At 62.3% G+C, this 905,268-nt stretch carries 873 protein-coding genes, 12 tRNA genes, 2 other RNA genes, 8 pseudogenes, 4 riboswitches and 1 other annotated feature (2 of these 900 cut by a window edge); of the genes and pseudogenes, 533 read left to right on the top strand and 362 right to left on the bottom strand.

Annotation, left to right across the window (positions count from 1 at the left end; translation table 11 throughout):
• On the bottom strand, positions 1-366 hold the beginning of the coding sequence (dapA, locus tag F8A10_RS09330; RefSeq protein ID WP_010393747.1) for a 4-hydroxy-tetrahydrodipicolinate synthase. Its footprint begins 510 nt before the window's first position; the window shows 366 of its 876 coding nt (coding positions 1-366); its start codon is at positions 364-366; its stop codon lies beyond the left edge, outside the window.
• Positions 367-469: 103 nt separating this feature from the next.
• Here dapA and F8A10_RS09325 point away from each other — a divergent pair, with 103 nt between their 5' ends.
• Positions 470-2,629 (top strand): lytic transglycosylase domain-containing protein, encoded by a 2,160-nt coding sequence (locus F8A10_RS09325; RefSeq protein WP_029371537.1) that lies wholly within the window; start codon positions 470-472, stop codon positions 2,627-2,629.
• Here the strand turns inward: F8A10_RS09325 and F8A10_RS09320 are convergent.
• The 4 genes from F8A10_RS09320 to F8A10_RS09305 all read right to left on the bottom strand — a co-directional run bounded on the left by F8A10_RS09320 (position 2,583) and on the right by F8A10_RS09305 (position 6,522).
• A complete protein-coding gene (locus F8A10_RS09320) occupies positions 2,583-3,542 on the bottom strand; it encodes a DMT family transporter (RefSeq protein WP_010393751.1) in 960 nt (319 codons plus the stop codon). The two genes, F8A10_RS09325 and F8A10_RS09320, sit on opposite strands and share 47 nt — an antisense overlap.
• Positions 3,543-3,604: 62 nt before the next feature.
• Entirely contained in the window at positions 3,605-4,393 is a 789-nt protein-coding gene (locus tag F8A10_RS09315) for an inositol monophosphatase family protein (RefSeq protein ID WP_152367179.1), read from the bottom strand.
• Positions 4,394-4,462: 69 nt separating this feature from the next.
• Complete coding sequence (locus F8A10_RS09310; RefSeq protein ID WP_152367178.1) at positions 4,463-5,164, bottom strand: GntR family transcriptional regulator; 702 nt, start codon at positions 5,162-5,164, stop codon at positions 4,463-4,465.
• On the bottom strand, positions 5,161-6,522 hold the full coding sequence (locus F8A10_RS09305; RefSeq protein ID WP_085501750.1) for a formimidoylglutamate deiminase: 1,362 nt from the start codon (positions 6,520-6,522) through the stop codon (positions 5,161-5,163). Before F8A10_RS09305 ends, F8A10_RS09310 begins: the two co-directional genes overlap by 4 nt.
• Before the next feature lie 96 nt (positions 6,523-6,618).
• Between F8A10_RS09305 and hutI the strand changes: the two genes are divergently transcribed.
• From hutI to F8A10_RS09250, 11 genes are all read left to right on the top strand, one after another.
• Positions 6,619-7,821: an imidazolonepropionase gene (gene hutI / locus F8A10_RS09300; protein ID WP_152367177.1), complete on the top strand. Its 1,203-nt coding sequence runs from the start codon at positions 6,619-6,621 to the stop codon at positions 7,819-7,821.
• On the top strand, positions 7,814-9,355 hold the full coding sequence (gene hutH / locus F8A10_RS09295) for a histidine ammonia-lyase (RefSeq protein ID WP_152367176.1): 1,542 nt from the start codon (positions 7,814-7,816) through the stop codon (positions 9,353-9,355). Before hutI ends, hutH begins: the two co-directional genes overlap by 8 nt.
• A complete protein-coding gene (gene hutG / locus F8A10_RS09290; protein ID WP_152367175.1) occupies positions 9,352-10,143 on the top strand; it encodes an N-formylglutamate deformylase in 792 nt (263 codons plus the stop codon). Before hutH ends, hutG begins: the two co-directional genes overlap by 4 nt.
• Positions 10,140-11,288 carry a CaiB/BaiF CoA transferase family protein gene (locus tag F8A10_RS09285; RefSeq protein ID WP_085501747.1) on the top strand — a complete coding sequence of 383 codons (1,149 nt, stop codon included), beginning with the start codon at positions 10,140-10,142 and terminating at the stop codon, positions 11,286-11,288. The genes hutG and F8A10_RS09285 overlap by 4 nt, the downstream gene beginning before the upstream one ends.
• Positions 11,285-12,439: an acyl-CoA dehydrogenase family protein gene (locus F8A10_RS09280; RefSeq protein WP_152367174.1), complete on the top strand. Its 1,155-nt coding sequence runs from the start codon at positions 11,285-11,287 to the stop codon at positions 12,437-12,439. Before F8A10_RS09285 ends, F8A10_RS09280 begins: the two co-directional genes overlap by 4 nt.
• A 12-nt stretch (positions 12,440-12,451) precedes the next feature.
• Positions 12,452-14,116 (top strand): urocanate hydratase, encoded by a 1,665-nt coding sequence (gene hutU / locus F8A10_RS09275; RefSeq protein ID WP_152367173.1) that lies wholly within the window; start codon positions 12,452-12,454, stop codon positions 14,114-14,116.
• A 67-nt stretch (positions 14,117-14,183) separates the two neighbouring features.
• Positions 14,184-15,002, top strand: a complete 819-nt coding sequence (locus tag F8A10_RS09270; RefSeq protein WP_010393773.1) for a transporter substrate-binding domain-containing protein — start codon at positions 14,184-14,186, stop codon at positions 15,000-15,002.
• A 55-nt stretch (positions 15,003-15,057) separates the two neighbouring features.
• Positions 15,058-15,705 carry an amino acid ABC transporter permease gene (locus F8A10_RS09265; RefSeq protein ID WP_010393775.1) on the top strand — a complete coding sequence of 216 codons (648 nt, stop codon included), beginning with the start codon at positions 15,058-15,060 and terminating at the stop codon, positions 15,703-15,705.
• The gene (locus tag F8A10_RS09260; RefSeq protein WP_010393777.1) at positions 15,705-16,367 is read left to right on the top strand and encodes an amino acid ABC transporter permease; all 663 of its coding nucleotides are present in this window, start codon (positions 15,705-15,707) and stop codon (positions 16,365-16,367) included. The genes F8A10_RS09265 and F8A10_RS09260 overlap by 1 nt, the downstream gene beginning before the upstream one ends.
• A gap of 4 nt (positions 16,368-16,371) precedes the next feature.
• The gene (locus tag F8A10_RS09255) at positions 16,372-17,142 is read left to right on the top strand and encodes an amino acid ABC transporter ATP-binding protein (RefSeq protein WP_152367172.1); all 771 of its coding nucleotides are present in this window, start codon (positions 16,372-16,374) and stop codon (positions 17,140-17,142) included.
• Positions 17,143-17,259: 117 nt separating this feature from the next.
• Positions 17,260-18,366 (top strand): NADH:flavin oxidoreductase/NADH oxidase, encoded by a 1,107-nt coding sequence (locus F8A10_RS09250; protein WP_029371541.1) that lies wholly within the window; start codon positions 17,260-17,262, stop codon positions 18,364-18,366.
• 77 nt (positions 18,367-18,443) lie between these two features.
• Here F8A10_RS09250 and F8A10_RS09245 read toward each other — a convergent pair whose 3' ends face one another.
• Positions 18,444-19,598 carry a patatin-like phospholipase family protein gene (locus tag F8A10_RS09245; RefSeq protein ID WP_010393785.1) on the bottom strand — a complete coding sequence of 385 codons (1,155 nt, stop codon included), beginning with the start codon at positions 19,596-19,598 and terminating at the stop codon, positions 18,444-18,446.
• A gap of 303 nt (positions 19,599-19,901) precedes the next feature.
• On the opposite strand from F8A10_RS09245, the gene F8A10_RS09240 reads away from it, so the two are divergent.
• Together F8A10_RS09240 and F8A10_RS09235 are read left to right on the top strand one after the other, a co-directional pair.
• The gene (locus F8A10_RS09240) at positions 19,902-21,179 is read left to right on the top strand and encodes a hemolysin family protein (RefSeq protein ID WP_152367171.1); all 1,278 of its coding nucleotides are present in this window, start codon (positions 19,902-19,904) and stop codon (positions 21,177-21,179) included.
• A gap of 55 nt (positions 21,180-21,234) precedes the next feature.
• Positions 21,235-22,203 carry a hydrogen peroxide-inducible genes activator gene (locus F8A10_RS09235; RefSeq protein WP_152367170.1) on the top strand — a complete coding sequence of 323 codons (969 nt, stop codon included), beginning with the start codon at positions 21,235-21,237 and terminating at the stop codon, positions 22,201-22,203.
• Here the strand turns inward: F8A10_RS09235 and F8A10_RS09230 are convergent.
• The 8 genes from F8A10_RS09230 to F8A10_RS09195 all read right to left on the bottom strand — a co-directional run bounded on the left by F8A10_RS09230 (position 22,187) and on the right by F8A10_RS09195 (position 29,239).
• Complete coding sequence (locus F8A10_RS09230; protein WP_152367169.1) at positions 22,187-23,041, bottom strand: energy transducer TonB family protein; 855 nt, start codon at positions 23,039-23,041, stop codon at positions 22,187-22,189. The two genes, F8A10_RS09235 and F8A10_RS09230, sit on opposite strands and share 17 nt — an antisense overlap.
• A complete protein-coding gene (gene exbD, locus F8A10_RS09225) occupies positions 23,038-23,550 on the bottom strand; it encodes a TonB system transport protein ExbD (RefSeq protein ID WP_152367168.1) in 513 nt (170 codons plus the stop codon). The genes F8A10_RS09230 and exbD overlap by 4 nt, the downstream gene beginning before the upstream one ends.
• Positions 23,551-23,553: 3 nt before the next feature.
• Positions 23,554-24,741, bottom strand: coding sequence for a tonB-system energizer ExbB (gene exbB, locus F8A10_RS09220; protein ID WP_152367167.1), 1,188 nt, complete (start codon positions 24,739-24,741; stop codon positions 23,554-23,556).
• Positions 24,742-24,897: 156 nt separating this feature from the next.
• Positions 24,898-25,929 carry a siderophore-interacting protein gene (locus F8A10_RS09215; protein ID WP_152367166.1) on the bottom strand — a complete coding sequence of 344 codons (1,032 nt, stop codon included), beginning with the start codon at positions 25,927-25,929 and terminating at the stop codon, positions 24,898-24,900.
• 90 nt (positions 25,930-26,019) lie between these two features.
• A complete protein-coding gene (locus tag F8A10_RS09210) occupies positions 26,020-26,832 on the bottom strand; it encodes an aminoglycoside phosphotransferase family protein (protein WP_010393801.1) in 813 nt (270 codons plus the stop codon).
• 88 nt (positions 26,833-26,920) lie between these two features.
• Positions 26,921-27,289 (bottom strand): NIPSNAP family protein, encoded by a 369-nt coding sequence (locus tag F8A10_RS09205; RefSeq protein WP_085501739.1) that lies wholly within the window; start codon positions 27,287-27,289, stop codon positions 26,921-26,923.
• 123 nt (positions 27,290-27,412) lie between these two features.
• Positions 27,413-27,925 (bottom strand): GNAT family N-acetyltransferase, encoded by a 513-nt coding sequence (locus tag F8A10_RS09200; protein ID WP_010393806.1) that lies wholly within the window; start codon positions 27,923-27,925, stop codon positions 27,413-27,415.
• 141 nt (positions 27,926-28,066) lie between these two features.
• Entirely contained in the window at positions 28,067-29,239 is a 1,173-nt protein-coding gene (locus F8A10_RS09195; protein WP_152367165.1) for a pyridoxal-phosphate-dependent aminotransferase family protein, read from the bottom strand.
• Positions 29,240-29,376: 137 nt separating this feature from the next.
• Here F8A10_RS09195 and F8A10_RS09190 point away from each other — a divergent pair, with 137 nt between their 5' ends.
• From F8A10_RS09190 to dinB, 3 genes are read left to right on the top strand one after another with little or no spacing between them, the layout of a single operon-like run.
• The gene (locus F8A10_RS09190) at positions 29,377-31,116 is read left to right on the top strand and encodes an ABC transporter ATP-binding protein (RefSeq protein ID WP_152367164.1); all 1,740 of its coding nucleotides are present in this window, start codon (positions 29,377-29,379) and stop codon (positions 31,114-31,116) included.
• Positions 31,116-31,847, top strand: coding sequence for a CAF17-like 4Fe-4S cluster assembly/insertion protein YgfZ (ygfZ, locus tag F8A10_RS09185; RefSeq protein WP_010393812.1), 732 nt, complete (start codon positions 31,116-31,118; stop codon positions 31,845-31,847). Before F8A10_RS09190 ends, ygfZ begins: the two co-directional genes overlap by 1 nt.
• Positions 31,844-32,935, top strand: coding sequence for a DNA polymerase IV (gene dinB, locus F8A10_RS09180; protein ID WP_152367163.1), 1,092 nt, complete (start codon positions 31,844-31,846; stop codon positions 32,933-32,935). The genes ygfZ and dinB overlap by 4 nt, the downstream gene beginning before the upstream one ends.
• Here the strand turns inward: dinB and F8A10_RS09175 are convergent.
• Positions 32,926-33,849, bottom strand: coding sequence for a DUF533 domain-containing protein (locus F8A10_RS09175; protein ID WP_152367162.1), 924 nt, complete (start codon positions 33,847-33,849; stop codon positions 32,926-32,928). The genes dinB and F8A10_RS09175 overlap by 10 nt on opposite strands.
• A 209-nt stretch (positions 33,850-34,058) precedes the next feature.
• On the opposite strand from F8A10_RS09175, the gene tuf (F8A10_RS09170) reads away from it, so the two are divergent.
• The 62 genes from tuf (F8A10_RS09170) to F8A10_RS08865 all read left to right on the top strand — a co-directional run bounded on the left by tuf (F8A10_RS09170) (position 34,059) and on the right by F8A10_RS08865 (position 86,990).
• A complete protein-coding gene (gene tuf / locus F8A10_RS09170; protein ID WP_010401000.1) occupies positions 34,059-35,234 on the top strand; it encodes an elongation factor Tu in 1,176 nt (391 codons plus the stop codon).
• A gap of 196 nt (positions 35,235-35,430) precedes the next feature.
• Positions 35,431-36,321, top strand: a complete 891-nt coding sequence (yghX, locus tag F8A10_RS09165) for a YghX family hydrolase (RefSeq protein WP_152367161.1) — start codon at positions 35,431-35,433, stop codon at positions 36,319-36,321.
• A 51-nt stretch (positions 36,322-36,372) separates the two neighbouring features.
• Positions 36,373-36,765: a VOC family protein gene (locus F8A10_RS09160; RefSeq protein ID WP_152367160.1), complete on the top strand. Its 393-nt coding sequence runs from the start codon at positions 36,373-36,375 to the stop codon at positions 36,763-36,765.
• The gene (locus F8A10_RS09155; protein ID WP_010398982.1) at positions 36,762-37,175 is read left to right on the top strand and encodes a GFA family protein; all 414 of its coding nucleotides are present in this window, start codon (positions 36,762-36,764) and stop codon (positions 37,173-37,175) included. Before F8A10_RS09160 ends, F8A10_RS09155 begins: the two co-directional genes overlap by 4 nt.
• A 169-nt stretch (positions 37,176-37,344) precedes the next feature.
• Positions 37,345-37,845 (top strand): LbetaH domain-containing protein, encoded by a 501-nt coding sequence (locus tag F8A10_RS09150; RefSeq protein ID WP_193668117.1) that lies wholly within the window; start codon positions 37,345-37,347, stop codon positions 37,843-37,845.
• A gap of 73 nt (positions 37,846-37,918) precedes the next feature.
• Positions 37,919-39,760, top strand: a complete 1,842-nt coding sequence (locus F8A10_RS09145; RefSeq protein WP_152367366.1) for an ABC transporter ATP-binding protein — start codon at positions 37,919-37,921, stop codon at positions 39,758-39,760.
• 50 nt (positions 39,761-39,810) lie between these two features.
• Positions 39,811-39,886: transfer RNA gene (locus F8A10_RS09140), tRNA-Trp, on the top strand.
• Between the two features lie 143 nt (positions 39,887-40,029).
• Entirely contained in the window at positions 40,030-40,293 is a 264-nt protein-coding gene (gene secE, locus F8A10_RS09135) for a preprotein translocase subunit SecE (RefSeq protein WP_010398988.1), read from the top strand.
• Positions 40,294-40,488: 195 nt separating this feature from the next.
• The gene (gene nusG / locus F8A10_RS09130; protein WP_010398990.1) at positions 40,489-41,028 is read left to right on the top strand and encodes a transcription termination/antitermination protein NusG; all 540 of its coding nucleotides are present in this window, start codon (positions 40,489-40,491) and stop codon (positions 41,026-41,028) included.
• 84 nt (positions 41,029-41,112) lie between these two features.
• Positions 41,113-41,565, top strand: coding sequence for a 50S ribosomal protein L11 (gene rplK / locus F8A10_RS09125; protein WP_010398993.1), 453 nt, complete (start codon positions 41,113-41,115; stop codon positions 41,563-41,565).
• Positions 41,566-41,568: 3 nt separating this feature from the next.
• Positions 41,569-42,267: a 50S ribosomal protein L1 gene (gene rplA / locus F8A10_RS09120; RefSeq protein ID WP_010398994.1), complete on the top strand. Its 699-nt coding sequence runs from the start codon at positions 41,569-41,571 to the stop codon at positions 42,265-42,267.
• Positions 42,268-42,510: 243 nt separating this feature from the next.
• Positions 42,511-43,026, top strand: a complete 516-nt coding sequence (rplJ, locus tag F8A10_RS09115; RefSeq protein ID WP_010398998.1) for a 50S ribosomal protein L10 — start codon at positions 42,511-42,513, stop codon at positions 43,024-43,026.
• 66 nt (positions 43,027-43,092) lie between these two features.
• Positions 43,093-43,473, top strand: coding sequence for a 50S ribosomal protein L7/L12 (gene rplL / locus F8A10_RS09110; protein WP_010399001.1), 381 nt, complete (start codon positions 43,093-43,095; stop codon positions 43,471-43,473).
• Between the two features lie 237 nt (positions 43,474-43,710).
• Positions 43,711-47,859, top strand: coding sequence for a DNA-directed RNA polymerase subunit beta (rpoB, locus tag F8A10_RS09105; protein ID WP_010399004.1), 4,149 nt, complete (start codon positions 43,711-43,713; stop codon positions 47,857-47,859).
• Positions 47,860-47,940: 81 nt separating this feature from the next.
• Positions 47,941-52,152 carry a DNA-directed RNA polymerase subunit beta' gene (gene rpoC / locus F8A10_RS09100; protein ID WP_010399006.1) on the top strand — a complete coding sequence of 1,404 codons (4,212 nt, stop codon included), beginning with the start codon at positions 47,941-47,943 and terminating at the stop codon, positions 52,150-52,152.
• 158 nt (positions 52,153-52,310) lie between these two features.
• A complete protein-coding gene (locus tag F8A10_RS09095) occupies positions 52,311-52,916 on the top strand; it encodes a methyltransferase family protein (protein ID WP_010399008.1) in 606 nt (201 codons plus the stop codon).
• Positions 52,917-53,054: 138 nt separating this feature from the next.
• Positions 53,055-53,894 (top strand): DMT family transporter, encoded by an 840-nt coding sequence (locus F8A10_RS09090; protein WP_152367159.1) that lies wholly within the window; start codon positions 53,055-53,057, stop codon positions 53,892-53,894.
• Positions 53,894-54,715: a putative rhamnosyl transferase gene (locus F8A10_RS09085; protein ID WP_050804212.1), complete on the top strand. Its 822-nt coding sequence runs from the start codon at positions 53,894-53,896 to the stop codon at positions 54,713-54,715. Before F8A10_RS09090 ends, F8A10_RS09085 begins: the two co-directional genes overlap by 1 nt.
• Before the next feature lie 253 nt (positions 54,716-54,968).
• Positions 54,969-55,340: a 30S ribosomal protein S12 gene (rpsL, locus tag F8A10_RS09080; protein ID WP_010399029.1), complete on the top strand. Its 372-nt coding sequence runs from the start codon at positions 54,969-54,971 to the stop codon at positions 55,338-55,340.
• Positions 55,341-55,352: 12 nt separating this feature from the next.
• Positions 55,353-55,823 carry a 30S ribosomal protein S7 gene (gene rpsG, locus F8A10_RS09075; RefSeq protein WP_010399032.1) on the top strand — a complete coding sequence of 157 codons (471 nt, stop codon included), beginning with the start codon at positions 55,353-55,355 and terminating at the stop codon, positions 55,821-55,823.
• Between the two features lie 18 nt (positions 55,824-55,841).
• The gene (gene fusA / locus F8A10_RS09070) at positions 55,842-57,965 is read left to right on the top strand and encodes an elongation factor G (RefSeq protein WP_010399035.1); all 2,124 of its coding nucleotides are present in this window, start codon (positions 55,842-55,844) and stop codon (positions 57,963-57,965) included.
• Between the two features lie 86 nt (positions 57,966-58,051).
• Positions 58,052-59,227: an elongation factor Tu gene (gene tuf / locus F8A10_RS09065; protein WP_010401000.1), complete on the top strand. Its 1,176-nt coding sequence runs from the start codon at positions 58,052-58,054 to the stop codon at positions 59,225-59,227.
• Positions 59,228-59,424: 197 nt separating this feature from the next.
• The gene (rpsJ, locus tag F8A10_RS09060) at positions 59,425-59,733 is read left to right on the top strand and encodes a 30S ribosomal protein S10 (protein WP_010400227.1); all 309 of its coding nucleotides are present in this window, start codon (positions 59,425-59,427) and stop codon (positions 59,731-59,733) included.
• A gap of 10 nt (positions 59,734-59,743) precedes the next feature.
• Positions 59,744-60,484, top strand: coding sequence for a 50S ribosomal protein L3 (gene rplC / locus F8A10_RS09055; RefSeq protein ID WP_152367158.1), 741 nt, complete (start codon positions 59,744-59,746; stop codon positions 60,482-60,484).
• Complete coding sequence (rplD, locus tag F8A10_RS09050) at positions 60,484-61,104, top strand: 50S ribosomal protein L4 (RefSeq protein WP_010400231.1); 621 nt, start codon at positions 60,484-60,486, stop codon at positions 61,102-61,104. The genes rplC and rplD overlap by 1 nt, the downstream gene beginning before the upstream one ends.
• Positions 61,101-61,397, top strand: a complete 297-nt coding sequence (locus F8A10_RS09045; RefSeq protein ID WP_010400233.1) for a 50S ribosomal protein L23 — start codon at positions 61,101-61,103, stop codon at positions 61,395-61,397. The genes rplD and F8A10_RS09045 overlap by 4 nt, the downstream gene beginning before the upstream one ends.
• Before the next feature lie 95 nt (positions 61,398-61,492).
• Complete coding sequence (gene rplB, locus F8A10_RS09040) at positions 61,493-62,329, top strand: 50S ribosomal protein L2 (protein ID WP_010400235.1); 837 nt, start codon at positions 61,493-61,495, stop codon at positions 62,327-62,329.
• A gap of 3 nt (positions 62,330-62,332) precedes the next feature.
• Positions 62,333-62,611 (top strand): 30S ribosomal protein S19, encoded by a 279-nt coding sequence (gene rpsS, locus F8A10_RS09035; protein ID WP_010400236.1) that lies wholly within the window; start codon positions 62,333-62,335, stop codon positions 62,609-62,611.
• Positions 62,612-62,616: 5 nt separating this feature from the next.
• A complete protein-coding gene (rplV, locus tag F8A10_RS09030) occupies positions 62,617-62,997 on the top strand; it encodes a 50S ribosomal protein L22 (protein ID WP_010400237.1) in 381 nt (126 codons plus the stop codon).
• The gene (gene rpsC / locus F8A10_RS09025) at positions 62,997-63,713 is read left to right on the top strand and encodes a 30S ribosomal protein S3 (protein ID WP_010400238.1); all 717 of its coding nucleotides are present in this window, start codon (positions 62,997-62,999) and stop codon (positions 63,711-63,713) included. Before rplV ends, rpsC begins: the two co-directional genes overlap by 1 nt.
• 12 nt (positions 63,714-63,725) lie before the next feature.
• On the top strand, positions 63,726-64,139 hold the full coding sequence (gene rplP / locus F8A10_RS09020) for a 50S ribosomal protein L16 (RefSeq protein WP_010400239.1): 414 nt from the start codon (positions 63,726-63,728) through the stop codon (positions 64,137-64,139).
• A gap of 635 nt (positions 64,140-64,774) precedes the next feature.
• Complete coding sequence (gene rpmC / locus F8A10_RS09015; protein WP_010400240.1) at positions 64,775-64,981, top strand: 50S ribosomal protein L29; 207 nt, start codon at positions 64,775-64,777, stop codon at positions 64,979-64,981.
• Positions 64,982-64,992: 11 nt separating this feature from the next.
• Positions 64,993-65,241 carry a 30S ribosomal protein S17 gene (rpsQ, locus tag F8A10_RS09010; RefSeq protein ID WP_010400242.1) on the top strand — a complete coding sequence of 83 codons (249 nt, stop codon included), beginning with the start codon at positions 64,993-64,995 and terminating at the stop codon, positions 65,239-65,241.
• A gap of 76 nt (positions 65,242-65,317) precedes the next feature.
• Positions 65,318-65,686 (top strand): 50S ribosomal protein L14, encoded by a 369-nt coding sequence (gene rplN / locus F8A10_RS09005; protein WP_010400243.1) that lies wholly within the window; start codon positions 65,318-65,320, stop codon positions 65,684-65,686.
• Positions 65,686-65,991, top strand: a complete 306-nt coding sequence (rplX, locus tag F8A10_RS09000) for a 50S ribosomal protein L24 (RefSeq protein ID WP_010400244.1) — start codon at positions 65,686-65,688, stop codon at positions 65,989-65,991. Before rplN ends, rplX begins: the two co-directional genes overlap by 1 nt.
• Positions 65,991-66,551 (top strand): 50S ribosomal protein L5, encoded by a 561-nt coding sequence (gene rplE / locus F8A10_RS08995; protein WP_010400245.1) that lies wholly within the window; start codon positions 65,991-65,993, stop codon positions 66,549-66,551. The genes rplX and rplE overlap by 1 nt, the downstream gene beginning before the upstream one ends.
• A gap of 18 nt (positions 66,552-66,569) precedes the next feature.
• Positions 66,570-66,875, top strand: a complete 306-nt coding sequence (rpsN, locus tag F8A10_RS08990; protein WP_010400246.1) for a 30S ribosomal protein S14 — start codon at positions 66,570-66,572, stop codon at positions 66,873-66,875.
• Between the two features lie 9 nt (positions 66,876-66,884).
• Complete coding sequence (rpsH, locus tag F8A10_RS08985) at positions 66,885-67,283, top strand: 30S ribosomal protein S8 (protein ID WP_010400249.1); 399 nt, start codon at positions 66,885-66,887, stop codon at positions 67,281-67,283.
• A gap of 10 nt (positions 67,284-67,293) precedes the next feature.
• Positions 67,294-67,827 carry a 50S ribosomal protein L6 gene (rplF, locus tag F8A10_RS08980; RefSeq protein ID WP_085502300.1) on the top strand — a complete coding sequence of 178 codons (534 nt, stop codon included), beginning with the start codon at positions 67,294-67,296 and terminating at the stop codon, positions 67,825-67,827.
• Positions 67,828-67,838: 11 nt separating this feature from the next.
• Positions 67,839-68,198: a 50S ribosomal protein L18 gene (rplR, locus tag F8A10_RS08975; protein WP_010400252.1), complete on the top strand. Its 360-nt coding sequence runs from the start codon at positions 67,839-67,841 to the stop codon at positions 68,196-68,198.
• 113 nt (positions 68,199-68,311) lie between these two features.
• Positions 68,312-68,878 carry a 30S ribosomal protein S5 gene (gene rpsE, locus F8A10_RS08970; protein WP_010400253.1) on the top strand — a complete coding sequence of 189 codons (567 nt, stop codon included), beginning with the start codon at positions 68,312-68,314 and terminating at the stop codon, positions 68,876-68,878.
• A 12-nt stretch (positions 68,879-68,890) separates the two neighbouring features.
• Positions 68,891-69,079: a 50S ribosomal protein L30 gene (rpmD, locus tag F8A10_RS08965; RefSeq protein WP_010400254.1), complete on the top strand. Its 189-nt coding sequence runs from the start codon at positions 68,891-68,893 to the stop codon at positions 69,077-69,079.
• A gap of 154 nt (positions 69,080-69,233) precedes the next feature.
• Positions 69,234-69,974: a hypothetical protein gene (locus tag F8A10_RS08960; protein ID WP_227493374.1), complete on the top strand. Its 741-nt coding sequence runs from the start codon at positions 69,234-69,236 to the stop codon at positions 69,972-69,974.
• A gap of 168 nt (positions 69,975-70,142) precedes the next feature.
• Positions 70,143-70,637 carry a 50S ribosomal protein L15 gene (gene rplO / locus F8A10_RS08955; protein WP_010395696.1) on the top strand — a complete coding sequence of 165 codons (495 nt, stop codon included), beginning with the start codon at positions 70,143-70,145 and terminating at the stop codon, positions 70,635-70,637.
• A gap of 103 nt (positions 70,638-70,740) precedes the next feature.
• On the top strand, positions 70,741-72,105 hold the full coding sequence (secY, locus tag F8A10_RS08950; protein ID WP_010395694.1) for a preprotein translocase subunit SecY: 1,365 nt from the start codon (positions 70,741-70,743) through the stop codon (positions 72,103-72,105).
• A gap of 36 nt (positions 72,106-72,141) precedes the next feature.
• Positions 72,142-72,804: an adenylate kinase gene (locus F8A10_RS08945; RefSeq protein ID WP_152367157.1), complete on the top strand. Its 663-nt coding sequence runs from the start codon at positions 72,142-72,144 to the stop codon at positions 72,802-72,804.
• A 154-nt stretch (positions 72,805-72,958) separates the two neighbouring features.
• A complete protein-coding gene (gene rpsM / locus F8A10_RS08940) occupies positions 72,959-73,327 on the top strand; it encodes a 30S ribosomal protein S13 (RefSeq protein ID WP_029371934.1) in 369 nt (122 codons plus the stop codon).
• A gap of 12 nt (positions 73,328-73,339) precedes the next feature.
• A complete protein-coding gene (gene rpsK, locus F8A10_RS08935; RefSeq protein ID WP_010395688.1) occupies positions 73,340-73,729 on the top strand; it encodes a 30S ribosomal protein S11 in 390 nt (129 codons plus the stop codon).
• Positions 73,730-73,847: 118 nt separating this feature from the next.
• Positions 73,848-74,864, top strand: a complete 1,017-nt coding sequence (locus tag F8A10_RS08930) for a DNA-directed RNA polymerase subunit alpha (protein WP_010395684.1) — start codon at positions 73,848-73,850, stop codon at positions 74,862-74,864.
• Between the two features lie 115 nt (positions 74,865-74,979).
• Positions 74,980-75,402 (top strand): 50S ribosomal protein L17, encoded by a 423-nt coding sequence (gene rplQ / locus F8A10_RS08925; protein ID WP_010395682.1) that lies wholly within the window; start codon positions 74,980-74,982, stop codon positions 75,400-75,402.
• Positions 75,403-75,749: 347 nt separating this feature from the next.
• Complete coding sequence (locus F8A10_RS08920; RefSeq protein WP_010395680.1) at positions 75,750-76,361, top strand: helix-turn-helix transcriptional regulator; 612 nt, start codon at positions 75,750-75,752, stop codon at positions 76,359-76,361.
• A gap of 66 nt (positions 76,362-76,427) precedes the next feature.
• Positions 76,428-77,018 (top strand): acyl-homoserine-lactone synthase, encoded by a 591-nt coding sequence (locus F8A10_RS08915; protein WP_010395678.1) that lies wholly within the window; start codon positions 76,428-76,430, stop codon positions 77,016-77,018.
• A 61-nt stretch (positions 77,019-77,079) separates the two neighbouring features.
• Positions 77,080-78,408 carry a replication-associated recombination protein A gene (locus F8A10_RS08910; protein ID WP_010395676.1) on the top strand — a complete coding sequence of 443 codons (1,329 nt, stop codon included), beginning with the start codon at positions 77,080-77,082 and terminating at the stop codon, positions 78,406-78,408.
• Positions 78,405-78,779: a fluoride efflux transporter CrcB gene (gene crcB / locus F8A10_RS08905; RefSeq protein ID WP_010395674.1), complete on the top strand. Its 375-nt coding sequence runs from the start codon at positions 78,405-78,407 to the stop codon at positions 78,777-78,779. Before F8A10_RS08910 ends, crcB begins: the two co-directional genes overlap by 4 nt.
• On the top strand, positions 78,776-79,828 hold the full coding sequence (locus tag F8A10_RS08900) for an RluA family pseudouridine synthase (protein WP_010395671.1): 1,053 nt from the start codon (positions 78,776-78,778) through the stop codon (positions 79,826-79,828). The genes crcB and F8A10_RS08900 overlap by 4 nt, the downstream gene beginning before the upstream one ends.
• Entirely contained in the window at positions 79,825-80,487 is a 663-nt protein-coding gene (locus F8A10_RS08895; RefSeq protein ID WP_152367156.1) for an HAD-IA family hydrolase, read from the top strand. Before F8A10_RS08900 ends, F8A10_RS08895 begins: the two co-directional genes overlap by 4 nt.
• Entirely contained in the window at positions 80,480-81,190 is a 711-nt protein-coding gene (locus F8A10_RS08890; protein ID WP_152367155.1) for an ATP12 family chaperone protein, read from the top strand. The genes F8A10_RS08895 and F8A10_RS08890 overlap by 8 nt, the downstream gene beginning before the upstream one ends.
• Before the next feature lie 153 nt (positions 81,191-81,343).
• Positions 81,344-82,369 (top strand): amino acid ABC transporter substrate-binding protein, encoded by a 1,026-nt coding sequence (locus F8A10_RS08885; RefSeq protein ID WP_010395665.1) that lies wholly within the window; start codon positions 81,344-81,346, stop codon positions 82,367-82,369.
• 114 nt (positions 82,370-82,483) lie between these two features.
• A complete protein-coding gene (locus tag F8A10_RS08880) occupies positions 82,484-83,737 on the top strand; it encodes an amino acid ABC transporter permease (protein ID WP_010395663.1) in 1,254 nt (417 codons plus the stop codon).
• Between the two features lies 1 nt (position 83,738).
• Complete coding sequence (locus F8A10_RS08875; RefSeq protein WP_152367154.1) at positions 83,739-85,193, top strand: amino acid ABC transporter permease; 1,455 nt, start codon at positions 83,739-83,741, stop codon at positions 85,191-85,193.
• A 12-nt stretch (positions 85,194-85,205) separates the two neighbouring features.
• Entirely contained in the window at positions 85,206-85,979 is a 774-nt protein-coding gene (locus F8A10_RS08870; RefSeq protein ID WP_029371931.1) for an amino acid ABC transporter ATP-binding protein, read from the top strand.
• A 162-nt stretch (positions 85,980-86,141) separates the two neighbouring features.
• A complete protein-coding gene (locus tag F8A10_RS08865) occupies positions 86,142-86,990 on the top strand; it encodes a calcium-binding protein (protein ID WP_050804180.1) in 849 nt (282 codons plus the stop codon).
• An 82-nt stretch (positions 86,991-87,072) separates the two neighbouring features.
• On the opposite strand, the gene F8A10_RS08860 is transcribed toward F8A10_RS08865, so the two are convergent.
• Positions 87,073-87,933: a D-amino-acid transaminase gene (locus F8A10_RS08860; protein WP_152367153.1), complete on the bottom strand. Its 861-nt coding sequence runs from the start codon at positions 87,931-87,933 to the stop codon at positions 87,073-87,075.
• Positions 87,934-88,099: 166 nt separating this feature from the next.
• Between F8A10_RS08860 and F8A10_RS08855 the strand changes: the two genes are divergently transcribed.
• The gene (locus tag F8A10_RS08855) at positions 88,100-89,056 is read left to right on the top strand and encodes an L-malyl-CoA/beta-methylmalyl-CoA lyase (RefSeq protein WP_010395653.1); all 957 of its coding nucleotides are present in this window, start codon (positions 88,100-88,102) and stop codon (positions 89,054-89,056) included.
• A 138-nt stretch (positions 89,057-89,194) separates the two neighbouring features.
• Here the strand turns inward: F8A10_RS08855 and F8A10_RS08850 are convergent, their stop codons facing one another.
• Genes F8A10_RS08850 through F8A10_RS08830 form a run of 5 tightly spaced genes read right to left on the bottom strand, consistent with a single transcriptional unit; the run spans position 89,195 to position 94,569 of the window.
• Entirely contained in the window at positions 89,195-89,467 is a 273-nt protein-coding gene (locus F8A10_RS08850; protein WP_085502293.1) for a hypothetical protein, read from the bottom strand.
• Positions 89,468-89,510: 43 nt separating this feature from the next.
• Entirely contained in the window at positions 89,511-91,133 is a 1,623-nt protein-coding gene (locus tag F8A10_RS08845; RefSeq protein WP_152367152.1) for an ABC transporter ATP-binding protein, read from the bottom strand.
• Positions 91,130-91,942, bottom strand: coding sequence for an ABC transporter permease (locus F8A10_RS08840; RefSeq protein WP_010395647.1), 813 nt, complete (start codon positions 91,940-91,942; stop codon positions 91,130-91,132). Before F8A10_RS08840 ends, F8A10_RS08845 begins: the two co-directional genes overlap by 4 nt.
• On the bottom strand, positions 91,939-92,877 hold the full coding sequence (locus F8A10_RS08835; protein WP_010395644.1) for an ABC transporter permease: 939 nt from the start codon (positions 92,875-92,877) through the stop codon (positions 91,939-91,941). The genes F8A10_RS08840 and F8A10_RS08835 overlap by 4 nt, the downstream gene beginning before the upstream one ends.
• 57 nt (positions 92,878-92,934) lie before the next feature.
• A complete protein-coding gene (locus F8A10_RS08830) occupies positions 92,935-94,569 on the bottom strand; it encodes an MFS transporter (protein ID WP_152367151.1) in 1,635 nt (544 codons plus the stop codon).
• Between the two features lie 251 nt (positions 94,570-94,820).
• On the opposite strand from F8A10_RS08830, the gene F8A10_RS08825 reads away from it, so the two are divergent.
• Positions 94,821-96,122 carry a D-amino acid dehydrogenase gene (locus F8A10_RS08825; RefSeq protein ID WP_010395639.1) on the top strand — a complete coding sequence of 434 codons (1,302 nt, stop codon included), beginning with the start codon at positions 94,821-94,823 and terminating at the stop codon, positions 96,120-96,122.
• 82 nt (positions 96,123-96,204) lie between these two features.
• On the opposite strand, the gene F8A10_RS08820 is transcribed toward F8A10_RS08825, so the two are convergent.
• A complete protein-coding gene (locus F8A10_RS08820; RefSeq protein ID WP_010395637.1) occupies positions 96,205-96,459 on the bottom strand; it encodes a GlsB/YeaQ/YmgE family stress response membrane protein in 255 nt (84 codons plus the stop codon).
• Positions 96,460-96,773: 314 nt separating this feature from the next.
• Here F8A10_RS08820 and F8A10_RS08815 point away from each other — a divergent pair, with 314 nt between their 5' ends.
• The 3 genes from F8A10_RS08815 (at position 96,774) to F8A10_RS08805 (ending at position 99,050) form a co-directional block, all read left to right on the top strand.
• Positions 96,774-97,520 (top strand): L,D-transpeptidase, encoded by a 747-nt coding sequence (locus F8A10_RS08815; RefSeq protein WP_010395634.1) that lies wholly within the window; start codon positions 96,774-96,776, stop codon positions 97,518-97,520.
• A gap of 123 nt (positions 97,521-97,643) precedes the next feature.
• The gene (locus F8A10_RS08810; RefSeq protein ID WP_010395632.1) at positions 97,644-98,069 is read left to right on the top strand and encodes a hypothetical protein; all 426 of its coding nucleotides are present in this window, start codon (positions 97,644-97,646) and stop codon (positions 98,067-98,069) included.
• A gap of 69 nt (positions 98,070-98,138) precedes the next feature.
• Positions 98,139-99,050 (top strand): lytic transglycosylase domain-containing protein, encoded by a 912-nt coding sequence (locus F8A10_RS08805; protein WP_010395628.1) that lies wholly within the window; start codon positions 98,139-98,141, stop codon positions 99,048-99,050.
• Positions 99,051-99,103: 53 nt separating this feature from the next.
• On the opposite strand, the gene F8A10_RS08800 is transcribed toward F8A10_RS08805, so the two are convergent.
• The 3 genes from F8A10_RS08800 to serB all read right to left on the bottom strand — a co-directional run bounded on the left by F8A10_RS08800 (position 99,104) and on the right by serB (position 102,292).
• Positions 99,104-100,573 carry an ABC transporter substrate-binding protein gene (locus tag F8A10_RS08800; RefSeq protein WP_152367150.1) on the bottom strand — a complete coding sequence of 490 codons (1,470 nt, stop codon included), beginning with the start codon at positions 100,571-100,573 and terminating at the stop codon, positions 99,104-99,106.
• A gap of 56 nt (positions 100,574-100,629) precedes the next feature.
• On the bottom strand, positions 100,630-101,322 hold the full coding sequence (locus F8A10_RS08795; RefSeq protein ID WP_085502288.1) for a CDP-alcohol phosphatidyltransferase family protein: 693 nt from the start codon (positions 101,320-101,322) through the stop codon (positions 100,630-100,632).
• Positions 101,323-101,416: 94 nt separating this feature from the next.
• Entirely contained in the window at positions 101,417-102,292 is an 876-nt protein-coding gene (gene serB / locus F8A10_RS08790; protein WP_010395620.1) for a phosphoserine phosphatase SerB, read from the bottom strand.
• 192 nt (positions 102,293-102,484) lie between these two features.
• Between serB and F8A10_RS08785 the strand changes: the two genes are divergently transcribed.
• From F8A10_RS08785 to hspQ, 6 genes are all read left to right on the top strand, one after another.
• Positions 102,485-103,639 (top strand): phosphoserine transaminase, encoded by a 1,155-nt coding sequence (locus F8A10_RS08785; RefSeq protein ID WP_010395618.1) that lies wholly within the window; start codon positions 102,485-102,487, stop codon positions 103,637-103,639.
• Between the two features lie 114 nt (positions 103,640-103,753).
• A complete protein-coding gene (gene serA / locus F8A10_RS08780; RefSeq protein ID WP_010395617.1) occupies positions 103,754-105,343 on the top strand; it encodes a phosphoglycerate dehydrogenase in 1,590 nt (529 codons plus the stop codon).
• A gap of 52 nt (positions 105,344-105,395) precedes the next feature.
• Complete coding sequence (locus F8A10_RS08775; RefSeq protein ID WP_085502286.1) at positions 105,396-106,142, top strand: metallophosphoesterase; 747 nt, start codon at positions 105,396-105,398, stop codon at positions 106,140-106,142.
• 125 nt (positions 106,143-106,267) lie between these two features.
• A complete protein-coding gene (locus F8A10_RS08770) occupies positions 106,268-107,896 on the top strand; it encodes a Na/Pi cotransporter family protein (RefSeq protein ID WP_085502285.1) in 1,629 nt (542 codons plus the stop codon).
• A gap of 113 nt (positions 107,897-108,009) precedes the next feature.
• Positions 108,010-108,471 (top strand): CreA family protein, encoded by a 462-nt coding sequence (locus F8A10_RS08765; protein ID WP_010395610.1) that lies wholly within the window; start codon positions 108,010-108,012, stop codon positions 108,469-108,471.
• A gap of 145 nt (positions 108,472-108,616) precedes the next feature.
• The gene (gene hspQ / locus F8A10_RS08760) at positions 108,617-108,949 is read left to right on the top strand and encodes a heat shock protein HspQ (RefSeq protein WP_010395606.1); all 333 of its coding nucleotides are present in this window, start codon (positions 108,617-108,619) and stop codon (positions 108,947-108,949) included.
• Between the two features lie 6 nt (positions 108,950-108,955).
• On the opposite strand, the gene F8A10_RS08755 is transcribed toward hspQ, so the two are convergent.
• Both F8A10_RS08755 and F8A10_RS08750 read right to left on the bottom strand, forming a co-directional pair.
• Positions 108,956-109,447, bottom strand: coding sequence for an ATP-binding protein (locus F8A10_RS08755; protein WP_227493373.1), 492 nt, complete (start codon positions 109,445-109,447; stop codon positions 108,956-108,958).
• Positions 109,448-109,506: 59 nt separating this feature from the next.
• Positions 109,507-109,860, bottom strand: coding sequence for an STAS domain-containing protein (locus F8A10_RS08750; protein ID WP_010395602.1), 354 nt, complete (start codon positions 109,858-109,860; stop codon positions 109,507-109,509).
• Between the two features lie 915 nt (positions 109,861-110,775).
• Here F8A10_RS08750 and F8A10_RS21090 point away from each other — a divergent pair.
• From F8A10_RS21090 to F8A10_RS08725, 6 genes are all read left to right on the top strand, one after another.
• Entirely contained in the window at positions 110,776-110,949 is a 174-nt protein-coding gene (locus F8A10_RS21090; protein WP_193668113.1) for a zinc metalloprotease, read from the top strand.
• Positions 110,950-111,242: 293 nt separating this feature from the next.
• Positions 111,243-111,821 (top strand): hypothetical protein, encoded by a 579-nt coding sequence (locus F8A10_RS08745; RefSeq protein ID WP_152367149.1) that lies wholly within the window; start codon positions 111,243-111,245, stop codon positions 111,819-111,821.
• 200 nt (positions 111,822-112,021) lie between these two features.
• Positions 112,022-113,434 (top strand): circularly permuted type 2 ATP-grasp protein, encoded by a 1,413-nt coding sequence (locus tag F8A10_RS08740; RefSeq protein ID WP_029371918.1) that lies wholly within the window; start codon positions 112,022-112,024, stop codon positions 113,432-113,434.
• A 14-nt stretch (positions 113,435-113,448) separates the two neighbouring features.
• Complete coding sequence (locus F8A10_RS08735; RefSeq protein ID WP_085502283.1) at positions 113,449-114,408, top strand: alpha-E domain-containing protein; 960 nt, start codon at positions 113,449-113,451, stop codon at positions 114,406-114,408.
• Between the two features lie 15 nt (positions 114,409-114,423).
• Complete coding sequence (locus F8A10_RS08730; RefSeq protein WP_152367148.1) at positions 114,424-115,230, top strand: transglutaminase family protein; 807 nt, start codon at positions 114,424-114,426, stop codon at positions 115,228-115,230.
• A 66-nt stretch (positions 115,231-115,296) separates the two neighbouring features.
• The gene (locus F8A10_RS08725) at positions 115,297-116,019 is read left to right on the top strand and encodes an Ntn hydrolase family protein (protein WP_010395591.1); all 723 of its coding nucleotides are present in this window, start codon (positions 115,297-115,299) and stop codon (positions 116,017-116,019) included.
• 9 nt (positions 116,020-116,028) lie between these two features.
• Here the strand turns inward: F8A10_RS08725 and mutS are convergent, their stop codons facing one another.
• Positions 116,029-118,677, bottom strand: a complete 2,649-nt coding sequence (gene mutS / locus F8A10_RS08720; protein ID WP_152367147.1) for a DNA mismatch repair protein MutS — start codon at positions 118,675-118,677, stop codon at positions 116,029-116,031.
• Positions 118,678-118,972: 295 nt separating this feature from the next.
• Here mutS and F8A10_RS08715 point away from each other — a divergent pair, with 295 nt between their 5' ends.
• The 7 genes from F8A10_RS08715 to F8A10_RS08685 all read left to right on the top strand — a co-directional run bounded on the left by F8A10_RS08715 (position 118,973) and on the right by F8A10_RS08685 (position 127,702).
• Entirely contained in the window at positions 118,973-119,812 is an 840-nt protein-coding gene (locus tag F8A10_RS08715; protein ID WP_029371916.1) for a 2-keto-4-pentenoate hydratase, read from the top strand.
• A 123-nt stretch (positions 119,813-119,935) separates the two neighbouring features.
• Positions 119,936-121,042: an ABC transporter substrate-binding protein gene (locus tag F8A10_RS08710; protein WP_152367146.1), complete on the top strand. Its 1,107-nt coding sequence runs from the start codon at positions 119,936-119,938 to the stop codon at positions 121,040-121,042.
• 52 nt (positions 121,043-121,094) lie between these two features.
• Positions 121,095-121,943 carry an ABC transporter permease gene (locus tag F8A10_RS08705; protein WP_010395582.1) on the top strand — a complete coding sequence of 283 codons (849 nt, stop codon included), beginning with the start codon at positions 121,095-121,097 and terminating at the stop codon, positions 121,941-121,943.
• On the top strand, positions 121,940-122,722 hold the full coding sequence (locus F8A10_RS08700; protein WP_010395581.1) for an ABC transporter permease: 783 nt from the start codon (positions 121,940-121,942) through the stop codon (positions 122,720-122,722). Before F8A10_RS08705 ends, F8A10_RS08700 begins: the two co-directional genes overlap by 4 nt.
• Complete coding sequence (locus tag F8A10_RS08695; RefSeq protein WP_010395580.1) at positions 122,719-123,753, top strand: ABC transporter ATP-binding protein; 1,035 nt, start codon at positions 122,719-122,721, stop codon at positions 123,751-123,753. Before F8A10_RS08700 ends, F8A10_RS08695 begins: the two co-directional genes overlap by 4 nt.
• A gap of 152 nt (positions 123,754-123,905) precedes the next feature.
• Entirely contained in the window at positions 123,906-125,819 is a 1,914-nt protein-coding gene (locus F8A10_RS08690; RefSeq protein WP_152367145.1) for a Hint domain-containing protein, read from the top strand.
• 173 nt (positions 125,820-125,992) lie between these two features.
• Positions 125,993-127,702 carry a calcium-binding protein gene (locus tag F8A10_RS08685; protein WP_152367144.1) on the top strand — a complete coding sequence of 570 codons (1,710 nt, stop codon included), beginning with the start codon at positions 125,993-125,995 and terminating at the stop codon, positions 127,700-127,702.
• Between the two features lie 34 nt (positions 127,703-127,736).
• Here the strand turns inward: F8A10_RS08685 and F8A10_RS08680 are convergent, their stop codons facing one another.
• Entirely contained in the window at positions 127,737-128,492 is a 756-nt protein-coding gene (locus tag F8A10_RS08680) for a WecB/TagA/CpsF family glycosyltransferase (protein WP_152367143.1), read from the bottom strand.
• Positions 128,493-128,611: 119 nt separating this feature from the next.
• Between F8A10_RS08680 and F8A10_RS08675 the strand changes: the two genes are divergently transcribed.
• The 5 genes from F8A10_RS08675 to F8A10_RS08655 all read left to right on the top strand — a co-directional run bounded on the left by F8A10_RS08675 (position 128,612) and on the right by F8A10_RS08655 (position 142,729).
• The gene (locus F8A10_RS08675) at positions 128,612-130,036 is read left to right on the top strand and encodes a hypothetical protein (RefSeq protein ID WP_010395574.1); all 1,425 of its coding nucleotides are present in this window, start codon (positions 128,612-128,614) and stop codon (positions 130,034-130,036) included.
• Positions 130,037-130,136: 100 nt separating this feature from the next.
• Positions 130,137-136,436 carry a type I polyketide synthase gene (locus tag F8A10_RS08670; RefSeq protein ID WP_152367142.1) on the top strand — a complete coding sequence of 2,100 codons (6,300 nt, stop codon included), beginning with the start codon at positions 130,137-130,139 and terminating at the stop codon, positions 136,434-136,436.
• Between the two features lie 4 nt (positions 136,437-136,440).
• Entirely contained in the window at positions 136,441-137,433 is a 993-nt protein-coding gene (locus F8A10_RS08665; RefSeq protein ID WP_152367141.1) for a glycosyltransferase family 2 protein, read from the top strand.
• On the top strand, positions 137,430-142,109 hold the full coding sequence (locus F8A10_RS08660) for a MupA/Atu3671 family FMN-dependent luciferase-like monooxygenase (RefSeq protein WP_152367140.1): 4,680 nt from the start codon (positions 137,430-137,432) through the stop codon (positions 142,107-142,109). The genes F8A10_RS08665 and F8A10_RS08660 overlap by 4 nt, the downstream gene beginning before the upstream one ends.
• Complete coding sequence (locus F8A10_RS08655) at positions 142,106-142,729, top strand: 4'-phosphopantetheinyl transferase family protein (RefSeq protein ID WP_152367139.1); 624 nt, start codon at positions 142,106-142,108, stop codon at positions 142,727-142,729. Before F8A10_RS08660 ends, F8A10_RS08655 begins: the two co-directional genes overlap by 4 nt.
• Here the strand turns inward: F8A10_RS08655 and F8A10_RS08650 are convergent.
• Together F8A10_RS08650 and F8A10_RS08640 are read right to left on the bottom strand one after the other, a co-directional pair.
• Positions 142,710-143,915 (bottom strand): glycosyltransferase, encoded by a 1,206-nt coding sequence (locus tag F8A10_RS08650; RefSeq protein WP_193668203.1) that lies wholly within the window; start codon positions 143,913-143,915, stop codon positions 142,710-142,712. The genes F8A10_RS08655 and F8A10_RS08650 overlap by 20 nt on opposite strands.
• A gap of 392 nt (positions 143,916-144,307) precedes the next feature.
• Positions 144,308-145,006, bottom strand: coding sequence for a sugar transferase (locus F8A10_RS08640; RefSeq protein WP_152367137.1), 699 nt, complete (start codon positions 145,004-145,006; stop codon positions 144,308-144,310).
• Between the two features lie 377 nt (positions 145,007-145,383).
• Here F8A10_RS08640 and F8A10_RS08635 point away from each other — a divergent pair, with 377 nt between their 5' ends.
• On the top strand, positions 145,384-146,070 hold the full coding sequence (locus tag F8A10_RS08635) for a hypothetical protein (RefSeq protein WP_227493372.1): 687 nt from the start codon (positions 145,384-145,386) through the stop codon (positions 146,068-146,070).
• On the opposite strand, the gene F8A10_RS08630 is transcribed toward F8A10_RS08635, so the two are convergent.
• Positions 146,067-146,894 (bottom strand): glycosyltransferase, encoded by an 828-nt coding sequence (locus tag F8A10_RS08630; RefSeq protein WP_152367136.1) that lies wholly within the window; start codon positions 146,892-146,894, stop codon positions 146,067-146,069. The two genes, F8A10_RS08635 and F8A10_RS08630, sit on opposite strands and share 4 nt — an antisense overlap.
• Positions 146,895-147,191: 297 nt before the next feature.
• On the opposite strand from F8A10_RS08630, the gene F8A10_RS08625 reads away from it, so the two are divergent.
• From F8A10_RS08625 to F8A10_RS08610, 4 genes are all read left to right on the top strand, one after another.
• A complete protein-coding gene (locus tag F8A10_RS08625; protein ID WP_010395555.1) occupies positions 147,192-147,896 on the top strand; it encodes a CpsD/CapB family tyrosine-protein kinase in 705 nt (234 codons plus the stop codon).
• A 69-nt stretch (positions 147,897-147,965) separates the two neighbouring features.
• Positions 147,966-149,432, top strand: coding sequence for a GumC family protein (locus F8A10_RS08620; RefSeq protein ID WP_237701504.1), 1,467 nt, complete (start codon positions 147,966-147,968; stop codon positions 149,430-149,432).
• Positions 149,432-150,814 (top strand): oligosaccharide flippase family protein, encoded by a 1,383-nt coding sequence (locus F8A10_RS08615; RefSeq protein WP_152367135.1) that lies wholly within the window; start codon positions 149,432-149,434, stop codon positions 150,812-150,814. The genes F8A10_RS08620 and F8A10_RS08615 overlap by 1 nt, the downstream gene beginning before the upstream one ends.
• Before the next feature lie 82 nt (positions 150,815-150,896).
• Entirely contained in the window at positions 150,897-153,179 is a 2,283-nt protein-coding gene (locus F8A10_RS08610; protein WP_010395549.1) for an NADP-dependent malic enzyme, read from the top strand.
• A gap of 72 nt (positions 153,180-153,251) precedes the next feature.
• On the opposite strand, the gene trhO is transcribed toward F8A10_RS08610, so the two are convergent.
• Positions 153,252-154,148, bottom strand: coding sequence for an oxygen-dependent tRNA uridine(34) hydroxylase TrhO (gene trhO / locus F8A10_RS08605; RefSeq protein WP_085502269.1), 897 nt, complete (start codon positions 154,146-154,148; stop codon positions 153,252-153,254).
• Positions 154,149-154,247: 99 nt separating this feature from the next.
• Between trhO and pncA the strand changes: the two genes are divergently transcribed.
• Positions 154,248-154,844, top strand: a complete 597-nt coding sequence (gene pncA / locus F8A10_RS08600) for a bifunctional nicotinamidase/pyrazinamidase (RefSeq protein WP_010395545.1) — start codon at positions 154,248-154,250, stop codon at positions 154,842-154,844.
• Positions 154,841-156,151: a nicotinate phosphoribosyltransferase gene (pncB, locus tag F8A10_RS08595; protein WP_193668109.1), complete on the top strand. Its 1,311-nt coding sequence runs from the start codon at positions 154,841-154,843 to the stop codon at positions 156,149-156,151. Before pncA ends, pncB begins: the two co-directional genes overlap by 4 nt.
• A gap of 52 nt (positions 156,152-156,203) precedes the next feature.
• Here the strand turns inward: pncB and F8A10_RS08590 are convergent, their stop codons facing one another.
• A complete protein-coding gene (locus F8A10_RS08590) occupies positions 156,204-157,874 on the bottom strand; it encodes an NAD+ synthase (RefSeq protein WP_010395541.1) in 1,671 nt (556 codons plus the stop codon).
• Positions 157,875-158,005: 131 nt separating this feature from the next.
• Between F8A10_RS08590 and F8A10_RS08585 the strand changes: the two genes are divergently transcribed.
• On the top strand, positions 158,006-159,460 hold the full coding sequence (locus F8A10_RS08585) for an MORN repeat-containing protein (protein WP_152367134.1): 1,455 nt from the start codon (positions 158,006-158,008) through the stop codon (positions 159,458-159,460).
• A 9-nt stretch (positions 159,461-159,469) separates the two neighbouring features.
• On the opposite strand, the gene F8A10_RS08580 is transcribed toward F8A10_RS08585, so the two are convergent.
• The 5 genes from F8A10_RS08580 to F8A10_RS21825 form a co-directional block, all read right to left on the bottom strand.
• Positions 159,470-160,327 (bottom strand): carbon-nitrogen hydrolase family protein, encoded by an 858-nt coding sequence (locus tag F8A10_RS08580; protein WP_193668201.1) that lies wholly within the window; start codon positions 160,325-160,327, stop codon positions 159,470-159,472.
• A gap of 8 nt (positions 160,328-160,335) precedes the next feature.
• Positions 160,336-160,917 carry a GNAT family N-acetyltransferase gene (locus tag F8A10_RS08575; RefSeq protein ID WP_152367132.1) on the bottom strand — a complete coding sequence of 194 codons (582 nt, stop codon included), beginning with the start codon at positions 160,915-160,917 and terminating at the stop codon, positions 160,336-160,338.
• Entirely contained in the window at positions 160,914-161,315 is a 402-nt protein-coding gene (locus tag F8A10_RS08570; protein ID WP_010395534.1) for a ketosteroid isomerase-related protein, read from the bottom strand. Before F8A10_RS08570 ends, F8A10_RS08575 begins: the two co-directional genes overlap by 4 nt.
• 114 nt (positions 161,316-161,429) lie before the next feature.
• Positions 161,430-162,098 carry an ABC transporter ATP-binding protein gene (locus F8A10_RS08565; protein ID WP_010400754.1) on the bottom strand — a complete coding sequence of 223 codons (669 nt, stop codon included), beginning with the start codon at positions 162,096-162,098 and terminating at the stop codon, positions 161,430-161,432.
• 3 nt (positions 162,099-162,101) lie between these two features.
• On the bottom strand, positions 162,102-163,814 hold the full coding sequence (locus tag F8A10_RS21825; RefSeq protein WP_152366934.1) for a capsule biosynthesis protein: 1,713 nt from the start codon (positions 163,812-163,814) through the stop codon (positions 162,102-162,104).
• Positions 163,815-163,987: 173 nt separating this feature from the next.
• Between F8A10_RS21825 and F8A10_RS08555 the strand changes: the two genes are divergently transcribed.
• Positions 163,988-164,740, top strand: coding sequence for an ABC transporter permease (locus F8A10_RS08555; RefSeq protein WP_010400760.1), 753 nt, complete (start codon positions 163,988-163,990; stop codon positions 164,738-164,740).
• Here F8A10_RS08555 and F8A10_RS08550 read toward each other — a convergent pair.
• On the bottom strand, positions 164,737-167,931 hold the full coding sequence (locus F8A10_RS08550) for a calcium-binding protein (RefSeq protein ID WP_152367131.1): 3,195 nt from the start codon (positions 167,929-167,931) through the stop codon (positions 164,737-164,739). The genes F8A10_RS08555 and F8A10_RS08550 overlap by 4 nt on opposite strands.
• 198 nt (positions 167,932-168,129) lie before the next feature.
• On the opposite strand from F8A10_RS08550, the gene rfbC reads away from it, so the two are divergent.
• The 4 genes from rfbC to rfbA are packed head-to-tail and all read left to right on the top strand — an operon-like array spanning position 168,130 to position 171,483.
• Positions 168,130-168,711 (top strand): dTDP-4-dehydrorhamnose 3,5-epimerase, encoded by a 582-nt coding sequence (rfbC, locus tag F8A10_RS08545; RefSeq protein WP_010400422.1) that lies wholly within the window; start codon positions 168,130-168,132, stop codon positions 168,709-168,711.
• Complete coding sequence (rfbB, locus tag F8A10_RS08540; RefSeq protein WP_010400421.1) at positions 168,708-169,745, top strand: dTDP-glucose 4,6-dehydratase; 1,038 nt, start codon at positions 168,708-168,710, stop codon at positions 169,743-169,745. Before rfbC ends, rfbB begins: the two co-directional genes overlap by 4 nt.
• Positions 169,742-170,593 carry a dTDP-4-dehydrorhamnose reductase gene (rfbD, locus tag F8A10_RS08535; protein WP_152367130.1) on the top strand — a complete coding sequence of 284 codons (852 nt, stop codon included), beginning with the start codon at positions 169,742-169,744 and terminating at the stop codon, positions 170,591-170,593. The genes rfbB and rfbD overlap by 4 nt, the downstream gene beginning before the upstream one ends.
• The gene (gene rfbA / locus F8A10_RS08530; RefSeq protein ID WP_152367129.1) at positions 170,590-171,483 is read left to right on the top strand and encodes a glucose-1-phosphate thymidylyltransferase RfbA; all 894 of its coding nucleotides are present in this window, start codon (positions 170,590-170,592) and stop codon (positions 171,481-171,483) included. Before rfbD ends, rfbA begins: the two co-directional genes overlap by 4 nt.
• Before the next feature lie 1,164 nt (positions 171,484-172,647).
• Here the strand turns inward: rfbA and F8A10_RS08525 are convergent.
• From F8A10_RS08525 to F8A10_RS08480, 10 genes are read right to left on the bottom strand one after another with little or no spacing between them, the layout of a single operon-like run.
• Positions 172,648-173,679 (bottom strand): glycosyltransferase, encoded by a 1,032-nt coding sequence (locus F8A10_RS08525; RefSeq protein WP_152367128.1) that lies wholly within the window; start codon positions 173,677-173,679, stop codon positions 172,648-172,650.
• Entirely contained in the window at positions 173,660-174,166 is a 507-nt protein-coding gene (locus F8A10_RS08520) for a hypothetical protein (protein WP_152367127.1), read from the bottom strand. Before F8A10_RS08520 ends, F8A10_RS08525 begins: the two co-directional genes overlap by 20 nt.
• Positions 174,167-174,181: 15 nt before the next feature.
• Positions 174,182-174,934 (bottom strand): flagellar basal body L-ring protein FlgH, encoded by a 753-nt coding sequence (gene flgH, locus F8A10_RS08515; protein ID WP_152367126.1) that lies wholly within the window; start codon positions 174,932-174,934, stop codon positions 174,182-174,184.
• 11 nt (positions 174,935-174,945) lie between these two features.
• Positions 174,946-175,362, bottom strand: coding sequence for a flagellar basal body P-ring formation chaperone FlgA (gene flgA / locus F8A10_RS08510; protein WP_152367125.1), 417 nt, complete (start codon positions 175,360-175,362; stop codon positions 174,946-174,948).
• Complete coding sequence (flgG, locus tag F8A10_RS08505; RefSeq protein ID WP_152367124.1) at positions 175,362-176,147, bottom strand: flagellar basal-body rod protein FlgG; 786 nt, start codon at positions 176,145-176,147, stop codon at positions 175,362-175,364. Before flgG ends, flgA begins: the two co-directional genes overlap by 1 nt.
• A 13-nt stretch (positions 176,148-176,160) precedes the next feature.
• Positions 176,161-176,877 carry a flagellar hook-basal body complex protein gene (locus tag F8A10_RS08500; RefSeq protein ID WP_085502804.1) on the bottom strand — a complete coding sequence of 239 codons (717 nt, stop codon included), beginning with the start codon at positions 176,875-176,877 and terminating at the stop codon, positions 176,161-176,163.
• Between the two features lie 3 nt (positions 176,878-176,880).
• Entirely contained in the window at positions 176,881-177,147 is a 267-nt protein-coding gene (locus F8A10_RS08495; RefSeq protein ID WP_010399363.1) for a flagellar biosynthetic protein FliQ, read from the bottom strand.
• A 10-nt stretch (positions 177,148-177,157) separates the two neighbouring features.
• Complete coding sequence (locus F8A10_RS08490; protein ID WP_085502802.1) at positions 177,158-177,427, bottom strand: flagellar hook-basal body complex protein FliE; 270 nt, start codon at positions 177,425-177,427, stop codon at positions 177,158-177,160.
• A gap of 13 nt (positions 177,428-177,440) precedes the next feature.
• Positions 177,441-177,833: a flagellar basal body rod protein FlgC gene (flgC, locus tag F8A10_RS08485; RefSeq protein WP_010399360.1), complete on the bottom strand. Its 393-nt coding sequence runs from the start codon at positions 177,831-177,833 to the stop codon at positions 177,441-177,443.
• An 11-nt stretch (positions 177,834-177,844) separates the two neighbouring features.
• Positions 177,845-178,231, bottom strand: coding sequence for a FlgB family protein (locus tag F8A10_RS08480; RefSeq protein WP_010399356.1), 387 nt, complete (start codon positions 178,229-178,231; stop codon positions 177,845-177,847).
• A gap of 109 nt (positions 178,232-178,340) precedes the next feature.
• On the opposite strand from F8A10_RS08480, the gene F8A10_RS08475 reads away from it, so the two are divergent.
• A complete protein-coding gene (locus F8A10_RS08475) occupies positions 178,341-179,657 on the top strand; it encodes a FliI/YscN family ATPase (protein ID WP_152367123.1) in 1,317 nt (438 codons plus the stop codon).
• 24 nt (positions 179,658-179,681) lie between these two features.
• Here F8A10_RS08475 and F8A10_RS08470 read toward each other — a convergent pair whose 3' ends face one another.
• The 3 genes from F8A10_RS08470 to F8A10_RS08460 all read right to left on the bottom strand — a co-directional run bounded on the left by F8A10_RS08470 (position 179,682) and on the right by F8A10_RS08460 (position 182,801).
• The gene (locus F8A10_RS08470) at positions 179,682-180,542 is read right to left on the bottom strand and encodes an extensin-like domain-containing protein (protein ID WP_152367122.1); all 861 of its coding nucleotides are present in this window, start codon (positions 180,540-180,542) and stop codon (positions 179,682-179,684) included.
• Positions 180,543-182,009 carry a L,D-transpeptidase family protein gene (locus tag F8A10_RS08465; protein ID WP_152367121.1) on the bottom strand — a complete coding sequence of 489 codons (1,467 nt, stop codon included), beginning with the start codon at positions 182,007-182,009 and terminating at the stop codon, positions 180,543-180,545. It lies immediately after the preceding gene.
• Positions 182,010-182,120: 111 nt separating this feature from the next.
• The gene (locus F8A10_RS08460) at positions 182,121-182,801 is read right to left on the bottom strand and encodes a GntR family transcriptional regulator (protein WP_227493369.1); all 681 of its coding nucleotides are present in this window, start codon (positions 182,799-182,801) and stop codon (positions 182,121-182,123) included.
• Positions 182,802-183,147: 346 nt separating this feature from the next.
• Here F8A10_RS08460 and F8A10_RS08455 point away from each other — a divergent pair, with 346 nt between their 5' ends.
• The 4 genes from F8A10_RS08455 (at position 183,148) to F8A10_RS08440 (ending at position 186,720) form a co-directional block, all read left to right on the top strand.
• Positions 183,148-184,335, top strand: coding sequence for an MFS transporter (locus F8A10_RS08455; RefSeq protein WP_152367120.1), 1,188 nt, complete (start codon positions 183,148-183,150; stop codon positions 184,333-184,335).
• A gap of 60 nt (positions 184,336-184,395) precedes the next feature.
• Positions 184,396-184,875 (top strand): ureidoglycolate lyase, encoded by a 480-nt coding sequence (locus tag F8A10_RS08450; protein ID WP_010399343.1) that lies wholly within the window; start codon positions 184,396-184,398, stop codon positions 184,873-184,875.
• Positions 184,872-185,504: a ribonuclease HII gene (locus tag F8A10_RS08445; protein WP_010399341.1), complete on the top strand. Its 633-nt coding sequence runs from the start codon at positions 184,872-184,874 to the stop codon at positions 185,502-185,504. The genes F8A10_RS08450 and F8A10_RS08445 overlap by 4 nt, the downstream gene beginning before the upstream one ends.
• An 85-nt stretch (positions 185,505-185,589) precedes the next feature.
• Entirely contained in the window at positions 185,590-186,720 is a 1,131-nt protein-coding gene (locus tag F8A10_RS08440) for a site-specific DNA-methyltransferase (RefSeq protein ID WP_029372580.1), read from the top strand.
• A gap of 108 nt (positions 186,721-186,828) precedes the next feature.
• Here the strand turns inward: F8A10_RS08440 and F8A10_RS08435 are convergent, their stop codons facing one another.
• Both F8A10_RS08435 and F8A10_RS08430 read right to left on the bottom strand, forming a co-directional pair.
• On the bottom strand, positions 186,829-187,965 hold the full coding sequence (locus tag F8A10_RS08435) for an alkane 1-monooxygenase (RefSeq protein ID WP_085502791.1): 1,137 nt from the start codon (positions 187,963-187,965) through the stop codon (positions 186,829-186,831).
• Positions 187,966-188,049: 84 nt separating this feature from the next.
• Complete coding sequence (locus F8A10_RS08430; protein WP_152367119.1) at positions 188,050-189,105, bottom strand: A/G-specific adenine glycosylase; 1,056 nt, start codon at positions 189,103-189,105, stop codon at positions 188,050-188,052.
• A gap of 76 nt (positions 189,106-189,181) precedes the next feature.
• Here F8A10_RS08430 and F8A10_RS08425 point away from each other — a divergent pair, with 76 nt between their 5' ends.
• Both F8A10_RS08425 and F8A10_RS08420 read left to right on the top strand, forming a co-directional pair.
• Positions 189,182-189,724, top strand: coding sequence for a DUF721 domain-containing protein (locus F8A10_RS08425; RefSeq protein ID WP_227493368.1), 543 nt, complete (start codon positions 189,182-189,184; stop codon positions 189,722-189,724).
• Complete coding sequence (locus tag F8A10_RS08420) at positions 189,721-190,392, top strand: DsbA family protein (protein ID WP_152367118.1); 672 nt, start codon at positions 189,721-189,723, stop codon at positions 190,390-190,392. Before F8A10_RS08425 ends, F8A10_RS08420 begins: the two co-directional genes overlap by 4 nt.
• A 38-nt stretch (positions 190,393-190,430) precedes the next feature.
• Here the strand turns inward: F8A10_RS08420 and lpxK are convergent, their stop codons facing one another.
• The 7 genes from lpxK to F8A10_RS08380 all read right to left on the bottom strand — a co-directional run bounded on the left by lpxK (position 190,431) and on the right by F8A10_RS08380 (position 197,579).
• Complete coding sequence (gene lpxK / locus F8A10_RS08415; protein WP_152367117.1) at positions 190,431-191,420, bottom strand: tetraacyldisaccharide 4'-kinase; 990 nt, start codon at positions 191,418-191,420, stop codon at positions 190,431-190,433.
• Positions 191,417-192,610, bottom strand: coding sequence for a 3-deoxy-D-manno-octulosonic acid transferase (locus F8A10_RS08410; RefSeq protein WP_227493367.1), 1,194 nt, complete (start codon positions 192,608-192,610; stop codon positions 191,417-191,419). The genes lpxK and F8A10_RS08410 overlap by 4 nt, the downstream gene beginning before the upstream one ends.
• 56 nt (positions 192,611-192,666) lie before the next feature.
• Positions 192,667-192,912, bottom strand: coding sequence for a DUF4170 domain-containing protein (locus tag F8A10_RS08405; protein WP_010399322.1), 246 nt, complete (start codon positions 192,910-192,912; stop codon positions 192,667-192,669).
• Between the two features lie 329 nt (positions 192,913-193,241).
• Positions 193,242-193,676 carry an H-type lectin domain-containing protein gene (locus F8A10_RS08395; protein WP_227493366.1) on the bottom strand — a complete coding sequence of 145 codons (435 nt, stop codon included), beginning with the start codon at positions 193,674-193,676 and terminating at the stop codon, positions 193,242-193,244.
• A 14-nt stretch (positions 193,677-193,690) separates the two neighbouring features.
• The gene (locus F8A10_RS08390) at positions 193,691-193,969 is read right to left on the bottom strand and encodes a hypothetical protein (protein ID WP_083825856.1); all 279 of its coding nucleotides are present in this window, start codon (positions 193,967-193,969) and stop codon (positions 193,691-193,693) included.
• Positions 193,970-194,790: 821 nt separating this feature from the next.
• Positions 194,791-196,854 carry a Hint domain-containing protein gene (locus tag F8A10_RS08385; protein ID WP_152367115.1) on the bottom strand — a complete coding sequence of 688 codons (2,064 nt, stop codon included), beginning with the start codon at positions 196,852-196,854 and terminating at the stop codon, positions 194,791-194,793.
• A gap of 104 nt (positions 196,855-196,958) precedes the next feature.
• A complete protein-coding gene (locus tag F8A10_RS08380; protein ID WP_152367114.1) occupies positions 196,959-197,579 on the bottom strand; it encodes a hypothetical protein in 621 nt (206 codons plus the stop codon).
• 349 nt (positions 197,580-197,928) lie between these two features.
• Between F8A10_RS08380 and F8A10_RS21895 the strand changes: the two genes are divergently transcribed.
• A complete protein-coding gene (locus F8A10_RS21895; RefSeq protein ID WP_406611519.1) occupies positions 197,929-198,096 on the top strand; it encodes a helix-turn-helix domain-containing protein in 168 nt (55 codons plus the stop codon).
• Here F8A10_RS21895 and F8A10_RS08375 read toward each other — a convergent pair.
• A protein-coding gene (locus F8A10_RS08375; RefSeq protein WP_152367113.1) for an IS5-like element ISPko5 family transposase occupies positions 198,088-198,869 on the bottom strand; the annotation gives its coding sequence in 2 pieces (ribosomal slippage) (positions 198,088-198,539 and positions 198,539-198,869; 783 coding nt in all). The genes F8A10_RS21895 and F8A10_RS08375 overlap by 9 nt on opposite strands.
• Between F8A10_RS08375 and F8A10_RS08370 the strand changes: the two genes are divergently transcribed.
• The 3 genes from F8A10_RS08370 to F8A10_RS08360 are packed head-to-tail and all read left to right on the top strand — an operon-like array spanning position 198,853 to position 201,691.
• Positions 198,853-199,962 (top strand): HsdM family class I SAM-dependent methyltransferase, encoded by a 1,110-nt coding sequence (locus tag F8A10_RS08370; protein WP_227493365.1) that lies wholly within the window; start codon positions 198,853-198,855, stop codon positions 199,960-199,962. The genes F8A10_RS08375 and F8A10_RS08370 overlap by 17 nt on opposite strands.
• The gene (locus F8A10_RS08365; protein WP_152367111.1) at positions 199,962-201,113 is read left to right on the top strand and encodes a restriction endonuclease subunit S domain-containing protein; all 1,152 of its coding nucleotides are present in this window, start codon (positions 199,962-199,964) and stop codon (positions 201,111-201,113) included. Before F8A10_RS08370 ends, F8A10_RS08365 begins: the two co-directional genes overlap by 1 nt.
• A gap of 2 nt (positions 201,114-201,115) precedes the next feature.
• Positions 201,116-201,691 carry a hypothetical protein gene (locus tag F8A10_RS08360; protein ID WP_152367110.1) on the top strand — a complete coding sequence of 192 codons (576 nt, stop codon included), beginning with the start codon at positions 201,116-201,118 and terminating at the stop codon, positions 201,689-201,691.
• A gap of 23 nt (positions 201,692-201,714) precedes the next feature.
• Here F8A10_RS08360 and F8A10_RS08355 read toward each other — a convergent pair whose 3' ends face one another.
• Both F8A10_RS08355 and F8A10_RS08350 read right to left on the bottom strand, forming a co-directional pair.
• Positions 201,715-202,623, bottom strand: coding sequence for a three-Cys-motif partner protein TcmP (locus F8A10_RS08355; protein ID WP_152367109.1), 909 nt, complete (start codon positions 202,621-202,623; stop codon positions 201,715-201,717).
• Positions 202,624-202,650: 27 nt separating this feature from the next.
• Positions 202,651-203,409 (bottom strand): DUF5131 family protein, encoded by a 759-nt coding sequence (locus F8A10_RS08350; protein ID WP_152367108.1) that lies wholly within the window; start codon positions 203,407-203,409, stop codon positions 202,651-202,653.
• Positions 203,410-203,960: 551 nt separating this feature from the next.
• Between F8A10_RS08350 and F8A10_RS08345 the strand changes: the two genes are divergently transcribed.
• From F8A10_RS08345 to arsH, 4 genes are read left to right on the top strand one after another with little or no spacing between them, the layout of a single operon-like run.
• Positions 203,961-204,284 carry an ArsR/SmtB family transcription factor gene (locus tag F8A10_RS08345; RefSeq protein WP_010399388.1) on the top strand — a complete coding sequence of 108 codons (324 nt, stop codon included), beginning with the start codon at positions 203,961-203,963 and terminating at the stop codon, positions 204,282-204,284.
• The gene (gene arsB / locus F8A10_RS08340) at positions 204,281-205,300 is read left to right on the top strand and encodes an ACR3 family arsenite efflux transporter (protein WP_010399389.1); all 1,020 of its coding nucleotides are present in this window, start codon (positions 204,281-204,283) and stop codon (positions 205,298-205,300) included. The genes F8A10_RS08345 and arsB overlap by 4 nt, the downstream gene beginning before the upstream one ends.
• Positions 205,297-205,728 carry an arsenate reductase (glutaredoxin) gene (gene arsC, locus F8A10_RS08335; protein ID WP_010399390.1) on the top strand — a complete coding sequence of 144 codons (432 nt, stop codon included), beginning with the start codon at positions 205,297-205,299 and terminating at the stop codon, positions 205,726-205,728. The genes arsB and arsC overlap by 4 nt, the downstream gene beginning before the upstream one ends.
• Positions 205,729-205,741: 13 nt before the next feature.
• Positions 205,742-206,455: an arsenical resistance protein ArsH gene (gene arsH, locus F8A10_RS08330; RefSeq protein WP_454557385.1), complete on the top strand. Its 714-nt coding sequence runs from the start codon at positions 205,742-205,744 to the stop codon at positions 206,453-206,455.
• 36 nt (positions 206,456-206,491) lie between these two features.
• On the opposite strand, the gene F8A10_RS08325 is transcribed toward arsH, so the two are convergent.
• The 4 genes from F8A10_RS08325 to F8A10_RS21085 all read right to left on the bottom strand — a co-directional run bounded on the left by F8A10_RS08325 (position 206,492) and on the right by F8A10_RS21085 (position 209,363).
• A complete protein-coding gene (locus F8A10_RS08325; RefSeq protein ID WP_152367107.1) occupies positions 206,492-207,652 on the bottom strand; it encodes an MFS transporter in 1,161 nt (386 codons plus the stop codon).
• A gap of 55 nt (positions 207,653-207,707) precedes the next feature.
• Positions 207,708-208,760: a permease gene (locus F8A10_RS08320; RefSeq protein WP_010399393.1), complete on the bottom strand. Its 1,053-nt coding sequence runs from the start codon at positions 208,758-208,760 to the stop codon at positions 207,708-207,710.
• Between the two features lie 55 nt (positions 208,761-208,815).
• Positions 208,816-209,133, bottom strand: coding sequence for an ArsR/SmtB family transcription factor (locus F8A10_RS08315; RefSeq protein ID WP_010399394.1), 318 nt, complete (start codon positions 209,131-209,133; stop codon positions 208,816-208,818).
• Between the two features lie 83 nt (positions 209,134-209,216).
• Positions 209,217-209,363, bottom strand: coding sequence for a hypothetical protein (locus F8A10_RS21085; protein ID WP_158004479.1), 147 nt, complete (start codon positions 209,361-209,363; stop codon positions 209,217-209,219).
• Between the two features lie 189 nt (positions 209,364-209,552).
• Positions 209,553-209,609: a sequence feature (sul1 is cis-regulatory element that is thought to sense ions involved in sulfur or methionine metabolism; They are found in Alphaproteobacteria), on the top strand.
• 68 nt (positions 209,610-209,677) lie between these two features.
• Here F8A10_RS21085 and F8A10_RS08310 point away from each other — a divergent pair.
• Genes F8A10_RS08310 through F8A10_RS08300 form a run of 3 tightly spaced genes read left to right on the top strand, consistent with a single transcriptional unit; the run spans position 209,678 to position 212,390 of the window.
• Positions 209,678-211,168 (top strand): SulP family inorganic anion transporter, encoded by a 1,491-nt coding sequence (locus tag F8A10_RS08310; protein WP_010399398.1) that lies wholly within the window; start codon positions 209,678-209,680, stop codon positions 211,166-211,168.
• Positions 211,169-211,182: 14 nt separating this feature from the next.
• Positions 211,183-212,037 (top strand): universal stress protein, encoded by an 855-nt coding sequence (locus tag F8A10_RS08305; RefSeq protein ID WP_152367106.1) that lies wholly within the window; start codon positions 211,183-211,185, stop codon positions 212,035-212,037.
• A 5-nt stretch (positions 212,038-212,042) separates the two neighbouring features.
• Positions 212,043-212,390, top strand: a complete 348-nt coding sequence (locus tag F8A10_RS08300; protein WP_010399400.1) for a TraR/DksA family transcriptional regulator — start codon at positions 212,043-212,045, stop codon at positions 212,388-212,390.
• A gap of 261 nt (positions 212,391-212,651) precedes the next feature.
• Here F8A10_RS08300 and F8A10_RS08290 read toward each other — a convergent pair whose 3' ends face one another.
• The 11 genes from F8A10_RS08290 to F8A10_RS08240 all read right to left on the bottom strand — a co-directional run bounded on the left by F8A10_RS08290 (position 212,652) and on the right by F8A10_RS08240 (position 221,111).
• Entirely contained in the window at positions 212,652-212,909 is a 258-nt protein-coding gene (locus F8A10_RS08290; RefSeq protein ID WP_010399402.1) for a hypothetical protein, read from the bottom strand.
• Positions 212,906-213,580 carry a YcbK family protein gene (locus F8A10_RS08285; protein ID WP_010399403.1) on the bottom strand — a complete coding sequence of 225 codons (675 nt, stop codon included), beginning with the start codon at positions 213,578-213,580 and terminating at the stop codon, positions 212,906-212,908. Before F8A10_RS08285 ends, F8A10_RS08290 begins: the two co-directional genes overlap by 4 nt.
• A gap of 73 nt (positions 213,581-213,653) precedes the next feature.
• Positions 213,654-213,929, bottom strand: a complete 276-nt coding sequence (locus F8A10_RS08280; protein WP_029372593.1) for a DUF6127 family protein — start codon at positions 213,927-213,929, stop codon at positions 213,654-213,656.
• Between the two features lie 25 nt (positions 213,930-213,954).
• Positions 213,955-214,275 carry a phage head closure protein gene (locus F8A10_RS08275; protein ID WP_152367104.1) on the bottom strand — a complete coding sequence of 107 codons (321 nt, stop codon included), beginning with the start codon at positions 214,273-214,275 and terminating at the stop codon, positions 213,955-213,957.
• Between the two features lie 2 nt (positions 214,276-214,277).
• The gene (locus F8A10_RS08270; protein ID WP_227493364.1) at positions 214,278-214,856 is read right to left on the bottom strand and encodes a head-tail connector protein; all 579 of its coding nucleotides are present in this window, start codon (positions 214,854-214,856) and stop codon (positions 214,278-214,280) included.
• A 28-nt stretch (positions 214,857-214,884) separates the two neighbouring features.
• Entirely contained in the window at positions 214,885-215,325 is a 441-nt protein-coding gene (locus tag F8A10_RS08265) for a hypothetical protein (RefSeq protein WP_152367102.1), read from the bottom strand.
• Between the two features lie 80 nt (positions 215,326-215,405).
• Positions 215,406-216,689 (bottom strand): phage major capsid protein, encoded by a 1,284-nt coding sequence (locus F8A10_RS08260; RefSeq protein WP_152367101.1) that lies wholly within the window; start codon positions 216,687-216,689, stop codon positions 215,406-215,408.
• Positions 216,690-216,699: 10 nt separating this feature from the next.
• The gene (locus F8A10_RS08255; protein ID WP_152367100.1) at positions 216,700-217,563 is read right to left on the bottom strand and encodes a head maturation protease, ClpP-related; all 864 of its coding nucleotides are present in this window, start codon (positions 217,561-217,563) and stop codon (positions 216,700-216,702) included.
• A complete protein-coding gene (locus tag F8A10_RS08250; protein WP_227493363.1) occupies positions 217,550-218,857 on the bottom strand; it encodes a phage portal protein in 1,308 nt (435 codons plus the stop codon). The genes F8A10_RS08255 and F8A10_RS08250 overlap by 14 nt, the downstream gene beginning before the upstream one ends.
• Positions 218,858-218,884: 27 nt before the next feature.
• Complete coding sequence (locus F8A10_RS08245; protein WP_193668107.1) at positions 218,885-220,606, bottom strand: terminase large subunit; 1,722 nt, start codon at positions 220,604-220,606, stop codon at positions 218,885-218,887.
• 34 nt (positions 220,607-220,640) lie between these two features.
• Positions 220,641-221,111: a phage terminase small subunit P27 family gene (locus tag F8A10_RS08240; RefSeq protein ID WP_152367098.1), complete on the bottom strand. Its 471-nt coding sequence runs from the start codon at positions 221,109-221,111 to the stop codon at positions 220,641-220,643.
• 129 nt (positions 221,112-221,240) lie between these two features.
• Here F8A10_RS08240 and F8A10_RS08235 point away from each other — a divergent pair, with 129 nt between their 5' ends.
• Both F8A10_RS08235 and F8A10_RS08230 read left to right on the top strand, forming a co-directional pair.
• On the top strand, positions 221,241-221,465 hold the full coding sequence (locus F8A10_RS08235; protein ID WP_152367097.1) for a hypothetical protein: 225 nt from the start codon (positions 221,241-221,243) through the stop codon (positions 221,463-221,465).
• A gap of 96 nt (positions 221,466-221,561) precedes the next feature.
• Entirely contained in the window at positions 221,562-222,080 is a 519-nt protein-coding gene (locus F8A10_RS08230) for a DUF3489 domain-containing protein (protein WP_152367096.1), read from the top strand.
• 11 nt (positions 222,081-222,091) lie between these two features.
• On the opposite strand, the gene F8A10_RS08225 is transcribed toward F8A10_RS08230, so the two are convergent.
• From F8A10_RS08225 to F8A10_RS08195, 7 genes are all read right to left on the bottom strand, one after another.
• Entirely contained in the window at positions 222,092-222,349 is a 258-nt protein-coding gene (locus F8A10_RS08225; RefSeq protein ID WP_152367095.1) for a DUF7220 family protein, read from the bottom strand.
• Positions 222,346-223,650, bottom strand: a complete 1,305-nt coding sequence (locus tag F8A10_RS08220) for a site-specific DNA-methyltransferase (protein WP_152367094.1) — start codon at positions 223,648-223,650, stop codon at positions 222,346-222,348. Before F8A10_RS08220 ends, F8A10_RS08225 begins: the two co-directional genes overlap by 4 nt.
• A 132-nt stretch (positions 223,651-223,782) precedes the next feature.
• On the bottom strand, positions 223,783-224,127 hold the full coding sequence (locus F8A10_RS08215) for an HNH endonuclease signature motif containing protein (protein WP_152367093.1): 345 nt from the start codon (positions 224,125-224,127) through the stop codon (positions 223,783-223,785).
• A 142-nt stretch (positions 224,128-224,269) separates the two neighbouring features.
• Entirely contained in the window at positions 224,270-224,647 is a 378-nt protein-coding gene (locus tag F8A10_RS08210) for a DUF6362 family protein (protein ID WP_152367092.1), read from the bottom strand.
• The gene (locus tag F8A10_RS08205; RefSeq protein WP_319805331.1) at positions 224,640-224,864 is read right to left on the bottom strand and encodes a hypothetical protein; all 225 of its coding nucleotides are present in this window, start codon (positions 224,862-224,864) and stop codon (positions 224,640-224,642) included. Before F8A10_RS08205 ends, F8A10_RS08210 begins: the two co-directional genes overlap by 8 nt.
• Before the next feature lie 351 nt (positions 224,865-225,215).
• A complete protein-coding gene (locus tag F8A10_RS08200) occupies positions 225,216-227,441 on the bottom strand; it encodes an AAA family ATPase (RefSeq protein ID WP_152367091.1) in 2,226 nt (741 codons plus the stop codon).
• On the bottom strand, positions 227,438-227,638 hold the full coding sequence (locus tag F8A10_RS08195) for a hypothetical protein (RefSeq protein ID WP_152367090.1): 201 nt from the start codon (positions 227,636-227,638) through the stop codon (positions 227,438-227,440). Before F8A10_RS08195 ends, F8A10_RS08200 begins: the two co-directional genes overlap by 4 nt.
• Before the next feature lie 123 nt (positions 227,639-227,761).
• Between F8A10_RS08195 and F8A10_RS08190 the strand changes: the two genes are divergently transcribed.
• Positions 227,762-228,001 carry a FitA-like ribbon-helix-helix domain-containing protein gene (locus tag F8A10_RS08190; protein WP_018000085.1) on the top strand — a complete coding sequence of 80 codons (240 nt, stop codon included), beginning with the start codon at positions 227,762-227,764 and terminating at the stop codon, positions 227,999-228,001.
• Positions 227,998-228,432 (top strand): type II toxin-antitoxin system VapC family toxin, encoded by a 435-nt coding sequence (locus tag F8A10_RS08185; RefSeq protein ID WP_011748362.1) that lies wholly within the window; start codon positions 227,998-228,000, stop codon positions 228,430-228,432. Before F8A10_RS08190 ends, F8A10_RS08185 begins: the two co-directional genes overlap by 4 nt.
• Here F8A10_RS08185 and F8A10_RS08180 read toward each other — a convergent pair.
• From F8A10_RS08180 to F8A10_RS08170, 3 genes are all read right to left on the bottom strand, one after another.
• On the bottom strand, positions 228,420-229,136 hold the full coding sequence (locus tag F8A10_RS08180) for an RNA polymerase sigma factor (RefSeq protein WP_062563252.1): 717 nt from the start codon (positions 229,134-229,136) through the stop codon (positions 228,420-228,422). The two genes, F8A10_RS08185 and F8A10_RS08180, sit on opposite strands and share 13 nt — an antisense overlap.
• Before the next feature lie 97 nt (positions 229,137-229,233).
• Positions 229,234-229,464, bottom strand: coding sequence for a hypothetical protein (locus tag F8A10_RS08175; protein WP_018000087.1), 231 nt, complete (start codon positions 229,462-229,464; stop codon positions 229,234-229,236).
• 93 nt (positions 229,465-229,557) lie between these two features.
• Positions 229,558-231,720, bottom strand: a complete 2,163-nt coding sequence (locus F8A10_RS08170; protein WP_152367089.1) for a hypothetical protein — start codon at positions 231,718-231,720, stop codon at positions 229,558-229,560.
• 333 nt (positions 231,721-232,053) lie between these two features.
• Here F8A10_RS08170 and F8A10_RS08160 point away from each other — a divergent pair, with 333 nt between their 5' ends.
• From F8A10_RS08160 to F8A10_RS08130, 7 genes are all read left to right on the top strand, one after another.
• Positions 232,054-232,509 (top strand): DUF2924 domain-containing protein, encoded by a 456-nt coding sequence (locus tag F8A10_RS08160; RefSeq protein WP_152367088.1) that lies wholly within the window; start codon positions 232,054-232,056, stop codon positions 232,507-232,509.
• Positions 232,506-233,831: a recombinase family protein gene (locus F8A10_RS08155; protein ID WP_152367087.1), complete on the top strand. Its 1,326-nt coding sequence runs from the start codon at positions 232,506-232,508 to the stop codon at positions 233,829-233,831. Before F8A10_RS08160 ends, F8A10_RS08155 begins: the two co-directional genes overlap by 4 nt.
• A complete protein-coding gene (locus F8A10_RS08150) occupies positions 233,828-234,208 on the top strand; it encodes a hypothetical protein (protein ID WP_152367086.1) in 381 nt (126 codons plus the stop codon). The genes F8A10_RS08155 and F8A10_RS08150 overlap by 4 nt, the downstream gene beginning before the upstream one ends.
• 136 nt (positions 234,209-234,344) lie before the next feature.
• The gene (locus F8A10_RS08145; protein ID WP_227493361.1) at positions 234,345-236,954 is read left to right on the top strand and encodes a Z1 domain-containing protein; all 2,610 of its coding nucleotides are present in this window, start codon (positions 234,345-234,347) and stop codon (positions 236,952-236,954) included.
• The gene (locus F8A10_RS08140; RefSeq protein ID WP_152367084.1) at positions 236,947-237,960 is read left to right on the top strand and encodes a PD-(D/E)XK motif protein; all 1,014 of its coding nucleotides are present in this window, start codon (positions 236,947-236,949) and stop codon (positions 237,958-237,960) included. Before F8A10_RS08145 ends, F8A10_RS08140 begins: the two co-directional genes overlap by 8 nt.
• Complete coding sequence (locus F8A10_RS08135; protein WP_152367083.1) at positions 237,957-239,810, top strand: hypothetical protein; 1,854 nt, start codon at positions 237,957-237,959, stop codon at positions 239,808-239,810. Before F8A10_RS08140 ends, F8A10_RS08135 begins: the two co-directional genes overlap by 4 nt.
• Entirely contained in the window at positions 239,807-240,715 is a 909-nt protein-coding gene (locus F8A10_RS08130; protein WP_152367082.1) for a hypothetical protein, read from the top strand. The genes F8A10_RS08135 and F8A10_RS08130 overlap by 4 nt, the downstream gene beginning before the upstream one ends.
• A gap of 994 nt (positions 240,716-241,709) precedes the next feature.
• On the opposite strand, the gene F8A10_RS08120 is transcribed toward F8A10_RS08130, so the two are convergent.
• Positions 241,710-243,350 (bottom strand): DNA cytosine methyltransferase, encoded by a 1,641-nt coding sequence (locus F8A10_RS08120; protein ID WP_152367081.1) that lies wholly within the window; start codon positions 243,348-243,350, stop codon positions 241,710-241,712.
• A gap of 67 nt (positions 243,351-243,417) precedes the next feature.
• Between F8A10_RS08120 and F8A10_RS08115 the strand changes: the two genes are divergently transcribed.
• Together F8A10_RS08115 and F8A10_RS08110 are read left to right on the top strand one after the other, a co-directional pair.
• Positions 243,418-243,891: a very short patch repair endonuclease gene (locus tag F8A10_RS08115; RefSeq protein WP_152367080.1), complete on the top strand. Its 474-nt coding sequence runs from the start codon at positions 243,418-243,420 to the stop codon at positions 243,889-243,891.
• A 66-nt stretch (positions 243,892-243,957) separates the two neighbouring features.
• Positions 243,958-244,236, top strand: coding sequence for a hypothetical protein (locus tag F8A10_RS08110; RefSeq protein ID WP_152367079.1), 279 nt, complete (start codon positions 243,958-243,960; stop codon positions 244,234-244,236).
• Between the two features lie 314 nt (positions 244,237-244,550).
• On the opposite strand, the gene F8A10_RS08105 is transcribed toward F8A10_RS08110, so the two are convergent.
• A tRNA-Ser gene (locus F8A10_RS08105) sits at positions 244,551-244,640 on the bottom strand.
• Positions 244,641-244,790: 150 nt separating this feature from the next.
• Between F8A10_RS08105 and F8A10_RS08100 the strand changes: the two genes are divergently transcribed.
• From F8A10_RS08100 to F8A10_RS08090, 3 genes are read left to right on the top strand one after another with little or no spacing between them, the layout of a single operon-like run.
• Positions 244,791-245,900: an NUDIX domain-containing protein gene (locus tag F8A10_RS08100; protein WP_152367078.1), complete on the top strand. Its 1,110-nt coding sequence runs from the start codon at positions 244,791-244,793 to the stop codon at positions 245,898-245,900.
• A 33-nt stretch (positions 245,901-245,933) separates the two neighbouring features.
• Positions 245,934-246,965, top strand: a complete 1,032-nt coding sequence (locus tag F8A10_RS08095; RefSeq protein WP_085501161.1) for a cysteine synthase A — start codon at positions 245,934-245,936, stop codon at positions 246,963-246,965.
• Between the two features lie 8 nt (positions 246,966-246,973).
• A complete protein-coding gene (locus F8A10_RS08090) occupies positions 246,974-249,331 on the top strand; it encodes a DUF3772 domain-containing protein (RefSeq protein ID WP_152367077.1) in 2,358 nt (785 codons plus the stop codon).
• A gap of 16 nt (positions 249,332-249,347) precedes the next feature.
• Here the strand turns inward: F8A10_RS08090 and F8A10_RS08085 are convergent, their stop codons facing one another.
• From F8A10_RS08085 to F8A10_RS08070, 4 genes are all read right to left on the bottom strand, one after another.
• Complete coding sequence (locus F8A10_RS08085; protein WP_010395895.1) at positions 249,348-250,418, bottom strand: AI-2E family transporter; 1,071 nt, start codon at positions 250,416-250,418, stop codon at positions 249,348-249,350.
• A gap of 69 nt (positions 250,419-250,487) precedes the next feature.
• Positions 250,488-253,229: a DNA gyrase subunit A gene (gene gyrA, locus F8A10_RS08080; RefSeq protein WP_010395892.1), complete on the bottom strand. Its 2,742-nt coding sequence runs from the start codon at positions 253,227-253,229 to the stop codon at positions 250,488-250,490.
• A 92-nt stretch (positions 253,230-253,321) separates the two neighbouring features.
• Entirely contained in the window at positions 253,322-253,816 is a 495-nt protein-coding gene (locus F8A10_RS08075; RefSeq protein ID WP_010395888.1) for a disulfide bond formation protein B, read from the bottom strand.
• 52 nt (positions 253,817-253,868) lie between these two features.
• Positions 253,869-254,465 carry a DedA family protein gene (locus F8A10_RS08070; protein WP_085501158.1) on the bottom strand — a complete coding sequence of 199 codons (597 nt, stop codon included), beginning with the start codon at positions 254,463-254,465 and terminating at the stop codon, positions 253,869-253,871.
• 134 nt (positions 254,466-254,599) lie between these two features.
• On the opposite strand from F8A10_RS08070, the gene ypfJ reads away from it, so the two are divergent.
• The gene (gene ypfJ, locus F8A10_RS08065; RefSeq protein ID WP_152367076.1) at positions 254,600-255,451 is read left to right on the top strand and encodes a KPN_02809 family neutral zinc metallopeptidase; all 852 of its coding nucleotides are present in this window, start codon (positions 254,600-254,602) and stop codon (positions 255,449-255,451) included.
• A 45-nt stretch (positions 255,452-255,496) separates the two neighbouring features.
• On the opposite strand, the gene F8A10_RS08060 is transcribed toward ypfJ, so the two are convergent.
• Positions 255,497-255,685 carry a hypothetical protein gene (locus tag F8A10_RS08060; protein ID WP_010395880.1) on the bottom strand — a complete coding sequence of 63 codons (189 nt, stop codon included), beginning with the start codon at positions 255,683-255,685 and terminating at the stop codon, positions 255,497-255,499.
• Between the two features lie 56 nt (positions 255,686-255,741).
• Between F8A10_RS08060 and F8A10_RS08055 the strand changes: the two genes are divergently transcribed.
• Positions 255,742-256,194: a type II toxin-antitoxin system RatA family toxin gene (locus tag F8A10_RS08055; protein WP_029371965.1), complete on the top strand. Its 453-nt coding sequence runs from the start codon at positions 255,742-255,744 to the stop codon at positions 256,192-256,194.
• On the opposite strand, the gene F8A10_RS08050 is transcribed toward F8A10_RS08055, so the two are convergent.
• From F8A10_RS08050 to ccrA, 3 genes are all read right to left on the bottom strand, one after another.
• A complete protein-coding gene (locus F8A10_RS08050) occupies positions 256,182-256,790 on the bottom strand; it encodes a hypothetical protein (RefSeq protein ID WP_010395876.1) in 609 nt (202 codons plus the stop codon). The two genes, F8A10_RS08055 and F8A10_RS08050, sit on opposite strands and share 13 nt — an antisense overlap.
• Positions 256,791-256,892: 102 nt before the next feature.
• On the bottom strand, positions 256,893-258,254 hold the full coding sequence (gene gdhA, locus F8A10_RS08045) for an NADP-specific glutamate dehydrogenase (RefSeq protein ID WP_010395873.1): 1,362 nt from the start codon (positions 258,252-258,254) through the stop codon (positions 256,893-256,895).
• A gap of 276 nt (positions 258,255-258,530) precedes the next feature.
• Positions 258,531-259,820 (bottom strand): crotonyl-CoA carboxylase/reductase, encoded by a 1,290-nt coding sequence (gene ccrA, locus F8A10_RS08040; protein WP_010395870.1) that lies wholly within the window; start codon positions 259,818-259,820, stop codon positions 258,531-258,533.
• Between the two features lie 437 nt (positions 259,821-260,257).
• Between ccrA and F8A10_RS08035 the strand changes: the two genes are divergently transcribed.
• The gene (locus F8A10_RS08035) at positions 260,258-262,216 is read left to right on the top strand and encodes a protein meaA (protein ID WP_152367075.1); all 1,959 of its coding nucleotides are present in this window, start codon (positions 260,258-260,260) and stop codon (positions 262,214-262,216) included.
• 24 nt (positions 262,217-262,240) lie between these two features.
• Here the strand turns inward: F8A10_RS08035 and F8A10_RS08030 are convergent, their stop codons facing one another.
• Together F8A10_RS08030 and F8A10_RS08025 are read right to left on the bottom strand one after the other, a co-directional pair.
• Entirely contained in the window at positions 262,241-263,146 is a 906-nt protein-coding gene (locus F8A10_RS08030; RefSeq protein ID WP_152367074.1) for a DMT family transporter, read from the bottom strand.
• Positions 263,146-263,715 carry a peroxidase-related enzyme gene (locus tag F8A10_RS08025; protein WP_010395864.1) on the bottom strand — a complete coding sequence of 190 codons (570 nt, stop codon included), beginning with the start codon at positions 263,713-263,715 and terminating at the stop codon, positions 263,146-263,148. The genes F8A10_RS08030 and F8A10_RS08025 overlap by 1 nt, the downstream gene beginning before the upstream one ends.
• Before the next feature lie 254 nt (positions 263,716-263,969).
• Here F8A10_RS08025 and ffh point away from each other — a divergent pair, with 254 nt between their 5' ends.
• The 8 genes from ffh to rpmE are packed head-to-tail and all read left to right on the top strand — an operon-like array spanning position 263,970 to position 268,779.
• A complete protein-coding gene (gene ffh / locus F8A10_RS08020; protein WP_085501156.1) occupies positions 263,970-265,466 on the top strand; it encodes a signal recognition particle protein in 1,497 nt (498 codons plus the stop codon).
• A 4-nt stretch (positions 265,467-265,470) separates the two neighbouring features.
• Positions 265,471-265,998, top strand: a complete 528-nt coding sequence (locus tag F8A10_RS08015; RefSeq protein ID WP_152367073.1) for a GNAT family N-acetyltransferase — start codon at positions 265,471-265,473, stop codon at positions 265,996-265,998.
• Positions 265,999-266,057: 59 nt separating this feature from the next.
• Entirely contained in the window at positions 266,058-266,354 is a 297-nt protein-coding gene (locus F8A10_RS08010) for a chorismate mutase (RefSeq protein ID WP_029371962.1), read from the top strand.
• Between the two features lie 47 nt (positions 266,355-266,401).
• Positions 266,402-266,776: a 30S ribosomal protein S16 gene (gene rpsP, locus F8A10_RS08005; RefSeq protein WP_010395856.1), complete on the top strand. Its 375-nt coding sequence runs from the start codon at positions 266,402-266,404 to the stop codon at positions 266,774-266,776.
• A complete protein-coding gene (rimM, locus tag F8A10_RS08000) occupies positions 266,773-267,282 on the top strand; it encodes a ribosome maturation factor RimM (protein WP_193668199.1) in 510 nt (169 codons plus the stop codon). Before rpsP ends, rimM begins: the two co-directional genes overlap by 4 nt.
• Complete coding sequence (gene trmD, locus F8A10_RS07995; protein ID WP_152367071.1) at positions 267,279-268,160, top strand: tRNA (guanosine(37)-N1)-methyltransferase TrmD; 882 nt, start codon at positions 267,279-267,281, stop codon at positions 268,158-268,160. Before rimM ends, trmD begins: the two co-directional genes overlap by 4 nt.
• Before the next feature lie 2 nt (positions 268,161-268,162).
• Entirely contained in the window at positions 268,163-268,546 is a 384-nt protein-coding gene (gene rplS / locus F8A10_RS07990; RefSeq protein WP_010395848.1) for a 50S ribosomal protein L19, read from the top strand.
• A gap of 11 nt (positions 268,547-268,557) precedes the next feature.
• Complete coding sequence (rpmE, locus tag F8A10_RS07985; RefSeq protein WP_010395846.1) at positions 268,558-268,779, top strand: 50S ribosomal protein L31; 222 nt, start codon at positions 268,558-268,560, stop codon at positions 268,777-268,779.
• 92 nt (positions 268,780-268,871) lie between these two features.
• Here the strand turns inward: rpmE and F8A10_RS07980 are convergent, their stop codons facing one another.
• A complete protein-coding gene (locus F8A10_RS07980) occupies positions 268,872-269,078 on the bottom strand; it encodes a hypothetical protein (protein WP_010395844.1) in 207 nt (68 codons plus the stop codon).
• A gap of 416 nt (positions 269,079-269,494) precedes the next feature.
• Here F8A10_RS07980 and F8A10_RS07975 point away from each other — a divergent pair, with 416 nt between their 5' ends.
• The 3 genes from F8A10_RS07975 to F8A10_RS07965 all read left to right on the top strand — a co-directional run bounded on the left by F8A10_RS07975 (position 269,495) and on the right by F8A10_RS07965 (position 274,564).
• Positions 269,495-270,277, top strand: coding sequence for a division plane positioning ATPase MipZ (locus tag F8A10_RS07975; RefSeq protein WP_010395842.1), 783 nt, complete (start codon positions 269,495-269,497; stop codon positions 270,275-270,277).
• A gap of 67 nt (positions 270,278-270,344) precedes the next feature.
• Complete coding sequence (locus F8A10_RS07970) at positions 270,345-271,511, top strand: efflux RND transporter periplasmic adaptor subunit (RefSeq protein WP_010395839.1); 1,167 nt, start codon at positions 270,345-270,347, stop codon at positions 271,509-271,511.
• Complete coding sequence (locus tag F8A10_RS07965) at positions 271,508-274,564, top strand: efflux RND transporter permease subunit (RefSeq protein ID WP_152367070.1); 3,057 nt, start codon at positions 271,508-271,510, stop codon at positions 274,562-274,564. The genes F8A10_RS07970 and F8A10_RS07965 overlap by 4 nt, the downstream gene beginning before the upstream one ends.
• A gap of 69 nt (positions 274,565-274,633) precedes the next feature.
• On the opposite strand, the gene F8A10_RS07960 is transcribed toward F8A10_RS07965, so the two are convergent.
• The 5 genes from F8A10_RS07960 to F8A10_RS07940 form a co-directional block, all read right to left on the bottom strand.
• The gene (locus F8A10_RS07960) at positions 274,634-275,923 is read right to left on the bottom strand and encodes a pyruvate dehydrogenase complex dihydrolipoamide acetyltransferase (RefSeq protein ID WP_152367069.1); all 1,290 of its coding nucleotides are present in this window, start codon (positions 275,921-275,923) and stop codon (positions 274,634-274,636) included.
• Positions 275,924-275,937: 14 nt separating this feature from the next.
• Positions 275,938-277,305: a pyruvate dehydrogenase complex E1 component subunit beta gene (locus tag F8A10_RS07955; protein ID WP_152367068.1), complete on the bottom strand. Its 1,368-nt coding sequence runs from the start codon at positions 277,303-277,305 to the stop codon at positions 275,938-275,940.
• Between the two features lie 13 nt (positions 277,306-277,318).
• A complete protein-coding gene (gene pdhA / locus F8A10_RS07950) occupies positions 277,319-278,329 on the bottom strand; it encodes a pyruvate dehydrogenase (acetyl-transferring) E1 component subunit alpha (RefSeq protein ID WP_010395829.1) in 1,011 nt (336 codons plus the stop codon).
• A gap of 212 nt (positions 278,330-278,541) precedes the next feature.
• A complete protein-coding gene (locus F8A10_RS07945; protein ID WP_029371956.1) occupies positions 278,542-278,835 on the bottom strand; it encodes an FtsB family cell division protein in 294 nt (97 codons plus the stop codon).
• Positions 278,836-278,870: 35 nt separating this feature from the next.
• A complete protein-coding gene (locus tag F8A10_RS07940; RefSeq protein ID WP_010395826.1) occupies positions 278,871-280,172 on the bottom strand; it encodes an acetylornithine deacetylase/succinyl-diaminopimelate desuccinylase family protein in 1,302 nt (433 codons plus the stop codon).
• A 104-nt stretch (positions 280,173-280,276) separates the two neighbouring features.
• Here F8A10_RS07940 and F8A10_RS07935 point away from each other — a divergent pair, with 104 nt between their 5' ends.
• Genes F8A10_RS07935 through F8A10_RS07915 form a run of 5 tightly spaced genes read left to right on the top strand, consistent with a single transcriptional unit; the run spans position 280,277 to position 285,138 of the window.
• A complete protein-coding gene (locus F8A10_RS07935) occupies positions 280,277-280,558 on the top strand; it encodes a hypothetical protein (protein WP_010395824.1) in 282 nt (93 codons plus the stop codon).
• Positions 280,559-280,569: 11 nt separating this feature from the next.
• Entirely contained in the window at positions 280,570-281,229 is a 660-nt protein-coding gene (locus F8A10_RS07930) for a DUF1523 family protein (protein ID WP_010395822.1), read from the top strand.
• Between the two features lie 3 nt (positions 281,230-281,232).
• Complete coding sequence (deoC, locus tag F8A10_RS07925) at positions 281,233-282,177, top strand: deoxyribose-phosphate aldolase (protein WP_152367067.1); 945 nt, start codon at positions 281,233-281,235, stop codon at positions 282,175-282,177.
• 2 nt (positions 282,178-282,179) lie between these two features.
• Entirely contained in the window at positions 282,180-284,498 is a 2,319-nt protein-coding gene (locus F8A10_RS07920) for an aldehyde dehydrogenase family protein (RefSeq protein ID WP_152367066.1), read from the top strand.
• A 10-nt stretch (positions 284,499-284,508) separates the two neighbouring features.
• Positions 284,509-285,138 carry an FMN-binding negative transcriptional regulator gene (locus F8A10_RS07915; RefSeq protein WP_152367065.1) on the top strand — a complete coding sequence of 210 codons (630 nt, stop codon included), beginning with the start codon at positions 284,509-284,511 and terminating at the stop codon, positions 285,136-285,138.
• Between the two features lie 19 nt (positions 285,139-285,157).
• Here F8A10_RS07915 and F8A10_RS07910 read toward each other — a convergent pair whose 3' ends face one another.
• Together F8A10_RS07910 and F8A10_RS07905 are read right to left on the bottom strand one after the other, a co-directional pair.
• Entirely contained in the window at positions 285,158-285,913 is a 756-nt protein-coding gene (locus F8A10_RS07910; protein ID WP_010395809.1) for a hydroxypyruvate isomerase family protein, read from the bottom strand.
• Between the two features lie 2 nt (positions 285,914-285,915).
• Positions 285,916-286,461: a DUF1285 domain-containing protein gene (locus F8A10_RS07905; RefSeq protein ID WP_010395807.1), complete on the bottom strand. Its 546-nt coding sequence runs from the start codon at positions 286,459-286,461 to the stop codon at positions 285,916-285,918.
• Positions 286,462-286,522: 61 nt separating this feature from the next.
• Here F8A10_RS07905 and F8A10_RS07900 point away from each other — a divergent pair, with 61 nt between their 5' ends.
• From F8A10_RS07900 to lpxB, 8 genes and pseudogenes are all read left to right on the top strand, one after another.
• Positions 286,523-287,524, top strand: a complete 1,002-nt coding sequence (locus F8A10_RS07900) for an AAA family ATPase (protein WP_010395805.1) — start codon at positions 286,523-286,525, stop codon at positions 287,522-287,524.
• On the top strand, positions 287,521-288,390 hold the full coding sequence (locus F8A10_RS07895) for a DUF58 domain-containing protein (protein ID WP_152367064.1): 870 nt from the start codon (positions 287,521-287,523) through the stop codon (positions 288,388-288,390). Before F8A10_RS07900 ends, F8A10_RS07895 begins: the two co-directional genes overlap by 4 nt.
• Positions 288,390-291,154 (top strand): annotated as a pseudogene (locus F8A10_RS07890) (DUF4159 domain-containing protein). The gene F8A10_RS07895 and the pseudogene F8A10_RS07890 overlap by 1 nt, the downstream one beginning before the upstream one ends.
• Entirely contained in the window at positions 291,151-293,256 is a 2,106-nt protein-coding gene (locus F8A10_RS07885; RefSeq protein WP_152367063.1) for a hypothetical protein, read from the top strand. Before F8A10_RS07890 ends, F8A10_RS07885 begins: the two are co-directional and overlap by 4 nt.
• 78 nt (positions 293,257-293,334) lie before the next feature.
• Positions 293,335-293,814: a 3-hydroxyacyl-ACP dehydratase FabZ gene (gene fabZ / locus F8A10_RS07880; protein WP_050804181.1), complete on the top strand. Its 480-nt coding sequence runs from the start codon at positions 293,335-293,337 to the stop codon at positions 293,812-293,814.
• A complete protein-coding gene (gene lpxA, locus F8A10_RS07875) occupies positions 293,807-294,592 on the top strand; it encodes an acyl-ACP--UDP-N-acetylglucosamine O-acyltransferase (protein ID WP_010395798.1) in 786 nt (261 codons plus the stop codon). Before fabZ ends, lpxA begins: the two co-directional genes overlap by 8 nt.
• 10 nt (positions 294,593-294,602) lie before the next feature.
• Positions 294,603-295,409, top strand: coding sequence for an LpxI family protein (locus tag F8A10_RS07870; protein WP_010395795.1), 807 nt, complete (start codon positions 294,603-294,605; stop codon positions 295,407-295,409).
• Positions 295,410-295,544: 135 nt separating this feature from the next.
• The gene (lpxB, locus tag F8A10_RS07865) at positions 295,545-296,711 is read left to right on the top strand and encodes a lipid-A-disaccharide synthase (protein WP_152367062.1); all 1,167 of its coding nucleotides are present in this window, start codon (positions 295,545-295,547) and stop codon (positions 296,709-296,711) included.
• Here lpxB and F8A10_RS07860 read toward each other — a convergent pair.
• The 14 genes from F8A10_RS07860 to F8A10_RS07795 form a co-directional block, all read right to left on the bottom strand.
• The gene (locus F8A10_RS07860) at positions 296,686-297,036 is read right to left on the bottom strand and encodes a RidA family protein (RefSeq protein ID WP_010395792.1); all 351 of its coding nucleotides are present in this window, start codon (positions 297,034-297,036) and stop codon (positions 296,686-296,688) included. The two genes, lpxB and F8A10_RS07860, sit on opposite strands and share 26 nt — an antisense overlap.
• Positions 297,037-297,063: 27 nt before the next feature.
• Positions 297,064-297,810 carry a sulfite exporter TauE/SafE family protein gene (locus F8A10_RS07855; RefSeq protein WP_152367061.1) on the bottom strand — a complete coding sequence of 249 codons (747 nt, stop codon included), beginning with the start codon at positions 297,808-297,810 and terminating at the stop codon, positions 297,064-297,066.
• Positions 297,811-298,001: 191 nt separating this feature from the next.
• Positions 298,002-299,096, bottom strand: coding sequence for a tyrosine-type recombinase/integrase (locus F8A10_RS07850; protein ID WP_152367060.1), 1,095 nt, complete (start codon positions 299,094-299,096; stop codon positions 298,002-298,004).
• A 181-nt stretch (positions 299,097-299,277) separates the two neighbouring features.
• Positions 299,278-300,000, bottom strand: a complete 723-nt coding sequence (locus tag F8A10_RS07845; RefSeq protein ID WP_152367059.1) for a hypothetical protein — start codon at positions 299,998-300,000, stop codon at positions 299,278-299,280.
• The gene (locus F8A10_RS07840; protein WP_152367058.1) at positions 299,993-300,172 is read right to left on the bottom strand and encodes a hypothetical protein; all 180 of its coding nucleotides are present in this window, start codon (positions 300,170-300,172) and stop codon (positions 299,993-299,995) included. Before F8A10_RS07840 ends, F8A10_RS07845 begins: the two co-directional genes overlap by 8 nt.
• A complete protein-coding gene (locus tag F8A10_RS07835) occupies positions 300,169-300,447 on the bottom strand; it encodes an LIM domain-containing protein (RefSeq protein ID WP_152367057.1) in 279 nt (92 codons plus the stop codon). Before F8A10_RS07835 ends, F8A10_RS07840 begins: the two co-directional genes overlap by 4 nt.
• Positions 300,440-301,312 (bottom strand): hypothetical protein, encoded by an 873-nt coding sequence (locus F8A10_RS07830; RefSeq protein ID WP_152367056.1) that lies wholly within the window; start codon positions 301,310-301,312, stop codon positions 300,440-300,442. Before F8A10_RS07830 ends, F8A10_RS07835 begins: the two co-directional genes overlap by 8 nt.
• Positions 301,309-301,593 (bottom strand): hypothetical protein, encoded by a 285-nt coding sequence (locus F8A10_RS07825; protein ID WP_152367055.1) that lies wholly within the window; start codon positions 301,591-301,593, stop codon positions 301,309-301,311. Before F8A10_RS07825 ends, F8A10_RS07830 begins: the two co-directional genes overlap by 4 nt.
• Positions 301,590-301,805, bottom strand: coding sequence for a hypothetical protein (locus F8A10_RS07820; RefSeq protein WP_227493360.1), 216 nt, complete (start codon positions 301,803-301,805; stop codon positions 301,590-301,592). Before F8A10_RS07820 ends, F8A10_RS07825 begins: the two co-directional genes overlap by 4 nt.
• Positions 301,806-301,864: 59 nt before the next feature.
• The gene (locus tag F8A10_RS07815) at positions 301,865-302,698 is read right to left on the bottom strand and encodes a DUF2303 family protein (RefSeq protein WP_152367054.1); all 834 of its coding nucleotides are present in this window, start codon (positions 302,696-302,698) and stop codon (positions 301,865-301,867) included.
• Between the two features lie 27 nt (positions 302,699-302,725).
• Positions 302,726-303,052: a hypothetical protein gene (locus F8A10_RS07810; RefSeq protein WP_152367053.1), complete on the bottom strand. Its 327-nt coding sequence runs from the start codon at positions 303,050-303,052 to the stop codon at positions 302,726-302,728.
• Positions 303,053-303,203: 151 nt separating this feature from the next.
• Positions 303,204-303,518 (bottom strand): hypothetical protein, encoded by a 315-nt coding sequence (locus F8A10_RS07805; protein ID WP_152367052.1) that lies wholly within the window; start codon positions 303,516-303,518, stop codon positions 303,204-303,206.
• On the bottom strand, positions 303,515-303,877 hold the full coding sequence (locus F8A10_RS07800) for a hypothetical protein (RefSeq protein WP_152367051.1): 363 nt from the start codon (positions 303,875-303,877) through the stop codon (positions 303,515-303,517). The genes F8A10_RS07805 and F8A10_RS07800 overlap by 4 nt, the downstream gene beginning before the upstream one ends.
• 247 nt (positions 303,878-304,124) lie before the next feature.
• Positions 304,125-304,457 (bottom strand): helix-turn-helix domain-containing protein, encoded by a 333-nt coding sequence (locus F8A10_RS07795; protein ID WP_152367050.1) that lies wholly within the window; start codon positions 304,455-304,457, stop codon positions 304,125-304,127.
• A gap of 385 nt (positions 304,458-304,842) precedes the next feature.
• Here F8A10_RS07795 and F8A10_RS07790 point away from each other — a divergent pair, with 385 nt between their 5' ends.
• The 18 genes from F8A10_RS07790 (at position 304,843) to F8A10_RS07705 (ending at position 317,285) form a co-directional block, all read left to right on the top strand.
• Complete coding sequence (locus F8A10_RS07790) at positions 304,843-305,112, top strand: hypothetical protein (RefSeq protein WP_152367049.1); 270 nt, start codon at positions 304,843-304,845, stop codon at positions 305,110-305,112.
• A gap of 148 nt (positions 305,113-305,260) precedes the next feature.
• Positions 305,261-305,764: a hypothetical protein gene (locus F8A10_RS07785; RefSeq protein WP_152367048.1), complete on the top strand. Its 504-nt coding sequence runs from the start codon at positions 305,261-305,263 to the stop codon at positions 305,762-305,764.
• Positions 305,761-306,414, top strand: a complete 654-nt coding sequence (locus tag F8A10_RS07780) for a methyltransferase (RefSeq protein ID WP_152367047.1) — start codon at positions 305,761-305,763, stop codon at positions 306,412-306,414. The genes F8A10_RS07785 and F8A10_RS07780 overlap by 4 nt, the downstream gene beginning before the upstream one ends.
• Positions 306,415-306,616: 202 nt before the next feature.
• The gene (locus F8A10_RS07775) at positions 306,617-307,240 is read left to right on the top strand and encodes a hypothetical protein (protein WP_152367046.1); all 624 of its coding nucleotides are present in this window, start codon (positions 306,617-306,619) and stop codon (positions 307,238-307,240) included.
• A gap of 183 nt (positions 307,241-307,423) precedes the next feature.
• Positions 307,424-307,996, top strand: a complete 573-nt coding sequence (locus tag F8A10_RS07770; RefSeq protein WP_152367045.1) for a hypothetical protein — start codon at positions 307,424-307,426, stop codon at positions 307,994-307,996.
• Positions 307,993-308,736 (top strand): hypothetical protein, encoded by a 744-nt coding sequence (locus F8A10_RS07765; RefSeq protein WP_152367044.1) that lies wholly within the window; start codon positions 307,993-307,995, stop codon positions 308,734-308,736. Before F8A10_RS07770 ends, F8A10_RS07765 begins: the two co-directional genes overlap by 4 nt.
• A 343-nt stretch (positions 308,737-309,079) precedes the next feature.
• Entirely contained in the window at positions 309,080-309,208 is a 129-nt protein-coding gene (locus F8A10_RS21675; protein ID WP_264675545.1) for an HNH endonuclease, read from the top strand.
• The gene (locus tag F8A10_RS07755) at positions 309,201-309,545 is read left to right on the top strand and encodes a hypothetical protein (protein WP_227493359.1); all 345 of its coding nucleotides are present in this window, start codon (positions 309,201-309,203) and stop codon (positions 309,543-309,545) included. The genes F8A10_RS21675 and F8A10_RS07755 overlap by 8 nt, the downstream gene beginning before the upstream one ends.
• 146 nt (positions 309,546-309,691) lie before the next feature.
• Entirely contained in the window at positions 309,692-310,174 is a 483-nt protein-coding gene (locus tag F8A10_RS07750) for a hypothetical protein (protein ID WP_152367042.1), read from the top strand.
• A complete protein-coding gene (locus F8A10_RS07745) occupies positions 310,161-311,864 on the top strand; it encodes a terminase large subunit domain-containing protein (RefSeq protein WP_152367041.1) in 1,704 nt (567 codons plus the stop codon). The genes F8A10_RS07750 and F8A10_RS07745 overlap by 14 nt, the downstream gene beginning before the upstream one ends.
• Before the next feature lies 1 nt (position 311,865).
• The gene (locus tag F8A10_RS07740; RefSeq protein WP_152367040.1) at positions 311,866-313,107 is read left to right on the top strand and encodes a phage portal protein; all 1,242 of its coding nucleotides are present in this window, start codon (positions 311,866-311,868) and stop codon (positions 313,105-313,107) included.
• Entirely contained in the window at positions 313,056-313,979 is a 924-nt protein-coding gene (locus F8A10_RS07735) for a head maturation protease, ClpP-related (protein WP_227493358.1), read from the top strand. Before F8A10_RS07740 ends, F8A10_RS07735 begins: the two co-directional genes overlap by 52 nt.
• A gap of 1 nt (position 313,980) precedes the next feature.
• Positions 313,981-315,198 carry a phage major capsid protein gene (locus F8A10_RS07730; RefSeq protein ID WP_193668105.1) on the top strand — a complete coding sequence of 406 codons (1,218 nt, stop codon included), beginning with the start codon at positions 313,981-313,983 and terminating at the stop codon, positions 315,196-315,198.
• A 60-nt stretch (positions 315,199-315,258) separates the two neighbouring features.
• The gene (locus F8A10_RS07725; protein WP_152367038.1) at positions 315,259-315,753 is read left to right on the top strand and encodes a hypothetical protein; all 495 of its coding nucleotides are present in this window, start codon (positions 315,259-315,261) and stop codon (positions 315,751-315,753) included.
• Positions 315,750-316,118 carry a head-tail connector protein gene (locus tag F8A10_RS07720; RefSeq protein WP_152367037.1) on the top strand — a complete coding sequence of 123 codons (369 nt, stop codon included), beginning with the start codon at positions 315,750-315,752 and terminating at the stop codon, positions 316,116-316,118. The genes F8A10_RS07725 and F8A10_RS07720 overlap by 4 nt, the downstream gene beginning before the upstream one ends.
• Complete coding sequence (locus F8A10_RS07715) at positions 316,115-316,441, top strand: head-tail adaptor protein (RefSeq protein ID WP_152367036.1); 327 nt, start codon at positions 316,115-316,117, stop codon at positions 316,439-316,441. Before F8A10_RS07720 ends, F8A10_RS07715 begins: the two co-directional genes overlap by 4 nt.
• Positions 316,441-316,830 carry a DUF3168 domain-containing protein gene (locus tag F8A10_RS07710; RefSeq protein ID WP_152367035.1) on the top strand — a complete coding sequence of 130 codons (390 nt, stop codon included), beginning with the start codon at positions 316,441-316,443 and terminating at the stop codon, positions 316,828-316,830. The genes F8A10_RS07715 and F8A10_RS07710 overlap by 1 nt, the downstream gene beginning before the upstream one ends.
• A 41-nt stretch (positions 316,831-316,871) precedes the next feature.
• On the top strand, positions 316,872-317,285 hold the full coding sequence (locus F8A10_RS07705; protein ID WP_152367034.1) for an HK97-gp10 family putative phage morphogenesis protein: 414 nt from the start codon (positions 316,872-316,874) through the stop codon (positions 317,283-317,285).
• On the opposite strand, the gene F8A10_RS07700 is transcribed toward F8A10_RS07705, so the two are convergent.
• The gene (locus F8A10_RS07700; protein WP_193668103.1) at positions 317,275-317,568 is read right to left on the bottom strand and encodes a hypothetical protein; all 294 of its coding nucleotides are present in this window, start codon (positions 317,566-317,568) and stop codon (positions 317,275-317,277) included. The genes F8A10_RS07705 and F8A10_RS07700 overlap by 11 nt on opposite strands.
• Positions 317,569-317,582: 14 nt before the next feature.
• Here F8A10_RS07700 and F8A10_RS21080 point away from each other — a divergent pair, with 14 nt between their 5' ends.
• From F8A10_RS21080 to F8A10_RS07625, 16 genes are all read left to right on the top strand, one after another.
• Positions 317,583-317,756, top strand: a complete 174-nt coding sequence (locus tag F8A10_RS21080) for a hypothetical protein (RefSeq protein ID WP_193668101.1) — start codon at positions 317,583-317,585, stop codon at positions 317,754-317,756.
• 58 nt (positions 317,757-317,814) lie between these two features.
• Positions 317,815-318,270 (top strand): phage tail tube protein, encoded by a 456-nt coding sequence (locus tag F8A10_RS07695; protein ID WP_152367032.1) that lies wholly within the window; start codon positions 317,815-317,817, stop codon positions 318,268-318,270.
• Positions 318,270-318,710, top strand: a complete 441-nt coding sequence (locus F8A10_RS07690; RefSeq protein WP_152367031.1) for a GTA-gp10 family protein — start codon at positions 318,270-318,272, stop codon at positions 318,708-318,710. The genes F8A10_RS07695 and F8A10_RS07690 overlap by 1 nt, the downstream gene beginning before the upstream one ends.
• Before the next feature lie 129 nt (positions 318,711-318,839).
• Complete coding sequence (locus F8A10_RS07685; protein ID WP_152367030.1) at positions 318,840-321,269, top strand: tape measure protein; 2,430 nt, start codon at positions 318,840-318,842, stop codon at positions 321,267-321,269.
• Between the two features lies 1 nt (position 321,270).
• Positions 321,271-321,942 carry a hypothetical protein gene (locus F8A10_RS07680; protein WP_152367029.1) on the top strand — a complete coding sequence of 224 codons (672 nt, stop codon included), beginning with the start codon at positions 321,271-321,273 and terminating at the stop codon, positions 321,940-321,942.
• Positions 321,942-322,517, top strand: coding sequence for a hypothetical protein (locus F8A10_RS07675; protein WP_152367028.1), 576 nt, complete (start codon positions 321,942-321,944; stop codon positions 322,515-322,517). Before F8A10_RS07680 ends, F8A10_RS07675 begins: the two co-directional genes overlap by 1 nt.
• A gap of 41 nt (positions 322,518-322,558) precedes the next feature.
• Positions 322,559-322,903, top strand: coding sequence for a hypothetical protein (locus F8A10_RS07670; protein WP_152367027.1), 345 nt, complete (start codon positions 322,559-322,561; stop codon positions 322,901-322,903).
• Positions 322,904-325,012 carry a phage tail protein gene (locus F8A10_RS07665; protein WP_152367026.1) on the top strand — a complete coding sequence of 703 codons (2,109 nt, stop codon included), beginning with the start codon at positions 322,904-322,906 and terminating at the stop codon, positions 325,010-325,012.
• A gap of 63 nt (positions 325,013-325,075) precedes the next feature.
• The gene (locus tag F8A10_RS07660) at positions 325,076-327,556 is read left to right on the top strand and encodes an SGNH/GDSL hydrolase family protein (RefSeq protein WP_152367025.1); all 2,481 of its coding nucleotides are present in this window, start codon (positions 325,076-325,078) and stop codon (positions 327,554-327,556) included.
• A gap of 70 nt (positions 327,557-327,626) precedes the next feature.
• Positions 327,627-327,914: a hypothetical protein gene (locus F8A10_RS07655; protein WP_152367024.1), complete on the top strand. Its 288-nt coding sequence runs from the start codon at positions 327,627-327,629 to the stop codon at positions 327,912-327,914.
• On the top strand, positions 327,914-328,252 hold the full coding sequence (locus tag F8A10_RS07650) for a collagen-like protein (protein WP_152367023.1): 339 nt from the start codon (positions 327,914-327,916) through the stop codon (positions 328,250-328,252). Before F8A10_RS07655 ends, F8A10_RS07650 begins: the two co-directional genes overlap by 1 nt.
• Positions 328,245-329,120 carry a glycine-rich domain-containing protein gene (locus F8A10_RS07645; protein WP_152367022.1) on the top strand — a complete coding sequence of 292 codons (876 nt, stop codon included), beginning with the start codon at positions 328,245-328,247 and terminating at the stop codon, positions 329,118-329,120. The genes F8A10_RS07650 and F8A10_RS07645 overlap by 8 nt, the downstream gene beginning before the upstream one ends.
• Positions 329,117-329,305: a hypothetical protein gene (locus F8A10_RS07640; RefSeq protein WP_152367021.1), complete on the top strand. Its 189-nt coding sequence runs from the start codon at positions 329,117-329,119 to the stop codon at positions 329,303-329,305. Before F8A10_RS07645 ends, F8A10_RS07640 begins: the two co-directional genes overlap by 4 nt.
• Positions 329,302-329,490 carry a hypothetical protein gene (locus F8A10_RS07635; RefSeq protein WP_152367020.1) on the top strand — a complete coding sequence of 63 codons (189 nt, stop codon included), beginning with the start codon at positions 329,302-329,304 and terminating at the stop codon, positions 329,488-329,490. Before F8A10_RS07640 ends, F8A10_RS07635 begins: the two co-directional genes overlap by 4 nt.
• 122 nt (positions 329,491-329,612) lie before the next feature.
• On the top strand, positions 329,613-330,248 hold the full coding sequence (locus F8A10_RS07630) for a hypothetical protein (protein ID WP_152367019.1): 636 nt from the start codon (positions 329,613-329,615) through the stop codon (positions 330,246-330,248).
• Between the two features lie 231 nt (positions 330,249-330,479).
• The gene (locus F8A10_RS07625) at positions 330,480-330,800 is read left to right on the top strand and encodes a phage holin family protein (RefSeq protein ID WP_152367018.1); all 321 of its coding nucleotides are present in this window, start codon (positions 330,480-330,482) and stop codon (positions 330,798-330,800) included.
• Positions 330,801-331,054: 254 nt separating this feature from the next.
• On the opposite strand, the gene F8A10_RS07620 is transcribed toward F8A10_RS07625, so the two are convergent.
• Positions 331,055-331,942 carry a DUF3800 domain-containing protein gene (locus F8A10_RS07620; protein ID WP_193668099.1) on the bottom strand — a complete coding sequence of 296 codons (888 nt, stop codon included), beginning with the start codon at positions 331,940-331,942 and terminating at the stop codon, positions 331,055-331,057.
• Between the two features lie 45 nt (positions 331,943-331,987).
• On the opposite strand from F8A10_RS07620, the gene F8A10_RS07615 reads away from it, so the two are divergent.
• From F8A10_RS07615 to F8A10_RS07605, 3 genes are all read left to right on the top strand, one after another.
• Positions 331,988-332,812, top strand: coding sequence for an N-acetylmuramidase domain-containing protein (locus F8A10_RS07615; protein ID WP_152367016.1), 825 nt, complete (start codon positions 331,988-331,990; stop codon positions 332,810-332,812).
• Between the two features lie 2 nt (positions 332,813-332,814).
• Positions 332,815-333,210, top strand: coding sequence for a hypothetical protein (locus tag F8A10_RS07610; protein WP_193668097.1), 396 nt, complete (start codon positions 332,815-332,817; stop codon positions 333,208-333,210).
• A 197-nt stretch (positions 333,211-333,407) separates the two neighbouring features.
• The gene (locus tag F8A10_RS07605; RefSeq protein WP_152367015.1) at positions 333,408-333,755 is read left to right on the top strand and encodes a hypothetical protein; all 348 of its coding nucleotides are present in this window, start codon (positions 333,408-333,410) and stop codon (positions 333,753-333,755) included.
• Positions 333,756-333,968: 213 nt separating this feature from the next.
• Here F8A10_RS07605 and F8A10_RS07600 read toward each other — a convergent pair whose 3' ends face one another.
• The gene (locus tag F8A10_RS07600; RefSeq protein WP_152367014.1) at positions 333,969-335,603 is read right to left on the bottom strand and encodes a hypothetical protein; all 1,635 of its coding nucleotides are present in this window, start codon (positions 335,601-335,603) and stop codon (positions 333,969-333,971) included.
• Between the two features lie 393 nt (positions 335,604-335,996).
• Here F8A10_RS07600 and F8A10_RS07595 point away from each other — a divergent pair, with 393 nt between their 5' ends.
• On the top strand, positions 335,997-336,632 hold the full coding sequence (locus F8A10_RS07595; RefSeq protein ID WP_227493357.1) for an SOS response-associated peptidase: 636 nt from the start codon (positions 335,997-335,999) through the stop codon (positions 336,630-336,632).
• 399 nt (positions 336,633-337,031) lie between these two features.
• Here the strand turns inward: F8A10_RS07595 and F8A10_RS21890 are convergent, their stop codons facing one another.
• From F8A10_RS21890 to F8A10_RS07575, 4 genes are all read right to left on the bottom strand, one after another.
• A complete protein-coding gene (locus F8A10_RS21890; protein ID WP_193668095.1) occupies positions 337,032-337,532 on the bottom strand; it encodes a MucR family transcriptional regulator in 501 nt (166 codons plus the stop codon).
• On the bottom strand, positions 337,507-337,941 hold the full coding sequence (locus F8A10_RS07585) for a hypothetical protein (protein ID WP_152367012.1): 435 nt from the start codon (positions 337,939-337,941) through the stop codon (positions 337,507-337,509). The genes F8A10_RS21890 and F8A10_RS07585 overlap by 26 nt, the downstream gene beginning before the upstream one ends.
• A gap of 11 nt (positions 337,942-337,952) precedes the next feature.
• Complete coding sequence (locus F8A10_RS07580; protein WP_152367011.1) at positions 337,953-338,138, bottom strand: hypothetical protein; 186 nt, start codon at positions 338,136-338,138, stop codon at positions 337,953-337,955.
• A 304-nt stretch (positions 338,139-338,442) separates the two neighbouring features.
• Positions 338,443-338,517 (bottom strand) — tRNA-Thr (locus F8A10_RS07575).
• A gap of 146 nt (positions 338,518-338,663) precedes the next feature.
• Here F8A10_RS07575 and F8A10_RS07570 point away from each other — a divergent pair.
• The 7 genes from F8A10_RS07570 to F8A10_RS07540 all read left to right on the top strand — a co-directional run bounded on the left by F8A10_RS07570 (position 338,664) and on the right by F8A10_RS07540 (position 343,456).
• On the top strand, positions 338,664-338,852 hold the full coding sequence (locus F8A10_RS07570; protein WP_010395788.1) for a hypothetical protein: 189 nt from the start codon (positions 338,664-338,666) through the stop codon (positions 338,850-338,852).
• Positions 338,853-340,136: a UDP-N-acetylglucosamine 1-carboxyvinyltransferase gene (gene murA, locus F8A10_RS07565; RefSeq protein ID WP_010395786.1), complete on the top strand. Its 1,284-nt coding sequence runs from the start codon at positions 338,853-338,855 to the stop codon at positions 340,134-340,136. It abuts the gene before it with no gap.
• Positions 340,129-340,608, top strand: coding sequence for a DUF2948 family protein (locus F8A10_RS07560; RefSeq protein WP_152367010.1), 480 nt, complete (start codon positions 340,129-340,131; stop codon positions 340,606-340,608). Before murA ends, F8A10_RS07560 begins: the two co-directional genes overlap by 8 nt.
• Before the next feature lie 83 nt (positions 340,609-340,691).
• Positions 340,692-341,999, top strand: a complete 1,308-nt coding sequence (hisD, locus tag F8A10_RS07555) for a histidinol dehydrogenase (RefSeq protein ID WP_152367009.1) — start codon at positions 340,692-340,694, stop codon at positions 341,997-341,999.
• Positions 341,999-342,487 (top strand): UPF0262 family protein, encoded by a 489-nt coding sequence (locus F8A10_RS07550; protein WP_085501143.1) that lies wholly within the window; start codon positions 341,999-342,001, stop codon positions 342,485-342,487. The genes hisD and F8A10_RS07550 overlap by 1 nt, the downstream gene beginning before the upstream one ends.
• Positions 342,488-342,553: 66 nt before the next feature.
• A complete protein-coding gene (locus F8A10_RS07545; protein ID WP_010395777.1) occupies positions 342,554-342,949 on the top strand; it encodes an arsenate-mycothiol transferase ArsC in 396 nt (131 codons plus the stop codon).
• A gap of 78 nt (positions 342,950-343,027) precedes the next feature.
• Positions 343,028-343,456 carry a PAS domain-containing protein gene (locus tag F8A10_RS07540; RefSeq protein WP_152367008.1) on the top strand — a complete coding sequence of 143 codons (429 nt, stop codon included), beginning with the start codon at positions 343,028-343,030 and terminating at the stop codon, positions 343,454-343,456.
• A 110-nt stretch (positions 343,457-343,566) separates the two neighbouring features.
• Here the strand turns inward: F8A10_RS07540 and edd are convergent, their stop codons facing one another.
• Positions 343,567-345,369 (bottom strand): phosphogluconate dehydratase, encoded by a 1,803-nt coding sequence (gene edd, locus F8A10_RS07535; RefSeq protein ID WP_152367007.1) that lies wholly within the window; start codon positions 345,367-345,369, stop codon positions 343,567-343,569.
• A 115-nt stretch (positions 345,370-345,484) separates the two neighbouring features.
• Between edd and F8A10_RS07530 the strand changes: the two genes are divergently transcribed.
• Positions 345,485-346,681, top strand: coding sequence for an RSP_2647 family RNA methyltransferase (locus tag F8A10_RS07530; RefSeq protein WP_152367006.1), 1,197 nt, complete (start codon positions 345,485-345,487; stop codon positions 346,679-346,681).
• On the opposite strand, the gene F8A10_RS21885 is transcribed toward F8A10_RS07530, so the two are convergent.
• The gene (locus F8A10_RS21885; RefSeq protein WP_406611511.1) at positions 346,650-346,784 is read right to left on the bottom strand and encodes a helix-turn-helix domain-containing protein; all 135 of its coding nucleotides are present in this window, start codon (positions 346,782-346,784) and stop codon (positions 346,650-346,652) included. The two genes, F8A10_RS07530 and F8A10_RS21885, sit on opposite strands and share 32 nt — an antisense overlap.
• Between F8A10_RS21885 and F8A10_RS07525 the strand changes: the two genes are divergently transcribed.
• The 5 genes from F8A10_RS07525 to F8A10_RS07505 all read left to right on the top strand — a co-directional run bounded on the left by F8A10_RS07525 (position 346,720) and on the right by F8A10_RS07505 (position 352,534).
• Positions 346,720-347,271, top strand: coding sequence for an RSP_2648 family PIN domain-containing protein (locus tag F8A10_RS07525; protein ID WP_406611659.1), 552 nt, complete (start codon positions 346,720-346,722; stop codon positions 347,269-347,271). The genes F8A10_RS21885 and F8A10_RS07525 overlap by 65 nt on opposite strands.
• Positions 347,272-347,360: 89 nt before the next feature.
• Positions 347,361-348,812, top strand: a complete 1,452-nt coding sequence (gene zwf, locus F8A10_RS07520; RefSeq protein ID WP_010395766.1) for a glucose-6-phosphate dehydrogenase — start codon at positions 347,361-347,363, stop codon at positions 348,810-348,812.
• Positions 348,809-349,483 (top strand): 6-phosphogluconolactonase, encoded by a 675-nt coding sequence (gene pgl / locus F8A10_RS07515; protein WP_010395763.1) that lies wholly within the window; start codon positions 348,809-348,811, stop codon positions 349,481-349,483. Before zwf ends, pgl begins: the two co-directional genes overlap by 4 nt.
• A 1-nt stretch (position 349,484) precedes the next feature.
• The gene (gene pgi / locus F8A10_RS07510; RefSeq protein WP_085501136.1) at positions 349,485-351,089 is read left to right on the top strand and encodes a glucose-6-phosphate isomerase; all 1,605 of its coding nucleotides are present in this window, start codon (positions 349,485-349,487) and stop codon (positions 351,087-351,089) included.
• A 155-nt stretch (positions 351,090-351,244) separates the two neighbouring features.
• Positions 351,245-352,534: a PQQ-dependent sugar dehydrogenase gene (locus F8A10_RS07505; RefSeq protein ID WP_152367005.1), complete on the top strand. Its 1,290-nt coding sequence runs from the start codon at positions 351,245-351,247 to the stop codon at positions 352,532-352,534.
• 9 nt (positions 352,535-352,543) lie between these two features.
• Here F8A10_RS07505 and F8A10_RS07500 read toward each other — a convergent pair whose 3' ends face one another.
• Together F8A10_RS07500 and F8A10_RS07495 are read right to left on the bottom strand one after the other, a co-directional pair.
• Positions 352,544-353,419: a glycosyltransferase family 2 protein gene (locus F8A10_RS07500; RefSeq protein WP_010395755.1), complete on the bottom strand. Its 876-nt coding sequence runs from the start codon at positions 353,417-353,419 to the stop codon at positions 352,544-352,546.
• Positions 353,416-354,045, bottom strand: a complete 630-nt coding sequence (locus F8A10_RS07495) for a hypothetical protein (RefSeq protein WP_227493355.1) — start codon at positions 354,043-354,045, stop codon at positions 353,416-353,418. The genes F8A10_RS07500 and F8A10_RS07495 overlap by 4 nt, the downstream gene beginning before the upstream one ends.
• A gap of 224 nt (positions 354,046-354,269) precedes the next feature.
• On the opposite strand from F8A10_RS07495, the gene infC reads away from it, so the two are divergent.
• The 6 genes from infC (at position 354,270) to F8A10_RS07465 (ending at position 359,869) form a co-directional block, all read left to right on the top strand.
• On the top strand, positions 354,270-354,809 hold the full coding sequence (gene infC / locus F8A10_RS07490) for a translation initiation factor IF-3 (RefSeq protein ID WP_083825829.1): 540 nt from the start codon (positions 354,270-354,272) through the stop codon (positions 354,807-354,809).
• 11 nt (positions 354,810-354,820) lie between these two features.
• Positions 354,821-355,282: a dUTP diphosphatase gene (gene dut, locus F8A10_RS07485; RefSeq protein WP_010395749.1), complete on the top strand. Its 462-nt coding sequence runs from the start codon at positions 354,821-354,823 to the stop codon at positions 355,280-355,282.
• A gap of 23 nt (positions 355,283-355,305) precedes the next feature.
• Positions 355,306-356,346, top strand: coding sequence for a HesA/MoeB/ThiF family protein (locus tag F8A10_RS07480; protein WP_152367355.1), 1,041 nt, complete (start codon positions 355,306-355,308; stop codon positions 356,344-356,346).
• 33 nt (positions 356,347-356,379) lie between these two features.
• On the top strand, positions 356,380-358,416 hold the full coding sequence (locus F8A10_RS07475) for a M3 family metallopeptidase (RefSeq protein WP_152367004.1): 2,037 nt from the start codon (positions 356,380-356,382) through the stop codon (positions 358,414-358,416).
• Positions 358,417-358,433: 17 nt separating this feature from the next.
• Positions 358,434-358,865 carry a hypothetical protein gene (locus tag F8A10_RS07470; protein ID WP_010395743.1) on the top strand — a complete coding sequence of 144 codons (432 nt, stop codon included), beginning with the start codon at positions 358,434-358,436 and terminating at the stop codon, positions 358,863-358,865.
• A 215-nt stretch (positions 358,866-359,080) separates the two neighbouring features.
• On the top strand, positions 359,081-359,869 hold the full coding sequence (locus tag F8A10_RS07465) for a class I SAM-dependent methyltransferase (RefSeq protein WP_152367003.1): 789 nt from the start codon (positions 359,081-359,083) through the stop codon (positions 359,867-359,869).
• Here F8A10_RS07465 and F8A10_RS07460 read toward each other — a convergent pair.
• Positions 359,866-360,561, bottom strand: a complete 696-nt coding sequence (locus tag F8A10_RS07460) for an SH3 domain-containing protein (protein ID WP_319805318.1) — start codon at positions 360,559-360,561, stop codon at positions 359,866-359,868. The genes F8A10_RS07465 and F8A10_RS07460 overlap by 4 nt on opposite strands.
• Here F8A10_RS07460 and F8A10_RS07455 point away from each other — a divergent pair.
• A complete protein-coding gene (locus F8A10_RS07455) occupies positions 360,560-361,570 on the top strand; it encodes a 2-hydroxyacid dehydrogenase (RefSeq protein ID WP_010395736.1) in 1,011 nt (336 codons plus the stop codon). The two genes, F8A10_RS07460 and F8A10_RS07455, sit on opposite strands and share 2 nt — an antisense overlap.
• A gap of 163 nt (positions 361,571-361,733) precedes the next feature.
• On the top strand, positions 361,734-364,226 hold the full coding sequence (locus F8A10_RS07450; protein ID WP_010395734.1) for a GcvT family protein: 2,493 nt from the start codon (positions 361,734-361,736) through the stop codon (positions 364,224-364,226).
• A gap of 63 nt (positions 364,227-364,289) precedes the next feature.
• Here F8A10_RS07450 and F8A10_RS07445 read toward each other — a convergent pair whose 3' ends face one another.
• From F8A10_RS07445 to lipB, 4 genes are all read right to left on the bottom strand, one after another.
• Positions 364,290-364,781 carry a DUF2244 domain-containing protein gene (locus F8A10_RS07445; RefSeq protein ID WP_010395731.1) on the bottom strand — a complete coding sequence of 164 codons (492 nt, stop codon included), beginning with the start codon at positions 364,779-364,781 and terminating at the stop codon, positions 364,290-364,292.
• A gap of 17 nt (positions 364,782-364,798) precedes the next feature.
• Positions 364,799-366,475 carry a cytochrome c oxidase subunit I gene (gene ctaD / locus F8A10_RS07440; protein ID WP_010395729.1) on the bottom strand — a complete coding sequence of 559 codons (1,677 nt, stop codon included), beginning with the start codon at positions 366,473-366,475 and terminating at the stop codon, positions 364,799-364,801.
• A gap of 154 nt (positions 366,476-366,629) precedes the next feature.
• Positions 366,630-367,100 carry a c-type cytochrome gene (locus F8A10_RS07435; RefSeq protein ID WP_010395727.1) on the bottom strand — a complete coding sequence of 157 codons (471 nt, stop codon included), beginning with the start codon at positions 367,098-367,100 and terminating at the stop codon, positions 366,630-366,632.
• Positions 367,101-367,241: 141 nt separating this feature from the next.
• Positions 367,242-367,898: a lipoyl(octanoyl) transferase LipB gene (gene lipB, locus F8A10_RS07430; RefSeq protein ID WP_010395726.1), complete on the bottom strand. Its 657-nt coding sequence runs from the start codon at positions 367,896-367,898 to the stop codon at positions 367,242-367,244.
• 168 nt (positions 367,899-368,066) lie between these two features.
• Here lipB and metH point away from each other — a divergent pair, with 168 nt between their 5' ends.
• The 6 genes from metH to F8A10_RS07400 all read left to right on the top strand — a co-directional run bounded on the left by metH (position 368,067) and on the right by F8A10_RS07400 (position 376,914).
• Complete coding sequence (gene metH, locus F8A10_RS07425; RefSeq protein ID WP_152367002.1) at positions 368,067-371,819, top strand: methionine synthase; 3,753 nt, start codon at positions 368,067-368,069, stop codon at positions 371,817-371,819.
• A gap of 75 nt (positions 371,820-371,894) precedes the next feature.
• Positions 371,895-371,981 (top strand) — tRNA-Leu (locus F8A10_RS07420).
• Between the two features lie 400 nt (positions 371,982-372,381).
• Positions 372,382-372,873 carry a YciE/YciF ferroxidase family protein gene (locus F8A10_RS07415; protein WP_010392623.1) on the top strand — a complete coding sequence of 164 codons (492 nt, stop codon included), beginning with the start codon at positions 372,382-372,384 and terminating at the stop codon, positions 372,871-372,873.
• A gap of 896 nt (positions 372,874-373,769) precedes the next feature.
• A complete protein-coding gene (locus F8A10_RS07410; protein WP_138918263.1) occupies positions 373,770-374,174 on the top strand; it encodes a hypothetical protein in 405 nt (134 codons plus the stop codon).
• A 34-nt stretch (positions 374,175-374,208) separates the two neighbouring features.
• Positions 374,209-375,336: a Hint domain-containing protein gene (locus F8A10_RS07405; RefSeq protein ID WP_227493353.1), complete on the top strand. Its 1,128-nt coding sequence runs from the start codon at positions 374,209-374,211 to the stop codon at positions 375,334-375,336.
• Positions 375,337-375,627: 291 nt separating this feature from the next.
• A complete protein-coding gene (locus F8A10_RS07400) occupies positions 375,628-376,914 on the top strand; it encodes an O-acetylhomoserine aminocarboxypropyltransferase/cysteine synthase family protein (RefSeq protein WP_010392616.1) in 1,287 nt (428 codons plus the stop codon).
• Between the two features lie 48 nt (positions 376,915-376,962).
• On the opposite strand, the gene F8A10_RS07395 is transcribed toward F8A10_RS07400, so the two are convergent.
• Entirely contained in the window at positions 376,963-377,811 is an 849-nt protein-coding gene (locus F8A10_RS07395; RefSeq protein ID WP_040601652.1) for an SIMPL domain-containing protein, read from the bottom strand.
• Positions 377,812-378,009: 198 nt separating this feature from the next.
• Here F8A10_RS07395 and F8A10_RS07390 point away from each other — a divergent pair, with 198 nt between their 5' ends.
• The 4 genes from F8A10_RS07390 (at position 378,010) to F8A10_RS07375 (ending at position 385,336) form a co-directional block, all read left to right on the top strand.
• Positions 378,010-381,132 carry a hypothetical protein gene (locus tag F8A10_RS07390; RefSeq protein WP_152367000.1) on the top strand — a complete coding sequence of 1,041 codons (3,123 nt, stop codon included), beginning with the start codon at positions 378,010-378,012 and terminating at the stop codon, positions 381,130-381,132.
• Positions 381,132-383,042 (top strand): monovalent cation:proton antiporter-2 (CPA2) family protein, encoded by a 1,911-nt coding sequence (locus F8A10_RS07385; RefSeq protein ID WP_010392611.1) that lies wholly within the window; start codon positions 381,132-381,134, stop codon positions 383,040-383,042. Before F8A10_RS07390 ends, F8A10_RS07385 begins: the two co-directional genes overlap by 1 nt.
• A gap of 81 nt (positions 383,043-383,123) precedes the next feature.
• Positions 383,124-384,635 (top strand): Asp-tRNA(Asn)/Glu-tRNA(Gln) amidotransferase subunit GatB, encoded by a 1,512-nt coding sequence (gatB, locus tag F8A10_RS07380; protein ID WP_085501127.1) that lies wholly within the window; start codon positions 383,124-383,126, stop codon positions 384,633-384,635.
• A 176-nt stretch (positions 384,636-384,811) separates the two neighbouring features.
• Positions 384,812-385,336 (top strand): DUF4177 domain-containing protein, encoded by a 525-nt coding sequence (locus F8A10_RS07375; protein WP_010392608.1) that lies wholly within the window; start codon positions 384,812-384,814, stop codon positions 385,334-385,336.
• Between the two features lie 28 nt (positions 385,337-385,364).
• Here the strand turns inward: F8A10_RS07375 and F8A10_RS07370 are convergent, their stop codons facing one another.
• Positions 385,365-385,580 (bottom strand): SlyX family protein, encoded by a 216-nt coding sequence (locus F8A10_RS07370; protein ID WP_010392606.1) that lies wholly within the window; start codon positions 385,578-385,580, stop codon positions 385,365-385,367.
• Positions 385,581-385,628: 48 nt separating this feature from the next.
• Here F8A10_RS07370 and hisS point away from each other — a divergent pair, with 48 nt between their 5' ends.
• Genes hisS through F8A10_RS07350 form a run of 4 tightly spaced genes read left to right on the top strand, consistent with a single transcriptional unit; the run spans position 385,629 to position 389,271 of the window.
• Positions 385,629-387,113 carry a histidine--tRNA ligase gene (gene hisS / locus F8A10_RS07365; RefSeq protein WP_152366999.1) on the top strand — a complete coding sequence of 495 codons (1,485 nt, stop codon included), beginning with the start codon at positions 385,629-385,631 and terminating at the stop codon, positions 387,111-387,113.
• Positions 387,110-388,177 carry an ATP phosphoribosyltransferase regulatory subunit gene (locus F8A10_RS07360; RefSeq protein ID WP_152366998.1) on the top strand — a complete coding sequence of 356 codons (1,068 nt, stop codon included), beginning with the start codon at positions 387,110-387,112 and terminating at the stop codon, positions 388,175-388,177. Before hisS ends, F8A10_RS07360 begins: the two co-directional genes overlap by 4 nt.
• Positions 388,174-388,848: an ATP phosphoribosyltransferase gene (hisG, locus tag F8A10_RS07355; protein ID WP_152366997.1), complete on the top strand. Its 675-nt coding sequence runs from the start codon at positions 388,174-388,176 to the stop codon at positions 388,846-388,848. Before F8A10_RS07360 ends, hisG begins: the two co-directional genes overlap by 4 nt.
• A 54-nt stretch (positions 388,849-388,902) precedes the next feature.
• Entirely contained in the window at positions 388,903-389,271 is a 369-nt protein-coding gene (locus F8A10_RS07350) for a hypothetical protein (protein WP_010392597.1), read from the top strand.
• Between the two features lie 3 nt (positions 389,272-389,274).
• On the opposite strand, the gene ftsY is transcribed toward F8A10_RS07350, so the two are convergent.
• The 3 genes from ftsY to F8A10_RS07335 form a co-directional block, all read right to left on the bottom strand.
• Positions 389,275-390,357, bottom strand: coding sequence for a signal recognition particle-docking protein FtsY (gene ftsY / locus F8A10_RS07345; RefSeq protein WP_152366996.1), 1,083 nt, complete (start codon positions 390,355-390,357; stop codon positions 389,275-389,277).
• Between the two features lie 132 nt (positions 390,358-390,489).
• Positions 390,490-391,419 carry a class I fructose-bisphosphate aldolase gene (locus F8A10_RS07340; RefSeq protein WP_085501122.1) on the bottom strand — a complete coding sequence of 310 codons (930 nt, stop codon included), beginning with the start codon at positions 391,417-391,419 and terminating at the stop codon, positions 390,490-390,492.
• A gap of 283 nt (positions 391,420-391,702) precedes the next feature.
• A complete protein-coding gene (locus F8A10_RS07335; RefSeq protein ID WP_010392592.1) occupies positions 391,703-392,899 on the bottom strand; it encodes a phosphoglycerate kinase in 1,197 nt (398 codons plus the stop codon).
• 166 nt (positions 392,900-393,065) lie between these two features.
• Between F8A10_RS07335 and F8A10_RS07330 the strand changes: the two genes are divergently transcribed.
• The 5 genes from F8A10_RS07330 to F8A10_RS07310 all read left to right on the top strand — a co-directional run bounded on the left by F8A10_RS07330 (position 393,066) and on the right by F8A10_RS07310 (position 396,292).
• Positions 393,066-393,575 (top strand): peptidylprolyl isomerase, encoded by a 510-nt coding sequence (locus F8A10_RS07330; protein ID WP_010392591.1) that lies wholly within the window; start codon positions 393,066-393,068, stop codon positions 393,573-393,575.
• Between the two features lie 22 nt (positions 393,576-393,597).
• A complete protein-coding gene (locus tag F8A10_RS07325) occupies positions 393,598-394,167 on the top strand; it encodes a peptidylprolyl isomerase (RefSeq protein ID WP_369750402.1) in 570 nt (189 codons plus the stop codon).
• Positions 394,168-394,822: 655 nt separating this feature from the next.
• Complete coding sequence (locus F8A10_RS21385) at positions 394,823-395,023, top strand: hypothetical protein (RefSeq protein ID WP_227493352.1); 201 nt, start codon at positions 394,823-394,825, stop codon at positions 395,021-395,023.
• A 196-nt stretch (positions 395,024-395,219) separates the two neighbouring features.
• Positions 395,220-395,675, top strand: coding sequence for a YaiI/YqxD family protein (locus F8A10_RS07315; protein ID WP_152366995.1), 456 nt, complete (start codon positions 395,220-395,222; stop codon positions 395,673-395,675).
• Positions 395,676-395,731: 56 nt separating this feature from the next.
• A complete protein-coding gene (locus F8A10_RS07310) occupies positions 395,732-396,292 on the top strand; it encodes a DUF2585 domain-containing protein (RefSeq protein WP_010392585.1) in 561 nt (186 codons plus the stop codon).
• A gap of 45 nt (positions 396,293-396,337) precedes the next feature.
• Here F8A10_RS07310 and tyrS read toward each other — a convergent pair whose 3' ends face one another.
• Entirely contained in the window at positions 396,338-397,582 is a 1,245-nt protein-coding gene (gene tyrS, locus F8A10_RS07305; protein WP_010392584.1) for a tyrosine--tRNA ligase, read from the bottom strand.
• A gap of 58 nt (positions 397,583-397,640) precedes the next feature.
• Here tyrS and F8A10_RS07300 point away from each other — a divergent pair, with 58 nt between their 5' ends.
• The 10 genes from F8A10_RS07300 to F8A10_RS07255 all read left to right on the top strand — a co-directional run bounded on the left by F8A10_RS07300 (position 397,641) and on the right by F8A10_RS07255 (position 404,090).
• Positions 397,641-398,741: an anhydro-N-acetylmuramic acid kinase gene (locus F8A10_RS07300; protein ID WP_152366994.1), complete on the top strand. Its 1,101-nt coding sequence runs from the start codon at positions 397,641-397,643 to the stop codon at positions 398,739-398,741.
• Between the two features lie 160 nt (positions 398,742-398,901).
• The gene (locus F8A10_RS07295; RefSeq protein ID WP_152366993.1) at positions 398,902-399,753 is read left to right on the top strand and encodes a PRC-barrel domain-containing protein; all 852 of its coding nucleotides are present in this window, start codon (positions 398,902-398,904) and stop codon (positions 399,751-399,753) included.
• Positions 399,754-399,895: 142 nt separating this feature from the next.
• Positions 399,896-399,972: transfer RNA gene (locus F8A10_RS07290), tRNA-Asp, on the top strand.
• 27 nt (positions 399,973-399,999) lie between these two features.
• A tRNA-Asp gene (locus F8A10_RS07285) sits at positions 400,000-400,076 on the top strand.
• 176 nt (positions 400,077-400,252) lie between these two features.
• Positions 400,253-400,717 (top strand): SspB family protein, encoded by a 465-nt coding sequence (locus F8A10_RS07280; protein WP_029371339.1) that lies wholly within the window; start codon positions 400,253-400,255, stop codon positions 400,715-400,717.
• Between the two features lie 82 nt (positions 400,718-400,799).
• Positions 400,800-401,354, top strand: a complete 555-nt coding sequence (locus tag F8A10_RS07275; protein ID WP_010392575.1) for a class I SAM-dependent methyltransferase — start codon at positions 400,800-400,802, stop codon at positions 401,352-401,354.
• 85 nt (positions 401,355-401,439) lie between these two features.
• Positions 401,440-402,834 (top strand): class II fumarate hydratase, encoded by a 1,395-nt coding sequence (gene fumC / locus F8A10_RS07270; RefSeq protein WP_010392574.1) that lies wholly within the window; start codon positions 401,440-401,442, stop codon positions 402,832-402,834.
• 2 nt (positions 402,835-402,836) lie between these two features.
• Positions 402,837-403,046 carry a DUF4169 family protein gene (locus F8A10_RS07265; RefSeq protein WP_010392572.1) on the top strand — a complete coding sequence of 70 codons (210 nt, stop codon included), beginning with the start codon at positions 402,837-402,839 and terminating at the stop codon, positions 403,044-403,046.
• Entirely contained in the window at positions 403,039-403,311 is a 273-nt protein-coding gene (locus F8A10_RS07260; RefSeq protein WP_010392570.1) for a ribbon-helix-helix domain-containing protein, read from the top strand. The genes F8A10_RS07265 and F8A10_RS07260 overlap by 8 nt, the downstream gene beginning before the upstream one ends.
• 38 nt (positions 403,312-403,349) lie before the next feature.
• Entirely contained in the window at positions 403,350-404,090 is a 741-nt protein-coding gene (locus F8A10_RS07255) for a YebC/PmpR family DNA-binding transcriptional regulator (RefSeq protein ID WP_010392569.1), read from the top strand.
• Between the two features lie 31 nt (positions 404,091-404,121).
• Here the strand turns inward: F8A10_RS07255 and F8A10_RS07250 are convergent, their stop codons facing one another.
• A complete protein-coding gene (locus F8A10_RS07250) occupies positions 404,122-404,991 on the bottom strand; it encodes a LysR family transcriptional regulator ArgP (protein WP_152366992.1) in 870 nt (289 codons plus the stop codon).
• A gap of 84 nt (positions 404,992-405,075) precedes the next feature.
• Here F8A10_RS07250 and F8A10_RS07245 point away from each other — a divergent pair, with 84 nt between their 5' ends.
• Together F8A10_RS07245 and F8A10_RS07240 are read left to right on the top strand one after the other, a co-directional pair.
• Positions 405,076-405,675, top strand: coding sequence for a LysE/ArgO family amino acid transporter (locus F8A10_RS07245; RefSeq protein WP_152366991.1), 600 nt, complete (start codon positions 405,076-405,078; stop codon positions 405,673-405,675).
• 39 nt (positions 405,676-405,714) lie between these two features.
• Complete coding sequence (locus tag F8A10_RS07240; protein WP_227493351.1) at positions 405,715-406,629, top strand: DMT family transporter; 915 nt, start codon at positions 405,715-405,717, stop codon at positions 406,627-406,629.
• Positions 406,630-406,663: 34 nt separating this feature from the next.
• On the opposite strand, the gene choV is transcribed toward F8A10_RS07240, so the two are convergent.
• The 3 genes from choV to F8A10_RS07225 all read right to left on the bottom strand — a co-directional run bounded on the left by choV (position 406,664) and on the right by F8A10_RS07225 (position 409,700).
• Complete coding sequence (gene choV, locus F8A10_RS07235) at positions 406,664-407,734, bottom strand: choline ABC transporter ATP-binding protein (protein WP_227493350.1); 1,071 nt, start codon at positions 407,732-407,734, stop codon at positions 406,664-406,666.
• Positions 407,727-408,578, bottom strand: coding sequence for a choline ABC transporter permease subunit (gene choW / locus F8A10_RS07230; RefSeq protein WP_010392559.1), 852 nt, complete (start codon positions 408,576-408,578; stop codon positions 407,727-407,729). The genes choV and choW overlap by 8 nt, the downstream gene beginning before the upstream one ends.
• A gap of 168 nt (positions 408,579-408,746) precedes the next feature.
• Positions 408,747-409,700, bottom strand: coding sequence for a choline ABC transporter substrate-binding protein (locus tag F8A10_RS07225; protein ID WP_010392557.1), 954 nt, complete (start codon positions 409,698-409,700; stop codon positions 408,747-408,749).
• A gap of 131 nt (positions 409,701-409,831) precedes the next feature.
• Between F8A10_RS07225 and betI the strand changes: the two genes are divergently transcribed.
• The 3 genes from betI to betA all read left to right on the top strand — a co-directional run bounded on the left by betI (position 409,832) and on the right by betA (position 413,604).
• Positions 409,832-410,401, top strand: a complete 570-nt coding sequence (gene betI / locus F8A10_RS07220) for a transcriptional regulator BetI (RefSeq protein WP_029371329.1) — start codon at positions 409,832-409,834, stop codon at positions 410,399-410,401.
• Positions 410,398-411,843 carry a betaine-aldehyde dehydrogenase gene (betB, locus tag F8A10_RS07215; protein WP_010392553.1) on the top strand — a complete coding sequence of 482 codons (1,446 nt, stop codon included), beginning with the start codon at positions 410,398-410,400 and terminating at the stop codon, positions 411,841-411,843. Before betI ends, betB begins: the two co-directional genes overlap by 4 nt.
• 81 nt (positions 411,844-411,924) lie before the next feature.
• Positions 411,925-413,604, top strand: a complete 1,680-nt coding sequence (gene betA / locus F8A10_RS07210) for a choline dehydrogenase (protein ID WP_152366990.1) — start codon at positions 411,925-411,927, stop codon at positions 413,602-413,604.
• On the opposite strand, the gene F8A10_RS07205 is transcribed toward betA, so the two are convergent.
• Entirely contained in the window at positions 413,579-414,109 is a 531-nt protein-coding gene (locus F8A10_RS07205) for a YceD family protein (RefSeq protein ID WP_152366989.1), read from the bottom strand. The two genes, betA and F8A10_RS07205, sit on opposite strands and share 26 nt — an antisense overlap.
• Before the next feature lie 138 nt (positions 414,110-414,247).
• On the opposite strand from F8A10_RS07205, the gene F8A10_RS07200 reads away from it, so the two are divergent.
• Positions 414,248-414,679 carry an outer membrane protein assembly factor BamE gene (locus F8A10_RS07200; RefSeq protein WP_010392547.1) on the top strand — a complete coding sequence of 144 codons (432 nt, stop codon included), beginning with the start codon at positions 414,248-414,250 and terminating at the stop codon, positions 414,677-414,679.
• Positions 414,680-414,717: 38 nt separating this feature from the next.
• On the opposite strand, the gene msrB is transcribed toward F8A10_RS07200, so the two are convergent.
• Positions 414,718-415,128, bottom strand: a complete 411-nt coding sequence (gene msrB / locus F8A10_RS07195; RefSeq protein WP_010392546.1) for a peptide-methionine (R)-S-oxide reductase MsrB — start codon at positions 415,126-415,128, stop codon at positions 414,718-414,720.
• Between the two features lie 103 nt (positions 415,129-415,231).
• Between msrB and F8A10_RS07190 the strand changes: the two genes are divergently transcribed.
• The 3 genes from F8A10_RS07190 (at position 415,232) to rnd (ending at position 418,461) form a co-directional block, all read left to right on the top strand.
• Positions 415,232-415,987: a GNAT family N-acetyltransferase gene (locus F8A10_RS07190; RefSeq protein WP_227493349.1), complete on the top strand. Its 756-nt coding sequence runs from the start codon at positions 415,232-415,234 to the stop codon at positions 415,985-415,987.
• Positions 415,988-416,030: 43 nt separating this feature from the next.
• Positions 416,031-417,161: a tRNA guanosine(34) transglycosylase Tgt gene (tgt, locus tag F8A10_RS07185; RefSeq protein WP_152366987.1), complete on the top strand. Its 1,131-nt coding sequence runs from the start codon at positions 416,031-416,033 to the stop codon at positions 417,159-417,161.
• Between the two features lie 121 nt (positions 417,162-417,282).
• Positions 417,283-418,461, top strand: a complete 1,179-nt coding sequence (rnd, locus tag F8A10_RS07180; RefSeq protein WP_029371322.1) for a ribonuclease D — start codon at positions 417,283-417,285, stop codon at positions 418,459-418,461.
• A 54-nt stretch (positions 418,462-418,515) separates the two neighbouring features.
• Here the strand turns inward: rnd and F8A10_RS07175 are convergent, their stop codons facing one another.
• From F8A10_RS07175 to hisA, 3 genes are read right to left on the bottom strand one after another with little or no spacing between them, the layout of a single operon-like run.
• The gene (locus F8A10_RS07175) at positions 418,516-418,842 is read right to left on the bottom strand and encodes a phosphoribosyl-ATP diphosphatase (RefSeq protein WP_010392536.1); all 327 of its coding nucleotides are present in this window, start codon (positions 418,840-418,842) and stop codon (positions 418,516-418,518) included.
• On the bottom strand, positions 418,839-419,600 hold the full coding sequence (gene hisF, locus F8A10_RS07170; RefSeq protein WP_085501113.1) for an imidazole glycerol phosphate synthase subunit HisF: 762 nt from the start codon (positions 419,598-419,600) through the stop codon (positions 418,839-418,841). Before hisF ends, F8A10_RS07175 begins: the two co-directional genes overlap by 4 nt.
• A 27-nt stretch (positions 419,601-419,627) precedes the next feature.
• Positions 419,628-420,344: a 1-(5-phosphoribosyl)-5-[(5-phosphoribosylamino)methylideneamino]imidazole-4-carboxamide isomerase gene (gene hisA / locus F8A10_RS07165; protein ID WP_152366986.1), complete on the bottom strand. Its 717-nt coding sequence runs from the start codon at positions 420,342-420,344 to the stop codon at positions 419,628-419,630.
• A 168-nt stretch (positions 420,345-420,512) separates the two neighbouring features.
• On the opposite strand from hisA, the gene F8A10_RS07160 reads away from it, so the two are divergent.
• The gene (locus F8A10_RS07160) at positions 420,513-420,899 is read left to right on the top strand and encodes a DUF2147 domain-containing protein (protein ID WP_010392531.1); all 387 of its coding nucleotides are present in this window, start codon (positions 420,513-420,515) and stop codon (positions 420,897-420,899) included.
• 97 nt (positions 420,900-420,996) lie between these two features.
• Here the strand turns inward: F8A10_RS07160 and hisH are convergent, their stop codons facing one another.
• Together hisH and hisB are read right to left on the bottom strand one after the other, a co-directional pair.
• Complete coding sequence (gene hisH / locus F8A10_RS07155; RefSeq protein WP_010392529.1) at positions 420,997-421,626, bottom strand: imidazole glycerol phosphate synthase subunit HisH; 630 nt, start codon at positions 421,624-421,626, stop codon at positions 420,997-420,999.
• A complete protein-coding gene (hisB, locus tag F8A10_RS07150; RefSeq protein ID WP_152366985.1) occupies positions 421,626-422,213 on the bottom strand; it encodes an imidazoleglycerol-phosphate dehydratase HisB in 588 nt (195 codons plus the stop codon). Before hisB ends, hisH begins: the two co-directional genes overlap by 1 nt.
• A 179-nt stretch (positions 422,214-422,392) precedes the next feature.
• Here hisB and F8A10_RS07145 point away from each other — a divergent pair, with 179 nt between their 5' ends.
• From F8A10_RS07145 to phoB, 15 genes are all read left to right on the top strand, one after another.
• On the top strand, positions 422,393-422,947 hold the full coding sequence (locus F8A10_RS07145; protein WP_010392527.1) for a DNA repair protein RecN: 555 nt from the start codon (positions 422,393-422,395) through the stop codon (positions 422,945-422,947).
• A 3-nt stretch (positions 422,948-422,950) separates the two neighbouring features.
• Positions 422,951-423,313 (top strand): cell division protein ZapA, encoded by a 363-nt coding sequence (locus tag F8A10_RS07140; RefSeq protein ID WP_010392526.1) that lies wholly within the window; start codon positions 422,951-422,953, stop codon positions 423,311-423,313.
• A 459-nt stretch (positions 423,314-423,772) separates the two neighbouring features.
• On the top strand, positions 423,773-424,759 hold the full coding sequence (locus tag F8A10_RS07135; RefSeq protein ID WP_029371318.1) for a sulfate ABC transporter substrate-binding protein: 987 nt from the start codon (positions 423,773-423,775) through the stop codon (positions 424,757-424,759).
• A 3-nt stretch (positions 424,760-424,762) separates the two neighbouring features.
• Positions 424,763-425,602, top strand: coding sequence for a sulfate ABC transporter permease subunit CysT (cysT, locus tag F8A10_RS07130; protein ID WP_085501109.1), 840 nt, complete (start codon positions 424,763-424,765; stop codon positions 425,600-425,602).
• The gene (cysW, locus tag F8A10_RS07125) at positions 425,595-426,491 is read left to right on the top strand and encodes a sulfate ABC transporter permease subunit CysW (protein WP_010392523.1); all 897 of its coding nucleotides are present in this window, start codon (positions 425,595-425,597) and stop codon (positions 426,489-426,491) included. Before cysT (F8A10_RS07130) ends, cysW (F8A10_RS07125) begins: the two co-directional genes overlap by 8 nt.
• An 8-nt stretch (positions 426,492-426,499) precedes the next feature.
• Entirely contained in the window at positions 426,500-427,219 is a 720-nt protein-coding gene (locus tag F8A10_RS07120) for a sulfate/molybdate ABC transporter ATP-binding protein (protein ID WP_010392522.1), read from the top strand.
• 60 nt (positions 427,220-427,279) lie between these two features.
• Positions 427,280-427,849, top strand: coding sequence for a hypothetical protein (locus tag F8A10_RS07115; protein ID WP_010392521.1), 570 nt, complete (start codon positions 427,280-427,282; stop codon positions 427,847-427,849).
• Positions 427,850-428,003: 154 nt separating this feature from the next.
• Positions 428,004-431,336, top strand: a complete 3,333-nt coding sequence (carB, locus tag F8A10_RS07110; RefSeq protein ID WP_010392520.1) for a carbamoyl-phosphate synthase large subunit — start codon at positions 428,004-428,006, stop codon at positions 431,334-431,336.
• Positions 431,337-431,387: 51 nt separating this feature from the next.
• Positions 431,388-432,488 carry a chorismate synthase gene (aroC, locus tag F8A10_RS07105; RefSeq protein WP_152366984.1) on the top strand — a complete coding sequence of 367 codons (1,101 nt, stop codon included), beginning with the start codon at positions 431,388-431,390 and terminating at the stop codon, positions 432,486-432,488.
• Positions 432,489-432,627: 139 nt separating this feature from the next.
• Positions 432,628-433,656, top strand: coding sequence for a substrate-binding domain-containing protein (locus F8A10_RS07100; RefSeq protein ID WP_010392518.1), 1,029 nt, complete (start codon positions 432,628-432,630; stop codon positions 433,654-433,656).
• A gap of 63 nt (positions 433,657-433,719) precedes the next feature.
• Positions 433,720-434,910: a phosphate ABC transporter permease subunit PstC gene (gene pstC / locus F8A10_RS07095; protein WP_152366983.1), complete on the top strand. Its 1,191-nt coding sequence runs from the start codon at positions 433,720-433,722 to the stop codon at positions 434,908-434,910.
• Complete coding sequence (gene pstA / locus F8A10_RS07090) at positions 434,907-436,262, top strand: phosphate ABC transporter permease PstA (protein WP_152366982.1); 1,356 nt, start codon at positions 434,907-434,909, stop codon at positions 436,260-436,262. Before pstC ends, pstA begins: the two co-directional genes overlap by 4 nt.
• Positions 436,263-436,282: 20 nt before the next feature.
• Positions 436,283-437,080, top strand: coding sequence for a phosphate ABC transporter ATP-binding protein PstB (gene pstB, locus F8A10_RS07085; protein WP_010392514.1), 798 nt, complete (start codon positions 436,283-436,285; stop codon positions 437,078-437,080).
• Positions 437,081-437,097: 17 nt separating this feature from the next.
• Positions 437,098-437,808: a phosphate signaling complex protein PhoU gene (phoU, locus tag F8A10_RS07080; RefSeq protein ID WP_010392513.1), complete on the top strand. Its 711-nt coding sequence runs from the start codon at positions 437,098-437,100 to the stop codon at positions 437,806-437,808.
• Positions 437,809-437,811: 3 nt separating this feature from the next.
• The gene (gene phoB, locus F8A10_RS07075) at positions 437,812-438,501 is read left to right on the top strand and encodes a phosphate regulon transcriptional regulator PhoB (protein ID WP_010392512.1); all 690 of its coding nucleotides are present in this window, start codon (positions 437,812-437,814) and stop codon (positions 438,499-438,501) included.
• Positions 438,502-438,609: 108 nt separating this feature from the next.
• On the opposite strand, the gene F8A10_RS21815 is transcribed toward phoB, so the two are convergent.
• From F8A10_RS21815 to tldD, 3 genes are all read right to left on the bottom strand, one after another.
• A complete protein-coding gene (locus F8A10_RS21815; protein WP_152366981.1) occupies positions 438,610-440,712 on the bottom strand; it encodes an OmpA family protein in 2,103 nt (700 codons plus the stop codon).
• 115 nt (positions 440,713-440,827) lie between these two features.
• The gene (gene dprA, locus F8A10_RS07065; RefSeq protein ID WP_406611506.1) at positions 440,828-442,093 is read right to left on the bottom strand and encodes a DNA-processing protein DprA; all 1,266 of its coding nucleotides are present in this window, start codon (positions 442,091-442,093) and stop codon (positions 440,828-440,830) included.
• Positions 442,094-442,192: 99 nt separating this feature from the next.
• Positions 442,193-443,614 (bottom strand): metalloprotease TldD, encoded by a 1,422-nt coding sequence (gene tldD / locus F8A10_RS07060; RefSeq protein WP_010392509.1) that lies wholly within the window; start codon positions 443,612-443,614, stop codon positions 442,193-442,195.
• Between the two features lie 162 nt (positions 443,615-443,776).
• Here tldD and coxB point away from each other — a divergent pair, with 162 nt between their 5' ends.
• From coxB to F8A10_RS07010, 10 genes are all read left to right on the top strand, one after another.
• The gene (gene coxB / locus F8A10_RS07055; RefSeq protein ID WP_010392508.1) at positions 443,777-444,673 is read left to right on the top strand and encodes a cytochrome c oxidase subunit II; all 897 of its coding nucleotides are present in this window, start codon (positions 443,777-443,779) and stop codon (positions 444,671-444,673) included.
• Between the two features lie 9 nt (positions 444,674-444,682).
• On the top strand, positions 444,683-445,600 hold the full coding sequence (gene cyoE, locus F8A10_RS07050; protein ID WP_152366980.1) for a heme o synthase: 918 nt from the start codon (positions 444,683-444,685) through the stop codon (positions 445,598-445,600).
• Complete coding sequence (locus F8A10_RS07045) at positions 445,600-445,875, top strand: hypothetical protein (RefSeq protein ID WP_010392506.1); 276 nt, start codon at positions 445,600-445,602, stop codon at positions 445,873-445,875. Before cyoE ends, F8A10_RS07045 begins: the two co-directional genes overlap by 1 nt.
• Complete coding sequence (locus F8A10_RS07040) at positions 445,872-446,459, top strand: cytochrome c oxidase assembly protein (RefSeq protein WP_085501104.1); 588 nt, start codon at positions 445,872-445,874, stop codon at positions 446,457-446,459. The genes F8A10_RS07045 and F8A10_RS07040 overlap by 4 nt, the downstream gene beginning before the upstream one ends.
• A 34-nt stretch (positions 446,460-446,493) precedes the next feature.
• On the top strand, positions 446,494-447,294 hold the full coding sequence (locus F8A10_RS07035; RefSeq protein ID WP_010392504.1) for a cytochrome c oxidase subunit 3: 801 nt from the start codon (positions 446,494-446,496) through the stop codon (positions 447,292-447,294).
• Between the two features lie 64 nt (positions 447,295-447,358).
• The gene (locus tag F8A10_RS07030; RefSeq protein ID WP_010392503.1) at positions 447,359-448,030 is read left to right on the top strand and encodes an SURF1 family protein; all 672 of its coding nucleotides are present in this window, start codon (positions 447,359-447,361) and stop codon (positions 448,028-448,030) included.
• A 9-nt stretch (positions 448,031-448,039) separates the two neighbouring features.
• Complete coding sequence (gene thrC, locus F8A10_RS07025) at positions 448,040-449,428, top strand: threonine synthase (RefSeq protein ID WP_152366979.1); 1,389 nt, start codon at positions 448,040-448,042, stop codon at positions 449,426-449,428.
• Positions 449,429-449,481: 53 nt separating this feature from the next.
• Positions 449,482-450,690 (top strand): M16 family metallopeptidase, encoded by a 1,209-nt coding sequence (locus F8A10_RS07020; RefSeq protein WP_264675554.1) that lies wholly within the window; start codon positions 449,482-449,484, stop codon positions 450,688-450,690.
• Positions 450,690-451,271 (top strand): GNAT family N-acetyltransferase, encoded by a 582-nt coding sequence (locus tag F8A10_RS07015; protein WP_010392499.1) that lies wholly within the window; start codon positions 450,690-450,692, stop codon positions 451,269-451,271. The genes F8A10_RS07020 and F8A10_RS07015 overlap by 1 nt, the downstream gene beginning before the upstream one ends.
• A complete protein-coding gene (locus F8A10_RS07010) occupies positions 451,271-452,671 on the top strand; it encodes an FAD-binding oxidoreductase (RefSeq protein WP_085501101.1) in 1,401 nt (466 codons plus the stop codon). Before F8A10_RS07015 ends, F8A10_RS07010 begins: the two co-directional genes overlap by 1 nt.
• Here the strand turns inward: F8A10_RS07010 and F8A10_RS07005 are convergent.
• Entirely contained in the window at positions 452,634-453,545 is a 912-nt protein-coding gene (locus F8A10_RS07005; protein ID WP_085501100.1) for a LysR family transcriptional regulator, read from the bottom strand. The two genes, F8A10_RS07010 and F8A10_RS07005, sit on opposite strands and share 38 nt — an antisense overlap.
• A gap of 105 nt (positions 453,546-453,650) precedes the next feature.
• Here F8A10_RS07005 and F8A10_RS07000 point away from each other — a divergent pair, with 105 nt between their 5' ends.
• Together F8A10_RS07000 and F8A10_RS06995 are read left to right on the top strand one after the other, a co-directional pair.
• Positions 453,651-454,076 (top strand): DoxX family protein, encoded by a 426-nt coding sequence (locus F8A10_RS07000; RefSeq protein WP_152366977.1) that lies wholly within the window; start codon positions 453,651-453,653, stop codon positions 454,074-454,076.
• A 126-nt stretch (positions 454,077-454,202) separates the two neighbouring features.
• Positions 454,203-455,705, top strand: a complete 1,503-nt coding sequence (locus tag F8A10_RS06995; protein ID WP_010392494.1) for an acetyl-CoA hydrolase/transferase family protein — start codon at positions 454,203-454,205, stop codon at positions 455,703-455,705.
• Between the two features lie 75 nt (positions 455,706-455,780).
• On the opposite strand, the gene F8A10_RS06990 is transcribed toward F8A10_RS06995, so the two are convergent.
• From F8A10_RS06990 to F8A10_RS06970, 5 genes are all read right to left on the bottom strand, one after another.
• Positions 455,781-456,563, bottom strand: coding sequence for a MetQ/NlpA family ABC transporter substrate-binding protein (locus tag F8A10_RS06990; protein WP_193668093.1), 783 nt, complete (start codon positions 456,561-456,563; stop codon positions 455,781-455,783).
• A 16-nt stretch (positions 456,564-456,579) separates the two neighbouring features.
• Positions 456,580-457,254 (bottom strand): methionine ABC transporter permease, encoded by a 675-nt coding sequence (locus F8A10_RS06985; RefSeq protein WP_010392490.1) that lies wholly within the window; start codon positions 457,252-457,254, stop codon positions 456,580-456,582.
• On the bottom strand, positions 457,244-458,290 hold the full coding sequence (locus F8A10_RS06980) for a methionine ABC transporter ATP-binding protein (RefSeq protein WP_010392488.1): 1,047 nt from the start codon (positions 458,288-458,290) through the stop codon (positions 457,244-457,246). Before F8A10_RS06980 ends, F8A10_RS06985 begins: the two co-directional genes overlap by 11 nt.
• Positions 458,291-458,422: 132 nt before the next feature.
• Positions 458,423-459,166, bottom strand: coding sequence for a triose-phosphate isomerase (tpiA, locus tag F8A10_RS06975; protein WP_152366976.1), 744 nt, complete (start codon positions 459,164-459,166; stop codon positions 458,423-458,425).
• Between the two features lie 101 nt (positions 459,167-459,267).
• Entirely contained in the window at positions 459,268-459,639 is a 372-nt protein-coding gene (locus F8A10_RS06970; protein ID WP_010392483.1) for a HesB/IscA family protein, read from the bottom strand.
• Between the two features lie 212 nt (positions 459,640-459,851).
• Between F8A10_RS06970 and rpsD the strand changes: the two genes are divergently transcribed.
• Entirely contained in the window at positions 459,852-460,472 is a 621-nt protein-coding gene (rpsD, locus tag F8A10_RS06965) for a 30S ribosomal protein S4 (RefSeq protein ID WP_010392481.1), read from the top strand.
• A 180-nt stretch (positions 460,473-460,652) separates the two neighbouring features.
• Positions 460,653-461,267: a hypothetical protein gene (locus F8A10_RS06960; protein ID WP_010392479.1), complete on the top strand. Its 615-nt coding sequence runs from the start codon at positions 460,653-460,655 to the stop codon at positions 461,265-461,267.
• A 76-nt stretch (positions 461,268-461,343) separates the two neighbouring features.
• Here the strand turns inward: F8A10_RS06960 and acnA are convergent, their stop codons facing one another.
• Positions 461,344-464,100, bottom strand: coding sequence for an aconitate hydratase AcnA (acnA, locus tag F8A10_RS06955; protein ID WP_010392477.1), 2,757 nt, complete (start codon positions 464,098-464,100; stop codon positions 461,344-461,346).
• A 258-nt stretch (positions 464,101-464,358) separates the two neighbouring features.
• On the opposite strand from acnA, the gene F8A10_RS06950 reads away from it, so the two are divergent.
• From F8A10_RS06950 to F8A10_RS06925, 6 genes are all read left to right on the top strand, one after another.
• On the top strand, positions 464,359-465,474 hold the full coding sequence (locus F8A10_RS06950) for a DUF1223 domain-containing protein (protein ID WP_152366975.1): 1,116 nt from the start codon (positions 464,359-464,361) through the stop codon (positions 465,472-465,474).
• 67 nt (positions 465,475-465,541) lie between these two features.
• Positions 465,542-466,147 (top strand): inner membrane-spanning protein YciB, encoded by a 606-nt coding sequence (locus tag F8A10_RS06945; protein WP_085501094.1) that lies wholly within the window; start codon positions 465,542-465,544, stop codon positions 466,145-466,147.
• Between the two features lie 69 nt (positions 466,148-466,216).
• Positions 466,217-467,398, top strand: a complete 1,182-nt coding sequence (gene metZ, locus F8A10_RS06940) for an O-succinylhomoserine sulfhydrylase (RefSeq protein ID WP_010392472.1) — start codon at positions 466,217-466,219, stop codon at positions 467,396-467,398.
• A 92-nt stretch (positions 467,399-467,490) separates the two neighbouring features.
• Positions 467,491-468,456 (top strand): GTP cyclohydrolase FolE2, encoded by a 966-nt coding sequence (folE2, locus tag F8A10_RS06935; RefSeq protein WP_152366974.1) that lies wholly within the window; start codon positions 467,491-467,493, stop codon positions 468,454-468,456.
• Between the two features lie 20 nt (positions 468,457-468,476).
• On the top strand, positions 468,477-468,758 hold the full coding sequence (locus F8A10_RS06930) for a hypothetical protein (RefSeq protein ID WP_010392468.1): 282 nt from the start codon (positions 468,477-468,479) through the stop codon (positions 468,756-468,758).
• A 55-nt stretch (positions 468,759-468,813) separates the two neighbouring features.
• Positions 468,814-471,213 (top strand): ATP-dependent helicase, encoded by a 2,400-nt coding sequence (locus tag F8A10_RS06925; RefSeq protein ID WP_152366973.1) that lies wholly within the window; start codon positions 468,814-468,816, stop codon positions 471,211-471,213.
• On the opposite strand, the gene F8A10_RS06920 is transcribed toward F8A10_RS06925, so the two are convergent.
• Entirely contained in the window at positions 471,210-472,052 is an 843-nt protein-coding gene (locus F8A10_RS06920; RefSeq protein ID WP_085501091.1) for an SDR family oxidoreductase, read from the bottom strand. The two genes, F8A10_RS06925 and F8A10_RS06920, sit on opposite strands and share 4 nt — an antisense overlap.
• Before the next feature lie 117 nt (positions 472,053-472,169).
• Between F8A10_RS06920 and F8A10_RS06915 the strand changes: the two genes are divergently transcribed.
• From F8A10_RS06915 to rpmG, 3 genes are all read left to right on the top strand, one after another.
• Entirely contained in the window at positions 472,170-472,499 is a 330-nt protein-coding gene (locus tag F8A10_RS06915; protein ID WP_083825807.1) for a winged helix-turn-helix transcriptional regulator, read from the top strand.
• Positions 472,500-472,532: 33 nt separating this feature from the next.
• An RNA gene (gene rnpB, locus F8A10_RS06910) (RNase P RNA component class A) lies at positions 472,533-472,900 on the top strand.
• A 143-nt stretch (positions 472,901-473,043) separates the two neighbouring features.
• The gene (gene rpmG / locus F8A10_RS06905) at positions 473,044-473,211 is read left to right on the top strand and encodes a 50S ribosomal protein L33 (protein WP_010392460.1); all 168 of its coding nucleotides are present in this window, start codon (positions 473,044-473,046) and stop codon (positions 473,209-473,211) included.
• Positions 473,212-473,301: 90 nt separating this feature from the next.
• Here rpmG and F8A10_RS06900 read toward each other — a convergent pair whose 3' ends face one another.
• Genes F8A10_RS06900 through F8A10_RS06890 form a run of 3 tightly spaced genes read right to left on the bottom strand, consistent with a single transcriptional unit; the run spans position 473,302 to position 478,641 of the window.
• Entirely contained in the window at positions 473,302-476,538 is a 3,237-nt protein-coding gene (locus F8A10_RS06900) for an error-prone DNA polymerase (protein ID WP_152366972.1), read from the bottom strand.
• Positions 476,538-478,058, bottom strand: coding sequence for a Y-family DNA polymerase (locus tag F8A10_RS06895; protein ID WP_152366971.1), 1,521 nt, complete (start codon positions 478,056-478,058; stop codon positions 476,538-476,540). Before F8A10_RS06895 ends, F8A10_RS06900 begins: the two co-directional genes overlap by 1 nt.
• Positions 477,976-478,641, bottom strand: a complete 666-nt coding sequence (locus F8A10_RS06890; RefSeq protein WP_152366970.1) for an ImuA family protein — start codon at positions 478,639-478,641, stop codon at positions 477,976-477,978. Before F8A10_RS06890 ends, F8A10_RS06895 begins: the two co-directional genes overlap by 83 nt.
• Positions 478,642-479,157: 516 nt before the next feature.
• On the opposite strand from F8A10_RS06890, the gene F8A10_RS06885 reads away from it, so the two are divergent.
• Positions 479,158-479,343 (top strand): hypothetical protein, encoded by a 186-nt coding sequence (locus tag F8A10_RS06885; RefSeq protein ID WP_152366969.1) that lies wholly within the window; start codon positions 479,158-479,160, stop codon positions 479,341-479,343.
• 79 nt (positions 479,344-479,422) lie between these two features.
• Here the strand turns inward: F8A10_RS06885 and F8A10_RS06880 are convergent.
• The 4 genes from F8A10_RS06880 to F8A10_RS06865 form a co-directional block, all read right to left on the bottom strand.
• A tRNA-Glu gene (locus tag F8A10_RS06880) sits at positions 479,423-479,497 on the bottom strand.
• A gap of 121 nt (positions 479,498-479,618) precedes the next feature.
• Positions 479,619-481,373 (bottom strand): single-stranded-DNA-specific exonuclease RecJ, encoded by a 1,755-nt coding sequence (gene recJ, locus F8A10_RS06875; protein ID WP_010392449.1) that lies wholly within the window; start codon positions 481,371-481,373, stop codon positions 479,619-479,621.
• A 48-nt stretch (positions 481,374-481,421) separates the two neighbouring features.
• Positions 481,422-482,387 carry a class II fructose-bisphosphatase gene (gene glpX / locus F8A10_RS06870; protein ID WP_010392447.1) on the bottom strand — a complete coding sequence of 322 codons (966 nt, stop codon included), beginning with the start codon at positions 482,385-482,387 and terminating at the stop codon, positions 481,422-481,424.
• 81 nt (positions 482,388-482,468) lie between these two features.
• Positions 482,469-482,720 carry a BolA family protein gene (locus F8A10_RS06865; RefSeq protein ID WP_010392445.1) on the bottom strand — a complete coding sequence of 84 codons (252 nt, stop codon included), beginning with the start codon at positions 482,718-482,720 and terminating at the stop codon, positions 482,469-482,471.
• A gap of 70 nt (positions 482,721-482,790) precedes the next feature.
• Between F8A10_RS06865 and F8A10_RS06860 the strand changes: the two genes are divergently transcribed.
• The gene (locus F8A10_RS06860; RefSeq protein ID WP_010392443.1) at positions 482,791-483,417 is read left to right on the top strand and encodes a J domain-containing protein; all 627 of its coding nucleotides are present in this window, start codon (positions 482,791-482,793) and stop codon (positions 483,415-483,417) included.
• A gap of 95 nt (positions 483,418-483,512) precedes the next feature.
• Here the strand turns inward: F8A10_RS06860 and metK are convergent, their stop codons facing one another.
• The 3 genes from metK to F8A10_RS06845 form a co-directional block, all read right to left on the bottom strand.
• Positions 483,513-484,679, bottom strand: coding sequence for a methionine adenosyltransferase (gene metK / locus F8A10_RS06855; protein WP_010392441.1), 1,167 nt, complete (start codon positions 484,677-484,679; stop codon positions 483,513-483,515).
• A 5-nt stretch (positions 484,680-484,684) separates the two neighbouring features.
• Positions 484,685-484,733: riboswitch (SAM-SAH riboswitch) on the bottom strand.
• Positions 484,734-484,765: 32 nt separating this feature from the next.
• Entirely contained in the window at positions 484,766-486,298 is a 1,533-nt protein-coding gene (lnt, locus tag F8A10_RS06850; RefSeq protein WP_010392439.1) for an apolipoprotein N-acyltransferase, read from the bottom strand.
• An 8-nt stretch (positions 486,299-486,306) separates the two neighbouring features.
• Positions 486,307-488,364, bottom strand: coding sequence for a DEAD/DEAH box helicase (locus F8A10_RS06845; RefSeq protein WP_152366968.1), 2,058 nt, complete (start codon positions 488,362-488,364; stop codon positions 486,307-486,309).
• Positions 488,365-488,644: 280 nt separating this feature from the next.
• Between F8A10_RS06845 and argS the strand changes: the two genes are divergently transcribed.
• From argS to scpB, 5 genes are all read left to right on the top strand, one after another.
• Positions 488,645-490,390, top strand: a complete 1,746-nt coding sequence (gene argS, locus F8A10_RS06840; protein ID WP_010392435.1) for an arginine--tRNA ligase — start codon at positions 488,645-488,647, stop codon at positions 490,388-490,390.
• Positions 490,391-490,457: 67 nt separating this feature from the next.
• On the top strand, positions 490,458-491,603 hold the full coding sequence (locus tag F8A10_RS06835) for an SPOR domain-containing protein (RefSeq protein WP_085501084.1): 1,146 nt from the start codon (positions 490,458-490,460) through the stop codon (positions 491,601-491,603).
• Between the two features lie 4 nt (positions 491,604-491,607).
• Positions 491,608-492,594: a beta-N-acetylhexosaminidase gene (nagZ, locus tag F8A10_RS06830; protein WP_152366967.1), complete on the top strand. Its 987-nt coding sequence runs from the start codon at positions 491,608-491,610 to the stop codon at positions 492,592-492,594.
• Between the two features lie 59 nt (positions 492,595-492,653).
• Positions 492,654-493,487 carry a segregation and condensation protein A gene (locus tag F8A10_RS06825; protein WP_152366966.1) on the top strand — a complete coding sequence of 278 codons (834 nt, stop codon included), beginning with the start codon at positions 492,654-492,656 and terminating at the stop codon, positions 493,485-493,487.
• Complete coding sequence (scpB, locus tag F8A10_RS06820) at positions 493,484-494,146, top strand: SMC-Scp complex subunit ScpB (RefSeq protein ID WP_152366965.1); 663 nt, start codon at positions 493,484-493,486, stop codon at positions 494,144-494,146. Before F8A10_RS06825 ends, scpB begins: the two co-directional genes overlap by 4 nt.
• Before the next feature lie 276 nt (positions 494,147-494,422).
• Here the strand turns inward: scpB and F8A10_RS06810 are convergent, their stop codons facing one another.
• From F8A10_RS06810 to F8A10_RS21665, 3 genes are all read right to left on the bottom strand, one after another.
• Positions 494,423-494,938 (bottom strand): hypothetical protein, encoded by a 516-nt coding sequence (locus tag F8A10_RS06810; RefSeq protein ID WP_152366964.1) that lies wholly within the window; start codon positions 494,936-494,938, stop codon positions 494,423-494,425.
• A 70-nt stretch (positions 494,939-495,008) separates the two neighbouring features.
• Positions 495,009-495,440 carry a phage protease gene (locus F8A10_RS21670; protein ID WP_193668091.1) on the bottom strand — a complete coding sequence of 144 codons (432 nt, stop codon included), beginning with the start codon at positions 495,438-495,440 and terminating at the stop codon, positions 495,009-495,011.
• Entirely contained in the window at positions 495,437-495,802 is a 366-nt protein-coding gene (locus F8A10_RS21665; RefSeq protein ID WP_152367349.1) for a phage protease, read from the bottom strand. Before F8A10_RS21665 ends, F8A10_RS21670 begins: the two co-directional genes overlap by 4 nt.
• Positions 495,803-495,977: 175 nt before the next feature.
• Between F8A10_RS21665 and F8A10_RS06795 the strand changes: the two genes are divergently transcribed.
• Entirely contained in the window at positions 495,978-496,196 is a 219-nt protein-coding gene (locus F8A10_RS06795) for a hypothetical protein (RefSeq protein WP_152366962.1), read from the top strand.
• A 278-nt stretch (positions 496,197-496,474) separates the two neighbouring features.
• Here F8A10_RS06795 and F8A10_RS06790 read toward each other — a convergent pair whose 3' ends face one another.
• The 4 genes from F8A10_RS06790 to ihfA all read right to left on the bottom strand — a co-directional run bounded on the left by F8A10_RS06790 (position 496,475) and on the right by ihfA (position 498,733).
• Entirely contained in the window at positions 496,475-497,542 is a 1,068-nt protein-coding gene (locus F8A10_RS06790) for a 2'-deoxycytidine 5'-triphosphate deaminase (protein WP_010392417.1), read from the bottom strand.
• Positions 497,543-497,602: 60 nt separating this feature from the next.
• Positions 497,603-497,680 (bottom strand) — tRNA-Pro (locus tag F8A10_RS06785).
• 115 nt (positions 497,681-497,795) lie between these two features.
• Complete coding sequence (locus tag F8A10_RS06780; RefSeq protein ID WP_152366961.1) at positions 497,796-498,425, bottom strand: MerR family transcriptional regulator; 630 nt, start codon at positions 498,423-498,425, stop codon at positions 497,796-497,798.
• Positions 498,425-498,733: an integration host factor subunit alpha gene (gene ihfA / locus F8A10_RS06775; protein ID WP_010392413.1), complete on the bottom strand. Its 309-nt coding sequence runs from the start codon at positions 498,731-498,733 to the stop codon at positions 498,425-498,427. Before ihfA ends, F8A10_RS06780 begins: the two co-directional genes overlap by 1 nt.
• A 212-nt stretch (positions 498,734-498,945) precedes the next feature.
• Between ihfA and F8A10_RS06770 the strand changes: the two genes are divergently transcribed.
• Complete coding sequence (locus F8A10_RS06770; protein WP_010392412.1) at positions 498,946-499,221, top strand: DksA/TraR family C4-type zinc finger protein; 276 nt, start codon at positions 498,946-498,948, stop codon at positions 499,219-499,221.
• A 3-nt stretch (positions 499,222-499,224) separates the two neighbouring features.
• Here F8A10_RS06770 and F8A10_RS06765 read toward each other — a convergent pair whose 3' ends face one another.
• The 4 genes from F8A10_RS06765 to F8A10_RS06750 all read right to left on the bottom strand — a co-directional run bounded on the left by F8A10_RS06765 (position 499,225) and on the right by F8A10_RS06750 (position 502,655).
• Positions 499,225-500,196: a beta-ketoacyl-ACP synthase III gene (locus F8A10_RS06765; RefSeq protein WP_152366960.1), complete on the bottom strand. Its 972-nt coding sequence runs from the start codon at positions 500,194-500,196 to the stop codon at positions 499,225-499,227.
• Positions 500,196-501,308, bottom strand: a complete 1,113-nt coding sequence (gene plsX / locus F8A10_RS06760; protein ID WP_152366959.1) for a phosphate acyltransferase PlsX — start codon at positions 501,306-501,308, stop codon at positions 500,196-500,198. The genes F8A10_RS06765 and plsX overlap by 1 nt, the downstream gene beginning before the upstream one ends.
• Before the next feature lie 17 nt (positions 501,309-501,325).
• Complete coding sequence (rpmF, locus tag F8A10_RS06755) at positions 501,326-501,532, bottom strand: 50S ribosomal protein L32 (RefSeq protein ID WP_010392407.1); 207 nt, start codon at positions 501,530-501,532, stop codon at positions 501,326-501,328.
• A 304-nt stretch (positions 501,533-501,836) separates the two neighbouring features.
• The gene (locus tag F8A10_RS06750; protein WP_010392405.1) at positions 501,837-502,655 is read right to left on the bottom strand and encodes a sulfotransferase family protein; all 819 of its coding nucleotides are present in this window, start codon (positions 502,653-502,655) and stop codon (positions 501,837-501,839) included.
• 161 nt (positions 502,656-502,816) lie between these two features.
• Here F8A10_RS06750 and F8A10_RS06745 point away from each other — a divergent pair, with 161 nt between their 5' ends.
• Both F8A10_RS06745 and F8A10_RS06740 read left to right on the top strand, forming a co-directional pair.
• Positions 502,817-504,394, top strand: coding sequence for a DUF5928 domain-containing protein (locus F8A10_RS06745; RefSeq protein WP_085501079.1), 1,578 nt, complete (start codon positions 502,817-502,819; stop codon positions 504,392-504,394).
• 11 nt (positions 504,395-504,405) lie between these two features.
• Positions 504,406-504,780 (top strand): histidine triad nucleotide-binding protein, encoded by a 375-nt coding sequence (locus tag F8A10_RS06740; RefSeq protein WP_010392402.1) that lies wholly within the window; start codon positions 504,406-504,408, stop codon positions 504,778-504,780.
• On the opposite strand, the gene F8A10_RS06735 is transcribed toward F8A10_RS06740, so the two are convergent.
• A complete protein-coding gene (locus tag F8A10_RS06735) occupies positions 504,777-505,727 on the bottom strand; it encodes an ABC transporter ATP-binding protein (protein WP_152366958.1) in 951 nt (316 codons plus the stop codon). The genes F8A10_RS06740 and F8A10_RS06735 overlap by 4 nt on opposite strands.
• Positions 505,728-505,796: 69 nt before the next feature.
• Here F8A10_RS06735 and F8A10_RS06730 point away from each other — a divergent pair, with 69 nt between their 5' ends.
• The 3 genes from F8A10_RS06730 (at position 505,797) to F8A10_RS06720 (ending at position 509,984) form a co-directional block, all read left to right on the top strand.
• Complete coding sequence (locus tag F8A10_RS06730) at positions 505,797-505,985, top strand: zinc-finger domain-containing protein (protein WP_010392399.1); 189 nt, start codon at positions 505,797-505,799, stop codon at positions 505,983-505,985.
• A 165-nt stretch (positions 505,986-506,150) separates the two neighbouring features.
• Entirely contained in the window at positions 506,151-508,985 is a 2,835-nt protein-coding gene (gene polA, locus F8A10_RS06725; RefSeq protein ID WP_152366957.1) for a DNA polymerase I, read from the top strand.
• Positions 508,986-509,030: 45 nt separating this feature from the next.
• Complete coding sequence (locus tag F8A10_RS06720) at positions 509,031-509,984, top strand: cation diffusion facilitator family transporter (protein ID WP_010392394.1); 954 nt, start codon at positions 509,031-509,033, stop codon at positions 509,982-509,984.
• Here the strand turns inward: F8A10_RS06720 and hemN are convergent.
• A complete protein-coding gene (hemN, locus tag F8A10_RS06715) occupies positions 509,981-511,336 on the bottom strand; it encodes an oxygen-independent coproporphyrinogen III oxidase (protein WP_085501077.1) in 1,356 nt (451 codons plus the stop codon). The two genes, F8A10_RS06720 and hemN, sit on opposite strands and share 4 nt — an antisense overlap.
• Before the next feature lie 47 nt (positions 511,337-511,383).
• Between hemN and fnrL the strand changes: the two genes are divergently transcribed.
• Positions 511,384-512,133, top strand: a complete 750-nt coding sequence (gene fnrL / locus F8A10_RS06710; protein ID WP_010392388.1) for a transcriptional regulator FnrL — start codon at positions 511,384-511,386, stop codon at positions 512,131-512,133.
• Between the two features lie 84 nt (positions 512,134-512,217).
• Here the strand turns inward: fnrL and F8A10_RS06705 are convergent, their stop codons facing one another.
• Positions 512,218-513,051 carry a universal stress protein gene (locus F8A10_RS06705; RefSeq protein ID WP_010392386.1) on the bottom strand — a complete coding sequence of 278 codons (834 nt, stop codon included), beginning with the start codon at positions 513,049-513,051 and terminating at the stop codon, positions 512,218-512,220.
• Positions 513,052-513,298: 247 nt separating this feature from the next.
• Between F8A10_RS06705 and ccoN the strand changes: the two genes are divergently transcribed.
• The 12 genes from ccoN (at position 513,299) to F8A10_RS06645 (ending at position 524,586) form a co-directional block, all read left to right on the top strand.
• A complete protein-coding gene (gene ccoN / locus F8A10_RS06700) occupies positions 513,299-514,918 on the top strand; it encodes a cytochrome-c oxidase, cbb3-type subunit I (protein ID WP_029371287.1) in 1,620 nt (539 codons plus the stop codon).
• Positions 514,919-514,927: 9 nt separating this feature from the next.
• Positions 514,928-515,653: a cytochrome-c oxidase, cbb3-type subunit II gene (gene ccoO / locus F8A10_RS06695; RefSeq protein ID WP_010392383.1), complete on the top strand. Its 726-nt coding sequence runs from the start codon at positions 514,928-514,930 to the stop codon at positions 515,651-515,653.
• 8 nt (positions 515,654-515,661) lie between these two features.
• Positions 515,662-515,850, top strand: a complete 189-nt coding sequence (locus F8A10_RS06690; RefSeq protein WP_010392381.1) for a CcoQ/FixQ family Cbb3-type cytochrome c oxidase assembly chaperone — start codon at positions 515,662-515,664, stop codon at positions 515,848-515,850.
• The gene (ccoP, locus tag F8A10_RS06685; protein WP_010392378.1) at positions 515,850-516,878 is read left to right on the top strand and encodes a cytochrome-c oxidase, cbb3-type subunit III; all 1,029 of its coding nucleotides are present in this window, start codon (positions 515,850-515,852) and stop codon (positions 516,876-516,878) included. The genes F8A10_RS06690 and ccoP overlap by 1 nt, the downstream gene beginning before the upstream one ends.
• Before the next feature lie 291 nt (positions 516,879-517,169).
• On the top strand, positions 517,170-518,627 hold the full coding sequence (ccoG, locus tag F8A10_RS06680; protein WP_085501076.1) for a cytochrome c oxidase accessory protein CcoG: 1,458 nt from the start codon (positions 517,170-517,172) through the stop codon (positions 518,625-518,627).
• Positions 518,627-519,091 (top strand): FixH family protein, encoded by a 465-nt coding sequence (locus F8A10_RS06675; RefSeq protein ID WP_010392375.1) that lies wholly within the window; start codon positions 518,627-518,629, stop codon positions 519,089-519,091. The genes ccoG and F8A10_RS06675 overlap by 1 nt, the downstream gene beginning before the upstream one ends.
• Before the next feature lies 1 nt (position 519,092).
• Positions 519,093-521,294 carry a heavy metal translocating P-type ATPase gene (locus F8A10_RS06670; RefSeq protein WP_010392373.1) on the top strand — a complete coding sequence of 734 codons (2,202 nt, stop codon included), beginning with the start codon at positions 519,093-519,095 and terminating at the stop codon, positions 521,292-521,294.
• Positions 521,295-521,309: 15 nt separating this feature from the next.
• Positions 521,310-521,468, top strand: a complete 159-nt coding sequence (ccoS, locus tag F8A10_RS06665; protein WP_010392371.1) for a cbb3-type cytochrome oxidase assembly protein CcoS — start codon at positions 521,310-521,312, stop codon at positions 521,466-521,468.
• 87 nt (positions 521,469-521,555) lie between these two features.
• Positions 521,556-522,857 (top strand): lipoprotein-releasing ABC transporter permease subunit, encoded by a 1,302-nt coding sequence (locus F8A10_RS06660; RefSeq protein WP_152366956.1) that lies wholly within the window; start codon positions 521,556-521,558, stop codon positions 522,855-522,857.
• On the top strand, positions 522,850-523,512 hold the full coding sequence (locus F8A10_RS06655; RefSeq protein WP_010392365.1) for an ABC transporter ATP-binding protein: 663 nt from the start codon (positions 522,850-522,852) through the stop codon (positions 523,510-523,512). Before F8A10_RS06660 ends, F8A10_RS06655 begins: the two co-directional genes overlap by 8 nt.
• Positions 523,513-523,528: 16 nt before the next feature.
• Positions 523,529-524,032, top strand: coding sequence for a phosphatase PAP2 family protein (locus tag F8A10_RS06650; RefSeq protein WP_010392363.1), 504 nt, complete (start codon positions 523,529-523,531; stop codon positions 524,030-524,032).
• 113 nt (positions 524,033-524,145) lie between these two features.
• Positions 524,146-524,586, top strand: a complete 441-nt coding sequence (locus F8A10_RS06645; protein ID WP_193668089.1) for a hypothetical protein — start codon at positions 524,146-524,148, stop codon at positions 524,584-524,586.
• Here F8A10_RS06645 and F8A10_RS06640 read toward each other — a convergent pair.
• The 7 genes from F8A10_RS06640 to F8A10_RS06610 all read right to left on the bottom strand — a co-directional run bounded on the left by F8A10_RS06640 (position 524,555) and on the right by F8A10_RS06610 (position 532,203).
• A complete protein-coding gene (locus F8A10_RS06640) occupies positions 524,555-524,890 on the bottom strand; it encodes a YnfA family protein (protein ID WP_010392358.1) in 336 nt (111 codons plus the stop codon). The genes F8A10_RS06645 and F8A10_RS06640 overlap by 32 nt on opposite strands.
• Entirely contained in the window at positions 524,887-526,857 is a 1,971-nt protein-coding gene (parE, locus tag F8A10_RS06635) for a DNA topoisomerase IV subunit B (protein WP_010392356.1), read from the bottom strand. Before parE ends, F8A10_RS06640 begins: the two co-directional genes overlap by 4 nt.
• 130 nt (positions 526,858-526,987) lie before the next feature.
• Positions 526,988-527,647 carry a glutathione S-transferase family protein gene (locus tag F8A10_RS06630; protein WP_152366955.1) on the bottom strand — a complete coding sequence of 220 codons (660 nt, stop codon included), beginning with the start codon at positions 527,645-527,647 and terminating at the stop codon, positions 526,988-526,990.
• Positions 527,648-527,682: 35 nt separating this feature from the next.
• Positions 527,683-528,864, bottom strand: coding sequence for a dipeptidase (locus F8A10_RS06625; protein WP_152366954.1), 1,182 nt, complete (start codon positions 528,862-528,864; stop codon positions 527,683-527,685).
• 177 nt (positions 528,865-529,041) lie between these two features.
• Complete coding sequence (locus F8A10_RS06620; protein ID WP_010392350.1) at positions 529,042-530,892, bottom strand: M3 family oligoendopeptidase; 1,851 nt, start codon at positions 530,890-530,892, stop codon at positions 529,042-529,044.
• A 78-nt stretch (positions 530,893-530,970) separates the two neighbouring features.
• On the bottom strand, positions 530,971-531,915 hold the full coding sequence (locus tag F8A10_RS06615; protein WP_010392349.1) for an alpha/beta fold hydrolase: 945 nt from the start codon (positions 531,913-531,915) through the stop codon (positions 530,971-530,973).
• 3 nt (positions 531,916-531,918) lie between these two features.
• The gene (locus F8A10_RS06610; RefSeq protein WP_010392346.1) at positions 531,919-532,203 is read right to left on the bottom strand and encodes an SCP2 sterol-binding domain-containing protein; all 285 of its coding nucleotides are present in this window, start codon (positions 532,201-532,203) and stop codon (positions 531,919-531,921) included.
• A 49-nt stretch (positions 532,204-532,252) separates the two neighbouring features.
• Here F8A10_RS06610 and F8A10_RS06605 point away from each other — a divergent pair, with 49 nt between their 5' ends.
• The 5 genes from F8A10_RS06605 to F8A10_RS06585 all read left to right on the top strand — a co-directional run bounded on the left by F8A10_RS06605 (position 532,253) and on the right by F8A10_RS06585 (position 537,629).
• Entirely contained in the window at positions 532,253-532,972 is a 720-nt protein-coding gene (locus tag F8A10_RS06605) for a tetratricopeptide repeat protein (protein ID WP_029371275.1), read from the top strand.
• Positions 532,972-535,881 carry a helicase-related protein gene (locus F8A10_RS06600; protein ID WP_010392342.1) on the top strand — a complete coding sequence of 970 codons (2,910 nt, stop codon included), beginning with the start codon at positions 532,972-532,974 and terminating at the stop codon, positions 535,879-535,881. Before F8A10_RS06605 ends, F8A10_RS06600 begins: the two co-directional genes overlap by 1 nt.
• The gene (locus F8A10_RS06595) at positions 535,878-536,153 is read left to right on the top strand and encodes an RNA-binding S4 domain-containing protein (protein ID WP_010392340.1); all 276 of its coding nucleotides are present in this window, start codon (positions 535,878-535,880) and stop codon (positions 536,151-536,153) included. The genes F8A10_RS06600 and F8A10_RS06595 overlap by 4 nt, the downstream gene beginning before the upstream one ends.
• Positions 536,154-536,329: 176 nt before the next feature.
• A complete protein-coding gene (gene fdxA, locus F8A10_RS06590; protein WP_010392338.1) occupies positions 536,330-536,668 on the top strand; it encodes a ferredoxin FdxA in 339 nt (112 codons plus the stop codon).
• Positions 536,669-537,119: 451 nt separating this feature from the next.
• Positions 537,120-537,629 (top strand): CarD family transcriptional regulator, encoded by a 510-nt coding sequence (locus tag F8A10_RS06585; RefSeq protein WP_010392337.1) that lies wholly within the window; start codon positions 537,120-537,122, stop codon positions 537,627-537,629.
• Positions 537,630-537,724: 95 nt separating this feature from the next.
• On the opposite strand, the gene F8A10_RS06580 is transcribed toward F8A10_RS06585, so the two are convergent.
• The gene (locus F8A10_RS06580; RefSeq protein ID WP_152366953.1) at positions 537,725-539,110 is read right to left on the bottom strand and encodes a M20/M25/M40 family metallo-hydrolase; all 1,386 of its coding nucleotides are present in this window, start codon (positions 539,108-539,110) and stop codon (positions 537,725-537,727) included.
• Between the two features lie 169 nt (positions 539,111-539,279).
• Between F8A10_RS06580 and hemA the strand changes: the two genes are divergently transcribed.
• From hemA to ispG, 3 genes are all read left to right on the top strand, one after another.
• Positions 539,280-540,509 carry a 5-aminolevulinate synthase gene (hemA, locus tag F8A10_RS06575; RefSeq protein ID WP_010392335.1) on the top strand — a complete coding sequence of 410 codons (1,230 nt, stop codon included), beginning with the start codon at positions 539,280-539,282 and terminating at the stop codon, positions 540,507-540,509.
• A gap of 105 nt (positions 540,510-540,614) precedes the next feature.
• Positions 540,615-541,832, top strand: a complete 1,218-nt coding sequence (locus tag F8A10_RS06570; protein ID WP_152366952.1) for a helix-turn-helix domain-containing protein — start codon at positions 540,615-540,617, stop codon at positions 541,830-541,832.
• 131 nt (positions 541,833-541,963) lie between these two features.
• Positions 541,964-543,085, top strand: coding sequence for a flavodoxin-dependent (E)-4-hydroxy-3-methylbut-2-enyl-diphosphate synthase (gene ispG / locus F8A10_RS06565; protein ID WP_010392330.1), 1,122 nt, complete (start codon positions 541,964-541,966; stop codon positions 543,083-543,085).
• A gap of 40 nt (positions 543,086-543,125) precedes the next feature.
• Here ispG and F8A10_RS06560 read toward each other — a convergent pair whose 3' ends face one another.
• Positions 543,126-543,881 carry a DsbA family protein gene (locus F8A10_RS06560; RefSeq protein WP_152366951.1) on the bottom strand — a complete coding sequence of 252 codons (756 nt, stop codon included), beginning with the start codon at positions 543,879-543,881 and terminating at the stop codon, positions 543,126-543,128.
• A gap of 136 nt (positions 543,882-544,017) precedes the next feature.
• Between F8A10_RS06560 and F8A10_RS06555 the strand changes: the two genes are divergently transcribed.
• The 5 genes from F8A10_RS06555 to F8A10_RS06535 all read left to right on the top strand — a co-directional run bounded on the left by F8A10_RS06555 (position 544,018) and on the right by F8A10_RS06535 (position 551,396).
• Positions 544,018-545,154, top strand: coding sequence for a pyridoxal phosphate-dependent aminotransferase (locus F8A10_RS06555; protein ID WP_152366950.1), 1,137 nt, complete (start codon positions 544,018-544,020; stop codon positions 545,152-545,154).
• Positions 545,151-546,386: an N-acetylmuramoyl-L-alanine amidase gene (locus tag F8A10_RS06550; RefSeq protein ID WP_029371272.1), complete on the top strand. Its 1,236-nt coding sequence runs from the start codon at positions 545,151-545,153 to the stop codon at positions 546,384-546,386. The genes F8A10_RS06555 and F8A10_RS06550 overlap by 4 nt, the downstream gene beginning before the upstream one ends.
• 70 nt (positions 546,387-546,456) lie before the next feature.
• The gene (locus F8A10_RS06545) at positions 546,457-548,994 is read left to right on the top strand and encodes a penicillin-binding protein 1A (RefSeq protein ID WP_010392325.1); all 2,538 of its coding nucleotides are present in this window, start codon (positions 546,457-546,459) and stop codon (positions 548,992-548,994) included.
• 76 nt (positions 548,995-549,070) lie between these two features.
• Positions 549,071-550,198, top strand: coding sequence for a peptide chain release factor 2 (gene prfB / locus F8A10_RS06540; RefSeq protein WP_010392323.1), 1,128 nt, complete (start codon positions 549,071-549,073; stop codon positions 550,196-550,198).
• A 142-nt stretch (positions 550,199-550,340) separates the two neighbouring features.
• A complete protein-coding gene (locus F8A10_RS06535) occupies positions 550,341-551,396 on the top strand; it encodes a patatin-like phospholipase family protein (protein ID WP_010392321.1) in 1,056 nt (351 codons plus the stop codon).
• Here F8A10_RS06535 and F8A10_RS06530 read toward each other — a convergent pair.
• The 4 genes from F8A10_RS06530 to F8A10_RS06515 all read right to left on the bottom strand — a co-directional run bounded on the left by F8A10_RS06530 (position 551,393) and on the right by F8A10_RS06515 (position 555,181).
• On the bottom strand, positions 551,393-552,307 hold the full coding sequence (locus F8A10_RS06530) for a pseudouridine-5'-phosphate glycosidase (protein ID WP_152366949.1): 915 nt from the start codon (positions 552,305-552,307) through the stop codon (positions 551,393-551,395). The genes F8A10_RS06535 and F8A10_RS06530 overlap by 4 nt on opposite strands.
• Entirely contained in the window at positions 552,304-553,200 is an 897-nt protein-coding gene (locus F8A10_RS06525) for a PfkB family carbohydrate kinase (RefSeq protein WP_010392317.1), read from the bottom strand. Before F8A10_RS06525 ends, F8A10_RS06530 begins: the two co-directional genes overlap by 4 nt.
• 61 nt (positions 553,201-553,261) lie before the next feature.
• An RNA gene (gene ffs / locus F8A10_RS06520) (signal recognition particle sRNA small type) lies at positions 553,262-553,358 on the bottom strand.
• A 47-nt stretch (positions 553,359-553,405) separates the two neighbouring features.
• Complete coding sequence (locus tag F8A10_RS06515; protein ID WP_264675544.1) at positions 553,406-555,181, bottom strand: bifunctional 2',3'-cyclic-nucleotide 2'-phosphodiesterase/3'-nucleotidase; 1,776 nt, start codon at positions 555,179-555,181, stop codon at positions 553,406-553,408.
• Between the two features lie 230 nt (positions 555,182-555,411).
• Between F8A10_RS06515 and F8A10_RS06510 the strand changes: the two genes are divergently transcribed.
• Positions 555,412-555,867: a hypothetical protein gene (locus tag F8A10_RS06510; RefSeq protein WP_040601626.1), complete on the top strand. Its 456-nt coding sequence runs from the start codon at positions 555,412-555,414 to the stop codon at positions 555,865-555,867.
• A 46-nt stretch (positions 555,868-555,913) separates the two neighbouring features.
• Here the strand turns inward: F8A10_RS06510 and F8A10_RS06505 are convergent, their stop codons facing one another.
• Positions 555,914-556,795, bottom strand: a complete 882-nt coding sequence (locus F8A10_RS06505) for a prephenate dehydratase (protein WP_010392311.1) — start codon at positions 556,793-556,795, stop codon at positions 555,914-555,916.
• A gap of 160 nt (positions 556,796-556,955) precedes the next feature.
• On the opposite strand from F8A10_RS06505, the gene F8A10_RS06500 reads away from it, so the two are divergent.
• From F8A10_RS06500 to F8A10_RS06475, 6 genes are all read left to right on the top strand, one after another.
• Complete coding sequence (locus tag F8A10_RS06500; RefSeq protein ID WP_010392310.1) at positions 556,956-557,483, top strand: c-type cytochrome; 528 nt, start codon at positions 556,956-556,958, stop codon at positions 557,481-557,483.
• Between the two features lie 181 nt (positions 557,484-557,664).
• Positions 557,665-559,536, top strand: coding sequence for an extracellular solute-binding protein (locus F8A10_RS06495; protein WP_152366947.1), 1,872 nt, complete (start codon positions 557,665-557,667; stop codon positions 559,534-559,536).
• Positions 559,537-559,579: 43 nt separating this feature from the next.
• Positions 559,580-560,719 (top strand): microcin C ABC transporter permease YejB, encoded by a 1,140-nt coding sequence (locus F8A10_RS06490; RefSeq protein ID WP_010392308.1) that lies wholly within the window; start codon positions 559,580-559,582, stop codon positions 560,717-560,719.
• Positions 560,719-561,825 carry an ABC transporter permease gene (locus F8A10_RS06485; protein ID WP_085501063.1) on the top strand — a complete coding sequence of 369 codons (1,107 nt, stop codon included), beginning with the start codon at positions 560,719-560,721 and terminating at the stop codon, positions 561,823-561,825. The genes F8A10_RS06490 and F8A10_RS06485 overlap by 1 nt, the downstream gene beginning before the upstream one ends.
• Positions 561,822-563,417 (top strand): ABC transporter ATP-binding protein, encoded by a 1,596-nt coding sequence (locus F8A10_RS06480; RefSeq protein WP_152366946.1) that lies wholly within the window; start codon positions 561,822-561,824, stop codon positions 563,415-563,417. Before F8A10_RS06485 ends, F8A10_RS06480 begins: the two co-directional genes overlap by 4 nt.
• Positions 563,414-564,631: a glycosyltransferase family 4 protein gene (locus tag F8A10_RS06475; protein ID WP_152366945.1), complete on the top strand. Its 1,218-nt coding sequence runs from the start codon at positions 563,414-563,416 to the stop codon at positions 564,629-564,631. The genes F8A10_RS06480 and F8A10_RS06475 overlap by 4 nt, the downstream gene beginning before the upstream one ends.
• On the opposite strand, the gene F8A10_RS06470 is transcribed toward F8A10_RS06475, so the two are convergent.
• The 6 genes from F8A10_RS06470 to F8A10_RS06445 form a co-directional block, all read right to left on the bottom strand.
• Positions 564,628-565,122 (bottom strand): hypothetical protein, encoded by a 495-nt coding sequence (locus F8A10_RS06470; RefSeq protein WP_227493347.1) that lies wholly within the window; start codon positions 565,120-565,122, stop codon positions 564,628-564,630. The two genes, F8A10_RS06475 and F8A10_RS06470, sit on opposite strands and share 4 nt — an antisense overlap.
• Positions 565,123-565,178: 56 nt before the next feature.
• Positions 565,179-565,904, bottom strand: a complete 726-nt coding sequence (locus F8A10_RS06465; protein ID WP_010392303.1) for a molecular chaperone DjiA — start codon at positions 565,902-565,904, stop codon at positions 565,179-565,181.
• 62 nt (positions 565,905-565,966) lie between these two features.
• Complete coding sequence (cysW, locus tag F8A10_RS06460) at positions 565,967-566,791, bottom strand: sulfate ABC transporter permease subunit CysW (RefSeq protein WP_010392302.1); 825 nt, start codon at positions 566,789-566,791, stop codon at positions 565,967-565,969.
• Entirely contained in the window at positions 566,791-567,633 is an 843-nt protein-coding gene (gene cysT / locus F8A10_RS06455) for a sulfate ABC transporter permease subunit CysT (RefSeq protein WP_152366943.1), read from the bottom strand. The genes cysW (F8A10_RS06460) and cysT (F8A10_RS06455) overlap by 1 nt, the downstream gene beginning before the upstream one ends.
• Positions 567,630-568,628, bottom strand: coding sequence for a sulfate ABC transporter substrate-binding protein (locus tag F8A10_RS06450; protein ID WP_010392300.1), 999 nt, complete (start codon positions 568,626-568,628; stop codon positions 567,630-567,632). Before F8A10_RS06450 ends, cysT (F8A10_RS06455) begins: the two co-directional genes overlap by 4 nt.
• A complete protein-coding gene (locus tag F8A10_RS06445) occupies positions 568,625-569,725 on the bottom strand; it encodes a sulfate/molybdate ABC transporter ATP-binding protein (protein ID WP_152366942.1) in 1,101 nt (366 codons plus the stop codon). The genes F8A10_RS06450 and F8A10_RS06445 overlap by 4 nt, the downstream gene beginning before the upstream one ends.
• Positions 569,726-570,004: 279 nt before the next feature.
• Here F8A10_RS06445 and F8A10_RS06440 point away from each other — a divergent pair, with 279 nt between their 5' ends.
• Both F8A10_RS06440 and F8A10_RS06435 read left to right on the top strand, forming a co-directional pair.
• Positions 570,005-570,487, top strand: coding sequence for a GNAT family N-acetyltransferase (locus F8A10_RS06440; protein ID WP_010392295.1), 483 nt, complete (start codon positions 570,005-570,007; stop codon positions 570,485-570,487).
• 44 nt (positions 570,488-570,531) lie between these two features.
• Positions 570,532-570,608: transfer RNA gene (locus F8A10_RS06435), tRNA-Arg, on the top strand.
• 412 nt (positions 570,609-571,020) lie between these two features.
• Here F8A10_RS06435 and F8A10_RS06430 read toward each other — a convergent pair.
• Positions 571,021-571,791, bottom strand: coding sequence for a Bax inhibitor-1/YccA family protein (locus tag F8A10_RS06430; RefSeq protein ID WP_010392294.1), 771 nt, complete (start codon positions 571,789-571,791; stop codon positions 571,021-571,023).
• Positions 571,792-571,913: 122 nt separating this feature from the next.
• Positions 571,914-572,861, bottom strand: a complete 948-nt coding sequence (locus tag F8A10_RS06425; protein WP_227493346.1) for an NADPH:quinone oxidoreductase family protein — start codon at positions 572,859-572,861, stop codon at positions 571,914-571,916.
• A gap of 199 nt (positions 572,862-573,060) precedes the next feature.
• Here F8A10_RS06425 and F8A10_RS06420 point away from each other — a divergent pair, with 199 nt between their 5' ends.
• From F8A10_RS06420 to F8A10_RS06390, 7 genes are all read left to right on the top strand, one after another.
• Positions 573,061-573,420: a helix-turn-helix domain-containing protein gene (locus tag F8A10_RS06420; RefSeq protein WP_010392290.1), complete on the top strand. Its 360-nt coding sequence runs from the start codon at positions 573,061-573,063 to the stop codon at positions 573,418-573,420.
• 85 nt (positions 573,421-573,505) lie between these two features.
• Positions 573,506-574,318, top strand: coding sequence for an inositol monophosphatase family protein (locus F8A10_RS06415; protein ID WP_152366941.1), 813 nt, complete (start codon positions 573,506-573,508; stop codon positions 574,316-574,318).
• 109 nt (positions 574,319-574,427) lie between these two features.
• Positions 574,428-575,813, top strand: a complete 1,386-nt coding sequence (mgtE, locus tag F8A10_RS06410) for a magnesium transporter (protein WP_152366940.1) — start codon at positions 574,428-574,430, stop codon at positions 575,811-575,813.
• Positions 575,798-576,382 carry a 5-formyltetrahydrofolate cyclo-ligase gene (locus tag F8A10_RS06405; RefSeq protein WP_152366939.1) on the top strand — a complete coding sequence of 195 codons (585 nt, stop codon included), beginning with the start codon at positions 575,798-575,800 and terminating at the stop codon, positions 576,380-576,382. Before mgtE ends, F8A10_RS06405 begins: the two co-directional genes overlap by 16 nt.
• 403 nt (positions 576,383-576,785) lie before the next feature.
• The gene (locus F8A10_RS06400) at positions 576,786-580,409 is read left to right on the top strand and encodes a vitamin B12-dependent ribonucleotide reductase (protein WP_152366938.1); all 3,624 of its coding nucleotides are present in this window, start codon (positions 576,786-576,788) and stop codon (positions 580,407-580,409) included.
• The gene (locus F8A10_RS06395) at positions 580,409-580,738 is read left to right on the top strand and encodes a hypothetical protein (protein ID WP_010392282.1); all 330 of its coding nucleotides are present in this window, start codon (positions 580,409-580,411) and stop codon (positions 580,736-580,738) included. The genes F8A10_RS06400 and F8A10_RS06395 overlap by 1 nt, the downstream gene beginning before the upstream one ends.
• A gap of 211 nt (positions 580,739-580,949) precedes the next feature.
• Positions 580,950-582,491, top strand: coding sequence for a DegQ family serine endoprotease (locus F8A10_RS06390; protein WP_040601632.1), 1,542 nt, complete (start codon positions 580,950-580,952; stop codon positions 582,489-582,491).
• 78 nt (positions 582,492-582,569) lie between these two features.
• On the opposite strand, the gene F8A10_RS06385 is transcribed toward F8A10_RS06390, so the two are convergent.
• Complete coding sequence (locus F8A10_RS06385) at positions 582,570-583,328, bottom strand: invasion associated locus B family protein (protein ID WP_227493345.1); 759 nt, start codon at positions 583,326-583,328, stop codon at positions 582,570-582,572.
• A 499-nt stretch (positions 583,329-583,827) separates the two neighbouring features.
• Here F8A10_RS06385 and F8A10_RS06380 point away from each other — a divergent pair, with 499 nt between their 5' ends.
• A complete protein-coding gene (locus F8A10_RS06380) occupies positions 583,828-585,426 on the top strand; it encodes a helicase HerA-like domain-containing protein (protein ID WP_152366936.1) in 1,599 nt (532 codons plus the stop codon).
• On the opposite strand, the gene F8A10_RS06375 is transcribed toward F8A10_RS06380, so the two are convergent.
• Complete coding sequence (locus F8A10_RS06375) at positions 585,413-585,745, bottom strand: DUF6477 family protein (protein ID WP_227493344.1); 333 nt, start codon at positions 585,743-585,745, stop codon at positions 585,413-585,415. The two genes, F8A10_RS06380 and F8A10_RS06375, sit on opposite strands and share 14 nt — an antisense overlap.
• Positions 585,746-585,958: 213 nt before the next feature.
• Between F8A10_RS06375 and F8A10_RS06370 the strand changes: the two genes are divergently transcribed.
• Positions 585,959-587,122, top strand: a complete 1,164-nt coding sequence (locus tag F8A10_RS06370) for a DUF6456 domain-containing protein (protein WP_152366935.1) — start codon at positions 585,959-585,961, stop codon at positions 587,120-587,122.
• Between the two features lie 91 nt (positions 587,123-587,213).
• On the opposite strand, the gene F8A10_RS06365 is transcribed toward F8A10_RS06370, so the two are convergent.
• A complete protein-coding gene (locus tag F8A10_RS06365) occupies positions 587,214-587,762 on the bottom strand; it encodes a peroxiredoxin (protein ID WP_010392270.1) in 549 nt (182 codons plus the stop codon).
• Between the two features lie 153 nt (positions 587,763-587,915).
• Between F8A10_RS06365 and lipA the strand changes: the two genes are divergently transcribed.
• Together lipA and F8A10_RS06355 are read left to right on the top strand one after the other, a co-directional pair.
• On the top strand, positions 587,916-588,863 hold the full coding sequence (lipA, locus tag F8A10_RS06360) for a lipoyl synthase (protein WP_010392269.1): 948 nt from the start codon (positions 587,916-587,918) through the stop codon (positions 588,861-588,863).
• A gap of 404 nt (positions 588,864-589,267) precedes the next feature.
• Positions 589,268-589,351: transfer RNA gene (locus F8A10_RS06355), tRNA-Leu, on the top strand.
• A 416-nt stretch (positions 589,352-589,767) separates the two neighbouring features.
• Here F8A10_RS06355 and glf read toward each other — a convergent pair.
• Both glf and F8A10_RS06345 read right to left on the bottom strand, forming a co-directional pair.
• Positions 589,768-590,913 (bottom strand): UDP-galactopyranose mutase, encoded by a 1,146-nt coding sequence (gene glf, locus F8A10_RS06350; RefSeq protein ID WP_085501054.1) that lies wholly within the window; start codon positions 590,911-590,913, stop codon positions 589,768-589,770.
• A 122-nt stretch (positions 590,914-591,035) separates the two neighbouring features.
• Positions 591,036-591,788 carry an ABC transporter permease gene (locus F8A10_RS06345; RefSeq protein ID WP_010400760.1) on the bottom strand — a complete coding sequence of 251 codons (753 nt, stop codon included), beginning with the start codon at positions 591,786-591,788 and terminating at the stop codon, positions 591,036-591,038.
• Between the two features lie 173 nt (positions 591,789-591,961).
• On the opposite strand from F8A10_RS06345, the gene F8A10_RS21810 reads away from it, so the two are divergent.
• The gene (locus tag F8A10_RS21810; protein ID WP_152366934.1) at positions 591,962-593,674 is read left to right on the top strand and encodes a capsule biosynthesis protein; all 1,713 of its coding nucleotides are present in this window, start codon (positions 591,962-591,964) and stop codon (positions 593,672-593,674) included.
• Positions 593,675-593,677: 3 nt separating this feature from the next.
• Positions 593,678-594,346, top strand: coding sequence for an ABC transporter ATP-binding protein (locus tag F8A10_RS06335; RefSeq protein WP_010400754.1), 669 nt, complete (start codon positions 593,678-593,680; stop codon positions 594,344-594,346).
• Positions 594,347-594,357: 11 nt separating this feature from the next.
• Here the strand turns inward: F8A10_RS06335 and F8A10_RS06330 are convergent, their stop codons facing one another.
• The 8 genes from F8A10_RS06330 to fliK form a co-directional block, all read right to left on the bottom strand.
• Positions 594,358-595,221, bottom strand: a complete 864-nt coding sequence (locus F8A10_RS06330; protein WP_085503138.1) for a sugar phosphate isomerase/epimerase family protein — start codon at positions 595,219-595,221, stop codon at positions 594,358-594,360.
• A complete protein-coding gene (locus tag F8A10_RS06325; RefSeq protein WP_152366933.1) occupies positions 595,221-596,426 on the bottom strand; it encodes an NAD(P)/FAD-dependent oxidoreductase in 1,206 nt (401 codons plus the stop codon). The genes F8A10_RS06330 and F8A10_RS06325 overlap by 1 nt, the downstream gene beginning before the upstream one ends.
• A gap of 52 nt (positions 596,427-596,478) precedes the next feature.
• Positions 596,479-597,423: a substrate-binding domain-containing protein gene (locus F8A10_RS06320; protein ID WP_152366932.1), complete on the bottom strand. Its 945-nt coding sequence runs from the start codon at positions 597,421-597,423 to the stop codon at positions 596,479-596,481.
• A 75-nt stretch (positions 597,424-597,498) separates the two neighbouring features.
• Positions 597,499-597,813 (bottom strand): MocE family 2Fe-2S type ferredoxin, encoded by a 315-nt coding sequence (locus F8A10_RS06315; RefSeq protein WP_010400267.1) that lies wholly within the window; start codon positions 597,811-597,813, stop codon positions 597,499-597,501.
• Entirely contained in the window at positions 597,810-598,892 is a 1,083-nt protein-coding gene (locus F8A10_RS06310) for a sterol desaturase family protein (protein ID WP_010400266.1), read from the bottom strand. Before F8A10_RS06310 ends, F8A10_RS06315 begins: the two co-directional genes overlap by 4 nt.
• Positions 598,893-598,970: 78 nt before the next feature.
• Positions 598,971-599,984 carry a LacI family DNA-binding transcriptional regulator gene (locus F8A10_RS06305; RefSeq protein ID WP_152366931.1) on the bottom strand — a complete coding sequence of 338 codons (1,014 nt, stop codon included), beginning with the start codon at positions 599,982-599,984 and terminating at the stop codon, positions 598,971-598,973.
• Positions 599,985-600,266: 282 nt separating this feature from the next.
• Entirely contained in the window at positions 600,267-600,923 is a 657-nt protein-coding gene (locus tag F8A10_RS06300) for a flagellar hook capping FlgD N-terminal domain-containing protein (protein WP_152367348.1), read from the bottom strand.
• 42 nt (positions 600,924-600,965) lie between these two features.
• A complete protein-coding gene (fliK, locus tag F8A10_RS06295) occupies positions 600,966-602,138 on the bottom strand; it encodes a flagellar hook-length control protein FliK (RefSeq protein ID WP_193668087.1) in 1,173 nt (390 codons plus the stop codon).
• A 357-nt stretch (positions 602,139-602,495) separates the two neighbouring features.
• Between fliK and F8A10_RS06285 the strand changes: the two genes are divergently transcribed.
• The 11 genes and pseudogenes from F8A10_RS06285 to F8A10_RS06235 all read left to right on the top strand — a co-directional run bounded on the left by F8A10_RS06285 (position 602,496) and on the right by F8A10_RS06235 (position 611,388).
• The gene (locus F8A10_RS06285) at positions 602,496-602,807 is read left to right on the top strand and encodes a hypothetical protein (protein ID WP_010400260.1); all 312 of its coding nucleotides are present in this window, start codon (positions 602,496-602,498) and stop codon (positions 602,805-602,807) included.
• 159 nt (positions 602,808-602,966) lie between these two features.
• Positions 602,967-603,809 (top strand): flagellin N-terminal helical domain-containing protein, encoded by an 843-nt coding sequence (locus tag F8A10_RS06280; protein ID WP_085503153.1) that lies wholly within the window; start codon positions 602,967-602,969, stop codon positions 603,807-603,809.
• Between the two features lie 59 nt (positions 603,810-603,868).
• Positions 603,869-604,222, top strand: a complete 354-nt coding sequence (locus F8A10_RS06275) for a flagellar biosynthesis regulator FlaF (RefSeq protein WP_085503155.1) — start codon at positions 603,869-603,871, stop codon at positions 604,220-604,222.
• Positions 604,223-604,406: 184 nt separating this feature from the next.
• Positions 604,407-605,129 (top strand): DUF1217 domain-containing protein, encoded by a 723-nt coding sequence (locus F8A10_RS06270; RefSeq protein ID WP_152366928.1) that lies wholly within the window; start codon positions 604,407-604,409, stop codon positions 605,127-605,129.
• Between the two features lie 152 nt (positions 605,130-605,281).
• Positions 605,282-606,071, top strand: a pseudogene (locus tag F8A10_RS06265) (IS5 family transposase).
• Between the two features lie 43 nt (positions 606,072-606,114).
• Positions 606,115-606,911: pseudogene (locus F8A10_RS06260) on the top strand (IS5 family transposase).
• Positions 606,912-607,186: 275 nt separating this feature from the next.
• On the top strand, positions 607,187-607,936 hold the full coding sequence (locus F8A10_RS06255; RefSeq protein ID WP_152366927.1) for an energy-coupling factor ABC transporter ATP-binding protein: 750 nt from the start codon (positions 607,187-607,189) through the stop codon (positions 607,934-607,936).
• Positions 607,911-608,531: an energy-coupling factor transporter transmembrane component T family protein gene (locus F8A10_RS06250; protein ID WP_152366926.1), complete on the top strand. Its 621-nt coding sequence runs from the start codon at positions 607,911-607,913 to the stop codon at positions 608,529-608,531. Before F8A10_RS06255 ends, F8A10_RS06250 begins: the two co-directional genes overlap by 26 nt.
• Positions 608,532-608,546: 15 nt before the next feature.
• Complete coding sequence (locus F8A10_RS06245) at positions 608,547-609,122, top strand: biotin transporter BioY (RefSeq protein ID WP_010396512.1); 576 nt, start codon at positions 608,547-608,549, stop codon at positions 609,120-609,122.
• A complete protein-coding gene (locus F8A10_RS06240; protein WP_152366925.1) occupies positions 609,119-610,276 on the top strand; it encodes an AMP-binding protein in 1,158 nt (385 codons plus the stop codon). Before F8A10_RS06245 ends, F8A10_RS06240 begins: the two co-directional genes overlap by 4 nt.
• Positions 610,273-611,388, top strand: coding sequence for a thiolase family protein (locus tag F8A10_RS06235; protein WP_085502495.1), 1,116 nt, complete (start codon positions 610,273-610,275; stop codon positions 611,386-611,388). Before F8A10_RS06240 ends, F8A10_RS06235 begins: the two co-directional genes overlap by 4 nt.
• A gap of 44 nt (positions 611,389-611,432) precedes the next feature.
• Here the strand turns inward: F8A10_RS06235 and ilvD are convergent, their stop codons facing one another.
• From ilvD to F8A10_RS21075, 5 genes are all read right to left on the bottom strand, one after another.
• Positions 611,433-613,271: a dihydroxy-acid dehydratase gene (gene ilvD / locus F8A10_RS06230; protein ID WP_152366924.1), complete on the bottom strand. Its 1,839-nt coding sequence runs from the start codon at positions 613,269-613,271 to the stop codon at positions 611,433-611,435.
• A gap of 106 nt (positions 613,272-613,377) precedes the next feature.
• Positions 613,378-614,025 (bottom strand): CDP-alcohol phosphatidyltransferase family protein, encoded by a 648-nt coding sequence (locus F8A10_RS06225; RefSeq protein WP_010396503.1) that lies wholly within the window; start codon positions 614,023-614,025, stop codon positions 613,378-613,380.
• Positions 614,022-614,960 carry a phosphatidate cytidylyltransferase gene (locus F8A10_RS06220; protein WP_152366923.1) on the bottom strand — a complete coding sequence of 313 codons (939 nt, stop codon included), beginning with the start codon at positions 614,958-614,960 and terminating at the stop codon, positions 614,022-614,024. The genes F8A10_RS06225 and F8A10_RS06220 overlap by 4 nt, the downstream gene beginning before the upstream one ends.
• 3 nt (positions 614,961-614,963) lie before the next feature.
• The gene (locus F8A10_RS06215; RefSeq protein ID WP_029372091.1) at positions 614,964-615,596 is read right to left on the bottom strand and encodes a lysophospholipid acyltransferase family protein; all 633 of its coding nucleotides are present in this window, start codon (positions 615,594-615,596) and stop codon (positions 614,964-614,966) included.
• A 92-nt stretch (positions 615,597-615,688) separates the two neighbouring features.
• Positions 615,689-615,865, bottom strand: a complete 177-nt coding sequence (locus tag F8A10_RS21075) for a hypothetical protein (RefSeq protein ID WP_010396497.1) — start codon at positions 615,863-615,865, stop codon at positions 615,689-615,691.
• A gap of 243 nt (positions 615,866-616,108) precedes the next feature.
• On the opposite strand from F8A10_RS21075, the gene F8A10_RS06210 reads away from it, so the two are divergent.
• From F8A10_RS06210 to F8A10_RS06180, 7 genes are all read left to right on the top strand, one after another.
• Entirely contained in the window at positions 616,109-616,639 is a 531-nt protein-coding gene (locus F8A10_RS06210; RefSeq protein ID WP_227493342.1) for a TetR/AcrR family transcriptional regulator, read from the top strand.
• A 32-nt stretch (positions 616,640-616,671) separates the two neighbouring features.
• Positions 616,672-617,853: an efflux RND transporter periplasmic adaptor subunit gene (locus tag F8A10_RS06205; protein ID WP_010396493.1), complete on the top strand. Its 1,182-nt coding sequence runs from the start codon at positions 616,672-616,674 to the stop codon at positions 617,851-617,853.
• A 4-nt stretch (positions 617,854-617,857) separates the two neighbouring features.
• Positions 617,858-620,983: an efflux RND transporter permease subunit gene (locus F8A10_RS06200; protein ID WP_085502499.1), complete on the top strand. Its 3,126-nt coding sequence runs from the start codon at positions 617,858-617,860 to the stop codon at positions 620,981-620,983.
• Positions 620,984-621,086: 103 nt separating this feature from the next.
• Positions 621,087-622,466 (top strand): efflux transporter outer membrane subunit, encoded by a 1,380-nt coding sequence (locus tag F8A10_RS06195; RefSeq protein WP_010396487.1) that lies wholly within the window; start codon positions 621,087-621,089, stop codon positions 622,464-622,466.
• Positions 622,467-622,501: 35 nt separating this feature from the next.
• A riboswitch (TPP riboswitch) is annotated at positions 622,502-622,632 on the top strand.
• Positions 622,633-622,749: 117 nt separating this feature from the next.
• Entirely contained in the window at positions 622,750-624,549 is a 1,800-nt protein-coding gene (gene thiC, locus F8A10_RS06190) for a phosphomethylpyrimidine synthase ThiC (protein ID WP_152366922.1), read from the top strand.
• Between the two features lie 175 nt (positions 624,550-624,724).
• Complete coding sequence (locus tag F8A10_RS06185; RefSeq protein ID WP_152366921.1) at positions 624,725-625,603, top strand: MBL fold metallo-hydrolase; 879 nt, start codon at positions 624,725-624,727, stop codon at positions 625,601-625,603.
• Positions 625,604-625,686: 83 nt separating this feature from the next.
• Positions 625,687-627,420: a SulP family inorganic anion transporter gene (locus F8A10_RS06180; protein ID WP_193668085.1), complete on the top strand. Its 1,734-nt coding sequence runs from the start codon at positions 625,687-625,689 to the stop codon at positions 627,418-627,420.
• Here F8A10_RS06180 and F8A10_RS06175 read toward each other — a convergent pair.
• A complete protein-coding gene (locus F8A10_RS06175; RefSeq protein ID WP_010396479.1) occupies positions 627,417-628,070 on the bottom strand; it encodes a GntR family transcriptional regulator in 654 nt (217 codons plus the stop codon). The genes F8A10_RS06180 and F8A10_RS06175 overlap by 4 nt on opposite strands.
• 341 nt (positions 628,071-628,411) lie before the next feature.
• Between F8A10_RS06175 and F8A10_RS06170 the strand changes: the two genes are divergently transcribed.
• Positions 628,412-629,929, top strand: a complete 1,518-nt coding sequence (locus tag F8A10_RS06170) for an NCS1 family nucleobase:cation symporter-1 (protein WP_202796780.1) — start codon at positions 628,412-628,414, stop codon at positions 629,927-629,929.
• Between the two features lie 17 nt (positions 629,930-629,946).
• Positions 629,947-630,672: an aspartate/glutamate racemase family protein gene (locus F8A10_RS06165; protein WP_010396475.1), complete on the top strand. Its 726-nt coding sequence runs from the start codon at positions 629,947-629,949 to the stop codon at positions 630,670-630,672.
• A 151-nt stretch (positions 630,673-630,823) separates the two neighbouring features.
• On the opposite strand, the gene cysN is transcribed toward F8A10_RS06165, so the two are convergent.
• Positions 630,824-632,746, bottom strand: coding sequence for a sulfate adenylyltransferase subunit CysN (gene cysN / locus F8A10_RS06160; protein WP_010396473.1), 1,923 nt, complete (start codon positions 632,744-632,746; stop codon positions 630,824-630,826).
• Between the two features lies 1 nt (position 632,747).
• Positions 632,748-633,683: a sulfate adenylyltransferase subunit CysD gene (gene cysD, locus F8A10_RS06155; RefSeq protein WP_217809612.1), complete on the bottom strand. Its 936-nt coding sequence runs from the start codon at positions 633,681-633,683 to the stop codon at positions 632,748-632,750.
• Positions 633,684-634,135: 452 nt separating this feature from the next.
• On the opposite strand from cysD, the gene glpD reads away from it, so the two are divergent.
• The 8 genes from glpD (at position 634,136) to glpK (ending at position 643,414) form a co-directional block, all read left to right on the top strand.
• Positions 634,136-635,704: a glycerol-3-phosphate dehydrogenase gene (glpD, locus tag F8A10_RS06150; RefSeq protein WP_085502502.1), complete on the top strand. Its 1,569-nt coding sequence runs from the start codon at positions 634,136-634,138 to the stop codon at positions 635,702-635,704.
• A gap of 32 nt (positions 635,705-635,736) precedes the next feature.
• Positions 635,737-636,816 (top strand): ABC transporter ATP-binding protein, encoded by a 1,080-nt coding sequence (locus tag F8A10_RS06145; RefSeq protein ID WP_010396466.1) that lies wholly within the window; start codon positions 635,737-635,739, stop codon positions 636,814-636,816.
• Between the two features lie 7 nt (positions 636,817-636,823).
• Positions 636,824-637,909 (top strand): ABC transporter ATP-binding protein, encoded by a 1,086-nt coding sequence (locus tag F8A10_RS06140; protein WP_152366920.1) that lies wholly within the window; start codon positions 636,824-636,826, stop codon positions 637,907-637,909.
• The gene (locus tag F8A10_RS06135; protein ID WP_010396463.1) at positions 637,909-638,796 is read left to right on the top strand and encodes a carbohydrate ABC transporter permease; all 888 of its coding nucleotides are present in this window, start codon (positions 637,909-637,911) and stop codon (positions 638,794-638,796) included. Before F8A10_RS06140 ends, F8A10_RS06135 begins: the two co-directional genes overlap by 1 nt.
• A complete protein-coding gene (locus F8A10_RS06130; RefSeq protein ID WP_010396460.1) occupies positions 638,796-639,599 on the top strand; it encodes a carbohydrate ABC transporter permease in 804 nt (267 codons plus the stop codon). Before F8A10_RS06135 ends, F8A10_RS06130 begins: the two co-directional genes overlap by 1 nt.
• The gene (locus tag F8A10_RS06125; protein ID WP_085502519.1) at positions 639,599-640,024 is read left to right on the top strand and encodes a DUF2160 domain-containing protein; all 426 of its coding nucleotides are present in this window, start codon (positions 639,599-639,601) and stop codon (positions 640,022-640,024) included. The genes F8A10_RS06130 and F8A10_RS06125 overlap by 1 nt, the downstream gene beginning before the upstream one ends.
• Positions 640,025-640,116: 92 nt before the next feature.
• Positions 640,117-641,829, top strand: a complete 1,713-nt coding sequence (locus tag F8A10_RS06120) for an ABC transporter substrate-binding protein (RefSeq protein WP_010396455.1) — start codon at positions 640,117-640,119, stop codon at positions 641,827-641,829.
• 94 nt (positions 641,830-641,923) lie between these two features.
• Entirely contained in the window at positions 641,924-643,414 is a 1,491-nt protein-coding gene (glpK, locus tag F8A10_RS06115; protein WP_152366919.1) for a glycerol kinase GlpK, read from the top strand.
• 7 nt (positions 643,415-643,421) lie between these two features.
• On the opposite strand, the gene F8A10_RS06110 is transcribed toward glpK, so the two are convergent.
• From F8A10_RS06110 to F8A10_RS06095, 4 genes are read right to left on the bottom strand one after another with little or no spacing between them, the layout of a single operon-like run.
• A complete protein-coding gene (locus tag F8A10_RS06110) occupies positions 643,422-644,171 on the bottom strand; it encodes an ABC transporter ATP-binding protein (RefSeq protein WP_152366918.1) in 750 nt (249 codons plus the stop codon).
• Position 644,172: 1 nt separating this feature from the next.
• Entirely contained in the window at positions 644,173-645,171 is a 999-nt protein-coding gene (locus F8A10_RS06105; protein WP_010396448.1) for a FecCD family ABC transporter permease, read from the bottom strand.
• On the bottom strand, positions 645,168-646,004 hold the full coding sequence (locus F8A10_RS06100; protein ID WP_152366917.1) for an ABC transporter substrate-binding protein: 837 nt from the start codon (positions 646,002-646,004) through the stop codon (positions 645,168-645,170). Before F8A10_RS06100 ends, F8A10_RS06105 begins: the two co-directional genes overlap by 4 nt.
• Positions 645,998-647,917 (bottom strand): TonB-dependent receptor plug domain-containing protein, encoded by a 1,920-nt coding sequence (locus tag F8A10_RS06095; RefSeq protein WP_152366916.1) that lies wholly within the window; start codon positions 647,915-647,917, stop codon positions 645,998-646,000. The genes F8A10_RS06100 and F8A10_RS06095 overlap by 7 nt, the downstream gene beginning before the upstream one ends.
• A 135-nt stretch (positions 647,918-648,052) precedes the next feature.
• Positions 648,053-648,268: riboswitch (cobalamin riboswitch) on the bottom strand.
• A 157-nt stretch (positions 648,269-648,425) separates the two neighbouring features.
• On the opposite strand from F8A10_RS06095, the gene F8A10_RS06090 reads away from it, so the two are divergent.
• On the top strand, positions 648,426-649,385 hold the full coding sequence (locus F8A10_RS06090) for a bile acid:sodium symporter family protein (RefSeq protein WP_152366915.1): 960 nt from the start codon (positions 648,426-648,428) through the stop codon (positions 649,383-649,385).
• Positions 649,386-649,393: 8 nt separating this feature from the next.
• Here F8A10_RS06090 and nrdF read toward each other — a convergent pair whose 3' ends face one another.
• The 4 genes from nrdF to nrdH form a co-directional block, all read right to left on the bottom strand.
• Positions 649,394-650,365 carry a class 1b ribonucleoside-diphosphate reductase subunit beta gene (nrdF, locus tag F8A10_RS06085; RefSeq protein ID WP_152366914.1) on the bottom strand — a complete coding sequence of 324 codons (972 nt, stop codon included), beginning with the start codon at positions 650,363-650,365 and terminating at the stop codon, positions 649,394-649,396.
• 61 nt (positions 650,366-650,426) lie between these two features.
• Complete coding sequence (gene nrdE / locus F8A10_RS06080; protein WP_029372073.1) at positions 650,427-652,553, bottom strand: class 1b ribonucleoside-diphosphate reductase subunit alpha; 2,127 nt, start codon at positions 652,551-652,553, stop codon at positions 650,427-650,429.
• On the bottom strand, positions 652,535-652,951 hold the full coding sequence (gene nrdI, locus F8A10_RS06075; RefSeq protein ID WP_152366913.1) for a class Ib ribonucleoside-diphosphate reductase assembly flavoprotein NrdI: 417 nt from the start codon (positions 652,949-652,951) through the stop codon (positions 652,535-652,537). Before nrdI ends, nrdE begins: the two co-directional genes overlap by 19 nt.
• Before the next feature lie 8 nt (positions 652,952-652,959).
• A complete protein-coding gene (gene nrdH / locus F8A10_RS06070) occupies positions 652,960-653,181 on the bottom strand; it encodes a glutaredoxin-like protein NrdH (RefSeq protein WP_010396433.1) in 222 nt (73 codons plus the stop codon).
• A 92-nt stretch (positions 653,182-653,273) separates the two neighbouring features.
• Positions 653,274-653,464, bottom strand: a riboswitch (cobalamin riboswitch).
• Positions 653,465-653,655: 191 nt separating this feature from the next.
• On the opposite strand from nrdH, the gene F8A10_RS06065 reads away from it, so the two are divergent.
• Complete coding sequence (locus F8A10_RS06065; RefSeq protein WP_010396431.1) at positions 653,656-654,417, top strand: SDR family oxidoreductase; 762 nt, start codon at positions 653,656-653,658, stop codon at positions 654,415-654,417.
• Here F8A10_RS06065 and F8A10_RS06060 read toward each other — a convergent pair.
• Positions 654,414-655,241 (bottom strand): DUF6635 family protein, encoded by an 828-nt coding sequence (locus F8A10_RS06060; protein ID WP_152366912.1) that lies wholly within the window; start codon positions 655,239-655,241, stop codon positions 654,414-654,416. The genes F8A10_RS06065 and F8A10_RS06060 overlap by 4 nt on opposite strands.
• Positions 655,242-655,279: 38 nt before the next feature.
• The gene (locus F8A10_RS06055; RefSeq protein WP_152366911.1) at positions 655,280-656,299 is read right to left on the bottom strand and encodes a YeiH family protein; all 1,020 of its coding nucleotides are present in this window, start codon (positions 656,297-656,299) and stop codon (positions 655,280-655,282) included.
• A 102-nt stretch (positions 656,300-656,401) separates the two neighbouring features.
• On the opposite strand from F8A10_RS06055, the gene F8A10_RS06050 reads away from it, so the two are divergent.
• A complete protein-coding gene (locus tag F8A10_RS06050) occupies positions 656,402-657,304 on the top strand; it encodes a LysR family transcriptional regulator (protein ID WP_152366910.1) in 903 nt (300 codons plus the stop codon).
• 123 nt (positions 657,305-657,427) lie between these two features.
• On the opposite strand, the gene F8A10_RS06045 is transcribed toward F8A10_RS06050, so the two are convergent.
• The gene (locus tag F8A10_RS06045; RefSeq protein ID WP_237701511.1) at positions 657,428-658,726 is read right to left on the bottom strand and encodes a C4-dicarboxylate transporter DctA; all 1,299 of its coding nucleotides are present in this window, start codon (positions 658,724-658,726) and stop codon (positions 657,428-657,430) included.
• A gap of 203 nt (positions 658,727-658,929) precedes the next feature.
• Here F8A10_RS06045 and F8A10_RS06040 point away from each other — a divergent pair, with 203 nt between their 5' ends.
• Together F8A10_RS06040 and F8A10_RS06035 are read left to right on the top strand one after the other, a co-directional pair.
• Positions 658,930-659,844 carry a LysR substrate-binding domain-containing protein gene (locus F8A10_RS06040; protein WP_085502512.1) on the top strand — a complete coding sequence of 305 codons (915 nt, stop codon included), beginning with the start codon at positions 658,930-658,932 and terminating at the stop codon, positions 659,842-659,844.
• A gap of 165 nt (positions 659,845-660,009) precedes the next feature.
• Positions 660,010-662,082, top strand: coding sequence for a DEAD/DEAH box helicase (locus F8A10_RS06035; RefSeq protein ID WP_227493431.1), 2,073 nt, complete (start codon positions 660,010-660,012; stop codon positions 662,080-662,082).
• Positions 662,083-662,140: 58 nt separating this feature from the next.
• Here F8A10_RS06035 and F8A10_RS06030 read toward each other — a convergent pair whose 3' ends face one another.
• Together F8A10_RS06030 and F8A10_RS06025 are read right to left on the bottom strand one after the other, a co-directional pair.
• Positions 662,141-662,566: a GlcG/HbpS family heme-binding protein gene (locus F8A10_RS06030; protein ID WP_010396416.1), complete on the bottom strand. Its 426-nt coding sequence runs from the start codon at positions 662,564-662,566 to the stop codon at positions 662,141-662,143.
• Between the two features lie 24 nt (positions 662,567-662,590).
• The gene (locus tag F8A10_RS06025; RefSeq protein WP_010396414.1) at positions 662,591-663,817 is read right to left on the bottom strand and encodes a cyanate transporter; all 1,227 of its coding nucleotides are present in this window, start codon (positions 663,815-663,817) and stop codon (positions 662,591-662,593) included.
• Between the two features lie 382 nt (positions 663,818-664,199).
• Between F8A10_RS06025 and F8A10_RS06020 the strand changes: the two genes are divergently transcribed.
• Together F8A10_RS06020 and F8A10_RS06015 are read left to right on the top strand one after the other, a co-directional pair.
• Complete coding sequence (locus tag F8A10_RS06020) at positions 664,200-665,588, top strand: L-cystine transporter (RefSeq protein ID WP_152366909.1); 1,389 nt, start codon at positions 664,200-664,202, stop codon at positions 665,586-665,588.
• Between the two features lie 123 nt (positions 665,589-665,711).
• Positions 665,712-666,314, top strand: a complete 603-nt coding sequence (locus tag F8A10_RS06015; RefSeq protein WP_152366908.1) for a LysE family translocator — start codon at positions 665,712-665,714, stop codon at positions 666,312-666,314.
• A gap of 4 nt (positions 666,315-666,318) precedes the next feature.
• Here the strand turns inward: F8A10_RS06015 and F8A10_RS06010 are convergent, their stop codons facing one another.
• A complete protein-coding gene (locus tag F8A10_RS06010) occupies positions 666,319-667,257 on the bottom strand; it encodes a LysR family transcriptional regulator (RefSeq protein ID WP_227493341.1) in 939 nt (312 codons plus the stop codon).
• Positions 667,258-667,447: 190 nt separating this feature from the next.
• Between F8A10_RS06010 and araD1 the strand changes: the two genes are divergently transcribed.
• From araD1 to F8A10_RS05990, 4 genes and pseudogenes are all read left to right on the top strand, one after another.
• The gene (araD1, locus tag F8A10_RS06005; protein WP_152366907.1) at positions 667,448-668,440 is read left to right on the top strand and encodes an AraD1 family protein; all 993 of its coding nucleotides are present in this window, start codon (positions 667,448-667,450) and stop codon (positions 668,438-668,440) included.
• Positions 668,440-670,188, top strand: a complete 1,749-nt coding sequence (gene araD, locus F8A10_RS06000) for an L-arabinonate dehydratase (RefSeq protein ID WP_152366906.1) — start codon at positions 668,440-668,442, stop codon at positions 670,186-670,188. The genes araD1 and araD overlap by 1 nt, the downstream gene beginning before the upstream one ends.
• Complete coding sequence (locus F8A10_RS05995; protein WP_152366905.1) at positions 670,188-671,102, top strand: Gfo/Idh/MocA family protein; 915 nt, start codon at positions 670,188-670,190, stop codon at positions 671,100-671,102. Before araD ends, F8A10_RS05995 begins: the two co-directional genes overlap by 1 nt.
• Positions 671,103-671,112: 10 nt before the next feature.
• A pseudogene (locus F8A10_RS05990) lies at positions 671,113-672,635 on the top strand (aldehyde dehydrogenase (NADP(+))).
• Between the two features lie 222 nt (positions 672,636-672,857).
• Here the strand turns inward: F8A10_RS05990 and F8A10_RS05985 are convergent.
• From F8A10_RS05985 to F8A10_RS05945, 9 genes are all read right to left on the bottom strand, one after another.
• The gene (locus F8A10_RS05985) at positions 672,858-673,769 is read right to left on the bottom strand and encodes a sugar kinase (protein ID WP_152366904.1); all 912 of its coding nucleotides are present in this window, start codon (positions 673,767-673,769) and stop codon (positions 672,858-672,860) included.
• Positions 673,766-675,214: a mannitol dehydrogenase family protein gene (locus tag F8A10_RS05980; RefSeq protein WP_152366903.1), complete on the bottom strand. Its 1,449-nt coding sequence runs from the start codon at positions 675,212-675,214 to the stop codon at positions 673,766-673,768. Before F8A10_RS05980 ends, F8A10_RS05985 begins: the two co-directional genes overlap by 4 nt.
• The gene (uxuA, locus tag F8A10_RS05975; protein WP_010396394.1) at positions 675,211-676,419 is read right to left on the bottom strand and encodes a mannonate dehydratase; all 1,209 of its coding nucleotides are present in this window, start codon (positions 676,417-676,419) and stop codon (positions 675,211-675,213) included. Before uxuA ends, F8A10_RS05980 begins: the two co-directional genes overlap by 4 nt.
• Positions 676,420-676,437: 18 nt before the next feature.
• A complete protein-coding gene (locus tag F8A10_RS05970; RefSeq protein ID WP_152366902.1) occupies positions 676,438-677,595 on the bottom strand; it encodes an alpha-hydroxy acid oxidase in 1,158 nt (385 codons plus the stop codon).
• Positions 677,596-677,598: 3 nt separating this feature from the next.
• On the bottom strand, positions 677,599-678,642 hold the full coding sequence (locus tag F8A10_RS05965; RefSeq protein ID WP_152366901.1) for an L-idonate 5-dehydrogenase: 1,044 nt from the start codon (positions 678,640-678,642) through the stop codon (positions 677,599-677,601).
• A gap of 1 nt (position 678,643) precedes the next feature.
• Positions 678,644-679,924, bottom strand: coding sequence for a TRAP transporter large permease (locus tag F8A10_RS05960; protein ID WP_010396385.1), 1,281 nt, complete (start codon positions 679,922-679,924; stop codon positions 678,644-678,646).
• A 4-nt stretch (positions 679,925-679,928) separates the two neighbouring features.
• Complete coding sequence (locus F8A10_RS05955) at positions 679,929-680,435, bottom strand: TRAP transporter small permease (protein WP_010396383.1); 507 nt, start codon at positions 680,433-680,435, stop codon at positions 679,929-679,931.
• Positions 680,436-680,502: 67 nt separating this feature from the next.
• Complete coding sequence (locus F8A10_RS05950) at positions 680,503-681,483, bottom strand: TRAP transporter substrate-binding protein (RefSeq protein WP_085502956.1); 981 nt, start codon at positions 681,481-681,483, stop codon at positions 680,503-680,505.
• 22 nt (positions 681,484-681,505) lie between these two features.
• The gene (locus F8A10_RS05945; RefSeq protein WP_010396379.1) at positions 681,506-682,180 is read right to left on the bottom strand and encodes a GntR family transcriptional regulator; all 675 of its coding nucleotides are present in this window, start codon (positions 682,178-682,180) and stop codon (positions 681,506-681,508) included.
• A 206-nt stretch (positions 682,181-682,386) separates the two neighbouring features.
• Between F8A10_RS05945 and F8A10_RS05940 the strand changes: the two genes are divergently transcribed.
• Positions 682,387-683,337, top strand: a complete 951-nt coding sequence (locus tag F8A10_RS05940) for an ornithine cyclodeaminase family protein (protein ID WP_010396377.1) — start codon at positions 682,387-682,389, stop codon at positions 683,335-683,337.
• Between the two features lie 712 nt (positions 683,338-684,049).
• On the opposite strand, the gene F8A10_RS05930 is transcribed toward F8A10_RS05940, so the two are convergent.
• Positions 684,050-685,288 (bottom strand): aromatic ring-hydroxylating oxygenase subunit alpha, encoded by a 1,239-nt coding sequence (locus tag F8A10_RS05930; protein WP_152366900.1) that lies wholly within the window; start codon positions 685,286-685,288, stop codon positions 684,050-684,052.
• 112 nt (positions 685,289-685,400) lie between these two features.
• On the opposite strand from F8A10_RS05930, the gene F8A10_RS05925 reads away from it, so the two are divergent.
• The gene (locus tag F8A10_RS05925; protein ID WP_193668083.1) at positions 685,401-686,276 is read left to right on the top strand and encodes a LysR family transcriptional regulator; all 876 of its coding nucleotides are present in this window, start codon (positions 685,401-685,403) and stop codon (positions 686,274-686,276) included.
• Positions 686,277-686,289: 13 nt separating this feature from the next.
• Here F8A10_RS05925 and F8A10_RS05920 read toward each other — a convergent pair whose 3' ends face one another.
• The 5 genes from F8A10_RS05920 to F8A10_RS05900 all read right to left on the bottom strand — a co-directional run bounded on the left by F8A10_RS05920 (position 686,290) and on the right by F8A10_RS05900 (position 691,108).
• Positions 686,290-687,087 (bottom strand): pyrroline-5-carboxylate reductase family protein, encoded by a 798-nt coding sequence (locus F8A10_RS05920; RefSeq protein ID WP_152366899.1) that lies wholly within the window; start codon positions 687,085-687,087, stop codon positions 686,290-686,292.
• On the bottom strand, positions 687,084-688,124 hold the full coding sequence (locus tag F8A10_RS05915) for a quaternary amine ABC transporter ATP-binding protein (protein WP_085502967.1): 1,041 nt from the start codon (positions 688,122-688,124) through the stop codon (positions 687,084-687,086). The genes F8A10_RS05920 and F8A10_RS05915 overlap by 4 nt, the downstream gene beginning before the upstream one ends.
• Complete coding sequence (locus F8A10_RS05910; protein ID WP_010396360.1) at positions 688,117-689,004, bottom strand: ABC transporter permease; 888 nt, start codon at positions 689,002-689,004, stop codon at positions 688,117-688,119. Before F8A10_RS05910 ends, F8A10_RS05915 begins: the two co-directional genes overlap by 8 nt.
• Before the next feature lie 74 nt (positions 689,005-689,078).
• Entirely contained in the window at positions 689,079-690,080 is a 1,002-nt protein-coding gene (locus tag F8A10_RS05905) for an ABC transporter substrate-binding protein (protein ID WP_085502970.1), read from the bottom strand.
• Positions 690,081-690,469: 389 nt separating this feature from the next.
• A complete protein-coding gene (locus F8A10_RS05900; protein WP_029372056.1) occupies positions 690,470-691,108 on the bottom strand; it encodes a TetR/AcrR family transcriptional regulator in 639 nt (212 codons plus the stop codon).
• A gap of 147 nt (positions 691,109-691,255) precedes the next feature.
• Here F8A10_RS05900 and hpbA point away from each other — a divergent pair, with 147 nt between their 5' ends.
• The 3 genes and pseudogenes from hpbA (at position 691,256) to F8A10_RS05885 (ending at position 695,220) form a co-directional block, all read left to right on the top strand.
• Positions 691,256-693,292, top strand: a complete 2,037-nt coding sequence (gene hpbA / locus F8A10_RS05895) for an N-methyl-L-proline N-demethylase HpbA (protein WP_152366898.1) — start codon at positions 691,256-691,258, stop codon at positions 693,290-693,292.
• 36 nt (positions 693,293-693,328) lie between these two features.
• The gene (locus tag F8A10_RS05890; RefSeq protein ID WP_152366897.1) at positions 693,329-693,922 is read left to right on the top strand and encodes a dimethylsulfonioproprionate lyase family protein; all 594 of its coding nucleotides are present in this window, start codon (positions 693,329-693,331) and stop codon (positions 693,920-693,922) included.
• Between the two features lie 839 nt (positions 693,923-694,761).
• Positions 694,762-695,220 (top strand): annotated as a pseudogene (locus tag F8A10_RS05885) (transposase).
• 47 nt (positions 695,221-695,267) lie between these two features.
• On the opposite strand, the gene F8A10_RS05880 reads toward F8A10_RS05885, so the two are convergent.
• The 3 genes from F8A10_RS05880 to F8A10_RS05870 are packed head-to-tail and all read right to left on the bottom strand — an operon-like array spanning position 695,268 to position 699,032.
• Positions 695,268-696,248 carry a GGDEF domain-containing protein gene (locus tag F8A10_RS05880; protein ID WP_152366896.1) on the bottom strand — a complete coding sequence of 327 codons (981 nt, stop codon included), beginning with the start codon at positions 696,246-696,248 and terminating at the stop codon, positions 695,268-695,270.
• Positions 696,248-696,817 (bottom strand): heme NO-binding domain-containing protein, encoded by a 570-nt coding sequence (locus F8A10_RS05875; protein WP_152366895.1) that lies wholly within the window; start codon positions 696,815-696,817, stop codon positions 696,248-696,250. The genes F8A10_RS05880 and F8A10_RS05875 overlap by 1 nt, the downstream gene beginning before the upstream one ends.
• A gap of 25 nt (positions 696,818-696,842) precedes the next feature.
• The gene (locus F8A10_RS05870) at positions 696,843-699,032 is read right to left on the bottom strand and encodes a ComEC/Rec2 family competence protein (protein ID WP_227493340.1); all 2,190 of its coding nucleotides are present in this window, start codon (positions 699,030-699,032) and stop codon (positions 696,843-696,845) included.
• Positions 699,033-699,153: 121 nt separating this feature from the next.
• Here F8A10_RS05870 and gltX (F8A10_RS05865) point away from each other — a divergent pair, with 121 nt between their 5' ends.
• The 4 genes from gltX (F8A10_RS05865) (at position 699,154) to F8A10_RS05850 (ending at position 703,078) form a co-directional block, all read left to right on the top strand.
• Positions 699,154-700,560 carry a glutamate--tRNA ligase gene (gene gltX, locus F8A10_RS05865; RefSeq protein ID WP_085502548.1) on the top strand — a complete coding sequence of 469 codons (1,407 nt, stop codon included), beginning with the start codon at positions 699,154-699,156 and terminating at the stop codon, positions 700,558-700,560.
• A gap of 54 nt (positions 700,561-700,614) precedes the next feature.
• On the top strand, positions 700,615-701,907 hold the full coding sequence (gene gltA, locus F8A10_RS05860; RefSeq protein ID WP_010395045.1) for a citrate synthase: 1,293 nt from the start codon (positions 700,615-700,617) through the stop codon (positions 701,905-701,907).
• Positions 701,908-702,035: 128 nt separating this feature from the next.
• A complete protein-coding gene (locus tag F8A10_RS21660) occupies positions 702,036-702,368 on the top strand; it encodes a DUF1284 domain-containing protein (protein ID WP_010395044.1) in 333 nt (110 codons plus the stop codon).
• Between the two features lie 56 nt (positions 702,369-702,424).
• Positions 702,425-703,078: an SDR family NAD(P)-dependent oxidoreductase gene (locus F8A10_RS05850; protein ID WP_152366893.1), complete on the top strand. Its 654-nt coding sequence runs from the start codon at positions 702,425-702,427 to the stop codon at positions 703,076-703,078.
• Here F8A10_RS05850 and F8A10_RS05845 read toward each other — a convergent pair.
• Positions 703,075-704,508: a cobyric acid synthase gene (locus F8A10_RS05845; RefSeq protein WP_152366892.1), complete on the bottom strand. Its 1,434-nt coding sequence runs from the start codon at positions 704,506-704,508 to the stop codon at positions 703,075-703,077. The genes F8A10_RS05850 and F8A10_RS05845 overlap by 4 nt on opposite strands.
• 69 nt (positions 704,509-704,577) lie before the next feature.
• Here F8A10_RS05845 and secG point away from each other — a divergent pair, with 69 nt between their 5' ends.
• The 10 genes from secG to F8A10_RS05795 all read left to right on the top strand — a co-directional run bounded on the left by secG (position 704,578) and on the right by F8A10_RS05795 (position 713,698).
• A complete protein-coding gene (gene secG / locus F8A10_RS05840) occupies positions 704,578-705,051 on the top strand; it encodes a preprotein translocase subunit SecG (RefSeq protein WP_176224558.1) in 474 nt (157 codons plus the stop codon).
• A 145-nt stretch (positions 705,052-705,196) separates the two neighbouring features.
• The gene (locus F8A10_RS05835; protein WP_010395039.1) at positions 705,197-706,840 is read left to right on the top strand and encodes a CTP synthase; all 1,644 of its coding nucleotides are present in this window, start codon (positions 705,197-705,199) and stop codon (positions 706,838-706,840) included.
• A 47-nt stretch (positions 706,841-706,887) separates the two neighbouring features.
• Positions 706,888-707,340, top strand: coding sequence for a hypothetical protein (locus tag F8A10_RS05830; protein WP_152366891.1), 453 nt, complete (start codon positions 706,888-706,890; stop codon positions 707,338-707,340).
• A 62-nt stretch (positions 707,341-707,402) separates the two neighbouring features.
• Positions 707,403-708,311, top strand: coding sequence for a polyphosphate kinase 2 (gene ppk2, locus F8A10_RS05825; protein ID WP_152366890.1), 909 nt, complete (start codon positions 707,403-707,405; stop codon positions 708,309-708,311).
• A gap of 143 nt (positions 708,312-708,454) precedes the next feature.
• A complete protein-coding gene (locus F8A10_RS05820) occupies positions 708,455-708,916 on the top strand; it encodes a tellurite resistance TerB family protein (protein WP_010395035.1) in 462 nt (153 codons plus the stop codon).
• Positions 708,917-709,040: 124 nt separating this feature from the next.
• The gene (locus tag F8A10_RS05815) at positions 709,041-709,853 is read left to right on the top strand and encodes an ABC transporter ATP-binding protein (RefSeq protein ID WP_010395033.1); all 813 of its coding nucleotides are present in this window, start codon (positions 709,041-709,043) and stop codon (positions 709,851-709,853) included.
• Between the two features lie 23 nt (positions 709,854-709,876).
• Positions 709,877-710,605: a transporter substrate-binding domain-containing protein gene (locus F8A10_RS05810; protein WP_010395031.1), complete on the top strand. Its 729-nt coding sequence runs from the start codon at positions 709,877-709,879 to the stop codon at positions 710,603-710,605.
• A gap of 55 nt (positions 710,606-710,660) precedes the next feature.
• Positions 710,661-711,539, top strand: coding sequence for an ABC transporter permease (locus F8A10_RS05805; protein WP_010395029.1), 879 nt, complete (start codon positions 710,661-710,663; stop codon positions 711,537-711,539).
• A complete protein-coding gene (locus F8A10_RS05800; RefSeq protein WP_010395027.1) occupies positions 711,536-712,363 on the top strand; it encodes an ABC transporter permease in 828 nt (275 codons plus the stop codon). Before F8A10_RS05805 ends, F8A10_RS05800 begins: the two co-directional genes overlap by 4 nt.
• Positions 712,364-713,698, top strand: a complete 1,335-nt coding sequence (locus F8A10_RS05795) for a glutamine synthetase family protein (RefSeq protein WP_029371792.1) — start codon at positions 712,364-712,366, stop codon at positions 713,696-713,698.
• Between the two features lie 73 nt (positions 713,699-713,771).
• On the opposite strand, the gene F8A10_RS05790 is transcribed toward F8A10_RS05795, so the two are convergent.
• Positions 713,772-714,083: an ETC complex I subunit gene (locus F8A10_RS05790; RefSeq protein WP_152366889.1), complete on the bottom strand. Its 312-nt coding sequence runs from the start codon at positions 714,081-714,083 to the stop codon at positions 713,772-713,774.
• Positions 714,084-714,261: 178 nt separating this feature from the next.
• Here F8A10_RS05790 and uvrB point away from each other — a divergent pair, with 178 nt between their 5' ends.
• A complete protein-coding gene (gene uvrB / locus F8A10_RS05785) occupies positions 714,262-716,448 on the top strand; it encodes an excinuclease ABC subunit UvrB (protein ID WP_152366888.1) in 2,187 nt (728 codons plus the stop codon).
• 16 nt (positions 716,449-716,464) lie between these two features.
• On the opposite strand, the gene F8A10_RS05780 is transcribed toward uvrB, so the two are convergent.
• The 3 genes from F8A10_RS05780 to F8A10_RS05770 form a co-directional block, all read right to left on the bottom strand.
• Positions 716,465-716,758, bottom strand: a complete 294-nt coding sequence (locus F8A10_RS05780; protein WP_010395017.1) for an I78 family peptidase inhibitor — start codon at positions 716,756-716,758, stop codon at positions 716,465-716,467.
• A gap of 86 nt (positions 716,759-716,844) precedes the next feature.
• Entirely contained in the window at positions 716,845-717,480 is a 636-nt protein-coding gene (parA, locus tag F8A10_RS05775; protein WP_152366887.1) for a ParA family partition ATPase, read from the bottom strand.
• 100 nt (positions 717,481-717,580) lie between these two features.
• Positions 717,581-717,904: an antibiotic biosynthesis monooxygenase family protein gene (locus tag F8A10_RS05770; protein WP_010395012.1), complete on the bottom strand. Its 324-nt coding sequence runs from the start codon at positions 717,902-717,904 to the stop codon at positions 717,581-717,583.
• 113 nt (positions 717,905-718,017) lie between these two features.
• Between F8A10_RS05770 and F8A10_RS05765 the strand changes: the two genes are divergently transcribed.
• A complete protein-coding gene (locus F8A10_RS05765) occupies positions 718,018-719,067 on the top strand; it encodes a dipeptidase (RefSeq protein ID WP_010395010.1) in 1,050 nt (349 codons plus the stop codon).
• A 52-nt stretch (positions 719,068-719,119) separates the two neighbouring features.
• Here the strand turns inward: F8A10_RS05765 and F8A10_RS05760 are convergent, their stop codons facing one another.
• From F8A10_RS05760 to F8A10_RS05745, 4 genes are all read right to left on the bottom strand, one after another.
• Positions 719,120-720,661 (bottom strand): Ppx/GppA family phosphatase, encoded by a 1,542-nt coding sequence (locus F8A10_RS05760; protein WP_010395008.1) that lies wholly within the window; start codon positions 720,659-720,661, stop codon positions 719,120-719,122.
• A 65-nt stretch (positions 720,662-720,726) separates the two neighbouring features.
• Complete coding sequence (locus tag F8A10_RS05755) at positions 720,727-722,892, bottom strand: RNA degradosome polyphosphate kinase (protein ID WP_029371790.1); 2,166 nt, start codon at positions 722,890-722,892, stop codon at positions 720,727-720,729.
• A 29-nt stretch (positions 722,893-722,921) separates the two neighbouring features.
• Positions 722,922-723,611 (bottom strand): P-loop NTPase family protein, encoded by a 690-nt coding sequence (locus F8A10_RS05750; protein ID WP_010395002.1) that lies wholly within the window; start codon positions 723,609-723,611, stop codon positions 722,922-722,924.
• Positions 723,612-723,614: 3 nt separating this feature from the next.
• Positions 723,615-724,919, bottom strand: a complete 1,305-nt coding sequence (locus tag F8A10_RS05745; protein ID WP_085502541.1) for an AI-2E family transporter — start codon at positions 724,917-724,919, stop codon at positions 723,615-723,617.
• A 130-nt stretch (positions 724,920-725,049) separates the two neighbouring features.
• Here F8A10_RS05745 and proS point away from each other — a divergent pair, with 130 nt between their 5' ends.
• The 13 genes from proS to mnhG all read left to right on the top strand — a co-directional run bounded on the left by proS (position 725,050) and on the right by mnhG (position 738,797).
• Entirely contained in the window at positions 725,050-726,402 is a 1,353-nt protein-coding gene (gene proS / locus F8A10_RS05740) for a proline--tRNA ligase (RefSeq protein WP_010394998.1), read from the top strand.
• A gap of 104 nt (positions 726,403-726,506) precedes the next feature.
• Positions 726,507-727,673: an SGNH/GDSL hydrolase family protein gene (locus F8A10_RS05735; protein WP_085502540.1), complete on the top strand. Its 1,167-nt coding sequence runs from the start codon at positions 726,507-726,509 to the stop codon at positions 727,671-727,673.
• 64 nt (positions 727,674-727,737) lie between these two features.
• Positions 727,738-728,802 carry a glycosyltransferase family 61 protein gene (locus tag F8A10_RS05730; protein WP_152366886.1) on the top strand — a complete coding sequence of 355 codons (1,065 nt, stop codon included), beginning with the start codon at positions 727,738-727,740 and terminating at the stop codon, positions 728,800-728,802.
• Positions 728,803-728,886: 84 nt separating this feature from the next.
• Entirely contained in the window at positions 728,887-729,423 is a 537-nt protein-coding gene (locus F8A10_RS05725; protein WP_227493338.1) for a serine O-acetyltransferase, read from the top strand.
• Positions 729,416-730,987, top strand: a complete 1,572-nt coding sequence (locus F8A10_RS05720) for an AMP-binding protein (protein ID WP_152366884.1) — start codon at positions 729,416-729,418, stop codon at positions 730,985-730,987. The genes F8A10_RS05725 and F8A10_RS05720 overlap by 8 nt, the downstream gene beginning before the upstream one ends.
• 19 nt (positions 730,988-731,006) lie before the next feature.
• Positions 731,007-731,243, top strand: coding sequence for an acyl carrier protein (locus F8A10_RS05715; RefSeq protein ID WP_010394986.1), 237 nt, complete (start codon positions 731,007-731,009; stop codon positions 731,241-731,243).
• Entirely contained in the window at positions 731,236-732,483 is a 1,248-nt protein-coding gene (locus F8A10_RS05710) for a type III PLP-dependent enzyme (RefSeq protein ID WP_227493337.1), read from the top strand. Before F8A10_RS05715 ends, F8A10_RS05710 begins: the two co-directional genes overlap by 8 nt.
• Positions 732,484-732,628: 145 nt before the next feature.
• A complete protein-coding gene (locus F8A10_RS05705) occupies positions 732,629-735,499 on the top strand; it encodes a monovalent cation/H+ antiporter subunit A (protein WP_152366882.1) in 2,871 nt (956 codons plus the stop codon).
• Positions 735,499-735,843: a Na+/H+ antiporter subunit C gene (locus tag F8A10_RS05700; protein ID WP_010394980.1), complete on the top strand. Its 345-nt coding sequence runs from the start codon at positions 735,499-735,501 to the stop codon at positions 735,841-735,843. The genes F8A10_RS05705 and F8A10_RS05700 overlap by 1 nt, the downstream gene beginning before the upstream one ends.
• Complete coding sequence (locus tag F8A10_RS05695) at positions 735,840-737,645, top strand: monovalent cation/H+ antiporter subunit D (RefSeq protein WP_085502534.1); 1,806 nt, start codon at positions 735,840-735,842, stop codon at positions 737,643-737,645. The genes F8A10_RS05700 and F8A10_RS05695 overlap by 4 nt, the downstream gene beginning before the upstream one ends.
• A complete protein-coding gene (locus F8A10_RS05690; RefSeq protein WP_010394975.1) occupies positions 737,642-738,130 on the top strand; it encodes a Na+/H+ antiporter subunit E in 489 nt (162 codons plus the stop codon). Before F8A10_RS05695 ends, F8A10_RS05690 begins: the two co-directional genes overlap by 4 nt.
• Entirely contained in the window at positions 738,127-738,408 is a 282-nt protein-coding gene (locus F8A10_RS05685) for a K+/H+ antiporter subunit F (protein WP_010394973.1), read from the top strand. Before F8A10_RS05690 ends, F8A10_RS05685 begins: the two co-directional genes overlap by 4 nt.
• Positions 738,405-738,797 carry a monovalent cation/H(+) antiporter subunit G gene (gene mnhG / locus F8A10_RS05680; RefSeq protein WP_040601861.1) on the top strand — a complete coding sequence of 131 codons (393 nt, stop codon included), beginning with the start codon at positions 738,405-738,407 and terminating at the stop codon, positions 738,795-738,797. Before F8A10_RS05685 ends, mnhG begins: the two co-directional genes overlap by 4 nt.
• Here the strand turns inward: mnhG and aroB are convergent.
• Together aroB and F8A10_RS05670 are read right to left on the bottom strand one after the other, a co-directional pair.
• On the bottom strand, positions 738,794-739,897 hold the full coding sequence (gene aroB, locus F8A10_RS05675) for a 3-dehydroquinate synthase (RefSeq protein WP_152366881.1): 1,104 nt from the start codon (positions 739,895-739,897) through the stop codon (positions 738,794-738,796). The two genes, mnhG and aroB, sit on opposite strands and share 4 nt — an antisense overlap.
• Positions 739,894-740,430: a shikimate kinase gene (locus tag F8A10_RS05670; protein ID WP_010394967.1), complete on the bottom strand. Its 537-nt coding sequence runs from the start codon at positions 740,428-740,430 to the stop codon at positions 739,894-739,896. The genes aroB and F8A10_RS05670 overlap by 4 nt, the downstream gene beginning before the upstream one ends.
• 129 nt (positions 740,431-740,559) lie before the next feature.
• On the opposite strand from F8A10_RS05670, the gene F8A10_RS05665 reads away from it, so the two are divergent.
• The 4 genes from F8A10_RS05665 to F8A10_RS05650 are packed head-to-tail and all read left to right on the top strand — an operon-like array spanning position 740,560 to position 744,743.
• Positions 740,560-740,817, top strand: a complete 258-nt coding sequence (locus F8A10_RS05665; protein WP_010394964.1) for a hypothetical protein — start codon at positions 740,560-740,562, stop codon at positions 740,815-740,817.
• Entirely contained in the window at positions 740,804-742,426 is a 1,623-nt protein-coding gene (locus F8A10_RS05660) for a hypothetical protein (RefSeq protein ID WP_010394961.1), read from the top strand. Before F8A10_RS05665 ends, F8A10_RS05660 begins: the two co-directional genes overlap by 14 nt.
• Positions 742,423-743,400 carry a tyrosine recombinase gene (locus F8A10_RS05655; RefSeq protein WP_010394959.1) on the top strand — a complete coding sequence of 326 codons (978 nt, stop codon included), beginning with the start codon at positions 742,423-742,425 and terminating at the stop codon, positions 743,398-743,400. Before F8A10_RS05660 ends, F8A10_RS05655 begins: the two co-directional genes overlap by 4 nt.
• Positions 743,400-744,743, top strand: coding sequence for an HlyC/CorC family transporter (locus F8A10_RS05650; protein ID WP_010394958.1), 1,344 nt, complete (start codon positions 743,400-743,402; stop codon positions 744,741-744,743). The genes F8A10_RS05655 and F8A10_RS05650 overlap by 1 nt, the downstream gene beginning before the upstream one ends.
• Positions 744,744-744,745: 2 nt before the next feature.
• Here the strand turns inward: F8A10_RS05650 and F8A10_RS05645 are convergent, their stop codons facing one another.
• Complete coding sequence (locus F8A10_RS05645; RefSeq protein ID WP_193668171.1) at positions 744,746-746,236, bottom strand: nucleobase:cation symporter-2 family protein; 1,491 nt, start codon at positions 746,234-746,236, stop codon at positions 744,746-744,748.
• Between the two features lie 246 nt (positions 746,237-746,482).
• Between F8A10_RS05645 and tkt the strand changes: the two genes are divergently transcribed.
• The 6 genes from tkt (at position 746,483) to aat (ending at position 753,157) form a co-directional block, all read left to right on the top strand.
• The gene (gene tkt, locus F8A10_RS05640; protein ID WP_152366880.1) at positions 746,483-748,504 is read left to right on the top strand and encodes a transketolase; all 2,022 of its coding nucleotides are present in this window, start codon (positions 746,483-746,485) and stop codon (positions 748,502-748,504) included.
• Between the two features lie 168 nt (positions 748,505-748,672).
• Positions 748,673-749,611: a DMT family transporter gene (locus tag F8A10_RS05635; RefSeq protein ID WP_085502527.1), complete on the top strand. Its 939-nt coding sequence runs from the start codon at positions 748,673-748,675 to the stop codon at positions 749,609-749,611.
• Positions 749,608-750,498 (top strand): lysophospholipid acyltransferase family protein, encoded by an 891-nt coding sequence (locus F8A10_RS05630; protein WP_152366879.1) that lies wholly within the window; start codon positions 749,608-749,610, stop codon positions 750,496-750,498. Before F8A10_RS05635 ends, F8A10_RS05630 begins: the two co-directional genes overlap by 4 nt.
• Positions 750,499-750,601: 103 nt before the next feature.
• Positions 750,602-751,117 (top strand): acetyl-CoA carboxylase biotin carboxyl carrier protein, encoded by a 516-nt coding sequence (accB, locus tag F8A10_RS05625; RefSeq protein ID WP_010394945.1) that lies wholly within the window; start codon positions 750,602-750,604, stop codon positions 751,115-751,117.
• An 8-nt stretch (positions 751,118-751,125) separates the two neighbouring features.
• Positions 751,126-752,475, top strand: a complete 1,350-nt coding sequence (gene accC / locus F8A10_RS05620; protein ID WP_152366878.1) for an acetyl-CoA carboxylase biotin carboxylase subunit — start codon at positions 751,126-751,128, stop codon at positions 752,473-752,475.
• A 43-nt stretch (positions 752,476-752,518) separates the two neighbouring features.
• On the top strand, positions 752,519-753,157 hold the full coding sequence (gene aat, locus F8A10_RS05615; protein ID WP_029371772.1) for a leucyl/phenylalanyl-tRNA--protein transferase: 639 nt from the start codon (positions 752,519-752,521) through the stop codon (positions 753,155-753,157).
• On the opposite strand, the gene F8A10_RS05610 is transcribed toward aat, so the two are convergent.
• Genes F8A10_RS05610 through F8A10_RS05600 form a run of 3 tightly spaced genes read right to left on the bottom strand, consistent with a single transcriptional unit; the run spans position 753,121 to position 754,458 of the window.
• Positions 753,121-753,618: a DUF2155 domain-containing protein gene (locus F8A10_RS05610; RefSeq protein ID WP_152366877.1), complete on the bottom strand. Its 498-nt coding sequence runs from the start codon at positions 753,616-753,618 to the stop codon at positions 753,121-753,123. The genes aat and F8A10_RS05610 overlap by 37 nt on opposite strands.
• Complete coding sequence (gene mlaD / locus F8A10_RS05605) at positions 753,615-754,079, bottom strand: outer membrane lipid asymmetry maintenance protein MlaD (protein ID WP_010394937.1); 465 nt, start codon at positions 754,077-754,079, stop codon at positions 753,615-753,617. Before mlaD ends, F8A10_RS05610 begins: the two co-directional genes overlap by 4 nt.
• A 4-nt stretch (positions 754,080-754,083) precedes the next feature.
• A complete protein-coding gene (locus F8A10_RS05600; protein WP_085502522.1) occupies positions 754,084-754,458 on the bottom strand; it encodes an NADH:ubiquinone oxidoreductase subunit NDUFA12 in 375 nt (124 codons plus the stop codon).
• 339 nt (positions 754,459-754,797) lie between these two features.
• Here F8A10_RS05600 and F8A10_RS05595 point away from each other — a divergent pair.
• Positions 754,798-755,569, top strand: a pseudogene (locus tag F8A10_RS05595) (IS5 family transposase).
• Between the two features lie 10 nt (positions 755,570-755,579).
• Here F8A10_RS05595 and F8A10_RS05590 read toward each other — a convergent pair.
• The 3 genes and pseudogenes from F8A10_RS05590 to F8A10_RS05580 form a co-directional block, all read right to left on the bottom strand.
• Positions 755,580-756,678: pseudogene (locus tag F8A10_RS05590) on the bottom strand (IS630 family transposase).
• A 225-nt stretch (positions 756,679-756,903) separates the two neighbouring features.
• A complete protein-coding gene (gene clpX / locus F8A10_RS05585; RefSeq protein ID WP_152366876.1) occupies positions 756,904-758,169 on the bottom strand; it encodes an ATP-dependent Clp protease ATP-binding subunit ClpX in 1,266 nt (421 codons plus the stop codon).
• Between the two features lie 161 nt (positions 758,170-758,330).
• The gene (locus F8A10_RS05580; protein ID WP_085501905.1) at positions 758,331-758,960 is read right to left on the bottom strand and encodes an ATP-dependent Clp protease proteolytic subunit; all 630 of its coding nucleotides are present in this window, start codon (positions 758,958-758,960) and stop codon (positions 758,331-758,333) included.
• Between the two features lie 197 nt (positions 758,961-759,157).
• Here F8A10_RS05580 and pth point away from each other — a divergent pair, with 197 nt between their 5' ends.
• Genes pth through F8A10_RS05565 form a run of 3 tightly spaced genes read left to right on the top strand, consistent with a single transcriptional unit; the run spans position 759,158 to position 761,292 of the window.
• Positions 759,158-759,862, top strand: a complete 705-nt coding sequence (gene pth, locus F8A10_RS05575; RefSeq protein ID WP_152366875.1) for an aminoacyl-tRNA hydrolase — start codon at positions 759,158-759,160, stop codon at positions 759,860-759,862.
• Entirely contained in the window at positions 759,863-760,903 is a 1,041-nt protein-coding gene (locus tag F8A10_RS05570) for a DUF2332 domain-containing protein (RefSeq protein WP_152366874.1), read from the top strand.
• A gap of 2 nt (positions 760,904-760,905) precedes the next feature.
• Positions 760,906-761,292, top strand: a complete 387-nt coding sequence (locus F8A10_RS05565; protein ID WP_152366873.1) for a DUF2237 family protein — start codon at positions 760,906-760,908, stop codon at positions 761,290-761,292.
• On the opposite strand, the gene F8A10_RS05560 is transcribed toward F8A10_RS05565, so the two are convergent.
• Positions 761,289-761,648: a YigZ family protein gene (locus tag F8A10_RS05560; RefSeq protein ID WP_010394913.1), complete on the bottom strand. Its 360-nt coding sequence runs from the start codon at positions 761,646-761,648 to the stop codon at positions 761,289-761,291. The two genes, F8A10_RS05565 and F8A10_RS05560, sit on opposite strands and share 4 nt — an antisense overlap.
• Positions 761,645-762,067: a Fur family transcriptional regulator gene (locus F8A10_RS05555; protein WP_010394910.1), complete on the bottom strand. Its 423-nt coding sequence runs from the start codon at positions 762,065-762,067 to the stop codon at positions 761,645-761,647. Before F8A10_RS05555 ends, F8A10_RS05560 begins: the two co-directional genes overlap by 4 nt.
• 94 nt (positions 762,068-762,161) lie before the next feature.
• Here F8A10_RS05555 and F8A10_RS05550 point away from each other — a divergent pair, with 94 nt between their 5' ends.
• Genes F8A10_RS05550 through F8A10_RS05535 form a run of 4 tightly spaced genes read left to right on the top strand, consistent with a single transcriptional unit; the run spans position 762,162 to position 765,622 of the window.
• Positions 762,162-763,067, top strand: a complete 906-nt coding sequence (locus F8A10_RS05550; protein ID WP_010394907.1) for a metal ABC transporter substrate-binding protein — start codon at positions 762,162-762,164, stop codon at positions 763,065-763,067.
• Entirely contained in the window at positions 763,060-763,926 is an 867-nt protein-coding gene (locus F8A10_RS05545) for a manganese/iron ABC transporter ATP-binding protein (protein ID WP_010394905.1), read from the top strand. The genes F8A10_RS05550 and F8A10_RS05545 overlap by 8 nt, the downstream gene beginning before the upstream one ends.
• Complete coding sequence (locus F8A10_RS05540; RefSeq protein WP_085501909.1) at positions 763,923-764,792, top strand: metal ABC transporter permease; 870 nt, start codon at positions 763,923-763,925, stop codon at positions 764,790-764,792. The genes F8A10_RS05545 and F8A10_RS05540 overlap by 4 nt, the downstream gene beginning before the upstream one ends.
• A complete protein-coding gene (locus F8A10_RS05535) occupies positions 764,789-765,622 on the top strand; it encodes a metal ABC transporter permease (protein WP_193668169.1) in 834 nt (277 codons plus the stop codon). The genes F8A10_RS05540 and F8A10_RS05535 overlap by 4 nt, the downstream gene beginning before the upstream one ends.
• Here the strand turns inward: F8A10_RS05535 and F8A10_RS05530 are convergent.
• On the bottom strand, positions 765,619-766,362 hold the full coding sequence (locus F8A10_RS05530; protein ID WP_152366872.1) for an SDR family oxidoreductase: 744 nt from the start codon (positions 766,360-766,362) through the stop codon (positions 765,619-765,621). The two genes, F8A10_RS05535 and F8A10_RS05530, sit on opposite strands and share 4 nt — an antisense overlap.
• A gap of 16 nt (positions 766,363-766,378) precedes the next feature.
• A complete protein-coding gene (locus F8A10_RS05525) occupies positions 766,379-767,824 on the bottom strand; it encodes an aldehyde dehydrogenase family protein (protein WP_152366871.1) in 1,446 nt (481 codons plus the stop codon).
• Positions 767,825-767,948: 124 nt separating this feature from the next.
• Here F8A10_RS05525 and F8A10_RS05520 point away from each other — a divergent pair, with 124 nt between their 5' ends.
• Positions 767,949-768,656 (top strand): VIT1/CCC1 transporter family protein, encoded by a 708-nt coding sequence (locus tag F8A10_RS05520; RefSeq protein ID WP_152366870.1) that lies wholly within the window; start codon positions 767,949-767,951, stop codon positions 768,654-768,656.
• Here the strand turns inward: F8A10_RS05520 and F8A10_RS21070 are convergent.
• A complete protein-coding gene (locus tag F8A10_RS21070; protein ID WP_193668167.1) occupies positions 768,653-768,799 on the bottom strand; it encodes a hypothetical protein in 147 nt (48 codons plus the stop codon). The two genes, F8A10_RS05520 and F8A10_RS21070, sit on opposite strands and share 4 nt — an antisense overlap.
• 188 nt (positions 768,800-768,987) lie before the next feature.
• Here F8A10_RS21070 and F8A10_RS05515 point away from each other — a divergent pair, with 188 nt between their 5' ends.
• From F8A10_RS05515 to F8A10_RS05500, 4 genes are all read left to right on the top strand, one after another.
• Positions 768,988-770,211 (top strand): glutathionylspermidine synthase family protein, encoded by a 1,224-nt coding sequence (locus tag F8A10_RS05515; RefSeq protein WP_010394889.1) that lies wholly within the window; start codon positions 768,988-768,990, stop codon positions 770,209-770,211.
• 3 nt (positions 770,212-770,214) lie between these two features.
• Positions 770,215-770,823, top strand: a complete 609-nt coding sequence (locus F8A10_RS05510) for a DUF1190 domain-containing protein (protein ID WP_010394887.1) — start codon at positions 770,215-770,217, stop codon at positions 770,821-770,823.
• A 94-nt stretch (positions 770,824-770,917) separates the two neighbouring features.
• A complete protein-coding gene (gene eda / locus F8A10_RS05505) occupies positions 770,918-771,556 on the top strand; it encodes a bifunctional 4-hydroxy-2-oxoglutarate aldolase/2-dehydro-3-deoxy-phosphogluconate aldolase (RefSeq protein WP_152366869.1) in 639 nt (212 codons plus the stop codon).
• Positions 771,553-772,785 (top strand): MFS transporter, encoded by a 1,233-nt coding sequence (locus F8A10_RS05500; RefSeq protein WP_152366868.1) that lies wholly within the window; start codon positions 771,553-771,555, stop codon positions 772,783-772,785. Before eda ends, F8A10_RS05500 begins: the two co-directional genes overlap by 4 nt.
• Before the next feature lie 71 nt (positions 772,786-772,856).
• Here the strand turns inward: F8A10_RS05500 and xseA are convergent, their stop codons facing one another.
• Positions 772,857-774,416, bottom strand: a complete 1,560-nt coding sequence (gene xseA, locus F8A10_RS05495; protein WP_152367342.1) for an exodeoxyribonuclease VII large subunit — start codon at positions 774,414-774,416, stop codon at positions 772,857-772,859.
• 102 nt (positions 774,417-774,518) lie between these two features.
• Here xseA and purD point away from each other — a divergent pair, with 102 nt between their 5' ends.
• Positions 774,519-775,781, top strand: coding sequence for a phosphoribosylamine--glycine ligase (gene purD / locus F8A10_RS05490; RefSeq protein WP_152366867.1), 1,263 nt, complete (start codon positions 774,519-774,521; stop codon positions 775,779-775,781).
• Positions 775,782-776,103: 322 nt separating this feature from the next.
• On the top strand, positions 776,104-777,666 hold the full coding sequence (locus F8A10_RS05485) for a 2-isopropylmalate synthase (RefSeq protein WP_010394876.1): 1,563 nt from the start codon (positions 776,104-776,106) through the stop codon (positions 777,664-777,666).
• 34 nt (positions 777,667-777,700) lie between these two features.
• Here the strand turns inward: F8A10_RS05485 and F8A10_RS05480 are convergent, their stop codons facing one another.
• Positions 777,701-778,540 carry a glycosyltransferase gene (locus F8A10_RS05480; RefSeq protein WP_085501917.1) on the bottom strand — a complete coding sequence of 280 codons (840 nt, stop codon included), beginning with the start codon at positions 778,538-778,540 and terminating at the stop codon, positions 777,701-777,703.
• Between the two features lie 261 nt (positions 778,541-778,801).
• On the opposite strand from F8A10_RS05480, the gene F8A10_RS05475 reads away from it, so the two are divergent.
• From F8A10_RS05475 to F8A10_RS05440, 8 genes are all read left to right on the top strand, one after another.
• Positions 778,802-779,836 carry a rod shape-determining protein gene (locus F8A10_RS05475; RefSeq protein WP_010394872.1) on the top strand — a complete coding sequence of 345 codons (1,035 nt, stop codon included), beginning with the start codon at positions 778,802-778,804 and terminating at the stop codon, positions 779,834-779,836.
• Positions 779,837-779,850: 14 nt separating this feature from the next.
• Positions 779,851-780,798, top strand: a complete 948-nt coding sequence (mreC, locus tag F8A10_RS05470; protein WP_010394870.1) for a rod shape-determining protein MreC — start codon at positions 779,851-779,853, stop codon at positions 780,796-780,798.
• Complete coding sequence (locus tag F8A10_RS05465; RefSeq protein ID WP_010394868.1) at positions 780,791-781,321, top strand: rod shape-determining protein MreD; 531 nt, start codon at positions 780,791-780,793, stop codon at positions 781,319-781,321. Before mreC ends, F8A10_RS05465 begins: the two co-directional genes overlap by 8 nt.
• Positions 781,322-781,324: 3 nt before the next feature.
• The gene (gene mrdA, locus F8A10_RS05460) at positions 781,325-783,268 is read left to right on the top strand and encodes a penicillin-binding protein 2 (protein WP_085501919.1); all 1,944 of its coding nucleotides are present in this window, start codon (positions 781,325-781,327) and stop codon (positions 783,266-783,268) included.
• Between the two features lie 3 nt (positions 783,269-783,271).
• Positions 783,272-784,414, top strand: a complete 1,143-nt coding sequence (gene rodA, locus F8A10_RS05455) for a rod shape-determining protein RodA (protein WP_010394864.1) — start codon at positions 783,272-783,274, stop codon at positions 784,412-784,414.
• A 4-nt stretch (positions 784,415-784,418) separates the two neighbouring features.
• Positions 784,419-785,339, top strand: coding sequence for a 2-hydroxyacid dehydrogenase (locus F8A10_RS05450; protein WP_152366866.1), 921 nt, complete (start codon positions 784,419-784,421; stop codon positions 785,337-785,339).
• Positions 785,340-785,493: 154 nt separating this feature from the next.
• Positions 785,494-786,915: a mannose-1-phosphate guanylyltransferase/mannose-6-phosphate isomerase gene (locus F8A10_RS05445; RefSeq protein WP_152366865.1), complete on the top strand. Its 1,422-nt coding sequence runs from the start codon at positions 785,494-785,496 to the stop codon at positions 786,913-786,915.
• An 81-nt stretch (positions 786,916-786,996) separates the two neighbouring features.
• Positions 786,997-788,016 (top strand): ABC transporter substrate-binding protein, encoded by a 1,020-nt coding sequence (locus F8A10_RS05440; RefSeq protein WP_227493424.1) that lies wholly within the window; start codon positions 786,997-786,999, stop codon positions 788,014-788,016.
• Between the two features lie 18 nt (positions 788,017-788,034).
• Here the strand turns inward: F8A10_RS05440 and F8A10_RS05435 are convergent, their stop codons facing one another.
• Both F8A10_RS05435 and F8A10_RS05430 read right to left on the bottom strand, forming a co-directional pair.
• Complete coding sequence (locus F8A10_RS05435; protein WP_227493423.1) at positions 788,035-788,379, bottom strand: arsenate reductase family protein; 345 nt, start codon at positions 788,377-788,379, stop codon at positions 788,035-788,037.
• A 90-nt stretch (positions 788,380-788,469) separates the two neighbouring features.
• Complete coding sequence (locus F8A10_RS05430) at positions 788,470-789,765, bottom strand: DUF3422 family protein (RefSeq protein ID WP_029371764.1); 1,296 nt, start codon at positions 789,763-789,765, stop codon at positions 788,470-788,472.
• A 179-nt stretch (positions 789,766-789,944) separates the two neighbouring features.
• Here F8A10_RS05430 and F8A10_RS05425 point away from each other — a divergent pair, with 179 nt between their 5' ends.
• Positions 789,945-790,454 (top strand): L,D-transpeptidase family protein, encoded by a 510-nt coding sequence (locus tag F8A10_RS05425; RefSeq protein ID WP_010394850.1) that lies wholly within the window; start codon positions 789,945-789,947, stop codon positions 790,452-790,454.
• Positions 790,455-790,602: 148 nt separating this feature from the next.
• Complete coding sequence (locus tag F8A10_RS05420; RefSeq protein ID WP_085501924.1) at positions 790,603-790,872, top strand: hypothetical protein; 270 nt, start codon at positions 790,603-790,605, stop codon at positions 790,870-790,872.
• A 79-nt stretch (positions 790,873-790,951) separates the two neighbouring features.
• Here the strand turns inward: F8A10_RS05420 and F8A10_RS05415 are convergent, their stop codons facing one another.
• The 4 genes from F8A10_RS05415 to F8A10_RS05400 form a co-directional block, all read right to left on the bottom strand.
• Positions 790,952-792,391 (bottom strand): NAD(P)(+) transhydrogenase (Re/Si-specific) subunit beta, encoded by a 1,440-nt coding sequence (locus F8A10_RS05415; RefSeq protein WP_085501925.1) that lies wholly within the window; start codon positions 792,389-792,391, stop codon positions 790,952-790,954.
• A 13-nt stretch (positions 792,392-792,404) separates the two neighbouring features.
• The gene (locus F8A10_RS05410; RefSeq protein ID WP_152366863.1) at positions 792,405-793,979 is read right to left on the bottom strand and encodes a Re/Si-specific NAD(P)(+) transhydrogenase subunit alpha; all 1,575 of its coding nucleotides are present in this window, start codon (positions 793,977-793,979) and stop codon (positions 792,405-792,407) included.
• A 281-nt stretch (positions 793,980-794,260) separates the two neighbouring features.
• Complete coding sequence (locus F8A10_RS05405; protein ID WP_152366862.1) at positions 794,261-796,411, bottom strand: malate synthase G; 2,151 nt, start codon at positions 796,409-796,411, stop codon at positions 794,261-794,263.
• A 174-nt stretch (positions 796,412-796,585) separates the two neighbouring features.
• Positions 796,586-797,260 carry a hypothetical protein gene (locus F8A10_RS05400; protein WP_152366861.1) on the bottom strand — a complete coding sequence of 225 codons (675 nt, stop codon included), beginning with the start codon at positions 797,258-797,260 and terminating at the stop codon, positions 796,586-796,588.
• A gap of 152 nt (positions 797,261-797,412) precedes the next feature.
• Here F8A10_RS05400 and pepN point away from each other — a divergent pair, with 152 nt between their 5' ends.
• Positions 797,413-799,962, top strand: coding sequence for an aminopeptidase N (pepN, locus tag F8A10_RS05395; RefSeq protein ID WP_152366860.1), 2,550 nt, complete (start codon positions 797,413-797,415; stop codon positions 799,960-799,962).
• Between the two features lie 53 nt (positions 799,963-800,015).
• On the top strand, positions 800,016-800,921 hold the full coding sequence (locus tag F8A10_RS05390; RefSeq protein WP_152367340.1) for a 1-acyl-sn-glycerol-3-phosphate acyltransferase: 906 nt from the start codon (positions 800,016-800,018) through the stop codon (positions 800,919-800,921).
• A 56-nt stretch (positions 800,922-800,977) separates the two neighbouring features.
• Here the strand turns inward: F8A10_RS05390 and proB are convergent, their stop codons facing one another.
• On the bottom strand, positions 800,978-802,081 hold the full coding sequence (gene proB, locus F8A10_RS05385; RefSeq protein WP_193668191.1) for a glutamate 5-kinase: 1,104 nt from the start codon (positions 802,079-802,081) through the stop codon (positions 800,978-800,980).
• A complete protein-coding gene (gene obgE, locus F8A10_RS05380) occupies positions 802,078-803,109 on the bottom strand; it encodes a GTPase ObgE (protein WP_152366858.1) in 1,032 nt (343 codons plus the stop codon). Before obgE ends, proB begins: the two co-directional genes overlap by 4 nt.
• 127 nt (positions 803,110-803,236) lie before the next feature.
• Here obgE and F8A10_RS05375 point away from each other — a divergent pair, with 127 nt between their 5' ends.
• The 4 genes from F8A10_RS05375 to eno all read left to right on the top strand — a co-directional run bounded on the left by F8A10_RS05375 (position 803,237) and on the right by eno (position 807,197).
• Positions 803,237-803,575: a DMT family transporter gene (locus F8A10_RS05375; RefSeq protein WP_010394827.1), complete on the top strand. Its 339-nt coding sequence runs from the start codon at positions 803,237-803,239 to the stop codon at positions 803,573-803,575.
• A 63-nt stretch (positions 803,576-803,638) separates the two neighbouring features.
• Positions 803,639-805,054: a protein adenylyltransferase SelO gene (locus F8A10_RS05370; RefSeq protein WP_152366857.1), complete on the top strand. Its 1,416-nt coding sequence runs from the start codon at positions 803,639-803,641 to the stop codon at positions 805,052-805,054.
• Positions 805,055-805,071: 17 nt separating this feature from the next.
• Positions 805,072-805,854, top strand: coding sequence for an endonuclease/exonuclease/phosphatase family protein (locus F8A10_RS05365; RefSeq protein WP_029371755.1), 783 nt, complete (start codon positions 805,072-805,074; stop codon positions 805,852-805,854).
• 65 nt (positions 805,855-805,919) lie between these two features.
• Positions 805,920-807,197, top strand: a complete 1,278-nt coding sequence (gene eno, locus F8A10_RS05360) for a phosphopyruvate hydratase (RefSeq protein ID WP_010394821.1) — start codon at positions 805,920-805,922, stop codon at positions 807,195-807,197.
• 51 nt (positions 807,198-807,248) lie between these two features.
• On the opposite strand, the gene F8A10_RS05355 is transcribed toward eno, so the two are convergent.
• Genes F8A10_RS05355 through cysS form a run of 3 tightly spaced genes read right to left on the bottom strand, consistent with a single transcriptional unit; the run spans position 807,249 to position 811,065 of the window.
• Positions 807,249-808,028, bottom strand: coding sequence for a squalene/phytoene synthase family protein (locus tag F8A10_RS05355; RefSeq protein ID WP_152366856.1), 780 nt, complete (start codon positions 808,026-808,028; stop codon positions 807,249-807,251).
• Positions 808,025-809,647: a citramalate synthase gene (gene cimA, locus F8A10_RS05350; protein WP_152366855.1), complete on the bottom strand. Its 1,623-nt coding sequence runs from the start codon at positions 809,645-809,647 to the stop codon at positions 808,025-808,027. The genes F8A10_RS05355 and cimA overlap by 4 nt, the downstream gene beginning before the upstream one ends.
• 29 nt (positions 809,648-809,676) lie before the next feature.
• Complete coding sequence (gene cysS / locus F8A10_RS05345; RefSeq protein ID WP_152366854.1) at positions 809,677-811,065, bottom strand: cysteine--tRNA ligase; 1,389 nt, start codon at positions 811,063-811,065, stop codon at positions 809,677-809,679.
• Positions 811,066-811,220: 155 nt separating this feature from the next.
• Between cysS and F8A10_RS05340 the strand changes: the two genes are divergently transcribed.
• Positions 811,221-811,562 carry an MmcQ/YjbR family DNA-binding protein gene (locus F8A10_RS05340; RefSeq protein ID WP_010394813.1) on the top strand — a complete coding sequence of 114 codons (342 nt, stop codon included), beginning with the start codon at positions 811,221-811,223 and terminating at the stop codon, positions 811,560-811,562.
• 88 nt (positions 811,563-811,650) lie between these two features.
• Here F8A10_RS05340 and F8A10_RS05335 read toward each other — a convergent pair whose 3' ends face one another.
• The 6 genes from F8A10_RS05335 to rmuC form a co-directional block, all read right to left on the bottom strand.
• Positions 811,651-812,070, bottom strand: a complete 420-nt coding sequence (locus F8A10_RS05335) for a pore-forming ESAT-6 family protein (RefSeq protein WP_010394812.1) — start codon at positions 812,068-812,070, stop codon at positions 811,651-811,653.
• A 96-nt stretch (positions 812,071-812,166) separates the two neighbouring features.
• Positions 812,167-813,264: an ABC transporter ATP-binding protein gene (locus F8A10_RS05330; RefSeq protein WP_029371751.1), complete on the bottom strand. Its 1,098-nt coding sequence runs from the start codon at positions 813,262-813,264 to the stop codon at positions 812,167-812,169.
• Between the two features lie 53 nt (positions 813,265-813,317).
• Positions 813,318-814,124, bottom strand: coding sequence for an ABC transporter permease (locus tag F8A10_RS05325; RefSeq protein WP_010394807.1), 807 nt, complete (start codon positions 814,122-814,124; stop codon positions 813,318-813,320).
• Complete coding sequence (locus F8A10_RS05320; protein WP_010394805.1) at positions 814,121-814,990, bottom strand: ABC transporter permease; 870 nt, start codon at positions 814,988-814,990, stop codon at positions 814,121-814,123. The genes F8A10_RS05325 and F8A10_RS05320 overlap by 4 nt, the downstream gene beginning before the upstream one ends.
• 114 nt (positions 814,991-815,104) lie before the next feature.
• A complete protein-coding gene (locus F8A10_RS05315; protein ID WP_085501933.1) occupies positions 815,105-815,530 on the bottom strand; it encodes a secondary thiamine-phosphate synthase enzyme YjbQ in 426 nt (141 codons plus the stop codon).
• Positions 815,527-816,987 (bottom strand): DNA recombination protein RmuC, encoded by a 1,461-nt coding sequence (rmuC, locus tag F8A10_RS05310; RefSeq protein ID WP_010394801.1) that lies wholly within the window; start codon positions 816,985-816,987, stop codon positions 815,527-815,529. Before rmuC ends, F8A10_RS05315 begins: the two co-directional genes overlap by 4 nt.
• A gap of 148 nt (positions 816,988-817,135) precedes the next feature.
• On the opposite strand from rmuC, the gene F8A10_RS05305 reads away from it, so the two are divergent.
• On the top strand, positions 817,136-817,684 hold the full coding sequence (locus F8A10_RS05305) for an NADPH-dependent FMN reductase (protein ID WP_085501934.1): 549 nt from the start codon (positions 817,136-817,138) through the stop codon (positions 817,682-817,684).
• Between the two features lie 66 nt (positions 817,685-817,750).
• Here the strand turns inward: F8A10_RS05305 and rpoD are convergent, their stop codons facing one another.
• The 3 genes from rpoD to F8A10_RS05290 form a co-directional block, all read right to left on the bottom strand.
• Positions 817,751-819,733, bottom strand: coding sequence for an RNA polymerase sigma factor RpoD (gene rpoD, locus F8A10_RS05300; protein WP_152366853.1), 1,983 nt, complete (start codon positions 819,731-819,733; stop codon positions 817,751-817,753).
• A 139-nt stretch (positions 819,734-819,872) separates the two neighbouring features.
• Entirely contained in the window at positions 819,873-821,798 is a 1,926-nt protein-coding gene (dnaG, locus tag F8A10_RS05295) for a DNA primase (RefSeq protein WP_152366852.1), read from the bottom strand.
• A gap of 16 nt (positions 821,799-821,814) precedes the next feature.
• Positions 821,815-822,423: a TetR/AcrR family transcriptional regulator gene (locus tag F8A10_RS05290; RefSeq protein WP_010394793.1), complete on the bottom strand. Its 609-nt coding sequence runs from the start codon at positions 822,421-822,423 to the stop codon at positions 821,815-821,817.
• Between the two features lie 101 nt (positions 822,424-822,524).
• On the opposite strand from F8A10_RS05290, the gene F8A10_RS05285 reads away from it, so the two are divergent.
• Both F8A10_RS05285 and F8A10_RS05280 read left to right on the top strand, forming a co-directional pair.
• A complete protein-coding gene (locus F8A10_RS05285; protein WP_010394790.1) occupies positions 822,525-822,860 on the top strand; it encodes a hypothetical protein in 336 nt (111 codons plus the stop codon).
• Between the two features lie 10 nt (positions 822,861-822,870).
• Positions 822,871-824,034 carry an alpha-hydroxy acid oxidase gene (locus F8A10_RS05280; protein WP_152366851.1) on the top strand — a complete coding sequence of 388 codons (1,164 nt, stop codon included), beginning with the start codon at positions 822,871-822,873 and terminating at the stop codon, positions 824,032-824,034.
• Between the two features lie 9 nt (positions 824,035-824,043).
• Here F8A10_RS05280 and F8A10_RS05275 read toward each other — a convergent pair whose 3' ends face one another.
• Complete coding sequence (locus F8A10_RS05275) at positions 824,044-825,045, bottom strand: acyltransferase family protein (RefSeq protein ID WP_085501936.1); 1,002 nt, start codon at positions 825,043-825,045, stop codon at positions 824,044-824,046.
• Positions 825,046-825,229: 184 nt separating this feature from the next.
• On the opposite strand from F8A10_RS05275, the gene F8A10_RS05270 reads away from it, so the two are divergent.
• The 3 genes from F8A10_RS05270 (at position 825,230) to gluQRS (ending at position 828,169) form a co-directional block, all read left to right on the top strand.
• Positions 825,230-825,853 carry a 50S ribosomal protein L25/general stress protein Ctc gene (locus F8A10_RS05270; protein WP_010394783.1) on the top strand — a complete coding sequence of 208 codons (624 nt, stop codon included), beginning with the start codon at positions 825,230-825,232 and terminating at the stop codon, positions 825,851-825,853.
• Between the two features lie 115 nt (positions 825,854-825,968).
• Positions 825,969-827,327 carry a methylenetetrahydrofolate--tRNA-(uracil(54)-C(5))-methyltransferase (FADH(2)-oxidizing) TrmFO gene (trmFO, locus tag F8A10_RS05265; protein ID WP_152366850.1) on the top strand — a complete coding sequence of 453 codons (1,359 nt, stop codon included), beginning with the start codon at positions 825,969-825,971 and terminating at the stop codon, positions 827,325-827,327.
• Positions 827,324-828,169: a tRNA glutamyl-Q(34) synthetase GluQRS gene (gene gluQRS / locus F8A10_RS05260; protein ID WP_152366849.1), complete on the top strand. Its 846-nt coding sequence runs from the start codon at positions 827,324-827,326 to the stop codon at positions 828,167-828,169. Before trmFO ends, gluQRS begins: the two co-directional genes overlap by 4 nt.
• Here the strand turns inward: gluQRS and hisI are convergent.
• Positions 828,151-828,519 carry a phosphoribosyl-AMP cyclohydrolase gene (gene hisI, locus F8A10_RS05255; RefSeq protein WP_152367339.1) on the bottom strand — a complete coding sequence of 123 codons (369 nt, stop codon included), beginning with the start codon at positions 828,517-828,519 and terminating at the stop codon, positions 828,151-828,153. The genes gluQRS and hisI overlap by 19 nt on opposite strands.
• A 57-nt stretch (positions 828,520-828,576) precedes the next feature.
• On the opposite strand from hisI, the gene F8A10_RS05250 reads away from it, so the two are divergent.
• Entirely contained in the window at positions 828,577-829,014 is a 438-nt protein-coding gene (locus F8A10_RS05250) for an iron-sulfur cluster assembly scaffold protein (RefSeq protein ID WP_085501939.1), read from the top strand.
• A gap of 305 nt (positions 829,015-829,319) precedes the next feature.
• Here F8A10_RS05250 and recG read toward each other — a convergent pair whose 3' ends face one another.
• From recG to sciP, 4 genes are all read right to left on the bottom strand, one after another.
• Positions 829,320-831,434 carry an ATP-dependent DNA helicase RecG gene (recG, locus tag F8A10_RS05245; RefSeq protein ID WP_152366848.1) on the bottom strand — a complete coding sequence of 705 codons (2,115 nt, stop codon included), beginning with the start codon at positions 831,432-831,434 and terminating at the stop codon, positions 829,320-829,322.
• Positions 831,410-833,863, bottom strand: a complete 2,454-nt coding sequence (gene ligA, locus F8A10_RS05240; protein WP_152366847.1) for an NAD-dependent DNA ligase LigA — start codon at positions 833,861-833,863, stop codon at positions 831,410-831,412. Before ligA ends, recG begins: the two co-directional genes overlap by 25 nt.
• Before the next feature lie 160 nt (positions 833,864-834,023).
• Positions 834,024-834,740, bottom strand: a complete 717-nt coding sequence (gene ctrA / locus F8A10_RS05235) for a response regulator transcription factor CtrA (protein WP_085501942.1) — start codon at positions 834,738-834,740, stop codon at positions 834,024-834,026.
• Positions 834,741-834,827: 87 nt separating this feature from the next.
• Entirely contained in the window at positions 834,828-835,142 is a 315-nt protein-coding gene (gene sciP, locus F8A10_RS05230) for a CtrA inhibitor SciP (protein ID WP_010396701.1), read from the bottom strand.
• A gap of 128 nt (positions 835,143-835,270) precedes the next feature.
• On the opposite strand from sciP, the gene mnmA reads away from it, so the two are divergent.
• Entirely contained in the window at positions 835,271-836,440 is a 1,170-nt protein-coding gene (gene mnmA, locus F8A10_RS05225; protein ID WP_085501944.1) for a tRNA 2-thiouridine(34) synthase MnmA, read from the top strand.
• 3 nt (positions 836,441-836,443) lie between these two features.
• Here mnmA and F8A10_RS05220 read toward each other — a convergent pair whose 3' ends face one another.
• A complete protein-coding gene (locus F8A10_RS05220) occupies positions 836,444-836,851 on the bottom strand; it encodes a SufE family protein (RefSeq protein WP_152366846.1) in 408 nt (135 codons plus the stop codon).
• Positions 836,852-836,977: 126 nt separating this feature from the next.
• On the opposite strand from F8A10_RS05220, the gene F8A10_RS05215 reads away from it, so the two are divergent.
• Positions 836,978-837,484 carry a hypothetical protein gene (locus F8A10_RS05215; RefSeq protein WP_227493421.1) on the top strand — a complete coding sequence of 169 codons (507 nt, stop codon included), beginning with the start codon at positions 836,978-836,980 and terminating at the stop codon, positions 837,482-837,484.
• Between the two features lie 160 nt (positions 837,485-837,644).
• Here the strand turns inward: F8A10_RS05215 and F8A10_RS05210 are convergent, their stop codons facing one another.
• From F8A10_RS05210 to F8A10_RS05185, 6 genes and pseudogenes are all read right to left on the bottom strand, one after another.
• The gene (locus tag F8A10_RS05210; protein WP_010396709.1) at positions 837,645-838,190 is read right to left on the bottom strand and encodes a GNAT family N-acetyltransferase; all 546 of its coding nucleotides are present in this window, start codon (positions 838,188-838,190) and stop codon (positions 837,645-837,647) included.
• Positions 838,191-838,300: 110 nt separating this feature from the next.
• The gene (rpmA, locus tag F8A10_RS05205) at positions 838,301-838,573 is read right to left on the bottom strand and encodes a 50S ribosomal protein L27 (RefSeq protein WP_152366845.1); all 273 of its coding nucleotides are present in this window, start codon (positions 838,571-838,573) and stop codon (positions 838,301-838,303) included.
• Positions 838,574-838,601: 28 nt separating this feature from the next.
• A pseudogene (gene rplU, locus F8A10_RS05200) lies at positions 838,602-839,015 on the bottom strand (50S ribosomal protein L21); the annotation flags it as partial.
• A gap of 191 nt (positions 839,016-839,206) precedes the next feature.
• Entirely contained in the window at positions 839,207-840,268 is a 1,062-nt protein-coding gene (locus F8A10_RS05195; RefSeq protein WP_152366844.1) for a CaiB/BaiF CoA transferase family protein, read from the bottom strand.
• 45 nt (positions 840,269-840,313) lie between these two features.
• Positions 840,314-840,389 (bottom strand) — tRNA-Val (locus tag F8A10_RS05190).
• A gap of 45 nt (positions 840,390-840,434) precedes the next feature.
• The gene (locus tag F8A10_RS05185; RefSeq protein WP_010396718.1) at positions 840,435-841,301 is read right to left on the bottom strand and encodes an NAD(P)-dependent oxidoreductase; all 867 of its coding nucleotides are present in this window, start codon (positions 841,299-841,301) and stop codon (positions 840,435-840,437) included.
• A gap of 126 nt (positions 841,302-841,427) precedes the next feature.
• Here F8A10_RS05185 and F8A10_RS05180 point away from each other — a divergent pair, with 126 nt between their 5' ends.
• Entirely contained in the window at positions 841,428-843,884 is a 2,457-nt protein-coding gene (locus tag F8A10_RS05180; protein ID WP_152366843.1) for a penicillin acylase family protein, read from the top strand.
• A gap of 61 nt (positions 843,885-843,945) precedes the next feature.
• Positions 843,946-844,908 (top strand): nucleoside hydrolase, encoded by a 963-nt coding sequence (locus F8A10_RS05175; protein ID WP_085501945.1) that lies wholly within the window; start codon positions 843,946-843,948, stop codon positions 844,906-844,908.
• Between the two features lie 25 nt (positions 844,909-844,933).
• Here the strand turns inward: F8A10_RS05175 and F8A10_RS05170 are convergent, their stop codons facing one another.
• From F8A10_RS05170 to pyrH, 8 genes are all read right to left on the bottom strand, one after another.
• Complete coding sequence (locus tag F8A10_RS05170) at positions 844,934-845,647, bottom strand: OmpH family outer membrane protein (RefSeq protein ID WP_010396728.1); 714 nt, start codon at positions 845,645-845,647, stop codon at positions 844,934-844,936.
• The gene (bamA, locus tag F8A10_RS05165; RefSeq protein WP_010396730.1) at positions 845,647-847,983 is read right to left on the bottom strand and encodes an outer membrane protein assembly factor BamA; all 2,337 of its coding nucleotides are present in this window, start codon (positions 847,981-847,983) and stop codon (positions 845,647-845,649) included. Before bamA ends, F8A10_RS05170 begins: the two co-directional genes overlap by 1 nt.
• Before the next feature lie 103 nt (positions 847,984-848,086).
• Positions 848,087-849,412 carry an RIP metalloprotease RseP gene (gene rseP / locus F8A10_RS05160; protein ID WP_152366842.1) on the bottom strand — a complete coding sequence of 442 codons (1,326 nt, stop codon included), beginning with the start codon at positions 849,410-849,412 and terminating at the stop codon, positions 848,087-848,089.
• A complete protein-coding gene (gene dxr, locus F8A10_RS05155; RefSeq protein ID WP_152366841.1) occupies positions 849,409-850,581 on the bottom strand; it encodes a 1-deoxy-D-xylulose-5-phosphate reductoisomerase in 1,173 nt (390 codons plus the stop codon). Before dxr ends, rseP begins: the two co-directional genes overlap by 4 nt.
• Positions 850,582-850,584: 3 nt before the next feature.
• Positions 850,585-851,439 carry a phosphatidate cytidylyltransferase gene (locus F8A10_RS05150; protein WP_152366840.1) on the bottom strand — a complete coding sequence of 285 codons (855 nt, stop codon included), beginning with the start codon at positions 851,437-851,439 and terminating at the stop codon, positions 850,585-850,587.
• Positions 851,436-852,170: a polyprenyl diphosphate synthase gene (gene uppS, locus F8A10_RS05145; RefSeq protein WP_010396744.1), complete on the bottom strand. Its 735-nt coding sequence runs from the start codon at positions 852,168-852,170 to the stop codon at positions 851,436-851,438. Before uppS ends, F8A10_RS05150 begins: the two co-directional genes overlap by 4 nt.
• 5 nt (positions 852,171-852,175) lie before the next feature.
• Complete coding sequence (frr, locus tag F8A10_RS05140; RefSeq protein WP_152366839.1) at positions 852,176-852,739, bottom strand: ribosome recycling factor; 564 nt, start codon at positions 852,737-852,739, stop codon at positions 852,176-852,178.
• Positions 852,740-852,819: 80 nt separating this feature from the next.
• Complete coding sequence (gene pyrH / locus F8A10_RS05135; RefSeq protein WP_010396746.1) at positions 852,820-853,554, bottom strand: UMP kinase; 735 nt, start codon at positions 853,552-853,554, stop codon at positions 852,820-852,822.
• Between the two features lie 85 nt (positions 853,555-853,639).
• On the opposite strand from pyrH, the gene miaA reads away from it, so the two are divergent.
• Positions 853,640-854,536 (top strand): tRNA (adenosine(37)-N6)-dimethylallyltransferase MiaA, encoded by an 897-nt coding sequence (gene miaA, locus F8A10_RS05130; protein WP_152366838.1) that lies wholly within the window; start codon positions 853,640-853,642, stop codon positions 854,534-854,536.
• 549 nt (positions 854,537-855,085) lie between these two features.
• Here the strand turns inward: miaA and F8A10_RS21880 are convergent.
• From F8A10_RS21880 to F8A10_RS05120, 3 genes are all read right to left on the bottom strand, one after another.
• Positions 855,086-855,184 carry a lipoprotein gene (locus F8A10_RS21880; protein WP_158004474.1) on the bottom strand — a complete coding sequence of 33 codons (99 nt, stop codon included), beginning with the start codon at positions 855,182-855,184 and terminating at the stop codon, positions 855,086-855,088.
• Positions 855,185-855,998: 814 nt separating this feature from the next.
• Positions 855,999-856,784 carry an RlmE family RNA methyltransferase gene (locus F8A10_RS05125; RefSeq protein WP_010396751.1) on the bottom strand — a complete coding sequence of 262 codons (786 nt, stop codon included), beginning with the start codon at positions 856,782-856,784 and terminating at the stop codon, positions 855,999-856,001.
• 1 nt (position 856,785) lies between these two features.
• A complete protein-coding gene (locus F8A10_RS05120) occupies positions 856,786-857,910 on the bottom strand; it encodes a Ppx/GppA phosphatase family protein (RefSeq protein ID WP_010396753.1) in 1,125 nt (374 codons plus the stop codon).
• 108 nt (positions 857,911-858,018) lie between these two features.
• Here F8A10_RS05120 and F8A10_RS21060 point away from each other — a divergent pair, with 108 nt between their 5' ends.
• From F8A10_RS21060 to F8A10_RS05100, 5 genes are read left to right on the top strand one after another with little or no spacing between them, the layout of a single operon-like run.
• Entirely contained in the window at positions 858,019-858,183 is a 165-nt protein-coding gene (locus tag F8A10_RS21060; protein WP_010396755.1) for a hypothetical protein, read from the top strand.
• Complete coding sequence (locus tag F8A10_RS05115) at positions 858,183-859,364, top strand: vWA domain-containing protein (protein WP_085501950.1); 1,182 nt, start codon at positions 858,183-858,185, stop codon at positions 859,362-859,364. Before F8A10_RS21060 ends, F8A10_RS05115 begins: the two co-directional genes overlap by 1 nt.
• A 27-nt stretch (positions 859,365-859,391) precedes the next feature.
• Positions 859,392-860,078 carry a M48 family metallopeptidase gene (locus F8A10_RS05110; RefSeq protein ID WP_010396760.1) on the top strand — a complete coding sequence of 229 codons (687 nt, stop codon included), beginning with the start codon at positions 859,392-859,394 and terminating at the stop codon, positions 860,076-860,078.
• Positions 860,079-860,132: 54 nt separating this feature from the next.
• The gene (locus F8A10_RS05105) at positions 860,133-861,332 is read left to right on the top strand and encodes a hypothetical protein (protein ID WP_085501951.1); all 1,200 of its coding nucleotides are present in this window, start codon (positions 860,133-860,135) and stop codon (positions 861,330-861,332) included.
• Positions 861,329-862,705 (top strand): cytochrome P450, encoded by a 1,377-nt coding sequence (locus F8A10_RS05100; RefSeq protein WP_152366837.1) that lies wholly within the window; start codon positions 861,329-861,331, stop codon positions 862,703-862,705. Before F8A10_RS05105 ends, F8A10_RS05100 begins: the two co-directional genes overlap by 4 nt.
• A gap of 25 nt (positions 862,706-862,730) precedes the next feature.
• Here F8A10_RS05100 and F8A10_RS05095 read toward each other — a convergent pair whose 3' ends face one another.
• The 3 genes from F8A10_RS05095 to F8A10_RS05085 are packed head-to-tail and all read right to left on the bottom strand — an operon-like array spanning position 862,731 to position 866,141.
• A complete protein-coding gene (locus F8A10_RS05095) occupies positions 862,731-864,203 on the bottom strand; it encodes a carboxypeptidase M32 (RefSeq protein ID WP_152366836.1) in 1,473 nt (490 codons plus the stop codon).
• Positions 864,200-865,345 (bottom strand): heme A synthase, encoded by a 1,146-nt coding sequence (gene ctaA / locus F8A10_RS05090; protein WP_010396773.1) that lies wholly within the window; start codon positions 865,343-865,345, stop codon positions 864,200-864,202. The genes F8A10_RS05095 and ctaA overlap by 4 nt, the downstream gene beginning before the upstream one ends.
• Positions 865,346-865,400: 55 nt before the next feature.
• Positions 865,401-866,141, bottom strand: coding sequence for an RNA methyltransferase (locus F8A10_RS05085; RefSeq protein WP_152366835.1), 741 nt, complete (start codon positions 866,139-866,141; stop codon positions 865,401-865,403).
• Positions 866,142-866,215: 74 nt separating this feature from the next.
• Here F8A10_RS05085 and F8A10_RS05080 point away from each other — a divergent pair, with 74 nt between their 5' ends.
• From F8A10_RS05080 to F8A10_RS21055, 5 genes are all read left to right on the top strand, one after another.
• Positions 866,216-866,827: a thiamine phosphate synthase gene (locus F8A10_RS05080; protein ID WP_010396778.1), complete on the top strand. Its 612-nt coding sequence runs from the start codon at positions 866,216-866,218 to the stop codon at positions 866,825-866,827.
• A gap of 79 nt (positions 866,828-866,906) precedes the next feature.
• The gene (gene guaA / locus F8A10_RS05075; RefSeq protein ID WP_085501956.1) at positions 866,907-868,466 is read left to right on the top strand and encodes a glutamine-hydrolyzing GMP synthase; all 1,560 of its coding nucleotides are present in this window, start codon (positions 866,907-866,909) and stop codon (positions 868,464-868,466) included.
• Positions 868,467-868,719: 253 nt separating this feature from the next.
• Entirely contained in the window at positions 868,720-869,058 is a 339-nt protein-coding gene (locus tag F8A10_RS22035) for an Arm DNA-binding domain-containing protein (RefSeq protein WP_454557383.1), read from the top strand.
• A gap of 52 nt (positions 869,059-869,110) precedes the next feature.
• A complete protein-coding gene (locus F8A10_RS22030) occupies positions 869,111-869,566 on the top strand; it encodes a tyrosine-type recombinase/integrase (protein WP_454557382.1) in 456 nt (151 codons plus the stop codon).
• A 115-nt stretch (positions 869,567-869,681) separates the two neighbouring features.
• The gene (locus tag F8A10_RS21055) at positions 869,682-869,858 is read left to right on the top strand and encodes a hypothetical protein (protein ID WP_193668163.1); all 177 of its coding nucleotides are present in this window, start codon (positions 869,682-869,684) and stop codon (positions 869,856-869,858) included.
• A 53-nt stretch (positions 869,859-869,911) separates the two neighbouring features.
• On the opposite strand, the gene F8A10_RS05065 is transcribed toward F8A10_RS21055, so the two are convergent.
• The 6 genes from F8A10_RS05065 to F8A10_RS05040 all read right to left on the bottom strand — a co-directional run bounded on the left by F8A10_RS05065 (position 869,912) and on the right by F8A10_RS05040 (position 873,263).
• A complete protein-coding gene (locus F8A10_RS05065) occupies positions 869,912-870,205 on the bottom strand; it encodes an FtsB family cell division protein (protein ID WP_010396789.1) in 294 nt (97 codons plus the stop codon).
• Positions 870,206-870,410: 205 nt separating this feature from the next.
• A tRNA-Met gene (locus F8A10_RS05060) sits at positions 870,411-870,487 on the bottom strand.
• 210 nt (positions 870,488-870,697) lie between these two features.
• Entirely contained in the window at positions 870,698-871,540 is an 843-nt protein-coding gene (locus F8A10_RS05055) for an ATP-binding protein (RefSeq protein WP_152366834.1), read from the bottom strand.
• 7 nt (positions 871,541-871,547) lie between these two features.
• Positions 871,548-872,393, bottom strand: a complete 846-nt coding sequence (gene tatC, locus F8A10_RS05050; protein ID WP_152367337.1) for a twin-arginine translocase subunit TatC — start codon at positions 872,391-872,393, stop codon at positions 871,548-871,550.
• A 33-nt stretch (positions 872,394-872,426) separates the two neighbouring features.
• Positions 872,427-872,918, bottom strand: a complete 492-nt coding sequence (gene tatB, locus F8A10_RS05045) for a Sec-independent protein translocase protein TatB (protein WP_010396795.1) — start codon at positions 872,916-872,918, stop codon at positions 872,427-872,429.
• A gap of 18 nt (positions 872,919-872,936) precedes the next feature.
• Positions 872,937-873,263: a twin-arginine translocase TatA/TatE family subunit gene (locus F8A10_RS05040; RefSeq protein WP_010396798.1), complete on the bottom strand. Its 327-nt coding sequence runs from the start codon at positions 873,261-873,263 to the stop codon at positions 872,937-872,939.
• Positions 873,264-873,434: 171 nt separating this feature from the next.
• Between F8A10_RS05040 and F8A10_RS05035 the strand changes: the two genes are divergently transcribed.
• The gene (locus F8A10_RS05035) at positions 873,435-874,046 is read left to right on the top strand and encodes a MarC family protein (RefSeq protein ID WP_010396801.1); all 612 of its coding nucleotides are present in this window, start codon (positions 873,435-873,437) and stop codon (positions 874,044-874,046) included.
• The gene (locus F8A10_RS05030; protein ID WP_010396803.1) at positions 874,046-874,621 is read left to right on the top strand and encodes a retropepsin-like aspartic protease family protein; all 576 of its coding nucleotides are present in this window, start codon (positions 874,046-874,048) and stop codon (positions 874,619-874,621) included. Before F8A10_RS05035 ends, F8A10_RS05030 begins: the two co-directional genes overlap by 1 nt.
• Positions 874,622-874,630: 9 nt before the next feature.
• Here the strand turns inward: F8A10_RS05030 and F8A10_RS05025 are convergent, their stop codons facing one another.
• The gene (locus F8A10_RS05025) at positions 874,631-875,080 is read right to left on the bottom strand and encodes a DNA polymerase III subunit chi (protein WP_152366833.1); all 450 of its coding nucleotides are present in this window, start codon (positions 875,078-875,080) and stop codon (positions 874,631-874,633) included.
• The gene (locus tag F8A10_RS05020) at positions 875,080-876,579 is read right to left on the bottom strand and encodes a leucyl aminopeptidase (RefSeq protein ID WP_152366832.1); all 1,500 of its coding nucleotides are present in this window, start codon (positions 876,577-876,579) and stop codon (positions 875,080-875,082) included. The genes F8A10_RS05025 and F8A10_RS05020 overlap by 1 nt, the downstream gene beginning before the upstream one ends.
• 129 nt (positions 876,580-876,708) lie before the next feature.
• On the opposite strand from F8A10_RS05020, the gene lptF reads away from it, so the two are divergent.
• The 6 genes from lptF (at position 876,709) to rsmA (ending at position 884,549) form a co-directional block, all read left to right on the top strand.
• The gene (gene lptF / locus F8A10_RS05015; protein WP_010396818.1) at positions 876,709-877,857 is read left to right on the top strand and encodes an LPS export ABC transporter permease LptF; all 1,149 of its coding nucleotides are present in this window, start codon (positions 876,709-876,711) and stop codon (positions 877,855-877,857) included.
• Positions 877,854-878,978, top strand: a complete 1,125-nt coding sequence (gene lptG / locus F8A10_RS05010) for an LPS export ABC transporter permease LptG (protein WP_085501960.1) — start codon at positions 877,854-877,856, stop codon at positions 878,976-878,978. The genes lptF and lptG overlap by 4 nt, the downstream gene beginning before the upstream one ends.
• Positions 878,978-881,359, top strand: a complete 2,382-nt coding sequence (locus F8A10_RS05005) for an LPS-assembly protein LptD (RefSeq protein WP_010396822.1) — start codon at positions 878,978-878,980, stop codon at positions 881,357-881,359. Before lptG ends, F8A10_RS05005 begins: the two co-directional genes overlap by 1 nt.
• 31 nt (positions 881,360-881,390) lie before the next feature.
• Positions 881,391-882,665: a peptidylprolyl isomerase gene (locus tag F8A10_RS05000; RefSeq protein ID WP_029372146.1), complete on the top strand. Its 1,275-nt coding sequence runs from the start codon at positions 881,391-881,393 to the stop codon at positions 882,663-882,665.
• Between the two features lie 64 nt (positions 882,666-882,729).
• Entirely contained in the window at positions 882,730-883,704 is a 975-nt protein-coding gene (gene pdxA, locus F8A10_RS04995; RefSeq protein ID WP_010396827.1) for a 4-hydroxythreonine-4-phosphate dehydrogenase PdxA, read from the top strand.
• Positions 883,701-884,549, top strand: a complete 849-nt coding sequence (rsmA, locus tag F8A10_RS04990; RefSeq protein ID WP_152366831.1) for a 16S rRNA (adenine(1518)-N(6)/adenine(1519)-N(6))-dimethyltransferase RsmA — start codon at positions 883,701-883,703, stop codon at positions 884,547-884,549. Before pdxA ends, rsmA begins: the two co-directional genes overlap by 4 nt.
• A 5-nt stretch (positions 884,550-884,554) precedes the next feature.
• Here rsmA and F8A10_RS04985 read toward each other — a convergent pair whose 3' ends face one another.
• The 3 genes from F8A10_RS04985 to prfA all read right to left on the bottom strand — a co-directional run bounded on the left by F8A10_RS04985 (position 884,555) and on the right by prfA (position 887,570).
• The gene (locus F8A10_RS04985; protein ID WP_152366830.1) at positions 884,555-885,433 is read right to left on the bottom strand and encodes a DUF4167 domain-containing protein; all 879 of its coding nucleotides are present in this window, start codon (positions 885,431-885,433) and stop codon (positions 884,555-884,557) included.
• A gap of 246 nt (positions 885,434-885,679) precedes the next feature.
• Positions 885,680-886,507 carry a peptide chain release factor N(5)-glutamine methyltransferase gene (gene prmC, locus F8A10_RS04980; protein WP_152366829.1) on the bottom strand — a complete coding sequence of 276 codons (828 nt, stop codon included), beginning with the start codon at positions 886,505-886,507 and terminating at the stop codon, positions 885,680-885,682.
• Positions 886,508-886,511: 4 nt separating this feature from the next.
• Complete coding sequence (prfA, locus tag F8A10_RS04975; protein WP_152366828.1) at positions 886,512-887,570, bottom strand: peptide chain release factor 1; 1,059 nt, start codon at positions 887,568-887,570, stop codon at positions 886,512-886,514.
• A 139-nt stretch (positions 887,571-887,709) separates the two neighbouring features.
• Between prfA and F8A10_RS04970 the strand changes: the two genes are divergently transcribed.
• The gene (locus F8A10_RS04970; RefSeq protein ID WP_152366827.1) at positions 887,710-888,789 is read left to right on the top strand and encodes a cytochrome-c peroxidase; all 1,080 of its coding nucleotides are present in this window, start codon (positions 887,710-887,712) and stop codon (positions 888,787-888,789) included.
• A gap of 60 nt (positions 888,790-888,849) precedes the next feature.
• Here F8A10_RS04970 and F8A10_RS04965 read toward each other — a convergent pair whose 3' ends face one another.
• Entirely contained in the window at positions 888,850-889,431 is a 582-nt protein-coding gene (locus F8A10_RS04965) for a YceI family protein (RefSeq protein ID WP_085501966.1), read from the bottom strand.
• A 288-nt stretch (positions 889,432-889,719) separates the two neighbouring features.
• Here F8A10_RS04965 and rpsF point away from each other — a divergent pair, with 288 nt between their 5' ends.
• From rpsF to F8A10_RS04945, 4 genes are all read left to right on the top strand, one after another.
• Positions 889,720-890,100, top strand: a complete 381-nt coding sequence (rpsF, locus tag F8A10_RS04960; RefSeq protein WP_010396838.1) for a 30S ribosomal protein S6 — start codon at positions 889,720-889,722, stop codon at positions 890,098-890,100.
• Between the two features lie 17 nt (positions 890,101-890,117).
• Positions 890,118-890,345 (top strand): 30S ribosomal protein S18, encoded by a 228-nt coding sequence (gene rpsR, locus F8A10_RS04955; protein ID WP_010396850.1) that lies wholly within the window; start codon positions 890,118-890,120, stop codon positions 890,343-890,345.
• A gap of 12 nt (positions 890,346-890,357) precedes the next feature.
• Complete coding sequence (gene rplI / locus F8A10_RS04950) at positions 890,358-890,942, top strand: 50S ribosomal protein L9 (protein WP_010396852.1); 585 nt, start codon at positions 890,358-890,360, stop codon at positions 890,940-890,942.
• A gap of 147 nt (positions 890,943-891,089) precedes the next feature.
• The gene (locus F8A10_RS04945) at positions 891,090-891,830 is read left to right on the top strand and encodes a hypothetical protein (protein WP_152366826.1); all 741 of its coding nucleotides are present in this window, start codon (positions 891,090-891,092) and stop codon (positions 891,828-891,830) included.
• A 60-nt stretch (positions 891,831-891,890) separates the two neighbouring features.
• On the opposite strand, the gene tig is transcribed toward F8A10_RS04945, so the two are convergent.
• Positions 891,891-893,225 carry a trigger factor gene (gene tig, locus F8A10_RS04940; protein WP_152366825.1) on the bottom strand — a complete coding sequence of 445 codons (1,335 nt, stop codon included), beginning with the start codon at positions 893,223-893,225 and terminating at the stop codon, positions 891,891-891,893.
• Positions 893,226-893,866: 641 nt separating this feature from the next.
• Here tig and F8A10_RS04935 point away from each other — a divergent pair.
• Positions 893,867-894,624, top strand: a protein-coding gene (locus tag F8A10_RS04935; protein ID WP_152366692.1) for an IS5 family transposase whose coding sequence is annotated in 2 segments (ribosomal slippage) — positions 893,867-894,203 and positions 894,203-894,624 — 759 coding nt in all. Because the reading frame shifts where the segments join, the coding sequence is not laid out codon by codon here.
• A gap of 169 nt (positions 894,625-894,793) precedes the next feature.
• Here F8A10_RS04935 and gltX (F8A10_RS04930) read toward each other — a convergent pair.
• Positions 894,794-896,119 carry a glutamate--tRNA ligase gene (gene gltX / locus F8A10_RS04930; RefSeq protein WP_085501970.1) on the bottom strand — a complete coding sequence of 442 codons (1,326 nt, stop codon included), beginning with the start codon at positions 896,117-896,119 and terminating at the stop codon, positions 894,794-894,796.
• Positions 896,120-896,196: 77 nt separating this feature from the next.
• Between gltX (F8A10_RS04930) and F8A10_RS04925 the strand changes: the two genes are divergently transcribed.
• The gene (locus F8A10_RS04925; protein ID WP_010396858.1) at positions 896,197-896,604 is read left to right on the top strand and encodes a metallopeptidase family protein; all 408 of its coding nucleotides are present in this window, start codon (positions 896,197-896,199) and stop codon (positions 896,602-896,604) included.
• Complete coding sequence (locus tag F8A10_RS04920) at positions 896,604-897,563, top strand: 1-phosphofructokinase family hexose kinase (RefSeq protein WP_152367336.1); 960 nt, start codon at positions 896,604-896,606, stop codon at positions 897,561-897,563. The genes F8A10_RS04925 and F8A10_RS04920 overlap by 1 nt, the downstream gene beginning before the upstream one ends.
• A gap of 11 nt (positions 897,564-897,574) precedes the next feature.
• On the opposite strand, the gene F8A10_RS04915 is transcribed toward F8A10_RS04920, so the two are convergent.
• From F8A10_RS04915 to rnpA, 9 genes are all read right to left on the bottom strand, one after another.
• On the bottom strand, positions 897,575-898,093 hold the full coding sequence (locus F8A10_RS04915; protein ID WP_152366824.1) for a SixA phosphatase family protein: 519 nt from the start codon (positions 898,091-898,093) through the stop codon (positions 897,575-897,577).
• Between the two features lie 123 nt (positions 898,094-898,216).
• On the bottom strand, positions 898,217-899,116 hold the full coding sequence (argB, locus tag F8A10_RS04910) for an acetylglutamate kinase (RefSeq protein WP_010396861.1): 900 nt from the start codon (positions 899,114-899,116) through the stop codon (positions 898,217-898,219).
• A 75-nt stretch (positions 899,117-899,191) separates the two neighbouring features.
• Entirely contained in the window at positions 899,192-899,842 is a 651-nt protein-coding gene (gene yihA / locus F8A10_RS04905; protein ID WP_010396864.1) for a ribosome biogenesis GTP-binding protein YihA/YsxC, read from the bottom strand.
• A complete protein-coding gene (locus F8A10_RS04900; RefSeq protein WP_152366823.1) occupies positions 899,839-900,597 on the bottom strand; it encodes an MOSC domain-containing protein in 759 nt (252 codons plus the stop codon). The genes yihA and F8A10_RS04900 overlap by 4 nt, the downstream gene beginning before the upstream one ends.
• On the bottom strand, positions 900,594-902,513 hold the full coding sequence (yidC, locus tag F8A10_RS04895) for a membrane protein insertase YidC (RefSeq protein WP_085501973.1): 1,920 nt from the start codon (positions 902,511-902,513) through the stop codon (positions 900,594-900,596). The genes F8A10_RS04900 and yidC overlap by 4 nt, the downstream gene beginning before the upstream one ends.
• Before the next feature lie 184 nt (positions 902,514-902,697).
• A complete protein-coding gene (locus tag F8A10_RS04890; RefSeq protein WP_152366822.1) occupies positions 902,698-903,984 on the bottom strand; it encodes an EAL domain-containing protein in 1,287 nt (428 codons plus the stop codon).
• A gap of 58 nt (positions 903,985-904,042) precedes the next feature.
• Positions 904,043-904,939 carry a tRNA 2-thiocytidine(32) synthetase TtcA gene (ttcA, locus tag F8A10_RS04885; protein WP_010396873.1) on the bottom strand — a complete coding sequence of 299 codons (897 nt, stop codon included), beginning with the start codon at positions 904,937-904,939 and terminating at the stop codon, positions 904,043-904,045.
• A gap of 54 nt (positions 904,940-904,993) precedes the next feature.
• A complete protein-coding gene (gene yidD, locus F8A10_RS04880; RefSeq protein ID WP_010396875.1) occupies positions 904,994-905,239 on the bottom strand; it encodes a membrane protein insertion efficiency factor YidD in 246 nt (81 codons plus the stop codon).
• Positions 905,236-905,268: the end of a ribonuclease P protein component gene (gene rnpA / locus F8A10_RS04875; protein ID WP_010396877.1), read on the bottom strand. Its footprint extends 405 nt past the window's final position; the window shows 33 of its 438 coding nt (coding positions 406-438); the start codon falls outside the window, past its right edge; the stop codon is at positions 905,236-905,238. Before rnpA ends, yidD begins: the two co-directional genes overlap by 4 nt.

The raw sequence follows: 905,268 nt of genomic DNA, 5'->3' as shown, positions 1-905,268 counted from the left end.
CAACGCGGTATAATGCGCAATCAGCCCGTCCTGCGTCGGTTTGTTGTAATAGGGCGTCACCACCAGTGCCGCATTGGCCCCTGCGGCCTGAGCGTGCTGGACCAGCCCGATTCCCTCGCGCGTCGAGTTTGAGCCAGCCCCGGCGATAACCGGGATGCGGCCGGCGGACATGCGCACGACCTCTTCGATGACCAGACGGTGCTCCTCGTGGCTCAGGGTCGGGCTTTCGCCGGTGGTGCCGACGGGCACCAGACCATGGCTGCCCTGCTCGACATGCCACTCGACGAGCTTCTCCAGCGCTGGGAGATCCAGCTCCCCATCGGGGGTGAATGGCGTGACCAGCGCGGGCAGCGAGCCTCTGAACATGTGGGTATCCTGAATTTGCTTCTGTTGCGGGCTTACATCCGGGCGCGCGAATTGCCAAGGATTTGAGTTGCGCCCCCTGCAGGAAGCCCGCAGAAATGAAGCCATGATGTATCCTTTCCGTGACAGGCTTGTCGGGTTTGCTCTGGCCTTTGCCCTTAGTCTGGCCTTGCCGGCCCGGGCCGAGGATGCCCAGCGTTTGTCCCGGGCGTTGGGCGCTGCTGCGATGCGTGACTGGTCCGCTGCCACGGCCGAGGCCGAGGCCTCGGGTCCTGTCGCCCGCGACCTGATCCTGTGGCAGCGGCTGCGGGCAGGGCAGGGGACTTGGGCGGAATACCGCGACTTTGCTGCCCGTAATCGCGACTGGCCCGGCATGGCGCTGTTCTGGAAGCGCGGGGATGCACTGTTGCGGGCCGACCTGCCGCCGGATGAGGTGATCGGCTGGTTCGGCACGCGCCACCCCGACACGCTGAACGGTGCGATGGCGCTGATCGCGGCGCTAAAGAAAACCGATCCGCAGGCCGCCCGCGACGAGATTGCCCGTTTCTGGTCCGAACAGGCGCTAAGCAAGGCCGAGGCCGATGTTTTCCTGGCTGCCCATGGCGAAACGGTCGCGGGTCTGCACGATACGCGGCTGATGCGGCTTTTGGATCAGGGCGAATGGCAGGCCGCGCAGGTTGCCTTGCCGCTTGCCTCGGCTCCGGCGCAGGCCTTGGGCCGGGCGCGGCTGGCGCTGCAAGCTGGACAGACCGGCGTGGATGCGCTGATCCTTGCGCTGCCCGCCGGACAAAGAGATGACGCCGGGCTTGCGCTTGACCGCTTTCGCTGGCGGGTATGGGCCAAGATGCCGGATCTGGCACGCGATCTGATGCTGGAGCGTTCGACCAGTGCCGAGGCCTTGCGCGACCCTGCCGCCTGGGCTGGCAAGCGGGCCGATTACGCCAGGCTCGCGCTGCGGCAGGGCAACTGGGCGCTGGCTGAAAAGCTGGCCGCCGGGCATTTCCTGTCTGCGGGCGGCGATGATTATTCCGATCTGGAATGGCTTGCCGGTTATGCGGCCTTGCGAGGTGGCGCGCCGGACCGGGCGTTGGCGCATTTCCAGACGCTGGAAAAGGCGGTGGCAAGCCCGATCTCGCTATCGCGCGCCCATTACTGGCAGGGCCGGGCATACGAGGCCGCAGGGAAAACCGCCGACGCCAGTGCCGCCTATACCCGCGCCGCTGGCTACCAATCGGCATGGTATGGCCAGCTTGCCGCTGAAAAGCTGGGCCTGCCCATGCAGCCGGAGCTGGCGATTGCCGGGCGCAGCACCGAGACCTTGCCCGACTGGCGCGGCAGTGATTTGCGCGAAAACCGGATCTGGCAGGCGGGCGTCTGGCTGATCGCGGCAGGTGAGCCTGATCAGGCGGCCCGCTTTTTTCTGCATCTGGCCGAGACAGCCGCGCCCGAAGATATCGGTCGCATGGCCCGGCTGATGATGGAAATGCGCCTGCCTTGGCACGCGCTGCGCTTGGCCAAGGCAGCGGCGGCCAAGGGCGTCGTCTATCCTGCGGCCTATTACCCTCTGACCGGGCTTGAGACCCGTCCGCTGGGCCTGCCGCCCGAACTGGTCATGGCGATTGCGCGGCGGGAAAGCGAGTTCAACCATACCGTTTCATCGCATGCCGGGGCGCTGGGGCTGATGCAGGTGATGCCCGACACCGCGCGTTCGATGGCGCGGCGGCTGGGTGAGCCCTTTGATCAGGCGAGGCTGACCCGTGACGCCGCTTATAATGCCCGGCTGGGCGCAGCCTATCTGGCCGGGCTGCGCGACCGCTTCGGCCCCTCGATCGCGCTGGTCGCGTCGGGGTACAACGCCGGTCCGGGTCGTTCGGCCCGCTGGCTGGGCGAATTCGGAGACCTGCGCGGCGGGGTCGATCCGGTCGATTGGGTCGAGATGATCCCCTTTGACGAGACGCGCAACTACGTCATGCGCGTGGCCGAGGCGCTGCCAATCTATCGCGCCCGCATCAAAGGCACGCCGGTGCCTCTGGTCCCGACATGGGATCTGACCGGGGGCGGGATGAAACCTGCGCCCGCGCCTCCGCCGATCCGGCTGGTGCGTTCTGCCCGGCCCCTGATGACCACGCGGTCGCTGACCGGCTATGCGGCGGGTGGCGCGCTGGCCGAGGTATTGGGGCAGGCGGCGTTCTCGGTCGAAGAGGCGAATGCCGCCCCGCTCAGTTCAGTCCGGCCCGCTCGCGCTGGCGTGCGCGCCACCAGGTAAACAGGCCCGCGCCGACGACGATCAGCCCGCCGATGGCGACATTCGGTGCCAGCGTTTCACCAAAGATCGTCACGCCAAAGATGCTGACCCAGACAAGCTGGGTGTATGAAAAGGGCTGCAAGGTCGAAGCTTCGGCCAGTTCATAGGCCTTGATCAGCATGTAATGCGCGACCACCGCCGTCAGGCACAGCAGCAAAAGCCAGGGAATGTCGCGTCCTGCGATCGGTTCCCAATGCCAGACGCCGACAAGGGTGATGGCGATGGCTCCGACGATGCCGGTCCAGAAAAAGCTGACCATGGCCGGATCGTCGCGCCCGACCAGCCGGGTCAGCAGGCCATAAACCGCAAACATCGCCGCGCCGGCAAAAGGCAGGATCGCGTCAGAGCTGAAGACCCCGCTGCCCGGTTTCAGCACGATCAGGATGCCGACGAAACCAACCGCGACGGCTGCCCAGCGTCTCCAGCCGACCTTTTCGCCCAGGAACGGTCCCGACAGCGCCGATATCAGCAGCGGATAGCAGGAAAAGATCGCATGGGTGTTGATCAGGCCCAGACGCACAAATGCCTCGACCGTGACCACCACTTCGGCCACCAGAAGGACGCCGCGAAAGGCTTGTGTCCATGGCCGTTTTGACCGCGCTGCCCGCGCCAGCCCGCCCGACGAGCGGGCGCAGAGCAGGATGACGAATGCCGCGAAGAACCAGAACCGCAGCATGATGACAAAGATCGGGGAATAGGTGGCGCCCAGATAGCGCGAGATACCGTCCTGGGCTGCAAAGATCAGCGCCGATCCACAGATCAACAGGATGGCCGTGCCCTGACGCTCTGTCCGTGGGGCGGCAAGCGGTGGTGGAACGGCAGGCGGGCGGGCTGCCGGGGCCATCAGCGGCCCCGTCTGGCTGTCATTTGGCATCGGCGCATTTCCAGACTTGAAATCCGCCCATGCCTTTCCCGGCAGGAAAGGTCAAGCCGGGCTCAGTCGCGCTGACGCACTATTCCTGCCAATTCGTCGAAAAGCTGGGGGTTGGCGGCGACGATCGAGCCTGATTCCACCGGGCTTTGGCCGGGATGGATCGAATCGACCCGACCGCCAGCCTCTTTCACCAGCAGAACGCCAGCGGCCACGTCCCAGGATTTGATCCCGCGTTCCCAGTACCCTTCGTAGCGGCCCGCGGCGACATAGGCGAGATCCAGCGAGGCCGCGCCCCAGCGGCGCACGCCTGCGGTCAGCGGCATCAGCCGGCCAAGATCACGCAGCGTTGCAGGCAGGGGACCGCGCCCCGCGAAGGGAACGCCGGTGGCAAAGATCGACTCGATCATCTGCCGACGGCCCGAAACGCGGATACGGCGGTCGTTGAGAAATGCGCCGTCGCCCTTTTCAGCGGTAAACAACTCGTCCTTGGCGGCGTCAAAGACCACCGATGCGACAATCTCGCCCTTGTGCTCAAGGGCGATGCTGACCGCCCAATGGGGCAGGCCGTGCAGAAAGTTGGTGGTGCCGTCCAGAGGATCGACAATCCAGCGCCGGGTCGGGTCCTCGCCGTCCTCTTCGCCGGTTTCCTCGCCGATCCAGCCATAGTTCGGCCGCGCGTTGCGCAGCTCTTCCTTGATGATGCGCTCGGCCTCGCGGTCGGCGCGGCTGACGAAATCGCCCGCGCCCTTGACCGAGACCTGAAGGTTTTCGACCTCGCGGAAGTCTTTGACGAGGCTGCGGCCCGCCTTGCGCGCGGCCCTGATCATGATGTTGAGATTGGCGCTGGCCATGGCTTTTCCTTTTTGGGATTGGCCGATGTCTTAGGCGAAGGCCGTGGCAAAGTGAAGCGGGCGCGCCCCTCAGTGCGTTGCAATCATGGTGTGGCCCGGATGAAAGGCCACACGGACGGTGGTGATCGCGCCCAGATCGTTGAAGGTCGTGCGCTGCAGGATCAATAGCGCACTGCCTTGCCGCGTCTCTAGCAGGCGGGCATCGCGGGCATTGGCGTTCTCGGCTGAAAAGGCGATCTCGGCGCGCAGCCATGGCGCGTTGCGCACCAGCCATTCATTGGCGTTGACACGGTGAAAGTCGATCCCATCAACGCCCGGGGCAGCAGCCGGGTTGATCCAGCGATCCTCGGCCTGAAACGGCTTGCCGTCGCCGTAATGGACCGTGCGCAGATGGATCAGCATCTGACCCTCTGGCAGTTCCATCCGTTCGGCAATGGCGGCGGGGATCGGGCTTTTCTTTTGTGCAACGACGCGGTGGCTGTATTCCATTCCCGCCTGCTCGATCTGTTCGCGCACGATGGGAATGGTCAGTGTCGCCTTGCGCGTCGGGTTCACCGTCACATGTGTTCCGGCGCGGCGTTTGCGGTCCAGAAGCCCCTCTTTGGCCAGCAGTTGCAGGGCCTTGTTCACAGTGGCCCTGGCAGCGCCGAATTCGACGGCCAGCTCTGCTTCGTCCGGGATGCGGTCGCCCTGCCGCCATTCGCGGTCAGCGATACGGCGACGCACCTCGGTAACGATGGCCTGTGCCTTGGATGAGCTTTTTTCGGTCACATGTGGTCCTGAAGCCGTGAGATAGTCGTCAGATAATCCGCGATAATGCGATCGCGTTCCATATGCCGACCTTCGCTGACGACATGGCGGCCCGCCGACCAGACGTCCCGTACCAGCCCGTCGTGCCCGGCAAAGATCAGACTGTCGAGCATCTGATCGCCCTTGCGTCCCGCCATTACCGGATTTTCAAGGTCTACCGCGACCAGATCAGCCCACAGACCCTTGCGGATCGCCCCGGTCTCGCGCCCTGCGGCGGTCGCACCACCGTCAAGCCCGGCTTCATAAAGCACCCGTCCGGTCGAGCGTTCCTGCTCGGCCAGGATCGCCCGGCCCCGATCACGCAGGCGCTGGCTGTATTCCAGTGTGCGCAATTCTTCGACCAGCGAGATGCGGATGTTGCTGTCCGAGCCAAAGCCGACCCGGCCCTTTGCCGCTGCCCAGATCGTGCCGTTGAAGATGCCGTCGCCAAGGGATGATTCGGTGATCGGGCACAGCCCGGCGACTGCGCCGGTGGCGGCAAGGCGGCGGGTCTCATCCTTGGTCATGTGGGTCAGGTGGATCAGCGTCCAGCGCCGGTCGGGCTGGTGGTTGTCGAGCAGCCATTCGACCGGGCGGCGGCCATAGGCGGTGCTGATTTCCTCGATCTCGGGGACCTGCTCGGCCAGATGCATGTGCAACGGCCGGCCGGGCCGCAGATCGACGCAGGCCGCCAACCCCTCGGGCGAGACGGCGCGCAGCGAATGGGGCGCAACGCCGATACCGGCATCGGCGGGCAGGCCGCCAAGCGCCGCCTCCGAGGCGTCAAGCAGGCGCTGAAACTCTTCGGGCGTCGTGCCAAAGCGGTTCTGGCCGGGGGCAAGCGCGCGCTGGTCTACGCCGCCAAACTGGTAATGCACCGGCAAAAGCGTCAGGCCGATGCCCGTCCGGCTGGCCGCTGCTGCGATGCGCTCGGCCATCTCGGCGATATTGTCATAGGGCGCGCCGCCGGGGCCGTGGTGCAGATAATGGAACTCGACATTGGTGGCGTAACCGGCCTCCAGCATCTCCATCTGCACAAGGGCGGCGATGGCCTCGACATCATCTGGGCCAAGGTGGTCAAGAAAGCGGTACATGATTTGCCGCCAGGTCCAGAAGGTATCGCGTGGCTCGGGGCCCTTTGCCTCGGACAAGCCGGCCATGGCGCGCTGAAAGGCATGGCTGTGCAGGTTTGCCATTGCCGGCAGCAACAGTCCCGCCTGATGGCCGCGCCGCGCCGCGCCCTTTTCGACCTTGGCGATTCGGCCCTGATTGATCGTCACCCGGACATTTTCTGCCCATCCTTCGGGCAACAAGGCCCGTTTCGCCCAGATAACCGTCATCTCGTCACTCTTCCTTGCGTCAAAATAAGTTTAGACATAGAGGTTAATTAAGTTTAGACATAGAACAACCTGGAAATCAATCGGGGATGCGAGCCGATGAAGCTTCTTCACCACGCACATCTTGTAACAATGGACGAAAAGTCAGGCGGTTATGGCCTGATTGAGCAAGGCGCGGCGGTGATCGGAGACGACCGAATCATCTGGGTTGGGGCTGAAGCGGATCTGCCTGCCGAATATACCGGTGCGACGCGCGAGGATCTGGGCGGGCGGCTGGTGACCCCCGGGCTGATCGACTGTCACACCCATATCGTCTTTGGCGGCGACCGCGCGCGCGAGTTCGAGATGCGGCTGGAAGGCGCCTCTTACGAAGAGATCGCCCGCGCCGGCGGCGGCATCCTGTCCAGCGTTCGCGCCACGCGTGAAGCGGACGAAGAGGCGTTGCTGGCCTCGGCCCTGCCGCGTGTCGATACTTTGCTGGCCGAAGGGGTCACGACGCTTGAGATCAAGTCGGGCTATGGGCTCGATGTTGATGGCGAGCTCAAGATGCTGCGCGTTGCCCGTCGTATCGGCCAGATGCGCAAGGTAACGGTGCGCACCACCTGGCTTGCCGCCCATGCCCTGCCGCCGGAATACAAGGATGACCGTCAGGGTTATATCCGCGATGTCGTCATTGCCGGGATGGAGCGCGGCCATGCCGAAGGGCTGATCGACGCCGTTGACGGATTCTGCGAAGGCATCGCGTTTTCGCGCGAGGAAATGGCGGGGATCTTTGATCACGCCGTCCGGCTTGGCCTGCCGGTCAAGCTGCATGCCGAGCAGCTGTCCGATCTGGGCGGTGCGGCTATGGCTGCGCAGCATGGCGCGCTGTCGGCCGATCACCTTGAATATCTGGGCCAGGACGGGATCAAGGCGATGGCGGCCTCGGGCACCGTCGCGGTACTGCTGCCCGGTGCATTCTATACGCTGCGCGAGACGCAATATCCGCCGATGCAGGGGCTGCGTGATGCTGGCGTGCCGATTGCGCTGGCGACGGATTGCAACCCCGGCACCTCGCTGCTGACCTCTCTGCTTTTGACCATGAACATGGGCGCCACACTGTTTCGCATGACCCCGGCCGAATGTCTGGCGGGCGTTACGCGCCATGCTGCGCAGGCGCTGGGCCTTGAGGATCGCGGCCGGCTTGCTGCCGGGATGCGCGCCGATCTGGCCGTCTGGGACATCCGGCATCCGGCCGAGCTGACCTATCGCATCGGTTTTAATCCCCTTCATGCCCGCATCGTCGGAGGCGAACTTGTCTGAACTGATCCTTATTCCCGGTGAAACGACACTCGCGCAGCTGGAGCGTATCTGGCGCGAGGGGCTGGCCGCGCGGCTGGACGACTCGGCCCGTGCGGGCATCGCCGAATCTGCCGCCCGGATCAATGCCGCCGCCAATGGCGAGGTTCCGGTCTATGGCGTGAACACCGGCTTTGGCAAACTGGCCTCGATCAAGATCGCGGCGCAGGACACCGCGACGTTGCAGCGCAACCTGATCCTGTCGCATTGCTGCGGCGTGGGCGAACCGGTCGAGCCCGAGACCGTGCGCCTGATCATGGTGCTGAAACTTTTGTCGCTGGGCCGTGGCGCTTCGGGTGTGCGTCCCGAGGTAATCCGGCTGATCGAGGACATGCTTGCCCGTGGCGTGCTGCCGGTGATCCCGTCGCAAGGTTCAGTCGGCGCTTCGGGCGATCTGGCGCCGCTGGCCCATATGGCTGCTGCCATGCTGGGCGAAGGCCGCGCAATGTTCGAAGGCCGCGAAATGCCCTCGGCCGAGGCGCTGGCGGCCGCGGGTCTCAAGCCCGTGGTGCTTGCTGCCAAAGAGGGGCTGGCGCTTATCAACGGCACGCAGGTTTCGACCGCATTCGCGCTTGCCGGGCTGTTTGACGCCTTTGCCGCCGCACGGGCTGCGCTGGTCACCTCGTCGCTGTCGACCGATGCGATCATGGGATCGACCGCGCCTTTCCTTGACGAAATCCACACTTTGCGCGGTCATCGCGGCCAGATCGTCGCGGCGCGCACCATCCGCGCGCTGATGGACGGGTCAGAGATCCGCGAAAGCCACCGCGAAGGCGACAGCCGCGTGCAGGATCCTTATTGCATCCGCTGTCAGCCTCAGGTCACCGGCGCCTGTATTGATCTGCTGTGGCAGGCTGCCCGCACCCTTGAGATCGAGGCGAATGCCGCAACCGACAACCCGCTGGTGCTGGTCGGCGCTGACCTTATCGTCTCGGGCGGGAACTTCCATGCCGAGCCGGTGGCCTTTGCCGCTGACCAGATTGCGCTGGCAATTGCCGAGATAGGGGCCATTTCACAGCGCCGCATTGCGCTGATGGTCGATCCGGCGCTGAGCCATGATCTGCCGCCCTTCCTGACCCCCGATCCGGGTCTGAACTCTGGCCTGATGATCGCCGAGGTGACCTCGGCCGCGCTGATGAGCGAGAACAAGCATCTGGCCACGCCATGCAGCACCGATTCCACGCCCACCTCGGCCAACCAGGAAGACCACGTGTCGATGGCGGCCCATGGTGCGCGGCGGCTTAAGCGGATGAATGCGAACCTCGCGCAGATCCTTGGTATCGAGGCGCTTTGCGCCAGCGCCGGGGTCGAGTTCCGCGCCCCGCTGCGGACCTCGGGCCCGCTGCAGGCGGTGCTGACGGCGCTGCGCCAGACGGTGCCCGTGCTGGAACAGGACCGTTATCTGGCCCCCGACCTGGCCGAATCCGCCCGGCTGGTGCGCGAAGGCGTGTTGGCTGGTGCCGTTCCCGGCCACCTGCTGGATGAGGTGCGGCCGTGAATCCCGTCGAGGTCATCCAAGGCGACAGCCCGGTCATTCTGGGCCTGCCCCATACCGGGACCTGGCTGCCGGACGACATTCGTGCCCGGCTGAACCCGCGCGGACAGGTGCTGGCCGATACCGACTGGCATATCGAGCGGCTTTATGACCGGCTGCTGCCCGGCGCGACAACGGTGCGCGCGACCTTTCATCGCTATGTCATCGACGCCAATCGCGGGCCGGATGATGCAAGCCTTTATCCCGGCCAGAACACCACCGGCCTTGTGCCGCTGACCGATTTCGACGGCGAAGCGATCTGGCTGACCGAACCGGGTGCCGAGGAAATCGCCGACCGCAAAGCCCGCTTTCACACCCCCTATCATCAGGCGCTTACCGCCGAGATCGAGCGGGTGCGGGCGCGCCATGGCGTGGCAATTCTTTACGACTGCCACTCGATCCGCTCGGTGATCCCCTTTCTGTTCGAAGGCGTACTGCCGGATTTCAATATCGGCACCAACAGCGGCGCGTCCTGCGACAAGCGTATCGAAGCAGCCACGGCCGAGCTTTGCGCCGCCACTGGTCGCAGCAATGTGGTGAACGGCCGCTTTAAGGGCGGCTGGACAACCCGGCACTATGGCCAGCCGCAGCAGGGCGTTCACGCCATCCAGATGGAGCTGGCGCAATCGACACATCTGGCGACCGAGACCCCGCCCTTTGCCTATGACGAGTCCAAGGCCGAAACATTGCGGGTAACGCTGCGGGCGATCCTTGAACGTCTTGCGGCACTGGCACCGGAGCTGCGCGCATGAAGCCGTTGCAGGGCATCAGGGTACTTGATCTGTCCCGCGTGCTGGCGGGGCCATATTGCACCGCGCTTCTGGCCGATCTGGGGGCCGAGGTCATCAAGCTGGAGCCTCCGGCCGGTGACGATTACCGCCATATCGGCCCGTTCAAGGACGGAGAAAGCGCGCTTTTCACGTTGAACAACCGGGGCAAGCAAAGCCTTGTCCTGGACCTCAAGGCGCCCGAAGATCTGGCGCTGGCCCGCGACATTGCCGCCCGCGTCGATGTGGTGGTCGAGAATTTCCGTCCGGGCGTCGCTGCGCGGCTGGGCCTTGGGCCCGAGGCGCTGCGCGAGGCAAATCCGCGGCTGGTCTATTGCTCGATCTCGGGTTTTGGCCAGAATGGGCCGTTCCGTGACTTGCCGGCCTATGATCTGGTCGTGCAGGCCATGTCGGGCCTGATGGCCGGCACAGGCGAAGAGGGCGGTGCGCCGCTAAAGACCGGCGAAAGCATGGCCGACCTGATCGCGGGGCTGTTTGCAAGCTGGGCGATCATGGCCGCGCTTGTGAACCGCAACACCACGGGGCAGGGCGCGACGCTGGACGTTGCCATGTATGACGCGCTGTTCTCGATGCTGACGACCAGCCATGCGCTGCATTTCTATGCCGGGCAGGTGCCGCAGCGGGTGGGCAACCGTCACCCCCTTTCCACCCCGTTTGGCTGCTTTGCGACCCGCGACGGGCAGGTGGTGATTGCGGTTCTGAACGGTAAGCAGTTCACCACGCTTGCAACGCTGATCGGTGCGCCCGAGGCCGCGCAGGATCCGCGCTTTGCCAGCGACGAAAGCCGCACCGCGCATGAGCCCGAGGTAAAGCGCCTGATCGAAAACTGGTCGCGCGAGCTGACGACAGAGGAGGCTGTCGCAGCCCTTGCCGGGGTGGGCCTGCCCGCTGCGCCGATCTGGGACATTGCCCAGGCGGCGGACAACGAACATGCCCGGACCCGCGAACTGGTCAGCCAGTTGCCGCATCCGGTGCTGGGACTTGCCCCGACCATTGGCCAGCCGGTGCGCTTTGACGCAGCAAAGCCTGTGGCCACGACATCGGCCCCGCGCCTTGGCGGAGATCGCGCCGCCATCCTGCGCGAATTCGGATTGGAGGAGACCGCATGAGCGATGACTGGCACATGCTGAACGAGGAAGAGCGGCTGTTCTGCGACGTGCTGGAACGCATCTGCGCCGAGCAGATCGCGCCGAAGGCTGCCGGGACTGATGAAACTTCGGCTTTTGTCCACGACCAGCTTGCCGTTCTGGGCGAGGTCGGGATGATGGGCGCCAACCTGCCCGAGGAATATGGCGGCAGCGGTATTTCCGCCCCGGCGCTGTTGCGTGCGGTGGCGATCGTTGCAGGGGCCTGTGGCTCGACCGCTTCGGCGCTGACAGCGCATTACCTTGCGACCGATTCTATCCTGCTGGGCGGGACCGAGGCGCAGAAACAGCAGTGGCTGCCGAAAGCCGCATCGGGCGAAGTTCTGGGCGCTTTTGCCCTGACCGAGCCGACCGCCGGGTCCGACCCCGCCGATATGAAGACCCGCGCCCGCCGGACCGAGAATGGCTGGCATCTGAAGGGCACGAAATGTTTTATTTCGAACGGCGGCGTTGCGGATTTCCTCGTCGTCTATGCGGTGACCGACGCTGAAAAGGCGCATCGCGGCATCTCGGCCTTTATCCTGCCCAAGGGCACGCCGGGGCTTGAGCCGGGTGCCCCTGAAAAGACCATGGGGCTGAAGGGCGGGCATGTGTTCACCCTGAGCCTTGATTGCCATCTGCCCCATGACGCCCTGCTGGGCGAAGAGGGCCGGGGTTTCCGCACCGCGATGCAGGTGCTGGACAACGGCCGCATCGAGGTCGCCGCGCAATGCCTGGGTCTGGCCGAGGCGGCGATGAAGGCCTCGATTGCCTATGCCAAGGATCGTGTGATCGGTGGCCAGCCGCTCAGCGAACGGCAGGGCATCCGCTGGATGATCGCCGATATGGGCGTCGCCTATCGGCAGGCGCTTTTGCTGTCGCAGGATGCGGCACGGCAGCGGCAGGCGGCGCATCATGGCGGTGGGCGCTTTTCGCTTGCCTCCAGCATGGCCAAGCTTGCGGCCAGTGAGGCGGCTGGCCGCATCGCTGACACCGCGCTGCAACTGCACGGCGGCTATGGCTACACCCGCGACTTCCCCATCGAGAGGATCGCCCGCGATCTGCGCATCATGCGGATCTACGAGGGCTCCTCGGAAATCCAACGCATCATCATTTCCGGCCATCTGCTGGCTTGAACGGAGAGAGACATGGACAACCCCCGTCAAAACACCCGCGACATCTTCCCGCCCACCGGCACCGAGATCACCGCGAAAAGCTGGCTGACCGAGGCGCCGATGCGGATGCTGATGAACAACCTGCACCCCGATGTGGCCGAGAATCCGCATGAGCTGGTCGTCTATGGCGGCATCGGCCGCGCCGCCCGCACCTGGCAGGACTTCGACCTGATCGTCGACAGTCTGCAAAAGCTTGAGACCGACGAAACCCTGCTGGTGCAGTCGGGCAAGCCCGTGGGTGTCTTCAAGACCCACAAGGACGCCCCGCGCGTGCTGATCGCCAACTCGAACCTTGTTCCCCATTGGGCGAATTGGGATCATTTCAATGAACTCGACCGCAAGGGGCTGGCCATGTACGGTCAGATGACCGCCGGGTCGTGGATCTATATCGGCTCGCAGGGGATCGTTCAGGGCACCTATGAAACCTTCGTCGAGGCGGGCCGTCAGCATTATGACGGCAATCTTAAAGGTAAATGGATCCTGACCGGCGGCCTTGGCGGCATGGGCGGTGCCCAGCCTCTGGCGGCTGTCATGGCTGGTGCCTGCTGCCTTGCGGTCGAATGCGACGAGACCCGCGCCGATTTCCGTCTGCGCACCCGCTATGTCGACGAAAAGACCCATTCGCTGGACGAAGCACTTGAGATGATCGACCGCTGGACCAAGGCGGCCGAGGCGAAGTCGGTGGCGCTGATCGGTAACGCTGCCGAAGTTTTCCCCGAGCTTGTCCGTCGCGGCGTGCGCCCCGATATCGTGACTGACCAGACCTCGGCCCATGACCCGGTCCATGGCTACCTGCCGGAAGGCTGGACCGTCGCGGAATGGCGCTCGCGTCAGGAGACCGACCCCAAGGCGGTCGAGCGTGCGGCCCGCATCAGCATGCGCAAACAGGTCGAGGCGATGGTCGCATTCGCCGATATGGGGATTCCGACCGTCGATTACGGCAACAACATCCGTCAGATGGCGCTGGAAGAGGGCTTTGAGCGCGCCTTTGCCTTCCCCGGCTTTGTGCCTGCCTATATCCGGCCGCTGTTCTGCCGGGGCATCGGGCCGTTCCGCTGGGCGGCGCTTTCGGGCGACCCCGAGGACATCTACAGGACCGACCAGAAGGTCAAGGAACTGGTCGACGACCCCCATCTGCACAACTGGCTGGACATGGCGCGTGAGCGGATCAGTTTCCAGGGTCTGCCGGCGCGTATCTGCTGGGTCGGCCTTGGCCTGCGTCACAAGCTGGGCCTTGCCTTCAACGAGATGGTGCGCAACGGCGAGCTGAAGGCCCCGATCGTGATCGGCCGCGACCATCTCGACTCGGGCTCGGTCGCCAGCCCCAACCGCGAGACCGAGGCGATGCAGGACGGTTCGGACGCCGTGTCCGACTGGCCGCTGCTGAACGCGCTGCTGAACACCGCTTCGGGCGCGACCTGGGTGTCCCTGCATCATGGTGGCGGGGTCGGCATGGGCTTTTCGCAGCACTCGGGCATGGTCATCTGCTGCGACGGGACCGAGGACGCCGATGCGCGTCTGGCCCGGGTGCTGTGGAACGATCCGGCAACCGGCGTGATGCGTCACGCGGACGCGGGATACAAGATCGCGCTGGACTGTGCGCGGGAGCACGGCTTGAATCTTCCTGCCATTCTCTGATCCATAGGCGCGGCGTCGCAACGCACCGGTGCCGCGCCTCATTTCCGTCCAACCAGGAGAGACTGACATGACCTTCCACACCAGCATCAAGGCTGCCCTGTTCGGCCTGACCGCGCTTGCGCTCGGCACTGCCGCGCAAGCCGACCAGCTTGCCGACATCAAGGCAGCCGGCAAGATCGTCACTGCGACCGACATGCACTACGCCCCCTTCGACATGCTGAACAACGGCAAGTATGAGGGCCTGACCAAGGATCTGTTTGACGAAGTCGCCAAAGAGCTGGGCGTCGAGCCGGTCTATCAGGACATCCCCTGGACCGCCGAGCTGCCGGGGCTTGAGGTCGGCAAGTTCGATATCATTATCGCCCCTGTGACCATCACGCCCGACCGGGTCGAGCGTTATACCTTTACCCTGCCGATCGCGGATGCCAGCGTCGCGCTGATCAAGGCAGCCGGCAACACCGAGCTGACCAAGCCCGAGGACATCAAGGGCAAGACCGTCGGTGTCCAGCAGGGTACCGCTCAGGCCCGCATCCTGCAGACCTTTGGTGAAAGCCTTGGCGGCGTGAACGTTAAGGAATACGGCACCACGGACGAGGCCTATGCCGACCTTGCCGCCGGTCGCCTGGACGCGGTGACAGGTTCGCTGCCGAACCTGACCTATCTGGTCAGCAACCGCCCCGAGACCTTTGCCCTGTTCGATCCGCCCCAGTATGGTGAGCCGAGCTATTTCGCCTGGGTGCTGCGCAAGGGCGATGACAGCGCAAGCTTTGCCAAGGCTATCAACGACGCGCTGCTGAAAATGACGGACGACGGTCGCGTCAAGGCGATCCAGGAAAAATGGCTGGGCAGCTATACCGAACTGCCCCGCGAAGTCCCGACCAACTGATCGCTGACGGGCGGGGCTGGCCCCGCCCGTTCCCAAGGGCCAAGGCGAGGCGCGCATGTTCTCCATTCCGGTCTTTCTTGATAGTTTCGAACCACTGATCTGGGCGGCGCGGTACACGCTGTTGATTTCGGTCCTTGGCATCGTGCTGGGGCTGGTGATCGGCACGCTGATCTGCGCGGCGCGGCTTTCATCCAACATGGTCTTGCGCAAACTTGCGGCGCTCTGGGTCAGCTTTTTCCGTGGAGTGCCGCTGCTGGTGCAGCTGCTGGTGTTCTACTATTCGCTTGCGGTGATCGGCATCGACGTGCCCGCCACTTTTGCGGCGGTCTTTACCGTCGGGATATGCGCCAGCGCCTATATCTCGGAAATCTGGCGGGGCGCCATCGCAGCTTTGCCCAAAGGGCAGGCCGAGGCCGCCGTTGCCATTGGCATGAAGCCGAGCGATGTCTGGACCCGGATCATCCTGCCTCAGGCCGTGACCATCTCGCTGCCGGCGCTGATCAATGAACTGATCCTGCTGGTCAAGGCCAGCTCGCTGGTCTCGGTTGTCGGCATCATGGAAATCACCCGCGCCAGTCAGGCGCAGGCCGCCACCACCTTTCGCCCGCTTGAGGTCTATATCGCGGCCGCCTGCATCTATCTGATCATCAACCTGTGCCTTTCGGCGCTGGGACGCTATCTCGAACACAGGACGGCCATCTGATGGAATGGAGCATCCTTGAACAATACGGCCCGTCCCTGCTCAGGGGCTTTGGCGTCACCGTGCTGTGCTGGATTCTGGGCACCATCTTTGGCATGGCGCTGGGGCTCGTCATCGCGCTGGTCCAGCGTTACGCACCGCGCTTTGTCGGCTGGATCGTCCAGGCCTATATCGAGGTCATTCGCGGCACGCCCTTTCTTGTCCAGCTGTTCGTGCTTTACTATGGCGGACCGCTGATCGGACTGCGGCTGGACGCGATCCCGGCGGGCCTTCTGGGCCTTACGCTCTATGGCAGCCCTTATTTCGCAGAGATCTTCCGCGCAGGCTTCCGGGCGGTGCCGCATGGCCAGATCGAGGCTGCGCGCGCCATTGGCATGGCCGAGCCGACCATCGTGCGCCGCATCCTCCTGCCTTTGGGGCTGGTGTCGTCGCTGCCGGCGCTGGTCAATTTCTCGATCATCCTGACCAAGGAGACGGTGATCCTGTCGATCATCACCGTGCCCGAACTGATGTATCAGGTCGGCCGCATGTCCGCCGAGACCTACCGTTACCTCGAGGCGAATCTGGTGCTGGCACTGTTCTTCTGGGTGCTGGTCGAAGCTATCTCGCGCGTTGGCCGCAGGGTTGAGACGCGTATCACCAAACATCTGATCGAAAGGACCTGAGCCGATGCAGGCATCCGCCGTCGAGATCCGCAAGGTCAACAAATATTACGGGCCGTTCCACGCGCTGAAGGACGTTGATCTGTCCATCCCGCCGGGCAAAGTGACTTGCCTGATCGGGCCCTCGGGTTCGGGCAAGTCCACGCTTTTGCGCTGCATCAACTTTCTCGAGGAATACGACTCGGGCGAGATCCGCATAGACGGCCAGCTGATCGGCTATGAAACCCCGGGCCGCAAGATGTCGGGACGCAAGCTGCGCGAGATGCGCCGTTCGATCGGTATGGTGTTCCAGCAGTTCAACCTTTGGCCACATATGACCGCGAAAGAGAACGTGGCCGAGGGGCTGATCCGCGTGCGCGGCCTTTCAAAGGCCGAGGCCGAGACCCGCGCGGCCGAGGCGCTGACCAAGGTGGGTCTTGCCGACAAGATGGAAAACCACCCCTCGCGCATGTCCGGGGGTCAGCAGCAACGCGTCGCCATCGCCCGCGCCATCGCTATGGAGCCGCGGCTGATGCTTTTTGACGAGCCGACTTCGGCGCTGGACCCCGAACTGGTGGGCGAGGTGCTGAACGTCATGAAGACGCTGGCGTCCGAGGGCATGACCATGGTGGTCGTCACCCATGAGATGGGTTTTGCCGCCCATGTCGCCGATCAGGTCGCGTTCATGGAAAAAGGCGAACTGGTCGCCGTGGACAGCCCTCAGGGCATCTTCCACGCGCCGAAGGACCAGCGCATCCAGAACTTCCTGCGCACCTACCACGAGCGCAACAGCTTCTGAACGAACAAGGGGGCGTTTTGCCCCCCGAAACGCCCTTGCCGGCAGGAACCGCGCGGGCAGGGCTTGTGGCAAGGGATCGGCGGCCTATGTGAAAGGGACAACCGTAAGGACCTTTTCATGCCCAGATCCCAGCTATTTCAGCCGATTGCCATTGGCGGCAAGACCCTTTCCAACAGGATCGTCATTGCTCCGATGTGCACCTATTCCGCCGAGAATGGGCGGATGACCGACTGGCACCTGATCCATCTTGGCGCCCTGTCGCATTCCGGCGCTGCCATTCTGACCATCGAAGCCACCGCCGTCCTGCCCGAGGGCCGCATCTCTTATGGTGATGTCGGGCTGTGGGATGATGAAACCGAAGCGGCGATGGATCGCGTTCTGAAAGGTGTCCGGGCCTGGTCCGACATGCCCATCGCGATCCAGCTTGCCCATGCCGGGCGTAAGGCCTCGACCGCGAAGCCATGGGAAGGCGGGGCCCAGATCGCGCCTGATGCCGCGAATGGCTGGCAGACGGTATCAGCCTCGGATCTGCCCTTTGCGGAAAGTGACCATCCTCCGGTGACGCTGGACCGGGCAGGGCTTACACGTGTACGTGACGCCTTTGCCGCAGCGGCGCGTCGGGCGGTGCGGCTGGGGATCGACGCGATCCAGATCCACGCCGCGCATGGTTATCTGTTGCATCAGTTCCTGTCGCCACTGTCGAACCGGCGCGAAGATGAATATGGTGGCAGCCTTGAAAACCGCATGCGTTTCCCGCTGGAGGTTTTTGAGGCGGTGCGAGACGCCGTGCCAGAGGGCTATCCGGTGACGGCCCGCATTTCGGGCACTGATTGGGTCGAAAACGGTTGGGACATCGAAGGCAGCATCGCCCTTTCGCAGGCGCTGGAGGCGCGGGGATGTGCCGCCATTCATATCAGCAGCGCCGGGCTGGACCCGCGTCAAAAGATCCCGGTCGGGCCGAATTATCAGGTGCCGCTGGCGCGCGCCGTCAGGCAGGCGGTAGGTATCCCGGTCATTGCCGTTGGTCTGATTACCGAGCCTGAGCAGGCCGAGGCTATCGTCGCCACGGGTGACGCAGACATGATCGCACTGGCTAGAACCGTGCTTTACGATCCCCGCTGGCCCTGGCACGCGGCGGCCAAACTTGGTGCCAGCGTCAAAGCCCCACCGCAATTCTGGCGCAGTCAGCCTTCGACACTAAAGAGCCTGTTCCAGACTGACTGATCCCCCAACGCTGATATTGCCCCTGCTGTCATGTCACACCGCCCGCAACCAGCCGGGCGGTGTGTCCATGTGATGGTTCAGCTGGCGGCCGCCTCTTGGTGATGCGGGTCGCTGATGTCAAAAATCATCAGCCCATCCTGCGGTACCTGCCGGTTGATCCAGCGCGGATCGCGCAACGAGCGTTCTGCGTCCCGCCGCCCGTCGTGCCAGTGATCCAGCATCGAAAGGCGCGAGAATTCGTAATCCTTGGATGCGCCTTCATAGCTTGCATGGCGATAGATCAAATGCATCAGGCTGACCGGATGGGCAGGGCCTGCCTCGATCAGCCGGGTCAGATCCGGGTCGTCACGGAATTCGCGGGGCAGGCGGGCGCGCAATCGGCGCGCTGCGCTGGCCAGCGCATGACGGTTGCGGAATTCATCGGTGTTCAGCCGTGTACGGCTGGAAAAGCGGATCTCGCGTTCGCGTTGTTCAACCTCGGCCATGGAGCGGGGCAGGCTGTCCCGCGACGGGTAAAGGTCCACCTGATAGATGGACAGTGGCCGGGTGCTGGGTGTTTCCAAGACGAATTGCAGTGGTGAGTTCGACACCAGCCCGCCGTCCCAATAGTGTCGCCCCTCGATCTCGACCGCAGGAAAACCCGGCGGCAGCGCACCCGAGGCCATGATATGATCAACGGTGATCGTGGTCTCGCGGCTGTCGAAACAGGTGAAATTGCCCGTCTCGACATCCACGGCGCCGATAGACAGCCGGGGTCCGTAGCGGTTCAGGTGGTCAAAGTCGATCAGCTCTAGCAGCGTATCGCGCAGGGGCCCGGTGTCATACCAGCTGGTCTGGCGCATCAGGCCGGGCAGAAACGAAAAGAGGTCCGGCAGACGCGGGCGGAAAAAGCCTGGCGCACCCAGCAGCGCAGTCATGGCGGCGCTGCCTTCGTTGCAGGCAGCACGCATCTGTTCATGCAGCGGCCCCTTGCCAAGGCAGGGGGCCATGAGCCAGGGTGCCCCCGTCACCCGATCCCAGAACTGACGCAGCGCTGGCAAGCGTTCACCCGGAGGGTTTCCCGCAATAAGCGCCGCATTGATCGAGCCGATCGAGATTCCGGCCAGCCATTCTGGTTCCTGCCCTGCGTCGCATAGTGCCTCGTAAGCGCCGGCCTGAAACGCCCCCAGCGCGCCGCCCCCTTGCAGAACCAGCACAATTTTTTCGGGGGTTTCCCGATTTTTGTCCCTCATTCCGGCTCCAGATCTTCTGGTGTGATTCCCTGCACGCTATGTCTCAGGAATGAAGAATTCCATAACGCGGAAAACCGCGGATGAAAAATTGTTAAAAATCAAATTTATAACTGACATATGTCACAGTGACGGCAAGGAAATCGGTCGGAACGATTGCCACGGCGCTGTCAACGGATATATTGAAGGGCGACACAGCCGGAGCCAACCGCCGACAAGCGCATGATCGACGACCCTTCCGACAGGTGCAGCATGCTGCATCCGACCAGCCTTCCGGCTTTGCCCCTCCCCCAGCGAGCTCCCTAGATGTGGATCGAAATCCTAGTCGTTCTTGTCCTGACCCTGCTTAACGGGTTGCTGGCCATGTCCGAGCTGGCGATTGTCTCTGCCCGCCCTGCGCGGCTGAAGGTCTTGGCCGAGCGTGGCGACCGGGGGGCGGGCACCGCGCTTGCACTGGCCGAGGACCCGGGTCGTTTTCTGTCCTCGGTCCAGATCGGCATCACGCTGGTTGGTGTGTTGTCGGGGGCCTTTTCCGGCGCGACCCTGGGTGCGCGGCTTGCCGCGGCGCTGCCGGGTCTGGGGGTGCCTCCTTCGCTGGCACAGCCTTTGGGCATGGGCGGTGTGGTCGTGGCGATCACCTATCTGTCGCTGATTGTCGGCGAGCTGGTGCCAAAACAATTGGCGCTGAAATCGCCCGAACGGGTCGCGGCGCGGGTGGCTCCGTTGATGCAGGCGATCTCACGCGGGGCGGCGCCGCTTGTCTGGCTGCTTGATCGTTCGGGCAAGCTGCTGCTTGCGGCACTGGGGCAGTCGAGTGAGGACCGCCAGACCATCAGCGACGAAGAGATCAAGCTGGTCATCTCGGAGGCCGAGACGGCGGGCGTCATCCACCGGGCCGAAACCGAGATGATTGCAGGCGTCATGCGTATTGCCGACCGCAGCGCGCGCGGGCTGATGACCCCCCGGCGCGAGATCGAGGCGATCGACCTTTCAGACAGCTGGGAAGAAATGGCGCGCAAGTTCCGCGACAGCCGCCGTACCCGTCTGCCGGTCAGCGACGGCGACCCGAACAACCTGATCGGTGTCATCGCCAGCGTCGACCTGATGTCGCAGAGCCGGGCCGAGGCGGTTGATCTGCGCGAGGTGATGCAGCCTGCTCCGATTATCCCGGAAACGATGGATGCCCCCGAGGTTATCGCCCGGCTGCGCGCCGCACCGGGTCAGATGCTGCTGGTCTATGATGAATACGGCCATTTCGAAGGCGTCGTCGCGCCGATGGACGTGCTTGAGGCGATTACCGGTGAGTTCGCGGGCTTTTCGGATGATGAGCCAAAACTGGTCGAGCGGGATGACGGTAGTTTGCTGGTCGCGGGCTGGATGCCGGTCGATGAATTTGCGGATCGTCTGTCGGTGCCTCTGGATGAGGATCACGATTATTCGACCGTGGCTGGTCTGGTTCTGGATCTGGCGGGCCGCCTGCCGCAAGCCGGGGACCGCGTGATCTGGCAGGGTTGGCAGATCGAGGTCGTCGATATGGACGGCCGGCGCATCGACAAGCTGCTGGTTCACCGGCTGCCTGCCTGAGCGGACCAGCTGCACGGCGCCTTGTGACTTTCGCTGGGGCGGGTAACCTTGGGCCATGAATTTTACCCTGCGCCAGATCACCTATTTCCTCGCGGTTGCCCGGCTGGGCAATTTCGGTCGCGCCGCCGAAACCGTCCATGTTTCGCAGCCGGGCCTGTCAAGCCAGATCGCCCAGCTTGAATCGCGTCTGGGCGGTACGCTGTTTGAGCGTGGGGCAGGGGCGGGGCCCGTTCGGCTGACGGCCTTGGGTGAGCGGCTTTTGCCCGTGGCCGAAGAGTTGATCGACACTGCCAGGCGGCTGGATGCGCTGGCGCGAACCGGGCCTTCGCCCCTGTCTGGCCGGCTGCGGCTCGCGATCATTCCGACGGTTGCGCCCTATCTGATCCCGCATCTGATTCCGGCCTTGCGGATCAGTCACCCCGGTCTGGATCTGGAGCTGCATGAGGTTGTGACCGACGATCTGATCTCGGGCGTGCAGAGGCGGCGCTTTGATGCGGGGATCATGGCCCTGCCGGTCAGTGAGGCGGGGATCGAGGCCGAGGCGGTCTTGCGCGACGCCTTTCTGATTGCGCTGTCGGGCAATGATACCACCATCCTGTCGGGTCCGGCCCGTCCTGACAATATCGAGGCCGAGCGGCTGCTATTGCTGGCCGATGGCCATTGCCTGCGCGATCAGGCGCTGGAGGTTTGCGGGTTGCGCAGTCCGCGCCGCAAGCTGAATCTTGAGGCGGCCTCGATGGCGACGCTGATGCGGATGGTGGCAAGCGGCATGGGTATGACGCTGATCCCGCGTCTGGCGCTTAAGGATGAGAACCGCGATGGCGGGCTGCGCATCGTGCCTTTTGCCGAGCCTGCCCCCTCACGTGATCTGGCTGTGGTCTGGCGGCATAACGCCGAGACAGAAACCGATGCCCGCGCCCTTGCCGCAGCAGTGCGCGGCATTGCGCCGGTGCTGGGGGTCGAGCCCATCGGGCCGCCCGGAGCGGCTGCCGGTGATCAGATCAGGATCAGTGCACGATCTTGACCGGCAGCACCAGCGAGGTGGTCTTGCCCGAAGGCGGCGCGGGCAGGCGCGGCATACGTGAAGCCTGACGGTTCAGCACCGAATCGATTCCCGCATCTCCGGTCGAGCTTGCCAGTGCCGCCCCCGCCACCCGACCGCTGGGGTCGACGGTAAAGCGAACGGTGATGGTGATGCTGCCCCGGCCGCGGCTGGAAAAGCTGGCACGCTGCATGTGACGGGCGACGGCGGTCTGAACCTTGGACTGCCAGCTTGCGACCTGCTTTGCGCTGGGGGCGCTTGCCCCGGCTTGCGGGGCGGCGGTGCGCTGGCCCTGCGGTGCCCGCACCTGTGTCGCAGCCGTGCGGGCCTGTTGCGGCTCGGGGGCTTTTTCCTTGGGTTCGCGCTTTCTTTGCTCGGGTTCGCGCTTGACGACCTTGGGCTCGGGTTCGGGCTCCGGCTTTTCACGCTCGGGCCGTTCGGGCGGACGGGGGGATTTCTGCAGCACGACCGCATCCGGCGGCGGCGGAAACAGCGAGTTCATGTCTGCCATCGGCTCAAGCTGCTGCATGGGCAGCATGGGCATTTCCGGTTCCGGTTCCGGTTCTGGCTCGGGTTCCGGCTCGGGTTCCGGTTCTGCTTCGGCGGTTTCGGTTATCTCGGCTTCGTCCGGGGGGGCGGCCGCTTCGGGCATCGGGGCCAGGTCGACAAACACCGGTTCGGGCAGGCCGGGTGGGGTGGCCGCCTCGGCGCGGTGCAGGATCCATAGCGCGCCGCCCAGATGGGCAGCCAGCACCATCACCGCGGCGCTGCCCCAAAGCACGCCTTCGCGCATCATCAGGGATGAGGGTTTCAGGCTCATGGCTGGCTCGTTCCACTGGCCGCGGTTGCTGGGGCAGGGGCAGCCGCTGGCGCGCCCGCTGGGGCATCGGCAGCGGCCTCAACGGCAATTGGTGCCGCCTCAAGCCCGACCAATGCGATTTTCAGATAGCCCGTCTCGCGCAGGGTATTCATCACCCCCATCAGGTCCCCGTAAGAGACGTCCCTGTCCGCGCGCAGAAAGATGCGTTCTTCCCGGTTGTTCTTGGTCGCCTCGGCCAGCGCGGCGGCCAGTCCTCCGGCCGGGACATCATCGTTGCCGATCGACAGCGTCAGGTCGGGTTTGACGGTGACATAGACCGGCAGGTCCGGGCGCTGCGCCGGGGTCGCGTTCGAAACCGGCAGATCCACGTTCACATCAACCGTGGCCAAGGGGGCTGCCACCATGAAGATGATCAGCAGCACCAGCATCACGTCGATGAAGGGCGTAACGTTGATCTCGTGATTTTCGACCAGGTCGTCGCCTTGAGATTCGCGGATGCCGCCGGCCATGGCTCAGACCTCCGTGCGTGAGGTGGTGCCGCGAAAATCAAGATCGCGGCTGAGAAGGCGCCGGACACCAGCGCCGGCATTGCCAAGCCGCAGGCGATAACCGGTGATGGCGCGGGCAAAGACGTTATAGATCACCACTGCCGGAATTGCCGCGACAAGGCCGATGGCTGTTGCCAGCAGCGCCTCGGCGATACCGGGGGCGACGACGGCGAGGTTGGTGGTCTGTGCCCTCGAAATGCCGATAAAGCTGTTCATGATGCCCCAGACGGTCCCGAACAGCCCGACGAAGGGCGCAGTCGAGCCAATGGTCGCCAAAACACCAGTGCCCCGGCTCATGCGACGGCTGGCGATGGCCTCGATCCGTTCAAGGTAGGAATCGACGCGTTCTTTCAGGCCGGTGTCGCCCGCCTGATCCAGTGCAGCGGCAGAGCGGTCGTATTCCACCGCAGCCGCGCGGATCATCTGCGACACCGGATCGCGGCGGTTACCAACGGCGGATTGTGCCGCCGTAAGGCTGGCCGCACCCTCGATGCGGCGGATGCCGGATTGGGCCCGGCGCATTGCGCCCAAAAGCTCCAGCATCTTGGCGACCAGCACGGTCCAGGTCACGATCGAGGCGAAAGCCAGACCGATCATCACGCCCTTCACCACCCAATCGGCGGCAAGGAACATGCCCATGGGCGAAAGGTCGTGGGGCAGGTTCGGGTCGCGGGCGGGCGGGTTCAGGACCGGAGCCAGCGCGTCCTGAACCGATTGCGGCAGGATGCCGGAACCTGCGGGCGCAGCCGTTTCGGGTGCGGTGGCGGATTCGGCCACCGGAGTCACCGCAGTTGCGGCTGGTTCGGTGGGCTGTGTTTCAGCCGGGACAGTGGCCGCCGGCGCGTTTTCGGCCGGGGCCGGGGCAATGGCTGCCGGTGCGGTCTGTTGTGGCGCAGCGGCGGGTGCCTCGGTGGTTGTCGCAGCGGTGGCGGGCTGTGACGCGCTGTCCTGTTGCGCGGTTGTCTGCGCCGGAGCGGTTTCCGATGCGGCATTCTGCGGCGCAGGTGCTGCCGTTTCCGGCTGGGCGGCGGGTTCAGGTGCAGGTTGGGCGCCGGAGGGGCTTTCCTGTGCCGAAAGGGGGGCAGCCATCAACAGGCAGGTCAGCGCGAGGGCGGTCCCCGCTCGGAGGCGCGGCAGCGGAAGATGAGTCATGGCGATCCTTAGTCGTTCCGGCATTTGATCCGTCCGCATCTGGCTGGGGCGAGGCAGGCACCAAGAGCTGTGCCATCAGGCCCATTGGCCGCGGTCCGGGGACCGTATCAATCACCAAGGTAAAATTGTCAACTATTCCGGGCGACCTGTCACCGGTCAGGCGGACCAATAGGCGGCAAGGCGGGTAAGGCCCTTGTCATGGCCCAATTCTTCATGCAGCAGGGTGCGGATGGCGGTGACGCCCGATTTCTCGGCGGCCATCCACGCATAGCTGTCAGGCGCGGGCGGGCTCTTTCTTAGCTGTGCGCAAAGCGCCGCAGCACCTTCCGGCAGATGGATGAGGTCAAAGCCCCGGGGTCTGGGCAGGGGATAATCGGCGCATTTCCCAAGCAGCCAGACCTGCCCCTTTGCATGGTCCGCCTGCGATTCAAGGATGCGGGCAAGGGCGGGATAGGCGGTTTCATCCCCGGCAAGAAGCAGGTGCCGCTGCTTGGGGATACCGCCGCCGCTTGGGCCAAGCAGGCCGATGTGCTGACCGGGCAGGGCGTGGCGCGCCCATTCGGCCGTGCGTCCGCCAGTGTGGTCAAAGATATCGAGGTCGAGCCAGCCAGCATCGGGGTCGATATGGCGCACTGTATAAACCGGACGGTGCAGCGCCTTGCTGCCCTTGGGCCAGATAATCTGACCGTTCGCGCCGATTCGGGGCCATTCCGGGGACAGGTCCCCGGCCGGGGGCAGTACCAGCCGGAAATGGATCGAATCGGTTCCGGCGAGGCGATGCAGATCCGGGGCCGTCAGCCGCACACGCAGGAAATCGGGGCATAGAGGCGTAATTGCGCTGACCTCGGTAAGGCTGAAGTTGCCCGGAAATGTGCCAATATCCTTGTCCGAGGGCCAGCGCAGGGCCGCCCTGGGCAGGTGACTGGCAAGATACTCTGAGATTTCTCGCTGCATCGCGCCCAGCCACTCGGCCCGATGGGCGCGGGCAAAGACCAGAACGCCGTCGCCGCGCTTTTTTGCGCCGAACTCTCCCTCATCGACCTGGCACCAGATCGAGCGGCCATGCCCGATGTGCAGATCCAGCCCCTGCGCCCGCGCCTTGTCGCGGATCAGTTGCTCAACCGGCGCGAAGGCCTGACCGGGCAGCAGCGCTTCGGACTGGAATTCGGGCAGAGGAGTAATGCGCATGTCTCGTCGTCGCCTGTCACGGATTTCCGACCCAAACGGCCTTTAGATTATCGGCGCTGCGGGTTCACAACAGCCATTCCTCGTCCAGGCTTACCGGGCAAGTTCGGATGCTGCCATCGCCGCAATCGTCAGATCCACCTTTGCCAGCGGATCTTTATCTTGCAGGAACCAGGCCGCCGACAGCCCCGTCCATGCGAGAATCCATTGCAACAAGCGGCGGCGTTCCAGGCCCGATGCCTCGACCACCACGCTAAGCCTTTGCTGAAAGCGCCCCGGCTGGGTCGCAACCGGGTGCGTTGGGTCGCTTAGATCGGGATTGGTGAAAATATTGGCATAGTCAAAGCCACGCTCACCGATAAGCCCATGCGGATCTGTCGCGCGCCAGCCGCGTTCACCGAAGTCCAGGACGTTATCGTGGTGAAGATCACCGTGCAGGACGGTCTGCTCTCTTTGGTCGGCAAGCAGGTCCCGCGCTGTCTGCAGGCTTTGGACCAGAATGCCCCCATGGTTTACAGCACCTGCTTCAAGGTCATGGAACCAGCGGTCCAGAGGGACCAGATCGGGTAACTTGCCGGAACGCTGACGATGCAGCCGCTTAGCCGTCGCACAAAGAATGCGGCAGGCGCTATCGTCCCCGCCCGTGCGCGCCATATCGGCCAATGACCGCGTGCCGGTCGCCCGCTCCATCAGTATGGCGTGATCATCCCGGGCCAGGACCTTGGCCGCGCCGTCGCCTGCCCACCAATCCATCAGGGCCGCTCCGCGCTGCTGATCCGGCTGCGAAGAGAGTTTCAGCATCGCAGGCATTTCCTGCCGCAAAACCGGAAGCAGACGGGCGGTCGCCGTGATGACCGGCTCACCATCGGCTAGCAGACCCCAGCGATGTAAGTAAGGCCTGAACATGGCGTTCTTTATAAGCCGATGTGGGGGCGGAGGCTATGTGAACAACGGCAGAGGGGTGAGCTGTAACGCAATAGTTCTTTCCTGACGTTCAGAACCCATGGCGGGCGGCTGTGACGGCGTGGTATCCTTGTTCACGCAGTCCCCTCACAGCATCGGCATTCATCGGAATAATGATCTTTGTCGCTGTTTCGATGCGAGAGATGATCGCCTCGCGCGGACCTGTTTTCCACGCGTCACCGGCATAAAATGCCGACTGCGCCTCATCCAGTTCCGCCATATCTGCAAAGCCCCGGATCAATCCATATCCGTCGGGATCATGCATGGATTGCCCGTGCCAGATCACATCAATCCCATTCTGCCGGTGAAGCGGGACACTGATGTTATGCATGATATCAAAGAATTCACCCCCTGTGCCGGGCTTAAGCTTGTAAAGCAATATTTCGATAAGGCGGGGCATGGCGTTCTCCTTTTGTCCCGGCAGTTATCCGAAAACGCACCATCTGCGCAATGACTGCCTTCTTTCACCCAGCAGAGACCTGCCATCGCTGATGCAAGGCGCTCATTGCGGGTGGTCGTGCATCTATGCAGAGACCATGCGTGTGAATACATCGTTCAGATATGCTTGCTCTCGGATGCGGAAATGCGTGGTGCCGATTTTTTCAAAGCCGTGCTTCAAATAAAAAGCTATCGCCGGGGCGTTTTCGGAATTAGCGGTCAGCCACACTGACGGGCTGCCTAGACTGCCCGCGCAGATCAGCCCTTGTTCAAGCAGAGCGTTCCCGATGCCTCTGCCATGGTGGCGCGGCTGCACGTAGAGGGTCGATATCTCTGTGTTTGAACAGGCTGAAAAAGGCACGTTCTCACGTTGAGTGAGGCGGATGAAGCCATCAATGCCGTCTTCATTTTCCGAAACGATCACATGCTCGCCGGAGTTGCCGAGCAAGGCTGCAAACTTGGCTGTTGTGAACTCGTTCAGCGCATATTCAGCAAAGAATGCGCTTACACCTTTCCGGAGATAGGTCCCCACCCAAACCTCGATAGAAATGGCGGCAAGGGCCGGCGCGTCAGTTGGTTGCGCTGTGCGGAGCTTCATTTGTCAATTTCCAACGTTGTGTGACGCGGGGCGTGATTGCGAACAAACGGTAACTGGGGCTGCGCCCCTTGCCAGATGACCGCCGTCTGCCATGCGCCACTGAGGCGATAAGGTGTCGGCCGCCGTCGGGCCCCCAAACATTCATGCGAGGCGGGCGACCTCGGCTGTGGCGGCGTCAAGCGCGCCAGACCCATGAGGGATGTTCAGCGCGGTCATTCCGGCCTCGATTACTGCCAGAACGCCCAGAAGCTGATGGGCATTGGCGTGACCCATATGGGCGATGCGCAGCGCGTGACCGGGGTCGGGCGCACCAAGGCCGACACCCAGCGTCACCCCTGCCTTGCCAGCCGTCCAGTCGCGCAGGGCGCTGGCCTGTGTCACCCGCGCGGCAGTGACCGAGCGGGCGCGGCCGGCTGGATCAGAGATCATTGCCCCGATCCCCGGATTGTCCGCGCCCCAGCGGTCCAGTGCCGCCCAGCAGGCCCGGGCCAACCCTTCATGCCGGGCCCATGCGGCGGGCAGGGTTTCTTCGTCAAGCAGGATGCGCAGCGCCTCGTTCAGACCAAAGACCAGCTGTACGGGCGGGGTGCCACCCCAGAATTGCCACAGTTCTTCTGCCTCGGCGCGGGGGGTCCAGTTCCAATAGGGGGTGGCAAGGCTGCTGGGTTTGCGCGCCTTGAGCCGTTCCGAGAACCAAACGAAGGTCAGGCCCGGCGGCACCATCAGCCCTTTTTGGCTGGCCGATACCAGCAAATCCACGCCCCATTCGTCCATCAGCATCGGCTCGCAGCCGAGTGAGGCGATGGCGTCGACAGCCAGAAAGGCAGGGTGGTCGCCCATTGCGGCGCGCAGGGCAGGGATATCGGCGCGGGCCGAGCTGGCGGTATCGACCTGACAGACCAGAACCGCACGGATCTGCCCCTCACGGTCCTGCGCCAGCCGCTCGGCCAGCCGCTGGGGATCGGGGGGCGCAAGGTCGAAATCAAGCTCTTCGACCTCGATCCCCATTGCGCGGGCCGAGGCTGCCCAGCTGCGTCCGAAATGGCCCGAGATCAGTGCCAGCGCCCGCTCGCCCCGGTCGAGCATGTTGACATTCGCGGCCTCCCACCCGGCATGGCCGTTGCCGATATAGGGCGCGACATGGGCCGAGGTCCCGGCCAGCCGTTTCAGCCCCGCGATCAGGGTGCGGTTCTCGGCCGCGAGGTCCGGGCCATAGATATCGGGCGAGGGGCGGTGCATGGCCCGCAGCACGCGATCCGGGACAGGAGAGGGGCCGGGAATAGCAAGGACGGCGCGGCCCTGGGCAAAGCTCATGGGAATGCCTTTCGTATGACATGCAATCGGTAGGCCGGCCCCTGCGCAAGGTCAACGGGGCGCGTCTGACCCGAGCGCCTTGCCCCCGGACGTCTTGCGGCTTATCCCTTGGGGTCGAACCGAATTCCGGGGATGCGATGGCGGACAGACTTAACAGAACGGCCAATCTGTTCGCCCGTATGTGGCGCGACTATCTGCACCCCTATTGGGCGCGCATCCTGCTGGCGCTGGTTTTTCTGATTGTCGAGGGCTCGACGCTGGGCCTGCTTAGCTGGATGCTGAAGCCGCTGTTCGACCGGGTTTTTGTCGGTGGCGACACCGATGCGATCTGGTGGGTCGGTGGCGTGATCTTTTCGCTGTTCCTGATCCGCGCCTCGACCTTTGTCATCAACCGTAGCCTGATGACATCGGTCTCGCTGGCGGTTTCGACCAGTATGCAGACGGATTTGCTGCGCCATATCATGACGTTGGACAGCAGCTTTTTCCAGGAGAACCCGCCCGGCGCGCTGATCGAGCGGGTGCAGGGCGATTCCATCGCCGTGCAGGGTGTGTGGTCCACATTCATCTCGGGCGCGGGGAGGGACATGGTCTCGCTGTTGTCGCTGTTCGGGGTTGCGGTGGCGGTCGATCCCTGGTGGACCATGGCGGCGCTGGTCGGTGCGCCGCTGCTGATCCTGCCCACCGTGCTGGTCCAGCGATATATCCGCCGCAAGATGCGGCAAAACCGCGTTAATGCCAGCCAGCGCGCCACCCGGCTTGATGAGGTCTTGCACGGTATCAACGCCGTCAAACTGAACCGGATGGAGGATTATCAGGCCGACCGATTCAGCCAGATCGTCAGCCGCATCCGCAAGGCCGAGATCAAGATGTCAGGTATCGGCGCCACTGTGCCGGCGCTGGTCGATGTCGTCACCGGGCTGGGCTTTATCGGCGTCCTTGCCCTGGGCGGGGCCGAGGTGACGCGGGGCGAACGCACGGTCGGGGACTTCATGTCCTTTTTCACCGCCATGGCGCTGGCCTTTCAGCCTCTGCGGCGTCTGGGCAACCTGACCGGCACATGGCAGATCGCAGCCGCAAGTCTTGAGCGCATCTATTCCGTGCTTGATATGCAGCCCGGGATTGCATGCGGACCGCGCCGCGAGCCGCCACCCGACACCACCATCCGCTTTCATGATGTGCGGCTGGCTTATTCCGGCCATCCGGTCCTGAACGGGCTGAGTTTTACCGCCGAGTCTGGTCAGACGACGGCGCTGGTGGGGCCTTCGGGCGCTGGAAAATCCACGGTCTTCAACCTGCTGACCCGGTTGATTGATCCCGAAGCGGGCGAGATCACCCTGGGTGGGGTGCCTTTGCGCGAATTCGATCTGGGCGTGCTGCGCGATCAGTTCTCGACCGTCAGCCAAGAGGCCGCGCTGTTTGACGAGACGCTGCGCGAAAACATCCTGCTTGGCCATCCGCAGGATGACAAGGCGCTGCGCCGGGCGACTGTCGCTGCCCATGTTGCGGATTTCACCGATAACCTGCCCCTTGGGCTCGACACGCCGGCGGGGCCGCGTGGCTCGGCCCTGTCGGGGGGGCAGCGCCAGCGCGTGGCGATTGCGCGTGCCGTTCTGCGCGATGCGCCGATCCTGCTGCTTGACGAGGCGACCTCGGCGCTTGATGCGCAAAGCGAGCGGCTGGTCCAGCAGGCGCTGGACGAGCTTTCGGCCGGGCGCACCACCTTGGTCATCGCGCACAGGCTTTCGACCGTGCGCCAGGCCGACAAGATCGTGGTGATCGAGGCAGGCCGGGTTGTCGAAGAGGGCAACCATGACCAGCTAATGGCAAAGGGCGGTGCCTATGCTGCCCTGGTCAGGTTGCAATTCGGAGATCAATGATGCGGCGCATTCTGGCGGTTTCGGGCGAGGATCGGGTCGAGTTCCTGCAAGGCCTTGTGACCAACAAGGTCGGGGACGTGCCTTGCTGGGCGGCGCTGCTGACGCCGCAGGGCAAGTATCTGGCCGATTTTCTGATCGTCCCGGATGGCGCGCGGCTGCTGATTGATGTCGACGCGCGGCTGGCTGATGATCTGATCCGGCGGCTGTCGCTGTACAAGCTGCGTTCACGTGTCACGGTTGAGCCGACCGAACTGACCGTCACGCGCGGTATCGGCGATATGCCTGACGCTGCCATAGCCGATCCGCGGCATGAGGCGCTGGGCTGGCGTCTTTACGGCGGCTCGGGCGGTGAGCGGGCGGCTGACGACGGGATTGATTGGGATGCGATCCGGGTCGGACATTGCATCCCCGAAAGCCTGATCGAGCTGATCCCGAACGAGACCTTTATCCTTGAAGCCGGGTTCGAGCGCCTGCATGGCGTCGATTTCCGCAAAGGCTGCTATGTCGGGCAAGAGGTCACGGCGCGGATGAAGCACAAGACCGAGCTGCGCAAGGGGCTTGTCACCGTCGGCATCGAGGGCGCGGCCCCTGTCGGGACGCCCATCCTGATGGCGGACGGGCGCGAGGCGGGCACGCTTTACACCCAATCCGGCAACCGGGCTATCGCCTATATGCGCTTTGACCGCATGGGCGAGGGGTTGACGGCGGGGGCCGCCCGCATTCTGCCATGACCGCCCCGACCGAGGAGCGTGTGCGCCGCATCGTCCATGTGGATATGGATGCGTTTTACGCCTCGGTCGAACAGCGCGACAATTCCGAGCTGCGCGGGCGCCCGGTCGCCGTTGGCGGCATCCGCCGTGGCGTGGTGGCGGCGGCGAGCTATGAAGCGCGCCGCTTTGGCGTGCGCTCGGCCATGCCCTCGATGCGGGCGATGCGGCTGTGTCCCGACCTGGTCTTTGTAAAGCCGCGCTTTGACGTCTATCGCGCGGTCAGCCAGCAGGTGCGCGACATCTTTTTCGAATACACCCCGCTTGTCGAACCCTTGTCGCTGGATGAGGCTTATCTGGATCTCACCGATTATCTGCACGGCCGCACCGCGACGCGCATCGCGCAAGAGATCCGCGCACGTATCCGCGAGGCGACAGGGCTGACCGCCTCGGCCGGGGTCAGCTATAACAAGTTTCTCGCCAAGCTGGCCTCGGACCAGCGCAAACCGGACGGGCTGTTCGTAATCCCGCCTGAGGCTGGACCCGAGTTTGTCCATGGCCTGCCCATCGGTCGCTTTCACGGCATCGGTCCGGCGACAGCGGCGCGGATGGAGTCGCATGGTATTCTGACCGGCGCCGATCTGGCACGGCAGACCCTTGAGTTCCTGACGGCGCGTTTTGGCAAATCGGGCACCTATTACTGGAATATTGCCCGTGGCATAGACACGCGCGAGGTCAAGCCGAACCGTATCCGCAAAAGCATCGGGGCCGAGAACACCTATTTCGAAGATCTGCGCAACCTTCCGGCAGCCCATGAGGCGCTGGAGGTGCTGGCCGACAAGGTCTGGAGGCATGCCACGAATGCCGGGCGCGTGGGGCGGACGGTGACGCTGAAGGTGAAATACGGCGATTTCCGCCAGATCACCCGTGCGCGTTCGCTGCCGCGTCCGGTAGAAAGCCGGGATGAGATGCTGGGCATGGCCCGCGACCTGCTGGGGCCGGTTTTTGCCGACCCGCACGGGGTCAGGCTGTTGGGGATCACCCTGTCCGGACTCGATGAGGCGCGGCAGGATGAGCCGCCGCGCCAGCTTGGTCTTTTTGATCAGGCGTAAAGACTGGTCACGCCGACCTTTTGATGGATGTCGTTCACCGTTTCCTTGTCTAGCCCAAGGTTCTGGGCAAGCTCGTGCAGGTATTCGGCCTCTTTCCGATTGTCGAATTCGATCGCCATCAGTGACATCAGATAGATTTGGGGGCCAAAGTCCTCGGGCACTTCGCGGGCCAGCGCCGCCGCATTGACGGGGGCTGCCATCTGTTCGCGGATAAAGGCGCGTTCTTCGTCGTCCAGCTCGCCGAATTCCGACATCAGCTTGGCTTTTTCCTGCTCGTCGATCTCTCCGTCCGATTTTGCCGCCTGGATCATCGCCCTGAGCATCAGGCCGGCCAAAGCGTTCTGTTCGGGCGTGGGCGCGGTCGAGGGCTCATCACCGGTCGCAAGCGCCTCGTTGAAGAGCTCGCCAAAGCTGGCATCGTTCTGGGGTTGTGCACCCTTTTGCGCCAGCCCGCCGGTGCTGCCCTGCGGGGCCTGAGCCTGCGCGCCGCCGCGACCGCCCAGAAGATCACCCAGAATACCGCCAAGGCCGCCAGCCGCCGCGCCGCCAAGGACGCCGCCCAGGCCGCCAGAGCCGCCCGAACGGCCACGCGGCCCGGCCAGCTGGTCAAGCAGGCCACCCAGCCCGCCCTGTGCTGTCCCGGCCGAGCGGGGGGAATTCGGGCCACCATAGGCCGAGCCGCTGCCTGTACGACCGCCCAGCACCTGACCCAGCATATCGCCAAGCCCGCCCGAGCCGGTGCTGCGGCTGCCCGCCCCACCGGTGTTGTTGCCAAAAAGCTCGTCCAGCAGGCCGCCCGAGCTACGCCCGCCGCCGCTTTGAGGCCGGTTCTGGGCGTTCTTCATCATGGTTCCGATCCCTTTGGCCAGCATGACGCCAGCCGCGACGCGGGCGAGGGATTTCATCAGGCTCATAGCATTCCTCCGAAAGCGTTGCGCGGCCGCCGGGCCGGGCAGCCTTGTCTGCCGGATTCCAACGTCTTTGCCGGGCAGAGGTTCCCGCGTTTCATGCTTATGTCGCCGGGTCGGGCGCCCTTGATTTTTCCCCGGCCGGATTATAAGTCGCGGCGGATGTTTCACGACGGGGGCTGTCGCGCGGGTGGCCCCCCCGATAGGAGGCCAGGATGGCAAAGGCAAAGTTTGAACGTACGAAACCGCACGTCAACATTGGTACGATTGGTCACGTTGACCACGGCAAGACGACTCTGACGGCAGCGATCACCAAGTACTACGGTGAATTCAAGGCCTACGATCAGATTGACGGGGCCCCTGAAGAGCGTGCTCGGGGTATCACGATCTCGACGGCGCACGTTGAGTACGAGTCCGATACGCGCCACTATGCGCACGTCGACTGCCCCGGCCACGCTGACTATGTCAAGAACATGATCACGGGCGCTGCGCAGATGGACGGCGCGATCCTGGTTGTGAACGCTGCTGACGGCCCGATGCCTCAGACACGTGAACACATCCTGCTGGGCCGTCAGGTTGGCATCCCCTACATGGTCGTTTACCTGAACAAGGTTGACCAGGTTGACGATCCCGAGCTGCTGGAACTGGTCGAGATGGAGGTTCGTGAGCTTCTGTCGTCCTACGACTACCCCGGCGACGACATTCCGATCATCAAGGGCTCGGCTCTGGCTGCTCTGGAAGGCCGCGACGCCGAGATCGGCGAGAACTCGATCCGGGAACTGATCAAGGCCGTTGACGAGTACATCCCGACGCCCGAGCGTGCGGTTGACCTGCCGTTCCTGATGCCGATCGAAGACGTGTTCTCGATCTCGGGCCGTGGTACGGTTGTGACCGGCCGTGTTGAGCGTGGCGCGGTGAACGTCGGCGACGAGCTTGAGATCATCGGGATCCGTCCGACCAAGAAGACGACCTGCACCGGCGTCGAGATGTTCCGCAAGCTTCTGGATCGCGGTGAGGCTGGCGACAACATCGGCGCTCTGCTGCGCGGTGTTGAGCGTGACGGCGTTGAGCGTGGTCAGGTTCTGGCGAAACCGGGTTCGGTTACCCCGCACACCGAGTTTGAAGCCGAGGCCTACATCCTGACCAAGGAAGAGGGCGGTCGTCACACTCCGTTCTTTGCGAACTACCGTCCGCAGTTCTACTTCCGGACCACTGACGTGACCGGTACGGTGAAGCTGCCGGAAGGCACCGAGATGGTTATGCCTGGCGACAACCTGAAGTTCACGGTTGAGCTGATCGCTCCGATCGCGATGGAAGAGAAGCTGCGCTTCGCCATCCGTGAAGGCGGCCGCACCGTCGGCGCAGGCGTCGTCTCCAAAATCATTAAATAAGCGTCGTGGGGGCGTAATGCCCCCGCGCGCCACAGGCGTCGGCTGATCTTTCAACGGATATCGCGACAGGAAGGCCGCTCCGAAAGGGGTGGCCTTTTTTCTTTTGGACGCCCCGGGCTTTACCGGCTCACGCGAGTTTTTCGCGTCAGTAAGGCTGTGTCATGTTAGCCTTTCCCCCTCAGAGGAGGGTACGATCATGACCGAACGCAGGAAGGCTGCGGATTTTCACCCCCGCATTCTTGAGATTTTTGACGGCTACGTGCACGGCCGAATCACCAAGCGCGATTTCATGGTACAGGCAGCGCAATTCGCCACCGCCGGGATGAGCGCTGCCGCGATCTTTGAGGCGCTGCGCCCAAACTATGCGCTGGCCCAGCAGGTTCCGCCCGACGACCCCGCCATCCGGACCGAGACTGTGAGTTACGACAGCCCGCAGGGTCATGGGCGCATCAGCGGGCTGATGGCCCGCCCTGCCGAGGCGCAGGGCAGCCTGTCCGCCGTGCTGGTGGTACATGAGAACCGTGGCCTGAATCCCTATATCGCGGATGTGGTGCGCCGTCTGGGCAAGGCGGGCTATCTGGCCTTTGGTCCTGACGGGCTCAGCTCTCGGGGCGGGTATCCCGGGAATGATGATCAGGGCCGCGAGATGCAGACCAGCATGGATCCGGCCAGGCTGATGGAGGATTTCTTTGCCGCCTATGAATTCCTGCGCGACCACGCCGACTCGACCGGCAAGGTGGGCGCGGTGGGCTTTTGCTATGGTGGCGGGGTCTGCAATGCGCTGGCGGTAGCTTACGCCGATCTTGCCGCCTCGGTCCCCTTCTATGGCCGCCAGCCCCGGCCCGAAGAGGTGCCGCAGATCCGCGCCCCGCTGCTGCTGCATTACGCCGAGAATGATGAGCGGGTGAACGCCGGCTGGCCCGATTATGAGGCCGCGCTGAAAAAGCATGGCAAGGAATATCAGGCCCATTTCTATCCCGGTACCCAGCACGGTTTTCATAACGACACCACGCCGCGCTATGACAAACAGGCGGCCGAGCTTGCCTGGCAGCGGACACTGGAGTTTTTCGGCGAAAAGCTCTCCTGACACGGTCTGTCAGCAGTCCGGGTCCATTCTGGCCGGGAAAGGAGATTTCGCATGATTGATCATATTGGATTTCCCGTCTCGGATCTGGCCCGCCCGCGCGCCTTTTACGACCGGGCGCTGGCACCTTTGGGCATTAAGCTGATGATGGAGGTGACCGAGGAAATGACCGGCGGTCATGGTGCCCATCTGGGCTATGGCCGCGATGGTAACCCCTTTTTCCGGATCGGCACCGGCCGGTCGGTGCCGACGGGGGTGCATATCGCCTTTGCCGCCTCTGACCGCGCGATGGTGGACGCATTTCACGCGGCCGCGCTGGCCGCAGGTGGACGCGATAATGGCGCGCCGGGGCTACGGCCGGAATATCACGCCAGCTATTGCGGAGCCTTTATTCTTGACCCCGACGGAAACAATATCGAGGCCGTCCATCACGGAGCGCCCGCATGACCCTGTATCATGGCTCTTGTTTCTGCGGCGCGGTCCGGTTTGAGGCCGAGGGAGATCTGTCCCAGGGCACCATGCGCTGCAATTGCAGCTTTTGCCGCAAGATGCGCTACTGGGAGATGCGTCTGCCCGATCCCGAACGGTTCCGTGTCTTGCAAGGCGCTGATGCCCTGGCCGAGACCCCGCGCCGTCAGCAGGATGGGGCGGATATGCACCACCTATTTTGCTCGCGCTGCGGCACTCGGCTATGGACCGAGGGTAACATTGCCGAGATTGGCGGGCAGTTCCGCATGGTGTGCATCAACGCCCTTGACGATCTGTCCGAGGCTGAGCTGATCGCGGCGCCGGTCTTTTATGCCGACGGTGCGCATGATGCGTGGTGGGACCCCGCGCCGGAAACGCGGCATCTTTGACTTTCGTCCCTCCCTGGCAGGGCGGGGAATTCGGTTGCCGGAAAGGGCGCTGTCAATCACGTTGCCTCACCCGGAAAATCCGTCTAAAGTAGCAGCCGCAACAGAGGAGAACGGTGTCATGGACAGCTCGCACATCTGACCTTTCACGGACGGATTGACGAGGATTCCCATGACTGCTGACTTCCTTGAGGCGGCTTTGCCCCACCCTATGCGCTTTCCAGACGGTTCTGTGAGCCGGGGTCTGGTGTATCTGAACCAGGTGATCGACCATCCGAATATCGAGATCGGCGATTTCACCTATGCCAGCAGCTTTGAGCCGCCAGATGACTGGGCGGTGCGGTTGGCACCTTATACCTGTGCGGGCGCGCCCGAGCGGCTGGTCATCGGGCGGTTTTGCCAGATTGCCGACCGGGTGCGGATCATCACCGCCCCGGCCAACCATCCGATGGCCGGCGTATCGACCTATCCCTTTGCGATCTTTGATCACGCACGGGTGGGCGATTACATCGACCAGATCAGCGGCCTGCCTGATACGGTGATCGGCCATGATGTCTGGATCGGCGACGGTGCTACCATTCTGCCCGGTGCCCGGATCGGTAGCGGTGTCATCATTGGCGCGGATTGCGCGTGCCACCGCCGCATTGGCGCGCGCCGATGTCGCGGCGCTTGAAAGACTGGCCGCCTGAGGCGGTTTGACGGAACGAACCGGGCCGCGGCCCGGACCAATGAGAATGAGGTTCAAGATGTTTGGCTGGTTCGAGCGCCGGCTTGATCCCTATCCGGCTGATCCGCCGCAGATGCCGCCGCAGGGTTTGTGGCGGTTCATCCTGCATTTTTCGCGCGGTGCCAAAGGCTTCATGCTGGCCATGGCGGCCTGTTCGGCACTGATCGCGATCGCCGAGGTGATCCTTTTTGGCTATATGGGCGAACTGGTGAACCTGCTGGCCGAGGCAGACCGCCAGAACTTTTGGTCGACCGAGGGCAGTCGCCTGATCCTGATGGGCGTGCTGCTGGTGATCGGTCTGCCGGTGCTGCAGGTGCTGTTTTCGCTGTTGATGCACCAGACGCTGATGGGCAACTTTCCCCAGCGCATCCGCTGGCAGGCGCATCGCTATCTGCTGCGCCAGTCGATGAGCTATTTTCAGGATGAGTTTGCCGGCCGCATTGCCACCAAGCTGATGCAGACCGCGCTGGCTGTGCGCGAAGTGGCGATGAAGTTCATGGACGTGCTGACCTATGTCTGCGTCTATTTCATCGGTGCGCTGGTGCTGGCGGCATCGACCGACGGCTGGCTGGCGCTGCCCTTTGTCGCCTGGGCCGTACTTTACGGTCTGCTGCTGTGGTGGCTGATTCCGCGCATCGGCCGGATCAGCGAGGCGCAGGCCGATGCCCGCGCGGTGATGACCGGCCGGGTGGTGGACAGCTACACCAACATCTCGACCGTCAAGCTGTTCTCGCATTCATCGCGGGAAGAGGCTTACGTTCGCGAAAGCATGGACGGCTTTCTCGGCACGGTTCATGTGCAGATGCGGCTGGCCTCGATCCAGAACATCCTGATCTCGACCCTGAACTCTCTGCTGACCTTTGCGGTCACGGCGCTGGGGCTGTGGCTGTGGACGCATGGCAAGATCGACGTCGGCGCGGTGGCGGTTGCTATCCCGCTGGCGCTGCGGCTTGGCAATATGTCGCACTGGATCATGTGGGAGTTCGCGATGCTGTTCGAAAACATCGGTACGGTTCGCGACGGGATCGGCTCTTTGTCGCTGCCACGCATGGTGACGGACGCCAGGGGCGCCCGGCCGCTTTCTGTGCCCGAAGGACAGGTCGAATTCAGCAAGGTCACCTTCCGCTATGGCGAACAGGCCAGCCAGGGTCGCGGCGCGGTGCTTGATGATCTTAGCCTGACCATCGCGCCGGGTGAGCGTATTGGCCTGGTCGGTCGCTCGGGGGCGGGGAAATCGACGCTGGTGAACCTGCTGCTGCGTTTCCACGATCTTGAGACGGGGCGTATCCTGATCGATGGTCAGGACGTCTCGCAGGTGACGCAGGAATCACTGCGCGCCGCCATCGGGGTGGTCACGCAGGACACCTCGCTTTTGCACCGGTCGATCCGTGACAACATCTCGTATGGTCGCCCCGATGCTTCTGAGGCCGAGATCCGGCGTGCTATCGAACTCGCCGAGGCGGACTTTATCTTCAGCCTGACCGATTCGCAGGGCAGGCGGGGGCTGGAGGCGCATGTGGGTGAACGCGGGGTCAAACTGTCCGGCGGTCAGCGCCAGCGGGTCGCTATCGCGCGGGTGCTTTTGAAGGATGCGCCGATTCTGGTTCTGGACGAGGCGACTTCGGCGCTGGACAGCGAGGTAGAGGCGGCGATTCAGTCGCAGCTCGACATGCTGATGCAGGGCAAGACCGTGATCGCGATTGCGCACCGGCTTTCCACCATTGCCCGTATGGACCGGCTGGTGGTGATGGAGCGGGGCCGCATCGTCGAGCAGGGCACTCATGAGGAGCTGCTGGCACATGGCGGCATCTATGCGGGGCTTTGGGCGCGGCAATCGGGCGGGTTTCTTGAGGCAGAGTGATCTTACCTCTTGAACCGGCCTTGCAGCTGCCGTAATCAGCAGCGCGGCCTAGGGGTATAGCTCAGTTGGTAGAGCATCGGTCTCCAAAACCGAGGGTCGGGGGTTCGAGTCCCTCTGCCCCTGCCAGTCACCTTGACTGGACAGGCACCGCAGCAATCAAAGACAGTGCCGGATAGTGGGCAAGGCTATGCCTTGTGCTGATTCGTACCCGTCAGCCTGCGCGGCTGGCCAAGCTGTCAGGGACATCCGGTCGCAGCCGGAGATGGGGTATGAAACCGGCGCTTGAAAAGCGGCTCGGCACAGGCTATCTGACCCGCTGCAAGACCGAAGGGAAATCCATGGCCAACCCCGTCCAGTTCATCAGCCAGGTCCGCAGCGAGCTTGGCAAGATCGCCTGGCCCACCCGCCGCGAGGTGGTGACGACCACGATCATGGTTTTCATCATGGCGACGTTGGCGTCGGTGTTTTTCTTCCTCGTGGATCTGTTGATCAAGACTGGTCTGTCGAGCGTCATCAACCTGATCGGTAGCTGAGGGCTTGCATTGAGCGGCAGGGGGCGGTATGTCCGCCCGACCTGCCCTTAACGCGGCGTGCATCGATTCGGTCGTGCGCGCCGATTTCGATTTGGCCGGCGCTAGCATGATTTGCGCCCAGTCCGGCCGGGGCGGTAAAGGAATTCAATGGGTTGGCCTTGGTCCGCCCGGAAGGAAACAGGGGTCGATCGAGACATGGCAAAGCGTTGGTATTCGGTCAGCGTCCTGTCAAACTTTGAAAAGAAGGTCGCCGAGGCGATTCGTCAGGCGGTGACTGAAAAGGGTTTGCAGGACCAGATCGAAGAAGTGCTGGTCCCGACCGAGGAAGTGATCGAGATTCGCCGGGGCAAGAAAGTCACCTCCGAGCGCCGTTTCATGCCCGGCTATGTTCTGGTGCGGATGGAGCTGACGGATCAGACCTATCATCTGGTCAACTCGATCAACCGCGTCACCGGTTTCCTTGGCGCGCACGGCAAGCCGATGCCCATGCGCGACGACGAGGTGAATGCGATCTTGAATCGCACGGGCGAGGGCGGAGCCGAAGTCGCGCCGCGTAACCTGATCCGCTTTGACGTGGGTGAAAAAGTGAATGTGACCGACGGGCCGTTCGAAGGCTTCTCGGGCATGGTCGAGGAAGTGGACGAGGTCGCGAATCGTGTCAAAGTGACCGTTTCGATCTTTGGCCGTCCCACCCCGGTCGAACTGGAATTCACGCAGGTCGCCAAAACCGCGTGATCATCTGCGGGAGGCGTGAGCCGCACCGCTAAGTCGGCCCCAAAGCTCATACCGGGCGGGGCGTGATGATAAGGAGAGGGCCAGATGGCCAAGAAAGTTGTCGGCAGCCTAAAGCTGCAAATCAAGGCGGGTCAGGCGAACCCGTCCCCGCCCGTCGGCCCGGCTCTGGGTCAGCGCGGCATCAACATCATGGAATTCTGCAAGGCGTTCAACGCCCGCACGCAGGAGATGGAGCAGGGCATCCCTGTTCCGGTCGTGATCACCTACTACGCCGATAAATCCTTTACCTTCGAGACCAAGACGCCGCCTGCGTCGTTCCTGCTCAAGAAGGCTGCCGGTCTTAAGCCGCAGGGCAAGCGCAACCGCGCCAAGGGCTCGGAAAAGCCCGGTCGTCAGGTCGCTGGCACCGTGACTGTCAAGCAGATCCGCGAGATCGCCGAAGCGAAGATGAAGGACCTGTCCGCCAACGACGTCGAGGCCGCGATGCAAATCATCCTGGGCTCGGCGCGTTCGATCGGCATCGAGGTGAAAGGCTGAGCCATGGCTAAACTTTCGAAAAAGCAAGCCGCTGCCCGCGCCGCCTTTGATGGCAAATCGAACCTTTCGGTCGAGGAAGCTGTCAAGCTGGTCAAGGACAACGCCACCGCGAAATTTGACGAAACCGTCGAGATCGCGATGAATCTGGGCGTTGACCCGCGCCACGCCGACCAGATGGTTCGTGGTGTCGTCACCCTGCCGAACGGCACCGGCAAGGACGTGCGCGTTGCCGTCTTTGCTCGTGGCCCCAAGGCTGACGAAGCCCGCGCCGCTGGTGCCGATATCGTTGGCGCTGAGGACCTGATGGAAACCATCCAGTCGGGCAAGATCGAGTTCGACCGCTGCATCGCCACTCCGGACATGATGCCGCTGGTTGGCCGTCTTGGCAAAATCCTTGGCCCGCGCAACCTGATGCCGAACCCCAAAGTCGGCACGGTGACGATGGACGTGAAAGCTGCTGTCGACGCTGCCAAAGGTGGTGAGGTTCAATTCAAGGCCGAGAAAGCGGGCGTTGTCCACGCTGGCGTCGGCAAAGCCTCGTTCGAAGTCGAGAAGCTGGCCCAGAACATCCGCGCCTTTGTGGATGCGGTGAACAAGGCCAAGCCCTCGGGCGCGAAAGGCACCTATGTGAAGAAGGTCTCGATCAGCTCGACCATGGGTCCGGGCGTGTCGCTGGACCTGACTTCGACCGCCGCCGAATAAGCGGCAAGAATTTCGCCGGCGTCCTTTACGGGGGCCGGCGGATGGCGAGGCAGCGATGCCTCGTCCTGTCCGAGACGGAGGGTGCCGGGAAACCGGCTTAATCGTCCTTCCTGAGATGGGATCAAGACCATTTTCCGGGCCCCGCCCCGGGTGATCTTGGGACCGTCACGGACCCGCCCCGGTGCCGCTTGCGGCGCTGGGAAAATGAGAGCCGGGGGGAAACCCCCAACTTGGAGTGAAACCGTGGATAGAGCGCAAAAAGAACAGGTGGTCGAGGAACTCGGCCAGATCTTTGAAGCCTCTGGCGTCGTGGTGGTTGCCCGCTACGAGGGAATGACGGTTGCCGAAATGCAGGACCTGCGCGCGCAAATGCGCGAAGCTGGCGGGTCCGTCCGCGTTGCCAAGAACAGGCTCGCCAAGATCGCCCTGGATGGAAAGCCTTGCGCAAGCATCGCCGACTATCTGACGGGTATGACCGTGCTCGCCTTTTCCGAGGACCCGGTGGCTGCTGCCAAGGTCGCGGACAAATTCGCCAAGGGTAACGACAAGTTCGTGATTCTTGGCGGCGCCATGGGTGACACGGCGCTTGACCCGGCCGGTGTGAAGGCTGTGGCCCAGATGCCGTCGCGCGAGGAGCTTATCGCTTCGATCGTGGCTTGCATCGGTGCCCCGGCATCCAACATCGCGGGCGCGATTGGCGCACCTGCCAGCAACATCGCGGGCATCCTCAAGACTCTGGAAGAGCGCGAGGCCGCCTGAGGCAATCCCAATTCCGTCGTGGGGTTGAAACCCCGACGTTGGAACACTTAATGAAAGAACGGAAAAATGGCTGACCTGAAAAAACTCGCCGAAGAAATCGTGGGCCTGACCCTGCTGGAAGCCCAGGAACTGAAAAACATCCTGAAAGAAGAATACGGCATTGAGCCGGCTGCTGGCGGCGCTGTCATGGTTGCCGGCCCGGCTGCTGGTGGTGACGCCGGCGGCGCTGCCGAAGAGAAAACCGAATTCGACGTCGTCCTGGTCGACGCCGGCGCCAACAAGATCAACGTGATCAAAGAAGTGCGCGGCATCACCGGTCTGGGCCTGAAAGAAGCCAAGGACCTGGTCGAAGCTGGTGGCAAGGTGAAAGAGGGTGCCTCGAAAGCCGACGCCGAAGAAATGAAGAAGAAGCTCGAAGCGGCTGGTGCCAAGGTCGAGCTGAAGTAATTGGCCCTTGCGGCCAGTTGACTGCAAGAAAACGGGCAGGGTCCGGGGTTTTCCGGTCCCTGCCGAACCTGTCTTGAAGGGCGGTTTCGCAACAGACCTTCCCTCAGGGCATGTTCGGGGTTCGGGAGTCGTGCGGTGGGACGCACGGCACGAATTGAACCCCGCCCTCATTCGCCGCCTTGTGCAGTCCGGGCCCCGACGGCCTGCGCAAGCGAAAGACGAAAGGTTAGACCCTCTATGGCGCAAGCTTATGTCGGCCAGAAACGCATCCGGCGTTACTATGGCAATATCCGCGAAGTTCTGGAGATGCCGAACCTCATTGAGGTTCAGAAATCTTCTTATGACCTGTTCCTGAATTCCGGCGAGAGCGACAGCCACCGGGATGGCGAAGGGCTGCAGGGTGTTTTCCAGTCGGTGTTCCCGATCCGGGACTTTAATGAGACCGCGACGCTCGAATTCGTGAAATACGAGCTGGAAAAGCCCAAATACGACGTGGATGAGTGCCAAAGCCGCGACATGACCTATGCCGCGCCGCTAAAGGTGACGCTGCGTCTGATCGTATTTGATGTCGACGAGGCCACCGGTGCCAAATCGGTCAAGGACATCAAAGAGCAGGACGTCTATATGGGCGATATGCCGCTCATGACTCAGAACGGTACGTTCATCGTGAACGGGACCGAACGGGTCGTGGTGTCGCAGATGCATCGCTCGCCGGGCGTGTTCTTTGACCATGACCGTGGCAAGACCCATTCCTCGGGCAAACTGCTGTTCGCCTGCCGCATCATTCCCTATCGCGGTTCGTGGCTGGACTTTGAGTTTGACGCCAAGGACCTGGTCTTTGCGCGTATCGACCGCCGCCGGAAACTGCCGGTGACGACGCTGCTCTATGCGCTCGGCATGGATCAGGAAGGCATCATGGACGCGTTCTACAACACCGTCCATTATCGACTGCAGCGCGCCGGCAAGGGGCAGGATGCTGGCTGGGTCACGAGGTTCTTCCCCGAGCGTGTGCGCGGCACCCGGCCGAGCTTTGATCTTGTGAATGCCGAGTCGGGCGAGGTCATCACCAAGGCCGGCGACAAGGTGACGCCGCGCCTGGTCAAGCAGTTGGTCGAGCAGGGCGATATCAACCTGCTGCTGCCGTTCGATAAAATCATTGGCCGCTTTGTTGCCAAGGACATCATCAACGAGCAGACCGGTCTGATCTACGCCGAAGCCGGGGACGAGATCACCGTCGAGTATGATCGCGACGGCGAGATTTCGGGCGGCCTGCTGAAAGTGCTGCTGGACAATGGCATCGAGGATATCCCGGTCCTCGACATCGACCATGTCAACGTTGGTCCTTACATCCGCAACACCATGGCTGCGGACAAGAACATGAACCGCGAGCAGGCGCTGATGGATATCTATCGCGTCATGCGTCCGGGTGAGCCGCCGACCGTCGAGGCCGCCTCGACGCTGTTCGGCAGCCTGTTCTTTGATGGCGAGCGTTATGACCTCTCGGCCGTTGGCCGGGTCAAGATGAACATGCGCCTTGATCTTGATGCGCCGGACACTCAGCGCACCCTGCGCAAGGAAGACATCATCGCCTGTATCCGCGGCCTTGTCGAACTGCGTGATGGCAAGGGCGAGATCGACGATATCGACCACCTCGGCAACCGCCGGGTGCGCTCGGTCGGCGAGCTGATGGAAAACCAATATCGCATCGGTCTGCTGCGCATGGAGCGTGCAATCCGTGAGCGTATGTCGGGCGTCGAGATCGACACCGTCATGCCGCAGGACCTGATCAACGCCAAACCTGCTGCTGCTGCAGTGCGCGAGTTCTTTGGCTCGTCGCAGCTGTCGCAGTTCATGGACCAGACCAACCCGCTGTCAGAAGTGACGCACAAACGCCGTCTTTCGGCGCTTGGCCCGGGCGGTCTGACCCGTGAGCGTGCGGGCTTTGAGGTGCGCGACGTTCACCCGACCCATTACGGCCGGATGTGCCCGATCGAGACGCCGGAAGGTCAGAACATCGGTCTGATCAACAGCCTCGCGACCTTTGCCCGTGTGAACAAATACGGCTTCATCGAAACCCCCTATCGTCGGGTGGTCGATGGCACGGTCACTGATGACGTGGTCTATATGTCGGCCACCGAAGAGATGCGTCATACCATCGCCCAGGCCAATGCCGAACTGGATGAGAACGGGCGCTTCGTGCAAGAGCTGGTCTCGACCCGTCAGGGCGGCGACTTCATGCTGAACCCCGTCGATGCGGTCGATCTGATCGACGTTTCGCCCAAGCAGCTGGTTTCGGTCGCTGCCGCGCTGATCCCGTTCCTGGAAAACGACGACGCCAACCGCGCGCTGATGGGGTCGAACATGCAGCGTCAGGCTGTGCCGTTGCTGCGGGCAGAAGCGCCCTTTGTCGGCACCGGCATGGAGGCGACGGTTGCCCGCGATTCGGGTGCGGCGATCATGGCGCGTCGCGGCGGGATCATCGACCAGGTCGATGCCCAGCGTATCGTTATCCGTGCGACCGAAGATCTGGGTGCCGGTGACGCTGGCGTGGACATCTATCGTCTGCGCAAGTTCAAACGTTCGAACCAGTCCTCGACCATCAACCAGCGCCCGCTGGTCAAGGTGGGAGAAAAGGTCGTCAAGGGTCAGGTCATCGCTGACGGTCCCTCGACCGATCAGGGGGAACTGGCGATCGGCCGGAACGTGGTCGTGGCCTTCATGCCCTGGAACGGCTACAACTACGAGGACTCGATCCTGATCTCTGAGCGGATCCACCGCGACGACGTGTTCACCTCGATCCATATCGATGAATACGAGGTTGCGGCCCGCGATACCAAGCTGGGCCCGGAAGAGATCACCCGCGACATCCCGAACGTCGGTGAAGAGGCGCTGCGCAACCTTGATGAGGCTGGCATCGTCTATATCGGCGCCGAGGTCGGCCCGGGCGATATTCTGGTTGGCAAGATCACGCCCAAGGGCGAAAGCCCGATGACGCCGGAAGAAAAGCTTCTGCGCGCTATCTTTGGTGAAAAGGCGTCCGACGTGCGCGACACGTCGCTGCGTCTGCCGCCGGGCGCCTATGGCACCGTGGTCGAGGTCCGGGTCTTTAACCGTCACGGCGTCGACAAGGACGAGCGTGCGTTGCAGATCGAGCGTGAAGAGGTCGAGCGTCTGGCCCGTGACCGGGACGACGAGCTTGCGATCCTTGAACGCAACATCTACGCGCGTCTCAAGACGCTCATCATGGGCAAGGAAGTCGTCAAGGGGCCGAAAGGCATCCGCGCCGGGGCTGTCGTGGACGAGGATCTGCTGGGTCAGCTGAGCCGCGGCCAGTGGTGGCAGCTTGCTGTCGCCGACGAAAGCACCGCCAAGGAAGTCGAGGCGCTGAACCAGCAATTCGACGCGCAGAAACGCGCGCTTGACAACCGTTTCGACGACAAGGTCGAAAAGGTCCGTCAGGGCGACGATCTGCCTCCGGGCGTGATGAAGATGGTCAAGGTCTTTGTCGCTGTGAAGCGCAAGCTGCAGGCGGGCGACAAGATGGCCGGTCGTCACGGCAACAAGGGTGTCGTTTCGAAGGTCGTTCCGATCGAGGACATGCCCTTCCTTGCTGACGGTACCCCGGTTGACCTGGTGCTGAACCCGCTGGGCGTGCCTTCGCGGATGAACGTCGGGCAGATCCTTGAAACCCACATGGGCTGGGCTTCGCGCGGTCTGGGCATCAAGATCGACGAGGCGCTGCAGGACTATCGCCGCAATGGCGACATGACCCCGGTGCGCGATGCGATGCGCAATGGCTATGGCGACGACTTCTATGCCGAGACCTTCGAAGGCATGGATGACGCGACCCTGCTTGAGCATGCCGACGCGGTGCGCGGCGGCGTTCCCATCGCGACGCCCGTCTTCGACGGCGCGAAAGAGGCCGATGTGAATGACGCTCTGCGTCGCGCTGGTTTCGACACCTCGGGTCAGTCCATCGTCTTTGACGGCCGCACCGGCGAGCAGTTCGCGCGTCCGGTCACCGTGGGGATGAAATACGTCCTGAAGCTGCACCACCTTGTCGATGACAAGATGCACGCACGTTCGACCGGGCCGTACAGCCTCGTCACCCAGCAGCCGCTGGGCGGCAAGGCCCAGTTCGGTGGCCAGCGTCTGGGTGAGATGGAGGTCTGGGCTCTGGAAGCCTACGGTGCCGCCTATACCCTGCAAGAGATGCTGACCGTCAAGTCGGACGACGTGGCGGGCCGGACCAAGGTCTATGAGAGCATCGTCAAGGGCGAGGACAATTTCGAGGCCGGCGTGCCGGAGTCGTTCAACGTTCTGGTCAAGGAGGTCCGGGGTCTGGGCCTCAACATGGAACTCCTGGATGCGGAGGACGAGGAGTAACGGATCACCGCGCGGGGTGCGCCATAGTGCGCGCCCCGCAGGTCCCCTCCCGCAGTCCGCGCCCCTGAATAGGATTTGGAAATGAACCAGGAACTTGCCACCAATCCGCTGAACCCGCTGGCCTCGCCGCGGCAGTTCGATGAAATTCGCATCTCGCTGGCCTCGCCCGAGGAAATCCTCGCCTGGTCCTATGGTGAGGTGAAAAAGCCCGAAACCATCAACTACCGTACGTTCAAACCCGAACGTGACGGCCTGTTCTGCGCCCGTATTTTCGGTCCGATCAAAGACTACGAATGCCTTTGCGGCAAATACAAGCGCATGAAATATCGCGGCCTCGTCTGCGAGAAATGCGGCGTCGAGGTCACGCTGCAAAAGGTCCGGCGCGAGCGTATGGGCCATATCGAGCTGGCCGCGCCGGTCGCCCATATCTGGTTCCTCAAGTCGCTGCCTTCGCGCATCGGCCTGATGCTGGACATGACGCTGCGCGATCTTGAGCGTATCCTCTATTTCGAAAACTACGTCGTGATCGAACCCGGTCTGACCGAGCTGAGCTATGCCCAGCTGCTGACCGAAGAGGAATATCTGGACGCGCAGGACCAATATGGCGCCGACGCCTTTACCGCCGATATCGGCGCCGAGGCGATCCGCACCATGCTGGCCAATATCGACCTTGCCGCGACCGCCGAACAGCTGCGCGAAGAGCTGAAAGAGGCCACCGGTGAACTGAAGCCGAAAAAGATCATCAAACGGCTGAAGATCGTCGAGTCCTTCCTGGAATCGGGCAACCGTCCGGAATGGATGGTCATGACCGTGATCCCGGTCATCCCGCCGGAACTGCGCCCGCTGGTGCCGCTGGATGGCGGCCGCTTTGCGACCTCGGACCTGAACGACCTTTATCGTCGGGTTATCAACCGTAACAACCGTCTGAAGCGGCTGATCGAGCTGCGCGCGCCCGACATCATCGTGCGTAACGAAAAGCGGATGTTGCAGGAATCGGTCGACGCACTGTTTGACAACGGCCGCCGTGGCCGTGTCATCACCGGCAACAACAAGCGTCCGCTGAAGTCGCTGTCCGATATGCTCAAGGGTAAGCAGGGCCGGTTCCGTCAGAACCTGCTCGGCAAGCGCGTGGACTTTTCGGGCCGTTCGGTCATCGTGACCGGTCCCGAGCTCAAGCTGCATCAATGCGGCCTGCCCAAGAAGATGGCGCTTGAGCTGTTCAAGCCCTTCATCTACTCGCGCCTTGAAGCCAAAGGTCTGTCGAGCACCGTCAAGCAGGCCAAGAAACTGGTCGAGAAAGAACGTCCCGAGGTCTGGGATATCCTTGACGAGGTGATCCGCGAACACCCGGTCCTGCTGAACCGGGCGCCGACGCTGCACCGTCTGGGCATCCAGGCATTCGAACCGATCCTGATCGAAGGCAAGGCGATCCAGCTGCACCCGCTGGTCTGCTCGGCCTTCAACGCCGACTTCGACGGCGACCAGATGGCCGTGCACGTGCCGCTGTCGCTTGAGGCGCAGCTTGAAGCCCGCGTCCTGATGATGTCCACGAACAACGTGCTGTCGCCTGCGAACGGCGCGCCGATCATCGTGCCGTCGCAGGACATGGTTCTGGGTCTTTACTACACGACCATGGAGCGCGAGGGCATGAAGGGCGAGGGCATGGCCTTTGCCAGCCTCGAAGAGGTCGAACACGCGCTGGCCGCCGGCGTGGTGCATTTGCATTCCCGCATCACCGCCCGCCTGCCGCAGATCGACGAGAACGGCAACGAGGTCATCAGGCGCTTTGAGACCACGCCGGGCCGCGTCCGTCTGGGTGCCTTGCTGCCGCGCAACGCCAAGGCTCCGTTCGAGCTGGTGAACCGTCTGCTGCGCAAGAAGGACATCCAGAACGTCATCGACACCGTCTATCGCTACTGCGGTCAGAAGGAATCGGTGATCTTCTGTGACCAGATCATGGCGCTTGGCTTCCGCGAGGCGTTCCGCGCCGGTATCTCGTTTGGCAAGGACGACATGGTCATCCCGCCGAACAAGTGGGAACTGGTCGAAGAGACGCAGGACCAGGTCAAGCAGTTCGAACAGCAGTATCTGGACGGCCTCATCACCCAGGGTGAGAAATACAACAAGGTCGTCGATGCCTGGTCGAAGTGTAACGACCGCGTCACCGATGCGATGATGAAGACCATCTCGGCTGTCAAGAAGGACGAGAAAGGCGCTGAACAAGAGCCGAACTCGGTCTACATGATGGCGCATTCGGGCGCCCGGGGTTCGGTCAGCCAGATGAAACAGCTGGGCGGCATGCGCGGCCTGATGGCCAAGCCGAACGGCGAGATCATCGAGACGCCGATCATTTCGAACTTTAAGGAAGGTCTGACCGTTCTTGAGTACTTCAACTCTACCCACGGTGCGCGGAAGGGTCTGTCTGACACGGCGCTCAAGACGGCGAACTCGGGTTACCTGACCCGCCGTCTGGTCGACGTGGCGCAGGACTGCATCATCCGCGAACATGACTGCGGCACAGAGCGTTCGATCACCGCTTCGGCTGCGGTCAATGACGGTGAGGTTGTCAGCCCGCTGTCCGAGCGCGTTCTGGGCCGTGTCGCGGCTGAGGACGTTCTGGTCCCGGGCGAAGACGTGGTCATCGTTCGCAAGAACGAGCTGATCGATGAGCGCAAGGCCGATGAGATCGAAACGGCGGGCGTCCAGTCCGTCCGCATCCGCTCGGCCCTGACCTGCGAGTCGGACGACGGCGTTTGCGCGCTCTGCTATGGCCGCGACCTCGCGCGCGGTACGCTTGTCAACATCGGCGAGGCGGTGGGTATTATCGCCGCCCAGTCGATCGGCGAGCCGGGCACGCAGCTGACCATGCGGACCTTCCACATCGGCGGTATCGCTCAGGGTGGCCAGCAGTCCTTTATCGCTGCGGCGCAAGAGGGCACGGTTGCTTTCGAAAACGAAAGCACGCTGGAAAACGCCAATGGCGAGCTGATCGTGATGAGCCGCAACATGCAGCTGCACATCCGCAGCGCCCAGGGCGACACGCTGACCAGCCACAAGCTGTTCTACGGCTCGAAGCTGTTCGTGCGTGAAGGCGAGCCGGTGACCCGCGGTCAGAAGATGTTCGAATGGGACCCCTATACCCTGCCGATCATCGCCGAGAAGGCGGGTGTGGCGAAATATGTCGATCTGGTCAGCGGCCTTTCGGTGCGCGACGAGACCGACGATGCCACCGGCATGACCCAGAAGATCGTAACCGACTGGCGCTCGGCCCCGCGTGGCAACGAGCTGAAGCCCGAGATCATCATTGTCGACCAGAACGGCGAACCGGTTCGTAACGAACAGGGTAACCCGGTCACCTATCCGATGTCGGTCGACGCCATCCTCTCGGTCGAGGACGGGCAGGAGATCCGGGCCGGTGACGTGGTGGCGCGTATCCCGCGCGAGGGTGCCAAGACCAAGGACATCACCGGGGGTCTGCCCCGCGTGGCGGAATTGTTCGAGGCCCGTCGTCCCAAGGATCACGCGATCATTGCCGAAATCGACGGCTATGTGCGCTTTGGCAAGGACTACAAGAACAAGCGCCGCATCGCTATCGAGCCCGCCCAGGAAGGTCTGGAGCCGGTCGAGTACATGGTGCCGAAAGGCAAGCACATCCCGGTGCAGGAAGGCGACTTCGTGCAGAAGGGTGACTATATCATGGACGGCAACCCGGCGCCGCATGACATCCTGCGCATCCTCGGTATCGAGGCCCTTGCCGATTACCTGATCGACGAGGTGCAGGACGTCTATCGACTGCAGGGCGTGAAGATCAACGACAAGCACATCGAAGTGATTGTTCGCCAGATGCTGCAGAAGATCGAGATCATCGACAGTGGCGATACCACGCTGCTGAAGGGCGAGCATGTCGACCGCGACGAGTTCGAGGAAGAGAACGCCAAGATCGAAGCCAAGGGTGGCCGTCCGGCCACGGGCGAGCCGGTGCTGCTGGGCATCACCAAGGCCAGCCTGCAGACCCGCAGCTTTATCTCGGCCGCCTCGTTTCAGGAAACGACGCGCGTGCTGACCGAGGCTGCCGTTCAGGGCAAGCGCGACAAGCTGGTTGGCCTGAAAGAGAACGTGATCGTGGGCCGGCTGATCCCGGCCGGTACCGGTGGGGCGACGGCCCGCGTGCGCCGGATCGCCTCGGATCGCGACCATGAGGTGATCGAGACGCGCCGCGCCGAGGCCGAAGCTGCCGCTGCGCTGATCGCGCCGGAAGAAAGCGCCCCGGTCGAGGCGGGCGGCGAAGAGTGATCCAGATCATGATCTGAAGGAAAGGCCCGGCAGAAATGCCGGGCCTTTTCGTTTCTCTGTCCCGGTCGCACACTTGCAGGTCTCGATTGCGTGAATTGCGGGCGGCGGATAACGATATTAGGGGCGAGCCACCATCTGATCAGTTCGCAGGAGAGGTCATGCGCGCAGCGGTCAATCAGAAGATCCGTATCAACATCCTCCGCCTGTCGGCGCTGGCTCTGATACCAGCCGTTTTTGTCATCAACCCGGCCCTGAAATTGCAGGGCTTTGGGCATGAGACTATCGAAGCCTTTGGCATCCTGCTTTTGCTGGCGGGGGTGCTGGGGCGGTTCTGGTCAATCCTCTATGTCGGCGGGGCCAAGAACCGGGTCGTCATGCAGGATGGACCCTATTCGATGACCCGAAATCCGCTTTACTTCTTTTCGACCGTGGCGGCGACGGGGATCGGACTGATGTTTGGCGCAATCAGCCTGGCGCTGCTGATCGGGGGCACAGTGGGCGCGATCCTGTGGGTCACCGCCCGGCGCGAGGCGGATTTTCTGTCCGAAAGCTTTGGTCCCGAATATGACGCCTATGCGGCGCGCACGCCCTTTTTCCTGCCCGATCCGACCCTGTTCCGGACCGGTCCCACAGCGCAGTTCGATACGGCGACGCTGCGGCGCAACCTGTTTGACGCATTCGTCTTTCTTTCCTTCATCCCGATTGTCGAGCTGGTGGATGAGGTAAAGCTGAGCCTTGGCTGGTCACTGATCACTCTCTGGTAGATGATCGGGGGCAGCCATCTTGTGTATCGGACCGCTATGCTAAGGCCTGATCTGCCCCCCGCTGCAACGCCGCCGGTTCTGCCGCCCTCGTCCGTTTTGCCGGGCGGAGGGGCGGATAATCTGCGCGGCTCATTGCTGATGATGCTCAGCACTGCTGCTTTCATCTGTAACGACACGGTGATGAAGGCCGTCACCCAAAGCCTGCCGCTTTATCAGGCGATCGCCCTTCGCGGAGGGGTTGTGCTGCTGCTGCTGGTGTTTCTGGCGCGGGCACAAGGCGGGGTGCGCCTGCGGGTGCCCCGCGGCGATATGGCACCGCTGATCCTGCGCACAGCGGCGGATGTTGCCTCGACGGTGCTTTATCTGCTGGCGCTGCGGCAGATGGCGCTGGCCGATATCTCGGCCATCATGCAGGCGCTGCCTTTGGCGATCACTCTGGCGGCTGCATTGTTTTTCCGCGAAAGGCTGGGGTGGAGGCGGATGCTTGCCATCACCATCGGTTTTTGCGGAGTGCTGCTGATCCTGCGCCCGGGGACGGGGGCCTTTGACCTTTGGTCGGGTGTGGCATTGGTGGCGATGCTGCTGATCGTATTGCGGGACATGACGACGCGGCTGTTCTCGGTGGGGGTGGGCTCATCGACAGTTGCGTTTCACGCCGCTCTTGCGGTGGCGCTGTCCGGTCTGTTGCTTAGCGCCGGGGAAAGCTGGCGGTTTCCGACGACGGGTGAACTTGCGCTTTTGGTGCTAGCTGCGGTGTTTCTAAGCGTCGGCTATATCACAGCTGTCGCGACCATGCGGGTAGGAGAGATTTCCTTCGTCGCGCCGTTCCGTTACAGTTCGCTGGTCTGGGCCGTGCTGCTGGGGCTGACAGTCTTTGGCGAATGGCCCGATATCTGGACCTGGGCAGGCTCAGCTCTGGTCGTGGGCGCGGGGATCTACACCATCCTGCGCGAGGGAAAACTGCAAGGCAGGGATTGATGCGAATACAGATGCTGGGCCTGTGCCGCTTTTCCTATCTGGGCGGCCGCGGTTTCCAGACCGCTCCTGACAGCTTGGAAGAACGACGGGCCTATCTTTACGATCCCCAACGGCTGGCACGCCGCTGGTTCTGGTTTGAACATGTCACTCTGCCCAGTCTGCTCGTGCAAACGGATCCGGATTTTACCCTTGTGCTGATGACCGGGCCGGACCTGCCCGACCCGTGGCTGTCCAATCTGCGCGAACTGGCTGGGACTGTGCCGCAGTTCAGGTTGGCCCTGATCCCGCCGATGGAGTCGCATCTGGATGCCTGCATGGCGGCTGTCGCACCCCATATCGAACCGGGTGCCGATGTCGTTGGCCACTTCCGTCAAGACGACGATGATGCGGTGGCCGTCGACTATATCCGTCATGCGCGGCGTGACTTTGCTGATATGCGGCAGCTGTGGGAACGCAAGCGCAGGCTGTTTTGCGATTATACGCGCGGCGTGGTGCTGCGGGTAAAGCCCAAGGGCATTACGACCGAACTGCGCATCACCCACCACGCCAGTGCGGCATTGACCGTCTATCTGCCACCGGATGCCGAACGCTGCGTTGTTCATTATCCGCATTGGCAGGTGGGCGCGTTGATGCCTGGCGTGGCGCTGGCGAGCCGACCGATGTATGTGCGGCTTTTGCATCACGACAATGACTCGGGCGCTGTCGGGCCGGGCTACAGGACCCCTGTGCAACCCGAGAGTTTTGAACCGGTTCTGGCAGAGCGGTTCCGCATCGACCTTGCGGCCCTGCGGGATGGTACGGAGCGGCTCTTGGCGGGGTGAAGAGTGGGGCAGGGTTGTTGACTCGTCCCCGGTTTGCCCATATACGCCGCTCACCCGTCAGGAATCTGATCGGGGCCCAGAACCTCTGTGGTCATGATCCGGGCCAAAACGCCCCGATCCTCTGGTAATCAACCCGTCCTGCCTCACTAGGGGATAGGATGGGCTGTGGCGTTTCACGATGGGCGTGATTCGCCGTCGAGAAGTGGCGCAGCCGGTGGCTGCGAGTATTGACGAAAGCAAGACGGGGAACCGAATGCCGACGATCCAACAGCTGATCCGCAAACCGCGGCAGCCCAAAGTGCAGCGATCCAAATCGCAGCACCTCCAATCCTGCCCGCAAAAGCGTGGCGTGTGCACGCGCGTCTATACCACGACGCCGAAAAAGCCGAACTCGGCCATGCGGAAAGTCGCCAAAGTGCGTCTGACCAATGGTTTCGAGGTTATCTCCTACATCCCGGGTGAAAAGCACAACCTGCAAGAGCACAGCGTCGTGCTGATCCGCGGCGGCCGGGTAAAAGACCTTCCGGGTGTGCGTTACCACATCCTGCGCGGCGTACTGGATACCCAGGGCGTCAAGGACCGTCGCCAGCGTCGTTCGAAATACGGCGCCAAGCGTCCGAAGTAAGGAGATCCGCACATGTCTCGTCGTCATGCCGCTGAAAAGCGCGAAGTGTTGCCCGACGCCAAATACGGTGATCGCGTTCTCACGAAATTCATGAACAACCTGATGGTGGACGGCAAGAAATCGGTTGCCGAACGCATCGTTTACAATGCTCTGGACCGTGTTCAGGCCAAACTGAAGCGCGAGCCGGTGGAAGTCTTCCACGAGGCGCTGGACAACGTGAAGCCTTCGGTCGAAGTGCGTTCGCGCCGCGTCGGTGGTGCGACCTACCAGGTTCCGGTCGAGGTGCGCCCGACCCGTCGTGAAGCTCTCGCCATCCGCTGGCTGATCGCTGCGGCCAAGAACCGCAACGAACACACCATGGAAGAGCGCCTTGCCGGTGAGCTTGCCGATGCCGTCAACGGCCGCGGTACCGCCGTCAAGAAGCGTGAAGACACGCACAAGATGGCCGACGCCAACAAGGCGTTCAGCCATTACCGCTGGTAACCGGAAGGAAGGCCCTTAATGGCACGCGAATATCCGCTGGAGCGCTACCGGAACTTCGGGATCATGGCCCACATTGATGCGGGCAAGACCACGACGACCGAGCGCATCCTGTTCTACACCGGCAAAAACCACAAAATGGGTGAGACGCACGAAGGTGCGTCCACCATGGACTGGATGGAGCAGGAGGCCGAGCGCGGCATCACCATCACCTCGGCCGCGACCACGACTTTCTGGCAGCGTCACGAGGATCCGGACTACAATATCGATGAGAAAGAGCGTTGCCGCTTTAACATCATCGACACCCCCGGCCACGTTGACTTTACCATCGAGGTCGAGCGTTCGCTGGCGGTTCTGGACGGCGCGATCTGTCTTCTGGACGGTAACGCCGGCGTTGAGCCGCAGACCGAAACGGTGTGGCGTCAGGCCGACCGGTACAAGGTTCCGCGGATCGTTTTCGTCAACAAGATGGACAAGATCGGCGCCGATTTCTTCAAGTGCGTCGCCATGATCAAGGACCGCACCGGTGGCACCCCGTGCCCGATCGCCCTGCCGATCGGCGCCGAGGACAAGCTGGAAGGCATCGTCGATCTGATCAAGATGGAAGAATGGGTGTGGAAAGGCGAGGACCTTGGTGCCTCGTGGATCCGTCAGCCCATCCGTGAAGAGCTTCAGGACGTCGCCGAAGAATGGCGCGGCAAGATGATCGAACTCGCCGTCGAACAGGACGACGAGGCGATGGAAGCCTATCTCGAAGGCAATGAGCCTGACGAGGAAACGCTGCGCAAGCTGATCCGTAAGGGCACGCTGTCGCTGTCGTTCTTCCCGGTCATGGCTGGCTCGGCCTTCAAGAACAAAGGTGTTCAGCCGCTGCTGAACGCGGTTGTGGACTTCCTGCCCGCACCGACCGACGTTCCGGCCTATGTCGGCTTCGCCCCGGGCGACGAGACCGAGACCCGCAATATTGAGCGTCACGCTGCTGACAGCGAGCCCTTCTCGGCTCTGGCGTTCAAGATCATGAACGACCCCTTCGTTGGTTCGCTCACCTTTACCCGCATCTACTCTGGCCAGCTCAAGAAGGGCGACCAGATGCTGAACTCGACCAAAGGTAAGCGCGAGCGCGTCGGCCGTATGATGCTGATGCATTCGATCAACCGCGAAGAGATCGAAGAAGCCTATGCCGGTGACATCATCGCTCTGGCAGGTCTGAAAGAAACCACCACGGGTGACACGCTGTGCGATCCGAACAAACCGGTGGTTCTGGAAACCATGACCTTCCCCGAGCCGGTGATCGAAATTGCCGTCGAGCCGAAGTCCAAAGCCGACCAGGAAAAGATGGGCCTTGCCCTTCAGCGCCTGGCTGCCGAGGACCCGTCCTTCCGCGTTGAAACCGATCTGGAATCGGGACAGACCATCATGAAGGGCATGGGCGAACTTCACCTCGACATCCTGGTCGACCGCATGAAGCGCGAGTTCAAGGTCGAGGCGAACATCGGTGCTCCGCAGGTGGCCTATCGCGAGACCATCTCGCAGGCGGCCGAGATCGACTACACGCACAAGAAACAGACCGGTGGTACCGGCCAGTTCGCGCGCGTGAAGCTGGTGATCGAACCGACCGAGCCGGGCGAGGGCTATTCGTTCGAATCCCGCATCGTTGGTGGTGCGGTTCCGAAGGAATACATCCCCGGTGTCGAGAAAGGCATCAAATCGGTGATGGATTCGGGTCCGCTGGCCGGCTTCCCGGTGATCGACTTCAAGGTTGCGCTGATTGATGGTGCCTTCCACGACGTCGACTCGTCGGTTCTGGCCTTTGAAATCGCTGCCCGTGCTGCGATGCGCGACGGTCTGAAGAAGGCGGGTGCTAAGCTGCTCGAGCCGATCATGCGCGTAGAGGTCGTCACGCCGGAAGAATACACCGGTTCGATCATCGGCGACCTGACCAGCCGTCGGGGCATGGTGCGTGGCCAGGACAGCCGCGGCAACGCGAACGTCATCGACGCTTTCGTGCCGCTCGCCAATATGTTCGGCTACATCAACAACCTGCGTTCGATGTCCTCGGGCCGTGCGGTGTTTACGATGCAGTTCGACCATTACGAGGCCGTGCCGCAGAACATCTCGGACGAGATCCAAAAGAAATACGCGTAATCCCGGCGGTGCGTGGGCGACCACGCACCCTACCAACCCCGTAGGGTGCGTGCTTGCACGCACCGTCAACACAAGGAGCCATTCTCATGGCAAAGGCAAAGTTTGAACGTACGAAACCGCACGTCAACATTGGTACGATTGGTCACGTTGACCACGGCAAGACGACTCTGACGGCAGCGATCACCAAGTACTACGGTGAATTCAAGGCCTACGATCAGATTGACGGGGCCCCTGAAGAGCGTGCTCGGGGTATCACGATCTCGACGGCGCACGTTGAGTACGAGTCCGATACGCGCCACTATGCGCACGTCGACTGCCCCGGCCACGCTGACTATGTCAAGAACATGATCACGGGCGCTGCGCAGATGGACGGCGCGATCCTGGTTGTGAACGCTGCTGACGGCCCGATGCCTCAGACACGTGAACACATCCTGCTGGGCCGTCAGGTTGGCATCCCCTACATGGTCGTTTACCTGAACAAGGTTGACCAGGTTGACGATCCCGAGCTGCTGGAACTGGTCGAGATGGAGGTTCGTGAGCTTCTGTCGTCCTACGACTACCCCGGCGACGACATTCCGATCATCAAGGGCTCGGCTCTGGCTGCTCTGGAAGGCCGCGACGCCGAGATCGGCGAGAACTCGATCCGGGAACTGATCAAGGCCGTTGACGAGTACATCCCGACGCCCGAGCGTGCGGTTGACCTGCCGTTCCTGATGCCGATCGAAGACGTGTTCTCGATCTCGGGCCGTGGTACGGTTGTGACCGGCCGTGTTGAGCGTGGCGCGGTGAATGTCGGCGACGAGCTTGAGATCATCGGGATCCGTCCGACCAAGAAGACGACCTGCACCGGCGTCGAGATGTTCCGCAAGCTTCTGGATCGCGGTGAGGCTGGCGACAACATCGGCGCTCTGCTGCGCGGTGTTGAGCGTGACGGCGTTGAGCGTGGTCAGGTTCTGGCGAAACCGGGTTCGGTTACCCCGCACACCGAGTTTGAAGCCGAGGCCTACATCCTGACCAAGGAAGAGGGCGGTCGTCACACTCCGTTCTTTGCGAACTACCGTCCGCAGTTCTACTTCCGGACCACTGACGTGACCGGTACGGTGAAGCTGCCGGAAGGCACCGAGATGGTTATGCCTGGCGACAACCTGAAGTTCACGGTTGAGCTGATCGCTCCGATCGCGATGGAAGAGAAGCTGCGCTTCGCCATCCGTGAAGGCGGCCGCACCGTCGGCGCAGGCGTCGTCTCCAAAATCATTAAATAAGCAAGCCTTGTGCTTGTTGCGGGCTGCGTCTCTGGCGCAGCCCGTAAAGAAAATATGGCAATCGCCCGATTCGGGGTTGCCAAGAGGCGGACCGGCGGCTATGTCGCCGGCCTGCCAATTTGAAGACGGTTCGACGCAGGCGCCGCATGGTGTGGGGTCTGCCTCTCAACTGAACACGCCCCGCAAGAGGGATGATGATGCAAAGCCAGAATATCCGCATCCGGCTGAAGGCGTTCGATTACCGCGTTCTGGATGCCAGCACGCAGGAAATCGTGAACACCGCCAAGCGCACCGGCGCCCAGGTCCGCGGTCCGATTCCGCTGCCCAACAAGATCGAAAAATTCACCGTGCTGCGCGGTCCGCATATCGACAAGAAATCCCGCGACCAGTGGGAAATCCGCACGCATAAGCGGCTGCTGGACATCGTCGATCCGACCCCGCAGACCGTGGACGCCCTGATGAAGCTCGACCTCGCCGCTGGCGTGGACGTCGAGATCAAGGTGTAAGGAGGCTATCATGCTGCGGACTGGTGTTATCGCCAAGAAGCTGGGCATGACCCGGCTGTTCCTGGAAGACGGGCGTCAGGTGCCCGTCACCGTCCTGCATGTGGACAACGTGCAGGTTATCGCTCAGCGTACCGTGGAAAAAGACGGCTATGTCGCGCTGCAGCTTGGCGCTGGCGAAGCCAAGGCCAAGCGCACGACCGCTGCGCTGCGCGGTCATTTCGCCAAGGCCAATGTCGCGCCCAAGCGCAAGATCGCGGAATTCCGCGTCTCGCCCGAGAACCTGGTTGAAGTGGGTGAAGAGATCGTTGCCGATCACTACTCCCCCGGCCAGTATGTCGACATCGCCGGCACCTCGATCGGTAAAGGTTTTGCCGGTGCGATGAAGCGGCACAACTTTGGCGGTCTGCGCGCCTCGCACGGTGTGTCGATCAGTCACCGCTCGCACGGTTCGACCGGCCAGTGCCAGGACCCCGGCAAGGTGTTCAAGGGCAAGAAGATGGCCGGCCATCTGGGTGCGGTCCGTGTCACCACCCAGAACCTGCAGGTCGTCAAGACTGATTCCGAACGTGGCCTGATCATGGTCAAAGGCTCGGTTCCGGGTTCGAAAGGTGGCTGGGTCACCATCAAGGATGCCGTGAAGAAGCCGCTGGCCGAAAACACCGTTTTCCCGGCCGCGACCCGTTCCAAGGTCCAGGCTCAGGCCGAGGCTGCGGTCCCGGCTGAAGCTGCCGCGCCCGAAGGAGACAACTGATGAAACTCGACGTTATCACGCTCGATGCCGGCAAAGCCGGGAACATCGAACTGAGCGATGACATCTTCGGGCTCGAGCCGCGTGCGGATATCCTGCATCGCGTCGTGCGCTGGCAGCGTGCGAAGGCTCAGGCGGGCACCCATTCGGTGCTGGGCAAATCGGATGTCAGCTACTCGACCAAGAAGATCTACCGCCAGAAGGGCACCGGTGGCGCCCGTCACGGCAGCCGCAAGGCCCCGATCTTCCGTCACGGTGGTGTCTACAAAGGTCCGACCCCGCGGTCGCACGCCTTTGATCTGCCCAAGAAGGTCCGCGCTCTGGGTCTGAAGCATGCGCTGTCGGCCAAAGCTGCTGCCGGTGAGCTGGTGATCGTAGAGAACCTGAACATCGCGGAAGCCAAAACCGGAGCCGTCGCCAAGGCAGTCAAGGAAAACGGCTGGAAGCGCGTTCTGGTCATCGACGGTGCCGAGGTGAACGAAACCTTTGCCCGCGCTGCCCGCAACCTGGAAGGCGTTGATGTGCTGCCCTCGATCGGCGCCAACGTCTATGACATCCTGCGTCGGGATACGCTTGTGCTGACCCGCGCCGGTGTCGAAGCTCTGGAGGCTCGCCTGAAATGAGCGTCAAACCCGAACATTACGACGTGATCGTCAAGCCGGTCATTACCGAAAAGGCCACCCTGGTGGGCGATGCCAACGCCTATGTCTTCCAGGTGGCCAAGGACTCGACCAAACCGGCGATCAAAGAAGCCGTCGAGGCTCTGTTCAATGTCAAGGTGAAGGCCGTGAACACGACCATTACCAAAGGCAAAACCAAGCGTTTCCGCGGCCGCCCCGGTGTCCGTTCGGACGTGAAAAAGGCCTATGTCACGCTGGAAGCTGGCAACAGCATCGACGTGTCGACTGGTCTCTGATATAGAGCCTGCGAATCGACGGCCCCGGCAGCGGGGCCGTCGCCTTTTGACTGAAACGGACCACCTGAGGTCCAAAGCAACGGAAGACAGAAAGCATGGCACTCAAGTCGTATAAACCGACGACGCCTGGCCAGCGTGGGCTGGTTCTGATCGACCGTTCGGAGCTTTGGAAAGGGCGCCCGGTCAAATCCCTCACTGAGGGTCTGACCAAGAACGGCGGCCGGAACAACACCGGACGGATCACGATGCGCCGCAAGGGCGGCGGGGCGAAGCGTCTCTATCGCATCGTCGATTTCAGGCGCACTAAATTTGATGTTCCGGCGACCGTCGAGCGGATCGAATACGACCCCAACCGTACCGCCTTCATCGCGCTGATCAAATATGAAGACGGTGAGCAGGCCTACATCATCGCTCCGCAGCGTCTGGCTGTGGGCGACAAGGTCATCGCCGGCAATAAAGTGGACGTCAAGCCCGGCAACGCCATGCCTTTCAGCGGTATGCCGATCGGTACCATCGTTCACAACGTCGAGCTGAAGCCCGGCAAGGGCGGCCAGCTGGCCCGTTCGGCCGGCACCTACGCCCAGTTCGTCGGCCGCGACGGTGGCTATGCCCAGATCCGCCTGTCCTCGGGCGAACTGCGCATGGTGCGTCAGGAATGCATGGCGACCATCGGCGCCGTGTCGAACTCTGACCACTCGAACCAGAACTTTGGTAAAGCTGGCCGCAACCGTCACAAGGGCATCCGTCCGAGTGTGCGCGGTGTCGCCATGAACCCGATCGACCACCCGCATGGTGGTGGTGAGGGCCGGACCTCGGGTGGTCGTCACCCGGTTACCCCCTGGGGCAAGGGCACCAAGGGGACCAGGACCCGCTCGAACAAATCGACCGACAAGTACATTCTGCGGTCGCGTCACGCGAAGAAGGGGCGTTAATCCATGGCACGTTCTGTTTGGAAGGGCCCCTTTGTCGATGCCTATGTGCTTCGCAAGGCCGAGAAAGCCCGCGAATCCGGCAAGTCGGATGTCATCAAAATCTGGTCGCGTCGTTCCACCATCCTGCCGCAGTTTGTCGGCCTGACCTTTGGTGTGTACAACGGCCAGAAGCACATCCCGGTCTCGGTGACCGAAGAGATGATCGGCCAGAAGTTCGGTGAGTACTCGCCGACCCGGACCTACTACGGTCACGCCGCCGACAAGAAAGCGAAAAGGAAGTAATCGTCATGGGTAAGGAAAAGAATCCGCGCCGCGTGGCGGAGAACGAGGCGATGGCGAAGACCCGCATGCTTCGCACCTCGCCGCAGAAGCTGAACCTGGTGGCGGCGATGATCCGCGGCAAGAAGGTCGACAAGGCTCTGGCCGATCTGACCTTTTCGTCCAAGCGCATCGCGGGCGATGTGAAGAAATGCCTGCAATCGGCTATCGCCAATGCCGAAAACAACCATAACCTCGACGTTGACAATCTGATCGTCGCCGAGGCCTGGGTTGGCAAGAACCTGGTGATGAAGCGCGGCCGTCCGCGGGCGCGGGGCCGTTATGGCCGCATCATGAAGCCGTTTTCGGAAATCACCATCAAGGTGCGTCAGGTCGAGGAGCACGCGTAATGGGTCAGAAGGTAAACCCCATCGGGATGCGTCTCCAGGTCAACCGCACCTGGGACAGCCGCTGGTATGCGGATGACAAGGACTACGGCAATCTGTTGCTGGAAGACCTGAAAATCCGTAGCTTCATCAAAAAAGAAGCCAAGCAGGCCGGCGTCAGCCGCGTCGTGATCGAACGTCCGCACAAGAAATGCCGGGTGACGATCTATGCTGCGCGTCCGGGCGTGATCATCGGCAAAAAAGGCGCCGATATCGAAACCCTGCGTAAAAAGCTGGCGAACTTCACCGCCTCGGAACTGCATCTCAACATTGTTGAGGTTCGCAAGCCCGAGTTGGATGCCCAGCTGGTGGCAGAGTCGATCGCTCAGCAGCTTGAGCGTCGGGTGTCCTTCCGCCGCGCCATGAAACGTGCGGTGCAAAACGCCATGCGCATGGGCGGCCTGGGGATCCGGGTGAACGTTTCGGGCCGTCTTGGCGGTGCTGAAATCGCCCGTACCGAATGGTACCGTGAAGGCCGGGTTCCGCTGCACACGCTGCGTGCCGACATCGACTATGCGCTGTCGGAAGCATCGACCCCTTACGGGATCATCGGTGTGAAGGTCTGGATCTTCAAGGGTGAGATCATGGAGCATGATCCGCAGGCCCACGACCGCCGCGCGACCGAAGCGCAGGACGGGCCGTCGCCCCGCGGCCCGCGCCGTGACCGCGACGCGCGCTAAGGAGAAGAAGCAATGCTGCAACCGAAACGGACTAAGTTCCGCAAACAGCACAAGGGCCGCATCCACGGCGAGGCCAAGGGCGGGTTCAACCTGAACTTCGGCTCCTATGCGCTGAAAGCCATCGAGCCCGAGCGTGTCACCGCCCGTCAGATCGAAGCGGCTCGCCGCGCGATCACTCGTCACATGAAACGTCAGGGCCGGGTCTGGATCCGGATTTTCCCGGACGTGCCGGTTTCGTCGAAACCGACCGAAGTGCGGATGGGTAAAGGTAAAGGCTCGGTGGATTACTGGGCCGCTCGCGTCCACCCCGGCCGGATCATGTTTGAGATCGACGGTGTGAACGACACTATCGCGCGCGAAGCTTTGCGTCTTGGTGCTCAGAAGCTGCCGGTTCTGACCCGCATTGTGGTTCGCGAAGACTGGTAAGAAGGAGGCGCTATCGCGCCTTCGACTTCGGTTTGAAATAGAAAAGCTCCGGAGAGATCCGGGGCTTTTTCATATGTAGTCTCTAACCAGCTTTCCGACTGACTGATTGGCTGGCTTGGATTGTGTCTGTTTTACGCCAGGGGCATTCCACGTTTGATAGCTGAGCAAGCCCCGATCGCCTGAACACTACCGTCCTCCCCACTATAGGGGTCGGCAGTATATGAACTAATTGCATCGGCCCTGCTCTCGCCATGGATTGCTGCGAGTTCACTGGATCAGCCGGGATAATAGCTGATCCCGTCATCTCCATCGTTCCGGCCATCCGGCCCCGTTCGTCAATCGCGGGTTCAGGTCCTTAATCCGGCATCGGAAAGCCCTCGGGGCCGGGCTCATCCGGCTATGTCATTGCCATCCGGGTTAACGACAGCAGAATTATCGCTCACTTGCGAGCAATTATAGGTTGGATGATGCAGGGGTAGGTGAGCACACCTGTCCGGCTGGTACGGCTGGTTCAATAAAGCCCTTGTGTTTGCTGGGGGTCCAGCGTATAGGCACGGCTTCATCATGGACTCCACCGGGAATCAGGGTGGCCCTGCGTGCAGGGGCTCTCCGGTGATGTTGAAAGGAAGAGGCGCATGAAAGCGCAGGAACTAAAAGACAAAACGCCGGATCAGCTGAAAGAACAGCTGCTCTCGCTGAAAAAGGAAGCGTTTAACCTGCGCTTCCAGCAGGCCACCGGCCAGCTCGAATCGACCGCCCGTATCCGTGCCGTCCGTCGTGACGTTGCACGCGTCAAAACCGTTTTGAACCAGAAAGCGGCCGAAGCCGCGGCGTCGAATTAAGGAGCCGGTCCATGCCCAAACGCATCCTGCAAGGCAAGGTCGTCAGCGATAAGAACGAACAGACCGTCACCGTTCTGGTGGAGCGGCGCTTCAAGCATCCGCTGCTGCACAAAACCGTGCGTTCGTCGAAGAAATATCGCGCCCATGACGCGAAAAACGAGTTCAAGGTCGGGGATATCGTTCGCATCGCCGAATGTGCGCCGATTTCGAAAACCAAACGCTGGACTGTTTTGTCTGACGCTTCTGAAGCCCAGGCCTGACACCAGAATTTAACGAAACCCTGGGGCCGGAGCATGAAGCAATTCGGGCCGGTCCCCAAAGGTCGGGAGTAACCAAATGATCCAGATGCAGACCAATCTGGATGTTGCTGATAACTCCGGCGCACGCCGGGTTCAGTGCATCAAGGTCCTGGGTGGTTCGCACCGTCGCTATGCGTCGGTGGGCGACATTATTGTCGTCTCCGTCAAGGAGGCCATCCCGCGCGGCCGCGTCAAGAAAGGCGACGTCCGCAAGGCCGTTGTCGTGCGCACCGCCAAAGAGGTGAAACGCGAAGACGGCACCTCGATCCGCTTTGACCGTAACGCTGCCGTCATCCTGAACAACCAGGGTGAACCGGTCGGTACCCGTATCTTCGGGCCGGTCGTGCGCGAGCTGCGGGCCAAGAACTTCATGAAGATCATCTCGCTTGCGCCGGAGGTGCTGTGATGGCTGCGAAGCTCAAAAAGGGCGACAAGGTCGTCGTGCTGACGGGCAAGGACAAAGGCAAGCAGGGTGAAATCACTGCTGTGTTCCCGAAAGAGAACAAGGCCGTGGTTGATGGCGTCAACATCGCTATCCGTCACCAGCGTCAGACCCAGAACAGCCAGGGCGGCCGCGTGGCGAAAGCCATGCCGATCGACCTGTCGAACCTTGCGCTGATGGACAAGAACGGCAAGGCCACCCGCGTCGGCTTCCGCGTCGAAGACGGCAAGAAGGTCCGCTATGCCAAGACCACCGGGGAGGCGATCTGATGCTGGATCAAGCCAATTACACTCCGCGCCTCAAGTCGCTCTACAAGGACAATATCCGCGCCATGCTCAAAGAAGAGTTTGGCTATAAGAACGACATGCAGATCCCGAAACTGGACAAGATCGTCCTGAACATGGGTATCGGCGAGGCCGTCAAGGACACCAAGAAGGTCAAACAGGGCGCTGAAGAGCTTTCGTTGATCGCTGGTCAGAAAGCCGTCATCACCAAGGCGAAGAAGTCGATCGCAGGCTTCCGCGTCCGTGAAGAGATGCCGCTGGGCGCCAAGGTGACCCTGCGTGGCGACCGGATGTATGAATTCCTGGACCGTCTGATCAACATCGCGCTGCCCCGCGTCCGCGACTTCCGCGGCGTCAAAGGCACGGCTTTCGATGGCCGCGGCAACTACGCCATGGGCCTGAAAGAGCACATCGTGTTCCCGGAAATCAACTTCGACAAGGTCGACGAAGTTCTGGGGATGGACATCATCATCTGCACCACCGCGCGGACCGACGCGGAAGCGAAGTCGCTGCTTCGGCATTTCAACATGCCGTTCAACAGCTGATCGCGGAGGGAAGAAGATATGGCAAAAAAATCCATGGTCGAGCGCGAGAAAAAGCGCCAGCATCTGGTTGAGAAATACGCCGCCAAGCGTGCTGCTCTTAACGAGATCATTCACGATCAATCCCGCCCGATGGAAGAGCGCTTCAAAGCCAGCCTGAAACTGGCTGAACTGCCGCGCAACTCTTCGGTCACGCGTCTGCACAACCGGTGCCAGCTCACCGGCCGTCCGCACGCGTATTACCGCAAACTGAAACTGTCGCGGATCATGCTGCGCGAGCTCGGCTCGTTCGGCCAGATCCCTGGCATGGTCAAATCGAGCTGGTAAGGGGGCACGATGTCGATGAACGATCCTCTCGGCGATATGCTGACCCGCATCCGCAACGCACAGATGCGCGGCAAATCGACCGTCCGCACGCCCGCCTCCAAGCTGCGCGCCTGGGTGCTGGACGTGCTTAAAGCAGAAGGCTACATCCGCGGTTATGAGCAGATTCAGACTGAATCCGGCCATACCGAGCTGGAAATCAGCCTGAAATACTTTGACGGCACCCCGGTGATCCGCGAGCTTGCTCGCGTGTCGAAACCCGGCCGTCGTGTCTATGCTTCGGTCAAGGACATCCCGCTGGTCCGCAACGGCCTTGGCGTGTCCATCGTCTCGACGCCGAAAGGCGTGATGTCGGATGCGGCGGCTCGCAGTGCCAATGTCGGCGGCGAAGTCCTCTGCACCGTGTTCTAAGGAGGGCAGGATGTCTCGGATTGGTAAAAAGCCGGTCGAACTGCCCCAGGGCGTGACCGCCGAAGTGAAAGGCCAGACCATCGAGGTGAAGGGTCCGAAAGGGACCCGTTCCTTCACCGCGACGGATGACGTGACCCTTGCGATCGATAACGGTGCTGTCACCGTTACGCCGCGCGGTCTGTCCAAGCGCGCGCGCCAGCAATGGGGCATGTCGCGTTCGATGGTGGCGAACCTTGTAACTGGCGTCAGCCAGGGCTTCAAAAGAGAGCTGGAAATCCAGGGTGTGGGTTACCGCGCGCAGATGCAGGGCAAGGTCCTGAAACTGGCGCTTGGTTATTCGCATGACGTGGATTTCGTGACGCCCGATGGCGTGACCATCACGGCGCCGAAGCAGACCGAGATCGTGGTCGAAGGCATCGACGAGCAACTCGTCGGCCAGGTCGCCGCGAACATTCGCGAGTGGCGCCGTCCCGAGCCCTATAAGGGCAAGGGGATCCGCTACAAGGGCGAGGTCGTCTTCCGCAAGGAAGGCAAGAAGAAGTAAGGGGCGCATAAATGGCACTGACCAAAAAAGAGCTGTTCCAGAAGCGCCGCCTGCGCGTGCGGAACAAGTTGCGGAAGATTGCGAACGGTCGTCCGCGTCTCTCCGTCCACCGTTCGTCCAAGAACATCAGCGTTCAGGTGATCGACGATGTGAAAGGGGTCACGCTGGCCTCTGCCTCGTCGCTCGAAAAGGACCTGGGTGTTATTGGCAAGAACAACGTCGAAGCCGCGGCCAAGATTGGCGCCGCGATTGCCGAGCGGGCCAGGAAAGCCGGTGTCGAAGAGGTTATCTTCGACCGTGGTGGTTTCCTGTTCCACGGCAAGATCAAGGCTCTGGCGGATGCAGCCCGCGAAGGCGGTCTGAAATTCTGATGGTGCGGGTGGCGTTCGCGCCACCCCGATGATCCGGGGACTGCTCTTTCTTTTGCGGCCCACTTGGATTGGCTAACACGGCGCGCGACGCGCCAGCTTATGAGGAATGCCAGATGGCAGAACGTGAAAACCGTCGGAGTCGGCGCGAAGAGCGCGAAGAGACTCCGGAATTCGCCGACCGGCTGGTCGCGATCAACCGCGTGTCGAAAACCGTTAAGGGTGGTAAGCGTTTTGGCTTTGCTGCTCTTGTGGTGGTTGGGGATCAGCGCGGCCGCGTCGGCTTTGGTAAAGGCAAGGCCAAAGAGGTGCCCGAGGCGATCCGTAAGGCTACTGAACAGGCCAAGCGCAGCCTGGTCCGCGTGCCGCTGCGTGACGGTCGCACCCTGCATCACGATGTCGAAGGCCGTCACGGCGCTGGCAAAGTGGTGATGCGGACCGCCGTTCCGGGTACCGGTATCATCGCCGGTGGTCCGATGCGCGCTGTGTTTGAGATGCTGGGCGTTCAGGACGTTGTGGCCAAGTCGCTGGGTTCGCAAAACCCCTACAACATGATCCGGGCCATGATCGACGGGCTGAAAAAAGAAGCCTCGCCCCGCAGCGTTGCACAGCGCCGCGGCAAGAAAGTGGCCGAGATCCTGCCGTCCAACGACAAGCCGGCAGAAGCCGCTGTCGAAGCGTAAGGAGACAGGCTTATGGCTAAAACCATCGTTGTGAAGCAGATCGGTTCGCCGATCCGCCGTCCGGCCATCCAGCGTGAAACGCTGAAAGGTCTTGGTCTGAACAAGATGAACCGTACCCGCGAGCTTGAGGATACCCCGGCGATTCGCGGTATGGTTGCCAAGATCCCGCATCTGGTGACCATCATCGAAGAGCGCGGCTGATCTCGGTCCCGCGCGACGGAAAGTCAGAAACGCCCCGGAGATATCCGGGGCGTTTTTCATTCGCGCAGGGCACGAAAGCAGGACCTGTTAACCTTGTGGTAAGGGGTTCTGTCTATGCTGTGGGGGTGATTTGGGCTCCTGCAAGGGACATGCTGTGCTGTGCCGGATATTTGGTCTGATCCTATGCCTGTTGTTTTCGGCTGGGTTCGCTGATGCCAGTCCGTGGGCGCGTGGGAAGCGGGGTGTTTTTCTTTCCCTGTCCGGGGAGCGGGATCATGAGGGCAACGGCTATCTTGGCCTTTATGGCGAATATGGGCTGAGCCCGCGAGACACGCTGGGCTTTGAACTGGGGCGCGCCAGCGGCGGCGAAAGCAGCGCAATGATCTGGTGGCAGCGGTCTCTCGATCAAGGGGCGGGGCCGGATCGCTGGGTGGTTTCTGCTGGTGGTGGAGTGCTGAAACGTGGCGGAGATTATTTGCCGTTAGCTCAGGTTGGTGTGGGCTGGGGCAGGGGTTGGGATGCACTTCCGCTGTTGCGCGCCCTGCATGGTGGCGGCTGGCTTTCGGTCGAGGCCCGTTACCGGGTCGCACTACGCTGGAAGGATGGGGAGGCTTGGTCCGAACTCGCCTCGCATGGGGCGGGGCTGTTTAGTTATCTGACGCCAGAGGCGACCGCCAAGGCTGAGCTGACATTCGGCTGGCATACGACCGACACAATGATGCTGATCAACCAGTTGCGATTTGAGGATCGCACGGATACCGGCTTTTCAGCGAGTCTCGCAACCACAGTGGTGCGGGATCTGGCTGGCCCCGTAAGACTGGAAGTCGGCGCGGTTCTGCCTCTGAGCGGAGCGGGGGAGACGGCGGTAAGGATCGGAACATGGGTCGAGTTTTGAGTCAGGCCGAAGGGTTGTGCGACCAAACCCCACAGGGTAACGGCAGCTTGTTGACCGCGGCGCCTGCACTGTATAAAGACCCCCGGTGCCCATCGGCACCGACTCAATCAAGAATGCCGTGTTCGCCCTTTTCGCTTCATGGGGCGCTTCCGGCCAAGGAGAAGCGATATGAAACTGCATGAACTGCACGACAATCCCGGCGCCTCGCGCAAGAAAAAGCGCGTTGCCCGTGGTCCCGGCTCGGGCAAGGGTAAAACCGCCGGCCGTGGTATCAAAGGTCAGACCTCGCGTTCGGGCGTCGCGCTGAATGGCTATGAAGGCGGCCAGATGCCGCTTTACCGCCGCCTGCCCAAGCGTGGCTTTAGCAAACCGAATCGTCTTGAATTCGCGGTGGTCAATCTTGGCCAGCTGCAAACGTTCATTGACGCCGGCAAGCTGGACGTAAAAGCCGAACTGAACGAGGATGCGCTGGTTGCTGCCGGTGTCATTCGCCGCAAGCGCGATGGCGTGCGTCTGCTGGCCAAGGGTGAGCTGAAGGCTGCCGTGAACCTGACCGTGACCGGCGCGTCGAAATCGGCGGTCGAAGCTGTCGAGAAAGCTGGTGGCAAGGTCACCGTCACCCGTCCGGCAAAAGAAGCCGCTGACGCTTCCGCGGCCGAATAAGCTGTTGAAGGGCGCGCCCGCGCCCCATAGATAGCTATCGAGTTTTCCAGGCGCCGCGGGATCGGGAAACGATCCGGCGGCGCTGCCACGAAGGGGCTTAAGCATGGCGTCAGCCGCAGAACAGATGGCCGCGAACCTTTCCTGGGGCGCGCTCGGCAAGGCGACCGAGCTGCGTCAGAGAATCTGGTTCACCCTCGGACTTCTCATTATCTACCGCCTTGGCACCTATATCCCGGTGCCCGGCATTGATGGCGCCGCATTGCGCAATTTCATGGATCAGGCGCAGGCTGGTCTGGGCGGAATCCTGTCCATGTTCACCGGCGGTGCGCTGGGACGCATGGGCATCTTTGCGCTTGGCATCATGCCCTATATCTCGGCCTCGATCATTGTGCAGCTGCTGGCTTCCATGGTGCCGGCTCTTGAGCAGCTCAAGAAAGAGGGCGAACAGGGCCGCAAGAAGATCAACCAATACACCCGTTATGGTACGGTCGCGCTGGCGCTGTTCCAGGCCTGGGGTCTGGCGGTCAGTCTTGAGCACGGCAACCTTGCCCATGAACCGGGGATGTTCTTCCGCGCCTCGGTCGTGATCACGCTGGTCGGCGGCACCATGTTCCTGATGTGGCTGGGTGAGCAGATTACCGCTCGCGGCATCGGCAACGGTATTTCGCTGATCATCTTTGTCGGCATCGTTGCTGAAATTCCGGCCCATCTGGCACAGTTTCTGGCGCAAGGCCGTTCGGGTGCAATCTCGACTCCGGTGATTCTGGGCGTGATCGTCATGGTCGCCGCAGTGATTGCCTTTGTGGTCTTCATGGAGCGGGCGCTTCGCAAGATCCACATCCAGTACCCGCGGCGGCAGGTCGGGATGAAGATCTATGACGGCCAGTCCTCGCACCTGCCGATCAAGGTGAACCCGGCGGGCGTGATCCCGGCGATTTTTGCCAGCTCGCTGCTGCTGTTGCCGGTGACGATCTCGACTTTCTCGGGCAATCAGACGGGCCCGATCATGTCGACGATCCTTGCCTATTTTGGCCCCGGCCAGCCGCTTTACCTACTGTTCTTTGCGGCGCTGATCGTGTTCTTTACCTACTTTTACACGTTCAACGTCAGCTTCAAGACCGAGGATGTGGCCGAGAACCTGAAGAATCAGGGCGGGTTCATTCCGGGCATTCGTCCCGGCAAACGGACCGAGGATTATCTGACCTATGTAGTGACCCGGGTGCTGGTCATTGGTTCGGCCTACCTGACCTTTGTCTGCCTTTTGCCTGAGGTCATCCGTAACCAGCTGGCGATCCCCTTTTATTTTGGCGGAACGTCGGTGCTGATCGTTGTCAGCGTGGTCATGGATACGATCAACCAGGTGCAGAGCCACCTGCTGGCGCATCAGTACGAAGGTCTGATTGAGAAATCGCAGCTGCGCGGCAAGCGTGGCAAGGCGAAGACGCGCAAGGCCCCCGCGCGTCGCTGAGGCAAGCCCACCATAAGGGTAGGAGAGGGACGAGACATGGCGATCAACATCATTCTGCTGGGCCCGCCCGGCGCAGGCAAAGGCACCCAGGCGCGGCGTCTGATCGACGAGCGCGGTCTCGTCCAGCTCTCGACCGGCGATATGCTGCGCGAAGCGCGCAACTCGGGCACCGAGATGGGCAAGCGCGTGGCTGAGGTCATGGACCGGGGCGAGCTGGTGACGGATGAGATTGTCATTGGTCTGATCCGGGAAAAACTGGCGCAGCGCAGTAAGGGCTTCATCTTTGACGGCTTCCCGCGCACTCTGGCACAGGCCGACGCGCTGCAATCGCTGATGGCGGAAATGGATCAGCGCGTTGATGCCGTGATCGAGATGCGGGTCGATGACGCGGCGCTGGTTTCGCGCATCACCGGCCGTTTTACCTGCGGCAATTGCGGTGAGGTCTATCACGATGTGACCAAGCCGACGAAAGAGCCGGGGGTCTGCGATGTCTGTGGCTCGACCGACCTGCGTCGTCGCGCCGATGACAATGAGGAAAGCCTCAAGACGCGGTTGATGGAGTATTACAAAAAGACTTCGCCGCTGATCGGTTACTTCTACGTCAAGGGGAACCTGCATACGGTCGATGGCCTTGCCGAGATTGATGAGGTTGCCGGCCAGATCTCGCGGATTATGGACAGGTTTCCGGGTCAGGGTTGACCTCGACCTGCAAATCCCTTAATTCGCAGCATCTCGGAAGAGAATCACCTGAGTCTCAGGTGTAGCTTTAGGCCCGAAGGCACGGCTTTCGGGTCTTTGGTTGTGAAAAAAGGTTCCGGTATTACGGAACCGCAACATGGAAAAGGAAACACGCGTGGCTCGTATTGCTGGCGTCAACATTCCGACGGGGAAACGCGTCCCCATCGCTCTGACCTATATCCACGGGATCGGCCCGAAATTCGCCGAACAGATCATTCAGGCTGTCGGTATCGATCCGGCGCGCCGCGTGAATGACCTGTCGGACGCTGAAGTTCTGCAGATCCGCGAATACATCGACGCCAACCTGACCGTCGAAGGCGACCTGCGCCGTGAGACGCAGATGAACATCAAGCGTCTGATGGACCTCGGCTCGTATCGCGGCCTGCGTCATCGTCGCGGCCTGCCGGTGCGCGGTCAGCGCACCCACACCAATGCCCGCACCCGCAAGGGCCCGGCGAAACCCATCGCCGGCAAGAAGAAGTAAGGGGGAACGGACATGGCACGCGATAAGACTCGCATCAAGCGCAAGGAACGCAAAAACATCGCCGCTGGCGTGGCGCATGTGAATTCGTCCTTCAACAACACCAAGATCCTGATCTCGGACGTGCAGGGCAACGCTATTGCCTGGTCGTCGGCCGGCACCATGGGCTTCAAGGGTTCGCGTAAATCGACCCCCTATGCCGCCCAGATGGCCGCTGAGGACGCTGGCCGTAAGGCGCAGGAACATGGCGTTCGCACGCTGGAAGTTGAAGTTCAGGGCCCCGGCTCGGGCCGCGAATCGGCGCTGCGTGCGCTGGCTGCGGTTGGCTTCAACATCACTGCGATCCGCGATGTTACCCCGATCGCGCACAACGGCTGCCGCCCGCCGAAGCGCCGCCGGGTCTGATCGGTCAAGACTTTGACGCGCTTCGCGCCGTTTTTCGGCGCGGGCGCGCTTTTCGCTTATCACCTCGGGCGTTTCCGACTGTCGGTCATGGGTCGGAAACTGGTATGGAGGCAATCGCATGATCCACAAGAATTGGGCTGAACTGATCAAGCCGACCCAGCTTGAAATCAAGCCGGGTGCCGATCCGTCCCGCGTGGCCACCGTCGTGGCGGAACCGCTTGAGCGCGGCTTTGGCCTGACGCTGGGCAACGCGCTGCGCCGTGTGCTGCTGTCCTCGTTGCAGGGCGCGGCCATCACCTCGGTGCAGATCGACAACGTGCTGCACGAGTTCTCCTCTGTCCCGGGGGTGCGCGAGGACGTCACCGACATCGTCCTGAACCTCAAGGGCGTGACGCTGAAGATGGAAGTCGATGCGCCCAAACGGCTGACGCTGTCGGCCAAGGGTCCGGGCGAGGTCAAGGCTGGTGATATCCAGGAAACCGCTGGCATCACCATCCTGAACCGCGACCACATCATCTGCCATCTTGATGACGGCGCCGAGCTGCACATGGAACTGACCGTTGCCAACGGCAAGGGCTATGTCGCCGCCGACAAGAACCGTCCCGAGGATGCGCCCATCGGCCTGATTCCGATCGACGCGATCTTTTCGCCGGTCAAGCGTGTCAGCTACGAAGTCACGCCGACCCGCGAAGGCCAGGTGCTGGACTATGACAAGCTGACCATGAAGGTTGAAACCGACGGTTCGCTGACCCCGGAAGATGCCGTGGCCTATGCTGCGCGTATCATTCAGGACCAGCTGTCGGTCTTCGTCAACTTCGAAGAGCCCGAGACGGCCACCCGCTCGGATGCCGAGGATGGGCTGGAATTCGACCCGCGCCTGCTCAAGAAAGTGGACGAACTGGAGCTGTCGGTGCGTTCGGCGAACTGCCTCAAGAACGACAATATCGTCTATATCGGCGACCTCATCCAGAAGACCGAAGCCGAGATGCTGCGCACTCCGAACTTCGGCCGCAAATCGCTTAACGAGATCAAGGAAGTGCTCTCGGGCATGGGCCTGCATCTCGGTATGGATGTTGTGGACTGGCCGCCGGAAAACATCGAAGATCTGGCCAAGCGTTTCGACGACCAGTTCTGATCACGAATACCGGGGGCGCATGTCGCCCCCGGAGTACCGGGCATTCCGCCCCAAGGAGAGCGGCCCGCACGCATGGGCTGCCGGACAAAGCAAAAAGACGTAAAGGAGACATATCATGCGTCACGCCCGCGGTTATCGCCGTCTGAACCGTACCCACGAACACCGCAAGGCGCTGTTCGCCAACATGGCTGGCTCGCTGATCGAGCATGAGCAGATCAAGACCACTCTGCCCAAGGCCAAGGAACTGCGCCCCGTCATCGAGAAGCTGATCACGCTGGCCAAGCGCGGCGACCTGCACGCCCGCCGTCAGGCGGCTGCCCAGCTGAAACAGGACAGCCACGTTGCCAAACTGTTCGAGATTCTCGGCCCGCGCTACAAAGACCGTCAGGGCGGCTATGTCCGTGTTCTGAAAGCCGGTTTCCGCTATGGCGACATGGCACCCATGGCGATCATCGAGTTCGTCGAGCGCGACACCAGCGCCAAGGGTGCGGCTGACCGTGCCCGTCTGGAAGCCGAATCGGCCACCGACGAATCGTGAGAAGTCTAACCGTTTCTTGCGGTTAAGCGAATCTTGGGCCCGCAGCCACGCCAGATGGCTGCGGGCCTTTTTGCAACAGTTGCCACAACAAGCTCTGCAAGCAACGGTAGATAGAATTTCTACAGTTCTTCAAATAGTTGTGGCGGCTTATGGAAAAGGTATGGAAAACAGGGGTGCGCCGGGCCGTCATTGGTGTCTGCGAAGATGACAACAACCCCCGGCGCCGACGAGGAGAGACGACGGCGGCAGAAAAAACGTTGCTTCTTAATACAGTATTGCTTGAATACCCTGTAATACATGCCAATTTTCTTGATGACCTGAGGTAAAAGCAATCTGTACAAATAGTCATGTCGTCTCGCGCGGAAATCAACGCAGCACTCGCCAAACTGAAAAAGCTGGCCCCCGCGGGCTACTTTATCGGTTTGCACATCCGCTTTGCTGCGCCCCTGATGCAGTTCCAGACCTATAACAAGGAGTGGACGCAGCGTTATTCCGAGCGCGCCTATGCCTTGCGCGACCCGACGATTGCCTGGGGATTCTCGACAACAGGCGTATGCCGCTGGAGCGTGCTGCCGATTCCCGACCCCTTTTCGATCCTTCAGGACGCAGCAGATCACGGCCTGCCTTATGGTGTGGTGGTGGCTCATGGGCCGATCAAGTCGCGTACCATCGCTGCCTTTGCTCATGACAGGCGGGAGTTCACGGATGATGAGATTGATGTGATCTCGGCGACGATACGTCGGCTTCACGAAATTACGGAGCCGCCGGAGAGCCTGACGAAGGCTCAGCAAGAGGCCCTTCGGTGTATCGCAGAGGGCGATCGTCATGCAGCGGCGGCTGCAAAGCTTGGTATTACGGAAAGCGCATTCAAAGCTCGTCTGATCTCGGCGCGCGAAAGGCTGATGGCAAGAACGACTGCCGAAGCGCTGCAACGGGCCAAGGACTACCGCCTGCTGTAGGACGTTGCGTTAACCATTGCGGTTTACACCTGGGGGCCAGTACCACCGCAACCCCAGGAGAAGAGCATGCAGACCACCACCCTTTCCTTTGCTAACCTGCACATCCATGGCGAGCTGTTCGCGAACATCTTTCGTGCACGCAAGCAAAGCTTCATCGTCCAGAAGTGCTGGGATCTGCCCCAGACGGACGATATGGAGTTCGATCAATACGACACCCCGATGAGCCGTTGGGTGGCGATCCATCAGAATGGGCAGGTACTGGCTGGAGTTCGGCTGACGCCCACCACGGCGCACTGCGGCATGTACTCTTACATGATTCGCGATGCCCAGCTTGATCTTCTGGGCGGTTCGATCCCTCAGAACCTGCTTGATGAGCCGGCCCCGGTCGATCCCGGGACGTGGGAGGCAAGCAGGCTGTTCGTCAATCACGACGTCCCCCAGCGTGAACGTCGCCGCGTTCACCTGAACCTGGTGCAAGAGATGACGAACTCGGCGCGTAATCTGGGTGCCACGCGTCTGGTGTGCCTTGTCGCCTCGAACTGGCCGCGTTGGCTGGTACCCTGCGGGCTTGATGCGCAGGCCATGGGGCCGGTGGTCTGGATTGATGACGGTTACTTCCAGTGTGTCTCGATCAACCTTGCGGCAAAGATGCACTGATGCGCGGCATCGGGTGCAGGGCCTTTCGCCGATGATGCGGGCGGCGTAACATACCGTCCGCATGGCTGATCTGTTTGATACCGCGCCCGCCTCGGGCGAACCTGCGCGCGCTGTGGCGCGTCCTCTGGCCGACCGGATTCGGCCGGCACGGCTGGCTGATGTCGTTGGTCAGGACAAGGTGCTGGGCCCGGACGGGCCACTTGGCGCCATGCTGCATGCCGGCAGCCTGTCGTCGCTGATTCTCTGGGGGCCGCCGGGGGTTGGGAAAACCACCATCGCGCGTCTGCTCGCACAGGAAACCGACCTGGCTTTCGTGCAGATCTCGGCGATTTTTTCGGGTGTGCCCGAACTGCGCAAGGTTTTTGACGCAGCCCGTCTGCGTCACCAGCAAGGCAGGGGCACGCTTTTGTTCGTGGACGAGATCCATCGTTTCAACAAGGCGCAGCAGGACAGTTTCCTGCCGCATATGGAGGATGGCACCATCACGCTGGTCGGTGCCACTACCGAAAACCCTAGTTTTGAGCTGAACGCCGCGCTGTTGTCCCGCGCTCAGGTCATCGTGCTGGAGCGGCTGAGCCTTGCCGATATGGAACGTCTGGCGCAGCGGGCCGAGAAAGAGCTTGATCGCCCGCTGCCCCTGACCGCCGAGGCGCGCGACCGGCTGCTGGAGATGGCAGATGGCGATGGCCGCGCCGCGCTGAACCTGATCGAGCAGGTGATGGCCTGGCGGGTCCCGGGCAAGCTCGACACCGACCAACTGGCGCAACGTTTGATGAGGCGCGCGGCGAAATACGACAAGTCGGGTGATGAGCATTACAACCTGATCTCGGCCCTGCACAAATCGGTGCGTGGAAGTGATCCCGATGCGGCGCTGTACTGGTTGTCGCGTATGCTCGAAGGCGGAGAGGACCCGCGCTATCTCGCCCGCCGCCTGACCCGTATGGCGGTCGAGGATATCGGCCTGGCCGATCCTGCCGCGCAACGCCATTGCCTTGACGCCTGGGCACTTTACGAACGGCTGGGCAGCCCCGAGGGAGAGCTGGCGCTGGCGCAGGCCACGATCTATCTGGCGCTGGCGCCCAAATCGAATGCCGGCTATGTCGCCTATAAAGCGGCGCGAGATCTGGCGCGACGCTCGGGCAGCCAGATGCCGCCCAAGCATATTCTGAACGCACCGACCGGATTGATGGCCGATCAGGGCTATGGTGCGGGCTATCGCTATGACCACGACGCCGAGGACGGATTCTCGGGTCAGAATTATTTCCCCGACGACATGAAGCGGCCGGTTTTCTATCTGCCTGTCGAACGCGGTTTCGAGCGTGAGTTGAAAAAGCGCGTTGAATGGTTCGCCGGGCTGCGCCAGAAGCGGCGGACAGAGGACAAGGCATGACACATACATTTCTTCAGGTCGGGCTGGGCGGGGCCTTGGGGTCCGCTGCGCGCTATGGCGTCAATATTCTGGCCGGGCGGATGACACAGGGTTTTCCTCTGGGCACGTTGATCGTGAACATCGTCGGCTGCCTGGCGATGGGGCTGCTTGCGGCCTTGCTCGCGCATCGCGGCGGGCAGCATCTCGCGCCCTTTCTGCTGACCGGGGTGCTGGGCGGCTTTACGACCTTTTCCGCGTTTGCACTGGATACGGCAACGCTGTGGGAGCGTGGCGCGGGCGCGGTTGCGCTGGGTTATGTGCTGTGCTCGGTGATCCTGTCGCTTGCGGCGGTGGTCATGGGGCTGGTCATTGGTCGGGGGCTGTTCTCGTGAGCGGCGTGCAAACCATCCGCGTCAGCGCGGACGAAGGCGATCAGCGTATCGACCGCTGGCTGAAAAAGCGTTTTCCCCAGCTGACCCAGGGCGCGGTCGAGAAATGGTGCCGCACCGGTCAGTTGCGCGTCGATGGTGGACGGGTCAAGGCCAATACCCGCATTGAGGCGGGCCAGGAGGTACGTGTGCCGCCGTTGCCTGTGGCGGCCTCGGGACCTGTGCCCGCCCGTCCCAGGGCGGCGGTGAAACAGTCCGATGCCGAGATGATCCAGTCCTGCGTCTTGTGGCGCGACGAACATATCATTGCGCTGAACAAGCCTCCGGGCCTGCCTTCTCAGGGTGGTTCGGGGCAGGGGGACCGGCACGTGGACGGGCTGACCGCGGCGCTGATGTTTGGCTACAAGGACCGGCCCAAGCTGGTGCACCGTCTGGATAAGGACACCTCGGGTGTTTTGCTGCTGGCGCGCACCGACCGGATCGCACGCTCTTTGTCCGAAGCGTTTCGTCATCGCCTGACCCGCAAGATCTACTGGGCGGCGGTGGCCGGCGTGCCCAGCCCGCGCATGGGGTCGATCAAATACGGGCTGGTCAAGGCACCGGGACGTGGGCGCGGCGGCGAAGGCGAAAAGATGATGACCGTGCATCCTTCTGCCGTCGCCTCGACCGAAGGGGCCAAGCGCGCCCATACCGATTTTGCGGTGCTGGACGCTTTGGGCAGCCGCACGGCATGGGTTGCCATGGTCCCGGTGACGGGCCGCACCCATCAGCTGCGCGCCCATATGGCCGGGATCGGCCATCCCATTGTGGGCGACGGCAAATATGGCGGTTCGGGTCAGGAAAACCCCGGTGACGGATGGGGCGCCCAGCTTGGCGGTGAGATCAGCCGCAAACTGCATCTGCACGCTCGGATGATCCGTTTCGAGCATCCGATCACCAAAAAGCTGATCACTGTGACCGCGCCCTTGCCCGACCACATGGTCCGGACGTGGAAAACACTGGGCTGGTCGGAAAACGATGTGCCCGAGGACCCATTTGCCGAGGCAACATGAAACTGGTCATCTTTGACATCGACGGCACGCTGGTTGACAGCCAGCATGAGATTACCCATGCGATGAACAGCGCCATGGCAGGCGCAGGCCTGCCCGAGATGGAGCCGGCGCGCATCCTGTCCATCGTCGGTCTGTCACTGCCGGTGGCGGTGGCGCGGCTGTTGCCGGAGGCCGGGCCAGACCTGCACGAGCGCGTCGTCGCTGGCTACCGCGAAGCATTCATCGCGGAACGGCTGGCAGGGGCACGGCCGCCGCTGTATCCCGGCGCGCTGGACTGTCTGGATGCGCTGGCGGCGATGGACGAGGTGCTTTTGGGTATTGCCACCGGCAAGCCAGCGCGGGGGCTGGCGGCGACCCTTGATGCGCATGGGCTGACGCGACGTTTTATCACCCGGCAATCGGCGGACGGGCATCCTTCGAAACCACATCCGGCGATGCTGGAAAGCGCGCTTTCCGAAACCGGGGTCAAGGCCGGGCGGGCGGTGATGATCGGCGATACTGTTTTCGATATGGAAATGGCGCGGGCGGCGGGTGTTGCCGGGTTCGGCGTCCAGTGGGGCTTTCACCCGGCCGAGGATCTGCACGCGGCCGGTGCGCGGCTGGTCGCCCCGGACTATCCCGCCCTGACCCGCGCCCTGTTGGAGTGGGCGAATGAGTGAATGGAAGGCGCGCCGGTTCTGGAAATCCGTGAACCTGCGCAAGGAAGCCGGGGGCTGGACGGTTCTTTTGGACGAGCGGCCCTTGCGCACGCCGGGCAAGCAACCGCTGATCCTGCCGGCTGGGGCTTTGGCCGAAGCCATTGCCGAAGAATGGCAGACGGTCGAGGATGTGATCAATCCTCAGGACATGCCGCTGACCCGTGCCGCGAACTCGGCCATTGAAAAGGTGATCCCGCAATTTGCCCAGGTCGCGGCAATGCTTGCTGAATATGGCGGAACCGACCTTTTATCCTATCGTGCCGACGCGCCCGAAACACTTGTCCGCGCCCAGGCCGAGGGCTGGGACCCGCTGATCGACTGGGCCGCGACCGAACTGAAGGCGCCCCTGCGCATCACCCATGGCGTGATTCCCGTGCCACAGGAACCAGCGGTGCTGGGAAAACTGCATGCCGAGGTGGCAGAGCTTGATCCATTCGGCCTGACGGCGTTGCACGATCTTGTGACGCTGCCTGGTTCGCTGGTCCTTGGACTGGCGGTAATCCGGGGCCGGATCGACGCTGATACGGCCCATGCGCTGTCACGAATTGATGAAGAATTTCAGGCACAACGATGGGGTCGGGATACCGAGGCCGATGAGGCGGCCCAGAACCGTCTGGTCGCCCTGCGCAGTTCCGAACGGTTCTGGCAGCTTAGTCGCAGCTGAACCGTCTGGTTTGGGTTCTTTCTTGACGCATGGCCCCCTATCGGCACAATGCCGCTTATGGGGGTATAAAGCCTCCTTGCATAAACCGGGCCCGCCAATGGCCCAGTTACGGCTCATTCCTCGGCGGGACCGGGAACAACAGTGGGGAAATCTATGAAGAAATCCGTATTCTTCGGCTCTGTGACAGCGGTCGCCCTGGCGGCCTCGGGCGCGCTGGCCGCAGAGGGAGACACGCTGAAAGAGGTCAAGGCCCGCGGCGTGCTGAATTGCGGCGTGAACACCGGCCTGATCGGTTTTGCCGCCCCCGATGCGAACGGGAACTGGTCGGGCTTTGACGTTTCGTTCTGCAAGGCGCTGGCTGCGGCCGTTCTTGGCGATGCCACCAAGATCAAATATGTGCCGACCACCGGCCAGACCCGGTTCACCGCCCTTTCCTCGGGCGAGGTGGACATTCTGGCCCGCAACTCGACCTGGACCTTCCAGCGCGATACCGACCTCAAGCTCGATTTCATCGGCGTGAACTATTACGATGGTCAGGGCTTCATGGTGCGTAAAGATCTGGGCGTGTCCTCGGCCAAAGAGCTGAACGGCGCGACGATCTGCATCCAGACCGGCACCACGACCGAGCTGAACCTGGCAGATTACTTCAAAGCCAACAACATGGAGTATCAGCCGGTCAACATCGACAGCAATGCCGAGGGCGAGCAGCAGTATCTGGCCGGCGCCTGCGATGCCTATACGACCGATGCATCAGGTCTTGCCGCGACGCGCGCAAGCTTTGCCGACCCGGAAAACCACATCATCCTGCCCGAGATCATCTCGAAAGAGCCTCTCGGCCCGGCGGTCCGCCATGGCGACAGCAACTGGGCTGATATCGCGCGCTGGACCCTTTACGCGCTGATCGCGGCCGAGGAATACGGCGTCACCTCGGCCAATATCGACGAGCTGGCAAAAAGCTCGAACAACCCCGAGGTTCAGCGTCTGCTGGGCACGACCGATGAGCTGGGCAAGATGATCGGCCTAGATGCCGAATGGGCCAAGCGGGCGATCAAGGCCGGCGGAAACTATGGCGAAATCTTTGCTGCCACCATTGGCGAGCAGACCCCCATTGGCCTTGCGCGCGGCCTGAACGCTCAATGGACCCAGGGAGGCCTGATGTATGCGATGCCCTTCCGGTAATCGCATCTGAAAAAGGGCGCGCGGGGGCCCCTATGCCCCCGGGCGCCCCCAGGCTTGACCGGCAGTACAGAGGCCAAAGGCCCGACATCCAAGCCGGAAACAGGGGGTTAAAATATGGTGACTTACACGGGGGCGGACCATCCGCCGTTCCGGTTGTCGATGCTGATCTATGATCGGCGCTACCGCTCGCTGACCTTGCAGGCGATTGTCTTCATCCTTGTCATGGTGATGGCGAGCTGGCTGATCGACAACACGCTGCGCAACCTGTCCGCGATGGGCAAAACGCTCAGCTTTGACTTTCTATTCCGCCGTGCGGGATATGACATTCCGCAACAGCTCATTCCCTACAACTCAGACGACACCCATCTGCGCGCCACCATCGTGGGGCTGCTGAACACGCTGCTGGTTTCCCTGTTGGGCTGCATTGCGGCCACTGTGCTGGGCGTGGTCGTCGGTGTGTTAAGACTATCCTCGAACTGGCTGATCGCGCGGCTGATGACGATCTATGTCGAGGTGTTTCGCAATATCCCGGTGCTTTTGTGGATTCTCGTCTGCCTTGCGATCTTTACCGAGGTCATGCCCGCACCGAACGCCTATCGCGGCGAAAATCCTGCGGCGCAGATGATCCTGTTTGACCTGATCGCGCCGACGAACCGCTATACCGCCATCCCCTCACTGGGCATGACCAACCCGCCGGGCACCATCGCCCTGGGGCGCGAAGCGATCAGCTGGGCGCTGATCGCCTATGTCGTGGTCATCGTTGTCGCATGGATCGCCTGGCGGCGGTTGCGGGTCTGGGCGCAGGCGGTGCAGGACCGGACCGGGACCCGCCCGACGACCTGGTGGATCAGCCTTGCGATCTTTGCCGTGCCGCTGCTGCTGTTGACCTGGTATTTCGGCCTGCATCTGGTGCCGCCGGTGCTGCGCGGCTTCAACTTTGCCGATGGCATAAATCTTGATAACGCGCTGGTGGTTCTGTGGCTGGCGCTGACCCTTTATACCGGCGCTTTTATCGCCGAGATCGTGCGCGGCGGCATTCTGGCTGTCAGCCGTGGTCAGACCGAGGCGGCATTCGCGCTGGGGCTGAGGCCACGCCGGACCATGTCGCTGGTGGTGCTGCCCCAGGCGCTGCGGGTGATCGTGCCGCCGCTGATTTCGCAGTATCTGAACCTGACCAAGAACAGTTCTCTGGCCATCGCGGTCGGCTATATGGATCTGCGCGGCACGCTGGGCGGTACCACGCTGAACCAGACCGGACGCGAGATGGAATGCATGGTGCTGATGATGGGCATCTATCTGGCACTAAGCCTGATCATTTCGGGCGGGATGAACATCTTCAACAGCCGCGTCAAGCTGAAGGAGCGGTGAGATGAGCGACACTCATGCAGAAACCGTTGCCTATGTACGCGAAACCATGCTGCCGCCCGAACCTCCGCCTCTGGCCGAGACCGGGGCGATCAAATGGCTGCGCGAGAACCTGTTTTCGGGGCCGCTGAACATCGTCCTGACCCTGATCGGTCTTGGCATTGTCTGGCTGGTGGCCAGCATTGTCGGGCCATGGCTTGTTCACGGGGTCTGGAACGCAAACAGCATGGCAGAATGCCGCCAGATCATTGCCGAGACCTGGGGGCAGGGGACGGATGGCGCCTGCTTTGCCATCATCAAACATCGCTGGAATCAGTTCCTGTTCGGCTTTTATCCGCAGACGCTTTACTGGCGGCCGGTGCTGGCCTTTGGCCTGTTGTTCCTTGCGCTTGCTCCGGTGCTGTTTGCGGACAGCGAGCGGGCGCGACGCATCGTGCTAGGCCTGGCGGTGGTGCTGACGCTGCTGGTTGCCAGCCTGCTTGGCGCGGGCGGCGCGGTGCTGCTGGCTGCCGCGCTGGTCATGCTGGGCTGGAGCGCGCTGATCGAGACCCGCCCCGGCTGGTCGCTGCTGGCGACCCTGGTTTATCCGTTCATCGCAGTCTGGCTGCTTTGGGGCGGTTCGCTGTGGGGTGAGATTGCGGCACTGGCCGGTTTCGTGATCGGCTTTATCGTCTGGCGCCTGCTGGTGGTGCGGTTCGGCCTTTTGGCCTTTGCGCTGGGTGTTGTCGCGGCCGTGGCCTGGTGGCTGGTCGCTGCCGGACCCCTGACCTCGTCCCTGGCCGGTGTGCTGCCCTTGCGATTGCAGCCGGTGTCGTCGGACCAGTTCGGCGGTTTCGTACTGTCGATCACCATTGGTGTTGCGGGTATCGCGCTGTCCCTGCCGGCAGGGATCATCCTTGCGCTGGCCCGGCGTTCGGACCTGCCGGTAATCAAGATGCTGGCGGTGATGTTCATCGAGTTCATCCGCGGTGTGCCCTTGATCACGTTGCTGTTCGTGGCGTCGCTGCTGCTGAACTATTTCCTGCCGCCGGGGACGAATTTCGACATCATCCTGCGGGTCATCATCATGGTGACGCTGTTCGCATCGGCCTATATGGCCGAGGTGATCCGTGGCGGGCTTGCAGCCCTGCCCAAGGGGCAGTACGAGGCAGCCGATGCGCTGGGGCTGGACTATTGGAAAGCACAGCGGCTGATCATCCTGCCGCAGGCACTCAAGATCTCGATCCCTGGCATCGTCTCGACCTTCATCGGCATGTTCAAGGACACGACGCTGGTCGTGTTCGTCGGGTTGTTCGATCCGTTAAAGGCGATGGCCGACACCATCCGCGCAAGCTTTGAATGGAAAGGCGCCTATTGGGAGCCTTACATCTTTGTCGGCGCGATCTTTTTCATCCTCTGCTTCGGCATGTCGCGCTATTCCATGTATCTGGAACGCCGGCTGAAGCGCGACCACCGCTGAAGGAGGCCAACCATGACTGCACAAACCAACGCAGCCCCCGCGATGACCGGCGAAACCGCCATCGAAATCGCCAAGCTCAACAAGTGGTACGGCACTTTTCACGTCCTGCGCGACATCGATCTGGTCGTCAGCCGGGGTGAGCGTATCGTCATTGCCGGCCCCTCGGGGTCCGGCAAGTCGACGCTGATCCGCTGTATCAACCGTCTGGAAGAGCATCAGGCCGGCAAGATCATCGTCGATGGGACCGAGCTGACACATGACCTCAAGAACATCGACAAGGTGCGTTCGGAAGTCGGAATGGTGTTTCAGCACTTCAATCTCTTTCCGCATCTGACCATTCTTGAGAACTGCACGCTTGCCCCGATCTGGGTGCGTAAGATTCCCAAGCGCGAGGCCGAAGAGATCGCCATGCATTTCCTGACCAAGGTCAGGATCCCCGATCAGGCCCACAAATACCCCGGTCAGCTTTCCGGCGGGCAGCAACAGCGGGTAGCGATCGCGCGTGCGCTATGCATGCGGCCCAAGATCATGCTTTTTGACGAGCCGACCTCGGCCCTGGATCCCGAGATGATCAAGGAGGTGCTCGATACCATGATCGAGCTTGCCGAAGAGGGCATGACCATGCTGTGCGTTACCCATGAAATGGGCTTTGCGCAGGCAGTGGCGCATCGGGTGATCTTTATGGATCAGGGGCAGATCGTCGAGCAGAACACTCCCAAGGAGTTCTTCAATAACCCCCGCTCTGAGCGGACCAAACTGTTCCTTTCCCAGATTCTGGGGCATTGAGCTGCGCGGTCGCAGGGGAACTTCGCGTTCCCCGTCCGCCGCCGGTGCGGCGGCCTCCCCTTGCGGGATATTTGCCCACGGAAGACATCGCAGGAATGCGGGCAGTTGCGGGGCAGGGCGGGGCCGGTTTATCTTGCCGCCGACCGCTTCGGAGATTTCGCGATGAATGAGACCATTTTTCTGGTGCTCGGCCTTCTTGGCCTTGCCGGCATCGGCTCGCTGGTGTCGAGCAATGACGACGACCATCCGCCGGAGGGTCCCTCGGATGATCCCCGGCTGTATCCCGACAAGCTGATCGAGGGTGATGGTGAGGATAATGAGATGACCGGCACCGACGGCGATGACGGCATCCTGAGCTATGACGGCGATGACAGGGTCAATGGCGGTGCGGGTAATGATCTGATCGGCACCGGCGCAGGCAATGACACCGTGATTGCCGATGCGGGCGATGACGAAATATACTTGGGCAAAGACGATGATCTTTACGGTGCCTACAACCCCGGCGTGGATGAAGGGAACGACACCATCGACGGCGCCTCGGGCAACGACACCATCATCACCAACCTCGGCAATCATTCGATCACCGGCGGCGATGGTGATGATCGTATCGAGGATCATGGTGGTTCGGTCTTTATCGACGGCGAGGATGGCGATGACCTGATTCTGTCGCCCGATGCATCGGACCCCGAGCGGCCGGATACGTTGCTGGGTGGGGATGGCAATGACACCATTCATGCAGGCGCCGGCGATATCGTCGATGGTGGTAGCGGCGCGGATGAGCTGGTGCTGCGCAGCGATATCGGTGGCGAGGCGGATATCCGTTATGGCAGCGCCGATACCATCACTGTCACGCTGGCAGAGGATTACGAAGGCGAAGGTCGCTATGAGCTGGTTCAGGATGGCTCGGACGTTCGCCTGCTGCTTGATGGCGAACCGATCGCCGTGCTGCGCGATACGGAAGTGCGCGACGTAAGGGACATCAGCGTGGTCCGGGAGACCTCTTCGCGCTAATGCAGCGGTTCAGGTTCTGGCAAGCAAGAGGCGCGGGGTTGGTGCCCGCGCCTTGTTCGTTCAGGTGGTTCTGATCCGGGCTTCAGACTGCGGATTTGCGCGATTCTTCCAGATAGAGTTCGCGCAGGCGGGTCGCCACCGGGCCGGGCTTGCCCGCGCCGAGTTTGACGCCATCGACCTCTACCACCGGCATCACGAAAGCCGATGCCGAGGTGAAGAAAGCCTCATCGGCTGCCTGTGCCTCTGCGATGGTGAAGGGGCGTTCCTCGATCTGCATCTGCGCTTCGGCTGCGTAGCGCAGCAGCGAACTGCGGGTGATGCCGTGCAGGATGTCGGTCGAAAGCTGGCGGGTGATGATCTTGCCGTCCTTGACGATATAGGTGTTGTTTGAGGTGCCCTCGGTCACGAAGCCATCCTCGACCAGCCAGGCGTCATCGACGCCCTTGGCCTTGGCCTCCATCTTGGCCATCGAGGGGTAAAGCAGCTGCACCGTCTTGATGTCGCGGCGGCTCCAGCGCAGGTCGGGCAGCGAGATCACCCGCACACCGGTTTTCGCCTGCGGATTGTCCGCAAGGCCGGGTTTGGACTGGGTGAACATGACGACGGTTTGCGGCGTCTCCTCGGGCGGATAGGCAAAATCGCGGTCACCGGGGTTGCCACGGGTCACTTGCAGATAGACCATGCCCTCGGTCACCTCATTGCGGGCGACGAGCTGGCGATGCGCCTCAAGCCATTCCTCTTCGCTAAGGGGGTTACCCATCCCAAGCTCGGCCAGTGATCGGGTCAGCCGCGCCATGTGACCGGCAAACTCTAAAATCTTGCCGTCCAGCACACTCGTCACTTCATAGACGCCGTCACCCATCAGGAAACCCCGGTCGAAGATCGAGACCTTGGCTTCGGTTTCCGGCAGATAGTCGCCATTCAGATAGACGGTGCGGGTCATGTCGTTTCTCCTGTCCCAGAGGCTTGCAGCGCGGTCCTGCGCCTAAAGCGGCGAGGCGTCAAGACGCTGGGTTTTTCGCAGATGCAGAATCAGCTTGATGCTGGCGCAGCAATTATCTATCACATCGGTGGCGCTGATTGAAACATCCTTACCCGAAAGGCAAGATATGTCCTTCCGCACGCAACCCGCTCCGCCCGCACGTCTGAACCGCTGCCAGCTTTTCGGTCCCGGCTCACGCGAGGCGCTGTTTGAAAAGATGGCGGGATCGGCCGCCGATGTCATCAACCTTGACCTTGAGGATTCGGTTGCGCCCGACGACAAAGAGCAGGCGCGCAAAAATGTGATTGCGGCGATTGGCGATATCAATTGGGGCAACAAGACTCTGTCGGTTCGCATTAACGGTCTGGATACACCCTGGTGGTATCGTGACGTGGTCGATTTGCTTGAGCAGGCCGGAGAGCGGCTGGACCAGATCATGATCCCCAAGGTCGGCAATGCCGCCGATATCTATGCCGTCGATGCCTTGGTCACCGCTGTCGAGGCGGCCAAGGGCCGCTCAAGGCGCATTGCGCTGGAAGTGATCATCGAATCTGCTGCCGGCATCGCCCATGTCGAAGAGATCGCCGCCTCAAGCCCCCGGCTGCAGGCGATGAGCCTTGGCGCGGCAGATTTTGCCGCCAGCATGGGCATGGCCACGACCGGGATCGGCGGCACGCAGGAAAACTATTACATGCTGCATGAGGGCGCCAAATACTGGGCCGATCCGTGGCATTGGGCGCAGACCGCGATTGTCGCCGCCTGCCGCACCCATGGCGTGCTGCCGGTCGATGGACCGTTTGGCGATTTCAGCGATGATGAGGGCTTTCGCGCTCAGGCCCGGCGTTCAGCCACTTTGGGCATGGTCGGAAAATGGGCGATCCATCCCAAGCAGGTGGCGCTGGCGAATGAGATCTTTTCGCCTGGCGAAAAGGCCGTGACTGAGGCGCGCGAGATCCTTGCCGCGATGGAAGAGGCCAAGCGTAGCGGGGCCGGCGCGACGGTATACAAAGGTCGACTGGTTGACATCGCGTCCATCCGTCAGGCACAAGTGATTGTGCGTCAGGCAGAGTTGATCAGCGCCTGAGCAGATCAGTTACCTGAGGCGGCTACGCGGGGAGGCTGGCCGCCACAACAGGGGAGGAGCAACAGGCCCTGCCAGCGCGGGGCCTGTTGTTTTTGGAAAACCGCGGGCCGTTCCGGTCGTAATGAATTTTCTGTGATTTCAGATGGTTGCAAATTCGGTAACGGCCGGGGCACTGCCACTGGCGCGATCCTGACCCTTTTGCGCATCATTCACCGCAGGCCGGGACTGCACGGCCGTGGCGTCAGAGCTGTGCTGCGTCAGCGGATCAGGGGTGCGGTTGCGGGCCGACCAATCGGGAATAGGTGATTCGGGCATGGCGGGGAGCAAAGCGCCGGTGCCGCCCTGCAGGGCCGTGGGCCCGTCAGCCTTGCTGCCGCTGGCCGGGACGGTTGTGCCGTGATCTTCGCGCATGGGTTGTGGTCTTTGGTTGCGTTCAGCTTTGGGAGTGCCGCAGCTAAGGTTCCGGAAAAGAAAGTGCAACCCCGTTGACCTGTTCGTGAACGCTCCACCCGTCGGGGATCTGCGGCGTCGCGGCAAGCAGACTGGCGGTATAGGGATGTTCGGGCGTTTCCAGCACCGCATGGGTGGGGCCGGATTCGACGATGCGGCCCTTTTCCATGATCATCACCCGGTCGGTGATCCGGCGCACGACCGAAAGGTCATGGCTGATAAACAGGTAGGACAGGCCATGGCTGACCCGCAGCTGGGCCAGAAGGTCCAAAACCTGCGCGCGCACCCGGACATCAAGCGCGCTGACCGCCTCGTCCAGAACGATCAGCCTGGGCTTGATGATCAGGGCCCGGGCGATGGCGATACGCTGGCGCTGGCCGCCGGAAAATTCGTGGATATGGCGGCGCATGGCATCCCCAGCGATGCCGACCTCGAACAGCGCCTCGGCCACCTGTTCGCGCCAGTCGCGGGGGCGGCCGGTCAGGTGAAACGGTTCGGCCACAAGCTGTTCGACTGTCCAGCGCGGATCGAAACTGCCGAATGGGTCCTGAAAGACAACCTGCATCCTGGCGCGCAGATTGGGCGGCATGGCGTGACCGGCGCGGATCTCTTGTCCTTCAAGCAGGATGCGACCGCCCTGCAGCCGGTCGAGGCCTAGGATCGCCCGCGTCAGCGTTGATTTCCCGCAGCCTGACTCGCCGACCAGTCCAACCGACTCTCCGGCGTCGATGTGAAAGCTGACGCCGTCCACCGCCCGCAGGCTGTCGCGCCTGCCGGTCAGGCCGCGACGGGGCAGGGGGTACTCGCGCACCGCGCCCTCGACCTGCAACAGCGGGCGGGGCTGGTCCGATGGCAGCACCAGCCGCGGCTGATGGGTCGAGGCGGCAAACAGCGCGCGGGTATAGGGATGGAGCTGCTGGCGAAAGACTTGCTCGGTCGGCCCCTCTTCGACGATGACGCCGTGCTGCATCACCGCAACGCGATCCGCGACCCCTGCAACCACGGCCAGGTCATGGGTAATGAGCAAAAGCGCCATCCCCTCGTCGCGCACCAGCTCTTTCAGCAGGTCAAGGATCTTGGCTTGTGTGGTCACGTCCAGCGCGGTCGTCGGCTCATCCGCGATCAGCAGTTCCGGGCGCAGGGCGATGGCAAGGGCGATGGCGACGCGCTGGCGCTGACCGCCCGATAGTTCATGCGGGTAAAGCGTCAGCGGAAAGCGCGGGGCGGTCAGACCGACGCGATCCAGCCGGTCGCGGGCACGCAGCAGCGCCGTTTTGCGGTCCAGACCCTCATGGATGCGCAGCACCTCGGCCACCTGATCGCCGATGGTCATCAGCGGGTTCAGCGCCGTCATCGGCTCTTGAAAGATCATGCCGATGCGCTTGCCCCGGATGCGGCACAGCTCGCGTTCGGGCAGGTCAAGCAGGTTCAGCCCGTCAAGCCCGATCCGGCCCTCGGCGCGCATCCCCTCGGGCAACAGGCCCATGATCGCCAGCGCCGCCATGGATTTGCCCGAGCCGCTTTCGCCGACCAGCCCGGTGATCTCGCCCGGCGGCAGGCGCAGGCTGATCCCGTGCAGGATGTCATGAGTGCCGATGCTGATGGCAAGCTTGCTGGTCTCGATCATGGCGACCTGCGCAATCTGGGATCCAGAGCGTCCCGTAACCCGTCCCCAAGCAGGTTCAGCCCCAGTACGGTCACCACGATGGCAAGGCCGGGGATCACGGCGACATGCGGGGCCAGCGCGACCATGGTCTGGGCCTCGGCCAGCATCCGGCCCCAGCTTGGCGTCGGAGGCTGCGCGCCAAGGCCGACATAGGACAGGCCTGCCTCGGCCAGGATGCCCAGGCTGAACTGGATGGTGCCCTGCACGATCAGCAGGCTGGCGACATTCGGCAGGATATGTTGCAGGCTGATCCGCGTGCGGCCCTTGCCCGCGACCTGCGCTGCCCGGACATAGTCCAGCGTCCACAGCGGCAGGGCGGCCCCGCGCGTGACCCGGGCAAAGACCGGGATGTTGAATATCCCGATGGCGATGATCGCATTCGTCGCCGACGGCCCCAGCGCCGCGGTGATAAGGATGGCGATGACGAGGCTTGGAAAGGCAAAGACAAGGTCATTGCCGCGCATGATCGTTTCGTCCAGCCAACTGCCGCTGCGGGCGGCGGCGACAAGGCCCAAAGGCACGCCAAAGCCCATACCGATCCCCACCGCCACCAGCGCGACAGCAATCGAGGTGCGCGCACCGACCATGATCATCGACAGCATGTCGCGGCCAAAGTGGTCGGTGCCAAACCAGTGTTCGGCCGAGGGTGGCAGCAGCTTTTGCGCAATTGCCAGCTGGGTCACATCCGCGGGCGTCCAAAAGAATGAGACCGCCGCCGCGACCAGCGCCAGCCCCGAAAGCAGCGCCCCAAGGATCAGCGATACCCTCATCTGCGCAGCCTCGGATCGACGGCCGCGTAGGACAGATCGACCAGAAAATTGACAAGGATGACAGCTGCGACCAGCACCAGCACCGCGCCCTGCACGACGATCAGATCGCGCTGGGTGATGGCCTGAAAGATCAGGCGGCCAAGCCCCGGCAGGTAAAAGACGTTTTCGATGATGATCGCTCCGGCCAGCAGGAACGAAAACTGCATGCCAAGGATGGTCAGTACCGGAATCAGCGCATTGCGCAGCGCGTGGCGGCGCAGGGCCCGACCCGCGCTCAGCCCCTTGGCGCGTGCAGTGCGGATATAGTCCTGTCCCAGCGTCTCGATCAGGGCCGAGCGCAGCACCCGCGCAAGGATCGCGGCCTGCGGCAGGGCCAGCGCCACAGCGGGCAGGATCAGCGATTTCAGCGCCGCACCGGGATGATCCCAGCCCGGGAAACCGCCAGCCGGCAAAAGGCGCAGGTTCACCGCAAAAACCAGCACCAACAGCATGGCGAACCAGAAATTGGGCAGTGCGATCCCGACCTGTGTCGCGCCCATCACCACCGTATCGCCCACCCGCCCGCGGCGTCCGGCAGCGAACATGCCGATGGGCAGGGCAATCAGCGTCGATAGCGCCAGCGCCATCAGCGCCAGCGGCAGCGAGACCTGCATCCGGTCAAGGATCATCCCTGCGACCGGGGTCTTGTAAGTGAAGCTATGGCCCAGATCACCGCCCAGAATACCGCCGAGCCAGTGCAGGTAGCGCAGGGGCAGCGGCAGATCCAGGCCCATCTGCTGGCGCAGCGTGGCCACCGTTTCGGGCTGGGCGCCCGTGCCCAGCATAAAGCTGGCGGGGTCCCCGGGCACCAAAGCGACCACCGAAAAAATCAGCGCCGAGGCCACGAGCAGGCTCAGGCCAAGCGATATCAGGCGGCGGATCAGATAGCGCAGCATGTGAAAACGCTAGTGCGGCGCGCGGCTTGGGTAAAGCCGGTAAACTCACCTATACGCTCAGGGTACCTCGATCTTGCCGATCAGCGGCATATCGTCGTCCAGACTGACGGTGTGACGCTCGATCATGCGGTGGACAAGCGGAGGCTCGCTGCCGCGGTGCAGTTTGTGCAGGTCCTGATAGGTCTCGAAATCCGCTTTGGTGCGGCGCAGGTTGTGGCGGATATATTCATCCCAGGTGGCGATGTGATAGCTTTCGGTCCAGCGCTCGGGGTGTTCAAGATCGCGCAGCAGTGCCCAGTTCCGCGCCCCGTCGCGGCGACGGATATTGCGGCGCAGCGCCATCAGGCGCAGGAATTCGGGCACGTCTTTCTGGTCAATCTCGTAATCCACCATGACCATGATCGGGCCCGAACGGCTGCGTAGATCCACGGCCAGTTCAGGTTCGCGAAAGCGGTTTACCGGGTCCAGATCCAGCGTGCCGAATTCAGGGATGCGCAGCCAATGCCCCAGAATTGCGCCCAGAAACAGCGGGACCGAGGCCGCAATCAGTGCCGTGTTCACGTCATAGCTGTTGGCGACCGCGCCCCAGATCCAGCTGCCCGCTGCCATGCCGCCAAAGACCGCCGTCTGGTACAGCGCCAGTGCCCGTGCCACCACCCAGCGCGGCGTCGACAGCTGGACCGTCACATTAAAAAGCGACAGCGCCAGCACCCAGCTTGCCCCCGCGGGCAGCATCGCCAGCACATGCAGCCATGTGCTTTCCGTCAGCGCCAGCAGCAGGGCTGAGCCGCCAAAGGCGGCAAAGGCCAGCCGGATGACATTTTCATTGTCCAGCCGTTCGCGCACACGCGGGTTGATCAGCGCCCCGCAGATCGCGCCCAGTCCGAAACAGCCAAGCAGCAGGCCAAAAAGCAGCGAACCTCCGGCCGGGTTCTGTTTGGCGACCACCGGCAATAGCGCCATGATCACGATGGCCGAAAAACCGAACAGTGCCCCACGCGACAGCACGCGCACCAGATTGGGCGACAGCGCCACATAGCGCAGCCCCGCGCCCACCGCCGCGACAAAGGGCTCGGGCGTTGTGGTACGGGGTGGGGTGACCGGATGCCAGCGCAAAAGCGTGCCAAGCAAAGGCATATAGCTGATCGCGTTCACCGCGAAGGTAACCGCCGCGCCAAAGGCGGCGGTGATGATCCCGCCCACTGCCGGGCCGACGCTGCGCATCAGGTTAAAGCCGACCGAGTTCAGCGACACCGCCGCCGGCAGGTCTTCGCGCGGGACCAGATCCTGCATGCTTGCCTGCCACGGCGGGTTATAGATCGCCTGTCCGACCCCGATCAGAAAGGTCAGGGACAAAAGGATCAGCGGCGTCATCCAACCCTGCCATGTCAGCACCGCGAGCATGACCGAGACCAGCGCCATGAACGTCTGCGCCCCCAAAAGCAGAGTGCGGCGGTCAAAAATATCGGCAAGCGCCCCCGAAAGCAGCGCAAACAGCATGATCGGCAGGGTGTTTGACGCCTGCACCAGTGCGATCAGCGTTGCCGAATCGGTTAGCTGGGTCATCATCCAGGCGGCACCAACCGCCTGAACCAGCCCTCCAAAGTTGGAAATCAGCGTGGCCGACCAGAGCAGCCGGAAATCGCGGTGACGGAACGGGGCAAAGGGGCTCTTGCGGGCAGGGGCTGGCATGATCCTGAAAACCTGGGACGGCGTCTCCAACCTTAGGCAGAGGTCGTGCCAGTCGCAATCCGCCCCGGGCGATTCTTGCCGTCCTGGCGCGATTGTCCGGCGATTCCGGAAAATCATCGAATAATCTTCGATTGAAATCGCATATTACGCATTAGTATTGTCGTTTATCCGTAATTTTGTGATGGAATCGGGATTTCATTTCCATCCGCTTGGATATCCTTGGCCCAACTCGGATTTGGGGGTGCGCGAAGATGAAGGTCATCGTTCTTGGGGCGGGCGTGCTGGGGGTCACTTCGGCATGGTATCTGGCCAAGGCAGGTCATGAGGTCACCGTGATCGACCGGCAGCCGGGACCGGCGCTGGAAACCAGCTTTGCCAATGCGGGAGAGATTTCGCCGGGCTATTCCTCGCCCTGGGCCGCGCCGGGCATCCCGCTGAAGGCGCTGAAATGGATGTTCCAGCGCCATGCGCCCCTGGTTATTCAGCCCCGGCTGGACTGGCAGCGCCTGTCGTGGATGGCGCGGATGCTGGCGAATTGCACCTCTTCGGCCTATGCCATCAACAAAAGTCGTATGGTCCGGCTGGCCGAATATAGCCGCGACTGCCTGGTTGAGCTGCGGGCCGAGACGGGCATCCGTTATGATGAGCGTACTCAGGGTACGTTGCAGGTCTTTCGCAAACAGCAGCAGCTGGATGCGGCGGGCAAGGATATCGAGGTGCTCAAGGCCGACGGGGTTCCCTTTGAGCTTTTGGACCGCGCAGGCTGCGTTGCTGCCGAGCCGGGGCTGGCCAAGGCCGCTGATGAGATCGTCGGCGGGCTGCGCCTGCCGGGGGATGAGACGGGGGATTGCTTCCTGTTCACCAACCGGCTGGCCGAGATGGCGGCCGAGGCGGGCGTCAAGTTCATGTGGGGCGTCAATATCGAGTCGCTCGAAGCCGGGGTTGGCCGCATCAGCGCCGTGCGCACCGATAAAGGCCGCCTGACCGCAGATCGCTATGTGCTAGCCATGGGTCCCCATTCGCCGCAGATGGTGCGGCATCTGGGCCTGCGCCTGCCGATCTATCCGCTGAAGGGTTATTCGCTGACCATTGATATCAGCGATGAAAGCCGGGCTCCGGTTTCGACCGTGATGGACGAGACTTACAAGGTTGCGATCACCCGGCTTGGCGACCGCATCCGCGTTGGTGGCCTGGCCGAGATCGCAGGTTATGACCTTAGCCTGAACCCGCGCCGCAAAGAGACGCTGGCGAAATCGGTGAATGAGCTGTTCGGTGGGGCGGGTGATACCGATAAGGCGCTGTTCTGGACCGGGCTGCGACCGATGACGCCAGATGGGACGCCGATTGTCGGTGCGACCCCGATCCCGAACCTATACCTCAACACCGGGCATGGCACGCTGGGCTGGACCATGTCGGCGGGGTCGGGGCGGCTGATTGCCGACCTGATCTCGGGGCGCAAACCGGACATCGCGGCCGAGGATCTGGGCTATGCGCGCTATCTGCGCGGCGGTCGTGCGGCGGGCCAACCCACGCTGCAGCCTGCCGAAGCCTGATCCGTCAGCAATTTCCAGAATGGAAACGAAAGGGATCGTATACGATCCCTTTCGTCGTTCTGAGGCCGGGTTGATTCTGAGGTCAGGCCCTTTTGATCAGCCGCAGCACCACCAGCAGGATGACTGCGCCGATTGTGGCCGAGACAATTGTGCCAAGGGTTGAGCCCGAAGTGCCAAGGCCGATGGTCGGAAACAGCCAGCCGGCGATTACGGCGCCAAGGATACCAACAACAATATTCATCAGCAGGCCCTGCCCATGGCCTTTGACGATCAGACCGGCAAGCCAGCCGGCAATCGCGCCGATGATCAGGGTGATAAGCAGTGCGGACAGGGTCATGTGAATGCGCCTCCTTCGCGATTTGCGGCTCTTGGCCGATGTGGCGGGAAACGTTTCCCCGCGGCTGCGGGTTCCCTTGCAGCGTGAATTGCTACGATCAGGTGATGAGAATCGCGCGATTTGGCAACAGTTCGGTAACGACTGCGGTGGTTCGGGCCTGCCGAGGCTTGACGCGGCAAAGCGGTCAGTCTGATACGGTGGGTAGAAATACCCCGTGTCCGCCCTCTGCTCGGGTAGGGCGCGCGGCCCGACGCAATGTCACAGCTGCCACGACCGCGCTGGATTGGCGCGGCGCGTTACGAAGGGAAACATTGATGCGCTTTGCACCGCTCATTCTGGCGATGGGTCTTGGCCTTGCCGCCTGTGCGCCTACCCCCCAGACTCCGGCCCAGCCGCCCACCGCTGATCAGGGCGTTTATGGTGCGCGGGTCGATACGGGCCCGAATGGCCAGCCGATCGAGATTCACGCCGTCCGCCCCGCCTACCTGACCGAGCGGAACCGGCGCCAGCGCGTTCCCTATAACGGCCCCGATGCGCCCGGGACGATCGTTGTCGATCCCTATGCGCGGTTCCTTTACTACGTGCTCGATAACGGCGAGGCGATGCGTTACGGCGTGGCCGTCGGTCAGGCCGGTAAGAACTTTCAGGGTTCGGCCACCATCGGGCGCAAGCACGCCTGGCCCAGCTGGACGCCCACCGCGAACATGGTCCGCACCCAGCCCGAGCTTTACGGCCCGCTGAAGGGTGGCCTGCCGGGCGGCGTCGACAACCCGCTGGGGTCGCGCGCGCTGTATCTGTATCAGGGCGGGCGTGACACCATGTACCGTATCCACGGCACGATGGACCCGTCCTCGATCGGCAAGGCGACTTCGGCAGGCTGCATCCGCCTGTTCAACCAGGACATCATGGACCTGTTTGAAAACGTGCCGAACGGGACCCGCGTCAAGGTCCGCACCCGCGCTGAAAGCCTTGCGCTGGAAGGCCCGCTGGTCGAGTTGCCGAACGGTTATCTTGCCCCGGCGGGCGAGGTCCAGACCGCGGCGGCCCAGCCTGCGCAATAATCGTCCGATCCTTTCGGACTGATCCTGCCCCGGCCCGTCGTGGCCGGGGCATTCTTTTTCTGGTCTCTGCCGACGAGGCGTGGCAGGTTCTGGCCATCAATTGCCTGAAACGGAGCGATTTTCATGGTTACCCCCGCCGAACCGACCTTGGCAGATGTCCTGAGTGATCTGGATGGGCTTGTTGCCCGGACCGAACCAGCGGCCCTGCGCCAGTTGGACAAGGCTGCGCTGAACAGGCTGCACCGCGACCTGCGCCGGATGCGCGATGAAAGCGAGGCGCTGCGCAAGGCTTTGCTGCTGGCGACCTCCAATGCCTCGACCGAAAAGCGTCGCCGCAAGGCCGAGCAGGGTGATGAGGCTGGGCAGGGGACCGATAAGGCCGAACGCCGGCTCATCAAGCAAGCCGAAAAGAAAACCGCCAAAGAGTCTGACAAGGCTGCGCGCAAGTCGGCGAAATCCGCCGCATCTGCCGCTGATACTTCAGCCAAGGAAAAGGCCCCCGCGAAAGCCGCAGACAAGCCAAAGGCCGACAAGAAGGTTGACGGATGAGCGCAGGCACGGTTTTCAACCCGTGCCCGGATTGCTATCTGGGCCAAGCCTGATCTGTCCGAGACCCCTATGCGCCGCCTGATCCTGGCCCTTGCCACTGTTCTGACCGCGACCGCCGCCCCAGCTTATGAGGCGGTGGATGCGATTCTGGGTCTGCCTGCGCCGCGCCTGTCTGAAAAGCTGCGCTGCACCAATGACGGGAAGTCCTGCATTTCGCTGGCAAGCTATGTCCCTGATGTTTGCGCCGCTATCGAGCGTGAGGCGGGCAAGAACGGGCTGGATCCGCATTTCTTTGCGCGCCTGCTGTGGAAGGAAAGCCTGTTCGAGCATGGCGCGATCAGCCCGGTCGGCGCCATGGGAATTGCGCAGTTCATGCCTGGCACGGCCGATATGGTTGGGCTTGACGATCCCTTTAACCCGGCCAAGGCTATCGAGGCCTCAGCCCGTTATCTGGCCAGCTTGACCACCAGTTTCGGCAATGTCGGTCTGGCCGCTGTTGCCTATAACGGCGGCGAGAACCGGGCGGCGCGTTTCGTTGCCCAAGGCGGTAACCTGCCGTGGGAGACGCAGGATTACGTTCAGGCGATCACCGGCCAGACGGCCACGGCCTGGCGCGAGAACCCACCTGAAAAGCTGGACGTGCGGCTGGATAAAGAGCGGCCCTTTCGTCAGGCCTGCATAGATCTGGCCGGCAAGCGCAAGCTACGCGAGTTCCAGACCCCCGATCATCCCTGGCCGTGGGGTGTGATCGTTGCCACCCACCCAAGCCGCGCGGGGGTCAGCAATCAGGTTGCGCGTCTGAACCGGCAACTGCGCCCGATTCTTGGCGGCAAGCGGGTCAGCTATGTGCTGCGCCGCATTTCGGGTGGGCCGCGCAAGGTGTACACGGCGCAGATCGGCTATTCCTCCAAATCCGAGGCCTATGCTTTTTGCACCCGCCTGCGCGGCCTTGGTGGGCGCTGTCTGGTGCTGAAGAACTGAAAAACGCCGCTTTGAACGGCGTTTTCCAGGGCTTGCCAGCTGGAGCCGGGGGGTTATTCCTTCCACCGCACCTGGGTCAGGTCATTTGCCGGCATAGGAGAGTTGTCCCACAGCCCTTCGATTTCGGCCTTGGCGACGCCGGTCTTGGCAAGCTGGAACAGGAAGGCGTTGGCATAATCCCCCGCCAAAATCTCTTGCGCCTGTTTCAGCAGTGCCGAACGCTCTGCCGGGTCGGTGGTGGCGTCAAGACGAGCCATCACCTCATCAAAGCCTGCGTTGGTGTAGTTGAAATAATAGTCCTTGCGGCCATAGATGCCGATATCCATCGGCTCGACATGGCTGATGATGGTCAGATCGTAATCGGCATTCTTGAAAACCTGCTCAAGCCACTGCGCCCATTCCATATTGGTGATCTGGGTCTGAATACCGACGGCGCGCAGCTCTGCCGCGACGATCTCGCCGCCCCGGCGGGCATAGGGGGTTGGGGGCAGGGCAAGGCGCAGGGTCAGATCCCCGGTGCCAGCCTCGGCCAGCAGCTTTTTCGACTGTTCGGGATCGTATTGCGATTTCGCTGTCAGATCGACGTAATCGGGGTGATGCGGCGCGAAATGGGTGCCGATGGGGGTGCCATAGCCGAACATCGCACCGTCGATGATCTCCTGGCGGTTGATCGCATGGGCGATGGCCTGACGCACCCGGATATCGGCCAGGGCGGGGTTTTTGTGGTTCATGGCCAGAATGGTTTCGCCCTCGGTCGTGCCTGTGAGGATGCGAAAGCGCGGGTCCGCCTCAAGCTGAGACAGTGTCTCGGGCGCAGGATAGATCGGAAAGGAGTCGATATCCCCGGCCATCAGCGCGGCAAAGGCGGCGGTCGGATCGCCGATAAAGCGGAAGGTGGCGGATTTAAGCGCCGGTTTTTGCCCCCAATAGCCGTCAAAGGCGTCCAGTCGCACATGATCGCCCTGTTTCCATTCGCCAAAGCGAAAGGGGCCGGTGCCGACCGGTTGGGTGGCGATGTCCTTGATGCTGGCCTCATCCACCATCACCGCATCGCCCCAGGCCATCTTGAAAGGAAAGCCGCCATCGGGGGATTTCAGCGTGACGCGGACGGTGAGAGGGTCAACGGCCTCAACCGTCTCGATCCCCTCGAACAGGACCTTCTGGGCGTTGGTGCTGTCGTCAGCCCGGGCGCGGTCCAGCGAAAAGATCACGTCCTGCGCGTCAAAGGCGCTGCCGTCGTGAAAGGTCACACCCGGGCGCAGGTGAAAGGTGTAGGTCTTGCCGTCAGAGCTGTCCCAGCTTTCGGCAAGGCCGGGCTGGACGCTGCCGTCCGGGGCGATGCGGGTCAGCCCCTCGAAGACATTGGCATAGACAACTTCGTCGATCGCGGCCGCTGCACCCCCGGTGGGGTCAAGATTCGGCGGCTCCAGCACCATGCCCAATGTGATCGAATCGGGTGCTGCCAGTGCTGGCGTGCACAGCATTGCCGCCGCTGCTGCGGCCAGCTTGAATCTTGCGAACATCCTGCTCCCCTTCGGCTATCCTTAGCCTGGCACCTTCCGGGGAAAATGGTCTTTGATCAAGTCCGCCGCTCAGTCAGTTGCTGGGCCAGACCGGCAAACATCAGCCACAGCGAACTAAGCAGCAGGCCCCAGCGGGCAAAACTGTCGGGGTGAAAATCGACCAGAACCGCCCAGACTGCAAAGACGACCCAGGCAACGGTGACGGGCAGAGATACCAGCCGCCAGCGTTTGGTTCGTACCGGGTGGATGAATTTTACGTTGGTGAACATGGTCACGGTCAGCGCCACCACGATGGCCAGGATGACCCAGAAATTCGGCTTGAGCGCGAAAAGCACCAGCACGACCATGTTCCAGCAGGCGGGAAAGCCGGCAAAGGAATTGTCCCGGGTTTTCATCCGCGTGTCAGCGAAATAAATCACACTGCCATAGGTGATCGCGATGATGGCAATCCAGCCGGTCCAGCCGGGCAAAAGCCCCGACATGAACAGCGCATAGGCCGGGATGAACACATAGGTCAGGTAGTCGATGATCAGGTCCATCAACACGCCGTCATAGGTCGGCCAGTTGATTTTGACGTGATAACGCCGCGCCAGGGGGCCGTCGACGCCATCGACGATCAGCGCGATGACCAGCCAGAAGAACATCTGCGACCAGTCGCCACGAACGGCGGCCAGCAGCGCAAGCATCGACAGAACCGCTCCAGTAGCGGTCAGAAGATGCACGGTCAAAGCTTTAAGGCGCGGAGTCATTTTCTGCTTCTGTCACCGAACGGTCATGGCCGCAAGTTCGCTTGAGGCCGGAATTTGCTCTTTGGAGCAAGAAGATGCGACAAATTTGACATTTCTAGCCGACAAATTCTTCGGCCGCGTAGCCTTGCAGATATAAAAGCGCGGTCAGATCGCCGTGGTTGATTCGCAAGCCGACCTGCGCTGCGACCGCCGGTTTGGCATGCAGCGCGACCCCCATGCCAGCCAGTTCCAGCATGCCGAGGTCGTTCGCGCCGTCGCCGACCGCCAGCACATCGGCGGCCGAAAGGCCGCGGGCGGCGGTGATATCGTTCAGCGCCTCGACCTTGGCTTCTCGTCCAAGGATCGGCAGGGTGACTTGTCCGGTCAGGACACCGCCTTCGGCCAAAAGGGTGTTGGCGCGATGCTCGTCAAAGCCAAGTGTGCGTGCAATCGGGCCAGTGAAATCGGTGAACCCGCCCGAGACGAGCGCGGTATAGGCGCCCTGCGCGCGCATGGTTGCAACCAGTTCGCGTCCCCCCGGAGCAAGGGTGATGCGCGTGTCGAGCACCTCGCGGATCGCGGTTTCGGGCAGGCCGGCCAGCAGACCGACCCGGGCCAGCAGTGCCTCGTGAAAGTTCAGCTCGCCGTTCATGGCGCGGGCGGTGATGGCTGCGACACGTTCGCCTGCTCCGGCGACCGCGGCGAGTTCGTCGATGCATTCCTGCTGGATCATCGTCGAATCCATATCGGCCAGCAGCACCGCCTTGCGCCGGCCCTGGGTCGGCTGGATCGCGATATCAAAGCCCCGGGCCTGAAGCTGTTCCCACACCTGCCAGAAATCTACGGGCTCGGCAGGCAGCGGGAATTCGGCGGCGATGCCGGCAGCCAGCCAGATCACATGGCCGCCGTTCCAGGCGCTGCACAGCTCATCGACCAGCGAGGGGGAGAGGTCCGCCCGGCTGGGCGCGGCAAGAAGGGTGACGGTGAACATAAGGGCCCCCGGGGCGGTTGTTTGCGGCAGCACTAGCCAATGCGCTGCGGGGGATCAATCGTCGGAATCGTGCCGCCAAACTGTCGCAAACATTGCTTGCAAATTTTCCTTGCGAGAATCCCGGCCGGGTAGTAGAGCCGTTCGCGGGACACGCCGCCCCAACGCGGCGCTTATAGCTGGAAGGCTAACATCATGAGCAAGACTGCTCCGGCCGCGCGGCCGGCCAATCCGCGCTTTTCTTCGGGCCCCTGCGCCAAGATCCCCCATTATTCGCTGGACATGCTTGCCGACGCCCCCTTGGGCCGGTCGCATCGCGCAGCTATCGGTAAGGCCAAGCTGGCCGAGGCCATCGACCTGACCCGCGAGATTCTGGGCGTGCCGGCCGATTACCGTATCGGCATCGTGCCTGCCTCGGACACCGGCGCGGTCGAGATGGCGCTGTGGTCGCTTCTGGGCGCACGCAAGGTCGAGATGCTGGCCTGGGAAAGCTTTGGCGAAGGCTGGGTGACCGACGTGGTCAAGCAGCTGAAGCTGGATGCAGTGGTGCGCAAGGCTGATTACGGCAAGATCGTCGATTTCGCCGAAGTCGACTTCAACAATGATGTTGTCTTTACCTGGAACGGCACGACCTCGGGCGTGCGGGTGCCGAATGGCGATGCGATTCCGGCAAACCGCGACGGGCTGACCATCTGTGACGCGACCTCGGCTGCATTCGCGATGGATCTGCCCTTTGACAAGCTGGATGTGGTGACCTTTAGCTGGCAGAAAGTTCTGGGCGGCGAGGGTGCGCATGGTGTGCTGATCCTGAGCCCGCGCGCTGTCGAGCGGCTGGAAAGCTATACCCCCGCCTGGCCGCTGCCCAAGATTTTCCGCATGACCAAGGGCGGAAAGCTGATCGAGGGCATCTTTAAGGGCGAGACCATCAACACGCCGTCGATGCTGTGCGTCGAGGATTATCTGGTGGCGCTGAAATGGGCCAAGTCGCTTGGCGGCCGCAAGGCGCTGATCGCCCGGGCCGAGGCCAATGCACAGGCCGTGCGCGATTTCATCGCCGATAAGGATTGGATCGCTGATCTGGCCGAGGACCCGGCGACGGCCTCGACCACTTCGGTCTGCCTGAAATTTACCGATCCGCGCATCAGGGATGGCGCAGCTTTTGCCAAGGCCGTTGCCAAGCGATTGGAGAAAGAGGGCGTGGCGCTGGACGCCGGCGCCTATCGCGATGCACCTCCCGGTTTGCGGATCTGGTGCGGCTCGACCGTTGAGACCTCGGATGTCGCGGCGCTGATGCCTTGGATCGAATATGCCTTTGAGGCCGAGATCGAGGCGCAGGCCGAGGCTGCCTGAGCGATCTGCCGGACCGGGGCGCTGCCCCGGACCCCGGGATATTTATTCACGAAAGAAACACTCGCGCGGGGGGCGTTTTCCCGCGCCGGCCCTGTATATCCAGAGGATAGAGAAATGCCCAAGGTTCTTGTTTCGGACAAGCTTTCGGAAACCGCCGTGCAGATTTTCCGTGATCGCGGCGTTGAAGTCGATTATCTGCCCGACGTCGGCAAGGATAAAGACAAGCTGGCTGAGATCATCGGTGAATATGACGGTCTGGCCATTCGCTCGGCCACGAAGGTGACGGCGAAGCTGCTGGAAAATGCCACTCGTCTGAAGGTGATCGGCCGTGCCGGTATCGGGGTGGACAATGTCGATATTCCGGCTGCCTCGAAAAAAGGTGTGATCGTGATGAACACGCCTTTTGGCAACTCGGTCACCACCGCCGAACATGCCATTGCGCTGATGTTCGCCGTTGCCCGTCAATTGCCCGAGGCCAGCGTTTCGACCCATGAGGGCAAGTGGGAGAAAAACCGCTTTATGGGTGTCGAGGTCTTTAACAAGACGCTGGGCGTCATCGGGGCGGGAAACATCGGCTCGATCGTCATTGACCGCGCGTTGGGGCTGAAGATGAAGGTCCTGGCCTATGACCCCTTCCTGTCGGAAGATCGCGCCAAGGAGCTGGGCGTCAAGAAGGTCGAGCTGGACGAGCTGCTGGCCAAGGCTGATTTTATTACGCTGCATGTGCCCCTGACCGACAAGACCCGCAACATTCTGTCGCGCGAGAATCTGGAGAAGACCAGGAAGGGGGTGCGCATCGTCAACGCTGCCCGTGGTGGGCTGATTGATGAGAGGGCGCTGGCTGATCTGCTGAAATCGGGCCATGTGGCCGGGGCTGCGCTTGATGTATTTGCGACCGAGCCTGCGACCGAAAGCCCGCTGTTCGGGTTGCCGAACGTCGTGGTGACGCCGCATCTGGGCGCTTCGACCACCGAGGCGCAAGAGAATGTCGCCCTGCAAGTCGCTGAGCAGATGTCGGATTATCTGCTGACCGGCGCGGTGCAGAATGCGCTGAACATGCCCTCGGTCACTGCCGAAGAGGCGGCGGTGATGGGGCCGTGGCTGAAGCTTGCAGGCCATCTGGGAGCTTTTATCGGCCAGATGACCGACGAGCCGATCAAGGCGATCAATGTGCTTTATGACGGCGTGACCTCGGAGATGAACCTTAAGGCGCTGAACGCTTCGGTGATTGCCGGGGTGATGAAGGCGACCAACCCGGATGTGAACATGGTCTCGGCCCCGGTCATGGCGGCTGAGCGCGGGGTGCAGGTGGCGACCACCACCCAGGCCAAGTCGGGTGTCTTTGACGGTTACATCAAGGCAACCGTGGTTACCGACACGCGTGAACGCTCGATCGCGGGCACGGTGTTCAGCGACGGCAAACCGCGCTTTATCCAGATCCGTGGCATCAATGTCGACGCAGAAATCGGGCAATACATGCTTTACACCCGCAACAAGGACGTCCCGGGTGTGATCGGGGCGCTGGGGGCGACGCTGGGTGATCTGGGCGTCAACATCGCCAACTTTACCCTTGGTCGTACCAAGGCTGGCGATGATGCAATCGCGATCCTTTACCTTGACGAAGCTCTGAAGCCTGAAGCGTTGGAGGCCTTGCGCGCCACCGGAAAGTTCCTGCAGGTCCGGCCAATGTATTTCGAGGTTTGAACCTTTCCAGCCCCCGGACTAGGTTCCGGGGGTTTTCATTTGTGAGGGCGGCATGCGGACCTATGCCATTGGAGACATCCACGGCCATATCGAACTGTTGCGCGCGGCGCATGAGCTGATCGCGCGGGATGATGCCGCGCATGGCGGCGGCGGGACCGTGGTGCATGTCGGCGATCTGCTGGACCGGGGGCCGGATTCGCGGGCGGTGGTCGAACATCTGATGCGGGGGCAGGCCGAGGGGCGGCCATGGATCGTCTTGCGCGGCAATCACGACCGTTTCCTGCCGCGTTTTGCCGTCGAGCCTGGCTGGATTGATCCCGGCCTGAGCTCGGGGCGGCATTGGCTGGACCATGAATCGCTGGGTGCGGCCGAGACGCTGGCCGCCTATGGGGTCGAGATCCGCGATCATGTCCGTACCCACGCAGATGTGCTGCGCGCGGTGCCCGAGGTGCATCTGCGCTGGCTCTCTGCCCTGCCGCTGTGGCACCTGATACCGCAGGCGCTGTTTGTCCATGCCGGCATTCGTCCCGGTGTGGATCTGTCGCAGCAGACCGAGCATGATCTTGTCTGGATCCGCAAAGGCTTTCTGGATGACGCCAGTGACCATGGGGTGCTGGTCGTGCATGGTCACACTCCGGTCGGCAAAGTGACACATTTTGGCAACAGGCTGGCCATTGACACCGGGGCGGCCTATGGTGGCCCGCTCAGTGCCGTCGTTTTTGACGACACGGGCCTGCATCTTCTGACCGAAGGCGGGCGCGAGCCGATCCCGGTGCCTGCAAATGCGGCAGTAATGTGACAACGCTGCGACTGTAGTGTCGGGAAACATTTAACATTCTTGGTATCCGTTGACGCGTCGCCGCAACGGGCCAGATATTTGTAAAAAAGCACGCATCATAATGGTGCGGCAGGAGGTTATCAGTCGTGCAGTCCTTGTCCGTCATGTTTCAGCTGGCCGGTGCGGTGGCGCTGCTGCTCTTTGGGCTGGGGCTGGTGCGCGACGGGATGGTTCGTGCCTTTGGCGTCAAGCTGAAGATGGTGCTGGGCCGGGGCACAAAGAACGGGCCGCGCGCGTTTATTTCGGGTCTGGTTGCGACGCTGGGGCTGCAAAGCTCGACCGCGACGGCTTTGATGACGGCCTCTTTCGCGGATCGCGGCATGATCCAGCCCCGAATGGGCCAGATCGTGCTGCTTGGGGCGAATCTGGGTACGGCGCTGACCGCCTGGATCGTCGCCTCGGGGATTGAGGCGCTGGTGCCGGTGATGCTGCTTGTGGGTTATATCCTGCGCCGGCAGGATCGTCGCTCGCTCTCAGGGGCGGGGTTGGCGCTGATCGGCATTGCGCTGATGCTGCTGTCTCTCGCGCTGCTTAGCCAGGCGACCGAACCCTTGCGTGAATCGGTAGCAATGGCGGCTTTTCTGGCCATGCTGAGCAATGCGTGGCCGGTGGCCCTGGCCATGGCGGCTGGGCTTGCGGTGATCTGCTCATCCTCGCTGGCGGTGGTGATGCTGGTGCTGTCGCTGGGCATGGACCCGGCGCTGACGGTGGTTCTGGTGCTGGGCGCAAACCTTGGCGGTGCGATTCCGCCGGTGCTTGCGACCGTGGGACAGGGGATTGCAGCACGGCGCGTGGCGCTGGGCAACCTGATCGTGCGTGGGGTTGGCTGCATGGTCGCGCTACCTTTGGCTGGGCAGGCGGCGCTGGCGCTGACCGCTATGCCGCTGCCTGAAACCGGGCTGGCGGTTGAGGCGCATCTGGCCTTTAACCTCGTGCTGGCGGCGGTGATCTGGCCCTTTGCCGGGCTGGTGTCGCGCCTGACTGCCAAGCTGGTGCGCGAAGACGAACAGACACCGCCAATCGAAGTTCAGCTGCTGGACGGCAGCGCGCTTGACACACCTGCTGTGGCGCTGGGCCGGGCAAGCCGCGCGGCGCTGGCGATCGGCGATGTGGTCGAGCGGATGTTGCAGCAAGCCCATACCGCGTTTGAGCGCAGCGATGATGCTCCGCTGGCCGAGGTCGCTGTGCTGGAAGAGCGTGTCGACCGCATGCAGCAAGAGATCAAAAGCTTTCTGTCCCGCCTTGGCCGCGATGCTGGTGAGGATGAGCGGCGGCAGGCTATCACCATCCTCGACTATGTCATCAACCTTGAACATGTCGGCGACATTATCGACAAGGGACTGGGTCCCGAGTTGCGCAAGAAAGCGGTGCTGTCTCTGCGTTTTTCGGAGGAGGGCTTCCGCGAGCTCGATGTGCTGTTCCTGATGACCATCGAGAATCTGCGTCTGGCTCAGACCATCTTTATGACCCGTGACCGTGATCTGGCCCGTCAGTTGATGGAAGAAAAGGTCGAGATTCGGCGGCTTGAGCGCATGTCGGCGCAGCGCCATCTGATGCGCTTGCGTGAGGGGCGGGCTGACAGCCAGCAGACCTCTTCGCTGCATCTGGACATTCTGCGCGACCTCAAGCGGGTGAATGCGCATATCGCCTCGGTCGCCCATCCGATTCTGGACGAGGCTGATTTGCTGATCGAAAGCCGGCTGAAGAAGGGCTGACGGGCAGGGGTGCGTTGCCTGCGTGCCCGCTGTCAGGGCTGGTTCATAGCCATCTTGCGACAGCCCTTCGGGACCACCATCTTGCATGGCGCGATATTGTTCTGGAGGGTTCGATGAAAACTGGGTTGGCCGCGCTGATGCTCATGGCCGTGCCCGCCTCGGCCGAAGTCGTGGGCGAGGTCGGGGTGGACTGGGTTGGAAACGATATCATTGTCGAAGCCATCGCTGATCCCAAGGTTCAAGGCGTGACCTGCCATCTGGCTTACTTTGAGCGTTCGGTGCTTGACAGGCTAAGCCAGGGAAACTGGTTCGAGGATCCCTCGAACTCGGCCATCGAATGCACGCGCACCGGCCCGGTCCGCATCGGGGACATTCGTCGCGGTCCTGAGGGTGAGGATGTGTTCAGCGCCTCACGTTCGCTGATCTTCAAGGCGCTGCGTGTCAAGCGCATCTATGATGAAGACAATCAGGTGCTGATCTATCTGGCCCATACCGATCAGGTGAAAGAGGGGTCGGCCAAGATGTCGATCTCGACCGTGGCGCTGGAGCCGGGCGAGGCGTTGCCTGCAAAGTAAGTCCAGCCTCTGGCCAAGCCGCGCGGATTTCGGATGAAAGCAGCAAAAATCCGTGTCAAAATTGACCGATACGGATTGTTCATGTCCGACAGGTGGACTCCGGCGCCCCAGGGCTGTATGAGCCGCGCGAAACAGGAATGGTAAGATGCGGATTCCGTCCAAGACCGCGAAATATAATCTGGGCCAGGTGGTTCGCCATCGTGAACATCCCTTCCGCGGGGTGGTCTTTGACGTGGACCCCGAATTCTCAAATACTGAGGAGTGGTATGAGTCCATTCCCGAGGATTCACGTCCGGCCCGCAACCAGCCCTTCTACCATCTTTATGCCGAGACCGAGGCGACCTATTACGTGGCCTATGTCTCAGAGCAGAATCTGGTTCCGGACAATTCCGGGGAGCCACTGGAACATCCTGAAGTGATGGAGATGTTCGGTGAATTTCAGGACGGCCGTTATCCCTTGCAATTCGGGCTGAACTGAAGGGCTTTAGCCCTCATTCGACGCGACTGGCTGCCGGGGCGGTTCGGCTACAGGTACGATAAAGCCTAGGAAATTTCGCCTGCCTTCACGGAAATAGCTCAACGAAGCCGTCAGTTCCTGAATCAAGAACCAGCCAAAACCGCCTTCGGGCAATAAAAGGATTGCATCCAAAGCATCTGCCGGCGCTGAAATCGTGGGCAGGCCGTGAGCCTCCAGACAAGAGGGGGGCAGCGGCCGACCATCATCTGTTACCGCACAGGCTATGCCGCCCACATGTCGAGCGACGCATAGGTGGATCAGCGGTATATGAGGCTGGCCCTGTAACCGCTCAGCTTCGTGTCTGATGCCGTGTTCGCAGATATTGTTCAGCACTTCGGCCAGCGCCAGCTCGACTTTCGAGATGACCTCACTTTCAGCGCAGCCGTCGAACCGCTCACGCAGGAAATGCAGGACCGCGCGCACCGTTGCGGGGTTGGCGCGGAAAATCCGGTGAAACATGGGCTGCCGTCCCGGCGGGGGGCATCGCAGCCGTGTTTCAGCCTGCTTGAATGCCGCATTCATTCCGCGGCTCTTTTATTGCTGCTGGCAGGGGTCTCAGCCCATTCTTGAATGGGAAGAACTTTATCCATTCTGGTCAGACGGAATACCCGTTCGACATTCGGAGTCATGCCCGTCAGCGTTAATTTTTTTCCTGATGGCATCGCCTTGTAAATGGCAATAATCGCCCCAAGGCCCGAGCTGTCCATAAAATCAACCCCGCCCAAGTCCAGAATTATCTGGATTCCTCCGGTGGCGATCATCCCGCGTATGCGATCCTTGAACGCTGTGGCGATAGCTGCATCAAGGCGGCGTTCATCGACACGGATGATCAGCCCGTCTGGATGAGGCAGCGATTTAAGTTGCATCGTCATATCCCGGTTTCCTGTAATTCTGCCTATCTCTAATGTCCTAATCCTTACCGCTTGGTAAGCGCTCTCAGGATTTGCGCCGCAAACAGTGAAAAAGGAATGAAATTATTCCCGGCATTTTAGTTGCCGGTTGATTGCCGGTGAATGGAACCGTTGAACCGCAAAACCATGCGTGCCAGAGTTCCGGGACATTCTGCCCATGGATGGAAGAGGAAAACATACGCCTTGCCCATTCCGCGATTTTGCTTGCAGTCGTGTGCCATAAGCGGCGCTTATGGCGGCGCGACCCCGTGGCGCTGATCTGCCGGCCCGGGTAAAGTGCCCCGGTGGTCCGCATTTGCACGGCTTCGGGCGGGGCTCTGCGAGGGGGCGGGCGGGTTATCAGCTTGTTGCCGGCAAGAACGCTCTGCTGCACCTTACGTTGAAGGCTGAGAGTCCGAATCCCGTAATCTTGCGGGTACGTCTGGTGGCCGAAGATGGCGCGGATCGGCGCGCGGGAGATGAGCCTGAACTGTCGGTTATGGACCGGACGTCGTGCCCGGGGAATTAACTGCGTGCTTTTGCCGAGCTTCTGATCGAAAATGCGTTGCCACGGACAGAACGGGACTGATTGTCGCTGCAAGAACTCTCAGAGTACCCCGGGCGGTGCAAAATGCTCCTGCAGGCTCAGCGCATAGGCTTCAACCATCCAAGGGCATTCTGAACCTCTGCCAGATAAGCAGGGGATCTGAAGATCGGGACTGGTTGAATAGAAGGTATCGGCGGGCTGGCATCCTGCGGCCGTTATTCAACACCCGGCAGCAGGAAGGTGTACGAGATGGGCAGGTTTTCAAAGGCTGAGATCACCCGTCGGCTGACCGATGGCTATTGGAAAGCCAGGGCTGCGGCCGCCGTTCGTTCGATGTCAGGCCGCGTGGAGTGCTGAACGTGGACCTCCCCGGGCCGTCGGCAGAGGGCCGGCAGTTTGCCAGAAAGACTCTGCCCGCCTGGGAGGCGGTTGCCGGTATTACCTTCAGCCGCGATCCCGGTCTCTGCGCCACCATCCATATCACCTTTGGTGACTATGGTCAGGACGCTGTCCTTCATCAATGATGACCGGCGAAAGGATCGCGAGCTGTCATGTGAATGTGGGGTCGCTGTGGCAATGGGTGTATGACGAGAAAACCGATAGCCGGGTCAGCCTGTTCCGTCGTAGCGCGCCTGCTGCGTAATACGGATAGCCCTGAGCCGATCATATTCACCATCTGTGATCGCGACTGTGTGGATACGCTGTATCTTGCCTCGGACAATCATGATCGGCGGATCTCGCCGACGCCTGGAACCGTATCCGGGGCCCATGGCTTGTCGGCAATATTTCGATCACCTCCGATACGCTGATCGGGAACATGCAGGCCGGTCGCGGCAACGATCTGGTGATCGGAAACAGCGCCGACAACGATGTCTATGTCCCCGACGTCAAAGACAAGATCGTTGAGACAAGAGACAGCGGTATCAATCCGGTTCGGTCCTATGCCTGCATGAGGCTGGGCTGGTGGCTTGAGAACCTGGTTCTGGGATCGGACAAGGCGCAGAACGGTTCCGGCAATTCACTGGCGAACCGGATCACCGGAATGCTCGCACCAATCGTCTCAGCAGTCGTGGAGGTAATGACGCGCCTGTCGGCGTGGCCGGAAACGACACTTTTATCGGTGGTGCAGACAGTGGCTCTCTGCTGGGCGGTGGCGGGGCCGACTGCTTTTGCCGGTGGTCGGGATAAGGCACGGGGTTTTCATAACAATATCGACGGGCAGCAAATCGGCGGCACGCTGTGGGGCGGAGCCGAAATGAGCGCGGCCGCGGCACTGCAGGAGGTCGGCCGGGTCGTCGACGGCAATACCGTTCAGGATTTTGGCAAAGGCGATACCATCATGCTGAACGGAGTCGGCGATCTTGGCGCGCTCGAAGATGATCCGATCATTTTCTGACGATCTGTCTGCGCATCTTTTCCCGGCTTTGCTGCGTTAAACTGCTGTGGACAGGGCCGCTGCTGCTGAACTGCCTTATATTTGGGCGGAGTGAGGCTCTGCTCTGACAAAAACGGATTTCCCGACCATTCGCGGGGGACGCGCTGTGGACAGTGCCACTGCGGATGCGAAGATCGGGGACAAAGCAGGGGGTGGTGAAGATGATGAACTGTTACAACGAGATGCTCGAAGGCGATCGGGTGCGTGAACCCTATGCCATGCTGTCTGAATGGATCGAGACCATGCCGGTCGAGATCCGCCAGATGAAGCAGGCCGAGGCCGAGGCGCTGTTTCGTCGCATCGGTATCACCTTTGCCGTCTATGGCGAGGGGGGCGATCCGGACCGGCTGATCCCCTTTGACATGATGCCGCGGGTGTTCCTGCAGGCCGAATGGCGCCGGCTTGAAAGGGGGATCAAGCAGCGCGCCCGGGCGCTGAACGCTTTTCTGCGCGATGTTTACGGGCGGGCCGAGATCGTGCGCGCGGGCCGTATCCCGGCGCGGCTTGTTTATCAGAACGACGCTTATGAAAAAGCGATGGCAAACTTTACCCCGCCACGCGGTGTCTATTCCCATATCGTCGGTATCGACATCGTTCGCACTGGACGGGATGAGTTTTATGTGCTTGAGGACAATTGCCGCACCCCCTCGGGCGTCAGCTATATGCTGGAAAACCGCGAGATCATGATGCGCATGTTCCCGGCGCTGTTCCGCAACAACCGGATCGAGCCGGTGGATCAGTATCCTGAACTGCTGCGCCGCACGCTTGTTTCTGTCGCGCCGCGGAAATGCGAGGGGCCGCCGACCATCGTCATCCTGACCCCCGGCCATTACAACAGCGCCTATTATGAGCACAGCTTTCTGGCCAACCTGATGGGCGTCGAACTGGTCGAGGGCAGCGACCTATTTGTCGACGGCGGCTTTGTTTATATGCGCACCACGCAGGGGCCAAAGCGCGTCGATGTCATCTATCGCCGCATTGATGACCAGTTCCTTGATCCTTTGTGTTTTCGCCGCGATTCCATGCTGGGCGTGCCGGGACTGATGGATGTCTATCGTTCGGGCGGAGTGTCGATCACCTCGGCGCCGGGGGCGGGCGTCGCAGATGACAAGGCGGTCTATACCTTCGTCCCCGAAATGATCCGCTTTTACCTCGGCGAAGAGCCGATCCTGCGCAACGTTCAGACCTGGACGCTGTGGAAAGACGAGGATTATCGCTATGTCATGGCCAACCTCAAGGATCTGGTGGTCAAAGAGGTCCACGGTTCGGGCGGCTATGGCATGTTGATCGGCCCCCGCGCCAGCAAGGCCGAGATCGAGTCGTTTGCCGAGCGGATCAAGGCCAGCCCCGGCAATTACATCGCCCAGCCGACGCTGGCACTGTCCACAAGCCCGACTTTCGTCAATGAGGGGGTGGCGCCGCGACATGTCGACCTGCGGCCCTTCTGCCTGTGCGGAGACCGGATCGAACTGGTGCCGGGCGGGCTGACGCGGGTCGCGCTGCGCGAGGGCTCGCTGGTCGTGAACTCGTCTCAGGGCGGGGGCGTCAAGGACACCTGGGTCCTGACGGAATAGGAAAGGGGTCAGCCATGCTCAGCCGCACCGCCGCCAACCTGTTCTGGATGGGTCGTCATCTGGAACGTGCCGAAACCGCCGCCCGTCTTTTGGACGTGGGTGCGCGTATCACGCTGTTGCCAAACACCGAAGAGGGGTATCGCAACGAATGGGACTCGCTTTTGCGTGCCTCGGGCGCCAGCACTGCATTCGCCGAACATTACGGCGATGAAATCACGCAGGAAAATATCGAAAGCTGGCTTTTCTTTGACCATGCCAACCCGTCCTCGGTCGCCTCATGTATCGAGCGCGCGCGTGAGGGCGGGCGGATCGTGCGCACGGCGCTGACCAGTCAGGTCTGGGATGCGCTCAACACCGCCTATCAAGAACTGCGGTCGCTGGAGCGGCGGCCGCGCAGCCAGCTTGATACCGCGATGCTGACCGACTTTACCACGCGCCATGGCTCGACCGTGCGCGGGGCGATCAACGCAACCCAGTTGCGCAACGACGGCTGGCATTTTCTGAACCTTGGCTATTCGCTTGAACGGGCAGATGCCACCGCGCGGCTGCTGGACGTGAAATATTATGTGCTGCTGCCGCAGGTCGAGTTCGTCGGATCCGGGCTCGACAATTATCAATGGCAGGTGATCCTGCGCGCGCTTTCGGCGCATCGTGCCTTTCACTGGGCCTATGGCGGCGATGTAACGGCGATGAAGGTCGCCGATTTTCTGATCCTGAACGGGGAAAGCCCGCGTTCGCTTCTGACCTCGCTCTACGAGGCGGTCTGGCATCTGGACGGGCTGGTGCGCCGCTATGGCGAGGGCGTGCCCGCCACCGCCTCGGTCCGGGCGCATGAGACGATGAAACGCCTGCTTGCCCGCAATATCGACGAGATCTTTGACGAGGGGCTGCACGAGTTCCTCACCTGGTTCATCAGCGAGGTGGCCAGCATCTCGACCGCCGTGCATGATGATTACCTAAGCGGCCGGATGTAAAAAGGGGGGCGCATCATGCGGCTGAAAATTACCCATGAAACCAGCTATTTCTATGACCCACCGGCGCAGGGGCTGGTGCAGAGCCTGCGGCTGACGCCCTCGGTCTATGAGGGACAGAGGGTTGCGGACTGGACCATCTCGGTCTCGGGCGGGCAACGCGGTGCGGCTTTTCGCGACGGGGCGGGCGACTGGATCGAGGGCTGGACCGTGCGCGGCCCGGTGCAAGAGGTCGTCGTCTCGATCTCGGGTCAGGTCGAGACGCGCGATACCGCCGGTGTTTTGCGCGGCCATCGTGAAAGCGTTCATCCGCTGGTCTACCTGCGCCCGACGCCCGCGACCGGTCTGGATACGGCGTTGCGCGATCTGGCCCATTCGGCCCAGGGTGAGGACGGGTTGGACCTGGCCCATCGGCTGGCTGCCGCCGTGACACAGGCGGTTGCCTATAGCCCGGGCGTGACCGATGCGCGGACCACCGCGGCCGAGGCGCTGGCGCTGGGGCAGGGGGTCTGTCAGGACCATGCCCATGTGCTGATTGCCTGCGCCCGCGAACGGGGTCTGCCGGCGCGCTATGTCTCGGGCTATCTGCATTCCAGCCGGGATGGTCAACCCCATGACGCAGCCCATGCCTGGGCCGAGATTCATGTCGGCCCCCTTGGATGGGTCGGCTTTGACGCGGCCAATGCCTGCTGCCCCGATGACCGCTATGTGCGGCTTGGCTCGGGTCTGGATGCGGATGACGCGGCCCCGGTGCGCGGCACCACCTTTGGCACGGGCGACGAAAGCCTTGATGTGCGCGTACAGGTCGAGGAAATGGAGCAATAGCCTTGCTGTTGCGCCTCGCCCCCGGCGGGCGTATCCGTCAGGGAGTTTTTGTGCCATGGGACGGTCATGACCTATTGCGTCGGTCTTAAGCTCAACGAAGGGTTGGTCCTTTTGTCGGACACCCGCACCAATGCCGGGCTGGACAACATCTCGACCTATCGCAAGATGTTCTTCTTTGAGAAACCGGGCGAGCGGATCATCACCATCATGACCGCCGGCAGCCTGTCGGTCACCCAGACCACCATCGCCCGGCTGCAAGAGGCGATCGACCTGCCCGAAGCGGATGAGACCACCTCGATCATGCGCGCCCAGACCATGCTGCAGGTGGCGACGATCATCGGCAATACGCTGAACCGCACCCGGCGAGAGATTGTCGAGCAATGCCGCGAACTGAACCAGCAGGCCAGCGCCAGCATGATCGTCGGCGGTCAGCGTGCCGGGGGCGAGATGCGGCTGTTCCTGATCTATCCCGAGGGCAATTTCATCGAGGCGACCGAGGACACACCCTTTCTGCAGATCGGCGAACATAAATACGGCAAGCCGATCCTTGACCGGGTGGTGCGGCCCGACACCTCTCTGGACGACGCACAAAAGGCGGCGCTGCTGTCGATGGATTCGACCCTGCGTTCAAACCTGTCGGTGGGGATGCCGCTGGATCTGGCGGTGATCCGCAAGGACGATTGCCGCGTCAGCCATCGTCGCATCGCCGAGGGCGACCCGGCATTCATGGCCATGTCCGCTGCGTGGTCGGCCGCCCTGCGCGACAGTTTCGTCAAGGTGACGATATAGGCCGCCCGGTCAGGCGGCTCCGTCCTCGTCAAGCATCGCCCGCAGCTCATAGACCAGATCCAGCGCCTCACGTGCGCTGATCGTATCGGGGTTCAGCTTGCGCAGGCGTTCCTCGACCACCGAAGGCTGGGGTTGCGACATCGCGCCAGGCGCCGGTGCGGGCGTGGCGCGGAACAGCGGCAGATCGTCAAGCAGCGCGGCCGGTTTTCCGGTGCCCTGCCGCTCTCCGTTTTCTAGCTGGTGCAGGATGTCCCGGGCGCGCTCGACAACGGATGGGGGCAGCCCCGCCAGCCGCGCCACCTGCACGCCATAGGACCTGTCGGCGGCGCCCTTTCTGACCTCGTGCAGAAAGATCACCTCGCCCTCCCATTCGCGCACGGCGACGGTGGCATTCTCGACCCCCGGCAGGCGCGCGGAAAGCGAGGTCATCTCATGATAATGCGTGGCAAAAAGCGCCCGGCAGCGGTTTCTGGCATGCAGATGCTCCAGCACTGCCCAGGCGATGCTAAGCCCGTCCCAGGTCGCCGTACCGCGTCCGATCTCGTCAAGGATGACCAGCGCATGATCGTCGGCCTGATTAAGAATTGCCGCCGTCTCGACCATCTCGACCATGAAGGTCGAGCGACCGCGCGCCAGATCATCCGCCGCACCGACGCGGCTGAACAGCTGACTGACAAGGCCGATATGGGCGCGGCGTGCAGGGACGAACGCCCCAGCCTGCGCCAGAATGGCAATCAGCGCGTTCTGGCGCAGAAAGGTCGATTTACCCGCCATATTCGGACCGGTCAGCAACCAGATCGCCGGAGTGCCGCCTTCGGTCAAAGCGCAGTCATTGGCGACGAAAGCCTCGCCCTTGCGCTTTAGCGCGCGCTCGACGACCGGGTGGCGGCCGCCTTCGATCATAAAGGCGCGGCTGCTGTCCACTTCGGGGCGCACCCACCCCTCGGCCGAGGCAAGATCGGCAAAGGCAGCGGTCAGGTCGATTTCTGCCAGTGCCCGCGCCGCCTGCCCGATCGGGCCCGCCTGTTCAAGAACGGCACCGGTCAGGCGGGCAAATATCTGACGCTCGATCTCCAGCGCGCGGTCGCGGGCGTTGAGGATGCGCGTTTCAAGCTCGGACAGCTCGACCGTGGTAAAGCGGATCTGGTTCGCCGTGGTCTGGCGGTGGATGAACCGTTCGTTCAGCGGCGGAGCCAGCATCTTTTCCGCATGGGTCGAAGTCGTCTCGATAAAGTAACCCAGCACGTTGTTATGCTTGATCTTAAGGCTTTGGACACCGCTTTCGGCAATATAATCAGCCTGCATACTGGCGATGACGCCACGGCCCTCGTCACGCAGGCGGCGGGTTTCGTCCAGATCCTCGTCATAGCCTGCCGCGACAAAGCCCCCGTCGCGGGCAAGCAGCGGCGGTTCGGCGACCAGCGCCTCGTCCAGCAGGTCGATCAGCGCGTCATGGCCCGTCAGGTCGCGGGCGGCCTCGGCCAGAACCTGAATCTGGTCGTCGCCCAGCATGGCGGCGATACGGGCGGCCTGGGTCAGCCCGGCGCGGATCGCGGCCAGATCGCGCGGCCCGCCGCGTTCCAGTGCCAGCCGCGACAGTGCCCGGTCCATATCGGGGACATGGGACAACGCAGAGCGCAGATCGGCACCAAGGCGCGGGTCGTCCACCAGATGGGCGACAGCCGACTGCCGGGCGTGAATTTCGTCCAGATTGCGCGAGGGCGCGCTGATCCGGCGCTCAAGCAGCCGTGCGCCGCCTGCCGTTACGGTGCGGTCAATGGCGGCAAGCAGGCTGCCTTCGCGCCCGCCAGACAAGGCCTGCGTCAGTTCCAGGTTGCGGCGGGTGGCGGCGTCGATCTGCATCGCGCCCCCCAAAGCCTCGCGCACCGGCGGGCGCAAAAGCGGCATCCGGCCCTTTTGCGTCAGCTCCAGATAATCGGCGATCGCGCCCATGGCGGCCAGTTCAGCGCGTGAAAAGTTGCCAAAGCCGTCAAGCGTCTCGACCGAAAACAGTGCGCACAGACGACGCTGGGCGGCGCTGCTGTCAAAGCTGCCGGCGGGCAGTTCGGTCAGTGCGGCGCCCGCCTCGGCCGCGATCTCGGCCAGATCCGAACCTTCGAGGACCAGAAGCTCTCGCGGGGCATTGCGCGCAAGTTCCGGTCCCAGCCGAGCGGGCGGGCAGGTCATGACCCGAAAGGCGCCGGTCGAGATGTCGACCCATGCCAGCGCCGAATCCTCGCGTACGCTGGCAAAGCTGGCGAGGAAATTGTGCCGCCGCGCCTCAAGAAGCGATTCCTCGGTCAGCGTACCGGGGGTGACCAGACGCACCACTTCGCGTGCGACCACGGCTTTTGAGCCGCGCTTGCGGGCTTCGGCCGGGTCCTCCATCTGCTCGGCGATGGCGACGCGAAACCCCTTGCGGATCAGCGTCAGCAGATAGCTTTCCGCGGCATGGACCGGGACGCCGCACATGGGGATCGGCTCACCCATATGGGTGCCGCGCTTGGTCAGGGCGATGTCCAGCGCGGCTGCGGCGGCAACCGCATCGTCAAAGAACATCTCGTAGAAATCCCCCATGCGATAGAACAGCAGCGCGCCGGGATTGGCCTCGCGGATTGCAAGATACTGCACCATCATCGGGGTGGGTTGATCGCTCATGTCCAGCCTTGTCGCCTGCGGTCCCTGTTTGGGGACGCCTGTTCCAAGAGACGCTTCTAAGGGACGCGTCGGCTGATGCAAACAGCATGGCTGCAAATCGCGTAGATCAAGGTGAAAACGGGCGCGGGCCACACGCGGCAACTGTCCGGCACCGTTCGCGGTATTTGTCGCGGGAGCCGGGCCTGAATTGTTGTGTCTCCGGTGCCATAAATGCCCGCCCTGTGCGCAAAAATCACGGTGACAGTTGCCGCGCATTGCGGCATCGTCTGCCAAAACCTGTTCGTGAGGCCGGACGATGAGATCGTTGATTCTGGGTGCTATCATGTTGTCATTGGCGGGCGCGGCCAATGCGGCCTGCCCGGATGTCTCGCTGATGCAGAACGCCGCGCGCGGCTGGATCGCAGGTCAGCGCCTGCCCGATCCGCTTGTCCGCACGGCGCAGGATGCAAGCTGTGCCTATGCCTCGTTCCGCAGCGTGCTTGAGACCGAGCTGGGCGCGCCCGTGGGCGTCAAGGTCGGCTTTACCTCACGCCCGGTGCAAGAGCGGTTCGGCGTGACCCAGCCCGTCTCGGGGGCGCTTTTCGCGCCGATGCTGGTGCCCGATGGCTCGCGCCTTAGCCTCAAGGGCAGCCGCTCGCCGTTTTTTGAGGCCGATCTGGTCGTGACCGTCGGCAGCTCTGCCATCATGCAGGCGCGCACCCGCGAAGAGGTGGCGGCGGCGCTGAAAGATGTGCGGCCGTTCATCGAACTGCCCGATCTGGCGCTGCAAAAGGGGGTGACGCCCACCGGTCCCCTGATGGCGGCCTATGGCGTGACGCCCTGGCGCGGCGTGCTGGGACGCGGCATTCCGATTTCGGACCTGCGTGACCCGGTCGCCGATCTGGCGGGGCTGACGGTGAACCTCAAGCTTGACGGAAACAGCATCGACGCGGGCACAGGGCAAATGCTGCTGGGCCATCCTCTGGATGTGGTGCTGTGGCTGATCGAGCAGGGCGGCTATGAGCTAAAGCCCGGATCGGTGATTTCGCTGGGCTCGCTGGGCGGTTTGCATCCGGCACTGCCCGGTCACCGGATCGAGGCCGACTATCGGATCGGCGGCAAGACCATGAAGGTCGGTGCCGTGCTTGTCCCCTGATCTTGCGTCTGCGGTGAAAAAAACCTTTGCCAGCAAGGGCGTCGTGTCGCAAGACTGTCACCGGGGGCCGCTAGGTGGCATCCAGCCGCCAACTGGGGGCGTGTTCTGGAACGGAGTTGACCAATGACGATTCAACCGACTGTGGCAGGTCTTGCCGCTTTGATCGCGCTTGGGGCCTCGGGGGCTGCCTCGGCGCAGGATCTTGCGGCGCTGGAGGAGGCCGCCAAGGCCGAAGGTATGCTGACCACCATCGCGCTGCCGCATGACTGGTGCGGCTATGGCGAGGTGATCGCCGGCTTCAAGGCGAAATACCCCGAAATCAAGGTCAACGAGCTTAACCCCGATGCGGGCTCGGCAGATGAGCTTGAGGCGATCCGTGCCAACAAGGACAACAAGGGTCCGCAGGCGCCGGACGTGATCGACGTCGGCCTGTCCTTTGGCCCGCAGGCGCAGGCCGAGGGGCTGATCCAGCCCTATAAGGTTTCGACCTGGGATACGATTCCCGATGATGCCAAGGACCCCGATGGTCACTGGTACGGCGATTACTACGGCGTGATGGCTTTTGGCGTGAACACCGACCTGATCGACGAGGCGCCGAAAACCTGGAAGGACCTGACCAAGCCCGAATATGCGAACGCCTTTGCGCTGGCAGGCGATCCGCGCGCCTCGGCGCAGGCGATCATTTCGGTCATGGCGGCCGGCATCGCCAATGGCGGAGAGCCGGGCGAGGCTTCGGGTCAGAAGGGCATGGAACTGATGGCCGAGGTTCACAAGGCCGGCAATTTCGTGCCCGTCATCGGCAAATCGGCGACCATCGCGCAGGGCGCGACGCCGATCGTCACCGCATGGGACTATAACCTGCTGTCCTGGCGCGACAGTCTGAATGGCAACCCGCCGGTCGAGGTGCTGATCCCCGAGGACGGCGTGGTTGCGGGCGTCTATGTGCAGGCGATCTCGGCCTATGCGCCGCATCCGAACGCAGCCAAGCTGTGGATGGAGTACCTGTATTCGGACGAAGGTCAGCTTGGCTGGCTCAAGGGCTATTGCCACCCGATCCGCTTCAACGATCTGGTCAAGAACGGTAAAGTCCCGCAAGAGCTGCTGGACGCGCTGCCCGAGGCCTCGGCCTATGAAAAGGCGATCTTCCCGACCCTTGAGCAGCAGGAAGCCAACAAGAAGGCTGTGACCGAAGGCTGGGACAAGGTCGTCGGCGCAGCGGTTCAGGAATAAGAGAAAGGGACCCCGTCCACGCGGCGGGGCCACCCCCAACGGGCGAGGCGGAATGAGACAGATCGGCTGGAACTGGCTGGGCATCCTGCCCTTTTTCGCCTTTGCCCTGCTGTTTCTGGTGCTGCCGACGATGAATATCGTCATCGGCGCATTTCAGAACCCGCAAGGTCAGTTTACGTTCGACAATCTTGCGGGGCTGACCTCGCCGCGGATCGTGTCCAGCTTTGCTATTTCGATCAAGGTGTCGCTGGCCTCGGCGCTGCTTGGCTGCCTGATCGGCTTTGCCATGGCGGCAGCGGTGGTGATGGGCGGCGTGCCGGGCTGGATCAAGGCGCCTTTGATGACCTTTTCGGGGGTCGCCTCGAACTTTGCCGGGGTGCCGCTGGCCTTTGCCTTTATCGCCACCCTGGGCCGGGTCGGTCTGGTCACCATGCTGCTGCGGCAGTGGTTTGGCATCAATATCTATGCGCTGGGTTTCAACCTGCTGTCCTTTTGGGGCCTGACGCTGACCTATCTGTTCTTTCAGATCCCGCTGATGATCCTGATCATCACCCCAGCTCTGGAGGGGCTCAAGCGTGAATGGCGCGAGGCGGCCGAGGTGCTTGGTGCCTCGACCGGGCAATATTGGCGGATGGTGGCGCTGCCGATTCTGTTCCCGTCGCTGCTGGGCACTTTCGCGCTGCTGTTTGCCAACAGCTTTGGTGCGGTGGCGACGGCCTATGCGCTGACCGGCTCGTCGCTGTCGATCGTGCCGATCATGCTGTTTGCGCAGATCAGGGGCGATGTGCTGCAAGACCCGCACCTGGGCTATGCCATGGCTTTCGGCATGATCGTCGTGACCGGGCTTGCGAACCTTGCCTATGTCATCATGCGCACCCGGGCCGAGAGGTGGATGCGATGAAACGGGTCTGGTCCTGGGCCGCGCTGATCCTTGGCGGCCTTTATTTTCTCTTGCCGCTTATCGGTACGATCGAGTTTTCGCTACGAATGCGGCGCGGGGAATATTCGCTGGATGCCTATCGCTCGGTGCTGTCGGACGCGAATTTCCGTGCCACTTTCAGCTATTCGGTGGTGATGGCGCTGCTGACCATCGTGCTGGGGGTGCTGATCGTCGTGCCGACCGCCTATTGGGTGCGGCTGCGTCTGCCCCGCCTGCGGCCGGTGATCGAGTTCATCACCCTGCTGCCTCTGGTCATTCCGGCCATCGTCGTCGTCTTTGGCTATATCCGGCTTTACAACACCTCGTCGGTGCTGCCGCTGACCGGGACGGCATCGGGCACCAATCTTTTGCTTTTGTGCGGTTATGCCACGCTGGCGCTGCCCTATATGTATCGCGCCGTCGATACCGGGCTTTCGACGCTTGACGTGCGCAGCCTGACGGAGGCCGCGCAATCCCTCGGCGCTGGCTGGACGCGGATCATCGGCCGGCTGATCCTGCCCAATGTGCTGGGGGCGGTGATGTCCGGGGCATTTCTGTCCTTTGCCATCGTCATTGGCGAATTCACCATGGCGGCGTTGCTGAACCGGCCGGCGTTCGGACCCTACATGCAATTGCTTGGCGCGAACCGCGCTTATGAACCGGCGGCGCTGGCAGTGATCGCCTTTGCCGTCACCTGGGGTTGCATGGGGGTGATGCAACTGATCTCTCGCCTGTTTGGCACACGGATACCCGCGAAATGAGCTTTCTGACCCTAGACCATCTGCAAAAATCCTTTGGTACGACCCGGGTCGTGCACGGCTTTGACCTGAGCGTGGAAAAGGGCGAGTTTGTGTCCTTTCTTGGCCCCTCGGGTTGCGGCAAGACCACGGTGCTGCGCATGGTCGCCGGGTTTGAAACGCCAAGTGCGGGCCGCGTGGTGATCGACGGGCAGGATGTGACCCGCGCCCGGCCGAACCAGCGTCGGATCGGCATGGTGTTTCAGTCCTATGCGCTGTTTCCGAACCTTACGGTGGCGGAAAACGTGGGCTTTGGCCTTAAGGTCGGCGGTGTTCCCCGGGCCGAGCGGGCCGGTCGCGTGACCGAAATGCTTGAGTTGATCGGCCTGCCAGATCTGGGCGGGCGCTATCCCTGGCAGCTGTCGGGCGGTCAGCAACAGCGAGTGGCGCTGGCCCGCGCCCTTGCGCCGCGTCCGCGTGTTCTGCTGCTCGATGAGCCGCTGTCGGCGCTGGATGCCAAGATCCGCGTCAGCCTGCGCAACCAGATCCGAGAGATCCAGCAGCAGCTGGGCATCACCACCATCTTTGTCACCCACGATCAGGAAGAGGCGCTGTCGATCTCGGACCGTATCGTGGTCATGCATAAGGGGGTCGCGGATCAGATCGGCACTCCGGCGCAGATCTATAATCAGCCTGCGACCGATTTCGTCGCCGGCTTTGTCGGCACGCTGAACCGTTTCGCAGCCGAGGTACTGGACCCTGCACGTGGCATCGTCCGCGTCGAGGGGGCAGAGATCGCCCTTGACCGCCCCTTGTCCCTGGGCGGTGTCACCCTTGCCGCGCGGCCCGAAAGCCTGCGCATCGCCGAGCATGGCATCCCGGCCGAGATTACCGGCGTTGAATTCCTTGGTTCGGTTCAGCGTCTGCGGGCGCGGGTGGGCGGGCAGGAAGTGGTGCTTGACCGCTTTAACGAACCGGGGGCTGCCCTGCCTCAGCCGGGCGTTCGGGTGCATCTGACCGCGCCGCCATCGGGCTGGCTGGTGCTGGGTGAATAGTCCACCCGCCAGGGTTGATCGGCAAAAACTTGCCTAAAAGAACATCTGACCTTTGACTGTGCCTTTGTTTTTAATCGGTGCTGTTCCGCCAGTTATTTGCGGCGGCGTTTTTGCGGCTTTTCCGCAAGGTTTTTGTTCTTTGAAGGTGTTTCATGGCGACGATTCCTGGAACGGGCGGCAATGACAGCCTGTCTGGTGGGGACGAACCCGATCTCATCGACGCTGATGCCGGCAACGATACTATAGATGGCGGCGCGGGTAGCGATACGGTCAGTGGTGGCGACGGTGCTGATTTCCTGATCTGGGCGGCCAATCCTGACGCGACTGGCGATCACGACATCTATCACGGTGGTTCGGGCGGCGAGGAGTATGAGCCCGACGTCTACTCCCATAATGGCGGCGATACGCTTAGCCTGGTGTCCGCAGGGGCCGAAGGGTTCGATGTGTATTTCACCAGCGGCAGCTCGGGCGAGGTCGAGGATGCCTATGGCAACACGCTGAGCTTTGACGGTATCGAGCGTGTGGCCACTGGCGACGGCGCCGATCACATCAATGCGTCTGGCAGCGCTGAAGGCATCCGGATTTATGCGGGTGCTGGCAATGATTACATCATTGGCAGCGACGCCACGGATTATATTCAGGGCGGCGACGGCAATGACGAAATCTTTGGCGGCGGCGGCAATGACGTCATCGAGGATGGCCGCGGCGACGACACCATCCATGGCGAGGACGGCGACGACGGTATCCGCTGGGGTAACGGTGGTATCGACGGTTCGGTCGGCAATGACCTGTACTATGGCGGGTCGGGCTATAACACGCTGAACGCCTGGCAGCACGACGCCACCGGCAACGGTGTGCACATGGTGCTTACCACCTCTGACAGCGGTACGGTGGACGCCACCGGTGCGGCGACGGGGCATCTGGAGTTCTACGAGTTCCGGAACCTGCTGACCGGGAACGGCAATGACACGATAGATGGCTCGGCTGCCGGGGTGGACGGGTTCCGCGCCTATGCCGCATGGGGTGACGATTCGATCATCGGCAGCGACGGCGATGACTCGATCGAAGGCGGCTTTGGCACGGATACCATCGACGCGGGTGCGGGCGATGACATGATCTCGATGGCCGGAGACCTGTTTTCCACCAGCCACGCGTGGGAGGATGACGGCTCGGATCTGCTGGTCCTGCGCGACGGCTTTGGCAATGACACCGTGCGCGCCTTTGCCATCGAAACCACGCAGGATGAATGGGGCACCGTGCTGCCTGCTGATCGGCTGGATGTCAGCGATCTGCATGATGCCAACGGTAATCCCATTGATCTGGATGACGTGACCGTCGAGCCCCTTACCGACGCACGCGGCACCCATGCGCGGCTGGTTTTCCCCAATGGCGAGACGCTGCTGCTTTATGAGATCGACCCCGCCGCGCTGACCCGTCAGAAGCTGCATCAGCTTGGTATTCCCTGCTTTTGCCGCGGCACGATGATTCGTACAGACCGGGGCGAAATCGCGGTTGAACAACTGTCGGTGGGCGATCTGGTTCTGACCTGCGACCATGGGTTGCAGCCTATCCGCTGGATCGGCAGCCGGGCGCTGGACGCAATCGATCTGGCCGCTGCGCCAAGGCTACGGCCTGTCTGCATCCGCCGTGGTGCGCTTGGCGAAGGACGGCCTTGCGCCGATCTAATGGTCTCGCCTCAGCATCGCATACTCGTGCGGTCGGCGATTGCGCAGCGCATGTTCGGTTGCCCCGAGGTGCTGGTTGCGGCCAAGCAGCTGTTGGCAATTGAAGGGATCGAAGAGGCCGACGCCGAGACGGTCGAGTATTTCCACATCCTCTTTGACCGGCATGAGATCGTGCTGGCGAACGGGGCCGAGGCCGAGTCGCTATACACCGGTCCGATGGCGTTGAAATCCGTCGGCCGGGCCGCGCGGGAAGAGATATTTACCCTGTTCCCCGAGCTTCGCGAAACGCCGGCCAAGGCGGCAAGGCCGCTGATCCCGGGTGCCAAGGCGCGTCAGCTTGCACATCGCCATGTGCGGAACCGAAAGGCCCTTAATGGTTAAATTCGCAACCAAAGGGTGAAAATCACTGACAAATGCGGCGCTGATCTGTCCCAAAGGACAGGTCCCGCCCTTGGCGTCAGTCTAATCTAATCCGGCCCGGATAGACGTTCGGGGTCGGGTGTTTCTGGACGCTCGTGGCGTCTATCCCCAGTCATTGCAGGATGGGGGCAGATATGGCCGTGATTACTGGAGGGGTGGGCAACGACAGCCTGCTGGGCACCGCAGGTCGTGATACGATCAACGGCAATGGCGGACGCGACACGATCAATGGCGGGCGGGGCAGCGACTCGATAAATGGCGGTGCCGGGCCGGACGTCCTGATCTGGAGCCAGGACCCCAGATCCAGGGGCAATGTTGACGCTTATTATGGTGGCAACACTTTGGAACGCTATGATCCGAACCCGTATGGCAGCCTGTCGGGCGGGGACCGGCTGCATCTGAATGGGACAAAAAATTTCCGCGTTGCTTTCAGTACAACTGAGAATGGCTCAGCCGTCGATGCCTATGGCAACCGGGTGAACTTTCGCGGGATCGAGCGGTTGCAGACCGGCTCGGGCAATGACCTCATCGACGCGCGGTCTGCCAAGCTGAATTCGCCGCATGGTTCGGGTTCGGATTACACCCCCACGCATGGGCTGACGGTCAACAGCGGTGCCGGCAACGATACCATCTATGGCAGCATCGGCGATGATGTGCTTGACGGCGGGAATGGCAATGACCGCATCTATGGCGGTGCGGGCAATGATCTGTTGATGCCGTCGCAGGGCAATGATTACGGTCATGCCGGGGCAGGGGATGACAATGTCCGCTGGGGCAACAACGGTGGCATGGGGGCGATCCATGACATCGGACGTGATACACTGGTTGGCGGAGCTGGCCATGACCTGCTGAACCTCTGGGCCAAAGGGAATGGCGAGAATAGCGTAGGCACTTCGGTTGTCTTTACCAGCAACAGCGCCGGACGGGCCAGCTATCCGCAGGCCAATGGTTCATTGGTGTTCAGCGAGTTCGAGCAGTTCTGGACCCATGAAGGCCGCGATACGGTTTCGGCAGCAACCGCCAATATCCCCCTGAATGGCAAGGGTATTCAGATCAACACCCGTTGGGGCGACGATCGTATCACCGGCAGCGCCGGTAAGGATACGATCGAGGGCGGACCGGGCGCGGATACCATTAACGGCAGTCGCGGCAACGATCTTATCTCGATGACCGACGATATTTCTGCCTCTGATGGAGGTGCTGTGCCGCGCGATGCAGAGCGGGATGTTCTGGTGCTGCAGGACGGTTTTGGCGTCGACACAATACGTGCGTTTCAGGTCGGCGATGTACGCGATTCCGGCGGCGGTATCCTGCGTCAGGGTGACCGGCTGCATGTGACCGGGCTGCACGACCGTCAGGGTAACAGGGTTGATGTGGATGATGTGCGGGTGTCCTCGCATAACGGGCACGCGATGCTGACATTCCCGAATGGCGAGAAGCTGATCCTTGAGGGCGTCAGCCCGTCATCTCTGACCCGCTCGGTCCTGAACAAGATGGGTATGCCTCTGCCTTCGGCGCAGACCAGTCAGGCCTCGGCGCAGATGAGTCAGGAAAGCCGCATTGCCGCCGAGGAGCCCGTTGCCGCGGGAACCGAGGCCGCTCCACAAGAGAGCAAGCTGTTCGGCCTGCTTAGCCGCGACATCTTCATTCTGTGGGGGCGGGCAGAGCTGCCCGATAGCCGCGCAGACAGCGCAGCAGATGTTGAATCCCCGGGCTGGAGCACGTCGCAGCGGCTTTGGGGTCCCCGTGCTCTGCCTGTGCTGCATGAGCAGCAAGAGGTTGCGGATCACGACCCGGCGCCGGGCCTGCTTAAGATCGACAGTTTTGATTTCGACTGGGGCTAACCCGTCCCTGCAGGGGTGTCGCTTGTCGGCGTCCCTATTCCCTGCGCATTGCCAGCGCCCGGCGCAGATGACCGGGCAGGATGGTAAAGCCCTTGGCATAGCGCAGAAACAGCCGACGCGGATTTGACAGCATCCGCCACAGCCATTCCATCTTTACCTGACGCACCAGCTTTGGCGCGCGCCGTTGATACCCCGACAGAAAGTCGAGTCCTGCCCCGATCGAGGCAAACCCGACATTGCCCAGCGCATCGCGGGCGCGGATGGCGAAAAGCTCTTGCCGCGGCGCGCCAAGGGCCAGAAAGCACAGTCGCGCGCCAGTTTCGCGGATGCGGGCGATAATTTCGGTCGCTTCATCGCCCATCGGGTCAAAGGGAAAGCCCGGCGCATGGGTCAGCGCGACCCTCAGGCCGGGTACGGCGGATTGCATGGTCTCGACGGCGCGGGCGAGTGATTCGATGCTGCTGCCGATCAGCGCCACCGGTTCCCCGGCCGCTGCGGCCTCGCGTGCCAGCGGCAGCACCAGATCCGAGCCGGGGGCAAGATCGACCGGCCGGCCCGCGATCCGGGACAGCCAGACGATCGGATTGCCATCGGCGCAGATCAGGTCATGGGCAGCGTAAGCGGTGCGAAAACGGCTATCTTCACCCAGTCTTTGCAGGTGATCGACATTAATCGTGGCGATGGCAAAACCCTGCCCGTCGCGCAGCCGCTGTCGCACGGCAGACAGCAGCGCCGAAGAATCCCGACAGTTGATGTGGACGGCATTGCCGTCGGGAAAGGTGAAATGCATGATAAGCCTCGGGTCCGGCCGGAGTTTCTGGCAGGATGAATTCGCGACGGTGGGATTACAACGTCCTCGCGTGTCGCAGGTCAAGCAGGCGGCCCTGCCGCAAGACTGGAGTCAGGGCCATGCCCTTGTTGGCCTTATTCGCATTGCTGTCCTGGCCGCTGGTGGTGGCAGTGCTGTTTCAGCGCATGGAGCGGCCGCGCGCCCTGATCTGGTCAATCTTTGCAGGCTACCTGCTGTTGCCCCAGCTGGTCGAAATCGACCTGCCAGCTTTTCCGGGGTTGAACAAGCACATGATTCCGGCGCTGGCGGCTGCGGTCATGGTCTGGTTTGTGACCAGGGACCGCGCCCGGGATGAACCCGTCCCGCCGCCGATGGGACCATGGGTGGGGCTGCTTCTGGCGATGAACTTTGTTTCACCCATCATGACTGCGCTGACCAATCCCGATCCGCTGATCGACGGGATCAACTATCGCCCTGCCATGTCGATCAGCCAGGGCATCGCCGACCTGATTTTGCAGTTCATCCAGCTTTTGCCGTTCATGATGGGCTACAAGCTGTTGTGGGATGCCCGGGGGGCTGAACTGTGGCTGCGCTGCCTGGTGCTGGGGGTGCTGTGCTATACGCTGCCGATGCTGATCGAGTTGCGGCTGAGTCCCCAGATCAACGTCTGGGTCTACGGCTATTTCCAGCACGATTTCATCCAGACCATCCGCTATGGCGGCTATCGGCCGATTGTGTTTCTTGAACATCCCCTGTGGGTTGCGCTGATGACCATGACCGCGTTTTTGTCGGCCATTGCCATAGCGCGGAACAATCGGACGGCGCGCAATCTGCTGATCGCGGTCTATCTGGGCTGCGTTCTTGTGCTGTGTAAATCGGCTGGGGCGCTGATGCAGGCGCTGATGGCCGCGCCTCTGGTCGCGTTTGCCCGGCCGCGCATGATGGTGCTGGCCGCCGCCATGGTCGCCACCGTCGCCGTTTCCTATCCGACGTTGCGCACGACCTCATGGATGCCGCTGCAAGGCATCGTGAACCTTGCCATGTCGATATCGCCCGAGCGGGGGCGGTCGCTTGAATTCCGCCTGATGAACGAAGAGGCCCTGCTGGAACGCGCGATGGAGCGTCCGGTCTTTGGCTGGGGCGGTTGGGGGCGGCCGCTGTTCTATGACCCTTATAGCGGCAGGCTGTCCTCGATCCCGGACGGGCAATGGGTGATCTGGGTGGGTGCACGCGGGGTCTTTGGCTATCTGGCGCAGTTCCTGCTGCTGCTGACGCCGATCTTTGCCTTGCTCAGGGCTATGCCACGCGGGCGCTCGGCCCCGAAGCGCAGAGAGCTTGTGGTGCTGGGCACGCTTGCCCTCATGCTGGCGATGAACCTTCTGGACCTGATCCCGAACGCAACGCTGACGCCTTTGACATGGCTGACGGCGGGGGCGCTGCTTGGCAATGCCCGCAGGCTGAGGCAGGGGGTGCAGGGCCAGGACGAAACCATGGCCGAGACGCAAATTCTGCCTAAAAAGGCAGGCCTGCCCACGGTTTTATAGGTTGGTCGAAAGCGCCGGATTCGCTATCCCGGACAGGCGCGCCAACCGTTAATCCGGTTCTGCCCCACGGGGCATTCCACGAGTTCAAGAGGCACTGTACATGGCCTTTGACAAGATCGGCGTTGAGGATTCCGATGTTGCGGTCATCGGCATGGCCGCGCAATTGCCCGGTTCCAAGGGCGTAGCGGAATATTGGGACAACCTGTGCCGCGGGGTTGAGGCGATCCGTCGGCTGACCGAGGCCGAGCTTTTGGCGCGGGGTGAAACCCGCGTGCGGATGTCTGACCCGAACTACGTCCCCTCGGCCGCGATTCTTGAGCAGTTCGATGAATTCGACGCCGAGTTCTTTGGGTTGTCGCCCAAAGAGGCGGCGATCATGGATCCTCAGCACCGCAAGTTTCTGGAAACCTGCTGGCACGCGCTGGAAGACGCCGCCCATGTGCCCGAGCGTTTCGGCGGCAATATCGGCGTCTGGGCTGGCTGCGGACAGGGCAGTTATTATTTCTGGAACGTCTGTTCGAACCGCGATCTGGTTGATGGCGTCGGGCATTTCCTGTTGCGCCATACCGGGAACGACAAGGATTTTCTGTCCACCCGCGTCAGCCATGTCTTTGACCTCAGGGGGCCGTCAGTCAACGTTCAGACCGCCTGCTCGACCTCTCTGGTCGCGATCCACATGGCCTGCCAGTCGCTTTTGTCGGGTGAATCCGACATGGCGCTGGCCGGAGGTGTGACGATCGAGCTGCCCCATGGCCTGGGCTATCTTTACAAGGAAAACGAGATCCTGTCGCCCGACGGCCATTGCCATGCCTTTGACCATCGGGCGCAAGGCACGGTTTTCGGCAGCGGTGCGGCGGTGGTTGTGCTGCGCCGGCTTAAGGACGCGCTGGCCGATGGCGATCATATCTGGGCGGTCATCAAGGGCTCGGCCATCAACAACGATGGTGCGGCCAAGGCTGGCTATCTTGCCCCCGGCGTCGAGGGGCAGGCGCTGGCAGTGGCCGAGGCGCTGGTTATGTCCGGGCTGTCCTCGGACAGTATCGGCTATGTCGAATGCCATGGGACCGGCACGGCGCTGGGTGACCCGATCGAGGTTGCGGCGCTGAATCAGGCCTATGCGCGGGTTTCGGACGGAACGCGGCAGGGGCCATGCCGCATCGGCTCGGTCAAGACGAATATCGGGCATCTGGATACTGCGGCTGGCAGCGCCGGGCTGATCAAATCGGCACTGGCGGTACACCACGGCAAGATTCCACCCAGCCTTGGCTATGAGGCCCCGAACCCTGCTGTCGACTTTGCCGGCGGCCCGTTTGAGGTTAACGGCCGGCTCAGCGACTGGCCGGTGCCGGGTCCGCGCCGGGCGGGGGTGAACTCGCTGGGTGTCGGCGGCACAAACGCCCACGTCATCTTGCAAGAGCCGCCTCAGGCCGCGCCAGCCGGGGAATCCGACTGGCCGTTCCATGTCATCGCCGTGTCGGGGCGCAGCAAGGCCGCACTTGATGCCAACTCCGCTGCGCTGGCGGGTTGGCTGGGGACCAACCCCGGCGTGAACATGGCCGATCTGTCCTTTACCCTGACACAGGGGCGGCGTCAGTTCGAACGGCGCCGCGTGCTTGTTGCCGAAAACGCGGCTGATGCGGCGCGGCTGCTGACCGAGCCTGATCCGCTTTTGGTCTTTGATCACCAGCCGGTCAGCGACACGGCCGGGGCGGTGTTCATGCTGCCTGGCGGCGGTGCGCAATATGCGGGCATGGCGCGCGGGCTTTATGAGACAGAGCCCGTTTTCCGGGAATGGATGGATCGCGGCCTTGACCATATGGCGCAGGCGCATGGTGCTGATCTGCGTGCGCTGTGGCTGCCCGAGCCGGGACAAGAGGCCGGGGCAGACCGGCGTCTGCTGCAACCCTCGCTGCAATTGCCGCTGCTGATGATCTGCGAATATGCGCTGGCGCAATTGTGGATCAGCTGGGGGGTGCGCCCCACCGCCCTGATCGGGCATTCCATGGGCGAGAATACCGCCGCCTGTATCGCGGGGGTGATGAGCTTTGAGGACTGCATCGGCCTTGTGCGTCTGCGCGGGCTGCTGATGGATCGGGTTCCGGCTGGCGGTATGCTGTCGGTGCCACTGCCCCCCGAAGAGTTCGCGGCTGAACTTGCCGAGCTGGAGCTTGACCTTGCGGCGGTGAACGGGCCGGGGCTGTCGGTCGTTTCGGGGCCGGATGCCGCGCTGGACCGCTTTGCCGGGCGTATGGCGACGCGCGAGGTGGAATGCCAGCGCATTGCCATCTCGATCGCCGCGCATTCGCGCCTGCTTGAGCCGGTGCTGGAGGAGTTCCGCGCCTATCTCGCCGCGATCACGCTGAACCCGCCGCAGATCCCGGTGATCTCGAACCGTTCGGGGCAGCCCCTGACCACGGATGAGGCGACCAGCCCCGATTACTGGGTTGCGCATTTGCGCGGCACGGTACGCTTTGCTGACGGGGTTTCCCATCTTGCGCAGATGCCAGGGCGGGTATTTATCGAGGTCGGGCCGGGCCGGGCGATGCAGGCCATGGCTAAGGCCCATCCGGCGGTTACTGCCAATCAGGTCATTTCGACCCTGCGTCACCGCGACCACGACACTGGCGATGACAGCTATTTCATGGGCGCGCTGGCGCGGTTCTGGGCCTGTGGCGGACAGATCGACTGGGATCAGATCTGGGGTGGGCTGCGCCGTCAGCGCCTGTCGCTGCCCGGTTATGCGTTTCAGCGCAAACGTTATTTTATCGAACCCGCCACCCATGTGGCGACCGGTGCCGCAGAGGAACTGGCCCGCATTGACGAGCCCGCCGACTGGGGCTGGCGTCCGGCGTGGAAACTTGCTGCGCCCGCAATCGAGATCGGGTCACAAGGGCCGGTCGCGCAGGGCGGGCTAAGCTGGCTTATCTTTGCTGATGAGCTTGGCCTTGCCAGCCGGGTGATCGAGGGGCTGCGGGCGCGCGGCCAACGTGTCGCCGTGGTCGAGATCGGGGATACTTTCGCCGACAAGGGCGAGGGGCGCTTTACCCTGCCGGTCGAATCCGACCGGGAAGGGTATGAGATGCTGCTGGCCGCGCTTGTCGCGCAGGGTATGGCTCCGGATCGTATCCTGCATCTGTGGTCGGTGACGCAGGGGGCACGGTTTCGTCCCGGTTCCAGCCTGCTTAACAGTCAGCTTGAGCGTGGTTTCTTTGGCCTGCTGCATCTGGCGCAGGCGATTGGGGCCGAACTGCCCGAGGCGCGGCTGGATCTGATCGCGGTCTGCAACGATGCGCTGCGCGTGGCTGATGAACCCGCGTCGGTGCCTGAAAAGGCGACGGCTGCGGGCCCGATCCGGGTTCTGCCGCATGAGATGCCGAATGTCTCGGCCCGGCTTGTGGATATCCGACTGCCTGCAAAAGGCGGGATCGAGGCCTTGGCCGACAATCTGTTGGAAGAGGCGCTGGCCCCCTCGGGTGCTGCGGTCGCCGCATGGCGTGACGGGCGCCGGTTTGAACAGAGCCTTGAGAAGGTGGCGCTTGGTGATGACGGCATGGCCGCCATACCGCAGGGTGCGACCTGCCTGATCACTGGTGGCTTTGGCGGTATCGGGCAGGCCATTGCGCGCGAACTTGCCGGGCGCGGTGGGGCGAAACTGGCGCTGATCACGCGCGGGCTGGTGGATTCGCCCGCCGTCATGGCCTCGCTGCGTCAGCTTGAGGCGATGGGGGCCAAGGTTCTGGCCATCCGTGCTGATGTGACCAGCCCTGAGGATATGGCCCGCGCTGTGGCAGAAACCCGGGCGCGCTTTGGCGGCCTTGATGTTGTCCTGCACGCGGCGGGGGTGATCCGGGACAGCCTGATCGCCGCCAAGACCGATGATGAGGCATGGGACGTTCTTGCACCCAAGCTGCTTGGCACCTGCGCGCTGATCGAGGCGCTGTCCGGGAACCCGGCGGGGCTGACGGTGCTGTTCTCGTCGACCTCATCGGTGATCGCGCCGGCGGGACAGGCGGATTACGTCGCCGCCAACGAATATCTGAACGCAGTGGCGCGCAGTGCTCCGGCGGCGCTGGGACGCGTGGTTGCAGTCAACTGGGGCGTCTGGGCTGATGCCGGCATGGCGGCGCGGGCAATGGGGCTGGACACTGCGTCTGCGGTGGTGGTGCCGCAGGATCGGCCGCTGCTTGATGAAAGCCTGCCCATGCCCGGCGGGCGAGAGTTCCGCACCGCCCTAAAGATGCAGGATTGGATTATCGGCGGGCACAAGACGGCCTCGGGTCAGGCGCTGATGCCCGGGACCGGCTGGATTGAGCTGGTGACCGAGGCGGCGCTGGAATGCGGTCTTGGTCTGCCTCTGGTCATCCGCGACCTGGAATTCCGCCGTCCTGTGCTGGTCGGCGATACCGCGCTTGTCAGCACCCGCGTCCTGCCCGAAGGCGATGCCATGCGCATCGAAATCCTCGAAGATCCGCAGGGAGAGCCGAACGTTTCTGCCCTTGTCTCTGGTCTGCATGAGGCTGCACCCGACGCGCTGACGATCTTGGGGCCGTGGGATCAGGACGGGCAGGGCGCTGCACTGCGCTCGGCTCAGGAAGGGCAGATGGATTTTGGGCCGCGCTGGAAGGTGCTGCGCCGTTTCCGCATCGACAGTGACGAAGGCGTGGCCGAACTGGCGCTTGCGCCCGAGTTCGAGGCGGATCTGGCGCAGGGCTGGCTGGTTCACCCGGCGTTGCTGGATATTGCGACCGGCTGGGCGATGGGGCTGATCCGGGACTGGACACCAGAACATTTGTGGGTGCCGATGGGCTATCGCTCGATCCGGCTTTATGCGCCTCTGCCTGCGCAGGTGGTCAGCCGCATCCGCAATGCGGGCGAGAACACCGATGCACAGGGCATGGCGCAGTTTGACATTACGCTGGCCGCGCCGGACGGTACCGTCTGCGCCGAGATCCGGGGCTTTGCCCTGCGCAGGCTGGCGGCGGCGATTTCTGCCGCGCCACAGACCCGGGTGCAGCCCACGCGCAGCCTGTCCCCGGCCGAGCGTCGCCTGCAGCACAATATCAGTCAGGGCATTCCTGCCGCGATCGGGCCTGCCATGCTTGGCCGCGCCATCTCGACCGGGTTGGCGCAGGTCTATGTCTCATCTCTGGATCTGCCGGCGCTGATCGCCGAGGCTGGCAAGGTCGAGAAACCCGCCCCCGCCGAAGGAGGGTTCGAGCGCCCCGACCTCGACAGTGATTTTGTCGAGCCCGCCCCCGGCATTCAGGCCGAGCTTGCGGTGATCTGGTCCGAACTTTTGGGCATTGCCCGCATCGGTGCTGCCGACAGCTTTTTTGATCTGGGCGGTCACTCGCTGATTGCGGTGCGGATGTTTGGTCAGCTGCGCAAGAAATTTGGCGTGGACCTGCCGATCTCGACCCTGTTCGAGGCCCCGACGATCACCGATCTTGCTGCGCTTGTCGAAAAGCAGACCGGCCCGCGCGAGCTGGTCCCGCCCGACAATGTGCATGAGCTGCCGGTTGCGGCGCGGCCCCGGTTCCGTTTCCTCGTCGATATGGGCGGGCGGGGGCAGGGAACGCCCTTCTTCATGGTGGCCGGTATGTTCGGCAATATCATGAACCTGCGCCAGCTTGCCCAGCGTCTGGGGCCGGATCGCCGCTTTTACGGCATTCAGGCGCGTGGCCTGCTGGGCGATGACAAGCCGCATGAGGATTTCACCGAAGCGGCCCGCGACTATATCGAAGAGCTGCGTCAGGTGCAGCCCGGGGGGCCCTATTTGCTGGGCGGCTTTTCGGGCGGCGGGCTGATCGCCTATGAGATGGCGCGGCAGCTGCACGCGGCGGGCGAAGAGGTGGCGATGCTTGTCATGCTGGATACGCCCCTGCCGCTGCGCGAGCCGGTCAGCCGCAAGGATCGCCTGATGATCCGTCTGGGTGAGCTGCGCGAAGGCGGGCCGGGCTTTGTCTGGAAATGGCTGCGGGACCGCGTCGCCTATGAATTCCGCCGCCACAGCAAGGCCAAGGCCGCGCAGGCCGAAATCTCGGGCGAGGTTGCAACCGGCGTGTTCCACGATCTGGCGATCGAAGCGGCCTTCCTTGCCGCGCTGCCCAAGCTGCAACTGTCGGTCTGGGACGGGCCGGTGACGCTGTTCCGCCCGCCGCCGGACCAGCGGTGGAAGGTGACGGGCGGGCGCTGGGTCAACTCGGGCCGTGACTATGTCATTGCTGACAACGGCTGGACGCCGTGGATGTCAGAACTGCAGGTGATCGAAGTGCCGGGCGACCACGACTCGATGGTGCTTGAGCCGAACGTGCGTCGCCTTGCCTCGGTTCTGCGCGATATCCTGCGCGGGGCGGAAAGCCGCGCCGGGGCTTTGGCCGGGGTCAGGGCGGCAGAGTGATCCCATGACCCGGCCTGCACATATGCCCAGCGTTCATGTCATCGTGCTGAACTGGCGCACGCCAGAGATGTCTTTGCAGGCCGCCGAGGCCGCATTGCGCGAAATGCAGGGCATCGACGGCGGGCTGACCATCGTGGACAACGACTCGGGCGATGGCAGTTATGAGGCGATACAGACCGGGGTGCTTGTCCGTGGCTGGTCCCCAGACCGGGTTGAGGTGGTGCAGTCGGGCTGGAATGGCGGATTTGGCGCGGGGAACAATTACGGCATCCGTCAGGGGCTGCCGGATGGCCGACGCGCTGACCTGATCTATCTGCTGAACTCGGACGCGATCCCGCAGCCGGGGTCTATCCGGGCGCTGGTCGATTATCTGGGCACCCATCCCCGGGCCGGGATTGCCTGTTCGCGCCTGCGCGGCGTTGATGACGTGCCCCATAGTACTGCCTTTCGCTTTCCCAGCGCGGCAAGCGAATTTGAAGCGATGAGCCGGACCGGGCCGATCACCCGGCTTTTCAGGCGCAAGGTGGTGTCTTTGCCGCAGCCTGAACGCTCTTGCCCCGTGGATTGGTCGGCAGGCGCTTCGATGATGATCCGCATGGACGTGCTGGATCAGATCGGCCTCTTTGATGAAGGATTTTTTCTTTATTACGAGGAAACTGACCTCTGCCACCGTGCCGCCCTTGCCGGCTGGCAGACCCATTATGTGGTCGAAAGTCTGGTGCTGCACATCGGTTCGGTAAGCACCGGCATGAAGCAATGGAGGCGTGCGCCGGATTACTGGTACGATTCACGGCGGCGCTATTTTGAAAAACATCATGGGCGGCTGGGCGCGCTTTGGGCCACGGTCGCGCATCTGGGCGGCGCGGGAATATTTCGCCTGCGCTGTCTTTTGTCGGGGCGCAGGGCGGATATGCCGCCGGGCCATCTGGCCTGTCTGACGCGCCACGCGCTTCGTTTTCAGCCAAAGCCCGTTCATGTTGAAAAGGGTAAGCCATGACGCAATTTTCCGCGATTCTGGTGGGTAATGAATCCCTGTTGCGCCACGCGGCCGAGATGCTGCTGGCGCGCGGGCATCGCATCAATGCGGTGGTGACGCGCAACCCCGGCCTGCGCGACTGGGCGCAGGGTGCGGGGCTGGCGGTTGAGGATCAGGATGCGCCGATGCCGGCTGACGCACCCCAGGCCGACTGGTTGTTCAGTGTGGCCAACCTTTCGATCCTGCGGCCCGGGATGCTGGCGCGCGGTCGCCAAGGTGCGATCAACTTTCACGATGGGCCGCTGCCCAAACTCGCGGGGCTGAATGCTCCGGTCTGGGCGATCATCGGTGGCGAGGCGCAGCATGGCGTCACCTGGCACATGATCGAAGGCGGCGTGGATGAGGGTGACATCCTGACCCAGCGCCTGTTCGGGATCCGTCCCGACGATACGGCCCTGACCCTGAACGCGCGCTGCTTTGCCCGTGGGGCCGAAAGCTTTGCCGAAGTGGTCGACCAGCTGGAGACGGGCACCATTCAGCGCATCCGGCAGGACCTGTCGCTGCGCAGCTATGTCGGCCGCGACAAGCGTCCTGAGGCGGCCGCGGTTCTGGATTTCTCGCAACCGACGGCGCAGATCGGGGCGCTGGTGCGCGGTCTGGATCACGGCGGTTACTGGAACCCGCTGGTCATGCCCAAGATCGTGCTTGGCGATCAGGTGCTGCTGGTCACGGGATCAGAAGGGGTCGAGCCCACCCGTGCCGCGCCGGGGACAGTGCTGGCGGCGGATGGGGATCTGGCGCTGATTGCGGCGGTGGATGGGGCGGTGCGGCTGCGCCTTGCCTCTGACGCGCCTGCGGTGGGTACGGTGATCGCGCCGATAGCTGAAGATGAGCGTGCGCGCCTGACCGACCTGGCTGCGCAGGCTGCGAAACATGACGGATACTGGCGGGCGCGGCTTGCGCGGATGAACCCGGGGGTGCTGGCCGGCGAAGCCTCGGGCAAGAGCCGGCGGCTTGCCCTGATGCCTGGTGCTGCGCCTGAACGTATCGCTTTGGCCGCGGCGCTGTTGGCGCGGCTGGCCGGGCAGGCCGAGCTTGACCTTGCGCTGCGCCCCTCGGGCCAGCCCGAGGCAGCAGGGATCGTTGCTGATTGGCAGCCCCTTTTGGTCAATGCCTCGGGGGGGCAGACGCTTGCCGAACTGGGGCAGGCGCTGGCCGATGAGATCACCTTGCAGGCCAAGCGCGGCTTCTTCATGGCCGATCTTTTGTACCGCGCGCCTGAACTGCGCGGCATGGCGGTGCCGGATCTGGCAATCAGCCTTGATATGCAGGGGCCGGTCCGGGGCGCGGCGCTGACCGTGACCCTGACCGAAAGCGGCGCCTGGCTGGATCACGACCCCGGTCGGGTCACCCCCGCGCAGGCGCAACGGCTGGCGCGCGCGCTTGATGCGGGGCTGGCCTTGCCCGCTGCGACGCTGCTGCGCGATATTCCCCTGATGGACGACGCCGAGCGCCAAGAGCTTTTGGTTGCGCGCAATGCCACTCGGGTCGATGTGCCGCTGGTCTGCATTCACGAAATGATCTCGGCAATGGCGGCCAGCGACCCGGATGCTGTCGCGCTGGCGTTTGAGGATCGCACGTTGACGCGCGGCCAGCTTGACCGTGCTGCCAATGCGCTGGCGGCAAGGCTGGTCCAGATGGGCGTCGGGGCAGATCAGCCGGTGGGGCTGTTTGCCCGCCGCTCGCCCGAGCTGGTGATCGGTGCGCTGGCGATCTGGAAGGCGGGCGGGGCCTATGTGCCGCTGGACCCCGATTATCCTGCCGACCGGATCGAACTTTACATCGAGGATTCGGGCGCGGCTGTCGTGCTGGTTCAGGACGGTCTTGCCGACCGGCTGCCCAGGCACAGCGCGCAGGTGGTGACTATTCCGACCGGTCTGCCCCATGGGCTGGTCGCGCCGCCCGCCAGCGCCGTCGGCCCTGAAAATCTGGCCTATCTGATCTATACCTCGGGTTCGACCGGTCGGCCCAAGGGCGTGATGGTTGAACATCGCAATGTCGCGAACTTCTTTGCCGGGATGGATGAGGTCATTCCCCATCAGCCAGGCGACGCATGGCTGGCGGTGACCAGCCTGTCCTTTGACATCTCGGTGCTTGAGGTTTTCTGGTCGCTGGCGCGTGGTCTCAGACTGGTTATCGCCAGCGAGGAATCGCGGCTGGCAGTCTCTGCGACCCCGGCAAAGCCGCGCCACGAGGTTCAGGGTGGCATGCAGTTCAGCCTGTTCTACTGGGGCAATGACGACGGGCCGGGGCCAAGGAAATACCAGTTGTTGCTGGAGGGCGCACGCTTTGCCGATCAGAACGGCTTTGTCGCTTTGTGGACGCCCGAGCGTCATTTCCATGCCTTTGGCGGGCCATATCCGAACCCGTCGGTTTCTGGTGCGGCGGTCGCTGCGGTGACCAGGAATATCTCGGTCCGCGCCGGTAGCTGCGTTCTGCCCCTGCATCACCCCGCCCGGGTGGCCGAGGAATGGGCGGTAATCGACAACCTGACCTCGGGTCGGGCGGGTCTTGCCATCGCCTCGGGCTGGCAGCCGGACGATTTTGTCCTGCGCCCCGAAAACGCGCCGCCAAACAACAAGGCCGCGCTTGCGCAGGGCGTGGATCAGTTGCGCCGCCTGTGGCGCGGCGAGGCGGTCGAGTTCCCGCGCAAGGACGGCAGCATGTTCGGTGTCGTGACCCAGCCCCGTCCGGTGCAAAAGGAACTGCCGTTGTGGATGACGGTGGCCGGAAACCCCGATACCTGGGTCGAGGCCGGGCGTCTGGGCATGAATGTCCTGACCCATCTGCTGGGCCAAGGCATTGATACCGTGGCAAGCCGCATCAAGGATTATCACGCCGCGCTGCGGTCTGTGGGGCATGACCCGGCGAATTTCACCGTCACGCTGATGCTGCACACCTGTCTGGCCGAGGACCGCGAGACGGCGCGCGAAATTGCCCGCGAGCCGATGAAGAGCTACCTGCGCAGTGCCGCGGCTCTTGTCAAACAATACGCCTGGGACTTCCCGGCCTTCCGCCGTCCGGCGGGCATGACGAACCCGATGGCGATCGACCTTGGTTCGCTGTCCGAAGAGGAACTGGACGGCATCCTGGAATTCGCGTTTCTGCGCTATTTCGAGGATTCCGGGCTGTTCGGTTCGATCAAGGACGGGGTTGCGCGGGTCGAGCAGCTTAAATCCATCGGCGTGGGTGAGATCGCCTGCCTGATCGACTATGGCATTGCGCCCGAACAGGTGGTGGCGGGCTTTCCGCTGCTGGCCCGGCTGCGGGCCGAGGTGAACCCACATGGCGACCAGCCCGAGGATGGTGATTTCTCGATTGCCGCTCAGATCCGGCGCTGGAAGGTCACCCATCTGCAATGCACGCCCAGCATGGCGCGCATCCTCGTTTCGGACCCTCAGGTCGCGGCAGCCATGTCGGGACTGAAATGCGTGATGGTCGGGGGCGAGGCGTTGCCGCCCTCGCTGCTTGCTGAGATCAAGGCGGCGACACGGGCGCGGGTCCTGAACATGTATGGCCCGACCGAGACGACGATCTGGTCAACCGTCGCCGATCTGACCGACACGGCCGAGGTGACACTGGGCCGGCCTATCGCGAATACCCGGCTTTATGTGCTGGATGGCGATGGTACGCCCGTGCCCCCCGGTGCGCAGGGCGAGCTGTGGATTGGGGGTCATGGCGTCGCGCGCGGCTATTGGCAGCGTGAGGATCTGACCACGGCGGCCTTCCGTCCCGATCCTTTCGTCCCGGCGGATGGTGCCCCGCCTTGGGGTGTGCGCATGTATCGCACGGGGGATCTGGTGCGCTGGGGCGAGGATGGTGGCCTTGATTACATCGGCCGGGCCGATCATCAGGTCAAGCTGCGCGGTTTCCGCATCGAACTGGGCGAGATTGAGGCCCAGCTTGCCGCCCAGCCCGGTGTGTGCGAGGCGGTGGCGCTGGTGCGTGAGGATGTGCCCGGCGACAAGCGGCTGGTGGCCTATGTCACCGGCGCCGCCAATCTGTGCGAAAAGCGGCTGCGCGAAGCTCTGCAGGCGCATTTGCCCGTCCATATGGTGCCTGGTCGGATTGTGCGGCTTGAAAAGATGCCGTTGACCCCGAATCGCAAGATTGACCGGAAGCACCTGCCGGTCCCGGGGGCCGTGACTTCTGCCCCGATCGGGACTGCTGCCGGGGTCGCGACGCAGACGGCCATCGAGGCCGTCCCCGCCGCCGCGGCTATGGCCGCGAACACCGCCCCGACCGAGGATCTGTCGAAGGAGGTGCAGGCGATCTGGTGCGAGGTGCTGGGGGTCGAACAGGTTGGCCCGCGCGACAGTTTCTTTGCGCTTGGCGGCCATTCGTTGCTGGCGATCCAGCTGCACCGGACCTTGCGTGACCGGCTGGCGCTGCCGCGGCTGGGGGTGACGGATATCTTCCGTTTCCCGGTCATGGGGGATTTCCTGCGCCATGTCGCAAATTTGGTCCCGGCCAATGACGCAGCCCCCGTGGCGGCTGCCGCGCCGTCGGTTGTCACCGCCCAGACGCCGGCACCGGCTGCGCCCGTGGCGGCGCCTGCCGCTACGCCATCCGTCGCGGGGGATGACATCATGGCCCGGCGGCGGGCCTTGCGGGCACAATTGCGCGGCGCGCGGTGAGCGCTGCCGCTGCCCTTGAGGCGCTGGCGCGCCGCTTGCTGCCCGTCGGTTATGGCTGCGCAGTGCTGCCCCTTAGTGCGCAGCCCGCGCCGCTGTTGCCCGAGGAGAGGGTGGCCATCGTCCGGGCCGTTCCCAAGCGGCAGCGCGAATTCGCCTTAGGTCGCACCGTCCTGCGCATGGCGATTGGTGAGGCTGGGCATGATTTGCCGCCAACGCGCCCCATTGCAATGCGGCCCGACCGCCAGCCCGACCTGCCCGGAGGCATTCACGCCAGCCTGTCGCATGGCGGCGATTACTGCATAGCCATTGCCGCGCCCCCCGGAGGGGTAAGCGTCGGGATCGATATCGAGCCCTGCGACCGTGACCAGCCTGCCGGGCTGACCGAGGCGATCATGCCGTTTCGCCTGCACACTTCTGCGGCGCCTCTTTTGGCCTTTTGTGCCAAAGAGGCGATGTTCAAGGCGCAGTATCCGCTGACCCGCCGTATGCTGGATTTCCGCGAGGTACCGGCTGTGATCGGCCCTGCGCGCTTTCGCGCCTGCATGGGGGATCGGCTGATCGGCGGGCGCTGGGGGCGGGTCGAGGGATACTGGCTGGCCGTCAGTCTGTGGCGCGGCTGATAAGCTCTGCCAGCCTTTGTGCAGATTCCTGGATGTCGTGACGCCTGATGACGCGGGCGCGGGCGGCCATGCCCATGCTGTGAAGTGTCCGGGGATCGGCTTCGGCCGCGTCCAGCATGACGCGGGCAAGGGCCTCGGGGTCTCCGGCGGGGACGAGCCAGCCTTCATGTCCGGGGCGCACCAGTTCGGGGATGCCGGCGATATAGGTGGCGATGATCGGCCGGGCGCAGGCCATCGCCTCCATGATGACGACCGGCAAACCTTCGGCAAAGCTGGGGGTGACAAGCACATGGGCGGCGTCAAGTGCAGCGCGTACGCCCGCCTCGTCCTGCCAGCCTAGCAGCCGGACGGCAGCGCCCATGCCTTCGGCGGCGATCAGCGCCTCGATCTGGGGGCGCAGTTCTCCGTCCCCGACCAGTGACAGGCGCAGCGCGGGGTTTTGACGCCACGCCGAGGCAAAGGCGCGGATCAGCAGGCCAAAGCCCTTTTGCTCGGCAAAGCGGCCGATGGCGACCATGTGAAACGGGCCTTGCGGCAAGGGCGCGGGGTCAGCCCAACGGGTAAGGTCAAGGCCGCAATGTACCACATGGACCTTGTCCCAGTCCCCGGGCGCTGCCCAGCGGCAAAGCTGTGAGCGGCCATAGCTGCTGACGGCGACACAGAACTCGGCAAGCGCAAGCTTGCCGCCCAGATCAAGCGCCTGGACATTGTCGAACTCTTCCGGCCCGTGGACCGTGAAGCTAAAGCGCGGTCCGCCAAGCAGCCGCGCGTAGGCTGCGACCCGGGCCGGGTTGGTCCCGAAATGCGCATGGATATGGGTCAACCCCAGCGCGCGGGCGCGGGCGGCAATACGGGCGCCTTCGGCCAGATAGACGATTTGTCGCGCCAGGCTGGATTCCCCGGCCCGCGCCCGCCGCCATGCCAGCCGCAAAGCCGAGGCAAGCTGGCGCGGCTGAGCGCGGCCTTGCCGGAACAGATCGCCAAGAAGCTGGCGGCCCCCGGCCTCAAGTACGCGTTCGGTCCGGGCATATTCGGCCAGATCGGCGGGATCGGTCAGCGCACCCTTATCCCCGCGCATGGCAAAGCGGTGGATGTGAAAACCCAAAGCCCCGAGCGCGGCGATTTCGCGTCGGATGAAGCTGTGCGAAGGGCGGGGATAGGTGTTCACCAGATAGCCGATTCGCAAGGCGGCGGCTCCCTCTCGGAAATGTGTGGGCTCAGCCAGCGGCATTTTGACAACACCTTGAGCGAGTCCGTGGCTGGTTTGGTTTAACGACGCGGGGTAATATCCTAAGGGCAACCGGCTCTCAAAACTTTGTCTGGCGCTTTGCCGTTTCTTTGGCACTATGGATGTCAGAGATCCTGGTGTTGAAGGAGAACGACCCTGACTGGCATTCTGACCATTAGTATCGCCGTGGCGCTGGTAGGCGCGGTGATCGGGTTCGTAGCCTTTGATCTGCCAGTCTGGGCGGCGCTACTTGTTTATGTGGTCAGCGGAACGGCTGCGATGCTGTTCATTGCCTGGCGGCGCTTTAGATGCGCCGAGCGCCACGAAGTGGTCGAGCGCAGCACAACGGCTCAGTAGCCGGTACAGCGCAGGACCACCCCAACCGTCCGGGCGATGATCGAAATATCGCCCTTAAGGCTTAGTTCAGCGGCATAACGCGCATCGAACGTGGCCCGGGCCGCGAAGGTGCTGTTGTTACGATCCGAGATCTGCCACAGCCCGGTGACGCCCGGCCGCAGATGGTAATAATCCGCTCCGGGATAAAGCTGTGCCTGCTCCGGCATCATCGGCCGGGGGCCCACGATGCTCATGTCGCCGCGCAGCACATTCCACAGCTGCGGCAGCTCATCAAGCGAGGTCTTGCGCAGGAAATGCCCAAAACGGGTGATGCGCGGATCGTTCTTCAGCTTTTGCGTCAGTTCCCATTCGGCCTTGGCCTCGGGATTGGTTGCCAGATGCTCGGCCAGCCGTGCCTCGGCGTTCTCGACCATGGTGCGCAGCTTCCACAAACGAAAGCTGCGGCCTGACCGTCCGACACGCGGCTGCGTATAGAACGGCTTTTCCCCCTGCCACAGGATAATCGTGGCAAGGATAATCACCACCGGCAGAACAATCGGTGCCGCCATCAGGACGGCGATAATATCCAGCGGACGCTTAAGGAAACGGGTGTAAAAGGATCGAACGCCGATGGGTTCACTGGAGACCCCGTCAGAGGGTGGTTGCAGCACCGATCCTATAGCTTCGATATCGAAATCAGTGGTGTGCCGCATTTGGAAACTACCTCAATCAGTACCGGCGCAGTATAGCCCGGATGTGTAATAAAACTAGAATGAATTGGCGTACTGACTAAAAGTATAGGTTTGTTTAAAATCAATAAGTTATATAGCAAATACAGGGTCTTTATATGCCTGTCTGATGGTCGGAATCAAGGATGGTTATGCCCGGCCGTCAGCGTTCTGGTTGATTTTCGGATAATGCGGCAACTGTCGGTTGAGCGGCATGGATTATGTAACTCGGTGATGCCATGATAGGGAATTAATAATCACAATCGATAGTTGTTAATATGTCTGGGATTATGCAATTTTTAATTGAAAGCGTCACTGCTGTCTATATTGGGCATAGCCTTGTCAGCCCTACAGTTCCCGGCATGATGCAGAGTTTGCTGCAAGAGCCGGTCGAAATGCAGATCATCAACGGCGCCCCACTAGAGGTGCAGTGGAATGATGCGCATCATGCCCAAGGGGTGAACGGGCGTGAGTGGCTACCGGAACATCCCGTCGATGCGCTGGTCCTGACCGAGCGTGTGCCTTTGGATCCGGCGATGGAATATCATGACACGCTGGGCTATGCGGCGCGTTGGGTTGCTTTGGCCCGTCAGTCGAACCCGGCGGTGCGACCCTATCTTTACCAGACCTGGGACTATATCGAGGCGGGGCCGACCGGACCCTGGCGCGATCGTATCCTTGCGGATCTGCCCAAGTGGCTGGCTATTGTTGATCACGTGAACATGGACCTGCCACAAGGGGCTGAACCGATGCGCCTGATCCCGGTTGGTCTGGGCATGGTGCGTCTGCATGACGCGGCCAGTGCGGGCGAGGTCCCGGGCGCGACTTCGATCCGCGACTTTTTCCGCGACGACATCCACCCGACCGAGGCGGGGGGCTTTTACTATATCGCGATGATACATTACGCGGCCCTGACCGGCAAAAGCCCGGTTGGCCTTACGAACCAGATCCCCGGGGGCGGGGGTCCCTATCCCCGTGTTCCCAAAGAACAGGCCGAGGTTCTGCAACAGCTGGCATGGCAGACGGTACAGGAATTCGCGGGGCACTAACGTCCCCGCGCCCATTCCTGGCTGTTGCGGCCCAGCCGGACGGCCAGGGCCACCGTGGAATAGGCAGCAAAGCCCAGCGGATCGCGGGACGCAAGACCGACCAGCTGGGCCTTGCTGGGGCGAACATGGCCCTGCCGGGGCGGCAGTTCGGGGAACAGGCGCGCGATCTCGGCCACGCCCTGATCCTGCCGGCGGCGTACGCGTACCAGCCGCGAAAACCCCTCGACCAGCGGCCATTCATAGGGCTCATCGACAAGAAACCGCTCGGTTTCTTCGAATTGCAGCCGCGCGAACGTGTCGTCCGAGATGATGCGCGGAAACGCACCCCAGCGCGCGCGCCCCGCCTGATTGACCGCAAACAGCCCTGCTCCGGTAACGCCCTGCGCGACAAAGGGCAGCTTTTGCCAGAACCGCGCATAGGCACGAGAGACCCAGCTATGCGCCGGTGCGACGACCAGCCGCCCGCCCGCATAGCGCGGCTCTGCCACGTCCAGAATGCGGACAATACCCGAAAGCAGCCTTGGCCCCATGCGGATATCGGCGTCCAGATACAGCCGGATCCCCGGCCCGGCGCAGGCGTCGCCATGATTCAGGGCACCGATCTTGCCGCCCTCGGCCAGTTCCTCGACACGCAGCCGCCAGCCGCGCTCTGCAAAGACGGGGGCGCAGGCGCGTGCGCGGCCGGCAGTATCGTCATGGCAGCCGTTAGCGATCACGATCAGCTCGACCGGCCCCTGATGGTCCTGAGCCAGCACATGGCCGAGGCAGGCGCCTATGTAATCCGCCTCGTCATGGGCGGGCAGGATGATGGTGCAGGGCGTCATTCAGGGGCTGCCAGGTTCTGGGCCGAATCGCCTGGGGTGCAGGGGGTGGGCCGAACGGGCGCACCATTCTGCCTGGGGTGGCGTTGCGCAACGGGGCAGTGCACCAGAAAGGGGCGGGAAATACCGCGTATCATCGTGCTCCGGCATGTTTTCAGTTGTCGCGTTAATGACCTGGACGTTACCATGCCGGTGCCGGACGAGTCATCGGCAGGCCGCCGTCGCCCAGGACGGCACTGTTTCATCAGAGGCAAAGGGGCCACAGGTTTGACGCCTGCGACAGGGAATCAACCGGACAAGATGCCGGCTGGACAAACTGCACCCAATGCGGCGTGGGGTCAGGTCTCCAGCAAGTTCATCCGCCGTGAGGCGGCGCTGGCCGCATCGGATGCGAAACACGCCAGGATCATTGCGCAACGGTTTGCGCTGTTGCGCACCCGCATCCTGCGCGAGATGCGCAGCCGCGGCTGGCGCAAGCTGGCGGTGGTGCCGGTGACGCCGGGGGCGGGCGGTACCTTCGTCGCGGTCAATCTGGCACTGGCTCTGGCGCGTCAGCCCCATACGCGGGTCGCGCTGATCGACTTTGACCTTGGCCGGCCCGGCGTTGCGGGCCAGTTGGGCATTCCTGGCTGTACCGCCGTTTCTGCCGCGCTGCGTGAGGGGGGCGATCTGGGCGGGTTGGTTTCGCGTGTAAACGAGGCGCCGAACCTTTCGGTGCTGGCCCCCGAAAGGGCTGAGCCGAACGCGGCCGAGCTTTTGCAGGACGAGGCGCTGGCACAGGCCATGACCCGCCTGCACGACAATCGCCCGGTCGAAATTTCGATCATCGACACGGCGGCGCTTTTGGATCAAGACGCGGCGCTTGCTGCCCTGCCTTTGACCGATGCGCTGCTGCTTGTCGCGGACGGGCGGCGCGGCACCGCCGCCGACATGGAGGAATGCGAGCGGCTGCTAGCAGGCATGCCGCCTGTTATGGGCGTGGTCCTGAATAAATCGGAAGATTAATGTTCATTATTTGATCAAGACAGGGCTCAGGATTTGGGACCGATTCAATCCTTGCAGGATCTGATTTCGATGGTCTGGCGGCGCTTGCCGCTGGTCCTGACGATCGTGGTTCTGGGCGTACTGGTTTCTTTCTATCTTATCGTTTCTTCGCCGCGCATTTATCAGGCCTCGGCGGTGATCCAGATCGACATGCCTGCCGCCATCGAGCAGGGCAGTGACAGCTCGCTTCCGGCCTCGCGCCGGGTGCAGCTGATCGAACAGCGTCTGATGGCGCGTGCCAACCTGCGCGACGTGACCGAGCGGCTGGGTCTTTTCGCTGACTCCCCCCTGAGCGAAAGCGAAAAGCTGGGGGCGTTGCGCAACTCGACCAAGATCGAAAGCATCACCGCACCTGGCGTTTCGGTCGATTCGCGGATGTCTCTGGCCGCTATCGTCATCACTGCGCAGGCCGAAACCCCGGTGACGGCGGCGGCGATTGCCAACGACTTTGCCGACAGCGTCGTCAACCGCGACCGCGAGAACCGCAATGCCCGCATCCTTGAATCGCAGGAATATCTGCGCTCGGAAGAGCGCCGCCTGAACGAGGCCCTTTCGGTTCAGGAACGCAAGGTGATCGAATTCAGCAGCCGTAATGAGGATTCGCTGCCTTCATCCCAGGAATTTTTGCAGACCGAGCTGGCCCAGCTGACCGAGATGGAAACGGCGCTGGACCGTGACATCATGACCCTGCAGCGCGAGCGGCTGTCGCTTGAGGCGGGCGGTACGGCGGCGGATGCCCGCCCCTCGGCCTCGCTGGTTCAGCAGATCCGCGCGGCAGAAATCGAACTGGCGCAAGCCCGCCGCACCCTTTCGCCCGAGCACCCCGAGATCAAGCGCCTTGAGGAAAACCTTGAGCGGCTGAACAGCGGGGGCGGCAGCGGCGGCTCGGATGTGGTGCGCCGTCAGGCCGAACTGATCGACGCCCAGTTGGCCCAGCTGAACGAGCAAAAGGCCGGCATCGCCCTGCGCCGGGCCGAAATTGATCAGGCGCGCGCCCGTTCGGCCCAGGTCACGCGTGAGCTTGAGGCGATGAACCGCGAACAGCGCCGCCTGCAGGATCGCTATAATGAGATCTCGCGCCAGCTGGCTCAGGTCGAGACGCAGCAGATGCTGATGGAAAACGACCAGACCGAGCGGTTTGTCCTGTTGGAACGCGCCCTGCCGCCAGAATATCCCGCCCTGTCGAACCGCAAGAAAAGCGCGGTGATGGGGGTGGGGGGCAGCATCGCGCTGGCGCTTGCCGTGGCCTTTGTGCTTGAGTTGCTGAATCCGGTCCTGCGCCGCGGCGACCAGTTTGCACGCGTGACCGGCACCCGCCCGGTCATCTCATTGCCTTATCGCCTGTCCAGGGCTGACCTGCGCGCGCGCCGTCTGCGCAATATCTATATGATCGTGCTGCTGGTGGTGGGCGTCTTTGTCGCCCTGTGGCTGATCGGCAAGGTCCCCGGCCTGCCGTCCCCCGGCGTCGTCAGCATGCCGACCGACGGAATGGGCTGATGACTCAGCAGGAGGTAACCTCTGACGCGCATGTCTCCGAGGCACCGCGCAGAAAGGGCCTCGCTTCGCGCGCGCTGGGCAGCGGCATGTGGTCGATGGCGAATTTCGGCCTGGGCCAGATCATGCGGCTGGGGTCGAACCTGATCCTGACCCGCATTCTTAGCCCGGATGATTTCGGCCTGATGGCGCTGGTGACCAGTTTCCTGATCGGGCTCAGCATGTTCAGCGACATGGGCTTTGGCCCCTCGATCATGCAGAGCAAACGCGGGGATGAGCCGGATTTTCTTGATACGATCTGGACGCTCAAGATCATCCGCGGTTTTCTGATCTGTCTTGCCGCGATGGTGATGGCATGGCCACTGGCGGTATTTTATGACGCGCCGCTGTTTGGCTGGGTGTTCCCGGTGGCGGCGACCTCGATGATTGTCGGGGGCTTTCTGCCCACCCGTATCGACACCGCCGCGCGGCATCTGCAAATCGGGCGGCTGACGGTGATCGAGCTGGCCAACCAGCTGATCGGCATCCTGATCACCATTGCCGCCGCGCTGATCCTGAAATCGGTCTGGGCGCTGGTCTGGGGCAATGTCCTTGGGGCCTTTGCCCAACTGTTGATGTTCCGGCTGTTTCTGCCCGGCCACCGCAACCGCTTTCGGATGGAGCCCGAGGCCCGCGCCGAAGTGATGAAATTCGGCAAATGGATCTTTTTCAGTACCATCTGCGGATTTTTGCTGTTTCAGGGCGACCGCATCATTCTTGGCCGGGTTCTGACCCTGCATCAGCTGGGGATCTATAACATCGGGCTGTTTCTGGCGACGGTGCCGGCGATGCTGGGCTCATCCATTGGCGGGCGGCTGTTCATCCCCATGTATCGCGAGCATCCGCCGACGGCGGGCGAGGATCATCGCCGAGCGCTTGCGCGTACCCGCGCAGGGCTGACAGCACTGTTGCTTTCTGTCGCCGTCGTGCTGGCCTGGGTAGGGCCGCCGCTTGTCGATCTGCTTTATGACGCGCGCTATGTCTCTGCCGGGGGTGTGCTGGTCGCCATCGTCTGTATTCAGATGCTGCAGGTCATCCCGATCAGCTATGAATACTCAGCGCTGGCGGCAGGGGATTCGCGTGGCTTTTTCATCATGCAATCGTCGCGCGCGGTGATCTATTTCACGCTGGTCGCGGCGGGGGCGTTCCTTTATGGCCTGCCGGGGCTTTTGATCGGGCAGGCGCTGTCGCAGGTCTTTTGCTATCCGGTGACGGTGTGGCTGGCGCGGCGGCACGGTTGCTGGGACCCGCGCCATGACCTGATTGCCACGCTGGTGGCGCTGGCGGCCGCGGTTACGGCTCTGGCCGGACACCGGGAGGCAATCGTCGGGGCGCTGTTTTCCTAAGATCAGTTTCAAGCATTTTACCCCTTCCGGTTCCTCGGGCCCCGGGTCTATTGCATAAGGCCACGTCATGAGGAGGACCCGGATGAGCGACGACAACACCCCGCGCAAATCCCGCATCACGCGGGAAGAGGCTCTGGCCTATCACCTGGAGCCCCGTCCGGGCAAATTCGACATCGTCGCCTCGACCCCCATGGCGACCCAGCGCGATCTGTCGCTGGCCTATTCCCCCGGCGTTGCCGTCCCGGTCGAGGCGATCGCCGAGCGGCCTGAGACCGCCTATGACTATACCGTCAAGGGCAATATGGTTGCTGTTATTTCAAACGGCACGGCGATCCTTGGGCTGGGCAACCTTGGGGCGCTGGCCTCGAAGCCGGTGATGGAGGGTAAGGCGGTACTGTTCAAGCGCTTTGCCGATGTGAACGCCATCGACATCGAACTGGATACCGAGGACCCTGACGAAATCATCAACGCCGTGCGCCTGATGGGGCCGACCTTTGGCGGTATCAACCTTGAGGATATCAAGGCTCCGGAATGTTTCATCATTGAGCAGCGCCTCAAAGAACTGATGGATATCCCGGTCTTTCATGACGACCAGCACGGCACGGCGGTGATCTGCGCGGCGGGGCTTATCAACGCGCTTGAGCTGTCGGGTAAAAAGATCGAGGACGTGAGGATTGTCCTGAACGGCGCGGGCGCGGCGGGAATCGCCTGTCTGGAACTGTTGAAATCCATGGGCGCGCGGCATGAAAACTGCATCATGTGCGACACCAAGGGCGTGATCTATCAGGGCCGCACCGAGGGCATGAACCAGTGGAAATCGGCCCATGCCGTGGTGACCGAGGCCCGCACGCTGGAAGATGCGCTCAAGGGTGCGGATGTTTTCCTGGGCGTTTCGGCCAAGGGGGCGGTGACGCAGGATATGGTCGCCTCGATGGCCGACAATCCGGTCATCTTTGCCATGGCGAACCCCGATCCGGAAATCACCCCGGAAGAGGCTCATGCGGTTCGTCCCGACGCCATCGTCGCGACCGGCCGCTCGGACTATCCCAACCAGGTGAACAACGTTCTGGGCTTTCCCTATCTGTTCCGCGGCGCGCTTGATATCCACGCCCGCGCCATCAATGACGAGATGAAGATCGCCTGCGCCCGCGCGCTTGCCGAGCTTGCGCGCGAGGATGTGCCGGATGAGGTTGCGGTTGCCTATGGGCGCAAACTGCAATTCGGCCGCGATTATATCATCCCGACCCCTTTTGATCCGCGACTGATCCATGTCGTGCCGCCAGCTGTGGCGCAGGCGGGTATGGATACCGGCGTCGCCCGCCGCCCGATCATCGACATGGACGGCTATGTCCAGTCGCTGAAAGCCCGCATGGACCCGACAGCGGCCATTCTGCAGGGCATCCATGCCCGGGCGCGTCAGGCCCAGGCCCGGATGATCTTTGCCGAAGGCGATGATCTGCGGGTGCTGCGGGCTGCCGTGGCGTGGCAGCGCGGCGGCATGGGGCAGGCGCTGGTCGTTGGCCGCGAAAGCGACGTCAGGGAAAAGCTCGAGGCCGTGGGCATGGGCGATGCTGCCCGTGAACTGACCGTGGTGAACGCGGGCAATTCGCGCCATCTCGATCAATATCACGAGACGCTTTACACCCGCTTGCAGCGCAAGGGTTTTGACCGCGAGGACACCAACAAGCTTGCCAACCGCGACCGTCATGTCTTTGCCGCGCTGATGCTGGCGCATGGCCATGGCGACGGGCTGGTGACCGGGGCCACGCGCAAGAACGCCCATGTTCTGGCTCAGATCGGCAAGGTTTTCGACGTCACGCCCGCTGATGGCGCGGTTGGCATCACCGCCGTTCTGCACAATGGCCGTGTCATCCTGATGGGTGATACGCTGGTTCACGAATGGCCCGAGGCCGAGGATCTGGCCGATATCGCCATTCGCGGCGCACAAGTGGCGCGCGACCTTGGGATTGAGCCCAGGGTGGCCTTTCTGTCCTTTTCGAACTTTGGCTATCCGATCAGCGAGCGCGCGGTAAAGATGGCCCATGCGACCGAGGTGCTGGACGCCCGGCGCGTTGATTTCGAATATGAGGGCGAGATGACCGTTGATGTGGCGCTGAATCCGACGCAGGCGGCGAAATACCCGTTCTCGCGGCTCAAGGGGCCTGCGAACGTGCTGGTGGTGCCGGCGCGGCATTCAGCCTCGATCTCGGTCAAGCTGCTGCAAGAGATGGCGGGGGCGACGGTGATCGGCCCGATCCTGACCGGGGTGCCGCACCCGATCCAGATCTGCTCGACCGGTTCGACAGTGAACGACATCCTGAACATGGCCGCCATCGCGGCAGGCCGGCTGGGTCAGGTCCGGTAAAATGATAAGGCGCCCCGGCACAGGGGCGCCTGTTCAGTCGGGCAGGGCGGTTGTCCGGGTGGTCCCGGGCTGTCAGCCCCCGGCCGCGCCAAAACATTCGCCGCGTTCGACCTGACGCTGTCTTTCGCGGAAACGGGCGCGGTCAGCCTCGGTATATTCGTCCACGCAGCGGTGGCAGCAAACGCCCAGCTCATACTCCGGGCGGTTGCGGTCCTCGGGCGCAAGGGGGCGGCGACAGGCGTGGCACAGCTCATGCTGGCCCTGACGCAGCCCGTGGCCAAGGCTGACACGCTTGTCAAAGACAAAGCACTCACCGCGCCACAGGCTGTCTTGTTCGGGCACTTCCTCAAGATACTTCAGGATGCCGCCTTTGAGGTGAAAGACCTCGGGCAGCCCTTCGCCCAGCAGGAAATTGGTGGATTTCTCGCAGCGGATGCCGCCGGTGCAGAACATGGCGATGCGCTTGCCGGCAAAGCGGTGAGCATTCTCGCGCCACCAGTCCGGGAATTCGCGAAAGCTTTTGGTGCCGGGGTTGATCGCGCCCGCGAAAGTGCCGATTTCGACCTCGTAATCGTTACGGGTGTCGATCACTGCCACATCGGGCGCAGCGATCAGGGCGTTCCAGTCCTGTGGATTGACATAGTTGCCGACCGCGGCAGAGGGATCCACGTCGGGCTGGCCCATGGTGACGATTTCGCGCTTGATGCGCACTTTCATGCGGCCAAAGGGCATGGTCCCGGCCGAGCTTTCCTTCCACTCAAGCGTCTCGCAGCCGGGCAGGGCGCGGATATGGGCAAGGACCGCGTCGATCCCTTCGCGCGTGCCGGCAATAGTGCCATTGATCCCCTCGCGCGCCAGCAGCAGCGTGCCTTTGACGCCGTTGGTGCAGGCGCATCTGGCCAAGGGCGCCCTTAGCGCCTCGGGGTCGGGAAAGCGGGTGAAATGGTAAAGCGCAGCGACTGTCAGCATGGCATCGGCTTAGCGTCCCGCCCGCAGGCATTCAAGTTGCCGCATTGACGCCCCTGCCGCCGGAGCCTACCAATTTTCGGAACAAACCAGAGAGGCACCATGGCAAAGGCCCTGATTGTCATCGACATGCAACTGGACTTCTGTCCGGGCGGGCGGCTTGCCGTCGCCGGCGGGGATGAGATCGTGCCGGCGATCAATGCGCTGATGGCGGGGTTTGACGCCGTGGTGCTGACGCAGGACTGGCATCCCCGTGATCACGCAAGCTTTGCCGACAACCATCCCGGAGCCGCCCCTTTTTCTCAGATCGAGATGCCCTACGGCCCGCAGGTGCTGTGGCCGGCGCATTGCGTGATCGGCAGCGAGGGGGCGGGTTTTCATCCGGGCCTTGACGCGACGCACGCTGATCTGGTGATCCGCAAAGGGTTCCGGGCGCAGATCGACAGCTATTCGGCATTTTACGAAAATGACCACCAGACTGCGACCGGGCTGGCGGGTTATCTGCGGGACCGGTCGATCGGGGATCTGACCTTTGTCGGGCTGGCGCATGATTTTTGTGTCGCCTGGTCGGCCATTGATGCGGTCAGACTGGGTTTCCGCGCTACGGTGGTCGAGGACGCAACCCGCGCCATCGACCTGAACGGTTCGCGCGAGGCCGCGCGTGAGGACATGCACAAAGCGGGGGTGACGCTGGCATGATGACCCCGACTGTCGATATTGCTACCCGGGTCTATAACCATAAATGGAAGATCGACCCGATCGTCCGTTCACTGATTGACGATGATTTCTACAAGCTCTTGATGTGCCAGTCGGTTTTTCGCAACCGGCCGAATACGCATGTCACCTTTAGCCTGATCAACCGCACCAGCTCGATCCGTCTGGCCGAGCTGATCGACGAAGGCGAACTGCGCGAGCAGCTGGACCATGTGCGCGGTCTGTCGCTGACGCGTGGCGAAAGCACCTGGCTGCGGGGCAATACCTTCTATGGCAAGCGCCAGATGTTCCGGCCGGACTTTATGGAGTTCCTCGAAAACCTGCGCTTGCCCGCCTATCATCTGGAAAAGCGCGACGGTCAGTACGAGCTGATCTTTGAGGGCAGCTGGCCCGAGGTCATGCTGTGGGAAATCCCCGCGCTTGCCATCATCATGGAACTGCGCTCGCGCGCGGTGCTAAGGGATATGGGCCGGTTCGAATTGCAGGTGCTTTATGCCCGTGCGATGACCCGGCTGTGGGAAAAGATCGAAGAGTTGCGCAAGCTGGGTCCCGATCTGCGCATCGCCGATTTCGGCACCCGGCGGCGGCACAGCTTTCTTTGGCAGGACTGGTGCGTGCAGGCCATGGTCGAGGGGCTGGGGGATGAGCGTTTCATCGGCACCTCGAACTGTCTGATTGCCATGCGCCGCGACATCGAGGCCATCGGCACCAACGCCCATGAACTGCCTATGGTCTATGCTGCGCTTGCCGAAACGGATGATCAGCTGCGTCAGGCGCCCTATCGTGTCCTTGCCGACTGGCACGAAGAGCATGACGGCATGTTGCGCATCATCCTGCCCGACACCTATGGTACCAAGGGTTTCCTTGAACATGCGCCGGATTGGCTGGCGGGCTGGACCGGCATCCGTGTCGATAGCGGCGACCCCGCTGAGGGGGCTGAGACCGCGATCCGGTGGTGGCAAAGCCGCGGCGAGGACCCGCGCGAAAAGCTGATCATTTTTTCGGACGGGCTGGACGTGGACAAGATCAGGGACCTGTTCCACCAGTTCCACGGTCGCGCCAAGATCAGCTTTGGTTGGGGCACGCTGCTGACCAACGACTTTCGCGGGCTGGTGCCGGGGGATGGGCTCGCGCCCTTCTCTCTGGTCTGCAAGGCTGTGGCAGCCGAGGGCAGGCCGACTGTCAAACTGTCGGACAATCCCGGAAAGGCCACCGGTCCCGAGAATGAGATCGAGCGTTACAAGCGCATCTTTGACGTCGGCCAGCAAAAGGCGATGCAGGTCATCGTCTGAACCGAACCCGCCGCGCCAGAAGGCTTTCCGGCACGGCGGGCTGTTTCTATGCTCAAAGGCTGTCGCGCCAGCGGTTGACCAGCGGATAGCGCCGGTCAAGCCAGAATGCCTTGGTCGAGATACGCGGCCCGGGCGCGGCCTGATAGCGTTTCCATTCGCTGCCATAAAGCAGCGCCTCGACCTTTCTGACCGTATCGGGGTCAAAGCCCTGCGCGACCAGATCGCTTAGCGCCAGATCTTTTTCGACCAGCCCTTCAAGGATTGCATCCAGCACCTCATAAGGGGGCAGGCTGTCCTGATCCTTTTGGTTCGGGCGCAACTCGGCCGAGGGGGGCTTGGTGATGATCTGGGGCGGGACGACCTCGCCCGTGCGCCCCAGCATCCAGTCACGGTGGTTGCGGTTGCGCCAGCGGCAGGTTTCGAACACCCGGGTCTTGTACAGGTCCTTGATCGGGTTATAGCCGCCCGCCATGTCGCCATAGATCGTCGCATAGCCGACCGCGACCTCGGATTTGTTGCCGGTGGTCAAAAGCAACTCGCCGAACTTGTTCGACAGCGCCATCAGCATGACGCCGCGCAGGCGGGACTGGATGTTTTCCTCGGTCGTGTCGGGCCTGGTCCCCTCCATCAGATGGGCCAGCGCATCCGAGACAGCGTCGCGTGCGCCCTCGATATGGACAGTGTCGAGACGCACCCCCAGCCGGTCCGCGCAATCTTTGGCATCATCCAGGCTGGCCTGCGAGGTGTATTCGCTGGGCAGCATGACACAGCGGACATTCTCGGGGCCGATGGCATCGCAGGCGATGGTGGCAACCAGCGCCGAGTCGATACCGCCTGACAAGCCCAGAACCACCTTGCGAAAGCCCGATTTGCGCATGTAATCGCGCAGGCCCAGCATCATGGCGTGATAGTCCTGTTCCCATTCGTCGGGCTGGGGGTCCATCTGGCCCGACACCGCGCGCCAGCCCTGGGGCGTGCGCTCAAGATCGACATGGGTCAGGATTTCGTCAAAGGGGGCAAGCTGCATGACCTTGACGACGCCGCCGTTCTCGCCGGGGTTCAGGACAAAGCTGGCACCGTCATAGATCTGATCGTCCTGTCCACCGACCGAGTTCAGATAGATCAGCGGCAGGCCGGTTTCGACGACACGGGCGACCATGTGGCCCATGCGCAGGTCCAGTTTGTTGCGGTGATAGGGGCTGCCATTCGGGACCAGAAGCAGCTCGGCCCCGGTCTCGGCCAGCGTCTCACTGACCGCAGGCCACCAGGCGTCTTCGCAGATCGGGCTGCCGATGCGCAGACCATCAAGGCTGTAGGGTCCCGAGATCGGCCCGACATCGAAAAGCCGCATCTCGTCGAAAAGCTGTTTGTGGGGCAGCTCGTGCTTAAGCACCCGCGCAGCCACCTTACCACCTTTAAGGATCCAGTAGGCGTTATAAAGCCGGTCCCCCTCGGCATAGGGGCCGCCGATGCCGATGGCGGGGCCTTCGGCGCAGTCCTGCGCAAGGGTTTCGATCCGCGACATCGCTTCGCGGGTGAAGCCCGGTTTCAGCACCAGGTCCTGGGTCTGGTAGCCGGTGACGAACATTTCGGGCAGGGCAAGCAGGTTCGCGCCAGCCGCGCGCGCCTGTTCCCATGCCTGGCGGGCCTTTTCGGCATTGCCGGGCAAATCGCCCACGGTGGGGTTAAGCTGCCCAAGGGTGATACGGAACCTGTCGGTCATGGCACTTCCTTAACGGATTTCGCTATCTGTGATAGGCGAGGGAGCGGCAAAGGAAAAGTCGGGCTTTGCGCCTGTGCGCACCTTGCGATAAACCGATGGCAAAAGCAGCAACGAGGCGGAGTGCAGGATCCATGAAGGCAGCCCTTGTCGCCTGCGCGATGATTCTGGCTGGCGCAGGTATGGCCGGCGCGCAGTCGGTCATCACCAAACAATATGATGACGGCGGCGTCTATGAGGGCACCTTCCGCAATGGCAAGCAGCATGGGCGGGGGACCTACAGGCTGCCCTCGGGCTATGAATATACCGGCGACTGGGTTGAGGGTGAGATTCTGGGGCAGGGTATCGCCAAGTTCCCCAATGGCTCGGTCTACGAGGGCACCTTTGCCAAGGGCAAGCCGAACGGCAAGGGCAAGATCACCTACGCCGATGGCGGCAGCTACGAAGGCGACTGGCAGGACGGCCAGATCACCGGGCGGGGGATCGCGCGCTATGCCAATGGCTCGGTCTATGAGGGCGCGTTTCAGAACGCCCTGCACCACGGCAAGGGCGTCCTGACCCAGCCGAACGGCTATCGCTATGAAGGTGACTGGAAACAGGGCATCAAGGACGGTCTGGGCAAGATCACCTACCCTGACGGTGCCACCTATGAAGGCGAGATGAAGGCCAATCAGCGCTCGGGTCAGGGTAAGCTGACGATGCCCGACGGCTTGACATATGACGGCGGCTGGCTGGCCGGTCAGATGTCAGGTCAGGGCAAACTGACCCAGCCGTCTGGCGACAGCTACGAGGGCCGCTTTGCCAACGGCAAACGTGAGGGTAAGGGCGTTGCGCTATATGCCAACGGCGATCGTTACGAAGGCGATTTCCGCGCAGACAAGCGCTGGGGCGTCGGCACGTTCACCGGCACCGACGGTTATGTCTATACCGGGGATTGGGTCGAAGGCCGTATGGAGGGTCTTGGCCGCATCACCTATCCCGATGGCTCGGTCTATGAAGGTGCGTTAAAGAACGATCTGCCGGACGGGCGCGGCCTTATCACCTATCCCGATGGTGCAAGCTATGACGGTGATTGGGTCGCAGGCATGATCGAGGGGCAGGGCGTGGCCAAATACGCCAACGGTCTGATCTATGAGGGCGGTTTCAAACGCGGCCGCAACGAGGGGCAGGGCCGCATGACCTATCCTGACGGCTATGTCTATAACGGCGCGTGGCGCGATGGGCAGCGCCACGGGCAGGGGCAGGCAACCTATGCCGACGGCACGACCTATGACGGATCTTTCGTCAACGGTTTGCGCCATGGCAAAGGGCGGCTGATCGCTCCGGACGGTTTCCGCTATGAAGGCAGCTGGAAAGAGGGTGAGATCGACGGCGAAGGCGTCGCCACCTATGCCAATGGTGACATCTACACCGGCCATTTCGTGATGGGCAAACGGCAGGGCGCGGGTGTGATGCGCTATGCGACCGGAGAGGTCGCCGCAGGGGAATGGGACGACAACCGTCTGGCCGTGCCGACCGAGGGCGCAGAGCCCGAAGGGGCGGGCACCCCTGAAGGCGTAGTGCCCGCCGAGCCTGCGGTCGGCGAATAAAGGACGGGCTTAATCTATCAGCCGTGCCTGAGCGCTTTCGGGCCAATGCGCAAAGGGCAGCACGCGCCCGTTGCGGCGGCTTTCAGCCACGCGGTCCAGATCAACCTCGGCCTTGACCCAGCCGGGCTGATCCAGCGGCCCCTCGGCCAGAATGCCGTTTTCCGGCCAAAGCCCGTCGGGGGGTGCATAGATCGCCGCCGCACCACGGTTTTCGTCAATGGCCGGATTCCAGTCCACCTCTCCGACTGTCGGGGCATGTACCACGATGCATTGGTTTTCCAGCGCCCGGGCCATCGCGCCGATGCGGACCCGGTTGAACCCGGCAATCGTATCAGTGCAAGAGGGGGTCAGGATGATCTCGACCCCCGCCTCGGCCAGCACGCGGCCCAGCAGGGGGAATTCGCTATCATAACAGATCAGCACACCCAGCCGCCCGACCGGGGTGTCAAAGACGCGCAGCCCTGGCGCGCCGACAACATCCCAATCCTCGCGTTCGAACCGGGTCATGACCTGTTTGTCCTGATGGCCGATCCGTCCTTGGGGGCCGAACAGCACCGCGCGGTTGACCGGGCGCGGCCCCTCGAAACAGGGACCCGAAGCGGCAAGGATATGCACCCCGTGCTGTGCCGCCAGCTCGGTATGCAGCGCATCGCGCGCTGTCTCATGGCGGGCCACCTCGTGCAGCGAAGCCTCAAGATCGCACGCGACTTCGCGTCCTCCCAGCGAGGCGAGTTCCATCGCGCTATATTCGGGAAACACCAGCAGATCGCAGTCAGCCGCATCCTTGACCCAGGCCGAGATCTTGGCGCGATAGGCGTTGAAATCCCCAAGCCAGTCAAAGGGATAGGCGGCGGCGGCGATCTTGATGATGCGGGTCACAGCTCTTTCATCCAGAATTGCAGGGGTTTGCGGCTTTGGGTGGACTCGCCGATATCGCGCCATTCGAATTCGGCTACGACCCCGGGCAGGGGGGCATAGCCGCGCTTGCGCCAGAACCCGTCGAGGGGCAGGTAATCCGCAGGCCGTGCCGGATGGTCTGCGGGGCGGATCACGCTGCAAAATGCGCTGAAGCGGCGGCCAAGTGCCCGGCCCTGCGCCTCGCGCCCGTCAAAGAAGACATGGCCCAGCCCGCGGCCGCGGTATTCGGGCAGCAGGACCGACTCGGCGCAGTAAAAGATCTGGTCCAAAGGTTCGGGTCGCCCTGCAAAGGCGGCTGCGAAGTCATCGGCGTGATCCTCCATCGGCGCACCGGTGGCGGCACCGATCATACGCCCGCCGTCCCAGGCGGCGACGACGACCGCGCCGGGCGATTCATAGGCGCGCAGGTAATTGCGCTCATATTCCAGATCGCCGTCATAGAGATAGGGCCAGTCGCGAAACACCGAGATGCGCAGCCGTGCCAGATCATCCAGCACGGCGGTCACGGCTGCTCCGGTCAGGGTTTCGGTGCGGATCACGCCGAGACCTGTCGCGTCCAGTCGGTCAGGTTGTAATAGGTCGTCACCCGGGCGATCTTGCCGTTACGGATGGTGAAAAAAGTTCCGGCGGGCAGAACATATTTCTGGCCCCTGGCCTCCGGCAGGCCCTCATCGGTGGCCAGATAGGTGCCGTTGACGACGAATTCGGCCGCGGCACGATCCCCGGCCTCATTGGCAAAGATGACGATATCCGTCAGCACTTCCCTGTAGCAACGGGTCATATGGGCGTTGAATTCCGCGAATTTTTCTTTGCCGCGCCGGATGCCGCCTTCATTGACGTGATGTTCGACATCGTCATGCAGATAGCTCAGCATCTCGTCGGTGCGACCGGCGTTGAATGCGGCGTAATAGGCGGTGATCAGGGCCTTGCTGTCCATCGGAACCTCCTTGTTTCGATCCCTCTAGCGCGAGGCGGGGGCTGCGTCACCTCCACCCTTAGGCGGAGGCGCGATAATGCACCGGTTCTGACGTATTCCTGCCGTTTTTTATTTTCATTTTTTTGGAGGTATTTTCATGATTTCTTCGTGTTTTGCGATTGCCTTTTCGAGGTCGTCAAAGACGGTGAGTTTTCCCCGGTCGAGTACGGCGCCCATGTTGCACATCTTGCGGATCATCGGCATCGAATGGCTGACCACGATCGCCGAAGAACTCGCCATACGGTCGGCAAAGACGCGCTGCGACTTGGCGCGGAAATTGGCGTCGCCCACGCTGGTCACCTCATCGACCAGATAGGTGTCAAAATGGATCCCCATCGAGGTCCCCATCGCCAGACGCGACCGCATCCCCGAGGAGTAACTTGCGAATGGCTGGTGGTAATGGGCGCCAAGCTCGGCAAAATCCTCGACGTAATCGACCAGCTCATCGGTATCGACGCCGTAAATCCGCGCCACAAAGCGCACGTTCTGCGCCCCGGTCAGCTCGCCATGGAAACTGCCGGCAAAACCCACCGGCCATGAGATGGTGCCATCCGACAGCACCCGCCCCGAGGTCGGCGCCACCGTCCCGGCAATCATCCGCAAAAGCGTCGATTTGCCCGCCCCGTTGCGCCCAAGAAGCGCAACCGAAGCACCGGTCGGAAACACCGCGTTGATATTGTCCGCAACCTGCGTCTCGCGCCCCTTGAGACGATAGATCTTGGTCAGGTTCTCCAGCCAGATCATCGCTTAGCGGCGGTCCCGGACACTGTAATAGATCAGCACAAGGATCGACCAGCCGGCCAGCAGCAGCCCCGCCACCATGGCCAGCAGCCAGGGACGGTTCGGCTCGGTCGCGCTCTGCGCCACCTTGGGCTCGATATGGGCGGCAAGATAGCGTGCCTGGCGCTGCGTCTCGGCCAGGGCCGTCTCATAGGCGATCCGCGCCGAACGATAGGCACCCTCGGCAAATTCACGGTCCACGGCCAGCTTTTCATATTCCGCCATCAGCTGGGCATAGCTCTCGCCCGCAGGGCCCTGGCCCTCGGCGCCGAACTTGCTGCGCTCGGCCTCGATCAGCCGGCGCAGGGCCTCGATCTTTTGCTGGGCCTGAACCACCCGGTGATCGGTCGGCTGGGCATTGTCCAGCAGCAGGTCATGGGCAACCAGCGCCTCGGCCAGCTGCGCCTGCAACCCGCTCAGCACCCCCATCTGGCCGGCCAGATCGGCCTCGGGGTCGACGATCTGCGAGCGCATGCGAAAGGCGGTCATCGCCTGGCGCGTCTCGGTCAGCTCGGCGCGGGCCTTGTCAAGCTCGGCCCGGGCAAGGCGCGTCGCGTCGTTGCGGGCGACGGTCGAGATCTCGTTGATCTTGTCCGAACTGGCCTGGAACACCGCCGCCGCGATCGCCTGCGCATCCTCGGGGGTAAAGGCGCTGACCTTCAGCGTGATAAGCTGGGTGCTGCTGTCGTAAAGCACCTTGACCTGGCGCTGCCAGTAATCGGTCAGATCCTCAATGTGGTTTTCGGGATTGAAGGCAAAGACAAAATCATGCGGCCAGGCGCGCGAGAAACGGGCGTGCAGGTCAAGCTCGGCGTCGATCCGCTCGACCATGTCCTGGCTGCGGATATATTCGTAAAGCACATCGGTATCGGCCGCCCCGCCGCCACCGGCCAGTGGCGACAGCCCGCCCAAAAGCTCGATCGAGGGGGCGGCCTGTTCGTTGCGCACCGTAAAGCCGACGGTCGAGACATATTGATCGCTGGCCCGCAGCCACAGATAGGCAGCCCAGATCAGCGTCGGCAGCACCACCAGCGCAAGGAATGAGCCAAGCATCAGCCAATGCCGCCGCCGCGGCTGGGCGATGCCGACCGGCGGCCGCACCGGCTGGGCGGGCACCGCCCTGGCCGGGGTCGTGGCCACAGCCCGGGCCGGGGTCGGCGCCACCGGTTTGGCAACCGGCTTTGCTGCAGGCTTGGCGACGGGCCTGGCCACCGCCTTGGCCGGAGGCTGTGCCGCGGGTTTGGCCGCGGCAGCCGCAGGTTTGGCCGCGGCAGCGGGTGCAGGCTCCTGCATGGGACGGACCGGAATCGGCCTGGCCTCCTGCTCCTGCGGGCGCAGCGCCGGAGGATTGGTCTTGCCCGCCGCAGGCTGCGGCCCGGTCACCTGCGGTCCGGTCACCTGCGGCCCGGCCACCTGCGGCTGGGCCACCTGCGGCTGGGCCACCTGCGGCTGGGCGCGTGACGCATCCGCCTGACCCGCATCCGCAGGCCCGGCGGGCTGGGCCGGCTGAGCCTTGGCCCCCAGGCCCTGCTGCTGCTGAAAGGGACGTTGCGCGACGGCCGGCGCGGCCGTTTGCGGCGCAGCGGGCGCAGCCGCCTCGGGGGCGGGGCTTGCGCTGGCTTGCTGCCGGGCGGCCGGCTGGCCGGTCTTGTCACCGGCCGGAGGAGAAGAGGTGGTCACGGGCGGGGGCCTTCGCTGGTTTACCTTTCGACTGCAGTTGTTACATATTGCCGCCCGTACAGACCAGCGTTTGCGTTCACATGTCCGATATCGCCCCCGTTCCGGCACGCCCCGTTCCAGCATCCCCGGACCGCCGTCCCCAGCGGCCCGGCCGGCATGGGCCGCGTTTCCGCATGGTCCGCACCGTGACCGCCCTGATGCTGCGAGAAATCGCCACAACCTATGGCCGCTCGGTCGGCGGCTATATCTGGGCGATTCTCGAACCGGTCCTGGGGGTGGCGCTGCTTAGCGTGCTCTTCAGCCTTGCGCTGCGCAGCCCGGGGCTCGGGTCGAACTTTCCGCTGTTTTACGCCACGGGCTTCCTGCCCTTTGCGATGTTTCACGACCTGTCCAGTAAAACCGCGGCGGCAATCCGCTTTTCCAGGCCGTTTCTTGCCTATCCCAGCGTGACCTTCATCGATGCGCTGATCGCACGGGTGGTGCTGAACGTGCTGACCCATGCCACGGTCATCGCCATCGTCATCTCCGGCATCTATGTCGCCTTTCAGCTGCCCGGTCCGGTGGACCTTGCCCCCGTGCTCGAGGCACTGCTGCTGCTTGCCCTGCTGGGCATGGGCGTCGGCACGCTGAACTGTTTTCTGATCACCAGCTTTCCGATCTGGGAGCGGATCTGGAGCATCATCACACGCCCCCTCTTTCTCGTCTCGGGCATCTTCTTTCTCTACGACCTCATGCCCGCAAAGGCCCAGGCGCTCTTGTGGTACAACCCCCTTATCCATTGCATCGGACTGATGAGACGAGGCTTCTACCCCACATATGAGGCCGCATATGTCAGCAGAACATATGTCCTGACCGTCGCTATAACACTCATCGTCGCAGGGCTCGCACTGCTCGAAAAAAAACACAAAAAATTACTCGAACGCTAAAGAAGGAAAGACGATTCGGTCAGGGTTACCGGCCCTGCTACCTCGATCGTCAGATCGGCGCGACCGTCCCCGTCCATGTCGATCAGCAGGCGCTGCAGTTCGGGGGATAGCTGTTCCAGACGAATCTGGCCTGCGCCCGAGAACTCCTGGCAGCCGATAAAGGTCAGGTTGAGACCCGAAAGGTCGATCCTGTCGAGGTCCGGCTGGAAATCCAGGATGGTATCGGTACTGCCGTCCAGGTCCTCTGGTGAGTTGAAGACAAAAATGTCAGCTCCGGCTCCGCCGATCAGCGTATCATGACCCCGGCCACCCTGTAGTCGGTCATTTCCGTCATTGCCTTTGAGCAGGTCATGACCGTCGCCGCCAAACAGCACATCATCGCCAGTACCGCCGTCCAGATCGTCATGACCGGTACCACCATCCAGCCGGTCAGCGCCATCACCACCGCGAAGCACATCGTTTCCAGTGCCGCCGTATAGCGCGTCGTTGCCAGCGCCTCCGATCAGCGTGTCGTTACCGCTGTCGCCAGAAAGCGTGTCATTTCCGGCATCGCCTTGCAGCCAGTCGTTGCCCGTGCCGCCAGATAACGAGTCCCGGCCATCCCCGCCACGCAGGGTGTCGTTCCCGCTGTCGCCGTAAAGGACATCATCGCCTATACTGCCATCGACCAGATCATGCCCTTCACCACCATAGATGGTGTCGTTTCCGGCCCCGCCATATAGACGATCGTGGTCCTGCTGGCCCTTGATGAGGTCATCGCCGTCATCGCCGTAAATCGTGTCATGGCCTGCCCCTCCCTCCAAGGTGTCATTTCCGGTGCCGCCGCGCAGAACGTCCAGTCCCGCCCCACCAAGGAGTTTGTCGTTGCCTGCCCCTCCGTCAAGCAGGTCGTCCCCGGCATCGCCCATCAGTACATCGTTGCCGCTACCCCCCAGCAGCGTGTCATTGCCGGTTCCACCGGCCATCCGGTCGTTTCCAGTACCGCCGTAGAGCCGGTCGTTTCCCGCACCGCCGATCAGGCTGTCGTTGCCAGCCCCGCCGTCAAGGACATCGTCGCCTGCGTCTCCTTGCAGGAAGTCATTGCCGTTGCCGCCGGAAAGCGAATCGTTTCCGGTCCCACCGACCATCCGGTCGTCGCCGTTTCCGCCGATCATCCGGTCGTTTCCAGCGCCACCGACCATCCGATCGTTTCCATCGCCGCCGATCATCCGGTCGTTTCCTGCACCGCCGATCATCCGGTCGTTCCCGGGCCCGCCGTCCAGCAGATCATTGCCTGCGCCTGCGATCAGCACGTCATTCCCTTCGCCGCCCACCAGAGTGTTGTGGCCGTGTGTGTCGTGGAGGGTGTCGTTCCCGTCGTCTCCGCGCAGAATGTCATTGCCGCTTTCGCCATACAGGCTGTCATTTCCCGCCCCGCCATAGAGCGTGTCATTTCCCGGCCCGCCGTATAGCCTGTCGTTTCCTGCGCCGCCGTAAAGCCTGTCATTCCCCGCGCGGCCATAAAGCCGGTCGTGGCCGCCGCCGCCCAACAGCGAGTCATTGCCGGTCCCCCCGTCGAGAGTATCGTTTCCGTCCCTGCCTATCAGCCTGTCGTTGCCAGCAAGGCCATAGACTTTCGAGCCGTAGCGGCTGGCGACCAGCTTGTCGTTGCGCGCCGTGCCGACCACTTTGGTGGTCATGTCCGGTGGCGCGTAATGCCCGATCGGGAAAAGGGATTCGTCAAAGGAGTTCGCCTGCAGCGTCGTCTTGTCGCGTGTCATGATTACAAGAACCGTTTTTCCATAAAAGATTTTTATTCCATAGGCTTGCGGCCGGAACACCAGCTGTCCCGTGCTGCGGATCATGTCCAGGAAGGATAGGTCCAGCTTGTCGACGCCAAGCTCGAAATCGGTGATGGTGATCGTGCCGTTGACCTCCATCGGGACGAATGTGTCCGCTCCTTTACCACCGGTCATCCTCACCGGGCTGCTACCGGCGATCAGGATGTCGTCGCCCGCCCCGCCGTCCATATGCGTGGTTTTGGCGCTGGCCTGCATCATGTCGCTGCCAGCGGTGCCGATCTGCTTGCCGGCGCCGACCACCTTCGTCAGGCCGATGCCTCCCGGGTCAAAGGCGAATTGCGTGATGCCTTTTTCGGTGCGGGATGAGACAAAGAGCGCGATCTTGCCGTCGATCACCATGGCCGACAGGGCTGAGACATCGGCGAGGGTCAGTTTGTCTGTGTCGACCAGTGTTTCCAGATGCATCAGCCGTCCATCGGGCAACATGGTAAAGACGCTGAGCCCGTCATCGCCGCCGCCGACAAAGATGAAGGCGCGGCCGTCCATCATCACGGTTTCCAGTGCGGTGGCCCCGGCAAATCGGGTCGTGCGCTCGTCAATGATGTGATCCACCGGCTCAAGCGCGCCGTCATAGGTCAGCCGCATCGTGGTCAGCGACGAGCTTTGCGCCGAGGCGACCACCAGATAGGTTACGGCTCCAACCGTCACCGTGCCCAGATGTGTCGGCTGGTTCATGCCGAGGCCGCGGTCCGCCCATAGCATCTGCGCAGTCCCTACCGAGCCGTCGGCATGGATCATCTGCACCGCGACATAGTTGCCCATGGCCGAGGCCGAGATGATGAAGCTGCGATCCCCCAGCTGCGTCACCAGCATGTCGTTTATTTCGGCCCCCTGAACGCCCGGGCCGGTCGGCAGCGCGACATCGGTGAGGTGGCTGATCTTGCCCTTGTCGCCGAACTTCCAGATCTCGAACCCGGTCTGCCCGTCGCGCGCGAAATAGAAAAACCGGCCCTCGGTCGTCTCGAACTCGCCCAGCTGGACGATATCGCCGGATTGTTTGCCCTTCAGCAGCCGGATGCTCTCTGCAAAGCTGCCGTCATCATCCAGCAGGAACCCCGAGCCGAGCGTTTCGCGCATGCCGGTGCCAAACAGAACCGGTCCGCTGTTGAGGGTGATGATGCTGGCCCCCGGCGTGCCGGCATATTGGAACGATTGCGGATAGGCATGGCGGTCGATCATCTCGATCGGCTGGTCGGCCGAGGTGATGCGATAGGCGGCCATGCCTCCACCGACATGGGTAACGCTGTAAAGCGTGTATCCATCGGTTCCGGCATGGGTTTGCAGGTCCGTGATATTGGTCACGAAACTTGTCGCTGGGCCGGTATAGGTGGCAACGTGACGGTAACGCATGGCAGGATCGCTTGTGGTAGTTCATCGCGGGGTCATCCCGCCGCCCTAACAAAGTGCTAACCCCGCCGGATAAGTCACCCATTATTCCCCGTGCATTTTAATGGTCTCACGCTTAGTCTGCGCGTTACATGCATGGCTTGTGCGTGGTTCCGAGTTCCTCCATACCGCTGATGCGACAAGTAGACTGGTTAAAGACCGATGCAGATTCAAAAGACCTCGTTGCCGGGCGTGCTGATCATTGTTCCGTCCCGTTTCGGTGACGAACGCGGGTTTTTCAGCGAAAGCTGGAGCCGCAGGACATTGCACGAGGCGGGGCTCGACCTGCCAGAGTTCGTTCAGGACAATCACTCTCTTTCCTCCGCTGTCGGAACGCTGCGTGGATTGCATTTCCAGTCGCCGCCGCATGCGCAAGGCAAGCTGGTGCGCTGTGGGCGCGGGCGGCTTTTCGACGTCGCGGTCGATATCCGTAAAGGCAGTCCGACTTATGGAAAATGGACTGGCTGTGAGCTGTCTTTTGAGAATGGATGCCAGCTGTGGGTACCGGCGGGCTTTCTGCACGGCTTTGTGACGCGCGAGCCGGACACGGAAATCCTCTACAAATGTACAGACCATTACGCGCCCGATTGCGACGGGGCGGTAGCCTGGGACAGTATCGGCATCGACTGGGGCCTGACAGATCCACCGATTCTGTCGGCCAAGGACGCCAGGGCCCCGGCATTGAACGAGTTCGACAGCCCTTTCACCTATCAAGGGCCCTTTGATTACGAGGCGAGGCTATGAAGATTCTGGTGACCGGTGGCGCGGGGTTCATCGGTTCGGCAGTGGTGCGGCTGGCGGTGGCGCGCGGGCATGAGGTAGTGAACCTAGATGCGCTGACCTATGCGGCTAATCTGGCGAATGTGGCCTCGGTCGCGGACAGCCCGCTTTATCGTTTCGAACAGGCCGATATTCGCGACCGGGCGGCGCTTGATCGCATCCTCTCGACCCATAAGCCCGATGCGATCATGCACCTGGCTGCTGAAAGCCATGTGGATCGCTCGATCGACGGGCCGGGCGCATTCATCGAAACGAACGTGACCGGAACCTATAACCTGCTTGAGGCGGCGCGTGCCTACTGGACCACGCAGGGCCGGCCCGAGGGGTTCCGTTTCCACCATATCTCGACCGATGAGGTCTTTGGCTCTTTGGGCGAGACTGGCCAGTTCACCGAGACTACGCCCTATGACCCGCGCAGCCCCTATTCGGCCTCGAAAGCCGCATCCGATCATCTGGTCCGCGCCTGGCACGAGACCTATGGCCTGCCGGTGGTGCTGACCAATTGTTCAAACAATTACGGGCCTTTCCATTTTCCGGAAAAGCTGGTGCCAGTGGTGATCCTGAACGCTCTGCATGGCCGACCGATCCCAGTCTATGGTGATGGAGGCAACGTGCGCGACTGGCTTTATGTCGAGGATCACGCCGACGCGTTGCTGCTTGCCTTGGAAAAGGGCAGCCTGGGCCGCAGCTATAACATCGGTGGCGAGAATGAGGCGCGTAATATAGATCTGGTGCGGACCATTTGCGCCCATATGGACCATCTGCGCCCAGAATCCGCGCCGCATGACCGGCTGATCACCTTTGTTGCCGACCGGCCAGGTCACGACCGCCGCTATGCGATCGACCCGACCCGCATCCGTACCGAACTGGGTTGGCGCCCCTCGGTCACGGTCGAAGAGGGGCTCAGGCGTACTGTCGAATGGTACCTGAACAACGAAGACTGGTGGCGCCCGTTGCTGAGCCGTCAGGGCGTTGGCGAAAGGCTTGGCAAGGCATGAAGGGCCTTTTGGTCTTTGGCCGCACCGGACAGGTTGCAACCGAATTGGCCCGTCTGGTCCCCGAGGCGCGTTTTCTGGGACGCGATCAGGCTGATCTGACTGATCCGCAGGCTTGTGCTGCGGCAATTCGTACCTCGGGCTGTGCAGCGGTGCTGAACGCTGCTGCCTATACCGCCGTGGATCGCGCCGAATCCGAGCCAGATCTGGCGCGCGCCATCAATGCCGAGGCTCCGGTCGCAATGGCCCGGGCCGCCGCCGAACTGGGTGTGCCGTTCCTGCATATCTCGACCGATTACGTTTTTGACGGTTCGGGTGAACGGTCTTGGGACGAGACTGACCCGACTGGCCCGCTAGGCGTCTATGGCGCGACCAAGCTTGCGGGTGAGGTGGGCGTTGCCGGTGCGGGCGCGCAATGGGCGGTTATGCGAACCTCTTGGGTGTTTTCGGCCCATGGCGCCAATTTCGTCAAAACCATGCTGCGGCTGGGTGCCGAGCGTGAGGAGTTGCGCGTGGTTGCCGATCAGCACGGCGGCCCGACCCCTGCGGGTGATATTGCTGCCGCCTGTCTTGCCATGCTTGATACCATGCGCGCCGATCCTGCTCGGGGTGGCATTTATCATTTCGCGGGCGCGCCCGATGCCTCTTGGGCCGGTTTTGCGCGCGAGATCATGACGCAGGCGGGGCTGTCTTGCCGCGTGACCGAAATTGCCACCTCGGATTATCCCACACCTGCGCGGCGCCCGGCGAACTCACGCCTGAACTGTGCCGCCATTTCACGAGACTTCGGCATCAACCGCCCCGATTGGCGTGCCGGTCTCGCCAAGGTATTACAGGAGCTGAAACCATGACCCAATCCGGCACTCCAACCAGCCGACGCAAGGGCATTATTCTGGCCGGCGGTTCGGGCACGCGACTGTATCCGATCACCATGGGCGTGTCGAAACAGCTGTTGCCGATCTATGACAAGCCGATGATCTATTATCCGATTTCGGTGCTGATGCTTACGGGCATTCGTGAGATCGCGATCATCACCACGCCCGAGGATCAGGCACAATTTCAGCGTCTGCTGGGTGATGGCAGCCAATGGGGGCTAAGCTTCGAATACCTGGTGCAGCCCTCGCCCGACGGGTTGGCACAGGCCTATATCCTTGCCGAAGACTTCCTCTCCGGTGCGCCCTCGGCCATGGTGCTGGGCGACAATATTTTCTTTGGCCACGGCTTGCCAAATTTGTTGGCCTCGGCGGATCAGCGGACCGAAGGTGGTACGGTTTTTGGCTATCGCGTCGCCGATCCCGAGCGTTATGGCGTGGTCGATTTTGACCAGGACGGCCGTGCCCGCGCGATTATTGAAAAACCGCCTGTCCCGCCTTCGGATTATGCGGTGACGGGGCTTTATTTCCTTGACGGTACAGCGCCTGCGCGCGCGCGCGAAGTAAAGCCATCGGCTCGTGGTGAGCTTGAAATCACTACGCTGCTCGAGACTTATTTGCATGAGGGTCAGCTGACGGTCGAGAAGATGGGCCGGGGTTTCGCCTGGCTCGACACCGGCACTCACGCCAGCCTGCTCGATGCCGGCAACTTTGTGCGCACATTGGAACAGCGTCAAAGCTTGCAGACTGGCTGCCCGGAAGAGATTGCCTATGGCCAGGGCTGGATTGGCGCTGACCAACTGCGCGAGCAGGCACGCAAATTCGCCAAGAACGATTACGGCAACTACCTGGCGCGCCTGCTGAAGTAAGGTGGTCGTTGCTCACCCGGCATCTGGTGGATCGGGTTCAGGTGAAGAGTCCTGGCTCTGAGGTTCAGACTGACCCGCTCCCCGGATTGTCCGTGTTCAGACCAAGCCCATTTCGGGCTTGGTCCTTCTCTGACCGGTTGAGGTATCCCTGTGACGTTGAATGCAGCGGTGCAGGACCGGAGCGTGTCAAATGCAGAAGAGATCGACTGCAGGACATAAAGACAGTCGTCCTGTGACACCGGGACCTCTGCCTCCTCCTCGCTCGGAGTCGTCGAACAAGGTTTTTCGGCCCAGTCTTCATGTTCTCGACCGTGTGAGATTTCCGCCATTTCCCCACGACCTTTGGATTAATACTGCGGTTCATCGCGGTGGTCGAAGCTTCTGATCGCTGTATTGCTGCTCAGATGGTGCGCGCAGTCGTGGCGCCTTCGTGACGAACTCGTCCCATAAGGCATTCTTACATCCCAAAGAATGGATCGCCCATCAAACTGTGGGAACGAACGGTTAGGCTTTACAATAGCGCGGCCAAATCATTGGCCCTGCTGCTGCCGGAGCCCTTTCCGTACAACCGTTTTCTTACTGCGTCACAAACGGCTGCGCGGATCTCGGTTGAGTTGTGCGCAGCCAGGATATCAGAGCAAGCTGCGGGCGAGCGCTGCGGCAGGGAGTCGGCGGATGATGGTGATCGAGTTCTGGATGTGGCCGTCCGGATCTGATCGGCGGCGGCGCGGTGTCGAGAACTACAGGGAATGGGGGCCTTGCCACTTTGGGTAAAGATCGCCGGATGGTCACCGCACCTCAGCTTATTGCTCAGTGTGGAATGAACAGAGGTTTGCGGCGTTCATGTGGCACCGGAGTCTGCTGCTCATGATTCACGATGGCGCGTGGTGCATGACACTCAAGCCAAATCTTATGATGACTTGGTGCTCTGTCCCGGAACGGACAAGAATATTCGCGGCTATGATGACAGCGGTTTGCTCAAGGCGAGGTGGGGGCAGGCCGCGACGCGGTTGTCGGTACAGGCCACTAATGGATAAGATAGCGCCGCGCCGTTTTATCCGCCAAGGCAGCGCGGCGAATTTCAGATATCCACGCGTTGGTGGGTTGGGAAAGCAGGTCATGCCCTTTTCCTTCTCCCTCTCCCTCTCCGCATCGCCGATTGTTTTAGCTTGTATTTTTGGGGTCCGGAATGCGTAAGCGTCCGGTAAGAGCTGCTGCCAGAACTGCCAAGGTGCCCGTTCGGGTCTGCCGATAAAGCCGCAGCCGCAGCATTCCGTGAAAGGCATTTGGACCGCTGGCTTTCAAGATCTCTCCGAAACGCTCTAATAAGCGCTGGTTCTCGGGGAGTAGTCGGGAGGTGACAGGTTCCAGCGCCTTTTGGTTCCGTGCCAGCCAGTCCGCAAACTTTCCGTTTATCAGCATTGAGGCCCGTGCAGCCTTCGCTCGTGCCGTATCGTTCCGCCCCATCAGATTTTTCCGATGCTGGCGATAAAGCAGCACTTGCGCCCGGTCGCGCATGATACTCGCGCCCGCACCCGACAGGATTTGATAGGCCCACCAGTCATGCGAGATGATGCCTGCTGCTTCGGCTGCCGGGGCTGTCGCCTGCAACAGCCGAATCGCCTGCGAGTTGGCAAGGATCGTATTGCCCGGCAAACAGGCTTGGATCAGTGCGTTGCGAAACGTAAACGGTCCGGGGAAATGCGGTGCCGCGGCAAGCGGGTTCAGCGCCTCGTCGCAGATTGTTGTTCGCGCGGCATAAATCGCTGCATCTATGCGTCCGTGCAGGAAGGCCACGCCGCGCTCCAGCCGGTCCGGCAGCCAGACATCATCCTGATCGGCATAAGCCAGCCACCCACCGGCATCGACCCGTTGGGTCAGGTGCAGGAAGTTCCGGGTCGATCCTTGTCGGGGACCGTCTATCAGCTCTACTTGTCCCGAGGGGCGAGTGCGGGCAAACTCCGCAACAATCTGCCGCGTTCCATCCGTCGAGCCGTCGTCGGAAACAATCAGCTTCCAGTCTGAGATGCTTTGCGCAGCCAGACTGTCTAGCTGGGCGCGAATGAACCGCGCCCCGTTATAACTGGCCATGGCAATAGTGATCGGCGGATGCAACTGGGTCTCCGATAATATCGCCTCTTTCCTATAAGGATCCTGCGGATCGGGCCAGAGGGCGTTATTGCTCTTGTCGGCCAATATCCTCGATCAGAATGCGTCTGACATTCGGTCCCGCAGTCTTTTGCGCCGCTGCAAGCAGGGATGTTCGCAACTTTTGAAGCGTGACCTCAGAGGTGAAATTGCCATCAAAAGCGCCTGTATTTGCCTCGATCATTAGCGCATTGAGCAGGCTGTCCCGCAGGCGCAATTCTTGCGCTTCAATCTCGGCCTGGGCAGAGGCGGGGGTTTCGATGCCGAGTGACAGGATCATCACAGCTGTTGGTGAACCATTGCGCAGGACAGGCACAAAAAACTGGGTTGGAAAACGGAACCACCCAAGGGTGTCGTCCTTTGTTGTGGACGAGCTTTCGCCTTTGCCTGTTTGGGATGTGGCGTCAGCCTGTTCAGTAGCTATGCCTTGGATTCTGGTTTCATCTGCAGGCTTGGGCTCACCAAAAATATCGCCACTGATCGCCCCCCCCACGAAGGCCAGTACGGGCAGCAAGATTAGCAATAGTTTTTTCACGACCGCTCCGCCTGCTTAATAGGGCAGAAGGATATCGGCGACCTGCTGACCGTAGCGCGGCTGCTGTACATCGCTGATCTGGCCGCGCCCGCCGTAAGAGATACGGGCACCGGCGATACGGTCATAGGCAATCTCGTTGCGGCGCCTGATATCTGATGGGCGCACAAAACCGCTAACGGTCAGTTCACGCACCTCGTTGTTCACACGTACCTCTTGCGTGCCCTGGATACGCAGAACGCCGTTGGGCAGGCGATCGACAACGGTAGCTGCCACCCGCAGAGTCAGTTTGTCACGTCGGGAAATATTCCCGCTGCCTTTGAAGCTGGAGGCAGCCTTGGCATCGGCCAGTTCTTTCATACTGGCACCCTCAGGCAGGGCCTCGTCGATACGTTGCGGCAGCCCGATCATTGAGGGAATACTGACCTTGTCTGACGAACTGCGACTGCGGCCCGAGCTGTTCTGGATCTCGGCCCGGTCGTCGATTTCGATCACCACGGTCAGGATATCGCCGCGCTGCGAAGCTCGGCGGTCCGCGACCAGAGAGTTTTGTGCGCTGCTCCACAGCGAGGCCGTGCTTTGCGGCCTGTCGGGCAGCTCATTGACACCATAGCCTGACGAGGTCATGGCCTGAAATTCGACGCTGCTTTCGGGTTCGGTCATAGATGGGGGGCGGCCAAGGTGAGACACCCGTGCGCAGGCCGAAAGCGACATGGCAAGTGTCAGTGCACCAACTAGCGTGACAGAATGGGACGGCGTATATCGGGACATGAGATTCACTTTCAGTTATTCTGGACGATGACCGAACCGTCAGGCGCGACACGGCCGGAAACAGTCACGCGTGAGCTGCTGTTCAGTACCCGGATGATCTGACCGACTTTCCCGGCAGATAGCGCGCGCCCCTCGGTCTCGATTCGCAGAGCGGCTTTTTCATAGGTCAGCGTGACAAGCTGGTTGCGACCAATCAGGGTAGGTTCGGTCAGGGCAGATGGGTCGATCCTTCGCCCCTCATAGACCATGACACGCAGCTGCTGGCCGACGATCTGGGTGATATCTTCGATACCTCCCGCCTGATCCGGGGCGAGGGTGACATCCTCGGCTGAGATAACCGTGCCGGCGGGTAGTGTACGGCTGGCGACTGCCGCACCGGCTGTGGCCCACTGCGGCAGTAGCATAAACATCAGGGCAATGGCGCGCATCAGCGGACCTGCACCGTTGTACCAAGCATCTGGTCTGCGGCAGAGATGACCTTGGAATTCAGTTCATAACCGCGCTGGGCCTTGATCAATTCGGCGATCTCGCGCACCGGATCGACCGCGCTTTCCTCAAGCCAGCCGGCGCGGATCGTGCCCAGCCCCTCTTGTCCCGGCGAGGCGACCCGGGGTGCGCCCGATGCCGTGCTTTCCAGAAACATGTTCGAGCCGATGGCCTCGAGGCCCTTTTCGTTGATAAAACTTGCCAGGGTGATCTGGCCAAGGTTTTCGGGTTCGACCCGGTCGCTGAAATAGGCAAAGACTTCGCCATTGGCGTTGATCGAGATGCTTCGGGCATCCTCGGGGATGGTAATGTCAGGTACCAGCGGATAGCCTTCCGAGGTGACGATCTGACCTTCCGGCGAACGTTTCAGACTGCCGTCTCGGGTATAAGCCGAAATGCCTGAGGGCAGGGTGATCTCAAGATAGCCGCCGCCATCGATGGCGATATCCAGATCCCCATTGGTCTGGGTCAGCGACCCTTGGGCCAGCATGACGGATACGCTGGCCGGGCGCACCCCCATACCAAGCTGGATCCCTGCCGGAACCATTGTGCCGCTGGTTGAGGTCAGCGTACCCGGGCGAGTGACCTGCTCATATTGCAGGTCGGCAAATTCGGCGCGCCGGGCGTTATAACCAGTCGTGGACATGTTGGCGAGGTTGTTAGAGATGACCTCGACGCGCATCTGCTGTGCGCTCATCCCGGCGGCTGCTATCTGAAGTGCTTTCATGGTTTTAGTCCTTTTACCGGGTCAGAATTGTGATGGCCTGACGGATGCGCTGGTCCTCTTGATCAAGGAAGCTTTGGCCCAGTTGATAAGCGCGCTGAACCTCGATCATGCGCGCGATTTCAAGCACCGGGTCGACATTGGAGCCCTCAAGAAAACCCTGACGCAGTACTGCGTCATCCAGTGGTTCGGCTGCATCGCCGGGATCGAAAAGCGTACCCGCCACATGCTGCAGGCGGGACTGGTCCGTAACTGCAAAGATGCCCACCCGCCCAACGGGCGTGCCGTCGGCGGAAATTGTACCATCCATGCCGATACCGATGTCGCGCACGCCCGCAGGGATGACGACGGGTGCCTGTCCATCGTCGAGCAACTGATAACCGTCGGGGTTAACAAGTTCGCCCTCAGCATTGGTCATGAAGGCACCGGCCCGGGTCAGGCGGTTGCCTTGCGGTGTCTGGACCATGAAGAAACCCTTGCCATCAATCGCCAGATCAAAGCGGCCGTTCGTCAACGTCATGTCGCCAGGGCGCTGGTCGATCATGCGCCCATGGGCATTGGCCATTGCCAAGGTCTCGCCACGCCGATCAAGCGACACCATATATTCCGAAAATACGACACCTTCGCGCCGAAAGCCGGTGGTGTTGGCATTGGCAATATTGTTGGCAACAGAGCGCATTTCGCGCATCAACCCGGATTGCCTGGTCAGGGCGGCATAGATCGCGTTATCCATAACCTAGGACCCCGCAATCCCTGGCAGGACCTGATCGGTAAAGAACCCGGTCAGCATGGCGGTCATAAAGCTCATGCTGACCCAGAATACCGCCAGCATAAGGCCCACCTTGGGAACAAAGGTCAGCGTCATTTCCTGCACCGAGGTCAGGGCCTGCAAAAGACCGATGATCACACCCACCACCAGCGCCACCCCCAGCAGCGGTGCGGCCATGCGCAGCGCGATCCACAGCGCTTGCCGGGTGAGGTCGAAGATCAGGTTCTCATCCATGGCCAGATCCTCAGACCGGCATCCGCAGGATTTCCTGATAGGCCTCGACTACCTTGTCGCGCATGGCGACCACGGTCTCGAGCGCGATTTCGGCCTGGGCGATACTTTGCACCAGATCATGCGTCTCGGCCTTGCCGGTCATGGCGCCGGTGGCGGCGGCATCAACCTGATCCATCATCCGGGAAAACACTGAGGCCGCGCCTTGCGGATCGTGATTGCCTGGCGCGACGACGTTGCGCACGCGGTCATAAGAAGTAGCGGCGAGGGTCGGGGTAATCATGGCAGTTCCTTTCTTATCGGCGGATCAGGTCCAGCAATGCGCCGCCCATCTGGCGCGATTGCTCAAAGACGCGCAGGTTCGCCTCATAGCTGCGGCCCGCCTCCTTGGAGTCGGCGATCTCGATGATCAGATCGACGTTCGATCCTGCGTAATAGCCGTTCTCATCAGCCATCGGATGGGCGGGATCATAGATCTGAGGTAGTTCGCGCCGATCAAACCGGGTCGGCCCGGCGGTGACGGCACCGGTTCGGCGGCCAAAGTCGACCTGCTCTTCAAAGGCTACCACCTTGCGGCGATAGCCGGGCGTGTCGGCATTGGCGATGTTTTCGGAAATATGTCGCAGCCGCACGGCCTGCGCGCGCATACCCGAAGCGGCCAGTTCAATGGCGGAAAGCGTTTCTGACATCCTTATACCCCCTAGCCACGACGTCCGAGGCTGGTACGGATCAGATTGAGCGAGGATTTTGTCACCGCCAGCGCCAGATCGAATTCACGCCTGGCCTCGGCGCTGCGGATCATTTCATCCTCAAGCGAGACAGAGTTGCCGTTCGGCGCGGGCTCACCCTTGTCGTCGATCACGCGCGGGCTGCCGCCCCAACTGGCGCCGGTCAGATGGCGAGGACGTGAGGCGCGCATCTCTACCGCGCCTTGCGTGTGATAGGTTTTGGTAAAGCTGGCCAGATCGCGGGCACGAAAGCCCGGGGTATCGGCATTGGCCACGTTGCGGGCAATCAGCTTTTGCCGTTCGGCAGCATGGGCCGTCAGCGAATTGGCCATCCGCAAAGTCTCGATCCGGTCAAACATCGCGGCATCTCCTCAGGTTCCGATAAACCCGGTCTTAACCCCAACAGGTTTAGAAACCCTTTCCAGGACCGGACGGACCGGCAGCAGGGAGAAGCAGAAATTGGATAAAATGCTGTCTATTGCGGCGCGGATGGGACGAGTCCGCATGATCCGGCACTTTGGTCAGGTCAGCGCCATTCAGGCGGGCCTGATCCTTGCAGGCGGGCTGTCAAGCCATGCTTCCTTAGGAGATCGTGTCGTCTTTTCAAAGGGTTCTGGTGCATCTTTGGGCGGAGAGATCATCGCGCTGCACGACCATCAGGTGGCAATTCTGCCCGAAGGTCCGATGGAGGGGCTGTCGATCGGCACGCCCGTTGAGCTGGTCTTTGCACCCTCTCTTGCACCCGCCGATAGCTGGATCGGGCGAATCATCGATCCCTTTGGCAGGCCGCTGGATGGTCGTCCCCTTGCCGCCGGGAGGGAGGAACGGGGTTTCCGCACGCCTCCGCCGCCCGCTGCGCTGCGTAACCGGCTGGGCGCGCGGCTGGATACGGGGCTTGCCGTCTTTGACACCATCCTGCCCCTGGTGCGGGGGCAGCGAATGGGGCTGTTTGCCGGCTCGGGCGTGGGCAAATCCACGCTGCTTTCGTCCCTGGCCAAGGGCGTCTCGGCTGATGTGGTGGTGATTGCGCTGGTGGGGGAGCGTGGCCGAGAGCTGCGCGAGTTTGTCGAGGAAACGCTGGGCGAAGAGGGGATGGCACGTTCGGTCGTGGTGGCGGCTACCTCGGATCAGTCGCCGTTGATGCGCAGGCGCTGTGCCTGGGCTGCGATGACGGTGGCCGAGCATTTCCGCGACCGCGGACAGCATGTGCTGTTTCTGGCCGATTCGATCACCCGTTTTGCCGAGGCGCATCGTGAGATCGCGCTCGCCGCTGGTGAAAGCCCCAGCTATCGCGGTTTCCCCCCCTCGACCTCGCATCTGATCATGTCGCTGGCCGAGCGTTCGGGGCCAGGGCCAATCGGCTCGGGCGATATTACTGCAATTTTCAGCGTGCTGGTCGCGGGTTCGGATATGGAGGAGCCGGTAGCCGATATCCTGCGCGGCGTTCTTGATGGCCATGTGGTTCTGGATCGCGCCATCGCCGAACGGGGCCGTTTCCCGGCAGTGGATGTGCTGCGTTCGGTCTCACGCTCCTTGCCTCAGGCGGCGAGCACGGCCGAGAATGCGCTGATCGCGCGTGCGCGCGCGACGCTGGGAACCTATGCAGAATCCGAACTGATGATCCGTGCTGGCCTTTATTCACAAGGCTCTGATCCGCGGGTGGATGAGGCGGTGCGGTTATATCCGGCGCTGGATCAGTTCTTTACCCACAAAAGCCCTGATGCGCGACAAAGCTTTGCGTTACTGGCCGACGCTTTGGGTATGCCCCCGCCACGTCCCGAATGAAGGCATGGCATGGAAACAAATCCCTTACTGGCACAGCCGATAGCCACCCCGCCGCGCCTTGATGTCGACATGCAGATGATCGTCATGGGCGGCATTGCTGCCCGGCCCCAGGACTGTGGTGAAATGCAGGCAGGCGGCCCCGCGGATCGCGCGCTGAAAGGCCTCTTGCAGGTCGCCGCTGTCCTGCCGCGGCTTGATCTCGATCCGCGAGCCGTCCTCAAAACGGAAGGCGGCAATGTCGAAAGCATTGCCAAAAGCGTGCTCCGAAAGGTTTTCGCCTGTGGTCCCGACTGTCGCACGGCATTGATAGGTCGAACCGGGCTCCAGCGCCGCAAGCCGGGGCCGATCAGGCAACAGGGCAGCGGCGGGCAGGACAAAATCACGCAGCCAATGGGCAAGGTCGCGGGCCAGATCACAGCGCATCAGGGCACCGCCCGGTATCTCGATCCCCGGCAAGGGCCGGCGCAAAAGCACGGGCCGGTCAATCCCGCAATCACGTTGGTCGGGATCGAGGACGGGTGCTTCCTCACTGTAATCGGCGCCAAGCAACGTCAATTGCAGCAGGCAGGCAGAATAATCGAAATCGCTTTCCCGCAACTGGCTGTGAATGGGCGGGCCGACCGGGGTGGCCGGGGTTTCTGGCTTGGCGGTGGGGGCGGCTGGTGCGCTTGTACTATCGGTGGTGTCGTCAGGGGCGGGCTGAGGCTGCTCGGGGTTGGCCTCGGCTGCCTCTGGTCGCGGCGCAGGGCGAATGTCCCCCGGGCTTTCCTCGGGTTTGGGAGGCGGGGCGATATCATCCAACGGCGTCTCGTCCAAAGCCAGCGAGGGCAGGCCAGGCAGTGCCGAGATCAGGATTGCCGAAAGATATCGCCCCGGCCTGCGCATTCAGGGCTGCCCGGCCTGCGGATAAAGCGTGACACTGCCCGGGGCTTCGCCTGGCAGGCTGCTTGGCAGGGTGACGTCCGAAGGATACTCGGGCTCCTCGGTCGCCGGGGCGGCAGGCGGGACCTCGGGCACCAGAGGCTCACTCGTGGCAGGGGTCGCGGGGGTGACGACCAGAGGCTCAGAGCCTGCCGCGGTTGCAGCGGCAGTTGGTGCGCCAAGGGCGGCGGCGGCGGATGTGGCAGCAGCAACGGCGGCCGGAGCGGCTTCGCCTGCGAAGGCCGCAGGGGGCAGGCGGTTGCCGCGGGCTGGTGGCCGGGTCGAGGCGATTGCCGTGGTCGCCGCGGTCTGTGTCGCCGCAGCCACCGGCGACACGCCGGTCACGTCAGAGATTCTGACCCCGGGGGGCAGGAACTCGACCGTTGTAACCTTGGCCTTGACCATATGCGCCAGCTCCCATGCGTCCCAGTTCGTCAGCCGCACGCAGCCATGCGACTGGCTCAGGAACAATTGCGAGGGCGTGGCGGTTCCGTGGATGCCGTAGGTCGGCTCGGAAAGGTCGATCCAGACATTGCCCACAGGCCCGTTGGGTCCGGGCGGGATGATCAGTACCCGATCATTCTGTCCCTGCCTGAAATTGCGATGCGGGTTATAGGTATAGGTCGGGTTCAACGCCACGGCATCGACGACGTGATTGCCATGTGGCGATGGCGTATCAGAAGAGCCGACCGTTGCCGGATAATCCGCGACCATATTGCCCCGCGCGTCATAAGCGGCGACACGGCGGGTTTCCTTATCCACGATGATCCGGGTGACGGTGGCGCGGATCGGCTTTGCCGGGACGGTGACATGGATGGTTTCGCCGGGCTGGAAACTTGCGCCGGGGTTCAGCTTGGCCAGAAACTTTTCATCCATGTGAAAGCGTTCGGCCAGTCTTTCCAGCACGCTCGTATAACCCTGCGAGGTCATCGCCGCCTTTTCGGCATAATCCGGGGGAATGCGATCGACGAGGCCAGTCGCGTCCTTTTCGACGATGGTATATTCCATGGTCAGCGGCGGGCCAGCATAGCCCTGCAGCAGTTCCCAAACCGCGTGATCCATGCGACCGGTCATCGGCAGACCGGCCCGCCTCTGAAAGGCCTTGATGGCGCTTTCACTCATCCCTCCGCGCCAGCCGTCCACGACCCCCGGCGAGATGCCCGAGCGGTCCAGCAGGATCTGCACCTTGGCCGTCAGTGCCGACTGACCGGGGGGCAGGCCGGTGCCGTCATAGGTGGCCTGCTCGATTTCGGCGGGGGTGATCGACACCAGCGCCTTTGGCCGAGGCGGTGCGGTCGGAGCTATCGTGGTCGCGGCGGACGTGCCTGAAGGGGCCGCCTGTGCCCATCCGGGCGAAAGCGGAATGGCCAGGGTTGTCGCCATCAGGGCGAAGCGCAAAAACGCGCCCCTGCGAAATCGGGTCGGGAACATGCTCGGCTCCGGTCTGCTTGCCTGTATTGTTCTGGTTGTGTCCAGCACATTTGGCCAAATGCGCAGGACAAGGCAAGCAAATGCCGGTCAACTCGGGTTGATCGCGACCTTTCAGATCGTCGCGGCAAAGCGGTGATGCTGCGGGAAATAACGCCGGGTAAGCGATATAGGCATGTTGTTCAGCCAGTCCAGCCGCTCGACCAGCAACACGGGGTCCCCGGGCTGCAGTTGCAGCGCGTCGGTTACGAAACGCTCATTTGCAAGGGCGGCGCCGATTGCCATGCTTCCGCGGTTGATCGGCACATGGCCAAGCAGCCATTCGCAAGGGCTGATCCGGCTAAGCGCCTCACGCGTCAGGCCGGGGGTGGCAAAGTGGTTGATCCAGCGTTCTTCGCAGCAATAGGGCGCGCCATCGGCGGTAAAGCTGGCGCGGACGCGCAGCAGCCGGTCATCGGTGCGCAATAGCATCGCCTGGGCAGTATCGGGCGGCGGAGGACATTCTTCGTAAAGCAGCAGCGAATAGCCGTAGGCCTTGCCTGTCGCCTCGATCTCGCGCCGCAAAAGAAAGCGGACCATCTGGACGCGGGGGTGCTGTGCGACGCGGGTGCCGACCTTGCGGCGGCGCTCAAGAACGCCGCTTTGCGCAAGTGCCTGCAGGGCGCGGTTGACGGTGGCGCGCGCACAGCCGAACTCGGATGCCAGCTCGGCTTCGGTCGGGATCAGCTGCCCTTCAGCCCATTCTCCGTTGTGGATGCGGCTCAGGACTTCTTCCTGGACGGTTTGCCAGGTCATGTTTCGTCGCTTGCGTTCCTGCAGCTCTGCCGAAAGTGCCTGTGCCATGTGGCTGGGTAGCTCGATCATTGTTTCAGAATACGTCTTTGTTCATTGAGGTTGCGGCAGAACTCAATACGCAGGCACTTGAACGAAAGCACTGCCCGAAGGGGGTGAGCACCGGATTCCAGAGCGGCCAAGCCAGCCCGACCGGGGGCCTGAAACTGGACCCATTCGTTCAGTTTTGAGTGCAAATTCCTGCAGGGGTCAAGGATATTTCCGAACGCCGGCCAGGATCCGCCTGTCACGGTTGACAATCCTCCGGCCCAGCACGACAAATCGGGCGATTTTCAAGAGGTGAGATTCTGTGTCGGACGTTTCGACATTCCGCGGCCAGGGTGTCTCTGCCACGGCCTGGACGGTGCTGGTCGCGATCAGCCTGTGCCATATGATCAACGACATTATGCAGTCCATGCTGGCTGCGATTTATCCGCTGCTGCGCGAAGAGTTCTCGCTGACTTATTGGCAGATCGGGATGATGACCTTTGCCTTTCAGGTCACGGCCTCGCTGTTGCAGCCGGCGGTCGGTATGGTGACGGATCGTAACCCGATGCCGCGCTCGCTTGCCTATGGTATGGGGGCCACCGTGGTCGGGGTGCTGCTGCTGGCGTTGGCGCATGAATATTGGGTGCTGTTGTCGGGGGCGATGCTGATCGGTGTCGGCTCGGCGGTGTTCCATCCGGAAAGCTCACGCGTGGCGCGCATTGCTTCGGGCGGGCGCTATGGCACTGCCCAATCACTGTTTCAGCTTGGCGGGAACTTTGGTCAGGCGTTGGGACCGCTGCTTGCGGCCTTTATCGTCGTGCCGCTGGGCCGGCCTTCGGTCGCCGTGTTTTCCATAGCAGCAATGATGGGCGCGGCGATGTTGTGGCGGATCGGCGACTGGGCCGAGGGGCGGCGCAAGGCCACGGTCGCCCGGACGCCGGGTAGCATACCGCTGTCGCGGCAGAGGGTGGCTTGGGCCATCGTGGTACTGGCGCTGCTGACCTTTACCAAAAACATCTATATGGCCAGTCTTTCGAGCTATTATACCTTCTTTCTGATCGAAAAGTTCGGGGTTTCCACCCAGCAGGCGCAGGTGATGCTGTTTCTGTTCCTTGCCGGAACGGCGGCGGGTGTGATCCTGGGCGGGCTGATCGGCGACCGGGTGGGGCCGCTGAGGGTGATCTGGTTCTCAATCCTGGGGATTTTGCCCTTTACGCTGTTGCTGCCTTATGTCGGGCTGGCGGCAACCGGGGTGCTGACGGTGCTGATCGGGCTGATCCTTGCATCGGCCTTTCCCGCCATCGTGGTCTTTGCACAGGAACTGGTGCCGGGCCGGACAGGGATGGTCGCGGGCATATTTTTCGGCTTTGCCTTTGGCATGGGCGGGATTGCGGCCGCCGTGCTTGGCCTTGTTGCCGACGCAAAGGGGATCGAATTCGTTTACCAGATCTGTTCTTATCTGCCGCTGATGGGACTGTTGACCATCTTACTACCGCGGATGGAGCGGTAATTGCTGCCGGCCCGGGGGCTCTGCCCCCGGACCCCCGGGATATTTTGACACGGAAGAGACATGACGACGATCAAGGCAAGGCCGATTACAGCCGAGGAATTTGCCCCTTTTGGTGAGCTGCTGATTCCGCGCGAGGCGCCCAGCAAAATGATCAACGCCGGCCGTTGTGAGCGGCATCATGCGCTGGCCATGGTGGAGCGTGGCGGTGGTGAGGCGATCATCTCGATCTTTCGTTCGGAGCCGGTGAGCCTGCCTTACGACTGTGCGTTGCTGGAGCGGCATCCGCTGGGGTCACAGGCCTTTATGCCGCTGGGGCCTGATCCGTGGCTGTCGATCGTGGCGCCGGATGAAGGAGGGAAGCCGGGGGCTCCGATCGCGTTTCTGGTGCCCTCGGGCATAGGGGTGAACCTGCGTGCAGGGGTCTGGCATGGTGTCCTGACGCCTTTGGATCGTACAGCCGATTTTCTGGTCGTGGACCGCGAAGGTGAGGGCGTCAATCTGGAAGAGGTTGAGATCGCCCCGGTGACCGTCGAGGCATGAGCCTGCCCGATTATTCGATGGAGGAGGCCGCGCTGCGTGATGGCGCGCGCCTTGTTGCAGGCGTTGATGAGGTTGGACGCGGACCTTTGGCCGGGCCGGTGACGGCGGCTGCGGTGATCCTGGATCCCACCTGCATTCCCGAAGGGCTGAATGACTCAAAGAAGCTGACGGCCAAGAGGCGCGAGGTGCTGGCCGAACAGATCATGGCGTGTAGCGACTGGGCCGTCGGGCACGCCAGTGTCGAGGAAATTGATCAGCTGAATATCTTGCGCGCCTCGCATCTGGCGATGTGCCGCGCGATTGAAGGCCTGCGGCAGCGACCCTGTCTGGTGCTGATCGATGGCAACATGCTGCCCCGCGATCTGCCAGTTCCGGGGCTGGCTGTGATCAAGGGCGACGGGCGCTGCCTGTCCATTTCCGCAGCCTCGATCGTGGCCAAACTGTTGCGTGATCGCATCATGGTGGATTTGGCGCAACAGCATCCCGGATATGGTTGGGAGGTTAACGCCGGTTACGGCACACCTGCGCATCGCAAGGCGCTGCTGGATCTGGGCGTGACCCCATATCATAGGCGCAGCTTTGCACCCGTCCACAACATCTTGTGTAAAGAAGAAACCTCAAACCGTTGATTCAAAAAAGAATTTGACGGCGAATCGGTGCTGACTCATTATCGGCTCATAAATCGGCACCTAATAGCCGAAACCCGAGGCAGTGATGACTAAGCACGATACAAAATCCCGCGCCGCGGCGCGAACGCTTCCGCTTAACCAGATTTTGGCCGGAGATTGCATTGAGATCATGAACGGGCTGCCCGAGAGCAGTGTTGATCTGATCTTTGCCGATCCTCCGTATAACCTGCAGTTGCGGGGCGATCTGCACCGGCCCGACAACTCAAAGGTCGATGCGGTCGATGACCATTGGGACCAGTTCTCGGGCTTTGCCGCCTATGACCGTTTTACCCGCGACTGGCTGGCCGCCGCGCGCCGGGTGCTAAAGCCCGATGGGGCAATCTGGGTCATCGGCTCTTATCACAATATTTTCCGCGTCGGGGCCGAGCTTCAGAACCAGGGGTTCTGGATCCTGAACGATGTGGTCTGGCGCAAGGCCAACCCGATGCCGAACTTTCGCGGCAAGCGCCTGACCAACGCCCATGAGACGATGATCTGGGCAAGCAAGACCGAGGGTGCGAAATACACCTTTAACTATGAGGCGCTGAAATCGCTGAACGAAGGTGTGCAGATGCGTTCGGACTGGGTGCTGCCGATCTGTACCGGGGGTGAGCGGCTGAAGGATGCCGATGGTGCCAAGGCCCATCCGACCCAAAAGCCCGAGGCATTGTTGCATCGCATTCTGGTCGGTTCGACCAATCCCGGCGATGTGGTGCTGGACCCGTTCTTTGGCACAGGCACCACTGGTGCCGTGGCCAAGATGCTGGGCCGCGACTTTATCGGGATCGAGCGCGAGGAGGCTTATCGCGAAGTTGCCGAGAAGCGTATCTCGCGCGTACGCCGCTTTGACAGTGAGGCGCTTGCCACCATCCGCGCCAAACGTGCCGAGCCGCGCGTGCCCTTTGGCCAGGTGGTCGAACGCGGCATGTTGCGTCCGGGCGAAGAGCTGTATTCGCTGAACAACCGCCATAAGGCCAAGGTGCGCGCCGATGGCAGCCTGATCGGCAATGACGTCAAGGGCTCGATCCATCAGGTCGGCGCTGCGCTTGAGGGCGCGCCAAGCTGCAATGGCTGGACCTACTGGCACTTCCGGCGCGAGGGGCGGATGGTTCCGATCGACATTCTGCGCCAGCAGATCCGCGCCGAGATGGAGGCCGAAGAAGGCCGCGCCCACTGATTTTCCCGGTTCGCCAAGTCCCGAAGCTCCGCGAGCTCTGGCGCGGCCGGGACCGCCTTGCCCCGTTCGGCTAAAGGCCGGGCGGGGCCTTTTGGGTTGGGCAGCGCCCTATAGTGCGCCGCGCGGCATGGGCAGATCGCCGCGGTTATAAGGCTGCCAGTCAGTGATCTCGGGATAGAACTGCCGCCGCCATGCCCTGACGCGCGGGTTCATCCGCCGCCGCCACAGGGGTGGGACCATGGCAAGGAATGTCATGGCGGGATAGCCCATCGGCAGCTGTGGTGCCTCTTCGGCGCTATAGGTCTGTAACAGCGGAAACCGCCGGTCGGGCTTGTAATGGTGGTCCGAATGGCGCTGAAGGTTGATCAGCAGCCAGTTCGTCGCCTTATGAGCGCTGTTCCAGCTGTGACGGGGCAGGACATGTTCATAGCGTCCTTCGCCCAGATATTTGCGGGTCAGGCCGTAGTGCTCGACGTAATTGGTCAGTTCAAGCTGCCAGACCGCGATGAAGGCTTGCCAGATGAACAGCAACAACCCCTGCCAGCCGCCAAGGATCAGCGCCAGCGCAAGCATTGCCAGTTGCAGCGCGCCGTAACGCCAGAACGGGTTGCGACCGTCGAATTTTGAGCGGCCGGTACGTTCCAGCCGCCGCGCCTCGGCCTGCCAGGCGCTTTTGGGGCAATCGATCAGCACGCGTAGGAAAAAGCGAAAGAAACCCTCATTGTAGCGGGCCGAGACTGCATCGCGCGGCGTTGCCACCCATGAATGGTGGACAAGCAGATGTTCGGTGCGAAAGTGCGAGTAGAGGGTCGAGGCCAGCAGCAGATCGCCAAGCCAGCGTTCAAGGCGGTTGCGCTGATGCAGCAGCTCGTGGGCATAGACTATGCCGATGGTGCCCGAGCCGATGCCGATACCAAAGAAAAGGCCAAGCTTTTCCCATCCCGACAGGTCACTGCGGGTCGCATACCAGATCGCGCCAAAGATCATCACCGCCTGTAGCGGAAACCAGATGATGGTGATGGCGCGATACCAGAACAGCTGCGTTTCCGGCGTCTCGGTTTCGGGGTTTTCTTCGTTCAGGCCCAGAACCGAGTCCAGAACGGTGGTCAGATACCAGGCGTAAACGGGCATCAGCAGGAACCACCAGCCGCCACGCCAGGCGGCAAGGGCGGCAAGAGGTACAAGCCCTAGCGAAAGCCAAAAGGGCAGGGCGTCTATCAGGCGGGAACGGAATGGCGTTTGCATGGGCGGTACAATGAAACCGTGATGGGGCAACGGGCTAAAACGACAAAACAGACGGACTTGAACAGCCAGACATCGCAGATGCGATTATGGCGTGTCCGGGCTGGGCTTGCCATGGCGGCGCGATGTCGCGGGTCTGGCCAGCGCCCATGCCTTGCGCATCAAACCGGGCAAAGCATCAGGACTGAAAGTGCCGAGCGGTGTCAGACTGCCTCTTTCCGGCGCGGCGGTCAATTCCGCTGTCATTACGGTCAGATCCAGAGAGAAGTGGGTAAAGACATGGCGGACGATGCCGATTTCCCGCCAGTCCGCTGAGGCGGGTGGTGGCACGTCCGAGCCGTCCCAGCCTGTCGAGGGAAAGGCCAATGTGCCGCCGAGCAAGCCCTTATCGGGCCGGGTTTCGACCAGTACGGCACCTTTGTCAAAACCGATCCAGACCATGCCCTGGCGCAGGGGCCTGGCCTTTTTGGGCATCTTGCGCGGCAATTCGGCGGCAATGCCTTTGGCCCGGGCAGAGCAATGGCTGATAACCGGGCAGATGCCGCAGACCGGGCTGCGTGGCGTGCAGATGGTCGCGCCCAGATCCATCATCGCCTGGGCAAAATCGCCCGGACGCCCGGCCGGGGTCAGGCCGGTGACCAGCGCGACAAGCTCGGGCTTGGCGGCGGGCAGGGGCGTTTCGACCGCAAATAGCCGGGCGGTCACACGCTCGACATTGCCGTCCACCACGGTTTCGGGCTGGTCGAAGGCGATGGCGGCAATGGCAGCCGAGGTATAGGGGCCGATGCCGGGCAGGGCGGCAAGGCCTTCGCGCGTGTCCGGAAACGCGCCCAGTTCCGAAACCTTGCGTGCGCAGGCGATCAGGTTGCGGGCGCGTGCGTAATAGCCAAGCCCCGCCCATTCAGCCATCACCTGCGCGTCCTCGGCGGCGGCAAGGTCGTGAACGGTGGGCCAAAGGCTGGTAAAGCGTTCGAAATAGGATTTGACCGCTGCGACGGTGGTTTGTTGCAGCATCACCTCGGACAGCCAGACGCGATAGGGATCGGCGCGGCCCTGTCCGGGGGGGACCCGCCAGGGCAGGATGCGGGCATGGCGGTCATACCAGGCCAGCAGCTCGGTCGGGATCACTGCCAGGTCACGCAATTTTCAGCCTCGTTTCTCTGGTATCCGGACGCGCCACAGTTCAGACTGCGATGCAGATAAACCATATGGTCGCCCGATGGCACAGAAGAAAGCAGAGCTACCGCCCCGCCGCCGTATGCGTGGCTTCGAGGCCGCCGCCCAGCTGGTCGCGTCGCGGGTAAAGGCTGCGGGTGAAACCCGGGGCTTTGCCGTCGCACGACTGTTGACCCATTGGACCGAAGTGGTCGGCCCAGGGATTGCCGCCCATACCCGCCCGGTCAAGATCAGCCATGGCAAGGGTATTGGCGCGACGCTGACGCTTTTGGTGCCGGGCGCTCAGGCGCCGCTGATCAACATGCAGCTTGGCCAGATCCGCGAGCGTGTGAATGCCTGCTATGGGTTCAACGCCGTCTCGCGCATCGTGCTGACCCAAACGGCGCCGCTAGGCTTTGCCGAGGGGCAGGCGCAGTTTACCCCCGCTCCTCGCCACGCTCCGGCCCCGCCGGACCCGGCCCAACTTGCCCAGGCCGAGGAGATCGCCGCGGGCTTTGACAACCCCGCGCTGTCCGCCGCTGTCAGGCGCATGGCGCTGAACATCCTGTCCCGCTGGGACTCCAACGACCGAAAGGCCACTCCATGATGCTGCACCGCCGCTCTCTGATTGCCGCCGCCACGGCCGCGCTGACCCTTTCCGCGCTGCCTGCTTTGGCGCAAGAGGCGCAACCTGCTGAAAACGCTCAGGCCGCCGAACAGATGCCTGAAGGCAAGGTCCTGCCCGATATCGTCCTGGGTCAGGAGGATGCCCCGGTCACGATCATCGAATATGCCAGCTTTACCTGCAGCCATTGCGCGGCCTTTCACGAAGGTAACTGGCCCAGGCTGAAGGCCGAATATGTCGATACCGGCAAGGTTCGCTTTATCCAGCGCGATGTTTATTTCGATGCGGTCGGGCTGTGGGCGGGGATCCTTGCCCGCTGTGGCGGAGACGACAAATATTATGCCGTCTCGGACCTGATCTTTGACGATCAGAAAAACTGGCTGAATGCCAAGTCGGGCGACGAGATTGCCGCCAACCTGCGCAAGATCGGTGCCAAGGCCGGCATGACCGATGAGCAGATGGATACCTGCTGGAACGACAAGCAAAAGGTGGCCGATCTGGTCACGACCTTCCAGACCAACGCCACCGCCGACAAGGTCGAAGGCACGCCGACCTTCATCATTGCCGGTGAAAAGGTTCAAAACCAGCCTTGGGACGATCTGAAAAAGATCATCGACGCCAAGCTGGCCGAGGCTGAAAACAAGGGCTGAGCCAGCCCAGGGCGGCCCCGGCTGCGGTCGGGGCTGCCCTACAGGCCAAGCGCCTGCAGCCGCTGGGTCAGGGGCGAACTATCGGTCAGTTGCAGCCGCACCGGCAGGGCCAGCACCTTGTGGCGGAACCTGCGTGGCAGTCGCACAGCGTCCTTTTCCGTTGTCACCATCTGCGTCCCCGTCAGCCGGGCCTCGGTTTCGAGCCGGGTCAGAAGCTGGGGGGTAAAGGGCTGGTGATCTTCAAGCGCCTCGGCACGAACCACATCGGCGCCAAGGCTGCGCAGGGTGGCAAAGAATTTTTCGGGGTGGCCGATACCGGCAAAGGCCAGCACCCGCAAATCCTGCCAGTCCATTCCCGTCTGCAAAGGTGCGAGCCATCCGCTGAGGTGCGGCAGGGGCAGCCGCGGTCCCCAGGTTTCGGTAAAGCGGGCCTGTGCGTCGGGATCTCCGATCGACAGCAGCATATCCGCGCGCGCGAGGCCGCGATCGACCGGTTCACGCAAGGGACCGGCAGGCAGGCAAAGCCCGTTGCCAAAGCCCTTGGCCGCGTCGACGACCACTATCGCCAGATCATGGGCAAGAGCCGGGTCCTGAAACCCGTCGTCAAGCAGGATCGCCTGAGCGCCCGCCGCGACCGCCTCCTGCGCTCCGGCCAGCCGGGCATTGGCCACCCAGACCGGCGCGAAGGCTGCCATCAACAGCGGTTCATCCCCGACCTGATCTGCCCTGTGGCGGGCTTCTTCGACGCGCAGCGGCCCTTTTTCGCGACCGCCATACCCGCGCGAAACGATATGCACGGCAACGCCCCGCTCTTGCAAAAGCTGGGCCAGCATGATGGCGGTCGGCGTCTTGCCGGTTCCGCCCGCGTTCAGATTGCCGACGCAGATCACCGGAACGCCGACCTTTGCCCTTGTGCCGCGCGACAGACGGCGTGCGGTGGCGGCGGCATAAAGCGCGCCCAGCGGCGACAGCAGCCGCGCGCCCAGACCGGGGCGGCGGAACCAGAAATCGGGCGCGCGGCGGCTCATTTTGTGGGCTCCATGGCGGTCAGGACGGTCTCGGCGATGCGGTGCAGGGCAGCCGCCCCGCCGGTGCTGACCGACCATGCATTGCCGGCCAGAACCGCCGCCTGATCGGGGGCGGACAGATCTGCAACGGCCCGGGTCAGTCCGGCCGTGTCAGTAACAAGCCGCGCGGCCGATGCCCCGTCCAGCTGGACCCATTCCGGGGCGTGCGCCCCGGTGATCGGGCCATGGATAATGGCCGAGCCAAGTGCAGCAGGCTCGAACGGGTGACGTGGCGAAAGGCCCGGACCGGGCAGCAGCGTTCCCCCCAGAAACGACACCGGCGCAAGCCGATACCACAGCCCCATTTCATAAGGATCGTCCGCGATCAGCACATGATCATCGGGCGAGGGGTCATCGTCATCCGTGCGCAGCACGGCGGCAAGGCCAAGTGCCCCGGCCGCGACATGGATCTCGGGGACGAGCTCTGGCGGCAGGCCGGCGATGATCAGAAGGGCGCGGTGGTTGTGATGCAGCGCAGCCTGATGGGCGGCGAGTGCGGCCGTGGCCTCGGGCAGGGTCGGGCAGGCAGCCAGCCAGACATGGCGGCCGGCAAGGATCTGAGCCAGCGCGCGTCGCTCGGCCTCATTTGCTGAAAGCGGGGGCCGGGTCTCGGTGATCGGACCGGTCAGCTCGATCCGCTCGGGCGCTGCGCCAAGCTGGCGCGCGGCGGCGGCGGCGGTCGGATCGGGGGCGAGGATGTGGCTGATCCGGCCGATCAACCCGCGAATGACCGCCCCACGCCATGAGTGGCGGCGGTTATAGGTGACCAGTCGCGCCTCGCACAGGATCGCAGGCAGGTGCTGTTCAGCCATGGCGGTGATCAGCGCGGCGGGCAGATCGTCGCCAAGAATCAGCAGTGCGCGCGGCTGTAATGTCCGGACCACCTCGCGCGCGGCTGACGGGTCTTGTGGCAGCGGCAGCGTGGCGGTGGCAATCCCACCCGGCAGCGCGTCAAGGGGTAGGCGCGCGCCAGTCAGTACCACCCGCAGTTCCGGCCGGCGCGACTGCAATGCCTCGATCAGGGCAGTAAGGCGGGATGCCTCATCCCCTTGGGCCGAAAGATACACGATCAGCAGCGGCCCGGTCCCGGCAGGGATCGCGACGGGCGCGCCCGGCCCGCCGGAAAGCACGGCGCGCCGGCGCAGGTGCAACCAGAGAGCCAGAGATGCGGGCGCGTCCGAAGGGGGCATCGTGACAGAAAGCGGGCTTAGCTGCCCAGTTCCTCGGTCGGGCTGACCTCGCGTTCCTCATCACGCAGACGATGAAGATGGGCGATGAAATAACGCGTATGGGCGCTGTCCACCGTGCGCTGTGCCTCGGCCTTCCATGCGGCATGAGCTTCGGCATAGTTCGGGAAAATACCGACGATATGAATGTCTTTGGTGTTGCGAAACTCGGTGCGGGTGGGATCGACAAGTTCGCCACCGAATACAAGGTGAAGGCGCTGTGCCATCATATGCTCCTGGGTTCGGATTCCGGCGCGACCCTATCCGAGCCGCCGGGCGGGGCCAAGAAGATTTGCTTAAAATCAGCGATGCTTGGGATTTGCCGAGAATCAAGCCTGAGGCTAGTTCATGTTGCCAACTGGCGGATCCATAGCCTGATGGATGCTATGCCGACGCCGCCGGGGAATCTGGCTGCGGTTTTGTCATAGCGGGTTGCCAGCCGAGGGCTGTTCTTGAGATCAGGAAAATTTGGCCGGCAGTTGTTCAGTTTCATCGAGAGCAAGGGGGCATCAGGTCAAGGGTAATAAGCCCGCAGCATGGGAAACAAGACGCAAAGTCAGTCCTGTTTCCGCCGGGTCTTCTGCCTTCCTGCTGACGAACCGATGGCTTGCCAGCTTACGCAAGCCCTGGCGATATGCGTATCCCCCCATGTCACAAACTCGATGACAAAGCCGAAGGGCGTCACATCAACCGTATCCAATCGGAATCGCAGGTTCTGATCATGTGCGGCATCAAGGCCATTTAACCCTACGTTGACGCAGGGTGTGTCCGAAAATGGCACTGTAAAGGTTGCTCTGACCCGCACGATGCGGTCGCCGCTGCCTGCCCACATGGGCAGGCTGGCGTCCACATGATTAAACAGCTCGCCCGAGGCGGTGATTAACTGCAGGCTGTCGATCCAGACCAGGTTTTGGGAAAAAGAAACAGAGGATTCGTCTGACATTTGATTGGAAACAGAAACTACTGAGCCAGATTGCCCAAAACCTGACATCTCGACATCCTTACTCAAAGGGCTGCGGCTTGCTCTGAAGCAGCTGCGGGTTTTTCTGATCCATCCCTTTGACGCAGACCTTCATTAACGCAGATCTGATCTGCAGTCTCGACACTCATATTGTCCGGGCGTGTGATGGCGCGATCCCAGCGAACAATGTTTTTGGTGTAAAGCTGACAGACTACCGGGCCAGCAGCAGTCTGTACTGTCACCGGTTGGCTTTCATAATCTTTAGGGTCGATAGAGCAGGCGGTGAGCAACAGAAGTGCCGAGATGGGAAGAAGAATTTTCATGTTTGATTTCCTTTCCTTGCTTATTTCAACGAGGTGAAGAGGGTTGTCGTGATTTTTTGGGTATTTCCGTCCTGAATGGCAGCAGATTTATCAAGAGATATCAAAGTATTATGCTGCGGATATTCTGAACGAACTTAATGATGGAATCAGAGGTATTCAAAGGTTAATGATCTGACGTCATGTAGCTCTTGATGAGGTTTCCGCAGCCAGAAGCACTGAAATGCCAGAAGAAACTTTCCAAAATCATAAATGGCAGAAGTTATTCGTATGAGCGAGATCAGAGCTTAATTTCGCTCACAGGATTAGCTGAGAATGTTAAGGTCAGATTTTGCGTCAAGCGCCAATAGGGTGATAATTGATGCAAGGCTTTTAAGAATGTTTCGGGCTTCTCCTTCAGAAACCATTTCTGAGGTTGCAGAGATGATCTGAGAAACGTCCTTTAGGGCCTCTTGCCGGCCGTCTGCATGCCCTGAATCATACCAGAGGCGGTGACGGTCGGAGTGCATATAAATGGCGACAAGTTCACTCCATTCTGAATTCGATACCAGAGTGTGACTCCATTTATCCATTGGCTGTCTCCAAAGTATGGGAACCAAGTTACTCGTTAACCCACAAGCTTAGGGTGAACTATTCAGGCTTATGAATGATTGCTCACCGATTTTGTGGTCTTGGTTCTAAATGGCGGAAAATTTTTTTGAACCTCCTGCCGGGATGCCATCAATGCTGGGGTGGCGGCCCGTATGCTGCAAAGGGGGTGGCATGATCTTCAACAGGATCAATGATGCTTTTAGCCCTTTGCTGATTTACGGGCCTGCCTCTTTTCACCGGACGAGCGGACGCCGGTTTTGCAAATGGCGGACGGCGAGTTTACGCGCTCTGCGACCCGAGGGCAGGGGACGCGCGGGTTCGGGTTCGAACCCTTCCTCGAGCAGCTGGGGGAACAGGGTAAAGATTTCTTCCCGTGCCGCCTCGCCGACCGAAAGAAGTGCTTGCGGGCCGGTGTAAAGCGACTCTGTCAGAGCGCCGTTCGAGTTCACGACCTCATGCCGGTCAAAGAGCATGTGGAAGTATTCGACCTCTTCCAGATCGGTGGCGATATCGATGCCGTCAAGCTGCAACAGCTGCTTGGCGGCGACGAGAACCTCAAGCGCACCGAACATGCTTAATGCGATACGCGAGCGCACGAGTATGCGGTGCTGAGGCGATACCAGCAGATCCGAAGACGGTGTTCCCTGACCCAGCGCCCCGGCCCGGATGCGGATCGGGCGCAGCTTCGGATTACTTTCAAGCGCCAGGGCATCAAGCCTGACCGACCCAATCCAGCGGATCGGCTGCAAGCCATTGTCGGCGGTCTTGATCAGATCATCTGCCTGTAAGTCCTCAATGGGCCGGTTGCCTCGATCAGTTGAGATCAGCGTGCCACGGCTAAAGCAGACGACATTGGTATTGTCGAATGTCAGGTCCTCGGCCGCAACGGGGCTGCCTCCGTTTTCCAGCGTCAGGTTGAGGTTGGGCAGGCCATTCTGGCCGTCCAGCATATTAAGCACGCCATCATCGGCCTGATCCGCCCGCATCCATTGCAGCGGGTTCTTATAGTCGGTACCGTGCGCGGTGTTATAGGCGTCAAGGTTTTCCTGATTGTAATAGGCGCTCAGATCGACAAGGTCGTTGTTGGTCTGATCGCCGTCGTTGATATTCTGACCTGTGCCCGTATTGAAATCTGTGATCAATACGGATTCATGGGCCACATCAACGACATGGAAGGTGTCGAAACCCTCGCCACCGGTCAGCGTATCATTCCCGGAATGCGAGATAAGGGTATCATTCCCTTCTCCGCCATCCAGAAAGTCGTTGCCGCCTTCGCCAGAAAGTACATCGTTCCCTGCTTCCCCGTAAAGGGTGTCGTTGCCGTTATCGGCTCCTCCGAGCAGGGCATCGTCGCCATCCCCGCCATGAACCAGGTCGTTTCCGTCTCCGCCAGAGAGGGTGTCGGCCCCGCCGCCGCCATAAATGGTATCGTTGCCCGCGCCGCCATCAATATGGTCAGCAGCGCCGTCATCGCTTCCGTTGATCGTATCGCCATAGGCATAGATCAGATCGTCGCCATCCCCGCCATTGACACTATCCGCGCCATCACCGGCATAAACAGTGTCATTGCCGGCACCGGCGAGAATCGAGTCATTGCCTCCGAAACCCTGAATGACATCGTCATTGGAGCCGGGCACGCCGCCTGCCTCACCGGTGTTGTCATTGGCGTCGACCATGTCTCCTTCGGGGTCGCCGGTATAGGCCGTATCGATAAGATCATTGCCCGCGGTGCCTTCGACGATACCGTCCGGGCCTTGTTCGAAGGTGTCGGCGGTGATGCCGTCATCGGCGTCCGGCGAGCCAGTGCCGTCAGCGCCTGGTGCGATCCGGGTCGCTTCCTCGATCGACAGTCCAGTCGAGGTGTAGCCGATGATCTGCCAGCCTTGGGGAGCGGGGAGCTCGGCCCAGATCGCGTACATCTTGAAATCTGCCGCGTTCAGTGCCGAATGGTTTGCGTTGGACGCCGTGCCCCAGTTTTCCTCGGCCTTGTAGCCGATCAGGATCTTGACATCGTTATAAGTAGTACCGCCATAGACCACATCGGCGGTTTGTACCTGATCGAGGCTGATCTGTTGCCCCGAAGAGTTCTCGTACCTCTGCAGCCCGTTGGAGCCTGGCCGGTAATTACCCCCGGTCGCCATGTCGTCCAATGTCTGGGTCGGGGAATCGAAGATGATCTTTGTGGTATCGAGGGCTGAGTTATAGCTTTCAGCCAGGCTGAAATTGCTGTCTGGCTGAGCCGTCGTTGGCCCTACCGCAATGTTTTGTGCAGACGTCAACGTAAGGGTATACGGCATCGAGGGTAAATCCTCCCCAATAAAATCTCGCTGCGGAGCAACTGTCTACAAGGCCCGGTCGCAGAACGACCGGGCAAGTTACTTAAATCAATATTTTCTGTATTTTATGCGGTGATCAGGTCGTCGACCCAGTCGTTGATCGTATCGAACAGCGTATCACCGATGAAGGTTTCCAGATCTGCGGCGACATCGTATGCCGCGATGTCCACCGTATTGGTGGTGTTGATGATCAGATCAGCCAGTTCTGCAATGAAGCCTTCACCGTTATTCGAGGCGATCTCGGAGTTGGTCGTAACCACATCTGCAACGAATTCGAAAAAGTCGTTGTTGATCAGGTTGTCGGCCAGCACTTCGGCCTGCCCCAGGAATTCCGAGACCTCGTCGGCAATAGCCCGGACATCCAGAGAAACGATGGCCTCAATGCCACCTTGCGACCAGGTGATGGCATCTTTGGCGCCATCGACGGTGGTCTGGGCCACATCCGTGACGAAATCAACGCCTTCGTCAACATAGGTGGCTGCGGCGTCCACGACGCTCGAAACGCCTTGAAGGCCCAGCGGATCAAGCACGGCATGCGTGACGTCGGACACGACGTCGGTCGCGGCATCAACAGTGGTGTCGATTACGGCTTCAGCGACATCGACGATAGGCTTGGTAACATTTTCAACCACAGAGATAATCGGCGTGGTCACAGTATTCCAAAGGTTTCCGAAAAGTTTGAACATTTATACGCCCTATATATACGCGCGGCTAGTAACAGGCAAGCCGGATAATTTATTCGGCATGCTAATGTCAAGCTTGATCAACTGGTCAGAAAGTATGTTTTCACGAGGCTATTGTTCCCGTATGGAAAAGTCGGGATTGAAGAAGGCGGAATGTCGTGGGGCATCATACCGCATTAATGGAGTAAACGCATATTTACTCAACGATAGATTGAATTAACTACATGAGATGAAGATTTGGCTGGAATTCGCTGTGATATGCTTGATATGATTAAATAATCGTCCTTAGAATGCTGTGTTGCGCAACGCAAAAGAAGTTGCGCAACATTAATAAAGGAACAAGCGCAACAGCATGAAGTACTCATTGTCAGAAGCTGCCAGAGCGACAGGAAAGAACAAGACAACAATTCAAAGAGCAATAAAAAGCGGCAAGATTTCTGCGCAAAAGCGGGGTGATGGTTCCTATGAGATTGACCCTGCTGATTTGCACGCTGTGTTCCTTCCCATTAGGTCATGTTGACAAATGGCGAAGCCAGAGCCTGATGCAGGCGATGTCGATGAAGCCGAGGAAACTGTCTGCGGTTTTGTCGTAGCGTGTTGCCAGGCGGCGACTGTTCTTGAGCTTGTTGAAACAACGCTCGACCATGTTGCGCAAGGTGTAGATGGTCATGTCGACGACCTTGCGCACCTTGCGGTTCTTTCGCATGGGGATCATGGGCAGCGCGTTACGGCTCTCGATGTCTTCTCTAATTTTATCAGAGTCATAGCCCCTGTCGGCGACCAACACGGCGGGCTGCGGAAGGTTGTCGGCCATCACCAGATCATAGCCCGTGTAGTCTGAATCCTGCCCGGGCGTGATCTCGGTCCTTATCGGGAGGCCAGCGCCGTTGACGCGGAGATGGATCTTGGTCGAGAACCCACCTCTTGAACGGCCAAGAGCCTCTTTCGGAGTCCCCCTTTTGCGCCGGCCGCATGGTGGTGGGCCCTGATCACAGTGCTGTCGATCATCTGGAGCTTGTCGGGCGCGAGCTTCGCGTGGTTCAAGGCATCCAGGATGTCCTCCCACAGCCCGGCGAGCGTCCAGCGCCGGAACTGCCGGTAGACAGATGACCACTTGCCAAACTCCTCTGGCAGGTCCCGCCAGGGCGCACCGGTCCGCGCGACCCAGAAAATGCCATCCAGAACAAGTCGATGGTCCGCAGGCTTGCGCCCGTTCGGATGCCGGACGGCTCGGATGAAGCCCTCAAAGAATGCCCATTCGTCGTCGGACATCAGATTGCGTGCCAAGGTCACCTCCCACGTAGAGATGATCTTGAATCACAGCCAGACGCGCAGGGGAATCCTTTTTGTCAACACAACCTACGAGACGCTGCTGCGCGAGATGCGTGACGCGGCGGGGGACTCAGGCGAGTTCTACACGCCCCGGCCGGTCGTGCGGTTCATGGTCGAGGTGACCGATCCAAAACTGGGCGAGACCATCCTCGATCCGGCATGCGGCACCGGCGGATTTCTGACAGAGGCCTTTCAGCATCTCGAGCGCCAGGCAGACACGGTCGAGAAGCGGCGCGTCCTGCAGGAAGACAGCTTCTTCGGTGGCGAGGCCAAGTCGCTGCCGTTCCTGCTGTCCCAGCTCAACCTCCTGCTGCACGGCTTGCACGCCCCGCGCATCGACCCCGGCAACGCCCTTCGCTTCCGCCTGGCCGAAATCGGCGAGGATCAGCGGGTCAATGTCATCCTGACCAATCCGCCATTCGGCGGCGAGGAGGAGGCAGGCATCCTCAACAACTTCCCCGAGGACAGGCGCACGGCCGAGACGGCACTGCTGTTCCTGCAACTGATCATGCGGCGGTTGAAGCGCGCCGGACGCGGGCGGGCCGCGGTTGTCGTTCCGCACGGCACGCTGTTCGGCGATGGCATTTCGGCGCGGATCAAGGTGGACCTGCTCGAGAAGTTCAATCTGCACACGGTGGTCCGGCTGCGTGAAGGGGTGTTCGCACCCTATACGGACATCCCGGCGAACCTGATCTTCTTCGACACGACCGGACCGACGAAGGACATCTGGTACTACGAGATGCCGCTGCCTGAGGGCCGCAAGAAGTACTCGAAAACTGCGCCCATGGCCTATGAGGAGTTTGCGGACTGCCTCGCCTGGTGGAAGAAGCGTGAGCCGAACGAGCGCGCCTGGAAGGTCTCTGCCGGTGACCTGATCCAGCGCGACGATCAGGATCGTGTTGTCGCCTGCAACCTGGACATCAAGAACCCCCATTCCGGCGAGGTCGTCGATCACCGTGCGCCGGCCGAGATCGTGGACGCGATCATCGCACAGGAACAGCGGATCATCGGCATAATGGACGAGATCAAGGCCGTGCTGGCGGAGCGCGTGTGATGTGGGGATCGATTGCCATCTCCGACTTCCTCACCAAGTCCGAAAGCTGGGTAACTGTCGAACCTGACGGTCAGTACAAGCAGATCACGGCGCGACTCTGGGGAAAGGGCCTGACGCTTCGCGGTGAAGTTCCGGGCAGCGCAATAGCCGCTGCGCGACAGTACTGTGCCAAGGCCGGCCAATTTCTGCTCTCGCGGATCGATGCTCGCCACGGCGCCTACGGGATCGTTCCCGAGGAATTGGACGGCGCCTTGGTCAGCAACGATTTCCCTTGCTTCGACATCGACGCCTCAAAAGTACTGCCGCACTACTTCGAGTGGTACTCACGCACTCCCGAGTTCATCGACCTGTGCCGTCGGGCAAGCGAAGGATCAACGAACCGGGTGCGCATGAAGGAAGACAAGTTCCTGAGAATGATGGTCCCACTTCCGTCCCTCGACGAACAGCGTCGCATCGTCGAAAAGCTCGACCGGGTCGCGGCGCTGGTGGACGCACGCCGCAATGCCATCGAGGCGGCCGGGCGGGAAACGCAGGCACTGCTGCTGAAAGCCTTCCAGCGCGCGATCGACGGCGCCCCCCTGCGCCCCATGGCCGAGGTCGCGCCGCTGGTGCGCCGAGAGGTCGAGATCGAAGCCACCCGGGAATACACGGAGATAGGCGTCCGCAGTTTCTACAACGGAATATTCCACCGCCGGACGATGCCTGGTTCTGAGTTCAGCTGGCAGAGCCTGTTCTGGGTGAAAGAGGGCGATCTGGTATTCAGCAACCTCATGGCTTGGGAAAAAGCTATCGCCGTTGCGGAAGCGCATGACGAGGGCACAGTCGGAAACCACCGCATGTTGACTTGCGAGGTCAATCCGAAGTTGGCGACGCCGGGCTTCCTGATGGCCTATTTCAGAACGTACGAGGGCTTCTCGAGCATCGTTGGGCACTCGCCCGGCACGATTGCCCGCAACAAGACGCTGTCATCCAAAAAGCTTCCGACGATCCTCGTGCCGACGCCGCCGGTGGAGACCCAGAAGTGGTTCGACCGCCTGCGGGCAAAAACGCAGGAAGCCCACGCCATCCGCGCCAACACCGCGCAGGATGTGGAGTCCCTGATTCCGGCCATGCTGCACGAGATCTTCAACGGTGGGGCGAAGGCCGCGTGACTGTGAGCCGGGACGGTCAGCCCGATCTGCTATCGGACCTTTCGGATCTGGACTTCGTCCGTCATCTGCTGGGCGACCTTCATGACGACCTGCCAGGGAAGGTCGGCCGTTTCCGGATGCTGACCGATCTGGGCGGCCAGATGGGGCGATCCGGGACGATGATTTTCGGTGGCCATGCTGCCTATCACGCTTGGCTCGAAGCGCGCTCGTCGTTCGTGCACGGCAATTATGTGGCGACGATCCTGCTGTGTCAGGGACTCGTGGAGCATCTGCTGGCGGCTTATCTTCACGCCGGGCTTCTGGTCGATGACATTCCGGATCGTATCCAGTTCGCCGACACCCTCCGCCGCTGCCGAGAGCGCGAGGTAATCTCTGATGAAGACGTCACAGACCTCCGCCGCATGATGGCGCTGCGAAATCCGCTGTCGCATTTCCGGCATGTCGATGACGGCAGCAATCTTGATCGTCGCTGCATCGATGAGAGCAAATCGGCGGACGACCTGCTGCGCCACGACGCGATCTTTTCGATCGGTCTCGCCGTTCGGATGCTCTCAAGGCCTGCCTTCCGGCTGGGATAGAGGCCGCCGGTGACGAAACGCTATCATCGAGCCGACCGCTTCTTGGGTGGGGTGATCTTGTCACCCTTTGCAAGGATGTAGTCAGCGATCTTATGGCCGAGAGGATGCGGCCCCGCCCAAAGCATGTAATAGATCGGCACACCTCGCGTATTCCTAACGACACTCGGTGTGGCGGCGTGACCGAACAAGGTTTTCAAGCGGCTAACGTAATGTTCGAGAAGCCGCTTGGCGGCATCGTCAACCTTGTGGCGGGTCGTGTCTCCGAACAGGTCGGTCCGCTCAGCATAGACAAGGGTTTCCCAATCTGTACCGCCAAAGCAGCCGTTCAGCCCGGCGCGCCAGGTATCCGGGATGTCACCCGAACGGGTGATCAACCGGTTGATCGCCATTCCCAGCGGGAAGTTGATGATCACCTCAAACTTCTTTGTCGCGCCAAGGGCCGCAACTGTTCGCCAGTCAAGGTGAGGGCCGTATGGATCAAGGAAGGCGACGCCCTTTGTATTCCGCCCCGAGATCCGCGGAACCAGCTCCTGGATCAATTCGTTTGCGTCCCCGACTTGGACGTTGATCTTCCGATCCGGATATTCGGCCCTAAGGCCTTCCAGTAGGGCAGCGCGTCCGGCGTCCGCGTCAAAGAAATGGTACTGGGTAAAGGGATGCTCAAGCGCCAGGGCTCTGTGAGGGGAGCCTTCGATGAACTGCGCTTCCGACCGAACGAAGTCTTCGTCGAGAAGCTGGAGATCTTCGTCATCAGCGCCATCCCAAGCGTCGCGAATCCTTGATCGCCCCGCGCCAGCAAATGCGTCGATGTACACAAGTTCGAAGGGCTGCTTCTTGAGGGCGATGGTATAGGCGTGGAGATATGCTTCGAGACCGTCAAGCTTTTGCCTAGCCCAAGGCCCTACCGTGTTTTCAATGTGCGATTTCTTCAATGATTGTGGTGCTCCGTGCTAAAACGTTCATGCGGAAATCTGATCGAGAATGGGCTTCGGCACGATTTGCCAGGGAAAGCCATTCCACTCTTCGCCGTCGAGCAGGCGGCCACCGGATTTCGGTCTTGCGCCACCCCATTGCTTGAAAAAGAACGCTACGCCGTCACGGTCGCAAATGTCCCGGAGTTGACGAGCCCAGCCTTCCTCCATCGGTCGAGCGCGAGGCCCGCTCTCTCCTCCGACGATAGCCCATGCGACACCTTGAAGGTCCACGTCCCCGATTGGGCCGAGAAGCGGTTCGAACGAAATGAAGCGTGCGTCGGAATTGATCTGCTTCAAGTGTACGATCCTGCTGGTATGCGCGGCATCCTCAACCGAGACACCGAGCCAGATGTGGCGGGGAACCGGCCCGCCCTGATAGCGATTGCGGACATAGTTGCGCATGAGGGAGCTGCGCTTGGTCAGGACTTGGTAGACATGCCAGTCAGCCTGCTCCATGGCATCGAACACCTTGTCGACGAAGGACCGATCGATGTCCTTGTGGAACAGGTCGCTCATTGAGTTCACGAAGATCATCCGCGGCTTCTTCCAGAGCGCGGGCTGTTTCAGCCTCGTCGGCCAGAGTGTCAGGTCAAATCCTTGCTCATAAGGGTGGCTCGGAATACCCCGCCAGCGCTCTGCAAAGCGCTCGGCATAGCAGTTGTCACATCCCGGGCCGACCTTGGTGCAGCCGGTCACTGGGTTCCATGTCGCGTCCGTCCATTCGATCTCTGATTTCTGGGCCAACTGCTCGCCTCGCTTTTTGCTGATGGTAGCACGCACTTGACTCGGCACAAAGCAGGAACGCGCGCTTGGCTTCGATCGCTAGTGGGATGCGGCGCGCTTGCGCCGCCGACTAATCCGTTCGATCTCCGTTCCTTCCGCCAGTCGGATGGACTTTCCAGAATGAACGCTTTCCTAGATGCAAAAACCCACATGAAAGCAGAGACTTGAGGCTATTTACCGGATCGGGCGCGGTTAACAGGTCCGGAGAATATCGGCCCGGAGAGAACGCTTTCGTCCCTCCTGGCACCGGGGCCGGTTAACAGCCCCTCCCACATAACCCTCGAAAACAACGGAAAAATCCGGCCGCAGCCGGATCGGGAGAACGCTTTCGCGAGGGCAAGTGGCGGAGGGGATGGGCCTGACGTCCAACCTTCTCCACCTTAACTGATTGATTTAAAACGATCACGAGAGTTCGCTTCGCCCGTTTGGGCACGATGGTTGCTCTGCAGCGAACACCATTGTGTGCACCACATTTATCGTCTATCGACGATTGGCGACCATGGGGATTGCTCATGCAGGATTCTGACACCGAGATCGCTGACCGGGCCAAGGCGCTTGCGCATCCGGCACGGCTGCGCATCCTCCGGCTGCTGCTGGCCACGCCCGGCTGCATCGGCGGCGACATCGTGGAGGCTGTCGGCCTCGCACAATCCACGGTGTCCGAGCATCTGCGCATCCTGAAGGCCGCCGGGGTCATCACCGGCGAGATATCTGGCCCGCGTACTTGCTACGCGTTGAACCCCGCCGCGCTCGAGCCGCTGGCAGAATTCATCGGCACGCTGACCGCGCCGTCCGCCGCGGTCTGCTGCATGCCCGACGAGAAGGAACTTTCATGAGCCTGTTTGAACGCTGGCTGACCCTCTGGGTCACCCTCTGCATCCTGGCCGGGCTCGTCCTCGGCAGCCTCGTGCCGGGTCTCTTCGGCGCGCTGGCCGCGCTGGAGGTCGCCTCGGTCAACCTCGTCGTCGCCGTCCTGATCTGGGCGATGGTCTATCCGATGATGATCGCGGTGGATCTCGGATCGCTCAAGGCGGTGGGGCAACGCCCGAAGGGTCTCGTCATCACGCTGGCGATCAACTGGTTGATCAAGCCCTTCACGATGGCGGCGCTTGCGGTCCTGTTCTTCAACCATGTCTTTGCCGGGCTGATCGATCCTGAGCGCGCACCGGAATACATCGCGGGCCTGATCCTGCTCGGCGCCGCGCCCTGCACCGCGATGGTTTTCGTCTGGTCGCAGCTGACGAAGGGCGATCCCAACTACACGCTGGTCCAGGTCTCCGTGAACGACCTGATCATGGTGGTCGCCTTCGCCCCCATCGTGGCCTTCCTTCTGGGCGTGACCGACATCAGCGTCCCGTGGGAGACGCTGATCCTGTCGGTCGTACTCTACATCGTCATTCCCCTGATTGCGGGTCTCCTGACGCGCCGGGCGCTGATCGCGAAAGGCGGCGAGGCCGCGGTGACGGCGTTCACGGCACGGATCAAACCGGCCTCGGTCGTGGGTCTCCTGATCACCGTCGTGCTGCTTTTCGGGTTTCAGGGGCCGGTGATCCTCGCGCAACCGCTGCTGATCGCGCTGATCGCGGTCCCGATCACCATCCAGTCCTACGGCATCTTCGCGCTCGGGTATGGATGGGCATATCTTTGGGCCGTGCCACACCGGGTCGCCGCGCCCTGCGCGCTGATCGGCACGTCGAACTTCTTCGAACTCGCGGTCGCCGTGGCGATCGGGCTGTTCGGGCTGAACTCCGGGGCGGCTCTGGCCACAGTGGTGGGCGTGCTGGTCGAGGTGCCGGTTATGCTCAGCCTCGTCGCCTTCGCCAACCGGACACGCGAGAGGTTCCCCGCGTGAGCACATTCCCGGTCGTCATCCACCACAATCCCGACTGCGGCACCTCCCGCAACGTGCTCGGGTTCATCCAGGCGGCCGGGTACGAGCCGACCGTCATCGAGTACCTGAAGGAGGGCTGGACGCGCCCGCAGCTTCTGGCGCTGTTCGCAGCCGCCGGGATCACCGCGCGCGAGGCGCTGCGCATTGCCCGCTCACCTGCCGAGGAGATGGGGCTCACCGCGCCGGACGTCTCGGACGAGGCATTGCTGGACGCCATGACGCGCCACCCGATCCTCGTGAACCGCCCGATCGTCTGCACGCCGAAGGGCGTCAGGCTTTGCCGCCCGTCCGAGACTGTCTTCGACCTGCTCGACAAGCTCCCTCCGGGTCCTTTCGCCAAGGAGGACGGCCAATTGATCATAGACGCCGAGGGAAACCGGATTGTCTGACACCCTGACCGATCTGACCACACCACAGCTCGACGAGACGAATTTCGCCGCAATCGACCACGACCGGCTGCTGTCCCCTGCCATCAGCACGCATCCGCCCCGCATCCTGATCCTCTACGGCTCGCTCCGGGCGCGCTCGTTCAGCCGACTGTCGGCCGAGGAGGCCGGGCGCATTCTCACTGCATTCGGGGCGGAGGTCCGGTTCTTCAACCCCTCAGGCCTGCCGCTGGTCGATGACGGCGTGGATGCCAGCCACCCGAAGGTGCGCGAGCTGCGCGATCTGGTAGCCTGGTGCGAAGGCATGGTCTGGTCCTCGCCGGAGCGGCACGGCGCCATGACCGGCCTGATGAAGACGCAGATCGACTGGATTCCCCTGTCCGAGGGCGCCGTGCGACCGACGCAGGGCAAGACGCTGGCGGTGATGCAGGTGTCGGGCGGCTCGCAGAGCTTCAACGCGGTCAACCAGATGCGGGTTCTCGGGCGCTGGATGCGGATGCTGACCATCCCCAACCAGTCCTCCATCCCCAAGGCGTTCCAGGAGTTCGACGAGACGGGACGGATGCGCCCGTCGCCGCTCTACGACCGGATCGTGGATGTTATGGAGGAACTGGTGAAGTTCACGCTGCTCACGCGCGAACGGAAGGCGTATCTCGTGGACCGCTACTCGGAGCGCAAGGAAACAGCGGCCGCGCTCATAAAGCGGGTGAACCTCTCCGCCGCAACCTGAGCGCGCGGCGGGTTCGCGAGGCCCGTCCGCGCCGCCTCATGTCCGCCTGAGTGCTAGCAGAGCGATGAACGAGGCGATGCCGATCGCTGCTGTCAGCCAGATCGCCGAGAGGCCCCAAGCCGTCAGCGCGGCGCCGAAGATGAGGGGCGCCGCAGCCTGAAGGATTCGGGCAGGAGCATTGAGCCAGCCGATCCGCCGCCCGTATCCCGCCGGTCCGAAGAGCGCGAGGGGCAGTGTGCCCTTCGCGATTGTCAGGATGCCGTTCCCCGCCCCGTGCAGAAGGGCGAAGGCATAGGCGGCGGGCCCCCCGAAACTCACCAACGCCACGGCGGCCACGGGATGCGCCGCAGCAGCAAAGCGTGTCGAGACAAGCGGATGGAACCGGCGCAGCAGGCCGAACTCCAGCACCCGTGCCGCGACCTGCGCCGGGCCGATGAGCGCGCCCGCCGCGATGGCAACCGCAGTGCTTGCCCCGGCGGCTTGCAAAAGGCCGGGCAGGTGCGCGGCCATGGCGGTCGAGTTGAACCAGGTCGCGGCGAAGACGAAGGCTAGCAGCCAGAGCGCAAGGCGGGACGGCGGCGGCCCCTCTTCGATCGGCGTCGCCTCTGCGGCTACCGTCCTGGTTCCCTTCGGCAGCCACGCGTTCAGCGGCAATGCCACGACCAGGTGGATCAGTGCCCATCCAAGGCAGGCTTCCCGCCAGCCCCACGTCGCGAGCATCACCCCAGAAAGTGGCCAGCCGACGGTGCTCGCAAACCCGGCGATGAGGGTGATCCCGGTGATCGGCCCGCGCGCGTCCTTGCCGTAGATCCCTGCCAGCGTCGCGAACCCCGCCTCGTAAAGCCCGATCCCCATACCGAGCCCGATGACAGCCCAGCCCGCGAAGAGGACGAGGAGCGAGGGAGCCACGGCGAGCAGCCCGAGGCCCGCCGCGAAGACCAGGTTCGACAGCATCAGGACGCCGCGCCCGCCAAAGCCGTCGATCCGCGCCCCGGCCCAGGGTCCGACCATGGCCGAAACCACCATGGCCATGGAGAACGCGCCGAACACCCAGACCGGCGAAAGGCCGAGGTCTTCGGCCATGGGTACGGCCAGAACGGCCGGGATGTAGTAGCTGGAGGCCCAGCTGACGGTGAGGGAAGAGCCGAGCGCGGCGACGACAGGTGCGCGCCGCGCCGGTGACAGTCTTGGGATCATGATGGGGCTTCGATCAGGAAGGGAGCGGCGAGGCAATGCGCCCCGCCGCTGGCGTTCATGCCACCTGCGTCCAGAGCTGGAACAGCAGCCCCGATGCGAAGGCGCCAATCAGGGACAGGCCGATATACACCGCAAAGACCTGTGGCCGCGCCAGCGCCCAGACCGCCATGGCCGCCGGGATCGAGGTGACGCCACCCGCGACGAGAAAGGCCATTCCCGCCCCCGGCGCCATGCCCTGCTCGATCAGCCCGCTGACGAGCGGCAGTGCAGCGTATCCGTTCAGATAGGCCGGCACGCCCACCAGCGTCGCGGTCACGATCGGCAACAACCCCTCGCCTCCGAGCGCGGCGGTGACGGTTTCCGCCGGGATCCACGCAAGCATCAGGCTCTCGAGGATGAATGCCAGCGTCAGCCACTTGGCGAGGAACAGCGTCGTGGTCAGCGCCGTCTTGCCGAACTTCGCCCGGCGGTCCGCATCGGTCCAGAACTGCCAGACCACGGGCTTGGGCGCGCGGATCTTCGCGCCGCCGCAGCCGCCGTTCCCGATCCCGTCGCGCAGCGGGTCGGCGAAGGCGCCGCCCTTCATCATCAGGTGTACCACCGTCCCGCCGAACACGCCCAGCCCGATGGCGGCGAGCGTCTTGGCCACCGCGAACTCGAGGTCGAGCACGCCCGCCGTCAACGCGAACATCGACGGGTCCATGATCGGCGAGGCCAGCCAGAAGGCCATCACCGCCGAGAGCGGCACGCCCATCGCCAGCAGCGCCGCGATCAGCGGGATCACCCCACAGGAGCAGAAGGGCGAGACGCCCCCCGCCAGCGCGCCCAGCCCGATCATCAGGATCGGCGCGCCGGTGAAGGCCTTGGCGATCAGGTTGTCGGCCCCCGTCGCATTGGCCCACGCGGCGATGGCGATCGATAGGATCAGGAACGGCGCCGTGTTCAAGAGCGCGGTGCCCGCGAAGAGCGCAGAATCGGCGGCCTGGGGCGTGTCGAACACCGCCAGCGCGCCAAGGATCAGCGCCGAGGCGAGCCAGACCCGCTGGTCCTGCCACAGGTGGCGCAGAGCGGACCGGAGGCCGGGTGTCGGGAGGGTCGTGTCAGTCATCACCAAATCTCCGGAATTGCAGTTGTTTCAGGGCAAGAAAAAGAGCACGCGCATCTCACGCCGCATCCTCTGAAGAGCGGACCGCAACACCGGCGCAGCATTCGGAGGTCAGGAATCCGACAACACGGTGCATCGCGGGAAAATCGACCCGGTTGAACACCTCGCGGCCCTGCTTGTCCTGCAGCACCAGCCCCGCATCGACCAGCGTCGAGAGGTGATGCGCCAAGGTCGACGGGGCGAGTCCGAGGTGCTCGCCGATATCGCTGACCCGCAGCCCGTCGTCCCCGGCCTTCACCAGCAAGCGAAAGATCGAAAGGCGGGCATCATGCCCAAGGGCGGCAAGGGCGCGGGCGTTCGGACTGGTCGTGGTCATGACGTAAAAATAACTACAATCCTAGTTTTGTAAATGATTCTTCTGGACGATCCAGGAGCCGCGCCCGGAATGGATGCCCTGCGTTACGCGTGGCCCCGAAGGCAGCTTGCGCCGCAGGGCTCGCGCTCGACCTGAATCGTGCTGTGCGCGATCCCGAACCCGTGCTCCAACCCCTCGGCAAGTTCGTGCAGCACCGCATCGGTGTCCTGCGCCTCCGTGACCACATGCACCGCGAGCGCCGTGCGGGTGGTCGATAGCGGCCAGATAATGCGCCTTGATCCATATCAACCTCCGTCACCCCCCACGCGCGCATGAGCAGTAAACACTGCTGGCCATCGCCAGGGCGTTGGCTGCGGCCTGTCAAACAGCCTTGCTTATTGCCATTTTCCGCTGCAACCCTTATGCGGCAGTGTAGCGAACCTGGACCTGGAAGCGATTCCGGGTGGCTCTTCCGGCCGCCGATCCGCCGGACAACCACAAGAAAACGGTGCACTTGCACGCCGATCTCGCGCAAGCCGCAGGACCGGTATCGGACAACATTTACATGATCTCACTCGACGTCTACCGCGCCCAGTGGCTGGGCAACATACGCGGCGACCTGCTCGCCGGGCTCGTCGTGGCACTGGCCCTCATTCCCGAGGCAATCGCCTTTTCCATCATCGCGGGGGTCGATCCCAAGGTCGGGCTCTACGCCTCCTTCTCGATCGCTGTCATCACCGCGATCACCGGCGGGCGGCCCGGCATGATTTCCGCTGCGACCGCCGCCACGGCGGTCCTGATGGTCACGCTGGTGCGCGACCACGGACTGCAATACCTGCTGGCCGCGACGGTGCTGGCCGGACTGATCCAGATCGGCGCCGGCGTCCTGAAACTCGGCTTCGTCATGCGCTGGGTGTCGAAATCGGTGATGACCGGCTTCGTCAACGCGCTCGCGATCCTGATCTTCATGGCCCAGCTGCCGGAACTCGACCCGCGGGACGTGACGTGGATCACCTACGCGCTCGTGGCCGCGGGGCTCGCCATCATCTACCTCTTTCCGCTTCTGACCACGGCCATTCCCTCGCCGCTCGTGACCATCGTCGTGCTCACGGGGCTGTCCGTCGCGCTCGGGCTCGACGTGCGGACGGTGGGCGACATGGGCGCGCTGCCCGACACGCTGCCGGTCTTCCTGATCCCGCAGATCCCGCTCAACCTCGAGACGCTGACGATCATTCTGCCCTATTCGGTGGCAGTGGCCGTCGTGGGCCTGCTCGAAAGCCTGATGACACAGAACATCGTCGATGACCTGACCGACACGAAGTCAAACCGGAACCAGGAATGCATCGGTCAGGGGCTGGCGAACACCGCCACCGGCTTCATAGGCGGGATGGCGGGCTGCGCGATGATCGGGCAGTCTATCATCAACGTGAAATCAGGCGGGCGCGGGCGCCTGTCTGCCGCCGCTGCCGGCGTCTTCCTGCTGATCATGGTCGTCGGGCTCGGCGACCTGGTCAGCATCATCCCGATGCCCGCGCTGGTCGCGATCATGATCATGGTGTCGATCGGGACATTCTCCTGGTCGTCGATCAAGGCGCTTCGGGTGCATCCGAAATCGTCGTCCATCGTCATGATCGCGACCGTTGTCACCGTGGTCTACACCCACAACCTCGCCATCGGGGTGCTGGTGGGCGTACTGCTGTCGGGCGTCTTCTTCGCCGGAAAGATCGCGCAGCTGTTCCGCGTGACCTCGGACATAAGCGCGGATGGGCGCGTGCGAACCTACCGCGTCGAGGGCCAGCTGTTCTACGGCTCCGTCGAGGATTTCATGGATGCCTTCGACTTCAAGGAGGCCCCCGAACGCGTGGTGATCGACGTGAGCCGTGCGCATATCTGGGATATCTCCTCGGTTCAGGCGCTCGACATGGCGATCCTGAAATTCCGTCGCGACGGCGCCGAGGTCGAGGTCGTGGGCATGAACGCGGCGACCGAGACCCTGGTCGACCGGCTTGCCATCCATGACAAGCCCGGCGCCATGGACAAGCTGATGAACCATTGAGGGAGGAAAGACCCATGACAGACAAGATCATCGCCCTCGTGGACGGCTCCATCTATTCCGAGAGCGTCTGCCACCACGTCGCCTGGATTGCGCAGCGGACGGCCGCACCGGTCGAGCTGATCCATGTGCTGGGGCGACGCGAGGCCCCGGAAAAGTCGGACCTGTCCGGTGCGATCCGGCTGGGCGCGCGGACGAAGCTGATGGAGGAACTGGCCGAGATCGACGCGCAACGCGCAAAGCTCGTCGGCCATCGGGGTCGCGCGATCCTCGAGGATGCTCGCGCCATCGTGGACCGGGATGGCGTGACCGAGATCACCACCCGACTGCGCCACGGTGACATCGTCGAAGCCATCGGCGAGATCGAGGGCGAAGCGCGAGTAATCGTCATCGGCAAGCGCGGCGAGGCGGCGGATTTCGCGAAGGGACACCTTGGCTCGAACCTGGAACGCATCGTGCGCGCGGCGCATCGACCCGTCTTCGTCGCCGCGCGTGCCTTCAAGCCGATCGAGTCCGTGCTCGTCGCCTATGACGGAGGGCGCTCGGCGATGAAGGCGGTCGATCACATCTCGCGCAGTTCCTTCTTCGCGGACCTGCCTGTCACCGTCGTGACCGTCGGAAACGAGACGCCGGAGGTCACAAAGGGCCTTGCAGACGCCAAGGCCTTGCTTGCCGCTGCCGGGATCGAGGCGCAGACGCGCATCGTGGCCGGGCAACCGGACGAGGAACTGGGCAAGATGGTCGAGAAGGATGGTTTCGGCATGCTTGTGATGGGTGCCTACGGCCACAGCCGCATCCGAAGCCTCGTGATCGGCTCCACCACGACCGAGATGATGCGGTCCTGCAAGGTTCCTGTCCTGCTCTTGCGGTGAGCGCAATGACGGACCCCACTCCGGAGGAGCTGAAGACAGCGTTTCTGCCGCGGCTCCGCGACGAACTGGATGCCTTGCGGTCCGCGTCCGCTCAGACGGCGGCGGACCGCAGACCTGTCGAGCTGGATCAGCAAAGCGTTGGTCGGCTCAGCCGCATGGACGCGATGCAGCAACAGGCCATGGCGGCAGCTCAGGAAACACGGCGACTTGGACGCGTCTGGGCTCTCGAGGCAGCCATCCGTCGAATTGATGCGGGGGAGTTCGGTTGGTGCCACGACTGCGGCGAGTTTATCGGCATGCGTCGGCTCGAACTTGAGCCTACCGTGATGCGGTGTCGAGACTGCGCAGGCTGACGAGGTAAGCGACGCGGCTGCCGCGAATGCACGCCGTGCTCTGTCGAGAGCCAGACAGACCTGGCTTCGGCTGTTCCGACCGGTCGCGCCAGGCCTTACGGCAGGTCACACGCCCGCACCTGGTCGCGCAGTACGACATAGTCGCTCATCATCTCCGCCAGCACCGAGCGTTCAGGCAGCAGCAAGAGCTCGTCGGCCGCACGCGCCTGGAGACCGCGACTGTACTCCACGGCCGGCGGACATGCAGACAAGCCGCCAGGTTCAGAACCGACCGTCGCGCAGCCGCTCAGCAAGCTCGTCGCGGTCGCGAGGGCGGCGGGCTGCCGCTTCCAGCATCTGGCGTTGGACATCATTGGCCTTCTCCGTGGTCTTAAGGCGTTCGGCGAGGCGTCCCGCTCGCTCTCCGGAGCGGCGCAGCGCCAACAGGAACAGGAGCACGGCGAGCGCGATGGCGCCGTAGTGCAGCGCCGCCCGCGTCCACGGGCTAGCGGCTAACCCGGTCAGAAGCGCGGCGATCACCGCCGCCCCCGGCGCCAGTCGTCGAGGCGGGCATAGATCGTGACCGCGTTGCCACCGAGTGCCACCGCGATGAACACCCAGCGGAGCGTATCGAGATACGGGACCAGCGGCAGGATCGCGGTCTGGGTCTCGGCCAGAACGCTCTGCGCAACCTCCACCCCGGCAGCGCCCAGCGTGGCTACGCCTGCCGCGCCACCACCCTTCATCGTGCGGCTGTCGGCCAGCACTTCGCGCGCGGGCGGCGTTTCGGCTGCAAATGCCGTCGCCCGCACCGGGAACCGCTCGCCCCACTGGCGCACGGGGCCGAGGTCGACGTGCATGAAGCCCGAGCGCGGATAGAAACCGAAGCCGAGGAACCCAACCTCGCGGGCTGCCGCCTCGAAGGCCACCGGGTCGTGGTTCGCCATGGCGATGTCGAAGGCGGCGCCATCGAGATGCTTCGACCGGGTGGCGCCGCCGACAGCGCGATTGTGCTCGGGGCTGCGATAGGCGGAGCGGACGATCAGCGGCTTGCCCAGCCGGTCGCGCAGCGCCTGCAGCCTGTCGAGCGCCATTTCGTTGATCAGCAGTTTGCCAGTACCCCGGCAGGCGATCTCGGCCGGGCTGAAATTCGGCCAACGCCAGCCGCTCTCCGGCACGTCGCGCCAATGGCGGTGGAATGTCGTGGTCATGGTGTCCTCCCAGAACAAAAAACCCGCCTCGACGGCGGGTCATTGCGGGCTGATGAATGGTGATGGGGCGCGGCTACGGGCTGCCGCCGAAGATCTTCAGCTTGATGGCGATGCCCGCGAGCAGCGCCAGCATGACGCCGGTGGTGATCATGCGGACGGCGGTCTGCATGGCGGTGCGGCGCACCAGCCGGATGCAGTCCACGAGGGAGCGCAGATCGCGGATGTCGAGGGCTGCCTCGTCGCCGTCGAGGCCGACATCGGCGAGCGCGCGTTTCGCCCCCTGCTCGGCGGCACGGGTCAGCATCGCCTTGAGTTCGGCGTTCGACCGGTCAGAACTGTGCGGTGTCATCGGCGCCTCCCGCATCCTACGCCTCTCACGCCTCGGCCAGCATCTCGAGATAGGCGCCGCCCTCACTGGGCCGAGGGTCTTCCTTCAGGTCGAAGATCACCGCATCGATGACGGCGCGCCATTCGGAGGTGATGGCGCGGGTCTCGGCGCTGGCACGGACCGTCAGGATGGCCGGCGACTTCGAGACCAGCCGTGCCTGCATGACGGCCTCGGAGCCGCGCAGGTAATGGACATGGCACCAGAGGGTGAAGCGATCCTCCCACCCTTGGATCAGCATCCCGTCCGGATCGCGGATGATCACAGCCTGCTGGAAGGTGACCCGGCGCCGCAGGCGTCCGGCAACCATTCTCACAGCCGGATCCTGCGATAGGGGGCGAGCAGCGCATCGACCGCCATGGGCAGCGCCGATGGACTTGCCCCGAGGCTGACCGCCTCGCGATGCTCATACCAATGCGCGATCAGCAGCAGCATGGCCTGACGGATTGCCGCAGGCACATCGGCGGGGGCGCCATAGCCGGCGGTGAAGGTGATGGCCGCGGGGCGGCCGAAGCCGGCCAAGGGTCGCAGCAACAGCCGCTGGTCCTGCAGCGCGATATGATAGTCGAGATCAACGCCCGCGGCATCGGTGAACACCGCGCTGTCGATCTCGCTGTCCGGAAACGGCAGCAGGATCGGGCCGGTGAGGGCATCGAGGTCCATCTGCCAGGATTGCGTGACTAGGCAACGACCGAGAATGCCGGCAGGCCCGTCGAGCCAGGCGGTGGCCGCATCGATATAATGCTGGATCAGCAGGTCCTCGTCCTCGTGATCGACCCGAAGCTGCGCCTTGGCCTCTTCCAGCGTGATCGGCGTGGTCGCGGGCGCGGTGATGCGGGTCAGCGTGAACATGGGCAAAACCCCCTGAGGCAGGGCACGGGCGGTCTTCATCGCCCGCGCAGTTATTGCAGCATCGGTCTCAGGCCTGATCGGCCTGCGGGTTGATCCGGCCGTGACCCTTGATCACCAGGCCGGCAATCGGCGTGCCGGTGGCATGGGTGCCTTCAAGCGCCGCCAGCAGCTTCAGGTAGCGTTTGGTTCCGACATAGCCGAAGCGGTAAACGGCGGCGGTGGCGTGGGCCTCGACCAGCGCCTTGACGATGCCGCCTTCGCCCACGGTCGGGACGCCCAGCAGGTCGGCTGCGGTCACCGCCTCATAGCTGCTGTCGTCATCGGAATGGGTCAGGATGAACTCGATCCTGTTGGTCGAGGTGAAGGTGATGCCGCCCACGCCAATGGCGAGAATGATCTCGGCACCGTCATGACCGCGCAGATCAATGGCCACGGGGGTGCTGTCGTCGGTGAGGGTGGCAGCATTGATGGCCGCGGCCACCGAGAGACTGGAATGCAGATCCTTCATCGGATCCTCCTGTGCAGGAATGTGGGTGGGAAGACGCGGGCTGAACCCTGCCGCGCGCGCGCCTTGGTTCAGCCGGGCGATCAGCTGGCCGCGATCTTCAGCAGCTTGATGGCATCAAAATTCTGCACCCCGCCACCGACGCGCTTGGTGGTATAGAAATGCACATAGGGCTTGTTGGTGAAGGGATCGCGCAGCACCCGGATGCCGAAGCGGTCGACGATCAGATAGCCGCGCCGGAAATCCCCGAAGGCGATCGGGAAAGCTCCGGCGGCGATATCGGGCATGTTGTCGTCATCGCTGATCGGATAGCCGAGCAGCGTTGCCGGCTGGCCAGCCTGGACCGGGGGTTGCCAGAGATAGAGCTCCTCGGTCTTCGACTTCAGCTTGCGGATCGCAGCCTGCAGCGAGCGGTTCATCAGGAAGCGGGCATTCTGCCGGTAGCCCTGCTTCAGCCCGTAGACGAGGTCGATCAGCGCATCGACGCCGTTGTGGCTGGCATCGGTCAATGCGGCCGCGACGCCCGAGGCGGTGTAGCCGATCTTGCCCCAGGCGTAAGAGGCATTGGCGACCGTGTCATAGGCCAGGATGCCGCGGGGCCTGTTCACCCCGTCGCCGGTGATGAAGGCGGCAGCCTCGGCCTCGGCGAAGGCGGTCGAGACCTCTTCGGCCAACCAGGCAGCGATATCGACCCTTGCATCGTCGAGCAGCGTCTGGGTCGCAGCCGGGTTGGCGTAGATCTCCATCGCCGGGAAAGCCAGTTCAGCGAGCCTCGGGGTGGCGGTCTCGGGGCGGGCCTGACGCTCGCCGACCCAGCCGGCCGCAGCGCCCCCCTGATTGACCAGCTTCTTGTAGCTGCCGGCCGAGATCGAGATGACACTGGCGATCGACCGCATGGCCGAGACCGAGCCCAGCACCCGGTCGATGGTCTGTTCCATCTGATCAGGCACGACATAGCCGCCATCGGGATCGCTGTCGGTGCGAAGCGCGGCCTTCACCTCCAGTTCCCGAAGCCCGGCCTCGACGCCGCGGCGGAAGAACTGGTTGAAGGCGCGGGCGTGCTCGCGGGTCTCGGGGCTGTCCGCCCGATCCGCGCTGCTTGCGCCGCCCAGCTTGGCTGCGGCTAGCATGGTGTTGGTCTCATCCAGCGCAGACTGCAGCTTGGTGATCTCGGTATTGATGCGCTCGAGTTTCTCGGCCTGCACGACATCGGCGAACTTCGCGTTGATGCCGTTGATCTCGGCTTGATGCTCGTCCTTGAAGGCGGCAAAGGCGCGGTTCAGATCGGCGAGGATGGCGTTGGCGTCGCCGGCCTCGGCGCGCACGCGAACGGCCCCGCGAATGCGGGGGGATTTCTGGATGCCCATGATGGTTTCCTTATGAGCGGATGGTGTCGATGAGCTGCCGGATGGCGCTCACGGGGATGCCAGCGTTCTGCGTGGCGGGTTCGGCAGCGTTGCGCGTGCCGGTAATCTGTTTCAGCATCGCGCGCCGCTCGCTGCGGGGGATGCCTTGCTGCGCCAGAGCCGCGTCGATGCGGCGCCGCGCCTGAATGTCGGGGCGGGCCTGCGCCATGGTGGGCGGCTCAGCTTCCACGCGTGGTCGGTTGCCTGTATCGGGCGCAATTCCGTCCGCCATCCCGGCGGCAATCGCCTCCTCGGTGCCCAGAAAGGTCTCGGCATCGAGCAGCGCGGCAATTTCCTCGCTGCTCCTGCCGCTGCGCGCGGCATAAATCTCGGTCAGGGCGGCGTCGAAGGTCTCAAAAAGCGTGGCGGCTTCGGCCATGTCGTGGCGATTGCCGATCACCACGCCCCAGGCATTGTGCAACATCAGGAAGCTGCCGGGTCTCATGTGGATCTCGTCCCCGGCCATGGCGATGATCGAGGCGGCGGATGCCGCAAGACCCAGCACCTCGACGGTAACCGCGGCCGGATGGGCGCGCAGCAGGTTGTAGATGGCAATGCCCTCGAACATGTCACCGCCGGGCGAGTTGATCTGCACGGTGACCGCATTCGGACCGATCCTGCTCAGCGCCGCCGCGATCCGGCGCAGGGTAACTCCGCCGCCAACGCCATCCTCGCCGATCACGTCGGAGATGGTGATGGTGCTGTCGCCCTTTGTCGGGGCTGCTGCCGCAGCCGGCATGGCAGCCCATCGGGCCAGCGCGTCCCACGGCGCATCGGCCTGGAACGCCGCCGGACGCGGAAAGACCGGCCCGGCCGGAAGATCACGCAGGCTCATCAGAAGCTCCTTCAGTCGCAGGAATGGCAGATACGTTATCCGCGTCGCCGACCGCTGCCGTCATGTTGGGCGGCGGATAATAGACATCGCCGCCATCGCGCGGGTTCTGATCTTCCAGCGCTCGGATCTCGTTGGGGCTCCACACCCCCCATTGCAGACCCTTCACATAGGCCTCCCAGCGGGCCCGGATGTCGCCCTTGACCAGGGCTGCGCGGTTGAACCGGGCATAGAGCAGATCATCCGCGCCGATCAGGTCGCGGTCGAGCGCTTCCTCCCACATGGTCAGGTGATCCTCGAGCGTATAGGCCACAAAGCCGATCGACTGCTGCTCGATGCCGGTGCCCCAGCTGGTGGACTTCTCGGTATCGCCGATCATATGCGGCGGCACCCCGAAGAACATGGCGATGTCGCTGCGGCTGAACTTGCGGCTCTCGATCCATTGCGCATCCTCGGCGGTCATCGCGATACGGGCGTAATCCATACCTTCCTCGAGAATGAGGTGCTTGCCTTCCTGGTCACCGCCGGCGCGGAACGCCTCGAGCCCGGCCTTGAGATTGGCCACCGCCTCGGGTCCGAGCTTCTGCGGGTGCCTGAGCACGCCCGAGACCCGGGCGCCATTGCGGAAGGTAGTGGCGCCGTGATCCTCCATCGCCAGCGCCAGTCCGATGGTCTCGCGGGCATAGGCGATTGGTGAGACACCTCGCACCCCGTCCAGCGTCAGCCCGACCAGATGCAGCACCTCGTCCTGCGCCAGCCGCAGACGCCTTCCATCGGGGCGGGTATAGAGAAAGCTCAGCGCCAGGTCCTCGCCCTGCACCACCTCGACCCGATCCGGATGCAGCGGGATCAGCGCCTGCACGGTGCCGCGCGAGCGCACGATCATGGCATAGGCATTGCCGCGCAAGAGCAGATGCGCCTGCAGCATCCGGCGGAACTGCGATGGCGTCTGCCAGCGATTGGGCCTTCGCCGCAGCAGCTGCCAGATCGGGGCATCCGAGGCATCCTCGCGGGTCCGGGCATCGATCCGGCGCTTGATATGCAAGGGCAGCGTTGCCACCGCGCCGGAAATGATGCGCACGCAGGCATAGACTGCCGCCACCCGCATGGCGCTGTCCGGCGTCACCGCCATGCCGGAGCCGCTGGCTGCGCCGGCCCGGAGCGCCGCATCCAGTTCGGCGGCAGAGGTGATGACCAGCCCGCCGCCGGCTTCATGGATGGCAGCGCGTGGCGACGGGGCGTGCGGAGGTGAGGCCGCAGGCGGGGCGCCTGCAAACCAGCGGGACCAGAAGGACATGGGCATTCTTTCCGTAAGACGGGTAGCCTACAGCACCAGGATGCTGCGGCTGTCATAGACCGAGCGGCCGGCATTGACGTCGCGCAGGAGCGCCCGGCCGAGGGCGTTGCAGATCGCGACAATGCCGTCGATGCGCTCCGAGGAGCGTTCCTTGTCCGGCTTGATATTGCCGGCCGGATCATGGCGCACGGCGACATTCGAGGCATTCCAGTGCAGCACCGGATGGCCGCCATGCCACAAGAGCCGCGACACCGAGAGGCGCTCCAGTTCCGCGGTCGGTGCCGCCATGCTCAAAAAGCCCTGCCCAAATTGCACGAGGTTCAGCCCCTCATCCTGCAGATGCTGGACGATCTCTCCGGCGAAGGTGCGGTCGTAAGAGAGCTCGCGCAGATCGTAGCGCCCCGCGAGTGCGATGATCTCCGCCTCGATGAAGGCGAAGTCGGTGGCATTGCCGGGCGTGGCAGTCAAAAACCCCTGGTCGCGCCATGTGGCATAGGGCACCCGGTCGCGCCGGGCGCGGCGCAGGATGTCCTCCTCAGGCACCCAGAAGCGGGGCAGCACGATCCATTTGTCTGCGAGGTCGCCGAGCGCGGGGTCCCCCGTCGGTGGGAACAGCAGCATGAAGGCCGAGAGGTCGTTGACCCGGGCGAGATCGAGCCCTCCATAGCATTCGCGGCCCAGCAGCTTCTGCTCCAGATCATCCAGCCCGGCGCGGATGTCTCGCCAATCAGCCCCGTCACCCGGCCCGCCCTCGGCCCAGACGCCCATGTCGAGCCAGCGGGTGACCTGTTCGGTCCATTCATTCAGCCGCAGCCGCCGGATGGCGTTCTGCTGCGCCGGCATCTCGCGGGCCTCGTCGATCTGGCGCTTCAGATCATCGCGCTTCACCGTCACGCCAAGACTCGGATTGGCCTTCACCCAGACCGCAGGATCAGTCCAGTCATCGCCCGCGTCGATGGTGGCGATATAGGCAAACCAGCTATCGGCCGTCTCATGCGGCACAGACCCTTCCAGCGCCTTGACCGAGAACTCGTGATGCTGGCGACAGACCGAATGGCGGTCATGGCCGGCGGTGGTGATCTCGACGATCAGCGGCTGGCGCCGGGCACCGGTGGCGGTGTTGAGCTTCTGGATGATCTCCGGCCCCGGATGTTCATGCACCTCGTCCACGGCGGCCAGATGCACGTTGAGCCCGTCCATCTTGCTGGCATCCGCCGAGAGCGGCCGGAACCACGACGCGGTGGGCAGCACCGCGAGGTTGTTCACGGTGCGCGTCACCCGCGCTGACAATGCAGGACTCGCCGCCACCATACGCTCGGCCTCGCCGAACACGATGCGCGCCTGATCGCGGGTGGTCGCCGCGGCATAGACATGCGCGCCGGCCTCACCATCGGCGATCAGCGCGTAGAGCGCGATGCCTGCGAGCAGCGCGGATTTGCCATTCTTGCGCGCCACCTCGACATAGGCAGTGCGGAACCTCCTGAGCCCATCAGCGCGTTTCCAGCCAAAGACGGATCCGACCACGAATTGCTGCCATGGCTGCAGCACAAAGGGCTGGCCGGCCCATTCCCCGGTCGAGTGCCGCAGATGGCTGAAAAACTCGATCGCGTGCAGCGCGGCGGCGCGGTCCCAGGAGAGACTGCGGGTCTTGCCGGCCTTCAGATCGCCCAGGTGGCGCTGGCAGGCCAGCCGGGTGAGATGTCCGGCGACAATCCTGCCATCAACCACCTTGCGAGCCCAGGCGGTCACCGGACAGCTCGGTGTCTTCCGCCCGGGGCCGGATTTACGCTGTGCTGCCACGGTTCAGAAAATCCTCGAACGGATCGCGGGTCTCGGCAGGCGCCGCCATGCGGATGCGGGTCCGGCTCGAGGGCGTCAGCCCGAACTCGCTCTCGATCTGGCCCAACTGCGCCAGGCATTTGTTTGCCACCGACAGAAACGGGTTCTGGATGATGTTGCCGCCCACCGTCTTGACCACCGGGCCGCGGCGCTTGACCTCCGCTTCAGCTTCGAGCCAGCGGCGCCAGATCACCACGTAGCGGGCGAGCGCCCCGGCATCGAGTTCGGTCATCACCCCGTGCCGGGCCAGCAGCTCGGCCAGTTCGGTGAACTTTGCGGCGGCCGCATCGTCGAGGTGATCGGGAGCCGGCGGCACCGCCACGACCGGCCGCGGCTCGGCGGGGTTCATCCGGTGCGGCCGCGCCGTGCCTTTCACCAGCTTCAGCTGCGTCGGGAGCGGTTTGCGGCCAGCCATGATTGACGTCCTTCCTGATGTGCCCTCCCCACAAAGCAATGATCTTGCGGCGATTTGCCTACACTTCGCAGCGCCGCGGAGCGATTCTGATGTCACAAGGACGATGCATCAGAGCCAGGGAGCCCCGAGATGACCCGCCGCACCACCGACAATTCCGAGGCCCTGAGCGCCTTCATCGGCAAGAAAGCCGAGATCGACGCGATGCTGGTCCGGCTCACCGCCCTCAGCGACGAGCACTTCAACGCCCACCCCGACGAGGTGACCTGGGGCCACGTCGGCACGCTCGAGCACTACGCCAGCCTCCTGGAGCGGATTACCGACAGCGCCTTCGGCGAGGGCGAACACGCAAACTAGCGTCGTCGGCACCACCCGAACTCCTGCCGCGCAGACGCGCGGCTCGGGGTCGTAGGAGGGTCGTGACGGTCGCGGCCCCGAACACGGAGACGACCCATGGCACAGATCCAGCTGTCCGACGCCCAAGCCTTCATCCTGTCCACAGCCTGCGCACGCGAGGACGGAGCCATCTTCCCCGTCACCGCAAGCCTCAAGGGCGGCGCCGTCGGCAACGTCTGCAAGAGCCTCCTGAAGCGGGGCCTGATCGAGGAAATCGCAGCCACCGATCTCAACACTGTCTGGCGACACGACGAGGAACGTGGCCCGATCACGCTGCGCGCCACGCCGTTGGCCTATAGCACCCTCGGCATCACGGATGAACAGAGTGGCACGCCGCCGGCCGAAACGCCGACCTCCGCGGTCCAGCGCCGGAAGGGCACCAAGCAGGAGACCGTGATCGAGATGCTCCGCGCCGAGGGCGGCGCGACCATCGACGAGATCGTCGCCGCCACGGGATGGCAGCCACACACGGTGCGTGGCGCCATGTCCGGGGCGCTGAAGAAGAAACTCGGGCTCCACGTCACTTCGGAGAAGGTAGAGAACCGAGGGCGCGTGTACAGCCTCAGCGAGGCTTGACCCGCCGACCCTCATGATCGCCGTTCCTGCGGAGCGGCGGTCGCTCCTGTGGCACTCAGCATCCTGATCCCCTCGAAAGCCCGCCGCAGGGCGAAGGATCGTGCGATGCTCACCACGGTGAAGATAGCGCCCATCTTCAGGTTCTGCGCGAGCGTCGTGTGCAACCCGAAGATGGGGAAGATGAGGATCTGGGTCACTACCGCGACCCCGTAGCCGACGACCACGTTGGCGATCGCCTCAACCAGCGACATGGCTCGGGTCTGCTTCATGCCGCGTCCTCCTGGCTCTCGTCGACGCCGCCCAGCCGCTCGACCCTCACCTCGGCGAAGGTCCGGCCATCGCCGTCGAGGATCGCATCCTTGCCGGTCTCGGCCTGCCAGCGCTCCAAGGCGACATCGACATAGGCTGCGCTGATCTCCATCGCGAAGACGCGGCGGCCGTTGGCCTCGCCCGCCATGATCTGCGAACCGGAGCCCGAGAACGGCTCGTAGCAGAGCCCGCCGCGGGCGACATGCTGGCGCATCGGGATCCCGAAGGCGTCGAGTGGTTTCGGCGTCGGGTGATCGGGCCGGTCGTCCCTGGCGAAGCTCGGCATCTCCCAGGTCGAGGGCAGCGTCTGATCTGCGACCTTCGGCGGGCGGTTCGGGCGGCGCCAGCCCATGAGGCAGGGCTCGTGCTTCCACAGGTAATGCGACCGGGTGAGAACACCGCGGTCCTTCACCCAGATGATCTGCTGGTGGACGAAGGCGCCGGCCTTCTCCCAGCAGGCCTCGAGCATCGCCTGCCTGCGCGAGGCGTGCCAGCAGTACCAGGCGGCATCCTCGGTGATGGCCTCGGCCACGGCGGCCCCGATGAAGCCATCGTAGAGCTCCGCGCCCTGAGAACTGTCGTCCCAGGTCGTGCCGTAAGAGGCGGACCAGTCCTTGTTGCGGGTCGGGTGGTTCGAACCGTCGTAGTCCACGAGGTATGGCGGGTCGGTCGCGAACAGGATCGCCCGCTCGCCGTTCATCAGGCGGCGGACATCGTCGTGGCTCGTGCTGTCACCGCAGAGCAGCCGATGGTCGCCGAGGATCCACAGATCGCCGGTGCGCGAGGCCGGGTTGCGCGGCGGCTCGGGGATAACGACAGGCAGGGTCGAGCCTTCCTCTTCCCCCTCGGTCCCGGCCAGCAATCGGTCCAGCTCACCATCCTCAAAGCCCAGGATACCGAGATCGACACCCGCGTCCTTCAGATCGCTCAGTTCCAGCGCCAGTAGGCTTTCGTCCCAACCGGCGTTGAGCGCGATGCGGTTGTCCGCCAGCACCAGCGCCCGCCGCTGGCTGTCACTGAGCCCGGTCAGGGTGATCGTCGGCACGGTATCCATGCCGAGCAGTCGCGCCGCCAGCACCCGCCCATGACCGGCGATCAGCGTGCCGTCCTCGGCGATCAGCACCGGGTTGGTGAAGCCGAACTCGCGGATCGAGCCCGCGATCTCGGCCACCTGCGCCTCGGAGTGAGTACGGGCATTCCGCGCGTAGGGCACCAGGCTGTCGAGCGGGCGGTATTCAACGGCAAGCTGACGATCGGACACGGACGATTTCCTTCAGGATATGGGCTGCACCCCCCCCCTCGCCATTTTGGCCATGGATGCAGAAAGCTTGGCGCGCGGTCCTGACGTCGAACCGCCCGGAGATTTGACCTCCCCCCGGGGTCAGGGGCGGGATCAGGGTTCCCGCCGACGATTGCCGAAGCCGCCATCCTCGGCGGCGGTCTTGCGACTGTGACAGCTGGCACAGAGCGCCTGCCAACCGTCCGGGTCCCAGAACCGCTCTGTGTCGCCGCAATGCGGAGTAATGTGATCGACGGTGTTGGCGGCGCTCACGCGACCCTGCCGCTGGCATTCCGCACAAAGCGGGTGGCAGGCGAGGAACATGCGCCGGGCACGCTGCCACCGAGCGGATTTGTAGAGCGCCCGGATGGCGGGGTCGCGTTGGCGATCAGTGTCGCGGTCACGCTCCGGCTTGTCGCGTCGTCCAGCCGGGCGATGGATGGGCGGGCGCACAGGCATGGGATGCCCTCGCAAGTCTGATGAAACGGAATGGAGATGATCGGTGGCGCTCATGGGCGCTCTTCTCCCGATCATGCCCTGCTTTTAGCATGGAGCTGTTGCAGGTGTCGAACACAAAAGTGTTGCAACACTTTGGACTCTTTCACGCATTCAGCCGCGACGCGATCTTGGTCAGCGCCAGCTGCCAGCGCCGCCACGCCGTGGTCCGGTCGCAGCCCATCTCCCCGGAGATGACCTTCCATGGCACCCGCGCCGCCCGCGACCAGATCAGCTTGCGTTCGGCCTCGTTGATCCACAGCGCCCAGTCGAAGGTCCGTTCCAGCGCCGAGATCGCCTGCGCCGAGGGCACCACCCGCATCGGCTCCGGCTCCATCGCCGCGATCTCGCGGGCGCTGCGCAGGATCTGCGGCCAGTGGCTGCCGTGACCGCGCGGGGCAGCGGAGGGGAGCCTGCGCAGGGTCCGGAACGCCTCCTCGAAGTGATCGGCAACATCGTCGGCTGTCCAGTTGCGCTCAACCATCGCCGTGCCCTCCCTCACTAGCGCAGGGGCCGTAGAGCTTGCGTCCCAGTTGCGCGATCATCTCGCGCTCCGGCCAGGTCAGCCGCGGGTCGTCCACGCTGACCGCCAGCAGACCCATCTCCTGCCAGCCATCACGCTTGACCTCATCGGGGCTGCGCCGCGTGCCGCCGTAGCCGGGGGGCGTGTAACGCATCGTCGTCAGTTTCATTCGGGCCATCGTCATCTCCTGTCGTTCTGGCCGCAGTGGTCGGGTGAGGCAGAGACGAAAGAGAACGGCGGACCGCGGGCACGGACGTCACGGATGGGGGGCTCGGCCCCGAGGCCGGCCCTCCCATACGTAGTATGGGGGGTCCCGTTGTTCGTCCTCAAAAGCAAGTAAGTCTCTGTAGTAAAACGGGAAAAGAGGACGAACAGAGGTCGAACAAGAGGACGAACATGTTCGTCCTCGTCCTGTAGTAAGTCATTGATTTTGTTTGATTGAGGACGAACAATGGAGGAGGACGAACATGTTTGTCCTGAGGTCGAACAAGAAATCCGGCAGGACGAACAAACGTGTTGGAGGACGATTTCACGCATGATCGTCCTCCGGATCGGGCCAGTTGCAGGGGTCATCCAGCTCCATGCAGAGGCCGTTGGCGGGCGACTTGTAGTGGCTGGGAACGACCGGTTTGCCGGTCGACAGCATCTCGCCGGACTCCGGATCGACCTGCGCCTCGCTGCCGAACACCATGCCGTGGACGCAGAGATATCCGAACCTCGAGCGAACGACCTCGTGGCCGAATTCGGTGCCATCGCGCAGGAAGCGGATATAGCCCTTGGTGCTCAGCACATTGATCCGGTCACGAATCGTCGACTGGCTGCCAAGGCCGAACTGGTTCTCGAATGCCTCGCGGAACTGCGTCGAGGTATAGAGCCGCCCCTCGGCGGCCTCGGCGAGCAGGATCGAGAGGATGACGTCGCGCTTGCGATCGCGCTCGGCGTCGTGCTTTGCGCCGATTTCCTGGCCGACGACGCGTTCGAAGAGCCGGCTGACCTCAACCCATGTGCCCCCGATCTTGTCGACCAGCTTCGGCTCGAGCGCCGGTCCGTTGCGCAGTTCGATCTCGAGGCGACGGGCGGTGCTGTCCTCGCCCGGGCGGTGCAGGATCAGGCCCGTGGTGTAGTAACCCCGGAGCGCGCTGGCGCCGGAGAGGGCCAGGAAGGGATCGTCCTTCACCTGCTGCTTGGACAGCTTCTTCGTGTGGTGGACGAGGATGACGCCGGCATCGGGATTGACCGCCGCCTGCAGCGCTTCGACGCGTTCCTTGAGGAAGAACATCATCGCGCTGTTGTCGTTCTCGCCGCCGCTGTCGGGACCGCCGTCGAAGACATTGCGGATCGGGTCGATGCACAGGACGTCGGGCGGGCTGTCGCGGAAGGCGGAGCGGACCGCCTCAGCCACACGGGCCACGCCACCCCCATCGAGCAGCAGCTTCAGCCGCGGCGTTGCGACGAAGCCTTCGCGGGCGGAGTCGAGCACCTCGGGCGGCAAACCGATCTGGTGAAGGCGCTCCCGCAGGTAGTGATACTGAAGTTCCGCCTGCAGGTAGAATACCCGCAGCGGCCGCGGCGGCGTGAAGCCGAGGAACGGCACGCCTGCCGCCATGTGCACGAGCCAGGAGATCAGGAAGTCGCTCTTGCCGACCTTGGGCGCGCCGCCAAGGACCAGCAGGCCGCCCGGTGTGAGCACGCGCGGCGCGATGATGTCGTCGGGCAGCGCGCTGCGGTCATCGAGCAGCTGGCCGAGGCTGAAGCAGTCCAGCGGGCCTGTCGGCGCCACCTGCCGCGGCGGCTGCGCAGGTCCGTTGCGTTCGAGATGTCGCTGCCACAGGCGACGTGTCTCGGCCTTGAGCCGATCCTCGGGCCATGGCGGGCGCAGCATCGCGGCGTTATAGCTGCAGATCGCCTCCCAGGCCTCATCGAGCGTCATGCGCCCCTCATGGGCCTGGCGCAGGTAATGGCCGATCGCGGCACTGGCGCCCTGGAACCGTGTCCAGTCATCCGCCGCGCCTTCCCGCACCGGCGTGGTGAGCACGGCATCGACGGAGGGTTTTGCATCAGAATTGAAGTCGAGGGGCTTGCCCGATGACGACGGCTCTGCCAAGGCCGGCATGGCGATCGCCCGAGTCTCGAACTCGGCCAGATCGACCTCGATCGCCTGATGATCGATGATCCTGACCTGCGATCTCAGGCCGTGCTTGCCATGGATGGTGCCCGGAACCCGCACCGGCTGGTGCGCCGAACCGAAGCTGCCGTCACCACCGACCTTGCGGGCGATCTCGGCGCGCAGGCGGCAAAGACGGGCGATATCCGCACCATGCGCGGGCTCGCTCAGCTTCCACCACAGATGCAGCTTCTTCTGACCGCCCTCGGTGATGCCACCGCTTTCCACCGTGAGCGTGGCGGGACCGAGATGGCGGATGAGGTGATCGCGCTTGGCGACAATATCGCCCTGATCAAGATCGACCACGAGGGCCTGCATCTGCAGCACATGCCCGGCGCGGGCTTCGCCACGCTGCGCCACGGTGCCGGGGATGACATAGATGGCGCGGCTGATCTGGGCGGCAGCTTCGGCGCAGGCGGCAACGGTCGCGGGCGCACCCGCATCGGCAGGCAACCAGCGCAGATCACTCGGCGGGGGCGGCGTCACGCCCTTCTCGGGCAGGCCGCGCAAGGGGATCAGCCCGTCGCACCAGGAGAAGACGACATCGAGAAAGAGCGCGATCTGCGCCGGATCGACCGCCGGCACGCTCATTGTAGCCGCCCGTCGCCGGGCTCCAGATCGGCGGGCTGGATATAGACCGCGAAGAGGTCCTCGCCATCCTCATGCTGGCCGGCTGCTTCGAAGAAGTAATACCGGTCTGGCATCACCAGCTCGGTCAGCTCCCAGCGGCGATAATAGCCGGGAAGGCGCTTCAGGAGATCAGGCGGCGGAATGGGCGGCAGGGTCATCGATCGGGCTCGTGAACAGGGGCTTCACCTGTTCAAAAGCCACCCCCGCACGCCGATCGGGACATTGAAGCCGCGATTAAATGTGATATCTATAATTAAAATTGATATCGAGCGAGCTTCATCATGGCCCAGATCGTCGTGCGTCAGATCCCGGAAGAGGTGCATCGCGCGCTGAAGGCGCAGGCCGCCGCGCATGGTCGCAGCGCCGAGGCTGAGTTGCGCGAGATCATTGCCCGCGCGGTGCTGCCGCAGTCGCGCCCGCGCGCGGGTGATCTGATGCGCAGTATCTGGTCCGGCGCCGAGACGGACGACCTTTCGGTCGAACGCGACCGGACGCCCGCGGAGCCGGCCGGTTTCGAATGATCATCCTCGACACCAATGTCGTCTCGGAGACGATGAAGCCGGCGCCAGAGCCGCGGGTGATCGACTGGCTCAACCGGCAAGAGTTGACCACCCTGCACCTGACCACCATCAGCCTGGCCGAGTTGCGGTTCGGCATTGCATGCCTGGACGCTGGGCGGCGTCGGGACGATCTTGACGCGCGGCTCGAGCAGATGCTGGCCGAGGTATTTCCGGCACGTATCCTGTCGTTCGACGAGGCCGCTGCCAGTGCCTTCGGAGTATTGATGGCAACGGCGCGCCGGCAGGGACAGGCCGTGAGTTTTGCCGATGGCGCGATTGCTGCCATTGCCGCGGCACAGGGCTATCCCGTCGCTAGCCGCGACACCGCGCCCTTCGCCGCCATGGGCGTGGAGGTGGTGGATCCGTGGCACGAGGCGGCTCAAGGCCGGTAATGGCCTCGCAGGCGCGCAGCGGCGCGTTGATAACGTTTCCGCGCCGCCCCATCGGACAGGCGGAGCGCGCTTGCCATCTCGATCTGATTCAAGCCGTCCACCGCGACGCCAAGGACCAGATCGGCATCTGACCCGATTACCGCCGACAGATCAGCCCGCAATTCCGCCCGCATCCGGGCCCGTTCCGCCCATGACGGCGGCGCGGCAATCCAGTCGGGTTCTACCTCCGCGCAAGATTGCTGACGGTCGATCTCGCGTCGATGGGCGCGCAACAGATCGCGTTCGGTGTTCATCAGCACGGTGGCGGCGATATTGGTGACGCGACCGAGATCAAGGGTCCGGATGATTTCCGTGCTGCGGGCCAGGAGGTCGGAGCTGATCTCGTCAGCAGTGCCGACACGACGACGCAGGCAGCGGTTGCGGATCGCATCGAGCCCCGGCCACAGGGAAAGCAGCATGACGTGCAGGGCCAATCCCGCGGGACGATCGCGGCCTTGTGACCTGCGCACGAGGGCGGCGAGAATGGCGTTTCGCCCATCGAAATCGAGATGCCCATGATGCAGGGCGCCGAGCAGCCCGACGATATCGGCGTAAGGCCGAAGCGACGGTTCGGCCGACCGGACGGCACGATAATCGCGTTGAGATTGCAGGGTCGACGACGAACGGGCGAGATCCTCGCGGATCGCGAACCAGGAGAAAGACACGGGACGCCAGCCTTCCGGCCGGGCGTCCAGCGCCTCTCTCGGGCCTCAGGGCGTCGTGCGCCTCTGATGATCGGGAAATTCAGGGGAACGGCGCGGCTTAACGCGCCGGTCCCTTCGTCTGGCTCATGGTCCCGCAGCGCCGGCAGGTCGCCGTGGCGGGATAGCTGAACAGATATTCGTGACCGCGCGCGAAGCTCACATGCATCAGGCCGTCGCGGTGGATGCCAAGCAGTGCGCCGCAGCAGCAACGCCAGTCGTTAGATGAGATGCGGGGCGTGCGGTCCTGCGCGCAGCGCACCGCCGCGAGATGAGAGTTGTGGGTCGGCATTTGAAATGCTCCGTCGTTGAAGGAGCAACTCAAATGAAACAGCGAATCGCAGTTAGTCAGAGCCCCTGAACGCAGTTGGAGCGCAGTTGGCGGTCAGACCGCGATCTCCCATTGTCCGCGCTTCGGAGAGCGCATGAAGCCAGCCTTCAGCTTGTCCCACAATGGCTGGCCAAAAATGCTGCTGAGGGATTGCCCCCCGAACCCTGCGATCATGTCCTCGGTCTTCATGGGCGTCGGATATGCCTGTACCAGTCGATCGATGACCGTGACGCGATTTTCCCCCACAATGTCGATCGTGCCTCGGCCTGGTACGCTCAGCACCCCGGCGCCGGTGCCCGACTTGTGGAACTCGACAGCCGCCCCACCTTGGGCCAACGACCGGTTCCGACGAAATGCTGCCGTCAGGCTTGTCAGATCGACAGCAAATTCGGCTCCCTCCGGCAGGATATGGTCGGCGAGTCTGGCGAGCACATTTGCCGCCAGGCAGACGCCGGCCACGTCGCCCGCCTGCAGGACGAGCCCGATCCCCTGTTTGTCACGCGCGCGAAGCTCGGTGTCGATGGCGGCGCGGACCCGTTCGTCCTCGAGTCGGCGCGCGAGATAGAGCGGCACATCACGCCCGTCGATTTCGAATGCGCCGAGCGCGATGAGGTCGGGCCGGATGTTCTCCATCGCTGTGATGTCCAGCGCCTTGCCAAGCTGCTCGCGCAGGTGGCTGGCGACCCATCCGTCTCGAATCCGATAGACACGGTAACGCTCAGGCAGCGCGGCCGACGATGACTGGCCGTCGCTCGAGTATAGCTCGAGTCCCTCAGGACGCTCCACGACCTTTGCCACATGTTCCGCAAAATCGTCTTCATCGTCGATCAGGTCGTCACCCTCCCAACCTGAGGGGACCAGGAACCCGAGATCGAGCAGGGTTTTGACGTCTACCCCCCGCTCGTGAAGCCAGGCACCGTTTATCCGGTCAGATGCCAGGTTCCACAAAGCCAGCAATGCAGGCAGCACCGCCGTGCTCTCTCTGGGCGTCGGTGCGCGACCATCACGCAATATGCCCCAATGGCGGAGCAAGCGGTGACCGAGGACGCGCTCGAACGGATCATCCAGGCTCAGCAGGCTCGTGGTGTTTCGATCCGTCAGGGTAAAGTCCAGCGTGCGCTCGCCGTCCACGCCCGCCCGCCGGTATTGAACAGCAATTTCCACGAACCGCATCGCGAGAGCATTGCGAAATATCCTCTCGAGTCCCGGCTGATCGCTGATCAGCTGGCCGATGTCCTCATCCAGGGACGTCGAGACCGACAGCCTGTTGGCGAGATTTCCGATACTGATGTCCACGCGGATCACGCGAGCTCGCAGGATGCTTGCATCGTCGAACTCGGGGAGTTCCAGATCGAACCCGTTAAAGAACCGCGCGATGTCGTAGGCCTGAAAATCGACAGGTTGTTGCGAGGGCTCCTGTTCGAGGACCGTCCTGATGAAGCTCTCGGCCGCATCGTGGCGAAGCTTTCGGGTCCCAGCACGGACATGCACGCGCCCGGTACTCGGGGTGTGCACGATCATGATTTCCCCTGGTGGGCGGAAATACATTGTCGTGCGCTGCCCGTCGTCGTGAAGTTCCCGCACACTGGTAGGAGCTTCCGGGTGAACCACAAGGTACATGACCTCGGCGGGCTCATCGCCGTCCTGGGGAATGGCGAACCGGTCTACTTCATATCCGTCGCCCCGATCGAGTCTATCCCGCAGATCGTCCAGCAGGGTGTCCAGCGCCGATGAGGCGACATCAGCCACGCCGTCTTGCACAGGCGCGACCATGAACGTCTGGTAGTGGCGGTCATAGCGGCGGTAGAGCCGCAAATGCAGGGTGTTCTCTGCAGCCTCGAACAGCATCGGCTCGTTGAGATAGGTCCAAAAGCTGCGTGCCAGCGAGTCGCGCTGCCCATCGAATTGCCGTTTCCGGTCGGGCGGCATTTTGGTGCGGACAAGTCCGTCCAGCGCGAACTGGCCGCGATCTGACGACATGTTGACGATACGAGCTGCCTCGGTTTCGAGGGGTGACAGCTTCTCCTTCCGCTGTTCGCGCAACATGGCTGCCGCAGGCACATCTCCATCGGCGCCATCGGGTTCGAAATGGTAATCTGCCAACCATGTCAGCTTGTCGAAGACACGCATTCGCAGGAATGCGGCAATCATCGAGGGCTCGGCATCGTCGAACAGCCGCGACAGGTTGGGACAGGATTTGGCCGGCGCACGAACCACGTGTACCTCCGTGATCAAGGTTTCGTGAAGGCTAACCTCACATGGCCCCCCGACGCAAAGAATCTTCGATCGCTGTCCCGATTTGCTTCCTGAACCGGCTTTTCATCGTCGAGAACCCTGCGAGTTACCGATGATGAAACGTCCCAACCCTCTGTCACCCTTCCTGATGACTGCCGCCGAGCGCCGCGCCGAACTGTGCGGCCTGCTGGCGCTCGGGCTGGGTCGGCTGCGCACGCGGGAGACAGTAGAAGAATCTGACGACACTGGAGAAAGTTGCCTACACTATCCGTCCGACCAATGCCGTCATGCAACTCCAACGCAACGGAGACCCGCATGACGACCCACGATCCCATCCCCGCGCGCTTGGCCGCGCTCAAGACCACACCGACGCCCGACTTGAAGCAACAGTGGCGCGACCTGTTCGACAGCGAGCCGCCGCCGTTCAACCGCCGCTACCTTGAATCCCGCCTGGCCTACCGCATTCAGGAACTCGCCTATGGCGGGCTGAAGCCCGAGACGATCCGGCGGCTGGAACGGCTCGGCGAGGAACTGGACGGCGGCGACAAGAAGAAGCGCGGCATCCGCGCCGATCGCGGCCGCCCGATCACCGGCACGCGGCTGCTGCGCGAGTGGCAGGGCGTCGAGCAGGTCGTCACCGTCACCTCCGAAGGCTTCGAATGGCAGGGGCGGCCCTACAAGTCGTTGTCCGCCATCGCGCGTACGATCACCGGCACGCGCTGGAACGGCTGGGTGTTCTTCGGCCTCAAGAACCACAGGGGGCGGAGATGACCAAGCCGCCCGAAAAAACGAAGGTCGTCCGCAAGCTGCGGTGCGCGGTCTACACCCGGAAATCCTCAGAGGAAGGGCTGGAGCAGGAGTTCAACTCGCTCCACGCCCAGCGCGAGGCCTGCGAGGCGTACATCGCCAGCCAGCGGTCCGAGGGCTGGGTGCTGGTCCGCGATCACTATGACGATGGCGGCATCTCGGGCGGCACGCTTGAACGGCCCGGCCTGAAGCGGCTGCTGGCGGACATCGAGGACGGGCTGGTCGACGTGGTGGTGGTCTACAAGATCGACCGCCTCAGCCGCTCGCTCGCCGACTTCGCCAAGCTGGTCGAGGTGTTCGACCGCAACGGCGTGACCTTCGTCTCGGTCACACAGTCGTTCAACACCACCACCTCAATGGGGCGGCTGACGCTGAACATTCTGCTGTCGTTCGCCCAGTTCGAGCGCGAGGTGACCGCGGAACGCATCCGCGACAAGGTCGCAGCGAGCCGGAAGAAAGGCATGTGGATGGGCGGCGTCCCGCCATATGGCTACCGGGTCGAGAGCCGGAAACTGGTCATCGACGACGAGCATGCCGAGCAAGTTCGCTGGATCTTCGCCCGCTTCCTCGAGATCGGCTCGGGGACCGAACTCGCGCGGGAGGTCGCGAAACGCGGCATCCGCACGTCGCGCGGCAACCGGCTCGACAAGAAATACATTTACCGGATGCTCAGCAACCGCGCCTACATCGGCGAAGCGGTACATAAAGGCGAGAGCTATCCGGGCGAGCACGAAGCGATCATCGACCGCGAGAACTGGGACCGCGTTCACGCCATCCTGCAGGAAAGCCCCCGCAAGCGCGCCGCGCGCACCCGCGCCCAGACGCCGGCGCTGCTGAAGGGGCTGCTGTTCGGGCCCGATGGCGCCGCGTTCTCGCCGACGCATACCCGCAAGGGCGACAGGCTATACCGCTACTATGTCAGCCAGACGGTGCTGAAGCACGGCGCGGGATCGTGCCCGGTTGGCCGGGTGCCAGCAGGCGAGATCGAAGCGGCCGTCATAGACCAGCTCCGCGCCGTGTTCCGCCAGCCAGAGATCGTTGCGGGGACATGGAAGGCGGCGCGTGCCCACGACGGCGACATCACCGAGGCTGACGCCCTCGTGGCCCTGCAGCAGCTCGACCCGCTGTGGGACGAACTGTTCCCCGCCGAGCAGTCGCGCGTCGTGGCGCTGCTGGTTGAACGGGTCGACATCAGTACGGGCAGCCTGAACGTTCGGCTACGTGTTGACGGCCTTAGCGGCCTCGCCCGCGAGATGCTGGCTGGCGGCATCGAGGCGGCCGCATGACCAGCAGGACGCAGATCCCGGACACCGTGACGCTCTACGTGCCGTTCCGGGTCGTGAAGCGTGGCGGGAAGAAGGAGATGCAGTTGCCCGAGGGCGCCACGCAATCGCAGCGGACTGACAGCACCCTCGTCAAGGCGCTGGCCCGCGCGTTCCGCTGGAAGCGGATGCTCGAGTCGGGCGAGTTCGTCACCATCGCCGAACTTGCCGAGCGAGAGGGCATCGCGCCCTCCTACATGACCCGCGTCCTGCGGCTCACGCTGCTCGCGCCCGACATCGTGGATACAATTCTGGAAGGGCGGCAAGGGCCGGACGTGATCTTGGCCCGGCTGATGGACGGGTTCCCGGAGGAGTGGGAGCGGCAGAAGAAGTCTTTCTGACATTCTCGACACTTCCCGTCCAATCCTCGTCTTGATCCTGAAATCATCGCGTGATTACTTGGGCTTGATCCAGTTCTCTGGAGATTGCTCGCGTTTCAGTCGGGAGGGCGTTGTGCCGGGACCTCAAGTTGATGGATTGGTTGAACGTATCCGCCAAGCGCTGCCACGGCATGGCAATCTCGAAAGCGCGGTTGCTGCCGTTCGCGCCGAACTCGACCTCCTCTCCCCCGGGCTTGCAGCTAATCTGTCCGGCGAGATCGACGAAGCCGCCGCCATAGTTGCCCGCGAGTTCGAACAGATCGAGATACTCCACAGCCACTCGGTGATCAGAAAACGGCCGGAATGGTACTTCGGCCCGAGACCGTCGGACCTGCACTGGCCTGCTGTGAAGTCCTTCCTTCTTAACGAGAAGAAGTGGCACGAGGACGACGTGCGCGGCATCGATGACGCATCGAACGAGGTGGTCTCACTTCTTGAGAACCCGCGGGATCCGGCGAGGAGCCAGTTCTCCTGTCGCGGACTGGTCGTCGGCCACGTCCAGTCGGGCAAGACGGCCAACATGACGGCCGTCATCGCCAAGGCACTCGATGCAGGTTACGACACAGTGATCGTCCTCGCCGGTCTGACGAACAAGCTGCGCCATCAGACCCAGCTCAGATTGTATTCCGACCTCGTGCGGCGCAATCCCCTGAACTGGCAGGTGCTCACGTCGAACGAGGTGGACAGGGATTTCCGGGCTCCGCCTCAGGGCGGTTTCCTCTCCCATTCCGACAAGGCGCAGCTGGCCGTCATCAAGAAGAACGTCTCGCCCCTTGGAGAACTGCGCAAGGCCATCAGGGAGACATTGCCGGCTGTGTTGCAGCAGCTCCGGGTCCTGGTCATCGACGACGAATGCGACCAGGCAAGCGTGAACTCGGCGCGGGGCGAGCTCGACATGACGGCCATCAACCAGCGCATCCGCGAAGTTCTCGGACTTCTCCCGGCTGTTACCTATGTCGGCTACACTGCCACTCCCTTCGCGAATGTGCTGATCAACCCCTACCGTGTCGACGGCCAGGAGCTCGACGATCTCTATCCACGGGACTTCATCACGGCTCTGCCGAAACCGGATCGGTACTTCGGCACCGAGCGTCTGTTCGGGAAGACGCCGGTCGACCCGGAGGACGTGCGGCCCGACGAGGAAGGGCTCGACATGATCCGCGACGTGCCGGATGAGGACGAGGCGGGGCTGCAGCCGCGCAGCAGGAAGGAGCGTGACGCCTTCCAGCCTGCCATGACGCCGAGTCTCGAGGCCGCCATCCTCTACTTCCTCGCATGCTGCGCCGCGCGGCGCGCCCGTGGACATGGGGACCAGCACATGACGATGCTGGTGCACACATCGGCCTACGTTCGTGCGCACGAGGTGGTTGCGGCGCTGATCGAGGGCTGGGTCGACGTGCACCGCAAGGATCTTGTCGATCCGGCATCCGACCTCGGATCCCGGCTCGGTCGGGTCTGGGACGAGGAGCAGGGACGACTGCCGGACGACCTGACTGATGCGAAGCCGGTCACACTGGAAGATGTCTTCCGGTATCTGCCGGAAGTGCTCCAAAGCATCGAGTTCCCGGTCGAGAACGGCGCAAGCGACGACAGGATCGATTATTCCGGCGGGCCAAAGACCTACATCGTGGTCGGCGGCTCCATCCTCGCTCGGGGCCTGACCCTCGAAGGCCTGATGGTCAGTTATTTCCTGCGAACGGCAAACCAGTACGACACGCTACTCCAGATGGGACGCTGGTTCGGCTACCGGCCCGGCTACGAGGATCTTCCGCGGATCTGGATGCCGAGCGATCTCAAGCTGCGATTCAGGGCGCTTGCCTCCGTCGAACAGGAAATCAGGGAGGACATCGAGCAGTATCGGCTCCGCGACCTCGCGCCGATGGACCTGGCGGTCCGGATCAGGGCAATTCCCGGCATGGCGATTACTGCGGCAAACAAGATGCGCGCCGCGAGGCGCTGTGCTGTCAGCTACTGGGGAACCCATCGCCAGACGTTCCGTTTCGCTCACACTGACGCTGGACTGCTCGAAAGGAACTGGGCAGCAGGCAGCGAACTTGTCAGCCGTATCGAGGCGCTTGGCCGGCGCGATCGGGACGCAGGGGAGCGCAAGCTCTGGCGCAACGTGCCGAGGTCGTCGGTCCGCAGATTCCTCGAGGCCTATTCCGTCGAGTCCTCCCAGGCGGACCTGCTGCCGGCCATGCTGGTCCCGTTCATCGACGGGCCGGATCCGCGCCTTTCATCATGGAACATCGGTATCGTCGAGTCCGGCCGCGGTCGCCATTCCGATGCTCCTCTCGGCACGATCGGTTCCGTCAGGACGGTCAACCGCGCAAGGTTGAAGGACACGAGCGGGATCGCGGACATCAAGGCGCTCATGTCGAGACGCGATGTGGTTTTCGACTGTGCCGGCGATGTCGGAGGCAACGGAAGCTGGGAGGAACTCAAGGCGGCGAGGTTGGACGCGGTGGGACAGGTTCCGCTTCTCCTGCTCTATCCCATCGCGCGGGACTCGCGCCCCGAGCGCGAGAGCAAGGCGAGAGTGCCGCTCGATGCCGTGCATGACGTGCTCGGCATCGGGATCGTCTTCCCCGGATCGGTCACGGAGGGCGGGAACTTCGTCTCGGTGGAGCTGCAGCCGCTGTCGGCCGAGGAAGTCGCTGCGATCGAGGAGGAGGAGGCCGCGCAGACGGAGGCAGCAGGTGTCTAGACCCAAGCAGGAGAGCCCGGCGCAGGGACGCTGGAATGTCCTTCGGGCAGGGCACATCGACGGAGAAGGTCTCGGCATCCCCTCGTTGCCTCTTCGCGCAACGACGAAGGCGGGGCCTGTCCGGCTGGCCGTCGGTTCCGGCGGGGAGGCGCGGCTGCTGGTGCCGCTTGCGGCGGGCGAGACGATCAGTGCTCTCGAGACGGGCAGTGCCTTGAAGATCGGCTTAACGACTCTCACGAATGGGCAACGCGCGATCCGGTTTCTCGATGTCATCTGCACGTCGCCGGATCTCGAAGCCGTGTTCGGCGAGGTCGTGGATGACATCGTCCGCCGTCTAGCCGACCGGAAGGACGGGGTCGCGGCTGTGGCTGGTGCGCTCGATGACTTCCGCGAACTTCTCGTCCCGCCAGCAGGGAGAGAGATCGACAGACCGCGGGTTGTCGGCCTCGTGGCCGAGCTGGTCGTGTTGAACCGGCTCCTCGACATTTCGCCTTCGGCCTGGCGCTGCTGGCGCGGACCGGCGGGAGACCGGCACGACTTCCGGGCCAGAGACGTCTCGCTGGAGGTCAAGGCATCGCTCGGCGCTGGGGCCAACGAAGTCACCATCAACGGCATCGATCAGCTGGAACCGCCTGCGGGCGGATCTCTGCACCTTGCGCATCTGGTCCTCGAGGCGGTCGAGGGCGGCCTTCTCACCGTGGCTTCTCTCGGAGACAGGGCCTTGCTGCGCGCCGACGACCCTGCGGGACTGCGGGCGCTGCTCGCGGCCGTCGGCTGCACGGATGTGCATGACGCCGCATGGAACCGTTTCGCATTCAGGGCGGAGGCAGAACGCCTCTATCGTGTCGGCCCAGGTCTTCCCCGGATCGTGCCTTCGAGCTTTGTCGGCGGAAGGATCCCTGCAGGTATTGTTGATGCGACCTACATGATCGATCTCGGGCATGCTACCGACGCAGAATGCCCGCCGGCGGAATTCGCCTCACTCCTTCAGGAATTGTCCGGATGACCTTGAGCCCGCTCGAGCTCCATTCCGAGCCTTACGGTTCGACCGGAAACATCGGCGAGAACTTCCGCCGTCTGCTCGGTGCACCAACGCTCGATCCGTTGCAGACGGTCATCCGGGAATCTGTCCAGAACATTGCCGACGCCGCGCGACCGGGCGTCGGGCCCGAGATCCTGATCAGGCTGCGGACTCTCTCGGACACCCAGCGCGACATCCTTCGGAGCATCGTCCTTGCCGAGATTCCGGAGGAACCGCGTTCGTCCGCCACGATCTCAGGCCTCCTCGAGGCCGAAAGTGCGGTCGTACTCGAGATCTGCGACTTCGGCACCGTGGGGCTTGGCGGCCCAACGCGGTCGGACCGGATCCCGGTAGGAACCGAACAGACCAACTTCATCGACTTCCTTCGCAACATCGGCACAGCTCGGGACACCGAGCAGGGGGGCGGCACCTACGGCTTCGGCAAGGTCGCCCTGTATCGTGCCAGCGCGTGCAGCACGATCATCGTCGACACGCTGCCCGACGGAGCCGGTCCGGAGGGGCGGCGCCTGATGGCATGCCATGTCGGCCGCTCCTTCGAAAAGCCGGAGAACGGGATGAGGAGGCGCTTCACAGGCCGTCACTGGTGGGGCGTCAGGGATCCGGCGGACGGGATCGCCGATCCGGCAACGGGTGATACCGCCTCGGCGCTGGCCGGTCAACTCGGTCTGCCGGAACGCGGCCCGGGCAGATCGGGGACCACGATCATGATCCTCGGCTTCCAGACCGACGAGGACGATCTGACGGCAACCGGAAACCGGATCGTCGAGACGCTGCTCTGGAATTTCTGGCCGCGGATGATGCGCGACGCCCCGGCGAAGCACCGCTTTGCCTGCAGTGTGATGGTCGAGGATCGGGAACTGCTCGTTCCGGCGCCAGAGGAATTCGCCCCATTCGATCTGTTGTGCAAGGCAATGACCGCGGCGCGGGCCCGCACGGGAAACAATGTTCGGCGGATCGAGTCCCAGAGGCCACAGAAGATCCTCGGCACGCTCGCCATCGAGAAGGGCCTGCGGTCGCCGAGACGCTACCTGACTGCGGACGAGGACGTCCGGCTTGTCCCCGAGCAGATGCACCACATTGCGCTGATGCGGCCCGTTGAGCTCGTCGTGAAGTATCTCGAGGGCAATCCGCTCCCCGACGCGCGGCTGGAATGGGCAGGCGTGTTCATCGCCAGCGACGAGGATGAGGTAGAGCAGGCCTTTGCGGATTCCGAACCGCCTGCCCATGATGACTGGGTTCCCGACAACCTGCCGAAAGGCAACGAAAAGCGCTACGTCAACATAGCGCTGAAGCGCCTGAAGGAAATCGCCTCCGAGATGGGCATGGAGCCGATCTCACGAAGGCCGGGGGACGGATCCGGTCCACCGCTTGCGCGCCTTGCCGGGCGCCTTGGGGCTGTGCTCGAAAACGTCGGGGGCGACGGCGCAGGGCGGCGTCGCAGTTCGGGTGGTTCAGGAGGCGGGCGACCCTCGAGGGCGCGGGCAAGTCGTCCCGTGTTCGAGCGCCTCGAGGCTGGCGATGCCGTGCGTATTGCCGTCTTCCTCACGGAGGTGACGCAGGACGCGCGGCGAAGTGGCGCGAAGCTGATTGCTTCAGCCTCCGTGGCAGTGGAAGGCGCGACGCTTGGACCAGTCGACGACACCGTCGGCAGGCCTGAAGTTCTTTCCGTCAGGTGGCTGGACGGAAAGGCAGAAACCGCTGGCGACACCATTGACCTTGGCGGCCGGGAAGGACGGTTCGAGATCCGTGTCCGTGTGCCGGATGATTGCGCGGTGACGGCCGATGCGGATGTCATTCCGGAGGTCGGAACATGAATCGTCGGGTTGCATTCCCGTTCCTCACGCTGACCGAGGCGGCCGTGGAAGCCTCGGCGTGGGAGATTTCCCTTGACGGCGTCGAATGGTCCGCCGCGGGCGAGTTCCTTCCCCACTGGGACAGCGCGAGCGACATCCGAATTCGAAGGACGTTGCACCTGGATCCCGAACGTGCAGCGTCCGATCTCGGGATCCCGGTCCATCAGCTCGTTGTGGCGGCCTCGGTGAGGATAGGGACGGGTCAGGGCAGGCTACCCCGCCAGGTCCTTTCCCGCACGCGTCGGGAGCTTCGTTCGGGAGAGACCTCATGGGAGTTCGAGCAGACCATCGAGGGCCGCCGGCTTTCGATGATCCTCGACCTGCAGACGGAATTCCATTTGGCGAATGCCCCCGCAGAGACCTCGGCGCTGTCACCCGTCCATCCCGGTGACCGGCTCTGGTCGGAGACTATTCGGGTCAGGCTCGAGGGTGAGGAGCCCCGCTTCCCCATCGAGACGGTAGACCTCGCGCAGATGCTCGGTGGTGGAATTGCGGGTGCTGCGCCGTGGCACCTGCACTGGTCGCCGGGGGACTGGACGCGCGATTTCCACGGAGCGGTACGTCTTTACCTCAATGCGAAGTCCGGCGAGACCCTTCAGCGGATCGAGGACGAGGACCCGGTCACGATCCAGTTCCTGCTTGGCGATGTCATGAGTCAGATCTGCGAGCGGTTTCTTGCCGACCCCGAAGCCGAGACGAAGATGGATGCGTCGGAGCCGAGGTCGCTCGGCGCCCAAGCCGCAACGTGGCTACGCAAGGCGTGGCCTGGCAAGGACGCTTCCTTCATCCGCTCTGTCCTCGAAAGCCGTCCCGGCGTCTTCCGCTCAACCATGCTTGCGCTCGCGGAGCCGGGAGTTCCGGAATGACGTTTCTGCTTCCAAGACTGCCCGGTCCGGCCTGCGACGTCATCGTTCGCAGGTTTCTCGAGCATGGCCCGTCCGCTTGGGCGGGCTTTCGCCCCGATGATCTTCCTGATCAGGTACGCTTTGCCGCAACCGGCGGCGCACCCGTCCCTGCGGCGTACCTTGCATCCGTGCGGCAGGACCTCGTCGCAATTGCCCGGAAACATGGGTTTGGACAGCAAGACGCCCGGCAGTCCCATGCCGGCTTCGATGCCGATGCCGCCGCCTGGCTTGCTCGATCCGACCTCTTCACTACCGGCGAGGCCCTCCGGGATGATGTCTGGGCGTTCGTTGCCGCTGTCATGGCCCCGGACATCACCTACTGGCGCTTCGGCAGCTCGACAGAGCGCTACGCCGGGGGTGTGCGCAATACCTTCCAGAGGCTCTGGATGCGTGGTCGTGCACTCGACCGGGGGCCGGGGCATCCCGAGCGCTGGGGATTGCTGGAGGCGCTGACCGAGGATGCCCTCGTGCAGATTACCGAGCGACCGAGCATCGGGGGCGATCACGTTCTTGCCCTTGCCGTAGCAGAGGCATGGCTCCGCGCTGCGCGCCATCATGGCAAGGGGGCCATGGAGGACATCATGCGTCGCGCGATCCTCCGCATCCGGGTCCGCAACGAGATCAGGTCCCTTGCGGACCTGCCGCGGGGCGATCTCGCCAGTTTCCTCGACGGGGTTTTCGGCGTGCCCGATCAGTCCGCCCCCACTCGAGGCGGAACGTCGGGGATCCTGGACAGCCCCGACGCCGCACCTGGCAGGCGATCGGAAGACGGCAAACAGGTTGAGGTACTTGAGGCCGAGCTCTCGATGTCGGGGTCGAGCATGGCGGATGCTGCCCGGAAAGTGAGGCAGGAATCCGGGAAGCGCGGTTGGCTTTCACCGAAGTCGCAATCCGCGCTCGAAACCCTTCAGGAAGGCCACGCTACTCTTGACCGGGGAGAACGTAACGCTCTCGACTATCTCCTCGGCAAGCTCTCGGACGCGGGCGTCCTGGCCGAAGAAATCTCGCGGCTGCGAGCAGCCATTTCGGAGGCTTCGGTCCCTGGCGGTTCGCAAGACGGCGGTCCGGAAAGGCCGCGCAAGAGAAGCTGGGCGATCTGGCGGGCGAGGTAGGGCGGCACTGCATTGCCAACCTGCACGTACTGCTGCGTCCGGTTCCCGAGGAACAGGTAGTCGTCCGGGAAGGTCTGCAGGCGCGCCGCCTCGCGCACGGTCAGGCTGCGGCACTGCATGGGATCGGGGTGGATGAAGTAGTGGCCGTCCTTCGATATGTGGCTCGTGACCGTGGTCGATGGCTCGCCGGCGAGCTGGACCCGGAAGCGGTCGTTGAAGACGCCGCTGTGCCAGTTGCGGTGGTCGGGGCTGAGCGACAGCGGGAAATCGGCGGCCTTGGGGCTGTAACCGCGTACCGCGCCGAAGACGGCTGCGAACAGATAGCGCCCGAGGTCCGAGGGCATGTGCCCGCGTGTCTCGTGCTGGGCGAAACCGCGCAACGCAGGGCGCTCCAGCCAGGCGAGGAGTTCGTCGTTCGACGTGCCGTAGCCCTCGGGGCGCCATGCCGATAGACGGGGTGCCAGCTGTCCATCCTTCAGGCCCGTCGCAACGGCGAAAAAGGCGTCGCGCAGCGGCCCGTCTTCCTTGCCCCGGTGGATGCCTGCCAGCAACCGGGCGGCCTCGACGACCTCTCGCCGCCAGCTCGCCGGGTCATCGCGACCTCGGCTCAGGCCGCTGCGCAGGTCCGGCATCATGCCGATGGCGTCATCGACAGTCCGTGTCACCCCGGAAACCGGTACACTCGTCCCGGTGGCCCTGTCCGCCAGATCTGAGCGGATGCCGACGATGATCACCCGGTGACGCCGCTGCGGCACCCCCCATTCCTCGGCGCGGACAATGAAATCCGAAGACTGTGTGGCCTCCTGCAGACTGGCCCTGCCGTCCGCCACCCGGATCGCCCGCATCTCGTAGTGATGCCCCCGCCCGGTGCCGAGCGAGGCGAGGTCTTCCATCAGCATCTCGAAGACGAGGCGGCTTTCGACCGTCGAGGACAGCATGCCCTTGACGTTTTCCATGACGAAGGCGACGGGGCGCAGGCGGTCGAGCACGCGGATGTACTCGCGGAAGAGATAGTGCCTCTCGTCCTCCTCGGGGACGTATCCGACCTTCCCCTTCGCCCGAGCGCGCCCGACAAGCGAATAGGCCTGGCAGGGCGGGCCGCCGATCAGGATGGTGTCGTCGAAATCCCGGCGCAGCGCACCGATGGCATGATCGATGGCGGCGGCAGCCGGCTCCGTCCCGAGTTCGAGGCATTGCGCCTCCGCCGTCGCATGCTGCCACGCCGCCGCATCCACCTCGCTCCAGTCGGGCTCCGGGATCAGTCCGGCGTGGAAGTCGATGAAGGCCTTCGGCAACGCCCCGAGACGCGCCTGATACGCCCGCAGAAAGGCGCGCAACGTCAGCGTACGATGCGCCGAGGCCTCCTTCTCGACCGAGATGCCGATCCGGAACGGCGCGTGGCCGCCGACATCGAGGGACGCAAATCCCTCGCCCAGCCCGCCCGGGCCGGCAAACAGATCGACGATGCCGAAAGTGGCTGGCAAATCAGGGGCCTCTCGAATTCGGGTTTCAGGCTGTATACCAGGTCCGGACGCAAAGGCCAGGAGGCAAATGGCAGATATCGTCGACAGGCAGACCCGCTCGCGGATGATGTCCGGGATACGGGGCAAGGACACGAAGCCGGAAATGGTGCTGAGGCGCGCCTTGCACGCGCGCGGCTTCCGGTATCGGCTGCATGGAAAGGGTGTCCCTGGTCGGCCGGACCTGGTCCTCGCGAAGCACCGGGCCGTCATCTTCGTGCATGGCTGCTTCTGGCACCGTCACGAGGGCTGCCGCTACAGCACCACCCCGTCGACGCGCCCGGAGTTCTGGCAGGCGAAGTTCGACGCGAATGTGGCACGGGACAGCTCCGTTCGGACCACACTTCTAGACGACGGATGGCGCGTGGGGACAGTCTGGGCATGCGCGCTGAGAAAACCTGAGCAGGTCGAAAAGGCGGCCGACCTCTTGGCTGGATGGCTCCGCAGTGCTGCGGCGCATGCTGAAATCGGTGAAGCAGAGGTGATCGCCGACGAGCACGCGTGATGGGTTGTACTGTGGCAAGTGGAACTGGGGAATCCGCGAGGTGATCCCTACAAGGAAGGAGTCAAAATGGTCGATGGACCTGAACTGGAAGACGGTAAGTACCCATTCATCGCGGAGCGGCTACCGCTGTCCGATCTCGCATGGATCGAGGTCCCTGCCACCCTTGAAGCCTTGCTGCGCGATCAGGCTCACGCTAACGGCATTCGACTGATCAGGGGGCAAGCCGTCGAATTGCGGTGCGTGACCCCGCAATACGGTGACGCCATTTTCATGATCTACCGGCCCCACGACGTGGATCGCTTGCACATGCTCGCGCTGAAGGTGTTCCAGAAGGGCAGAGCCTGAGAGCCAGTGTAGCTGCGGTCGCGAAGCGCTCATCTTCAACAGGAACTGTCTTTGGATCCCGGTCCCGACCGCCCGAACGCGACCCGCCTCGAAGGCAACAGCCCAGCGCAGCGCAGAAATCTTTCATTTCAAGGGCTTGGCCGGCTATTCACCAAATCGGCGCAGTCATCAGGTCCGGAGAATGTTGGCCCTGAGAGACCACTTCCAAGCCACCTGGCGCCATGGCCAGTGCTCAGCCCCTCCCGCATAACCCTCGAATACAACGAGAAAATCCGGCCGCGGCCGGATCGGGAGAACGCTTTCGCGGGGGCAAGTGGCGGAGAGGGTGGGATTCGAACCCACGGAACCCGTGAAGGCTCAACGGTTTTCGAGACCGCCCCGTTCGACCACTCCGGCACCTCTCCGCGCTTTCGGGTGGTGGCGGCGATTTAGACGGGCAGGGGTTGAAGCGCAAGGGGCTTCGCGCCAAAACCGTGAAAAATTTCTCGGCCCGGAGAAACGATGACAGTCATGCTCTGGTCCGCAGGTGTTTACAAGCGCAAGGAGCAACCGCCATGCCATTGTTGATCGGGCCGCTTGCCCATCCGCTGATGCACGCTCGTCTTGCTCCGGATGCGGTTGAGGCCCAGCCCTTGCAAGGGACGCTGAGGGGCGGCGGATTTGCGGGGATTACGCTAAACGGCTGGCCCCGGCTTGAGGTTGGCAAGGATAGCTTGCCGCTTTGGAAAAGCCCGTGGACGCCAGAACTGCGCCGCTATGCTCAGATCTTTGGACTTGTGCCCCAGTTTCATCACGGGCTGGAGCTGTTTGGCCTCGGTGATGCCGCTGATGATGGGCCAGAATGGCAGCCCAGGCTTGCCGCCGCCATGGCTGACTGGCTGCTTGCTTTGCCGCCAGAACGCCCGGCCGAGGCGATACGCAAGCGTCTGCCGATGATCGCCGCATGGGTTGCCTCGCGTCTGCGCGCGGCGGATGAGACGCCGCCGCTGCCCCATGTCGGTCCCGTTGCCGCTGACCGGGTGCGAATTGATTCGGTCGACGAACCCTATGCTGAGTATTTCTCGATCGAAGCGATCCGTCTGCGCCAGCATCGCAACGATGGCGACTGGACGCCACCGCTGCTGCGGGCGGTCTTTGTTTCCGGCGATGCGACCGTGGTCCTGCCCTGGGACCCGGTGCGCGATCGGGTCATGCTGATCGACCAGCTGCGGGCCGGGCCGGTCGCGCGTGGCGATGCTCAGCCTTGGCTCTATGAGACCGTGGCGGGCCGCGTCGATGCCGCAGAGACGCCCGAACAGGCCGCCCGCCGCGAAGCGGTCGAGGAAACCGGTATTCAGATGTCCCGCCTTATCCCCGCACCACATAATTATCCCAGCCCCGGCGCGATGGCCGAGTATCTGTACCTCTATGTCGGCATTGCTGATCTGCCCGATGACATCGCCGGTCTTGGCGGGCTTGCGAGCGAGGATGAGGATATCCGCTCGCATCTGATCCCCCGGGCGGAACTGACGCGCATGGCATTGGCGGGCGAGATCCGTAACGGGCCCTTGCTGAATCTTGCGCTGTGGCTTGAGCTGCGCCATGACGAGATCCGCCGCGAACTGGGGCTTGACGAGCCCGCAAAGGCCCAGCCGGGGTTGCCGCCGTCGAGGGGCAGCGTATAACCGGGCGGGAACATCCTGCGAAAGGCCAAGCCCATGCGCATCTGCCCTGACCTCGCCTCTGCCATCGGCAACACTCCCCTGATCCGGCTACGCCGCGCCTCGGAAGAGACCGGCTGCGAGATTCTGGGCAAGGCCGAGTTCATGAACCCGGGCCAGTCGGTCAAGGATCGCGCCGCGCTTTACATCATCAAGGACGCGGTCGCCCGGGGTGAGCTGAAACCCGGCGGCACAATTGTCGAAGGTACGGCCGGCAACACCGGTATCGGCCTGGCCCTGGTCGGAGCCTCGATGGGCTTCCGCTCGGTCATCGTCATCCCCGAGACGCAGAGCCAGGAGAAAAAGGACATGCTGCGTCTTGCAGGTGCCGAACTGGTCGAGGTGCCGGCGCAGCCCTACAAGAACCCTAATAACTATGTGCGCTACTCTGGCCGTTTGGCCGAAGAGCTGGCGCGGACCGAACCGAACGGCGCGATCTGGGCCAATCAGTTTGACAATACCGCCAACCGGCAGGCGCATCTGGAAACCACCGGGCCCGAGATTTGGGAGCAGACCGGCGGGCGCGTGGACGGGTTCATCTGTGCGGTCGGCTCGGGTGGGACGCTGGCGGGTGTGGCCATGGCGCTGCAACCCAAAGGGGTCAAGATCGGCCTGGCCGATCCCGAAGGCGCAGCACTTCACAGTTTTTACACCGAAGGCAAGTTCGAATCCCCCGGCTCTTCTATTACCGAGGGGATCGGTCAGGGCCGCATTACCGCGAACCTCGAAGGTTTCACCCCCGATTTTTCGTATCGCATCCCCGATTCCGAGGCTCTGCCGGTGATCTTTGATCTGCTGGAGCATGAGGGGCTGTGCCTTGGCGGCTCGTCCGGCGTGAACGTCGCCGGGGCAATCCGCATGGCCCGCGAAATGGGGCCGGGGCACACGATCGTCACCGTGCTTTGCGACTATGGCACGCGTTACCAGACCAAGCTGTTCAACCCGGACTTCTTGCGCGCCAAGGCGCTGCCGGTGCCAGAGTGGATGGTCCGCAAGCCCGCCAACCTGCCCGAGGTCTATCAGGATTGACCTGCGCAATGTCCCGCCTGACGTCCTTTATTGTCGCGCTGTTTCTGATCCTGTGTTCCCCTGCCTTTGCCCAGCAAGAGCAGGAGGCACCGGATCTTGTTGCCTGGAACAAGCTTGCCGAACAGGCCGAGCAGATCCTTGAATCCGGCTCGGCCAATGATGCGAGGTTGCAGACCATCCGCGACGAGGTGGTCAAGTGGCGGGAAAAGCTCAAGGCGGGGCAGGGTGTTAACGCCACCCGCATCGCCACGCTTAAGGATCAGATCGCAGCCCTGGGCCCAGCCCCGGCCGAGGGTGAGACGGAATCCGAGGAAATCGCCGCTCGCCGCAAGGAACTGAACGAACAGCTTGCGGCGTTGCAGGCGCCGGGCTTGCAAGCGGTCGAGGCCTATGGTCGCGCTGATGGCATCGTCGCGCAGATCGACCAGACATTGCGCGCTCGCCAGAATTTCGCCCTGATCCGCAAGACACCGGCGCCGATCAACCCGGCGAACTGGACCCCTGCGGTTGCCGAAGCTGCCCATGTCGCGACCCAGATCTATGACGAGGCGCATAGCCGTTGGGACAGTACAGGGGGCATGTCGGGCTTTACCCAACGACTGCCGCTGATCGGTGGACTGCTGCTGGTTGCGCTGCTGCTTTTGTCGCAGGGACGGCGCTGGGTCGATTCATTGCCTTCGCGACTGTCGGCGCGGGCGAGCGAGCGGTCTCGCGCGGCGCTGATCTTTGGCGTCTCGCTGGGACAGATCGCCATTCCGCTGATCGGGGTGATTTTGGTGGCCGCCGCGGTGGCCTCAACCGATCTGGTCGATGACTGGGGGATGCCGCTTCTGCGCTCGATCCCGGCGGCGGGGCTGTCGTTCTTTGGTGGCGTCTGGCTGGCGCGGCGGCTGTTCCCAACCGCCGACACCGCTGGTCAGCCCCCCCTGCCAATGAGCGAAGAGCGTCGCGCCAAGGCCCGTGCCCGCGCCACGCTTCTGTCGGCCGCACTTGCGCTGCACCAGCTATTCTCGCGGACGATCCTGCCTCTGTCGGGCTTTAACAGCCAGAATGACACCAACACCGTGCCCCAACGTATCAGCGAGGCTTCGGCCGGGGTCTGGCATTTCCTGCTGGTGCTGTTCGGGGCGTTCTGTCTTTTCCGCCTATGCACCGTGCTGCGTGGCCTGCGGATGACTGAAGCCTCTGCCGCCCCGGATTATCGCATTCGGGTGGTGAACTTCCTGACCATGGTTGGCCGGGTGATCGCGCTGGCAACGCCGGTTCTGGTGGCTCTGGGCTATGTCACTGCCGGGAACGCCATGCTTTGGGCGCTGGTGCGGACGCTGGCGCTGGTCGGGCTGCTGATCATCCTGCAGGACTTCATTGCCGACTTTTACGCCATGGCCAAGGGCGGCGACCAGTCGGCGCGCGATGCGCTGATGCCGGTGCTGTTCGGCTTTGCGCTGATCTTGCTGTCCTTGCCGTTGTTCGCGCTGATCTGGGGCGCGCGCCCAAGCGATCTGGTCGAGGCATGGACCAAGGCCCAGCAGGGCTTTTCCTTTGGTGGCGTGCGCCTGTCGCCAATGGCGATTCTGACATTCCTGATTGTCTTTGCGGTCGGCTATTCGCTGACCGGCTTTGTGCAGGGCGCGTTCCGCAGCTCGATCCTGCCCAAGACGCGGCTGGATGCCGGGGGGCAGAACGCCGTCACCTCAATCATTGGCTATGTCGGGGTGGCGCTGGCGGCGGTTTTTGCTGTCACTTCGGCGGGGATCGACCTGACCTCGCTGGCCTTTGTCGCCGGTGCCCTGTCCGTCGGTATCGGTTTCGGTATGCAGCAGGTGGTGTCAAACTTCGTCTCGGGCATCATCCTGCTGGTCGAGCGCCCGATCGCGGTCGGAGACTGGATCGAAGTTGGCGGCCAGCAGGGTATCGTTCGCCGCATGGCGGTGCGCGCGACGCAGATCGAGACCTTTGACCGCACGCAGGTTATCGTGCCGAACTCGAACCTGATCACCCAGCCGGTGACGAACTGGACGCGTGGCAGCCTGGCCGGACGGATTGTGGTTCCGGTGACGGTCGCCCATGGCTCTGACAGTCGTCAGGTCGCCGAAATTCTGCGCGAAATTGCCGAGGATCAACCGACCGTGCTGGTCAATCCGGCCCCCGCCGTGATGCTGCGTGGTATCACCGCCGACGGCCTGAATTTTGAGCTGCGCGCCATTCTGGCCGATATCAACGGCGGCACAGGCGTCGTGTCGGAAATCAACCATCAGATCCTGCAACGCTTTGCCGAAAACGGCATCGTTCTGCCGGGCAGCACCCGGCCTGCGCGGGACATCTTTGTTCATGAACAGCATGAAGAAGGGGCCGAGCTGTCATAACTCCGCGTGAGGGGGGTTAGCGGCGCAGGCGGGTTGTCGGCTCTTGCTCGGGCAGGCCCTCTTGCGACAGCATGATCGCTACAGGGCGCAACCATGGGATCTGGGCGCAGACGATCATGATCGCGACCATGATCGGCACGGCAAGGAAGGTACCGGCGATTCCCCAGATCACCCCCCAGAAGGCCAGAGACAGCACGATCCCGAATGACGAAAGCCGCAGCGTCTGTCCCAACAGCATGGGGTCGAAGACATTGCCGATGATGAACTGAACCGCAACCGTCAGGCCGCCGACGGTCAGGGTGGTTGCAGGGTCCCCGGTCTGCGCCAGCACCATGGCAAAGGTGATCACCGTGGCGATAATCGAACCCAGCGTCGGGATGAAGTTCAGGATGAAAGTCAGCATGGCGACCGCGCCGGCGAGTTCGAGCCCTTCGATGCGAAAGATCGCCCAGATCAGCATCGCAGTGACCGCGCTGATTGCCGCCTTGACGACCAGATAGCGGTTCACGCGCCGCATGATCTTGTGAACGGTCTCGAGCACCTGCTGGGCGCGGGTCGGATCTCCGGTCAGGCGCTCGATCTTGATGGGAAACCAGATCCGTTCACTGAACATGAAGCCGACAAAGGTCAGGATCAGGACCGAGCCCGAAATCAGGTTTGATGCCTGCGCCGCAGCTGACCGCAACCAGCCCGCAAAGTCGATATTGCCCATGAAGGTGCCGATCGCCTCTTGCACATTCGGGCCCCATTCCTGGCTTAGCCGTGCCAGCGCAACCTGTGCCCGGTCGGCGTAGGTAATTGAGATCGAGACGACTTCGTTCACCTGCGCCACCACTGCGGTCGCGGCCCAAAGCAGGCCGATGGCAATGGCAATCAGCGCCAGCGTGGTTGCCAGCCAGTTGGGCACCTTCAGCCGGGCAAAGGCAGAGATCGCATCGCTCGTCAGCGAAAAAATGATAATCGCAAGGACAAGGCAGATCAGGATAAAGCGCGCCTGTACCAGCAAAAACAGGATCAGGCCAAAGGCGATCACGCCCAGAAAACCGGTCTGCAGCCGCACGGCCAGATTCGAATCCCGCCTGTTCAATCCGCTGTCCTCACATTGCCGGCGATGGTCCGCGCGGATGCGCGCCGGTCACGGCCCGGGGCTGTCGCCTCAGGCCTCGGCATCATCCTCGCCATTCTCGGCGATACGGGCAACAGAAACCACTTCTTCATCCGAAGCGGTGTTAAACACGCGTACGCCGCCGGCAGAACGTGAACGGAAGCTGATTTGATCGACAGGCACACGGATCGACTGACCGGTCGAGGTTGCCAGCATGATCTGATCGTCCCGTTCGACCGGGAAGCTTGCGACCAGAGGCCCGCCGCGCATCGCTTTGTCCATCGCCATGACGCCCTGACCGCCACGTCCGCGCACAGGATAGTCGTGGGACGAGCTGATCTTGCCCGATCCACGCGAAGTGATGGTCAGGATCAGATCTTCGGCCGCAGACATTTCGGCATAGCGTTCCTGGCTGATCGCGGTTTCGGCGACGTGATCTTCGTCCTCATCTGCCTCGGCTCCATCGTCCAGTGCGCCTTCGACAGCGCGGCGCATCTTCAGATAGGCGGCACGTTCGGCAGGATCGGCCTCGAAATGGCGGATGACCGACATGCTGACCACACGGTCGCCTTCGGCCAGCCGGATGCCGCGGACACCCGTGGAATCGCGGCCTTTGAACACCCGGACATCAGTGGTCGGGAAGCGGATCGCCCGGCCGGCGGCGGTCACCAGCATGACATCGTCATTCTCGGTCGCCATGCGTGCACCGATCAACTCGACCCCCTCGGGCAGGCGCATGGCGATCTTGCCGTTGCGCATGACATTGGCAAAATCGGACAGGGCGTTGCGGCGCACATCACCTTCGGATGTGGCAAAGACCACCTGATAATCTTCCCAATCCTTTTCAGGCGCATCGACCGGCATCAGTGCCGCGATTGATACCCCGGGCTGGATCGGCAGGATGTTGACGATCGCCTTGCCCTTCGAGGTCCGTCCGCCCAGGGGCAGGCGCCAGCACTTCATCCGATAGACCATGCCATCGGTGGTAAAGAACAACAGCTCGGTGTGGGTATTGGCGACAAAGAGCGTGGTAACAACGTCATCTTCTTTTGTGGCCATGCCCGACAGGCCCTTGCCGCCGCGCCGTTGAGCACGGAATTCGGCCAGAGCAGTACGTTTGATATAGCCGCCCGAGGTGATGGTGACGACCATATCCTCGCGCTCGATCAGGTCCTCGTCGTCCAGATCGCCAGCCCAGTCGGTGATCTCGGTCCGGCGCGGTACGGCGAAAAGCTCTCTTACCTCGCGCAGTTCGTCCGAGATGATATCCATGATCCTTTCGCGCGAGGCGAGGATGGCGAGGAAATCCCGGATTGATTCGGCCAGCGATTTCAGCTCATCCGTAACCTCTTGCACGCCAAGCTGGGTCAGGCGCTGCAGGCGCAGTTCCAGAATGGCGCGGGCCTGGGCTTCGGACAGGTTGTAGGTCCCGTCTTCGTTCACCGGATGCAGCGGGTCGTCGATCAGCTTCAGATATTCGACGATTTCCCGGGCGGGCCAGCGGCGGGTCATCAGCCGTTCGCGCGCCTCGGCCGCATCGGCCGAACTGCGGATCGTCGCAACCACCTCATCGACATTCGACACAGCCACGGCAAGTCCGCACAGCACATGGGCGCGTTCGCGCGCCTTGCGCAGCTCATAGGCGGTGCGGCGGGCGACGACCTCTTCGCGGAATGCAATGAAGTGGGTCAGGAAATCGCGCAGTGTCAGCTGTTCAGGCCGGCCGCCGTTCAGCGCCAGCATGTTGGCGCCAAAGCTTGTCTGCATCGGGGTAAAACGGAACAGCTGGTTCAGCACGACCTCGGCCGTGGCATCGCGCTTTAGCTCAATCACCACGCGGACGCCGACGCGGTCGGATTCGTCCTGCACATGAGCGATGCCCTCGATGCGTTTTTCCTTGGCAAGCTCGGCGATCTTTTCGATCAGCCCCGCCTTGTTCACCTGATAGGGGATCTCATCAAGGATGATCGCCTGACGACCGGCGCGGGTTTCCTCGATCCGGGTCTTGGCGCGCACGATGATGCTGCCGCGGCCTTCAAGATAGGCCTTGCGTGCGCCCGCGCGGCCAAGGATCAGGCCGCCGGTCGGGAAGTCCGGGCCGGGGACGATTTCCAGCAGACGCTCGGTCGGCAGGTCGGGGTTCTCGATCAGCGCCAGCGTTGCATCGACCACTTCGCCCAGGTTGTGGGGCGGGATGTTGGTCGCCATGCCAACGGCGATGCCGCCCGCGCCATTGACCAGCATGTTCGGAAAGCGCGCCGGCAGGACGGTCGGCTCACGGTCCTTGCCGTCATAGTTGTCCTGAAAATCGACTGTATCCTTGTCGATATCCATCAGCAGATAGGCCGAAGGCTTGGCCATCCGCACTTCGGTATAGCGCATGGCTGCCGGGCTGTCGCCGTCCATGCTGCCAAAGTTGCCCTGACCGTCCAGCAGCGGCAGCGACATTGAAAACGGCTGAGCCATCCGCACCAAGGCGTCATAGATCGAGGCGTCGCCATGCGGGTGATATTTACCCATCGTATCGCCAACCGGGCGGGCCGATTTGCGATAGGGTTTGTCATGGGTGTTGCCGGTTTCGTGCATCGCAAACAGCACGCGGCGGTGCACGGGCTTGAGCCCGTCGCGCAGATCGGGAATCGCCCGGCTGACGATAACCGACATGGCATAGTCCAGATAGGACGAGCGCATTTCATGCGCGATGTCGATCACCGGACCGTCATGGGCCATCACCGCACGCTCGGGCGAGCCGGCTTCGGGGGTGTCGTCGTCGTTTTCAGGGGTGTCGGCCACGGGAAAACCTCAAGATCTTGTTGGTAACGGGTCTATCCCATACCTGCCTTGGGTGCAATCTTGACGCGGCCTTTACTGGGCGATTCCCTGCCTTAAGCGATGCCTTTCACCCGGCTGCGACCCCGGACCGACACCAGCCACAGTGCCGAAAGCAGCGCCGAGCAGATCGCGTTCCAGCCCGCCATCGAGATGCCGAACAAGCTCCAGCTTACTTCGTCGCAGCGCACGACCGGCGCCGCCTCCAGCGCGGTCAGCAGGTCCTGAGTCGAGAGCGTCGCCAGCCCCGCCACGCCGCCCGAGCAATGCTGCGGTCCCAGCCACAGCTTCAGCTCGACCCCGGCGTGATAAATCGCAAAGCCGGTGGCGCAAAGCGCAGCGATCAGCCCCAGCGCGGCCAGCCAGCGTTTCCAGCCCAGCCACCAGATCAGCACGCCGACGATTGCAGCCACAAGATGCGGCCAGCGTTGCAGGATGCAAAGCTCGCAAGGCGCATAGCCGAGCATCTGAAAGGTCAGCGCGGCGGCCAGCAGCGCGGCAGAACCTGCGGCGGCGGTCACGGCGATCTGTTTGCTTGATACTTCGCTCATGCGCTTGGGTTAGGGCCGCCACGCTTGCCCGGCAAGTGCCAATTGCGTGATCTCAATGCGGTTTCCAGGTGATCACGCGATAGAGATAGACCACCACCACGGCGATCACGACCAGTTTGGACAGCGGGTCGATGTAATCGCCGACGAGCACATAGTTTTCATGCAGCATCAGCCCGGCAAAGGTCAGCACTCCGGTCCACAACGCGCTGCCGATCACCGTATAGATCAGGAATTTCCACATCGGCATCCGGGCAAGCCCGGCCGGAACTGAAATAAGTGTGCGGATTGCCGGGATCATGCGGCCGAAAAATACCGCCATCGCGCCGTGACGCTGGAACCAGTCATGCGCCGCATCAATGTCCGAAGGTGACAGCGTCAGCAGCCGCCCATGGCGCGCGGCAAAACGCTTGAGCCGCTCTTCTCCGAACCACAGGCCGATCCAATACCAGATCATGGTACCCAGAACCGAACCAAGCGTGCCGGTCACGATGGTCAGGGTCAGCGACATACGTCCGCTTGCGGCCAGGAAACCGGCCAGCGGCATGATTACCTCGGACGGGATGGGGGGAAAGATATGCTCGGCCACCATCAGCACGAACACGCCAAGATAGCCCCAGCTTTCGATCGTCGAAACCACCCAGTCGAACATGTCCCGCCCCTTGCCGCTGCGGTCCCTGTGCTGCGGGGGCAGGCCGGAACTGTCAACCCCACGTCGGTGTTGTGCATGGCCGGGGTTGCAGTAACCTTGGCGTGAGCAGCGCATCGCGATGGGAGGAATGCTCGATGGAATGGCGGGGCAGACGCGGCAGCAGGAATGTCGAGGACCGGCGCAGCATGGGCCGGGCCGGTACTGCCGGCGGCATGGGTGTGGTCGGCGTGCTGGTGGTGCTTGCCGTGGGCTACTTCTTTGGCGTCGACATCTCACCCATCGTCGGAGCGATTGATCAGGGCGGCCAGTCAACCGAGCCGCGTGAACTGACCCAGGAAGAGCAGGAGATCGGCCAGTTCGTTTCGGTCGTGCTTGCCGATACCGAAGAGGTCTGGGCCTCGGTCCTGCCCCGGCAGGCGGGGACTGACTACGTTCAGCCATCGCTTGTGATGTTCTCGGGCGCGGTGCAATCGGCTTGCGGTGGTGCTTCGGCGGCGATGGGACCGTTCTATTGCCCGAACGACCGCAAGGTGTATCTGGACACCGACTTTTTCCGCGTCATGAGCCAGCGCATGCAGGCGGGTGGAGATTTCGCCTATGCCTATGTCATCGCTCATGAGATCGGCCACCATGTCCAGAACCAGCTGGGGATCCTTAGCCAGACCATGCAGGCGCGTCAGCAAAGCGGGCAGGCCCAGGCAAACCGCATTTCGGTGCTGACCGAGCTGCAGGCCGACTGTTTCGCCGGTGTCTGGGCCCATCACGCCAGCCAGCAATTCAACAGCATTGATGACGGCGATATTGCCGAGGCGATCAACGCTGCCGCTGCGGTGGGCGATGATACGCTGATGGAAAAGGCCGGACGCGCGCCGGTGCCGGACGCCTTTACCCATGGTTCGGCCGAACAGCGCCAGACCTGGTTCAAGCGCGGCTTTGCCTCGGGGCAGATGGCGCAATGCGACACCTTTGCTGCGGCAGGGCTGTAAGCTGGCGGCGCGCGCCGGGATCAAAGGGCGCGGCAGTGCCGCGCCTTACGGGCGCTGCAAATGGATGCCGCGCGGCCGTTCGGTCGTTGCCCAGTCGGGCCAAAGGCCGAAATATTCCAGCCCCGCGATCACCAGACCAAGGGCGATGACGGCGAACACCAGCTTGACCATGCGGGCACTGGGCGGATTACGCGCCCAACGTGACGCCCGGATCAGCCAGATGAGGTTGTTCATGTGTCCCTTTCCCTGCTAGTGCTGCGCCGAAATTCGAATACGTCCCGGGACGAGCCTTGCCTCAGCACAGCGACAGCCGAAATCTACCTTATACCGCCGACCAGATGTATGCACTGGTGGCCGATATCGAAAGGTACCCGCAGTTCCTGCCATGGAATACCGCCGCCCGTATCCGCTCACGCAGGCCGGGGGCGCCGGGCAGCGAGGTGGTCGAGGCCGATCTGGTCATCAGCTTCAAGGTCTTTCGCGAGCGATTCGGTTCTCGCGTCACGCTGTGGCCGCAGGATAAGCGCATCGACACCGAATATCTGGACGGGCCGTTCAAATATCTGCGCAGCGGCTGGGCCTTTGCCGACCTGCCCGAAGGCGGCTGCCGTGTCGATTTCTTTGTCGATTTCGAGTTCCGCAACGCCGTGCTGGGCAAAGTGATCGGCGTCGTCTTTGGCGAGGCGATGTCTCGCATCGTCCGTGCCTTTGAAGATCGGGCAAAGGCGCTTTACGGCGTCTGACGCGCGGCCTGCCAGATCTGATAGTCGCGCGACAGGGTTTCGCGCAGCCTGACCTCGGTTTCGGGCTCAAGCTCGGTCACGGCTGTGGGCGAGACATTGCGGCGTGGCAGCCGGATTGGCGTCTCCAGCCGCCGTGACAGGAATTCCGTCAGTGCGGGCATGGCCTCATAACGGAAGATGTAATCGACAGCGATATTGCCCTGTTGGTCGGTCAGCAGGTCGGATTGCCGACCGAGCCGGGCATAGGCGGGGCGGTTGTCCATTTCCAGCAGGTAATCGGCGGCGAAACGTTCAAAGCTGATATGGGCGGTACTGTTGGGATGACCGATCAGCGTGTCGCGGGCCCGAAAGCGATACCAGCTGCGCAGCCATTCCAGCGGTTCGCGGATCACAGCGACGGTCTGGAACTCGGGATTGCCCAGAGGGGCGAGCAGGGGGCGGATGCGTGCGCGATACTGTTTCAGGTTCAGATGCTTGATCTCGGGCCGGGTACGCAGGACGATCTCGGCCTTGGGGGCGAGCGCCTCTTCCAGGGCCGTGGTGCCGGTCTTTGGGACCGACAGTAGCACGATGCGAGGCTTGATGAAGATCAGCATAACTGGTGGCAACCCGTAGAAAATAACATTCCCGCCGATTAGCGGTCGCGTACCGGGCTGGCAAGCAGGCGGGCCGGAAGGATCCCGGCCCGCACCGCAGGATCAGATTACGCCAAAAGCGCGCATTGGCTCGGCCACGCGGATAAAGCCCGCGATATTCGCGCCGATGACATAGTCGCCGGGCGCGCCGAATTCCTCGGCGGTGGTGTAGCAGCTGTCATGAATGTCGCGCATGATCGTGGCCAGACGCGATTCGGTCTGCTCGAAGGTCCAGCGATCACGCGATGCATTTTGCTGCATCTCCAGCGCCGAAGTCGCGACGCCGCCGGCATTTGCGGCCTTGCCGGGGCCGAACTTGACGCCGGCCTGCTGGAAGGTGCGGATTGCCTCGGGCGTGCAGGGCATGTTCGCGCCTTCGCCGACAGCGATAACGCCGTTGCGGATCAGCCTGGTTGCGTCCTTGCCGGTCAGCTCGTTCTGGGTGGCCGAGGGCATGGCGACGTCGCAAGCCACGTCCCAGATCGAGCCTTCGCCGGATTTCACGAAATAGGCACCGTTGCCCTCGCCCTTCACGCGGATGTATTGCGAGATACGAGCGCGGCGCACCTCTTTGATTTCCTTGAGAAGTTCAAGGTCGATCCCGGCTTCGTCCACGATATAGCCCGAGCTGTCCGAGCAGGCGATGACCTTGCCGCCGAATTCCTGCACCTTTTCGATGGTGTAGATCGCGACATTGCCCGAGCCCGAGACGACGACGCGCTTGCCGTCGAAATCGGTGCCGCCGGTGCGCAGCATGGCCTGCGTGAAATAGGTATTGCCGTAGCCGGTCGCCTCTTTGCGGGCCAGAGAGCCGCCATAGAACAGGCCCTTGCCGGTCAACACGCCGGCCTCATAGCGGTTCGTCAGCCGCTTGTACTGGCCGAACATATAGCCGATCTCGCGCGCCCCAACGCCGATATCGCCTGCAGGCACGTCAGTATATTCGCCAAGGTGGCGGTAAAGCTCGGTCATGAAGCTTTGGCAAAAGCGCATGACTTCGCCATCCGAGCGGCCTTTTGGATCAAAGTCCGAGCCGCCTTTTCCGCCACCGATGGGCAGGCCGGTCAGCGCATTCTTGAAGATCTGCTCAAAGCCCAGGAACTTGATGATGCCGACGTTCACCGAAGGGTGGAAGCGCAGGCCACCCTTGTAGGGACCCATAGCCGAGCTGAACTGGACGCGAAAGCCGCGGTTGATCTGAACCCGGCCCTTGTCGTCGGTCCACGGCACGCGAAAGATGATCTGACGCTCGGGCTCGCAGATGCGTTCGATCAGCGCGTCCTCAAGGTAATCGGGACGCTTGGCGACAACACGGCCAAGGCTTTCCAGAACCTCGCGCACAGCTTGATGGAATTCAGGCTCGCCCGCGTTGCGGCGGACCACTTCTTCATAGATTGGAGCAAGCTTGTCGTCGATTTGCGGCATGTCGCGGAATCCTTCCCTTGGGGTCGGACGGCTCCTTAGCGCAAGCTTCAGGCAGTTTGAATGGGGGAAGGGTAAAAGTTAGGCAAAATGCCGAAATTTTCGGCGAAGTGATCGATCTATGCGACAGGAAATTCAAAAATATCAGGATTTAAGACGAATCGCATCTGCCTGCTGACAGGGCAGAGACAGCCTGCGCAGATAAATGGCGCCCGCAAAACAGAAAGGACCGCCCGGCGCCTCCACTCGCCGGACGGTCCGAATGCGCAAGGGTCGGGGTCAGCGGCGCCCCGCCTCAAGCGCGTCCTCAAAGGTGCGCAGGCCGGTCACCGGGGCCTGGACCAGTACCGCCATATTGCCGGGCTTGTGTTCATTGCGCAGCATTTTCACATGCGCCTGCGGAATCTCGGCCCAGGGAAAGACCTCGGACATACAGGGATCGAGCCGGCGTTCCAGCATCAGGCGGTTGGCCTCGGATGCTTGTTTCAGATGGGCGAAATGGCTGCCCTGCAGGCGCTTTTGGTGCATCCAGAGGTAGCGGACGTCAAAAGTGCAGTTAAAGCCCGAGGTCCCGGCACAGATCACGACCATGCCGCCCTTTTTGCAGACGAAGGTCGAGACCGGGAAAGTCGCCTCCCCTGGGTGTTCAAAAACGATGTCGACGTTGTTGCCCTTGCCGGTAAAGTCCCAGATCGCCTTGCCAAAGCGGCGGGCCTCGTTGAACCATTCCTTATATTCAGGGGTGTTCACCTTTGGCAGCTGACCCCAGCACTTGAACTCTTTGCGGTTGATGACGCCCTTGGCCCCCAGGCTCATGACGAAATCGCGCTTGTCCTCATCCGAGATCACGCCGATGGCATTGGCGCCAGCGGTGTTGATCAGCTGAATGGCAAAGCTGCCGAGCCCGCCCGAGGCGCCCCAGACCAGCACGTTCATGCCCGGTTTCAGCTCATGTGGTTCATGCCCAAAGAGCATGCGGTAGGCGGTGGCAAGGGTCAGCGTGTAGCAGGCCGATTCCTCCCAGGTCAGATGGCGCGGGCGGGGCATCAGCTGCTGGGCCTGAACGCGGGTGAACTGAGCAAAGCTGCCGTCCGGGGTTTCATAGCCCCAGATGCGCTGGCTGGGCGAAAACATCGGATCGCCGCCGTTGCAATGCTCGTCATCGCCGTCGTCCTGGTTGCAGTGGATGACGACCTCATCCCCGACTTTCCAGCGTTTGACCTTGTCGCCAACCTTCCAGACGATCCCCGCAGCGTCCGAGCCAGCGATGTGATAGGGCGCGCCATGGCCGTCAAAGGGGCTGATCGGCACGCCGAGGCAGGCCCAGATGCCGTTGTAGTTGACGCCTGCCGCCATCACGAGGACCAGCACCTCGTTGCTGTCGATGCTGGGGGTGTCGACGACTTCGATCTGCATGGCTTTGTCGGGTTCGCCATGGCGTTCACGGCGGATGGCCCAGGAATACATCTGCTTGGGCACATAACCCAGAGGCGGCATTTCGCCGATCTCGTAAAGGTCCTTTTCCGGCGCGTCATAGGGCGCGATGGGGGTCGGTTGGTCCAGGGCCATGTCACATTCCTCTCTTGCCGCTTCCTTGCGCCAGCCTTTCCGCCGCGGCGCAGAATCAGCGCGGGTTGTGAGGCTGGTTGTAAGGACGGTTGCGCAATATTGCAATATTCCTGATGAAGAATTTGTAATAATCTGTCGTAACGGATTTCGTCTGCTGCGACGCGGCGGACGCTGATCCGACGATTGCTCCTGCGATCACCCTCAGCCGTATAGAACCGCCGAAAGATCAGCTTTCAGCAGAGCATGCCGGGCTGGTTCTGCATCTGCATTGTACGGGTGACGGTACGATTGCGCGGCCGTATGCAGCGGTTTGCGGCAATTTCAGGCGGAATGCCTCGTCATGTGCCATCTTTCGATCTCTGCGATGCGGCGAATTGACCGGGCACGATTGTTACGCTATCCATCCGTCAGTCGTAATATTGTTTCGGGGGCAGATCGTGGCCGAGAAAGACAAACCCTGGCTTTTCCGCACCTATGCGGGCCATTCGACCGCCGAGAAATCCAATGCACTGTATCGTACCAATCTGGCCAAGGGGCAGACTGGTCTGTCGGTGGCTTTCGACCTGCCGACCCAGACCGGCTATGACAGTGACCACGTTCTGGCGCGGGGCGAGGTCGGCAAGGTCGGTGTTCCGATCTGTCATCTGGGCGATATGCGGATGCTTTTCGACCAGATCCCGCTGGAGCAGATGAATACTTCGATGACCATCAATGCGACCGCGCCCTGGCTGCTGTCGCTTTACATCGCGGTGGCCGAAGAGCAGGGGGCCGATATCTCGCGTCTGCAAGGCACGGTGCAGAACGACATCATCAAAGAGTACCTGTCGCGCGGGACCTATATCTGCCCGCCGAAACCCTCGCTTCGGATGATTACGGATGTGGCGGCCTATACGGCGAAACATCTGCCCAAATGGAACCCGATGAACGTCTGCTCTTACCACCTGCAAGAGGCTGGGGCGACGCCTGAACAAGAACTGGCCTATGCGCTGGCCACCGGTATCGCGGTGCTGGACGATCTGAAAACCAAGGTCGCGCCGCAGGACTTTCCGGCGATGGTCGGGCGCATCAGCTTTTTCGTCAACGCGGGCATCCGTTTCGTGACCGAAATGTGCAAGATGCGCGCCTTTACCGAGCTGTGGGATGAGATCTGCCGCGAGCGTTACGGCATCGAGGACGAGAAATACCGCCGCTTTCGCTATGGTGTGCAGGTAAACTCGCTGGGGCTGACCGAGCAGCAGCCGGAAAACAACGTCTATCGCATCCTGCTTGAGATGCTGGCGGTGGTGCTGTCCAGAAACGCCCGCGCCCGTGCCGTGCAGTTGCCCGCATGGAACGAGGCGCTGGGTCTGCCGCGGCCGTGGGATCAGCAATGGTCGCTGCGGATGCAGCAGATCGTTGCCTATGAGACAGACCTGCTGGAATATGGCGATCTATTCGACGGCAACCCCGTGATCGCTGCCAAGGTCGACGAACTGAAGGCGGGCGCCCGGGCAGAGCTTGCGACGCTGGATGAGATGGGCGGTGCGATCGCCGCGATCGAATATATGAAATCGCGGCTGGTTGAAGCGAATGCCGAACGGCTGAACCGGATCGAGGCGAATGAGACGGTGGTCGTGGGCGTCAACCGTTGGCAACAGGGTGAGCCTTCGCCGCTGACGGCCGGGGATGGCGGGATCATGATCGTCGATCCGGCGGTCGAACAGGAACAGATAGCCCGGCTGAAAGCATGGCGCGAGGCCCGCGACGAGGGGGCCGTCGAGGCCGCCCTCGCCGCGCTGCGCGATGCCGCGCAGAGGGGCCAGAATGTGATGCCGCCCTCGATTGCCGCTGCCAAGGCAGGGGCGACTACCGGCGAATGGGCGGCGGTGATGCGTCAGGTTCACGGCGAATACCGTGCCCCGACCGGCGTATCGGCAAGCCCCTCGAACCGGACCGAGGGGCTGGAGCCGATCCGCGAGGCGGTTGATGCTGTCAGCCGCCGCCTTGGCCGCAGGCTGAAGTTCGTGGTCGGCAAGCCCGGTCTTGACGGTCATTCGAACGGTGCCGAGCAGATTGCCTTCCGCGCCCGTGACTGCGGCATGGACATCACCTATGAGGGTATCCGCCTGACCCCCGAACAGATCGTGACCCGCGCTGCGCAGGATCAGGCCCATGTCGTCGGCCTGTCGATCCTTTCGGGCAGTCACCTGCCGTTGATCGAAGAGCTGATGGAGCGGATGCGCGCGGCTGGCCTTGCCCATGTTCCGGTGGTGGTCGGCGGCATTATCCCCGAGGATGACGCGGCAAAGCTTTTGGAGATGGGCGTCGCGCGCGTCTATACGCCCAAGGATTTTGAGCTGAACCGGATCATGATGGATATCGTCGCCCTGGTCGAACCCGCAGAGGCGGCCGCCTGAAAGGGCGGCCTTGCGGGGCTGTTGTCAGTCCTTGAGCAGCAGCAAAAGGGCGGCGACGGTTGCCAGCACTCCGGGCAGGACGGCGGGCGGCGGCATCTGATGGGTCAGGACCGCCTCGACCCCGATGACCCAGATCGGGGTCAGATAGGTATAGGCAAGCACCTTGGATGAGGGCAGGCGCATGGCGGCGAACTGGACCAGCACCGTCGTAAGGGCGCTGGCAAAGATCGCCACATAGAACAGCGTCACCCAGACGATCAGCGGCAGATGCGCCCAGTCAGTATGCAAGATTGCAGGCGCCCCCCAGATAAGCAGCAAGATCCCCCCTGCAAACAGCGTGGCAAAGGTCGAGACGAGCGCGCTTTCCCCCCGGTTCAGCCGCCGCACCATCGGCGTGTATAGCGCGTGGGCTGCGCAGCCGATCAGATAGATCGCCTCGCCCCGGCCGAGTTCAAGCCGCATCAGCGCCTGAAGATCGCCGCGAAAAATCACCCAAAGCGACCCAGCCGCCCCCAACGCCAGCGCTGTCGCAATGCGTCCCGTCAGGCGTTGGCGCGCCAATAGCCAGCCAAAACCCGCAGCCATCAGCGGCGTCAGCGTAAAGACCACGGCGGCCGAGATGGGGGGCGCGGTCTTGAGCCCCTCGAACATCAGGACGAAATAGGCCGCAAACAATCCACCAAGCACCAGATAGCGCCATGGTGCGTGAAAGGCGGCGCGCTGAATGCCGGGGCCGGCCATGACGATGCCGCCGATCACCCCGGCGGCAATGGCAAAGCGGGCGGCCGAGATTGCCGCCGGGTCGATCAGATTCGCCGCCCGCGCCCCAAGCGAGAAAGAGCCCGCGATGGCGGCCGAAAACAGCAACATCGCGGCATGACCCTGTAACGCCTCGCGGCGGGTGTCGGGTACGGCGGAAAGTTCGGCCATCAGTTGCGGCCCAGCATGTAGAATTCGTCGTTTGGCCGGATGTCGCCCGCGTTCACCAGCCGGTTCGACATGCCGAAAAAGGCCGCGATGGCGCCGATGTCCCAGATTTCATCGCCGGTGAAACCGGCGTCGCGCAATGCCTGATGGTCCTCTTGGCCGATCTGCTGGGCATTCAGCGCCACTTTCTCGGCATAGGTGAGCATTGCGCGTTCACGTGGCGAAATATCGGCCTTGCGCCAGTTCACGGCCACCTGATCGGCGATAAAGGCGTTCTTGGCGCGGATGCGCAGGATCGCGCCATGGGCGACAACGCAATACTGGCATTGGTTCAGGCCCGAGGTGGCGACCACGATCAGTTCACGCTCGGCTTTGGTCAGTCCCCCCTCGCGCTCCATCAGCGCGTCGTGATAGGCAAAGAAGGCACGGAATTCGTCGGGCCGATGCGCCAGCGCTAAAAAGACATTGGGGATAAAGCCCGATTTCTCGGCCACTTTGCGGATGCGTTGCGCGATATCCTCGGGCATCTCATCAAGTGTGGGAACCGGAAAGCGGCTGATGGCATGGGTCATGGCTTTCTCCTTTCCGGCGAGGTTTTCATCAAAGCCGGGGCGGGGTCAATCGCCCGGCGCGGCTTCTCTGCCTTGACTCCTTGCGCCAACGGGCCTATCCATCCCCGGATTCCCGGAAGGTCTGCCCTTCCGGTCCCCGTCCTTTGCGGGGATCGCCCCCCGTCAGCGCGTTGCGCCCACGGGGGCGTTACTGCTTATCGCGTCTCGTTCGCGGGGCGCGCCTGGATTACGGCAACGACCTATGGAGGGCGCCGATGTTTGAAAACCTGTCCGATCGCCTTGGCGGCGTCTTCGACCGGCTGACCAAGCAGGGCGCGCTGTCCGAAGAGGATGTCGCCGCCGCCATGCGCGAAGTGCGCGTCGCACTGCTTGAGGCCGACGTTTCGCTGCCTGTCGCACGCAGTTTTGTGAAATCGGTGACGCAAAAGGCCACTGGCGCCGCCGTCACCAAGTCGATCACCCCCGGTCAGCAGGTGGTTAAGATCGTCCATGACGAACTGATCAAGGTCCTGCAGGGCGAGGGCGAACCCGATCAGCTGCGCATCGACAACCCTCCGGCGCCGATCCTGATGGTTGGTCTGCAGGGCTCGGGCAAGACGACCACGACCGCGAAACTGGCCAAACGCCTCAAGGACCGCGAGAAAAAGCGGGTGCTGCTGGCCTCGCTGGACACCAACCGCCCGGCCGCGATGGAGCAGCTGGCGATCCTTGGTCAGCAGATCGGCGTCGATACCCTGCCGATCATCCCGGGCGAGAATGCGGTCCAGATCGCCAAACGCGCCCGGCAGCAGGCCACGCTGGGCGGCTATGACGTCTATATGCTGGACACTGCCGGCCGTCTGCACATCGACGAAGTGCTGATGGATGAGGTGCAGGCCGTCCGTGACGTCGCCAACCCGCGCGAAACGCTGCTGGTCGTCGATGGTCTGACCGGTCAGGACGCGGTGAACGTCGCGAGCGAATTTGACGGCAAGGTCGGCATCACCGGCGTTGTGCTGACCCGGATGGACGGTGACGGCCGTGGCGGTGCGGCGCTGTCGATGCGTGCCGTGACGGGCAAGCCGATCCGCTTTGTCGGTCTGGGCGAAAAGATGGACGCGCTTGAGGTCTTTGACGCTCAGCGGGTTGCTGGCCGCATCCTCGGCATGGGCGATATCGTTGCGCTGGTCGAGAAGGCCCAGGAGGTTCTGGAGGTCGAACAGGCCGAGCGCATGATGAAGCGCTTCCAGAAGGGCATGTTCAACATGAACGATCTGCGTTCGCAGCTTGAGCAGATGCTAAAGATGGGCGGTATGCAGTCGATCATGGGCATGATGCCCGGCATGGGCAAGATGGCCAAACAGGCCGAGGCCGCCGGTTTCGACGACCGGGCGATCAAGCGCCAGATCGCGCTGATCAACTCGATGACCAGGAAAGAACGCGCCAATCCCGATCTGCTGCAGGCAAGCCGTAAAAAGCGCATTGCCGCTGGTGCCGGGATGGAAGTGTCCGAGCTGAACAAGCTGCTGAAAATGCAAAAGCAGATGGCCGACACGATGAAAAAGCTGGGCAAGATGGGCAAGGGCGGGCTGCTTAAGCAAGCCATGCGCGCCATGACCGGCAGGGGCGGTGGGCTGCCCGATATGGCTGACGTCGATCCCGAAAAAATGGCCGAAGCCACCCGTATGCTGCAGGACCCCAAGGGGCTTGGCGGTCAACTGGGGGGCATGAACCTGCCCGGTGGTCTTTCGGGCCTGTTCAAGAAGAAATAGGCGCATGATCTGTCTGTCCGACACGCCTGTACTGACGACCGAGCGTCTGATCCTGCGCGCCCCGCAAGGCGGCGACTGGCCGGCGTGGCGCGATTTCGCGGTCTCGGAACGGGCGCGCTGGATCGGCGGGCCGATGGTCGAGCCGGGGCAAGCCTGGCGCGCCTTTGGTCATATCGTCGGCCATTGGGTGCTGCGCGGATTCGGCTCTTTCGTGGTGACTGATCGCGACAGCGGCGCGCCTTTGGGCTCGGTCGGGCCGTGGTTCCCGGATGGCTGGCCCGAGCATGAGCTTGGCTGGACCCTGTGGACGCCCGAGGCCGAAGGTCGTGGCATCGCGCATGAGGCGGCGTTGGTGGCCCGCGACTTTGCCGCCCGTAAGCTCGGCTGGACGACGGCGGTCAGCTATATCCTGCCCGAGAACGCGCGCTCGGCCGCACTGGCCGAACGGTTGGGCGCGGTGCGCGATCCCGGTGCCGCCCATCCGGGCAAGGATCCTTGCCTTGTTTATCGCCATCCGATGGAGACCGTCTGATGAGCGAGCTGCCCCAGCCGAACCCCGCAGAGCCAGAATCCCAGCCAGCAGAGAACAGCATGTCAGACCCGATCGCCCGCGCCGCGGCCTTGCTTAAGGAACATCGCGCCAGCATCGACAGGCTTGACGCGATCCTTGTCTATACGCTGGCCGAACGGTTCAAGCACACCCAATCCGTCGGTCGTCTTAAGGCCGAACATGATCTTCCTCCGTCCGATCCCACGCGCGAAGCGCAGCAGATCGAGCGGCTGGAACGCCTTGCGCGCGAGGCCGACCTGGACCCGGAATTTGCGCGCAAGTTCCTGAATTTCGTGATCGCCGAAGTGATCCGACATCACGAGACATTCCTCCCCTGATGCGGGGTTTTCCCCGCAACCCCGCCATTTCCAAAGGAGAACTTACAATGGCAATGAAAATCCGCCTGGCCCGTGGTGGCTCGAAGAAGCGCCCCCATTATGCCATCGTCGCCTCTGACTCGCGTATGCCGCGCGATGGCCGCTTTATCGAAAAGCTGGGCACCTATAACCCGCTGCTGCCGAAAGATTCGGAAGATCGCGTCAAGATGAATGCTGAGCGCGTTCAGTACTGGCTGGCTCAGGGTGCTCAGGCTACCGACCGCGTTGCCCGCTTTCTCGAAGCGGCTGGTCTGAAAGAAAAGACCGAGCGCAAGAACCTCAAGAAAGGCGAGCCGGGCAAGGCTGCCAAGGAACGTGCTGAAAAGCGCGCCGCCCGTGAAGCCGCGGCTAACGCTCCGGCCGAAGAAGCCGCTTCGGAATAAGAATGACCGAGCGGGTCTGTGTGGGTGCGATCGCGGGCGCCTTTGGCGTCCGGGGCGAGGTGAGGCTCAAGAGCTTTACCTCGCAACCAGATGACATCGCTGCATATTCTCCGCTTTATACCGAAGATGGCAGCCGCTCGTTCACCGTCCGCCTGACCCGGCCGGTGACGGGCGGACTTGGCGCCCGGCTGTCGGGCGTTGAAACGCGCGAAGAGGCCGAGGCGCTTAAGGGCGTGACGCTTTGGGCTGATCGCGACAAGCTTCCGGTGCTGCCGGATGACGAATTCTACCATGCCGATCTGATTGGTCTGCCGGTCTATGACACCGGGGGGCAGCTGCTTGGCAAGGTGCGCGCGATCTATGATCACGGCGCAGGCGATATACTTGAGGTCTTTGGACCCGGTCGCCGTCAGACCCTGCTTTTGCCCTTTACCCGCGCCTTTGTGCCCACGGTCGATCTGACCGCAGGCCGCATCATTGCCGATCCGCCCGAGGATGAGGAATGAGCGGTGAGGGCGACAGCTCAGGGATGAAATCCCATGGCCGGCTGTCGATCCGGGCCAGCGGGCAGCCACGCGACCTGTTGGCCGAGCCGCAGGTCAGGGGGGCATGGACCGCGCAGGTCATCACCCTGTTTCCCGAGGCATTTCCGGGGGTTCTGGGACTATCTTTGACCGGGCGGGCGCTGTCTCAGGGGCTATGGAATCTGCGCAGCATTGACCTGCGCCCCTTTGGTGCCGGGCGGCACCGCAATGTGGACGACACCCCCGCGGGCGGCGGTGCCGGCATGGTGATCCGTCCCGATGTGATGGACGCGGCCCTGCGCGAGGCGGGGGCGGGGACCAGGAATGCGCTGCCGGTGATTTATCTTTCGCCACGCGGCCGACCATTTACCCAGGCCCGCGCCAAGGAACTGGCCCAAGGGCCTGGCATGACGCTGATCTGTGGCCGGTTTGAGGGTGTGGATCAGCGCGTGCTGGACGCCCATGACGTCGAAGAGATCAGTATCGGGGACTATGTCCTGACCGGCGGAGAGCTTGCCGCTCAGGTCTTGATCGACGCGACTGTTCGGCTTATACCGCGCGTGCTGGGGAATCAGGAGTCTCTGGCCGAGGAGTCCTTTTCCGACGGCCTGCTTGAGCACCCTCAGTACACGAAGCCCGCCCTTTGGGAAGGCCGCGCGATACCGGACGTTCTGCTGTCCGGAAATCACGCGGCCGTTGCTGATTGGCGGCGCGACATGGCCGAAAGGCTGACAAAGGAACGCCGCCCCGACCTGTGGCGGGCATATGAGCAGGCTCATATGGACCCGGCAAAGGACCGACAGCTCTCGGGCGCATCAGACCAATCGCGGGGCTACCGCGAGCATCAAGAGGACTCATAGCGATGAACCTGATCGCCCAACTGGAAGCCGAGCAGATCGCTGCGCTCGGCAAGAACATCCCGGATTTCAAGGCCGGCGACACCGTGCGCGTCGGCTACAAGGTGACCGAAGGCAGCCGCACCCGCGTGCAGAACTACGAAGGCGTGGTCATCTCGCGCAAGGGCGGTGACGGCATCGGCGCCTCGTTCACCGTGCGCAAGATCTCGTTCGGCGAAGGCGTCGAGCGTGTCTTCCCGCTTTATTCGACCAACATCGATTCGATCACCGTGGTGCGCCGTGGCCGCGTCCGCCGCGCCAAGCTGTACTACCTGCGCGATCGTCGCGGTAAATCGGCCCGTATCGCCGAGGTCACCAACTACAAGCCCAAAGCCGAAGCCGAGGCCTGAGGAGACGCGACATGAAAGCAGATATCCATCCCGATTATCACCTGATCGAAGTCAAAATGACCGACGGCACCACCTATCAGGTGCGTTCGACCTGGGGCAAAGAAGGCGACACCATGTCGCTCGACATCGATCCGACCTCGCACCCCGCCTGGACCGGTGGCTCGGCCAAGCTGATGGACACCGGGGGCCGCGTGTCGAAGTTCAAGAACAAATACGCCGGTCTCGGCTTCTGATCCCAGAGCCAGCCAGATACACGAACGCCGCCCCAAAAAGGGCGGCGTTTTACTTTTGCACGATCCGCGTTGGTGACCCTCCGGTCGGTTGATCAGAAGGCAAGGCCCAGGATCGGCATCCAGACCGGCGAACGCGGCGGACGGTTCAGCGGCAGGCCGGTCATATGGCCATTGCCGGTGTCGATGACCACGCGCCCGTCATGATATTCCCGCAGGACCGGTCCCTGCACGCTTTGATGGTCCGAAAGGGCGATGGTCGCATAGCCTTGGTCTGGCTTGGAAAATACGGCGTGTATCATTGGATCGCTCCTTTCCTGGCAAGGCTGTGGGTGGTGACCCGGCGCATCGCGGCCCGGGCTGGCGCTAATAGGGCAGGGGTGCTTGGCCGCGGCATCGCCGTGCCGCCAAAGACCGGGGGATGACTCGTTGTGATCATCTCTGGTTCCTCCTCCTCACCGATCCTTGCGGTCTCGGCATGAATATATAACGACATAGCAGATCGTCTTTTTCAAGAATAAAAAGCGACTCACCTGGTCGTGATGAAAGAATGAAGCTGGAACAAAAGGTTGCAGTGCGGCCACGGCTGGAACTGACGTGACATTTCACGCCCGGAAAAGGCTTGTTTTACAGCGATTCGCGCGGTGTCGGCGCTTTTCATCGCTGCGGCTGCGGCCTATGTTTCGGCGCGACGCGGCCGGGCATGGCAGGGGGATTCGTGGCGCATATCATCGTTGTCGGCAATGAGAAGGGCGGTTCGGGTAAGTCCACGACCTCAATGCATGTGGCGACAGCGCTGGCGCGCATGGGCCATCGTGTCGGCGCGCTGGATCTGGACGTGCGTCAGCGCAGTTTTGGCCGTTATCTGGAAAATCGTGCTGCCTTTTCACAGCGCGAGGGGCTGGACCTGCCCATGCCGCTATTGGCCCATCTTGAGGCTGATGCGCCTGAGGGTTCGGATCCGCTGTCTCAGGCCGTTTCCGCGCTGGAGGCAGAATGCGATTTTATCCTGATCGACTGTCCCGGCTCGCATACCCGGCTTAGTCAGATGGCGCATACGCTGGCCGATACGCTGATCACCCCGATGAACGACAGTTTTGTCGATTTCGACCTTTTGGCGCGGCTGTCCCCCGAAGGCAAGATCCTTGGCCCCTCGATTTATGCCGAGATGGTCTGGTCTGCCCGCCAGCTGCGTGGTCAGGCGGGTGCGGGGCCGATCGACTGGCTGGTGCTGCGCAACCGGCTGGGAACGCAGGCCATGCACAACAAGCGCAAGGTCGGCAGCGCCCTGACCAACCTGTCGCGCCGCATCGGTTTCCGTGTCGCCCCCGGTTTTTCTGAACGGGTGATCTTTCGTGAACTTTTTCCGCGCGGTCTGACGCTGCTTGATCTCAGGGACATCGGCACAGAACAGCTCAGCATGTCAAATATTGCAGCGCGTCAGGAACTCAGGGACCTGATGACTGCGTTAAACTTGCCTGGCGTCAGCGTTTCCTTTTGAACCGCCCGCCATTGTTGCCGGGTCTGCGCGCCACTATGTTGCGCCGCAGATTGGTTAGGAGAGGACGATGACGGCAGCCAGCCGATTCATCCGTATTGTGGTGCTCGCCCTTGCTTTGCCGATGGGGCCTGCTGGCACGGCCACAGCTCAGGCGGCGGATGCCGCAGAACAATCTGAATTACCTGTAGTCACGCTGGCGACCGCCAGGCAGGACTGGATCGAGGCCCGCGTGCCGGTCTCGGGTTCTTTGGTGGCGCGGCAAGAGGTGCAGATCCACGCCCTCGTCTCGGGGCATGAAATCACCAGTATTGATGCCGAGGTCGGCGACCGGGTCGAAGAGGGGCAGGTTCTGGCCCGTTTGTCCGAGGATGTGCTGGCCGCACAACTGGCGCAGGCCGAGGCCGAATATCAGCGCGCGCTGGCCGGCGTCAGCCAGGCCGAAAGCCAGATCGCCAGCGCCGAGGCGACCCTGACGCAAGCCGTCGCGGCGCTGGAGCGGACACGCAGCCTGCGTAAAAGCGGCAATGCCAGTCAGGCGGTCCTGGATCAGGCCATAGCGACCGAGGCCTCGGCCCGGGCGGCCTCGGCTTCGGCCTCGGACGGGCTGGGGGTTGCGCGCGCGGCGCTGGCGCTTGCTGAGGCGGCGCGTAGCATCGCGCAGCTGAATCTCGATCATGCGCGCATCACTGCGCCGGTCGACGGCGTGGTGGTGGCGCGGACAGCACGCCTTGGCGCGATACCGGGCGGTGGTGGTGATCCCCTGTTTACCCTGATAGCCGGTGGCGAGGTTGAGCTGGAGGCCGATGTGATCGAGACCGCGCTGACCCAGCTTAAACCCGGTGATCCGGCCGAGATTGAGGTTGCTGGCCTTGGCAAGGTCGCGGGCAAGATGCGGCTGGTTCCGGCTGCTGTCGATCCGGTGACGCGGCTTGGTCAGGCGCGGATCGCGCTTGACCCCGACCCACGGCTGCGGCCGGGGCTTTTTGCCAGCGGCTGGATCATCACCGAGCGCCGTCAGGCCCTGACTTTGCCCAGCTCTGCCATTCTTGCCGATGCCTCGGGTGAGCGGGTCCAGGTGGTCAAGGACGGGCGGATCGAGTCCCGCCCGGTTCGCGCCGGACTATTGTCGCAGGGCCGGCGAGAAATCCTTGAAGGGGTCGCGCCGGGTGAACAGGTGGTGGCCAGGGCTGCGGCCTTTTTCCGCAGTGGCGATCAGGTGCGGGCGGCCCAATGAACTTTTCGGCATGGTCTATCCGCCACCCTGTGCCGCCAATTGCGATCTTTCTCGTGCTGGTGCTGGTGGGGCTTTACAGCTTCAGCCGGCTGGCGGTCACGGCTATGCCGAACATCGACCTGCCCTTGGTCAGCGTTGTGGTCAGCCAGCCCGGCGCCGCACCGTCAGAGCTGACGCGGCAGGTGGTTCAACCGATCGAGGACTCGATTGCCTCGATCACCGGCGTGCGGCACATCACCTCATCTGCGACCGACAGTTCGGCACGGATCTATGTCGAATTCGAGCTTGAGACCGACACCGACCGCGCAGTCAACGACGTCAAGGATGCCGTCGCCAAAGTCCGGGCAGACTTGCCCGAGTCGATTGTCGAACCGCTGATTCATCGCATCGACGTCAGCGGCATGGCGATCCTGACCTATGCCATCAGCAACCCCGGCATGAATATCGAAGAGCTGTCGGATTTCGTTGATGATGTGGTGTCGCGCGATCTTTCGACCGTGCCCGGCGTGGCCAGCATTACCCGGATCGGTGGCGCGGATCGCCAGATCAATGTCGAGCTGGACCCCGCCCGGATCATGGCCTTTGGGCTGACCGCGGCCGAGATATCGGAACAGCTGCGGGCCAAGAATATCGACATGGGCGGTGGACGTGGCGATCTGGCCGGGACCGAATACACCATCCGCGCGCTGGGATCGGCCGATGATGTCTCACTTCTGGCCGCGACGCCCATTCTGGTCGGCGGTGGCCGGACAGTGCGGCTGGACCAGCTTGGCACTGTCACGGACGGGGCCAGCGAAGAGCGCAAGTTTGCGTTGCTTGACGGTCAGCCGGTCGTCGCCTTTGGCGTCTTTCGCGCCAGCGGCCAGTCCGATCTGGTCGCAGGTGACGGGACCAAGGCCCGTATCGCCGAGATCGAAAAGCGACATCCGGGCACCAGGATCACGCTGATCGACGATGCGACGACCTATACCTCGGGCAGCTATCATTCGACCATGGACACGCTTTACGAGGGCGCGTTCCTGGCGGTGGTGGTGGTGTTTTTGTTCCTGCGCAACTGGCGCGCGATGCTGATCGCGGCGACTGCGCTGCCCCTGTCGATCATCCCGACCTTCTTTGTCATGCACTGGCTGGGCTTTACGCTGAACGGCATCAGCCTGCTTGCGATCACGCTGGTCACCGGCATCCTTGTCGATGACGCCATCGTCGAGATCGAAAACATCGTCCGCCATATCAACATGGGCGTGCCCGCCTATGACGCGAGTATGGAGGCCGCGAATGAGATCGGCCTGACCGTCATCGCGATCAGCTTTTCAATCGTCGCGGTCTTTGCTCCGGTCAGTTTCATGGGGGGGATTCCCGGGCAGTACTTCAAGCAATTCGGCCTGACCGTCGCGGTCTCGGTGCTGTTTTCGCTGCTGGTTGCGCGACTGATCACGCCGATGCTCGCCGCATATTTCCTGCGCGACAACACCCGTCTGGCCGAGGAACGCGATGGCCCGCTGTTGCGCGGTCTGATGGGCGTGCTGGGCTGGACTCTGCGCCATCGCGGGCTGTCGCTGCTGATGGGGCTTGGTGTTTTTGCGATCTCGATCTTTTCGGCAACGCTTTTGCCGACAGAATTCATCCCCGCCTCGGATGTCGGGCGTAGCCAGGTCACCGTCGAACTGCCCCCCGGCTCGACCGTGGCCGAGACCGAGGCGATGGCGCGCGAGATTTCGCACCGTATCAAGACCGCGCCCGAGGTGCGCTCGGTCTTTGTCAATGGCGGTGATGAGGACGTGACCAAAGCCACGCTGATGGTCAATTACGGCCCCAAGGAAGAGCGTGGGCGTTCAAGCTTTCAGATCGAGGATGAGCTTAAGCGCGAGCTGTCGACGATCCCCGATGTGCGCATCAACTTCCAGAACGAAGAGGGGAACGCCGATCTTTCCGTCTCGGTCCTTGGCGATAGCGAAGAGGGCGCGGCCGAGGCGGCCGAGCGGCTGGTCGCGGCGATGAAGACCCTGCCCACGCTTGAAGGGATCACCTCTTCGGCCAGTCTTCAGCGGCCAGAGATTCAGGTCCATCCGCGCCCCGAAGTTGCCGCGCAACTGGGTGTGACCGCCAGCGCATTGGCCACCACCCTTCGCGTTGCGACGCTGGGCGATACCGAATCGAACCTTGCCAAGTTCAATACGGGCGACAAGCAGATCCCGATCATGGTGCGGCTGAACGAATCCGCGCGGCGCGATCTGATGACAGTGCGCAACCTGAGGGTGCCAAGTTCAGCCGGGCAGGTGCCGCTTGAGGCCGTGGCGGATGTCACCCTCTCTGCCGGGGCGACTGAAATCGGGCGCTATGACCGGCGTTATCGGACCACGGTTTCGGCAAACCTTGCCCGTGGCGCACTGCTTGGTCCGGTCAGTGCAGAGGTTGCCGCCCTGCAAGGCGAGGTCGAGCTGCCACCGGGAACCGAGATCCAGCCCTCGGGCGATGCCGAGATTATGGGTGAGGTGTTCCAGGCCTTCTCGGTCGCGATGATCTCGGGCGTGATGCTGACCTATGTCGTGCTGGTGCTGCTGTTCCACAATTTCGTCACCCCGATTTCCATCCTGATGTCGCTGCCGCTGGCGATCGGTGGGGCGATCCTTGCGCTGTTCCTGACCGGGAACTCGATCAGCATGGCGGTGGTCATCGGCTTTCTGATGCTGATGGGGATCGTGACCAAAAACGCGATCATGCTGGTGGAATTCGCGGTCAGCTCAATGGATCAGGGCATTGATAAGCGTACCGCCATTCTAGATGCGGTTCATAAGCGCGCGCGCCCTATCGTGATGACCACCATTGCCATGACTGCGGGCATGGTACCTTCGGCCATCGGCACGGGAGAGGGGGCCGAGTTCAGCTCTCCGATGGCGATTGCGGTGATCGGGGGGCTGCTGCTTTCGACGTTGCTGTCGCTGTTGTTCGTACCGTCGCTGTTCTCGGTCGTTCATGGCGGACAGGTCAGGATCGCGCGTTTGTTGCGGCGCTGGATCGGGCTGAACGTCGCTTCGAAACCCGCGGGCGAATAAGAGAGCTGCATCTGAATATGAAAAAGGGGGCCCGGGAGCCCCCCCTTTTTATTGCTGTGGCTGATCGGATCAGGCCAGCATACCCATCGGGTTTTCCAGATGTTTGACGATGGCTTCCAGCAGCTGGGCGCCAAGCGCACCGTCGATCACCCGGTGATCGACCGACAGCGTCATCGACATGACATTGCGGATCACCACTTCGCCATTCTCGACCACAGGGGTTTGAATGCCGGCACCGACCGCCAGGATCGCGCCGTGCGGCGGGTTGATCACTGCATCAAAGTTCTCGATCCCGAACATGCCGAGGTTCGAGATCGCAAAGCTGCCGCCCTGATATTCGTGGGGTGCAAGCTTTCTGGTCTTGGCGCGGTTGGCCAGATCCTTCATCTCGGCCGAAAGGGCGGACAGCGTCTTTTGCTGCGCGTCCTTAAGAACGGGGGTAAAGAGCCCGCCCTCGACTGCGACGGCGACCGCGACATCCGACGGTTTCAGCTTAAGGATACGGTCGCCTGCCCAGACGGCATTGGCATCCGGCACCTCTTGCAGCGCCAACGCGCAGGCCTTGATGATGAAGTCGTTGACCGACAGTTTCACGCCCCGCGATTCAAGCTGCTTGTTCAGCATGGCGCGGAACTTCATCAGTTCGTCCAGCTTGGCCGAGCGGCGCAGATAGAAATGCGGGATGGTCTGTTTGGCCTCGGACAGCCGCGCGGCGATGGTGCGGCGCATGCCGTCCAGCGCCACCTCTTCGGTTTCGCGGTCGGCATACATCTTGAGGATGGTCTCTGCCGAAGGACCTGCCGGTGCGGCAGCAGCCGGGGCGGGGGTCGCCGCTTTCGGGGCTTCGGCGGTGGCAGGCTTGGCCGCGCCGGGCTTTGCACCCTCGACATCCGCCTTGACGATACGACCACGCGGACCAGAGCCCTGAACCGTGGCAAGGTCGATGCCCTTTTCCGCCGCGATGCGCCGGGCCAGAGGCGAGGCAAAGATACGCCCGCCCTCAGCCGATTTTGGCGCAGCCGGGGCTGCCGCCGCCGGAGCGGCCTCTGCTTTCGCGGCCTCGGGCTTGGCCTCTGCCTTGGGTGCGGGGGCCGAACCGATGTCATCGGCGCTTTCGCCATCCTCAAGCAGGACAGCGATGGGGGTATTGACCTTTACCCCCTGGGTGCCCTCGGCAATCAGGATCTTGCCCAGGACGCCCTCATCAACGGCCTCGAATTCCATCGTGGCCTTGTCAGTCTCGATCTCGGCGATGATGTCGCCGGATTTGACCTCGTCGCCCTCTTTCACCAGCCATTTGGCCAGCGTGCCTTCCTCCATGGTCGGAGACAGGGCGGGCATCAGGATTTCAGTCGGCATCTTCTGCCCTCCCCTTAACGGTAGGTGACTTTCTTCACGGCTTCGACGACTTCGGCGGCAGTGATCAGCGCGTGCTTTTCAAGGTTGGCCGCATAAGGCATGGGCACATCCTTACCGGTGCAGTTGATGACCGGAGCGTCGAGCCAGTCGAAGGCGTTCTCCATCAGATGGGCCGAGATGTGGTTGCCGATCGAGCAGACCGGGAAACCTTCTTCCACCGTCACGCAGCGGTTTGTGCGTTTCACCGATTCGATGACGGTCGCATAGTCGATCGGGCGCAGGGTGCGCAGATCGATGACCTCGGCTTCGATCCCTTCGCCAGCCAGCGTCTCGGCTGCTTCCAGCGCGTGGGTCATGCCGATGCCAAAGCTGACGATGGTCACGTCGCGGCCGGGGCGTGCGATGCGCGCCTTGCCAAACGGGATGGTAAAGTCCGGCAGATCCGGTACTTCGAAGCTGCGGCCGTAAAGGATCTCGTTCTCAAGGAACACGACGGGGTTACCATCGCGGATCGCGGTCTTGAGCAGGCCTTTTGCGTCAGCTGCGGTATAGGGCATCACCACCTTCAGACCGGGGATCTGCGCATACCAGGCTGCGTAATCCTGGCTGTGCTGGGCGGCCACGCGGGCGGCGGCGCCGTTCGGTCCGCGAAAGACGATGGGGCAACCCATCTGCCCGCCCGACATGTAAAGCGTCTTGGCGGCCGAGTTGATGATATGGTCAATCGCCTGCATGGCGAAGTTGAAGGTCATGAACTCGACGATCGGACGCAGACCCGCCATAGCGGCCCCGGTGCCGATACCGGCAAAGCCGATTTCCGAGATCGGCGTATCGACCACGCGGCGCGCGCCGAACTTGTCCAGCAGCCCCTGGCTGATCTTGTAGGCGCCCTGATATTCGCCGACCTCTTCGCCCATCAGGAAGACGGTCTCGTCACGCTCCATCTCTTCGGCCATGGCTTCGCGCAGCGCTTCGCGCACGGTCATGGTCTTCATCGGCGTGCCTTCCGGCCAGTCGGGCGACAGGTCCGCTACCGGTGCGGGGGCAGGTGCGGCGGCCTGGGCCGGAGCTGCCGGAGCCTCAGCCTTTGTCTCGGCAGGTGCTTCGGCTTTCGGTGCCGGGGCGGAATCGACGGATTCGCCTTCCTCGACCAGAATGGCGATCGGGGTGTTCACCTTGACCGCTTGCGTACCCTCGGGGATCAGGATCTTGCCAAGGATGCCTTCATCAACGGCCTCGAATTCCATCGTGGCCTTGTCGGTTTCGATCTCGGCGATGATGTCGCCGGATTTCACGCTATCGCCTTCCTTGACCAGCCACTTGGCCAGCGTGCCTTCCTCCATGGTCGGCGACAGGGCGGGCATCAGGATTTCGGTTGCCATGGTTCCCTCTCCCTCAGGCGCTCTTTTCTTCGGCGTAGATATCGGTCCACAGCTCTTCGAGCGGCGGCTCCGGGCTTTCCTTGGCGAACTCGGCAGAGTCGTTCACGATTTCCTTGATCTCCTTGTCGATGGCCTTGAGGTCGTCTTCGGAGGCATGTTTGCCCTGCAGCAGCAGCTCGCGTACGTGTTCGATGGCGTCGCGTTCGTCGCGCATCTTCTGCACTTCTTCGCGGGTGCGGTATTTCGCCGGGTCGGACATCGAGTGGCCGCGATAGCGGTAGGTCATGACTTCAAGGATGTAGGGACCCTTGCCGGCGCGGCAATGCGCCACCGCTTTTTCGCCCGCTGCCTTGACGGCCAGCACATCCATGCCGTCCACCTGTTCGCCGGGGATGCCGAAAGCCTCGCCACGGCCGTAAAGCGTGGTCGAACGGGTCGAGCGTTTGAGCGAGGTGCCCATCGCATACTGGTTGTTCTCGATCACGAAAACCACCGGCAGTTCCCAGATCGTGGCCATGTTATAGGTCTCATAGACCTGACCCTGGTTGGCGGCACCATCACCGAAATAGACGAAGGTGACGTTGTCATTGCCCCGGTATTTGTCGGAAAAGGCAAGACCGGCCCCCAGGGGCACCTGCGCGGCGACGATGCCATGGCCGCCGTAGAAGTGTTTTTCGCGGCTGAACATGTGCATCGAGCCGCCCTTGCCTTTGGAATAGCCGCCGATGCGGCCGGTCAGCTCGGCCATCACCCCGCGTGCGTCCATGCCGCAGGCCAGCATATGGCCGTGGTCACGGTAGCTGGTGATGCGCTTGTCGCCTTCCTTGGCGACGGATTCCAGACCGACGACGACGGCCTCTTGCCCGATGTAGAGGTGGCAGAAACCACCGATCAGGCCCATGCCGTAAAGCTGACCGGCCTTTTCTTCGAATCGGCGGATCAACAGCATGTCGCGATAGTATTGAAGCAGCTCATCTTTGGACACGTTCGGCGTGCTCTGCCTGGCTGCGGGCTTTCTGACCATGGGCCTCCTCCTCGGGGCGGGGAATAGTTCAGCGTTAAACTAATTCTAGGCGAAGCTGTCGGGGGAAGTAAACCGGACTCGTGCATAGGTCCAGACACCAGATGCAGAAAGCCGCCCGAAAGGCGGCTTGAGGAAGTGTGGCGATGCAGGAAAAGGCAGTTCGCAGACCGGATAATCCGGGCAGGCCGGGATCGTGCGCTTTACCTGAGAGCCTAGCGGATGATGATTTCGTCAGCGCGCACCAGGCCCAGAACGTCGCGGGCACGTTCGTCCAGCAGGTCCACGTCCAGAAACTCATCCGACAGCCGGCGGGTCAGATTGCGCATCCGGTCCACCTCGGCCTGCAGCTTGTTGCGCTGCTGGACCAGCTCTTGCGTTTCGGCTTGCAACTGCACGCGCCGCAGGATGCCAGAGGGACCCTGAACCGCCGCATAGGCAAAATAGACGCCCAAAAGGATCATCACGACGAAAAAGATCAGGGCGCTGATCGACAGGCGTTGGTTCATATGGGGCTCGGCGGCTGCTCGGCTGTTTTGCGCGATCATGCCACAGGTGGGCCTTGTGGGGAATCCCCCGCGGGGCCACGCAGGATGTCATCAAGCACCAGCGCCATAACACAGGCGGAATCCTGCATATCCTGCACGCCTACCCATTCATCGGGCTGATGGGCCAGATCCAGAACACCCGGCCCATAGGCGATGCAGTTCTTGAGCTTGCCGATGCGGTCGATGTGTTTTTGATCATAGGTGCCGGGGCTGACGACATATCCGGCAGTCCGGCCCAGTACCCTCTCAATTGCGGCGGCGGTCGAACGCACGACCGGTGCTTCGCGGTCGGTCATGCTGGGGATGACCTCGAACAAATCCCGGATTTCGTAAACAAATCCAGGACGTTGCACCTTGATTTTTTCAAGGAGCGCCGTGACCTCACGCTTGACCTCGGCGAGATCCTCTTCGATCAGAAAGCGGCGGTCGATGACGATGCGGCAGCGGTCGGCGACGCAGGGCGCAGGCAGGCCGGTAAAATCGGGACCCAGATCCGGCTCTCCGCCATGGATCGAATTGATGTTCAGGGTCGAGTTCCGCGCACCCTCGGGGATCACAGGCATCTCGGTGTGCTTGCTCAGCAGCAACGGGAACAGGGTGCGTTCCATTTCCTCAAGCACTGCGCCCATGTGGCGGATGGCGCTGTCGCCAAGGAAGGGCATCGAGCCGTGGGCGATGCGGCCGTGGGTCTCGATCTCGGCCCACCAGACGCCACGATGGCCAAGGCAGATGCGGTCCTTGTGCAGAGGCTCAGGGATGATGACGTGATCGACATGGGCAAAGGCGCCTTGCTGGGCCAGATAAGCCACGCCGCCAAAGCCGCCCGATTCCTCGTCAGCCGTGGCGCTGATCTCGATCTGGCCGGGATGGTCGGGATACAGGGCAACAAATGCCTCGGCCGCGATGATACTGGCGGCCAGCCCGCCTTTCATGTCGCAAGCGCCGCGGCCATAGATGCGCCCCTCATCCAGCTCTGCGCCAAAGGGGTCGCGGCTCCAGCCATGGCCGACCTCGACCACGTCATGATGGCTGTTGAAATGCACGCATTCCCCGGGCGGGCCACCGCGATGGCGGGCGACAAGGTTCCAGCGCGGAAACTCTTTGCTGTCGCCGGGGGCACCATGGGCGCGGATCAGTTCGCACTCCCACCCCTGCGGGGCCAGCCGCGCCTGCAGATATTCGCAGATCTCGCGGTAATGTCGTCCCGGCGGGTTCAGGGTCGGAATGCGGATCAGGTCCTGTGTCAGGCGGACCAGGTCTTCGCGGCGGTTCTTGATCTCTTGGGCAAGCGCGTCCATGACCCAAGGCTAGGCCGGGTTCGGCGGTACGGCAATGGGGTCATTGACAGTTGCCGCGCGCGGGCCTTCCATGGGGCAGGCTTCTTGCAAACTGGGTCGGCCCGATGATTGCCTTTCTGCGCCTGATCGGCATGGTCCTGATCGTTGAGCTGATCTTTTACCTGCTGATCGGCATCTATATCCGCAGCCTGCGCCGGGAAGAGCTTGAAGAAGAGTGGGATCGCCGTCATCCCGAACGTGCGGGACCTTCACCGGAACGAGCCGAGTTCGTGCGGCGTTCGATGGTGGGTTTCAGCAAGACCCTGCAAGCGCGGCTTGTCGGGTTGGTGCTGGTTCTGCCGGTGGTCGCGATCATCGTGATCATCGTGATCGTGAATTACAATTAAGGGGGGCGCCGATGCGCTGGTTCCTGACCGTCCTTGGGGTGATCTTCGGGATCGTGGTCTTTTTGTTTCTGGACTACACGCTGCCCGCAAAGCAGACGGTTCGCATCACCAACACCTATAACCGGCTGACCGATATCGGTGCGAATGCGATCTTTTATGCCTCTCCCGATACCGGGACGGTGCAAAACGCCCAAGGCCAGCGCGACGTGCGGTTCATCGACACGGTGCGTCCCAACGGTAAACCCTATGTCTATCGCAATGAAGACACCGGCTGGATCTGGCCGCCCTATTTCAAATACGACAGTTCGAACCTGCATGCGCAGGCGACCGACCTGCGCTCGACCTCGGCCAATCCGGAATGGGTCAGCGTGACCTCTTATGGTTGGCGGATTGCGTGGCTGTCGATCTATCCCAACGCCATTGCGATCAAGCCGGTGGCGGGACCCGAGGTCAAACCCTTTAACTGGGCGGCGCAGATCATCCTGCTGATCCTTGGCGCGCTGCTGTTCCTGATCTGGCGCATGTGGAACCAGTTTCGCGAGCGTACGATTGACCCGGCCGTCCGCTCGGCTGACGAGGCATGGGACCGTATTGACGCTCGTGCTGATGCGGCACGTGCCAGCGCCCGTGGGCGTCTGCGGCGCGGCTGGGATTGGCTGCGGGGGCGCTGAGTGATGGAGCGTAAGAACCCTGGCACGGATTTCCGCCTCGACTGGTTTGAGAATATCGCCATCAACACCCCTGCGGCTGAGCGCCGCGCGGCAAGCCTGAGCGCCCGCCGCAGCCTGAAAAAGGAATGGCAGGCGGCGTGGCTTTTGAACGCGGTGCGCTGCATCGACCTGACTACGCTTTCGGGGGATGACACAGCGGATCGCGTTGCCCGGCTATGCGCCAAGGCGCGCCAGCCGGTGGACGCAGGCCAGCTTGCTGCGCTGGGGGGTGAGGGTCTGACCACCGGGGCGGTCTGCGTCTATCCGACCATGGTGGCGGCGGCAAAACGGGCGCTGCAGGGCACTGCGATTCCCGTTGCCTCGGTGGCGACGGGCTTTCCGGCCGGGCTGATGCCGCTTGACCTGCGGCTGGCCGAGATCCGCTATGCGCTGGATCAGGGCGCGGATGAAATCGACATCGTCATTTCTCGCGCGCTGGTTCTGCGCGCCGGATGGGCGGCGCTTTACGATGAGATATGCGAGATGCGCGAAGCCTGTGGCGCGGCCCGGATGAAGGCCATCCTGGCGACGGGTGAGCTTAAGACCCTGACGAATGTCGCCAAGGCCAGCCATGTCGCCATGCAGGCCGGGGCTGATTTCATCAAGACCTCGACCGGGAAAGAGCCGGTGAACGCGACGTTGCCCGTCTCGCTCGTCATGTTGCGGGCGATCCGTGATTATCGGGACCGCACCGGTTTTGCCGTCGGATTTAAACCGGCCGGAGGGCTGCGTACCGCCAAGGACGCGCTGAACTGGCAGGTGCTGATGGCCGAAGAGCTTGGCCGTGACTGGCTGCGGCCCGATCTGTTCCGCATCGGCGCAAGCTCGCTGCTGGCTGATATCGAGCGGCAGCTTTCCCATCACGTGACTGGCCGTTATGCGGCGGTCCATCGACTGGCGGCGGGGTAAAGATGTCGAAGGTAAGCGAGATCATGGAAAGCATGGAATACGGCCCCGCGCCCGAGGATGCATCCGCCGTCCGCGACTGGCTGCGCGAGCGTGGAAGTTTTGGTCATTTCATCGCCGGACGCTTCACCCGCCCGGGTGAGACCTTTGCAACCCGCGACCCCTCGACCGGAGAGGAACTGGCGCAGGTCACGCAGGGCACTGCCCGCGATATCGCCAAGGCGGTTCGCGCCGCGCGCCGGGCACAGCGGGGCTGGGCGGCGATGCCGGGGCATGACAGGGCGCGTTTTCTTTATGCCATCGCCCGCACCATCCAAAAGCGTGAGCGTTTCCTGTCGGTGCTGGAGACGCTGGATAACGGTAAGCCGATCCGCGAAAGCCGCGATATCGACGTGCCGCTGGTCGTGCGGCATTTCTATCATCACGCAGGGTGGGCCGAACTTCTTGAAAGTGAGTTTCCCGGCCATCTTGCCCTTGGTGTCTGCGGCCAGATCATCCCGTGGAACTTTCCACTGCTGATGCTGGCCTGGAAAGTCGCGCCCGCGCTTGCTGCTGGCAACACTGTGGTGCTGAAACCTGCTGAATATACACCGCTGACTGCGCTGGCCTTTGCTGAAATCTGCGCCCATGTCGGCCTGCCCGCAGGGGTCGTGAATATCGTGACCGGTGATGGAGAGACCGGTAACGCGCTGGTTCAGGCCCCGGTCGACAAGATTGCCTTTACCGGCTCGACCGAAGTGGGGCGGGGGATCGCCCGCGCCCTTGCCGGATCGGGAAAACGGCTGACGCTGGAACTGGGCGGCAAATCGCCCTTTGTCGTGATGGAGGACGCCGATCTTGATGCCGCTGTCGAGGGCGTCGTTGATTCCATCTGGTTCAATCAGGGGCAGGTCTGCTGTGCAGGTTCGCGCATTCTGGTCGCCGAATCCGTTGCCGGCCGGTTCGAAACGCTGCTCAGGGCGCGGATGGAAAAGCTGCGACTTGGTGCCCCGCTTGATAAGTCTACGGATGTCGGCGCGATCGTCGATCCGGTGCAAAAGGCCCGCATCCTGAGCATCCTTGATCGTGCGACTGCTGCCGGGGCTGAACTTGTCGGGGGGGATGCTGCGCCCGGCTGCTTTATAGCGCCAGGCTATCTGCGCAACATTGCCCCCGCCAACCCCGGCATGATCGAAGAGATATTCGGGCCTATCGCGACGCTTTCGACATTTCGTACCCCCGATGAGGCGGTAGAGCTGGCGAATAACACCCGCTATGGGCTTGCCGCATCGGTCTGGTCGGAAAGCGCGACAGTGGCCACCGATCTGGCGGCGCGGATCAAGGCAGGTGTGGTCTGGGTTAATTGCGCCAACACCTTTGACGCTGCCGCGCCTTTTGGCGGGGTGCGCGATTCAGGCTATGGCCGCGAGGGCGGGCGCGAAGGGATGCTCGATTATCTTTCTGTCCCGGTCTCTGCGCCGCGCGAGACGGCACCGGCCGGAATCATCCCGGCCGAGGGGCAAGCCATCGACCGTACAGTCAAGCTTTACATCGGCGGCGCGCAAAAACGCCCCGACGGCGGTACGAGCTATGCCGCACAGGACGAGCTGATCCCGCTTGGTAACCGCAAGGACATCCGCAACGCGGTCGAGGCGGCGCAATCGGCGCTGGCGAAATGGCAGGGCCTTGGAGGTCATGGCCGGGCGCAGGTGCTGTATTTCCTGGCCGAGAATCTTGCTCAGGCGCGAGCCGAGTTCGCGGGCTACGCCAGTGTGGATGAGGTTGATGCCGTCATCCGCCGCTGTTTCTTCTATGCGGGCTTTGCCGACAAATATGACGGCGCTACGGTCTCGGCACGACCCGGGCATCTGTGCCATGTCCAGCCAGAACCGCATGGGGTCATGGGTCTGATTGCGCCAAATGCCGCGCCTTTGGCCGGGTTCATGTCACTGGTGCTGCCGGCCATCGCCATGGGCAATGCGGTGGTTGCCATCCCAGCGCAGGACAGGCCGATGGCGGCACTGACGCTGGCCAAGGTTCTGGCCTGTTCGGATGTACCGGGCGGGGTGGTCAACATCGTTACCGGTCCGCGTGATGCGCTGGCGACGGCGCTTGCCGCGCATGACGGCGTTTCGGCGATCTGGCACGCGGGGCAGGGCGAGGGGGTTGCCGAGGTGCAGCGCACCGCAGCCGACACCCTGATTCCGGTCTGGACCCCCGGTCCCCGCGACTGGGGCGATCTGCACGCGCAGGGCCGGGAGTTTCTGCGCGCAGCCAGCCGCACCAAGACGATCTGGCTGCCCTATGGCGCGTTGCCAGCGGGCACCGGCAGTGCGGCCTATTAAGGAAAAACGCATGTATATCCCGTCGCATTTTCAGGAAGTCGACCCCGCAGAGATCGCCGCGCTGATTGAGGCGGCGCCCCTGGCCTGTATCATCGCCGAGACCTCTGAGGGGTTGATTGCCAATCACATCCCGCTGCTTGCCGGGTCCAAGGGTGTGCTGATCGGTCATGTCGCGCTGGCCAATGACATGCATCGGCTGATCACCGAAGGGCAGGAGGTGCTGGCGATCTTTCGTGGCGAGGACGCCTATATCTCGCCGAACTTCTACCCTTCGAAGCCCGAGCATCATCGGCATGTCCCGACCTGGAACTATCGCGTGGCGCATGTCTATGGCCGCGTCAGTTTTCAGCATGATGAGCGGGCCAGGCGTGCGGCAGTCGGTCTGCTGACCCGCTATCATGAAAGGCGGCTGAACGGGGAGAATGCCTGGCGCATGGCCGATGCGCCTGCCGATTACATGCAGCAGATGCTTGGCGGTATTGTTGCACTGCGCATCTCGGTCACCCGGACGCTGGCAAAATCCAAACTGAGCCAGAACCGCGAGGCCCGGGACTATCTGGGCGCGGTTGCCGGGCTGCGCGACAGCGGCCATGACGCGCTGGCCGATCAGATGGTCAGACGCCTGCCCGGCGAAAGCTAAGGGGCAGGCGCCCGTCTTTTCAGGCCGAGCGCAGCCAGTTCAGCCCCGCCTCGGTCGAGGTGCGGGGCGTGTATTCCGCGCCGATCCAGCCGCGATAGCCCGAGGACCTGATGGTGTGCAGAAGCTCGGGAAAGTCGATGTCGCCCCGGCTTGGCTCGTGTCGGCTGGGCCAGTCTGCGATCTGGACATGACGCACATGGTCGGCCATGCGCTGCCAGATGGCAAAAGCGTCACCATGGATCATCTGGGCCTGATACACGTCGAACTGCAGTCCCAGATTGGGCGCAGAGACCTCTTCGAGGATCTCGGCGGCCAGATCGAAACTGTCCAGGAAATATCCCGGCATGTCTGTGCTGTTCATCGGCTCGATGGTCAGGCTGATGCGTGGGTCGTGCGCCGAGGCCCATTTGAGGTTCTGCACAAAGGTGCGGCGCGCCTCTTCTCCGCTGGCTTTGCCGCACATGACATGCAGATGGTGTACGCCCAGGACACGGGCAAAGCGCAGCGCGCGGTCGAAATCGCTGCGAAAACGCGCCATGTTGCCCGGCTCTGCTGCAAAGCCGCGCGGTCCCCCGGCCCAGTTGGGCGGCGGGGAGTTCATCAGGACGAACTCCACCCCTGCGGCCCGTGCGGCCTGCGTCAGGGAATTCGCGGCGATGTCATAGGGATACAGGATCTCGACCCCGCTGAACCCAGCCTGCTTTGCAGCAGTAAAGCGTTGCAGCATGGGCAGTTCAGTAAACAGATATGTCAGGTTGGCGGCGAATCGCGCCATGGTCAGGGCTCCAGAGGAAAAGCCGTCCCTCCCGAGTGCACTTCCATACGCCCGTTTTCTCCGGGCATAGCCGCATCGGCTAGTCGGTAGAATGTCTTGCGGTCGATCAGTGCCCAAAGACCGCGGCGAATGTGAACGTAGGGCCGGGGCTCATCTGGCGTCCCGCGCATCTCGATCGCATGCTCGGGGCCAGCGACCACCCGGTCGCCAACGTTCGTGGTAAAGGTAATCTCCTGGTCGATTTCGGCATCAACGGCGATGAAGGGCGCGTCGGCCACGCGGATGCCGACCTTTTCGACCGGAGTTACCAGAAAGTAATCGTCACCCTCACGCTTGAGGATCGAAGCGAACAACCGGACCATCTCGGGTCGCCCGATGGGCGTTCCGTTATAGAACCAGCTGCCGTCAGCCCGGATCTCCATATCAAGGTTGCCACAGAATGGCGGATTCCACAAATGCACAGGAGGCGGACCCTTTTTCGCGGCGCGGCTGGCTGCCGCGGCGATTCCGGCCGCATCGCTCACAGTATTGTCAGTCTTTTCCTCCATTCCCTGTGGACCCTGTCACACCTGCCTTTATGTTGTCCTAGAACAGAAACGAGGCGTTGTCATGGCCGAGAATGAGAAACTGGTTTCAGAAGTCCAGATGCTGACCAATCGGCTGTCCGAGGCGCGCGCCAGTGTCGAGCGCCGTTTTGTCGGTCAGCACGCGGTTGTCGAGCAGGTGCTGGCGGCGATCCTGTCGGGGGGTCATGCGCTGCTGGTCGGGCAGCCGGGGCTGGGCAAGACCATGCTGGTCGATACGCTTGCCACCGTCCTTGGGCTGGGCAACGCGCGGATCCAGTTCACCCCCGATCTGATGCCGGCCGATATCCTTGGCTCTGAAGTGCTGGACATCCGGCCCGACGGCTCTCGCGCCTTTCGCTTTATCGAGGGGCCGGTCTTTACCCAGCTTCTGATGGCGGACGAGATCAACCGCGCAAGCCCACGGACCCAATCTGCGCTGCTGCAGGCGATGCAGGAAAGCGAGGTCACGATCGGGGGCGAACATCGCCCGCTGGGCCGGCCCTTTCACGTGCTGGCGACCCAGAACCCCATCGAGCAAGAGGGGACCTATCCGCTGCCCGAGGCGCAGCTTGACCGTTTCCTGTTGCAGATCGACGTGGATTACCCCGACCGCGACACCGAACGCGCGATCCTGCTGGCCACGACCGGGGTTGATCAGGGGCAGGCGCATGCGGTCTTTGATCCAGCCGGGCTTGTCGCGGCGCAGGGGCTGATCCGGCGTATGCCGGTGGGCGAGACGGTGCTGAACGCGATCCTCGATCTGGTGCGCGCGGCCCGTCCCGGCGCACCCGAGGCGCCGGGCTGGATTGCCGATACGCTGGTCTGGGGGCCGGGGCCGCGCGCCGCGCAGGCCCTGACGCTGGTGACACGGGCGCGGGCGGCGCTGAACGGTCGCTTTGCCCCGACGCTTGATGATGTCGCTGCCATGGCTGCCCCGGTGCTGCGTCACCGTATGGCGCTTAGCTTTGCGGCCCGCGCGCGGGGCGAGACGGTCGAGGGCGTTATCACGCGACTTCTCGACGACCGGATGCGGGCGGCAGCGTGAGCCGGTCCGCCGGACAGCTTCGCGCACGGGCTGAGGCAGCCACTGCAGCCCTGCCGGCACTGATGCTGTCGGCCGAGAGATTGGCGGCTGCGCTGGTGCCCGGCGCACATGGCCAGCGCCGCGCCGGCACGGGCGAGGACTTCTGGCAATACCGCCCCGCCACCACCGGGGACACAGCGCGCAGCATCGACTGGCGGCGCTCGGCCCGGTCGGATGCGCAATTCGTCCGTGACCGCGAAGCGCAGGTTGCCCAATCGGCTGCGATCTGGATCTCGGCGGCGGCAGGGATGGATTATGCCGGTAGTGCCGAGCGTCAGACCAAACGCGACCGTGCCGAACTGCTGGCGCTGTCGCTGACCATGGCGCTGCTTTCCGGAGGAGAGCGGGTGGCGCTGGCCGGTCAGCCGCCACGTCCCGGACGTCTGCAGGCCGACCGCATCGCCGAGACACTGGTCACGCGTCCCACACTTGATCGCGACGATGACGCCCCGCCTGTCGAGGCGCTGCGCCCGGGCCAGCGGGTGATCCTGTTTGACGATTTCCTTGGCGATCCACAGCCGGTGCTGGACTATCTGGCCCGCGCCTCGGGGCTGGGGGTGCAGGGTGTCCTGATGCAGGTGCTTGACCCGAACGAAGAGGCGTTTCCGTGGCGTGGCGCGGTGTTGTTCCGCTCGGCCTCGGGGGCGATCGGGCATGATACCCGCGACGCGGCAGGACTGCGCTCTGCCTATCTGGCGCGGCTTGCCGAACGGCGCGAGACCTTGTCGCAGGCCGCGCGCACGGCGGGCTGGCATTTCGGCACACATGATACCGGGGCTGCGCCCGCGCAGGCGCTGCTCTGGCTCTGGTCTGTCCTGGAGGGCTGATGCTGCTTCTTGGTCCTCTCGGCTTTCTGACGCCCTGGATCCTGATCGGGCTTGCGGCGCTGCCGGTGCTGTGGCTGATCCTGCGTGCCATGCCGCCCACGCCGAAACTGGTGCGGTTTCCCGGCACACGGCTGCTCTTGGGTCTCAGGGATCCGCATCCTGTGGCGCGGCATACGCCGTGGTGGCTGTTGTTGTTGCGGGTGCTTGCGATTGGGGCGCTGATCCTTGGGGCAGCCGGGCCGGTCTGGAAGCCGTCGCCCGAAGGCGCGGGGCAGGGGCCGTTGCTGATCGTCATGGATGCCGGCTGGGCCGCCGCGCCCGACTGGCCGCAGCGTCAGGCCCGTGTCCTGCGCGCGCTGAGCCGCGCCGAGGCCGAAGGCCAGCCCGCGGCAATGCTGATCGCAGATGGCCGGGCCGAAGGTGCGCTACCTTTTCAACCCGCTGGTGAGCTTGCGGGACCGCTGCGCGCCCTGCGTCCCGCCGCGTGGGAGACGCGCTATCCCCCGGACCCCGAGGCGGCACTGGCGGCGGCGCCTTCGGGCCTGTCGGTTCTGTGGCTTAGCGATGGTCTTGACCATCCCGATCAGGCCAAATGGCTGGCGGCCCTTACTGCGCGGGGCAATGTCACCGTGGTTCCGCCCGAGGGTCCGCGCCGCGCGCTTGAACTGGTGCCGGGCGATCAGCCTGCCCTGCGGCTGCGTACTACCGCAAGCGGGGCGGATGCGCCGGACGTGTTGGCGATCGGCGTTGATCCCCAGGGCACGCCGCGTGAACTGGCCCGCTTGAGCCCAGCTGACCCTGTTGCTGAGGATGGCGTGACCACGCGGCTGGTGCCGATCACGCTGCCTTCCGAGTTGCGCAACCGCATCACCCGGTTTGAGGTCGAGGGGAACGCCTCGGCCGGGGCGGTGGTGCTTGCTGACGATTCGCTGCGCCGACGCAAGGTGGCGCTGATCGGCGATGACCGGGCAAGCGAGGGTCAGCGCCTGCTGTCGCCGCTGCATTACCTGCGCCGCGCGCTGGCCCCGACCACCGATCTTATCGAGGGCGGCCTGGGTGACGTCTTGCTGGCCACGCCTGATGTGATCGTGCTTGCCGACCAGCCTGGCCTTGGCGAAGCACCCGCGTTGCGCGACTGGGTCGAACAGGGCGGGCTGCTGATCCGCTTTGTCGGGCCGCGCATGGCCGCGTCGGAACGGTTAAGTGATGAGCCGCTTTTGCCCGTGCGCCTGCGGGCCGGGGGGCGGGATGTCGGCGGCGCGCTGGCCTGGGGCGAGCCGCGCGGGATCGAGCCATTCGCCCCGGACGGACCATTTGCCGGGCTGGAGGTTCCGGGCGACGCGACGGTGCGCGCCCAGTTGCTGGCCGAGCCTGCCCCCGATCTGGCAAGCCGTACCATTGCCCGGCTGACGGATGGAACGCCCTTGGTCACTCGTGCGTCTTTGGGTCAGGGACAGCTTGTGCTGTTTCACACCACCGCAAACGCGGAATGGTCGAATCTGGCGATTTCGGGGCTGTTCGTCGAGATGCTGGACCGGCTGGTGCGTAGCGCCCGCGTCAACCGCCCTGCAGCGCCCGAAACCGATCAGGCCGAGCAGCCCTTCTGGACGCCTGAACTGGTGCTGGACGGTTTTGGCCGTGTGACCGAGGCCGAGGCATCCGCTCCGGTCGCGGCCGCTGATTTTGCGCGGGGTCCCGCGCCGGGTGCGCCAGCCGGGCTTTATCGCGGCGGCGAACGGCTGAAGGCGTTGAATGCCGGCGGACCGATCCGCCCGGCGAACTGGCACGGCGCACGGATCGAGCGTGGCACCGAGACACCGGGCCTTGCCCTGCGTGGCTGGCTCATCGCGCTGGCGGCGGCGCTTTTCGCGCTGGATGCGCTGGGCAGCGCCTGGCTGGCGCGCGGCAGGCAAAGGGCACTGGCATGAGACCGCGGCTGCTTTTTTCGCTGCTGATCCTATGGGTGACTGCGGTTTCCGCGCAGGAAGAGCCCGATCCAAGGCTGGTCCGAGCCGCCGACGAGGTTGCGCTGGCCTATGTCATCACCGGAGATGCCGAAGTTGATGCCGCCTCTGAGGCCGGATTGCGCGGGCTGTCGCAGGTCCTGACCGCCCGCACGACTGTTGAGCCGGGTGAGCCGATCGGCATTGATCCCGACCGGGATGACCTGTCGCTGCTGACCTTTTTGTACTGGCCGGTGACGGGCACGCAGGCGCCGCCTTCGCCGCAAGCCTATGTGCGGCTGAACCATTTCCTGCGCTCGGGTGGGATGATCCTGTTTGATACCCGCGACGGCGATATTGCGGGGTTGGGCGGGCCAGACGGTACGGCGGCATTGCAGGCATTGGCCGCGCCGCTCGATATTCCGCCGCTGGCCCCTGTCCCGCAGGATCACGTCCTGACCCGCAGCTTTTACCTGCTGCGGAATTTTCCCGGCCGCTACCTTGACAGCGATGTCTGGGCAGAGGCCCCGCCCGCGGGTGCCGAGGCTGCCGAGGGTGCCCCTTTCCGCAATCTTAACGATGGCGTTTCTCCGGTCCTGATCGGCGGAAATGCCTGGGCCGAGGCCTGGGCTGTGGACGACAACGGCCTGCCCATGTTCAGCGTCGGGGCTGGTTTCGAGGGCGAACGCCAGCGCGAGATGGCCTATCGTTTCGGGGTCAACCTGATCATGTATGTGCTGACCGGGAACTATAAATCCGACCAGGTCCATGTGCCTGCACTGCTTGACCGGCTGCGCGAGGAAGAGGAGGTCGTGCAATGAACGGCCTTGCATTTGATCCTCTGCTGCCATGGCCGGTGATCGGCGCTCTGGCCGTGCTTGCGCTGTTGGTGGCGCTGTGGTCGGTGTGGCAGGGTTTACGTGGCTGGCTGTGGCGCGGGGCAGCGGGGTTGGCTGTGGCTGCTGCCCTGGCCGGGCCGGCACTGGAATCGGGTATTCGCAATAAGCTTTCCGATATCGTCATCCTGCTGGACGACCGCAGCGCCAGCCAGTCCTTGCCCGGACGGGCGGCACAGACAGACGCAGCGGTGGATGAGCTGACGCGCCAGCTTACGGCACTGCCTGATACCGAGATCCGCCGCATCACCGTTGCAGATGATCCCGACGGGACGCTGACTGGCGCGGCGCTGACCCGCGCTTTGGCTGCTGAGCCGCAAGGCAGGGTTGCGGGGGTCATTGCCGTGACCGACGGGCTTGCGCATGACGCGTCGATGGTGCCTGCTACCGCTCCGGCCCCGGTTCATGTGCTGCTGACCGGGCAAGAGACCGACTGGGATCGCCGTCTGGTGATCGAAGAGGCCCCCGCCTATGGGCTGATCGGCCAACCCGTCACCATTCGCCTGCGCATCGAGGATCAGGGTGCCGTGCCGGACAGCGTTGCCCAGACCCCCGCGCGGCTGCGCATCATGCTGGACGGCGAGGAAACGCGCAGTCTCGATTTGCCACCCGGCGTGACGCTGGATCTGCCGGTTGTGCCGAAACATGCCGGGCAGAACGTGGTCTCGATCTCGTTCCAGGCACCACAGGCGGATGTGCCAGAGCTGACCGACCGCAACAATGCCGCAGCGGTGCAGATTCAGGGCGTGCGGGACCGGCTGCGCGTGCTTTTGGTGTCAGGTGCGCCGCATCCCGGTGAAAGAACATGGCGCAACCTTTTGAAATCAGATGCGAATGTGGATCTGATCCATTTTACTATCCTGCGGCCACCGGACAAGATGGACGCCATCCCGGTCGAGGAGCTGTCGCTGATCGCCTTTCCGACGCAGGAACTTTTCATGCAGCGGATCAGGGATTTCGACCTGATCATCTTTGACCGCTACCGGGTACGGGGCATCCTGCTGCCCCAATATTACGACAATATCCGCCGTTATGTCGAAGAGGGCGGGGCGATTCTGGTCTCGGCCGGGCCCGAGATGTCCTCGGTCGAAAGCCTGAACCTTTCGCCTCTGGGGGCGATCCTGCCCGCGCGTCCGACGGGGCGGATTTATGACCAGCCCTTTCTGCCGCGCCTGACCGAAGAGGGCTCGCGCCACCCCGTCACCTCGGATCTGCCCGGCGCTCCGGTCGAAGGGGCCGAGCGGAGCTGGGGGCGATGGCTGCGCATGTCCGAAGTTATTCCCGGCCCGCGCGCGCAAGTGGTGCTGAGCGGGGCCGATGATGCGCCGCTGTTGCTGCTTGGCCGCGTCGGCAAGGGGCGGGTAGCGATGCTGACTTCGGATCAGGTCTGGCTGTGGGGCCGGGGGTTCGAGGGGGGCGGGCCGCAGCTTGAACTGCTGCGCCGTATCGCCCATTGGTCGATGAAAGAGCCCGATCTTGAGGAAGAGGCGCTGCTTGCCGATGTCGGTCCCGGCCTTGCGGTCACGATCACCCGCCGGACGATGGATGTCTCGGCCGGTCCGGTCCGCATTACCCATCCCGATGGCAAGAGCGAAGAGATTCCCCTGACCGAGGCAGGACCGGGCCGTTTCACCGCGCATTGGACTGCGCCGGGTCCGGGCCTTTACCGGTTGGCCGAGGGCGAGATCGAGCGGGTGCTGGCCCTTGGTCCCGCCGCACCTTTGGAATTTGAGGAAACGGTGGCTTCGGGCGCGGCTCTTGGTCCCTTGGCCGAGGCGACGCGGGGCGGGGTGCTTCGGCTTTCAGAGGGTGTGCCCGCGCTGCGTACCGTGCGCGAGGGGCGGCCTGCCCATGGTCAGGGCATCGACCGGCCATGGATCGCGATCACCCCGCGCGAGGCGGCATCGGTCAGCGGCATGACCCACCGTCCGCTATTGCCGGGCTGGGCATGGCTGGTGCTGATCGCGGGGCTTGCGATTTCCGGCTGGCTGGCCGAAGGACGCGGGCGGTTGCGCGGCTCGGCCTGAGGCCGCGCATCGCTGCCGCGAAACTTGCCAAGAACGCGCCCCGTTGCTAGGCAAATGGAAACATTTCAAGAGGACCGCATGGCTGCCGACGAGACTGCCTATATCCCTCCGACCGAAGTCGATCTTGCCATGATCAAGCGGATCCTGCCGCATCGTTACCCCTTCCTGCTGGTGGATCGGGTGCGCGATATCGTGCCGGGCGAAAGCTGTGTCGGCGTCAAGAATGTGACATCGAACGAGCCGCATTTCGAAGGGCATTTCCCGCAGGAACCCGTCATGCCTGGCGTCTTGATCATCGAGGCCATGGCGCAATCGGCGGCGGTTCTGGTCGGCACGACGCTGAACCTCGCCGACAAGGGCATGGGTACTTATTTCATGTCGATCGACAAATGCCGCTTTCGCCGCAAGGTGGTGCCGGGCGACGTGCTTGAGCTGCACATGAAGACCCTGCGCGGCGGTGGCAAGATCTGGAAATTCGAAGGCCGGGCTATGGTCGGAGGCGAGCTTGCCGCCGAGGCCGAGGTCATGGCCATGCTGAACCGTGGCGAGAATGGCTGAGACATTGATCCATCCCTCGGCTGTCGTCGATCCCGCCGCGCGGATCGGCGAGGGTTGCGAGATCGGCCCGTTCTGCGTGATCGGGCCAGAGGTCACGCTGGGGCCGCGCGTGGTCCTGAAATCGCATGTGGTCATCGCCGGCGAGACCGCGATTGGCGAGGAAACCACGGTTTTCCCCTTTGCCTCGCTGGGCGAGGTGCCGCAGGACCTCAAATTCCGGGGTGAGCGTACCCGGCTTGAGATCGGCGCCCGAAATCGTATCCGCGAATATGTGACCATGAACCCCGGCACCGAGGGTGGCGGCGGCGTTACCCGCATCGGCGATGACGGGCTGTTCATGGCGGGCAGTCATGTCGCCCATGATTGCCACATCGGCAACCGGGTAATTCTGGTCAACAACGCCTCGGTCGCCGGCCATTGCGTGCTTGAGGATGACGTCATCGTCGGGGGACTGTCCGGCGTTCACCAATGGGTGCGTATCGGGCGCGGTGCCATGATCGGTGCGGTGACCATGGTGACGGCGGATGTGATCCCCTTTGGCCTTGTACAGGGCCCCCGCGGGCATCTGGACGGGCTGAACCTCGTCGGGCTCAGGCGTCGCGGCGCGTCGCGCGACGAAATCCATGCGCTGCGCGAGATGTTGGGGCAATTGGGGCAGGGCAGTTTCCGCGACACCGCCCGCCATCTGGCCGAGGGCGAGACCACGCCCATGGTGCGCGAGGTGCTGGATTTCATCCTTGGCCCCTCGGACCGCAGTTTTCTGGCGCCGCATCCGTGAGACCTGATCCATGAGCCGCATCGCCCTGATTGCCGGCGAGGGCCGGCTTGCCCCCGCCATCGCCGCCGCGCTGGACCAGCCCTTGGTCTATGCGCTGGACAATCTGAAACCCGAGGTCGAGGCCAAGCCCTTTCGCCTTGAACGTCTGGTGCCCTTTCTGGACGAACTGACCGATCAGGGCGTGACGCAGGCGGTCTTTGCCGGTGCGATCCGCCGCCCCAGGATCGAGCCCGAGCTTTTTGACCCGCGCACGCTTTCGATCGTGCCGCGCATCCTGATGGGGATGCAATCGGGCGACGATGCTGCATTACGCGCTGTGCTTGACGTGTTCGAAGAGGCGGGCATCGCCATCCGCTCGGTCGATCAGATCCTGCCCGAACTGGTACCGGGGGAAGGGGTGCTGGCCGGTGAGCCCAGCCCCCGTGATCAAAAGGACGCTGCACGCGCGGCCGCAATCGTCCGGGGTCTTGGCTCGCTTGATATCGGGCAGGGTGCGGTGGTTGCTCAGGGGCTGTGCCTTGCTGTCGAATCGCTGCCAGGCACACAGGCAATGCTGGAGTTTGCGCGTCTGCATGCCGGGCTGAAACCCGATCCGAACGGGCCGGGTGGCGTTCTTTACAAGGCGCCCAAGCCCGGACAGGACCGTCGTATCGACCTGCCGACCGTCGGCCCCGACACCGTCAATCAGGCTGCCGAGGCCGGTCTTGCCGGCATCGTGTGGGAGGCGGGCAGCGTCATCCTGCTGGAACGGGATGAGACTGTGCGCCGGGCCGAGGCTGCGGGTCTGTTTCTGTGGGCGCGCGGCGCTGACGGGTAGCGGGGACAGGAACCTGATGCCTGCCTTTGCGTTGCCCCAGAACCCAAAAGATCGCGCCGCAAAGACAAGGGCGGGGAATGCAGGCGGTGCCCTGTGTCCTCGATTCCATGGCCTTGCAGCGCGCGGAGCGAAGCGATGAAGTTCTTCATGATCGCGGGCGAGCCGTCCGGTGACAATTTGGGCGGGGCGCTGATGGCCGGGCTGAAAGAGCTGGCGGCCCCCGGGGTCGAATTCATGGGCGTTGGCGGGCCTGCCATGGCTGCCCAAGGGCTTGTGAGCCGCTTTCCGATGGAAGAGCTTAGCCTTATGGGCCTGTGGGAGGTGCTGCCGAAATATCGCGCCCTGAAAGAGCGGATTGCCCAGACGGCCCGAGCCGTGGCTGAGGCACAGCCTGATGCGCTGATTACCATCGACAGCCCGGATTTCTGCCTGCGTGTGGCGCGTCAGGCGCGCGCGCTGAACCCCTCATTACGCACCATCCATTATGTCGCCCCCTCGGTCTGGGCCTGGCGTTCGGGTCGGGCCCGCAAGATGGCGCAGGTGATTGATCATGTGCTGGCGATCCTGCCCTTTGAGCCGCCGCTGATGCAGGCCGCAGGGATGAGCTGTGATTTTGTCGGCCATCCGATCGTTGCCGATCCCGTCGCGGGTAAGGCCGAGGCGGCGGCATTCCGTGCTGCGAATGGCATTGCGCCTGATGCGCCGCTGGTCCTGTGCCTGCCCGGATCACGCCAAACCGAGGTCAGCCGTCTTGGTCCGCGCTTTGACGAGGCGCTGATGCGGTTGCGCGACCGGGTGCCCGAAATCCGGGTGGTGATCCCGACCGTGCACGGGGTTTCGGCGCTGGTACATGATATGGCGCGGCGCTGGCCCACCGCGCCGGTCGTGGTCGAAGGGGCCGGGGAAAAGCGCGCGGCCTTTGCTGCAGCCGATCTGGCGTTGGCGGCCTCGGGCACGGTCAGTCTGGATCTGGCGGCGAATAACGTGCCGATGGTGATCGGCTATGATGTTGCGCCGCTTAGCCGCTTCATCATCGGGCTGATGCTCAGGACGGATACGGTGACGCTGGTCAATCTGGTCAGCGAAACCCGCGCAGTGCCGGAATACCTGGGCCGCAACTGCCAGCCGGGGCCGATGTCGCGGGCGCTTTACCGGCTGATCGAAGACCCCGAGGCGCGGGCCGAGCAGTTTGCCGCCATGGGCAAGACCATGGAGCGGCTGGGGCGCGGCGGCGAGGCCCCGGGCCTGCGCGCCGCGCGTTCGGTTCTGGCCGCGATCAGTTCTGGGCCGCGACCACGATGATCTCGACCTTGTAATCGGGCGTCGCCAGCGCCGATTCGCCCGTGGCACGGGCCGGGGCATGGCCGGGGGCAACCCAAGCGTCCCAGACGGCGTTCATTTCAGCGAAATCGGCCATATCGGCCAGCCAGACCTGCGCCGACAGGATGCGGGTCTTGTCCGAGCCGCATTCGGCCAGCAGCCGGTCGACCTGGGCCAGCACCTCGCGGGTTTGCTCGGTCACCGATTCGCCGGGTTTGCCGACCTGACCGGCCAGATAGATGGTGCCGTTGTGGATGACGGCCTGGCTCATACGGGGGCCGGTCTCGATGCGCTTGATCTCGGACATGAAGGATCCTTTCGGGTTGGGCTGGCGTCAGAAGAGCCGCCAGAAGAACACTGCCGTCATGCCAAAGCCGATGGCCGCAATCAATGCTCGCAAGGCAGGGATCGGGATGCGCCGCGCCACCGGCGCACCCAGATAGCCGCCCAGAATCGTGCCGACACTCATCACCGCCGCTGGTTTCCAGGCGACCTGACCGCCAGCGGCAAAGATAGCAAACGAAATTACCGACAATGCGAATGACAGCCAGTTCTTAAGCCCGTTCATCTGGTTCAGCTCGGTCATGCCCCAAAGTGCGAACAACGCCAGCAGCACGATGCCAAGCCCGCCGTTGAAATAACCGCCATAGATCGCCACGGGCACCATGGTTCCGGCGCCAAAGGGGGCCACGGCGTTGCGGCGCCGTCCCGCCCATTCCCGCACTTGCGCGCCCCAGATAAAGACCGAGGTTGCTGCCAGCAGCAGGAACGGCACCAGCACCGCGAAAGCCTCGTTTGAGGAAACAAGTAGCAGGCAAGAACCGGCGATGCCTCCGATCACCGTCCAGAAGGTCAGCCGCAGCACCAAGGAGCGGTCGATCTGGGCGATTTCGCGTCGGAACCCCAATGCGGCCGAAAGATAGCCGGGCAGCGCCGCGACCGTGCTGGTTGCATTGGCCGAAACGACGGGTACTCCGCTGGCGACCAGCGCCGGAAAGGTGATGAAGGTACCGCCCCCCGCAACAGCGTTCAGCATTCCGCCAAGAAAGCCGGCGGCAAGCATCAGCAGGATATCGGTCATGGGCAGGGCTCCGGACAATGGGGGGCATCCCTGCCTAGCTGCCCGGCCGCAGATGGTCCAGCACCCCCGGCAACATGCACGCGCATTCCGGGTGCGGCTACATCAGGCGGGTCATTTTGCAGGGAATGACTGGTGCTGCAGGAGAGGATTGAACTCTCGACCTCACCCTTACCAAGGGAAGTCGCAAGTTGCTATTTCCGCCCGCCATTCATTGACTTAAGGGGTTTCCGGCCAGGGCGGTGTACGCGAGATGTACGGATCAGAGCTCGTACTTCGCTGTCCGGTGTCTCGTTGTGAGCGTAGATTCGATCTGGCAGAGCGGGGTTCGCCCAGCGTCCAGCTTTGGCTGCTGTGATCGGGTCCAGCCCCTGCCTGACGCGCAGTTCGGTGTAGAACCCATGACGGCCGGCGCTATGGGGTGGAAGATAATCAATGCCGGCGTTGGTGCAGGCCGTGCGCCACGCCTTAAGAGGCCCGTTGTGCCCGGCATAACCAAACACACGCGGGTCCATAATCGTTCCGCGCCGTCGATCTTTCGGCCTCTTCGGTGGCAGGTTGGCCAACTTTATCGCCATCTCAGGGCTGATCGACACCCATTGCGCAGGGTGACCCTTGCTGGCGGGCAGCATCACGCGCAGTTGCTTCAGGTCAATATCATGCGGTCTTAGTGCGACCGCCTGGCCGATCCGCGCGCCGGTTTCAAACATAAATTCCGCCAAGGCAGCGAGATACGGGCTAGCGTGTGCGCTGAACTGGTCAATCCACTCCCAGCTGCCCGGTCGCCGCTCCGGTCGGCTCAACTTGTTCCGCGCTTTGTCTTGTGCGACGCGCTCCGCGGTCGAAAATCCCTTGATCCTGATCGGTGGGCACTTCCCTTCGTCATGGGCATTATTGATCACCGCCTTGATCGGAGTGATCACCTGACGCACCCATGTGTCTGTACTGGCTGCTGGGTACAGCTTTTGCGCCAGCGCGCGGACCTGACGTGGCGTGATCTGAGCGCACGGGGTTTCGCCAATCTCGGGCACAATTTTCAGCAGATAACCAGCTTCCTTAGGTTTTGCGGGATAAAGCAGGACAGCCTCGGCGAAGGTGATAGGGCTGTCCTCGCCCAGCAGGTGTCGCCTTACCTGTCGCTCTTCTTCTTCCCGGCACCATTGCCATGCGCCAGCTTCTGAAGATGCGCCAGTGCTCCGGCGGTAGTAGCCGGTGATGGGAATGCCGCTATATTCGACCCTGCCGCGCGCCCACCACGATGTGCCACGCTGGTACGGTTCGAGCGGCATTCAGCTTTCCTTTCCGACAGAATCTGGTCTAGTTGCTCAGGTGTGATGATCATCGCGCGGCCCAGCTTATGGCAAGCCCCCAGCGCGTTGGCTCGCTGGCGCAACGTTCTGGCGCTGATGGGAAGTCCTCGGGCCGCCATGATCTCGACCCATTCTTCAGGTGTTTTCCCTGTGTCGAGTATCACGCCGTCCTCCTGATCTGGTCGATGGCATAGCCGCCCCATTGCTCAGCCATGGCGCGGGCGAGGCCGGGGAAAAACCGGGACCGCAGCCGCTTTCTGTCCGGGCCGGGGGTGGCATGGTGGACCTCTGGCCGTGCTGTGGTGCCGTCCAGCGTGCCGGTCGGTGTCAGTGCTGGCAGGCCGCGCAGCCAGAGGCAGGTGCGTTTTTTCACGTTGTCAGGGCCGTTCTCGTCGGTCCCGAACTGCCACGGCTGAATGCTCTGCGCGAAGGGCTGATAGCCCCGGATGCGGGCCTTGGCGTGCTTGTGCATGACCGGGTTTTCGATAGCCACGCGCGGGATCGGCGCGTTCCAGCAGTCCGAAAACAGGTCCGCGCCTTCGTCCAGCAACCGCCACATGATGCGGAGCCGGGTATCGCGATCAAGTCGGTGCCATGCTGCCCGCTCTTCGGCCGTCGCCTCGTCAGGTGCGTTGGTCGGTGGCTCGGTCAGCCAGCGCACGCCACTGTTTGTCAGGCGAGTGCAGGGCGGGTGCATGACGGCGAGCAGATCCCATCCGTCATGTAGCAGGCCGCGAACGTCACCGATGATGTGGCGATTGCTGCCATCCTCGGCATGTTCCAGGTCACAAGACCATACATCATGGCCGAGTGCTGCAAATGCTCGCCGGACGATGCCGCTGCGCTCACAGCCGATCAGCACGCGTAGGGGGCGATCACGCATCGACGGCCTCCCCCAGATAGCAGTCGATCTGGCGCTTGGCGGTATCGAGGTCCGGGGCCATGCCGTGCGCATCGGTCTCCTCGTGCGTCCACTCATAGGGTGCGCCGGGCACCTCTGCGCGGCGGATCGTGATGCCGCGATAGGTCAGCGGCAGGATGATGCGATCAGTCATGCGATCCTCAGCGGCTTGTGGTCTGGTCCGTGCTGGGCGATCTGCTCGCGCAGGTCGTCGATATGCGCCTGCGCGTCCTCGATATCGTCGAACTCATAGGGCCAGCAGGGGCTATCCTGATCTGCGATATCGTCCGTCCAGAAATCGAGGATGTCCGCCAGTGTGGCGGCGTGTTCGGGGCAAAAATTGCAGTCGTCGGCGGGTTGAAATTGATCCCCGGCGCGGATGGGTTTTCCGCAATCTTCGCAGGTGTATAGGTGTTCGCGCTCAGTCACGGCTGGCCTCCCCGCTGGACAGGGCGCGCAGGGCGATCAGCCCAAATGTCACGGTCTGGTCGATCAGGTCTGAGTTAGCCCAGCGGTTCCCGTTCTCATCGCGGCCTGACATATTCAGGTCGCGGATTTCGTTAAGGGCGCAGACTGCTGCCGCGACCGTCTCGCTGATTTGGGGCGGGTGGTTGGTCAACTTTGCCTCGCCGAACCCGGCGTTGAAGCCATCTTTCCACGCCTCGTCCAATTCATCCTCGGTCGGCTCCGCCTCTTGCGCGGTGACGGGCGCGTCCGCCTCCCGCCGCCCGATCAGTTCGCGCTTACCAGCAGAGTTGGGGCGGCTGATTATGCCGTCAGCTTCGATCCTCTCAACTATGCGCGCGGCGGCATTCGATTGATGCTGCGACCGCAGTCCTGATGCGTCGGCGTCATAGATGCGCGTCATCCCGCACTTTGTCAGCAGGCGTTTGCCGTTGTGCTCCACCTCTGCTAGTGGCGCCTTGGGGTCAAAGCCATCTGCCCGCATAGCATAATGGATCTGACACCCCGCCACGATCATGTCGCCGATGGAAACGTACCAGTTGGTGCTGTTGCGGTTGGTCTTGATGCCGAGCGCCGTCTCTGCATCAACAACGGCGTTCACCGTTCCCCACACGGCCCGATAATTCTCACCATCGGGTGCGAAGAACCAGTTGTCCGTGGTGATGAGGTACTTCTGACCCGGCATAATCATGGAGCCACCTCGCCCTCGGGGGCGGCGGGAAGCGGTGACGGGCGCATGCCGCTCGACATACTCGGCCTCTCCCTGCACCGCGTGGTGGTCGCTCAGGTGGCGGGTGAGGCGAGGGGTGGTGTCGTTGAGGATGCTCATGCGTCCCTCCATGAGATTTCGAGCCAGACGTCCACAAACTGGCGCTCCTCGCTGCGGGAGGTGACTGCATAGCCCGCTTCCTTCAACGCTTCGCTGACGCCCGGTGTCCGGAACTGGATGCTGTAACCGCTTGAAATCGTCAGATCATGCGGGACGCGAAGTTCCTTTGCTCCTTTGAAAGCCGCTTCTCGGATCATCTTGTCCAGCCGATCCAGCACGGCAGGGGCTTGCAGAGCCGGATCAAGCGAGCGGGCCTCTGCGGCGGTGATGATGCTGGTCATCCGGCATAATCCCAGCAGTCAATGTCGCCCTCGGCGCAGGATTCCGGGCCGTCCTTGCGCTGATCGGGATCCGCCCAATAGGTCGGTGCGACCTCCCGGGCATATTCCTCGATCGATGATCCGTCAGCAAATTCAGGACCGGCGATCAGAACCATATGGTTCACGAACCGCTCTATGAACGCCTCCCGGGTGAGTTCCATTTCGTCCGGCATGTTGATATCTCCCGTGACCATTCGGGATGGCCGCCCTGCAGGGCGGCGCACCGGAAGGGTCAGGAGAAGCGCCCCATGTACACCGGCAGGCCGGTTTCCTCGCTGGCCGTGGTGGCAATCTGCGTGAAATGGGCGCGGCGCTGATATTCAACGCGATGCCATTGGAACCCTAGGCCGACAGCGCCCCCGCCCATTGCGCGCCATCTGAACAGGCATGTCAGGGCCTCTGGTTCCTCGCCGTTGTAAATCGGGATCAGGAGAGTGAACTTCTCGGGGATGATTACCCCTTCCTGAACCTTGCTTTCGTTCTCGAACAAAAGCTTGCGGTCGCCATTGTCCAGGCGCACCGACGACTTGTAGGTTTGGTTGACCGTCGCTTCAAAGTCGCGACTGATCTCGATCATGGTCGCGGCCTCGGGCGTTTCCACATCAACGCTGTTTTCTTCGAGAAAGCGCGCGAATTCGGCCTGCGGATGAATCTTGCCCTCCATCTCATCCCAGCGGGAAAACTCCTCAGACGGGCGCAGTGCGAGCGTCACAGCATGCGCGTTGTGGCCGGGTGACGGGAATTGTTCGCCCTGATTGTGCTCGTGCCAATCGAGGCGGGCCGAGATGGTCAGAGCGTCGAAATCCGCGATGATGATTGAGCGATCGGACTTGTAGCGGTTGGCATAGGCCGACAGCGATACGCGATCATCAACCGTGACATTCTGGCGGACCCGGGACGGCAGGCGGTAAGGATCGGTGATGTCGTGAAGTTTAATGCGTTCGGGCAGTGCGACATGCGTGCGCCCATCCGGTCCGCTGATCACCGGTGAGGCGATCCGGGCAGCTTCGATTGCGGCGTCAAGGGCACCGCTCGGGTTGGTGCCTTCGATCGTTGTCTGTGTCATGGTGGCTCCTTTGCCGGTTGGGGGTGATCAGGCTTCGCCAGAGCGTCGGCGCTCCAGTTCGTCCTCGAAATCCATCTGATTGGGGTCGCGCCGGGTCAGCCGACCATCATCGGTGGCGAAGTAGATGCCGGTGCCCATGCTGCGCGTGGGCTTCTTGATCGTGATATCCGGCACCACTTCAAGCTGGCCGGCCTTGTTGACCTTAATGCTGACCTTCATCGACAGGCTGCCGCCGTTTCCGGTCTCGCGGATCGCCTCGACCAGCTCGGTCAGCTTCTGGTCGCCGGTTTCCAGCAGTTCGCCCCGGCGGAAGCTCTGGATGAATTCGAGGAAGTTGAGTTCGTGTCGGGCCATGGCTTCTCCTTTAAGTGCCCGGAACCGCCGGGCGCGGTGTTGGGGGAAAGGTGCTGGCCGCTCCGGGCATGTAAGGGAGGAACTCGAACCAGAGCGGCCAGCCAGTTTGGGTGCGACAAGCGATCAACGGCACCCATCTCGTGCAGAGGCGTTACAACGCCTCCGAAATCGTGACCCATCCCGCATCACGCGCCTGCGCGGCAGTGGGCGCGAGGAAGTCAATGGCGGCGCGCTGGTCGATATGGCCGATCAGCAGTCCGGCGACGAATCCGGCCAGCGCCAGAAATGCGATCCAGAAAGGGGCTTTCGCCCACAGCCGCGGCTCAGCAATCTCGGCGTCAGCGCTGTCGAAAAACTCATTGTCCGGTAAGGGCCTGCGCCGGTGCGCATCGCGATACGCGATCTCATGCGCCTCGGCGAAGGCGCGGCGCAACCGGGCCGGGTGAATGGTGCGGGAGGGGATCATACTGATTCGCCCCCTTCAATTTCAGCCATAGCTGAGCGGATTGCTTCGGTGTCAAAGCGAACGCGCGTGGTGATATCGGTTGCCAAACCGACAAAGTTTGCCGGGTCAGGCGTCCCCCCATCAATGATGCGCGTCACGGCAGCCAGTCTCCACGCAGCGCCGACCAGCAAATTGGCTACGAGAGAGGCGCCAACCATCGGGTCGGACCCCGCATCTTCGAACCGCATGGCCAGCGTCGTCGCAAAAGCATCGACCCCCGCCACCATGCCATTGAAAAGCGCCGCCTCTTCAGCACTGGGGACGAAGCCGGGATAGTCCGGCGGTGTGTCATTAAGTTTGTCTTGGGTTGCTGTTGTCACCAGAGGTCTCCCATTCGGCGGGGTGCCGATGGGATTATGAATAGGTGTGAATTATCACACGGTCAAGAAAAAAGATGTGAAATATCACACCTCACATTTGGGCGCTTGATTCGCGCCATCCATCTTCTGGGTTGATGGATAGGCGGATACTTGCCTAGCTTTCGCCATATGTTCCTGCGAGTCGGAGGGGTGATGGGGACCTTAGCAAAGCTGGGTGGCGCGACTGAGTATCAACTGCTATTGGCACTCATTGCTCTGACCCCGGAGACCGAGGAAGGCGCAAAATTGCCTCTGCAAGTTGCTCTTGCTCGGCTTGATCGTATTGCGACAGGATCTCTAAAAGTTTCGGGGCAATAGCTTTTTGAGGCGCGTCACCTGTTAACATATCCAGCGTTACGGAAAGCGCTTTCGCTAGATTGTACGCTGTGGATAGTTTTGGGCTTTGCGCGCGTCCTTCCAACAAGTCCTGCACCGCGCGGCGATTCATTTGGGCGCGCTTTGACAGGCTGGCGGGATTGAGCCCTTGAGCCTTCATCTCGGCTTCTAGCCGAAGTCGGAAGATTTGGTTCACGTCAGCCATCAGCCTTGGATAGCCGTGTGAGGCATCACATGCGAATGTGAAGTTTCATCTTGCGCGGTGTGACAGATCACACTATCCATTTGGGTATGAGTGACGCACATTCTCTTCTTTCCGAGATGGAGGCTGCCGCTGCAGACCTCGGCATTTCCGTCAGTACGCTTGGGCGGCTTTCCGGTCAGGGCGGGCGCTTTCACGAGAGATTGCGCTCTGGCAGTCGCGTTTGGCCCGAAACGGTCGAGAAAGTTCGCGCTGCGATTGCTCGGGAGCGGTCCCGGCGCAACGATGCTCCCGAGGGCGCGGCATGACTGTGCATCATCCCGCGCCCTCTTTCCGTACTGGTGATCGTCCGTCTGCACGCGGACACAACAGCACAGGATCATCTGAAATGTCTTTCCGAAAGTGCGGGGGCGAGGAAGCCGAACGCGCATGGTTTGCCGGTCTGCTTTGGCGGGCTTTCCCAGAGGCGAGGTCGGAGAACGATCTGGCCGAGCTTGCCGCAGATGTTCTGACCTCGGACAGCAGGCCGGTGACGCCCAGAACGGTGCGAAACTGGCTGCGCAGGGAGAACGCGCCGCACTTTCGTTATGTGCTCAAGGTGATCGCGCTGGTTGGCGCTGAGGCCGTTTTTCAGGTCATCGACCCGGAGGTGCAGTAATGCGGCTCTGGTGGCGTATCGCTCAGCGTTATTACGAGGCCCGCTGCCGGCGGGCCTTGCGGCTGGCCGGGGTATCTTCCGCATCTGCCGCTCATTTCAAATCGCAGTCGGAAAAGTTTTTCCGCAAGATCAAGGGGGCGCGAAAGCAATGACGCAGCCGCGCAAGTTTGATGTGCCGGGATATGACAGCGCCCGCCACGCCGCTGAGGTTCTGGGTGTGGCGATCCAGACCATCCATCGGCACGTACGCGATTACGGTGATCTGTCGCGTCTGGAAAAGCAGCCGGTCACGCTGATCCCGATGCCGGATGGCAGCACCGTCGCGAGCTATACCGACGCCGCTGTCCGGCTGGGTGTGAGTGAGGGCTGTATCCGGCACCACATGCATCGCCATGGGCACCTGCGCCTCGTCGGCAGTGACCGCCGGGTGAGGTCGATGGAAGGCGAGCGGGGGAGGCGCAGCATTGCGCTGCCTGAACTGCCCGGTCTGGAAATCAATCTCTCTGATCCGCGCCCCGAGACGGCGCCGCGCGCAGGGCTGATTTCTGTCCGGCCTCGCGCCGCGGCGCGCCGTGTCGATGTTGATGCGGTGATCGAGACCATCCGCCAGTGCCGGGATGAGGTTCTGGCCGAACGTGAGGTGGCGGGATGAACCAGAACCGCAGCGCCGCTGTCATGCAGCAGCGTGTCGAGCCCCATCACAGCCTAGATGATTTCCCGACCCCGCCTTGGGCAACGCGGGCGCTGTGTCAGTGGCTTGGTGGCGTCGAAGCTCTGAGCCATCTGCTCTGCCGCGAACCCGCAGCGAATCGGGGCTATATGGTCGCGCCGTTGCGAGAGTACTTTGCCGATGTCGATGCGTCTGACGTGCATGACTACGGGGTCGGTTTTCCTGTCCGCGATTTCATCGGCATGGAAATTCCGGGCCGGGTGGACTGGACTATCACCAATCCGCCATTCAGGCTGGCCGAGCAATTCATCGCCCGCGCGCTGGATACCAGCGAAAAGGGGGTGGGAGTGATCGTCCGAAGCGCCTTCACCGAGGGCGTCGGACGGTATCAGCGGCTTTTCAGCCTCTGCCCTCCAACCGATATCCTGCAATTCACCGAGCGCGTGGTGATGCACAAGGGGCGGCTGTCACCTACGGGCAGCACGGCCACGGCCTATTCCTGGCTGGTCTGGGACAAGAGTGCCGCGCACACCTGCCGGTTCGGCTGGATCGCGCCGTGCCGCAAGGAACTTGAGCGCGACTCCGATTATCCAAACGAGCCCGCCGGGATGATCGAGCGGGTGCTTTCATGAGAACGCATCGGGACCGGCACGGAAACGCGTACCGCAAGGGCGGTCGTGATGGGGTTCGCGATGTTCGTGATGAACTTCTGGCGCTGCCAGAGCCGATCACTCATGCCGATGTGGTGCGCGTGGCGGCGCGAATCCTCTCGGGACCGAAATTTCAACGCATCGACCGTCGCACCAGAGGCGACGTTACCGGGAGGGCTGAGCAGTGAACGCCTTTCATGTGGTGCCGACCAACGAACTAGAGGACTATCCTCTCACCGTCGAGGATCGACTCGATAGCCACTATTTCATGGCTTGGGAGCGTCGCCGGTGGCTCAACAGTGACATGCGGTTAAGGGGCACGGCTGAGTGTCGGGCGCTGTTTTTTGATCTGATCAATATCTCATATGATCAAGCGCCGGTCGGAACATTGCCGAACGACTGCGATCTGCTTGCCAAGATGTTGTTCGTAGATCCGGCTCATTTCCGCCAGCTCTGCCGGCTTGAGTTTGGGCCGTTGCATAAGTGGGTGCCGGTTCGGTGCGGCGACGAAATCCGCCTGTCTCATCCGATGGTTCTGCGGTCGCTGAAGGAAGCGATCGCGCGGCGGGAGGATCACCGGGCGCGAAGCGAGGCGGCCAGCACGAAAAAACGGCTCCAGCGGCTGCGGTCCTGCATGGCCGGGATTAACGCCGATCTTGCCACGAAAGACGGGGCGGTCCTTTGGATTGACGGCTGGCTGCAGTCGCAGGGGTGTGAGTACCGCTCTGCTGAATGGATCGAACGCGGCATCGGGGCGTGGATGAACCATTCTCTGCAGCTGAACCTGCGCAAGCGGCAGAGCGGCTGAGAGCTTCCGAACTGTCCTGACACTGTCCCCGGGGACACTTCAAGACAGTCTGGGGACACTCTGAGACTGTCCCCGACGATAAGGACAGAGACAGAGACAAAGAAAAAGACAGAGGCCCGACGCGGAAGATGCACCGGCCGGACCTGTGGATAAGTCGCAATTGCTGGGGAAAAGGGTGACGGAATGAACAGCGAGGAACAGGCCCAAGGCGAAAAGCGGGTGATGCGGTTGCTGGTCGAGCCGCTGAAGAAAAGAGGGCTGGCGAAGCCGACGACGCTGACCGTCGCCGGGTTTGAAGAGATGATCAGGGATATGTGCGCCCGGCTGGCCTATATGTCGGAGGCCAGTCTGATGGCGCTGGAAGAGCAGGTCGCCGCCAATCCGGGCGGGAAGGACCGTGATCGGTTCCCGATCGCTAACCTGATCCTGTCATGGGCGGCGGATATCCAGCCTCCGGGTGACGGTGCCTCGCCGTTGATCAGGGCGGTTTTTGCACATGAGTGCGGGAAAACTGCGCTGGCCGAGGGTTGGGCCCCTGAACTTCTGGCCGAGTTGCGAAAGACCCGGCGATGGCCGGGCACATGGGCGCTCAACGCTGTCCGGGACGCTGCTGCCAGTGCGGTGCGGCGCATGCGAAACCTCGATGCAGATCTTGCGCGCGGCGAAGAGCTTGGTCCGGTTGACCGGGAATGGCGGGACCGCCGGATAGCCTTGATCCAACGCTGTCGCGAAATTGCGGAAGGGCAGGCACAATGACGGTATTCGATAGCGAGGCGGGCGCGGCGCGGCGTCTCGCCGAGCAAGAGCGGATTGCGCGGATCATTGAAATGGCGACCCCGGTCGAGGGATGCGGGCCAAGCATCCCGGTCGCCCCGGCTCGCGGGCCGCAGGTGGCCTTTGTCCCGCATGTGATCATGCCGGATGAGAAATCGGCGGATGGTTACAAGATCGAGTTGACAGGATGGCGCGGTTTCAATGCAGCGAAATCGGCCGACATATTTGACGTGCTGGACCGCAAGGCTGCCAGACGGAAGGACAAGGATGGCCAGCCTTGCCAGCCGCCGTTCACCAAGGGGCAGGTCAATGTCGCCCGGCTCTATCGCGATCTGGTCGAGCGGCACGATGCGGGCGGTATGCGCTGCGCCAGCCTTGAGGCGCGCCGAGCTTCTGGCCCGTCAGGTGGTGGCGAGTTCATCGACGCATTCATTGCCGAGGGACAGCGGATCGAGTGGCTGCGGCAACGGATCGGTAACGGTGTTGCTTTGGCGGTGCGGCGGGTGCGGCCATCCCAGCGAGGCGGGGCTGAGGCGCGCCCGATCCCGGATCGCGCGCTGGTGGATGACATCTGCCTGCATGGCTATTCGTTCAGGGCTGTCCTGAAGCGCCATGGATGGGCGGCTGATGGGAAGAATGTCAAGAAGCTGATTGCGGCGTTAGGTGCCGCTCTGGACCGGATGCAAGGCTATGGTGGTGTGCCGAGCGATAAACCCACTTGACCCGCTATCCCTCACGGACCTATCAATATTGCCATCATCCAGAATTGCGCCCGCTGGGATCATCCCTTGCGGGCGCTTCTCGTTTCGGCACATCTCAAACAGCGACTGCGAGGTAACGATGGGCAGGCTTCAGGCTGCGCCAGCCCGGTTTGCCAAGGCCGCGCCGCGCATAGCGACTGCGGGCGAGGGTCCTGATCGGCTGCGGCGGCGTGACCAGACGGTGCATTGGCGTCGGTGGTATAAGACTGCCGAGTGGCAGCGGCTGCGCTGGTCATGCCTTGAGGCAGCGCGCTTCACCTGTGTCCGTTGCGGGTTTGTATCGCGCAGCCCCCGGGCGTCCGACATGGTCGCCGACCACAAGCTGCCGCATCGTGGCGATCGCGGCCTGTTCTTCGACCCCCTCAATCTGCAATGCCTGTGCTCAACGTGTCACAACCGGGACAAGCAGCGCGAGGAGCGCCGTCATGTATGATGGTCTTTATGGCCCTTGGTATCCGGCCAGTGTTCGCTATGCGCGTGAGGTGGATGCCTTGCCGGATAGCGGTAGCGTCGTGGTGGTGATGACATGGGAGTTGGCTCGTTTCTATCGAGATGGGATCATAATCCACAGGGGGCGTGAGGTTGCGGATCGGACGGTTCTGGTCTCGATGGGCGCGCGAGATGTCATTCATCGCCTGACGGGCGCCAGCCTGCCGATCATCATCACCGCAGATGTGCGGAAATACTGCCCCCGCCAGCTTCTATCTCGCATCGAGCTGATGGCGGCAAGCATCGAGCTGGTGGCGGCAAACCGCGCTTCCCGGATCTGACCTCGAAATCGGGCCGATCCGGACCGAGATGCCCGAAAACCGGGCGGATCGACCCCTCGGACCCTGAAAAGGGGGGGGGTGGGTCAAAAGTCAGCGGGGTGGTTGGCCCAGGACCCGCGTCCCCCTCACTTGGAGATTTTTTTCTGATGGAAGAGGTTTTCGACCTGTTCGGGAACCCCGTTGATCCGGGGACCGGTAAGCCCGGCCGTCCGCGCCGGGTCGCGACATTGGAAGAACGCAATAAAGTCAAGGCTTTGTTGGCGGTCGGCTGGTCCAATGAGCGGATCGCTTCTGTTCTGCAGATGTCGCTGCCGACATTTCGGCGTAATTTTTTTCATGAGCTGAAGCTGCGGTCGGTGGCGCGCGACATGCTCGATGCGCGCCGCCTTGAGCTGGCAATCACCGCCGCGCAATGCGGCAATGTCGGTGCCATGCGTCAGGTCGACCGGTTGCTGGATCGTTTCGACCAGATGGAGGCAGAGCGGGCATATGCCTCAAAGCCCAAGGAACAGCCAGAGCCGAAAGCGAAGCTGGGCAAGAAGGTTCTTGATGAGGTTCTGGCGCTTGATGCCGATGCCGAGCTGATGAAGGAGCTCGACCTGGAGACCAGGGGCGATGTCCGTCACTGATCTGCCCCGCTTTGCCTGCCCGGATTGGTGGGAAAAGCTTCAGGCGGGCGAGGTGCCGATCGCAGATGTCCCTGTCAATGAGGCAAAGGCTGCGCGGGTGCTGGCGTTTTTCAACCGGCTCCGGCTGCCGGATGTTCCGGGCAATCCGCCGATGGCCGAAGCGTGCGGGGACTGGTTCAAGACCATCCTGGTGGTGTTTTTCGCGAGTGAGGATCCCGACACGCATCGCGAGCTGGTCTGGGAACTGCTCTGCATGGTCCCGAAGAAGAATTCCAAGTCCACATATGTGGCGGCACTCGGTTTGACAGCGCTCTACATGGAGGAAGCGCCGAACCGGCAGATGCTGTTGGTGGGGCCAAGCCAGAATATCTCCGAGAGATGCTTTGAGCAGGCGCAGGGGATGATCTCCCTTGATGATAAGCTGAAGCTGATCTTCAGGGTGCAGGATCACCTCAAGACCGTGACGCGCCGCAAGACCGGGTCGAAGCTGGAGGTCAAGACCTTCGACACCACGATTGTCACCGGGGAAATCCCGGTGCTGACCATCATCGATGAGCTGCACGAGCTGGGCAAAAAGGCCAAGGCCGCAAAGGTCATGCAGCAGATCCGCGGCGGCGGTATCACCAAGGTCCGGGGCAAGGTGCTGATGATCACCACCCAGTCCGATGAGATGCCGACCGGGATCTGGAAGTCCGAGCTGAAGAAGGCGCGGGCCATTCGCGACGGCAAGGGCGGCAAAAGCCCGATCATGCTGCCGGTGCTCTACGAGTTTCCGGAGAGCCTGCAGCGTGATGAAAAATTCTGGCGCGATCGGGACAACTGGCATCTGGTCCTGCCGAACCTCGGCCTGTCGATCGACGAACAGGCGCTTGAGGATGACTATGAGAACAACGGGCGGGTCTCGAAAGAGGCGGAGCAGATCTGGGCCAGTCAGCACCTCAACATCGAGATCGGTGTCGGTCTCGGCGGTGACGCATGGTCCGGGGCGGTGCATTGGGAATCGGCGGCGGTCAGCGGGCTGACGCTCGAGCGGCTGCTTGATGAGAGCGAAGTTTGCACGATCGGCGTGGACTGGGGCGGCGCGGATGACCTTGCTGCGCTCGCGGTTATCGGGCGTCGCGCGCGCGACAAGGCATGGCTGCTGTGGGTGCGGGCCTGGGCGCGGGAGACTGTGTTCAAGGCCCGCCCCCAGATCGCCGATGCGTTGCGGGGATTTGAGCTGGACGGCGATCTGCGGGTTGCAGCTACACCCGAGCAACAGGCGGCCGAGGCGGCGGAAATCTGTGACCGGGTGCGGCAGGCCGGGCTTTTGCCAGAGGCGGGCGGTATCGGCCTCGATGCTGCCGGTATCGCGCTGCTCTTTGATGCGCTTGAGGCGATGGGTATGACCTCGCCGCTTGTTCAGGCGGTCCAGCAGGGGTGGAAGCTGCAGACGGCGATTTCGACCATGCCGCTGAAGCTTGAGTCGCGTCGGCTGCTGCACGCCGATCAGCCAATCATGAACTGGGCGGTTGGCAACGCAAAACAGGAACTCAAGGGGAGCAACTACATGGTGACCAAGCAAGCCTCCGGCGCCGCGAAAATCGATCCCCTGATGGCGGCGTTCGATGCGGCAATGCTGATGTTCAATAACCCGCAGGCCCCCGCATCGCTCGGGGGCTTTCTGTCCGATCCGATCATGGTGATCTGACATGGACCGCCCGCATGGCATTGTTGATCGCTATGGTCGCCCCATGGCGGCGCTGTCTGGTCTGACCAAGGATCAGCGCCTGACCCTGCAAGGCGGCGACCTCGGCTATTATGTGGCCGCCAACGCCTCGGGTAAAACCGTCACCCTGTCAGCGGCGCTGACAATCTCGGCTGTCTGGGCCTGCATCGTGCGCAGTGCGCAGGCCATGGCTTCTCTGCCGCTCGATGTCTATCGCAAGACGGCCAGGGGCAGGGAGCGTCAGGGCGGGTCGCTGTCCGACCTGCTGACCTTGTCTCCGAACGAGGATCAGACCCCGGTCGAGTTTTGGGAGGGCATGTTCTCGTGGATGCTCACCACCGGCAATGCCTATGCCGAGATTGACTGGCTGAACGGCCGACCAATTGCGTTGCTGCCGATCCCGTCGACGCAGGTCAGCCCGTTTCGCAACAAGGTCACCAACGAACTGGCCTATGAGGTGCGCGACCGTGGCACGTCCAAAGCGCGCATTGTCAGGCGCAGCGACATGTTCCATCTGCGCGGCTGGGGATTCGGTGGTGATGAGGGCATGTCCCCCATCCGCTGGGGAACGCAATCACTCGGAGCTGCGATGGCTGCCGATGAGGCGTCGGCGCGGATGTTCGGGGCGGGCATGCAGGCGTCAGGTGTGCTCAAGGCAAATCAACGCATTCAGGATGATCAGCGGGCGCAATTGCAGGCGCTGATGGAGAATTATGTCGGTTCCAGCCGGGCCGGGAAACTTCTTATCCTTGAAGCTGGGATGGATTTTCAGCAGCTGATGCTGAACCCAGACGATGCCCAGATGCTGGAAACCCGGCGCTTCTCGATCGAGGAAGTCTGCCGCTGGTTCGGGGTGCCGCCAATCGTCATCGGCCATGCCGCCGAGGGGCAGACCATGTGGGGCACCGGGGTCGAGCAGATATTCATCTCGTGGATGCAGCTCGGCATCAACCCGGTCCTGAAGAAAGTGGAACAGCGTATCCGCAAGCAGCTGATCCCGCTGCGAGATCAGCGCGAGATCTATGCCGAGTTCAACCGCGAGGCGATGCTGCAGATGGACAGCAAGGCGAAAGCCGAGTTCATCCGCGCCATGGTCTCGACCGGGGTGATGAAGCCCGATGAGGCGCGTGACAAGCTGAACATCGAGCGTGAGGGCGGTGCGGCGGACCTGCTGTGGATGCAGGGCGCGATGAAGCCCATGGACCAGATTCTCAAGGGGAAATAACGATGGCCAAGAACCATATGCCGGCCGTGCATTTCGGTGTGCGGCCTGATGACGTACGCGCTGAGTGCGCTCCGACCCCTAACGCCATCGATCGGTGGCGGCCCGAGTTGCGTGCTCGTGCCGACGCGGTCGGCGCTACAGATCCCTTCGTGATCAATGTTCTCGATGTGATTGGCGAGACATGGGACGGTGGCGTCACCTCCAGGCAGATCGGCGCATTGCTGCGGTCGGCCGGCGATCGCGAGGTGATCGTCAATATCAACAGCCCCGGCGGCGATATGTTCGAGGGTCTGGCGATCTATAACATGCTGCGCGGGCATAGCAGCGCCGTGACCGTGCGTGTCGTTGGTCTCGCTGCCTCCGCGGCCTCGATCATCGCCATGGCAGGGGATCGGGTCGAGATGGCTCGCGCCGGGTTCCTGATGATCCATAACGCCTGGGTATTCGCGATTGGCGACCGGCATGAGCTGGGCACGGTTGCTGCCCAGCTGGGCGCATTTGATGAGACCATGGCCGACCTCTATGCGACCAGAACTGGCCTCGATGCCGGCGAGATCGGCAAGATGATGGATCGTGAGACCTGGATTTCGGGCCGAACGGCGGTCGAGCAGCGCTTTGCTGATGGTTTGCTGGCGTCCGATGCCGTTGAGGCATCGCATGATGCCAAGGCACAGGCATCTCAGACCAAGACCTTCGCGAAAATCGAGGCAGCGCTGATGCGCGGCGGGATGACCCGCTCGGAGCGCCGCGCCGCGATCAAGGCTTTAACCGCCAGGCCGAGCGCTGGCGATGACGGCATGCCGGGCGCTGCCGAACAGCTGCTTGCCCTTTCCGGGTGGGCAAAATCCAAACTCGTCACAATGGAGAAGTGACATGTCGTTTGACCTCCCCTCGGCCTTTGCCGAGTTCAAGAACGATTTTGAGCAGATCACTGCTCAGATCAGCGCAAAGGCTCAATCGGCCATTGATGAGGCCAACCGCCTTGGCGGCCTGACGGCTGAAACCAAGACCGAAGTTGATAAGGCTCTGGCGAAGCAGGGCGAGTTGATGGGACGGCTTGATGAGATCGAGGCCTCGTCCCGGGAACTGGCGCAGCGCGTTGCCAATGGGCACCGTGGCGGCCTTGGTGGCGTCCAGACGCTCGGCCAGCTGGTCATGGCCTCGGCTGAGGAAAAAATCCGTGCTCTGGCAAAGAGCGGCGTTCACGGTGATGCGTCTCTTGGCGTATTCAACGCCATCACATCGGCGCCTGCCTCGGGCGGTGCCCTTTTGCCCGAGCGTCGGGAATCGGAGATCATTTCCGAGCCCCAGAAAAAGCTGGTGGTGAAGGACCTGATCACGGTTGGTGAAACGGACCAGCCGCTGATCAAGTATTTCCGCGAGGTTTCGCGCACCGGCGCAGCGGGTATCGTGCCTGATGACGGCGTGACCGTGAAGCCCCTGATCGACAAGACCTGGGACTCGGCCTCGGCGGAGGTCAAGACCATCGCTGGCCGGATGGAAATCCACAAGCACATGCTGGATGATATCCCGGCCCTGCGCAGCGATATCGACACCACGCTGACCTATGAGGTCAACAAGGTCGAGAATGCGCAGATCCTCGCCGGGGACGGTGTCGGTGAAAACATGTCCGGCCTGATCGCTAATGCCACCGCCTATGCGCAGACGGGTCGTGAGCCGACCGGCGCCACGATGCTGGATCGCCTGCGCCTTGGCATCCTGCAGGTGGCCGCAGCGGGCTATGTGGTTGATGCTCAGGTCCTGAATATCTGGGACTGGGCGGCTGCCGAGATGCTGAAGGACAGCACCGGCCGCTACATTTTCGGCAACCCGTTCGACGGATCGGCAACGCCCCGGCTCTGGGGCCGTCGCGTGGTCGATACCGAGGATATGCCCGAGGGCGATTTCATGACCGGCGCGTTCAAGGTCGCTGCGACCTATTACGAGCGTCAGGGGATCGAAATCCTGCTCAGCTCGGAAAACCGTGACAACTTCGACAAGAACATGCTGACCGTTCGCGGCGAAAAGCGCGGCGTCGTGGTCGTCAAGCGCCCGCTGGCGCTCTGCTACTACACCGCTCCGACCCCGTGAGCGATGCCCGGGCGCGCCGCTGGTGCGCCCGGCAACACCTTCCAGATAAGGAGATTTCTCATGATTAAGCTGAAGGCGCTTCGCGGGGCGGTCGGTGTTTATGGCCGCGTGCGGGCTGGCGGTATTGTCGAGGTCGAGCAAAAAGACGTCGACAAGATGCTCAAGACCGGGCGCTTCGTCCGTGCGACCGATGCTGACCTTGAGTCCGCGATGGCGGCGCAGGAACAGTATCTTGCAGTAGCAAACGTTGGGGCTGCGGCAGGCTTTGCACCGATCGCTACCAAACCGGATCCGGCTGAGGGTCAGGCTACCGGCATGGAGTTCGATGCGCGCGAAAAGCTCCTGCGGGAACGCGAGGCCGCAGTTGCTGCCGAGGAAAAGCGGCTGGATGACCTCCGGGCCCAGATTACCGAGGAAGCCGCGCGTCTCGCTATCCAGAATGATCGGGAGAACAGTGATGATCAGCCTGATGCGGCGGCTTCGGCTGCCGATGATGCTGACGCGGATGCGCCGGCCGAGGCCGGGCAAGCCAAGAAAGCCAAGGCCACGAAATGATCGTCTCGCTGGCCGATCTTAAAGCGCATCTCCGGGTCGATCCGTCCAACACCGAAGAAGATGCGGTCATTGCCGCCATCGGGCGCGCGGCGGAATTGCAGGTGCAGGCTTGGATCGGCCGGCCCATTTATGCGTCTGCTGGCTATCTGCCCGCCATGGGGGCTGCCGGATATAACCCCGACCAGATCGTTGCTGATGAGGCAATCCGGGTGGCGATCAAGATGCTGGCCGAGCGGATGTATCAGGTGCGCGGCGGCGAGGATGGCACTGCCGAGGATGCGGTCCCGCCCCTGACCGTTCGGGCGCTGCTGTCCAGCTATCGGTTGTTCCACCCCACCCCCGCACCTGGAGAATCTGCGCCATGAGGGCAGGCGATCTGACCAAACGCGCCACGTTGCTTGAGCCGGTCGAGGCGCTGGACGCTGATGCCAAGGTGGTGCAATCGCACCAGATCCGGGGCACGGTCTGGTGCCATGTCCGCTGGCTGCGGGGCGGTGAGACGGTGATGCAGGCGCGTCTGACAGCAAAATCGCCTGCCATTGTCACAGTGCGCGCCTTTGACCTGACGCGGCAGATCGACAGTGACTGGCAGCTGCGTATTGACGGGCGGGATTACGAACTGCGTGAGGATCCACGTGAGAGCGAAGACAGGGCCTTTCTTGAAATGTTGATCGGGAGGGTCGGGTGATGCGTGCAGGCAGAGACCTTCGCCAGATCATCATCGCCCGCCTGCAAGATCAGATCCCGGGCGTGCCGGTTGTGGATCGGCCGACCAAAAAAACCCCCATGCCCTATATCACCATGGGGCCGAGTTATTGGAATGATGCCTCGGTCGAATGCATCGAGGCGCGAGAGGTGACAGTGCAGATCGACGTGTTCGATCGGGCCGAAAGCAAGGGGCTGCTTGAGGACCTGACCGATGATGTCGCAGCGGCGCTGAACGGCTGGGCAGACACCGACGCGCTGACCATGCATCCCATCCGGGTTTCAATGGTGCGGGTCATGGATGATCCGGATGGGGTGTCTGTGCACGGCGTGGTGCAGTTCGAGGCGATGGTGGAGGCCGATTCGGCGTGATGTCTCCCCCCGACAAGGGTAACTGATTCTGGGAGTCAAAAATGGTGAACGGCATTCCCGAGGTCCAAGCCATGTTTCGCCGCAAGGCTGCGAAGGTGGCCGCGGCGGCCAAGGCCCAAGCTCGCGTGGGCGGTGAACAGGTGGCCTCTGCCATGCGCTACCTAGCGCCCCGTGAGCAGGGCGAACTGATCCGGTCAATCAGGGTCGAAGACGCCGCGTCCGTCTCCACCAGCAAGGGTGAGCGCGGATTTATCGGCGTGGTGGTGAAGGCTGGGGACGAAACGACCATCGTCACGAATGAAAGCGGCGGCCGGTTTCAGAATGCGAAATTGCAGGAACATGGCACCAAGAACATGCCCGCCAGCCCGTATTTCAATCCGGCTTGGCGAGCGAACCGGACCCGTGTCCGTTCGGCAATCACCCGGGCCGTTCGCAAAGCATGGGTCAGCGACTAACCAGATCCCGGCATTTCTTCACTTCGGCGAGCATGTCGCCGCCTTTGGCACGTTGGACAAAGGCCATGATGCTGCCGTTGTCATAGGCTTCCAGATCGGCTCGGCATGCGTCAGCCTCGGCTTTGCGCCGGGCCTCATTTTTTCGCTCAAGGGCAGAGAACATCGCGTCGACTTTAGCCGCCTCGGCATCGGCCTGCTGCTTTCGGTCCATTAGCCAGACAGATCCGGCTGAAATGACGACGACACAGGCAGCGGCAATCAGAATTTGAACGGACTTATGCAAGGCATCCTCCATAGGTGCCGCAGGATACCGCGATGCCAAAACAAAGAAAATGGCGCGTCCTTCGGGACTTCGAGTGGATGCCAAGATCCAACGTCATCATGATTTTTCGGGCAGGCGAGGTTCATGCCGGCCTGACGCAAGCCTGCCGGGATAAGGCGGGCGACAGCATCGAAGAAATCCGGGGCTGATCCCGGCTGCCCGGCAAGCGCCCTTGGGCAAGGCATCACCAATAGATGGAGCAATACCATGGCAAAGCCGACCACTTATGTGGGCAGCTCGGTGGCGATTTTCCTTGAAAGCACCACTACGCCCGGCACTTACCTGCGGCCCTGCGGGCTGACCAACCATACGATCTCGTTCTCGAAAAATGCGACCGAGGTGAACGTCCCGGATTGTGATGATCCCGAACTGCCCTCGTGGATTGAGCGGGGCGTTGAGAGCCTCGATTTCAGCGGCAGCGGCTCGGGCGTGCTGGCAGCCGAAGCGGTCGACAACTGGTGGAACGCTTTTAACACGACCGAGAGCATCAATGCCCGTATCTACATCGGGAAGCCCGACGATGCTGCTAATGGCCGCTATTGGCAGGGCAAGATCCATGTGACCGGATTTGAGGTGACCGGGGAGCGTGGCGGCAAGGCACAGGTCAGCATTTCTGTGGTCTCGGATGGCGAGTTGACCTTTCATAATGTGACGGCGCCGTAATGGAGGCTGAGCGCATTCTATGGGCGAGCGGAGAGGATGATTTTCTTCTCCGCATCGGTGAACTTGAGGCTCTGGACGATCTGACAGAGTCAGGGGTGCTCGACCTGCGTTGGCGCTTGTCGCAGGGCGTGCAGCGCGGCAGTCTCGCTTACTCTCCCGTGAAAGTTCGAGAGGTGCTGGCGTGTATTCGGTTGGGGCTGCAAGGCGCGGGGATGGATCGCTCTACCGCTGATCGGAAGGTCAGGCAGGCATTTGATGACGCCGACATTTCGGAACTGAATTTGCTGGCGTTTACGATCCTGACCAAAGCGTTTTCCGGTAAGGGACATGACGCGGTGGGGGAGACGGAGGCGGGGGAAGCCAAGGCCGCATCCGCTTCTCCCGCCTCTACGGCGACGGGGCAGCCATCGGCTTCTCGCCGGCGCAAGTCAAGGAAATGACGATGTGGGAGTTCACGGCCTGTGTGGACGGCTGGAACCGGGCGCAGGGTAGTGGGCACGCTCACAGTGGTGAGCCGATGAGTGACGAAGAATATGACGCGCTTTGCGCTTTAGCTGACAGGTGGAACGATGGCGGAAGCTGATGCAGGTCTGGAACTGCCAATTGGCCTGACTGAACAAAAGTTCATGCAGCAGCTTGCGCGGATTGAGGCTAGGGCAATCAGGACTGCCCAAAAGATGGAGCGAGATTTTGCGCGGTCAAATGCTGGAATAGCGAGAGCTAGCGGTGAAGTTGGGCGCCAGCTGGATAGTGTTTTCACCAGACTGTCCCGTGGGGCATCCACAAGCTTTGCGGGTATGCGGTCAGGCGCGCTTGGCGCCGTCGCCGGTGTGACCGCTCTGTTGGCCTCGATGGCGAAGTTGGGGAAATACGCCCAGGATTACCGGCAAGTTGAAAATCGGCTCCGCTCGTTGGGAGAATATTCCGACGATGCTGCGGAGAGATTGACTGAGGCCGCCATCCGGTCTCGCACCGGGCTGAGGGACATGGCTGACGGCGTGGCGCGCATCCAGAAGGCCACCGGAGCTGGGTTTGACGAGACCATCCGCCGCGTTGAAACGCTGAACAAATTGCTCACCATGGGTGGGGCCAGTGGCGCTGAAGTCGGCTCTGTCATGCTGCAGCTCAGTCAGGCATTGTCATCTGGGGTACTGCAAGGCGATGAGCTTCGCTCGTTGAGGGAAGCCGCCCCAGTTGAACTGCTGGACGCGATTGCGAAAGCGGCGGGCGGTACCCGCGATCAGCTGAAGCAGATGGGTGAGGAGGGCCGCCTTACGTCTGCCGTGATTACACAGGCGTTGGACGATATGGCCGCAAAAGCGGATGCGGGATTTGCCCGTATGGCTCCGACGATGGCGGATGGTTGGACCAATATCAACTCTGCTCTGACCACGTTTATTGGCCGAGCGGATGAGGGGCTTGGGGCCACGGCTGCGCTGGCCCAGGGCATGATGGACCTGAGCACTTGGCTCAGCTCCAATGCCGATCTGGCAGAGGAAATCGGCATTTCTGTTCAAGCGGCACTTGGCACGTTCAGCGAGTATGCCCAGAAAGCCATTGAAGCCCTCGGTCAGCTGTCGGATTTCCTGAACACGACGGTTCGCGAGGCGATCTATGGTCCTGGAGACGCTTTTGCGGCCGCCGGGATCACGGCTGGGGAGGCCATCGGCGCGATTATCGACGCGCTTGCCGTGATGAACGGCGCGCTTGAAGGGGCAGCCGACGCTGTCACGGAGGCGTTTCTTAAGATACCTGACGCCATTACCGGCGCTTTGCAGTCTGCGATCAATGCAGTGATCAGCGCAGTCGAAACCATGGTCAACACTGTGTTGAGTGGGGTTCGTGGAGTGGCAGCACAGGTTGACGCCCTAACCGGAGCGGTAGCGAGCTTAACTGGTGGGTCCGGAACCAATCTGGCGGGCGGTATTGGCACGGTTTCATTACCCAGGGCTACTGACCTTGCCACCAGCTATTCGTCGCGCAGCGTTTCGGATGCCTATAACTCAGGGTATGATCGCGGATCCGGCACCGTTTATGCCGCCGCCGATGCTGTTGAGGGGTTCTTTGATGGCATTACAGAAAACTATGAGCGCAGAAAGAGTGATCTGAAGGCTGCGGCTGAGGAGGCTGATAAAACCCCAGACGGGGTTACGCGCCCTCAGCCTCCTGCGCAATCGGAGAATGGATCGGGCGGGCCTAGCAAGAAGACTGGCCGCGGTCGCAAGCGCGGCGCGGGCCGTGGTAAGGGGGAACCCACGTTTTCCGATATCATTGAAGACGCCAGCCGCGACATCACTAACCTCGAACGCCAGATCCAGCTGGTCGGCAAATCGGCAGAGGAAACCGCCCGGCTCCGTGCGCAATGGGAGATGCTCGACGCAGCGAAGAAAGCGGGCATCCCGGTCAATGCTGAGGTGAACGCGCGGATCGAGGCGCAGGCGGCGCAGGTCGGGCAACTGACGGCAGAGCTGGAACGCGCCGAGCTTGCGCAGGAACAGTTCGATCAGGCCATCGACGGCATTGCCGATGCGTTCGCGGGGGCGCTTGTTGCGGGCGAGAGCCTGCGCGATGGGCTGGCGCAGGTACTCAAGCAGATCGCGGCGGATATCATCAACAGCGGCATCAGGAACGCCCTGATGGGTCAGTTTGGAAGCGCTGGTGGTGGCGGTGGCGGTTTTTTCTCGTCTCTGTTCGGCGGGCTTTTCGGTGGTTTCCGCGCTGCGGGCGGCCCGGTCGATCCCGGGCGCGCCTATGTGGTGGGGGAGAAGGGCCCTGAGCTCATCGTCCCGAAATCGGCCGGAATGGTGATCCCGAACCACAAATTGCGTGGCGGCGGGGGTGGATCATCGTCTGTTTCGCTGACGGTCGATCTGCGTGGCACCACTGGTGACCGTGAGCTGGATGCAAAAATCGCCAGCGCCGGTCGCGCGATCCTTGCCCAAGTGCCGCAAGCGATGTCCGAGGCGCAAAAGCGCCGACCGGGTCCGTGGGGTGCCTGACATGCAGGCCACATTTCCACATCGCCTGCTGCGGCAGGAAACCCGGTTCTGGCTCGAAGGCATGTCGCTTGAGCCACGGGAAAGCGTCAGCGGCACGGAGACTATCGTGCCGACGATGCGCGCGCGCTGGATGGCGTCATGCTCGTTCGTCCTGCGTGGCGAGGCGTCCCGGCTCGGCTGGGAGGCATTCCTGGCACAGATGGAGGGGCGGGTAGGGACGACGCTTGTCCCCGCTCATTACCGCTGGCGACCCCGTGACAGAGATGGGCACCCCACCGCGTTTTGCGACATTGCCAATCTGGCCGATGCGCAGACCTGGGAGCATTTTGGCTTCGAAAACACCGACCTTACCCGCATCACCGTTGCAGCTGATGCGTCTTTGCGCGCCACCCAGATTGATGTGACGCTGCATAACTCGACCGGCCTTCGTCCGGGCCAGAAATTCAGCATCGGGGATCGCCTGTATCGCGTTCAGGCGCATTGGCAGCCAAGCCCGACCGTCCATCGTCTGATGTTCCAGCCCCCGCTCCGGCAGGCGGTGACAGCTGGCGCTGCTGTCGAGGTGGATCGGCCCGTCTGCAAAATGCGGATGGTAACGGAGACTGAGGGGCTGTTTGACCAGTCCCTCTCCGTCCTTCCGAGCGTAACGGTCAATTTTCAGGAGGCGATCTGATGGGTGCCCGCGAGGACCTGCTTGCCATTCCTGACGAGCTGCTCCGCACCGGCCAGATCGGACAGGCCGTACTGGTGCATATGGATTTCCGCGATGCCCCCAAACGCTGGTGGACCGGCTTTGGCGACCTGCATGTCGGGGGCCACACATGGGAAGGGCTTGGGGATCTGATCAGCATCAGCCCGATCAGCAGCAGCTATCAGGTCTCGGCCGAACAGGTGACATTCGAGGTCGCAGCGACCCAGCAGATGCTGGAACTGGCGCTTGCAGCAAAGGAGCGCGTGCGGGATCGGGCTGTGACGGTCTATCTGCAGCTGTTTGATCTGACGAATGGCGAGACCCCAATCGGCTCACCCATGGCGCTGTACACCGGCACGATGCAGCGCATGCCGTGGGCGGCCAGCGGTGCCCGTCAGAGATCAATCCGGGTGGAGTGCGAAGGGCTGTTTTTCCGCCGCAATGCTGCGCCCCGTGGCCGGTGGACCGATGCTGACCAGAAGTCGCGCTATCCGGGCGATAAGGGTTTTGAGCGCCTGCCGCTGTATTCGAATGGGTATGAGACGCGATGGCGCTAGTGCGTGAAGCGCAGGCATGTGACGTCCTGCGGATCGTGGATATGGTCGAGGACCTGCGAACTGCGGTTGCTGGCCCCATCCCGGTTGACCGTCCGTGGACTGCCCGCACCGTCGCCGGCCTGATCGCCAGTCCTGACGGCATCGTGCTGGTGAGTGATGGCGGATTTATCGCGGGATCGCTGCAGCCGACGATTATCAATCCACGGCCGATAGCCATGGAGCATGGCTGGTTTGCCCGCGACCGTTCCGGTCTCGCGCTGCTGCGGCAATTCGAGGGATGGGCGCGCCATCACGGCGCGGCTCTGATCCAGCTGTCCACCGGCCCCGATGGGCTGGACCTGTCGCGGCTCGGCTATCGCATCGCGGAAAAAGCCTGGGTGAAGTGAATGGCAATCTTTTCAGCTATCATCGCTATGTTGCCCGCCGGGGCAGCATGGGGACCTGTCACCATTGCCGGATTGTCCCCCGCTATCTCGGCGGCAGTCATCGCCGTCGGTCGCGGGGCACTATGGGCTCTGGCAGGGTCTGCGCTCAGTAAGCCCAAAATCCCGCGCCAGCAGGTGCAGGCCACGTTGAGCCAGACTGACGCGCCGCGCATTCGGGCCTACGGGCGCAATCTCCTTGGCGGTCAGCGTGCGTTCTTTGAGGCAAAGGGCGGGCGTCTCCATCAGATGGTTGCGGCGCACCATGGCCGGGTGAACGGCTTGGTGCGCTTCTGGATGGACGGGGAGCCGGTCGAGACTGGTGATCACGGCCCACAGGTTGACGGCGGCGGTCGGGTTAACCGCTACCTGACCCTGATGTTCAAGGATGGTTCCCGCCCCGGGGGCGACTACGCAGGCTGTTTCGACCCCTCCGTCTCAGGTCTGGCTCTGGACTGGAAGGATCTGCATGAGGAGTTTCCGACGCTTTGGACCTCGGCCCATCGTCTCGATGAGCAGGCCACATTCTACGCCGTGTTCGGTGACCCGGCGGACGAGGATTTCACGAAGTTTTTCCCGAAAGGCGCTTACACGCAGATTCAGGCCGAGATCGAAGGCGCGCTGGTCCGCAATCTATCCGGGACGCTGGTATATTCAGAAAATGCGGGCCTGTGCATTCGTGATCTGATGACGCATAGCGACGGCTGGAACATTGATTCCGCACGGCTCGATACGGCGAGCTGGTCCAGTTTCGTCGCGTTGTGCAATCAGCCGGTTTCTCTGGCGGCGGGCGGCACCGAGCCGCGGTACCGGCTCTGCGGGTTTTACACGCTTGACGACCCGCTCAAGGACGTGACCGCCCGGATGCTCGCCACCTGCGACGGTCAGATTTATGAGACGCCGGAAGGCACGGTCGGCATCCTCGGCGGTGCGTGGTCTGAGCCTGATGTGACGATCACCGCTGACGATATTCTTTCGATTGAGATGCAGGACGGGTTCGACCCGTTCACCGATTACAACGTTCTCAAGGGCTCATTTATTAGCCCCGACCACGCCTATCAGCCGACCGAGGTAGCCGAGCTTCGCGACGAGGCCGCGCTGGCGACGCAGGAAGAGCGGGTCGAGCAATTCGACAATGAGATGGTCCCGAGCCACTCGCAGTTGCAGCGCCTGATGAAGATCCGTTTCGCCAAGGACAGGCGCGCTTTGCAAGGAGTAATCCGCACCAACCTTGTTGGTTTGAAAGCGCGCTTTCCGAAGGGCGACGGCATCCACACCATCCGCATCGTGGCCGAGGAATTTGGCCTCGACGGCGTGTTTGAGGTGACAAGCCACATGTTCAGCGTCCCGGACGGCTATTGCGAGATCGGCGTTGCCAGCATTGTTAACCCTTATGGCTGGAACGCTGCGACCGAGGAAAAGCCGCTGCCGCCCGGCATCGAGGATCTGGAAATCCCCGACCGCTCTTTGCCGGATTTTCAGGACGTCACCCTGGTGCAGGAGGTCGTGCAGGTCACTGGCGGCGTGCAGGGAGTCCGTGTCGCTGTGACTGTCAAGGATCCGGGCCGTGGCGATCTGGATCTGCGCGCACAGATTGCCAAGGGGACCTACAGCGCGGAGGGACCTTGGCCGGACCCACAGCCCAGCTGGGTCGAGATGGCGGCTGATCGTTACCGGGCTGAGAGCGGTATCCTCGATGACGGCGAGACCTATACCGTCCGCATCCGCTGGAAGCGGGGCGGGACGTGGGTGCTGGCCGGGACGGTTACGGCAAATGCCAATCCTGCGCGGCCGGAAGCACCGACGGCATTTTCCGGGACCCCGACATCCTTTACGGTGCAGCTCAGCTGGGTCAATGCCGCCAGCAATTTCCATCGCACGCAGATCCGGTGGAATACGACCAATGACTTTGCCTCGGCGACTGCGATTGCAACGCTGGCCGGGAGCGCGGGCAATCCGGGGGCTTACACCCACGAAAGCCCCGCCCTTGGCGTCAATGTCTACTGGGCCGTGACCATCAGCCCGTCCAACGTGGCATCCCAGCCAGCCGGACCTCTGACGATTTCGGTCTGATCCACCCGACAATTCATTCTGCCCAGCCCGCCGATTGGCGGGCTTTACTATTTCGGAGGCCACATGGCGGTAACGGACGATATCAACATCGCGCTGAGGGATTTCGAGCGCTACACGGGGGACGGCCTGCCGAATGCGCCGGTTGGCCATCCTCTGCCCGTTGGCGATCCCCGGTCCGGCGTGCATCACCCCAACAAGGCAGAGCTGCGCAATCTGCTGATCACTATCGCCCAGACCATGGGGGATCCCGATGCTCTGGACGAAATTGTCGCAGCGACCGGAGCGCCGCTTGCCTCTTTTCGCCTGCCGCTGATCCATGACCCTTGGGGCGTGAAGTCGGGTGGTGTGCACACCATCTACGTGCCCCGCCATGGCTATGTCAGGCGCGGTGATCAGGTGCTGAACGGGATCTACGGCACCCCGTCCACGCCATTCCCGGATCACGTGGCGCTTCCGGTGACCAGCGACGGGGCAGCGACGGTCTATATCGACCTGCTCGACACCACCAACCCCTATAAGATCACCAACTGGCCGGAGACGCCCCCCACTGATCGCCCCTCGTCCATCGTGGTGGTGGCAGAGATCTATCGCCAGCGGATCAAGACCGAGTTTGCGATGGTCAAGCTGGAAGACCCGGATCAGGAGCTGATCAGCTTTCGCTGGCCCATCGTGGTTGACGGCGGCAAGGTGAGGTTCGGTGGGTTTTACCATTACAGCTCGGCCACCGGGTGGACATTCTACCAGCCCCCCGCGCCCGAGGCCTATTGGGAGCTTGACCTCAACACGCTCAACAACAGCCACTGGCGCTACTATGTCGACAGGGTTGCGGCTGCTGCGGGTGAGGTCCCGATCAAGGTCGCCAATGGTGGCTCAACCCGGCCGCTGGTCCTTGGCAATCAGGCCGCGCTGATCGAGATCGGCACCTCGATCAACAGCATGTTTCAGACCGTGCACCCGGTGATCGGCGGCCAGTTCGGTGCCCCGAATATGATGCCGCTCGGCAATGATCCCGACCGCGCCCCGCGCTACCATGCCCTCACCACTGCGGTTGACCTGACCGACCCTGCGCTGCTGGCTCGTGGCCTGACGCGTGGTTTTGGCGGCATGCGTCCGATGCCGCGATTGCGCCTGCCCCCAGACACGCCTCGGCAGGGCTGGATATTCGTCCGGGTATGCGTGCAGGTAGCCGCTGACGATGATTTTGCCAGCCCCACGATCTATCTGCAGTCGGGCGACAGCCGCAATCTGGCCCAGTTCTCGATGCTCATGGAGCGGCGGCTGTCGGCGCGCGCGGCGGTCTATACCCGGATCGTGCCCTATAATGTCGCCGAGACGCCCGAAATGCTGACGGTTGGCTATACCACTGAGGGCCGGATCACAGCGGGTCATCAGTATTATATCGGCCCGCTGATGGGGGCGATCCAGAGCGGCGATTTTGCCAGCGCGGGCACCGAGGATATTCTGTTGCCCCCGGAGCTGTTCGTGGTCGAGGGCCGTGACCTGCCGATCTGGCGTGACGGTATTGTACCGGATCGCGAAGGGCCGGGCCGCGTCAATCTCAGGCAGCAGTCAGCTCCGGTCGGGGTCGTCCCATGGTCGCAGCCGATCATCGGTCATGCCGTCCCGGACTATGCCGCCGCGCCGTCGACCATCGGGATCAGTGTCTCTGGATCCCGCTACAGCCAGTCATTCAGGGCCGAGCGAACCGTATCGGTCAACCGCATCTCCGGGCCGGTCAGCGGTGCGGTAAAGGTCCTGTGCATGGGCGACAGCATCACCAACCGGGAGTTGCCGTCGCGTGTGTCCGCTGCGCTCGCGGATATCGGCATGACGCCTGAGATGATCGGCACGATGGCCAACGATGGCGGGGCGTGGGGTGAGGGGCGCGGTGCATGGGAGTACGGCGATTTTATCGGCATCGACACCCAGTTTCCGGCTGTCCCTGTTGGCGATGAGGCCGATTATCTCGCGATGGACGCGACCAATGCCAATGCGGATGGGCGCTGGGGCCGTAACCCGTTCCTTCGTCCCGCCACGGGCGGCGACAACCCTGCGCATGTTTTCAACGGGCTGATTTTCGATTTTCCGGCCTATCTGAGTCGCTTTGGCGTGGATGTGCCGGACTATGTGACGCTGCAGCTGGGCACCAACGATATCAATCAGCGCGCCCCCGCAGTGTCGCTTGACCAGATCACCAGGGGGCTGGCGGTGATGGTGCCGTCCATCCTTGCGGCCAGCCCGACGATCCGGGTCGGCGTCAGCATCCCGCCGCTGCCGCGATCCCCGCATGGCGATGGGAAATGGACCGGCCATATGGTTGCTGCCATCCGCGCGATCATGGCGGAGTGCGCAAAGCACGCTCGGGCGGATTGTGTGCCGGTCTGGGCGCATATGTCGCCAGATTTTGGCTGGGTCGTGTCAGCGCGCCAGACCCGTGACGGCCGCGTCGTCGGCGATATCGGGGACGAGCTGCATCCCATCGATGCCAACCTGGGCTACATGGCGGATGCATGGGCGCAGTGGATCGCGTGCCGGGCGATCTGAGCCGGCAGTCAGCCCAAATCGCAACCTGCGCCCGCCCGATGGCGGGCTTTTTCATGACGTGGAGAAATGCATGTCTACAATCACTTATCGCCTCGGGTCATCCGACCATCTTGGGGTCCGGCCCTTACAGCCTGACGGGACCGTGCCGGATCTGACAGGCGCTTCGATCCAGTTGAGGATCGACAATGGCGGTATCTGCGTCCCGCTGGATGGCACGGCGGATGGTGATGCGTTCTTCATTGACCTGTCGGGGCTGGATATGCCCCCGCGTGTTTACCGTGCGGCAATCTGGTTCGACTGGGGCGATGGGTGGAACCACGGGGGCGACCTGCTGCTGAATATTGAGGGGGGCTGCTGATGGTTGATATTGTTGTAATCGAGGTGGGCTTTCGGGGTCCATCCGGGGCGCTGGACTTGTCACAGGTCACCCTTTCGACCGGAGAGCCGGGGACCGAGGTCAGCTATGATGACGGGGTCCTGTCAATCCCACGCGGCAATACCGGCGAGCAAGGCCCTACAGGTCCAGTGGGACCGACCGGACCTGTGGGACCGATTGGTCCAGTGGGAGAGCGCGGCCCTGCCGGCGATGACGGCGCGGACGGTCAGAGCGCCACGATCACGGTATTCACGGATGGGTCGGCGTTTGACGCTTACACGCCCGGCCCGCTGGAGCTCGCGGTGCTGACCAATGCCTAAGCTCGACCTGACACGGGCGCGACGGATCAAAACGGCGACGGGTAAAGTGTCGGCTCTGAAAGGCGCCGGATTTGTGTGGCGTCTGCCCACGCTCACCGTAACCGACGCACAGATCACCCCATTCGCGCGGGGTGGCGTCGATTATGTTGAAATTATGTTCCGGCAGTCGGGCAGTTTCACCCTCTCCGAGGCGGCCCCTGTCCGCTACAGCCTGTGGTCCGGTGCCGCGTCGGGCGGGTCGCGGTCCAGCGGCGGCAACGGGTCCGGTGGTGGCGGCGCGGGTTGGTTTGCCGAAGGTGCGGATCTGCCTGCGGGCAGCTATGATGTGACCATTGGTGCAGGCGGTGTTGGGTCTGCGGGTCTGGGCAATGACGGCTCGCCGTCGTCTCTGGCTGGCCCGCTGTCGATCACGGTCCCCGGTGGCGGTGGCGGCGGCTCTGCGTCCAGCGTCGGGAATGCACCAGGTCGTCCGGGCGGTAACGGGGGCGGAGGATCAGGCGATGCCGGGACCAATTGGCCTGGCGGGGATGGCGACCCCGGCAATGACGGCGGACGTGGCTATAGCTCGTCAACGATTTCGGGACGTGCTGGAGGTGGCGGTGGTGGCGCTGGCGGACCCGGACAGGATGCCGCTCTGGGTGCGCCGGGGGCAGGTGGCCCCGGTATCCTGCTGGACTGGATCGCAATACCGATCACAGCCGGGATCGGCGGGAACGGCTCGCTGGGGACGGCGGGTGGCACGTCGCCAAACATGTCAAATGCCTGCGGGTCGAACGGCATCTATGGCGCGTCGTCAGGCGCTGGCGGCGATGGGTTCATGGTGCTGGTCGTCCGTGCGGATGAGGTGATCGTGGAGGTTGCGGCATGATCTATGTTGCGCAGATCAGCGACGGCATTGTCACCGTCGTTACCGTGCAGCCTGCGGATTACGAGCCTGAGCAAGGGCAGGTGGTAGTTGGCCACGATAATTTGGTCGGCATCGGGTGGTCATATCTGGACGGCCAGTTTGTCGCGCCTGTGACCGGGGATGGAGACCCAGAAGATGATGGTTGAGATGGTCGGTCCGTCTGGCCGCGCTTAAGGCCGTTTTTCTCGGCAACGGAAACCGGCTCAGCGCCGGAAACATCCTCGTCGTCGGCATGGTTATCGGCTCACCGCGCCAACAGATCTATATCTTGGCTAATACGGTTTCCGCCCGCCACCCCGGCGGGCTTTTCCATACGAAGGAGGCGGGATGACGAATGGTAGTTCTGTGAACCAGCGGCGCGTTGGAGGATTGGGAACTTCTGGCTGGAATATCCTCTATTTTTAATGTTCAATCCGCTTAACTGATGCGCCCTGTACTGCGCTGGGGAGTTATATGACATACGGTCTTAAAGAGTTTTCGGAACTACATAAGCTATTGAAAGAAAAGTTAACGGATGAGCGTGGGGACCCGCTATCCTGCCGCTTGTACGAGTGTGCTGGCGCGAGGGGAAGCATTGACTTGGTCGACGAGAATGGTTGCAAAATCGACCATCACATAGCCGAAGCCTGCAATATTGCCGGCCAAATAAAGTCACTACGTCGCCTCTTGTCTCTGCCAAGATCGCATGTCGCTTGCGCTGATCTGTCAGAGGTGTTTCTCATTAATCTTGATGTTTTGCGCACGCACATTCGCGCCGCTTCAGCCTCAGACCGCTACCAGGAGTCTGAGGCTGATGCTGTTATAAGGCGATGGGCAGGCTTTCTGAAACACCCATGCGATTACGTGTTCGCGCACAAATGCCTGTTTAGAGATTACCCAGATACCGATCCGCCAACGATTACAATCACCAGCAGCTTTCTGAAGGAGTGGGATGGCCTCAACGGCACCCAAAAAGATAGGAAAAAGGCTGAACTTGCCAATCGCATTGTTGCAGTGCAACTGCCAACTATTGATGAACTGTCCTCCTTCTTCGATGCTTGCGCATCGCATTTAACCGCCTTGGTGGACGCAGCCAGGCGTGCAACCTGAAATTTTGAGTGCGCCATCACACCAGCCTCTGTGCCGCCAAGGCGATACAGAGGCAGTGCAGCAGGGCAAGCGAGAGGCCCAGAAGTACAAAACAGAGCGGCAGGCGATTATCCGTGCACGGAAGCTTGCCGTACGGGTGAACACGCCAAGGTGAGCGCGTGTTAACTCCACATCAGCCAATCATCTAATCAGCCCGCCACTCGGCGGGCTTTTCTATGCAAAGGAGGCGGCATGTCCGATCCCGATCCCGGTCTGATCGAGGCCATGAACAAATTTTTCGGAGGCGCGGCGACGACGCTGATCGCCGCTCTTGCCGGGCGGCTGATGTATCACGCAGGGGAGGTGCGCGCGAAGCGACGGCCGATCTGGTCGCGTGATTTGATCTGGGAGCTGCCAATTGCTGTCGGCATGGCTCTCATCGGTGACGGTGTGGGCGAGTATCTGGATGTGAGCAATACCCAGCAGGTCGCAATCGTTGCCGTGCTGTCCTATCTCGGCCCGCGTGGTGCCGGGGCCTTGCTTGAGAAATGGGTGGATCGGCGGAACGGCTGATCGCGGTCAATGACCCGAAGCAGGCTATCGACATGTGGCGATACTGGAGGCGGTGATGGGCTACGTTTGGGTTGATGCATCTACCCGATCCTCGTGCAGACAAGACTTGACGTGGACTCCTTCGTCTGATTCACTACATATGCGGGGGCGCCGGGGCCTTGGTGCGATATGCGGTAGTCATGTCGCGGGTGGAGGGACGGTTGAACAGAGGATTTCAGCCTAACGCTCTCCATCAACACAAGCCGGGACCCGCACTAACCACCGTGGAACGTATAGCCAAAGTGGCGAAAGATCAGCTTCTGTTCGCTGGTCAAGTCCGCGTCTATTTCTGCGGGCAGTAGGACAATTCCAGTATCCGCAAATGCGCCGTTTGATTTTGCTACTATAGGGGTTAGCGCCTTGGCGTTATCTATGGTCCATCTGGTCGAGCTCGTATCGACCGCTTGGTAGAAGGCGCTTGCGCATATATCGGCGAGCTGTAGGCCAGCATGGTAGTAGTGCGGCACATAATCTACGAGCTGATAGCTCAAGACTTCGAAGCGGATCTGACGCTTGTCTAGCTTTGGTCGACCGCCTATGCGCAACTTCTCCCAGTATGCCTTAGTTTGGCCGTAGGAATGCCCTCCTCGGGAGCTGAAAAGGACCTTCATTTTGCTTGGTCGTCCGAATTTTCTCATTGAGTTTTCAAGACAAAAACTCGTCGCCCGCTCCATTAGGACGCGCAATATCCAGTTGTAGAACCATTGTCGGCTGCCGGCCTTAGCTGCCCGGGGGTTGTTGTATCCGCGCATGTTCTTCTTGTTTGAACATACAGAGAAGCACCGCACGGGCAGTTCCGATAGCATTACAGCGGCCCTTCGCCTCTTTGATGGGCTCAGTTTACTGAAGTGTAGCACACTGGACTGCAGAGCATCGATGTCTGTGCGGATATTATCGAGCCATTGACGGCACCGCCCTTCATCCTCTGCGCGCACCAAAAGGCCGGAAAGAACTAGCCACTCGGATGAACCATCCTTGTCGATGGGCTTGACTCGTTTCAAGCCGTCATCACCAGCCTCATCAATAAACAGAACATAATCGTATTCAATTGAGCTCATTAGGTAATCAGTGCCTGCCCATTGAGATTCGTCAAGATCACTCAAACCGCCCCGCCTCGCGCGGGGCTTTTTCATATCATGGAGACACGCATGTACCCAGCCGGGTTCAAGGGCCGCGCGCAGCGGCTCACCGATATCGACGTGGCCCGCGTCGGGCGCCTGATCGGCGTCGGAGAGGATGAAATCCGCGCCGTCATCGAGGTCGAGACCTCGGGCGGCGGTTTCGACAGTCAGGGTCGGCCCAAGATGCTGTTTGAACCGCATGTGTTCTGGCGCGAGCTGGGGCCGGGGCAGAAGCGCACCGCAGCCGAGGCGTCCGGGCTGGCCTATCAGCGTTGGGGCACAAAGCCCTATCCCAAGGACAGCTACCCGCGTCTGTCGCTGGCGATGAAGATCGACGTCAGCGCCGCTCTGCGCTCGGCCAGCTGGGGGCTGGGGCAGATCCTCGGCGACAACCATCGGGCAGCGGGTTATCCGACGCCGGGCGATATGGTCGCGGCGTTCTGCGACAGCGAGACCGCACACCTGGAGGCGATGGTGAACTTCATCATCTCCGAGGGGCTGGACGATGATCTGCGCCGCCACGACTGGTCCGGGTTCGCCAGAGGTTACAACGGCGCGGGCTATGCCACCCATGGCTATCACACCCGCCTCGCAGCCGCGTTCGCGCGCTGGCAGGCCATCCCTGACGTGTTCGCACCTGCCTGCCCGAAAATCGGCCTTGGCTCCCGCGGTGAGGCTGTGCGGGCGGCGCAGCAGCGGCTGGCCGACCTTGGCCACGATCCCGGCCCCATAGACGGGATTTTCGGGCGCGGCACTCAGGCCGCCGCCATCGCCTTCCAGAAATCCGCCGGCCTCGCGCCGGACGGCATTATCGGCCCCAAGACATGGGCCGCGCTTACCAAGGAGAATTGACCATGCAACAGATCATCGCATCAGCGGCACCGCACCTGCTTGAGCTGGTGAGCCTCGCCATCACCGCAATCATCGGCTGGGCCGCAGCCGCCGTGCGTCGGAAATGGGGCGTCGAGATCGAGGCCCGGCACCGGGAGGCGCTGCACTGGGCGCTGACCACCGCTGCGCAGCTCGCGGTCAAAAATCAGCTCACCGGCAAGTCCGCCGTCGACCTGATGCTGGAATACGTCCGCCGCAGCGTGCCTGACGCCATCGGCAGTCTGCGCCCCTCGGCCGAGGTGCTGACCGATCTGGCGCAGGCGAAGCTGGAGCAAGTGGTGGTCGAGCGGTCGGGGCTGTCCCCCACAGTGGTTGTGAACAACATGCGCGACGAAATCGTAGCAAGACGACGCTCGTGATGGGCCGATATCGCGATTCCGATATCGCGCCGATAACCCGCCCCGGTTCGACCAGGGCGGGTCTTTTGCGTTTCAGACGGCGGGGTGTGGAGTGGTATCGAAAGAACTTGTGGGTAAGGCTCGAGAATGACAACTTTAGCACCAGACAGCCACAAAGTGCCTGAAACTTAGGGATATCATTGAGGAGGTGGGAAGTGATGCGCTTCTTGTTCGCGCTTATTTCAGTGACAGCCATTGGATGTCTTGTTGGTTGCGATGAAGTTGAGGAGAAGATGCTGCAACCTGCACAAGCGCAGCAGCTTCATTTTGCGAAGGTGCGCACAGCAATGCTTGACGACCCGAACGTAAGACAGGTTGTCCGGTCACAATGTATGGCAGATGCTGCGCGGCAAGGTGTGGCCAAGGGAAGCCGAAATGCTAAAGGTCGTTATTGCGACGGTGTGATTAGGGGAATTATGAGCGGCAAACTTTCCTATCGTAATCAGGCTGCTGCATCCGCTACACGAGTGACGCCAAGCCTGAGAAACGTACTACCCGGAGTATAAGCTCAGTAGCACGCGCGCGCCGGGCTGCTGTTGCAGGATCAGGTGGCGGCTGGAGCATCACCTATGACGCCGCCACGCATCTGCTGTCGATCAATGCTGAGGCGGTGATCGCCGCTGCTGTTGCGGCTGTCGGGCGCGGTCTTCGCTAAATTGGGGCGAGGGAGCGCGCTCTCCTAAGAGCCGCGCTGGCCGAGGTGGTAACGCTATGACGCATTAGTTGGTGTATGCCGGTGAGTCAGCTAGAGTTCCCGAATTCACGTCTGTTCGGTATTTGCAAACAACGTCGGCCAGCAGGATGTAATGTATTAGGTGGCCATTTTGGTGCAGGTTGGTTGTTGGCGTTAGCTTCTCCAACTGCTGCTGCAGTTTCTGCAGGATGGCCTCCCCGGCAAGCTCCCTTACCTCGGGACATCTCAAAGCCTCCTCTACCGCCTTGCGGAGGGGAATGTTGCGCCCTTGAGTTTTGACTGGCGTCGAGGGAGCTAGCGGGCCTCTCCAAATGCTGCCAGTTTGTGCGGGTTTGATCTTTTTTAGCCTCGTCAGCCGGTCAAAATTAATCTGCTGTGGCGCTTTCTCCGGTTGGTCGTACGGCAGTTTCGCCAGATCCTCACTGCAGTTTATCATAATGTCGAACAGCAACTGGTTGGTATGGAGTGCGTCCCTGTCCAGAAAGCGTGCACATTCGTATGCTGCACGGCTCCCGAGGATAACCCCCATCAATTCGCTGGATGGCTGCTTGGCAGTGTGATGGCGGCTGCGGTGTCGCCTATAATGGCGCACGGCCGCCGGCATGGTGCTGTCGTAGGATGTTACGGGCAAATCAATATCAGCGTGCAAGTCGCCCATCCACGCGCCGAAATCTTTTGGGTTAGCGAAAAGAGGCTGAAAATTTGCGATATATTCGCCGAGCGGACCTCGCCCAAAGCTCTCATAAAAATCTCGATGATCTTCTCCGCCGACGCCGTTAAAAGTGATAATGGTGCTATCTTGGGACGCCACGGGCAAAATGTGTGGAGAGTATCGGGCTAGGTTGTAGCGCCTCCACGTTATGTATGATGACTCGTCTTCAAGTAGAGTATATTGACGACGGTTTGGGTTGTTAATCGGGAACCCAAAGAAGTTTGAAATTTGACAGGCAACGGCAAAATCCTTCTGCTGGCGTCGATCAGAGTTGAACAAAATTGCCTCTGACGCCAGAAAATCGCATCTGCCTGTCATTTGCAGTGTGTGAAGAATGACAGAAAAAACTGTCCGGGAATCAACGCCTCCCGTCAAATCAGCGCGGATAGCCATGCCGCCGTCGAGGATGGTCATTATCCGGCCTCCCCATATGGCGAGCAAATCCGCCAAAGCGGTCTCGTAAGAATGGTGGGCTGGTTGCCGTTTGCGATGACTTACTATCAGTTTGTCACCAGCGATGATTTTTTTATCATAGGATAGCAAGCGAATTTCTGCGAACGGCGTACGCTCAGATGTGGGGGCTTGTAGCAAAGCGGAGTTAGATTTCCAAGCGTCGAGCTGCTCTTTGCATAGCGTGAGAGGCATGTTTCTGTGCCTTGCTGCCCGCGCGACAAGTTCAAATGATGGGGAGATAATCCAACTTGAACCGCTGCTGTAATAAAACAGCGGGAAATATCCGTGAAAATCGGTAGAAAAAATTGCATTTCCAGCCCCATCAGCCTGAACGTGTAAATAACAGCCATCGCTGTCACTCTGGAAGCGTCGACCGGATTCCGTGAACGCGAGAAATCCTTCATGTCCGATCACTAGGTCCGTGCCCTGGAATGCGTAACCAAAGAAAGCCGGGTCAATTTGGTTACCGTCGGAAGTGAAAATAATATCAAGCAAGGCAATAACACATGTTTTGGTGGGCTGTACGCGTGGCTGGTACGTGCCATGCCGAACCAAGTGGGTCAAGAGATGCTGGGCTGCTGAAATCTCCGGTGACCTACCTTTGGGCGCGTGAACACATCACACTCCGGACTGCGGCCAGTGCCGGAGCGCCGATAACCCGCCCCGGTTCGGCCGGGACGGGTTTTTTGCTTTTCGGATCAGCGTCGTCGGACCAGCAGGCCGATGGCCACGATCCATGCGACCAGCGTGGCGGTCAGCATCCGCTGGACCAGATGGCGGCTGGGTATGGATGATAAAAGAGCCGGACCCGAAGGCCCGACTATGTAAGCAAAGCGGTTTGAAACAAAAGCCCGCTGCGGATCGTTATACTCCCTACATACGGATAATGTGGGGCGGCTGATGTGCGGACGTTTCGTTGACCCGAACCTGCGCGGAACCGATTTCGAGATTTCGCAGACCCGGCTGCACCCGTTTCCGCGGCGCTATAATATAAAGCCGACGCAGGACGTGCTGGTGATCACGGCCGAGGCGCCGGAGGGTGAGATGGCGCGCTGGTGGCTGGTTCCGGCCTGGCACAAGGGCGACCTGAAGGATTGGAAGGCCACCACTTTCAACGCGCGGATCGAAGATGCGGCGCGCAAGCCGACGTTTCGCGGCCCTTGGCGCTATGGCCGCTGCCTGATCCCTGCTGGTGGCTATTACGAGTGGACCGGCGAGAAGGGCAGCAAGCAGCCACATTTTATTACCGGCGCTGGCAACGAGGAGACGCTCTGGTTTGCCGGTCTCGTCTCGCGCTGGAACGGCATGCTGACCTGCACCATCGTCACCCGCCCAGCGAATGCCACGGTGGCCGACATCCACAGCCGCATGCCGGTGATCCTCAATGCAAATGAGCGAGACGCGTGGATGGCCGGCAGCGATGATCCCGATATCGGGGCAGGCGTCCAGTTGCGACACCATCCTGTGGCGCGCTTTGGGATTGCGAGCGACGGCCCCGAATTGATCGAGCCAGATGTTGCGTAGCGTCGATGTGATGCTGCCCCCTAGACTCAACCGTTCTTGTTGTGTTCTTTTCGGGGAATGCCAGAATCGCCTGCCCGCTATATAGTCCATATCTGGTGCCATTGTGGCCACGAAGGCCCGGCAGGGCTGGATCATTGGGTGCATCGTGACGAGGTGCTGCGTCGGGCGCGATGCACGGTGTGCGGTCGTCGGGGCGCTCATAGCATGATCGTCCCGACAGATTTCCCCAAAATGGGCTGCGACCCCGCCGCCGATTTGGAGGCGCTCCGACGGGAAAGAGGATGGTGACTACGTCGCTGATTGTCGATCCTGACGCCGGGCGCGGTGGGCGGAAACGGCGGCAAGGACGGCTGATCTCTCAAGCCAGTCTCCATCCGGTTCGACCCTTATCCACCAGCGTCATAAGGTCTTTGTGCGACCTCGCCTCACCGGAAGGGCTTTATATCGCGCATGAAGATCCGGATGCCTCTTGAGGGCGCCATGCAGACCGGACCAGGATATCCCCATTTCGCGGGCTACCTGATATGGTCGCTCGCCAGATTCAGCGCGCCTCAACAGGGTGATCAGCTTTTCGCGAGAGAGGGCGTTTTCCCCGCCCCACACGCGGCCCGATGCCACAAGATCCGATATGACCTTTGACGACTTGATATTCGCGGCTTTCGCCATTGATCGCAGGGAGGCATGATCTGTGCCGAGTCCGCGAGATGCGGCTTGCATGGCAAACACGATCCTCGTGTCTTCTGATGTGAGCTTGCGCGATCTGGGTATGCCGTGCATGTCGCGATATTCTTCGGCGGATATACCGTGAGCGGCCCAGACGTGATGCCCCACCGATCTGCACGGCTTGCCGCAGATCAGGCAGCGCGGGAGCTTCTCATCGGGTCTTACTTGTGGCGCCATGCAAAATCTCGGCAATCGCTTCATCACCGGCATTCTCGCGTATCTCGCTCAAGGTCAGCGACAGGACTGCCGCTGCGACCTCGGCCGGGTGCCACCCCACGCTGACCGCTAGGTCGCGCAGACGGGTAAGCTCTGGCTCAAGGGCCTCAATGCAGGCGGCGTCCCGATTCTCGTCGCTGGACGACCCCGGCGGCGGGGCGATGGAGGCCATCGCGCGGATCATGTCGGCGGCCCAAACTGGAACCGTATCGTTACGCATCCAGAGCCGAATCGTCTCGCGACTGATGCTTCCGCCGGACTTCCCTGGCAGTTTGGAAGCGAGCCATGCTTGCCAGCCATGCTTCGGCTTTCCGTGATCGTCACGGCCGAAAAGGAGCGCCGCGTGGCGCTCCAATTCGGCTCTTTTCATCGGGGGCTGCATTACACCTCCATTTCGCTGGGGTCGCACTCGGACGCAGGCTTGGCGATCAGGCCGTCGGTGTTACCTTCGGTGCCGACGTCATCCGCTGCCCTCTGGATAGCGGCTTCCTTGGTTTCGGCCGCCCAGATGCCCCAGAAGGTGCCATTGGCGAAAACGGCGAATTCGGTGCTGTGGGTGCTGGTCATCTTGGTGTCTCCTTGGACCTTGGGGCCGGACTATTCCGCGTCCCCGTGAGATGAATATGCCAAATCATTTGGCGTTATGCAAGTAGAAAAATCGCCCTGTCCGTAAAAATCTCTACCGGCTGTCACCCCTGACGCCGGGCGGGGTGGGCGTAGGGGTGATTCGTTGAGAACGATCCATGAAAACGTGTACGGGATTTGTACGGCCGATCCGTGAATCTGGCATATCTGTTCGCGCAAAATTCTGCATCAGGCCTGATGCGATCGTTTCCGCGAAGCGCCAACCCGTTGAAATGAAAATGATAACTGGTGCTGCAGGAGAGGATTGAACTCTCGACCTCACCCTTACCAAGGGTGTGCTCTACCACTGAGCTACTGCAGCGCCGTGGGCGGGGCTTTAGACCGACTGTGCGGAGGGTGCAAGAGGGATCGGCGCAAAAAATTTCGATATGCCGAACATCGCCGACCGCGCGTCAGCCCCCCGCGCGCCCGCTGGACGCAACAAGGCAAGGGCGCTAACAGAAGAGCATGACGAAAATACCCCGCGATCCCAAGGGCGACACACGTGAAGCGCGGCTCAAGGCGGCGCTGCGGGCCAATCTTGCGCGGCGCAAGGCGCAAGGGCGCGCACGGGCAAGCGCAGAGAACGATACGAGCCAGAACGAGCAGCACGGGCCAGAGAAGCCAAACCAAGGCACGCCCGGAAATGAGGATTAGATGGACCAGATCATTGTAAGGGGGAACGGGCCGCTTCATGGCGAGATCCCGATCGCCGGTGCCAAGAATGCCTGCCTGACGCTGATGCCGGCGACCCTGCTGACCGATCAGCCGCTGACGCTGACCAATGCGCCGCGCCTGTCGGATATCCGCACTATGACCGCGCTTTTGCAGTCGCTTGGGGCCGAGGTCGCCAGCCTGCAGGACGGCCAGGTGCTGGCTCTGTCGAGCCACGCCCTGACCAGCCACCGCGCCGATTATGACATCGTGCGCAAGATGCGCGCCTCGATTCTGGTGCTGGGGCCGATGCTGGCGCGGGATGGTCATGCGGTTGTTTCGTTGCCCGGGGGCTGTGCCATCGGTGCGCGTCCGGTGGACCTGCATCTGCGCGCGTTCGAAGCGATGGGGGCCGAACTGGACCTGCGCGATGGCTATGTCCATGCCAAGGCTCCGGCGGGCGGGCTCAAGGGTGCGGTGATCGATTTTCCTATAGTCTCGGTCGGTGCGACTGAAAACGCGCTGATGGCAGCGACGCTGGCGCGTGGGACCACGGTCCTGAACAATGCTGCCCGCGAGCCCGAGATCGTCGATCTGGCAGAATGTCTGCGCCGCATGGGCGCGCAGATCGAGGGCGAGGGGACCTCGACCATCACTATCGAGGGTGTGCAGGCTCTTGGCGGTGCCACTCATCCGGTGGTGACCGACCGGATCGAGCTTGGCACCTATATGCTGGCCCCGGCGATCTGCGGGGGTGAGGTCGAATGCCTTGGCGGCCGCATTGATCTGGTCGCGGCTTTCTGCGAAAAGCTGGACGAAGCGGGCGTCAACGTGGTCGAGACCGAGCGCGGGCTGAAAGTCTCGTGCAAGAATGGCCGGGTCCGGGCGGTTGATGTGGTGACCGAGCCCTTCCCGGGTTTTCCGACCGATCTGCAGGCGCAGATGATGGCGCTGCTTTGCACGGCCGAGGGTACTTCGGTCCTTGAAGAAAAGATTTTCGAGAATCGCTTCATGCACGCGCCGGAACTGGTGCGCATGGGCGCGCATATCGAGGTGCAGGGCGGCCATGCCACCGTTCATGGCGTGGATAAGTTGCGCGGCGCTCCGGTCATGGCAACTGATTTGCGTGCCTCGGTCAGCCTGATTCTTGCCGGGCTTGCTGCCGAGGGCGAAACCATTGTCAGCCGCGTCTATCATCTTGATCGCGGCTATGAAAAAGTCGTGCGTAAGCTGCGCGGGGTTGGCGCAGATATCGAACGTATCAAGGAGGCAACCGCCGATGGCTGACGCCCGTTTCACCGATGCCGACCCGGCACCGCTGGCGCTTTTGGCCAGCGATGTCGAGGATCTGACCGTAATCTCGGCCCTTGCTCAGGACGCTGTCCTGCCGGTGACCGAGATCGCATTTGATGGTCGCCACCGGCAGCTTGCGTTGTTGCTGAACCGTTTTCGCTGGGAGGATGCCGAGCAGGCCCGCCGCGAGGGCCGCCCCTATGAGCGCGTGCGCGCGGTCCTGCTGATCTCGGATGTGCTGAAGGTGCAAAGCGACGGTATCGACCGCAAGGACAAGGACCTGATCCTTGAGCTTTTGACGATGAGCTGGCAGGCGGGCGAGGATGGTGCGGGCCGTCTTTTGCTGGAATTTGCTGGTGACGGCACGCTGGCGGTCGAGGCAGAGTGCCTCAATGTCGAGCTGCGCGACGTGACCCAGCCCTATGTCGCGCCCTCGCGCCGTGCGCCACAGCACCCCGAGGATTGAACAGGCCGTTCGGGCGTGCCTTAGCCGCTTGAGCCGCGTGGCTGCAGCCGCTAACAAGGTCGGGTCATTGAAGGCCTCGATCCATGCCCATTCATCTTTCGACTGCCCAGCCCGATTTTTCTGACCGCTTTGCCGATCTGCTTTCGATGAAGCGTGAGGATGCGGCAGATGTGAATGATGCGGTTGCCGCGATCATTGCTGATGTGCGCAGCCGGGGCGATGCGGCGCTGGTCGAACTGACCGCGCGCTTCGACCGTCTGTCGCTGACCCCGCAGTCTCTGGCCTTTTCAAAGGACGAGATTGCCGCCGAAACGGCCAAGGTTTCGGCCGCGGATCGCGCGGCGCTGGTCATGGCGGCAAACCGGATCCGGGCTTATCACGCCCGGCAGATGCCCGACGATATGAGCTGGACCGACCCCGAAGGCGCGACGCTGGGCTGGCGCTGGTCCCCTGTCGCGGCGGCAGGGCTTTACGTGCCGGGCGGTCAGGCAAGTTATCCGTCATCGGTGCTGATGAACGCGATTCCGGCCCGGGTGGCCGGGGTCGAACGGCTGGTGATTTGCGTGCCGACGCCCGACGGGGTGGTGAACCCGCTGGTCCTGCTGGCGGCCGAGCTTTCCGGGGTCGATGAAATCTATCGCATCGGCGGCGCGCAGGCGATTGCAGCCATGGCCTACGGTACCGATACCATCCGCCCTGTGGACAAGATTACGGGACCGGGCAACGCCTATGTCGCGGCGGCAAAGCGTCAGGTCTTTGGCCGCGTCGGTATCGACATGATCGCCGGTCCGTCCGAGGTGCTGATTATCGCTGAGGGCGAACAGAACCCCGAATGGCTGGCGCTGGATCTGCTGGCACAGGCCGAACATGATGCCGATGCGCAGGCGATTCTGGTTACCCCTGACGAAGCCCTTGCCCGCGCCGTGGTGGCCGAGGTCGAGCGTATTCTGCCCACGCTTCCGCGCGCCGAGGTGGCCGGGGCTAGCTGGCGTGACTATGGCACGGTGATCGTGACCCGCGATCTGGACGAGGCGGCAGCGCTTTCCGACCGGCTTGCCCCCGAGCATCTTGAGCTTTGCGTGAACGACCCCGAGGCGTTGGCGAAACAGACCCGTCACGCCGGGGCGATATTCCTCGGTGGCTGGACGCCCGAGGCCGTGGGCGATTACGTCAGCGGTCCGAACCACGTTCTGCCGACGGCCCGTTCGGCGCGTTTCTCTTCGGGACTGTCAGTGATGGATTTCCTGAAACGCAGCACTATCGCGCGGCTTACGCCCGAGGCGTTGGTGACCATTGGTCCGGCAGCGGTGCGTCTGGCCGAATCCGAAGGGTTGTCCGCACATGGCCGCTCGGTCTCGGCGCGGTTGTCGGCTTTGAACAGGGGGAAGTAATGGGGCAGTCAACCAACCGGCTGTGCCGGATCGACATTGACGACAGCGCCCTGCCGCCTCCCACCCCCGAGATGGAGCAGGACCGCCGCGTCGCGGTCTTTGATCTGCTGGAGGATAACAGCTTCAGCCTGCCCGGTCGGGACGGGCAGGATGTGCCACCCGGCCCCTATGCGCTGGCGCTGGCGGTGCGCGAGCGGCGGCTGGTCTTTGACATCGCGACCGAAAGCGGCAGCAAGGTGGTTGAGTTTCACCTGTCGCTTGGCCCTTTTCGTCAGACGGTTAAGGATTACTTCCAGATCTGCGCCAGCTATTTCGATGCGGTAAAGCGTCTGCCTCCGACGCAGATCGAGGCGATCGACATGGCGCGTCGCGGCATCCACAACGAGGGCGCCCGCACCCTGCAAGAACGGTTGGAGGGTAAGGCCGTCATTGACATCGACACAGCGCGCCGCCTGTTCACCCTGATTTGCGCGCTTGTGCCGGGGTGATTCGTGGCTGGACCGATCCCACATTCGGTACTTTTCTGCTGCGATCATAACGCCATCCGTTCCCCGATGGCTGAGGGGATGATGAAAAAGTTCTACGGCCGCGCTGCCTATGTGCAATCGGCGGGGGTCAGGAACGATATGGAGATTGACGGTTTTGCCATCGCCGTCTGCAAAGAGATCGGGGTTGAACTTTCCACCCATCGTTCGCGCTCGTTCGAGGAAATGCAGGCCTGGGGCGATGATCTTAGCAGTTTCGACCTTGTGGTCGCGCTGTCTCCGGCAAGTCAGAGACAGGCGCTTGAGCTGACGCGTGTGGCCCATCTTGAGGTTGAATACTGGCCGATCATGGACCCAAGCGGTCTGGCCGAGGGGCGCGAGGAAAAGCTGGCACTTTATCGCACCGTGCGGGATCAGATCAGCAAGCGGATGATCGAACGTTTCGGACCGCCGACTGAGGACTAAAGAAATCTTATCGGTGCTAACGAATTGTTAGCCTATTGGCCCGATGCTGGCGGGACAATCTGTGCAGGGGCTTCCCGAATGTCCGAAATCCAGCGGTTCCACCACAATCCGGGCTGGGCGATACAGGCGATCCAGACCAGCCGCGCCGTGCTTATCCTTGACCGGTATGGGCGAATCATCGCTGTGAATCAGGGCTGTTTGCGCCTGTGTGGCTATCAGCGCGATGAGCTGATCGGCCGCCCGGCGTCGGTCCTGCTTGAACCATCCGGTCCCGGTCCTGCATGGTTGTGGCGGATGATCGAGGCCCCGGACGAAGCCGAGGCCTGGCTGAACGGCCTGGTGCAGATTGCCAGATCGGGGCGACGCATTCGCACCGATGCCCGCCTGTGCCCGATTCGTGACGAGCAGGGGCAGGTCTGCCTCAATGTCCTGTTCCTGCGCGAACCCGCAGAGGAGGAGGGGCCGTTGCAGCCCGATCCTGCCCTTGGGCAGGGCAGGGGCAGGTGATCCGGCTAAGCGACTGGGTGCAGGCTTCTGGTACGGAAACCCGGGCGGTGGGTCGGGCCTGACCGATGCAGATGCGTGGCAGGCTCCGGTCCTGTCCTCAGACCACGATGTCAGACGACAACCGCCGCCCCTTCGGTGGCTGGGCCAACATTGGCGCGGAATGCGGCGAAAAGCTCGCGTCCCAACCCTTCGGCCGAGGGTGCAGGATCGTGTTTCGCGGGTTCTCTGCTGTCAAAGTCCGCGGCAAGACAGGACAGGGAGCCATTGGCGGCATCCAGGCGAATGATATCACCGTCGCGGACACGGGCCAGTGGTCCTTCATCCGCCGCCTCGGGCGAGATGTGGATCGCGGCGGGGACCTTGCCCGATGCGCCGGACATGCGCCCGTCAGTCACCAGCGCCACACGCAGCCCGCGATCCTGCAGCACCGCCAGCGTTGGGGTCAGTGAATGCAGCTCGGGCATGCCGTTGGCACGCGGCCCCTGGAAGCGGACGACGACGACGACATCCTCGGTGAACTCGCCGCGTTTGAACGCAGCCTTGACCTCTTCCTGATCGGCAAAGACGCGGGCGGGGGCCTCGATCACATGTCGTTCGGGCGCAACGGCCGAGATCTTGATGACGCCGCGACCCAGATTGCCCGACAGCTGCTTCAGCCCTCCGCTGGGCGCAAAGGGGGCGGTCGCCGGGCGCAGGATTTTGTCATTCAGCGACTCGCGGGCGCCATCGACCCAGGTGATCTGGCTGTCCTTGAGCCGGGGTTCTTTCACATATTGCTCAAGCCCGCCGCCGGTGATGGTACGGACGTCCTGATGCAGCAGCCCAGCGTCAAGCAGTTGGCCAATCATGAACCCAAGCCCCCCTGCGGCGTGGAAGTGGTTCACGTCGGCAAGGCCGTTGGGATAGACCCGCGCCATCAATGGGACGATTTCGGACAGGTCGTGGAAATCCTCAAGATCCAGAATCACCCCGGCCGCGCGCGCCATGGCGGGCAGATGCAGCACCAGATTGGTCGAGCCTCCGGTGGCCATCAGCCCGACGATGCCGTTAACAAAGGCGCGCTCGTCCAGAATTTCTCCTGCTGGCAGATAATCATTGCCAAGCCGGGTGATGGCGGCGGCGCGTTGAACGGCGGCGACGGTCAGCGCATCGCGCAGCGGCGTATTCGGGTTAACAAAGCTCGAGCCCGGCAGGTGCAGGCCCATGAACTCCATCAGCATCTGGTTGGTGTTCGCGGTGCCGTAAAAGGTGCAGGTGCCCGGGGCGTGATAGCTGGCCATCTCGGCTGCCATCAGTGCTTCGCGACCAACTTCTCCGGTAGCAAACTGCTGGCGGACCTTGGATTTTTCGTCATTGGGCAAGCCCGAGGGCATGGGGCCAGCCGGAACGAATACTGCGGGGATATGGCCAAAGGTCGCGGCGGCGATGATCAGACCGGGCACGATCTTGTCACAGACCCCCAGATACAGCGCCGCATCAAACGTGTCATGCGTCAGTGCCACACCCGAGGCGAGCGCGATGACATCGCGCGAAAAAAGCGACAGCTCCATCCCTGGTCGGCCCTGGGTGACCCCGTCGCACATTGCCGGGACGCCACCTGCAACCTGTGCGGTCGCGCCCGCGACATGGGCTGCCTGCCGGATCAGGTCGGGATAACGCTCATAGGGCTGATGGGCCGAAAGCATGTCGTTATAGGCAGTGACGATGCCGATATTCGGTTTGCGCGTCGTGGCAAGGTCCTGCTTGTCGGGCATGGCGGCATAAGCATGGGCCTGGTTTCCGCAGGACAGATGGGCGCGACGCGGACCTTCTTCGGCTGCGCGGGCAATCTTGGCCAGATAGGCGCCGCGGCTTTTTGCGGAACGTTCGCGGATGCGGTCGGTTACCCGGGCGATGGTGGCGTGCAGGGTCATGGCTGGCATCTCCTTTGGTTGCTATGTATCATGTTAGCGGTAACAATGCAACCAGCCCGCTCTTGCCCATGGCGGCTTGCCGTGGCAATCCTGCGCCGTTTTGCATGAGGCCGCCATGACCGCCGATCTGCCCACCATTCGATTGCGTCCGAAGTCAAAGCCGCAGGCTATCCGCCACGGCTTTCCCTGGGTCTTTGCCGATGAGCTGGTGACCGACCGGCGCACACGGGCCATCCCTGCTGGTAGTTTCGCCGTGCTCGAGGATGCCGACCGGCGCCCTTTGGGGTTGGTTACCGTTAATCCCGATTCGCGTATCATCGCACGGGTCATGGACCCCGATCCTCAGGCCCAGATCACCCGCGACTGGATTGCGGTACGGCTGCGGCGGGCGCTCTCCATGCGTGAGCGGCTGTTTGATGCGCCCTTTTATCGCCTGATTCATGCCGAGGCGGACGGCCTGCCGGGCACCATTGTTGATCGCTTTGGTGATGCAGCGGTGATTCAGCCCAATGCCGCCTGGGCCGAGCGTATGGTCGGAGATATCGCTGCCGCGCTGCGTGAGGTCACAGGTGTTTCAACAGTGATCCTGAACGGGCAAGGCCGCGCCCGGACGCAAGAGGGGCTGAACGAGCGGACCGAAGTCCTGTCGGGCGCGGTCAGCGGGCCGGTCGAGGTGCCGATGAATGGCGCGATCTATCTGGCCGATCTGATGCAGGGTCAAAAGACCGGGCTGTTCTATGATCAGCGCCCGAACCATGCCTTTGCGCAAAGGCTGGCGCGCGGTCAGCGCGTGCTCGATGTGTTTTCGCATGTCGGCGGCTTTGGCCTTGCCGCGCTGGCGGCCGGGGCGACGCATGCCACCTGTGTCGACGGCTCGGCCGCGGCCCTGGAGCTGGCGCAGGGTGGTGCGCGTGCCATGGGTGCCGAGGCGCGGCTGACGATTCGCAAAGGGGATGCGTTCGAAGAGATGGAGGCGCTTGCCGCCGAGGGTGCGCAATTCGACGTGGTGATCTGTGATCCACCGGCCTTTGCCCCCTCAAAACAGGCGCTTGAGGCGGGTTTGCGCGCCTATGAGCGGGTGGCAAAACTGGCCGCGCCTTTGGTCGCGCCGGGTGGCTATCTGGGCTTGTGTTCGTGCAGCCATGCCGCCGATTTGACCGCTTTCCGCAATGCCAGCGCGCGCGGTATTGGCCGGGGTGGGCGGCGGATGCAGCTGCTGCATACCGGGCAGGCCGGACCGGATCACCCGACGTTGCCGCAATTGGCCGAGACTGGTTATCTTAAGGCGCTGTTCTTTCGGTTGGACGGATGAAGGCGGTTCTGGACGCCTGTGTCCTTTTTCCGACCGTGCTGCGGGAAATCCTGATCGACACGGCGGCAGCGGACCTGTTCCAGCCTGTCTGGTCCAGTCGCATTCTGGACGAATGGCGCCGTGCCGCAATCCGTCAGGGGCTTGAGGCAGGTGCAGAGATCGCGCTTTTGCAGTCGCGTTTCCCGCAGGCACTGGCCGAGCCGGGGGGCAGGATGTTCGGGCTGGATCTGCCTGATCCTGCGGATCTGCATGTGGTCGAGACCGCGCTGGCGGCAGGGGCCAAGGTGATTGTCACCGCGAATCTGCGCGACTTTCCGCGTGGCACGCTGGGCGCTGTCGGCCTGCGCGCCATTCATCCCGATGAATATTTGCGCGATCTTTATCTGCGTGCGCCTGAGCCGGTGTCGGCCGCTGTCGAAGCGACCGAGGTCCGCGCCCGCGCAGCCGGCGGACAGATGGGCCGCAAGGAACTGATGCGCCGCGCCCGCCTGCCAAGACTAGCCAAGGCGATGGCCCGGCTGGATGGGGCCGGCGATGCCGCGCCATTGTCGCAAGACAGCCCTATTGTTCCCCCACGGGGGCAGAACTGAAAGGGGCTGGAATTGAGGGACTTGATTTGGGGGACTTGATGTTAACGCTAACATCGGCTAGTCGGCAGATCACCGACGAGGAGGCAGCAATGGTATCACGCATCATTCCGGTAGATGATTTCGACCTGGTGATCTTTGGTGCGACCGGAGACCTCGCACGGCGTAAGATCGTTCCCGGCCTGTATCGCCGCTTTGTCGCCGGGCAAGTCCCGGTGAGTGCCCGCATCATCGGTGCGGCCCGCACCCGGCAAGACGACGACGCTTTCCGGGCCGAGATGCGCGCCGCGATCGAGGAATTCGCCGGCCCGGGTCAGGACACCGCACAGATCGCGGCCTTTCTGGACATGCTGGGCTATGTCGCTATCGATGCGCGCGGGACGGATGGCTGGGCCGAGCTTAAGGCGCGGATGCGGCCGGGGGTGGTCCATGCGTTTTACTTTTCGGTCGCGCCAGGGCTGTTTGGCGATATCGCTGAGCGGCTGGCCGGGAATGGCATCGCTGATGCCGACAGCCGTATCGTGGTTGAAAAGCCGTTTGGTCGCGACCTTGAAACTGCCCGGCAGCTGAACGCGACGCTGGCTCGGCATTTCAGTGAAAATCAGATCTATCGCATCGACCATTATCTGGGCAAGGAAACCGTCCAGAACCTGATGGCCGTGCGTTTCGCCAATATCCTGTTCGAGCCGCTGTGGAACGCGCAATACGTGGATCACGTCCAGATCACCGTGGCCGAGACGGTGGGCGTCGGCGGGCGCGGTGAGTATTACGACCACTCGGGCGCAATACGGGACATGGTGCAGAACCACCTGATGCAGCTTTTGTGCCTGATCGCCATGGAGCCGCCCTATCATTTTGATCCCGACGCGGTACGGGATGAAAAGCTGAAGGTGATCCGCGCACTGGAACCCGTGCTGCCCGAAGATATCGTGCGCGGTCAGTATGTCGCTGGTCCCGACGGGCCCGGATATCTCGAAGATGCCGAGAACCCGCAGTCGCGCACGGAAAGCTTTGTCGCGCTAAAGGTCAGCATCGCCAACTGGCGCTGGACCGGGACGCCGTTTTATCTGCGCACCGGCAAGCGGCTGCGTGCCCGCACCAGTGAGATTGTCGTTACCTTCAAAGAGCCGCCGCATTCTATCTTTGACGATGGCGGCATCCATCGCGCCAACCAGCTGGTCATCAAGCTGCAGCCCAATGAGGGCATGCACCTGACCGTGATGATCAAAGAGCCGGGACCGGGCGGTATGCGTCTGGTGCAGGTGCCTTTGGACATGAGCTTTGCCGATGCGCTGGGGGCTGAGGGTGCGGACATGCCCGACGCTTATGAGCGGCTGATCATGGATGTGATCCGCGGCAACCAGACGCTGTTCATGCGCGGTGACGAGGTCGAGGCCGCCTGGGCCTGGACCGACCCGATCATTGCGGCATGGGAGGCTGGCTCCAAACGGCCCGAGCCCTATGATCCGGGTTCTAGTGGCCCCGAAGAGGCGCTGCGCCTGCTGCATCGTGACAACCGTCGTTGGAGGGAGATCCGACCATGACGCTTGAGTTTATCGAATACCCCGACCGCGAGATGCTGTTTCTGTCGCTGGCCGACCGTGTTGCCGGTCAGCTGTCGCAGCATCTGCGCGTGAATGACAGGGCAAGCCTGTGCGTGCCGGGCGGGACCACGCCCGCGCCGCTTTACGATTATCTGTCTGGGGCCGAGATCGACTGGCCGCGTATCACCGTCCTGTTGAACGACGAACGTTGGGTGGATGGTGAGCATATGCGCTCGAACGGCCGTTTGCTGCGCCGTCACCTTTTGCATGACAAGGCCGAGGCTGCGCAGTACCTCGACCTTTATACCGGCGATGCCAGCCCCGAGGACGCCGCCCCGGCGCTAAGCGAGGCGGTTGCAGCGCATCTGCCGCTGACCGTGCTGCTGTTGGGCATGGGCACCGACATGCATACGGCGAGCCTTTTCCCTGACGCCTCAGAAACGGTGCTGGCGCTGGCCCCTGATGCGCCTGCCGTGATGGCGGTGACAAGCAACCGGGATGAGCCGCGGATCACGCTGACCGCCTCGGCGCTGAAAGGTGCGATCAACACCCATCTGCTGATCACCGGTGCCGACAAGCGCGAGGCTTTCGAGCGCGCGCAGAGCCTTGACCCGACCGAAGCGCCGATCCGCGCCTTTCTTGGCGATATTACCGTGCATTGGGCAGAGTAAGATGAGTGATATCTGGAACCGACTGAAGGATCACCGCAAATCTCAGGGTGCGCAGCGCATTGAGGCGCTGTTTGAGGCCGATCCCTCGCGTGCCTCCACTTTTTCGACCAGCGCCGAGGGGCTGGTTTTCGATTGGTCCAAGACCCTGATTGACGCGCGCGCGCGCGACCTGTTGCTGGAACTGGCGACCCCGGTACCTGCCCGCCGCGAGGCGATGTTTAGCGGCGAGCGCATCAATGAGACCGAAGATCGCGCCGTTCTGCACACAGCTTTGCGCAATCTTGGCGGCAGCGTCATGGTGGACGGTCAGGATGTGATGCCCGAGGTGCGCCGCACGCATGAGCGGATGCGCGGTTTTGCCAATGCCGTGCGTGATGGCAGCTTTGCGGGGCAGGGCGGACGTATTACCGATGTCATCAATATCGGTATCGGCGGTTCGGACCTGGGTCCGGCGATGGCGGTGCGGGCGCTTGCCCCCTGGCATGACGGACCGCGCGTGCATTTCGTCTCGAATGTGGACGGGGCGGATATCGCCGATACGCTCAAGGGCCTTGATCCGGCGACGACGCTGGTGATTGTTGCCTCTAAAACCTTCACCACCATCGAAACCATGACCAACGCCCGCACGGCGCTGGACTGGATGAGCAAAAGCGTGGCGCAACCGGCTGCCCAATTCGCGGCGCTTTCTTCGGCTGTGGCACGTACCGCCGAATGGGGCATCGACGAATCGCGCGTCTTTGGGTTCGAAGATTGGGTCGGTGGCCGCTATTCGGTGTGGGGCCCGATCGGGCTGTCGCTGATGATCGCCATCGGTCCCAAGCAGTTCGACCGTTTCCTTGCTGGTGGCGCGGAGATGGATCAGCATTTCCGCCAGGCTCCGCTGGCTGAAAACCTGCCGGTGCTTCTGGCGCTGGTTGGCATTTGGCATCATCAGATCTGTGGCTACGGCACGCGTGCCGTGCTGCCCTATGACAACCGTCTGGCGCGGCTGCCCGCCTATCTGCAGCAGCTTGAGATGGAATCGAACGGCAAGCGCGTCTCGATGGACGGCAGCGACCTGACCCTGCCCTCGGGTCCGGTGGTCTGGGGTGAGCCGGGCACCAACGGCCAGCACGCGTTCTACCAGCTTATCCATCAGGGCACGGCGGTCGTGCCTTGCGAATTCATCATCGCCGCGCAGGGGCATGAACCCGAGCTGGCCCATCATCACCTGTTGCTGATTGCCAATTGCCTTGCGCAGTCCGAGGCGCTGATGCGCGGTCGTTCGCTGGACGAGGCGCTTGAGATCATGCGCGCCAAGGGTCTGACCGGGGCCGAGCTTGAGCGTCAGGCACGCCACCGGGTTTTCCCGGGGAACCGCCCCTCGACCACGCTGCTGATCCCCGAACTCTCGCCCTATACGCTGGGCCAGATCGTCGCGCTGTACGAACATCGCGTGTTTGTCGAGGGCGTGATTCTGGGCATCAACAGCTTTGACCAATGGGGGGTCGAACTGGGTAAGGAACTGGCGCTTAAGGTCGCCCCGCTGCTTGAGGGTAAGCCATCTCCGGGTCATGATCCTTCGACCGAACATCTCGCGGCGCTGATCCGCGCGGCGCGGGGCTGAGACCTTTGTTTAGAGCTTTCATGTTCAAGGGGCGGTGCGTCAGGCGCCGCCCCGGTCGTTTCGGGGTTCGCCGGTTTCCGCATTGATGGCCGCTGCGGGATTGACCCGGGCGATACTGGAATTAGCCTTGCTGGCGCAACAGGGAAGGGTAAGCCATGGATCTGATGGCGAAAGTGACGGAACTGGTGGGTGGCGCGATGGTCAGGATGCGGCGTCGTGGCGCGCCGCGCACAGCGGCGCTTGGCCCAGCCCCTGCTATCCCCGAGGCGAAAAAACAAGGCATCATGACCCTGAAGATGCCGACCGCGCGCGGCTGGGCACCGGGCCAATTGCCCAAGGCTGCCCCGGGCCTGCGCGTCAACGCATTTGCCCGCGACCTGCAGCATCCACGCTGGATCGAGGTTTTGCCGAACGGCGATGTGCTGGTAGCAGAGGCGCTGCAAGAGGCTTCTGCCCCGAAAACGCTGCTTGACCGGGCGACGCAGGCGACCATGCGTCGCGCCCGGGCCTTGGGGAAAAGCGCCAACCGCATCACGCTGCTGCGCGACAATGAGGGCAGTGGCGTGGCCGGGACGCGCGAGATCTTTCTGGAAGGTCAGCGTCAGCCGTTCGGCATGGCTCTGGTGGGCGAGACTTTCTATGTCGGTAATACCGACGGGATTGTTGCGTTTGACTATCAGCCCGGCGCGACCCGGCTGAATGGCCCGGGCAGGCGGCTGGTCGAGTTCCAGCCGGGCGGGCACTGGACGCGGAGCCTGATCGTCTCGCCCGACCACAGACGGCTATATTGCGGCGTCGGCTCGCTGACCAATATTGCTGACGAAGGCATGGAGGCAGAGGAAGGCCGCGCCGCGATTTGGGAGCTTGATCTGGAATCCGGCCATGCCCGTATATTCGCCTCGGGCCTGCGCAACCCCGTTGGTCTGGCGTGGGAGCCGGTGACGGGCGCGTTGTGGACCGTGGTAAACGAACGCGACGGGCTGGGCGATGAGACCCCGCCCGATTATCTGACCTCGGTGCGGGATGGGGCCTTTTACGGCTGGCCGTGGTGCTACTGGGGTCAGACCGTCGATGACCGGGTGCCGCAGAACCCCGCGGCTGTCGCCCGCGCGATTACCCCGGATTATGCACTTGGCGGGCATACCGCCTCGCTTGGTCTGTGCTGGATGCCCGAGGGCACGTTGCCCGGTTTCCCGGACGGGATGGTGATCGGACAGCACGGCTCGTGGAACCGCTCGACCCTGTCGGGCTACAAGCTGATCTTTGTGCCTTTCCAGAACGGGCGTCCCTCGGGGCCGCCTCGGGACATCCTGTGGGGTTTTCTGTCCGAGGACGAGAAATATTCCTATGGTCGCCCGGTCGGTGTCACCATCGGCCCTGACGGCCGTTCGCTGCTGATGGCGGATGATGTGGGTGATGTGATCTGGCGGGTCAGCGCGGCCTGACCCGCCGGATCAGAACCATTGTCCGGGCTCCATCAACCCGAAATCCATCAACTGCTGTGAATTCCAGCGGAAGGGGTATGAGTTTCGCCAGCGAAAGGAACGGATATGCTCGCGTGAGCCGGGGTTCCTGACCAGCGCCTTGGCCACCCGGAACGAGGCGACGGCAGCGGTCAGATTGTTGTGCCATGGGCAGGAATAGGTGTTGTATTCCTCGTCATTAAAGCGGTGGTCGAGCAACAGCCGCAGCTTGGGCTGGCTGCGAAACAGTGCGATCCTGTCGATGCGACGGCGGTCAGGAGGCACATGCTCTTCGAACCGCCAGCGTAGCCCGCCATGAAAATCCAGCTGCCGCTCTTTTTGGTGACCATTCCGGTCCTGACGGCCAAGCGCGTAATAGCCGGTCCGGTCGAACATTGCCTCATCAATGCTGACGGCATTGGGGAAGCGCTCCAGATCCGGGGCATAGAGGTCGATGACATAGGTCAGCATCGCGCGCCGGCGTTCCTCGGCGTGAAAGGCCAGCATCTCGCCTACGGTGCGGCTTTCCGAAAAGGGATAGAACAGGAATTCTGCGTTGTAGCCGTAGTAAAGCCAGGTGTCATCCGGCACGGCTTCAAGCACCCGGTTAACAGCCGTGACATGGGCGTCGTTGCGGCGGGAATCGTGGCGCAGGTTGACGATGCGTGCCGCCGCCTCTTCGGGGATAAGCTTCTGAGGCAGGGGTTCGGGCGAAAGCGCAAGGATCAGCCTGAAACCTGCCTTGAAGTGATGGGCAAGGGTCTCTGTGACGGCCGCGTCATCCTCGATCAGCAGGATCGCGATCGGGCCCTTGATCAGCCGGTCGCGGTTATGGGTCAGGAACTCGACTAGGCTGGGAAAGCTCATGGCAGAGCAGCCTTTATCTGTTCAAGCACCTCGGCGGCGGCCTGGGGGTTTTCGGCCACGCGGTCGATCAGCGCGGTCAGTTCGGCCTTGCGCTCGGCCGAAAGGGTCGAGGCATCAACGATGGCACGCACCTTGGCGGCGTCGAACCCTTCCGGGGTCAGGGCGGCGTCGATTTCGACCACGGTGCTTGCGGCTTCGCCGGCTGCACGGGTGGCACTTGCGGCCTCGCGCGCGGCGGTGCCTGCCGCCACGGCGGCTTCGCCCGCCTGTTCGGGAGCAGCATTGGCGTCGGCTGCTGCATCTGCGGCGCGATCAGCGGCGGCAATGGCGGCCTCTGCCGCGGCCTGGGCCTGATCGGCGGCAGAGCTGGCCGGGGCGATGGCGGCATTCTGGGCCGAGGCGGCGGCCTCGGCGGCTGTGTCGGCCGCAATCGCTGCGGCGTCAGCTGCGGCATCGGCGGCGGCATTGGCGCTTTCCTGTGCCGGCGTGATGGCCTCGGGCACCGCCGGTGCCGGCTCAGTCGCGGCGGGCGGGGTGGCCTCGCTGGCGGTTTTCCTTAGCTGCCAATACCATACGCCTCCAGAAGCTGCGGCTAGAACGACGATTAGAACAAGGAACTTTTTCATGCAGGACTCCGTCAGGACTGCGGCAGATCAGCTTTCTATGCCATGTCGCAGCAGGGGAGAAAAGCATTCGGACGAGGCTGGCGGTCAACTGTAGCCATCCCGCCCGTCAACCCCCGCAAGAGAGAGGCGCAAACCTTGCCCTGCCTATCGAATCCAGTTGAAAATCCGGGTGCGGATGGCTATCTAACCGACCGGAACCCCCCGGCAATAAAAGGAAGACAGCCATAGCCCGCAGACCGCATAACGCTCCGCCCACCCGTGATACTGGTCCCCGCGTTAACGAGCGCATCCGAGTCGCTGAAATCCGCCTGATCGGCGCCGACGGCGAGAATGTCGGGATCGTGCCACCCGCCCGCGGACTGGAGCTTGCACAGGAAGCCGGGCTGGATCTTGTCGAGATTTCCCCGAACGCTACGCCCCCGGTCTGCAAGATCATGGACCTGGGTAAGTTCAAATACGAACAGCAAAAGCGTGAGGCCGAGGCCCGCAAGAAGCAAAAGACAATAGATATCAAGGAGATCAAGTTCCGCCCCGGGACTGATACCCATGATTACGACGTCAAGATGCGCTCGGTCATGAAGTTTCTGGCCGAAGGCGACAAGGTCAAGATCACGCTGCGTTTCCGTGGCCGCGAAATGGCTCACCAGCAGATCGGGCTTGAGCTTCTGAACCGGATCGCCGCCCATGTCGGCGAGGCAGGCAAGGTCGAATCGATGCCCAAGCTGGAAGGGCGTCAGATGGTCATGATGATCTCGCCGAAATAAGGGGCTTTGTGATGGCAGCCGAGGTGACGATTCTGGTTCTGCGTGAACCGGGTGCCGATCCGGCGCTGCCATTGCCCGAATACCAGACCAGCGGCTCTGCGGGTGCTGACCTGCGGGCCGATCTGGGCGGGGCCGAGCTGGTGCTTGAACCCGGCCAGATCAAGCTTGTGCCCACGGGGCTGCGTGTGCAGATCCCCGAGGGGTACGAGATGCAGATCCGACCCCGTTCAAGCCTTGCACTTAAGCATGGTGTGACCCTGCCGAACACCCCCGGTACAATCGACAGCGACTATCGCGGCCCGCTGGGGGTCATCATGATCAATCTTGGCGCGCAGCCCTATGCCATCCAGCATGGCGAGCGGATTGCTCAGGCCGTGGTCGCTCCGGTGACACGTGCCAGTTATGTCCTGACCGGGTCTTTGACCGAGACGGCGCGCGGCGCGGGCGGTTTCGGTTCGACCGGGCGGGCCTGAGGCCCGTGCTGATCCTCATTCTCATGGCGGCTCTGCTGGTGGCGGGGCGTCTGTTGGGCTGGCCTGCCCGGCGCGGCTGGGCAGCGGTCGCGGCCCTATGGCTGGCTGCCATCGCTGTTCTGGCGCTGATGCCTCAAAGCGCACTTGCCCGACTGATCGGCGGCGACATTCGTATTTGGGTGCTGGGCGGTGTGGTTGTGGCGCTGGTGCTTGGCTATCGGTTGGTGCTGCGCCATTTGCATCGTCGCGCCATCCCCCTGCCTGAAAAGCCTGCGGCTGTGGAAAGCATCTCCAGCGGCCCGCTTTCTGGCCCCGAGCTGGACCGTTATGCCCGCCATATTGTCTTGCGCGAACTTGGTGGACCGGGGCAAGCGGCGCTAAAGCGCGCGCGGGTGCTGGTCGTCGGTGCGGGCGGCCTGGGTGCGCCGGCCTGTCTGTATCTTGCTGCAGCCGGGGTAGGCCGGATCACCCTTGCTGATGACGACCGCGTCAGCCTGTCGAACCTGCAACGGCAAGTGATCTTTCGCAGCGCCGATGATGGCCGCTTCAAGGCCGAGGCAGCCCGCGATGCCATGCTGGCCCTGAACCCGCATATCGAGGTGACCGCCCTGACCCGCCGCGTGACCGAGTCTGATGCGGAGCTGATCGCCGGACATGATCTGGTGCTGGATGGCACTGACAGTTTTTCCGCGCGTCTTGCGGTGAACGCTGCATGTGTCGCGGCGGGCGTGCCGCTGATCGCAGGCGCCATCGCGCAATGGGAGGGGCAGGTCACGTTGTGGGATCCGCGCCGCGGTGCACCTTGCATGGCCTGCATCTTTCCTCAGGCTCCGGCCTCCGGCCTTGCTCCGGCCTGTGCCGAGGCGGGCGTTGCTGGCCCTTTGCCCGGCATCATCGGCAGCATGATGGCGCTGGAGGCGGTCAAGCTGATCGCGGGGGCGGGTGAGCCACCGCGTGGGCGGATGCTGATCTTTGACGGGCTTTACGGCGAAAACCGGGTGATCAAACTTTCGCGCCGTGATGATTGTGCGGTCTGCGGCTCTGGACATTTCCGCGCGGGCTGAAACACTCGCGGCCAACCGGAACAGGAGGCTCGCATGAACCCCGAACTGACCCATTGGACCGGCCCGCTGGGCCTGCCGCGTTTTGATCTGATCCGCGACGAGGATTTTGCCCCCGCCTTTGACGCCTGCCTGACCGAAGCCGAAGCGGCGGTCGAGGCTATCGCCGCGAACCCCGCTCCGCCAAGCTTTGCCAATATCGTCGCGGCGCTCGAGACGGCAGAAGAGCCGCTGAACAGGCTCTGCGCGATCTTTTTCACGCTGGTTGGTACCGACTCCAACCCTGCGCGCGAAGATTTGCAGCGCCGCATCGCCCCGCGTCTGGCCGCGCATGGCAGCAAGGTCAGCATGGATCCGCGTCTTTTCGACCGGGTCGAGGCGGTGATGCAGGACGCGGATGCTCTTGCCCCCGAGGATCGGCGTCTGACGGAACTGACCTTGCGCGGGTTGCGTCGGGCCGGAGCGGGGCTGACTGGCGAGGCGCGCAAGCGCATGGCCGCCATCCGCGAACGGCTGGCCGTGCTCTCGACCGAGTTTTCACAAAATGTGCTGGTTGATGAGCGTGAGTTTGTGCTGGAGGTCGCAGATGACCATCTGGCTGGCCTGCCTGATTGGCTGATCCGTGCCATGCGGGCTGCGGCACGCGAACGGGGGCGGCAGGGGCAGGTGGTGACGCTTAACCGGTCCCTGATCGTACCCTTTCTGGAATATGCGGAAGATCGCGCCTTGCGCGAGGTTGCGTGGAGGGCCTGGACTGCGCGCGGCTCGGGGCAGGGGGCGGGCGGGGCTGCGACCGACAACCGCCCCATCGCTGCCGAGATCTTGCAACTGCGGCACGAACGGGCGCAGTTGCTCGGCTATGAGGATTTCGCCAGCTACAAGCTTGAGCCCGAAATGGCCCGAAGCGCCGAAAACGTCGAGGCGCTGCTGACCGAGGTCTGGACCGCCGCCCGAACCCGGGCCGAGGCTGATGCGGCCCGCCTGACCGAGATGCTGCGTGAGGATGGCGTCAACGGTGCGCTGGAACCCTGGGACTGGCGCTTTTATGCGGGACGTCGGCGGCGGGCCGAGCATGATCTTGATGAAGCTGAGGTTAAGCCCTACCTGACGCTGTCTGCCATGCTGGACGCGGTTTTCGACACTGCGCGTCGGCTTTTCGACATCGAGCTGCATGAGATCAGTGCGCCTCTTTGGTCACCCGATGTGCGGGCGTGGGAAGTGGTGCGTGACGGCCGGCACATGGCGGTCTTTGTCGGTGATTACCACGCGCGGCCCGGCAAACGCTCGGGGGCTTGGTGCTCGGCCCTGCAACAGCAACACAAGATCGGACAGGGGCAAAGGCCGATCGTCGTCAATGTCTGCAACTTTACCCCGCCCGAGGCCGAGGGTGAGCCCGCGTATCTGTCCTGGGACGATGCGCATACGCTTTTCCACGAATTCGGCCATGCGCTGCATCATATCCTGTCGGATGTGACCTGGCCTTCGATGTCGGGGACGTCGGTCGCGCGCGATTTCGTCGAACTGCCAAGCCAGCTGTTTGAACATTGGCTGGAGCAGCCCGAGGTTCTGGATCGTCATGCGCGCCATGCCCAGACCGGCGCGCCACTGCCGGCAGATCTGCGTGACCGTCTGCTGGCGGCGGGGAATGCCGAACAGGGCTTTGCGACGGTTGAGTATCTGGAAAGCGCGCTTGTCGATCTGGCCTTTCATCGGGGCGCCCCGCCTGCCGACCCGATGGCACGTCAGGCCGAGGTTCTGGCGGAACTGGGTGCACCCACAGCCATTCCGATGCGCCATGCCACGCCCCATTTCGCGCATGTCTTTTCCGGTGATGGCTATTCGTCGGGCTATTACAGCTACATGTGGTCCGAGGTGATGGACGCCGACGCATTCGAGGCCTTCCTTGAAAAAGGCGATGCCTTTGATCCCGAGATTGCCGCGCGGCTTGAGGAATGGATCCTCTCGAAAGGCGATTCTTTGCCTGCTGATGAACTTTGGTTGAAATTCAGGGAACGAAAACCGGGGGTTCACGCTTTGTTGAAAGGACGCGGCCTTCTGGCCAAGACCAGCTGACAACAAGGGAGACCACCATGACTTTTCGCAAACCGCTTTTTGTCCTTGCCGCCATGGCCGGCCTGGGCCTTGTCGCCGCCTGCGACCAGACCTCTCCGGCTAACCCCGAGCCAACCCCGGGTCCGATTGCCCAGGATAATGCGCTGAACGGGACGTATAACCTGCTTGAATCGAATTGCGGGGATGCTGCCAGCGACAAGAGCCTGGTGATTGATGGCAACAAATTCATTTTCCCCGGTGCTTCCTGCACTGTGGCGAATTCGGAACAGCAGGTGAACCGTACGCGTGTAACCCTGTCCTGTGATGGCACGCCGGGCGGTAACCGGGTGGTCGATCTGCAACTTCGGCCCGGGGTGCTGCGCCTGACCGAAAATTCGCTGACCCTGACCTATCATCAGTGCAGCAAGGCAGCGGCCAGCAGTGATGCGCTGGTCGGGCAGACGCTGTAAAACTGCGATTCCCTCTCTCTCGGCTGGCCGCCCCTATACGGGGCGGCTTTTCAATTGCTACGAGTAATTGCGCGCCCGCACTCCCCCATAAAGATTTACCGGCAGTATATTTGGTCAGGGCAGGTGCAAACCTGTTGCCCGGAAAAACTGGCACGCCTTATCATTTCCGGGTCCCGAGCAGGGAAACTGGTCACCCCTCGGGCAGGAGGTTATTCATGTCGTTGCCTGGTACCGCCCGCATGAAAAGCGTTGATGAGATCCCGATAGATAAGCTGGGATTGCTGCATTACCTTTCGAATTACGAAAAATATATCGGTCCCATCCGGACGCAGCCGTTAAAATTTCTGGAACTGGGTGTCGCGCGCGGGGATTCGCTGAAATATTGGGAATCCTGGTTGCCGAATGCCGAAATCACCGGACTCGACATCACCCAATGCCCGGCGCATTTTGAAAGCGGTCGGGTGCGCTGCTATGTCGGAGAGCAGCAGGATAAGGCACTGCTGGACCGGGTCGCGGCCGAACGTGCACCCAAGGGGTTCGACGTCATTATTGATGATGCCGCCCATGTCGGGCAATTGGCCCTGATATGTTTCTGGCACCTGTTTGAAAATCATCTGAAACCGGGTGGATTTTACTTTATTGAGGATTGGGGTACCGGATATTGGCCGCAATATCCCGACGGGAAACATTATAGCCCCAAGCCTGTGGCCCTTTCACCTCATGAAAGGCTGCTTGACCGATTGCATAAATCACGCGCAGTGCAGACAATATATCCGCTGCGCAAGCTGACGGGCTGGATACGCTGGAATCTGGTGCGGCGGCGTTTTGGCGGCCACGACCGTGGCATGGTCGGTTTCGTCAAAGAACTGATCGACGAATGCGGTGCCGAGGACATGACCCATCCCGATTTTGGCACCGGTACGCCCCGCCGTTCGCGGTTTGACTGGATGCGTATCTCACTGGGTCACGTCGTGATTCGCAAAGCTGACGATGGGGCTGCCTAGTCGCGGATTTCGTCAGCATCGACGCCCCAGATTGCGGTTTTGGGCACCCAGCCTTTTTCTCCGCCGCCAGAGACCCGGCACCAGTCGATATTGCATTCATGCAGCCGGACGATAGCCCCGGCCTCGGCCCGTGCGATGACGTTGGCACGCGGCTCGGGGCGGGACAGCAAATCCAGCATATCCCTGGTCACAATGGCGGTGCGCACCCCCGACAGCAGCGAATAATGCACCCAACCGCCGGCACCGTCCTGATCCTCTACCCGGCGCCACTGGCCGAATTCGGCCACCACGCGCAGGGGCATCCCGGCATGCCGAAACACCCAGTCGATGCGATGGGACAGGCTGGGACCGCGCCGGGCGTTGCCTTCGTCCCCTTTCAGGCTGACATAGCGCGGCAACGGCAGGTTGGTGACCGGTCCGCGGTTCGGATCGCGCTCTCTGTCCTGATTACGGCTAATTGTCGCATCAGCCGACAGCCCCCCGATCTCTTTGGAGTCGAGTTTTTCGCCGGGGTTGGTCGTTTGCCCCAGCGCGGCCGTTCCAAAAATCGCTCCGGCAGCCAATATCGCGGTGCCCAGCCAAGCCTGTCCTTGCTTCATCTGCCCGTCCTGCTTGTTCGGGGTCTTGTGCCTGCCCCGCATCGCGGGCACTTTGCCAAAAGCCGCCCGGCTTTGGAAGAGAGGAGCGACCATGCCAGCCGTTCATGCGACCGATCCGACCCGCTCGCGCCTTAAAGTTACCGTGACCCGTCGCCTGCCAGAGGCGGTCGAGACCCGGATGTCCGAGCTTTTCGACGTGTCCCTGAACGCCGATGACCACAAGATGGACCGCGACGAACTGGTCGCGGCGATGCGGGTCTCGGACGTGCTGGTGCCGACGATCACCGACCATGTCGATGCCGCGATGCTGGCGCAGGCCGGGGACCGGCTGAAACTGATCGCCAACTTTGGCGCAGGCGTGGATCATATCGACGTCCACTCTGCCCGTCAGCGTGGCATCCTTGTCAGCAATACCCCCGGCGTTGTGACCGAGGATACCGCTGATATGGCCATGGCGCTGATCCTTGCGGTGACCCGCCGTATTCCCGAGGGGCTGGCTGAGATGCAGGCCGGGCGCTGGCAGGGCTGGTCCCCGACCGCGCATCTGGGCGGGCGACTGGGCGGACGCCGGCTTGGTATCCTGGGTATGGGACGTATCGGTCAGGCCGTAGCGCGGCGGGCCAATGTCTTTGGCATGCAGGTTCATTACCACAACCGCCGCCGCCTGCGTCCCGAGGTCGAGGCAGAGCTGCAGGCGACCTGGTGGGAAAGCCTGGACCAGATGCTGGCGCGTATGGACATCGTCAGCGTGAACGCACCGCATACGCCTTCGACCTTCCACCTGCTGAATGCGCGGCGATTGAAGCTGCTTAAGCCGACGGCGGTGGTCATCAACACTTCGCGCGGTGAGGTGATCGACGAGAACGCTTTGACACGCATGCTGCGCGCGGGTGAGATCTCTGGTGCGGGTCTCGACGTTTTCGAACATGGGCATGAGATCAACCCGAGGCTGCGCGAGCTGCCGAATGTCGTTCTTTTGCCGCATATGGGCTCGGCCACGGTCGAAGGGCGGGTCGAAATGGGTGAGAAAGTCCTGATCAATATCAAGACATTCGCTGACGGGCACCGCCCGCCGGACCTTGTGGTGCCTTCGATGCTGTGACCAGAGCGCCCCGGTTAGCCGGGGCGTCTGCGTCTGGCGGGGTGCTGTTTCGTCATGTCGCTTTTGCGCAAGAACATGTCGCGCAGAAGATCGGCTTGCCGCGCGGTTCCGGCTCTAATCATCTTCAGAGAATATCATGCGCGAAACTGAGGAGTCGCTTGCCATGAAAACCCATGTGAAGGCCCTGGTGGTCGGAGGCGGCGCCGTTGGCTGCGGCATCGCGCTGCATCTTGCCCGTGCGGGGTGGGAGACGATGCTTGTCGAGCGTGATGAGCTGACCGCCGGTTCGACCTGGCATGCTGCGGGGCTTTTGCCGCTGTTCAACATGGGTTACGCGACAACCCATATCCACGACTATTCGGTCAAGCTTTATGCCGGGCTTGAGGCCGAGACGGGGCTGAACGCCGGCTTTACCCGCTGCGGCAACCTGCGCATGGCGCAGACGCAAGAGCGGATGGATGAGTATATGCTCTATTCCGCCACTGCCGAGACGGTGGGGATCGAGCATGAGTTCCTGACGCCCCAGCAGATCAAGGAACGCTGGCCGCTGGTTCGGACCGATGACCTCAAAGGCGCGCTGTTCCATCCGACCGATGGCTATATCAACCCCGCTGACGTGACCCAGGCGATGGCGCGCGCAGCCCGCATGGCCGGCGCCACCATCGAACGCAAGATCCAGGTGAATGCCTATCGCTGGACCGGCGATGAATGGATCGTGACCTGCGAAAAGATGATCGAAAAGGGCGGCAACCTTGTCCCCTCGGGTGAGCAGTTTGAGATCCGCGCCGAGCATGTCGTGACTGCGACGGGCAACCACGCGCAGCGCACCGCCCGCCTGCTTGGGATCAAGATCCCCGCCATCCCGGTCGAGCACCAGTATATCGTCACCGAGCCGGACCCGGCGCTGGTGAAATGGCGTGCCGAGGGCAACCCCGAACATCCGGTTCTGCGCGATGCCGATGCCAAATGGTACGTGCGCGAGGAACGCGGCGGCTGGATCCTTGGCCCCTATGAGCGTAATGCCCCTGCGCGTTTCCTTTACGACGTGCCGGAAAGCTTCCGCGCCGACCTTTTCCCGCTGGATCTTGAGCGGATCGAGGAAGAGTACATGTCGATGATCCACCGGCTTCCGACCTCGGAAACCGTGGGTCTCAAGGACGATTTCAACGGCCCGATCTGCTATACGCCCGACGGCAACCCGCTGGTCGGTCCGGCGCCGGGTCTGCGCAACATGTGGCTGGCCGAAGGTTTCAGCTTTGGCATCACCGCTGCGGGTGGCACCGGCCATTATCTGGCGCAGATGATGACCGAGGGCGAGGCCGAGATCGACATGGCTAGCCTTGATCCCCGCCGCTTTGGCCAGTGGATGACCACCGAATATGCGGCGCGCAAGAACGAAGAGGCTTACGAGCACGTCTTTATCCTGCACCACCCGGACGAAGAGCGCGATGCCTGCCGCCCGCTGCGCACCGCCCCGGCCTATGACCGGCAGAAAGAGGCGGGGGCGCAATTCGGTCAGGTCAATGGCTGGGAGCGCCCGAACTATTACGCTCCGGCCGGTTTCGATGACCATGCTGCGCGCAGCTTCCGTCGTGGCGGCTGGTGGCAATATGCCAAGGAAGAGGCCGAGGCGATCCGCAACACTGCCGGTCTGATCGACGCATCTGCCTTTGCCAAGCACCGGGTTTACGGCAAGGGGGCGACGGCGTTCCTTGACTGGTTCACGACCAACAAACTGCCCAAGGTCGGTCGCATCAACCTGACCTATGCGTTGACTGAAACCGGGACTACCCGCACCGAATATACCATCGTGCGGCTGGCCGAAGATGACTACTACCTGATTTCGGCCGGGGCCTGGGCAGATTACGACGGCGACAACCTGCGCAAGCTGGCCGAGGATATGGAAGGTCAGTTTGGTCCGGTGATCGTGCAGGATATCACCACGCAATGGGGTGTCTTTGCCCTTGCCGGCCCGAACAGCCGCGCCATTCTCAAGGAACTGGTGCGCGATGCTGACCCCGAAACGGTCCTGGGCAACAAGCGGTTCCCCTGGCTGTCGATGCGCAATATCGAGCTGGGCATGTGCCCGGTGCGTGCCATCCGCGTCGCCTATACCGGCGAACTGGGATGGGAGCTGCATCACCCGGTCGAATTTGGCCGCTATCTCTGGGATCAGCTGGTCGCAGCGGGCGAAAAGCACGGGCTGAAACTGGTCGGTGCCCGCGCCCAGAACTGGCTGCGTCAGGAGAAATCCTACCGCGCCTTCGGTACCGAACTGGGCCGCGATGCGACCCCGCTTGAGGCTGGTCTGGATCGCTTTGTCGATCTGGAGAAAGACTTCAACGGCAAACAGGCGATGCTGGACAAAGGTATCCGCGCGAAATGCGTCACCCTGCTGATTGATGGACCTGCCGATGCTGATCCTTGGGGCCGCGAGGCGCTTTATGCGCAGGACGGCACGCGGATTGGACGCCTGACTTCGGGTGGCTGGTCGGCCGCTTTCGGCAAGTCAATCGGCATGGGCTATGTCCGTCCCGATCTGGCCGAGCCGGGCACCAAGCTTAAGGTTCGCATGCAGCGCGAACTGTGGGATGCCGAGGTCACGGTGGACAGCCCCTATGACCCCGAGAACGCCCGTATCCGTGTCGACGGCTGATTTCTCCTCCCGCAGCCAGGACACTGGGAAGGCCCGGACCATCAGGTCCGGGCCTTTCCCGTTTCAGCGCAGCTTGGCAAGGTGACGGTCCAGATCGTCCCGCAGTGCCACCCGTTCTTCGGGGGACAGGAACGCGCCCAGCTCGACCTCGCGCCGGCCATCGGTCAGGACCAGATAATCATCGACCGGGCCGTTATGGCGCAGCGAGGTGCGCACCCAATAGGGGTTGGTGCGCCAGACCCGCTCTTTGCGGCCCGGATCTCTGCGGGTCAGGATCAGGCGGTCGCGGTCCAGAATCATCCGCTCATGCGCGGCGCTGTAGCTGCGGGTGATTGCATGCCACAGCGCCCAAAGCGCCAGCACCGCAAAGGGCAAAAGCCCCCACAGCACCGCCGAGCCGACAGTTGCAAGCAGGGGAAAGGCCAGACCGGCTGCGGTCACCCCGATCACCCAGACAAAGCCCCGACGCGGCAGCGAGCGATGCGGCCAGATATCAAGCTGAAAGCAGACGGCCCCGGATTTCTCCGGGGCCGTTTCATGCCATGAATAGGGCATAGCTTTGGCTTGCGCGATTAATGCGCGTGGGAGTGGTCCCAATCCTCGCGCTTGGGCAGCGTCTCGAAGGTGTGCTCCGGAGGCGGCGAGGGCAGGGTCCATTCCAGCGTATCGGCATACTCGTTCCAGTAGTTCGGCACGTTCACGCGCTTGCCGGCGAAGAGGGTGTAGAACACCACGCCGATGAAGAACAGGAACGAGGCGAAGGCGATATAGGCGCCGATCGACGAGATGTTGTTCCAGTAGGCGAACTCGACCGGATAGTCGATGTAGCGCCGCGGCATACCCTGACGGCCCAGAAAGTGCTGCGGGAAGAAGATCAGGTTCGAACCGATGAACATCGTCCAGAAGTGCAGCTTGCCCGCCCATTCAGGGTACTGACGGCCCGACATCTTGCCGATCCAGTAATAGATGCCGGCAAAGATTGCGTAAACCGCGCCCAGCGACATCACGTAGTGGAAGTGGGCAACGACATAGTAGGTGTCGTGATAGACCCGGTCCAGAGGAGCCTGGCTCAGTACCACGCCGGTCACGCCGCCGACGGTGAACAGGAACAGGAAGCCAAAGGCCCAGAGCATCGGCGTTTTGAACTCGATCGAGCCGCCCCACATCGTGGCGATCCACGAAAAGACCTTGATGCCGGTCGGCACGGCGATCGTCATGGTCGCCAGCATGAAGTAGGCCTGCTGGGTCAGCGACATACCAGCCGTGTACATGTGGTGCGCCCAGACGACGAAGCCCAGAATACCAATCGCGGCCATGGCCAGCACCATCGGCAGGTAGCCAAAGATCGGCTTGCGCGCGAAGGTCGAGATAACGTGGCTGATGATGCCAAAGCCCGGCAGGATGATGATATAGACCTCGGGGTGGCCAAAGAACCACAGGATGTGCTGATACAGCACCGGGTCGCCGCCACCGGCCGGATCAAAGAAATGCGTGCCAAAGTTGCGATCCATCAGCAGCATGGTGATCGCGCCCGCCAGAACCGGCAGCGACAGCAGGATCAGCCAGGCAGTGATAAAGACCGACCAGGCAAACAGCGGCACCTTGAACAGCGTCATGCCGGGCGCGCGCATGTTCAGGAAGGTGGTGATGATGTTGATCGCGCCAAGGATCGACGAGGCACCCGAGACGTGGACGGCAAAGATTGCCAGATCCATCGAATAGCCGGCCTCGGTGGTCGACAGCGGTGGGTAAAGCACCCAGCCCACACCCGAACCCAGCTGGTCCGAACCGCCTGGCGCCAGCAGCGAGGCAATGCCAAGCGCCACACCGCAGACATACATCCAGTAGGACAGGTTGTTCAGCCGCGGGAAGGCCATGTCCGGGGCGCCGATATGCAGCGGCATGAAATAGTTGCCAAAGCCGCCAAACAGTGCCGGGATGACCACGAAGAACATCATGAGCACACCGTGATAGGTGATCATGACGTTCCACAGATGCCCGTTAGGCGTGCATTCGGCCGAGGCGTCGGCAATGAAGCGCGCGCCCTCAAGGCACATGTACTGGACGCCGGGGTGCTGCAGCTCCATCCGCATGTAGACGGTGAAGCAGACCGAGATCAGGCCGACGATGCCGGCCGTGAACAGGTACAGGATCCCGATATCCTTGTGGTTTGTTGACATGAACCAGCGGGTGAAAAACCCGCGGGTGTCATGATGGTCACCGTGGCCGTGAACGGCTGCGTCTGCCATGCGTAGACTCCCTAGACATGCGGCTGGCCGGCCCAAGGGCCAGCGGACTCGGCTGTTTCTTAGACCACAATCCCACCCCTCGCAATGCGGAGAAAGGACTAAAAGTCGCACCCCTGCGCGGTTTTGTCGCAAACAGGGGCGCGGTGTGATCTGCTTACTGCGCCTCGGCCGGAGCAGCGGCCCCGGCTTCGCCCTCTGCTCCCGCCTCGGGCGAGTTCTCGGCAAGGAAGGCTATCACATCGGCCTGATTCTTGGCCAACTTGAAAGTCATCTTGGTCTTGAGCGCAGCATCGCCGACTTTTTCCGCAACATATTTGTTGGGGTCGGTGATATAGGCGGCCAGATCCTCGGTGGTCCAGACCTCTCCGGCCTCGCCAAGCTTGATCAGCGCGTCCGAGTATTTGAACCCTTCTTCGGTGCCAGCTTTGCGCCCGACCACGCCATAAAGGTTCGGCCCCGTTTTGCCGCCTTTGACGATATTGGTGCCATCAGGTGCCTGAACCATGTGGCAGGCCTTGCACTTGTTGAATTCCTTCTGGCCTTTGACGGGATCACCCGCGTCTTGTGCCATGGCGGGCAGGGCAAGGGTCATGGCGGCAAGAGTGGCACAGATGCTGATCTTCATCGGTCAATCCTCTTGGGTATCATTATTATCGGGGAACGGACCTCTCCGCCTCCCGATGACAGGGCTACCATGCGTCACGGCGAGCGAATACAGGAAAAAGGTCGCAGTTCCGGCAAGGGTGAATTTGCCGCAGAGCGAAAATCAGCCTTCGAACGGCGGAAAATGGCGCGTGAAGGTTGCGCGCAGGGCGAGGTCCAGGTCCTCCATCCCCACCGGCAGGCCCATGTCCACCAGACTGGTCACGCCATGACCCGAGATGCCGCAGGGCACGATGCCGGAATAATGGTCAAGATCCGGTTCGACATTGATCGAGATGCCGTGAAAGCTGACCCATTTGCGCAGTTTGACACCGATGGCGGCGATCTTGTCCTCGCGCATTGAACCGTCGGGCAGGGGTGTCTTGTCAGGCCTGGCGATCCAGACGCCGACGCGTCCGTCGCGGATCTCGCCCCTGAGGTTGAACTCGGCCAGCGCATCTATGACCCATGATTCCAGCGCCTTGACAAAGGCGCGCACGTCGCGGCCCCGTCGGTTGAGATCCAGCATCACATACACGACGCGCTGTCCCGGGCCATGATAAGTATATTGTCCGCCACGTCCGGTTTCATGGACGGGAAAGCGCGCGTTCAGCAGATCGGCCGCCCGAGCCGATGTCCCGGCAGTGTAAAGGGGCGGATGCTCGACCAGCCAGACAAGTTCCCCCGCCGTGCCAGCCGCAATGGCGGCGGCGCGCGCCTCCATGAAGGCCACGGCTTCAAGATAATCGGTCAGGCCGGGGGCGGTCATCCATTCGGTCATGCGGGGCGAGATAATCCCCGCCGCTCTTTGCCGCAAGAGGGCAGTCGCGCCGGTAGTTTCCCCGGCGGGTCATGAATTCCATGCAAGATCATTGTGCGGATGTTGAATTTCACTATCTCTTCATCAACGGCTATACAGCCATTTCCATGAAACGCGCGGACCTGGACCATGACCTTGCCCCTTTCTCCGGTTTTTGAGGAACTGCGCGCTGCGGCGCGCCAACGCATCCTGATCCTCGACGGTGCGATGGGGACGCAGATTCAGCAGCTTGGCCTTAGCGAGGATGACTTTGCCGGCCATGGCGCGGGCTGCGGCTGTGGCTGCCATCCCCCCGCACCGGGGGATCACCCGCAAAAAGGCAATAACGACCTTCTGAACCTGACCCAGCCCAAGGCGATCGAAGATATCCATTATCGCTATGCCAAGGCAGGCGCGGATATTGTCGAGACCAATACCTTTTCCTCGACTACCATCGCCCAGGCCGACTATGGGATGGAGGCCGCAGTCTATGATCTGAACCTCCACGGTGCCCGCCTTGTCCGGCAGGCGCTGGATCGCGCCACGGCCGAGGATGGCCGCAGGCGTTGGGTCGCCGGGGCATTGGGGCCGACCAACCGCACCGCTTCGATCAGCCCGGACGTGAACAACCCCGGCTATCGCGCTGTGACCTTTGATGATTTGCGCGTCGCTTATGCGCAGCAGGTCCGGGGCCTGATCGAGGGAGGCGCCGATCTTTTGCTGATCGAGACCATTTTTGACACGCTGAACGCCAAGGCCGCAATCTTTGCCTGCGAAGAGGTGTTTGTCGAAAAGGGCCTGCGCCTGCCCGTAATGATCTCTGGTACGATCACCGACCTTTCCGGTCGTACGCTGTCGGGTCAGACGCCGACTGCTTTCTGGTATTCGACCCGCCACGCCACGCCGATCACCATCGGGCTGAACTGCGCACTTGGCGCCGCCGCCATGCGTCCGCATCTGGCCGAGCTTTCCGCTGTCGCCGATACGCTGATCTGTGCCTATCCCAATGCCGGTCTGCCGAATGAGATGGGGCAGTACGACGAATCGCCTGAGGATATGGCGGCGCAAGTGGCGGAATTTGCGCGCGAGGGGCTGATCAACGTGGTTGGCGGCTGCTGCGGCTCGACCCCCGATCATATCTCGGCCATCGCCCGCGCCGTTGAAAACCTGCCGCCCCGCGCGATCCCCGAGATTGAACCGCGCCTGCGCCTGTCGGGGCTGGAGCCTTTCGTCAAGACGGACGATATCCCCTTCGTCAACGTGGGCGAACGTACGAACGTCACCGGCTCGGCACGTTTCCGCAAGCTGATCACCAATGGCGATTACGCGGCAGCGCTGGACGTGGCCCGCGATCAGGTCGAGAACGGTGCCCAGATCATCGACGTCAACATGGACGAGGGCCTGATCGATTCGAAACAGGCGATGATCGACTACCTGAACCTGATCGCGGCCGAACCCGATATCGCCCGCGTGCCGGTGATGATCGACAGCTCGAAATGGGAGGTGATCGAGGCCGGGCTGAAATGCGTTCAGGGTAAGGCAATCGTCAACTCGATCAGCCTCAAGGAAGGCGAAGAGAGCTTCCTTGAGCATGCCCGGCTATGCCGTCGCTATGGTGCGGCGGTGGTGGTCATGGCCTTTGACGAGACCGGACAGGCCGATACCGAGAATCGCAAGGTCGAGATCTGTTCCCGCGCCTATGACCTGCTGGTCAACAAGATCGGCTTCCCGCCCGAAGACATTATTTTTGACCCCAACGTCTTTGCTGTCGCCACCGGCATCGAAGAGCATGACAACTATGGCCTGGATTTTATCGGGGCCGCACGGCGCATTACCCAGCAGTTGCCGCATGTTCACGTGTCAGGCGGGGTCTCAAACCTGTCGTTCAGCTTTCGCGGAAATGAACCCGTGCGCGAGGCGATGCACGCTGTCTTCCTATATCACGCCATTCAGGCGGGGATGGATATGGGCATCGTCAACGCCGGTCAGCTTGCGGTCTATGATCAGATCGACGCCGAACTGCGCGAGGCCTGCGAAGATGTGGTGCTGAACCGCAAGCCTGCCAGGGGCGGGACGGCGACCGAAAACATGCTTGAGATCGCCGGACGCTTCCGCGGTGAAGGCGGGGCCAGGGCGCGTGAAAAGGACCTCACCTGGCGCAGCTGGCCGGTCGAAAAGCGCCTTGAACATGCTCTGGTCAACGGCATCACCGAATATATCGACGAGGATACCGAGGAAGCGCGCCAGAAGGCCGAGCGTCCCCTGCATGTCATCGAAGGTCCGCTGATGGCCGGGATGAACGTGGTCGGCGATCTTTTCGGTTCGGGCAAGATGTTCCTGCCGCAGGTGGTGAAATCGGCGCGGGTGATGAAACAGGCCGTGGCGCATCTTCTGCCTTATATGGAGGCCGAAAAGGCCGGCAATGGTGGGGCAGGCAGCGCCGGCAAGGTGCTGATGGCGACAGTCAAGGGTGACGTCCACGACATCGGCAAGAACATTGTCGGTGTCGTCCTTGCCTGCAACAACTATGAGATCATCGACCTTGGCGTGATGGTCCCGGCGACCAAGATCCTTGAGATCGCCAAGGCTGAAAAGGTCGATATCATCGGCCTGTCGGGTCTGATCACCCCGTCCTTGGACGAGATGGTCCATGTCGCCTCTGAAATGGAGCGTGAGGGCTTTGACATTCCGCTGCTGATTGGCGGGGCGACGACCAGCCGCGTGCATACGGCGGTCAAGATCCATCCGAAATACGCGCGCGGGCAGGCGGTCTATGTCACTGACGCAAGCCGGGCAGTGGGCGTCGTGGGCAATCTGCTTTCGGGTCAGAAGAATGCCTATGTCGAAACCATTCGCGCCGAATATGTCGAGGTTGCAAACAAGCACGCCCGGGCCGAGGCTGACAAGAAACGTCTGCCGCTGGCGACCGCGCGCGATAATGCGTTGCAGATCGACTGGACGGGCTATGAGGCCAGGGCCCCTGAATTCCTGGGCGCCCGGGTGATCGACGATTTCGATCTGGCCGAAATCGCGCGCTATATCGACTGGACTCCGTTCTTCCAGACCTGGGAGCTGAAGGGCGTCTACCCGCGCATCCTTGAGGATGAAAAGCAGGGTGAGGTCGCGCGGCAGCTGTTCAGCGATGCTCAGGCGATGCTTAAGCGGATCATCGACGAGAAATGGTTCCACCCGCGCGCGGTCATCGGCTTCTGGCCGGCGAACCGGGTCGGAGATGATATCCGGCTTTATACGGGCGAGGATCGTGGTGAGGCTTTGGCGACGCTGCACACGCTGCGTCAGCAGGTCACCAAGCGTGACGGCCGCCCGAATGTCGCGCTGGCCGATTTCGTCGCCCCCGAGGGCCACCGGGATTATGTCGGTGGTTTCGTGGTGACCGCCGGGGGCGAAGAGCAGGTGATCGCCGACCGCTTCAAAGCCGAGCATGACGATTTCTCGGCGATTATCGTGCAGGCCCTGGCCGACCGCTTTGCCGAGGCTCTGGCCGAGATGATGCATGAACGGGTGCGCCGTCAGTACTGGGGCTATGCCGACGAGAATTTTACCCCCGAAGAGCTGATTGCCGAACCGTACAAGGGCATCCGCCCCGCGCCCGGCTATCCGGCCCAGCCCGATCACACCGAAAAGGTAACGCTGTTCAATCTGTTGGATGCGACGACTGCAACGGGGGTCGAACTGACCGAATCAATGGCGATGTGGCCCGGCGCGTCGGTCTCGGGTCTTTATATCGGCCATCCCGAGGCCTATTATTTTGGTGTTGCCAAGGTCGAGCACGATCAGGTTCTGGACTATGCAGCACGCAAGGGCATGTCGGTTTCCGAGGCCGAGCGTTGGTTGGCGCCGATCCTGAACTATGTCCCGCAGGCGGCAGTGGCCGCAGAATGAAATAAAGCTGCGGCGGGTGAAAAATGCCTCTTTTCATCCGCCGCGCAAGCGTCTAGAAGCCGCCTTGCTACGGATGCGGTCGTGGCGGAATTGGTAGACGCGCAGCGTTGAGGTCGCTGTTCCTTAACCGGAGTGGAAGTTCGAGTCTTCTCGACCGCACCATCACTTTTCAGAGATATTCTGAGAATCGCTGGCCTTGGGATCACTAGGGTCTATAGGGTCATGGTCTAGCGCCCTCACATCTTTCCGCCATGTTACTTTCATGCCTGCCTATTAATGGCTTGTGGTTACGAATAGCCCGCTGGAAATGGGCATCCAAGCTCTTGCGATTGGACATGTAACCGGGCAGGCGATGGTTTGAGGTCCTGAACTGCCTTAAAGATCGCCTCATGGCATGGCATGGCATGGCATGGCATGGCATGGCATGGCATGGCATGGCCTGCACTGCTCTTCTTGTGGACAAGCTGCGAATCCCACACTGATGTCCCCGGAACCCCGCCAGCCCCTGCGCGTTGCTCCTGAATGCCGCGCCAGGCGGCGATGTCAGTGGAGGAGTTGTCTTATGAAAACGCTGCAGGACGCTTTCGAACACACGTTGCAAGATATCTATTGGGCCGAGAACGCCTTGTCGAAAGCTCTGCCCAAGGTAGCAAAATCGGCCAACAATGCGGAACTGAAGGTCGCCATCGAGGACCATCTGACGGAGACCAAAGGCCATATCAAGACCCTTGAGGCGGTGTTCAAGTCTATCGGAAAAAAGGCCGAGGGCGAGAAATGCGATGCCATGGACGGTCTTCTGAAAGAGGCGGACGGGCTGATCGAAGAGGCCTCGGGTCATGCGCTGGACGTGGCGCTGATCGGTGCCGCGCAGGCGGTCGAGCATTATGAGATCGCCCGCTATGGCACCCTGCGCGAATGGGCCAAGGTGCTGGGTCATGAAGAGGCGCATACGTTGCTGACCTCGATTCTTGACGAAGAGAAGGCTGCGAACTCCAAGCTTACCGCATTGGCCGTGATGGCGGTGAATGAGGGCGGGAAAGCGTCGAAAAAATAGCGCAGCTCATAAAATTTGCCGCGCGATTGACTGTCTTGAACACATCTGATTGCTAGCCCGCCCTGCGTTTTTCCGGGCGGGTTTTGCATCGGGACGACGTCTGTGAAGGCTGCATCATCGATGTATGGTGCGGTTGAAGCGTCCTGCATGTCAGAGCGAATGGCGTGGTAAGATGTCGAATGTTTATGTCTAAATCAATCTCTTTGACTATAAGGCCAATCCCTCTGGCTGGATGCTTCGATTTCTGCAAACTCATTTCCAATACATGCTGATCATGTCAGCCATGGGGCGTTGCTACCTGTGCTTTTCTTGGCCGAGGGAAAGGTCGGTCGATTGATCGTCGTCTTTGTGTTCAGAAAGAATAATGCAACCAAAAGTTGCTAATACATGATCGGCAAAACCGAAAGGTGCAGAATCAAAACCGGCTAATTGGATACTTTCTGCCCTGCAATTCAATCATTGCGTGTTTTTATGGGGGTCGCGCGCAGTTTCCCAGGAATTACGCGGCGTCACTTTCGGGCTGAAGGTGGTATCATAATACTGAGAAGGGCAGGGGATCTTGTTGGTGCTGCATCTTTTTTTGTGATCCACAGGCAGATATCATGGTTATGTTCCGGGCCTTCTGATGGCCGGTCATGGTGCCGATTCATATGATAATTAATTGATATTACTTCATAATAATACATGACTTTGCGCGGCGAGGTCGATGTTGGCGCTGACTGATGCATATGGGTAACTGTCTAAAAAGACACTGGCGCTTATTGAAAAGATGGTGTGATGGTTAATGTAATCGGTGTCCAAATCGGCTGCCGAGGTGACAATTACTCAGTTCGTTCGAGGCCCATATGAAACCGACGGATATTTTGGCGTTTGCGTTCAATGACAGCGCTTGGGACATGGTCCCCATAGGGCTGTTCAAGGCTGTCGCGGCGAAATGTCACGATCTTCATCAGGTTGAGCTGTTGCGATTGGGCGAAAGTCAGGGACCCGCAGACGTACTTCTGATGTGGTCCTGGCTGACTCAGGATGCTGAAAAGCGTTATGCCGCCATGGGTATTTCCGGTCTCAGGCCCTCGGATATCGGGACTGAAGGGAATCTTTGGCTGATCGCCCTGTCAGCACCTGGCGGAGCCGAACATCTGGTTGCGGCCCTTGGTTGGGCCGCAAAGAACCTGCCTGTCGAAGAGGGTAAGGAAAGGTTTCGCTGCCTCGCCCCGATCGAACCGAATGGAAGACCTCAGCCTGTTGTCTTTGCCCATGACGGCAAGGGCGGCGGATCTATCAAACCCATTCATGTCTGAGGGGCATGAATAGTTTTAGGTATGGAGAAAACTAATGGCACAGATCGCCTATGGCGGCATCGCCGGCTTTCTTGGCGGCACCTCGTTCACTGACAGCTACTATCTTACCCCCGAAGGGTATCTTGCGACGGCGGATGGTACGGTAGTCAGTTCCTCTGTATTTTCTCAGGATATTGTGCAGCTTCATCGTACCGCTGACCTGCCCATCATCCCTGATGACTGGACCTCTTGGGCGCCAAATCCCCTGAACAATGAATGGGACGAATACACAATAGGGACTGCACCTTCCGTGGGCTCTGCGTCCATGGTAGACGGGGACGGTATCGATCTTCCCAGCATCAATCCGATCGAACTCGTCCAAGACGACTACGATCATGATACGGTTCATTACGCCTTCGATCCGACGGCGGCGGCATGGCAGGATCTGGCTTATGGCGAGACTCTGACGGTCACCTTTGTCGTCAGCGCACGTGAACGTAACGCATTCGGCACCTTCAACGAATCGGACACCTTCACCGTCACGCTGAACTTTACCAAGGTCTGTTTCGTGCGTGGCACGATGATCGAAACCATCGACGGACCGGTCGCCATTGAGGACATCCGGCCCGGGACGCTGGTCCGGACGATGGACAGCGGTTTCCGCCCGGTAAAATGGATCGGCAGCGCAGTTGTCGGAGGTCATGACAAGCCCATCCCGGCCAATCTGCGGCCTATCCGCATCAGGGCCGGGGCGCTTGGCGCGAATACGCCCGAGACGGATCTTCTTGTCTCGCCGCAGCACCGCATCCTGGTACGCTCGCGTATTGCTCAGCGGATGTTCAGCACCACCGAGGTTCTGGTGGCGGCCAAGCAGCTGTTGCAGGTCGAGGGGATCGACATCGAGACCGGGACAGAGCGGGTCGAATATTTTCACATGATGTTTGACCAGCATGAGATCGTTTTCTCGAACGGCGCACCGACCGAGTCGCTTTATCTGGGCGCGGAGGCTCTTAAAGGGCTGGGCGCTGCGGCGGTGGATGAGATCCTGCAAATCCTGCCCCAACTGCGTGGGGTGCTGGAGGGGCAGGACGCGGTTCAGCCCGTGCGCCTGATGCCTTCGGGCCGCGCGGGGCGCAAGCTGGCGGTGCGTCATATCAGCAACGGCAAGGCCCTGGTCAACTAAGGCTGCGCATCAGATCTGCCAAAGCGGCGGGGCCTTGCCCTGCCGCTTTTTCGTCTGTGTCACCGGCTCTGACCCGGGACGAGGCGGACGTTGCGCCGAAATGCAGGATCTGCGTTCCAGCCCCTTCGAAAGCACGATTTTTCCTTTCTCCGCAGCATCCGGCAGATAACCTGTTTTACCCCTTTGGGCTGAACAGAAACGCCGTTCTTTCCTGTGTCCTGCGACAGGTTTTTTATGGCGAAACCCTGGTCCTGACCCTAGTCTTTTCCCGCGAAGAAGGGGAGAGAATTCATGTCCGACAACTGGGGCTTCGACACGGCCGCTATTCATGCGGGTACTGCGCCTGATCCCGCAACGGGCGCGCGGCAGGTGCCGATTTATCAGACCACGGCCTATGTCTTTAAGGATGCGGCCCATGCCGCGCGGCTTTTTGGTCTGCAAGAGGTTGGCTACATCTATTCCCGCCTGACCAATCCGACGGTCGCCGCGCTGCAGGCCCGCGTGGCCGAGCTTGAAGGCGGCGCGGGCGCCGTCTGCTGTTCGTCAGGCCATGCGGCCCAGATCATGGCGCTGTTTCCGCTGATGGGGCCGGGTCGCAATATCGTTGCTTCGACCCGGCTTTACGGTGGGACGATCACTCAGTTCAGCCAGACCATCAAACGCTTTGGCTGGGGGGTAAAGTTTGTCGATCTGGACGATCCCCAGGCGGTGCGGGCGGCGGTCGATGACGATACGCGCGCGATCTTTTGTGAATCGATCAGCAACCCGGGCGGTTATGTCACTGATATTCCTGCTGTGGCGCGGATCGCGGATGAGGTCGGCCTGCCGCTGATCGTGGACAACACGCTGGCGACGCCATGGCTGTGCAAGCCTATCGAACTGGGCGCGACTTTGGTCGTTCACAGCCTGACCAAATATATCACCGGCAATGGTACGGTAACCGGCGGCGTGATCGTTGATTCCGGCAGGTTCGACTGGTCCGCCTCGGGTAAATTCCCAAGCCTGTCCGAACCCGAGCCTGCCTATCACGGGCTGAAATTCCACGAAACCTTTGGTGCCCTTGCCTACACATTCCACGGAATCGCCATCGGGCTGCGCGATCTGGGCATGACCATGAACCCGCAGGCCGCCCATTACACGCTGATGGGGATCGAGACCCTTGGCCTGCGCATGGCCCGCCATGTCGAGAACGCCCAGAAAGTCGCGGAGTGGCTTGAAAACGACCCGCGCGTGACCTCGGTCACCTATGCGGGCCTTGCCTCATCGCCGTGGAACGAGACGGCGCGGCGCGTCTATCCCAAAGGGGCAGGGGCGCTTTTTACCTTCTCGATCAAGGGCGGCTATGACGCGGCGGTGAAACTGGTCGATAACCTCAAGCTGTTCAGCCATGTGGCGAACCTTGGGGATTCGCGTTCGCTGGTCATCCATTCAGCATCGACCACGCATAGCCAACTGACGGATGAGCAAAAGATCGCGGCGGGCGCGGGCCCCGATGTGGTGCGGCTTTCGATCGGGATCGAGGACGCGGCGGATATTATCGCCGATCTGGATCAGGCGCTGGCGGCAGCCACGGCCTGAGACAAGGAAAAAGGGCGGTGCCTTGCCGCGCCGCCCTTATGATTGTGATCAGTTCGCCGGGGCGTCTTCGGTCCCCGCCTCGGTTGCGGGGGCGTCGCCCGGCTCGTCGACTTCCGGCGCATCAGCCGGCAGCATGGCAAAGACTGCGGTGACATTCGTGCTGATCCCCAGCTCTCCGGCCTCGATCGGGGTGTCGGCCGCGGCGCTTTCCTGGACACGCATCGCCATCATCGGGCGCGGCCCGCTGCTGACTGCGGCATCCGAAAGCGACAGCAGGCCGCCCAGCCGCATGCCTGCCGCTTCGGCCATCACTTCGGCACGACGGCGTGCATCGGCGACGGCCTCGGTGCGGGCCTTGTCCTCGGCCTCGGTCATGTCCTCACGCGAAAAGACGATACCGCCGATCTCATTTGCGCCCGAGGTGACCAGCTTGTCGAGCACCGGTCCCAGACCCGCCACGTCGCGCACCCGCACCGAAACGGTGTTTTGCGCGGTATAGCCGGTCAGCTTCGGCGGTTTGCCCTGATCGGAATAATCCATGGTCGGCGACAGGTTCAGACCAGCGGTCTGGATATCGCGCGCCTCGATCCCCTCGGCCTTCAGCGTCTCGATCACTTTTTTCTGCTGTTCGGCATTTTGTGACATGGCTTCGGCGGCGGTGGCGGCGCGGGTGCTGACCCCGACCGAGACCGTGGCCATATCAGGCTGGGCGGTGGCATGACCGGTGCCGGTCACGGTCAGCTTGGCAAAAGGGGCGTGTTTCATGGCTTTCATGCTGTGATGTCCCATGGGCGCAGGGGGCGCAGGCACGTCGGGTTGCGCGGTTTGCGCAGCCAGCGGGCCTGCGGCCAGAACCATCAGCGCAGTTGCAGCGATGAGGGGGCGGAATTGGGACATGGTCATCTCTCCTTGACGCGGGCTGGGCGGACCCTTCCACGCGATTGCTGTCATGAGCCGCTATAACACCGGAAACACGCCGATGGATGCCTCACAATCAGGTGTTTGGCTTTTCACGGGTGGCGTTCTGCGTTAGTCCGGAACTATCAATCATGAATACGCGCCCCGGCGCCCGGAACCGCAAGGCAAAGCCTATAGATGTCGCTTGATTCCGCTCCTGAATACGCCCTCTCTTTCAGCGAGGACGCCGTGCATCTGCAACGGCGCGACCGGGTTTTGGAACATGGGGATGGCGCGGCGCCTGCGGGCTGGCGGCATCTTGGCTCGGTCGATTTCTCGGCACCTGACTTTCGCGATGATTTCGTGCGCCTGCGCAACATGGCGACCGGTTCGGACGAGGTACTGCCGGTTACCCTGATCATTCCCGACGACCAGATCCTTTATACCACCCTGACTGTCGCGCCCGGCGCAGATCGTGAACTGGCGGTGGGTCGGGCGCTGGACGGGCTGACCCCGTATAAGATCCAGGATCTGGCCTTTGACTGGGAAGGTGACGGCGACAGCGTGCGCGTGGCCGCCGTGGCTCGCCAGACCTTGCGTGAAGCCCGCGAATTCGCCGAGCAATACGGGTTTGAGGGGCAGGGGTTTTGCGCCACCCCTCCTGCCGATCTTTACCCCGGAGAGCCGGTCTTTGTGCTGGACCCCGTGCGGCGCCCCCGCCCCAGGATCGGCCTGACGCAAGCAGGCGTGACAGCAGGCGCGCTGCTTATCGACGATGAGGCGCAGAAGGAAACCACAGCGCAGGCAGCTCTGGACCTGCAAGACAGCCCGGATGAGCCGGCTGTGGAAAGCGGCCCTGACGAGGTTCCGGCTGCTGCTGATGAACAGGCCAAGATCTCCGGGGCAAGCCCCAAAGATGAGCCCGCGAGCGAGGCTGCGACAGAGGGTGAGGCTGCGACCTCAGTCGATGATGGCGCGGTAGAAGATCCTGCGTCCGCTGAGGCTGTGGAGGACAAAGAGGAACCCGCCGAGGAGGCCGATCCGGTTGCTGCTGAGGCACCCGTTGAGCCGCAGGCGGACGATGCTGCCGCTGAGGCTGAAGAGACCGTCTCTGCAGCAGACGCGAAACCTGCTTCTGATGCTGCCGAAGCACAAGGCGATGCAGCGTCCGAGGCCGCACCTGTTGAGACCGCTGCCGAAGTTCCCGCCACTGAAGCGGATGATGCCCCCGTTGCGTCCGATGAACCTGCGACGCCGCATGTCGCAGCAGAGGACCACCCTGCCGCGCCTGCGAATGCCGGGCTGAATCCGCGTGCCCGCGCGGTGCATGAGCGTGCTGCCGGTGCCCGTCAGGCGCGGAGCCTGGGCGGCGCGCCTGCTCAGCCGCGCCGCCCGGGTGAGCGTGGCGGCCTTGTCAGCCTGCTTGGTATGCTAGGGGCGCTGGTGGTCGGTCTGATCCTGATCTGGGCCTTCCTCGTGCCCGAAAAGGATGCGCCGCAGATCGCTGGGACCGTTCCGGAGCAGCAAACCGCGCCGCAAACCCCCGCCGAACCGGGAATCGCCCCGACCGGAGAGCAGCCTGCCGCGGTCCAGCCTGAGACCTCGGCCGGGCAAGTGGCAGTCAGTGAGTCTGCCGCGCCCCCGGTTTCGGCGCTGACCGAAGAGGAAAAGCGTCGTGTCATCGTCGCTGCCGCGGCGGTTGCCGCTGCGGTGGTGCCGCCTTCGGTCACGCCTGCCACCCCGTCCGCGCCGGTCGAAGAGCCGGTTACTGCCGAGCCTGCGCTGACCGCCACGGCTGATCCGCAGCCTGCCGAGCCTCAACCTGCCGAGACCCGACCCGCTGAAAACCGCGCTGCCGAGGCTCCGGCACCGACGCAGCCTCGGGCGCAAGCCCCGGCTCAGACCACTGCTCGGGCACCTGCTCCGGCGCAGCGGCCTTCCCGTGCCGTGGTGACGCAGCAAAAGCCCGCCCCGGCGGTAACGCAGCTGACCAGTTCGGCCCGTCCGCAGCTTGCCCCGCGCCGCGCCGCGCCGCAGACCACCACGCCGCGCGCCGATTCTGCTCCTCGTGTGCCTTCTGATCCGCTGCCTTATGAGGCGAGCCAGCGTAAGACTCAGCCGATCTCGGGTGCCCGTCCGCCTGAACGTGCGCGCCGCGCTGCGCCTGCGGCCTCGGGTGCGGCGGTCCAGCCGCCACCGGCGGCCACTGACAATAGCCGGGCGGCGACGCTGCGCGGTTCGGCCCGCCCGCCCTCGCGCCCCGAAGGCTCGACGTCCGAGGTTCTGGGTGCCGTCCAGGCCAATGATGAGCTGACCCCGGCTGAGCAACTGCATCTGCGCCTGCTGATTCAGGATCTGGGCCGCAGTGCGCTGGTCACGGGTCTGCCCGATCCGTCACCTGATGCGCGGCTGGCGCAGGTCCGCCCGCCGCATAAGCCGGGTGGGGCGTCTCCGGCCACAGCCAGCGATGCGGTCAGCCCTTCAGCCATTGATGCTGCAATCAGATCGGCGACCACGCCGCCACCGGACCGGCCCGAACGCGTCACGGCTGCCGCGCCCGCCCGGGATTCGGGCGGGCTTTTGCGTGGCTCACCGCGTCCGCCCGCACGTTCCGGTCGAGCTGCCATTCCCAGTCAGGCGGTTGAAGAGGCGATCTCGGCTGCGGTCGCCGCGTCCCCCGCAACTCCGGGTGGGGTGCAGCTTTCGGCGCTGGCGTCATCGCCGCTGCCGCCCCGGCGCGGAGATGCTCCTGTCGCCGCCGCAGCAGCAGCGGCGCCAGATGCCCCGGCTGCCGCGCCTGAGCCGCCCGCCGCTGCCGGACCCAGCGAGGCAGAGCTTGCCGCGCGCCGCAAGCTTGACGAGCAGCTTCAGGCGCAGGCCGAGGCGCGCATTCGTGCCCGTGCCGCCGCTGACGCCAAGGCCGAGGCCGAGGCCCGCGCCCAGGCCGAAGCCCGCGCCCGTGCGCAGGCCGAGGCCGAAGAACGCGCAGCCCGCGCCCGCCGTCAGGAATACAAGCCACCCGAGGTCGATAACGAGCCCGAGATTGCCGCCGCCGCCCTGTCCAAAAGCCCGACCTCGGCCAGTGTGGCCAAGGCTGCGACGCAACCGCGCGGCCTTAATGTAGGCCGGACGACGATCATTGGCATCATTGGCGCGGGCAAGGCCAGCCGCGCGCTGATCCGGCTGCGCAACGGCAAGGTGGTGACGGTCCGTATCGGCGACCGCATTGACGGCGGCACGATCAACTCGATCGGCGACGGCAGGCTGACCTATGTCAAGGCGGGCCGGGTTCACGAATTGCGCATGCTGGACGGGCGCTGATGGAGACATTCCTGCTGATCGCCACTGTCTATCTGATGACAATGGTGATCGCTGTGCCGCTGTCTGCGCGACTGGGGCTGGGCTCGGTTCTGGGCTATCTGATTGCGGGGATCGTCATCGGTCCGGTGCTCGGGCTTGCCGGGACGCCGGGCGAGATGGCCGATTTGCAGCATTTCGCCGAATTTGGCGTGGTAATGATGCTGTTCCTGATCGGGCTGGAGCTTGAGCCGCAGGCGCTGTGGCAGATGCGCAAGCGCCTGCTGGGCCTTGCCAGCATGCAGATCGTCGGCACCGTGGTGCTATTGGCGCTGGTTGGCATGGCGCTGGGGCAGGACTGGCATGTTTCGGTCACGCTGGGGATGATCCTGGCGCTAAGCTCGACCGCCATCGTCCTGCAGACGCTGTCGGAAAAATCGCTGATGCATACACCGGGCGGGCGCGGGGCCTTTGCGGTGCTGCTGACCCAGGACATTGCCGTCATTCCGATGCTGGCGCTGATGCCGCTGCTGGCGACCCGTGCCCCCCTGCCGCAGGCCGAAGAGCATATTGGTGAGGCTTTCATGCATGCGCTGCCCGGCTGGGCGGCCGCCTTGGTCACGCTTGGCGCGGTAGGGGCGGTGGTGCTGATCGGCCAGTATCTGATCCGGCCCCTGTTTCGCTGGGTTTATACCGCACGCCTGAATGAGCTCGACACTGCGATGGCGCTGCTGATCGTTGTCGGCATCGCCTCGTTGATGGAGTTCGTCGGCCTTTCGCCCGCGCTTGGCACCTTTCTGGCCGGGGTGATGCTGGCAGGCTCTGAGTTCCGCCATGAGCTTGAGGGCCAGATCGCGCCCTTCAAGGGCCTGCTGCTTGGGCTGTTCTTTATTACCGTCGGGGCAGGGATGAATTTTCGCCTGCTGTCCGAATATCCGGTGACAGTGATCGGGATCACGGTGACGGTCATCGCCATCAAGGCGCTGATCCTGCATCTGATCGCGCGGCTGACAGGTATTCGCGGGCGTGACCGGATGCTGTTTACCCTGTCGCTTGCGCAGGCGGGCGAGTTCGGCTTTGTGCTGATTTCCTATGCCGTGTCGCTGGCCATTCTGCCCCGGCTGGTGGCGCAGGGGTTTCTGCTTGTCATTGCGTTGTCGATGCTGGCGACGCCGCTGCTGTTCATCCTGTCGGATTTCATCTCGCGCCGTATCGCCGAGGAAAGGGCCAGCGATATCGCGGATGAGATTTCAGAGCAGCAGCCGATCATCATTGCCGGGGTGGGGCGCTTTGGTCAGGTGCTGAACCGCTTGGTGACGATGTCGGGGTACAAGACGACCGTGCTTGATCACGATCTTGAGGTGATCCAGCTTATGCGGCGTTTCGGTTTCAAAGGCTATTTCGGCGATCCGACCCGGCCCGAGATTCTGATGGCTGCCGGTCTTGACAAGGCGCGGGTGCTGGTCGCGGCGCTGGACGACCCCGAGGCGAACCTGCGTCTGATCCGCTATGCCCGTGAAAAGCGCCCCGATATCGTCATCATCGCCCGGGCGCGGGACCGGATCGACGTTTTTCGTCTCTATGCTGCCAGGGCCGATCATATCGTGCGGGAAACCTTTGACAGCTCGCTGCGCGCGGGACGCTATGTGCTCGAAAATATGGGGCTGTCCCCCTATGAGGCGTCCGAGCTTGAGCGCATCTTTTATCGCATGGACCGTGCGCATCTGCGTGAACTGGCCGAGGTGTGGAAGCCCGGCGTTCCGGTGGATGAGAACCCGGAATATATAGCGCTGAGCCGCGACCTGAACCGCCACCTTGAAAACGCTCTGATGGAGCGGTTTGCCCATGGTCCCAGCGCGGCCCCCATCGTTGCCGATCAGGATGAGGCGCCCGAACATGGCCTGACCCGTCCGGGCCGCCCCGGTGGGCGCTAGGCAGCTGCGATCCGCGCGCAACTCTTGCGAGCCGCGCGCCAAGCGCCTAGAAGGCAGGGCAACCTTGCCAAGGGAAATGCCATGCTTGACCATCTGACCTATACCGCCCCGGAACCCAAAGTCATTCAGGGGGCGAAACAGGACTGGGAACTGGTCATCGGGCTTGAGGTTCACGCTCAGGTCGCGTCGAATGCCAAGCTGTTCTCGGGTGCCTCGACCGGTTTTGGGGCCGAACCGAACAGCCATGTCGCATTCGTCGATGCCGCCATGCCGGGCATGCTGCCGGTGATCAACGAATTCTGCGTTGCGCAAGCGGTCAAGACCGGGCTGGGGCTCAGGGCCCGGATCAATCTGGTCTCGGCCTTTGACCGCAAGAACTATTTCTATCCTGACCTGCCACAGGGCTATCAGATCAGCCAGCTTTATCACCCCATTGTGGGCGAAGGCGAAGTGATCGTGGACATGGCCCCGGGCGTCGCCCGCCGTGTCCGGATCGAGCGGATCCACCTTGAACAGGATGCCGGCAAGTCGATCCACGACATGGATCCCAACATGTCCTTCGTGGATCTGAACCGCACCGGCGTGGCGCTGATGGAGATCGTCAGCCGCCCCGATATCCGCGGCCCTGAAGAAGCTGCCGCCTATGTCGCCAAGCTGCGCCAGATCATGCGCTATCTTGGCACCTGTGACGGCAACATGCAGAACGGTAACCTGCGTGCCGACGTGAACGTCTCGGTCTGCCAGCCCGGTGCCTATGAGCGCTATCAGGAAACGGGCGATCACAGCCATCTTGGCACCCGCTGCGAGATCAAGAACATGAACTCGCTGCGCTTTATCCAGCAGGCCATCGAATATGAGGCCCGCCGGCAGATCGCCATTCTCGAAGATGGTGGCAAGATCGAGCAAGAGACCCGGCTTTATGACCCTGACCGGGGCGAGACCCGTTCGATGCGCTCGAAAGAAGAGGCGCATGACTACCGCTATTTCCCCGATCCCGACCTGCTGCCGCTTGAGATCGAGCAGGAGTGGGTGGATGGCATTGCGGCCTCGATGCCTGAACTGCCGGATGAGAAAAAGGTGCGTTTCGTCACTGAACTCGGCCTGTCGGAATATGACGCCGGCGTGCTGACTGCCGAGGTCGAGAACGCCAATTTCTTTGAGCAGGTCGCTGCTGGCCGCGATGGCAAACAGGCGGCAAACTGGGTCATCAACGAGCTGTTCGGCCGCCTGAACAAAGAGGGGCTGACGGTCGAGAATTCTCCGGTTTCGGCAGCGCAGCTCGGCGGGGTGATCGACCTGATCGCCAAGGGCGACATCTCGGGCAAGATCGCCAAGGACCTGTTTGAGATACTGTGGACCGAAGGAGGCGACCCCGCCGCAATCGTGGAAGAGCGCGGCATGAAGCAGGTTACCGATCTGGGCGCGATCGAAAAGGCGGTTGATGAGATCATCGCCGCAAACCCGGCGCAGGTGGAAAAGGCCAAGGCCAACCCCAAACTGGCTGGCTGGTTCGTTGGTCAGGTGCTGAAAGCGACCGGCGGCAAGGCCAACCCGGCTGCTGTGAACGAACTGGTCGCCAGGAAGCTGAGCTGAAGCCCGGCTTTCCCCTGATCAGTCAGCCGCCCTCGTGCCGGGGGCGGTTTTTTTCATGCGGGGCCTTTGATCGGCCTCACGCGCTCGTGCAGGGCGGGCTAGGGGTGCTGCTGCGCGAGGTGCTTCCCTTGACGTTTCATCTCGCCTAACCTGCGCGACAAAGGAAAGGCAGACGCATGACCAGCTATGAATACACCGTCATCCCTGCACCCGCGCGCGGCGAAAAGGCCAGGGGTGCCCGCAGTGGGATCGAACGCTTTGCCGCCACGCTCAGCGATGTGCTGAACGAGATGGGCCGTGATGGCTGGGAATATGTCCGCGCCGAGACCTTGCCGGCAGAAGAGCGTTCGGGTCTGACAAGCCGGACCACCGTCTATCACAACCTGCTGGTTTTTCGTAGAGCGCTGGCCGTTTCGACCCGACAAGAGGTGCCGCTGGCCGAGCCTGTCGCGCCGCCGGTTGCCGCACCGGTCGCGGAACCTGCCGAAGCACAGCCGCAAACCCAGGCTCAGCCCGAGGATGAGGCTGCGGCCCAGCCGCGTGGGCCGTTCAGCCAACCGATGCGCGCTGCGCCGAAACCCGCCGCGCCTCTGACCGCACCGGTTGCGCCGAACGCCCGGAGCCGGGTGTCCGAACCGCCGCTGACCGCACCCCAGGCGCCCGCCCCGACCGGGCCGCGTCTTGGCCCGGCCAGCCGTTAATCGTCACATATCGTGCGAGGCGGGGCGCCTACCAATGCGGTGGGCGCTGATCTGCCAGCGGAACGGTGCCCGCCTCGGCCTCTCGTTCGGCCTCTCGCTCCATCAACATGCCGACATGGCGCCCAAGGCGGGTGATCTCACCCTCTTGCCGGGCGACAATGGCCGACAGATCTTCGACGGTACGCGTCAGATAGGCCACGGCCTCTTCCAGCCGTTCAATCCGGTCCTGCGTCTGCTTGTCCATCCATCCTCCATCCGTTAGACCCGCCCATGGAAAAGCCCGAGGCAAACCATGGCGAAAGATCTGAAGAAACAGCCCCGCCCCAAGGCCGAGACGCCCAAGGGGTTCCGTGACTATTTCGGTGCGGATGTGACCGAGCGCAAGCAGATGCTCGACCGCATCGCCGAGATCTATCATCGCCACGGCTTTGAGCCGCTTGAAACCAGTGCGGTGGAAACCGTCGAGGCGCTGGGAAAGTTCCTTCCCGACGTGGACCGCCCCAATGCCGGCGTCTTTGCCTGGCAAGAAGCCGAGGTGCCAGGCGGTGGTCCGGGCGATTGGCTGGCGCTGCGCTATGACCTGACCGCGCCTTTGGCACGGGTCGCGGCACAGTTCCGTAACGATCTGCCTTCGCCTTATCGCCGTTATGCGATGGGGCCGGTCTGGCGCAACGAAAAGCCCGGTCCAGGCCGCTTTCGCCAGTTCTATCAATGCGACGCTGATACGGTCGGTTCGGCCTCGGTCGCGGCGGATGCCGAGATCTGCGCCATGCTGGCTGCGGCACTGGAGCATGCCGGGATCCGGCGCGGCGACTACCTGATCCGCATCAACAACCGCAAGGTGCTGAACGGCATTCTTGAGGCTATGGGCGTGACCGAGGGACAGGCTGCCGATGCTGTCCTGCGTACCATCGACAAGTTCGACAAGATTGGAGAAGAGGGCGTCCGCCAGCTTTTGACGACGGGGCGCAAGGATGACAGCGGTGCGTTTATCGAGGGTGTGGGGCTGACAGCCGAACAGGCTGCGCCGGTACTGGCCTTCCTGACCTCGAAGGGCGCGGACAATACCCAGACACTGGCCAATCTGCGCGCCGCTGTCGGCACCTCTGCCATTGGGGCCGAGGGCGTTGATGAGCTGGAACAGATCGCTGCGATGCTGGCCGCCATGGGGGTTGGTGAGGATTGTGCCGTCATCGACCCTTCGATCGTGCGCGGGCTTGGCTATTACACCGGCCCGGTATTCGAGGCCGAGCTGACCTTTGAGATCCTTGATGAAAAGGGTCGCAAGCGTCAATTCGGCTCGGTCGCGGGCGGCGGGCGCTATGATGGGCTGGTCGAGCGTTTTACCGGGCAGAAGGTCCCGGCGACTGGCGTGTCGATCGGTGTGGATCGGCTGCTTGCTGCGTTGCGCGCCAAGGGGCTGATGGGCGGCTCCGATCAGGGCCCGGTAGTCGTTACCGTCATGGACCGCGACCGTATGGCGGAATATCAGGCCATGGCCGCTGAATTGCGCGCCGCCGGCATCCGGGCCGAGGTCTATCTTGGCAATCCCAAGAACTTTGGCAACCAGTTGAAATATGCTGACAAGCGCAACGCGCCCGTCGCCATCATCCAGGGTACGGACGAGGCCCAGCGGGGCGTCGTGCTGGTCAAGGACCTGATCCTTGGGGCCAGGATCGCAGCCGAGGCCAGCCATGAGGAATGGAAGGCCCAGCCGGCCCAGACCGAGGTGCCCCGCGACCAGCTTGTCGCGGAAGTGCGGCGTATCCTCGGATGAGCAAGCGCGAGAAACAGGCCATCGGCCAGCAGATCCTTGCCGCCTTTCGCGCTGCGGGGGCGCAGGAGGTCGCGCCCGACATCCTGCTTGAGGCCGAGACGCTTCTTGACCTTTATGGCGAGGACATTCGCGCCCGCGCCTATGTCACCCAGGACCCGATCCGGGGTGAGATGATGTTGCGCCCCGATTTCACCGTGCCGGTGGTGCAGATGCATATGGCAAACGGTGCCGAGCCGGCCCGCTATTGCTATCTGGGCGAGGTTTTCCGCAAACAGGACCACGGCGAAACCCGGCCCGAACATCCGCGCGACAATGAATATCTGCAGGCGGGGTTTGAGCTTTTCGCACGCGACCCGGATGCTGATGCCGAGGTCTTTGCGCTTTTTCACGACATCCTTGCGCCACTGCGTTTGCAGGCGACCATGGGCGATATGGACCTGCTGATGGATGCGGTGCGCGCCCTGCCGCTGTCGGGCGCGCGGCGCGCGGCGCTGCTGCATCATATCTGGCGGCCACGGCGTTTTGCCCGGCTGCTTGCGCGTTTTGCCGCGCCGGCCGAATCGCGCGAGTTTCCCGACAACCCCGCGCCCTGGACGGGCTTGCGTTCGGCCGATGAGATGCAGGCCCGCATTGACCGGTTGCGCAGCGATGTTGCCGAGGCGCCTTTGTCCGCGCAATGGGTTACGCGGCTTGAACGGCTTTTCGCTATCTCTGCACCTGCGCCCGAGGCGCTGCGCCAACTGCGCATCCTCAGTGCCGAAATCCCCGATATCGCCGAGGCCGTGGACCGGCTTGAGCGTAACCTGACTGCGCTGTCGGCCCGAGGCATCGACGTTGGCGCGATCCGGTTCGATGCAAGCCATGGTCGGCATACGATGGAATATTACGACGGCATGACCTTCAGCTTTGCCGCTTTGGGACGCGAGGACTGGCCTCCGGTCGCCTCGGGCGGGCGTTATGACGCGCTGGCGGCGGTGCTGGGGCAGGCGCGGGGTCGCTCGATTCCTGCTGTCGGGGGCATCATCCGCCCGGGCCTTGTCCATGAACTGGGAGGCTTGTCATGATCCGGCTGGGCGTGCCGTCCAAGGGGCGGCTGATGGAGCAGACCTTTGACTGGTTCGCCGCCCGTGGCGTGCGCCTGTCGCGCGCGGGCTCGGAGCGTGAATATGCGGGCCGGGTTGAGGGCGCTGCGAATGTGGCGCTGGTGTTGCTGTCGGCGGGTGAGATCCCGCGTGAATTGCAGGCGGGCCGCATCCATCTGGGTGTGACCGGCATTGATCTGATTCGGGAAAAGCTGGCCGGTTGGCGCAGCCATGTCGAAGAACTGGCCCCGATGGGCTTTGGCCATGCCGACCTGATCCTTGCCGTTCCCGCCTGCTGGAGCGATTGCGAAACGTTGGACGATTTCGCTGCCATTGCCCGCGATTTCCGGGCGGAACACGGCTTTCGCCTGCGTATCGCCACCAAATATCACAGGCTGGTGCGTGCCTGGTTGTCAGCCGAAGAAGTCGCAGATTATCAGCTGGTTGACAGTCAGGGCGCGACTGAAGGGACGGTTGCGAACCTGACGGCCGAGGCGATTGCCGATATCACATCCTCGGGCGAGACGCTGCGTGCCAACCACCTCAAGGTCATTGGCGAACCTGTCTTGCAGTCGCAGGCGACGCTGCTGCGTTCCGTTGCTGCCGGGGATGAGGGTGAGGTAAGGGATTTCGCGGCCCTGCTGGGGATTTAGAAACCCAAGGCGTTCTGGCGCGTTAGGTTTGTCGCACGAAAAGGGAGAAAGCCGATGCGCCACGCCATCCTGATGCTGCTCTTGTCCGTCGGCCCCGCGCTTGCCTCTTCCGAGGCCGAGTGGGAACAGTTCCGCAAGGATGTCGAGACCGCCTGTTCGGCGCTTGCCCCCCAAGAGGGCGAGACCATGATTGAGGTCAACCCCTTTGGCTCGGAAAGCTATGGCGCGGCTTTGCTGATTACCGCCTTTGAGGATGGGGCGGCTGACCGCTATGTCTGCATCTATGATAAACAGGAAAAGACCGCCGAGCTGACCGCGGCCTTTACCCCGCCGCAAGAGGTGACGATGCCCGAGGCTGATCCGGTCGGCAATGTCGCCCCGGCCGAGGATACCCGGACCGACGCGCATCTGGTCAAGCCGTAAGCTTTAGCTGTCCAGTCCGACCAGGGCGCGGGCAAAATCGCTGGCGTCAAAGGCGTCCAGATCGTCGATCTGTTCGCCGACGCCGATGGCATGGATCGGCAGGCCAAAGCGGTCGGCCAGCGCCACCAGCACGCCGCCGCGCGCCGTGCCGTCCAGCTTGGTCATCACCAGACCCGACACATCGGCCAGCTTTTGAAAGATCTCGACCTGGCTCAGCGCGTTCTGGCCCGTGGTCGCGTCCAACACCAGCAGGGTGTTATGCGGGGCTGACGGGTCCTTTTTGCGGATGACGCGGACGATCTTTGCCAGCTCTTCCATCAGGTCCTGACGGTTTTGCAGCCGTCCGGCCGTGTCGATCATCAACAGATCCGCGCCCTCGGCCTCGGCCTTGGTCATGGCGTCAAAGGCAAGGCTTGCAGGGTCGGACCCTTCGGGCGCGGTCAGCACCGGCACGCCGGCGCGCTGGCCCCAGACCTGTAATTGCTCGACGGCAGCGGCGCGGAATGTATCGCCTGCGGCGATCACGACATTCTTGCCCGCCGCTTTGAACTGGCTGGCAAGCTTGCCGATCGTCGTCGTCTTGCCCGAGCCGTTAACGCCCACCACCAGAACCACCTGCGGCCGTTTGGGATAGACGGGCAGGGGCTTGGCCACCGGCGTCATGATGCGGGTGATCTCATTGGCCAGCAGCTCTTTCAGCTCGGTCGCCGAGACGCGACGGCCCATGCGGCCTTCAGCGATATTGGCGGTGACGCGCAGCGCGGTCTCGACGCCCATATCGGCCTGGATCAACATCTCTTCCAGCTCTTCCAGCATCGCATCGTCAAGCTCGCGCCGGGGTTCGGCGGGGGCTGTGGTGCGGCCAAACAGACGACCCAGAACGCCGGGCCGGATCTCGGCTTCAGCCGCCGGGGCGGTGTCCGGTGCCGGGGCAGGGGGCGCGGCTGGGGTTGCCGGGGCGGGGGCCGGTTCGGAAGCCGGTGGCTGGGTCTGTGCAGCTCCGTCCGAGACGATATCCTCCAGCCCCGCGCCGATCTTCGACGAGGATCGCGTCAACCGGTCGCGCAGCTTTGAGAAAAACGACATGCACCCATCCTTCTGTCTGTCGGGCCAGAGACTAGGCAATCTTGGCCCAAAGGAAAAGGGCGCCCCGCAAGGGACGCCGCTTGTTTCGACCAGATATTCCGCGGGGATATCTTCCTCGCCGGGGGCCTGAGATCAGGCTTTGCCCAGATAGATATCGACCAGCTTTTGCAGCATTTGCAGCGCATCTTCGCGCGAACGCTGGAAGCTGTTGCGGCCGATGATCGAGCCGTTGCCGCCGCCGTCACGGATGGCGCGAGCGTCGTCGTAAACCGCATCCGCGCCCTTGGCAGCACCGCCCGAGAACACCACCAGACGGCGGCCGTTAAAGGCGGCCTGCATGCAGTGTTCGACCCGTTTGGCCTGGGTCGAAATGTCGATACCCTTGGATTCATAGACTTTTTTGGCCTCGGGCAGCTCAAGGTGATCGGTCGAGAGTTTGATCTTGATGATATGCGCACCGATCAGGGCCGCGATCTGGGCTGCATAGGCCGCGATGTCGATCGCAGTTTCGCCGTCTTTCGAGATCGCTTCGCCGCGCGGATAGGACCAGATCACGGTCGCAACACCCTTGGCGGCGGCTTCGCGGCGCATCTCGACGATCTCTTCGATCATGTCCAGCGCCATGTCGCTGCCCGGGTAGATGGTAAAGCCGATGGCCGCGCAGCCCAGCCGCAGCGCATCATCGACCGAAGCGGTGATCGCCTGGTTCTTGCCGGCGGTGTCCGACATCAGCGAGTTGGCCGAGTTCACCTTGAGGATGGTCGGGATCTGGCCGGCAAAGGTGTCGGCACCTGCCTCGATCATGCCCAGCGGCGCGGCATAGGCGTTCAGCCCGGCGTCGATGGCGAGCTGATAGTGATAATGGGGGTCGTAGCCGGCAGGGTTCGGGGCAAAGCTGCGCGCCGGCCCATGTTCGAACCCCTGGTCCACGGGCAGGATGATCATCTTGCCGGTGCCGGCCAGTTTGCCGGTCATCAGCATGCGGGCCAGTTGGGCCTTCACGCCCGGTGCTTCGCCTTCATAATTGGCGAGGATCTTGCGGACGGTATCGGTCATCTGCATCGGGAACTCCATTTCTGACTTGAGGCGGTGATTAGCAGACCGGTTGGCAAGGGCAATTCAGATTGCGCTAACGGCGCATCTGTCAGGCCGGACCCCGCCTGCCTGTCGGGAAAGAAGGCACAGTGCGTGCCATTTTTGTCGGGGTTTGGCCACGATTTCTGCCGCGCCGGGTTTTCCCCTGCCTGTGACCATCCAGGAGATTCGCAAGGGGGCGTGCCGGGATGCGGGGCTGACAGATAGGAAAAAAGGGGCCATTGCGGCCCCTGATCCCATCCTTGCGGTTTCAGCGCTTCTGCAAGGCAGCGACGCCGGGCAGTTCCTTGCCCTCCATCCACTCAAGGAACGCGCCCCCGGCGGTCGAGATAAAGGTAAAGCTGCTTGCCACGCCTGCCTTGTTCAGGGCTGCCACCGTATCGCCGCCACCGGCGACCGAGATCAGCTTGCCTTCCTGCGTCAGGCGGGCGGCCTCTTGCGCAGCGGCATTGGTCGCTGCGTCAAAGGGCTGAATCTCAAAGGCGCCAAGCGGGCCGTTCCAGATCAGCGTGCGGCTGGTGTCAAAGACTTCGGTGATCCTGGCCACCGTTGCCGGACCAGCGTCCAGGATCATGGCATCGGCCGGGCAGGCATCCGCCGCCACAGTCTCATTCTCGGCACCTGCCTTGAACTCGCGCGCGACAACCACGTCCACCGGCAGGTGAATTGTGCATCCGGCTTGTTCCGCCTTGCCCAGAATCTCACGCGCTGTATCGGCCATGTCGCGTTCGGCCAGAGATTTGCCGACCTCGATCCCCTGAGCGACGAGGAAGGTGTTTGCCATACCGCCGCCGATGACGAGGTGATCGACCTTTTCGATGAGGTTGCCGAGCAGGTCGAGCTTGGTCGAGACCTTGGCGCCCCCGACCACCGCGACGACCGGGCGCTGCGGATTGCCAAGCGCGGCGTCCAGCGCCTTCAGCTCGGCCTCCATCAGCCTGCCGGCGGCGGCGGGCAGCAGCCGCGCGATCCCTTCGGTCGAGGCATGGGCGCGATGCGCGGCCGAGAAGGCGTCGTTAACATAGGCCTGCCCCAGCGCGGCCAGAGAGGCGGCAAAGGTCGGGTCGTTGCTTTCCTCGCCCGGATAGAAGCGGGTGTTTTCCAGCAGCAGCACATCGCCCCTGGCCAGATCGGCGACGGCACGTTTCGCCGGGCCGCCGATTGCCTCTTCCGAGAATTTCACCGGCTGGCCAAGCGCCTTTTCCAGCGTCGGAACGACGACTTTCAGGCTCATGCTGTCGACGCGTTTGCCTTTGGGGCGGTCGAAATGGGCCAGCAGCACCGGGATACCGCCCCTGGCCTGAATATCCTTGACGGTCGGCACGATCTTTTCGATCCGGGTAGCGTCGGTGACCTGACCATTTTCGACCGGGACGTTCACGTCCACGCGGACAAGCACCACCTTGCCGTCAAGATCCAGGTCGTCGATCGTGTTGAAATCCGCCATGCTCTCGTCCCTTTCATGCTGGGCTCCGCCGCCCCGGCGCTGTTTTCCTGCATCATGACATTTTCGTCAACCAGCGCCGGCGGGGGATCGCCTCGGCAAATGGTGGCGTTGTCTGGGCGGGGCGAAACGCTTATGCCTTTGCCCAAGCCATCAGAAGGAGACCCCCATGGCCGAGATCAAGGATCCCGAGAACACGGTCATCATCGAGCTGAAGGACGGCCCGGTGGTGATCGAGCTGCTGCCCGATGTTGCGCCGAAACATGTCGATCGCATGAAAGAGCTGGCCCGCGCCGGGAAATATGACAACGTGGCCTTTCACCGCGTGATCGAGGGCTTCATGGCCCAGACCGGTGATGTCGAACATGCCAATATGGAAAACGGCTGGAACCCCTCGCGCGCGGGGACCGGCGGTTCGGACTTGCCGGACCTGCCGGCCGAGTTCTCGCGCCTGCCGCATGACCGTGGCACGCTGGGCGCGGCGCGGTCGATGAACCCGAACTCGGCCAACAGCCAGTTCTTCATCAACTTCAAGGACAACCACTTTCTGAACGGCCAATACACCGTTTACGGCCGCGTCATCGAGGGGATGGAGCACGTGGACCGCATCGCTCGCGGCGAGCCGCCGGCGAACCCCGACCGGATGATCTCGGTAAAGGTGGCGGCCGATGTTGCGTAAGGTTCTGCTTTCCGCATCGCTGATGGCTGGCATGGCCGCCCATACCGCCATGGCCGAGGGGCTGCCGGGGGTGACCGACGGTCCGGGGCCGAACCTTGTGATCGAGGTTGCCGATTCCAAGGGTAATCCCAAGGGCCGCATCGTGCTGGACCTTTATAACGACAAGGCCCCGAAACATGTCGAGCGTCTGGTGACGCTGGCGAAATCGGGTGCCTATGACGGGGTGGTCTTTCACCGCGTGATCGACGGCTTTATGGCCCAGACCGGCGATGTCGAGTTCGGCAAGCACGGCGGCGACACCGCCCGCGCCGGCATGGGCGGTTCGGACCTGCCTGACCTGAAAGCCGAGTTCAACGATGTCAGCTTTCAGGCTGGCACCGTGGGCATGGCCCGTTCGCAGGACCCGGACAGCGCCAACAGCCAGTTCTTTATCGACCTGGCCCCGGCGACCTTCCTTGACGGGCAATATACTGTGGTTGGTCAGCTGATCGACGGCTGGGATGTGCTTAACGCGGTCAAAAAGGGCGATCCGGCCGCCAATGGCGCGGTGGTCGATCCTGATTACATGGTCAAGGTGACGGTCGCGGAATAAAACCGCCAACAGACCCGAAAGCCCCGCCTGTGCGGGGCTTTTTTGTCGGGAGATATCTGCCCGGACAGCCTGAGGCGTTTCAGCCGCTGCTCTGCGCCCATATTCCGTTAACCCTCGGGCGGGTTCGTAACGCTGTCATTGCCGAGAAGCATTCGTCATGACGGACCCGATCACATCATTCACAGCCGCAAACAAGGTTGCATGGGATGCGTCCGCCTCGTTGCACGGGCAGGGAGAGGGATGGAAGCGACTTTTAGAGCAAGCCGCCCAGCCAGGATTTTCCGTGTTGGATCAGGTGCTGACAGGGACAATCCAGACCCTTGGCCTTGATGGAAACCGGCGGTTCAGGCGGGACGCAATAGTGCCCGTGAACTGCTATCGCTGGTGTCACCAGGCATTCAGCCGTCGGCAGGTATAGATCAGTCAGGCGCTTTTCTTGGGCAGGCGAGGCTTCTTGCAGCGGAGGCTGGCCTGAAACCTCGCCTGATCAAGGCTGATATATATATGGTCTGCCAAAGGACATCGGCACCTTTGATCTGGTTCTGATCGCAATTGGCGTGCTGAACTGGATGTCCGACCTTCATAGGTTTTTCAGATCGTCGCCAAGCTTCTTTCTCCGGGTGGCCATCTGGTAATTTATGAAACCCGCCCTGCCATGCAAATGTTCGACCCAGACAGCGCCACGCCGCATGAGCCTGCTATCTGCTATTCCCATAAAGACCCGATCAAAGAGGACGGCCTGATCTCATATGACGGCATAGATTATGGCGCTGGTGCCACTGGTTACTGGTTTTTACATACGCTTGGCGAAATCGTGACGCCTGTGCCGTGGCCGGACTGGCTATTACGTCACTAAAGGAATTCGGACACTCGATACGGGAACCCGGATATGACATTTATGAGGGGTGAGAGGCGCCGATCCCCATGACCTATCTTTTGCAGGCAAAGAAGGCGTGAGAAACCTCGGCTGCATCACGGCAATCGCCCGAAACCGCCATCGCGCCGCCTGAGGCGCAGGGCAGAGACCTCATTTCCTCTGAACGGAGAGCCCGTTGACGACGCTTTACATTGATGCCGACGCTTGCCCGGTCAAGGCCGAGGCCGAACGGGTCGCAACCCGGCTGCGCGTGCCAATGGTGCTGGTCTGCAATGGCGGATTGCGGCCTCCGGCCAATCCGCTCGTCTCGCTTGTGATCGTGTCAGAAGGGCTGGACGCAGCGGACCGGTGGATCGCCTCGCATTGTGGGCGGGGCGATGTGGTGGTGACCTCTGACCTGCCTTTGGCGGATCGCTGCATTAAGGCCGGGGCGCAGGTGGTGCAGCACGACGGCGAGGTGCTGACCGCGACGAATATCGGTCCCAGGCTGGCGACGCGCGATCTGATGCAGGATATCCGCGCCGCCGATCCCTTTCATCAGGGTCGGGGCGGAGGTTTTGGCAAGCCCGAGCGGGCGCGCTTTTTGCAGGCGCTGGACAGGGTGATGGCGGCGGCGCTGCGCGCAGGCTGAGGCGTCGCGATTCACCCCATGGACAGCGGGCCGCGAGAATGATTTGAGTTTCCTTTATGTTTACACGCCGCCTTGCCCCTTACTGGGCCACCTTTTTCATCATCCTTCTGGCTGCGGCCTGGTTACTGTGGATCGGACGCGAGCCGATCTGCAAATGTGGCCATATCAAGCTGTGGTATGGCCAGACCATGACCTCTGAAAATTCGCAGCATATCGCGGATTGGTACACGCCCTCTCATATCATCCACGGCATCCTGTTCTATGCGGGACTATGGCTGGTTGCGCGCCGGATCAGCTTTGGCTGGAGACTGGCCATCGCCACGCTGGTCGAAGCGGCATGGGAGCTGGTCGAGAACTCGGATGCGATCATCGAACGCTATCGCTCGGTGACCATCTCGCTCGATTATTATGGCGACAGCGTGCTGAACTCGGTCGCGGATATTCTGGCGATGGTGCTGGGCTTTATGCTGGCCTCGCGCTTGCCGGTCTGGGCCTCGGTCCTGCTGGTTCTGGGGTTCGAGGCGCTGACTACCTGGCTGATCCGCGACGGGCTGATCCTGAATGTACTGATGCTGGTCTGGCCGCTTGAGGCGGTGCGGGTCTGGCAGGCGGGCTAAGGGCGGGGTGATGAAAAAGGCCGGCGTTTCTGCCGGCCTTTTGGGTTATCCCATTTGCACCATACGGTGCTTTTTCTTGCCGACCGAGACCTTGAGCCCATCCCCGATCAGCGCCGCGTCAACCGCAAGCAAGGGGTCCGAGACAGCCTCGTTGTTCAGCCGCAGCCCGCCTTCGGCGATCAGGCGCTTGGCCTCTTTGCCCGAGGTGGTGATGCCGGTCTGGGTCAGCAGCTGCACCACCGTCAGCCCGGCCGCCAGAGCGTCGGGGCTGACCGTCACCACCTCAAGATCGCCGCCGGCGCCACCCTGTTCAAAGACCTGACGTGCGGTGGCTTCGGCGCTGGCGGCGGCCTCGGCCCCGTGCAGCAGCGTCGTCACCTCATTGGCAAGGATGATCTTGGCGGCGTTGATTTCCGACCCGGACAGCGCGCCCAGACGGTTGCACTCATCCACCGGCAGCTCGGTATAAAGCTTAAGGAAGCGGCCGACATCGGCATCGGTGGTGTTGCGCCAGAACTGCCAGAACTCATAGGGCGACAGCATCGCGCCATTCAGCCAGACAGCCCCGCCCGCCGACTTGCCCATCTTGCGCCCGTCCGAGGTGGTCAGCAGCGGCGAGGTCAGGCCCCAGATCTCGGCGTCGAGCACCCTGCGGGTCAGGTCGATCCCGTTGACGATATTGCCCCACTGATCCGAGCCGCCCATCTGCAGCCGGCAGCCATAGCGGCGGTGCAGTTCAAGAAAGTCATAGGCCTGCAGGATCATGTAGTTGAATTCGAGGAAGCTTAGCGACTGTTCGCGGTCAAGCCGGGACTTGACCGATTCGAACGACAGCATCCGGTTCACGCTGAAATGCCGGCCGATGTCGCGCAGGAAATCGAGGTAGTTCAGACTATCCAGCCACTCGGCGTTGTTGAGCATCATCGCGCGCCCCTCGCCATAATCGAGGTAGCGGGCAAAGACCTGCTTCATACCGGCGATGTTCTCATCAATCTGAGTGGGCGTCAGCAAAGGACGCTCTTCCGAGCGAAAGCTCGGATCGCCGATCTTGGTGGTGCCGCCGCCCATCAGGGTGATCGGACGGTTGCCGGTTTTCTGGAACCAGCGCAGCATCATGATGTTCAGCAGGTGCCCGACATGCAGGCTGGCCGCGGTCGCGTCATAGCCGATATATGCCGTCACCGCTCCGTTGATCAGGGCCTCATCCAGCGCCTGCAGGTCGGTGCAGTCTGCCAGATAGCCACGCTCGATCATCACGTTAAGAAAATCGGATTTGGCACGATATGTCATGGGCTGTTCCTTTCCACTGGCGCGGATATACCGGGGGAAACAGCGAAGGGAAAGCGCGATGATCCGGGCGCTGGGGATGATGTCGGGAACCTCGCTTGACGGGGTGGATGCGGCGGTGATCGAAACGGACGGTCAGCGTATCGCTGGTTTTGGTCGCAGCACGTGGCGCGGTTATTCGGATAATGAGGCGGGGTTGCTTCACGCCGCGCTTGGGCAATGGCCGGGCGGGCCTGATGTGGCCGAGGCCGCTGCGCTGTCCGTTGCGGCCCATGCGGCCTTGGCCGAAACCTTTCCCGAGGCCGAGCTGGTCGGCTATCACGGCCAGACGCTTGCCCATGATCCGGGCGGTCGTGGCACACATCAGGCCGGAGACGGCGCGGCACTCGCGCAACTGCTTGACCGGCCCGTGGTGTGGGATTTCCGTTCCGAGGACGTGCGACAGGGCGGCGAAGGCGCGCCCCTTGCCCCCTTTTTCCACTGGGCCTGCGCGGAATGGGCAATGGGGCAGGGGCTTTTGCCGCGCGCGCCGGTTGCGTTTCTGAACCTTGGCGGCGTAGGCAACCTGACACTGGTTGATCCAGCCGCTGCATCGCCCGAGGCACCTGGGGCCTGTATTGCCTTTGATACCGGCCCCGCCAATGCGCCGATAAATGACCTGATGCGCGCCCGTCACGGGCTGGCAAGGGATGAGGGCGGTCAGCTTGCGTTGCAAGGCACGCCCGACGAAGAGGTTATCGCCCGTTTCCTGTGCGATCCCTATTTTGCCCGACCGGTGCCCAAATCGCTTGATCGCGACGCCTTTCCCGCTCTGGTGGCCGAGGTCGCCGGGCTTTCGGATGCCGATGCGGCGGCGACCCTGACCCATGCGGCGGCGGCGGCGGTGGCGGCGGGGCTGGCGGCGCTGACCCCGGTGGAACGGGTGCTTGTCTGCGGTGGCGGGCGTCACAATGCGGCGATGATGGCGGCGCTATCTGCAAGGCTGCCTGCCCATGTCGCGCCGGTCGAGGACGCGGGGCTCGACGGGGACATGCTTGAGGCGCAGGCCTTTGGCTGGCTCGCAGTGCGGGTGTTGCGGGGGCTGCCGACCTCGGGTCCTGGCACCACGGGTGCACCCGGGCCGGTTTGCGGTGGTCGCATCAGCCATCCGCGCCGTCGCTAAAACGGGACCGGGTGACGCCACCGCTCACGGGCGGATTTCCGCCTTGTGATCATTCCAGCACCACTCTGGGGGGAACGATGCCTCTGACAGGGGCGTTGGACGAACGTAATGACGGCGCGTGCGCCGTTCGAGACAACGACAACCGGAAAGGACAACGTCCATGAAACCTCTTGTCATTGCTGCCACCACGCTGGCCCTTGCCGGTCCTGCCTTTGCGCAAACCGAACCGGCGACGCCGCCCGTGACCCCGGCCGAGCAGGCTCAGGACGCCGCTACCGCAGCCGAGAATGCTGCTGATCAGGCCATGCAGGCCGCCGAAGACGCTGGCGCTGCCGCAGCCGATGCGGCAGACGATGCTGCCGGGGCTGCTGCTGAAGCGGCGGCCGAGGCAGGCGATGCCGCGGGTCAGGCCGCGGATGCCGCCGCCGACGCTGCGGCCGAGGCGGGTGACGCGGCCGCCGATGCTGCGAATGACGCTGCGGATGCCGCGACCGGGATGGGCGATGCGGCTGCGGATGTCGCCACTGATGCGGCCGAGGATGCTGCCGCGGCGGCTGATAGCGCCGCTGACGCCGCCGCCACTGCTGCGGACGACGCTGCTGCCGCGGGAGAAGCGGCTGCCGAGGCTGTGGTCGCTCCGCCCGACGTCAATCCGCCCGCGATTTCCGAGGCTGATCCCGGCGTGTTGTCGAGCTGGCTGACCAGCCGTCGCATCTGGACCACCAACCAGCCCTCGACCACCGAATGGGTTGATCCTGCGGTCGAAGAGCGTCCGGCCGAATGGCAGGACATCGCCAAGGTGAACGATATCGTGCTGGATGATTCGGGTCAGGTCGTCGGCTATATCGCCGATATCGGGGGCTTTTTGGGAATCGGTGCCAAGAAAGTGCTGCTTGGCAAGGATGCGATCCATCTGGTGACCATCGGCAATGACACTTTCTTTGCCACCAATTACACCAAAGCCGAGCTCGAGGCGCTGCCCGATTTCGACGTAAAGACCGTGCGAAAGTAAGGCCGCACACCTTTTCTGACACAAAGCGGGGCGCCTTTCGGGGCGCCCATTTGTTTTTTGCACAAGATCGGCCTTGACGCCACGCGCCCCCATGCGTAAACCCCCTCGCACCCCGGACGGCGATCCGGGGAAAGTGGTCTGCGCGGTTGTAGCTCAGTTGGTTAGAGTACCGGCCTGTCACGCCGGGGGTCGCGGGTTCGAGCCCCGTCAACCGCGCCACCACCACATATATCGCCGAAACGATGCGCGGTTGTAGCTCAGTTGGTTAGAGTACCGGCCTGTCACGCCGGGGGTCGCGGGTTCGAGCCCCGTCAACCGCGCCATCTTCTCTCTGATATCCCAGAATTTTTTCGATCCGCGCAAGTACTGCCTTGCTACAGGTTTTCCGCCGCCTGCAGGCGTGAACGGCGACAGCGTTTGCCACGCTGAGGTTGTCGCTAGGGGCTTTTCAAGCCGTCCCAATTCCCTATGCTGGCCCCCAAGCACGACGGAGGACGCCATGGCACGCGGAATAGATTACGGCGGAATGATGCATCGGGCCATGCAGCGGCTGATTGCGGATGTGCTGGACTCGGTGGCGCGTGAGGGGCTGCCCGGTGAGCATCATTTCTTTATCACTTTCGACACCCGCGATTCGGACGTGCAGATGGCTGACTGGCTGCGCGAGCGTTACCCCGAGGAAATGACCATTGTGTTGCAGCACTGGTTTGACAACCTCTCGGTAACGCCGGATGGGTTCAGCGTCACGCTGAACTTTGGCAACTCGCCCGAGCCGCTTTACATCCCCTTTGACGCCCTGCGGACCTTTGTGGACCCCTCGGTCGAATTCGGCCTGCGGTTTGAAAACCACGAAGAAGACGAGGATGAAGAGGAAGAGGCCGAAGAGGCCACCCCCGAAAAGCCCGATGACGATACTCCAAAGGGCGGTGCCGAGGTGGTCAGCCTCGACAAATGGCGCAAATGATTCCGCACCAGCCTGAACGTCACATCACTGTAACGGCCAGGTAATAAAGGCGGAGACCGGCTTGCTAGCAGGAGGTTTCCGCTTGTCCGATCTGTCGCTGTTTCTTGGCCAATTCCTTCGCCGTCCCTCTGAAATCCGTGCCATCGTTCCAACCGGGCGCGCAGCCGCGAATGAGATGGCGCGGCCCGTCACCCGGCAGATGGAGGCCGTGGCCGAAATCGGCGCGGGCACCGGCACAATCACCCGCGCCATTCTTGCATCGGGCCTGTCCCCTGAACGGCTGGAGCTTTATGAGCTGAACGCCGCGTTCTGCGACCGGCTGCGCCAACGCTTTCCCCGTACCGTTGTCCACAACCTGCCTGCGCAAGAGATGGTCAACGTCGGGTACCGGGAACTGGATGCAGTGATCTCGGGCGTGCCGACGTTGCTGATGCCTGATGCATTGCAAGCGGCAATCGTAGGTGCGGCATTGTCGAGGATGAAACGGGGCGCGCCTTTCGTGCAGATCACCTATGGTCCGCGGCCCCCGCTGTCCGAGGTGGTGCGGGCGCGCTTTAACCTGACCCATGTGAAAAGCCCTAGAATCTGGGCGAATTTGCCCCCAGCCCGCGTCTATGTCTTTCGTCAGGGAGCGTGAGCGCTAACTGCATACTTTCGCATACTATTTGCGAATCTGGCGCTTCGGGGCTACAAGGCCGGCAAAATCGCAAGGGGTATCCGACATGACCAAGACCCGCACCGAAACCGACAGCTTCGGCCCGCTGGAGGTTCCTGCCGACAAGTACTGGGGGGCGCAGACGCAGCGTTCGATCCTGAACTTTCCGATCGGCTGGGAAAAACAGCCTGTGCCGATCATCCGGGCGCTGGGCATCATCAAACAGGCCGCGGCCGAGGTGAACATGGCCATGGGCAAGCTGGACCCGGCGATCGGCAAGGCCATGGTGCAAGCTGCCTCGGAAGTGGTTGCAGGCAAGTTTGACGACAACTTCCCGCTGGTCGTCTGGCAGACCGGTTCGGGCACCCAGTCGAACATGAACGCCAACGAGGTCATCAGCAACCGCGCCATCGAAATCCTTGGCGGCGAGATGGGCTCGAAAAAGCCTGTTCACCCGAATGATCATGTGAACATGGGGCAGTCGTCGAACGACACCTTCCCGACGGCCATGCATGTGGCCATCGCCCTTCAGGCACGTGACGTGCTGCTGCCCGGTCTGGAAAAGCTGCACAAGGCGCTGGTCGCCAAGGCCGAGGAGTTCAAGGACATCATCAAGATCGGACGCACCCACACCCAGGATGCGACGCCGCTGACGCTGGGTCAGGAATTCGGCGGCTACGCCCACCAGGTCGCCAAAGGGATCGAGCGTGTGAAAGCCGCGCTTGGCGATATCTATGAACTGGCGCAGGGCGGTACGGCGGTCGGCACCGGGCTGAACACGAAAAAGGGCTGGGACACGTCCATCGCGGCCAAGATCGCCGAGATCTCGGGCCTGCCCTTTGTCACCGCCCCGAACAAGTTCGAGGCTTTGGCGGCCCATGACGCGATGGTCATGTTCTCGGGCGCGCTCAAGACGGTGGCGGCATCACTGTTCAAGATCGCCAACGACATGCGCCTGCTGGGTTCGGGGCCGCGCTCGGGTCTGGGCGAACTGATCCTGCCCGAGAACGAGCCCGGCTCGTCGATCATGCCGGGCAAGGTGAACCCCACCCAGGCCGAGGCCCTGACCATGGTCTGCGCCCATGTGATGGGCAATGATGCTGCCGTCGGTTTTGCCGGCAGCCAGGGCCATTTCGAACTGAACGTCTATAACCCGATGATGAGCTACAACGTCCTGCAAAGCATGCAGCTGCTGGGCGATGCAGCCTCGTCCTTTACCGATAATATGGTCGTCGGCACGCAGGCGAATATCGCCCGCATCGACAAGCTGATGAAGGAATCGCTGATGCTGGTGACGGCGCTGGCTCCGACCATCGGCTATGACAATGCGACCAAGGTGGCCAAGACCGCGCATAAGAACGGCACCACTCTGCGCGAAGAGGCGATCAACCTGGGCTTTGTCGATGGCGAAACCTTTGACCGGATTGTCCGCCCCGAGCAGATGATCGGTCCGGAAGACTGAAATTGACCAGCCCGGATTCCGGCAAGGTCATCAACCTGCGGGCGGCGCGTAAAACCGCCGCCCGTGCGGCTGCGCGTCGCCAGGGTGAAGAGAACGCAGCGAAATTCGGCCGCAGCAAGGCGGCCCGGCTGGCCGAAGAACAGGCGGCCGAACGTATGGCCCGTCATCTTGACCAGCATCGCCGCGACCGGCCAGAGGACGCCAATGACTGATCGGCCGCCGCTGTTGCTGCCGGTCCTGACGGCCCCGGTCAAACGCTCGGTCACCATTGGCGGGCATCGCACCTCGGTCAGTCTGGAAGAGGGGTTCTGGCGCGAGCTGCGCGATCTGGCCCGTGAGAGCCAGCGCACTACCGCCATGCTGATTGCTGAAATCGACGCTGCGCGCCCGCCCGAAGTGGGGCTTGCCACCGCGCTGCGGTTATATGTGCTGGCCGCGCTAAGGCAAAAGCTTGCAGGACTGGGGAGTGCTGACTAAAAGCGCCTGCAATACATCCACAGGATTTGGACAGAACCATGGCAGGCCATTCCAAATGGGCGAACATCCAGCACCGCAAGGGGCGGCAGGATGCGATCCGCTCGAAGCTGTTCTCAAAGCTGGCCAAAGAGATCACCGTCGCCGCTAAGATGGGCGATCCCGACCCGGAAAAGAACCCGCGTCTGCGGCTAGCGGTCAAAGAGGCCAAGACGAACTCGGTCCCCAAGGACGTGATCGAGCGCGCGATCAAGAAATCGCAAGGCGGCGACGCCGAGAACTATGACGAAATCCGTTACGAAGGTTACGGCCCGAACGGCATCGCCATCATCGTCGAGGCGATGACGGACAACCGCAACCGCACCGCATCGAATGTGCGCAGCTATTTCACCAAACATGGCGGCGATCTGGGTCAGACCGGCTCGGTCAGCTTCATGTTCGACCGCAAGGGCGAGATCTTTTACAAGCCCGAAGCAGGGGACGCCGATACGGTGATGATGGCCGCGATCGAGGCCGGGGCCGAGGACGTCGAAAGCGATGAAGATGGCCACTGGATCTACACCTCGGATACCGATCTGGCCGAAGTCTCGCAGGCGCTTGAGGCCAGTCTTGGCGAATCTGAACACTCCAAGCTGATCTGGAAACCGCAGGCCCCGACCGAGGTCGATCTGGAAACCGCCCAGAAACTGATGAAGCTGATCGAGGCGCTGGAGGACGACGACGACGTCCAGAACGTCACCGGGAATTTTGACATTCCCGAGGATGTCGCCGCCCAGCTTTGATCCTTTCCCTGCGTCGGAAAGTCAAAACGGATCAGGGTCGCAGGTCTGCTGCGGCCCTTTTTCTTATCTCGGCGGTCAGAGGGACGAGTGCCGGGGCCATGGCGCGCTGCACATGCCAGTACAGCGGCACGTCCAGCGGCAGATCAGGGCGCAAAGGCTGCATGCGGCCTGCACGTAGCGCCAACTCAGCCATGGTTTCGGGAATCATGCCCCAGCCAAGGCCAAGCTCGACCGCGCGGGCAAAGGGCTCGGATGCCGGGATCAGGTGGCCCGGGACATGCAGCCTGCGGCCGGTGGCAAGCTGTACCCAGCGCGATTGCAGCGCATCCTTGGCATTAAAGATGATGGCCGGGGCGGTGCGCAGGCTGGCCTCGGTCACGCCGTCGGGGAAATAACGGGCGATGAAATCGGGTGTCGCCAATGCGAGATAGCGCATATTTCCCAAGGCGATTGCGTCACAACCCGGTACCGGTACCGGCTCGGATGCAATCGCGCCCGAGACCTGGCCCTGCCGCAGCCAGTCGCGGGCATGGTCCTGATCATCGACCACCAGATCGTAAAGCAAGGGCAGCGCCGTCAGCACGGGCAGAAACCAGGTCGCAAGACTGTCGGCGTTCACCGCAAGCCGCAGCACCGCCGGCCCGCCAGCCGGGCGCAGACTGGCCGCGAGTGTGCTTTCCAACAGTCGCACCTGATCCAGATGCTGCATCAGTCGCAAACCTGTTTCGGTCCCTGTCGCGGGTGGTCCGCGATGGATGAGCACCTGTCCCAGCCGCTCTTCCAGCCCTTTGATGCGCTGCGACACGGCTGAGGGCGTTACGCCCAGTGCCGTTGCCGCCGCTTCGAAACTGCCGCGGCGGATGATTTCGGCAAGGGCGGACAGGGCCGCGTAGTCCATCATTAGAATACCTGAATCTACATAAGGATTTTGAGTTTGCCTGAACGACAGCCTTGGAGCAAGACAACGGGCACAAAGGAGAAAACCATGAGTGCCTATCTTGCCGGTCTGGGAACCGGGCTGTCGCTGATTGTTGCCATCGGGGCGCAGAATGCCTTTGTGCTGAAACAGGGGCTGATGCGCCGGCATGTGCTGGCGACCTGCGCATTCTGCGCGCTTTCGGACGCCATCCTGATCGTTGCAGGGGTGATGGGGGCAGGGGCGCTTGCTGCCCGGGCGCCGTGGTTTTTGCAGGCCATGCGCTGGGGAGGGGCGGCTTTTCTGATCATCTATGGCGCGCGTGCCTTTCGTGCCGCATGGCGGGGTGGCGAGGCCTTGCAAGCCGGGTCGGGAAGGACGGCCGGGCTGGGGGCCACGCTGCTGGTGCTGGCAGGGCTGACCTGGCTGAATCCTCATGTCTGGCTGGACACTGTGGTGCTGCTGGGCTCGGTCTCGGCTTCATGGGATAGCAAGGCGGGCTTTGCGTTCGGGGCTGCCTCGGGCTCGGTGCTGTTCTTTTTCGCGCTCGGCTATGGCGCGCGTTGGCTGTCCCCGCTGTTTGCGCGCCCGGTCGCGTGGAGGGTGCTTGACGCGCTGGTGGGGGTCATCATGTGGTCAATTGCGCTGGGGCTGATCCTTAAAGGCTGAGCCTTGCGCTGCCCCGTCTTAGAGGGCAAGGCTGGCCGGATGATCAGGCTTTCTCAAGTCACTCGCAGCGAGTTGTCGGGTATCCTGTGGATGCTGACAGCTGGCCTGTGCTTTGTCGGTGTCAATGGCGCGGTGCGTTGGCTGGGGCAGGACCTGCCCGCTGCTGAAAACGCCTTTATCCGCTTTGCCTTTGGCCTGTTGTTCCTGATCCCGGTACTGTGGCCGGCGCTGCGACAGGGTTTTGCGCCGCGTGTCTGGGCGCTGTTCACCCTGCGCGGGGCGCTGCATGTTGTGGCGGTGATCCTGTGGTTCTATGCCATGGCTCGTATCCCGGTGGCCGAGGTCACCGCCATTGGTTTCTTAAACCCGATCATGGTGACGCTGGGCGCGGCCCTGCTGATGGGAGAGCGGATTTCCTGGCGGCGGGGGCTGGCCATCGGTGTGGCGCTGGCGGGGGCGATGATTGTGCTGCGCCCCGGCTTTCGCGCGCTTGAATCGGGGCATTTCGCCCAGCTTGGTGCGGCGCTGACCTTTGGTTCTTCTTATCTGGTGGCGAAGCGGTTGTCAGAGCTGGTGCCGGCAACCGTAGTCGTAGCGATGATGTCGCTGACAGTCTGCGTCGGTCTTGCACCGATTGCGGCCCTGGTCTGGATACAGCCGACGCTGGTGCAATATGCCGTGCTGGCCTGCACGGCGGTCTTTGCGACGGCCGGGCATTATGCGATGACCCGCGCCTTTGTCGCTGCGCCGCTGACAGTCACCCAGCCGATAACCTTTTTGCAGCTGATCTGGGCCAGCCTGCTTGGGGCGCTGGCCTTCGGCGAGCCGGTCGAGATCTGGGTGCTGCTCGGTGGCGCGATCATGATCGGTGCGATCAGCTATATCACCTGGCGCGAGGCGCGGTTGCGTCAGCGCGCGATCACACCTTTGGCGGGCGCGACGCGGGAAAGCTGAACATGCCCCCACAATCGCGCCGCCAAGGGCGGTCTTAATGCTCGACAGCCCCGCCGCCTTTGCCGGGCTGGGCGACCAGCCGCGACATGATCCCTTGCCGCGTCACCCGCCCGCCGCCCTGCAGGGGCAGGGCATCTGCCTCGGTCTCGGTCATGTGCTGGATGATTTCGCGCACCGGGGTTTCGCGGTCGAGGGGCTCACCCGGGGCATCGCCGCCTTCGGCCACGTCCTCGGCTGTCAGCACTGCCAGAGGGTTCATATGGGCTACGAAGTCCTCGACATAGGCGTCGACCGGATTGGCGATGATTTCGCGCGCGGTGCCGACCTGAACGATGCGGCCGCCCTCCATCAGCGCAATGCGGTTGCCGATACGGAACGCTTCATCAAGGTCATGGCTGACAAAGATGATAGTGCGGCGGAAACGTTCCTGCAGTTCCAGCAGCTCATCTTGCAGCCGGTTGCGGATCAGCGGATCAAGCGCCGAAAAAGGCTCGTCCATCAGCAGGATCGGCGCTTCGGTTGCAAAGGCGCGGGCAAGGCCGACGCGCTGTTGCATCCCACCCGACAGATCACCGACCTTGCGTTCGGCCCATTCAGTAAGGCCGACGGTCGCAAGCTGCGCATCGACGCGCTTGCGGCGTTCGGAGACCGGGATGCCCGCCAGTTCCAGCCCCAGCCCGACATTTTCGCGCACCGTGCGCCAGGGCAACAGGCCGAACTGTTGAAACACCATGGCGATACGTTCGCGCCGCAGTCGCCGCAGTTCGGCCCCCGAGGCTTTCGTGACCGAGGCCATGCGGTCCCCGTCCCAGATCCGCACCTCGCCGCGGCAAACCGCGTTAAGCCCGTTCACTGCCCGCAAAAGCGTGGATTTGCCCGAGCCGGACAGGCCCATGAGCACAAGGATTTCGCCCTCGCGCACGGTAAGCGAGCAGTTGTGCACGCCAAGCACCTGACCGGTTGCGGTTTTGATCGGGCCGCGATCAAGCCCCTGATCCATCAGCGGCAGAGCAGCCTGGGGCGAGTCCCCAAAGACGATATTTACATTGTCGAATTCGACGGCATTGCGGGCGGCTTGCATGTCTTTCGTCGTCCCCTCAGTCATCGCGTTCCCTTACCCGCAACATGCGGTCCAGCATGATGGCGACCACCACGATGATGGAGCCGCTTTCAAAACCCAGCGCGGTGTTCACGCTGTTAAGCGCCCGTACCACCGGCACGCCCAGACCCGAGGCGCCGACAAGCGCCGCGATGACGACCATGGAAAGCGACAGCATGATGGTCTGGTTCAGGCCGGCCATGATCTGGGGCAGGGCCGAGGGCAGTTCGACTTTCCACAAAAGCTGGCGGGGGGTTGCGCCAAAGGCGGTGCCTGCCTCGACAAGTGATTGTGGTGTCGAGCTGATGCCCAGATGGGTCAGCCGGATCGGCGCAGGCAGTACAAAGATCACCGTGGCGATCAGGCCGGGCACCATGCCGATGCCGAAAAAGACGATGGCGGGGATCAGATAGACAAAGGTCGGCAGCGTCTGCATCAGGTCCAGAACCGGGCGCATCCATGCGTAAAGCCGGGGCCGATGTGCGGCAGCGATACCCATGGGTACGCCGATTGCCATGCAAACCACGCAGGCCGACAGCACCAGCGTCAGCGATTGCATCGTCGGATCCCAATACCCTTGGTTCAGGATAAAGAGAAAGCCCAGAGCGACCAGCAGGCAGGTCTTCCAGCTGCGTTGCAGGACCCAGGTCAGGGCTACAGCCAGCAGCGTAAAGATCAGCGGATGGGGGAATTCAAGCGCATGCAGAATGCCGTTGATCAGCCCGTCAAGCACTCGTGAGATGAAGTTGAAGACCACCGCGGCATGGGCGTTCAGCCAGTCAAAGATCGCCTTGGCGGTCTTGCCCACCGGGATCTTTGTGTCGGTCAGATATGCGGTCAGTTGGTCCATGCGTCCCTTTCTTTCTGCCAACGGGGATGATCAGACGCCCGGACGCCGCCCTGAAAAATCAGGCTGCGACAGTGTGGCTCGGGCGGGAACTCCCGGCAAGGGTGGATGAAGAATAGTAGTAAAGGCGGGGCAGGGCGGCCAGGGAGACGGGGCCCGCCCTGCCGTCCCTTACTTGGACAGGGCCGCTTCCAGCGCCGCAATGGCATCGCCGCCATCAACGGTGGTCACACCCTCAAGCCAGGGTTTGGCTGCATCGGGGTTCGCCTTCAGCCATGTGCTGGCCGCTTTCATGGGATCGGAACCGTCGTTCAGGATCAGGCCCATGACCTCGCTTTCCATCGGCAGGGTGAATTCGAGGTTTTGCAGGAATTTGCCCACATTGGGACATTTCTCGACATAGCCGGCGCGGATATTGGTATCGACACGGGCACCGCCGAAATCAGGGCCAAAGACATCATCTCCGCCGCCCAGATAGGTCATCTGGAACTGCGTGTTCATCGGATGCGGTTCCCAGCCCAGAAAGACCACCGGTTTGCCCGAACTGTCGGCGCGGGCGACCTGGGCCAGCATCCCTTGTTCGCTGCTTTCGACCACTTCGAATGTGCCAAGGTCAAATTTGTTTTCGGCCACCATTTCCAGCAGCAGGCGGTTGCCGTCATTGCCGGGCTCGATCCCATAGATTTTGCCGTCCAGCGCGTCCTTATGAGCGGCGATCTTGCTGAAATCGTCGATGCCGAGTTCGGCGCCGGCCTTGTTGGTCGCCAGCGTATATTTCGCCCCGGTCAGGTTTGAGCGCAGCACCTCGACCGTGCCGGCGTCGCGATAAGGTTTGATATCGTTTTCCTGACTGGGCATCCAGTTGCCCAGAAAGACGTCCACGTCATCCTTGGCCATGGCCGTATAGGTGACGGGCAGGGACAGGATCTTGGTCTCGGTCTCATATCCCAGTGCTTGCAGGACGTTTGACGCCAGCGCCGTGGTGGCGCTGATATCGGTCCAGCCGACATCCGAAAAGACGATCTTGCGGCACTCGGCGGGTTCTTCTGCCGCTGCCGTTCCTGCCGTGGCGAGCGAAGCTACGAGCCCGGCAGCAAGGGCGGCGGTGGTGCGGCGAAATGTCATCTTGTTCTCCCTGGTTTGTTGACTGGTGCGTCAATTAAGGCTTTTATTGATTGACGAGTCAATCAAAGATCTGCCAGATGCGGGTCTTCCACGCGAATTTTGAAGCCGAACGGCGAAATGGTATCCTGAGCATGCCCAAAGTTGGTGCAGAACCTATCCGAAAGGCCGCATTAATCAACGCCGCTATCGTCACAGTGGGGCGAGCGGGCTCGCTTGATGTGACCGTGGCGCAGATTGCGCGCGAGGCTGGGATGTCCTCGGCGCTGGCCCATCACTATTTCGGTTCGAAAGAGCGGATCTTTCTCGCCGCAATGCGACATATCCTGACGCAATATGGCCTTGCGACCCGCGCGGCGCTGCGTGGGGCGACAGTCCCGCGTGAGCGTCTGAACGCCATCGTGGCGGCCAGTTTCGACAGTGTGAACTTTGAACGCGACACCATTGCCGCCTGGCTGAATTTTTACGCGCTGGCGCTGGTCGAACCCGAAGCGGCGCGCCTTTTGCGCGTCTATCACCGGCGGCTCAACTCGAACCTGATGGTGGCGCTGCGGCCTCTGGCGGGCGAGGGGGCCAGGCGCATTACCCGTACTCTTGGGGCGCTGATCGACGGGCTTTATCTGCGCGCGGCGCTTTCGAATGACGCGAATGCCGCCGTCGCTGAACGTATGACATTGGACTATCTGGAAAAGGTGCTGCCATGAGCCATGACGCGCAACCGCAGGCGAGCCTCTATATCGACGGCGCCTATGTCGAGGGTGAGGGCGAGGCGCTGCCCGTTCACTATCCCTATACCGGCGAGACGATTGCCACCCTGCGCGAGGCGAGCCGCGATCAGGTTGCCCGCGCCACCGCCGCCGCAGCAGCAGCCCAGCCGGCATGGGCAGCCCTGCGCCCGGTTGAGCGTGGCCGGGTGCTGATTCGCGCTGCTGCGATCATTCGTGAGCGTGCCGAAGAACTGGCCCGGCTGGAGACGCTGGATACCGGCAAACCCATTCAGGAAACCCGTGTCGCTGACTGGCCTTCGGGGGCGGATGCGCTGGAATATTTCGGCGGGCTTGCTCCCACTGTCACCGGGCAGATGATCCCGCTTGGCGGTGATTTCGTTTATACAATCCGCGAGGCCTTGGGGGTCTGCGCCGGGATTGGTGCGTGGAATTATCCCAGCCAGATCGCCTGTTGGAAAGCCGCGCCGGCGCTGGCGATGGGCAATGCGATGGTGTTCAAACCCAGCGAGGAAACGCCGCTTGGCGCGTTGAAACTGGCCGAGATCTTGACCGAGGCGGGCTTGCCCCCTGGCATTTTCAATGTGGTGCAAGGGCGCGGCGCTGTGGGTGCAGCACTGGTGACGGACCCGCGTGTGGCCAAGGTTTCGCTGACCGGATCGGTCGCAACGGGCCAAAAGGTCTATGCCGCCGCAGCCGAGGGCATGCGCCATGTCACCATGGAGCTTGGCGGCAAGTCGCCGCTGATCGTTTTTGACGACGCCTCTCTTGATGATGCGGTGGGTGCGGCGATGCTGGCGAACTTCTACTCTTCGGGGCAGATCTGTTCGAACGGGACGCGTGTCTTTGTTCAGCGCGGTATTCTGCCGGCATTCCTTGATCGGCTGGCCGAGCGTGCGGGCAAGATCAGGATCGGCGATCCTTTGGATGAAGAAACCCAGCACGGTCCTATCGTCAGCCCGGCACAGGCCGCCAAGATTCGCGCGGCAATCGAGCGCGGCCGTGAGGAAGGCGCCCGGCTGGTCTGCGGCGGCGCGGGCGAGGGGGCATTCATCCCGCCGACAGTCTTTGCCGATGCCAGTGACGAGATGTGGATCGTGCGCGAGGAAATCTTTGGGCCGGTCATGTCGGTTCTGTCTTTTGAGACCGAGGAAGAGGCGGTTGCGCGCGCCAATGCCTCACCCTACGGGTTGGCAGCGGGGGTCTTTACCCGCGATCTGGCGCGCGGACATCGGGTTGCGGCGGCGCTTGAGGCAGGGACGACCTGGATCAACGCCTATAACCTGACCCCGGTAGAGGCGCCCTTTGGCGGGGTCAAGCTGTCCGGGATCGGGCGCGAGAACTCGGCGGCGGCCATCGAGCATTATTCGCAACTGAAGTCCGTCTATGTCGGCACGGGAGGGGTTGATGCGCCTTACTGACCGGCGTCGCGCCTGTGCTCGCGCAGGCATGGATATTTTTACACGGAAGAAATCAGCAGGTTTGGCCAAGGAGGGACAGGCATGATCCCGGATTATGTGATCGTCGGTGCAGGTTCTGCCGGCTGCGCGCTGGCCTATCGCCTGGTGATGGCGGGCAAGCGCGTTGATATCATTGAATATGGCGGCAGTGACATCGGCCCCTTTATCCAGATGCCTGCGGCGCTGTCCTATCCTATGAACATGCGCCGCTATGACTGGGGCTTTTCGACCGAGCCTGAGCCGCATCTGGGCGGGCGGCGGCTGGTGACCCCGCGCGGCAAGGTGATCGGGGGGTCCTCTTCTATCAACGGCATGGTTTTTGTGCGTGGCCATGCCAAGGATTATGATTTCTGGGCTGAAAGCGGTGCGAACGGTTGGGCCTATGCCGACGTGCTGCCCTATTTCAAACGGATGGAAACCTCGCACGGGGCGGTCAGCGATTATCGCGGCACCGAGGGGCCGCTGCATGTAACGCGTGGTTCACGCAAGAACCCGCTGTTTAACGCATTCATCCGTGCCGGACGCGAAGCCGGCTATCCGATGACCGAAGATTACAACGGCGCCCGTCAGGAAGGCTTTGGCGCCATGGAGGCGACGATCTGGGAGGGCCGGCGCTGGTCGGCGGCCAATGCCTATCTGCGCCCGGCGCAGGAAACCGGCCTTTTGCGCCTGCGGCGCGGCCTTGCTCAGCGGATTATTATCGAGGACGGCCGGGCGGTTGGTGTTGAGGTTAAAAATACGCGTGGTATCAATGTATTCCGCGCAAAACATGAAGTGATACTTTCAGCAAGCTCGATCAATACGCCCAAGTTGCTGATGCTGTCGGGTATCGGCCCGGCCGAGCATTTGCGCGAGCATGGAATTGAGGTTCTTGCGGATCGCCCAGGCGTTGGTGCGAACTTGCAGGATCACCTTGAGATCTACATGCAATATACTGCGACCAAGCCGGTCACGCTTTACAAGCACTGGAACCTTTGGGGGAAGGGCTCGATCGGGGCGCAATGGCTGGCGACCGGGACCGGGCTTGGCGCCTCGAACCAGTTTGAAAGCTGCGGTTTTATCCGTTCGCGCGCCGGGGTCGAATATCCCGATATTCAGTATCATTTCCTGCCGCTTGCCGTGCGTTATGACGGGAAAGCAGCGGCCGAGGGGCATGGTTTCCAGGTCCATGTCGGGCCGATGCGTTCAAAATCGCGCGGCACGATCCGGCTGAAATCGGCCGATCCCAAGGAGGCGCCCGAGATCCGCTTTAACTACATGTCGCACCCGGACGACTGGGCTGAATTCCGTGCCTGCGTTCGGCTGACGCGCGAGATTTTCACCCAGCCTGCCTTTGCCGAATACAAGGGCTATGAGATCCAGCCCGGCGAGGCAGTGGTGTCGGACGAACAGATCGATGCATTCATTCGCGACCATGCAGAGTCGGCTTTTCATCCTTGCGGTACGGCACGGATGGGGCGGGCGGATGACCCGATGGCGGTCGTTGATCCTGAATTGCGGGTGATTGGCGTCGAGGGGCTGCGGGTTGCCGACAGCTCGATTTTCCCGCGCATCACCAACGGCAACCTCAACGCCCCTTCGATCATGACCGGCGAAAAGGCTGCCGATCATATCCTAGGGCAGGGAATGTTGCCGCGGCTGAATCTTGGGCCGGAAATCCCGGCGGATTGGCAGGAAAAGCAACGTACCGAATGGGTTACGGGCGCTTCTTCGAGTCTTTAATCAAATCGGCAAGCCCGGCAAAGGGCTTGCGCGGCTCTTCTTTTTCTTCTTTGGGTTCAGGGGCGTCGAGAGCGGCCCCCCGGGCGCGGGGATAAAGAGGCAGAGCCAGTGTCAGCGCCTCGACCATGATTGCCTCGACGTCGATGAACTGGCCAAGGGGTTCGACATCCTCGTCCGGCATCTCGACCTCTTCGCCTTCGGGCGAATCGACATGGGGCGAGAACAGGCGGTGGACCTCTTCCTGCAGATTCGTCGCCACCGGAGCGAGTGTGACCACACAGGGTTGTACGACGCGCGCCGAAAGCGTCCCGGTCACCTCCCAACTGTCATTCGCGATGGCGCGAATGCTGCCGGAAAAGCGCAGCCGGGGCAGGGCATTGATTCCCAACTCATCCGCCAGCGCATCGCGGGTGGTGCTATCTGGGGCCAACGCGAACTCGGTCGGCTGCCGGGGGTTCAGATGCGCCACGCGGAAGCGGCTCTGCGGGGCTGGGGAAGTGGTCATCGGTGGCCTTTCGCGGGCAAATCTGCCCTTGGTCTGGATATTCTTGAGCGTGAGGCACGAGTTTGCTAAGCCGGTCGAGCGGCGTCAACAGGCGCGTAAGGGGACAGAGAGAAGATGAAGATTTCCAGGCGGCAACTCATGGGTTTTGCGTTGGCCGCACCTCTTGGCCTTTCCGCCTGTCAGGCCACTTATCGCAACCATGGTTATGTTCCCCCCGAGGAGCAGCTGGCCCAGGTCGTTGTTGGCCAGACCACGCAAGCCGATATCGAGGGGCTGCTGGGCCGGCCCTCGGCGCAGGGGCTGTTGACCGGCTCGGCCTGGTATTACGTCGGCTCGCGCTGGCAGTTCTACGGTCCGCGTGAACCGCGCGAGATTGACCGTCAGGTCGTGGCCGTCAGCTTTGCCGAGAATGGCGTTGTCAGCAACGTCGAGCGGTTTGGGCTTGAGCGCGGGCAGGTCGTGGTGCTGTCGCGTCGCGTCACCGATGCGGGTGTGAGCAGCCTTGGCCTGATCCGTCAGCTGCTGGGCAACGTTGGTCGCGTGCAGGCCAGCGACTTCCTGCGCGACTAGACCCAAGGCAAGGTCCGATGTGCGAGGGGGTGGCGCCGTCAGGGCGCCCCTTCGCCGGTCTCGCCTTCGGGCACAAAGCGCAGCGCAACGCCGTTGATGCAATAGCGCAGCCCGGTGGGCGGAGGCCCGTCGGGAAAGACATGGCCCAGATGTGCGTCGCAGCGATGGCAGCGTACCTCGGTGCGGATCATGTCGTGGCTAAGGTCCAGATGTTCGTCGATATTGCCGCCGGGTCGTGAAAAACTGGGCCAGCCGCAATGGCTTTCGAACTTGGCATCCCCCTCAAAAAGCCGCGCCCCGCAGCATACGCATGCGTAATGTCCAGGGCCGTTGGGAAAGCCCGGATGGGAAAAGGGCCGCTCGGTCCCGGCCTGCCGGGTGACGCGATAGGTCTCGGCGTCCAGCTCGGCCCGCCACTCGGCGTCAGTCTTAAAAATCCGGTCTGCCATCTTCCTGTTCAATCCTGCTTTGCTGTTGTTACAAGATAGGTGCAGGATGGGCGGTAGAAAAGCCGGATCGGGGCCGGTCCATGGATCGGACAAAGATGTGAACATGGCATTGCGCAAAGGTCGTTTCGAGGTCGTATTCGCCGAAAGCGCCGAGGATATCCGCGCAGCACAGCGTCTGCGTTGGCTGTGTTTCCTGCGCCGCGGGCATGATGGCCCCACGACCGAGGGCGCGCTGGACGCCGATGATTACGACGAAGGCTGCGATCATGTACTGATTCGCGAACGTGCCAGCGGCTCTATGGTTGGCTGTTTTCGGATGCTGACCCTTGCGGGAGGGGCCGAGATCGGGCGCAGCTATTCGGCCCGGCATTACAATCTGTCGCGGCTTAGCGGCTTTCAGGGCCGGATGGTCGAGATCGGCCGTTTTTGCATCCATCCTGAATGGCACGATCCTGATATCCTGCGGCTGGCCTGGGGTGCACTTGCCCGGCATGTCGATGAGCAGAAAATCGAGATGCTGTTTGGCTGCTCCAGCTTTGTCGGCACTGATGTTCATGGCTATGAGGATGCCTTTGCCATGCTGCGTGAGCGGCATCTGGCCCCGAAACGCTGGCTGCCGCGCGTCAAAGCGCCGCAGGTATTCCGTTTCGCCCGCGCGCTGAGGCTGCGCAAACCCGATCCCCGGCGGGCGATGGAGGCGATGCCGCCGCTCTTGCGCTCATATCTTGCGATGGGGGGCTGGGTCAGCGATCACGCGGTGGTGGATCGCCAGCTGGACACCTTGCATGTGTTCACCGGGCTTGAAATCCGGGCCATTCCTCCCGCACGGGCGAAACTCTTACGCGCGGCCGGGGCATAGGGCACCTTTGCATCTGGCGGGAAAACCTCCTATCTGCGCGGGCATGAGCGACAGATTCCAGTTTTCCGTGCTGGCCACTGATGGCCGTGCCCGTACCGGTGTGATCAACACGCCGCGCGGCGATATCCGCACGCCTGCCTTTATGCCGGTGGGCACTGCTGCCACGGTCAAGGCCATGATGCCCGAATCGGTGCGCGCCACCGGCGCGGACATTCTTCTGGGCAATACCTACCACCTGATGCTGCGTCCCGGCGCCGGGCGTATTGCCCGGCTGGGCGGGTTGCATCGCTTTATGAACTGGCCTCGTCCGATCCTGACCGATTCGGGGGGCTTTCAGGTCATGTCGCTGTCGAGCCTGCGCAAGCTGACCGAAGAGGGGGTGACCTTTTCAAGCCATGTCGATGGCTCGAAGCATTTTCTGTCGCCTGAAACGAGCATGGAGATCCAGCGCCAGCTTGGCTCGGATATCGTCATGGCCTTTGACGAATGCCCGGCCCTGCCTGCTTCCGAGGAAGAGGTCGCGAAATCCATGCGCATGTCGATGCGTTGGGCGCAGCGCTCGCGCGACGCTTTCGGCGATCGGCCGGGCCATGCGCTGTTCGGGATCATGCAGGGCGGCGTGACCCGTGAATTGCGCGAGGAAAGCGCCGAGGCGCTGAAATCCATCGGCTTTGACGGCTATGCCATCGGCGGTCTTGCCGTAGGCGAAGGGCAGGAGGCGATGTTCGGCGTGCTCGACTATGCCCCCGGCTGCCTGCCCGACGACAAACCCCGCTATCTGATGGGCGTGGGCAAGCCTGACGATATCGTCGGCGCTGTCGTGCGCGGCGTCGATATGATGGACTGCGTTCTGCCCTCGCGCTCGGGGCGGACGGGGCAGGCATGGACCCGCCGTGGTCAGGTCAATATCAAGAACGCGCGCCATGCCGACGACCCCCGGCCGCTGGACGAAGCCTGTACCTGCCCGGCCTGCACCGGATATTCGCGCGCCTATCTGCACCATGTCTTCCGCGCCGGAGAGATGATCTCGGGCATGTTGCTGACCTGGCATAACCTGCATTACTTCCAGGAGTTGATGGAGGGGCTGCGTCAGGCCATTGCTGCGGGAACATTGGCCGAGTTCGTGACCGAATTCGAGGCAATGCGGGCACAGGGCGATATCGAACCGTTATAATATGTCGGGTAGAGCCTTGAAATCTTGTGATGCTGCGATATCCCGAAAGAATCGCAGGCGGCACCCCGCCACTTGAAAGAACCCGATGCCCGCAAACGTCAAGAACGATCAGAAACACAATATCCGTACCATCACCACGACTGCCGAGCTGGCCGAGTTCTGCAAACTTGCCAAAGCCCAGCCCTACGTGACGCTTGACACCGAGTTCCTGCGCGAGCGGACTTATTATTCCAAACTGTGTCTGATTCAGGCTGCGCTGCCTCCGGCTTCGGTCACCAGGACGCCGGGTGGCGTGGCAGTGCTGATTGATCCGCTGGCCGAGGGGCTGTCGCTTGAGCCGCTTTACGACCTGTTCCGCCACAAGCCGACGGTAAAGGTCTTTCACGCGGCGCGGCAGGATCTGGAGATCTTTTTCCACGATGCGGGTGTCATGCCCGATCCGTTGTTTGACACCCAGATCGCTGCCATGGTGTGCGGCTTTGGCGAACAGGTCGGATATGAAACGCTGGTGCGTAAGATTGCCCGCCAGCCGCTGGACAAATCTTCGCGCTTTACCGACTGGTCGCACCGCCCTTTGTCCGATGCGCAGGCATCCTACGCGCTGGCTGATGTGACACATCTGCGCGCGATCTATGAATTCCTCTCGGCGCAGCTAGAAAAGACCGGCCGCGCGCCGTGGTTGGCCGAGGAAGTGGCGGTTCTGCTTAACCCCGAGACCTATATTACCCGCCCCGAGGACGCGTGGGAGCGGGTGCGCACTCGCTCGGGCTCACCCCGTTTCCTTGCGGTGGTGCGCGAACTGGCACGTTTCCGCGAGACCTATGCGCAAGAGCGCGACATCCCGCGCGCCCGCGTGTTCAAAGATGACGCGCTGATCGAGCTGGCCTCGACCCGCCCGCTGACCGAAGGCGATCTTGCCAAGTCGCGGCTGCTTTTGCGCGATGCGCGCCGGGGCGAGATCGCGAATGGCATCCTCGCCGCCGTCAAGGTGGGGGTCGAGACGCAGGATCTTCCCAAACCCGCACCAGAAGAGCCGGGCCGCCCCGGTAACGCTGCGCTGGCCGAGCTTTTGCGCGTGCTGCTAAAGGCCAAAGCTGATGCCGCAGGGGTCGCGCCTCGTCTGATCGCTTCGGCGTCGGATCTGGATGCCATCGCGTCGGGCGCACGCGATCTGCCCGCGCTGGCTGGTTGGCGGGCCGAGGTCTTTGGCAATGATGCGCTACGGCTGGCGGCTGGCGAAATTGCGCTTTCGGCCCAGAATGGTTCGGTCCGCGTCGTGCCGGTGCCGATCGCATCCTGATCGGATACGGGCCGGTCCGCCCAGATCCAGCGGGCGGATCGGGCAGGTCATGCGTTACTTGCGCGCGGCCTTCTCTTCGATGCCCGAACGGCCCTCGCGACGGTCAAGCTCATGCTCGACCTCGATCAGCGTCACATCGCGCGCGGCCAGCATGACAAGCAGGTGATATAGCGTATCCGCCGCCTCGCTGATCAGCCGCTCGCGGTCGCCTTTAACCGCCTCGATGATTGCCTCGATTGCTTCTTCACCGAACTTCTCGGCGCATTTTTCGGGTCCCCGCGACAGCAGCCGGGCGGTCCAGCTGGTTTCGGGATCGGCGCCACGGCGCGCTGCGATGGTTTCGGCCAGGCGGTAAAGGCCGGTCTGGGGCAGGTCACTCATGTCAGTCGTACCGGGATGCCCGCGGCGGCCAGATGCTCCTTGGCCTCGCGGATGGTGAAAGTGCCAAAGTGAAAGATCGAGGCTGCGAGCACGGCCGAAGCATGGCCTTCCAGCACGCCCTCGGCCAGATGTTCCAGCGCGCCGACCCCGCCCGAGGCGATGACCGGGATCGAGACGGCATCGGCGACGGCCCGGGTCAGCGGGATGTTAAAGCCGGATTTGGTGCCGTCGCGATCCATGCTGGTCAGCAGGATCTCGCCCGCGCCCTTGGCGGTGACGGTGCGGGCAAATTCAACCGCATCAATGCCGGTCGGTCGGCGCCCGCCATGGGTAAATATCTCCCATTTCCCCGGGGCCACGGTCTTGGCGTCAATGGCGCAGACGATGCATTGGCTGCCAAAACGGTCGGCCGCCTCGGCGATGACGTCGGGGTTTGCGACGGCAGCCGAGTTAAAGCTGACCTTGTCTGCGCCCGCCAGCAGCAGATCCCGCACGTCCTTATGGCTGCGCACACCACCTCCAACCGTCAGCGGCACAAAACAGGCCTCGGCGGTACGTGTCACCAGATCGAACATGGTGCCACGGTTTTCATGGGTGGCATGGATGTCGAGAAAGCAGATCTCATCCGCGCCAGCCGCGTCATAGGCGCGCGCTGCCTCGACCGGATCGCCCGCATCGACGAGATCGACGAAATTCACGCCCTTGACCACTCGGCCATCGGCAACGTCCAGACAGGGGATCACACGGGTTTTCAGCATGACGCCTTGCTACCTTGTCCTGCGCGTTCAGGCCAGCGCCTTCAGCGCGGCGCGCAGGTCGATCGCGCCGTCATAGAGCGCCCGCCCTGAGATTGCCCCGGCGATGACGCCTGTGTCGCGCAGTGCCAGCAGATCCTGCATCGAGCTGACGCCGCCCGAAGCAATAACCGGTATATTCACTGCCCGCGCCAGCGCTTCGGTTGCCGCAATGTTCGGACCACCCATGGCCCCGTCGCGGTCGATGTCGGTATAGATGATCGCGGCGACCCCTGCGTCCTCAAAACGGCGGGCGAGGTCTGCGGCCATCACATCGGTTTCCTCGGCCCAGCCGCGCGTTGCAACCCGGCCGCCGCGTGCGTCGATACCAACTGCGATCTTGCCCGGGAAAGCCATTGATGCTTCATGGACCAGCGCCGGGTTCTCCACTGCGACTGTGCCCAGAATGACCCGCGCCAACCCGCGTTCAAGCCAGCTCTCGATGGTCGCCATGTCGCGGATACCGCCACCCAGTTGGGCCGGTACATCGACGGCGGCAAGGATCGCTTCGACAGCGGCCGCGTTGACCGGCTTGCCAGCAAAGGCGCCATTCAGATCGACCAGATGCAACCATTCCGCCCCGGCGTCCTGAAAGGCGCGCGCCTGCGCGGCCGGGTCTGTACCAAAGACGGTCGCCGCCTCCATATCACCACGCAACAGGCGCACGCAGTTGCCGTCCTTGAGGTCGATCGCGGGATAAAGGATCATCGCATCTCTCCTGATAGCGTGGCGCACCTTTGCCACAGCCAGAGCCGATCCGAAAGACCCGTGGCCCTGCAACACGCGCCGCTAAAGCGACCCCACGTCAGGCTTGATCGGCGATATCCCGCACCCTCATCCTGCCGACATAACCACATCCCAGGGAGGGGAATCAGAATGAAGATACCGGCTTTCGCAGCCATGCTTTGCCTTGTCGGCACCATTGCCCAGGCCGACGGCATCAGCGGCATCTTTCAGACCCAGGCGAATGACGACGGCAATGTCGGCATGGTCGAGTTCTATGACTGCGGCGGCAAATATTGCGGCCGTCTGATCAAAAGCTTTGACAAGGCGGGTAAGGAAATCTCTTCGCCTCATACCGGCAAGAACATCGTCGCCGGGATGAACGATGACGGAGGCGGCAAATTCTCGGGTGGTACGATCTGGGATCCGGGCGCGGACAAAACCTACAAGTCCAAGATGCAGTTCGACGGCAAAACGCTGAACGTCTCGGGCTGTGTAGCGGTCTTTTGCAAGACACAGCGCTGGGTACGGGTCAAATAGCCCCGGCTTCTTTCGCGCCCAAATATCCCGGGGGAACGCCCCTGAGGCCCCGTTGAGGGGCCTCAGGGGCGTGGGGGCAGAGCCCCCTCACCCTCGCTCACGGGTTCCAGCGCAGAAAGTTGCCAATGATACGCAAACCCACGGCCTGAGATTTCTCGGGGTGGAACTGGGTGCCGGCGATATTGTCGCGCCCGACCACAGCCGTTACCGGCCCGCCGTAATCGGCGGTCGCCAAAAGATGCGCGGGATCGTTCACGCGAAACTGCCAGCTATGGACGAAATAGGCATGGTCCCCGGTCGAGATGCCATCAAGCAGCGGGTGCGCCTGCAGCACGGTCAGATCATTCCAGCCCATATGCGGGACCTTTAGCCCCGGCGCGCGGATGGGGTCGATTTCTCCCCCGATCCAGCCAAGGCCCGCGGTATCACGGTATTCATGCCCGATCTCGGCAAGCATCTGCATGCCGACGCAAATACCCATGAAGGGAACGGCGCGGGCAAGTACTGCCTCGCGCAATGCTTCGACCATGCCGGGCACGGCCTCCAGCGCCGCACGGCAGGCCGGAAAGGCGCCGTCGCCGGGCAACACCAGCCGGTCCGCGCGGGCAACCACCTCAGGGTCCGATGTCACGACCACCTCAGCACCTGTCTCGCGTCCCATGAGCGCGAAAGCCTTTTCGGCCGAGTGCAGGTTGCCGCTGTCGTAATCGACCAGCGCGACCCGCATCAGAGAGCGCCCTTGGTCGAAGGCAGCACACCTGCCATGCGCGGGTCGGGCTCGACCGCTTCGCGCAGCGCCCGTGCTATCGCTTTGAAGGTCGCCTCGGCAATGTGGTGGGCGTTGACGCCATGCAGGCGATCGACATGCAGCGTGATGCCGCCATGGGTCGAAAGCGCCTGAAAGAATTCGCGCACCAGCTCGGTGTCGAAACTGCCGATTTTTTGCGCCGGAAAGTCGACGTTCCAGCCCAGCCACGGCCGCGCTGACAGATCCAGCGCCGCCCGCACCAGCGCGTCGTCCATCGCCAGATGGAACGAGCCATAGCGCCGGATACCAGCCTTGTCGCCCAGGGCTTTGGTCAGCGCCTGACCAAGGGCGATGCCGGTATCCTCGACGGTGTGGTGATCGTCGATGTGCAGATCGCCCTTGGCCCGCACCCTGATGTCGATGAGAGAGTGCCGGGCCAGCTGGTCCAGCATATGGTCAAAAAAGCCAACGCCGGTCTGGTTGTCATAGCGACCGCTGCCGTCAAGATTGATCTCGACCTCGATTTCGGTCTCTGCCGTCTTGCGGGTGATCTTTGCGCGGCGCATCTGGCGTCTCTCCTCATGCAGGCTTGCTGTCTTATAGGGCCGCAGCCGCCGCCTGAAAAGCCGATGCGCAAGCAAGGATCCGACGGCAATTTCCGCCTGTTCTTGTCATATGGCCGACGCAATGCGAAAAGTGACGGGCGACCCGCAAAGGACGAGCGACCCGAAAAGGATCCTGGCCGATGAGAGATGACCTGAACGGCAGCGAACGGCGGTTGATCGCGGCCTTGGACCGCATTGACCAATTTATCGACCGTGTGGCGCAAACCGGCGCCACTTCCTCGGATGCACCCTACGCCGCGCCAGAGGGCGAGGCCGAGGCGCGGCTGCAGGAAATCAGCGCCGAAAATCAGCGTCTTTCACAGGAACTTGCGGTCCAGCACGAACGTCAGGCCGAAACCCTGGCGACCTGCGAGGCACGACTGGCCGAAGCGCACCAGCGCCTTGTTCATGCCGGGCAAGAGATCGCGCGGCTTGCCCGTGCAAATGAGGTGCTGGCGACTGCCAACCGCGCCCTGATCGAGGACCGCTCCTCTGACGAGTCGCAGGATGATATCCGTTGCGCGCTTGAGGCCGAAATCGAATCGCTTCGCGCCGCGCGTGATGCCGAACGCGCGCAGATGGACGATATCATCGGGACGCTTGATCGCATGATCGGCACCGCGCCGCTGCCTGCTGCGTCCAAGGGGCAGGATGGCCCGCAGGAAGGTTCCAATCTGGACGAGGAAAGGGGCTGAGCCATGGCCGAAGTCGATTTCTCGATCGGACACAAATCCTACACTCTGGCCTGTCAGGAGGGGGAGGAGCGGCTGCTGAAACGCGCTGCCTCACTGCTGGATAACGAGGCGCAGGCGATTCTGGCGCAGGCAGGCCGCATGCCCGAGCCGCGGCTGCTTTTGCTTGCCGGGCTGATGCTCGCAGACCGGACCTCGGCGCTTGAGGATCGTGTCGCCTCGCTGGAGCGTGAGCTGGCGCGGCACAAGACCAATCCGCAGCGGGTCGAAGTGCCGGTGGTGCCCGAATCGCTTGTCGAAGCGATGGCCGAACTGGCCGCGCGCGCCGAGGCACTGGCCCAAAAGGCCGAGGATCAACTGGCGGATTGACCTTTCCGCCCCGCAAGGAATGCAAGGCCGCTCCCACCGGGGCGGCCTTCCCATTTGGGCGATTCTACCCCGTCGCACGGCGCCTGTCTGATACGTAAACCCTGATGAGAGCTGCTCAGATTCGGTGGGCGATGCAGCGGGATATGTCTGAGCATTTTCCGAAAACTCAAATTAACATACTGAAAATATTAAATAATAAAAACGACAAGAGGGAACGTCTTTTCTGTTGAAATAAACGATAAAGTCTGTCGTAATTAAGGTCATGAGGAGAGCCTCATAGGCAGATTAAGAGGACAAGGCATCATGATCCGCAGCATTCGCGTGACCGACAGCCAACTGGCCCATGGCCGTGTGATCCGGCGCCATCTCGACGGCCGCCTGACGGTCGAGGATGGCACCAAGCGCATGACCGGCTACCCGCTGAACCCCGGTCTCCTGGATCGTTGCCTGGGCTTTTCGATGCGGCGTGTCGTGGCGATCGCGGCGACCATCGTGGGTATCGGTCTGGCCGGTCAGGCCTCTGCCGATAACTCGTTGCTGAACGTCAGCTATGACCCGACGCGTGAACTTTACCGCGCAGTAAATGCCGCCTTTGCCGCGAAATGGGAGGCCGATGGCCACCCGGCCCCCAGCATCGAGACATCACACGGCGGTTCGGGTGCACAGGCACGTTCGGTGATCGACGGGCTCAAGGCGCAGGTCGTGACGCTGGCGCTGGCCTCGGACATCGACCAGATCGCGGCCAAGGGCCTTTTGCCCGAGGACTGGCAGTCGCGCCTGCCGCACAACAGCTCGCCCTATACCTCGACCATCGTTTTCCTTGTCCGTGAGGGGAACCCCAAGGGGATCCAGGACTGGGGTGATCTGGTCAAGGAAGGGGTCGAGGTCATCACGCCGAACCCCAAGACTTCGGGTGGTGCGCGCTGGAACTACCTTGCCGCTTGGGCCTGGGCGCAAAAGAACGGTCAGGACCCCAAGGAATTCGTGACCGAGCTGTTCAAGCACGTTCCGGTTCTGGACAGTGGCGCGCGTGGTTCGACCACGACCTTTACCCAGCGCGAGATTGGCGACGTGCTGCTTGCCTGGGAAAACGAGGCTTATCTGGCGCTGAACGAACTGGGTGAAGACCGTTTCGACATCGTCGTGCCCTCGGTCTCGATCCTGGCCGAACCGCCGGTCGCGATCGTGGACAAGAACATCGTCGACGACGAGCAAAAGCAGCTGGCGGACGCCTATCTGAACTTCCTCTACTCGCCCGAGGGGCAGGCGCTGGCCTTCAAGCACTACTACCGTGCCTGGGATGAGAGCGCAGCGGATCCGGCGGACGTGGCCCGTTTCCCCAAGCTCGACCTTGTGACCATCGCCGACTTCGGCGGCTGGAAACAGGCCCAGCCCGAGCACTTTGGCGACGGCGGCACCTTCGACCAGATCTATTCGGGGAAGTAACCCATGGCGCTTGCGCTACGTTTGCAGAAATCTCCCATGCCGGGCTTCGGGCTCGGCATGGGTATTACGCTGGCGATGTTGTCGCTGGTCGTTATCCTGCCGGTCGTCGCGCTGCTGGCGCGTGGTGTCAGCTACGGCCCCGAGGCCGTCTGGGCGACGATCAATACGCCACGGGTCTGGGCGGCGCTTTATCTGTCGTTCCGGCTGGCGTTTCTGGCGGCGCTGTTCAACCTCGTCTTTGGCTCTCTGCTGGCATGGGTGCTTGCACGCTATGACTTTCCCGGCCGCAGGCTGATCGACGCGTTCGTGGATCTGCCCTTTGCCCTGCCGACAGCGGTGGCGGGCATCGCGCTGACTGCGCTGTACGCGCCGAACGGCACTTTTGGCAGCATTGCCAAAAGCCTTGATGGCAAGATCGCCTATACGCAGTGGGGCATCCTGATCGCGTTGATCTTTGTCGGCCTGCCCTTTGTCACCCGCACGGTTCAGCCGGTGATCGCCGAGATCGAGCAAGAGGTCGAAGAGGCCTCGGCCACGCTTGGGGCAGGGCGCTTTTACACGATGCGCCGGGTGATCCTGCCAATGCTGTTGCCCGCGGCGCTGACCGGTTTTGCGCTGTCGCTTGCGCGTGCGGTCGGCGAATACGGCTCGGTCATCTTCATTGCCGGCAACCTGCCGATGAAGACCGAAATTGCACCCCTGCTGATCGTCATCAAGCTGGAAGAGTTCGATTATGGCGGTGCCGCCGCCATCGGTATCGCCATGCTTGTCATCTCATTCTCGATGCTCCTGGTGATCAACCTCATCCAGATCTGGAGCCGACGGAGGATCGGTCATGTTTGACGGCTCGCCCGAGGATCATATCCCCGTTCCCGCTGCCCGGACCTCGGCCTGGCGTCCGGTGACGCAGGAAAGCCCGCTGGTGCGCGCGGTGCTGATCGCCGTGGCACTGGGCGGGTTGGCCATTCTGGTAGTCGCCCCGCTGATCGTGGTCTTTGCCGAGGCATTGGCCAAGGGTGCGGGCGAGGCCCTGCGATCGCTGGCTAAGCCCGAGGCGCTGTCGGCGATCCGCCTGACCCTGATCGTCGCGGCGATTACCGTGCCGCTGAACGCGATCTTTGGCATTGCCGCAGCATGGACGATCACCAAGTTCGATTTTCGCGGCAAAGCCTTTCTGATCACGCTGATCGACTTGCCGTTTTCGATCTCGCCGGTGGTGGCTGGCCTGGCGCTGGTGCTGCTCTTTGGCACCAACAGCCTGATTGGCGGCTGGTTGGTCGCACAGAACTTTCCGATCATCTTTGCCCTGCCGGGGATCGTGCTCGCCTCGATCTTCGTCACTTTTCCCTTTGTCGCGCGCGAGCTGATCCCGGTGATGATCGAACAGGGCCGCGCTGAGGAAGAGGCGGCGCTGACGCTCGGTGCTTCGGGCTGGCGGGTGTTTCTGACCGTGACCCTGCCGAATATCAAATGGGCGCTGCTATACGGCGTGCTTTTGTGTAACGCCCGCGCCATGGGCGAATTTGGTGCTGTCGCCGTGGTCTCGGGCAAGATCCGCGGCCAGACCGCCACCATGCCGATCACCATCGAGATGATGTATAACGAGTATTTCTCGGTGGCGGCCTTCAGCCTGGCGACGGTCCTGGCTCTGCTTGGCCTGCTGACCCTTGCGCTTAAGACCTTGCTGGAATGGCGCCATGCCGATCAGCTTGCCGCAACCCGCCGCCATTGAGGTGACCCATGCATATCGAGATTGACGAGATCGCCAAGACCTTCGGCTCTACGACCGCACTGCAGCCGGTCAGCCTCGCCATTCCTTCTGGGGCGCTGGTGGCGCTTCTGGGCCCTTCGGGGTCGGGCAAGACCACGCTTTTGCGCATTCTCGGCGGGCTTGAATTCCCGACCTCGGGCCGGGTGCTGTTTGACGGACAGGACGCAACCGGCCTGACCGTGCAAGAGCGTCGTGCCGGCTTTGTGTTCCAAAGCTATGCGCTGTTCCGCCATATGACGGTATTTGAAAATATCGCCTATGGTCTGCGTGCACGTCCGCGCCGTTCACGCCCGCCGCATGCTGAAATTGAGCGGCGGGTCACCAAACTGCTTGAACTGATCCAGCTGCCCCAGATCGCTGATCGCTACCCAAGTCAGCTTTCGGGTGGCCAGCGCCAGCGGGTCGCGCTGGCCCGGGCGCTTGCGATCGAGCCGCGGATGCTGCTGCTTGATGAGCCGTTTGGCGCGCTGGACGCCCGCGTCCGCAAGGAACTGCGTCAGGGCCTGCGCGAAATCCATGACACGACCGGCCTGACCACGGTCTTTGTCACCCATGACCAGGATGAGGCGATGGAGCTGGCCGATCTGGTGGTGGTGATGTCCATGGGCCGGATCGAGCAGGTCGGCCGTCCGCAAGACATCCGTGCCCGGCCCGCGACGCCTTTCGTGCGCGAATTCATCGAGGCCTGATCCCGCTTTCCCCTTGCCCGCATGGCGCGCTAGCCTTGCGGGCAAAATAAGGGGGGAGCCATGGATGCCTATGCCCATCTCAAGGTACTGGTCAGCCTGATCCTGGGCCTTGCCATTACCCGTGTTCTGTCGGGTCTGTCGCGCCGGTTGCAGTTTCCTGCCCGGACCGAGGGGATGTTCGTCCATATTGTCTGGTCAATGGTGCTGCTGCTGTCGGCGGTGCATTTCTGGTGGTGGGAATTCGCATTGCGCGACATCGCCACCTGGCACTTTGGCATCTATGTCTTTGTGCTGGCCTATGCCTCGCTGCATTTCCTGATGGCGACGTTGCTGTATCCCGACGCCCATTCCGAACATGCGGAAAGCGAGCGCTTCTTTATCACCCGGCGGCACTGGTTCTTTGGGATCTTCGCGGTCTCGTTCCTATTTGATCTGATTGATACGGCGATGAAGGGGCGGGCGCATTGGCAGGCTCTGGGTTCGGAATATCCGTTGCGCCTGCTGATCGGGGTCTCGATTGCCCTTTTGGCGATGCGGACCGGACGTCCCCGCAGCCTGCTGATTCTGGGTATCGTCTGGCTTGTTTATGATCTGTCATGGATCATTCGCCGCTATGATAGCCTGAACTAAGCGGGGTGGCGGTTCAGCCGCCAGCCAGTTGCCTGGCAAAAGCGAAAGGGCGGGGCGCGGTTTTTTGGCTCTGGCACGGCGCGGACCCTTGCGACTTTGACGGCCTTGGCTATAACCCCGGACGATTTATCAGCCGCCAGCCCGAGGGACCGCCATGCCGAAAAGAACCGATATCAAATCCATCCTGATCATCGGTGCCGGTCCCATCGTCATCGGTCAGGCATGCGAGTTCGACTATTCCGGCGCTCAGGCCTGCAAGGCGCTGCGCGAAGAGGGTTACCGGGTCATCCTGGTGAACTCGAACCCCGCCACGATCATGACCGATCCAGAAATGGCGGATGCAACCTATATCGAGCCGATCACCCCCGAGGTGGTTGAAAAGATCATCGCCAAGGAACGGCCGGACGCGCTTTTGCCGACCATGGGCGGGCAGACCGGGCTGAACACCGCACTGGCGCTGGCCGATGCTGGGGTGCTGAACCGTTACGGCGTCGAGCTGATCGGGGCGCAGCGTGCCGCCATCGAAATGGCCGAAGACCGCAAGCTGTTCCGCGAAGCGATGGAGCGGATCGGGCTGGAAAACCCCCGCGCCACCATCGTTTCGGCGCCCAAACACCCCAATGGCACCTATGATATCGCCGCCGGCATCGCCATTGCGATGGAGGCGCTTGAGGATATCGGCCTGCCCGCGATCATCCGTCCCGCCTTTACCCTTGGTGGTACCGGGGGCGGCGTCGCCTATAACCGTGACGATTACGAACGTATCGTCCGCTCAGGCCTTGAGGCATCCCCGGTTGCGCAGGTGCTGGTCGACGAAAGCCTGCTTGGCTGGAAGGAATACGAGATGGAGGTGGTGCGTGACCGCGCCGACAACGCCATCATCGTCTGCTCGATCGAGAACGTCGACCCGATGGGCGTTCATACTGGCGATTCGATCACCGTCGCACCTGCGCTGACCCTGACCGACCGCGAATATCAGCGTATGCGCAACGGCTCGATCGCCGTGTTGCGCGAAATCGGGGTCGAAACCGGCGGTTCCAACGTCCAATGGGCGATCAACCCCAAGGATGGCCGTATGGTGGTGATCGAGATGAACCCGCGGGTGTCGCGGTCCTCGGCGCTGGCCTCGAAAGCGACGGGCTTTCCCATCGCCAAGATCGCGGCCAAGCTGGCGGTCGGCTATACGCTGGACGAACTGGACAACGACATCACCAAGGTCACCCCGGCCAGCTTTGAGCCCTCGATCGACTATGTCGTGACCAAGATCCCGCGCTTTGCCTTCGAGAAATTCCCCGGCTCAAAGCCCGAGCTGACCACTGCGATGAAGTCGGTGGGCGAGGTCATGGCCATCGGCCGCAGCTTCCATGAATCGCTGCAAAAGGCGCTGGCCTCGATGGAAAACGGGCTGACCGGCCTTGACGATATCGAAATCCCCGGCGCGCCCGACAAGGCGGCGATCATCAAGGCGATCAGCCAGCAGACCCCCGACCGTCTGCGCCTGATTGCTCAGGCCATGCGCCACGGGCTCGGCGACGACGAGATCCAGCACGCTACCGCCTTTGATCCCTGGTTCCTGGCCCGCATCCGCGAGATCGTCGAGGCCGAGGCCGGAGTTCGCGCCTCGGGTCTGCCTGCGGATGCCGAGGGGCTGCGCAAGCTCAAGATGATGGGCTTTACCGACGCGCGCCTGGCCAGGCTTACCAGTAAGTCCGAGGCCGAGATCCGTCAGGCCCGCCGCACCCATGACCTGCACCCGGTCTTTAAGCGCATCGACACCTGCGCGGCCGAGTTTGAGGCCCAGACCCCCTATATGTATTCGACCTATGAGGCCCCGGCGATGGGCGAGGTCGAAAACGAAGCCCGTCCCTCGGACCGCAGGAAGGTGGTGATCCTTGGGGGCGGTCCGAACCGGATCGGTCAGGGGATCGAGTTCGATTACTGCTGCTGCCATGCCTGTTTCGCGCTGACCAAGGCCGGTTACGAAACGATCATGATCAACTGCAACCCCGAGACCGTCTCGACCGACTACGACACCTCGGACCGGCTGTATTTTGAACCGCTGACGATGGAACATGTGCTTGAGATCCTGCGGGTTGAGCAGGAAAACGGCACTTTGCACGGCGTGATCGTCCAGTTCGGTGGCCAGACCCCGCTGAAACTTGCCAATGCGCTTGAGGCAGAGGGGATTCCGATCCTTGGCACCTCGCCCGATGCCATCGACCTTGCCGAGGACCGCGAGCGGTTCCAGAGGCTGCTGAACGATCTGGACCTGAAACAGCCGGTGAACGGCATCGCCCATTCGGACGCCGAGGCCATCGAGATCGCGCAGCGCATCGGTTTCCCGCTGGTCATCCGTCCCTCTTACGTGCTGGGCGGCCGGGCGATGGAAATCGTGCGCGACATGGATCAGCTCAACCGCTACATCCGTGAGGCGGTGCAGGTTTCGGGCGACAGCCCCGTGCTGCTTGACAGCTATCTTTCCGGTGCAATCGAGGTTGACGTTGACGCGCTGTCGGACGGGAAAACCGTCCATGTCGCCGGTATCATGGAGCATATCGAAGAGGCGGGCGTTCACTCGGGCGACTCGGCCTGTTCGCTGCCTCCCCATACGCTGGATAGCGAGACGATCGCCAGGCTGAAGGTCCAGACCGAGGCGATGGCCAGGGCGCTGAACGTCGTCGGCCTGATGAATGTGCAATTCGCGCTGAAGGACGGCGAGATCTATGTGCTGGAGGTCAACCCGCGCGCCTCGCGTACCGTGCCCTTTGTCGCCAAGGCGACCGACAGTGCCATTGCCTCGATCGCTGCGCGGCTGATGGCGGGTGAGCCTATGTCGAACTTCCCCGTCCGCGCGCCCTATCCCGAAGGGGTCGGCCCCGAAGATGATCTGCCCTTTGCCGATCCGCTGACGCTTGCCGATCCGAACACCCCCTGGTTCTCGGTCAAAGAGGCGGTGCTGCCCTTTGCCCGTTTCCCCGGGGTCGATACCTTGCTTGGCCCCGAGATGCGTTCGACCGGCGAAGTGATGGGGTGGGATCGCAGCTTCCCCCGCGCCTTCCTTAAGGCGCAGATGGGGGCAGGGACGCATCTGCCGAACGGCGGGCTGGTCTTTATTTCGGTCCGTGACGCCGACAAGACGGCTGAGCTGGCCCGCGCGGCGGGCGAGTTGACTGCCATGGGCTTCAAGCTGGTCGCGACCCGCGGCACGGCTGAATTCCTGCGCGGTTCGGGTGTTGAGACCGAACTGGTGAACAAGGTCTATGAGGGCCGTCCGAACATCGTTGACCGGCTGAAAAACGGTGAAATCGCGATGGTTCTGAACACGACCGAGGGCGCGCAGGCCATCGCCGATTCGCGCGAAATCCGGGCCGTGGCGCTGAACGACCGGATTCCCTATTTCACCACAGCGGCGGGCAGCATTGCCGCGGTCGCCGCGATCAAGTCGCGCGGCGAGGGAGAGGTCGGGGTCAGAAGCCTTCAGGCCTAGGCTATTGCCGCCGGGGGCGGTCAACGCTGGTAGAATGGGGATACGGGAACCATGAGCTTTAACACCTTCGGCCGCGTGTTCACCTTTACCACCTGGGGCGAAAGCCACGGTCCCGCGCTTGGCGCGACCGTGGACGGCTGCCCCCCTGGCGTGGCTCTGGACGAAGGCTGGATTCAGCAGTTCCTTGACCGCCGCCGGCCCGGCAGCTCGAAGTTCACTACCCAGCGGCAAGAGCCGGATCAGGTGCGCATCCTGTCGGGCGTGTTCGAGGGTAAGACCACCGGCACGCCGATCCAGCTGATGATCGAGAATACCGATCAGCGCAGCAAGGATTACGGTGACATCGCCCAGGCCTTCCGTCCCGGCCATGCTGATATTGCTTATCACCTGAAATACGGCATCCGTGATTATCGTGGTGGCGGGCGCTCTAGCGCGCGAGAGACCGCGGCGCGGGTCGCGGCGGGGGGCGTGGCACAGGCGGTATTGCGCGATCTGGTCCCGGACCTGCGCATCATCGGCTATATGGTGCAGATGGGTGATCTGCACCTTGACCGGTCACAGTTCGACGCGGATGAGATCGGCCGGAACCCGTTCTTTTTGCCCGATGCCAGCGCCGTTCCGGCGTGGGAGGATTATCTGAACGCGATTCGCAAGGCGCAGAACAGCGTGGGCGCGGCGGTCGAGGTGCTGATTCAGGGCTGTCCGCCCGGTCTTGGCGCCCCCGTCTATGCCAAGCTGGACACTGACCTTGCCGCTGCGATGATGTCGATCAACGCGGTCAAAGGGGTCGAGATCGGCGAGGGCATGGCGGCCGCCGCGCTGACCGGCACTGCTAATGCCGATGAAATCCGTATGGGTAACGATGGTCTGCGCTTTTTGTCGAATCATGCCGGGGGGATTCTGGGCGGAATCTCGACCGGGCAGGACATTGTCGTGCGATTCGCGGTCAAACCGACCAGTTCGATCCTGACCCCGCGTCGCACCATCAATCAGCGCGGCGAAGAAATCGAGCTGATTACCAAAGGCCGTCATGATCCCTGCGTCGGCATCCGTGCTGTGCCGATTGCAGAAGCTATGGCTGCCTGCGTGATTCTGGATCACCTGCTGCTCGACCGGGCACAGACGGGGGGACAGCGCGGCCGTATTGGCTAAGCGGATCTGCCCGGGTGCGAAAATCATCTTCGCCGCGATTGTCGCTGAACTGTTACATTTCTTTCGCATAACCGTCGCACCGCCGTTCTAGAGAACGCGCAGGCCGAATCCGGCCAGATGAAATGTCAGGAGTGATCCGATGAAATCCGCGAAACTCACTGTGTCGGCGCTGGCCGTGATCGCCGCCTCGGCCACGGCTGCGGCCGCCCGCGACCAGATCCAGATCTCGGGCTCGTCCACGGTGCTGCCCTATGCGACCATCGTTGCCGAAGCCTTTGGCGAGAACACCGACTTTCCGACCCCGGTGGTCGAATCGGGTGGTTCTTCGGCGGGGCTCAAGAAATTCTGCGAGGGCGTGGGCGAGAACACGATCGACATCGCCAATGCATCGCGTCCGATCAAGGACAGCGAAAAAGAGGCCTGCAAGGCCGCCGGCGTGACCGAGATCATGGAAGTGCGCATCGGTTACGACGGGATCGTCTTTGCCAGCGACATCTCGGGTAACGACTTCGCCTTTACCTCTGCGGATTGGTTCAACGCGCTGTCGGCTCAGGTGGTCAAGGACGGCAAGGTCGTCGCCAACCCCTACACCAAATGGAGCGAGATCCGCGCCGATCTGCCCGATCAGGAAATCCTTGCCTTTATCCCGGGCACCAAGCACGGCACCCGCGAAGTGTTCGAGGAAAAGGTCATCGCCGCGGGCTGCAAGGAATCGGGTGCGGCCGAGGTCTTTAACACCGAGCTTGGCGAAGAGGCCGGCGAACAAGCCTGTCTGAGCCTGCGCACCGATGGCAAATCGGTCGATATCGACGGCGACTATACCGAGACGCTGGCCCGTATCCAGTCGGCCAAGAATGGCATCGGCGTCTTTGGCCTGTCGTTTTATGAAAACAACACCGACAAGCTGAAAGTCGCGACCATCGGCGGCATCCAGCCCTCGACCGAAAGCATCGCCTCGGGTGAATATCCGGTGTCGCGTCCGCTGTATTTCTATCTCAAGAAACAGCACATCGGCACGGTCCCGGGGCTGAAGGAGTTCGCGGAATTCTTCGTCTCGGACGATCTCGCCGGTGCCGGGGGGCCGCTTGCCAGCTATGGGCTGGTCGCTGATCCCGAACTTGCCGCCACCCAAAAGGCGGTGGCTGATGAAGTGACCATCGCGCAGTAACGCGACCTCCGGGCGCGGGCAGACGGCCCGCGCCTTTCCGCTTTCCTGTCTTGAGGGCTATAGATGCCTGTCTCATGGACTTTGCTGATTGTCCTTGCCCTGGCGGCCGTTGGCTATGTCGTTACCCGTGCCCGTGCCATCGCGCAGGCTGGTGGCGATGTGCGGCGCCTTCATTCCCGACCCAGTTATCACGGCTGGCATGCGGCGCTGTTGACGGCGCTGCCGGCGCTGTTTCTGATCGCCATCTGGCGGTTTGTGCAGCCCTCGGCAGAGGTGACGCCACTGACACCGCTGGCGCTGCTGCTTGCGGCCGCCGGGCTGGCCTTTGCGCTTATCCGTACCGCACCCGGTTTTCGCGCCCGTAACGCAGTCGAAAACATGGTCAAAGGGCTGCTGATCCTGTGCTCGATCATTGCCATTCTGACCACCGCAGGCATCGTATTTTCGATGCTGTTCGAGACAGGGCATTTCTTCCAGAAATATTCCTGGCAGGACTTTTTCTTTGGCACCACCTGGTCGCCCAAATTCGGCGGAGGCTCACAGCTGGGCATCCTGCCGCTGTTGTGGGGGACGATCTACATTTCGCTGATCGCACTGGCCGTCTCGGTCCCGATTGGGCTTTTTGCGGCGATCTATATGTCGGAATACGCCTCTGTACGGCTGCGCAGCGTCGCCAAGCCGGCAATCGAGGTGCTCGCCGGTATTCCGACCATTGTTTACGGTCTCTTTGCCCTGATCACGGTTGGCCCGGCGCTGCGTGACTGGTTCGCCCAGCCGATGGGGTTGGGCAGTTCCGCCTCATCGGTGATGACGGCGGGCCTTGTCATGGGGATCATGCTGATCCCCTTTGTCAGCTCGCTTTCCGATGACATCATCAATGCCGTACCGCAAAGCCTGCGTGACGGCGCGCTTGGTCTGGGCTCGACCCAGTCCGAAACGGTGCGCAAGGTGGTTCTGCCCGCTGCGCTGCCCGGTATCGTGGGCGCGGTCCTGCTGGCCGCCTCGCGCGCTATTGGCGAGACGATGATCGTCGTTCTTGGGGCAGGGGCTGCGGCGCGCATGGACCTGAACCCGTTCGAGGCCATGACCACCATCACGGTCAAGATTGTCAGCCAGCTGACCGGCGACAACGACTTTGCTGCGCCCGAAACGCTTGTCGCCTTTGCACTGGGTCTAACGCTGTTTGTCACCACGCTGGTTCTGAACATTGTCGCCCTTTACGTCGTGCGCAAATACCGGGAGCAATACGAATGAGCGACGCTACCATTGAAGGGGCGCCCCGCGCGACCCAGCCCAAGTCCTCGCTTTTGGTTGCTGATCCGCACACGCGCCGGCGCCACGCAGCCGAGGCCCGCTTCCGCGCCTATGGTCTGGGCGCCATTGTGATCTCGATGGTCATGCTGGTGGTGCTGCTGTTCACCATCCTGACCGGCGGTATCGGGGCATTTCGCCAGACCTATCTGGAGATCCCGGTCACGCTGGAGGACGCCCAGCTTGACAAGAACGGCAACCGTGACCCTGCGGATCTGGGCAAGGTCCTGACCCTGACCTATGGCAAGCTTTTGCAGCAATCGCTGGAAAAGGTGGTTGCCGATAAGGGCATCGCAATTGCCGATCTGTCGGCCAAGGATCTGTCGGGCCTGATCTCGAAAGAGGCCCCGGCGCGGCTGCGCGATCAGGTGCTGGCGAACCCCGATCTGATCGGCCAGACCATCACTGCCCGCGTGCTGGTGAACGGGCGGATCGACGGCTATTACAAGGGCCGTGTCACGATGGACAGCGCGCTGCGCGACGCCAATACCTCGCCCGCGCAGCTGCAACTTGCCGATGCGCTGAAGGCACAGGGGATGCTGGCGACCAAATGGAACTGGTCGTTCCTGACCAGCCCGGACGCCTCGGACCAACGGCCCGAGGCTGCGGGTGTCGGTATCGCCATTCTCGGGTCGCTTTACATGATGCTGGTGGTGCTGGTGCTTGCGGTGCCGATTGGCGTCGCTGCCTCGATCTATCTTGAGGAATTCGCGCCCAAGAACCGCTGGACCGACATTATCGAGGTGAATATCTCGAACCTTGCAGCGGTGCCGTCGATCGTCTTTGGTATCCTTGGCCTTGCCGCCTTCATCAATTTTGGGGGCCTGCCGCAATCGGCACCCATCGTCGGCGGCCTGGTGCTGACTCTGATGACCTTGCCGACCATAATCATCGCTACCCGCGCCGCCCTTAAGGCAGTGCCGCCTTCGATCCGCGATGCGGCGCTGGGGGTCGGGGCTTCGCGGATGCAGTCCGTTTTTCACCATGTCCTGCCGCTTGCCATGCCGGGTATCCTGACCGGCACCATCATCGGCATGGCGCAGGCTTTGGGCGAGACCGCGCCGCTGTTGCTGATTGGCATGGTGGCTTTCGTCAAGAACTTCCCCTCGGCCCCGCCCGAAGGGCTGTTCGAACCCGCCTCGGCCCTGCCGGTGCAGGTCTATAACTGGACCCAGCGCGCCGACCCCGCCTTTATCGAGCGGGCCTCGGGGGCAATCATCGTGCTGCTGGTGTTCCTGCTTTGCATGAACGTGCTGGCCATTCTCCTGCGCCGCAGATTCGAGCGCCGGTGGTAAACTCGGGAAGGAGCCCCGATATGAACGACATGACACTTCTGGAGCGCAGCGTGGAGCAGACAGAAATCAAGATTTCGGCGCAGGACGTGCAGGTCTGGTACGGCGAAAAGCATGCGATCAAGGATGTTAACGTCGACCTGCTGGATAAGACCGTGACCGCCTTTATCGGTCCTTCGGGTTGCGGAAAATCAACCTTCCTGCGCTGTCTGAATCGTATGAACGACACGATCGAAAGCTGTCGTGTCGGCGGACGGATTGCGCTTGATGGCGAGGATATCTACGACCGCCGCGTCGATCCGGTGCAGTTGCGCGCACGCGTCGGAATGGTGTTTCAAAAACCGAACCCCTTTCCGAAATCTATCTATGACAATGTCGCTTATGGACCGCGTATCCACGGGCTTGCCCGCAACCGCGCCGAACTGGACGAAATTGTCGAAAAATCGCTGCGCGGCGCGGCGCTGTGGAATGAGGTCAAGGACCGTCTGGGCGAACCGGGCACCGGTCTGTCGGGTGGCCAGCAACAGCGGCTTTGCATTGCGCGGGCTGTTGCGACCCAGCCAGAGGTCCTGCTGATGGATGAGCCCTGTTCGGCACTGGACCCCATCGCCACCAGCCAGGTCGAGGAGCTGATCGACCAGCTGCGGGCCGAATTTTCGGTGGTGATCGTCACCCATTCGATGCAGCAGGCCGCGCGCGTCAGTCAAAAGACGGCCTTCTTCCATCTCGGAAATCTGGTGGAATACGGCAACACCGACGACATTTTTACCAATCCCCGCGACCCGCGGACGGAAAGCTACATTTCAGGCCGCATCGGCTGAGCCGGAAGGGAACTGACATGAATAACGAACGCCATATCCTGTCCGCCTTTGACCGCGATCTGGAAACCGTCCAGGCTTTGGTGGTCAAGATGGGCGGCATGGTCGAAAGCGCCATCCATGATTCGGCCATCGCGCTGGAGGCCCGTGACGGCGAACTAGCCGACGACATCCGCCGCCGCGACAAGGCCATCGATGAGCTTGAGTTGCAGATCAACGAAGAGGCGGCTCGTCTGATCGCGCTGCGCGCGCCGCGGGCTACTGATCTGCGCACGGTGCTGTCGGTGATCAAGATCTCGGCCATTCTTGAACGCGTTGGCGATTACGCCAAAAACATCGCAAAACGCAGCGATGTTCTGGCCGAGATGCCGGAGATCGAGGGGGCCGGCATGGCGCTGCGTCGCATGTCCGCCACGGTCGAGGCGATGATGAAGGACGCTCTGGACAGCTATATCCAGCGCGACGTTGCGCTGGCCGCCGACGTGCGCAAGCGCGATCTGGAGGTGGATCAGATGTATAACGCGCTGTTTCGCGAGTTCCTGACCCATATGATGGAGGATCCGCGTAACATCACCGCCTGCATGCATCTGCATTTCATCGCCAAGAACATCGAACGCATGGGCGACCACGCCACCGGCATTGCCGAGCAGGTGATCTATCTTGCCACTGGTGAGCTGCCCGATGATCCGCGCCCCAAGGGCGAAAGCGTTCCGCGAATTGGGGGGGCTTGATACATGGCACAGACGCAACCCTGTGTCCTGGTTGTTGAGGACGAAGGCGCGCAGCGCGAAGTGCTGAAATACAACCTTGAAGCCGAAGGTTTCGGCGTCGTGCTGGCCGAAAACGGGGATGAGGCGATGCTGCTTATCGCCGAGGAACAGCCCGACCTGATCGTTCTGGACTGGATGTTGCCCAATGTCAGCGGCATCGAGGTTTGCCGCCGGGTCAAGGCCGACCCCGTGACGCGTCAGATCCCGATCATCATGCTGTCCGCCCGTTCCGAAGAGGTGGATCGTGTGCGCGGGCTTGAGACCGGCGCCGACGACTATGTGGTCAAGCCATATTCGGTGGTCGAACTTATGGCGCGGCTGCGCACCCAGCTGCGTCGCACCCGCCCGGCCTCGATGGGCGAAAGGCTGACTTTTGGCGACATCATCCTTGATGCGGGGGAACATCGCGTGTTCCGCGCCGGCCAGCCCCTGCATCTGGGACCGACCGAATTCCGCCTGTTGTCCACGCTGATGGAAAAGCCGGGTCGGGTCTGGTCGCGAGAACAGCTTCTTGACCGGGTTTGGGGGCGCGATATCTATGTCGACACCCGCACCATTGATGTCCATGTTGGCCGCCTGCGCAAGGCGCTGATGGCCAACGGCGGCGACAATCCCGTACGCACGGTGCGCGGCACCGGCTATTCGCTGGGCTGATCTGTCAGTCCGGGCTTGCCAGCGGGGCAGGCCGCGGCGTTTCACCGCGGCCTTTTTTATGCTTCCACCCGCTTCGGGTCGATGCAGGTGGGGGGCTCCAGCCTTGCGTTAACGTTGTGCAAGCAGGTCGGTGATCCGTCGTACGGCGACGCGGCGGTTCTGACGCTCAGCCTCGGTGGTCGGGATCAACAGGAACTGTTCACCATAGCCCTGCACGACCATGTTTTCAGGCGGGACTTCAAAATATTCAGTCAGCGCCAGCGCCACTGATTCTGCCCGCCGGTCCGACAACGCAAGGTTAGCCGCATCCGAACCGATTGCGTCGGTATAGCCCTCGATCAGATAAATCTCGCGCGGGTTCTGACCGATACTGTCACGAATCACCTTGCCCAAGGCTGCCAGCTCTTGTGCCTGATCGGGCGTGATCGCCGCCGACCCGGTGTCAAAGGTGATCTGGGGCAGGTTCACCGGTGCGACCAGGGCCCGGACCTCGGGGATGTCGCGGACCTGGCTAAGGCTGAACCGGCGATCCACTGATGCCTCGCGATATAGCGCCTCGCGCAAGGCTGCCTCATCCAGACGGTCATGGTTGATGCGCACTGGTGGCGGGGCAGGCAGGGTCGAGATCTGAACCGGTTGTGCCTCGGTATCGTCGATCAGCCGGGTCTCTGTCCCGTCGGTGGCCAACAGCGTGCGGCGCAGGATATTCATATCCGCGTCCCGAATGGTGACGACACGGCTGCCATCGGCGCGCAGGACCGTGGTCCGGGTAGACCCGTCATCGAAAGTCTCGGTGCGCACGTTCGAACCGGGCTGATAGAGCAGGGCGTTGTCATCCTTGATCACCTGCTGGCTGCCATCAGGTAGTGTGACCACCACCCGGTCCCCGGTGTTCAGGGCCACCTGCCGGTCGTTCGACAGCATCTTGCCGACAGCAAAACCGGCCGCACCCGCCAGCAACAGTTTGGCGATGTCATTGTCGTTATCATCGTCACGGGCTTCCTTGGGCTGTGGATCAGCTGGTTGAGCCTGCAGACCTTCGGCGACCGAGGTGGCAAAATCTTCGGCCGAGCTGCGCGCGTTATCCTTGGTGATCTGTACTTCCTGCGCCTCACCTTTGCCCGCCTCTTCCTCATCTCCGGCAGAGAGCGCGGTAGCCGTGGGCGGGGTGATTTTTTCGGCCGCACGCTGTGCCAGCGCATTCGGCTCGACCCTTGCTTCGGGTGCTTCGACCTCGGTTGTCAGCTCCGATGCCGGCTGATCTTTGCTGGCCTGGCTGGAGGGCTCTGCCTCTTTGGTGGTTTGGGCCTGTTCTTTCAGACGCTCCTCGAGCTCTTTTGCATTTGGCTGTTCTTCATCCTCAGCCGCTGCTTCTTTGGGACCGGTGCTGCTGCTATTCGTATCGGGCACCTGCTGTTGCAGGTGGTGCTCAAGCTCTGGTGCGTCCGGGGTGTCAGGGGAGGGGCTGTCGGCGGTCCGTTTAGGGGTCGGCCGTGGCTCTGCGGATTGATTTGGGTCAGGCGCTGACTGGCCGGCAGCCTCCGCGTTACTCTCGTTCGACGAAGAACCAGCGGGCGCGGTCTGTTGCACCGGCGCAGGTTCCAGTTGCGGTTCATCGCCTTGTTCAGACTGCTCTGCGGAGGTCTTGCTGGCGCTGTCGCCTTCAGTGGTTTCGGCGCTTGTTTCCTGCATCGCCCGTTCAGCCTTTATGGACGGCTTTGCATTCGGGGCGGGGTCAGCAGCAGTAACCGCTTCAGAATTATCCGGCTTTGGTTCGGGTTGAGCGCCCGTAATACCCTCTGCTGTCGCGGGAGCAGTCTCAGGCCGGGTGACGGGCTCTTGCGCCTGTACCACAGGCGGCTTGGGGGCGGGTTCTTTGGCCTGCGTCACCTCGGGCTTTGCCGGCGGTGCCACTGGTGCTGCTTGTTCCGGCGAGGCATGCGCATCCTCGGGCTGGTCCGCAGCAACAGTCTCGCCCTGGGGCTGTTCGCTGGCTGCTTTGGTCGTATCCTCTGGCACGGCTGTGCTCTCTGTCGGGGTGGCCTCCTGGACTTCCTCCGCAGCCTCTTGCGGCTCCGCGGGCTGGTCGTTGGAAAGGACGGCTTGCTCATCGGCCGTCGTATCCTGATCGTCCTGCGCTACCGCCAACTGCGGGGCGATCAGGGACAGGCAGGTCGCAAGGGCGGTTGTCGTTTTGTAAATGCGGCGCATGTCGGTCCTCTTCCGATGGTCGCGTGATCACCAGTCAACCACCGCTTGCTAAGCGGGGTTCCTGAACAAGCCCGTGACCGCCTTGTGATCGGAACAAGTCCGCCGGTCGTGCACGTCAGGCGTCACATCGGGCTAGCCTGCCGCCAGGCATGCGCTGGACGCGGCCAGAAAGCTCTAGCGCGAGAATCGCGGGGGCCAGGGCTGCGGCTGGCATGCCGAGATCGCGGATAAGCATATTTTCCTCGGTCGGGCTGGGTCCAAGGCGGGCGAGAATGCGGGCCTCCAGATCCACCGGGCCACCTGCGTCGCGCAGACGGTATGGCGCTGGCTTGTTGTGGGGCCGATGTCCGAGGCTGGCAAGGCGTTCTGCGACTGCGGCAGGTTGCAGGGCGCGTGCGCGTGTCATGACCGGGGCGGGTGCCGGCGTAGCTGGGGTGAAGCTGTGCTCGGCAGGTTCTGCCGGATTTTGCGCCGGGGCACGGCGGTCATTGGTCTGCAAACCGGCCAGCACATCGGCCGAATTACGCACCAGCAGGGCGCCATCACGGATCAGGTTGTTACAGCCTGCGGCGCGCGCATCCATCGGATGGCCCGGCACTGCCATAACCTCGCGCCCCTGATCCAGCGCGCAGCGTGCTGTAATCAGGCTGCCCGAACGATGCGCAGCCTCGATCACCACCACGGCGCGCGCGAGGCCCGAGATGATGCGGTTACGAGCCGGGAAGTGCCGCGCGACCGGCTCTATCCCCGGTGGCTGTTCGGTGATCAGCAACCCGGTTTCGCAGATTGCCTCGGCCAGGGCGGTGTTTTCGCCAGGATAGATCTTGTCGATTCCCCCCGCCATGACCGCGATGGTGCCGCGATGCAAAGCTGCCTCATGCGCGATGGTATCGATTCCGCGAGCGAGCCCCGCAATGACCGCCGCCCCAGCCTGAGACAGCCCTGACGCGAGGCCGCGCGCCATGCGCAGCCCAAGCGATGAGGCGTTGCGGGCCCCGATCACTGCTACGGGCAGTCGATCCAGCACGGACATATCGCCGCGTAACCACAGTACAGGCGGTGCCTCGGCGATCTCGCGCAGCAGCGCGGGATATTCCGGGTCATCCCAGGTCAGCAATCGGGCGCCAAGTCGCTGGCCTGCCGCAATCTCGGCCTCAGCGACCGAGGCGGGGCAGGGGGTATAGTCCTGCATTCCTGCCGCGCGGGCGATGCCCGGCAGAGCGGCAAGCGCTGCCTCGGCACTACCATGTTCGGCAAGCAATCGGTGAAAGGTAGCAGGCCCGACCCTGCGCGAACGGATCAGGCGCAGCGCTGCAAGTGCTCCCCCCCGCTGTATCAACGGGGTTCGGTGGTGGTCGAAAGAATGCGATCTTGCCAACATGTCCCATGCCTCTGCCTAATCCGCAGGACAGGTCATGGCATGGCAATCGTTAAGAATGCGTTAGCCGGCAAAAAGTTTTTCACGGCCTGTGAAAATGGCTCAGGCTGCCGAACCGCCGATGGTCAGCCCGCCGAGGCGCAGCGTGGGCAGGCCGACACCGACCGGAACCCATTGCCCCTGCTTGCCGCAGTTGCCGATTCCGGGGTCCAGCGACAGGTCGTTTCCGATTGCGCGGATCTGCTGCAGCGCGGTTGCGCCGTCCCCGATCAGGGTGGCCCCACGGATCGGATCCCCGACCTGACCATTCTTTACCCGATAGGCCTCGGTACAGGAAAAGACGAACTTTCCGTTGGTGATGTCAACCTGACCGCCACCGAAGCCGACAGCGTAGATCCCGTCCTCAAGCCCCGCAAGAATCGAGGCCGGATCCTCGCTTCCTGCCAGCATGAAAGTATTGGTCATGCGCGGCATCGGCGCATGGGCATAGCTCTGGCGGCGGCCGTTGCCGGTCGGCGAGACGCCCATCAGACGGGCGTTCTGGCGGTCCTGCATATAGCCGACCAGAATCCCGTCCTCGATCAGAACGTTGCGGCCGGGGGGCGTGCCCTCGTCATCGACAGAGATCGAGCCGCGGCGGTCAGGAATAGTGCCGTCATCAACAACCGTAACCCCTGGCGCAGCGATGCGCTGACCCATCAGCCCTGCAAAGGCCGAATGCCCCTTGCGGTTGAAATCACCTTCAAGCCCGTGCCCTACGGCCTCGTGCAGCAGGATGCCCGGCCAGCCGGGGCCAAGCACCACATCCATTACGCCCGCGGGCGCGGGGATCGAACGTAGATTGACCAGTGCGATCCGCAGCGCCTCGCGCACCAGCCCCTGCCAGTGTTCGGGCGCGACAAGGCCGGCAAGTCCGATACGCCCCCCGCCCCCCGCCGTTCCCGACTCGCGCCGCGCGTTCGATTCGACGATGACCGAGACATTCAGCCGAGCCATCGGTCGGGTATCGGTGGCAAGCCCACCTTCGGGGCGCAGGATGGCCACCTCTTGCACCGAGGTCGCAATGCTGGCCGAAACCTGCACCACACGCGGGTCCAGCCCACGTGCAAAGGCATCAATTTCGCGCAAAAGGGCGACGCGGGAAGCAAAGGGCACGTCCTCGGCCGGGTCGATGGCAGCATAAAGCGGCCGGATCTCACCCCCGGGCGGCAGGGCAAGAGAGCCCCCGCCAGAGCCGACCGCCAGGCGCACCGTCTCGGCCGCTTTTTTCAGTGCGATTTCATTGATTTCCGTCGAATGGGCATAACCGGTTACATCACCGCGCACGGCGCGCAGGCCAAAGCCCTGTTCGGCGTCATAGCTTGCGGTGCGCAGCCGGCCATCATCATAGACCAGTGCCTCGGAACGTGACCGCTCAAGGAAAAGCTCGCCATCATCGGCACCGGCCAAGGCATCGCGCAGTACACGCAGGGCGCGATCCTGATCCAGATGCGTCTGAAAGGGGGAAAACGAAGCGTCTGCCATGAAACCTGTCCTTGCCTGGAAGCCCGGCCTAGGGGTTTTTTGGTCGGAAGTCGATAGGTATGGCTTGCCCGCCGAGGGAAGATATGGTTGTGGTGCAGCACCGATATGTCGGCGGCTATGAGACCCATGGCCTGCCGGCGGCATGATAGGCAACGGGATGGGATGATGGCAATTGCGACGATGTGCCGCGCGCGGGCGGCGGTGACGGGCCTTGGAGTTGCGACGATGACGGCCGTTCCGGCCATGGCGCAAGAAGTGCTGGGCGAACTGCCCGTAATCGGCAAGCCGGTGAACGGCGCGATGGGCTTCCAGCCGGCTTCGAGCCCGCTGGCGCATGACCAGCAGTGGCTGGATCATTTTGTGCTTTACATCATCGCGGCCGTGACGGTGTTTGTCTGCCTTTTGCTGCTGTACTGCATCGTTCGCTTCAACCGTCGGATGAATCCGGTACCTGCGCGCTTTACGCATAACACTCCGGTCGAGGTGATCTGGACGCTGGTTCCGGTGCTGATCCTGGTTGCGATTGGCGCTTATTCGCTGCCGATCCTGTTCCGCAGCCAAGAGATGCCGAATGACCCCGATCTGGTGATCAAGGCGATCGGGCACCAGTGGTACTGGTCTTATGAATATCCGAATGACGGCGTAGCTTTTGATGCGCTGCTGCTGGAAAAAGACGCGCTGGCCGACGCTGGCTACTCTGAAGACGAATATCTTCTGGCTACCGACAACCCGGTGGTTGTGCCGGTCGGCAAGAAGGTTCTGGTGCAGGTCACCGCAACCGACGTGATTCACAGCTGGACCATTCCGGCCTTTGCCGTAAAGCAGGACGCCGTTCCGGGCCGTATCGCGCAGCTGTGGTTCGAAGTCGACAAAGAAGGCGTCTATTTCGGTCAGTGCTCAGAACTTTGCGGCATCAACCATGCCTATATGCCCATCGTCGTGAAGGCAGTCAGCCAGGAGAAATACGACGCCTGGCTTGCTGGCGCGAAAGAAGAATTCGCCGCCGACGCTTCGGATTACCTGCCGGCCAGCCCGATTCAGCTGGCTTCGGCCGAATAAGGTCGGGCCGTGGCCAATATCAACGCATATGAGGGGCCGGCCGACGCGGGCTTTGGCGATTATGTTGCGCTGCTGAAGCCGCGTGTCATGTCGCTGGTGGTGTTCACGGCCTTTGTCGGGCTGTGGATCGCACCGCAGCCGGTCAACCCGTTCGTCGCTTTCTGCGCGGTGCTGTTCATCGCGCTGGGGGGCGGGGCCTCGGGCGCCCTCAATATGTGGTATGACGCCGATATCGACGCCGTGATGCGCCGGACTGCGGGCCGTCCTGTGCCCGCAGGCCGGGTCACCCCGCAAGAGGCGCTGGGTCTTGGCATCGCGCTGTCGGGCCTTTCGGTGATGATGCTGGGTCTGGCCGCAAACTGGTTTGCAGCGGGCTTTCTGGCCTTCACCATCTTTTTCTATGCGGTGATCTATACGATCTGGCTGAAACGCTCGACCCCGCAGAACATCGTCATTGGTGGCGCAGCGGGGGCTTTCCCTCCGATGATCGGCTGGGCCTGCGCAACCGGGGGCGTCAGCATCGAATCGCTGCTGATGTTTGCACTGATCTTCTTTTGGACGCCGCCGCATTTCTGGGCGCTGGCGCTCTTTATGAACGACGACTATTCCAAGGCCGGCGTGCCGATGCTGACGGTGACCCATGGCCGCAAGGTCACGCGCCGCCACATCTTTGCCTATACGCTGGTGCTGGCGCCGTTCGCGATCTGGCTGGGGTTCACCTCGGTCGGCGGGCCGCTTTATCTGGCGGTGTCGGTGGTGCTGAACGCGCTCTTTATCCTTGGTGGATGGCGTATCCTGTGCCGTGACGAAGAGCAGGCGCAGGCCGACGGCTATCGTGTCGAAAAGCGCTATTTCCGGCTTTCACTCTATTACACTTTCCTGCATTTCCTCGCGCTTCTTTTGCAACATTGGGTCGGGGGATGGTGATGCTGCAGCGGGTTGAACACGAATTGCACAGGCGCCGTCGCAGCCGCAACATCGGTCTGCTGGTGGTGCTTCTGGCCTTTGTCGTACTGGTTTTTGGCCTGTCGGTGGTCAAAATTACCCAGGGCGATATGATGCAAGGCTACGATCACCGTCCGCGCGCTTCGATGCTGCCCCGGGACCCGAACCCGCCAGCGCCGAACGCAGGCCCGGTGGCCGCGCCCGGAACTCCGGCCGCAGCCGGCGGGCCGGACGCAGCCGCAGGAGGTCAGCCATGAGCGGGCAGGAAAAACGGTCAAACGGGCGCACGGTCGCGATCCTTTTGGGGGTTGCGGTGCTGATGGGCGCGCTGTCCTGGGCGGCGGTGCCGTTTTATTCCTGGTTCTGCCGGGTAACAGGCTTTGCCGGCACGACCAACGTTGCCGAGGCCGCTTCGGATACTGTGCTTGAGGAAAAGATCCGCGTTCGCTTTGATGCCAACGTGGACCCGAACCTTGGCTGGACGTTCCGCCCGATGCAGCGCGAAATGGAGCTGCGCATAGGCGAGAATGCTCTGGCCTTCTACGAGGCGGTCAACAACACCGACGAGCCCATTACCGGGACGGCGAGCTATAACGTTGCGCCGGATGCCGCGGGCTATTTCTTTAACAAGATTGACTGCTTCTGCTTTACCGAGCAGACCTTGCAGCCGGGTGAGCGGGTCGAGATGCCGGTCAGCTTCTTTGTTGACGCTGATCTGGTCAATGACCGCGATGCGGGACGCATCCGCGACATCACCCTGTCCTACACCTTCCACCGGACCGATCCTCCGGCACCGCAGCAAGCGGCGCTGGACCACGAGACGGAACCGACCGTAAACTGAGCAACACGAACCAGCAACAGCCGGGAACGCAGCCATGGCCCATGTAAAGAACCACGATTATCAGATCCTGCCGCCATCCATCTGGCCCCTCCTTGGTGCTGTCGGCGCCTTCGTGATGCTGAGCGGCGCCGTGATGTGGATGAAAAGCGGGGGGCCGTGGCTCTTCCTGATCGGTCTGGCGGCCGTGCTTTACGTCATGTTCGGCTGGTGGTCTGACGTCGTGCGCGAGGGCGAGTCGGGCGAACATACCCCGGTCGTGCGCATCGGCCTGCAATACGGCTTTATCCTTTTCATCATGTCCGAGGTGATGTTCTTCGTCGCCTGGTTCTGGGCCTTTATCAAAAATGCCCTGTATCCGATGGGACCGGACAGCCCGCTGAAGGATGGCGTCTGGCCACCGGAAGGTATCACCACCTTTGATCCCTGGCACCTGCCGCTGATCAACACGCTGATCCTGCTGCTGTCAGGTGTTGCAGTGACCTGGGCCCACCATGCCTTTGTCCATGACGGCGACCGCAAGACCACGATCAACGGTCTGATCGTCGCGGTGATCCTTGGCGTCTGCTTTACCGGCCTGCAGGCTTATGAATACAGCCACGCTGCCTTTGGTATGGCCGACACCGTGTATGCTGGTGCCTTTTTCATGGCGACCGGCTTTCACGGTGCTCACGTCATCATCGGCACGATCTTCCTGTTTGTCTGCCTGATCCGGCTGCTGCGCGGCCAGATGACCCAGCAGCAGCACGTCGGGTTCGAGGCCGCTGCCTGGTACTGGCACTTTGTCGACGTGGTCTGGCTGTTCCTCTTTGTCGTGATCTACATCTGGGGCCGCTGATACCCTGAGACATCTTCACGGCGCGGGGCAAAAGTTCCCGCGCCGTTTGCATTGGAGGCCCGCCATGCGCCGCTATCTGTTCCCGCTGATCATCGGCGTGATCGGCTGTGCCATCCTGATCTCGCTGGGTGTTTGGCAACTGCATCGCCTTGAGTGGAAACAGGGATTGCTGAGCGAAATCGAGGCCCGCATCGGGGGTGCGCCTGTGCCGTTGCCGGAGGCGATTGATCCCTCGATGAAATACCTGCCTGTGCTGGTTTCGGGCGAAACGACTGGCGAAGAGATTGACGTTCTGTCCGGTACCCGCGAGCTGGGCGGCGGCTATCAGGTTATTTCGGGCTTTGTCACCGATGATGGCCGGCGGATCCTGCTGGATCGCGGCTTTGTTGATCAGGACCATCGCCGCGATCCGCGCCCGCCCGTGCGGCTGGAGGTGGCAGGCAATCTGCACTGGCCCGAGGAAAAAGGCAGTGCCACGCCCGAACCAAACCTTGACGAAAATATCTGGTTTGCCCGCGATGTCCCCGCCATGGCTGCCAAGCTTGGGACCGAACCGGTCCTTGTCGTGGCGTCCGAGACGCGGGGGGACGATCAGGGCGTTCAGCCGATTCCGGTCGCGGTCGCGGGCATTCCGAACAATCACCTGAGCTATGCGATGCAATGGTTCATGATTGCCGCGGTCTGGGCAGGGATGACAGTGGCGCTGATCTGGCGTATCAGGCAGCGGAAATTCTAGGGGGACGCGATGCGTTACGTTTCGACCCGGGGGCGGGCTCCGGTCTTGGACTTCGAGCAGGCGATGATGACCGGTCTGGCCCGGGACGGAGGGTTGTATCTGCCCGAGACCATCCCGACCTTCTCGGCAGAAGAGATCGCCAGCCTCGAAGGCCTGCCCTATGAAGAGGTTGCCCGGCGCGTCATCACCCCCTTTGTCGGTGACAGTTTCAGCGACGCCGACCTGCGCGATGCCATCGCCCGCGCCTATCAGGGGTTTGACCATATCGCCCGCGCCCCGCTGGTTCAGCTTGCGCCCGGCCATCACCTGCTGGAGCTGTTCCACGGTCCGACCCTGGCCTTCAAGGACTTTGCGATGCAGCTGATCGGCCAGCTTTTCCAGCTGGCACTGGCGCGTTCCGGGCAAAGGATCACCATTCTTGGTGCGACTTCGGGCGATACCGGCTCGGCCGCGATCGAGGCGTTCCGGGGGCTTTCGAATGTCGATGTGTTCATCATGTACCCGCATGGCCGGGTCAGCGAGGTGCAGCGCCGTCAGATGTCGACCCCTGCGGATGCCAATGTCCATGCACTGGCGGTAGAGGGCACGTTTGACGACTGTCAGGCGCGGCTGAAGGATCTGTTCAATGACCACGAGTTCCGCGACACGGTGGGCCTTGCGGGTGTGAACTCGATCAACTGGGCGCGGGTGCTGGCGCAGATCGTCTATTACTTCGCTGCCGCTGTCAGCCTTGGCGCACCGGCACGGGCGGTGGATTTCACCGTACCGACCGGGAATTTCGGCGACATTTTCGCGGGCTCTATCGCCCGGGCTATGGGGCTGCCGATTGGCAAGCTGGTGATCGCCACCAATCAGAACGACATTCTGCATCGTGCGCTGACCAGTGGGGAATATCGTGTCGGCACCGTCGAGCCTTCGATCAGTCCGTCGATGGATATTCAGGTCAGTTCGAACTTTGAACGTGCGCTGTGGCTGGCCTATGGCCGCGACGGCAATGCCGTTTCGGCCCTGATGGAAGAGCTGAAATCCGGCGGTTTCACCATCAGCCAAGGTGCGCTTGAGGCGCTGCGTGAAACCTATATCTCGGGCCGCGTTTCCGAGGCCGAGACGACGGCGATGATAGCCACCATCCGCGAGGAAACCGGCGAGGTGATCTGCCCCCATACTGCGGTTGCGGTGAAGGTGGCGCGTGCACATCTGCGCGCGGGTGTGCCGATGGTCAGTCTTTCGACCGCGCATCCGGCGAAATTCCCCGATGCGGTTGAGGCCGCGACCGGCATCCGGCCGCCCCTGCCGTCGCGTATGGCCGACCTCTTTAAACGCGACGAACGCATCACGCGTATTGCAAACGACGCCGAGGCGATTAAATCGCTGATTCTTGAACGGAGAACAGCGTGAATCAAATCCGCATCAGCACTCTGCCGAACGGTCTGCGTGTCGTAAGCCGCAATATGCCGGGGCTGCACTCTGCCGCCATCGGTATCTGGGTCAACGCAGGCTGCCGGGATGAGCGGGCCGAACAGAACGGCATTGCCCATTTCCTTGAACATATGGCGTTCAAGGGCACGGCCCGCCGCAGCGCCTTGGAGATCGTCGAGTCGATCGAAAACGTGGGCGGGTATATCAACGCCTATACCTCGCGCGACGTTACCTCTTATTACGCGCGCGTATTGGCAGGGGATGTCGACCTGGCGCTGGATGTCATCTCGGACATCGTGCTGAACCCGGTCTTTGACCAGCGCGAGATCGAGGTTGAGCGGGGCGTGATCCTGCAAGAGATCGGCCAGTCGCTCGACACGCCCGATGATGTGATCTTTGACTGGCTGCAAGAGGCGGCCTATCCAGACCAGCCCATGGGGCGCACCATCCTTGGTCCGGCCGAACGCGTCAGCCATTTTGGCCGTGAGGATCTGTCGGGCTTTATTGGCGAACATTACGGGCCTGAACGGATGATCGTCGCCGCTGCAGGTGCGGTGGAACATGACCGTATCTTACGTCAGGTCGAGGCGATTTTTGGCCATCTGCCGAGCCGCGCCCTGACCCAGCGCGAACCCGCCCGCTGGCAAGGTGCCGAGGCGCGGCGTGTGCGTGACCTGGAGCAGGCCCATTTCGCGCTGGCCTTTGAGGGACCGGGCTATCAGGCGGCCGATTTCTATGCTGCGCAAATCTGGACTTCGGTGCTTGGGGGCGGAATGTCCTCGCGCCTGTTCCAGAAACTGCGCGAAGAGCGTGGGCTTTGCTATTCGATCTTTGCCCAGTCCGGTTTCCATGACGACACCGGCATGGTCACGATCTATGCCGGCACCTCGGGCGAGCAGATAGCCGATCTGGCAGAACTGACCGTCGATGAGTTAAAGCGTTCGGCCGAGGATATGACCGCCGCCGAGGTTGCGCGGGCGCGCGCCCAGCTGAAAGCCGGGTTGCTGATGGGGCTTGAAAGCCCGACCGGTCAGGCCGAGCGGATGGCGCGTTCCCTGGCGATCTGGGGCAGGGTGCCCGATCCGGCCGAGGTGGCCGAGCGGATTGATGCCGTGACGGTGGGCGATATCCGCGCCCATGCCGAGCGGCTGATCACCCATGCACGCCCGGCGCTTGCGCTTTACGGCCCCGTCTCGGCTGCGCCGTCGCGCGAGGTGCTGGCAGAAAGGCTCGCCGCCTGATGTTCTCGCGCCGCCGTCCGCCGCGTCTGGAAACCGAGCGGATGGTGCTGCGCCTGCCGGCGCATGCCGATTTCGGACCTTGGGTGGCGCTGCGCGTCGAAAGCCGTGCCTTTCTCACCCCGTGGGAGCCGGTCTGGGCGCCTGATCATCTTAGCAAGCGCAGCTTTACCAATCGCGTCTATTGGGCGCAGCGGGCCAGCCGCAACGGCTCGGCGCTGCCACTCTTCCTGATCCGCAGGGACGGGACGCTTTTGGGTGCGATCACGCTGGACAATATCCGTCGTGGACCGGCGCAATCAGCGGCCATCGGCTATTGGATCGGCCAGCCCTTTGCCCGGCAGGGCTATATGCTTGAGGCGATTGGCGCGGTCGTGCGCTACGCCTTTGGCGAGATGGATCTTAGCCGTATCGAGGCCGCTTGCCTGCCCGAGAACTCGCCCTCTCGCGGGGTGCTGGAGCGTTCGGGCTTTAAGTATGAGGGCGTTGCGCAAAGCTATCTGCAGATCAACGGGCGTTGGCGCAATCACGTGCTTTACGCCAACCTGCGCCACGACCGGCGCGGCAAGACCGAGGTGCGCTGATGCTGAACCCCGCTGATGAAGCTTTGGCCGCCTGCCTGCCCGAAGGCGTCCTGCGCGAGGTGACACCTGCCTATCTGGAAGAGCCGCGCGGCCGCTGGCAAGGCCAGGCCGGGCTGGTTGCCGCGCCCCGCAACACCGCTGAGGTTGCTGCTATTGTTCGCGCCTGTGCCGAGGCCCGCGTTGCCATTGTCCCGCGCGGTGGCGGCACCGGCCTTGTCGGGGGACAGGTCATGCCCGATGCACCGCCACCGCTGATCCTGTCGCTTGAGCGGATGACTGCGCTGCGGGCGGTGTTTCCCGAAGAAAATGTGCTGGTGGCCGAAGCAGGCATGACCCTGCAAGCCGTGCGCGACGCGGCTGAGGCAGCAGGACGGCTTTTCCCGCTATCGCTTGCCAGTCAGGGTACGGCGGCGATTGGCGGCTGCCTTGCGACCAATGCGGGGGGCGTTACTGCGCTGCGCTACGGCACGGCGCGCGCGCTGTGCCTGGGGATCGAGGCGGTGCTGCCCGATGGCTCGATCGTCCATGATCTGAAGCGGCTGCGCAAGGATAACACCGGTTACGATATCCGCGACCTTCTGATCGGGGCCGAGGGGACGCTGGGCATCATTACCGCAGCCAGTCTGAGGCTGGTGGTGCCGCCGCCGGGGATCGGCACGGCGATGCTGCAGGTCCCGTCACCCGAGGCGGCGCTGACGCTTTTGTCGCTGGCCGAGGGGCGCATGGCCGGGGGTGTGACCGCCTTTGAACTGATCGGCGGGCAGGGGCTGGCCTTTCTGGCCGAGGTTCTGCCAGAGATCCGCCAGCCCCTGCCGGGCGCAGAATGGTCAGTGCTGATCGAGGTTGGCCTGCCCGAAGGCCTTGCCCCTGAAGCGGCGCTTGAGGCTTTGCTGGTCGACGCGATGGAGCGCGGTTTGGTCACCGATGGGGTGATTGCGCAGTCTGGCGCTCAGGCGGCGGGCTTTTGGCATCTGCGCGAACATATCCCCGAGGCGAACCGCCGTATCGGCGCGGTCGCCAGCCACGACATCAGCCTGCCCCTGTCCGAAGTCGCCGGCTTCATTCGCAATGCTGGCGAGGCCCTTGCGGATGAGGGGCTGCGGATCAACTGTTTTGGCCATCTCGGTGACGGCAACCTGCATTATAATCTTTTCCCCGCGCCGGGCCGCAGCCGCGCCGATTACGACGACCGGCGCAAGGCCCTGTCGCAGCGCGTTCATCAGATGGTGGTGGATCGGGGGGGCTCATTCTCGGCCGAACATGGCGTCGGGCGGCTCAAGGTCAGCGATCTGGAACGTTGGGGCGATCCGGTGCGGCTTGCCGCGATGCGGGCGATCAAGGCGACGCTAGACCCCTTGGGGATCATGAATCCGGGGGCGGTGCTTTCAGCAGGGGCGTAAGTTTTGCCCGCAGATGCTCCAGATAGGCTGACAGCCGTGGTGGCATGAAAGGCTGTGGCAGGTAAAGCGCCTGAATATCCAGCCGGGGGCGCTGATAATCGGCCATCAGCCGTTCAAGCCGCCCTTCGGCCACGTCATGCGCCACGACAAAGCTGGGGATCAGCGCGATCCCCTCACCTGTCAACACCAGTTCGCGCACTGCCTGCGCGCTGTTTACAGTGATCTGACCGGGCAGGGGGACACTGATCACCTTGCCTTCGACCAGAAAGGCGGCACGCCCGGGGTTCTGGGCATTGCTGTCCCGGATACAGACATGATCGCGCAGCGCCTCGGGGTGGGTTGGGCGCGGGCGGCTGGCCAGATAGGCGGGACTGGCGACCACCCATGCCTCGGCCTGACCGACGCGGCGCGAGATCAGGCTGGAGTCAGGCAATTGCCCGATACGCAGCGCCAGATCAAACCCTTCGGCTGCCAGATCGACGTAACGATCACTTAGATGCAGGTCGATATTCAATGCCGGATGGGCGTGGGTGAAATCGCGGGTCAGCACGGTCACGAACATCTCGCCAAAGGTGACCGGAGCGGTCACGCGCAGCCGGCCGGTCAGCGCCCCTTCCTCGGCGCTGGCCTGTCCGTCCAGCTCCTCGACGGCGGCAAGCACGCGGCGGGCTGCGGCCAGATAGCGCTCTCCGGCCGGGGTCAGCGACAGTGATCGCGTGGTGCGGTTAAGCAGCGTCACCCCCTGCTGCCCCTCCAGCGCGGCGACATATTTGCTGACCAGCTTGTTCGAAATCCCCAGCCGCGTCCCCGCCCGGGTAAATGAACCGGCATCGACCACCGCGACAAAGGCACGGATGCCGTCGATCTTGTCCATATGTGTCCCCGCTGTGGCGATAATGTTTCCATAAATATGGCCGTTTTTGCGACAATTTCCAGATGCTATCTGGGCAGCAAGGAACGTATCCAAGGAAACGCAAAAATGACCGACTTTATCCACGGCGGCGCGGCCACGGCCGAGCGCAACGCCGACATTGCCGCTTTCATCCTGCGGGTCTCGACCGGGGCCTGGTTTCTGGTTCACGGGTTGACCAAGCTGTTCGTTTTCACCCCCGCGGGCACCGCCGGCTACTTTGAATCGATCGGCCTGCCGGGCCTGCTTGGCTATCTGACCATGCTGGCCGAGATTCTGGGTGGTCTGGCGCTGATCGGCGGTATCTTCACCCGCATCATCGCGCTGGTGATGGCTGCCCTGCTGCTTGGCGCGGCGTGGTTCGGTCATGGCTCGGCCGGTTTCTCGTTCAGCAACCCGGGTGGTGGCTGGGAATATCCGGTGCTTTGGGCCATCACCATGGTCGCGCTGTCGCTGCTGGGTGATGGGGCGTGGTCGCTGGGCCGTCGCCGCTGATCTACAGGCGAAACGATCTTGCACAGGCCGGCCCTTGGGCCGGCCTTTCCTTGCATGCATGGCTGGATTGATTTGTCACTGTCGCGCTTTGTCCCTAATCATCCCGTCACGATCAGGGAGGCTGTCATGACCCAGGACTATCTTGGCCGCATTCGTCACAAGGGGCTGCTGGACCGCGTGGTCAGTGCCGAACAGGCGGCAAGCCTGATCCGTGACGGAATGGTGCTGGGCATGTCGGGCTTTACCCGCGCGGGCGAGGCTAAGGCTGTGCCCATGGCGCTGGCCGAACGCGCCAAGGCCGAGCCGCTGAAAGTGACGCTGATGACCGGTGCGTCGCTTGGCAATGACCTGGACAAGACGCTGGCCGAGGCAAAAGTCCTGTCCCGCCGCATTCCCTTTATGTCCGACCCGGGTCTGCGCCGCGCGATCAATACCGGTGAGGTCATGTATGTTGATCAGCACCTCTCGGAAACGGTCGAGCAGCTGCGTACCTGTCAGTTGCCCCCGGTCGATATCGCCATTGTCGAGGCCGTCGCGATTACCGAAAGCGGTGGCATCGTGCCCACCACTTCGGTCGGGAACTCGGCCAGTTTCGCCTTGCTTGCTGAAAAGGTGATCGTCGAGATCAACCTTAGCCAGTCCGAGGCGCTGGAGGGGCTGCATGACATCTATATCCCGACCTACCGGCCCAGCCGCACCCCGATTCCGGTCGTGACGCCCGAAAGCCGTGTCGGATTTCCCTTCATCCCGGTGCCGTCCGACCGTATCGCGGCCATCGTGATTTCGACCAAGCTTGACTCCTCTTCGACCATCCATGACCCGGATGACGAGACGCGCGCCATCGCCGGTCACCTGACCGAATTTCTGAAAAACGAGGTCGCGCAATCCCGGCTGCCTGGCCACCTGCATCCGTTGCAGGCTGGTATTGGGACAATCGCGAATGCGGTCCTGCATGGGTTCATCGACAGCCCGTTCCATGATCTGACGATGTATAGCGAGGTCTTGCAGGACTCGACCTTTGACCTGATGGATGCGGGCAAGATGGTTTTTGCCTCGGGATCGTCGATCACATTGTCTGCGCCGAAATACCGTGACGTGATGGGGCGCTTCCATGAATTCAAACCCCGGCTGGTGTTGCGCCCGCAAGAGATTTCGAACCACCCCGAGGTCGTCCGCCGCCTTGGCCTGATTTGCATCAATACCGCACTTGAGTTCGACATTTATGGCAACGTGAACTCGACCCATGTAATGGGGACGCAAATGATGAATGGCATCGGTGGCTCGGGCGATTTCGCGCGCAACGCTTTCCTGTCGGTCTTTGTCACCAAATCGACGGCCAGGGGCGGGAATGTCTCATCTGTGGTGCCCATGGTCTCGCATGTCGATCATAGCGAACATGATGTGGATATTCTGGTGACCGAGCAGGGGCTTGCGGATCTGCGCGGCCTTGCACCGCGTGAACGGGCGCGGGTGATCCTGCAAAACTGCGTGGCCCCCGAATGGCGCGACGGGCTTGAGGATTATTACGCCCGGGCGCTGGCGCGCGGTGGTCATACCCCCCATGTGATCGAAGAGGCACTCAGCTGGCACGACCGCTTGCGCCGTACTGGCAGCATGAAGCCCGAATGAAAAATGCCCCGCCAGAACGGCGGGGCATTTTCTGATCGGGGCCCTGTCCCTGCTGGTTTGCAGAGGGCGACTACCTTACCAGGCCGGGATCACCGCGCCCTGATATCTCTCTTCGATGAATTTCTTCACCGCCGGGTCGTGATAGGCTTCGACCAGTTGCTTGGCCCAGGGCGCTTCTTCATCGCCTTTGCGGACCACGATGATGTTGGCATAGGGGCTGTCTGCCTTTTCCATGGCGATGGCGTCCTCATTGGGGTTCAGCCCGGCGTCCAGCGCATAGTTGGTGTTGATGATGGCGATATCGACATCGGCCAGCGCGCGGGGTAGTTGGGCGGCGTCAAGCTCCATGAACTTCAGGTTCTTGGGGTTCTCGGTCACGTCCAGAGGCGAGGGGGTCAGGCCAGTACCGTCGGCCAGTTTGATCACGCCCTTGTCCTGCAAAAGCAGCAATGCGCGGCCGCCGTTGGTCGGGTCGTTCGGGATCGCGACCTGCGCGCCTTCGGCCAGCTCGTCCAGCGACTTCAGCTTTTCGGAATAGGCGCCCATCGGGGTGGTGATGGTTTTGCCGATCGCGACCAGATCAAAGCCGCGGTCCTTGATCTGGTTGTCCAGATAGGGCTGGTGCTGGAAGCTGTTGGCCTGCAGATCGCCATCGGCCAGCGCCTGGTTTGGCACGACGTAATCGGTGAATTCGATGATGTCGATGGTCAGGCCCTTGGCCTCGGCGATCTTGGCGACCTCTTCCATGATCTCGCCATGTTCGCCGGGGGAAACGCCGACCTTGATTTCTTCGGCCACGGCCATGGCGGCCGAAAGGGCCAGCGCCGAAGTCAGGGCGGCAAGGCGGAAAATGCGCATTGGATGTCCTTTCAGGTTATCGGCCCCGGTTGCGGGGGGCACGTTTGTCGAAACGGGAGGCGATCCATTCGCCGACGGATTGCACCAGTTGCACCAGCACGATCAGGATGATCACGACGGTCAGCATCACCTCGGGCATGAAACGCTGATAGCCGTAGCGGATGCCCAGATCGCCCAGACCTTTGCCGCCGACCGCGCCGACCATGGCCGAATAGCCAATCAGGCTGACCACGGCGAGGGTAAGCCCCAGGATGATGCCGGGCAGTGCCTCGGGGATCAGGACCTTGCGAATGATCTGGACCGGGGTTGCGCCCATGGCGCGCGCGGCCTCGATCAGGCCGGCATCGATTTCGCGGATGGCGGTCTCGATCAGGCGGGCGATAAAAGGCGCGGCGGCAATGGTCAGCGGCACGATGGAGGCAGTGGTGCCGATCGAAGTGCCGGCGATCAATTGCGTCAGCGGAGTGATCGCCACCACCAGGATGATAAAGGGGGTTGAGCGTGCGGCGTTGACGATCAGCCCCAGCAGAGAGTTCAGCCATGGCGCAGACAGCAACTCGCCCCGGCGCGAGGTGGCCAGAAACACCCCCAGCGGCAGGCCGATCAGCGTGCCGATCAGCGTGGACGTGGTCACCATGTAAAGCGTCTGCAGCGTTGCCTGCCACAGAATGGGGATCAGGTTAGCCGACATAGCCAAGCACCTCGGTCAGCAGGCCGTGTTCTTCCAGAAAGCGGCGCGATTCCTCCAGCCGCGGGGCAGGCAGGGCAACGATCAGGCTGCCAAAGGGTTTGGTCCCGATCTCTTCGATGGCTCCGGCAAGGATGTTGACGCTGACGCCCCGCTCTGAGGTCAGCCGCGCCAGCATCGGGTCAGTGGCATGGTTGCCGATAAAGGTGATCTGGACCACCGCCTCGGCTGTCGGAGAGGGCGGGGTCTCTTGCATGCGATGGGCGACAAACTGCGGTACCGCTACGCCCGTTACACCGGTCAGAAACGAACGCGTGGTCGGATGGGCAGGTTTCGAAAAGACCTCATAGGTATCTCCGGCCTCGACGATGCGACCGGCCTCGATCACCGCGACCTGAGTGCAGATATCGCGCACCACCGCCATTTCATGGGTGATAAGCAGGATGGTCAGACCCAGTTCACGGTTGATGCTGTGCAGCAGCTCAAGCACCTGCCGCGTCGTGTCAGGGTCCAGCGCCGAGGTCGCCTCGTCCGACAACAGGACGCGCGGCCCGGTCGCAAGCGCCCGGGCGATCCCGACCCGCTGTTTCTGCCCGCCCGAAAGTTCGGCCGGATAACGGTCGGCCTGCTCGGTCAGGCCGACGCGCTCGATCAGCTCGGTGACGCGGGGGGCGATCTTACCGCTGTCCTCGCCCGCGATCTCCAGCGGCAGGGCGATGTTCTCGGCCACAGTACGGCTGGCGAGCAGGTTGAAGTGCTGAAAGATCATGCCAACCTCGCGCCGGATGCGGCGCAGGCTGGCGGTCGAGGCCGCGCCTACATCGTGGTCGTTCACGATCACCTTGCCGGTGCTGGGGCGCTCAAGCCCATTCACCATGCGCAACAGCGTCGATTTCCCGGCCCCGGAACGGCCGATGATGCCGGTGATTGCGCCTTTCGGTACGTCCAGCCAGATGTCGTGCAGGGCCACCACTTCGCTATCGCCCTTTTGCGGATAGCGGCGCGTCACGCCCTGAAAGGAAATTGCCGGCTCTGTCATTGCCCCTGCCTTGAATGTCAGGCGAGACCTATGCCCGACACGGCCGGGTTGGCAAGGGGCAGGGACCCCCGAAAAGGGTAACGCCATTCCAAACCGGGGCTGCCGGATGGAATGGCGTTCCTGTCTGGCGAATTACGCTGCGGAAAGTGCCGAGATGATCGGGCCGAAATCGGCCGCCCTGAGGCTGGCGCCGCCGACCAGAGCACCGTTCACATGGGGAATGGCAAAGATCTCGGCCGCGTTTCCGGGTTTGACCGAGCCGCCATAGAGCAGCGCAAAATCGGCCCCGTCGGCAAAGCGGGCGGCAAGGCGGTCGCGTATCAGGGCGTGGACCTCGGCGATCTGCTCGCTGGTCGGGGTGCGGCCGGTGCCGATGGCCCAGACCGGTTCATAAGCGATAACAGTATTGGCGGCCGTCGCACTCTCGGGGATCGAGCCTGCAAGCTGGGTCGAGATTACATCCAGCGTCTCGCCCGCGTCACGCTGTGCCTCGGTCTCACCGACGCAGATCACCGCGACAAGCCCGGCCTCATAGGCTGCGACGGATTTCGCCGCGACATCAGCGTCGGTTTCGCCATGATCGGTGCGCCGCTCGGAATGGCCAAGAATGACATGGCTTGCGCCTGCGTCCCTCAGCTGGGCTGCGGCGATGTCGCCGGTATGGGCGCCCGAGGTCTTGGCGTGGCAGTCCTGACCGCCGACCGCGATCTTGCCCTCAACGCGACCTGCCAGCGCATGGACCAGTGTCGCGGGCGGGCAGATCAGCACATCGCAGCCCGGCCGGGGGTGATCGGCCAGCAGCTGGTCGATCTCGGCCAGCGAGGCCAGGGTTCCGTTCATTTTCCAGTTTCCGGCGGCAAGTTTGCGCGGGGCCATCAGCCTCTCTCCCTTATCAGCTTCCGACAGGGGATTAGGCCGCGCGCGTCGCGCGATCAAGACGGCAGGAGGGTACGGAACACGAACCTGCGGCGAAAGGTCTAGGCTTTCGCCCGCGAACCTTCGAGCGGGGCGAAGCTTACCGATTCGCCACAGCCGCAACTGTCGGTGACATTCGGGTTACGAAACTTGAAGCCGGATTCGAGCAGGCTGGTTTCATAGTCGATCTCGGTTCCGAACAGAAACATCTGTGCGGTGGGCGCGATCATGACCCGCGCTTCGCCCTGTTCAACAACCTCATCGCCGGGCGAAGCGTTCTCGGCCAGTTCCATGGTGTATTCCATGCCTGCGCAGCCACCCTTTTTCAGCCCGATCCTCAGGCCGCGGGCCGATTTCTGGGCCATAAGCCGGGCAATCTGGCGTTCAGCCGCCGGGGTGATGGTCACGGGGGATTTGCCGGGGATCGAGAACATCGCACATTCCTTGTTCGCTGCCATTCATTTAAGTACAAGCTTGCCGCCACTCAAGGGGCCCGGGCGCTTGACACCGGCAACAGTGCGGCTATAAGCGCCGCTTCATTGGTGTTGGTGGACCCCGCAAGGGGAACCCTGTCGGGCCCTGGATCGCAAGATGCTTGGCCAAAGGACAACGCCCTTCGAAACTGATAACACGAAGGAGATCAGCGATGACCAAACGCACCGCTGCCAAGTACAAGATCGACCGCCGCATGGGCGAAAACATCTGGGGCCGCGCCAAGTCGCCGCTTAACAAGCGCGAATACGGCCCGGGCCAGCACGGCCAGCGCCGCAAGGGCAAACTGTCGGATTTCGGCACCCAGCTGCGCGCCAAGCAGAAGCTCAAAGGCTATTACGGCGACCTGACCGAAAAGCAGTTCCGCCGCATCTATTCCGAAGCCGAGCGTGTGCGCGGCGACACCGGTGAAAACCTGATCGGCCTGCTGGAGCGCCGTCTGGACGCCGTCGTTTATCGCGCCAAATTCGTGCCGACCGTCTTTGCTGCCCGTCAGTTCGTGAACCACGGCCATGTCGAGGTGAACGGCCGCCGCGTGAACATCCCGTCGTATCGCGTCAAGGAAGGCGACGTGATCTCGGTTCGCGAGCGTTCGCGTCAGCTGACCATCGTGCTGGAGGCCGTTGGCCTGACCGAGCGTGATGTTCCGGACTATCTGGAAGTGGACCACAACAAGATGACCGCGACCTTCGTTCGCACTCCGGCTCTGGGCGACGTGCCCTATCCGGTGCAGATGGAACCGAATCTGGTCGTCGAATTCTACGCGAAAAACTGATCCTTTCCGGATCGCAGTTTTACGGGGGCCGCTCCTTTTGGGGCGGCCTTTTGCTTTTGGGCTGCTGCAATAACAAAATGAACGCAGCCGTTCACATTCCGGCCTGTGTCTGAGCAAGTGGCTTGCAGTGCGGCGGTGCTTTCGGGAAAAGCGGCGCGCAGAAAGGACATGAGGCAAGGGATGCGTTCTTTTATTCTGGCTATGGTCGGGGTGATGGGAGTGACGACGGCGGGCGCGGCGCAAGAGCGACCGGGCAAGGAAGAGCGGCTGTGGACCTGCGACACGTCGATCGCGGGCGAAAAAACCGAGATCAATTATGTCCGCGATGCCGAGTTTCATGAAAATGTCGGCCGGCTGGAAAAGAACTTTTCTGGCTGGGGGCGGATCACCTGTCCGGGCTATGTCACGCTGCGCGAGATCCTGCGGCGCAATGAGATGGGTGATGACGGCAGCTATTGTCTGCTGTGGGACAAGGAAAATGACACCTACATCGGCGCGCAAAAGGGGCCGCGCAAAGGTAACGCCTTATGCCGCAAGACCCTGTGCGAGCGGGTAAACTCGGCCCGTCAGGCCACTTTCCGTAATGCCAATGCGCTGGCCGTGGCCGGTTATGATGCGGTGACGCAGCGACCGGGCGCGACGATTCTTGCCGCGACCTCGGGGCAGATGGTCGGCACGCTTGAGGCGGCGGGCGCGGCGGCCGCGGGGCTTGCCACATCCCCGGTTGCGGTCGGCTCGCTTGTCATCGGAACGGCCGCCGCCGGTGGGGCCATGTGGTATTGTGCCGAGGAATAGGGGGCACGCAACCCGGGCCGGACAAAGGAAAAGGCCGCCCGGGGGCGGCCTTTCGTTATCTGTCCGGGTCCAGATCTCAGGACTTGGCGAGGTTGCGCAGCACATAGTGCAGCACACCGCCGTTTTCGAGGTATTCGATCTCGACCTCGGTATCGACGCGGGCCTTCAGCTGGATGGTCTTTTCGCTGCCATCGGCATAGCGGATGGTGCAGGGAACCAGCGACAGCGGTTTGAAGTCGCCTTCCAGGCCGCCGATGGTGATGACCTCGTCGCCCTTAAGGTTCAGGGTCTTGCGGTTCTCACCTTCGGTGAACTCCAGCGGGATGACGCCCATGCCGACGAGGTTCGAGCGGTGGATGCGCTCAAAGCTTTCAGCGATGACCGCTTTGATGCCCAGCAGGTTGGTGCCTTTCGCCGCCCAGTCGCGCGACGACCCGGCGCCGTATTCCACGCCACCAAAGACGACCAGCGGCGTACCCTCGGCCTGATAGGCCATGGCGGCGTCAAAGATCGAGGTCTGCTGACCATCAGGGCCTTTGGTGTAGCCGCCTTCGACACCCTCCAGCATCTCGTTGCGGATGCGGATGTTGGCAAAGGTACCGCGCATCATGACTTCGTGGTTGCCGCGGCGCGAACCGTAGCTGTTGAAATCCTTGGGCTGGACCTGACGCTCAAGCAGGTATTCCCCGGCCGGGGTGGTGGGCTTGAACGAACCTGCGGGCGAGATGTGGTCGGTCGTGATCATATCGCCCAGGATCGCGAGGACGCGCGCGCCCTCGATATTGGTGATCTGGCCCGGCTCTTTCGACATGCCGCGGAAATAGGGCGGGTTCTGGATATAGGTCGAGGTCGGCGGCCAGTCATAGGTCTCGCTGTCGGTGACCTCGACGCCCTGCCAGCGCTCGTCGCCCTTGAACACATCGGCATATTTCTTTTGGAAGGCCTCGCGGGTCACAGTCGCCTCGACCAGTTCGGCAACCTCCTGCGTGGTCGGCCAGATGTCTTTCAGATAGACATCCTTGCCCTCGGGGGTCTGGCCGATCGGGTCCTTGGTCAGGTTGATGTTGACATCACCCGCGATGGCATAGGCGACGACCAGCGGCGGCGAAGCCAGATAGTTGGCGCGCACATCGGGCGAAATCCGGCCCTCAAAGTTGCGGTTGCCCGACAGGACGGCGGTGGCGACCAGATCGTTGTCGTTGATCGCTTTCGAGATCGCCGGATCGCCCAGCGGCCCCGAGTTGCCGATACAGGTGGTGCAGCCAAAGCCCACGAGGTTGAAGCCGATGGCGTCCAGATCCTCTTGCAGGCCGGCGGCTTCAAGATATTCGGCCACAACCTGCGACCCCGGTGCGAGCGAGGTCTTAACCCAGGGCTTGCGGGTCAGGCCAAGCGCACGCGCCTTGCGGGCGACCAGACCGGCACCGATCATCACATAGGGGTTCGAGGTGTTGGTGCAGGAGGTGATGGCGGCGATTACAACCGAACCGTCGCGGATGGTGTAATCCTGACCCTCGACGGCCACGGTTTTGCGCACATCCGTGCCGTTGGTGATGACCCCGCCGCCCTCTTCGACCATCTCTTGGGCGGCGGCGGACATGTCCACACCGCGATATTCCGCAACCGTCTTGTAGAAAGCGCGTGCGGCAAGGTTCAGCGGCGTGTAGTCCTGCGGCCGTTTCGGGCCCGAGATCGCCGGAACGATGTCGGCCATGTCGAGATGCAGGGTGTCGGTATAGATGGGCTCGTAATCGGCACCGCGCCAGAAACCGTTCTGTTTGGCATAGGCCTCGACCAGCGCGATACGATCTTCGTCACGGCCCGTATTGCGCAGGTAGCGCAGCGTTTCGTTGTCGATCGGGAAGAAACCGCAGGTCGCGCCATATTCGGGCGCCATGTTGGCGATGGTGGCACGGTCGGCCAGCGGCAGGTGGTCAAGGCCGTCGCCGTAGAATTCGACGAATTTGCCGACGACGCCTTTCTTGCGCAGCATGGCCACGACTTTCAGCACCAGGTCGGTGGCGGTGGTGCCTTCCATCATCCTGCCGGTCAGCTTGAAGCCGACGACTTCGGGGATCAGCATCGAGATGGGCTGGCCCAGCATCGCGGCCTCGGCCTCGATCCCGCCGACGCCCCAGCCCAGAACGGCAAGGCCGTTGACCATGGTCGTGTGGCTGTCCGTGCCGACCAGAGTATCGGGATAGGCGACGTTCGCGCCCTGCTGGTCGGTGTCGGTCCAGACGGTCTGGGCCAGATATTCCAGGTTCACCTGGTGGCAGATACCGGTGCCGGGCGGCACAACGCGGAAGTTGTTGAACGCCTTTTGCCCCCATTTCAGGAAGGTATAGCGCTCAAGGTTGCGTTCATATTCCAGGTCAACGTTGCGCTGGAAGGCGCGGGGGTTGCCGAACTCGTCGATCATCACCGAGTGGTCGATGACCAGATCGACCGGGTTCAGCGGGTTGATCTTTTGCGCATCACCGCCCAGAGCCTTGATGCCATCGCGCATCGCGGCAAGGTCCACCACGGCCGGAACGCCGGTAAAGTCCTGCATCAGGACGCGTGCCGGACGATAGGCGATCTCACGCGGGTTCCTGCCGCCTTTTTGCGCCCATTCGGCAAAGGCTTTGATGTCCTCGACGCTGACCGTGCGGCCGCCGTCCTCAAAACGCAGCAGGTTTTCCAGCACCACCTTGAGCGAGGCGGGCAGCCTGGAAAAATCGCCAAGCCCGGCCTGTGTCGCGGCTTCGATCGAGTAATAGGCGTAGCTGTGAGAGCCCACCTGAAGCTGGCGGCGCGTCTTTGCGGTGTCTGTTCCTGTAACGATGGGCATGACTCGGCTCCCTATCCTTGCAAAAAGGTGGCTGAATGGCGGTGCTGCCTGCCATTTGCCCCTTTTCCACATGGGGATCAAGGGGGGTGCGGCAGATTTGTATGCAATTGTATGCCAATTTCTGCGCCCCGGGCGGGATGTGGGTTTTGCATCACGGTCGCGGGGTGAACACGCTGCACTAACAAAGCATTGATTTGTCGTTCCCCCATCACCCGGATTACCTGATGCGGATCGGAAGGGCCGGGAATACGGAAGAATATGGCGGCAAGGCGCATCAAGATATCAGCCCGTGGGCAGGCGTGCAGGGCAGGGGTCCTGCCGGTTCTGGCCTGCGCTGCCGTGGTTGCGCTGACCGGGCTGGGTGTCCCGGCATTCGCGCATGAGATGGGCGAAGGCCCGGCAGAAGGCGCGACTCCGGTCTGCATATTCGATACCGGCGCTGCCGATGTCGCGGCCACCCTGTCGGGTCCGGCTGCGGAACTGCCCTCCTCGGGCGAGGGGGCTGCCCCGGCAAGCACCTTTGTCGAGATCGTCGATGAGGATGGCGTTATCGGTCTGATCGAGGCCCCGAAGGGTGAGCCCGGGGTGCCGGCCGACCAGTCGTCGCCGGTGATGCCTTCGGACCCCTTTGCCGCGCCCGGCGTTTCGACCTTTGCCGAGGTGCAGCCGCGTGCGCGCATGATCGGTCCGGTCGGTCAGCCCCCGGTGGTGGTCGAGCTTTTCACCTCGCAGGGCTGTTCATCCTGTCCGCCCGCTGATGAGCTGCTGGCCGATCTGGCCGAGCGCGAGGATGTGCTGACGCTGTCTTGGCATGTCGATTACTGGGATTACCTTGGCTGGGCCGACGAGTTTGCGCGGCCTGAATTCACCCTGCGCCAGCAGGCCTATGCCCATCAGTCCGGCGAGCGTGCGATCTATACGCCCCAGATCGTCGTTGGCGGGACAGATACGCTGATCGCATTGCGCCCGGCAGAACTGGTGGGGCTTGTCCAGACCCAGATGGCATGGCCGACTCCGGTGATGGTTTCTTCAAGCCAGGGCAAAGAGGGTTACCGGATCGAGCTGACACCGCGCAGCGCGATCAAGGATCGGGTGGCGATCATTCTGGTGCGTTATGCTCCACAGCGCAGGGTGGCCATCAGGGCTGGTGAAAATCGTGGCAAGGTCGTCAACTATCGCAACGTCGTGCTGGCGGCCGAGCGGATTGCCGAGTGGGACGGCCGGGCCCCGCTGCGCCTGACCGTGCGGCAGGACGGTCAGAACAGCACCGACTTTCCCGACGACACCCGCCATGCCATTCTGGCGCAAGAGCTGGGTCGCGGCGACGCTCGTATGGCCAGCGGCCCCATTCTGGCAGCCATCCGTCTGGACTAGGCGCCGCTTGCGCCGGGACCGCTTCCGGCGCAATATCGCGCCCCCAAAGCTGAGCAGGAGCCTCGCCTTGACCGAACCGCGCAAGATCAATCCCTGGCTCAAGGCCGCACTGGACCTTGGCCCGCTGGTCCTGTTCTTTGTCGTCTTCATGCGGTTTCGGGATCAGACCGTGACCTTGGCTGGGCGTGAATATTCCGGATTCATCTTTGCCACGCTGGTCTTTGTGCCGGTCCTTGTCATTTGCACGCTGGCGCTATGGCGCCTGACGGGGCGGCTGTCGCCCATGCAGATCGCCACGCTGGTTCTGGTCGTCGTCTTTGGCGGGCTGTCGATCTGGCTGAATGATCCCAGGTTCTTCAAGATGAAGCCGACGATCATCTACCTGATCTTTGCCGCGCTGCTTGGCGCAAGCCTGATCCTGCGCCGCAACTGGCTTGAGCTGGTCATGTCCGAGGCCCTGCCGATGCGTGCCGAGGGCTGGCGAATCCTGACCCTGCGTATGACGCTGTTGTTTCTGGGGCTTGCCATCGCCAATGAGGCGGTCTGGCGGCTGATGTCCGAAACGGCCTGGGTGAATTTCAAGACCTTTGGCCTGCCGGCGATCATGGTGGTGTTTTTTGTGGCCAATTCGCGGCTGTTTGAACGCCATGCCTTGCCTCGCGACAGCGAATAGCCGGCCCCGGGGCCTTGCACGGCTGGCCGGGCAGGAGTAACCCGGCATCCTGACCATCAGGAGCCAGCCATGTCCCAGGAGTCGAACAAGCCTCTGCATCCGCGCACGCGCGCTGTCCATCACGGCATTCGCCGCAGCCAGTACGGCGAGATGGCCGAGGCCCTGTTCATGACCCAGGGCTTTTCCTACGACAGCGCCGAACAGGCCGAGGCCCGTTTCATCAAGACCGGGCCGGATGAATTCATCTATGCCCGCTATGGTAACCCGACCTCGCGCATGTTCGAGGATCGGATCGCCAACCTTGAAGGTACCGAGGACGCTTTTGCCACTGCCAGCGGCATGGCGGCGGTGAACGGGGCGCTGATGTGTTTTGCCAAGCCCGGCGATCATATCGTTTCGTCGCGGGCGCTTTTCGGTTCATGCCTTTATGTGCTTGATGTGCTGGTGCGTTTCGGGGTCGAGGTGACCTATGTCGATGGCACCGATCTGGAACAGTGGCGCGCGGCGATCCGGCCGACGACGCGGGCGGTGTTCTTTGAATCGGTCTCGAATCCGACGCTGGAGGTGGTGGATATTGCCGGCGTGGCCGGGCTTGCCCATGCGGTCGGCGCGCTGGTCGTGGTCGATAACGTCTTTGCCACCCCGGTTTATTCGCGTGCCGTGCAGAACGGTGCCGATGTCGTGGTCTATTCGGCGACCAAACATATCGACGGCTCGGGTCGCTGTCTGGGTGGCGTGATCTGTGGAACCCGCGAGTTCGTGCGCGACGTGGCCGAACCCTATCTTAAACATACCGGCGGCGCGATCAGCCCCTTTAACGCATGGATGATGCTGAACGGGCTGACGACGATGGACCTGCGTGTTCGTGCCCAGACCGACAGCGCCTTGCGCCTTGCCTCTGCGCTTAAGGATGATGGCCGTCTGTCGCGTGTGATCTATCCCGGCCTTGCCGACCATCCGCAATATGATCTGGTCATGCGCCAGATGGGGGCGGGCGGCACCATGGTGGCCATCGACCTGGGCAGCAAAGAAGCTGCCTTTGCGGCGATGAACCGGATGCAGGTTTTCCAGATTTCGAACAACCTTGGCGATGCCAAGTCGATCGTCACCCATCCCTCGACGACGACGCATCAACGCCTGTCCGAAGAGATGCGGGCCGAGCTGGGCATCACCCCCGGCCTTTTGCGCCTGTCGATCGGGCTTGAGGACGCGGATGATCTGATCGCGGACATCCGCCAATCCCTGGCCTGAGGGCGCTCTGGCGTCCGGAACTTGCCGGGCGCCCCCTTTCCTTTCGGGTCGCGAGCCCCCAGATTATTGCCGACCTTTAAGCGAGGACGACCATGACCGAGGCCCGCCCAATCGCCACCGAACGCGCCTATCCTGCGCTTAAGCGCGAATACCCGGCCGATTTCCGGGTCGATGACGCCTATAAGGCCAGCCTGCCGGACCTGCAGAACGGACCGGCCAGCCTGATCGTCGGGGCGCGCGCGCCGATCCAGCACGTCGGCATCTCTAACTTCCGTCTGCCGATCCGCTATATGACCCGCGAGGGCGGCGAGATCACGCTTGAAACCAGCGTTACCGGCACCGTCAGCCTTGAGGCTGATCGCAAGGGCATCAACATGAGCCGCATCATGCGCTCGTTCTATGCCCATGCTGACAAGCAGTTCTCAATGGGGGTGCTTGAGGCGGCGCTGGACGATTACAAATCCGACCTCGACAGTCTGGACGCGCGTATCATGATGCGGCTCAGCTATCCGATGCGGGTCGAGTCGCTGCGCTCGGGCCTGTCGGGCTGGCAGTATTACGACATTGCGCTGGAACTGGTCGAAAAGGCTGGCCAGCGGCTGCGGATCATGCATTTCGACTATGTCTATTCCTCGACCTGCCCCTGTTCGCTTGAGCTCAGCGAACATGCCCGGCGTATGCGCGGCCAGCTTGCGACGCCGCATTCGCAGCGTTCGGTGGCCCGGGTCTCGGTCGTCATGCAGGGCGATACCCTGTGGTTCGAAGATATGGTGACCCTGTGCCGTCGTGCCGTCGCGACCGAGACCCAGGTCATGGTCAAGCGCGAGGACGAACAGGCCTTTGCCGAGCTGAACGCCGCCAACCCGATCTTTGTCGAGGATGCGGTGCGCGCCTTTGCCGCCGAGCTGATGGCCGAGCCGCGTATCGGCGATTTCCGCGTCGTGGCGAGCCATCAGGAATCGCTGCATTCGCATGATGCGGTTTCGGTGCTGACCGAAGGGGCGACTTTTGCCCATGCCAGCCTTGATCCTGCGATCTTTGCCGGCCTCAGGGCGTAATGCTGTGGTTGTCCAGCGGAATGGCCTGTCTCCTGGCGGCCCGGCTGGCGGCAATCTGGCTTTGCCTGAGCCATCGCTATCCTGAATGGCGCCTGCGGCGGCTGGCCGAGGGGCGGTCGTCCGGTCCCCTCGCGTTCGGGATGCTGCACGCCAATCCGCTGTTCGACGGCCAGGGGTTTCTGGATTGGCACCACCCGCGCAACCGCCGCGAACGCATCCGGCTTTACGCGGTGGGTGCGGTTTTTCTCGCTCTGGCTCTTCTGGTTTTCTGGGGACTTGCCGCCGCGGTAGGCGGCATGTGAACGAAATGGGAACGACAGGCTTTCCCGAGCGCGGATGCGGGGCTATGGTGCGGGCATGAGCAATTTCGACGACTCGGACGCTTTCGAGGCCGCAGCCGCGCCGGTGCCGCTGTCCCAGCGGGCAATCGGTGCGCGGCCTGTGCCCTATCTTGACGGGCTTAACCCCGCGCAACGTGCAGCGGTCGAGGCGCTGGATGGTCCGGTCCTGCTGCTTGCCGGTGCGGGCACCGGCAAGACCCGGGCGCTGACCACGCGTATCGCGCATCTGCTGAACCTTGGCCGGGCCCGGCCGGGGCAGATCCTTGCCGTGACCTTTACCAACAAGGCCGCGCGCGAGATGAAAGAGCGCGTCGCCCGCCTTTTGGGCGAGGCGGTCGAGGGCATGCCGTGGCTTGGCACCTTTCACTCGATCAGCGTCAAGATCCTGCGCCGTCATGCCGAGCTGATCGGCGATGGTGAGCTGCACCTGAAGCCCAGCTTTACCATCCTTGATACCGACGATCAGATACGACTGCTCAGGCAGCTTATTCTGGCCGGGAATATTGATGAAAAACGCTGGCCAGCGCGTCAGCTTGCCCATTTGATCGACAGCTGGAAAAACCGCTGCCTGTCCCCGTCGCAACTGCCAAGGGGTGAGGAGCGTGCCTTTGACGGCTGGGGTGGCCGGCTTTACGCGGCCTATCAGCGCCGTTTGCTGGAGTTGAACGCCACCGATTTCGGCGACCTGCTGATGCATTGCGTACATCTGTTCCAGGCCCATCCTGATGTGCTGAGATCCTGGCAGGATCGGTTCCGTTATATCCTCGTTGACGAATATCAGGATACCAACGTCGCCCAGTATATGTGGCTGCGGCTTTTGGCGTCTGCTCATCGCAATATCTGCTGCGTTGGCGATGATGACCAGTCGATCTATGGCTGGCGCGGGGCCGAGGTTGGTAACATTCTGCGCTTTGAGAGTGATTTTCCCGGTGCGCAGGTGATCCGGCTTGAGCAGAACTATCGCTCGACCCCGCATATTCTTGCCGCGGCTTCGGGGCTGATTGCGGCGAACCGTGGCCGGCTTGGCAAGACGCTGTGGACCGAGGTCGAGGGGGGCGAAAAGGTCCGCCTGATCGGTCATTGGGACAGCGAGGCCGAGGCACGCTGGATCGGGGAAGAGATTGAGGCTTTCCACGGCGGGCATCGTGCGGCACTCGGTCGGCGCAATCTGAACGACATTGCCATCCTCGTACGGGCCAGCCATCAGATGCGGGCGTTCGAGGACCGATTCATGACCATCGGTTTGCCCTATCGGGTGATCGGTGGTCCGCGCTTTTATGAGCGGGCCGAGATTCGCGATGCCATGGCCTACTTCCGGCTCGCGGTCAGCCCTGCCGATGATTTGGCGTTTGAGCGGATCGTGAACGTTCCCAAACGTGGTCTGGGCGAGAAAGCCGTTCAGACCATTCAGCGCGAGGCGCGCGAGCGGAATTTGTCGCTGCTGGAGGGTGCGGTTTCGACGGTTGCGACCGGCGCTCTTGGCGGCAAGGGTGCGGCGGCGTTGCGTCAGTTCACCGAGGCGATGGGCCGCTGGCATGCCGATGCGCTGGACAGTCGCGTCAGTCATGTCGAACTGGCCGAGCGGATTCTGGACGAATCCGGCTATACCGCCATGTGGCAGAACGACAAGTCGCCCGATGCTCCGGGTCGTCTCGAAAACCTCAAGGAGCTGATCAAGGCTCTGGAAGAGTTTGAAAATCTTCAGGGTTTCCTTGAGCATGTCGCGCTGGTCATGGACAACGACTCTGGCGAGCAGACCGATGAGGTCAGTATCATGACCCTGCATGCGGCCAAGGGTCTGGAATATCCCATCGTCTTTTTGCCGGGGTGGGAGGACGGCCTGTTTCCCAGTCAGCGCAGCATGGATGAAAGCGGGCTGAAGGGGCTCGAGGAAGAGCGGCGGCTTGCCTATGTCGGGATCACTCGCGGGCGTGAGCTGGTGACGATCAGCTTTGCCGGCAACCGTCGCATGTATGGGCAATGGCAATCCAGCCTGCCGTCGCGCTTTATCGACGAACTGCCCGAGGATCACGTTGAGGTGCTGACGCCGCCCGGCCTTTACGGTGGTGGTTATGGTGCGGCGGCGCAGCCCTTTGCGCCCTCGGCTATCCATGAGCGTGCGGCGCAGAGCGATGTCTACAACTCTCCGGGCTGGAAGCGCATGCAGCAGCGCAGCGCCGAACGCGCGCAGCCTGTTCATCGCACCCCGGTCGTGATTGATGCCGAACCTGCGGCGCGGTTTTCGGTCGGGGATCGGGTGTTCCATCAGAAGTTCGGCAATGGCACGATCATGGGCATTGCCGAGGATACGCTGACCGTCGAATTCGCCACCGGTTTCAAGACGATCAAGGCGGGCTATGTGCAGCCCGCCTCGCAGGCCGGTTCGGGTGGTGCGATGGACGACGTGCCGTTTTAAAGCGCGGCGCGCACCACCTCGGCCAGTGTCGCGGTCGGTCGGCCTATCAGGCCGGTCAGGGTGCGGCTGTCGTCAAAAAGCGCACCCTCCGCAGCTTTGGCGTCCCAGTCGGCGATGGCGGCGGCCAGCCCTTCCGGCAGGCCGGCACCCGTTAGCGCGGCGGCATAATCGTTCTGCGACAGGTTTTTATAGGGAATGGTCCGACCGGTTTGGGCAGAAAGCTCGGCTGCGAGTTCCGCCAGCGTCCAGCCATTGTCACCGGCAAGTTCATAGACCTTACCAAGATGGCCTTCACCCGTGACCACTTTGGCGGCGGCCTCGGCATAATCTGCGCGCGCGGCGGCCGAGATCCGGCCCTCGCCGGCAGCACCGATCAGCGCGCCATGTTCCAGCGCAGCCGGGAATGCGCCGGTGTAGTTCTCGGCATACCAGCCATTGCGCAGGATCGTATGGGGAAGGCCCGATTCGGAGAGCAGCTTTTCAGTCACGACATGTTCATCGGCAAGGGACAGGGGCGTACGGTCGGCGTGCAGCAGGCTGGTATAGACGATCTGGCTGATGCCGGCGGCCTGGGCAGCCTCGATCACGGCGCGGTGCTGGACAGCGCGTTTGCCGACCTCGCTTGCCGAGATAAACACCAGTCGATCCACGCCAGCCAGCGCGGTGGTCAGCGTCTCGGGGCGGTCATAATCAAAGGCGCGGGTCTCGACGCCCAGATCGACGGCCTTTCCGGGGTTGCGGGCCAGCGCGACGACTTCATTTGCGGGCAGCAGTTCTTTCAGGCGGGCGGTGATCAGGCGGCCAAGCTGGCCGGTGGCTCCGGTAACGGCGATGGTCATGTCATTTCCTTTCGCAAATGCTTGTGCAGCGAGAGGTAAAAGCATTACTATTAAAAAGTAAGTACTGACGGAGGTGTTAGTGTGAAAAATTCTGAAACCGGTTGCCGGGGGAATCTGATGGCCGCGGAATGCCCGTCGCGCGATGTCTTGCGGCGGCTGACCGGGCGCTGGGGGATGCTGGTCCTGCGCGTGCTCTCTGACGGGCCGCAGCGGTTTTCCGGCCTGCGGCGGCAGATTGGCGGTATCAGCGAACGGATGTTGGCCCAGACTTTGCAGGGGCTGGAGGCCGACGGCATGGTGCTGCGCCGCGATTTCCAGACTGTTCCGCCACATGTGGAATATGCGCTGACGCCTTTGGGGCATGAGGCAGCGACGCGCGTCGATACGCTGCTTGGCTGGATCGAGGACACATTGCCCCAGATTGCGCAGGGTTGGGCACAGGCTTGACCCGGCCTTTGTGCGGGCCTATCTGGACCTTGCGCGGATGGCCGGATGACCGCGGCGGCAACGTCGAGGAAAGTCCGGACTCCATGAAGGTGCGGTGCCGGGTAACGCCCGGCGGGGGCAACCCCAGGGAAAGCGCCACAGAGAAGAGACCGCCCATGCACGCATGGGTAAGGGTGAAACGGTGGGGTAAGAGCCCACCGCGGGGCTGGCAACAGTCCTGGCATGGCAAGCCCCACCGGGAGCAATGCCGAATAGGGACCGCGCGTCGCAAGACAGGGCTGCCTTCGCCCCAGCAGGTCCGGGTTGGCAGCTAGATCCCGTCAGTAATGGCGGGACCAGATGAATGGTCATCAAAGGGGGTAACCCCGGAACAAAATCCGGCTTACAGGCCATCCGCGCATATCTGACCCTTTTGCCTTGCAGATCGGCCTGAAATCAGGTGATTCCCGGTTGACTTCGCCTGCTGTGCCGCTAAAAGGCGGGCTCCAAGAGAATTCCACGGGGTTCGCGCCATGCGTCTTGCCCCGCAGCAGGAGCGAAACAGATGGCGAAGCCGACGACGATCAAGATCCGTCTGAACTCGACGGCCGGGACCGGGCATTTCTATGTCACCAAGAAAAACGCCCGCACGATGACCGAAAAGATGTCGGTCACCAAATACGACCCGGTCGTGCGCAAGCATGTCGAGTACAAAGAAGGCAAGATCAAGTAAGATCTTCCTTTACGGAACTTTTCTGAAACCGCGTCCCTTCGGGGGCGCGGTTTCCTTTTATGGCCGTGATTTCCCGCCCATGGGCGCGGCTTAATGAAAGTCGCGCGATTTCGGCAGGATGCGCACCTTGCGCGGATGGCTGGGCCGGGGCTGGGGCAGCGTGGCGGGGGCCTCTCCGGCCAGGCGCAACAGCGCGTCCGAACGGTCCCCCAGCCAATGGGCGATGACATGGGTCACGCCATCGGCGCGCTGAAGCTGGCCGCGGATTTCCAATAGGCGGGCGCTCATCGCTACTTTGCGGAACTGGCCAAAGGTCTTTGCCCAGATCACCAGATTGGCGACGCCGGTTTCATCTTCCAGCGTGATGAAACAGGTGCCATTGGCGCTGCCCGGGCGCTGGCGGACCAGCACGATTCCGGCCATGCGCAGCCATGCCCGGTTCGGCAGCCGTGCCAGAGCGGCGGCGGGCGTATAACCCTGATCGGTCAGGCTGCGGCGCAGAAAGGCCATGGGATGGGCTTTCAACGACAGGCGCAGCGTCTGGTAATCGGCGGTGACCTGCTCACACAGCGGCATGGCAGGCAGAGAGATTGCAGGTTCGGCCCCTTCGTCCCGGCGGCCAAAAAGCGGCAGCTCTGGCGCATCGCGCAACGCCCGCGCCTGCCACAGCCCCGCCCTGCGGTCGAGGTTCAAAGAGCGTAGCGCATCGGCGGTCGCGACCTGACGGATAGTCCGGGTATCAAGGTCGGCGCGGCGTTTCAGATCGGCCAGATCAGTATAGGGGCCGCCGCGGCGCGCCTGCACGATACGCTCGGCCGGGGCTCTGGCCAGTCCGTCGATCTGGCGCAGGCCAAGGCGCAGGGCAAAGGCACTATCGCAGGGCTCCAGCGTATTGTCCCATTCACTGATATTCACATCGACCGGCAGCACCGTCACACCATGTTCGCGTGCGTCGCGCACAATCTGCGCCGGGCCATAAAACCCCATGGGCTGGCTGTTGAGCAGTGCGGCAGCAAAGGCGTCCGGGTGATGGCATTTCAGCCAGGCCGAGACATAGGCCAGATGGGCAAAGGCCGCCGCATGGCTTTCCGGAAAGCCGTAATCGCCGAATCCCTTGATCTGGTTAAAGCACCGTTCGGCGAATTCGCGGTCATAGCCGCGCGCGACCATCTTTTCGACCATGCGGTCCTGTAGCTGCCCGATCGTCCCGCGCGAACGGAATGTCGCCATGGCCTTGCGCAGCTTATCAACCTCGGCGGGGGAGAACTGCGCTGCGACCATGGCAATCTTCATCGCCTGTTCCTGAAAGATCGGCACGCCCTTGGTGCGTGACAGGATGTTTTTCAGCTCATCGGGATCGCCGTCGCGGGGGCCGGGATATTCGACATCCTCCTGCCCGCTGCGACGCCGCAGATAGGGATGGACCATATTGCCCTGAATCGGGCCTGGCCGGACGATGGCGACCTGAATGACCAGATCATAAAACGTCCTGGGCTTCAGTCGCGGCAGCATTGCCATCTGTGCGCGGCTTTCGACCTGAAAGGTGCCAATGCTGTCACCTCTTTGCAGCATCTCATAGGTAGGTTGATCGTCATGGTCGAAATCCGAAAGCGTCAGGGTCTTGCCATGATGCGCCCTGATCAGGGCAAAGCATTTGCGGATGCAGGTCAGCATCCCCAGCGCCAGCACATCGACCTTAAGGATGCCAAGCTCATCAATGTCGTCCTTGTCCCATTCGATAAAGCTGCGATCCGGCATGGCGGCATTGCCGATGGGCACGGTTTCGGACAGGGGCCCCTCGGTCAGCACAAAGCCCCCGACATGCTGGGACAGGTGGCGAGGCATACCGATCATTTCATCTGCCAGCCGGACCGTCCGGCGCAGGACAGGGTCGTGCAGATCAAGCCCCGCCTGATCGGTCGAGGCTGCGCTCATATCCTTGCCCCAGCTGCCCCAGACGGTATTGGCCAGTGCCGAGGTCACATCCTCGGACAGGCCCATGACCCTGCCAACCTCGCGTATGGCGCTGCGGGGGCGGTAATGGATCACCGTGGCGCATAGCCCGGCACGGTCGCGGCCATGGCGCTGATAGATGTGCTGGATGATCTCTTCGCGCCGCTCATGCTCGAAATCGACGTCGATATCGGGCGGCTCGGTACGGGTCTCGCTGATGAAACGCTCAAACAACAGCTCATGCCGGGCCGGATCGACCGGAGTGATGCCAAGCACGAAACAAACCGCTGAATTCGCTGCCGATCCGCGCCCCTGATACAGAATACCCTGCGCCTTGGCGTAGCGGATGATGTCGTGAATGGTCAGGAAATATTGCGCGATGTTTTTCTTGCCGATCACGGCCAGTTCCTTGACCAGAGTCGCGCGAACCTTTTCGGGCACACCTTCGGGATAGCGCCAGGCCGCGCCTTGCCAGGTCAGGTTTTCAAGATGCTCTTGCGGGGTAAGACCGGGAGGCACGCTTTCGCGCGGGTATTCATATTGCAGTTCGTCCAGCGAAAAGGTGCAGCTTTCGGCGATCTCGCGCGTCGCGCGGATGGCGTGCGGCCAGTCCGAGAACAGCCGCACCATTGCGGCCGGGCTCTTCAGGTGCCGCTCGGCGTTTTGGGCAAGCAGCAGGCCCGCGCGGTCGATGGTGGTGCCCTCGCGGATGCAGGTCATGACATCCTGCAGCGGACGCCGCTCGGGCGCGTGGTAATGGACATCGTTCACCGCGACGATTGACAGGCCAGCTGCCTGCGCTGCCCGGTCAAGGCGGTTGATACGGGACCGGTCGTCGCCGCGATACAGCCAGCTTGCCGCGACATGGGACAGCTGCGGCAGGCGTTCGGCAAGCCGGGGCAGGGACGTCAGGTCATTGCCCGGCAGCCAGATCAGGCGCATGCCTTGGGCGTGGCTGGCAAGATCGTCAAGGTTCAGATCACAGCGGCCCTTTCCTTGCCAGTGCCCGTCAAGATCATGCCGTCGTCCCTTGGTGATCAGTGACGCAAGGCGGCCGTAAGCTGCGCGGTCGGTCGGATAGGCCAGAAAGGCGCTGCCATCGGCCAATACGATCCGCGCCCCGATTACCGGACGCAGGTGCAATTGTTTTGCCGCCGCATGCAGGCGTACCACTCCGGCAAGGCTGTTCAGATCGGCTATCCCCAGCGCGTCATAGCCCAGATGACAGGCCGTCAGCGCCAGCTCATGGGGATGCGAGGCACCATGCAGAAAGCTAAAGGCACTGGTCACCGCCAGTTCGATGTAATCAGAGGGCGGGTTCGGGCGCTTGACCTGGGGCAGCGGGATCTGGGGACGGGCGTGATGTTCGGGCATCAGGCAAAAATCCCGTGCAGGAACCATCGCGGAGCGCCGCCACGGCCGTCATGGATGAGCCCCTCGCGATAGATCCACAGGCGCAGGCCAGTGTCATCCTCGATGCGGAAATAGTCGCGCAGCCGGGTGCCGGGACGGTCGCGCCACCATTCCGGCGCGATCCTTTCGGGTCCGGCATGGCGGGCGACGCGCAGGGTCTGGCGGCGCCAGATGAATTGCGCGGGCGGCCCCTCGGGAATGACGTAGAGGACGCGGATTTCCTCGGCTGGAGACAAGAGCCGGATCGGCCGGTCCGCGCGTGCAGGCGGGGCGGGAATGGCTGCAAGCGGCGGGCCGGGGATTTCGGCCCGTTCGGGGATGTGGCTTTCGTGTGGCAAGGGGCGGCTGATTGCGGTTGGGCCAAAGCGAGCCGCCAGCCTGTCCACCAGCCGCGCGAGTGCAAGGCCCGAAGGCGCGGCACCATCAAGGCCGGGCTGGGCGGTGGTCAGCGGCTCGACCGCCTCGGCGGCAAGGCGGATCAGGTCGAAACCATAGCCGGGGTCCAGCCGCTCTGACCGGCCGTCAAAAAGGCGCAGCAGATGCGCGGCTTCGCGCGTGGGGGCGGCCATCGAGACACGGATATCGCGCCGTTCACCATCAATGCGAAATACTGAAAGGCACAGCCGCCGACAGCCGCGATCCGCCGCCGCAAGCTGCGCACAAAGCCGTTCAAGCAGTTCCGGCAACCAGTCCGAAGGGTCGACGACCGGTTCGGCCAGCCGCGCCTCGGCGGCGAACTCTGGCGCGGGTTCGGGCGCATCCAGCGGCTCGGCCGCGCGTCCCAGCGCCTGATCCAGCCGGATCAGCGGGTTGTCCTGCGCGCCTGCGCGGGCAAAGCGGCGCATCAGCGACAGGCGCGGGATAGCCGCCAGATCACCGATGGTCTTTAGCCCAAGCCGCCGTAACAACAGCTGCGTTTCATCCGACAGTCGCAGCCCGGCGACCGGCAGGGGTGCCAGCGCCGGCAGAGGGTCAGTGCAAATCGCACGTTCTGGACCAAAGCGAGCCAGCGCCCATGCCGTGCCGCGCGTGGGTGCCAGCGCCAGTTTTGCTGTCAGCCCTGCGCGGGCAAAATGCGCCTGTATCCGGGCCAGCATTGCGGCCTCGCCCCCGAACAGATGGGCGGTGCCTGTGGTGTCGATAAGGATGCCGTCATCACCGTCCGGCGTGCTCCACGGTCCCCAGCGCCTCGCCCAAAAGGCAAGCCGTGCCAGCCTTGCTGCATCCTGTTCAGGTTCGGCCTGCTCAATGCGCAGCGCGGGGCAGATGGCGCGGCTGTCCACAGCGCGGGCCCCGATGCGAGCTCCGGCCTCTTCGGCGGCGCGGTTCACTGCATGAATGACAGGGCCATGCGTGCCGGGAACCGAAAGCGCCAGCGGGACTGTCTCGGGCCAGTCGTCACCCCGCTTTGCGGCGCGGCTCAGCCAGCTTTCGATCGCCAGCCGGGGCAGAGAAATCGAGACGATCCGCCGCCCGGTCATGGCGCACCAGCCAGGTCGAGGGGGGCTGACCACGCGCCCGGAACAGCTCGGCCAGCCACAGCGGATCGCCGGGCGCATACGGGTCGTCGGGATCGGAGGCCGAGGGCAGGGGTGCCAGCCGCCAGCGCATCCGCGCTGCGCTGGCCTCGGGGCGCGCGGCATGACGGATCAGCCAGCAGGGCAGTCCCGCCGCCTCGGCCCGCAGCGCCAGCCGTCGGCTGGCGGTAAAGCTTAGCGCCGGGGCATGGCCATGAATCTCGCCCACCACGGCCGCAAGCGCCCGGCTTTGCAGCCCGTCTTCCAGCGCAGCCAGCACATCGGCAGGGCGCGTCAGGTCCAGCCTTAACAAGTCGCGGCCCATACCGGGCAGGAAGGGTGCGCCGAATTCGGTCCGGCTCAGCCGGTCTTGCACCCAAAGCACCCGCCCTGGCGGCAGTGTGGCCAGCACGAATCCCGGTGCAGCCCCGGTCAGGGGGCGGGTGCCAAAGGCTTCGGACAGGATTGGTGCGGTCAGAGAGGGCACCACGGGGACTGGCGCCCGTCCGAAAGGCGCCACCCCGATAGGGAAAGGGCGTGCGGACATGGTTTAGCCATATGTTTCCGTTTTGTTCTTAGCGCGCGCCCCGCAGATTCGTCAATCGCGAGAAAACAGGATCGCCCCCTTGTGAAAGCGGCCTGTCGTTGGCTGACGTGACCGGCACTGATCTTCTGGACCAGCGCACGATGGCGCTGGCTGCCCTGCGCCAACTTCGCCATACGTTGCTGCCACCAGCCTACGGCTTCCGCACGCGTAACGTCTGCTTAGCCTTGTCGGGCAGCGTATCTTTGCTGTCGACGACAAAAGCGCGGCGGAAACGTTCAGGGCGACGACCCAAACAAGAGGTCATGCAAATGTCACGCAGTTGCGTAACCTGGCCCGTATCGCCGGATGTGCTTCATACTGGCGGACGGATATACGGTGAACGGTCTATGAAGCTCTACCTGAGCAGCCACGTCACCCCCACGGGGGCCATCAAGACCACAGCCACCCCAGCATACTATGGGCGGGACGATGACACCAAGGGCTGCGGCGTCAGCAACCAGCGCAACAACGAACTGAGTGATCGCCAAGAAGATTCTAGAGGCAGTGGACCGGCTTGAGCACCAGCGCGGGGTGGACATGATCGGCCTGGAACTGAAGATGCTGCCCCGCAAGATGGAAAATTACAACAAGGCGCAGTGCGACCGGATCAAGGTTCAGGCCGCCCTCGCAGGCGCAAAACTGAAAGGCAGACCAACGGCCTAAGCGCATGACAGCTAGTGGGGTAATTATGACCCGGACTTGCGCAAATTACGCTACAATTTCAATATAATACATGGGAAAATGGCAGCCCGTAGGGGAGTCGAACCCCTCTTTTCAGGTTGAAAACCTGACGTCCTAACCGATAGACGAACGGGCCACTTTCTTGTTCCACCGGGCGCTGCCCTGCGGTGTGGGGCGGTATTTAGGTCCTCTGTCCCAAGGCTGCAAGCGGAAAAATCGTCTGGCTGCAAAGTTTTTCTGCCAGACACTTGCCGGGCTCACTCGACCGGTGCAGCATCATCAAGGCGCAGCCGCACGCGTTCACGCCCGCCCCATTGCGACAGCTCAAGCTTGCCCGCCAGATGAAAGCGTCGCCCCTTGGCACCCAAAAGCGCGGGACCCAGAGGGCCGCTCATCGCCCCCCAACCGACGGCTTCCAGAACCGGACTGCCGGGGCTGCGGAAACGCAGGCGTAAATGGCTGTCGCCCATGGTTGCGGCGCTGTCGATCAGCTGCGCGGCAAAGGCAAAGCGTGGCGCTGGTGCCGCCTGACCAAAGGGGCCGGCCCGTTCCAGCATCTGCATCAGCTCGATGGTCGCGCCGGCAGGGTCCAAAAGGCCCGAGATGCGCAGTTCACCCGCGCCGGGGCGGTCAGACATCTCTCGTGCCAAAAGCTGCGAAAGCCGCTCCATCGCGGCGGGGATCTTTGCCTCTTCGACCGTCAGGCCCGCCGCCATCGCATGACCACCACCTTTAAGCAGCAGCCCCTCGGCCGTAAGGCGCTGAATGGCGCGGCCCAGATCTACGCCGGGCACGGATCGTGCCGAGCCTTTGCCGATGCCATTTTCAATCCCGACCACCACCGAGGGCAGGCCGGTCGCCTCTTTCACCCGCGCGGCGACAATGCCGACAACGCCGGGATGCCAGCCTTCGCCTGCCGCCCAGGCGACACAGCCCGTATCGCCAGTAGCCTGAACACGCGCCTCGACCTGGGCCAATGCTTCGTCACGTACCGCGGATTCGATGGCGCGGCGGTCGCGGTTCAGCGCGTCCAGCTCGGCCGCCAGCCGTTCGGCCTGTCGGCTATCGGTGCAGGATAGGCAGAGCGCGCCCAGATCGGCCTTGCCGACCCGGCCACCGGCATTGATGCGCGGTCCCAGCAGAAAGCCGAGGTGAAAGGCATTCGGTGCCGAATCAAGCCGCGCTGCATCAGACAGCGCCACAAGGCCCGGTCGTTCGCGCCGCGCCATGATCAGCAGCCCCTGTCGGACAAAGGCACGGTTCACCCCAATCAAGGGCGCCACATCCGCGACCGTCGCCAGCGCCACCAGATCCAGCATGGGAATCAGGTCGGGCTGGGGATGACCACCCTGACGCAGCAGGCTATTGCAGCGCACCAGCGCCAGAAACACCACACCTGCGGCGCAAAGATGGCCAAGGCTGCCGTCCTCATCGGCGCGATTGGGGTTCACCACAGCCAGAACGGGGGGCAGGGTCTCCCCTCCCTGGTGGTGGTCCAGCACGATGACATCGCAGCTGGCTGCTGCCAGAGCCTCATGACTAAGCGTGCCGCAATCGACGCAGATAATCAGGTCGTGATCGCGCGACAGCGCCGCGATGGCGGGGGCGTTTGGTCCATAGCCTTCGTCGATACGGTCCGGGATATATAGGCTTGCATCGCGTCCCTGCCGACGTAGCCAGTCAAGAAGCAGTGCTGCTGAGGCGCCCCCGTCCACGTCGTAATCGGCAAATATAGCAATGCGCTGCTTACTCAGAACCGCCGCCACCAACCGGTCGGCTGCCTTGTCCATGTCGCGCAGTTGCGAGGGGTCGGGCAGCAGATCACGCAGCTTGGGATCAAGATAAAGCGGCGCTTCATTTGCGGGCACACCGCGAGCAGCCAGGATCCGGCAGACGGGCAGGGGCAGGCGGCTGTCCTGCGCCAGTGCTTCGGCAGTGCGCTCCAGCGCAGCCTCGGGGCCACGCCACAGCCGGCCGGTCAAAGAAGAGGTGACGGAAAGAAAGGCGGTCATGTGGGCTTCATCCCCCATGACCGCCTGCTGTTCAACCCTGTCCCGTGCTTAGCGGATCGGATTGCGATAGATCATGCGCCGCACCGAGCCGGTTTTTGAACGCATGAGAATGGTTTCGGTCTGCAGATAATGCGGCTCACGCTTCACGCCGGCCACGATCGAGCCGTTGGTGACGCCGGTCGCGGCAAAGATCACATCGGCGGTCACCATCTCATCGCGCGAATAAATACGGTCAAGATCGGTGATGCCGGCCTTGGCGGCGCGGGCCTTTTCATCCTCGTTGCGGAACAACAGCTTGCCCCACATCTGCCCGCCCATGCATTTCAGCGCCGAGGCAGCCAGAACTCCTTCGGGCGCGCCGCCCGAACCCATATACATGTCGATGCCGGTCAGTTCGGCCTCGGCGCAATGGATCACACCGGCAACATCGCCATCGGTGATCAGGCGGATGGCCGCCCCGGTCGAGCGGACTTCGGCGATCAGATTCTCATGGCGCGGACGCTCAAGGATGCAGACGGTGATATCGCCGTCCTTGACGCCGCGGGACTTGGCCAGCGCGCGCACTCGCTCGGCCGGGGACATGTCTAGGCTGACGATATCCTTGGGATAACCCGGCCCGATGGCCAGCTTTTCCATGTAAACGTCGGGCGCATGCAACAGGGTGCCGCGCGGCGCCATGGCGATCACGGTCAGGGCGTTCGGCATGTCCTTGGCGGTCAGGGTGGTGCCCTCCAGCGGGTCCAGCGCGATATCCACTTCGGGCCCCTGACCCGAGCCGACCTCTTCGCCGATAAACAGCATCGGGGCCTCGTCCCGCTCGCCTTCGCCGATAACGACGACGCCCTTGATGTCCAGCATGTTCAGCTGTTCGCGCATCGCATTCACGGCGGCCTGGTCGGCTGCCTTCTCGTCACCGCGGCCGATCAGCCGCGCCGAGGCATGGGCGGCCGCCTCGCTGACGCGGGCAAGGCCAAGCGACAGCATGCGATCGTTGAAATCCTTGGGCGAGCTCATCCGAAAATTCCTTGTGATTTCTGCTTTTCGGGGCTTCTACGCCCCGGCTCCGGAACGGGCAAGCCTGCGTGCGCTAACGGGTCAGTTTTCCGCCAGTTCCAGCGCCAAAGCGTGAATGCGCGGCACAATATCGCCCAGGGTGCGATGCACCAGCCGGTGACGTGCGACATGGTTCAGCCCGGCGAATTGCGGGCTTGCCATGCGGATGCGGAAATGGGTCTCTCCGCCCTCGCGCCAGCCGCCATGGCCGCGATGGCTTTCGCTTTCGTCAATGATTTCCAGACGCGAGGGCTCCAGCGCGGCCAGTCTTTTGTGCATTTCTTTGGCGATCATTCGCTTGCCCCCCTTTCATGTCCTGCGAAATAGCCTAAACTGCCTGTCCCGTTCAGGACAAGGCAGGCAAATGAGCAACAGCGACCCGTTCGGATTCGATATTTCCGCAGCTGCGGACAAAAAGCGCCGGGCAAAGGGCCGGCGTGGCATGTCGGGTGCGTTCGAGACCTCGACCCGGCGGTGCGACAAGGCCGGCTGCACCGAGCCGGGCCAGTATCGTGCACCCAAATCGCCGCGTGCACTTGATGATTACTACTGGTTCTGCAAGGAACACGTCCGCGAATACAACCTGAACTGGAATTATTTCCAAGGTCAGTCCGAGGCCGAATTCCAGGAGTTTCTGGACAATGCCACGGTGTGGGAGCGTCCGACCAAACCCTTTGGCCGCGCCACGCAAGAACGTAAATGGGCGCGTCACGGCATCGACGACCCGCTCGAGATTCTGGGCGCGAACGGCACCAATCCCGAAGTCCGCACCCAGACGGCCCGTAAACTGCCGCCGACAGAACGCCGCGCCCTTGAAATCCTTGAGGCCAAGGAAACCTGGACCCGCGGAGAAATCCGCAAGCAATACAAATCCCTGGTCAAGGATCTTCATCCTGATATGAACGGTGGTGACCGCTCAGACGAAGAACGCTTGCAAGAGGTGGTCTGGGCCTGGGACCAGATCAAGGACAGCCGCAGCTTCAAGGACTGACCGAAAAAAGCCAAGGGCAACCCACCCTTGGCTTCTTTCGTGTCCAAATATCCTGGGGGAGCGCGGAACGCGCGGGGGCAAAGCCCCCCATTGCCTTACAATTCCCGCCTGATGGCCTCAGCCAGATCCGTCCGCTCCCACGAGAATCCACCATCAGCTTCCGGCGCCCGGCCAAAGTGGCCATAGGCAGCGGTGCGGCGATAGATCGGGCGGCACAGATCCAGATGCTCGCGGATCCCGCGCGGTGTCAGATCCATGGCGCGTGAGATGGCGCGTTCGATCTCGGCCTCGGGGATTTCGCTGGTCCCGAAAGTATCGGCATAGATCGACAGCGGCTTTGCCACGCCGATGGCATAGGACAGCTGGATGGTGCAGCGCTTTGCCAGCCCCGCGGCGACCACGTTCTTGGCCAGATAGCGTGCGGCATAGGCGGCCGAGCGGTCGACCTTGGTCGGGTCCTTGCCCGAGAAAGCACCGCCACCATGCGGGGCGGCGCCGCCATAGGTGTCGACGATAATCTTGCGCCCGGTCAGACCTGCGTCGCCGTCCGGCCCGCCGATGACGAAAGTCCCGGTCGGGTTCACCCACCATTCTGTCCGCTCAGTCAGCCATTCCGAGGGCAATACCTCGCGGATATAGGGTTCAACGATGGCACGGATATCATCCGAGGTCTGGGCCTCATCCTTGTGCTGATGCGACAGCACAAGGCTGGTGATCTCGACCGGTTTGCCGTTTTCGTAACGCAGGCTCAGCTGGGACTTCGCGTCTGGCCCCAGCATCGGCTCGGCGCCCGATTTGCGGGCCTCGGCCAGACGACGCAGGATCGCATGCGCATATTGAATCGGCGCGGGCATCAACTCGGGGGTTTCATCGACGGCATAGCCGAACATGATACCCTGATCGCCGGCACCGTCGCGGTCCACGCCCTGACTGATATGGGCCGACTGTTCGTGCAGGTAATTGTGCACATGGCAGGTGTTCCAATGGAACTTTTCCTGTTCATAGCCAATATCGCGGATCGTATCACGGGCGATCTGACTGATGTGCCCCATGTATTCGCCAAGCTTCTTTTTATCGCTCAGCCCGATCTCTCCGCCGATGACCACGGTTCCGGTGGTGGCAAAAGCCTCACATGCGACGCGCGCAGCCGGATCCTCGGCCAGCAGCGCGTCAAGCACCGCATCCGAGATCTGATCGCATAACTTGTCGGGATGGCCCTCGGACACCGATTCCGAGGTGAACACATAGTTCTGTCTGGCCATGAAATTGCTCCGTTAAAATGACGCCGTCACGCCAGGAAGCCGTTGTGACGGTCAAGACGAAGCGTTAGAGGACGGACCCCTTGCCGTCAACAGCGCAGCGAGGCCCGCCCACGTCGCAGGCAAAACAAAAGCACTGCCAGCGTCACTGCCACCGCCGGCCAGTCACCCCAGCGTGACCAAGGGGTCGGGGGCAGCGCGCCGGGCAGGGGTGCGTCAATCCGCCCGGTAAGGTTCAGTCCCAGACTGGCCCGGATCCCGCCGCGTGCATCAATCACTGCCGAGACGCCGGTATTTGCCGCCCGCATAAGTGGCAGGCCTGACTCGATAGTGCGCAGCCGCGCCTGCGCCAGATGTTGCCACGGTCCCGATATCTGTCCGAACCACCCGTCATTCGTGACCTGTAACAGCCAGTCAGGCCGATCCTCGCCCGAAATCAGATGCCGCGAAAAGACGGCCTCATAGCAGATCAGCGGCTGCATCGCAGGCAGGCCGGGCAGGCGCATGACCTGTGGGCCGGGACCCGCAGAATAGCCAAAGCCATGCTGCGCGGCAAAGGCGCGGATGCCGAAACGGGCCATCACATCGCCCCATGGCGTATATTCGCCAAAGGGGACGAGGTGAAACTTGTCATAGACCGGACCGATACCGGCGTCTGAAAACTGGGTCAGGCTGTTGAAATAGCGGCTGCCTTCGCTGCGCTGGATGCCCAGAATGACCGGCGCGCCAACATAGGCCGAGATGTCCTGCGCCGCAGTTCCCGATTGGTTCAGCAGGAAGTTCACCGCCGTTTCCGGCCAGATCATCACATCGGGTGCGGGCTTGCCGGGGTCGCGGGCCGCCGAAAGCTCAAGCAGGCGGCCGAAAAAGACCTCGGACCACACGGGATCCCATTTCAGTGCCTGCGTGGCATTAGGTTGGACCAGCCGCAGGTGCAGCCCGGTATCAGGTGGCAGTGGCTGGGCAAGGCGGGCGAGACCCGCGCTCCATGCCGTGGCGATGACGAGGATCGACAGGACCCAGCCCGGCAGAGCTGCAAACCGGCCCGGGCGATGAAAGATCAGCGGCAGGGCGGCGGCAAGCATGGTCAGGGCCGACAGGCCGATTGAGCCAAATGTGGCTGCGATCTGCGCAGCCGGAGTATTGATCCAGATATGGCCGGTCAGCGCCCAGGGCAGACCGGTGAATATCCAGCCCCGCAGCCAGTCCGACAGGACCATCAGCGCGGCAAAGGCCACCCCCTGACGGGGAAAGCCGGGGGCAATCCGCACTGCAAGCCATGCAGGAATGGTCCAGAAAAGTGCTGCGCCTGCCGCCATGAACAGCAAGGCAAAGGGGGCCATCCAGCCATAGACCTCGGGTTCAACGAGAAAGGGTTCGATGATCCAGAACATGGCAAGGGCAAAGTGCCCAAGCCCGGCTGCAAAGACCTGCAAGGCGGCCCATCGCGCGGTGTCTGCCGTTGCGACCTGCCGGCAGACAAGGGCCAATGCGATGACCGTCAGCGGCCACAATTCCCACGGCGCCTGACCCAGTGCCGCAAGCGCGCCAAGGCCTGCGTTGGCGGCAAGAGCGGCCCAGAACGCGCGTCGTGGCGAGGACATGAGGGCCGGACGGGCCATGATTTGGATCAGGTCGTGGTTGCCGTATCGTCCGGGTTCGGCGCGGTGGCTTCGGCAGGTTCCGCCTTGGCCCCAGCGTCAGTCCCGGTCTCGGGGGCGCTTGCCGGCTTGGTGCGGGGCTTGCGCGGCGCGCGCGGTTTGGCGGGTGCTTTGGCCGCAGGTTTCGCCCCGGTTTGTTCCTCAGCCTTGTCAGCTGCCTTGGGCGCCGTCTTGCGCTTGCGCTTGGGCGCTGCCGCCGGTGCCGTCTCGGGGACGGTCTCGGCAGCTACATCGGTCGCCGGTTTGGGCGAAACTGTTTCGGCCCCCTGCACTTCGGCGGCTGCTTCGGGCGCAGGCTCTGCCTTGGCCTCGGCCTTGGGCGCGCGCGGTTTGCGCTTGCGGGCCGGTTTGGCAGGGGCAGGGACCTTGGCCTCAGGGGGGGTGGCTTCGGCGGTGGTAGCAGCTTCCTCTGCCGAAAGCGGCGTCGGGGCTGGGGCCGTAGCCTCGGGGGCAGGTGTCTCAGCCATCGGAGCGGTTTCGACCTTGCCATGGCTCACCGGTGCGACGGTTTCGGCCGGGGTGGCCTCGACCTGCTCGACCTGCGCGTCGATCGGGTCGCGGAAGGCAGGGCGGAAAATACGGGTCAGGAAGTCCGGGATATGATCCCCCATCCCGACTACCGGATGACGGTCCGTGCGCCGGTCGTGACGGTCATGGCGGTCGTGACGTTCTCCATGACGTTCACGCCGGTCATGGCGACGCTCGACGGGTTCGACGGGATGGGCCACAACCTGCACCTCTTCGACCGGGGCGGGGGGACGCTGTTCGCTGTCGTCACGACGGCCGCGGCGGTCGCGATCACGGTCGCGGCCACGATCCTTGCGACCATTTTCACGCGCCGGACGTGCCGGAGCCTGTGCGGCTGCGGAAAGCGTAAAGCCTTCGGGCAGGGACGCGCGCGGCAGGGCCTGTTTGACAAGCGCCTCAATCGCACCAAGCAGCTTTTCATCCGCAGGCGTCGAAATCGAGATCGCGGTGCCCTGACGGCCGGCCCGGCCAGTTCGGCCGATGCGGTGGACGTAGTCCTCGGCATGGCTCGGCAGGTCAAAGTTAAAGACGTGGCTGACCGCCGGAATATCAAGCCCGCGCGCCGCCACATCCGAGGCGACGAGGAAACGCAAAGTGCCGTCGCGGAAGCCATCGAGTGTCGCCATGCGGTGACGCTGGTCCAGATCGCCATGGATAGGCGCAGCGTCAAAGCCGTGCACCTTGAGCGATTTGGCGACAATATCCACGTCAGTCTTGCGGTTGCAGAAGATGATCGCGTTCTTGAGCCCCTCGCCTTCGGCGTGGATCAGGGCGCGCAGCAACTCGCGCTTTTGCTTGGCGGTCTGATCGCGGCGGGTGGGCGTCAGTTCGACGAGCTTTTGGGTGATCGTCTCGCTGGTGGTTGCCTGGCGCGCAACCTCGATCCGCTCGGGCAAATGCAGGAAGGTGTCGGTGATACGCTCGATCTCGGGCGCCATGGTGGCGCTGAAAAACAGCGTCTGCCGGGTAAAGGGCGTCAGCTGGAAGATACGCTCGATATCGGGGATGAAGCCCATGTCGAGCATCCGGTCGGCCTCATCGACGACCATGATCTCGACGCCCGTAAGCAACAGCTTGCCACGCTCAAAATGATCAAGCAGGCGGCCAGGGGTGGCGATCAGCACGTCCACGCCGCGGTCGATCAGCCGGTCCTGTTCCGCAAACGAAACACCGCCGATCAGCAGGGCCTTGGTCAGCCGGGTGTATTTGGCATAGATGTCAAAGTTCTCGGCCACCTGCGCGGCCAGTTCGCGCGTCGGGCACAGAACCAGACTGCGCGGCATACGCGCCCGCGCCCGGCCACGGCCAAGGCGGGTGATCGTCGGCAAAGTGAAGCTTGCGGTCTTGCCGGTGCCGGTCTGAGCAATGCCCAGCACGTCCCGCCCTTCGAGCGCAGGGGGAATCGCCCCGGCCTGAATCGGCGTCGGGGCCTCATAGCCTGCCTCGGCAATGGCTTTCAGAACCTTGGGGTCAAGCTTCAGATCAGAAAATTTGGTCATTCAGGGCTTTCGTATCAATGCGCGGACCATGCCGCGCCGTCCTTTGCGTCCATTGCCGCCCACCCGGTCACCGGGATGATCAGCCGTTCGGGACGCAATTTCCGCACGCCCCTCGCCTTGCCTGCCGGATGCAGACAGCGCGGGCCTAGCTGAAAACCTGCCCTTCGTCAATCTGATGCCGGTTTTTCGGTCATGCGTAGCTGCCTTGTCCCGGGCTCTGGCCCGGTTGACGGCCCCCATAACCAAGCGTTATCCCGGCCCGGACTTATGGATGGAAGCCATGAACCTATTCTCGGATATCCGTGCGCTGGTCCTTGATGCGCTGGCACAGATGGAACAGGCGGGCGAGCTGCCTTCGGGCCTCGACACCGCGAACGTGACGGTCGAGCCGCCTCGGGACCCGGCCCATGGCGATATGGCCACGAACGCTGCCATGGTGCTGGCCAAGCCCGCCGGAAAGAAGCCGCGCGAGATCGCCGAAACGCTGGCCGCGCGTCTGGGTGCCGATCCGCGCATTACCTCGGCCGAGGTGGCTGGGCCGGGATTTTTGAACCTGCGCCTTGCGCCCTCTGAATGGCAGGGTGTGATCCGCGCCGCGCTGAAGGTCGGGGCGGATTACGGCCGCTCGGACATGGGTAAGGGCAAACGGATCAACGTCGAATTCGTCAGCGCCAACCCGACCGGGCCGATGCACGTCGGTCATACCCGTGGCGCGGTCTTTGGTGATGCGCTGGCGGCGCTGCTCGATTTCTCGGGACATGATGTCACGCGCGAATACTATATCAATGATGGCGGGGCACAGGTCGATGTGCTGGCGCGTTCGGCCTATGAGCGTTACCGCGAGGCGAACGGCCTTGAGCCCGAGATCCGCGACGGACTTTACCCCGGCGACTATCTGATCGCGGTCGGCGAGGCGCTGAAAGAGAAATACGGCACAAGCCTGCTCGACAAGCCGGAATCCGAATGGCTGGCCGAGGTGCGTGAATTCGCCACCGACGCGATGATGCAGATGATCCGCGAGGATCTGGCGCTGCTCAATGTCCATATGGATGTGTTCTCAAGCGAAAAGGCGCTTTACGGCACTGGCCGGATCGAGGCTGCAATCGCGCGGCTGCGCGAAGCCGGCCTGATCTATGAGGGCGTGCTTGAGCCGCCAAAGGGCAAGACCCCCGAGGATTGGGAGCCGCGCGAACAAACTCTGTTCCGCTCGACCGCGCATGGTGACGATGTGGATCGCCCGGTCAAGAAATCGGACGGCAGCTGGACCTATTTCGCCCCGGACATTGCCTATCACTGGGACAAGATCGACCGCGGGTTTGACGCGCTGATCGACGTGTTCGGCGCCGACCATGGCGGTTATGTCAAGCGTATGACCGCTGCCGTCAAGGCGCTGTCGAATGGCCGGGTGCCGCTGGATGTCAAGCTGATCCAGCTTGTGCGGCTGTTCAAGAACGGCGAGCCCTTCAAGATGTCCAAGCGCGCCGGGACCTTTGTCACCCTGCGCGATGTGGTCGAGCAGGCCGGCTCGGATGTCACCCGTTTCCACATGCTGACGCGCAAGAACGATGCGGCGCTGGATTTCGACTTTGACAAGGTGCTTGAGCAGTCCAAGGACAACCCGGTCTGGTACGTTCAATATGCCAGCGCCCGGGTGAACTCGGTCCTGAACAAGGCGGGCGAAATGGGCGTCGATACCTCGGACGCGGCGCTTTCGAAGGCGGATCTGGCGCAAATTTCGCATCCGGCCGAGCTGGATCTGGCCCGGAAAGTTGCAGAATGGCCACGCACGGTCGAAATCGCCGCCCGGGCGCATGAGCCGCATCGGGTCGCTTTCTTCCTCTACGATATCGCCTCTGCGCTGCATTCGCTGTGGAACCGCGGCAATGACGAACCGGCCCTGCGCTTTCTGCAGGACGGGGATTCGCAGGCGACCGCCGCGAAAATTGCCCTTGTACGGTCTGTCGGCGTTGTCATTTCGGCCGGCCTTGGTATCTTGGGAGTGACTCCGGCCAAGGAAATGCGCTGACACAGGCGCCCGGCCGGGGACGTAAAGATAAACGAGCAGCGTCGGAAAAACCGGCAGGCAGGCAGGAATGACGGTGGTAGATTTCCGCTCCTCGGGCGGGTTTGAAGGGGCGCAGCCTCGCGGGCTGTCGCATGACCATACCTATGCCGACGGGCATCAGGGTTATCAGGACGACTGGCAGGATGAGGGCTGGGATGATCATCGTTACCAGACCGAGGCCGATTCGCTGGTCGAAGCTCCGACACTTGTTGGACGCATTTCACGGCTGACCCATTATCTGGGCGCCCTCGTCTCGGTCGGGCTGATCGTGATGCTGGTGGTCTGGGGTTATAAGCTGGTGGTGCGCGATGTGTCCGGCGTGCCGGTGATCCGCGCCATCGAAGGCGAGGCCCGCACCGCGCCCGATAATCCGGGTGGTGAACTGACCGACCGCATCGGGCTGGCCGTCAACACGGTTGCAGCCGGGACCGAGCCGGGGCAGGTGGACCAGGTGGCGATCGCGCCGTCCTCGACCCCGCTTGGCGGTCAGGACGTGCCGATGGGCGAACTGGGCGCGACCGCGCAAGAGCCCTCGCATCCTCTTGATTTGCCGCTTGTTGATGAGCCGAGCCGCGTTATTGCGCGTCCCGACGGCGAAGTTGCCGAAGAGGCCGCGGCCAACGCTGTCGCCAATGCGGTTATCTCGGACGCTCCGGCTGCCGACGCGCCGGTGAATGAGGCTGTGACCGATCTGGCCGGGAATGAACCGCGCGATATCGCCATTACTACTGCATTGGCCGAAGCCTCTGCTGCGCCGTCCGCCGGTGCCATCGCGCAATCTGCCCGGCCTGCGCCGCGTCCGCGCCGCGTGGCTGCGGCGGCCCCGGTTGTCGCCAGCGACGCCGCCCCGGCTGCCGCTGCTGTGGAAAGCCGTCCGGCCGAGCAGCCGCAGACCCCTGCTGCAGCCCCGGTCAAGGTTGCCTCGGGTGCGCCGCTTGTTCAGATCGGCGCCTTTGACAGTGATGCGCTGGCGCGTGGCGAATGGAACCGCGTCTCGGGCAAGCTCTCGGCACTCTTTGCCGGCAAGGGCATGGTCGTGCAGGAGCATAAGGCCAATGGCCGCACCTTCTGGCGCCTGCGCGCCGCGGGCTTTGCCTCGCGAGACGAGGCACGGCGTTTCTGCGCCGCTCTGATTGCCGAGGGCGTGGACTGTATCCCTGCCTCGGCGAAGTAAGCCGATGCCGGGAGCCACCATCCTTGGCGGTATCGCCGGCCCGGACCTGAGCCGGGCCGAGCGCGATTTTTTCCGCGCAGCGAACCCTTGGGGCTTTATCCTGTTTGCGCGCAATGTCGATACGCCGGACCGCTTGCGCCGGCTGACGGCAGATCTGCGCGAGGCCGTGGGGCGTGATGCCCCGGTCCTGATTGATCAAGAGGGCGGGCGCGTCCAGCGTCTGCGGGCCCCGCACTGGACCGAATGGCCCGCGCCCCTGGATCAGGCAGGTCGGGGAGAACGCGCGATCTGGCTGCATCATTATCTGCTGGCACAGGAGCTGCGTGCCGTCGGTATTGATGCCGATTGCGCCCCGGTCCTGGACATTGCGCGCGAGGATACGCATCCTTTCCTTAAAAACCGCTGTCTTGGTACGGATGCCGATACGGTGATCCGGCTGGGCCGGACGGCTGCCTCGGCCATGCTGGCCGCCGGGGTGTTGCCGGTCGTCAAACATATGCCGGGTCACGGTCGGGCTCGGGTCGATAGCCACAAGGACCTGCCGGTGGTCGAGGCGCCTCTGGACGAGCTGCGCCAGACTGATTTTGCGCCCTTCCGCGCCCTTGCCGACCTGCCGATGGCAATGACCGCGCATATCCGGTTTACAGCCATCGACGATGCGCCCGCCACTGCCTCTGCGCCGGTGATCGAGGTGATCCGGCGCGAGATCGGCTTTGCCGGTCTGCTCATGTCCGATGATATCGGGATGCAGGCGCTGTCGGGCACGCTGGCCGGGCGTGCCGCTGCGGCTATGGCCGCCGGTTGCGATCTGGTCCTGTCCTGCAACGAGACGCTTGAGCAGATGGAGCAGGTCGTCGCGGCTGCCGGGGCGATGTCCCATCGTGCCATTGAACGCGGCGAGGTGGCGCTGGCCTTGCGGCACGCACCTGCCGATCAGGATATCGCTGCGCTTCGCGCGGAACTGACCGCGCTTGGCGGGCTTGCGGCCTGATTGGTTGACTAAGGCGGGCCCATGACGGATTCTGCACGGGTTCCTTACCCGGAAGCGTCATGACCAAGGTGCCCTATCTGACCCCTGTGCCCGACCCTGATCCCGGGCCGGCACCACATCTGCCGGGGCTTGAGCCGCAGGCCGTGGCCGAGCGCCGTGCCGAAGAGGTGCTGGTCGTTGATGTCTCGGGCTTTGAAGGGCCGCTTGATCTTTTGCTGACCCTGTCACGGACGCAAAAGGTCGATCTGATGCAGATCTCGGTTCTGGAGCTGGCCAACCAATATCTGTCCTTTGTCGATCAGGCCCGGGCGCTGCGTATAGAACTGGCGGCTGATTATCTGGTCATGGCCGCATGGCTTGCCTATCTGAAATCTCGCCTTCTGCTACCCCCTGATCCCGAGGCCGAGGGTCCGAGCGCCGAGGAAATGGCCGCACATCTGGCCTTTCAGCTTGAGCGGCTGAATGCGATGCGCGAGGCAGCGGCGCGGCTGATGACCCGCGATCGGCTGGGTCAGGACCGTTTCCCGCGCGGAGCCCCCGAGACCGTGGTGCAAAAGCGACGGGTCACCTGGCAGGCCGGGCTGATTGACCTGATGCGCGCCTATGCACGGCTGCGCACCCGTGACGAGTTCCGCCCCTATGCGTTTGACCGCCGCGATGTTCTGACGATGGAACAGGCTCTTGACCGTGTGCGTGGGCTGATTGGCTTTGCCGGTGACTGGACAGAGCTTGCTGCCTTTTTGCCAGCAGGGTGGGACGCCGATCCACAGCGCCGCCGCTCGGCCACCGCCGCAACATTTGCCGCGACGCTGGAGCTTGCCCGCCAGGGCGCGCTGGAGATCAGCCAGTCCGACACTTTTGCCCCAATCACTATCCGCAGGCGTCCCCAATGAGTCAGGACGATCAAGACCCAGATCAGAAGCGTTTTCCGCCACCTCCACTTGCCGAGCAGGAGCGTATGGTCGAAGCGATCCTTTTTGCCTCGGCCGAGCCGATGAGCCAGCGCGAGATTTCGGCGCGCCTGCCCGCGGGCTGTGACGCAGGCGAGGCCCTGCAGGCACTTCGAACGCGCTATGAAGGGCGGGGGGTGCAGTTGGCGCGCGTCGGCGATTCCTGGGCGTTTCGCACCGCCGCCGATCTGGGCTTTCTGATGCAGGACAATGTGGTTGAAAGTCGTCGTCTGTCCCGTGCTGCGACCGAAACCCTTGCCATCATCGCCTATCACCAGCCCGTCACCCGGGCCGAGATCGAAGAGATTCGCGGCGTCGCAGTCAGTCGGGGCACTCTGGACCAGTTGATTGAACTTGGCTGGGTTCGCATCGGCCGCCGTCGTCAGACTCCGGGCAGGCCGGTGACTTTTGTTGTGACCGAAAGCTTTCTGGACCATTTCGGATTGGAAAGCGCCCGTGACCTGCCGGGGCTGGCTGAGCTGCGCGCCGCAGGTTTGCTGGATTCGCGCCCGCCCGGCGAGGCCGGGGCGCCGGGACTTTTCGACACCGAGCCTGAGGATGATGCCGAGGTTCTGGCCGAAGATTTATTCGAGGATGAGTGAGATGTTTAGGGTAACTTTATGAATTGGAACCAACTTATCAATATGCTGACGCGCATGTTTGGCAATCGTTTACTGAACTGGGGCGTCCGGCGGATGAATGCGCCGAAACCAGGTGAAAAGCGTACCGCTGAGCAGCGTCGCCGTGACAAGGCTGCGCGTGAGACAACGAAGCGCTTTCAACAGGTAACGCGGATCCTGCGGCGGATGCGGTAGCTGGGCCGCCGCGGTCATGTGTCAAAACCGGTGTCAAAAGATCTGAGCCTGTTTTTCGTGGCATCAGCTGGGAATAACCGATTGCAGAGGATTGCGGGCAGGGAGGCGTGATCTTCGGCGTTCGGCGTCGGCGCGCAGTCGTTCGCGGTTCTCGGCCTCGCGGCGCAGATAGGTGCGCCGAGATATCGGAGATGCGCAGCTTGTGGGCGATCCGGGCAATGGACAGACCCTGCGCATAGGAATGGGCAGCAAGCCATGGCTTCGCGGGGGGATGCGGCGGGACAGCGTGGCGAGGGTCGCGAACGCCTCGGCAGACTTGCGCCCGAACATCTGCACCAGCTCGTTGGTGTCGCGAGGGTTCTTGCCGATGTAAAGCTCGGCATCACCGAAGGCGAGAATGAAGCGAATCGCGCCCTCAAGCCCGGGGACCTGGACGAAAGGCGCGACCTGCGCCGTCACCGCAGCCTCGATCTCGGCAAAGGTCATGTGCGAAAGCCGCGCTTCGACAAAGGCGCGCAATTCGGAGTCCGAAGCGATCTTGCCCGGTCGGCCCGGACGATGCGCAGCCACATGCTGCAACAGGGCTTCATCAGGCGTTGAACTGGCGTTTTGTGTTTCTTTCGCGGTGGATCTGCGCTCCGGCCGCCCGTCACGGCCCGATCCGGTCAATCAGAAGCGATTCGGGCTTGAGGCCGAGTTGCTCGCAGATCGCGATTTCCTCAGCCGAACGGATCGCCGCGCCGCCGTTTTGCGCAAATCCGGGCGGCATGGTCGATGTGGCCGCGGGCTGGAACAGATGCGCGGACAGCGGGATCGACTTCTTGATGAACAGATCTAAGCTCGGTTGGTCCGACATGCAGGGGGCCATCGCCCAGTTGCGCATAGCAGGCGAGAGATAGCCCCGAGCGAAAGCGTCATCGACCCGCGCTTTGGCGTTCTGTTCGCATAGCACGGCCTGTGCCTCATTGCGCTCGGTCAGGACCGCTTGCAGCATCTCCGCCAGCACGAAGCGGGCCGGATCCGGTTCACCCTGCGCATAGCGCGGTATCCGGTTTTCTTGCCCGAGGTCGCGCGCGATCACGTCCAGCTCGGCCAGCTGCGCGACGGCGCCTTTGGCCCCGTCGCCCGGCCCAGCATGTCGCGCAAGCGTTGCAGCAGGTCCAGAATGTCGGCTTTGCTGGCATCGGGTGCAAGCCCCAACGCCTCGGCCACGACCTGGGCGGCGATGCTGGGGATGTCACCGTCCTGACCCTCTTCGGCAAGCGCAGTCAGGCGCAGCGCGGGCGAATGCACCAGACCTGCGCCCTTGATCATCGTAACCTTCCCGCCGGACTTGAGGTATTTGATCGCCGGGCTGAGATAGCGATATTCGCGGTTGGCGATCATCTCGCGGGCGCGCGCGGTCCATTCGATGCGGCCCCAGATACCATCCGCCCGGCGCATCAGTTCCTTCACCCAACCAGCCGCCGGAACCGGACCATTCAGGCGGGCCTCGGGTCGGTCGTTCTTCGATCGGCAGATCGACCGCCCGCGCGCGGAAGGTGGCGATCAGCGCAGCGGGGTCCGAGTTGTCGAACACCCGCCCGTCGCGTGCGGCGAAGTGGCCAAGCGGCAAGAGATGAACCCATTCCGGGGCCTGGCCTTCGGCGGTCAGCGTCAGGTCAACGGCGAATTCGATAGGACGGCTCATGCCAGCGCCCGCGTCAAGGCTTCGTCCAGGCGAACCCATACACCCGAGGAATCCACGTCCTCGACCACCCCGGCGGGCGAGCGGGTGGTGCTGCCATCGGTCTTTGCCACCGTGCGATCATCCACGATAAAGCAGATCTATCGTTAACCGTTGAGTGTCCGCTTAACGATAGATCTGCGTAAAACCGTGCGCACCTTTTCAGCTAACCTATTGATTTTTCGACGCCAGAATATACACGATTCCACGAAAAAGGCGACTTGCGTGCCGAAAGGCTCAAACTTTTTGACACTCACCCTTGCAACCCATTGATTTTACACGCTCGGTAAATCGCAGAGTCTCAAACCTCTTGTCACCTGTCAGCCGCGCGACTCCACCGGGATATTGGGGCACGAAAGAAGCAGAGGCGCATTCGGGCGTCGGGGAAGTCAAGCGAACTGCTTGGCCAGCTTAAGGCCCTGGCCTTGGTAGTTCGATGCGATTCCGGTGCCGTAAAGGCGTTCGGGGCGCGCTGCCATGCGTTCATAGACCAGGCGGCCGACGACCTGACCGTGCTCGAGCGCAAAGGGTGCTTCGTGGCAGCGTACCTCGAGCACGCCGCGCGCGCCTTTGCCAGCAGCGCCGTGGCCGAAGCCGGGGTCGAAGAACCCTGCATAATGAACCCGGAATTCACCCACCATGGCCAGATAAGGGGCCATTTCGGCGGCATAATCGGGCGGGATCGCCACTGCCTCACGGCTGACGAGGATGTAGAAGGCACCGGGGTCGAGGATCAGCTGGCCGTCTGTGGTGTGTAATTCATCCCAGAAATCGCGTGCTTGATAGGCGCCGATGCGGTCAAGGTCGATGACACCGCTGTGGGGGCGGGCGCGATATCCGACGAGATCGCCTTGGGTGGGCCGCAGATCTACCGAGAAGCCGAGACCGTCGTCGATCAGTGCCTCACCCGTTACCAGCGGCTCCTGCCTGTGCAGGTGATGCAATTCGGTATCGGAAAGAACCGCCTGGCCCTGTCGCAATCGCAGCTGGTTCAGGCGCATGCCCGGCCGGACCAGTACCGAGAAGCTGCGCGGGCAGATTTCGGCGTAAAGGGGGCCGTCATAGCCTTCGGCAAGGCGATCAAATTCGGTGCCTTCGTCAGTGACGAGCCGCGTCAGCAGATCGAGCCGCCCGGTTGAGCTTTTCGCATTGGCGACGGCATCGAGGCCTTGGGGCAGGGACAGCCGCTCCATCAGCGGGACCAGATAGACGCAGCCTTTTTCAAGCACTGCACCGCCGGTCAGGTCCATGCGGTGCATTTCGAAATCCGCGAGCCGGTCGCTGACCTTGCGCCCGCGTCCAGCAAGGAATGAAGCGCGCAGCCGCCATGCGGTGCTGCCCAGGCGCAGATCAAGGCTTGCGGGCTGAATCTGTTCGGGCAGGATCGGCTGGTCAGCCGAGATCGCCCCGCTTTCGATCAGCTGGCGCAGGGCGGTATCGGGAAGGACTCCGTTCACGCAAAACCCCTTTGGCAAAAGGAAACGCCCATCCCCGGGTGGGGATGGGCGTTTTCGGAATGGTCGGGCCGGCGAGATTCGAACTCGCGGCCTTCCGCCCCCCAGACGGACGCGCTAACCAGGCTGCGCCACGGCCCGACGAGGGGCATATAGAGCGAAGCGGGCGCCCAGCACAAGAGGCCAAGGGTGGAATTTTCACCAAGATTTTCGATTGCTGGGGATAAGATCCCATGCGGCGCGCGGCTGCAGGCAATCATGCGCGCTGACAAAGATTCTGCAGGGCGTCGTGCAGGGCTTTTGCCGTGGCTGGAAGAGTGCGATCCTGCCATTCGTGCTGACGAAGCGCGAGCGCAGTTGCGGCCAACCGCGAGAGCCAATCAGGCGTTGGGGAGGGGACAGAAGGCGAGGGGACAGAAGGCTGGGCGGGCGCTGCCGCAGGTTCCAGCCCGGCAAACAATGGCAATGATTCGGGTTCGCGTGATGTGACGCGTGAGATTCTGACCGGTCGCGCTGGTGGTTGCAGTGCAGCAGGCGCTGGTTCGGGCACGGCAAGGCGCACTGCCGGGGCGGCTGGTTGAGCTGTTGCAGCATCTTCCCTGGTTTCGCCCAGCCTTGCAGCGCCGATTTCGCGCAAGCCTGCACCACGGTCGGCGGCGATAAGACGCTTGGCGCCGCGGATGCTGAGGCCTTCCTCGCGCATGACCTGATAGAGGCCGGCGACGAGGCGGACGTCATCAGGCCGGTAATAGCGACGCCCATCCGCACGCTTTACCGGAGCCAATTGTGAAAATTGCGTTTCCCAATATCGCAGGACATGCGGCGCGACGCCAACGAGGCGCGAGACCTCTCCGATGGATCTGAAGGCGTCGGGGGATTTGCTCATCAGCCCTTGCGCCTGTTCCCGGCTGCAACACGATCCTTCATCAGATGCGACGGACGGAAGGACAGAACCCGGCGTGGCGTGATCGGCACTTCTTCGCCGGTCTTGGGGTTGCGGCCGACGCGTTCATTCTTGTCGCGGACTGAGAAGGTGCCAAAGGACGAGATCTTGACCTGCTCGCCGCGCACCAGCGCGTCCGAGATATGGCCAAGCACGCTCTCGACAAGCTGAGCCGATTCGTGGCGGGACAGTCCCACCTCACGGAACACGGCTTCTGCCAGATCCATGCGGGTCAAGGTGGAGTCGCTCATCTCGGAAACCTCTTGAATGCTGTGAAGGATGATTTCTTTAAAGCGTCGAGTCAACAACTGCGACCGGATTCCGTTCCATCATTCCTTGATTTTGTTTCGCATTATTCGCGCCTTACCACCACAATGCGTAGTAGACATCCTGCTGGGCAGCTTGGAAGCACAGAGATTCAACCCTATCTTGAAAAGGAAAGGGATTGGATGGAGCAAATCTCATGGCGGGTGGCTGGGCGCATGATGATGCGGTGAACGAGCAGATCGAGGTCTCGACGCAAGAGGCGATCGAGCGCATGCGGCTGCGTAATGCGCAGCGCGTTGCCCGTGAAAGCGCCGGGTTCTGCGACGAATGCGATGAGCCGATTCCTGAGGCGCGCCGGCAGGCTATTCCTGGCGTCCGGCTATGCGTTGATTGCCAGTCCGGCCGCGATAAAGCCTGGAAGCCGGCCGCAGGTATCAACCGGCGCGGCTCAAAGGATTCGCAGCTGAAATAGTGCTTACCAACGCAGGACGACCGAGCCCCAGGCAAGGCCGCCGCCGATAGCCTCGGCCACCAGAATATCACCGGATTGGAAACGGCCTTCGGAATTGGCTACCGACATTGCAAGCGGGATCGAAGCTGCCGAGGTATTGCCGTGATCGGCCACCGTCAGCACGACTTTCTCCATCGGCAGCTGCATCCGCCTGGCGGTCGCTTCGATAATGCGCAGGTTGGCCTGGTGCGGCACCAGCCAATCAACCTCTTGCGGCGCAAGGCCTGCCTTGTCGAGCGCGCGATGTGCGGTATCGGCAAGTTTCTCAACAGCGTGACGGAAGACCAGGTTGCCCTGCATGCGCAGATGCCCTGCCGTACCGGTTGAGGCGACGCCGCCATCGACATAGAGCAGGTCGCGATACTGCCCGTCGCTGTTCAGATCTGTCGCAAGGATGCCGCGATCCGAAGAATCGCCCGCACCATCGGCGGCCTCAAGCACCACCGCCCCGGCACCGTCGCCAAAAAGCACGCAGGTTGAGCGGTCGGTCCAGTCCATGATCCGGCTGAAGGTCTCGGCCCCGATCAGCAGGATGCGATCCGCAAGGCCAGCGCGGATCATGGCGTCGGCATTGGCGAGCGCATAGATGAAGCCCGCGCAGACCGCCTGTACATCATAGGCAAAGCCGCTGCGCATCCCAATACCGGCCTGCACCATGGTCGCAACCGAAGGAAAAGTCAGATCGGGCGTCGAGGTTGCGACGATTACCGCATCTATCTGACCGGCGGTGATCCCGGCATTGGCCAGCGCAGCCTGCGCAGCGTGGATGCCCAGATCGCTGGTGCGCTGGTCATCGGCGGCAAAATGGCGCCGCTCGATGCCGGTGCGGGTGCGGATCCATTCGTCGCTGGTGTCCAGCTTGTCCTCGAACCAAGTATTCTCGACCACGCGCTCAGGCAGGTAGTGACCGGTTCCCCGGACGATCGCACGCCGCATCAGGACGCCTCGCTTTCCTTGCTGCCGTTGATTTGGCTGGCTGCCGCGACGGATTGCGCTACACGGGCGGCCAGCCGTTCCTGAAAACCGGATTGGGCCAGCCGGAAGGCCAGCTTGATTGCTGCGGAAACGCCGGTCGCATCGGACGAGCCGTGCGATTTCACCACGGTTCCGTTCAGTCCCAGAAAGACGCCGCCGTTGACGCGGCGCGGGTCGATGCGCTTTTGCAGCCGGCGGAGTGAGCCCATCGCCAGCAGGGCCGCGAATTTGGACAGCACCGATTTTCCGAACGCTTCCTTAAGGAAATCGCCGACCAGCTTTGCCGTGCCTTCGCCGGTTTTCAGCGCGACATTGCCGGTAAAGCCGTCAGTCACGATCACATCCACCCGATCCGATGGCAGGTCGCCGCCTTCGACAAAGCCGACATAGCGAAAGTTCGCAGCCTGCGCGGTGGTGGGGATCAGTTCATGGGCCTGTTTCAGCTCGGGCCTGCCCTTATGCTCTTCGGTGCCGACGTTCAAAAGACCGACGCGCGGGCTTTCCAGTCCAAAGCCGTTACGGGCGTAGGACGCCCCCATCAGCGCATAAGTCAGCAGATCCTGGGCATCGGCCCGGATATCGGCGCCGACATCCAGCATGACATTGAAGCCCTGCGGATTTCGCGACGGCCAGAGGCAGGCGATGGCAGGCCGGTTGACGCCGGGCAGCTTGCGCAGCCGCATCATCGACAGCGCCATCAGCGCCCCGGTATTGCCGCAAGAGACTGCGGCAGTCGCTTCGCCCTGACGCACCGATTCGATGGCAGACCACATCGAGGTGCCTTCGCCTTTGCGAAGCACCTGACTGGGCTTGTCATCCATGGTGACCACACCGCTGGCGTCGCGGATGTCGCAACGCCCGGCCAGGCCGCTGCGGCGGCTGATCAGCCGCTCAAGCTCGGCTTTCGGGCCGTGGACGACAAAGCGGATATGCGGGTTCTTCTGGGCGCTTTCAGCGACGCCAGCGATCACCGTCGCCGGACCGCGATCGCCGCCCATCGCATCGACCGAGATCACCACGCCGCCCCCGTCACCAGAGACGCGAGGCAGGGAACTGGTTTCTGCCGAAGCCATATCCGCGGTCGGTCCGCTTAGGCCGCGTCTTCGTCCAGATCGACCTCATTGGCCTGCGCGACCACCTCGCGGTCGGCATAATGGCCGCAGGAGGGGCAGACGTGATGCGGGCGCTTCAGCTCACCGCAGTTCGGGCATTCATTCGGGTTGCCGGCGACGAGCGCGTCATGCGAGCGACGCATGTTGCGGCGGGAGCGGGTAACTCGGTTCTGAGGGACGGCCATGTCACAACCTCAACTGGTTCGGGGGGCAACCCGGCAGGGCGGCCCCGGATTCGGTGTTCGGGTCTGGCGCGGGCATAGGCTACCGGAACGCTGACCGCAAGTCGCCAAAACTGGTCGCTAAGCGGGGGTCGCGGTCCGGGGTTCCCCCGCCGGTCGAATGAACGCGGGAAAATAGCGCCATTTTTGCATTTCGCAAGGGAAATCTTTGAAAAAGCTTTTCGGACCAGTAATGAAAAAGCGGCGCTGATGCGCCGCCTCTTCAGATTGTGTTTTTAGACGGGAAACCGCTCCTGCCAGGACCGCTTTAGCGGCCAAGCTTGGCGTGTACCTCGTCCAGATCAACCTCGCCCTTGGGCATCTTGTTGTCGGGATTGTCAAAGTCGTAACGGAAGAGCTGGAAGTCCTTTTTATAGACCTCCCAGACCAGATGGCGCGACAGGTCGTCGAAATAATCGCTGACCTTATGCGCGCGCTTGGGGCCGTGCCCCTCTGATTCGTTGAACTTTGGCACATCGTTCACGTCGAGCTTTACCGGGGTCGGTGAGGCATCCAGCACCTTTTGCATGCCTTCGTTGAACTTTTCGGTAAAGAAGATCTGATCATAGCGCCCGCCGTTCACGATGAAGGTGGCGATATGACCGGACATGGCAGACCAGTGGATGTCGGGCTCCATCGGGCGGCGCCAGCGAATGGTGTCGCGCGCAAACAGCAGAAACCGGCGGAAGCTCTTGATCTGATCGAACTCGAAGCCGTTCTCGGGGCTGCCGACATCGACGCCGTAGCGCTGCATCAGCTGCGGCACGAGGTTGCCGCGGTAGCGTTTGCCATTGCGCTGGATGCCGGCAATCTTGTCGAAAAACGAGGACAGGATACGTGCATAGGGGTTGCGCACGCAGGTGAACGTCAGCGCCTTGTGCGCCTGTACATTCGCCTCGATGAGCGGTTGGCTGTCAGGCTGGTTCCACTTGTGCAGTCCGCTGGTGGAATCGTGGATGTCACCATCGAAGTACCGCCCATGGTCGGAATAGAACATGATCTGTCCGATCGAGGAGCAGGCGCATTTCGGCACCACCCGATAGACCATGCTTTCGCTTTCCGTCATCCAGGTTCCAGGAAAACCCATTCTACTATTATCCTTCACGAAGCTGCTCTTGGTCGGAGTAAGCGACCCGCCGGGTTGCCCATCCGGCCAAAATCGGTAAGGACAAAAAGCAAATCGCAGGAGAAAATTCAACCTGCTGTAACGCGTTCCCCCTTCATGTTGATGGGATAGGTTTATAATAGATGGCACGAATTGCCTTCATTCTCCTTTGCCACAAGGATCCCAAAGGCGTTATCGCGCAGGCGCGTCGCCTTGCTGCATCGGGTGATTATGTCTCAATTCACTTTGATGCGCGCGCTAACCCTCGGGATTACGAGCAAATTCGCGGGGCGTTGGGGGGCAACCCGTCGGTGACTTTTGTCCAGCGGCGCTGGAAATGCGGCTGGGGCGAATGGTCCCTTGTGGCCGCCACGCTTGAGGCCGTGCGTGCCGCAATTGTCGCATTTCCACAGGCGACGCATTTTTACATGCTTTCCGGCGATTGCATGCCGATCAAATCGGCCGAATATGCCCATGCCTTTCTGGATGCAGAAGACTGCGACTATATCGAAAGTTTCGACTTTTTCGAATCGGGCTGGATCAAGACCGGCTTCAAGGAAGAGCGGCTGATCTATCGTCACTGGTTCAACGAACGTACCCAAAAGTGGCTCTTCTACACCAGCTACAACCTGCAGAAACGGTTTGGTCTGACTCGCAAGGTGCCTGCCGACATTCAGGTCATGATCGGTTCGCAATGGTGGTGTCTGCGCCGTCAGACCGTCGAGAAGGTGCTTGAGTTCTGCGCCAACCGTCCCGACGTAATGCGCTTTTTCGCCACCACATGGATTCCGGACGAGACCTTCTTTCAGACCATCGTGCCCCACGTCGTGCCGGGAAAAGAGATCCGGGCGCGCACGCTGACCTATCTGATCTTTACCGATTACGGCATGCCGGTCACCTTTTACAACGACCACTATGATCTGCTCATGGGGCAGAACTACCTGTTTGCCCGCAAGATCAGCCCCGAGGCGATCCGCCTGCGTGAGCGGCTTGGCGCGCTTTGGACAGCCAAAGATGTGCATTTTCCGATCTCGAACGAGGCAACGGGGCTGTTTCGTTTTCTGACCGGGCGGGGCCGGGTCGGGCGGCGCTTTGGCCAGCGTTTCTGGGAGGCCGAGGGCAGTCTTGGCCGCTCAAACACATTGCTTCTGGTGGCTTCCAAGAAATGGCATGTCGCGAAACGGCTGACGGCCTCGATTCGGCAGCATACCAAGATCCCGGCAGTCGATTTCGCCTTTAACGAACTTGAGGCGGGGTTGCCTGATCTTGGCGGGGTCGAAACTACGGTCGAAAAGCGTCACCGTCACCGGCGCGCGCTGATCCGGCTGCTGTTTCAACACTTTGAATCGAACCGGTTGATCCTGTGTCTGGACCCGTCCGAGCTTTATCTGATTCAGGACCTGACCTCGGACAAGGCGGATACGCGCGTCCTGATGATTGATTCGCAGTTTGACGACGACTACCTGCGTGGCCATATCGCCCGCGTGGGGCTGGCCGGGGCCGAGACTGCGCCCGGCGTGGTCGATCGGCTGCTGCCTCTGGTGCGCGCGGATCTTGAGCATGAGGCCGAGCGGTTGCGTGATATGGAATTCGCTGCTTTCCATGCCATTGCGCCCTGGCGCTCGGCCGAAGAGAATGCCGCGCAGCTTGCGCGCTTCCTTGAAGTTCCGGCCAGAACGGCGCTGATGCTTGCCAGAACCCCGGACCTGTTCAGTGACTGAGGAGAGAGCGGATGCCCGCCTATGACGACAACAACATTTTTGCCCGCATCCTGCGTGGAGAGATCCCGAACGACACCGTGCTGGAGACCGGACATACGCTGGTCTTTCGTGACATCCGTCCGCAGGCGCCGGTGCATGTGCTGGTGATCCCAAAAGGCGCCTATGTCAGCTATGACGACTTTTCGGCCAATGCCTCGGATGCCGAGATCGTGGATTTCCACCGGGCGGTGGCGCGGGTGACGCGCGATCTGGGTGTGTCGCTGGACAGCGGACAGGGTTTCCGTGCCATTACCAATGCCGGTGCCCATGGCGTGCAGGAGGTTCCGCATTTCCACCTGCACATCCTTGGCGGTCGCCCGATGGGGCGGATGGTTCAGCCCGATTAGGGGCGCGGGCGCGCGGTCAGCTGGACAAAGACATCCTCAAGATCGGGCGCCTCGACCGTGACATCGCGGATCGGCAGGCCCGCTGCGCGCAGCGCGTCGATCAGCCGGTCCGCCGTTACCCGTGAGGGCGCATAGCTGAGTGCAAGACGGCCATCTGCGCGCCGTTCGGCACGGGCTGCCTCGGGCAAGTGGGGCAGGGTACGGGCATCCCCCGTATCGACAACCAACGTTTTGGAATCCGCGCGGCCAAGCAGGGCCGAGGTATCCTCGCAAAGCACCAGCTCGCCGTGGTCGATGATGGCGATGCGGTCGCACATCTCTTCGGCTTCTTCCAGATAGTGGGTGGTCAGGATGATGGTCATCCCCTGTTCGTTTAGCCGCCGGACGTTACGCCATAACATTTCACGCAGCTGGATATCGACGCCTGCCGTCGGCTCGTCCAGAACCAGGATCTGGGGGCGGTGGACAAGCGCCTTGGCAAGCAACAGGCGACGCTTCATTCCGCCTGATAGGTGGCGAGAATAGCTTTCGGCCTGTTCGGTCAGCCCCACAAGCGCTAACAGCTCATCGGTCCAGCGTTCACGTCTGGGTACACCGTACAGGCCCGCCTGCACCTCAAGGCTGGCACGCGGGGTCAGGAACGGGTCGATGTTCAACTCTTGCGGCATCACACCGATGGCGGCGCGGGACTGGCGCGGGTTTACGTCCTGATCAAAGCCCCAGATCGTCACCTTGCCCGAGGTTTTGCGTACCAGACCGGCAAGGATGTTGATCGTGGTCGACTTTCCCGCCCCGTTTGGCCCCAGAAGGCCGAAGATCGATCCGGCAGGAATCGCCAGATCCAGCCCTTTCAGAGCGTGCTTTTCCGGCTGTTTGCCCGCCGCGGCATAGGTCTTGGCCAGACCGCTGATTTCGATAGCGTTGGGATTGCTTGCGGGGGCTGGCATCGGCTCACCACGTTCATTAATATCGCGACCGGTTTAAACCTGTTTGTTGTCAGAGCTCAAGGAACCGCCATGACCATTCCGGCCCCCGAGATACAAACCGTCACCTCCTGGAAGATTGCCTGCGACGGAGACGAAAAGCGGGGATTGGGTCATCCGCGCGTCTGGCTGGCCATCCCGCGGGATACCGGCTGGGTCGAATGCGGCTATTGCGACAAGCGTTTCGTCATCGACCGCGAACACGCGCACGACGACCACTGATCCTGGCTGTAGCCTGAAATGACAGGGCGGCGGCATCATGCCTGCCGCCTGATGGCCTATGCGTGGCTGACGCTGCGGGCAGGCTGGGGGCCGGTGCTTGCTCTTGGCCCGCCGGGCGCTTCGTGGCAGTAAGAAGGCCGAAACGACAGGCAGGAGGATGCGCAGATGGGTGAGGCAACCGACAATGAGGCTTTCGGCAAAGGCCACCACCTGCATCTGATCGACGGCTCGGCCTTTATCTTTCGCGCCTATCACGCGCTGCCGCCGCTGACCCGGCGCAGTGACGGGCTGCCGATGGGCGCGGTTGCCGGCTTTTGCAATATGCTGTGGAAATATCTGCAGGACGGCAAGGGTTCGGACCAGCCGACCCATGCGGCGGTGATCTTTGACCATTCGTCGCGCACGTTCCGCAACGAGATCTATCCTCTCTACAAGGCCAACCGCCCCGAGCCGCCCGAAGATCTGCGCCCGCAATTCCCGCTGACGCGTGAGGCGACCCGAGCCTTCAACATCGCCTGTATCGAGACCGAGGGGTATGAGGCTGACGATATCATTGCCACTCTGGCTTGTCGGGCGCGGGATGCGGGCGGGCGTGTGACCATCATCAGTTCGGACAAGGACCTGATGCAGCTTGTCGGCGGCGGGGTCGAAATGATGGACCCGATCAAGAACAAGCCCATCGGCCCCGACGAAGTGTTCGAGAAATTCGGCGTCGGCCCCGAGCGGGTGGTTGATGTGCAGGCGCTTGCAGGCGATTCCGTCGATAACGTGCCCGGTGCGCCCGGCATTGGCATCAAGACCGCCGCCCAGCTTATTCAGGAATACGGCGATCTGGAAACGCTGCTTGCCCGGGCCGAAGAGATCAAGCAGCCCAAGCGTCGCCAGACGCTGATCGACAATGCCGAACAGATCCGCATCTCGAAACGGCTGGTCGAACTTGACTGCGAGACTCCTCTGGAGATGGAGCTTCAAAGCCTCTCGATCCGCGAACCCGAGCCAGAGCCGCTGCTGGAGTTTCTGACCCGGCTTGAGTTGCGCACCCTTGCCCGGCGGGTTGCCGACCGTTTCGAGGTTGAGCCTCCTGTGGTTAGCGAACAGCCCTCGGCCCCGATCACTGCTGCCGCCAGTCCCGCCGCGCCGGTTGCCGAACTGCCGCCCATCGACCGCAGCCTTTACGTCACCATCCGCGATGAGGCGGTGTTGGCTGAATGGCTGACCGAGATTACCGAGAAAGGCATTGTCGCCATTGATACCGAAACGACCGGCCTTGATGAGATGCAGGCCGGGCTGGTCGGGATTTCGCTCTGCACCGGACCGGGGCGGGCCGCCTATCTGCCGCTTGGCCATGTCGAGGGCACGGCCGACCTTTTTGGTTCTGGTGCATTGGTCGAGGGGCAGATGCCGGTCGAGCGTGCGCTTGAATTGCTCAAGCCGGTGCTTGAGGACCCGGCGGTGCTGAAGATCGGCCAGAACATCAAATATGACTGGAAGGTTCTGGCCCGCCACGGCATCCGGATGGTGCCCATCGACGACACCATGTTGCTGTCTTATGCGCAGAATGCCGGGGCGCATAACCACGGCATGGATGAACTGGCCGAGCTGTATCTTGGCCATCGCTGCGTGCCGATCAAAGAGTTGATCGGGACGGGCCGGACCCAGATCAGCTTTGCCGAGGTGCCGGTTGACAAGGCCAGTGAATATGCCGCCGAGGATGCCGAGGTGACATGGCGGCTTTGGGACCATTTACGTCCGAAACTTGCCCCTAACCATGTCACTACCGCCTATGAGAGGCTGGAACGTCCCATGGTGCCCGTCCTTGCTGATATGGAGATGACGGGCATCCGCATCGACGCTGAACATCTGCGGAGGATGTCCAGCGCCTTTGCGCAGAAGATGGCGGCGCTGGAAGCAGAAATTCATACCCTCGCCGGTGGCCCTTTCAACGTCGGCAGCCCCAAGCAGCTGGGTGAAATCCTGTTTGAACGTATGGGCCTGCAAGGCGGCAAGCAGGGCAAGACCGGGGCGTTTTCGACCAGCGCCGAGGTGCTTGAGGATCTTGCCGCCGAGGGGCATGAGCTTCCTGCGCGGGTGCTGGACTGGCGGGCGCTGTCCAAACTGAAGTCGACCTATACCGATGCGCTGCCTCAGCACGTGAACCCCGAAACCGGCCGCGTCCACACCAGCTATTCGATTGCCGGGGCGCAGACCGGACGGCTGGCCTCGACCGATCCCAACCTGCAAAACATCCCGGTCAGGACCGAAGAGGGGCGCCGTATCCGCGAAGCCTTTATTGCCGGGCCGGGGATGCGGCTTGTCAGCCTTGACTACAGCCAGATCGAATTGCGCATCCTTGCCCATGTCGCCCGGATCCCGGCGTTGAAACAGGCGTTCCGCGACGGGATCGACATTCACGCCATGACCGCAAGCCAGATGTTCGGCGTGCCGGTCGAGGGGATGGACCCGATGATCCGCCGCCGCGCCAAGGCGATCAACTTTGGCGTGATCTATGGCATTTCTGGCTTTGGTCTGGCGCGCAACCTGCGCATTCCGCGCGCCGAGGCGCAAAGCTTTATCGACACCTATTTTGAGCGCTTTCCCGAAATCCGCGCCTATATGGATCGCGTGGTGGCCGAGGCCAAGCAGGACGGTTTCGTGCGCACCCTCTTTGGGCGCCGGATCATGACACCTGGCATCAACCAGTCCGGTCCGGCAGCGGGCGGGGCGCGTCGCGCGGCGATCAATGCGCCAATTCAGGGTGCGGCCGCCGATATCATCCGTCGCGCCATGATCCGTATGCCCGATGCAATCAGGCATTTGCCGGCCCGGATGCTGCTGCAGGTGCATGACGAACTGGTCTTTGAGGTTGAGGAAACAGCGGTGCCCGAACTGATCGAGGTGGCGCGCGATGTGATGCAGGGCGCGGCAGATCCTGCTGTTCAGCTGGATGTGCCGCTGATCGTCGAGGCAGGGCAGGGCCTGAACTGGGCCGAGGCGCATTAAGCGGGCATGTCTCCGGTCAGCAGCACCAGGCAATGAGAGGGTGTAATGGGCCATTCGCACATCCATGACGGGCACGGTCATTCGCATCTGCCGGGCGGGGCGGGGGATGGCACCATTCTGGTCGCGGTGGTGGTCAACCTTGCGCTGACCGGGGCGCAGATCCTTGGTGGCTATATCGCCGACTCAACCGCTCTGATCGCGGACGGGGTGCATAATCTTTCGGACGCTTTGGCTCTGGTGCTGGCCTTTGGCGCGCGGCGTCTTGCCCGCCGGCCCGCCACCCCTGAGATGAGCTATGGGTGGGGTAGGGCCGAGATCGTCGCGGCCTTTGTCAATTATGTGGCGCTGATTGCCATTTCGGTCTGGCTTGCGATCGAGGCGCTGGGCAGGCTGGCCTCACCCCCTCAGGTCGGGGCCGGGCTGGTGATGGCACTGGCGGGCTTTGCCCTGATCGTCGATATCGCCACGGCGGCGCTGGTCTGGCGGGCATCGCGCGAAAGCGTCAACATCCGCGCGGCTTTCCTGCACAACCTTGCAGATGCGGCGGTCTCGTTGGCGGTGATCCTTGGCGGGCTGCTGATCTGGGCCTTTGGCTGGCAGATCGCCGACCCGCTGCTGACGCTGCTGATCTCGGCCGTCATCCTGTGGCATGTCGGGCAAGAGATCGGGCCGGTCATGCGTATGCTGATGCTTGCCGCGCCCCCGGGTATCGACCATCAGGCCCTGATCCGTACGGTTACCGGGGTCGAGGGCGTTGCCAGCGCCCATCATCTGCATCTGTGGCAGATTGATGAGCGTCGCAACGCGCTTTCCGCCCATCTGGTGATGCGCGATGGCGCCGATCAGGGTCTGGCCGTTCAGCGTGTCAAGGCGCTACTGCGGCAAGATTTCGGCATTGATCATGCCACTATCGAGACCGAGCGCGAGGGCGCACCCTGTAGTGACTCCCGTCATCACCATGGCCATGACGATCACGGTAGCCACGATCACCATCACTAGATCGCGGCCGAATGTCCCGAGGCAGCCATGTCATAGCCGTCAAACATCCGTGCGATCATCCGGGTCAGCGGCCGGCCCTGCGTGGTGATGCGCAGGCCCGTGCTGTCGCATTCGACCATCTCACCGAAATGGGCTCTGACGGGTGCAAATAGCTGATCGAGGCTTTCTGCGTCAAAGCCATAGTCGCGGGTGAATTCTTCGGCGCGGATCTCGAAATCGCACATCAGCGCCTCGATCATGCGGGCGCGCCATTTGTCCTCGGCACTGAACCTGTGGCCGCGCACGGTCGAAAAGCGGCCTTCGCGGATATGGCCCAGATGTGCGCCGGTCGCAGGTGCGTTCTGCGCATAGCCCTGTGGGAAACGCGAGATTGACGAGGCGCCAAGCCCGATCAGCACTTCGGCCCGGTCGTCGGTGTAGCCCTGGAAATTGCGCCGCAAAAGGCCCGTTTTTTGTGCCTGCGCAAGCCCATCTCCCGGACGGGCGAAATGGTCGATGCCGATTTCTTCGTAGCCGTCGGCCAGAAACAGGGCACGCGCAGTCTCAAACAGCTTCAGCCGCCCATGCGGGTCAGGCAACCGGTCAGACGGCAGCATTACCTGGCGCTTGGCCATCCATGGCACATGGGCATAACCGTAAAGGGCGACCCGGTCGGGCGATAGCGCCAAGAGCTTTTGCACCGATTCCGAGATGCGATGGGGGGTCTGATCGGGCAGGCCGTAAAGAATGTCGGTGTTGAGGCTGGCAATGCCACGGTCGCGGATCATGTCGACAGCGCGCCGGGTAGTTTCAAAGCTTTGCTCGCGGCCGATGATCTTTTGGATTTCGGGGTCAAAGTCCTGCACGCCTATCGAGGCACGGTTCAACCCCGCATCGGCCAGCGCGTCCATCCGTGCATCATCGATCTCATTGGGGTCGATCTCGACCGAGAATTCCGCGCCTTCAGCCAGCGGGAAGGTATCAAGTACGGCACCCGCAACGCGGCGCATCATCTCGGCCGGCATCAAGGTCGGTGTGCCGCCGCCCCAATGCAGTCGCGACAACCGGACGCCCGGTGCAAGAGCGGCCTTCAGCATCTCAAGTTCGGTCAGAAGGGCCTCGGCATAAGCGCGGACCGGTTCCTCGGATTGCGTACCCTGGGTGCGGCAGGCGCAGAACCAGCATAGCCGCCGGCAGAAGGGCACATGCATGTACAATGAGATCGAGGCGCCCGCCGGGATCGCGCCCAGCCATTCGCGAAAGACGGGCTCACCTATTGCGGCGGTGAAATGCGGCGCGGTGGGATAGCTCGTGTAACGCGGCACACGTGCGTCAAACAATCCCAGGCGCTCAAGTTGCGATTGCTGTTCCATACTGCTATTATTGGCTTAACTCGCGCCAGGACCTTGATACAAATCAAATGCCACATGATGCCGCCCTTTGCGCGACGCAGCAGCCCTGCGAAATCTGTCCCATCCGCTATCGGGCTGTTTGTGCACATTGCGAAGGCGATGAACTGGCTGAACTGGAAAGCATGAAATTCTATCGCCGGTTTGAGGCGGGGCAGGTGGTGGTCTGGGCTGGCGACCGGATGGATTTCGTGGCCTCGGTCGTGGCTGGCATGGCGGGGCTGACCCAGCAGCTTGAGGATGGGCGCACCCAGATGGTCGGCCTGTTGCTGCCCAGCGATTTTCTGGGCCGGCCGGGTCGTGAGTCAGCCGCCTATACCGTCACCGCGACCAGCGATCTGTTGCTGTGCTGCTTTCGTCGCAAGCCCTTTGAGCGGTTGCTCATTGACAATCCCCGCATCGCAAGCCGCCTGCTTGAGATGACGCTGGACGAACTGGACGCCGTGCGCGACTGGCTTTTGCTGCTTGGGCGCAAATCGGCGCGTGAAAAGATCGCCTCGCTGCTGGTTATCCTTGCCCGGCGCGAGGCGGCACTGATCAAGCGTCGGCCCGAGGGGCGCATTGCCGTCGAACTGCCGCTGACGCGTGAAGCGATGGCAGATTATCTTGGCCTGACGCTGGAAACCGTCAGCCGGCAGATGAGCGCGCTGAAGCGTGAAGGGGTGATCGAGCTTGAAGGCAAGCGCCGGGTGATCGTGCCTTCGTTCCAGGACCTGGTGCTGGAAAGCGGAGATGATTCCGATGGCGGACCGTTGAGCTAAAGCCAATGAGCTAAAGCCAATCGGGCAGCCTGCCTGTCCCGGGTTATGCCCCGCGGCATTCGCCGCGGGGTTTTTCATGTCTGATCAGTGCGTCATCAGCACAGGGACCTGCGCCTTTTCCAGCATGTTGCGGGTGGCCCCGCCCAGGATCGCCTCGCGGAAACGCGAATGGCCATAGGCGCCCATGACCAGCATATCGGCGCCGATCTCGGTCGCGCGACGATTCAAAATATCGCTGACCAATGGCTGCGTCTTGGCCAGAACCGCGATCTCGGCCTTGACGCCATGGCGAGTGAGCATCTGGCATAGCGCACCGCCGGGGTCCGAACGCTCGGGGCCGGTGGGCGAGGGAGCGATGATGGTGATTTCGACACTATCCGCTGCAATCAGCAGGGGCAGCGCGCGCCGAACGGCGGCCATCGCCTCGTTCGACTGGTTCCAGGCGATCATGATCTTTTTGCCAAAGGGCGATTTCAGCTCTTCGGGGACGATCAGAACCGGGGCGGTGCCCTCGAACAAGGCGGCCTCGGTCACTGCCTCGGCGTCGGTGGGCGCGCCTTCGCAATAGGGGCGGCTCAGCACCACAAGATCGGCATAACGCGCGCGCATCCCGACCAGCGTTGACAGCCCGCCGACCTGTGCCACGGCCGAATCGACCGACCAGCGGATATCCTCGGGGTTCAGCCGCTCGCGGACCTTTTCTTCAAGCTCGCTTGCTGCGGCCATGGCCTTGTCGATGGATTCCTGGAACACATAGGCCGAGGCACCGGCGTAGTAATATCCGCTTTGGGTGTGATCGACGCCAAGGCAGAATACATCAAGATGCGCATCCTCGCGCCGGGCCATGGCGATGGCCGAATCAAGCTGCTTGTGCTGATTGGTGTTGGTAAGAACGGTCAGGATTGTCTTGTAGCCCATGGGCTCTCCTTTCACGGTTCAGGGCGATTCTTGCCCCTTTCCGGGGGGAATCGCAATCGCTCGCCTTAGCCAACTGCGACATCCTGTCCGGATATTTAACGATTTTACACCTGTCCCGTGTATCCTGATTGATGCAGATCAAAGTCTCACGAAACTGTGCAGAGATAAAAGGATCTGTCGAAGCCCCACCCGGCAGCGTCTTTTGATGTCCCGGGTGGTCTCGCCGCTGGATGAAGGACAGAAATTCATGTTGGACACCATCAAGCTGATCGCGCTTGGCTCGATTGCGGTTCTGGCCGCGATCGCGGCCAACTATGCGCGGCCCGATGATCCCGCCTACCTAGTGAACGCCTTGATCGTCATGCTGGTGGCGGGTGTCATGTTCGTGCGGGTGCTGCGCCAGATGGGGAACGAGCAACCCTCCCTCGAGCCCCACCCTGAGACCGAATATATGGACGGGGTGGTGCGGGCCGGCGTCATCGCCACCGCATTCTGGGGGGCCGTGGGCTTTCTGGTCGGGGTGGTCATCGCCCTGCAGCTGGCCTTTCCGGTGCTGAACCTCAGCGACATCACCATGGGCTATACGAACTTTGGCAAGCTGCGCCCGCTGCATACCTCGGCGGTGATCTTTGCCTTTGGTGGCAACGCGCTGATCGCCACGTCGTTCTATGTCGTGCAGCGCACCTCGGCCGCACGGCTTTGGGGCGGCAATGCGGCCTGGTTCGTGTTCTGGGGCTATCAGCTTTTCATCGTTCTGGCCGCGACCGGCTATATTCTTGGTGCCACGCAGTCCAAGGAATACGCTGAACCCGAATGGTACGTTGACTGGTGGCTGACGCTGGTCTGGGTCGTCTATCTGGCCGTGTTCCTGGGCACGATCCTGAAGCGGAAAGAGCCGCATATCTATGTGGCGAACTGGTTCTATCTGTCCTTCATCGTCACCATCGCCATGCTGCATATCGTCAACAACCTGGCGATCCCGGTCAGCGTATTCGGCTCAAAGTCGGTGCAGCTGTTCTCGGGCGTGCAGGATGCGATGACGCAATGGTGGTACGGACATAACGCCGTGGGCTTTTTCCTGACCGCCGGCTTCCTGGGGATGATGTATTACTTCATCCCCAAACAGGCCGAGCGTCCGGTCTATAGCTACAAGCTGTCGATCATCCACTTCTGGGCGCTGATCTTTCTGTACATCTGGGCCGGTCCGCACCACCTGCACTATACCGCGCTGCCCGACTGGGCCTCGACGCTGGGCATGGTGTTCTCGATCATGCTGTGGATGCCTTCCTGGGGTGGTATGATCAACGGTCTGATGACGCTTTCGGGCGCATGGGACAAGCTGCGCACCGATCCCATCATCCGCATGATGGTTGTTGCGGTCGGCTTCTACGGCATGGCGACCTTTGAAGGTCCGATGATGTCGATCAAGGCCGTGAACTCGCTGTCGCACTATACCGACTGGACCATCGGTCACGTCCACTCCGGCGCTTTGGGCTGGAACGGCATGATCACCTTTGGCGCGCTTTACTATCTGGTGCCGCGTCTGTGGGGTCGTGAACGGCTCTATTCGCTCTCTCTGGTCAGCTGGCACTTCTGGCTCGCGACCATCGGCCTGGTGCTTTACGCCGCCTCGATGTGGGTCTCGGGCATCATGGAAGGGCTGATGTGGCGGGAGGTCGATTCTCAGGGCTTCCTGGTCAACGCCTTCGCCGACACGGTTGCCGCGAAGTTCCCGATGAACGTGGTGCGTGCGCTTGGTGGGGTGCTGTACCTCGGCGGTGCGCTGATCATGTGCTACAACCTTTGGGCCACGGTCGCGCGCCAGCCCAAGACCCAGCCGACCACTATTGCGGTCCCGGCAGAGTGAGGACGGATCATGGCAATTCTTGATAAGCATAAGGTTCTGGAAAAGAACGCAACGCTGCTGCTGGTCTTTTCCTTTCTGGTGGTGACCATCGGGGGCATCGTTGAGATTGCGCCGTTGTTCTACCTGCAGAACACCATTGAGAAGGTCGAGGGGATGCGGCCCTATACGCCGCTGGAACTGAAGGGGCGCGACATCTATGTGCGCGAAGGCTGCTATGTCTGCCATAGCCAGATGATCCGCCCGATGCGCGACGAGGTCGAGCGTTATGGCCATTACAGCCTTGCCGCCGAGTCGATGTATGATCATCCGTTCCAGTGGGGCTCGAAACGTACCGGGCCGGACCTTGCCCGGGTCGGGGGACGCTATTCGGACGAATGGCACATCGACCACCTGGTGAACCCGCAAGGGGTGGTGCCGGAATCGATCATGCCGAAATACGGCTTCCTTCTGGATCGCAAGATCGACCCCTCGAACATCGAGCAACGCTTGCGCACCGATGCGCTGGTCGGCGTGCCCTATAGCGACGAGATGATCGCCGCCGGTCGGGCCGACTTCCTGGCGCAGGCCGATCCTGATGCGGATGCCTCGGGCCTTGAGGAACGCTATCCGGGTGCCCAGCAGCGCAATTTCGACCGCCGCCCCGGCGTGTCTGAAATGGATGCTCTGGTGGCCTATTTGCAGGTGCTGGGCACGATGGTCGATTTCTCGACCTTCGAACCTGATCCAAATCGCTGAGGTGCGTCATGGACAGATATTCTTTCCTGCGCGAACTGGCCGATAGCTGGGTGCTTCTGGCGCTTGTGATCTTTTTTCTGGGCGTGGTGGTCTTTGCCTTCAGGCCGGGTTCGCGGCCGATGCACCGTGACGCAGCCGAAAGCATCTTCCGCAATGAGATGAGGCCCGCCCCGGCGGGCGAGAAGGAGGTCGAGTGATGGCCGATACCGACGACGAGCACACCAGCCCGCAGAGCCCCGATAACCGGGCCGAGCTGGAACGCCAGGCCGCCGACAAGGCTCAGAAGGACCAGACCCTTGCCCAATCCTCCGAGGGTCAGCCGGTCAGCCCGCGCCCCGGTGCAACCCGGGTCGTGCGCGACCGCAAGGGCGCGCGCCGGGTGATCGAGGTGCCCTCGACCGGGCATTCCTGGGACGGGATCGAGGAATATGACAATCCGCTGCCGCGCTGGTGGCTGTGGACCTTTTACGCCACCATCATCTGGTCGGTGGCCTATGTCATCGCCTATCCTGCGATCCCGCTTTTGAACGGATCGACACAAGGGGTGCTGGGCCAGAACTATCGCTCGGACGTGGCGGCCGAGATCCAGCGATTCAAGGACGCGAATGCGCCCATCCAGGCCAAGCTGGTAGAAACCCCGCTTGAGGAAATCGCCGCCGATCCGGAACTGGCGAACTATACCGCCAATGCCGGTGCCGCGATCTTCCGCACCTGGTGCGCGCAGTGTCACGGTTCCGGGGCGGGCGGTGCGACGGGTTACCCTTCGCTGCTGGATAATGACTGGCTGTGGGGCGGCTCGCTGGAGGATATCCACACCACCGTGACCCACGGTATCCGCGATCCGCAGAACGATGATACACGCTATTCGGAAATGCCGCGTTTTGGCACGGACGAGATGTTGGACAACACTCAGATCCGTCAGGTCGTAAACCATGTGCTTGCGCTTGGCGGCCTGCCGCATGACGCGGCGCTGGCGACCGAAGGTGAGGCGGTCTTTGCCGATAACTGCGTCTCGTGCCATGGCGAGGACGGCACCGGCGACCGCAGCCAGGGTGCCCCGGACCTGACGGATGCGGTCTGGCTATATGGTTCGGACCCGGCAACGATCACACGTATCGTGCATGACGGACCCTTTGGCGTCATGCCCGCCTGGACGGGCCGTCTGTCCGAGGCCGACATTCGCGCCGTTGCCGCCTATGTCCACAGCCTTGGCGGCGGCGAATAACAAAACACCGGGATCCCTGGCCGGGTAACCGGCCGGGGAGGCACCGGCCCCCTGTCCTGTTCGCGCGTTTCCAAGGGGGCCGGTGCGCTTATCAAACGTCAATCCCTGCGGCCGGCGCAAGCCGGTTCGCGTGTTTTTCTCCGAGGCAGGTCTTTGGCGCATGCGACAAAGCGGCCCATGCCCCGCACCTTGTTCCATCGCTATAAGCCAGCGGACCCGCGCTTGATGCAGATCAATGCGCCGGTGCGGCCCGGCCCGCTATGATCGGGCCACGCGCAACAGGAGCTAATCATGTCGAACCCCGACATCGACCCGCCACGTCTATATGCCGCCCGAGAGCCGATCTTTCCCCGCCGTGTCCATGGCTGGTTTCGCAACCTGAAATGGATCATCATGGCGGTAACGCTGGCGATCTATTACATCACGCCGTGGATCCGCTGGGACCGGGGACCAAGCCTGCCCGATCAGGCGGTGCTGATCGATCTGGCCAACCGCCGCTTCTATTTCTTCTGGATCGAGATCTGGCCGCATGAATTCTATTTCGTTGCCGGCCTTTTGGTCATGGCGGGGCTGGGGCTGTTTCTGTTCACCTCGGCGCTGGGGCGGGTCTGGTGCGGCTATGCCTGTCCGCAGACGGTATGGACCGATCTTTTCATCCTGACAGAGCGTTGGGTCGAGGGCGACCGGAACGCTCGTGTCCGGCTGTGGAACGCGCCGTGGGATGCCCGCAAGCTGAGGCTGCGACTGACGAAATGGGCGATCTGGCTGCTGATCGCCGTGGCGACGGGCGGGGCCTGGATCTTTTATTTCACCGACGCGCCGACGCTGCTTCGCAATCTCTTTACCGGGGACGCCCATCCGGTCGCCTATATCACCATGGGGATTCTGACCGCGACGACCTTCCTGTTTGGCGGTTTCGCGCGTGAGCAGATCTGTATTTATGCCTGCCCATGGCCGCGCATTCAGGCCGCGATGATGGATGAGGATACCCTGACCGTCGCCTATCGCGAATGGCGGGGTGAGCCGCGTGGCAAACTGCACCGGGGGGAGGCGACCAGATCCGAAGGCGGCCCCAAGGGTGATTGCATCGACTGCATGGCTTGCGTGAACGTTTGCCCCATGGGCATCGACATTCGTGACGGCCAGCAGCTGGAGTGCATCACCTGCGCGCTGTGCATCGACGCCTGCGACGAGGTGATGGGCAAGATCGGCAAACCGCGCGGCCTGATCGACTATATGGCGCTGCGGGACGAGGCAGCCGAGCGTGCGGGCGAGACCCCGAAACCGCTGCTGAAACATATCCTGCGTCCGCGCACGGTGCTGTACTTTACGCTCTGGGCCGGGATCGGAGTTGCGCTGCTGGTTGCGCTGTTCCTGCGCTCTCCGTTCGATCTGAACGTGACACCGGTCAGGAACCCGCTTTACGTCACCATGGCCGATGGTGCGATCCGCAACACCTATGCGCTGCGCCTGCGCAACAAGCAGGGGGACGAGCGTGAATTTACCGTTTCGGTCCTTGGCGCAGATGGTACCCTGCCGCAGGGCGTCACCGTGACGCTTGAGGGTCTGCCTGACACCCGCGTCAGCGTATCTGCGAACAGTACCCATACCCAACGCGTCTATATCACCGCCGAAAAGGGCTCGGCCCTTGCCGGCAGTGAGCAAAGCGAGTTGACGCTGTGGGTCGAAGATGCCACCGATGGGAACAAGTCCCGGATCGGCACGGTCTTCCATGGAAGGAGTGAGTGATGCCGCGCGAACTGACTGGCCGCCATGTGTTGCTGATCACCCTGGGGGCCTTTGGCATTATCATCGCGGTCAATGTCTTTATGGCCGTGAAAGCCGTCGGCACCTTTCCTGGGCTTGAGGTCAAGAACAGCTATGTTGCCTCGCAACGCTTTGACCGTGATCGCAATGCACAAGAGGCGCTGAACTGGACCGTGACCCCGGATTATGACGGGCGCGAAATGGTGCTGGTGATCCGTGACGGTCAGGGCAATCCTGCCCCTGTCAGCACGCTTGAGGTCACCGTTGGTCGTCCCACCCATGTGCGCGACGATCAGCGGCCCGAGTTCACTTATTCTGGCGGCCTCTTTCGTGCGCCGCTTGTTCTTGCGCCGGGACAATGGAACATCCACCTGACCGCCACCGCGCCAGACGGCACAGTGTTCCGCCAGCGTATCGACCACTACAACGGCAACCGGGTGCAGTGAGATGTCGGACGCCACGCTGCACGACCACGACGCCCGGCTTTCGGCTTGTCCGGCTTGCGATGCTGCGCCGCTGGCTTCGCGCATCGCGTCGGCCAAAGGGGCGCAGGCGGATATCATCCTGTCGCTGCCGACCATCCATTGCGCAACCTGTATCACCGATGTTGAGGGGGTGCTGAACCGTCATCCCGGGGTCAAGGCCGCGCGGGTTAACCTGACCCTGCGCCGCGTCACCGTGGACGCGCCGGGCATGAGTGCTGAAGAGCTGATTCCCGTCGTTGAAAGCATCGGCTATGAGGCGCATGAGCTTGACCCCGCTGCGCTTAGCGCCAGCGCCGCCGACCGGCAGGGCCGCGATATCCTGATGCGCATTGGCGTATCGGGTTTTGCGATGATGAATATCATGATCCTGTCGGTTGCAGTCTGGTCAGGGGCCGAGGCCGCGACGCGGGACATGTTCCACTGGATTTCCGGGGCCATTGCCCTGCCGACTGTTGCCTTTGCTGGCCGGCCTTTCTTTTCCAGCGCCTGGCGGGCGATCAGCCATGGGCGGCTGGGGATGGATGTGCCGATCTCGCTGGCGCTGATCCTGGCAAGTTCCATCTCGGTCTATGAAACGCTGAACTCGGGCCGGCACGCCTATTTCGATGCGGCGGTGATGCTGTGCTTCTTTCTGCTGATCGGGCGCTATCTGGACTATCGCACCCGCGCCGTCGCCCGTTCTGCTGCCGAAGAGCTGACCGCGCTTGAGGTGCCGCGCGCCTTTCGTATCACTGCTGCCGGCGATGAGCCCGTGCCGGTATCCGAGCTCGTACCGGGCGATCTGATCCGCATCCGCCCCGGCGCCCGCGTCCCCGCCGATGGAGAGATCATCGACGGGATGAGCGAAATCGACCGCTCGCTTTTAACGGGCGAGAGCATTCCGGTCGCCGCCGCCCCGGGCCTTGCGCTTTCGGCGGGCGAGGTGAACCTGACCGGTCCCCTGGTCCTGCGGGTGACGGCAGCCGGGCGCGACAGCTCACTGGCGCGGCTGACGGCACTGGTCGCCGCGGCTGAATCGGCGCGCGGCCATTATACCAGTCTTGCCGACCGCGCCTCGCGGCTATATTCGCCGCTGGTGCACCTTATGGCCTTTTGCAGCTTTCTTGGCTGGTATCTGGCCACCCATGACCTGCGGCTGGCGGTAAACATCGCGGCGGCGGTCCTGATCATCACCTGCCCCTGTGCGCTTGGCCTTGCTGTCCCGGCAGTGATCACCACAGCGTCGGGGCGGCTGTTCCGCCGCGGCATGCTGATCAAAGAGGGCACTGCGCTTGAGCGGCTGGCTGATGTCGATACCGTGGTTTTCGACAAGACCGGTACCCTGACCATGGGTGTGCCGCAGCTTGTTTCGATCAATGTCATCCCGGTTGAGGCGCGGCCTGTCGCGCTGGCGCTGGCGCAGGGCTCGGGCCATCCGCTGTCACAGGCGCTGGCGCAGGCACTGGTTGGGGCGGGTACTGTACCTGCACCCCTTGCTGATCTGCGTGAAGTGCCGGGCTATGGTATTGCGGGCAACTGGCAGGGGCGCGAGGTCCGGCTTGGCCGTGCCGACTGGCTAGGTGCCGAACATGGCGATGCCCGTCTTTCGGCCAGCTGGCTGTCGCTTGGTCAGGGTGCGCCGATCCGGCTGGAGTTTTCGGACAGGCTGCGTCCGGGGGCCGGGGAATGCGTCTCGGCGATCCTTGCCTCGGGGCGGCGGGTGCTCCTGCTGTCCGGCGATGCCGCGCCGGTGGTCGAGGATCTGGCGACCCGTCTTGGCATCGCCGAATGGCGGGCTGGCGTTACTCCGGTCGAAAAGGCCACGGCCGTGCATGATCTGCGCGAACAGGGGCTGCATGTGCTGATGGTCGGCGATGGGCTCAATGATACCGCCGCACTGACCGAGGCGCATGTTTCGATCTCGCCCGCCTCGGCGCTTGATGCGGCGCGTACCGCCTCGGATATCGTGCTGGTCGGCAGCGACCTTTCCCCGGTTGCACAGTCACTGACGCTGGCCCGGCAGGCGCGTTCGCGCATCAAAGAGAATTTCGCCATCTCGTTTCTTTACAATATCGTCGCTGTGCCCATTGCCATTGCCGGTTTTGCCACCCCGCTGATGGCGGCGCTTGCCATGTCGCTGAGCTCGATCAGCGTGACGCTGAACGCGCTGCGGCTGCGGCGCTGAGGAAAGGGGAACGGGATGGAGATTCTTGGCCTTTTGATCCCGGTCTCGCTCGCGCTTGGCGGGCTGGGGCTTATTGCCTTCATCTGGGCGCTGCGCGGCCGGCAATATGAGGACCCAAAGGGCGACGCCGAGCGGATCCTCAGCACCGAATGGGACGACCGGCCCAAGCCCTGATGCATCGCTTTGCCGGTCACGGCCTTGTTGGCTTGCATTGCGGGCGGGGACAGGTCAATCAGACGCGAGCCAACAGACAGGTGAGCGATGGCCAGTCCCGCCCCGTTTTCTCGATATGAATTCCTGATTGCCTGGCGCTATCTGCGCGCACGCCGCGCCGAGGGCGGGGTCAGCGTGATGACCTGGATCAGCCTGATCGGCATTACCCTTGGGGTGATGGCGCTGATCACCACCCTTGCGGTGCGCGCCGGGTTCAGGTCCGATTTCGTCGATACGATCCTGGGTGCCAATGCACATAGCACGGTCTATTACGCGCCGACACAGATCTATAATGAGCTGACCGAGGAAACCTATGTCACCCCCGGCCGGGTCGAGGATTATGAGGCCGTCGCCGCCAACATCGCCCAGATCCCCGGCGTGACCCGCGCGGTCCCGGCGGTGCGGGCGCAGGTCATGGCGCGGCAGGGCGATGCGGCCGCCTTGGGCGATGTCTATGGCGTGACGGCCGAGTCGCTCAAGGCGATGTCCGGGATCGTTGATTCCGAACGATCGGCAGGTGACATTGATGCCTTTGATCAGGGCATCGCCATTGGTATCGGCATGGCACGCGACCTTGGCATCGGGCTGGGCGACCGGTTGCAGCTTGTGGCCCCCGACGGTGCCAGGACGCCTTTTGGCACTACGCCGCGGGTGGAATCCTTTGAGGTGGTCTTTATCTTTTCGGCCGGCCGCTACGATGTGGACCAGACGCGGATCTATATGCCACTTGCCGAGGCGCAGAGCTTTTTCAACCGCGAGGGTGTGGCGGACGAAATCGGGGTCTTTGTGGATAACCCCGAACGGATCGACGACTGGACGCTGCCTTTGCTGCAGGTGGCAGGTGAGCGGTCGCAGGTCTGGACCTGGCGCGATGCCTCAGGTTCGTTTCTTGCCGCGCTTGATATGGAGGATGACGTGATGTTCCTCATCCTCTCGATCCTCGTGCTGATCGCTTCGATGAATATCACGTCGGGCCTGATTATGCTGGTCAAGAACAAGGGGCGTGACATCGGTATCCTGCGCACCATGGGCCTGACCGAAGGTGCGGTGCTGCGGGTCTTTTTCCTTTGCGGGGCGTTCACCGGCGTAATCGGCACCATTGCCGGGGTCGTGCTGGGGGTGGTCCTGTCGCTGAACGTCGATCACATCATGGCGGCGCTGAACGCACTGACCGGGGGCGGCGCATGGCAGCCCGAGGTGCGTGGCATCTACCAGCTTACTGCCGATCTGAGGGCCTGGGACATTTTCCGTGCTGCGGTTCTGTCACTAGGCTTGTCTTTCATCGTCACCATCTTTCCTGCGCGCCGCGCCGCGCGCATGAACCCGGTCGAGGCGCTGCGCTATGAGTGACGTTCTGGTTCTGGAAGGCATCTCAAAAACTTACGGACTGGCCGGGCCCGCCCCGGTTCCGGTGCTGTCGGACCTGTCACTGTCGGTCGCGCAGGGCGAGGTGGTGGCGCTGGTCGCGCCCTCGGGGGCCGGGAAATCGACGCTTTTGCATATCGCGGGGCTGCTTGATACCGCCGACAGCGGTCGTGTGCTGCTAAATGGCCGCGACATGAGCGGGCAGAACGACCGGACCCGGACCGAGGCCCGGCGTGAACAGTTGGGATTTGTTTATCAGTTCCACCATCTGCTGCCCGAGTTCTCGGCGGCGGAAAACGTCATCCTGCCGCAGCTTGCGAATGGTGTGGCCGAAGGGGCCGCGCGCGCCCGGGCGCTGGATCTGTTGGGCCGCGTCGGGCTGAGCCATCGCGCTGATCATCGTCCGGCGCAGCTTTCGGGGGGCGAACAGCAGCGCGTCGCGTTCTGCCGGGCACTGGCAAACCAGCCATCGTTGCTGTTGGGGGATGAGCCGACGGGGAACCTTGATCCGGCGACCTCGGACAAGGTTTTTGACGTGCTGATGGCTTTGGTGCGCGAGACGGGCCTTGCGGCACTGATCGCCACCCATAACCTTGACCTCGCACAGCGCATGGATCGGGTAATCCGTCTGGGCGGTTGAGGCAAAGGAGGTGCTCATGAGATTGGCGGCTGCGCTTTGCGCCTGTTCCCTGGCGGTTTCTGCACCAGTGGCAGCCGATCCGTTCGAACAATTCGGGACGGCCATGAAATATGGCCTGCCGCTAGCCGCCGCTGTCTGCGCCGCCGATCAGGGCCGGTTTGAGGATTTCGCTGTCCGGGGGCTGCTGCAAGCTGCGCTGGTCTGGGGAATGAAAGAGTTCTTTGACGGCCAGCCAATCTCGCGCCGGCCCTCGGGTGAGGGGAAAGGCTTCCCCTCGGGTCATACCGCTGCCGCATTTTTCGGCGCTGCGGATCTTGCCGGGAAATGTTTCGATGACCAACCCGAGGCTGGTGCGCTGGCCTACGGTGCCGCCGGCCTGACCGGCTGGAGCAGGGTTCACGCCGGAGAGCATACGCCCGAGCAGGTCTGGACCGGGGCGCTTGTCGGATTCAGCTTTGGTGCAGCCAGCTTTGGCATCGGCAGCGAAGGTGCCAGTTTTTCTGTCGGCATGCGGTTCTGATCAATCATTTCTCAAGGTTTTAGCGTCAGGATAACCCTATTCGAGGGTCCACGCCTGCTTTGTGTAAGCGGGGTGGGCGTTCTTCAGGCGGGGTTTCAGATGGGGTTTTTGTCATGTCGGGAATGACGGCGCTGCTGCTTATGCTTGCAGCCTGCGCCCAGACCCAGATCCAGCCGATGAGCAAGGATACGTTCAAGGTTGCGACCCGTGCTGCCCCGGCCTGTGGTCCGGCAGGCGCGCGTAACGTTGCCTTCAAATCCGCTGCGATCGAGGTGATCCGCAAGGGCGGCGACAAATTCGTCGTCCTCGGCGATCAAAGTGACAGCGCGGGGCAGGGCGATATCATTGTCGGATTCCAACAAAACTATTCCCGGGGAATGGTGATCAGAATGGTCTCAGATGGCTCGCCCGAGGCTGGGAATGCCCTTTCGGCGCGGGAAACGCTTGGCGCGGACTGGCAGAAAGTCGTGGCAAAGGGGCGTGCCTTCGACCTGCCAGGTGCGGGGCGGGGGGCTGTTGCGCCTAGGCTGCCCGTGATCCGATCAGGATCATGATTGCGCCCAGAACGCAAAGCGCCCCGCCAATCAGATCCCAGCGCGTCGGCACCTGCCCTTCGGTCAGCCAAAGCCAGCCGAGCGAGGCGATGACATAGATCCCGCCATAGGCCGCATAGGCGCGGCCGGCGAAATCCGTGTCCACCCGTGTCAGCAGCCAGGCAAACAGAGCCAGCGAGATCACGCCCGGCACCAGCCACAAAGGGGACTTGCCCAGCCTTAGCCATCCCCAGAAAGCAAAGCAGCCCGCGATCTCGGCCAGCGCCGCAAGAACGTACAGCGCAATCGGCGCAGCCAGCGTCACACGTCCAGCTCTTCAGTGTCCGCGAACTGCGCGTTTTCCTGAATGAACTGAAAGCGCAGCTCGGGTTTTTTGCCCATCAGCCGTTCGACCAGATCGCCAGTCTCACCGCCTTCGTCCTCGTCGATCGAGACACGGATCAGCTTGCGGGTCTTGGGGTTCATGGTGGTGTCTTTCAGGTCCTTGGCGTCCATCTCGCCCAGACCCTTGAAACGCTGCACGTCGATTTTTCCCTTGCCGCCCAGACCCTTGGCAAGCCAGTGCTCTTTCTCGGCGTCATCGGCGACATAGATGCGATATGCACCTTGCGTCAGCCGGTAAAGCGGCGGGCAGGCCAGATAAAGATGCCCCTTGTCGATCAGCGGCCGCATCTGGGTAAAGAAAAAGGTCATCAACAGGCTGGCGATATGAGCCCCATCCACATCGGCATCCGTCATGATGATGATCTTGTCATAGCGCAGATCGTCGATGTTGAACCGCGAGCCCATGCCGACCCCAAGCGCCTGGCAAAGATCGGCGATTTCCTGGTTCGAGCCCAGCTTGGACGAAGCTGCGCCCAGCACGTTCAGGATCTTGCCGCGCAGGGGCAACAGTGCCTGAGTGGTGCGTTCACGCGCCATCTTGGCGCTGCCGCCGGCCGAGTCGCCTTCGACGATGAACAGCTCGGTCCCCTCGCGGTTGGTGGCCGAGCAGTCGACCAGCTTGCCGGGCAGGCGCAGTTTTTTCGTGGCCGATTTGCGGGCGGTTTCCTTTTCCTGCCTGCGGCGCAGCCGTTCCTCGGCACGCAGCACCAGAAAATCAAGGATCGCGCCCGCTGATTTCGTGTCCGACGCCAGCCAGTTATCGAAATGATCGCGCACCGCGCCTTCGACCAGTCGCTGCGCTTCGGTCGTGGCAAGGCGGTCCTTGGTCTGGCCGACAAATTCCGGCTCTCGGATAAAACAGGACACCAGCGCGCAGCCGCCGGTCAGAAGGTCGTCGCGGGTGATCTGCGCCGCCTTCTTGTTGCTCACCCGCTCGCCATAGGCGCGGATGCCGCGCAGGATTGCGGACCAGAAGCCAGCCTCATGGGTGCCACCCTCGGGCGTAGGCACGGTGTTACAATAGGACTGGATGAAACCATCGCGCGAGGGCGTCCAGTTGATTGCCCAATCGACCTTGCCGGGGGTGTTGAATTTTTCCTTGAAATCGACGCTGCCTGAAAAGGGACGGTCGGCATAGGTCGAGGAATTGCCCAGCACCTCGGTGAGGTAATCGGCAAGGCCACCCGGGAAGTGAAAGGTCGCCTCCAGCGGCGTTTCACCGTCGTCGATTTCTGATTTCCAGCGGATTTCGACGCCTGAGAACAAATAGGCCTTGGATTTAACCATGCGAACCAGCCGCGCCGGTTTGAAGCGGTGGTGCCCGAAGATCTGCTCATCCGGGTGGAAGGTTACGGTGGTGCCGCGCCGGTTCGGTGCCGCACCCACCTTTTCGACCGGACCCAACGGCAAGCCGCGCGAGAAGCGTTGTTCGTAAAGTTCCCGGTTGCGGGCGACCTGCACCACCATGCTGTCAGAAAGCGCGTTGACGACCGAGGCACCGACGCCATGCAGACCCCCCGATGTCTGATAGGCGTCGCCTGAGAATTTGCCACCGGCATGCAGCGTGCAAAGGATCACCTCAAGCGCCGATTTTCCGGGGAATTTCGGATGCGGGTCAATTGGAATGCCGCGGCCGTTGTCGCGGATTGTGACCGAGTAATCGGCCAGCAGCTCGACCTCGATACGGCTGGCGTGACCAGCAACAGCCTCGTCCATCGAGTTGTCTAGGATTTCGGCCACCAGATGGTGCAGCGCCCGTTCGTCGGTGCCGCCAATATACATGCCCGGGCGTTTGCGCACCGGCTCGAGTCCTTCGAGCACCTCGATGGAGGAGGCCGAATAGCTTTCGGCAGCCTTATCCGCGGCGGGAAAGAGATCGTCAGCCATGGCACCTGCTCGTCTTGTTCTTCTGAGCAGGCGTTATCTCATGTCCTGCGGTCCGGGGGCAAGGGAAAGTGGATCGCGGGGCGGCTGCCCGCTAGGGATTGTCGTTTCCGGGCCCCGATCAGATGGCATTTCAAGCGGGCTCATCCAGCCGCGCCTGCCACATTTTCTGAAAAGCCGGACGGGACTGGCAAGCCTCAAGCCAGACCTTCAGGGCAGGGAAACGGCCCATCAGCCCGGCATGTCCCTGAGCATAGCGGACCACCTCGGCCAGGTTCAGATCGGCGACGGTAAAGCGGCCGCCGACCATATGGCCGTGGCGGGCAATGTGGTCGTCAAGCACCCTGAACGGGCGCAGCAGGCGTTCGGCAGCCTGGGAAATCGCCTTCTCGGCCTCGGGTGGCCGTGGCGAGCCTTTGCCGAGGTTGGACAGAATCGTCAATGCGTCTTCTTCGATCGAGGTGACGGCGTAAAAGCTCCATTGCAGGATCAGCGCATCCTCGATCGCATCTCCGGGGCCAAGGGGCTGACCGTATTTGCGCGCCAGATGCAGCGTGCAGGCAAAGGATTCAGACAGCACCAGATCGCCATCTTGCAGCACCGGGATTGCCCCTGCGGGGGACAGTTTCAGAAAGCTTTCCGAATGAGTGTTCAGGGGCGCATCAGGCGCATCGGGATTGGCCAGGCGATAGGCCTGAATCACCGGCACCTGTTTGAAGGGCAGGTCAAGTTCATGACAAAGCCAGATGATGCGCGAGGCACGCGAGCGGGTGACGCCATGGATGGTCAGCATGGGTTTCTCCTGATCATGGCTTTGGTGTTGCGCGGTTAAAGCACCTGCGCAAGATAGCGCATCATATTTCCGCCCATGACCTTAGCTATCTGTTCGTCGTTCAGGTCAGCATCCATCAGCGCCTGGGTCAGCGCAACCAGATGAGCCGCATCAAATGGGGCATCGACCGAGCCGTCGTAATCCGATCCGAGTGAGACGTGATCTTCGCCCACAAGCTTGATTGCCGCCGTGATTGCATTGGCAATGTCGGCCGGGGTGCGGCCGCAGACAACATCGGCCCAGTAGCCGATGCCGATCAGGCCGCCCTTTTCCGCGATCTTTTGCAGTAATTCGTCATCAAGGTTGCGCGGGCTCGGGCATTGGCCATGGATCCCGGTATGAGACAGGATCGGCCGCACGCCGGGAATGGTCAGCACGTCGCGCACCACCTGTGGGCTTGCGTGGGCAAGATCGACGATCATGCGTTTGGCGATCATCTCTTCGACAACCTGGCGGCCAAATGGGGTCAGCCCCGAGTTGTCATTGCCTTCTCCATGCAGGCTGCCGCCGAGTTCGTTGTCAAAGAAATGCGTCAGCCCGACCAGGCGGAAGCCCGCACCATAAAGCACCTGCAGATTGCCGATATTGCCTTCGAGGGGATGGGCGCCTTCGGTCCCGAGGATGGCGCCGACGGTTTTTGCGCCGTTCTGCCGCGCTTCGAGCAGGGTCTGGAGATCCTCGGCCGAGCGGATCAGCATGACCTGATCAGGTGCGCGTTCGGCGGCATCGCGCAGAGCCGCCGCCTGAACGAGCGCCCGTTCCTTAAGGCTGAACCAGCTGGGCAGGGGGCGGAGCTGGCCGATAAAAAGGGGGGTAATGTTATCGGGGGCTTCAGCCGAGTTCTGGCTGTAGTTCTGGCCGCGCGGGCTTTTGGTAACAGTAGTAAAAACCTGTACCGCGACATTGCCTTCGATCAGCCGGGGAATGTCGACATGGCCGCGGTCAACGCGTTCGAGCAGGTCACGGTCCCACAGAAGCGCGTCGGAATGCCAGTCGCCGATGACAAGCTTTTGATGCAGGGCCTCGGCTTGTGGCGTCACCGGCCAGCCGGCCTCGGGCATGGTGATCGGGTTCAGTCTTTGTTCGACAAAGGCCGGGCCCCAGATTGCCACGGCAGTGGCTGCGAGAGCCGCCAGCGCCAGAAGCCAAAGGATGATGCGCCGAAGTCTGCGGATCATGCTGTCCCCTTTCCTTGTTTGCGGGCAGCATAGGACAGGTGTCCGGGACAGGCGATGAAAAACTGTCCCGGCTGCCGCCGGGGAAGGGGCTCTGCCCCATCCCTTCGGGATTCCCCGGGATATTTTAACACGAAAGAAGGGGTTAGAGCTTGTTTCGTGTGACCCCGGGGGGTCGGATCAGGCCTCCATCGCCTCAAGTTCGTCGATGAAACCTTCGATCATCGACAGGCCCTTGTCCCAGAACGCGGGGTCTGAGGCGTCGAGGCCAAAGGGGGCGAGCAGTTCCTTGTGGTGGCGCGATCCCCCGGCTGCCAGCATGTCGAAATACTTTGCCTGGAAGTCTGGCAGGCCATCCTCATAGGCGGCGTAGAGTGCGTTCACCAGCCCATCGCCGAATGCATAGGCGTAGACATAGAAGGGCGAGTGGACGAAATGCGGCACATAGGTCCAGAAACTTTCATAGCCCGGCATGAATTCGAAGGCATCGCCCAGCGACTCCGCCTGTACCGACATCCACAGGGCGTTGATATCCTCGGGCGTCAGTTCACCTTTGGCACGGGCGGCGTGCAGTTTGCATTCGAAGTCATAGAAGGCGATCTGGCGGACGACCGTGTTGATCATGTCCTCGACCTTGCCAGCCAGAAGTGCCTTGCGCTGCGCCTTGTCCGTAGTCTTGGTCAGAAGTGCGCGGAAGGTCAGCATTTCGCCAAAGACCGAGGCGGTTTCAGCAAGCGTCAACGGGGTTGAGGCCAGCAACTCCCCCTGCGCAGCTGCAAGCCGTTGGTGGACGCCGTGACCCAGTTCATGGGCAAGGGTCATGACATCGCGTGGTTTGCCAAGATAGTTCAGCAGCACATAGGGGTGAACCGTGGTGACGGTCGGGTGCGCGAAGGCACCGGGGGCCTTGCCGGGCTTGACGCCAGCGTCGATCCAGCCGCGATCGAAAAAGGGCTGGGCGAGATCGGCCAGTTTCGGTGAGAAACCGGCATAGGCGCCAAGGACCGTATCGCGGGCCTCGCCCCATGTGATCAGTCGCGGGCTTTCCGAGGGTAGCGGCGCGTTGCGGTCCCATATCTGCAATTTGTCGAGGCCGAGCCAGCGCGCCTTAAGCCGGTAATAGCGATGCGACAGGCGCGGATAGGCGGCGGTCACGGCGTTGCGCAGCGCCTCGACCACCTCGGGTTCGACATGGTTCGACAAGTGCCGCGCTGTTTGCGGCGTTGGCATCTTGCGCCATTTATCCTCGATGGCCTTTTCCTTGGCCAGCGTGTTGTGGATGCGGGTAAAGAGCTTGATATTTCGGCCAAAGACCTCGGCCAACGCACGGGCACCGGCTTCGCGTCGTGCACGGTCGTGGTCGGTAAGCAGGTTCAGCGTCGCTTCGAGCCCCAGTTCCTCGCCATCCACCTGGAAGGTCAGAGCTGCGGTGGTTTCGTCAAAAAGCCGGTTCCAGGCCGCTGCCCCGACGACGGAATTGTCGTGAAGGAAACGTTCAAGCTCATTTGACAGTTGATAGGGGCGCATAGCGCGCATGCGGTCAAACACCGGCTTGTAGCGTGCAGGACCGTTTGGCGCGGCAAAGATGTCCTCATAGCAGGTGTCGGGAATGCTGTTGAATTCGAGGCTGAAGAACACGAGCCTTGTCGTCGCCGTCGTGATGCGATCCTGCAGGTCGCCCATCAGCTTGGCGCGTTCGGAATCAGTGGTGTTCTGATAATAGCGCAACCCCGCATAGGACATGATCCGGCCGGCGAGGATGTCGATCTGCTGATACCGTTCGATACAGTCAAGCATCTTTTCGGCGTCAAGCGAGGCCAGCTTGCCTTCGTAATCGTGGGCAAAGTCGCTGCAGGCCTGTTCCACCGTCTCAAGATCGCGGGCGAGTTCGGGTGAGTCCGGAGCGGGGTAGAGGTCGCTCAGGTCCCATTCCGGCAGCTTGCCCAGGTCAGGGGCCTCGGCTGCGACAGGCAGGGCATTCTCGTCACGCGGCAGGATACGGTTCACGAAGGTGCAGGCTGATATCATCATTTTCGGTCCTTTCGTATGACCAAGATGTGACCTCTGAATGGCCGGGCTGCAACCCGTCCCGCATCAATTCCACCGGTGTCAAACTGTGGCGGCGGCGTGGAAATGGGCGATGGCTGCCCCAAGAAAACGATTGCGGATGGCGTCACGCTCCATCATCGGTTCGTGGAGGCTGTCGGTCAGTTCCAGCAGGGTGGCTCCGGGCCAATCGGCGGTGCGGCTGCGGATGGCGCGGGGCGAAACGATCCCTTCGCGGGCGCCAAGCGCGATCAGCGCGGGCAGCGCCGGCAAAGGTCGGGCGGCAAGGCGGCGGCATTCCAGGATTGCTGCGCGCAGCCAGCTGTAGCTTGGCCCGCCGATAGCGATATCAGGCCAGGTCGCGGCTTCGGCGACCAGCCGGCCCCAGCGGCGTCCGTCCCCGGTCAGCAGATTGCGGCGGAAGGAATCGAGAAGGACGAAGTTTTCGTCACCACCTGTGGCAGGGGCCGGGCGTTCGCCGCGGCCCAGACGGCGGGCAAGGCCGGCAAGCGCCAGCGCCAAAGGCTCCGGCACGCGGCGCAGATTGATACCCCACATCGGGGCCGAGAATACCACTGTTTGCACCGGCAGCCCGGCTTCAAGTGCGGCAAGGCCGATGGTGCCGCCCATGGAGTGAGCCAACAGATGCCAGGGCTGCGGCAGGTCCAGTTCCTGCGCGGCGACAACCATTTCGACCACGTCGCGCTGGTAATCGGCGAAATCCTCGATATGGCCGGGCCGTTTGTCTGGCTGCAGCCGGTCGGACATGCCCTGTCCGCGCCAGTCTATGGCCAGTACGTCAAAGCCTGCCGCATTCAGATCAGCGGCAACTTCGGCATATTTCTCGATATATTCGGTGCGGCCCGGGAACAGCAGCACTGTTCCCAGGGCGTTGCCCGCTGCCCAATGTGCCAGTCTGAGGCGTACCCCATCCTCGGCGCGGACCCAGAAGGGGCGGGCCGTGGGAAGGGGATCGCCGGGCAGGGTGTTAAAGGGCGCAGGCTTCATGTTTCAGGAGAGCAGGGCCCCCAGTTTCATCGCCGTGCCCATCGAGCCATCGACCCGCAGCTTGCCGGTCATAAAGGCGGTGGTTGGGTTCACATCGCCCGCAAGCAGCCCTTCAAAGGTTTCGCGGCTGGCGGTCAGTGTCACATCGGCTTCGTCATCGGCGGCGCGGGCGCCATTGGTGTCGATATAGACCGAGCCTTCGCCCTCGATGACGAATTTCGCGGTGCCGTCGAAGCCTTTGGCCTTTTCGTCCAGTGCGGCCACGGCAGCATCGACCACTTTGCTCATTCTCGATCTCCTGTTCTCGTGTCTGGAATTAGACGGTAGGGAAAGTTACATGGTGAGTATGCTTGCGCCAGTCCCTCATTTCCACCGTGCCGTAGCGACAGTGCTTCTTCTGGGGCTGGCGGGCAGTTCGTATGCCTGGCAGGCCCCAGGGTTGCCGGTTCATCAGATACCCGTACAGGGAGTGGCCCCGCAAGAAAATTCTCCTGAAAATGAAAGCGATTCGGGTGCTGCGGAGCCACTGTCCGAACCCGCTGCACCAGCCGAGCCCACATCCGAGGCACGCTTGCGCGAGCGTGAGGATCTGGACCTGCTTTTCGTCGAACTGGCCCAGCCCGAGGGCGAGACCTGGGCGCGCGCAGAAACCGATATCCTGCGGATATGGTCCCGTTCGGGCTCGGCAGCGATGGATTTGCTTTACAAGCGCGGTGAGGCGGCGCTGGACGCAGGCGACACGGTCACCGCTATCGGCCACCTGACGGCGCTGACCGATCACGCACCGGATTTCGCCGCGGGCTGGTATCTGCGTTCGGTCGCGCTTTATCTCGATGCGGATTTCGGGCCTGCCCTTGCCGATCTTGAGCAGGTGCTGCGCCTTGAACCGCGCCATTTCAACGCTCTGACCCAGCTTGGCACGATTCTGGAAGAGCTGGGCGATGACGGAAAGGCGCTCGCCGCCTATCGCCGCAGCCTGCAGATCCACCCCCATCAGCAGGATGCGCAGGACGCGGTCCGGCGGCTTGAACAGAAATTGCAAGGCATGGACGCCTGATGAACGATAAATCCCGGGTCACGGCCGTCCTTGGCCCGACTAATACCGGCAAGACCCATTACGCCATAGAACGGATGCTCGCACATCGCACGGGGGTCATCGGCCTGCCGCTGCGGCTGCTTGCGCGCGAGGTCTATGACCGCATCGTCAAGGCGCGGGGTCCTTCGGTCGTGGCGCTGGTCACGGGCGAAGAGCGCATCGTGCCCGAGCGGGTGCAATATTGGGTCGCCACCACCGAGGCCATGCCCGAGGTCGGGGCTGATTTCGTTGCCATCGACGAGATCCAGCTTTGTGCCGACCCTGAACGCGGGCATGTCTTTACCGACCGGCTTTTGCACATGCGCGGCCTGCACGAGACGCTGCTTTTAGGCAGTGACACCATGCGTCCGGCGATTGCCGCGCTGGTGCCGCAGACACAGTTCATGCGGCGTGAACGATTCTCGACCCTGTCCTGGGCTGGCTCGAAAAAGATCAGCCGTATGCCGCCACGCTCGGCTATCGTCTGTTTCTCGGTCGATGAGGTTTATGCCACGGCTGAACTGATCCGCCGTCAAAAGGGCGGCTGCGCAGTGGTCATGGGGGCCTTGAGCCCGCGCACCCGCAACGCTCAGGTCGCCATGTATCAGAATGGCGAGGTGGATTATCTGGTCGCCACCGATGCCATCGGTATGGGGCTGAACCTCGACATCCGCCATATCGCCTTTTCAGCGACCGAGAAATTCGACGGCCGCCGCTTTCGCCAGCTTTTCCCCCATGAGCTTGGCCAGATCGCTGGCCGCGCCGGTCGCCATACCGAGCCGGGGACTTTTGGCGTCACCGGCGATGCCGCCCCTTTGGAAGAAGGGTTGATCGAGGCCATCGAGAACCACCGGTTCGCGCCGATTCAAAGGCTAAGCTGGCGCAACGGGGCGCTTGAATATGGTTCGGTCGAGCGGTTGCAGCAAAGCCTTGAGGCATCCTCGCAATCGGAATGGCTGGTGCGGGGGCGCGAAGCTGACGACCTGCGGGCGCTGAAGGCGCTTTCCGCGATGCCCGAGATTCGCGACAAGGTGACGCATCCCCGCGATGTGCGGCTATTGTGGGACGTCTGTCGTATTCCCGATTTTCGCGCCATTTCTCCGGCAGAGCATGCGACCTTGCTGGCGCGTATCTTTGGTTTCCTGCGTGAAGGTGGCGTGCCCGGGGACTGGCTGGCCGGCCAGATCCGGCGCATAGATCGCGCACAAGGCGATATCGACACATTGTCGAAACGCTTGGCATATATCCGGACCTGGACTTATGTTGCCCAACGATCCGGCTGGGTTTCGGATGAAAGTCATTGGCGTGCCGAGACGCGCGCGGTAGAAGATCGATTGTCGGACGCGTTACACGCGGCCCTGACACAAAGATTCGTGGACCGGCGCACATCAGTGCTGCTGCGCCGGCTCAAACAGAAGGAGAGCCTTTTGGCCGAGGTGAATGACAAGGGCGAAGTGACGGTTGAGGGCGAATTTGCCGGCCGTCTGGAGGGCTTCCGCTTCCACGCCGATCCAAACGCGACCGGAGACGAGGCGCGGATGCTGCAGCGTGCTGCCTATGAGGCGCTGCGGCCCGAGTTCCATCTGCGCGCCGACCGGTTCTACAACGCGCCGGATACCGAGCTGGACTTCACCGAACAGGGCGGCCTGATGTGGGGCAGCTCGGCGGTGGGCAAGCTCGTCAAGGGGGGCGAGGCGCTGAAACCGGGAGTCGAAGCCTTCGTTGACGAAGAAGCAGGCCCCGAGATCACCGAAAAGGTGCGCCGCCGTCTGCAGCATTTCATCGACCGCAAGATCGCGACGCTGTTTGAGCCGCTGCTGGCGTTGCGTAATGACGAAACGCTGTCGGGCCTTGCCCGCGGCTTTGCCTTCCGCCTTGTCGAGGCACTGGGCGTTCTGCCGCGCGAAGGCGTCGCATCTGAGGTCAAGGAGCTTGACCAGGACGCGCGCGGGATGTTGCGCAAACATGGCGTGCGCTTTGGCCAGTTCACCATCTTCCAGCCAGCCCTGCTGAAACCGGCGCCTACGCGGCTGCGGCTGGTGCTCTGGGGCCTTGATCAGGGGCTGAGCGAATTTCCTGAAAACCCGCCTCCGGGCCTTGTGACCATTCCGAACCTGCCCGATGTGCCCAAGGGCTATTACACGCTTTCGGGCTATCATCCGGCGGGCGAACGGGCGATCCGTATCGACATGCTCGAACGGCTGGCTGATATGCTGCGCACTCAGGACAGCCGTGGCGGTTTTGAGGCGACGCCGGACATGCTGTCGATCACCGGCATGACGCTAGAGCAGTTCTCGGGCCTGATGCGTGGTTTGGGCTATCGCGCCGAACGTGGTGAACGTCCCAAGGTTCGCGCTGCGGCCGAGCCGGTGGCTGATCCCGCGCCCGAGGCCGGAGAGCATGCCAACCCGCTGACCGAAGAGGAAAGCGTTCTCGCAGCTGAAACCCGCGCGCAGTGGGAGGCCGAGCAGGCCGCCCGCAAGGCCGAGGAAGAGGCAGCCTCGGGCGCTGAAGGGGCTGAACCTGCTGCTTCTGGCGAAGAGGCTGAGGTTGAGGTGTTTTATACCTTCACCTGGGCTCCGCGTCCGCGCAATCGCCGCCCTGAGCGGGGTGAGCGGCCGCAGGGTCAGCAAGGGCAGGGCCGTCCGCAAGGTGAGCGTGGCCCGCGCCGTGACCGTGAGAACGGGGCCGAGGGTGGCAAGCGTGAGGGTAAGCCCTTTGAGGGTAAGCGTCGCGGCGAGTCGGGTGAACGTGGACCCAAGGGTAAGCCTCGGGGCAAGCCGCGCCACGATGGGCCCAAGAATTTTGAGGCGCGTCCTCCGCGCGCTGAAAAGCAGGCCGATCCCGACAGCCCCTTCGCCATTCTGGCCGCGCTCAAGAATAAAACGTGAGCGCAGGCGACAGCGGAGCAATCCGGCTTGACCGTTGGCTGCACCATGCGCGGCTGTTTCGTACCCGGACGCTCGCTGCCGATGCAATCGGCGCGGGCGGCATCCGGGTGAATGGCCAGCCTTGCCGTAAACCGGCGCAGGTGGTGCGGGGCGGTGACACTGTCACCGTCTCGGCCCATGGGCGGGTGCGGGTGCTGCGGGTCCTGCTTTTGGGTGAGCGGCGCGGCCCGGCAAGCGAGGCCGCGCTGTTATATGAGGAAATCGAATCCTAGCCGTTTGCCTTGGGGTGGGGCGGTCAGGAACCCGGTTCTGCCCCTGCGGCCCGTGACGGAATGACATCCCGTGCCGGCCGGTCCCGGGCTGTATCCCCGTCTTTTCCTTAGTCCCGGCCTTGATTGATGCCGGCCGCGGGCGTAACTAGCCGATCAGGAAACAGGAATATCGCGCCATGACCTATGTCGTTACCGAAAACTGCATCATGTGCAAATACACCGACTGCGTCGAGGTTTGCCCGGTAGACTGTTTCTATGAGGGCGAAAATACGCTGGTCATCCATCCCGACGAATGCATCGACTGCGGTGTTTGCGAACCTGAATGCCCGGCCGACGCCATCCGCCCCGATACCGAGCCGGGGATGGAAACCTGGGTCGAGTTCAACCGCAAATATGCCGAACTCTGGCCGGTGATTACCCGCAAGAAAGACCCGATGCCCGGCTATCAGGAAATGGATGGTCAGGCCGGCAAGCTGGAAAAATATTTTTCGGAAGCTCCTGGCGAAGGCGATTGATGCCCGATTTTTGGGGCATGTTGTCCGTTTGCGGTGCTCAGCGACTGTGATCATTATGCACCAATGGGGCTTTTCACCTGTGTCGTGCTGGCAACATCCAGGTCGAAGGGCTAGTTCAGTCTCGTGATGGGCGCAGATGATTCGTCTTGGATCATGTCCCGGCCCTTTTGGTGTGTTGGGTTGCGAGTATCTGAGTTTCCAAGGTTTTTTCGCATCGAACAGGTCGGACGCTGCTTTGCAGCGAGCCTTTGAAACAAGGCGAATTATGTGTTATGGTGCGGCCATCCCGCGCCGGATGGGTTGCTTTTCGTAGCCCGTCCGGCGCCGCTGCCTGTCCTGATCGTCTGCCCGATCGGAAGCGCAAGAATAATAATCCCGGCCTGTAAGGAGGGACTCTCCCTCCTTTTGGGCCTTTTGTGCCGCGCCGTGGCGCAACTGCGAAGGAAGCCCAATGTCGAAAGCCAAGAAGACCGAATTCCGCCCCGATGATTTTGTGGTGTATCCGACTCACGGCGTGGGTCGGATCGTATCAATTGAAGAGCAGGAAGTCGCAGGGCTGCGACTCGAAATGTTCGTCATCTCCTTTGAAAAGGACAAGATGACCCTGCGTGTGCCGACCGCCCGTGCGACCGAGATTGGCATGAGGGGCCTTTCGACCCCCGACCTGGTCGAGCGTGCTTTGGACACTCTTAAGGGCAAGGCCCGCGTCAAGCGCGCGATGTGGTCGCGCCGTGCGCAGGAATATGAGCAAAAGATCAACTCGGGCGATCTGATGTCGATTGCCGAAGTGGTTCGCGACCTGCATCGCAACGACGATCAGCGCGAGCAATCCTATTCCGAGCGTCAGCTTTACGAAGCCGCTCTGGACCGTCTGACCCGCGAAGTCGCCGCCGTCAGCGGCATGGACGAAGCAGGCGCGCAGAAAAAGGTCGATGCGGTCCTGACTGCCCGCGCAGCCTAAGCGCAAGCATATGTCATGAAAAAGGGCGCCCGACCGGGCGCCCTTTTTCATTTCCGCCAAAGCGTGCCGGGCAGCACTGCCGCCCGGCGCTGGCCTTATGACAGTGCGGCAAGGATGCGCACCCAACTGCGCGCCCCTTTGGCAAAGCTTTCCAGGTCATATTTCTCGTTCGGGGAGTGGATGCGGTCGTCATCGCGGGCAAAGCCGATCAGCATGGTATCCATGCCCAGGATTTCTTTGAAATCCCCGGCGATCGGAATCGAGCCTCCGGCACCGATATAGGCAGCTTCGCGCCCCCATTCCTCTGTCAGGGCCGCCTTGGCTGCTGCAAAAGCCGGGTCCGAGATATCCATGCGGCTTGCGGGGCTTGCGCCGTGATCCTGGAACTCGACCGCGCAATCGGCAGGCACACGGGCGCGCACATAGGCGCGGAAGCTGTCGCGGATTTTTCCGGGGTTCTGGGCGCCGGTCAGGCGAAAGCTGACTTTGGCGCGGGCCTCGGCCGGCAGAACTGTTTTGAAGCCTTCGCCGGTATAGCCGCCGGTGATGCCATTGATCTCGAAGGTGGGGCGGTTCCAGACCATCTCAAGCCCGGTACGTCCACGCTCTCCGATCGGATGTTTCAGCCCAACGCGCGAGAGGAATTCACCGGCGTCGAAGCCAAGCGCCTCCCAATCGGCGCGCAGCTCTTCGGTCAGTTCCTCGACCCCGTCGTAAAAGCCGGGCAGGGTGATACGCCCATCAGCGTCCTTGATGCCCGACAGGATATCGACCAGCACTTGCAGCGGGTTGGCCGCAAGCCCGCCAAAGCCGCCCGAATGCAGGTCGCGGTCCGCGCCGCGCAGGATGATCTCATCCCCGTACAGGCCGCGCAGCTGGGTGGTGATGGCCGGGCGGCCATCGGCATACAGGCTGGTGTCGCAGATCATCGCGATCCCGGCGCGCAGCTCTGCGGCATTTTCACGCAGAAAGGGACGCAAGCTCGGAGAACCGGATTCCTCTTCACCCTCAAACAGCAGCACCAGATCCGAGGGCAGGCTGCCATGGATCTCTTTCCAGGCGCGTGCTGCCTCGACAAAGGTCATAAGCTGGCCCTTGTCGTCGGACGAACCGCGACCGCGGATCACCTTGCCATTAGGCGTGTCCTGAATTTCGGGTTCAAAGGGCGGGCGATCCCACAGCTCCAGCGGATCGACGGGTTGAACGTCGTAATGTCCGTAAAACAGCGCCGGTCGGCGGTCGCCTTTTTGCGAATGAGCCACAACCATAGGATGGCCGGGCGTGTCGCGCACCGAGGCTTCGAAGCCCAAAGATGCCAGTTCCGCGCACAGCCAGTCCGCCGCCTGCCGGACGCGGTCTTTATAGGCCGGGTCGGTCGAAATCGACGGAATGCGCAGGAATTCCATCAGCCGGTCCAGCGATTGCGGCAGATTTTCATCAAGGGTTGAAAGTACTTCGTCGATTTTGGAATTGTCCGCCATTTTTCGCCTTTCCTGATTGATTTCCTCAGAGAAAATCCCTGCTATCTTAGTAGTGGTGCGACATTTTTACGCTGTATTTTCCCGGTTCCGGCACTTATCAAAGGGTCACCCGCGGGATCGCAACATGATCCCCCAAGCGAGCAAGTTCAAGCAAGGCAAGGGATCTGTAATGGACTATTCAGCCGCCCTCGATCAGGCCATCGGCAAGCTGCACGAGGAAGGCCGTTATCGGACCTTCATCGACATCGAACGCCGCAAGGGGGCCTATCCGCAGGCGGTCTGGACCCGTCCCGATGGCAGCGAGACCGAGATCACCGTCTGGTGCGGCAACGACTATCTTGGCATGGGGCAGCATCCCGTCGTCCTGGCCGCGATGCATGAGGCGCTGGATGCGACCGGTGCCGGTTCAGGCGGCACGCGCAATATCTCGGGCACCACGATCTATCACAAACAGCTTGAGGTCGAGCTGGCCGATCTGCACGGCAAAGAGGCGGCACTGGTTTTTTCCAGCGCCTATATCGCCAATGACGCGACGCTTTCGACCCTGCGCAAGCTGTTTCCGGGGCTGATCATCTATTCGGACCAACTGAACCACGCCTCGATGATCGAGGGGATCAAGCGTTTCGACGGTGCCAAGCGCATTTTCCGCCACAATGATGTCGCGCATCTGCGCGAATTGCTTGAGGCTGACGATCCCTCCGCCCCGAAACTGATCGCCTTTGAATCAATCTATTCGATGGATGGCGATTTTGGCCCCATCGCCGCGATTTGTGATCTGGCCGATGAATTCAATGCGCTGACCTACCTTGATGAGGTTCATGCGGTTGGCATGTACGGTCCCCGCGGCGGCGGTGTCGCTGAGCGCGACGGGCTGATGGATCGCATCGACATCTTTAACGGCACGCTTGGCAAAGCCTTTGGTGTCTTTGGCGGCTATATCGCTGCGACTGCCAAGATGGTGGATGCGATTCGCTCGTATGCGCCGGGCTTTATTTTCACCACCTCGCTGCCGCCTGCGGTGGCGGCAGGGGCGGCTGCCTCGATTGCCTTCCTGAAGACGGCCGAGGGGCAGTTGCTGCGCGACCGTCAGCAGCTCAATGCCCGTATCCTTAAGATGCGCCTGCGCGGCCTGGGCATGCCGATCATGGATCACGGCAGCCATATCGTGCCCGTGCATGTCGGAAATCCCGTACATTGCAAGGCCTTGTCGGATATGTTGCTGCGCGACTTTGGCATCTATGTGCAGCCGATCAACTTCCCCACCGTTCCGCGTGGGACCGAGCGGCTGCGCTTTACCCCTTCTCCGGTGCATGATTCCCGGCAGATTGATCACCTCGTGCGCGCCATGGATAACCTGTGGTCGCAATGTAAACTGAACCGTTCTACTTCTGCTGCCTGAACGGTTTCGGGGTGAAGACCTCTCGCACCCGTGATAACCTTGCTTTAATCAATTTGTAGTTTCTTCCGATTCGGGAGGGCGAGCAGCAAGAATGAGGCAGGCGCGATGATCGGGCTGAGGGGGAATCCTCCGTCGCATGATGAGCCGGTGGCTTTGCCGCCGGGCTTTGACGATCCGGACATTCGTCTTGGCGACCTGATGCGGGGCGAACGCGCCACGCTGGGCAAGTCGCTGCTGGATGTTCAGCGCGAGTTGCGCATTCGCGCATCTTACGTTGCGGCGATCGAGAATTGCGATACCTCTGCTTTTGATACGCCCAGCTTTATCGCTGGCTATGTGCGCTCTTATGCCCGTTATCTGGGTATGGACCCGGAATGGACCTTCCGCCGTTTTTGTCTTGAGTCGGGCTTTCAGCCCCCGCATGGCATGGCACCCGCCGCCTCGGGGCCTAAGCCTCAGCGGCGGCCTGCGGATCCGGCCGAGGCTCTGGCTAATCCGCATCCGATCTTTCTGCCCAAGCAGGAAAGCATCTGGAGCTCGTTCGAGCCGCGCGCCATCGGCTCGCTCTTTGTGATGATCGTCCTGGCCTGTGGCCTCGGCTACGGTGGCTGGGCGGTGCTGCAGGAGGTGCAAAAGGTCAACCTGACGCCCGGCGATCAGGCGCCGGGCGTGATCGCGGCGCTTGATCCGGTGCAGGAAGCGGCCGAGCCTGAGACGGTTGAATCGGCTCAGGTTAACCTGCCGCGGCCCGAAGGGCTGGACCGTACCTATCGCCCGCAGGCGCTGGAGGTGCCGGTGCTGGTTGCCCGTGACGGGCCGATTGCCGCGATTGATCCGGGTCTGGATGCGCCGGCGATGCAGCCCGACGATGGCGAGGCTGTTGTGCGCACCGCATCGGTTCAGGATCAGCAGGTCTATGGCCCCCCCATGCCGCAAGAGCAGGCGGCGGTACGCACCGTTGCACCCGATGCGCCCGAGGTCGAGATCCTTGTTACCCAGCCGGCCTGGGTGCGCGTCACCTCGGCTGACGGTACGGTGCTGCTTGAAAAGATCATGGATGCGGGCGAACGTTTCGCGCTGCCTAAGCTTGAGGCCCCGCCGATCTTGCGCGCGGGCAACTCTGGCGCGGTCTATTTCGCAGTTAACGGCCGTACCTATGGCCCCGCCGCGCCGGGTGCCAAGGTGGTCAAGAATGTCGAGCTGTCGCCGACGGCGGTAACAGCCAAATTCGCCGCTGCCGATCTGGCCAAGGATCCGAGGCTGGCCGAAATGGTATCTTTGGCTTCGGCTGATCAGCCAGAAAAACCCGCTGAACAGGAATAACCCAGACGCAGGATGCCGGTCACGGATCCGGCATCTTGGACCGGGCAGGGGGCGGACGGCTTGTCCGTCCGGCCGCATCGGCCTATCTGTGACGGGTCAATCCGCCCTCTGCGCAGGAAAAGGCTTTAGCCATGTCGCATAATCCGATTCGCCCGTGGCGCAATATTGACCGGCGTAAGTCGCGCCGGATCATGGTTGGGAATGTGCCGGTCGGGGGTGATGCACCGATCAGCGTCCAGACCATGACCAATACGGACACTTCGGACGTGCGCGCGACGCTGGACCAGATCATCCGTGCGGCGGATGTCGGTGCTGATATCGTGCGCGTCTCGACCCCGGACGAAGCCTCGACCCGGGCGCTGCGCGAAATCTGCCGGGAAAGTCCGGTGCCGATCGTGGCAGATATCCATTTCCACTATCGCCGCGCCATTGAAGCGGCCGAGGCAGGGGCAGCATGCCTGCGCATCAATCCCGGCAACATCGGTGATGCCAATCGCGTGCGCGAGGTTATCAAGGCTGCGCGCGATCACGGATGTTCGATCCGTATCGGTGTGAACGCAGGCAGCCTTGAGAAGCATTTGCTTGAGAAATATGGTGAACCTTGTCCCGATGCGATGGTGGAATCCGGGCTGGATCACATCCGCATCCTTCAGGACAACGATTTTCACGAATTCAAGATCAGCGTAAAGGCCAGCGACGTCTTTCTGGCTGCTGCCGCCTATCAGCAACTGGCCGAGGCGACCGATGCGCCGATCCATCTGGGCATTACCGAGGCCGGCGGGCTGATGTCTGGCACGGTCAAATCCGCTATCGGCCTTGGCAACCTATTATGGATGGGGATCGGCGACACGATCCGCGTCAGCCTCTCGGCCGATCCGGTCGAGGAGGTGAAGGTCGGATTCGAGATACTCAAGTCTCTGGGCCTGCGCACCCGTGGCGTACAGATCATCTCATGCCCCAGCTGCGCGCGTCAGGGCTTTGACGTCATCAAGACGGTCGAGATCCTTGAAAAGCGGCTTGAGCACATCAAGACCCCGATGAGCCTGTCGATCATCGGCTGTGTGGTGAATGGTCCGGGTGAGGCGCTGATGACCGATATCGGCTTTACCGGCGGCGGTGCCGGGTCCGGGATGGTCTATCTGGCAGGCAAGCAGAATCATAAGATGTCGAATGATCAGATGATCGACCATATCGTCGAACTGGTCGAAAAGCGCGCGGCCGAGATCGAGGCTACGCCCTCTGCCGCAGAATAAGCCCGCAACGCCGACCATCGCCGAGTTGCGGGCGCTGGCTTTAGCCCTTGGCGGCGCGGGCGCGGGCGATTGCACCCTCTAGCCCATCAGCGGGTACGCCCCGCAGCATCTCGCCGTTGATGATAAAGGTGGGCGTGCCCATGATGCGCATCTGTTCGGCCAGCTGCTGGTTTTTGCGCAGCACGGACGACACCTCCTCGGTGTTCATGCGGGTGATGACCTGTTCACTGTCAACACCCAGATCACCGGCAAGCTTGGTCAGGCTTTCCAGATTGACCGGGCCGCGCGATTCCATCAGCACGTCATGGGCCTTTTTATAGGCATCGGCCCCCGCGATCTGCTGGACCGAGATGGCAAAGCGCGCGGCCATATCGCTTTCCTGCGTCAGAATCGGGAATTCTTTGAGGATCCAGCGGATGTTGCCGTCAGCCGAGATCAGCTTTTCCAGATCCGGGTTGACGCGTTTGCAGACGCCGCAGCGATAGTCGATGAATTCGACCAGCGTGACGTCGCCTTCGGGGTTGCCGCCGATCCAGCTGTGGCCGTCGTTGAAGATAGCCTCGCGGTTATTCTCGACCAGCAACTGGTCGTTCTTGACCTCATCGGCGGCGCGGCGTTCCTCAAGGACGTTGATCGATTCGATCAGAACCTCGGGATTTTCCATCAGATATTCGCGGACAGCCTCGCCGAAGGCAGCCTTTTCGTCCTCGGTCATATTGGCCAGGTCAAAGGCAAGGACCGGGGCGGCGGGCAGGGCGGTCGCCGTCAGGACGGCGGCGGTCAGAAGGGCTTTCATACAGGGGTCCTTTCCAGTTGCAGGCAGCTTGGCCCGTCTCGCCAGCCGTTGCAAGCTATCGGCCCCCGTCTCACGCGGGCTTGACCGGCCCCGCCACAGGCGTGATACCCCGGCCATAACCATGAGGCAGGCAGACATGAGACAATCCCGCCGTGGGCAGGTCGATCCCTTCATCGTGATGGACGTCATGGAGGCCGCCCGCAAGGCAGAAGCGAAGGGGCGGCACATCATCCATATGGAGGTCGGTCAACCCTCGACCCCCGCACCCGAGGGCGCGCGCCGGGCGCTTGCGGCCGCTCTGGACCGGCCGCTGGGCTATACCGTGGCGCTGGGACTGCCCGAGCTGCGTCAGGGCATCGCCGCGCTTTATCAGCGCTGGTACGGTATCGACCTTGATCCTGCTCGGGTGGTGGTGACGCCGGGCTCGTCAGGGGCCTTTATCCTGGCTTTTTCAGCTCTGTTTGACGCAGGAGACCGCGTCGCTTTGGGCGAGCCGGGCTATCCCAGCTATCGCCAGATCCTGCGTGCGATGTCGCTGACGCCGGTTGGCATCCAGACCCGGGTCGATGATCGCTATCAGCCCCGCCCGCAGGATCTGCCAGCCGATGCGCAGGGGTTGATCCTTGCCTCGCCCGGCAACCCGTCAGGTACCGTTTTGCGGCGTGAGGAACTGGCTGGGTTGACGGCAAAGGCTGCCGAACTGGGTATGAACGTCATCTCGGACGAGATCTATCACGGGCTAGACTACGGTGCCGGGTTCCATTCGGCGCTGGAGGTGACGGATGATGTCTTTGTCATCAACAGCTTCTCGAAATATTTCAGCATGACCGGCTGGCGTGTTGGCTGGATGGTGGTGCCCGAGGATATGATTCGCACTGTCGAGCGGATCGCGCAGAACATGTTCATCTGCCCCCCGCACGCAAGCCAGGTTGCGGCTCTGGCGGCGCTTGATTGTGTCGATGAGGCCGAGGCCAATCTTGCCGTCTATGCCGGGAACCGCCGGCTGATGCTTGAACGGCTGCCCAGGATCGGGTTTGACCGTATCGCACCGCCCGAAGGGGCGTTTTATATCTATGCCGACGTCTCTGAATTAACTGGAAACAGCCTGAACTTTGCGGCGGAAATTCTTGAAAAAGCTGGCGTTGCGGTAACGCCGGGGCTTGATTTCGACCCCCATCGCGGGGCGCAGACCCTGCGGTTTAGCTATGCCGCCTCAACGGCCGAGATCGCTGAGGGGCTGGACCGGCTGGCGGCCTTTATGGCGGCACGATGAGACGGCTTTGGGTCCTTTTGCTGTTTCTGCTGGCACTGCCGGCACTGGCCGAAGACGGTCAGCGTTCGGCGCTGGCCACGGTCGATCTGGCACATTCCGCGCTGTCGGCCGAAGGGCGGGATCGCGGGCGACCGCGACCCATGGACCTGAGGCTGACCATCAGCCAGCCGGTGCCTTATCGGGTCTATTTTCTCGACGGGCCGCCGCGACTGGTAGTTGATTTTCGCGAGATCGACTTTTCCGGCACCCGGGCCGGGGATCTGCCGGGGCGTGAACTGGTGCCTGCGCTGCGCTGGGGGCGTTTTCGCCCGGGCTGGTCGCGGCTGGTGATGGAACTGCCCGGCCCCTACGCGCTGCGCACTGCCATTCAGCGCCCGGCCGAGGGCGGGGCCAGGGGTGCGTTGGTTCAATTGCGCATCGAACCGGTCGGACAAAAGGATTTCGTCACTCGTGGCAACGCGCTTTCCGCACTTTGGGACTTGCCTGCCCCCGCTGCGGTGACGCCGCTGCCACCGCGCCGGACGGGCGACAAGCCGTTGCGGGTGGCGCTTGATCCCGGCCACGGCGGCCATGACCCTGGCGCTCAGGTCGGTGCGATCAGCGAGGCGGCTCTGATGCTGAGCTTTGCGCGCGAACTGACCGAGATCCTGACCCGTGCCGGATTTGAGGTGGTCGCTACGCGGCAGGACGACAGTTTCATTCCGCTGGAGAGGCGCATGACGCTGGCCCGGGCGGCACAGGCCGATCTGTTCATCTCGCTTCATGCCGATGCGCTGCCGGCGGGCGAGGCGGCGGGGCTGTCGATTTATACCTGGAACCCGCAGGCCGATGATCGCGCATCGCGCGAACTGGCGATGCGGCATGACCGCACCGATCTGCTGGCGGGGCTGGATCTGGCTGGGACCGATGATCAGGTTGCCGCTGTGCTGATGGATCTGGCGCGGACCGAAACCCATCCGCGATCAGAAGCTTTTGCGAAATTCGCTGTCTCGGAACTGAACCGCGCTGGCATCGCCATGCACCGCCGTCCGGTGCGGGGGGCGGCATTTTCGGTACTGAAATCACCCGATATTCCCTCGGTTCTGGTCGAACTGGGGTTTCTGACCGATGCGGGTGACCGTGCCAATCTGTTTGACCCGGACTGGCGTGCGCGCACGGCGCAGGCTTTGGCCCGCGCGGTCGGGCTGTGGGCGCAAGATGATGCCGCCCGTGCCGCGCTGTCGCGTCAATAGCGCAAGGTTGCTTTGACGGGCGCGGCCCGCCTGTCTATAGAGACGCTCGTTATCCCCAGAGGCTTGCCCATTGCTGCGCTTCCTGCTGTCTTTTATCGGTGCGATCTTTTCCTGGCTCGTGACCGCCGTTTTCTTCATCGCCCTGACTGTCGGGGCGGTGTTCTGGATGTATTCCCGCGACCTGCCGAGTCATGAGCAATTGGCGCAATATGCGCCCAAGACCATCAGCCGGATTTATTCCGCCGAGGGCAGGCTGATCGACGAATTCGCCGAAGAACGCCGCATCTTTGTGCCGATTGACGAGATTCCGTCGCTGGTGAAGCAGGCCTTCATCAGTGCCGAGGACAAACATTTCTATAGCCATCACGGCTTTGACCCGATGGGGATGGGCAAGGCTTTGCTGGATGCGATCAGCTCGGGCGGGCGCAACCTGCGCGGCGCCTCGACCATCACCCAGCAGGTGATGAAGAACTTTCTGCTTTCCAGCGACCGCAGCGTCGAGCGCAAGATCAAGGAGCTGATTCTCGCCACGCGGCTGGAATCGACGCTGACCAAGGACCAGATCCTTGAGCTTTACCTGAACGAGATTTTTCTGGGCCAGAACAGCTTTGGTGTCGCGGCGGCGGCGCAAAGCTATTTCAACAAGCCCCTTACCGAGCTTGCCCCGCATGAGGCGGCGACGCTTGCTGCTATGCCCAAGGCGCCCGGACGCTATCATCCTGTCCGTGCCAAAGAGGCGCTTACCGAGCGGCGCAACTATGTCCTGCGCGAGATGTGGCAGAACGGCTATATAGATCAAGCGACTTACGAATCGGAATCGAAACTGCCGTTGCGCTCGGTTCAGAACGGTGATTTCCCGGCCTTCCAGCAGCAATTGCCGTCGCGGGATTATTTCACCGACGAGATTCGCCGCCAGCTTTCTGCGCAATTCGGTGAGGATGAGTTCTTTGGCGGCGGTCTGGCCATCCGGGCAACCGTCGATCCCAGGCTGCAAAAGGTCGCTGCACGCGCGCTGCAGCAGGCGCTTGAGAAATACGACCGTGGTCGCGGCGTCTGGCGCGGCACCCGCGTCAGGATCCCGGCCGGGCAGTTGGGCAGCGAACAGCAATGGCGCGAGGCTTTGGGTGATGCCCGCGTGCCGCGCGATATTGAGGGCTGGTTCCCCGCCGTTGTCCTGTCTTTGGGCGATACCGACGCCACGATCGGCATCGAGGATCACGAGGGCACGGCCACCATTCCCGCCAAGGACGTCCAATGGGCGCGCAAGCGGCTGGCGGACGGCAAGCTGGGGCCAAAGGCGCGGGTCGCCTCGGACCTGCTTGAGGTTGGCGATGTGGTGCTGGTCCGCCAGATGACCAGCGACAGCGATGGCAGCTTTATCCGCTGGACCCTGCGGCAGGTGCCCGAGGTGCAGGGCGGTTTCATGGCCATGGACGTCAATACCGGCCGCGTTATCGCGATGCAGGGTGGCTTCAGCTATCAAAGTTCGGTCTTTAACCGTGCCACGCAGGCACTGCGCCAGCCGGGGTCAAGCTTTAAGCCTTTTGTCTATGCGGCGGCGCTGGATTCGGGGTTCAACCCCGCGACCATCGTCGTGGACGAGCCGATCACCGTGAACACGCCGCAAGGTCTGTGGACGCCCAAGAACGCCAGCGGCAGGTTCTATGGCCCGACGCCGATGCGCACCGGGATCGAACAGTCGCGCAACCTGATGACCATCCGTATCGCCCAGGATATCGGGATGGATACGGTGGCGAAATATGCCGAGAAATTCGGGGTCTATGACCACCTTGGTCATTTTCTTGCCAACAGCCTTGGCGCGCAGGAAACGACTCTGTTCAAGATGGTTGCCGCCTATGCCATGTTCGCTAACGGTGGTGAGCGGGTGGAGCCGACGCTGGTCGACCGTGTGCAGGACCGTCGCGGTCGCACGATTTATCGCCATGATCACCGCGAGTGCGTGACCTGTGGCCAGCCGAACCTGCCTCCGGGTGCGGCGCCCGAGATCCGGTCGAACCGCGAACGGGTGATGGACGCGATTACCGCCTATCAGCTGACCTCGATGCTGGAAGGCGTCGTCAAGCGCGGTTCGGGGCGTGGCGTCAGCCTGCCGGTGCCGGTTGCGGGCAAGACCGGGACCACCAATGACGCCAAGGATGTGTGGTTCATTGGCTTTACCTCGAACATCGTTGCCGGCTGCTACCTTGGCTATGACCAGCCGCGTACGCTGGGTTCGAATGCCTATGGCGGTACGCTTTGCGTGCCAGTCTTCAACGAGTTCATGAAAGAGGCGGTCAAGGAATTTGGCGGCACCGCCTTCAAGGTTCCTCCGGGTGGCCACTTCGTCAACATCGACCGCTTCACCGGTGCGATCCTTGGCCCGGATGCCAAGGGCGACAACGTGATTGCCGAATATTTCCGCGATGGTCAGGACCTGACCGGCATCGCCATGATCGACGGCGGCTTTGGTCGCGCCGACCCGGCCACGCTGCCGCTCTTTACCTCTGGCCGCGACAGCGGGCAGGCGGTGACCACCTCGACCGGCAAGAAAAAGGTGATCCCGAAAAAAGCCGATTTCGGCACGCTGTCCTCGGGCGGGCTCTATTAGGTCCGGTGCTTGCCGCCGGACGCTGCCCGCGTTATTTGTCCTGCCCTGACCTGAAAACCGAACCCAGAGAGTGCTGATGCGCGCCGAAACCCAAGCCACCATCGAGGCGATCCGCAAATCGCTGAAACTGCTAGGTCAGCGTATGGACTGGGAGACCGCGCCACATCGGCTGGAAGAGCTGAACGCCATGATCGAGGCGGGCGATATCTGGTCCGACCCCGCCCGTGCGCAAAAGCTCATGCGTGACCGCCAGATGCTGTCTGACGCGGTCGAGACCTATCGCCGTATCGAGACCGAGCTTAAGGACAACATCGAGCTGATCGAACTTGGCGAGGCCGAGGGCGATACCGAGGTTGTCACGGACGCCGAAACCGCGCTGAAAGAGCTGGTCGAACTGGCCCAGCAGAAAGAACTTGAGGCGCTGCTGAACGGTGAGGCTGACGGCAACGATACCTTCCTGGAAATCAACGCCGGGGCAGGCGGCACCGAGAGCGCGGACTGGGCCTCGATGCTGGCACGGATGTATGTCCGCTGGGCCGAGAAGAAAGGCTATAACGTCGAGCTTTTGTCCGAAACGCCGGGCGAAGAGGCGGGCATTCGTTCGGCTGCCTATAAGATCTCAGGACCGAATGCCTATGGCTGGCTCAAGTCGGAATCGGGTGTGCACCGGCTTGTGCGCATTTCGCCCTATGATTCGGCGGCACGGCGGCACACCTCATTCAGCTCGGTCTGGGTTTATCCGGTAGTCGATGACAATATCGAGATCGTGATTCCCGATAACGAAATCCGCATCGACACCTATCGGTCCTCCGGGGCCGGTGGTCAGCACGTCAACACCACCGATTCGGCGGTGCGTATCACCCACCTGCCGACGGGCATCGTTGTGACCAGCTCGGAAAAGTCGCAACACCAGAACCGCGCCAATGCCATGGCGGCCCTGAAGGCGCGGCTGTATCAGCTTGAACTTGATAAGCGCAACGCCGCGATCAACGCCCAGCACGAGGCAAAGGGGGATGCGGGCTGGGGCAACCAGATCCGCTCTTATGTGTTGCATCCCTATCAGATGGTGAAGGATCTGCGCACCAGTTACGAGACCTCGGATACGCAAGGGGTGCTTGACGGTGATCTGGACGCCTTCATGGCGGCTACGCTGGCGCTGGATGTGGCGGGTAAATCTCGGGCTCAGGCTCAGGCTGACGACTGACCCGCCCGGCCTGGCCCGATAACCACCTGCAAGCCGCGCATTCCCGCGCTCCACGCCCCAGGCTTTCTTTCTGCCCGGAAATGCCGCAGTCTGGTGCCGCGCTGCGGCATGATCTGCTGCGGGCATGGAATGTGGGGTAAAGATGGACGTTAAGCGGATTAATCTTGCGCTACAGGGTGGCGGCGCACACGGTGCTTTTTCCTGGGGCGTACTCGACCGGCTACTGGATGAGCCGGGGATCGAGATTCGTGGCATCAGTGGCACTTCGGCCGGGGCGCTGAACGGTGCGGCGCTGGCTGCGGGGCTGTCCTGTGGTCCGGGCAAACGCGGACGCGAGGCGGCGCGGCAAAACCTTGCCTATGTCTGGTCGCAGGTCGCGCAGGTCAGCGACAACTCGATGGTGCGCTGGCTTTATTCGATGTTCCCCGTCCCGCGTGCATGGCAGCGGCTGACCGAGCTTTTCTCGCCAATCGCCTGGCTTGAGTCTCTGACACGGGTATTCAGCCCCTATGACAGCGGGCCGTTCTATTCCAACCCGCTTGAATCCATCCTGTGCGGCATGCCCCACCCCCGTCTGGGACGCGAAGAGGGCCCCGCGTTCTTTGTCACCGCCACCAATGTGCGCACGGGTCTGGTGCGGGTCTTTGGCGGGGCCGAGGTGACGGTGCAGACGATTTTGGCCTCGGCCTGTCTGCCCGAACTGTTCCGCGCGGTCGAGATTGACGACCCCGCTACTGGCCGGCGCGAAGCCTATTGGGACGGCGGCTATTCGGGTAATCCGGCGCTGTTCCCGCTTTATCGCCCGGACCTGCCGCGCGACATTGTCATCGTTAATATCAATCCCATGCTGCGTGATGCGATCCCCAAGACACCTGCCGAGATTCAGGACCGTGTGAACGAGATCAGCTTTAACGCCTCGCTATTGGCCGAGCTGCGCGCGATCAACTTCGTCAAGCGTCTGTTCGCTGAGGACCGGCTGACCGGACGCCCGATGAAGAACGTCCTGTTGCATAGCATCATGGACGAAGAGCTGATGAATTCGCTGTCCGCGAGTACCAAGCTGATCCCGCAGCCCGGCCTCTTGCAGCAATTGCATGACGCCGGGGTTCAGGCGGCCGATCGCTTTCTTGCCAGCGATGCGGCCTGTATTGGCGAGCGCGACTCTTACGATCTGTCACAGATTTTCGGTCGCCGTTAGCCGGCCATGGCCGCGGCGATTTGCGAGGCCAGCCGCGCGTTATTCAGCACCAGCGCAATATTTGCGTCAAGCGACCGGCCACCGGTCAGCTCAAAAATGCGTTGCAGCAGGAAGGGCGTGACCTCTTTGGCGGCGATGCCCTGGGTCTCGGCTTCGGCAAGGGCCTGTTCGACGACGGGAATCATTTCGGCGCGCGGGATCTCTGCTTCGGCAGGGATCGGGTTCACGACCAGCTGACCGCCGTCAAGGCCCAGTTCACCGCGCAGACGGGCGGCCGCGGCGATCTGGGCGGGGTCGTCGATGCGCAGTGGTGCAGCCAGTCCCGATTCGCGCGACCAGAACGCTGGAAGCTGATCTTGGCCATAAGCGATGACCGGCACGCCCAGGGTTTCAAGAACCTCCAGCGTTTTGGGCAGATCAAGGATGGCCTTTGCCCCTGCGGCGACGACTGTGACCGGGCTTTGCGCCAGTTCTTGCAGGTCTGCCGAGATGTCAAAGCTGCTTTCGGCACCGCGATGGACCCCGCCGATGCCGCCGGTGGCAAAGACGCGAATTCCTGCAAGATGGGCGCAGATCATCGTCGCGGCCACGGTGGTCGCACCGGTCCGTCCCAGCGCAAGGCAGGCGGCCAGATCAGCGCGGGACAGTTTCATCACATCGGCCGACGGGGTCGAGGCCAGCGCCTCCAGCGCCTCGGCATCCAGTCCGATGCGGATGCGCCCGCCCATCACTGCGATGGTGGCGGGTACGGCGCCCGATTCGCGCACCACGGCCTCGACCTTCTGCGCGACCTCAAGGTTTTGCGGATAGGGCATGCCATGGGTGATGATGGTCGATTCCAGCGCGACGATCGGGCGGTAGTCGGCCAGAGCTTGCGAAACTTCGGGAGAAAGCGCGATCAGCGACTTCATGGCAGGTCCTTTCCTGAAACATGGGCAGAGGCGGCGGATAGCGCGCACTCCAGGGCTTTGGCCCGGTCGGCGCCGCGCAATTCAGCGGCCAGATGGGCGGCAAGAAATGTGTCGCCTGCGCCGGTAACGCGGCGGGTGGCAAGCGGAGGCGGGGCCTTGCTAAGACCCGGTTCCCCGCGAGCGGCATCGGCGGCGGGACGGGGGCCATCGGTGACGAGCACGCGACGCGCACCCAGCGCGACGACGGCTTCGGCTGCATCCAGTGCATGGTCAAAGGTACGTCCGGCCAGCATCTCGGCTTCGGCGCGGTTCAGATGGAAGGTGGCACGCGGATGGGTGATCAGCTGTTGCAATCTTGGGGCTTTGTCGGGGCTTGCTGGCACGATGCGCAGATCGGCCCCGGCGAGGCAGCGATCATCTGCGATCCCGGCCAGAATCTCGGCAGTCAGATTGCCGTCAATGACCAATGTTCCCTGCCATGGCCGTGCGACATCGCCCAGCCGGCCATCGCGCAGAGGGGCAAGAATAGCACCGCCCGCAGTCTCAAGCGCGCGGGCATCGGCAATCGCCGCGACCAGCCCGTCGGGGCTTTCAATGGCGATATAGCTATCGGTTTCAAAGCCATCATCGCGGTAAAGCCAGCGTGTGTCGACACCGCGCCCTTGTGCCTCAACGATCAGTGCATCGCCGGGCGCATCCCGGCCGATGGCGGCCAGCATGGCGGGGGCTAGCCCTTGCCGCGCCAGCGCCAGCGCCACATTCAGCGCCACGCCGCCCGGCTGTCGGGTGATCCGGCCGGGCAGGTCGTCGCCCGGCTCAATTCTGGTGGCACTATGGCCGATCACATCCCACAGCATCGCGCCGAGGCAAAGAATGCGGGGAGGGATGGTCATGGGCCGGCCTTCGGACAGTTGCGCGGCGGAAGCTAACGACTTGCGGGGGAAGGGGAAAGAGGGTGAGAGGCTGGACAGCGACCCAAGCGGGACTCGTTACGGCTGCTTCCTTCCGGACCTGACCGGGTTGGCGAGGCGCTCGCCCGCGCCAACCTCTCGCCGCCTAGATAGGCGCGGGCGCGGCGGGATGCAAGCGGCTTGCCAGTCAAAGGTGCAGGCGCAGCTGCAGGAAACCATCAGGACCCAATCCCACAATCTCGACCTGCCGTGACAGTCCGTCCAGATGTTGCGCGGCAGCGGGGCCTGTCTCGAACAGGACCGAGGTGCCGGGCAGGGCGCGAAAGCTCCACCCGTTTTGCGGGTCAAGCGTCAGCACCTTTTGCAGCGCGACATAGCGGCGCAGCACCTCGCGGGTGCGTGCGCCGCTGTCCAGCAACACCGGCCGTCCCGCTGCCACCCCGGCGAAAAGCCCGCAATCCGACAGTCGAAAGCTGTTCGTCGCCAGAATGAACGGCTGGTCGGGCGCAACCGGCTGGCCACGATGACGCAGCCCCGAGATGCGCCGCGAATCGGGATGGGCAAGCCGGCCGTCCGGCGCGTAGCGAGGCGGCTGGCTCAGATCGATCTGCCAGTCGAGCCCGTCGACGACATCGAAATTATAGCTAGGGAAATCAGGGTCGATCAGTGGCTGGTCCGGCAATCCCGGCTGGACCTGCAGGAAAAGGCTCGCCGAACGTTCCAGCCAGTCGATAAGTTCGGCCCCGGTCAGCCTGAGCGCGCAGATCCGATTCGGAAACAGATATAGATCAGCGATGCTGCGCAGGGTCAGCTGTCCTGCCGGAACATCGGTGTAGTGCTGTGGCCCGCCCCGACCACCGGCGCGAAAGGGTGCGGCCGCTGACAGGATCGGCAGATCCTGCCATGGCGTACCGGCAAGCGCACGGCGCACATGCCAGCGCTGTGCCATGGTGACAAGACGCAGGCCGGGGTCCTCTCCGATCAGGGCAAAGTAGCTGCTGAGCGGTTGGCTGGTGCGGCCGATGCGGCGGTGCAGGTGGCGCAGGGTCTGGTGATGGGCCGACAGTGCAGGCGCAGTGACAGAGTGATGATCATCCTCTGGTCCGACCGGCTGGGCGTGGCAGGTGAAATCGGCGATGTGCCAGCCCTGATCACAGCGTTTCAGCCGCAAATCAATCAGCCCCAGATGCGAACCCCAAAAGCCCGGCATGACAGCAGGCTTTCCGGCAAGCGTGCCCCTGACGCTATCGATCCCCGGCCCCTGCGGATGATCGGGTGAGGGAAAAACGCGATGCGTATGCCCCGCGATCACCACATCTATTCCTGGCATGGCAGCGAGTGCGGTGGCCGCATTCTCCATCATCGGATTTGGTGCCAGCGCGCCGATACCGCTGTGCGCCAGCGCCACGATCAGATCCGCGCCTTGCTGCTGCAGCACGGTAATGCCCGATTGGGCTGCTGTCAGGATATCCTCGACAGTGATTTCCGATTGCAGCGCCGGTTCCCATGCGACGGTTTGCGGTGGCAGAAAGCCCAGGACCCCTATGCGCAGTTGGTGCAGCCTGCCCAAGTCATCGCGAAAGCTGCGGTTCAGCAAAAGGTGGGGGAGAATCGGCAGGGCTCGCCTTGCCCGCATATTGCTGGCGACAAAGGGGAAACTGGCGCCCTCAAGCACGCGGCGCAGGAAATCGGTGCCAAAGGCGAAGTCGTGATTGCCAAGTGTCGCCGCGTCATATTGCAGCGCATTGAGCGTTTCGATAGCAGGGTGAAGGTGACGCGGGCTGATCGTTCCGGTCTCGGCCAGATAATCGCCCAGCGGGTTACCTTGCAGGCTGTCGCCATTGTCGAAAAGCAGACAATTGGCCGCTTCACGCCGAGCTTGCCAGATCAGCGCCGCAACCCGGGAAAGCCCGATCTTGCCCGAGGGACGATCAGCTAAATAATCGTATCCGAACAGGTGCATATGCAGATCCGTCGTCGCCATCACGCGCACGGATATGGTACCGGTGGCAGGCGGCGGATCGGGTGGGGGGCTGTGGCGCGTCATGCCGCATGGATGTAGACAATATCAAATTAATACAACCTAAGATTGTAATAAATTTAAACGGATGTCCCAATGGGTGGTCTTGCATGCCATGGCGCAGCATGGAATGAATCTGTTAGCAACATTCCAGCTGCCTGACCGGATCGCCAATGAAATTTTCTACCCGACAAGACATGGACCTTGCTGCGGAGGATCTGTTTCGCGCCGTCAGCAACTTCAAGGCCATCGAGCGGCTTTTGGTTCGTCGTGGCGTTGATCTGCGTCGGCAGGACAGGCTTGCCGGGACGGCTGTTGGCATGCGCTGGCAACTGGGGTTCGACTGGCGCGCCCATCACCGCGAGATGGTGCTTGAACTGACGCAGTTTGATCCGCCTGAAGCGCTGACACTTGAGGGGAGCTCGGATCAGTTCAACCTGTCCATCCGCATGACAGTCGTGGCGTTGACCCGGACAAAGTCACGGCTGCTGTTTGAAACCGAGGCCCAGCCGCGTGGCATGAAGGCGCGCATCCTGTTGCAAACCGCCAAGCTGGGCAAGTCTCAGCTGGATCGCAAATTCGCCCGTCATGTGGGCGATCTGGTCACCTATCTGATCGCGAATACCTAGGGGCGGCTGAATCTGCCGGCCCTGCTTTGGGCTCGCTTAGGCGCGGTCACTCAGCCGCTTGAGTCTGTGTCGCGCGCAACGGATCGGCAGGATAGACCCCAAGGATGTTCAGGCTGGAGGTGAAATAATCAAGCTCTTCCAGCGCGCGGGCGACAGGCGGATCCTCGGGGTGCCCTTCGATATCTGCGTAGAACTGGGTGGCGGTGAAAATGCCGTCCACCATATAGCTTTCCAGCTTGGTCATGTTGACGCCGTTGGTCGCAAAGCCGCCAAGAGCTTTGTAAAGCGCGGCGGGGATGTTGCGCACCCGAAAGACAAAGCTGGTGACCATGGTTGTCCCGCCCTGGCTGTTCGCGCGGCGGGAGAAATCGGGTGAGCGCGACATGATCAGAAAGCGGGTGGTGTTGTTCTGGCGGTCTTCGATTCCCGAGGCCAGCTCTTCAAGCCCGTAGATTTCGCCTGCGAGCGGCGAGGCGAGCGCGGCAAGCGAGGGCTCTCCCCGGCGCGCGACCTCATGGGCCGAGCCTGCGGTATCGGCGCCGACCACACCATGGATGCTGTGACGACGCAGAAATCCACGGCATTGGCCCAGCAGAACCGGATGGCTCATCGCATCGGTGACCTGGGCAAGCTTCGTGCCTGGCACCGCCAGCAGGCTGATCTGCACCCGAACAAAGCCTTCGTCGATGATATGCAGCCCGCTTTCGGGCAGCAGGTGATGGATGTCTGCGACCCGGCCATAGGTCGAGTTCTCGACCGGCAGCATCGCCAGTTCGGCGCGGCCGCTGCGTACCGCCTCGATCGTGTCCTCAAAGGTGCGGCAGGGAAGTGCCTCCATCTGCGGGCGATAATGGCGGCAAGCCTGATGGCTATAGGCGCCCGGCTCGCCCTGGAATGCGATTACGTTCTGGGTTGTTGCCTGGGTCATCTGTCACACCTTCGCTTGCAGGGCCGTCGCGTGGACCCTGTGTCCGGGCGGTCATTCCGCCTGATTTGTGCTGCGCAAGCGACAACTATACCTTGAACCGGCGAAACAAAAGCGGGTAGATACGCCCAAATCCACGGACAGACCCAAGGGATCCGCAGACATGTTCGATACCATGACCGTCACCAAGGCCGCCGGTGCGCTCATCGGCGCTCTTCTGTTCCTTTTGCTGATGAACTGGGCGGCTTCGAGCATCTATAACATCGCGTCCTCGGGTCACGGTGGTGAAGGGGAGCACGCTCAGGCCTATACTATCCCCGTTGAAGAGACCGGCGGCGAATCCGAGCCGGCAGCCGAGGAAGGTCCCGATTTCGCAACCGTTCTGGCCTCGGCCGATGCTGCGGCTGGTGAAAAGGTCTTTGGCAAATGCAAGGCCTGCCACAAGCTCGACGGCACCGATGGCACCGGCCCGCACCTGAACGGTGTGGTTGGTCGTGCGGTGGCCAGCATCTCGGGCTTTAACTATTCGGACGGGATGAAGGCGCATGGCGGGGACTGGACCCCCGAGGCGTTGCAGGAATTCCTGACCAACCCCAAATCGGTAGTCAAAGGCACCAAGATGGCTTTCGCCGGTCTGCCCAAGGTTCAGGATCGCGCCAACCTGATTGCCTATCTGCAGTCCCAGCAGTAAGCGTCAGACAAGCTGGATCACAGTGCAGGGCGTCCCGCGGGGCGCCCTTTTTGCTTGCCTGTTGCGGCATATGGTCGCCCGCTCACGCATTTGCATGTTGAACCGTGCACGCGGACTGCTAGCCTTGGTGCAAAGGTGGCGACATGCCCGAGCAAGCCAAAACAAGGATCACCAAGACCCGATGAAAATGCCCATTCTGCGACATGCCCCGATGGTTGCACTGGCCCTGGCCCTGGCGCTGATGCCCGGCTGGTCCCTTGCCCAAGAGCCGCAGGCCTCTGGAACCATCGTTTCGCACGGCATTTCGGTTTTCGGTGAGCCCGAGCTTCCTGCCGATTTCAAGCATCTGCGTTATGTGAACCCGGATGCGCCCAAGGGGGGCGAGATCTCGGAATGGTTCTCGGGCGGGTTTGACAGTTACAACCCCTATACCCATCGCGGCCGGGCGGCGGTTTTGTCAAACACCATGCTGGAACCGTTGATGGAGGGCGTGGCGGATGAGATCGGCACCGCCTATTGCCTGCTTTGCGAGACGATCGAATATCCCGAAAGCCGCGACTGGGTGATCTTTCATCTGCGACCCGAGGCCAAATTTTCCGACGGTACGCCTTTGACCGCCCATGACGTGCTGTTTTCGTTCGAACTGTTGCGCGACAAGGGCCTGTCATCTTATCGCACGGTCATCGCCAAGATCGTCGCCAAGGCCGAGGTGATTGACGATCACACGATCAAGTTCATCTTTCAGCCCGGCTATCCGCGCCGTGACGTGATCCAGTCGGTCGGCGGTCAGATCGTCTTTTCGCGCGAGGATTTCCGCAAGAACAAGCGCGACATCGAACAGTCGAGCACCATCCCCTTTGTCGGCTCGGGCCCCTATATGTTCGACCGGGCGGATATGGGGCGCTCAATCACCTTCAGGCGCAATCCTGACTATTGGGGCAAAGACCTGCCGATCAATGTCGGGCGGCACAACTTTGACCGCATCCGCATCGAATACTTCAGCGATTACGACAGCGCCTTTGAGGCATTCAAGGCCGGGGTCTATACTTTCCGCAACGAGGCAAGCTCGATCCACTGGGCGACGCGCTATGATTTTCCGAACTTTCAGTCCGGGGCTGTCAAAAAGGAAGAACTGGCGAACGGCGATATCTCCAACGGTCAGGGGTGGGTCTTTAACCTGCGTCGACCCAAGTTTCAGGACATCCGCGTGCGTGAGGCCATCGCGCTGATGTTCAATTTTGAATGGTCGAATGAGACGCTGTTCTACGGGCTTTACACGCGGGTGAACTCGCCTTGGGACAACAGCCCATTGATGGCGCAGGGCAAGCCTGCTCCTGCCGAACTGGCGCTGCTTGAGCCACTGGCCAAGGACCTGCCGCCTGGCGTGCTGACCGATGATGCGGTGGTCCAGCCGGTTTCGGGTAAGACCCAGCTTGACCGCAGGAACATGCGGCAGGCGGCAAAGCTGCTGGATGAGGCTGGCTGGACGGTCGGCAGCGACGGAATGCGACGCAATGCCAAGGGCGAGGTGCTGCGGCTTGAGTTCCTGAACGACAGCGCCACCTTTGACCGCGTGATCAACCCCTATGTCCGGAACCTGCGCGCCATCGGCATTGATGCGGTGAACCTGCGTGTTGATGACGCCCAGCTGACGGCGCGTACCCGCAGCCATGACTTTGACCTTGCGACCACCCATATGGCGCAGGGCTATTTTCTTAGCGGCGATACCGAGCAGACCTTTGGTTCGGAAAACGTGGGCGATGTGTTCAACCTGATGGGGCTGGCCAACCCGGCCATAGATACGTTGATCCAGAAAGGGATCGAGGCGACCACGCAGGACGAGATGATCACCGTCGCCCATGCGCTGGACCGCAGCCTGCGCGCGTTGCGCTTTTGGGTGCCGCAATGGTACAAGGCTGCCCATACCGTCGCCTATTATGATATCTTTGGTCACCCCGACACCCTGCCGCCCCATGCGTTGGGTGAGCTTGATTTCTGGTGGTATGACGCGGATAAGGCAGCAAAGCTGAAACAATCCGGCGTGCTGCGCTAGGGCCCGCAAGGGCTGGCGCGGATCAGGCGGAGCAAGGGGACGGATGGCAGCCTATATCCTGCGGCGCTTGTTGCTGATCATACCCACGCTGATCGGCATCATGCTGGTCAACTTTACCCTGACGCAATTCGTTCCGGGCGGCCCGATCGAACAGATCATTGCCCGCGTTCAGGGCGAGGGCGATGCGCTGCGCAACATTACCGGCGGCGGGGGTGAGGCAGCGCAAAGCAGCGAATATGCTGGTGCCCGCGGTATCCCGCCCGAGCTTTTGGACCAGCTTGAGGTTCAGATGGGCTTTGCCCGTATCACCTGCTCGCCGGCCCATCAGGGCGAACCGGATCTGAAATCCCCCGAATGCAGCAAAGAAAAGATCGGGGCGGCCGAACGCTTTCTGGTGATGATGGGCAATTATGTCCGGTTTGATTTCGGGACCAGTTTTTTCCGCTCAATCTCGGTGATTGATCTGGTGCTGGAAAAAATGCCGGTCTCGATCACGCTGGGGCTATGGTCGACGCTGATCGCCTATCTGATCTCGATCCCGCTGGGTATCCGCAAGGCGGTCCGCAATGGCACGCCTTTCGACACATGGACATCGGGCGCGATCATCGTCGGCTATGCCATCCCGGCCTTTTTGTTCGCAGTGTTGTTGATGGTCCTGTTCGCGGGCGGCAGCTACTGGCAGATATTCCCTCTGCGCGGGCTGACCTCGGACAACTGGGCGGATCTCAGCTTGTGGGGCAAGGTCAAGGATTACCTGTGGCATATCGCGCTACCGGTGACGGCAACGACGATCTCAAGCTTTGCCACGCTGACGCTGCTGACCAAGAACAGCTTTCTGGATGAGATCAACAAGCAATATGTGATGACCGCCCGTGCCAAGGGCCTGACCGAGGGGCGCGTTCTTTACGGCCATGTCTTTCGCAATGCCATGCTGATCGTGATCGCCGGCTTTCCCGCGATGTTTCTGGGTGTGTTCTTTGGCTCTTCAATCCTGATCGAGACGATCTTCTCGCTCGATGGGCTTGGGCGGCTGGGGTTCGAGGCTGCTGTGCAACGCGATTATCCGGTGATCTTTGGCACGCTTTATGTCTTTGGCATGCTGGGCCTTCTGGTCGGTATCCTGTCGGACCTGATGTATGTGCTGGTTGATCCGCGTATCGACTTCGAGCGGAGGGCCGGCTGATGGCAATGACTGAACTGACCCGCCGCCGCCTGCGCAATTTCCGCCGCAATTCACGCGCTTTCTGGTCGCTGATCATCTTTACAGTGCTGTTTGTGGCCTCGCTCTTTGCTGAGCTTATCGCCAACGACAAGCCGATCCTCGTCAGCTACAAGGGTGGGCTGTATTTCCCGGTCTATCGCTTTTACCCCGAGACCGCTTTTGGCGGCGATTTCGGGACCGAAGCGATCTATACCGATCCGGGGGTGCAATGCCTGATCCGGACCGGTGGGCGACAAGAGTGCTGGGACGATCCCGAGGCGACCGAGAAAGAGGCCCGCGAAACCGGGCAAGTTGCCGGTGAGGCGATCGAACGTGGCTGGATGTTGTGGCCGCTGATCCCCTATCATTATCGCACCATCAATAATGTCGGCACCGCCCCAAGCGCGCCCGATGCCGAGCATTGGCTTGGTACGGATGACACCTCGCGCGATGTCCTGGCGCGGGTCATATATGGTTTCCGCCTGTCGATCCTGTTCACGATGATCGTGACCGTCGTCGCCTCACTTTTGGGAATCGCTGCGGGGGCGGTGCAGGGATATTTTGGTGGGCGTACGGACCTCGTATTTCAGAGATTACTTGAAATATGGAGTTCAACGCCTTCGCTTTACGTGATTATTATTCTGTTTGCGATCCTTGGGCGCAGCTTCTGGCTTTTGGTTTTTGTCTCGATCCTGTTTGGCTGGCCGGCGTTGGTCGGCGTGGTCCGGGCCGAGTTTCTGCGGGCGCGCAACTTTGAATATGTCCGGGCGGCGCGGGCGTTGGGGGTCAATGACCGCACGATCATGTTCCGCCATATCCTGCCCAATGCCATGGTGGCGACGCTGACGATGATGCCCTTTGTCGTCACTGGTACGATCTCGTCTCTGGCCGCGCTCGACTATCTTGGCTACGGGCTGCCGACTTCCGCCCCCTCACTGGGCGAACTGGCCTTGCAGGCCAAACAGAACCTGCAGGCGCCGTGGCTGGGTTTTACCGCCTTTTTCAGCTTTGCGATCATGCTTTCGCTGCTGGTGTTCATCTTTGAGGGCGTGCGCGACGCCTTTGACCCAAGAAAGACCTTCCGATGACCCCGGTTCTGGAAGTCACAGATCTGCGGGTGGGATTCCGGCAGGACGGGCAACTGACCCCCGCCGTCAAGGGCGTGAGCTTTACCGTCAACCGGGGCGAGACGGTCGCGCTGGTCGGCGAATCCGGTTCGGGCAAGTCGGTGACAGCGCTTTCGACGGTGCGGTTGCTTGGTGACGCGGCCGAGGTCGCGGGTTCGGTCCGTTATGAGGGACGCGAGCTGCTGGGCGCTTCTGAGGCTGAGCTGCGCCGGGTGCGGGGCAATGACATCAGCTTTGTTTTCCAAGAGCCGATGACCTCGCTGAACCCGCTGCATACGCTTGAGCGGCAGCTTGGAGAAAGTCTGGCGCTGCACCAGAACCTGAAAGGGGCCGAAGCGCGCGCGCGGATCATCGAGCTTTTGACCCGGGTTGGCATTCGTGACCCCGAAACCCGGCTTGCCGATTATCCGCATCAGCTTTCAGGTGGGCAACGTCAGCGGGTGATGATCGCCATGGCCTTGGCGAATGGCCCCGAACTTTTGATTGCTGATGAACCGACCACGGCGCTGGACGTGACGATCCAGGCCCAGATCATGGAGCTGTTGGCCGAGCTCAAGGCGGCCGAAGGGCTGTCGATGCTGTTCATCAGCCATGATCTCGGCCTTGTGCGCCGCATCGCTGACCGGGTTTGCGTGATGAAGGGCGGCGAGATTGTCGAGCAGGGGCCGGTCGAGGAAATCTTTGCCAATCCCCAGCACGAATATACCCGCATGCTGCTTGCGGCCGAGCCTCAGGGCCGGGCCGAGCCTTTGGTCGGGGACCCGCCCGAGGTGGTGGCGACCCGTGATCTTAAGGTCTGGTTCCCGATCCAGCGTGGTTTCCTGCGCCGCACCGTCGGGCACGTGAAGGCGGTGAACGGTGCTACCCTGTCGGTTCGTACGGGCGAGACGCTGGGGATCGTCGGTGAATCGGGCAGCGGCAAGACCACGCTTGCGCTGGCAATCATGCGGCTGATCGAAAGCGATGGGCCGATCCTTTACATGGGGCGCGATATTTCTGCCTTACCGGGCCGGGCGCTGCGGGGCCTGCGTCGCGACATGCAGATCGTGTTCCAGGATCCCTTTGGCAGTCTTTCGCCCCGGATGACGATCGAGCAGATCATCTCTGAGGGGCTGGGCGTTCACGGAATCGAGCCGGGCCGCGACAGGCGCGAGATGGTGGACGCCATCATGCGAGAGGTCGGGCTGGACCCCGCGACCATGCATCGCTATCCGCATGAATTCAGCGGCGGGCAGCGTCAGCGGATTGCGATTGCCCGCGCCATGATCCTCAATCCCAAGCTTGTGGTGCTGGACGAGCCGACCAGCGCGCTGGACATGACCGTGCAGGTGCAGATCGTCGAGCTTTTGCGCCGTCTTCAGCGCAAGCATGGGCTTGCTTACCTGTTTATCAGTCATGATTTGCGTGTTGTGCGTGCGATGTCCCATCAGATCATGGTCATGCGCGCAGGTGAGGTGATCGAACAGGGTACGACCGAGGCGGTGTTTGATAACCCGCATAACGAGTATACGCGCCGTCTGATTGATGCCGCCTTTCTGAGAACGCTTGCATGAAAATCCTGTTCATCCATCAGAACTTTCCGGGCCAGTTTTTGCACCTTGCGCCGGCGCTGGCGGCGCGTGGCCATCATGTGCTGGCCCTGACGGATGAAAAGAACCAGCGAGCTTCTCCGGTCAAGGTTGTGCGCTACAAGGCGCCGGCCGACTTGAAATTGCCCCCCATGCTGGGCCGGACCTTCAGTGAGATGGCCGATCGCGGCTGGCTGACCGCGCGCGCCTGCCGGGCGCTGCGGGATCAGCACCACTATACCCCCGATGTGATATTCGGCCACAGCGGTTGGGGTGAGACGTTGTTTCTGCGTGAGATCTGGCCCGAAACCAAACTGCTTGTCTATGCCGAGCTGTTGTATCGCACCCGTGGCCATGATGTCGGCTTTGATCCTGAAATCAGCCCAGGCAGCGATGAAGGCCGGGTGACCACGATTGCGCGCTCTGCCCATCTGATTCAGGGGTTGGTGCAGGCGGATGCGGGGCTGTCGCCGACCAAATATCAGGCCAACTCATTCCCGCCCGAGCTGCGCCAGAAATTGAAGGTGATCCACGACGGTATCAACACGGAGAAGGTTCGCCCCGATCCGCAGGCGAAATTCCGGCTGCCTGATGGGCGCGAACTGCGGGCGGGTGACGAGGTGCTGACCTATGTGTCCCGCTCGCTTGAGCCGTATCGTGGCTTTCACCGCTTTATGCGGACGCTGCCCGAGGTGATGCGCGCGCGCCCCGAGGCGCAGGTGCTGCTGGTCGGTGGGGATGGTGTCAGCTACGGTGGCCTGCCCAAGGACGCGCCCGGGTGGAAGGAAAAGCTGCTGGCCGAGCTTGATGGCCAGCTTGATCTTAGCCGCATCCATTTTCTTGGCCGCGTGCCCTATCTGCAATATCTGGCGCTGTTGCAGGTCAGCCGGGTACATTGCTACCTGACCTATCCCTTTGTGCTTAGCTGGTCGTTGACCGAAGCGATGTCGGCGGGCTGTTATATCGTCGGTTCGGATACCGAACCGGTGCGTGAACTGATCCGTGATGGCGAGAATGGCCGATTGGTGCCCTTCTTTGATCAACCCGCGCTTGAGGCGGCGCTGATCCGCGGTCTTGCCGGTGACCCCGAGGCAGAACGGCTGAAGATAGCGGCGCGCAAGACGATCTTGCAAGGCTACGACCTGCACCGCCACAGCCTGCCGGCACTGATCGACTGGGTCGAGAGCTTCGCGCCTTAAAGCGAGATTTCGCTGTCGGGGTTCAGTTCGGGAAAAGGCGGAACCTCGGGCGCGCGCAAGGGATCATTGCCGCGCGGGTTCAGGCGCGGATCGTTTTCGGGCGCGGGGCGCAGCATGTCGCGCAGGGCGTCGCCAACTGGCGGAGGCGGCGGCGCATCAGCGCGGCGGCGGATCAGAATATCGCCATTCTCAAGCCGTTCGGGGGCCTGATAGTTGCGCACGTCATCCATCAGCTTGCCGATATCTTTCAGAACCGGGGTGACCGCACTTAACGTATCGCCCATATCCCGGCCCAGCTGATCCAGCAGCGGCTCAGCGTCGTTCAGCATGTTGCGCATAAAGTTTTCCAGCCCCTCCTCCAGCGTGCGGGGGGCCTCTTCTGGCGTGGTCTCGGGTGCTGGGTTGTCAGCCAGCGGGGGCTCGTAACCCTGCGCAAGGGCAACGGGTGCGGCCAGCATCCACATGATCGAGGGAATAATAATGATGCGCATGGCCCGGTCCTTTGGCTGTTCTGAAAGAAAACGGGAAGGGCGGCGCCCGGGTTCCATCAGGCCGGGTACGCCTTGTGCATATTGCGAAAATTATCCCAAGCCTCGTTCAGTGCGCGGGTGCGGGCCTCGGCCAGACGGATCGCCTCGGGCGGCAGGCCGCGGGCCAGGGCGCGATCCGGGTGATTTTCGCGCACCAGCTCGCGCCATCGCCGCCGTGCCTCGGGCAAAGGCGTGTCGGGCGTGATCCCCAGCACTTCGCAAGAGGGGCAACCCTGCCTGCGGTCGTGGCGGGCACGGATTGTCGCCACCTGTTCGGGCGGCAGGCCAAAGATACGCGCGACCTCGTCAATAAAGACGATTTCGGCCTCGTGCAGGTCGGTATCGGCGACGGCGATGATGAACAGCCCCTCGACCACATCGGCCAGCACCGGGTCACCGGGCGGGAACATGCGGGCGATCCGCCGTGCCCAGGCGTCGAACCCGGCCACATCCTGTCGCGCAAGATCAAAGACCCGGGCGGCGTTCTTTTCCTCGGATCGCGGAATGATAAAGACGCGACGAAAGGCCGCCACTTCGGATCGCGCGACCGTGCCGTCGGCCTTGGCAAGTTTCGCCCCCAGCGCGATCACCGCGATGGTGAAAGCAACCGATTTCTCGGGAGGGGTCGCCGGTCGGTGTGTGGCGACCAGCGCCGCCAGCCGGTCGGCGATGCGCTGCCAAAAGCTGCGCGGCTTTGGCAGTTCGGGGCAGCAGTGTTTCTGATCTTTGATCGCGGCTTCCATGGCCTGCAGCCTATGGGGGGCGAGAGCCCAAGTCCACTGACATTCCTGCCAGTTACAATGTGTTACCTGCGGCTTTCCAACACGGCCTTGATGACCAGCACGACCAGCGCGATGACGGTCAGGGTCGAGGCTGCGGCGAATGCGCCTGTGGTGTTAAGATCGTTGAACATCAGCTCGATTTGCAGGGGCAAGGTGTTCGTTTGGCCCCGGATCGAACCTGAAACGACCGAAACCCCGCCGAATTCCCCGACCGCACGTGCGGTGCACAGCACTGCGCCGTAAAGCAGCGCCCAGCGGATATTCGGCAGCGTGACGCGGGAAAAGACCTGCCAGCCGCGCGCGCCCAGCGTGACTGCCGCCTGCTCTTGTTCCGAGCCCTGCGCCTGCATCAGCGGCAGAACCTCACGCGCGACGAAAGGTGCGGTCACGAACATGGTGACAAGCAGAATACCGGGCAGGGCGAACATGATTTTCAGATCATGCGCGGCAAGCCACGGTCCCAGCAGGCCTTGCCGACCATAGAGCAGCAGATAACAAATCCCCGCGATGATCGGCGAGATCGAAAAGGGAATCTCGATCAGCACCATCAGCAGCTTGCGCCCGGGAAAGCGAAACCGGGCAATGGCCCAGGCGGCGGCGATTCCAAAAGCGACGTTCACCGGCACAACAATCACTGCGACCAGCGTCGTCAGCCAGATCGCATGCAGGACCAGCGGGTCGGTGATATTGGCCAGGTAAACCGCCCAGCCCCCGGCAAAGGCGCGCCAGAAGATAAAGGCCAGCGGCGCCACGACAAAAATCGCCGTCAGCACAAAGGCAAGCCCGATCAACAACTGCGGCATGCGGCGGCTTTGGCCGGGTGCATGGGAAAGCGCGAGCGTGGACATTACCGGGCCTCCAGATGGCGGGCGGCGCGGAACTGGATCAGGTTTGAGATCATGAGCAGGATCAGCGCGAACAGCAACAGCACCAGCGCAATGGCGGCTGCGCCCTGATAATCGTATTCCTCAAGCCGGATAAAGGCGAGCAGCGCCGCGATTTCGGTCTTGAACGGCAGGTTGCCGGCGATGAACACCACTGCCCCGAACTCACCCAAAGAGCGGGCAAAGGCGACCGTCGAGCCGGCGAGCCATGCAGGCAGGATCGCGGGCAGGACGACCCGGCGGAAGATCGCAAAGGGCCGCGCCCCCAGTGTCATCGCGGCCTGCTCCATCGCCGGGTCCAGATCCTCCAGCACCGGCTGGATCGCGCGCACCACGAAAGGGATCGAGGTGAAGGTCATGGCAAGGATCACGCCGCCCAGCGTATAGACGACATTGATCCCCGCACCGGTCAGGGGTGCGCCGAACCAGCCGTTCGCCGAATAAAGCGCGGTCAGCGAGATACCGGCCACCGCCGTCGGCAGCGCAAAGGGAATATCCATCAGCGCATCAAGAATGCGCTTGCCCGGAAAGTCATAGCGGGTCAGGACCCATGCCATGAGCAACCCGTAGAAAGCGTTGAATACGGTGGCCAGTGCTGCAGCGGTCAGCGTCACCCGCAGCGCCGCCAGCGTACGCGGCGCGGCGATGATGGCCCAGAACCGTGCGGGGCCGATCTCGGCCCCTTTAAGGACCAGTGCAATCACCGGGATCAGGATCACCAGGGCGACATAAAGCAGGGTCGTGCCGAGGCTCAGAGAGAACCCCGGCAGAACCCGTTTCGGCTTGATGGCCGCAGCCGCCGTCATTGGTTAACAAAGACCTTGTCGAGAATCCCGCCCTCGGCCAGATGCTCGGTATTGATCTTGTCCCAGCCGCCAAAGACTTCGTCCACGGTCAGCAACTTGACCTCGGGGAAGTCGGCGGCGTGTTTGGCCGCGACCTCTTGATCGGTGACGCGATAGTGGTTCCCGGCCAGGGTTTCCTGGGCCTCGGGCGTGTAAAGCCACTTGAGGTATTCGGTCGAAACCTCGGTCGAGCCGTTCTTTTCGGCGTTTTCGGTGACCACCGCCACCGGGAAGGCGGCAAACAGGCTGGTTGCCGGGGTCACGGCCTCAAAACCCTCCGCCTCATATTGGCGGGCGATACCCTTGGTTTCAGCCTCAAAGGTGATCAGCACATCGCCGATGCCGCGTTCGGCAAAGGTCTGGGTGGCTGCGCGGCCACCGGTGTCAAAGACCGGCACATTGGCAAAGATCTTGCCGACGAATTCCTGCGCCTTTTCGGGCGAGCCGCCCTCTTGGGTCAGCGCATAGGCATAGGCGGCCAGATAGGTGTAACGGCCATTGCCGCTGGTCTTGGGGTTAGGGAACACCGCCTGCACGTCGTCCCGGGCAAGATCGGACCAGTCCTTGATGCCTTTCGGGTTGCCCTTGCGCACCAGGAAGGCGGGCAGCGAGTAATAGGGCGACGCGCCGTTCGGCAGCGCCTCGCGCCAGTCCTCGGCCACGAGGCCGTTCTTGGCCAGCACGTCCACATCGGTTTCCTGGTTGAAGGTCACCACATCCGCCGGCAGCCCTTCAAGAATGGCGCGGGCCTGTTTCGACGAACCGCCGTGGCTTTGGTCGACAGTCACGTCGCGGCCGGTTTTGTCCTTCCAGTAGGCCTGAAACTCGGGGTTCAGCGCTTCGAACAATTCGCGGGCGATATCATAGCTGACGTTCAGGATCTTGTCCTGAGCCAGCGCCGGGCCTGCGCCCAGAAGCAGCGCCAATGCGGCGACGTGAAGCTTGCGGATAATCATAGGCTTTTCTCCTTGCGGGGGAATTCGGTTGTGGCGGCCGTCGGCTGGCTGGTGCGGGGGCCGGGAAAGATCGTGCCTGCCTCGGGGCGCAGGTTCACGCGCGCACCGGGGGAGAGACCCTGTGCCTCGGGTGCACGTCGGGGCAGGTCGATGCCAAAGTGCTGCGCTCCATCTGTCAGCTCAAGCCGCAACAGCGCACCATTGCTGGTGCGCCGTACGATCTGCCAGCGTCCCGAGGGATCGGCGAGCGGCGTGACATCGGCAGGGCGCAGAAACAGGGTTCCGGGCCCGTCGGGCAGGGCGCGGCGCTGCAGACGACTGGCGTCGAGTCCCTGTGCCTCGGTCCGGCCGGCGTTCAGCATTACCGGCAGCTCGATCGTCGCGCCCATGAACCGGGCGACAAAGGGACTGGCAGGATGGTCGTGGATCTGGTCGGCATTGCCGATCTGTTCAATCCGGCCTTCGCCCATCACCACGACGCGATCTGCAAGCTCGAAAGCCTCTTCCTGATCGTGGGTGACAAAGATGGTGGTCGAGCCGGTTTCGTCATGCACCTCGCGCAGCCAGGCGCGCAGGTCGCGGCGCACCGCAGCGTCGAGCGCGCCAAAGGGCTCATCAAGCAGCAGCACCGTCGGTTCAATGGCCAACGCCCGGCCAAGTGCGACACGCTGGCGCTGTCCGCCCGACAGCTGTGTCGGATAGCGGTCGCCCAGGTGGCCGATCTGCAGGAACTCAAGCAGCTGGTTCACCTTGGCTGCAATCACCGCCTTGCCCGGTCGTTCGGCCCGCGGGCGCACGGTCAGGCCAAAAGCGATGTTGTCGCGCACGGTCATGTGCGGAAACAGCGCATAATGCTGAAAGACAAAGCCGATGCGGCGGTCCTGTGCCGCCAGATGCAGCCAGTCGGCACCATGAACGCGCAAGCCCCCGGCATCGGGCCAGTCAAGCCCGGCGATGATCTTTAGCAGCGTCGTCTTGCCCGACCCCGAGGGGCCCAGCAATGCCACCAGCTCGCCCGATTCGATGGTCAGGTCGATGCCCCGCAGCACCGATGTGCCGTCGAAGCTTTTGGTCATGTGCTCGATGACGATGGACATGGGCGCCTCCGTTTCAAAAGCAGAGGTAGCGGTCGGCTGGGGACCGGACAAGCGGCGCAAGCCCTTGACACCTTGGGCTGTCGCGAACGTTTTCCCACGCCTGCCGGGGCCAAAGCTCATTGGTTCCCGTCCTGTCGCCTGCGGGCGGAAAGCATCCGGCCTCTGGCCTGCTGCCAAGCGCATTCTTCCTTATTTTTCATGCGGCCTGCTGCACCGACGCTTTGCAACCTGCACAGGTGCTGCTAAGCCCGCCGCGCAGTGCAAAAGGGAAGCAAAACCATGAGTGTCGGCGATCCGGTGATCGGTCAGGAAAGCCCGTTGGGCGAAGATCTGGCGCTGCTTTTTGAGCGGCACACCGCGGATATGCACGCTGATACCCCGCCGGAATCGATCCATATGTTGCCCCGCGCCGAGCTTGAGCGGCCAGAGATCGCCTTTTTTGTGCTGCGCGAAGGGGGTGTGCCGCTGGCCATGGGTGCGGTCAAGCGCATCGGTCCAGATCATGGCGAAATCAAATCCATGCATGTGCTGACCGAGGCGCGTGGCCGTGGCCATTCGCGGCGCATGCTTGAGGCGCTGATTGCCTACGCCCGGGCAGAGGGCATGGCGCGGCTCAGCCTTGAGACCGGGGTACAGCCGACCTTTATCGCTGCGCGCGGGCTTTATGCGCGGGCGGGTTTCGTCGAATGCCTGCCCTTTGGCGACTACCAGCCCGATCCGAACAGTGTCTTCATGACAATTGCGCTTTCAGATCGGGATTGAACGGTTGATTCAGCCGCAATCCTGCGCCATGACTGCGGCCGTGCGGGCCCGTAGCTCAACTGGATAGAGCAGGGACCTTCTAAGTCCAAGGTTGAGGGTTCGAGCCCTTCCGGGCCCGCCAATGAATTCAATGTGTTAAGCTGATTCCGGGCATCCTGGTTACTGCGATGGCAAGCCGCAGTGCAGATCGGTACTGACGAATAGTTGTGTGGTGTTTCTGGGCTTTTCTTGTGTCGTAAAGCCCGGATCAACCCGACAAAAACCCAAATGATTCGGATGCTGCTATGGCGCCTGCCACGGCGGCGAATTGGCGGCAGATATTCCCGGAATATCCGGGTGCAACAAAGCAGACGCCTATTGCATCACATAAAAGAGCGAAATACCCGGATCGATTGTGATGTCTGCGAAAAATCGCCGTGAGCCATTCAATAATCAACTCTCAGACAGCCAATCCTGCCGGTCTGGCTGATCGGAAAAACGAAAGGGCCGGGCGAATGGCCCGGCCCTTTGTGTTTGCCTTGGTTATTGAGCGATCACTCGCGGTTGCCAAGGAACTGCAGCAGGAACATGAACAGGTTCAGGAAGTCCAGATACAGCTGCAGCGCACCCATGATCGCGGATTTGCCCAGGAATTCCTGATCCGACTCTGCCAGTTGCAGATAGGTGTTCTTGATGTTCTGCGTGTCAAAGGCAGTCAGCCCGGCAAAGATCAGCACGCCGATCGCCGAGATGGCGAATTGCATGGCGCCGGATTTCAGGAAAATGTTCACGATCGACGCGACGATCAGGCCGATGAGGCCCATCATCAGGAAAGTGCCCATCCCCGAGAGGTTACGCTTGGTGGTGTAGCCCCAGATCGACAGCCCGGCAAAGGCGATCGCGGTGATCAGGAAGGTCTGCACGATCGAGAAAGAGGTGTAGGCGGCAAAAATCCAGCTGATCGATACGCCCATCACCGCGGCGAAGGCGTAGAACAGCGTCGTCGCACCCTGCACCGACAGGCGATTCAGCGCGGCGCCAAAGGCAAACACCATCAGCAGCGGCGCAAAGGTTACTGCCCATTTCACCGGCGACAGATACAGGGTCTTGCCAAGATCGGTCAGGTATTTGCCGTTGCCCAGCATCCATTGCGTGGGGGTGTCGGACAGGGTCAGCCCGGCCATACCCCAGGCAGCGCCAGCGGTCACCAGCATGCCCACGGCCATAAGGCCATAGACCTTGTTCATATAGGCGCGCAGGCCCTCATCCACGGCAGCCGAGCGCGTCGCGGTCCCGGCCGTGCGGATAGAATAGTGATCTGCCATAAGTTCTCCCCGGTCAGAAATCGCGGTGCGGCCCGGACGGCCCACCATCGGGGAAGATATTGGCGATAACTGAGGTTTTTTCAATGCAAAGCGAACGGTTTCTCGCCAATCTGACATAAATTTCATAAACTGATGATGACTTTCCCGGTCGAGCGGCGGCTGCGCAACAGCTCATATCCTTCGTCCAGCCGCTCCAGCGGAAGGGTGGCGCCGACATGTGGGCGCAGCCTGCCTTGGTCATATAGTGCAAAAAGGGCGGCGATATCCTGGCGCAAAAGCGCGGGGTCGAGCTTCTGATAACCCCCCCAGTAGAACCCGTGGATTGCGATGTTCTTGACCAGCGCGTGGTTCAGCGGCAACGCCGGAGGCCGGCCCCCCGCGAAGCCGATGATGAGAAAGCGTCCGCCCGGTCTCAGCGCGCCAAAGGCAGCCTCGCCCGGTTTGTCGCCGACCGGGTCATAGACGATATCGGCACCGCCCAGCTCACGCAGTGCGGCCCTGAGATCAGGGCAGGCGGCACTGTCGATGCAATCGGTGGCCCCGGCCGCCCGGGCGACAGTAAGTTTGTCCTCGCCCCGCGCCACGGCAATGACTCGCGCCCCAAGGGCCGCGCCGATTTCGACAGCAGTTAGTCCGACACCGCCTGCGGCGCCCAGAACCGCCAGCGTTTCGCCCTGCCGCAACCCGGCACGCCGGGTCAGGGCAAAATGGCTGGTGCCATAGGCGATCAGAAAACCGGCGGCCTCTTCAAAGCTCATCCCGTTGGGGATCGGGTGGCAGCTTGCGGCGGGAAACAGGTTCGCCTGCGCCACAGTGCCCTGGCTCAATACCGCAACGCGGGTACCGGGGGGAATCAATACATCCGGGCCGGTCGCAATCACCTCTCCGGCGCCTTCGAGGCCCGGAATGAAGGGCGGAGAGGGCGTTTCCTGATAGTGACCTTGCGTCATAAGCAAATCGGCGAAATTCAGCGCTGCGGCCCGCAGCCTTACCAGCACATCACCAGGACCTGGTGGCGCAAGTGTCACATCGGCAGGAACGGGGGTGCCGGGTATTTTCTTGATTTGCATTGTTTTCCAGCGTTTTTGCACATTTCCTCCCAATTGCATCATGTCATTGCGCGCGTTTTTTCTGTTGATCATGGGGGCTGTCTTCGAGTGATTATTGCCCACTGCAAACGATTGTCTTTTTGGACAAGTGGATAACATGGAACTCGAAAAATACGACAATCTGTTGTAGCGCCCGTTCAGATTGAGTGAGGTTGTTACTATGAAGCATAATGTAGACGTTCACGTTGGTAAGCGCATCCGCCATCGCCGTTGGATGATCGGTATGACGCAGCAACAGCTTGCTGAAAAAGTTGGTATCAAGTTTCAACAAATTCAAAAATATGAAACCGGGATGAACCGTGTTTCGGCGTCCCGGCTTTGGGATATCGCGCAGGCGGTAGAGGTGCCGGTCAGCTTTTTCTTCGAGGGTCTCGAAGATGGCCACACCCACAGCACGATCGAGGGGGATATTCTGGCCGATAAAGAGGCGCTGCAACTGGTGCGTGCATATTACGCCATGCCCGAAGCGCAGCGTCGCCAGATCTTTGAACTCGCCCGTGTCCTGTCGGACGCGGCCTGACAACGGCAGGTCGTAGCTCCAAGGCTTTCGTTCAAAGAACTCTGCGGCTAAACCTGCGCCCAAGGCATTACCACGGGGGCAGGCCATGACGAGTGCGAACGAGATCACTCCTGAGCGGGCTGAACGGATCATGGCCGTGGCGCATCGTCTTGCCGATGCTGCCCGGACCGAGACGCTGAGCCTGTTTCGCAGCCCGTTGCTGCGACCTGACAATAAATCCACCACCGGCTTTGATCCGGTGACTCAGGCTGACCGCGCAAGCGAGCGTGCCATGCGTGCCATTCTGGCCGCCGAGTGTCCAGAAGATGGCATTTTGGGCGAAGAATATGGCGGGCAAAGCGGGCAAAGCGGTCTGACCTGGGTGCTGGACCCCATAGATGGCACCCGCGCCTTTATGGCCGGGGCGCCTAGCTGGGGCGTCCTGATCGGCGTCAGCGATGCGCAGGGGCCGATTTATGGCATTGTTGATCAGCCCCATCTTGATGAGCGTTTCGAGGGCGGTTTTGGCCGCGCCCAACTGATATCGCGCGCGGGTTCGGTCCCGCTTGGCGCGCGCCGGGGGGTCGCCCTGGCGCAGGCAACGCTGATGAGCACCTATCCCGAGGTCGGAAGTCCCGCCGAACATGCTGCATTTTCCCGCGTTGCCTCGCGGGCACGTCTGGTTCGCTATGGACTTGATTGCTACGCCTATGCGCTGCTTGCCGCCGGTCACGTCGATCTGGTGATCGAGGCCGGGCTTCAGCCATATGACGTTGTTGCGCCGATTGCCGTGATACGGGCCGCAGGGGGTGTGGTGACCGATTGGCAGGGTGGGCCTGCCCATAACGGCGGCACGATCCTTGCCGCCGGATCGGCAGAATTGCACGCCGAGGCGCTGGCCCTTCTAAAGGGTGATTGAGCCCCCGCGGCAAGGCCCCTATGGTGCCGCCGACTGATAGCGCTGTCCGACAGCACCAGACCCCAATCCTCGTCACCACACGAAAGTCCAGCAAGGAGGCCGTCTGCCGATGACCGAGCCGCGCGAGACCGAGACCGATACCTCGGAAGCCGAATTCCAGCTGAGCCGGCAGAATCTCGACCCGATCAACCGGGCGATAGATGAGCAGGACGGGCAGGTGCTGGACGAGTTGCTTGAGTCGATGCACGCCGCCGACGTTGCCGACCTGATTGAGCAACTGACGCCGGCGCGCCGGCGCGCGTTCCTGCAGCTCTATTCAGGCGAGATTGACGGCGAGATCCTGTCCGAGATCGATGAATCGATCCGCGAAGAGGTGATCGAGCAGCTGCCCCATGAGGTACTGACCGAAGCCGTGCGCGAAATGGACAGCGACGACGTCGTTGACCTGATCGAGGACATGGAGGCGCCCGAACAGCAGGCCATCCTTGCTGCGCTGGACGATTCCGACCGTGCCGCAGTCGAGCGTTCGCTGACCTGGCCCGAATATTCGGCCGGTCGTCTGATGCAATCCGAGGTCGTGACTGCGCCCGAACATTGGACCGTGGGCGAGGCCATCGACTTTCTGCGCGCCGAAGAATGGCTGCCCGACCAGTTCTATCATGTCGTGCTGGTCGATCCACGCCGTCATCCGACGGGTTATGTCACGCTGGGTAAGCTGTTGGCCTCTCGCCGGGCCACGCCCTTGCGTGACATTACCGAGGATAGTTTCCGCACCATCTCGGCCCGTCAGGACGAAGGTGACGTCGCCTATGCTTTCAACAAATATCACCTGATCTCGGCACCGGTGGTCGATGACGATGATCGTCTGGTTGGTGTCATCACCATCGACGACGCCATGTCGGTGCTGGACGAAGAGCATGAAGAGGACTTTCTGCGCATGGCCCGCGTCTCGGACGAGAGCCACGTTTCAGACGGGCCTTTCCAGACCGTGCGTCAGCGCCTGCCGTGGCTGGTGATCAACCTCTGTACCGCATCGCTTTCGGCGCTGGTCATCTCGCGCTTTGAATCGACGCTGGCCCAACTGGTCATTCTGGCGGCGCTGATGCCGATCGTCGCCTCGACCGGAGGGATTGCGGGAACGCAGTCCCTGGCCGTGGCGGTGCGGGCGCTTGCCACGCGCGAACTGACCAGCGCAAATGCGCGGCGCGTCATCCTCCGCGAATTGGGGGCGGGGCTGCTTAACGGTGTCGGCCTTGCGGTGATCCTGATCATGGCCGGCGTGTTCTTTTTGGGCAGTCTGGAGATCGGACTGGTTCTGGGTGCGGCGATGATCGCCAACCAGATCGTGGCGGCCATGGGCGGTGTGCTGGTGCCATTGGGGCTTAGCAGGCTGGGGCTTGACCCGGCACTGGCCTCGGGGACTTTCGTCACCACCATGACCGATATGATGGGTTTCTTTGCATTTCTGGGGCTGGCCTCATGGTTTCTGGTTTGAAAAAGCAGTTGCGCCAGCAGGCGCTGGCCGCGCGCGGGCAGGGTGGCGATGATGAGGCGATGACGCGTCATCTGCTAGAGGTGCTGGTCCCCCACCGTGGGAAGGTGCTGGCTGGCTATTGGCCGATGCGGGACGAGGCCGATCCGCGCCCTGCGATCTCGGCTCATGACGGTCCTGTCTGTCTGCCCGTGGTCACCGGCCCGGCGCGTCCATTGGAGTTTCGCGCGTTCGACGGCCGGTTAGAGGCCGGATCCTTTGGCACCAGCCATCCGCCAGCTGATTCGCCTGTTATGCAGCCCCAGGTGCTGATCGTCCCTCTGGCAGGGTTTGACCGCGAAGGTCATCGGCTGGGATATGGCGGCGGATTTTATGATCGGACGCTGGAGATTCTGCGGACTTCCGGCCCGGTGGTCGCCATCGGTCTGGCCTATGCGGTGCAGGAGATTCGCTCGATCCCAGTCGAGCCTACCGATCAGTCGCTGGATATGATCGTCACGGATCAGGGTGTCATTCTGCCGCAGCCGCAAAATTCACAGGTCAATCCTGACGGAACAAAATCGCAATCCTGAGGGGGCACTGCTGGGGAAAACCCTGTGGAAAACAGGTGAACCGATTGCGGGAAGCCTCTAGCTTCCTTCGGAATTTACCGGTCACACGGGTTTTCCACCCTTTGTTAACATTGCAATCGCAGCAGGATTCGACTCGTTGGGGCAGGCCTAAAAACGGCCCGGTGTCCACAGAAAAAATTGATTGAATTGAGTCGCATCTCGGGTCATCTTGTGTTCGAAGCTGGTCGCGCCACCAGATCTAGTGTCCTTTTGTGGCCTGTAATCGGGGTTTCGGCGCAAGCGACAGTGATCAGAAACAAAACTTTCGGGGTGCCGGACGATCCGGCCGCCTGACCGGTGCGCTGTCGCGCCGGATGGGAGGGTCGCGCGTGCATCCCCGAAGAAACGAGGGGACAGTCAGGGCATGCGGATCGAACGGCGCTTTACCACGGCCGAGAGCGGAGCTTACGGCGCGCTTTCGTTTACCACCACCACCAGCGAAATCCGCAACCCCGACGGCAAGGTCGTCTTCCGCAATGAGTCGGTCGAGGTGCCTCAGGGCTGGAGCCAGGTCGCCTCGGACGTCATCGCCCAGAAATATTTCCGCAAGGCCGGGGTGCCGGCGCGGCTTAAGCGCGTCAAGGAAAAGGGCGTACCGGAATTCCTTTGGCGCTCGGTCCCTGACGAAGAGGCGCTGGCGAAACTGCCTGCCGAGGAACGCTTTGGCGGTGAGACGAGCGCCCGTCAGGTCTTTGACCGTCTGGCAGGTGCCTGGGCTTATTGGGGCTGGAAGGGCGGCTATTTCTCGACCGAGGAAGACGCACGCGCCTATTACGACGAGATGCGCTATATGCTGGCGACCCAGATGGGCGCGCCGAACAGCCCGCAGTGGTTCAACACCGGGCTGCATTGGGCATATGGGATCGACGGTCCCGGTCAGGGCCATTTCTATGTTGATTACAAGACGGGTAAGCTGGTCCGGTCGGACAGCGCCTATGAACATCCTCAGCCCCATGCCTGCTTTATCCAGTCCGTCGCCGACGATCTGGTGAATGAGGGCGGCATCATGGACCTGTGGGTCCGCGAGGCGCGGCTGTTCAAATACGGCTCGGGTACGGGCACCAATTTTTCGTCCCTGCGAGGGGAGGGCGAGAAACTGTCGGGCGGCGGGAAATCTTCGGGGCTTATGGGCTTTCTGAAGATCGGGGACCGCGCAGCCGGCGCGATCAAATCGGGCGGGACGACCCGGCGCGCGGCAAAGATGGTGATCTGCGACATGGATCACCCCGACATCGAGCAGTTCATCAACTGGAAGGTTATCGAAGAGCAGAAGGTCGCCTCTCTGGTGGCTGGCTCCAAGATGCATGAGCAAAAGCTGAACGCCATCTTCGCCGCGATCCGGGAATGGGACGGCAGCGTCGAGGACGCGACCGACCCGGTCCGCAACGCCGCGCTGAAGACGGCGATCCGTTCAGCCAAGCGCGTGATGATCCCGGAGACCTATATCAACCGGGTTCTTCAATATGCCCGCCAAGGCTTTGATTCGATCGAGTTTCCGACCTACGACACCGACTGGGACTCTGAGGCTTATATCAGCGTCTCGGGCCAGAACTCGAACAACTCGGTGCGCGTGACCGACGCGTTCCTGCGCGCGGTCCGGGAGGATCTGCCGTGGGAGCTGGTCCGCAGGACCGACGGCAAGGTGGCCAAGACCGTCTCGGCGCGCGAGCTGTGGGACCAGATCGGCCATGCTGCCTGGGCCTGCGCCGATCCGGGCGTGCAGTTTCATGACACGATCAACGCCTGGCACACCTGCCCCGAGGACGGCCAGATCCGCGCCTCGAACCCGTGCAGCGAATACATGTTCCTGGATGACACGGCCTGCAACCTGGCGTCGATGAACCTGCTGAGCTTCTGGACCGGCAAAGAGTTCGACGCAGATGGCTATGTTCATGCCAGCCGGCTGTGGACCGTCACGCTGGAAATTTCGGTCCTGATGGCGCAGTTCCCCAGCAAGGAGATTGCGCAGCGCAGCTATGACTATCGCACCCTTGGGCTTGGCTATGCCAATATCGGCGGGCTGCTGATGAACATGGGCCTTGGCTATGACAGCGATCAGGGCCGCGCGCTGTGCGGGGCGCTGAGTGCGATCATGACCGGTGTAGCCTATGCCACCTCGGCCGAGATGGCGGCAGAGCTGGGCCCGTTCCCGCGGTATAAGAAGAACTCGGCGGCCATGCTGCGGGTGATCCGCAACCACCGCGCTGCGGCCTATGGCACCGGCAGCTATGACGGCGTGAATGTTCGCCCGGTCGAACTTGACGCCGCGAACTGCCCTGATCAGCGCCTGGTCGCGCTGGCGCAGGGTGCCTGGGATGAGGCGCTGACCCTGGGCGAGGCCCATGGCTATCGCAACGCGCAGGCCACCGTTATCGCCCCGACAGGGACCATCGGTCTGGTGATGGATTGCGACACCACCGGCATCGAGCCCGATTTCGCGCTGGTAAAGTTCAAGAAGCTGGCCGGCGGCGGTTACTTCAAGATCATCAACCGCTCGGTCCCTGCGGCGCTTGACGGGCTTGGCTACAGCTCGGCCCAGATCGAAGAGATCATCGCCTATGCCGTCGGCCATGCCAGCCTTGGCAATTGCCCCGGCATCAATCATGCCAGCCTTGTCGGCCATGGTTTTGGCCCGCGCGAACTGGAAAAGATCGACGCGGCGCTGGCCTCGGCCTTTGATATCCGCTTTGTCTTTAACCAATGGACGCTGGGCGAGGATTTCTGCCGCGAGACGCTGGGTATTCCGGCCGAAAAGCTGAACGATCCGACATTTGATCTGCTGCGCCACCTTGGCTTTACCCGTGCGCAGATCGAGGCCGCCAATGACCATGTCTGCGGCACCATGACGCTGGAAGGTGCGCCGCATCTGAAGCCCGAACATTACCCGGTCTTCGACTGCGCCAACCCCTGCGGCAAGAAGGGGCAGCGTTATCTTTCGGTGGAAAGCCATATCCGCATGATGGCGGCGGCGCAGAGCTTTATCTCGGGCGCGATCTCCAAGACCATCAACATGCCGAACAACGCTACGATTGCCGATGCGCTGGCCGCCTATGAGCTGAGCTGGTCTCTGGGCATCAAGGCCAATGCGCTTTACCGTGACGGTTCGAAACTGTCGCAGCCGCTGGCCTCGGCGCTGGTCGAGGATGATGAGGAGGCTGAAGAGGTCCTGGCCTCGGGCAATCCGCAGGAAAAGGCTGCCGTTCTGGCTGAAAAGGTGGTCGAAAAGATCATCGTCAAAGAGGCCGTGCGAAGCCATCGTGAAAAGCTGCCCCATCGCCGCAAGGGCTATACCCAGAAGGCGACTGTCGGCGGGCATAAGGTCTATCTGCGCACCGGCGAATATGACGACGGCAAGCTGGGCGAGATCTTCATCGACATGCACAAGGAAGGTGCGGGCTTCCGGGCGATGATGAACAATTTCGCCATCGCCGTGTCGGTCGGCCTGCAATATGGCGTGCCGCTGGAAGAGTTTGTCGACGCCTTTACCTTTACCCGGTTCGAGCCGGCAGGGATGGTGCAGGGCAATGACAGCATCAAGAACGCGACCTCGATCCTTGACTATGTGTTCCGCGAGCTGGCGATCAGCTATCTCGACCGTACCGATCTGGCGCATGTAAAGCCGCAGGGCGCGCGCTTTGATGATCTGGGCGGCGGTGAGGCGGAAAGCCAGCCGAACGTCACCCCGGTCAGCGAAGGCGCTTCGCGCTCGCTTGAGATGCTCAAGCAGATCAGCTCGACTGGTTATCTGCGCAAGCGCCTGCCGCAGGATCTGATGATGCTGCAAAGCGGTGTTTCGGTCACGGCGGTGACGGCGGCCGAGGGCGTGGCGATTGCCTCGGCCGGGGTCGCCACGATGGATGCGCGGACCAAGGCGCGGATGCAGGGCTATGAGGGCGATCCCTGCGGCGAGTGTGGCAATTATACGCTGGTCCGCAACGGGACCTGCATGAAGTGCAACACCTGCGGCGCGACAAGCGGGTGCAGCTGATGGCGCGTATCGTATCCCTGTCATCCGCTGCCGGGCCTGTCCGCAAAGGTCCGCTGTCACCGGGCGCGGCTTCCGGGATTGAGCTGATCTTCGGTACCCGCCGCGTCGCACCGACCGCCGTGCGGCGCATCGCGGGCGGGTTTCAGGCCGATCTGCGGGGCGATGCGCTGCTCGCGCTCCTGGACCTGACCTTTCAGGGTCCCGCCCAGGTCGAGATGCTGGGCTGCGGAATGGACCTGCGCCCGTTAGAGGTGACGGAAATTGAAATGCACGGCAATTCGACGACCGTGACCCTGCTTTGCGCGGGCGAAGCGCCGCTGCTGAACTAGGAATCATCGCTGCGATGGCACCTGTTCCGCGTCTTTTGGGCGCGGAACCTTTTTTATTCGGGTGTCTGCGCCTGCCATTGCGGGCAAGTCACGATCAGTTCATTCTTTGCGAGCGTGGTTCATTTGCACCGGGAGCGAAAATCCCCTTGAACATGAACATATTGCCAGGGCGCCTGATGTGCCGTCCCGGCACGGAATGGAGATGATCCAGATGAACAGACCCTTTTCCCGCCATTTCCTGACTGCATCCGGCCTTGCGCTGATCATGGCATTGTCGCCGGCATTCGCGCAGGAGGCCGCGACCCCCGGGGCAGAGGCTGCGCAGCAGGCCGCCAATGAAAACCAGCCGCTGACCGCGCCCGACAGCCAGGCCCGCAAGGACCGGGTCATGCCGGAAAGCTTTGCCGATCTGGTCGAACAGGTCAGCCCTGCGGTGGTGAATATCACCACGACCGCAACAGTTTCGGCGCCGCTTGGCCGCGGGCTGCAACTGCCCGAAGGCAGCCCCTTCCGCGACCTGTTCCGCGAATTCGGCTTTCCCGGTTTCCCGCAGGGTGAAAGCCCCTTTGACGGCGGCCCGCAGACCGAGCAGCGCTCGAACGCGCTTGGTTCGGGTTTTGTCGTCTCGTCCGAGGGGCTGATCGTTACCAACAACCACGTCATCGACGGCGCGGATGAGATCGAAGTCGAATTCTTCTCGGGCAAGACCCTGCCGGCCAAGGTGATCGGCAAGGACGACAAGACCGATATCGCCGTCCTCAAGGTTGAAAGCCCGGAGCCGCTGCCCTTCGTCAAGTTCGGCGATAGCGACAAGATGCGGGTCGGCGACTGGGTGCTGGCGCTTGGCAACCCGCTGGGGCAGGGGTTCTCGGCCTCGACCGGGATCGTCTCGGCCCGCAATCGCGCGCTGTCGGGCACCTATGACGACTTTATCCAGACCGACGCCGCTATCAACCGCGGCAACTCGGGTGGGCCGCTGTTCAATATGGCTGGCGAGGTGATCGGGGTGAACACCGCGATCCTGTCTCCGAACGGGGGCTCGATCGGGATCGGCTTCTCGATGGCGTCGAATGTGGTCAGCAAGGTCGTGGAGCAGCTTGAAGAGTTCGGCGAGACCCGCCGCGGCTGGCTGGGCGTCAAGATTCAGCCGGTGACCGATGATATCGCCGAATCGCTGGGTCTGTCCGAGGCCAAGGGCGCGATGGTGACCGATGTGCCGCCCGGCCCGGCAGCAGATGCGGGCATGAAGGCGGGCGATGTGATCACCAGCTTTGACGGTGGTGAGGTCAAGGATCCGCGTGATCTGGTGCGCCGCGTTGCCGACGCCCCGGTCGGAGAAGCGGTTGATGTCGTCGTCCAGCGTGGTGGCGAACCCGTTGATCTGAAGGTGACCCTTGGCCGTCGTGAGCTGGCCGAAGGCACAGGCAGCGGCAAGGTGGACAGCGCGGCCGAGGCGACCAGCGATGTGATGGGCATGACGCTGGCACCGCTGACGCCGGAGATCGCCGCCGAGCTTGGCATGTCGCGTGACATGAAAGGGCTGGTTGTGCAATCGGTCGATCCTTCGGGCGCAGCCGCCGACAAGGGGCTGGTCGCGGGCGATGTGATCACCGAGGCCGGACAGCAGCCTGTCGCTGCGCTTGCTGATCTTGAGGCGCGCATCAAAGAGGCGCGCGAGGCCGGTCGCAAGTCGATCCTCGTCATGGTGCGTCGTGCGGGTGAGCCGCGCTTTGTCGCCCTGCCGGTGGAATAAGCATATGAAAAAGGGCCGGGAAATCCCCGGCCCATTGCAAAAAGAGGCGCCGTTCTGGCGCCCCTTTCCTTATTCGGATTACTGCTGAGGCGCGGCGGCCGGCGCGGCGATATCCTTGTTCGCTTCGGCCAGAGCGGTCATGCCAGCGGTAAAGCCCGAAAGCGACATGGGCAGCTTGACCAGCTGTTCTTTCGGGGCGCCAAAGGGCAGGACGCTGATGGTCGCCGCCTTGCCGCGTTTCATCGGAGCAAGCTCGCCATCGGCCAGACCGATACGCGAGATGCAGCCGACGCGGGCGCACAGCATGAAGGGATAGCGCGCCTCTTTGCCGGCATCGATCTGCATTCCCAGACCCGCCTGCAGGTCGGTCTCCAGCGGCGCGATAAAGGTGATCACGGCCTGGACATTGCCGGTCATCGGAATGATCGACGCCTCGGCCACCGGGGCGCCTTCCTGATCCTTGAGCAGTTGGTAAAGCTCGCAGGGATCCTTGCCCTCTTGCGTCTTCATGCAGCGCAGCGTCCAGTCGCCATGGGTCGATTTGGCATAGGGCTGGCCGACCTGAGCATTCTCTTCGGTCGGCGGTTCGGCCAGTGTGGGCGCCTGCGCGGCAGGAGCCTCAGCAGCCGGAGCTGCGGCAGGGGCCTCAGCGGCAGGCGTTTCCGAGCCAGAGGCGGCAGGGGCGGGTGCTTCGGCCGCGGGTGCTGCGGCCGCGGGGGCTTCGGCAGCGGGCTGGGCCGGGGTCTCGGTGCTCGCGTCTTGCGCCATCACGCCAGAGGCGGAAACCGCCATGGCAAGAAGGGCGGCGGTCAGGGTCGCGGATGTCCTGTTGACCATGTTCTCTTCCTTTGGTCCATGCATCGGACTTGCTCCTAGCATTTGTGTCCGGGATTGTCAGGGCACATCGCATCCCGTCACGTCACCTTTGCGTTGGCAATGCCAGAAATGCTGGATTTGCAGGGGGTTTCGCAGACAGACCCGGGAAGGCAAGGACCCCGGAACGCAGGTCGTCCCTGCATTCCGGGGTCCCGATACTTACCTTCCCTGCCGGACTGGCCGGTCATCATTGTGCGGAAAGCTAGAGGGCGCGCGCAATGGCGTCAACTATCCTAATAGACAAGCTGTGACAGAGTTATGACGGGGGCATTATCTGGCAAAATCGCAGGCAACGGCGATGAAAAAAGCCGCGCCCTAAGGCGCGGCAGTCCAACAGGGAGGAAGCCGGATCATGCGCATTTGCATGGTCCGGCAAGGAACAGACTGGCACAAAATCGTCGGCAAGGTATTGTCCTTTCGTCGTGTGTTGCACTTTTCTGCCGATCCACATGGAGGAAGAATGACCGAGATCGTCGATCTGGAGGCCGGAACGGTATTCGTGGGCGGTGGTGGCGCGAATCATGCCGAGCCGCAACAGCTGCTGTTGAAATACGCCAATCGCCACGGGCTGATTGCGGGGGCGACCGGGACCGGAAAGACGGTGACGCTGCAAACCCTGGCCGAATCCTTTTCCCGTGCCGGGGTACCGGTGTTTCTTGCGGACGTAAAAGGCGACCTTGCCGGTATTGCCAAACCTGGCCGGGCGGAAGGCAAGCTGCACGAAAGTTTCCAGAAACGTGCCGAACAGATCGGGGTCGAGCTGGATTATCAGGAATTCCCGGTCACATTCTGGGATATCTGGGGCAAACGTGGTCACCCGGTCCGCACCACTCCGGCCGAGATGGGCCCCCTGCTTTTGTCGCGGCTGATGGGGCTGACCGACGCGCAAGAGGGGGTGATGAACATCGCCTTTCGTGTCGCCGATGAAGAGGGGCTGGCGCTTCTCGACATGAAGGACCTGCAGGCGATGCTGGTCTGGGTCGGGCAGAACGCCAAAGAGCTGAGCCTGAAATACGGCAATGTCTCGACCGCCTCGGTTGGGGCGATTCAACGCGCTCTGATGGTTTTGCAGAACGAAGGCGGCGATCTGCTGTTCGGAGAGCCGGCGCTTGAACTGGCCGATCTGATGCGGCCCGATGCCTCGGGCAAGGGGATGATCAATATTCTTTCGGCTGAAAGGCTGATGAATGCGCCGCGTCTGTATGCGACGTTCCTTTTGTGGCTGATGTCCGAACTGTTCGAGCAGTTGCCGGAAGTGGGCGACCCCGACAAACCGCGCATTGCCTTTTTCTTTGATGAGGCGCATCTGCTGTTTGACGATGCCCCGCCCGCGCTGATCGACAAGATCGAGCAGGTGGCGCGGCTGATCCGCTCCAAGGGGGTCAGCCTGTGGTTCATCAGTCAGAATCCCGCTGACCTGCCCGAATCGGTGCTGGGCCAACTGGGCAACCGGGTGCAGCACGCCTTGCGTGCCTTTACCGCAAAGGATCAGAAGGCTTTGCGGCTGGCTGCCCAGAACTATCGCCCAAACCCTGAATTCGATACTGCCGAGGCGATCCAATCTGTCGGGACGGGCGAGGCCGTGACCTCGTTTCTTGAGGCCAAGGGCGTGCCCGGCATTGTCCAGCGCACCCTGATCCGCCCGCCTCTGTCGCAGCTTGGCCCGATCGAAGATTCCGAGCGCGCTGCGATCAACACTCAATCGCCAATGGCGCTGAAATACGGTAAATCGCTTGACCGGGAATCAGCGGCCGAACTGCTGGCTAAACGCGCCGAGGCTGCGGCTGTGGATAGCGCAGGGGCAGGGGCTACCGCTGGTGCGGGCCGCAGCGACGATGATGATCTGTGGCAGATGGGCCGCGAACATAATCGCGGGCGTCGCTATAACCCCGGCCTTCAGATCCCCGACAAACCCCGGCCCCGCGCAAGCTCTGGTTCCAGATCGAACAGCGACTCGATTGCCGTGACCTTTGGCAAAAGCCTTGCGCGGCAATTGGGCACCAAGACCGGCCAGGCATTGGTGCGCGGGGTTCTGGGGAGCCTTTTCAGGGGCAAATGAGTGCTTGCGCCAGGGGACGCGGTGCGGCCTCAGCGCATTCAGCCAGAATGGCAATCAGCAGCAGGATATGGCGATGAGGGTCATATCCTGCCTGACCTGTGCGGCGAAACTGGTCGATCCGGTTCTCTTCGGCCAGTAAACGGGTCATGGCGGTGCCCGGCGACGGCAGGTTGTCGCATTTCAGAAGGCGCCGCAGATCGCGTCTTCGGTTCCAGCTCTTAAGCCCGGCTTGCGCTGCCCGCACGAGGGGGCGTGGCCGACGCAAGGTCGGCGTCTCGCGGCGCGGCACAAAAGCGATCACATTGCTCATCATTGTCATGGGGTTTCCCTCGGCCCGTCAAACTCGCCGTGATCATCTGCAATTTTGACGCGTGTTGCGGTTGGGTGCTGTCGTGCGCACGCAGCGGCAAGAATTCTTTAGGAATTATTAGCAAATATTGCCGCATCTCCGCCTGACCCGGTTCCAAGGGACAGGGATGAGAAAACAACCCATGGATGAGCAGATGCCCGCTTGTCTGCAGGAAGCGAAGGAATGACCATGACGATTGTGACGGGAGATTTCGCCCCGGACGCCTTGGTTGCCGCCATACCCGCCGGCGTCGACGCCACGGCTCGAAATCCGTCCGAACCCCAACATGGCCAACCGGCCAAAGACGCTGATCTGCAGCTATATCTGCGCCATGTCGAAGGGGGGGAGACGATCCGATCACTGGCGCGCGAGGCAGGCTGCCATGCCTCGACCATCCTGCGCCGCATCCGTCGTTTCGAGGCGCGAAGGGATGATCCCTTGGTTGATCGTGCGGTTGAGCGGGTGGCGGCGGGCCCTGAGGGCAGGCCTATGGTTGCGCCGGGCAGGACAGGCATGCGGCAGATCGCGCGCATTCTGCGCCGGCTTGCCGAGCCGGGTGCGCAGCTGGTGGTGGCCGAGGGCATGGACAAGGCCATTGTTATTCGTGACGATATCCGCACAGCGATCCTTGACCGCGAACTGGCCGAGCATATGGCGATCCGCGCATGGGTCCAGTTGCAGGGGCAGGGCAGGGTCAACCGTTATGTCCTCTCTGTCGAGGGGCGCGAGGTTCTGCGGGCCATCGTCTCGGCACGGCGCGGCACCGCTTTGCCGACGGGTGAGGATTTCGTGCTGGCGACCCCGGTTCGTCCTGCGACAGAGGCCGATTCCAGCCATGCCGATCAACATCGGCAGTGGGAAGAACGAGAGATCACCGATCCCGAGGATGGCCGCCGTCGCCGGACCCGGATCAATATCGCCGACAGCCCGCTGTTAGTGCTGGCACGCCGGCGCGGTTCTGATGGGCTACCCTTTCTGTCCTCTGAACAGGTCGCAGCGGGCGAGCGTCTGCGTGAGGACTTTGAGCTTGCGCAGATGGGGCCGCGAGTTACCCAGAACTGGGATCGCTTTCTGACTGCCGGGGCTGATGTCTCGCGCCAGTCCGTGGGGTATAGCGGCGGATCGGAGGGCGCGCGCAACCGCGTTGCGGCAGCCTTGCGTGAACTTGGGCCGGGGCTGGGCGATATGTGCCTGCGTGTCTGCTGCTTTCTCGAAGGGATCGAGATGACCGAGCGGCGGCTTGGCTGGTCGGCCCGGTCAGGCAAGATCGTGCTGCGGCTTGCCCTGATGCGGCTCGAACGTCACTACCGCGAAACATACGGTCCCGGAGCACCGCTGATCGGCTGATCATTGGGCCGGGGATGGCAGGTATGGACCGCAGGGGGAAAAAGGGCGCCGTAATGGCGCCCTTTTCACGTGCTGAAATGAGGTGGTGCGTTCAGGCGGCAACTTTGGCCGGATTGGCGCGCAGCCAGTCGAGAACCGTTTCCGGCGAGCTGACGCCATAGGGATCCTCGGGGCAATCGTCCATGCGGCCGGGCTCTTCGAACCAGGCTTCGATCTGGCCGTTGTTGACGACTGCGGCATAGCGCCAGCTACGGGCGCCGAAGCCAAGGTTATCCTTGCGCACCAGCATGCCGACTTTTTCGGTGAACTCGCCCGAGCCATCGGGGATGACCTTGACGTTTTTCAGGTCCTGCGCCTTGGCCCATTGGTTCATGACAAAGCTGTCATTGACCGACAGGCAATAGATCGCCTCGATCCCCAGTTCGGCCATCTCGGCAGCGGCTTTCTCAAAGCCCGGCAGCTGGTAGGTCGAGCAGGTGGGCGTAAAGGCCCCGGGCAACGAGAACAGCACCACGCGCTTACCCTTGAAGTAATCGTCGGTGGTCATGTCCTGCCAGCGATAGGGGTTCGGCCCGCCGACGGATTCGTCGCGTACCCGGGTCCTGAAGGTCACTTGGGGAAGCTGATCGCCTGGTTTCATCTTTTGTCCTTTCGTCCTTTCGTCATCGGCTCCTCCCTCTTATTCTGTGATGCTGCGATGCGGCATCGGGGCGTATAGATGCACCCTGTATTGGCGTTGATCAAGGGCTGAAAAAACCGTAAGTTTGGCTGACCTACAGCAAAGGATGCCGACATGGCGGATATGCCCCCGGTTCTGCGCCACCCCGAAAAGGCCCACCGTCCCGACCAGCCCCAGCCGAAGAAACCGGACTGGATCCGGGTCAAGGCACCGACCAGTCAGGGTTACAAGGATACCCGTGACATCCTGCGCAACAACCGCCTTTCGACCGTCTGCGAAGAGGCCGGCTGTCCGAACGTCGGCGAATGTTGGAGCCAGGGTCACGCCACCATGATGATCATGGGCGAGATCTGCACCCGTGGCTGTTCCTTCTGCAATGTGATGACCGGCAAGCCGAATGCGCTGGACGCGTTTGAGCCTGGCCGCGTTGCCCATGCCGTGCAGAAGCTGGGGCTGAAGCACGTCGTCATTACCTCGGTCGACCGTGACGATCTGGATGATGGCGGGGCCGAGCATTTCGCCCAGACCATCCGGGCCATCCGTCATCGCTCGCCCAATTCGACGATCGAGGTACTGACGCCTGACTTTCTGAAGTCGAAACCGGGTGCGCTTGAGACCGTGGTCGCAGCACGGCCCGACGTCTTTAACCACAACCTTGAGACTGTGCCGGGGCTTTACCCCTCGGTCCGGCCCGGCGCACGCTATTTCCACAGTCTGCGCCTGTTGCAGCGGGTGAAAGAGCTTGATCCGACCATGTTCACCAAATCGGGGATCATGGTGGGGCTGGGTGAGGATCGCCAGGCTGTGCTGCAGGTTATGGATGATATGCGCGCTGCCGATGTCGATTTCATTACCATCGGCCAGTATCTGCAGCCGACCTCCAAGCACCATCGGGTGGACCGGTTCGTTACACCCGACGAGTTCAAGAGCTATGAAAAGGCGGCTTACGGCAAAGGTTTCCTGATGGTTTCGGCCACGCCGCTGACCCGTTCGTCCTATCATGCCGGTGACGATTTCGCGCAGCTGCGCGATGCGCGGCTGGCCAAATTCAGCAACGCCTAAGCGCGAATCTGTGAATGACGCGTCGCCCCGGTCTCGCTGCTGCGCGTCCGGGCGACGTCTTTCTGAGCCTTTCCGGTGACGGATTGCTATGGTGGTTTTTCTTGGGCTGCGGCGGCGAGGACGGTTTCCCGACGCTATTATAGGGCCGGTTTCAGGTGCCTGATGTGTGCGCCGTAAACTGGCACGATGGCATCCCGTGGTTGGTGGCTTATTTGCGTTAAATGACCGACATAGGGTTGGATCATTTATAACCGCTCTGCGAGAACCTGATCACGCAGGCCATGATCTTTGGCGGTGGGGCGTGGAACGGAACACGCACAGAGCAAGAATGTTGAGAGACATATTGAGAGCGCCCCTTGCGCCGGATACGGGTTCTGTTCTAAATCCCCGACAGGCAATGGTTTGCCCGAGTGGCGGAATGGTAGACGCAGCGGATTCAAAATCCGCCGCCGCAAGGCATGTCGGTTCGAGTCCGACCTCGGGTACCAATTGAGATCGCTTGACTTTCTGCGGCTGGTCGCGGTCTCTGATCCCCCCGGTAGAATCGGCGTCCCACCTTCATTCTTTGCTCCCTGTTCGTTCCGACATGGCGTGGGCGGCCCAAGACAGAGACTTCCTGCTCGCCCGTAGGCGATCGTGTCCCACCATCTCCGTGCCCGGCGCCGTGATTCCGGGATCTGAACTCCAGAGCGATATTCGTCAGCTTACGCAATGCGGGTAGCTGCATCACCCGAGGTAGGAGTACCCCACCAAGCCAAGTACAATAGGGGGGCCGCTGAACTGGGGCGCGAGGTTCAGCAAGGCACAATCTGGCTGGATGCCTGGGCAGGATTGCGCGCAATGAGGGGCGGCTCAGCTTGAAAAGGGCGCGGCTTTTCAGCCGCACCCTATGATTTGCAGCGATTTACAGCGGAGACTTGGCAAAGGTCGGCATCTGCTGCCCCGTCTGCGCTGAGGTAAGGAATGTCTCGGCCGTGTCCAGCGCCTCGCGGATGGTCACATCCATATCGAGATAGCGATAGGTGCCAAGTCGGCCCACAAAGGTTACGCTCTTCTGGGCCTCGGCCAGCCTTACATACTCTTCCAGCAGCGATTTCTCTTCGACCAGCCGGATCGGGTAATAGGGGATGTCTTCTGGCTCAGCTGCACGCGAATATTCGCGGTAGCAGGTGCTGCCCACGTGGCTTTCCCAAGGCGAGAAGTGCTTGTGCTCGGTGATACGGGTCCATGGCACCTCTCGGTCGCCATAGTTCATCACTGCGCAGCCCTGATAGTCGCCCTGATAGGTGAAACGCTCAAAGTCCAGCGTGCGATAGCCCAGCCGGCCAAGGCTATAGTCGAAATAACCGTCAAGCGGCCCCGACCAGAAGACGTGGTCGGCCTCTTCGGCCATGGCAGGCGTAAAGGTGGTCTCAAGCTCGACTGTGATGCGCGGATGGTCAAGAATCCCGGCGATCAGCGCCGTATAGCCTTCGCGCGGCATGCCCTGGAAACGGTGGAAGAAATAGTTGTCGTCATAGTTAAAGCGAACCGGCAAGCGCTTGAGGATGCTCGCAGGCAGATCCTGAGGCGAGCAGCCCCATTGTTTTTCGGTATAGCCCTTGAAAAACGCCTCATAGAGTTCGCGACCGACAAAGCGCAGCGCCTGTTCCTCGAATGTCTGCGGATCGGTGATCGAGCTGTCGGCCTTGCTTTCGATAAAGGCGCGCGCCTCGTCCGGGCGCAGGGTCTTGCCGAAGAACTGGTTGATGGTGTGCAGGTTCACCGGCAGGGAATAGACCGCATCCTGTGAGGTGGTCTTGACCCGGTTCTGGAACGGCATGAACTCGGCAAAGCGGTTGACATAGTTCCAGACGCCTTCGTCGTCGGTATGGAAGATATGCGGCCCATAGACGTGCAGCATGACGCCGGTTTCGCTGTCCCGTTCGGTATGGCAGTTGCCGCCGATATGCGAACGGCTGTCGATGATGCGGCAATCATGGCCTGCTTCGGCCAATTGACGTCCGATCACTGCGCCAGACAGACCTGCGCCCACAAGGAGTATCTTCATTGTCTTTTCCCGATTTCCTGCTGTGCGCCATGGCTCATGTCAGCAAGATGAGCGAAGGTCTAGGGTCAATCCACAGCCCTTGCGGCATTCCGCCGGTCTGGAGCGGATATACCGCTTTTTCTTTAGCGTTCGAGTAATTTTTTGTGTTTTTTTTCGAGCAGTGCGAGCCCTGCGACGATGAGTGTTATAGCGACGGTCAGGACATATGTTCTGCTGACATATGCGGCCTCATATGTGGGGTAGAAGCCTCGTCTCATCAGTCCGATGCAATGGATAAGGGGGTTGTACCACAAGAGCGCCTGGGCCTTTGCGGGCATGAGGTCGTAGAGAAAGAAGATGCCCGAGACGAGAAAGAGGGGGCGTGTGATGATGCTCCAGATCCGCTCCCAGATCGGAAAGCTGGTGATCAGAAAACAGTTCAGCGTGCCGACGCCCATGCCCAGCAGGGCAAGCAGCAGCAGTGCCTCGAGCACGGGGGCAAGGTCCACCGGACCGGGCAGCTGAAAGGCGACATAGATGCCGGAGATGACGATGGCGATGACCGTGGCATGGGTCAGCACGTTCAGCACCACCCGTGCGATCAGCGCATCGATGAAGGTCACGCTGGGATAGGCAAGAAACGGCCTGGAAAAGCGGATTGCCGCCGCGGTTTTACTGGACAGGTCGTGAAACATCGCAAAGGGCAGGAAGCCCGTGGCGTAAAACAGCGGAAAGTTCGACCCGAGCCCCGGGCTGCGCAGCGCAAGGCTGAAGAGCACGCTAAGCAGCGCCACCCCCAGGACCGGTTCGAGAATCGCCCAGATATAGCCGCCGACCGAGCGGCCATAGGTTGTGGCGATTTCTCGCAGCATCAGGGCGGTCACGGTGCGGACCATGCGGAAACGCGGCCCATGCCGGCCGGGCCGCTGGGGACGGCGGTCCGGGGATGCTGGAACGGGGCGTGCCGGAACGGGGGCGATATCGGACATGTGAACGCAAACGCTGGTCTGTACGGGCGGCAATATGTAACAACTGCAGTCGAAAGGTAAACCAGCGAAGGCCCCCGCCCGTGACCACCTCTTCTCCTCCGGCCGGTGACAAGACCGGCCAGCCGGCCGCCCGGCAGCAAGCCAGCGCAAGCCCCGCCCCCGAGGCGGCTGCGCCCGCTGCGCCGCAAACGGCCGCGCCGGCCGTCGCGCAACGTCCCTTTCAGCAGCAGCAGGGCCTGGGGGCCAAGGCTCAGCCGGCCCAGCCCGCCGGGCCTGCGGATGCGGGTCAGGCGGATGCGTCACGCGCCCAGCCGCAGGTGGCCCAGCCGCAGGTGGCCCAGCCGCAGGTGGCCGGGCCGCAGGTGACCGGACCGCAGGTGACCGGGCCGCAGCCTGCGGCGGGCAAGACCAATCCTCCGGCGCTGCGCCCGCAGGAGCAGGAGGCCAGGCCGATTCCGGTCCGTCCCATGCAGGAGCCTGCACCCGCTGCCGCGGCCAAACCTGCGGCTGCCGCGGCCAAACCCGCGGCACAGCCTCCGGCCAAGGCGGTGGCCAGGCCCGTCGCCAAGCCTGCAGCAAAGCCGGTTGCCAAACCGGTGGCGCCGACCCCGGCCCGGGCTGTGGCCACGACCCCGGCCAGGGCGGTGCCCGCCCAGCCGGTGCGGCCGCCGGTCGGCATCGCCCAGCCGCGGCGGCGGCATTGGCTGATGCTTGGCTCATTCCTTGCGCTGGTGGTGCTGCCGACGCTGATCTGGGCTGCCTATCTGTGGCTGCGGGCCAGCGATCAATATGTCTCGACCGTCGGCTTTACGGTGCGCAACGAACAGGCCGCCCCCTCGATCGAGCTTTTGGGCGGGCTGTCGCCACTGGCCGGTGGCGGCGGGGCGGCCGATACCGATGTGCTTTACGAATATATCCGCAGCCAGGACATGGTCGAGCGGATCGACGCCGAGCTTGACCTGCACGCCCGTTTCTCGCGCGCCTGGCCGCATGATTTTGTCTTTGCCTTCAATCCCGAAAACCACATTGAGGATCTGACCGATTACTGGCAGCGCCAGGTCAAGGTGCTTTACGACAGCAGCACCCAGCTTATCACGCTGAAGGTCAGCGCCTTTACCCCCGAGGATGCGCAGGCGATCGCGGCGGCGGTGTTCCAGGCCAGTTCGGACAAGATCAACGAGATCTCGACCGTCGCCCGCAACGACGCGACGCGCCTTGCCCGGGCCGAGCTTGACAAGGCCCGCGCCGAGCTGACCGAGACGCGCCAGGCGATGACCGCCTTTCGCATGCGCTCGCAGATCGTCGACCCCGAGGCCGATCTGGCCGGCCAGATGGGGGTGCTGAGCGGGTTGCAGGCGCAGCTGGCCGAGGCGCTGGTTGCCCATGACCTGCTGCTGGACAATGCCCAGCCGACCGATCACCGGGTGGTTCAGGCCCAGCAAAAGATCGAGGCCCTGCGCCGGCTGATCGAGGCCGAGCGCAGCAAGTTCGGCGCCGAGGGCCAGGGCCCTGCGGGCGAGAGCTATGCCCAGCTGATGGCGGAATATGAAAAGCTGGCCGTGGACCGTGAATTTGCCGAGGGTGCCTATCGTTCGGCGCGGATCGCCTATGAGACGGCCCTGGCCGAGACGCAGCGCCAGGCACGCTATCTTGCCGCCCATATCGAGCCCAAGGTGGCGCAGAGCGCGACCGAGCCGAACCGTCCCTGGCTGCTGGCCATGGTGGCGGGGCTGCTGCTGGCCGGCTGGTCGATCCTTGTGCTGATCTATTACAGTGTCCGGGACCGCCGCTAAGCGATGATCTGGCTGGAGAACCTGACCAAGATCTATCGTCTCAAGGGGCGCGAGACGCAGGTTGCGGACAATATCAACGCGGTGTTTCCGACCGGTGCTTCGGTTGCGCTTCTTGGGCGCAACGGGGCGGGCAAATCGACGCTTTTGCGGATGATTGCCGGGACGGTGGCGCCGACCTCGGGGCGGGTGCTGTCGGATGGCACCATCTCATGGCCGGTGGGTTTTGCCGGCAGTTTCCATGGCGAGCTGACCGGGGCGCAGAACGTGCGCTTTGTGGCGCGGATTTACGGCGTCGATACCGATGAGCTGGTCGATTACGTCGAGGATTTTGCCGAGCTTGGCGCCCATTACCACCAGCCATTCGCAAGTTACTCCTCGGGGATGCGGTCGCGTCTGGCGATGGGGACCTCGATGGGGATCCATTTTGACACCTATCTGGTCGATGAGGTGACCAGCGTGGGCGACGCCAATTTCCGCGCCAAGTCGCAGCGCGTCTTTGCCGACCGTATGGCGAGTTCTTCGGCGATCGTGGTCAGCCATTCGATGCCGATGATCCGCAAGATGTGCAACATGGGCGCCGTACTCGACCGGGGAAAACTCACCGTCTTTGACGACCTCGAAAAGGCAATCGCAAAACACGAAGAAATCATGAAAATACCTCCAAAAAAATGAAAAGGGGCGGGCTAGTTGCATCTGCGGGCAGGTTCGGTCGGCAGTTTGGCTGTTTCGGCCCAAAGGGTCCGGACCATGTCGCGTAGCATCAGCGATTCGTTCCAGCGGTCGGTGGTGTCATTGCCGTCGGGACCAGTGATGGCATAGGGTTTGGGACCCAGTTCGCAGGTAAAGACCAGCGCCGCATCGGCCGCCGCGCGGCTGCGCCAATCGCGAAACCCTTCACGCCACCATTGCCGGAACAGATCGACCCAGGGGCGGTGATGGGGATATGAGATTTCGATCTGCACCTGTTCGCGCGAGGCGACGCGGCCATGAAACGCCCATGTATTTCGCAGGATGCGCTGGATCAGCGTGTGGTTTTCGGCGCTGACCGGATAGGCGAACTCGCGGCCGACCAGAAAATGCGACAGATCCGCCAGCAGCGGCAGTTCCGGACGGACTTCAAGCAGATCCAGCGTAAAGAACAGATCGGTGGTCATGCGGTCGCGATGAGTTTCGATCAGCACTGGGATGCCGGCATCCTCGGCCAGACACAGCCAGCCATCCAGCAAGGGCAGGCAGTCTTCGACCCGGCGCAGGCGGATGTCAGGTTGCAGGTTCAGATGGCTGACCGGGAATTCGGCGGCGAGCTCCAGCGGCAAGCGCAGGTCATCCACTGTGCGCGGAAAACAGATCCCCTCGACGCCAAGACCCGAGCCAGAAAGGGCGAGGTTTAGCCGCTGAACCTCAGCGCGGCTGGTATAATGTGCGCTGATCCCGTCGAAACCGGCGTCGAGGATCAGGGCAATGTTTTCGTCAAGGCTACGCTCGTGCCCGTCGGTGTGGCGACGCTCCATCGCCCAAAGGGATTGAAAGACCAAAAGCCGCTGCATTACGCCGCCCGTGCGCTTTTGAGCAGAGATTTCAGATTGATCGCCGAGTCGGCGAGCAGAGCCGGGTCCGGGCGGGCGCCCGCCAGGATCAGCATCTCTGCCAGCTTTACCTCTCGGGCGGTGCTATTGCCCGCGCCAAGTCCTGCTGCTGCCACGAGCTGGCCAGCGTTGAGGTAAAAGGCCAGCTCTCCACCTGGCAGGGGGCGCCGGACCATATGATATTCAGGCCGGGGCTGACCGGCGACCTGAAGGCCGAGGTCGTATTGATCCGACCAGAACCATGGCAGGGCCGCATAAGGCTGGCTTTCGCCCAGCATATTGCGGGCGGCTGTCTCGGCCTGGGTGCGGGCGTTCTGCCAGCTTTCCTGGCGCAGATGGCTGCCATCGGGTTGAACTGCTGCCGCGCAATCCCCGGCAGCAAAAATGTCGGGGGCGCTGCTGCGCAACTCTGCATCTGTCAGAATACCGTTTCCGGTCGCAAGCCCAGCGGCCTTTGCCAGCCCGGTTTCTGGCACCACGCCGATGGCCGCCACTGTGAGATCGGCGGGAACAAAAGTGCCATCCGCAAGCGCAACCCCGTCTGCCCCGATTTCCGCGACGCCCTGACCGAGATGAAAGCGCACCCCCTCGGCCTGATGGCGCTGATGCAGCTGTGCTGCGAAATGGCTGGGAACGGCACGCGTCAGAGGGGCAGGGGCGGTGTCGATCACATGGACCGGGGCCCCGTTTCTGATCAGCACGGAAGCAAGCTCCATCCCGATCAGCCCGGCGCCGATAATGGCAACGGGATGCCCCGGCAATGCGCGCGCAAAAATTGCTTCGGCATCGGCGTGGCTGCGAAGGTTCAGCGCTCGGTCCCCTCCGCGGCAGATGAGCCGTCGAGGCGTCGCGCCGGTCGCAAGCAGCAGGCGGTGATAGGGCAGGACCTCGCCATTTTCCAACGTCACTGTCTTTGTGACGGGATCAAGCGACCGGGCAGTGCAATCCGCCAGATAATGAATACCCGCGTTCCCGAAAGCCTCGGGTGGGCAGATGGGTTTGCGCAGCACTATCCCATCCCGGGGTTTCGAGAGGGGCGGGCGCTCATAGGGCACGCCGGGTTCGGTCCCGATCAGGGTGACAGGGCCACTCCAGCCCGCCTCGCGCAGGGCGAATGCCGCGCGGGTACCGCATTCGCCAGCTCCGATGATGACCATGCCGTTCATATTGCTCTCCGCTTGCAGGGGCCGGCGCGGTGGGCGTGCGCCGGCCATCCGGTCAGTTGCGGCCCGCGAAAGAGGCCATGTTCTGCGGTGTGACCAGCTCAAAGGGTACCATAACCTGCTGTTCGACCGGCTCATCCCGGGCGAGTGCGAGTGCGGTATCCAGCGCGCTTGCAGCCTGACCGGCGGCGTTCTGGAACACGGTCACGTCCAGCTCACCCGCCTGCATCGCGGCCAGACCATCCTGCGTGGCGTCGATCCCGACGACGATCACCTCATCCATCTGGGTGCCCGCAGCCTTGAGTGCCTGAATGGCACCGATGGCCATTTCGTCATTATTGGCGAAAATCACATCAATCGGCCGGCCCGAGGTGATCCAGTTCGTGGTCAGGTCCATGGCATTGGTGCGCTGCCACGCCGCCGGCTGTTCGTCGGCGATGGCCACGTCCTTGCAATCCCCCGCAGCCAGGGTGTCACGCACCGAGGCGGATCTTTCGCGCGCCGCCTCATGCGCCAGATCGCCCATCAGGATATAGGCCTGCGCATTGCCCTGCTTGTCCTTGGCCTTCAGCAGATCGCAAGCGGCCTCGGCGCCAAGCTTGCCCGATTCAGTCTCGCGCGAGCCGACATAGGCCTGTGTCGCCGGCAGGCTTGCGATATTCGCAGGCTCAAGGTTCAGATAAACCAGAGGAACCCCCGCCTGCTCAGCCGCCGCCGAGATCCCGGGCGCGGCCGAGGTATCAGCCAGCGTCACCACCATTGCGTCGACACCAGAAGCGATGAAGTTGTTCACCTGATTAAGCTGTTTGGCGACATCGGTCTGTGCGTCCTCGATCTGCAGGGTCACGCCGTCCAGTTCCGAGGCGCGTTTCTGCAACCCCTCCCGCAGCAGAGTCTGGAAATTGTTGTCAAAGCTTTGCATCGAGACGCCGATGGTTTCTGCCCCTGCGGCAGCGGCGCTTAGCGCGGCGATCGAAGCCGCGGCGATGATCCGTTTCATTCTTCCTCCCTTGGGTGCGCGGCACCCCTTGCGTTCCCAGGCTCCGGTCGCGGGGCCATTGGTGCGTGCGCAGCCCTATCCCAGGGCCACGCGAACCTCGCCATTCACTATCTCTGTTGGATAGGTGCGCAGGTTTTCACAGGCCGGAAGGCGCAAAGCCTCGCCGGTGCGATAGTCAAAGGCGCCAGAGTGCTTGGGGCATTCCACCTCGAAATCCATCACCAGCCCGTCAGCCAGATGGATCGCCTCATGTGTGCACAGGCCCGCCGTGCACCAGACGCTGTCATCGGGGCCGCGATAGATCGCGTAGGTGCGGCTGTTGTGATCAAAGCGAATCGCGCCTTCCTGTTCGATATCGTCAAGTTTGCAGGCAGTTACCCAATCGGTCATTTGGTGGCTCCCCCGGCTTCCATTCGGGCTTTGCGGGCGGCAAGCTTTTCCTTGCGCTTGCGATAGCGTTGCTGCATCCGCGCCTCGCCTTCGGGCGAGCCGTCGTGCCAGGTGCCGAACCACTTGTCCAAGGGGATCAGCGCATCACCGTAGTTCACCTCGAAATACTTGTGATGCAGGTAATGGGCGTAGGCATGGCTATCGACGAGGCCGTTTTCGCCCACCTCAACCTTGTCAAAGCCGACATGGCCGGGGATGGCGCCAAAGCCCGCGTAATGCAGCTGATAAAGCATCACCACCGGGTTCGAAGGCAGGATCAAGTGATAGAATACCGTGGCAAAATACAGCAGGTGTTCGACCGGATGCATCGACAGGGACGACCAGGGCGAAGGGTTGACCGAGTTGTGATGTACCGAATGCACCCATTTATAAAGCAGCGGCGTGTGGATCAGCCGGTGGATGCAGAAAAAGTGGAATTCGTGAATGACCGGTACTGCGAGTGCGACCAGTGCCAGCGTCCAGGGACGCTCGGCAAAGCTAAGCCATGGCGCATGGCCGTTGGCATAAGCCCAGAGCATTACCACCTCGACCCCGGTCCAGATCGTCACCCCCGATAAAAACGTGCGCAGGATGTTGTCGATGTTCTGGCTTTCGAACCAGAAAGCTTTGCTGCGCTGTTCGGCGGGGAATTTTCCGTTGTATTTAAAGCGGTTTTCCTGACGGCGTAGCACATAGAGGTGCAGTTCAAACGCGCCGTAGAACAGTAAAACGCACAGGGCGTTCACCGCATAAAGCCAGCCGATCCAGCCCAGCCGGATGCTTTGCATCGACTCGACCGGAGGGATGATCCAGGCCCAGTAAGCGACTGCCGAAACGGCGAAGATCACGTTCCAGGGCAGGAAATAATGCGGCAGCCATTTCAGGATGGCCTTGATACGCGGGGGAAAGTCGAACAGCGGCGCAGGCTCGACAGGACGGTTCGGCGTCCAGTCGCCGCGCTTGTTACGCGTTCCATATTGCAGATCGTCCATGACGCTCTCCTCGGCGATGGGGATGGGGCGGAGGGCGTCATGCGCCATGGTCTGCCGGCCCTCCTCCTGCGGCAAGATGTAGCAGCAAGGTCCGGGGAAGCCGAAAGCTTCCTTGATCAAATCAGATCAAAGGCTTTCGGCGGTGATGGTGATAAAGCGGATGGGGTCCTGATCGGGCTCAATCTCGGTCAGGCCGATGCGGCGTAGTACCATATCAAGGGCGCGGCGGGCCTGCGCCTCTGGTGCCTGATCCAACACCACATCCATCACCCTGTCCCGCAGCGCCTGTGCGGTATAGTCGGTCAGCTCATGGCCGACAAAGAACAGATCGCGCCCGCGCGGATGCCGGCGCAGCACCTCGATCAGCGCCGCATTGGCTCCGCCCGCGTTGTACAGGCCAGCAAGATCGGGGTGCCGGTTCAGGGCAGTGAACAGCAGATCGGCGTGGCGGGCTTCCTCGTCGCGACCAAAGCCGACCCAATCGAACTCAAGACCTTCCGGATGATCGGCGAAATAATCCGAAAAACCCCGGATACGGTCGCGATGCACGCGATAGATCGGATGGCAGATCGCCATGATCCGCCCATTGTGGGGGCTCATCCGGGAAATGAACATCGCTGCGGTACGTCCAGCGGCGTAATTATCGATTCCAACAAACTCTCCCACTTCGTCCGAGGCTCGGGTGACGACATGGACTACCGGGATGCCCTTGGCTGCGATGCTCTCAATGGCATCCCGGATCAGCGGATGATCCGGAACCGCCAGAATCAGACCCGCCCGACGCATCCCGGCAGAGGAGATGCGGGCCGCAACCTCCGTCGGGTTCATTTCTTCGGCAAAACTGCGATGGACGATGATCAGAGGATCCAGCGTTGCAGAAATGCGTTCAAAGGCACGCGACAGGCGCCGGTAAAAGGTGGTCTCGGGCCGTACCATCAGCACCTCGATCCGCATCAGCCCGCGATGCGCGTCGGGTAATATACGCGGATAGTCGAGGGTTCGTGCGGCCAGCACAACCTTTTCTGCCGTCTCGGGCCGCACGCCCCCACGGCCATTCAACACCCGCTCAACCGTAGCGGTGCCAACTCCGGCAAGAAGCGCGATATCGTGGAAGGTCGGTTTCTTCGTGCCTTTGGTCATTATCGCAATATCGCCGATTCTGTGGCCTGTCCTGCAGGTTTGATAAACCTTCGGGATGTCGAGTGGGGCTGCAGGTAGGTTGCGGCAGGTCTGACAATCATTCGATCTGCCTTTGCCTCTTCATCCCTCTATAATCACTCGCACCCGTTGTCCCATGCTTGCTTTCCTTGGGCCATTCCTGGCAGTCACGGCCGGTGTTCACCTGCCTGAGCAGACGATTGTGCCGGGGAAGTGAAGCAGTCACGGCTTATCGGAGCTTTCCAGGCGAGACCTTATCCCTCGTCAGCTCTTAGCTGTTTCAGAGCGCTCCCGCAGTGCCGTGACATCTTTGATGCCAGCCGTTCCACCACCCTCCAAGATCAGACTGGGGCCATCCTTGGTAATCTCTACCCCTGTTACGCGGGTATAAGCCTCGACGTCATGGGTTTTGAGTGTCTCGCCGTTACTTGTTGCCTCAATTCGGAAACTGTAAAAACCAGACGGCAGTGGTTTGCCATCTTTGCCAATACCTTGCCATTCGATCTCACTGGTGTCAGGGCTGATCTTCTCACGCATGACTTCACGACCATTTTCGTCAAGCGTCACAAGAGTCATGGTATCGGCACCGGCGACGTCCTCAACCGTCAAAGCAAGAGGCTTGCCATCAAACCAGACCGGCTTGCTGGTTCGCACTTCGCGCCCTATCCAGTCCGAGAATTGTCCAAGCTCTCCTTCCTCGCTGGCTAGCAGCATCTCTTTCAGCAGGGCATTGGTCAAGACCTGCTGCTCAACACCCGAGAATGTGGCAAGCTGAACGGCGAAATCTGTGCCCTCCATGGGGTTTAATGGGTCCTGATTTCTGAGCTGCGCAGTCAGCATCCTCAGGAAAGTATCAAACTGGCCTTGTGCGGGATTGTTTTGAGAAGGCGCAGACCTGCCTGAGCGTTGTCCCGGTCCCATTTCAAAGGGTGGGATATTACCTGGTCCTGTCAATGTGATCTCCTATATTCTGATGTCAATTTCACGATTCGCTACGTTTCGACCTGTTCTTGACAGCACCGGTGGCGCTTTCCCGGTCGAAGCCTCTGGCTCATCCTCAGTGTTTCGCGTGGATTCTGGAACGCTTCCCCCTGATTGGCTATTCTTCCCGTTGTTGGAAAATGACACATCTGCTTTTCCAAGACCGGATTGGCGTAGTTCTTCCTCTAAAATTCCGGAATTTCTCCTAAGAAGCTGATAGGTTTCGTGCTGTTCTGCAAAAACAGAGACATGCATCTTTTCTCCGGGTGTGAGGATAATCTTCATTGGCCCTAAATCTTCTGGTGTCAGAATTATCTCTATCACCCCTTCAGCAGGATTCGATGCGCTGTATGCAGGTGCTTGGGCTATATGATTTGCATGGAGATAGGGCGGGCGGGAGGTAAGCGGAATTTTCCGATCTGGCGAGCCCGAGATAATTATATATTCTTGATTGGATGTGTTGTAGTTTAAATTCATCTCATTAAAGGGGCTCGGAAGTTTCTGATTTTCCTCCCCCGAGCCGCTTATGGAGGTAACGGATGAAACTTGGTCATGATCTTCCGTATAATCCACATATGTAAGGCGCGCGGTCTCTGCACGGTCATTAGTATATTTTTCAGATATATCGGATAGGAGGTCGCTTTCGCCAGTACCCCTTGATAAAGTGGCGGTCAGGTTTGTGCTGTTCATCCGATCCGGATGCGCTGACTGATTTGGCTTCACTGGGCCATTAACTTCTTCACCACTTCTGGACGCAAATATCTCATCATAATCTACCAATTTGGCGAATGATTCGGTATGAGCGCTGGTTGCGGCTTCCGCCTGAGTGTCGGAGTCGTAGCTTTCACCCGAATCGGATCCCTCCGCTTCACACTCGCGCAAACAAGATATTTCGTTATGCACTTGAATCTGGTAAAAATGCTCATCCGTGAGAAGTGAATCGATTCCGATCGGCCCTGTCTCGGCCGGACTGCCTTGTTCTTGATTCCCGGTATCGGAAGTCAAAGCTTCCTCTTCCCCGTCTGGTTGATCAGGTCTCTTCTCATATGCGTCGATGAAATCTGGCCGATCATACCTGTTGGAATCCACCTTGTTCTGGGAATCGGAGATGCCATGCCGATGCGTAGGTAAAATCTCAAAACCGATGCGTATCATTGATGGCTCCATAGGGACGGTATCGCTATGGAATACTACAAGAACGTTACCAAATATTTACTCCTCCTCCATAGAATGAAGTCGTGTAAACTTCAAACAAGGGTATTACTACATGGAGCCGGTTGGATGGATGCCCAGTCCTACAGTGAAAAGCGGAACGATAACAAAACCTTATGATGGGCTCGAGCGGATGTTCCTTTCAGAGATGCTGAAATACGCGTGGCCGCAACAGACATCCTCAGGGTTTGGGGGCGGTGTGGGGGAGGAGCATTTTAGCAGCTTTTTAAAGGATGCCTACGCTTCTCAGCTTGCACAGCGTCTGGCGCTAAATCTGCATATATCGGATATGGGGTAAAAATGAAACCATTACAACTGCTACACCAGGTTCAAGAGCATCTTCTGGAAGCTCGGATTGTCGATGCAATGAAGGGCATCAGGCAGTTTGAAGAGTTGGTTCTTGCTGGAAAGGTGGGGGGTGAAAATGCATCAGGATGTACTGAAGCTCTTCTTACGATTCGGGCATTGATTACAGCTGTGAGAGACGGTGCGGCGGCGGTCCGATACCAGTTTGATGAGATCATGGCCCTCACCCGCAGTATCTATATCTATGATGAGTATGGAAAAAGGACGGATTGTTATCCTGCGGTGGATAAGGGATATAGATTTTGAATAAATTTTTTCATGATATTTGATTGCATCACAGGACCTGAAGAGGCAGGTAAAGAGTAGAGATGATTTCCGATGTAGAGAAAATCGGGATCTCTTTGTTCGGTAGATGCCGAGCTGTCTTGAGTGGGACATAGTGTCCGGAAATAATCGAGGTTAAAGATGTCCAGTATTCTGACTAATAATGGTGCAATGGTCGCACTGCAAACCCTGAAAGGGATTAACGCGAACCTCAATAAAACGCAAAATGAAATTTCAACGGGGAAAAAAGTAGCTACGGCAAAAGATAATGCTGCCGTTTGGTCGATTGCTAAGGTGATGGAATCGGATCAATCGACTTTTAAAACCCTGCAGAGCAACCTTAACCTGTCGCAGGCAGTGGTAACGACCGCACTTGATGGGGCGCAGCAGATTGGCGATCTGCTGGTGCAGATGAAAGACCTGGCGGCCAGCGCCGGCAGTGATGCGAATGACTTTGGCACTGTCAATGAGCAGATCGTGCAGCTGAAAAACCAGATTGTCTCAATTATCGATGGCACCCAGATGAACGGGGTCAATCTGCTTAAAACTAATCCGGTTGGTAGCTCGACATCCTTTACCGTCCTCGCATCTCTGGACCGGACTAAAGGCGAGACGACGACGACCGCTCAAACGATTACCGTAAATTCTGTGAATTTCGAAGAGAAAATTGAAGGAGTTACACTGACCACTATCACCAATGCAGCGACGGCGCAGACCGCAATTGGTGAGATCGAAACTATGATCGAGGTTGCCAAGAAGGGTGCTGCGCAACTGGGTACAGCGGCGAAGCGGATCAGCGATCAGTCAGATTTTGTTTCAAGGCTCGCGGACTCTCTTACTACCGGAATTGGTGCTTTGGTGGATGCTGATATGGAGGAGGCTTCTGCGCGGCTGCAAGCGCTCCAAACTCAACAGCAGTTGGGCGTTCAGGCACTTTCTATCGCAAACCAGGCGCCTCAAAATATCCTGGCTCTGTTCCGTTAATTAAACGGGGTGCCTTTAGTGGCGCCCCAATTAAATGAACGCTGTTCTGGATATGTTATATGAGTGTTGGTTGTGTGAATTTTAGTGACTTCAAAGGATATGATGAAGTTAGAAACGAGAGAGATCATGAATATGCCGCTTTTCTTCGTTCTACACGGGAACTGCAGGCTGCTAAAATTTCAAATGACCGCAGGTTAATTTTAAATTCTGTAGTTTACAACAATCAGCTTTGGGTTGTATTGGCTGATGATGTGCGATCCCCTGGGAATTTATTGCCAGAAGATGTGAAGGTGGGAATATTATCTCTTTCCTCCTTTGTATTGAAATACGGGTTTCGTGTGCTTGTGGAGGAAGCGTCTGTTGATGTTTTAATTGATATAAATAAAGCTATGATGAGGGGGGTGGGCAGGTAAACTTATGTGCCGTTCTGTGCAGAACTGTCATTCATCCTCTGGGCGACTTTGTAGTTGGTGGTTTGCTTTAGAATTTGACCATGTACCATGGCGTTTTTACAGAATTAGTGGGTGAGTGACTTTGAGTTATACTGTTCAAATTGGGGTCGGGGGGTATGCTGGTTGGAAGGTTTTGGAGAGATCTATGACCAGGCAGAAAACCGCGTACGCTCAAAGTTCCCAAGTAAAGCTTGTTTCTAAATACTTTTCAGATAATGCTTCAAAAATTAGAGACGTAGATGATCTTATCGGGGACCAAAAAATATTTTCCGTCGTCCTGACTGCCTTTGGTCTCGATTCGGATATAAAGAATAAGTACTTTATCAAGAAAATTCTTACCTCGGATCCGGATGATAAGAATAGTTTTGTTAATAGAATTTCTGATAAAAAATATCTTGACATGTGCAAGGCCCTTGCCTTTCCTTCGTCATTAGATGAAGGGTGGAAGGGGTTGGATATAGAACGTATTCTTGGCAAGTATGTTGAGAAATCATTTGCAAAAAATGTTGGCTTGCAACATCCGGAGATAGAGATTGTTCTTAACGGACGTCGGGAGCTTCAAGATTTGGTTGAATCGAGTGTAACCGATAACGCCAAGTGGTATCATATTATTTCCTCGAAATCCTTGCGCACGGTTTTTGCGGGGGCTTATGGCCTTACAGCTGGGTTTTCGGGACTTTCTGTTGATAGGCAACTTTTAGAGCTTAAGCGGAGAACTCTTAAACTTACCGGGGCAGATGACGTTAAGCAATTTGAATCTGCGGAGTCTGTGGATAAGTTATTTGATAGATATCTCATACGTAGCAGTGTAGACCTTTCAGCATCATCAAAATATTCTGCAGCTCTCACTTTAATCAGAGGGTACTGATAGGCGTTATTTCAAGGGTGTTTTTTGTTTTTCGATTGAAATATTTATAATTTTATTGCTGTTCTTGTGGTTTGGTTTTTATACATGCTTAGGCCGTGTTGACAAAAGGGATTCACAGGACGTGCTGGACGTGATTCAAGCTGGTCTCTGCGATGGAGACCAGCTTGGCACGAGACCTGATGTCGGACGAGGAATGGGCGTTTCACGAGCGCTTCATCCTGGCGATCCGCGCCCCGAATGGACGAAAGCCCACCAACCATCGCCTTGTTCTGGATGGGATTTTCTGGATCGCCAGCACCGGATCGCCTTGGCGTGACTTGCCTGATGAGTTCGGCAGGTGGTCGTCGGTCTATCGCCAGTTCCGGCGCTGGACCCTTGCCGGGCTTTGGGAGGGGATGCTGGAGGCCCTCAACGCGAGCGGGCTGGCACCCCGGACGCGCTCCAGATGATCGACAGCACTGTGGTCCGCGCCCACCATCAGGCTGCGGGCGCAAAAGGGGGACTCCGCGACAGGGTTTTGGCCGTTCGCGCGGTGCATTCACGACCAAGGTCCATCTCCGCGTCAACGGCGCGGGCCTGCCCATGAGGTCGGACATCACGCCGGGCGAAACTTCGGACTATCGCGGCTTCGATCTGGTCATGGACGACAACCTGCCCGAGCCCTGCGTTCTGCTTGCCGACCGTGGCTATGACTCCGACAAGGTGAGAGAAAACATGGAGGCGCGCAACATCGTGCCAGTCATCCCGATGCGCAAGTCCCGTAAGTTACGCGTGGCTGTGGACCGCACCCTCTACCGTTTACGCAACCTCGTCGAGCGCTGCTTCAACAAGCTCAAGAACGCCTGCCGCGTGGCGACCCGCTACGACAAGACCGCCGAAAGCTTCCTGGGCTTCATCGACATCACCTCGATCCGACTTTGGTTTCGCCATTTGTCAACATGACCTGGTTTGTGTTGGCGAAAGTGATTTCGGTGGTCGACGACCTGTGTTTCAAGCTCATCTCTATGCGGGGAGATGGAGCTTGGCGCGCAACCTGATATCCGATGATGAGTGGGCCTTCCTCGAAGGCTTTATTCGTGCCGTCCGACACCCGCATGGGCGCAAGCTATCCAATCATCGTCTTGTTCTGTATGGGATTTTCCGGACTGCAAGAAGCGGTGCGCCCTGGCGCGACCTGCCCGAAGAGTTCGGCAAATGGTCCTCGGTCTGCCGTCAGTTCCGCCGCTGGACCCTGGCGGGGCTGTGGGAGGACATTCTGGACGCGGCTCGGACCACGCGGGAATTGCACCTTACAAACTCCAGATGGTCGACAGCACCGTGATCCGCGCCTGTCATCATGCGGCGGGCGCAAAAGGGGACTCCGAAAGAGGCTCCTGGCCATTCGAGAGGTGGGTTCCCGACCAGGATCCATCTCCGCGGCAACGGCGCGGGCCCCGATGAGGACCGGGATCACGCCGGGCCAGAACTCCGACCATACCGGCTGTGATCTGGTGATGGCTGACAACTTGCCGCAGCCTGCGGTTCTGGTGGCGGACAGGGGAAATTCGGGAAGAGATCGAAAGCCGCAACGCCCTGCCGATGATCCCGATGCGCAGGAACCGCAAGGTTCGAACGGTTGTCAACATGACCATCTATACGCTGCGCAACATGGCCGGGCGGTGCTTCAACAAACTCAAGAACAGCCCCCGGCTGGCAACCCGCTATGACAAAACTGCAGCAAGTTTCCCCGGCTTCGTCGACATAGCATCCATCAGGCTATGGATCCGCCAGTTGGTAACATGAACCAGGTAATTTTTAATATAAGAGCGGGCAGGGGCAGGTCTCGTCATCTCAGACCGTTAACCCGTGGATTGCTCCTGTGAAGCCTGATCGGGCGCGACTTCTCAAACAACGGCCATCACACGCCAAAGTGTTCGTGTGACGCGAGTGTGACTACCGCGCTCTCCCTGACGACGCTCTGCAAGACAGTGATCGTAATCCTGCCTTTCTCTGGACGCACATCTGCGATTAAAGGGCCGGGATATTCGGCGGTGCCGAGAAAGCATGAGATCCGGACGATGCAGGAACGACCCGAGGACGATAGCGCAGACCTGGCCATCCATCTCGACGAGGTGGGCCATGAAGTTGCAGGCCGTCCTGTGCTCTCAGGGCTGACATTATACTCGACTGCGCGGCGTATCGGTGTGGTCGGCCGCAATGGCTCGGGGAAAAGCACGTTGGCGCGGCTGCTTGCCGGACTGATAGCCCCGAGTTCGGGGACCATTCGCATCGGAGGACATGATATTTTCAGGGATCGCCGTGAAGCGCTTGCGACAGTAGGTATCCTCTTTCAGAACCCTGAGCATCAGATTATCTTTCCGCGCGTTAGCGAAGAAATCGCTTTCGGCTTGCGGCAACAGGGCCTGGACAAACATGCAGCCGCCGCGAGGGCCGAGGCCGTGCTGCACAGTTTTGACAAGCTGCACTGGAAGGATGCCCCGATCTCGGCGCTGTCACAGGGACAGAAGCATCTCGTCTGCATGATGGCGGTGTTGGCGATGCGCCCACGGCTTCTGATCCTTGATGAACCTTATGCCGGGCTTGACATCCCGACCCGCCGCCAACTTGCGCGCTACCTGCGGCGGGTCAATACGCGGTTGCTGCATATTTCGCACGAGCCATCGGATCTTGAAGATTGTAAGGAATTGTTCTGGTTGGACCGTGGTCGCATCGTTGCCCAAGGTACGCCGGCTGAGGTCCTGCCGCGCTTTACGGCCGAGATGATCCGTCTGGGGGATCTGGATGATATCGCTGACCTCGCCGGTTAAGACACGCGCCCATCACTGGCCGGCGGGGCTCAAGCTTGCGGGGCTGTGCCTTGCATCGACCGGGCTGTTCCTGACTGGCAGTATGGTCGTTCATGTGACGGCGCTGCTGTTGGTTCTGGCGCTTTACGCCGCACCGGGCACAGCCTTTTTCCGCGCGGGCATGTGCGGGATGCGGGTGGTTGTGCCCTTTGTCCTTATCCTGCTTGTCTGGCATGGGGTAACGGGGGACTGGCAAAGCGGGGCGTTGATCACGTTGCGTATGGTGACGCTGATCGGGCTCGCCAATCTTGTTACCATGACCACAGGGCTTGAGGATCTGGTCGAGGTGCTGCAACACCTGACAGCGCCCCTTGGCCGGTTGGGCCTACCCGTGCATCTGCTTGATACGGCCATCCCGCTTGTCATCCGCTTTACGCCAGTCATTGTCGAGCGGGCCGGAACGCTGGCCGAGGCCTGGCGCGCCCGATCTTGCCGCCGTCCGGGCTGGAGGCTGATCCTGCCCTTGACGCTGCAAGCTCTGGACGACGCCGATCATGTCGGAGAAGCTTTGCGGGCACGCGGCGGGCCGCTTGGCTCTCCCCAACAGGAACCCTGAGACCGGAGAAACCGAATGGAACGGAATATCGCCCAGATCGCCCTGTTCGCGGCCATGATTGCGGCGCTGGGGCTGGTGCCGCAGATCACGCTTGGCTTTGGCGTGCCGATCACTGCCCAGACGTTGGGCGTCATGCTGGCTGGTGCGGTCCTTGGGGCGCGGCGTGGCGCTGCGGCGGCCGGGCTGTTTTTGCTGCTGGTTGCGCTTGGCCTGCCGCTTCTTGCTGGTGGGCGCGGGGGGCTCGGCGTTTTTGTCTCGCCGACAGCAGGATTTGCACTTGGGTTTCCGGTCGCGGCCTTTGCAACCGGGCTGTTCGTCGAACATGTGCGGCTGCATTCGGCGGGGCTGGCGGCTGGGCTGGGGGCGGTCTTTGGTGGGATCCTAGTCCTTTATCTGCTTGGGGCCAGCGGGCTAGCCCTTGTCAGCGGCAAAAGCCTGATCGAAGCATTCCGCCTCGTTGCGGTCTTTATTCCGGGTGATCTGTTAAAGGCGGCGATCACCGGTATGCTTGTGCAGGCTTTGGCAAGGGTAAGGCCGCAGATGCTTGCCTGGCATCGTGTCCCGGCAGGTCCGCGCGATTTCCGCCTGTGAATCCGGCGACGGCCCGCTTTGTCCCGGCCCGGCGCGAAGCAGTTCTCAGTTACGGGCTGCGTGGACAGAATGCGCCGGTTGCGACGGCGCTTCTTGACTGCCTAGCGCAAGGGTTGCCGGTCCATGCCAGCCATCAGGGCATCCGCCCGGCCGGGCCCCAGCCTGCGCCTTGGCTTTTCTGTCAAAGCTCGGGCTCGGGCGGGCGCGTCAAGACAATCCGGCGCAGTCATGGCTCATGGATCGCAAGCTTTGAGATCAGCCGTGCCGCCTTTGGCCTTTCACCGCGCGACCGCTATGCAGTGCTGGGCCAGCTTGGCCACTCACTGGCGCTTTATGCGACGTTAGAGGCGCTGCATCTTGGCGCGGGGCTGTTGCTGCTTGCCGGAGACAGCCCACACAGCCAAATGCGGCAACTAACGGATAGTGCGGCGACGGTGCTTTATGCGACGCCCGCGCAATTGCGACGCTTGCTGATGGCGGATGCGGGTCCGTTGCACAGTTTGACCCATGTGTTTTGCGGCGGTGGCAAGCTGGATCCCGATTGCCGCGCGGCGATGGCGGCGCTGTGCCCGAATGCCGTGATCCGCGAGTTTTACGGCACCTCGGAGACCAGTTTCATCACCATGGCTGACGGTGCGACGCCCGAAGACTCGGTGGGTCGTGCCTATCCGGGGGTGAGCCTGCACCTGGGCCCCGCAGGGCGGATCGCGGTCGCGAGTCCGTATCTTTTTGACGGCTATGCCGAGCCAGACCTGCCACTGCCTCCCCGGGAGGAAGGCCACCTTGTCACCGGTGATATCGGTTGGCTGGACGGGGCAGGCCATCTTTTCCTGCGGGGCAGAGAAAGCCGCATGGTTCTGGTCGCGGATCGGAACCTTTTCCTTGAGGATGTCGAGGCGGCGCTGGCTACAGCCGGGGCGGGGCTTTGCGCGGCTCTTGCGGTCCCGGACCCACGGCGCGGCCATTCCGTCCTTGCGGTGGTTGAGGGGCATGGCGATGATACGCTGGCAGCGCGACTGCGCCGGGCCTGCCGCGAGGCGCTGGGGGATCACGCTGCCCCGCGTCGCATCATCTTTTTGCCGCGTCTGCCAGTGCTTGCCTCGGGCAAGCCGGATCTGGCGTCGCTGGCACGCTGCTTTGGGGCAAAAGCATGAGCGATCCTGTCATCCTTGCTGCGCGTCGCAGTGCTGTCGTGCCGCGTAACGGCGCTTTCCGCGCGCTTGAGCTGCACCAGATCGCTGCTCCGGTCATCGCGGATCTGCTGCGCGATGCTGGGCTGGCAGCAGATAATGTCGATGAGCTGATTTTGTCGAACGCGCTTGGCGGCGGGGGCAATCCTGCCCGGGTGGTGGCGCTGGCGGCGGGGCTGGCCGAGCGGGTGGCCGGCCTGTCGATCGACCGGCAATGCTGCGGGGGCATGGATGCGGTCATGCTGGCCGATGCCCTGATCCGCTCGGGTCAATGCGAGGTTGTCATTGCGGGCGGGGTTGAAAGCTATTCCCGACGCCCGCTTCGGCTGCGCACCGATCCAGAGGGCGGCGCGCCCGAGGCCTATGACCAGCCGTCCTTTACGCCATGGCCCGAACGCGATCCTGATATGGTCGCGGCGGCCGAGGCCATATCGCTGCGGCTCGGGATCACGCGCGAGGTTCAGGACCAGTGGTCCATCGCAAGCCACGCGCGGGCGCTTGCCGCCAGGATACATATGCGGTCTGAGATTACAGCGATTGCGGGGATCGATAGTGATCCGTTCGCACGCTCAATGACAGAGCGGCTTTGTAGCCGCGCGCCGGTGTTACGGGGCAGTATCACCACCGCAAATGCTGCGGTTGCGGCCGATGGGGCAGGGTTCTGCCTGATGGTTTCAGCGCGGCTGGCGCAAAAGCTTGCGCACAGCGGCTGGCGTATGCTTGCCGGGGCGACGTGCGGGGCTGATCCTGAATTGCCGGGTCTTGCCCCGGTCGGCGCGATCCGCGCCGTCATGGCGGCGACCGACCTTTGCCCCACCTCTTTTGAAGCTGTCGAGATGATGGAAGCCTTTGCCGTTCAGGCAATCGCCTGCGCCCAGCTGACTGATCTGCCGCAGACGCTGATCAATCGCGGCGGCGGGGCGCTTGCGCGGGGTCACCCGATTGGCGCATCGGGGGCAATCAACCTCGTGCGTCTGTGCCATGAGCTGGGCTTGCCCGGTCAGCGAGGCCTGGCCGCCATCGCTGCTGCGGGCGGGATTGGCACGGCGGTTGTGCTTGAGCGGCTGGGCCAGTGATAGATCGGGCGCGACCTCCGCCAAAGCGGCCGCGCCCTATGGGCTTACTCGGGCAGGATACGCACCGCACCCTTGTCGGCCGAGGCAGCGAATTGTGCATAGACCTTAAGCGCGCCCGAAACCTGACGCTGGCGCGGCTGCGCGGGTTTCCAGCCCCGGGTCTCTTGTTCGGCGCGACGGGCGGCCAGCTCGTCATCCGGGACCGCCAGACGGATCGAGCGGTTGGGAATGTCGATCTCGATCAGGTCACCGTCATGCACCAGACCGATGATGCCGCCGGCAGCGGCTTCGGGGCTGACATGGCCGATGGACAGGCCGGAGGTCCCGCCCGAAAAACGGCCGTCGGTGATCAGCGCGCAGGCTTTTCCAAGCCCCTTGGATTTCAGGTAGCTGGTCGGATAGAGCATTTCCTGCATGCCCGGCCCACCTTTGGGTCCTTCGTAACGGATGACGACCACATCCCCGGCCTCGACTTTGCCGGTCAGGATGCCCGAGACAGCCGCGTCCTGGCTTTCATAGACCTTGGCCCTGCCCGAAAAGACCAGGATGGATTCGTCCACGCCTGCGGTCTTTACGATGCAGCCATCGACGGCCAGATTGCCTTTGAGCACTGCCAGACCGCCGTCCTTTGAGAACGGGGTTTTGGCTGAACGGATAACGCCCTTTTCGCGGTCCAGATCCAGATCGGGCCAGAGTGAGGATTGGCTGAACGCCACCTGTGTCGGTACGCCGCCCGGCGCGGCCATGAACAGCTGGCGCGTCTGCGGATCGTTGCTGCGCACGATATCCCATTGGTCGATAGCCGCGCCGATGGTCGGGGCATGGACCGTGGTGCAATTACGATCGACAAGTCCGGCGCGGTCAAGCTCGCCCATGATCGCCATGATGCCGCCGGCGCGATGGACGTCCTCCATATGCACATCGGCCTTGTTCGGCGCGACCTTGCACAGGCAGGGCACCTTGCGCGACAGGGCGTCGATGTCGTCCATGGTGAAATCGACCCCGCCTTCCTGCGCGACCGCAAGCAGGTGCAACACGGTGTTCGTCGAACCGCCCATGGCGATATCCAGCGACATGGCGTTATAGAATGCGGCCTTGCTGGCGACCGAGCGTGGCAGGACCGAGGCATCATCCTGTTCATAATAGCGGCGGGTGATGTCGACGATACGCCGGCCAGCCTCAAGGAACAGGTTCTTGCGATAGGCGTGGGTTGCCAGGGTCGAGCCGTTGCCGGGCAGCGACAGCCCCAGCGCCTCGGTCAGGCAGTTCATTGAGTTGGCGGTGAACATCCCCGAGCACGAGCCGCAGGTCGGGCAGGCGGCCTCTTCGATAGCGGTCAGATCTGCGTCCGACACTTTGTCATCAGCCGCAGCGACCATGGCATCGACCAGATCCAGCGCGACCTTGCGGCCATCGCCCAGCGTGACCTTGCCCGCCTCCATCGGTCCGCCCGAGACAAAGATCGTCGGGATGTTCACCCGCATTGCTGCCATCAGCATGCCGGGGGTGATCTTGTCGCAGTTCGAGATACAGACCATGGCATCGGCGCAATGCGCGTTGACCATATATTCAACCGAGTCGGCGATCAGTTCGCGCGAAGGCAGCGAATAAAGCATGCCGTCATGGCCCATGGCGATACCGTCATCGACCGCGATGGTGTTGAACTCTTTGGCGATACCGCCAGCCGCTTCGACCTCGCGCGCAACCATCTGGCCCAGGTCCTTCAGGTGCACATGTCCCGGCACGAACTGGGTAAAACTGTTTACAATCGCGATGATCGGTTTGCCGAAATCGCTGTTTTTCACCCCGGTCGCACGCCAGAGGCCGCGGGCCCCTGCCATATTGCGGCCATGGGTGGTGGTGCGGGAACGATATGCGGGCATGGCTGGGTTCTCTGTCGTCTGATTGTCCGTGCTGAGCGGCCAGTATCACGAAGGAATTGGCGAAGTTATCCCTTATCACGCCAAGCGGGCAGGGACAGCCCCGAATTCACGCCTGGCCCGTCAACCCGTCAAGTATGCGCTGGCTGCGTCGCAGGATAGTTACCGCGACCAGAGCCACCACAAGCCACAGCGTCCAGCTCAGCACCGGCCAGCCAAGCCCGGCAACCCAAGCCAGGATCTGAGCCAGCGCGCCAATCGTTACCGCCGCCATGCGATGCGATTTTGAACCCGGCCCGCGGAAATCCGACCCCAGCCCCGCCGCCCGGCCAAACTCCCTCAGGTAGGCGGTAGTGATCGCCAGCGCCCCGGCAAGCAGGCCAACACCCCAATAGCCTGCCGCCATGCCAAAGCCGGTCAGGATCAGCACATCCGACAGCCGGTCCGGTACTTCGTTCCAGAAAGCGCCATCGGGTGACCCCATGCCGCCTTCGACCGCGACCAGCCCGTCAAATAGATTGCAAAGCAGGCGCAGCTGACAAAAGAGCGCCCCCAGAAGCAACAGCAGCCCCGCTGCCCATTGCGAGCCGACAAGTGCGGACAGGGCAAAGGCCGCACCCGCAAGCACTGCCGCCACGACCGAACCCATGGAGATGCGGTTCGGCTCGATCTGGCGCGCGACCAGCCATCGGGTGACCCGCGCTGCCCATTTCGTATTGCGGCTGGCGATCGGGCGCCGGCTGAAATCCTCGGTCACATCCACCCCCAAGCAAGAATGTGCAAAAATACCGGAGCCGAAAAGACCAGACTGTCCAGCCGGTCAAGAATGCCTCCATGCCCCTGGACCAGTGTACCCCAGTCCTTGACCCCGCGGTCGCGTTTGATCGCTGACATGATCAGCCCGCCCAAAGTGCCAAAGCCGGTAACGGTCAGGGCGATCAGCCCTGCCTCCCACCAGCGGAAAGGGGTGATCGGCGTCAGCGCCATCCCCAGAACCGTGGCGCTCAGCATGCCTCCGACCAGCCCCTCAACCGTTTTCGAGGGTGAGACGCGCGGGGCCAGCAGGTGGCGGCCGATGCTCTTGCCCCAGATATATTGCAGCACATCCGAGGCTTGCACGACCAGGATCAGCCATGCGACCAGCGTAAAGGCGCTGTAGCGGTAAAACGGGATGTCCAGTGTCAGAATCGCCGGGATATGCGACACGCAATAGACGCAGACCATAAGCCCCCATTGTGTTTCTGACACGCGGGTCAGAAAGCCCTGCACCTCGCCTTTAAACACGGTGATGACCGGCAGCAGCAGAAAGCTGTAAACCGGGATCAGCAGCGCGGCAAAGACCGGGACTTCGAAATAGACCAGCAGATATTGCAAAGGCAGGATCAGGTAAAAGGCGATGGCCAGCCCGTCATGATCGTCGCGCCGGGTATGGGTGATGGTGGCAAATTCACGCAGTGCCGCCATCGAACACAGTGCAAAGAACAGCGTGATTGCCCCCGCGCCAAGGGTAAAGATCAGGGCAAGCACGCCGATCATCACCCACCATGCGCGAATGCGCTGGGTCAGGTTCCCCGCCGTTGGTTCGGTGACCCTGCCCGAACGGATCAGGAATTGCGCGACCAGTGTGGCAAGGATCAGAAAGGCGAAAAGCCCGTAGAACACATAGGCAGAAGGCGAGTGGAAACGGTCCATGGATCAGCCCTTTGCCTCGGCCAGCGCCAGCATGGCGGATGAGAGGCGGTTCAGGAAATCTTCGCGGCTTTCGCCCGGCCCGACCTGCATCGGGGTGCCAAAACGCACAGCGCAATTCAGAGGCACCGGCAGAAAGGCCCCTTTGGGCAGAATGCGGTCAAGGTTCAGGATCCAGGCCGGCACGATTTCTACCTCGGGGACGGTGCGGGCAAGGTGGTAGATGCCCGATTTCAGCGGCAATAGCCGCGCGTCGGTCAGATTGCGCGTACCTTCGGGGAAAAAGATCACGTCCTCGCCGCTGCGCAGCACCTCGGCCACCGCTTCGACCGGGTCCGAGCGCCGGCTGGCCGGGTCACGATCGATAAGCACGGCGCGGAATACATGATTGGCGGTCCAGCGCCGCAGGTCCGAACGTTCCCAATAATCCGCGCCCGCGACTGGCCGGGTTTGCAATCGCAACTGTTTCGGCAGAACCGACCAAAGCGCCACGAAATCTGCATGGCTGACGTGGTTGGCAACAAGAACGCGCGGCCCGCTGCCTTTAGGGGGCAGGTCGATGGCCCGCAGGCTTAGCAGCACTCGCGCCGCAGCAACCAGTCCGGCGCGGGTCATTCTGGCTGCGATTGTCGCCGTCATCTAACCCCCAGGTCAGTCCGTTTAGTCAGGTTCTTGCATGAAACCCGGTCAAGACGGAAGGGGGTGACGCATGCTACGGCGTCAGGGTCTGCTTACCCCAGCCACAGATCGCGCAAAAGCGCCTGCGCCAGATGGTCGACCGACCCGCCGTCGATACGGACCTCGCGTTCATTTCCGCCATAGGAAACGCGAAGTGTGTCGCCGCTGACCTCATATTCGCCCGAGACCAGCGCACCATTGCGACCTGTCAGAATGACTGTGCCTTTCATGATCTCATCCCTCGTTCTTGTTCCATATGTGCACTGTGGACGGCGTCAGTGGCGGTAAGGAAGTACGACCTTTGGATGGTGTGGACATCTGTGGATTCATGGACACACCCACACGCCGTTCACCTTTCCGTGTGGGAAGTTCTGGCGGTTGACTCGGGACCATCCTGTCAATAAACGAACGGTCATACGGAAATGGTGGAGGCGATTTTGGGCCGCAAACGAACCATCAGCCGCGATGAACTGATGTCCGCCATCGAAAGGGTGGCCCGACGTGTCGGTGCGGCCGGTCTCAGCATTGATGCAGTCGCCAAAGAGGCCGGAATCAGTAAATCCAGCGTGGTTTATGATTGCGAAAGCAAGGCCGGGCTGCTTGCCGCTTTCATACGTCACAAGATGGCCCAGCACCGTGAGGTTTTCGCTGAAATTCAGGCGCGACATGAAGGCAAGCCAAATACCATGCTGCTGACGCTGATCGACAAATGCCGCCGGGTTCCGACCGAGGAAGAGCTTGAAATCGCATTGCTGATCAGTGCGAGCATGGGCGAACATGCCGAATGCCGTGAGATCATGCGAGAGGTGATCTCTGGCGACATCCAGGCCGTTGCCGAACAGGCCGGAGACCGCAAACGGATGCTCATGACGCTTCTGGCCCTGCATGGCATGGCGTTTCTCGAATTTTTCGGTTTCAGCCGGTTCGATCAGGAAACCCGTGATGACATTCTCGATGAATTGATGGCGATCGCGGAAAGCGATCCTGGCGCAAACGGAGACTGACCTCCCACACTGAGGTTCACAGGAAAGACCCTATGAAAAAACCAATTTTTCCCGGCCTGGGCGCCGGGTTCGTGCTTTGCTGTCTGCTGATGGGGCCTGCTCTGGCCCAGCAGCTGCCGCCGCCGCAGGTCAGCGTACTGGAAATCCAGCCCGAAGCATTGCCGGTAATCAACGAGCTGCCGGGCCGTGTTGCCGCCACCCGCATCGCCGAAGTGCGGCCGCGGGTCGGCGGTATCGTCATTGAGCGCGTCTTTGAACAGGGCGGCAAGGTCGAGGCGGGCGACGTTCTTTATCGCATCGACCCCGCGCCCTATGACGTACGTGTGGCCAGTGCCAAGGGGACGCTTGCGCGGGCCCAGGCAACGGCGCTGAACGCTGCCGATCAGGAAAAGCGGGCTCGTGCCCTGCGCGAACGCAAGGTGACGGCGGGCGTCGATCTGGACAACGCGACGACCGCCCTTGCGCAGGCAGAGGCCGATGTCGCCATTGCGCGTGCCTCGCTGCAAGAGGCCGAACTGAATCGCAGCTACACAGATGTTACGGCTCCGATTTCGGGCGTCGTCGGCCGCGCGCTGGTGACCGAGGGCGCGCTGGTCAACGCCCAGACCGACATCATGGCGACGATCCAGCAGCTTGACCCGGTCTATGTGGACTTTACCCAATCCTCGTCCGAGCTTTTTGCCTTGCGCCGCGCTTTGGCTGCGGGGCAGCTTGCGATGCTTTCGTCTGATGAAGCCGAGGTACGGCTGATCTTTGATGACGGCACGGAATATACCCATTCGGGCAAACTGCTGTTCTCGGAAGCAAGCGTGGACAGCTCGACCGGGCAGATCACGCTGCGGGCCGAGTTCCCGAACCCCGAGGGCGATCTGCTGCCGGGTCTTTACGTCCGCGTGCGGATTGAACAGGCGGTACGCGACAACGCCCTGATCGTGCCGCAAATGGCGGTGCAGCGCGACCAGTCGGGTCAGGCCTATGTCTATGCGATGAAGGATGACGAAACTGTCGAGCGCCGCAATGTGACCCTTGGCCAGACCACCGATAACCGCTGGCTGGTCGAAGCGGGGCTGAAGCCGGGCGACCGGGTTGTGGTTGCGGGTGCACAAAAGCTGTATCCCGACGCCAAGGTGGTTGCGCTCCCGGCAAATGCGCCGGCTGCAACCGAAGCCCCGGCCGCTGCGGAAGAATCCGCTCAGCCCGCAGCGCAGGAGTAAGCGGATGGCACGGTTCTTCATTCACCGGCCAGTGCTCGCCTGGGTAATCGCGATCTTTTTCGTCATCGCGGGGATTTTGTCCCTGCCGCTGATCCCGGTCGCGCAATACCCGCAGGTGGCATGGCCACAGATCACCATTTCGACCGCCTACACCGGTGCCGCGCCGGGCGAGATCAACCGCGCCGTCGCCCAGCCCATCGAGGATGAGCTGAACGGCGTCGAAGGGCTGGCCTATTACGAATCCGTTTCGGATTCTTCGGGCGCCATGTCGATCACCGCGACATTCGAACCGGGAACCGACGTTGCCCGCGCTCAGGTCGATGTGCAGAACGCGGTCGCCCGGGTCGAACCTCTGTTGCCGCAAAGTGTGGTTGATCAGGGTATCCTGATCGAAGAGGCGGGCACCGGCTTTTTGATGTTGGTTGCTCTGACCTCTGATGACGGCACGCTGAACGACATCGCGCTTGGGGATTACCTGAACCGCAACGTGGTGGGCGAGATACGCCGCATTGAGGGTGTCGGTCGCGCACAGGTCTTTGCGCCGGAACGTGCACTGCGCATCTGGGTCGACCCGACCAAGATGACCGGGCTTAACCTCAGCTCGGCCGAGATCGTGGCAGCGGTACGGGCGCAGAACGCGCAGGTTGCGGCAGGCAAGGTCGGCGCAGACCCGAACCCCATCGGCCAGCAGCTGACCGCGACCGTGCTGATCAAGGGTCAGCTCGACGATGTCGATGAATTCGGTAACATCGTGCTGCGCGCCAATCCCGACGGCTCGACCGTGCTTTTGCGCGACGTGGCGCGGCTTGAAATCGGGGCAGAGAGCTACAGCTTCTCGTCGCGTATCAACGGCAAGCCGGCGGCGGCGCTGGGTATCCAGCTTTCGACGACCGGTAACGCGCTGAACACCTCGGAGGCGGTGCATGAGAAGATGGAGGAACTGTCCCGCTTCTTTCCGGATGGGGTCACCTACACCATTCCCTATGACACCACACCTTTCGTCGAGGCCTCGATCGAAAAGGTTCTGCATACGCTGCTAGAGGCGGTGGGACTGGTTTTCCTGGTGATGTTCCTGTTCTTGCAGAACTTTCGCTATACGATCATCCCGACCGTTGTGGTGCCCATCGCGTTGATGGGAACGGTGGCCGTCATGCTGGCGGCGGGCTTTTCGATCAACGTGCTGACCATGTTCGCCATGGTGCTGGCCATCGGCATCCTTGTCGATGACGCGATCGTGGTGATCGAGAACGTCGAACGCATCATGGCAAGCGAGGGTTTGCCGCCACGTGAGGCGACGGAAAAAGCCATGGACCAGATCTCGGGCGCTATCGTCGGCATCACGCTGGTCCTGGCGGCGGTCTTTGTGCCTATGGCCTTTTTCCCCGGTTCGTCGGGTATCATTTATCGCCAGTTCGCGCTGACCATGGTGGTGTCGATCCTGTTCTCGGCCTTCCTCGCGCTGACGCTGACGCCGGCGCTTTGCGCGACCTTCCTCAAGCCCATCAATGGCCATCACGAGAAAAAAGGTTTCTTTGGCTGGTTTAACCGCAACTTCGACCGGCTGACCAACCGCTATACCCGCGTGGTCGGCTTTGTCACGAGGCGGCGGCTGGTGATGATGGTCTTTTATCTGGCGCTTGTCGGAGCGACGGCCATGGGCTTTCTGCGCCTGCCGACCAGCTTTTTGCCGAACGAGGATCAGGGCTTTATCATTACCGATATCCAGACCCCGCCGACGGCCAGTTCGAACCGCACCGATGAGGTGCTGACGCAGGCCGCACAGATGTTCCAGCGCAACGACGCGGTCGAGAATACCGTGGCAATCCGGGGCTTCAGCTTTTCGGGGCAGGGGCCGAATGCCGGGCTGATGTTCGTCACCTTCAAGGACTGGGCCGAGCGTGATCAGTCGGCACAGACCATCGCTGATGCCGCGAATATGGAGATGTTTACCTATCAGGACGCGCAGGCCTATGCGCTGTCTCCGCCTCCGATTCCCGGCTTTGGTTCCACTGGCGGCTTCAGCTTCCGCCTGCAGGACCGTGGTGGGCAGGGGCAGGACGCGCTGCTTGCAGCCGCCCAGCAGATCATGGCCAAGGCGCAGGAAAACGGCATCGCGACCGGCCTGCGCATCGAGGGTCTGCCCTCGGCCGCGCAGGTCTATGTCACCATCGACCGTGAAAAGGCCAATGCCTTCGGCGTGACCTTTGCCGATATCTCGGCGACGATCTCGCAATATCTGGGGTCGGCCTACATCAACGACTTCCCCAATGCCGGGAAGATGCAGCGCGTGGTCATGCAGGCCGAGGAAAACTCGCGCATGCAGGCCGAGGACATCCTGAAGCTCACCGTGCGCAACAGCAATGGTGGCATGGTGCCTTTCTCGTCCTTTGCAAGCGTAAGCTGGGAGCAGGGGCCGTCGCAGGTCGTGGGTTATAACGGTTATCCCTCGATCCGTATCGCGGGCGCTGCTGCTCCGGGCTACAGCTCTGGTGCCGCCATGGCCGAGATGGAGCGTCTGGCGACCGAACTGCCGCAGGGCTTTGGCTATGAATGGACTGGTCAGTCTCTGGAAGAGATCCAGGCCGGTTCGCAGGCGACGCTGCTTTATGCGATGAGTATTCTCTTTGTCTTCCTGCTGCTTTCGGGCCTTTACGAAAGCTGGTCGATTCCGCTGTCGGTGATGCTGGTGGTGCCCTTGGGCGTTCTGGGGTGTGTCGGGGCGGTGATGCTGCGTGACATGCCGAACGACATCTACTTCAAGGTCGGCCTGATCGCGATCATCGGTCTGTCGGCCAAAAACGCCATCCTGATCGTCGAATTCGCCAAAGAGCTGCGCGAACAGGGTCAAAGCCTGATCGAGGCGGCGGTACAGGCGGCCAAACTGCGCTTCCGGCCGATCCTGATGACCTCGCTGGCCTTTACGCTGGGCGTGGTGCCGCTTGCGATCGCAACGGGACCCTCGGCTGCCAGCCAGAACGCGATCGGTACCGGCGTGATCGGTGGGATGGTCGCGGCCACCGTCCTTGCTGTGTTTTTTGTTCCGGTGTTCTTCGTGTTCGTCCTTGGGCTTGTCAGCCGCCTGACCGGCGCAAAAGCTGAGAAGCCTGCAAAAGCCGATACGGCGGGCTAGGCTCCGGCTTCGCCGCAAGGGTACGGGCGGTCCCGGGGGCCGCCCGTGCTTTCCCTTCTTTTCCGCGACCCGGTTCCGGGCCGTTTCAAGCAGAGAGTTTCGGATGACTCATACCTTGTCTCTTTCCCGTCGCGGCATCCTGGGCGGGTTCGTCTCGACCCTGGCGCTTGCCGCCTGTAACCCGGTCACCTACACGGCGCCCAAGGCCGATGTGGCTACAAGCTTTGCCTCCAGCTCTCCGGCCCGGCGCGCCGGCTCGAACGCCTGGTGGGCAGCGTTTCGCGACAAGCGGCTGGATGCGTTGATTGCAGCGGGGTTAAAGCGCAACCTTGATGTCCAGACCGCTGTTGCCACGATCCGCGAGGCGCAGGCCAATGCCCGGCTGGTCGGTGCAAACGACCTGCCGCAGGCGCAGGCCGAAGGTGCGGCCGGACGCGCGCACAACGAAACCGGCGTGGTCGAAACCACCTCTGCGACGCTGGGCGTTTCGTGGCTGATTGACCTTTTTGGGCAGAACCGCGCCGCGCGCGAGGGTGCCTCGGCCCGGCTGGATGCGGCCTATCTGTCGGCAGAAGTGGCGCGGCTGACCGTCGCCAGCGCAATCGCCTCGGCCTATGTTGATGCGCGCTACTATCAGGAGACGATGGCTCTGACCCGCCAGAGCCTTCAAAGCCGCAAGCGCACGCTTGAGATGACGCGGACGCAGGATGCCTTTGGCAGCGCCTCGCGCCTTGAGGTGCTGCAGGCTGAGCAGCTGGTTGCCCAGGCCGAGGCGGCCTTGCCCGCGCTTGAGGTCGGGTTTGACCAGTCGGTGAACCGGCTTGCGACCCTGACCGCTGGGCGCAGCACCGATATCGCGGCGCAGTTGCGCAAGACGGGTGGCCAGCCGCGCGCGCGCTACAGCGCCAGCGTCGGTGTACCTGCCGATGTGATCCGGGTGCGCCCCGATGTGCGCATGGCCGAACGCAACCTTGCCGCAGCAGTTGCCGATGTGGGCGAGGCGCAGGCCGCCTTTTATCCGCGCCTGACCCTGTCGGGCACGATCACGCCGACCAATATCCGCGGTGGCGGCAGCATGAAGACCTGGGGCTTTGGGCCCCAGATCACGCTGCCCCTCTTTACCGGGGGTGCGAATGAGGCCCGGCTGTCGGCTGCGCAGGCGCGTGCCGAACAGGCGCGGCTGGCGTGGCAGGCATCGGTCCTGAAAGCGGTCGAAGAGGTCGAGAACGCGCTGGCCGGCTATAACCGCGACGCTCGCGCAGTTTCCGCGCAATCGCGTCTGGTCGATAACGCCCGCGAGACGGTCAGCCTGACCCGCAGTTCGTATGAACTGGGCGAGGCTGATTTCTTCCCGGTCCTGGATGCCGAGCGCAGCCTGCTTTCAGCCCGTCAGGAACTGGCGGCAGCGGTGCGTCAGCAGGCGCTGAACTTTGTCGCTCTCAGCGCAGCCTCGGCCGGCGGTGTCGGCCTGCCTGCCAGCTGAGGGTATTGACCGGCCGCAGGGAAACGGCCATGCTGCCCGGACGTCAGGGGAGTCCCGCCCAGGGGACTGAGAGGCTGACAGGGACCGTCTTATAGCGGTTCCGGTGAAGCGACCCTTTGAACCTGACCCAGTTGATACTGGCGTAGGAAGACCGAAGGGCATTTCCCCATACGCAGATCGCGGGGTGGTCCTTTCGGGCCACCCGGCCCTTTTCGCATCTCGCGGGGCCGTTGGCCCCTTTCTGCTTCCGAGCTCGGCTGGGTCTCTGCTCAGGGAGAACGAGATGAGCCAGACCCTTCCCACTATCACCACCGGCCCTCTGCCCGGATCGCGCAAGATCCATGTTCCGGGGCAGGTGCACGATATTCGTGTGCCGATGCGCGAAATCGCGGTTTCAAACGAGGCACCGCTGATCGTCTATGACAGCTCTGGCCCCTATACGGATGCCGGGGTGCAGGCCGATATCGCGCGTGGTCTGCCCGATCTGCGCGGCGACTGGCAGTTGCGGCGCGGTGATGTGGCCTCCTATCCGGGCCGTCCCGTGACTGCTGCCGACAACGGGTTTGCCGAGGGCGCGCGCCTGACCCCTGCATTCCCTGAACGCCGCGATCCGCTGCGCGCGGTTGGGGACCGGGCAATTACTCAGCTTGCCTATGCTCGTGCGGGCATCGTCACGCCAGAAATGGAATTTGTCGCCATCCGCGAGAATGAAGGCAGGTTGGCCGCCCATATTCGCGATGGTGATCCAATGGGCGCGGATCTGCCCGATCTGGTGACGCCCGAGTTCGTGCGGGCCGAGATCGCTGCCGGTCGTGCGATCATCCCGGCCAATATCAACCATCGTGAGCTTGAGCCGATGATCATTGGCCGCAATTTTCGCGTCAAGGTGAATGCCAATATCGGCAATTCCGCCGTCACCTCCAGCATGGAGGAAGAGGTTGAAAAGATGGTCTGGGCGATCCGCTGGGGCGCCGATACTGTCATGGACCTTTCGACCGGGCGCAATATTCACAACATCCGCGACTGGATCATCCGCAACGCTCCGGTCCCGATTGGTACGGTTCCGCTGTATCAGGCACTGGAAAAGGTCGGCGGCGTCGCCGAGGATCTGAGTTGGGAGATTTACCGCGATACGCTGATCGAGCAGGCCGAACAGGGCGTCGATTACTTTACCATCCATGCCGGGGTGCGCCTGCATATGATCCCGCTGACTGCGCGCAGGGTGACGGGGATCGTCAGTCGCGGAGGCTCGATCATGGCGAAATGGTGTCTGCATCACCACCGTGAGAGCTTTCTCTATGAGAATTTTGAGGAAATCTGCGACATCATGCGTGCCTATGATGTCAGCTTCAGTCTGGGCGACGGGTTGCGCCCCGGTTCGATCGCTGATGCCAATGACGAGGCGCAATTCGCCGAGCTTCGCACCTTGGGTGAGCTGACCAAAATCGCATGGGCCAGGGATTGCCAGGTGATGATCGAGGGGCCGGGCCATGTGCCCATGCATAAGATCAAGGCGAATATGGATGAGCAGCAGCGCCATTGCCATGACGCGCCCTTCTATACGCTTGGGCCGCTGACCACCGATATCGCGCCGGGCTATGATCATATCACCTCGGGCATTGGCGCGGCGATGATTGGCTGGTTCGGGACCGCGATGCTTTGCTATGTCACGCCCAAGGAACATCTGGGTCTGCCCGACCGTGACGACGTCAAAACCGGTGTGATCACTTACAAGCTGGCCGCTCATGCCGCCGATCTGGCCAAGGGTCATCCCGGGGCGCGTCTGCGCGATGACGCCTTGTCGCGGGCACGGTTCGAGTTTCGCTGGGAGGATCAGTTCAACCTTGGCCTTGACCCTGACACCGCACGCGCCATGCATGACGAGACCATGCCGAAAGAGGCGCATAAGCTTGCGCATTTCTGCTCGATGTGCGGGCCCAAGTTCTGCTCGATGCGCATTTCGCACGACATCCGGGCCGAGGCCGAGCGTCAGGCCGGCATGGAGGAAATGGCCGAAAAATTCCGACAGGGCGGGGCGCTGTATCTGCCCGCGAAAGACGTCGCCGTGACCGAGGCGGGCTGACCTCGGCGCAGCAACCAGAGGCGGCCAGAGCCTTACTGGCCGCTTCCTTCTGACGCGGGGGCGGGGTCTTTTCCAGCTATGGTTTCGGTGGCACTGGGGCGTGGGATTGAATAGAGGTCATCCCATAGGCCGGCCTGGCCGGCTGCGGTTTAAAGAAGCAAAAGCGAGACGACCCATGGTGAATGTCCCGGAAGTGACCGGCTTCTACGAGGCGCGCACCGGCTCGGTGCAATATGTCGTAGCCGACCCCGAGACCGGAAAATGCGCCATCATCGACCCGGTGCTGGATTATGACGAGAAATCCGGTGCCACCGCCACCATCGAGGCCGACCGCATCCTTAGCTTTATCGCTGATAAAGGCTATGAGGTTCAGTGGATTCTGGATACCCATCCCCATGCCGACCACTTCTCGGCCGCCGATTACCTGCGTAGCAAGACCGGCGCCCCGACCGCCATCGGCGAAAAGATTGTCGAGGTGCAAAACCTGTGGAAGGATTTCTATAACTGGCCTGATTTCCCTGCCGATGGCTCGCAATGGGACAAGCTGTTTGCTGCGGGTGAGCGGTTCTCGGTCGGCAATATCCCCGCCCATGTGATGTTTTCACCGGGCCATACGCTGGCCTCGGTCACCTATGTCGTCGGGGATGCGGCCTTTGTGCATGACACGCTGTTCATGCCTGACAGCGGCACTGCCCGTGCCGATTTCCCGGGCGGAGATGCACATGTCCTGTGGCGATCGATTCAGGATATCCTGTCCCTGCCGGATGAGACGCGGATTTTCACCGGCCACGATTACTGTCAGGGCGGACGCGAGGCGCGCTGGCAATCGACCGTGGCCAAGCAGCGGACAACGAATATCCACCTGTCGCAGCGGCCGACCGAGGATGAATTCGTGGCCCTGCGCGAGGCCCGCGACCGCACCCTGCCAATGCCCAAGCTGATCCTGCATGCGCTGCAAATCAACATCAACGCCGGGCGTCTGCCCGAACCCGAGGCGAACGGGCGGCGCTATCTGAAAATCCCGCTGGACCTGTTGCAGGCCCCCTGGAAATAGCTGGGAAAAGTCAGGTGCTTGCGCTTGATCCGCCCCGGTGCTGATCTGCTATTGTCCAAAGGACGAGGGCAGGGAGTTTGGGTGTGAGACGAGTGCGGGGCTGGTTGCCCATTCTGGACTGGGGCAGGCGCTATGACGGCGCGACTTTCACCGCCGACCTGCTGGCGGCGGTGATCGTGACGATCATGCTGATTCCGCAAGGGCTTGGTTATGCCATGCTTGCCAACCTGCCGCCCGAGGCTGGGCTTTACGCCTCGATCCTGCCTTTGCTGGCCTATGCGGCCTTTGGCTCATCGCGCACGCTGGCGGTGGGGCCGGTCGCGGTGGTGTCGCTGATGACGGCCTCGGCTGTTGCGCCGGTGGTCGATGCCGGACTTGCCGATGCCGTCTCAGCTGCGGTGACGCTGGCAGCGCTTTCCGGTGCGATGCTGGTGGTGATGGGCATTTTGCGGCTGGGGTTTCTGGCGCATTTTCTTAGCCATCCGGTGATCTCGGGCTTTATCACCGCGTCGGGCATCCTGATCGCGGCGGGGCAGCTGCATCACATCCTCGGCACGCCGGGCGGTGGCGGCACCCTGCCACAGATCCTGTTCGCATTGGTGGCGCAGGCAGGCGAGATCAATCCCGGGACTGTGATCCTCGGGACTGGGGTGCTGGTCTTTCTTTACCTCTCGCGCCGCTATCTCAAAGGCTGGCTGACGCTTGCCGGGGTTGGGCCGCGTCTTGCCGATGGCATTGCGCGGGCGGCGCCGATCCTTGCCATTGCCGCGACCATCGGACTGACCCGCTGGCTGGATCTGGGGGGACAGGGTGTGGCGCTGATCGGTGCGATTCCACGCGGTCTGCCCAGCCCTGGCTTGCCGGTTCTTTCCTATGATCTGGTGGTGGCGCTGATCCCGGCGGCGCTGCTGATTTCGGTTGTGGGTTTTGTTGAATCCGTTTCTGTCGCACAGACGCTTGCTGCGCGGCGGCGCGAACGGATCGAGCCGGATCAAGAACTGGTCGGGCTTGGCGCCGCCAATATTGCTGCGGCGCTGACCTCGGGCTATCCGGTCACCGGGGGATTTGCCCGCTCGGTGGTGAACTTCGATGCCGGCGCGCGCACCCCTGCTGCAGGCGTGTTCACGGCTGTCGGCATCGCGCTGGCAACGCTGTTTCTGACCCCGGCGCTGGCCGATCTGCCACAGGCGACGCTGGCCGCGACCATCATCCTTGCGGTGCTGACACTGGTCGATTTCAGCGCGGTGATCCGTACCTTGCGCTATTGCCGCTCGGACGGGGCGGCGATGCTCACAACGATCCTTGTCACCCTGACCCTTGGCGTCGAAGAGGGTATCACCGCCGGGGTGCTTTTGTCGCTGATCTTGCAGCAATGGCGTAGTTCACACCCGCATTCCGCTGTCGTCGGGCAGGTGCCTGGGACCGAGCATTACCGCAATATTGAGCGTCACCGTGTTATCACCCATCCCCGGATCCTGTCCCTGCGGGTGGATGAAAGCCTGTATTTCGCCAATGCCCGCTTTCTTGAAGATCGCATCGCCGCATTGGTGGCCGACCGTTCTGGGCTGCGCCATGTGGTCCTGATGTGTCCGGCGGTGAATGACATTGATGCCAGCGCGCTGGAAAGCCTCGAAGAGATCAACCGTCGGCTTGCCGAGACAGGCATCCATTTCCACCTTTCAGAGGTGAAGGGGCCGGTAATGGACCGGCTGCAGCGCAGCCGGTTCCTTGACCATCTGACCGGGCAGGTGTTTCTGAGCCAGCATGAGGCGATGTGCCGGCTAGCAGGTGTGGGTTGCGGGGCCGAGGCGCTTTAGCGGCCGCGGTGATAGGCCGGCACGCCCCACCAATGCTGGGTGCGTTCGCAGTGATAGGCGATGGCCTCGACCGCAGCGGATATATCGCGGCGCTCGACCGCATCAATGATTGCCAGATGTTCTTCCATGGCCGAAAGGATACGCTCTTGCACAAAGGGGCGCACGCGCTGAAGTATCGCGATGCGGATCCGGTTGCTGTCATAGCAACTGCGCAGCAGCGGATTATTCAGCCCTCCGGCCAGAAAGTCATGCAGCGACAGATCGACTGCAATCGCATTCGGTGACAGCTCTGGTGTGGCCGCGCCACGGGCGGCAGCCAGCATCTGCTCATGCGCCTGACGTAGTGCGCCCAGCGGGGCGAGCTCGTCACCGTCCAGAATGCGGCGCCGCGCACCTTCTTGATCCAGCACCATGCGCATGTCGAGACTGTCGCGGATCGTCCCGGGCCGGGCGTCCATGATCTGGACCCCCCGCTTGGGAATAATCTCAAGCCAACCCGAGCTGCTGGCATGGCGCGCGGCCTCGCGCACCGCGGCCAATGGCAGTTTCAGGATATCGACCAGCTGAGGCATCGACAGGAATTGGCCGGCATGCAATTCGCCGTGGCGCAAAGCTTCGGCCAGCGCGACCTGTGCGCGCGTATTAAGCATTCCATCCATTCAGTCCCCCCGTTGGCGCCAGTCTGTCTGATTCAGCTACGGAGAATTTTCAATAATTCCGATATGGTGTTATGCGACATGCTAAATAGACGCTTAGTAAAGATATCATCTAACATTTCAGGTGCAAGCTCAATGCGGGAAGCTTGTCGTGCCGGGTAAGGCCGGCTGCCAGAGGAACGGGAGGGAACCATGGCACCAACTGTGGCTGAGGGGCGTCGCATGGCGACGCGCCCCGCAAAAGGGCTTTTGCGTCGGCCGATCAACGGGCGCAATCTTGCGGATCAACGGATTACGGCGCGGGGATGCTTCTGCCCGAAATGGAAGGGGCAGTAATGGCCAGTATCAAGACCGCCGAGACCGGCCATGATCCCCTGCAGGGCGTCACGCTGTCCGAAACCATTCCGCCCGACGTGTCGCCCGGGCTTTACAACCGTGACCTTGCGCCCACCCAGCAGCAAGGCCGTACGTGGAGCGCCTATAACATCTTTGCCCTCTGGGCTAATGACGTGCACAGCCTTGGCAATTACTCTTTTGCCATCGGGCTTTTCGCGCTTGGCCTTGGCGGCTGGCAGATCCTGACCGCGCTTAGCTTTGGCGCGCTGTTTCTGTTCATCCTGCTGACCATGTCGGGCTATATGGGCATCAAGACCGGGGTGCCTTTCCCGGTGATGAGCCGCATCAGCTTTGGTACCCGTGGCGCGCAGATCCCGGCCCTGATCCGTGGTGGTGTCGCCATCGTCTGGTTCGGGATCCAGACCTATCTGGCCTCGATGGTGCTGGATGTGCTGTTGATCGCGCTGATCCCCGGCCTTGCGCCTCTGGCGCAGCAGATGGTGCTGGGCCTGTCGGTGCTGGGCTGGATCAGCTTCAGCATTCTTTGGGTGGTTCAGGTCATCATCGCCTGTTACGGGATGGAGAGCATCCGCAAATACGAAGCCTGCGCCGGCCCGGTCATTCTTGTGACCTTTGTCGCGCTGGCGGGCTGGGTACTCTACAGCGCGGGCGGAGAGCTGCGCTGGTCGCCGCCGAATGCGCTGAGTGGCGGGGCGATGTGGGCACAGATCCTGGGTGCTGCTTCGCTTTGGGTGGCGATCTATGGCACCTTCGTTCTGAACTTTTGTGACTTTACCCGCGGGGCCGTTTCGCGCCGGGCGGTGGTCATGGGCAATTTCTGGGGCATCCCGATCAACATGCTGATCTTTGGCATGATCGTGGTGATCCTGACCGGCGGCCAGTTGGTGATAGATGGTACCCTGATCCAAAGCCCGACCGATGTCGTGCAAAAGATCCCCAGCAAGCCGCTGCTGATCATCGCCAGCCTGTCGCTGCTGATCCTGACCATCGCGGTGAACCTGATGGCGAACTTTGTCGCTCCGGCCTTTGCGCTGGCGAACCTGCTGCCGCGCCATCTGGACTTTCGCCGCGCTGCGGTGGTCAGCGCGATCATCGGCTTTGCGATCCTGCCCTGGAACCTTTATAACTCGCCGATCGTCATCGTCTATTTCCTTGGCGGGCTTGGAGCCTTTCTTGGGCCGCTTTTCGGGATCGTGATGGCGGATTACTGGTTGATCCGCAAACAGCAGGTGGATGTGCCGTCGCTTTACATCGACGACGCCAGCGGCCCCTATCACTATGTGGGTGGCTTTAATCCGGCTGCCATCAAGGCGCTGATCCCCTCGGCTGCGATCTCGTTGCTGATTGCCTTCCTGCCGGCGCTGCATGCGCTTTCGCAATTCTCGTGGTTCATCGCTGCGGGACTGGGCGCGCTGTTTTACTGGCTCATCGCGCCCAAGGGGCTGAGCTATGTCGACCGGGATGGCGAGGCCATTGCCGTGGCGACCAACCACTGACCCGAGACGGAGAAGACATGCGTATTCTTGTAGTGAACGTGAACACGACCGAGACGATGACCCATGGCATCGGCGTGCAGGCCCAAAAGGCTGCTGCGCCGGGGACCGAGATCGTCGCCCTGACCCCGCGCTTTGGCGCGGAGTCAGTCGAGGGCAATTTTGAAAGCTACCTTGCCGCCGTCGGCGTCATGGATGCGGTCATGCGCTACGATCAGCCCTTTGATGCGGTCATTCAGGCGGGGTATGGCGAACATGGCCGCGAAGGGCTGCAAGAACTGCTTGAAGTTCCGGTCGTCGATATCACCGAGGCGGCTGCTTCAACGGCCATGTTCCTTGGCCATAAATATTCCGTGGTAACGACGCTGGATCGCGCTGTTCCGCTGATCGAGGATCGGCTGAAGCTGGCCGGGCTAGATGCGCGCTGCGCCTCGGTCCGGGCCAGCGGCATGGCGGTTCTTGAACTGGAAACACAGCCCGAGCGCGCGGTAGAGGCCATCGTCGAACAGGCTGCCGCCGCCGTCACCAATGATCATGCCGAGGTGATCTGCCTTGGTTGTGGTGGCATGGCTGAGCTTGAGCAAAAAGTCCGCGAACGGACCGGGGTGCCTGTGGTGGATGGTGTCGCCGCCGCCGTCACCATTGCCGAGTCGCTGGTGCGGTTGGGCCTCAAGACCTCGAAAGTGCGAACCTATGCCCCGCCCCGGCCCAAGCGGATCACCGGATTTCCCCTGACCGGACTTTAGGCACCAAGGGCAAACGCAGGGTCGGGGCATAGGATCTGTGCTCCGGCCCTTTCTTATGGCCTGTCGCGGCCTTTGTGCAAATGAAACGGGCGGCAACTGGATCACAGTCGCCGCCCGTTCAATTTCTCAAGGCTCGCCCTGATCGGGGGCCTTAGCTCATTTCGCGCAACACATATTGAACGATGCGCTCGGCAGCCTCTTCGGGCGTCAGATCGACCGTGTTTACGGTCAGCTCGGCCTGCTGCGGCTGCTCATAGGGGCTGTCGATACCGGTAAAGTTCTTCAGCTGGCCCGACCGCGCTTTTTTATACAGGCCCTTGACGTCGCGCGCCTCGGCAACCTCCAGAGGCGTATCAACAAAGACCTCGACGAATTCGCCCGGCAACATCAGGTCACGTACCATCTGCCGTTCGGACCGGAAGGGCGAGATAAAGGCTGTCAGCACGATCAGCCCGGCATCGGCCATCAGTTTGGCGACCTCACCCACGCGGCGGATGTTTTCAACCCGGTCGGCATCGGTAAAGCCAAGGTCGCGGTTCAGCCCGTGGCGGATGTTGTCGCCATCCAGCAGGAAGGTGTGCTTGCCAAGGGCATGCAGCTTTTTCTCGACGATGTTGGCAATGGTCGACTTGCCCGAGCCCGAAAGACCGGTGAACCAGATCACTGCGGGCTTTTGGTTTTTCAGCGCGGCGTGTGCCTCGCGGTTGACGTCCAGTGCCTGCCAGTGGATGTTTTGCGACCGGCGCAGGGCGAAATGGATCATCCCCGCTGCGACCGTTGCATTGGTCATGCGGTCGATCAGGATGAAACCGCCAAGATCGACGTTCTGGGCATAGGCCTCAAAGGGGATCGGACGGTCGGTCGAGATATTGACCACGCCGATTGCGTTCAGCCCCAGCGTCTTGCTGGCCAGATGGTCCAGCGTGTTGACGTTAACTTCATATTTCGGCTCGGTGACGGTCGCGGTGACCATCTGGGTACCGATTTTCAGCAGGTAGGGACGGCCCGGCAGCATCTCTTGCTCGGCCGTCCAGACCAGCGTCGCCTCGAACTGGTCGGCAACCTCGCAGGGCTCGTCGGATTGGACGATGACATCGCCGCGCGAACAGTCGATCTCATCAGCAAAGGTCAGGGTGATCGACTGACCAGCGACAGCCTTTTCCAGCTCGCCGTCATAGGTGACGATGGATTTGACCGTGGTCGTCTTGCCCGAAGGCAGCACCCGGATCGCATCGCCCGGCCGCACGACGCCCGCGCTGATCTGTCCGGCAAAGCCGCGGAAGTCGAGGTTCGGCCGGTTCACCCATTGCACCGCCATGCGGAACGGATGTTCAAGCATCTGCTGGTCGCTGACCGGTGCTTCTTCCAGGTGGCCAAGCAATGTCGGCCCCTGGTACCAGGGCATGTTCGCGCTTTTCTCGACGATATTGTCGCCCTTGAGACCCGAAATCGGGATCGGCAGAAAGCTGTCCATGCCGATCTGTTTGGCAAAATGCGAATAATCCGCGACGATGTCGTAGAACCGCTCTGCCGAGTAATCGACAAGGTCCATCTTGTTCACTGCCAGCACCACGTTTTTGATGCCAAGCAGGTTTACCAGATAGCTGTGCCGCCGCGTCTGGGTCAGCACGCCCTGGCGCGCGTCGATCAGGATCACCGCAAGGTCGGCGGTCGAGGCGCCGGTAACCATGTTACGGGTGTACTGTTCGTGCCCGGGGGTGTCGGCGACGATGAACTTGCGCTTGTCCGTAGCAAAGAAACGATAGGCAACGTCGATGGTGATGCCCTGTTCGCGCTCGGCTGCAAGACCATCGACAAGCAGCGCAAAGTCGATCTCGCCACCCTGAGTGCCGACGACCTTTGAATCGCTTTCAAGGCTCGCAAGCTGGTCTTCAAAGATCATCTTGCTGTCATAAAGCAGGCGGCCGATCAGCGTCGACTTGCCATCATCGACCGAGCCGCAGGTGATGAAGCGCAGCATGGTCTTGTGCTGATGTTTCAGCAGATAGGCGTCGATGTCTTGTGCGATCAGCGCATCGGCGATGTAGGCGGGGTCTTTCATTTCGTTGTTCATCTCAGAAATACCCCTCTTGTTTCTTCTTTTCCATCGAAGCGGACTGGTCGTGGTCGATGGCGCGGCCCTGACGTTCCGAAGTGGTGGTCAGCAGCATTTCCTGAATCACCTCGGGCAGGGTACGGGCGTTGGATTCCACTGCGCCGGTCAGCGGATAGCAACCCAGCGTACGGAAGCGGACCGATTTGATCATCGGCTCTTCGCCTTCGCGCAGCGGGAAACGGTCGTCATCGACCATGATCAGCAGGCCGTCACGCTCGACCACCGGGCGCGGTTCCGAGAAATACAGCGGGACGATCTCGATGTTCTCAAGGTGAATGTATTGCCAGATGTCGAGTTCGGTCCAGTTCGACAGCGGGAATACGCGGATCGACTCACCCTTGCCCTTGCGGGTGTTATAAAGCTTCCACAGCTCGGGGCGCTGGTTCTTGGGGTCCCAACGGTGATTGGCCGAGCGGAACGAGAACACCCGCTCTTTGGCACGCGACTTTTCCTCGTCGCGGCGGGCACCGCCAAAGGCGACATCGAAATTGTATTTGGTCAGGGCCTGTTTCAGACCGTCGGTCTTCCACATGTCGGTATGCAGGCTGCCATGGTCAAAGGGGTTGATACCCTTTTCCAGCGCCTCGGGGTTATGGTGTACGATCAGCTCCATTCCCGCTGCCTGTGCGGCGCGGTCGCGCAGATCATACATGGCCCGGAATTTCCAGGTCGTGTCCACATGCAACAGCGGGAAGGGCGGCGGGGCAGGGTAGAAAGCCTTTTTCGCCAGATGCAGCATACAGGCCGAATCCTTGCCGATAGAATACAGCATCACCGGGTTGTCGGCAGTGGCCACGACCTCGCGCATGATCTGGATGCTTTCGGCCTCAAGCCTCTGAAGATGGGTCAGGGTATCGGCCTGACCCCCGGTGTTGATGACGGATTGGCTGTTCATCTGCATGGCCCTTCTTAGGATGCGCCGTCCTTTGCCAGATTTTCTCGGGAATACCAAGCCCGAGCGATGGTTAACGCTGCCTGCGCCTGTAAATCATCGGTTTTGTTGCCGCGTTGCGGCAGCAGAGGACCTGAAATTTCTTTGGGTTGATTATAATTTTAAATATTCTTCCTTGAGTTGTGCGATCCTGCCTGAGAATCTTCGTTTAAACGCGGTTTGCCGCTGATCCGCGGACAGCGACGTACCATTACGCCATGGAAACCGCGCACATGCCATGCTGTTATGCACTGCAATTGCTGCATTATGCAGCGAATCATGCAGCAATGCCGCGCACGAACATTCGTTTGTGTATAAAAACGATCATAAACGAAAATTCTCGCTTGACTGGTATTACATCACCGTTACATCTTTCGGCTATCAAAAGCGGTGCGAAACGACGGAAGGGAATCGGCGTGTCAACACCAGCACGGCCCGAGGCTGACCTTTTCATCATTGGCGGTGGAATCAACGGTTGCGGCATCGCGCGGGACGCGGTGGGGCGTGGCCTCTCGGTCACGCTGGCCGAGATGGGCGATCTGGCGCAGGCGACCTCTTCGGCCTCGACCAAGCTTTTTCATGGTGGCTTGCGCTACCTTGAATTCTTTGAGTTCCGCCTGGTCCGTGAGGCGCTGGAAGAGCGCGAGACGCTGCTGACCGCCATGCCGCATATCTCATGGCCTATGCGTTTTGTGCTGCCCTATTCGCCGCAGATGCGGTTTGAAAGCGATACGCCGACATCGCGGCTTTTGTCGATGACGATGCCGTGGCTGCGCGGGCGTCGGCCGGCATGGCTGATCAGGCTGGGGCTGTTTCTTTATGACAATATGGGCGGGCGTCAGATCCTGCCGGGCACGAAACGGCTGGATCTGTCGCGTGATGCTGTTGGTCAGCCGCTTAGGCCCGGCTTCAGCCTGGGCTGGGAATATTCCGATTGCTGGGTGCAGGATGCGCGGCTTGTGGTGCTGAACGCGCGCGATGCTGCGGCGCGGGGCGCGACGATCATGACCCGGACCCGCGTCACCCACGCCGAGCGTGCCGAGGGGCTGTGGCGCATCACCACCGAAGGTCCCGAGGGTACACGCATTCATCACGCCCGCGCGCTGGTCAATGCTGGCGGGCCGTGGGTCGAGGATGTGATCCGCAATGTCGCGCATATCCCCTCGACCGAAGGTGTGCGCCTGGTGCGAGGCAGCCATATTGTCGTGCCGCGTCTTTATGATCACGATCGCTGCTATTTCTTCCAGGGTACGGATGGGCGGATCATCTTTTCCATTCCCTTTGAGGAAGATTTCACCCTGATCGGCACCACCGATATGGACCATCGCGGCGCCCCCGGTGAGGCGCGCTGTTCGGACGAAGAGCGGGATTATCTTTGCGCTTTTGCCAGCCAGTATTTTGCGCGTCCCGTGACGGCGGATCAGGTGGTCTGGACCTATTCTGGGGTGCGTCCGCTTTACAATGACGGCGCAAAATCGGCGACTGCGGCGACGCGGGACTATGTGCTTAGCCTGCATGATGAGGACGCGCCGCTGCTCAATGTCTTTGGCGGCAAGATCACCACCTATCGCCGGTTGGCGGAAAGCGCGATGGCAAAGCTTGTGCCATTCTTTCCGCAGGCGGGTGGGGACTGGACAGCTCGGGTGGCGCTGCCCGGCGGGGATTTTCCCGTGGACGGGGTTTCGGACCTGATCGCGCAGCTTCAGGCCAGCCATCCGTTCCTGTCCGGGCGTCTTGCCCGCAGGTTGGTGCGTACCTACGGTACCGAGGCGTTCTTGTTGCTGAACGGTGCCGACAGCATGGCCGCGTTGGGTCGTGATTTCGGCGCCGGTCTGACCGAGGCCGAGGTGATGTGGCTGATCCGTCACGAGTTTGCCCGGACCGCCGAGGATATCCTTTGGCGTCGTACCAAGCTGGGCCTGCACATGAATGAGGCGCAGCGCCACGAACTGGAGGCGTTCGTGGAGCAGCATCGTATCGCCTGAACCAGGGGCGGAGTATTAGGGGGAGGACCGCTTTGCTGGAACTGCAGGGCATATCCCGGTCGGTCGGGGGGAAGGTGCATATCCATCCCACCAACCTGACCTTGCAAAAAGGCAGCATGAATGTGCTGCTGGGCCCGACACTGGCTGGCAAGACCAGCCTGATGCGGCTGATGGCCGGGCTGGACCAGCCGACGACCGGCCGCATCCTTTGGGATGGCAGCGACGTCACCGGCCAGCGGGTTCAGGATCGTGGCGTCGCCATGGTCTATCAGCAATTCATCAACTATCCCGGCCTGACGGTCTATGAAAATATCGCCTCGCCGCTGCGCATTCTTGGCCGGCCCCGGGACGAGATTGACCGCAAGGTCCGCGAAACTGCCGATATGCTGCATCTGACGCCGATGCTCGGGCGTAAGCCGCTTGAGCTGTCGGGCGGCCAGCAGCAGCGTTGCGCATTGGCGCGGGCGCTGGTCAAGGGCGCGGGGCTTGTCCTGCTGGATGAGCCGCTGGCGAACCTTGACTACAAACTGCGCGAAGAGTTGCGGGTCGAGATTCCGCGTATCTTTGAGGCGTCGGGCGCGATCTTTGTCTATGCGACCACCGAGCCCGAAGAGGCGCTGTTGCTGGGCGGCAATACCGCCACGCTATGGCAGGGGCGGATAACGCAATTCGGGCCGACGCCGATTGTCTATCGCCAGCCGGTCGATGCGACCACGGCGCGGGTCTTCAGCGATCCGCCAATGAATTTCGTCGCTGCGCGCAAGCAAGATGGGGCTGTGACCTTGGGTGATAGTCAACTGCCGGCGGGCAGTTTCTCTGACCTGCCCGATGGCGCCTGTCTTGCGGGTTTTCGCGCCAACCACCTGTCGCTGACCCGTCCCGGCCCCGCCGCGGTCGAGTTCACCTGTACTCTGGCCGCGACCGAGATTACCGGCTCTGAGACCTTTGTTCATGTCGAGCATGGCGCTGATCGCTGGGTGGGTCTGGTCGAGGGGGTGCATCTTTTGACGCCCGGCCAGCCGCTTTCGGTCTGGCTGGATCCGGCGCATGTCTATCTGTTTGACGCGTCCGAGCGGCTGGTGGTGCCTGCCGCCTATGCGCTGGCGGGATGAGGGGATCATGGCACAGATCACGCTAAAGAACCTTGCCCACAGCTATCTGCCTAATCCTCAGTCCGAGACGGATTATGCGCTGAAAGAGATGGATCACGTCTGGCAGGACGGCGGCGCCTATGCGCTGCTCGGGTCCTCGGGCTGTGGCAAGACCACGCTTTTGAACATCATCTCGGGCCTGCTGACGCCCAGCCACGGGCGGGTGCTGTTTGGCGACCGCGACGTGACCGACGCGACGACGGCCGAGCGCAATATCGCCCAGGTGTTCCAGTTCCCGGTCGTCTATGACACGATGAACGTGCGCGATAACCTTGCCTTTCCGCTAAAGAACCGGGGCAAGGATGCGGCCTATATCAAGGCACGGGTGGACCAGATCGCCCGCATGATCGGCATGGAGGCCTGGCTGGACCGCAAGGCACAGGGCCTGACCGCCGATGCCAAGCAAAAGATCAGCCTTGGCCGGGGCATGGTTCGTGAGGACGTGAACGCGATCCTTTTTGACGAACCGCTGACCGTCATCGACCCGCATATGAAATGGGAGCTGCGTACCCAGCTCAAGGAGCTGCACCGCCAGTTCGGTCATACGATGATCTATGTCACCCACGATCAGACCGAAGCACTGACCTTTGCCCAGAAGGTCGTGGTCATGTACGAAGGCCGCGTTGTGCAGATGGGCACCCCCGAAGAACTGTTCGAACGTCCGGCACATACCTTTGTCGGCTATTTTATCGGCTCTCCGGGTATGAATTTCCTTGAGGCTGATGTTCAGGGCGACCGTGCCCTGTTGCCTGGGGGCGAGACGGTGATGCTGGGGGCGCATTATGGGCCCGTGGCAGGTCGGGTTCAGATAGGCATTCGTCCCGAACATGCGACGCTGGTTGCAAGCGGCGGGCTGCCGCTGACCATCCGGCGGATCGAAGATGTCGGGCGCCACCGCCTTGTCCGGGGCGAGGTGATGGGCCGCCCGCTTAACGTTGTCATGCCCGAAGGGATGCCGGTCGAAGGGCTGCCACAGGTCGCCTTCGCCCCGCAAAAAATCAACGTCTATGCTGATGACTGGCGCGTGGTGCCGCAGGAAGAAGGGGCGGCCTGATGGAAAAGACCCAAAACAACAAGGCGTGGTTTCTGGTCCTGCCGGTGCTGGTCATCGTCGCCTTTTCGGCGGTGATCCCGCTGATGACGGTGGTGAATTATTCGGTTAACGACACTTTCGGCAATAATGAGTTCTTCTGGGCCGGGCTCGAATGGTTTGACGAGATGGTCCACAGTTCGCGCCTGCATGAGGCGCTGGGGCGGCAGACGCTGTTCTCGGCCATCATTCTGGCGATCGAGGTGCCGCTGGGGATCTTCGTGGCGCTGAACATGCCCAAAAAGGGCTTCTGGGCCAGCCTTGTCCTCGTGCTGATGGCGTTGCCGCTGCTTATTCCGTTTAACGTCGTGGGGACGATCTGGCAGATTTTCGGGCGCACCGATATCGGCCTGCTCGGTCGTGGGCTCAAGGCGCTGGGGCTTGACTATAACTACACCAGCGATCCGTTGGACGCATGGATCACTGTGATTGTCATGGACGTCTGGCACTGGACCAGCCTGGTTGCGCTGCTGTGTTATGCCGGCCTGCAATCCATCCCGCAGGCCTATTATCAGGCGGCGCGGATTGATCAGGCCAGCCGCTGGGCGGTGTTTCGCTATATCGAACTGCCAAAGATGAAGGGCGTGCTGCTGATCGCCGTGCTTTTGCGCTTCATGGACAGTTTCATGATCTATACCGAGCCCTTTGTCGTAACCGGCGGCGGGCCGGGCAACTCGACGACCTTCCTGTCGATTGATCTGGTCAAGATGGCGGTCGGACAGTTCGACCTTGGCCCCGCTGCTGCCTTCTCGATCATGTATTTCCTTGTGATCTTGCTTGTCAGCTGGGTGTTCTACACCGTGATGACCAATCTGGACCGCAGCCAGACCGACATTCCGGAGGCCATGTGATGCGCATCAAGACCCCGACCGTGGTGATGGTTCTGTATCTGCTGTTCCTGATGCTGCCGATCTACTGGCTGGTAAACATGAGCCTGAAGACCAATGCCGAGATCACCGGCACCTTCAGCCTTTATCCGCATGAGCTGACCTTGCGCAATTACCGGGTAATCCTGACGGATCCCAGCTGGTACATGGGTTATGTCAACTCGATCATCTATGTGGTGATGAATACGGTGATTTCCGTCGCTGTGGCGCTGCCCGCGGCCTATGCTTTCAGCCGCTACAGCTTTATGGGTGACAAGCATCTGTTCTTTTGGCTGCTGACCAACCGCATGTCGCCGCCGGCGGTCTTTGCGCTGCCCTTTTTCCAGCTTTATTCCTCGGTAGGGCTGTTTGACACCCATATCGCGGTCGCCCTGGCGCACTGCCTTTTCAACGTGCCGCTGGCAGTCTGGATCCTGGAAGGTTTCATGCGTGGCGTGCCCAAAGAGATCGACGAGACCGCCTATATCGACGGCTACAGCTTTCCGCGCTTTTTCGTGCGCATCTTTATGCCGCTGATCGCCAGTGGCATCGGGGTCGCGGCTTTCTTTTGCTTCATGTTCAGCTGGGTCGAGCTGCTTTTGTCGCGCACCCTGACCTCAGTGAATGCCAAACCCATTGCCGCGACGATGACGCGCACCGTCTCGGCCTCGGGGATGGATTGGGGGGTGCTGGCGGCTGCCGGGGTTCTGACCATCATTCCCGGCGCGCTGGTGATCTGGTTTGTCCGCAACTACATCGCCAAGGGCTTTGCCCTGGGGAGGGTATGATGTCGAACGCTGCGATTGCGACGCACAAGCCCCGGGGCTGGGGCGCGATCTATACCCTTGCTGCTGTTATTCTGGCCGCTGCCCTTGCCTTTCTGGTCTGGGCAACGCCGGTCAGGGATGGTGCCAAGGATTGGTTTGCCCCGATGGTCCCCGGCGGATGGATGGCCTGGACCTTTCCGGTTGCGCTGTTTTTCTGGGTGATTGCCAGCCTTTTGGTTCTGTTCACCATCCTTGCCATCCGTTTCCCCGAGACACCGCGCCGCGGCATTCTGCGTATCGAGACGACGCGTGGGGACCGGTTGTTCATCTCGCTTCTTGGTTCGGCCTTCATCTGTCTGGGCTGGCTGTTTTTTGCCGGCTCGCCGTTATGGTGGGGGCTCGTCATTTGCCTGGCCTATGCCGCAGCGGTGTTTCGCTGGGTTTGACCGGGCTGGAACAGGGCTCCGGGGCGGCTGCGGCTGGCCCGGGGCGCGATAGGTTCAACGTCTCATTCCATAGGGAGGAAAACATGAGACCGATGCAAAGAACCACGGCCATGGCGCTTGCGCTCATGGTTCTGGGGATGCCCGCATGGGCGGATATGGAGGCCGCGAAGAAATTCCTGGATTCCGAGATCAGCGATCTCTCTTCGCTTTCTCGCGAGGATCAGGAAAAAGAGATGCAATGGTTCATCGACGCCGCCAAACCTCTGGCGGGGATGGAGATCAAGGTCGTCTCGGAAACCATTGCCACCCATGAATATGAGGCCAAGGTTCTGGCCCCGGCCTTTACGGCCATCACCGGTATCAAGGTCACCCATGATCTGATCGGCGAAGGCGACGTCGTTGAAAAGCTGCAAACGCAGATGCAGACCGGCGAGAATATCTATGACGCCTATGTCAACGACAGTGACCTGATCGGCACCCATTGGCGCTATCAGCAGGCCCGCAGCCTGACCAAATGGATGGCTGAAGAGGGGAAGGACTTTACCAGTCCTACGCTTGACCTTGATGACTTCCTTGGCATCAAGTTTACTACCGCCCCGGACGGAGAGCTGTATCAGCTGCCCGATCAGCAGTTCGCCAACCTTTACTGGTTCCGCTACGACTGGTTCAACGATCAAAAAACCAAGGACGATTTCAAGGCCAGATACGGCTATGATCTGGGTGTCCCGGTGAACTGGTCGGCCTATGAAGACATTGCCGAATTCTTCACCGGTCGTGACATGTCCTATATCGAGGGCGGCCCCACCAAAGCCTGGGGCAACATGGACTACGGCAAGAAAGACCCCTCGCTTGGCTGGCGCTATACCGATGCCTGGATGTCGATGGCCGGTATGGGCGACAAGGGCGACCCGAACGGGCTGCCGGTAGACGAATGGGGTATCCGCGTTGACGAGAACTCGCGTCCCGTCGGTTCTTGCGTGGCGCGCGGCGGTGCAACCAACGACGCGGCGGCGGTCTATGCAGTGACCAAGGCCATCGACTGGCTGAACAAATATACCCCGCCCGAGGCGATGGGCATGACCTTTGGCGAGGCAGGCCCGGTCCCGGCGCGCGGCGATATCGCCCAGCAGATGTTCTGGTACACGGCCTTTACCGCCGATATGGTCAAGCCCGGCACCCCGGTCGTGAACGAGGACGGCACGCCGAAATGGCGCATGGCCCCCAGCCCGCATGGCGCCTATTGGTCCGAAGGCACCAAGATCGGCTATCAGGATGTGGGTTCATGGACGCTGATGAAATCGACCCCGGTGGATCGTGCGCAGGCCGCATGGCTTTACGCGCAATTCGTGACCTCCAAGACTGTCGATGTGAAAAAATCCCATGTCGGGCTGACCTTCATTCGTGAATCGACGGTGCAGGACAAGTCCTTTACCGAGCGGGCGCCGAAACTTGGCGGTCTGGTCGAATTCTATCGCTCACCTGCCCGGGTGCAGTGGTCGCCGACCGGCACGAACATTCCCGATTATCCCAAGCTTGCCCAGCTGTGGTGGCAGAACATCGGCGATGCGCTGTCGGGTGCCAAGACCCCGCAAGAGGCGCTTGATGCGCTGTGCGCCGAGCAAGAAAAAGTGCTGGCCCGGCTTGAGCGTTCGGGCGTGCAGGGCGATCTGGGTCCGAAACTGAATGAGGAAAAAGACCCGCAGGAATGGCTGGACGCCGAAGGCGCCCCCGTTGGCCCGATCGAGAACGAAAAGCCGCAGGGCGAGACGATCTCGTATGACGAACTGATCAAGTCCTGGCAGTAATGCCAATTGCCGGGGGGCGGGGCAGGGCCTTGCCCCCCGGTCTTCGATCCCGCCATGGTCGGGAAATCTGATAACCGAGGCACCGGATTAGGCCATGTCGCATATTCTTTCGATTGACCAGGGCACGACTTCGTCGCGCGCTATCGTTTTTGGGCCCGGCTTGCGGGCGATTGCCAGCGCGCAGCGCGAATTTACCCAGCACTACCCCTCGTCCGGGTGGGTCGAACATGACGCGTCGGATCTGTGGGTGACCGTTGCTGGGGTGGCGCGCGAGGCAGTCGAAAAGGCCGGGCTGCATGCCAGCGACATTGCCGCCATCGGCATCACCAATCAGCGTGAGACGACGGTTTTGTGGGACCGCAGGACCGGCCAGCCCCTGCATCGCGCCATCGTCTGGCAGGATCGCCGCACGGCCGGGATGTGCGAGGCGCTAAAGGCGCTGGGCCATGAAAAGATGATCTCTGCCCGCACCGGTCTGCTGCTTGACCCCTATTTCTCGGGCACCAAGCTGAAATGGCTGCTCGACACGATCGACGGCGCGCGTGAGCGTGCGCGGCGGGGCGAGCTGTGTTTTGGCACTGTCGACAGCTGGCTGATCTGGAACCTGACCGGGGGTAGGGTTCATGCAACCGACGCGACCAACGCGGCCCGGACCCTGCTTTACAACATCGCCGAGAACCGCTGGGATGATGAGATCTGCGCGCTTCTCGACATCCCGATGCAGGTTTTGCCCGAGGTGCGTGACTGTGCCGACGATTACGGCGTGACCCGTGCGGATCTGTTCGGTCGCGAAATCCCGATCCTTGGCGTTGCGGGTGACCAGCAGGCCGCGACTGTTGGTCAGGCGTGTTTCGCACCGGGAATGATGAAATCGACCTATGGCACGGGTTGCTTTGCGCTGCTGAACACCGGGGCCGAATGTGTTGTCTCGCAAAACCGGCTGCTGACCACCATCGCCTATCGGCTGAAGGGGCAGACAAGCTATGCGCTGGAGGGCTCGATCTTTATCGCCGGTGCAGTGGTGCAATGGCTGCGCGACGGGCTGGGGATCATTCGCCATGCCTCGGAAACCCAAGGGCTGGCTGAAAAGGCAGACCGGGGACAGGAACTGGTTTTGGTCCCGGCCTTTACCGGGCTTGGCGCACCCTATTGGCGGCCTGACTGCCGTGGCGCCATCTATGGGCTGACGCGCAACTCGGGTCCAGCTGAACTGGTACGGGCGGCACTGGAAAGCGTCGGCTTCCAGACCCGCGATTTGTGGGAGGCGATGCGGGCCGACTGGCCTGGCGCGGCCCAGGGCGTGCTGCGCGTCGATGGCGGCATGGCGGTCAGTGACTGGACCATGCAGTTTCTGGCCGATCTTCTGGGCGCGCCGGTTGATCGTCCGGTGGTGACCGAGACGACGGCCCTTGGTGCGGGCTATCTTGCCGGGCTTCAGGCGGGGCTGTGCCCCGAACCTGACGAGTTCGCCCGCGATTGGGCGCTTGATCGCCGCTTTGATCCCGACATGGCTGAGGATGAGCGTGAAGGGCGTTACCGGCGCTGGAAAAAGGCCGTCGAGGCCACGATGAGCCTTGCCGGCTGACGCCTGCTCAGTCGCGCGGAATGGTGTCGAGGGGCTGGAACAGCAGTCCCCCGGGCCCATGGGTCAGATGCGCGGTGATGCCAAAAATACGGGCAAGGTTTTCGGCAGTCAGCACCGTCTCGGGTGGTCCGTCTGCGGCGATACGGCCCTGACCCAGCAGGATGAGCCGGGTGCAATGCCGCGCCGCAAGCCCCAGATCGTGAAGCGAGGCCAGCACGCCCCGTCCCTGATCGGCAAGGTGACGAAATAGCCTCATCACCTCGATTTGTGCGGCGGGGTCCAACCCGGCAATGGGTTCGTCCGCGATCAGCAATGGCGTCTCCTGTGCCAGCGCACGGGCGATCAGGGTCCGGGCCTGCTCACCCCCCGACAGTTCAGTCGCCCGGCGGTGGCGCAAAGGTTCCAGATGCAGCGCCGCGATGGCGCGTTCGATGGCGGCCCGGTCGTCTAATCCCGCAGCACGGGGATGGGCGATGCGGCCAAGCGCGACCAGCGCCTCGACCGGCATCGGCCAAGCGATCTGTCGTCCCTGAGGCATATAGGCGGCAGCGCGGGCGCGTTCATGAACCGGCAGCGCTGCGAGTGAGGAATGCCCTTGCACAGGTATCAGCCCCAGTGCCGCACGCAAAAGCGTGGTCTTGCCCACGCCATTCGGACCAAGCAGGCCGACGAACTCGCCAGCGCCAATGCGCAGGTCTATCCCGTCCAGTACCACCCGTCCGGCGCGGCGAAAGGAAAGGGCGCGCAGTTCCAGCATGTCACAACCCCTCGCGCCGGGTTTTCAGGATCAGGTGCAGAAAGAATGGCGCTCCGACCAGCGCCGTCAGCACCCCAAGCTTAAGGTCACGACCGGGTGCGATCACCCGCACCGCGATATCGGCGGCAAGCACGACCGCCGCGCCGCCAAGGGCCGATGCGGGGACCAGCCGCGCCGGGCTTGCATCAACTGCGCGGCGCAGCACATGCGGCACCACCAGCCCGACAAAGCCGACAGAGCCGGCGACGGCGGTTGCGCCCCCGATCAGCGCGGCGATGCCGGCGATCAGCATCAGCCGCAACCGGCCCATATGTACCCCTACCGAGGCGGCCGCGTCCTCGCCCAGCGTCAACGCCTCAAGCGCGCGCCGTGTGGGCCACAGGGCCGCAAACCCCAGCGCCATCAGCGGTGCCGCGATCCAGACATGCAGCATTGAGCGATCAGCGAGCGAGCCGAGCATCCAGAACACGATCTCATTGGCGGCAAAGGGATTGGGCGACAGGTTCAGCACCAGCGAGGTGCAGGCCCCGGCCAAAGCCGAAATGGCGATCCCGGCAAGGATCAGTGCCAGCGCCCCGCCACGCGGCCCGGCCAGCATCAGGACCAGCACCACCGACAAGGCAGCCCCGGCCAATGCCGCAACGGGCAGGGCCAGCGCCCATGCCGCCGACAGCCCGGTGTGGATCGCCAGCACCGCGCCAAGAGAGGCAGAGGCGCTGGTGCCGATCAGCCCCGGCTCGGCCAGAGGGTTGCGCAGGAAACCCTGCATCACCGCCCCTGACATGCCAAGCGCGGCGCCGACAAACAGTCCCAGAATGGCCCGGGGCAGGCGCAATTCGCGCATGATCAGCACCAGCATTTCATCGCCCCGGCCAAATAGCGCGGCAAGGCTTTGGCCAGCGCCCATTGCGGCCGGTCCGGTCAGCAGCGAGGCCAGAAACAGCACTGCGACCAGCGCAACCAGACCCGCGATGGTCAGCGAATAGCGGCTTTGAGTCATGGCCCCTCCTGCAAGGCGAGGCGTGCCTCGCGCATCTGGGCGACGGCGCGCAGGATATAGGGCGTCCCGCAGACCCAGTCGGGGTCTGACATGACCACCGTCGACTTGTCCTGACCAAGCGCCTTCAGCGCGGGATGCTCAAGCAGCTCTTGCCCACGGGCGGCCCCGGGATAACGCCGCCCCTCGACCAGCAGGTCGGGGTCCGCGATCAGTAGCCGCTCAAGCGCCAGTATCCCGCCCGCAGGCAGACCGAGTTCATCAGCAATATTGTCAAAACCGGCCAGCGCGATGATCTGCCCGGCAAGGCTGTTGTGGCCCGAACTGTAGCCGTTCACCGCATATAGCGCCGCGCGTGGGCGCGGGCCGGGGGCGGGATCGGACAGTAACGCCAGATCCGCGTCGAAACGCGCGATTAGGCGCTGTGCCTCGGCATCGCGGCCCAGCACCTTGCCCATGCGCAGGATATTGGCGCGGATGCCGGCAAGGTCGTTTTCAACCGGAAAGACCTCGACCGGGATGTTCAGGCGCTGCAACAGCCGGATCGTCTCGGGCGAGGACCAGGCCCCGGCCACCACCAGATCGGGCTGCATGAGATAGATTTCCTCGGTCAGACCGTGATTGGCGGGCAGAGGAGCAGCCTCTTTCGCCATGGCCGACGAGCTGGGGTCCGCTGCTAGGGCCGAGACCGAGACGAGCTGCCCTGGCGCAGCCAGCATCAGCGCCAGCTGGTCGGTGCAAAGATTCATCGACAGGACCCGACGCGGTGGCTGTGCCGCCGCGTGCTGGGCCAGGCCGACGATCAGGCCAAGGATCAGCCCCAGCCGTGCTACCATTGCGCCGTCAGCCCCACATAGGCCGTGCGGCCCTGACCGTAATATCCCCAAGCCTCGGAGTAATCTTCGTCAAAGAGGTTCACCACCCGTCCGGTCAGGCGCAGATTGTCGGTCAGATCATATTGCGCAGCAAGGTTCACGGTCACAAAGTCGGGCAGCTTGGTCGTGGCGGGAATTGCGGGCCATACGGTGTTGAACCATTCCTGCCCATAATTGTCCGCAACATAGCGCAGATCGGCGGTAACCGAGCCTCGACCCTGTGCAAAATCGGCCGTGGCGCGCAGGCCCAGCTGATGGCGCGGCTGGCGGGGAACCGGCTTTCCGTCCTCGGTCCGGGCGTCCATATAGGTATAGGTTGCGCCCAGACGCAGCCAGTCGGTCGCATCATAGTCGAGCTCAAGCTCGAATCCCTTGCGGGTGCTGGTGCCAGAGATGTTTTGTGAGGTGGTGCCAGCGCCGGTGATCATATCCTCGACCTTGCTGGTAAAAAGTGTCGCGCCCAGATTTGCCCGCCCCTCGGCAAAGGTCCAGTCCACGCCCAGTTCATAGCTGTGGCTGGTCTCGGGGCGTAGGTCCGGATTGCCCCGATAGGTGCCTGAGGTATAGCCATAAAGTTCAAACATGGTCGGGTTGACGGTTGCCTTGCCCGCTGCTGCGCGCAGCCTCAAGTCGCGGTCGGGCAGGGCCCAGGCGCCGGCGATGCTCCAGGTGGTGGCATCGCGGAAAACGTCGTTGAAGCTGCGGCGTAGCCCGGCTTGAATGCCAAGGCCGTTGTCGAACTGGCCCTGATATTCCAGCGCCACCGATTTGCTGTCGCGCTCGTAACGGTTCGCCCCGTAAGCGTTCGAAGTTTCGTAAGTCTCGCGCTTTGCTTGCAGCGCCACGCTTAGTTTTTGCTGTGCATCGCGGACATGGCCGCCGTCCAGTGCCCAACTGCCGGTATATTTGATATCCCGCAGCCGCGAGGCATCGTCGTAATCCGGGACACCTGCGTTGAAATGATCTGCCGTCTGGTTCGAGCCGGACAGAATGAAGCGGTGCAGAAACCGCCCCTCCAGCGCCTCTGCCTCTAGCCAGAGAGAGCCATAGGTTTCGTTGCGTTTGGCGGTAAAGGGCGTATCAATCACATAATCATCGGGAGAGTCTACGGCGGTCCAGCTCGTCCCGTCATAGCCATATTCCTGCCAGCGGCGGCGCAGGGTAAAGCCCGCGCTTATCCCATCGGTCAATTCGTACGAGCCGGTCAGGCCCAGTGTGTCGTGGTCGTTGAAGTCGGTATCCCCGCCCGGGGTGCGGGACGTATCCTCGCCATCGCTGCGCCGTGACACCGCCGACAGGCTGATGCCGCCGCGCTCACCCCGCGCCTGCACATAGGCACTGGCCGTGCGGGTCCCGAGCCCGCCGACCTCGACCGTTCCGCCATAATGAAGGCCGGGGGTGCGGGCCTGGCGGGTGGTGATCGAGATCACGCCCGATGCGGCATTGGCGCCGTGGATGGTCGATTGTGGCCCGCGCAGCACCTCGATGCGCTCGATATCCTCGGCAAGCATTCCGCTGAAGGTATAATCCCCGCTACCGGGAGAGTTGGCCTCGACCCCGTCGATCAGCACCAAGACATGGTTGGTCTCACCGCCGCGAATACGGATACTGGTCAGCGACTCTCCGGTCGAGGTGACAGACAGGCCGGGGACGGTGCGCAGCGCGTCCTGAACCGTGGTGACGCGGCGCTGTTGCAGATCTTCGGCGGTCAGGACGGTATAGGCGCGGCCATAGGCGCTTTCGACGACCGGAGAGAGGCCGCCCGACAATACGACCTGATCAAGGATCACGGTTTCGGGGACCTCCTCGGCGCTCACGATCACAGGCAGCAGCGCGGCGGTAATGGCGATAAGGGAAACGGTGGTTCTGAACATTCCGACCTGGCCTTTCCAGTGCGGGTCACTGACCCGCGAATTGCAGAATATCCCGTAAAGGCTCTGGGCTGAGCCTGCGGGATGGTGAATGTCACCTCTGCGGGATGGCCGCTTTCCTGGCGCACCCCGCGCCGGAAATGGGTGATCGCTGCGGCAGGTCTCCTGGCTTGCGGATCATTGCTCGGGCCGGCCTTCCCGGGTTTTATCCCAGTGGCATCATCGACCATCGCTCTCCGCATACAGTTGCGGGGGCAGCCCCGGACTTGCCCCGGTCCTTCGCGGACCATAAGGCGTACCGGCGTTCCCTTTTCATCCGGCTGAAGCGCCGGAACCGTAGCGGCTTTGCATTGCCGCACAGCAGCATCAGCTGTCAAGCGTCATCGCGGCAACAGCCCCTGGCGGTATGCTGCCCCTGCGTTCAGGGCGCAACGGCATGATCCGTGATCCCCGCCTTGTGCCCGCCGCCGATCTGTATGAGACAGGGGGCATCCGCGTCAGGAGGTCAGGGATGAACGCATTGAAACGGATCGGCATCGACACCTACATGCTGCTCTTGCTTGGCATGGTGTTGCTGGGCTTGTTCCTGCCTGCGCGCGGCATGGCGGCGGATCTGCTGTCAGGGGCGACCTTCTGGGCTGTAACGCTGCTCTTCTTTCTGTACGGAGCGCGGTTGGATCCGGCATCGGTCAAGGCAGGGCTGCTGAACCTGCGCCTGCAGGGACTGACCTTTGCCGCGACCTATGTGCTGTTTCCGTTGCTCGGGCTCGGGCTGGCGGCACTGTTTGGCCAGGTGCTGGGGCCTGAACTGACCATGGGCCTGATGTTTCTTGCCGTGCTGCCCTCGACGGTACAAAGCTCGATCGCCTTCACCTCGATTGCCAATGGCAATGTGCCGGCGGCGATCTGCGCGGCTTCTCTGTCGAACCTTGTAGGCGTGGTGCTGACCCCGCTGCTCGTCACCCATCTTCTGCATCAGGAAGGCGGAGGCGCAAGCCTCGACGCGATCCAGAAAGTCGCGGTCCAGATCCTGCTGCCTTTTGCTATAGGGCAACTTACCCGCCGCTGGATCGGAGGTTTTGTTCGGCGTCACCGGTTACTGACCATGGTGGTCGACCGGGGCTCGATCCTGCTGATCGTCTATTCAGCCTTTGGCGCAGGAACGGTCGCGGGGATCTGGTCGGCGATCCCCGCTCCGGGGCTGATCCTGTGTTTTCTGGTCACGGCGCTGCTTTTGGCGCTGGCCATGGGGATCATGGCGGGTGCGGGACGGCTCTTCCGCCTACCACCCCAAGATCAGGCCGTGCTGTTCTTTTGTGGTTCGACCAAAAGCCTGGCAAGCGGGTTGCCCATCGCCACGGCAATCTTTCCGGCAGCAGCGGTGGGGGCTACCGTGCTGCCGGTGATGATCTATCACATGACGCAACTGCTCGTCTGCTCGGCCATCGCGCAAAGACGGGCGCGCGGATAGGGCCGGGATCAGAAATCCCAGTCCTCATCCTCAGTGGCGACAGCCTTGCCGATCACATAGCTTGACCCCGATCCGCTAAAGAAATCATGGTTTTCGCTATCGGGCGACAGGGCGGCAAGGATCGCCGGGTTCACCTCACAGGCCTGGGGCGGGAACAGAGCCTCATAGCCAAGGTTTTGTAACGCCTTGTTGGCATTGTAATGCAGGAAGGCTTTGACATCCTCGGTCAGACCGATGCCGTCATAAAGCTCGGCGGTATATTTCGCCTCGATGTCATACAGGTCGAACATCAGCGAAAAGGCGAAATCCTTAAGCGCGGCGCGCTCACCCTCGTCCAGCCGTTCAAGACCGCGCTGATATTTGTAACCGATGTAATAGCCATGCACGGCCTCGTCGCGGATGATCAGCCGGATCAGGTCGGCAGTATTGGTCAGCTTGGCGCGGCTTGACCAATACATCGGCAGGTAAAAGCCGGAATAGAACAGAAAGCTCTCCAGAAAGACACTGGCGATCTTGCGCTTCAGTGGCGAGGAACCGGCCTGGTACTCATCGACCACCAGCCGCGCCTTTTGCTGCAGATGCGGGTTTTCCTCAGCCCAGCGAAAGGCTGCATCCACCTCTGGCGTCAGGCAGAGCGTCGAAAAGATCGAAGAATAGCTGCGCGCGTGTACCGCCTCCATGAAAGAGATATTCGACAGCACCGCCTCTTCATGGGGGGTCAGGGCGTCGGGCATCATCGCCGGCGCGCCGACCGAGTTCTGGATCGTGTCCAGAAGCGTCAGCCCGGTAAAGACGCGAATGGTCAGTTCGCGCTCTTCGGACCGCAGCGTTGCCCAGCTTTGCACGTCGTTTGACAGCGGCACTTTTTCAGGCAGCCAGAAATTCACCGTAAGACGGTTCCAGACCTCCAGATCCTTCTCGTCCTCCAGCCGGTTCCAGTTGATCGCCCGCAAAGGCAGGCGCGGCGCTTGGTCCTTCATCCGAAGAGCCTTTCTTTCGTGTACAAATATCCTCGGGGGGGCGGGGGCAGACAGCCCCCGCTCAGAGCGTGCAAGAAACACAGCCCTGCACTTCGGTACCTTCCAATGCGGTCTGACGCAGGCGGATATAGTAGATCGTCTTGATCCCTTTTTTCCACGCGTAGATCTGGGCGCGGTTGATATCGCGCGTCGTCGCCTCGGCAGGAAAGAACAAAGTCAGGGACAGGCCCTGGTCGACATGTTCGGTCGCCGCCGCATAGGTGTCTATGATCGCTTCGGGCCCGATTTCATAGGCATCGCGGTAATAGTCCAGATTCTCGTTCGTCATGTAGGGCGCGGGGTAATAGACCCGGCCGATCTTGCCTTCCTTGCGGATCTCGATCTTGGCGACGATGGGGTGGATCGAACTCGTCGAGTTGTTGATATAGCTGATCGAGCCCGTCGGCGGTACCGCCTGCAGGTTGCGATTGTAAAGGCCGTGGGCCATCACATCGTCTTTCAGCCTGGCCCAGTCCTCGCGCCGCGGCAGGGGGATGTTCTGGAACAGGCGTTCGACCTCGGGCGTCGTCGGCAGCCAGTCGCGGCTCAGGTATTTGTCAAAGAACGAGCCGTCGGCATATTTTGATTTCTCGAATCCGGCAAAGCTGCGACCCTTTTCCTGCGCCAGCAGGTTCGACGCACGGATCGCGTGATAGGCGATGGCGGCAAAATAGACACTGGTGAACTCGACCCCTTCCGGGCTGCCATAATGGATGTGTTCGCGTGCGAGATAGCCGTGCAGGTTCATCTGGCCAAGGCCGACGGCATGGGCTTCGTCATTGCCGCGCCGGATCGAGGGCACGGCATTGATCGCCGACATCTCTGACACTGCGGTCAGGGCCCGGATCGCTGCCTCGACGGTTGCGCCGAAATCCGGCCCGTCCATGGTCGCCGCGATATTGAGCGAGCCGAGGTTGCAGGAAATATCCGTGCCCAGATGACTGTAGCTAAGGTCCTCATTATATTCCGAGGCCTCATTAACCTGCAAAATCTCGCTGCACAGGTTCGACATGCTGATGCGGCCCGCGACGGGGTTGGCGCGGTTCACCGTGTCTTCGAACATGATGTAGGGATAGCCGCTTTCGAACTGAATCTCGGCCAGGGTCTGGAAAAAGGCCCGGGCGTTGATCTTTTTCTTGCGGATGCGTTTGTCGTCCACCATCTCGGCATATTTCTCGGACACCGGGATTTCCGAGAAGGGCACGCCATAGACCCGCTCAACGTCATGGGGCGAAAACAGGTACATGTCCTGATTACGCTTGGCGAGCTCAAAGGTCACATCTGGGATGACGACGCCAAGGCTCAGCGTCTTGATGCGGATCTTTTCGTCTGCGTTCTCGCGCTTGGTGTCCAGAAAGCGCATGATATCGGGGTGATGGGCGTGCAGATAGACCGCACCTGCACCCTGACGCGCGCCCAGCTGATTGGCATAGCTGAAGCTGTCCTCAAGCAGCTTCATCACCGGCACGACGCCAGAGGACTGGTTTTCGATCCCCTTGATCGGAGCACCCGACTCGCGCAGGTTCGTCAGCATCAGTGCGACCCCGCCGCCGCGCTTGCTGAGCTGCAGCGCCGAATTGATCGAGCGGCCGATCGATTCCATGTTGTCCTCGACCCGCAGCAGGAAGCACGAGATCAGCTCGCCCCGCGATTTTTTTCCGGCGTTAAGGAATGTCGGCGTTGCAGGCTGGAACCGGCCTGAAAGGATTTCCTCCATAAAGCGCATCGCCAGCACCTCATCGCCGCGCGCCAGTGCCAGCGCGACCATGACCACCCGGTCCTCGTAACGTTCCAGATAGCGCTGGCCGTCGCGGGTCTTCAGCGTGTAGCTGGTGTAGTATTTGAAGGCGCCAAGAAAGGTCGGAAAGCGGAATTTGCGGCGGAACGCGGCTTCCCAGATCCGGTGCAGGAACTCGCGCGGATACTGGTCAAGGACCTCGGCCTCGTAATAGCCCTCATCGACCAGATAGCCCAGCTTTTCGTCCAGAGAGTGAAAGAAGACGGTGTTCTGATTGACGTGCTGCAGGAAATACTGCCGCGCGGCCTTGCGGTCTGCGTCAAAGCGGATCTTTCCCTCGTCGTCATAGAGGTTCAGCATCGCGTTCAGCGCGTGATAGTCCAGTTCGGCCTTTACGCCATTGTCAAGCATTCCGTCCCCCAGAATTTCTTTAACCCCGCCCGGACGCGGGAAATGTCGATTTCGGTGCCGGCCAGTTCGAAACGGTAAAGAACCGGCACCTTGCATTTGTCAGAGATTACCCGGCCAGCCAGCGCATATGTCGCGCCGAAGTTGCGGTTGCCTGCAGCGATGACGCCGCGCAACAGCGCCCGGCGGCCGGGATCGTTGAGAAAGCGGATGACCTGTTTGGGTACCGCGCCGCGCCCCCCGCCATCGGCATAGGTCGGGCAGATCAGCACATAGGGGCGGGCAGGGGCCGGTATCTCGTCCTTGGGCGAAATCGGAATGCGCCCGGCAATCAGCCCAAGCTGGTCCACGAAACGCGCCGTGTTCCCCGAGCCTGATGAGAAATAGATCAGCCCGCCCATCGTGCTGGTCAGGACAGGCGGCCGATCATGTCCGGGCGGAATCCGGCCCAATGCGCATCACCAGCAATGACCACCGGGGCCTGACGATAGCCAAGAGAGGTCACAAGCTCCATTGCCGCCTCGTCCTCGGTCAGGTCGACCAGCTGATAGGCCAGGCCACGCGCGTCAAGCGCCCGGGTGGTGGCGGTGCATTGAACGCAGGCGGGTTTGGAATAAACGGTGATGGTCATGCCTCGGCTCCTTCAGTGTTGTCGGCAACAAGGGGCCGGGCCGATGGCGATGCCATCCGGTCCTGATCCAGCCCCGTGCCCGCCGCACGGTTACGTCATCTCGTGTCATGGCAGGTCTTCTGACTTGCGGGTCCCGGCTTGGCTGACCTTCCCGAAGCCAGGGCCTCAGTGGTGTTCCAGCGTCGCTCGCCGCTTACAGCTGCGGGGGCAGTGCCGGATTTTCACCGGCTTCCCTCTTCTTCGTCCGGCCGGGGCCGGATTCACCATGACCCCGTCAGTAAGCCATGAGAGTTTCGGGCCGTCAACTAGATATAGTGCAGGTTCCTAAGCTATCCACAGAGATGTAGTGTCCCTGTGGGTAATTGCCCGCATTCAGGATGTTAACGAAACCATTCTGTTCAAAAGCAAGAAACCGGGTTTTCCGGTGCCTCTCCTGGCCCATACCGACCCTGCAACAAGCATGGGAGAGGCAGAATGCTGCTCAAGGACAAGACTATTATTATCACCGGAGCCTCTAGTGGAATCGGCGCCGCCGCAGCGCAGATATTCGCGGCCGAGGGCGCGCGGCTGGTGATCTCGGCCCGGCGCGAAGACCGGCTTACCGATCTTGCTGCCCGAATCGATCAAGGTGCGGGTCGCATCGCGGTACTGGCGGGCGATGTTACGGCGCCGGGCCATGCCGAGGCGCTGGTCACGCTGGCGCAGGACCGGTTTGGCGGGCTTGATGGGGCTTTCAACAATGCCGGTCAGACCGGCTCGGGCGCCCGGGTGCATGAGATCGCTGATGCGGAATGGCAGCAACTGATTGCCACCAACCTGACTGCTGCATTTATGGCCGCGCGGGCGCAGGTCCCGGCGCTGTTGGCGCGGGGCGGGGGTGCGCTGGTGTTTACCGGCAGTTTCATCGGCCATACTGCGGTACTGCCGGGCATGGGCAGCTATGCTGCGGCCAAGGCCGGGTTGATCGGATTGGTGCAGGCGCTGGCGGTGGATTATGGCCCGCAACGCATCCGCGCCAATGCCCTGCTGCCCGGTGGCACGCTGACCGAGATGGCAGGAGATGCCGCGACCAACCCCGAAACCGGAGGTTTCATCTCGGGCCTGCATGCCCTGAAGCGTATGGCTGAGCCCGCAGAGATCGCACGGGCGGCGCTGTTTCTGCTGTCTGACCATGCAAGCTTTATCACCGGCTCTGCAATGCTGGCCGATGGTGGCAATTCAATCTGTAAGGTCTAGCCCTTGAGGCTGCGCCACAGGCTCAGCGCCAGATCGGACAGATCGCCTAGCCGGGCAAGCATATGCTCACGCTCAAGCGCCGGGGCGTTCTCGGCGCGGTCGAGCCGTCTTAGCAATCGCATCACCCGGCGCCTGTGGATGCCGGTCCACAACTGAACAGGATCGGCGATCAACCCGGCAAAGGTGGTCATGACCGAGGCCAGCATGGCCAGACCTATTCCGGTCAGTACCAGCTTTGCCGTCGACAACTCGGCCGGAAAGGCCCAGTACCACATGCGGCCGGCCCAGCTTCCCAGTGCGAAATCCTGCACTGCCTGTGCCTGCGCCTGCAGATGCGCGATCGGCCCGGCAAGCGAGATGACCCCCGGTGTCGGGCGATGAAAAAGCACCAGCCCCGCAACCAGAACGATGAGCGATGTTGATATCTCAGCGACGGCGTTGCGGGTCTCGGCATAATCGGCCACTGCGCGGGCGATGCTTTCGGGCGGGGCCTTGGGGGCCAGATCCTTATCTGCAAGGTCGTCGATGAAATACGCAAGATCGGCCCGGATCTGTCGGGCAACATCGGATTTCAGGAATATCTGCCGCCCGGCCAGCCAGTCTGCTGCCTGCAACAGCCTTAACCGCCGCAGGATTGGTGCACCCAGCCGCACCAGCAGGAACAGTGGCGATAGCATGACGTTCACCGGCGCGCGCAACAGGTCCAGTCCAAGCGCATGGCGATGCAGCGCCAAGGTGCCGCGCAAGCCGTAGCGGGCGCGGACAAAACGGCGAACCTCTGTTTCGCGCCGGGTCATCGGGCGGGTGTCGGCGGGCTGCAACATGGCCCATATCTAGGGGCGGGCGCTGCTGCGCTCAATCCTCATGTCAGCGCAACCAACCCCAGCCCAAGCGCCGAGATGAACAGCCAGGCCACTGCGCCCAGCAACAGGGGTCGTATGCCTTTGGCGCGCAGCTTGCGCAGATCAGTCTCCAGCCCCATCGCGGCAAGTGCCATGGTCAGCAGAAAGGCGGTCAGGCCTGCGACTTCGGCATGCAGCGCCTCGGGAAGGGGCAGGGCGCTGTTCAGCACCACCACAGCTATAAATCCTAATACGAACCACGGCGTCGGGGCTTTGCCCGTGCCCTTGGCTCCCCGCCGACGGGCAAGCGCACCCAGCGTCAGGATCAGGGGGGCGAGCATGATGACGCGGCTAAGCTTGGCGACTGTGGCGGCCTGCCCGGCCTCGGCCCCGTGCTGGAAACCTGCGCCGACGACTTGTGCTACCTCATGGATGGTCGCCCCGACCCAGATGCCGTACGAGGTCGGCCCCATCGCCATCATCCCGCCAAGGATCGGCATCGCCAGCATCGACAGCGAGCCAAAAACCGTCACGCAGGCGATGGCATAGGCGACGTCCTCGTCCGTCCCACGCGTCACCGTATTGGTGGCGATTACCGCAGATGCACCGCAGACCGAGGTGCCGGCGGCGATCAGTTCGGCCAGCCGTGCCTCGACCCCCAACACGTGGCCGGCCCAGCGGGTAAACACGAAAGTCGCGGCCAATGTCACGGCAATCACGGTAAGACCTGGCAGGCCGACAGCGCGCAGCTGCTCAAGCGTCAGTTGAAAGCCCAGCAGGACGATAGCCAGACGCAGGATACGGCGCAGCGAAAAACCGATCCCGGCGCGGGCAGCCTCGGGGGTGCCGGTCAGGTTCCCAATCGCCATTCCCAGCACCATCGCCACCACCAGAGGGCTAAGCGCCGCGATGCCCGACAGCTGCTGCACCGCTGTTGCGGCGACCGCGATCGCAAAGGTCAGTCCCAGCCCCGGCAAGACAGGGAATCGCCAGCCAGCAGCGGTGATCTGGTTTTGCGAACGCTGATCTGTCGAGGACATGTTCGTACCTTTCTATCTTCAAGGCGGAACATGGTCCCTGACTACTGTTCAATCTATCGCATTATATTTGCCATATTGTTCGATAATTCTTATTAATCAAGCATGACCCTTGAGCAGCTTCGTATCTTTCTGGCCGTGGCCGAACGTCAGCATGTCACCCGTGCTGCCGAGGCGCTGAACTTGACGCAATCAGCGGTCAGCGCAGCGATTTCGGCGCTTGAGGCCCGGCATGGTGTACGCTTTTTTGACCGGATCGGGCGGCGGATCGTGCTGACTGACACCGGCGCCGCCTTTATGACCGAGGCCCGCGCGGTGCTGGACCGCGCCGAGACCGCCGAGATGGTGCTGGAGGATCTGGCGCGTGAGCCGCGCGGCCGGTTGCGGGTGCACTCCAGCCAGACCGTGGCGAGCTATTGGCTGCCGTCGCGGCTGGTCGCGCTGCGCGAGATGCATCCTGGGATCGAGCTGCGCCTGACGGTCAGCAATACCACTCAGGTCGCTGATGCGGTGCAAGAGGGGGGCGCTGATCTGGGTCTGGTCGAAGGCGCGGTCAGTCACGGCGATCTGCATCGGCAGGTGGTGGCACGAGATCGGCTGGTCCTGATTATGGCCGCCACCCATCCCTGGGCCGGGCGCGAGGCGGTGCCGGTGGCCGAGCTTACCACGCAAAGCTGGATTTTGCGCGAACCGGGATCAGGTACACGATCCGAGTTCGAGGTCTGGCTGACTGAGCAGGGCCTGTCTGTTGCGGCGCTGCCGGTGGCGCTGGAGTTACCCTCGAACGAGGCAGTGCTGAGCGCGGTTGCCTCCAGCCGATGCCTTGCGGCACTGTCTCAGCGGGCGGTGGCACGACCGGAGGCATCGGGCTGGATCATTACCCAGCCGCTGACGGGGGCCGAGAGGCCATTTGCGTTGTTAACCAATCCGCGGCGCTATCGCACCCGTGCAGTGCAGGCGTTGATTGATATTCTGACGGATGAGGGTTTCGTGACCGGGCTGCCCTGAGGCAGGCCTTGCCGACATAAAAAAAGGGCCTGCGCCATCGGGAGGGAGGGCGCAGGCCGTCGTCTCGGCAGGGCTGACCGGGTCTTGTCACGCGGGCCCCGGTCAGCCCTGCGAGGGACCTCGTCAGCCGTGCTGCAGCTGGGTCATGGGTGCATCTTCGTCCAGCAGATCCGGCTCTGAGATATCTTCGCCATCCAGGATGCGGCGGGCGCGGTCGCGGTCGATATCGCCCACCCAGGATGCGACGACCACGGTGGCGACGCAGTTGCCCAGATAGTTCCCCAGCGCACGGGCGATGCCCATGAACCAGTCCACCGACAGCACCAGCACCAGACCGATGGCGGGGATCGCGGGGATCGCGGCCAGCGTTGCAGCCAGGATCACGATAGCCGAACCCGGCACCCCATGCGCCCCCTTGGAGGTGATCAGTGCCACGCCCAGAATAGCCAGCAGGTCCGTGGTGGACAGCGGCGTGTTGGTCGCCTGGGCGATAAAGACCGCTGCCAGCGTCAGGTAGATCGAGAAGGCGTCAAGGTTGAACGAGTAACCCGTCGGCACCACCAGACCCACGGTCGAGTCCTTGATGCCCAGCTTTTCCAGCTTGCGCATGGTCTGGGGCAGGACCGAGTCGCTTGATGCGGTGCCGGCAACGATGCTGACCTCGGTGCGCAGGTAGCGGATCAGCTTGATGATGCTGAACCCGGCCATGCGCATCACGAAACCCAGGACGACAAAGACAAAGATGGCGATGGTGACGTAGAACAGCCCGACCAGATAACCCAGCTGTGCCAGTGAACTGATGCCGTATTTGCCGACCGTAAAGGCGATGGCGCCAAAGACACCGATCGGGGCTAGACGGACGATAAAGCCCATGATCTTGAAGGTCACGTCGCCCGTCAGTTCGATCATGTGCAAAAGCGGCTTGCCACGTTCGCCAACCAGCGACAGCGCGCAGCCAAACAGCACGGCGACCAGCAGCACCTGCAGTACGTCGCCCTGAGCAAAGCCGCTGACCATCGTGGTCGGGATCAGCTTCATCAGGAATTCGACCGTGCCGCCGCTGCTGACTTCATTGGCGCGGTCGACATAGGACGACAGGGCCGAGGCGTCGAGCTGGGTCACATCTATGTTCATCCCGTGACCGGGACCAAAGAGGTAGGCAATCGCGATGCCAAGGGCGAGAGCGATCGTGGTGATGACCTCGAAATAGATGATGGCGCGAATGCCGACCTTGCCGACTTTTTTCAGGTCACCCGCGCTGGCGATGCCATGCACGACGACGCAAAAGACGATGACGGGGATCAGCATCTTGATAAGTTTGATGAACCCGTCCCCGAGCGGCTTCATCTTGGCTGCGAATTCAGGCGCGAAAAAGCCGGCGATGACCCCCAGCACCAGCGCCACGCAAACCTGTCCAAACAAGGACCTGGACCATTTTGGCATGTGTTTCCGTTCCCCCCTGTGACGGAAGAGGTGCGCCGCGGCCAGCACATGCCGGATGCGTCCTCACTCGCATCGGGCAACATGCAGGCCGAGACAGGCCCCCTATTTGATCAATAGTTGGCGAATGTCACATCCGTGTCTAATATTGATTTATTAGTGATCTATACGGTGACGCTATGAGAATGCGCCAACTCCGCTGCTTTGTCGTTCTGGCCGAAGAGCTGAACTTTACCCGGGCAGCCCGTAGGCTGAACATGTCGCAGCCGCCATTAAGCACGCAACTTCAGACACTTGAGCGTGAAGTTGGCGCCGAGCTCATCAGCCGCACCAGCCGCAAGGTGGCGCTTACACGTGCCGGAGAGCTGTTTCTGCCGCGTGCGCGCAACATGCTGGATCAATATGAACGCAGCCTGCATGAGATCCGGGAAATTCAACGCGGCCAGGACGGATTGCTGGAAATCGGGGCAACTGGTTCGATTTTACGCGGCGGCCTGTCCGAGCTTCTGGCCCAGTTTGCGCGCCTGCATCCACGAATCACGTTGCGTGTTCATGAGCAGACGCCGGCGACTCAATTGACCGAGGTTTTGAGCCGGCGCACGGATGTCAGCTTTAACCGCTCGGTGCCGCGTGATGATGAGCTGGCCTATGAATACGGCTGGCGGGAAGAGATGATGGCGCTGGTGCGCAGCGACCATAGGCTGGCCGGACGCACCTGTGTGTCGATCGACGATCTGCGCGAGGATCAGCATGTGGTGCTGCGACCCGAAAGCTCGGATTTCGCGGCCTATGTCATGTCCTGCATCATCGCTTCGGGCTATCGGCCACAGGTTTCGCAACAGGTCGTTGACGCGCAATCAATCCCCAGCCTGATCGTTGCGGGCTTTGGTGTCAGCATCGTGCCGGCGGGAATTGCACGGCTGACGGCCGGGCCGCTGACATTTCTGCCGATCCGGCCCAACCCCCCGGTGTCCGAGGTCTATATCGTCTATCACCATCGCGACCCGGTTCCGGCACTGCAACTGTTTCTGACCGAGGTGCGTCGCTGTCTTGGTCACGACCCGGGTGTGCCGACCCAAAAAGAGCCGCCGCTGCCCTGACGTCAAAGACCGGCTTCCGAGTTTCGCTTTGACTTGCGGGGCAGGGGCGGCTATGGGGGCAGCTTGGCTCTGCATTCCGGGCCGGCGACCCAAGGCTGGGGTCTGACCGCAAAGGGGATGGTGCCTTTCACCCGGATGCTGCGCATCCCCTTTCTGGCGAAGAAGATGAACGAACATGATATTGCCGCGCCTCTGGCCGCGGCGCTGGCGGCCAAGGGCTATGCCAGCCTTACCTCTGTACAACAAGCGGCGCTTGAGCCCGAGGCGCGGGGACGCGATGTGCTGGTCTCGGCCCAGACCGGGTCGGGCAAGACCGTGGCCTTTGGCCTTGCCATGGCGGGCGATATTCTTGACGGCGACAGCCTTCCCGATGTCAGCCAGCCGTTGGCTTTGGCGATTGCCCCCACGCGTGAACTGGCCTTGCAGGTGGCGCGCGAACTTGGCTGGCTTTATGCCCAGGCCGGGGCGCGGATCGCCACTTGCGTTGGCGGGATGGATTACCGCACCGAGCGCCGGGCGCTTGAGCGTGGCGCGCATATCGTCGTCGGCACGCCCGGCCGCCTGCGCGATCATATCGAACGCGGGTCGCTGGATCTGAGCGGACTTGCCGCCTGCGTTCTGGACGAGGCCGATGAGATGCTGGACCTCGGCTTTCGCGAGGACCTGGAATTTATCCTGGGCAGCGCGCCGGCCAGCCGCCGCACGCTGCTGTTTTCGGCAACCGTGCCTCCGGCTATTGAACAGCTTGCGCGCGATTTCCAGCGCGACGCGCTGCGTATTCAGGCCATGGGCGAGGCGCGCCAGCACGGCGATATCGAATATCGCGCCCTGTCCGTGGCGGCTCGCGACCGTGAGCACGCGATCTTTAACACGCTGCGCTATTATGAGGCGAGCCGCGCGATCATCTTTTGCAAGACCCGGGCTAATGTGAACCATCTGCTGGCGCGGATGGGCAATCGCGGCTTCAAGGTCGTGGCACTGTCGGGCGAGCTGTCCCAGCAGGAACGCAGCCACGCCTTGCAGGCGCTGCGTGACGGGCGGGCGCGGGTCTGTATCGCTACCGATGTTGCCGCGCGCGGCATCGACCTGCCGGGGCTTGAACTGGTGATTCATGCCGATCTGCCAACCAACCCGGACACGCTTTTGCATCGTTCGGGCCGGACCGGACGGGCAGGGGCCAAGGGGACCTCGGTGCTGATCGTGCCGTCTTCGGAATACAAGCGCGCTCAGCGGCTGTTGCAGCGTGCGCGGCTGGTCGCGGAATGGGGCAAGGCCCCTTCGGCCGAGGAAGTGCAGGCGCGCGATGATGAGCGGATGACGGATCATCCCGCGCTGGGCGAAGCGCCGGGCGACGAGGCCGCGCTGGCCTCTGCGCTGCTTGACCGGTTTGGTGCGGAACAGGTTGCCTCGGCCTTTGTGAGACTGTGGCGCGAAGGGCGTCCGGCGCCCGAGGAACTGTCGGAAAACGTCGTGCCGGCGCCTTCGGCCCCGCGGGAGCGTGGAGAGTTTGGCCCGGCGGTATGGTTCCTGCTTTCGGTCGGCCATTCCGGTCGGGCCGAGGCGCGCTGGTTGTTGCCCAAGATCTGCGAGGCCGGGGATATCACCCGTGACGCGATTGGCGCGATCCGGGTCAAGACCGAACAGACCTTTGTACAAATCGCGGCAGCTGTCGCCGATAATTTTGGCGAACGGACCGAACTTGAGCCCGGCCTGACCATGCGCCGCATTGAGGGCGAGCCGGTTTTCGATGCTCCTGCTGCCCGGGTGAAAAAGCCGCACCGTGGACAGGATCGCAGCCAGGAACGAGGACCAGAACGGGCACATTCCCCCCGCGCTCCCTACGCCGAGCCGCAGGAACTGCGCCCGCGTGCCAAGGCTAAGGCCGGGGCAAAACCGCCGCTTCGTCCTGAACCTGTCGCGTCAGAGCCAGTTACGCGCAATGCGCCTGCGCCGCAGGCCGAGGCAGCCGAGGCACCGCGCAAGGCACGCTGGAGCAGTGAAAAGAAGCTGGCTCATAAGACCTCCGCGAAACCCGGTCCCAAGGCTGGCTCAAAATCGGCGGGCTTCAAGTCTCATGGCGGATCGGCCCGCGATGACGGCGCCGAGGGACGGCCCAGACGCGCCGCCGGTTTCCGCTCGCACCGCGCCGAGGGTGGCTGGCAGGGCAAGGGGGAAGATAAGCCCTTCCGTGCCCGTCCGAAGCCCGGGACCCGTTCGGGTAAGCCCGGCCCGCGCTAGGACCGAACCTGCATCCGCCCCGATCCTGCAGGGTCGTGGCGGATGCGTTTCCACAACCTTAGGCGCGATGGGCCCGCCAGTGGTCGATACCGGCCTGGGCGACAGACTGATCCTGATCGGGCGTCCCTGATGATACGCCGATCCCGCCGACCGTCTGGCCTTCGTGTTCAACTGGCAGCCCACCGCCCACGACCGTCAGCCGCCCGCCGATAGCCGAGAAAATGCCCCAGGCTGGCGCGCCGGGCTGGCTGGCTGCGCCATATTCATGGGTGGCTTTACGAGCCGCTGCGGCAGTAAAGGCCTTGTCTACGGCAATGGTGGCTGATGTCACCTTGCCCCCGTCCATGCGCGAAAAAGCCAAAAGCTGGCCGCTTTCATCGGTGACGGCGATGCACATGGGGACGCCGATGGTGCGGGCATGGGCCTCGGCCCCTTCGACAAGCAGGCGCGCGTCGGCTTGATCCAGCCTGGTGATGGTTTGCATGGGTTTCTCCTCCTGTTGAAACTTTTATTCGGCGGGCGCGGCATCCCCGGCGGGGCCGGCCGGAACGTCAAGGCGCTGCATGGCCTTGCCATAGTCTGCGGGCGACAGGGCAAGGATCAGCACCGACACCACCAGCACAGCGGCAAGATGCAGCGCCCAGCCAGCGGTGAAGCTGCCCGTCAAATCATGCAGCAGGGCCAGCACCCATGGTGGCAGCGCGGCGAGCAGAAAGCCTCCGCCCTGCATCAGGGCTGCCAACGTTCCGGCCTCGGCCGGACCAGGCAGATGGTCCAGCGCGACAATCATCATCAGCGAGAAACACCCGCCAAGCCCCGCGCCCAGCATAAAGGTGACCATGTGCGGCGCGGCCTCGGGGCGCAGGATCAGCATGGCAAAGCCGATGATCTGCATTGCAAGGCAAAGCGCCAGCCACGGCCTGTGGTCGCGTGAGCGGTTGGCGAGTGCCGGGATCAGCAGCGCCGAAACTGCCTGTCCGACGGCAAGCAGGGCGAGCAGTCCGCCACTTGCCCCGGCTGACCAGCCTAGTTCCTGAAAGGTAGGCGAAATCCACGCGACCGAGGATGAGTATCCCCCGTTGATAAGCCCGAAACAGGCCATAAGCAGCCAGACCCGGGGCAGGCGCAACCAATGGGCCAGCCGTTGGCGACCCTCTCGCGGTTGGCGCTTTTCGGACGGCAGGACAAGCGCGGCCAGCAGGGCTGTCATCAGGGCGGGCACGGCAAGCCAGCCAAGCGCCAGCCTCCAGCTGCCAGACCATGCCGCGATCAGCGGCGCGGCCTGTGCGCCAAATGCGCCGCCGCCCATCATCATCGAGGCGTAAAGCCCCATGGCGAGGTTCAGCCCCTGTTGGAATTCGCGTTTGATGATGGCGGGAAAGGCAGCCTGCGCGCCCGCCGCGCCAAGGCCAAGCAGCACTGCCGAGCCAAGAAGGTCAAAGGTCGAATGGGCCACCAGCCGCAGCCCGGAACCGAAGCCCAGAATGACCAGCGCAAGAACGGTGGCGCGTTTCGCCCCCAGCCTTGCCAGTATGGCCGGACCAAAGAACGCCCCCGCGCCCATCAGCAGGATCGGCACCAGTGTCAGCGCCGACAGTCCCTGCAGGGACAGGCCGGTTTCGGCCCGCATCGGCGCGGTCACGGGGCCGACGCCGGTCAGAAAGGGCCGTAACGCCAGCCCGACCAATGCCACCACGATAAGCAGTCGCAGGGTTGCGTTCCGGTCTTTGGTCATTGCCTATGCATCCGCTGGCGCAATAAGCGCGCGACAATCTGGGGCGAAAGCTTGTGCATGGCCTGCCTTGCTGTTGCGATGGGCCGGATCACCGGGAAACGGGCCGAGCCATAGGGCGAAAAAATCTCAAAGAGGGCATCGGCGGGCGCAGATTAACCGGCAGGGCAGTAAGTAATAATCTGCAATATCTATATACAGAATCAAAAACAGATTGAATATTGTGCTGCGGCGGGCTATGGCTGCCCCCTTGCCGGATCCGGCCCGGACGACCGCCGCGACAGGGACATGTCGGCAACGCAGGACCGTTTTGCAACGGTCGTCTCTATACGTTGCGGTTCGGTTATGGCTTGATGACTCAATCTGAAATTGCCGGAGACACGCGATGGCAACCGTTCTTGTCAATCTACTGATCTTTGCCGCGCTGATCGTGGTGCTGGTCCGCCTGCAAGGCGGGCGGCTGTCGCTGTCGGTGCGGGTCTTTGTCGGCCTTATCCTTGGCACATTGTTCGGGATCGGGCTGCAACTTGTCTATGGCAACGGCGCACCGGTGCTGAAAACCACGATCGACTGGATCAACGTGGTCGGCAACGGCTATGTGCAGCTGTTGCAGATGGTGGTGATGCCGCTGGTCTTTGCCGCGATCCTCAGCGCGGTGTCGAGGCTTTACGATGCCTCGGCGCTGGGGCGGATCTCGGTCCTGACGCTGGGCACGCTTCTGATCACCACGGCGATCGCCGCCTTTGTCGGTGTCGTCATGGCGCTGGCCTTTGGTCTGACAGCCGAAGGGCTGACGCAAGGTGCGGCCGAAACCGCCCGGCTGGCGGCGCTTGAGACGAACTATGCGCCCAAAGTTGCCGACCTGACGGTGCCGCAGCTGCTGCTGTCCTTTATCCCCAAGAACCCCTTTGCTGATCTGACCGGGGCGAACCCGACCTCGATCATCGCGGTGGTGGTTTTTGCGGCCTTCCTTGGCGTCGCCGCGATCCGCCTGGTGCGCCGTGACGAGGAAAAGGGACGCAGCCTTCTGAACCTGATCGACATCCTGCAAGCCTGGATCGGTCAGCTGGTGCGGCTGATCATGGTGCTGACCCCCTATGGCGTCATGGCCCTGATGACCAAGATGGCGGCAACCTCGAATGCCAGCGACATCCTGAACCTCGGCAAATTTGTCGTTGCCTCTTATCTGGGGCTGGGGATCATGTTCGTCGTGCATGCTGTGCTGCTGAGCCTGACCGGGGTGAACCCGCTGGTGTTTTTCCGCAAGATCGTGCCGGCGCTGACCTTTGCCTTTTCCAGCCGGTCAAGTGCCGCGACCATCCCGCTGAACGTCGAGATCCAGACCCGCCGTTTGGGCGTGCCGCAAACGATCGCCTCGTTCTCGGCGTCATTCGGGGCGACCATTGGCCAGAACGGCTGCGCCGGGCTTTATCCGGCCATGCTGGCTGTGATGGTGGCGCCGACAGTCGGGATCAACCCGCTTGATCCGGGCTGGATCATGACGCTTTTGGCCATTGTCACCTTGTCCTCGGCCGGGGTAGCCGGGGTCGGCGGGGGTGCGACCATGGCGGCGCTGATCGTCCTGCCGGCCATGGGCCTGCCCGTGACGCTGGTGGCGCTGCTGATCTCGGTCGAACCGCTGATCGACATGGGCCGGACGGCGCTGAACGTTTCGGGTTCGATGACGGCGGGCACGGTCACCTCGCAGATCCTTGGCCAGACCGACAAGGCTGTTTTGCAAAGCCGGGACGAACACAGCCTGCAAAACGCCTGACTATTGCCCGGTGCCGCACCCACAGCGCGGCGCCGGGACCTTTGCGCAACGGCGTGCTTGTGTGTTTGCGCGAGGCCGAAGTTCCTTTAATCCTGGCTTAATCCGGGTGGAGGAACCTGAAGCGTGAGCCTTGAATATCTTCTGACCATCTTTGTCATCTGCGTTTCGCCGGGAATTGGCGTGGTCTATACCCTGTCCGCGACCCTTGGAGGGGGGATGAGGGCAGGGTTCTGGGCCGCGGCCGGATGCACGATCACCACGGTGATCCATCTGGTCATCGCCATGGCGGGGCTTGCCGCGATCCTGCACACCAGCGCCGTTATCTTTCAGACGATCAAATATGCAGGCGTTGCGTATCTGCTGTGGATGGCCTGGTCGGTGTTGAAGGATAGGGGTGGGTTGTCGCTGCGCCCCTCAGCGCCTCAGTCGCGTAGGGCGCTGGTCTGGCGCGGGGTGGTGCTTAATATCCTTAACCCGAAATTGCCGCTGTTCTTTGTAGCTTTCATCCCGCAATTCGTCCCTGCAGGCAGCCCGATCAGCCTGCTGTTCGAGTTGGGGCTGGGCTTTACGCTGATGACCTTTGTGGTCTTTCTGGGCTATGCCGCACTGGCGGCGCGGGGCAGGCAGCACCTTTTGCACAGCGAAAGGGCGATGAACTGGCTGCGCCGCACCTTTGCCGCCTGTTTTGCAGGGCTGGGGCTGAAGCTTGCTGCCGAGAGTGCTTAGGGTACTAGCCGCCTTGGCCAAAGGTGTCGCGCACCGGGCTTTCTGACAGCATGACCAGCTTTTCTCGTAGCCGCATCGCCAGAGGCGACAGCGGGCGGCGTCTGAGGTCCAGCAGGTAATAGGGCGAGACCCGGATTTCATGCGGGACCTGCAAGACCGCAAAACCCGCGCCGACCGGAGGGCGGATCAGAAGTTCGGCCACCTCTTCGGACATGGGCGCGACCGCGTCGCTTTGCGCAAGATAGGCGATGGTCAGCAGCAACGAGGGGCTGTTGACGATATTGCGCGGTTCGGGCAGGCCAACATCGGCAAAGGCGGAAAGCGTCGCCTCGCGGATCGGTGCGCCGCGTTGCTGCATGATCCATTCCTGTTCGCAAAGCTCGGTCAGTGTCACCGGGGCGGCGCGGCTTAGCGGGTGGGTCGAGCGAACCAGAAAAGCCACCTTTTCATCCCGCATCGGCAGGATGTTGAAGTCGCGGCTGTCGAATTCCGGCAGGATACGGGCAAGGACGAAATCCATTTCTCCGGCCGCCAGATGTTGCAACAGCTCGCGCGAAGGCATGACATCAACGGTGATCTCGGCATCGGGGGCACCTTGCTTGATCTCGCGGATGGCCGAAACGAGATAGCCGACCGCAGGCCCGGTCACCGCGCCCACCCGCAAGGCGCCGCCAAAGCCGTTGCGCAGCGCCTGCACGTCCGAGGCCATGCTGAACATCTCGCGCAGGATGACGCGTGCGCGGCGCAGGACGGCGCGCCCGATCTCGGTCGGTTCCATGCCCTTGGGCTGGCGCAGGAAAAGCTGGGCACCGACCTGGTTTTCGATCTCGGCCAGCATACGCGAGGCGGCAGGTTGGGTCATGCCAATACGTTCGGCCGCCATCTGTAGCTGGCCAGTTTCGGCGATCTGCTGGATCAGCCGCAGTTGGGCAGGTTTCAACATCAGGCGGGCAGGAGGTAATGACATAACAGATCCGATATGCAAATGGAAGACGAAGTAATTTTACCATTATGTAATTTCATGGCTGGATCATTCGCAAGCCGTCAGAGGGGAACGGTTGCCCGGTGGGAGGAGATGCCTTGCAAAATGCCGGTGGTACCCCGCTCTGACCGATCGCAGCGAGGGCCATAGCATGTATCTGTCTCAACTAATTCTGCCTGAGGGCAGCCGGGCCGTTGCTCTGCGCCGTCAGGATCAGGCACATCTGGTGCCGGGGGCGGAAAGCACCCGCGATCTGGCCTTGGCCGCCATCGCTGCCAGACACAGCCTTGCGGCCGAAGCTGAAAGCCGTGGACAGGGTGCTGCGGTCGATCTGGTTGCCGCGCTGGCCGAGGGACGGGTTCTGCTACCGCTCGACCATCCCGATCCGGCGCATTTGCATGTCAGCGGCACAGGCTTGACGCATCTTGGTTCGGCAGCGGCGCGCGATGCCATGCATGGTGCGGCAATTGATGCAGCCGATATCACGGACAGTATGAAGATGTTCCGCATGGGTCTGGAAGGCGGAAAGCCCGCGCCGGATGAACCGGGGGTGCAGCCTGAATGGTTCTACAAGGGCAACGGCCATGCGCTGGCCGTGCCTGGCGCGCCCCTGACCGCGCCCGCCTTTGCGCTGGACGCGGGCGAAGAGCCCGAGATTGCCGGCCTTTATCTGATCGGTCCGGATTGCCGGCCCTTTCGCCTTGGCTTTGCGCTTGGCAACGAATTCTCGGACCATGTGACCGAGCGGGGGAATTACCTGTGGCTTGCCCATTCCAAACTGCGCCCGGCCAGCTTTGGTCCCGAGATCCTGCTTGGCGATCTGCCCCGGCATGTCGAGGGCATGAGCCGTATTCTGCGGGGCGGTTCGGTCCTGTGGGAAAAACCCTTTCTGTCAGGAGAGGCGAATATGTCCCATAGCATCGCCAACCTTGAACATCATCACTTTAAATACGCGCTTTTCCGTCAGCCGGGTGATGTGCATGTGCATTTCTTTGGCACTGCGACCCTGTCCTTCGCCGATGATATTCGCTGCCGCGCAGGCGATGTGTTCGAGATCGAGGCCCCGGCACTTGGTCTCGCGCTGCGCAATCCGCTGGCACTGGATCAGCGTAGCGAACCCCTGACCTGTGTCGAGGTGCTTTGATGTCCAAGTCTTTCACTCCCGCCCCCTGGCCGCGTAAGCTGCGTTCCCAACATTGGTATGGCGGCAATTCCCGTGACACCATCTATCATCGCGGCTGGTTAAAAAATCAGGGCTATCCCCATGATATTTTTGACGGACGTCCGGTCATTGGCATTCTCAACACCTGGTCTGATCTGACACCCTGTAACGGTCACCTGCGCGATCTGGCCGAAAAGGTGAAGGCCGGCGTGTGGGAGGCCGGGGGCTTTCCCGTCGAGGTTCCGGTCTTTTCAGCAAGCGAAAACACCTATCGTCCGACCGCGATGATGTATCGCAATCTTGCCGCCATGGCTGTCGAAGAGGCGATGCGCGGCCAGCCCATCGACGGCGCGGTGCTGATGGTCGGTTGTGACAAGACCACGCCCAGCTTGCTGATGGGGGCTGCCTCGACCGATATCCCCTCGATCGTTGTCACCGGCGGGCCGATGCTGAACGGCTGGTTCCGGGGCGAGAGGATCGGCTCGGGCACGCATCTGTGGAAATTCAGCGAGGCGGTCAAAGCCGGCGAGATGACGCAGGAGGAATTCCTTGAGGCCGAGGCCGCGATGAGCCGTTCCTCAGGGACCTGCAACACCATGGGCACAGCCTCGACCATGGCCAGTATGGCCGAGGCGCTGGGGATGGCCCTTTCGGGCAATGCTGCGATCCCCGCCGTGGATTCGCGCCGCCGCGTCATGGCGCAACTGACCGGGCGTCGGATCGTCCAGATGGTCAAGGACGACCTTAAGCCCAGCGATATCCTGACCCGTGAGGCCTTTGAGAACGCGATCCGTACCAATGGCGCGATTGGCGGATCGACCAATGCGGTGATCCACCTTCTGGCGCTGGCTGGTCGGGTCGGGGTCGATCTGACGCTGGACGATTGGGACCGGCTTGGCCGCGACGTTCCGACCATCGTGAACCTGATGCCGTCCGGTCAGTACTTGATGGAAGAATTCTTTTACGCCGGTGGTTTACCTGTAGTTCTTAAGCGTTTGGGAGAGGCTGGCCTGTTGCATCAGGAGGCGCTGACTGTCTCGGGCCGTTCAGTCTGGGATGAGGTCAAAGATGTGCGGAACTGGAACGAAGAGGTCATCTTGCCTGCTGAACACCCGCTGACCGATCAGGGTGGCATCGCCGTCCTGCGGGGCAACCTTGCCCCGGATGGCGCGGTGCTTAAACCTTCGGCCGCCAGTCCGCATCTGATGCGCCATCGTGGTCGCGCCGTGGTTTTTGAGGATATCGACGACTACAAGGCGCGCATCAATGACGAGGCACTCGATATCGACGAAACCTGCGTCATGGTGCTGAAGATGTGCGGTCCGCGCGGTTATCCAGGCATGGCCGAGGTTGGCAACATGGGCCTGCCGCCCAAGGTGCTGCGCAAGGGGATCACGGACATGGTACGGATTTCGGACGCGCGCATGTCGGGTACGGCCTATGGTACGGTGGTGCTGCATGTTTCGCCCGAGGCGGCGCGGGGGGGGCCTTTGGCCATCGTCCGCAACGGTGACATGATCGAGCTTGATGTGCCGAACCGTCGCCTGCATCTGGACGTCCCGCAGGAAGAGATCGAGCGCAGGCTGGCCGTCTGGCAAAGCCCCGCGCCGCATCCGCAGGGCGGGTATGCGCAGCTATTCCATGAGCATGTCGGGGGAGCCGATACCGGGGCTGATTTTGATTTCCTGCGCGGCTGCAGGGGCCGCGAGGTTGGAAAGGACAGCCATTGATGCGAAAGATCGCGCTTGTCGGGATTGGAAAAATCGCTCAGGATCAGCATGTTCCATCCATATCTTCATCTTCTGAGTGGCGGCTTTCTGCCACGGTCTCACGGCATGGCCGCGTCGATGGGGTCGAGAATTTCGTGCAGATCGAGGATCTGCTTGCAGCCCGGCCGGACATCGGGGTGGTGTCGCTTTGCCTGCCTCCGGTGCCGCGCTTTGCAGCGGCCTGCGCTGCCTTGCGCGCGGGCCGGCATGTGATGCTGGAAAAGCCGCCGGGCGCGACGATAGCCGAGGTTCAGGCGCTGCACGACCTCGCCCTTGCGCAAGGGGTGACGCTGTTTGCCTCATGGCATTCGCGGGCGGCACAGGCCGTAGCGGCGGCAAAAGTCTGGCTTTCCGGGCGCAAGATACGTGGCGGCCGCATCATCTGGCGCGAGGATGTGCGTAAATGGCATCCCGGTCAGGACTGGATCTTTGCCGCAGGAGGCATGGGAGTTTTCGATCCCGGCGTCAACGCACTGTCTATCCTGACCGAAATCCTGCCGCAGCCGGCAAGGGTGCTGAGCGCAGAGCTTGATTTTCCTGCCAACCGTCAGGCGCCCATCGCTGCACGGCTAAGCTTGTCTCAGGGAATTTCCGCCGATTTCGACTTTCGGCAAGAGGGGCCGCAGACCTGGGATATGGAATTCGAGACTGACAGCGGTACGCTCGCCCTACGCATGGGCGGCAATGTGCTTGAAATCAACGGCCAGCCTGCCGGGGGGCAGATGAGCATCATGGGCGAATATCCCGCGCTATATGCCCATATGGCTGAACTGGTCGCCGGGTCAGCGTGTGATGTCGATCTGTCACCGCTGGTTCTGGTCGCTGACGCCTTCATGTTGGGCCGCAGGAATTCCGTGAAAGAATTTGAATTTTAAGGATATTGATATGGGCTTTTCGCCCATGGCAGGCGATCTGATCGCGGGGGAAAGGATTGGCTTGGACCGGCGCTTTCACAACGCGCCGGTTGATGGTCCGGTGCATGAGTTTTCGCAAGGCAGTGTTGATCTGGTCAATCAGGTGGTGCAGGCGGCTGAGGATGCGTTTTGGCCCTCTGGCTGGACCAGTCGCGAGGTGAGGGCGACCTTTCTCGAAATCATCGCTGATGAGATCAAGGCTTGTGCCGAAGCGATCACCCGGATCTGGAACCGCGGAACCGGCTTGCCCGGGGCGCGGTTGCAGGGTGAGCGTGGCTGCACCGCCGGCCAGCTGCGGATGTTCGTGAGCCACATTCGCAAAGGGCGATTACCTTGATCGAGGCCATGACCCGGCGCTGCCTGACCGACAGCCTGCCCCCCGCCCGGATCTGCGGCTGATCCAGCGCCCGATCGGGCCAGTGGCAGTGTTCGGTGCTTCGAACTTGCCGCTGGCTTTCTCGACCGCTGGTGGCGACACCGCCTTGGCCTCTACCACCGGATGCCCGGTGGTCCCGGCACCGCCGAGATTGTTGCAGATGAGATTCGTGCAGCCATTACAAAATCCGGGATGCATCCGGGTATATTCAGTCTGATCCAGGGGACGGAGCATCAGACGGGCGCGGCCTTGGTCCAGCATCCGCTGATCAGTACCGGTAGCCTAGCCGGGAGGGGGCGTGCGCCGTTTGATCTTTGCGCTGCCCGGCCAGAACCGATCCCGTTTTTGGGCGAGCCGGGTTCAGGCAATCCGATGTTTTTTTCGTCGGCAGCTCTTGCCGCGCGGGCTGATGATCCGGGCAGCGACCGGGCCGGTTGGGGGCAGGCCAGTTTTGTACTGATCCCGGCATCGCCGTTGTGGTTGAGGGTCCCGATACCGACCGTTTCGCCGCAGCCATCCGTGCGGCGCCGGGACAGGTAGATCCTCAGGTCATACTGACCGAGAGCATTGCCGAGGCCTATCGTTGCGGCAACCCGGTGCTCGACAGTCGCAATGCAGTCAGGCCGCTTGTGACTTCTTATGCTGCTGGCCGCGAGGCAGGGCCGAACCTTTACGAAACGAGAGTTTCGGAACTTCTCGCCGACCCGGCGTTTGGCCAGGAGGTTTTTGGTCCCTTGGGTCTGATCGTGCTGGTGTGCGATCTGGACGAGATGCTGACTCTGGCGCGTGACCTTGAGGGGCGATTGACCGGCACCCTGCATATGGATGGCGCCGATCTGCCCCATGCGCAGCGTCTGCTGCCGATCCTTGAGCGCAAGGCGGGCAGGGTACTGGTGAATGGCTTTCCAACTGGTGTCGAGGTCTGTGATGTCATGGTTAACGGCGGCCCATATCCGACCTCGACGAACTTTGGCGCGACCTCGGCCGGCACCATGGCGATCCGCAGGTTTCTACGTCCAGTGTGCTATCAGAACCTGCCCGGGGAGTTTGTGCCAGAGGATCTGCGGTGGATGAAAACTGGACTGTGGCCAAGGTTTTTTACAGGGAATTATTCTTGATTTTCTTTATAATGAATAAATCTCAATCCATTGATATGAATTAAAATTCAAGCGATATTCTGGGCATGAAAACCTCCGGTCTGAAGTATCGCTTACGCTTCAGCCGCCATCAATAGTCATCGCGGCTGCCGACCGGCCTGCCGGTGGGGTTTCCGCACATCATCCAGTGTCAGAACCTGAAGCATTTCGCCCAAGGGCATCTGCTGTGGTTTCGTGACCTTCTTACCGCGCCACTGCCTCACGGACCAATGCGCCGTGGTTAAGGATCACCTTCCGGCTGAGGTCATGCGCAGCATGGATCGCGGCAGGAATATCGGCTCCGCCGATACGTGCAGCCAGATATCCGGCGTTGAAACTGTCGCCGGCGGCGGTGGTATCGACCGGGGTTTCACGCGGCAGATCCTTGATCAACCCTGCGCCCTCGCGGCCGCCATAGTGGATCGCGGCACCTCCCGCCTTGACCACCACCTGCCCCGCCCCCCGGCTTAGATAGCGGGCAATCGTTGCATGCGGATCGCCGTCGCCGAAAAAGCTGTACTCATCGTCAAAGCTTGGCAGGACGAGATCGGCGATGGCGGCAGCGGCTTCGATCTCATTGCGCATGACTGGCAGATCCGGCCACAGCCGGGGGCGCAAGTTAGGGTCAAAGACCACCTGAGTGCCCGCGGCGCGGGCGGCGCTAAGCGCCTGGATCAGAACTTTGCGGCCCGCGTCGGGCAGGATGGCAAGCGTGATACCCGAGAAATAGGCGATCGCCGTCCCTTGCAGGGCTGAGGCAAGCACAGTCGGATCGTCCGCCAGACGCTTTGCCGCCGAGGTGTCGCGCCAATAGCTGAAGCTGCGCTCGCCATCCTTTAGCGAGATGGCGTAAAGCGCAATTTCGCGCTGTGGATCGCGAGAGACGTGGGTGGCGTCGATCCCCTCGCCGGTCAGGAAATCGACCATCTGTTGCGAAAACTGTCCCATGCCGATGCGGCTGCAATATGCAATGCGCCAGTCGGAGGACAGCTGATGGCGCAGATACCATGCGGTATTCAGCGTGTCCCCGGCAATACCCAGCCGCCACAGCCCGTCCTGACCCGATGGCGACAGCTCGACCATTGCCTCACCGATGGAAAGGATCGTCTTGCTCATGAATTCAGCTCTGTCGTGATGGCCGCACGTAATCCGTCGCGGCGGATATGGGCAAGGTTTTCCTGCACCGCGCTGACGAACCCCGCGTTTGCGGCCAGATCCGGCGGGACAAGCCCCGGCAGCGCAAGGATTGAACGGGTCAGTGCCTCATCATCTGCGCCCGCTTTGCGCACCAGATCCAAAAGCAGCGCCCCGCGCGGATCGTCCGGTGGCTGGGTCACCGAGGCAAGCCAGGCCAGCCAGATCGCGGTTGCAAAAGCATAGGGGCCGGTATCGCCACCCGCGCGCAGCAGATCAGCAGCCGGGGCAAACCAGCGTTGTGGCAGTTTCTCGGTCCCGTCCATGGCGATCTGGCGGGTCTGATGGGCGATAGCCGGATTGGCAAAGCGGGCAAGTAACGCCTCGGCATAGGCGTCGGGATCGAGTCCGGCCTCTTTGGGCAGAGTGGCCGCCGCTGCCTGCATGTGACGGCGGATCAGTGCGACCAGCGGCGCATCTGCCATCGCATCACGCACATGAAGCAGGTCGAGCATCTGCCCGGCATATGCGATGAGTGAGTGGCTGCCGTTCAGCATACGCAGCTTCATCGCCTCATGGGGGCGAACATCGCTGACGAAAAGCGCGGCCCCTGCCTCCCACGCCGGGCGGCCTTGCGGGAAACGATCCTCGATCACCCATTGGCTGAACGGCTCGGTTTCTACTGCGGCAAGATCGCGGCACAGGGTCATCGTCTCGACATCGGCAAGCGTGCGCTTGGTCGTGGCGGGGGTGATACGGTCCACCATGGTGGCCGGAAAGGCGACATGATCCGCGATCCACGCGCCCAGATCGGTGTCAAGGCGGCGGGCGAACCCCAGCACACCAGCCCGCAGCAGAGGGCCATTGTCGGGCAGGTTGTCGCAGCTAAGGACAGTGAAAGGTGCGACTCCGGCCTTGCGGCGGGCCGCAAGCGCGGCGGTGATGATCCCCAGGACGCCCTGCGGTTTTTGCGGCCGCGCCAAGTCGGTGGCAACGGCGGGATGGGTAGGATCTGCATCCATCGCGGCGCGGTCGATCCCATAGGCCTTTTCCGAAACGGTCAGCGACAGGATGCGGATTTTGGGGTCACAGGCTGTGCGCAGGATCGCCGCCGCATCTCCGCCGATTGCCGGGCCATGGGCACCGATGATCCGGGCACGATCGGCCCCGGACCGTTCAAGCACGGTGAACAGCCCGTTCTGTGCGTTCATAGCCTCGGGGATGTCGCGGCTGCGCAGGTTGGCGCCAATGATGCGCCAGTCCCCGCCCTCTGCCGCCAGTGCATCATCGGTATGGACGGCCTGATGGGCGCGATGAAACGCCCCGAGCCCAAGATGCAGAATGCCAAACCCATGCGCCGCCCGGTCATAGCCGGGCAGTGCAACCTCGGGCGGCAGACCGTCAAGGCTGGTCAGGCGCGCGGTCACAGCCGCGCCCCGTGGCTAAGGGCCAGCTCAACCCCGCGCAGCTCAGCGAGCCCTTTCAGTCGGCCAATGGCGGGATAGCCCGGCTGGCCACCACGGCCGATATCGTCAAGAATGTCCTGACCATGATCCGGGCGCATCGGGATCAATGCGTCAGAGCGGCCAGCGTCGCGGCGTCGGGCCTCTTCGCGCAGAACGGCGGCGATCAGCGCGATCATATCGGTCTGGCCGGCCAGATGTTCATCCTCGAAGAACGAACAGGGGGCCGTGTCGGTGTCACGGCGCACGTTGCGCAGATGCAGGAAATGCACCCGGTCGCCCAGCCGTTCCATCATGCCGGGCAGGTTATTTTCAGGCCGAGCCCCAAGCGAGCCCGAGCAAAGCGTGATGCCATTTGCCGGCAGGTCGACCGCTGCCATACGTTCGGCATAATCGGCCTCGGTCGACATGACGCGGGGCAAGCCCAGCAGTGGGAAGGGCGGATCGTCTGGGTGGCAGCACAGGCGCACGCCGATCTCTTGCGCGACGGGAACCACCTGTTCAAGGAAGTCATGAAAGTTCCGGCGCAGAACCGCATCCGTTACCGGTGCGTAGCTGTCAAGCAGCGCCCGCACGTCCTCAAGCGTGAAATGCTCAGCCGCGCCGGGCAGGCCAAAGACGACGTTGCCTGCCAGTTCCTTGCGGCGCGTTTCGTCCATGGCGGCAAAGCGGCGGCCGGCCTCATCGCGCAGCTCTTCCGGGAAATCCTCGGCTGCACCCTTGCGTTGCAGTATATGCAGATCGAAGGCCGCAAAGTCGATCAGATCAAAGCGCATGCAGCGCGCGCCATTCGGCCGCCGCCAGGCCAGATCGGTGCGCGTCCAGTCCAGAACCGGCATGAAGTTATAGCAGATCACCTCGATTCCTGCGGCCTTAAGATGGCGCATCGAAGTGATCCAGTTCTGGACATGGCCGCGCCAATCGCCGGTCTGGGTCTTGATCGCCTCGCTGACGGGCAGGCTTTCGACGACCTCCCATTTCAGCCCCGAGGGCGCACCATCGGTCATCACCGACAGTTCAGCCTGCCGACGGGCGATTTCCTGGGGCGACCAGACGGTACCCGTGGGCACATGGTGCAGCGCGGTGACCACGCCCTGTACCCCCGCCTGCAGCATGTCGTCGATCGAGACCCTGTCTTTGGGACCGAACCAGCGCCAGGTATGTCGCATTCGTTTGTTCCTTATTCTTCAGGCAGCATTGCCTCGGTCCCCGGGCCAGAGGCATTCGGGACCGAAATTCCTGATATCATTGACGCCGCAAAGCGCCATGGTGATGTCCATTTCGCGCCGCAGGATGGTGAGCGCCGTCTCGACCCCCTTCTGACCCATGGCGCCAAGGCCATAGGTAAAGGCGCGGCCGATAAAGACGCCGTTCGCGCCGCTGGCGATGGCTTTCAGCGCCTCTTGTCCCGACTGGATTCCGCTGTCGAGATAAAGCGGGAAATCCGGCCCGACAGCGCGACGGATCAAGGGCAGGGCGCGGATGGTCGAAGGCGCGCCGTCAAGCTGACGCCCGCCGTGGTTCGACACAAGGATCGCGGCGCAACCGGTATCCAGCGCGCGGCGGGCGTCCTCGGGGTCGTTGATGCCTTTAAGGATCACCGGCCCGCCCCATTTGCGGATGATCTGTTCGACCCGCGCCCAGTCAAGCCGCTGATCGAACTGGCGCGAGGTCCAGTCCATCAGATCACCCAGATTGGTAACCCCGCGTGCATGGCCGACGATATTGCCAAAGCTGCGCCGGCGCGTGCGCAGCATCCCCAAGGCCCAGCGGGGATGCATCGCGATATCAATGAGGTTTGGCAAGGTCATGCGCGGTGGCGCGGTCATGCGGTTCTTTAAGTCCTTATGGCGCTGACCCTGAATGGTCAGGTCCAGCGTCAGCACCAGGGCCGAGACCCCGGCGCGGCGGGCCCGGTCAAGGACGCTGTCCAGAAACTCTTCGTCCCGCAGGGTATAGAGCTGGAACCAGAAAGGTGCGCCTGTCGCCCTGGCCACATCCTCGATCGAGCACATGGACATGGTCGAAAGCGTAAAGGGTACGCCTGCAGCCAGCGCAGCACGGGCGGCGCAGATCTCTCCGTCCGGGTGCTGCATACCCAACAGCCCGACCGGCGCCAGCGCCAGAGGCATTGAGACCTGCTGGCCCAGCATGGTGGTTGCAAGGTTGCGGTTCTCGATATTGCGGGCAACGCGCTGGCGCAGCAGGATCCGTCCGAAATCGGCACGATTGGCGCGATAGGTGCTGCCGGTCCAGGCCCCGACATCGACATAATCATAGAACATACGCGGGACACGTTGCCGGTGCAGGCGGCGCAAGTCCTCGATTTCGGTGATTACTGGCATCGCTCAGGCCCCGAAATCAAGCTGAACCTTGACCGCCTGAGTCCGGTCGCCTGCAAGGTCAAAGGCGCGCTGCGCCTCGGTCGCGGGCAGGGTTTCTGTAACCATGGGCGACAGGTCGATCCGGCCTGTGCTGATCATCTGGACCGCTTGTGCAAACTCGCGGTCAAACCGGTGGGTGCCAAAGACGCGTAGCTCTTTGGCGACGATCAGGTTCAGCGGCAGGGGCAGGGTGCCCGCGACACCGATCTGAACGATGGTGCCCTGCGGGCGGGTCATACTGATGGCCTGCGCGATGGCATGGGGATTGGCCGAGCATTCCAGCACCACGTCGACGCGCCCCTTGCCCTCGGCCAGATCATTCAGCGCCTCGGGGTTTTCGGCAACGTTTACCGCACGGTCGGCCCCCATGCGGCGCGCGATCCCCAAGGTGAAGTCCTGAACATCGGTCACAATGATTTCTGCAGCACCGTGCAGACGGGCAAGTGCGGTGCAGATCGCGCCGATGGGACCAGCGCCTGTGATCAGCACGCGGCGGTCCGAAAGGTCGGGCGCCATGGTCAGGGCATGCAGACAGACCGCCAAAGGCTCGGCCCCGGCTGCGGCCTCTGCCCCGATATCATTGGGCAGCGGCAGGCATTGCGCGACGGGGTGGTACAGCCGACTGCGGAAAAATCCATCCTCATGCGGCAGGCGCATCGCTGAACCGCTAAAGCGCATTGCCAGGCAGTGCCGATCCTCGCCCGCGCGGCAATACTCGCATTCGCCGCAAGGACGCGAGGGTGACAGTGCCACCAGCTGACCCGGCGCAAGGCCCGAGCCTGCGGGGGCGGCCTCGACCACCCCGGCGGCCTCATGGCCCAGAACGATGGGTTCACGTACCCTGACCGGTCCAAAGCCGCCGTCGTGATAGTAATGCAGGTCCGATCCGCAGATGCCCCCGCGCAGAACGCGGATCAGGGCGGCGTCCCCGCCGGGCTGCGGTTGGGCCAAGGGCTCGATCCGCAGGTCGCGGGCAGCATACAGGCGGCAGGCGATCTCTTGTGCCATGTCAGTTCCCCATCAGTGTCGACGGCAGCCAGGTGGCAAAGGGCGGGTAATAGGACACCAGCAGCAGTACGATGATATTCGAGATAAGAAAGGGGATCACGGCACTGATTACCCGCGCCAGCGGTTCGCGTGCGATGTTGCAGGCGACAAACAGGCACACCCCGACCGGAGGCGTGGTCAGCCCGATCATCAGGTTCAGGACCGCGAAGGTCGCAAAATGCAGCGGCTCGATCCCGACGCTGGTCGCAAGTCCCAGCAAAGGCACGAACAGGATGATAAGCGCGGCGATCGTCTCCATGAACATGCCGACGAACAGCAGCAGGATGTTGATCAGCAGAATGACCAGGATCGGGTTGTCGGTGATCGCCAACACGCTGTTGACCAGCATTTGCGGAATACGTTCGGACGCGAGGATCGAGCCAAAGACGTTGGCAAAACCCACCAGCGCCAGAATTCCAGCCGAAGAGATGGCGCTGTCGATGACAATGCGGGGCACAGCGCGGATCGGCAATTCGCGGTAGATGAAGGCACCGACGACAAAGGCGTAAAGGCAGGCAACGATCGCGGTTTCGGTCGGGGTGGCAATGCCGGTCAGAAGGCCACCGATGATCAGGCCGGTCATGGCCAAGGCCCAGAACGCCGACAGGAATGCTGCGAGCAGTTCGCTGAAACCTTTCCACTCTTGCCGCGGATAGTTGCGGCGTACGGCGAGGATGTAGCAGGTCACCCCCATGGCGATGCCCATCAGAACGCCCGGTACCGCCCCCGCAAGAAACAGCTGGCCGACCGAGATGCCCGACAGCGCGCCGACGATGATCATCGGGACGCTTGGCGGCAGCATCGGGCCGACGGTGGACGAGGCGGCGGTGATCGCAGCGGCAAAATCGCCGGGATAGCCGGATTTCTTCATGCCGGGGATCATCACCCCGCCGGTTGCGGCGACATCGGCAACGGCAGTGCCCGAGACGCCGCCGAACATCATCGAATCCGCGACATTGGCCAGTGCAAGCCCGCCGCGCATCCAGCCGACCAGCGCATTGGCAAGCCGGATGATCCGCTCGGTGATGCCGCCAAAGTTCATCAGGTTCCCGGCAAGGATAAAGCCCGGGATGCACAGCAGCACAAAAACATCCATGCCGGCATACATGCGCTGCGGAATGATCACCACCGGCAGCCCAGCCGACAGGATATAGGCCAGCGATGCAAGCCCAAGACAGACGGCAACCGGCACGCCCAGTGCCAGCGTGACGACGAAAGTGGTCAGAAGCAGGAACAGATCCATGGACTCAGGCTTCCTCAGAAAGATGGGGCCGCCCGTCATCGTTGCCCGCGATCATGCCGATCACACGCAAAAGGGCGAAAAGAAACAGCATCACAGACAGCAGCAGCACCGAGGCATGAATGATGTCCATCGGCCAGCGCAGGCTTGGGGATTGCTGGAATGCCCCGATCCTGGTGAATTTCCATGCCGGCCAGATCATCACCGCGCCCAGCCCGGCCGTGCAGATGGCGGCAATAAGGCGCATCCACCATGCCCGGCTTGCTGATACGGTTTCCTGCAACAGGTCGACGTTCACCAGTTCGCCCGTCATCAGCGACATGCCGATGCCCAGCGCCGTCATGTAAAGCAGCAGATAGCGCGACAGCTCTTCGGTCCAGACCGGTGAAGGCAGGCCAAAGGTACGTGTGGTGATCTGAAGCGTAACCACCGCGATCAGCGCAAAGAAGACCACGCCGATGGCGAACCGGCAAAGCGCCGCAAGACCGCGCTGCAAGAGAGCCAGATTTTTCATGGTTCCAAACCCCTGATGGCATTTGCCGGCCCGCAAAAGGGACAGACCGGCGGACACAAGGTTGCGGTCACTGTTTGAAGAGATCTTCGACGATGGGACGAATGCTTTCGTCGACGCTCTTGATCACTGCTTCTCGCGAGGCGTCGGCAAAAGCTTTCTGATCAACCTCGACAAAGGTCATACCCTTGGCCTCGAGATCGGCGCGGATCGCATCCTCATCCTGCAGAAACTGCTGACGCTCGTATTCCTGGGCGATGCGGGCGGCCTCCATCACATGGCCCTGATCCTCTTCCGAAAGGCCCTGCCAGACCTGCTCGGCGATGGTCAGATAGATCCAGCTGCGCACATGTTCGGTCAGGTTCACATGGCTTTGCACCTCGTTAAGCGAGGCAGTCTGGATCAGTGCCACCGGGTTTTCCTGCCCGTCGATTGTGCCGTTCTGAAGCGAGGTGAACACTTCGGAAAAGGCCATCGGCGTCGGCTGGGCGCCTAGCGCGGTCCAGGTGTCGACGAACAGCGGCACGTTCGGGACCCGCAGCCGCATCCGGTTCAGTTCGCCCGGGTTGGTGATGGCGCGGTTTGCGGTCAGGTTGCGCGGGCCGCGCGCGAAATAAGCGATGGGGCGGACCTGGGCGCGTTCGATGATCTGCGCCTTGATCTTTTCGCCGATCTCTCCTGCTGCGACCTCATCCATATGCTCAAGCGAGCGATAGGCATAGGGGATGGCCAACAGCGCCGCCATCGGCGCCCAGTTCTGCAGGCTTTCGCCGGTGATGGTCATTTCGACCGTGCCCAGCTGCATGCCGTTGATCAGGTCCATCTCGCGGCCAAGCGAGTCGTTGGGGAACACCTCGACTGCGATGCGGCCTTGGGTCCGCTGCTCAAGCTCTTCGGCGAATTTCAGCGAGGCCTTGTGCCAGGAGTTCTGTTCATTGGCGAGATGGCCAAGCTTGAGCGTCAGTTCAGCGGCCGAGGCGGTCAGGGCAGATGCAGCGGTCAGGCAGGCCATGGCCAGCGCCGCAAAGCGGCGACGGTTCAGGGTGATCATCGTTCTCCTCCGGGATGATACGTCAGGGTATGAAAAGTTCGGGTCGGCTGCGGCTGATTTCCGGCAGGTCGTTCAGCAGTTCGCGCAGATGGCGGCGCATTGCGGCCTCGGCCAGCGCGGGGTCGTGATTGCGCAGACCGTCCACGATTTCGGCGTGCTGGCCGATAAGCTTTTGTATGTCGAAGGTTCGCGCCGTGATGTAGCGCAGCCGGTTCATCTGGGATTTGAGGCCCTCAAGCACCTCCCACACCGCCTCTTGTCCGACGGCGACGGCCAGCAGGCGATGAAAACGGTCGTCAAGGCGTACGAAGGTTTCGGCGTCATCGCGGGCCACGGCTTCGCTTTGCTCGGCGATTTCCTGATCCAGCTGTGTGATCAGCTTGTCGTCTGCCTGTTCGGCCAGCATGCGGATCAGGTCGCTTTCCACTGCCTCGCGGATCAGCCGGGCCGAAAGCACCGCCGAAATCGAGATCCGGCGGATATAGGTTCCCCGCTGGGGTCGAACCTCGGCCAGCCCGTCGGCGGTCAGCCGGATGAAGGCTTCGCGCACCGGCTGGCGGCTGACACCGATCTGCTGGCCGATCTCGGTCTCGCTTAGCCGTGTGCCGGGGGGCAGGGCCCCGCGCAGAATGGCATCCCGCAACCAGTCATAAACCTGGGGCGCCGTCGAAAGCGTAAAGTCGATGGTTGGCTGCATTGAGATGATTCCTCTTCCCGCCCTGTTCATAATGCATACTTGCATACTAGTAAATACTTTGCCTGAGCATCGAACTGAACCGGACGATTTCACACATGATTTGATGGAGGAAAGATTGACCATCGCTGGGAAAAATGGCCGATATGCCGGGACCATGCCGGCACGGGCGCCGGTCCGCGATCACAGCACAGGAGGCATCGCTATCCATGACAAACAAGGGTTCTGCGCCGCAGTTTCTTTCGTATCGGGATGCGATTGGACGGCTGAAATGGGTCGATGCGGTTGAGGCCCTGCGTCATGGTCACACCCTGCCGCGTGCCGAGATCCGGGACGCCTTTCTTGGCCCGCCGACCGGAACGATGATGAGCCGCTCGGCCTATATCGAGGGGCTGGGTTATGGAGCCAAAACCTTTACCGTGCTTGACGGCAATGCCGCGCGGGGGCTGCCGACGGTTCAGGGGGCAATGCTGGTCTTTGACCACGATACCGGCGGGCTTTTGTCGATCGTGGACAGCCCGCTAGTCACCGAATTCAAGACTGCTGCAGATTCCGTGCTTGGGGCCAGCCTGCTTGCACGCGCCGACAGCCGGCATCTGCTGATCGTCGGGGCGGGGACGGTGGCGACAAGCCTTGTCAAAGCTTATACGGCAGTGCTGTCCGGCATTGAGCGTGTTTCGATCTGGTCTCGACGACCCGAGCAGGCACAGGATCTGGTCGCAAGGCTTGAAGGGGTCAACGCTGATCTGATTGCTGTGACGGATCTGAGGGCGGCGGCGGCAGATGCCGATATCATCTCATCGGCTACCATGGCACGCCAGCCAGTCATTCTGGGCGATTGGGTCCGGCCCGGTACCCATGTCGATCTGATCGGTGCCTTTAAGGCCGATATGCGAGAGGCCGATGATGCGTTGATGGCGAAAGGCGCGCTGTTCGTGGACAGCCGTGCCACCACGCTTGGCCATATCGGAGAGCTGATGATGCCCATCGCCTCGGGCGCGATTACGGCGGGTAGCGTGCTTGGCGATCTTTACGACCTTGTGCAGTCCGACGCTCGCCGCCGTCAATCCAACGATGAGATCACCGTTTTCAAGAATGGTGGCGGCGCGCATCTGGATCTGATGATTGCAGCCTGGATCGCCCGCGCCATGGCGGTCTGAGGGTGTCACAGGTCGATCACGACATCGCCCAGGGGACGCGCGCAGCAGGCCAGAATTATAGTCGGCCTCGACGTTCTCGTCGGTGATCCCGCCGTTATGAACCATTTGAACCTGACCCGAGAGTTTCAGCACCTGACAGGTGCCGCAGCCCGAACGGTGTTCATGATGGTTTCCCGACGTGCCGGCACACAGGCTTTTGCCCAAGGCGGCAAAGATCTCCTCGGGCATCAGTTCGTGTAGCGATGCGACCTTTGTGGACGGCGTGGGCAGTTGACAAAGACAATGTCTGGCGCGCGCCAGAAATCGTATAAAAATGCCGTCATCGACATCATTGGCGTGATGCCTGACCCGGCCGAGATGAGCAGGTATTTCGCTGCAGGCCGGCGCAGGATCGAAAAGCTGCCGCCCGGTTCCCCGGGCACGCAGGCGCATACCCGGGGGCGCAGATGATCAAGCATCCAGCGCGTGCCGACCGAACCCGGCCGGGCCTTGACCGTCACCGTCAGCGATCCCGGCCGCGAGGGCGAGGATTAGATGGCAGAGGTCCGATGCCCGATACCCTGAGGCACCGGCTCATAGGTGAAAAGCGCCCCCGAAGGGCTGCGGAATGCAAAGGTCATAACATTCGGCACCTCTTCCAGGCATGAGACGCTTTCCAGCTCTTCGGTATCGCTCCAAAAGGACAGGGCGGGTCATGTCGCTGCGGTCATCGTCACTCGGCTGCCATGCGTTCAGGGATGAGGGCACGTTCCATCCACGCGGCATACCAGTCGATGAACTGGATCACCCCGCTTTCCCAGTCGGGCGCATAGGGACCGGGGACATAGGCCGGCGAAAGGATGCCCTGCTGGTTCGTCTCGACGATCTCGCGATCCTCGTCATTGGTGGCGATCCAGACCTCGGTCAGGCGTTTGAGGTCATAATCGACGCCCTCAACCGCATCCTTGTGAACAAGCCATGTGGTTGTCACCTCGGTTTCGGTCGGGCTGATCGGCATGACCCGGAAAGTCAGCGAGTGGTCGGACAGGAAATGGTTCCAGGTCGAGGGGTAATGGAACACCAACAGTGAACCCGCGTCAGGCAGTGCCACCCGGCCAAGTGGCTTTTGTACCCCGGCCTTGCCGTCCATCGTATAGCTGACCGCGGTTTCCTGCAGCGGCATCCGTGCAAGCCGGAACTGTCCGTCTCCTGACAGCAGGAACTGCGCCGGAGCGCCCGCCGCCGCGCAACGGTCGAAATGCGCCTGCAGCCGTGCTGAGATCGAGCCATCAGCCGCGACGCCCGCGACTTCGGGGTCCAGCGGGAATGACCGGCACAGGGCAGGGTGGTTACCGCTGCAATGATAGCATTCGCGGTTGTTTTCCCAGACCAGCTTCCAGTTGCCTTTTTCGATGATCGTCGAGCTATGGGCGACCTTGGCATCCTCAAGGTCATGGACCTCCAGATAAGGGGCGGCCTGCCGGGCGAAATCGTCGAAATCCGGGGGATCATCCGACAGGCAGACATAAATCAGCCCCCTGAGATTGCGCAGCGCGACCGGCCGCAACCCATGCCGCGCCGGGTCGAAATCGGGGCCCATATTGCTTGCCCAAACCAATGAGCCGTCAAGGTCGTAGGTCCATTGATGATAGGGGCAGACCAGCTTTGCGACCTTGCCGTGATGCTCTTTGCAGATGATTGAACCGCGATGCCGGCATGAGTTGTGAAAGGCGCGGATCTGATCGTCGCGACCCCGGACAATGACGATGTTATAGGCGCCTATACGCATGGTGGCATAGGCGCCGGGTTTTGCAAGCTGGCAGGCCGGGATGGCATAAAGCCACTCGCGGTAGAAGATATTCTCAAGATCCTGCTGATAGATCTTGGCCGAGGTGTAAAAGGGCTGCTCCAGCGCATGACCGGGAATGCGGCGTTGAAGCAGGGTACGAATATCAGGATGGGTGGCGTTCATTTTCGGCTTCCCGCTGAGGATTGAACTTATCCGGTAATCCGTCAGAAGAAGCCTGCTTGACAACGGCATAAATTTTCATCCTGGATTAGTTCATCTAAATTGAAGGACCGCCGTGCCCAGCCCCTATGACTTTGCCTCAATGACGGCGCTGATCTGTTTTGAGGCGGCAGCCCGCAACCTTGGCTTCAAGGCTGCCGCACAAGAGATGAACGTGACCCCTGCCGCGATCAGCCATCAGATCAAGGCGCTTGAGCAGGATCTGGGCTGCGCGCTGTTCTTGCGCCGCCATCGCGGGGTCGAACTGACGGAAAAGGGGGCATTCCTGCTGGTCGCGCTGCAACGCGGCTTTGAGACAATCTCGGACACCGTCAGTCAGCTGCGTGATCGGCCGGATACCGCCGACGTGACCATTCGCGCCACCACCGCCGTCAGCGCGCTGTGGCTGACGCCAAAGATTACCGCATTCTGGAAAATCCACCCCGAAATCACTGTCTCGCAGATCATCAGTGATGTGGCCGCTACGACAAGCCGCCACGACCTCAGCATCGGCTATGCTGCGACGGGCGATGGCAGTGGCGAATGGCGCGAGATATTCCGCGACCAGATCCGCGCCTATGGCACGCCACGCTTTGCCAAAGAGCATGCAATCAGCCGGGTTGAAGACCTGCTGCGCGCCCCTTTGATCCATATGAACGATGACAATAACGGCTGGACGAATTGGAGCGATTGGTTCCGGGCGCTTGGCCATCCGCCTCCGACGGGTCGAGGCCTGTTTGTCACCAACCATATGATTGCGCTGCAGGCGGCCGAGGATGATGTCGGCGCGGTGATGGGGTGGGAAGGTTTGATGCCGCGTGCCCTTCAAGCCGGGCGGCTGACCTGTCTGGTCCCGGAAAGCATCCCTTCGCCCTTGGCCTTTTCCCTGCGGCTTAGCCCGCGCGCCTCAAAACGCGCGCGGCTTTTTGCAGATTGGCTGACGCAGGGATAGGCGGCAGGGGTGGTCAGACCTGATCACCCGCGTCAATGGTCATGCGTCTTGCCTTGTCGGTAGCCGCCGCCAACGCAACGGTTACGGCCTTGGCAAACCCGGCAGCTTCGGCGGCCTCGATCCCGGCAGCGGTGGTGCCACGATAGCCACGATAGGCGGCGAGCAGCTCCGGTGCCTCGGTCATCCGACCTTCAAGCAGCCGCGCGCCGCCGACAACAGCCGCCTCGGCGGCGCGCCAGGCGATGACATCAGATACACCCTGTGCCCGCATGAACCCGGCCATCGCAACCGCCATCATTGCCGGATAGGCCGCACCTGAGCCGGGCAGGGCGGTCATGAGGTCAATCTGAGCTTCGGTCTCAAGCTCGTCCGTGGTGCCTATGGCTGACAGTACGCGCCGGACCGTGGCCCTGTCGGCCTCGCTTACCCCTTCGGCGGCCCAGAAGGGGGAGTAGGACGCGCCGATCTCGGCCGCAGCGTTGGGCATGGCACGAACGATCCGCCCCCTGCAACGCGACAGGGTACGGGCGTCGATCCCGGCCATGAACGAGATGATGAGCCGTCCATCCGCTTTTAGCTCCAGCGCCGCCCAGTCCTCGGGCCTGACCGAAACAACCACCACTTCGCTTTGCGCGACCAGATCGGCGGCATTCGCCACCCAGATGACGTTCTCATACCCGTGATAGTCTGGTCTTGGGCCGCTGCGGTTTAGCAAGACTAACTCGTCAGGCCGGGAAATGCCGCGCGACAAGAGGCCCGCGCCCAGCGCAGAGCCAAGCCAGCCTGTCGCGCCGATGATGCCGGTCCTCATGCCGCCGGCTTTGTCCCGCCGGCATAGGCGTTGATGGCATTGTCGAACTGGATAGTGCCGACATCGCGCCCATCCCCGGCGGTGACAAGCAGTGTCTGGACCCGTGCCTCGGCCATCTGACGAAGCGCCTCGGCCAGCGAGGCGTTGGCGTCGATGCGGGGCGCGTCCCCGGTACCTTCCTGGGCAGGTGACATGATTGAAGACACCTTGAGTACCTTGCCACGATCGACATGCTGCACGAAATTCGCGACGTAATCATCGGCCGGACGCAGCACGATATCCTGTGCCGAGCCTTGCTGGATCACCAGGCCGTCACGCAAAAGCGCGATCCGGTCACCGATACGTAGCGCCTCATCAAGGTCATGGGTGATAAAGACGATGGTCTTTCGCACCTCTTGTTGCAGATCCAGCAGCACGGTTTGCATGTCATAGCGGATCAGGGGGTCGAGGGCCGAGTAAGCCTCATCCATCAGCAGGATCGGTGCGTCATTGGCCAGTGCCCGGGCCAGGCCAACGCGCTGTTGCATACCGCCCGAAAGCTGGCTTGGATAGTTCTTTTCAAAGCCCTTCAGGCCGACCCGCTCAATCCAGCGCATGGCAGTGCGGTAACGCTCGGCCTCGGGAATGCCCTGTACTTCAAGCCCGTAGGCGGCGTTGTCTAGCACGGTGCGATGGGGCAGCAGCGCAAATTTCTGGAACACCATCGCCGTTTTGTGGCGGCGGAATTCGCGCAGCTCGTCCTGAGACATGTCGACGACATTGCGGCCCTCGATCTCGATCTCTCCGGTGGTCGGGTCGATCAGCCGGTTGATATGGCGGATCAGTGTTGATTTGCCCGAGCCGGACAGGCCCATGATCACCTGAATGCTGCCCGGCGTGATCGAGATATTGATGTCGCGCAGGCCCAGCACATGGCCGTGATTTGCCTGTAGTTCCGCCTTGGTCATCCCCGCGCGGACGGCGTCCACATAGGCGGCCGGCGTCGGGCCAAAGATCTTGTAAAGATTGCGGATCTCGATACCGATCGGATCAGCCATGGCTTGCCTCACGATGTTTTTGCAGCCGCTTGCCCCAGGCCTGGCTGATGCGGTCGAACAGAATGGCGATGCCGACGATGGCGAAACCGTTGAACACGCCCAGGGTGAAATATTGGTTATTGATGGCACGCAGCACCGGCTGGCCCAGCCCCTGCACCCCGATCATTGAGGCAATCACCACCATGGCGAGCGCCATCATGATGGTCTGGTTGATCCCTGCCATAATCGTCGGCAATGCGAGCGGCAGCTCGGCTTTGACGAGCTTTTGCCAGGCCGAGGAACCAAAGGCATCGGCTGCCTCAAGCACCTCGGGGTCGACCTGCCGTATGCCAAGGTTGGTCAGGCGGATCATCGGGGGCAGGGCATAGATCACGACCGCGATCAGCCCCGGAACCTTGCCGATACCCAAAAGCATGACGACCGGGATCAGGTAGACAAAGCTTGGCATGGTCTGCATCACGTCAAGCACCGGGTTCAGCACCGCGCGAAAACGGTCAGAACGAGCCATGAAAATGCCAAGTGGCAGGCCGATGATGATCGAAAGAACCGTCGCGGCAAGGACCATCGACACGGTTTTCATCGTATCCTCCCACATGCCGAACAGGCCGATCAGCACGAGGGTCAGGATCGAGCCAACGACAACGCGCCAGCTGCGGCTTGCGCCCCAGGCAAGGCCTGCGACCACAAGCAGGATGATCGGCCAGGGGGTGCCGGTCAGCAGCCGTTCGGACCAGATCAGCAAAGTTTGCAGCGGGCTGAAAAAGCCCTCGATCATGTCGCCGTAACTGCGGGTGAAATTGCGAAATGCCTCATCGATGACCTTCTTGAGGTCACGAAGATAGCTATCGTCGAGCTGGGGAAATGAGGTTGACCATGTCATGGTGATCTCGTCCGCGCTGGATCGGAAAGGGAAGGGCGGGCAGCATCGGCGCCCGCCCGGAAAAGGCGCTGCGCTTACAGCGCGGCCTTGATGCGTTCCGCCGCCTCGGGCGTGACCCAGGGGGTCCACATCGCCTCGTTATTGCGCAGGAATTCGCGCGCCCCATCCTCACCCGTGGCCTGGTTGTCGGTCATCCACGCCATCAGCTTGTTCACAGTCTCATTCGTCCAGCTGCGTTTGGACAGATAGTCGATGACTGCGGGATCTGCCTCATCAGCGAATTGTTTGGAGACCAGCGTAAAGACGTTATCGACCGGAAAGGCGTTCGGTTTGGGATCCTGACAGTCAGGAATCGAGGTGCAGCGCTTCCACTCTTCGGGGTCGTGCTCCATGCCGAAATCGACTGCGACCATGTCGTATTTGCCCAGCAGCGAGGTCGGCTCCCAGTAGAAGCCGAGCCACGGCTCTTTGCGTTCATAGGCACGCGCGATCGAGCCATCGAGCCCGGCAGCAGAGCCGGTATCAACCAGCGTGAAACCGTGGCTTTCGATATCCAGCGCCTTGGCAAGCTGGGTGGTGACGACAGTGCCGCCCCAGCCTTGCGGACCGTTGTACACCGCGCCTTTCGAGGCATCCTCGGGGGCCGGGAACAGTTCGGGATGGGCGAGGATTTCCTCGATCTTGTTCAGGTTCGGATGCTCGTCCAGCATATAGCGCGGAATGAACCAGCCCTGCTGGCCGCCATCAGACAGCGAGCGGCCAAGCGAGACGATCTTTTCCTCTTTCAAGCCGGCATCGACGATCTCGGGCATGAGGTCCACCCAGGATTCGGGAACGACCTCGGGCTTGCCCTTTTCGACCAGCGAGGTGATCGAGGGCACGGTGTCGCCGGCAACGATCTCGGCATTGCAGCCATAACCTTCGTTCAGGATAAAGCGGTCGAGCTCGGCCAGAACCTCGGCGCTTTGCCAGTTCATGCTGGCGATCGAAAGGCTGCCACAGTCGGCCGAGGCAGCCCCGGCCATCGCCATCAGCGGCAGGGCAAGGGCTGTGCCGAAACGAATGGATTTTTTCATGGTTCTTTCCCCTGTAGCGACATTGGTTACGGCTGCCCGGCCCGTCGCCGAAGGCGGGGCGCCTGATTTGGGTCAGGAGGATATTCCTGCCGGCTTGCGCCGCGGCCGGCATGTCGCCGCCGTGGCAATTCTGATAAGGAAGGCCGACCCGGTCACCAGCGGCGGGGCCGGGGCACGTCGGGCCAGAGGTTTTAGGTCGGAAGGGGCAAGATCGGACAAGATGATGCCAGCCGTGAAAGGGTTTTCCGGACGATCAAGAGCCGCCTGAGTTTTATCCTGTCCGCTTCGCGGGCATGGGAATGCAACGATTGCGTCACATCCTGCAACGATATCGTCATTCCCGTATGCACATTCCGGGGCAGGGGGTCCGCATTCCCTCGCCGTCCCGATCATGGTGGCGGTCGCCGGAACGGGACGAAACGGGCGTTGAAGCGGGCGATTTCACGCGGGGCCGGGGCCTCGCCAGTATAGATTTCAACATAGGCCGGGATGCGTGTCAGCCGTGTCTCGATATCCTCTTGCGCACGCATCGAAATATAGCCGATCTGGGTCAGATAGATCGTGCGCGCCCGCACATCGGCAAGTGCCGGGTTGTGTCCCCACGTGGTCAGCATGTCACGCAAGGCACTAAGCCGTGCCTCATCCGCAGCCTCGATCCGCGCCGCCACCTTACGATCCTGCAGGGCCCAGCTGCGCACTGCGAATTCCAGTCGGGAATCAAAGGCGTCCAGCAGAAAGCAGGCCAAAAGATTCAACATCGCCTCGGTCTGCGTCTCGGCATATTCCTGGGTCGCAGCGATAAAGGGCCGGGTGGTCCGCGCCTCCCACCCTTCGATAAGCGCGGTCAGCAGCGCCTCTCGATCCTCGAAGAACCAGTAGAAGCTGGTACGCGACAGGTTCAGTTGCCGGGCGAGAGGCAGGATTTTAACCGCGTCAATGCCGCTGTCGATCAGCGCCCGATAGCCAGCCTCTAGCCAGCCTTCGCGTGACCCACGCCAGCCCGTTTCAGGAGCAACAAGGTTTTCCATGCCTGCCTGCATAGCCCGCTGCACGATTCGGCTCAACCCGATTGTTCATAGGTGCATACTTTAGGATCATGCGTGAATTTTTTATTGACACATATGAACATTTCTCGCCTTGCTTATGGGGACGAATCCACCTCCACAGGCAGAGCCATGTCGAACGATCCTCTTTTGCAGCCCTTTCAGCTGAAGCATCTGACGCTTCGCAACCGGATCATGATCACCAGCCACGAGCCGGCCTATCCCGAGGACGGCATGCCAAAAGACCGCTACCGTGCCTATCATGTCGAACGTGCTAAGGCGGGTGTGGCGCTGACAATGACTGCGGGTTCGGCAGCAGTATCGCGCGACAGCCCGCCGGTCTTTAACAACATCCTTGCCTGGAAGGATGAGGTTGTGGGCTGGATGAAGCGCCTGGTCGATGAATGTCACGATCATGGCGCGGCGGTGATGATCCAACTGACCCATCTGGGACGCCGCACACGCTGGGACAAGGCGGACTGGCTGCCGGTGGTCGCGCCCAGCCATGAGCGTGAGGCGGCCCATCGCGCCTTTCCCAAGCGGATCGAGGACTGGGACATCACCCGCATCATCCGCGACTTTGCTGATGCAGCCGAGCGTATGAAGGCGGCGGGTGTCGACGGTATCGAACTTGAGGCCTATGGCCATCTGCTTGAACAATTCTGGTCGCCGCTGACCAATGACCTTGACCCGCCCTATGGTGGTTCTCTGGAAAACCGGCTGCGCTTTACGCTTGAGGTCCTGCAAGCGATCCGCGACCGTTGCGGACCCGAGTTTATCGTCGGTCTGCGTTATACCGGTGATCAGATGCAGCCGGGCGGCATGACCGCTGGCGAGGGGCTGCAGGTGTCGCAGATGCTCAGGAACAGCGGGCTTGTTGATTTCCTGAACGTGGTGCGGGGTCACATCGACACTGATCCGGGCCTTACAGATGTGATCCCGGTGCAGGGGATGCGCAACGCCCCGCATCTGGAATTCGCGGGGCAGATCCGCAAGGCCACCGATTTTCCGACCTTCCACGCAGCCAAGATCCCGGATGTACCGACAGCGCGCCATGCCATCGCCTCGGGACTGCTGGATATGGTTGGCATGACGCGGGCGCATATGGCCGACCCCCATCTGGTCCGCAAGGTGATCGAGGGGCGCGAGGATGATATCCGCCCCTGCGTTGGTGCGAACTATTGCCTTGACCGCATTTATCAGGGCGGGCTGGCGTTCTGCCTGCACAACGCAGCTACTGGTCGTGAAGAGACCATGCCGCATGTAATTCCGGCTGCTACAGCCAGAAAGCGTGTCACCATCGTGGGCGCTGGTCCTGCCGGACTCGAGGCTGCTCGCGTTGCTGCCGAGCGGGGCCATGAAGTCACCGTCTTTGAGGCCGCAGATGAACCTGGGGGCCAGATCCGCCTGACCGCGCTGGATGAGCGTCGGCGCGAGATGATCTCAATCGTCGCCTGGCGCATGGCGCAGTGCGAAAAGCGGGGCGTCACCTTCCGCTTCAACACCTATGCCGAGGCCGAGGATGTGTTGACGACCACCCCTGACGAAGTCATCATCGCTACTGGCGGCCTGCCTCATACCGATGTGCTGGGGCAAGGCAACGACCTTGTCTGCTCGGCATGGGACATCCTGTCGGGTGATGTAAAGCCGGGCCGGAATGTACTGATCTTTGACGATGCAGGCGATCATTCTGCCCTGCAGGCGGCTGATCTGATCTCGGCCACCGGAGCGAGGGTCGAGATTGTCACCCCGGATCGCAGCTTTTCACCCGAGGTCATGGCAATGAACCTCGTACCTTATATGCGTAACCTGCAAAAACGGGACACTACCTTTACCGTGACTTGGCGACTGCAATCGGTGACGCGCGATGGAAATATGCTGCGGGCGCGGCTGGGCAGCGACTATGGCGATTTTACCCGTGACAGGATGGTCGATCAGGTCGTCGTTAACCACGGCACCAGGCCGCTGGATGAGCTGTATTTTGCGCTGAAGCCGCTATCCGCAAACCTGGGTGAGGTGGATTATGACGCGCTGACATCGGGTCGCCTTCAAGCGGTTCACAAGAATCCCGAGGGTCGTTTCCGCTTGTTCCGTATCGGCGACGCGGTCTCTGCGAGGAATACCCATGCCGCGATCTATGACGCGCTCAGGCTGGTCAAGGATCTGTAAATACGAACAGCACCCCCAATGAGGAGGCAATGCGAGATGCCCAGACCTCAAGTTCTGCAAGACTTCCTCGATATCGCACTTCCGGCCATGCAGGCGCGTGCCCATGACGGCAACTCGCCTGCCTCGCTGGAAGCTATTGCCGAGGCGAGCCGATCCGAGGGGCAGGGGGGTGCAGCCCCCCTTAGGCTTCCTGTGGTGGATATTTGGCTTGCTGAGGCGTTGAACCGGCAGATCGAGGATCGGGATCTCACCAGTCTTTTGCAAGCGGTGAGGCGCCTTGCGCCGTTGCTCTGCTGGCGAAGACGAACAGGAGACGCCACCGCCAGCCCCGGGTTTGCGGAAAATCATGCCAATGCAATGCTGCTTGGTCCCGGTGGTATTGAAGAGCGGCGTGACATCTGGCTGGGCTTAAGCCTGCTTGCCCCAGGTACGCGTTATCCCGACCATCAGCATATGCCCGAGGAAACTTATCTGGTACTCTCGCCGGGCAGTTTCCGCAAACCGGGACGGAACTGGTTTCAGCCGGGGATCGGTGGCAGCTTCTACGTGCCGCCGAATGCGATTCATGCCATGCGATCGGAGGATGAGCCTTTGCTCGCACTCTGGGCGCTTCGCAATATGGGCAGCTAAGATATCGGGGCAGTGATACCGGCGTTCATGCTGGTCCCTTTGGGCGCCGTTGCAATATGTCAGCACGCTCCCCATCAAAACACCGGCGTTATATTTGTGGTTATCCGGTCACCACACAGCTGCGCGAGGTGGCCGGATGATCAATACTTCGGCTGTTCGATAGCTGATAACGCGAATTATGTAATTAAACTGTGCTGGTACGTTTGATCCACTATGATAGCTGTGCGGTTCTCCGCCCCATCTGCGATCACTAGTAATGGGGCATCCTGCAATGAAACACATCGCAAGATGTAGCTTGCTGACGATCTGCCGCTAACCCCTAGTTTGATATCGGAGGAACGGCGAAGTCCACAGGCTATCCCCTCATGGTCGTTGTGCACATCACTCTTAGATGGTTTGCCTGCGCAGCGGAAAGTGCCACACAGCCTGAGCGACGGTTTCATCGAAAATCATCTGGTCGAAGCAGGTTACGTTGAAAGCTCGCGGTCGCGATCTTTAGCGGTGAACAGCCCTCGCAATTGCGTGTTGGGCGAGCGTTGTGGTAGATTTTGGAGACGGTGATGATATGCGCTCGGGGCACGAGCCCGAATGGCGATCCCGGACAAACAAGGCATATTTGGGGCGCTGCGTGGCCAGCACGCGCAGCTGTCGAAACATTCTACCACAGCTATAACGCGTCCAGGGCAGGCAAGCTGCCAGTCGAAGCCCTCGAACAGAGCGGCAAACTGGGCTGGACACATCCTTATCACGCCAACTTGCAGACAATTCCTTGAGTTGGGACCTATATTCTTGAATGCTGGCGGGCGGGATGCTTCAAACTCCCGACTTGGAGAGGGATCATGAGCGAGCTTTACCGGCTGACAGACGCGCAGATTGAGCAACTGCGGCCGCTCTTTCCGAAGTCCCGGGCAGGCCGATGACCTGCGGGTGTTGAGCGGGATAATCTTCATCCTGCGCAATGGGTTGATGTGAAAGGACGCGCCTGCAGCCTATGACCCGCCGAAGACGCTCTGCAACCGCTGGAAGCGGTGGAACCGGATGGGCGGTTCGCCACGATCATGACCGAACAGGCTGCCGAAGCGCAGAAGACCGGGATCGAGACGGGTATTTCGCCGTGCATCCCCTCCCGCACCGGCCGGAAAACCTCGATCCCGCATGACACCGGACTCTACCGCCTGCACCACCGGATCGAGAACATGTTCGCACGCCTCAAGGACTGGCGACGCATCGAAACCCGATACGACCGATGCCCGATCCTGTCCCTCTCCGCCTGCGCCCTGGCCACAAACGTCATATAGTGGTTGTGAGCCCTGATTCTAGCGGCCGCAAAAAGCGGGCGTCAAGCTCACAAGACCACCGCCTCCTTCCAGATAATAAATTTCCCCTGTCCGTAAGATTTGGCTTTGTAAAGAGCTTTATCGGAAAATTCGAGTAATTTCTCGCGGCAATTTCCTTGCCGATCGTCCGGGATGGCTATTCCGATGCTGGCTGAAACTTTTCGTAGAACGGACGGTAATTTTATCGTCTCAATTTTTGTGATAATCCGCTTGGATATTTTCTGTATTTCTGAGTGGGGTTCTGTGGTGAATATTAAAAGAAGGAATTCATCTCCACCAACCCGGAAAACTTTATCATCTGCCCTGACCTCTTCGGTAAGGATAGTGGAAACCTCTATTAAAATTCTATCGCCGGCCGAGTGACCTAGTAGATCATTGACTTCTTTGAATCTGTCGAGATCAAGGTGAAGGAGGGCAAAGGGGTGGATTTTTCTTCTCTCAAAAGCCGCAGAGAACTCAGAGTCGAATCCTCGTCTGTTCAGGAGGCCAGTTAACGGGTCGGTAATAGAGAGAATTTGCGCCTGATTCCGCGCTGCTTCCAGGTATGTGTTTGCCCGAGCGAGCTCTGATAAAGCTGCTAAATTTGCTTCGTGAAGAAACAGGAACTCCATGGCAAGATCTGAAGGAGAGAAATCTGTGCTGGTTAAATTATATTCTTGAACTGCAGATGAGAGATGTACGCCAAATCCCAAGTTTATAATAGAAATATTTTGTGATATTTTTATACTTTGTCCCCTTAGGGGAAGGGGGAGGTCGCCATTAATGCGCAGAAGAAATCTTTCTGCGGATGGGTTTCCTGAAAATATCTGACTCAGGAAATATTTCACACCAAATTCATCTGGGAACAAAAACATTTCATCAATTTTTGATACATTTCCCAGAATTTTTGCTAGAATTTTTCCACATGAGTAAACCCTGCCCTCCGGGTCTACTGCGAGATGCATGGGCATAAGTTTCCCGAGATCTCCTGAGTTGATTTCCAAACTCATCACGTGTCTCCATGTAGCGGTGAGAGTGCAAAGTGCCGCTTTCCGACATAATTGGAAATTGCCACAGCGACCTTAATGCGGTCACGTTTTACTGTGATAATAGCAAGGGTGCCATAATCATCGGCCATTCCTCGCAAAATACCAGCTATCACTCGTAGCAGGCCAGGTTCTCTCTTACTGGTGGTGATCTGATAAAGTTTGGTTGCAAGTAATTCTGTTTCCAGATCGGGAACCTCAAGACTGGGGATGATCAGCCGAATGCGATCGGGTAGCTCTCCTAAAGACTCTGTAAATTCTTCAAAGCTTGACCCGCTGAATCGTAGCAGGCGACGGATCTTTTCCTGCCGGGTCAGCCACGATCCCATATCCTCTAGAAACTCGTTTACCGATTTTTCAAGTATTTTGGCGGATGTGATCACTATTGAATATGTAATATTGTCCGAGACTTCGTTCCAGGTAAGAAAACTGTCGGCTTTTATCCCGACCTTGGTCACGACCTGACTCCAAATATCTCTATCGTAGTTACTGCAGATGAAAGCTTCGATGCAGCGATTTATTAATCCGTGCATTTTCTCAGTACCGTGCTTTATTCATTTAAGAGGAGCTACTGCTCCAGAATCGTTTTTGGGGGGATGTTTCAGTGGAAATAACCTCTAATCTGTTCTGGTGGAGATATATTGCTGTAGCGCCATGGATGCGCAGATAGTCAGTATCTACGATCAGGCACCCTTCTTTGGACGTCTTCCCGTCTGATAGTCTTCCGGTAATCACAACAATTTCCTGATTCTGGCAGAACGTACCAGAATTCTGCTCAGCAGAACTTTTCGTCAAATGGCGGATAAGCAGTGGGTTTGCACTCTGAGTTAGCTTGGCTACGCGGTTTGATGCTTCGCCGCGCCAAAGCTGATGGGCTGCGGCCTGAACTTGATCTGCAGGATCACCGTCAGCCTCCAGCCAATTGCGGACAGCAAAACTACCACCAGTTGGTTTTGAAGGCACACGTCCAGCAGGCGTCATAATTGCGACCGCATCGCCTTGAGCCGAAATAAGAATATCGGGGCGCCTGTCTGTCAGCCATAGAATGATCGCACCTACCATCAAGACTGCCCCGGCCAGGCGTCGGGAGAATAGCGCTGCGCGGTGGTATCCTCCCATGGGACCAAGTGTCACCAACACTGCACCTATGGCCATGACCGGCAGGACCGAGTTTGGTGCCGCCGGGATCAGCATCACTGCTCCACGCAAGTCAGCGATCCATTGAGCGATCATCAGCATCCAACTTGTACCGACACCCATCAACCACAGTGCTGGCTGCGCCAGTCCGATAGGTGCGAGCAGAGCCGCCATGGCACCACCGGGCATGACCAGTACTCCAACGACCGGCACAACAAGCATATTTGCAAGCAATCCGTACTGGGTCATTCGGCCGAAATGGGCAGCAGCAATCGGTGCGGTGGCGAGACTTGCTACCAGCGATGAGACGACAAGCATCAGGATTGGCCTTGTCCACCAAGTCAGGTGTGGTGAAACTTTCAGCCACGGCTCATGTACAAGGATCAGTGCGACTGTGGCGGCAAAACTCATCTGAAAACCGGGGTCAGTCAGTGCCTCGGGTTTCACCACCAGAACTATAGTCGCTGCGACTGCAACGGTGCGCAAAGAAACCGCACGCCTGTCTGCAATGATCGCGAGCAGCATTACCGCGACCATGATGAAAGAGCGCTCGGTCGCAACACCGCCACCTGACAGCCAAAGATACACCCCGGCTGCGGTAAGCGCGCCGGCTGCGGCAAGCTTGTGCAGTGGGCCGGGCCGAAGCCCTGTTGCACCCTGTATTGCGGTGCCGACAAGCCGAAGACCGGCATAGACGAACCCCGCGAGCATACTCATATGCAGGCCTGAGATCGAGATGATGTGGTACAGGTTCGAATCGCGCATGATCTGATTGGTCTGCTCGGCGATTCCCGAGCGGTCGCCAGTCATCAACGCCGCTGCTACTGCTCCGGCCTGTCCGCCGATTTTCTGGCGCATGGATTCCGCGAGGTTCATCCGCAGCCGATGCATGCTGAGCAACCCGTCCCCAGCCGGAGGTGCTACGGTCAGCACCGGCGTGCGGGCGTAACCAACAGCCCCTAGCCGCTCGAACCAGGCGAGGCGGCGAAAGTCGAAAGCGCCAGGCTCAGTCGGGCCTGCGGGCGGGGCAAGATGCGCGGTCAGCATCACCTGCTGCCCGGGCACAGGCAAAGTCTCGTAATCATGCAGGGAGACCCGCACCCGTTCCGGAGTCCGGGTTGGCGGCACCTTATGCAGCCTTACCCGGTCAAGCAGCAGCCGGATGCGGTCGCTGGAAGAGCGATCAATGCCGATTACCCGACCTTCTACCGGTCCATAATAACGAAACCCCAGCACCGGAGCCGCGACCATATGCGCCCTGCCCCCGGCCAGCCCGGCGCCTAGCGTGATAAGGCACAGCGCCAGCCCGACAAGCCGCAAACGGTCGGCCCATGGCCAGCCGATGCGCCCTGTTTCCGCCAATCTGGGCGCTGCAAGCGATAAAAGCAGGCTCATCCCCCCGATTAGCACCAGCGCTGCGTAGAACCTGCGGCCGGGCTCATCGCGCAGCAGAAACCAGCCGCCGATACCAAGCGCCAGCCAAAAGGGTATCCAGGGTAGCAGCCCGGCACGCAACGTGACCGGAGGCCTTGGTACCGCGCTCTGCGATGCCAGCCGCTCCCTACGGACCACCGGCAGGCCAATCAGGGAGGTTTTTACCGATTCCGTCACCAAAACTTGTCCTTGTCGCATCACTTGCGTATCTGTGACGGCAAGATTGGCATGCCGACTCTTTCAGAAGAGTTAATCGACGCAGCCAGTATCCCTGTTTTCTGGATCGACCGGACCTCGCATGATTGATTCCTCCCCTGTTGTGACCCGCTTTGCCCCCTCTCCGACCGGCTATCTGCATATCGGCGGCGCGCGAACGGCACTTTTCAACTGGCTTTATGCCCGTGGCCGGGGCGGGAAATTTCTGCTGCGGATCGAGGATACCGACCGTGCGCGGTCAACACCCGAGGCGACTGAGGCGATCTTGGAAGGTCTGCGCTGGCTGGGGCTGGACTGGGATGGTGAGCCGACCAGCCAGTTCGCCTGCCGTGAACGCCATGCTGAGGTCGCCCGCGCAATGCTGGAAAACGGGACGGCCTATAAATGTTTCTCGACTGTCGAAGAGATCGAGCAGTTCCGCGAAGCAGCCAAGGCCGAAGGGCGTTCGACGCTGTTTCTTTCGCCTTGGCGCGATGCGGATCCGGCGACCCATCCTGATGAGCCCTATGTCATTCGGCTAAAGGCGCCTCGCAGCGGAGAAACTGTGGTTCATGACGCTGTGCAAGGCGACGTGACCTTTGCCAATGAACAGCTGGATGACATGGTCCTGCTGCGCTCGGACGGGACGCCCACCTATATGCTGGCGGTGGTGGTCGATGACCATGACATGGGTGTCACCCATGTTATCCGCGGCGATGATCACCTGACAAATGCTGCGCGGCAGATTCAGATCTATCAGGGCATGGGCTGGCAGATCCCGGTGTTCGCCCATATTCCGCTGATCCATGGACCTGACGGCAAGAAATTGTCCAAGCGTCACGGAGCGGTCGGTCTGCATGAATATGCGGCTATGGGTTATCCAGCGGCGGCGATGCGCAATTACCTTGCCCGTCTTGGCTGGAGCCATGGCGACGACGAGCTTTTCGATGATGAGCAGGCCAAGGCATGGTTCGACCTCAACGGGATTGGCAAGGCTCCTGCCCGGCTGGACTTCAAGAAACTTGAGCATGTCAGCGGCTGGCATATCGCGCGGATGAGCGACGATGATATTTTGGCCGAAATTGCGACCTTCCTCGCAGCTACTGGGGCTGCGCCGTTGGAAGAGCGCCAGATTTCGCGTATCCGTCCGGCGCTTGAGGCATTGAAAGCCAAGGCAAAAACCCTGCCCGCGCTGCTTGATCAGGCCCATTTCGCCCTGATCGATCGTCCGGTCGAGATCGAAGAAAAGGCCGCATCGGCGCTGGATTCTGTATCCCGTGGTATACTGAGTGAATTGACTGCCGCAGTGCAGAATGCTAGCTGGAGCCGTGACGAACTCGAAGCGGCAGCCAAGCAAATCGGCGAGTCGCACGGGCTGGGATTGGGCAAGATCGCGGCACCGCTTCGTGCGGCGCTCGCTGGCCGCAGTTCAACCCCCAGCGTGTTCGATATGATGTTAGCACTTGGCCGCGAAGAGACGCTGGCCCGGCTGCAGGATCAGGCGGGCTAAGGCCCGCTCCCATCACCCGGCCCGTGGGCTGGCGACAGGTGAAAGGAACTGGGAATGGCTGAAGGAAAAACCGCGAAACTGCAACTGGGAGGCAAGGATTTCGATCTCGCAGTCCTTTCCCCGACCGCCGGGCCGGACGTCATCGACATTCGCAAACTCTATGGCGAAGCGGGCGTCTTTACCTATGACCCCGGGTTCACCTCGACTGCGTCTTGTGATTCGACCATCACCTATATCGACGGCGACAAGGGTGAGCTTTGGTATCGCGGCTATCCGATCGAGCAGCTGGCCGAGCATTCGCATTACCTGGAAGTCTGCTACCTGCTGCTTTACGGTGAACTGCCGAACCGCGACCAGCTCGTTGACTTTGAAACCCGGGTGACCCGCCACACCATGGTGCATGAACAGATGCACTATTTCTTCCGCGGTTTCCGCCGCGACAGCCACCCGATGGCGACCATGGTGGGCGTGGTTGGGGCCATGTCGGCCTTCTATCACGACTCGATCGACATCAATGACCCGGTCCAGCGCGAGATCGCCTCGATCCGGCTGATTGCCAAGGTTCCGACCATCGCTGCGATGGCCTATAAATATTCGCTGGGCCAGCCCTTCGTCTATCCGCGCAATGAGCTGGATTACGCCAGCAACTTCCTGCACATGTGCTTCTCGGTCCCGGCCGAGCCCTATCAGGTCGATCCGGCGCTGGCGCGCGCTATGGACCGCATCTTTACCCTGCATGCGGATCACGAACAGAACGCCTCGACCTCGACCGTGCGTCTGGCTGGCTCTTCGGGCGCGAACCCCTTTGCCTGTATCGCCGCAGGCATCGCTTGCCTCTGGGGGCCGGCACATGGCGGCGCCAACCAGGCCTGCCTTGAGATGCTGCGCCAGATCGGCACTGTCGACCGGATCCCCGAATTCCTTGCCCGCGCCAAGGATAAGAACGATCCGTTCCGCCTGATGGGCTTTGGTCACCGGGTCTATAAGAACTTTGACCCGCGGGCCAAGGTAATGAAGGAATCGGCTGACGAGGTTCTGGACCTGCTTGGTATCCACAACAACCCGACCCTCCAGGTTGCCAAAGAGCTTGAGCGGATCGCGCTTGAGGACGAATATTTCGTCGCCAAGAAGCTTTATCCGAACGTCGATTTCTACTCGGGCATCATCCTCGAAGCTATTGGCTTCCCGACTTCGATGTTCACCCCGATCTTTGCGCTGTCGCGGACTGTCGGCTGGATCTCGCAGTGGAAAGAGATGATTGCCGATCCGCAGAACAAGATCGGCCGTCCGCGCCAGCTTTACGTCGGTGCTCCGCGCCGCGACTACAAGCCGCTGGACGCCCGCTGAGCGGCAAAACGCAGAAAGATACGAAACGGCCCCGGAGCACATCCGGGGCCGTTCTGCTGCGTCCCCATCACGTACTTTGTGCGATCGGCTGGCAGGGCAGCGGCTATTCGCCCGAGTTCACCGCCAATATGGACAGCATTGTGCGCGACCGGCTGCGCGCTGATCCGCAGACGCCTGTATTGATCACCGGAATGGCAGATTCGATCTGCGCGCCCTGCCCTTCGCGGCGTGGCATGGGCTGCCTTGGCGATGAGCGCATTCGCAGGCTCGACCGCCGCCATGCAGCGGCACTTGGTATCCGGCCCGGCCAGCGCATGACCTGGGCCGAGGCACAGGGTCGCGCGGTCGACAGTCTGCAACCCCGGGATCTTGCGAGAATCTGTTCGGGTTGCCAATGGCTTGATCTGGGTATCTGCCAGTCGGCACTGGCGCGATTGCAGCAGGAAGCGCGGCCAGAATGACGCAGCCAGAATGCCGGGGCTTGCACCCGTCCGCAGCCGGTGCCAAATCGGCAGCCATGACCGAGCATGACAAAATCGCGCTGATCACCGGCGCCTCGCGCGGCCTTGGTGCCGCTTTGGCCGAAGCCCTTGCCGCTCGCGGCTGGCATATCCTGGCTGTTGCCCGCACGACTGGTGCGCTGGAAGAACTGGACGACCGTATCCGCAAGGCTGGCGGTTCGGCCACGCTGGCTCCCATGGATATTGGTCAGCCCGAGGCCATGGTACAGATGGCCAAGGCAGTGACAGAGCGTTGGGGCGGACTAAATCTCTGGGCACATACTGCGATCCACGCCGCGCCGCTGTCCCCGGCGGGCCATATCGACGGCAAGGATTTTCAGAAATCCGTGGATCTGAACCTTGTCACGACACGCGGGCTGATCGGTTTGATCGAGCCGCTTTTGCGCGTGCGTAAGGGCACGGCACTGTTCTTTGACGACAAATACGCCGGGCAGAAATTCTTTGGCAGCTATGGTGCGACCAAGGCCGCGCAGATCGCGCTGGCTCGCAGCTGGCAGCTTGAGAATCAGACGCTTGGTCCTCGTGTCGTCATTGCCGAACCAGCACCGATGCCGACCGCCGTTCGCGCTCGCTTCTTCCCCGGAGAGGATCGCGCCCGCCTTACCCCCTGCAAGGCTGAGGCCGAGCGTATTCTGACCGGCCTCCTCTAACGCGCAAACGATAGCAGGCGGTCGATATCCAGATGCGCCTCAAGGTGCTCGGCCAGCCGGTCGAGCACGTCATCGACTCCGGCACCGTAATTCAGGGCCGAGACTGCGTCAAATTGCGCCAGCCATGCCGCACGAAAGGCGTCGCCGGTAAAAAGCCCGTGCAGATAGGTACCCGCGACCCTGCCGCAGGGGCTGCCTGCCCCATCCGGGCCGGGAATATGGGCAAAGGGGCGGGCGCAATCCGGTCCCTCGGTTCGGCCCATGTGGATTTCATACCCTTCAACAGGCGCGCCTAGTGCGGTCCCCCGGCTGCGGGTCAGGCGCTTTTCCGGGGCCATACGCGTCTCGACGTCCAGATGTCCCAGCCCCTGGGTGCTGCCGGGGCTGCCGTCATAGCCATCAGGGTCGTGGATCCGGCGGCCAAGCATCTGATAGCCGCCGCATATCCCCAGCACCCGCCCCCCACGCCGCAGATGCGCGGCAAGGTCGATATCCCAGCCTTGCTGGCGCAGGAAATCCAGATCGCCGCGCGTCGATTTCGTCCCAGGCAGGATCACCACATCAGCGTCGCCCGGCAAGGCCTGACCGGGCGGGACCATGGTCAACCGCACCCCCGGCTCGGCCGTGAGCGGGTCGAGATCGTCGAAATTCGCGATACGCGACAGCATCGGACAGGCGATATGCAGCCCCCCTGCCCCCGAGGCGCGACGCAGATCCACTGCGTCCTCGGCGGGCAGGCGCGCGGCATCGGCAAACCAGGGGACAAGCCCAAGATCGGGCCAACCCGTGCGCTCAGTGATAAAGTGGCGGCCTTCGTCAAACAGCGACGGATCCCCGCGAAAACGGTTAATGATAAAGCCGCGGATCATCGCCGCATCCTCAGGATCAATCACCGCCTGAGTGCCGATGATCTGGGCAATGACGCCGCCGCGGTCGATGTCTCCGGCCAGAACCACAGGCACGCCGGCAGCACGGGCAAAGCCCATATTGGCGATATCCCGGGCACGCAGGTTGACCTCGGCCGGACTGCCGGCGCCTTCTACCAGCACCAGATCATGGGCGCTGCGCAGGCAGGAAAAGCTGTCCAGAACCGCATTCATCAGTTGCTGTTTCAGGGCGCCGTAATCGGCGGCGGCGGCGCGGGTCATGGCGTGACCCTGCACCACCACCTGCGCAGCGCGGTCAGTCTCGGGTTTCAGCAGGACCGGGTTCATGTGGACCGAAGGGGCAAGCCCGGCTGCCCGCGCCTGTAAGGCCTGTGCGCGGCCGATTTCTCCGCCATCAGGGGTGACGGCAGCGTTGTTCGACATGTTCTGGGGCTTGAAGGGTGCAACACTGATCCCGCGCCGCAAAGCCGCGCGGCACAGCCCCGCCACCAGCAGCGATTTTCCCACATTCGACCCGGTTCCCTGGATCATCAGCGCGCCCATGGTTCCCCCCGCTTGCCAACCCGTGCCCAGGTGACTAGATAGGCGCGTCGCTGAATGAAAGGCCCCGTGGTGGAAAACGTCGTCCTTACCGTGCATCTGATCCTTGCCGTCCTGCTGATCGGAGTGGTGCTGTTGCAACGGTCCGAGGGCGGCGGCCTTGGCATTGGCGGGGGTGGCGGCGGCGTGATGACCGGTCGTCAGGCCGCCAACGCGCTGTCGCGACTGACCTGGATTTTTGCTATCGGCTTTATCATCACCTCGATGACCCTGACCCTGATCGCTGCAAAAAATGCGTCGAGCGGCTCGATCGTGGATCAGCTGGATCTTGGCGGGGCCGAAACTGCGCCGGCAGGCGAACTGCCCGGAATCGGCGGCTATACGCCGCCCCCGGGTGCGGGCCAGCCCGTTGTTCCGGGCGCTGGCCAACCGGTGACGCCGCCCGCGCCGGCAGCCCAGACCCCTGCCCCGCAGGCGCCTGCTGAGGCTGGCGAAGCGGCTCCGGCGGCGCAGGAACCGGCTGCCCAGAATACAGGCAATAACTGATACCATAACTTGGGGCCGCCTCGGCTGCCCCTTACCATAACTTGCGGTCCGTTGCGGCCACGGGATAAATCAGATATGACTTTAGTCCCGTGATACCCGCTAGATTCGGGCCGCAATCTGCTATTGATAATTCACGGGGGCCTCGATGGCGCGATACATCTTCATCACCGGCGGTGTGGTTTCTTCGCTCGGCAAGGGGCTGGCATCGGCGGCGCTGGGGGCGCTTTTGCAGGCGCGGGGCTACACTGTGCGTCTGCGCAAGCTTGACCCCTATCTGAACGTCGATCCCGGCACCATGAGCCCCTTTGAACATGGTGAGGTTTTTGTCACCGATGACGGGGCGGAAACCGATCTCGACCTTGGGCATTATGAGCGATTTACCGGCGTGTCGGCGCGTAAGACCGACTCGGTCTCGGCCGGCAGGATCTATTCCAACGTTCTGGAGAAAGAGCGGCGCGGCGCCTATCTGGGTAAAACCATTCAGGTCATTCCCCACGTCACGAATGAAATAAAAGACTTTCTTGCGATTGGCGAGGAAGAGGTCGATTTCATGCTCTGCGAGATCGGCGGCACGGTCGGCGATATCGAAGGCTTGCCCTTCTTTGAGGCGATCCGGCAGTTTTCGCAGGAACGTCCGCGCGGGCAGTCAATCTTTATGCATCTGACGCTGATGCCCTATCTGGCCGCCAGTGGTGAGCTGAAAACCAAACCGACCCAGCATTCGGTGAAAGAGCTACGCTCGATCGGGATTGCCCCGGATGTCCTGGTCTGCCGCAGTGAGCAGCCCATCCCGGAAAAGGAACGCGCCAAGATCGCACTGTTCTGCAATGTACGGCCTGACGCCGTGATCCCGGCCTATGACCTGAAGTCGATCTATGAGGCCCCGCTGGCCTACCATCGTGCCGGTCTCGATCAGGCGGTGCTTGACGCCTTTCAGATCAGCCCTGCCCCTCGCCCCGATCTGACACGTTGGGAGGATGTGATGGATCGGCTGGAAAATGCCGAGGGCGAGGTTCGGGTCGCCGTGGTCGGCAAATACACCCAGCTTGAGGACGCGTATAAATCCATCGCCGAGGCGCTGACCCATGGCGGAATGGCCAATCGTGTCCGCGTCCGCGCTGATTGGGTGGACAGCGAAAAGCTTGAAGGCGAAGGCGCCCATCTTCTGGACGGCTACAACGGAATCATCGTTCCCGGCGGTTTTGGCGAGCGCGGCACCGAGGGCATGATTGCCGCAGCGAAATATGCCCGTGAAAAGAAAGTGCCCTATCTGGGCATCTGTCTTGGTATGCAGATGGCCGTGATCGAGGCGGCGCGCAACCTTGCCGACATGCCCGACGCGGGTTCCGAGGAATTTGACCATGAGGCTGGCGAGACGCGTTTTACCCCGGTGGTCTATCACCTCAAGGAATGGGTGCAGGGCAATTACACCGTCCAGCGCAAGCTGACCGACGACAAAGGCGGCACCATGCGGCTTGGCGCCTATACGGCGGTGCTGTCGCCCGGCTCGAAGATTTCCAAGGTTTATGGCGGTGCGCTGGAGATCGAGGACCGCCACCGTCACCGCTATGAGGTCGATGCCAAATATCGTGAAAAGCTTGAGCAAGCCGGTCTCAGCTTTTCCGGCATGTCCCCCGACGGGCGGCTGCCCGAGGTGGTCGAATATGCCGACCATCCGTGGTTCATCGGCGTCCAGTCGCACCCCGAGCTGAAGTCGAAACCTTTCGAGCCTGCGCCGCTTTTTGCGGGCTTCGTTCGCGCCGCGATGGAGAACGAGCGGCTGGTCTGATCCTCCGCCTGTCGCCATAATGTCGGGATCACAGGAATGGTCCCGACATGCGCGCACTTTTGACCCTGATCGCACTTTCTGCCACACCCGCCTTTGCGGATGCACCGTTGTTTCTGATTGATCAGACCAGCCTGCCCTTTGATCTGGGACCCGGCGCGCCTCAGAACTCTCCGGCAAAAACCTCGAATTCGCCCAATGCGGCGGCGAATTCGGCGGCCAGTTCGGCCAACAGCTCATCCAGCTATGCCAATTCTCCGCAGAACCCGGCCAATGAAAAGCGGGTAATCTTTACCGGTGACGGTTCGGTCGTTGGGTATTACGCTCCGAACGGTGCGGGAACGCTGAATCTATTCACTGTCACCGGCAAGCGCGTCGCCTACCGCCCCAAAGGCAGCAAAAGCCTTTTTTCCAATGACGGTCGCTGGTGTGGCACAGTTGCCGGATCCAGCGGCGGCGGCATCGCATTTGGCATCATCCGGGCCTGCGCCGGGCTGTTCTAGGAACCGACACGGGATTGTCACATTGTCCAGCTAGACCGCCGCAGAGCAGCAGGAGATCACCGATGCGGGACGCAACGCCCAAAGACTGGCTCGAGGCCGAACTTCAGGACACTCTGGATGAGGATATCGAGATCGAGCTTGAGGATGCGACCCTGTCGCAAGAGTTGTCCCGGATCTATCGCGCCGCCCATCCCGATGCGATGCCGCGCGCGGATTATTTCCGCGAGTTGCTGCGTTTGCAGGCTGAACTGATCCGGTTGCAGGACTGGGTATCATACAACAAGGAAAAGGTCGTGGTCATTTTCGAAGGCCGCGACAGCGCAGGTAAGGGCGGGGCAATCAAGCGCATTACCCAGCGGCTTAACCCACGTGTGGCGCGTGTGGTCGCCCTGCCCGCGCCTTCGGACCGTGAAAAGACCCAATGGTATTTCCAGCGCTACGTTCCCCACCTGCCGGCGGGCGGCGAGATCGTGCTTTTTGACCGCAGCTGGTACAACCGCGCCGGGGTCGAGCGGGTGATGGGCTTTACGACCGAAGATCAGGTCGAACAGTTCTTTCGCGACGTCCCGGAGTTTGAGCGGATGTTGGTTCGCTCGGGCATCCGGCTGGTGAAATACTGGTTTTCGATCACGGATGAGGAACAGCAGATGCGCTTTCTGATGCGCATTCATGACCCGCTGAAACAGTGGAAACTGTCGCCCATGGACCTGCAGGCACGCGTCAGGTGGGAGGACTACACCAAGGCCAAGGAAGATATGTTCGAGCGCACGAACATCCCCGAAGCGCCCTGGTACATTGTCCCCGGCAATGACAAAAAGCGGGCGCGGCTGAACTGTATGGCTCATCTGCTCAGCATGATTCCCTATGGCGACGTCCCGCATGAAGAGATCTCCCTGCCTGATCGGGTCTTTAATCCCGATTACGAGCGCGAGGTGCTGCCGCCGGAACTCTATGTGCCGCAACGTTACTAGCTGAGGTCAGGGGGCGCAGGGCGCAGCCTGACGGCTGACTGCTTACGCGTTTTCCGGGGCCAGATCCTCTCAGGGCGAAAAATCTGCCTGACAAATTTCGCGCTGCATATTGTTGCGGCGTGAAAATGTCATAATATCCGCCCATGTTTCGCAATCTTCTGACCCGGCTTTTCGCCGACAGTACCGACCAAACGCGCCTGAACGGGCAGGATGCCGAAGTCGCGGTCGCCTCGCTTTTGGTGCGGCTGGCACGCGCCGACGATCATTATGGTGTTGTCGAGCAGCAGCGCATCGACCAGGTGCTGGCGCGCCGCCGTGGCCTGACCCGGATCGAGGCCGCCGAAAAGCGCGCCGCAGCCGAGATGATCGAGGCCGAAGCCCCTGATACGGTACGCTTTACCCGTACGATCAAGGAACGTGTCGAGTTGCAGGACCGGCAAAAGATCATCGCCGCACTGTGGGAGGTTGCCTATGCCGACGGCCAGCGCGACCCCGAAGAAGAGGCGTTGGTGCGGCTGGTCGCCGGGCTGTTGGGCGTGAACGACCGCGACTCTGCTCTGGCCAGGAATCAGGCTCTGGACGATCTGGGTCAGGTGGATTCGTGAAAAACCACTGCTCCTGCCCCCGCTCTCAAGCCTGCGACCTGACCGGAAAGCCAGCGAGGAAAGCGTTGCAATCGAGTGGCAAATATCGCCTCATATCTGCATGAGCCAAACAGAACCGATCAGTATGACAGCCGCTACGCCCCCGGCCGCGGGGCTCTCTCGCAGCTCTGACGCGCCGGTGATCCAGATCCGGGACCTGCACAAGTCTTACGGCCCACTGCAGGTTATCCGCGGCGTCAGCCTTGCCGCACCGCGCGGCCATGTCGTCAGCCTGATCGGCTCGTCCGGGTCGGGCAAATCGACGCTTCTGCGCTGCTGCAACTTGCTTGAAGACAGCCAGCAAGGCGAGATCCTGTTTGAGGGCGAGGCCGTGCGTTGGCGCGGTACCGGTCTTGCGCGTGCCCCTGCCGACCGGGCACAGGTGACGCGGCTGCGCACCAATCTGTCGATGGTGTTTCAGCAATTCAACCTCTGGTCCCACATGACGATCCTGCAAAACGTCACGGAGGCCCCGGTGCATGTGCTTAAACGCGATCCCCGCCAGGTCGAGGCCCGCGCGCGTGAACTGCTGGCCAAGGTTGGTATCGGCGACAAGGCTGACGCCTGGCCCGCGCAGCTTTCGGGCGGACAGCAGCAGCGCGCGGCCATAGCGCGTGCCCTGTGCATGGAGCCCAAGGCGTTGCTATTGGATGAGCCGACCAGCGCACTGGACCCCGAGTTGCAGCAAGAGGTGGTGCGCGTCATCAAGGACCTTGCCGCCGAACATCGCACCATGCTGCTTGTCACCCATGACATGCGTCTGGCGGCAGATGTCAGCGATCACGTCGTCTTTCTCCATCAAGGCCGGATCGAGGAAGAAGGCCCCCCTGACCAGTTGTTCGGCGCACCCCGCTCTGAACGGCTGCGGCAGTTCCTGAGTGCAACAATGGCCGAATGAAAACACCAACAGGAGAGTGAAGGATGAAGAACTTGATGCTTGCTGCCGCAGCCCTTGCGCTGACCGCGGGCATGGGTCTGGCACAGACGGTGCGCATTGCGACCGAGGGCGCCTATCCTCCCTACAACCTCGTCAACGATCAGGGCGAGGTCGACGGTTTCGAGGTCGAGCTGGGCAATGAGCTGTGCAAACGCGCCCAGCTGGAATGCACCTGGGTCAAGAATGACTGGGATTCGATCATTCCCAACCTGAACAGCTCGAACTATGACGCGATCATGGCCGGGATGAGCATCACCGAAGAGCGCCGCCAGTCCGTCGCCTTTTCGCAGAACTACATCCCGCCGACTGCATCGGCCTATGCCGCGCCTGCGGCTGATGTGGATGTGACGCAAGGCGTCGTCGCGGCCCAGACCAGCACCATTCAGGCACAATACGTCGCTGAATCGGGGGCCGAGCTTCTGGAATTCGCAACCCCTGACGAAGCTGTGGGTGCGGTCCGCAATGGTGAGGCCGAGGCCGTCTTTGCCGACAAGGACTTCCTCGTCCCGGTGGTCGAGGAATCGGGCGGGGCAATCGTCTGGGTCACCGGCAAGGACGATATCCCGCTGGGCGAAGGTATCGGCATGGCGCTGCGCAAATCCGACACCGAGCTGCGCGAGAAATTCGACGCCGCCATTTCCTCGATGAAAGAGGACGGATCGCTCAATGAAATGATCAAGAAGTGGTTTGGCGACGAGGCCGTGCTGTTCTGATCTGAAACAAGCCCCTGCCCGAACCTTTGTCCGGGCAGGGCATTCCGGGTGATCCATGTTCGCGTCCTGCGCCGATCCCAAATCGCTGGAAGGACTTGCCTGGCTGATGTGCTATCTGGCCTCGGGCAAGCACCTGCTTTTCTATCTCTCCTTCGGCACGGTCCTGCTGTTGCTGGCGATTACTGCACCTGTGGCGCTGCTGTTCGGCTTTGGCGGAGCCATGGCCTCGCGGTCGCGCATCGCGCCGATCCGCTGGTTTGGACGGATCTATACGTCGATGGTGCGTGGTGTGCCCGACATCATCTTCTTTCTTTTCGTGCCGATCGCACTGGATCAGGCCTTTGAATGGCTGCGCTCGCGCATTTATTGCGACCCGACGGTTCCGGTCAGGCACGGCAATGAATTCATCGTTTGCTCGGCGGCCAAGCTGCCGCTTTCGACTTCGCCGGAATGGGTGCATCAGGCCTATGGCATCTTTCTTGCCGTGATTGCCTTTGCCGTGGTTTTTGGCGCTTTTGCTGCCAATGTGCTTTACGGGGCGATGAATGCCGTGCCTCGCGCCCAGCTTGAGACGGCCGAGGCTTACGGCATGAGCCCCGGACAGGTGAACCGGCGCATTCTGATCCCGCAGATGTGGACCTATGCCCTGCCCGGCCTTGCCAATCTGTGGATGATCCTGATCAAGGCCACGCCGCTTCTTTTCGTGCTGGGGGTTGAAGATATCGTCTATTGGGCGCGTGAGCTGGGGGCGGCCAAGACCCGGGTCTATGCCTATCCGCACCCGGATTGGCGGCTTTATTACTTCCTCGGCATCCTGGTCTTTTATCTGCTGATGACCTGGGGATCCGAGCGGATCTTTGACCGCATCCGCGCCCGGCTGTCGCGAGGTCAGGCCACCGCCGCCGGAGAGGCGATGCGAAAGGCCGCCACATGAACGAATGCCTGCAAACCATTCAGAACTACGGGCTGCGTGCCATCGGCATCGGTGAGCGGCTGCTGCCGCGGGGCGAGTTCACCCTTTGCGAACAATTCACCCTGATCGGCTCGGGGCTGATCTGGAACGTCTATTTTGCGGCGCTGGCGCTGTTTATCGGATTCTTCCTCGCCAACCTTCTGGCCGTGGCGCGGGCCAGCCACAGCCGATTGATCAGAAAACCGGCCGAGTGGTTCATCTTTATCTTTCGCGGCAGCCCGCTCTTTATCCAGTTCTTTCTGGCTTATGAAATGCTCGTCAAACTGCCGCGTGCCGGTATTGACGTGTTTGGCATCACGGTCGAGACTTCGTGGATGACGCGGGCATGGGCCGGTGCGCTGCTGGTTCTGGTGCTGAACACCGCCGCCTATTCGGCCGAGATCTTTTACGGCGCGCTGCGCAACCTGCCCAAGGGCGAGCTTGAGGCAGCTGATGCCTATGGCATGACCGGCTGGACCCGTTATCGCCGGGTGGTCTGGCCGACCGCCATGCGGCTTGCCTGGCCTGCCTATACCAACGAGGCGATCTTTCTGTTCCATGCCACGACGCTGGTGTTCTTTTCGGGCTTTCCAGCCTATCAGCAACGTGGGGATGCGCTGTATTATGCCAGCTACTTTGCTGACAAAACCTTCAACCCCTTCATCGCTTACCCGATCGTGGCGGTTTATTTCGTTTTGCTGACCGTATGCCTGATCGGGCTGTTTGGCATCGTGAACCGCAGACTGAACCGCCATCTGCCCGGGGCGACGAAAAAGATCCGCTACAGGCCCAATCTTATCAGGTGAATCATGGAATGGTTGCGTGAGCATCCCGACGTCAGGACTATCCGAGTGGCTGCGGCCGACCTCAACGGCGTTGCCCGCGGCAAGCGCATCCCGGCGCGTTTTGCCGACAAGATCCTGACCGAAGGCACGAAATTCCCCTTTTCTGTCCTGAACATGGACATCTGGGGCGAGGATATCGAGGACAGCCCGCTGGTCTTTCAGGCCGGTGACCCCGACGGACTGCTGTTGCCGACCGAGCGTGGCTTCATGCCCATGCCGTGGCTTGAGGCGCCGACCGGCCTTTTGCCGATCTGGATGTTCCATCTTGACGGCCGCCCCTATGAGGGTGACCCCCGTCAGGCGCTGGCTCGGGTCGTTGATCGCTACAAGGCCGCCGGGCTGACGCCGGTGGTGGCGACCGAGCTTGAGTTCTTTCTGATCGACGATTCCGGTGGGCAACTGCGGGTACCGCCCAGTCCGCGCTCTGGCAAGCGTCGCACCGGGGCCGAGACGCTGTCTCTGCGTGCGCTTGACGCTTTCGATCGCTTTTTTACCGCGCTTTACGAAGCTTGTGAGGCGATGGACATCCCCGCCGACACGGCCATTTCCGAGGCCGCGCCGGGGCAATTTGAAATCAACCTGATGCATCAGGCCGATCCGCTGAAGGCAGCCGATGACGCTTGGCTATTCAAGCTGTTGGTCAAGGGGCTGGCGCGACGCTACGGCTTTGCCGGCTCATTCATGGCCAAACCCTATGAGGAATGGAACGGCTCGGGGATGCATATGCATTTCTCGGTACTGGATGCGCAGGGCCGCAACGTCTTTGACAACGGCGGTGAAGAAGGATCCGAGGTGCTGCGCCATGCAGTTGCGGGCTGTCTTGCGGCAATGCCCGGCTCGACTCTGGTTTTTGCCCCGCATGAAAACAGCTATGACCGGCTGGTGCCGAATGCCCATGCGCCGACCGGGATCGGCTGGGCCTATGAAAACCGGACCTCGGCCATTCGTATCCCCTCTTCCGGCCCCAAGGCGCGGCGGATCGAGCATCGCGTGGCCGGGGGCGATGTGAACCCCTACCTGACTGTCGCAGCGGTTCTGGGCGCTGCGCTGAATGGGATCGAAGACAAGGTTGAGCCGCCGCCGCCGATCAAGGGCAATGCCTATGAACAGGGGCTTGAGCAACTGCCGGGCACTTGGGGTTCGGCCATTGATGCCTTTGCCGCCTCATCCGAGATCCGGCGTATCTTTCCTGCCCATCTGATCGAAAATCTTGTCATGACCAAGCGGCAAGAACTGCACTACATGGCCGAGCTGTCGGATGACGAGACGGTTGAACTTTACCTCGATACCGTCTGAAGTACCTGCTCCATGAATGATAAAAGCCGAAGGCTGCAAGCCTTCGGCTTTTATTTTTCAGAATGGGCGCGGTTCAATGCGTCCAGGGGGCGCGGCGCTCATTGGCAAAGTTTTCGCCATAGCCACGCGGACGGATGTTCGGCGCGCGGGTATGCGGCTCGATCACCTCATATTCCAGCCCGTTTTCGCGGGCGTAATCCTCGGCCTGCTTGCGGGTTTCAAAACGCAGGCGGACCTGGCTTTGCGTGTCGTCGCTGCTGGTCCAGCCCATCAGCGGATCAATCTCGCGCGCTTCGGCGGGCGGAAAGACCAGAAGCCATTCCTTGGTGCGTGCCGTGCCGGATTGCATGGCATTGCGCGCAGGCTTGTAGATGCGAACTCGCATGGCGGGAATCCTCTGTTCTTGCTTGCCTGTCTTATCCCCGATGCGCTGCGCGCATTCAAGATGCCCGACATGCGATTTACCGCCGCGCCAGCGGGCTTGTGACAGGATATTCCCTTGCCGGGGTTGCATCGTGGCGCGAATGCGCCAGATTACCCATGGCAGGAACAAAGGTGAAACCATGGGTCACAACAACACCAACGCCCCCGTCGCACGCTTTCCCGAAGTGACCCGGCCCAAGCTGGAAGGTGGCAAGCGGTTTGTCATGCATTCCGAGTTCCAGCCCGCCGGGGACCAGCCTACCGCCATCGCCGAGCTGGTGCGCGGCGTCCAGGATGGTGAGCGCGATCAGGTTCTGCTGGGGGCAACCGGTACCGGCAAGACCTTTACCATGGCCAAGGTGATCGAGGCGACGCAGCGCCCGGCAATCATTCTGGCACCGAACAAGACGCTGGCGGCGCAGCTTTACGGCGAGTTCAAAGGATTTTTTCCTGAAAATGCCGTCGAATATTTTGTCAGTTACTACGACTATTACCAGCCCGAGGCCTATGTGCCGCGCTCGGACACCTATATCGAGAAAGAATCGCAGATCAACGAGGCCATCGACCGGATGCGCCATTCGGCCACCCGTGCGCTGTTAGAGCGGGATGATGTGATCATCGTTGCCTCGGTTTCCTGCATCTATGGTATCGGCTCGGTCGAGACTTATTCGGCGATGACGCAAGATCTTGTCGTCGGGCAATCCTATGATCAGCGTCAGTTCCTGGCCGAGCTGGTTGCACAGCAATACCGTCGCCTTGACGCAGCTTTCCAGCGCGGCGGTTTCCGGGTGCGGGGCGATGTGATCGAGGTCTGGCCTGCACACCTCGAAGATCGGGCGTGGCGCTTTGACTTTTTCGGAAATGAGCTTGAATCCATTACGGAATTTGATCCGCTGACCGGTGCCAGGACTGACAGCTTCAAACAGATCCGTATCTATGCAAACAGCCACTATGTGACGCCGCGCCCGACTTTGCAGCAAGCTGTCAAAGGGATACGGGCAGAACTTCAAACGCGGCTGAAACAGTTGACTGATGAAGGCAAACTGCTTGAGGCCCAGCGGCTTGAACAACGCACAAACTTTGACCTGGAAATGCTTGAGGCGACGGGGACTTGTAACGGGATTGAGAACTATTCGCGCTATCTGACCGGTCGCGCCCCGGGTGAGCCGCCGCCGACGCTGTTTGAGTTCATCCCCGACAACGCAATCGTCTTTGCCGATGAATCCCATGTCAGCGTGCCCCAGATCGGCGGCATGTACCGCGGTGACTTCCGCCGCAAGTTCACGCTGGCCGAGCATGGTTTCCGCCTGCCCTCGTGCATGGACAACCGGCCCCTGAAGTTCGAGGAATGGGACGCGATGCGCCCGCAATCGGTCTTTGTCAGCGCCACCCCCGCACAATGGGAGATGGACCAGACCGGCGGTGTCTTTGTCGAACAGGTCATCCGCCCCACCGGCCTGCTGGACCCCGAGGTCGAGATCCGGCCGGTCGAAATGCAGGTCGACGATTTGCTGGACGAGGTGCGCAAGGTCACCGCCAGCGGCTATCGCACGCTGGTCACCACGCTGACCAAGCGCATGGCAGAGGATCTGACCGAATATATGCATGAACAGGGCATCCGCGTGCGCTACATGCACAGCGATATCGACACGATCGAACGTATCGAAATTCTACGCGACCTGCGCCTTGGTGCCTTTGACGTACTGATCGGCATCAACCTTTTGCGCGAGGGGCTGGACATTCCCGAATGCGGGCTGGTTGCCATTCTCGATGCCGATAAAGAGGGCTTTCTGCGTTCGGAAACCTCGCTGGTCCAGACGATTGGCCGTGCGGCGCGCAACGCCGAGGGGCGCGTCATCATGTATGCCGACCGTGTCACGGGCAGCATGGAGCGCGCCCTTGCCGAGACCGAGCGTCGTCGCAAGAAACAGATCGCTTATAACGAGACCCATGGCATCACGCCCCAGACGGTCAAAAAGAACGTCGAGGATGTTCTGGCCGGGTTGTGGCAGGGCGACACCGATCAGTCGCGCATCACGGCCAAGGTGGATAAACCTATGGTCGGCTCTAACCTGGCCGCCCATCTTGATGCGTTGCGGGCACAGATGCGCAAGGCTGCCGAAAACCTGGAATTCGAAGAGGCCGCGCGGCTGCGTGATGAGGTGAAACGGCTCGAAGCAGTAGAGCTTGCGATTTCGGACGATCCTCTGGCGCGGCAATCCGCTGTCGAAGAGGCGGCCGAGGCGGCGGTCAAATCCTCGGGACGGTCAACCGCTGGGCGCGCCGGGCAACGCGGTGGCAACAAGCGCTCTCGTCGCCACCGTTGACTGGTGAGTCTTTGCTCTAGCTGCAGCTCACCGACATGAGCTTGCCGCGCTTGTCTACGATAAAGGTCAGGCGGTCCTGGATCAGCTCCATAGTCATCGGCTGGCCTTCGCGGGCGATGCGATACATCTGCCCTTCGGGCACGGTGATCGTTGGGGAAGTCTGGCCAATGAGATGACTATAGCGCGCCGCGCCGCAGGGATCGCTGGCGGCTGCGGTTTCGGGCGGCTCATCAGGGGGTGCGGTTTCCGGCGTGCACGCAGCCAAGGCAAGCGGCGTCGCCAGAACGGCAATGGAAAACGACAGCTTCATCTTGACCTCGTCTATTGTAGGGCTTGTGGGCAGATAACGCCCCGAACCGCAAAAGGTTTCATTGCCCCCGCAAGGATCGGCCGGTTTCAGCGCAAAATGGACAAAACCTCTTCGGTCAGGGTATCGAGCTCGGTGCGGGCGGCGGTATTGCGTGCAACCTCGCCAGCGCCCAGCCCCTTGCCCAGGGCCTCGGCATAGGCAACGCGGTTGCCAAGCCGTGCCCCGGCCACCTCAACTTCCAGCGCGGCCGCCCCTTCGGCCACCTCGGCGGTCAGGCGTGCCTGTGGGCGGGTCCGGTTCAGCACGATCAGCGTGTCGCATTTTTCGCGGCGGGCCAGATCCAGAACCCCTTCGGTCGCCCACAGGTCGACATGGCTGGTCGCCACCGGCACCAGCACCAGATCGGCCACCCGCAGCGCCGGACGCAGATCGCTGTCAATCTTTGGCGGGGTGTCGATAATGACGAAATCAAACCGCTTTTTCAGCTTTTCGGATTCGTAGCTTGCCCCCCAGGCGGACGAGGTCGAGAATTCCAGCGCCTCATCCTCGCCCAGCCGCTCCAGCCGCTCAAGAAACCAGCGGCCAAGGCTGCCCTGCGGGTCGGTGTCAAGCAGCGCCACCGAATGGCCGCGCCCCCGTAAGGCCACGGCCAGATTGACCGCAATGGTGGTCTTGCCTGACCCGCCCTTTTGCTGGGCTATGGTGATGATCCGTCCTGCCATGACGCCGCTCCGTCCCGAAAATCGCCCGTCTTTCCCGCCAGATTAGGGGGTCTGCGCAGATGATGCACGGCTTTTTCGCAGGTGCAGCATTCCTGGCGGATCAACTGGCCCAGGTTTCGACAACTTCATACATCACCGGTTCGAAATGGCGGCACATGGCGTGGATTGTACGGTTACGCTCACGCATTTCGGGGGTGCGCAGCATGGCCTGATAGTCGCGCCGGTCCTGCCATTGCGAATAGGTACAGATCCGGGTCTGGGCGTCGTTCAGATGGATCGCACCCGAGACATAACCGGGCTGGCGGCTGATGACCTGATCATAGGCCTGTGACAGCGCCTCCAGCACATCATGCGCCGTGCCGGGCGACACATCAAAGGTGCAGATCACGGTCTGGCCGGAAAACTCCTTGTCGATGCGGGTCATGGCCTGGCTCTCCCTTTTTCGTGTTCACAACCTGAGCTTACGGCGAACCGTGCGAGGTTGCAGCGGTTTTCGTGCCGCGTCATGTTGGCGCTGCCCGAGCGAAAGGATAAGCGATGATTCCGGTCTTTGACGGACATAATGATTTCTTGCAGCGCATGGTGGCCGCCGGACCGGAGCGCGACCGTCTGTGGCTGGAAGGTAATGGCGAGGGGCATCTTGACCTGCCCCGCATGAAGGCTGGCGGTTTCGCTGGCGGTTTCTTTGCCATCTGGACGCCTTCTCCGTCCGGTCCTGATGACGCATTGGCGGCGATGCTGAAAAAGAACCCACCCTTTTCGCTGGGCCTTCCGCCCGAAATCGCGGCCGATGACGCCCTGCCCCATGCTATTGCCCAGGCCGGCCAGCTGATGGCGATGGAGCGGACCGGCACCCTGTCGATCTGCAAGACTGCTGCTGATATCCGTACCGCCATGGCCGAGGGTCGTGTTGCCGCTATCCTGCATATCGAGGGCGCCGAGCCGGTCACGGATATGGATGCCCTGCATGTGTGGCATGCGATGGGCCTTCGCTCGCTGGGGCCGGTCTGGTCACGCCCGACGCGTTATGGACATGGAGTGCCCTTTGCCTTTCCCTCTTCGCCGGATACCGGGCCGGGCTTGACCGATGCGGGCAAGGCGCTGGTGCGCGAATGCAATCAGCTGCGCATCATGCTGGATCTGTCGCATCTGAACGAAAAGGGCTTTGATGATATCGCCGCGCTTTCGGATGCGCCGTTGGTCGCAAGCCATAGCTGCGCCCATGCTGTCGCGGCCAGTTCGCGCAACCTGACCGACCGGCAGTTGCAAGTGATCGCTGATACAAAGGGGCTGGTCGGCCTGAATTTCGCCGTTGGGTTCCTGCACCCCGAAGGGCGCCGCGATCCGATGCACGGGTTTGAAATCATGCTGCGCCACCTTGACCATCTGCTGAGCATTCTGGGCGAGGATGGCGTGGCGCTGGGTTCGGATTTCGACGGTGCTGACATGCCCGAGGACTTGGCCGATGCCTCTGCCTTGCAGAACCTGACCGGGGCGATGCTTGACCATGGCTATGGCCGCGAACTGGTCGAAAAGATCGCCTGGAAGAACTGGCTGAACGTGCTTGAACGGACCTGGGGCGCCTGAGGCGTCCCGTCGCGCATCCCTGACATCGGTGGGGGCGCTCAAGTACCCCGGTTCAGTCGCCGGTGACGACCGGGGTCACGCCCATCGCCTCGGCCAGCGTGCGGAAACGCGCCTCAGCCACCTCGCCCATCAGGGCGCGCCCGATACGCGTCAGTTTCAGCTCCAGCTGCTTTTTCTTGCGCTGCAGTTTCAGCGTGCCTGCCTCGGCCGGGTCCTTGACCGAGAACATGGCGCCAAAGCGCATGGCCTTACCCAGAACCTCGGCCTCTCGGATCTCTTTTTCCGAAAGCAGCGCAAAAAGGGGCGCCATGGGAGAGTTCGCGCGGCTGTTTTTATAGCGGTGCAGCAACGACAGGCCCAGAAACACCCGCTCGGGATGGGACAGCGCCGCCATGTTTGCCCGGGTCACGTTGTCGAAACAGGCGTCCGCCCGGTAATCAGGGTGGGTGCGCCAGGTCGTGTCATGCAAAAGACAGGCGGCCTTGATCAGCCGGTCGCGCTCAGGCGGCAGATCGACAAAGATCGGTTCAAGAAAGTGGTATAGCTTTTTGCCAAAGCCCGGCATCCGCGCCATCTGCCTTTCGGCAAAGCGCGCCGCTTCGATCAGCGGATCGCGCGAACGCAGCCCGGCGGGCATCTGTTCATACAGCAGCCCCTCGCGGATGCCGTATGAGGACACCGCCAGCGATTTCGGCTGCAAGCTTTGCACCAGCTGGCGCAAGGCAAGGCTGGCCAGAGGCACAAGCTCAAGCCGGCTTTGCGAAATGCCGGTCATAGAGCGCATCTCGGATACGCTTTTCCCGCTGATCCATTTCACCGTCTCATATACTGCGTCGGGCGACATGCGGTATTCATGCAGGACGGTCATCGGATATTTCGCCCGCTCCATATCCAGCCGGGCGATGGCGCGCCACGAACCGCCGACCAGATAGATCTGCCCGGCATCACGGCCAAGATGCTCGGCCGCCTGCTCGATCGTGTCACGGATATGGTCGCGCAGGCCCGAGGCACCGCCCTTGACCTGTTGCAGCCGAAAGGGACCAAGCGGGGTCGAGATGCGCCGACCCACCTTGCCATCCTTGACCTCGGCAAGCTCCATCGAGTTGCCGCCGATGTCACAGACAAGGCCCTTGGCGTCGGGCCAGCCCAAAAGCACCCCTTGCGCTGACAACCGCGCCTCTTCTTCGCCGTCGATGACCCAGAGTTTCAGCCCGGTTTCTTTTTCGACCGCCTTGCGAAATGCGGGGCCGTCCTCGGCTTCGCGTACCGCGGCGGTGGCCACGCAGGTCAGCGGTTTGATCCCCATGCTGTCGGCCAGCACAGCAAAGCGGCGCAGTGCCGACATGGCGCGACGTACGCCGTCGGGGTTCAGCCGCCCGGTAGTGGCTAGTCCCTGTCCCAACCCCGCCATGACCTTTTCATTATAGAAATAGGCCGGTGAGCGGGCGGCACCGTCAAAAACCACCATGCGAATCGAGTTCGAGCCGACATCGACCACGCCAACCCGGCTAAGCGCCCTTTCCGAAGCACGCTCAAACAGCGAGCGTCCAAAGGGTTCGATGGTTTCTCCGCTTGCGGTCATGATGCCGTTCATCGGGGGTCCTCTCGATTCCGTTACCACGCCGGGCGCGTTTTGGATGGGGCAATTGCCGCGCTGCGTCAATCCATCGAGTGCATCAAAGCCGGAACGTCACGTGCACCGGCGGAGCCCCGCCCGGACAATGACGGGTTTTCCATAAAGAATTTGTGACAGGAAAACAGATCGTCACGCCCGGCAGGCAGATAACGCAAATAGCGACCGTCAGGCTGCAAAAGCCAGCTTTGCGCCTCATCCGCCATATTGGCGGCCATGATCTGGCTGGTGATCTGGGCCTTTACGGTTTCGTTGAAACATTCGACCATCGCTTCGACCCGGCGCGACAGGTTCCGACCCATCCAGTCTGCCGAGCTGATGAAAACCCGCGCTTTTTTGGACGGCAGGCCAAAGCCATTGCCGAAACAGACGATGCGGGAATGTTCAAGGAACCGCCCGACGATCGACTTGACCCGGATATTTTCGGATAGCCCGGCGATCCCGGGGCGCAGCCCGCAGATGCCGCGTATGACAAGGTTGATTTTGACCCCTGCCTGGCTGGCGGCATACAGCGCCTCGATCACGTCTTTTTCGATCAGGCTGTTCATCTTGGCCCAGATCGCCGCGGGGCGGCCGCGGCGGGCGAATTCGGTTTCGCGGGCGATCAGTTCAAGCAGCCGTTCCTTGAGGTCGATGGGCGAGATGGCAATGTTTTCCAGCCCCTCGGGCTGAACATAGCCCGACAGGAAATTAAACACCTTGGAGGCGTCGCGCCCCAGCGCGGGATCACAGGTGAAAAGGGAAAGGTCCGTATAGACCCGCGCCGTAATCGGGTGATAGTTGCCGGTTCCAAAATGACAGTAAGTGACCAGTTGGTCGCCTTCGCGCCGGACCACGGTGCTGATCTTGGCATGGGTTTTGTATTGCATGAAGCCATAGACGACATGCGCGCCCGCCCGTTCCAGCCGTCGTGATTGGCGGATGTTCGCGGCCTCGTCAAAACGCGCCTTCAGCTCGACCAGCGCCGTCACCGATTTGCCAGATTCGGCTGCCTCGCACAGCGCGTCCACGATAGGGCTGTCGCGCGAGGTGCGGTAAAGCGTCTGCTTGATCGCCAGCACATTCGGATCGCGTGCGGCCTGCGCAAGAAACCGCACCACCATATCAAAGGTTTCATAGGGGTGGTGCAGCAGCATGTCCTTTTGCCGGATGGCCGCGAACATGTCGCCGTCATGGTCCTGTACCCGCTCAGGCACACGAGAGGTAAAGGTCGGCCATTGCAGGTCGCGGCGCGAATCAAGCACCAGCTCATGCAGATCGGCCATGCCAAGCAGGCCCTCCACCTCGACCACCTCTTCGGGGTTCACGTTCAGCTCTTGCATGATCGAGCGGCGCAGACGATCCGGGGCACCCGAGGTGATCTTCAGCCGGATCACGCTGCCCCGGCGGCGACGTTTCAGTGCCGTCTCGAATTCGCGCACCAGATCCTCGGCCTCTTCTTCGACCTCAAGATCGCTGTCGCGCAGCACGCGAAAGGCGCAATGGCCGATGTCGCGATAGCCCGGAAACAGGCTTGGCAGATGCATAAGCAGCAGATCCTCCAGCCTCAGGAAGCGTTTGCCCCCCGGCAGGGCGACAAAGCGCGCCACCTGTTGCGGGATGGGTAACAGCGCCTGCATCTGCCGTCCGTCGCTTTCCCGTGCCAGTTCCAGTGCCAGCGAAAAGCCAAGGTTCGGTATGAACGGGAACGGATGGGCCGGGTCGATGGCCAGCGGAGAAAGTACTGGAAAGACCTGGTCCATGAAATGCCGGCGCAGGAATTCTTCTTCGGCGCGGGTGACGCGGCCACGCGACAGGATGGTGATATCGGCCTGTTCCATCTCGCGGCGCAGCCCGTTCCAGACCGCCTGCTGCGCGCTCATCAGCCGCCGCGCGTCAGAGTTGACCAGTGCCAGCTGCTCTGCCGAGGTCAGGCCGTCGTCGGACAGCGTCGTGTTACCCTCGCGCACCAGCTCACGCAGGCCAGCCACCCGGACGGTATAGAATTCGTCAAGATTGGTGGCCGAGATCGACAGGAACCGCAGCCGCTCAAGCAGCGGAACCCGTGGATTTCGCGCCTCATCCAGCACGCGCCAGTTAAAGGCCAGCCAGCTTATCTCGCGGTTGAAAAAGCGCGACGGCCCTTCGGGCGTGCCTTCGGGAATCTGGCGTGGAGCAGGAAACGGAGACTTGAGAAAATCGGCTTGGGTCATGTCGCGGATCGCTAAGGGATACCGGCGGATCATGCGTCGGCCGGGGACAGCTTGTCCAGCAGCTCGGCCGCCAGACGACGCGTGATGGCGCGACGATCTGCAAGGGATTCGCGGTCGATGGCAGCAACCAGCCGCCGCGCCAGATCAAGGTCGCGTTCCATCCGCAGGGCAAGCCAGTCCACCACCTCGGGCGAGACCTGGATCTGCCGGTCGGCAAACAGTTTCACCAGCACCGCAGGCAGCAGCGCGTCATCAGGCGGCCCGAGGATAGCCTGCGCCGCCGTATCAAGCCGCGAACGCAGGTCGGGCAGCACCAGTCCCCAATCGCGCGGGGCACTGCGTGCTGTGACAAGCAACAGCCCCTGCCGCGCGCCCACAAGGTTCCACAGGTGGAAAAGCCCCTGTTCCGCTGCAGGATTGCCGCCAATTTCATGCGCATCCTCGACCACCAGAGCCGCGCCGGGGCGGATCATCTCATCGACATTTTCGGGGGTCAGCGCCCAGCCGTGGCACAAAAAGGCATCGTGTTCGGCAACCCAGAACCCTGCCAGATGCGATTTGCCCGACCCCGCCCCACCGATCAGCAGCAGCCGACCCTGAGGCCACTGCTCGGGCGCATCCAGCATGGCCAGCGCGTCGCGATTTGCCGCAGTGATCAGAAAATCGTCGCGGGACGAGGCCGGTGGCATCGTCAGATCCAGGGTCAATTGTCTGGCCACTGTTCAGTCGCCCTTTTCCTGTCGGAATTCCCGCGCCTTGATCCGCAGCTCGGCCGGTGAAGGCGGGCCCGTAAAATCGGGAACCTGGCCCTTTTTCTGACGATGCAGATATTCATCCAGCAGATCGGCCAGATGTTCGTCGCGCTGCAGCTGCGCCAGCGTCACGTCGCGTGAAAGCTGGGCAAGTTGGCGGGCGCGTTCTGTCGTGCCACGCGGCACCATCTCGACCAGCATGGGCGGTGCGGGCGGAGCTGGTACATCGCGACCTGTATAAAGCGCGCTTTCCTTATAGCGCCCGACAGAAAAGCGGACCAAAACGCCAAGCGCGGCCGCCGCGGGTACCGCGACCAGCAGGCCGACAAAACCAAAGAGCGAGCCGAAAACGGTCAGGGCAAGCATCAGCCAGACCGGATGCAACCCGACATGGCCGCCGACAATCTTGGGCTGAAGGTAGTTCCCCTCGACGATCTGGCCGAGGACGAAAACGGCGATCACCGCCCCGATCCAGAAGGGCTCACCCCAGAAAGAAAACAGCGCCACGCCGATGGCGGTCGCGCCGCCGACCAGCACGCCCACATAAGGAATAAAGGAAAGCGAGGCGGCGATCACCCCGATGGCGACCCCGAACGGCAGGCCGATCAGACCAAGGCAGACCGAATAGAAGGTGCCGAGAATCAGGATCACCATGCCCTGCCCGCGCACAAAGCCCGACAGCGCCTCGTCGATCTCATGCCCAAGTTTGCGGATGGTCGCGGCATGTTCGCGCGGCAACAACTCGTCCAGCCGGTCGACCATGTTGTCCCAGTCGAGCAGCAGGTAAAAGGCGACGACCGGCACGATGACGATCAGCATCAGGACACTGACCACCCCCATGACCGAGCCCAGCACCGTGCTGACCAGCTCGCCCCCGCGCTCACTGACTTTTTCGCCGATGTTGCCAAGCGCGGTGTTGACGGGGTTCCCTTCGGTAAAGACTTCGGGGAAACGCCGCATCAGGAACTGCTGCAGCTGCCCGAACATTTCGGGTGCTGTATCGATCAGCGCAGTCGTCTGCCGCACAAGGACCGGCATCAGCAGCAAGAACAATGCGACGACCAGAATAAGGCCGCAAAGCGTCAACAGCACGACCGCGGTGGTGCGCGACAGCCCTAACCGCTCAAGCCGATCGGCGAGGGGATCGAACAGATAGGCAACCGCCGCACCCAGAATAAAGGGCATGATGGCATTGCCCAGTAGCCACAGCGTGATGAGCAGTACCAGAAATGCGCCGCCCCAATAAAGGACCTGTTTCTGCACCCGTAGTGGCATGATCCCTCGGCTCCCGTCCTCGCGTTTTCCGCTTTTCTATGTGAACGGTCCTTAGGCCGGTTGCAAGGAAGGCGTTGCTCCGCGATGTGCTCTGCGCTAACTCGTGCCGGCCCATGATGAGGAACCTGCCATGCGTCTGTCGCGCTATTTCATGCCCGTTCTCAAAGAAGACCCCAAAGAGGCCCAGATTGTCAGCCACAGGCTGATGCTGCGCGCCGGCATGATTAAACAGCAGGCGGCGGGCATCTATTCCTGGCTGCCAATGGGTTATCGGGTGCTGCGCCGCATCGAGCAGATCGTGCACGAGGAACAGGCCCGCGCCGGACATATCGCCATGCTGATGCCGACTCTGCAATCGGCTGACCTGTGGCGCGAATCCGGCCGCTATGACGATTATGGCGAAGAGATGCTGCGCATCAAGGACCGCCATAAGCGTGACCTGCTTTACGGGCCCACGAACGAAGAGATGATCACCGATATCTTTCGCGCCCATGTGAACAGCTACAAGGATCTGCCCCTGACGCTGTACCACGTCCAGTGGAAGTTCCGCGACGAAATCCGGCCGCGCTTTGGCGTCATGCGCGGGCGCGAATTCCTGATGAAAGACGGTTACAACTTTGACCTGACCAGGGAAGACGCGCTGCACGCCTATAACCGCCATTTGGTCAGCTATCTGCGCACCTATGAGCGTATGGGCCTGCAGGCGATTCCGATGCGGGCCGATGGTGGCCCGATCGGCGGCGATTACACCCATGAGTTTCTGGTACTGGCCGAAACCGGCGAATCCGAGGTCTTTTATGACAGCGAGATCACCGATCTGAAATTCGGCAGCCGCGACATTGATTATGACAGCGTCGAGCAGTGTCAGGCAGTGCTGGAAGAGTTCACCAGCCGCTACGCCCGCACCGATGAAACCCATGACGAGGCGCTGTTCAACCAGATCCCGGCCGAGCGGCGGCGCGTCGCGCGCGGTATCGAGGTGGGCCAGATCTTCTACTTTGGCACCAAATACTCCGAGCCGATGGGGGCGACCGTGGTTGGTCCCGATGGTCAGCGCGTTCCGGTGCATATGGGTTCGCACGGGATCGGCGTAAGCCGCCTTCTTGGCGCGATCATCGAGGCCAGCCATGACGACAAGGGCATTATCTGGCCCGAGGGCGTGACCCCCTTCCACGTCGGGATCGTCAACCTCAAGCAGGGCGATGCCTCGACGGACAGCGCATGTGAGGCGCTTTACAAAGAGCTGAAATCGCAGGGTTTCGACCCGCTTTACGACGACCGGGATGAACGTGCGGGCGCAAAATTCGCCACGATGGACCTGATCGGCCTGCCCTGGCGCATTACCGTCGGCCCGCGCGGCCTTGCCGCAAACAAGGTTGAGCTGACCTCGCGCCGCAACGGCCAGTCGGTCGAACTGTCCCCGCAAGAGGCGGTGGCACGGCTGAAAGAGATCTATCAGCCGGTCTTTGACGCCGCAAAATAACAACCGGCGGCCTGTCATAGGGCCCTGGATGCTCACCAATTCGCCAAGATGACAAACCGCCCCGCTCCGCTAAGGATCGGGGCGGTTTTAACAGGCGGGCAATCATGCGATCAGGGTGGACCAGAGAGGTCGTTATCGGCCTTGCCTGCAGCGTACTGATCGCCATCGTCGCCCTTTACGTGCGGCCCTGTCCGGCCCGACCCGTGACCCCGGTGCCACAGATCGCTCTGGCTGAAAACACGGCCTTCAGCGCGCGGCTGGTGCCTTGGCAGCAAAACCTTGGCCCGTTGCCCGCCGCAATTACCGGCCGAGCGGCGCCCGGTCCTGATGGCGGCTATCGTCACGAATGGCCTGCATTTCACGCCGTCGCTCGATTCGAGGGGACTTCCGTCAGCTTGCGCTTTGACGATTCGCTTAGTCGCTGGCGGGTCGACATTGACGGCTCAGCGGTCGAAATCTCGCGCCCCGGACTGCGTGACCTGTTGATTGAAGGGATTAAGCCCGGCCGCCACGAGATCCGCGCCGAAAAGATCAGCGAATCGCCGGGACCTGCGCTTTTCGGCGGGTTTTTCATAAATGACGCGGGCCGTGATCTTGCCCCGCCTGAACCCGCGCCCCGGCTGATCGAATTTATCGGTGATTCCGACACCGTCGGTTTTGCCAATACCGCCGAGCGCCGTGATTGCACTGAGGATGAGATTTACGCTGCCACGGACACCAGTCGCAGCTTTGGCCCGCAAGTGGCGCGCGCGCTGGGCGCAGATTACCGTATCATCGCACGTTCTGGCATCGGTCTTTTGCGCAATTACGGTGGCGCTGATCCGGAACGGACCATGGGGCAGCTCTATCCCCTTGCTCTGCCCGCAGACCCACAGGCGCCTGCCCTGCCCCAGCGACCGGCCGATATCATCGTGATCGGGCTTGGCTCGAATGTTTTTGGCTCGCCTCTGGATCCACAGGAGCGTTGGACGGACAACAGTGATCTTGCCCGCGACTTTGGCCCGGCGCTGGCCGATTTTGCGCGCGCGCGTGCGCAGGAAAATCCCGGTGCGCTGGTGGTGCTGCTGGGTTTTGGCGAATACGGCCCCGAGCTGGTCGAGGCCCATCACCGTGCTGCAGCATTGCTAGACGAAAGGGGTATTGCGAACCGCCTGGTGGTTCTGGACAAGCCACAGCGCAACGCCTGCCTGTGGCATCCGTCTGCCAGCGATCACGCGATGATTGCCGAGGCGTTGCTCGCAGCCCTCAAGGATACAGCTCAAGGCGGCTGATCTGCCTTGCGCTTGTCCCGTTCGTCCCTAAACTTTCCTAAAATCCAGCCAGATCCGAGCCTTCATGCCCTCGCTCAGACCGATCCATAACCGCCTGCGCCGCCTTGCCGGTCTGGACCTGGCGGAATTCTTTGACACCGCCATCGAGCGCTGGGAGATCAGCCCGGCCGAAGATGTTGAGATTCTGCCGGGCATCTGGCTGCCCGACCAGATTGACCATATCGCCCAGACAGAATTCGGCGGCCTGCCGGACATTCTGGCCCAGATGCAGGGCAATCCGGCCGAACACACCGCGCCGACCATGGGCTATCGCTTTCGTGACGTCGATTTTGTTGATGGCGTCCTTTACGCCCGCGGGGCCGAGCGTCACCTGCGCCAACGTCGCCGCTCGGGCATGATTTATCCAAAGCCGCGCGAAAACCTTGGCGGTGCGCTTTATGAAAGCTGGATCGGCAACCGCTGGTTCGGGAACTGGCTTCTGAACGACTGCCTTGCCTATCGACTGGCCGAGGCGGCGGGCAACCCTGTCACCTCGGCCCCCGCGCGCGGCGGCCATACCGCCCGTTATGAAGAGCTTTTGGGCATGTCGCCCCGGCGCATTGGAGATGTCCATTTTGACGAGCTGATCCTGTTTGACGATCTGAAAAACAACAGCAATCGCCGCGCCAGGGCACAGGAAAACCGTGCCCGCTTGTTGAATGGGCGCAAGCTTACGCCCCTGCCGGGGGTCTTTATCTTTCGCGGCGCCAGCGGGGATGCCCGTATCCTTGAAAATGAGGCCGAGATCGCCGAGCGGTTCGAGACGGAATATGGTTTCCGCACGCTTTATATCGACCGCCACAGCGCCGACGATATGGCCGAGGCCTGCGGTGCGGCACAGATGGTTGTCGGGGTCGAGGGCAGCCAGCTTGCCCATGGTGTCATCGCCATGGCACCGCGTGGCACGCTTTTGACCCTTCAGCCCGCAGATCGGGTGACGACCTCGCTAAAACTGCTGACCGATTGCTGGCAGCAGCATTATGCGATGGTGGTCGGCTCCGGGACTGCAAGCGGCTATCGGATCGGATGGGACCAGATTCAGCGCACGATGGACCTGATAGAGGACAAAAGGTCCAAAAACTCGTCCTAAACGTCAGGTTGAGCCGGGGCGGCCAATGGGAATATGGGTCCGGAATACGGATTGTTCCAAATTTTCATTGGCAAGTGCGCCGCGATGTTTAAGACCCTCAGGGACGATTACAGACGACACGGCAGTTCGCTGACCGAGCCGGCCTTTGTCTCTCTGGCCATTTACAGATACGGACGTTGGGCCATCGGGATCAAAAATCCCCCGCTGCGCTGGCTGGCTACCAAACCCTATGCGCTGATGCGCATGCTGATCCTGAACGTAACCAAGGTCTGGATCCCGCCGCAGGTCAGGCTTGGCGCCGATTTTCACATCATCCATGCCGAGGGTTCGCTGTCGATCCATCCCGATGTGGTCATCGGTGACCGCTGTGGAGTGATGCACAATGTCACCATCGGCACCAACATGGGGCCGGGTGCACCTGTCATCGGGGATGACGTCTTTATCGGGGTGAATTCCTGTGTGCTGGGGCCGATCACCATCGGCGACCGGGTGCGCATCGGGGCGAATACTGCGGTGACCGCCAATGTGCCCTCTGATTCTGTCGTCATCGGCTCACCTGCCAAGATCTATCCCAGCCTGCCGATCTTTGCGGCACGCAACAAGGCGCCGGGCGATGAGTAAGGATTTCGACCGCATCATGTGGTCCCTCATGGCCGATAATCTGCCGCATCGCGCGGGCAAGATCGCTGCGGTGGATCGCGGCCGCTCTGTCACCTATGCCGAGCTTGCGGCCGAGGCCGGATGCATTGCCGACTGGCTTGGTGCGCGAGGTATCCGTCCAGGTGACCGGGTCATCGTGCATCTGCGCAAGGGCATCGACGAGGTCGCGGCCATGTTCGGCGCATGGAAAATGGGCGCCGTGGTCGTCAATGTGAACATCCGCTGGACGCCTGCGCAACTGGCTTATGTTGCCCGCGACAGCAGGGCACGGGCAGTCATCCTGCCCCGCAACGTGCTTGACGCGCTGACGGGTGAAAACGCCTTGCCCGAGGGCACGGCCTATCTGGTTCAGGGCAAGGCCGAGGGCCTTGTCCAGGGCGCGGACCCCTGGGCGGCGCCTGCCGCTGACAGGGCCTCTGCGCCCGACGAATGCGATCCGCGCGGATTGGCGATGATCATCTACACCTCGGGTTCGACAGGTGCGCCCAAAGGTGTGATGCTGAGCCATCGCAATATTCGCGTCGGCGCGATCTCGGTTGCACAATATCTGAAACTTGACGAAAGCGACCGGCTGCTTTCCGTCCTGCCCTACAGTTTCGATGCAGGGCTGAACCAGTTGACGACAATGATGCTGACGGGCGGCACCGTCGTTCATCAACCGCTGACCATGCCGGCCGAGATCATCCGCATGGCCGCGGCCGAGGCGGTGACCGGTATCGCCGGCGTGCCTCCCTTGTGGAACCAGATCGTGCGGCTGCTGGCCGACCGGCCGACCGCTTTGCCCGCGCTGCGGCGGATCACCAATACCGGCGGCAAGATCCCCCCGAACATTCTGGAGCTTTTGCCCCAGGTGTTTCCGGGCGCGGATATCTATCTGATGTATGGGCTGACCGAGGCGTTCCGCTCGACCTACCTGCCGCCGGAACGTTTCGCGGCCAAAATGGGCTCGATCGGTCAGCAGATCCCCAATGCGCGCGTCTTTGCGATCAAGCATGGCGAAGGCATCGCCGGCCCCGAAGAGCAGGGAGAGCTGGTTCACGCCGGCCCGCTGGTCAGCATGGGTTATTGGGAAAAACCCGAAATCACCACCCAAAAGATCCGCCCCTGCCCCGAGCTTGCCCATATTCTTGGCGATGAGCCGGTGGTCTGGTCGGGCGATCTGGTTCGCGTCGATGATGACGGGGATATGTGGTTTGTCAGCCGCATGGACGAGATGATCAAGACGCTGGGCTTTCGCCTATCCCCGACCGAGGTCGAGGACGCAATCTCACAAAGCGGACTGGTCAGTGATGTCGTCGCCTTTGGGGTCGAGGATGCCGATCTTGGGCAGGCGGTCCATGCGGTTGTCAGCTACCTGCCACAGGGCGACGAAACAGCACTTGCCGCGCATTGTGCCCGTGCCATGCCCCATTACATGCGTCCGCAGCGCCATCATACCTGGCAGGGGATGATGCCGCGTACTGCCAGCGGCAAGCTGGACCGCCCGGCTATTATATCTGCCGTTAAAGCCTCATTAGATAATTGATAAAAAAAGGATTTATTTCATGAGTTTCGGTAAGGACGAATTGATCCGTTATATCAGCAATGACCTGAACATCGACACTGCGCCTGAGGGCGGGACCGAGCTTTTTTCCAGCGGCATCCTCGACTCGGTGGCGATGGTCGGGCTGATTTCATTTGTCGAGCAGCAGGCAGGCGTTCGCGTCCAGCCGGGCGATGTGACGCTGGAGAATTTCGACACCGTCGACGCCATCCTTGCCTATGTCCAATCCCTTGAGTGAGCCCGGGACCGCCACGCTGGACCGCCATCTGGCCGAGGCGGCAGAACGCTATGGTACCCCCGCCTATGTCTATGCGACCGATGTGATCACGGCGCGGCTGGCGCATCTGCGTGCGCACCTCGGTCGCTGGTTCAGCATCAGCTTTGCGGTCAAAAGCAATCCGAACCCGGCGCTTCTGGGTTGGATGCGGGATCAGGTAGACCTGCTTGACGTCTCGTCGGGCGGAGAGTTCGCGCTTGGCCGTCAAACAGGCTGGCAACCTGGGCTGATCAGTTTTACCGGTCCCGCCAAACGCGAGGCCGAATTGCGCGCAGCCATCTCGGGTGGTGTTGGAGAGCTGGTGCTGGAAAGCCTGCGCGAGGCCCGGCTTGCCGATGCCATTGCGGCCGAGCTTGGGCGCGTTCAGCCGGTCATGATCCGGCTTGCCCCTGCGCGGGTGCCCAAGGGATTTGGCGACCAGATGGCCGGCCGTCCCAGCCCCTTCGGCATTGATGTCGAGAACGCGCCGACCGAACTGCCCCAGATCGCCACCTTGCCCAACCTGCGTATTATCGGACTGCATATCTATTCCGGCACGCAATCGCTGAAATCCGAGGCGATCTGCGAGAACTGGCGCATCTTTATGCAGGTATTCTCTGAAATCTGTGTATCGCTGGACCTGCGGCCGGGAAAGCTGATCTTCGGTTCGGGCTTGGGCATTCCCTATCACCCGGGCGAAAGTGAGCTTGATCTTGCCGCCATCGCCGCCGGGGTCGGGCCTGATCTGGATGCCTTCCTTGCAGATCCGCGCTTTGCTGACACCCGGCTGGTGCTGGAACTTGGCCGCTATCTGGTCGGCCCGGCGGGCTGGTTTCTGGCCCGCGTCGTCTCGGTCAAGCAATCGCGCGGCAGCCGTATTGCCATCTGTGATGGGGGTCTGAACGCGAACCTTGCAGCCTCGGGCAATTTCGGGATGGTGCTGCGGCGCAATTACGTCATCCACCGTGTCGGCGGCGATGAAGGCGGTACCCGACCAGACGAGCCGCAGGATATTTCCGGCCCGCTCTGCACCTCGATCGACAAGCTGGGTAGCCGGGTGCTGTTGCCGCGGCTTGATGAGGGCGATCTGATCGCCATTCACGGCTGTGGAGCTTATGGGCCGACGGCCAGCCCGCTTTATTTCATCAGCCACCCCCTGCCCGCCGAGGTCCTGTTGACCGGAGAGCAGCTTTGTGACGCGACCCCTGATCGGGGCCGTTAAGGCCCCGGTTCCGCGTCCTGTTTACGGGCGCGATAAAATATTCCTGATCTTGGATTTTTACGTCACTTTTATCGATCGGGTCGGTTGTATTCCGTCCCGTCGCGCGTCTATTATCCAAACAAGCTCCAACCCAAAAAGGAAGACAATGGTTGAACAGAACCTGTTGCTGTTGCTTGTTCTGACGCCATTCGTTTCGGCCGCTTTGGCGGCTACGCTTCCTATCGGAGCACGCAATGCAGAAGCCTGGCTCGCCGGGCTGACGATGATTGTCGCGCTGGTGATCCTGGGTGTGCTTTATCCCGCTGTCACCGATGGGCAAAGTATCACCGGGACCTTTGAATGGGTCAGTTCCGTTGGGCTTGACCTGACTTTCCGCATTGACGGCTTTTCATGGCTGTTCATGGTATTGGTGGCGGGGATCGGTTTTCTGGTCATTCTCTATGCCCGCTATTACATGTCGCCCGACGATCCGGTTCCACGGCTTTATTCCTGTCTGCTGGCCTTTGCCGGGGCGATGTCGGGCCTGCTTCTGTCGGGCAATATCATCATGCTGGTGGTATTCTGGGAACTGACAAGCATCGTCTCGTTCCTGCTCATCGGCTATTGGTATCAAAGACAGGATGCACGCGACGGTGCGCGGATGTCGCTGATCGTCACTGCTTCAGGCGGGCTGTGCCTGATGGTGGCGATGATTATCCTGGGCCAGATCGCTGGCAGCTATGATCTTGAGGCGGTGTTGGCGGCCGGACCGCAGATCACCATTCATCGCCTTTATCCTGCGGTGCTGATCCTGTTCGTGCTGGGTGCGTTCACTAAATCGGCGCAGTTCCCGTTCCATTTCTGGCTGCCCAATGCCATGGCCGCACCGACACCGGTGTCGTCTTATCTGCATTCGGCGACCATGGTGAAGGCCGGGGTCTTTGTTCTGCTGCGCTTTCACCCGGCGCTTGGCGGTACAGATTTGTGGTTCATGATCGTTACCGGAATCGGGCTGGCGACGCTGTTGCTTGGTGCTGTAATTGCGCTTTTCCGCCACGATCTGAAAGGGCTGCTTGCCTATTCCACCATCAGCCATCTGGGGCTGATAACGGCGCTGGCCGGCATCGGCACGCCTTTCGCGCTGATCGCTGCGGTGTTCCACATTGTCAATCACGCGGTCTTCAAGGCTTCGCTGTTCATGGCCGCCGGCATCATTGATCATGAGACCGGGACCCGCGACATGCGCCGCCTGTCAGGATTGGCGCGCGCGATGCCGGTGACAGCGGCACTGGCAATCATCGCCTCGGGCGCCATGGCTGGGGTGCCATTGCTGAACGGGTTTTTGTCGAAAGAGATGTTCTTTCAGGCGACCTATGTCTGGAACAACGGCAGCTTTCTTGACAATTTTGCGCCTTATGTCGCGGTTGTGGCCGGTGCCTTTAGTGCCGCCTATTCGCTGCGCTTTATCGTGACGGTATTTTTCGGCCCGCCCGCGACCGATCTGCCGCATGAACCGCATGAACCGCCGCTGTTGATGCGGCTGCCGGTGGCAATCCTTGTGGCGATCTGCCTTGCTGTGGGCATATTCCCCCAGCAGGTTCTGGGCACATGGCTGCAGACGGCCAGCTTTGCCGTCGTCGGACCTGATCTGCCGCATTTCAGCCTTAAGATCTGGCATGGCGTCAACCCGCCCCTGATCATGAGCATGATCGCCATGACGCTGGGCGCGGTGATCTATCTGATTCCGCGCCGGGTGATCGATTCGGGCGAGGATGGGACGCGGATCATGCGAAAGCTTGATTTCGCGCATGGGTTTGACTGGCTCTTGCAGATGCTGACAACCCGCCTGCCGCGACTTGCGCTGCGCGTGCTGTCGGCGAACGGGCTGCAGGCGCAACTGCGCGCCATGGTCCTGTTGTCACTTGCGGCCTCTTGGTTCGTGCTGCGTACGCTGGACTGGAACGTACCGATGCCAAAGATCGGCGCGAATGAGCTGGTCTTTGCGCTGCTATGGCTCGTTGGCGGCACCTGTGCTGTCGGGGCGGCATGGCAGGCCAAGTATCACCGCTTTGCCGCGCTGGTGCTGATGGGGGGCGCGGGGCTTGTCACCTGCGCAACCTTCGTCTGGCTGTCGGCCCCCGACCTTGCCGTGACCCAGCTGCTGGTCGAGATCGCGACCACCGCGCTGTTGCTTCTGGGCCTGCGCTGGCTGCCCAAGCGTGACAAAGAGATCCCGGGCGACAACAACCTTGCCGCCCGTGCCCGCCGCAGCCGCGACCTGCTGATTGCCCTGGCCTGTGGGACCGGCATGACCGCGCTGGCGCTGGCGGTGCTGCTGACTACGCCCGGCGCTTCGGTCGGTGACTGGTTCCTGCGTAACGCCTATGTCGAAGGCGGAGGCACCAACGTCGTCAACGTCATCCTTGTCGATTTCCGCGCTTTCGACACCTTTGGCGAAATCACTGTTCTCGCCATCGTCGGGCTGACGGTTTATGCGCTGCTTCGCCGCTTCCGACCCGCACCGGAGAGTGTCGAGCGCCCGCGTCCGCAGCTTGATGCCGAGGAACAGGCGCTTGAGGCCTATCTGTTTGTTCCGGCTGTACTGATGCAATGGATGTTTGCGCCGATCATCGCGTTGTCGGCCTATCTGTTCTTCCGCGGCCATGACCTGCCGGGTGGCGGCTTTGCCGCCGGGGTCACGCTGGCTGTCGGCCTGTTGCTGCAATATGTCGCTGCCAATGTGCGCTGGGTCGAGGCCCGCCTGACCGTGCTGCCGGTGCGCTGGATGGCCTCGGGGCTGACGATCTCGGCCGCGGTCGGGGCGGGCTCGTGGATATTTGGCTATCCGTTCCTTAGCGCCCATGCGCAATATGTGGATATTCCGGTGATCGGAAAGGTGCCCTTCTCGACCGCGATGCTGTTTGACTTTGGCGTGTTTTCGCTGGTGCTGGGGGCCATCGTGCTGATGTTGATCGCCATCGCTCACCAGTCACTACGTGTCGCCCGCCCCTCAGACACCGGCAAGGAGCTGAAGTAATGGAACTGATCCTTGCCCTTGCCATTGGTGTTCTGGTCGGCTCAGGGGTCTGGCTGATGCTGCGCCCGCGCTCATATCAGGTGATCGTCGGGCTGTGTCTGCTGGCCTATGGGGTAAACCTGTTCATCTTTGCCATGGGCCGGCTTTATGTTGGTGCGGCCCCGATCATGCCCAAGGGCGGTTTCGTCGATCCGACCGCCTATGCCGACCCGCTGCCACAGGCGCTGGTACTGACGGCCATCGTCATCAGCTTTGCCACCACCGCGCTGTTCCTTGTGCTGATGATCGCCTCGCGCGGGGTGACGGGCACCGACCATGTCGATGGTAAGGAGCGGCATTCATGATCAATACCGGCGTCGCGCCCGACCATATGATGATTGCGCCGATCCTGATCCCGATCGTCGCGGGCGCGATCATGCTGTTTTACAACGACCGTAACCGGCAGACCAAGCTGATCATGGGGCTGGTTGCGGTCGGGTTGACCTTTCTTGCCTCGATCGAACTGGTTTCGGATGTGAAATCTGCGACCGAACAGGGGGGTACGGTTGTCGGCCTGTACCGGCTTGGCGACTGGCCGGTGCCGATCGGCATTGTGCTGGTGCTCGACCGTCTTTCGGCGATGATGGTGATGCTGACCGCCCTGCTTGCGGCGCCGTCGCTGATCTATGCGGCAGCGGGCTGGCACGGCAAGGGTCAGCATTATCACAGCATGTTCCAGTTTCTGCTGGCGGGGGTAAACGGCTCTTTCCTGACCGGAGACCTCTTTAACCTCTTTGTTTTCTTTGAGGTCATGCTTGCTGCCTCATACGGGTTGATGCTGCACGGTTCAGGACCCGAAAGGATCAAGGCCGGGCTGCATTACCTTGCCGTGAACCTTGCCGCCTCGCTGTTCTTCCTGATCGGGGTGGCGTTGGTCTATGGCACCACCGGCACGCTGACTATGGCCGATATCGGGCGCGCGCTTTACTGGCTCGACGATGCCGAGCGGGTGCTGTTCCATGCCGCCGCGGGCCTGTTAGGCCTTGCCTTCCTGATCAAGGCGGCAAGCTGGCCCTTGTGCTTCTGGCTGCCGCCGACCTATGCGGCTGCCTCGCCGCCTGCCGCCGCGATCATGGCGATCATGACCAAGGTCGGGATCTATGTGATCCTGCGCCTGTCGCTGTTGGTACTGGGGCCGGATGCCGGACCCTCGGCGGGGTTTGGCGCCCCGGTTCTGATGATCGGCGGTGTCCTGACCATGGGCTTTGGCATGATCGGCATCCTTGGCACGCCTGAGCTGGTGCGCAAGGGCGGCTATCTGGCCATCATTTCGTCCGGCACCGTGTTGACCGCGATCGGGTTTGCACAGGCCGGAGGCGGCAGCCTGATGCTGGGCGGCGCGCTTTACTACATGGTCGGCTCGACCGCCGCGATCTCGGCCTTTTTCCTGATTGCCGAGCCGGTCAGCCGCAATGACGAAGGCGATGACGATGCCCCGGTCGAGGATGACGGCTTTGACCCGCTGTCGGAACGCTGGGCGCCAATGGGCCTTGGCACCGTCGAGGACACCACCGCCCCGGCGAGCCAGCGCACCGTCAGTTGGCTGACCATGTCGATCTGTTTCTCTCTTGTCGCGGCGATGATTGCAGGTCTGCCGCCGATGCCGGGCTTTATCGGCAAGCTTGCGATCCTGCGCGGGGCCATTCAGGATAACCTATCGACAGCGGGTTATCTGCCGATGGTGCTGTGGGTCTATGCCGCCATGCTGATCCTGTCAGGGCTCGGGGCGCTGATTGCGCTGATGCGCTTTGGTATCCGCCGTTTCTGGGCCGAGGAAGGGCCAGCCCCGCGCATCCTTGCACTTGAGGTGGTTCCGGTGGTCCTGCTGCTTGGCATGATTGCGTTGCAGACGGTGCGAGCCGATGCGCTGCTGGGTTATACTCGGGACACCGCCCGTGCGCTGCTGGAACCAGGGGTTTATCGCAAGGCCGTGCTGGCGGGTGCGCAGGACGTACGTGCAGCCCCGGTTTCCAGCCTTGCGCCTGATCCGGCCCCCGCCCCGGACGAGGCCCCCGAGGCAGAGGCCGCAGCGCCTGAAACTCGACCGCAGCCAGAGCCCGCCCCCGCGGCGGAGATGGCCAGCCCAGAGACGCAGGTGAACCCATGAGCCGGCTGATCCCTCATCCCGTCCTTTCGGCGACGCTGGTGGTGATGTGGCTGATCCTGACCGCCTTCAGCCTGGGCCACCTGCTGCTTGGCACGCTGATCGCGCTTGGCGCGGGCTGGTCGGTCGAACATCTGCATCCGCCTAAACCTGTTTTCCGGCGCTGGCTGGCAATTCCCCGGCTGATGGCTATCGTCGCGGTCGATATCCTGCGCTCGAACATCACCGTCGCGCGCGTGCTGATCCTTGGGCCCAACCATCCGGCCTATCACTCGGGCTTTGTCGAACTGGCGCTGACGATGCGCGACCCGAATGCCATTGCGGTACTGGCAATCATCCTGACCAGCACCCCCGGCACTGCCTGGATCGAATTCGATCAGGAGGAGGGTCGGCTGTTGCTGCATGTCCTCGATCTGCGCAGCGCGGATGACTGGCAAAGCATCGTCCACGACCGTTACGAGAGGTTGCTGATGGAGATTTTCGAATGACGGCCGAGATCCTGCGCTTTGCCCTGGGCTATGCCCAGATCGCCCTGATCCTGGCGCTTGCGCTGGCCTGCTGGCGTATGCTGATCGGACCGCGTGCTCAGGACCGGGTGCTTGGCCTGGATACCATGTATATCAACGCTATGCTGCTGTTTCTCGTCATCGGCATGAGCAATGGCAATGTCTTCTTTTTTGAGGGTGCGCTGGTCATTGCCGTGCTTGGCTTTGTCACCACCGTTTGCGCGGCGAAATTCCTGATGCGGGGCGAGGTGATCGAATGATGCATCTTGAGCAGTTGCCCCCATGGGCGGCGATCATCATCGCGTTGTTTGTGGTCATCGGTGCCACGCTGACGCTGCTGGGAGGCGTAGGGCTGGTGCGGCTGAAAAGCTTTTACCAGCGGCTGCACGCCCCGACGCTGGGCTACAGCTATGGGACACTGCCTATTATTCTGGCCTCGATGCTGATGTTTTCGCTGACCGAGCAGCGGCTGGTCGTCCACGAGCTGATGATCGGCATGTTCATCCTGATCACCACACCGATCACCTTGCTGATGCTGGGTCGGGCGGCACTGCGGCGTGATCGCGACCGCAAGCTGGGTCATGATGAGATTGTGCCGCCGCGCAACCGGCCAGAACCGCCGACCGAGGAACCGGCCAAAGACGCCTAGCGCGACTCGGCCAGCACCTGACGCAGCATTGCCGGATCTACTTCGTCCGTGACAAAAGCCTGACCGATCCCCCGCGCCAGAACAAAGCGCAGCTTGCCGTCCTGAACCTTTTTGTCCTGCGCCATCAGGCCGATCAGCGCCTCGTCATCCGCCAGATCGCCGGGAATGTCGCGCAGATGTGCGGGCAGCCCCATGGCGGTAAAATGCGCAGCGACGCGTGACGGCGTTTCCTGACTGCAAAGGCCCAGCTTGGCTGATAGCGCAAAGGCCAAAGTGCAGCCAACAGCCACCCCTTCGCCATGCAGGAGCCGGTCGGAATAGCCGGTCGCAGCCTCAAGCGCATGGCCGAATGTGTGGCCAAGGTTCAAAAGCGCCCGCTCACCCTGCTCGGTCTCGTCACGCTGGACGATTCCGGCCTTCATCTCGATCGAATGGCGTACCGCGCGCTGACGCAGGGCGGGGTCCGAGATCAGCTCTGCGGCATTCGCCTCCAGCCATTCAAAAAAGGTCTCGTCGCCCAAAAGGCCATATTTCGCCACCTCGCCATAACCGGCGCGGAAGTCGCGCAGGGCAAGCGTGGTCAGCACGTCGATATCGGCCAGCACCAGCGCAGGCTGATGGAAGGCGCCGATCAGGTTCTTGCCCTGAGGGCTGTTGATGCCGGTTTTGCCGCCAACCGAACTGTCCACCTGCGCCAGCAGCGTTGTCGGAATCTGCACGAAGCGCACGCCCCGGCGCAGAATCGCGGCGGCAAAGCCCGCAAGATCACCGATCACCCCACCGCCAAGGGCGATGACCAGATCCTTGCGCTCGATCCTCTGCTCAAGCAGCCATTCGACCGCGCGACCCAGCTCGGCCCAGCATTTCGTCCCCTCTCCCGCAGGCAGGGCGAGAGCCCTAGCATTGACCCCCTGAGCGGCCAGCGTCTCTTGCAGTGCAGGCAGATGCAGGCGCGCCACCGTTTCATCGGTCAGGATGGCCACACGGCGTTTGCCGGCAAGTGCGACGATCTCTTCACCCGCGCGGCTTAGCAGTCCCTGCCCGATGCGCACGTCATATGAGCGCTCGCCAAGCTCAACGTGAACGGTCTCGATGCTCATTTGCCCTCCAGTATCGCGGGATTATATGCCTCTATCGCAGCCAGTACGCGATTCGCTGTCTGTTCTATGGTGTCGCCGCGCTGCGCGGGCACGCGGATATCGGCCAGCGCATAGACGGGACTGCGTTCGGTCAGCAGCCGTTCAAGCGTGCCGCGCGGATCGGCGGTCTGCAAAAGCGGCCTGGTCGGTCGATGGCGGACGCGATGCCAAAGCGTCTCAAGATCGCAGTCAAGCCAGACTGCCACGCCGTCTTGAGCGATACGCCCGCGGTTTTCGGGACGCAGCCATGCACCGCCGCCTGTTGAGACAATTCCGGGGCCTGATGAAAGTACGCGGCGCAGCACCTCTGATTCGCGGGCGCGAAAGAACTCTTCACCGTCGCGGGCAAAGATTTCGGGGATCGACATGGCGGCGGCACGCTCGATCTCGGCATCGGTATCATGGAAAGGCCGATTCAGGCGGCGCGCAAGCTCTCCCCCGATTGCGGTCTTTCCCGCCCCCATCATCCCGATCAGCACGATGTTACGCCGCATCACCACCTTGATCCTGCCTCTTGCAACCGGACAGACAGATGGCGTGATCTTTCGGGAAATGCCATATATATTTCACACGAACCGGCGACAGACCGGCCTATAAGCATATTGAGGCGGAAAGGGCAATTCATGCGGCTTTTGAAGGTGGTAGCAGTTCTGGTGGTCCTGATTCTGGCGGGGCTGGCGGGCTATGCCTATTTTGGCGACATGAGCTCGGACCCGCGCGAAATGCGCATGCCCGTCGAACTGGACCTTGACGCGGATAGCTCTGCCCCCGCGCGCGCGCCGCAGCCTGTCACGTCTGAGACCAGCGAAAATGACGGCACCGAAACCGGACCGGCCCCCGAAACGGGTGGCAGCGAAGCGGGGCAGAATGACCTCGACTGACGGATTTGTCCTTGCCTGTGCACTGGCCGCAGGACTGACGCTGGCTTTGCCGGCTGCGGCCAAGCCGCCATTGTCGGCCAGCGATTGGCTGTCGGGCAGTGTGCAGGATCCGGGCAGTATCTCTTCCTGGCGTCCTGGTGATCCGCGTCCGGCCGAGATCAGGCGTCGCAGCCGTCGCGATATTGCACCTACCGGCGCGGTCGAGCCGGTGGGCGTAACCCGGCTGGGCGAGGGCAATCCCGACGGCAAGGGCACCGTTTCGCCGCGTACCGCTGGCCTGCCCGCAGATATGTGGGGGGACAGCGATTCGGAAACGCTGGTGCGGCTGATCCGCGGCTCACACCCGCGCCTGCCGGCGCTGCGCCGGCTTGAACGGCGTCTGCTTGCCGCACAGCTGCACCCGCCCCGCACCGAGGCCGGGCAGGAAGGTGCACTGTTTCTTGCCCGCGTGGACAAGCTTCTGGATATGGGCGCGACCGGTGCCGCGAAAGAGCTGCTGAAGACCGCCGGTCCCGGCGACCCGCAACGGTTCCGGCGGCTGTTCGATATCGCCCTGCTGTCTGGGGATGAGGCACAGGCCTGCCAGACCATGGACCGCACCCCGGGGGTCGCACCCAGCTTTCCGGCCCGCATCTTCTGCCTTGCACTTGGTGGTGACTGGGCGGCGGCGGCACTGGTCTTTCATGGGGCCGAGCAGATGGGTCAGATCGACCCGCAGATGGCGGCACTGCTCGCCCAATATCTGGACGACGGCTATTCCGACCAAAGCAATGAGCTGGTGCCGCCGCCGGTGGTCACGCCGCTGGACCTGCGCTTGCATGAGGCGATTGGCCAGCCCCTGCCCTCATCCAGTCTGCCGCTGGCCTTTTCGCTAGCCGATCTGGACCAGAATGGCGGCTGGAAAGCGCGTCTCGACGCTGCCGAGCGGCTGGCGCGGGCCGGGGCGATCCCTGCCTCGCAGTTGCGGATGATCTATCTGGAACAAAAGCCCGCCGCCTCGGGCGGGGTGTGGGAGCGTGCCTCGGCCGTGCAGGCGCTGGCAGATGCGCTGTTACTGCGCGAACCGGCCGCAGTGGCCAAAGCCCTGCCCCGCGCCTTTGACACCATGATCCCGGCAGGGCTGGGGCCTGCTCTGGCCGATATGGTCGGCGCCGATGTCGGTGCCATGCAGCTTGAGGGGCGAGCCGGGCAAATTGCCCTGTGGCTTGCGCTGCAGGCCGGTCAGCCACAGGTGGTGCAGGGCCTCGGCCCGGGGAACGATCCCTTTGACGAATGGCTGCTTGGCTTTGCCGAGGGTGAGCCAGAGGCAGCGCCCCCGCAAGGGAATATGGAACCGCGGGCGGCAGAGCTTTTTCCTGCCTTCGTCGGTCCTTCCGAAAAGGACCTCTCAGAAAACGCAGCACAACTCATTCTTGCCAAAAAGCGGGGGGAGGCATTGCTGAATGCGATCTCGGATGTCGATGCCGGGCTTGACGGCGATCTGGCCCGCGCGGCGCAAGGGCTGCGCGTCTTGCGCGTGCTCGGCCAGCAAGAGATCGCGCGACAGGCGGCGGTCGAACTGATCCTTGCCCCGGTGATGATGCCCGCGCCGGGCAGCAGCGTGCCATGAGCAGCGGGCGGCTTGGCGATCAGGGCCGGATTTCGGCCTTTCTCGACGCACAGGCTGCCGAGGCCGGCGCAGCACGCAATACTCTTTTGGCCTACGGCCGCGACCTTAAGGATTTCTCGGACTGGCTGACAGCGCATGACCAGTCACTGCTGACTGTGACCCGCGAAGGGATCGAGGATTACCTGTCGCATTGCAATGCGCAGGGCCTGTCGCGGGCAACACGGGCGCGGCGGCTGTCCGCGATCCGCCAGATCACCCGTTTTGCCCTTGAGGAAGGCTGGCGCGAGGATGATCCCGCCGGACGCATCAGCGGACCCGGCAGGGCGCAGCGCCTGCCCAAGGTGCTGGACCGGGCCGAGGTTCAGGCCATGCTGGACGCTCTGCCCCGGCTCGGACGCAATGAGGTTGAACGGGCGCGCAACCTGGTGCTGGTCGAGCTGATCTATGCGACCGGAATGCGGGTCAGTGAGCTGGTCTCACTGCCGGTTGGCGCCTGCCGCGGCAACCCCGCCCTGCTGATGATCCGCGGCAAAGGCGGCAAGGAACGTATGGTGCCGCTAAGCGAGCCTGCGCGGGCGGCATTGGCCGCCTGGCTAAAGCTGCGCGACAATGCCCCGGCGGACAGCGCGCTTGGCAAGCTTGTCGCGGGCAAGGGCGCGCGCTGGCTTTTCCCCGCGTCCAGCCGCGAAGGGCACATGACCCGGCAGGCGATGAATACGCTTTTGGGGCAGCTGGCTTTGGCGGCAGGGATCGACCCTGCGCGCGTTTCTCCGCATGTGATCCGCCACGCCTTTGCCACCCATCTGCTTGAAGGTGGTGCCGATCTGCGGGTGATCCAGACCCTTTTGGGTCATGCGGATCTGGGCACGACCGAGATCTATACCCATGTTCTGGACAAGCGAATGCGTGATCTGGTGCTGAACCACCATCCGCTGGCCAATGCCGAAGCAAGACGCAAACGGAACAGGGAATGATGCCTCTGCCTGCCGCCACGCCTGCCCATGCCGTGCATGATCCGCTGGTATGGTTGGCGGGCGCGGCAATCCTGATCTTGCTCGCCACATCGGCCTTGCTGGCGTGCGCCGAAACTGCGCTGACAGCTGCCAGCCGCAGCAAGCTGCGGGCCCGTGCGGATAAAGGCGACAACCGCGCCGAAGAGGCCCTTGCAGCCCGGCAGGACAGTGAAAGCCTGAACGGAGCCATTCTGCTTGGCAATAATCTGGTCAAGTCTATTGCCATGGGACTTGCCGCGGCACTTGGCCTGCATCTTGGCGGTTGGGGCGGCGTTGCGATCGCGCTTGCGGTCATGGCGGCCCTGATCCTGATTCTGGCCGAAGTCCTGCCCCGCACCTGCGCCCGCCTCGCCCCTGAAAGCATTGCCTGCCGCGCCGCCCCGACCCTGCGCGTGCTGGCGCGGCTGCTATCGCCGCTTGTCTGGTTGGTTCGGCTGATCGCGCGCGGCATTCTTGCCTTGTCTGGAATTCGCGCGGCACAGACAGGCCCGGTATTTTCGGTGCAGGATGAGATTGCCGATGCTCTGGCCGTAGCCCAGTCCAGTGGCGCGGTACAAAAGGAAGAGCGTGACCGGCTGATGGGTGTGCTGGATCTGGGCGAACACTCAGTCGAAGAGGTCATGCGCCACCGCTCGAACATCGAGATGATCGACGCCGATCTTTCTGCCGAACAGGTGCTGGATCTGGTCCTGAAAAGCCCCCATACCCGCCTGCCCGTTTTTCGTGGCGAGCGCGAGAACGTCGTTGGCGTCATCCATGCCAAGGATCTCTTGCGCGGTGTGCGGCGGGCTTTACAGGAAAACGGCCCCGAGGCGCTGCGCAGCTTTGACGTTCTCAGTACGGCGATGCCGCCCTATTTCGTGCCCGAAACCACGCCTCTGGATGAGCAGATGCGCGAGTTCCTGAAACGGCGCACGCATTTTGCGCTGGTCGTGGACGAATATGGCAGCCTGCGCGGGCTGATCACGCTTGAGGATATTCTGGAGGAAATCGTGGGCGAGATCGCCGATGAACATGACACCGAAGAGGTGCAGGCGCTCGTCCCCGGTCCGCAAGGCGATTATATCGTTGACGGCACCATGACGATCCGCGACCTGAACCGGGCACTGGACTGGAGCCTGCCCGACGATGAGGCCAATACGGTGGCAGGTCTGGTGATCCACCTGGCCCAGTCAATCCCGATGCCGGGCCAGGTTTTTTCGTTTGAGGGCTACCGCTTCGAGGTGCTGACCCGCCGCGAAAACCGTCTGACGCGGTTGCGCATCCGCCCGCCGGAACAGCCGGTTACGGGGGATGCGCCGTAAGCTTAGTGATCAGCCATGCTGGCGGCGCGCTTTGCGCCTTCGGCATCGCCTCCGGTACTGTTGAAGAACGCGTTGAGAAGGACCGCAGCGATGGTCGCAAGCAGGATGCCGGATTCGATCAGCGGATGGATCGCATGGGGCATCCATTGTTTGAAGTCCGGCGCGATCAGCGGGATCATCCCAAAGCCAAGCGCCACGGCCACCACGAACAGGTTGTTGCGGTTGCCGGCGAAATCGACCGTCGAAAGGATGCGGATGCCGGTCGCGGCGACCATGCCGAACATGACAAGCCCCGCCCCGCCCAGAACCGGGGTTGGCAGCGACTCGACCGCCGCACCCATCTTGGGCACCAGACCAAACAGGATCAGGATCAGCCCGCCTGCCACGCAGATATAGCGGCTCTTGATTCCGGTCACGCCGACCAGCCCAACGTTCTGGCTGAAGGATGTATAGGGAAAGGTATTAAAGATCCCGCCGATCAGCGTGCCCAAACCATCGGTGCGCAGACCCGCGGTCAGCCGCTGCGGCGTGATCTCACGCCCTGTCATCTCGCCAAGCGCAAGGAACATGCCCGTCGATTCGATCATGACAACGATCATGACGAGGACCATGGTGACGATCAGCACCGGATCAAAGATTGGCATGCCAAAATGAAAGGGCGTGACAATGCCGAACCAGCTGGCCTCGGCAACCTTGGCAAAGGTCATCTGCCCCAGCAGGACGGTCAGCACCGCCCCGATCAGCATCCCCAGCAAAACCGCGATATTGGCGACAAAGCCGCGCCCGAAACGCGCGATCAGCAGGATCGCCACCAGCACGACGCCCGAGATCGCGATGTTGACCGGTTGGGCATACAGCGGGTTCTGCACGCTTGGAGCCGGGGCAAACCCGTCGGGCAATGCCGGGACAACGCCTGTTTCGGCCAGTTCTTTAAGCTGGTTCAGCCAGCCAGCCGCCACAGGATCGACAAGCTTTGGCGCGGTTGGCCCGACCGGGTTGCCAAAGATCCAGTTGATCCCCACCCGCATCAGGGTGACGCCAATCACCAGAATGATGGTGCCAGTCACCAGAGGCGGAAAAAAACGCAGCATCCGGCCAACAAACGGCGCGATCAGCATGGCGACGATCCCCGCCCCGATGATGGCACCAAAGATCATCCGCGCGCCATCGGGTCCGGGGTAAGCGTTGGCCATGGCAACCATCGGCCCGACCGAGGCGAAGGTCACCCCCATCATCACCGGCAGCTGGATGCCAAACCAGCGCGTCATCCCCAGAGACTGGATGATCGTTGCAACCCCGCAGCAGAAAAGATCGGCTGAGATCAAAAAGGCCACGTCCTCGGGCGCAAGTTTCAATGCCCTGCCAACGATCAGCGGCACAGCCACTGCCCCGGCATACATGACCAGAACGTGCTGCAGGCCCAGTGTCGCCATCCGCAAAGGAGGTAGTATCTCATCCACCGGCTCGGTGGTCACAGTTCTGCGGTTTGCCATAGTCACCCTCTCGCTGTTGGATTTGCTGCTTTTTCACAAGTTTGCGGCCCGCGCGGGCAGCCGGCAAATCCTTTATGCGGGCAAAGGGGCGATGAAATCGTATTGCCCTGAAAAACGGGGATGAAAGTGGCGCGGAAACCGGCAGGAATGCCGGGAAACCGGCCTTGCGGTCCGGTCGCGGCTTGCAACCGCGCGCTGGCCTGCCTATCAGGACATGCCGCCAATCTAACAGCACGGAATCCCGATATGGACATCGCCTCCCGCCGTAAGGCTGATCCCTCTCACTGGCGTCTCGCTACCGCGATCCGCGCCCTTTCCATGGATGCCGTCGAGGCCGCGAACTCCGGCCACCCCGGCATGCCGATGGGTATGGCTGACGTTGCCACGGTCCTGTTTCGCAACCATCTGAAATTTGACGCCGCTGCGCCGAACTGGTTTGACCGCGATCGTTTCGTGCTGTCGGCGGGCCACGGCTCGATGCTGCTTTATTCGCTGCTGTACCTGACCGGCTATGAGCAGATGTCGATCGACCAGATCCGCAATTTCCGCCAATGGGGCGCGATCACCGCTGGCCATCCCGAATATGGCCATGCCGAGGGGGTCGAGACGACGACCGGTCCGCTGGGTCAGGGCATCGCAACCGCTGTCGGTTTCGCTATCGCCGAAGAGGCGATGCGCGCCCAGTTCGGCGCTGATCTGTGCAACCACAAGACCTGGGTCATCGCCGGTGACGGCTGTCTGATGGAGGGTATCAGCCAGGAGGCAATCGCCCTGGCTGGCAACCAGAAGCTCAAGAACCTGATCGTTCTTTGGGACAATAACGACATCACCATCGACGGCCGGGTGTCGCTGTCCGATTCGACCGACCAGTTGAAACGGTTCGAGGCTTCGGGTTGGCGTACCCTATCCTGCGACGGGCATGACGCAGCCGATATCGACCGTGCGCTCAAGGACGCGGCCAGTGGCAGGGACGACCGTCCCGTTCTGGTCGCCTGCAAGACCATCATCGGTTTTGGTGCGCCGAAAAAGCAGGACAGCTCGGGCGTGCACGGCTCGCCTCTGGGGGCCGAGGAAATCGCCGCCGCGCGCGGGGCACTGGGCTGGCAGGCCGAGCCTTTTGTCATCCCCGAAGACATCCTGAGCGAATGGCGCGCTATCGGTGCCCGCGGTCGCACTGAGCGTGAGGCCTGGGCGACCCGTGTCGATGGGACAGAAAACCGTGATGAATTCGCCCGTCGCATCTCGGGCGAGATCAGCGACCGTCTGGCGCCCGCCATCGCCGCGCTGAAAAAGCAGGCGCTTGAGACCCGTCCGAAGGTCGCGACCCGCAAGGCCAGCGAAATGGTGCTTGAGGTGGTTAACCCCGAACTGGGCGAAACCATGGGCGGCTCGGCTGACCTGACCGGATCGAACAACACCCGGACAAAGGATCTGGGCATCTTCTCACCGGAAAACCGCAAGGGCCGTTACATCCATTACGGCATCCGTGAACATGGTATGGGCGCGGCGATGAACGGCATCTGGCTGCATGGCGGCTTCCGCCCCTATGGGGGTACCTTCATGTGCTTTACCGACTATGCGCGCGGCGCCATGCGTCTGTCGGCGCTGATGGGGCTGCCGGTTACCTATGTCATGACCCATGACTCGATCGGTCTGGGCGAAGATGGCCCTACCCACCAGCCGGTCGAGCATCTGGCGATCTGCCGCGCGACCCCGAACACGGTGACCCTGCGTCCCTGCGATCTGGTCGAGACCGCCGAGGCATGGGAAATCGCCCTGTCGAGCCAGAGCACGCCGACGGTCATGGCGCTGTCGCGTCAGAACCTGCCAACCCTGCGTGAGGACTCGGGCGAAGAAAATCTCACGGCCCGTGGCGCCTATGTGCTGCGCGAGGCAAGTGCCGAACCCAAGGTTATCCTGATGGCCTCGGGTTCAGAGGTCGAGATTGCCGTTGCTGCCCGCGAAACGCTGGAGGGAGAAGGCATTCCGACCCGCGTCGTCTCGGTCCCGTCGATGGAACTGTTCCGCGATCAGGACGCCGGATATCGCAGCAAGGTCCTGCCTGCCGGGACTGTTCGCATCGCGATCGAGGCAGCCGTGCGCCAGCCGTGGGAATGGCTGCTTCTGGGCGAGCGCGGCCGCGAAGAAACTTCGGCCTTTATCGGCATGACCGGCTTTGGCGCTTCGGCCCCTGCCCTGACGCTTTACAAAGAGTTCGGGATCACCGCCGAGGCCACCGCCGCCGAGGCCCGCCGCCTGCTTGGCTGAATAACAGCGGGCCGCGCCTGATGCGCGCGGCTGCTTTGCACCTTACGGGCCGCCGCGTCAGTCGCGGCGGCCCTGCCCCTTTTCGGTTTCCCTCGTTGCCCAATGCCTGCGCGGCGGCCCCCTTTTGACCCTGCTGCCGCCTGAGCGCCCAAGCCAAAGGACGCAGCCATGACTCTGAAAGCCGATCCGGCCGCGCTGCCACCGGTTCTTGCTCAGCCGGGCGATCCGGCACGTGCAACCCAGATGCGTGGTATCGTGCTGCTGTTGCTGGCAATTGTGCTGTTCACACTCATGGATGCGACGGGAAAATATCTCTCGGCCCGCTATCATCCGGTGCAGGTGGTCTGGGCGCGGTTCATCACCAATCTTGTCATTGTGATGGTGATCTTTGCGCCGCGGTTGCGCAGCACATTTGCCTCATCACGGCCGGTCGTGCAGTTTTTTCGTGGAGTAACCCAGTTCGGCTCGATCCTGCTGTTCTTTTGCGCGCTGCAGTTCATCGGGCTGGCCGAGGCAACCGCGATCATGGACATCAACCCGGTGCTGATCACGCTGGGGGCAGCGATCTTTCTGGGCGAATCCATCGGTATCCGGCGGCTGCTTGGCATTCTGACCGCGCTATGCGGGGCGATGATCATTATTCGCCCCGGTGCAGGCGTCTTTCATCCCGCCGCGCTTTTTGCACTGGTCGCGGCCTTTACCTATGCCGCCGGTGCGATTCTGACCCGGATCGCGCGAACCGATTCGACATCGACCTCGATCCTTTGGTCAGCGGTGGTGGGCACGGTCCTTGCGTCGGTCGCGGTGCCCTTCTTCTGGCAGCCGGTCGCAATGGGCGACCTGTGGGCTTTTCTGCTGCTCGGATGCTTTGGCACCGCGGCACAAGCCCTGCTGATCCGGGCCTTTTCCTTGGCCGAGGCCGCCGCCATCGCGCCCTTTGGTTATACTGGCCTTGTCTGGGCCGGATTCTGGGGCTGGCTCTTCTGGGGTAACCTGCCAGATATCTGGACAGTCGTAGGTGCGTTGATCATCGTGGGTGCTGGCCTGTATGTCTGGATGCGCGAGGCCCGCGCGATGAACCGGGCCGCAACCAAAGGACCGCGATGAGCGAGACCGAAACCCAGGAACCCGTCGCGCTGCGCGATCGCATTGCCAATGGTGCCTTTCTGGCCGTCATGGGGCTGGCGCGGCTGCTGCCATATGAGCGGCGTATCCCTGCCATGGGCTATCTCTTTTCTCATGTGCTGGCACCGCTTGCCGGCTGGCGACAGCGCATCCGCGCCAATCTGGCCATGGCCCGCCCCGACCTTTCCGAGGCCGAGATCCGCCGCCTGACCCGCGCCGTGCCTGATAACGCCGGGCGCTCACTGGCCGAAACCTACTCGGCCAATGAATTCACCGACCGCGTTCGCGCCTCAGACCCGCTGACCGGCCCCGGCCTGCCTGCTCTGGAAGAGGCAGCGGCGACAGGCCGGCCCGTGATCCTTGCCGCTGCGCATTTTGGCAATTACGACGCCATGCGCGCAGCGCTGGCTGCCCGAGATTGGCCAGTCGGTGCGCTTTATCGCCCAATGAACAACGAGGCGTTCAACCGCCATTACATTCCGGCGCTGAACTCGATCTCGCAGCCGATGTTTCCGCGCGGACGAGCCGGCCTTGCGGCGATGTTGCGCTTTCTCAAGGGGGGCGGGATGCTGGCGCTTGGCTTTGACCAGTTTGACGATCACGGCGTCGAGCTGCGCTTTTTTGGCCTGCCGACGAAAACTGTGCTGACCCCGGCCGAACTGGCGTTGCGTTATGACGCGCTGATCCTGCCGGTTGCGGGGGTGCGCCAGCCTGACGGGCTGAGCTTCAAGGTTGAGGTCGGCGCGCCAATCCCCCATAGCGATCCCGAAACCATGATGCAGGCCCTGAACGACCACCTGGAAGGTCTGGTCCGCGCCCATATGGAGCAATGGTTCTGGGTGCACCGGCGATGGAAACGCCGGGGTTAAGCGGCAAATCCCTTTCCCTTGGGTTGCCCTACGGTCTATAAGGACGCCCAAATCCGCCGCGCAAACAGAACGCGGACCCTGACAACGACATCCAGAGGACGGCATGAGCGACGATTCCACCAAAGCGGGTCAAGAAAAGCGTCATCACGAAGGCGACGTTGCCTTTATTCAGGCACTGGCCGAACTGCTCAATCGCAACGACCTGACCGAGCTGACCGTCAAGCGGGAATACGACGAAAATGACCGGCTGACCGTCAGCCTGTCGAAACAGATCCGGCAAGCCCCCGCAGTGCAAGCCGCCCCCGTCTTTGCGGCACCGTCTGCGCCTGCCGCCGCGCCTGCCGCTGCAGCGGTCCCCGCCCCGCAAGAGGACCCGGCGAACCTGCCCGGCGCCGTCACCTCGCCCATGGTCGGTACGGCCTATCTTGCGCCCGAACCCGGTGCCACGCCCTTTGTTACCATCGGCCAGCAAGTCAAAGAGGGCGACACGCTTCTGATCGTCGAGGCGATGAAGACCATGAACCACATCCCCTCACCCCGCGCCGGCACGGTCAAGCGCATCCTCGTCGATGACGGCAGCCCGGTCGAATTCGGCGCTCCCCTGATGGTCGTCGAGTGAGCCAGGGCATGTTCGACAAGATCCTGATCGCCAACCGTGGTGAGATCGCGCTACGCGTGATCCGCGCCTGCCGCGAGATGGGCATTGCCTCGGTCGCGGTCCATTCCACCGCCGACGCCGATGCGATGCATGTGCGCATGGCCGACGAATCGGTCTGTATCGGCCCGCCGCCTTCGACCGACAGCTATCTGTCGATGCCAGCCGTCATTTCGGCATGTGAGATCACTGGCGCCCAAGCCATTCACCCCGGCTATGGCTTTCTGTCCGAGAATGCCGGCTTTGTGCAGATGGTCGAAGATCACGGCATCACCTTCATCGGCCCTTCGGCGGAACATATCCGCATCATGGGCGACAAGATCACCGCCAAGGAAACCGCAAAATCCCTGGGTATCCCCGTAGTCCCGGGTTCGGACGGCGGCGTGCCGGATGTCGATTCAGCGCACAAGATCGCGGCCGAAATCGGCTATCCGGTGATCATCAAGGCCACCGCTGGCGGCGGCGGTCGTGGCATGAAGGTCGCGCTGGACGAGGGCGGGCTGGAAAACGCTTTCCGCACCGCCCGAGCCGAAGCCAAGGCCGCCTTCGGCAACGACGAAGTCTATATCGAGAAATACCTGCAGCGCCCGCGCCATATTGAAATCCAGGTCTTTGGCGACGGACGTGGCCGCGCGGTGCATCTGGGCGAACGTGACTGTTCGTTGCAGCGCCGCCACCAAAAGGTGTTTGAAGAGGCACCGGGCCCGGTCATCACGGCTGAGCAGCGCGCGCGCATCGGCGAGATCTGTGCCAATGCCATGGCCAAGCTTGGCTATCGCGGCGCTGGCACCATCGAGTTCCTGTTCGAGGACGGCGAGTTCTATTTCATCGAGATGAACACCCGCCTGCAGGTCGAACATCCGGTGACCGAGGCGATCTTTGGCGTCGATCTGGTGCGCCAGCAGATCCTGGTCGCTGCCGGCGAAGAGATGGAGTTCCGCCAGGAGGATCTGCAGATCCGCGGCCATGCCATCGAAGTGCGGATCAACGCTGAAAAGCTGCCGAACTTTACCCCCTCGCCCGGTACAATCTCTCAATATCATGCCCCCGGCGGTCTGGGCGTACGTATGGATAGCGCGATCTATGACGGCTATCGCATCCCGCCCTATTACGACAGCCTGATCGGCAAGCTGATCGTCCATGGTCGCGACCGGAACGAGGCTTTGGCCCGTCTTGACCGCGCACTTGGCGAATTGATCGTGGACGGGGTCGATACCACGTTACCGTTATTCCGCGCATTGCTTGAAAATCCCGATATCCAAAGCGGCAATTACTCGATCCACTGGCTCGAGCGCTGGCTAAGCGAGATGTCCGGGACCTGAGAGGTCAGGCGATGCGGCGGTGGGCACGAAGGCGCAACCCGATATGACCGGGCAGCTGACGGCCAGAACAATGCTCGCCGCCTATGCGCAAGGGGTATTTCCGATGGCGGATTCCGCCTCGGACCCCCGGCTTTACTGGTTTGATCCAGCCCAACGCGGCATCCTGCCTGTTGGCGGGGTGCATGTCTCGCGCTCAATGCGGCGTTTCTTGCGTCGCTGCGACTGGCATGCAACTTTGAACAACGACTTCGCCGGCGTGGTTGACGGTTGCGCCGACCGGCCCGAAACTTGGATCAACGCCCCTCTCCGCGCGCTTTATCTGGATCTGTTCCGCATGGGCCACGCCCATTCTCTGGAAATCTATACCGGCGATACCTTGATCGGCGGGCTGTATGGGCTGACGTTGGGCGGCGCGTTTTTTGCAGAAAGTATGTTCTCGCGGCGCGAGAATGCCTCAAAAGCTGCGCTGATCTGGATGTCCGTGCATCTGGCGCGCTGCGGCTTTGTTCTGTGGGATACCCAGTACCCCAACCCGCATCTGGCCTCGATGGGGGGGCAGACTATCTCCAGACTTGAATATAGACGACGCCTCGCCACAGCTCTGCAAGTTCAGGCAGATATGATCTCGCAGCCCCTGCCTGGGTGTTACGACCTGTTGCAGGAAATCACCCAGACATCATAGCGCGAATCGTCAAGCGCAGACAGCGCAGGGGATGAGGCTACCATCCAGCCTGCAAATACCTGAGCATTCGCGCGCTTGTCGGTGACGGTCAGTTCCGCATAAGCGTCCGAAGTCGGGTCGGCGGCGGGATATCGGCATTCAGACAGCCTGACCTCAAGCCTGCCGAATTCGGCAACCTGGCCAACTGATAGATCAAAGTCTTCGGTCCGGCCAGTGATCTTGTCGAGGCCACGCAGCAGTGCACCTGTACCCGCCGCAGTTTCAGGCCCACGCGCCTGATCGGCAGCGCGCTGACGCTCAGCCGCCGAGGGCTCGGCCGGGACGACAGCAGCAGGATCATCGCTGAAGGCCGGGTCGATCATCAACTGCTCATCCTCACCCTGCCCCTCGTCCTCCTGAGCAAGGACAGGGCCAGCGATGAACAGAAGGCAAAGACAGGCACGGGTCAGAAGGTCATTCATTGTTCGTCATCCGCAGTTTGCGCATCGACAAATTTCATCATCAGCGAGATCAGGCTGACAGCGCCCTGCACATCCTCGATCTCGGCCCCCGGAGGCAGATCATCCGGTGCGCCGCCCGGCTGCAATTCGATATAGGCACCGCCAAGCAGCCCGTCCGACTGTATCAGTGCCGCACTGTCACTAGGCAGACGAATGCTTTCTGGCAGTCTCAACCGCGCCTCAGCAAGGTAAGTCTGGGGGTCGAGCTCAATCCCGGCAACCCGTCCGACCCGCACCCCAGCAACCCGAACATCGGTACCGACCTCAATGCCGCTGACATTCGGAAAGGCCGCGCGCAGTTCATACCCACCGCCAAGCCCTGACGTTCGGCCGCCCGATGTGGACCAGATAAGAAAGCCGGCCGCTACGGCCAGAACGGCCGCGCCAACCCAAAGCTCGGCCCGTTCAGCGGCGCTCACCATCGGTTTACTCAGGCTGCCAAGCGTCGTAGTCGCGGCGCGCGGCCGGCTCAGCACGGTACAGCGAACCCGCCGGATGATAAGCCTCAACTGTACCGGTCTGGTTCGGCTGATGCGGTTTTTCCCATGATTTATGGGCCAGAGGCTCTTGTGTCGGAGGCTGCTTGTAGGTGTGGTGCAGCCAGCCATGCCATTCAGGGGAAATCCGGCTTGCCTCGGATTCACCGTTATAAATGACCCAGCGACGCTTACCGTCGCGGGACTGGTAGTAGATGTTGCCCTGATCGTCCTCGCCGACCTTCTCGCCGTAAAGCTTGGTCCAGACCTGAGTGTTGATGGTCTGGCTGTTCCACCAGGTCAGAAAGCGCAGGAGAAGCGACATGGGTTTGGACCTCATCAAATCGATCTGTCAGAGATATGGCGCAAGATGCGGTGAAGGTCCAGAGATGCTTGCCCGTTCCAGTCGATCTCGAAGCAAATCAATGCAGTAATTTGTACGTAATCGCTGCTTGCACCGTCCATGCTGGTGGATATTCGCCAGGACCTGCGCCAGATCTGGAACGTGCCTGCGAAAACTGCCATTTCATCGCTAGCCGCGCCATCAGCGGGTATGGGATAGAACAACGGTCTGAAAATCCCGTCATCCACTGGGCAGTGTTCCCATAAACAAGGTTCATCTTATTGGCGGTGTGTGATTCAATCTCCTTGAAAGGAGGTTGCCATGCGCCGTCACGAATTGAGCGACGAAGAATGGGCTATCATCGCACCTCTCTTGCCGGCCAATAGCCGTGGAATTGAACGTGTCGACAACCGCCGGGAGATCAACGGCAATCTGTGGCGTTTCAGGACCGGTTCGTCCTGGCGAGATGTGCCGGAGCGTTGGAGCGTTATGGTCCACGCACGACGCTTTACAATCGGTTCTCCCGCTGGGGCGTAAAGCGGGTGTCTGGGATCGCCTTCTGGACGCGGTTTCAAAGCGTTACGATAGAGATATCGTCATGATCGACAGCTCTTACATTCGCGTTCACCAACATGGTGCCAATGCTAAAAAGGGGGCTCTGCCGATCCTTGCATGGGGCGTTCTCACGGTGGCCTGACGACGAAAATTCATGCTCTCGTTGATGCAGATGGCCGACCGGTTCGCCTGGAACTCACGGCTGGTCAGGCTGCGGATGCGCCAGCTGCTCAGCGATCTGCAGCCCGGCACAACGATCCTGGCCGACAAGGCATATGATACCGACGCAATTCGTAACTTCGCCAGGCAACGCAAATGCAGGGCGAACATTCCTGCAAAAGCCAATCGAAAGCAGACATTCAACTTCAACCCCAGAGTCGACCATCAGCGCAATCTCGTGGAACAGTTCTTCAACCGTATCACGCAGATGCGGGGCCTTGCGACGCGATACGACCGACGTGCCGACGACTATCTCGCCGCCCTCCAGCTTGCCGCGACGAGGATATGGATTAACTCAGCTAATGAGTCCGCGTCCTAATCACCTGAATCTAGAGTTCGGCACATAGATTTTTCTGTGTTTTCTGGGAGAAGCGTTTGACGGATGCGAGGATTTCGTCGGCAGATTTGACCCATCGATAGGGCTTGGGGTTTTCGTTGTGCGCGTCTATGAAGGCGGCGATATCGGCCTCCAGGTCTGCGGTGGAGCGGTGGACACCCCGTTGCAGTTGCTTGCGCGTCAGTTCCGCGAACCAGCGCTCCACCTGGTTGATCCAACTCGCCGAGGTGGGTGTGAAATGCACATGCCAATGCGGGCGCCGGGCGAGCCAGGCCTTGATTTTGGATGTCTTGTGGGTGGCGTAGTTGTCCATCACCAGATACACATCCCGTCCTTGCGGCAAGGTTGCATCGATCCGCTTCAGGAAGTCTAGGAACTCGGTCGCCCGGTGCCGCTTGTAGCATTTGCCGATCACCGCCCCTGTGGCGATATCGAGTGCTGCAAGCAGCGAGGTCGTGCCGTGGCGGATATAGATAGCTATGGGTTCTCCGCTCGGCGACACCCGGCGCCATCGGCAACACCGGCTGTTCCCGATCCAGCGCCTGAATCTGGGATTTTTCGTCCACGCACAGCACGATGGCCCGGTTCGGCGGGGCCATGTAAAGGCCGACGATATCCTGCACCTTGTCGACGAACAGCGGATCGGTGGAAAGCTTGAAGGTCTCACTGCAATGTGGCTGCAGGCCGAAGGCGGCCCAGATCCGGCGGATCGTGGTGTGCGACAGGCCCGTCACCGCGGCCATCGAGCGGATCGACCAATGGGTGGCGTCCTTCGGCGTGGTGTTCAGCGTCCGTTCGATGACCTCGGCCACCTGGTCGTCCGATACTGTGCGGGGCCGGCCGGGACGATATTCGTCGGTCAATCCCTCGATCCGGTCCCTGACGAACTGTCTGCGCCACTTGCCGACGGTATGCTCATGCACTCCGGGCCGCGCGCCGACCTCCTTGCTTTGCAGCCCTTCCGCGCAGAGCAGAACCATCCGGCACCGGGCCGACAGCGACCGCGTGGCCTGGTGACGCCGGACATGCGCCTCGAGAAAGTCGCGTTCATCGGCACTCAGAACCACCTCGTCCGCTACTCGACCAACCATATCATCCCTCCGAAATCGGAGGGGTCAATGATATGAACTACAGTTCCAGATGACTAGGAGTTGCTTACCTTGTCGGGCTTGCCGCTTGCCCCGGCTGCAGAGCCGGGGGGGGGTATGTGCCGACCGAGAAAGCCGCGTACTGAAAGTACATTCAGCTGCGGATCAAATAACACCAAACAGGTACCTCCCGGCACGGCACAGACTACACCGCACCGGGAGTACAATTTAACCGGCGGTCGCCGTTTCCTTCTTGGAATCGGTATGGATCAGCAAAGGTTTGGCAGCCGAGTTTTCCACCGCCTCTTCATTGACCACGACCTCTTCCACGCTGTTCATGCCCGGCAGATCGAACATGGTATCAAGCAGGATATCTTCCATGATCGAACGCAGGCCGCGTGCCCCCGTCTTGCGCTTGATGGCGCGGCGGGCGATGGCGACAAGGGCATCCTCGGTGAAGGTCAGCTTCACGCCCTCAAGCTCAAAGAGCCGCTGATACTGCTTGACCAGCGCGTTCTTGGGCTGGGTCAGGATGGTGATCAGCGCCTGTTCGTCCAGATCGCCCAGGGTAGCGATGACCGGAAGGCGACCGACAAATTCCGGGATCAGGCCGAATTTCAGCAGGTCCTCGGGCTCAAGCTGCTTGAAAAGCTCGCCCACACCCTTATCGTCGTTTTCCTTGACAGAGGCGCCAAAGCCCATCGCAGTGCCTTTGTTACGCTGTGCGATGATCCGGTCAAGCCCGGCAAAAGCACCGCCGCAGATGAACAGGATGTTTGTCGTATCCACCTGCAGGAACTCTTGCTGCGGATGCTTGCGACCGCCTTGTGGAGGCACGCTGGCGACCGTACCTTCCATGATTTTCAGCAGCGCCTGCTGCACCCCCTCACCCGAAACATCGCGGGTGATCGAGGGGTTGTCAGATTTGCGGGTGATCTTGTCGACCTCGTCAATGTAGACGATGCCGCGCTGCGCCCGCTCGACGTTGTATTCGCTGGCCTGCAGAAGCTTCAGAATGATGTTTTCCACATCCTCGCCAACATAGCCTGCCTCGGTCAACGTGGTCGCATCAGCCATGGTGAATGGCACGTCCAGAATGCGGGCCAGGGTTTGCGCAAGCAGCGTCTTGCCACAGCCCGTGGGGCCAATCAGCAGGATGTTCGACTTTGCCAGCTCAATATCATTCTTTGAGCTGTGGTTCAGCCGCTTGTAATGGTTGTGCACCGCGACCGAGAGCACGCGCTTGGCATGTTCCTGGCCAATCACATAATCATCCAGAACATTACAGATCTCGCGCGGGGTCGGCACGCCGTCCCCGGATTTCAACGCCGAGCTCTTGGTTTCTTCGCGGATGATGTCCATGCAAAGTTCGACGCATTCATCACAGATGAATACGGTCGGACCGGCAATCAGCTTACGCACCTCATGCTGGCTCTTGCCGCAGAAGCTGCAGTAGAGCGTATTCTTGCTGTCGCCACCGGTCGGATTGGCCATCAGTTGATCCTCGTATTGCACCGGAGGCCCGGCAAAAGCACCGGACGACCGCCTGTTTTGCACGTGGCCAGGCCACGCCATGCGTTGCCCATCATGTTACGAGCCACCCAAGCCCGTCACAATCCCCAAAACGCTCGTCCGACAGCTTCTCGCGGCCGGGATCACTTGCTGGGGTCGGCCTTGCCGCGCGGTTCCAGGATCTCATCAATGAGACCCCATTCCTTTGCTTCCTCGGGCGACATGAAGCGGTCACGCTCCAACGCCTCTTCGACTTCGCTCAGCTCGCGGCCCGTGTGTTTAACATAGATCTCGTTCAGGCGGCGCTTGAGTTTTTCGGTTTCACGCGCATGGATCAGGATATCAGTCGCCTGTCCCTGGAATCCTCCCGAAGGCTGGTGGACCATGACGCGGCTGTTGGGCAGCGAGAAGCGCATCCCCGGCTGGCCCGCGCAGAGCAGCAGCGAACCCATCGAGGCCGCCTGCCCGACCACCAGGGTCGAAACGCGCGGCTTGATATATTGCATTGTATCATAAATCGACAGGCCCGCAGTCACCACACCTCCGGGGCTGTTGATATACATGCTGATGTCCTTGGTCGGGTTTTCCGCCTCAAGGAACAGCAGCTGCGCTGAGATCAGCGTCGCCATGCCGTCATGCACCTGGCCCGAGAGAAAGATGATCCTTTCCTTCAGCAGGCGCGAGAAGATGTCATAGGCACGTTCGCCGCGGCTGGTCTGCTCTACGACCATCGGGACGAGCGTGTTCATGTAGAATTCTGCCGGATTTTGCATGTCTTTCCTTGCCTTGTGTCCCTGCCTGGCCTGCCCATCTTGCGCCTCGTCGCGGGACCGTCCCGCCGTCAGGTCGTTCCTAGTCGCAAAAGGTTGACAGAGTCTTAGTAACGACAGCCCGAAAGGACAAGAGAGCGATAAAATTTGCTCCCCTCCGCCAGCGCCGGTAATCTGGCGTCCGAGCGACGGAGAAACGCATGAAACTGATCGTTGGCCTGGGCAATCCGGGCACGAAATATGCCGCGAACCGGCACAATGTGGGCTTCATGGCGGTCGATCGCATCGCCGCAGATCACGGTTTTTCGCCCTGGCGCGACCGTTTTCAGGGCCAGATCTCTGAAGGCCGGCTGGGAGGATTGCGTATCACCCTGCTCAAACCCGCGACATTTATGAATCTGTCCGGCCAGTCGGTCGGAGAGGCAATGCGCTATCTGAAAATCGCCCCCGAAGACGTCATCGTGCTGCATGATGAGCTGGATCTCGCACCCGGCAAGGTACGGCTAAAGACCGGCGGAGGCCACGCCGGACATAACGGGCTGCGATCGCTTCACCAGCATATCGGCGAGGCTTATCGCCGGCTGCGCATCGGAATCGGTCACCCCGGCCACAAGGACCGCGTCGCGGGCTATGTCCTGTCGGATTTTGCCAAGGCCGAAGAGGCGGGGCTTGAGGATCTGTTGCGCGGCATTTCAGACGGGGCAGATGCACTGGCCAAGGGCGATGACGCGCGGTTCATGAACGCAGTTGCGGCAAGGGTCGCACCACCCCGGAACAGTGGCAGCAAGCCCGTGCGGGGTCCTGAACCGGGAAAGTCTGCGCGAAAGGCTGCGGATGATCCACCTGCCAATGACCCACCCAGCCTGGCAGATCGGCTGCGCGCGCTTACTGAACGGTTTCGTTGAATGGCGTGGCGTGACGCTTTTGCTGAACAGGCGCGGGCTTGCCGTTCTCTCGGCTCCCCCCTGACCGCGCAGGTTTGCGAAGCACTGGCCGAAATTCTTGCGCATGATCATGGCGCGTTAGCGGAACGGATACGGAATTGGCCGGGGGATCCCAGCTATCGTGCTGATTCCGTGCCGCTGCGGCTGTGCGGGGCGCTGCATGCGCTTGTGCTGACCGGACAGACCCAAGGTCTGGCCGGTGCCTATAAACGTTCTGACGAAAGCGTCTTGCGCAAAGAGATATCAAAGGTAATTCAACGCCATGAACAGCATATTCTAGAATGGATCGAGCATGCGCCGCAAACAAATGAGGTTGCCCGCTCGGCGGTATTGATCGCGGGTAGCTGGTTTCTGGCCGCGCTGCTGCCGGATTGCCGCTTTGATCTGCTGGAACTTGGCGCCAGTGCTGGAATCAACCTGAACTTTCCATTTTATAATATTGAAATAAAAAATAATAATTTTCTTTATGAATATTCCGATACTGTCTCCCTCTCACCTGAGTGGCGCGGCAAACAGCCTTTGCGCGCAAAGCTGCTGATCGGATCGGCGCGTGGCGTTGACCTGCATCCGCTTGATCCCACTCGCGACGGGTTGCGGCTGCTTGCCTATATCTGGGCCGACCAGCACGAACGGCTTCAGCGCATGCGGGCAGCCCTGGCCGTGGCCAAGCGGCATCCCGTGCGCGTTGACCGCGACGATGCCGGTCACTGGCTTTCCAGGCAGTTGGCTGAACCCTGCCCCCATGGACGGCTTGTGTATCATACCGTGGCGGCGCAGTATTTCCCAACCTCGACCCGCGATCAGGTTGAGGCAGCGCTTGATATTGCTGGCGCCGATACCAGCGCCGATCGCCCATTGGCGCATCTGTCGATGGAATCTGACGGAGGCGAAGGCGCAGCCCTGACCCTGCGGTTGTGGACAGGCGGTGAGATGCGCAGATGGAGCCTTGGGCGGGCCGATTTCCATGCCCGCTGGATCGACTGGCAGCCTGAGGAGATATGACAATGGACGCGCCGATTAACGTTCTGGGCACACCGCTCGAGTCCTGCTCGACCGCGCCATTGACCGGCTTTTTCCGCGATGGCTGTTGCAATACAGGTCCCGAGGATGTTGGCCGCCATACGGTCTGCGTCATCGTCACTGCCGAATTCCTTGCCCTTTCAAAATACCTTGGCAATGACCTTAGCACCCCGCGACCCGAGTTCCGATTTCCCGGACTAAAGCCCGGTGACCGCTGGTGCCTGTGTGCCGCACGCTTTTTGCAGGCGGCCGAAGAGTTTGCCGCGCCCAAAGTGGTGCTTGAGGCAACCCACTCTCGCACGCTGGAGATTGTGCCGCTGGCGCTATTGCAGGCCCACGCCTGGAAACCCGGGGACAGACCCGGGACCTAGCGCCCGATCCCGGCCAGGTAATGCCGCACTGCCGCGACCACATGGCGGAAGCGGTCGCCGCCGAGATGCTTGCCACCATACCAGCGCGTCACAATGACCACATGGTCGGTCAGATCGGCGCGTTCCAGCATTTGCAGGATGATCTGGCTGGCCCCTGCCTCACCGTCATCGTCCCGTACCGCCTCGCCCGACAGAATCGCCGCCCAGGTGTTGTGGGTGGCCTTGGCGAAACGCTTGTTGCGGCGCAGCTCGGCAAGCAGTTCCCCGGCCTCATCACGGCTGCGCGCCGGACCACCCGATACCGCGTAGCGGGATCCGCGGTCCGAGATGATCTTGTCAAACACCCTTAACGTCATCTGCGGCGCCGGACGTAAAGCTCCAGCCGGTGCCGGACGATCTCATAGCCCATCTCGGCGGCGATCTCGGCCTGCAGGCGTTCGATACGCTCGTTGACGAACTCCATGACCTCGCCGGTTTCGACATCAATCATGTGGTCGTGGTGATTGCCGTCGGCAGGCTCGAACCGGGCGGGCTCACCCTCGAATTCAAGCTTCTGGATCACCCCCTGGGTCTCGAGTGCCGCAAGCGTGCGATAGACCGTCGCAAGCGACACCCCTGCCCCCGCAGCCATGGCGCGCTGATGCAGTTGGGTCGCGTCGGGGTGATCCTCGGCATCAGCCAACACCCGCAACAGTGCGGCCCGCTGGCGGGTAATGCGCACGCCGACCCGGCGCAGCGCGTCCTCAAAGGCTTGGGCGCGGCTCTCGATCTCCATGCCGCTTTCTGGCGCAGATGCGAATAAATTGCAACTGGCTTGACAGTTGAGAATCGTTCGCAGATAAGGGCATCAGCACAGGATTGAGATCATCATGAATCGCAGAAGCTTTCTGACAACGAGTCTGGCGGGGCTGGCGGCCCCGGCCATCATCCCGCACGCAGCCTGGGCGCAGAACGGCAAGCTCAAGGTGGCGACCACTTTCACCATCATTGCCGATATGGCGCGCAATGTGGCTGGTGACCGGGCCAAGGTGGTGTCAATCACCAAGCCAGGGGCCGAGATCCACAATTATGAACCGACGCCCAGCGATCTGATCGGCGTACGTGACGCCGGGCTGATCCTGCGCAATGGCATGAACCTTGAGCTGTGGTTTGAACAGTTCCTGAGAAACCTTGGCGACCTGCCCTCGGCTACCGTGACCGAGGGGATCGAGCCGATGCCGATTTCGGGCGGGCATTATGACGGCAAGCCCAACCCACATGCCTGGATGGCCCTGGATACTGCACTGACCTATATCGATAATATCGCCGCTGCACTGTCCAAGGCCGATCCCGGGGGCGAGGCGACCTACCGCGCCAATGCCGAAAACTATAAGGCTGAGATCGCCCGCACCATTGGCCCGCTGCGCGACGCCGTCCGTGCTTTGCCTGCTGAAAAGCGCTGGCTGGTCACATCTGAGGGGGCGTTCTCATATCTCGCCCGCGATTTCCACCTTAACGAACTGTTCCTGTGGCCGATCAACGCCGACGCGCAGGGCACACCCCAACAGGTGCGCCGGGTCGTGGATGCCATTCGCGAGCATGATATTCCGGTGGTATTCTCGGAAAGCACCGTCTCGGATCGTCCGGCGCGGCAGATCGCCTCTGAAACCGGGGCGCGCTATGGCGGCGTCCTTTACGTCGACAGCCTCTCTGACCCCGACGGACCGGTCCCGACCTATCTGGACTTGCTGCAGGTTACGTCAGAGACCATTCTCAAGGGGCTTTCGGATGAGTGACACCCCCGGCATCGAGGTCGCCGGCCTGACTGTGACCTATCGCAACGGGTTTACCGCTTTGCGTGATGCAAACTTTACCGTCCCGCAAGCCTCGGTCACCGCGTTGGTTGGCGTGAATGGCGCGGGAAAATCCACCCTCTTCAAGGCATTGATGGGGTTTGTTCCAGCGGCGGCCGGCAAGGTGCGCGTCCTTGGCATGGCCGTGCCGCAGGCGCTGCGCCAGAACCTGATCGCCTATGTTCCGCAAGCGGAAGAGGTTGACTGGACCTTTCCGGTTCTGGTCGAGGATGTGGTGATGATGGGCCGCTACGGCCATATGGGGTTTCTGCGTCGCGCGCGCCCCGAGGACCGCCGCGCCGTCGATGAGGCGCTGTCGCGCGTGAACATGCAGGATTTCCGCCATCGCCAGATCGGAGAGCTGTCGGGTGGGCAGAAAAAGCGTGTATTTCTGGCCCGGGCGCTGGCACAGGGCGCGCGGGTTATCCTGCTTGATGAACCCTTTACCGGCGTGGATGTAAAAACCGAATCCGCGATCATCGAGCTGTTGCAACAGATGCGGGATGAGGGCCGGGTCATGCTGGTTTCGACCCATGACCTGGGCTCGGTCCCCGAATATTGCGACCGTGTGGTGCTGGTGAAAAACACCGTTCTGGCCCATGGTCCAACGGACGAGGTTTTCACCCCCGAGAACCTGCGCCTGACCTTTGGCGGTGTGCTGCGGCACTTTGTTCTGGGGGCACGGCATCTGCATGACGACGACGACCCGCGCGGCCTGACGGTTCTGTCCGATGATGAGCGGCCGCTGGTCTTTTACGACGACAAGCAGCGCAGCACCCGCGAGGAGGCCGCGCCGAAATGATCCGCACATTACTGGTGCCCTTTGAATACAGCTATATGACCGATGCGATCTGGGTGTCGGCTCTGGTCGGTGGGGTTTGCGCCTTTCTTTCGGCCTATCTGATGCTCAAGGGCTGGTCGCTGATCGGCGACGCGCTGAGCCATTCGATCGTGCCGGGTGTTGCGGGGGCCTATATGCTGGGCCTGCCCTTTGCACTGGGGGCTTTTCTGTCCGGGGGGCTTGCCGCGCTGACCATGTTATTTCTGAATAAGCGCAGCGGCTTGCGCGAGGATGCAATCATCGGACTGATCTTTACCAGCTTCTTTGGGCTGGGCCTGTTCATGGTGTCGCTGAACCCGATGTCCGTCAGCGTACAAACCATCACCATGGGCAATATCCTTGCGATCACGCCCGAAGATACGCTGCAGCTGGCGCTGATCGGCGGCATCTCTCTGATCATTCTCGCGGCGAAATGGCGGGATCTGATGGTGGTCTTTTTCGACGAAAGCCATGCCCGGACCATTGGGCTGAACCCACAGGCGTTGAAGGTACTGTTCTTTACCCTTCTGTCGGCCTGCACGGTTGCGGCCATGCAGACGGTCGGAGCGTTTCTGGTCGTCGCGCTGGTCGTGACGCCCGGGGCTACCGCCTATCTGCTGACCGACCGTTTTCCCAGGCTGATCCTGACCTCGGTGGCAATCGGCTCTCTGACTTCGGCCATTGGTGCCTATGTGTCGTTCTTTCTGGACGGCGCGACCGGAGGGGTGATCGTCTGTCTGCAAACCCTCATCTTTCTGATCGCCTTCCTGTTTGCGCCGAAGCACGGCTATTTCGCCGCCCGCCGCCGTGCGCGAGAGGCGCTTGAGCCGACGCCGGAGGGCGCATGATGGATTGGCTGACTTTGCCCTTTACCTTTCCCTTCATGCGCGATGCGGCACTGATCGGGTTGATGATCGCCCTGCCCGCCGGTCTTTTATCCTGTTTTCTGGTGCTCAAAGGCTGGTCGCTGATGGGCGATGCGGTCAGTCATGCGGTGCTGCCGGGTGTAGTGCTGGCCTATATCGCGGGCCTGCCGCTGATCCTTGGCGCATTCGTTGCCGGGCTTGGCTGCGCCATGCTGTCGGGCTGGTTGCAGGGCAACAGCCGGGTCAAAGCCGACACGGTACTGGGCGTCGTCATGTCGGGCATGTTCGGGCTGGGGGTGGTGCTTTACACCGCGATCCAGACCGATCTGCATCTGGATCACATCCTGTTTGGCAACATGCTGGGCGTTGGTCCCGAGGATCTGAGGCTGGCCGGGATCATCTCGGCCATGGTCGGGCTGGGGCTGATCCTGAAATGGCGCGACCTTGCGCTGCTGGCTTTTGACCCGGTGCAGGCGCGGGTTTCAGGACTGGCACTTAACCTGCTGAACTATGGGCTGCTTGCCATGATTTCGGCCACGGTGGTTGCGATGCTCAGCTCGGTCGGGATCATTCTGGCCGTGGCGCTGTTGATCGCCCCCGGGGCGATTGCCTTTCTGGTCACGCGACGGCTCGCCGCCATGCTGGTTACCTCGGTTGGGGTCGCCGCATTCGGGGCGGTCGCCGGGGTCTGGATCAGCTTCTGGCTGAACAGCGCCCCGGCCCCGACCATCGTTCTGGTGCTGACGGTGCTTTTCGTGCTGGCCTTTGCGTGGCGCAACCTTGCCACACGCCGGGCGCAGGCGGCCGGTTAGACCGTCCGCCCGCCATCGACCTCAAGGATGACGCCGGTGATGAAATCGGCCTCATCCGAAGAGAGGTAAAGCGCAGCATTCGCGATATCGCGCGGCTGCGACAGCCGACCAAGCGGAATGGTCGACAGAAAGCGCGCCCGGTTCTCTGGCGTGTCTTCGCAGCCCATGAAAAGCTCAAGCATCCCCGTCTCGCCCATCACCGGGGCAATGGCGTTCACGCGGATACCTTCGGGCGCCAGTTCCACCGCCATGCTGCGGGTCAGCGTGTTCACCGCCCCTTTTGACGAATTGTACCAGGTCAGACCCGGACGCGGCCGGATGCCAGCGGTAGAACTGACATTGATCATCACGCCCTGCCCGCGCTTGCGCCAATGCGGCAATACCGCATGGGTCATGTGAAAAATCGACAGCACATTGATGTCATAAATCTTGCGGAAAGCCGCCTCGTCCGTGTCCAGCAACGCGCCGTTCGGCGTCGTCCAGCCCGCATTGTTCACCACGATATCAAGGCTGCCGAACTCATCCAGGGTCTTGTCCACCGCTGCCTTTACCTGATCGCCCCGGCTGACGTCGCAGGTAAGCGCAAGCCCGCTGATGGCCGAGGCGACCGCGCTTGCCGTCTGCGCGTTGACGTCCAGAACCGCGACCCGCGCCCCTTCTCGGGCAAATGTCTCGGCAATACCCTTGCCAAAACCCGAGCCTGCGCCCGTCACCAATGCTGTCTTGCCTGCAAGCCTCATGTCCCTTCCTCCCTCACTATGTAAAACGATGAACCACGGTTTTCAGGCGCGAGAATTCGTACAGGGCAGCAAAGCCCTTTTCACGCCCGTGACCGGATTTGCGCACGCCACCAAAGGGCAGTTCGATCCCGCCCCCGGCCCCGTAGCTGTTGATGAACACCTGCCCGCAGCGCATTGCCCGGGCCATGCGGGCCTGCCGGTCGCCGTCTTTTGTCCAGATACCGGCGACAAGCCCGTATTCGGTGCCATTGGCGATGGCGATGGCCTCTGCCTCGCTGTCAAAGGGGATGGCGGCCAGAACCGGGCCAAATATCTCTTCCTGCGCGATCGGGCTGGTCGGATCGACCGGGCCGAACAGCGCCGGAGCAACATAGAACCCCGCCGCCGGCGCGTCCTGTGCGATCCGCCCCCTTGCGATCAAAGGTGCGTCGGCCTCGTCAATATAACGCTCGACCCGCGCCTTTTGCCGGGCCGAGATCAGGGGGCCAAGCAGCGCCCCCTCGGCCGGGCTGGCCTCGACCGTCGCGAAGCGTTCGGCAAGCATGGTGGTCAGCCGTTCCCATATCCCGCGCTGGATCAGCACCCGCGACCCGGCGGAGCAGGTCTGGCCGCCGTTCTGGACAATCGCATTGACGATGACCGGCGCCGCTGCCACAAGATCGGCATCGTCAAAGACAATCTGCGGTGACTTTCCGCCAAGTTCCAGCGTGCAGGGAATGTGGTTGCGGGCGGCGGCGATATGGATCGCCTGTCCAACCTCGGGCGAACCGGTGAAGCTGATGAAATCGACGCCCGGATGTTCCGAAAGCGCCTGTCCCGCCACCACGCCGCGCCCGGTGACGATATTGATCGCGCCGGGCGGAAAGCCGCTCTCAGCTGCAAGTTCGCCTATGCGCAGGATCGTCAGACAGGCGTCCTCGGCAGGCTTTGTCACTGTCGCATTGCCTACGGCCAGCGCCGCACCGACCGAGCGGCCAAATATCTGCACCGGATAGTTCCAGGGAATGATATGGGCGGTCACGCCATGCGGTTCGCGCATGGACATGGCGTCGTAGCCGTTCAGGAACGGGATGACCTCTCCATGCAGCTTGTCCGCTGCGCCGCCGTAATATTCGAAATAACGCGCAAGTGCGGTCATATCGGCACGGGACTGAGCAACAGGCTTGCCGTTGTCGCGGGTCTCAAGCTGGGCAAGCGCCTCGGCCTCGTCCTCGATGCGCAGGGCCAGGCGCAGCATCAGCCGTCCCCGCTCGGCGGCGGTCAATCGACCCCAGTCGCCCTCAAGGGCCGTCCGGGCAGCACGGACAGCCGCATCGACATCCTCGGGACCGGATTCGGCAATCATCGCAAAGGGCTGACCATCAATCGGCGAAATCATCGGCATTACAGCGCCCGAGGTGGCGGGCAACCACTCACCTCCGATCAGGTTTCTTGCGGGCGGCAGGACCCGGCCATGCGGCATATTTCACCTCCTGTCGGCGGGATTCGTCCGCTGTCAGCGTGACCGCCCCCAAGGCAGGACGCAAGACTGGCAAATGAGAATCGGCAGGTTAATCTGGGCGCAAAGAACAGCCCCGAGGTTTGCCATGACCAGACATCTCAGCGCTCATCCCGACGATCCCCATTACGTCAGCCGGTTAGGCTGGCTGCGTGCCTCGGTTCTGGGGGCAAACGATGGCATCGTCTCGGTCGGGGCGCTGATTACCGGCGTCGCTGCGGCCGATCCGGGGCGCGAGGCGATTCTGATCGCAGGCCTTGCCGGTCTGGTTGCGGGCGCAATGTCGATGGCGATGGGCGAATATGTCTCGGTCAGCTCGCAATCGGATACCGAGCGCGCCGATATCGCCCGCGAAGCCACCGCCCTGCGCGAAATGCCCGAAGAAGAACTGCACGAGCTGGCCGCGATCTACGAGGCGCGCGGTATGGCCCCGGGCACCGCCTTGCAGGCCGCGCGCGAGGTGAGCGCGCATGACGCGCTAGGTGCCCATGTGCGCGATGAGCTGGGGCTTAGCGAGGCCTCGAACGCCAACCCGTTGCAGGCGGCGCTGGCCTCGGCCGTGACGTTCAGCACCGCGGCGGCGGTGCCGCTGATCGCAGCGATTCTGGCCCCCGGCGGCGCGGTTATCATCAGCGTTCTGGTCGCCGTCGTACTGGCACTGGCGGCGCTTGGTGCACTTGGCGCCTGGGCGGGGGGCGCTCCTCCCGGTCGGGCGGTGCTGCGCGTCACGCTGGGCGGGCTTTTTGCGCTGGGGATCACCGCCGTGATCGGCAAGATATTCGGCGTCGCGGTCTAGCCTTCGCGCTCATGACCCGTGCTTGCAGCGATCAGTGCCCGTGCATAATCGCTGGCCGCATAAACTGTCACCAGCATTCTCGGGGCCTGATCCCGGATGAAGGTCATGTCCTTGTCCGGCATGACCGCCGTTGCTGCGACCATACGGCCTTCCCGGCCCACAGCGGGTTCTCCGGATCCTTCGTGCAGGTCCTGCAGTTCTCGCAGACTTTCCGGCTTTTAAAGGGGTTGCGCGTGACCGGAAAGATCATCGGCCGCTGCCTGTAATCGGGTCATCAGGGTTGCACCCACCCCCGCTGCCGCCCTATCTCGGGTCAGGCCAAGGAGAGATCATGGAAAAACGCACCCTTCCCGAGCGACCCGGCTGGCGTGACGAAGCCGAAAAGCTGGGCTTTACCTTTGCCGATATGGGCGGAGAGCCTTACTGGGACGAGACGAGCGCCTATCGCTTTACCCTGCGCGAGATCGAAGAGGATATCGAGGCCCCGGCGACCGAACTGCACGCACTGTGCCGCGAGGCGGTGGACCGCGCCGTGCAGGACGAATTCTGGCTGACCCGTCTTGATATTCCGCGCCAGCACTGGGACCTGATCGCAGCAAGCTGGGCACGCAGCGAGCCCGAGCTTTATGGCCGTATGGATCTGGCCTATGATGGAAAAGGTCCCGCAAAACTGCTGGAATATAACGCCGACACGCCGACCTCGCTTTACGAATCCGCAAGCTTTCAGTGGCTATGGTTCGAACAGCAACAGGCGGCGGGCGTTCTGGATCCTGATGCCGACCAGTTCAACAGCATCCATGAGGCCATCGTTGCGCGCTGGACCCAGATCTGCGCCGATGGCGAGGATGTCCATTTCGCAGCCGATCCCGACAACCCCGAGGACTATGCCACAGTCGAGACGCTTGCCTGGGCTGCGCGCGAGGCGGGGCTTGGCGCCCATTTCACGCCGCTGGCACAGATCGGCGTGACGGACGAAGGGCAGTTTGCCGACGACCAGTCGCGCGTCATCGGCACGCTTTTCAAGCTTTATCCGTGGGAGGACATGCTGCGCGATGAATTTGCCACGCATCTGCAAAGCTCGGGCACACGTTTCATCGAGCCGCCGTGGAAGGCGATCCTGTCAAACAAGGGCCTCTTGCCGCTGCTGTGGCAGATGTTCCCCGGACATCCGAACCTGCTGCCCGCGTTCTTTCTGGCCGATGTGCAGGAGGCGCTGTCTGGTGGTACGCCTGCACCCGAGGTCGCCGATGCCTTTGGCGCGGCCCGTGACCTGCTGTCGCAGGGCTATGTCACCAAGCCGATCTTTTCGCGCGAGGGTGCCGGGGTGGTGCTGCATGAAAACGGGTCAGAGCTTGCCCGCACCCCGGATGACAGTTATTCGCATCATCCGATGATCGTTCAGGGGCTGGCCCGCCTGCCCGATTTCGGCGGTTTTCATCCTGTACTGGGTGCATGGATCGTTGGCGAAAGCTGCTGCGGCCTTGGCCTGCGCGAAGATCGCTCGCTCATCACCCACAACCTTTCCCGCTTCAAGCCGCATTTTATCGAGGGCTGACCCATGACCGAACGCCTTACCCGCAAACGCTCGCGCCACGTCGCGCTGGTTCTCGCCGGGACCGCGACCCTTGCCCTTGCCGCCTGCGAGGATGACCGTATGGACGCGCAAAGCTTTCCCGATCTGGAAAGCTGCATCGCCGCCAGCAAACAGGAAACCCTGTGGTTCACCGAAGAGGACTGCCGCAAGAACTTTGCGGCAGCCGAGCAAGAGTTTCTGGAAACCGCGCCACGCTACGAGTCCAAAGAGCTGTGCGAACAGCAGCACGGCGCCGGAAATTGCGGCAATGATCCTGTGGCGCAAAGCTCGGGCGGTGGCTTCTCGTTCATGCCGCTGCTGGTCGGTTACATGATGGGTTCGATGATGTCGCGCGGTGGCGGGATCTTTTCCCAGCCCATGGTCAAGACCGCCGACGGGCGCTTTTCGACACCCAAGGGCGACCAGAGTTTCGCCAGCAACCGTGGTGCAGGCAAGGTCCCCTCTTCGACCTTTCAACGCGCGCCCTCGACCATCGGTAAACCGCCGATGACCGCAGCACAGGTCAGCCAGCGGGGCGGCTTTGGCGCCTCGGCAACTGCCCGCTCGGGTTCGCGCAGCAGTTTTGGCGGCTGATCGGAACAGATAAGTTAACGCTAACATACACCCTTGCGATCTGACGCGGAAAAGCGCAACCTGCGCGCAGATTTCCGCAAGAACGAGGCCCGTCATGACCCCCGCAGAACAGTCCCGGAAAACCCGCGCGCTTTGTGAACTCGCTCCGGTGATCCCGGTTCTGGTGGTGGGCGATGCCTCGCGCGCCGAAGGGTTGGCAACCGCGCTGGTCACGGGTGGGCTGCCGGTACTTGAGGTGACGCTGCGCACCCCGGCCGCACTGGACGTGATCCGTGCCATGGCCAAGGTTCCGGGGGGCCATGTCGGCGCAGGAACCGTCCTGACCCCTGACGACGCCAAACGTGCCAAGGATGCAGGCGCAAGCTTTGCCGTTTCGCCCGGCCTGACCGAAACGCTTGCACGGGCCTGCGAGGACATCGGCCTGCCGCTTTTGCCGGGCGCCGTCACCGCCTCTGAGGTGATGCGGGCGATGGAGCTTGGCTATTCGATGCTGAAATTCTTTCCCGCCGAGGCTGCTGGCGGGGCCAAATCGCTGAAATCCTTGGCTGGTCCTCTGCCGCAGGTCAGCTTCTGCCCGACCGGCGGGGTCACGATGCAGAATGCGCCGGACTATCTGGGTCTGCCGAATGTTGTTTGCGTTGGGGGCAGCTGGATTGCGCCCGACGCCGATGTCGCGGCAGGCAACTGGGGTGCAATCGAAACGCGTGCCCAAGACGCAGCCGCGTTGAAATGACCGCTACGCCCGACCTTGCCCATCCCGATGTGATGCGCCGAGCCTGGCGCAATGTAGCGGTTTTGCTGCTTGCGCAGGCGCTGCTTGGCGCACAGATGTCGATGATTTTCATCGTCGGGGGGCTGGCGGGCCAGATGCTGAGCCCCAACCCCTGTATCGCCACCCTGCCACTGTCGATGATGGTCCTGGGGTCGGCCCTGTCGGCACGGCCCTTGTCGGGTTTCATGCGGCGGCACGGGCGACGGGCCGGGTTCCTGCTGGCCTGCGGCGCGGCGGCCTTGGGCGCAGCGATTGCAGCCTATGCGCTGGCTACCGGGTATTTCTGGCTTTTCACCGCCAGCGCGCTGCTGACCGGGGTTTATATGGCGGCACAGGGTTTTTTCCGTTTTGCCGCCACAGATTGCGCCCCGCCCGAGTTTGAGTCCAAGGCCATCTCATGGGTGCTGGCCGGCGGGCTTGCCGCAGCCTTCACCGGCCCGGCGCTGGTACGGATGACCGCCGATCTGACGGCCATTCCCTTTCTTGCCACTTACGGAGCAATCATCGGGCTGAACCTGCTGGGGCCGGTGCTGTTCGCTTTTCTTGATATTCCAACCACTCCGCGAGCTGTCGGAAGACATGCCGAAGGCCGCTCGGTCGCCGAGCTGATCCGCGTGCCTCAGATCGCCGTGGCGATGATCTGCGGCATGGTCTCTTATGCGCTGATGAATCTGGTGATGACTTCGGCCCCCTTGGCTGTGGTCGGCTGTGGCTTTGCCACCACCGATGCGGCGAATATCGTTTCAGGCCATGTGCTTGCGATGTTCGCGCCGTCATTTTTCACCGGCAATCTGATCGCGCGTTTCGGCGCCACCCGTATCGTCATGGTCGGCCTTGCGATTCTGGCCGGAGCTGGCGCAGTGGCCCTGTCGGGGGTCGAGTTGCCACATTTCTATCTGGCGATGATCCTTTTGGGGCTTGGCTGGAACTTTGGCTATATTGGCGCAACCGCCATGCTGACCCGCGCCCATCGGCCCGAAGAACGTGAGCGGGTGCAGGGGCTGAACGACGCCGTAGTGTTCTTTGGCGTGTTCCTGGCCTCTTTGTCTTCGGGCGGGTTGATGAACTGCATGGGCGGCTCGGCCCAAGCCGGATGGAGCGCGGTAAACCTTGCCATGCTGCCGTTTCTGGTACTGGCCGGTGGCGCACTTTTGTGGCTGATGCTGAGGCCGCGAGATCTGGCGCGGTAAAAGGGGGCTCTGCCCCCGCGCCTGCGGCGCTCCCCCGGGATATTTTGGCACGAAAGAAGCCGGGCGCGCGCCTAGAAAAGGGTCTTTTGATCCTTTGGCGCGGGCGGCCTGCGGCTGGTTTTGGAGGGCGGCGTGTCAGGTCGGGCAGTCATGCGACCATCCTGAAACTGGACCTCAAAGCGCGCGGTCTGCGTAGCCTCGGTCGCGGTGGTGATGAGGCCGTTCGGGCCCCGTACCACTGCAAAGCCGCGCCGCAGAGTCTCCTGATAGCCAAGCGTCTGGCGCAGCCTGTCCAGCCGGTCCAGCGCGTCACGGCGTTGCGAAATAGCGCGGACACGGACTGCGGTAAGGCGAGTGGTGAGCTGGTCGAGCGCAGCACGGTCACGGGCCAGTTGGCGGGTGCTGTCAGCAAGACCGCGCGCGCGGCCGCGTTCGAGTCGCTGCGCAAGGTCGATCAGGCGTTCGGATCTGTGCTGGCGCAGGCGCTGCAGGCCCTGCGGCAGGCGTGCAGACTGAGTTTGCAGTGCCTCGCGGCGATTGCGCATCATCGTCCGCAACATCGACAAGGACAGCGGCAGGGCGTTCAACTGGTCGCGGCGGGAGCGTACGAAACCGCGCAGGCCCGGCTCTAGCCGTTCGGCAAAAAGGTCGAAGCGTTGGCGCGCCGGATCAGTCAGGGCCTGTGGCCGGCCAAGCGCGCGGCCAAGATCGGAAAGCCGCTGACGCAGGCTTTGGCTACGGGCCTGGGCGGCGCGCATCATCCGCACCTGCAACTCGGTCAGCCGCGCGGCGAGTTCGGCCCGAACCGGCACCGCCATTTCGGCGGCAGCGGTCGGGGTGGGCGCCCGGCGGTCGGCGGCAAAGTCGATCAGGGTCGTGTCGGTTTCATGCCCGACAGCCGAAATCAGCGGGATCTGACTGTCTGCCGCGGCCCGGACCACAACCTCTTCGTTAAAGCCCCAAAGGTCCTCAAGGCTGCCGCCACCGCGCGCAACGATAATAAGATCGGGGCGCGGGACAGGCCCGTCCTCGGGCAGCGCGTTAAAGCCGTGGATCGCTGCCGAAACTTGCGGCGCGCAGGCCTCTCCCTGTACTGCGACCGGCCAGATCAGCACCCGGGTTGGGAAACGGTCGCGCAGCCGATGCAGGATGTCGCGGATCACCGCCCCGGATGGCGAGGTCACGACGCCAATTACCCCTGGCAGTGCAGGCAGCGGACGTTTGCGCGCGTCGTCGAAAAGCCCCTCGGCAGCCAGTGCCTTGCGACGCTTTTCCAGCATCATCATCAGCGCACCAAGGCCGGCTGGTTCGATTTCCTCAACGATCAGCTGATATTTCGACTGACCGGGAAAAGTGGTGAGACGGCCGGTGGCAATAACCTCAAGCCCTTCTTCGGGCCGGGTCGAAAGGCGCGCAACCTGCCCTTTCCAGCTCACGGCGGCAAGCACCGACCGATCATCCTTGAGATCGAAATAAAGATGACCCGAGGAAGGGCGCGAAACGCGGCCAATCTCTCCACGAACGCGGACGCGGCCGAATTCGCCCTCGAGCACACGTTTGACCGCACCCGAAATCTCGGACACGGTGAACTCATGGGCGTTACCGGGGGCGGTGTCTTCAAAAAGCTCCATGTCCCGGTTGTGGCGCGGGCTGGTCGCAGGATCAAGGGGATTGATCCGGCGCGGGCCAGTTCCTAGAAGGCGCGGGACCAATGGCAAGGGGGCCTTTTGCGCATGAATATCCTGATCCTCGGCAGCGGCGGGCGCGAACATGCGCTGGCATGGGCGATCCGCCAGAACCCGAAATGCGACCGCCTGTTCGTAGCGCCGGGCAATGCCGGGATGGAGCCTCTGGTTCGACTGGCGGAGCTCGACATTCTCTCTGGTCCCGCTGTGATCGGTTTTTGTGAGGAAAATGCCATCGATCTGGTGGTGGTCGGCCCCGAGGCGCCGTTGGCAGCCGGGGTAGCTGATGATCTGCGCGGGGCGGGCATTCTGGTCTTTGGCCCGTCGCGGGCCGCCGCGATGCTTGAGGCATCAAAAAGCTTTACTAAAGAGGTTTGCGACGCCTGCGGCGCACCGACCGCCGCATGGGCACGGTTCGACGCCGCCGAGCCCGCCCGCGCCTATATCCGTGAAAAGGGCGTGCCCATTGTCATCAAGGCCGACGGGCTGGCGGCTGGTAAGGGCGTGACCGTTGCCATGACCGAAGCCGAGGCCATCGCCGCCGTGGATGATGCCTTTGGCGGTGCCTTTGGCGAGGCCGGGGCCGAGGTGGTGATCGAAGAGTTCATGGAGGGCGAGGAAGCCAGCTTTTTTATCCTTTGCGACGGCACCGACTGCCTGCCGATCGGCACTGCTCAGGACCACAAACGTGTTGGCGAGGGCGATACCGGCCCGAATACCGGCGGCATGGGGGCATATTCCCCCGCCCCTGTCCTGACCCCCGCCATTCAGGAACAGGTCATGGACGAAATCGTGCGCCCGACCGTGGCCGAGATGGCGCGGCGCGGCACTCCGTTCCAGGGGGTGCTTTACGCCGGGCTGATGATCCAGAACGGGCGGGCGCGGCTGGTCGAATATAACGTCCGCTTTGGCGACCCGGAATGTCAGGTACTGATGTTGCGGTTGGGCGCGCAGGCGTTGGACCTGATCCTTGCCTGCGCCGAAGGGCGCCTTTCTGACATGACCGTGAACTGGGCTGACGATCATGCCCTGACCGTGGTTCTGGCGGCGAACGGCTATCCCGGCACCTATGAAAAGGGCAGCGCGATCCGGGGCCTTGATACCCTGCCACAGGACAGTTTCCGCATGGTATTCCACGCCGGAACTGCCCGGAAAGATGGCCAGATCGTAGCGAGTGGAGGCCGGGTTCTGGCCGCGACAGGACGCGGCGCAACACTGGCCGAGGCGCATGAGCGTGCCTATGAGCTGGCCCGCGCGATTGACTGGCCCGAGGGGTTTTATCGCCGCGATATCGGTTGGCGCGCACTGTAAAGATCAATCGGCCACCCTGCACCCCGCCCGGTCATGTCCGGGCGGGGTGTCCCCGCTGTCAGGCCGAGGACAGGGAAAAGGCGGTAAAAAGCGCCGCCACGACAATTTTGATCTTTTCAACCCGGCGAGACGGGTCTTATATTCCGCGCCATGACTCGGACAAAGCAGATCATTGCCACGGCCCCCGACGCGCGAAACGGCGCGCGCTTTGCCGTGAACCTCCGCGGTCTCCTTCTTCTTACGCTGCGCTGAGCGGGTCTCCGGGCCGCCGCTCAGTCAGGTTCGTGCCCGGACCCTGTGAGCATGAAGAAGGATTCCCGAAATGACCGATCCGAACCGCGTATTGATCTTTGACACCACCCTGCGCGATGGCGAACAGTCGCCCGGCGCGACGATGAGCCATACCGAAAAACTGGACATCGCCGAGATGCTGGACGAGATGGGCGTCGATATCATCGAGGCCGGTTTCCCGATCGCCTCGGAGGGCGATTTCACCGCCGTATCCGAAATCGCCAAACGTTCGCGCAACTCTGCGATCTGCGGTCTGGCCCGCGCGCAGTTCCCCGACATCGACCGCTGCTGGGAGGCGGTGAAACATGCCAGACGGCCGCGCATTCATACCTTTATCGGTACCTCTCCCCTGCATCGCGCCATACCCAATCTGGACATGGACCAGATGGCCGAGCGTATCCAGCAGACGGTGACCCATGCCCGCAATCTTTGCGACGACGTGCAATGGTCGCCCATGGACGCAACCCGGACCGAGCATGACTATCTGTGCCGGGTGGTCGAGATCGCGATCAGATGCGGTGCCCGCACCATCAACATCCCCGACACCGTTGGCTACACCGCGCCGCAGGAATCGGCCAAGCTGATCCGTATGCTGATCGAGCGGGTGCCGGGCGCGGATGAGGTGATCTTCTCGACCCACTGCCACAACGACCTGGGCATGGCGACGGCGAACTCGCTGGCCGCGGTCGAGGGAGGCGCGCGTCAGATCGAATGCACGATCAACGGTTTGGGCGAACGTGCCGGCAACACGGCCCTGGAAGAAGTTGTGATGGCGCTGAAGGTGCGCCATGACATCATGCCCTTCACGACCGGCATCGACACCACCAAGATCATGGCGCTGTCGCGGCGGGTGTCACAGGCCTCGGGCTTTGTCGTCCAGCCGAACAAGGCGGTGGTCGGCAAGAACGCCTTCCTGCATGAATCCGGCATCCATCAGGACGGCGTGCTGAAAAACGTCGAGACGTTTGAGATCATGAAACCCACCGATATCGGTCTGAATGAGGCCAATATCGCCATGGGCAAGCACTCGGGTCGCGCTGCCCTGCGCGCCAAGCTGCGCGAGCTGGGCTATGAGTTGGGTGACAACCAGCTGAAGGACGTCTTTGTCCGCTTCAAGGCATTGGCCGACCGCAAGAAAGAGGTCTATGACGACGACCTGGTTGCGCTGGTGCAGGACGCAGCAACGAATACCGAGGACGATTACCTGCAGGTCAAGCATCTGCGCGTCGTCTGCGGCTCGGACGGGCAGTCGGCCGATCTGGTCATGCTGGTCGGTGGCGAAGAAAAGACCGTTCATTCCTCGGGCGACGGGCCGGTCGATGCTTGCTTCAAGGCCGTCAAATCAATCTGGCCGCATAATGCGCATCTGCAACTCTATCAGGTCCATGCCGTGACCGAGGGCACGGACGCTCAGGCCACCGTGACCGTGCGGATGGAGGAAGAGGGGCGCATCGCCACCGGGCAAGCCTCGGACACCGACACGATCCTTGCCAGCGTCAAGGCCTATGTCGGTGCGCTGAACCGCCTGAAAGCCCGCCGCGACATGATCGGTCAGGGCGGAGATGCAAAACAGGTCAGCATGTATTCGCACTGACCTGTTGCTGGAAATACGAAAAGAGGGGCGGCTTTCAGGCCGCCCCTTTGCGTTCCACAAAACTCAGATCGACACCTTGCAGAAACGGAAAATCATCGGCCAGTGCTTGCTGGAACTCTTCGGGGTCAAGCGGGGTAAACCATTTCGGGAAATGGGCGACAATGGTCGCAACCGAGTCACCTTCGTCCCAGCGCGTCTGCACATATCCCAGCCCGTCGACATCGGTCAGCGCAAGGAAATGCCGCGGCAGCTGGAAATGGTTAAAGGCATAAATGCACCGTCCCGGCCCCCGCATCCGCACCGCAGCCCCTGCCCCCAGGAATGACTGGTGGGTGCGCCAGAAACTGACCGGATTGCCTTCGTAGCTGCCATAGGCAAGTCCCTTGGGATAGCTCAGGGCGAAGGCAGGGACATCGTCAAATCTGCGGGCATGATGCCGGATACGCGCGACATGGTGGCGGCTGAAGGCATCGTCGTCATCGACCCGAAACTGGATAACCGGGCGTCCCGCCGCATCCGCTGCCGCAATCAGCGGCTCGCGCAGGGCATTGAGCGTATCCCGCTCATCCGAGATGATCAGCCGGATCTGCGGCACCCCGGCACAAAGATCACGCAGCCGGTCCAACGCATACTGCGGCAGCTCGGGAGAGGTCAGAATCCAAAAGCTGAAATCCGTGTCAGTCTGAGCCTTGATCGACGGCAGGCAGAGCCGTTCGAAAGCGATAAAGCGCCGCTCAAGCCTTTCGGGGGCGTAAAGTCGGGAAAAACGGCGCTCAAGCAGCCCGGGTTCCTTTCCCTTTTTCCCGGCAGTCTCGGCCCAGTCACAGCGGCCAAGAAAGGAAAAGCGGCAGATCCCCACGATATCGTCCCGCAAAATCCTGCCCCTTTTCTGTCGGTCGTATCCGCGCGGAGCCTAACAACCTGCACGGTCGGGTCAAGCCGCACCGAGCGGATTGCGGATTGCCGCCCAACGCCTCATATGCAACGCAATTTTCGGGTTCCCCCGCGCGGGGTCAGGGCCTATATCTCCGACACCTTCGCCGGGGCGACTCGGCGGGGCAATCGGGCAATGACCGTCTGTATGGGACGGCAAGAACGGCCGTCATGGCAGGGACGGCAGAAGGGGTAAGCTGACATGGCCTTTGGCGGCTTGTTTTCCACCGATATCGCGATTGACCTCGGGACCGCAAACACCCTTGTCTATGTGAAGGGCAAGGGGATCATTCTGAACGAACCCTCGGTCGTCGCCTATCACGTCAAGGACGGCAAAAAGCAGGTCCTGGCAGTGGGCGAGGATGCCAAGCTGATGCTCGGCCGTACGCCCGGCAGCATCGAGGCCATCCGCCCGATGCGTGAAGGTGTCATCGCCGATTTCGACAGCGCCGAAGAAATGATCAAGCACTTCATCAAGAAGGTCTTCCGGCGCACGACCTTTTCCAAGCCCAAGATCATCGTCTGTGTGCCCCATGGTGCCACCCCGGTTGAAAAGCGCGCTATCCGCCAGTCGGTCCTTTCTGCTGGCGCCCGGCGCGCCGGGCTGATTGCCGAGCCAATCGCGGCAGCCATCGGCGCAGGGATGCCGATCACCGAGCCGACTGGCAGCATGGTCGTGGATATCGGCGGCGGAACAACCGAGGTTGCAGTGCTGTCCCTTGGCGACGTCGTCTATGCCCGCTCGGTCCGCATCGGCGGCGACCGCATGGATGATGCGCTGATCAACTACCTGCGCCGCAATCACAACCTGCTGATCGGTGAATCGACCGCTGAACGGGTCAAGACCCAGATCGGCACCGCACGCATGCCCGATGACGGACGCGGTGCCACGATCATGGTGCGCGGCCGCGACCTGCTCAACGGTATCCCAAAGGAAATGGAAATCACCCAGGCCATGGTCGCCGAGGCGCTGGCCGAGCCGGTGCAGCAGATCTGCGAGGCGGTGATGATCGCACTCGAAGCGACACCGCCCGATCTGGCCGCCGATATCGTCGACCGGGGCGTGATGCTGACCGGTGGCGGCGCCATGCTGGGCGAACTGGATCTGGCGCTGCGCGAGCAGACCGGGCTGATGATCAGCCTTGCAGACCAGCCGATGAGCTGCGTGGCTCTGGGAACCGGCAAGGCGCTGGAATACGAAAAGCAACTGCGCCACGTCATCGATTACGATAGCTGATCAGGATCAGGCCCATGGCGCGCAAGGGCCCAGATTACGCGGCTCCGGTCCGTCGCATCCTGGTTTCGCTGCTGGTGCTTGTGCTGCTGGGGCTGTTTCTGTTCTGGCAGATCGACAGCCCGCGCGCCGAGCGGATGCGCGCGGCCTTTATCGACCGCTTTGTCCCCAGCTTTGACTGGGTCATGGCCCCGGTGACCAAGCTGTCGCGCATGGTCGCGGGTTTCCAGTCCTATGCCCGGCTTTACGAGCAGAACCAGGAATTGCGCCGCGAGCTGCAAAAAATGGCCGCCTGGAAAGAGGCGGCCGTCCAGCTTGAACAGGAAAACGCCAAGCTGCTGGCCCAAAACAACGTGCGCATTGACCCTGCCCTGACCTCGGTTTCGGGGGTGGTTCTGACCGACAGCGGCACGGCCTTTCGGCAATCGGTGCTGCTGAATGTCGGTCAGCGCGACGGGATCGTCGATGGCTGGGCAACCATGGACGGGCTGGGGCTGGTCGGGCGCATCTCGGGCGTTGGTCAGACCACCAGCCGGGTCATTCTGCTGACCGATCCATCAAGCCGTATCCCGGTGACGATCCAGCCTTCGGGTCAGCATGCGTTGATGGTCGGGGACAATACCACCCTGCCCGCGCTTGATTTCATCGAAAGCCCCGAAAACCTGCGCCCCGGCGACCGGGTGGTCAGCTCGGGCGACGGGGGAGTGTTCCCGCCCGGCCTGCCGGTCGGTCAGGTGGCGCTGGCAAATGACGGGCGGCTGCGGGTGCGTCTGGCTGCCGACTATGGCCGGCTGGAATTCCTGCGCGTCTTGCGCAGCCACCCGGCCGAGCAGATCGCCGATTCAGGGTTGCTGATCCCCCCGCCTCCGGCTGATTTCATCGGGCCGCGGATGCCCTCGGTCGCCGATATGCCGCCTGACACGGAACCCGGCGCAGCGGCCGAAACCGGTGCCGGAGATGACTGAGCACGCCCGCCGCCTGCGGATATTCGGTCAGGTGCTGTTCATCCTGCTGTTTCTTGCCATTCTGTTCTGGCGGCTTTTACCGCTGTCACCGGGCAGTATTGGCTGGCCCGGCCCCGATCTTGCGCTTTGCCTGACGGTTTTCTGGGTACTGCGTCGTCCCGAACAGGTGCCGGTCCTGACCATCGCCGCCCTTTTTCTGATCGAGGACATCCTGCTGATGCGCCCCCTTGGTCTGAATGCGGCGCTGGTCGTGATCGCAACCGAGGCCGCACGAAAGCGCGAGCAGCGTTGGCGAGAGCTGCCGTTCATGATTGAATGGCTGCGTGTGAGCATGCTTCTGGCGCTGATGATGTTATCTTATCGTATCCTGCTGGCGGTATTTTTCTTGCCCCTGCCCCCATTGGGGCAGGTGATCTTGCAGTATATCGCCACGGTCGGTTCTTATCCCATTATCGCGGGGCTGGTTGGCTATACGTTTGGTCTGTCGCGCACCCGCGCCGAACGCGATCAGAGGCTTCGCTGAGCCATGCGCAAATCAGAACGCGAAGTCGTCGAAAGCAGCCGTCTGATCACCCGCAGGGTGTTGATGCTTGGGGTAATCCAGGCAGGGATCGTCTCGGCGCTGGGGCTTAAGCTGCGCTCGATGCAGATCGAACATGCCGATGAATATCGCATGCTCTCGGACGGCAACTCGATCAAGATCCGCCTGTTGCCGCCGGCGCGCGGACTGATCCTTGACCGCAACGGCACCATCATCGCCGGGAATGAGCAAAACTATCGCGTCACCCTGACACGTGAAGAGGCGGGCGACATCTCAGCCGTTATTGCCCGGCTGCGGCGCATCATTCCGATGTCGGACCGCCAGGCGGCCGATATCCTTGAAGAAATCCGCAAACGCAGCGCCGTGACCCCGGTCCTTGTCGCTGACCGGCTAAGCTGGGACGAGTTTTCCTCGATCGCGCTGAACGCGCCTGCGCTGCCAGGGGTCACGCCCGAATCCGGCCTGTCGCGCAGCTATCCGCGCGCCGGGGATTTCGCACATGTGCTGGGCTATGTCGGCCCGGTTTCGGACTATGACCTTTCAAAGATCGAAAACCCTGATCCAGTCCTGCGACTGCCCGAGTTTCAGCTTGGCAAGGTCGGGCTTGAAGCCAAGATGGAAGAGGCTCTGCGCGGCAAGGCCGGTGCCCGCCGGGTCGAGGTGAACAGCGCCGGGCGCGAAATGCGCGAACTGTCCCGGCAAGAGGGACAGCAGGGCGCGACAGTCCAGACCACCCTGGACGCCGAACTGCAGAACTTTACCAGCCAAAGGCTTGGCAGCGAAAGTGCCGCCGCTGTAGTGCTGGATGTCACGAACGGCGATATCGTCGCGATCTGTTCATCGCCGACCTTTGACCCGAACAAATTCGTGCGCGGCATCTCGGCCCCCGATTACCGGGCATTGATGGAGCATGACCACCGCCCGCTGGCCGACAAAACCGTGCAGGGTGTCTATCCGCCCGGCTCGACCTTCAAGATGGTGACGATGCTCGCCGGACTAGAGGCAGGGGTGATCACCCCCGGTACGCGCTTTTATTGCCCGGGCTATGTTCAGGTCGCCGGGCGACGTTTCCACTGCTGGAGCCGGGGCGGCCATGGCATGATCGACGCCGTCCACAGCCTCGAACATTCCTGCGACGTTTACTATTACGAACTGGCACAGCGCGTAGGCATCGACCGTATCGCCGCGATGGCACGCAAGCTTGGGATCGGGGTCCGTCACGATCTGCCCATGTCCGCCATCGCAGAGGGCATCGCGCCCGACCGGGCATGGAAACGGGCGCGCTATGATCAGGAATGGCAGATCGGCGACTCGCTTAACGCCTCGATCGGTCAGGGTTATGTGCTGGCCTCTCCGCTGCAGCTTGCGGTGATGACGGCGCGGGTTGCGACAGGCCGGGCTGTCGCGCCGCGCCTTGTCCGCGCCATTGATGGTCAGGCCGAGGCGGTGCCGGACTGGCCGGAACTCGACATCAACCCGCTGCATCTGCGCACGGCCCGCGCAGGTATGGATGCGGTGATGAACAGCAGCCGCGGTACCGCAAGGCGCGCCCGTATTCTTGCAGCGGAGTGGCGGATGGCGGGCAAGACCGGCACCAGCCAGGTACGTAACATCACCGCCGCCGAGCGCGCGCGGGGCGTGATCTCGAACGACCAGTTGCCGTGGAACCGACGCGACCACGCCCTGTTCGTCTGCTTCGCCCCTTACGAGATGCCGCGCTATGCCGTTTCCGTCGTGGTCGAACACGGCGGCGGCGGTTCAGCTGTGGCCGCCCCCATCGCCCGCGACATTCTGCTGTTCGCACTTGCTGGGGGGCTGCCCCCCCTGACCGCCTATCCCGAGGCCGAACGCGCCAAGGTCCAGGAGATCTGGTCGCGTATGAGCCTGACCCCCTCGGCCCGCAAGGGCGAGGGCCGTGCGAGGGCCTGAGCCATGGGCTATCTGAATTATCACGTTGTTCAGGTACCGACCGGCTGGCGCAAGATCCTGCATCTGAACTGGCCGCTGGTCTTTCTGATCACCGCCGTCAGCTGTATCGGCTTTCTGATGCTCTATTCCGTCTCGGGCGGCGATATCGACCGCTGGGCCGGCCCACAGATGGAGCGTTTTGCCATCGGCATGGTCGCGATGTTCGCGCTGTCCTTTGTGCCGATCTGGTTCTGGCGCTCGATCTCGGTCGTTTCTTACGTGATCTGTGTGCTGCTGCTGATCCTCGTCGAGCTGATGGGGCATGTCGGTATGGGGGCACAACGCTGGCTGGTGCTGGGTCCCATCCGCATCCAGCCCTCTGAACTGACCAAGGTTGCCTTTGTGCTCACGCTTGCCGCCTATTACGACTGGCTGCCAGTTGAAAAGGTCTCGCGCCCGCTTTGGGTGCTGATCCCGGTGATCCTGATCCTGCTGCCGACCGGGCTGGTGTTGATGCAGCCCGACCTTGGCACCTCGATCATGCTGATCGCGGGCGGCGGTATTGTCATGTTCGCGGCCGGCGTCAGCCTGTGGTATTTCGGGGCAGTCATCGCCATCGTCGTGGCGGGTGTCACCGCCGTGATGGAAAGCCGCGGCACCGACTGGCAGTTGCTGCATGAATATCAGTTCAAGCGTATCGACACCTTTCTTGATCCCGGGTCAGACCCTCTTGGGGCGGGCTATAACATCGCCCAGGCGCAGATCGCGCTGGGGTCTGGCGGGTGGTCTGGGCGGGGCTTTATGCAGGGCACTCAGTCTCGGCTGAACTTTCTGCCCGAAAAGCACACGGACTTTATCTTTACCTCACTGGCCGAAGAGTTCGGCTTTGTCGGTGCCTTCAGCCTGCTGATGCTATATGTGCTGATCCTTGGCTTTTGCATGTATTCGGCGCTGACCAACCGCGACCGCTTTGCCAGCCTGTTGACCATCGGCATCGCCGGAACGTTCTTTTTGTATTTCTCGATCAACATGGCGACGGTGATGGGGATGCTGCCCGCCAAAGGCTCGCCGCTGCCGCTGGTCAGCTATGGCGGCACCTCGCTGATGATCCTGCTCATGGCCTTTGGGATCGTGCAATCGGCCCATGTCCACCGTCCCCGGAGCTGAGAAGATGAAGGTTCTCTTTGCTGCGCCTGCACATTATTGGCAGCCTTGGGCGCCACATCTTCGCGCCTCATGCCCCGAGATGGAGCTTGCGCGCGAGGGCGACCCCGCCGGTTTTGATGCGCTGATCTATGCCCCCGGTTACCCCGAAGGCGGCCAGGCGCTGGATTTTCGCCCCTTTACCCGCGCCCGGCTGGTGCAAAGTCTTTGGGCGGGCGTCGAGCGGATCGTTGCAAATTCGACCCTGACGCAGCCCCTGTGCCGGATGGTGGATCCGGGGCTGGCCGAAGGCATGGCGGATTATTGCACCGGCTGGGCGTTGCGGGCGCATCTGGGCATGGACCACTACGCACAGGACGGTGTCTGGCGTCATGACCAGACCCCGCCCCTTGCCCGTGATCGCAACGTTGTGGTGCTGGGGATGGGAGAGCTGGGCCGCGCGGTCGCAACCGCACTGGCGGGGTTGGGCTTTCGGGTGACCGGCTGGTCGCAATCTGGCCGTCCGCATCCCGGGATCGAGGTTCTGGCCGGTCCCGCCCTGCCCAAGGTGCTGGCCCGGGCGGAAATCCTTGTCAGCCTGTTGCCCGACACGACCGGGACCCGCGATCTTTTGAATGCCGCGCGACTCGCGCTCTTGCCCCGAGGCGCGACGATCATCAACGCCGGGCGCGGCACCCTGATTGATGAGGCCGCGTTGATCTCTGCCTTGGATCAGGGGCAGGTCGGCCATGCGGTGCTGGATGTCTTTCGTACCGAACCTTTGCCGCCCGAACATCCCTTTTGGGCACATCCTGGAATCACGGTCACACCACATGTCGCGGCCGAGACGCGTCCCGCGACCGCCTCGCCGGTGGTGGCCGAAAACCTGCGGCGCGCCATGCGGGGCGCGCCGCTTTTGCATGTCGTGGATCGGGCGCGTGGCTACTAAGATACCCGCCCGTGCGGGTTTGTCCGCCCCGATGCGCCATGCTATCTGGCACAAATGCCCGGACTCCTGTCGTTTTGCGCAGCTTGCGCAGGTAAGAGAGCGGGCAGATAACGAGAACGGATGAAAGCGGCCTCGTGCCGATGGAGCGATTTGCATGACGATCACCCCTGTTCTGCTGGCCGGAGGCTCGGGCACCCGGCTCTGGCCCGTCTCACGCAAAAGTTTTCCCAAGCAGTTCGCACCGCTGGTGGGCGAAGAAAGCCTGTTTCAGGCCTCGGCGCGCCGCCTGTCGGGGCCGCGCTACGCTGCCCCTCTGGTGATGACCAACGCCGATTTCCGTTTCATCGTCGCTGAACAGCTGGATCAGATCGGAGTCACTCCGGCGGCTATCCTGATCGAACCCGCGGGCAAGAACACCGCCCCCGCGATCCTTGCCGCCGCGCTGGCCGCAGTCGAAAACGACCCTGATGCAATCCTGCTGGTCGCGCCCTCGGACCATGTCGTCCCCGATGCCGAGGCCTTTGGCCGCGCCGTCGATCTGGGCCTGCCCGCTGCCCGCGCAGGGCGCATCGTGACCTTTGGCATCGCGCCGGCCCGTCCCGAGACCGGCTACGGCTATATGGAGGCCGAGGGTGAGGGCGAAGGCCCGCTGCTTTTGCGCCGCTTTGTAGAAAAACCCGATGCCGAGAATGCGGCGCGGATGATCGCTCAGGGCAATTATCTGTGGAACGCCGGCATCTTTCTGTTTGCCGCGCAAACCATGATCGAGGCGTTCCGCGCACATGCTCCCGAATATCTGGAACCCGTACAGGCGGCGCTGAACGAGGCACAGACTGACCTTGGCTTTCTGCGTCTGGCACCCGAGCCCTGGGACAGGCTGCCCGATCTTTCGGTCGACTATGCCGTGTTGGAAAAGGCCGACAACCTTTCGGTGGTACGCTATTCGGGCCATTGGTCCGACCTTGGCGGCTGGGATGCCGTCTGGCACGAAACCCAACGCGATGACCCCGCCGAGCGCGGCGCGGTGACCGACGCCCATTCGACCGCCATCGACTGTGACAACGTTCTTTTGCGGGCGCAGGACGAAGGGATGGAGGTCGTGGGTATCGGCCTTAAGGACGTGATGGTCGTGGCCACCCGAGACGCGGTTCTGGTCGCCGGGATGGACCGCGCGCAAGAGGTGCGTCGCGCCGTTTCGGCGCTAAAGGACAAGGGCGCGCGTCAGGCCGAACAGTTCCAGCGCGACCATCGCCCGTGGGGCTGGTTCGAGACGCTGGCGCTGGCAGACCGCTTTCAGGTCAAGCGCATCGTCGTGAACCCCGGCGCATCCCTGTCGCTGCAATCGCATTTCCACCGGTCCGAACACTGGATCGTCGTTTCGGGCACGGCACGGGTCACGGTCGATGACACCGTTACCCTGCTGACTGAAAACCAGTCGATCTACGTGCCCCTTGGCGCCGTGCACCGGCTCGAAAACCCTGGCAAGGTGCCAATGGTGCTGATCGAGGTTCAGACCGGCGCCTATCTGGGTGAAGATGATATCGTCCGCTACGAGGATATCTATTCACGCGACTGATCCCGGCTCGCGGTATCGTGTGTATCCCGGCGGCTTGCGGCACCGGTGCCAGCCGTCTAACCATGGCCAGCGATGAGGTGGATGATGAAATCGCTGATCCCGGCCGTGCTGATACAGGCCCTTGCCGCATTTGGGGCCGGGGCTGATGAGCTGACGGTGCAGTTGCGCGGCACGTCCCCCAGCACCTCTGCTGGCTTTCTGCTGGCCGAGGCACGGGGGTATTACGCCGATGAGGGGCTGACCGTCCGGCTGCTGCCAGCCGATGACGCGCCGCCCTTTGAAAGTATCGCCCGGGGCTATGCCGATCTGGCGGTGGAATGGATGCCTGTCGCGCTGGTTGCCCGCGAAAACGGCCTGCCGCTGGTTAATATCGGCCAGATCTTTGCCCGCCCGGCCCTGCGCCTGACCTGCCTTGCCGAGACAGGCGTGACCAGCGCAGCTGATCTGGGCGGCAAAACCATCGGCAGCTGGTTTCACGGCACGGAATATGCATTGCAGGCGTGGCTGAACCGGCTGAACCTGATCCCCGATGACAGCCTGTCGGGGGTAAGCCTGCTTTCTCAGTGGCCTGGGAGTGAGATGCTGAGCCACAAGCAGGCCGCCTGTATCAGCACGCTTAGCGACGATCCGGTGCCGGGCGACCGGCTGGTCGAGCTTGACCCGCAGGCGCAAGGCGCAGCAGTGCTTGAGGACGGGCTTTACGTCCTTTCATCCGCACTTACCAACGAAGATGCCGAGGAACGGCTGGCCGCCTTCCTGCGTGCCAGTATGAAGGGCTGGCGCGAGGCAACCTCTGCGCCCGATGAAAGCGCCCGCCTGCTGCTTGGCCCTGATCCCGACCCTGACGCGCTTAGGCGTCACGCGGAAATGCTGCGCCGGATGGGTGCGCGCCTGTCCGCAGACGGAGCTTTGGACGAGGCAGAGTATCGTCGCACGGTTGCTGCGCTGCGTGCGGGTGGTGCGCGGGCCGTGCTGCGTCACGATCCGCAAGATGCATATACGACCCGGATCAGTGCCCGCGCCAACCGGCCCGAACCTGCGCCACCTGCCCCCACCCCAGCCGCCAGCGGCGCAGCCGAGGCCGCCCCGCAACAGCAGTGAACCACGGGCGCGGCGGTCCTAGACCGCCACACCCAATGCGCGTTTTACATTTGCGGTCCAGCCAAGCAGGCGCTTGTCCCCCTCGATGATCGCAGGACGTTTCATGAGTGAAGGCTTGGCAGAAAGCATCTGCAGCGGGGTGCCGGCACGCTCGGCCTCGGACATGCCGCGCCAGGTCAGGCTGGCACGGTTCACCAGTTTTTCACCAAACTCGGCAATCATCTTTTTCCATTCGTCATCGGACAGCGGCGCTTTCGAGACATCGCGGAAATCAACCAGCCAACCGGCGGCCTCCAGCTCGGCCTGTGCCTTTTGGCAGGTCGAGCAATGGGCAAGCCCATACATGCTGAGTTGTCCTGCCATCAGACCCGCCCTCCGATCCGCGTATCGGCCAGGAAAAGCACATGTTTCATCAATCTGCTCCTTCTGTTCGGATATTCGCGGGCGTGGGCGTCAATGCCCGCCGTCATGCAGCCGGGCGCGGATGCGCCGCATGGCAATCCAGACAAGCAGGATCACGACCGGCGTCAGCCCCGCGCTCAGCAGCGCCTTGTCCACATGCAGCGCCTTGGCGACGGGGGTCAGAACATAGCCCATCAGGCCAACAGCATAATAGCTGATGGCCACAACTGACAGCCCCTCGACCGTATGTTGAAGCCGCAATTGCAGATCGGCGCGGCGATCCATGCGCTGCATCAGCTCCTGGTTCTGGGCCCCGCGCCAGACATCAACACGGGTGCGCAGCAATTCGGCGGCTCGTTCGCTGCGGTCCAGCATCGCCGCCAGCCGGTTTTCAGCTGATTTCGCCGTCCGCATGGCGGGCAGATAGCGACGGGCCATGAACTCGCTCAGCATCTGACCACCTAAAAAGCGTGTCTCGCGCAGCGAGGCAACGCGGTCCATGACGATCGCCTCGTAGGCCGCGTTGGCTCCGAAACGGAACGCATGCTGGGTCGCCGCGCTTTCCAGCCGGGACGAGACCGACAACAGGTCGTGCAACACCGTTTCGGCGGGGCGGCTATCATCGCTCATCCCCTGCACGATCGCGTTAAGCTGGGGGTCCAGCGCGTTAAGCTGTTCGGTCAGGTCACGCGCCCGGCCAAGGCCCAGCATCGACATGGCACGGTAGGTCTCAAGCTCAAGCAGGCGCTGGACGATACGACCGATGCGACCCGATTGCGTGCCCGGTTTGACAAAGACCGCAAAGCGCATCCACCCTGCCGGATCAATGCGGAAATCACCAGCAACGACCGCCGCCTCTTCCAGCACCCAGACCGAGGCCAGGCTGTCGGCTGCGAACCATTCCGAAAGGCGTGGCAGCACATCGGCCGGATTCTCGGGCAGAAAGTCGACCTGAATCATCACCGCAGCGATACGCTTACCCGGCGCGTGGTGCTGCCAGTCGCGTGGAAAAATCTCACCCGCCGAAGGGTCAAAGGGCCGGGGTGGCAGGCCCGGCGCAAAGGCGGCATAGGTCACGAATTCGGTATGGCTTTCCCAGCGCAGCTGATGCCGGCCCAGCTGCGCGGCATAATGGCCAGCACTGGTATCAGGGCGCGGCGCGCCGTGGCGGGCGCAAAGCTCGGCCAGATGCGCGACATCGTGCGACCGGTCGCGGTTGGCCGCATCCTGCGGCTCTTTGATCGCCAGATAGACCGCTGTGCAGGGCGCCTTAAGCCGCGGCGAGGGCCGGGCGTGCAGCTCATTGACCAGGGCGTAACGCTGGGGGTGTTCGTCTTCGTCATCCATCAGCGCATGATTAGCCGGCCTTCTGCGTCCCGCAACAGGAAAGCGAGTGGTTTCACCGCTTTGGCAGAACAGCCGTGCCATGGCTGCACCCATCAGGATTTCGTGAAGGCTGCGCGCATTGCCGCAAGCCCGCGCGCAAGGCAAAATGGCACAAACTCGGGATCAAGGGACAGGAACGCATGGCTCGCTGGTTAGGACGTATCGTCGCGCTTGTGCTCTTGCTGGGGATTGCCGCCTGTGCGCCCAGCAAGTTCAAGACATATTCGGGACCTCCGGTCACGCAAATCGTGGTCAACAAGGGCGCGCGGCAGATGCAGCTTTTAAGCGGCAACACGGTGCTCAAATCTTACCGGATCGGTCTTGGCAATGAGCCGATTGGCCATAAGCAGTATGAGGGCGACGGCAAAACCCCCGAGGGGCTGTACTATATCGACCGCCGTAACCCCGACAGCCGCTATTACCTCTCGGTCGGGATCTCGTATCCGAATACAGAAGACGCCGCCCGCGCCGCGGCGCTGGGGCGCAGCGCAGGCAGCGACATCTTTATCCACGGTCAGGGCCCCGAAGGACGCGTCCTTTCCAAGCAGCGCCTTGACTGGACCGCAGGCTGCATCGCCGTCACCGACGACGAGATCGAGGACATCTATGCCATGGTCCGCGACGGCACTCCGATCCTGATCACGCCCTAAGTGCTGATCGTTCCGCCGGTGGTCGAAGCGGGCCGCTGCCATACGCGCAGGGCGCGTATGGCAGACCTGTGCAAAAGGGTATATATTCTTTGGCTGCGCAAGGGATTAACAGGAGGCGTAAATTGTTGATCCCAACGTGCCCGGTCCAATGTACCTGCCCCCTCTCATCCACGATGCACTGATCGATTCGGCCGAGACAGAGGGTTATGTTCCGGGCGCAATCGAGACCGTCATGCGCTTTGATCTGCATTCGCGCTGGTGCGCCGGGGTGATAGCCGAGTGTTGCGTCACGCGCTCCCGCGCTATCGCCACGCGCTGCGTGCTGTTACTGCCGCGCAGGGGACGCCGCATCCGCAAGCTGGCGCTGCATCCCGTCCTGCCCGCCGATGTGGTGAAATCCATGCTGGGCGCCCATTGACGCCATAGGGTAGCGGACAAATGGAAAAGGGCGGGTCAATGACCCGCCCTTTCCAATTGGATATGACCTCTTTCTGCGCTCACTCGACGAGTGGCAGAAGCTGGTCGATGGATTTTTTGGCATCGCCATAGAACATGCGGGTGTTCTCTTTATAGAACAGAGGGTTCTCGATGCCCGAATAGCCGGTACCCTGACCGCGCTTGCTGACAAAGACCTGCTTGGCCTTCCAGACCTCCAGAACCGGCATACCGGCGATGGGGCTGTTGGGATCCTCTTGTGCCGCAGGGTTCACGATGTCGTTCGAGCCGATCACGATCACCACGTCGGTCGAGGGGAAGTCCTCGTTGATCTCGTCCATCTCAAGCACGATGTCATAGGGGACCTTGGCCTCGGCCAGCAGCACGTTCATATGTCCCGGCAAACGCCCCGCAACCGGGTGGATGGCAAAGCGTACGTTCTTGCCCCTGGCGCGCAGCTTGCGGGTCAGCTCACTGACCGATTGCTGGGCCTGAGCAACCGCCATGCCGTAGCCCGGAACAATGATGATCTCATCAGCATCGTTCAGAGCTGCTGCGACACCGTCAGCATCAATGGCGACCTGCTCGCCCTCGATCTCCATCGCCGGCCCCGTTTCGCCGCCAAAGCCGCCCAGGATCACGCTGACAAAGTTGCGGTTCATCGCCTTGCACATGATGTAGCTCAGGATCGCACCCGACGAGCCGACCAGAGCACCGACCACGATCAAAAGGTCATTGCCCAGCGTAAAGCCGATCGCCGCCGCCGCCCAGCCCGAGTAGCTGTTCAGCATCGAAACCACCACCGGCATATCCGCCCCGCCGATGCCCATGATCAGATGGTAGCCGATGAAAAGCGCAAAGATCGTGATCAGCAGCAGCCACAGAACCGGTGCGCCGGCGGTGCAGTAAAGGATTACCGCCAGCAGCGACAAAAGCGCCGCACCCGCGTTCAGCGCATGACCGCCCGGCAGTTTTTTCGGCTTGCCGTCGATCTTGCCCGCCAGCTTGCCAAAGGCAACGACCGAGCCGGTAAAGGTCACCGCGCCGATAAAGACGCCAAGCGCGACCTCGACCTTGAGCATGGCGATCTCGGCTGGGGTCTTATGGGCCAGCACCGCGGCAAAGCCATGAAACTGCGCCGCCGCATCAGCAGCACGGGCACGCAGGACGCGGCCCAGCTCGAACTGGGCGTTAAAGCCGATCAGCACTGCGGCAAGACCGACGAGGCTGTGCATGGCGGCGACAAGCTGCGGCATCTCGGTCATCTGCACGCGCTTGGCGACAACCCAACCACCAGCACCGCCGATGGCCAGCATGACAAGCGTCAGCCCCCAGTTGCCATAGCCCGGCCCCACCAGCGTGGCGACCACCGCCAGCGCCATGGCGGCAATGCCGTACCAGACCGCGCGCTTGGCGCTTTCCTGGCCCGAAAGCCCGCCCAGGGACAAGATGAACAGGACAGCCGCGACCACATAGGCAGCGGTGGTGAATCCGTATTCCATACGCCCCTCTCCCTTACGACTTCTGGAACATGGCAAGCATCCGGCGCGTAACCAGGAAGCCGCCAAAGATATTGACCCCGGCCATCAGCACCGAAAGCGCAGCAAGCAGCACCACCAGCCAACCACCCGAGCCGATCTGCAACAGCGCACCGACGATGATGATCGAGGAAATGGCGTTGGTGATCGCCATCAACGGCGTGTGCAGCGAATGGCTGACGTTCCAGATCACCTGGAAGCCGACAAAGACCGACAGCACGAAAACGATGAAGTGCGAAAGGAAGCTTGCCGGGGCAAAAACACCGACCAGCAGCATCAGTACCGCGCCGACGACCAGCATGGTCACCTGCGAGCGGGTCTGCGCGCGGAAGTCGGCCAGCTCTTTTTCGCGTTTCTCTTCCGGCGTCAGTTCCCTGGCCTTTTCGCGCGGCTTGGCCGCTGCGATCGCCTGCACCTTGGGGGGCGGCGGAGGCCAGGTCACGTCCCCGTCAAAGGTGACGGTGGCGCCCCGGATCACGTCATCCTCCATGTTCTGGACGATGATACCATCCCTGCCCGGCGTCAGGTCCGTCAGCATGTGACGGATGTTGTTGCCGTAAAGCTCGGACGCCTGCGCGCCCATGCGCGACGGGAAATCGGTATAGCCGATGATGATGACGCCGTTTTCGGTGACGACACGCTCATCGGGTACGGTCAGGTCGCAGTTGCCGCCACGTTCGGCAGCAAGGTCGATGATGACCGAGCCGTTCTTCATCGCGGCGACCATGTCCCCGGTCCACAGCTTGGGTGCGTCGCGGCCCGGGATCAGCGCCGTGGTGATGACGATGTCCATATCGGGCGCAAGTTCGCGGAACTTCTCAAGCTGTTTCTCGCGGAACTCGGGCGAGGAAGGCGCGGCATAACCACCGGTCACAGCACCGTCCTGGGTCTGGTCCTGAAAGTCCAGATAGACGAATTCCGCGCCCATGGATTCGATCTGTTCGGCCACTTCGGGACGGACGTCGAACGCATAGACCTGCGCGCCAAGGCTGACTGCCGCGCCAATGGCGGCAAGACCCGCGACACCGGCACCGACGACCAGAACCTTGGCCGGAGGAACCTTGCCCGCTGCCGTCACCTGACCAGTGAAGAAGCGGCCAAAGTTGTTCGCCGCCTCGATCACCGCGCGGTAGCCGGCGATATTGGCCATCGAGGACAGAGCATCCATCTTTTGCGCGCGCGAGATGCGCGGCACCATATCCATGGCGATGGCTGTGACGCCCTGTTCGCGCGCCAGTTCCAAAAGATCCGGGTTCTGTGCGGGCCAGAAATGCGAGATCAGCGTCTGACTGCGCCGCATTTGCCGCAGCTCGCCCTCGCTCGGGACGCGGACCTTGACCACCACATCGACCGCGCCGATCAGCGCCGCCGCATTGGGCTGGACGGTGACGCCCGCCGCCTCATAGGCCGCATCGGAAAAGCCCGCGCGTACGCCAGCCCCCGATTCGACATGGACCTCATGGCCCAGCTTCTGCAGATGGACCGCAGAAGAAGGCGTGACAGAAACCCGCGCCTCCCCCTCGTAACTCTCCTTCAAAGCGCCGATCTTCACCAGGCGATCTCCCCTGTTAGCGACTTTCAGCGTCCCCCATAGCAGAGCGCAATAATCTTTCACAAGGGCGTGACGTTCGGTGCTTTCCCGAAATATTACGCCGCGTCACAGTCGCAATCCCAACTATTACGCCGCCCGGCCACGGCAATTTCACCACATGGGGCCACCAATCGGGCCCGGAAATACCCGCGCATAAGGTATGAAAAAAGCCACCCTGGCACCCTGCCTGGCCCAAAAACAATGCAGAAATGCCAGAGCGGCGGCCAGATTGTCAGGCGCGATCAGGCTGTGCGGCTTTTCTGTTCGGCCTTGGCCTGCAAGCGCCGGGCGTGCAGAACCGGCTCGGTATAGCCCGAGGGCTGAACCCGGCCCAGGAACACCAGATCACAGGCCGCCTGAAAGGCCACCCCGTCATAGCCCGGCGCCATTGGCACATAGGCCGGGTCACCTTCGTTCTGACGGTCCACCACAACGGCCATCTTGCGGAAAGTGTCCATGACCTGGCTGTCGCTGACCAGCCCGTGATGCAGCCAGTTCGCCAGCGACTGGGCCGAAATCCGCAGCGTGGCGCGGTCCTCCATCAGGCCGACATCGTTGATATCCGGAACCTTCGAGCAGCCGACGCCCTGATCGATCCAGCGCACGACATAGCCGAGGATACCCTGACAGTTGTTCTCCAGCTCGCGGGTGATCTCGGCCTCGCTGTAGTTGCGGCCACCGGCCAGCGGGATGGTCAGCAGATCCTCCAGCCGGGCGGGACGGCGCGCCGCAGCGATCTGTGCCTGACGGGCAAAAACGTCGACCTTGTGATAATGGGTCGCGTGCAGAGTCGCGGCGGTCGGGCTGGGCACCCATGCGGTGTTCGCGCCAGCCATCGGATGGGCGATCTTTTGTTCCAGCATGTCGGCCATCCGGTCGGGGATCGCCCACATGCCTTTGCCGATCTGCGCTTTGCCCGAAAGGCCGCAGGCCAGACCGATGTCGACGTTGCGATCCTCATAGGCCGAGATCCAGGGTTGCGATTTCATCTCACCCTTGGCCAGCATTGCGCCCGCCTCGATCGAGGTGTGAATCTCATCCCCGGTACGATCAAGGAAACCCGTGTTGATGAAGGCCACGCGGTGCCTGGCAGCACGGATGCATTCCTTGAGATTGGCCGAGGTGCGACGCTCTTCGTCCATGATGCCCAGCTTGACGGTATGGCGCGGCAGGCCAAGCGTGTCCTCGACGAAATCAAAAATCTCGCAGGCAAAGGCGACCTCTTCGGGGCCGTGCATCTTGGGTTTGACCACATAGATCGACTGGGTGACCGAGTTCCTGACCCCTTCCTTGCGGTCAAGATCGCGTTTCGCGCAAAGCGCGGTTACCATCGCGTCAAGCAGGCCCTCGTAGACCTCATTTCCTTCACGGTCGAGCACGGCGGGCGTGGTCATCAGATGGCCAACGTTACGCACCAGCATCAGCGCCCTGCCCTTATGCGTCACGCGTGAGCCGTCGGGCGCCGTAAAGCTGACATCCGGGTTCAGGCGGCGGATGAAGGTCTTGCCGCCTTTTTCAACCTCTTCGGTCAGGGTGCCGTCCATGAGGCCAAGCCAGTTGGAATAGGCAAGCGCCTTGTCCTCACCATCGACGCAGGCGACCGAATCTTCGCAATCCATAATCGCCGACAGCGCCGATTCAATCACGATATCCGAGATACCAGCCCGGTCCTGCCTGCCAACCGGAGTCGAGGGATCGATCACGATACGGATAAACAGGCCGTTGTTTTTCAGGAAAACATCCGAAGGCTGCGCCGCATCGCCGTTGTGGCCTGCAAATTTCGCACTATCGCGCAGTGCCGGAACCAGCGCGCCGTCCCTGACCGAAAGCGCGTCGATATCGTTCCACGAACCCGAGGCAAACGGCGCTGCCTCATCAAGGAAATTGCGCCCCCAGGCGATCACACGGCCACCACGTTCGGCGTCATAGCCTTTGCCCCGGGGCAGATCGCCAAGCGCGTCGGTGCCGTAAAGCGCATCATAAAGGCTGCCCCAGCGGGCATTAGCAGCGTTCAGCGCATAGCGCGCATTGGTGATCGGCACCACGAGCTGCGGCCCGGCGACATTGGCAAATTCCGGGTCGGTGACGGATGTCTCAATCTGGAAATCCTCGCCTTCGGGAACCAGATAGCCGATCTCGGTCAGGAAATCGCGATAGGCTCCGGCATCGACCGGTTTGCCACGATTAGAGGCATGCCAGCTGTCGATTTGCGATTGCAGCGCATCACGCTTTTCCAAAAGTGCGCGGTTACGCGGACCAAATTCATGGAGCAGGGTCGAAAGCCCTTCCCAGAACCGGCGCGGCTCAACCCCGCTGCCGGGCAGCGCACGCTCGTTGATGAAGGCAGCAAGCGTCTCGTCTACCCGCAATCCTGCTTTTTCCACGCGACCCATGGCACTTCCCCTTACTACTATCATGTCCGGCTGGTTTGGTGCACCGTGGTATGCGAAACGCCCCGCTTATTCAACCGGGGCGACTTTTAATAAATCGAAAACTCTGTGTTTCGCAAAAATTGAAAATCCGCCGCCCGGGAGTCCGGACGGCGGAGCATATCTGTCAACCTGCGATCAGTTCGCGGGCGGAGTGGTGGTTTCCGTACCAGCAGCCGGCGGCGTGGTCGGGGCCGGTTCCTCGACGCTGATCGCGTCATCAAGGGCCTGACCGGCGTCCTGCATCGCCTCGCTTGCGGCGTCGGCGGCGCTTTCAGCAGCGTCCTGCGCGGCAGCCGCAGCGTCGCTGGCGGCATTAGTGGCATCCTCGACCGCCTCATTCACAGCGGAGCCGACCGCATCAGCGGCATTGCCGGCAGCAGCGGCTGCGTCATTGGCAGCATCAGCCGCAGCGTCAGCAGCGTTGCCGGCGGCTTCTGCCGCATCGTTAGCCGCATCGGCGGCGGCATCCGTGACCGGCTCGGTGGCGGCGGGCTCGGTCGCGGCCGGCTCTTCCATCGTCGTGGCCGGTTCGGTCGTGGTGCCAGTCGCAGCCGGTTCGGTGGTGCTGCTGTCAGCCGGTTCCGTGGTCGTGACGGCCGGATCCTCGCCGGTGGTGGCGGGCTGGTCACGGTTCATGAAATACTGCAGCGCAAAATAGGCGATCGCCAGCGCCAGCAGGATGCCGATGATCAGCGGCAGCGGCGAGGCCCGGCGCTCTACCGGCTCGACATAGGTTTCGGGCGCTGCGGCCGGACTTTGCGGGTCAATGCCTTCGGTCCGCTTCGGGTCGTTAGGATCGTAATTGGCCATTGCGGGCTCCTCGCTCTTCTGGTTTTTCATCTGGCTGGGCGATAGGGCGCGCGGCCCCGGCTTGCGACCCGGCTGTCCTGCGACTAACACTTGTGTTCCGCGCAAGTTCCCTGCCTTGCCAATTTTTTTCACCTGCCCATCAAGGTGTTCTCATGACCGTCACGCAATATCTTGCCGACTGGCGCCCCTATCCCTTCGAGATTGCCGAGACCCGGCTGGAGTTCGATCTGGCCCCAAAGGGTACCCGTGTCCGATCCCAGATCGACTTTCGCCGCAAGGGTCCGGGTGATCTGGTGCTGGACGGCGCGGGGCTGAGGACGCAATCGCTGGCGATTGACGGCAAGCCGCTGGACCTGTCCCTGATCAGCAAGGATGACGAGCGTCTGGTTGTCCCGGCCTCTGCCCTGCCCGACAGCTTTACCTTTGCAGCCGAGGTCGAGGTTGACCCCGAGATGAACACCGCTCTTGAAGGGCTTTATCTTTCCGGGGGCATGTTCTGCACGCAATGCGAGGCCGAAGGTTTCCGCCACATCACCTGGTATCCCGACCGACCCGATGTGATGGCGCCCTTTCGCGTCACCATCCGCTCGGACAAGCCGGTGCTGCTGTCGAATGGCAACCCGGTCTCGCGCGGGCAAGGCGAGGCGGTCTGGTACGACCCGTGGCCTAAGCCTGCCTATCTGTTTGCGCTGGTCGCGGGTGATCTGGTCGCCATTCCCGACAGTTTCACCACCATGTCGGGTCGTAAGGTCGAACTGAATGTCTGGGTGCGGCCGGGCGATCAGGACCGTGCGGGCTATGCCATGGAATCGCTTATCCGGTCGATGAAATGGGACGAAGAGACTTACGGTCGCGAATATGATCTGGACGTGTTCAACCTTGTCGCAGTCGATGACTTCAACATGGGCGCGATGGAGAACAAGGGGCTGAACATCTTTAACTCCAAGCTCGTCCTTGCCAGTGCGGAAACCGCGACTGATGGCGATTACGAGCGTATCGAGGGCGTGATCGGCCATGAATATTTCCACAACTGGACCGGCAATCGCATCACCTGCCGCGACTGGTTCCAGCTGTGCCTGAAAGAGGGTCTGACGGTCTTTCGCGATCAGCAGTTCACCAGCGATATGCGCTCGGCGGCGGTCAAACGCATTCATGACGTGCAGACCCTGCGGGCACGCCAGTTCCGCGAGGATGCGGGGCCGCTGGCCCATCCGCCGCGCCCGGACAATTATCAGGAAATCAACAACTTCTACACCGCCACCGTCTATGAAAAGGGCGCCGAGGTCATCGGTATGCTCAAGCGGCTGGTGGGCGAGGACGGCTATCGCAAGGCGCTGGACCTTTATTTCATCCGCCACGACGGTCAGGCCTGCACGATCGAGGACTGGATCAAGGTCTTTGAAGATGCGACCGGCCGCGACCTTACCCAGTTCAAACGCTGGTATACCGACGCAGGCACGCCGCGCCTGACCCTGTCCGAGGACTGGCAGGACGGCCGCCTGACCCTGCATTTCCGGCAAGAAACCGCGCCGACCCCCGGCCAGCCACAAAAGCCGCCACGTGTCATACCCATCGCGCTTGGCCTTATCGGCCCGAATGGCGATGAGGTGCTGCCGACCACGGTGCTGGAAATGACCGAGGCCAGTCAGAGCTTTACCTTCGACGGGCTCGGGGCGCGGCCGGTGGTCTCGCTTTTGCGCGGTTTTTCCGCCCCGGTGACTGTGGCCCGAGAGATCACCGCAGATGAGCAGGCGCTCTTGCTTGCCCATGACACCGACCCTTATGCGCGCTGGCAGGCGGGACATGATCTGGCGCTGGACGCCCTGATCTTTCGCGCCACTTCCGGGACCGGCGGGGCCGAGTTCGGACAGGCAATCGGCGGCCTTCTGACCGATGCTGCGGCCGACCCCGCCTTTGCCGCCCTGTGCCTGTCGCTGCCGGGCGAGGAAGAGATCGCGACCACCATCGCCGCCCGCGGCGGGGTACCCGATCCCGACGCAATCCGCACCGCACGCGAGGCTCTGGCCCAAGACATCGCCACCGCCCATGAGGCAGAGCTGGCGCGGCTTTATGATGCGATGGAGACCCCGGGCCCCTATCGCCCCGATGCCGAGGGCGCGGGGCGGCGCAGCCTGCGACTGGCCTGCCTCGGCCTTTTGACGCGCATTGACGGCGCGGCGCGGGCGCAAGTACTATTCAACAGTGCCTCAAACATGACCGAGCGGCAGGGCGCGCTGGAGTGCCTGATCGCTGCGGGCAAAGATACCGAGGCTCTGGCCGCCTTTGCACAAGAGTTTGGTTCCAACCGGCTGGTCATGGACAAATGGTTCATGGTCCAGCCCCTGCGTGCCACCCCCGATCAGGCGGTTGCGCGGGCGCGCGATCTGGCAGAACGGGCAGATTTCGACTGGAAAAACCCCAACCGCTTCCGCGCGCTGATCAGCGGATTTTGCGCGAACCATGCGGCTTTCCACGCCGCCGATGGTTCGGGCTATGCCTTCACCGTAGACTGGCTGATGCGGCTTGATCCGGTGAACCCCCAGACGACTGCGCGCATGTGCTCGGCCTTCGAGACCTGGACGCGCTATGACGCTGACCGTCAGGCCCATGCCAAGGCGGCGCTTGGCCGTCTTGCCGCCATGAAAGGGCTGTCGCGCAATACATCCGAGATGGTTACGCGCATCCTTGCCGGTGGCGCCTGAGCATGCGCAAACCACTCTTGCGGGGATCCCGGAGGCACGGCAATACTGCCTTTATGGATGCCCGCGAGGACATGAAACTGCGTCTTGATCCGCTGATAGCCGAGCGGGCGCCATGGCTTTTTTCGGGTCGCCGGCACCATGCGCTGGCCCGGCAGGTACTGATGTGGCTGCTGCGCTATCCGCGCACGCTGGATCTGGCGGCCGAATACCGCGACCTGCCCACCGACGAGATCATGCGCCGCCTCGCCAGCCTGATCCTGCGCGATCTGCGGGTCGAGGGGCTTGAGCATATCCCGGCCACGGGACCGGCGCTGATCGTCTCGAACCACCCCACGGGGATTGCTGACGGCATCGTGCTGAATGCGGTGATTTCGGCGGTCAGGGACGATCTGTTCGTCTACGCCAACCACGACATCCTGCGCATCCTGCCGCAATTTGACAGCCTGATCGCACCAGTCGAATGGCGGGTCGAAAAACGCTCACATGCCAAGACCCGCATGACCATGGATTACACCCGCACCGCGCTTGAGCGGGGACGGATCGGGCTGATTTTTCCCTCGGGGAGGCTGGCCAAGCGTCAGGGCCTCAGCCTGCATGAGCGCCCGTGGATGGCCAGCGCAGCTATGATCGCGCGCAAGTTCGACGCCCCTATCATCCCGCTGAAGATACGGGCGCGGAACTCGGCTCTCTTTTATCTGCTGGACGCGATCCATCCGACCCTGCGCGACGTGACGCTGTTCAACGAGGTGCTGAACAAGGCAAGCCAGCCCTTCCGCGTCACGATCGGTGAATCTATCCCCGCCTCGGCCCTGCCCACCCGCAGCGAGGACGGGATAGCCATGCTGCGCGAGGCGGTGCTGAGCCTGCCGCAGCCGGGGCCGAATGCAGTCCGCATGTCCCATATCCGCGGCCTTTCACAGCGCCGCCGCGCCGTGGCCCGTCCCCGGGCAATCGAATAAGGAAAAACGCCAGCCCGAGCGGACTGGCGTTTCACATCTTTTGTCAAAGCCAGGGATTAGATCACCATATCGTCGCGATGGATCAGCGCCGCACGGCCAGGATAGCCAAGGATGCCTTCAATCTCGTCACTGCGGTGCCCGGCGATGGCGCGCGCCTCGGTCGAGGCATAGCGCACCAGCCCGACTGCCAGCCGCGCCCCGCGACCGTCCAGAACGACCACCGGATCGCCGCGCCCAAAGCGCCCCGAGACAGCAGTCACCCCGGCAGGCAGCAGCGATTTTCCCTGCCCCAGCGCCCGCGCCGCGCCGTCATCAACGGTGATCTCGCCTTTGGGCTTCATCGCCGCAATCCAGCGTTTGCGGGCGGCCTGTGGGTCGGTATCGGGCAGGAACCATGTCGTCCGGGCCCCGTTCGCCACCGCCGACAGCGGCTTGAGCACAGAGCCTTCGGCAATCGCCATGGCACAACCCCCGGCAACGGCGGTGCGCGCCGCCATCAGCTTGGTCTTCATGCCGCCTTTGCTGACGCCGGAAATCGGGTCTCCGGCCGTTGCCTCGATCTCGGGTGTGATCTGGCTGATCACCGGCAGGTGGCGCGCATCCGGGTCAGTCTTGGGATTGGCGGTATAAAGCCCGTCCACATCCGAAAGCAGCAACAGCTGATCAGCACCGCAGGTGACTGCGATCTGCGCCGCCAGCCGGTCGTTATCGCCAAAGCGGATTTCGTCGGTGGCAACCGTGTCGTTCTCGTTCACGATTGGCACCACGCCCAGCCCCAGCAGCGTCTGCATCGTGGCCCGGCTGTTAAGATATCGCCGCCGGTCGGTCGTGTCGTCCAGCGTCACCAGCAGCTGCGCGGTTTTGACCCCATGCGGCGCCAACGCCTCTTCATAGGCGCGGGCCAGTTTGATCTGACCGACCGCAGCGGCGGCCTGCGACTGTTCGACCCGCAGCGGCCCGGCAGGCAGGCCAAGCACCTGCCGTCCCAGTGCGATTGCGCCAGAGGAAACCAGCACCACATCGGTCCCCCGCGCCCGCGCCTCGGCCACGTCATCGCAAAGCGCGCGCAGCCAAGACTGACGCAGACCATCTGCGTCCACCAGAAGCGCCGAGCCTATCTTGATCACCAGCCGCTGCGCGCGGACAAGTTGCGGCGTCATGGCTGCCACGGCTTGTCTTCCTCATCCTCGGCGGGTTTGCGCGACGGCGCGATCCCGGACCAAAGCGCCCGCAAGACATCGGTCACGCCTTCGCGTGAAACGCCGGACATCAGCATCACCGGCCCGCCGATCTCAGCTTCCAGTGCCGCCTTGCGCTCGGCGAGGCTGTCGGGATCCAGCGCATCAATCTTGTTCAGCGCCGTCACCCGGGGCTTTTCAGCCAGCGCAGGAGAATAGGCGGCAAGCTCGGTCAGGATGATGCGAGCATCCTGCGCGACATCCTCGGCCGTGCCATCGACAAGATGCAAAAGCACGCGCGAACGTTCGACATGACCAAGGAACTGGTCACCAAGCCCCCTGCCCTCGGATGCACCTTCGATCAGGCCCGGGATATCGGCCATGACGAATTCATGCCCGTCAACGCCGACCACACCAAGGTTTGGGTGCAGCGTCGTAAACGGATAATCCGCGATCTTGGGCCGCGCGTTCGACACAGCGGCAAGAAAAGTCGATTTCCCCGCATTGGGCAGTCCCAGCAGCCCGGCATCGGCAATAAGCTTAAGCCGCAGCCACAGCGTCCGCTCGATCCCCGGCTGGCCGGGATTGGCGTGGCGAGGCGCGCGGTTGGTCGAGCTTTTGAAATGCAGGTTGCCAAAGCCGCCATTGCCACCCTTGGCAAGCAGCACACGCTGGCCGGGCGCGGTCAGGTCGGCGATCACCGTCTCCTGATCCTCTTCCAGGATCTCGGTCCCGACCGGCACGCGCAGCACAATATCATCGCCCGAGGCCCCTGTGCGCTGCGCACCCATGCCATGACCGCCCGACTTGGCAAAGAAATGCTGCTGAAAGCGAAAGTCGATCAGGGTGTTCAGCCCCTCGACCGCCTCGGCCCAGACATCGCCACCATTGCCGCCGTCGCCACCATCTGGCCCGCCGTATTCGATGAATTTCTCACGGCGAAAGGAAACGCAGCCCGCGCCTCCGCCGCCCGAGCGGACATAGACCTTGGCGAGATCGAGGAATTTCACGGGCGTCATCCTTGCGGAAAATATCAGGCAGAGGGTGGGATACGCGCTTGACGCAACTGGTTCAAGGGCAGCGTGACTTTTGCTTCGCGCCAAGGCTAGATGGGCGCGACCAATGATTGGAGTCCCCATGCCGATCCTGACCTATGCCACGCTTATCGCCGCCATTGCACTTGAGGTCGTGGGCACCACCTGCCTGCAACACAGCCAGCAGTTCACCCGCCCCCTGCCGACGATATTGATGGGGATCTGCTATGCGGGCTCATTCTATTTTCTGTCGCTGGTCCTGCGCGCCATGCCACTGGGCATCGCCTATGCGATCTGGAGCGGGCTCGGCATCGTCCTTGTCTCAATGATTGGTCTGGTCATCTTTGGGCAGAAACTGGATCTGCCGGCGGTGATCGGGCTGTCCATGATCGTTGCCGGTGTCGTCATCGTGAACCTGTTCTCGGCCAGCGTGACACATTGAATCTGTTCCGCCCTTAACTTTTTGGCAATCGGATATAGATAATGTGGGGCAAGGAGGGCCGCGATGATCCACTTTGACAACAGCTATGCCCGACTGCCCGAGGGATTCTTTACCCGCACCCGGCCAACCCCGGTGCGCGATCCCAGGCTGATCGCGCTGAACCGGCCCCTCGCAGAGCGTCTTGGGCTTGACGCCGAGTGGCTGGCAAGCCCCGCAGGCATCGCCATACTTGCCGGAAACGACCTGCCCAAAGGGGCCGAGCCGATTGCCCAGGCCTATGCCGGCCATCAGTTCGGCGGTTTCGTGCCCCAGCTTGGTGACGGGCGCGCAGTCCTTCTGGGCGAGGTTGTGGCCCCCGATGGCGCGCGCTTTGACATCCAGCTCAAGGGGGCGGGGCCGACGCCCTTTTCGCGGCGCGGTGACGGGCGGGCGTGGCTAGGCCCTGTCCTGCGGGAATATCTGGTCAGCGAATTCATGGCCGCCGTCGGTATCCCGACAACGCGGGCGCTTGCCGCCGTCACAACGGGTGAGACAGTAATCCGCGAAACCCTGCTACCCGGCGCAGTGCTGACCCGCATCGCCTCTAGCCACATCCGCGTCGGCACATTTGAATTCTACGCTGCACGCGGGGATCGTGAGCGGTTGGAGCTGCTGACCAAACATGTCATCGCCCGCCATTATCCGCAGGCCGCAAACGCCGGCGACTTGCTTGAGCTTGTGGTTCGACGGCAGGCGGCCACCATCGCCGGCTGGATGGCGCTTGGCTTTATCCATGGGGTGATGAACACCGACAATATGTCGGTTTCAGGCGAGACGATCGATTATGGTCCCTGTGCCTTTATGGATGGCTATCATCCGAACAAGGTCTTTAGCTCGATCGACGCCTATGGACGCTATGCCTGGAGCGAGCAGCCAAAGATTGCGGTCTGGAACCTTGCCCAACTGGCCAGTTGCCTTGTGCCATTGATGGGCAACGATGATGCTTCCATCGCCGAGGCGACACGCATCGTCCACAGTTTTCCGGAAATATATCAGGCCGAATGGCTTGCGCGCTTTGCGGCCAAGCTTGGCATTTCTACCCCGCGAACCGGGGATCGGGTGCTGATCGAGGGGCTTTTGACCCTGATGGCCGCTGATGAGGCCGACTTCACCCGGGTCTTTGCAGGCCTGTCGGATGGCAGCGCACGGGCGGAGTTTGCAGACCCAACGTCTTTTGACGCATGGGCCAAGGATTGGCACGCGCGCATACGTAATCTGGCCGACGCCCCCCAGATCATGGGCCGGGCCAACCCGCGCCGCATTCCGCGCAACCACCGCATCGAAGAGGTGATTGCCTCCGCACGCGAAGGCGATTACGCGCCCTTCCACGCGCTTGAGGCAGCACTTTGCGCGCCATATGAGGATCGGCCGGACTGGGGTGATTACGCCCAGGCCCCGCGCCCCGAAGAGATCGTTCACCGCACCTTCTGCGGCACCTGACCAGCAGCGAAAGGCCCATGCCCAGAAGTTCTGACCACATAAGACTCGCCAGCTATAACCTGCACAAATGCCGCGGCATGACCGGCCCGCATGCCCCCGAACGTAATCTGCGCGTTATCGAAGAGCTGCAGGCCGACGTCATCGCCCTGCAAGAGGTGGATTTCCGTTTTGGCGCCCGCCCCGAGGCCCTGCCCCGGGCATTGATCGAAAAAACGACGGGGATGGTGCCGGCCCCTTTTATCGGCACGGGTGAGAATTCACTGGGCTGGCACGGACAGACCATCCTGTTGCGCCCCGAGTTGCGCGACAAGGCCGAGATCCGCCGCCTGCCCCTGCCCGGGATCGAGCCACGAGGCGCGCTGGTGCTGCGCCTGCCGGGGCTGACGGTGGTCGCGGTTCATCTGGGGCTGATCCGCTCATCCCGGCGGGCGCAGCTGTCGCGCATCATCGCTCAGGCCCGTCGCATCGGCCATGACCGCATGGTTCTGACCGGAGATTTTAACGAATGGCACGATTCGCGCGGGCTTGAGGCGCTTGAGGCGCTGCGCATCGTCACCCCGGGTCCCAGCTGGCCTGCACCCTTTCCGCGTCTGCGCTATGATCGTTTTGCCGTCTCGCGCAGTATCGAGGTGCTTGACTGCGGCGTTCTTGACAATGAGACCGCGCGGCAGGCCTCGGACCACCTGCCGGTCTGGGCCGATCTGGCCATCAATGTCCACGAAGAGGTGCCGCGCGGCTATCATCCGGCCCGGATCACCTCTCGCATTCCGGGCGAGGATGGTGTCGCAGGCGCAGAATGATGCTTTCCCGCCCGATCCCTGTGGGCTAAACAACGCCCAAACTCGTCAGGAAGAGGGACGCAGACATGACGGCCATCATCGACATTTTCGCGCGCGAGATTCTGGACAGCCGGGGTAACCCGACAGTCGAGGTCGATGTCACGCTGGAAGACGGCACCATGGGCCGGGCAGCGGTGCCCTCGGGCGCCTCGACCGGTGCTCATGAAGCGGTTGAAAAACGCGACGGCGACAAGTCCCGCTATATGGGCAAAGGCGTGCTCGAAGCCGTGGCCGCCGTCAATGGCGAGATCGCCGAGAACCTGACCGGCGAGGATGCAACCGAACAGGTTGCCATCGACCGCATGATGATTGAACTCGACGGCACCCCGAACAAGGGGCGGCTTGGCGCGAATGCGATCCTTGGTGTATCGCTGGCGGTGGCCAAGGCCGCGGCCGAGGCAAGCGCCCAGCCGCTTTACCGCTATGTCGGCGGCACCAATGCCCGCATCCTGCCCGTCCCGATGATGAATATCATTAATGGCGGCGAACATGCCGACAACCCGATCGACATTCAGGAATTCATGATCATGCCGGTCGCGGCAGAGAACATCCGCGACGCTGTCCGCATGGGCTCGGAAGTTTTCCACACGCTGAAAAAGGAACTGTCGGCTGCCGGCCTCGCCACCGGCGTCGGCGATGAAGGTGGGTTCGCCCCGAACCTCAGCAGCACCCGTGATGCGCTGGATTTCATCCTGAAAGCCATCGAAAAGGCCGGCTACAAGCCCGGCGATGACATCATGCTTGCGCTGGACTGTGCCTCGACCGAATATTTCAAAGGCGGCAAGTACGAGATGACCGGTGAGGGTAAGTCCCTGACCCCGGCCGAAAACGTCGCCTACCTGGAAGCTCTGTGCAACGATTACCCGATCCTGTCGATCGAGGACGGCTGCGCCGAGGACGACTGGGAAGGCTGGAAGCTTCTGACCGATACGCTGGGCAAGCGCGTGCAGCTGGTCGGCGACGACCTGTTCGTGACCAACCCGGCCCGTCTGGCCGAAGGCATTGCCAAGGGCTGCGGCAACTCACTTCTGGTCAAGGTGAACCAGATCGGCACCCTGACCGAGACTCTGGACGCGGTGCGCATGGCCGACCGCGCGCGCTATACTTCGGTGATGTCGCACCGCTCGGGCGAGACCGAGGATGCAACCATCGCCGATCTTGCCGTGGCGACGAATTGCGGCCAGATCAAGACCGGCTCGCTGGCCCGTTCGGACCGGCTGGCGAAATATAACCAACTGATCCGTATTGAGGAAATGCTGGGTGCTGCGGCAGAATACGCTGGCAAGTCCATCCTGCGCAGCTAAGACTGTGACCCACCGTGGAATGCAAAGGGGCGGCTGTCACGGCCGCCCTTTTCATATCCACCAGCGATGGGTCAGAGAAAACGCGCCAAGCGTAAACCGGCGACGGAACTCAGACGGCACGGCACTGGCCAAAGCCTCAATCCCCTTCGGCGCCGCGTCAAGAACTGCACGCAGACCAGCGCCGGGGAACAGGACCGGGGCAAGGATGCGCGGCAACTGGCGGCGTTGCGCCTTGGCCTCGACCAGTTTCTTCCGGGCCCTGGCAGCAATCTGCGCCAGCACCTGCGGCGACGGGTCCCAAAGCCCAAGTCCCAACCCCTGCAGAGCAGGCAGCGCAGCAAGCCAATGGGCAAGGCCCACGCCCTCGGCCTGCGCGGCGATGATACGCCCCTCTGCCGTCGCGGCAGGATCAGCGATGGTGCCATTCAGGGCCTCGGCAGCAAACAAGGCCAATGCCACCGTCGTATCACGAACATAAGCAGCGACTGCCTCGGGACCCTCAAGCGGCTCGCGCGCAGCATCACGGCGACGTGCCCCGGCGAGAGCGGCAAAAGCAGCGGCGCGCGGCCCCCAAGCCTCGGCCAAAGGGGTAAGCAGCTCATGCGATTGCGGCTTGCCCGCACCGATATCCTCAAGCCGCTCGATCCACCATTGCAGGCGCATTTCGGCGATCAGCGGTTCATTCGGGGCGAGCGGCGCCCGCGCAAGCTCAAGGTTCAGCGCATAAAGCGTCATCAGCCCAGGCCGCGCTTTGGCTGGGGCCATCAGGCAAATGCCAAAGCGGTCGGGGTCGTGATCGCGCAGCGCGGCGGCACAGTCCTGCAAGCTCATGCCGGCGCGACCCCGTCACGGATCAGTTTCCAGCGGATGGCATCAACCAGCGCCTCAAAGCTGGCATCGACGATATTCGGCGAGACACCGACAGTCGACCAGCGGTTGCCATGGGCATCGGCACTGTCGATGATGACACGCGTTGTCGCCTCGACCCCCTCTCCGGTGATACGGACGCGGAAATCGACCAGATGCATGTCGTCGATGGCCGACTGATAGGGGCCAAGATCCTTGGCCAGCGCGCGCCATAGCGCGTTCACCGGGCCGCGGTCATGCCCCTCGGCATCGACGCTTTCACTGACCGAAAGCATGCGCGCACCGCCGATCTGGACAACAACCACCGCCTCGGACACCGATATGCGCTTGCCAAGGGCGTTGCGCCGCCGCTCGACCGTGACGCGGTAACGCTCAACGGTAAAGTAATGCTGCATCCGCCCCAGTTCCGACAGGGCCAGCAGCTCAAAACTCGCCTGCGCGCCGTCATAGGCATAGCCGGCGTCTTCACGCATCTTGACCATATCCAGGATGCGGGCCAGGGCCGGATCGTCACGGCCAACCTCGATACCGGCATCAGCAAGACGGGCGCGCAGGTTCGATTGCCCAGCCTGGTTCGACATGGGGATGATCCGCTCGTTCCCGACGGTCGCGGGATCGACATGCTCATAAGTCGCGGGGTTTTTCAGGATGGCGCTGGCATGCAGCCCGGCCTTATGGGCAAATGCCGAGGTGCCGACATAGGGCGCGGGCCGCGCAGGCGGGCGGTTCAGGATTTCGTCCAGACGACGTGAAAGACGGGTCAGCCCGGCCAGCCCCTCGACCGAGACACCCGTTTCCAGCACCGAACGATAGGGTTCTTTCAGCAGAAGCGTCGGAATGATGCTGGTCAGGCTTGCATTGCCACAACGCTCGCCCAGACCGTTCAGCGTTCCCTGCACCTGCCGCGCACCGGCGTCGATGGCGGCCAGCGTGCAGGCAACGGCATTTCCGGTATCATCGTGGCAATGGATGCCCAGCCGTTCACCGGGAATCCCGGCGGCGATAACGGCGCGCGTCACCTGCCCGACCCGGTCAGGCAAAGTGCCGCCATTCGTGTCGCAAAGCACGATCCAGCGCGCCCCGGCCTCAAGCGCCGCCTGCAGGCAGGCCAGGGTATAGTCCGGGTCATCCGCGTAGCCATCAAAGAAATGTTCGGCGTCAAACAGCGCCTCGCGGCCAGCCGCCACAACATGCGCAACCGAGGCGCGGATATTGTCGAGGTTATCTTCAAGCGAGATTCCCAGCGCCTCGCGGACGTGAAAGGGGTGGGTCTTGCCGACAAGACAGACCGCCCGCGTGCCCGCATTCATCACCGCCGCCAGCACATCATCATTCTCGGCCGAGCGTCCGGCACGCTTGGTCATGCCAAAGGCGGTCATGATCGCGCGGGTCGCAGGAGCCTGGGCAAAAAAGTCGCTGTCAGTCGGATTGGCGCCCGGCCAGCCGCCCTCGATGTAGTCGACACCCAGCCGGTCCAGCATCTGCGCGATCTCGGCCTTTTCTGCCGCCGAGAATTGCACGCCCTGGGTCTGCTGCCCGTCGCGAAGCGTGGTGTCATAGATGTAAAGGCGCTGGCGCGTCATCGGGGCAACCCCTTTGGCTGGCTGATCGGTCATTGCGGCAGTTTTGCTGCGTCAAAATCCGGGCCGGGCAAAAGCTCGACCCCCAAGGGACCCATGCGGACCTCGACCCCCGCAGCAATCAGGCTTTGCTTGAGCGCATCGACCGCCGAGAAGTCCTTGCTGGCCTTGGCCTCGGCCCGCAGCGCGGTCATACGCTCGGCAAGGTCCGAAAGGTCAGGACCAGAGGTAATCCAATCGCCCAGTTCATCGGTCAAAAGACCCAGCATCTGCGCCCCTGCCAGCAAGCCCGGGCCGTCGCCCCGACCTGCAAGCTCGTGCAAGGCCGCAATTGCCCCCGCGGTATTAAGGTCATCAGCAAGCGCAGCGATGACAGCGGGGGCCGGGCTGGGCGCGGGGTCGATCCCCGCGACAAGCCCGCGCCAGCGACGCAGAACTGCCTCGGCCTCGCGGGCCTTTTCGGCAGTCCAGTCCATCGGTTTGCGATAATGGGTCGACAGCAGGACAAAGCGGATCACCTCACCCGGGATGCTCTGATCCAGCAGATCGCGGACGGTAAAGAAATTACCCAAGCTCTTGGACATTTTCCTGCCTTCGACCTGCAACATCTCATTATGCAGCCAGACACGGGCAAAATCGCCATGCGGATGGGCGCAGCAGCTTTGCGCGATCTCATTCTCATGATGGGGGAATTGCAGGTCGATCCCACCGGCATGGATGTCAAAGCTTTCCCCCAAAAGCTCATAGGACATGGCCGAGCATTCGATATGCCAGCCCGGCCGCCCACGTCCCCAGGGGCTGTCCCAGCCCGGCAGATCATCGTCCGACGGCTTCCACAGGACGAAATCCATCGGATCTTCTTTAAAGGGTGCGACCTCGACCCGTGCCCCGGCGATCATATCATCAACCGAGCGCCCCGAGAGCTGGCCGTAATCAGCAAAGCTGCGCACCCGGAACAGCACGTGCCCGTCCCGCGCATAAGCATGACCGCCCTTGATCAGCGTCTCGATCATCAGGACCATCTCGCCGATGTAATCCGTCGCGCGCGGTTCATGATCCGGGCGCAGTGCGCCAAGCGCGTCCATATCGGCGTGATACCAGCCGATTGTCTCATGCGTGCGCTCGCGGATCAGCTCTTCCAAAGTACCGGGCGCGCCAGCCTCTTTGCGAGCCAGAGCGGTCGCGTTGATCTTGTCATCAACATCGGTGAAGTTGCGCACATAGGTCACGTGATCCGTGCCATAAGCGTGGCGCAAAAGCCGCACCAGAACGTCGATCACCACCACCGGCCGGGCATTACCCAGATGCGCGCGGTCATAGACTGTCGGGCCGCACAGATACAGGCGCACATTCTGCGCATCTATAGGCCGAAAAAGCTCTTTTCGGCGTGTTCTGGTGTTCGTCAGCCTGATTTCGACCATGACTTCCCCTTTGCGGGCGTCGTCAGGTCACCATGAACCGCCCGCCTGAAATTTCAGCCGGTAATGGTGCAACGGATAGTGGCGGTTCCTGCCTTCATGCGCCCGCCTTAAACCATTGCCTTGCCTCTGCCAAGAGAGGCTGCAAAACTCATTTCATGAGCCGAGATCTGGTCAATGAAATCTGTGCCGCACAGCCCGGGGCCGAATGGTCCGACCCTTGGGGTGGCGGCCATGACTGCTGGAAGGTGGCGGGCAAGATCTTTGCCCTGACCGGTGCGGTCGGCACCCATGTTTCGGTCAAGACCGACAGTATCGAGGTTGCCGAATTCCTGATCGAGACCGGGGTCGCTGACCGGGCGCCCTATATGCACCGCAGCTGGGTGGCGATGCCGCTTGATTCGGCCCCAGATGAGCTGGCGCATCGCATCCGCCACTCGTACCGGTTGGTGCGGGGTGCACTGACCAAAAAGGTACAGGCAAGCCTGCCCCCGTTGTAATCCCCGGAAATGAAAATGGCCGGCCCGAAGGGACCGGCCAGAGGCGGAGGGCGAGCGACTGCCCCCCTTTCCTGTCATTCCAGCAAGATCAGGCCGGAACCTGCGACGCGAGTTGCTGCAGCAGGCCGTCCATTTGCTTGCAGAGCGCCTCTTCGGTGGTGTTCTGTTCCTTGGCGGCGTCCGACAGCGAACGCTCGACACCCATGGCCGACACGGTGCCTTCTTTGCCTTTGGCTTCGGCGGCGTCGCCCTTGGCGGTGTCACCGGCCGGGATCATCGCCAGCAGTTTGGTCTGAACCTCGACAGCCTTGCCGTCGATATAGCCTTTTTCCTGGCAATAGCTCAGCACACCCAGCTGGTTGCGCGCGCTTTCATAAGCAGCACCGGCGTCCTGGCCCGGGATGGCGGCAGGTGCCTCCGGGGCGGCCGGGGCAGCTTCTTGCGCCAGCGCGATGCCAGCGGACAGGCCCAGGGCCAGAGCGGACACGGTTGCGAAACGTGCGATCATCTTGATCTCCGTTGGTTGTGTTGTGCCCAAGTTGTGGCACGCGCCGAAACCGGCCGCAAATCGCGTCGGCGGATTGCCGCTTTCAGAAAAAGAGATTCAGCGGAAAAGCACCAGAGACCCGGGGGACCAGCTCACATTCGCGCGGGTCCCGACATCCTGGACCTCGCGGCCAAAAACGTTTCGCATGGCGATTCGGACCGGGCGGGCCTTGCCGTCAAAGCTGCCAGATCCATCCAGACGGACGTCGTAATAGGTCATGTCCCCGTAATAGACGACCTCGTCGATCACCCCTTCGGCAACGCGATTTGCCCCCTGAGCCCCAGGGGCGATCAGAGACACCGCCTCGGGCCGGAACCCGACCGAAGGGCCCTCATCCCCCGGATCGGCACGGCTGACATTCGCCATGGGAATATCGACCCGCCCCAGTCCCGGGGCCTCGATCTGCACTGCATCGGCGGTTTCACCCAGCACCCGCGCCGGCAGAAAGTTCATCACCCCGATGAAATTCGCGACCCGGCGGCTGGTCGGACGGGCGTAAAGCGCCTCGGGCCCGTCAAGCTGGGCGATCTGGCCCTCGAACATGACGGCGATACGGTCAGACATGACCAGCGCCTCTTCCTGGTCATGGGTGACAAGGACAAAGGTGATGCCGACCTGACGCTGCAGCTTGATCAACTCGACCTGCATCTGCTCGCGCATCTTGCGATCCAGCGCCGAAAGCGGCTCGTCAAGCAGCAGCACCTTGGGCTTAAGGATCAGCGCCCGTGCCAGCGCCACCCGCTGACGCTGCCCGCCAGAAAGCGCGTGGCTCGCGCGCGCACCATATCCTTTCAGGCCGACCATCTCTAGCGCCTCTTCGACCGCAGCGGCCTTCTCAGTGCGCGAGCGGGGATCACGGCGCAGCCCGAAACCCACATTCTCGGCGACAGTCAGATGGGGAAAGATCGCATAGGACTGAAAGACCATGTTTGTCGGGCGGCGGTTTGCGGGCACGCCCTCCATGTCCTGCCCATCAATCAGCACCGCGCCTGAGGAAATATCCTCAAAACCCGCAATTGTGCGCAAAAGCGTGGTCTTGCCACAGCCCGAGGGGCCAAGCAGCGAAAAGAATTCGCCTGCACGAATGGTCAGGTCGATCCCCCGCAGCGCATGATAATCGCCATAATGTTTCTGCACCCCCCGGCATTCGATCATCGGCTTCGCGCCGGCTACAGAGGCGCGATGGGCGGTGGAGCTTTTCGGGGTGGTCACAGGAAGCCTCCGGTATCCTTGGCGCCGGTCCGGGCAATACCACGGCGGCGGAAATATTCGGCGATGGTCAGCAACACGACCGACAAAAGCACCAGGACCGTGCCCAGGGCCATGATCGCCGGAATCTGCTTGGGGAATCGCAGCTGGCTGAAGATATAGGTCGGCAGCGTCGGTTCATTCCCGGCGAGGAAAAAGGCGATGATGAATTCATCAAGGCTGATCGTAAAGCTCATCAGCAGCGATGAGATGATGCCCGGCATGACCAGCGGCAGGATCACCAGTCGAAAGGCGCTCCAGCGCGTCTCGCCAAGATCATAGGCCGCTTCTTCCAGCGAACGGTCAAGCGAGTTGAAGGCCGTCGACAAGATCACCGTCGCATAGGGCATGCAGATCAGCGTATGGCCGATAATGACCGTCAGCACGCTGAGCTTGACCCCAAGCGACAAGAGCACAACCAGAAGCGAGATCGAAACGATGATCTCGGGCAGGACCAGCGGCAGCATGATCAGGCCCATGATCGGCCCCTTGCCCGGGAACTCGAACCGGGTCGAGGCCCGCGCGGCAAAAATGCCAAGGCAGGTCGCAAGGACCGACGAGCTGACCGCGATGGTCAGCGAGTTGAACAGTGCGCGACGCAACGAGGCATTGCCCCACATCTGTGCGAACCATTCGGTCGTAATCCCGCGCAGCGGAAAAGCAATTACCGTACCCGAGTTAAAGGCAAAGATCGGCAACAGCAGGATCGGCGCATAAAGAAACAGCAGATAGATCAGCGCATAGGCGCGCAGGCCCCGGCCCTTCATTGCCGCACCTTCAGGAAACGCCAGTTCAGTGCAAGAAAGATCAGGCTGATCAGCGCGACAATCAGCATGGCCGTGACCGCCAGCGCCGAGCCAAGCGGCCGGTTGTCGAGATCAAGCATCTGCGCCTGGATCATATTGGCGATCATCGGGATCTTGCCCCCGCCGATCAGTGCCGGGGTGACGTAATCGCCGATGGTCGGGATAAAGACGATCAGCGACGCTGCCACCACCCCGGGCATCGCCAGCGGCAGGGTCACCCGCCAAAAGGTCATGGCCCGGCTTTCGCCAAGATCGCGCCCGGCCTCCAGCAACGAGCGGTCGATCTTTTCCAGCGCGATAAAGATCGGCAGGATCGCAAACGGGGCATAGGCATGCGCCAGCGTGATCACCATCGAATTGACGTTATAAAGGATAAAGGTCAGCGGCTGCTCAATGATCCCCAGCGTCTTGAGCCCCGAATTGATGACACCGTTATAACCAAGGATCACCTTCCACAGGAAAACCCGGATCAGGTAGCTGGTCCAGAACGGGATCGTGATCAGAAACAGCCACATCGACTTGCGTTGCGGCGCGACCACAAAGGACAGGAAATAGGCGACCGGAAAGGCAAGCACCACGGTGACCAGCGTCACCAGCGCCGCCACCACCAGCGAACGCAGCATGATGCGGTGAAAGATCGGGTCTGCCCAGACGGTGCTGTAATTTTCCAGCGTAAATTCACGGATTACCGTCAGATAGCCATCCTTGAAAAAGGAATAGGCCAGAATGGTCAGCAGCGGCGCGGCCAGAACCAACACCGCATAGGCAAACGGAGGCGTAATCAGGGTAAGGCCCTGAGCCGTCTGAGATCGGTTTCCTGAGGCCATGCCCTGCCCTGTGAATCCCTGTCGTCCAGATTACAGGTTTCCATATCCGGACCGTCAGGAAAAGGGTTTTCCCATCGCCCGGGCACCTGTCTGGCCCTGTTTGAAATAACGCTCTTACCCTGCCTGAAAATGCGCCGCCACTTCACGCAGGTGCGGGCGGGCGCGATGTTCGACAAGATAAATCCCCTGCCAGATGCCAAGCTCCATCCGGCCGTGTGCGACCGGGACCTGCAAGCTGACCGGCAGGATCGCGGCCTTAAGATGGGCTGGCATATCATCCGGTCCCTCGGCACGATGCGTCAGATAATCCATTGAGGGATGATCGGCCGAAGGCGCGATACGCTCAAGCCAAGCCAGCAGATCGCGCTGAACATCGGGGTCGGCGTTCTCTTGAATAAGCAGTGAACATGAGGTGTGGCGTACGAACAGCGTCACGACCCCGTCCCCTGCCCCAAGCGCGCGCAGCCAGGCTGCGACCTCGGCAGTGAACTCATAGCAGGCCGGCCCGTGGGTGCGGATGGCAAAGCGGGTCGCGCTCATTCCGCCGCCTCGCCGGGTGCCTCGATCAGTGGCGCCGGGCCGTCATGGTCCAGCCCGATGCGTTTTTGGGTGCGCGCGCCCAATTCGCGCAGCATCTCGGCCTGACGGATGACGTTGCCGGGACCGCGCGTCAGCCGGTCCATGGCGGTGGCGTGGCTTTTCTGCGCCCGCTCCAGCGCCGCGCCGACCTCTTCGATCGAGGAAACGAACCCGTGCAGCTTGTCGTAAAGCTGACCGGCACGGGCGGCGATCTGCATGGCATTCGTTTCACGCCGCTCGACCGTCCAGATGTGATCAACGGTACGCAGGGTCAGCATCAGCGTCGTCGGCGTGGCCAGACCAACGCGGTTTTCCATCGCGTAACGCGCAAGATCCGGATCGACGCGCAACGCCTCAGAGAAAGCACCTTCGACCGGAATGAACATCAGCACATAATCAACCGAGCCCTGATCCAGCGCCTGATACCCCTTGGCCGCAAGGCTTGCGACATGGGTGCGGACGGCCGCGACATGGCGGCGCAAGGCAGCCTCGCGCGTCGGCATATCCTCAGTGTTCACCGCCTCTTCATAGGCATTGAGCGACACTTTGCTGTCGATCACCAACAGCTTTTTCTGCGGCATTTTTACGATTACGTCCGGCCGCCACAGCTTGCCATCGGCATCGCGGTGGCTGACCTGCGTTTCGTAATGAGTGCCGGCGATCAGACCTGAGTCCTCAAGGATCCGTTCAAGGATCATCTCACCCCAGGCACCACGCTTCTGGCTGTCACCCTTAAGCGCGCGGGTCAGCGCCACCGCCTCGCGCGAGATCTCTTCGGAACGTTTGTGCAGGTATTCGATCTGTTCGCGCAGGCGGGCGCGTTCCTCGTCGGTGGCCTTGTTGCGGGCCTGAAGCTCGGTCTGGAACCGGTGCACCTGCTCGCGGAATGGGGTCAGCAGCGCCGACAGCTGTTCGCCATGCGTTTTTTGCATCTCACTTCCCTGAGATTTCAGGGTCTCGGTCGCAAGCAGGCGAAACTGGCCGGTCATCTCTTCGCGCAACTCTCGCAGGGTGGCGATGTCACGTTCGGCCGCCTCACGGTCCTTTTGCGCAGCAAGCCGGGTTTCGGCCAATTCACGCTCCAGCCGCGCAATCGTCTGCCGTTCGCCATGCAGAGCGTCGATCAACTCATCCCGCTCTTCCATCAGCTCTTGCAGGCGCTGGCTCTGGACCTCGGTCTGCGCCTCAAACCGGCTGACAGCCTGAAGTTGCGTTCGCAATTCGCCCGATTCGGCCTCAATGCGTGCAAGCAATTCCGCCTCGCGCCGGGCAGCTTGCGCCGCCGCCTCATCCGCCGAACGTCTGGCCCGCCAAAGCGAAAAAAGCGCAAAGGCCAAAATGACCAGCACCCCGATCAGGAGCAGTCGCAAATTGCCTGCATCCGCCAGCCATGTCTGGATTTTTTCCGCCTCGCCCATCGGATGCCGTGCCTTTCCGGTGCGCGGTCATGCGCCGCTTGTCGGCGACTGTTCACCTTTTTCCCCAAGAATGCAAGTGTGGGACCCTCTTTCCACAGGGCGAATACGCTCCTAGCTTAGCCTGGAAAGGCACAAGAGGAGGTCGGGAATGGTCAAGTCCGTTGCCGTTATGGTTGGCTCGCTCCGCAAAGAGTCGCTCAACCACAAGCTGATGAAAGTCCTTGAGAAACTGGCCGAAGGCCGACTGCAATTCCATTTGCTGCATATCGGAGACCTGCCCCATTACAACGAGGATCTGTGGGCCGATCCGCCCCAGTCCGTGCTGCGCCTTAAGGACCGGGCCGAGCATTCGGACGCCGTGCTGGCGCTGACGCCGGAATACAACCGCACCTATCCGGGCGTCATCAAGAACGCGCTGGATTGGGGCACCCGGCCATACGGGCAGAATTCGTGGAAGGACAAACCGGCGGCGGTGACCGGCACCTCACCCGGCGTGATCGGCGCAGCCATGGCGCAGGCACGGCTGAAAAGCGATATGGTTCATGTAGGCATGGTGATGATGAGCACCCCCGAGGCCTATATCCAATGGCATCCCGAAGCCTATGCCGCCGACGGCACCATCACCGACGAAAAGACAGACAAGTTCCTGCGCGGCTTTGTCGATTCCTTCGTGAACTGGATCGAAAAGCACGGCTGACCCGGACCAGAAACGCCAAAGGCCGCGCCCATGACAGGGCGCGGCCTTTTCCGTTGTCCTGACCGCTTACTGGTCGAGGAAGCTGCGCAGCTTGCGCGACCGGCTGGGGTGTTTGAGCTTGCGCAGAGCCTTGGCCTCGATCTGGCGGATCCGTTCGCGGGTCACGCTGAACTGTTGGCCGACCTCTTCCAGCGTGTGGTCGGTGTTCATACCGATACCGAAACGCATCCGCAAAACCCGTTCCTCACGCGGGGTCAGGCTGGCCAGAACCCGGGTCGTGGTCTCCTTGAGGTTTTCCTGAATGGCGGAATCCAGCGGCAGGACGGCGTTCTTGTCCTCGATGAAATCACCAAGCTGGCTGTCCTCTTCGTCCCCGATCGGGGTTTCAAGGCTGATTGGCTCTTTGGCGATTTTCATCACCTTGCGAACCTTTTCCAACGGCATCTGCAGCTTGTCGGCCAGTTCCTCGGGCGTGGGCTCGCGGCCGATCTCATGCAACATCTGGCGACCAGTGCGCACCAGCTTGTTGATCGTCTCGATCATATGCACCGGGATACGGATGGTGCGCGCCTGGTCCGCGATCGAGCGGGTGATTGCCTGCCGGATCCACCAGGTCGCATAGGTCGAGAACTTATAGCCGCGGCGATACTCGAACTTATCCACGGCCTTCATCAGACCGATGTTGCCTTCCTGAATAAGATCAAGGAATTGCAAGCCCCTGTTCGTGTATTTCTTGGCAATCGAGATCACCAGCCGCAGGTTCGCCTCGACCATTTCCTTTTTGGCCTGACGCGATTCCTTTTCGCCGCGCTGAACCTGCGAGACGATGCGGCGGAATTCCTCGATATCGACACCGACGTGCTGGCCGACCATGGCCATTTCGCCGCGCAGGTTTTCGACCTGAGTGCGGGATTTGTCGAACAGCGCCTGCCAGCCGCGGCCCTTGTTCTGCATCATGCGGTCAACCCAGGTCGGATCAAGTTCGCTGCCGCGATAAGCGTCGATGAACTCGCGCCGGTTGATACGCGCGGCATCGGCCAGTTTTACCATATTCGAGTCGATGGTCACGATCCGGCGGTTGATACCGTAGATCTGGTCAACCAGCGCCTCGATACGGTTATTGTGCAGGTGCAGCTCATTCACCAGCGCAACGATACGCGAGCGCAGCTCCTGATAGGCCGATTCCTGCGCGGCCGAGAAAGTCCCGTCCTCGTTCAGCGTCGCCGACATGCGGTTATCCTGCATGTGCGACAGCTCTTCATAGCCGCGGGCAATGGCTTCCAGCGTCTCAAGCACCTTGGGCTTCAGCGAAGCCTCCATGGCGGCAAGCGACAGGTTCTGACCGTCGTCCTCGTCCTCTTCGTCGTCGCTGCGGCTCATCGGGTTGCCGTCGGCGTCGAGCTCTTCATCGTCGCGGGTGGCGGCAGTGCCGGCGGTACGCGTAGCGGTCGGAAGGACCTCTTCCTCTTCGCCCTCTTCATCCATCGAGCGGCCGAAGGTCGTCTCAAGATCAATCACGTCGCGCAGCAAGATCGCCTCTTCCAGAAGCTCTTGCCGCCACATGGTGATGGCCTTGAAGGTCAGCGGGCTTTCGCAAAGCCCGGCGATCATCGTATTGCGGCCAGCCTCGATCCGTTTGGCGATGGCGATCTCGCCCTCACGCGACAACAGCTCGACCGAACCCATCTCGCGCAGATACATGCGCACCGGGTCGTCGGTCCGGTCCAGCTTTTCCGTCTCGGTCGTGGCGACGGCCAGCTCACGCGAGGTCGAGCCGGCAACGGTCAGCTCGCCGCCGGTCTCGGCCTCTTCGGCCTCTTCGTCGTTTTCGACCACGCGGATATCCATTTCGGACAGCATGGACATCACGTCCTCGATCTGGTCAGAACTGACCTGTTCGGGCGGCAGGACGGCGTTCAACTGGTCGTAGGTGATATAGCCGCGCTCACGCCCTTCGGCGATCATGCGCTTGACCGCGGCCTGCGACATGTCCAGCGAATGATCGTCATCCTTGGCGTCGGGCTTCTGGTCGTCGTCGTTGGCTGCCATGCTGGCTCCCTTGAAGCGGTGATTCGCGAATCAGCGAATCGGGATCGGCTGATCGGTCGGTCTTAGCCCGAATCGCGAGCGATTCAAAGCCCGCAGCCCGGAACCGGCCAAGTGATTCGGCGCAAGTGATTCGCGCCGGTCAGCGGCGCGGTTTGCGCCAGATCTCGTTTTTCAGCGCCGCATCGAGAATAGCCCGATAGGCGTCGCTGTCCTCGCCCAGATCCGAAAGGTCGGCCAGCGAAGGATGGTCGGCCTGCTGCCTTGCACGGGTGGATTGCGCCACGCGCCAGGTCAGCCCCTCATCTGCCAGCCCTTCGATCTCGGCCTCGGCGCGGGCGATTTCTTCGCGCACAGCGCGTCGCGCCTCGATCCGGTCCAGGGCATTGGCAAGAATACCCGCAGCAGCATCGCCGTCATGCGGGCGCAGGATGGCTGGAGCCGTCTTCACATGGGGGTCGGCCATGATGCTTTCAAGGGCGCGCTGCCCCGCCTGCGATTGCGTGCCCGACAACAGATCATGTATCAGCGCAGCCCGGTCAGCATCTTGCGGCTCAAGCCGCTCAAGCCGGGATTCGACAGTACTGATCAACTCGGGATGGTTTGCGCAGATAGCCAGCACCATTGCCTCGATCAGCCCTTCGGCGTCCTGCTCGTCCAGATCACCGGACGACAGGCGCGAAGCCCTGGTCGGAGGCGTCGGCGCCTCGGGCTGGAAACGGGCACCACGTCCGCGCCAATTATCACGCGGCGTGCGGGCCGTTTGCGCGGCATCGCGCCGGCGAGGGCCGAAAAGCTTCCATTTCAGGTTGCGCAGGACTGAATGGTAATGGTCGCGGGTATCCTTGTCCGGGATCCTGCCGACCGCCTCGGCCAAGGCCTTATCAAGTGCCGCGCGCCGTTCGGGACTGTCGAAAACCCGCCCCTCGGTCTCGCGCCGCCAAAGCAGATCGACCAGCGGTCGCGCCTCATCCAGAATGGCGGCCATGGCGCTGGCGCCCTTGGCGCGGATCAGGTCATCCGGGTCCAGCCCCTGCGGCAGAAAGGCAAAGCGCAGCGCCTGCCCCGGCCCCGTCATCGGCAGCGCCAGGTCAATCAGCCGTATCGCCGCGCGCAAGCCCGCCTCATCACCATCAAGGGCGATGACCGGCTCGGGCGAGATGCGCCACATCAGCCGCAGCTGATCCTCGGTGATCGCGGTGCCCAGCGGGGCAACCGCACCCTCGAACCCGGCGCGGACCAGCGCGATGACATCCATATAACCTTCGGCCACGACCAGCGGCTTGCCCTTGGCCACCGCCGCCCGCGCCGGGCCGATGTTGTAAAGGTTGCGCCCTTTGTCAAACAGCGGCGTCTCGGGGCTGTTGAGGTATTTCGCCCGCGCATTTGGATCCATCGCCCGGCCGCCAAAGGCGATACAGCGCCCACGCCCGTCACGGATCGGAAAGGTGATGCGACCCCGGAAGCGGTCAAAAGGCGCGCCGCCATCATCAGGCTTGGCGGCAAGCCCGGCCTCAACAATCAGCTGTTCAGAAATCCCTTTTGAACGAAGGGCGTTGAAAAGCCCCTGTCGCTGGTCGGGGGCAAAGCCAATGCCAAAGCGTTCGCAGGCAGCCTCGTCAAGGCCGCGACGTGCCAGATAGGCACGGGCCTGTTCCGCTGTGCCGGTGCTTAGCTGCATGCGGAACCAGCGCGCCGCCTGCTCCATCACCTCGACCAGTTCGCTACGCCGGTCGGCACGCTGCACGGCGCGCTGGTCGCGTTCGGGCATGGGCAGGCCGGCCTCGGCGGCCAGGAATTCGACCGCTTCGATAAAGCCCATACCTTCGGCCTCGCGAAGAAAGGTCAGCGCGTCGCCTTTAGCATGGCAGCCAAAGCAGTAGTAAAAGCCCTTTTGATCATCGACGTGAAAGGACGGAGTCTTTTCGCCGTGGAACGGACAAGGTGCCCACCAGTCCCCCTTGGCCTGGTTCGAGCGACGCAGATCCCAGACGACCTTACGGCCGATCACGCGTGACAAAGGCACGCGGGCACGGATCTCATCGAGGAACTGGGGCGGCAGGCTCATGCCCTTCTATATCGGATCAGGACTGCCAATTGAAAAGGGGATTCGCACCCACGGCCCCGCGCACGAGGTCCCAATAGACCTCAACGACCCGTTCCTGATCCAGGCGCCCACCCTCACGATACCAGTTGGTCACGCCGGTCAGCATGGCGATCAGAGCCATGGTTGCCAGCCGCGTATCGGGCACCGTCATCACGCCTTCGGCCTCTCCGGCGATCAGGATCGCCTCAAGCGCATCCTCATAGCGACGGCGCAAGGCGGCAATCTCGGCCCGGTTCCCGGGCGTCAGGTTGCGCAGCTCCATATAGGACAGGAACACAGCCTCGGGCCGCTCAAGACTGGTCTGGATATGAAAACGCAGAAAGGACTCGAGCCGCTCAAGCGCCGGCCGCGCGGGATCGTCCTGCCAGGCGGCCAGCAGCTCTTCCATATGGACGCGCAGCAGATCAGCCAGCAGCGCCTGTTTGTCCGCCGTATAGGCGTAAAGCGCACCAACCTGCACCCCGACCCCGGCCGCGATCTGGCGCATCGAAACCGCAGCATAGCCATGGCGCGCAAACAGCCTGCGCGCCGTATCGCGGATCAAGGGTCCGGTAATCTCTGCCTTCGAGCCCTGCGTTCTTGCCATGCCGCCTTCTAGGCGGCGCGGGCCGCCAAGGAAAGAGCGCATCTTGCCCCTGCCGCCCCTGCGGGCCTATGGTCCCGCCCATGAATCGGCGGGGGTATGGGATGGTGCGGATCTGGGGCGCGCTTGCATTGGCGATGCTGGCAGGATGCGGCGATGGCGGGGACGACTATCCCAAGCTGATGCCCACGGATCAGGTGCTTGCCCCACCCGCCCTGCCCGGCCACGCCGCCGATGCTGCCCGCGACCCCACATCGGTCAGCGACGCGCTGAACGCGCGCAGTCAGGCCCTTGCCGGTCGTGCCGGGGTCACACCCGTTGCCAATGACGCCGATCTGCAGCGCCGGGCCGACGCGCTGCGTGCACGCGCCCGCGCTTTGTCGCAGCAATCGCTTTCCGCCGACTGCCCCGAGGGCAGCCCCAATTGCCCGCCGAACTAAGGAGAGCCCGATGCCGGTCATCACCTGCATAGATGATCTTAAGGCCATCTACCGCCGCCGCGTACCGCGGATGTTCTACGATTACGCGGAAAGCGGCAGCTATACCGAAGGCACCTTCCGCGAGAACTCGGCGGATTTTCAGCGCATCAAACTGCGCCAGCGCGTCGCGGTGGACATGACCGGACGAACCACCGAAAGCACCATGGCCGGGCAAAAGGTTGCCATGCCTGTGGCCCTTGCCCCGGTCGGGATGACCGGCATGCAAAGCGCCGATGGCGAGATCAAGGCGGCGCGTGCAGCCAAGGCTTTTGGTGTGCCCTTCACGCTTTCCACGATGTCGATCTGTTCGCTCGAAGATGTGGCCGAGGCGATCCGGGCCCCCTTCTGGTTTCAGCTTTATGTCATGCGCGACCAGGAGTTCCTTGAGGCGATTATCGAACGGGCCAGGCGCGCCAATTGCTCGGCGCTGGTTCTGACGCTGGACCTTCAGATCCTCGGCCAGCGGCACAAAGATCTTAAGAACGGCCTTTCTGCCCCACCGCGCCTGACCCTGCCGGTCATGCTGGATCTCGCGACGAAATGGCGCTGGGGGCTTGAGATGCTGCGCACCAAGCGGCGTTTCTTTGGCAATATCGTTGGCCATGCCAAGGGCGTGGGCGATCCGTCCTCTCTCGTTGCCTGGACGGCCGAACAGTTCGACCCACAGCTTGATTGGGACAAGATCGCGCGCATCCGCGACCTCTGGGGCGGCAAGCTGATCCTTAAGGGGATCAATGACCCCGAGGACGCCCGTATGGCCGCCGGTTTCGGGGCCGATGCAATCATCATCAGCAACCACGGCGGGCGGCAACTTGACGGTGCGGTCAGTTCCATCCGGATGCTGCCCGAGATCGTCAAGGCGGTCGGTGACCAGATCGAGATCCATCTCGACAGCGGCATCCGCTCGGGGCAGGACGTGCTCAAGGCGCTGGCATTGGGGGCCCATGCCACCTATATCGGGCGCGCCTTTATCTATGGGCTGGGCGCCATGGGCGAGGCAGGCGTCACCGCCGCGCTTGAGGTCATCCGCAAGGAACTGGACGTAACCATGGCCCTTTGCGGCGAGCGTGACGTCAAAAACCTTGGCCGCCACAATCTGCTGATCCCGCAAGAGTTCCTGCAGCCCTGGGGCTAGCACGCCGGTTCAAGGTGCCGGGTTGGCGTGGACATGTTCCCCCTGTTCAGGCCGCCCGCCCTTTTCAAAACCGCGGATCGGCAAACGCCTCAGCACCAGTGCTGCCAGAGCCGGCAGGCCAACGGCAAAGGCCATCAGCCCGGCCAGCCCCTGCACCCCCAGCGCATGGGCAAGATGCAACGCCAGCACATGCATGAAATAGATCATCGCCGAAATCGGATCGAGCCGGATCGGAGGGCGCGGCATCGCCGTTCCCAGCACTGCCAGAAACAGTGCTGGCGCCGCGATATATGAGGTGACCGGAATATCCAGCATCACCTGATCGCTGCGCCATGCCTGCACAAACCACGCCTCTGCCATCAAAAGCGCCGCCCCGACACCGGTCAGCGCCAGTACCAGCCAACGCGGCGGCAGTCCCTGCATCCCCAGCCGCGCAACCCTGCGGCCGCAAAGACAGCCTATCGCGACAAAGGGAAAGCACATGAAAAGACCGTTCGAGAACTTCTTGACCCCGATCTGGGCGATGCCCGACAAGGCGATATATTGCAGTGTGACCCCGATCACAGCGCAAATCGCCGCCGCCGCCATAAGCAGCCGGTATTCCCGCGCGGGCGCAATCCGTCGCGCAAAGCTGCAAACCAGCAGGACCACCATCCCGGCAACCAGAATGCCGGCCATGAACCATAGGTGGAAATAACCCCAGGCCAGGGTCTTGATCAGCGAGACAGGCCCGTGCACCTCGTTCAGCCAGAAAGGCAGATATACCGCCATCCAGAACAGATAAAGCATTCCCACACGGTACAGCCACTTGCGGCCCTTGCCCCTTTCCACTGCCGAGTAAAGAAAATAGCCGGCGATGATGCAAAAGGTCGGAACCATGACGCGCATCAGACCGTTGCCGATCATGAACAGCCCTGGCGTCATATTGGTCTGTAACCAATAGGTATGCGCAAAGGCGACCAGCACCGCCAGCGCAAGCTTGAGGTAGTCAAGCGAATAGATACGATGCAACTCGAAAGGCCCCGACCTGTATCGAGAAATGCTCTGCAACCATCAGAGCCTATCTGACAAGCATTTTTCACCTAACATGCGAACGATTTTTCACTTCACTTCCCGCTGACACCGCGCTATAGGCCCGTCCTCGGCCATGCACCCTTGGAGGATGGCCGCCATTTGTAGCACAAGGATACCAACCATGGCCAAAGAGATCCCGAATCTGGTGGCCGAGGCACGCACGGGGACAGGCAAGGGGGCCGCCCGTCAAGCTCGCCGCGAAGGCAAGGTGCCCGGCATCGTTTATGGCGACGGCAAAGAGCCGCAGCCGATCGCCCTTGAATTCAACTACCTGCTGACCAAGCTGCGCGCCGGTCGCTTCATGTCCACGCTGTGGAACCTGAAAGTCGAAGGCCAGGAAGACGTCCGCGTCGTCTGCCGCGGCGTTCAGCGCGATGTGGTCAAGGACCTGCCGACGCATATCGACTTCATGCGCGTGCACCGCAACACCCGGGTGAACCTGTTCATCAACGTACATTTTGAAAACCACGAGCAGGCCCCTGGCCTGAAGCGTGGCGGCACGCTGGTCGTGGTGCGCCCCGAGGTCGAACTGATGGTGACCGCCTCGGATATCCCCGAGCAGATCACGGTTGACCTGACCGGCCGCGAAATCGGTGAATCGATCCACATCAACGACGTGCAACTGCCGCGCGGTGTGAAGCCGACCATCGACCGCAACTTTGTCATCGCCAATATCGCGGCTCCTTCGGGCCTGCGCTCCAGCGACAACGAAGAAGCTGCCGAGGAAGAGGCTACCGAGGCCTGATCGCCGGCAAGGCATCGAAACTGATCGGGCGGCTCCCCCTGCGGGTGCCGCCCTTTCTCTTGCCGTTTTGGCGCGCCATTGTTAGGACAACGCGCCTGAGGCAAAGGGGACAAGCATGGAACCGATCCACATCATTGGCGCGGGCCTTGCCGGGTCCGAGGCCGCCTGGCAAATCGCCCGCGCAGGTGTTCCGGTGGTGCTGCACGAGATGCGGCCCGAGGTTGCAACATTCGCGCATCGTACCGGCGATTGCGCTGAAATGGTGTGCTCGAACAGCTTCCGCTCGGACGATGATCGCATGAATGCCGTGGGCCAGTTGCATTGGGAAATGCGCGCGGCAGACGGGCTGATCATGCAAATGGCCGCCCGTCACCGCCTGCCTGCTGGCGGCGCACTGGCCGTCGACCGCGACGCATTCTCACAGGCTGTGACGCAGGCTCTGCGCAACGAGCCTCTGGTTACCTTCCAGCCCGGTGAGATCCGCGAATTGCCGACCGAGGGTCGCTGGATCATCGCGACCGGCCCGCTGACCTCGGCCGCGCTTGGCCAGTCGATCCGGGCGCTGACCGGCGAGGGTTCGCTCGCCTTTTTCGACGCCATTGCTCCGATCGTCCATGCCGACAGCATCGACATGTCGATCTGCTGGCGCCAAAGCCGCTACGACAAGGGCGACACCGAGGAAGAGCGTACCGCCTATATCAACTGCCCGATGACGCGCGAGGATTACGACGGCTTCATCGACGCCCTGCTCGCCGCCGAAAAGACAGAGTTTCATGAGGGTGAGGCCGGCTCTTCGCCCGACCCCACGCCTTATTTCGACGGCTGTCTGCCCATTGAGGTCATGGCCGAGCGTGGCCGGGACACGTTGCGTCATGGCCCGATGAAGCCGGTCGGGCTGACCAATGCACACCGGCCTGAAGAAAAGCCCTATGCCGTCGTACAGCTGCGCCGCGACAATGCATTGGGAACGCTTTATAATATCGTCGGCTTTCAGACGAAAATGAAGTATGGTGCGCAAGTCGATGTTTTCAGGCGCATTCCCGGATTGCACAACGCCAGCTTTGCCCGACTTGGCGGCATCCATCGCAACACTTTCCTGAACTCGCCTCGTCTGATCGACGACCGGCTGCGGCTGCGTTCGCATCCGAACCTTCGCTTTGCCGGTCAGGTCACCGGGGTCGAAGGCTATGTTGAAAGCGCCGCCATGGGCCTGCTTGCTGGTCGCATGGCGGCTGCCGAGGCACTGGGTCGCGACCTGCCTCCACCCCCCGCCACGACCTCGATGGGGGCGCTGGTTAACCACATCACAGGCGGAGCGGACGCCAAGACCTTCCAGCCGATGAACGTGAACTTTGGCCTATACCCTCCGCTTGAAGAGATGCGCGGTGGCCGCAAAGGGCGCAAGGATCGCTATCCGGCCTATACAGACCGAGCAAAAGCCGATTTCAACCAATGGCTTACAGGACAGGTTTGAAACGCACGCGCTTTGCCCCCTCTCCGACGGGCCCGCTGCATCTGGGCCATGCCTTCGCGGCGCTGACAGCTGCGAAACTGGCCGACCCGGGCGAGTTTCTGCTGCGTATCGAGGACATCGACCAATCGCGCTGTCGCCCGGAATACGAGGCTTTGATCGTCGAAGATCTACACTGGCTAGGCCTTGACTGGCCCCAGCCCGTAATGCGCCAATCCGAACGGCTGTCCGCCTATCAGGCAGCGCTGGACCGACTGGCTGCGCTGGGGCTTATCTATCCTTGCCGTTGCCGGCGTGCCGATATTCGCGCCGCGCTTTCCGCACCGCAAGAAGGCGCCGAACCGGTGATCGGCCCAGACGGCCCGGTCTATCCCGGCACCTGCCGCCATCGAAACATGGCTGAAATGGGACCGGACGACGCAATCCGCCTGAACGCCGCCCGCGCTTTTGACTATCTCGACCTCGAAGAAATCGCATTTCTGGATGAAAATATCGCCCCCGGCCTGCCACATCGGCTGGCAGCGCAGGACTTTATCTCCGGCGTCGGGGATGTGGTTCTTGCACGACGTGGCATGGGGACAAGCTATCACCTTGCCGTTGTGGTCGATGACGCCGCACAAGGAATTACGCTGGTGACACGCGGAAAAGATTTACTAGATTCAACATGGATACATGTATTATTTCAGAAATTGCTTGAGCTTCCGACGCCGCGTTATCACCACCACCGGCTGATCCGGGATGAACACGGCAAGCGCCTGGCCAAGCGCGACGATGGCCGTGCACTAAAGCTTTATCGCGACGACGGCGTTTCTGCTGCCGAGATCCGTCAACTGCTGGGATTCTGAGGTTCCATAATGATCACCTCATCCCCGCCCCGGATCGCGGTGTAAAAGCAGCTTTGCCGGTTCGTGTGGCAGGCAGGGCCGGTCTGATCGACAAGCACCAACAGGCAATCCCGATCACAATCAACCCGCAGCTCGACCAGCTTTTGGACGTGGCCGGAGCTTTCGCCCTTAATCCAGAACGCCTGACGGGAACGCGACCAATAAGTGACCTTGCCCGTGGCAAGTGTCTGCGCGACCGCTTCGGCATTCATCCAGGCCATCATCAGCACCTCGCCCGTGTGATGATCCTGCGCGATGGCCGGAATCAGATTATCGGCGTCATATTTCAGGCTGGCGGGGTCGAACATCAGCTTTCCTTTCGGCTGCACCGCACCTATCTAGACCCAGTAATCGAAAGGGAAAAGACCATGTCCGACAGTGACCTGATGCAGCTTTACTCGCGGCGCATCCTGGCGCTCGCCTCGGACATCCCGCATCTGGGCAAGCTCGACAACCCGACGGGCAGCGCGCATCGTCGGTCGCCTCAATGCGGCTCGTCGGTCACCGCCCATGTGGTAATGCAAGACGGCCGCATCGTTGATTTTTCCCAAGAGGTGCGGGCCTGTGCGCTGGGTCAGGCATCGGCCGGGGTGCTGGGGCGCACCGCGCTTGGCCGTTCGCGGGATGAGATCGCCCGGGCCCGCGACGAGCTGCAGGCAATGTTGAAAACTGATGGCCCTGCCCCCGCTGCACCTTTTGATGAGCTTGAGACGCTGCTGCCCGCGCGGGAATTCCCTAACCGCCACGCCTCTATTCTGCTGGCGTGGGAGGCTCTTTTGGGTGCGATCGACGCATCGCCTGCCTGAGAACCCGTCCCGCAAAAAGAAAAGCCGGTCCGCAAGGGACCGGCAGTTGCGCGCATGATCGACCGAGGGGAAGGTTGCAGCCCCAGGCGAAGGGCCGCCGATTGCGCGGGGCAGTGAAAGTCAGAAATCAGGCTGCCAGAATCGAAGGCAGCGAGAACAGAATGATTGCCGTCACCGAGATGGCGACCGTGCCGAGCAAGTCAGAGAGGGATTCGCGGGTCATGGGGCTCTCCACAGTTCGTTTACCGTTTGTTCTCATGACGCGAGAACAAAGTAAAGAACTTTTTAAGAACATCTGGAGAACGCTATCCTGAGTTGATCAACCGTATGGCGCGATCCTGCTCCATCAGCCACAAAAGAAGGCGAACAGCGCGTCCTCTCTCGCTTGCCATTTCGGGGTCTCGCTCAAGAAAACTTTGGGCGTCCTTGCGGGCCAGGGCCATCAGGCCCGACTGCCGCTCAAGGTCGGCGATGCGGAATCGTGGCAGACCCGATTGCGCCGTACCGATCACATCGCCCGCCCCGCGCATCGCCAGATCCTCCTCGGCGATGCGGAAACCGTCCTCAGTCTCGCGCAGGATCGAAAGGCGCCGCCGCCCCGTTTCGGAAAGCGGCTCGTGATACATCAGAAGGCAACTCGACGCGCCCGAACCACGCCCGACACGGCCACGCAACTGGTGCAATTGCGCCAGCCCAAAACTTTCTGCGCGCTCGATCACCATGATCGTTGCCTCGGGGACATCGACGCCGACTTCGATCACCGTGGTCGCGACAAGGATGTTCGCCCGGCCGGCGGCGAAGTCAGCCATTGCGGTGTCACGCTCATCCGCAGGCATCTGACCGTGAATCAGTCGGACCTGTTCGCCGAAACGGGCACGCAGTTCCTGAAAACGCGCCTCGGCGGCGGTCAGGCTGACAGCCTCACTTTCCTCGACCAAGGGGCAAACCCAATAGGCCCGTGCCCCGGCCGAGATCGCCCGGGCCAGATGTTCCACCACTTCGCCCATCCGTGAATCGGGGATCACCGTAGTCCGGATCGGCTGGCGACCGGCGGGCTTTTCATCAAGCACCGACAGATCCATATCGCCGAACTGCGCCAACGCCAGCGAACGCGGGATCGGCGTAGCCGTCATCACCAGCATATCAGGTGGTAAATGTCCGCCTTTAGCCACCAGCTCCATACGCTGATTGACGCCAAACCGATGCTGTTCATCGACAACAGCCAGCCGCAGATCGCGGAATTCGACAGTTTTCTGGATCACCGCATGGGTGCCGACGAGGATGTCGATACGCCCCTCTGCCAGATCGGTCAGGATATTCGTGCGCGCATCACCCTTATCCCGGCCCGTCAATGCCTCAAGCCGGATGCCTGCCAGCTGCGCCAAAGGTTCAAGCGCCCTGAAATGCTGACGTGCAAGGATTTCGGTCGGGGCCATCAGCACGCCCTGCCCGCCTGCCTCGACCGCGATCAGCAGCGCCAGAAAGGCGACGAGCGTTTTCCCCGCGCCAACATCGCCTTGCAGTAACCGGTTCATTCGCCGCGGCGAAGCCAGGTCGGCGGCGATCTCTTCGACCGCGCGGCGCTGCGCGTCTGTCGGCGGCCATGGCAGCCCCGCCAGCACCTTGTCGCGCAAATCTCCGCTGCCTTGCGTCACCTGCCCAGCCTGCCTGCGCCGGTCACGACGCAACAGCGCAAGCGTCATCTGATGTGCGAAAAGTTCATCATAGGCCAGCCGCGCACGCGCCGGATCGGTGGAGGACAGGTTGGCCGGCCCTGTCGGAGCATGGGCACGGTGCAGCGCCTCGGCCCAGCCCGGCCAACCCTCGCGCGCGACAAGGGCCGGGTCGATCCATTCTTCCGCTTCGGGCAGGCGGGTCAGTGCCACCTGCGCTGCCTTGTGCACGACCCCCTGGGTCAGCCGGCCCGACAAGGGGTAGACCGGTTCAAAATCCGGGGGCGGCTCTGACCCCTCGGGGCCAATATGGTCGGGATGGACCATCTGCGGCATGCCGTCGAACAGCTCGATCTTGCCCGAGACAAGCCGCCTTTCGCCCACCGGCAGCTGGCTTTCAATCCAGCCCTTGCGGGGGTGAAAGAAAACCAGCTGCAAATCCGTCCGGCCATCACTGCAGTGCACACGCCAGGGCCGTCCCTTTGCGGTTGGCTGGCTGTGACGCTGAACGGTGATCGTGACCGTGACAATCTCGGGGGGGATCGCATCGGCCAGATGAGCAATGCGGCGACGGCGGATACCCGAATGCGGCAAGTTCAGGATCAGATCGCGCAGCCGGGTCACGCCCATTTGGGCAAAGGCCTCGGCCGCGCGCGGGCCAACGCCCGGCAACGTCTCAACGCCCGCGAACAAGGGAAACAGTACCGGCGGGCGGCCCGGCGTTACCCCTGGGCGAGCGTCAGCCATTCGTCCTCATCAATGACCTTGATGCCCAGTTCAGCGGCCTTTTTCGCCTTGGAGCCTGCACCCGGGCCAGCAATCAGCAGATCCGTCTTGGCCGAAACCGATCCTGCAACATGGGCGCCAAGCGCCTCGGCCCGCGCTTTGGCCTCAGCCCGTGTCATCTTTTCAAGCGTGCCGGTAAAGACCAGCGTCTTGCCAGCGATGGCTGTGTCGGTGGCGCGCGCCTCGGGCGGCAGGATCGAACTTAACTGCGCGATCAGGCGATCAATAGCCGCCCGTTCGCGTTCATTGGCAAAGGCATCCGACAGCGACATGGCAAGGACCGGACCGATACCATCGGCAGCAATAAGGTCGGCCCAGGCGTTCGCGGCCTCGGGCGAAAGTTCGCACCGGGCAAGAGCCGCCCCCCGCGCCTCGGCCAGCCGGGCGCGACGGCCCTCGGCCTGCGCAGCCTCACGTTCCGCCTGTGCGGCATCCTCGGCAGCGCGATGGGCAATAGCGGCAGGGCGGGCGATGTCCAACGCAGTCTTAAGCGCATCCCAGCTGCCATAGTGGCGGGCCAGATCCTGGGCCGCGACCTCACCAACATGCCGGATCCCCAGCGCAAAAAGCAGGCGGGCCAGCGAAATCTCGCGCCGCTTTTCGATCGCCTCGAAAAGCTTGCTGGCGCTGGTTTCGCCCCAGCCCTTTACCTCGGCCAGCCGACAGGACGACAGCCTATCAAGAGCCTCGGGCAAATCATCGGGTCCCTCAATCTCGACACCAAGCGGGCTCAGAAGTTCACGATAATCGGCGTGCAGGGTTTCGGCGCGTTCGATCCTGCTCTCAATCGCAAGAAAGGCGTGGGTATGGTCAGCAAGCATCTTGCGCCCCGCAGCATCACGGGCATGAAGCGTGAAGATATCGGCCGGCTCTGCAACCCAGTTCAGGCGATAGAACACCTCGATCTGCCGGGCGCCCAGACCCTCGATATCAAAGGCGGCGCGTGAAACGAAATGGCGCAGTTTTTCGACTGCCTGCGCCGGACAAATCAACCCACCGGTGCAACGCCGAACGGCATCGCCCTCTTCACGAATGGCTGGAGAGCCGCATTCAGGACAGGTGGTCGGAAAGACGTAAGGCGCGGAATCACCCGGGCGTTTGCTCAGATCCACATCGGCAACTTTGGGGATGACATCGCCGGCCCGATAAACTTCGACCCAGTCGCCGACACGAATATCCTTACCACCCCTGATCTCGCTGCCGTCAGCGCCACGCCCGGCGATGTAATCCTCGTTATGCAGCGTCGCGTTCGAAACCACGACACCACCCACTGTCACCGGATTCAGCCGCGCCACCGGGCTGAGCGCGCCGGTACGCCCGACCTGAATGTCAATGGCCTCAAGCCGCGTCCAGGCGCGTTCGGCAGGAAATTTATGCGCAAGCGCCCACCGCGGTGTCGTCGAGCGCATGCCAAGCCGTGCCTGATAGGCAAGATCATTAACCTTATAGACCACACCGTCGATGTCATAGCCAAGGGTCGAGCGCATCTGCTCGATCTCGGCCCAGGCAGCCAACAGATCCTGCACCGAGTTACAGATGCGTGTCAGTGGATTGGTCTGGAACCCGAAATCCCGCATCCTCTGCACCGCCCCCATCTGGCTACGGGCAAAGGGCGCGCTGACCTCGCCCCAGGCATAGGCAAAAAACCGCAAGGGGCGTGAGGCGGTCACCGCTGCGTCAAGCTGGCGCAGCGAACCCGCCGCAGCATTTCGTGGATTGGCAAAGACACGCCCGTTGTCGGATTGGTTCAGCTGTTCGAAATCCGTATGCGACATGTAGACCTCGCCACGGATCTCAAGAACCTCTGGATAGCCGTCACCAGCAAGGTGTTTCGGAATATCGCTGATCGTAAGGGCGTTAGCCGTCACATTTTCGCCTATGGCGCCATCGCCACGGGTTGCGGCCTGCACCAGTTTTCCGCCTTCGTAACGCAAGGACAACGACAGGCCGTCAATCTTGGGCTCGGCGGTAAATTCCAGCGGCACATCCGGCGCAAGGTTAAGAAATGACCGTAGCCGATGAACGAATGCCTCGACATCCTCATGACTGAAGCCGTTTTCCAAAGACAGCATCGGCAGGCGATGTGGAACCTTGGCAAAGCGCTGGTCAGGGGCTGCACCCACCTGGGCCGTCGGGCTTTCTGCATGGGAAAGCTCAGGAAAGCGGGCCTCGATCTCTTCCAGCCGGCGCTTTGAGAGATCGTATTCAGCGTCGCTGATAAAGGGCGCGTCCTTTTGGTGATAGGCCAGATTGGCGCGCGAGACCTCACCGCTTAGCCGAGCATGCTCTGCGGCAGCCGCCTTGGCATCAAGACTGGCAACAGGCGGAAGATCAGCTTGTGAGGTGGCAGCCTCTGCCATGCCGGTGTGATTCTCGCCCGTTTCACCCATCTGCGTTCCACCTTCCTGCCGGGCCTATGGCCCCGTTGTCCAGAGACAGGTGATACCGGGGCGAAGGTCGAGTTGTCCAGAACAAGCCCGGACAGGCGGTCACACGCCGGAAGGAGTCCGGCGTAGCAACCTTGGACCGACGCAGCCCTTATCCGGCCAATCAGGCCTCAAGGGCCAGCCGCTCGGCATTCGGCACCGGAATGACCGGATCGCGCAGAACATACCCCCGCCCCCAGACCGTCTCGATATGGCTTTCACCATTCATTGCTGCAGCAAGCTTTTTGCGCAACTTGCAGACAAACACATCTATGATCTTCAGCTCAGGCTCGTCCATGCCGCCGTAGAGATGGTTGAGAAACATCTCTTTCGTGAGTGTCGTGCCCTTGCGCAGGCTCAGCAGTTCGAGGATCTGATATTCCTTGCCGGTCAGATTGACCGGACGCCCGCCAACCTCAACCGAACGCGCATCCAGGTTCACCACCATCTCGCCAGTGCAAATGACCGATTGGCTATGTCCCTTGGAGCGACGGATAATGGCCTGAATACGGGCCACAAGCTCATCGCGGTTGAAAGGTTTGGTCATATAGTCGTCAGCACCGAACCCGAAACCCCGCAGCTTGCTTTCGGTATCGTCCGATCCGGTAAGGATAAGGATGGGGGTGTCGACACGCGACATGCGGATCTGCCGCAATACCTCCATGCCGTTCATGTCCGGCAGGTCCAGATCCAGCAGGATCAGATCGTAATCATAGAGCTTGGCAAGGTCGATACCCTCCTCCCCCATGTCGGTGCGATAGACATTATAACTCGCATTTGTCAACATCAACTCGATGCTGCGCGCGGTGGTGGGATCATCCTCCACAAGAAGGATTCGCATGTCTTTCCCCTGTTTAACCAACGAACCGATTAAGCTTGGACGTAAAAGGTTAATATCAGGTTACCTGCTGATTTATCAAATTTGTCTTTATCTTTCTTGTCTGAATTTTTGCAGCTGCGTGATTTTCAGCGCATTCCGACCATGCCGTGTGACGGCACCGATCCAGGCCTCCAGCTCTTCCTCAGTCAGGCTATAGCAGCGCAGCGCCTCGTCGCGCGTGATCAAACCATATTGTACGGCAGCGACCACAACCGCCTTGCGGCTGGCGACCCAGCGCGTCTGCGGCAGCGGCAGATCAGCCAGGGTCAGTATGCTGCCATCGGGCAGGGTCACAGTCCGCGGGCCAGAGGCCTTTTTAAGAAACATCCGTAAATTCCCCGTCTTTCCAAACAGTTCTTCCATGATTTTCTTAATCCGAGGTGAAACCATCCCCGGTTTTGCCCGCGCCACCCTTGAGAATGGCAATAATTTCCCTATAAATATAACGAAATCCGGGGCCGGAATCTGCGCGCCTCGCGAAAGGACGATCCATGACAGTGTCAGACCCCTTGCTGCGCAGTGCTGCGCCCGTTTCAACCGTGAATTCGCTGGGCTTCGCCAAGCCTCCGGCGCAAACGCGCGTGGTTGTGGCAATGTCGGGGGGGGTCGACAGTTCGGTGGTCGCGGCGATGCTTGCTGCGCAGGGCTATGATGTGATCGGTGTGACGCTGCAGCTTTACGATCATGGCGCGGCGCTGGCGAAAAAAGGTGCCTGCTGCGCCGGGCAGGATATCCATGACGCCCGCCGTGTGGCCGAGCGTATCGGTTTTCCGCATTACGTTCTGGATTACGAAAACAAGTTTCGTGAATCGGTAATCGAGGAGTTTGCTGACGCCTATCTTGCCGGCGCAACACCGGTTCCCTGCATCCGCTGTAATGAACGCGTCAAGTTCCGTGACCTGCTTGAGACCGCGCGTGATCTTGATGCCGATTGCATGGCGACGGGCCATTATATCCGCCGCCTCGAAGGGCCGCATGGAGCCGAGCTGCATATGGCCGCTGATCCAAACCGCGACCAGAGCTATTTCCTGTTCTCGACCACGCAAGAACAGCTTGATTTTTTGCGCTTTCCGCTGGGGGGACTTGCGAGCAAGGCCGAGACCCGGGCGCTGGCCGCCCGATACGGACTGGCGGTAGCCGACAAACCGGATAGCCAGGACATCTGCTTTGTACCGAATGGCAACTATGCCAGCGTGATCGAAAAGCTGCGTCCCGGCGCGGCCGATCCGGGTGAGATCGTCGATATGGACGGCAATGTGCTGGGTACCCATCGGGGTGTCATCCATTACACCATCGGTCAGCGGCGCGGGCTGGGCATCGGCGGGCTGGGTGATCCGCTATACGTGGTCCGGCTTGAGCCTGAAACCCGGCGCGTCGTTGTCGGCCCCAAAGAAGCTCTGGCGACGAAAATCGTGCCGGTGACCGAGGTGAACTGGCTGGGCGATGAGCCTTTCACCGGCGAAATCGCGATCAGCGCCCGCATCCGCTCAACCCGGCCGCCCCGGCCTGCGATCCTGCGCGTGACCGGAGACCGCCGCGCAGAGATCGAGCTGCTCGCCCCCGAAGAAGGGGTAAGCCCGGGTCAGGCTTGCGTTTTTTACGCGACCGACAGCACCCGGGTTCTGGGCGGCGGCTGGATTGCACACCGCCGCGGCGGCTAACCTTCAGGCAGCCGCGGCAAGATTGCGGATACGCTCGACCATAGCGCGCAACCCGTTCGAACGCTGCGCGGAAAGATGCTCTTCGAGCCCCAGGCGGGCCAGCTCGGCGGTAGCGTTGATGCCGGCGACCTCACCGACCGGAACCCCGGAGTAAAGCGCGTGCAGAATCGCGATCAGTCCGCGCACGATCAATGCGTCGCTATCGCCCTGAAAATCGAAACGTCCGCCCTCGATCCGCGGCATGATCCAGACCTGGCTGGCGCAGCCTTCTACCTTGGTGGCCGGGACCTGCAATGATGCGTCCATCGGCGGCATCGCCTTACCCAGTTCGATAACGTGACGATAGCGATCCTCCCAGTCGTCAAGGAAATCGAAAGTCTCGGCGATCTTTTCAAAGGCTGGCGTGGCCATCGGGGCATCCTCTCGCGTGGGCGGCCATGGATAGCGCGATGACCGGACGAGGTCAAAGAGGCTTTCGCCCTCGCGCGACTTGCCCTATCACTGCCCCAAAGACTTGGAAAAGCGGGGACAGCGTTCATGCGGTCAAGAACATTAGGCATCCTTGCCTGTACAATGCTCGTGCTGGCTGGCTGCGGCCGCATGGGGGACAGCAGCTGGAACCCGATGCGTTGGTTTGGCAGTTCTTCCGAGCCGCAAACCCTTGAGCCCGAGGGGGGCTATCCGACCTCGGTTCAGGATGGACGCATCCCACTGGCCCGGGTCACCGGCGCGAAATGGGAGCCTATCTACGAAGGCCGCATGCTGGTCGTGACCGGGCTGGGCGCAAGCAAAGGCTGGTGGGACGTCGCCCTGGTGACCGAAGTGCCGATGCCCAAGGGCCGTATCCGCCCGGATGAAAACGGCGTGCTGCGCCTGCGTCTGGTCGGCAAGCCGCCACAGCTTGGCACATTTGCCGCCGTCAATCCGCCGAACCCGGCGAGCGATACAGCCACGGTCGCGCTGACCATTCCGAACGCAGTCCTGCCATCGCTCCGCGAAGTCGTGATTACCGGCGCCACCAATTCGGTTACGCTGCGGCGCTGACTTATCTGAGATGGAGCGACGAAGAGGCCGGGAATCCCGCGCCTCTTCTCTTTTTGTTCTGCGCCCCTCGCAAAATGATCAGCCGGACACCACTCCCGAAGCAAAAAGGGGAAGGTCCGTCACAAGGCCCCTCCCCTAAAATCAGAAATCGGTGGCCTGCTCAGACCATTTTGCGCAGATAGGTCCAGGTCGGCACCAGCGCATTACGCGCCACCGACCAGCTTTCCGCATCGCCGAGATATTCAAAACCACAGTTGGTCAGTACCCGGGCCGAGCCGGGGTTGTCCTGAAACGCCTCGGCAAAGAGCGTGCGCGAACGATGCGGATTAGCCTCAACCAGAGCCGAGACCGCCTCGGTCGCAAAGCCGGTGTTCCAAAAACCAGCACCGATCCAGAAGCCAAGCTCGGATTGCTCTTGATCAATGCGGGTCAGTGAAACCACGCCAAGGACTTCGGCAAGCTTATTTGCCGAACCGTCGATAGCCCAGACATCCTCGTCCCGGTCATCCGACATGGCACGGCGGACATAGGATTCAGAGGCACCGGGCGGCAAGGGGTGCGGGATGGAACGGGTTCCCCCGGCTACGCGTCGGTCGGCGGTATAATGCGCGATGAGCCCCGCATCCGAGGCCCGAAGCGGCCGCAGGACAAAGCGCTCGGTCACGATCTCGATCTGCCGCGCATCCGAGGAAATCAACTCATTCATGTCACTGTTCTCCCCCTAATTACTTGCACTGATATGGGTACGAACCCCGAAAAAGCGAAGGGGACCGGCATCGGCCGATCCCCTTTTAGCATGCAAGTGTTAAACTTGGCTTACTCGGCGGCCTCTACGTTGGCAGGAAGCACGGAAATGTAAGTGCGGCCCTTGAGGCCCTTCTTGAAGGTTACCTGGCCGTCGGTCAGGGCGAACAGAGTATGGTCGCGGCCCATGCCGACATTCTGGCCCGGCCACCAGGTGGTGCCACGCTGACGCACGATGATGTTACCGGCAACGGCCCGCTGACCGCCATAAAGTTTCACACCGAGACGACGGCCAGCCGAATCGCGGCCGTTGCGGGACGAACCGCCTGCTTTTTTATGTGCCATGGTTCAGTCTCCTTTTGCCTCAGTTAGCGTCTTCGGCCGAAGCTACGGCTTCCGACTTCTTGGCTTTCGCCGGTTTGGCAGCGGCTTCCAGTTTGGTGCGTGCGCCGACGGCCGGCTTGACGTTGGTCTTGTCGCCGCCTTTTTCAAGCAGCTCGGTGATGCGGACCAGCGTCAGCTGCTGGCGATGGCCACGGGTGCGCTGCGAGGAATGTTTCCGGCGGCGCTTGACATAGGTGATGACCTTGTCGGCTTTGATCGTGTCGATGACCTCGGCCTGAACGGCAGCGCCTTTCACCAGCGGCGCACCTACGGTCGCGCCGATCATCAGCACGTCGTTGAATTGGATTTTGTCGCCGGCTTCGGCGTTCAGTTTTTCGACGCGCAGCACATCACCGGCCTGAACCCGGTACTGCTTGCCGCCCGTCTTGAGAACTGCGAACATTCCGTCTTTCCTTGCTCTGCCGCGTCCTTCGGCCCCATATTTCAGGTATTGCCGGGGTTGAACCCCGCCTTCGGACAGCGCACCCTTTGTTCTGGGTGAGATTTTAAAATGCAATACCGGCAACGGACGTAAGCCCGGCCGGTCGCGGGTATATCGCGGATTCGCCCGGCCAAGTCAACAGAAATGGCTGCTCAGCGCCACAGATTACGCGCCTGACCGACTGTCAGCTGCCGGCCCTCGCCCGGTTGTCCCGGATTGCGCGACAAAAGCGGCGCGGGACGCGGATCGTTGCCGATATGAACCCCGCGCGCGCGGTTGTGCGGATGATGCGGAGCCTCATCCATCGTCAGGACGGGTGCTGCGCAGGCATCTGTTCCCTCAAGCTCGGCTGCCCAGTCATCACGGCTGCGGGAGGCGATGCGTGCCGCCAGTATCTCGCGCAGCGCCACCCAATTTGCAGGATCAGCGCGGTCTGGCAGATCAACCCCGGCCAGACCCAGGCGCCGGATCAGCTCGGCCCAGAACTGTGGCTCTATGGCGCCAACGGCCAGAAAACCACCGCAGGCGCAACGATAGCAGGTGTAGTAAGGCGCGCCACCGTCCAAAAGATTCGCCTGCCGTTCGACCTGCCAAAGACCGTTTACCCTTAGCCCGGTGATCATCGCCATCAGATGCGCGACGCCATCGGTGATCGCGGCATCGACGACCTGCCCCTTGCCCGTCTCACGCGCGGCAAGAATCGCGGCCAGCATACCGGCCACCAGATACATTGAGCCCGCAGCAAAATCCCCGATCAGGTTCAGCGGCGGGACCGGATGGTTCCTGGGCCCGATAGCAGCAAGCGCGCCGGTGATCGCCAGATAGGTCAGGTCGTGACCAGCGGTGTGTGCCAGCGGCCCGCTTTGCCCCCAACCGGTCATGCGGCCATAGACAAGGCGTGGGTTTGCAGAGAAATCCTCTGGCCCCAGGCCCAGCCGCTCCATGACGCCGGGGCGCATGCCCTCGATCACAGCATCGGCGCGCAGAATCAGATCGCGCGCCAGATCTCGGCCTTGGGCGGATTTCAGGTCCAGCTCCAGCCAGTCGCGCCCGCGGTCTAGGACGTCCCGGCTTAGCGGAAAAATCTGCGGCGAACCGGGCCGCGCGATCCGCACGACCTGCGCGCCATGGTCGGCAAACCACATTGCGGCAAAGGGAGTCGGACCGATGCCCGCGATTTCGACAATACGCAGGCTGGACAGCGCACCGGTCATGCCGATACCTCATCGCAGAGGCAAGGCATTGAATACAAAGGGGAATGGTGGGCGGTGAGGGACTCGAACCCCCGACATTCTCGGTGTAAACGAGACGCTCTACCAACTGAGCTAACCGCCCCCGCGCAGGCTGATAGCGCGTTCACGCCGCCCTTGGCAAGCCGCATCATTTACGCAGCCGCGCAATCAGCGAAGAAGTGTCCCAGCGCCCGCCGCCCATGTTCTGCACTTCCTTGTAGAACTGGTCGACCAGAGCTGTCACCGGCAGGGTCGCGCCGGTCTCATCGGCAGTGGCAAGACAGATGCCCAGATCCTTGCGCATCCAGTCCACAGCAAATCCAAAGTCAAAGCGGTTCTCGGCCATGGTCTGATACCGGTTCTGCATCTGCCAGCTGCCCGCAGCACCCTGACTGATCACCTCGACCACCCCGGGGATCGACAGCCCGGCCTTTTCAGCAAAATGCAGCGATTCCGACAGCGCCTGCACCAGCCCTGCGATGGCGATCTGGTTGCACATTTTGGTGAGCTGGCCCGCGCCCGAGGGGCCCATAAGCTTACAGATCTTGGCATAGGCGGCAATCACCGGCTCGGCCCGGCCATAGTCATCCTCGCTACCGCCGCACATGACCGAAAGCTGGCCGTTCTCGGCCCCGGCCTGACCGCCCGAAACCGGAGCATCGACGAAGCCCAGCCCCGCCTCAGCGGCATGGGCCGCAAGCTCACGCGTGACCGCCGCCGAAACCGTCGTGTGATCGACAAAGATCGCACCCTTGCTCATACCTGCAAAGGCCCCGGCTTCGCCAAGACAAACCTGACGCAGGTCGTCGTCATTCCCGACGCAGGCCATGACGAATTCAGCCCCTTCGGCAGCTTCTTTGGCCGAGACAGCGCGGCTGCCCTTGTGGCGCGCGACCCAGGCCTCGGCCTTGGCGGGGCTGCGGTTCCAGACCGTCACATCATGGCCCGCCGCTGCAAGATGCCCGGCCATGGGAAAGCCCATCACCCCCAACCCCAGAAACGCCACCTTTGCCATCAATTTTCTCCCTCGCATCGAAAGGCGCGTTGATCCGGCCCGCGCCCTGCCCTATTCACCCCGATGAATTTCATCACCCGGCGCGGGGGTCAACCTCTCGCGCCCAAGTTCGGGCTGCGCCTCTTCATGGTGACACTTTTCCGCTGGCTTGTGCGCCTGACCGTCGGGATGATCCTGCTGACGCTCGCCTTCGTGGTGCTGGCCTGGTATTTCGCCATCCGGTCGCTGCCCGACTACGATGGCACCTATGTCGTGCAGGGTATCTCGGCCCCGGTCGAAATCGTGCGCACGACCGAGGACGTGCCGCATATCTTTGGCAAAAGCGACCGCGACGTCTTTTTTGCTCTTGGGCTTGCCCATGCTCAGGACCGGCTGTTCCAGATGACCGTGCTGCGCCGCGCCGCCCAAGGCAGGCTGGCCGAGATCTATGGTATGGGCGCCCTGCCCGCTGACGATCTGGCACGCCGGCTCGGGATCTATCGCAATGCCCGCGCCTCGCTTCAGGCTCAGGACCCCGAGGTGATCGAAGTCCTGCGCGCCTATTCCGACGGCGTGAATGCCTGGATCCAGCAGATCAATCTTGGCGCACGTGGTCGCGGAGCACCCGAATTCTTTTTGTTCCCCGACGATATCGCCTATTGGGAGCCCGCAGATTCGCTGGCGATCCTCAAGCTGCTCGCGGCGTCTTCGACCGTACAGGTCCGCCGCGAGGTACTGCGTGCAAGGCTGTCGCTCGCCGCACCCGAGCGTGGACAGGATATGGTCGCCATGCCGGGCGAGCCGCCCATGCCGGATTATGCCTCGCTTTTCCCCGGCACGCGCTTTACCGCCCCGAAACGCGGGACCGATACGCCGGACTGGACGACGGCGCTTGCAGGCTATCTGTCGCCCTCGCTCGGGGCATCGGCCAATGGGTTTGCAGCGGCAGCACGGCGCACGGCGGCCGGGGGGGCGCTGCTTGCCAATGATCCTCAGTTTCCGCTGACCGCACCGGGGCTTTGGTACCTGGCGCGGCTTGAGCTTGGTTCAGGCGGGGTGATCGGTGGCACCATCCCCGGCATTCCGGCTGTTCTTTCCGGGCGTAACACCCGCCTCGCATGGGGGGTTACCCCGGCACAGATCGACGATCAGGACATCTTTATCGAAGAGGTTCAGCCCGGCGATCCCAACCGTTATCGGGGCCCACAGGGCTGGACCGCATTTTCGACCCGCCGCGAGATCCTGCGTGTCCGCGGCGCCGAGCCGCAAACCATCACCATGCGCGAGACCGAGAATGGGCCGGTAATCCCCGCCTCGCATCTTGGCATCGGAACCATCCTGCCGCCCGGCCACGTCGCAGTCCTGTCCTGGACCGGAGCCTTTGGCGAAGATCGCAGCATGACCGCGCTGATCGGGCTGATGCAGGCGCAGGACCGGCAGGCAGCCGCAACCACTTTGCGCAATATGGTAGCTCCGGCGCTGACCGTTACGCTTGCCGATGGTAATGGTGTGGGGCAAGTCCTTGTCGGCGCCGTGCCGCAGCGCCCCTCGGTTCATCAGACGGGGGGGCGGATGCCCGCACCCGGCTGGATTGTTCAGAACCGGTGGCAGGGCATTGCGCCTGCCCCTGCAGAGCTGACCGATCTTGCCCCCGAAAGCGGCATCGTTGCTGCCACGGGTGCGGCACTGCCAGGCATGACGGGCCTGGGCTATGACTGGGCCGACCGTTTCCGGCTGGACCGGCTGCGTCTTCTTATCAACTCGCGCGAGGTGCATTCCCGCGACAGTTTCATCGCCGCCCAGAACGATATCGTCAGTCCGGTTGCCCGCGCGCTTTTACCGCTGGTGGGCGCCGAGCTGTGGTTCACCGAAGAGCCCGCAGCCCAGGGCACGCCCGAACGGCTGCGTCAGGACGCCCTCGCCCTTCTTGCAAATTGGGACGGCGCGATGAGCGAGCATCTGCCCGAGCCGCTGATCTATGTTGCGTGGATGCGCGCCTTGCAGGACCGGCTGGTCCGGGATGATCTTGGCCCGCTTGCCGACGACCTGAACGAGCTTTTTCCCGAATTCATCGACCGGGTGTTTCGCAATATCGACGGCGCGGCCGTCTGGTGCGATATCCGCCAGTCCGCACCGGTCGAAACCTGCACGCAAATCGCCCGGCAGGCGCTTGACGCAGCCCTGCTGGATCTGGTCGCCCGTTTCGGCCCGGATCTGGCAAGCTGGCGCTGGGGGGACCTGCACCGCGCCCGCCACGTTCATCCGGCGCTGGGGGATATGCGTGGCATTTCCTATATCGTGAACCTGATCCAGCCGACCTCGGGCGGAGAGGCGACGATTGCGCAGGCGGGCTTTCTTGGCACCGGCCGCAACCCCTGGCTGAACGTGACCGGCGCGACTTATCGCGGCGTATATGACCTTGCCGACCCGGACAGCTCGGTCTTTATCATCTCAACCGGGCAGTCGGGGCACCCCTTCTCGCGCCATTATGACGACATGGCCGAGCTGTGGCGACGCGGTGAATATGTGGTCATGTCGCTGGACCCTGCCCTTGCCAGGGCGGCGGCGGCGGGCATCACCCATCTGCAGCCGGCAGGGGACTAGGGGCTTGCATCCTGCGCCCGGCCGGGCTTCCCTGCCGGGGAAACGATCAAAAGGGGTAATCATGGCGCGCAAGATCATCATCGACACCGATCCCGGACAGGACGACGCCGTCGCCATCCTGCTGGCCTTGGCCAGTCCCGAGCTTGAGGTTCTGGGTCTCAGCGTCGTCGCAGGCAACGTCCCGTTGCATCATACCGAGCGGAATGCACGTATGCTCTGCGAACTTGCAGGCCGGCCGGATCTGCCAGTCTATGCCGGCTGCGACGCGCCTTTGCAGCGCAAGCTGGTCACGGCCGAACATGTCCATGGCAAGACCGGTCTTGACGGCGTTACCCTGCCCGAGCCGACCATGCCGCTTGCCCCCGGCCATGCTGTCGATTTCCTGATCGAGACCCTGCGCCGCGAAGAGCCGGGCACCGTCACGCTGGTTCCGATCGGTCCCCTGACGAATATCGCCGCCGCTTTCCAGCGCGCGCCCGATATCATCCCGCGCGTGCAGGAAATCGTGCTGATGGGCGGCGCCTATTTTGAGGTCGGCAACGTCACTCCCACCGCCGAATTCAACATCTATGTCGACCCCGAGGCCGCCAAGATCGTGTTCGCCAGCGGTGCGCCCCTGACGGTCATGCCGCTTGACGTCACCCATCGCGTGCTGACCAGCCGCCCTTGGGTGGAAACCATGCGCGCAATGGGCCGCGTCGGTCAGGCGGTCGCCAGCTGGACCGACTTCTTTGAACGGTTCGACCGTGAAAAATACGGCAGCGAAGGCGCACCGCTGCACGATCCCTGTACCATCGCATGGCTGCTGAAACCCGATCTGTTCAGCGGCCGCTTCATCAATGTCGAGATCGAGACGCAGGGTGAGTTCACCCAAGGCATGACCGTCGCCGACTGGTGGCGGGTCAGCGGTCGTACGCCAAACGCAACCTTCATCCGAGACGTGCAGTCCGATGCCTTCTTTGCACTGCTGACCGAACGGATCGGCAATCTCGACCGTCAGGTCGGCCAGGCCCGCTCTTTTTGATCCGGCTGCCTGGGGCGGCCGGAAATTACTGCCCCGATTGCTCGGCAGCCGGCTCGGTCGGCTGATCGGGCTGAGCATTGGTTGTCGACGCAGCGGGCGCAGCATCGGGTTTCTCTTCCGCATCAGGCTGGACAGGACCAGCGCCGATCTCACGGTCTATCCGAGCGATAAGGTCGTCGGTCACGTCGATGGATTGCGAAGCGACAAAGATTGCGCGGTGCTCCAGAACCACCACCGCACCCCTTTCGCGCATCAGCGACGCAAGGATCGGCAGCGCAGTGTCCAAGAAAGCTCGCCGCTCTTCTTCGGCCTCAATCTGCAACGCGCGCACTTCGGTATCCCGTTCGCGGCGAACCTCAACAACACGCTTATCGAACTCATCAGCGCGCTTGCGAAACTCATCAGGCGGCAGCGTCCGGCGCAAAGCGGTCAGCTCTTGCTCTTCCGAGGCGAATTGCTCGGCCAGCCGATCATTCTCGGCCGCAATTTCGCGTCGGCGCTGTTCGATCTCTTCCTGCACGCGCTGTCCCCATTGCGAGCGCGCGTATAGCATGTCCTGATCAATGGTCAGGACTGGCAGCACAGCCTGACCATTCGGCAGCGGAGCTTCGACGACGATCGGCATCACCGGCCGCTCGGTTCCATCGTTCATCGTCGGCAGGGGCTGGGCCAGCGCGGCAGAGCCCACCGCCAGAACGGCGGTGGCAACCGATGCCGCGATGCCCTGTTTGTCCACCATCAGAACTTGGTCGAAATGGTCAGGTCAAAGGACTGTTCTTCGTCATAGTCCTCTTTCTTCAGCGCCTTGGCAAAGTTAAAGCGCAGCGGACCAATAGGCGTCGTCCAGAAGATCGAGGCCCCGACCGAAGCGCGGATCTTCATGCTGTCATCCACCTCGGTTTCATTCGCACCGATACGGTTGTCGAGCCCCCAGACCGAGCCGGCATCGGCGAAAAGACCGCCGGTGATGCCGTATTCTTCGGGCAGACCCAGCGGGAATTGCAGTTCGGTGCGCAGCGCCCAGAAATAGTTGCCCCCCAGCGCGTCCTGGTTCGGCGCCTCAAGGTCGCGCGGACCAAAGCCGTTCGGCTCAAACCCGCGGATCTTGCTGTTCCCGGTAAAGCGGCTCATGAACCGGCTGTTCTGATCGTCCAGCATATGGACGGCCCCCGCCTCGAACTCGGCCAGCATGGTCACGCTGGGACGCCAGGCCCGGCTTTCGATCCCGGCATAAAGTGTGCTGGTGACGGATTTCACATCCCCGCCCACACCGGCAAAATCCTGACTGAACCGCAGCCGATAGCTGGTCAGCGGATCAAGACCGGCGATGCGGCTGTCATAGCTGTAGGTATAACCAAGCGCCGAGGTGAAGAAGCCGCCCTGCTCGCTGAAGAGAATGGGCGATGAGCCGACGACCTCGCCGCTTTCGGGATCGACATGAGGCGGTTCAACGTCGAACAGCGTATCCTTGCTAAGCTTGTAACGCAGCTCAAGCCTGCCGTTTTCCGAAATCGGGAACTCGATCCCCGTCAGCAGACCGACGGTCCGGGTATTATAGTCCGAATTCAGCCGGTCAGTGGTGTTGTACCACAGCTGGGCCCGCGCCTTAAGGTTGCGGCCAAGGAAATACGGCTCGACAAAGGTCAGGCCCGAGCTTTTCGTCCCCGAGCCGGTCGCAAATGACAGATCGACCTGCTGACCACGGCCAAGGAAGTTCTTTTCGGACAGCGAAGCGTTGAAGCCAACGCCCGAATTCACGCCGTAGCTGACACCAAAGTTCAGACTGCCGGTCGGCTGTTCTTCTACGTTCACGTCAACGACGACCTGTTCGGGCGACGAGCCGGGACGGCTTTCGGCCTGAACGTCCGAGAAATAGCCAAGCGCGCGCAGCCGTTCAGCCGAGTTGCGGATCTCACGCGGGTTAAAGGGGTCGCCTTCGACCGTAGAGAACTGACGGCGGATCACCTCGTCCAGCGTGGTGGTGTTACCCTCGATGTCGATACGCTCGACAAAGACGCGCGGGCCGCGTGTCAGGGCAAAGGTCAGGTCCAGCGTCTGGTTGCGCTCATTGCGGGTGACGCGCGGCTCGATGCTGACAAAGTTCAGCCCCTTGCGCAGCGCCAGCGCCTCCATGCGGCGAATCGTGGTTTCGATGATCGTGGGGTTATAGACCTCGCCCCGACGAACACGGTTCTGCTGCTGGAACTCGGCCGCATCCACGCCGGGGACTTCGCTGATCGTGGTGATATTGCCAAAAGTATAACGCGGGCCCTCATAGATCTGGAAGGTGATGTAGAAGGCATCCCGTTCGCGTGCGAGTTCGGGTGCAACGGCCTGAACGCGGAAATCGGCATAGCCGCGCGAGCGGTAAAAGTCGGTCAGCAGCTTTTCATCGACCGGCACACGGTCGGGGGCAAAGGTGTCGCGGCGGATAAAGGTGCGCAACATGCCCGCCTGCTTGGTTTGCAGAACGTTGCGCAGCCGGCGGTCCGAGAATGCGCGGTTGCCGACAAAGCCGATACGCTCGATCTCGGTCACATCGCCTTCGCGGATCTCAAAGACCAGATCGACGCGATTGCCGCTGCGGCGGATGATGCGCGGATCGACCCGGGCGGCCAGACGCCCCTGCGAGGCATAGACTTGGCTGATCGCGGCAGCGTCTGCCTCGGCCTGGGCTGGCGAATAGACGCGGCGTGACTGCGATTTGACGATCTCGGACAAATTCGCATCCTTGAGACGCTTGTTGCCTTCGAATGCGATTGTGTTGATGGTCGGATATTCGGCGACCCTGACGACCAGCGTCCCGCCCGAGGGCACCAGCTCGACGCTTTCAAACAGGCCCGAGCTCTGCAGCCGTTGGAGAGCGTCGTTCAGGGTCCCGGCGGATACGTCCTGGCCGCGCGGAAGATCCAGATAAGACAGGATCGTCTGTGGCTCGATTCGCTGGTTTCCTTCGATGCGCACATTGCTGAAGACATAGGCTGCGGCTGGGGTTGCCGCCATTCCTACCGGCACAGCCACCGCCAGCGCCGAGATCAGCGCCAGCGCGCCCTTGCCGAGTTTCCTGTCCGTCATCGCCGCCCCTCGCGAAAAATGCGTTGCCTGGCAGGTTGACCCCACCGGATTTGCCACGATGGATACAGCGAAGCATGCGCTACTGTCAAAAGGTCAGGGCCGATCAGGGGCAGAAAAGATCGTTGGTGAGGCCCAGCACCATCAGCGACAGGACCGCAGCAAGGCCCAGAGCGGACAGAATGTCCATCACCCGGTCCGACGGCCGCCGCCTTGTGACCGCCTCATAAAGATAGAACATCAGATGCCCGCCATCGAGCATCGGGACCGGCATCAGGTTCAGAAAACCGATGGCTGCCGACAGCACCGCGATCCACCAGATGAAGTTTCCGCCCCCCGCCGAGGCAGCCTGCGCCGTCGTCTCGGCAATCGAGATCGCGCCACCCAGATTACAGCTGCCGATCTGACCAGTAATCATCGCCCACAGTCCCGAAACCGACGAGGCAATGATATCCCAGGTGCGGCTGACACCGATGCCGGCAGCCTCACCCAGACCAGCGGGTCGGGTCGCGGGATCAAAATAAGTGCCGGCGCCAGTGACGCCGATCAGCCAGCGCCGGGTATAACCATCCTCGGTCGGCAAGTCCTGCTCACGCGCGGCAAGGGTATAGTCCGCAACGCCCGCGCCCTCGCGCCAGACCTTCAGCAGCACCGGACGCCCGCCAGCCTTGGCAACATGTTCGCGCAATTCGTCAAACCGGAATACGGGCGCACCGTCGATCGCCAGAATCACATCGCCCGGTTTCAGCCCCGCCGCCACAGCCGCGCTGCGCGGAGCAACCCCCGCAATCAGCGGCGGCATCGGATCAGGACCTGGTACAGTGATCCGGGTCCCGTCCCGTTCGACCGTCCAGTCATGACTTTCACGCGCCGGCAGCTCTGCAGCCAACCGGCCAAGATCGCGCCAGTCAGAGACGGGCGCACCATCCACTGCAACCACCCGGTCGCCGGTCTGCAATTGCATCTCGACCCCGGGCGGGGTCGGATGCAGGCGGCCGACCCGCACCTCATCGACCGGCAGCCCCTGCCAGATCGCCATTCCAGAAAAAACCAAAACTGCCAGAATAAAGTTAAACACCGGCCCCGCAGCCACAGTGGCAAATCGCGCCCAAAGCGGTGCTCCGGTCAGGCTTTGACGGGTCCGGGCAGGATCAACGGGCACCGATCCGGCGCTCGCAGCGTCAGAATCGCCCAGAAAGCGCACATAGCCACCCAAGGGAATCGCCGCGATCTGCCACAGCGTCCCCCGTTTGTCGCGGCGGGAAACCAGCCTTGGACCGAAACCCAATGAAAAGACCTCGGCCCGGATACCCGAAAGACGCGCGACGATATAATGGCCGTATTCATGCACAGTCACGATGATCGACAGCGCCACGATAAAAGAGGCCGCCGTCCATAGAAAACCGCCCAGCATGTCCAAAAGCACGCTCATGCTGCCCCCTGCCATTGCGCAGCGGCACGGCGCGCGAAACCGTCCCAATGCAGCACTTCTTCCAGGTCGCGCGGGCTTTGGGAAAAGCCGGATTCGCGGGCGGCAAGTGCCAGCGCATGTTCAACCGCCGGAGCCATTTCGGTAAAGCGGATGCGGCCTGCAATGAAATCGTCCAGCGCCTGCTCTTTTGCGGCATTCAGAACCGCCCCCGCCGCGCCGCCCGCCGAAATCGCCTCGCGCGCCAGACGCAAAGCGGGCCAGCGGGCCTCATCAGGCTCGGCAAAAGTCAGGCTGCCGACGGCGGCCAGATCCAACGCAGGCACCGGCAAGGCCGCGCGTGCAGGCCAGTTCAGCGCGTAACCGATTGCATGGCGCATGTCCGGCGCACCCATATGCGCAATCGAACCGCCGTCGCGATGCGTCACCATGGCATGCACGATGGATTGCGGATGCACGAGCACGCGCAAGCGATCAATGCCCAGCCCAAAGAATTCATGAGCTTCAATGACTTCCAGCGCCTTATTGAACATACTTGCGCTGTCGATAGTGATGCGCTGGCCCATTGACCAATTCGGATGGCAACTCGCCTCGGCCACGGTTGCCTGCGCCAGACGCTCAAACGGCCAGTCCCGGAACGCCCCGCCCGAGGCAGTGATCGTCACATGCCTGACAGTTTCAAGGTTTTCTCCCTGAAGCACCTGAAAAATCGCGGAATGTTCAGAATCAACAGGCAGGATCTGCGCGCGCCTGTCCTGTGCCCGCGCCATCACAAGCGGACCCGCAGCGACCAGCGTTTCCTTATTCGCCAGCGCAAGGGTGCCGCCCCGGTCCAGCACTGCAAGGCCGGGCGGCAGACCCGCCGCACCCACGATAGCCGAAAGCGTCCAGTCCGCCGGACGAGCGGCAGCCTCGGCCACGGCAGCTGTACCCGCCGCCACCTCGATCCCGCTACCGGCAAGGGCTGAACGCAGCTCATCCAACCGCTCGGGCCACGCGGTCACGGCAATCTCGGCCTTCAGTGTCCGCGCCATCTCGGCCAAACGGGCGATATTGGCGCCGCCGGTCAGGGCAATGGTGCGAAAGCTCTGCGCGCCTCCGGCCCGCATAAGCAGATCGAATGCGCTTTCACCGACCGACCCGGTCGCGCCCAGCACCGATATGCTGCGCATCCTTCAGCCTCCGATCACTGGCAACAGATTGGCAATCAACAGCAAAAGCGCCACGAGCAGGCTGCCCGACATGGCATCGAACCGGTCCATAAAGCCGCCATGGCCCGGGATCAGGTCCGAGCTGTCCTTGACCCCCACACGACGCTTGAGCCAGCTTTCAGCGATATCGCCGAACTGCCCGGCAACCGCAAGCAGCGGCCCAAGAATCACCACCGGCCACGACGCCTGCCCCACGATCATCAGGATCAACGCCAGCACAAAGGCGCCAAGCCAGCCGGCGACGGTACCGCTCCAGGTCTTTTTGGGGCTGATCGCAGGCCAAAAGCGGGGGCCGCCAATGCGGCGGCCGACAAAATAACCCAGCACGTCGGAAAGGACCACGGTTCCGACGATCCATGCCAGTGTCGGCAGACCCATCACCTCGCGGATCACGACCAGTGCATAGCCAGCGCCGAAAATTGCAAGCGTGAACATCAGATAGGCCGGGCGCTCATGCTCATGCGTACCGTGCCAGCCGGCAATCATCGGCACCAGAACAAGTGTCAGCGGCCAGTCACCTGGCAGCACCAGCATCGCAAGCATCACGAGACCCGAAAGGATCCCGATCAGCACCGGATGGCGCGGGCTATGAAACTCGGGGTGACGCCAGCCGGTCAGGCGGGCAAGTTCCCACATCATCAGCCCGACTACCAAAGCCGCACCGAAACGAATCCAGATCCCGGTCGAGATCAGCAGCACCAGTCCCACAACCGCCAGCGCCGCGCCCGAAAGCACGCGTGGCCAGAGATCGGCCCATTTGTCGCGGCCGCGCCTCAGGGCGCCACGCAAACGGCTCGGTTGTGGATCGCCGCTGTTCATGCCCCGCCAAAGCGCCGCTCGCGCATCCCGTAGCGATCCAGTATCTCGGCCAGATGTGCGGGGGTGAAATCCGGCCAAAGCGTCGAAGTGAATTCATATTCCGAATAGGCCGCCTGAAAAGGCAGGAAGTTCGAGGTCCGGGTCTCACCACTGGTGCGAATCACCAGATCCGGATCGGGATGACCGGCAGTATCCAGACAATCGGCAAAGTCGGCCTCGGTCGGATTCGAGACCTCACCCCGGGCGATACGCTCGGCCAGACGTGCCGACGCGCGGGTCAGTTCGTCCCGGCCACCGTAATTGATCGCAACCGTCAGATTCAAACGGGTATTGACGGCGGTGCGCGCCTCGATCCCCGCCATCAGACGCTGCAGTTTGGGCTCAAGCCGTTCACGCCCGCCAATAAAGCGCATACGCACACCCTCTGCGGACAGCGCATCAGCCTCACGCTCAATATAGCGGGCGAAAATGCCCATCAGGCCCAACACCTCTTCGGTCGAGCGCTTCCAGTTTTCGGTCGAAAAAGCATAGACCGTCAGCCAGTTGACTCCGAGATCGGGACAGGCGCGGACGATCTGTTTGACGCGCTCGGCCCCGCGCCGATGCCCGACCAGACGCGGCCAGCCCCGGTTCTTGGCCCAGCGACCATTGCCGTCCATGATGATGGCGACATGACGGGGCCGCTGTCCCTGCCCTGAGGGCTTTGCAAGGCTGGCTGCGCTCTCGGCCATATGCGTCAGACCTGCATGATTTCGGCCTGTTTGGCCTCAAGCGCCTGATCCACGGCCGCAATCATCTTGTCGGTCAGCTCTTGCACGGCGGTTTCCCAGAACTTCTGGTCATCCTCGGACATGCCCGAAGCTTTGGCCTTTTTGATCTGATCCATCCCGTCGCGGCGCACGTTGCGGATGGCAACACGGGCGTTTTCGGCATATTGCGCGGCCACGCGTGTCAGTTCCCGGCGGCGTTCCTCGTTAAGTTCGGGGATCGGCAGCATGATGACGGTGCCGTTGAGCTGGGGGTTAATGCCCAGACCCGATTCGCGGATAGCCTTTTCAGCTTTGCCGACCAGGGCCTTGTCCCAGATATTGATGGTCACCAGCCGCGGTTCGGGCACGTTCACCGTACCGATCTGGTTGATCGGTGTGAGTGAGCCATAGGCATCCACCATGATCGGTTCGACCATGGTGGCCGAAGCACGGCCAGTGCGCAGCGAGGAAAATTCATGGCGCAGGGACTCCATCGCGCCTTTCATGCGGCGTTCCAGGTCGTCGGTGTCGATCTCTATGTCGTCGGACATGCTCGGTCATGGCCTCTGTGTTGTGGTTTTCGCAGCTTTTAACCGAGCGACGCCCACATAGCAAAGCCTATGCAGCAATTTCAGCCGTGAACGCGCGTATAGGTGCCGCTGCCCGCCAGAATTCCGCGGAAGCCGCCGGGCTCATCCAGCGAAAAAACAATGATCGGCAAGTCGTTGTCCCGCGCCAGTGCAATGGCCGAGGCATCCATGACCCCCAGATGCTTTTGCAGGACTTCGTCATAAGTGACGTTATCATAGCGCTGAGCATCGGCGAATTTCTGCGGGTCCTTGTCATAGACGCCGTCAACCTTGGTGCCTTTGAAAATCGCCTCGCAGTTCATCTCATTGGCGCGCAAAGTCGCTGCGGTATCGGTGGTGAAATACGGGTTGCCCGTACCAGCGGCGAAAATGCAGACCCGTTTTTTCTCAAGATGGCGGATGGCGCGGCGACGGATATAGGGCTCGCAGACCTCGTCCATACGGATGGCCGAGATGACGCGGGTATGGATGCGCAGAGCCTCCATCGCGGCTTGCATCGCCAGCGCGTTCATCACCGTGGCAAGCATGCCCATATAGTCAGCGGTCGCGCGCTCCATTCCCTGTGCACTGCCTTGCAGTCCGCGGAAGATATTGCCGCCACCGATGACCATGCAGATCTCGACGCCCATGTCGTGGACGGATTTGACCTCTTGCGCGATGCGGGCGACAGTCGGTGGGTGCAGACCGTAGCCTTGATCACCCATCAGCGCCTCCCCCGAAATTTTCAGCATGACGCGCGAGTATTTTCCGGGAGTCTTGGACGCGCTATCCGACATGGGTTCACCTTTTCGCGGCTGTTTCATCAGCGCGCAAAATGTCGCAAACAGGGCCCATGTTCAACCGCCGCCTTCCAAAGTCGCTATGACTGAGCGTCATCCCATCCTGAATGAGCTCGATCCCGGGCGTCATGTGCTGATCGCAGGCCCTACCGCCAGCGGCAAATCCGCGCTCGCACTGACAATTGCAGAACAGCAGGGCGGCATCGTCGTCAATGCCGATGCGCTGCAGGTCTGGTCATGCTGGAACCTGCTGACCGCCCGCCCCTCGCCCGAGGACGAGGCCCGCGCGCGCCATGTGCTTTACGGTCACATAACCCCTGATCGCGCCTATTCGGTCGGAGAATGGCTGGCCGAGGTCGCAGAGCTGATCAAAGCCCGTCAGACCCGGCTGATCATCGTCGGGGGTACCGGACTTTATCTCAGCACACTGACCCGGGGTCTGGCCGCGATTCCCCCGACCCCGCCCCGGATCCGCGCTCAGGCCGACCAGATCCTGCGCGAACCAGGCGGGCTGGCGCAGTTGGTCAGTGAGCTTGATCCGGCGACCCGCGCCCGGATCGACCTGCAAAACCCGGTGCGGGTCCAGCGCGCATGGGAGGTCTTGCAGGCGACAGGTCGCGGCATTGCCTTGTGGCAGGCCGAGACGCCACCGCCGCTGATCTCGCCCGAGGCAGCGCATCTTTTGGTCCTGCAGGCAGACCGCGACCGGCTGGCCGAACGTATTGCCCGACGCTTTCATCAGATGATCGCGCAAGGTGTGCTTAATGAGGTCCGTACGGTCCTGCCCGACTGGAATCCCGGCGCGCTCTGGGCCAAAGCCATCGGCGCGCCCGAGCTTGTCGCCCACCTGCAAGGCCAGCTCAGCCTCGAAGAGGCAACTCGGCTCGCCATTATCGCCACCCGTCAATATGCCAAGTCGCAGCGCAGCTTTTTCCGGGGACGGATGCGGGACTGGCGCCGGATCGAAAGCAATATCTGAGCAGCGCCATTTCAACCTTTGCGATATTTATTAACCTTTTCGCAACTTTTCAGAAATATCGTTTGCACAACGACACGCGTGACAGAAACGGGATCTCTGGATGAAATTGTTGCAGGTTGCTCATGGCAAGCCAGCTTGGCGTTTCACTGAACCGCACGATCCGGTCGTGGCAAGGCTGCACGCCGCCGGCATCAACCTAGGAACGATCATGGACCCGGGGGAGTACGACCCGCGCCTCCCTCCGCTCGCCGGGCAGCCACCTGACCCCCAGTCACGGTAGGACCGACCGCCACCACCGAACCATCCGCACACGCCGGATCACGCCTCAGGCGGGTGGGCTTGGCGAACCGACCCACTCTCTCTGCTGCCCGCATGCGCCAGGGATAGCTTGCGCCTTATTCCTCTTGCTGGTCTGCATTGGGGCGGCCCGACACGGGTACACAGCGCGCCGCCTAATCCAAGTATGCGTGGCGACTATCGTACGTTGCACCCGATCAGGGGGCTCGGGACCAGGGGCGGCCGCGGGGCCTCCTTATTCCCGGAAACTACTCACTGAATCATGCACCAACTGTACCACCTGCTGCAGCCATGGCTGTTACAGGATGACAGGACGACAGTCGCAAGGACAAGGAGAATAAATTTTTTCATGCCAGCCACTTAACCGTCATACTGCAGCTTGTCCAGCCTGCCTCACCGGCGGGCTTTGATCTTTCCGCGCCATGATCGTGTGCTGCTGCCCGGCCGTACCGCCCTCATCCCCACCGACACCGTCTTTACCGCCAGACCGTCAGCCGATGTTGAGGGCACGGCACACCGATTCCACCCGGTTATTGCCGGGACCTCACGCTACCGGCCATTTTCAACTGCTGTATGCTTACACCAGAGCTCTTGACGAAGGCGCTAATTGCTCTGGGCGCGAGCAACGATTCGGGGGATATCACGGCCTCATCTTGGTCGGGACCAATCACTACGACACTATTACGACCCGATGCGAGCCTGACCCATCGCAAAGCCACTATCACCGGGACAGCCAGCGCGCACGTGCCGGCCGAGAAGCATCTCTCCCGCTCAGGGCTGCATCCCGATCAGGCGATATCTGAAATTCCGGGGCAACCAGACTGCGCGCTGACGGAGCTTGGCAGCGGCTGCTTGCGACAAGCGTGGCGTCGAAATCGCTATCCGGCACGGCTATAGCGGGTTGGGATATTTCATCCGCAGCTTGACCGCTGCCATCGGATGCAGGTTCAAAAACTATCGTGAGATGATGCGCCAAAAGCGCGCTGAAGAAACACCGGTCACGGTTTCCAGCGCACCGTCAGCGCAACCGTCAGCGCACAAGATGAGCCAAGCGTGGAAATCAGGCGCCGCCACATACGGTCGTCGCCTCGTTTTCCAAGGAAATGCAGAGAGACCAGTCCACCGTCAGCCTATGCGCTGCCCTCTGGCGATCGCCGCATACGGCTCAGCCCTGATCGCTCAGCGCATCGCCCTCATCCTCGTCATTGGCACGCTCGGTTTCGTCCCGCCCACGGAAACCTTGCGCAACAACAAATTTTTCCGAGGAATCCGAACGGCTTGCAGGCGGCTTTACATTCGCGACCTTGCTGAAATTACGCTTGAGCATGACCTGCATTTCAGCCTCGGCCCCGCCAGCCAGAACTTTGGCGACAAAGGTGCCACCGGGTTCGAGCACGTCAAAAGCCAACTGCGCTGCCGCCTCTACCAGCGCAACGATGCGCAGGTGATCGGTCGCCTTGTGTCCCGATGAGGCAGCCGCCATGTCCGACATCACCACATCGGCCCGACCGCCCAGCCAAGCCTTGACCAGATCGTCCGCGCCATCCGACAGAAAGTCCAGTTGGTGAATCTCGGCGCCCGGAATGGGATCGACCTCTTGCAGATCGACTCCAAGCACCCGGCCCACCTTTTTGCCGGACCGGTCGCCAAGGGCGTTCACCCGTGAAACCGCGACCTGGCACCAGCCTCCGGGCGCACAGCCCAGATCGACCACCCGCGCGCCGGGGACAAGAAAGCCGAACTTGTCGTCAAGCTCGATGATCTTATAGGCAGCGCGGCCACGATAGCCCTCGCGCTTGGCGCGGGCGACATAAGGGTCGTTCAGCTGCCGCTCAAGCCAAAGCGTGCTGGAAAGCTTGCGCCCCTTGGCGGATTTCACCCGCACCCGCAATTCACGCTGCCCGCGGCCCGAGCTTTTGCGCCCTTCCCCCGGTTTTTTGTCCTGTGCCATCTTATGCTACCCCGTTCAAACCATCCGGGGCCAGCACCCCATCCTTGACCATCTGCGCGTATAGCAATCCTTCGCGCAGGCCGCGATCAGCGACCGACAAACGCGTCGTTGGCCAGACCCGCATCAGCGTCTGCAAGATCGCCGCCCCGGACATGATCAGCGCATGCCGCTCGCGCCCGATTCGGGGATCGGCGCGGCGGCCGTCCGGCCCCAGGGACAGATAGTCCCGGATCACCCTGTCGATCTGTGCCGAGGTCATGATCAGCCCATCCACCTTGGTCCGGTCATAGCGACGCAAGCCCAGATGGCTGGCAGCAACCGTAGTGACCGTGCCCGAAGTGCCGATGATCTGGAAACCGTCCTCCATGGTCGAGGCCAGCGAATAGGGCGCGAAATCCGCCAGCATCTCTTCGAAATGCCAGGACATCAGCGCGAAACGACCCTGATCATCCTCGACATCCTCGAACTGGTCACGCAGCGTCGCCACGCCAAGGGGCACGCTGATCCAGTCAACAACCCGCGCGCCCCCAGGCCGCGAGTCCCGAAACCCGTTGCCCAGCTGCATGATCGCACGGGGCCGCTCTTTCGGCTCGACATCCTCAAGGTCGATCCAGACCAGTTCAGTCGAGCCGCCCCCGATATCGACGACCAGCAATTGCTCGGTCCGCAGACAGACAAGCGGCGCGCATGAAATCACCGCAAGCCTCGCCTCTTCCTCGGCATCAATGATCTCGACCGGCAACCCGGTTTCACGCCGGATCATGCGTAGAAAATCGCGGCTGTTGCGGGCCCTTCGACAGGCCTCGGTCGCGACAAGACGCATGCGCGTGACCTTATGCGCCTCAAGCTTGCGCCGGCACACCTGCAAGGCATGAACCGTCCGCGCCATGGATGAGCGCGACAGCCTGCCTGACGCCTCGAGGCCCTGGCCCAGCTGGACCGGCTTCGAGAAGCTGTCAACCACCTGAAACTGACTGCCCGCAGGGCGGGCAATCAGCATCCGGCAGCTGTTCGTGCCAAGATCCAAAGCCGCATAAAGCGGCCCGTCCTCGGCCGGGCGGGTGGCGAAAGGCTCGACCGTTTTTCTCGGGAACGCGTCCGCACCCGCAGGACGCCTGGGCGTCATGGTCACGCCCTCCGATATCAAGTTGAACCAAAAGTAACCTGCCCCCGGCAGGCGTTCAAGGGGGCGTGCCTCTCGACAGTGTCGCTGGCGCGGGCTATGCCCTGATCCATGATCGTGATCGCCGCATTCATTATTGGCGCAGCGATCGGCTGGATGCGCGCCGTGAAAGCCGGTGGCAGCCGCGCCGACAAGCTGCAATATGCCGCCGCCCACGCCCTGGCACTGACCGTGCTGGGTGTGTTCCTGACCGTGCTGATTTCCCGGATGACGTGATGTTTCGGCCCTTTCTCGACAGTCTGCGCAGGCACGGGGTGCCAGCCAGCCTGCGGGAATACCTGGACCTGCTGGCCGGGTTGCAGGCAGGGCTGTCGGACTGGTCGCCCGAAGGATTCTATCACCTTGCCCGCGCCACGCTCATCAAGAACGAGGCGCATATTGACCGATTCGACCGCGCCTTTTCCGAGGCCTTCTCGGGTCTTGAGGAAATCCCGGTCGAGGCGCTGGTGAATGAGGTCTCGATCCCCCATGAATGGCTGGAAAAGCTGGCCGAAAAGCTGCTGACCCCCGAAGAGCGCGCCGCCGTCGAAGGTGCCGGTTCCTTTGAAGAGTTGATGAAGCGCCTGCGCGAACGCCTGGCCGAACAGCGCGAGCGCCATCAAGGCGGTAGTAAATGGATCGGTACCGCCGGAACCTCACCCTTTGGCGCCTATGGCTACAACCCCGAAGGGGTGCGTATCGGCCAGCACGAAAGCCGCCACCGCCGCGCGGTCAAGGTTTGGGATAAGCGCGAGTTTCGCGACTTTGACGATTCGGTCGAGCTTGGCACCCGTAACATCAAGGTGGCGTTGAAACGGCTGCGGCAATGGGCCCGCCACGGCGCCACCGAAGAGCTGGACTTGCCCGGCACCATCCGTGCCAGCGCCGAGCACGGCTATATCGACGTCCAGACCCGGCCCGAGCGTCACAATGCTGTCAAGGTACTGCTGTTTCTGGATGTCGGCGGCTCAATGGATGATCACACGCGGCTTGTCGATGAGCTGTTCTCGGCCGCCCGGGCCGAGTTCAAGCATCTTGAACATTTCTACTTTCACAACTGCATCTATGAGGCACTGTGGAAGGACAATCGCCGGCGCTGGACCGAGACCACCCCGACATGGGAGGTCATCAACCGCTTTGGTCGCGATTATAAGGTGATTTTCGTCGGTGATGCCTCGATGTCGCCCTATGAAATCGCCATCCCAGGCGGCGCGAATGAGCACTGGAACCCCGAATCGGGCGAAGTCTGGCTGAAGCGGCTGCGTGAAACCTGGCCCGATCATGTCTGGCTGAACCCGGTGAAGCGGGCGGATTGGGACTATACCCGCTCGATCACCATGATCCGCGAGATATTTGAGGACCGCATGCAACCCCTGACCCTTGAGGGGCTGACTGAGGCGATGCGCCTTCTTGGCTGATCCGGCAGGGCGCTTCATACTGGTGCCATGCTGAAGTTTCTGCCGATCCTGCTGATTCTGCTGTACGCCCTTGCGATGTGGTTCTTTTCCACATGGCGGCTAAGGGCGATGCTGAACGCCCAGTCCACCCCGCTGACCGATCCCCGGCTGTTGCCTTTGCTTGAGCGGCTTGGGCGGGCGATGGATCTGCCCCGCATTCAGGCCCATGTCTATGAAGTCAGCATCGTCAACGGGTTGGCTGCACCAGACGGGCGCATCTTTCTGACCCGCGGTTTTCTGGACCGACTGGATCGCGGAGAGGTCACCGAGGCAGAGCTTGCCTCGGTCGTCGCGCATGAACTGGGCCATGTCGCCCACGGCCACACCCGGCGACGCATGATTGATTTTGCCGGTCAGAACGTGGTGCGAATGATGCTGGCCGGTATTCTGGGTAGGATCGTGCCCATTATCGGGGTCTGGATCGCCAACCTTGTTACCAGTGCCATCGTCGCCCGCCTGTCGCGCAAAGACGAGTTCGAGGCCGATGCCTTTGCCAGCGCCCTGATGGTCAAGGCTGGCCTCGGCACCGAGCCGCAAAAGAACCTGTTTCGCAAGCTGCGCAGGCTGACCGGGACCGATACTGGCACCGCGCCCGCATGGCTGTTGTCCCATCCGCCGACCGAGGCGCGCATCGCCGCCATAGAAAAACTTGAGGCGCGCTGGGGCGTCAGTTGACTTGCCGCCCGTAGGGAATGGGATATTCTGCGAACACAAGCAAAAGTTTAGTTCATGACCCGACCCTTGCGCCGTCGCGTGCTTTACATCCCGGGCTATGACCCGATCCCGCCCCGCCGCTATCGCGAGCTGTACAAGCGCGAAGGCACGGAACAGGCGCGCATTTCGGGTTATGAGCTTGGTTTCGGCGCACGCCGCGACCGTAAGAATTTTGGCTGGGGCGTCACCGGCCAGTTCGGTGACCAGCGGATCGAAACCGAATTCGAGGTCCTTGTCTGGGCTGATATCGTGCAGGGCTCGATGGGTCAGGGCATCCTGACCACTTATGGCCAGCTTCTCCGCACCGCCTGGGCCTATATCGGCTCGGGCGCGCTATTCAGGCTGATGCGGCTGCGGCGCGGGCCGGTCATCGCCGCGCTTTATCCGGTTGTGGTGCTGCTCGTGCAACTGCTGGTTTCGGTCCTTGCCGGGGTGCTGGTCGGTTGGGGGCTTGGGCACCTGACGACCCTTGGCTGGTGGCTGGGTCTGCCGGTGGCGCTGGCGCTGACCTGGGGCGGCCTGCATCTATGGCGGCGCTTTGATGGCAAGATCTTTGCCTGGTATCTGATGCATGACTATGCGTTTACAGCGCAAAATCAGGGGGCTTACCCCCCGGCACTGGAAAAGCGCATTACCCGGTTCGCCGACCGCATCGCCGAGGTTCTGGCCGATGACTGGGACGAAGTTCTGGTCATCGGCCATAGCTCGGGGGCCTATCTTGGCATCTCGGTTCTGGCGGACCTGATCCGCTCGGGCCGGGTGCCAAAGGGGGGGCCGCAGCTTTCTTATCTGTCGCTTGGCCATGTCGTGCCCATGGCTTCGTTTCTGCCGCGTGCAAACCGGTTACGCGCCGATCTGCGCTATCTTTCGGCACGGGATGAGCTGGACTGGATCGACGTGACCGCTCCGGGCGATGCCTGTTCCTTCGGGCTTTGCGATCCGGTTTCGGTCTCGGGGGTCGAGCCGGCCGACCGCCGCCACCCGCTGATCCTTTCCGCAGCCTTTGCCCAGACCCTGTCGCCGGAAAAGCGGCGCGAGCTGCGCGGTCGCTGGTTCCGGCTGCATTTTCAGTATCTCTGCTCCTTCGACCGGCCCGGAGATTACGACTATTTTGCCATCACCGCGGGGCCGCTGACGCTTGCACAGCGATTTGCCGGGCGCGGGCATTCGCCCGGCCGCATCGCGCGCGCCGTCAATCGCTGGACCAAGACATGATTCCACCAAAACCAAAGGGGCGACAGGGCCGAGGCTCGGTCTGGCGCTTTATCCGGGATTTTCGCCGCGACATCCTGTCCGCGCAATCTGACCGTCTTTATCGCGGATGGATGGCCGAGTTCCGCGGTCCCTTCATCCACAGCTTTACCTGCAACGACCCCGCGCTGATCGACCTGATCCTACGCAAGCGGCCGATGGATTTTCCGAAATCGCCGCGTATGGCCGCTGGTCTGCAACCGCTGCTTGGCAATTCGACCTTCATTTCGAATGGCGAGACATGGCTGCACCAGCGCCGCATCATCGACCCTGCCTTTGAGGGCGGCCGCCTGCGCGAGACATTCCCGGCGATGTGGGACGCGACCCAGGCCGGCGTCGCACGCCTTGCCCCCCTGGCCGACGGGGCAGATATCGACATCGAGCCCCAGACCAGCCATATCGCCGCCGATGTGATCTTTCGCACGCTGTTTTCGATCCCGATCGAAGATCAGATCGCAGCGCAGGTTTTCCAGGCCTTTCGCGAACATCAGGATGCTCAGCCCATGGTCAATCTGGGCGGGCTGATCGCCCTGCCCCGTTGGGCACGGTTCCACAGCCGTCAGGTGCGCGAAACGGCGCGTCGCATCCGTGGCCTGATACGTCAGCTTGTCTCGGCCCGCGCGGAACAGATCGACGCAGGCACTGCCCCGGATGATCTGGCGACCAAGATCATGACCACGCCCGATTCGCAGACCGGCCGCATCTTTTCGCAGGCCGAAATGATCGACGAGGTCGCAACCTTTTTCCTGGCCGGGCATGAAACCAGCGCCTCGGCTCTGGCCTGGGCGCTTTACCTTCTGGCCGAGCACCCGGACTGGCAAGAGCGTCTGGCCGAAGAAGCGCGCCAGAACCTTGCCCCCGATTTCTCTGCCATCCGTAGTCTGCCGCTTGCCCGCGCCGTATTTCGCGAGACGCTGCGGCTTTATCCCCCGGTCGCCATGACAGTGCGCCAATGCCGCCGGCCCGAGTCGCTGCGCGACCGCAAAGCTCCGAAAGGGGCGCAGCTGGTGCTGTCGCCCTGGCACCTGCATCGCCATGAACGGTTGTGGGACGACCCGGACGGTTTCAACCCCGCACGCTGGGAGACCGAGAACGGCAAGACCTGTCTGCGTGACGCCTTTATCCCCTTTTCGGCCGGGCCACGCGCCTGTCCCGGCGCAGGTTTTGCTATGATCGAAGGGCCGTTGATCCTGTCGGCACTGTTACGCGCCTATCGGCTGGAGCCGGGGCAAGAGCGGCCGGTCCCGATCATGCGCCTGACCCTGCGGGGTAAAAACGGCATCCACATCCGCCTGACGCCACGAGAGGCAAAAGAGAGGGCGGCGAAACAGGCCTGAAGCCCCCTCGCCCCCGCATCTGCGATCAAAGCCGGTAGATCGCCGAGAACTTGTCCTCAAGATAGTCCAGCAACGGCTTTTCGCTGATCTCGGCACCGGTGGCGCGCTGCAGCAGCTCGCGCGGCGGATAAAGGCCGCCATGGCGCTGCAAGTTCTCGCGCAGCCACTCGACAGCGGGGTCGGCCTCGCCGCGCGCCAAGGCCTCGTCCAGATCCGGTACCGCCGCACGCAGCGCGGCATGCAGGCACCCGGCATAGACGTTGCCCAACGCATAGGTCGGGAAATAGCCGAACAGCCCGACAGCCCAATGCACGTCCTGCAAGACGCCGTTTGCAGGACGGTCCACCGCCACCCCGAAATCCTTAAGGAAACGGGCGTTCCAGGCCTCGACCAGATCTTCGACATCCAGCCGACCCGAAATCAGGTCACGCTCAAGGTCAAAGCGCAGCATGATGTGCAGGTTGTACTGGATCTCATCTGCCTCGGTCCGGATAAAACCGGGGGTGACGCGGTTCGCGGTCTCATAAAAGGCATCGGCGTCGGACACCGACAACCCGCCAAAGGCATCCGACATGCGCTGATAGAGCCAGCCGGTAAACGCACGACTGCGGCCCAGCTGGTTCTCATAGATCCGGCTTTGGCTTTCATGCACGCCCATCGAGACGCCGCGCCCCAGCGGGGTAAAGGCGTGATCGCTGTCAATGCCCAGCTCATAACTGGAATGGCCGACCTCGTGGATGGTCGAATACAGACAGTTGAACGGGTCGGATTCAACGACGCGTGTCGTAATACGGCTGTCCTGCCAGCGCCCCGAGCTAAAAGGATGCACGGCGATATCCAGCCGCCCGCAGGTCCAATCATAACCAAAGGCAGTTGCACAGGTCCGCGCCAGCCTCATCTGGGTCTTAAGCGGAAAGTGCCCGGTCAGCGGTTCGGGCTGATGGGCCGCGCCCAGCACATCCTCGCGCAGCGCGACAAGACGCGGGCGCATGGCGTCGAAAAGCGCCGCGATCTCGGCCTGTGTGGTGCCGGGTTCGTAATCGTCCAGCAGCGCATCATACAGATCACCGCCATCGGCAAGCGCAGCCGCCTCTTCGCGCTTGAGCATCAGGATGTCGTTCAGAACCGGCAGGAAATCTTCTGGCGCGTCCTTGGCCCGGGCGTCGGCCCAGATCCCCTGCGCAAGCGAAGTCTGCCGCGCCAGCTCGGTCGCCAGACGTGACGGAATGCGCGAGGCGCGGCGATAGTCGCGTCCGATCAGTTCAAGGATGCGGGCATCCTCATCGTCCTCAGCCTCGGCCCGATCCAGCCATTCGCCGATGCGCGGGTCGGTGCGGCGCTCGTGCAGAACGGCCTCCATCGCCGCCATTTCCTCGGCGCGCTGCTCGACCGCGCCGCGAGGCATGACTGTTTCCTGGTCCCAGCCAAGGCGCTCGGCGACCGAGGACAGCGCCTCAATCTGGCGCTGAAATGCGAGAAGATCGTCAAAAGCGCTCATCGGACAGTCCCCCGGACCGAAGTTTCATAAGGATAGCGCGCATGGTGACGCGCACGCAGGATCAGCGTGAACAGTGCCACGGCACCGATCTGATGCGCCAGCGCCAAAGGCAGGGGCGAGGCATGCATGACATTCATGATGCCCAGAAGCACCTGTACCGCCAGCGCGACGATCATCACCCCGTAGGCGCCGCGGGTTGTCGGATGGGGCGAACGGCGGGCCCGCAGGAACACCACCACGGCAAACACCGTCAGCAGATAGGCGACCATACGGTGGATGAATTGCACCAGCGCCGGATTTTCAAAAAAGTTGCGCCAGCCAAGCGTCGGATTCCAGATCTCGGCGGGGATCCATTCGCCACCCATGGTGGGCCAGCCGGTGTACATGCGGCCCGCATCGATACCGGCAACCAGCGCGCCCAGAAGGATCTGGACAAAAGCCAGATGCATCAGCCCGGTGGTCATCGAAAAAAGCTTGGCCTCGCCCGCACGGCGAGCCCTGAGCAACGCGGCCTCGCTGCGCGAAAGGGACAGCACCAGCCAAGCGATCAGGCCAAGGATGGCAAAGGCCAGGCCCAGATGCACCGCCAGCCGGTATGACGCGACGCGCACCACGTTGCCCGACAGGCCCGAATGCACCATCCACCAGCCGATCGCACCTTGCGCGCCCCCCAGAACACCAAGCAACAGCAGGCGCGGTGTCCAGCCCGCCGGAATGCGCTGCGTCGCCAGAAAGATCAGAAAACCGGTCGCCCAGATCAGGCCCACCAGCCGCCCCAACAACCGGTGCGACCATTCCCACCAATAAATGTGTTTGAATCCCGCCAGATCCATATCGGGGTTTTCGATCCGGAACTGGGGGATCTGCTGATATTTGTCGAACTCAGCCTGCCATGCGGCCTGATCCATGGGTGGCAGCGCACCCGTCACCGGCTTCCATTCGGTGATCGACAGACCCGAACCTGTCAGCCGCGTCGCCCCCCCCAGCGCGATCATTGCCGCGACCAGGATGAAAAGCACGATCAGCCAGGCGCGGATCGCACCGCGCGCGCCCCGGGGGCCGGCGTCGATCATACCGCCCGCCGGCGGCGTGCTGCGCGGGGTCGTCTCGGTGACTTCCTGAAAGACGGGACGTCTTGCCATGTCAGCTTCCTTCTCGATCGGGCGCGACCTTGACCCGCGCGCGCCCGGAAATCAATCAGCCGCGGCGGATCAATTGCCGCAGCATACCGTGAAAGATACGGGTGTCGGCACGGGTCAGCGGCAGGCGCGACCACATGTTGCGCAATGTCAGCTTCATCGCTGGTGCCTTTTCGGGCGGAAAGAAGAAACCGGCGTCACCCAGACGTTCCTCCCAGTGGTCCGCCAGCTTCTCGACCTCAAGCCGTGTCGCGGAAACCTCGCCATCCGGCCGCCGGCCATGGGGCGCTGGTTCAGGCGGCAGGCTGTCGCGCGCCCATTCATAGCCGGTCAGCAGCACCGCCTGCGCAAGATTGAGCGAGGCGAACTCGGGGTTCACCGGCACGGTGATGATGGTATTGGCCCGCGCCACATCCTCATTTTCCAGCCCCGCACGTTCCGGGCCAAAGATCACCGCGACCCGGCCACCCTGCCCCACGCGACTGCGGGCATCGGCCATTGCATCTGCCGGCGTCAGCACGGGCTTGGTCAGTTCGCGCCCGCGTGCGGTGGTGGCATAGGCGTAATCCACATCCTCCATCGCCTCGGCCAGCGTCGCAAAGACCCGTGCGCGGTCAAGCACCCGCCCCGCCGCGCCCGAGGCCATAGCCACGGCACGCGGGTTCGGCCAGCCGTCGCGTGGCGCGACAAGGCGCATGTCCGTCAGGCCGAAATTCAGCATGGCGCGCGCTGCTGCGCCGATGTTTTCGCCCATCTGCGGGCGCACGAGAATGATCGCCGGTTCCATGGTCGCGGCCATAACCTTCTGCGCAACTACTGGCAAGGCGCGCAGGGCTGCGCTATCTGCTGTCGAAACTGAGGGATGACAGCGCCATGACAGACCAGCCCAATACGCCGCAACTCTACCTGATCACCCCGGTCGGCGCGGCCGCCTCGACGCTGGGGCCGCTGCTGGCCGAGGTCATGGACCGCTTTCCGGTCGCCTGCCTGCGCATCCCCGGCGCGGGCACCGAAGAAGAGCTGGGCCGCATCGCCGATCTTGCCCGCGAGATTGCCCATGCCCGCGATGTCGCCGTGGTGATCGAAGATCACGTCCTGCTTGCGCAGCGCCACGGCCTTGACGGTGTGCATCTGACCAATGGTGCGCGTGGTGTTCGTCACGCCCGCAAAGAGCTTGGTCAGGACGCAATCGTCGGCACCTTTTGCGGGGCGTCGCGCCATGACGGCATGAACGCGGCCGAGGCGGGCGCGGATTATGTCAGCTTTGGCCCCTGCGGCGCCACCGCGCTTGGACATGGGGAACTGGCGCCGCTGGACCTCTTTCAATGGTGGTCCGAGATGATCGAGATCCCGGTTGTTGCCGAGGGCGCGCTGACCCCTGCGCTGATCGGCCAGCTTGCCCCCGTCACCGATTTCATCGCGCTTGGGGCCGAGATCTGGTCGCAGCCGGACCCGGTCGAAACGCTGGGCAATCTCTGGCGCTGAGGGGGCATGGCGGGCTTTGACCCACTTGCGGTCAAGCCTGCCTCTTGCGCAGCGCCATGACGCGGCCTAAAGGCTGGCCATGACCCAGCATCAGCGCCTTCTCATCATCGATTTCGGCTCCCAGGTCACGCAGCTGATTGCGCGCCGCTTGCGCGAGCTGAACATCTATTGCGAAATTCACCCGTTCAACGCGGTCGATGACGCCTTCCTGAAAAATTTCGCCCCGCAGGCGGTAATCCTGTCGGGCGGCCCCTCCTCGGTCACCGAGGCCAATTCACCCCGTGCACCGCAAAGCCTGTTCGATACGGGCGTGCCCGTCTTTGGCATCTGCTACGGCCAGCAGGTGATGATGGAGCAGCTTGGCGGGCGCGTCGAATCGGGCCACCACGCCGAATACGGCCGCGCCTTTATCACCCCGGCCGAGGGGCATCGCGATGACGGGATCTTTGCAGGCCTGTTCTCTTCGGGCCGTGAAGAGGTCTGGATGAGCCACGGTGACCGCGTGACGCAGATAGCGCCTGGCTTTGAGGTGATAGGCACCTCGCCCAACGCGCCTTACGCGATGATTGCGGATCAATCGCGCAAATTCTTTGCCGTCCAGTTCCACCCCGAAGTGCACCACACCCCGAACGGGCGGCAGATGCTGGAAAACTTTGTCCGCATGGCGGGCTTTACCGGCGACTGGACGATGGCCTCGTACCGGCAAGAAGCGATCCGCAAGATCCGCGAGCAGGTCGGCGACCGCAAGGTCATCTGCGGCCTTTCCGGCGGCGTCGACAGTTCAGTCGCAGCGGTGCTGATCCATGAGGCGATCGGCGACCAGCTGACCTGCGTCTTTGTCGATCACGGGCTTTTGCGGCTGAACGAGGCCGAAGAAGTCGTGAAAATGTTCCGCGACAATTACAACATCCCGCTGATCCATGCCGATGAGAGCGAACTGTTCCTGTCTGCGCTTGAAGGTGTCAGTGACCCCGAGGTCAAGCGCAAGACCATCGGCAAGCTCTTTATCGACGTGTTCCAGAAATACGCGAGCCAGATCGAGGGCGCCGAGTTTCTGGCTCAGGGCACGCTCTATCCCGATGTGATCGAATCGGTCAGCTTCTCGGGCGGACCTTCGGTCACGATCAAGAGCCACCACAACGTCGGCGGCCTTCCCGAAAAGATGGGCCTGAAACTGGTCGAACCCCTGCGCGAGCTTTTCAAGGATGAGGTTCGAGCCCTTGGCCGCGAACTTGGCCTGCCTGATCAGTTCATCGGCCGCCACCCCTTCCCCGGCCCCGGGCTTGCCATTCGCTGCCCAGGCGAGATCACGCGCGAAAAGCTTGAGATCCTGCGTAAAGCCGACGCGGTTTTTATCGACCAGATCCGCAAGCACGGGCTCTATGACGAGATCTGGCAGGCATTCGTTGCGATCCTGCCGGTGCGGACCGTGGGGGTGATGGGCGACGGGCGGACCTATGATTATGCCTGCGCGCTGCGCGCGGTGACCTCGGTTGATGGCATGACGGCGGATTATTATCCCTTCACCCACGAGTTCCTGGGTGAGACCGCCACGCGGATCATCAACGAGGTCAAGGGCATCAACCGCTGCACCTATGACATCACCTCGAAACCGCCGGGAACGATTGAGTGGGAATGATCCCGCATCCGGCATAGTCCGGCATCAAAGATACACTAAAACACCTCTAAGCCCGCGTAGCTGCGGGCTTTTTTCGTTCTTGGCCTGGCACTGTCTGGCAAGTTTTTGCATCGCCAAGCACCCGGTTTCCATGGCATGACAGATGGTACGATTTGAACCTGATGCCCCATGCTCAGCCCTCGATCCCATGCTGCTCCTCATGGGGTGATCATGGTATTGAATTCATATAACAAATTGTTATATAATGATTTTTATGGAAGATGCGCGGCTTTTTGAGCATGGTACTTTTGAGAGGAAACCCAATCCGACCATGCTGGCTGATACCAAACTGCGCAACCTCAAGCCAAAGGACAAGCTCTACAAAGTGAATGACCGTGACGGCCTCTATGTGGCGGTCACCCCTGCGAGTTCGATCTCATTCCGCTACAACTACCCGATCCACGGCAGGCAGGAGACAATCACCTTCGGGCGCTATGGTGTGGGAGGCATCACGATAGCGGAAGCACACGAGCGGACTGGGCGAGGCCAAGAAGCTGATCGCCGCAGAGAAATCTCCAGCCAAAAAGAAGGCGCCGGACAAAGCCCGCGTTAAGGACGCTGAAAACTTTGGTGCGTGAGGCGAAAAGTGGACACGCGGCTATCAAATGGCTGACGTTACCCGCGATATGTGTCGAGCTACCTTCGAGCGCGGGCTTAAGCCGAAGTTCGATAGCCAGAAGCTCACAGAAATCACCCATGAAGATTTACGGGCGCTGACTGATGCGATTGTGGAACGCGGGGCACCGGCAACGGCCGCGCTTTGCCGCGAAATTGTGATGCAGGTCTTCCGTTGGGCTATGGAACGCGGCCAGAAGGTTGAGAACCCAGCCGATCTGGTGCGCCCCTCGACCATCGCCAAGTTCGAGCCGCGAGATCGAGCACTGACGCCCGATGAAATCGGCTTGATGTACCAGTACACCAAGCGCATCGGCACGACGCCATCCATTCGCGCGGCCGCCAAGCTTCTGCTGCTATCCGTTGGTCCAAAGCAAACAGCCCTCTACTCCGGAATCCGGCCATTCTCTGGGGGGAGCTTCCAGAGGATGCCGGAAACCGTCTGAAATATCAGAAATTTTCTTTCTATAATATCTAGCGATTTTATCGTGAAAAATTCGCCTGATCGTGTTAACCTCGAGTCACGGCGCAATCCTGCGCAGTCTGTTTGGAGGACCTCAGATGATCCGCAAACCAAGCAACAGCGAAGTAAAACAAGCCATCTTTGACGAGCGACGGGCGCTCAAGGCGGCTGCAGATATATTTGATGATCGGGGCGCAGTCAGCCTGGCAGACCAGGACAGCGTTCCCGTAGCCCGGCCAAGCTGGGAACAGCAATACGACGCGCTCAGCAGGTAACCAAAGGGCGGCGGGGGTGACCTCGCCGCCTCGTAGGCTTGACCGCACACCGCCTATCTGATCACCACCTCATCCGGCCTCAGAACGCCCAGCATGGCCCTGGCCCGCTCATCAAGCAGGTCCAGGTCGAGGTAATGATCCGATAACCTTCTGGTCAGGTTACGCAGCCGGTCCACCTCAGCTTGCAACCTGTCCCGCTCGGCAACAAGCTCACGCGTTTCGGCCATGATCTGCATACGCTGCAGGACCCCCGAGGGGCCGTAAATGGCTGCATGAATGAAATAGGCGCCAACCAACATCATCACGACAAAAAACATGACGGCGCCAAAAGAATGGCTCTGTTTCATGTCCTGCTCTTCTGCTGTGGCGCTATTCTGCCCAGCTTTGGCAACTGGATCAACCATGACACCAGAACGCAGAGCACATTGAAGGCGGGCCTCAGAGGCCGCTCTTATCGGCTAAGGCAAGGCGATCAGAACAGAGTGGAAATCCGCCTCACTGCGATGTAGGCAGATCGTCTTTGATCAATCTTATCAATCAGATGAGGGATTTTGGTAGCGGAGGAGGGATTTGAACCCCCGACACAAGGATTATGATTCCTCTGCTCTAACCAGCTGAGCTACTCCGCCACGGGTGCGTGCGATTTACGGTGCCTAGCGGGGGGCGTCAAGGGGCCGAAAGCAGGTTTTTGGAAGTTTTTGCCGCGATCTGTCACGCGATGGGAAAGCGGGTCCGGCTCGTCGAAATCTGCCCGGTCCAAAGGTACAAAAACAATCGACGCCCCTACCCCCAGCCGGAGTGGGACGTCAGGATTGTTGCTGGAATTAAACGTTTTGCCCTTACAGCGAGATGCCGTGGCGACCAGCAAGGTCGGTAAAGAACTGCCAGGCCACGCGGCCAGAACGCCCGCCACGCGTCGCCTGCCATTCGATAGCCTCGGCACGCAGCTCCTCTTCTGCAATCCGCAGCCCATAGGCGTCGCAATAACCGCGAACCATGGCAAGATATTCGTCCTGCGAACAGGGGTGAAAGCCCAGCCACAACCCGAAACGATCTGATAGAGAGACCTTTTCTTCGACCGCCTCGCCGGGGTGGATGGCCGTCGAGCGTTCATTGTCGATCATATCGCGCGGCATCAGGTGCCGCCGGTTCGAAGTCGCGTAAAGAATCACGTTCGTCGGGCGCCCCGAGATGCCGCCGTCCAGCACCGCCTTAAGCGATTTGTACTGCGTATCGTCGTGACTAAAGGACAGATCGTCCGAGAACAGAACAAAGCGCCGGTGCTTGGCACGGCCCAGAATCGCCAGCAGCCGCCCGACAGACCCCAGATCCTCACGTGCGATCTCGACCAGCACCAGCGGCAGGCCCTGACGCACCGCCTCGGCATGGACCGCTTTGACGAGCGAGCTTTTCCCCATCCCGCGCGATCCCCAGAGCAGCGCGTTGTTCGCGGCATGCCCGCGGGCAAATTGCAGCGTATTGGCCAGCAGCACGTCGCGCGCCCGGTCAATGCCGATCAGCTGTACCAGTTCGACTCGGCTCACTTCCTCGACCGGCTCAAGCCGGTCAGGGTCGGGATGCCAGACATAGGCGGTCGCTTCGGCAAAGCTGGGCTCGGGGGCCGGCGGCGGCGAGACGCGTTCCAGCGCCTCGGCGATGCGCAGCATGATTTCGTCAGACATTGACTTCCTACTCTTCAAGTTCACGTTTGCGCTCGATCCGGCGAACAAGGAAGATCGAAATCTCGTAAAGCCCGTAGATCACCGAAAAGAGCACGATCTGGCTGATGACATCGGGAGGCGTGACCATGGCGGCCAACACCAGAATCACCACGATGGCATAACGCCTTACGCTCGCCAGCCCTTCCGAGGACACGAGCCCCGCCTTACCCATCAGCGTCAGTGCCACAGGCAGCTGGAAAGACAGACCAAAGGCAAGAATGAACTTGGTGGTCAGGGTCAGATATTCCTCGACCGAACCTTGGAAGACAATACCAGCCCAGGGCTGCTCGGCCGTGGCCGTGGCCTGGGCCGCAGCACCCGCCGCCCCGGCAGGGTCATCCGGCAGGGCCAACGGCCCCTGCTGGAAGCCCAGGAAGAAGTCAAAGGCCCAAGGCAGGATGATGTAATAGGCAAAGGCCGCGCCACAGATGAACATGATCGGCGAAGCGACCAGAAACGGCAGCAGAGCGTTCTTTTCGCTGCGGTACAGGCCCGGAGCGACAAAACGCCAAAGCTGGTAGCCCACCACCGGGAAGGCCAGCACAAAGCCGCCAAAAAAGGCGATGCGCATGGCGACAAAAAAGCCTTCCTGCAGTTTCAGCAGGATCAGGCCACAAGTCTGGCTGCGCTTTTCAAGGGCGTAACAGATCGGCTGGGTCAGGAAATCAAAGATCGGGTTCCAGACGAAATAGCACAGCACCATCGCCACGACAAAGGCCAGCACCGACCAGATCAGCCGGGTGCGCAGTTCGGCCAGATGCTCGATCAGCGGGGCGGAGGTATCGTCGATATCTTCTGACTTGGCAGATTTCATCGCCACGGAACGGCTCTCCTGTTGTCAGTCTGGTCAGGCCCGATCCGAACGGCGCACGGCATGCAGGCGGCGGCCACTGGTGGCGGAATCACTGTCTGTCGCCTCTGTGGGCAACGGGGCCGAGACACCCGGCGCGGGCGGCAAAGCGTCATTTCCTTCGACAGCGGGATCGGGCGGCCGGGGCGCGGCGGGATCGGGCGTTGGCCCTTTCTGCGCGGCATCTGCCCTGGTGGGGGTCAGCGGGTCCCATTTCTCGAACCGCTCGGTCGCGCGCTCCAGCGCATCAAGCCCAAGGGCGCGCTTAGATCCAAGCCCCTTGACCTCTTTCAAGGTCTTTGCAGCATCATCAAGGCCAGAGGATTTGGCCGCATCCTCCATCGCGCTGCTGAACTCGCGCGCCATCGAACGGGCACGCGCGGTCAGCCTGCCCAGCGTATGAAACAGCTTGGGCAGATCCTCAGGGCCGATGACGATCAGCGCCACAACGCCGATCAGCAAAAGCTCGCTCCAGCCGATATCGAACATGACCTTTGAGCCGGAAGATCAGAGCTTGTTCGTATCGTTTGGCGTCACATCGCGCAGCGTGCTGTCAGCAGCAATGCGGGCGCGCTCGGCTTCCAGTTTGGCGCGTTCGGCGGCCAGTTCGGCGCGGGCGCGCTCGATATCGTCGGCGGTGTTGACCTGCTCAAGCTCTTTGGTTTCGCCGCGGGCAGCCGCGTCGATATCCTCAGCGCCTTCCTTGACGCCTTTCTTAAAGGCGGTGATCCCCTTGCCGACCTCGCCCATCAGTGACGAGACCTTGCCGCGCCCGAAAAGAACCAGAACGACGATTGCGATGAGCAATAGCGCCATGGGTGAAGGTGCGTGCATCTATTTACCTCCGTGGCAGGCCCCTGTGGACCTTGCGGTGCATCTATCTGTCCCGATATAGGGCGGGATCGCCTTGATCGAAAGCCCCAAACGCGTGATTGCGCGGTGCAAAGCCGGTCGGGTGCCTGTGCCCGCTTCCCCCATCCGCGCTTCTGCGCAATACTGACTTTCATGGAAATTACCCAGATCATCAGCGCCTTCGTCACGCTTTTTGTCGTGATTGACCCGGTGGGCCTTGCGCCCCTGTTCATCGCCCTGACCCGCGGCATGTCGTCCCAGAGGCGGCGCCGAATCGGCCGAAGGGCACTTGTGATCGCCGCCATTCTGCTGACGCTTTTTGGCCTTGCGGGCGAGGCGATCCTGGCCGGCATCGGCATCTCGTTATCCGCGTTCCGCATCGCGGGCGGGCTTTTGCTGTTCCTGACCGCGCTCGACATGCTGTTTGAGCGGCGCACCGAACGGCGCGAGGGTCAGGCGCGTGATGATGACGACGACCCCTCGGTCTTTCCCCTGGCCACACCGCTGCTTGCCGGACCGGGGGCGCTGGCGAGCATGGTGCTGCTGGTCGGGCAGAACCCTAGCCCGGCCCATACGCTGATGATCCATCTGGTCATGCTTGCAGTTCTGGGCATCGCGGCAATCCTTTTCTCGATGGCCGGGCCGATCGGTAAGGTGCTGGGCCGGACGGGAACCATGGTGGTCACGCGACTTTTCGGCATGTTACTTGCCGCCTTGTCGATCCAGTTCGTGATCGACGGCCTCAAGGGGTCAGGACTGGTGTAATGAGTGATGATTTCGGACGTTTTGCCTATCTGGCGCTGCTGCTCGTCGTGGTCGGCGGCTATCTGGTGACCGAATTGCGCAGCCGCCCCGGACAGGCTACCCGGCAGGCCGTGGCATGGGGACTGATTTTTCTGGGGGTGATAGCGATTGCCGGGTTGTGGGACGATATCCGCAACGCCATCTCGCCTCAGGCGCGGATGCTGGAGGGCAACCGTATCGAGGTTCCCGTCGGCAACGATGGCCATTACCACCTGCAGGCCGAGGTAAACGGGACTCCCATTCGCTTTGTCATTGATACCGGGGCAAGCACGATAGCACTTGGGCCACGCGACGCGGCACGGGTTGGCATCGATACCGAAAGCCTTGCCTATGCTGGTCAGGCCCGCACGGCGAATGGCCTTGTCGAGACGGCGACCGTGCTGCTTGATTCGGTCGCCATCGGCGATATCCGTGACAGCCGGGTTCCGGCAGTGGTGCTGCGATCCGAGCTGGAGCAATCGCTGATGGGCATGTCCTATCTGTCCAAATTCGCCCGGGTCAGCATCGAGGGCGGCCGGCTCGTTCTGGAGCGCTGACCGCCCGGTTTACTGCTTGCGTTCCCAGCGGCCACCGGCCTCGGACCAGTATTCCGCGGTCACGCCTTCGGCCTTGAGCACACGCCATTGTGCCCTTGCGCGTTCAAGTGCCCCGGGGTCGTTACCGTCAAAGACGATGCAGGCACGCTCAAGCTCCTGACATTCGGCGCTTGTCACTTCGGCCCCGTCAACCGCGATCAGGCAACGCACCTCGTTGGCCGCCGCTTGACCTTCGACCGTCAGCAGCACCGGTTGGCGCGCGTCGTGCGGACCTCCGGCAAGGCCATGGGGCAAAAAGCCCTCGCCCAGCCACAGCGCCTCATCAAGCATCACCTGCCGGGCGCGGTCCCTGCCCCGCAGCTCGACCCGCCATCCGGCCTGCAGGCTTTTGCCGATCAGCATCGGCAAAAGCTGCACCGGGCCCGAGCGGGTCAGATGATAGAACAGGGCCGATCCCATCAGCCCTGCTTCTCGAAACGATCACGGACCAGCCGGTCCAGCGTCATCACGCCCCAGCCGGACGCGCCCTTGGGCGCAAGCGCCGTACCCGAAGGCGGCAAAGCCACCCCGGCAATATCAAGATGCGCCCAAGGCGTTTCCTTCCGCACAAAGCGATTAAGGAACTGCGCCGCGGTGATCGAGCCTGCAGGCCTGCCGCCGGTATTCTTGATATCGGCCAGACGGGAATCGATCTGCTTGTCATAAGCATCGCCCAGCGGCAGACGCCACAGCCCTTCGCCCTCGGCTCTGGCGGCGACAAGCAGGGCGGCGGCGAAAGCATCGTCGTTCGAGAACAGCCCCGCATTCTCATGCCCCAGCGCGATGATGACAGCCCCGGTCAGCGTCGCCAGATCGACAATGGCCGCAGGCTGAAAGCGTTCCTGCGCATACCAAAGCACATCCGCCAGCACGAGGCGGCCTTCGGCATCGGTGTTGATGACCTCGATCGTATCGCCCTTCATCGAGCGGACGATATCGCCTGGACGCTGGGCGCGGCCATCGGGCATATTCTCGACCAGACCGACCAGGCCGACCACATTCGCCCTGGCCCGGCGCAGGGCCAGCACCCGCATGACCCCCGCAACAACACCCGCGCCGCCCATATCCATGGTCATCTCTTCCATGCCGCCGGCGGGCTTGATCGAGATGCCGCCGGTGTCAAAGACGACCCCCTTGCCGACCAAAGCCAGCGGCGGCTCTTCCCCACCACCATTCCAGCGCATCACCACGACCTTTGAGGGGCTTTCAGAACCCTGCCCCACGGCCAGCAGCGCACGCATGCCCAGCCGCTCAAGCTCGTCCTCGTCCAGCACTTCGACCTCAAGCCCCAGTTCACGCATTGCAAGCAGGCGGTCGGCAAAGTCGCTGGTGGTCAGCACATTGGCCGGCTCATTGACGAGATCGCGGGTGAAGAACACCCCTTCGGCCAGCGCCGCTCCGTCAGCCGAGGCGCGGGCGAGGACTTCGGGGTCCTTGTGCATAAAGGTCACCCGGCCGCGCGCGGTTCCGGTCGCCCCGTCCTCACCCTCTGCGCCGTCACCCGATTTCTTTGACTTATAGGCCGTGAATTCATAGGCGCGCAGCGCCAGCCCCAGCGCCACCTCGGCCGCGCCCGGGTGATTGCCGGCCAGAACCAGCGTCTCATCCTTGCCCAGTTTCGCACCGATGCTGGCGCCTGCCGCACGCGCGGCCGGCACATCGGCATCCTTCGGCAACAGGACGATTTGCAGCGCATCAGCCTTCAACCCGGCGGGAAAGGCGAGTTCAAGCGCCTTACCGGGCTTGACCGCCTTCCACGCGTCCGATGCAAATGCCCGCATCAGCGCCTCGCGCGTCGGGCGCGGCAGGCCCGTGGGCAGCCGGCCGGCCCCGGACACAAGGATAGCGATGCGGCCGGACCGCTCTGCCAGCCCCGCGACATTCATTGCCGTGAAAGAAATTTCGACGGGATGCGTCATAGCCCTGCCCCTTGCATTGTTCCTATGGGCGGAAACTAGTCACGCACATGCGCCTTGACCAGAGCCAGGGCTTTCCCAATGCTGGCGCAGCGGCTAATCAGTCGAAATCCGAGCCTCGTGAAAGCCACCATGCCGCGCATTGACCGCTATATCCTGTCGCAATTCATGACCCTGTTCGGGTTCTTTGCGCTGGTGCTGGTTTCGGTCTATTGGATCAACCGGGCCGTGTCCTTGTTCGAGCAACTGATCTCGGATGGGCAGACTGCTCTGGTCGTGCTGGAATTCACCGCCCTGACCCTGCCCCTTGTCATATCGGTTGTGCTGCCCATCGCGGCCTTTGCCGCCAGCGCCTATGGCACCAACCGGCTGGCATCGGAATCAGAGCTTGTGGCGATGCAGGCAACCGGCATGTCTCCCTGGCGGCTGGCACGGCCGGTCCTGGTTTTTGGTGTGCTTGTCGGGCTGATGGTGGCGCTGCTGGTCCATGCCGTGGTGCCGATGGCACGCGGACGGCTGGCCGACCGGCAGGCCGAAATCGCACAGAATGTCACCGCGCAATTCCTGCGCGCAGGCGCGTTTCAATACCCGGTCAAAGGGGTCACGCTATATATCCGCGACATTGCCGCGGACGGGCGGCTCATGGATTTTTTCCTTGAGGACGCGCGCGACCCCAACAACCAGGCCACCTATACCGCGACCGAGGCGCTGCTGGTCAGGACCGACGCCGGGCCACGGCTGGTCATGATGCGGGGCATGGTCCAGAACCTGCGTCGTTCGGACGGGCGGCAAAGCCTGTCGGTGACGCGTTTTTCCGAACTGGCCTATGACCTCGGGACGCTGATCGACACCGGAGGCAGCCGTCGGCGCGACCTGCGCGCCTATTCGACGCTGCGGTTGCTTGATCCCGACCCAGAGTTGCTGGCCGCGACCGGTGCCACCCCCGACAAGGCGCTGGCCGAGGCGCATGAGCGGCTGTCGAAACCCTTTCAGGCCCCCGTCGCCGCGCTGCTGGGATTTGCCATGCTGCTATTGGGCGGGTTCAGCCGCTTTGGCGTCTGGCGGCAGGTGATCTGGGCTGTGATCGCATTGATTGCAGTACAGTTCCTCGCTACGGCGGCCGAGAATCAGGTTGCGGGCAATGCGGCACGCTGGCCGCTGATCTATGTCTCGCCACTGCTGGGGGCGCTGATCTGCGTCGTGGTGCTGTGGCTTGCCGCGCGCCCAAGGCGGCTGCGCAGCCCGGCACAAACCAGCGAGACGAAGGAGAGTGCGGCATGATCCTGTCTACCTATGTCGCACGGCGCTTTCTGCGCATGCTGGTGATGATTGCATTGATCTTTGGCGCGATCCTGTTTCTGATCGACATTGTCGAGCAGATCCGACGCTTTTCGGATGAAAACATCGGCCTGTCCGGGGCGGCCGGACTGTCGCTGCTGAATATCACCGCAAGCTTTTATTCGATCCTGCCGCTGATCACGGTGCTGGCGGGCATCGCGCTGTTTCTGAGCCTTTCGCGCAGCTCAGAGCTTGTGGCGATCCGCGCCTCGGGCCGGTCGGCGATCCGGGTGCTTTGTGCCCCGGCAGTCACGGCGATTCTGGCCGGGATGCTGGCCGTCGCCGTTCTGAACCCGGTGGTGGCAGCAACCACGAAACGCTACGACGATGCGGTCGAGCGGATGCGCAGCGGAGGCGGCCAGACGGTCAGCGTCGGCGATAACGCAGTCTGGCTGCGTCAGGCCCTGCCCGTCCAGAATGGCGAAAACGGCGGCGAGACCGAGGGGCAGGTCGTCATCCGCGCCAGCCGCGCAAGCCCTGATGCGACAACCCTTTATGACGCGACCTTCATGGTATTTTCGCCCGAATCCGGGCCGACGCGCCGTATCGACGCCGCCACCGCCCGGCTGACCCGCGGCGCGTGGGAGCTGACCGACACCAAGGAATGGCCACTGACCCAGCCCAACCCCGAGGCGATGGCCCGCAAGGCACCCCTGCTTGAACTGCCGACCGATCTGACCGCCGCCCGTATCCGCGACAGTTTCGGCCGGCCCGAGGCAATTCCGGTGTGGCAGTTGCCCGCCTTTATCCGCGGGCTTGAACGTGCAGGATTTTCAGCCCAACGCCATAAGGTATGGCTGCAAATGGAACTGGCCCGCCCGCTGCTGATGGCGGCGATGGTCGCCATTGCGGCGGTGTTCACCATGCGGCATATGCGCGGGCGCAAGATGGGACTTTTGGTGCTTGGCGCCTTTGGTTGCGGCATCGGCCTGTTTTTCCTGCGCAACCTCGCGCAGGTTCTGGGTGACAATGGCGGCATTCCTCCGGCTTTGGCTGGCTGGGCACCCCCCATAGCGGCGCTGCTTTTTGCCTATGGGGCGCTTTTGCGGCTGGAGGATGGTTGATGGCGGGCAGGCATAAGCGACATCGTGGCAGACCGTCGGCACGCGCGGCCTTGCTGGCGGCCCTGCTGCCCGGCGCGGCGCTGGGACAAAGCCTGACGCCCGATGGTCAGACTCTGCCGGTCTATGGTCAGACCGAAGAGGTACAGAAAACCCCTGCCGGACCCGCACTGGCCCCGACCGAATCACCCGATCAGGCCAGGCGCTTTGCAGATGGAACCGAGGCATCGCACACCCCGGTCGTGTCTGTCAGACCGGGTTCTGTCCGTATCACCGGCAGCGGCGAAGAGACCGCGGCCGATCCGGCAACGCTGCTCGCCGATGAGGTGATGCTTAGCGCCGATAACAAGCTGACCGCTTCGGGCGGGGTGGTGATCTGGTACCGCGGCGCGCGGCTGGTCGCCTCACGCGTGGTCTATGACAATGCTACCGGCGCGGCAGTGATCGAGGGGCCTATCCATCTGACCGAGCCTGCCCGCTCTGGCACGCCTGATGAGACCATCCTGATCGCTGACAGCGCGCAACTGGACCCCAACCTTCAGGATGGCATTCTGCGCGGCGCACGGCTGGTTCTTGCCCGCGAAATGCAGATGGCCGCGCGTGAGATGCGCCGCAGCGAAAACGGCAATGTCACCCGGCTTGACAATGTCGTCGCCTCAAGTTGCCAGATCTGCGCCGAGGACCCGATCCCGCTGTGGGAGATCCGGGCCCGTTCGATCACCCATGACCGCCGCACCCGCAAGCTGCATTTTGAACGCCCGCAACTGCGCGCACTTGGCCTGCCGGTCGCGACCCTGCCGTGGCTGACCGCCCCCGACCCCAGCGTCGAGCGCATGACCGGATTCCTGCGACCGCAGTTCCGCACCACCTCGGGGTTGGGCTTCGGGATCAAGCTGCCTTATTTCATCACGCTTGGCGATCATGCGGATATTACGCTGACCCCCTATATCGCGGCCAGCCGCACCTCGACGCTGGAACTGCGCTATCGCCAGGCCTTCTCGAATGGCGCGATGGAATGGAACGGCGCAATCTCGCGCGATGATATCGAACAGGGTCACACCCGCGGCTATCTGTTTGGCGGCGCCCGGTTCGAACTGCCACGCGGCTATATGCTGGGCCTGCAGATCCAGATGGCGAGCAACCGCGCCTATCTGCTGGATTACGACATTTCCGAAGCTGACCGGCTGTGGAGCGGCCTTACCCTTGACCGCGTCCGCCGCGACCGGATGGTCATGGCCCGGATCGGCAATTACGAATCGCTGCGCGATGACGAACCCGAGGCCGCGACCCCCACCATGGTAGCCGATGCGCTGTGGAAACGGCGCTGGACGCCGGAGCGGATCGGCGGGATCGCAAATCTGGAATGGTCCCTGCACGCTCATCGTCGGTCATCCAGCGAAGACGGCGAAAGCGGGCGCGACATGGCCCGTGGTTCGGTCTCGCTTGGCTGGCTGCGCAGCGCCATCCTGCCCGGCGGGCTGGTCGGCACAGTCCAGACCCAGGCCAATGTCGATTTCTACCGCATCAATCAGGACAGTGCCTATGAGGACTGGGTGATGCGCGCCGACCCGGTTCTGGCGGCCGAGCTGCGCTGGCCCCTTGCCCGCCATTCTGGCGGCGTTACCCATATGATCGAACCGGTCGCCCAGCTTATCTGGTCCCCTGACAGGGATGACGACGACGATGTCCCGAATGAGGACAGCCGGCTGATCGAATTCGACGAAGGCAACCTCTTTTCGCTGAACCGCTTCCCGGGCCGGGACGCACGCGAATCGGGCTGGCGCGCGAACCTTGGCCTTAGCTGGACGCGAATCGATCCGGCAGGCTGGTCGGTCGGGATGACGGCGGGACGGGTTTTCCGCTCAGATGCCGATCCGGCCTTTGAAAATAGCGGGCTCTTGGGCGGCCACCGCTCGGACTGGCTGCTTGCGGCGCATTATTCGGGGGCGAACGGGCTTGCCATCTCGAACCGCGCACTTTTCGATGACAGTTTCTCGATCAGCCGCAATGAGCTGCGTCTGGGCTGGTTCCGGCCCGGGCTTCAGGTCTCGGCCGGGTATCTCTGGTTTGATTCGGATGAAAGCGAAAGCCGGCCCGATGATGTGTCCGAACTTACCATGGCCGGTGGCTGGCAGATCGCCGACGGCTGGTGGGCGACGACCGAGACGCGCTATGACTTTACTGCGGACCGGGCCCAGAAAGCGCAGTTGGGGCTGGAATTCCGCAATGAATGCATGACAGTCGAGATGTCGGTCGAGCGGCGTTTCACCTCATCCGAAGAGTTGCGGCCCGACACCCGTTTCGACCTTGGCATCCGGCTTGGCGGCTTTGGTCGGCAAAAGCCCGGTCCGGGAACGGTGGCGCGTCGCGCCTGCCTGCGCTAATGTCCGGCAAAACCATGCGGCGAGGGAGCTGATGCGGCGAATACTTCTGGGGGCGGCCATGGCCGCGATGCTGGCAGGAAGCGGGGTTTCCCCGGCATTTGCGCAGGGCAATCCATTCCAGCCGCTGATTTATATTAACGACTCGGCCATCACCCGGTACGAGGTTGATCAGCGCATCCGCTTTATGCAGCTGCTGCGCGCGCCCGAGGCAGATCGCGCGGCGGCCGAACAGGCGCTGATCGACGACCGGCTGCGGGTGTTTGCCGCGCGCCAGCTGGGCATCACTGCAAGTGATGAACAGATCGACGCCGGGCTCGCTGAATTTGCCGGCCGCGCCAATATGGGGGTCGAGGATTTTATTCAGGCCCTTGGATCGGCAGGGGTCGAAAGACAGGCTTTCCGTGACTTCGTCGCCGCTGGTGTTGTCTGGCGCGAAGTGGTCCGCCAACGTGTCATGCCTCAGGTCAGGATCTCGGACGCCGAGGTTGATCAAGAGCTGCAGCGCGTAATCGAAACCCCGCGCGTCACCCATATCGCTCTGTCCGAGCTGATCATCCCTGCTCCGCCCGGACAAGAAGAGCAGGCGATGGACCTTGCGGAATCGCTGGTGCAAAACGTCCGTTCAGAGGCTGACTTTGCTGCGGCCGCGCGCCGCTATTCGGCGACGCCTTCGGCGCCTCAGGGCGGGCGGTTGCCCTGGACGCCGCTGGCGAACCTGCCCCCTTCGCTGCAACCGATAGTCCTGTCGATGAAGCCGGGCCAGATCAGCCAGCCGCTCAGCGTTCAGGGTGCCGTGGTGCTGTTTTATCTGCGCGATACGCGTGGCACCTTGCGCCCCGGTGCGAAAGAGCAGGTGCTGGACTACGTCCGCTTCCGCCTTGCAAGCATCGCTGATGCGCAGCGCATTGCAGCCGTTTCAAATAGTTGCGAAGAACTGTTCATCCATGCACGCGGCCTGCCACCCGAACAGATCCAGCGTCAGACGCTGTCGCAAGGCCAGATCCCGACCACCGAGGCGCTGCGCCTTGCAGTGCTTGACGACAATGAAGCGGTCGTTTCGGGTCAGGATGGCGCGGCCGAGATCCTGATGCTTTGTAAGCGCCAGTCGGCCCTGATTGCCGGGGGCGCGCAGCCAGCCCCGGTCGCCACCGCCGCCGCCGGAGGGGAAGATGCCGCGATGCCCGATCCCGACGCGCTGCCTGACCGCGAAGAGGTCCGAAACCAGGTTTTCAACCGCAAGATCAATATGGCCGCAGAGAACTATCTGGCCGAACTGCGCGCCAATGCCGTTATCCGGCGCCCCTGAGCGCGGCCATAATGCCGGGGGCACTTTACCCCCGGCCCCGCAAGGGCATCTGGGACACTGAAATATGACTGAAGCCCGCCCCATTCTTCTGACCTGCGGCGAACCGGCGGGCATAGGGCCCGAACTCGCGCCTAAGGCGTTGGCTGCGGATGTGCCCTTTGTCTTTCTTGGCGACCCGCGCCATCTGCCCGAAGGTACAGACTGGTCTGAGGTTTCGGACCTTGGCGACAAGGTCCCGCCCGGGGTTCTGCCCGTACTTCGTCACGATTTTCCAGCCCCGGCCCGGCCCGGAATACCAGACCCCGCCAATGCCCCGGCCGTGATCGAAGTCATCGCCCGTGCCGTCGGTCTGGCAATGTCCGGCGCGGCAGGCGGAATCTGCACCCTGCCGATCAACAAGGAGGCGCTGAAGCGTGGCGCCGGTTTTGCCTTCCCGGGCCATACCGAATATCTGGCCCATCTGGCCGGAGACGTGCCGGTGGTGATGATGCTCGCCTCGACCACGGTCGAACCGCCCTGCCGGGTGGTGCCGGTAACCATTCACATCGCCCTTTCCGAGGTGCCCGCCGCCCTGACGCCCAAAAGCCTTACCCAGGCGATTCGCATCACTGATGCTGCGATGCGCCGCGATTTCGGGATTAAGCAGCCACGGTTGGCAATCGCCGGGCTGAACCCTCATGCCGGGGAAAACGGCGTTATGGGCGACGAGGAAATGCGTTGGATCGCCCCCCTGATCGAGCAGCTCCGGCGCGAAGAAGGTCTGGACCTGCGAGGCCCGCTGCCCGCCGACACAATGTTTCATCCCTCGGCACGCGCACGTTATGATGCGGCGCTTTGCGCCTATCACGATCAGGCGCTGATCCCGATCAAGACGCTGGATTTCGCGGGCGGGGTCAATGTGACGCTGGGACTGCCCTTCGTGCGGACATCGCCCGACCATGGTACGGCCTTTGATATTGCAGGCCAGGGCATCGCCGATGCAGCCAGCGTCATCGCTGCGCTGCGCATGGCCTGGGATATGGCGGGGCGCAGGAAATGAGCACCATCGACGGACTGCCGCCCTTGCGCGATGTGATCGCGCGCCACGACCTGAGGGCGAAAAAACAGCTTGGGCAAAACTTTCTGCTCGACCTGAACCTGACCGCCAAGATCGCCCGTGCTGCGGGGGATCTGGCGGGCTGCGACGTGATCGAGGTCGGCCCCGGTCCGGGCGGACTGACGCGTGGCTTGCTGGCCGAGGGCGCAAGGCATGTGCTCGCGATCGAAAAGGATGCACGTGCCCTGCCCGCTCTGGCCGAGATCGCCTCGGCCTATCCCGGACGGTTGACCGTGATCCATGGCGATGCGCTTGAAATCGATCCGCTGGCGCATCTGACGCCGCCAATCCGCATTGTCGCCAACCTGCCCTATAACGTCGGGACCGAGCTTCTGATCCGCTGGCTGACGCCTGCGGCATGGCCGCCCTTCTGGCAATCGTTGACGCTGATGTTTCAGAAAGAGGTGGCCGAGCGGATCGTCGCCCAGCCGGGCGGCAAGGCATATGGCCGGCTGGCGGTGCTGGCGCAATGGCGAGCCGAGGCGCGGATCGTCATGACCCTGCCGCCCGAAGCTTTCGTACCCGCGCCCAAGGTTCACTCGGCAGTGGTGCATCTGACCGCCCTGCCCGAGCCGCGCTATCCAGCCGACCCGGCGGTCCTCAGCCGTGTTGTCGCAGCAGGCTTTAATCAGCGGCGCAAGATGCTGCGCGCCGCCCTGAAAGGTTTGCACCCCGATATTGAGGCCTTGCTGGTCGCCGCCGGAATCTCACCTACAGCACGGGCTGAAGAAATCGGGCTGGAGCGGTTTTGCGCGCTGGCGCGGGGTCTTGCCGCCGCGCCGCGCTGATCGCGTTACTCGCCCGAGGCATCCTCAGGCTGCACTTTGGGGGCACGCGACCGGCCACCCTGCGCACGGGTCGAGGTTTTAGCGGCCGGAGCCTTTTCATCCTCTTCCACGGCCTTCTTGCGGCTGCGCGTAGCGGTGCCAGCGGGACGGCCACGACGGCGCGGCTCGGCCTCTTCGGCAGCCGGCCCGGGCGTGGCTGCGGAGGCTTCTGGCTCGGCGCTCGCCTCAGGGGCAGTTCCGGCCGGAGCCGGAGCTACCGCAGGGGCTTCGCTTTCCGGGGTTTCGACCGGGCCGCTTCGACGCTCTTCGGGGGCAATCGCCAGAGGCAGACCGGGAAGAGTGGGCTCTGCCACGGCCTCCTGCGGGCATTCCTCTGCGCGGCTGGCGCGGCGATCCTCACGCCGGTCATCGCGACGCTCGTCACGCCGGTCATCACGACGATCATGGCGTTCCTGACGCTCTTGCCGGTCCTGACGTTCATGGCGCGGCTCATGCCGTTCATGGCGATGGCCGTTCTGGCCGTTGCCGTTTTCTGACGGCCCCGAATGACCATGGCCGTTACCATTGCCATTGGCATTCCCATTGCCCTCGTAATCATCGTCACGGGACTGATGGTGTTGCTGCTGGCGTTCGGCCTGCTCACGCTGTGCCTCACCCAGAAGACGGGTGTAATGCTCTGCGTGCTGAAGAAAATTCTGCTCAGCCACCCGGTCATTGGAGAGCTGGGCATCACGGGCAAGCGTAAGGTATTTTTCGATGATCTGCTGGGGCGTGCCGCGCACCTTGCCCTCGGGTCCCGAAGAATCAAAGACACGGTTAACGATATTGCCCAGCGAACGCTGTCGGTTCGACTTGTTACGCGAACGGGATTTGGATGATCTCATCAGCTTGTTGTCAGTTTATGCCCGGCAAAAGCCGGCTGAGGTTAGGGTCATCTCTAAGGCGAGTGCCAGCGCAGGAGCGGCGCTTGGCCTGGTTCCCGCGTCACCAGTGTAGGCTGGGTTATCTGAGTATAACTGACCCGTGCGTGGGCTGCTCGCCCCCGTCACAATTGCGAATAAACATGCCGCGCCGCGGCTTACAAGCGAAATTTTCATCTCCTGGCATGAAAAGCGCGGATCATTGCCGGCTCAGGGCGCATTACGAGCGCAAACAACCCGGTCACGACCATCAAGATCAGGCAGGATACGCACATCAATCAGCCCGGCAGCACGCATCAGCCCCGCGACGGCAGCGCCTTGCGTCGGGCCGATTTCAACCATCAGGCGGCCGCCGGGCGACAGGTGTGCGGGCGCTCCGGCGGCAATGGCGCGATAGGCGGTAAGCCCGTCAGCCTCATCCGTCAGGGCCTGACGCGGCTCCCATTTCTGCACTTCGGGGACAAGATCGCCCATTTCATCCAGCGCGATATAGGGCGGATTCGAGACGATCAAATCAAAGGTTTCCGTGATCGCCATAAACCAGTCAGATTCGAGGAAATTTGCAGAAACATTTATTTTATATGCATTTTCTTTCGCAACTTCCAGCGCCTTTGCGGAAATATCGGTGCCTGTCCCGCGCACACCCGGCCGCTCGGCCAGAAGCGAGATCAGAATGGCGCCCGTCCCGGTACCAAGATCAAGAACGGATGAGAAAGGCTCGGCCAGCGCCGCCTCGACCAGCGTTTCGGTTTCGGGCCGCGGGTCAAGCGTATCGCGGGTGACGCGGAACTCATGCTTCCAAAATGCGCGGCGGCCAAGGATCTGACTGACCGGCTGACGCTCGGCCCGCGCGGCAATGACTGCGTCAAAACGCCGCAACATCTCTGAGGGCAGCGGAGCGGCCAGTGCCCCGGTCAACCTATGGCGCGGCACATCCAGAATATGGGCAAGCAGCAGGCGCGCGTCATCCGCCGCGCCGGGAACACCAGCGGCAGCAAGACGCCTGGCGCCTTGGCGCAGCGCCTCGGCCCCGGTCATGCGCTTAGACCCCTTCCGCAGCAGCCAGGCGCGCGGCCTGATCGTGGGTGGTCAGCGCATCGACGACCTCGCCCAGATCACCCTGAATGATGCGGTCCAGCGAATAAAGGGTCAGGCCAATGCGATGATCGGTCATCCGCCCTTGCGGAAAGTTATAGGTGCGGATGCGTTCGGAACGGTCGCCAGATCCGACCTGAGACCTGCGATCAGCTGCACGCTCAGCATCAGCGCGCGAGCGTTCCAGATCGTAAAGCCGGGCGCGCAGCACGGCCATGGCGTTGGCGCGGTTCTGGTGCTGGGACTTTTCCGAACTGGTCACGACGATACCGGTCGGCAGGTGGGTGATGCGCACCGCCGAATCGGTCGTGTTGACGTGCTGGCCGCCCGCACCGCTGGCCCTCATGGTGTCGATGCGAATGTCATTGGCTGGAATCTCGATATCGACCTCTTGCGCTTCGGGCAGCACCGCGACGGTCGCAGCACTGGTATGAATACGCCCGCCCGATTCTGTTTCGGGAACGCGCTGAACGCGATGAACGCCGGATTCGTATTTCAGCCGGGCAAAGACGCCTTCGCCCTCGATCCGCGCTACGGCCTCGCGTACGCCACCCAGATCGGATTCGGCAAGCTCAAGCAGCTGGAACTGCCAGCCCTGCGATTCGGCAAAGCGGCGATACATGTTGAGCAGATCCGCCGCAAACAGCGCGGCCTCTTCGCCGCCGGTTCCGGGGCGGATCTCAAGGATCGCGGGGCGGGCATCAGCAGCGTCGCGGGGCAAAAGCGCAATGCGCAGCGCGTGCTCCAGATCCGGCAGCAGACTGCGCAGACGCGACAGCTCATCCTCGGCCAGTTCGCGCATCTCGGGATCGGCAAGCATTGCCTGGGCTTCGCGGATGCCGTCCTGTGCTGCACGCCATTCACCGATCTGGGCGACGACGGGCTTTAGCTCGGCATATTCGCGGCTGATCGCCGCAATCTCGTCCGGGGCGGGCCCGGCGTTCAGCCGCGCTTCGAGATACTCGAAACGCTCGACGATCTGGTTAAGGCGGTCCTGCGGCAGCATGAGGTGGAATTAGCCCCTGCGCGCGCCACCGGCAAGGCGGAACCGCGTGGCGGTCTGATACAGATCAAGGCGCCCGTCCGGACCATGAGGCACAATAGCCTTGGCGCGCGACCCAACTCATGTCCTGAGGAGGCATAACGTGAAATTCGTCCCCCTGCTGACCGCAACGAGCCTTGCCCTGTCGGCGCTTGCCGCCTCGGCACAGGTCGCAGCCATCGACAGCAGCGCCCTGCGCGAAGAAGCCAAGGGCATATTCGAGGCGATTCCCGAAACGCTGACCGCTATCAAGCAGACCGAAGAAAACCCCGGGGGCGTCCCCCTGACCGCCGAGAAAATCGAGCTGGGCAAGGCACTGTTTTTTGACCCGCGCATGTCGCGCTCGGGCCTGATCTCGTGCCAGACCTGCCATAACGTCGGGATCGGCGGCGTCGACGGTTTGCCAACCTCGGTCGGGCATGGCTGGCAGCATGGGCCGCGCAACGCCCCCACGATGCTGAATGCGATCTTTAACGCCGCACAGTTCTGGGATGGCCGCGCCCCGGACCTTGCCGAACAGGCCAAAGGCCCCGTGCAGGCCAATGTCGAGATGAGCAATACCCCGGAAGAGCTGGTCAAGACGCTGAACTCGATGCCGGAATATACCGAGGCCTTCAAAGCGGCCTTCCCCGACCAGCAGGACCCGGTGAGCTTTGACAACTTCGCTGCCGCAATCGAACAGTTCGAGGCAACGCTGATCACCCCGCACAGTGCCTTTGACCGTTTTCTGACCGGCGACGATAACGCGCTGAACGAACAGCAAAAGCGCGGATTGCAGGCCTTTATGGATACCGGCTGCACGGGCTGTCATTATGGGATTAACTTTGGCGGACAGGACTACCATCCCTTTGGCCTGATTGCCAAACCGGGCGCGGATGTTCTGCCCGTTGCAGACAAGGGCCGGTATGAAATCAGCCTGACGGCCAGCGACGAATATGTCTTCCGCGCCGCGCCGCTGCGCAACGTTGCGCTGACCGCGCCCTATTTCCACTCGGGCGTGGTCTGGGATCTGAAAGAGGCGGTGCAGATCATGTCTTCGGCCCAGCTCGGGACTGAACTGACGCCGGAACAGGTTGACGATATCGTCGCCTTCCTTGGCGCACTGACGGGCGAGCAGCCGCAGATCACCCATCCGATCCTGCCAGCCCGGACCGACACGACACCTCTGCCCGCCCCCATGTAAGAGGGCGCGAATGAAAAAGGGGCCCGACCGGGGGCCCTTTATCTGGTGCGATGGTGACTGTTACTCGGCCTTTACCGCCTCGACAGTCACCTTGATTTCGACCTCATCAGCAATGGCCGGGGCGAATTTACCAAGGTTGAATTCCGAGCGTTTGATATCGGCCTCCCCATCGAAACCGGCAGCTTCCTTGCCGGTCATCGGATGGTTGCCGCGCTGGTTCAGATCAACGTCCAGCACCACCTGCTTGGTAACGCCGTTCAGCGTCAGATCGCCGGTGACTCTGGCTTCGTCATCGCCATCAAGCTCGACCTTGGTCGATTTGAAGGTCGCGACCGCGCCGCTTGCATCGGTGTTAAAGAAATCCGGCCCGAACAAATGCTTGTCCAGCTCTTCGGAAACGGTGCGCAGGCCCGACAGCGGGATCGTCGCCTCAACGCTGGAATTGGCCGGGTTCTCTGCATCAAGCAGCAGTTTGCCGGTCACGCCATTGATGATGCCAGTGCTCGTCGAAAAGCCAAGGTGGCTGTACTCGAACACCACCTGGCTGTGCGAAGGATCAAACTCATAGGCCACCGGCTCGGCCATGGCGGCAGTGGTGCCAAGCAGGACAAGCGCTGCGGCGGGGGCGAGGATGGTTTTCATGCTGAACTCCCGTTTGAAAAGGTTGCATCGGTTCTGCCAGAAAATACCCCGGCATCAACAATGGTTTCCCACAATAAACCTGACATTTTCGTGTTTCGCCGCAGCGCCGGAACTCTGTCGCCGCCATGGCGATTTTCCGGGATTTTATGGTGTTTTGCCTTGCAATCCCGGCCCGGACCGATATAAGGCCGCATCCTTCCGCAAATGCGAAACCGGCGCAGCCTCTCGTGGCGGGGCGCGGAAGGGATGTCCCGCCGTTGAAATGCGCCCCGACACAAAGGTGCAGACATGCCGCTTTATGAGCATGTGATGATCGCCCGTCAGGACCTGTCGAATGCACAGGCCGAAGGGCTGATCGAACATTTTTCGACCGTGATCGCCGATAACGGCGGCAAGGTCGTGGACAGCGAATACTGGGGCGTGCGCACGCTCGCCTATAAAATCAACAAGAACCGCAAGGGCCATTACGCCTTCCTGCGTTCGGACGCGCCCTCGGCCGCCGTGCAGGAGATGGAGCGTCTGGCCGGTCTGCACGAAGATGTCATGCGCGTGCTGACCATCCGCGTGGACGAGCACAAAGAAGGCCCGTCGATCCAGATGCAGAAACGTGACGAGCGCAGCGAGCGTGGCGAACGCCGCGAGCGCCGTGAGCGCGACGACCGGAACTAAGGGAAAGGAACCAGATCATGGCTAACAAACCTTTCTTCCGCCGCCGGAAAGTCTGCCCCTTCTCGGGTGAGAACGCCCCGACCATCGATTACAAGGACACGCGCCTGCTGCAGCGTTACATCAGTGAACGCGGCAAGATCGTGCCCTCGCGCATCACCGCCGTCTCGGCCAAGAAGCAGCGTGAACTTGCGCGCGCCATCAAACGCGCCCGCTTCCTCGCCCTGCTGCCCTATGCCGTGAAGTAAGGAGAGACGATCATGCAAGTCATCCTGCTGGAACGTGTGGCCAAGCTGGGCCAGATGGGCGACGTGGTGAAGGTCAAGGACGGGTTCGCACGCAACTTCCTCTTGCCGCAAGGCAAGGCGCTGCGTGCCTCGGACGCCAACATTCAGGCTTTCGAAGCCCGCAAGGCCGAACTCGCCGCCCGCAACGACGAGACCCGCGACGAGGCACAAAAGATCGCCGAGAAGCTGGAAGGTCAGACCTTCATCATCATCCGCTCGGCTTCGGATTCGGGCGCGCTCTATGGCTCGGTCACCCCACGCGACGCCGCCGAGGCCGCTCAGGCCGAGGGCTTTGCGGTCGAGCGCCGTCAGGTCGTTCTGACCGCTCCGATCAAAGAGCTGGGTCTGCACGACATCCGCGTGCACCTGCACCCGGAAGTTGATGTGACGATCCGCCTGAACGTTGCCCGTTCGGCCGAAGAGGCCGAGCTGCAAGCTACGGGCAAATCGATCCAGGAACTGGCCGCCGAAGAAGAGGCTGCTGCCGATTTCGAGATCGCCGAACTCTTCGACGATATCGGCGCGGCCGGCCGCGACGAGGACGAAGCCGAAAGCTGATCTCAGCCCGGCAATCGCTATTATGGAAAAACGCGCCGCAACCTGGCGCGTTTTTTCATGGGCGGCGTCGACATACGCCGGGCGGAACATTCCTTGCAGTTCAGGGGTTGAGATAGAAAGCCTCCGACAGCCAGAGGATCTGCCTTCATGCCCGATCACGACGATCTGCCCTTTGACGATGATACGCCGCCCATCACCCGCACAGCTGCTGATGAGACGAGCCAGACCCGATTTGGCCCCCAGCCGGTGCCCGAAGGTCATCACCGTCCATCAGGACCGGCAGAATCGCGGCGCATCCCGCCGCATGGCGATGTCGCGCCTGATGGTCTTCGCGCTTGGCCGCGCCCCTCACGCCCGGCGAAATGGCTGGTCTGGGGCGGAGCAGGACTTGCAGCCGCTGCTTTGACAGTGGGGGCAGCCTATGCCGCACGCGGGCTGGTCGATCTGCTGGCGGATGACAAGCGCGCGCCCTCATCGCGCAGCAGGGATGCAGCCCCCTCGGCCCCGCCAAAAGAGCCTGCGCGAAAACCCCGCCCGCCCAGGGCGACACGGCGCGCCCCGCGCCAGAATCTGTTGCAAGAGGTCGAGGCAAACACTGCCAGCCTGACCAATGGCATTGAAAATGTGATGGGCGCCATGGCCGCCGCGCTGGAAGGCTTTCGCACCGTCGCCGGTCAGGCCAGCGCCATCATGCAGGAATTCGGCGATGCCGCAGCACTGGTCAGCAGTCTCACCGGCCGCAATCCGGCTGAGCCGCACACGCCCAAACCACGGCGCGACAGCGGCCCTATGCCCGATCTGCGTGATGATCCCCTGACCCACGATCCAATGGACGGTCCCGAGGGGAAAGGCCCCGCTGATCACGATCCACGCCTGCATCGGCTGTAGGGCCGAATATGAAAAGGGCCGCCCCGGGGCGGCCCTTTGATGTTTCACCGACAGGTCGGATCAGACCTGATCCAGAGCCTCAATGGCTTTTTCGAGGTCTTCCTTGGTTACGGTCTTGTCCGAAACCTTGGCGCCTTCGACGATGTGGTCGACGACCTTATCTTCAAAGATCGGCGCGCGCAGCTGCTGCTGGGCCTGCGGGTTCTGCTGAACGAACTCAAAGAAGGCACGCTCTTGACCCGGGAACTGACGGGCCTGACGCAGCACCGCCTGGGTCATCTCCTGATCCGAAACGGTGATTTCGGCCTTCTGACCGATCTCGGCCAGGAGCAGACCCAACCGGACGCGACGCTCGGCCAGCTTCAGATGCTCGTCGGTCGGCTCGATCTCGCCATGGTTATGGCCGTGCTCTTCGGGGTGCTCTTCGTGCCAAAGCTGATGCGCGATCTGATGCGCCTCGGCCTCGACCAGCGATTCGGGCAGCTCGAACTGAACCAGAGCGTCCAGCTTGTCGAGCAGCGCCCGCTTGAGCACCTGACGCGAGGCACCTTTATATTCGGCCTCAAGACGCTCACGGATCTGGCCTTTCAGCGCATCCAGGCTTTCAGCGCCGAATTTCTTGGCCAGTTCGTCGTCAATCTCGGCCGGTTTGGGGGCCTTGACCGCCTTGACGGTGGTTTCAAAGATCGCGTCCTTGCCGGCCAGATGCGGCGCGCCATACTCTTCGGGGAATTTGACCTCGACCTTGACTTCCTCACCGGCTTTGGCGCCGATCAACTGATCTTCAAACCCGGGGATGAAGCTTTTCGAGCCCAGCACCAGCGGATAATCCTCGGCCGTGCCCCCCTCGAATGCTTCGCCATCGACGATGCCTTTAAAGTCGATCACAACCTGATCGCCCTCTTTGGCTTTGGTGCCTTTTTTACGGTCCTCAAAGGACTGGGCATTCTTGGCGAGGTTTTCCAGCGCCTCGGTCACCTGCTCTTCGCTGGCTTCGACGACCAGACGCTCAAGCTCGATAGCCGACAGATCAGCCTCGGGAATCGCCGGCAGGGCTTCGTAGTTCACGGTAACGACGACATCGTCGCCCTCTTTCCAGTTCTCGCCGTTGACCATTTCGATCTTGGGCTGAACGGCAGGACGGTCGCCCGATTTTTCCAGGTGATCGCGCAGGGCCTTATCAATGGCCTCCTGCATGGCGTCGCCCATGACGCGCTGACCGAACTGCTTTTTCAGCAGCGCCAGCGGCACCTTGCCCTTGCGGAAGCCCTTAATCTCGATCTCGGGCTGAGCTTCTTTCAGCTTCGCATCCACCTGCGCCGCCAAATCGGCCGCAGGCAGAGTAAATTCGTAGCCCCGCTTCAGCCCCTCGTTCTGGGTTTCCTTGACCTGCATTTGTCTTCCTTCATCCACAAACCATGCCGCGGGCAGAGGCATCCCGGCCCCTGGCGCCGGAAATTCCTTTCCGCGCCCCGCCTGTTTCAGCGCGCTAGCTAGGGGATTTCGCCCGCCATAGCAAGGACGAAGGCAGGTTTTGCAGGTTGGACAGCCAAGGAATCGCCCCGTCAAAGCCCCTTACGCGACCACCCCGCTTGCACCTGTCAGACCTGGGGTAGAATCGCCAAAAACATATCGGCCAGCCAGGCGGCGCAAACAGGCCACTAAGTACAATCAGCGGTCTTTTGCCGAGCCTTCCCTGCACAACCGCCAATTGCCGGTTCAGCAAAATCAAGCGTATCTGACCAAAAAGTCAGCAATTTGAACCTAACTTATGGATATATTCCCATAAGGAAGGCAACAGTGCATACAGGCCGCGCTGCGTAAGTGGTTGTTTGTTCAAATCGGCAAGCGGTTATCTGGTCATCAGTTCAGACTGACCGGAATGCAGAGATTTCTGCATTCCCCGGGCCATTGTCCGGGGCGGACTGTCGGACCAGCGCATGTCCAGATTGCAAAAGACCAGCGCTGATTTAGGGTCAGGACCCATTGATTTCAGGTCTGTTGCGTGATTCACGGCTCGAAAACGAGCGGTGAACATGTCTGATCTCTTCTGGCTGACCGACGCGCAGATGGCGCGGTTGGAGCCCTATTTCCCGAAGCCCCACGGCAAGCCTCGTGTCGATGATAGGCGCGTCTTGAGTGGGATTATCTTCATCAATCGCAATGGCTTACGGTGGCGCGATGCGCCGAAAGAGTATGGTCCGCACAAGACGCTTTATAATCGTTGGAAGCGGTGGAGCGACAAGGGCATCTTTGCGCAGATGATGGCTGGCCTGGCCGCTCAGCACGGCGAGAAAAAGACAGTGATGATCGACGCCACCTATCTGAAAGCCCATCGCACCGCGTCCAGCCTGGGCGCGAAAAAAGGGGGCGTGGCCGCCTGATTGGCCGCACCAAGGGCGGCATGAATACCAAGTTACATGCCATCTGCGACAGCAAGGGCCGCCCGATCAACTTCTTTGTCTCTGCCGGTCAGATCAGCGATTACATCGGAGCGCGGGCACTGCTCAGCAGCCTGCCGGATGTCGACTGGCTGCTCGGGGACCGTGGCTACGACGCCGATTGGTTCCGGGAAGCGTTGCAAGACAAGGGCATACGCGCCTGCATCCCCGGCCGGAAACAGCGGAAAACTCCGGCAAAATATGACAAGCGCCGCTACAAACGCCGCAACCGCATCGAGATCATGTTCGGCCGGCTCAAGGATTGGCGACGTGTCGCAACCAGATACGACCGGTGCCCCAAGGCCTTCTTCTCCGCCATCGCTCTCGCCGCCATCGTCATCTTTTGGCTATGAGTCCGGAGCCTAGTCCACACTCGCCCCGAACGGGTCAATCTATATCTGGTTCTAGGTATCTCTGCACATAAATTGTGCAGAAACTTTTCATCTTTGCATGGCTGGCCCTGCACCAGAATACAAAGGCCGCCCTTGGGGCGGCCTTTTCGATGCGGGTTTGCCGGGGTTATCAGCCCCGCGCACGCACCACCTGCAACAGCGGCATCACCTCGGACATGTCTGGCCCGTGCGCCTGCCCAGTCAGGGCCTTGCGCAACGGCATAAACAGCCCCTTGCCCTTACGGCCAGTTGCCTCTTTTACCTTGGCCGTGAACTCGGCCCAGCTGGTTTCGCTATAGGGCGGAGGCGGCAAAAGCTTCATAGCCTCGGCAATGAACCCGGCATCTTCGGGGTCGATCTGAGGCTCAGCACCTTTCGAGAAAATCTCCCACCAGCCAGCAAGATCGTCAAGCTTGGTGATGTTTTGCGAAGCCACCCGCCAGAACCGCTCGGCCAGATCCGCAGGGACGCCAAGCGTTGCGATGCGATCGCGGACAGCATCGAACGGGCGCGACTGGTTTGCTTCGCGGGTCAGCGGCCAAAGATCCTCGGCATCAAACTTGGTGGGCGAGGCGCCGAACTGGCCAAGATCGAACCCTTCGGCAAGCTCGTCGAGCGACATCCGCAGCTCGACCGGCTGCGAAGAGCCCAGCCGCGCCATCAACGACAGCAGCGCCTCGGGTGCGACGCCATTTTCACGCAGGTCCTTGATCGACAACGTGCCAAGGCGTTTGGAAAGCTCTTCCCCCTGAGCGCCGGTCAGAAGGCTGTGATGGGCAAAAGCCGGCGGCTCGGCCCCAAGGGCGCGGATGATCTGGATCTGCGTCGCCGTATTCGTCACATGGTCGGCACCGCGTACGATATGGGTCACGCCCATATCGGCGTCATCGACCGAGCTGGCAAAGGTGTAAAGCACCTGCCCATCCGCACGGATCAGCACCGGGTCCGAGACGCTGGCCGCGTCGATCGAGATCGGGCCAAGGATGCCGTCGGTCCACTCGATCCGCTCCTGATCCAGCAGAAAGCGCCAGTAGCCATCACGCCCTTGAGCGCGCAGCTTGTCCTTGTCTTCGACCGACAGGTTCAGCCCGGCGCGGTCATAGACAGGAGGCTTGCCCATGTTGAGCTGCTTTTTGCGCTTCAGGTCCAGCTCGGTCGGGGTCTCGAACACCTCATAAAGCCGCCCAGCCTCGCGCAGGCCCTGCGCAGCCTCGGCATAGCGATCCAGCCGGTCGGACTGACGCTCGATACGGTCCCAGGTCAGGCCCAGCCACTCAAGGTCGCGCTGGATGCCGTCGGCGTATTCCTGCTTTGACCGCTCGCGGTCGGTGTCGTCCAGACGCAGGATAAAGGTGCCGCCCGTCTTGCGCGCGATCAGATAGTTCATCAGCGCCGTGCGCAGGTTGCCGACATGGATATGGCCGGTGGGCGAAGGGGCGAAACGGGTGATTGTCATGGAAGGTCTCCTGTCGGCTTCGCTCTTTCACAAACGGCGGTTTTTGTCCATATCGGGACCAAAGACGAGGTGAGCAGATGCTTGACTGGAAGAACGCCGAGGCCCCTGACACGGCCATGATCGAGGAACTGGCGCGCGAGGCCATCGCCGGCCTGCCCCCTGAATTCGCCGGCCCCGCCTCGCAGGTCGTTCTGCGCGTCGAGGACTTCGCCAGCGACGAGTTCCTCGATGAGCTGGAAATCGACGACCCGCTAGAGCTGACCGGCCTCTATGACGGCGTGCCGATGACCGAGAAATCTGCAAGCGCCCCTCAGCATTTTCCCGACACGGTCTGGCTGTTTCGCCGGGCGATCCTGGATGAATGGGCATCGCGCGGCGATGTGACGTTGGGTCAGCTTGTCGCGCATGTCGTGGTACATGAATTCGCCCATCACTTTGGCTGGTCCGACGATGATATCGCCGCCATCGACCGCTGGTGGGAATGATGCCGCAGGCCCCGATCCTGACCATCACACTGAACCCGGCGCTGGATGTCACCACCGCTGCGGCGCGGGTAGTGCCTGATATCAAGCTGCGATGCGATGCGCCGCGACTGGATCCCGGCGGCGGTGGCATCAACGTCAGCCGCGCGATCCACGCCATGGGAGGGGAAAGCACCGCGCTGGTCGCGCTGGGTGGCAGCACGGGACAGCGCATTGCCGAGCTGCTGGAGGAAACCGGCATCCCTCTGCACATGCTGCCCGCCCCAGGGGAGACACGGCAATCCCTTACCGTGGACAACCGCACGATCCGTCAGCAATTCCGTTTCGTCATGCCCGGGCCGGAATGGTCCGCGGCGGATGTCGATGCCGCACTGGATGCCGCAGCACGCGAGGCGCGGCCAGGCGCTCTGGTGGTGCTCTCGGGTTCGAACCCTCCCGGCGTGCCTGCCAGCTTTGCCGCGCTGTTGGCCGAAAGGCTGCGCGGCACTGGCGCAAGGCTGATCGTGGATACCTCGGGCGAGGCATTGGCCGAGATCGCGGCAGCCACCGACAGGCGGGTCGAGATCCTGCGGATGGACGACGAAGAGGCCGAGGGGCTTGCGGGTCGGTCTCTGCCCTTTCGCGCTGATACAGCCGCCTTTGCGGCCAACCTCGTCGCATCGGGCGCAGCCCATGGGGTAATCGTCGCGCGCGGGCGTGACGGCAATATCATCGCCACAGACCAAGGCGTCTGGCATGCCGAGGCCGCGCGTGTGCAGGTCATCAGCAAGGTCGGCGCGGGCGACAGCTTCCTTGCGGGCTTTACCCTTGGTCATGCCCGTGGCTGGCCGGTGGCCGAGGCCTTGGGTCTGGCCGCCGCAGCCGCGTCAGCAACCGTGCAGACCCCCGCGACCGAACTTTGCCGGGGCGGGGATGTCGAGCGGCTGTTTGCGGCACGGGTGGTGACGCAAATGCAGCCCTGACAGCACGCGGCCTAACCGCGCCCGTCCATACGCACGAAATCCAGCACGCTGCCCTGACCCGGGCCCAACTCGGACCAGCTGTCGATCTGGAAATCAACCACCAGCGTCGCTGCCGTCGGATAACGACGAAAATCCGGATCAAGCGGTGCACGTGCCGGCAGCATGGCAGCAAATTCGGCAATGCCGGGATTGTGCCCGATCATCATCACCGTCGGGGCCGTGGCGCTGCGCAGGATCGCAAGCATCTTCTCAGGCCCAGCCTGATAAAGCGCCGGCTCATAACGAAGATGCGGGCGCACCTCCAGCGGAGCCTTGGCCACCCGATCCCAGGTTTCGCGAGTGCGCTCGGCAGTCGAGCACAGCACCTCTTCGGGCTCATAGCCACGGCTTGCCAGCCAGTCGCCCAGTTCGCGCGCCGAACGGCGGCCACGCTCATTCAACGGGCGGTCATGGTCAGGCTGCGTCGGATCGTCCCAGGACGATTTCGCGTGACGGGTCAGGATCAGACGGCAGTGTCCGAGTGGAGTCATCGAATTGCCTTTTCGGCCATACGGTTAAGGACGTGACGGTTAAGGACAAGGCAGCGCAGCCGAGCCTGCCACAGCTTCCGCCGCGCGGGCAAGCATTCTCTTGCAGGCGCTGCGACGCTGCCGCTAGAGGCTGCTGGCGCCCTGACGCAGACCGTGCGGCTTGATCCGCGGTTCGGTCGAACGAATGAGAGAGCCTGCGCCGTGTTCAGTGAACAGCTCTAGCAGACAGGCGTTCGGCACCCTACCGTCGAGAATGACCACGGCACGCACGCCCTCTTCCAACGCCTTCAGCGCCGTTTCGGTCTTGGGGATCATGCCACCGGCGATGGTCCCATCAGCGATCATCGAGCGCACCTGATCGGGGTGCAACTGCGTCACCACCTCGCCCGAAGCGTCCTTGACCCCCGACACATCCGTCAGAAGCAACAGGCGATCAGCCTGCAGCGCGCCTGCAATCGCACCCGCGGCGGTGTCGCCATTGACGTTGAAGGTTTCGTTATCCTCCATCCCCGTCGCCACAGGCGCAATGACCGGGATCAGACCGGCGTTATAAAGGTCGCGGATAATCTGGACGTTCATCTCGACCGGGCGGCCGACAAAGCCCAGTTCGGGATCGTCCGGCTCGCAAACCATCAGGTCATCGTCTTTGCCCGAGATGCCGACCGCGCGACCGCCGGCGTCGTTGATTGCCTGCACGATCCGCTTGTTGACAAGACCCGAGAGAACCATTTCCACCACCTCGACCGTCTCGCGGGTGGTGACGCGCTTACCGCGCACAAAACTGCTTTCGATGCCCAGCTTGCCCAGCAGTTCGTTGATCATCGGGCCACCGCCATGACAGACCACCGGATGAATACCGACCTGTTTCATCAGCACGATATCGCGGGCAAATTCGGCCATGGCCGCATCGTCGCCCATGGCGTTACCACCGAATTTCACGACCACGACCGCGCCCGAATAGCGCTGCATATAGGGCAATGCTTCCGAGAGGGTACGGGCGGTGGCGATCCAGTTCCGGTTCATGTTCTGCTTTCTCATCAGGGGCCCCTGTTCGTCGCGCCGACCCTAGGACGCACACGGCCGCCAGTCCAGACCGGCTCAGTCAAGGCCGGCGATGATGGTGCGCAAGGTCACGATCCCCAGCCCCTTGTCAGAGCTGGTCACCACCAGTTGCGGGAATGCGGCAGGGTGTTTCTGCAGCGCCTCCTGCACCTGTTCGATGGTGGCGGCAAGCTGCTGGGCAGTGATCTTGTCAGCCTTGGTCAGCACGACCTGAAAAGGCACTGCCGCACGATCCAGCAGCTGCATGATCTGATGGTCCACGTCCTTGACCCCATGACGGGAATCGATCAGCGCAAAGGCGCGCCGCAGGGTCGGTCGCCCCGAAAGGTAGCTTTTCAGAAGCGCCTGCCATTTCGCCACGACCGCGACCGGGGCCTTGGCAAAACCATAGCCCGGCAGGTCGACAAGATAGGCGCGATCGCCCAGCTTGAAATAGTTGATCTCTTGCGTACGCCCCGGTGTATTCGAGGCACGGGCCAGACCCTTACGCCCGGTTAGCGCGTTAATCAGACTGGATTTTCCAACATTTGAACGACCCGCAAAGCAGACCTCGGGCCGGTCGGCGGCCGGCAACCCGTCCATCGCCACCACACCTTTGAGGAAATCGACCGGACCAGCGAAAAGCTGGCGCGCCGCTTCAGCCTCTGCAGGATCAGGCTCGGGAGCCAGGGAAAAGCTGACCTTCATATGCCGAACTCGTCTCCTAGGGCGATCTCGCCGCCGGTTACCACCTCGGCATAAATGCCAAAATCGCGATGGCCGAACTGTGCGTCCAGCGCAGCAGGCATGTCGATATCAATACGGCCGGTGTTCGGATCGGCACTGGTTGCCGGACAGCGACCGATTGTTTCGGTCACGCGCAACTCGACCCCGCCAATCGTCAGAACCTGACCAATCAGATCGCGTTCGCGGTAGGGCTCAAGCCCCTCAAGCCAGATATTGCCGCGCCAGCGCTCGATACCCAGAGACATTTCCAGCCGCGCCTCAAGATCGGCAAGGCTCGACAGAGACAGAATCGATATCCACGGCTGGTTTGCGTCAGTCCAGCCGGTCGGCCCGCGAACCAGACGGGTTGGTGCTGGTCGATCCGCTGACCAGAGCGGTCGCACCCATTCAACCAGCCGCCCCCCCTCGGTCTCGGGGTCAAAGACCAGTTCACCAAGTTCGGGGTGGGTCAGGCGGATTGGGCCGGTATCTGCGCCCTCACCCCAGCCGCCTTGAATGGCCTGCAGCCCAGCGGCTGCCGCGCCGCGCAGGAAACAGGATTTAGGCAGCCACCGCGCGGGAACCGGACCAGCGTGACGCTCTCCGCCTTCGTTCAGCAGAGCCCAGATACGATCGCCCGGCAGGCGGCGAGCCGCATCCAGACGGACGCGGCCAAGGTCCTCACCACCGATCGACTTGATCGGATGCCGACGGATCCGGGCGATGCGCGCAGTCATTTGTGGCCCTTATCTCCGCCTTTGGCATCAGACTTGCCATTGCCGTTCGAACGCGAGGGCAAACTGGCGCGAATGTTGCCAAAGAGATCGGGCCGATGACCATGCATGCTCATGATCGTGTACTGCTGAATGATGGTGATGGTGTTGTTGGTGATCCAGTACAGCACCAGCCCCGAGGCAAAGCCCCCCAGCATCAGCATGAAAATCCACGGCATCCAGGCAAAGATCATCTTCTGCGCCGGATCAGCGGGTGCCGGGTTCAGCTTTTGCTGCATCCACATCGAGATGCCAAGCAGGATCGCAAGCACCGGCAGGGTAAAGCTGTGCAGGAAGCTGCCCTGACCCGGCGCCGCCCAAGGCAGCAACCCGAACAGGTTCCACAGGCTTGACGGGTCCGGTGCCGCAAGGTCACGGATCCAGCCGATCCAAGGCGCATGACGCAGTTCGATCGTCACGAAGATCACTTTATAGAGCGCAAAGAAGATCGGGATCTGCAACAGCACCGGCAAGCACCCCGCCGCGGGGTTCACCTTTTCGCGCTTGTAGAGCTCCATCACCTCTTTCTGGAACTTCATCCGGTCGTCACCCGTGCGCTCTTTGATCGCCTCCATCTGCGGCTGCAGCTCCTTCATCTTCGCCATCGAGATGTAGGATTTGCGCGCCAGCGGGAAGACGAGCAGCTTGAGCACAAAGGTCAGCGCGATGATCGACCAGCCCATGTTGCCGATCATACCGTGCAGCCAATGCAGCAGACGGAAGATCGGCTTGGTCAGGAAATAGAACCAGCCCCAGTCGATGGAATCGACGAAACCGTCGATGCCGGGGTTCGCTTCATAGCCGCTGATGACTTCCCACACCTTCGCGCCAGCAAAAAGATAACTTGAGGTGGTCACGCTGGCACCCGGGGCGACGGTCTGCATCGGCATCCGCGCCTCGGTCTGATAAATATCGGCGCCGGGGACATATTTCACCGCTGCGGTAAAGCCCTGACCCGGCGCAGGCGCCAGAGTGGTCATCCAATATTTATCGGTAAAGCCGATCCAGCCGTTCTCTTTCACCTCGATCAGCTGGGCAGGGCCTTCGCCCGGCTGCGGATCAAGCTTGGCGATATCCTTGTACTTCTCTTCCAGCAGCTTGCCGTCGGTCATTCCGACAGCGCCTTCGTGCAGCACAAAGAAATTCTGGGTGTCGGGCTGGCCCTGCCGGGCAAGGATGCCATAGGGCGCAGCCGAGAACGGCGCAGCCCCGGTGTTTTCGACTGCCTGAGTGACTGTGAACAGGAATTTGTCGTCCAGCTCATAGGTGCGGCGGAAAATCTGGCCCGCGCCATTGTCCCAGCGCAGCGTGACCGGCTGGCCGGGGGCGAGGGTCGAGCCGGATTCGACCTCCCATACCGTAGCAGGCCCGGGAACCAGCGCAGGATCGGTGCCAGCACCCGGTACCCAGCCATAGACGGCATAATAGGGCTTTTGCACTACAGGCAGGCTGTCACCACCCGGCGCGACAGCAGTACCTTCGGCCTGCTGGGCGGGACGCGTCGTCGGCGAAAGCAGGCGCACGAAAGGCGAATTCGGGTCCAGCGTCTCGCGATAGCCGGTCAGTTCCAGATCATCGATGCGACCGCCAGCCAGCGAAATCGTGCCCGACAGGACCGGAGATTTGATCGTCACACGCCCAGCTGTGACCGAAGGGTCATTGGTCGCAGCACCCACAGCCGCAGGGGCTGGCGTTGCGCCCTGCGGGGCCGCACCCGGCGTTGCGGGGGCGCCATTTTCCGGCGCAGTCGTCCCTTGCGCGTTAATCGCGGTGTCCTGTGCAGGGGGCACCGGCTCGGGCGCGAAGAAAATCGACCAGACGAGCATGACGAGAGCAGAAAGCACCATCGCCAGGATTAGGTTGCGGTTATTGTCTTGCATTCCGGACCAGCCCTTCGTCGTCACCCTGCCTGAGGGTTCGGGGTGCTTCAACAGAAGCGACCGCCAAAGGTCAAGGGAATTTGCCCGCCCTGTAGAGCGATTCCCCTGTCTGCCCCCCTATTCTTGTCCATCGCGGCACGAGATGTGTCCTTGTCTGAAAATGCCTTTGCCAAGACCGATGGTTTCACGCCCTTCCCCATACTTTGGGTGAGAAGCAAGCAGCGAAGCCCCGGTGGAGCAGAAGATCATCAACTTCTTCCGCAGATAATGGCAGAAACACCGCCGGCCCTTGAACCCCATCAACGCCAATTTGGCTAAGGAAGGACCGCTCATCTCGGGTAGAGACCCCATCGGCGATGACTTGCAAGCCAAGGTGACGAGCAAGTGCTGTAATCGCCAATAGTGTCCGTTGCTGATCTCCCCGATGATCACAACCGGCAACAAAAGATCTGCCGACACGCACACGATGAAAACCATGATGGCGCAGGTTATCAGGACGCGTCATGCCGGTGCCGAATTCACCTAAACCAAGCTGACAGCCCGCCCTGCGCAATTCTTGCAAATTAGCGGCAACCACGGCTTGCGTGGCACCTTTGCCAATCGGTTCAATCACTTCGATCTCAAGCCGGTGGGGAGAAAGATCATGCCGCTCAAGCTGTGCCAGAATAACCTCAACGACAGAGGGGCTGGCCAGAATGCGATCCGGAAGGGCCAGTGACAGGCAGGGAACATAGCGGCCCATCCGGTCCCAGCCTCTCAGACTCGCGCAAGCCTCGCGCAGCAGGGCCGTCGTGATCCGCAGCAGCCGGTTGTCATCAAGACGAGGCAATATGCCAGTCAGGTTACTGCCTTGTCCCACCTCTCGAACAAGGTGAATACGGGGCAGGACCTTCAGTGCCAGAACGCTTCCTGTGGTGCAGCAGATTTGCGGCTGGAATTGCAGGCTGATCTGATCATCGCCTGCAAGGACGGGATATGCACGCCCCTCTTGCCCCTCCATATCGACGAGACGGATATGACTTGAAAGTATGTGAGGGCTTGACCCATCCAGAACGACCCGGCCATGGGCGTAAAGAGCCGTGCTTTCATGGCAACCAAAGGGATCGGCAACAATCACCCCCTGCACCATCGGGTATAAAGACACCCCCGGCAGGTAGATTCTTTCGCTGCAAATCGCCCTGAGCCGCAAAAGAAGCCCCTGCCCCGCCTGCGGCCCGGGATCAGCGACAAGTCCGCAGATTTCGTCCCCGTCGTCACAGCTGGAATGCAGCGACAGTCCCAGCTCAGCAACCAGACGCGACCTGAGTTGGTCACGTATCTGCCGGGACAGCGCGGAGCCAACGCCGCCCGGCAGATACTCCGGATTTGTTACCCGCAGCACCAGCGCAAAGCGCTGCACGCCCTGCCCGCTCGCCTGTCCCCAGACAGGCCATGTCGGCCATTCAGTGGCCGCCGCAATTCCGTACCCCATGCCCAGACCCGAATCCTGTTTCAGATTCGCAGCCTGCCTCGGATTGCTTTTCGTTCAGTTAATGTTCGCGCAGAATCGGCACGTCTTTTTCATTAGAATGCGCGCTATCTGGCATCAGAGCACTGAAATCGAAAAGCTTTGGATCCGGCAGATGCGAGGGACGCACATTCATCAGCGCCCGGAACATGACCTGACGGCGGCCGGGGCTGCGCGATTCCCATTCGTCCAGCAGTTTTTTGACCTGCATGCGCTGCAGCCCTTCCTGACTGCCGCAAAGATCACAGGGAATCACCGGATAGTTCATAGCCGAGGCAAAGCGCGCGCAATCAGCCTCGGCCACGAAGGCAAGAGGGCGCAGCACGTTAAGATCGCCCTCTTCGTTCAACAGCTTCGGTGGCATCGATGCAAGCCGACCACCGTGGAACAAATTCATAAAGAAGGTTTCCAGAATGTCATCGCGATGATGACCCAGAACCACGGCCTGACAGCCCTCTTCACGAGCGATTCGATACAGGTTTCCCCGACGCAGGCGCGAGCACAGGCTGCAATAGGTGCGTCCTTCGGGGACCTTTTCCTTAACGATGGAATAGGTGTCCTGATATTCGATCCGATGCGCAACGCCGCGCTCGGTCAGAAATTCGGGCAGGACTGTTGCCGGAAACCCCGGTTGTCCCTGATCCAGATTGCAGGCCAGCAGATCCACCGGCAAAAGCCCGCGCCATTTCAGCTCGTGCAAAACGGCGAGCAGTGTATAGCTGTCCTTGCCGCCCGAAAGGCAGACCAGCCAGCGGTCGCCCGGACGGATCATGTCGTAGGTCTCGATCGCGGCGCGTGTCTCGCGCACCAGACGTTTGCGTAGCTTGCGAAACCCGGTCGAGGTGGGCGCGCCGTAAAACAGCGGGTGGATCTCCTCACCCGCCTCGAAATCCTCGGATTCGTTGATCTCGTCACGCATCTGTAGATCCCCGTCGCGCCTCTGCGCCCTGATTAACATGTCTGTGCCGCAACGTCAGTCCCGCGACGGATCGGCCTCATTCCCCGGAACCGGGTCATAGCCATGCCCGCCCCAAGGGTGACAGCGACAGATGCGCCGCGCCGCCAGCCATCCGCCGCGAAAGGCACCGTGCCGCTCAAGCGCCTCAAGCGCATAGGCCGAGCAGGTCGGTTGAAAGCGGCATCCGTGGCCGACCCACGGGCTGGCAACAAGGCGATATGCCCGCACCGGCAAAGCCAGAACATGGGCAAGAGGGCTCATCCGCGTTTGCCGTGAATGCGATCGAGCGC

It is taken from the genome of Paracoccus kondratievae, from assembly GCF_009301415.1.
Lineage (GTDB): Bacteria > Pseudomonadota > Alphaproteobacteria > Rhodobacterales > Rhodobacteraceae > Paracoccus > Paracoccus kondratievae.
This window is presented reverse-complemented; position numbering and strand designations above follow the sequence as displayed.

Excerpts from the sequence above, each read along its gene's own strand:
- F8A10_RS09325 (WP_029371537.1), top strand. The coding sequence starts at position 470 with ATGATGTATCCTTTCCGTGACAGGCTTGTCGGGTTTGCTCTGGCCTTT.
- F8A10_RS09320 (WP_010393751.1), bottom strand. The coding sequence starts at position 3,542 with ATGCCAAATGACAGCCAGACGGGGCCGCTGATGGCCCCGGCAGCCCGC.
- F8A10_RS09315 (WP_152367179.1), bottom strand. The coding sequence starts at position 4,393 with ATGGCCAGCGCCAATCTCAACATCATGATCAGGGCCGCGCGCAAGGCG.
- F8A10_RS09305 (WP_085501750.1), bottom strand. The coding sequence starts at position 6,522 with ATGACGGTTATCTGGGCGAAACGGGCCTTGTTGCCCGAAGGATGGGCA.
- hutI (WP_152367177.1), top strand. The coding sequence starts at position 6,619 with ATGAAGCTTCTTCACCACGCACATCTTGTAACAATGGACGAAAAGTCA.
- F8A10_RS09285 (WP_085501747.1), top strand. The coding sequence starts at position 10,140 with ATGAAGCCGTTGCAGGGCATCAGGGTACTTGATCTGTCCCGCGTGCTG.
- F8A10_RS09280 (WP_152367174.1), top strand. The coding sequence starts at position 11,285 with ATGAGCGATGACTGGCACATGCTGAACGAGGAAGAGCGGCTGTTCTGC.
- hutU (WP_152367173.1), top strand. The coding sequence starts at position 12,452 with ATGGACAACCCCCGTCAAAACACCCGCGACATCTTCCCGCCCACCGGC.
- F8A10_RS09270 (WP_010393773.1), top strand. The coding sequence starts at position 14,184 with ATGACCTTCCACACCAGCATCAAGGCTGCCCTGTTCGGCCTGACCGCG.
- F8A10_RS09265 (WP_010393775.1), top strand. The coding sequence starts at position 15,058 with ATGTTCTCCATTCCGGTCTTTCTTGATAGTTTCGAACCACTGATCTGG.
- F8A10_RS09260 (WP_010393777.1), top strand. The coding sequence starts at position 15,705 with ATGGAATGGAGCATCCTTGAACAATACGGCCCGTCCCTGCTCAGGGGC.
- F8A10_RS09255 (WP_152367172.1), top strand. The coding sequence starts at position 16,372 with ATGCAGGCATCCGCCGTCGAGATCCGCAAGGTCAACAAATATTACGGG.
- F8A10_RS09250 (WP_029371541.1), top strand. The coding sequence starts at position 17,260 with ATGCCCAGATCCCAGCTATTTCAGCCGATTGCCATTGGCGGCAAGACC.
- F8A10_RS09245 (WP_010393785.1), bottom strand. The coding sequence starts at position 19,598 with ATGAGGGACAAAAATCGGGAAACCCCCGAAAAAATTGTGCTGGTTCTG.
- F8A10_RS09240 (WP_152367171.1), top strand. The coding sequence starts at position 19,902 with ATGTGGATCGAAATCCTAGTCGTTCTTGTCCTGACCCTGCTTAACGGG.
- F8A10_RS09235 (WP_152367170.1), top strand. The coding sequence starts at position 21,235 with ATGAATTTTACCCTGCGCCAGATCACCTATTTCCTCGCGGTTGCCCGG.
- F8A10_RS09230 (WP_152367169.1), bottom strand. The coding sequence starts at position 23,041 with ATGAGCCTGAAACCCTCATCCCTGATGATGCGCGAAGGCGTGCTTTGG.
- exbD (WP_152367168.1), bottom strand. The coding sequence starts at position 23,550 with ATGGCCGGCGGCATCCGCGAATCTCAAGGCGACGACCTGGTCGAAAAT.
- exbB (WP_152367167.1), bottom strand. The coding sequence starts at position 24,741 with ATGACTCATCTTCCGCTGCCGCGCCTCCGAGCGGGGACCGCCCTCGCG.
- F8A10_RS09215 (WP_152367166.1), bottom strand. The coding sequence starts at position 25,929 with ATGCGCATTACTCCTCTGCCCGAATTCCAGTCCGAAGCGCTGCTGCCC.
- F8A10_RS09210 (WP_010393801.1), bottom strand. The coding sequence starts at position 26,832 with ATGTTCAGGCCTTACTTACATCGCTGGGGTCTGCTAGCCGATGGTGAG.
- F8A10_RS09205 (WP_085501739.1), bottom strand. The coding sequence starts at position 27,289 with ATGCCCCGCCTTATCGAAATATTGCTTTACAAGCTTAAGCCCGGCACA.
- F8A10_RS09200 (WP_010393806.1), bottom strand. The coding sequence starts at position 27,925 with ATGAAGCTCCGCACAGCGCAACCAACTGACGCGCCGGCCCTTGCCGCC.
- F8A10_RS09195 (WP_152367165.1), bottom strand. The coding sequence starts at position 29,239 with ATGAGCTTTGCCCAGGGCCGCGCCGTCCTTGCTATTCCCGGCCCCTCT.
- F8A10_RS09190 (WP_152367164.1), top strand. The coding sequence starts at position 29,377 with ATGGCGGACAGACTTAACAGAACGGCCAATCTGTTCGCCCGTATGTGG.
- ygfZ (WP_010393812.1), top strand. The coding sequence starts at position 31,116 with ATGCGGCGCATTCTGGCGGTTTCGGGCGAGGATCGGGTCGAGTTCCTG.
- dinB (WP_152367163.1), top strand. The coding sequence starts at position 31,844 with ATGACCGCCCCGACCGAGGAGCGTGTGCGCCGCATCGTCCATGTGGAT.
- F8A10_RS09175 (WP_152367162.1), bottom strand. The coding sequence starts at position 33,849 with ATGAGCCTGATGAAATCCCTCGCCCGCGTCGCGGCTGGCGTCATGCTG.
- tuf (WP_010401000.1), top strand. The coding sequence starts at position 34,059 with ATGGCAAAGGCAAAGTTTGAACGTACGAAACCGCACGTCAACATTGGT.
- yghX (WP_152367161.1), top strand. The coding sequence starts at position 35,431 with ATGACCGAACGCAGGAAGGCTGCGGATTTTCACCCCCGCATTCTTGAG.
- F8A10_RS09160 (WP_152367160.1), top strand. The coding sequence starts at position 36,373 with ATGATTGATCATATTGGATTTCCCGTCTCGGATCTGGCCCGCCCGCGC.
- F8A10_RS09155 (WP_010398982.1), top strand. The coding sequence starts at position 36,762 with ATGACCCTGTATCATGGCTCTTGTTTCTGCGGCGCGGTCCGGTTTGAG.
- F8A10_RS09150 (WP_193668117.1), top strand. The coding sequence starts at position 37,345 with ATGACTGCTGACTTCCTTGAGGCGGCTTTGCCCCACCCTATGCGCTTT.
- F8A10_RS09145 (WP_152367366.1), top strand. The coding sequence starts at position 37,919 with ATGTTTGGCTGGTTCGAGCGCCGGCTTGATCCCTATCCGGCTGATCCG.
- secE (WP_010398988.1), top strand. The coding sequence starts at position 40,030 with ATGAAACCGGCGCTTGAAAAGCGGCTCGGCACAGGCTATCTGACCCGC.
- nusG (WP_010398990.1), top strand. The coding sequence starts at position 40,489 with ATGGCAAAGCGTTGGTATTCGGTCAGCGTCCTGTCAAACTTTGAAAAG.
- rplK (WP_010398993.1), top strand. The coding sequence starts at position 41,113 with ATGGCCAAGAAAGTTGTCGGCAGCCTAAAGCTGCAAATCAAGGCGGGT.
- rplA (WP_010398994.1), top strand. The coding sequence starts at position 41,569 with ATGGCTAAACTTTCGAAAAAGCAAGCCGCTGCCCGCGCCGCCTTTGAT.
- rplL (WP_010399001.1), top strand. The coding sequence starts at position 43,093 with ATGGCTGACCTGAAAAAACTCGCCGAAGAAATCGTGGGCCTGACCCTG.
- rpoB (WP_010399004.1), top strand. The coding sequence starts at position 43,711 with ATGGCGCAAGCTTATGTCGGCCAGAAACGCATCCGGCGTTACTATGGC.
- rpoC (WP_010399006.1), top strand. The coding sequence starts at position 47,941 with ATGAACCAGGAACTTGCCACCAATCCGCTGAACCCGCTGGCCTCGCCG.
- F8A10_RS09095 (WP_010399008.1), top strand. The coding sequence starts at position 52,311 with ATGCGCGCAGCGGTCAATCAGAAGATCCGTATCAACATCCTCCGCCTG.
- F8A10_RS09090 (WP_152367159.1), top strand. The coding sequence starts at position 53,055 with ATGATGCTCAGCACTGCTGCTTTCATCTGTAACGACACGGTGATGAAG.
- F8A10_RS09085 (WP_050804212.1), top strand. The coding sequence starts at position 53,894 with ATGCGAATACAGATGCTGGGCCTGTGCCGCTTTTCCTATCTGGGCGGC.
- rpsL (WP_010399029.1), top strand. The coding sequence starts at position 54,969 with ATGCCGACGATCCAACAGCTGATCCGCAAACCGCGGCAGCCCAAAGTG.
- rpsG (WP_010399032.1), top strand. The coding sequence starts at position 55,353 with ATGTCTCGTCGTCATGCCGCTGAAAAGCGCGAAGTGTTGCCCGACGCC.
- fusA (WP_010399035.1), top strand. The coding sequence starts at position 55,842 with ATGGCACGCGAATATCCGCTGGAGCGCTACCGGAACTTCGGGATCATG.
- tuf (WP_010401000.1), top strand. The coding sequence starts at position 58,052 with ATGGCAAAGGCAAAGTTTGAACGTACGAAACCGCACGTCAACATTGGT.
- rpsJ (WP_010400227.1), top strand. The coding sequence starts at position 59,425 with ATGCAAAGCCAGAATATCCGCATCCGGCTGAAGGCGTTCGATTACCGC.
- rplC (WP_152367158.1), top strand. The coding sequence starts at position 59,744 with ATGCTGCGGACTGGTGTTATCGCCAAGAAGCTGGGCATGACCCGGCTG.
- rplD (WP_010400231.1), top strand. The coding sequence starts at position 60,484 with ATGAAACTCGACGTTATCACGCTCGATGCCGGCAAAGCCGGGAACATC.
- F8A10_RS09045 (WP_010400233.1), top strand. The coding sequence starts at position 61,101 with ATGAGCGTCAAACCCGAACATTACGACGTGATCGTCAAGCCGGTCATT.
- rplB (WP_010400235.1), top strand. The coding sequence starts at position 61,493 with ATGGCACTCAAGTCGTATAAACCGACGACGCCTGGCCAGCGTGGGCTG.
- rpsS (WP_010400236.1), top strand. The coding sequence starts at position 62,333 with ATGGCACGTTCTGTTTGGAAGGGCCCCTTTGTCGATGCCTATGTGCTT.
- rplV (WP_010400237.1), top strand. The coding sequence starts at position 62,617 with ATGGGTAAGGAAAAGAATCCGCGCCGCGTGGCGGAGAACGAGGCGATG.
- rpsC (WP_010400238.1), top strand. The coding sequence starts at position 62,997 with ATGGGTCAGAAGGTAAACCCCATCGGGATGCGTCTCCAGGTCAACCGC.
- rplP (WP_010400239.1), top strand. The coding sequence starts at position 63,726 with ATGCTGCAACCGAAACGGACTAAGTTCCGCAAACAGCACAAGGGCCGC.
- rpmC (WP_010400240.1), top strand. The coding sequence starts at position 64,775 with ATGAAAGCGCAGGAACTAAAAGACAAAACGCCGGATCAGCTGAAAGAA.
- rpsQ (WP_010400242.1), top strand. The coding sequence starts at position 64,993 with ATGCCCAAACGCATCCTGCAAGGCAAGGTCGTCAGCGATAAGAACGAA.
- rplN (WP_010400243.1), top strand. The coding sequence starts at position 65,318 with ATGATCCAGATGCAGACCAATCTGGATGTTGCTGATAACTCCGGCGCA.
- rplX (WP_010400244.1), top strand. The coding sequence starts at position 65,686 with ATGGCTGCGAAGCTCAAAAAGGGCGACAAGGTCGTCGTGCTGACGGGC.
- rplE (WP_010400245.1), top strand. The coding sequence starts at position 65,991 with ATGCTGGATCAAGCCAATTACACTCCGCGCCTCAAGTCGCTCTACAAG.
- rpsN (WP_010400246.1), top strand. The coding sequence starts at position 66,570 with ATGGCAAAAAAATCCATGGTCGAGCGCGAGAAAAAGCGCCAGCATCTG.
- rpsH (WP_010400249.1), top strand. The coding sequence starts at position 66,885 with ATGTCGATGAACGATCCTCTCGGCGATATGCTGACCCGCATCCGCAAC.
- rplF (WP_085502300.1), top strand. The coding sequence starts at position 67,294 with ATGTCTCGGATTGGTAAAAAGCCGGTCGAACTGCCCCAGGGCGTGACC.
- rplR (WP_010400252.1), top strand. The coding sequence starts at position 67,839 with ATGGCACTGACCAAAAAAGAGCTGTTCCAGAAGCGCCGCCTGCGCGTG.
- rpsE (WP_010400253.1), top strand. The coding sequence starts at position 68,312 with ATGGCAGAACGTGAAAACCGTCGGAGTCGGCGCGAAGAGCGCGAAGAG.
- rpmD (WP_010400254.1), top strand. The coding sequence starts at position 68,891 with ATGGCTAAAACCATCGTTGTGAAGCAGATCGGTTCGCCGATCCGCCGT.
- rplO (WP_010395696.1), top strand. The coding sequence starts at position 70,143 with ATGAAACTGCATGAACTGCACGACAATCCCGGCGCCTCGCGCAAGAAA.
- secY (WP_010395694.1), top strand. The coding sequence starts at position 70,741 with ATGGCGTCAGCCGCAGAACAGATGGCCGCGAACCTTTCCTGGGGCGCG.
- F8A10_RS08945 (WP_152367157.1), top strand. The coding sequence starts at position 72,142 with ATGGCGATCAACATCATTCTGCTGGGCCCGCCCGGCGCAGGCAAAGGC.
- rpsK (WP_010395688.1), top strand. The coding sequence starts at position 73,340 with ATGGCACGCGATAAGACTCGCATCAAGCGCAAGGAACGCAAAAACATC.
- F8A10_RS08930 (WP_010395684.1), top strand. The coding sequence starts at position 73,848 with ATGATCCACAAGAATTGGGCTGAACTGATCAAGCCGACCCAGCTTGAA.
- rplQ (WP_010395682.1), top strand. The coding sequence starts at position 74,980 with ATGCGTCACGCCCGCGGTTATCGCCGTCTGAACCGTACCCACGAACAC.
- F8A10_RS08920 (WP_010395680.1), top strand. The coding sequence starts at position 75,750 with ATGTCGTCTCGCGCGGAAATCAACGCAGCACTCGCCAAACTGAAAAAG.
- F8A10_RS08915 (WP_010395678.1), top strand. The coding sequence starts at position 76,428 with ATGCAGACCACCACCCTTTCCTTTGCTAACCTGCACATCCATGGCGAG.
- F8A10_RS08910 (WP_010395676.1), top strand. The coding sequence starts at position 77,080 with ATGGCTGATCTGTTTGATACCGCGCCCGCCTCGGGCGAACCTGCGCGC.
- crcB (WP_010395674.1), top strand. The coding sequence starts at position 78,405 with ATGACACATACATTTCTTCAGGTCGGGCTGGGCGGGGCCTTGGGGTCC.
- F8A10_RS08895 (WP_152367156.1), top strand. The coding sequence starts at position 79,825 with ATGAAACTGGTCATCTTTGACATCGACGGCACGCTGGTTGACAGCCAG.
- F8A10_RS08890 (WP_152367155.1), top strand. The coding sequence starts at position 80,480 with ATGAGTGAATGGAAGGCGCGCCGGTTCTGGAAATCCGTGAACCTGCGC.
- F8A10_RS08885 (WP_010395665.1), top strand. The coding sequence starts at position 81,344 with ATGAAGAAATCCGTATTCTTCGGCTCTGTGACAGCGGTCGCCCTGGCG.
- F8A10_RS08880 (WP_010395663.1), top strand. The coding sequence starts at position 82,484 with ATGGTGACTTACACGGGGGCGGACCATCCGCCGTTCCGGTTGTCGATG.
- F8A10_RS08875 (WP_152367154.1), top strand. The coding sequence starts at position 83,739 with ATGAGCGACACTCATGCAGAAACCGTTGCCTATGTACGCGAAACCATG.
- F8A10_RS08870 (WP_029371931.1), top strand. The coding sequence starts at position 85,206 with ATGACTGCACAAACCAACGCAGCCCCCGCGATGACCGGCGAAACCGCC.
- F8A10_RS08865 (WP_050804180.1), top strand. The coding sequence starts at position 86,142 with ATGAATGAGACCATTTTTCTGGTGCTCGGCCTTCTTGGCCTTGCCGGC.
- F8A10_RS08860 (WP_152367153.1), bottom strand. The coding sequence starts at position 87,933 with ATGACCCGCACCGTCTATCTGAATGGCGACTATCTGCCGGAAACCGAA.
- F8A10_RS08855 (WP_010395653.1), top strand. The coding sequence starts at position 88,100 with ATGTCCTTCCGCACGCAACCCGCTCCGCCCGCACGTCTGAACCGCTGC.
- F8A10_RS08850 (WP_085502293.1), bottom strand. The coding sequence starts at position 89,467 with ATGCGCGAAGATCACGGCACAACCGTCCCGGCCAGCGGCAGCAAGGCT.
- F8A10_RS08845 (WP_152367152.1), bottom strand. The coding sequence starts at position 91,133 with ATGATCGAGACCAGCAAGCTTGCCATCAGCATCGGCACTCATGACATC.
- F8A10_RS08840 (WP_010395647.1), bottom strand. The coding sequence starts at position 91,942 with ATGAGGGTATCGCTGATCCTTGGGGCGCTGCTTTCGGGGCTGGCGCTG.
- F8A10_RS08835 (WP_010395644.1), bottom strand. The coding sequence starts at position 92,877 with ATGCTGCGCTATCTGATCCGCCGCCTGATATCGCTTGGCCTGAGCCTG.
- F8A10_RS08830 (WP_152367151.1), bottom strand. The coding sequence starts at position 94,569 with ATGCCAGCCCCTGCCCGCAAGAGCCCCTTTGCCCCGTTCCGTCACCGC.
- F8A10_RS08825 (WP_010395639.1), top strand. The coding sequence starts at position 94,821 with ATGAAGGTCATCGTTCTTGGGGCGGGCGTGCTGGGGGTCACTTCGGCA.
- F8A10_RS08820 (WP_010395637.1), bottom strand. The coding sequence starts at position 96,459 with ATGACCCTGTCCGCACTGCTTATCACCCTGATCATCGGCGCGATTGCC.
- F8A10_RS08815 (WP_010395634.1), top strand. The coding sequence starts at position 96,774 with ATGCGCTTTGCACCGCTCATTCTGGCGATGGGTCTTGGCCTTGCCGCC.
- F8A10_RS08810 (WP_010395632.1), top strand. The coding sequence starts at position 97,644 with ATGGTTACCCCCGCCGAACCGACCTTGGCAGATGTCCTGAGTGATCTG.
- F8A10_RS08805 (WP_010395628.1), top strand. The coding sequence starts at position 98,139 with ATGCGCCGCCTGATCCTGGCCCTTGCCACTGTTCTGACCGCGACCGCC.
- F8A10_RS08800 (WP_152367150.1), bottom strand. The coding sequence starts at position 100,573 with ATGTTCGCAAGATTCAAGCTGGCCGCAGCAGCGGCGGCAATGCTGTGC.
- F8A10_RS08795 (WP_085502288.1), bottom strand. The coding sequence starts at position 101,322 with ATGACTCCGCGCCTTAAAGCTTTGACCGTGCATCTTCTGACCGCTACT.
- serB (WP_010395620.1), bottom strand. The coding sequence starts at position 102,292 with ATGTTCACCGTCACCCTTCTTGCCGCGCCCAGCCGGGCGGACCTCTCC.
- F8A10_RS08785 (WP_010395618.1), top strand. The coding sequence starts at position 102,485 with ATGAGCAAGACTGCTCCGGCCGCGCGGCCGGCCAATCCGCGCTTTTCT.
- serA (WP_010395617.1), top strand. The coding sequence starts at position 103,754 with ATGCCCAAGGTTCTTGTTTCGGACAAGCTTTCGGAAACCGCCGTGCAG.
- F8A10_RS08775 (WP_085502286.1), top strand. The coding sequence starts at position 105,396 with ATGCGGACCTATGCCATTGGAGACATCCACGGCCATATCGAACTGTTG.
- F8A10_RS08765 (WP_010395610.1), top strand. The coding sequence starts at position 108,010 with ATGAAAACTGGGTTGGCCGCGCTGATGCTCATGGCCGTGCCCGCCTCG.
- hspQ (WP_010395606.1), top strand. The coding sequence starts at position 108,617 with ATGCGGATTCCGTCCAAGACCGCGAAATATAATCTGGGCCAGGTGGTT.
- F8A10_RS08755 (WP_227493373.1), bottom strand. The coding sequence starts at position 109,447 with ATGTTTCACCGGATTTTCCGCGCCAACCCCGCAACGGTGCGCGCGGTC.
- F8A10_RS08750 (WP_010395602.1), bottom strand. The coding sequence starts at position 109,860 with ATGACGATGCAACTTAAATCGCTGCCTCATCCAGACGGGCTGATCATC.
- F8A10_RS08745 (WP_152367149.1), top strand. The coding sequence starts at position 111,243 with ATGCAGGCCGGTCGCGGCAACGATCTGGTGATCGGAAACAGCGCCGAC.
- F8A10_RS08740 (WP_029371918.1), top strand. The coding sequence starts at position 112,022 with ATGATGAACTGTTACAACGAGATGCTCGAAGGCGATCGGGTGCGTGAA.
- F8A10_RS08735 (WP_085502283.1), top strand. The coding sequence starts at position 113,449 with ATGCTCAGCCGCACCGCCGCCAACCTGTTCTGGATGGGTCGTCATCTG.
- F8A10_RS08730 (WP_152367148.1), top strand. The coding sequence starts at position 114,424 with ATGCGGCTGAAAATTACCCATGAAACCAGCTATTTCTATGACCCACCG.
- F8A10_RS08725 (WP_010395591.1), top strand. The coding sequence starts at position 115,297 with ATGACCTATTGCGTCGGTCTTAAGCTCAACGAAGGGTTGGTCCTTTTG.
- mutS (WP_152367147.1), bottom strand. The coding sequence starts at position 118,677 with ATGAGCGATCAACCCACCCCGATGATGGTGCAGTATCTTGCAATCCGC.
- F8A10_RS08715 (WP_029371916.1), top strand. The coding sequence starts at position 118,973 with ATGAGATCGTTGATTCTGGGTGCTATCATGTTGTCATTGGCGGGCGCG.
- F8A10_RS08710 (WP_152367146.1), top strand. The coding sequence starts at position 119,936 with ATGACGATTCAACCGACTGTGGCAGGTCTTGCCGCTTTGATCGCGCTT.
- F8A10_RS08705 (WP_010395582.1), top strand. The coding sequence starts at position 121,095 with ATGAGACAGATCGGCTGGAACTGGCTGGGCATCCTGCCCTTTTTCGCC.
- F8A10_RS08700 (WP_010395581.1), top strand. The coding sequence starts at position 121,940 with ATGAAACGGGTCTGGTCCTGGGCCGCGCTGATCCTTGGCGGCCTTTAT.
- F8A10_RS08695 (WP_010395580.1), top strand. The coding sequence starts at position 122,719 with ATGAGCTTTCTGACCCTAGACCATCTGCAAAAATCCTTTGGTACGACC.
- F8A10_RS08690 (WP_152367145.1), top strand. The coding sequence starts at position 123,906 with ATGGCGACGATTCCTGGAACGGGCGGCAATGACAGCCTGTCTGGTGGG.
- F8A10_RS08685 (WP_152367144.1), top strand. The coding sequence starts at position 125,993 with ATGGCCGTGATTACTGGAGGGGTGGGCAACGACAGCCTGCTGGGCACC.
- F8A10_RS08680 (WP_152367143.1), bottom strand. The coding sequence starts at position 128,492 with ATGCATTTCACCTTTCCCGACGGCAATGCCGTCCACATCAACTGTCGG.
- F8A10_RS08675 (WP_010395574.1), top strand. The coding sequence starts at position 128,612 with ATGCCCTTGTTGGCCTTATTCGCATTGCTGTCCTGGCCGCTGGTGGTG.
- F8A10_RS08670 (WP_152367142.1), top strand. The coding sequence starts at position 130,137 with ATGGCCTTTGACAAGATCGGCGTTGAGGATTCCGATGTTGCGGTCATC.
- F8A10_RS08665 (WP_152367141.1), top strand. The coding sequence starts at position 136,441 with ATGACCCGGCCTGCACATATGCCCAGCGTTCATGTCATCGTGCTGAAC.
- F8A10_RS08660 (WP_152367140.1), top strand. The coding sequence starts at position 137,430 with ATGACGCAATTTTCCGCGATTCTGGTGGGTAATGAATCCCTGTTGCGC.
- F8A10_RS08640 (WP_152367137.1), bottom strand. The coding sequence starts at position 145,006 with ATGCGGCACACCACTGATTTCGATATCGAAGCTATAGGATCGGTGCTG.
- F8A10_RS08635 (WP_227493372.1), top strand. The coding sequence starts at position 145,384 with ATGATGCAGAGTTTGCTGCAAGAGCCGGTCGAAATGCAGATCATCAAC.
- F8A10_RS08630 (WP_152367136.1), bottom strand. The coding sequence starts at position 146,894 with ATGACGCCCTGCACCATCATCCTGCCCGCCCATGACGAGGCGGATTAC.
- F8A10_RS08625 (WP_010395555.1), top strand. The coding sequence starts at position 147,192 with ATGCCGGCTGGACAAACTGCACCCAATGCGGCGTGGGGTCAGGTCTCC.
- F8A10_RS08620 (WP_237701504.1), top strand. The coding sequence starts at position 147,966 with ATGGTCTGGCGGCGCTTGCCGCTGGTCCTGACGATCGTGGTTCTGGGC.
- F8A10_RS08615 (WP_152367135.1), top strand. The coding sequence starts at position 149,432 with ATGACTCAGCAGGAGGTAACCTCTGACGCGCATGTCTCCGAGGCACCG.
- F8A10_RS08610 (WP_010395549.1), top strand. The coding sequence starts at position 150,897 with ATGAGCGACGACAACACCCCGCGCAAATCCCGCATCACGCGGGAAGAG.
- trhO (WP_085502269.1), bottom strand. The coding sequence starts at position 154,148 with ATGCTGACAGTCGCTGCGCTTTACCATTTCACCCGCTTTCCCGACCCC.
- pncA (WP_010395545.1), top strand. The coding sequence starts at position 154,248 with ATGGCAAAGGCCCTGATTGTCATCGACATGCAACTGGACTTCTGTCCG.
- pncB (WP_193668109.1), top strand. The coding sequence starts at position 154,841 with ATGATGACCCCGACTGTCGATATTGCTACCCGGGTCTATAACCATAAA.
- F8A10_RS08590 (WP_010395541.1), bottom strand. The coding sequence starts at position 157,874 with ATGACCGACAGGTTCCGTATCACCCTTGGGCAGCTTAACCCCACCGTG.
- F8A10_RS08585 (WP_152367134.1), top strand. The coding sequence starts at position 158,006 with ATGAAGGCAGCCCTTGTCGCCTGCGCGATGATTCTGGCTGGCGCAGGT.
- F8A10_RS08570 (WP_010395534.1), bottom strand. The coding sequence starts at position 161,315 with ATGGACAGCAAGGCCCTGATCACCGCCTATTACGCCGCATTCAACGCC.
- F8A10_RS08565 (WP_010400754.1), bottom strand. The coding sequence starts at position 162,098 with ATGATCTGGCTGGAGAACCTGACCAAGATCTATCGTCTCAAGGGGCGC.
- F8A10_RS08555 (WP_010400760.1), top strand. The coding sequence starts at position 163,988 with ATGGTCCGCACCGTGACCGCCCTGATGCTGCGAGAAATCGCCACAACC.
- F8A10_RS08550 (WP_152367131.1), bottom strand. The coding sequence starts at position 167,931 with ATGCGTTACCGTCACGTTGCCACCTATACCGGCCCAGCGACAAGTTTC.
- rfbC (WP_010400422.1), top strand. The coding sequence starts at position 168,130 with ATGCAGATTCAAAAGACCTCGTTGCCGGGCGTGCTGATCATTGTTCCG.
- rfbB (WP_010400421.1), top strand. The coding sequence starts at position 168,708 with ATGAAGATTCTGGTGACCGGTGGCGCGGGGTTCATCGGTTCGGCAGTG.
- rfbD (WP_152367130.1), top strand. The coding sequence starts at position 169,742 with ATGAAGGGCCTTTTGGTCTTTGGCCGCACCGGACAGGTTGCAACCGAA.
- rfbA (WP_152367129.1), top strand. The coding sequence starts at position 170,590 with ATGACCCAATCCGGCACTCCAACCAGCCGACGCAAGGGCATTATTCTG.
- flgH (WP_152367126.1), bottom strand. The coding sequence starts at position 174,934 with ATGTCCCGATATACGCCGTCCCATTCTGTCACGCTAGTTGGTGCACTG.
- flgA (WP_152367125.1), bottom strand. The coding sequence starts at position 175,362 with ATGCGCGCCATTGCCCTGATGTTTATGCTACTGCCGCAGTGGGCCACA.
- flgG (WP_152367124.1), bottom strand. The coding sequence starts at position 176,147 with ATGAAAGCACTTCAGATAGCAGCCGCCGGGATGAGCGCACAGCAGATG.
- F8A10_RS08500 (WP_085502804.1), bottom strand. The coding sequence starts at position 176,877 with ATGGATAACGCGATCTATGCCGCCCTGACCAGGCAATCCGGGTTGATG.
- F8A10_RS08495 (WP_010399363.1), bottom strand. The coding sequence starts at position 177,147 with ATGGATGAGAACCTGATCTTCGACCTCACCCGGCAAGCGCTGTGGATC.
- F8A10_RS08490 (WP_085502802.1), bottom strand. The coding sequence starts at position 177,427 with ATGATTACCCCGACCCTCGCCGCTACTTCTTATGACCGCGTGCGCAAC.
- flgC (WP_010399360.1), bottom strand. The coding sequence starts at position 177,833 with ATGTCAGAAACGCTTTCCGCCATTGAACTGGCCGCTTCGGGTATGCGC.
- F8A10_RS08480 (WP_010399356.1), bottom strand. The coding sequence starts at position 178,231 with ATGTTTGACCGGATCGAGACTTTGCGGATGGCCAATTCGCTGACGGCC.
- F8A10_RS08475 (WP_152367123.1), top strand. The coding sequence starts at position 178,341 with ATGCTGTCTATTGCGGCGCGGATGGGACGAGTCCGCATGATCCGGCAC.
- F8A10_RS08470 (WP_152367122.1), bottom strand. The coding sequence starts at position 180,542 with ATGCGCAGGCCGGGGCGATATCTTTCGGCAATCCTGATCTCGGCACTG.
- F8A10_RS08465 (WP_152367121.1), bottom strand. The coding sequence starts at position 182,009 with ATGTTCCCGACCCGATTTCGCAGGGGCGCGTTTTTGCGCTTCGCCCTG.
- F8A10_RS08460 (WP_227493369.1), bottom strand. The coding sequence starts at position 182,801 with ATGACCTGGCAAACCGTCCAGGAAGAAGTCCTGAGCCGCATCCACAAC.
- F8A10_RS08450 (WP_010399343.1), top strand. The coding sequence starts at position 184,396 with ATGACGACGATCAAGGCAAGGCCGATTACAGCCGAGGAATTTGCCCCT.
- F8A10_RS08445 (WP_010399341.1), top strand. The coding sequence starts at position 184,872 with ATGAGCCTGCCCGATTATTCGATGGAGGAGGCCGCGCTGCGTGATGGC.
- F8A10_RS08440 (WP_029372580.1), top strand. The coding sequence starts at position 185,590 with ATGACTAAGCACGATACAAAATCCCGCGCCGCGGCGCGAACGCTTCCG.
- F8A10_RS08435 (WP_085502791.1), bottom strand. The coding sequence starts at position 187,965 with ATGCAAACGCCATTCCGTTCCCGCCTGATAGACGCCCTGCCCTTTTGG.
- F8A10_RS08425 (WP_227493368.1), top strand. The coding sequence starts at position 189,182 with ATGGCACAGAAGAAAGCAGAGCTACCGCCCCGCCGCCGTATGCGTGGC.
- F8A10_RS08420 (WP_152367118.1), top strand. The coding sequence starts at position 189,721 with ATGATGCTGCACCGCCGCTCTCTGATTGCCGCCGCCACGGCCGCGCTG.
- lpxK (WP_152367117.1), bottom strand. The coding sequence starts at position 191,420 with ATGAGCCGCCGCGCGCCCGATTTCTGGTTCCGCCGCCCCGGTCTGGGC.
- F8A10_RS08405 (WP_010399322.1), bottom strand. The coding sequence starts at position 192,912 with ATGGCACAGCGCCTTCACCTTGTATTCGGTGGCGAACTTGTCGATCCC.
- F8A10_RS08395 (WP_227493366.1), bottom strand. The coding sequence starts at position 193,676 with ATGTCAGGTTTTGGGCAATCTGGCTCAGTAGTTTCTGTTTCCAATCAA.
- F8A10_RS08390 (WP_083825856.1), bottom strand. The coding sequence starts at position 193,969 with ATGAAAATTCTTCTTCCCATCTCGGCACTTCTGTTGCTCACCGCCTGC.
- F8A10_RS08385 (WP_152367115.1), bottom strand. The coding sequence starts at position 196,854 with ATGCCGTATACCCTTACGTTGACGTCTGCACAAAACATTGCGGTAGGG.
- F8A10_RS08380 (WP_152367114.1), bottom strand. The coding sequence starts at position 197,579 with ATGTTCAAACTTTTCGGAAACCTTTGGAATACTGTGACCACGCCGATT.
- F8A10_RS21895 (WP_406611519.1), top strand. The coding sequence starts at position 197,929 with ATGAAGTACTCATTGTCAGAAGCTGCCAGAGCGACAGGAAAGAACAAG.
- F8A10_RS08365 (WP_152367111.1), top strand. The coding sequence starts at position 199,962 with ATGTGGGGATCGATTGCCATCTCCGACTTCCTCACCAAGTCCGAAAGC.
- F8A10_RS08345 (WP_010399388.1), top strand. The coding sequence starts at position 203,961 with ATGCAGGATTCTGACACCGAGATCGCTGACCGGGCCAAGGCGCTTGCG.
- arsB (WP_010399389.1), top strand. The coding sequence starts at position 204,281 with ATGAGCCTGTTTGAACGCTGGCTGACCCTCTGGGTCACCCTCTGCATC.
- F8A10_RS08325 (WP_152367107.1), bottom strand. The coding sequence starts at position 207,652 with ATGATCCCAAGACTGTCACCGGCGCGGCGCGCACCTGTCGTCGCCGCG.
- F8A10_RS08320 (WP_010399393.1), bottom strand. The coding sequence starts at position 208,760 with ATGACTGACACGACCCTCCCGACACCCGGCCTCCGGTCCGCTCTGCGC.
- F8A10_RS08315 (WP_010399394.1), bottom strand. The coding sequence starts at position 209,133 with ATGACCACGACCAGTCCGAACGCCCGCGCCCTTGCCGCCCTTGGGCAT.
- F8A10_RS08310 (WP_010399398.1), top strand. The coding sequence starts at position 209,678 with ATGATCTCACTCGACGTCTACCGCGCCCAGTGGCTGGGCAACATACGC.
- F8A10_RS08305 (WP_152367106.1), top strand. The coding sequence starts at position 211,183 with ATGACAGACAAGATCATCGCCCTCGTGGACGGCTCCATCTATTCCGAG.
- F8A10_RS08300 (WP_010399400.1), top strand. The coding sequence starts at position 212,043 with ATGACGGACCCCACTCCGGAGGAGCTGAAGACAGCGTTTCTGCCGCGG.
- F8A10_RS08285 (WP_010399403.1), bottom strand. The coding sequence starts at position 213,580 with ATGACCACGACATTCCACCGCCATTGGCGCGACGTGCCGGAGAGCGGC.
- F8A10_RS08280 (WP_029372593.1), bottom strand. The coding sequence starts at position 213,929 with ATGACACCGCACAGTTCTGACCGGTCGAACGCCGAACTCAAGGCGATG.
- F8A10_RS08275 (WP_152367104.1), bottom strand. The coding sequence starts at position 214,275 with ATGGTTGCCGGACGCCTGCGGCGCCGGGTCACCTTCCAGCAGGCTGTG.
- F8A10_RS08270 (WP_227493364.1), bottom strand. The coding sequence starts at position 214,856 with ATGAAGACCGCCCGTGCCCTGCCTCAGGGGGTTTTGCCCATGTTCACG.
- F8A10_RS08265 (WP_152367102.1), bottom strand. The coding sequence starts at position 215,325 with ATGAAGGATCTGCATTCCAGTCTCTCGGTGGCCGCGGCCATCAATGCT.
- F8A10_RS08260 (WP_152367101.1), bottom strand. The coding sequence starts at position 216,689 with ATGGGCATCCAGAAATCCCCCCGCATTCGCGGGGCCGTTCGCGTGCGC.
- F8A10_RS08255 (WP_152367100.1), bottom strand. The coding sequence starts at position 217,563 with ATGAGCCTGCGTGATCTTCCGGCCGGGCCGGTCTTTCCGCGTCCGGCG.
- F8A10_RS08250 (WP_227493363.1), bottom strand. The coding sequence starts at position 218,857 with ATGTCCTTCTGGTCCCGCTGGTTTGCAGGCGCCCCGCCTGCGGCCTCA.
- F8A10_RS08240 (WP_152367098.1), bottom strand. The coding sequence starts at position 221,111 with ATGGCTGGCCGCAAACCGCTCCCGACGCAGCTGAAGCTGGTGAAAGGC.
- F8A10_RS08235 (WP_152367097.1), top strand. The coding sequence starts at position 221,241 with ATGACCCGCCGCACCACCGACAATTCCGAGGCCCTGAGCGCCTTCATC.
- F8A10_RS08230 (WP_152367096.1), top strand. The coding sequence starts at position 221,562 with ATGGCACAGATCCAGCTGTCCGACGCCCAAGCCTTCATCCTGTCCACA.
- F8A10_RS08225 (WP_152367095.1), bottom strand. The coding sequence starts at position 222,349 with ATGAAGCAGACCCGAGCCATGTCGCTGGTTGAGGCGATCGCCAACGTG.
- F8A10_RS08215 (WP_152367093.1), bottom strand. The coding sequence starts at position 224,127 with ATGCCTGTGCGCCCGCCCATCCATCGCCCGGCTGGACGACGCGACAAG.
- F8A10_RS08210 (WP_152367092.1), bottom strand. The coding sequence starts at position 224,647 with ATGGTTGAGCGCAACTGGACAGCCGACGATGTTGCCGATCACTTCGAG.
- F8A10_RS08205 (WP_319805331.1), bottom strand. The coding sequence starts at position 224,864 with ATGGCCCGAATGAAACTGACGACGATGCGTTACACGCCCCCCGGCTAC.
- F8A10_RS08200 (WP_152367091.1), bottom strand. The coding sequence starts at position 227,441 with ATGAGCGTGCCGGCGGTCGATCCGGCGCAGATCGCGCTCTTTCTCGAT.
- F8A10_RS08195 (WP_152367090.1), bottom strand. The coding sequence starts at position 227,638 with ATGACCCTGCCGCCCATTCCGCCGCCTGATCTCCTGAAGCGCCTTCCC.
- F8A10_RS08190 (WP_018000085.1), top strand. The coding sequence starts at position 227,762 with ATGGCCCAGATCGTCGTGCGTCAGATCCCGGAAGAGGTGCATCGCGCG.
- F8A10_RS08185 (WP_011748362.1), top strand. The coding sequence starts at position 227,998 with ATGATCATCCTCGACACCAATGTCGTCTCGGAGACGATGAAGCCGGCG.
- F8A10_RS08175 (WP_018000087.1), bottom strand. The coding sequence starts at position 229,464 with ATGCCGACCCACAACTCTCATCTCGCGGCGGTGCGCTGCGCGCAGGAC.
- F8A10_RS08160 (WP_152367088.1), top strand. The coding sequence starts at position 232,054 with ATGACGACCCACGATCCCATCCCCGCGCGCTTGGCCGCGCTCAAGACC.
- F8A10_RS08155 (WP_152367087.1), top strand. The coding sequence starts at position 232,506 with ATGACCAAGCCGCCCGAAAAAACGAAGGTCGTCCGCAAGCTGCGGTGC.
- F8A10_RS08150 (WP_152367086.1), top strand. The coding sequence starts at position 233,828 with ATGACCAGCAGGACGCAGATCCCGGACACCGTGACGCTCTACGTGCCG.
- F8A10_RS08135 (WP_152367083.1), top strand. The coding sequence starts at position 237,957 with ATGACCTTGAGCCCGCTCGAGCTCCATTCCGAGCCTTACGGTTCGACC.
- F8A10_RS08130 (WP_152367082.1), top strand. The coding sequence starts at position 239,807 with ATGAATCGTCGGGTTGCATTCCCGTTCCTCACGCTGACCGAGGCGGCC.
- F8A10_RS08115 (WP_152367080.1), top strand. The coding sequence starts at position 243,418 with ATGGCAGATATCGTCGACAGGCAGACCCGCTCGCGGATGATGTCCGGG.
- F8A10_RS08110 (WP_152367079.1), top strand. The coding sequence starts at position 243,958 with ATGGTCGATGGACCTGAACTGGAAGACGGTAAGTACCCATTCATCGCG.
- F8A10_RS08100 (WP_152367078.1), top strand. The coding sequence starts at position 244,791 with ATGCCATTGTTGATCGGGCCGCTTGCCCATCCGCTGATGCACGCTCGT.
- F8A10_RS08095 (WP_085501161.1), top strand. The coding sequence starts at position 245,934 with ATGCGCATCTGCCCTGACCTCGCCTCTGCCATCGGCAACACTCCCCTG.
- F8A10_RS08090 (WP_152367077.1), top strand. The coding sequence starts at position 246,974 with ATGTCCCGCCTGACGTCCTTTATTGTCGCGCTGTTTCTGATCCTGTGT.
- F8A10_RS08075 (WP_010395888.1), bottom strand. The coding sequence starts at position 253,816 with ATGAGCGAAGTATCAAGCAAACAGATCGCCGTGACCGCCGCCGCAGGT.
- F8A10_RS08070 (WP_085501158.1), bottom strand. The coding sequence starts at position 254,465 with ATGTTCGACTGGGTGGTTTCGACGATCGAAAGCTGGGGCTATCTTGGC.
- ypfJ (WP_152367076.1), top strand. The coding sequence starts at position 254,600 with ATGGAATGGCGGGGCAGACGCGGCAGCAGGAATGTCGAGGACCGGCGC.
- F8A10_RS08060 (WP_010395880.1), bottom strand. The coding sequence starts at position 255,685 with ATGAACAACCTCATCTGGCTGATCCGGGCGTCACGTTGGGCGCGTAAT.
- F8A10_RS08050 (WP_010395876.1), bottom strand. The coding sequence starts at position 256,790 with ATGCTGATCTTCATCAAGCCTCGCATCGTGCTACTGTCGGTCCCAAAG.
- gdhA (WP_010395873.1), bottom strand. The coding sequence starts at position 258,254 with ATGCCGCAAATCGACGACAAGCTTGCTCCAATCTATGAAGAAGTGGTC.
- ccrA (WP_010395870.1), bottom strand. The coding sequence starts at position 259,820 with ATGGCCCTGGACCAACCGACCCCCATCGCGCCCTATGACGCGCCGGAA.
- F8A10_RS08030 (WP_152367074.1), bottom strand. The coding sequence starts at position 263,146 with ATGGCCGAACTTTCCGCCGTACCCGACACCCGCCGCGAGGCGTTACAG.
- F8A10_RS08025 (WP_010395864.1), bottom strand. The coding sequence starts at position 263,715 with ATGACCCATGCCATCAGCCGCTTTCCGGTTCCCACACTTGATGAGATG.
- ffh (WP_085501156.1), top strand. The coding sequence starts at position 263,970 with ATGTTTGAAAACCTGTCCGATCGCCTTGGCGGCGTCTTCGACCGGCTG.
- F8A10_RS08015 (WP_152367073.1), top strand. The coding sequence starts at position 265,471 with ATGATCTGTCTGTCCGACACGCCTGTACTGACGACCGAGCGTCTGATC.
- F8A10_RS08010 (WP_029371962.1), top strand. The coding sequence starts at position 266,058 with ATGTCAGACCCGATCGCCCGCGCCGCGGCCTTGCTTAAGGAACATCGC.
- rpsP (WP_010395856.1), top strand. The coding sequence starts at position 266,402 with ATGGCAATGAAAATCCGCCTGGCCCGTGGTGGCTCGAAGAAGCGCCCC.
- trmD (WP_152367071.1), top strand. The coding sequence starts at position 267,279 with ATGAGCGGTGAGGGCGACAGCTCAGGGATGAAATCCCATGGCCGGCTG.
- rplS (WP_010395848.1), top strand. The coding sequence starts at position 268,163 with ATGAACCTGATCGCCCAACTGGAAGCCGAGCAGATCGCTGCGCTCGGC.
- rpmE (WP_010395846.1), top strand. The coding sequence starts at position 268,558 with ATGAAAGCAGATATCCATCCCGATTATCACCTGATCGAAGTCAAAATG.
- F8A10_RS07980 (WP_010395844.1), bottom strand. The coding sequence starts at position 269,078 with ATGATACACGCCGTATTTTCCAAGCCAGACCAAGGCTATGCGACCATC.
- F8A10_RS07970 (WP_010395839.1), top strand. The coding sequence starts at position 270,345 with ATGACGGCAGCCAGCCGATTCATCCGTATTGTGGTGCTCGCCCTTGCT.
- F8A10_RS07965 (WP_152367070.1), top strand. The coding sequence starts at position 271,508 with ATGAACTTTTCGGCATGGTCTATCCGCCACCCTGTGCCGCCAATTGCG.
- F8A10_RS07960 (WP_152367069.1), bottom strand. The coding sequence starts at position 275,923 with ATGCCGACTGAAATCCTGATGCCCGCCCTGTCTCCGACCATGGAGGAA.
- F8A10_RS07955 (WP_152367068.1), bottom strand. The coding sequence starts at position 277,305 with ATGGCAACCGAAATCCTGATGCCCGCCCTGTCGCCGACCATGGAGGAA.
- pdhA (WP_010395829.1), bottom strand. The coding sequence starts at position 278,329 with ATGGTCAGAAAGCCCGCAGCCAGGCAGAGCACGCCGAACGTGTCCAAA.
- F8A10_RS07945 (WP_029371956.1), bottom strand. The coding sequence starts at position 278,835 with ATGAACCAACGCCTGTCGATCAGCGCCCTGATCTTTTTCGTCGTGATG.
- F8A10_RS07940 (WP_010395826.1), bottom strand. The coding sequence starts at position 280,172 with ATGGACGCGCTTGCCCAAGAGATCAAGAACCGCCGCGAAGACCTGGTC.
- F8A10_RS07935 (WP_010395824.1), top strand. The coding sequence starts at position 280,277 with ATGATTGCCTTTCTGCGCCTGATCGGCATGGTCCTGATCGTTGAGCTG.
- F8A10_RS07930 (WP_010395822.1), top strand. The coding sequence starts at position 280,570 with ATGCGCTGGTTCCTGACCGTCCTTGGGGTGATCTTCGGGATCGTGGTC.
- deoC (WP_152367067.1), top strand. The coding sequence starts at position 281,233 with ATGGAGCGTAAGAACCCTGGCACGGATTTCCGCCTCGACTGGTTTGAG.
- F8A10_RS07920 (WP_152367066.1), top strand. The coding sequence starts at position 282,180 with ATGTCGAAGGTAAGCGAGATCATGGAAAGCATGGAATACGGCCCCGCG.
- F8A10_RS07915 (WP_152367065.1), top strand. The coding sequence starts at position 284,509 with ATGTATATCCCGTCGCATTTTCAGGAAGTCGACCCCGCAGAGATCGCC.
- F8A10_RS07910 (WP_010395809.1), bottom strand. The coding sequence starts at position 285,913 with ATGGCGCGATTCGCCGCCAACCTGACATATCTGTTTACTGAACTGCCC.
- F8A10_RS07905 (WP_010395807.1), bottom strand. The coding sequence starts at position 286,461 with ATGGAGGAAAAGACTGACAATACTGTGAGCGATGCGGCCGGAATCGCC.
- F8A10_RS07900 (WP_010395805.1), top strand. The coding sequence starts at position 286,523 with ATGGCCGAGAATGAGAAACTGGTTTCAGAAGTCCAGATGCTGACCAAT.
- F8A10_RS07885 (WP_152367063.1), top strand. The coding sequence starts at position 291,151 with ATGAACGGCCTTGCATTTGATCCTCTGCTGCCATGGCCGGTGATCGGC.
- fabZ (WP_050804181.1), top strand. The coding sequence starts at position 293,335 with ATGGCTGCCGACGAGACTGCCTATATCCCTCCGACCGAAGTCGATCTT.
- lpxA (WP_010395798.1), top strand. The coding sequence starts at position 293,807 with ATGGCTGAGACATTGATCCATCCCTCGGCTGTCGTCGATCCCGCCGCG.
- F8A10_RS07870 (WP_010395795.1), top strand. The coding sequence starts at position 294,603 with ATGAGCCGCATCGCCCTGATTGCCGGCGAGGGCCGGCTTGCCCCCGCC.
- lpxB (WP_152367062.1), top strand. The coding sequence starts at position 295,545 with ATGAAGTTCTTCATGATCGCGGGCGAGCCGTCCGGTGACAATTTGGGC.
- F8A10_RS07860 (WP_010395792.1), bottom strand. The coding sequence starts at position 297,036 with ATGTCCGAGATCAAGCGCATCGAGACCGGCCCCCGTATGAGCCAGGCC.
- F8A10_RS07855 (WP_152367061.1), bottom strand. The coding sequence starts at position 297,810 with ATGACCGATATCCTGCTGATGCTTGCCGCCGGCTTTCTTGGCGGAATG.
- F8A10_RS07850 (WP_152367060.1), bottom strand. The coding sequence starts at position 299,096 with ATGCCGCTCGAACCGTACCAGCGTGGCACATCGTGGTGGGCGCGCGGC.
- F8A10_RS07845 (WP_152367059.1), bottom strand. The coding sequence starts at position 300,000 with ATGCGTGATCGCCCCCTACGCGTGCTGATCGGCTGTGAGCGCAGCGGC.
- F8A10_RS07840 (WP_152367058.1), bottom strand. The coding sequence starts at position 300,172 with ATGACTGATCGCATCATCCTGCCGCTGACCTATCGCGGCATCACGATC.
- F8A10_RS07830 (WP_152367056.1), bottom strand. The coding sequence starts at position 301,312 with ATGAGCATCCTCAACGACACCACCCCTCGCCTCACCCGCCACCTGAGC.
- F8A10_RS07825 (WP_152367055.1), bottom strand. The coding sequence starts at position 301,593 with ATGACCAGCATCATCACCGCCGCAGAGGCCCGCTCGCTTGATCCGGCT.
- F8A10_RS07820 (WP_227493360.1), bottom strand. The coding sequence starts at position 301,805 with ATGCCGGACGAAATGGAACTCACCCGGGAGGCGTTCATAGAGCGGTTC.
- F8A10_RS07815 (WP_152367054.1), bottom strand. The coding sequence starts at position 302,698 with ATGACACAGACAACGATCGAAGGCACCAACCCGAGCGGTGCCCTTGAC.
- F8A10_RS07810 (WP_152367053.1), bottom strand. The coding sequence starts at position 303,052 with ATGGCCCGACACGAACTCAACTTCCTCGAATTCATCCAGAGCTTCCGC.
- F8A10_RS07805 (WP_152367052.1), bottom strand. The coding sequence starts at position 303,518 with ATGATCCCCTCCCGCACCATTCACCCGGCCCGGTTGCGCCGCGCCTTC.
- F8A10_RS07795 (WP_152367050.1), bottom strand. The coding sequence starts at position 304,457 with ATGGCTGACGTGAACCAAATCTTCCGACTTCGGCTAGAAGCCGAGATG.
- F8A10_RS07790 (WP_152367049.1), top strand. The coding sequence starts at position 304,843 with ATGTCTTTCCGAAAGTGCGGGGGCGAGGAAGCCGAACGCGCATGGTTT.
- F8A10_RS07785 (WP_152367048.1), top strand. The coding sequence starts at position 305,261 with ATGACGCAGCCGCGCAAGTTTGATGTGCCGGGATATGACAGCGCCCGC.
- F8A10_RS07780 (WP_152367047.1), top strand. The coding sequence starts at position 305,761 with ATGAACCAGAACCGCAGCGCCGCTGTCATGCAGCAGCGTGTCGAGCCC.
- F8A10_RS07770 (WP_152367045.1), top strand. The coding sequence starts at position 307,424 with ATGAACAGCGAGGAACAGGCCCAAGGCGAAAAGCGGGTGATGCGGTTG.
- F8A10_RS07765 (WP_152367044.1), top strand. The coding sequence starts at position 307,993 with ATGACGGTATTCGATAGCGAGGCGGGCGCGGCGCGGCGTCTCGCCGAG.
- F8A10_RS21675 (WP_264675545.1), top strand. The coding sequence starts at position 309,080 with ATGGTCGCCGACCACAAGCTGCCGCATCGTGGCGATCGCGGCCTGTTC.
- F8A10_RS07755 (WP_227493359.1), top strand. The coding sequence starts at position 309,201 with ATGTATGATGGTCTTTATGGCCCTTGGTATCCGGCCAGTGTTCGCTAT.
- F8A10_RS07750 (WP_152367042.1), top strand. The coding sequence starts at position 309,692 with ATGGAAGAGGTTTTCGACCTGTTCGGGAACCCCGTTGATCCGGGGACC.
- F8A10_RS07745 (WP_152367041.1), top strand. The coding sequence starts at position 310,161 with ATGTCCGTCACTGATCTGCCCCGCTTTGCCTGCCCGGATTGGTGGGAA.
- F8A10_RS07740 (WP_152367040.1), top strand. The coding sequence starts at position 311,866 with ATGGACCGCCCGCATGGCATTGTTGATCGCTATGGTCGCCCCATGGCG.
- F8A10_RS07730 (WP_193668105.1), top strand. The coding sequence starts at position 313,981 with ATGTCGTTTGACCTCCCCTCGGCCTTTGCCGAGTTCAAGAACGATTTT.
- F8A10_RS07725 (WP_152367038.1), top strand. The coding sequence starts at position 315,259 with ATGATTAAGCTGAAGGCGCTTCGCGGGGCGGTCGGTGTTTATGGCCGC.
- F8A10_RS07720 (WP_152367037.1), top strand. The coding sequence starts at position 315,750 with ATGATCGTCTCGCTGGCCGATCTTAAAGCGCATCTCCGGGTCGATCCG.
- F8A10_RS07715 (WP_152367036.1), top strand. The coding sequence starts at position 316,115 with ATGAGGGCAGGCGATCTGACCAAACGCGCCACGTTGCTTGAGCCGGTC.
- F8A10_RS07710 (WP_152367035.1), top strand. The coding sequence starts at position 316,441 with ATGCGTGCAGGCAGAGACCTTCGCCAGATCATCATCGCCCGCCTGCAA.
- F8A10_RS07705 (WP_152367034.1), top strand. The coding sequence starts at position 316,872 with ATGGTGAACGGCATTCCCGAGGTCCAAGCCATGTTTCGCCGCAAGGCT.
- F8A10_RS07695 (WP_152367032.1), top strand. The coding sequence starts at position 317,815 with ATGGCAAAGCCGACCACTTATGTGGGCAGCTCGGTGGCGATTTTCCTT.
- F8A10_RS07690 (WP_152367031.1), top strand. The coding sequence starts at position 318,270 with ATGGAGGCTGAGCGCATTCTATGGGCGAGCGGAGAGGATGATTTTCTT.
- F8A10_RS07685 (WP_152367030.1), top strand. The coding sequence starts at position 318,840 with ATGGCGGAAGCTGATGCAGGTCTGGAACTGCCAATTGGCCTGACTGAA.
- F8A10_RS07680 (WP_152367029.1), top strand. The coding sequence starts at position 321,271 with ATGCAGGCCACATTTCCACATCGCCTGCTGCGGCAGGAAACCCGGTTC.
- F8A10_RS07675 (WP_152367028.1), top strand. The coding sequence starts at position 321,942 with ATGGGTGCCCGCGAGGACCTGCTTGCCATTCCTGACGAGCTGCTCCGC.
- F8A10_RS07670 (WP_152367027.1), top strand. The coding sequence starts at position 322,559 with ATGGTCGAGGACCTGCGAACTGCGGTTGCTGGCCCCATCCCGGTTGAC.
- F8A10_RS07665 (WP_152367026.1), top strand. The coding sequence starts at position 322,904 with ATGGCAATCTTTTCAGCTATCATCGCTATGTTGCCCGCCGGGGCAGCA.
- F8A10_RS07660 (WP_152367025.1), top strand. The coding sequence starts at position 325,076 with ATGGCGGTAACGGACGATATCAACATCGCGCTGAGGGATTTCGAGCGC.
- F8A10_RS07655 (WP_152367024.1), top strand. The coding sequence starts at position 327,627 with ATGTCTACAATCACTTATCGCCTCGGGTCATCCGACCATCTTGGGGTC.
- F8A10_RS07650 (WP_152367023.1), top strand. The coding sequence starts at position 327,914 with ATGGTTGATATTGTTGTAATCGAGGTGGGCTTTCGGGGTCCATCCGGG.
- F8A10_RS07645 (WP_152367022.1), top strand. The coding sequence starts at position 328,245 with ATGCCTAAGCTCGACCTGACACGGGCGCGACGGATCAAAACGGCGACG.
- F8A10_RS07640 (WP_152367021.1), top strand. The coding sequence starts at position 329,117 with ATGATCTATGTTGCGCAGATCAGCGACGGCATTGTCACCGTCGTTACC.
- F8A10_RS07630 (WP_152367019.1), top strand. The coding sequence starts at position 329,613 with ATGACATACGGTCTTAAAGAGTTTTCGGAACTACATAAGCTATTGAAA.
- F8A10_RS07625 (WP_152367018.1), top strand. The coding sequence starts at position 330,480 with ATGTCCGATCCCGATCCCGGTCTGATCGAGGCCATGAACAAATTTTTC.
- F8A10_RS07615 (WP_152367016.1), top strand. The coding sequence starts at position 331,988 with ATGTACCCAGCCGGGTTCAAGGGCCGCGCGCAGCGGCTCACCGATATC.
- F8A10_RS07610 (WP_193668097.1), top strand. The coding sequence starts at position 332,815 with ATGCAACAGATCATCGCATCAGCGGCACCGCACCTGCTTGAGCTGGTG.
- F8A10_RS07605 (WP_152367015.1), top strand. The coding sequence starts at position 333,408 with ATGCGCTTCTTGTTCGCGCTTATTTCAGTGACAGCCATTGGATGTCTT.
- F8A10_RS21890 (WP_193668095.1), bottom strand. The coding sequence starts at position 337,532 with ATGGCGCCACAAGTAAGACCCGATGAGAAGCTCCCGCGCTGCCTGATC.
- F8A10_RS07585 (WP_152367012.1), bottom strand. The coding sequence starts at position 337,941 with ATGAAAAGAGCCGAATTGGAGCGCCACGCGGCGCTCCTTTTCGGCCGT.
- F8A10_RS07580 (WP_152367011.1), bottom strand. The coding sequence starts at position 338,138 with ATGACCAGCACCCACAGCACCGAATTCGCCGTTTTCGCCAATGGCACC.
- F8A10_RS07570 (WP_010395788.1), top strand. The coding sequence starts at position 338,664 with ATGACGAAAATACCCCGCGATCCCAAGGGCGACACACGTGAAGCGCGG.
- murA (WP_010395786.1), top strand. The coding sequence starts at position 338,853 with ATGGACCAGATCATTGTAAGGGGGAACGGGCCGCTTCATGGCGAGATC.
- F8A10_RS07560 (WP_152367010.1), top strand. The coding sequence starts at position 340,129 with ATGGCTGACGCCCGTTTCACCGATGCCGACCCGGCACCGCTGGCGCTT.
- hisD (WP_152367009.1), top strand. The coding sequence starts at position 340,692 with ATGCCCATTCATCTTTCGACTGCCCAGCCCGATTTTTCTGACCGCTTT.
- F8A10_RS07550 (WP_085501143.1), top strand. The coding sequence starts at position 341,999 with ATGGGGCAGTCAACCAACCGGCTGTGCCGGATCGACATTGACGACAGC.
- F8A10_RS07545 (WP_010395777.1), top strand. The coding sequence starts at position 342,554 with ATGGCTGAGGGGATGATGAAAAAGTTCTACGGCCGCGCTGCCTATGTG.
- F8A10_RS07540 (WP_152367008.1), top strand. The coding sequence starts at position 343,028 with ATGTCCGAAATCCAGCGGTTCCACCACAATCCGGGCTGGGCGATACAG.
- edd (WP_152367007.1), bottom strand. The coding sequence starts at position 345,369 with ATGACCCTGCACGCCACCATCGCCCGGGTAACCGACCGCATCCGCGAA.
- F8A10_RS07530 (WP_152367006.1), top strand. The coding sequence starts at position 345,485 with ATGACCGCCGATCTGCCCACCATTCGATTGCGTCCGAAGTCAAAGCCG.
- F8A10_RS21885 (WP_406611511.1), bottom strand. The coding sequence starts at position 346,784 with ATGCGACTGGACCAGACAGGCTGGAACAGGTCCGCTGCCGCCGTGTCG.
- zwf (WP_010395766.1), top strand. The coding sequence starts at position 347,361 with ATGGTATCACGCATCATTCCGGTAGATGATTTCGACCTGGTGATCTTT.
- pgl (WP_010395763.1), top strand. The coding sequence starts at position 348,809 with ATGACGCTTGAGTTTATCGAATACCCCGACCGCGAGATGCTGTTTCTG.
- pgi (WP_085501136.1), top strand. The coding sequence starts at position 349,485 with ATGAGTGATATCTGGAACCGACTGAAGGATCACCGCAAATCTCAGGGT.
- F8A10_RS07505 (WP_152367005.1), top strand. The coding sequence starts at position 351,245 with ATGGATCTGATGGCGAAAGTGACGGAACTGGTGGGTGGCGCGATGGTC.
- F8A10_RS07500 (WP_010395755.1), bottom strand. The coding sequence starts at position 353,419 with ATGAGCTTTCCCAGCCTAGTCGAGTTCCTGACCCATAACCGCGACCGG.
- F8A10_RS07495 (WP_227493355.1), bottom strand. The coding sequence starts at position 354,045 with ATGAAAAAGTTCCTTGTTCTAATCGTCGTTCTAGCCGCAGCTTCTGGA.
- dut (WP_010395749.1), top strand. The coding sequence starts at position 354,821 with ATGGCAGCCGAGGTGACGATTCTGGTTCTGCGTGAACCGGGTGCCGAT.
- F8A10_RS07480 (WP_152367355.1), top strand. The coding sequence starts at position 355,306 with ATGGCGGCTCTGCTGGTGGCGGGGCGTCTGTTGGGCTGGCCTGCCCGG.
- F8A10_RS07475 (WP_152367004.1), top strand. The coding sequence starts at position 356,380 with ATGAACCCCGAACTGACCCATTGGACCGGCCCGCTGGGCCTGCCGCGT.
- F8A10_RS07470 (WP_010395743.1), top strand. The coding sequence starts at position 358,434 with ATGACTTTTCGCAAACCGCTTTTTGTCCTTGCCGCCATGGCCGGCCTG.
- F8A10_RS07465 (WP_152367003.1), top strand. The coding sequence starts at position 359,081 with ATGTCGTTGCCTGGTACCGCCCGCATGAAAAGCGTTGATGAGATCCCG.
- F8A10_RS07455 (WP_010395736.1), top strand. The coding sequence starts at position 360,560 with ATGCCAGCCGTTCATGCGACCGATCCGACCCGCTCGCGCCTTAAAGTT.
- F8A10_RS07460 (WP_319805318.1), bottom strand. The coding sequence starts at position 360,561 with ATGGTCGCTCCTCTCTTCCAAAGCCGGGCGGCTTTTGGCAAAGTGCCC.
- F8A10_RS07450 (WP_010395734.1), top strand. The coding sequence starts at position 361,734 with ATGAAAACCCATGTGAAGGCCCTGGTGGTCGGAGGCGGCGCCGTTGGC.
- F8A10_RS07445 (WP_010395731.1), bottom strand. The coding sequence starts at position 364,781 with ATGCCCTATTCATGGCATGAAACGGCCCCGGAGAAATCCGGGGCCGTC.
- ctaD (WP_010395729.1), bottom strand. The coding sequence starts at position 366,475 with ATGGCAGACGCAGCCGTTCACGGCCACGGTGACCATCATGACACCCGC.
- F8A10_RS07435 (WP_010395727.1), bottom strand. The coding sequence starts at position 367,100 with ATGAAGATCAGCATCTGTGCCACTCTTGCCGCCATGACCCTTGCCCTG.
- lipB (WP_010395726.1), bottom strand. The coding sequence starts at position 367,898 with ATGACCGAATGGATGACCGCCCCCGGCCTGACCGATTATCTTGAAGCC.
- metH (WP_152367002.1), top strand. The coding sequence starts at position 368,067 with ATGACCTTGCCCCTTTCTCCGGTTTTTGAGGAACTGCGCGCTGCGGCG.
- F8A10_RS07415 (WP_010392623.1), top strand. The coding sequence starts at position 372,382 with ATGAAAACGCTGCAGGACGCTTTCGAACACACGTTGCAAGATATCTAT.
- F8A10_RS07410 (WP_138918263.1), top strand. The coding sequence starts at position 373,770 with ATGGTCCCCATAGGGCTGTTCAAGGCTGTCGCGGCGAAATGTCACGAT.
- F8A10_RS07405 (WP_227493353.1), top strand. The coding sequence starts at position 374,209 with ATGGCACAGATCGCCTATGGCGGCATCGCCGGCTTTCTTGGCGGCACC.
- F8A10_RS07400 (WP_010392616.1), top strand. The coding sequence starts at position 375,628 with ATGTCCGACAACTGGGGCTTCGACACGGCCGCTATTCATGCGGGTACT.
- F8A10_RS07395 (WP_040601652.1), bottom strand. The coding sequence starts at position 377,811 with ATGTCCCAATTCCGCCCCCTCATCGCTGCAACTGCGCTGATGGTTCTG.
- F8A10_RS07390 (WP_152367000.1), top strand. The coding sequence starts at position 378,010 with ATGTCGCTTGATTCCGCTCCTGAATACGCCCTCTCTTTCAGCGAGGAC.
- F8A10_RS07385 (WP_010392611.1), top strand. The coding sequence starts at position 381,132 with ATGGAGACATTCCTGCTGATCGCCACTGTCTATCTGATGACAATGGTG.
- gatB (WP_085501127.1), top strand. The coding sequence starts at position 383,124 with ATGCTTGACCATCTGACCTATACCGCCCCGGAACCCAAAGTCATTCAG.
- F8A10_RS07375 (WP_010392608.1), top strand. The coding sequence starts at position 384,812 with ATGACCAGCTATGAATACACCGTCATCCCTGCACCCGCGCGCGGCGAA.
- F8A10_RS07370 (WP_010392606.1), bottom strand. The coding sequence starts at position 385,580 with ATGGACAAGCAGACGCAGGACCGGATTGAACGGCTGGAAGAGGCCGTG.
- hisS (WP_152366999.1), top strand. The coding sequence starts at position 385,629 with ATGGCGAAAGATCTGAAGAAACAGCCCCGCCCCAAGGCCGAGACGCCC.
- F8A10_RS07360 (WP_152366998.1), top strand. The coding sequence starts at position 387,110 with ATGAGCAAGCGCGAGAAACAGGCCATCGGCCAGCAGATCCTTGCCGCC.
- hisG (WP_152366997.1), top strand. The coding sequence starts at position 388,174 with ATGATCCGGCTGGGCGTGCCGTCCAAGGGGCGGCTGATGGAGCAGACC.
- F8A10_RS07350 (WP_010392597.1), top strand. The coding sequence starts at position 388,903 with ATGCGCCACGCCATCCTGATGCTGCTCTTGTCCGTCGGCCCCGCGCTT.
- ftsY (WP_152366996.1), bottom strand. The coding sequence starts at position 390,357 with ATGTCGTTTTTCTCAAAGCTGCGCGACCGGTTGACGCGATCCTCGTCG.
- F8A10_RS07340 (WP_085501122.1), bottom strand. The coding sequence starts at position 391,419 with ATGCAGATGACCGATACCGTCCGCAAGATCCTCGCCAATTATGAAGGC.
- F8A10_RS07335 (WP_010392592.1), bottom strand. The coding sequence starts at position 392,899 with ATGGCGGATTTCAACACGATCGACGACCTGGATCTTGACGGCAAGGTG.
- F8A10_RS07330 (WP_010392591.1), top strand. The coding sequence starts at position 393,066 with ATGGCCGAGATCAAGGATCCCGAGAACACGGTCATCATCGAGCTGAAG.
- F8A10_RS07325 (WP_369750402.1), top strand. The coding sequence starts at position 393,598 with ATGGCTGGCATGGCCGCCCATACCGCCATGGCCGAGGGGCTGCCGGGG.
- F8A10_RS21385 (WP_227493352.1), top strand. The coding sequence starts at position 394,823 with ATGCAAATGTTCGACCCAGACAGCGCCACGCCGCATGAGCCTGCTATC.
- F8A10_RS07310 (WP_010392585.1), top strand. The coding sequence starts at position 395,732 with ATGTTTACACGCCGCCTTGCCCCTTACTGGGCCACCTTTTTCATCATC.
- tyrS (WP_010392584.1), bottom strand. The coding sequence starts at position 397,582 with ATGACATATCGTGCCAAATCCGATTTTCTTAACGTGATGATCGAGCGT.
- F8A10_RS07300 (WP_152366994.1), top strand. The coding sequence starts at position 397,641 with ATGATCCGGGCGCTGGGGATGATGTCGGGAACCTCGCTTGACGGGGTG.
- F8A10_RS07295 (WP_152366993.1), top strand. The coding sequence starts at position 398,902 with ATGAAACCTCTTGTCATTGCTGCCACCACGCTGGCCCTTGCCGGTCCT.
- F8A10_RS07280 (WP_029371339.1), top strand. The coding sequence starts at position 400,253 with ATGGCACGCGGAATAGATTACGGCGGAATGATGCATCGGGCCATGCAG.
- fumC (WP_010392574.1), top strand. The coding sequence starts at position 401,440 with ATGACCAAGACCCGCACCGAAACCGACAGCTTCGGCCCGCTGGAGGTT.
- F8A10_RS07260 (WP_010392570.1), top strand. The coding sequence starts at position 403,039 with ATGACTGATCGGCCGCCGCTGTTGCTGCCGGTCCTGACGGCCCCGGTC.
- F8A10_RS07255 (WP_010392569.1), top strand. The coding sequence starts at position 403,350 with ATGGCAGGCCATTCCAAATGGGCGAACATCCAGCACCGCAAGGGGCGG.
- F8A10_RS07250 (WP_152366992.1), bottom strand. The coding sequence starts at position 404,991 with ATGATGGACTACGCGGCCCTGTCCGCCCTTGCCGAAATCATCCGCCGC.
- F8A10_RS07245 (WP_152366991.1), top strand. The coding sequence starts at position 405,076 with ATGAGTGCCTATCTTGCCGGTCTGGGAACCGGGCTGTCGCTGATTGTT.
- F8A10_RS07240 (WP_227493351.1), top strand. The coding sequence starts at position 405,715 with ATGATCAGGCTTTCTCAAGTCACTCGCAGCGAGTTGTCGGGTATCCTG.
- choV (WP_227493350.1), bottom strand. The coding sequence starts at position 407,734 with ATGACTGAGGGGACGACGAAAGACATGCAAGCCGCCCGCAATGCCGTC.
- choW (WP_010392559.1), bottom strand. The coding sequence starts at position 408,578 with ATGGACCAACTGACCGCATATCTGACCGACACAAAGATCCCGGTGGGC.
- F8A10_RS07225 (WP_010392557.1), bottom strand. The coding sequence starts at position 409,700 with ATGACATTTCGCCGCACCACCGCCGCCCTTGCTGCCGGGCTCGTAGCT.
- betI (WP_029371329.1), top strand. The coding sequence starts at position 409,832 with ATGCCCAAAGTTGGTGCAGAACCTATCCGAAAGGCCGCATTAATCAAC.
- betB (WP_010392553.1), top strand. The coding sequence starts at position 410,398 with ATGAGCCATGACGCGCAACCGCAGGCGAGCCTCTATATCGACGGCGCC.
- betA (WP_152366990.1), top strand. The coding sequence starts at position 411,925 with ATGATCCCGGATTATGTGATCGTCGGTGCAGGTTCTGCCGGCTGCGCG.
- F8A10_RS07205 (WP_152366989.1), bottom strand. The coding sequence starts at position 414,109 with ATGACCACTTCCCCAGCCCCGCAGAGCCGCTTCCGCGTGGCGCATCTG.
- F8A10_RS07200 (WP_010392547.1), top strand. The coding sequence starts at position 414,248 with ATGGGTTTTGCGTTGGCCGCACCTCTTGGCCTTTCCGCCTGTCAGGCC.
- msrB (WP_010392546.1), bottom strand. The coding sequence starts at position 415,128 with ATGGCAGACCGGATTTTTAAGACTGACGCCGAGTGGCGGGCCGAGCTG.
- F8A10_RS07190 (WP_227493349.1), top strand. The coding sequence starts at position 415,232 with ATGGCATTGCGCAAAGGTCGTTTCGAGGTCGTATTCGCCGAAAGCGCC.
- tgt (WP_152366987.1), top strand. The coding sequence starts at position 416,031 with ATGAGCGACAGATTCCAGTTTTCCGTGCTGGCCACTGATGGCCGTGCC.
- F8A10_RS07175 (WP_010392536.1), bottom strand. The coding sequence starts at position 418,842 with ATGAGTGACCTGCCCCAGACCGGCCTTTACCGCCTGGCCGAAACCATC.
- hisF (WP_085501113.1), bottom strand. The coding sequence starts at position 419,600 with ATGCTGAAAACCCGTGTGATCCCCTGTCTGGACGTTGCCGATGGCCGA.
- hisA (WP_152366986.1), bottom strand. The coding sequence starts at position 420,344 with ATGATCCTTTATCCCGCGATCGACCTCAAGGACGGCAACTGCGTGCGC.
- F8A10_RS07160 (WP_010392531.1), top strand. The coding sequence starts at position 420,513 with ATGAAGATACCGGCTTTCGCAGCCATGCTTTGCCTTGTCGGCACCATT.
- hisH (WP_010392529.1), bottom strand. The coding sequence starts at position 421,626 with ATGCGGGTCGCGCTGGTCGATTACGACAGCGGCAACCTGCACTCGGCC.
- hisB (WP_152366985.1), bottom strand. The coding sequence starts at position 422,213 with ATGCGCCGCGCAAAGATCACCCGCAAGACGGCAGAGACCGAAATCGAG.
- F8A10_RS07145 (WP_010392527.1), top strand. The coding sequence starts at position 422,393 with ATGAGAGATGACCTGAACGGCAGCGAACGGCGGTTGATCGCGGCCTTG.
- F8A10_RS07140 (WP_010392526.1), top strand. The coding sequence starts at position 422,951 with ATGGCCGAAGTCGATTTCTCGATCGGACACAAATCCTACACTCTGGCC.
- F8A10_RS07135 (WP_029371318.1), top strand. The coding sequence starts at position 423,773 with ATGCGGCGTGTCGTGGCGATCGCGGCGACCATCGTGGGTATCGGTCTG.
- cysT (WP_085501109.1), top strand. The coding sequence starts at position 424,763 with ATGGCGCTTGCGCTACGTTTGCAGAAATCTCCCATGCCGGGCTTCGGG.
- cysW (WP_010392523.1), top strand. The coding sequence starts at position 425,595 with ATGTTTGACGGCTCGCCCGAGGATCATATCCCCGTTCCCGCTGCCCGG.
- F8A10_RS07120 (WP_010392522.1), top strand. The coding sequence starts at position 426,500 with ATGCATATCGAGATTGACGAGATCGCCAAGACCTTCGGCTCTACGACC.
- F8A10_RS07115 (WP_010392521.1), top strand. The coding sequence starts at position 427,280 with ATGGATGCCTATGCCCATCTCAAGGTACTGGTCAGCCTGATCCTGGGC.
- carB (WP_010392520.1), top strand. The coding sequence starts at position 428,004 with ATGCCGAAAAGAACCGATATCAAATCCATCCTGATCATCGGTGCCGGT.
- aroC (WP_152366984.1), top strand. The coding sequence starts at position 431,388 with ATGAGCTTTAACACCTTCGGCCGCGTGTTCACCTTTACCACCTGGGGC.
- F8A10_RS07100 (WP_010392518.1), top strand. The coding sequence starts at position 432,628 with ATGAAATCCGCGAAACTCACTGTGTCGGCGCTGGCCGTGATCGCCGCC.
- pstC (WP_152366983.1), top strand. The coding sequence starts at position 433,720 with ATGCCTGTCTCATGGACTTTGCTGATTGTCCTTGCCCTGGCGGCCGTT.
- pstA (WP_152366982.1), top strand. The coding sequence starts at position 434,907 with ATGAGCGACGCTACCATTGAAGGGGCGCCCCGCGCGACCCAGCCCAAG.
- pstB (WP_010392514.1), top strand. The coding sequence starts at position 436,283 with ATGAACGACATGACACTTCTGGAGCGCAGCGTGGAGCAGACAGAAATC.
- phoU (WP_010392513.1), top strand. The coding sequence starts at position 437,098 with ATGAATAACGAACGCCATATCCTGTCCGCCTTTGACCGCGATCTGGAA.
- phoB (WP_010392512.1), top strand. The coding sequence starts at position 437,812 with ATGGCACAGACGCAACCCTGTGTCCTGGTTGTTGAGGACGAAGGCGCG.
- F8A10_RS21815 (WP_152366981.1), bottom strand. The coding sequence starts at position 440,712 with ATGCGCCGCATTTACAAAACGACAACCGCCCTTGCGACCTGCCTGTCC.
- dprA (WP_406611506.1), bottom strand. The coding sequence starts at position 442,093 with ATGTTGGCAAGATCGCATTCTTTCGACCACCACCGAACCCCGTTGATA.
- tldD (WP_010392509.1), bottom strand. The coding sequence starts at position 443,614 with ATGGCAGACGCTTCGTTTTCCCCCTTTCAGACGCATCTGGATCAGGAT.
- coxB (WP_010392508.1), top strand. The coding sequence starts at position 443,777 with ATGATGGCAATTGCGACGATGTGCCGCGCGCGGGCGGCGGTGACGGGC.
- F8A10_RS07045 (WP_010392506.1), top strand. The coding sequence starts at position 445,600 with ATGCTGCAGCGGGTTGAACACGAATTGCACAGGCGCCGTCGCAGCCGC.
- F8A10_RS07040 (WP_085501104.1), top strand. The coding sequence starts at position 445,872 with ATGAGCGGGCAGGAAAAACGGTCAAACGGGCGCACGGTCGCGATCCTT.
- F8A10_RS07035 (WP_010392504.1), top strand. The coding sequence starts at position 446,494 with ATGGCCCATGTAAAGAACCACGATTATCAGATCCTGCCGCCATCCATC.
- F8A10_RS07030 (WP_010392503.1), top strand. The coding sequence starts at position 447,359 with ATGCGCCGCTATCTGTTCCCGCTGATCATCGGCGTGATCGGCTGTGCC.
- thrC (WP_152366979.1), top strand. The coding sequence starts at position 448,040 with ATGCGTTACGTTTCGACCCGGGGGCGGGCTCCGGTCTTGGACTTCGAG.
- F8A10_RS07020 (WP_264675554.1), top strand. The coding sequence starts at position 449,482 with ATGCCGGGGCTGCACTCTGCCGCCATCGGTATCTGGGTCAACGCAGGC.
- F8A10_RS07015 (WP_010392499.1), top strand. The coding sequence starts at position 450,690 with ATGTTCTCGCGCCGCCGTCCGCCGCGTCTGGAAACCGAGCGGATGGTG.
- F8A10_RS07010 (WP_085501101.1), top strand. The coding sequence starts at position 451,271 with ATGCTGAACCCCGCTGATGAAGCTTTGGCCGCCTGCCTGCCCGAAGGC.
- F8A10_RS07005 (WP_085501100.1), bottom strand. The coding sequence starts at position 453,545 with ATGGACAAGATCGACGGCATCCGTGCCTTTGTCGCGGTGGTCGATGCC.
- F8A10_RS07000 (WP_152366977.1), top strand. The coding sequence starts at position 453,651 with ATGACCGACTTTATCCACGGCGGCGCGGCCACGGCCGAGCGCAACGCC.
- F8A10_RS06995 (WP_010392494.1), top strand. The coding sequence starts at position 454,203 with ATGACCCAGGACTATCTTGGCCGCATTCGTCACAAGGGGCTGCTGGAC.
- F8A10_RS06990 (WP_193668093.1), bottom strand. The coding sequence starts at position 456,563 with ATGCGCATTTTCCGCCTTGCCGCCCTGACTTCGGCGCTGGCCCTTTCG.
- F8A10_RS06985 (WP_010392490.1), bottom strand. The coding sequence starts at position 457,254 with ATGTCGGCTAACCTGATCCCCATTCTGTGGCAGGCAACGCTGCAGACG.
- F8A10_RS06980 (WP_010392488.1), bottom strand. The coding sequence starts at position 458,290 with ATGACAGAGCCGGCAATTTCCTTTCAGGGCGTGACGCGCCGCTATCCG.
- tpiA (WP_152366976.1), bottom strand. The coding sequence starts at position 459,166 with ATGGCCCCGCGCAAACTTGCCGCCGGAAACTGGAAAATGAACGGAACC.
- F8A10_RS06970 (WP_010392483.1), bottom strand. The coding sequence starts at position 459,639 with ATGTTCTCGATCCCCGGCAAATCCCCCGTGACCATCACCCCGGCGGCT.
- rpsD (WP_010392481.1), top strand. The coding sequence starts at position 459,852 with ATGACCAAACGCACCGCTGCCAAGTACAAGATCGACCGCCGCATGGGC.
- F8A10_RS06960 (WP_010392479.1), top strand. The coding sequence starts at position 460,653 with ATGCGTTCTTTTATTCTGGCTATGGTCGGGGTGATGGGAGTGACGACG.
- acnA (WP_010392477.1), bottom strand. The coding sequence starts at position 464,100 with ATGCCCATCGTTACAGGAACAGACACCGCAAAGACGCGCCGCCAGCTT.
- F8A10_RS06950 (WP_152366975.1), top strand. The coding sequence starts at position 464,359 with ATGGCGGCAAGGCGCATCAAGATATCAGCCCGTGGGCAGGCGTGCAGG.
- metZ (WP_010392472.1), top strand. The coding sequence starts at position 466,217 with ATGTCCCAGGAGTCGAACAAGCCTCTGCATCCGCGCACGCGCGCTGTC.
- folE2 (WP_152366974.1), top strand. The coding sequence starts at position 467,491 with ATGACCGAGGCCCGCCCAATCGCCACCGAACGCGCCTATCCTGCGCTT.
- F8A10_RS06930 (WP_010392468.1), top strand. The coding sequence starts at position 468,477 with ATGGCCTGTCTCCTGGCGGCCCGGCTGGCGGCAATCTGGCTTTGCCTG.
- F8A10_RS06925 (WP_152366973.1), top strand. The coding sequence starts at position 468,814 with ATGAGCAATTTCGACGACTCGGACGCTTTCGAGGCCGCAGCCGCGCCG.
- F8A10_RS06920 (WP_085501091.1), bottom strand. The coding sequence starts at position 472,052 with ATGACCATCGCCGTTACCGGAGCCACCGGCCAGCTTGGCCGCCTGATC.
- F8A10_RS06915 (WP_083825807.1), top strand. The coding sequence starts at position 472,170 with ATGGCCGCGGAATGCCCGTCGCGCGATGTCTTGCGGCGGCTGACCGGG.
- rpmG (WP_010392460.1), top strand. The coding sequence starts at position 473,044 with ATGGCGAAGCCGACGACGATCAAGATCCGTCTGAACTCGACGGCCGGG.
- F8A10_RS06900 (WP_152366972.1), bottom strand. The coding sequence starts at position 476,538 with ATGCCCGAACATCACGCCCGTCCCCAGATCCCGCTGCCCCAGGTCAAG.
- F8A10_RS06895 (WP_152366971.1), bottom strand. The coding sequence starts at position 478,058 with ATGACCGGGCGGCGGATCGTCTCGATTTCTCTGCCCCGGCTGGCGATC.
- F8A10_RS06890 (WP_152366970.1), bottom strand. The coding sequence starts at position 478,641 with ATGTCCGCACGCCCTTTCCCTATCGGGGTGGCGCCTTTCGGACGGGCG.
- recJ (WP_010392449.1), bottom strand. The coding sequence starts at position 481,373 with ATGACCGCCTTTCTTTCCGTCACCTCTTCTTTGACCGGCCGGCTGTGG.
- glpX (WP_010392447.1), bottom strand. The coding sequence starts at position 482,387 with ATGAGCTCGCCCAAGGATTTCAACGATCGCATGCTGTCGCTTGGCCTT.
- F8A10_RS06865 (WP_010392445.1), bottom strand. The coding sequence starts at position 482,720 with ATGATCGCCAAAGAAATGCACAAAAGACTGGCCGCGCTGGAGCCCTCG.
- F8A10_RS06860 (WP_010392443.1), top strand. The coding sequence starts at position 482,791 with ATGAGCAACAGCGACCCGTTCGGATTCGATATTTCCGCAGCTGCGGAC.
- metK (WP_010392441.1), bottom strand. The coding sequence starts at position 484,679 with ATGGCCAGACAGAACTATGTGTTCACCTCGGAATCGGTGTCCGAGGGC.
- lnt (WP_010392439.1), bottom strand. The coding sequence starts at position 486,298 with ATGGCCCGTCCGGCCCTCATGTCCTCGCCACGACGCGCGTTCTGGGCC.
- F8A10_RS06845 (WP_152366968.1), bottom strand. The coding sequence starts at position 488,364 with ATGACCAAATTTTCTGATCTGAAGCTTGACCCCAAGGTTCTGAAAGCC.
- argS (WP_010392435.1), top strand. The coding sequence starts at position 488,645 with ATGAACCTATTCTCGGATATCCGTGCGCTGGTCCTTGATGCGCTGGCA.
- F8A10_RS06835 (WP_085501084.1), top strand. The coding sequence starts at position 490,458 with ATGACGGTGGTAGATTTCCGCTCCTCGGGCGGGTTTGAAGGGGCGCAG.
- nagZ (WP_152366967.1), top strand. The coding sequence starts at position 491,608 with ATGCCGGGAGCCACCATCCTTGGCGGTATCGCCGGCCCGGACCTGAGC.
- F8A10_RS06825 (WP_152366966.1), top strand. The coding sequence starts at position 492,654 with ATGACCAAGGTGCCCTATCTGACCCCTGTGCCCGACCCTGATCCCGGG.
- scpB (WP_152366965.1), top strand. The coding sequence starts at position 493,484 with ATGAGTCAGGACGATCAAGACCCAGATCAGAAGCGTTTTCCGCCACCT.
- F8A10_RS21665 (WP_152367349.1), bottom strand. The coding sequence starts at position 495,802 with ATGCGCCGGGCGGATGGTATCTGGGGCCGCATCGAATGGACCGCGCGC.
- F8A10_RS06795 (WP_152366962.1), top strand. The coding sequence starts at position 495,978 with ATGAACCCATTCCGGGGCCTGGCCTTCGGCGGTCAGCGTCAGGTCAAC.
- F8A10_RS06780 (WP_152366961.1), bottom strand. The coding sequence starts at position 498,425 with ATGAGCAAATCCCCCGACGCCTTCAGATCCATCGGAGAGGTCTCGCGC.
- ihfA (WP_010392413.1), bottom strand. The coding sequence starts at position 498,733 with ATGAGCGACTCCACCTTGACCCGCATGGATCTGGCAGAAGCCGTGTTC.
- F8A10_RS06770 (WP_010392412.1), top strand. The coding sequence starts at position 498,946 with ATGGCGGGTGGCTGGGCGCATGATGATGCGGTGAACGAGCAGATCGAG.
- F8A10_RS06765 (WP_152366960.1), bottom strand. The coding sequence starts at position 500,196 with ATGCGGCGTGCGATCGTCCGGGGAACCGGTCACTACCTGCCTGAGCGC.
- plsX (WP_152366959.1), bottom strand. The coding sequence starts at position 501,308 with ATGGCTTCGGCAGAAACCAGTTCCCTGCCTCGCGTCTCTGGTGACGGG.
- rpmF (WP_010392407.1), bottom strand. The coding sequence starts at position 501,532 with ATGGCCGTCCCTCAGAACCGAGTTACCCGCTCCCGCCGCAACATGCGT.
- F8A10_RS06750 (WP_010392405.1), bottom strand. The coding sequence starts at position 502,655 with ATGGGTTTTCCTGGAACCTGGATGACGGAAAGCGAAAGCATGGTCTAT.
- F8A10_RS06745 (WP_085501079.1), top strand. The coding sequence starts at position 502,817 with ATGGCACGAATTGCCTTCATTCTCCTTTGCCACAAGGATCCCAAAGGC.
- F8A10_RS06740 (WP_010392402.1), top strand. The coding sequence starts at position 504,406 with ATGCCCGCCTATGACGACAACAACATTTTTGCCCGCATCCTGCGTGGA.
- F8A10_RS06735 (WP_152366958.1), bottom strand. The coding sequence starts at position 505,727 with ATGCCAGCCCCCGCAAGCAATCCCAACGCTATCGAAATCAGCGGTCTG.
- F8A10_RS06730 (WP_010392399.1), top strand. The coding sequence starts at position 505,797 with ATGACCATTCCGGCCCCCGAGATACAAACCGTCACCTCCTGGAAGATT.
- polA (WP_152366957.1), top strand. The coding sequence starts at position 506,151 with ATGGGTGAGGCAACCGACAATGAGGCTTTCGGCAAAGGCCACCACCTG.
- F8A10_RS06720 (WP_010392394.1), top strand. The coding sequence starts at position 509,031 with ATGGGCCATTCGCACATCCATGACGGGCACGGTCATTCGCATCTGCCG.
- hemN (WP_085501077.1), bottom strand. The coding sequence starts at position 511,336 with ATGGAACAGCAATCGCAACTTGAGCGCCTGGGATTGTTTGACGCACGT.
- fnrL (WP_010392388.1), top strand. The coding sequence starts at position 511,384 with ATGCCACATGATGCCGCCCTTTGCGCGACGCAGCAGCCCTGCGAAATC.
- F8A10_RS06705 (WP_010392386.1), bottom strand. The coding sequence starts at position 513,051 with ATGGGCTACAAGACAATCCTGACCGTTCTTACCAACACCAATCAGCAC.
- ccoN (WP_029371287.1), top strand. The coding sequence starts at position 513,299 with ATGTTGGACACCATCAAGCTGATCGCGCTTGGCTCGATTGCGGTTCTG.
- ccoO (WP_010392383.1), top strand. The coding sequence starts at position 514,928 with ATGGCAATTCTTGATAAGCATAAGGTTCTGGAAAAGAACGCAACGCTG.
- F8A10_RS06690 (WP_010392381.1), top strand. The coding sequence starts at position 515,662 with ATGGACAGATATTCTTTCCTGCGCGAACTGGCCGATAGCTGGGTGCTT.
- ccoP (WP_010392378.1), top strand. The coding sequence starts at position 515,850 with ATGGCCGATACCGACGACGAGCACACCAGCCCGCAGAGCCCCGATAAC.
- ccoG (WP_085501076.1), top strand. The coding sequence starts at position 517,170 with ATGTCGAACCCCGACATCGACCCGCCACGTCTATATGCCGCCCGAGAG.
- F8A10_RS06675 (WP_010392375.1), top strand. The coding sequence starts at position 518,627 with ATGCCGCGCGAACTGACTGGCCGCCATGTGTTGCTGATCACCCTGGGG.
- F8A10_RS06670 (WP_010392373.1), top strand. The coding sequence starts at position 519,093 with ATGTCGGACGCCACGCTGCACGACCACGACGCCCGGCTTTCGGCTTGT.
- ccoS (WP_010392371.1), top strand. The coding sequence starts at position 521,310 with ATGGAGATTCTTGGCCTTTTGATCCCGGTCTCGCTCGCGCTTGGCGGG.
- F8A10_RS06660 (WP_152366956.1), top strand. The coding sequence starts at position 521,556 with ATGGCCAGTCCCGCCCCGTTTTCTCGATATGAATTCCTGATTGCCTGG.
- F8A10_RS06655 (WP_010392365.1), top strand. The coding sequence starts at position 522,850 with ATGAGTGACGTTCTGGTTCTGGAAGGCATCTCAAAAACTTACGGACTG.
- F8A10_RS06650 (WP_010392363.1), top strand. The coding sequence starts at position 523,529 with ATGAGATTGGCGGCTGCGCTTTGCGCCTGTTCCCTGGCGGTTTCTGCA.
- F8A10_RS06645 (WP_193668089.1), top strand. The coding sequence starts at position 524,146 with ATGTCGGGAATGACGGCGCTGCTGCTTATGCTTGCAGCCTGCGCCCAG.
- parE (WP_010392356.1), bottom strand. The coding sequence starts at position 526,857 with ATGGCTGACGATCTCTTTCCCGCCGCGGATAAGGCTGCCGAAAGCTAT.
- F8A10_RS06630 (WP_152366955.1), bottom strand. The coding sequence starts at position 527,647 with ATGCTGACCATCCATGGCGTCACCCGCTCGCGTGCCTCGCGCATCATC.
- F8A10_RS06625 (WP_152366954.1), bottom strand. The coding sequence starts at position 528,864 with ATGATCCGCAGACTTCGGCGCATCATCCTTTGGCTTCTGGCGCTGGCG.
- F8A10_RS06620 (WP_010392350.1), bottom strand. The coding sequence starts at position 530,892 with ATGATGATATCAGCCTGCACCTTCGTGAACCGTATCCTGCCGCGTGAC.
- F8A10_RS06615 (WP_010392349.1), bottom strand. The coding sequence starts at position 531,915 with ATGAAGCCTGCGCCCTTTAACACCCTGCCCGGCGATCCCCTTCCCACG.
- F8A10_RS06610 (WP_010392346.1), bottom strand. The coding sequence starts at position 532,203 with ATGAGCAAAGTGGTCGATGCTGCCGTGGCCGCACTGGACGAAAAGGCC.
- F8A10_RS06605 (WP_029371275.1), top strand. The coding sequence starts at position 532,253 with ATGGTGAGTATGCTTGCGCCAGTCCCTCATTTCCACCGTGCCGTAGCG.
- F8A10_RS06600 (WP_010392342.1), top strand. The coding sequence starts at position 532,972 with ATGAACGATAAATCCCGGGTCACGGCCGTCCTTGGCCCGACTAATACC.
- fdxA (WP_010392338.1), top strand. The coding sequence starts at position 536,330 with ATGACCTATGTCGTTACCGAAAACTGCATCATGTGCAAATACACCGAC.
- F8A10_RS06585 (WP_010392337.1), top strand. The coding sequence starts at position 537,120 with ATGTCGAAAGCCAAGAAGACCGAATTCCGCCCCGATGATTTTGTGGTG.
- F8A10_RS06580 (WP_152366953.1), bottom strand. The coding sequence starts at position 539,110 with ATGGCGGACAATTCCAAAATCGACGAAGTACTTTCAACCCTTGATGAA.
- hemA (WP_010392335.1), top strand. The coding sequence starts at position 539,280 with ATGGACTATTCAGCCGCCCTCGATCAGGCCATCGGCAAGCTGCACGAG.
- F8A10_RS06570 (WP_152366952.1), top strand. The coding sequence starts at position 540,615 with ATGATCGGGCTGAGGGGGAATCCTCCGTCGCATGATGAGCCGGTGGCT.
- ispG (WP_010392330.1), top strand. The coding sequence starts at position 541,964 with ATGTCGCATAATCCGATTCGCCCGTGGCGCAATATTGACCGGCGTAAG.
- F8A10_RS06560 (WP_152366951.1), bottom strand. The coding sequence starts at position 543,881 with ATGAAAGCCCTTCTGACCGCCGCCGTCCTGACGGCGACCGCCCTGCCC.
- F8A10_RS06555 (WP_152366950.1), top strand. The coding sequence starts at position 544,018 with ATGAGACAATCCCGCCGTGGGCAGGTCGATCCCTTCATCGTGATGGAC.
- F8A10_RS06550 (WP_029371272.1), top strand. The coding sequence starts at position 545,151 with ATGAGACGGCTTTGGGTCCTTTTGCTGTTTCTGCTGGCACTGCCGGCA.
- prfB (WP_010392323.1), top strand. The coding sequence starts at position 549,071 with ATGCGCGCCGAAACCCAAGCCACCATCGAGGCGATCCGCAAATCGCTG.
- F8A10_RS06535 (WP_010392321.1), top strand. The coding sequence starts at position 550,341 with ATGGACGTTAAGCGGATTAATCTTGCGCTACAGGGTGGCGGCGCACAC.
- F8A10_RS06530 (WP_152366949.1), bottom strand. The coding sequence starts at position 552,307 with ATGAAGTCGCTGATCGCGCTTTCTCCCGAAGTTTCGCAAGCTCTGGCC.
- F8A10_RS06525 (WP_010392317.1), bottom strand. The coding sequence starts at position 553,200 with ATGACCATCCCTCCCCGCATTCTTTGCCTCGGCGCGATGCTGTGGGAT.
- F8A10_RS06515 (WP_264675544.1), bottom strand. The coding sequence starts at position 555,181 with ATGCACCTGTTCGGATACGATTATTTAGCTGATCGTCCCTCGGGCAAG.
- F8A10_RS06510 (WP_040601626.1), top strand. The coding sequence starts at position 555,412 with ATGAAATTTTCTACCCGACAAGACATGGACCTTGCTGCGGAGGATCTG.
- F8A10_RS06505 (WP_010392311.1), bottom strand. The coding sequence starts at position 556,795 with ATGACCCAGGCAACAACCCAGAACGTAATCGCATTCCAGGGCGAGCCG.
- F8A10_RS06500 (WP_010392310.1), top strand. The coding sequence starts at position 556,956 with ATGTTCGATACCATGACCGTCACCAAGGCCGCCGGTGCGCTCATCGGC.
- F8A10_RS06495 (WP_152366947.1), top strand. The coding sequence starts at position 557,665 with ATGAAAATGCCCATTCTGCGACATGCCCCGATGGTTGCACTGGCCCTG.
- F8A10_RS06490 (WP_010392308.1), top strand. The coding sequence starts at position 559,580 with ATGGCAGCCTATATCCTGCGGCGCTTGTTGCTGATCATACCCACGCTG.
- F8A10_RS06485 (WP_085501063.1), top strand. The coding sequence starts at position 560,719 with ATGGCAATGACTGAACTGACCCGCCGCCGCCTGCGCAATTTCCGCCGC.
- F8A10_RS06480 (WP_152366946.1), top strand. The coding sequence starts at position 561,822 with ATGACCCCGGTTCTGGAAGTCACAGATCTGCGGGTGGGATTCCGGCAG.
- F8A10_RS06475 (WP_152366945.1), top strand. The coding sequence starts at position 563,414 with ATGAAAATCCTGTTCATCCATCAGAACTTTCCGGGCCAGTTTTTGCAC.
- F8A10_RS06470 (WP_227493347.1), bottom strand. The coding sequence starts at position 565,122 with ATGCGCATCATTATTATTCCCTCGATCATGTGGATGCTGGCCGCACCC.
- F8A10_RS06465 (WP_010392303.1), bottom strand. The coding sequence starts at position 565,904 with ATGGAAGCCGCGATCAAAGATCAGAAACACTGCTGCCCCGAACTGCCA.
- cysW (WP_010392302.1), bottom strand. The coding sequence starts at position 566,791 with ATGTCCACGCTCGCGCTTTCCCATGCACCCGGCCAAAGCCGCCGCATG.
- cysT (WP_152366943.1), bottom strand. The coding sequence starts at position 567,633 with ATGACGGCGGCTGCGGCCATCAAGCCGAAACGGGTTCTGCCGGGGTTC.
- F8A10_RS06450 (WP_010392300.1), bottom strand. The coding sequence starts at position 568,628 with ATGATTATCCGCAAGCTTCACGTCGCCGCATTGGCGCTGCTTCTGGGC.
- F8A10_RS06445 (WP_152366942.1), bottom strand. The coding sequence starts at position 569,725 with ATGTCCATCGTCATCGAGCACATGACCAAAAGCTTCGACGGCACATCG.
- F8A10_RS06440 (WP_010392295.1), top strand. The coding sequence starts at position 570,005 with ATGAGTGTCGGCGATCCGGTGATCGGTCAGGAAAGCCCGTTGGGCGAA.
- F8A10_RS06430 (WP_010392294.1), bottom strand. The coding sequence starts at position 571,791 with ATGGCAGATCACTATTCTATCCGCACGGCCGGGACCGCGACGCGCTCG.
- F8A10_RS06425 (WP_227493346.1), bottom strand. The coding sequence starts at position 572,861 with ATGCAAATCAAGAAAATACCCGGCACCCCCGTTCCTGCCGATGTGACA.
- F8A10_RS06420 (WP_010392290.1), top strand. The coding sequence starts at position 573,061 with ATGAAGCATAATGTAGACGTTCACGTTGGTAAGCGCATCCGCCATCGC.
- F8A10_RS06415 (WP_152366941.1), top strand. The coding sequence starts at position 573,506 with ATGACGAGTGCGAACGAGATCACTCCTGAGCGGGCTGAACGGATCATG.
- mgtE (WP_152366940.1), top strand. The coding sequence starts at position 574,428 with ATGACCGAGCCGCGCGAGACCGAGACCGATACCTCGGAAGCCGAATTC.
- F8A10_RS06405 (WP_152366939.1), top strand. The coding sequence starts at position 575,798 with ATGGTTTCTGGTTTGAAAAAGCAGTTGCGCCAGCAGGCGCTGGCCGCG.
- F8A10_RS06400 (WP_152366938.1), top strand. The coding sequence starts at position 576,786 with ATGCGGATCGAACGGCGCTTTACCACGGCCGAGAGCGGAGCTTACGGC.
- F8A10_RS06395 (WP_010392282.1), top strand. The coding sequence starts at position 580,409 with ATGGCGCGTATCGTATCCCTGTCATCCGCTGCCGGGCCTGTCCGCAAA.
- F8A10_RS06390 (WP_040601632.1), top strand. The coding sequence starts at position 580,950 with ATGAACAGACCCTTTTCCCGCCATTTCCTGACTGCATCCGGCCTTGCG.
- F8A10_RS06385 (WP_227493345.1), bottom strand. The coding sequence starts at position 583,328 with ATGGTCAACAGGACATCCGCGACCCTGACCGCCGCCCTTCTTGCCATG.
- F8A10_RS06380 (WP_152366936.1), top strand. The coding sequence starts at position 583,828 with ATGACCGAGATCGTCGATCTGGAGGCCGGAACGGTATTCGTGGGCGGT.
- F8A10_RS06375 (WP_227493344.1), bottom strand. The coding sequence starts at position 585,745 with ATGACAATGATGAGCAATGTGATCGCTTTTGTGCCGCGCCGCGAGACG.
- F8A10_RS06370 (WP_152366935.1), top strand. The coding sequence starts at position 585,959 with ATGACCATGACGATTGTGACGGGAGATTTCGCCCCGGACGCCTTGGTT.
- F8A10_RS06365 (WP_010392270.1), bottom strand. The coding sequence starts at position 587,762 with ATGAAACCAGGCGATCAGCTTCCCCAAGTGACCTTCAGGACCCGGGTA.
- lipA (WP_010392269.1), top strand. The coding sequence starts at position 587,916 with ATGGCGGATATGCCCCCGGTTCTGCGCCACCCCGAAAAGGCCCACCGT.
- glf (WP_085501054.1), bottom strand. The coding sequence starts at position 590,913 with ATGAAGATACTCCTTGTGGGCGCAGGTCTGTCTGGCGCAGTGATCGGA.
- F8A10_RS06345 (WP_010400760.1), bottom strand. The coding sequence starts at position 591,788 with ATGGTCCGCACCGTGACCGCCCTGATGCTGCGAGAAATCGCCACAACC.
- F8A10_RS06335 (WP_010400754.1), top strand. The coding sequence starts at position 593,678 with ATGATCTGGCTGGAGAACCTGACCAAGATCTATCGTCTCAAGGGGCGC.
- F8A10_RS06330 (WP_085503138.1), bottom strand. The coding sequence starts at position 595,221 with ATGCAGCGGCTTTTGGTCTTTCAATCCCTTTGGGCGATGGAGCGTCGC.
- F8A10_RS06325 (WP_152366933.1), bottom strand. The coding sequence starts at position 596,426 with ATGAACGGCATGGTCATCATCGGAGCTGGCGAATGCGGTACCCGCGCG.
- F8A10_RS06320 (WP_152366932.1), bottom strand. The coding sequence starts at position 597,423 with ATGAAACGGATCATCGCCGCGGCTTCGATCGCCGCGCTAAGCGCCGCT.
- F8A10_RS06315 (WP_010400267.1), bottom strand. The coding sequence starts at position 597,813 with ATGACCGATTGGGTAACTGCCTGCAAACTTGACGATATCGAACAGGAA.
- F8A10_RS06310 (WP_010400266.1), bottom strand. The coding sequence starts at position 598,892 with ATGGCGCATGACGCCCTCCGCCCCATCCCCATCGCCGAGGAGAGCGTC.
- F8A10_RS06305 (WP_152366931.1), bottom strand. The coding sequence starts at position 599,984 with ATGACCAAAGGCACGAAGAAACCGACCTTCCACGATATCGCGCTTCTT.
- F8A10_RS06300 (WP_152367348.1), bottom strand. The coding sequence starts at position 600,923 with ATGGGACCGGGACAACGCTCAGGCAGGTCTGCGCCTTCTCAAAACAAT.
- fliK (WP_193668087.1), bottom strand. The coding sequence starts at position 602,138 with ATGATACGCATCGGTTTTGAGATTTTACCTACGCATCGGCATGGCATC.
- F8A10_RS06285 (WP_010400260.1), top strand. The coding sequence starts at position 602,496 with ATGAAACCATTACAACTGCTACACCAGGTTCAAGAGCATCTTCTGGAA.
- F8A10_RS06280 (WP_085503153.1), top strand. The coding sequence starts at position 602,967 with ATGTCCAGTATTCTGACTAATAATGGTGCAATGGTCGCACTGCAAACC.
- F8A10_RS06275 (WP_085503155.1), top strand. The coding sequence starts at position 603,869 with ATGAGTGTTGGTTGTGTGAATTTTAGTGACTTCAAAGGATATGATGAA.
- F8A10_RS06270 (WP_152366928.1), top strand. The coding sequence starts at position 604,407 with ATGACCAGGCAGAAAACCGCGTACGCTCAAAGTTCCCAAGTAAAGCTT.
- F8A10_RS06255 (WP_152366927.1), top strand. The coding sequence starts at position 607,187 with ATGCAGGAACGACCCGAGGACGATAGCGCAGACCTGGCCATCCATCTC.
- F8A10_RS06250 (WP_152366926.1), top strand. The coding sequence starts at position 607,911 with ATGATATCGCTGACCTCGCCGGTTAAGACACGCGCCCATCACTGGCCG.
- F8A10_RS06245 (WP_010396512.1), top strand. The coding sequence starts at position 608,547 with ATGGAACGGAATATCGCCCAGATCGCCCTGTTCGCGGCCATGATTGCG.
- F8A10_RS06235 (WP_085502495.1), top strand. The coding sequence starts at position 610,273 with ATGAGCGATCCTGTCATCCTTGCTGCGCGTCGCAGTGCTGTCGTGCCG.
- ilvD (WP_152366924.1), bottom strand. The coding sequence starts at position 613,271 with ATGCCCGCATATCGTTCCCGCACCACCACCCATGGCCGCAATATGGCA.
- F8A10_RS06220 (WP_152366923.1), bottom strand. The coding sequence starts at position 614,960 with ATGGACCGTTTCCACTCGCCTTCTGCCTATGTGTTCTACGGGCTTTTC.
- F8A10_RS06215 (WP_029372091.1), bottom strand. The coding sequence starts at position 615,596 with ATGACGGCGACAATCGCAGCCAGAATGACCCGCGCCGGACTGGTTGCT.
- F8A10_RS21075 (WP_010396497.1), bottom strand. The coding sequence starts at position 615,865 with ATGAAAGGCACAGTCATTCTGACAGGTCGCAATGGTGCGCTGGTCTCG.
- F8A10_RS06210 (WP_227493342.1), top strand. The coding sequence starts at position 616,109 with ATGTCCGCCATCGAAAGGGTGGCCCGACGTGTCGGTGCGGCCGGTCTC.
- F8A10_RS06205 (WP_010396493.1), top strand. The coding sequence starts at position 616,672 with ATGAAAAAACCAATTTTTCCCGGCCTGGGCGCCGGGTTCGTGCTTTGC.
- F8A10_RS06200 (WP_085502499.1), top strand. The coding sequence starts at position 617,858 with ATGGCACGGTTCTTCATTCACCGGCCAGTGCTCGCCTGGGTAATCGCG.
- F8A10_RS06195 (WP_010396487.1), top strand. The coding sequence starts at position 621,087 with ATGACTCATACCTTGTCTCTTTCCCGTCGCGGCATCCTGGGCGGGTTC.
- thiC (WP_152366922.1), top strand. The coding sequence starts at position 622,750 with ATGAGCCAGACCCTTCCCACTATCACCACCGGCCCTCTGCCCGGATCG.
- F8A10_RS06185 (WP_152366921.1), top strand. The coding sequence starts at position 624,725 with ATGGTGAATGTCCCGGAAGTGACCGGCTTCTACGAGGCGCGCACCGGC.
- F8A10_RS06175 (WP_010396479.1), bottom strand. The coding sequence starts at position 628,070 with ATGCTTAATACGCGCGCACAGGTCGCGCTGGCCGAAGCTTTGCGCCAC.
- F8A10_RS06170 (WP_202796780.1), top strand. The coding sequence starts at position 628,412 with ATGGCCAGTATCAAGACCGCCGAGACCGGCCATGATCCCCTGCAGGGC.
- F8A10_RS06165 (WP_010396475.1), top strand. The coding sequence starts at position 629,947 with ATGCGTATTCTTGTAGTGAACGTGAACACGACCGAGACGATGACCCAT.
- cysN (WP_010396473.1), bottom strand. The coding sequence starts at position 632,746 with ATGAACAACGAAATGAAAGACCCCGCCTACATCGCCGATGCGCTGATC.
- cysD (WP_217809612.1), bottom strand. The coding sequence starts at position 633,683 with ATGAACAGCCAATCCGTCATCAACACCGGGGGTCAGGCCGATACCCTG.
- F8A10_RS06140 (WP_152366920.1), top strand. The coding sequence starts at position 636,824 with ATGGCACAGATCACGCTAAAGAACCTTGCCCACAGCTATCTGCCTAAT.
- F8A10_RS06135 (WP_010396463.1), top strand. The coding sequence starts at position 637,909 with ATGGAAAAGACCCAAAACAACAAGGCGTGGTTTCTGGTCCTGCCGGTG.
- F8A10_RS06130 (WP_010396460.1), top strand. The coding sequence starts at position 638,796 with ATGCGCATCAAGACCCCGACCGTGGTGATGGTTCTGTATCTGCTGTTC.
- F8A10_RS06125 (WP_085502519.1), top strand. The coding sequence starts at position 639,599 with ATGTCGAACGCTGCGATTGCGACGCACAAGCCCCGGGGCTGGGGCGCG.
- F8A10_RS06120 (WP_010396455.1), top strand. The coding sequence starts at position 640,117 with ATGCAAAGAACCACGGCCATGGCGCTTGCGCTCATGGTTCTGGGGATG.
- glpK (WP_152366919.1), top strand. The coding sequence starts at position 641,924 with ATGTCGCATATTCTTTCGATTGACCAGGGCACGACTTCGTCGCGCGCT.
- F8A10_RS06110 (WP_152366918.1), bottom strand. The coding sequence starts at position 644,171 with ATGCTGGAACTGCGCGCCCTTTCCTTTCGCCGCGCCGGACGGGTGGTA.
- F8A10_RS06105 (WP_010396448.1), bottom strand. The coding sequence starts at position 645,171 with ATGACTCAAAGCCGCTATTCGCTGACCATCGCGGGTCTGGTTGCGCTG.
- F8A10_RS06100 (WP_152366917.1), bottom strand. The coding sequence starts at position 646,004 with ATGGTAGCACGGCTGGGGCTGATCCTTGGCCTGATCGTCGGCCTGGCC.
- F8A10_RS06095 (WP_152366916.1), bottom strand. The coding sequence starts at position 647,917 with ATGTTCAGAACCACCGTTTCCCTTATCGCCATTACCGCCGCGCTGCTG.
- F8A10_RS06090 (WP_152366915.1), top strand. The coding sequence starts at position 648,426 with ATGAACGCATTGAAACGGATCGGCATCGACACCTACATGCTGCTCTTG.
- nrdF (WP_152366914.1), bottom strand. The coding sequence starts at position 650,365 with ATGAAGGACCAAGCGCCGCGCCTGCCTTTGCGGGCGATCAACTGGAAC.
- nrdE (WP_029372073.1), bottom strand. The coding sequence starts at position 652,553 with ATGCTTGACAATGGCGTAAAGGCCGAACTGGACTATCACGCGCTGAAC.
- nrdI (WP_152366913.1), bottom strand. The coding sequence starts at position 652,951 with ATGGGCGGGCTGATCTATTTCTCATCAGGCTCGGGGAACACGGCGCGT.
- nrdH (WP_010396433.1), bottom strand. The coding sequence starts at position 653,181 with ATGACCATCACCGTTTATTCCAAACCCGCCTGCGTTCAATGCACCGCC.
- F8A10_RS06065 (WP_010396431.1), top strand. The coding sequence starts at position 653,656 with ATGCTGCTCAAGGACAAGACTATTATTATCACCGGAGCCTCTAGTGGA.
- F8A10_RS06060 (WP_152366912.1), bottom strand. The coding sequence starts at position 655,241 with ATGTTGCAGCCCGCCGACACCCGCCCGATGACCCGGCGCGAAACAGAG.
- F8A10_RS06055 (WP_152366911.1), bottom strand. The coding sequence starts at position 656,299 with ATGTCCTCGACAGATCAGCGTTCGCAAAACCAGATCACCGCTGCTGGC.
- F8A10_RS06050 (WP_152366910.1), top strand. The coding sequence starts at position 656,402 with ATGACCCTTGAGCAGCTTCGTATCTTTCTGGCCGTGGCCGAACGTCAG.
- F8A10_RS06040 (WP_085502512.1), top strand. The coding sequence starts at position 658,930 with ATGCGCCAACTCCGCTGCTTTGTCGTTCTGGCCGAAGAGCTGAACTTT.
- F8A10_RS06035 (WP_227493431.1), top strand. The coding sequence starts at position 660,010 with ATGAACGAACATGATATTGCCGCGCCTCTGGCCGCGGCGCTGGCGGCC.
- F8A10_RS06030 (WP_010396416.1), bottom strand. The coding sequence starts at position 662,566 with ATGCAAACCATCACCAGGCTGGATCAAGCCGACGCGCGCCTGCTTGTC.
- F8A10_RS06025 (WP_010396414.1), bottom strand. The coding sequence starts at position 663,817 with ATGACCAAAGACCGGAACGCAACCCTGCGACTGCTTATCGTGGTGGCA.
- F8A10_RS06020 (WP_152366909.1), top strand. The coding sequence starts at position 664,200 with ATGGCAACCGTTCTTGTCAATCTACTGATCTTTGCCGCGCTGATCGTG.
- F8A10_RS06010 (WP_227493341.1), bottom strand. The coding sequence starts at position 667,257 with ATGTTGAAACCTGCCCAACTGCGGCTGATCCAGCAGATCGCCGAAACT.
- araD1 (WP_152366907.1), top strand. The coding sequence starts at position 667,448 with ATGTATCTGTCTCAACTAATTCTGCCTGAGGGCAGCCGGGCCGTTGCT.
- araD (WP_152366906.1), top strand. The coding sequence starts at position 668,440 with ATGTCCAAGTCTTTCACTCCCGCCCCCTGGCCGCGTAAGCTGCGTTCC.
- F8A10_RS05995 (WP_152366905.1), top strand. The coding sequence starts at position 670,188 with ATGCGAAAGATCGCGCTTGTCGGGATTGGAAAAATCGCTCAGGATCAG.
- F8A10_RS05985 (WP_152366904.1), bottom strand. The coding sequence starts at position 673,769 with ATGAGCAAGACGATCCTTTCCATCGGTGAGGCAATGGTCGAGCTGTCG.
- uxuA (WP_010396394.1), bottom strand. The coding sequence starts at position 676,419 with ATGCGACATACCTGGCGCTGGTTCGGTCCCAAAGACAGGGTCTCGATC.
- F8A10_RS05970 (WP_152366902.1), bottom strand. The coding sequence starts at position 677,595 with ATGCCAGTAATCACCGAAATCGAGGACTTGCGCCGCCTGCACCGGCAA.
- F8A10_RS05965 (WP_152366901.1), bottom strand. The coding sequence starts at position 678,642 with ATGGCACAAGAGATCGCCTGCCGCCTGTATGCTGCCCGCGACCTGCGG.
- F8A10_RS05960 (WP_010396385.1), bottom strand. The coding sequence starts at position 679,924 with ATGGATCTGTTCCTGCTTCTGACCACTTTCGTCGTCACGCTGGCACTG.
- F8A10_RS05955 (WP_010396383.1), bottom strand. The coding sequence starts at position 680,435 with ATGAAAAATCTGGCTCTCTTGCAGCGCGGTCTTGCGGCGCTTTGCCGG.
- F8A10_RS05950 (WP_085502956.1), bottom strand. The coding sequence starts at position 681,483 with ATGATCACCCTGAACCGTCGCCGCTTTGCGGCGCTGGCCATGGCCTGC.
- F8A10_RS05945 (WP_010396379.1), bottom strand. The coding sequence starts at position 682,180 with ATGCAGCCAACCATCGACTTTACGCTTTCGACGGCGCCCCAGGTTTAT.
- F8A10_RS05940 (WP_010396377.1), top strand. The coding sequence starts at position 682,387 with ATGACAAACAAGGGTTCTGCGCCGCAGTTTCTTTCGTATCGGGATGCG.
- F8A10_RS05930 (WP_152366900.1), bottom strand. The coding sequence starts at position 685,288 with ATGAACGCCACCCATCCTGATATTCGTACCCTGCTTCAACGCCGCATT.
- F8A10_RS05920 (WP_152366899.1), bottom strand. The coding sequence starts at position 687,087 with ATGAGGACCGGCATCATCGGCGCGACAGGCTGGCTTGGCTCTGCGCTG.
- F8A10_RS05915 (WP_085502967.1), bottom strand. The coding sequence starts at position 688,124 with ATGGCTGATCCGATCGGTATCGAGATCCGCAATCTTTACAAGATCTTT.
- F8A10_RS05910 (WP_010396360.1), bottom strand. The coding sequence starts at position 689,004 with ATGACATGGTCAACCTCATTTCCCCAGCTCGACGATAGCTATCTTCGT.
- F8A10_RS05905 (WP_085502970.1), bottom strand. The coding sequence starts at position 690,080 with ATGAAAAAATCCATTCGTTTCGGCACAGCCCTTGCCCTGCCGCTGATG.
- F8A10_RS05900 (WP_029372056.1), bottom strand. The coding sequence starts at position 691,108 with ATGGAAAACCTTGTTGCTCCTGAAACGGGCTGGCGTGGGTCACGCGAA.
- hpbA (WP_152366898.1), top strand. The coding sequence starts at position 691,256 with ATGTCGAACGATCCTCTTTTGCAGCCCTTTCAGCTGAAGCATCTGACG.
- F8A10_RS05890 (WP_152366897.1), top strand. The coding sequence starts at position 693,329 with ATGCCCAGACCTCAAGTTCTGCAAGACTTCCTCGATATCGCACTTCCG.
- F8A10_RS05880 (WP_152366896.1), bottom strand. The coding sequence starts at position 696,248 with ATGAGTTTGGAAATCAACTCAGGAGATCTCGGGAAACTTATGCCCATG.
- F8A10_RS05875 (WP_152366895.1), bottom strand. The coding sequence starts at position 696,817 with ATGCACGGATTAATAAATCGCTGCATCGAAGCTTTCATCTGCAGTAAC.
- gltX (WP_085502548.1), top strand. The coding sequence starts at position 699,154 with ATGATTGATTCCTCCCCTGTTGTGACCCGCTTTGCCCCCTCTCCGACC.
- gltA (WP_010395045.1), top strand. The coding sequence starts at position 700,615 with ATGGCTGAAGGAAAAACCGCGAAACTGCAACTGGGAGGCAAGGATTTC.
- F8A10_RS21660 (WP_010395044.1), top strand. The coding sequence starts at position 702,036 with ATGGACAGCATTGTGCGCGACCGGCTGCGCGCTGATCCGCAGACGCCT.
- F8A10_RS05850 (WP_152366893.1), top strand. The coding sequence starts at position 702,425 with ATGACCGAGCATGACAAAATCGCGCTGATCACCGGCGCCTCGCGCGGC.
- F8A10_RS05845 (WP_152366892.1), bottom strand. The coding sequence starts at position 704,508 with ATGGGCGCGCTGATGATCCAGGGAACCGGGTCGAATGTGGGAAAATCG.
- F8A10_RS05835 (WP_010395039.1), top strand. The coding sequence starts at position 705,197 with ATGGCGCGATACATCTTCATCACCGGCGGTGTGGTTTCTTCGCTCGGC.
- F8A10_RS05830 (WP_152366891.1), top strand. The coding sequence starts at position 706,888 with ATGCGCGCACTTTTGACCCTGATCGCACTTTCTGCCACACCCGCCTTT.
- ppk2 (WP_152366890.1), top strand. The coding sequence starts at position 707,403 with ATGCGGGACGCAACGCCCAAAGACTGGCTCGAGGCCGAACTTCAGGAC.
- F8A10_RS05820 (WP_010395035.1), top strand. The coding sequence starts at position 708,455 with ATGTTTCGCAATCTTCTGACCCGGCTTTTCGCCGACAGTACCGACCAA.
- F8A10_RS05815 (WP_010395033.1), top strand. The coding sequence starts at position 709,041 with ATGACAGCCGCTACGCCCCCGGCCGCGGGGCTCTCTCGCAGCTCTGAC.
- F8A10_RS05810 (WP_010395031.1), top strand. The coding sequence starts at position 709,877 with ATGAAGAACTTGATGCTTGCTGCCGCAGCCCTTGCGCTGACCGCGGGC.
- F8A10_RS05805 (WP_010395029.1), top strand. The coding sequence starts at position 710,661 with ATGTTCGCGTCCTGCGCCGATCCCAAATCGCTGGAAGGACTTGCCTGG.
- F8A10_RS05800 (WP_010395027.1), top strand. The coding sequence starts at position 711,536 with ATGAACGAATGCCTGCAAACCATTCAGAACTACGGGCTGCGTGCCATC.
- F8A10_RS05790 (WP_152366889.1), bottom strand. The coding sequence starts at position 714,083 with ATGCGAGTTCGCATCTACAAGCCTGCGCGCAATGCCATGCAATCCGGC.
- uvrB (WP_152366888.1), top strand. The coding sequence starts at position 714,262 with ATGGGTCACAACAACACCAACGCCCCCGTCGCACGCTTTCCCGAAGTG.
- F8A10_RS05780 (WP_010395017.1), bottom strand. The coding sequence starts at position 716,758 with ATGAAGCTGTCGTTTTCCATTGCCGTTCTGGCGACGCCGCTTGCCTTG.
- parA (WP_152366887.1), bottom strand. The coding sequence starts at position 717,480 with ATGGCAGGACGGATCATCACCATAGCCCAGCAAAAGGGCGGGTCAGGC.
- F8A10_RS05770 (WP_010395012.1), bottom strand. The coding sequence starts at position 717,904 with ATGACCCGCATCGACAAGGAGTTTTCCGGCCAGACCGTGATCTGCACC.
- F8A10_RS05765 (WP_010395010.1), top strand. The coding sequence starts at position 718,018 with ATGATTCCGGTCTTTGACGGACATAATGATTTCTTGCAGCGCATGGTG.
- F8A10_RS05760 (WP_010395008.1), bottom strand. The coding sequence starts at position 720,661 with ATGAACGGCATCATGACCGCAAGCGGAGAAACCATCGAACCCTTTGGA.
- F8A10_RS05755 (WP_029371790.1), bottom strand. The coding sequence starts at position 722,892 with ATGACCCAAGCCGATTTTCTCAAGTCTCCGTTTCCTGCTCCACGCCAG.
- F8A10_RS05745 (WP_085502541.1), bottom strand. The coding sequence starts at position 724,919 with ATGCCACTACGGGTGCAGAAACAGGTCCTTTATTGGGGCGGCGCATTT.
- proS (WP_010394998.1), top strand. The coding sequence starts at position 725,050 with ATGCGTCTGTCGCGCTATTTCATGCCCGTTCTCAAAGAAGACCCCAAA.
- F8A10_RS05735 (WP_085502540.1), top strand. The coding sequence starts at position 726,507 with ATGCGATCAGGGTGGACCAGAGAGGTCGTTATCGGCCTTGCCTGCAGC.
- F8A10_RS05730 (WP_152366886.1), top strand. The coding sequence starts at position 727,738 with ATGCCCTCGCTCAGACCGATCCATAACCGCCTGCGCCGCCTTGCCGGT.
- F8A10_RS05725 (WP_227493338.1), top strand. The coding sequence starts at position 728,887 with ATGTTTAAGACCCTCAGGGACGATTACAGACGACACGGCAGTTCGCTG.
- F8A10_RS05720 (WP_152366884.1), top strand. The coding sequence starts at position 729,416 with ATGAGTAAGGATTTCGACCGCATCATGTGGTCCCTCATGGCCGATAAT.
- F8A10_RS05715 (WP_010394986.1), top strand. The coding sequence starts at position 731,007 with ATGAGTTTCGGTAAGGACGAATTGATCCGTTATATCAGCAATGACCTG.
- F8A10_RS05705 (WP_152366882.1), top strand. The coding sequence starts at position 732,629 with ATGGTTGAACAGAACCTGTTGCTGTTGCTTGTTCTGACGCCATTCGTT.
- F8A10_RS05700 (WP_010394980.1), top strand. The coding sequence starts at position 735,499 with ATGGAACTGATCCTTGCCCTTGCCATTGGTGTTCTGGTCGGCTCAGGG.
- F8A10_RS05695 (WP_085502534.1), top strand. The coding sequence starts at position 735,840 with ATGATCAATACCGGCGTCGCGCCCGACCATATGATGATTGCGCCGATC.
- F8A10_RS05690 (WP_010394975.1), top strand. The coding sequence starts at position 737,642 with ATGAGCCGGCTGATCCCTCATCCCGTCCTTTCGGCGACGCTGGTGGTG.
- F8A10_RS05685 (WP_010394973.1), top strand. The coding sequence starts at position 738,127 with ATGACGGCCGAGATCCTGCGCTTTGCCCTGGGCTATGCCCAGATCGCC.
- mnhG (WP_040601861.1), top strand. The coding sequence starts at position 738,405 with ATGATGCATCTTGAGCAGTTGCCCCCATGGGCGGCGATCATCATCGCG.
- aroB (WP_152366881.1), bottom strand. The coding sequence starts at position 739,897 with ATGAGCATCGAGACCGTTCACGTTGAGCTTGGCGAGCGCTCATATGAC.
- F8A10_RS05670 (WP_010394967.1), bottom strand. The coding sequence starts at position 740,430 with ATGCGGCGTAACATCGTGCTGATCGGGATGATGGGGGCGGGAAAGACC.
- F8A10_RS05665 (WP_010394964.1), top strand. The coding sequence starts at position 740,560 with ATGCGGCTTTTGAAGGTGGTAGCAGTTCTGGTGGTCCTGATTCTGGCG.
- F8A10_RS05660 (WP_010394961.1), top strand. The coding sequence starts at position 740,804 with ATGACCTCGACTGACGGATTTGTCCTTGCCTGTGCACTGGCCGCAGGA.
- F8A10_RS05655 (WP_010394959.1), top strand. The coding sequence starts at position 742,423 with ATGAGCAGCGGGCGGCTTGGCGATCAGGGCCGGATTTCGGCCTTTCTC.
- F8A10_RS05650 (WP_010394958.1), top strand. The coding sequence starts at position 743,400 with ATGCCTCTGCCTGCCGCCACGCCTGCCCATGCCGTGCATGATCCGCTG.
- F8A10_RS05645 (WP_193668171.1), bottom strand. The coding sequence starts at position 746,236 with ATGGCAAACCGCAGAACTGTGACCACCGAGCCGGTGGATGAGATACTA.
- tkt (WP_152366880.1), top strand. The coding sequence starts at position 746,483 with ATGGACATCGCCTCCCGCCGTAAGGCTGATCCCTCTCACTGGCGTCTC.
- F8A10_RS05635 (WP_085502527.1), top strand. The coding sequence starts at position 748,673 with ATGACTCTGAAAGCCGATCCGGCCGCGCTGCCACCGGTTCTTGCTCAG.
- F8A10_RS05630 (WP_152366879.1), top strand. The coding sequence starts at position 749,608 with ATGAGCGAGACCGAAACCCAGGAACCCGTCGCGCTGCGCGATCGCATT.
- accB (WP_010394945.1), top strand. The coding sequence starts at position 750,602 with ATGAGCGACGATTCCACCAAAGCGGGTCAAGAAAAGCGTCATCACGAA.
- accC (WP_152366878.1), top strand. The coding sequence starts at position 751,126 with ATGTTCGACAAGATCCTGATCGCCAACCGTGGTGAGATCGCGCTACGC.
- aat (WP_029371772.1), top strand. The coding sequence starts at position 752,519 with ATGACCGGGCAGCTGACGGCCAGAACAATGCTCGCCGCCTATGCGCAA.
- F8A10_RS05610 (WP_152366877.1), bottom strand. The coding sequence starts at position 753,618 with ATGAATGACCTTCTGACCCGTGCCTGTCTTTGCCTTCTGTTCATCGCT.
- mlaD (WP_010394937.1), bottom strand. The coding sequence starts at position 754,079 with ATGGTGAGCGCCGCTGAACGGGCCGAGCTTTGGGTTGGCGCGGCCGTT.
- F8A10_RS05600 (WP_085502522.1), bottom strand. The coding sequence starts at position 754,458 with ATGTCGCTTCTCCTGCGCTTTCTGACCTGGTGGAACAGCCAGACCATC.
- clpX (WP_152366876.1), bottom strand. The coding sequence starts at position 758,169 with ATGGCCAATCCGACCGGTGGCGACAGCAAGAATACGCTCTACTGCAGC.
- F8A10_RS05580 (WP_085501905.1), bottom strand. The coding sequence starts at position 758,960 with ATGCAAAATCCGGCAGAATTCTACATGAACACGCTCGTCCCGATGGTC.
- pth (WP_152366875.1), top strand. The coding sequence starts at position 759,158 with ATGAAACTGATCGTTGGCCTGGGCAATCCGGGCACGAAATATGCCGCG.
- F8A10_RS05570 (WP_152366874.1), top strand. The coding sequence starts at position 759,863 with ATGGCGTGGCGTGACGCTTTTGCTGAACAGGCGCGGGCTTGCCGTTCT.
- F8A10_RS05565 (WP_152366873.1), top strand. The coding sequence starts at position 760,906 with ATGGACGCGCCGATTAACGTTCTGGGCACACCGCTCGAGTCCTGCTCG.
- F8A10_RS05560 (WP_010394913.1), bottom strand. The coding sequence starts at position 761,648 with ATGACGTTAAGGGTGTTTGACAAGATCATCTCGGACCGCGGATCCCGC.
- F8A10_RS05555 (WP_010394910.1), bottom strand. The coding sequence starts at position 762,067 with ATGGAGATCGAGAGCCGCGCCCAAGCCTTTGAGGACGCGCTGCGCCGG.
- F8A10_RS05550 (WP_010394907.1), top strand. The coding sequence starts at position 762,162 with ATGAATCGCAGAAGCTTTCTGACAACGAGTCTGGCGGGGCTGGCGGCC.
- F8A10_RS05545 (WP_010394905.1), top strand. The coding sequence starts at position 763,060 with ATGAGTGACACCCCCGGCATCGAGGTCGCCGGCCTGACTGTGACCTAT.
- F8A10_RS05540 (WP_085501909.1), top strand. The coding sequence starts at position 763,923 with ATGATCCGCACATTACTGGTGCCCTTTGAATACAGCTATATGACCGAT.
- F8A10_RS05535 (WP_193668169.1), top strand. The coding sequence starts at position 764,789 with ATGATGGATTGGCTGACTTTGCCCTTTACCTTTCCCTTCATGCGCGAT.
- F8A10_RS05530 (WP_152366872.1), bottom strand. The coding sequence starts at position 766,362 with ATGAGGCTTGCAGGCAAGACAGCATTGGTGACGGGCGCAGGCTCGGGT.
- F8A10_RS05525 (WP_152366871.1), bottom strand. The coding sequence starts at position 767,824 with ATGCCGCATGGCCGGGTCCTGCCGCCCGCAAGAAACCTGATCGGAGGT.
- F8A10_RS05520 (WP_152366870.1), top strand. The coding sequence starts at position 767,949 with ATGACCAGACATCTCAGCGCTCATCCCGACGATCCCCATTACGTCAGC.
- F8A10_RS21070 (WP_193668167.1), bottom strand. The coding sequence starts at position 768,799 with ATGGTCGCAGCAACGGCGGTCATGCCGGACAAGGACATGACCTTCATC.
- F8A10_RS05515 (WP_010394889.1), top strand. The coding sequence starts at position 768,988 with ATGGAAAAACGCACCCTTCCCGAGCGACCCGGCTGGCGTGACGAAGCC.
- F8A10_RS05510 (WP_010394887.1), top strand. The coding sequence starts at position 770,215 with ATGACCGAACGCCTTACCCGCAAACGCTCGCGCCACGTCGCGCTGGTT.
- eda (WP_152366869.1), top strand. The coding sequence starts at position 770,918 with ATGACCCCCGCAGAACAGTCCCGGAAAACCCGCGCGCTTTGTGAACTC.
- F8A10_RS05500 (WP_152366868.1), top strand. The coding sequence starts at position 771,553 with ATGACCGCTACGCCCGACCTTGCCCATCCCGATGTGATGCGCCGAGCC.
- xseA (WP_152367342.1), bottom strand. The coding sequence starts at position 774,416 with ATGGAGCTTTTTGAAGACACCGCCCCCGGTAACGCCCATGAGTTCACC.
- purD (WP_152366867.1), top strand. The coding sequence starts at position 774,519 with ATGAATATCCTGATCCTCGGCAGCGGCGGGCGCGAACATGCGCTGGCA.
- F8A10_RS05485 (WP_010394876.1), top strand. The coding sequence starts at position 776,104 with ATGACCGATCCGAACCGCGTATTGATCTTTGACACCACCCTGCGCGAT.
- F8A10_RS05475 (WP_010394872.1), top strand. The coding sequence starts at position 778,802 with ATGGCCTTTGGCGGCTTGTTTTCCACCGATATCGCGATTGACCTCGGG.
- mreC (WP_010394870.1), top strand. The coding sequence starts at position 779,851 with ATGGCGCGCAAGGGCCCAGATTACGCGGCTCCGGTCCGTCGCATCCTG.
- F8A10_RS05465 (WP_010394868.1), top strand. The coding sequence starts at position 780,791 with ATGACTGAGCACGCCCGCCGCCTGCGGATATTCGGTCAGGTGCTGTTC.
- mrdA (WP_085501919.1), top strand. The coding sequence starts at position 781,325 with ATGCGCAAATCAGAACGCGAAGTCGTCGAAAGCAGCCGTCTGATCACC.
- rodA (WP_010394864.1), top strand. The coding sequence starts at position 783,272 with ATGGGCTATCTGAATTATCACGTTGTTCAGGTACCGACCGGCTGGCGC.
- F8A10_RS05450 (WP_152366866.1), top strand. The coding sequence starts at position 784,419 with ATGAAGGTTCTCTTTGCTGCGCCTGCACATTATTGGCAGCCTTGGGCG.
- F8A10_RS05445 (WP_152366865.1), top strand. The coding sequence starts at position 785,494 with ATGACGATCACCCCTGTTCTGCTGGCCGGAGGCTCGGGCACCCGGCTC.
- F8A10_RS05440 (WP_227493424.1), top strand. The coding sequence starts at position 786,997 with ATGATGAAATCGCTGATCCCGGCCGTGCTGATACAGGCCCTTGCCGCA.
- F8A10_RS05435 (WP_227493423.1), bottom strand. The coding sequence starts at position 788,379 with ATGGCAGGACAACTCAGCATGTATGGGCTTGCCCATTGCTCGACCTGC.
- F8A10_RS05430 (WP_029371764.1), bottom strand. The coding sequence starts at position 789,765 with ATGGATGACGAAGACGAACACCCCCAGCGTTACGCCCTGGTCAATGAG.
- F8A10_RS05425 (WP_010394850.1), top strand. The coding sequence starts at position 789,945 with ATGGCTCGCTGGTTAGGACGTATCGTCGCGCTTGTGCTCTTGCTGGGG.
- F8A10_RS05420 (WP_085501924.1), top strand. The coding sequence starts at position 790,603 with ATGTACCTGCCCCCTCTCATCCACGATGCACTGATCGATTCGGCCGAG.
- F8A10_RS05415 (WP_085501925.1), bottom strand. The coding sequence starts at position 792,391 with ATGGAATACGGATTCACCACCGCTGCCTATGTGGTCGCGGCTGTCCTG.
- F8A10_RS05405 (WP_152366862.1), bottom strand. The coding sequence starts at position 796,411 with ATGGGTCGCGTGGAAAAAGCAGGATTGCGGGTAGACGAGACGCTTGCT.
- F8A10_RS05400 (WP_152366861.1), bottom strand. The coding sequence starts at position 797,260 with ATGGCCAATTACGATCCTAACGACCCGAAGCGGACCGAAGGCATTGAC.
- pepN (WP_152366860.1), top strand. The coding sequence starts at position 797,413 with ATGACCGTCACGCAATATCTTGCCGACTGGCGCCCCTATCCCTTCGAG.
- F8A10_RS05390 (WP_152367340.1), top strand. The coding sequence starts at position 800,016 with ATGGATGCCCGCGAGGACATGAAACTGCGTCTTGATCCGCTGATAGCC.
- proB (WP_193668191.1), bottom strand. The coding sequence starts at position 802,081 with ATGACGCCGCAACTTGTCCGCGCGCAGCGGCTGGTGATCAAGATAGGC.
- F8A10_RS05375 (WP_010394827.1), top strand. The coding sequence starts at position 803,237 with ATGCCGATCCTGACCTATGCCACGCTTATCGCCGCCATTGCACTTGAG.
- F8A10_RS05370 (WP_152366857.1), top strand. The coding sequence starts at position 803,639 with ATGATCCACTTTGACAACAGCTATGCCCGACTGCCCGAGGGATTCTTT.
- F8A10_RS05365 (WP_029371755.1), top strand. The coding sequence starts at position 805,072 with ATGCCCAGAAGTTCTGACCACATAAGACTCGCCAGCTATAACCTGCAC.
- eno (WP_010394821.1), top strand. The coding sequence starts at position 805,920 with ATGACGGCCATCATCGACATTTTCGCGCGCGAGATTCTGGACAGCCGG.
- F8A10_RS05355 (WP_152366856.1), bottom strand. The coding sequence starts at position 808,028 with ATGAGCTTGCAGGACTGTGCCGCCGCGCTGCGCGATCACGACCCCGAC.
- cimA (WP_152366855.1), bottom strand. The coding sequence starts at position 809,647 with ATGACGCGCCAGCGCCTTTACATCTATGACACCACGCTTCGCGACGGG.
- cysS (WP_152366854.1), bottom strand. The coding sequence starts at position 811,065 with ATGGTCGAAATCAGGCTGACGAACACCAGAACACGCCGAAAAGAGCTT.
- F8A10_RS05340 (WP_010394813.1), top strand. The coding sequence starts at position 811,221 with ATGAGCCGAGATCTGGTCAATGAAATCTGTGCCGCACAGCCCGGGGCC.
- F8A10_RS05335 (WP_010394812.1), bottom strand. The coding sequence starts at position 812,070 with ATGATCGCACGTTTCGCAACCGTGTCCGCTCTGGCCCTGGGCCTGTCC.
- F8A10_RS05330 (WP_029371751.1), bottom strand. The coding sequence starts at position 813,264 with ATGATCGAATGCCGGGGGGTGCAGAAACATTATGGCGATTATCATGCG.
- F8A10_RS05325 (WP_010394807.1), bottom strand. The coding sequence starts at position 814,124 with ATGAAGGGCCGGGGCCTGCGCGCCTATGCGCTGATCTATCTGCTGTTT.
- F8A10_RS05320 (WP_010394805.1), bottom strand. The coding sequence starts at position 814,990 with ATGGCCTCAGGAAACCGATCTCAGACGGCTCAGGGCCTTACCCTGATT.
- F8A10_RS05315 (WP_085501933.1), bottom strand. The coding sequence starts at position 815,530 with ATGAGCGCGACCCGCTTTGCCATCCGCACCCACGGGCCGGCCTGCTAT.
- rmuC (WP_010394801.1), bottom strand. The coding sequence starts at position 816,987 with ATGGGCGAGGCGGAAAAAATCCAGACATGGCTGGCGGATGCAGGCAAT.
- F8A10_RS05305 (WP_085501934.1), top strand. The coding sequence starts at position 817,136 with ATGGTCAAGTCCGTTGCCGTTATGGTTGGCTCGCTCCGCAAAGAGTCG.
- rpoD (WP_152366853.1), bottom strand. The coding sequence starts at position 819,733 with ATGGCAGCCAACGACGACGACCAGAAGCCCGACGCCAAGGATGACGAT.
- dnaG (WP_152366852.1), bottom strand. The coding sequence starts at position 821,798 with ATGAGCCTGCCGCCCCAGTTCCTCGATGAGATCCGTGCCCGCGTGCCT.
- F8A10_RS05290 (WP_010394793.1), bottom strand. The coding sequence starts at position 822,423 with ATGGCAAGAACGCAGGGCTCGAAGGCAGAGATTACCGGACCCTTGATC.
- F8A10_RS05285 (WP_010394790.1), top strand. The coding sequence starts at position 822,525 with ATGGTGCGGATCTGGGGCGCGCTTGCATTGGCGATGCTGGCAGGATGC.
- F8A10_RS05280 (WP_152366851.1), top strand. The coding sequence starts at position 822,871 with ATGCCGGTCATCACCTGCATAGATGATCTTAAGGCCATCTACCGCCGC.
- F8A10_RS05270 (WP_010394783.1), top strand. The coding sequence starts at position 825,230 with ATGGCCAAAGAGATCCCGAATCTGGTGGCCGAGGCACGCACGGGGACA.
- trmFO (WP_152366850.1), top strand. The coding sequence starts at position 825,969 with ATGGAACCGATCCACATCATTGGCGCGGGCCTTGCCGGGTCCGAGGCC.
- F8A10_RS05250 (WP_085501939.1), top strand. The coding sequence starts at position 828,577 with ATGTCCGACAGTGACCTGATGCAGCTTTACTCGCGGCGCATCCTGGCG.
- recG (WP_152366848.1), bottom strand. The coding sequence starts at position 831,434 with ATGGCTGACGCTCGCCCAGGGGTAACGCCGGGCCGCCCGCCGGTACTG.
- ligA (WP_152366847.1), bottom strand. The coding sequence starts at position 833,863 with ATGGGTGAAACGGGCGAGAATCACACCGGCATGGCAGAGGCTGCCACC.
- ctrA (WP_085501942.1), bottom strand. The coding sequence starts at position 834,740 with ATGCGAATCCTTCTTGTGGAGGATGATCCCACCACCGCGCGCAGCATC.
- sciP (WP_010396701.1), bottom strand. The coding sequence starts at position 835,142 with ATGGAAGAACTGTTTGGAAAGACGGGGAATTTACGGATGTTTCTTAAA.
- mnmA (WP_085501944.1), top strand. The coding sequence starts at position 835,271 with ATGACAGTGTCAGACCCCTTGCTGCGCAGTGCTGCGCCCGTTTCAACC.
- F8A10_RS05220 (WP_152366846.1), bottom strand. The coding sequence starts at position 836,851 with ATGGCCACGCCAGCCTTTGAAAAGATCGCCGAGACTTTCGATTTCCTT.
- F8A10_RS05215 (WP_227493421.1), top strand. The coding sequence starts at position 836,978 with ATGCGGTCAAGAACATTAGGCATCCTTGCCTGTACAATGCTCGTGCTG.
- F8A10_RS05210 (WP_010396709.1), bottom strand. The coding sequence starts at position 838,190 with ATGAATGAGTTGATTTCCTCGGATGCGCGGCAGATCGAGATCGTGACC.
- rpmA (WP_152366845.1), bottom strand. The coding sequence starts at position 838,573 with ATGGCACATAAAAAAGCAGGCGGTTCGTCCCGCAACGGCCGCGATTCG.
- F8A10_RS05195 (WP_152366844.1), bottom strand. The coding sequence starts at position 840,268 with ATGACCGGTGCGCTGTCCAGCCTGCGTATTGTCGAAATCGCGGGCATC.
- F8A10_RS05185 (WP_010396718.1), bottom strand. The coding sequence starts at position 841,301 with ATGGCAAAGGTGGCGTTTCTGGGGTTGGGGGTGATGGGCTTTCCCATG.
- F8A10_RS05180 (WP_152366843.1), top strand. The coding sequence starts at position 841,428 with ATGGTGACACTTTTCCGCTGGCTTGTGCGCCTGACCGTCGGGATGATC.
- F8A10_RS05175 (WP_085501945.1), top strand. The coding sequence starts at position 843,946 with ATGGCGCGCAAGATCATCATCGACACCGATCCCGGACAGGACGACGCC.
- F8A10_RS05170 (WP_010396728.1), bottom strand. The coding sequence starts at position 845,647 with ATGGTGGACAAACAGGGCATCGCGGCATCGGTTGCCACCGCCGTTCTG.
- bamA (WP_010396730.1), bottom strand. The coding sequence starts at position 847,983 with ATGACGGACAGGAAACTCGGCAAGGGCGCGCTGGCGCTGATCTCGGCG.
- rseP (WP_152366842.1), bottom strand. The coding sequence starts at position 849,412 with ATGAGCGTGCTTTTGGACATGCTGGGCGGTTTTCTATGGACGGCGGCC.
- dxr (WP_152366841.1), bottom strand. The coding sequence starts at position 850,581 with ATGCGCAGCATATCGGTGCTGGGCGCGACCGGGTCGGTCGGTGAAAGC.
- F8A10_RS05150 (WP_152366840.1), bottom strand. The coding sequence starts at position 851,439 with ATGAACAGCGGCGATCCACAACCGAGCCGTTTGCGTGGCGCCCTGAGG.
- uppS (WP_010396744.1), bottom strand. The coding sequence starts at position 852,170 with ATGGCCGAGAGCGCAGCCAGCCTTGCAAAGCCCTCAGGGCAGGGACAG.
- frr (WP_152366839.1), bottom strand. The coding sequence starts at position 852,739 with ATGTCCGACGACATAGAGATCGACACCGACGACCTGGAACGCCGCATG.
- pyrH (WP_010396746.1), bottom strand. The coding sequence starts at position 853,554 with ATGTCGGATAGCGCGTCCAAGACTCCCGGAAAATACTCGCGCGTCATG.
- miaA (WP_152366838.1), top strand. The coding sequence starts at position 853,640 with ATGACTGAGCGTCATCCCATCCTGAATGAGCTCGATCCCGGGCGTCAT.
- F8A10_RS21880 (WP_158004474.1), bottom strand. The coding sequence starts at position 855,184 with ATGAAAAAATTTATTCTCCTTGTCCTTGCGACTGTCGTCCTGTCATCC.
- F8A10_RS05125 (WP_010396751.1), bottom strand. The coding sequence starts at position 856,784 with ATGGCACAGGACAAAAAACCGGGGGAAGGGCGCAAAAGCTCGGGCCGC.
- F8A10_RS05120 (WP_010396753.1), bottom strand. The coding sequence starts at position 857,910 with ATGACGCCCAGGCGTCCTGCGGGTGCGGACGCGTTCCCGAGAAAAACG.
- F8A10_RS21060 (WP_010396755.1), top strand. The coding sequence starts at position 858,019 with ATGATCGTGATCGCCGCATTCATTATTGGCGCAGCGATCGGCTGGATG.
- F8A10_RS05115 (WP_085501950.1), top strand. The coding sequence starts at position 858,183 with ATGTTTCGGCCCTTTCTCGACAGTCTGCGCAGGCACGGGGTGCCAGCC.
- F8A10_RS05110 (WP_010396760.1), top strand. The coding sequence starts at position 859,392 with ATGCTGAAGTTTCTGCCGATCCTGCTGATTCTGCTGTACGCCCTTGCG.
- F8A10_RS05105 (WP_085501951.1), top strand. The coding sequence starts at position 860,133 with ATGACCCGACCCTTGCGCCGTCGCGTGCTTTACATCCCGGGCTATGAC.
- F8A10_RS05100 (WP_152366837.1), top strand. The coding sequence starts at position 861,329 with ATGATTCCACCAAAACCAAAGGGGCGACAGGGCCGAGGCTCGGTCTGG.
- F8A10_RS05095 (WP_152366836.1), bottom strand. The coding sequence starts at position 864,203 with ATGAGCGCTTTTGACGATCTTCTCGCATTTCAGCGCCAGATTGAGGCG.
- ctaA (WP_010396773.1), bottom strand. The coding sequence starts at position 865,345 with ATGGCAAGACGTCCCGTCTTTCAGGAAGTCACCGAGACGACCCCGCGC.
- F8A10_RS05085 (WP_152366835.1), bottom strand. The coding sequence starts at position 866,141 with ATGGCCGCGACCATGGAACCGGCGATCATTCTCGTGCGCCCGCAGATG.
- F8A10_RS05080 (WP_010396778.1), top strand. The coding sequence starts at position 866,216 with ATGACAGACCAGCCCAATACGCCGCAACTCTACCTGATCACCCCGGTC.
- guaA (WP_085501956.1), top strand. The coding sequence starts at position 866,907 with ATGACCCAGCATCAGCGCCTTCTCATCATCGATTTCGGCTCCCAGGTC.
- F8A10_RS22035 (WP_454557383.1), top strand. The coding sequence starts at position 868,720 with ATGGAAGATGCGCGGCTTTTTGAGCATGGTACTTTTGAGAGGAAACCC.
- F8A10_RS22030 (WP_454557382.1), top strand. The coding sequence starts at position 869,111 with ATGGCTGACGTTACCCGCGATATGTGTCGAGCTACCTTCGAGCGCGGG.
- F8A10_RS21055 (WP_193668163.1), top strand. The coding sequence starts at position 869,682 with ATGATCCGCAAACCAAGCAACAGCGAAGTAAAACAAGCCATCTTTGAC.
- F8A10_RS05065 (WP_010396789.1), bottom strand. The coding sequence starts at position 870,205 with ATGAAACAGAGCCATTCTTTTGGCGCCGTCATGTTTTTTGTCGTGATG.
- F8A10_RS05055 (WP_152366834.1), bottom strand. The coding sequence starts at position 871,540 with ATGTCTGACGAAATCATGCTGCGCATCGCCGAGGCGCTGGAACGCGTC.
- tatC (WP_152367337.1), bottom strand. The coding sequence starts at position 872,393 with ATGAAATCTGCCAAGTCAGAAGATATCGACGATACCTCCGCCCCGCTG.
- tatB (WP_010396795.1), bottom strand. The coding sequence starts at position 872,918 with ATGTTCGATATCGGCTGGAGCGAGCTTTTGCTGATCGGCGTTGTGGCG.
- F8A10_RS05040 (WP_010396798.1), bottom strand. The coding sequence starts at position 873,263 with ATGCACGCACCTTCACCCATGGCGCTATTGCTCATCGCAATCGTCGTT.
- F8A10_RS05035 (WP_010396801.1), top strand. The coding sequence starts at position 873,435 with ATGGAAATTACCCAGATCATCAGCGCCTTCGTCACGCTTTTTGTCGTG.
- F8A10_RS05030 (WP_010396803.1), top strand. The coding sequence starts at position 874,046 with ATGAGTGATGATTTCGGACGTTTTGCCTATCTGGCGCTGCTGCTCGTC.
- F8A10_RS05025 (WP_152366833.1), bottom strand. The coding sequence starts at position 875,080 with ATGGGATCGGCCCTGTTCTATCATCTGACCCGCTCGGGCCCGGTGCAG.
- F8A10_RS05020 (WP_152366832.1), bottom strand. The coding sequence starts at position 876,579 with ATGACGCATCCCGTCGAAATTTCTTTCACGGCAATGAATGTCGCGGGG.
- lptF (WP_010396818.1), top strand. The coding sequence starts at position 876,709 with ATGCCGCGCATTGACCGCTATATCCTGTCGCAATTCATGACCCTGTTC.
- lptG (WP_085501960.1), top strand. The coding sequence starts at position 877,854 with ATGATCCTGTCTACCTATGTCGCACGGCGCTTTCTGCGCATGCTGGTG.
- F8A10_RS05005 (WP_010396822.1), top strand. The coding sequence starts at position 878,978 with ATGGCGGGCAGGCATAAGCGACATCGTGGCAGACCGTCGGCACGCGCG.
- F8A10_RS05000 (WP_029372146.1), top strand. The coding sequence starts at position 881,391 with ATGCGGCGAATACTTCTGGGGGCGGCCATGGCCGCGATGCTGGCAGGA.
- pdxA (WP_010396827.1), top strand. The coding sequence starts at position 882,730 with ATGACTGAAGCCCGCCCCATTCTTCTGACCTGCGGCGAACCGGCGGGC.
- rsmA (WP_152366831.1), top strand. The coding sequence starts at position 883,701 with ATGAGCACCATCGACGGACTGCCGCCCTTGCGCGATGTGATCGCGCGC.
- F8A10_RS04985 (WP_152366830.1), bottom strand. The coding sequence starts at position 885,433 with ATGAGATCATCCAAATCCCGTTCGCGTAACAAGTCGAACCGACAGCGT.
- prmC (WP_152366829.1), bottom strand. The coding sequence starts at position 886,507 with ATGACCGGGGCCGAGGCGCTGCGCCAAGGCGCCAGGCGTCTTGCTGCC.
- prfA (WP_152366828.1), bottom strand. The coding sequence starts at position 887,570 with ATGCTGCCGCAGGACCGCCTTAACCAGATCGTCGAGCGTTTCGAGTAT.
- F8A10_RS04965 (WP_085501966.1), bottom strand. The coding sequence starts at position 889,431 with ATGAAAACCATCCTCGCCCCCGCCGCAGCGCTTGTCCTGCTTGGCACC.
- rpsF (WP_010396838.1), top strand. The coding sequence starts at position 889,720 with ATGCCGCTTTATGAGCATGTGATGATCGCCCGTCAGGACCTGTCGAAT.
- rpsR (WP_010396850.1), top strand. The coding sequence starts at position 890,118 with ATGGCTAACAAACCTTTCTTCCGCCGCCGGAAAGTCTGCCCCTTCTCG.
- rplI (WP_010396852.1), top strand. The coding sequence starts at position 890,358 with ATGCAAGTCATCCTGCTGGAACGTGTGGCCAAGCTGGGCCAGATGGGC.
- F8A10_RS04945 (WP_152366826.1), top strand. The coding sequence starts at position 891,090 with ATGCCCGATCACGACGATCTGCCCTTTGACGATGATACGCCGCCCATC.
- tig (WP_152366825.1), bottom strand. The coding sequence starts at position 893,225 with ATGCAGGTCAAGGAAACCCAGAACGAGGGGCTGAAGCGGGGCTACGAA.
- gltX (WP_085501970.1), bottom strand. The coding sequence starts at position 896,119 with ATGACAATCACCCGTTTCGCCCCTTCGCCCACCGGCCATATCCATGTC.
- F8A10_RS04925 (WP_010396858.1), top strand. The coding sequence starts at position 896,197 with ATGCTTGACTGGAAGAACGCCGAGGCCCCTGACACGGCCATGATCGAG.
- F8A10_RS04920 (WP_152367336.1), top strand. The coding sequence starts at position 896,604 with ATGCCGCAGGCCCCGATCCTGACCATCACACTGAACCCGGCGCTGGAT.
- F8A10_RS04915 (WP_152366824.1), bottom strand. The coding sequence starts at position 898,093 with ATGACTCCACTCGGACACTGCCGTCTGATCCTGACCCGTCACGCGAAA.
- argB (WP_010396861.1), bottom strand. The coding sequence starts at position 899,116 with ATGAACCGGAACTGGATCGCCACCGCCCGTACCCTCTCGGAAGCATTG.
- yihA (WP_010396864.1), bottom strand. The coding sequence starts at position 899,842 with ATGAAGGTCAGCTTTTCCCTGGCTCCCGAGCCTGATCCTGCAGAGGCT.
- F8A10_RS04900 (WP_152366823.1), bottom strand. The coding sequence starts at position 900,597 with ATGACTGCGCGCATCGCCCGGATCCGTCGGCATCCGATCAAGTCGATC.
- yidC (WP_085501973.1), bottom strand. The coding sequence starts at position 902,513 with ATGCAAGACAATAACCGCAACCTAATCCTGGCGATGGTGCTTTCTGCT.
- F8A10_RS04890 (WP_152366822.1), bottom strand. The coding sequence starts at position 903,984 with ATGGGGTACGGAATTGCGGCGGCCACTGAATGGCCGACATGGCCTGTC.
- ttcA (WP_010396873.1), bottom strand. The coding sequence starts at position 904,939 with ATGCGTGACGAGATCAACGAATCCGAGGATTTCGAGGCGGGTGAGGAG.
- yidD (WP_010396875.1), bottom strand. The coding sequence starts at position 905,239 with ATGAGCCCTCTTGCCCATGTTCTGGCTTTGCCGGTGCGGGCATATCGC.